Genomic DNA, 905936 nt, shown 5'->3' with positions numbered 1-905936 from the left:
GGTCAGTCATGGACGTTCTGGAGACCGTCGTGCACCACGGGCCGTTGCCGCGTCTGGTCGAGGTGAACTGGCCGCGGTTGCTGGCCGGGGCGCTGGGGTTCGGGGTGCTGGGTGGGGTGACGACGGCGTGGTTGCTGCTGGCGGCCGGTAGCTCGGTGGGGATGTCCAGACTCACCTGGGTAACAGGCGTGGTGCTGCCGGGGGTGCTGGTGCTGGGGACGGGGTGGTGGTTGTCGCCGGCGGGGCGGGCCGGGGAGTCCGGTGGGGTGGTGGGTGCGCTGAGGTGGGGCCTGTCCCCCGCCCGGACGGTGCCGTTCGCGCTGGTGTCGGCGCTGGTGTCGATGCTGGTGGAGAGCTGGTCGGAGATCGGGTGGTCGGACTTCGGGATCGAGACGGCGATGCAGTGGGTGTGGTTCGGCGGGTTCCTCGGTCTGTGGGGGGCGGGGTTCGGGCTGCTGACGTCCGGGGTGAGCGCCGCGATCGCGGTGGGCGTCCTGCTGCCGCGGCGGGGGCGGATGAGCCTGGCCGGGGCGCACGTGCTGGTGGCGTGGGTGGCCGGGCTGATGACGTTCGCGGCCGCGCTGCTGGTCTCGGCGATGCTGGGTGAGGCGTCGCTGGTGTCGTGCCCGGTCGCGATCGCGGTCGCCGGGTCGGTCTTCACGACGCACCGGTGCCTGAGCTGACGGGCCTGGGTGACCTGAGAGGCTCTGAGGGTGACTCCCACCCAGTCCCCCGGACCCGCTGAGGCGACCGGGGCGTCCTCAAGCCCCTCAAGCACTTCAAAGACGGCCGGTAAGAGCACGAAGAAGGCCGAGACGGTGCAGCGGCTCATCGACGCGGCCTTCACGACGCTGCGGACCCACGGGATCGCGGGCACGTCGGCGCGGACGGTCGCGGCGACGGCCGAGGTCAACCAGGCGCTGATCTTCTACCACTTCGGGAGCATGGAGGGTCTGCTGGCCGAGGCCTGCCGGCGCTCGACCCAGCAGCGGCTGCTCGTGTACCGCGAGCGCTTCGCGACGGTGGGGTCGTTGCGTGAGCTGCTGGTGGTGGGGCGCGAGATTCACGTGAGTGAGCAGGCGGAGGGGAATGTCGCGGTGCTGGCGCAGTTGCTGGCGGCGGGGCAGAACGATCCGGCGCTGGGGGCGGTGACGGCGGACGCGCTGCAGCTGTGGGTGGATGAGATCGAGACGGTGTTGCGGCGGTTGCTGCAGGCGTCGCCTCTGGGTGAGGTGCTGGATCCGGCGGGGCTGGCGCGGGCGGTGTCGGCGGCGTTCGTGGGGCTGGAGCTGTACGAGGGGGTGGCTCCGGAGCAGGGGGCGCTGGCGCTGGACGCGCTGGATCAGCTGGGGGTGCTGGTGGAGGTGGTCGAGGGGCTGGGTCCGGTGGGGCGGCAGGCGGTGCGGTTGCAGGTGCGGCGAGCGCAGCGCAGGCCTTCGTGAGCGGGTAGGGCTCTCCCCCGGTCTGGCTCTCCCCCGGTCTGGCTCGGTCTGGCTCGGTCTGGGCATCGGGTGTGTGGCACGGGTCGAGGACGGATAGTGCTCGGATCGGTTGCATGGTCGGGGGTGACGCTGATCTCGCTGGTGCCGGCCACTTTTCGGGGTTCTCGCGGCGTCGTTGCAATGAGGCCCGGGTTTCACCCGGGGTGACGGCTGCAGCAGGAGTTCTCCCGTGTTCTTGGTTCGGTGTCGTTCGGTCGTGGTGGGTGCTGTCGTGGCCGTTTCGGTGGCGGGTACGTCGGTGGCGTGCGGGGTGCCGTCAGGATCCGGTGCAGGGGCTGGTTCCGGTGGGGCTGCTCCGATGCCGTCGGTCATGCCGTCGGTCGTGGCTTCGGGGCGTGTCTCTGCCGGGGCTTCGGTAGGGGCTTCGGCCGGGGTTTCGTCCGGTGCTCACGGCGGGGTGTCCCGTAGCCGGCCGGTGCGCACGATCGCGTACCCGTACGACGGTCCTGGTGCGTGGGTGATCGCGCCGGTGCGCTCGCGGACGCTGGGGGTTTCGGGGCCGGTGCTGCGCTACCAGGTGGCGGTGGAGCATGGGGTGAGGGGTGTTCCGGCCGGGGAGTTCGCGCGGCAGGTGGGGCGGATCTTCGCGGACGCACGCAGCTGGCCCGGTCAGGGCGAGGTGCGGTTGCGGCAGGTGGGGGCGGGCCGGGCGCCCGACTTCACGATCCGGCTGAGTACGCCCGGCACCCGGGACGTGCTGTGCGGCGGTACCTCGAACGGGTACACGTCGTGCCGTAACGGCGACGACGTCGTGATCAACGTGGCCCGGTGGGCGCACGGGGTGAAGGGGTATCCGGCGTCGCTGGCGGTATACCGGGCGTACCTGATCAACCACGAGACGGGGCACCGGCTGGGGCACGGGCACGAGCTGTGTCCCGGGCGGGGGCGGGCGGCGCCGGTGATGCAGCAGCAGACGCTGGGCCTGCACGGGTGCCGGGCCAACGCGTGGCCGACGCGCAACGGCCGGGCGTACGAGGGCGCCCCGGGTGCGTACGAGGATCCGGTGCCGAGGGAACGCAGCGGCCGACGCTGAGAACGTGCCCGGTTCATCACGATTCGGATATTCACGCGACGCGGGCGGTGTGCGCGCACGAAGATCCACTGTGCGCTTCAATCCACCCCCGAACTGGCCGGTCCCACCGCAGGGCTGGAGCCCTGACGCGGGCTGGTCGCCCGACCCGTCGTGGCCGGCCCCGCCCGAGAACTGGCCGCTGTGGCTGCCGGACGGGTCCGGGCCCGCCGATGAGCTGTCCGCCCGGCTGAGCGCGGCCTTTCGCCGGCAGAAGTACGAGCGCCGCACCATGCTGGTCTTCTTCTGGTGCGGGGTGGTGATGCTGCCGGGGCAGGCCGTCATGTCCCTGGGTGCCGACGACAGGGTGGAGGCCGTCTTCTTCTGGGGTTTCGGCGTGCTCGCGAGCCTGGTGCTGCTGGGCATGAGCCTGCGCGACTACCTTCGGCTGCGGCGGGCGGGGCAGCGGCCGGTGCGGGTGCTGGGCTGGGTCGCCGGTTCGACGAGCCTGGCCCTGGCGGTGACCGTGCTGCTGGGCGCCGGCGCGCTCCTGGTCTACGCGCCCGTGCCGTGGTTCGTCGAGGGCGAGGAAGAAGGCAGCGGCTGCTGGCGCGACTACGACGAGAACAGCGCCGACGACTGGGTGCGCGTGGTCGAGGTGTCGTGCGAGACCGAGCACGACTACGTCACCTCGGCGACGGTCGCCTCCGAGGACCTGTGCCCACAGGACTACGAGCTGGTCGTGGAGACGGACGACGAACGCGTGGCCTGCCTCAGCCCGGTCACGGGCGACGTGTAGGCACTCCCTGGCCAGCCGCTACTGCTCGCGGGCCGTCGGGTTCAGGCGGCCGGCTGGACGCAGGCGGTCGGGCCGTCTGGCCGCTGGGTGGTGGCTGGGTGGTGGCCGGGTGGTGTTGCTGCCGGGTTCAGGCGGCCGGGTGAGCGCAGGTGGCTCAGGCGGCCGGGTGCCGGAGACGGTCTTGCGCGACCTGGGTGAGGGTGCGGCCGGTGGCGGCGGCCTCGCGGGCCAGTTCGTCGAGCACGTCGGGTTCGACGTCGACGACGAGGCTCGACGTGCTGGTGCCCGGCGGCGGGAGCTCGGCGAGGTCGGGGTGGGGCTCGTCGAGGAAGACGAGGGCGTTCATGTCGAGCGCGGACCAGTCCGTCAGGTCAGTCACGGTCGGCCTCCCACTTCTCCAGCTCGGCGAGTTCGGCGTCGCTCAGCGCGCGGGCGCCGACGATTTCCCAGTCTCGCCCATCAAGGCGCCTGACCGCCACCATCAGCGCCCTTCCGCCGCGGGTGCGGGCCCAGATCGTGAGGGGACGCAGCCCGTTGCTCGTTGAGACCGCCGCCCGGGGCCAGCGGCGATGTGCCTCCAGCACCTGCATGACCTCGTGCGGCTCGATACCGGCCGCGCCGAGCCACTCCATGACGAAGAACGGCGCCCATTTCCAGCCCATATGTTCACCGTAGAGCACGCCACCGACAGCCTTGCCCGCCGCCTCCAGACCCTTCTCGTGTCACCTGGTCGTGCCCCCTGCGAGCGCTGATTACGAGCGCCGGCCGGGAGCGCCGACGGGGAGCCGGTGGCCATGCCCGTCCCCTCTGGTGTCGCACCGTTCGGTGACCGGGGATGGCTCGGTGACCGGCGCGTCCACCATCGGGATCTGTGGTTTCCGGGGTGTCACAGGCCGAGGCTCTTGGCGGCGGCGCCGTCCCAGAGGGCGCCGCGGCGCAGGTAGCGGTCGACGGCGGCCGAGCGCCAGTCGCCGTCGGCCATGATGACGTGGCGGGCCACGCCGTTGCGGGCGCTCTGGGTGGCGAACCCGGCGCGCAGTGAGTGGGCGCCCCAGGTGCCGGGCAGACCCGCGGCCTGGGCGCGCTGGGCGACGATGGTGCGCACGACCTGCGGGGTGAAGCCTTTCGCGCCGACCGTGCCCCAGCGGGTGACGGGCCGGAACAGGGGGCCGTCGGTGATGGCGGCGGCGTCGATCCAGGCGTTGAGGGCGGTGACGGGGCAGGTGGTGCGGGAGGCGCCGCGGGGAACGGCCCGGGGGTGGCGTTCGGTGCCGGCCTGGTCGCGTTTGGTCCAGCGAGGGGTGACGACGAGCCCCTCGGCCTCCTCGTGCAGGTCGGCGAGTTCGATGCGGGCCAGTTCGGAGCGGCGCATCGCGGTGGCCAGGCCCAGGAGGATGACGGCCTTGTCGCGGCGGTGCACGAGTTCGGCCTTGCGCACGGCCCGTTCGTCGGTGGCGGTGTGGCGCTCGCGGGCCAGGTCGTCGGCCATCGTGTCGATGAGGGCCTGCACGTCGCGGACCAGGAGCGCGGACATCTGGTGGACGAGACGTTCCTGGTCCTGGCGGGCGTAGCCCTGCAGGCGCAGGCGCAGCTGCCCGTCCTGACGGGCCGAGGGCAGGCCCGCCTCGGCGTGCGTGGCCCAGATCGCGGACAGGTGCTGGTTGATCGTGGGCAGGCTCGCGGGCTGGTCGCGGTCGCGCAGGTGGGCGACGAACGCGCGGACCGTCGAGGCCGTCGCGGGCAGCGCCAGGAGGCGGTGGTGGGCGGCCCAGACCTCGAACGCGTTCCAGGCCCGCTCGTACGCGGCCCGGGTGGAGGGGGCCAGGGAATCTTCCGCGGCCTGGGCGTCGATGGCCGCGAGCCGGGCCACGTACGCGTAGGCCGGATCGACCGTCCCGTCGGTGGGAAGTGCGACTTCGCCGGGCCGGTGCGGGGTTTCGGTGGGCTCTTCGACGGGCTGGTCGATGGGCTGGGCCATACGGATCATTCTGCCCGGTATCGCCCGGGCAAGAATGTCGGACCCCACTGGTACCCATGTCCCCATGAGCCCGCCCTGAACCCGCCCTGAGCCCGGTCGCGGCTACGGCGCGCGTGACGATCTTCGCCCCTGACCTTCTCTTCTCCTTGGGAGTCCTATGCCCAGCACGACCTTGTACCTGGTGCGCCACGGCGAGCAGTCGCCCGAGGGAGCCGGGCTGTCCGCGGCCGGGCGGGCGCAGGCGACGAGTCTGGGGCGGCGTCTGACCGGCACCCGTTTCGACGCCGTGCATCACAGCTGCCTGCCGCGGGCGGTGCAGACGACACAGATCGTGACGCCGTTCCTGCCCGGTGTCCCGGTGCACGAGTGTGACCTGGTGAAAGACCGCACCCCGGTGCCCGATTCCTATCCGGCGCGTTACCGGGACTTCTTCGCGGCCGTGCCCGAGGACGAGCGGGACCCGGGCCCGGCGGTGCTGCGGGAGGCCGTCGAGCACCTGGGCGCGGTCGGCGAGCGCGATCGTACGGATCTGGTGGTGACGCACAACTTCGTCATCGGCTGGTTCGTGCGGCACGTGCTCGACGCCCCGGACTGGCGGTGGCTGGGCCTGAACCAGGCCAACTGCGGGGTGACGATCGTGCGGTGGGAGACCTCACGGCCCGCGGCCCTGATCTGCTTCAACGACGTCGGGCACCTGTGAGCGAAGGGTCCGGGTCCTAGGGTGGGTGCATGGGTGACGGCCGGCGTTCGGTGAGCGTGCTCCACCGGCTGAAACGCTGGATCTACCGCGGTGACCGTCCCGACGTGATCGCGCGGGCCCTGAACCGGTTCTGGGCCCGCCAGTACGCCGCGGGCCGCCTCGCCCGGCGTCGTGACGTGACCCTGGAGGTCCGCGGACGCACGAGCGGCGACACCATCGTCTTCCCGGTCGTGCTGGCCGACCACGACGGCGACTGGTACCTGGTGTCGATGCTGGGCGAGAACGCGAACTGGGTGCGTAACGTGCGGGCGGCTCACGGTCACGCGGTCGTCCGGCACGGCTCGGCCCACGAGGTCGACCTGATCGAGGTGCCGGCCGGGCAGCGGGCGCCGGTCCTGCGCCGGTACGTGGACGTCGCGCCCGGCGCCCGTCCGCACATCCCCGTCGCTCTGGGAGCGCCCCTGCCGGAGTTCGAGCGCGTCGCAGCCTCTTTCCCGGTGTTCAGGGTTGCCGGGTTCGACCCCGCCGGGTGACGTGCCTTCCCCGGGAAGGCCGTGACGAGGTCGTTTCGCCGGTTCATGCCCGTGGTGGTCCTCGCCGGTCCACGGCGTACGTCTCGCAGGCCACGAGGTGCCGGGTTGTCAGGGTCTTCAGGCGCGGGGCACGTACTCGCGGCTCCAGGCCGTCACGAGCGCCTCGTGCACGTGGCCGTTGGACAGGATGCACCCGTTGACCGGGGCGCTGTAGCGCTGGGGGCGGCCGAGGCGGTCGGTCACCGTGCCGCCGGCTTCGCTCACGAGCAGGGCCACGGCGGCCACGTCCCAGGGGGCGGTGCCGCTGTAGAGGTCGGCCTCCCACGCGCCCTCGGCCACCTTGCAGCCCGAGAACACCGACGGCCACGGGAACCGGTGCGGCGCCGCGACCGGGCCGGGCTGCAGCTGGACGAGGCCGTCACTGTTCAGCCCGGCCTCGAAAGGCACGCTGCCACCGGCGTTGACGGTCACCGCGCCGGTCGTGTCCGGCCCCAGTGAACGGGACGAGACCACCAAGCGCTCGCTGCGGCCGTGCGGGGTGCCGCGGAACGCGCCCTGCCCGATCGAGGCCCAGTACATGTCCCCGGTGGAGGGGTTGTGGGCGACCGCGACGACCGGGCGGCCGTCCACGACCAGGGCGATCGAGATCATGAACAGCGGGATGCCGAGGATCAGCTGCTGCGTCCCGTCGATCGGATCGATCACCCACACGCGCTCACCGTCCTCGGGCACACCATCAAGCACACCATCGCGCGTGCGTCCGGGCAGGCTCGCCTCCTCCCCCAGGACCCCGTCACCGGGGAAACGCCTGCTGACCTCGTCGATGAACGCGTCGTTCAGCTGCTGATCGGCCGTCGTCACCGGGGACGCGTCGGCCTTGGTGGCCACGTCGAGACCGGATGCCACCAGGGCCCGGACGCGAGCGCCCGCGCGGTCGGCGAAGTCCTGGGCGAACGTCAGCTCGGGCTGCCACGCGCAGAAGGGTGAGGTCATACCGGGCGCTCCCACGGGGTGCTCAGCAGGGACAGGTCGTCGAGCAGGACGTCGAACACGGACTCGGCGGCACCGACGAGCCCGGCGTCCTCACCGACAGCTGTCACCTCGATCGGTGGCAGATCCGGGGGCGTGCCGGCGGGGGCCACGGCACCGGCGGCGGCACCGATGACCGTCTCCGGCGCCGCCCCGTACAGCTCGGCCGCATGCTCGCTGAGAAGCACCAGGTCAGGGTCGTGCACGGCGATCAGAGCGCCGATGCCGCAGCCCAATGACGCAGCCGCCGTGCGCACGGCGTCACCCGCGATCGCGGAACCCGGACCCGCGGCTGCCGTCCGGCCCAGCTGGAAGACCTGCGCCGCCACCGCGCCCGCGCTCGCGACACTGACCTCGGCGCCCGCCAGACGGGCCAGGGCCAGACGGTCGACCTCGGTCTCCCAGCATCCGCGAGCGCCGCACCGGCACGGCAGGTCCTGGGTGCCGAACGGCGCGTGACCGTACTCGCCGGCCAGGCCCCGGCGCCCGGTGACCGGGCGGCCACCGACGAGCAGAGCGCCGCCGACACCGACGTCGCTGTGCACGACCAGCACCGACCCGGCCACTACATCCGGCGGGGCCTCGGCCTGCGACGCGCGTCCGCGGTGGGCCTCGGCGACCGCGACGAGAGTCGCGACATTGCCGATCCGCACGCGCGGATCGGACGGTGACAGACCGAGCGCGGCCAGGACGTCCACCGGCGGGCCCGCCCAGCCCAGGCCGGGAGCCGACAGGATCTGCCCGCTGCCGCGCTCGACGAGCCCGTGCACGGACACCCCGATCCCGGCCACCCGCGCGCCGAGCTGCTCCAGCCGCGAGCGCAGCAGGGTCCGGGCCGCAGCGAGAACGGTGTCGACGGGGTACGGGTCCGGTGCGTCGAGAGGGTGGGCCGTCACGTCGGTCAGGACGCCGGTGATCGGGACATGGGCGATCCGCACGGCGTCGGGGGCGATCCCGAGCGTCACGACGACCGGCCCGTCGCCGGCCGGGCCGAGCAGCGCACTGGGCCGGCCGCGTCCCCCGGTCACCACGACGGCCTTCTCCTGAACCAGGCCCACGCGTTCGAGGTCACCGATCAGGGTCCCGGCCGTCGCCCGGGTGCAGCCCAGTTCCCGCGACAGGCCCGCCTTCGACAACGCGACCGGTGACAGATGCACCGTCCGCAGCGCTCGCGACAGGTGCGCCAGCCGCAGATCTGACGTCGAGGCGATAGAGGGCGAAACGGTTGACGGACACACACCCGACATTATGCTCAAGTCGTGAACAAAAACCTAGTCGCCGGACTGTTCACCCGTGAGTACCCGCCCCACGTCTACGGCGGAGGCGGTGTCCACGCCGGGCATCTGGCCCGTCATCTGCCCGGGCACGGCATCGAGGTGCAGGTGCACCGCATCGGTGCGCCGACGCGTCCTCACGCACCTGACCCCGAGCACCCCCTCACCCCGACCGACACCCCAACCGACGCTGCCGACACCCCGGGCGCCGCGCGGCAGGTCCGGGCCCTCGCCGCCGGGCAGGACAAGGTCGCGTCCCGGACCGCGAAGCTGTACCGGGACGTGCTGCGATGACCGGGTGCTCCAACCACCGGCTGACGGATCGGGCGGGGGTTCAGTCGCGCAGGGCCACGACATCGGCCAGCACACCACCGGGAATCATCCGCCCGGCCGCCGGGGAGTCGTACACCACCAGCAGACGATCGTCGTCCAGCAGCGTGATGCCTTCGGCGTGATCGACGCCCTGCCCGTGCGGCAGCGACATCACGGTCTCCAGCTCCCCGCCGCGCACCACGTCCGCGGCGTCCACCACACACCCGCCCCGCCAGCGCAGCACCCGGATCGGCCCGGACAGGCTCATGCTCGGACCGGCCAGGATCAGCAGATCGTCCCCGTGCGGACACAGATCACGGATACCCAGGCCACCCAGGTCCAGGAAATGCGTCCGGTAGCGCTCGCCGTCGTCCATGGGAGCCAGCACGAGGCGGTGCTCGTCGTCGGGATCGGTGACGGGCCGGATCTCCAGGAGCGTGGCCCATCCTCGCAGCACCGGCCCCCGCATCCCCAGGTACAGCCGGTCGCCGTGCGCGGCGATGCCCTCGATGTCGACGCCGTTGTCCTTGCCCGGGATCGACAGGAACGGCCCCAGATGAGGATCGCCCGCCAGCAGATCGGTGATCGAGTCACCCCGGCCGCCGAGCACGGCCGAGGTCAGCCGCTGCCCACCGGACTCAGCCGTGCGCACCAGCTGCGGCGCACCCGGCCCATGCTCACCGGCGGTGGCGACCGCCAGGCGCAGCAGGGTGAACCGGTTCTCCTCCCGCAGCACCTTGGCCAGGCGCTTGCGAGCCTTCGTGTCGGGGTGGGTGTCCTTGATCCGGCGGCGCTTGAGGCTGTGCGACCCGATGGCCCACAGCCAGTCGCCACTGCGGGCCAGACCCTCGATGTCGGCCTCGTCGTCAGCACCGGCCGGCAGATCCACCAGGTCGGCCAGGCGCACGGTGCGGTGACCGCCGTACCGCGAGAGCACCCCGTCCGGCCCGGCAACGGCGGTGAGACGCTCGAGCGTCGCGGTCTCGTCACCGGCGACCCACAGATGAGCGCCGTCCGCACGGATCCCGGACAGATTGACGTGCGTCCCCGCCTCCCGCGCACCGGCATCGAACACCAGCCCGACCTGCCGTTCGGGCCGGCGCCACTGCCGCGGATCGTCCATGCCCGTCATCGTGACACCGCCCCCGCACACCCGGGCGCAGGCCGTCACCCGTGGCGAGCGCGTGAGCACGAGCCACCCACACAGCCGACCCGAACGGATGATCAGCATGAAGGACGCGGCGGCGCACCGGACGCTGACCACGACCAGCTGGGCCCGTGGCCGGGCAGAACGACAACCAGCCGACGCAGACCCGACCGGGACGACGTGCCCTGATCGGTTCCGCTGCACCCCGGGGCAGCGGCAGTGGCAGGGGCAGCGGCGGTGGCAGGGTCAGGCGCGGGGCACCGGGTCGTTGTACGCGCCGGCCGGACCGCGGTACGTCGTGCCCTTCACCCGGCGCCAGGCGTTGGCGGTGCATCCGTGCAGCCCGAGGGTCTGCTGCTGCATGACGGGCGCCACCTTGCCCTGACCGGGACACTTCTCGTGATGGTGGCCCAGGCGATGACCGGTCTCGTGATTGATCATGTAGGCCCGGTAACGCTCCAGGCCCGCCCCGTACCGGGGGACGCCGTGCACCCACCGCGCCACGTTCAGCACGACCCGGTTGCCGTTACGGCAGGACGTGTACCGGTCCGGGTCCGCCCGGGTGGCGTCCCCGCACAACGTGTCCCGGGTCTGCGGCGTGACCAGGTAGATCGTGAAGTCGTACGTCTCGCCCCTCGGCACCCGCCGCAGCCGCACCTCGCCGGTCCCGGCCCAGCTGCGCCCTTCGGACAGCACCTCCCTCACCCGCCCCGCGAACTGGTTGGCCGTGATCCCGCCGATCCCCTTCTCCACCGCCACCCGGTACCGCAGCAACGGCCCGCTCCTCCCCGCGATCCTGCTCCGCTTTCCCGTCGCGACCCGGAACGTGTTCTTCCCGGCCTTCGGATACCGGATCTCCTGCTTCTTCCGCGCCACCGGGGATGCCGTCGAGGCGACGCTCGCGGTCTCCGGGGCCGAGGGTGATGCCGCCGTTGCAGCCACCGACGCTGACACCGCTGACACCGCTGACACCGACGCCGCTGAGGCCGGTGAGGCCGAGCCACTGACGAACGTGCCGGCCAGGAGCAGACCAGCCACGACGGACAGGACAGAACGAGAGAGAACGCTGTGCGTGACGGGAGGTACCACGTCCGTGAGGTTAACGAGACGCAAGTGACGTTGCCACGCGTTGATGCCAGAAGTGATCAAGCCCGCGTCGCCACCAGATTCGGGGGGATCACCCCACGAGACCTGCCCACCACGGCTACCACGTGCTCGTGACACCGCAGACGCCATCACGGCCGTGGCTCACTGTGTGGTGCTTTCGATTATCGATAATCGAAAGCACCACCACGTCACCGCCCGCCGAGGTTGCTGACGCGGAACAGCCCGGCTGCGGTAGGCGGTGTGACGCGGGGGTGCCCTGCGCGGGGACCCATATCCGCATCAAGGCCGGATCGCGGGCGGGGGACGCTGCTAGGTTCGTACGGACGTGCATCGTGCGCGCGCCAGACCGGGGAGGTGAGACCCATCAACGCTGTGACCGGCCGGGTCTCCCTCCGCGCCAGCTCCTAGACACGAGCTGACCGGGCGCTCGTGAGCGCTGAGGGAGATCCCGCATCAGGCATCTCCCGAAAGGCACGACCATGTTGCGGATCATCTCCGACACCCTCCTGTCCGGCACCTCCCTGTCCGGGGCACAGCCGTCCCCTGCGTCACCATCTCCTGCGTCACCGTCACCGTCCCCTACGACGCTGGCGTCCGCCCCGTCGACATCCGGTGGTTCTCCCGCGAGCGCTGCGGCGTTCGGTGTGCGTGAGCGGGCGTTCGTCCTCGAGCACGAGGGCACCGATGTGCCCGGCATCCTCTGGACGCCTGAGCCCGCGTCCACCCTCTTGCCCCCGTCCCCCCGGTCTGCACCGGCCGGGCCTGGCTTCGGGGCAGGGTCCGGGTCCGGGGCAGGGTCCGGGTCCGGGGCAGGGTCCGGGTCCGGGTCCGGGGCCGGGGCCGGGGGGCATCCCGTCGAGTCCGCCCCGCCGGGCGCGCGGAGTGTGCCGCTGGTCCTGATCGGGCACGGTGGGGGCCGGCACAAGCGGGCGCCCGAGATCGTGGCGCGGGCGATGCGTTTCGCCGGGGAGTGCGGGTATGCCGTGGCGTGTCTGGACGTCCCCGCTCACGGCGAGCGCGCCGCGGATCCGGACCTGGACGCCGTGCATCGGCACAACCAGGAGCTCATCAGGAATGGGGCGGAGATTGCCCCGCTCGTCGCTGCTTTCCAGGCGAGGGCCGCGGGCATCGTTGTGCCGGAGTGGCGGGCGTTCCTGGACGCGGTGCACGAAGACGGCCTGCCGGGGACCGACCTACGGGAGAACGGTGTGCCTGCCCTGGGGGCGGTGGGCTACTGGGGTGTGTCGCTGGGCTGCGGGCTGGGTGTGCCGTTCGTCGCCGACGAGCCACGGGTGCGTGCCGCCGTGTTCGGCCTTGGTTCCGGTCTGCACTCGGGTGATGCTGCGGCCCGGGTCGGCGTGCCCGTGCAGTTCCATGTTCAGTGGGACGACGAACGCGTGCCCCGCGAGCAGGCCCTGGCCCTGTACGACGCGTTCGCCTCGCCCCAGAAGACCCTCCACGCCAACCCGGGCCTGCACAGTGACACCCCCGGGCACACACTCGACGCCGACATCCTCTTCTTCCGGCGTCATCTCGGCTGATCCCGCGATTCGCGTGACGCCGTTCGTGGGCCCCGGCCCGAAGCCCTGGCCCGGAGCCCACGAACAGCCGCAGCATCCTCGGAGCGCCCGGAACTCAGGGCGATAACGCGTCAACCCGGAAACGCGCTCGCAGGGCGTCCCAGAGACCTGCCTGGGCACCTGAGACGGTCAACTAGCTAGAAGTTTCCTTCTCGATAGCGATCCGTGCTCATCATCCAAACGCGTCCTCGCTACGCGTTATCGTTTCACGCGTCGCGCACGCGAAACATATGAACGGGCAGTCATCCGGGCAATGACGAGGCTCAGCGTCCGTCACGCCTGCACAGCCGGGCGCAGCGGCGAGAACGACCCTCACGACAGGCCGAGAGTGCCCACAGCTACCGCCGCCCCGAACCCGTCAGGACCGCAGCCTGCAGGGGGCAGGAGTGCTCAGACGGATCGCGACGACGAGGCCGAGCGAGGGCGTGACGCGAGCCGATGAAGCACGACGCTGCTGAAGACAGTGCGCTCGAGGGACCCCAGGTGGAAGGAGGTGGAAGGACGGGCCGGGGTGGACCGGGCCCGTCCACTCCTGCGGCGAGCCTTACTTCTTCTTCTTGCCGCTCTTCTTGTTCTCGCCCTTCTTGTCCTTGCTGTCCTTCTTCTTCGCCATGGCGAGCTCCTTCCGGTGACCTGATCGTTGCTCCCCCGGTCATCGGGAGGGTGCACAACCCGCTTGAGACACGCACCGCGACGAAGATCGACTGCCGGTTCCGCGCGTGCCCTCGCGCTCGCCGGGTGGGTGTTGTCGCAAACGACCGTGGCCTGGTACCCGTCCCGGGTACCAGGCCACTCGGGCAGAACGCGGCTGGATCAGAACCAGGCCAGTACGGGGTCAGCAGTGCCGGGTCAGTGCCGGGTCAGTACCGGACGGTCAGCGGGGGGATCTGGCGGGCCTCGCCGAGGAGGCGGGCGGCGGTACGGTCACTGACGACCCAGCCCTGGGTCTCCAGGGCCGAGCGCAGCTCGGGGCCGGTGATGTCCGGGTTGCCGTTGAGGATGCGCACGGCGATGTTGAGGCGCTCCTCCTTCTGCTTGGCGGTGGCGCGTCCGCTGATCGGGATCGACCCGGTCTGCGTGGCCTGCCCGGAAGAGGTCCGGGTCGGCGTCGTGGGCTGGTCCTGCTCGTCCGCCCAATCGTCGTCCGAGTCGATGAGGTCGATCGGGGCCACCGCGTCCGCGCCCGGCGTGCTCTGCTGCAGCGGGGCCGTGGGCGCCCAGCTGCCGTTGCGGTCAAGGGTGGACGCGCCGGTCACCGGCCGCCCCCGGCTCGCCTCAGGCATCGGGGACGTCGGGACCGGGGCAGCCGGGGCAGCCGGGGTGGACGGGACCAGGGGCAGGCTCCCGGTCGGCGGGTCGGAGGGGCCGTTGGTGCGGGCCTGCGCGGCGGCCCACAGGCTTCCGGTCGGGGGCCCGGTGACCGGACCGGCCGCCGGGGCGCCGGGCTGGTAGCTCGGGGCGGTGAGCGCCGCCGCCGAGGACGCGAAACGGGCGGCTGAGTCAGCAGAGTCGACAGAGTCGGCGGACTGGACGGGTCCTGCCCCCGGGGCCTGGGCGACGGACGGGCCACCTGAGCGACCGGAGCCGTTGGCCGCCGCGGCCGCCTCGCCGGTGGCGTGGACGGGGGCGCTGCCCGGGCCGGCGTACCCGGCCGGAACCGCCGACGCGTCCGTCATGCCGTTTCGTACGTCCTGACGGTTGTCCTGCGCGAACGCGGCGGGCTGCTGCACACCGGCCGGATGCGGGGCCGTCCCGTTCGGGAACGCCGCGGGTGTACGGGCGTTCGCGAGCGCCTGCCCGGTGTGGGCGTAGGCGACCTGCGCTCCGGTGACCGGGTCGACCGTGTACCGCAACTGGGAGGACAGGGGCTCGGTGTCGGGCAGGACCACGACGCGGTGCCCCGGGACGATGGGCGTCCCGTCGGGCGTGGTGAGCTGCCGGCCCGGTGCGGGGTGAGCGCTCGCGGGAGTGCGCCGGGCGCCGTCGCCGGCCTGACCGTTGGCGCCACCGTTGGCGCCGTTCACACCGTTCGACGAGCCACCGGCCCCGTTGGCGCTACCGGCCCCATTGGCGCCGTTGACTCCGTTGACGCCGTTGAGGAGGGGCAGGCCCTGGGCGGGAGTGTGGGCGAAGACGGCGGTCGGGGCGCTGGGGTCACCGAAGACGACGGTGGTCGCGTCCGCGCTGCTCGTCCTCAGGGCGGGGGCCTCGGGTTCGGTGGGACGCAGGATCTCCTGGACCACAGAACGCAGGATGATCTCGGGGCTGCGCTCGGAGCGCTCGCCGTCGGGGCTGGTCCAGCCGACGGCGTCGAGGACAGCGGCCGGCGGCAGGCTCCCCGCGCGCATCTGCCGGTTCACGACCCGGCGCACACGCTTGGCATCACGCCGGGGGTTGGTACGCCGGGGCAGCGCCAGATTGAGGGCCTCCCGCGCGGCGGCCGCGGTACCGACACCGATACGCGCCTGGTGCGCGTCACGCAGTCCGGTGCGGGCCATCAGCAGACGGGTACGGACCGACTCGATCGGCGCCGACAGCCACAACGACGGCGCGATGTGCGTGACCGGGCCGTGGTGCGCAGCCTTCCACTGACCCAGGACCTGCTTGCCGGTGAGCTCGACGAGCACGGCCCACACCGCCGGCGCCGTGATGTGCCACGGCACCTCACCCAGTTCACGGGCCGCGAGCGCGTTCAGGATCAGGGTGCCCGCGACACCGCAGTGCGCGGTCAGGCGCCACCCGGTCATCGGGCGGCCGATCTTGGCGCCCGCGACGTACTGCAGCGACGCACCGAGAATGAGCAGGTCGACCAGCAGCGGGAACCCGGCCGCCAGATACGGGCCGAACGTGGGCAGCGCCGCCTTGTACAGGCTCTGGTACGACAGGACGGCACCGATGATCGCGACCGGCACCAGCACGACCCGCGCCCACATGCTGAGGCGGCGGGCCTGACGGGCCAGGTCAGCGGCCTCCTTGGCGGCGGCCTGGGACGCCTCCGGGAAAGCCGCGCCAGCTGCGGCTCCGACGGTGGCTCCGGTGGCGGGGCCTGCCGCGAGGGGATGACGCTGGCCGGGGTCAGGGCTGGATGGCGTGCTCACGGCGCCCATGCTGTCGTCCGCGCATGTCACCTGTCACCCGTACGCACCGATATCGCAGGTTAAGTGATGGCACCAATTCCTGACGTCACATCATGATCACAGGATGCTGCCCGCCAGGATGACATCGATCGTCCTGAGCAACCCGGTATGTGCCGGCGCCGAGCCCCCGCGCCGCCACCGGGCGAGGGGGCCGGTCACGACTGTCGGTGCCGTGCGCAAGACTGCCGCCGTGAGCACGGGCAGCGAGACAGAGGCAGAAGCAGCGGGAGTCTGCGGGCTCGACGGGTGCCAGGAGCCGCTACCACCCAGGCCCCGCGACGAACTGGGCCGCCCCAAGGGCGGGCGGCGCGCCCGCTACTGCTCGAAGGCACACGCCGACCTCGCCTCCCGGCAGCGCCGCGCCAGCGACCTGGCCTCCATCGCCGACCCCCTCGCCCTGGCCAAGGAAGCCACCCAGGGCGTCCTGCCCGTCGCCCGCCAGCTCAGCGAGCAGCTCACCGCCCTGATGCAACGCTTCGAGCAGGCCGAGTCCGGGGCGTTCGCCCGCGTCCGCGCCGCCGAGACCGAGGCCGAACAGGCCCACGCCGAAGCCGCCCGCGCCGCCGAGGCCGAACAGCAGGCCGAGACCGCCCGCCGCGAGGCGCTCGCCACGGCCCGCACCGCCCGCGACGAGAAAGACCGCGCCCACCAAGCCGCCCAGGCCGCGTACGCCGAGGCCGAACGCACCCGCGACGAGGCCTGGAAACAGGTCGCCGACCACGAACGCGCTCGCGGGCAGGCCGAGGCCGAACTGCACGTGGCCCGCGAATCCCTCGACCTGCAGCGCCGTGAGCACGCCCAGCTGCTCGAGACCACGCAGGAGCAGCAGGCGCGGATCACCCGGCTCGACCTCGAGGCCGCCACCGCGGCGGTCGAGCTGCGCCAGGCGCACGAGCGGGCCGCCGAACTGGGCGCCCGCCTGGAGGAGACCGAGCGCCGTCACCGCGACGAACTGGCCCGGGCCGCCGCGCAGGCAGCCGCACAGATCGCCGCCGAACGGCAGACCGCGGCGCAGGCCGCCGAGCGCCGCGAGCAGCGCCACCAGAAAGAACTGCGCCGTGTCACCGAACGCGCGCACGCGCAGATCACCGCCGCACCACGGCAACCCGACGTGAAGGCGACATCACCCAGAGCGGCGACCCGGGCGTCCTCAAGCACCCTGAAACGCCGCTCGAGAGTCGCCGGGAGCCGCCCCCCGAAGCCCCCGCAGACCGACTGACGCACCCCGCCCCTGGCGTCACCGTGGCAAGCCCAGCATCATGTCCCGAATGACCGATACGCAGGCCATGTTCAAACTGTGGTTCAAATATCCGCCACGCGATGGTTACCCCGATCAGGACACGGAAGGAGTGTGGGCCGTCCCGATCAGTCCCAGCACCGCCCGCGTCGCGAGCGCGCCCTTCCACCAGGTGGGCGTCGCACCCGGTGACGTGGTGCGCTTCGAGGAAGACGAATGGGGCCAGAACTGGGCCCTCGAGATCATCGAGCCGTCCGGGCACTGCGTCGTGCGCGTCTTCCCCGAGGCCAACGGCCCCCTGGGATGGAACGCCGAGGCCGTCAACGCCCAGTTCGCGATGTTCCAGCTGAAGGGCGAGGCCCTCAGCGACGAATTCCCGCTCGTGGCGTTCGACGTGCCCGCCGACGCCGACTTCCGGGCCATCAAGTTCCTCCTCGAAGAAGGATCGCTCAGCGGCTGGTGGCAGTACGAGGTCGCCGCGGCCGGCGACGCCTGGTGGGCAGCCTGATCCCTCCTGGCCCTCCCTGACGGCCACGGAAAACCGCTGTCACGCACGGATGCGGGTGCACTAGCGTCGCCGTCGTACTAGCGCCATCGTGCGCGTACCACCGACCGGCCCGAAGCCCCGGTTCCCCGGGGCCCCGGCCGACCCGCACCACCAGCGCCACCGACAACATCAGCGCCACCGACAACATCAGGCCCGAGGACGGGAACGTCCGGCCTCGTGCGACGGACGCCCCCGACCCGGGCGATCCGTTCGCACCGGCAGCCCACCGGCAGCCCACCGGCCCTGATTCCTCGGCGCGCAACGCACTCTCGCTGCAGCCGGCGCCCGCGAGCACCACCGCCGTCCCCACTTCTCACGAGGTCCCCGATGCGTTCCTACGACGACCTCATCACCGAGGCGAGCGCCGCCGACGTCACCGGCTGGGACTTCGCCTGGCTCGAGGGACGCGCCACCGAGGAACGCACCCCCTGGGGATACGCGCAGCAGCTCGCCGCCCGCCTGCCCACCGCGAGCGCCGCCCTCGACCTGGACACCGGCGGCGGCGAGATCATCGCCGGCGTCCCGGCACTCCCGCCCCGCACGGTGCTCACCGAGGCGTGGGGGCCGAACGTCGAGCGACTGAGGACGCGTCGGCACGCCGGCACCGGTGCCAGCGATGCGGTACCGACCGTGGTCCCGCAGGTGGTCCAGGCCGCCACCGACCAGCTGCCCTTCGCCGACGCCACCTTCGACCTCGTCACCAGCCGCCACCCGATCACCCCGCACTGGCACGAGATCGCCCGCGTCCTCACCGACGACGGCACCTACTTCGCCCAGCACGTCGGCCCCCGCTCGGCCTTCGAGCTCATCGAGTACTTCCTCGGCCCGCTCCCACACGCCCGCACCGCCCGCGACCCGCAGCACGAGAGCGCCGCAGCCCACACCGCCGGCCTCACCGTCACCGACCTGCGCACCGCCCGGTGCCGCATGGAGTTCCACGACATCGGCGCCGTCGTATGGACCCTGCGCCGCTGCGTGTGGTGGGTCCCCGACTTCACCGTCGCCCGCTACGAACCCCAGCTACGGGACCTGGACGCACAACTACGGGCCGGGCAGCCCTTCGCCGCACACTCCACCCGCACCCTGATCGAGGCCCGCCGCCGACCCCGCCGATCCCACTGACCTCCCGTTGACCAGCGCCTGACCCAGGCTGACCAGTGGCTGCGCTGGGGTTCTGGACCTTCCCCGAGCCCAGGAAGGCCAAGAACCGCAAGCACCTCGACCTCAACCTCGACGACGGCACCGACGGGGAAACCGAACGACAGCGCACCCTCGCCCTCGGCGCCCGGCAGATCTCCGAGCACCACGAGTACGGCAACCAGCGGGTGTGCCTCCAAGACCCCGAAGGCAACGAGTTCGACCTGTCCGCCGGCCACTGACACCCACCACCGGCACCTAACGATCCGAAAGAGCCAGCTCAGCCCCGAACCCGACCAGCACGCTCCCCGTCACACCGTCCAGCACACGCAACGCACCACGCCGACTCAACCGAACCCGCCGCAACAACACCCCAGCCCGCTCCACCCCGAAAATCAGCACCGTGAACCAGAGCATCCCCTCGACATCGTGCACCGCCGCCAGCAGCACACCCATCGGCAGATGAGGCACACCATCCGGGACGAACTGGGGGAGCATCGCCATGTAGAACACACCGACCTTCGGGTTCAGCAGATTCGTCATCAACCCACGCCGAAACGACACCCCCAACGTCACCCCACCCGACGCCGACCGCGCTCGCCGCGACGGCACCTCCGGGCGGTTCTGCGTTCCGGGGGCATCGACGTCCACGGGCCCGGCGCCCGACTTGCGGGCACCCGAGGCTTCTCCAGCCGAGGTCCCCGCCGCCGAGATTCCTTCGGGTGAGGTTCCGCAGGGCGAGGTTCCGGTGGGGGATCGGCGCACCAGGCTCAGCAGCAGTCCTCCGCCCATCCACATCACGTAGGCGGCGCCGGCGATCCGCAGCGCGGTGTAGGCGGTTTCGGACGTCGTGAGCAACGCGGTCGCACCTCCGGCTGCGGCCGCACCCCAGATCAGAGCGCCGGTGTTGATCCCGAGGGCCGTCATGAACGCGTGTGCGCGGCCGTGCACTGCCGCGCTGCGCAGCACGAGAGCGGTGTCCAGTCCGGGCACGATCGTCAGCAGGCCCGCAACGAGGGCGAAGGAGGCGACAGCGGAGAGCACGTCCATGGGGTCATCCTGCACAGGTGTCGGCGCCCAGGGCGGGTCGGCAGCCATACCCGTTCTCTGTCACGGCAAGCCCACCGTCCTGCTCAGCGCCCGCGACGCCCGGCCCATGAGCACGGCCGAGACCTACCGCGCCGCCCCCAGTGCCGGGTCGCTCGGCGAGCACCGGGCAAGGCCGGTGAAGGCCCGGGCAGCTGCCGACGTCCGCTCAGAATCGTGATGCCTGCCGGTACCCGAGTCGACAAACGAAGCAGGTGAGAACCGGGACGTGTGCCAGGGATACGAGTTCCCATGTCGTCTAGGGCTTTTGACGTTCACCAGGAAGAGCTTTGAGCTCAAAGCCTGTTATTAAAACCTAGCGGGTATACACCCCGGTCGGCTGGTCATGGTATCCCTTCCAGCCCACCCTCAGCGCCAGATCGCTGCGCCATTCGCCCGTGGCCAGGGCTCTTTCGGCAACCACGGCGAACGGGTGCCGGGGCGTCCAGCCCAGGTCGACCTGGGCCCGGCGGCTGTCGTAGACCCGGTCGAGCGTCGGCAGCATCGGCCAGTCCCTCTCGTCGAACGCCGCCATCAGCTCGGGGTACAGGCGTCGCACCACGGTGGACGCGTCGCTCGCCAGCGCCCCGAGGTCACCAGCGGTGAACGGGGTCGGGGCGCTGATGACGTAGCGGCCGAATCCCAGGGTGGCAGCCCGTTCGGCCGCGAGCAGGTGCGCGCTCACGACGTCCTCGAGATCGACACGCCGATACAGGAACTCGGCGACCTTGAGGCTTGTGTCGTGGGCCTCGGGGCGCACGTCGTCGGCCTCCGGGAAGAAGCGCGACGTCTTCAGCACCACCACCGGCAGCCCCTGGTCACGTGCCGCCAGCTCGCACAGGTCTTCGGCGGCGATCTTCGTCGCGCCGTAGATGTTGCGCACCAGCGGACGCACATCCTCATCGACCCACGCCGCCGGCTCCCCCGGCCCCGGCATCATCGCCCGCCCGAACGTGCTCGTACTGCTGGTGAACACGACACTCTTCACACCCGCGCCGACCGCGGCCTCCAGCACATTCAGCGTGCCCGACACGTTGACGTCCACGAACTGCTGACGACTGTGCGACCCCACGTGCGGCTTGTGCAGTGTCGCCGCGTGCAGCACGTGATCCACGCCGTCCATCACCGAGACGACGAGCGACGCGTCCGTGATCGAGCCGGTCACCGACGTGAACTCCCCCGCCAGCACATCGACCCCGGTGACCTCGTGACCGGCCTCCCGCAGGGTACGCACCAGCGCCTCCCCCAGGTGCCCCGACGAACCCGTCACCAGATACCGGCCCACGCCCACCCCTCTCGACGCCTTGAGAAGAACACCCTACGAGGGGCAGCCCCTCACGCATGTGGCTGTTCTTGATTCAGTCGTCAGAGAAGAAGTGCTATAGCCTGTTATCAAAATAAAGCTTACGGGAACCGAGCCGGATCGCCGTATCAAAACTGTCCGAGGTCGCCACCCGGGGCATCGGTGCTGGGCGATGACCGGACCACGCTCGCGTGGGCGAGTGCGTTCGGTTACGGCCGCACCAAGGACTCTTCGTCCGGGGCGGGCCGGGTCAGAGGGTGATGAAACCCCTCTCCCCGCAACCCTTCAGGGCCCGCTCAGATGGCCGCCCGGCGGCCCCCACTCCCCCGGCCGGGATGCTGGACGACGTGCCCGGGTCGTCGTCCGATCCACCGCCTGACCAGGGCCTCGACATGGGCCGGTTCGATGACGTCCGCCCACCGCGCACGTGCGGCTCCACCTCCCGGGCGATCACGAGCACCAGACGTGCGGCCGGCTTCTTCCGCCGGTCCAGCCCGGCCCGGGCTCAGACGTCCGTCCTGCTCACTGCCCCACTCCCCCGGTCTCGGGCCACCGGCTGAACAGCACCGTGCCCCGGCCGCCGGTGCACTCCTGGAACGGATGAGCACCTCCTGAGCACGAGACCGGGCGGCCCGGCATGAGAGGGTCTGGGCCGTGATGAAGATGATCGACGCCGGCCTGAGCGATCGTCAGGGCCGTCCGGTGACGCTGCGGGGCATCGACGACGAGAACTGGCGGGCCGTGGCCGATGTGGTCCCCCGCGACGACCAGCGGGACTGGGTGGCCACCTCGGGCGCCCGGTACCTGCTCCTGAGCGAGCGCGAGGGGGTGTGGACGTCGCTGGCCGTGTACGCCGGGGACGAGGTCGCCGGGCACATCATGTACGCGTTCGACGACGATGACGAGCGGTACTGGATCGGCGGCATGCTGGTGGACGAGCCGGCCCAGCGGCTGGGGATCGGGCGGGCCAGCATCGTCACGCTCGTGAGCTACCTGCTGGAGCTCGAGGACTGCGACGCGGTACGGCTGTCGGTGCACGACGAGAACACCGCGGCCCGCAAGCTCTACGGCTCGGTGGGGTTCACCGAGCTGGACAAGGACGAGGACGGCGACTGGACGGCCGAGCTCACCGAGCTCACCTCCTGATCCAGCACGCTGCGGTTACGGCCGCCGGCCTTGGCCCGGTACAGGGCCGAGTCGGCGCGCCGCAGCAGACCCGCGGCGTCCTCCTGCCCGTCCCACACCGCGACACCGATCGAGACGCTCTGGCCGTGCGGCACGACCTGGCGCAACGCGTCGAGGCGCTCGAGGCCGGCGCCCGTGCCCGGGCAGTGCACGAGCGCGGCGAACTCCTCACCGCCCCAGCGCGCGAGCACCGGTGAGGGACCCAGCGCGGCGCTCCAGGCCTGGGCCGCCTCGCGCAGCAGGTCGTCACCGGCCGGGTGGCCGTAGGTGTCGTTGTAGGACTTGAAGTGGTCGAGGTCGAGCAGCGCGACCAGCAGGAACGTGCCCGTGCCGCGGGCGGTGCCCATGGCCCGCTCCAGGTCGAAGTCCCACGAGCGGCGGTTCGACAGGCCGGTCAGCGGATCGGTGCGCGCCAGCCGGACCAGCTGCGCGGACTGCGAGCGCAGTTGCTGCAGCAGGCCCCAGATCCGGGCCACGACCATGACCAGGAGCACCAGGGAGCCCAGGCCGAGCAGGACGGAGCCGGAGTGGCGGCCGGTGGCCGCGCGGACGATGAGCACGGCCGAGGGCAGTCCGGCGGCGAGCGCGAGGACGCTGAGACGGGCGACGGTCAGGCCCGCGACGGGTGGGCGCTCGTGTGCGGGTGGGGTGTCGTGGTGGGCGGTGGCGGCGGCGCAGCCGAAGAAGAGGTAGCCGGCGGCCCAGATGATGTTCATCCAGACGGCGAACTCGTTGCCGCCGCTGGTGAGTTCGACGATGTTCTGGGCGGTGTCGGCGGCCAGGGTGCAGGACAGGGACGCGACGACCCACCAGAAGGTGGCGCCGCGGCGGCCCGGGTCGGCCAGCAGGCGCAGGCCCAGGAAGAGCAGCAGGACGTCGAGCAGGGGGTAGAGGGTGCCGACGATGCGGGCGGCCGGGGGCTGGGTGGTGTCGGACACGAGCGGGAGCACGACGAAGACCAGGGCCAGGACGCCGGTTCCGGTGGCGACGATCGCGGCGTCGAGGACTGCTCCGAGGGCGGCGCCGACCGCGGGGCGGCGGGTGCGCCGGCGGTCCAGGGCCAGGACGCCGGCGGCGGTGGCCAGGTAGGAGACGACGAAGAACACGTCGGCCGGGGTGGGCCAGTACTCGTCCTGGCGCAGCTGGATGCCGAGCAGGACGAGTTCGCCGGCCAGGCAGAGGGCGAGGCTGAGCAGGAGCCAGGTCCAGGGGCGGCGGCGGGCGGCGGGGACGCGGCGGGAGGCCAGCAGCAGGAACAGGGTGCTGAAGGCGACCGAGGCGGTGTAGGCGACGCCGAGCAGGTCGGAGCCCCGGGGGAACGCGAGCATGGACGCGGCGGTCCCGGCCGCGGCGGTCCCGGCTCCCCACGGGGAGACGAACGATGAGAGGGGCGCTCTCACGGGACGTCCACCGGTTCGCCGGTGGGGGTCCAGATCCCGAGCCGGTCGCGGCCCGCGTTCTTGGCCCGGTAGAGGGCCTCGTCGGCGCGACGCAGGAGCTCGGCGGCGTCCTCGGTGCCGTCCCAGCGGGCGGCACCGATCGAGCAGGTCTGGGCGAAGGGCACGAGGGCCCGCAGACCGTCGAGAACGGCCAGGCCGTGGCGGGTCTCGGGGCAGTGCACGAGCACGGCGAACTCCTCACCGCCCCAGCGGGCGATGCGTCCGCCCGGCCCGACGCCGGCGCTCCAGGCGCGGGCGGCCTCCTGCAGGAGCTCGTCGCCGGCCTGGTGTCCGTGGGCGTCGTTGTATTTCTTGAAGTGGTCGAGGTCGAGCAGGCCGACGACGAGCACCGTGCCGGCCTGGGTGGCGGCGGCCATGGCCCGGGCCAGCTCGAAGTCCCAGGATCGACGGTTGGCGACACCGGTCAGGGGGTCGGTGCGGGCGACGAGCGCGAGCTGCTCGGACTGGCGGCGCAGTTGCTGCAGGAGGTCCCAGATCCGGCTGACGACCATGACCAGCAGCACCAGTGAGCCCGCTCCGAGCCAGATGTCGTTGCGGCCGTCGCCGGTCAGGGCCAGCGCGATCTGCACGACGGCGGGCAGTCCGGCGGCCAGGCCGAGCGCGCTCAGGCGCACCACGGTGAGGCCCCCCTCGCCGGAGGCGTCCGTGGTCGCGGGCGCGCCGGACGAGACATGCGAAACGGGTGCGGCGGGTGCGGCGGGGCCGCGGGCGCTGACGGCCCCGCAGCCGACCAGGACGTAGAACAGCAGCCAGGCGGCGTCCATCCAGCCCGGGAAGTCCTCGCTGCCGGTGGTGAGCACGATGACGTTCTGCGCGACGTCGGCGGCCAGGGTGTCGACCAGCGCCGCGATCATCCACCAGCTCGCGGCGACCTGACGGCGGGGGCCGATGAGCATGCGGGCGACCAGGTAGACGAGCATCACGTCCATCAGCGGGTACAAGCTGCCGATCAGGCGGGCGCTGACGCTCTGACCGGGGTCGGCCAGGAGCGGCCCGACCAGGAACACCACGGCGAGCACGGCCAGGGCGCAGGTGACGATCGCGGCGTCCAGCAGGCTCCCGAACGCGGGGCGGTGGTGCCGCTGGCCGTCCAGGGCCAGCACGCCCCAGGCCAGGGCCAGGTAGGCGCTGATGTAGACGACGTCCGCGCCGGAGGGCCACTGCTCCACGCCGCGCAGGTGCAGCACCACGAACCAGGTCTCCCCGGCCACGGACAGGTACATCATCCAGAGCATGCCCAGCCAGGGACGGCGCCGGGCCGGTGGGACCCGGAACACCGCGACGCTCACGAACACGGCCGAGCACCCGACCGACGCGAGATAGGCCAGCGGCGAGCCGGACAGCGCCCCGAACGGGACCGACACCAGCGCCACCACCCCGGTGACCCCCGTGACCAGCCGCCCCGCGCGTCCCCCATCGATCGTGCTCACCCGTGCGCCACCCGCGCCGGTGGGACGCAGACCACGAGCCGGTCGCGCCCACTCCGCTTGGCCCGGTAGAGCGCCTCGTCGGCCCGGGCGGTCAGGCTCGGCCCATCCTCGGTGCCGTCCCAGCGCGCGACCCCGCCGGCCGCCACGATCGCCGCGTCCAGCAGCCCGCCGAACGCCGGACGCCGGACGGCTCCCTCCAAGCCCAGCACGCCCAGCACGAACGGGGCATAGGCGGCGACCGCGAGGACGTCGCCCGGGGTCGGGAACACGTCCGGTGACCGCAGCCCGTAGATCACGGCGAGAGACTCGGCGACCACGAAAACCAGGCTCGAGGCGCACAGCAGCTGGTACGGGCGGCGCTCGCGGGCCGGCAGCACGGCGGGCAGGCGCAGGGTGACCACGACGGTGAACAGCACCGACACCACGACCGAGACCAGGTAGGTGACCTGCTGGGTGGCCGACCCGGGACGGGGCCCGGCGGTGAACAGGGCGGCGGCGACGCTCAGGGCGGCCAGCAGGCGCAGGGACAGCGCACGCAGGGACAGCGCGCGCGGGGGCACGACCGTCCCCGCCGGGAACGGGAACGCCCTCGTCCGCGCTGCTCGAACGCTCACGTCCATCTCTCGGTCGCCGTCGCGGGGGCGCCCACGGATGACGGCCACCGGAACCGGTTCGGGCCAGAGGCGGTCACCGAGCGTGAATGCGGGGCGGGACTTCGACCGGGTCAGCCGGTACCGGCCCACTGACCGGCCCACTGACCGGCCCGCTGACCGGCCCGCCGAGCGGTCCCATGACCGATCGGTTGCGGCCCAGGCGCTTGGCCGCGTAGAGCGCCTTGTCGGCCCGGCCCAGCAGGGCGGTCGCGTCCTCGGTGCCGTCCCAGCGGACCACGCCGATCGAGCAGGTCTCCCCGTCGGGCACCAACTCCCGCAGCCGGTCGATGCGGGCCAGGCCGGTGCCCTCGTCCGGGCAGTGCAGCAGCGCCACGAACTCCTCACCGCCCCAGCGCGCCAGCAGCCCGGCCGCGCCCACCCCGTCGCTCCAGGCCGTGGCCGCCCGGCGCAGCAGGTCGTCGCCCGCCGGATGCCCGAACGTGTCGTTGTAACGCTTGAAGTGGTCGAGGTCGAGCACGGCCACCAGCAGGGTCGTGCCGGTCGCGGCCGAGGTGGCCAGGTTCACCGGCAGTTCCTCGTCCCAGGTGCGCCGGTTGGCCAGGCCGGTCAGGGCGTCGGTCGCGGCGAGCGCGCCGAGCTGGCGGGTCTGCTCGTCCAGCTGCCGGTGCAGGTCCCAGAAGCGGGCCATGACCAGGCCGAGCAGCACGGTGGTCGCCGTGCCGAGCGCGATGACCTCGCCCCGGCCGCGCACGTCGGAGACCAGGAGCAGCACGGTCGGCAGGGCGGCCGCGACACTCAGCCCGATCAGCCGCTGCCCGGTCACGCGTGCACCCTCGTGCCCGGCGGGTGTCACCGGTGGCTCGTAGCCCTCGCGGGAGCGGTACGCGGCCAGCGCGACACACAGGTAGAACAGCAGCCACAGCGTGTTCATCCAGCGCGGGAACAGCGCCGAACCGGACGAGGCCGCCATCACCTCCTGGCCCACGTCACCCGCGCACAGGCAGGCCAGCCCCACGACCAGCAGCCCCGTCGGCAGCGTGCGCCCGCCCGGCCCGGTCAGCAGCCGCGCCGCGAGGAACACCGTCAGCACGTCGATCAGCGGGTACAGCGTGCACACGATCTGCCCGGTCACGTCCAGGTCGCCGTTCACGACCATCGGCAGCACCAGGTAGACCAGCGCCGTCGCGGCCGCGCTGACCGTCACGATCAGCGTGTCCAGGGTGCCGCCCACCCGCAGCCGCCCACCGCGCTGCCGGTCCAGGCCCAGCACCCCGATCGTCAGCGGCAGGTACGAGGCGATGTACAGCGCGTCGGCCGGGGTGGGCCAGCGCTCGGTGTCCAGGAACTGCAGGTACTTGAACACGACCTCGGCCACCAGCGCCACCACCAGCGAGGCCTGCATCCACCGCCAGGCCCGCCGCCGTGCCGGGGGCACGTGCCGCACCGTCAGCGAGATGAACGCGGTCGCCAGCGCCACGGCCGCCACGTACAGGGCGGCCGACGCGGCCGAGCCCAGCGCGGGCACCGCCGCCACCGGCACGCTCAGCACCGCCAGCACGCCGACCAGCCGGGTCAGCAGCGGCACCGGGCACAACCTGTCCACCACGTCAGCAGCCCCCACCGACTCGTCCGCGCGTCCACCGGCCCGATCAGGCCGCGTTCCCCAGCCGAAGGTCTGGGAAGCCCCGGACATCCCTTGTCGACAGCCGACTTCCGCGCCTGTGGCCCGCCCGGGCCGAGCACCTGCCCGGCCCACAGATCACAGCTGCGCATCACGCTGCGCAACACCGGGCGAAGAACGGCATAACCGGACAGAATTGGACCGAACTTTTCCGGGCCGCCGCGCATCGAACGTCACTGGAACCCCCAAGCCACCTACCATCCGATTGCCAGGGGAGGGCACCATGCACACCCAGCCCGCGAACCGCACCAGCCGCCGCGGCTTCCTCACCCTCGCCGGCGCCGGCCTGCTCGCCGCCACGACCACCGCCGCCACCCGCCCGGCCAACGCACGCGGCACTGCCCGATCAGCAGCCGGCGACATCGACTGGGCCGCCCTGCGCACGAGCCTCGACGGCACCCTCCTGCGCCCCGGCGACACCGGCTACGCCACCGCGTCCCGCCCCTACAACGCCGCCCTCGGCACCCGCCGCCCGGCCGCGATCGCCCAGGTCACCGGCCGAGCCGACATCCAGCGCTGCCTCAAACGGGCCGCCGGGCACGGCATCCCGGTCGCCGCCCGCTCCGGCGGCCACAGCTACGCCGGCTACTCCACCCCCGACGGCGGCCTGGTCATCGACGTCCGCCGGGCCCGCAAGATCGTCGTACGCGCCGACCACACCGTCACCGTCGGCGCGGGCGCCCACCTGTCCGAGGTCTACAGCGCGCTCGCCGCCCGCGGCCGCGCCCTGCCCGGCGGCACCTGCCCCACCGTCGGCGTCGCCGGCCTCACCCTCGGCGGCGGCATCGGGATGCTCGCGCGGCCCTACGGCCTGACCTGCGACCACCTGACATCGGCGCACGTCGTCACCGGCACCGGCGAACTCGTGCTCGCCGACGCCAGGCACCACAGCGACCTGTTCTGGTCACTGCGCGGCGGAGGCGGAGGCCAGGGCGGCATCGTCACCGACCTGACGTTCACCACGGTCGCCGCGCCCACCGTCACCGTGTTCTCGCTGACCTTCCCGGCCGAGGCCACCGCAACCGTGCTCAGCACCTGGAGCCAGTGGATCCACCAGGCCCCCAACGCCATCACGTCGGTGTGCCACGTCGACGGGGACGCCCGCCCCACCAACCGCGTCGTCGGCACCTTCGTGGGCACCCCGTCCAAACTGCCCCCGCACCTGAACGCCCTGATCGCGCAGATCGGCAGCCAACCCACCGCCCGCCGCACCCACAGCTACACCTACCTCGGCGCGATGAATCACTTCACCGGCGGCAAGACCGGCCGCGAGAAGTTCCGCGCCGCCTCCCGTATCGTGCCGCGCCCCCTCACCCCGGCCCAGGCGCAGCAGGTCGTCCAGATCGTCGCCCAGCACCCGGAGATCGTGCTGCTGTTCGACTCCCTCGGCGGAGAGGTCGCCGACCTGACGCCCACCGACACGGCGTTCGTGCACCGCAAGGCCACGGCATCGGTGCAGATCTACACCTCCGACGCCCGCGGCGACGCGGCCGTGCTCGCCGTGCAGCAGGCCCTGACCCCCATGACCGGCAGCGGGTCGTACGTCAACTACCTGAACGCCGGCCAGAAGAACTGGGGCCAGGCCTACTACGGCAAGAACCTCACCCGCCTGCGCAAGGTCGTCACCACGTACGACCCCCACGGCGTGCTCGACTACGCCCAGAACGCACGCAACGCCTGACTTCTCACTCCTCCTTGCCGACGTCGACGAGGACCTTGCCGACCGCACCCCGCTCCACCGCGTCGTGCGCACCGGCGAGGTCCCCGAACCCGAACCGCAGCAACGGCAGCCCGTGCTCCTGCCCCACCGGCAGGGCCCCGTCAGCCACCGCCGCGGACACGTCCTGCGCCGCGGCCCGCATCACCGCCTCGCCCACCGTGTAGAGCAGCACGAACTGCAGCCGCACGTTCGGGCCCATCCCCGCGCCGATCTCCAGCGACACCTGGTTGCCGCCGTCGTTGGCATACACCGCCACCACCCCACGCGGCTTCACCACCGCCAGGTCGATGCCCAGGTTCTGGGCGAGCGAGACCTCGACCACCACGTCCACCCCACCCGGGGCGACCTCACGCACCCGCGAGACCACGTCGTCCGTGCGGTAATTGATGACGTGGTGGGCACCCGCCGCTCGCGCCAGCACCTCCTTCTCCGGTCCACTCACGGTCGTGACGACCGTGGCGCCCGCCCAGCGCGCCAGCTGGATCGCCGCGTGCCCGACCGCGCCGGCACCCCCGGCGACCAGCACGACCCGCCCCTCCAGCGCACCCGGCGCCAGACGCGAGGGACCGTCCTCGGCCACCGTCAGCGCCCGGTGCGCCGTCATCGCCGGAACCCCCAGCGACGCACCCACATCCAGCGACGCACCCTCCGGCAGCTTCACCACGTGATGCTCCGGCTGCACCGTGAACTCCTGCGCCGTGCCCGTCGTGCCGTAGTCGGGCGCGGCCAGGTAGATCCACACCCGATCGCCCACCGCCAGGTCGTTCACGCCCGGGCCGACCGCGTCCACGACCCCGGCGCCGTCCTGGTTCGGCACCGACTCCTCGGCGCTGCGCTCGCGGGTGCTTCCACCCGCGCGGGCCTTCCAGTCGGTCGGGTTCACACCGGACACGACCACCCGCACCCGCACCTCCCCCGGGCCCGGCTGCGGCACCTCGCGCTCCACGACGGACATGACTCCCGCGTCACCGGTCTCGCTGTAGACGATCGCCTTCACTGCGGATCTCCCTCTGCTCGCCGAGTGTGCGTCCGGTGCCAACCGCCGGCGCCGCACGCATCTTCCCCCGGAGCACCCCGGCCCAGCTGCTCCAGCGCAGGCCAGGTCGTGGGCAGGAACAGAAGAACTCCACAATGATGGACGCGCCGAACCGGCTCCCCCTGTCCGTGTCGGTTTGGCGCGGTGGCCGGGTCTATCAACGCGCTCAAGCCTGTTATCAACAGGATCGCGACAGTGATGAGGACGACCGCGACGAGGACCGTAAAGATCCCCGGCTGCCGATCAGGCACTCGGCACTGAACGAAGCCACAAGGCGCGTGAGCACAACGGGTTCATGATTTCCACGCCAGGAGGGCATCCGACGCGGCCCATCCGTCGCAGGACGGGGCCCCACCCCCGCCCCAGCTCCGCGCCCCGTGGAAGGCCGCGCAGTTCGGCGGCGGGAACCGGCTCTCCAGCAACAGACCCAGCCAGCCCCCACAGGCACCGACAGGCCAACAGGCACCCACCAGACGCCCACCAGACGCCCACTCAGGCACCCCACTCAGGCACCCCACTCAGGCACCCCACTCAGGCACCCCACTCAGGCACTCACCAGGACCACGGTCACCACGCTCGTACCCGTCGAGCGACTTCGCCCCAACGAGAATCGCGCTGCTTTCGATTATCGATAATCGAAAACAGCACACCCTTCGGCCCAGGCCCGGTGGCGATGACCGTGTGACCGTCCGGGTTCAGCGGCGCCGCAGGGCGCAGAGTGGCTGATGGTGGCAGGGGGTCAGCCACCGCAGGGTGCCGGGGCCCGATGGTGCCGAGCGTGAGGCGCCCGGCACCACGCACGGACAGCCCCGGACTGCCTCTGACGGCCCCCCGGCATGAGGGCATCAAGACTCAGGGGTCGCGGATCAGGGCCCAGGATCAGACACCATGCGAGCCACGCGGTCAGGGCACCCACGCGGTCAGGGCACCCACACCGTCAGGGCACCCACACCGTCAGGGCACCCACACCGTCAGGGCACCCACACCGTCAGGCACCCACGGTGTCGCGCCGGGCTTCCAGGGCGGCGAGTGCTGAGGCCAGGGTGCGGCCGTCGGCGCGGGGGGTGCTCTCGCGCAGCTGGACGTGGCCGGTGACGCGCACGGTCTCGACCGGCGTGCCTGGTTCGCGGAGGGCGAGTTCGACGGCTCGTTCGCCGAGTTCCTGCAGGGGCACGCCGACGGTGCTGAGGGCGGGGGTGACGTCGCGGAGGGTCTCGATGTCGTCGAAGCCGGCGATGGCCACGTCGCGGCCGGCGACCAGGCCGGCCTCACGGATGGCGGCCATGGCGCCGACGGCCATCACGTCGTTGACCGCGAACACGCACGAGACGTCGGGGGCTCGGGCGATCAGGCGCTTCATCGCCTCGTAGCCGCCGTCGCGGGTGAAGGCCGCACGCAGCACGTTCTCGCGGGCCAGGCGGGTGCCGGAGCGGCGCAGTCCGTCGCGGAACCCGGCGAGACGGTCCTGCGACGTCAGCACCGCCGGGTCGCCGGCCAGCACCGCGAACTCCCGGTGGCCGAGCTCGACCAGGGCCTGGGACAGGGCCTGGGCCCCGGCGCGGTTCTCGATGGCCAGCGTGTCGACCGGCAGCACCGGCTGGGTGATGGCCGCGACCCGGCCGCCGCCCTCGACGTAGGCCTCGAACTCCTCGATCAGCCGGGCCGTGGCCACCTGGTCGGAGGTCCGGCTGCCGACCAGGACGATCGCCCGCGAGCGCTGGCGGCGCAACCGGGCCACGCTCTCCAGCTCGGCGCCCGGCCGCCGCCCGGTGGTGGCGATCGTGACGGCCAGGCCCTGGCGTTCGGCGACCGTGATCACCCCGGCCGCGATCGAGGAGAAGTAGGGGTCGGCGATGTCGTGCATCACCAGCCCGACGGAGTCGGTGCGGCCTCGCGCGACGGCCTGGGCATTGGGGTTGGGCGCGTAGTCGAGGCGGCGGGCCGCCTCCAGCACCCGCTCACGCAGCTCGTCGGCGACCTTGCGGTTCTTGCTGCCGTTGAGGGCGCGCGAGGCGGTGGCCAGGGAGACCCCCGCCAGCGCGGCCACGTCGGCCAGCGTCACCAGGGCCACGCCGCCGGGATTTCTCTCGACATCACGCATGGCAGCGATTCTGCCCTGCCGCGAGCGCTCATGAGTCCACGTCCTACGAGGTCAGAGGCCATCGTTCGGCCAGGGGAAGCCCAGGTCGGCGACACGCACGGCCTGTCCGGTCAGCAGCGAGCGGTTACCGGCGATGCCCACGGCGACCGATCGCACACCGTCACGCCACGAGGCCGCCCGCCCCAGCGGATCGTGCCCGCCCGATCGGGGTGAACCACCGGCGAACAGGTCTCCGAGCATCGTCGCATCGCCCCCGCCATGGCCTCCGGTCCCCTCCGGGATCGGGACCTCGCGGGCGGGTTCGAAGTGTTTCTGCACCACCAGCCGCTCCGAGACCGGGCGCTGACGGTCGTCGGCGACCAGGTCGGGCCGGGCACTGGGGTCGACGACCACGTGACCGTCGCCGTCCACCGTCACCGATCCGCGTTCGACCACGGTCAGTTCGGCCCGCCCGAGGGTGCCGTTGACGCCGACGGTGTACCCCTCCCAGGGTGCGTGCGCGTTCAGGGAGTAGCTCATCGTCGAGTGACCCGTGTAGTCGACGACCAGCGACAGGTTGTCCTCGATCGTGATGCCCTCGGTGAACACGTCCTGGTCGCGGCGGTACCCGTCGTGGTGCTCCTGCTCGAGGTACAGCTCGCGGTAGGCCGGGACGGTGCGCAGGTCGAGGCTGAACGCGTCACGCGCGGGATCGTCGGTGGTCCCCCGTTCCGGACGCGGGCCCCGTTCCAGCGCGGTGCCGTAGAAACGCAGGCCCCCGCTGGCGAACACCCGCGTCGGCGCGGCGCCGAGCCACCAGTTCACCAGGTCGAAGTGGTGACTGGACTTGTGCACGAGCAGCCCGCCGGAGTTCACTTTCTCGCGGTGCCAGCGCCGGAAGTAGTCGGCGCCGTGCGCGGTGTCGAGCAGCCACTCGAAGTGCAGCGACGTCACCGCCCCGATCTCACCGGAGGCGATGAGCTGACGCAGGGCGGCATTACGCGGCGAGTAGCGGTAGTTGAACGTGACCACCACGTCCCGCCCGGTGCGCTCGACCGCCTCACTGATCGCCCGCACCCCCGCCTCGTCGATCGTCAGCGGCTTCTCGACCACCGCGTCCGCACCGCCCTCGAGCACCGCGACCACCGCGTCGGCGTGCACCCGGTCGAGGGCCGTTACGATCACCCGGTCGAGGCGGTGCTCGCGCACGGCCCCGGCGATCTTCGTGTGGTCGAACCGGGCCGGCCCGGGACCGTCACCGAGCCGGGCCTCGTGCACGTCGAGCCGGCCCGGGTTCGGGTCGGCCCAGGCCACGAGCTCGCCGTGCTCCGCGAAGTCACCGGTCAGGGCCTCGATGTACATCCCGGCCCGGGCCCCGGTTCCGACGATGCCGTAACGCGTCACCATGTCTGGCCTTTCGGTACCGGATAGGCGTTGAGGTAGCCGCACATGCCGAACGTCGCGGCCTCCGGCCTCGTCATCCGCGACACGCTCGCCTCCCGCAGGTGCGTGTGGTCGCCACTGGTCAGGGCGGCCAGGTGGGCCGCGGTCGCGTCGACGGACGCGGCGGCCCCCTCCGCGAGGATGTCCCGCCAGTTTCCCAGCAGGTCGTGGACGAGGTGCGCGGCGGACGCGTGGAAGGCCGCCAGCGGTTCGGGGTCTGCGGCCTCGGCCGCCTCGCGCAGGGCGAGGAATCCCTCGACGGCCAGGTCGCGGCGCTGACGGGCCCGTTCGGCGGAGGGAACCCCGTCCGGGCCCGTCAGGTCGCGAGCCTTGTCGTAGGCGGCCCGGTCGCCCAGGTGCGCGGGCGGGAAGGTGAGCACCGCGTCCCCGGCCTCGGGCAGCCCCGAGTTCTGCATCAGCACCAGCACGTTCAGGTCGCCGTCGTTGACCGCGCGGTGGATCGTGCCGGGCGTGAACCACGCCACGTCCCCCGGCTTCAGAGGCTGCTCGGAGAAACCCTGGGCCGTCAGCGTCTGCAGCCGCCCGGCCCCCGAGACCACGACGTACGCCTCGGTGCAGGCCAGGTGCAGGTGCGGGGATCCGCCGCAGATGCCGTCCAGCGCCTCCCAGGGATACACCGCCAGGGCGCTGATCCCCACCGAGCCCGGTAGGGCACTCATGCCGGCGCCCCCGCGAGGTAGGCGAGCACGTCGTCCTTCGACCAGGCGCCGTCGGCCACCACGAAACGGTGCGACAGCGTGAGGGTCTCGTCGGGCGGCAGCACGATCTCGGTGTGGAACGCGGGCGAGGGCGCGATCGCCGGGAACGGCTCGTTGCGCACGAACCACGTCAGCTGCCCGTGCGAGGTCTCCCCCGCGACCGCGAGAATCGTCACCTCCCCGTCGATGTCGTCGTTCGGCCCGGTGTAGGCCAGCCATGGCGACGCGGCGCCCATCGCCTCCGGCCCCGCCCCGTCGGCGGCGAGCACCGTGCCGCCGGTCAGGCCGCGCGGCCCCCGCCAGAACCACCCCGTGTAGCCGGCGTTCTCGCGTCCGTGCGTGGTCGGGCTGCCCAGCTCCAGGTTCTCGCCGCGGATGTTCGTGAGCTCACTGGCGACATCCAGGGCGTACGAGCCGTTCTCCCGGTCGACCGCGTGCACCCGCAGCGTGCGCCTCTCGCTCACCCACGCCTCACCGGCCTGCGTCACCCAGGTCAGCTGCTCCTTGAGCGTGAGCTCGGTGCCGTCGTACTCGATGATGTCGAACCCGTCGTGCCGCATCCCACCGACGTTCTCCAGCGGGACGTAACCCTCGCCGTGCACGTAGCTGAAGCCGCCCCAGAAGTTCTGGCCCGACACGTGCGACCAGGTCATCTGAAGACCCTTGTGCCAGCGGTGGTCCCACGGCCGGTAGGCGCTGACCGGCGCGCCCCCGAGCGTGCGGATCGGGTGCAGGTAGGGCTTGGGCGCCTCGAACTGCGGGATGTCCGCACCGTAGACGTACTGCAGGATCTCGACGGACCCGACACCGACGCCGATGTGGTGACCGTGCTCGTGGGTGACGGTGATCATGAGAGCTCCTCCGGACGACCCGGGCGCACCGGCTTGTACTGCCCTCCGCCGTCCAGCTGTGTGTAGAAGGGGTTGTCCTCGGTCAGGTCGGTGCGCAGCACCGGCCGCCCGGTGATCGCCGACTGGTAAAGCCCCGTGACCAGTTCGAGGCTGCGCCGCCCGTCGTGACCGCTGGCCGGTGGGCGCACCCCGGCGTCCATCGCGTCGAGGTAGGCGCTGAGCTGCGCGGCGTGCGAACTCGCCTCGTCGGTCTCCGGCGCCCAGCCGTCGGCCTCGACCCCCTCGCGCGGCGTCCAGGTCCAGTGGGAGTTGTCGTAGCCGTACAGGTGCGAGACCTCGACCGTGGCGTCGGTGAAGTCGAACCGCAGGTAACTCTCCTGACGGGGCGACAGCACACTGTTGACCACGCTCGCCAGAGCGCCGCTGGAGAAGGAGACCGCGGCGACCGACACGTCCTCGGTGCTGACGTCCCGGTCGAGAGTACCCATCAGCGCGCGGATCTCGTGCCAGTCACCGAGCAGCGACAGCATCAGGTCCATCTGGTGGATGCCGTGGCCCATGGCCGGGCCACCGCCCTCGGTCTCCCACCGCCCGCGCCACGGCACCGCGTAGTAGTCGTGGTCGCGGTACCAGAGCGTGTGGCAGACCGCGACGTGCGGACGGCCCAGCGTGCCCTCGGCGACCTGCCGGCGCAGCGTGCTCGCGGCCGACCCGAACCGGTGCTGGAACACGTAGCCCACGTAGGGCCCGTTCTCGCCCTCGGCCGCCGCCATCGCGTCGTACTCGGCCAGCGACAGCGCCGGCGGTTTCTCGCACCACACCCAGGCGCCCGACGCGAGCACGGCCGCAACCGCCTCACGGTGGGCGCCGGGCGGGGTGCAGATCGAGACCAGGTCGGGTCTGGCCTCGGCGAGCAGGGTGGCCAGGTCACCGAACGCCTGCGCGATGCCGTGCTCGGCGGCGAACGCGGTGGCCCGCTCCGCGTCCAGATCGGCGACCGCGACCACCTGCGCCCGGTCGCCCACCGCCTCCACCGCGGACAGGTGGGCCCCGGCGATGGCACCGGCCCCGACGATCGCGACCCGGTACGGGGTGCCGCTGGGCATGTTCGTCCTCCTCTGAGATCCCGCAGACGTCCGGTGAAACCGGCGACCGGTCCGGCGTTACTTGGCGTTCTCGACCGCCGTCTTCAGCTCGTCGATGTACTTCTGCGCCGCCTCGGCCGGCTTCTGCCGGTCGAAGAGCACCTCCTGCACGTAACGGCCGGTGAGGTTGTTGATGTCGCTGGCCCCGGCCGGGGTGAGCGCCGGCGGCGTGCTGACCCGGCTGGAGACCAGGTCGTTGAACGCGGCGGCCTGCTCCGAGGGCGCGTCCAGCTCCGGGCGCAGCGTCTGCAGCGCCTTGGAGTTGGCCGGGATGCCCCGGTCGACGCCGATGATCTTCGCCGCCTCCGGCGAGTTGGCCAGGAAGTCCACGAACTTCGCGGCCTCGGCGGGGTGCTTCGTGCGCGCCGCGATCGACCAGTACATCGACGGCTTGTAGTAGAAGCCGGGCTTGGCGCTGTCGACCGTGGGCAGCTCCAGCAGCACCAGCTCGGCGTCCTTGGTGGCGGCCTGCAGGGAGATGATCTGCGTGTTGTAGTTGAAGTTCATCGCCTGCTTGCCCAGCACCAGCCAGGTCTGGTTCAGCGCGGCCGTCATCTGCTCCACCGACGACTCGGCCGAGGGCGCGCCCTTGCCCGCCATCCGGGCCGTGCGCTCCCAGAACTCGGCCAGCACGGCCGCCTCGAGCACCACGTTGCCGGAGTCGTCGAACAGGTCGCCACCGTTCTGGCGGGCGTAGTTCGTGATCTGCCCGGCCTCGGTGCCCAGCGCCCCGACACCCACCACGTCCCCCTTGGACTTGGTGCTGAACTCGGCCGCCAGGGACTCGAACTCGTCCCAGGTCCAGGTCTTGTCGTCGGGCAGCGCGATGCCGTACTTCTCGAACAGCGTCTTGTTGGCCACCAGCGACATCGCGCCGTTGCCGATCGGCAGCGCGTACTGGGTGCCGCCGGCCTGACCGGCCTGCAGCGTGACGTCCTCGAAACCGCTGAGGTCGAGGAACTCCTTGGTCTTGGCCAGGTCCATCAGCGAGCCGCGGTCGGCGTACGTGCGCAGGTACAGCTCGTCCATCTGGATGATGTCGGCCGAGTCGTTGGCCGCGAACGTGGTGGCCAGCCGGTCCCAGTAGCCCTGCCAGTCGGCGAACTCGCCCTTGACCTTGATCTTCGGGTTCTCCTTCTGGAAGGCGTCGATCGCCTTCTGGGTCAGCTCGTGCCGGGCGTCCGAGCCCCACCAGGTGAACCGCAGCGTCACCTCCTCGTTGGAGAGGGCCACGTCGGCGTCGTCACCACCGACGGCGCAGCCCGCCAGCGCGAGCGTGGAGAGCCCGGCGAACGCGCCACCGAGCAGCGTGCGGCGGGAGAAGGGGGTGGTCATCACTTGCCTCCGGTGGTGGCGATGCCCTGGATCAGGTAGCGCTGACCGATCAGGAACGCCAGGAAGATGGGGACGAGGGACACGACGCTCATCGCGAACAGGGCGCCGAAAGAACTGTTCTCCTGCGCGTCGATGAACGAGCGCAGGGCGACCGGCACGGTGTAGAGGTCCGGGTCGGTGAGGAAGATCAGCTGGGCGAAGAAGTCGTTCCAGGTCCAGATGAACGTGAAGATCGTGGTGGTCGCCAGGGCCGGCACCATCAGGGGCAGGATGATGCGGCCGAAGATCCGGGCGTGACCGGCCCCGTCGATGCGGGCCGCCTCGTCGAGCTCACGCGGGATGCCACGGATGAACTGCACCATGAGGAAGACGAAGAAGGCGTCGGTGGCCAGCATCTTCGGCGCGATCAGCGGCACGAACGTGTTGATCAGGTCCAGGTTCGCCCACAGGATGTACTGCGGAACGATCACGACGTGCACGGGCAGCATGATCGTGAGCAGCATGATCGTGAAAGCCGTGCGCTTGAAGGGGAACTCGAGCCGGGCGAAGGCGTACGCGGCCATCGAGCAGGAGACCAGGTTGCCGAGGATCGCGCCCAGCACCACGATCGCCGAGTTCAGCAGGTAGGTGCTGAACGGGCGGGCGAGCGCGTTCCACCCGTCCGGGTAGTGCGTGGTGTCGAACGTGTTCACGAAAATGCCGTAGCTGTTGAAGATCTCGTTGTCCGGCCGGATCGAGCTGGCCAGCATCCACAGCAGCGGGTAGAGCATGATGAACGCGGCGAGGAGCAGGACGCCGTGCCTCAGCACGGATCTCACGCGGAAGGTGGTGCGTGGCCGGTCGGCGGAGGGGGGCACGGCCACGGGCGGCGCCACCGGGGCATCAGTTGTCATAGAACACCCAGAATTTCGAGGCCCAGAAGTTGATGGCCGTGAACACCGCGACGATGAGCAGCAGCAGCCAGGCGAGTGCCGACGCGTAGCCCATGTTGAAGTTCACGAAGCCCTGCTGGTACAGGTACAGCGTGAAGAACAACGTCGAGTCGGAGGGCCCGCCCCGTCCGTCGGACACCACGAAGGCCTGGGTGAACGACTGGAACGCGCCGATGATGCCGAGCACGAGGTTGAAGAAGATGATCGGGGAGAGCATCGGCAGCGTGACGTTGCGGAACTGCTGCCAGCGGCTCGCCCCGTCGACCGCCGCCGCCTCGTAGAACTCCCGGGGGATCTGCCGCAGGCCGGCCAGGAAGATGACCATCGGCGCACCGAAAGTCCAGACGTGGAGCAGGATCAGCGTCGACAGGGCGGTCGAGGGCTGTGAGATCCAGCCCGGGCCGTCGATGCCGAACACCGCGAGGAACTGGTTCACCAGGCCCTCGGCCCCGAACACCCGCTTCCACAGCACCGCCACCGCCACGCTCGAGCCGAGCAGTGAGGGCAGGTAGAAGATCGAGCGGTACAGGGCCAGTCCGCGCAGCCCCCGGTCCAGGAAGATGGCCAGGGCGAGCGCCACGGCCAGCTGGATCGGGGTGGAGACGAAGACGTAGATCATGGTGACACCGAGCGAGTTCGCCAGACGCTGGTCGTCCAGCATCCGCTGGATGTTCTCCAGACCGGTGAAATTCGCTGCGCTGAGCAGGTTGTAGTCCGTGAAGGACAGATACAACGACATCAGCATGGGCCCGGCCGTGATCACGACCAGCCCGATCAGCCAGGGTGCCAGGAAGACGGCTGCCGCCTTCCCGTCGTGGGTCCTCACCCCCTGGCCCTTGCGCCCGGAGCGTCCGGGACTCTTGTTCAGCGCCCGGATCTCGCTGACCACACTCAAGGCCGACCTCCTTGCCTGCCAAGCCACACTGCCGCAGGGAAAGCGCTATCCAGCGCGGGCTCCAGTGAAACAGGTCACGAAGGGCGCCGCAATGGTCCCCCTCCACTTTTTGTTCAGGAATCCGACCTGTCGTCAGACTGACCCGCAGGTGGCGGCCGTCGTGCGACGAACGGTCGTGGATCGGTTGACCGGGCCGGGAGTCGGCTGCCAGTCTGCTGGAAAGCGTTTACCGCCGCGCGTCCCTTCTCGACGCGTGTTTCCTGTGCGCGAGCCATAGAACGAGGAGTCGGCATGGCACACGACCCCATCGGCATCATCATGAACGGCGTCTCCGGGCGCATGGGCTACCGGCAGCACCTGCTGCGCTCGGTGCTCGCGATCCGCGCCGAGGGCGGCGTCCAGCTGTCCGACGGCACCCGGGTGCAGGTCGAGCCGATCCTGGTCGGCCGCAGCGAGAGCAAGCTGGCCGACATCGCCAAGAAGCACGACATCGCCGACTGGACCACGGATCTCGACGCCGCGCTGAGCGACCCGCGATGGACGGTGTACGGCGACTTCCAGATCACCGGCGCGCGGGTTCCGGCGATCCGCAGGGCGATCGCGGCGGGCAAGGCCGTCTACACCGAGAAGCCGACCGCCGGCACCCTCGAGGAGGCTCTGGAGCTGGCCGCGCTGGCGAAGGCCGCCGGGGTCAAGAACGGCGTGGTGCACGACAAGCTCTACCTGCCGGGCCTGCGCAAGCTCGCCCGGCTGGTGGAGTCCGGGTTCTTCGGGCGGGTGCTGTCGATCCGCGGCGAGTTCGGCTACTGGGTGTTCGAGGGCGACTGGCAGGCCGCGCAGCGCCCCAGCTGGAACTACCGCAGCGAGGACGGCGGCGGCATCGTCGCGGACATGTTCCCGCACTGGAACTACGTGCTGGAGAACCTGTTCGGGCCGGTCGAGGCGGTCTACGCGCGGGCCGTCACGCACATCCCCGAGCGTTCGGACGAGCAGGGCCAGGCCTACGCGGCCACCGCCGACGACGCCGCCTACGCGGTGTTCGAGCTCGCCGGAGGCGTGGTCGCGCAGCTGAACTCGAGCTGGGCGGTGCGGGTCAACCGCAAGGAGCTCGTCGAGTTCCAGGTCGACGGCACCCACGGCAGCGCCGTGGCCGGCCTGTTCGGCTGCCGCGCCCAGCACCGCACCGGCACCCCCAAGCCGGTCTGGAACCCCGACCTGGCCGAGACCCACGACTACTTCGACGACTGGGCCGAGGTCCCTGACAACGACGTCTACGCCAACGGTTTCCGCGAGCAGTGGGAACAGTTCCTGCGGCACGTCGCCGAGGACGCGCCCTACACCTTCGACCTGCTGGCCGGGGCCCGCGGCGTGCGGCTGGCCGAGGCCGGGCTCGAGAGTTCCCGCACCGGGCGCCGGATCGAGCTGCCGTCGCTGACCGCCGGGGACGACGCCTGATGCCCGCCATCGGCACGATCACCGCCGAGGGGGTGCACGGCAGCCGGGACCTGAACGAGCCCCCGCGTTTCGACCGCCCCGCCGGGCCGCTGCGCTCTCGGGTCGTCTACGCGGCGGCGCACGTGGTTCCCCGGGTCGCCGGTGACAACGTTCCCGGTGCGCCCGCCGACATCGACTGGGACGCCACGCTCGCGTTCCGGCGTCACCTCTGGTCGTGGGGTCTGGGCGTCGCCGACGCGATGGACACCGCCCAGCGCAACATGGGCCTCGATCCCGCCGCCGTGCGTGAGCTCGTCACGCGCAGCGCGGCCGAGGCGGCCTCGACCGGGGGCGCGCTCGTGGTGGGGGTGAACACCGACCACCTCGAGGACGACGTGGTCACCCTGGACGCGGTGGTCACCGCGTACCTCGAGCAGCTGGAGCACGCCGAGAACAACGGCGCGGGCGTGGTTCTCATGGCCTCACGCCACCTGGCGCGGGCCGCGACCTCGGCCGCCGACTACGAGCGGGTGTACGCCGAGGTGCTCGGGCGGGCCGGCTCCCCGGTGGTGCTGCACTGGCTCGGCGAGGCGTTCGACCCGCAGCTGGCCGGGTACTTCGGGCCCGGGCTGAGCGTGGGCGGGCGCATCGACGTGGTCGCCCGGATCATCTCCGCGCACGCGGACAAGGTGCGCGGTATCAAGATGAGCCTGCTCGACGCCGGGCACGAGATCACCCTGCGGGCCCAGCTCCCCGAGGGCGTGGCCATGTTCACCGGCGACGACTACCACTACGTCGGTCTCATCGCCGGTGACGGCGTCCGCCACTCCGACGCCCTCCTGGGCGCGTTCGCCGCCCTGGCGCCCCACGCGTCCGCTGCCGTGCAGGCCCTCGACGCGGGCGAGCACGACCGCTACCACCGCGTCCTCGGCCCGACCGAGGCCCTGGCGCGGCACGTGTTCGAGGCGCCGACGTTCCACTACAAGACCGGCATCGCGTTCCTGGCCTGGCTGAACGGGCACCAGCCGGCGTTCACCATGGTCGGCGGGCTGCACGCGGCGCGGGGCCTGCCGCACCTGTCGAGGCTGATCGAGCTGGCCGACGACGTCGGGGCGCTGGAAGAACCGGAACTGGCCGCGTACCGCTGGAACCGGTTGCTGAGCCTGAACGGCGTGCCCGTGCCGACGGTGGTGCGCGCATGAACCCCCGGCTCTCCCTGAACCAGGCCACGATCAAGCACGCGGACCTGGCCACCGCACTGTCACTCACGGCCGAGGCGGGCATCACCTCGATCGGGCTGTGGCGCGAGCCGGTCGCCGAGGTCGGGCTCGGCCGGGCCGCGACCATGGTCTCCGACTCCGGGCTGCGGGTCTCGAGTCTGTGCCGGGGCGGGTTCTTCACCGCGTCCGACCCGGCCGAGCGGGCCCGGGCGCTGGACCAGAACCGGCGCGCCATCGACGAGATCGCCACCCTGGCCGAGGCCGGGGCTCCCGGCTCGGCGCCGGTCCTGGTGCTGGTGGCCGGTGGGCTGCCCGCCGGCGACCGCGACCTGGCGAGCGCCCGCGCCCGGGCGGCCGAGGCCGTGGGCGACCTGGCGGCGGACGCGGCCGGGGCCGGGGTGGTGCTGGCGGTCGAGCCGATGCACCCCATCTACGCGGCCGACCGGGGCGTGGTCTCCACGCTGCGGGAGGCGCTCGACCTGGTCTGTGACCTGCCCGCGAAGGTGGCGGGCGTGGTGGTCGACACCTTCCACGTGTGGTGGGACCCGACCCTGCCGGCGCAGATCTCGCGGGCCGGGGCCGAGGGCCGGATCGCCTCGTACCAGGTGGGCGACTGGATCACCCCGTTCCCCGGCGACGCCCTGCTCTCGCGCGGGCTGATGGGTGACGGTCACGTGGACTTCGCGTCGATCACCCGGCTGGTGCTCGACGCCGGGTACACCGGTGACGTCGAGGTCGAGATCTTCAACCAGGAGCTCTGGGACGCCGATCCCGCCCAGGTCGTCGCACGCGTGGTGAAGGCGTTCGACGAGACGGTGGCGGGACAGCTGTAAGGAACGTGCCGGCGGATTCTTTCGGGCACCCCGTCCACGCTGCCGGTCGCGGGCCGGCGGGGTGGTCGGGTGTGCTGCCGGCGGTGCTGCTTGAGGACGCGTCGGCGCACCCGCGCCCGTAACCGTCACCTTCCCGGGTGGGTTGCGTCACGGTGCGGGCCCGCCCGGCGCCCGCTCACGAGCCGCACCGGTCTCTCACCTGGGTGTTCGCACTCCGGCCCGGAAACCTGCCTGTCGCCCGTGCCTGCTAGTGTCCGCGCCCGGAGTGGGGGCATTCTTCGGGTTGCGCCCCGGGACACGCGTGGCTGTGGGGCGTTGGTGGATCAGCAGGACTCAGGTCAGCAGGAACCCGTCGGACCGGGGACGCCCGCGGCGTCCCGTCAGCCGGGCCGGCCCGGTTCCCCCGGGCCGGACGCACCCGGCGCGACCGTCTGGGCGAACCCCCAAACCCCGCACGTGACACCGGGATCCTCGCCCGCTGCGGCCTGGGGCGCATCCCCCGGCGCCGTCCCGGCCGGCTCACCGCAGCCCGGCTGGGGCACTCCGGCCGGCGCGGACGCACCACCGGCCGGCGCGGGCGCACCACCGGCCGGCACACCTCAGCCCGGGTGGGGCCCGCCGCCCGCCTGGGGAGCCCCACAGCCCCGAACCCCCATGCCGCGCAGGCAGAAGCGCATCCTCGTCGGCGTGCTCGGCGGCCTCCTGGTGCTCGCGCTCGCGGCCGTCGCCGGGGTCGTCGTGCTGGCCGGCAGCGGTGAGAGCGCCGACGAGAAGCGGGAGAGGTACGCGGCCCCGTTCGTCGAGGCCGCGAACGCGCTGAAGGAGGCCCCGGGCCTGCGCTTCGACGACGGCACCTACGACGTGCAGCTGACCAGCTTCGGCGACTACACCGGCACCGCCCGGATCCACAGCGCCGTCGCACCGATCATGCGCACCGACGGTTCCCTCTACGCCCAGCTCGGCGCGAGCGCGGTGCGGACCCTCCTGCCCTATGTCAGCGGTGGCGGCGCCCGGAGCTGGGTGTCGATGAGCCCGGGCGACCTGGACACGCTGTCCGTCGACGGCTCCGTGCCCGAGTCCCCCGAAGCGGCCGGTGAGGCCGTGCTCGACGCGATCAACGCGTCCACCAGCGACTTCACCCCACCGACCGACGGAACCACGGCCGCCGGGCAACCGAACAGCGGCACCGGCAACACCGCGGTGACCCTGAACGGCACCCCCGCCCTGATGGCCGAGACCCCCGCCGGGGCGATCTACGTGACCGCCGCGTCCCCCCACACCCTGCTGCACGTGCCCGACGCCGTGTTCACCGGCGAGACGGGCGACGGGGCCGACGCCCCGCAGAACCCGCAGAATCCGCAGGGCCCTCAGAACCCGGGCGGGAGCACCGACGAGGTCTCGTTCACGCGCCCGGTCGCGGACCGCGATCCCGGCCCGGCCACCACCACCTTCGACGGGGTCACCCTCACCCCGCTCGACGCCGCCCAGGTCTCGAAGGTCTACGACGAGCTCGCGCAGCAGGCCGGCACGCTCGACGACGTGCTCGACGCCGGGGTCGACCTCGCCCTCGGCGTGCCCACGGTCGACTGCACCCTCGAGAAGTGCTCGTACAAGGTGAAGGTCACGACGTACGCCACGGCCGGGGGCGACGACGCGGCAGCAACCTCACGTATCGCCCTGACCGCCTCGTTCGAGGTCGACGGCAAGAAGGGGGTCGGCGCCTGCACCACCGCGCTGACCTTCCGGAGCGACCAGGCCCGCACCATCGGCTGCACGACGCGCTCGGCGGCCGGGGAGATGAAGGACGCGATGGCGGACGCCCGCGCGGACGCCCTGGTGCGCTCGCGGGCGCTGGGCGGTGCGCGGGTGCAGTACTCGGTGCCCTACTACGGCGAGGGCCTGGTGCGCGGGGTCGCCCAGATCGACGTGAAGAAGCTCGTCGCCACGTTGCAGGACCGGGCCGGGCGGTAGAAGCAGGCGAGCAGGGCCGGACTCCCCCGGGTCCGGCCCTTTCCTGTCCCTATTCCCCTTTCCCGCACCTGTCGATTTCCGATGCGTGCGCTGCCCTTTCGGTCATTCGTTCGTCATTCCCGGAACGCCTGCCGAACAATTGCGCGCGAACCGAACCGGCCTTTGGATAGGGTCTGCGCGTTACGTGTGGGGAATCCTCGGTCCGTCGTGAGCGCAATGGCGCCCAAAGACGTCCGCCAGTTGTCGTTTTTCCTTTTCGGCACCTGCGCTCGCCCTCGGCCGGCCGGGATGTGAACGGGTGAAGAACCGGAGCACATCGGTGCGATGGAGGGGTTGCAGTGACACGGGTTTTCAGAGGTCTCGGCCATGTGGTCTCGCAGAGACCGTGGTGGGTGATTCTCGGGTGGGTGATTTTCGCCGTGCTGTCGGTGGTGCTCGCACCGACCGTCACCGCGACCACCGACCAGGCGGACTTCCTGCCGAACAAGTATGACTCCATCAAGGGTTATGAACTGCTGGACGAGGCTTTTCCGCAGACCCAGCAGTCCGGCGCGACGATCGTCTTCGACCGCGCCGACGACGCCAGGCTGACCGAGGCCGACCTGGCGAAGATCACCGAGATCAGCAAGGGCCTGAAACTGGGTGACGCGTTCGGCACGGTCGACGCGCCGATCCCGTCGCCGTCGGGCGAGGCGGCCATCGTCAACATCGGCCTGGCGCCGGGCGTCACCGGGCAGGACCCCGAAGACCTCGACCAGGTGAAGGATCTGCGCGACAGCCTGGACGCGGCGGTCGGCGGCAGCGGCCTGGAGCAGGGCGTGACCGGCTCGCTGGCGCAGGGGTACGACCAGACCCAGTCCGGGCAGAACGCCGAGGCGATCGTCTTCGTCGCCACGATCCTGCTGATCGTGGTGCTCCTGGGCATCATCTTCCGCAGTGTGCTGATCGCGGTCATGCCGCTGTTCCTGGTCGGCCTGGTGTCGGTGGTGGCCGGGGGCCTGATCGCGATGGTCGAGAAGGCGTTCGACCTCAACCACGACCCGTCCACCAGCGTCATCCTGATCGTGGTGCTGTTCGGCATCGGCACCGACTACATCCTGTTCTTCCTGTTCCGCTACCGCGAGGCGCGGCGGGACGGGGAGGAACACCGCAGTGCCGTGGCGCACGCCATCGAGCGGGCCGGTGAGGCCATCGCGTCCGCCGGTGGTGCGGTGTTCGTGGCCTTCATGACGCTGGTGCTCTCGTCACTGGGCATCTTCCAGTCGATCGGGCCGTCGCTGGCCGTGGCGGTCGCGGTGACCCTGGTCGCGGCGCTGACGCTGGTGCCGGCCGTGGTGACGCTGCTGGGCCGGGCGCTGTTCTGGCCGTCGAAGAAGTGGCGGCAGCAGCCGACCGGGACGCGGTTCGCCCGGGTCGGGGCGTCGCTGGGAGCCCACCCGGTGCGGTACGCGGCGCTCTCCGGTGCGTTCCTCCTGGTGCTGTCGGTGTTCGCGCTGTCGTTCAACCCGACGTTCGACCTGGGATCGGCCGGTTCCTCGAGCGACGTCGAGTCGGCCCGGGCCACCGCCACGATGGAGGCCAAGGGCTTCAGCGCGGGCGCGACCGACCCGACGCCGATCATCCTGCACGCCTCCGACGGGCAGGCCCTGACCGAGGCCGAGGTGAAGACGTTCGCCGACACCATCGGCGGGGTCGACGGGGTCGGGCAGGTGAGCGCGTCGACGCTGTCGCAGGCCGACCCGGGCACCGCGCTGGTGATGACGATCCTCGACGCGGACTCGGCGTCCACCCGGGCGCTGGAGACGGTGAAGGACCGGCTGCGCCCGGCCGCCTCCGAGGCGGCGCCGGACGGGACGGTCGCCTACGTGGCCGGGACGTCGGGGGTGTTCGTCGACTTCCAGGCCGCGATGAACCGCGACTACTCGGTCGTGTTCCCGGTGGCGGCGCTCATCATCCTGCTCATCCTGATGGTGCTGCTGCGCAGTCTCGTGGCGCCGTGGTACCTGATGCTGTCGGTCGGGCTCGGCTTCGCGGCCACCCTGGGCGCGGCGACCATCGTGTTCCAGATGATCAAGGGTGACCCGGGCCTGATCTTCCTGCTGCCGATCTACATCTATCTGTTCGTGGTCGCCCTCGGGACCGACTACAACATCCTGATGGTGGCCCGGCTGCGCGAGGAGGCCCGGGACGGCAAGGATCCCCGGGAGGCCGCGGCCCAGGCCGTGCGGCACGCCGGGCCGACGATCGCCGCGGCCGGGGTGATCCTGGCCGGCACGTTCGCCTCGCTGATGCTGGCGGGCAACTCGCTGCTCACCACGATGGGCTTCGCGGTGTCGTTCGGCATCACCATCGCGGCGTTCGTGATGTCGATGTTCTTCACACCGGCGCTGACGGCGCTGTTCGGGCACGCGGCGTGGTGGCCGGGGCACTCGGACATCGCTCCCCCGGGCCAGCAGCACGAACCTCCGGCGGGGACCCGGACGCAGGACCCGGTCCACGAGGGATAGGTGCCGACACGAAGAAGCCCCCGCACGCGTGCGGGGGCTTCTTCGTGAGGGGATCAGCCGAAGAGGGCCGACACCTTCTGGATCGTCTCGTAGATGCCGTACACCAGGGCACCGCTGACGATGACCCACAGGGCGATCGCCGCGATCGCGGCCGGACCCTGGACGGTGGTCTTCACGTCGTCACTCATTTTTCAGGTCCTTTCAGGCCGCGGTCTCGGAAACGGCTTCCGCGGCGGGCTTCTCGGCGCCCAGGGCGCGCACCAGGATGTTGGCCACGAAACCGATCACCAGGATGCCGACCATGATCTGGAACGACAGGGCGTACAGGTCCGAGCCGGACTTGCCGGCGGCCGTCTGGTGGTCGGCGACCCGGTTGACCACGAGCGGGCCGACGATGCCGGCCGCGGACCAGGCCGTCAGCAGACGGCCGTGGATGGCGCCGACCTGCACACCGCCGAAGAGGTCCTTCAGATAGGCCGGGATGGTCGCGAAACCGCCGCCGTAGAAGCTGATGATGACGCAGGCCGTGGCCACGAACAGGCCCACGCCGGAGGTGCCGGACAGCGCCAGCAACAGGTACAGCAGCGCGCCGACGCCCAGGTAGACGGCGTAGATCGGCTTGCGGCCGACGCGGTCGGAGGCCGTCGACCAGACGAAGCGCCCCGCCATGTTGCACAGCGACAGCAGGCCCACGAAGCCCGCGGCCTCGGTGGCGTCGACGTCGGAGAAGAAGTCCTGGATCATCGGGGACGCCTGCTCGAGGATGCCGATGCCGGCGGTCACGTTGCAGAACAGGATCGTCCACAGCAGCCAGAACTGCGGCGTGCGGATGGCCTGGTTGGCGGTCACGTCGGCGACGGCACCGTGACCCAGGCCGGGACGGCGCGCGGCGGCGGTGACGGCCGAGGCGGAGCTGAAGCCCGGGGGCGTCCAGTCCGCGGCGGGCACCCGCACCACCCAGGCACCGAGCGACATGAGCACGACGTAGATCGCCGCCAGCGTCAGCATGGTCGGGGCGATCGCGTCTTCCGGCTTGTCCGCGTAGGCGGCGAGCAGACGGCTCGTGAGCGGGGACGCGACCAGCGCGCCACCGCCGAAGCCCATGATGGCCAGGCCGGTGGCCAGGCCCGGGCGGTCGGGGAACCACTTGATCAGCGTGGAGACCGGCGAGATGTAGCCGATGCCCAGGCCGATGCCGCCGATCACGCCGTAGCCGAGGTACACCAGCCACAGCTGGTTCGTGGCCACGCCGAGCGAGCTGACCAGGAAGCCCGTGACCCAGCAGGCCATCGAGACGACCATGGCCTTGCGCGGGCCGTTGCGCTCGACCCAGGTGCCGCCGAACGCGGCGGACAGGCCGAGCATGACGATCGCGATCGAGAAGACGACGCCGATCGCGGTCAGGCTGGAGTCGAAGTGCGTGACGAGTGGGCCTTTGAAGACGCTGAAGGCGTAGACCTCGCCGATCGAGAGGTGTACCGCGAGGGCGGCCGGCGGGACGAGCCACCGGTTGTACCCGGGCGGGGCCACGGTGCGTTCGCGGTCAAGGACTGAAGACATGCTGGCTACCTCGTGCTCACCATTGGGCTGACGCCCACCAGGCTTGCACAGGTAAGCGGCATAAGCCCTGTTGTGAGACCCCGGATCCGAATAACGTTCGGGACTCGATCAGGACCTTTGCCCCTACGGGAAGACCACGTTCTGATGGCTATCACGGGTGGCCGGGGGCCGCGAGTGCAGAGGCGGCCCGGGGCGGCTCAGAGAGCCGAGCCGCTCCCAGTCGGCGACCACGCGCGTCCTCAATCGGTCGTCGTTCAGCCAGTCCATGCCGCGCACCAGATGGAGGGTCTCGATCAGTTTGAGCGACAGCGCCGGGTCTTCGGCGGCCAGGGCCAGGGTGCGGCCCGCCCAGACACTGGGGGCCTGCGGGCGGCCGTCGATCTCGACGCCCGGAACGCCGAAGTCGGAGCTGGTGGCGAACTGCCAGGCGGGCAGGAGCAGCTGGTTCAGGCGCTGCTGGAAGTCGGCGGCGAGGCCGAGCAGGTGGGTGCCCGCGCGTTCGGCCAGGGTTTCGCCGAGCAGGCGGGCGCCCATCGCGGCGGTCGCCATGCCCTGCCCGTAGAGCGGGTTGACGGCCATGACGGCGTCGCCGAGCACCACGAAGCCCTCGGGGCGGCGTTCGAGGGAGGCGAAGTCGCGGCGCCGGCTGGCGGCGTTGCGCCAGGTCGCGATCGGCTCCCCGCGGGTGAAACGGCGGTACAGGTGGGCCATCTCGCCGGCGCCGCAGCTGTGCAGGAAGCCCGCGAAGCCGTCGGGATCGCGGGGTGGGTGGTCGCGGCCCGCGCCCAGGGCGGCGATGACGAGGCGGTGGTCTTCCTGGAGCCACATGGCCGCGCCGCGGGTGGACGAGGGGCCGTCGCCGGTGAGGGTGGGGGCCATGACCATGGCGAGGCAGCCGGGGTCCCAGCCGTCGGGCACGGTGACGTGGGTGCTGGCGAAACCCCAGTGCGCGTCGACGACGGTCTCGCCGGGGGCGTCGAAGCGGGCGCGGGTGAGCCATGAGGGTGACTGTGAGGCGCGTCCGCTGCTGTCGACCACCAGGCCCGCCGCGAAACGTACCGGTTCACCGGTGTTCTCGACCACGGCGTCCACACCCGCGACCCGGCCCCGCTGCAGGTGAAGGCCCATGACGCGGGTGCCGGGGACGATCTCGACGTTGGGCAGGCTGCTGACGCGCTCGCGCAGGTACCACTCGAGCAGATGACGCGAGGGCTGCAGCGTGTGCATCGTCGAGGGACCGCGCGGCAGCCAGCCGGAGCCCCACGCGAAAGCCGTGTCCTGCGCGGGATCCGTCCAGGGGACGCCTTTCGCACGCAGGTCGTCGCTGGTGCCGGGGAGCAGTTCCTCGAGCGCGATGCGCCCGCCCGCCGCGAGCACGTGGAAGTGGTCACCCTGGGGAACGCCGCGGCGCCGGCCCGGCTGGGGCGACAGGTCGTCACGTTCGATCACGAGCACCCGGTCGCAGTGCGGGGCCAGGGCGGCGGCGCTGGCCCACCCGCCGATGCCCCCACCGATGACCAGAGCCGTTGACAGTGACGCAGACATGACTTCCATTCGCGGACAGTGATATTCAGGGCTTCGTCGTCTCCGCCCTGCTTACCGTCAACGATGTCGCCAGCGCCTGATTCCGTACATCCCCCAGGAGATGGCTCTTGGAGTTCCTCCTGTCGTACCAGTCGTACGTCTGGGGTAGTACTTCGAGACGATGCACCGGGCCACCCCCGGTCGGATACCCAGGTGCTGGAGGTGGCACTCGCGGCGGGTGACGGTGAGCTCGTGTTCCCCGGTTCGCCCGTCGGGCGCGACCCGGCGTCGAACGAGGGCGTGGCCATTCCTGAGGTCACCCGACAGAAAGTGTGGCCGTCTCCCAGCCGGCCAACGGCCCAGCCCGTAGCGTTGACGGCAATGCCGGGGGACGTTCGGAGGAACGATGGAAACGCAGTTCTACGGGCCGGACGGTGGCGAGCCAGGGCGTGCATCCGGTTGGAAGGTGCGACTGGAACTGGCCACCGCGGTCGTCACGCTCGCCACCGCACTCATAGGTCTGCCGCTCTTCCTCCACAACCGGGCTTCTTCCGAGGCCCAGCCTCTTCCTTCCGCAAGTGCCACCGGAGGAACGGCGGCGGACGGTGAACGGGGAGCGAACCTCGAACCGGGGAAATCCACGGGCGTCACGGAAGACGCCGGGCCCAGCAGCGCCGCCGACGCGGTTGCAGCTCAGCTCCGGTTGCCCGAGGAGTACATCGGCACGTGGCGTGGAATCGGCACGCAGGGCTCGCAGAAGTATCTGACCATCGTTCGTCTTCGGGGCGGCGAGGCGGGCGAGGAGGTGGGCGACAGCTCCTACCCGCCGCTGGACTGCACCGGCAAGCTCACGCTGATCAGCGGTGGTGACGACGTGGTGATCCGGGAGGAGGCGACCGTGGGCTGTCAGGACATCGACCTGCACCTGTCCCTCAACGCCGACGGCACTCTGGACTACGTTGCGGGCGAACCGGATTCGCCGACCGTGGTGGGGAAGCTGATAGCGGAGTAGATCCGCGGGCTCGCCACCCGACGAGTTCCGGGCGCCGGGGATGATCGCGGCGAGGGCCTCACGCCTCGGGGCTGGTCCGCAGGGCTCGCACCACGGTTTCCGCCAGGCGGGCCACCCGGGCGAAGTCCACCTCGTCCGCGGTGTCGCCCGGCAGGTGGTAGCGGTGGTTCCGGAACGACGCGGTGCACGTCAGCATGAGCGAGGGCACACCGCGGTCCCAGAACGGGGCGTGGTCGGAGCGGTCGAGATTACGCAGGGGACGGGCGATCTGCGTGATCAGCCGGCCCGCCCAGCCGTCCGGTCGGGGATCCAGACCGATGAGAACGTTCACGCCGTCGGCGCTCTCGCGGATCGTCGCGGCCACCCGCCGGGACGAGCGACGGCAGATGGCCAGGACGAAGTCGCCCCGGCCGTCGTTGGCGGCGATCTCGGCGGCGGCCTGCGGGAACACCCAGCGCAGGGCACCGACGCGCTGGGTGTCCGGTTCGCCGGTGAAGGTGCCGACGGACTCCAGGCAGATGACGTGCTCGGTGTTGCGCCGGACGCTGCGGTGACGGGCCAGGGCCCGCGAACCGATCTTGCCGAGCTCTTCGAGGTCGACGAAGGCCAGGCGCACGCTCGGCGGGTCGGGCAACTCGGCCAGCAGCCGCGCGCACTCCAGCACCGCGGCCACGCCGGAGGCGTTGTCGTCGGCGCCGGGGCTGTCCTCGACGGTGTCGACGTGGGCGATGAGGAGGACCGCACGGCTGTCGGTCTTCTGGCCGGGCAGGTGGGCCAGCAGGTTGACTCCCTCCAGCCGGGGGTAGAGCCGCACACGCTTCCAGAGAGGAGCTACGCCGCCCTTCTCGGTGACGCCGATGGCCCAGCGCATGACGAAGGGCGCCTGCCTGGTCGTCCAGCCGTAGGTCTCGAGTTCGGCGGTGATGTAGGCCATCGCCCGCCGAAGGCCCTCCGGGTGATGGCGACGGCCTCGAGGGGTCTCGGCCAGGGTGCGGACGTGGTGTTCGATCCGCTCGGCTGCTGCCTCGGTCACCGGCGCGCGGTTCTGAGCACGGGACCGGCGACTGCGAGCGTCGCTCCTGTCGCGATGACCAGGTAGCCGGGGCCGGTCAGGGGAAGCATCGCCAGGCCGAGCAGGACCAGGACGGCAGCCGCGCGGAGCACGGCGACGTGGGCGGGCACGGGTGGTCCTTTCGTCGGGCGTTGACGGTACTACGGCCGACGTCCGCTCGGGGAGGGCCTACGGAGGTAGCGGTCCTGGGTGCCCGGAAGCGGAACCGTGCTGCTTTCGATTATCGATAATCGAAAGCAGCACGGTCGCCCGCGCCCGGCTCCGACGCAGCCCACGCCCCGCGCCCATACCCACACCCACGGCCACGGCCACACCCACACCCACACCCACACCCACACAGCCCACACCCCACGCAGCCCACACCCACGCCACGCCACGCCACGCCACACCCACGCCCACGCCCACGCCCACGCCCACGCCCACGCCCACGCCCACGCCCACGCCCACGCCCACGCCCACGCCCACGCCCACGCCCACGCCCACGCCCACGCCCACGCCCACGCCCACGCCCACGCCCACGGGATGATCCCTTCGACCGGGTGATCCCTTCGACGGTCCGCGCCACGTCCCCGCAGGCGATCCGCTCCGACCGGGACCCCCTCAACGCTGCCCCACCGGAGTCCCCCACGAAATCTCCGCCACGGCACTTGCAGGGAGGCACTCGCAGGGAGGCACTCGCAGAGAGGCGCTTGCAGGGAGGCGCTTGCAGAGAGGCCTTCCGGTCGTGCGGCTTCACCCGTGCCGAAGCACGGTTGCTGTCGACACGACCCCCGCGGCTCTCGATCGTTCAAGCGGACTGGAGTGAGCTTCTGGACGGCGGACCGTCGTCTGACGGCTCGCCCGGCGTCAGCCACGACCGAAACCCGGCGTGTGAGAGTCAGATACGGACCGGCGCGCTGCTACGGTCGAGATCCGCGGGTGGACGGCCCGCAGCGTTCCGCACACGGGGGTGAACGGTTCTTGAAACGCTCTGCGGCGGCTGCGCTCATCGCCAATACCGCCGTCTTCCTGTCCCTTTCGGCCTGTTCCTCCGGCGGCGACGAGGAGTGGGCCTCGGAGCTGCAGCCCAGCGACTGCGCCGTCAACCCGGCCGACCAGCCGGGCGAGATCACCAGGGTCCGCGTGGTGCCCTGCACCAGCAAGCACGATCTCGAGGTCTTCGGGCGCATTCCCTACCGCACCCAGAAGCAGGCCGAAGCCACCACCGGCTCCGACCAGGAGTACCCGGGCCGCGACGTCCTCATGGACTTCGCCCGTGAGGAGTGCGCGGGCGCCTACCGGCCGTACCTCGACGGGGCGGCGCACACCTCGAACCAGTTCCTCACCTACCTCTACCCCTCCGTCGAGTCCTGGAACGCGGTCGGAGCGGACTCGCTTCACCTGGGCCCGCTGAACTCCCTGGTCGGTGACGCCCCCGAGGCCAGCCGCGACGTCGTCTGCATCGTCCGGACGACCGACGGCCTGGTGGAGCACTCGGTGCGGGCCCTCAGGTCATGAGCCCGCTGCCCGTGGTTTCGGGCGCACTGCTGCAGTGCTCGATGGGCCTGGTCCCGACCCCCCTGACCGTGCTGCCGGTGGCCCGGGTGATGATCGAGAAGCGGCCCGCCGCAAGGATCACCGACAACGTACCCGGACTGAACATCACCCCGTTCGGGCTCTGCCGCAGCCCCGCCAACCCCGCGGTTGCCGCAGCGACCGCCGCCGCCCTGGGGGTTCTCACCCCGATGCCGTGCTGGCCCGTTCCGGCGGGTCCGTGGATCAGCCCCGCCACCCGCAGCACGGCCGGCGGAATCCCTCTGCTGGCAGCCGGAAGCACCTGCATGTGTGCATACGGCGGTGTCATCAGCGTGCAGATGCCGGGCGCTCTGCGCAGTCAGGTGAGTTGACAGGCCCTGTCTCCGCGATGAGCCCTCAAGGTCGTTGAACCGTCCACCGAAAGCCTTGACGGTTGCTCCGTTTCAGGGTGGTGCTCTTGACATCTCCCGGCGGAAGGGTTCGGGGGATGGACCCACGGGGGCGGGTACGGGAAAGGCCCGGACAGTTTCTGCGCAGCCGACTTCTCACGACTCACAGGAGCTTTCCGCATGCCCACCTACACCGCGCCCGGTGTCTACGTGGAGGAAGTCACCTCCAGCCAGAAGGTGCTCACGGCAGCGCCCACCGCGGTCGCCGCGTTCGTCGGCTTCACCGAGCGGTTCCCGACGGACGACCCGCGGGACCCGGAGGGCCTGGCACCCCGGCTCGTCACCAGCTGGATGCAGTTCGAGTCGCTGTACGGCGGCTTCATCGCCGGCGCGATGCTGCCCCTGTCGGTGTACGCGTACTTCCAGAACGGCGGACAGCTCGCCTACATCGTGCGCGTCCCGCACACCGCTCCCGCCGGAGCCCCCTCGGCCATCGCCGTTCCCGCGGCCGACCGGGCCCTCGGTGCACCGCTCAATGTCGAGTCCATCGAGCCGGACGCACCTCTCACCATCTCGGTGCACCCCGAGGAGCCCGAGAGCGAGGACGCCCCGGTCACCTTCCGTCTGGACGTCCACGAGGGCGACCTGACCGTCGAGTCGTACCCCGGCCTGACCCTCGACGGGCCGGACGAGGCGTCCACCAAGATCAACGGCACCTCGACCCGGGTCAAGGTGGAGGTCAAGGTCAGCGCCGACGCCGACCTCGCCACGCAGCTCGAGCTGCTGCGCCCGGGCCACTACGAGCTGCTCAAGGCCCAGCCCACGCCCGTTCCCGTGACCGGCCGCCACTTCGCCGGCAGCGAGAGCGAGCGCCGCGGCCTCGGCGGCCTGTCCCTGGCCGAGGACGTGACCATGGTGCTCCTGCCCGACCTGGTCACCGCCGCGACCCGGGAGGACGGGTCGATCGACCTGGGCCTGTGGAAGGCGGTGCAGACCTCGCTGATCACGCACTGCGAGCAGTACACCAACCGCATGGCCATCCTCGACGCCCCTCCGGGGATGACCGCGCAGCAGATCAAGGAGTGGCGCAGCGACGTCGCCATGTACGACAGTCCTTTCGCCGCGATGTACTACCCGTGGGTGAAGATCGAGAACCCCGTCGGGGTGGGCGCCGACACCGAGATCCTGGTCCCGCCGAGCGGTCACATCGCCGGCCTGTGGGCACGCACCGACGCCACCCGGGGCGTGTGGAAGGCCCCGGCCAACGACACCCTGCGCGGCGTGCTCGACCTCGAGCGCACGATCAGCCAGAACGAGCAGTCGCTGCTGAACCCGATCGGGATCAACTGCATCCGGCCGTTCGGGGTGCGGGGCATCCGGGTCTGGGGTGCGCGCACCCTGACCAGTGACACGGACTGGACGTACATCAACGTCCGCCGGCTGTTCAACATGGCCGAGAAGACCATCCAGGACGGCACCCAGTTCGCGGTGTTCGAGCCGAACGACGTGGCCCTGTGGGAGGGCGTGAAGCGCACGCTCGACGCGTTCCTGCGCGGGCTGTGGACGCAGGGCGCTCTCGTCGGCGCCTCGCCCGACCAGGCGTACTACGTCAAGTGCGACGAGGAGACGAACCCGCCGGAGAGCGTGGACGCGGGCCGCCTCATCGTCGAGGTCGGGCTGGCGCCGGTCAAGCCCGCCGAGTTCGTCATCTTCCGCATCGCGCAGCACAAGCAGTCCGCCGCCTGAACCCCCTGAACCTGAACCCAAGGAGCTGTCGAAATGGCTGAGACCGTGATCGATTCGAACACCGGCCTGATGTCCAACGCCTTCTACCTCGAGGTGGACGGCACACCCATGACCATGCTCACCGGCATCCAGGGCCTGGACGTCAGCGTCGAGGCGACCGACATGCAGCAGACCACCGACAAGGGAAAGATGGTCTGGACCCGCACGCTCGGCAGCCGCAAGAACAGCGGCACCCTCACCCTGAACCGCCTGGCCGTGGACAACGCCACCAGTGACGGCATCTGGCAGTGGTTCACCAAGATCAAGGACAAGGGCTCGCTCACCGACGCCCGCAAGAACGGTTCCGTCGTGCTCTACGCCTCTGACCACGCCACCGAGCTCGGGCGTTTCACCTTCACCAACGCCTGGGTCTCGAGCATCTCCACCGACTCGCTCGACGTCTCCAGCGGCAACCCGCTGAAGGAGACCATCAAGCTGGAGATCGACAGCCTCGTCCGCACCAAGTAGTCCCGTGTGCTCTTGCCCCGCCGTCGTGCGGGGCAAGAGCCCTCTTCCGGAGGACCAGACCCATGCCCAGCGACACCGAGATCCTCGGTGGCCAGCCCCCGGTGGCGGCGAACTTCCTGCTCGAGGTCGACGGCGTCGCCATCGGGACCTTCCAGAAGGTCTCCGGCCTCGAGGTCACCGTGGCCACCCACGAGTACGCGGAGGGTGGGGTCAGCGGCTTCGTGCACCGGCTGCCCGGTCAGATGAGCTGGCCCAGTCTCGTCTTCAGCCGCGGCCTGACCACGTCGGACAACCTCTTCGCCTGGATGAACCGCAGCGCCGGCGACGGGTTCCAGTCCGCCGGGGGCAAGCTGGAGCGCAAGACGGCCTCCGTCACCCTCATCGACGTGACCGGCAACCGGCTGCGCTCGTTCGCGGTCCGCGACGCCTTCCCGGTGCGCTGGACCGGGCCGGCCCTGGCCACCCAGGACAGTTCCGTGCTCTACGAGGAACTCGAGGTCGCTCACCACGGATTCACCTCGGCCACGTTCGTATGACCCAGACCAAGGCCTACTTCAAGCCCGAGACCGGCGCGAACATCCCGTGCCTGTTCAACCCGTCCGAACTCGCGATCTCCCGCACCAACCAGTGGCGTTCGGCGGCCCGGACCGGGCGCGACGTGCCCACCCTCGAGTACGCCGGGGCCGAGAGCGGCACCATGTCGTTCGAGGTCTTCTTCGACACCACCGACACCGGCGAGACGGTCACCACGCACACCGGGGCGCTGATCGGGCTCATGGACGTCAACACCGGCCTGCCCGGCAGCGACCAGGCGACGGGAAGGCTGCGCCCACCGACGGTCTCGTTCCACTGGGGCAGCTTCAAGTCGTTCGAGGCGGTCGTCACATCGCTCGACGTCAAGCTCGTCCACTTCTCCTCGACCGGTGTTCCGCTGCGGGCGCGGGTGCAGGTCGAGCTGCTGCAGTACAGGAAGGACACCGCCTTCGGCCCGCAGAACCCGACGTCCGGCACGCCCTGGCCGCACACCGTGCACCAGGTCAGCCCGGGCGAGACGCTCGACCGCATCGCCGCGCGCTACTACGGCGACGCGACCGCCTGGCGGCTCATCGCCGAGGCCAACAACATTCACGATCCGCTGGCCGTCCGTGTGGGGGCGACGCTGGCCATACCGGGGAGGCCCGCATGACCAGCGTTCCGATCATCACGCTCGACGGCAGCCAGCTGCCCTGGGACCTCGGCGTGCGGCTGCTCCAGGTCTCGGTCGAGCGCGGGGTGCGGCGCTCGGCGCGGGCCGAGATGACCCTCGACGACCCGGGTTTCCGGATCCTCACCGATCGGGCGAGCTCGTTCAGGCCGGGCACCGAGGTGTCGATCGCGTTTCCCACCGCCCAGGGTTCGCCGGTGAAGGTGTTCACGGGCACTGTCAGCGGCCTGCGCGTGTCCTGCCCGGAGGAGGGCGACCATCACACCGCCGTCACGATCGTGGCCGAGGACGCGGCGCACGGGCTCGGGAGTGTGGGCCGCACCGTCAACACCGCCAACGCCCCTCTGACCGACGCCCTGAGCGCGGCCCTCACACCGCACGTGCGCCCGGTGCGGATCGCCGGGCTGCCGGCCGGCACCCGGGACGCCGTCATCGTCGCCTGCTCCCCGCTCGATCTGCTGGAGCAGGTGTGCGAGCGGTACGGCGTCGAATGGTGGGTGGATCCGGCCGACGGTTCCCTCAACGTCGCACCGGCGCCCACCTCGAGCCCGTCGGTGACGCTGGACCTGGGCGCCGACCTTCGCGAGCTCGACTTCGTCACCGCGGGCAGGTCCACCGGCACGGTCGTGCTGCGGGGCTGGGACCCCGTCGCAAAACGTGAGGTCACCGGGCGGAACACGACCGCGACCGCGGCCCCGGGCGGTCCGGCCCTGCTGACCGGCGCCAACGGTTTCGCCCAGGCCGATTCCGCCAGCAGCTACGAGAGCCGCGCGCTCTCGACCGCCGGCGAGGCCGACATCACCGCCCAGGCCACGGCGCAGGCCGGTCGTTTCGCCCGGTCGGGAACGGTTCTCACGGTGAGGACGCATCTCGTCCAGCCCTCGATCGCGCCCCGCACCGATCTCTCGCTCGAGGGCGCCGGCCCGATGTCGGGCAGACACGCCGTCGTCGCGGTCCGGCACGAGTGGGGACGCACGAACGGCACCACCGTGGTGGCCGGGGACCGCACCCGGGGTGCGGGGGCCCTCGACGGTGCGCACGTCGTCCACCCTTCGGCGGCCGACCAGATGATCGGCGGCACCATGGGCATGCTGCCCGGGCTGATCTCCGACATTCACGACCCGAAGAACTGGGGACGGGTGAAGGTCAAGCTGCCGACGCTCGGGCCCGACGTCGAAAGCGGCTGGGCCCGGGTGGTTCTGCCCGCGGCCGGGCCCGACCGGGGATCGGTGGTGCCGCACCGGGTCAACGACGAGGTCCTCGTCGGGTTCGAGGAGGGCGATCTGCAACGGCCGTTCGTGCTCGGCGCCGTGCACAACGGGCGCGACAGCGCACCGGCCGCGACCTCGGGCCGTCAGGCCGATCTGTCCTCGGGGCTCACCAGCGCGAACGGGCACACCCTCGTCATGACCGACGCGAGCGCCCCGGCCACGAACGGCGTCAGTCTCAAGCACAAGGACGGGCACGAACTGCAGATGTCCGGCAACGAGACCGTGTTGAGGGCCGCGACCGGGAAGCCGCTGAGACTCGTGGCCGGCAAGGCGTCCATCACGCTCGACGCCCAGGGCAACGTGAGGATCGAGGGTGTCGACATCACGATCACCGGGCAGAAGGGCGTGGAGGTCAAGGGGGTGACCGTCGCGGCGAAGGCCTCGACCACGCTGGCCCTGGAGGGAACCGCGACCAGCGAGCTCAAGGGCGCGAAGGTCGACGTCACCGCGAGCGCGATGGCCTCGGTCAAGGGCGCCACCGTGGCGATCAACTGAAAGGCATGTTCGTGACCACCATGATGCCGGCGCCCGAACCGGCGGCGCGACGTACGGAACCGGCCGCCCGGCCGGCGGGCGACGCCTTCGTGGCACGTCCCCTGCCCACGCTGCTCGCCTGCTCCTTACGCCGTCAGCACCAGCACGTCGAGGACCCGCTCGGGGGCCGTGCCGCACCGGCGCCGATCGAGTCGGCGCTGCGCAGGCGTCAGGGCTCGGGGCGTCCACTGGATGACGCCGTGGCGCGGGACCTGCAGAACGGGTTCGGCGTGGACTTCCGTCATGTTCGGGTGCACACGGATCCGGAGGCCGCGACGATCTCGCGGAGCCTGCAGGCGTCGGCGTTCAGCTACGGCTCGGACCTGTACTTCGCCAGTGGCCAGTACCGTCCGCACGTCTCGGCCGGGCGTCGGTTGCTGGCCCATGAGCTGGCGCACGTGGTGCAGAGCAGCGTTCCGTCCTCGTCCGCCTCGTCCGGGGTGACGATCGGGCGGGCGGCGGATCCGGCCGAGCGCCAGGCCGATCAGATGGCGGCCGCGGCGCTGCGGGGAACCTCGTGAGCACGCGCCCGGGTCCGGCCCAGCGGGGTCCGGCGGGTTTCGTCGAGCAGATCTCGCGCCCGCCCACGATCGAGCCGGCGGCGTACGTCGCGGTGCCGCGCGAGATCACCGACTTCATCGGGCGCGGTCTGGCCTGGCCCCTGCGGGTGGACCACACCGGCGTCATCGCGCTGAGCCAGGGAGCCGCCGACCTGGACTCGTCGGTGCGCCTGGTCCTGCTGACCGCACCCGGCGAGCGCCTGATGCGGCCCGAGTTCGGGTGTCGCATCCATGAGCTGGTGTTCGAGCCGGTCACGCCGAACACGCTGGGCCTGATGCGGCACGCCGTGATCGAGGCGCTGGCGAAGTGGGAGCCGCGTATCACCGTCGAGGCGGTGGAGGTGCTGGCCGACGCCGACGCGGCCGGGCTCGTGCACATTCACGTCGCCTACCGGATCCGCTCGACGAACGACCGGCGCAACCTCGTCCACCCGTTCTACCTCATCCCGCAGGAAGACGTCTGATGTCACTTCCCGTGCCCAGTCTCGACAACCGCCATTTCCAGGACTTCGTCGACGAGGCCAAGCGCGCCATCCCGCGGCACTGCCCGGAGTGGACCAACCACAACCTGAACGATCCCGGGGTGGCCCTGATCGAGCTCTTCGCGTGGATGAGCGAGCAGGTGGTGTACCGGCTGAATCAGGTGCCGGACCGGTTGTACCTGCAGTTCCTGGAGCTGCTGGGGATCAAGCCGTTCGCGCCCGGGGTGGCTTCGGCCGAGCTGACGTTCTGGCTGTCCGACGTGCTCGACCACGCCGTGCACGTGCCGGCCGGGAGTCAGGTGGCGACCGGTTCCGGATCCGGTGAGACGGTCGTGTTCAGCACGGTCGACGATCTCGTGATGAGCCCGCCGCGCCTGACCCAGGTGATGGGGACCGGCCGGGAGACGCCGCGGGACCTGCTGCCGCTTCTGCGGTCAGGGGTCGCGGTGGACTGCTTCGCCGAGGCGGTGGAGGGGGATGCCGTCAACCTGGGTTTCGGTGATTCGCTGGCCGGCTCCGCCCTGCGTCTGCTCGTCGTCGCCGATGCCGAGGGGCGGGGGATCCACCCGGACCGGCCCCCGCTGCTGTGGCAGGCCTGGACCGGTGAGCGGTGGACGACGGTCACGGTTCACCGCGACACGACCGGTGGTCTCAACCGGGCCGGGGAGATCGTGCTGCTCATGCCGTCGTCCCACGGGGCGCGCGCGGTGGCCGGGCGCACGGCGTACTGGATCCGCGCCGTGCTGCGGGAGCCGGATCCCGGTGAGCCCACGTACACGCGAGCCCCGCGTCTGAGCCGGGTCGACGCGTCCGTCGTCGGTGGTTCGGTCGCCGCCGAACATGCCGAGCACATGGACACGGAGGTGATCGGCCGCAGCGACGGGAGGCCGGGGCAGACGTTCCGGACGCGGCGGTGGCCGGTCGCGCCGCGCCGGGCCGGTGAGCGGGTGACGGTGACCGGCGCGGAGGGCACCGACGTGTGGACGGAGGTCACGAACTTCACCCGCAGTGGGCCTTTCGACCGGCACTACACCTGGGACTCCTCGGACGGGGTGATCACCTTCGGTCCGGCGGTCCGGCAGCCCGACGGTCAGGTCCGCCGGTACGGGGCGGTGCCTCTCGAGGGTTCGCTGGTGTCCGTCACGGGGTACCGCGTCAGTGGTGGGGCGGCCGGGAACGTGGGTGCGCGGACGCTGATCGTGCCCCGCACTCCCCTGCCCTACGTGACGACCGTGGCCAATCTCCAGCCGGCCACCGGGGGTTCGGATCCGGAGACCGTGGAGGAGCTCAAGGTCCGGGGGCCGCTGAGCCTGCGCACCGGGCGCCGGGCGGTGACGGCCGCCGACTTCGAGCAGCTGACGATGGAGAGCAGCCCGCGGATCGCCCGGGTGCGGTGCGTCGCGCCGAGGGACGACGGCGGCCCGGTGCGGTTGCTGATCGTTCCCCGCCTTCCTGCTGAGAGCGGTTTGCGGGAGATCGACGACCTGGCGCTGGAGGAGCCCCTGATCTCCCAGGTGACGGCTGCGCTGGAACCCCGGAGGCTGGTCGGGACCCGGATCGAGCTCACCACGCCCTATTACGTGGGCCTCTCCGTCGGGACCGTCATCCGGGTGGCCGCCGGCAAGCACGCGGCGACGGTGCGGCACGAGGTCGAGGCGCTGCTGCGCACCTGGCTGGATCCGCTGACCGGCGGCGACGGTGGTGCCGGCTGGGCCTTCGACCGTGACCTGACGAGTGCGGCTGTGCGGCACCGGCTCGAGGCGGTCGACGGGGTGGACCGGATCGAGGAGGTCCATCTGTACGAGTACGACCTGCGCCGCGGCGTGCGGGTCGGGACGGTCCGGGACGTGGTGCATCCCGGTGAGGACAGCCTGTTCCTGCCCGGCGAGCTGATCGTGACGACGCGATGAGCGCCCAGGCGTCAGGCTGGCTGGCCCGGCAGATGCCGGTCGTCATGCAGCAGGACGACTTCATGGTGCGCTTCCTGGCGATCTTCGAGGAGGTCTCGGACACGCTGGTGCACTCGGTCGACACGATCGGGTCGGCAGCCGATGTCGGCGTCACGCCGGACGCTTTCGTGCCGTGGCTGGGGAGCTGGATCGCGAGCCCGGCCGATCCGGTCGAGGGGCTGCACGAGTACCGGGCGCGGGACTGGCTGCAGGCCCAGTCGCAGGCCCTGACGGCACGCGGCACGTCGTCGGGCCTGCAGCAGTGGCTGAGCGTGATCGCCGGGGGCGCCCCGGTTCTCATCGAGGACGGCGGCGGTGTCTACGGCGACGGCGAATGCCCTGACGGCGACACGCGCTGGGTGCGGGTGACCATGCCCCTGCCCGACGGCGTCGAGAAGCGGCAGGTCGTCAGCCTGATCCGGGCCGAGGTTCCGCTCGGGGTGAAGATCGAGCTCAACGAGGTGGTCGCGGACGTCGGGATCGAGGACGACGTGGTCGCCGAGATCTGGGAGCCGGTTCCGGGTGGGCCGTACTACTGGGACGGTGGCCGGGAGGACGTTCACCCGGCGCTGCTCGAGGTCGCGCCGCGACGGCCTGAGCCGGCCGCGCCCGAGCCTCTTCCCGGCTCGGTACGGCGTCTGCCGGGGACGGCCGGGCGGGCGGTACGGCCCGGGCGGATCTGCGCGACCTGTTTCGAGCACAACGACGACGGGGTACTGACCTGCCTGCGCTGCGGGTCGCCGCTTCGGGCCGTGGCGCCCGAGCCGGTCGCGATCGAGCCGGAGCCCGTGATCGAGCCGTTGTGGGGCGACGACGGCCACGGCGGTGACGACCGGGTGATCTGGCCGGTCGTCGCCGCGATCCTCGTGCCGCTCCTGGTCACGCTGCTGATGGCGGCCGCGTTCATTCTCGGGTGAGTCGCACGATCGGGATCTGCTGCGGCCCGGGGCTGATCGCGGCCGTGACGACGACGGTCTCCGGCGCGTAGCCGGGCTTGGAGAAGGTCAGGGCATAGATCCCGCCGTCCAGTTTCACCTCCCACCTCTTGCCCCTGACCCTGGGTTCCATCGGGCTGGGCTCCGGCCGCTCCTGCCGGCCCAGGTCCTTCAGACCGTCGGGCCCGAGTTGCCGCGCCGTGCCCTTCACGCCGGTGGTGTCGGCCGTGCCGTCGACGAGGATGGTGCCGACGACGCGCACGTACCCGTCGTCCCTCGTCGACTCCGCCTCGGGCCTCTGCGTGCGCCGGGAGGTGCTCTGGGGCAGCTGAGTCGGCTTCTCGGTGTGCAGGGCCACCGCGAACGCGATGGAGGTCATGATCAGCATGATCGCGACGGCGCCGACGAGAACCGGCCACCAGGGCTGTTTCTGCTTCGGCCTTCGCGGCAGGGGTTCGGGCTCGGCGCGCCGCACCTCGAGTTCCCCCACGGCTGCCTGCATGGGGCGATGCGCCGTCTGTGCCGTGAGGGCCCAGGCGTAGCGGCCCGGCGGAGTCCCGATCGCCGGGCTCAGATAGAGGAAGATCTCGGCCGTGTTGTGCCCGGTCAGGTTCAGCACCTGGGCCGGTGGGCACCAGGCCGCCGGCAGTCCCTGGGCCAGCAGCACGACCCGCACCGGTTGCGCCGTCAGGTTCCGGACCCGCGCGGGCACGACCACGGTCTGCCCCGCGTCCACCGCCCGGTCGTCGACATCGAGGTCGAGAACGGCGGACGCGCCGGTCGGGACGGGTGTGCGGGTCACCAGGGTGACCGGGTGGGTCAGGTCGATGACCCCGTCGGCCCGTTCCGGTGCGTGGACCGGGAGAAGCGTCGGGGCGTCGTCCTCGGGTGCGTCGCCGGTCACGAGGGCGCCTGCTCCAGCGTCAGTTTCACGACCTCCAGGTCGCGGTCCTCTCCCCCGGCCAGGCGTACCGGGACCGGGGTGGAGACGTACCCGGCCTTCGCGACGGAGACGGTGTAGCTGGCCGGGCTGGGCAGGTCGGCCAGGAGGTAGACGCCTTCCTCCTCCTGCGGCACGCCCGTCGCGACGAGCGCACCGGGTGCGGCGGTCCCGTCCGAGAGACGGACCTCCACCCTCGCGCCCGAGGGATCGTCCCCGTCCACCATGACTCTCATCGAGCCCAGGGTGAGCTCGGGCACGAACGAGGCGAGCCGTACTCCAGGTCCGGGTACCGCAGCCACCGGCGTCGCCCGGTCCGCGTCCTTCGCCTGGGAGAACCAGATGGGCACGAGACCGGGCCCGACGAGCCGGAACCGGTACTCGCCCCTCTCGGTGACGGACGTCGTCCACACGCCCCGGACGCCGACATGAACATCCAGGAGGGGGCTCTCGGCGTTGTCCGCCGTGTAGACCTCGACCATCGTCCCGTTCCCGATCGTGCCGTTCGGGGCCAGGATCCGGCCGTAGAACTGGCAGGGACAGGCCTCTTCCGCGGCCAGGGCGGCCCTGGCCGCGGGATCTCCCACCGCCCTGACCCGCTGCTCGACGTTGTTCTTGTCGAGATCGTTCTTCTCCAGCACCACGCCCATCGTGAAGACGGCGATGCAGACGACCACCAGGACCGTGAGCACCGTGCCCGCCAGCGACAGCACGACCCGGTGGATGCGGGGTTTCTGCAGGAACACGCCCTGAGCCGCGGCACCGTCCAGGGGCACGCCCGCCGAGGTCTCCAGGTGGGTGCGGGAGTCGGCGTGGACCGTGAACATCCTCGGCGCCGGCATCCCGGTGAGCGGGCGGCGGCGGCTCACGGTCAGGGCGACGCGCGTGCGCTGGCCGGGCGCGAGGTCCAGCCGGCGCGGGCTGAACTCGAAGTCGAGCGAGTCCTCCTCGTCCTGCCCCACCAGCGGATGGGAAACGGCCGTGTTGCCGGTGTTCTCGGCCCGGACCCAGAAGTCGGCGTGTCCCCCGCCCGGCACCATCGGGGGCCTGACCGTGAGCAGGAGCAGTTCCTGGGCGTTGACCTGCACCCGCACCGGCAGCAGGACGCTCTCCTCGCTGCCCCCGTGCTCCTGGACCTGGACGGTGACGATGTGGGACCCCGCCGGGAAGGCGTCCGGCAGCAGCACCCGCAGGCCGATGCTGCGGGCCTCACCGGGGAACAGGGAGAACCCGGGTTCGGAGACCGGCGCCCAGTCCGGATCGGCGCCGAGGACACGCACGGAGACACCGATGATGGTGTCGCGGACGTTCTCGACGCGAACGGTCAGCTCGCCCGGTATGCCCCGCTGGTGCACGAGGGAGGTCGGGGTGACGTCGGCGATCACGGGACCGGAGGTTCTGCCGCTGCGGGTTCGTCCGCCGCGGGGACACGTACGGTCAGGGCCCCCGGATCCTTCGTCCCCGGTTCGACCGGCACCGAATGCAGGACGACCGACCGGCCGCCGGCGTCCACGGTCACGTCGTAGCGTCCCGGTGCGGGCAGGTTCTCGATCACCGCCGTGACCTGCGTTCCGGTGGAGCTGGTGGCCGCCGTGTACTGGTTCCGGTTCGCCTCGTCCTCGGGCATTCCCGCCGGATAGCCGGACGTGGTGGATCGTGGTGGCGCCGTCAGACCCGGATGCGGCTCGTACGGCGGCGGTGGTGAGCCGACCCGCTGACACGCCGGGGCCGGCTCGGTGGCCCCGGTGCTCTCGGCCGAGGGCTCCGGGGTCTCGACCGGACGGACGGCGATCTGGGCACTCACCGCCACCGCCGCCGGCGATCCCTCCTGGATCACCCTCAGCCGCAGTGCTCCCGGTGCGGGCGGTACCTCTGGCTGCAGCGAGCAGGAGTCGTCGAGGGCGAACCTCCCCTGCTGGAGGAGGCCGCGTCCTTCGGACTCGAACGCGACCGAGTACGTGCCGGGAACGGTTTCGGCCAGCGAGAAGTCACCGTCGGCATCGCTGACGCCCCGATAGGCGGCTCGCCTCGCCGTGCACGTGCGGGCCTGGTCATCGGTCTCCAGACTGCACAGCAGCAACCGCACGCCGGCCACCGCCGACTCGTCCGCCCCCGACCGCACCTTCCCCGACAGGGTGACCCCCACGTCCGACCGGGCCGGAAGCACGTTGCGGGCGAACCCGACCGGCGCGGCCAGGGGCGCCGCCTCGGCCGGCGCGAACCGCTTCACCCCGATCCGCCCGACCAGCCCCCAGGCCGTGAGCACGACGACCAGGCCCAGCGCGAGAAGAAGCCCCGTACTGATCACCGGGCGCTGGCGAAAGGTGACCCGCGCGTCCCCCGTCAGCTCCTCGCGCAGGAGGGGCAGGCTCGGCGTGAAAGCCTCGGCGTCGACGCGCAGATCGACGGAGTGCTCGCGGACGCCACCGACGAGGTGCCGAGGGCCGGTGACCCGCACCCGGCAGGTGTGGACGTGCCACGGCTCGACGATGGCGGTCTCGGGCCGGAAGACGACGCTGACCCCGTCCGGCGCGTCGGTCTCCCTCACCCTGACGGTGATCGGCGTGTTGCCCCGGTTGGCGACGGTGAGGGGAAAGTCGCCGTGCCGGACACCGCGCTGCACCTTGACCTTGGCACCGACCGTGAGGACCGGCCTGGGCCGGACATCAATGGTGAGAGGGCTTTCGGCCAGTTCCTCGGTGGCGTCGGCGTTGACCCGGACGATTGTGAGGTGGCGGCCGGCCGGCGTGTGGGTGGGCAGCTGCACCCGCAGCGTGACGCGACGGCGCTCGCCGGGGAACAGGGTCGGTGTGCCCTCCACACTGACGGTCGTGCCCGGGACGCCGTCGAGTTCGACATGGACGGCGTCGATGACGTCGGCGGTGTTGACGATGTCGACGAGGACGTCGCCGGGGACACCGGGCTCCAGGACGACGTCCTGGGTGATGAGCGAGACCTCCATCAGTCGCCGCTCCGGACACGCTGGCGATTGCCGCCGAACCAGACGAATCTTCGCGTCGGCTCCGCGGTTTCCGGTGCGACACTGACGCCGACCCGCTGAACCGGGGGCGCGACGCGTTCCGGGCGGTCGAGGGTGACAGCGGTGGTGACGACCAGAACGAGCGAGGGCCGCAGTCTGCCCCCCAGACCAGCCCAGAGGTCCCGGCTTCGAACCTTTTCCGGTTCGGCGAGACTGATGTGGACGGGGCCGACGATCTCGCCGTCCAGGCCGGCCTGGAGCGTGGGTGTCCTGAGCACAGCCTTGACCGCGTCGCCCAGCAGCTGGTGCTCCTCCCGGGTTCCACCGCCCCAGGTGCTGAGCAGGTAGGAGAACGCCAGGGGCTGCGCCGGCTTCTCCCGCACGATGACGCCGGCGGCGTCGCGATAGGGGCCGACGGCCACGGGCTGGGTTGCGGCGCGGGCGATGTCGAAGAGGAACAGGTTCACGGTCGGGCGGGTGACCGACGTGCCCCACGTGCCTTCCGGAGCGTCGAAGGAGACGTCGCCGCTGTCGTCCGGCAGCGGGAGCTGGTCCCGGAGCCAGGTCTTGAGTGCACTCTCCAGCACAGGTAATGGCACGGATCCCCCTCCACGAGAACTCACGCCCGCAAGAACCCGCCGCCTCGCGGATCATCCCCCGGCCTCAGAACGTGAGCGCTTCGGGAATCTAACCGACTTGAATCCCGGGTTCCAGGAACCGGCATGGGCCATTCGCCCGAGCAGCGCCCGTATGCCGCCCGGCTGAGCCACTTTCCCCTGACGACTGCACCCCGGGCCCGGCACCGACCCTGCCCAGAACTCCCCATCTCTTGATGCCGTTGCATCGAGACGAGGTCTGCCGTTTCCTGAGCTCAGCGACCCGCCTCGTGCACCCCGTCCATCACGCTCCCCGCTGATCAGGCGGGCGCCGCGGCCATCAGGCCGAGCTCACAGCGGCCACAACGCCGCGAACGCCATTCTGGATCTTCTGCAGCGAAGTGTCCCTGCAGTACTGATCTCTCGACCGGATCAGGGAACGCATTACTCGACGGGCGCTTCACCTTTTGCGAACGTTCTCGCAGCGTCGGCGATATCCCGAGGTCAAGTCGGGGAACCCACCGCCCGACAAGACTGCAGTGAGAGCGAAGCCGATTCACAGGACTGGGCGTCGCGCAGACTCGACCGGTCACATCCACCGGCACATGACCGATGATCGCAATGTTGATTCCGAAGATGCTTGAGAGAAGAGTTCGTTCGGGAATCCTTTTCAAGGAGGGTACTCATTGGTCAACGAATACTCAATGTCGACACACCGGACGAAGGTTCAGTCCCGTCACGCCCCGGACCCACAGAACATTCCCGCGATTGCGGGAGTGACAGTCTTTCACCCACGGACCTCACATTGTCCCGTACCGACCAGGCTCTCTCTCAGCAGACCACCCTATCCTGACGTCTCGATCCGGCGCGTTCTTTCCGGCAAACTACAGAACGGAGAGGCCAATTTGCGGGTCCGGAATCTTCTCGCCAATCATCCGAGCAAAGATTTTATCCTCAACGATAAGCTCACAAAATTCACGAGCCTTCAACAGATCGAAGACCATGTCCGCAAGCACGACGGAGTCGAAGATCCCTTCAACAGAGCCAAGGAGGCCGTTTATGCCGACAACTCAAGGGCGATCGGGCAACTCTCCCTCTTTCGGGCCGACACGCGTCCACCAGAAGAACTGAAGCACAAGCATGGCTTCACCATGAAAAGTGTCACACCTGCCGAGGTCTTGCGCGCATCACTGTTCTCCATGGGCCTCGCAACCTTCATCCAGGATCAAATCAGAAGCAATCGAAGCGATCTCGTTTCTTTTGCAAGCACTGAAGAGTGCGGAGGTTTTGCGAGCAACGATCGATACATCTACAAAATCGACCTGGAAGGAACCTGGTACGAGTTTGGTCCGCCTGATGGCGCTACTATTCTTGCCGACCATGCAGATCTACGTCAGGCCAGCAGACTTGCTCTCGACACCAAAAAGGGAAGTACAGTACACAAGGGCAAGAAGGATACAGAGGTCACACTTCTTTTCGAACTCGAAATGGAGAAGATCAAGAGTTGCCGAAAGCCCGGCGAGAGTGACTTCAGGGATATTGCGTGGGCCGATGTCAAGGTAAACCCTTATCGTTGAGGCGTGACACGGTCGGCGACTGCCACGATGTTGCCGGGGGCTCCAGAGTTCCGTGAGCCGCTGAGGCCGGTTGACCACTGCATCGCCAACCCGGGAGCTCCTCTCGGGACCGGGGAACGGGACGCTCAGGAAGTCATGGAAGACGGCCCACCACGCCGACATTGCCGTTGACCCGAACTCTCGCACGGGACTGTGCGACACCGCACCGGGGTCAGCCGAGGTACACCGCGCTCACGTCCTCCTCGACCGGCCGACGCGGCGACGGCATCCGCCCCGCCCCTCGCCGCCCCATCTTGCGCAGCTCCCGTTGCACCGCCGCCGTCAGATGCCGCTGCCCCACCAGACCGGCACCGTCGTCGTACGCGGCGAAAGCTGCCGAAAGCACCGCATTCCGGATGATTCCTCCGGTCAGCTCCACCGACGCCAGCGCGGCCAGGTCCACCGGGTCGTCGAGGTCGAACGCCGCCACGTGCCGCAGATGCGTCTGCCAGAGAGCAGCTCGCCCAGCCGGATCAGGCTCCGGGAAGGTCAGGATGAAATGCAGCCGCCGGGTGAAGGCCACGTCCAGATTCCCCCGCAGGTTGGTCGCCAGCACCACCAGCCCGTCGAACTGCTCCAAACGCTGCAGCAGATAGGACACTTCGAGGTTGGCATACCGGTCGTGCGCGTCCTGCACCGCCGTCCGGCTCCCGAAGAGCGAGTCGGCCTCGTCGAAGAAGAGCACACAGTTCAGCCGCTCGGCCGTCTCGAAGATCCGTGCCAGCCGTTTCTCCGCCTCCCCCACGTACTTGTCCACCACCGAAGCCAGATCCACCTGGTACAGGTCCAGCCCGAGACTCCCGGCCACCGCCTGCGCCGCGAGAGTCTTTCCCGTGCCTGACGATCCGGCGAACAGCGCGGCGAGCCCCCGCCCGCGGCCCTTCCCCATCAACGGCCCCTGAGCCAGCACCGCGTCGCGACGGCGACCCCAGCTGATCATCTCTTCCAGCCCCTGGCGGGTGGACGCGGGGAGCACGACGTCGTCGAGGGTCACCTCGGTGCGCCGGAGGGTTCCGGTCGTGTCGCCGAGCCGGCGTGTCGCCGCCAGCAACACCTCGGCGCTACCGGCTCCCGACGGCCGGACCAGTTCACCCACCGCCTGAATCTCCTCCGGCGTCACGCGCAGAGCCAGAAGGTCACGCCAGTGGTCACTTTCGTCGGGCGGGGAATCGGCCAGGCTCGACCACAGCTCACGCCTCTCATCCACCGCCAGTCGCGGTGCCGCGACCACCGGCGGCAGGAAGGACGCCCAGGCCGGGTCCCAGCCGGAGTCGGCCACGACCGCGGTGGGCAGGCGGGAACCGGTCAGGCGCTGGATCAGGGCGGCGGGCTGATCGGTGGGCAGGCCGGTCACGATCAGCACGCCGCAGGTGAGGACGCCCTCCAGAATCGCGGCGTCCAGTCGCGGCATCTGTTCCTCGGCAGGCACTCTCGACAGATCCACCGCCACCACCGGTAAGCCGAATCGCCCCGCCGCCCCCGCGACCAGGGCCAGGCCGGCATTCCCCTGCGGGCCGTGCACCCAGACCAGCGCGGCTCCGCGCTGCCAGTGCGCGGCCAGTTCCAGACCACCGTCGAGCTCGAGCGGCACCGGATGCACCAGACACGGCGCCAGGGCGGCGTGCGGCTCGGTGTCCCCCAGCAGATGGGCGCCCACCCGGTCCGGCAGCACCAGCGGCCGGGTGAGGAAGGGGCCCGAGCCGCTCGTGCGCACCAGACCCGTGCGGTCCAGGGCGGACCCGGGCCGCAGCGCGGAACGTACCGCGGGAACGACGTTCGCGATTCCCAGGATCTCGAGCACCGGCCCCACCGTGGGTCTTTCGGCCTGACCGCCGTAGTGCCTCAGCTGGTCCAGGGCGACGGCGAACGAGGGATCGATGTCGGCGGCGAGAACCACCGCGATCAGGTCGGACTCGAACTCACTGAGCCCGGCCCCACCGGCCACCGTTTCCAGTGCCTCGTCCAGGCGCTCGAACAGGTCCGGCGCGCTCGCCCACGCCTCCCGCACCGCCCGCCGGCTGGATTCGAGAACCGACGGGACATCGGGTTCCGCGAGCGCCGAACGCCGTTCCACCGCGTCGTCCAGGCCGTCCAGAAACCGCTGCCAGCGCGGCGCCAATGAGTCCCCCATGCGCGCAGATGCTAGGGCTTGGGCATCCGCTTCCCGGGTACACCGCTCCCGCCTGTCTTACTTCCCCGGCCGAACGGACGACCTTGCCCCCATGGCTGAGGAAACTCATCATCATGCGCGGAGGAACCGCCGGAAGAAGGCCCAGCCGGCGCCGTTCACCCCGACCACCAGCGCGGCCGACGCCCGGCAGAGCACCCCGGTCACCACGTCCCTCGTGGAGAGACCCGGCGACAGCACCTACACCCGCAATCCCTGGGGTGTCACCGCTTCGCCCGGAACGACCAGCCTGGCCCAGATTCAGCAGGAGCAGGCGCCCCGGCAGGCAGCACCCACGCCGAGGGGACGCGGCTGGGAGCTCAGGGAGACCACCCGCGCCGACCAGAAGCAGCGCACGATCGAGGTCGCCCAGAAGCTCTCGAGCAACGTCCGCTTCGAGGACGCACCGGGCCGGATCCAGCATCTGCAGACCGAGCGGACCCATGCGCTCGAGGAGGGCGGGGCGCAGGCGCACGGGATCACGACGAGCGTGGTCACCCTGAACGGCGCGCCGATCGGCACCGGCAAGAACCGGACCGTCGGCAACGAGCAGGGGCAGATCGTCGACCTGGGAACCCTCAGGAGCCTCGGAGAACGTTTCGGTTTCGACCCTGCCGCCCACCAGCGGGCCTTCGGGTGCGCCGAGGTCTACGCCGTGGCGAACGCCATCGCGGCGAAGAAGCTCAAGGACTTTCCGCCGGACGCGTTCAGGGGGTGGAAGATCACCACCCGTGGCCCCGGTGGGATGCACAAGGACGCCTGCCCCGACTGCGCGGTGATGCTGGCCAAGCTGGGGATCGGCATCGAACGGGCCTAACCGGATCGGCCCAGCACCTTGCGCGAGGCCAGCGCCAGCGTCCTCATCAAGGAACCCGGCCGAGGAGCGGGCTCCAGCGCAGGCGGGGGAAAGGCCTCGTACGAAGCCCCCTCCACCCCGATGACCCAGCCCACCAGCGTCCGCTGATCGGAAGCCACCGGATAGGCCGCCTCCAGATCGGGCACGCCCAGCACCCGTCCGCTGCCCGGCACCCGGACCTTGGCGATCTCCTCGACCAGCTTCGTCGAGCACGTCACCCCGTCGATACTGGCCACCGTTCCGGTCAGCACCCCCGACGCCCACACCTGGTGATGGTCCTCCCGGTACTGCACCCGCCGCGCCCAGTCGCCGTCGAGCACCTCCAGCAGTTCCTCGGTACCGGAAGGCTCCTCCAGCCCGACCGGCCACTGCACCGACTCCCCCACACCGAAAGATGAGCCGCAGCATTCGAGCTGCCATCCGCTCATCCACACATATGTCCGCATCCGCCCATCCTCTCCCGGCGATGCGTCACTTCGGGCCAGGCCCGTCCGGCGTGTACCGTTCTCTGTCCCCTGATTGCCCCCGCACGAACGGCCCCACCTCTTGACCGACGAGAAACCCCCCGAGCTCAACCACGGCGCCATCGGCTTCACCGATGCCGTCGTCATCGGCCTGGCCGCCACCAGCCCCGCCTACTCGCTGGCCGCGATCGTCGGCGCCATCGCCGCCGCGGTCGGGGTCTTCGCACCGGGCGCCCTCATCGCGTCGTTCGTGCCGATGGCCCTCATCGCCACCGCGTTCCTCTACCTGAACCGCGTCGATCAGGACTGTGGGACGACGTTCAGCTGGGTCACGCGGGCCATGGGCCCCTGGTTCGGGTGGCTGGGTGGGTGGGCCATCACGATGACGGGTGTCCTGATCATCGGCTCACAGGCGGACGTGGGGGTCAGTTTCGCGTTGAGGGCGGCCGGTCAGGAGGGGTGGGCGGAGAACAACTGGATCCGCATGCCCCTGACCGTGGCGCTCATCCTGGTGCTGACCTGGATGTGCGTGCTCGGGACGGACATCTCCGCCCGCCTGCAGAACATCATGATCATCATCCAGGTGGCCTCGCTGCTGGTCTTCGCGGCCGTCGCGCTCTACCGGGCGAACTGGGGCTTCAGCCCCCTCGACCCGATCACGCCGTCCTGGGAGTGGTTCAACCCCTTCGGCGCCGGTGGCGCGTCCCTCACCACCGCCCTGCTCCTGGGCGTCTTCGCCTACTGGGGCTGGGAGGCGTCCGTCAACCTCAACGAGGAGACCCGCGGCGGGCCCTCGGTGGCCGGGCGCGCGTCCCTGCTCGCCACCGTCCTGCTCCTGATCACGTACCTCGGTGTGACCACCGCCGTGGTCTCCTTCGCCGGGACGACCTGGCTCACCGAGAACGCCGGCCAGGAGGAGGCCGTGTTCGCGTCCCTGGCCGGCACCGTGCTCGGCGGCTGGGACTGGGTGCTGCTGCTGTCCGTGGCGACCGCCGCGATCTCGTCCACGCAGACCACGATCATCCCGGCCTCGCGCACCGGCCTGTCGATGGCCCGCCGCCACGCGCTGCCCGCCACGTTCGGCCGGATCCACCCGCGTCATCGCACCCCCGACGTCAGCACCTGGTGGGTCGCCGGCATCGCCATCGTCTGGTACCTCGGCATCTACTCCCTCAGCGAGAACGCGCTCTTCGACTCGGCCACCGCCCTGTCGCTGCTCGTCGCCTTCTACTACGCGCTGTCCGGCATCGCCTGCGCCGTGTACCACCGCAAGCACCTCACCGAGTCGGTGAGGAACCTGGTGCTGATCGGCGTCGCGCCGGTCACCGGGGCACTGCTCCTGATCTGGCTCATGGTGCTCAGCGCCCGCGACATGTCCGATCCCGAGAACTCCTACAGTGGGGACGCGTGGCTGGGCGTCGGTCCTCCCCTCGTCATCGGGGTGGGCATCTTCGTGGTGGGCGCGGTGCTCATGCTCGCGTGGCGCTTGCGCGACAGCCGCTACTGGGACGAACGGCCCTCCCTGCCCGACCCCGACGTGGTGCACGGCCTGAAAGCAGCGATCTCCGACCCCGACGGACTGGTGGGCTAAGCAATGAGCATCGTGCTGGGTTACGACGAGAGCCCCGCCGCGCACGCAGCCCTCGAGACGGCGATCTCCCTCGCCGGCAGCCTGGGCGAGCGCCTCGTGCTGGTCTACGGCGCGGGCGTTCCGGGGCAGGCGAGTGAGGAGATGCGCTCGCAGCGGGCGGCGCTCACCGAGATCGGGCGTTCCGCGCTGGACAAGGCCGTGGCCCGCGCCCAGGAGGCCGGCGTCGGTACCACGACGGAACTCATCGACGCGCGTCCGGCCGACGCCCTGCTGCAGGCGGCCGAGATGCACTTCGCCACGATGATCGTCATCGGCAACAACGGCGAGAGTGCGCTGCGGGCGGCCGTGGTGGGGGCGGTGCCGCACAAGCTCCTGCACAGCAGCCGCTGGCCGGTGCTGTGCGTGCCCGCGCCCGAGTAGGCCGGAGCACCGAAGCGATCACGGCGTCCGCCGGTATCCGGGCAGAAGGGCATTTATTGACCGTGATCATGCGGATTCTCGTCCGTGAGGATCCGCATGATCACGGCGAGGGGTCCGGCCGCTTCCTGACCGGGTGCCGCCGGGAACTCAGGCGAGCCAGCTCCAGTCGGTGGGTGAGGCCGAGTACTTCACGTCGCCCCAGACCGCCTCGACGTCGGTGTCGGGGGTGGGCGAGTCGATGTAGACGGTCTGCCGCAACCCCTTCTCCTCGTCGTCGCGGGTGATGCCGACGTTCGACTTCGGGCACAGGTCGCCCGGGATCTCGATGACCTCGGTGCAGACGCGCACCTTCCCGGCCGGGCCGCTGAACTCCGCGCTCCGGGCGATGGACTGGGCGTTGCCCTCTTCGTCGTAGACGTTCGCGACCGACCAGAACCGGTCGAGCGTGTAGGTGGCCGGCATCGTGGTGGGCAGCGGCAGTTTCACACCGGACGCCTCCGCATAGGCGTCTTCCACCTTCACCTGGGCCTCGTTCTCCCGCAGATGCCCGCAGCCGGCCAGAGCCACGAGCACCATCCCCAACACAGCCAGCGTCTTTCCAACCCGCGCGCGCACTTGGACGGCCCTCCCCGAGCCTCGAATGGCCAGCCGTTCCGAGAGTTTTACCGGCCTTGATCGCGAAGATTGGCACACCTGGCCCCAGCTCGGTCAACTCCGTACCCCACTCGGGGCAAAGTTGTGACACAGCGTGAAAAGCCGTGTAGGCATTGATGATTTGGACGCCTCGGCGAGAGCACGCAGAGCTGATCAAGGATCGGCACAGCGCTACATCGGCCAGCATCGCGAGCGCACCCCAACTATAGGGGTTTTCAGCTAGTGCGCCGCCTCGGGTCAACGCGAGCGCGGCGTCGAGGAGAACCGCGAGCGACGCGAGGGTCACGATCCGCAGGCCCGCCACGCTCCCGGAGGGCACGGGACGAACGAGGGACGCAGGATCGACCGGGACCGTGGACGGCGGGCCGGGCAGCCCCCGGAGCCGCCGACCGCGCGAGCCGCGGCAAGCACGCAGGGCGCGACCTTCGGGACCGGGTGACGTTCGTGCGCCCCGACCGCACGAACGTCCCCCGGCCCCGGCCCGGCCCCGGCCCGGCCCCGGCCCGGCCCCGGGGCGGACCGCCGCGTGTCCGACACGACAGACTTCCGGCTACCGAATGTGCCTCGGTCGCCACTTTCCGGTGTTAGCTTCTCCGCGTCGGGCATTCCGTCGTCGTCAGGTCCTCCTGGTTCCGGGCGTGCAGTTTGCCTCCCGTCGGCATGCGCGGCGGAAGACAACCCCCGGCCGGCACAGAAGGGACCGAGCAGCCTTGAAATTCGTTCCGTGGCCCCGTAAGAACGAGAAGAAGACCGCGGGACGGCAGCAGCCCGGTGACGACGCGGGCACCCAGCGCCAGCGGCGCCGGTTCGTGCGCGAGATGGTGCGCGTCCCCATCGTGGTGCTCGACGTGAACGGTGTGCGCCTGGCCACCGGCGCCACCATCGAGGTCAGCGAGGGCGGGATCCGCGCCCATGTGAACCAGGTGCTGCCCGAGGCCGAGCGTGTGCGGGTCGAGATGCAGCTGCCCACTCAGGGGCCGATCACCGTGGGCGGCACGATCCGGCGGGCACCGGGACACTCGCGCCCGGTCGTCATCCAGTTCGACCGCAACCACGCCCACCAGGACGCCCTGCGCCAGCTCGTCTTCGCCGCCCAGCGCGCGAACGCCCGGCGCTGAGCCCGCCCACCGGAGCCACGCCGCACCGCGGGCCCCGTCAAGGCCTGTCCCGTTCCTGCCGACGACACCAGCCACGGTTCGGACGAGCGTTTCGGGGGAGACGACATGGCGGCCAGTGCCCTGAGGATCGGCCGGTTCAGCGTCTCGGTGGTCAAGGCCGAGACCTGGGTGCGGCAGTACACGGCCGACACCGGCCGCCCGCGCTACGCCTACCCGGCCTATGAGGACTTCCGCTCCGGCACCCGCTCGGGACCGCTCGAGGACGCCGACCTGCTGGCACCGGTTCTCCTGAACGCCAAGCCGACGCTCGAGGCCTACTACTGGCTGCAGAGCCAGCTGCCCGCACTCAACCAGGCCCTCGAGAGGATCCCCGAGGACGCGAGTCTCACCGACGCGTCCCTGAGCCCGGATCTCCTGGAGCCGCTGTTCGGCGTGCTCGACGGCAACACCCGCTGGGGCGTGCGCATGACGACGCTCTCGAAGGTGCTGCACCGCAAGCGCCCCGGCTTCATCCCGCTGTGGGACGGGCAGGTGCGGGCCTGTTACTACGGCACCGGCGCGCCCGTGCCCCCGGTACAGGGACGCGGCAGCGGCGCCTTCGCGGTGGCCGTCGCCACCGCCCTGCGAGAGGACCTCACCGCCGACGCCGAGACCTGGGCCGCCGTCGCCGCCCTGGCCACCGAACCCGCGATCACCCCGCTGCGGGCCCTCGACATCGTCGCCTGGAACCTCGGGGCCCAGGGGGAAACCGTTCCGGTCCAGACCGGTTCGGTACCGGTCCCCCGCCCCTGACCCACAGCGCCGCTAACCGGCCCAGCCCTGCAGCCGCCGCGCGAAATCCCGCATGAGATCGCGGAGCTCGGCCGGTTCCTCCACGACGAACTCCCGGCCGAGCCCCGCGATCAGCGCCGGCACCCAGTCGAGCCGCTCGGCGTTCAGGTGCACGCGGAACCAGCCCGGCGCGTCCGCCATCGGCTCGACCGTGGCCAGCCCGACCGGGAGGTGACGCTCGACGTCACCCCGCACCCGGAACGAAACCTCATGCTTCCAGGGCGTTTCGGCCAGTGAGGCCAGCAGGGCGGCGGCCGGGTCCGCGATCCACGGCTCCACCGGCGACCCCGGCTCCCGGGTGACCGACGAGATCCGGTCCAGCCGGAACGTCCGTTGCTCGTCGTTCTGCGTCGAAGCCAGCAGGTACCAGCGCCCCGTGTGCCCGACCACCGAGAGCGGGCGGACCGTGCGGGAGGACGCGCGGCCGCCCCGGTCCGTGTACCCCAGGCTCACGGGGTGGCCGGTGTGGGCGGCGCTCGCGAGGGCCAGCAGCACAGCGGTTTCCACCGGTCCGGGCGAGGGTGCGGACGCGGTGAAGGCGGCCGTGGCGAGCAGGGCCTCCAGGCCGTCCCGGCCCGCGCCGGGCAGGACGCGCTGCAGCTTGGCGAGTGCGCTCTCGGCAGCGGTGCTGTCGGGAACCAGCCCGGCCCGGCGCCCGACGACCAGCCCGATCATGACGGCGACGGCCTCGTCGTCGGTGAGCATGAGCGGGGGCATGCGCCAGCCCGCCGCGAGGCGGTATCCGCCGTAGCGCCCCCGCTCGGACTGCACCGGAATGCCCAGTTCCACCAGGTGTTCGGCGTACCGGCGCACGGTGCGCTCGTCGACGCCCAGCTTCACGGCCAGCTCGGCGACCCGGCGGGTGCCCCCGGACTGCAGGATCTCGAGCAGCGCGAGCACGCGGGACGTCGGGCGGGTCACGGGGTCACGATATTCGAGGCCCGGGCGCGGGCTCGCGATGGTCACGAAGACCGGCAACGGCAGCGACGGCTGCTTCCACCGCACGCTGGGGTATTCCGTCTCGCACTACCGGATGCTGACCTACAGCACGCTCAGCCCGGGCGTCGAGGCCCCGCCGGAGTGACCGGCACCGGCAGGACCCGTCCGGGATCGATCGCGAATCCGGGCGGGTCCTGTCCGGTATCCCTTCTACGGTCGTCCGCATGAACTCCTTCACCTCGCTCCGGATCATCACCGCCGACGTCGCCCGCCTGGTCGCGTTCTACGAGCTCGTCGCGGACACCCGCGCCGACTGGGCCACCGACCTGTTCGCCGAGGTGCGCACCCCGGCGGCCCGGATCGCCCTGGCCGGCCCGCCCACCCTGGCGCCCTTCGGGATCGAGGCGGTCCCCGCGTCCAACCGGTCGGTCATCATCGAGTTGCGGGTGGACGACGTGGACGCCGAATTCGCCCGGATCACCGACCATGTCGACCTGGTCCAGGCCCCGCGGACCATGCCCTGGGGCAATCGCTCCCTGCTGTTCCGCGACCCGGACGGCAACCTGGTGAACCTCTTCACGCCGGTGACGCCGGAGGCGGTGGCCCGGTTCAGCTGATCCGCCCCTTTTCGGGGAAGCTCGGCACTACCTCCCGGGGCCGGCGGCCAGGCGGGCCCACAGGGGGTCGGCCGGTGCGTCCTCACCGCCGTCGCAGGGCTCGCCCGGCTCGTCCCGCAGAAAGGCCTCGACCCGTTCGGGAGAAGGGGTGAGGTCGGCCGGGTCACCCGGCGGGAGCAGGATGCGGAGCTCGCCCGCACCGGCGACGACCAGACGCCCGTCGGCCAGGGCGGCGAGCGCCGTGACCGGGAAGAGGCCCGGCAGCTCGTGCTCCCGGGCGGCGCGGCGGTCGAGGTCGAGCGACAGCAGGCGGCCCGCGGGTGAGACGAGCCAGAGCAGGCCGGAGCGGCGGTCGAAGGCGATGTTGCCCAGCGAGTGGCCGAAGATGTCCTCGCCGTCCTCGGGGTCCCATTCCTCGGGCGGGCGGTCTTCCAGCCCCAGGTGGTGGATCCGGCGCAGCGAGGGGAACTCGAACACGTTCAGCTCGTTGGCGTAGCTGTCGCCCTTGACCACCAGGAGGCGGCCGTCGGGACTGAAGAGCACGGGCTCGTAGCCGTCCGCGTCGAGAGTCAGCGTGCGGCCGGTGATCTCGGGTGCGTCGCCCGCCGTCCGAGCGAAGAGGACATCGGTGCCGCCCTGGTCGCTGGCGAGCATCGCGACCAGTCCTCCGGCCGGGTGCTCAGTGATGCCGGTGTCGAAGTCGGGGCCGGTGCCGACGATTCCCCGGGAGAGGTCGATGACGTCGGATCCCTGACGGCCGGGCGCGGGCGGCGACGCCCACACCCGGCGTCGGTCGGCGCTGAAACCCAGGGCTTGGTAGTAGATCTGCGAGGGCAGGCGCTCACTGACGGTCGCTCTCCCCGGGGTCCACGTCGTCAGGGTGCCCAGGTTGCTGATCAGCAGCAGGGGCTCGTCCGGATGCCAGACGAGCACCGAGATGTCCCAGCCCCCGTCGTCCTGGACGGTGGCCCGGAGCTCGGGCTGTTCACCGCCGCAGTCCCAGATGCGCACCACCGTCTCGCGAGGGTCACGAGCCGCCAGCAAGGGGAAGCCGGGGATGAGCAGCCAGCCGCGCTATGACGGCGTCCGCCTCCAGCGGCACACGCACCACACGTTCGGTCACGGCCGAATCATGCCGTAAGGACCACGCCAGACGGCCCGGCGTCACGTAGAGTGGGCTGCCGCCAGCTCTGCGTCATCCGGATGCCGCGGAGAGTTAACTTGAACTGGTCAAGAAAAGTGGCCTAAGGTCGTTGGCATGACGTCCGACTTCGAGGCCCAGCTGCGCTCGGCCTCGCTGCGCGTGACGCGGCCCCGCCTGGCGGTTCTCACCGCCCTGCACGAGCACCCGCACGTCGACACCGACACGGTGATCAGCCTGGTGCGGGCCGAACTGCCCACCGTCTCCCACCAGGCGGTCTACGACGTCCTGCGCGCCCTGACCGACGCCCGGCTGATCCGCAAGATCCAGCCGACCGGGGCGAACGCGCGGTACGAGACCCGGGTGGGCGACAACCATCACCACGTCGTGTGCCGATCCTGTGGAGCGATCGCCGACGTGGAGTGCGCCGTGGGCCACACCCCCTGTCTTACCGCTTCGGACGATCACGGCTTCGTGGTCGACGAGGCGGAGGTCGTGTACTGGGGCACCTGCCCGCAGTGCTCGGCCGCGAGCACACGTCATTGATTGGCCAGCCCGGAAGGATGCACATGAGCGACACCCAGAACGCGGGCGGCTGCCCGGTCGCGCACGACTCGGCGACCGCGAACGGCAGCGAGAGCGAGAACCCGGCGATCAAGCCGCCGACCAGCAAGGTCGACAACCCGCGGGGCAACCGCGACTGGTGGCCGAACCAGCTCGACCTGACGGTGCTGCACGCGCACTCGTCCAAGGGCAACCCGCTGGGTGACGACTTCGACTACGCCGCCGAGTTCGCCAAGCTCGACGTCGAGGCGCTGAAGGCCGACATCACCGAGGTCCTCACCACCTCGCAGGACTGGTGGCCGGCCGACTTCGGGCACTACGGCGGCCTGATGATCCGCATGAGCTGGCACGCCGCCGGCACCTACCGCATCGAGGACGGCCGCGGTGGCGCCGGTGACGGCGGGCAGCGTTTCGCCCCGCTGAACAGCTGGCCCGACAACGCCAACCTGGACAAGGCCCGCCGCCTGCTGTGGCCGGTCAAGCAGAAGTACGGCCAGAAGGTCTCCTGGGCCGACCTGCTCGTGCTCGCCGGGAACGTGGCCCTGGAGTCGATGGGCTTCAAGACGTTCGGCTTCGGCTTCGGCCGTCCCGACGTGTGGGAGCCGGAGGAGATCTTCTGGGGCCCGGAGGACACCTGGCTGGCCGACACCCGGTACACCTCGGAGAAGGACATGCTCCCGGGCGTCGGGGCGACGGAGATGGGTCTCATCTACGTCAACCCCGAGGGTCCCAAGGGCAACGCCGACTTCGTCCAGGCCGCGCACTTCATCCGCGAGACCTTCGCCCGGATGGCGATGAACGACGAGGAGACCGTCGCCCTCATCGCCGGTGGCCACACCTTCGGCAAGACGCACGGCGCCCACACGGGTGACGTCGGCCCGGAGCCGGAGGGCGAGGGCATCGAGGCGCAGGGTCTGGGCTGGCTCTCGAACCACGGCTCGGGCAAGGGCAAGGACACCATCACCTCGGGCATCGAGGTCACGTGGACCGACCGGCCGACCGAGTGGAGCAACCGCTTCTTCGAGATCCTCTTCGGCTACGAGTGGGAGCTGACGACCGGCCCGGGCGGCGGCAAGCACTACGTCGCCAAGACCGACGAGGAGATCATCCCCGACGCCTACGACGCGTCGAAGAAGTACCGCCCGACGATGCTCACGACCGACCTGTCGCTGCGCTTCGACCCGGTCTACGGCGCGATCTCGAAGCGTTTCCTCGAGAACCCGGAGGAGTTCCGCCTCGCCTTCGCCAAGGCCTGGTACAAGCTCCTGCACCGTGACATGGGACCGGTCAGCCGCTTCCTCGGCCCGTGGGTGGCCGAGCCGCAGCTGTGGCAGGACCCGGTTCCGGCCGCGACCTCCGCGGTCTCCGACGCCGACGTGGCCACGCTCAAGGCCAAGGTGCTCGAATCCGGCCTGTCCGTGTCCGAGCTGGTGCAGACCGCCTGGTCGAGCGCCGCGACCTACCGTTCCACCGACATGCGCGGTGGCGCGAACGGCGCCCGCATCGCGCTCGAGCCGCAGAAGAACTGGGAGGTCAACCAGCCCGAGCAGCTCTCCAAGGTGCTCGGTGTCCTCGAGGGCATCCGCAGCGAGTCCGGGACCACGATCTCCCTCGCCGACCTGATCGTGCTGGCCGGTTCGGCCGCCGTCGAGAAGGCCGCGAAGGACGCCGGGGTCGAGGTGACCGTCCCGTTCCACGCCGGTCGCACCGACGCCACGCAGGAGGACACCGACGTGGAGTCGTTCGCGGTGCTCGAGCCGCGGGCCGACGGCTTCCGCCAGTTCCTGCGCGAGGGTGAGAAGACCCAGCCCGAGGTGCTTCTCGTCGACCGCGCGTACATGCTCAACCTGACCGCGCCGGAGACCACCGTTCTCATCGGTGGCCTGCGGGTGCTCGGCAACAACGTCGGCGGTTCCGCCCACGGTGTGCTCACCGACAAGCCGGGTCAGCTGACGAACGACTTCTTCGTCAACCTGCTCTCGCCCGGCACGAAGTGGAAGGCCGCCGCCGAGGGCGAGCACCTCTACGAGATCCGGGACCTGGCCACCGACGAGGTCAGGTACACCGCCACCGCGGTCGACCTGATCTTCGGCTCCAACTCGGTGCTGCGCGCCCTGGCCGAGGTCTACGCCAGCGAGGACGCGAAGACGAAGTTCGTCAACGACTTCGTGGCCGCGTGGGTCAAGGTCATGGACGCCGACCGGTTCGACCTGAAGAAGGCCGTGGCCGTCTGATCCTCAGCACGGCGGTCTGATTCTCGGCGCCACGTCCGGGCCCGGCGGGTTCTCCCGCCGGGCCCGTTCGTCTTTGCGGGCGTCAACGAGGGACGACGTGGTCGCCGACGGCTGCGGACGTCAGTCCCCGAGCAGCGGGCGCACGCCGGCCAGGTAGCCGTCGATCGTGGTGCCGGGGATCAGCAGGTTCTGCACCAGGAACCCCTGGCTGACACCGAGCATGGCCGACGCCACCTGCAGCGGGTCGGCGTCGGCGGGCAGGAGCCCCGCGGCCTGACGCCGGCGGGCCACCTCGGCGTAGCAGCCCCGGATCACCTCGAACGCCTGGTGCACCCGCTCGGCCAGCGCCGGGTTGCGCGCCGACTCGGCCCAGACCTGGATGACGATGCGGGTCAGGTCGACGCCGGGCACGGCCTCGCGGGCCACGCGGTGCACGATGTTGTCGAGCATGGCGCCGATCGCCGTGGCCGGCGAGGGCACGGCCCCGTCGGCCAGCATCCGGGCGGCGACCTCGTCGGCCGACCCCAGAGCAACGTCGGCGACCGAGCCGATCAGCTCTTCCTTACTGCGGAAGTACCGGTACACCGCACCCGCCGACAGCCCCGAGGCGGAGATGATGTCGGCCATCGACGTGGCGTGGAACCCGTTGCGGGCGAACAGCTCCCCCGCCGCGGACAGGATCTCGGCACGGCGGGCGGTGCGGTACTCCTCGGTGACGCGGGGCATGGCGTCACCTTAAAAGCGAACGTTCGTTCTTGACAAGCGGCGCGGTGCGGTCCATCGTTCAAAACGAACGTCCGTTCTCTTTCATTCAGCGTCACTCAGGAGTCGTCATGTCCACGCGGACCCCGGAGAAGTCCCCCTGGTCGCAGGTGGCCGTCATGGTGGGAGCCCTGACCCTGATCATCAGCGCGATCCTCACCGCGTTCGCCTGGCCCGCGACCCGCGCGTCGCTGCACGACATCCCGCTGGCCGTCGCCGGGCCCGCCGCCGCGGTCGAGCAGGTGAGCGCCGCGCTGGAGCAGAAGTCCCCCGGCGCCTTCGACGTCGTGCCCCTCGCCGACACCGCCGCCGCCGAGCACGCGATCGGCGAGCGCGAGGTCTACGGCGCGATCGACGTGAGTTCCGGCTCGCCGCAGGTGATCACGGCCACGGCCGCCGGCCCGGTCGTGGCCCAGGCCCTGCAGTCGCTGGGTCAGGCCCTGGCCGCCGCCCAGAACCAGACCACCGGTGAGGCCCCGGCCGCCGCCTCGACCACCGCCTCGACGACCGCCGCCATCCGCGACCTCGCCCCGCTGCCCGCCGACGACCCGCGCGGCGCCGGTCTCGCGGCCGGCTCGCTGCCCCTCGTGCTCGGCGGCATGCTCGCGGCCGTGCTGCTCAGCAACCGCGTCCGCGGGGCCGGGCGCCGTCTGACCGGCGCCCTGGCCTACTCGATCACGGGCGGACTCGCCATGGCCGCGATCCTGCAGTTCTGGCTGGGCTCGCTCGAGGGCAGCTACTGGGCCAACGCCGGGGCGATCGCGCTGTCGGTGGCGGCGACGTCGTTCGTCATCCTCGGTCTCGAATCGCTGCTCGGCACGGCCGGGTTCGCGATCGGTGCCGTCACCATGATGCTGCTGGGCAACCCGTTCTCGGGCACCACCAGCGCGCCCGAGATGCTGCCGGGCTGGTCCGGGGAGTTCGGGCAGTTCCTGCCGCCGGGCGCCGCGGGCTGGCTGCTGCGCTCCACCGCGTTCTTCGACGGGCACGGCGCCACGCACTCGATCATCGTGCTCGTGGTCTGGCTCGCGGCCGGTGCGGTGCTGACGGCGATCGGCACCGCCCGCTCGTCGCGGCGCGACCAGAACGCCGGGACCCCGGCCCCCTCCCCCGTGCCCGCGCTGACCTGACCGACGGCCACCCCTTCGACGGTGGACGTCGTGGTCACCGATCCGGATGGCTTCCGGACACATCGACCCAGTAAGTTGGCCGACCGTGATCTCTGGGGCGCCCGTTGGCGACTGACACCGTCCCGTCCGGCCCACGCGTCCTGAAGCAGATCGCCCGGAGCGCCCCCGGTGCCCCGGGCGTACTGCTGCTCTACCTGCTCTCGCGCCTGAGCATCGCGGCGGCCACGGCCACCGTGAACACGCTGAACCTCTCGGGCATCCGCTGCGGCGACACCGAGCCCCGCCCGATCGAGGGCATGGCCGCGCTGGCCCGCTGCTGGGACGCCACCTGGTACCTGCGCCTGGCGGCCGAGGGCTACCCGCACAGCCTCCCGGCCGACGGCGGACCCACCACCCTCGCGTTCTTCCCCGGCTACCCCGCGCTCATCGCCGCCGGCGACGCGATCGGCCTCGGCCCGTTGTTCACCGGCGTCGCGGTGTCGCTGGCCGGCGGGGCCGTCGCCGTGCTGCTGGTGCTGAAACTCGGCCAGGCCGTCGGCGCCCCCGAGGCCGGGCGCACCGCCGCCGTCGTCTTCGCGTTCTTCCCCGGCACGGCCGTGTTCTCGTGGGCCTACACCGAGGCGCTCGCCGCCGCCCTGGCCGGCGCCTGTCTCCTGTTCCTGCACCGCCGCCGCTGGCTGTTCGCCGGGATCGCCGCCCTCCTCGCCGGCACCGTGCGCGCCGACGTCGGGCTCGCCCTCACCGTCGCCTGCGCGGTCGCCGCCCTCCTCGCCCTGCGGAACCCGCACCGCACCGACGCGCCCGACACGACCGACACGACCGGGGCGACGGACGCGACCGCCGCGCCCGACACGACCGGGGCGGCCGAGGCGACAGGGGCGTCCCCCGTCGACCGCACCCGGCGCGCCGCCGGCCGCGACCTCAAGGCCCTGATCGCACCCGCTCTCGCGCCCCTCGGACCGATCGGCTACCTGATCTTCGTCTGGATCTGGACCGGCTCCCCCGGCACCTGGAACCGCACCCAGGCCGAGGGCTGGGACCAGCACATGGACTGGGGCAGGAAGGCCCTCACCTCGCTCGGAGGCCTCTACGACCCGTTGCACAGCCCGAGCCGCGCGGTCATGACCATCGCCGTCGTCTTCATGGCCGTGGCCCTGGTCGCGCTCGCCCGATTCCGGCACACCCTGCCACTGCCCTGGCTCGCGTACACCGCCGTGCTGATCGTGGTCAGCCTGGTCTCCAGCCAGGTCGGGTTCCGGCCCCGCGCCGAGGTGCTGCTGCTGCCCGCCTTCGTCGCGATCGGCCTGCTGATCCCACCCAAGGCCCTGACCTGGGTGGTTCCGGTGCTGGCGGCGCTGCAGGTGATCGTCGTGGTGCTGTGGCTCGGGGCGTCCCTCATCGCACCGCCGTGAACCGACCGTGACGTAAATCAGGCGACATCGAGACCCGTCGGCGACCACCACGTCCTCAACTGGCTCTATCGTGGGGCAGCGTGCCCCGGCCAACTCGTGCAATCGCCCTGGGGCTGCTGCCCCTCCTGCTCATCACCGGCCTCACCCTGGTGGTCGCGGCGGGCCTGAAGTCGTACTGCCTCACCGACTGGGACCCCGGGCACCAGCCCAAGGTCTGCTACAACGACATCCAGACCCTCTGGTACCAGCGCGACATGGGCGCTCACCTCGCCCCGTACCAGGGCGCCGTCAACCACATCATCGACGCCTCGGGCAACGAGGTCATCCGCCTCGGCGCCGGGCAGATCGAGTACCCGGTCGTGACCGGCGTCTTCGCCTGGCTCACCGCCCTGCCGGTGAACTCGGTCAACGGTTTCTGGATCGTGACCGCCCTGGCGCTGACGCCCTTCGCGCTCATCTGCGTCATCCCGCTGTACCGCCTGGCCGGCCCGCGCGCCCTGCTGTTCGCCGCCTCCCCCCAGCTCGCCGCCTACGCGTACCTGAACTGGGACCTGCTGCCGGTCGCCGCGTCCGTCGGCGCCCTCTGGGCCTGGCGCAAGGAGAAGTACGCCCTCGTGGGCGTCTTCGCGGCCCTCGGGGCCAGCGCCAAGATCTACCCCGGCTTCCTCGTGCTGCCCTTCCTGATCGCGCTGCTGCTCGACAAGCGGGTGCAGGAGAGCGTGCGCATGGTCGGCGCCGCCGTGATCACCACGCTCGTGCTCAACGTGCCGTTCATGATCGTCAACTTCGAGGGCTGGTACGGACCGTTCGCGATGCAGTCCAAGCGGGTCAACGACAAGACCACGAACTCGCTCTGGTACTGGATCTTCGACGCGAACCAGACCACCGTCGCCAACATCTGCGCCTGGACGGCCGTGTTCGTGCTCTGGGGCCTGCTCATCCGCATCGGCCACCAGCGTTTCAAGGCCGAGGGCACCTTCCCCGCGGTGGCCGTGGCCGGCGCGATGATCGCCGGCTACATCGGCATCGGCCGCGTCGACTCCCCGCAGTACGGCCTGTGGGTCGTGCCGTTCCTCGTCGTGCTCATGGTGCCGTGGCGCTGGGTGATCGCGTTCACGGTCACCGACATCTGGCTGTGGGCTCAGTGGTCGTGGCTCTGGGGCACGCCCGGTTTCATGGGCAACGCCGCCATGGTCGTGCGTGGCGTCACCGTGGTCGCGCTCGCGTTCGTGCTCGTGCGCTGCGCCGAGGCCCGCCGCGATGCCCTGAACAGCCAGGCCAGCACCCCGAGCACCAGCAACGGGCCGGCCACGTGGCGCACGCCCAGCATCACGTCGAGCGGCAACGAGCCCGGCACGTCCGCCCTGCCCGGCACGTAGGAGATCGCCAGCCCCGCGAGCCGGGTGACGAGGAGCCCCAGCAGCACCACGGGGACGTCGGCCAGCACCAGCGCGACCCACAGCGGGGCGTCGTACCAGGGCAGCACGTACGGCGCCGCGAGCGGATAGGCCAGGCTCAGCACCAGCAGGGCCCGGCCGAAGCTCTGGCTCTCGTTCACCGGCGCGCTCCGGAACAGCCGGCTCGCGGCCGCGACGATCACCAGCGCCAGCGCGGCGAACAGGAACGGCAGCAGGTCACGGGCCGTGGAACCGATCAGGGCCTCGAGCAGGCTGACGACCGAGCGCCAGGGGCTCGCGATCGACACGTAGTGACTCGCCGCCTGCGTCTGGTCGTAGGTGTGCGGGCCCGACCACAGATGACCGGGCACCAGCACCAGCAGCCCGCCGACCACGGCCGAGCCCGTGACCAGGGCGACCTCGCGCACCGGGCGCGAGCGGATCGCCCACCAGGCCGCGGCCGCCATCGCCAGGTAGGGCATCTTGGTGCCGGCGCCGACCGCGAACGCGGCGCCGGCCAGCACCCAGACCACCGGGCCGCGCCCCAGGATCAGCAGCGCCGCACCGGCCACCCCACCGGCCGCGGCGAGGGTGTCGAGGTGCGCACCGCCCACGAGAACGGCGGCCAGCGCGGGGTTCAGCAGCCAGAGCAGGCTCACCCGCGACTTCAGCTCCGGCGGTGCGAGGCGGTACAGCAGCCAGCCGGTCAGCAGGAACGCCGCCCCGACCACGAGCTGCCACAGCCACACCGTCAGCCGCAGGTCGCCGCCACCCAGACGCGCCACCAGGTCGAAGACGGCGGTCGCGACCGGGCCGTAGACGCTCGTCGTGCCCTCCCACGGCGCCTCGACCGAGCCGATCACGGCGTCCGCACCGGGCCAGGCGTCGGGCGGGACCAGGTACGGGTCGCCGCCCAGGGCCTTGATCCGGCCGTACGCCACGTAACTGAGGTGGTCGGCCGAGCCGAACGGCGCCACCAGCACGAACAGCACGGTCATCAGCACCGACAACTGGGCGACGCGCTTCGGGGTGGGCGCCCGGCCCGAGCGCAGGCCCAGCCACAACCCGGCGGCGGCCAGCAGGTAACCCCCGGCCAGCGCCACGATCACCAGCCCGTCGGGCGGGTTCAGGCCGAGGTCCCAGGCCGGCCAGGAACCGCGCGGGCCCAGCGGCGGGGTGGCCGAGGAGGGGCCCAGCGCCGCCGGCAGCACCAGCAGCACGAAGGCCACGGCGAGCAGGGCCCCGCCGCCCGCGAAAGTGTTTCTGCGGACGGCCTGAACCCGTGCGAAGCTCACAGGGAATGATCACACAGCGGGCACCCGCGCCGGGCACGAAACGGGCACGGCGCGGGCTACGTGTGGATGAACACTCCGCCCGTCACCCGCCCGTCAGACGGTGCGGCGCGCGCCGTGGTTCACCGGGCAGCCGCCGCGTTCCGGGGCCGCCTCGTCGGACCAGTCCGACGTCACGAAACGGTTGGGCTGGGTGATCGGCTCGGCCATCGTGACCGCGGCGTGCCGGCCCGGGCGCGAGGGTTCCAGCGCCTCGAGGTCCACGATGTGCACGGGCACGTTCGGGCGCAGCGACTTGACCGTCAGCCAGTGCTTGACCAGCACCGCGCCGCGCTCCTGGGCCTTGTGCGGCACCGGGTGGCTGGGGAAACGGAACCGCGAGCCGATCCGGTTGGACGTCCAGCCGGTGTCGTTCGGCGGCATCTCGCCGTGCGTGGCCAGGTGGCGCTGGCAGAACTTCGCGAAACCGCTCTGGCTGGCCGAGAGGTTGTTTATCTTCATCCGGTTGGACTTGAACCCCGCCCGGATCGCGCGCAGCGTCGCGATCTCGATCTGCGCCATCCGGTACTCGTCGAACTTGTCGGTGCGCGAGAGCATCTGCGCATCGACCGGCCCGTGGATGGCCTCACCGATGCGGTCGGCCCAGTCGTAGCGGCGCGGGTCGAGGAAGTTGGTGGCCAGCTCCTCGTCGACGTACCAGCCGTTGAAGATCGTGCAGTAGCGCTGCCCGGCGATGTCGATGTCGAAGTTCGTCTGCAGCGGGATCGCCGGCCAGCACGCGAACGGCTCGCCGTACCCGGAGTCGTCGCCCGCGGTGGTGTTGGTCTCGGGGTGACGCGGCCAGGGGATGTCGATGAGGTAGCGCTCGGCGTTCGGGACCCTGGCCATCACCAGCTCGCCGTCCTCGCCCATCGCGAGCATCGGCAGCACGTCGAACGAACCGGGCCGGTAGCCGGGCATCGACTGGATCAGGTGCCCGCCGCCCTGCTGGCGCACCCAGTCGGTGACGTCGAGATAGCCGCCGTCGCCGCTCCATCCGCCCTCGGCCTGGTGGTAGCCGGCCGCGCGCAGCATCTGCTCGGTGACGAACATCGGGCCCAGCTCACCGGGAGCCACCGGACCGCCCAGCACCGTGATCACGGTCTGCGGCGGAACCGGCGCGTTCATGGCCATGTTCGCGTGGTCGACCGCGGCGCGGAGCATGTCGACGGCGCCACGCACCTCGGGCCGGTACTGGATCACGGCCTGCTGCAGCGCGTGCTGGCGCCCGGAGCAGCGGTCGGAATTGATCCAGGAATACCGCACCCAGAACTGCATCTCGTTCGGCAGCACGGTGAACGTCCGGCCCGGGCCGACTTCCAGCATCAGCTCGTTGACGCGGGCGCTGCGCGCGGAGTAGCTCAGGTCCTCGGCCGAGAAGCCGCACACCGAGGCCATCTCCGCGTCACGCTCGAGCCACTCGTACATCAGCTGCCAGTCCGCGGCGACCCGCGTGGGGTCGATCCCGGGGCGCTCGGTGTCGTGCTGGAACGCGGTGGTCGGGCGGAAGACGGGGTGCCCGCCTCCCGTCGTGCGGTCGCTCATGGTGGACGTGGTGGTCGCCCGGGCGGCGCCCGTCACCACCGCGACGGTCGGGGCCGAGGCCTCGAAACTGTCGGCGTCCGAGTACGTTTCACTGCCCCGGTAACCGTCACGGGCTGCGTAGGCCTCGCGACCGGTCGCGAAGGCCTGCGCATCGGTCTCGAACGAGGGGACGCCGAATCCGGCATCGGTGTGCACGTTCTGTTGCGTCATGCAGTGCCCTGCCAGTGCTCCGCCGGCTGTCCCGGCTGCGGCTGCGTGTCGTCGGGCCGCACCGGACCGTCGGTGCGGTCCTCGTCGTACGGGGTGACATCGATGTAACGGTGGCCCTCGGACGAGGAGCCGGGGCTCACCGCGCTGCTGCCGCTGTCGTTGATGCTGTTCACGCGCGGACGACCAGCGGTCTCGGGGCGGTAGGGACGCTCCGGGTCACCGGGCTGGGCGGCGCTCGCCGGGCCGGGCTGCCGCGGGCCGTCACCCCTGGCGCTGTCGGCCCTGAGGTTGTCGGCCCTCAGGTTGTCAGCTCGGATGCTGTCGGCTCGAATGCTGTCGGCTCGTTCCCGGCCGGACGGGCGGGTCTGACCGGGCCGGCTCGTCTGCCCCGGCTGACCGGCCTGACCCGGCTGACCGGCCGGGTCGGCGGCGCGGGCCGGGAGGGCGAACTGCCCGGTGTTGCCGACGTGCCAGCGCTGTTCGCCGGAGTCGGTCAGACCGGGCTCACGGCCCCGGCTTTCCTGGCCCCGGCTTTCCTGGCCACGGGCGCCGTCCTGCGCACCGCGGGTGAGGCCCGGCTGCCGAACCGGGCCGGTGGCACCGCCGTTACCGGCTCCACCGTTGCCGGCGCCGGGGTTTCGGGTGCCGATGTTCTGGCTGCTGCTGTTTCGGGTGCCGGTGATCCACTGCTGGCCGGTCTCGTAGCCCTGACCGGGCTGAGTGAACTGGCCGGGCTGGGTGAACTGGCCGGTGGTGCCCCAGCGGCGGTCGGCGGCGTCCGCGTAGTCGTCGCGGGTGCGGCCGGTGGCGATCCAGCGCTGTTCGGGAGCGGCGGCCCGCTCGGGCTGATCCGGCTGCGCGGCGCCCCACTGCTGGGCGTCCTGCTCGTCGTAACCCGTTGCGGGCTGGGCGTCCTGGTCGTCGTAGGGCTGGGCGGTGTCGCCCGCGTTCCACCCCTGCTCGTACCCCTGGCCGGGCTGGGCGAACTGACCCGTGGTGCCGGTGCCCCAGCCCTGACCCTCGGCGTCGGTCCGGTCGTCGTGGACCTGGCCGGAGGTCCAGCGCTGGTCCGTCTCGTCGCCGGGGGCGTCGTAGCCCTGCTCCGGCGCGGTGAACTGACCGGTGCTCCAGCCCTGGGCGTCGTACCCGGGCTGCGCGGCGTCCTGCCGCTGAGGCGCACCGTAGGAGGAGCCGTCGTAGCCGCCCTGCTCCTCGAAGTGCGCGGCGATGCTCGACTGGTCGATGGCCGCGGTCTCGCCGATGTACTGCTGCTCGGGCGTCACCTGCCGCTGCTCACCGGTCTGCCGCTGCGGCGGACGCGCGAACTGCGGACCCGCCGCCTCCGTCACCCCGCCGGACATCCCAAGACCACCGAGACGACTTCCGCCGCCCAGCCCGTCCCCGCCCAGACCGGCTCCGCCGCCCAGACCACCGACGTTCAGGCCGGCCTGGCCGCCGTACCCGCCACCGCCCCCCTGAGTGCCGGGGCCACCGTGACCGGCACCCGGACCGGCCCCGATCGCCCCCGCCGACGACTGACCGCCGCGGTACTGACCGCGCGGGAGCGGCTGCGAGCGATCCACCGCCGACGACTGCCCGAACCGGCCCGACTGCTCGTACGGGCCCGGCTGACCGGACTGCTCGTACTGCCCGGGCTGCTCGTACTGGTCCGCGGCGTCGTGTTGCCCCGGCTGCGGGTACTGCCCCTGCGCCTCGGGCTGTCCGTACGGCCCCGGCGCATCATGCTGCGCCGACTGCCCGTACTGACCCTGCGCCTCGTACTGGCCCGGCTGCTCGTACGGGCCCGGCTGCTCGTAGGCCTCCGCCGAGGAGTCCCCCTGCCCGGCGAACCAGTCCTGACCGGACCCGGTTCCCGGGCCGGCAACCTGCGCGCCCGACGGCCCGGACGGCGACTCGTCACCCGGCCGCTGGTCGAACCAGCTGCCCGACGCCGGGGCCGGGTTCGGCGCGGAACCGGCGAACTGTCCCGTGGACGGCCCCGCGGAGTTCTCCCCCGCGAACCAGCCCTGGTCGCGCTCGTGGCCCGCCGCGGCGGAGGAGCCCTGAGTGTGGTCGTGCGGGTCGGCGTAACCGGCGGCCTGCGCGTCGTACGGTTCCGGCGCCGACCAGGCGTCGTTCGAGGGGGCCGGGTTCTGGGCGCCGTAGGGCTCGACCTCGGCGTACGGCGAAACGGCGGCCGCGGATCCGGTCTCACCGTAGGACTGCCCCACCTGCGGCGCGGACTGACGCACGGCGCCGGCCGCGCGAACCGGGGCAGCCGGGCCACCCGTCCCGCTGTACCGCGCGACCTCGGACTGCCGTCCGGCCTCGGGGTAGGCCTGCTGCGCGGGCTCCGGGTAGTCCTGGCGCGTGGACGCACCGCGCACGTCGCGGATCGCGGGCTGCTGAACGGTCTCGGGGCTGACGGAGGAAGCCGCGCCGTGCCCGCCGTAGTACTGACCGGCCTGGTCGGCCGCCTCGTCGTCCTGGTAGTACGGACGCACGACCGCACCCTCCCGGGTACCGGCCTGCTGCTCGGCGTTCTCCGCGTCGTCGGCGCCGGCGATCATCACGGCGGCCATCCACTCGTAGACCGCCATCCAGCACGAGGCGACGGTGGTCTCGAGGTCACCACCGTTCAGCTCCCGCAGGGCCCGCACCAGCGAGTGCGCCACATAGGGGTACAGGTCGTTGGTGACGGAGTGCTTGCGACGGTGGTGGGCACCCCAGCGCCGCAGGTGCGCCTCGACCATCTCCGGCTTGTCGAGGTTCTCGACCGTCATGAGGATGGCTTTGAGGAGGCGCTCGTTCTGCGCGTCCATGTCTTCCGGGAACATCGCGCGCGCGTGCGGCGCCATGATGAAGAGCTGGTGGTAGAACTCCCGCGTCAGTTCGATGTGGTCGGGCGGGAGGGCAGCACAGCTCTTGCGCACGACCGCGATCGTCCGCGGGTCGAAAGGAGGAAGCTCCTCCAATCGTCGCGGCTCGCGAAACATCCAGCTCTCCCTAAAAATTCGGTCGGGCCGACGAACAGGGCCACCGGATGAGGTTGCGTCGAGGACCGTTCTACCGAGGAAACACGGAAAGATGCAAACTCGACACAACCTACGAAAGTGATCACTGAAAGTTACGAGATAGGCACGCATTGCACGTCAGCCCTGCTGAAACGCCACGCCAGACATCACAAACAGTCGTCGATGAAGCTCAACTCTGCGTCACCTCGGCGAATACCGGTCCACAGAATGAGAAGAACCGCGAAAACTATTGACAGACATGCGCCGCCTCCGGGAATGCAAGGGAAACGGATATATGGGTGCCTCGGGAAACGGTGCCGACCCCGGATTGATCCCGGCCGCGCACTGTTACTAGAATCACGCTCTACGTACACGCCCGGTGACGGGCGCACCGCCGGCGTGGAGGAGAGTGACGACGGTCCGATCCGGACGCCCATGCCTGACCACTCCGCCCGCCGGACCGACCGGCGCATCAGCACCCTGATCGCCGACGCCGACCCGGTCGTCGCCACCCGGCACGCCGAGTACGTCAGCCGCACGCCGGGTTTCACCGTGACCGGCATCGTCAACACCGGCGCCGAGCTCCTGCGCCGGACCGAGCCGCCCGACCACGCCGAACATCCAGGCCCCGGTGGGCACCTCACCCCCGAGCTGATCCTGCTCGACGTGAACCTGCCCGACGCCTGCGGTCTCGAGCTGTGCCGCACCCTGCGCGCCCGCGACTGCGCCGTCGACTTCATCGTCATCACCGCCGAGCGAGACCTGCGGCTGGTGCGCCGGGCCGCGTCGTACGGGGTCGTGCACTACCTGCTCAAGCCCCTGCACAGCCAGGACCTGCAGCAGCACCTGCGCCGCTACGCCGCCTTCCGCCGCCAGACGTCCGCCGGATCCGGCCCGGTCAGCCAGCGCGACATCGACTCCGCGCTCGCGCTGCTGCGACCGCAGGCCCCTCCCCCGGTGTCCTGGTCGGCGGACGGCCTGCTCGCGGGTGGCCCCGAGAACGGCACGATCCCCCGCGCCGGCAAGGTCCCGGCCCGCCGCACGCTCGACCGCGTCGCCGCACACCTGCGCACCTCCACGGTGCCGGTCTCCGCGAACGACGTCGCCCAGGCCCTGGGCATCTCCCGGGTCACGGCCCGGCACTACCTCGAGGAACTCACCGACCGGCACCTGGTCTCACAGAGTCAGCGCTACGGCACGGCGGGGCGTCCCAAGAACCTCTACCGCTGGTCCAGCCCCTGACCTTCGCGACCACCCATGGTGGACGCGTCGGGAGACCGGGTCTCCCGACGCGTCCACCATGTCCCGCCCGGGTGGTCGGCGGCCCGGGGCCCGCACCGCCGCACGGGTACCAGCACGTCGAGACCCAGGTACCGGACTCCTGCACCTGAGGACGAGGCGCGCCGCCTCACGTCGTCGCCACGATGAACGGGTGCCGTTCACCCTGATCCACCCGGTCGCCGTCGTGCCCCTCGCCCGGCGCCCGCTCGTCCCGTCCGCCCTGGTCTTCGGCGCGCTCGCCCCTGACCTGCCGTACTACGTGTCGCTGCAGTGGCTCGGCGGCGACTACAACCTCACGCTCACGCACCGGGCGTCCTCACTGCTGTGGCTCGACCCGATGATCGCGCTGGTCATGCTGGCGGTGTTCCAGCTCGTGGCCAAGCGCCCGCTGGTGGCTCTGCTGCCCCCGGCGGTCGCGGCGCGGGCGTGGTGGTCGGCCCAGGGTTTTCGCATGACGGACGCGCGAACGCTCGCGGCCGTCGTGGTCTCGGCCGTCATCGGCGCGGCCACGCACGTGGGCTGGGACGCGTTCTGCGACCTGTTCGGCCTCGGCCTCTCGCAGCGCCTGAACCTGCTCAGCGACCTGGCCGGCGCACTGCTGCTCGCCGGCTGGCTGGTGCACTGGTGGAACTCGACCCGCCCGGCGTCACTGCCCGCCGGGGCGGTGCTGAGCGCGGCCCGGCGCCGGCTGCTGGTCTCGGTGCTGGCCGGGGCCGCGGCCGTCGTGAGCCTGGTGCAGGTCACGCTGCGCCTGCGCCAGGTGCGCGTCGACATCCCGGGCGCCGGGCCGACGACGCTGGCCGACTACGCGCTGCGGGAGTTCGCGATCAGCTCGGTGCTCGTGCTGCTGGTCGGGCTCGGCGTGTACTGCGTGGTGTGGCAGTTCGGGCGGCTGGCCGGGGCGGCGAGCGTCCCGGTGCCGTGAATCACCCTGGTCAGGCGCGGGTCAGGCGCGGGTCAGGCCGGTGGGCGATTCGTTCGTGACGGCCAGATTCGCCAGCCGCGCGGCCAGTTCCGCGTTCCGGCCGAGGAACGGCCCCCATTCGCCGGGGATCTCGGCCGCCGCTCCCTTCGAGACCACCTGCTGCCACTCGCACATCCGGCCCGCGCGGATGCGCAGCCGCACGTCGAGCCCGTCGTGGCGACCGGTCAGGGTCAGGTCACCGGCTCCCTCGACCGTGACCCGCTGCGGCGCGACCACCCAGGCCAGCCCCGCGATCTCGGTCTGCACCGCCCCGGCGATCTCGAACAGCAGCCCGGCGGCGGCCTCGTCGCGGCGCACCCGCAGGAGCTCGTGCGCCTGCGCCACCGCCTGCGGCGAGCGCTCGAGCACGGCCGTGATCGTGGTGATCAGGCGCTCGCGGTCGTCGAGGGCCACACCGCGGGTGGCGGCCATGTCCTTCTCGGCCGGGGTCAGGCGGGTCGCGGTGTAGGGCAGCGGATAGCAGCGCAGCAGGGCCGAGACGGCCTCGCGCACCTTGCGGGAGCCCAGGTACGGCCCGAAGTGGCTGACGCCGGGACGAGTTTCGACGCGGTGCACCAGGTCGAGACGGGGTGCGGCCGGGGAGGGGTCGAGACGGATCCAGACCGGCAGCTCCTGCCCGCCGCGGGCCCGGTTCCAGCGGGGCTTGCGGTGTTCCAGCAGGTTGCGCTCGAGCCAGGCCGCCTCGTGCTCGGACTCGCAGACCAGCGCCTCGATTCCGGTGACCTGGGCCACCATCCGGCGCAGCCGCGGGCGGTCGCGCAGGTCGCCCCAGTACGAGCCGACCCGGTGCCGCAGGTTGCCGGTACGCCCGATGTACAGGGCCCGCCCGGCCTCGTCGCGGAACCGGTAGACCCCGGGCTCGGTGGGCAGGACGGCCACCGCGGCCGGGCGCTTCCTCATCCGGCGAACTCTACGGGGCCCCCGGGCCGGCCCCGTTCCGGTGCGCCGACGCGTCCCCCGGTGATCGTGCTGGCACCGGCCCGGGCTCCGGGCGACCGCCGGGCGAACAGGCCTCGAGCCCCGGCGGGACGGGCCCTTCGTCCCTGTGCCCACCCTGCGCGCGGGACGAGGGTTGAGCCATGAGCTCGGGAGCTGTCCTCGTAGCCGCCCTCATCGTCGTCGGCCTGGTCGCCACGTGGTGGGACGTCATCCAGGTCCTCACCTCACGCCGCCGACGCCGGATGCCGCCCTCGCTGCCGCCGACGCATCCCGCGCGCCGCCCGGCCCTGACGCTCGAGGGTGCGCTGGCCCGGCAGGTGATGACGCGGCGGATCACGTGCGACCAGTACCGCCGGGCGATGACCACGGTCGCCGGCCGCGACGCCGGGCGTCACCCGCTCGACCTGCCGCCCGACCTGCGTCCGCCGCAGGTGCTCTAGGACGAGGTCTCCGTCGGCCATCCCCAGATCCTCACGGGGGCTCACACCAGCCGCATTGCGGCCCGGTCAGATCAGATGATCGAACTCGCCCCTGGTCGCACCGTCGAGCCAGGCCGCGATCTCACCGGGCCCGAAGCTCAGCACCGGCCCGTCCGGATTCTTGGAGTCCCTGACCTGCACGGTTCCGCCGTGGCGACGCATCTCCACGCAGTCGCCACCAGCGTTGCTGGCCGTTGCCTTCTGCCAAGCGGTATCGCCGTTCACTGCCACTCCCGCATGTCTACCGACTGTTCTTCGGCCAGGCCCGCCGCATGCCTGAACCTTCCTACCGTGCCAGCCTCACTCAGGATTCGTCCCCCGTCGAGATGCTCGACGTAAACGCTTTCTCCCTGATCGGTCGTCAGCAGCGTGAAGGGCCCCTGGGCCACCAGGCCCGGCGGACAGGAAAGAGGGACGTACCGGATGCTCACACCTTCCTGACCTGCGAGTGCGCGCAGACGCCCGACCTGCTCGGCCATCACCTCGCGAGAACCCACGACCGCGTGCAGCGCTGCCTCCGACATGATCACCTTGAGACTCACGTCCACGCGCTCCCAGAAGGCCTGCTGCCGTTCCTGCCGCATCCTGAGCTGCTGCTGCTCGATCTGGGACTCGAACAGCCGGGCATCAGCCATGACGCCCCGGTGGTACCCCTCCGTCTGGAGAAGGCCGTGCACCAGCGAGCCCGTCATCGTGGTCAGCGCCGTCGCCCTACGCTCCATCGCCAGGTACAACCCGAAGCGGGGGACGTGCTGATACCGCTCCGTGAAGGTGGTGTCGTTCGACGCGTGCGCCATGTCGACCAGCAGCTGCCGATGTGACCGCGCCACTGCGTAGAGGTCGCAGAGGGCTCCGACGTCCGCCGGTTTCCACGGGCCGACGCCGTGCTCGATGCGCCACAGCTTCTGGCGGCTGCCGAGCTTGGCGGCGCTGACGTCACCGAGCGTCTTGCCGGCGCGCTCGCGGGCCTCGCGCAGCTCTTTGGAGAGCTCGAGCCCGACCGACCACTGACCTGCTCCTCCCCCTGACATATGGGGATCATTTCATCGGCGTCGGGTCACGAATCAAGCGCTCAAAACGTGAAGGTGACCCGGTTACGGCGGTGACCGACAGTCGTCCCACGAGTAGGAACGGGGACGACGGGGAGGCAGTCATGAGCAGCTGGAGCACCGAGGACATCGGCCCCCTCCGCGAGGCCCTCGGCCTGACCCAGACCGAGTTCGGCGCGCTGCTGCGCGTCAACGCGGTCGCCGTGAACCAGTGGGAGGTGGCCGAACCGCGCGAACTGCCGGACACTTTCGAACAGGCCCTCGACTCGCTCTACGAGAGCCTGAGCGAGACCCAGCGACAGATCTACATCACCGGTGCACTGCCACCGCTGCACTCCTGATCGCATCATCGAACACAGCACGCGATCAAGGGCACCATCAGACCGCCGGGGCGGGTGCAGTCACCCGCCGACACCCACCCGTCCCGGCTCATCAGGCGTCTGCGGTTGATGCTTCTCCAGCCAGCGGCGGCCGCGCCGAGCGTCCCGCAGCGCCCACGGGGCGGACAGCGCCGCCATGCCGAAGCCCACCATCGCGATGGTGTGCGGCACGTCCTGTTCGACCAGCGCGAACTGCACCACGCTCAGCCCGGCGAGCACGATCCACAGGCACGGCAGCCAGCGCTGCTGCTGAAGGCGCCGGGCCGTGTCCCGGGCCACGACCTCGTCGTCGGGCGCGACCGGCTCACCTGCCCGGATCGACGTGACGATCCGCTTGCGCCGCGCCCTGTCCACCCCCATCGCCAGCGGCGGCTGCATCCAGGACACACCCCGCTGCCGGAGCCACAGCGCGCCGAGCACCATCAGCAGGGGGACGAGCACCATGAAGGCGACGAACAGCCACCCCACCACCGGCAGATCCGCGAACGACTCGTCCGACGTGAGCATGAAGCCCACGAACACGAGCGGCATGAGCAGCACCAGCATCGGATAGGTGATCAGCAGGATCCGCTGCTGCCGGCGCCGGGCTTCCCGGGCCACATCCATGTCGCTCATGCGCACATGATCGGGGCGCCCCGACCTGCCCGCACTCCGACATAGTGGACACGCGACAACCGTCTGGCCCACCCTGGTCTACGACGTTCCTTCACCCTGTGCGACCGCGTTCGTGCTGGCTACCGCTTGACCGTGTTCTTGATGAACCAGGCCTTCGTCACCGTGTACTTCTTCGGCGCCGGGTAGGACTTCTCGACCGAGCCGAGCTCCCCGACACGTACGGTCCAGGCGGCCTTCGACCGGTTCACCGCGTGACTGTCCGGCTTGGCCACCACTGCCAGGAACTTGCCCGTCTCCTTCTCCGAGCAGGCCTTGCTCTCGCAGCCGTAGTAGCCGACCAGCCCGTCCGCTCGTCCACCCCAGGCGCCTCCGGTGCGCAGCGACCAGCGGGTGCCGTCGGACAGCTGAAGAGCCAGTGGCTGAGGCAGTTTCGGCTTCTTCGTGGTCGCGGGCACGTTCACGGCCTTGCGCCGGGTCAGGGTCTTGGACCAGGCCGATTCCAGGCACAGGATCTGGTGACGGTACTTCGGGGAGCTCCAGCAGTCACCGGCCGCATCGGCGGTGCTGCCGCAGGAGTGGGTGCCGCCGTTCACGGCCGAGACCGAGCCGGTGTCGTAGCTGCAGTCGATCGGGTCGGCGCTGCGCACCAGGTGGGTGCGCCAGCCCTTCTTCAGCGAGCCGTCGGCCTGGAACGGGGCCAGGCGGATCACCGTGGTCGCCTTCGGCTTCTTGGCGCTCTGGGTCATGGTGGACGACGTGGTCGCGTCGGCCGGCGTCGTCACGTTCGCGTGGGCGGCGAGTGCGCCACCGGTGGTGACGCAGGCCAGGCCGAGCGTGGTGGCGGCGACGAGGGTTGCGGTGCGGTGCGGCACGGTCGGCTCCTTCGGTGGACGGTGTTCCGGGGATTTGGATGCTCGTCGCCGGCCGGGAGTTCGCGAGATCGTCCGTTCGGACCATCCGGGAGCCCGGGGGTGCTTGGCTGGCCCGGTGCCGACTTCTCTGAGGGACGTGGTGGTCGCCTTCCGCGCGGAGGCGGACGCGTTCGCGAAGGCCCTGGGTGAGCTGCCCGCGAGCGCGTGGGCCCGGCCGACGCGGTGCGATCCCTGGGACGTGCGGGGTGTGGTCGGGCACGTGGAGACGACGGTCGGGCGGGTACCGGCGCTCGTGGCCGCGCCCGCGCCGCCGGTCGCGCTGGTCACGGCCGTGACCTACTACCGCGACGACGAACGGTTCGGTGCGGCGGCCAACGCCGAGCGGGTGCGAAGTGGTTCGGCGAGGGCCGACGCGTCCGTCATCGACACACGAGGCCTGCCGCAGGCCTGGGTGCGCACCGCGGCAGCTGTGGTGCGCGCTCGCGGTCTGTGGGCTGCGGGAGCTGACGGTGGGTTAGGGACTGTGGGCAGTTGCCGCTCAGCTGTCCACAGTCCCGGGGATCAGGCCACCCGCCGCAACGTGGCCACCGAGATGTGCGGCCAGCTCAGGCCGGCGAAGTCGAGCAGCACGGTCTGCGTGTACTGCAGCTGGGAGGCGCGCTTCTCGCCGTCGATCTTCTCCAGCCAGAACGTGGACGTGACCTTGGCCGCGACCGCGTTCGGCCCGTCTGCGGTGCCGACCAGGAAGGCGGTGTTGACCGAGCCGCCGCCGACGACCGGCTTGCGGGCCGTCGTCACCTGGAGGCGGGTGGTCGAGGTGATCTTCTGCTTCGCGATCGCCGCGCGCAGAACGCTGTTGGGGTCGTTCACCATCGCCTGCGTCACCCCGACCAGACCGGCGGCGGGTGTGCGGAACTTGGTCTTGGTGGCCAGGTCCTGCTCCTCGAAGTCGATCGTGTCCTTCGGCGAGCCGATGCTGAACGGCTTGATGCTGACCTTCGGGATCGAGGGGCCGACCGTCTCGTCCTGCGTGGTCGACATGCCCTGCGCCAGGATCGACGTGCCGTGCGGGATCGTCGCCATCCGCACGAGCGTGACGGGCTCCTTCGGGTTGCTCGTCACCGGCACGTGGGCCCAGATGCCCGGCTCGAAATGCAGCCCGGCGCCCAGGTTCTTGTCGGTGATCTGCTGCAGGTAGTGCAGGCCGGCCATGTTGATGTCGGGCTGCAGCAGGCCCCGGTTGGGGATGTCACCGGCGATCCGCTGGAACTCCATCGTCTCGGTGGTGACGTTGAGCTGGAGGAACCGGTCCTGCTCGACGGGCCGGTGGTTGGGCCGCCAGATCACGTTGAAACCGGTGCCGCTCCACTTTCCCTCGAGCCCGGCCAGGCGCCCGAGGATGCCGGCGGCCGGTTTCGCTTCCTTCACGGCGGCGGCCGAGAAGCCCTTGCCGCCCTCGTCGTCGTCCTCGACGTTGGACAGCGGCCTCATCACGAAATCCGGTGCCAGTTCCACGGCGCATCCCCTCACCCACGTCCTCGGGCCTCGGCCCGGCACCTTTTCCTCGGCGCGAGAGAGGGAGGTGCGCCGGGACGCGGCTGATACAGCTACGCGGTGAGCGTCGCCGATTCCCAGATGGCCTGCGTCTGCGGATCTTCCGGCGCCGCTCCGGCGACCTTGGCCATGAGCAGCAGCCCCGTCGATGTCAGGTGGGCCCGCATCGCCTCCCGGGCGCCCGGCACGTCACCCGTCCGGATCGCCTCGACGATCGGCCGGTGCTCGGCGCAGATCGTGGCGTGGGTGCGGCCGGTCGGCTCGCCCAGCAGGCTGGTGACCTCGCGCAGCTCGGCCACGATGCGGGCCGCCCGGCGGTTGCCGGCGCCGGTCAGGATCAGCCGGTGCAGGCGCCGGTCCTCGGCCCAGAACTGCTCGTCGTCGTGCGCGTTCTGCATGGTGTCGAGGCAGGCGAGCAGGTCGGTCGGGTCGTGTGGCGCCCGGGCGAGCCGCCCGGCGGCGGGCACCTCCAGCGCCAGCCGCACCGCGAAGATCTCGGCCAGGTCGCGGGCCTGGGGCAGCACCACCTGGAAGCCGCGGTTGCGGGCGATCTCGACCAGACCGGCGTCGGCCAGGCGCACCATGGCCTCGCGCACCGGGCTGCGCGACACGCCGATCGCCTCGGCCAGCTGGTACACGCTGTACGTCTCGCCCGGCACGTACACGCCGTCGCGGATGCCCCGACGGAGGGTCGCGACCACCTGATCGGCCAAGGACGTCATGAGTAACATGCTAGCTGTCGTAACATGCCACTCATGACGAGCATGGCCACCTCCGCCGACCTGGATGTCTCGCGCGCCCTGCGGGCAGCCGGGCTCGAGGTCCGCGACGACGCGGGCACCAAGGCGATGTACGCCACCGACGCGTCCCTCTACCGGATCCCGCCGCTGGCCGTCGTGCGTCCGCGCCACGTCGACGAGGTGGCCCGGACGCTCGAGATCACCCGCTCCCTCGGGGTCCCCCTGACCTCGCGCGGCGGCGGCACCTCGATCGCCGGCAACGCGATCGGCCGGGGCGTCGTCATCGACTTCAGCCGTCACCTCAACCGGGTGCTCGAGGTCGACCCGGCCACCCGCACCGCCCGGGTCGAGCCGGGCACCGTGCACGCCGTCCTGCAGAAGGCCGTGCTCCCCCACGGCATCCGCTTCGGCCCCGACCCCTCCAGCCACCCGCGCTGCACGATCGGCGGGATGATCGGCAACAACGCCTGCGGCAACCGGGCGCTGGGCTACGGCCGCACCTCGGACAACGTGGTGGCCATGACCCACCTGCTGGCCTCCGGCGAGACGCTGCAGACCGGGTACGACGGCACCGGCGCCGCGTACGCGCACGGGCCGGACCAGTTGCTCGAAGACCTACGGAAAGCCGCCGGCACTCACCTGAAAGCCGCGCGCACCGAGTTCGACCTCTTCGGCCGCCAGCTGTCCGGGTACGCCGTGCAGCACCTGCTGCCCGAGCGCTTCGACCTCGGCCAGGCCCTGATCGGCTCGGAAGGCACCCTGGGCGTCATCACCGAGGCCACCGTGCGCCTGGTGACCGATCCGGCCCACCGGGTGGTCGTCGCCATCGGCTTCAGCACCATCGTCGCGGCCGGCGAGGCCGCGCCCACCGTGGTCACCTTCAGCCCGACCGCCTGCGAGGGCATGGACGAGCGGCTCGTCGGCGTGCTGCGCGCCCGCCGGGGTGACGCCGCGATCCCGCCGATGCCCAAGGGCGGGGCCTGGCTGCTGGTCGAGATCGCCGGGGACGACCGCGACGAGGTGCTCGAGCGCGCGACCGCGCTGGCCCGGGCCGGACTGGGCCTGGAGTCCGAGGTGATCCAGGACCCCGCCGTGCAGGCCCGGCTCTGGCGCATCCGCGAGGACGGCGCCGGCCTGGCCGGGCGCGCCCCCTCGGGCAAGCCCGCCTGGCCCGGGCTCGAGGACGCCGCGGTGCCGCCGGAGAAGCTGGGCGCCTACCTGGCCCGCTTCGACGACCTGGTGGCCGAGCACGGCATGACCTCCGCACCGTACGGGCACTTCGGCGACGGCTGCATGCACGTGCGCCTGGACTACCCTCTCGACCGGCCCGACGGCCTGGTCGTCCTGCGCGAGTTCCTCACCGCCGCCGCCGGTCTCGTCGCCGAGTTCGGGGGCTCGATCTCCGGCGAGCACGGTGACGGCCGGGCCCGCGGCGAGCTGCTGTCACTGATGTACTCCCCCGAGGCCATCAACCTGTTCAAGGCCGTCAAGCAGGCCTTCGACCCCGGGAACCTGCTCAACCCGGGCGTTCTCGTCGACCCGGACCCGTTCGACGCCGACGTGCGCGCGGCCGGCGTGAGCTACCGGAAAGACCTGGCGTTCTTCTACGAGCACGACAACGGCGACCTGTCCCAGGCCCTGCACCGCTGCACCGGCGTGGGCAAGTGCCGCGCCGACAACTCGGCCTCCGGCGGCGTCATGTGCCCCTCGTACCTGGCCACCCGCGAGGAGAAGGACTCCACGCGCGGCCGGGCCCGCGTGCTGCAGGACGTGGTGCGCGGCGACCTGCACTGGCGCGACCCGGCCGTGGCCGACTCCCTCGACCTGTGCCTGTCGTGCAAGGGCTGCGCCTCCGACTGCCCGACCGGCATCGACATGGCCACCTACAAGTCCGAGGCCCTGCACCAGAAGTACTCCGGACGCGTGCGGCCACGCTCGCACTACACGCTGGGCTGGTTGCCGCGGTGGGCCCGGCTGGCCGGCCGGGTTCCCCGGCTGGCCAACCTCGGCATGACCCTGCCGGGCCTGAAGAAGATCGCCCTGTTCGGCGCCGGGGTCGATTCCCGCCGCTCGGTGCCGGAATTCGCCCGGACTCCGTTCCGGCGCTGGTGGTCGCGCCAGGACACCCAGACCGGGGGAACGCCGCTGATGCTGTTCGTGGACTCGTTCTCGGACGCGTTCTCCCCCGCCGTCGCCGAGGCCACCGTGAAGGTGCTGCGCGAGGCCGGGTACGAGCCGCGCCTGCCCTCGGCGGGCACCTGCTGCGGACTGACCTGGATCACCACCGGCCAGCTCGACGCGGCGCGAAAGATCCTCGGTGCGACCGTGACCGAGCTAGCCGCCGCCGCCCGCGAGGGCATCCCGATCGTGGGCATCGAGCCGTCGTGCACCGCCGTGCTGCGCTCGGACGCCGTCGAGCTCCTCGGCACCGACGACGCCCGGCTGGTCGCCGCGTCCACCAGGACGCTGGCCGAACTGCTGAGCACCACCGAGGGCTGGAACCCGCCCGACCTGACCGGCACCACGATCGTCGTCCAGCCGCACTGCCACCACCATGCCGTGCTGGGCTGGAACGCCGACAAGGTCCTGCTCGGGCGTACCGGCGCCACCGTGACGACACTGGCCGGATGCTGCGGTCTGGCAGGCAATTTCGGCGTCGAGCGGGGGCACTACGAGGTGTCGGTGGCCGTGGCCGGGCAGAACCTGATGCCGGCGCTCGCGGCCCAGCCCGACGCGGTGGTGCTGGCCGACGGGTTCTCGTGCCGCACCCAGGTCGCCGACCTGGCCGAGCGGCCCTCGGTGCACCTGGCCGAGTTGCTGGCCCAGGAGCGGTGACGGTGCCTCACGGTGCGGGCGCGATCAGGTCCGCTCCGGAGCGGATCCACCTCGATCACGGCGGCTCGGTGCTCCAGCGTCCGCCCGCTCCCCGGTGGGCCGGGAATGCCGAGACGATCTGCCCGTCGACGATGTTCACGCCGATGGCCACGCGATTGGCCCCTCGTCGGACCACGTGGACGATGCCGTGGACGTTCCTCAGGGTCAGCCAGTGGTCGACGATCTCGCGGCGCACCCGCGCGACGTCCCAGCTGTCGGGGAAGAACGTGGACCGCACCGGGGGCCCGTGTGCCCGGGTGACGTTCCCGATGTACGCGCCCTCGTCGTAGGCGGGGTCGGGATTCACCGCCGCCACCCCCGCAGGCAGCGTCTGGGCCCGGTAGACGTGATATCCGGCGCCTCCGTTGGCGAAGTCGGCGCCGGTCAGGTGACCGTCGAAGGACGCCCTGAACACCGGCACCGCCGGATCAGGCCGGGGCGTGCCACGATCGGGCAGCCCCCGCAGCATCCGCCGCATCCGGGCCAGATCGTCGTGGACCTGGTAGGGGAACCGCGCCCGGAACAGCGCCACCGCCTCGGCCGGGGTCTGGCCCCCCGGCAGCTCCTCGACGAAGGTCGCGATCTGCCGATTCGTGTACCGGTTGTGCCCCGGTTCATAGGTCTCGAGTTGGCGCCGCAGCACGATGCCGGACACGGAGGCGTTCATGGCGATCCGCCGCAGCTCCTGGACGTTCGCCGCGGCCGCCCGCGAGCCCGGCAGGACCGGTGTCGCGTGCGGTGAGGCGGGGCGAGCCGGGTGGTCGTGCGAACTGCTGGAACGCGTGGCGCTGGTGAGCATCGGACCGACCCCTTTCCGAAGGCCTCAGAGGGCTGCCTCCTGACTATCGGTCCCGAGGCCAGGAACAAGAGCCTCTGGGGTTCCCCGAATCGGCCCCGTCCCCGCGCTGCCCCGCGCTGCCCCGCGCTGTCCCGCGTGAACGCGGGCGCGGACGGGACAGTCTCACTCGAGACGGCTGCGTCGGCGCTCCATGAGCGGGTCGGCCTGGACGTGGCGGTCGGCGCGGGCCTGCAGAACGCTGATCCGGCAGATGTCCTTGTCCCCCAGGGCCTCCTCCGGGTCGAGCGCCCCGGGGAGGCCCCCGAAGTCCTGGGACATGATCTTCAGCTGAGCCATCACCTGCTCGGGAGTCGGCTCCTGCCCGGCCTTCAGCGCCGCCGCGGCCGCGTCGATCACCGACTGGGCCGCCGCCAGGGCCAGCGGGGCGTGGCTGTCGATGCGGGCGTTGATGCCGTCGAGGTCACCGAGCTTGAGATACCCGTCGTAGGGCATCTTCTCGGCCCTGGCCCCCTCACCGCAGTAGGACAGCGACACGTACGAGAAGGTGCGGTTGTCGATCTCCGGGTTCTCGTACCGGCGTGCCACCGCACTCGACACGTCGTCCGCGGCGATGACCTGCAGGTCGAAGTCCCGGATCTTCAGGAACAGGTTGAAGGGCTGCCACCGGCCGGCGAACACGACCAGCCGGTTCGGTGTGCCCCGCAGCTGCTTGGCCACGTCGTCCGGCTCGGAGTTCTTCTCGTCGAAGCGGGCGTCGTCACCGCACGCCTCGTGGATCGCCTCCGGGGTGTTCCCGCCCGCCGAGTCGTAGTCGTCGGGCACGTACGCGTACACGGCCACGTTCCAGCCGAGGTTCCCGAACTCCTCCCGCAGACGGGCCAGCAGGCTCTTGCTCCACAGGTTGCTCCCGTCGGCCGGGCACACGATCGCCACCTCCCGGGGAGGGGCGACCACCTTCGTGATCCGCATGCGCTCGGCGGACCATTCCTGGGCGTACTGGCCGATGAGCCTCGCCTGCTCGGCGTTCTGCGCGGCGACGAAGAAGTAGCTGTCGGCGCCGTTGCCCAGCCCGTCGGCGGTGAGCGTCGCCGAGACCACCGGTATCCGCCGCACGGAGAGTTCCTGGATCAGCTCCTGGGTGGCCACCGTGCTGCCGTCCAGACCCACCACCGCGGTGAGCCGGCCCTTGTCCCGCGCCTTCTCGAGCTGGGTGGCGAGCAGCGAGTGCAGGCTCAGGTCGTCGCCCCCGTTGGCGAACAGCACCTTGACGATCGGCTTGGAATCGCCCTGACGCTGCCGGTTGTAGTCGGCCGCGGCGGAGAAGAAGCCCACGGACTCGAGTTTCTGCGAGACCGGGTCGTCGAGCTGATTGCCCAGGAACGAACTGACGTAGACCAGCGTGATGACCCGGCGGGACGGTGCCTCCCGGTGATGGCGGTCGGCCTCGGCGTTGATCTGTGCGAACTTCTCGTCGAGTTCGGAGATACCGGCCCGGCTCTCGGCGAACACCCCGATCTGACCCGCCACCCCGATGCACGAGACCGCCCCGTTCGCGTCGCGGGCCAGTTCCACGAACCGGCCCGCGGTCTCGTCGCTGACGCAGTCCGGCAGGCCCTCCTTCTTCGGGTCCAGCGCCGGCTGGCTCTTCGCCGGCCGGCCCGAGGGGCCCGGTGCGGAGCCCGGCGTCGGGGTCCCCGCGGGGAGCACAGCGGGGCCGGCCGTGGCCGCCGGCCCGCCCGGGCCGGGCCTGAGCAGCTCGAAAGCCTGCGGCACACCGGGGACACCGGCCGCGGTCGCGCCGGTCAGGACCGCGACGGCGAGCGCGGCGGCGATCACCGGGGCGACGGCGGGCCGGGCCCACAGCGGTGCCGCGGCGACCTCGAAGCGCCGGGCGTTGCCGGCGGCGTGCGCCAGGGCGGCGTACTGCTCGTCGTCGGCGCCGGCGGCGGGTTTCGGCTCGACGGACGGGATGCTGACCGGCAGGTACCAGTCGGTGCGGGTGCGGGCGGGGCGGTCGGGTCGGCGGCACCAGGCCTCGTAGCCGTCGATGGCCTCGGACGCGGCCCAGCGCACGACGGCGCTGTGCTGACCGTCGCCGCGGGTGGCCTCGGGCGGGAAGGCCTGCGCGGCGGCGACCAGGACGAGGGGGTCGAAGGCGTGCCGGGGGTGACTGCGGACCTCGCTGACGAGGTGCAGGAGCTGGGCGTGGCCGGTGGCGTCGCCGGTGCCGTCGAGCAGGACGACCGGGTAGCTGGTGCGCCGGGCGCCGCGGGCCCGCCAGAACCGGCGGCGGTAGGCGTGTGCGAGGTCGGTCAGGAAGGCCAGCACGAGCAGGCGGGCGATGTCGGTGGGGTCTTCGTCGCGACGCTGCTCGAGGGTGAGGCGTTCGGCGAAACCGAGCACGGTGCCGGGACTGTGCGGGTCGAGGTAGGGCTGACGCAGGAGCCAGCGGTACTCGCGGCCGACACCGGGCAGACCGGCCCCCAGGCGCACCCGGAACCACAGGGGCGGCACGACGCGGGCGAGCCGGGCCCAGCGCACCACCGGGGCCTCGAGCAGTTCGGGGGCCTCGTCGGAGAACAGGGTGGTGTACTTCGACCAGCCGAGGTCACGTTCGCGCAGGCGCTGGAAGAGCACGGCGTGCGGGTCGAGGCGGTCGGTGCCGAGATCCTGCCGGATCAGCCAGTGCACCAGGCCGAACCGGCTGAAGCGCACGCGGCCGTTGACCGTGTTGGCGCCGCCGGCCAGGTCGCGGGCGATCGGCAGGAGCAGGTCGGCGATCAGGTCGGCCGGATCGGTGGAGGCGGTGGGCGCGGCCGCGGTCTCGCGGTGCACGGCGTGCGGCACGCGGCGGGGTTCGGCGTGCTTGAGGTAGCGGGCCAGGCCGTCGACGAGGGCGCCGGAGTCGTCGGCGCGTTTCAGGCAGACGAGGGGGACGCCGGGCACCGGGCCGGGGCGCCCGCGGAGCACCGGGGCCTCGTGCCGGCGAGGCCGCTGGATCAGCCGTTCCAGGCATTCCAGGAGCTGGCGAGCCCCCTTGAACACCGGCATCCTGTCCGGTTTCCCGCCGGATCCCGCTGACCGACCGCTGTCCACGATCCCCCCGAATTCCCTGGATCACCGCGTCGACGGACCGGCAACCCTCCCGTGGCCCGACGATACCGCTGGGTGATGTCCCGCGTACCCGGAGTGATACATCCTGGAACAGAAATGTTTCCGGCCACCCGGACCGCCCACCGGCCGCCATTCGTCGGATGACCCAGCAGATCCTCAACCCCTTGTACCGTTCGGTAAATGCCTGTACCTTTCAGTACACCGACAACCTCCGGAGGAACCGTGTCCCGTCCGCCCCTGCCCCCGTTCACCCACGAAACCGCCGTCGAGAAGGTCCGTCTCGCCGAGGACGCGTGGAACAGCCGCGACCCCGAGCGCGTCTCCCTCGCATACACCCCCGACAGCCGCTGGCGCAACCGTTCGACGTTCCTGACCGGACGCGCGTCCATCGTCGGCTTCCTCACCACCAAATGGGCCGCAGAGCACGAATACCGCCTCATCAAAGAACTCTGGGCCCACAGCGGCGACCGGATCGCCGTGCGCTTCGCCTACGAGTGGCGCTCGGAGGCCGGGCAGTGGTTCCGCGCCTACGGCAACGAGAACTGGCAGTTCGACGCCGAGGGCCTGATGGCCGAACGGCACGCCAGCATCAACGACCTGGAGATCACCGAGGCGCAGCGCATGTTCTTCTGGGACCTCTCCGGCCCGCGCCCCGCCGACCACCCGGGCCTGTCCGACCTGGGCCTGTAGTGGCCCGCACCGTCACCGAACGCGCTGACGCCCTCCCGGCCCTGGCCGAGGCGTTCCGCCGGCACGGCTACGAGGGAGCCAGCCTGGCCGTGCTCACCCAGCACACCGGACTGGGAAAGGGCAGCCTGTACAACTTCTTTCCCGGCGGGAAGGAGGAGATGGCGCTCGCGGTGCTGGACGAGGTGGACGCATGGTTCCGGGTGAACGTCTACGAGCCGCTGCGCGACGGTGAGGTCCCGGTGCCCGAGCGCCTGCAGGGCATGACCGGGGCCGTCGAGGACTACTTCACCTCGCGGCACCTGGTCTGCCTGTTCGGCGCGTTCGCGCTCGGTCAGGAACGCGAGCGCTTCGGCGAGCGCATCGCGGCGTACTTCACCGGGTGGATCGACGCCCTGGGCGAGAGCGTGCCGAGGGACGACGCCACCGACTTCGTCGCGACGGTGCAGGGAGCGCTGGTGCTGGCCCGGGCCCTGGACGATCCGCAGGTGCTGCACGGCACGATCACCCGGGCGCTGACCCTCCTGGTCCGCGGTCGGGCCGGGTGAGGAGCGCCGTGTGCGTGAGGGGTGTCGTGACCACGGCGCCCCTCACGGACGCGCACGGCCTGCGACGCAGGGTCACCCTCAGGAGATGATGTCCCCCGGGATGCAACCGGCAGACCGGGCACAGCGTCCATATCCCGAACAACCACCCCTCGTCGCCCTGGAGGCAACCGTGACCGAGTCCGAACCGCGTGACCTGGTGCCGATGGCTCCCGCGCCGGAACCCGAGCCGGACGGCCACAAGCGCCTCGCGCTGGGCCTGGCCGCCGGCAGCGGCCTGATCGCCGTGGCCGTGGTGGTCGGTGTCGTGGTGGTGATGGGCGCCATCGGGTTCGTGCGCTGGTACGCCGACCACAGCTTCGGGTGATCCGGGCCGTCGGGCCCGCCCGGATCGGGTGGCATCCGTGCGCTCAGGGCGCACCCCCGCCACCCGGTCCCGGCGAACCGCGCGGTCAGACGTACTGGTTCGCGGGCCGGGGCAGGCCCAGGTGCTCGCGGAACGTCGTGCCGGTGTAGCCCTCGCGGAACAGGCCCCGCGCGCGCAGGATCGGCACGACCGTCTCGGTGAACGCGTCCAGCCCGGCCGGCAGTGACGGCGGCATGACGTTGAAGCCGTCGGCCGCGCCCCGGGTGAACCAGAGCTCCACGTGGTCGGCGATCTGCTCGGGGGTGCCCGCCAGCACCTTGTGGCCCCGGGCCCCCGCGAGCTTGTGCAGGAGCTCGCGCAGCGTCGGCTTCTCGCGGCGCACGATGTCGGCGTAGACCTGGGTGCGGCTCTTGAGGTTGTCGGTCACGTCACCGGCCCCGGCGAACGCCTCCTCGGGCACCCGCTCGTCGAGGTCGAGGTGGTCCAGGTCGACGTAGGCGAAGTCCTTGAGCTGCATCAGCCCGAACGCCGGCACGGTGAGCTCGTTCAGCTCGGCCTGCAGACGCAGCGCCTCCTCCTCGGTCCCCCCGATGACCGGGCTCAGGCCGGGCAGGATCTTCAGGTGCTCGGGATTGCGGCCCCGGGCCGCGGCCCGGCCCTTCACGTCGGCGCAGAAGGCCAGGGCGTCGTCGATGTGCTGCTGTGCGGTGAAGATGGCCTCGGCGTACTTGGCCGCGAAAGCCCGCCCGTGGTTGGACGATCCGGCCTGCACCAGCACCGGGTAGCCCTGCGGCGGGCGGGGCGTGGTCAGCGCTCCCGCGACCTTCACATGGGCACTGTCGATCAACGGCTGGTGGATCCGCGAGGGGTCGAGGTAGCGGCCTGCCGCGCGGTCGAGGCGGATCGCGTCGTCCTGCCAGCTGTCCCAGAGCTTGAGCACCGCGTCCACGTACTCGTCGGCGCGCTCGTAACGGGTCGCCGCGTCCGGGTTCCCGTCCAGGCCGAAGTTGCGGGCCGCGGCCGGGGAGTCGGTCGTGACGATGTTCCAGCCGGCCCGTCCCCGCGACAGGTGGTCGAGGCTCGAGAACGCGCGGGCCAGCTGCCAGGGGTGGGAGTAGGTGGTGGACGCGGTGCCGATCAGCCCGATCCGCTCCGTCGCCGCGGCGATGGTCGCCAGGGTGATCATCGGGTCGAGCCGCCCGGCCGAGTTGAACTCGATGTTGTCGTCGAGCTTGGGGATGTCGGCCAGGAACACCGCGTCGAACGCCGCGGCCTCGGCCGTCCGGGCCAGGCCGGTGTAGAAGTCCGGATCGAACATCCGCCCCGGCGTGGAGGACTCATGCCTCCACGCCGCCTCGTGATGCCCGGAGGCCAGGATGAACAGATTCAGGTGGAGCTGGCGGGTCACGCGGATTCCCCGATCAGAAGTACGTGTTGTCGGGCAGGGTCACGTCGTTGACCAGCAGGTCACCGATCGCCCGGTTCTTGAACCGCACCGGGTTGTGCGACACGACCGTGCGGATGTTGCGCCAGTGCCGGTCCAGGTTCGCCGAGCGCTTCACCGCCGACGCCCCACCGACCTCGAAAAGCAGCGTCGCGGCGCGCAACCCAAGATCGTGCACGGCCACCTGGGCCTGCGAGGCGCGCAGGGCCGCCTCGTGCACGACGGCGTCGTCGGTGCGTGCGTCGTTCAGGGAATGAGGGACGCGCGAGAGCACGTCGGCGGTCTCGAGGACGACGGCGGTGGCCGCCGAGGACGACGCCGCGATCTCCCCGACGACTTCCTGCAGCACCGGGTCGTGCCTGGGCAGATCGGCCGATCCGTGGGTGAAACTCCGCTTCCGGCCGCTGATCAGGCCCACCGCGTCGTCGAGCACCGAGCGGACGTTCCCGGCCACCACCGCGTTGAGGTAGTGCTGGTAGAACGGGCCGAGGTGCCAGCGCGGGATCGAGCTGAGGTCGGCCGGTGGCAGCGTCACCTCCTGCGCAGGAACGCGAGCGCCCTCGAAACGGGTCGTCCCGGTGGCGGTGAGGGACTGACCGAAGCCGTCCCAGTCGTCCTCGACCGTGATGCCCTCGGTGCCCAGCGTCAGCAGCGCCTGCACCGGAAGACCCTCCGGGGTCACGCCGGTCACGAAGGTGTGGTCGGCGTACAGGGTGCCGGTCGAGTAGTACTTGGTGCCGTTCACCACGTACGAGTCGCCGTCGGGCGTGAACGTCGTCGACTTGCTGAAGTCACCCGCGTGCTTGGCGCCCAGCTCGTTGTTGCCGTTGCCGAACAGTTCCCCGGCGGCGATCCGGGCCCGCCAGCGCTCGCGGCGCGGTGAGGCCGGCCAGGTGAGGATGTCTTCCACGGTGCCGAAGTGGGCCCGCAGCAGGTGGCCGATGTTCGAGTCGGCGTGAGCGAGGCGGATCACCAGGTCGAACAGCTCGCGGACGCCCGCCCCGCCGCCGCCCTCGGCGACCGGCAGGCGGAAGGCGCCCAGCCGCGCCTCCTTGATCCAGGCGATCTGCTCGAACGGCGCGGTTGCCTCGGCCTCCCGCCGGGCGGATCCCTCGGCGATGCGCGCGATCAGGGCGTCCAGCTCGGCCGAACCCGGTGTGACGGCAGCCATCAGCCCACCGACCCGGCGCGCTCGAGCAGGGCGACCACCGCGTCCGCAAGCCCCTGCGGTTGCTCCTCCTGCACGAAGTGCACCCCGGCGCCGCCCGCGAACACCTCGATGCTCGCGACGTTCTCGCGGATCCAGGCCTCGATCGTGGGCGTGAGCAGGAAGCCGGGCTCGTAGGTGAGCAGCGTCTTGGGCACGCCGGCCGACGTCCTGAGCCACTCCTCGTTACGCGCGAGGAACGCGACGCTCGAGGCCGGGACACCGTCGATCGGCAGGTTGCGCGGGAACCGGATGAGGTGTGCACGGGACTCGGGCGTCGGGAACGGGGCCTGGTAGACGGCCAGGTCCTCGGGCGCCAGCGGCTGCAGGAACGCCCCCGGGAAGACCTGCTCCATGAAGCCGTTGTCGTCGACCACGAACTTCTCACCGTCGCCGGGCGTACGGATCAGCTGCTGCGCGCCGACGAAGGCCTCCGGCAGCGCGGACGATTCGATGTCCCGGATGACCGGCTCGGCCAGCAGCACCGCACGCACCCGCTCGGGGTGGCGGGCGGCCCAGGACACGCCGAACGCCGCGCCGTAGTCCTGCAGCACGAGCGTCACGTCACGCAGGTCGAGGGCGTCGAACCAGGCGTCGAGATAGCGCTCGTGATCGGCGAGCTCGTAGGCGATGTCCGGTCGGCCGGAGTCGCCGAAGCCGATCAGGTCGGGGGCCAGCAGGCGGCCCCGGTTCTCGAGAAGCCTGAAGACGTGGCGGTAGAGGAAGGAACTCGTCGGGCTTCCGTGGAGGAAGACGATCGGGGAACCCGACCCGCTCTCGACGTGGTGGATGTGGGAGTCGAGGACGGGGACGTCGACGCTGCGGGCGTCCGGGCCGAAAGCCCCGGTGGGAATGGTGTTCCTGCTCGACGGAAGGCTCGACGGAAGGCTCATCGGAAAGGCTCCTCGGTGGATCAGAAGTAGGTGTTGTCGGGCAGGTCGGTGCCGTTGACCAGGTGGTCGCCGATGACCCGCGCCTTCAGCCGGGTGGAGTTGTGCGAGGCGAGCGTGCGGATGTTGCGCCAGTGCCGGTCCAGGTTGGCGCCGGTACGGGTCGCGGACGCGCCCCCCACCTCGAACAGGGCGCTCGCCGCGTCGAGGGCCAGACGGTCGACGGAGATCTTGGCCTCCGCGACCCGGCGGCCCGCCTCCTGCGCGGCGACCCCGTCGAACTGGCCCGCGTGCAGCCGGGCGTCGACGTCGTCGAGGAGTGAGGCCGCGTCGAGCACGACGGCCCGGGCCGTCCAGGCCTTGCTCGCGATGTCACCGGCCTGCTGCAGCAGCACCGGGTCGTGCCGGGGCAGGTCGCTCGTGCCGTGCGTGATGCCGCGGGTGCGGCCGCGCAGCAGGGCCTGGGCGTCGTGACTCACCGCCTCCAGGTTGCCCGCCACCACCGCGGTGAGCCACAGCTGCAGGAACGCGCCGATCGCCAGGCGCGGCGGCGGCTCGGCCCCGGCCACGACGACCTCCTCGGCCGTGGCCGGGGTGTTCTCGAACCGGGTGGTGCCGCTGCCGCTGGCCCGCTGGCCGAAGCCGTCCCAGTCGTCGACGACCGTGATGCCCGGCCGGTCGAGCGGGATCAGGGCGCTGGCGGGCACGCCGTCGTCGGTGACGCCCCACACCCACACCCGATCGGCGTACAGCGTGCCGGTCGAGTAGAACTTGGTGCCGGTGATCGCCCAGCCCTCGGGGGTGCGGACGAAAGTCGTCGCCAGAGCGGCGAAGTCACCGGCGGCCGCCCCCGTGGGCTCGGTGATCGCGTTCCCGATCACGCCACCGGCGGCGATCGCCGCGTAGGCCCCGTCGCGGCCGGGCCCGTCCGGGGTGAACCGCAGACCCTCGACGTAGGCGAAGTGCGCCCGCAGCGCCTGCGCCACGCTGGAGTCGGCCCGGGCCACGTCGATCAGCGCGCCGAACACCTCGCGCAGGCTCGCGTCCTGCCCACCGTGCTCGCCCGGCACCCGCAGCGTCAGGAAGCCCGCCGCCCGCAGCCGGTCGACGACCTCGTGCGGGCGCTCGGTGGCGGCCTCACGCCGGGCGGCGCCGGCCTCCAGTTCCCCGAGCACGCCGGCAAGGCCCGGGCCGGTTCCCGGGTCGGGGCCAGAGCCGGTCCCGGCCTCGGCCACGCCTGATCGGCTGGTCACGTCATGTCCTCCGCAGGTCCGTCGTTCACCGTCATTTGCGCGGTGAAAATGAAGCTACCAGCATTCCCTACGCAATCAATAGACTTAGTGGCTGTGTTTTCCGGGCCGCGCCCACTCCCCGGGCCCGCCCGTCCGGCACGATGAGCACATGGGAACGCCGCCCTCGGTCGACTCCGATCTCGCCCGCATCCAGGAATCCATCGCCTGGCTCATCCGGCTCGGGGAGTTCCACCGCTTCCACCGCGGTGAGGCCGGTGACGGCCCGATGCTCGACCGCACCGCGTTCCTGCTCCTGTCCAGCCTGACCGACGGCGCCACCCTCACGATGGGCGAGATCGCGGAACGGCTCGACATCACGCCCTCCACCGCCACCCGCCGCGTCGCCCCGCTCGCCGACGCCGGCCTGGTGCGCCGCGACCGGCGTCCCGACGCCCACCGCACCGTGTTCATCACGCTCACCGACGCGGGCCGCGCCCGGGTCGAGGCGGTGCGCGAGGCCCGCGTCGAGACGCTCCGGCAGACCTTCCGCGACTGGCGGGCCGACGAACTGGCGACCCTCGCGTCCACCATCGACCGCCTCACCCGCACCCTCGCGGTCGAGCTCACCCAGGACGACGACTTCGCCGACCGCCACGTGCGGCCGGGCCCCGACGGCGTCACGGGTGCCCGGCAGTAGGCGGGACTCACGGAACCGGCCCTGGGCACGGCTGGGAGACTGACGTCGTGGTGGAGATGACGCGCGCGGACTTCGAGCAGCTGGTGTCGCTGGCCCTGGACGAGATCCCCCCGGCGCTGACGCGCGAGATGCGGAACGTCGTGGTGCTCGTGGAGGACGAGGCCCCCGACGACGACCCCAAGCTCCTGGGCCTCTACGAGGGCACACCCCTGACCGAGCGCGGCGACTGGTGGGCCGCGGGCAGCCTGCCCGACCGGATCCTGATCTTCCGTAACCCCACGCTGGAGATCTGCGACACCGCCCAGGAGGTGGCCGAGGAGGTGCGCATCACGGTGCGGCACGAGGTCGCCCACCACTTCGGCATCGACGAGGAGCGCCTGCACGCGCTGGGCTGGGGCTGAGCCGGCGCGGGGCTGGGGTGGGCTCTGGGGTGGGCTCTGGGGTGCGCTGGGGCTGGGGCTCAGACCAGGGCCCGCCGGTAGCGCCACCGGTAGACGCGCTGGGCCAGCAGGGCGATCGGGAAGGCCAGACGCCACGCACCGTCCGGGGCCCGGGTGAGTGAGCGGAGCGTGAGCCAGACCGAGCCGTCGTCGTGACGGTGGAGCACGAAGGCCTCCTCACCGCTGACCGGGTGACCGGGCCGGGTGCCGTAGGCGAACCCGCGGCGGTCGGGGCGATCGACCACGGCGACGACCCGCACCGGTTCTCGCACCCTCAGGGGACCCAGACGGGCGATCAGCCAGTATCCCCGACCGGTCTTCACCGGCTCGGGCGGCTGCACCGAGAAGCCGCTGCGGGTCTTGACGCCCCAGGCCAGCAGGGCCCGGGACGCCGTCTCCCAGTACTCGTCCCCGTCCCCCAGGCGCACGGTGCGCTCGAAGTCCCGATAACCAGCGTGCCGCCGGGTGGTCCAGCGGGGCTCGGCCGGGGCGGTCGCCCCGGGGACGTCGTAGTTCAGGTCCGGCTGCATGCCCGAATGGTGCCAGGGCGCAGCCGGACCCGATGATCAGGGCTGGATCGTCAGGAACAGCCAGGCCCCGAGCAGTGTCAGGTGCACGAAACCCTGCAGCGTGTAGGCCCGGCCCTGCACCACGGTGAACGCGGTGACCACGACGGTGAGCGCGAACAGGATCATCTGGGTGGGCTCGAGCCCCAGCTCCAGCGGGCCGGACAGCCAGATCATGGCCAGCGCCACGGCCGGGATGGTCAGGCCGATCGAGGCCATCGCCGAGCCGTAGGCCAGGTTCAGGCTGAGCTGCACCCGGTCGCGGGCGGCGTTGCGGGCCGCGGCGATCGACTCGGGCGCCAGCACGAACAGGGCGATCACGACACCGACGACGGCGTAGGGCAGGCCCAGGTCGCTGACGACGTCTTCGATCGTGGGGGTCAGCAGCTTGGCCAGACCGACCACCGCCACCAGGGACACGACCAGCAGGCCGAGGCTGATCCAGGCCTCCCGGGCCGGCGGCGGGTCGGCGTGACCGTCTTCGTCGAGGTCGAGCAGGCCGGTGACCTTGCCGGTCTCGTCACTGGAGACCGGCAGGAAGAAGTCACGGTGGCGGATGGTCTGGGTGAACACGAAGGCCCCGTACAGCGCCAGCGAGGCCACCGCCGCGAACGCCAGCTGCGACGGGGAGTACTCCCGCCCGGCCGCCGACGTGGTGAAACTGGGCAGCACCAGCGCCACTCCGGCCAGCGCGATCACGGTGGTGACGGCCGAGCCGGTGCCGGAGGCGTTGAAACTCACGATGTGGTGCTTGCGCGCCCCGAGAAGCAGTGACAGGCCCACGATTCCGTTGAACGTGATCATGACGGCCGCGAAAACCGTGTCCCGGGCGTAGGTACTGGCGCCCGACCCGCCGCTGGTCATCAGCAGCACGATCAGGGCGACCTCGATGATGGTCACCGCGACGGCCAGGATCAGCGAGCCGAAGGGCTCACCCACCTTGTGGGCCACCACCTCGGCGTGGTGCACGGCGGCGACGATCGAGGCGATCAGCGCGATCGTCACGATGGTCAGGGCTATCCAGTGGTCGTGCTGGAACCAGGTCACGATCAGCACCACGGCAGCCGCGACAGGGGTGAGCAGCGGCCACCGCAAACGGTCACGGACGGTAAGGTCGCTCATGGTCACAACCTATCGACTGCCGTGCGGTGCTGCGCGCCGGGGGTCATGTCCGATATTTGTTATCCAGGGCAACCTTTGGCGCGCCGGGCGCATATCCGGCAGACGGTCCGCACCGTAATCATCTGCACCGGATGATCTTCCGCCGTCGTGACCGAGACCATGTCCCGGTCCGGGAACCACGGGCCGCACGTCACATCTGCGGATGCGAGCCCCGCGACGGGTGCCAGAGTTGCCACATCCAGACCCGCCACGCGGAAGGAGCCGCCCCGTGTACCTCGACACCAGCGCGATCCTTCTGGTCAGCGACGACGACGAGATCATCGCCGCGACCCGCCGCCGGCTGCTCGCCCAGGGCAACGACCTCCCCGTCGCCGTGGCCCGCACCTCGGCCCAGGCTCGTGACCTCCTGCGACCCGACGCCGGAAGGCCTTCCCGCCCACCGGCTTTGATCATGCTCGACCTCACCACGCCGGACATGAACGGCTTCGACCTGGTCATCCACGTGCGCGCCGACCCGGCCACCCGCGGTGTGCCGGTGATGGTGCTGCCGACCGTCGAGCCCGGCACCACCACCCGCGAACTGCTCAGCGGCGAGGAGCACGCCGGTGACAGCAGCGTGCCCACACCCCGCACCGCACAGGAACTGCGGGCCACCCTCGAGGCGCTCGGCGTGACCTGGCCGGCCCGCGACGCGGGCCTCCCGCCCGAGACCCGCCCGGCGTCCCGGCGCGACCAGGCCCCCCGCCGCACTCCGGCCCCCCGCCTCGCGCCCGTCCCCCGGAACGACCCGGCCGGCCGACGCGACCTCGGCGCCCGCGCGAGCTGAACCCGGCCTTTCCCGCGAGCCGGCCCCGCCTTGCCCGGCCTGCCTTGCCCGGCCCGCCTTGCCCGGCCCGCCTTGCCCGGCCCACCTTGCCTGCCCTGTCTGCCCTGTCTGCATCGCCTGCCCCGCCGCCCCTGCCTGCCCCGCCGCCCCTGCCTGCCCTGCCGACCCTGCCTGCCCTGTCTGCCCTGTCTGCCCGATAGGCTCCATATGTAGGATGTGCGCCCCGGCGGGTCATACCGGCCGCGCCCTGACGTTCCCGGAGTCTCCGCGTGGACAGCACCGACGGCCCTCCGCATCCGTCAGCCGAACCGATCTCCGACGGCGGGGACGACGACCTCGACGTCCACGACCTCGGTGTCCCCTACCGCGAGGAGCGACCCGGTCCGTTCGGGGTGAACCGGGCCGTCTGGGCGGCCGCCACGGTGGTCGTCGTGCTGGCCACCGCCGTGGGCACCGTGCTGTGGACGACCCGCTCCGCGATGACGGACTACTCCTCCAACGGCCTGCAGGTGGACGTCTCGGTGCCCAACACCTCCCGCCGGTCCACCCCCACCCCCTCGCCGGGGACGAGTCAGGAATCTCCGGACCCCGCCGCCTCGGGCGGCGCGGCCGATCTGGCGGGTGACGGAAGCGGCACGGCCGACGGGTCGGGCTCCGGGAACGATTCCGGCACCGGTGCGGACGAGAGCAACGACGACACGGGCAACGACGGCACCGGCTCGGGTTCGGGCTCCACCTCCGGCTCCAACGGTTCCGGCAGCCCCGGCGGTTCTGAGAGTTCCGGCGGCTCGGGCGGCTCGGGCGGCTCGGGCGGTTCGGGCGGTTCCGAAAACGACGACAACGACGGTTCCGGCGACTCCGGCGACTCCGGCGAGGGCAGCCCCGGTGACGAGGGCGGCTCCGGTGACGAGGGCGGCTCGGGCACCGACGAACCCGGCACCCCCACCGGCAATCTCGCCGCCTCGGCCGGCCTGAGTGTCAGCAGCCAGGCCTCCGGCACCAGCGCGGCCGCCCTTACCGACGGCAGCCTCGCCACCTACTGGGAGGCGTCCGCCGGTTACCCGGACTCGATCACGCTCGACCTGGGCCGCACCGTCACCGTGGCCCGTGTCGAGCTGTCGGCACCCCAGACCCGCTCCCAGAGCCTGACCGTGAAGGGCTCCACCGACGGCAGTTCGTTCAGCACCCTCAGGGGTGGCTCCTCCTACCGGTTCACGCCGTCGGCCACCATCTCGTTCTCCCCGGTCGAGACCCGCTACCTCCGGCTCACGTTCACCGGAGGCAGCGGGTACCCGGCCGCGCAGGTCTCGGAGCTGGCCGTCTACTCCTCGTAACGGATCAGAACGTGAACACCGCCGGCGCCGCCCGGTCGGCCGGACGCTGCACCAGCACCCCGTCGAGCACGGTCACCGGCATCTGCGTGATCGCGTTGATCAGCCGGTAGCCACCGGGAACCGGCTTGATCTGCCACTTCTCGAGGTTGTCGCCCTGGCAGGTCGCCACCACCGACAGCGGAAGCCTGTCGTCGAGCGGGGACCCGAGCCACAGCTTGCCGCCCTGCATCCGCACGCAGGACCCGGCACTCGTGCTCAGCCGGTAGTAGCCGTCGTCGGTGGCCTTCAGCGTGAAGGTCTCACCGCGTGCACCGGTCGTCAGCGTCGTCCCCTGCACACCGACCGCGCCGGAGCGCACCTTCATCCGGTACGACCCGTCGCGCAGCGGCCTGAAGTCGACGTTCTCGTACGCGGGAGCGCGCCCCAGATCCGCCGACAGCGCCGCGAACTCGGCGTAGCTCGCCACCACGTGCTTCGAGGCCCAGGTCGACTCGGCGATGAACCGCGTCGCCGCGAACAGGTCCTGCTCCACCGAGTTCTCCGTCTGGGTGGTCGAGTAGTCCGGCCAGGCCGTGATCTTCGCGCCGCGCACCGAGCCGCCGCCCGGGACGTCCTGGATCGGGGTGGGGTCGGTGCCGTCGAACTGGCGCGGCGTCCAGCCCTGGTTCCAGAGCGACTCCTCGTTGATCGGGTTCGACCCGCCGTTACGGATGAGATACAGCGAGTACGAGGCGTTCTGGAGGTCGTACCCGCGCCTGACAATCTCCTGGGCCTGCACCATGGACGTGCGCCCGTCCCAGTACTCGACCACGATGTCCCGGTCGAGCTCGTGGGTCGCGTTCAGCGGGATGCCGTCGTTCCAGACCCGCAGGGTGCGCCCGCGCTCACGCAGGTGCGCGGCGACCGCGTTGATGAAGTCGACGTACACGTCCTCGGGCACCGCGTCCGTCCCGTACTGCTCCGGGTGCGCGTCGAGATAGGCCTGGAACTGCGGGTACTGGTCGAACGCGGAGCCGAGCATGTACTCGTCGGCGCCCATGTGCCAGTACGTGTCGTCGAAGACCTCGGCGTACTCGTCGGCCAGCGTGGTCACGAACTCCAGCGCCTCGGGCCGGGTGATGTCCAGCCGGTCGGGCTGCTTCACCCCGGCCGCGTTCGTCAGCTGCAGCTGAGGGTAGTTCGCCAGCCAGGGACTCATGTGCCCGGGCGAGTTGACCTCCAGCACCAGCTGGATGTGGTTGTCGTCGGCCCACTTCTGCAGCTGCCGCGCCTCGGCCTTGGTGTAGTAGGCCCAGAAGTTCGCCTCCGGGTAGGCGTCGGACTCGACCTTCGTCTCGATCCAGAGCTGGTTGAGCTTCAGGTACGACATGTCCGTCATCAGGCGCTCGAACCACTCGGTCGAGACCTGGATCTGGCAGGCGCAGACCCCGACGCCCCGCTCGCGGTAGGCCGGCACGTCGGTGCTGCTGCCGCGCGGGATGCTGCGTGACCGGGTCAGGAGCTGCACCAGCGAGCGCGTTCCGTAGAACGTGCCGGTGCCGGTGGCACCCTCGATCTCGACGGTGGCCCCCACGTCGAGCCGGTAGCCCTCGTCACCGAGCGTCTTCGCCGAGCGGCGGTCGAGGGAGAGCACCACGTCGCCGGTGCGGGCCCGGCCGCCGGTCGTGACGGTGACCTTGCGGCCGAGCCGGTCCTTCAGGTCCGCGGCGAGGCGCCGGGCCACCGGGGCGGAGGCGCGGTCGGTGACGATGCGGGACGTCGTGGTCCAGTTGTACTGTCCGGCCGCGGGTTTCCAGTCGGTCAGGGCAGGGACGGTGCCGGGCACGGTGCTGGACACGCTGCTGGACGGGGTGCTGGACAAGGTGGTGGCCGGGGACGACTGGGCGGCGGCTCCCGGTAGCCCGGTGAGCCCGACGACGACGGCGACTGCCGCGCCGAGGAGGCTCGCGCGCAGAGTGCTCAGGCCCATGGGGTGAGTCCTTACGGTAGGGGTCGGTCGGTCAGGGTCGACGTGATCCGGGCGTGGGCGGCGCGGTGGCCGGCACGGTGGGCGGCGCGGCGGGCGACGCTGAGGCCGGGCCCGGATCGGGTGAGTGCCAGGAAAGCCGCTCCGGCGCCGCCGTTCTCGGCGGTACGCACGTCACGCCCGTGCAGCGCGGCCGCGAGTGCGCCCGACAGGCCGGGCCGGGGCAGGAATCCCCGCGTGACCACGGATCCGCCGAGGACGAGCGGCCCGTCGCCGGGGAAGCGCTCGACGAGCACGGCCAGGTGCTCGCCGGCCCGTTCGAGGAGGTGGCGGGCGGCGTCGTCGTGATCGGCCAGGGCGAAGGCGATCGGCGCGAACCGGGCCAGGTGCACGGGCGGCTGGGCGTAGGCACTCCGCACGAGTGCCTCCAGCTTCTGGCGGGCCGGTGCGCCGGCGTCGCCGGGGACGCCGAAGGCCTCGAGCACGGACGGCGTCATGCCGGTGGCCGGGCCGAGCCCGGACAGCTGCGCGACCACGGCCCGCACGACGTTCCGGCCGATCCAGAAGCCGGATCCGCCGTCCCCGAGCAGCCACCCCGCACCGCCGGCGGCCTGCGTGAGCACCCCGCTGCTCAGGCGGGCGGCCACCGATCCGGTGCCGGCGACCACCACGGAGCCCTCGGGTTCGCAGGCGCTGCTGAAGTACATGGCCTCGACGTCGCTGGCCAGGTGTACCGACCCGGCCGTCAGGCCGACGGCGCGGGCCAGGACCGGGGTGTCGATCTTGTCGGGTTCCCCGGCCATGGCCAGTACGCATTCGTTCACCGCGACGGGTTCGCCCAGCGTCACCGAGGCCCGCCCGAGCGCGTCCTGGGCGGCCTCGACGATGGCGTTCAGCGCGTCCGTACGCCCCCTGCTCGTGGGGTTGCCGCCGGACCGGCGGGCGTGCGCCACGCAGGTGCCGTCGCCGAGCACGAGAACGGCGTGGGTGGAGGTGCCGCCCGCGTCGATCCCCAGGAACGCAGGGGTCATTTGAGGCTTCCCTGGGCGACCGAGCCCTGGAGCCTGCGCTGGAAGACGACGTAGACGACGAGCACGGGCACGATGGTCATGACGGCCCCGGCGAACAGGGCGCCGAAGTCGACGGAGTAGCCGGCGCTCGAGGCGAAGGCCGCCATGCCCTGGGTGAGGACCCATTTCGTCTGGTCGGTGTTGAGCACGAGGGGCAGCAGGAACTGGTTCCAGAGCCCGACGAAGTTGAGGATCGCGACCGAGGCCATGCCCGGGCGGGCCATCGGCAGCATGATCTGGAAGAACGTGCGCCACTCGCTGGCGCCGTCGATCGCGGCGGCCTCGGCGATCTCCCCCGGCAGTTCCTCGAAGTAGGCGATGAGGAAGAAGACGGTGAACGGGTACGCGAACGCCGTGTAGGTCAGGATCAGGCCGGGAAGCGTTCCCAGCAGGCCCATTCCCTGCAGCACGAAGAACAGCGGCACCACGGCCAGGAAGATCGGGAAGGTCAGGCCGGCCAGGATCAGCTGCCGCACCACGGCCCGGCCGGGGAAGTCGAACCGGGCCAGCGCGTACGCCGACATGGAGCCCAGCAGCATGGTCAGGAACAGGGCGCAGCCGACGACGATCACGGTGTTGAGGAAGTAGCTGCCGATGCCGGCGGTGGTCCAGGCCGAGACGTAGTTGTCGAACGACCAGCGGCTGGGCAGGGCGAACGGCGACTCGAAGATCTCGGCCGAGGTCTTGAACGACTGCAGGACCGTCCAGAGCAGAGGCACGAGCACGACGAGCGACCACACGCTCAGGACGGTGTGGGAGGCGACGGCGGCGCGGCGGTCACCGCTGCCCGCGGCGGGCCGACGGGGGACGCGCCGGGTCTCGCCGGCGGGTCGGGTCATGGTGGTCTGGCTCATCGGACACCCCCCATGGGTGTGACAGGGGTGGTGCCGCGGGAGCGGATCCGGGAGACCAGCTGCAGGATCCCGACGAACGCGAAGGTGAGCAGGGCGAGCACGACACCCATGGCGCAGGCCTTGCCGAAGTCACCCTTGGTGAAGGCCGTGGTGTAGATCTGCTGGGTGATGACGAGGGTCGAGTTGTCCGGCCCGCCGGTGGAATTCAGCGCCTGTACGTAGACGAAGCAGTCGAGGGCGAAGATGCCGATGTAGATGTAGGCGGCCCGCACGCTGCCGGCCAGGTAGGGCGCCACGATCGAGCGGGAGATGCGCACCCGCCCGGCCCCGTCGAGGCGGGCGGCCTCGAGCACCTCGCGGTCGATGCCCTGGATCGCGGCGATGAACAGCACCATGTAGAAGCCGACCATGCCCCAGACGGCGACGCCGATGGTCGCGGCCATGGCCGTGCGTTTCTCGCCGAGCCAGGCGTACGCCTCGAACTGGTCGAGGCCCGCGTTGGTCAGGACGCCGTTGAGCAGGCCGCTGTTCGGGTCGTAGGCCTGGGCCCAGACCAGGCCGACCACGATGGCCGGGATGACGTAGGGGAAGAACGACACGACCCGGTAGAAGGCCGAGCCGCGCACCCCGCGCACGCCGCCGGCGGAGGGCCCGCCCACCGTGACCAGCACGGCGAACGCGAACGCGATGCCGAGGGTCACGATGGGCAGGACCACCAGGAGGACGAGGCTGTTGCGGACCGCGGTGCGGAACGTTTCGTCGCCGAGCAGCTCGGTGTAGTTGTCCAGGCCGATGAACGGCTTGTCCGGGCTGAACCCGCTCCAGGAGGTCAGGGAGTACGAGACCGCCTGCACGAAGGGCCACAGCACCATCACCGCGTACAGCGAGAACGGCAGCAGCAGGAACACGATCAGCAGGCTCGCCCGGTCCAGGTCGAGCCGTCGGCGACGCAGCACGAGTCAGCTCACCGTGACCTTGGTGACCGAGTCGTCCTCGCGCACCTTGTCGGTCAGCTTCTGCATCTTCTCGGTCAGCTCGGCGACCGAGGAGTCACCGGCCAGGAACGAGTTCCACAGCACCAGCATGTCGGTGTTCATGCCGTAGAACTCGATGACGTTGTGGGTGAACGCGTCGGCCGCGGCGGCCGCGATCATCTTGGTCTGGGAGACCAGGGCGGTGGAGCCGAACCCGTCTTCCGGCACGGTGTCCTTCACGATGGTCGAGGCCAGTTTGGCCTCCGCGAACGCGGTCGCCGCCTCCTTCGACAGCATGGCCCGCAGCAGTTCCTTGCCGCCGGCCGCGTTCTTCGCCTTCGTCGGCACGAAGTACGACTCACCGGCGGACGCGTGGACGGCCGTGGCGGGCAGCTTCGACTGCGCGGTGACGGCGGGCGTGGCGGCTCCCGTCATCTGGAAGTCCTTGGCCGTCTGGTCTTTCATCTCGTTCTCGATCCAGGAGCCCGAGGGGTACAGCACGAACTCCTGCTTCTGGCTCCACTGCGCCTGCGCCGCGGTGAACTGGGTGCCGGCGCCACCGGGGCGCACGTAGCCCTTCGACACCGCCTCGCCCATCGCGGTCAGCGTGGCCTGCACGGCGGGCAGGCTCCAGCAGCCCTCGGCCAGGTTGCCCAGCGCGATGCGGACGTCGTGCCCGCCCTCCTTGATGGCCGAGTCGATGGCCATCGTCAGGTAGTAGGTGGCCGCCTCCTTGCCCCAGCCGAACAGGTACAGGTTCTTCGCCTTGGCGGCCGCGCCCAGCTCGAGCGTCTCGGCCCAGGTCGTCGGGACGCTCCAGCCGTTCTTCTCGAACAGCGAGGCCGAGTACCAGATCCCGTACAGGGTGAGGCAGTAGTTGACCGCCACCAGCTTGCCGTCGATGGTGGTGTCGTTGAGCATGCCGTCGTAGAGGGTGTCGCGGATCGTCGTGCCCTCCAGGTTGGGGGCGTCGATCACCGAGGTCAGGTCCTCGACCTGGCCGGACAGGGCGCTGAAGGCGATCAGGTCGGCACCGGAGTTGTCGAGCAGGTCCGGCGGGTTGCCCGCCACGAACCGCGGCTGCATCTGCGTGGCGATCTGCGTCGAGGGCGTGACCTTGGCCGTGACCTTGTTCTCGGCCTTGGCCATGATCTCGGCGGCGGTGGTGACGTAGTCGGTGCCGTAGCCGCCGTCGAAGATGACGGCGTCCACCGAACTGCCGGAGGCGACGCCGAACGGGTTGGTGGCGCTGACCGCGCCGCCCTTCGCGGCCGGGGTCGAGCCGGAGGAGCAGGAGGCCAGGGCGATACCGGTCGGCAGGGTGAGGCCGACGGCACCGGCGAGACGGATGAAGCCACGGCGGTCGAGCTGGGACATGGGCAGATCCTTCGCGAACGAGCCGGATTGGTTGTTTGTGTGGGACGGGGAATTTCAGGCGTAGCGGCGGATGCGCTCGCCGTACAGGTCCTCAAGGGCGCGGTTGTGCTCGTCGCCGCCGGGGATGTTGGCCGAGAGGTAGAGGGGGGCCGGCTTGTCGCCCGTGCCGAGGCGGTGGGTGACGCCGACCGTGAGCAGCTGGGCGATGAAGGCCGAGGTGATCGAGGAGACCGCGCCGACACTGACCCCGCCGGGACCTTCCAGGGTGGCGTCGCCGTAGGGGGCGCGGTTGTCGATCACCACGTCCGCGATCTCGGAAAGCCGCTTGCCGCTGGGGTGTTTGGGCTCGACCCGGGCGGTGTGCTCGAGGCTCGTGACCGCGATGACCGGGTGGCCGTGTTCCTGGGCCAGCAGCGCGGTGCCGACGATGCTGCCGTTGACGCCCGAGTTCGAGGCGATGATGAAGACGTCGGCCGGATCACGCTTGATCGTGGCGAACAGGTCGTCGGCGATGCGCGGGTCGCGCTCCAGCGGCGGGTCGCCCGCCAGCTCGGCCACGGTGTGGGCGCCGTGCAGCACGACGTTGCGCAGGGCGACCTTGTTGGTGGGGATGAGACCACCTGCGCGACCGGCGATTTCCATGGCGAAGGCCTCGGAGTGCCCGGTGCCGAACGCCTGCACGACTCCCCCGGCGGCGATCGCGTCGGCCAGCAGGGCAATGGCCGGCTCGAGCGCACCGGCGGCCGCGTCGTCGGCGATCGCCGCCAGCCGGGTGCTCACCTCACGTTCGAGATCGCGGACGTAGGGCGCAGCAGGCATGGATCACTCCCGGAACTGAATCATTCAACCAACCTGACAGCCGTGATCGGCTAGGCGATTCAGTGTTGGGAGATATGACCACCTTGTCCAGCGTCTGGCGACGAACGGTCCGAATGATTAACACGCCCGCAACGCCGGGCGGCTGAATGATTCAACGGTGTTGACGTCACCATTCGGGGCCAGCCACAATCCTGCGACGACCTGCCGAGGCGGAGGGGGTGCGCGAGACGATGTCCGGCCTGCAGGGCGGTGGAACGGTCGGGGTCACCGACCTGATCCGGGCCGCGCTTCCCGACCTCTCGGAATCCCTGGCCCGTGTGGCCCGCACGGTGCTGCAGGATCCGCTGGCCGCCGCCGAGCTCTCGGCCGACCAGCTCGCGACCCGGTCCGGCGCGTCCCAGGCCAGCGTCACCCGCTTCTGCAAGGCGATCGGCCTGAACTCCTACCAGGGGCTGCTGCTGCGCATCGCCCAGGAGAGCGGCCGCTACTCCGGCCCGTGGTCGATCACCGAGCTGAGCAACGACATCAGCCCCGACGACCCGCTCGAGAAGGTGCTCGAGACCGTCGTCACCGCCGACCTGCGCAGCCTCGAGCAGGCCCGGGAACTGCTCGACCTGGCCGCCGTCGAACGCGCGGCCCAGGCCATCGCCAAGGCACGGCGGGTCGACCTGTACGGGGTCGGTGGCTCCGGCGCGGTCGCGAACGAGCTCGAGATGCGGCTCTTCGGCATCGGGGTCGCGGCCCGGGGCTGGATGGAGGTGCACGGCGCCGTCACCTCGGCCTCGCTGCTCACCACCAAGGACGTGGCGGTCGGGGTGTCCGACTCGGGCGCCACCGCCGAGACCTACGAGGCGCTGCAGCTGGCCCACGACCGCGGCGCGACGACCATCGCCATCACCCGCCGCACCACCTCTCCCCTGGCCGTGCTCGCCGACATCCAGCTCACCGTCAGCGGTTTCGACACCCGGTTCCGGGCCGGGTCGTTCGCGTCGCGGCACGTGCAGCTGCTGGTCGCGGACGTGCTCTACGTGCGGGTGGCGCAGCTGGGGTTCGACCGGGCGTCGGCGGCGATCGCGCTGACGTCGCACCTGGCGGCGTCGCACTCGGTCTCGCGCAAGCGGTCGACGCGTACGCCCGGTTAGGCGCGAGCGGTGCTCCGGCTCGTGCGGCGGTCAGCGCGCCGCACGTGGGGTCAGCTGGACCGTCAACACCACGTTGTTCGTGGACAGCCTGTTGGTGCCTGACGCCCGCGGCAGACGGGTGCCGGCGGTCGGCGCGAAGTAGTACGTCTGCGCGGCCTTCAGAGCGGGCACGACGAACTGCACGGACGACGATTCCACAGCGGCGGTGGGGGCCAGCGGCCAGGGCGTCGAGGGGCGTGTGGTCAGGCCGGGGCCGCGCTCCCGGATCCCGGCGAAGAGGTCGACCCAGAACGGGCCGTGCCCCGTGGTGCGGTACCGGAAGGTGACCGTGACCAGCGCGTCGTACGCCGAGGCGTCCCTGGGCACCGTCACCGGAAGCGGATCGACACCCCCGACGCCACCGATCGCGTCCATCGGGCCGCGTTCTTCCATGACCTCGGGGCCCTGTGCGTAGGTCCGGGTGATCTGCCGAACGGACGCGAGTACGGTGGTGGAGGTACCCCTTCCGCCCGCCGCGAGCGCGACTGTCCCGGCCCCCAGGACGAGTGCCCCGACCAGCACGGTGGCGCCCCACGCCCGAGCCCCTCGGGAAATGCCCTGCCAGCTCTTCGTGTTCATGTCTCCTCCCCCGTCGATACACAGCGTTCGGCATCGCGTGGGCAGACTTGAGCCGGGCGGGGCTCGTCTAAACGGTTCCCGCCGGGGCGATCTCGTCGATCGCCCGCAGGGCGTTCAGCGTGCGGGGGTACCCGACGTACGGGAGCAGCACGGTCACCGCCGCCACGAGCGTCCCCCGTTCGTTGCCGATGGTGAGGTTTCCCGCCACGTGGCCCTTCACCTGGGGGTCGGCGCCGCCCAGGGCGACCAGGATCGCCAGGGTCAGGAGCTCACGCGTGCCCACGTCGAGGCCGGTGCGTGTGTAGTGGTCGCCGAAGCAGTGGGCGCTGAGAAGGACCGGGATGTGCGCCTGGTCGGCCGGGGTGCCGTCGTAGATCGCGGCGACCCGGTCCGGGCCCACGATCCGTTCCTGCACCGCCCGGCCCTCGTCCAGCCGGGTGCCGGGCGTGGTGGTCGACTGCCCGGGCAGGGGCAGGTGCACGCCGCGTGCGGTCAGCACCTCGTTGGTCATCTGCAGGGCGTCCACGGCCCGGGCCTGGCCGACGTAGGGAACGCTCTGGTAGACAACCTCTTTCACCTGCACCGGATCGAGCGGGCCGTCGAGTGCGGCTTCCAGCAGGCTCCGGTAGGTGGCGTGGGCACCGGTCGCGATCACGGCCCCCAGCTGAAGGACGAACCGGGTCGCCTCGGGCAGGTCCGCCACGGTGGTCACCTGGTCGCCGAGGGCGCGGGCGATCGCGGTGAACTCGGGGTCGGTGGTCTCCAGCGACGAGGGCTGCGCAGTGGTCATGGCCCCAGTTCAGCGACCGTACCGGCGGCCGCGGCAGTGTCTGTCGTTCCTGGTTCTGGCAGGGCCTCCCAGACCGTGCGCCGCACGCCTAACGTCGTCGGTGCACGCCGTCTCGAGAGGACCTCCCATGCAGATCGACCCGCGCCCGGCCACCGTGAAGAACCCGCCCGAGCAGTTCACCGGTGACGTCTGGCTCGACTCCATCGCCGGCCCCCGCGACGCCGGGCAACGGGCCGTCGTGGCCCGGGTCCGGTTCGCGCCCGGCGCCCGCACCGCCTGGCACTCGCACGCCCTGGGCCAGACCCTGCACGTCACGCAGGGCGTGGCGTGGGTGCAGTCGCGCGGGCAGGAGCGCGTGGAGGCGCACGCCGGGCAGACCCTGTACTGCCCGCCCGGTCAGGAGCACTGGCACGGCGCCGCCCCCGACTCCTTCATGGAGCACCTGGCCATCCTCGACACGGCCGACGACGCGTCCACCACCACGACGTGGCTCGAGCACGTGAGCGACGAGGAGTACCGGGCCGGCCACCGGCCCAGCCTCGGTGCCTGAACCGGGCCGGCCGCACGCGCCCCGGGACCGGAAAAGCGTCCGTACCTCACGTGTCTGGACAGGTACGCGAGGATTCACCAGGTGACGCTCGTCCACGGATCCGCGTCCTGCCCGGTCGGGTGCTCGGCGGCGTCAGCCCCCTGCGACATCGTGGTGAATCTCCGATCCCCCGTGTCCGGGGCTGACCCTCGGGGAGTCGTCGTGGAGCCGGATGCACGAAGTAGCTGGGCCGGTCGGCTTTCGCCTTCACCATTTCGCCGGAGACCGTGCATGATCACGGCGGAGAACCACTCCCGCCGTGATCATGCACGGTTTCCTAGCTCGCGACCTCGACGATGATCTCCACCTCGACCGCCGCGTCGCGGGGCAGGACGCAGACGCCGACGGCGCTGCGCGAGTGCCGCCCGGCCTCGCCGAACGCGACGTCGAGCAGCGAGCTCGCGCCGTCGGCCACGGCCGGCTGGGCGGTGAAGTCGGGGGCGCTGGCCACGAACACCACGACCTTGACCACCCGCACGACGCGGGACAGCTCGCCGATCTCACCCTTCACCGCGGCGAGGGCGTTCACGGCGGCCTGACGGGCGGCGGCGTGCGCCTGCTCCGGGGTGACGCCGGCGCCGACCTTGCCCTCGGCCAGCAACGTGCCGTTCGCGAGCGGGAGCTGACCGGCGGTGTAGACCAGGTTGCCGGTGCGGGTGGCGGGCACGTAGTTGGCCAGCGGCTTCACCGGGGCGGGCAGGTCGATGCCGGCGGCGGCCAGGCGGTTCTCGGGGGTCTGGTCGGCCGTGCTCATGGGGTGTCCTTCCGGTCGGGGCGGCGCGGGTGCCGCGGGGGAACACGGTACCGCGCGGCCCTTTCCACGATCACGAAGGCTTCCCGGTGCCCATGTCCCCGACCCGGCCTCTCCCCCGCCCGGGGCGACCACGTCGTCCACCAGTGAAACCACGCGAGAAGGGCCCCGGACGAATGGTTCTCGTCCGGAGCCCTTCGGCGGTGAGTCTTCGGGTCAGCGCACCGAGCGGCGCGAGTACAGCGGCTCCACGACGGCGATCAGCACGGCGGCGGCCGCGATCTGCAGGATGTGGCGGATCCAGTCGATGCCGTTGGTGTCGCCCACGCCCAGAGCCGTGGCCAGCACGTTACCGATGATCGCGCCGATGACACCCAGCACGATGGTCAGCCAGATCGGGATGTTCTGCTTGCCCGGCAGCACGACCCGGGCCAGAAGGCCGACGATGAGACCCGCGATGATGGCCCAGATGAACGTCATGATGCTCGTGCCCCTTCACTGAAGTGTCGGTATTTGTCCTGACACCGAGAACGGTAGAGGGGGTTGATCGATCGCGCATCAGCAAAGATCATCCGGCCGTCCTCGCGGGCTTCACCCAGGTCGCCGGCGCGACGCCGGCCGCGGGTGTGATCTCGGCAAAGGCCGCGGCCGTCACCGGGATCCGGTGACGGCCGCGGCCCCGGGCGTTACAGCCCGATGCTCATGTCCACGAACTCGTTCGTCGCGATGTCCTCGGCCTTCAGGTCGGCGGGCACGTCCACGCCCTTGCCCGACAGGATCGGCTGCATCTCGTCGATCAGCTTCTGCACCCGGTCCATGTCCATGTTGCCGAGCGTGGAGTCCGGGCCGTTGGAGACGATGCCCAGGTCCTTCTGCGTCTTCACCGAGTAGTCGGCCACCCCGGCCGAGTACTGCCAGCCGGTGTCGTACTCCTCGACCAGCTTCACGATCAGCGCGTTCGCGTCGGCCGGGTCGTTGAGGAAGTCGATCTGCGCGGCCTGGATGATCGGCACCAGCTTCTTCAGGCAGGCCGAGTTCTCCGCGACCTTCTCGCTCGGCATCGACAGCGCCTGCACGTAGATCTGGTAGCCACTGTTCGCCACCAGGTCGTAGGCGAGTTCCTTGCCCCACTGGCTGATCTCGTTCTTGTACAGGTACGGCTCGGCGCTGGCGTAGCCCTGCTGCGCGGCCTTGCCGGCGTCGGCGACGAAGTTGCCCGGCGAGCCGTCGTAGGAGCCGTCGACCTGGTCGGCGGACAGCTTGCCGGTCGACGTCAGGTAGTCCATGTAGGCCAGGCCGTTGGTGTAGCGGACCTTGATCCCGGCCTTCTTCACGTCCGCGATCGTCTTCACGTCGGGATAGGTCTCCGGGTCCCACATGATCGAGGTCGGGCTGATCTCGGTGGGCGCGACCACGGCGGTGACCGGCTGCTTGGTGCCCGCCGCGATCATCGCGTCGTCGGTGCTGACGTAGCCCATCATGATGTCCGGGTCGGTGTACATCTGGTTGGTCACGCTGTCGTAGCCGATCGCGGGCCCGCCGGCGCGGATCTCGAGCTTCACGCCGGTGTCGTTGCCCTCGGTGTCGACGAGGGTGCCGGTGACGCGCTTCTTGTCGGTGTCGATCTTCACGTCGCCGCCGAGCATCTGGTACAGCGCGCCGTGCTCGGACTCGGGGTTCCAGTCGGCCTGCATGACCACGGTGGCGGGGCACGCGTCGGCCAGGTAGCTGGCCGAGTCGGCGGCCGCGGAGGCCGCGACCTGGACGCCCTGACCGTCGGAGCCGGCGTCGGAGCTGCCCCCGCCGCAGGCGGCGAGGGAGACCAGGACGGAGGTCATGGCCACACCGGTGAGGGCGCGGTTACGGATTCTGGGCATGCTGGATCCCGTCGATCGGTGGGGTGGGGGTTCTGGCTCCCCGGGCAGGGGGAGCCAGAAGAACTAGGTGCTGGAGGACGACGTGGGCGGCGAACGCCTACAGGCGCCCACTCGCGTGCCAGTGGCCGACCAGGCGCCGGCTCAGCCAGGTGAAGAAGGCGAAGACCACGATGCCGAGCAGGGACGAGGCGATGATCGCGCCGAACAGCTGCTCCGACTGCAGCCGGGAGCGGAACAGGTCGATCAGGATGCCGATGCCGGGTTCGCCCTGGCGGAAGTAGGTGTCGCCGACGATCGCGCCGATCACCGAGGCGCCGGCGGAGATCCGCAGGCCGGTGAACACGCTCGGAAGGGCCGCCGGGATGAGCAGTTTCGAGAGCACGACGCCGGGCTTGGCCCCGCGCAGCCGGAACAGGTCACGATGGCCGGGCTCGACCGACTGCAGGCCGAACAGGGTGTTGGCGATGATCGGGAAGATCGAGCAGATCACGCACACGATGACCCGGGCGGTGAAGCCGAAGCCGAACCAGAAGCCCATCAGCGGCACCAGGGCGAGGATCGGGATGGCCTGCAGAACAACAGCATACGGGAAGAGCGACCGTTCGAGCCAGCGCGCCGAGGCCATCACCACGGCGAAGACCATGCCCAGCGCGACCGAGAAGAACAGGCCGACCATGGCGATCACGGTGGTGCGCCACAGCGCCTCGAGGATCTGGGCGCGGTTGTCGGCGTCCAGGAACGACACCCTGATCACCTCGTGCAGCGGCGGCAGCAGGAACCGCCGGTCTTCCGAGAGCACGACGTAGGTGACGAAGTAGGCGAAGCCGATGATGAGTGCCAGCACGGCCAGCGGCAGGCCGAAGTCGGCCAGGTAGCTGTTCTTCCGGCGGGCCCTGGCGCTCTTGACGGCGGGAGGCGCGACGGAGACGGCCTTCACGGTGTCGGTGCTCACGATTCAGTGCTCCTTGCCGGCGAGCGATTGGGAGACGCGCGCACACAGGTGCGCGAACTCCTCGGAGTAGCGGATCTGCGGGTCACGGGGGTAGGCGAACGGCACCGGCACCCGGTCGAGGATCCGGCCGGGCCGGCCCGACATCACGACCACCTCGGTGGACAGGTACACGGCCTCGGCGATCGAGTGGGTGACGAACAGCGCCGCGAACTTCTGCGCGTGGAACAGGGTCTGCAGGTCGTCGTTGAGCTTCTGCCGGCTGATCTCGTCGAGCGCCCCGAACGGCTCGTCGAACAGGAAGACGCCCGGGTCGACGGTCAGGCAGCGGGCCACGCTGGCCCGCATCCGCATGCCGCCGGAAAGCTGGTGCGGGTAGTGGTTCTCGAACCCGGTGAGCCCGACCAGGTCGATGGCCTCCTGCACCCGGCGGGCGATGTCGGCCTTGCCGTCGCCGCGCAGCTCGCAGAACAGGGCCACGTTCTTCTTCACGCTGCGCCAGGGCAGGAGCGTCGCGTCCTGGAACACGTAGGCCAGCGCGTGCGGATCGACCGCGACCTCGCCGGAGGTGTGGTGCTCGAGCCGGGACGCCAGGCGCAGCAGGGTGCTCTTGCCGCAGCCCGAGGGGCCGACGACGGAGACGAACTGCCCGGGACGGACGTCCAGGTCCACCCCTTCGAGGGCCACGGTGCCGTCCGGGTACTCCATGCCCGTGCTGACGAACCGCAGCCCGGCCGCGGTTTCAGGAATGGCAACAGCCAAGGTACTTCTCCTCAGGTTCGGATCGACCCCGGACGACGTGCTGGTCGTGAGGTGTGGACTACCGGGTCGCCTCGGTCACCAGGGCGAGATGCCCGGTGCCGATTCCGCATTCGTAGATCTCGGGCAGCGCTGCCCCGGTCGTCAGAGCCTCGAGCAGATGCCCGAGAACTCCGCCGATGTCGCTGTGCACCGTGGCCGCGTGGTGGTTCAGCGGCTCGATGAAACCGATGGTGCGGGCGCCGAGGTCACGCGCGGCCGTGCAGGCCGCCTCGCCCGCCGAGTCGGCCGCATGGGCGACCACCGCGCAGTTCAGCTCGCCGGCCAGGACCTCACCCGCCCGGCGCCCACCCCCGACGTCGTCGAAGGCTCTCACGTGCACCACGCTGATCGCCGCGGTGTGGCCGTTCTCGTAGGCGCCCTCGGTGAAGGCCTGCCCGAACCGGCGCTGCGTGAGCACGGCCGGTCCGGCGACGAGACCGACCGGGGCTCCCGCGGCCTGCCGGGCGGCGAACCGTCCCGCCTCGTAGGCGGCTTCGTGCCATCCCCAGTCGACCAGGGTGATGCCCTCGAGACCGGTGACGTCGGTGGGCCTGTCGGTCAGGACGGCCCGCAGCGCGCCGCGGTGCTCGGTGAGCCATTCCCGGTACTGCACGCCGTGGCACAGCACCGCGTCCCAGCTCGCATCCGGCTCTCCCGTGTATCCGGGCCGAACGTCAAGATCCAGACCACGTTCGAGGACGTGGTGGACGGCGGTGCGGGCCCCGTCGGCGAAGCCGCCGGCCACCTCGGGCGGGGGCAGGAGCACTCCGACCCTCATCGCGAGCTCCTCACCAGGTGGTACGGGATGACGTCGTCGCGGTGCACCTCTTGCGCCACGTACAGCACCTCGCCGCTGCGCGAGACGCCGGTGATGTCCAGCTGGATCAGGGGTTTCCCGGCCTCGGCCAGCAGCATGTCGCCGTCCTGCGCGGTGGCCGAGCGGGCTCGCAGCCGCGCCGACTCCCACTCGACCGTCTCGCCGCGCAGGTCGCGCACCAGCTGGAAGATCGAGGTGCGGGCGTCGGGCAGGGCCACCGACTCGCGGGTCATCGGGATGTGGTCGATCGCGTACATCACCGGGGTACCGCCGGCGCACCAGCGTTTGGTCATCTCGAACGCGACCGTGCCCTCCGGAAGCGAGTGCCGCCCGGCCAGTTCCGCGTCCATCCGGATCCAGCCGGAACTGATGAGCTGGATCGACGGCTCGAACCCGGCCTCGGAGATACCGGCCGAGAACTCGAAGCTCTCGTCGATGCGCAGGCCCAGGTCGAGCGCGACGACATTGGGGAACGTGCCCCGGTGCGCGTCGCGCCGGATCAGGCCCTGCGCCTCCATGCGGGCCAGGGCCTCTCGCAGCGTGGGACGGCTGACCCCCAGCTGGACGGCCAGGTCCTTCTCCGGCGGCAGCGGCATGCGGGAACGCGCGGCGTCGGCCCACACGGCCCGCAGCCTGCTCGTCACCTCGGTCATGTCCTGTCCTTCTGTCGCTTCCGGCGGTGGCATCAAGGTAAGACCGGCAAGTAACGCAATGACTCGCACGATGTGTCCCGTAGGTAAAGCACTGGTTCGGCCATATCGGGCATCTCCCCGGCAACCAGGCAGGATCGCGGAAAGTCGTTTAACGCCGACAGCTCTGGCCGAAATCTCTCAGTTACAAACTGGTCTTACCTTGACGGAGAAGCGAATCGCCCACCGGAAGGAAGGGAATCGATGCGCGACGTTCTGATCGTCAACGCCCACCTGATCCGCGACAGCACCACGCTGGTGCCTCACGGCTGGATGCACGTGAGCCAGGGCCGGATCACGGCGCTGGGCGCCGGCACGGCCCCGGTGCTCGACGGCGCGGAGATCATCGACGCCGCAGGTGCCTTCGTGGCACCCGGTTTCGTCTCGACGCACAGCCACCTGTTCACCAGCGCCTCACGGGGCCTGGGCGCGAGCGAGTACCTGTACGGCTGGGCCAGTGCGATGTACGCGCCGACGGCCGGCTGCACACCCGAGCAGATCTACTGGCACACCCTGCACGGCGCGCTCGACGTGCTGGCCAACGGCGTCACCACGCTGTTCGACTTCAACGACCCCCGCCGGCCCTGGGCCGCGATGGTCGACGGACGCCGTCAGGAGCTCCCGCCGCTGCGGCCGTTCGAGTTCGGCACCGCCCAGATCGACGCCAAGGTGGCCAGCGGGCTGCGCACCGTCACGGCGATCCAGCTGGAGTCCGAGAGCGGTTCCGCCGGGGAGTCCCTCGAGAACTGGACGGCCACCGTCGAGCACCTGAGGGCGCAGGACCGGTCCCTCGCCCTCGACGCCGCGGTGTACGGCGCGGTGCAGTGGGCCGACGACCCGGCCACCGCCGAACTGGAGGTGCGTGCGATGGGCGACCACCACGTCCTCAATCAGGCGCACTTCCTGGAGACCCCCGAGCACGTGGAGCTGCAGCGCTCGAAGTTCGCCTGGTACGCCGACGCCGGGGCGCTCGGCCCCTCGATGATCTTCGGGCACTTCGTGCAGACCACCCCCGAGATCGTGGCCGCGGTGGCCGATTCAGGCTCGGCGGTCTCGTGGCAGCCGGTGGCGAACGGACGCCTCGGGTCGGGTTTCGCGGACGTCACCGGCCTGAGGGCGGCCGGGGTGCGGGTCGGGATCGGCATCGACGACCAGGCCTGCACCGACCTGTCGGACCCCTGGCAGGCCATGCGTTTCGGGTTGTTCGGCACCCGCGCCCACCGGCAGGACCCGACGTCCCTCACCCCCGCCGACGTGTTCGCCATGGCCACCCAGCAGGCGGCCGACGTGCTCGGGATCGGCGACCGGGTGGGCAGTCTCGACGTGGGCAAGTACGCCGACTTCGTCGTCGTCGACCCGCGCGACCCCGACGTCGGGCCGGTGCGCGACCCGCTCGCCTCCTACGTGCTGTCGATGAGCCTGCGCAACCTGCGCTCGGTGTACGTGGGCGGCCGGGCCGTCGCGCACGGGTCCCGCTCCACCCATCCCCTGGCCGACGAGTGCCGTCGGCGCGTCCACGACCTGGCCTGACGTCCCTTCTTCCGAACCAGCACCCGGAGAGACTCTTCCATGACCGACACCACCCTGCCCGTGGCCGTCTGCCCCAAGAACATGACCGTGGGGCCGTGCGGCGGCGTGACCGAGGACCTGCGCTGCGAGATCGACTCCTCGATGATCTGCGCGCTGCTCACCGAGCCCGTGCGTGAGCGGGTGATCGTCAGCGAACGTGACCTGCTGGCCTCGATGCCCGCTCCCCTGGTGCCCGGAACCCCGCTCAGCGGGCTGCACTCCGCGCTGATGTCCGGCCGGTTCACCGTGATCGCGGAGATCAACGGCGCCGACTCGGCCGACGCCTCCGGCACGGTGGCCGCGGCCCGGGACATCGCCGCGGTGGCCGACGTGGTCTCGGTGACCGACCATTCCGGCGCCAACGTGCACATGGGCAATGTCGCGGTCTCGGCGCACCTGGCCCTGGCCGGTATCGAGGTGATGACGACCTTCGGCTGCCGCGACCGCAACCGCATGGCCCTGCAGGGAGACCTGCTGGGCGTCTCCAGCCTCGGCGTGCGCAACGTGCTGTGTGTCACCGGGAACCACGTGCGCGTGGGCGACAGCCGTGACGCCAAGCCGGTGTTCGACCTGGACTCGCCCCGGCTGCTGGCGATGGCCGACAAGCTGCGCTCACAGGGCCGGTACGACAACGGCCGCGAGGTCGAGGTCAGGCCGGAGTACCTGCTCGGCGCCACCGCCGCACCGTTCGCCCCGCCCTACGACGAGCGGCCCTGGCACGTGCTGCGCAAGGTCCGGCTCGGCGCCGACTTCGTGATCAGCCAGCACATCTTCGACGCCGAGCGCTGGAAGAGCTTCCTGGCCGGGGTGAACGCGCTGCGGGCCGACGAGAAGCCCTTCTGGCTGCTGGGTGGCGTCGCGGTGCTGCCGAACGAGCCGGTGGCCCGGGCGGTCAACGCCGGGCTGCGGGGTTTCTCGATCCCGGAGGCCCTGCTGAAGCGGCTGAAGCAGGCGAAGGACCCGCAGCAGGAGGGCATCCTGATCGCGGCCGAGCTCGTCGCGGAGCTGAACGCGGCCGAGGGGGTGGCCGGCTGCCTGATCGCGCCGGTCACCGGGCGGCAGAACGCGCTGGCCGCCTCGACCGAGCAGCGTGACCTGATCGCCGAGGTCCGCAAGCTGGCGGGGGTCCCGGCGTGAACGTGACCACCGTCCTCGGTGAGGTTCCCGCGTCCGGTCTGGGGGTCGTCCTCCCGCACGAGCACCTGATCGCGAACGCGAACGCGCAGTGGATCGTGCCTTCCCGCGACGAGGACCTGGCCGAGTACACGCGGCCGTACTCGGTATCGATGCGGGGAAAGGTCCAGACGCAGCCGTTCTCGTACCGTTCGGCCATGCAGCAGCTGGACTTCGAGGTGGCGCTGGAGGAGCTGCTCGCTCTGGGCGGGGGCACCGTGGTCGATCTGGGCATCCCCGGTTTCGGGCGCGACCACGTGGCCCTGGCGGCGCTGTCGCGGATGAGCGGCGTGAACATCGTGATGGGCTGCGGCGAGTACGTGGAGCCGGCCCACTCCCCCTACGTGCGGTACGCCTCGCCCGAGATGATTCGCGACGTGCTGCTCGACGAGCTGCGCGTCGGGGTCGGCACGACCGGGATCCGGGCGGGCATCATCGGCGAGATCGGCAGTGGCAACCCGGTCACCGACGCCGAGCGCAAGGTGCTGCGCGGCGCCGCCCTGGCCCAGCTCGAGACCGGCGTCGCGATCAACGTGCACCGCACCATCTTTCCCGACGAGATGGCGGGCCTGGAAGCCGTCGACCTGCTGCTGGACGCCGGGGTGGATCCGGGCAAGGTGATCGTGAGCCACTGCGACGAGCGCCCGGAGTCCGGGTTCGCGCTCGAGGTCGCGCGGCGCGGTGCGTGGGTGGAGCTGGACACGTTCGGCATGGAGCAGTGGTCCGTCAGCGCCCGCCGCCCCGACGGCACCTACCCGCGCCGGGCGTTCGACCACCACCGCATCGACATGCTCCTCGAGCTGGCCGCGGCCGGGTTCCTGGAGCAGACCCTGATCAGTCACGACATCGCGATGAAGCCGCAGTTCACCCGTCACGGCGGCTGGGGACTGACCCACATCGGCAACACCGTCGTCCCTCAGTTGCTCGCCCTGGGCCTGACCGACGCCGACATCACCACGCTGCGGGTGACCAACCCGCGCCGGGCCCTGGCCGGTTGAGAGCCCCGGAGGGAGAGGTCAGAATCCGACCTCTCCCTCCGGCGTGGTCGGAGCACGACGCGGCGTGCTGACGATCCTGGTCGTCGGGCTGCCCGGCCTGGGCTCGCGGGGCTCGGGGCTCAGGCGGTGCGGAAGGCGAACGTGGCCATCTGCTCGTAGGCGGCGCTCAGGCGCGTGGTCCAGTGCCCGACGATCGCGGCGCCGGTCTCGGCCGTGGCCGACGTCGGGTCGCCGATGACGCCGTTCGTGGTCAGGTCGTCGGTGACCCAGGCGGTGGGCAGGGCGTCCTCCAGGCTGAGCTCGCCCGGGAAGAGGTCGGGCAGGTGCGCGCCGCCGGGCTCGGCGAGGTCCATGTGCACCGTGTCGGGCGCCAGGTGCAGCATGATCGAGGTCTCGACGTGGCCGCCGTGGATGGAGAACTCGGCGTCCGGCAGATCCAGGCCGGCCGGGGTGCCGAGGCGGCCGGTGGTGACCGGGAAGACCATGAGGCCGGTCTCGACGCGGATGTCCCGGGCCGCCACGTCGAGCAGCGAGGGGTTGCCGCCGTGACCGTTGACGAACGCCAGGCGGGAGAAGCCGGAGGCGGCCAGCGAGCGGCCGAGGTCGCGGCACACGGCGTAGAGCGTGGTGGCGTCGAGGCTGATCGTGCCGGCCCAGCCCACGTGCTCGTTGGACTTGCCGTAGCTCAGCGGGGGCAGCAGCCACACGTCGGGGGTGGCGGCGCGGGCCGCCACCTGCTCGGCGACGAACGCGTCCGTCATCACGGGCAGGTGGGGGCCGTGCTGCTCGATCGCCCCGATCGGCTGGACCACGACCGCGCGGGACTTGTCCAGCGCGTCGATGCCGTTGGTGGTCAGCCGGGTGAGGTACTGGGGGTGCTGGGTCACGCGCCGCCCGCCAGCACGGCGTGGTCGGTACCGTCCCACACCGTGGGCGTGCCCCCGGCGACCAGCTCGGCGAAACCGCCCGGCATGGCGCCGTCGTCGTTGCACATGATGGTCACGGCGTAGAGGCGGTCGGTCTCGGAGGTGTTGAAGATGCGGTGGTTCGACTCCGGGTGCAGCACCAGCACGTCACCGGCCTTGAGATCGACCACGTGCTCGTCGCTGTGGGCCCGGCCGGTGCCGGACAGCACCACGAAGATCTCGGTGGACTCCTCGTGGGCGTTGACCGGCTGCGCGCCGCCCGGCTCCCAGACCTCGAAGAACACGCTCGTGGGCGACCCGTCCGCCGGGCCGGCCAGGAGCGCCAGCTTGACCGTGTCCTGCGGGGAGATCAGCTGGGGGACGACGTCCTCGAGGTGACGCAGGATCGGGGCAGGGGTGGTCATCGGGTCTCCTTGGCGAGAGCGGATACCAGATCTGCGGATTCGACGGAGAAACCGAAGCACTGGCGGGTGTTGTAGAGCGTGGCGTCGTGGCAGAACGCCGGGGAGGTGGTGGCGCTGGCGCCGTCGACCAGCACCACGTCGTATCCGATGCAGGCGGCGTCGATCAGGGTGGCGTACACGCACTGGTCGGAGTTGACGCCGGCCAGGAAGAGCGTGTCCACGCGCAGGTTCCGCAGGATCGACTCCAGCGGCGTGTCCCAGAAACCGCTCATCCGGTACTTGTCCACGTCGATGTCACCGGGTTCCCGGACCAGCCCGTCGACGAGGGCCGCGCCCCAGCTGTCGCGGGTGAGAACCCGCGAGCCGTTGGGCATCTCGGATCCGATGCCGACGCCCAGACCCTGCGGGTCGTAGACGTGCGCGACCCCGGGCGGGAGGTTGGCCCGGTCGAGCCGGTTGCCCCAGTTCACCCAGACCACGGGCATTCCCGCGGCGCGGGCGGCCGGAACCAGCTGCTGCAGGGCGGTGACCGCCTGGGCCAGCGGGCTGACGTCGACGCCGATACCGTCGAGCCAGCCGCCGGGGGTGCAGAAGTCGTTCTGCATGTCGACGACGACGAGGGCGCTGCGGGTCAGGTCGGCGGTCAGCGGGGCCGGCCGGGCGGCCACCTCGAGCGGACGCGGTGGCGGGGTGTCGCGGCGCAGATCCACCCGGCCGTCCTCGAAGGTCCATCGGTTGCGCGGTACGGTGGTCACGCCAGTCCTCCAGAGATGGCCAGCTGCAACAGGTCACGGTCGCTGCCGGGTGCCCCGAGCAGGCACAGGCCAGCCGGGCGGCCGTCGGCCGTGCGCAGCCGGGGCAGCGACAGCGCGGGCGCTCCGGCGAGCCCGGCCAGGCAGGTCATGCGCAGGGTGCCGGCCCGTTCGGCCTCGACCTGGTCGGGTCCGGCGTCCCGGGCGGGGGCTCCCCCGGCACTGCTGGGCAGCACGAGCACGGCACCCTCCAGCAGGTCGGCCAGCACGGTGCGGGCCAGGCCCACCACCGCGCGGGCCTCGGCGGCCTGGTCGTCGGTGATGGTGGACGCGGCGGTGAAGCGGGCGGCCACGTCGGCACCCAGGGTGCCCGGGTGGGCGGTGATCCAGTCGCCGTTGGCCGCCCACGCCTCGTGGGCCTGGAGGGTGCGGAACGCGGTGAACCACTCCTCCAGCACCTCCGTGGTCAGGTCGGCCTGCTCGAGCGGGGGCAGGAGTCCCTCGGCGACGAGGCGCTCACGCTCGGTCTGCAGCGCACGGGCCACGTCCGGGGTGGCCAGGGCGTCGACCGTGGGCAGCGCCAGCGTTCGCGTGGCGCTCGTGGCGGTCGCGGCCGGGAGCAGGACCTCGGCCACGCGCAGCGCGGTGGCGGCGTCGCGGGTCAGCCAGCCCACGGTGTCGAAGGAGGGCGCCAGCGGCAGCACACCCTCGGCGCTGACGGCGCCGTGCGTGGTGCGCAGACCGACGAGTCCCTGGTACGACGCGGGGACCCGGATCGAGCCGGCGGTGTCGGTGCCCAGGCCGATGTCGACCTGGCGCAGCGCCACCGCCGAGGCCGGGCCGCTGGTGGAACCACCGCTGATGCCCTGCGGCACGGCCGGATTCGGTGGGGTGCCGTAGTGGGCGTTCTGCCCGGCGAGGCTGTAGGCGAACTCGTCGGTGCGGGCGATCCCGGTGATCACGGCCCCGGCCCCCAGCAGGGCACCGACCGCCGGGGCGGACGCGACGTTCGGTTCCTGCCCTGCCAGCCAGGCCGGGTTGCCGGCGCCGGTCTTCTGCCCGGCGACCGCGAAGAGGTCCTTGACCGCGACCGTGGCGCCGTCGAGCGGGCCCCGGCCCGACGCGTCCACCATGGGCGTGCCGACCACCCGCCAGATCGACTCGTCCACGGCCGGGGCGGGTCTGGCGGGCAGGCTGACGTGCGCGGCACCGACCTTCCAGACGCCCTCGACGCGTTGCCACATCTGTGTCTGCAGGCCGGTGGCGCCACCGGCCGGGGCTCGGGTGGAGGCCATCAGCAGCGCGGCGTCGTCGCCGACGGGCCGCACCAGCACCCCGGTGACCCGGCGCGTCGGGATCACCGTGCGGCCGGACCGGAACCCGGCGATCGCGTCGTGCCCGACGAGCAGATGGGTGCCGTCACCGCGCACGGTGTGCGGGCCGGGCGCGAACAACGCGTCCAGGGCCGCGACATCGTTGGTCAGCAGCGCGGTTTCGTAGGCGTCGAAGGCCTCGAGCAGGCCGGGCGGAACCGGGCCGGAGGCCTGCACCGGGGCTGTTCCGCCGATTCCCGAGAAGAGCTTCACCGTACGAACTCCTGAGCGCTGATGGTGCTGAACGGGAAGTCGGAGAGCCGGATCCGGGCGTGCGAGCCCTTGACCAGGTCGACGACCTGGGAGATCTCGAAGTCGGTGGCCGCCGACAGGTAGGCGTAGGCCAGCTCCGGGGCCATCCCGAACACCGAGCCCAGCATCGCCACGGCATTCTCGCCGCACTTGCTCACCGCGACGTCGAGGTCTTCGTCCAGACCGGTCGGCACCAGGAACTCGTCGGTGAGCGCAAACGGCCCCCGGACCCCGGAGAACCGTTCCTGCGCCACCTCCTTCGGCACCAGCCCGAGCGTGAGCGTCGCCCGCAGCGGGGCCTCCAGCGCGGTCAGCGCGACCTCACCGTTGCCCTGCGCGAAATGCGGGTCACCGACGTAGAACCCGGCGCCGGCGACCTGCACCGGCAGGAACAGCGTGGTGCCGGTGACGAGCAGCCGCACGTCGATGTTGCCGCCGTGCAGGCCGGGAGGGGTGCTGCTGAGCCGGGAGCCGGGGGTGGCCACGCCCATGACACCCAGGAACGGGGCGATCGGGAACCGCACGGGCCGTGATCCGGCCCCGGCGGTCAGCGGCAGGGTGGCACGGGCCTGGGCGATCCCCCGGGTCAGGTTCTCGACCAGGCAGAAGACGCTGTTGCCGTGGGGAAATCGCTCGGGCAGCAGACCGCGGCCGTGACGGCTGGAGATGACGCCGTAGTCGGTGCGCGGCACCAGGTCACCGATGCGCACGGCCACCAGGTCACCGGGCCGCGCGCCGCGGATCTCGATCGGGCCGGTGACCACGTGCGGGCCGCCGGTGCGGTCGTGCTCGCCCTCGGCCGCGATCAGCACGGCGTCGTCGAGCACGCGATCGCGCCCCACCCCGTGACCGGCGAAGAAGGCGACCGGGTCACGGCCCTGGTCCTCGAGGATGCCCTCGTGGCTGACCGTGTCGACGACGACGGTGGTGCCCGGGTCGACGGTGAGCACGGGCGCGTCGGCGTCGCTGGGCAGGCGGCCCCACTGCGTGGTGGACGGGGTGGCCGGCAGGTAGGCGCCCGGCGAGCTCGAGAGGGGCTGCAGTGCGGCGTATCCGGAGCCGGGCCGGTCAAGGGTGGTCATGGTTCTCGCTTCGGTGAATGTCGTCGCGGGTCAGGGCCGCGACGTCGGCCAGGTGGCGGGTCATCGCGGCCCGGGCGGCCGGGCCGTCGCCGGCCCGCACCGCCTCGAGGATCGCGCGGTGGCCCAGGAGGGAGACCTCGCGGGCGTAGCGGGTGGAGTGCGAGGCCAGCCGGGTGGCGGAGGTCCAGGAGCAGACGACGGTGTTGACAGCGGACATCAGGGGGTTGCCGGACGCGGTGGCCAGCAGGAGGTGGAACTCCAGGTCCAGCCGCAGCGACTCGCGGGGGCCGGACAGGGGCTCCCGCAGGAGGTTCTCGAGCTCGGCGAGGTGGGCGGGCGTGGCCCGCAGCGCCGCCAGCTCGGCCAGGCGCGGTTCGATCGTCTCGCGCAGCTCGGCCACGTCGCGCAGCTGGTGCTCGGCGTCGGACAGCTGCGAGTACAGGGCCTGCACGCGTTCGGGTGCGGGCAGCACGGTGGTGCCCCGGCCGGGCCGGCGTTCGAGCAGGTGCTTGGCCTCGAGCTCGTGCATGGCCTCACGCAGGGACGCCCGGGAGACGCCCAGCGCGGCGGCCAGGTCGCGTTCGGACGGCAGCCGGTCGCCGGGCGCCAGGTCCCCGACGGCGATCAGTTTCTCCAGATGGGCGGAGATCTCGGAACTGACACTGCCGAGCTGGGTCTCGGGGGCGCGGGGCGGCAGGCGCAGCGTCTCGGGGGCAACGGTGCGGCGCGCGTTCACCTGCTGACTCCCTCCGTGCGACCGGCGACTTGGTCTGACCAATCGGACCATAGGCAGGGCCGGACGCCGCCGACAAGGGACAAAGCGCCCGCCCGGCGCTTGTTTTCACGACGGAAACGCGGCCGTTACGAGCCGCACTCACGACCGGTCGCCGATTCACCGGGACCGGCGCCTCTGGTTAATTCGCTTTCTCGACTATCGTCAAGAACACGCATCATGACTTATGGTGGGCCCCAGACGCAGACCCGCGTGTTTCCGGGCTGTTTCACCCTGGCACGAGTGAGTTTTCGACCGGCGCGGCGGTGCTGCGCGCCTCGGGGGCGGCGCCGCGTCCGGCGGTGCCGGTGTCCCGAAACGAGGAGGACGTGAATCGTATGCCGACGAGCACGGTGCAACCGAGCTTCTGGAACCCCAAGACCGAGTGCATGCCGCGCGAGCAGCTCCAGGCCCTGCAACTGGTCAAGCTCCGCGCGGTCGCCGAGTGGGCCGCCGCCCGCAGCCCGTTCTACCGGCGCACGTTCGCCGCCGCCGGTTTCGAGCCCTCTCAGCTGAAGACGCTCGACGACCTGCGGCGCATCCCGATCCTGACCCGTGAGGAGTGGATGCTCAGCCAGAACGCGCACCCGCCCTACGGGGAACTGCCGGTCGCCGGGCCGCTCAGCGCGATCCGCGTGCACACCACCAGCGGCACCTCCGGACGCACGCCCCTGCGTGCCCTGGACTCGCGCAAGGACTGGTCGTGGGCCGCCGAGATGTGGGCCTACGCGCTGTGGGGCATGGGCATCCGCCCGCACGACGTCGGTTATCTGGCCTTCGGCTACGGCTCGTTCATCGGGTTCTGGGGCCTGCACAACGGACTCGAGAAGATCGGCGCCCTCACCGTTCCCGGCGGCGCGCAGAACACCGCGGCCCGGGTGCGCCAGATCGTCGACTTCGGCGCCACCGTCGTGGCCACCACGCCGACCTACGCGCTGCGCATGGCCCAGGAGGCCGAGAACCTGGGCATCGATCTGCCCGCGAGCGCGGTGACGCGTCTGGTGCTGTCGGGTGAGCCGGCCGGCTCGATCGTGGAGACGAAGGCGCTGATCGAGCGGTTGTGGGGGGCGAAGGCGTTCGACAGTGCGGGGATGACGGAGATCTCGACGATCTTCATGTTCGAGCCGGAGAACCAGCCCGGTGGCTGTCACATCATCGAGGACCACTTCGTGGAGGAGGTCATCGATCCGGTCTCGGGTGAGCCGGTGGGGTACGGCGAGCGCGGTGAGCGGGTGTGCACGTCGTTCGGGCGCAGCCTGATCCCGCTGTTGCGGTACCGGACGGCGGATCTGGTGGTGCGTCAGCCGGCGGCGTTCGCGAACAACGGGCGCACGTGGGACCTGTACGAGGGCGGGATCGTGGGCCGGGCCGACGACATGAAGCTGGTGCGGGGCACGAACGTGTACCCGGGGGCGATCGAGGCGATCGTGCGCGGGCACGAGGGGATCGAGGAGTTCCAGATCCGGATCGAGCGGCGGGGGCTGCGCGACGAGGTGGTGCTGCAGGTGGAGACGCATCCCGGTCTCGACGACGCGGCCTGGCTGGAGCTGGCGGGGGCGATGGGTGCCCGGCTGGCGGAGGCGCACGAGGGGCTGCGGTTCATCCTGGAGCGGGCGGGGACGGGGCAGTTGCCGCGGTTCGAGCTGAAGGCCAAGCGGCTGAGCGATCTTCGGCCGGTGGCCGAGCACACCAGTGTGCGCGCGAGCGCCTGAGTTCCGTGGAGTGGTGATGGACCTGCTGGACAACGAGCTGACGCTCGAGGAGACCCGGCTGCTCGAGGTGTACGAGAAGCTGCGGGAGCTGGCCCGCGAGGGGGCCAGCCCGTGTGTGGTGGCGGCGGCCCGTACGGCGCTGGCGCCGATGGCGGTGGCCGTGACCGATCTGGGGCTGCGGTTCGAGCATCTCGTCGACGAGGGCGTGTAGGGGTGCGGCTGGCCTCGGTGCGCACGCCGGCGGGGTTGCGGGTCGGGACGGTGGACGGCGACCAGGTCGTCGTCCACCGTGATCTGGCGGCCACGAGCGACGACGTGATCCGCGGGCTGGTGACGCCCGCGCAGCTGACCGGGGGTGAGCGGGTGGCTCTGGACGAGGTCGAGCTGGCCTCGCCGGTGGGGCGTTTCAATCGGGACGTGCTGTGCACCGGGTGGAACTACGCCGATCACTTCTACGAGACGCAGGGCGCGGCCGAGATGCCGGCGCACCCGAACTTCTTCACCCGGGGCCCGGACAGCGTGATCGGGCCGCGCGACGACATCGCCTGGGACCCGGGCCTGTCGCAGCGTTACGACTACGAGGCGGAGCTGGCGCTGGTGATCGGCACCGACGGCCGGTCGATCGCCGAGGACCAGGCCTGGAAGCACGTGTTCGGGGTGCTGGTGGCCAACGACGTGTCGTTGCGCGACCTGCAGTTCCGGCACGGCGGGCAGTGGCTGAAGGGCAAGAGTGCCGACCGGACGTGCCCGCTGGGGCCGTGGATCACGACTCTCGACGAGGTGGATCCGTCCGACCTGGCCATCAGCTGCCGGGTGAACGGGGAGCTGCTGCAGTCGGCCTCGACCGCGCAGATGGCGTTCGCGGTGCCGCGGTTGCTGGCCGAGCTGAGCCGGGGCATGACGTTGCGGGCCGGGGACGTGGTGCTGACCGGCACCCCGTCGGGCATCGGTAACGCGCGCGACCCGCAGGTGCGGCTGGCCGAGGGGGACGTGGTGGAGACGGAGATCGAGGGGCTGGGCCGTCTGGTGAACCGGGTCGTGCGCTCAGTTCTCTAGGACCTGGCGGGCGTGCCGTCCGGCCGGCTCGGACCAGGCGTGGCCGAGGCGGGTGAACAGGCGCGCTGCGCGTTCTCCGGCCCAGTCCTCGCCGACCACCTCGACGGGCAGGCCGGGGTCGAGGAACGGCAGGCGGCGCCACCGGGTGAGGGCGGTGAGGTAGTCGCGGAAGGCGGCCGCGTCGTCGCCCTCCCAGGCGGCGAGGCGGGGTGTCCAGACGCTGATGAACTCCTCGTACTGGGCGGCCAGGCCGGCCAGGTCCCACCAGGCCGCGGCTTCCTTCTCGACCTGCCCGAAGCCCAGGTAGTCGCTGCGGAAGAGCGTGACGAACCCGTCCAGCCCGTCGCGGGCGAGCACCGCGCGGGTGTCGGCGTCCAGGTGCCCGGGCGCGATCCAGACCCCGGAGGAGACCGTGCCGAACCCCAGCCAGGTGAGCCGGCTGCGCAGGAGGTGCCGTTTGCTGCGCTCGGACTCGGGGATGCTGAACACGGCCACGAGCCAGCCGTCGGCGAGCGAGGCGCGGGGGTGCTCGAAGATGCGGCGGTCGCCCTCCTCGAGGATGCCCAGGCCCTCGCCGGAGAGCGTGTACCCGGCCACGCCGTCGCGGCGTTCGGGTTCGAGCACGCCGCGGCGCTTGAGGCGCAGGATGGACGAGCGCACGGCCGGGGCGTCGACGTCGAGCGAGCCCATCAGGCGGATCAGCCCGGCCACGCTCATCCAGCCGCCGGTGCGCCGGGCGTACAGCCCGTACGCGGTCACGATCAGGCTGCGGGGAGCCGCCCGGCCCGCGCCCTCGTCCGGTTCGTCCTCCGCGCTCACGGGCAGGACCCTACCGGGGCTGCACGAGACGGGACGACGGGATCCGGGCCACGCCCAGGATCTCGATCATCGCCTCGGGCTGCCAGAGGGCCGTGCAGCCGATGCCGGCCATGGCCGGGTAGACCGGGCCGGCCAGTTCGCGCCAGACCTCGCCGATCTCGCGCCCGTGGGCCTGGTAGTCGGGGATGTCGGTGAGGTAGATCGTGATGCTCACCAGGTCTTCGGGCACCCCGCCGGCCTCGCGCAGGGTGGCGAGCACGTTGGCGAAGGCCTGCCGGAACTGCTCGACGATGCCGCCGGGCACGATCTCCATGTCGGCGTCGAGCGCGGTCTGGCCGCCCAGGTAGAGGGTGTCGCCGCTGAGGGTGCCGTGCGAATAGCCGCGCGGTGCGGGCAACGACGCTGGGTTCACAGGGATGTTCGGCATCTCGGCACTCCTCGGCTCTCGACTTGTTTATTGACTCTACATGACGACCGTGCGAGATTCGATACATCAATCCGCAGAACCGACGGAGGTGGCCGGGATGAACTTCGAGGGCTTCGAGCTGGACGGCGATCCGACCCCCTGGGCGCTGCCCGACGGCCGCCTCATGCCCGTGGTCACGCGGGCCGGTGAGGAGGACGGGCGCACCTCGCACTCCGGCGGGGCGGTGCGCATCTCCGGCGTGAGCATCCAGCACACGCCCGCCCGCCGGCTCTGGTACGGGAAGGTGCTCAACGACGCGGGTTTCCGCTCGGTGCCGCACCACCACGGCGAGGCCGAGACCGGCGGCTACGTGCTGTCGGGCCGGGCGCGCATCTACTACGGGCACGCCTACGAGGAGTACGTCGACCTCGAGACCGGCGACTGGGTGTTCGTGCCGCCGTTCCTGCCGCACGTGGAGTGCAACATGTCCACCACCGAGGAACTCGTCTGGCTCACCACCCGCACCCCGGAGAACCTGGTGGTCAACTTCGACGACGTGCCCGACACCGACCTGAGCGGATACCGCCGCCCGTGACCGACGTGACCCCGGGAACCGACGTCCTCACCGGCGTCCTCAGTCTGGAACACCTGGGCACCGACGCCTTCGAGGGCATCACCGGGCCCTGCCCGTGGCCCAAGGCCTACGGTGGCGACCTGGTCGCGCAGGCGGCCGCGGCCGCGATGCGCACCGCCGGCGACGACCGCTCCCTGAACTCGATGCACAGCTACTTCCTGCGCCCGGCCGACATCGGCGCCGGGGTGCGGTACGAGGTCGAGCGGCTGCGCGACGGGCGCGGGTACTCCACGCGGCAGGTGCGGGCCACGCAGAACGGCAAGCTGATCTACACGGCGCTGGCCTCGTTCAGCACCGGGGAACCCGGCGGCGGCTACACCCCCGCGATCCCGGACCTCCCCGGGCCCGAGAGCCTGCCCAGCAGCGCCGAGTACCTGCGTGATCATCCCCGGGCCCCCGAGGCGTCGCGGGAGTACTGGTCGCACGGGCGCGGTTTCGACCTGCGGCACGTGCCCTCCCCGGTCTACGTCGAGGTCGACGGCGACCGCGAGCCGCAGCAGGCGGTGTGGGTGCGGCCCTTCGCGCCCCTGCCCGAGGTGCCGGGCCTGAGCCCCGGTCAGCGCGACACCGCCGCGCTGGCCTACGTCTGCGACTACACCATTCTCGAGCCGGTGCTGCGGGTGCTCGGTCTGGCCTGGGCCGATCCCGGCCTGGTCACCGCCAGTCTCGACCACGCCATGTGGTTCCACCGCCCGGCCGAGCTCGGCGACTGGCTGCTCTACGCCCAGGACGCCCAGTCCGCCCAGCGCGGGCGGGGTCTGGCCCGGGGTCGCTTCTTCACCCGCGACGGCACCCTCCTGGCCACCGTGGTCCAGGAGGGGCTGATCCGCAGCACCGCGACCAGCACCACGAAAGAGGAACCGTCATGAGGATCGCCGTCGTCGGGGGCGGCCCGGCCGGGCTGTACTTCGCCGCCCTGGCCCGCCGGCTCGACCCCACCCACGAGATCACCGTGTGGGAACGCAACGCCCCCGACGACACCTTCGGCTTCGGGGTGGTCTTCTCCGACGAGACCCTGGGCGGCATCGAGAACGCCGACACCGCCTTCTACGCGAGCATGGAGGCCACGTTCGCGCGCTGGAGCGACATCGACATCCACCTCGACGGCGAACGCCACACCGTCGGCGGGCAGGGCTTCGCCGCGATGAGCCGGCACCGGCTGCTGGAACTGCTGCAGCGCCGCTGCGAGGAACTCGGCGTGCGGGTGCACTACCGCTCCCCCGCGCCCGACGTGGACGAGCTGCGCGCCGGGTACGACCTGGTGGTGGCCTCGGACGGGCTGAACTCGGCCGTGCGGGCCCGCTACGCGCAGGACTTCGGGCCGGACCTGGACGTGCGGCGCAACAAGTACATGTGGCTGGCCACCGACCGGGTGTTCGAGGCGTTCCAGTTCTTCGTGCGCACCACCGAGTGGGGCACGATGCAGGTGCACGGGTACCCGTTCGGCGACAGCGGTTCCACGTTCATCGTCGAGATGCACGAAGACGTCTGGGAACGGGCCGGTTTCACCGAGGGCTCGTTCGCACCCGGGGAGTCCGACACCGCCGCCATCACCCGGGTGGAGGAGATCTTCGCCGACGCACTGGACGGGCACCAGCTGCTGGCGAACAACTCGAAGTGGCTGAACTTCACCACCGTGCGCTGCGAGCGCTGGAGCACCGGCAACGTGGTGCTGCTGGGCGACGCGGCCCACACCGCGCACTTCTCGATCGGCTCGGGCACCAAGCTGGCCATGGAGGACGCGCTGGCCCTGGTCGCCTGCCTGCACGAGCAGCCCACCACGGCCGCGGCGCTCGCGGCGTACGAGGCCGAGCGGCGGCCGGTGGTGGAGTCGACGCAGCGGGCGGCGCAGGCGTCGCTGGAGTGGTTCGAGAACATCGGCGTGTACGCCGGGCAGGACCCGGTGCAGTTCGGTTTCAATCTCCTGACCCGTTCGCGGCGGATCACCTTCGACAACCTGCGCACGCGCGACGCGGCGTTCGCGGCGAAGGTGCAGGAGCGGTTCGCGGCCGGTTGCGCGGCGGACCCGCTGACCCCGGCCATGTTCCAGCCGTTCGCACTGGGCCCGGTGCCGCTGCGCAACCGGGTGCTGGTCTCGGCGATGGACATGTACTCGGCCACCGACGGGGTGCCCGGCGACTTCCACCTGGTGCACCTGGGCTCGAAGGCGCTGGGTGGGGCCGGGCTGGTGATGACCGAGATGGTCTGCGTGTCCCCGGCGGGCCGGATCACGCCGGGCTGCACCGGGTTGTGGTCGCCGGAGCAGGAGGAGTCGTGGCGGCGGGTGGTCGACTTCGCCCACACCTCGCCGGGCGCGAAGATCGGCGTGCAGCTGGGGCATTCCGGGCGCAAGGGCTCGACCCGGCTGATGTGGGAGGGCATCGACGAGCCGCTGACCGACGGCGGCTGGGACGTGGTGGGGCCCTCGGCCGTGCCGTACGGGCCGGGCTCGGCCGTGCCGCGGGAGATCACGCGGGCGGAGATGGACGCGGTGCGCGACGATTTCGTGGCGGCGGCGCGCCGGGCCGCGAGCGCCGGGTTCGACGTGCTCGAGGTGCACTGCGCGCACGGCTACCTGCTCTCGTCGTTCCTGTCGCCGCTGGCCAACCGGCGCACCGACGCCTACGGCGGCAGCCTCGAGAACCGGCTGCGGTTCCCGCTGGAGGTCTTCGACGCGGTGCGCGCGGTGTGGCCGGCCGGGCGGGCGCTGCTGGTGCGGCTGTCCGCGACCGACTGGGTGCCGGGCGGCACCACGATCGACGACGCCGTGGCGATCGCCCGGGCGTTCGCGGAGCACGGGGCCGACGGGATCGACGTGTCGTCGGGTCAGGTGGCCAAGGAGGAGCGGCCGGCCTACGGGCGTTCGTACCAGACACCGCTCGCCGACCGGATCCGCCACGAGCTGGGTGACGGCGTGGCCGTGATCGCGGTGGGCGCGATCTCCTCGTACGACGACGTGAACTCGATCCTGCTGGCCGGGCGCGCCGACCTGTGCGCCCTGGGCCGCACTCACCTGTACGACCCGCAGTGGACGCTGCACGCGGCCGCCGAGCAGGAGTACCGGGGTCCGGGGGCGCCCTGGCCGCTGCCGTTCGCGGCCGGGCGGCGCAAGCCCCCCTCGGCGCGCACGGACGCGGTGCGCCCACGGCTGTCGCTGCTGCGCGCGGACGGGCCGGGCGACCGGACCCACGTGCGCTGGCGCCCGCTCCCTGCCGGCCAGGACGTGCTGGCCGGCCGATAGCCGTCACCCGCCCGTGATCACGCGTTCCGCGCGTGGTCACGGGCTTTTTGTCATGACCGGCGAGGAGCAGGTGGATGGACGACGAACGGGACGTGGGTGTGCGGGTCACCGCGCGGATCGCCTGGGTGGACACGGACGCGAGCGGGCACCACCACAACTCGGTGATCCTGCGGCTCGTGGAGGGCGCGGAGGCCGAGCTGATCCGCGAGCTGGGCCTGGACGGTTACTGGCCGGCCGCGCCGCGGGTGCGCCAGGAGGTCGACTACGAGAGCCCGCTGTGGTTCGACCAGGAGGTCACCACGAGCCTGTGGGTGGAACGCCTCGGCCGGTCGTCGCTTTCGTACCGGTTCGAGGTGTGGGGCGAGGGCCCGGCCCGCCTGCGCGCGGCGGCCGGGCGGGTGATCGTGGCGCACGTGCCCGGGCGCGGGGCCGGGGCGCGGCCCTGGCCACCCGCCTGGGCCGCGAAACTCCTCCCGCCGCGAGGGGAATGACCGCTCGCCGACAGCCCTGTGCTCAGGAGGCGAAGGTCCGGCCCCGAAATTCCGAGTTTACATTTCACCATCTTGACGGCCGTCAGCCAGGCGTTACGCTCGTGACACCACCGAGACCCCGGAGGTCCGCAGTGAGTGTCGAGAACGGCGAGCGCCAGCTCGAAAGCGGCGTCCTGACCGACTTTCACGAGGTCATGGACTACGCGACCTACCTGCGCCTGGACGATGTGCTGGGGGCCCAGCGCCCGCTCAGCTCGCCCGAGCACCACGACGAGCTGCTGTTCATCGTGCAGCACCAGACCACCGAGCTGTGGCTGAAACTGATCATCCACGAACTGCTCTCGGCGCGGGACCTGATGGACGCCGACCGACTGCCGGTGGCCCTCAAGCGCCTGGCCCGGGTCAAGCACATCCAGTCCACGATGACCGAGCAGTGGTCGGTGCTGGCCACGCTGACCCCGAGCGAGTACGCCGGGTTCCGCAAGATCCTCGGCCCCAGCTCGGGTTTCCAGTCATACCAGTACCGCGCCGTGGAGTTCCTGCTCGGCAACAAGAACGAGCGCATGCTCGAGGTCTTCGCGCCCCGCCCGGCGGTGCACGAGATGCTCACCCGGCTGCTGGACGAACCCACGGTCTACGACAGTTTCCTGCGGCTGCTGGCCCGCCGCGGCTACGCCGTGCCCGAGACCGTGCTGCAGCGCGACGTGCGCCGGGCCTGGGTCGAGAATCCCGACCTGGTGCCGGTCGTGCGCCGCATCTACGAGAACGGCGACACCGACTGGGACCTGTACGAGGCCTGTGAGGACCTCGTCGACATCGAGGACGCCTTCCAGAACTGGCGTTTCCGGCACATGTCCACGGTGCAGCGCATCATCGGGTTCAAGACCGGCACCGGCGGCTCGAGCGGCGTGCCGTTCCTGCGCAAGGCGCTGGAACTGACGTTCTTCCCGGAGCTGTACACCGTCCGCACCATGATCGGGGTCTGACGGTGCCCACCACGCTGCCGGGCATCGTCGACGCCCACGTGCACCTCGGGCTCGTCGACCACGCTCTCCTGGCCACCTCCGCGGTGGTCGAGGTGCACGACCTGGGCTGGGTCCCGGGCGCCCGGGCCGGCTGGGCGGCCGACCTGCACCCCGCGGTGCGGGTCGAGACGGCCGGGCCGTTCCACACCGCGCCCGGCGGCTACCCGAAGGGACGCACCTGGGCCCCCGACGCGTCCGTGCGCGAGATCACCGACGCCGGCGACGCCCTCACCGCGGTCGCCGACGCGATCGCCGCCGGGGCCTGCACGCTCAAGGTCACCCTCCACACCGGCGGCCCACGCCTGTCCGAGCACCTCCTGCACACCCTGGTCCAGGCCGCGCACGCCGCCGGGCTGGGCGTCAGCGCGCACGCCGAGGGCGAGGGCCAGGCGGTCGCCGCGTTCGAGGCCGGTGCCGACGTGCTCGTGCACACCCCCTGGACCGAGACGCTCGACGACGCCACGGTCACCGCGATGGCCGCCCGGATGACCTGGATCAGCACCTTCACGATCCACGAGCCCCCGGCCCGGAAGGTGGCCCTCGGCAACGCGCGCCGCTTCGTGGCCGCCGGGGGCCGCCTGCGCTACGGCACCGACATGGGCAACGGCCCCACCCCGGTCGGCGTCAACGAGGCCGAGATCCTCGCCCTGGGCGAGGCCGGCCTGGAGGGCGAGGCCCTGCTGACCGCGCTCACCGGGGGCCCTGGCCCCCGCCCCGACCGCCTGCTGCACCACGACCTGCCCCGGCCGCACACCGCGCACGAGTGTGCCGTCTGGTTCTCGACCGCGCGACGCCTCACCGTCGCCCCCGCGGAGGTGCTGCCCCGATGACCACTCCCCCGACGACCACCTCCACCGACCCCACCGATCCGGCCCACCCCACCGACCCCACCGCCTCGGCCGGCCCGTCCCCGGACCCGGGCCGGACCGGGGCGACCCGACCCCGCGAGGAGACCGACACGTCCACCATCGACGGCATTCTCGCCCGCGCCGCCGAACTCGACGCCCGCGACCCGCTGGCCGCGCTGCGCGACCGGTTCGTGCCCGGCGACGCCGAGTTCGTGGCCTACCTCGACGGCAATTCCCTGGGCCGGCCGCTGCTGGCCACCCGCGAGCGGCTGGCCCGGTTCGTCGACGACGTGTGGGCCCCGCGCCTCATCCGGGGCTGGGACGAGGGATGGATGGACTCGCCCACCACCCTCGGCGACACCCTCGGCCGCCTCACCCTGGGCGCGGCCCCCGGCCAGACCGTGGTCGCCGACTCCACCACCGTCATGCTCTACAAGCTGGCCCGCGCCGCCGTCACCGCCCGCCCCGGGCGCACCGAGATCGTCATCGACAGCGAGAACTTCCCCACCGACCGCTACGTCCTCGAAGGCATCGCCGCCGAGACCGGCACCCGTCTGGTCTGGATCGACCCCGACCCGCTGGCCGGCGTCACCGCCGAGCAGGTCGCGGCGGTCACCGGGCCCGACACCGCGCTGGTCGTGCTCAGCCACGTCGCGTTCAAGTCGGGCTACCTGGCCGACGCTCCCGCCATCACCGCGATCGCTCATCGACACGGCGCTCTCGTGCTGTGGGACCTGTGCCACTCGGCCGGGGTCGTGCCCGTCGAACTGGACGCCTGGGACGTCGATCTCGCGGTCGGCTGCACCTACAAGTACCTCAACGGCGGGCCGGGCTCCCCCGCCTTCGGTTACGTCGCCCAGCGCCTGCAGAGCGAGCTGCGCCAGCCGATCCAGGGCTGGATGGGCCACGCCGAGCCGTTCACGATGGGCCCCGGCTACACCCCGGGCGAGGGCATGCGCCGGTTCATCAGCGGCACCCCGCCGGTGGTCGGCATGCTGGCCATGCGCGACATGCTCGAGCTCATCGAAGAAGCCGGGCTGGACGCGGTGCGCACCAAGTCGCTCGCCCTCACCGCGTACGTGCTCGAGCTGGCGGAGACCCTGCTGACCCGCCACGGCGTCGAGGTCACCGGCCCCCGCGAACCGGAGCGCCGCGGCGGGCACGTCATGCTCTCGCACCCGGCCTTCCGCGAGCTGGTGCCCCGGCTCTGGGAGCGCGGCGTCATCCCCGACTTCCGCCCGCCGCAGGGCATGCGGGTGGGACTGTCGCCGCTGAGCACCAGCTTCACCGAGGTCGCCCGGGCCCTGCTGGTGGTCGCCGAGATGCTGGGAGCCCGGCGGTGAAGCCGGTTCTCGACGACTTCGAGTCGGCCCCCGGCAGCGCCACCTCCCTGCTGCGCTCGGTCGTCGGGACGTCGCTGCGGCGCCTGGGCGGCTGGATCGCCGTGGCCGACCTGGTCGAGCTGATGGAGGCCGTCGACGTCCCGGTCACCCGCACCCGCACCGCGCTGACCCGGGTCAAGGCCAAGGGACTGCTGGAGGCCGAGAACCGCCACGGCGTGCCCGGTTACCGGCTCACCGAGGCCGCCGTGCCGATGCTCGAGCGTGGCGACAGGCGCATCTACAGCCCCCGCACCATGGACCGCGACGGGCGCTGGTGCCTGATCTCCTGGTCGGTGCCGGAGGAGAAGCGCGACCTGCGCCACCAGCTGCGCCGTCGTCTCACCTGGATCGGCTGCGGATCGGTCTCGGCCGCGCTCTGGATCTGCCCGGCCTACCTCACCGACGAGGTCGAGGAGGTGCTCACCGACCTGGGCCTGAGCCGCAACGCCACGCTGTTCCTGTCCGACGAGGTGCGCGGGCCCCGCAGCCCCCGCGAGGCCGTGGCCGGCTGGTGGGACCTCGAGGCCGTGCGGGCCCTGCACAACGACTTCCTGGCCGCCCACGAGGACGAGGTCCGCGCCCTCGGCCCGGATCCCGATCCGCGCCGGGCGTTCTCGGCCTGGGTGCGGGGCCTGGACGACTGGCGCACCATCCCCTACCTCGACCCCGGCCTGGCCCTGGACCTGCTGCCCGAGGACTGGCCCGGCCGGCGCAGCGTGCCGATCTTCCACGACCTGCGCGACCGCATCCGGCCGGTCGCCCAGACGTTCGTCGACGAGGTCGTCGCCGCCCCGCAACCCCTGGAGGCACCGGCATGACCCTCGCCGCCCACAACCGTGACACCTCCCTCATCCGGAAGGCGTTCGCCCGTTACCCTTCCGGCGTCGTGGCCCTGGCCGCCCGCGGCGACGCCGGCCCGGTCGCCATGGTCGCCTCCTCGTTCGCCGTCGGGGTCTCGCTCGACCCGCCGCTGGTGCTGTTCAGCGCCCGCAACGAGTCCCGCACCTGGCCGCTGCTGCGGCGCAGCCCCCGCATCGGCATCTCACTGCTGGGCGCCGACCAGGCGGGCCTGTGCCGCCGCCTGGCCGGGGCCGACGCCGAGACCCGTTTCCAGGACGACGTTCTCACCCTCACCGAAGACGGTGCGGTGCTCTTCTCCGGCGCCTCGCTCTGGCTCGACTGCTCGGTCTACGGCGAGATGCCCGCCGGCGACCACCGCGTGGTGCTGCTCGAGGTGCACACCCTCTGGCACGACGAGGCCGCCGAAGACCCGCTCGTCTTCCACGGTTCCGCCTTCCGCCGACTGCAGAGGACCGCATGACCACAGTTCCCGAGCAGATCCGCATTGCCCACCGGCCCGCCGGGCGCAGACTCGGCATTATCGCCGGAATGCCCCTCGACGAAACACTTCTGAATCAGATCTCCGCCATCCTCGAAGCATCCGGCCAGCCACCGCTGCGCCGTCTCGCCCGGCTCCGTCCCCGGCCCGGCGAGAACACGACCAGGCCCCACGACGCCGCCTGGTTCGTCGAGCGCTTCGGCCACGAGTACACCACCGTCGTACTCACCCCGGACATGCTCTCCCCGCAGGTCGAGAAGGCCTGCCGCGACGAGCAGTGTGCCTTGGTCGTCGTACCCCTCCCGTAAGTTCCCCCAGCGTCACTCGGTGCCTCCCACCCCGACCGAACGGACCTGTCATGCCTGCTCTGCCCAGCACGCCCGTCCGCCTTCTCGCCGGCCTGGCCGTGCTCACCCTGGCCGCCTGCTCCACCCCCACCGACGAGGCCACGACCACCCCGGCCGAGAGCTCCGCGCCGGCCGCGGCCGCCGACAGCGCCCTGATCGCCGAACTGCCCGAGGCGGTCCGGTCGTCGAAAACCATCAGCTTCGGCGCCCTCTGGGAGACCCCGCCCATCATCAGCGTCACCACCTCCGACACCTCGGCCCCGGTCGGCGTCGCCCCCGACCTGGCCGCCGCGCTCGCCCCGGTGCTGGGCGTGGAGGCGTCCTGGAAGAACATGCAGTGGCCCGCCCAGCTGCCCGGCGTGCAGTCGGGCAACGTCGACGCGCTCTTCGGCCAGGTCTCGGCCACCGCCGAGCGCGAGCAGAGCGTGGTCGACCTGATCCCGTTCTACAAGTCCTCGATGGGCCTGCTGATGACCAAGGACGGCGCCTCCGGCGTCAGCGGCCTGGCGAGCCTGTGCGGCAAGAAGGTCGGTGTGCCGGTCGGCTCGATCCAGGGCGACGCGGTGAAGAAGGCCAGCGAGGCCTCCTGCGCCGGCAACGCCATCTCGCTGGCCGAGTACTCCGGCGCCACCGCCGCGATCAGCGCCGTGCGGGCCGGCACCATCGCCGCCTGGATGGACTCGGTCACCAGCCAGAACCAGGTGGCCAAGGAGAGCGGCGAGACCTTCGCGGTCGTGGACGTGCCCGAGAACGAGTTCGAGACGCAGTACACCACCATTGCGGTCTCCAAGACCCAGCCCGGCCTGACCAAGGCCCTGCTCGGCGCCATGAAGACCATCATCGAGAACGGCACCTACGCCAAGGTCATGGACCAGTACGACCTGGGTGACGCCGCCATCACGGCCGACGAGCTCGTCGTCAACCCGGTCACGCAGACGCCGGTCGGCGAGAAGTCCTGACCCGTGCCGACCTTCAGCGTCCGTCTGAGCAGCGGCACCCCGGTGCCGCTGTTCACGGAGTGCGCGGTGCTCGCCGAGGAGCTGGGCTTCGACCAGATCTGGACGGGCAACGACCTGCTGCGCCGCTCCGGCATCGTGCCCGTCACGGTCGCCCTCACGGCCACCCGCCGGATCCGGGTCGGCTCCAGCGTGCTCAACCCCGTCAGCCTGCACCCGGCCGAGATCGCCATGCTCGCGGCCCAGCTGCAGGAGATCTCCGGCGGGCGCTACCTGCTCGGGCTGGGCGCGGGATCCGAGGTGTTCCTGCGCTGGGCCGGGCTCGACCCGGCCCCACCGGTCACCCGCACCCGCAAGGCCCTGCGCGAGATCCGGGCCCTGCTGGCCGGTGAGGTGCCGCCGGGCTGGCACGAGCGCGCATCGCTGAAAGACGGCCCGGCGATGCCGACCCCGGTCTACATCGGCGCGATGGGCCCGAAGATGCTGGCCCTGGCCGGGCGGGAGGCCGACGGGGTCCTCGCCCTGTGCCTCCCGCCCGACCGGGTCGCCTGGGTGGCCGAGCAGGTCGAGGGCGGGCGCGACGGGCGCCCGGGCACGTTCGACCTCGCCTGCTGCCTGTGGGTGTCGATCGACGACGACCGCGACGCCGCCCGGCACCGGCTCGCCACCAAGATCGCGCCCTACGCCGGGTCTCTCGCCCCCGACGCCCTGGAGGCGGCCGGCCTGGACGTGGAACGCTTCGCCCACGTGCAGGCCCTGATGAGCGCCGGTGACACCGAGGCCGCGGTGAGAGCCGTGGACGAGGGCATGCTGCGCCTGGGCGTCGCCGGAGACATCCACGACGTCACCGAACGCTGCAAGGAACTCGTGTCCCGGGGCGTCCACCATCTGTCGTTCGGCCAGCCCCTGGGGGCATCACCCGCGCAGGCCATCTCCCTGCTCGGCCAGCACGTGCTTCCCGCCCTGCGGGCGGCGTGAAAGATTCGAAGGAGAACGTCATGACGACCGAAACCGTCCGGCCCGCGCACCTCGCCCCGGGCGACATCCTCACCAACGTCGAGGCCCTGCTGCCGATGGTGCGGGAGGACGCCGCCACCTGCGAGGCCCAGGGCCACCTGACCGACCGGCTGAAAGAGGGGTTCCGCGCCGCGGGCACCTACCGCGTCGGGTTCTCCACCGCCCACGGCGGCCCGCAGATGAGCCTGGCCGACCAGACCCGGATGATCGAGACCATCGCCACCGCCGACGCCGGGATCGCCTGGAACGTCTGCGTTCTCGCGGCCACCGGCTTCTACGCCGGGCGCCTGGACCCCCAGGCCTACGACGAGCTGTACCCCGAGCTCGACATCCCCACCTGCGGTTCGTTCCACCCCAAGGCCCGGGCCGTGCAGGTTCCCGGCGGCTACCGGGTCACCGGCACCTGGAAGTTCGGCAGCGGGATCCGCACGGCCGAGCGCATTCTCGGCGGCGTCGAGGTGGAGACCGAGACCGGCGAGAAGGTGCGCAAGGCCGACGGCAGCGTCCTGACCCTCGGCGTGTGGCTGCCCACCGACCAGGTCACGCTGCTCGACGACTGGCACGTCATCGGGCTGCGGGCCTCGGCCAGCCAGGGCTACAGCGTGACCGACGTGTTCGTGCCCGGGAACCACTCCTTCGACCGGCTCTTCACCCCCACCGCCGACGCCGAGCCCCTGAACAAGCACGTCGACCTGCCCTTCTACAGCATGGCCGGGATCTCCGTCGGCATCGCCCAGCACGCCGTGGACATCGCCACCGCCCACCTCACCGGGATGCGCGGGCGCCGGCCGTCCGAGCGCCAGCTCAACCTGCTCGGCGAGGCGTCCACCTACGTCCGCGCCGCCCGGAGCCTGGTCATCGACGGCGTCAGCGCCATCGACCAGGCCATCTTCACCCCCGGCGTGGTCCCCGACGACAGCGTCATGGCCCGTGGCGACGCACCGCTGGCCCAGGAGTTCACCCGTCAGGTCCTCGACCGGGTCGGTGAGATCCTCGGCTCCGCGGCCATCTACGAGCGCTACCCGTTCGAGAAGCTGGTGCGCGACGCCACCGGCCTGACCGCCCACGCCTCGACCTGGCGCAGCCGCTGGCAGTCGGTCGGGCAGGCCCTGGTGAGCGCCCACCCGCAGGAGGCGGCATGACCGACGTGCGGCTCGAGACCGTGAAGGCCCCGCGCCGCGACGTGGTCCCGGTGCGGCACTACGGGCGCGCCGCCGGCGCCACCGTGGTCGTGCTGCTGGTGCTGTGGATGCTCTGGGGCCTGGCCACCAACCCGAACTTCGAGTGGAGCGTGGTCGGGCAGTACCTGTTCGCCCGGTCCGTGCTCAAGGGCCTGCTGCTGACCCTCGAGATGACCGTCGTGGGCATGGTCTTCGCCCTGCTGCTGGCGATCGTCGTGGGGGTCATGCGGATGTCGCCGAGCCGGGTCATCGCCGGGGCCGCGTCGGTGTGGGTCTTCGTCTTCCGCGGCGTCCCGCTCATCGTGCTGCTGATCTTCGTCGGCAACCTCGGCCTGTTCTTCCGGGAGTTCAGCCTCGGCATCCCGTTCACCGGCGTGACGTTCTGGTCGGCCCCGGTCGGCGAGGTCGTGACCCCCTTCGTGGCCTCGGTGATCGGGCTGTCGCTGGCCGGTTCCGGGTACATGGCCGAGATCGTGCGCAGCGGCCTGCTCGCGGTCGGGCAGGGCCAGCACGAGACCGCCAAGGCCCTCGGCCTCAACCGCACGAAGACCCTGCGCCACATCGTGCTCCCGCAGGCCCTGCGGGTGATCATCCCGCCGCTGGGCAACGAGTTCATCGGCATGCTCAAGGCCTCGGCCATCGTCTCCGTGATCGCCGGCGGCGACCTGCTCACCGTGGCCCTGGGCATCTCGGGCATCAACTTCCGCACCATCGAGATGCTCATCGTGGCGACCATCTGGTACCTGCTGGTGATCGTCATCTACTCGACGGCCCAGTTCTTCCTCGAGCGACGGGCGGCCGAACGATGACCTCCATGATCGACATCCAGGGCGTCGACAAGTGGTACGGCTCCACCCAGGTCCTGTTCGGCGTCGACCTCCAGGTCGCGCGCGGTGAGACGGTCTGCATCATCGGGCCTTCCGGATCCGGCAAGAGCACCCTGCTGCGCACCGTCAACCATCTCGAGGACATCAACGCCGGCAGCATCTCGGTCGACGGCCAGCTCGTCGGCTACCGCGAGCACAACGGGCGCCTGCACGAGCTGCGCGAGAGCGAGGCCTGCACCCAGCGCCTCGGCATCGGCATGGTGTTCCAGCAGTTCAACCTCTTCCCGCACATGACCGCCCTGGAGAACGTCTCGTTCGCACCGGTCAAGGTGAAGGGCGAGAACGCCGCCGAGGCCCGGGCCTACGGGCTGGAGCTGCTCACCCGCGTCGGTCTGGCCGGCAAGGCGAACTCGTACCCGTCCAAGCTGTCCGGCGGCCAGCAGCAGCGCGTCGCGATCGCCCGGGCCATGGCAATGCGCCCGCAGGTGATGCTGTTCGACGAGCCCACCAGTGCCCTCGACCCCGAGCTCGTCGGTGAGGTGCTGGCCGTCATGAAAGACCTGGCCCGCACCGGCGGCATCACGGTCGTCGTCGTCACCCACGAGATGGGTTTCGCCCGCGAGGTCGCCGACCGGGTGGTCTTCATGGACGCCGGGCGCGTCGTCGAGCAGGGCACCCCCGACGAGGTCCTCGGCAACCCCACGCACGAGCGCACCCAGGCCTTCCTGTCGGCGGTGCTGCGGTGACGGGCCCGACGGCGCACGCGCCGGCCGGCCCGGTCGCTCTGGTCGCCGGGGGCACCGGGCCGATCGGGAGGGCGGTGGCCACCGCCCTCGCGGCCCGTGGATTCCGGGTGGCGGTGCACTACCGCAGCCGCCCGGACACGGCCCAGGCCCTGGTCGCCGGCCTGCCCGCTCCCCCACCGGCGTCCCCCGGCGCGTCGGCCCCGCCCACGTCTCTTCCCACCCCACCCCCACCGTCCGCGCCCGAACCGGCCGACGCGTCCCTCATGACCCGGCCCAGTACCGCTCAGCCCAGCGCCGCCCCGCTCGCGGGCGACTCGCCCGAAACCGGCCGGTCCGTAACAGTCCAACCGGTCCAACCGGTCCATCTGGCCGTCGGGGCCGACCTGACCGCGCCCGGAGCCGTCGAGGCCCTGGTCGCCACCGTCGAGGAGGCCCTCGGCCCCGTCGCGGTGCTGGTCAACGCCGCCCATCCGGGGCTCTCGGCGCCCGTCCCGATGGCCGACCCCGACCCCGGCGCCCTCGCCGGGCAGCTGGCGGCCGTCGCCGCGCACGCCGCCCTGTGCGCCCGGGTCGTGCCCGGCATGCGCAAGGCCGGGAACGGACGCGTCGTCTACCTCTCCGGAGCCCTGATGGCCCGCCCGGCGCCCGGGTTCGGGTACTACGGCGCCGCCAAGGCCGCCGCCACCACCCTCACCCGCTACCTCGCGCTCGAGGAGGGCACCCACGGCATCACCGCCAACATCGTGGCGCCCGGCCGGGTGGTCGACCCCGGCGAACCGGAAGATCTCACGCCCGAGCAGGCCGACCTGTCCGAGCGCCTGCTGCAGCGGATGGCGCTGGGTGTCTTCCCGTCGCCAGCCGACATCGCCCGGGCCGTGGTCACTCTCGTCGAGTCACCCGCCGTCACCGGGCAGACGCTGTGGCTGACCGGAGGGGAGCCGATCGGTGTCTGAGATGCTCCCGCCCTCGCCGAGGGTCCGCATCGTCGTCGACCGGGCCGACGCACCACGCTGCGGGATCCGGGTCGGCGACAGCGTCGACGTGGACGGGCCGGGCCTGTCCACCGACGGGAAGCCCTTCTGCCCACTGGCTCTCATGGGTGTGATCCCGGTGCTCGGCATGCGCCAGAACGCCCTGCCCGCCGACGACTGGCTCGCCCGCAAGCCGTACCTCACCTGTCCCGACGCCACCGAGAACGTCGTCCTGCGACTGGAGGCCCTGTGAGCGTCACCGTCCGCTGCACCGTGGAGGACATGAACTACTCGGCCTGCGCCCTGCAGGTCGGCGACTGGTTCGAGCTGTCCCCCACCGGGCTCACCGTCCCGGAGGGAAAACGGTTCTGCTACTTCGCCATTGCCTCCGTGATCCCCGCCGTCCTCGGCCACCTCGACACCGCGACGCCCGACGCCTACCTGACCGGGCGTCCCCTGATCGCCTGCCCCGACCCGCCCGAGAACCTGCACATCCGCGTCGAGCCCGTCACCCCGGAGAACGCATGAGCGAGTTGACCTTCAGCATCCGCATCGGCGGCCAGGGCGTGATGCCGGTGGTCGAGAAGGCGCTCCTGGCCGAGGAAGCCGGCTTCGACCAGGTCTGGACCGGCAACGACCTGTTCGGCGAACCCGGCCTCGTCACCCTGGCCGCCATCGCCCTGCGCACCACCCGCATCCGCTTCGGGTCCGGCGTCATCGACCCGGTCTCGCTCAACCCGGCCCAGATCGCCATGTTCGCCTCCGGCCTGCAGGAGATCTCCGGCGACCGCTTCCTGCTCGGCCTGGGCGCCGGCTCCGACGTCTTCTTCAGCTGGGCGGGGATCACCCCGCCGAAACCGGTCGTGCGCACCCGTGAAGCCGTGCTCGCCATCCGCGAGCTCACCCACGGGCGCACCCCCGCGGGCGTCCCCGGCACCGGCGAGCACTGGACGCCGAACGCCCGCCTGCGCTACCACCGTCCCGTCCCCATCTACATCGGCGCGATGGGCCCGAAGATGCTCGACCTGACCGGCCGCATCGCCGACGGCGCCCTGCCGCTGTGCCTGCCGCCGCGTCACGTCTACGGGGTGGTCGAGCAACTGAGGGCCGGTGCCGCCAAGACCGGGCGCACCATCGACGACCTCGACGTCGCCGCCTGTGTGTGGGCCAGCATCTCCGACGACCGGGACGAGGCCAGAACCCTGATGGCGCGCCACATCGCGCTCTACAGCGGCTCCCTGTCCACCGACGCGCTCGCGGCCAACGGCCTCGACCCGCAGGAGTTCGCGCGCACCCAGAAGCTCATGCTCGAGGGACGCGAGGACGACGCGGTCGCGTCGGTCACCGACTCCATGCTGCAGCTGGGCATCGTCGGCGGCGCCGGCGACGTGATCGAGCAGTGCGCCCAGCTGATCGACGCCGGGGTCCGGCACATCTCGTTCGGCCCGCCGATGGGCCCCGACCCCACCTCCGCCGTCCGGCTGATCGGCAGCACCGTGCTGCCGGCCCTGCGGCGGCTCACCGGAAAGGCACACCCATGAGGATCGTTCACGGCGGTATCAGCGTCACCCCCGAGCGGGTCGCCGAGGTCACGGCCGAGGGCGCGACGTTCCAGAAGCTCTGCGCACAGGAAGACGGCTGTGTGGAGTACCAGCTGTCGTGGAAGCTCGGCGAGGACGAGAACCTGCGCCTGCTGGAGATCTGGGACACCGCCGACGACCACGAGACGCACAAGCTGCAGCCGCACACCGTGGCCTGGACCGCGTTCATCAGCGGCGCCGCGGCCGCCCCGCCCGGATTCACCCAGTACGACGTCTGAGCACCGTCACCGGGGGTGGGGATCCGCCCCCGGTGCGCTCGCCGCGACTCCCCCGCTGAGATGCTCGAACACCACGTTCGTCTCGGTGTACGCGACCTCCCGACGGGCACTCAGGTGCTCCACCACGAAATCGCGCAGGGCGCCCGGTGTCTCGACGGCGATGTGGATCTGGAAGTCGTTCGCGCCCCCGAGGAAGTACACGTTGAGCACGCCCGGCAGCGCCGCCATCTCCCGGGCGAACGCCCCGACCCGGTTGCGTGACGGCGTGCCCAGCCGCACCGCGATCAGCGCCTGCAGCGGGCGCCCGAGCGCCTCGGGGGACAGATCGGCGCGAAACCCGTTGATGACGCCGGTCTCCTGCAGACGGCGCACGCGCATCAGGCACGTGGACGGCGCCACCCCGACCATCCCGGCCAGCGTGCTGTTGGCCACCCGAGCGTCGCGGGCCAGCACGTCGAGGATCTGGCGATCGACGTCGTCCAGTTCGACCGGCCCCTGCACGGATCGACGATTGTTCACGACGAGCACTCCCTGACCTGGCCATTCTCGAACACTCCACCAGGGTAGGTCCTTATCGCCAAATCTTGTTCGGCGAAACAACCTCGTAACGAAACCGCGGGGCATGCTCTCCCCCACCCGGTCCCCCCTCTGAAACGGAGCACAGCATGCTGGTCGGAGTTCCCCAGGAGATCAAGAACCACGAGTACCGCGTCGCCATCACCCCCGCCGGGGTGCGCGAACTGACGCTGCGGGGTCACGACGTGCTCGTCGAGCAGGGGGCGGGCACCGGCTCGTCGATCCCCGACGCCGACTACGAGGCGGCGGGCGCGAAGATCGCCGGCTCCGCCCAGGAGGTCTGGGGCGCGGCCGAACTCGTGCTCAAGGTCAAGGAGCCGGTGGAGAGCGAGTACGGTCACCTGCGGGCCGGGCAGACCCTGTTCACCTACCTGCACCTGGCCGCGTCCCGGCCCTGCACCGACGCCCTGCTGGCGGCGGGCACGACCGCGATCGCCTACGAGACCGTCCAGACCTCCTCGGGCGCCCTGCCTCTCCTGGCGCCGATGAGCGAGGTCGCGGGACGCCTCGCCCCCCAGGTCGGCGCGCAGCACCTGATGCGCTCGGCCGGCGGGCGGGGTGTGCTGCTCGGCGGCGTGCCCGGCGTGCGCCCCGCCCGGGTGGTCGTGATCGGAGCGGGCATCTCGGGCCTGAACGCGGCCACGATCGCGGTCGGGATGGGCGCCGACGTCCAGCTCCTCGACCTCGACGTGAACCGGCTGCGGGAGGCCGACCGGATCTTCGGCGGCCGGGTGCAGACCATCGCCTCGAGCGCGTACGAGGTCGAGAAGGCCGCGCTGGACGCCGATCTGGTGATCGGCGCCGTGCTCGTCCCCGGTGCCCGCGCGCCGAAACTGATCTCGAACGACCTGGTCTCGCGGATGCGTCCCGGCGCCGTGCTGGTGGACATCGCCATCGACCAGGGCGGCTGCTTCGAGGACTCCCGCCCGACCACCCACGCCGAGCCGACCTACGCCGTGCACGACACCGTCTTCTACTGCGTCGCGAACATGCCCGGCGCGGTGGCCAACACGTCCACCAACGCCCTCACGAACGTCACCCTGCCCTACGCCCTGGCCCTGGCCGACCACGGCTGGGAGAAGGCCCTGCGGGCCGACGCCACCCTGGCCCGGGGCCTGAACACGCACGCCGGTGACCTCACCTACGCACCGGTGGCGCAGGCGCACGGCCTCCCCCACGTCGACGTCCTGGCCCGCTGACCGTGAAGCTGGGCTACAAGGCGTCGGCGGAGCAGTTCGCTCCCGGACAGCTGGCCGATTTCGCGGTGCAGGCCGAGGACCAGGGTCTGGACTCGGTGTGGATCTCGGATCATTTCCAGCCCTGGCGGCATGTCGACGGGCACGCGCCCTCGGCGCTGGTGTGGTTGCCGTGGGTGGCCGCGCGCACGTCGCGGGTGCAGCTGGGCACGTCGGTGCTGACGCCGACGCTGCGGTACAACCCGGCGGTGATCGCGCAGGCGTTCGCGACGCTGGGGTGCCTGGCGCCGGGGCGGGTGATCCTGGGGATCGGCACCGGTGAGGCGCTGAACGAGACCGCGGTCGGGGTCGAGTTCCCCGAGCCGCGCACGCGTTTCGCGCGTCTTCGGGAGGCGGTGCGCCTGATCCGGCAGTTGTGGACGCACGAGCGGGTCACGTTCGAGGGCGAGTTCTACCGGCTGCACGACGCGACCGTCTACGACCGTCCCGAGCAGCCGGTGCCGATCTACATCGCCGGTGGCGGCCCGGGCGTGACCAAGTACGCCGGGCGCGCCGGGGACGGGTACATCTGTACCTCGGGCAAGGGCATGGACCTGTACTCCCAGACGCTGCTGCCGGCTCTGCGCGAGGGCCTTGCCCTCTCGGAGCGTTCCGAGGGTGACATCGACCGCACGATCGAGATCAAGCTGTCGTTCGACGAGGACCCGGCCCGGGCGCTGGAGAACACCCGGTTCTGGGCGCCGTTGTCGCTCTCGCCGGAGCAGAAGGCCTCGGTCCACGACCCGGTCGAGATGGCCCGCCTGGCCGACGAGCTCCCGATCGAGCAGGTCGCGAAGCGCTGGATCGTGGCGTCCGACCCGGCCGAGGTGGTCGCGGCCGTGAAGAGCTACACCGACGCCGGTTTCACCCACCTGGTCTTCCACGGGCCGGGCAACGACCAGGAACGCTTCCTGACCCAGTTCACCCAGGACGTGGCGCCCGCCCTGCGTGCGCTCTGAGATTTCAGGACGCCGTGGTCGCCTCCCCGGGCGGGTGGGTGAGTACCTCGGCGCTCGTCGGTCCCGGCCACGGGCATCAGGTCCACGGGCAGGGAGCAAGCTGTTCGTCCGCATCAACGACGACAGTCCCGGCAACGGCTCGGGGAACTTCGACCTCCGGGTGGAGGTCTACGGCTCCTGAGGCGCCGCCCACCGGCCCGCCCGAGGTCGTCCTCCACGAAGACCGGCCGGGTCAGGGTGAACACGGGGACCGCCGCCACCAGGGCGACCGCGAGCAGGAACAGCAGGGGCAGAGTCCAGCCGTGACTCACGTCGTGCAGCAGACCGACGACCAGCGGGCCGAGCGCACCGAACCCGTAGGCGACCCCCTGGGCGAAGCCGCTCAGGGCGACGGTGCCGCCGGGCGTGCGGGTGCGGTCGTTGATGAGCACGAGGCTGACCGGGAACAGGATCGAACCCGAGCCGATGAGCAGTACCCACACCAGTGTGAGGGGCGCGGGCGCGAGCAGCAGACCGAGGTAGCCGAGCACGAAACACGCGACGCCGGCGGCGATCAGTGCGGCGGGACGGCGTAGCCGGGTCACGAGCAGGGGTGCGACGAGGGCGATGGGCGTGCTGACGAAGCCGGTGACGGCGAGCAGGACACCGGCCTCGGTCGGGGTGGAACCGGCGACGTCGCCGAGGATCTCGGGCAGCCAGGCGAAAGCCGCGTAGGTCAGCACCGTGCTGGTGGAGAAGACGACGGTGATCGATACGGCCACCCGCGAGCGCCACAGCCCCCTCAGGAGGGCCGGGGGCTCGGTGGGGACCTCGTCGGAACGCCGGAGGCGGCGCTCGCGCACCACGACGACGGTCCACGGCACGAGTGCGACGAGCGCGGTCACCGCCCAGATGCCGAGCGAGAACCGCCAGCCGGCGCGTTCGGCGACGGGGGCGGCGAGCGCGGCCGGCACGGCGGTGCTGACACCCACGACGCCGACGTAGACGGCGGTCAGCAGGGCCACCCGGTCGGGGAACCACCGCCGCACGACCGGGGGCAGCAGCACGTTGCCGAGACCGGTGCCGGTCAGCGCGATCACGCTGCCGCCGAGCAGCGCGGCGAACCCTGGGGCGGACGCGCGCACGAGGTGGCCGAGGGTCATGAGCAGCAGGGCGAGGACGATGCCGCCGTCGAGGCCGAGGCGGCGGGCGACGCGGGGTGCGGCGAACCCGGAGATCGCGAGCAGGATCGGGGGCAGGGTGCCGAGCAGGCCGGCACCGAGGGTCGAGATCGGGATGTCCGTGCGGATGTCACCGAGGATCGGGGACATGGCCGCGACGGCCTGGCGTAGGGTGAACGCCACGAGCACGATGCCCGCGAGCGCGGCCGTCCGGCCCGCCCACAGCGGAAGGCGGACGTTGTCGGACATTCGGGGAGCGTAGCTCGTTCGGTGCGCGGACGGTGGCCCGTGCCGGCCGGGCGACCACGTCGTCCACCCTGAGGCTCAAGTCGCGGCGCTGTCGCGCCGTTGCCCGAAGGGACTGCCCACCGGCAGACCGGCCCCGTTCAGGAGACAGTGACCCACCATGCCGTCAGGTGTGCCCCGCGACGCCCCCACTTCAGGCCGAGGTGAGCGGTGAAGGCCGTCTTGTTCTGCGGGGGTCAGGGCACGCGCCTGCGGCAGAGCCCGGACAGCCCGCCCAAGCCTCTGGCCCGGATCGGCGAGCAGCCGATGATCTGGCACATCATGCGGTACTACGCGCATTTCGGGGTGCGGGAGTTCGTGCTGTGCCTGGGCTACGGCGCGCGGGCCATCCAGCACTGGTTCCTCGAGCAGGGGGCCCGGCCCGACGGGCCCCACCTCCGACTCCCCCGGGAGCACGGCGACTGGCGGCTCACGCTCGTGGACACCGGGATGAACGCCAGCATCGGCGAGCGCCTCCTGCGGGTGCGGGAGTTCGTCGAGGGTGACGAGCTGATCCTGGCGAACTACGCCGACACCCTGACCGACGCGGATCTGCAGACGGCGGTGCGGGACTTCCGGCGTTCCGGTGCCGTGGCGAGTCTGCTGGCGGTGGAACCGGTGCTGACGCATCACGCGGTGCAGATCGACGACGACGGGGGCATCTCCGGGATCGTCTCGCTGCGCTCGGCGGTGCCCTGGCAGAACGGCGGTTACTTCATCTTCCGGCCGCAGATCTTCGACGCGCTGCGGCCCGGCGAGGACCTGGTGCCGCAGGCGCTGACCCGGCTGACGCAGAGCCGGCAGATCGTGGCGCGGCGCCATGCCGGGTTCTGGCGGGCGATCGACACGGTGCGCGACCAGACCGAGGTCGACGACCTGTACTGGCGCGGGCATCGTCCGTGGATGGTGTGGGAGAACGAGGTGCGCGCACGGGACGGCGCCCTGTCGACGGTGCCGCTGTGAGGCCCTTCACGATCGGTGAGCTGCGGTCGGTGGTGGTGGTCGGGGCGCATCCGGACGACATCGAGATCGGGGCGGGCGGCTTGTTGCTGGCCCTGCCCGCGGGGGTGCAGGTGCGGTACCTCGTGCTCACCGGCAGCCCGGTGCGGCACGAGGAGGCACGGGCGGCGGCCGCGACCTTCCTCGGGCACGCCGACGTCACCTTCCGGGCCGAAAGCCTGCCCGACGGGCGTCTTCCCGAGCACGCCGGCACGGTGAAGGACGTCCTGGAGTCGGTCGCCGGGCCGGTGCCCGATCTGGTGCTCACCCCGTCGGCCACCGATCTGCACCAGGATCACCGGCTGCTGGGCACCATGGCGCCGACGGTGTGGCGGGACTCGGTGCACCTGCAGTACGAGATTCCCAAGTGGGACGGTGATCTCACCCGCCGCTCGGTGTACGTGCCGATGAGCGACGAGGTGGCGCGGCGCAAGGTCGCGTTGCTGAACGAGGTGTACCCCTCGCAGCACGGGCGCGACTGGTGGGACGACGAGATGTTCCTCGGGCTGGCCCGGCTGCGGGGCATGGAGTGCCGCGCGCGGTACGCAGAGGCCTTCACGTGCGACAAGCTCGTGCTCGGCCTGTAGCGAGAACTCTTTCGGCCCCCGGACTCTCGCCGGAGTTCAGGTGGGGAGGGTCACGGCGTACGCGTCGAAGGGGTTCGTCCGGTCGAGGTTGACGGACGGGGCGTGGGAGACGGTGCCGAGCGAAACGCCCGCGGCGCCGACCGGTCCTGCTCACGTGCCCCCTGCGCCGCACTGGCCATGCACGACAGCGTCTCACCGGTCCACAGGGTGGAGGCCGTTCCCGCCTCGACGTGCTCGGCGTACAGCCGGGACTTGTACTCGATCACCGCGAGACTCTCTGCCAGCGCGTCCATCTCGGCGCGCACCCGGGCCTCGTGCTCGCGCAGCAGCCGCAGGCGCTCGCCCTCGTTGCCCGGCCCGGCCGCCACCAGCTCGGTGTATCGCCGAATGTCGGCCAGAGGCATACCGCCGGCCCGGAAGCGGCTGCACATGCGCAGCCATTCCACGTCTTCGTACGAGTACCGGCGCCGCCCGCCGTCACCGCGGGCCACCGAGCCCAGCAGCAGCCCCTCCCGCTCGTAGTAGCGCAGCGCGTGCACGCCGATACCGGTGCGCTCGCTGACCTCGCCGATGCTCAGGCCGTCGTGCATCCGTCACTCCCGTCGACTTGATCTAGAGTCGACTCTAGGTCCTAGCGTCCGGCGACATGAATCTCGACCCCGACCTCGCAGCCGTCCTGAGCACCGCTGAACCCCTGCCGCCGCACCGGGCCGGGGACTGGAAGTCCTGGCGCGACACCGTCGCCGCCATGTACCCGGCAATCACCGCCGGCCTGCCCCCGGCGAATGTCGACCGGAAGGTCTTCACCACCACGACCGGCGACGGGCACGACCTCGAGCTGCACTGGTTCGTCCCCGTCGGCGGACTAACCGGTGCCGCCCTCGTCCACGCCCACGGCGGCGGCCTCGTCGCCGGGCAGGTGGAGCACTTCGCCCCGTTCATCGCCCGGCACGTGGAAGCGTCCGGCGTGCCGGTGCTCTCGGTCGAGTACCGCCTGGCCCCGGAGTCGAGAACCCTGACGGACGACGTGTACGCGGGCCTAACCTGGCTGATCGCGAACGCGGCGGAGCTCGGGGTGGACCCGGCCCGCATCGCGGTCTGGGGTGAGAGCGCCGGGGCGACCCTGGCTGCGGGAACGGCCGTGCGTGCCCGCGACGAGGGCCTCCCCCTGGCCCGGCAGATCCTCGTCTACCCGCTGCTGGACAACCAGGAGCTCGAGCCCGACCCGCACCTTCTCCCCTTCGCGGCGGACCTGTACCCGCTGAAGACCACTGCCTGGCGGGCCGTTCTGGGTGACGACCACGCCGGGGACGCCCCGGCCACGGTGGTCCCGGCCCGGCTACGGGACTTCCGCGGCCTGGCCCCCGCCTACCTGGAGGTGGGAGCGCTCGACCCGCTGCGTGAGGAGACGATCGACTGGGCCCGGCGGTTGTGGGCCGCCGGGGTCGACGCCGAACTGCAGGTGCTGCCGGGCCTGATCCACGGCTGGGACCACTTCGCGCCCGGTCTGCGGCCCGACGTGATCGAGCGGCGGATCGCGGTGATGCGGTCGCTGTGACTCCCTGACCCGGACGGCGCCGAGCGGCCGGTTCGTGGGGCCGGCAGGTGGTGGCCTCGGGCCGCCCCAGCTCTCCCGGGGACTCCGGCGAGTCGGTGCCCGAGGCCGCCCGGACCTGATCCCCGACAGCCCGTCACCCGCTCACCGGTGCACCAGGCGATCGGGCGTGGGGATTGCCCTGACCCGCCCCTGCCTCTGGCACCCCGAACCGCCTGCCTCGCAGCCCTTTCCGGGAAAATGCCCCTCCCCGGCCGACGAGTCCCCGAACCGGGCTGGATCCGTGGTCACTTCGTCCTTATATTGTGCGCAAAGTGACGAGCGGCCCCTCCGGCGGAGGTCGCGGAACCGTACCTGTCCCGGCCCACCGATTCCGGCCCGCGTGCGCCCGGCATCGCTACTCCGACTAGGGAACCGATGAGCAACGACGAGCCCACCTCTTCCGAGCGTCCCCGAAAGCCTTTTTCCTGGGCCGTGATCGGTGGCGTCGCCCTCGTCGCGGTCGGTGTCGCCGCGATCACCGCGACCGTGGCGCAGACCGTCGGGGGCAAGGTCAAGGGCGAGGAGGTCACGTTCGTCGCCGGGCCCGTGGAGCCCCCCGGCGCGAAGGCGACGGCCCGTCCCACCACGGTGCCGACCGCGTCCGCCCGGGCCGAGAAGACGCAGGAGGCCGAGCCGGCGAAGGCCCCGGCGACGAGGACGCGCACGGTCACCGCCACCACGCCCGGCGTGCCGGTGGCACAGGAGCCCACGACCCGGGAGACGAGGAAGACCACGCCGGCGCCGGTGAAGGCCGCCATCGGCGTGAACTACCGGCTGGTCAACGGGGTGACCGGGCGGTGCCTGGGCACGATGGCCGAGAGCACCACGAGCACCCAGCAGAACTGCGCCGACTCCGTGCGGGTCCAGATCGCGCGGGCCCGCACGGTCAACGGCGTGCCGGTGTTCCAGATCAAGGACTCCTCCGGCGGCCTGTGCCTCGACCCTCCGGGTGGCGGCACCCCGGTCGAGGGCGACGGTGTCGGCGCGACGATCTGCTACGAGCCGAGCAGCACCGACAACCAGGAGTGGACGCTGCGCAACAGCGGCCGGGTGAAGAACGGCCTCGTGCAGTATTTCGTGGTCAACACCTTGTCGCAGCTGTGCCTGGAGGTCCAGGGCGGGGTCGCCGACGGCACCGACATGGCCGTCGGCAAGAACATGCAGCTGTGGACCTGCGACCCCAGCGACGACCACCTGTGGACCTTCCGGAAGGCCTGATTCCCGGCCCCTGGTAACCCCTCGTCGCACCGGCGCGAGAGCCGTGACGGACGAGGGCCGTTCCCGCCGGGGCACTCTCAGCCGGGCGAGCGGCCGCCCGGGGGCCAGCTCAGCAGCGCCGCGTCGACCATGGCCTGCAGGTCCTCGCGGGGCACGCCCCCGGCGGCCTGCACCGCGACACCGGCCACGAGCGTGGCCAGGTAGCGGGCCGGAACGCCCGGATCGGTGCCGGGCGGCAGATCGCCCTCGGCGACCGCCCGCTCGAAACGCTCCCGGAGCCGGTCGTAGATGCCGGTGCGCCACTGCACGAGCAGGTCACGCACGCCGGTGGCCCCCTCCCCGGTGACCAGGGCGCTCTGCACGCCCAGGCAGCCCGAGGGCATGTCCGGCCGCGTGGTGCCGCGCACGACGCCGTTGAGCATTGCGGTGGCGACCTCGAGGGCGGTGGGCTGGTCGAGGCCCTGCTCCAGGTACGAGTCGGGATGCTCGCTGTAGCGCTGCAGGGCCTTGCGGAAGAGTTCCTCCTTGTTGCCGAAGGCCGCGTACATGCTGGTGGTCGAGATGCCCATGGCCCTGGTCAGGCCGGACAGGCTCGCCCCCTCGTAGCCGTGCGCCCAGAAGAACACCATGGCCTTCTCGAGCGCCGCGTCGGTGTCGAACGCCCGGGGCCGCCCGATCGCTGTCTGCCGCGTGTCCTTCCTGGTCGCCATCCCCGCATGCTACGCCCTTCTGCAGTGACCGATGCGGAAGTTCTGCATCGATCGCTGCAGAAGTGTTACGGTCCTACTTCCGCATCAATCGATGCGGAAATGGATCGCGTGTGGGAGCGATGGACATGGGACAGCTCGAAGGCAAGACCGCCCTGGTCACCGGCGGGGGCACGGGCATCGGACGGGCGGCCGCGGTGCGGATGGCCGCCGAGGGGGCCCACGTCTTCATCACCGGCCGCCGTCAGGGCACACTCGACGAGGCGGTCGAGGTCATCGGGGCCGGCTCGGCGACCGCGGTGGTCGCCGACATCTCGGATCTCGACGACCTCGACCGGCTCTACGACGCGATCCGGGCCCGGGGGCAGGGACTGGACGTGCTGTTCGCCAACGCCTCGATCGGCGAGTTCGTCACCCTCGAGGCGAGCACCGGGGCGCAGTTCGACCAGCACTTCGACATCAACGTGCGCGGAACCTATTTCACCGTGCAGAAGGCCCTTCCGGTGCTCAACGACGGCGCCTCGATCGTGCTGAACGGCTCGGCCAACGCCGACATCGGGGCCCCCGCGTTCGGCCTGTACTCGGCGACCAAGGCCGCCCAGCGCTCGTTCACCCGCACCTGGGCGAACGAGCTCAAGGGGCGGGGCATCCGGGTCAACGCCGTGATGCCCGGCGCGACGCAGACCCCCGGCCTGAACGGGCTCATCCCCGCCGACCAGGCCGCGGCGTTCAAGGAGGGCATGGCCGCCGCCGTCCCGCTGGGACGCCTCGCCCGGCCCGAGGAGATCGCCGCCACGGTGCTGTTCCTGGCCGGCGACCAGAGCAGCTTCATGACCGGCTCGGCCCTGTACGTGGACGGCGGCGCCACCCAGGTCTGAGGCTCAGGCCAGGGAGGCCGGCAGGAAGCGGCCCCGCGGGGTCGCGTCCAGGATCCGCCCGCCGCCGGCGATCACGCGCCCGCCGACCACGACGGTCTCGGGACGGCCGGTGACCTCGATGCCCTCGTACGGCGTGTAGTCCGTGGCCTGGGCCAGGTCGCCGGCCGTGATCGTCCAGCGGGCCGAGGGGTCCCACAGCACCAGGTCGGCGTCGCTGCCCGGGGCCAGGGTGCCCTTGCGCGGGTAGATCCCGTTGGTGCGGGCCGGGTTCGCGGCGGTGAGCTCGACGAAGCGTGACGGCGTGATCCGGCCGGTGGCGACGTAGGTCGAGAAGATGACGGGCAGGCGGGTCTGGACGCCGGGCAGGCCGTTGGGCATGTGCCGCACGTCGTGCCGGTGCGAGACCTTCTGCGCGGTGTCGTAGCAGCAGTGGTCGGAGGCGACCGTGGTGATCTCACCGTTGGCCAGGTAGCCGCCCAGGGCCTCGACCGTCGCCCGGTCACGCAGCGGCGGGCAGCAGACCCAGCGCTCGGGGTTCGGGCCGTCGTAGAGCGAGTCGTCGAGCACGAGGTGGTGGGCGACGGACTCGGTGTACGCACGGAGCCCGCGGCGGCGGGCGGCGGCGACCAGCTCGACCGCGGCGGGCGTGGACTGGTGCACGAAGTAGACCGGGGCGTCGAGGGTCTCGGCGATCGCGAGGACCTCGGCGACCGCGGCGGTCTCGGCCAGTTCCGAGCGGGTGCCGGCCATGTGCGCGGCGTCGATCTCGCCGCGCTCGGCGGCCCGGCGCTGATCCTCCTCGATGATCGGGTTGGCCTCGCAGTGGATCACCACCATGCCGCCCGACTCCTTCAGCACCTGCATGGTCTTCAGGATGGTGTCGGCGCTGGCCATGCTCTCGCCACGGTAGGTGGTGAACATCTTCACCGTCGCCAGGCCGTCGGCCACCAGGGAGCGCAGCTGGTCGGCCGTGGTGTCGTCCCACTCCACGACGGAGGCGTGGACGGCCGCGTCGCACAGGCCCTGCGGCACCTTGGCCCGCTGGGCGGCGGCCACGTCGACCGGCCGCTGGCCCGGCTGCGGGATGGCGAAGTCGACGATCGTGGTGGTGCCGCCCAGGACGGCGGCGGTGGTGCACTCGGCGTACCCGTCGAGCGAGGTGTAGCCGCCGCTGGTGAAACCGACGTGACAGTGCGGGTCCACTCCCCCGGGCATCACCAGTCTGCCGGTGGCGTCGAGGACCTCGGCCCCGGCGGGCAGCGGGGTGCCGGGGGCCACCACGGCCCTGACCACGCCGTCGGCCAGGTGCAGGTCGGCCGGGCCGGACCAGTCCGGCTGCACCAGGGTGCCGCCACGGACCACCAGGTCGCTCATTGCTTCTCCTCCACGACAGAATCGGAACGGACCCGCCGGGAGTGCGCGGGATCGGGAACCGGGACCGCGGCGAGCAGGTCCCGGGTGTACTCGTGCTGGGGGTCGCCGTAGATCTGCTCCCGGCTGCCCTGCTCGACCACGCGGCCCTCACTCATCACGACGACCTGGTCGCACAGGTAGCGGACCACGGCCAGGTCGTGGGCGATGAACAGGATCGACAGGCCGAGTTCGGCCTGCAGGTCGCGCAGCAGGTTCAGCACCTGCGCCTGCACCGAGACGTCGAGCGAGGAGACCGGCTCGTCACAGATCAGCAGACGCGGGCGCACGGCCAGGGCCCGGGCGATCGCCAGGCGCTGACGCTGCCCGCCGGAGAACGAGCGCGGGTAGGCCCCCAGGTCGGCGTGGCCGAGACCGACCAGGCCGAGCAGTCTTTCGACCTCGGCGCGGCGCGCGGCCCGGTCGGGCAGGATGCCGTGCACGAGCAGGCCCTCCCCGACGAGCTGCTCGACGTTCATGCGCGGGTTCAGCGACGAGTACGGGTCCTGGAACACGACCTGCATGTCCCGCCGCACCTGCCGCATCGCCCGCCGCGAGACCCCGTCGATCTGCTTGCCGCCCAGCAGCACCCAGCCGGCGTCGGGCTTCTCCAGGCCGGCGATCATCCGGGCGGTCGTCGACTTGCCCGAGCCGGACTCCCCGACCAGCCCCAGGGCCGTGCCCTCGAGCATGCTGAACCCGACGTCGGCGGCCGCCGGGCGCGAGGCGCCCGGATAGGTCTTGGTGAGGCCGTCGACCTCGAGGATCTTCTTCACGGAACCGTTGACGCTCACCGGGACACCGCCTCGATCTCCTCCACCGACACCAGGCGCTGCGACGGGTCGCGGTCCAGCCGCGGCACCGCTCCCAGCAGGCCCTTCGTGTAGGGATGCTGCGGGTCCGCGAACAGCGGCCCGACGGGCGCGGTCTCGACGATCCTGCCGTGCCGCATGACCACCACGTCGTCGGCGAAACCGGCGACCACCCCCAGGTCGTGGGTGATCAGCAGCACCGCCATGCCCCGCTCCTGCGCGACCTCGTGCAGCAGGTCCAGCACCGCCGCCTGCACCCGCACGTCCAGGGCCGTGGTCGGCTCGTCGGCGATCAGCAGTTCCGGCTCGGCGATCACCGCGATCGCGATGACCACCCGCTGGCGCATCCCGCCCGAGAACTGGTGCGGGTAGTCGTCGAAGCGCCCCGACGCGTCCTTCACGCCCAGCCGGCTCAGCAGCGCGATGCCGCGCTCGCGGGCCTCCTTCTTCTTCACGCCGCGGATGACCAGGGGCTGCATGATCTGCCAGCCGATCGTCATCACCGGGTTGAGCGAGGTCAGCGGGTCCTGGAAGACCAGGCCGACCCGCGAACCCCGCACCGAGCGCACGACTTTCGCCGACGCGTCCACCAGCTCCTGACCCTCCAGCCGGACCGACCCCCGCAGCCGGGCCGCGACGTCCAGCTGCAGCACCGCCCGGGCCGTGACCGACTTGCCCGACCCGGACTCCCCGACCAGGGCGGTACGGGAACCCTTCTCGAGCGAGAAGGACACCCCGTGCACCACCTCGCGGGAACCGTAGGAGACCCGGAGGTCCTCCACCGACAGCAAACTCATCAGCTCTGCTCCCTCAGGGTCGGGTCCCGCAGCACGCGCAGCCAGTCGCCCACGAGCGAGAACGCGATCGCGGTGAGCGCGATGGCCAGGCCCGGGAAGACCAGGGCCCACCAGCCGGAGGTGACGTTGTCCGCGGCGGCCGCGATCATCGCGCCCCACTCGGCCGAGGGCACCTGGGCGCCGACGCCGATGAACGACAGGCCGGAGATGACCAGCATCACCGCCGCGACGTCGAGAGTGACCTGCACGTAGAGGATGTCGAGCGAGTTGGGCAGCACGTGGCGCAGGATCAGGCGCCGCCGGCCCACGCCCAGCGCGACGGCCGACTCGACGAACTCGGCCTGCATCGTCTCGCGCACCACGGTGCGGATCAGCCGCACGTAACCGGGCCACCAGCTGACACTCACGGCGATGATCGCCGACCCGATGCCCGGCCCCAGGGCGACCGCGAAGCCGAGGGCCAGGATGATCGAGGGCACCGCGAGCCCGACATCGGTGATCCGCATGATGATCTCGTCCACCACGCGTCCCCCGACCGCGGCGGCCGTGCCGACGACCACGCCCACTACGACGGTGACCGCGAGCACGACGGCCGTGGCCAGAAGCGTGGTGCGGGCGCCGGTCAGGATGCGCGAGAGCACGTCCCGGCCGTTGATGTCGGTGCCGAGCCAGTGTCCCGGGCCCGGGCCGAGCAGCCGGTTGCCCAGATCGACGGTGTAGGGGTCGTGCGGGGCGATCCAGGGGCCGATCACGGCGAGGAGAACGACGAGCCCGCAGACGCCCAGGGCGATCCGGTCGACGATCGGGGTGCGCCGGCGCTTCCTGACGGCGATGGTGGACGTGGTGGTCGCGTCGGGCGTCGGGGTCACCGAGGGGCTCCCGGGGGTAGGGGTGCTCATCGGACCGCCTCCGGCGCCGGGCGGGCGGGGACGAGTCCGTCGCGCAGGCGCGGGTTGATCCACAGCTGGACGACGTCGACGACGAGGTTGGTGACGATGAAGACGACACCGATGACGAGGATCGAGCCGATCACCGCGTACAGGTCGTTCTGGAGCACCGCGTCCACCATGTAGGCGCCGATTCCCTTGCGCGAGAAGGTGCTCTCGACCAGCACGGTGACGCCGAGCATCCAGCCCAGCTGCATGCCCAGGATCGTGGACATCGGCACCAGGGCGTTGCGCAGGGCGTGGCGCACCACGACGCGGACCTCACCGGCGCCGGTGGCACGGGCGAGGGTGACGTAGTCGGCGTCCAGCGAGGTGATCATCGACGAGCGCACGGTGCGGGCGATCACCGCCACGAAACTGGCCGCCAGGGTCAGCGCGGGCAGGATCAGGTGGGTCAGGGCCGAGAGGAAGAGGGCCGGGTTCCCGGACAGCAGGGCGTCGAGGGTGGTGACACCGGTGATGTCGGGAACCCGTTCGCCGAAACCGAGCTGGCCGTACAGCGGGAACCAGCCCAGGCGGCTGGCCAGCACCAGCTGCAGCAGCAGGCCGAGCCAGAAGACCGGCATGGTGGCGCCGAGCAGGGCCACGACGCGGGCCAGCAGGTCGAGCAGCCGCCCGCGCCGGTAGGCGGCCAGGACGCCGAGGGGCACGCCGACCGCGATGTTGACGATCATCGCCGCGGCGACCAGTTCGAGGGAGGACGGCAGGACGTCCGCGATGTCGGCCAGGACGGCCCGGTGGGTGAAGACCGAGTTGCCCAGGTCGCCCTGCAGGACGTTGGTCAGGTAGTGCCAGAACTGCGCGAGCACCGGGTCGTCCAGACCCAGCCGCGTGCGCGCGTCCTCGACCTGGGCCGCCGTGGCGTTGCGGCCGGCCGCGGCCCGCGCCGGGTCGCCGGGCAGCACCGTGACCAGGACGAACGCCAGCACGACGAGGCCGAAGAAGACCACGGCCGACAGCATCGTGCGCCGGGCGACGTAGCGTGCCACGTCCACGACACGTCCTCCTTTCCGTGAATGGGTGGTGGGCGGGGACGTTCTCACGTCCCCGCCCGGGAAGGTCAGCTGACCTGGATGCTGTAGACGTCGACCGTCTGGTGGTGCCACGAGCGGTAGGCGAAGTCCTTGACCCGCTCGTTCATGATCGCGACGGTCTGGGCGTTGGCCATGTTGATCGACGGGACGTCGTCGGCCACCAGGGCCTGGGCCTTCTCGTAGTCGGCGCAGCGGGTGGCCTGGTCGGACTCGGTCTGCGCGTCGTCGGTGAGCTTGTCGACCTCGGCGTTGTCGTACGCGCCCCAGTTCTGCGAGCCGATCATCTTCGAGTTGAAGTTCTGGTACATGATCGCGCTGGCGTCGGGGAAGGCCGGGAAGGCGTAGATCATGCCCAGCTGCGGGCGGGTCTCGTCCTTGGCGTTCATCTCGACGTACTGCGGGTAGGTGACGGCCTGCAGCTTCAGGTCGATGCCGACCTCGGCCAGGTTGGACTGCAGCAGGGTCGCGGCCTGCTCCATCTCCGAGGTGGCCTCCAGGTAGGTCATCGTGACGCTGGTGCCGTCGAGACCGTTGTCCGCGACCAGCTGCTTGGCCTTGTCCAGGTCGTAGGTCGGCTGGGTGACATCGGTGGTGGCGCACTGCATTCCGCTGGGCAGCGGGCCGGTCACCTTCTTGCCGGCGCCGAGCAGGATCTGGTCGATGTGCTCCTGGTAGTTGTAGGAGGAGGCGATCGCCTCGCGCAGGGCCTTGTTCTTGGTGGTGGCGTCGTTCATGTTGAAGAAGGTGTAGAGCACGACGTTCGTGTCGGACTTGTCGGTGGTGAACCCGGCCTGGCCGTCGAACGAGGCCCAGTCGGTGGGCGCGATGTCCATGGCCACGTCGACGTCACCGGACTCCAGCGCCGACTTCTGCGTCGAGGCGTCCGAGATGTACTGGAACTGGACCGACTTGGCCTGCCCGGTGAAGCCCTGCCAGTAGTCGGCGTACTGCTCGTAGTCGGCGCTCTGGTTCGAGCTGTACTGGGTCAGCTGGTAGGGGCCCGAGCCGGCGTCGTTGGTGGCCAGCCAGGACTGGCCCTGGTCGTCACCGGCGTTCTTCTCGACCAGCGCCGAGTTCACCACGTACACGCGGGTCAGCGCGGCCGGGAACACCGCGTCGGGCGTGCTGAGCGTGATCGTCAGCTCGGTGTCGGAGGTCGCCTCGGAGGAGTCGTACGCGGTCAGGAACGAGGCCACGCCGATGTTCAGGGTCTTGATCCGGTCGAGCGTGTACTTCACGTCGGTGGCCGTCAGCTTGGCGCCGTCGTGGAAGGTCACGTCGTCGCGCAGGGTCAGGGTGACGGTCAGGCCGTCGTCGGAGACCTTCCAGTCCGAGGCCAGCACGCCGGCCAGGTTCCCGTCGTCGCCGTAGGTGAGAAGGCTGTCGTAGGCCGGGATCACGACCTCGTCGACGGTGGAGTTGTCGGCCTGGACCGGGTCGAACGAGGCGGGCGGCTCGTTCTCGGCGATGACCAGCGCCTGGTCACGGGCCGAGCCGCCGCTCGCGGAGGACGAGCCGCCGGAACAGGCGGCCAGCATCGCGGCGGCGCCGAAGAAGGCACCGACACTGAGGAAGGTACGGGAACGCATGGGGACCTGCTTCCTGCTTCGAGAGGAGGTTCACGGTGCGAGGTGCTGGAGTGCGAGGTGCTGGTGCGGTTTCGAGGTGCGGTTCGAGGTGCGGGCAGCACCTCGAACCGGGAGGGACGGGCAGGAGCCGTCAGTCCGCTTCGCTGCGGGCCTGGCGTTCAGGGGTGGGCTGCCAGGTGCCGTCGGGGGCGACCACGACGCCGTACGCGTCCCGGGCCGCCTTCATCGACACGTAGCCGTCGAGCACGTCCTCGACGACGGCCAGCGGGTCGCGGTCGAGCGGGTCACCGTGGCCGCCGCCACCGGCGGTGCGGTTGACGAACCGTTCGCCGGCCTCCATCGAGGCCCGGTACATGCCGACGCGCTGGTGCTTGTCGGTGCCCGGCCACAGCACCATCTCGCTGGGCTCGGGCTCGTGGCCGCCGTCCAGGGCCCAGGGCCGGGTCTTGGTCTTCTTCTTCATCGACAGCACCTCGCCCGGCGCGGTGTAGCGCACCTGGCGCAGCACGCCGACGCCACCGCGGAAACGGCCGGGGCCGGCCGAGTCCGGGATCAGCTCGAGGCGCTCGTGCAGCAGCGGCGCCTTGTGCTCGAGCACCTCGACCGGGGTGTTGCGCACGGTGGTCTGCGAGGGATGCTGCTGGGCGTCGCCGCCGTCGTGGTCGCGGGTCGCGCCCCAGCCGATGCCCTCGTTGTTCGAGACCACGAAGTCCTTGCCGGTGCGCGGGTCGTGGCCCACCGCCATGAAGCCGGGCTCGTCACCGCCGGAGGAGGCCGGGATCTCGGGCATCGCCTGGGCCAGGGCCTTGTGCATCAGCTCGGTGGCGACGATGGCGCTCCACTGGGTGAAGGTCGCCGCCGGGTACTGCGCGTGAAACACCGACCCGGGCTCGGCGATGATCTCGACCGGCGCGAAGTGCCCGGCGTTGGTCGGTTCCCAGGGCGTGGTCAGCGCCTTGAACGACGCCTTGACGATGCCCTCGGTGGATCCGATGGGCAGGTTGACCGGGCCGAGCACCTGCGGTGACGAGCCGGTGTAGTCGACGACGATGCGCTCGCCGTCGATGGTCACCCGCACGGTGATCTCGATCAGGTCGTCGGTGATGTTGTCGTCGTCGATGTAGTCGGTGGCGGTCCAGGTGCCGTCGGGCAGGGCCGCCACCGCGCGGCGGGCGACCTGCTCGCCGTGCTCGATGACCTGGCGCATGGCCTGCTCGACGGTCTCGATGCCGAACTTGCCCCAGATCTGGTGCAGGTTGCGCTCGCCGACCCGCAGCGCGGCCAGCTGGGCGTGGAAGTCGCCCAGGGTCAGGTCGGGCAGGCGGGAGTTGAAGCGGATCAGCTCGGTGATGTCACGCACGACCTCGCCCCGGTGCACGATCCGGGTGCCCGGGAAGATCAGGCCCTCCTGGTGCATGTCGGTCGAGTCGAGCACGTAGCCGGGCGATTTCGCGCCCAGGTCCATCCAGTGCGCCCGCACCGCGAGGAACGCGGCCGGCTCGGCGCGCCCGTCCGCGAAGACCGGGCAGAACAGCATCGCGTCGTAGGAGTGGGCGCCGTTCCAGTACGGGTAGTTCAGCAGGTAGACGTCGCCGGGCTCCATCGTCGGGATCCCGATGTAGTCGCTGGCCATCACCAGCGCCCGGTCGTTCGCGCCGAGGAAGTGCGTGATGCCGCTGGCCTCGGCCATCAGCTGCTGGGCGCCGTCGTAGATCGAGATGCCGAAGTCCAGGACGTCGTAGATCACCGGGTTGAACGCGCTGCGCACCAGGGTGCGGCGCATCTGCTCGGCGGCCGAGACCACGTAGTTGCGGATGACCTCGACGGTCGCGCCGTCGAGCCTGTTATCGGCTTGGGAACTCATTCCCCGGCTCCGTTCGACGTGATGAGAAGGTGACCGTGGGCGTCCACCCGTAGGGTCTGGTCGGAGAAGAAGACGGTCGTGGAGGTGCCCTCCTCGACGATCGCGGGGCCCTGGACGACCTGCCCGGCCCCGAAACCCGCCCGCTCGTACACCGGGAAGTCGGCCCAGTCACGGGCCGCCATGTCGAAAGCCCTTCGTGAACCGGCGGCTTCGGGACTCCCGGGCTTCCCGGGGAGCGTGACCAGGCCCGGCTTGGGTTCCTCGCCGACCGCCTTCAGGCGCACCGAGAAGATCTGCCCGGCCACGTCCATCGCGTGCCCGTGGCGGGCCTGGTGCAGCTCACCGAAGCGGGCGAGCACGTCGGCGGCGGTGTCGCCCTCGCGCAGCTCGACCGGCAGGGAGTGCTCCTGGCCGAGGTAGCGCACGTCGACCGTGCGCACCAGGCGCCGGTTCTCGTCCGGGACGTGCTGGGCGTCGAGGGCCTCGACCGCCCGGGCCTGCAGCTCGGCGAAGGTCGGGGCCAGGTCCGCCAGCGAGGAGTCGCTCAGCGGGACCATGGTGGTGGCCGCGAACTCGTACTCCAGGTCGGACATCAGCATGCCGAAGGCCGAGAACGCGGCCGGGACGGCCGGTACCAGGGTGGTACCGAGGTCCATCTCGCGGGCCAGCATCGGCGCGATCAGCGGGCCGGCGCCGCCGAAGGCCATCAGGGTGAACTCGCGCGGGTCGAGGCCGCGCTCGATGGTGATCTCGCGCATCGCGCCGACGGTACGGGCGACCAGGATCTCGAGAATGCTGGCGGCGGCCGCGGTCTCGTCCAGCCCGAGCGGGCCCGCGACCTTCTGCGCGATCGCGGCGCGGGCGGCGTCGGCGCTGACGGTCATGGCGCCGCCCAGGAACGCTCCCGGGTCGAGCCAGCCGAGGGCGAACGCGGCGTCGGTGACGGTGGGCTCGGTGCCGCCCTTGCCGTAGGCGACCGGGCCGGGCACGGCGCCGGCCGAGCGCGGGCCGACCTTGAGCAGACCGGCGTCCATCCAGGCGATCGAGCCGCCGCCGGCGCCGATGGTGCGGATGTCGTAGATCGGGATCAGCAGCGGCAGGCCGTCGATCTCGGCCTCGTGCACCTCGGTGGGGCTGCCGTCGACGATCACGCAGGCGTCCACGCTGGTGCCGCCGACGTCGAAGCTGAGGACGTTGTCGAGCCCGAGTTCGCGGGCCAGGAAGGTCGCGCCGACCACGCCGCCGGCCGGGCCGGACAGCACGGTGTGCAGCGGCGCCTGCTTGGCCAGGGCCGCGGTCATCGCGCCACCGCCCGAGCGCATGATGTGCAGGTGCTCGGTGAGACCCAGCCCGGCCAGGCCCTTCTCGAGCTGGTCGAGGTAGTCGTTGAGCACCGGGCGGATGTACGCGTCGAGCACGACGGTGGAGGTGCGCTCGTACTCGCGGTACTCGCGGGTGAGGTCGCTGGAGACCGAGACGGCCACGCCCGGGAACGCCTCGCGCAGCACCTGCGCGGCGCGCTGCTCGTGCGCCGGGTTGGCGTAGGAGTGCAGGAAGCACACCGCGATCGACCTCAGGCCGTGCTGCTCCACCAGGGTGCGGCCGGCCTCGAGCACGGCGGCCTCGTCGAGCGGGACCACCACGGCGCCCGAGGCGTCCAGGCGCTCCGGCACCCCGAGGCGGTGACGGCGGGGCACGAGCGGGCGGGGACGCTGGTAGACGAAGTCGTACATCCGGTCGGCGGGGATGCCGGCCCGGGCGATCTCCAGCACGTCGGAGAAGCCCTCGGTGGTGATGACACCGACCCGGGCGCCGTTGCGCTGCAGGATCGCGTTCAGCCCGAGAGTGGTTCCGTGGGCGAAGGACTCGACCTCGGACAGGTCGGCCTGCAGGGCGGCGACGCCCTGCAGCACGCCCTCGGCCGGGGCGGCCGGGGTGGTGGACACCTTGTGCACCCGGATGGCCCCGGTGGCGGTGTCGTAGGCGACAGCGTCGACGAACGTGCCGCCGATGTCGACGGCGACCTTGACGCTCACGCGTACACCGCCCTGGTCAGGTCCTGGGTGCCGGGCAGGTCCGAGCGCACCAGGCGCCCGGCCTGGATGACGGTGCCGATGGTCCGCAGCGCGGAGACGGTCACGGTGGGGTCCTCCTCGATGATCAGCAGGTCGCCCGCGAGTCCCTCGCGGACCGACCCGAACTCGTCCTCGCGTCCCAGCAGGCGGGCGGCCTCCCAGGTCCCGGCGCGCAGCGCCGCCGGCGTGGGCAGGCCGGCCTGCTCGAGCAGCTCGATCTCCCGCACCGCGCAGGAGGTTCCGTCGTTCGGCTCGCCGGGCAGGTAGTCGGTGCCGGCCACGATGCGGATGCCGTCACCGTCCAGCTCCCCGGCCGTCACGACGGCCTTCCCGAAGGCCCGCTGGATCGAGGCCAGGTGGATCGGGTGCACGCGCCGGGCCACGTCGACCTGGCCCTGGGTGAAGCCGTGGTCGAGCATCCACTGCGGGCAGCTGGTGACCGACAGGGTGGGAGTGAGATAGGCGCGGTGGGAGGCCATCTCGGTGACGGTCTGCTCGTCCAGGTCGTAGCCGTGCTCGAAGCGGGTGATGCCGACGCTCATCGCCTCGCGGATCGCCTCGCCGCCCCCGGCGTGCGCGACCACGTAGGTGCCGTGCTCGCCGGTGGCCCGCACCACGGCCTTCATCTCGTCGGTCGTCATCTGCGCGCCGTTGAACGACTCCCCGGCGTGCGCGATGCCGCCGGTGATGAAGACCTTGATGTGGTCGGCGCCGGCCTCCAGCTCCTGGCGCGCGGCCTTGAGGAACTCGTCGTGACCGTCGGCGTAGGAGCAGGCCATGCCCTTGCCGTGGCCACCGGTGATCCCGATCGCGCGGCCGGAGGCCAGGATCCGGGGCACGTCCAGGGCCCAGCGGTTGCTCACGGCGGCCCGGCGCAGCTCGATGTCGGCGCGGTTCTGCTCGTCGAGGGTGCGCACGGTGGTGACGCCGGCCCACAGGGCGTCGCGGGCCCGGCTGGCCGCGCGCAGCGCCGAGGCGGCCGAGCTCTCGTTCACGTCGGTGTCGTCGAACGGGTACACGATGGTCAGGTGGGTGTGCACGGAGACCAGACCGGGCACCAGGTACCGGCCGTCCAGGTCGACGACCGCGTCGCCCTCCTGCGGGTTCGCGGGGCCGATCCAGCTGATCCTGCCGTCGAACACGGCCACGTCGTTCGGGCTGACGGTGCTGGTGACCACGTCCACGACGTGGCCGCCGGTCAGCCACAGGGTGGCCGGGTGTCCCGGCATGCCGGGACGCGCCGGGCGGGGGTTGGTGTTGAGCATGCGGGTCAGGCCTCCGGTGTGAAACCGGCGTCGGTCAGGACGCCGGCAATCTGCTTGAGGACGATCGGGTCGGTCACCGGCAGCAGCGGCGGGCGCACCGAACCGGCGCCCGGCTGACCGAGAAGGTTCATCGCGGCCTTGAGCTGGCTGATCGGGGAGGCGAAGCGACCGGAGTAGTCCGGGGCGATCATCCCGGCGGACAGCTTCTGGTAACGGTCGGCCCAGGTGCGGGCGGTGGCGATGTCGCCCCGGAGGGCGGCCTCGAAGAAGGGGACGCCGTAGCGGGCCCCGATGCCGCCGCCGTCGATGGCGCCGTCACCGCCGAGCCCGCCGGCCATCAGGGCCAGGCCGCGCCGGTGGGTGAGGGAACCGAAGACCCGCACCCGGTCGCTGACCGCCTCGACGGTGGCGAGCATGGCGAGCCAGTCGCCGGTGGAGTCCTTGATCGCGGCCACGTTCGGCAGGTCGGCCAGGCCGGACATCAGGCCCGGCACCGCGGCCAGGTCGACGGCCACCCCGCGCGGCCAGTTGTAGACCATGAACGGCAGGTCGGTGGCCTCGCTCACCTCACGGTAGAAGGCGAGCACCTCCGCCGGGGAGGGGTGCACGTACGGCGGCACCGTGGCCAGGACACCGTCGGCGCCGGCCGCCTTCGCGTGCCGGGCCAGCTCGGCGGCCTCGGCCGCGGTGAACGCGGAGACGCCGACCACGACCGGGTAGCGGCCGGCGACCGCCTCGACGCCGACCTCGGCGACCCGGCGGCGCTCGGCCGGGCTCTGGCTGAACCACTCCCCCGTGCTGCCGTTGAGCAGCACCCCGTGCACACCGTCACCGGCGTACATCTCCAGCAGGGCGGCCAGGCCGGCCTCGTCGAGCTCGAGCCCGGCGGTGAACGGGGTGGGGGCAGCGGGCCAGTAGCCGCTCCAGGTCACGTCGTCGCGGTCCATGATCACTCTCGGTTCGAATGCGTCGTCCACACCTGTCGCTTAGTGGGAACGTTTGCACACTCTTGCATGGGCCATGAACGAGCAATCAAGCCGCGAAACTTGATGTTTACACGCCGAAACTCTTGTTAACTCGCCACTCAGGAAGCCATCCGTGGGAACGATTGCACAACGCTTCCCGGCGATGGTAGGGATGTCCCAGCACGCTCCCGCCGTCCCCGATGCCCGAATCCCTGGGGGGTCCCGCCCGATGTCCGTGACCATGCGCGAGGTCGCCGAGCACGCCGGCGTCTCGGTCTCCACCGCCTCACGCGCCCTCGGCGGCTCCGCCTCGATCTCCGAGGAGACCCGCGCCCGGGTGATGGCCGCCGCCGGCGAGCTGGGCTACCGCGTCAACCGCGCCGCCCGGTCGCTGCGCTCGCGGGAGTCCCGCCTGGTCGGCCTGGTGCTGAACAACCTGCTCAACGCGTCGTTCCACACCATCGCCCAGGTCGTGCAGCGCCGGCTGGCCTCCGAGGGCTACCAGCTCATCCTCTGCACCACCGACGCCGACGTCACCACCGAGCGCAACCTGCTGGAGACCCTCGCCGACCACGGCGTCGACGGTGTCGTCGTCATCGGCTCCGGGCAGAACTCGGCCATCACCAACCAGCTGCAGAGCTCCGGCACCGCGGTCGTCAACGTGATCCGCTCATCCCGCGACAGCGCCTCCCCCACCGTGCTGGCCGCCGACCGCGACGGCTCCTACCAGGCCACCCGCTACCTGCTCGAACTGGGCCACCGCGCCATCGGTTTCATCGGGGCCCTGGACACCGCCGACTCCGGCCGCGAGCGGCTGCGCGGCTACCGGGAGGCCCTGGCCTCCGAGGGGATCGACCTGGACGAATCCCTCGTCGAGCGAGGGCCTTTCACCCCCGAGTTCGGCAGTTCGGCCGTGGATCGGCTACTCTCGCAGGACCGCCGCATCACCGCGCTGCTGTCGGCCAACCACGAGGCCTCCTTCGGCGTGCTGCCGGCCCTGGTGGCCCGCGGCGTGAGCATTCCCCACGACCTGTCCCTGGTCTGCTACGAAGACATGCCGGTGCTGCAGATGTGGCAGCCGCCGGTCACGGTCGTCGACAACGGCGCCCAGGCGATGGCCGATCTGGCCGTCAACCTGCTGATGGACCAGTTGCGCCGACGCGACCCGGCCCACCGTGACACCCGCACCTACCGGGTCGGGGCCGAGCTGCTGCTGCGGTCCTCGTGCGCACCCCCCAGAGCCTGAAACCCCCACGGAGGTACCGTTGCCCGCGCTCATCCTCATCGACCGTCCCGCGATCGGTATGCCCGGCGATGGTCCCGCCTTCCGCGTGCTGCCGGTCGGCACCCCGGTCATCACCGCCACCGACCTCGGGATCACCCGCGGTGACGGCATCTTCGAGACCGTGGCCATCCACGACGGCTACGTGCACGCCGCCGAGGCGCACCTGCAGCGTTTCGCCCGCTCGGCGCGCATGCTCGACCTGCCCGAGCCCGACCTCGACGCCTACCGCGACGCCGTGCAGGCCGGTATCCGTGAACTCGGGCCGGTGAAGGACGCTTTCGCCAAGTACGTGCTCACCCGCGGCGAGGAGTACAGCGGCGTCCCCGGGGCGCGCGGCTTCGTGCACCTCGACGTCAACCCGGCCTGGAGCCGTGAGCGCACCACCGGTATCTCGGTGGTGACGCTCTCGCGGGGGTACGCCCGCGACATCGCCGAGACCGCCCCCTGGTTGCTGCAGGGCGCGAAAACCCTCTCCTACGCGGTCAACCGGTCGGTGCTGCGCGAGGCCGTGCGCCGTGGGGCCGACGACGTGCTGTTCACGACCACCGACGGGTTCCTGCTCGAGGGGCCCACGTCGTCCGTCGTTCTGCGTCTGGACGGCATTTTCGTGACCACGCCGCCGGAGAGCGGGATCCTGCCCGGCACCGCACAGATGGACATGCTCGACCTGCTGGCGGCCGAGGGTTTCACCACCCGGATCCGCGACGTGACCCTCGACGAGCTGGCCGCGGCCGACGCCCTGTGGATGACGAACTCGCAGCGCCTGGCCACGCCGGTGCACACCCTCGACGGCAAGGACGTGACGGTCGACCGGGAGCTGACCGACCGCCTCAACGACCAGCTGCTGCGGCGCACCGTATGAGGATCACCGTCGACGGCACCCCGCACGAGGTGGAGGCGGGGATCTCGGTCACGGCCGCCCTGCGCACCCTCGACGTGAAAGCAGTACGCCGGCATCTCGTGACCTCCGAGCCGCGCGGCCCGTGGTGCGGGATGGGCACCTGCTTCGAGTGCCTGGTCGAGATCGACGGGCAGCCCGGCACCCGCGCCTGCCTGACCGCCGTGCGCGACGGGCTCGACGTGAGGACCACCCCGTGACCACCTACGACGTCGCCGTGGTCGGGGGCGGGCCGGCCGGGATGGAGGCCGCGCTCGCGACCGCCCGGGCGGGCCTCTCGGTCGTCCTGATCGACGAGCACCACGAGCTGGGTGGGCAGTACTTCCATCCCCGGGCCGCGTCGGTCCGGGCGCGGCTGGGTGAACACCGGCCGGAGGGAAGAGTTCTGGCCGGGCAGGTGGTGGCCGCCGGCGTCGAGGTACTGACGGGCACCACGGTGTGGGCGGCCGAGAGCTCGACGCTGTGGGTGCGTTCGGACCCGGCGGGGGTGCACGCCGTGCGCGCCGAGCGGGTCGTGGTGGCCACGGGGGCGACCGAGCGTTCGCTGCCGTTCCCGGGTTGGCAGCACCCGAGCGTGGTCTCGGGTGGTTTCGCGCAGCACCTGGCTTCGTCCGACGGGGTGGCCGTGGGGGCGCGGGTCGTGGTCGCCGGGTCGGGGCCGTTCCTGCTGCCGGTGGCGGCGGCGATCACGCGGGCCGGTGGGCGCGTGGTCGCCCTGGTCGAGGCGGGGCACCCGTACGGGGTGGGCGCGGCGCAGATCCGCTCGCTGCGTCACCCGGGCAAGCTCGTGCAGTTCGCGCGGGAGCTGTGGCCGTTGCTGCGCTCGGGCACGCGCCTGGTCCAGGGGTCGGTGGTGCGGGGTGTCCAGACCTCGGGGTCCGAGCTGCAGAGCGTCGAGATCTCGGCCCTGGACGGGAATTCATCGCCCTTCCGGGTGGCGGCCGACACGCTGGTCGTGGGGTACGGGTTCCGCGCGCAGGTCGATCTGCTGCGCCTGGCCGGGGCGCGGTGCGTGGTCGACGAGCACGACAACGACCTGACGGTGGACGTCGACGCGTACGGACGCACGTCGGTTCCGGGATGGTACGCGGCCGGTGAGACCACCGGCATCGCGGGCAGTCTCGCGGCACGGGCCGAAGGGGCCCTGGTGGCCGCGGCGGTGGTGGCGGACGCGTCCGGGCGGGCGCTGTCCGCGCCGCCCGCGGCGGTGCGCCGGGCGCGGCGTGAGCACGCGTTCGCCGCGCTGAGCCGCTCGCTGTACCCGGGGGCGGGTGAACTGGCCCGCAAGCTGATGGATTCGGCGCCGGACGAGACACAGCTGTGCCGGTGCGAGGGCACCACGGTCGGGCAGGTCCGGGCGGCCGACGCCGGGTCGTCGGCGGACGTCAGTGCCGCCAAGACGCTGACCCGGGCCGGGATGGGCCCGTGCCAGGGTCGCTACTGCGCGCCCGCGCTGTGTGCGCTGCGGGGCACGACACCGGAGTCGCTGGCCTCACGGGTGCCGTTGCGGCCCGTGCCGGTCGCCGATCTGGTGGCCTCGCCGCTGCTCTCGTCCGGCGAGCTCACCGACACCGTTCAGGAGGCATGATGGGCACAGCGGACGTGGTGGTCGTGGGGGCCGGTGTGCTGGGTGCCGCCGCCGCCTTCCGGCTGGCCGGAAGAGGGCTCAGCGTCGAGGTTCTGGAGCGGGGCGCCCCGAACCGGGAGGGGTCGGGCACCACCGCCGGCAACCTGCACATCCAGGCCATCCACACGCGTCGTCCCGGGCAGGCCGTGCCGGTCGACAGCCGGCGTTTCCTGCCGTTGCAGAAGGCGGCCAGCGACCGGTGGAGCAAGGTCGAGGCCGAGCTCGACGAGGATCTCGAGGTGCGGCGCCCGGGTGGCTTCATGGTCGCCGAGAGCGACGACGACCTGGAACAGCTGACGACGAAGGCGGCCTGGGAGCGCGAGATCGGGATCCGCACCGAGATTCTCGACGGTGACGCGGCCCGCGCCGAGCTGCCGGTGCTGGGCCCGACGGTGCGGGCGGCCACCTGGTGCCCGGACGACGGGTACGCGAATCCGCTGCTGGCCGGGCCGGCCTGGCTGCGGGCCGGGGAGCGCCGCGGCGTGCGGCTGCGCCCGGGGACCCCGGTCACGGGCTTGCACCGGGCCGGTGACGGGTGGGTGGTCTCGACGCCGTCGGGTGAGACGTCCTGCCGCTGGGTGGTCAACACGGCCGGTCCCTGGATCCAGCCCTTGACCGCCATGGCCGGGGTCTCGCTGCGGATGCGGCCGGTGGCCATCCAGATGCACGTGACCGTCCGCGTCCCCCCGCTCCTGCCGTGCCTGGTGCAGCACATCGGGCGAGGGCTGAGCGTGAAGCAGGTGACGGCGGGCAACGTGCTGGTCGGCGGTGGATGGCCGGCCGGGTCGCTCGACCTGGACGCCCGCAGTCACGCGTCCCTGCCCTCGATGGCGGGCAACCTGGCCGAGGCGGTGCGGATTCTGCCCGCGCTGGGCCGGCTCTCGCTGTTGCGGATGTGGGCCGGGCCGCTGGCCGCCACGCCCGACGAGATGCCGGTGATCGGGGCCGTGCCCGGCGCCGACGGGCTGCTCGTGGCGGGCGGCACGTACGCCTTCACGTTCGCGCCGTTGTGGGCGGACACGCTGGCCGCACTGGTGCTCGGGGAGCCGACCCCGGTCGACGTGGCCGACCTGGGGCCGGACCGGCTCATCGCCGCCTCCTGAAAGACGGCTTTCAGCTGGTTGTTTCGGCCCGTGACCTGAGCAGCACCGCTCCGCGGTAACCCTCCGGGCCGTACGCCGCCATCCGGTCGAACTCCTCGCCCCGCACCGGCAGCAGGTGTCCGTCGACCCAGCTCTCGCCGCGGGCCGGGTCGACGGAGGGGTCGTCGATGACGACGGCCCCGCCGGCCGTGCCGCAGCAGCGCACCCAGTGCGGTACCGCGAACGACCGCATGAGTTCCAGCGAGATGAGCATCAGCGCCTCGGTGCCGGCGCGCGCGGCCTCGATCAACTCGGTCACGCTCAGGCGCTCGGGCGAGACGGGCACCCCGAGCCCGGCCGCCTCGGTGCGTGAGGCGACCTGAAGGGCCGCGCGCCAGTCCTGCTCGGCCTGTTCCAGGTGTTCGAGCACCACCGGCCGGTCGATGTCCAGGGCGATCGTGACGTCGAGGTCCGGGTGACGGCGGGCCAGCGCGACTCCGAGCCCGACCGGCTCACAGGCCGGGTGGTTGGTGGCCTCCTCCCAGAAGGCCATCTCCCGGGCGGCATTCAGCCCCGGCGTGAGGGTCAGGACCCCGACGGCGGTGAGGGCGCTGACCGCACCGCAGGAGTAGTGGGTGGTCTGCGCGTAGTAGGGCGCCGGGCGCACGGTGACGTCGGGCACCAGCCAGCGCACCGCACCCGTCGAGGGGACGTCGGTGCCCGGCCCGGAGGGCAGCGGCGGGGTGAGCGGGGTGAACCCCGCGACCGGGGTGGGCGGTGTGCCCTGCCATTTCAGCTGCACCAGGCCGTCGGCGCGGGCCTTCGCGGCGAGCGCCTCGACCAGGGCGGCGATCGCCGGGGCGGAGCCGGCGGCGTCGACGATCTTGAGGTAGGCGGTGTGCGGGCGGGCACTGACCAGGAGGGCCGCGTCGTGCCCGAGGACCAGGTGCGCAGGGCCGGCCGTGCTCCATCGGTCGCGGACGTGCGGCGGGAGCAGCGTCTGGGTCCCGGCGGGGATCGCGGCGGGGATCGCGGTGGGGTCGAACGGCAGGATCTGGGCGGTCAACGAGGGCTCCGGGGTCGGGGACGCTGCTGCCGACCCTATGCGGTCGGGGCCGGGTCACCGCGGCCGGCCGCCGGGTCAGTCGTCGAGCAGAGTGCGCAGCGTGCGCCGTAACCCGGCCACCCCGTCGGCGCCGACGCCGGCCAGGAAGGCCTTCTCGGCCCGGCCGTAGGCCTTCTGCGCGGCCTCGAACGTCGTCAGCCCCTCGGCCGTCAGCTCGACCACGTTGCGCCGCCGGTCGGCCGGGTCGGGACGGCGTGCGACGACGCCCTTGCGCTCGAGCGCGTCCAGCAGCGCCACCATGGTGGTGCGGTCGATGCCCAGCGTGCGCGCGACCTGCAGTTGCGAGGCGGGCTCGCGGTGGGCCAGTACGCGCAGGGCCCCGAAGTCCTTGCTGTCGATGCCGAACGGCTCCAGCGCCGTGTCCGTGGCGGCCGTGAGCTTCGCCGTGGCGTGCTTGAGCAGATAGGCGAGGACGTCGCGGGGGTCGGCTTCGGTGGACACGACCTCAGCATACGCTTACGCTGATCGTCAGTGATCCTGACGATCAGGATTCCTAACGAAAGGTGTGTTCATGATCCTCGTGACCGGCGGACTCGGCTTCATCGGCTCCCACACCGTCCGCGCCCTGACCGACGCCGGCCAGGAGTGCGTGCTCCTGCAGCGCCGCTCCCCCGAGCTGCCCGACCACCTGGCCGGCCTGCCCGTGCACGTCGTGCAGGCCGACGCGGCCGACCTCGACGCGCTCCTGGCCGTCGGCGAGAAGCACCCGATCACCGGCATCGTGCACCTGGCCGTCTCGGTTCCCTGGGCGGCGACCGACGACGACCCGGTCGGCTCGTTCGGCCGGTCGCTGGAGGGGTTCCTCAACATCGTGCGCGCCGCGCGGGCCTGGGGTGTGCGCCGTGTGGTGACGGCCAGCACCATCGGCGTGTACGCCGGTGTCCCGGCCGAGGGAGCGCTCAGCGAGGACCAGCCGCTGCCGATGGCTTTCACCCACGCCATCCCGACGTTCAAGAAGATCACCGAGCTGGCCGCGGGCCATCTCTCGAGCGTGACCGACGTCGAGATCGTCAGCGCCCGCATCTCGGGCACCTGGGGTCCGGGCGGGCACCTGCCGGATCCGTTCTTCCCCGCGCCGTCACTGATCGAGGCGGCCGCCCGGCACCGTGAGCCCGACCTGAGCGGGCAGCTGGCCCCGGCTCACGCCGAGGACGCCCTCGACCTGATGTACGTCAAGGACACCGGCCGCGCCCTGGCGCTGCTGCAGCTGGCCGGGACCCTGCGGCACGGCACCTACAACGTCGCCTCGGGCCGGGCGACGAGCACCGCCGACGTGATCGCCGCGATCGCCTCGGTCGAGCCCGGTTTCGCGGTCGAGCTGCCCTCGGCGGGGGCGAAGCCGGTCAGCTGGCTGGACATCACCCGGCTGCGCGAGGACACGGGGTTCGAGCCGGAGTACGACACCGCGGCCGCGGCGGCGGACTACATCGCCTGGCTGCGGGCCGGCCACGAGCGGTAGGCACCCCGTCGTGAGGGCTCCGGACGGAGGACGGATCAGGAATGAAGAAGCGCCGCTCCTGCCCGCCCTCCTACCGTGATCGCAGGGGACGCGCCCGGCGTCCCGATCGACAGCGGGCACCGGTGACCGCGGGCACGGACGGAGCCAGGGACATGAAGACGATGACGTGCCGCCAGCTGGGCGGGCCCTGCGACCAGCCCCACGTGGGCAAGGACGCCAACGTGGTGATCAACGCGCAGGACGCCCACCTGAAGGAGGCCGTGGCCGCCGGCGACGTGGCCCACGAGCCGGCCCTGAAGGAGATGCAGGGCCGGTGGAGGCGCCCCGTCGCCGGCCTGGGCTGGTACCGCCAGGCCAAGCGCGACTTCGCCGCCCTGCCGGAGAACTGACCCGGCCCCCGGGCCTTCCGGCCTTCGGGCGTCACACCCTGACGAGGACGGCGACGGCCCGGAAGGCGACGGTCACGAGGCGAGGGCGCCGAGCGCGGCCCGCTGGGGGACGATGACCCGGCGGGCGATGCGCCACCCGTCGTCACCGCGGCGCAGGACGTCGTGGTGCACGACGCTCTGCACCGTGCCGTCGGGCATCAGCAGCAGGCCCTTGGAGTCCACCTCGGCCTGAGCCCCGTCCTCGCGAACGACGACCACGTTGGTGACGTGGTGCGCGACGGGACCGTTCGCCCCCATCCTCAGCGCCCCCTGCCGCACGGCCTCGGTGCCGGTGATCACCGGCATGCCGGCGCCGACGGCGCTCATGTCGTAGACCACGTCGGACGCGAAAACCGCGCTCAGCCGGTCGAGATCGCCGCTGTCGACGACGTGCCCGGCCAGGGCCAGGGTCTCGGTGATCGCCCATCGGTCGTCCGTGTTCATGGGAATGCCCCTTCCAGAGGTTCGCCGGTCGGTCCGACCCGAGAAATGGTACGCAGTTCCAAACGGAACGCAAGCCCCTCCGGAACGCGTTCCCGTACACTCGGGGCCATGACCTCGGGCCGGCTCGTCGAACGCAAGCAGCAGCAGGCCCGTCAGCGCATCGTGCGGGCAGCTGCCGAGCTGTTCGCGGCGCACGGCTTCGACGGCGTCTCGGTGTCCGACATCGCCGAGCGCGCGGAGGTCGGCCGCACCACCTTCTTCCGCCACTTCGGCGACAAGCAGGAGGTCGTCTTCGCGCACGAGCGCGAGCTGCTCGGCAGCCTCGACGCCGACGCCGTCCGGGCCACGCCCGGCGGCACCCGCACCGCGGCCGATGCCCTGCTGGCCCTTCAGCCGTTCGTGGTGCGGCTGGGCACCCTCGTCGCGTCCGATCCGGACGAGTACCGCAGTCACACCCGCCTGGTCGCGGGCAGTCCGGAGCTCCAGGCCCGCAGCGCGGCCAAGGCACAGCTCATCGCCCAGCGGCTGACCGCCCTGCTCGTCGAGAAGGGCTGGGAGAGTGACGTGGCCACGTTCGCCGGGCACGTCGCCATCGCCTGCTTCGCGACGGCCCGGGACATCTGCGGCGACGCCCCCGAGGCACTGGCCGAGGCGACCCGCACCGCTTTCGACCGGGCACTCGCCCTGGGAACGTCCTCCGCGCAGTAGGTTTCGTCCGCCTCGCGCCTTCGTGACCGGCGTCAGCGGTCACGAAGGCGATCGGGAACGAGTCAGATCTCTTCGACCAGCTGACGTTTCCGGGTCTCGAACTCGTCGTCGCCGATCGTGCCGGCCCGGTGGGCCGCCCGCAGATCGGCGAGCGCCGCGATCGGGTCGGCCGGGGCGACCTCGGGCACCGGTGCGGTGACGTTGGCGGCGAAGGTCTCGGCCTGGGTGCCCAGGATCTGGTCGACCACCAGGTTGCCGGAACGGGTCTTGAGGGTGAGGGTGCCCATGCCGCGGTGGGTGCGGCCGGCCGCCCGGATGACGTCGGCCCGCTCGATGATCAGGGCCGGGTCGATGCCCTCGACCTTGACGAGGATGCGCCGGGTGGTCAGCACGGCCACGCCGGTGCCGCCCTCGACGACCTGCTGAACGGTCTCGTCGTCGTCGAGCAGCGCGGCCAGGGCGCTCAGTTCGTGCTCGACCGGGCGACCGAACGCGGCCCGGTCGACCGCGTCGGCCAGGTCGTCGCGCCCCTGGGGCCCGCGAAGCTGGTCCCCTTCGGGAGCGCGCCGCCACGAGGGGAAGAAGCTGCCGTCCATCCTCGTAGTCTGACAGGCTCCCGTTTCAGAGGTCGGCCAGGTCGATGCGGACCAGCACCGCACCGTCCGCGTCGCGGACGGTCAGGGTCGAGGGGTCGGTCCCGGTGCCGGTCTCGTTCAGCCGGATCCCGGTGAGCACGAACGTGTCCCCCACGACGCGGGCGCTCAGCAGGCCCGTCCGGGGACGGGTGACCTCGACGAGGGCCGCACCGGCGGGCAGGCCGGCCCCGGCGAGGGCCACCGTGTCGCTGGACTCGCCGCCGGAGTCGGGCCGGAAGTCGTAGAAGATCTCCCGGGTGGCGCCGAGATCCCTGGTGGCGGCCAGTTCCGGCTCGGTGGTGGTCGTGGGGTCGTCCTTGGACACGACCTGCACCGAGCCGGTGCCCGCGGCGTCGGTACGGCAGATCGCCAGCATCCCGCCGTAGCTCCACAGCTGCAGCTGCTCACCGTCGATGTCGCCGGTGGCGCCGCGTTCCCAGCGTCCCGGGTCGGCCACCGGCAGGTCGGTGCCTCCCGTGCAGGCGGCCAGGTCGTTCGTCCCCTCTTCGGGGTGTGTGCCCGTGTGGCTCAGGATGCCCGAGGACGGGCTTTGCGTCTCGAGCGTGCCGTCGACCTTCACCGCGAACGACGTGCTGCCCGCGGGAACCGAGTTGGGACGCAGGAACACGCCGTTGCTGATCACGGCCGCGTCCGACTGATCGGGGGTGGAGCCCGCCGACAGGAGCACCTGCGAGACGTCGGTGGAGACCACGCCGGCCACGGTGCCCAGAGGGGAGACGAGGTCGATGGTGGCGTCGCCGGCGCTCCGCTCGGCGGGGACGGGCCGGGAGAGGGTGACCGTGTCGGTCGTCAGCTCGCAGAAGATCCGCTCGTCGCCGTCGGCGAAGGCCACGGCCGTGACGCCCCGCGCGGAGGTGGTCAGCAGGGGTTCCCAGCCCGGGCCGGCCGAGCACCGCTCGACCGCCTCGGCGGGGGCCCAGTTCGCGACCGCGTCGTAGCGTTCCGCGGCGCTCCAGAAGTGGTTGCCCCGGCGCGTGTCCTCCTGCGTCCAGCCGCCCTGCGCGGCCAGGTCGGGGTCGCCCGGTCCGCCGGCGGCGGCCGCGACCGAGCCGCCGGCGCTGCGCCACTGCTGGCCGCCCAGCATCGCCAGCACGGCGACCCCGGCGACCGCGGTCGCGCTGAGCACCGTGACCAGGTGGGTGCGGGCCGGTGTGGGCCGGGCCGGAGCGGGCCGGGCCGGAGCGGGCCGGGCCGAGACCCGGCCGTGCAAGCGGCGTCGCACGTCGTGCGGCATCGGCCGGTCCGCCGCGAGCGCGACCTCGTCCAGCGCGTCCTTCATGTCATTCCTCATGGTTCAGGCCTCGTCGTTCGCGGCGGTCAGGGTGTGCAGGCGGGCCCGGGCGCGTGAGAGCCGCGAGCGCACGGAGGCCTCGGTGATGCCGAGCAGTTCGGCGACGTCCGCGGTGGCCATCCGGCCCAGGGCGCAGTACTCGACGGCCTCGCGTTCGGCGCGGGGCAGGCGGCGCACGGCGTGCAGGACCTGCTCCAGCCGGGCTTTCGCGGCCGCCTGCTCGCTGAGCTCCTCGGCGTGGTCGCGCTGGGCCGGGTGCGAGGCGATCCGGGGCAGCGCGCGCAGGTAGCGCGCCAGCCGGCGTCGCTCGTTGCGCACCAGCGTGTTCGTCACCTTCAGCAGCCACGGCAGCGCGCTGCCGTTGACGATGCGCACCGCGCCCCGGCGCCGCCACAGCACCAGGTACACCGCTCCGGCCACGTCCTCGGCCTCGGCCCAGGAGGCGGTCAGCCGGTAGGCGTAGTTCCAGACGATCTGCGCATACCGTTCGAAGAGCTCGGTGAACGCGTCCTGGTCCCCCGCCCGGATCGAGGCCAGCAACTGGGCGTCGGTCGCCGGACCGACGCCGAGTTGTTCGTCGACAATCACCACTGCATCCTTTCCTGCCCACTGCCGTCGGAGTGGTCGTTGGAGTGGTCGCCGTAGTGGTCGCCGGGCCGGAAACGCTGCATCAGAACGGAAGATGTGACCGGGGACACCCGGGCGCCGCGGTCGTGCCGGTCTCCCGACCGACGCGACCACGGCGTCCTCAGGCACTTTTCCTGTGGCTCACACGTCTCAGAAGGTGACCGTCTTGCCGCCCAGGGTGGTGACGAGCTTGCCGTCGGTGGCGAACGACCAGGCCAGCGCGCCGCTGTAGGAGGAGCAGCGGGAACCGTTGCTCCCCGACCAGAACTGGTTGGTGCTGTCGGCGGTGCCGGAGATCTTGTCGCTGGTCGCGGTGCCGGTGAAGCGGCACGAGGTGTTGGACGTGAAGGTGTGCGTGCCCTCGTCGAACGCGAAGTTCCGCTCGGCGTTGCTGACGGCGAGGTTGTTCGCGATCGTCATCGCGCCCGGGTTGCTGTTGTAGGTGAAGCCGTGGTGGCCGTTGCCGTAGGCGATGCTGCGCCGCACGACGTGGTTGACCTTGATGTCGGAGCCACCGAGCTTGAAGCCGTTGCGGTCGCCCTCGGCGTTCACGGTGCCGTCGGTGAGGGTGCCGTTGGTGTAGGACAGCGAGTCCTCGATCGTCACCGGGGAGATCGCGCCGGTGTCGGCCTTGGCGAAGAGGTCCCAGCCGTCGTCGATGTTGTGGTGCGAGACGTCGTAGCGGAACACGTTGCCCGCGCCCACGGTGAGCTTGGCGGCGAAACCGTCGGCGTCCTCACCGTCGGGGTCGGCGTTGTCGTGCGACTCCGAGCTGATCACCAGGTTGCCCGCCGGCCAGTCCGCCTTCGCGGTCGCCGAGGAGACCCTCGAGATCTGCAGGCCGCTGTCGTGATTGAAGGCGGTCACGATCCGCTCGACGGTGTTGTGGCTCCCGCCGATCGCGATGCCGTTGTCCCCGGCGTGCTGGACCGTGAAACCGGTCAGGTGCCAGTAGTCGCCGTTCAGGGCCAGGCCGCGGTTCGAGTCCGCGACCGCCTGCGCGGAGAAGTCGAGCACCGGGCTCTCCCCCGGGTACGCGGCGATGGTCTTGGGCGCGCTCGCGGTGCCGTCGTTGCCCTCGGCGATGGTCTGGGTGGCCGAGAGCGCGTAGGTGCCGCCGCGCAGGTAGATCGTGCCGCCGGCGGCGACCTTGGTGATCGCGGTGGCCAGGGTGGTGGGGGCCGCCTGGGTGCCGGCGGCGGTGGCGCTGCCGGTGGGTGAGACGTAGAGGGCACCGCTGACGGGGGTGCCGGTGGTCGGGGTGACGGCGGGGGTCGTGGTGGCCGGGGTCGTGGCGGCGGGGGTCGTCGTCGCCGGATTCGAGGACGCGGGGGTCGTGGGAGCGCTGGTCGTGCCGGTGGTCACGGTGATGTCGTCGAAGCTGGCGGTGGCGTTCGCCGTCTGCAGGCCGATCCGGCCGGCGGAGGCGAGCGCGTTGCCGGCCGAGCCGATGCTGACCCCGTTGATGCTGCCGCTGATCGTGGAGCCGGAGACCGTGAGGCTGAGCGTGTACCAGGTGCCGGTCGTGACGGTGCTCGTGGAGGTGGCCAGCACGGTCACGGCGCCGCTGTTGACGGCCTGCAGCTGGGCGTGGCCGGAGACCAGGGCCAGGCGGTAGAAGGTGGTGGAGCTCTGGGCCCGGGCCAGGAGACCGGCGAAACCGCCTGTGCCCAGGGAGAGTGCCTTGACCCGGCCGGAGACGGTGTAGTCGGTCCAGGAGGTGTCGCCGGCGAACTCGCGGGCGTTCTCACTGGTGGCGCTGGTCTGGCTGAGCACCTTGGAGCCGTCGCTGACGACCGACCAGGTGCCGCCCGACTTCGACCAGGCGCTGGTGCTGCCGGACTCGAAGTCGGCGGTGAACGTACTGGTCTGCGCCGCGTGGGCCCCGACGACGGTGACGCCGGCCCCGATCAGGGTGACCAGGCCGGCAGCGCCGGCGATCTGCCGGCGGCGGGCGAGGCGGAGTTTCGTCATTCGATTTCCCCGGTGGTGGTGAGGTGGTGGGCTGGGAGGACGCGTCCTGGTCGTCGAGGCCCGGCCAAAGGTTGCCGGGAGCAACCTGTGAATGTGGTTCCTACGCCGTCCGGATGAGCACGACCCCCCGCGCCGGACGCCCGTTCAACCGGTGTGCCCGCCGGTCCGATGTCTCGAGGGCGCCACCCGCGCGCACCGGTCGGAGAACGGGAGAGGGCCACGGTGGCAGATCGGCCGTTACGAGGGCGCAGCCTGCTCGGATCCACCTCACCCACGCCGGCGGCGCTCACGCGCAGCGCCGCCTTCGCGGTGTGCTTCGGCGTCGCGGTGTTCCTGGGCCGCCTGACCGTGATGGACGGCACCAGCCTGAGTCTGGTGTGGCCGGCCGCCGGGGTCGCCGCGTTGTGGTTCGCCTGCCAGCGAGAGGCCGGCACCGCGCGCCTGGACCACCTGCTGCTGGGATCCCTGACGCTGGCGCTGAACTGGGCGACCGGGGCCGCGCCGGCGCTGGCGCTGTGCTTCGCCGGGGCGAACCTGCTGCAGGTCGGTCTGCTCATGTATCTGCTGCGTCGCTGGAACCCCCGCATGTGGGGAGCCGGTGGCGACGAGCCGCTGACCGGGATGCCGCAGCTGACCGGGCTGATCCTGGCCACCCTGGTGGCGACCGCGGCCGGGGGCCTGCTGGGCCCGCTGGCCGTGGGGCTCATCGACGGGACCTGGTCGCTGCTGCTGGCCGTGGTGTGGATGGTGCGCAACACCGTCTCGGTGCTCCTGGTTCTCGGCCTGGGACTGCGCGTGGGCTACCTGATCAGCGCCCACCGACGGGCCCGGGCCGACACCGGCGCCCGTCCGGCGGTCGTCCTGCCCTTCAAGCGGCTCAACCAGATCCAGCGCCTGGAACTGGCTGCGCTGGTGGCCGTCTCGGTCGCCGCGTACGTGGTGGTGTTCGTCGTCCTGCCCACCCTCCCGATCGCCTTCCCCCTGATCGCGCTGACGGTCTGGGCGGCCCTGCGCTTCGACACCACGATCGTGGTCATGCACGACTTCGTCGCCGGGTCGGCGGCGGTCGCGTTCACCCTCGCCGGGCACGGCCCCTTCACCGCGGTGCCGGACTTCGCGACGCGGGCCCTGATCGTGCAGGCGTTCGTCGGCCTGGTCGCCGTGATCGGGCTGGCCCTGGCCCTGGGCCGCGACGAACGCGACGTGCTGCTGTTCCAGGTGCGGGGCCGGGCCCGCGAGGCGATCGCCGCCACCGAGGCCAAGTCCGCGTTCCTGGCGGCCATGAGCCACGAGATCCGCACCCCGATGAACGCGGTGATCGGGATGTCCGGCCTGATGATGGACACGCCCCTGGACGCGCAGCAACGCGAGTTCGCCCAGACCATCCGCGACAGCGGCGAGGCTCTGCTCACCGTCATCAACGACATCCTGGACTTCTCCAAGATCGAGTCCGGCAGCCTGGACCTGGAGGAGCACCCCTTCGAGCTGGACGAGGCCGTCGACAGCGCCGCCGCCGTGATGGCCCTGGCCGCCAGCCGCAAGGGCCTCGAGCTCGTGGTCCACGTCGACCCGCGGTGCCCACCGGTGCTCGTGGGTGACGTGACCCGCTTCCGGCAGGTGATCGTCAACCTGCTCAGCAACGCGGTCAAGTTCACCGAGCGCGGTGAGGTGCTCGTGGACGTGTCCCGGGCCGAGGAGCCCGTCGCGCCGGACCAGCCGGAACGGGTGACGCTGCGGGTCCAGGTGCGCGACACCGGGATCGGCATCCCGGCCGACCGCACCGATCGTCTCTTCCAGCCCTTCTCCCAGGTCGACTCCTCCACGACCCGCGTCCACGGGGGAACCGGCCTGGGCCTGGTCATCAGCCGCCGGCTGGCCCGGGCCCAGGGCGGCGACCTGGTCGCCGAGAGCACCCCGGGCATCGGCTCCACGTTCACGTTCACCGCCGTCCTGGGGACGGGGCCGCAACGCCGTCAGGACACCGGCGTGCTCTCCGCGGCGCTGGCCGGGCGGCGGGCCCTGGTGGTCGACGACAACGCGACCAGCCGCCGGGCGCTGCAGTCGCAGCTGGAGCGCTGGGGCCTGGAGACGCTCGTGGCGGACGGGCCGCAGGCGGCCGTCGACCTGCTCGCCGGTGGCCGCCCCGTGCAGGTCGCCCTGATCGACCTGCAGATGCCCGGGATGGACGGCCCCGCCACGGCCGCCCACCTGCGCGAACTGCCGGGCGGCCGTGACCTGCCGATGGTCCTGCTCAGCACCTTCACGGCCCGGCCCGCCGACGAGGGCCGGCTCTTCTCGGCGGTTGTGACCAAACCTGTGCGGGCCCGGCAGTTACGGGCGCACCTGGAGGAGATCTTCTCCCCCGTCGCCTCCACCCTGCGACAGGTGGAGACGACCGGCGGCCGGCGCGAGAGCGACCCACCACTGGATCTGCGGCCCGATCCGGACCCCGGTCCGCGAGCTGATCGGGTCGCCGGTCGGCGGCCCGATCCGGTCCCGGTGCCCGTCCCGGGGCCGGGCACCCTGAGGGTCCTGGTGGCGGACGACAACCAGATCAACCAGAAGGTCGCCCACGTCATGATCACGCGGCTGGGTCACCAGGTCGACGTCGTCGGCAACGGGCAGGAGGCCGTGGAGGCGGTCGCCCGCATCGCCTACGACGTCGTCCTCATGGACGTGCACATGCCCGAGATGGACGGCCTGCGGGCCACCGAGCTCATCCGCGCGCAGGCCCCGGCCGGCCGGCGCGAGGTCCCGATCATCGCCCTGACCGCGAGCGCGCTGACCGAGGACCGGGACGCGTGCCTGCGGGCCGGGATGAACTCGTTCCTGACCAAGCCGATCCGCAAGAGCGACCTGACGGACATCTTCGACGAGATCGTGCAGCGGCGGGCTGCTGCGGGCGGGCTCGGGAGCAGCCGGGTCGGGAGCTGACGGGCCGCGGCCCGCTGACGCCGCCCGTGCCCTACCGCTAGGTACCTCTCAGGTGCGTCCCGGGCCGCCCCGATGATCGGTTCATGAGTCTGGCCCGATCGATGCGGCTGGGCGTGCGTCTGGTCTCCGCCTTCGCCGCCGTGGCGCTCCTGCTGTGCGTGGTGGCCGTCGCGGGGCTCGTCGCGATCGACCGGCAGGGCGACGCCTCGCGCCGGATCGCCACGGCCGGGTCGCTGCAGGCGGACGCCGGCACCGCGACGTACCGCACGGCCGACTTCAACGGCTGGCAGACCGCCTACGCGTTCGACATCGGCCGCGGGGTCGCGGGCGCCACCGCCGACTCCGGGGACTCACGCCGTCAGTTCCTGGCTTCCGCCACGGCCTTCCGGGAGGATCTGGCCAGGCTGGGTGGCTATGCCCTGACCGCCCGGCAGCGCGCCCTTCTCGGGCGGACCTCCACGGCGTTCGACGCGTTCATGCAGCTCGACACCACCATCATCGCCGAGTACCGGAACGGCACGCAGGCCGCGCGTTCCCGGGCGGACGACCTGGTCCTGGGCCGGGCGATCACCCTGTACCAGGCCGTGACCGCGCCTCTGTCCGACTTCACGAAGGACGTGCACGCCACGGCGGCGGCAACCGTCTCCGACTCCTCGGCCGCCGCCACCCGCGCCAAGGTGCTGATCGTGGCGGCGGCCCTGGTCGCCCTGCTCCTGGCCGGCGTCCTGGCCGGGCTGATCACCCGGTCGGTGACGGATCCGGTGCGCCGGCTGGTGTCCGACCTCGACCGGCTGGCCCGCGGCGACCTGCGGGGCCGGCCGACGGTGGCCGGGCACGACGAGATCACCGAGATGGCCCGCGCCGTGGGCCAGGTCGTTGACGTGACGCGGGAGTCGATGACGCTGATCGGGCGCAGTGCCGAGTCGCTGGCGGCCGCCGCCGAGCAGCTCAACGCGACCACCACGTCCATTCGCTCCTCCGCGACCGACACCGCCTCCCAGGCCACGGTGGCCGCCGGATCGGCCGCGGAGATCACCGCGAGCATCCAGGCCGTGTCGGCCGCCTCCGGGGAGATGACCGCGGCGATCCGGGAGATCGCCGACAACGCCGGACGCGCCTCGGCCGTCGCGGGCGAGGCGGTCGCCACCGCCCAGGCCGCCGGCACCACCGTCGACCGGCTCGGCCGTTCCTCCACCGAGATCAGCGACGTCATCAACACGATCACCGCGATCGCCGCCCAGACCAACCTGCTGGCCCTGAACGCCACCATCGAGGCGGCCCGCGCCGGGACCGCCGGCAAGGGGTTCGCCGTGGTCGCCGACGAGGTCAAGCAGCTGGCCCAGCAGACGGCCGGCGCCACCGCCCGGATCACCGGGCGCATCGACACCCTGCGCGTCGACGCGGCCGGGGCGGTCGACGCGATCACCGGTATCACCCAGGTGATCTCGACGATCAGCGACTACCAGAACATCATCGCCGCGGCCGTGGAGGAGCAGTCGGCCACCACGAACGAGATCGGGGCCAGCGTCAGTGCCGCGGCACATGCCTGCACCCAGGTCAGCCAGAACATCACCGGGGTCGCCGGCAATGCCTCGATCACGACCACCGGCGTGACCGAGGCCGACCAGGCCACGCTCGAACTGGCCCGGATGAGCGCCGAACTCAGCACCGCGGTGTCCCGGTTCGAGCTCTAGCCGGTCACCGCACGGCTCTTCACCACAAGGCCGGGCGGCCCCAACCGGCGAGCACCGTCACCCGGCCGCGGCGTTCGCGAGCGCCTGGGTGACGGCAGTCGTCTGCGCGTTCTGGTCGAGGAACTCGGGGCCGGCCGGTGTCGCGCTCCGGGCCGTGGAGGTGGTCGGGACCGGCTGGCCGAACATCCCGCAGATAGCGGTGATCTGGGCCTGGCCGTAGGCCTGGGTGAATGCCTGCTGGCGGGGATCGGTGGGGTCGAGCGCGTAGAGCCGGGTGGTGACGTCGGTCGCGTTGGAGTGCTTTCCGTCGGGTGTGGTGAAGGTGGTGCTGGCGCTGCCGAAGGTGGCGCCGTCGTGTCCCCACATCGTCCCGCACGGCGTCTGCAGTGAGTACAGGCCCAGGCCGTAGCTCATCTCCTCGGTGACATCGATCGTGGTGCGCATCTGCTTCAGCTGGGCCTTCGGGAGCACCTGGCCGGAGAGCAGGGCCGAGTAGAACGTGCTCAGGTCACGCGCCGTGGAGACGACGGCTCCGGCGGAGCCGGCCCAGCTGAGTGACCAGCCGGCGGTGTCGACGTAGGTCGCGGGGTCGGTGCTGAGGTCTCCGATGTAGGCGTGGGCGTAGCCGCGGCCGGTGTCGCCGGGGAACGGGTCGGCGAGGTAGGTGTCCTTGAGGTGCAGGGGCTTGACGATGCGGCGGTGCAGGAGATCGCCGACCGGGCGGCCGGTCACCTCGTGCAGCATCTGGCCGAGGATCACGTAGCCGGTGTTGGAGTAGGACCAGCTGGTTCCGGGGGCGAAGTCGGCGGGGTGCGAGAAGGCAGTCGCGAGGATGTCTTTCACCGGGATCGGCGTGTTCGGGTCGTTGAGGGCCCGGACGGCGAAGTCGCTGTCGTTGGTGTAGTTGAACAGCCCGCTGGTGTGCTGCAGCAGCATGCGCACCGTGATGTTCGCGCCGTTCGGCACGACGCCGGGCAGATAGCGTTCGATCGGGGCGTCCAGGGCCACCTTCTTCTCGGCCACCAGCTGCAGCACCAGCACCGCCACGAAGGTCTTGGTCTGGCTGCCGGCCTCGTACTGGTCGTTGTTCTTGAGACGGCGCTGGGTGGAGCGGTCGGCCAGCCCGGCGGTGGCGGTGCTGGTGCCCTTCCGGCTGTCGACCCGGGCCAGGAATCCGGCCGGGCCGGAGTCGACCACGGCCTGGGCTGCCTGCTGCAGATCGCTGGGTGGGGCCGGCCGGGCCTGCGCAGATGGGCCGGTGAGGGTGAGGCCGCCGATCACGGCGGCCAGAGCCAGGATGCTGGAGCGCTTCATCAGTGAGATCCCCTTCTCGGCGAAGCGTCTTCGCCACGGCTCCACGCTAGGGACCAGCCGGACTGGCGTCGTCCCCCCGCAGGGGGTCCGCCCGGGTCCGTCTCACGGGGGACGCATAGCCCGTGGGACGGAGGTCCGGTCCCGGTCCTTCCGCGGGCCGGGCGGGATCAGGCCAGGCCGGGCGGGATCAGGCCAGGCCGGGCGGGATCAGGCCAGGTCGGCGTGGACGTGGGTGATCAGGTCGCCGTCGAGGGTGAGGTCGAAGATCCCGTCGGTCTGCCCGCCGGGGAAGTCGCCGGTGAAGTGGACCTTCAGGTGCGCTCCCCCGGGGGTGGGGGTCGTAGCGGTGAGCCGGGTGCGGGTGCGGTATCCGATGAAGTAGTCGCGGTAGTACTGCCCGATCCCCGCCCGCCCCTCGAAACGGTGACCGACCGACGGATCGTCGAGCACCGCGTCCTCACTGAAAAGCTCCAGGAAACAGGTGGTCTCGTGGGCGTTGAGGGTCTCGACCCACGTCGTCGCGATGTCTTCCTTCGTCATACTCACCATCATGGGTCCCGGCCGCCGGGCGGGACAGGCCGCTGCTGCCTGGGTGCCGCACACCCAGGCAGCAGCGGCCTGGGCCTGCGGGGACGGTTGCGGTGGAGTTCTCGCAACCCCCCTCCGGAAGGAACCCCTCATGAGCACACAGTCCAAGGTCGTCCTCGTCACCGGCGCCAGCAGCGGGATCGGCGCGGCCACCGCCGCCCGGCTGGCCCGGGAGGGTCACCGGGTGCTGGCCGGGGCCCGTCGCACCGAACGCCTCACGGAGCTGGCCGGTTCACTCCGGGCCGACGGCGCCGACGTGCGCCACGCGTCCCTCGACGTGACCGATCCGGACTCGGTACAGGCCTTCGCCGACCTCGCCCTCGAGCAGTTCGGGCGGATCGACGTCCTGGTCAACAACGCCGGCGTCATGCCGTTGTCGCCCCTGCACGAAAGGCGCCTGCACGAGTGGAACCAGATGATCGACGTCAACGTCCGCGGTGTCCTGCACGGCATCGCCGCCGTGCTGCCGGTGATGCGGGCGCAGGGCGGTGGGCATGTCGTGAACGTCGCATCCGTGTCCGGGCTGCGGGTCGACCCGACGGCGGCCGTCTACAGCGCCACGAAGTTCGCCGTGCGCGCCATCTCCGAAGGGCTGCGGCAGGAGAGCCAGGACGTGCGGGTCACCGTGGTCTGCCCCGGCTTCACCCGCACCGAGCTCACCCACACCGGAGGCAGCCCTCAGGCGCAGCAGGCGGCCCGGGCCGCCACCGACCAGCTGGCCATCTCCCCCGGGGCAATCGCGGCGGCCATCGCCTTCGCGATCGGGCAGCCGGCCGACGTGGACGTGAACGAACTGGTGATCCGGCCCACCGCCCAGGGCTGAGTCACGTCCGGCCCGCCGGCGCGAGGGACGCCAGTGCCTCCTGACTGGGCGATCCCGGGGCCGGGGTGCCGACCAGCAGCTGCTGGCCCGGCGCGTCGTCGACCTCGAACGTCTGGTACGTCAGCTCGATGCGCCCGGCGTCAGGGTGCACGAACACCTTGAACGCCCGGGTGAGGGCGGCCACCTCGTGATCGTTCCACAGCGCCGTGAACTCCGGGGAACTCGCCGTCAGCTCCTGCACCAGCGACCCGATGGCCGGGTGGTGGGGGAAGCGCCCCGCGTTCAGCCGCAGCGCGTGAACCGTGGCCCGGCGAAGCATCTCCCAGCCCGTGAACACGGTAGCGGTCTGCGGATGGGTGAACAGGATGCGGGGCATGCTGCGCTCACGACCGAACGGGGACAGCAGCGCCCCGGCGATCGCGTTCTCGGCCAGCACGTCCAGCGCCGGGCCCAGGACGTAGGCCGCCGCCGACGGGAAGGCCTCCAGCACGTCGAGCAACGCGGGAGCGACGAGCTCGGGCGGGGGCACCACCGCCGGACGGGGGTTCAGCGCCGCGAGGCGGAACAGGTGCTCGCGGGCCTCCGGACTCAGGTGCAGAGCCCGGCCGATGGCGTCGACGACCGGGGCGGAGGGATTGCGCTCGCGCCCCTGCTCGAGGCGGGCGTAGTAGTCGGCGCTGACCCCGGCCAGCACCGCGACCTCCTCGCGGCGCAGGCCGGGCACCCGGCGCCCCAGGGTGCCCCCGGCGAGCCCGGCCTCGGCCGGTTCGATGCGAGAACGACTGTGGCGCAGGAAGTCCCCGAGGTCGCTCATGCGCCGATCCTACCCCTTTGGCGGGAGCCCGATCCTCTACCTGATGCGCTCGATCCGCGCCGGGCCCGCCCACCGTTCCCAGGTGCTGACCCAGGTGCCGTCGCCCTCCGGGCCGGCCCAGGCGATGTACCCGTCGGGGCGTACCAGCAGGCAGGGCCCGGCGTCGGTGCGGTGGACCCGCCGGATGCCGTCCGGCCCGGTCCGGGCCTGCGGGTCGTTCTGCCCGGTGACCAGCACCCACCCCGGGCGGCGCTGCACCTCGGTCAGCCGGCCTTCGGCCAGCGGCACTTCGGTGGCCCGGGTCCCGACCAGCGGGTGCGCGCCCCGGGGGCGGCGGTAGCGCAGTTCCGTCCCGGCCAGGCTCCCGGCGATCCGGTCGCGGGTGCGCGGAAAGCTGAGCAGCAGCGGGGCGATCCGGTCACGCAGGACGCGGGCGGGTGCGGAGCGCAGGGTGACGGCGCGCATCAGGAGGCCGGAGCGGCGCAGGGCCCGCCGGCCGATCGGATGGCGTTCGGCGTGATAGGTGTCGAGCACGGCGTCGTCGGCGCCGCCCAGGACGGCGTCCAGTTTCCAGCTGAGGTTCGCGGCGTCCTGGATGCCGGTGTTCATCCCCTGGCCGCCGACCGGCGAGTGGATGTGGGCGGCGTCGCCGGCCAGCAGGACCCGGCCCACCCGGTAACGCGGCACCTGGCGTTCCTCGCTGTGAAAGCGCGAGTGCCAGCCGATCTCGGCGACGCCGACGTCGCGGCCCATCGCCTGGTTCAGCACGGCCACGATCTCGTCGTCGCCGACCGGTACCGAGTCCTCGACCTGGTGCCCACGGTCCCAGGTCATCGAGCGGAACCACTGGCCCCCCGCGTCCTCTCGCCCGTAGGCCGCCAGGAAGCCGAAGACGTGGGGGGTGTTGCTGAGCAGGAGGCCTTCGCGGACGGGGCTGTCGGTGAGCCTGACGTCGGCCAGGACCACCGACGACAGCACCGCGCGGCCGGGGAAGGGCAGGTCCAGAAGGCTTCTGACCGTGCTGTGGGCCCCGTCGCAGGCCACCACGTAGCGGGCACGGAACGTCTGCTGCCGGGCCGGGTCCGGGTCACCCTTGGGGCGGGCGGTCACCCTCACGCCGTTCGCGTCCTGGGTCAGGCCGACGGCCTCGACGCCCCGCCGGATGTCGGCGCCGGCCTCGAGCGCGTAGCGGCCCAGGGCCTGGTCCACGTTGGTCTGCGGGGTGACCAGGACGTACGGGTAGTGCGAGCGCAGGTGGCCGAGGTCGAGGCGGGCGCGGCGGAAGAGGCTGACCCGGGTGGCGGTGCTGCCCGTGGCCAGTAGGTCGTCGGCCCGGCCGCGGCTGTCGAGGATCTCGAGGGTGCGGGCCATGGTGGCGAAGGCACGGCTGGAAGGGTTGATGCGGGGCCATTTCTCGAGGACGGTGACGGATCGCCCGTAAGCGGCGAGGTCTCCGGCGACGGTCATGCCCACCGGCCCACCGCCGACGACGAGGACGTCCACCGGCACCTCGTTCGCTGGTGCGTGCATGTCTGAACCCCCATTCAGTTCAACAAGCGTTGAATCCAAACTAGGCCGGGCCCACCGGGCTGTCAACAAGCGTTGAACTGACCGCGTAGACTGCGGCCGTGGCATCGAGATCGGTGGATCCGGAGGCGACCCGCGCGGCGATCCTGACCGCCGCGCGCACCCAGTTCGGGGAGAACGGCTTCGACCGCACCACGATCCGCTCCGTCGCGGGTGCCGCGGGGGTCGACCCGGCGCTGGTCATGCACTACTTCCGCAACAAGCACGGGTTGTTCACGGCCGCCGCGCAGCTGAGGATCCAGATCCCGGACCTGTCCGGGGTCGAGCCCGAGGAGGCCGCCGGGGTCCTGGTCCCGCTGTTCGCCAGTCTCTGGGGGCCGGACGGTCCCCTGCTGCCGCTGCTCCGGGCCGCCGCGTCGAACACCGCCGCCGCCGAGACCCTGCGGGACGTCTTCCTCGACCACGTCCGCCCGGGCCTGAGCCCGCTGGCGAAAGACCGTCCCGAGCAGCGCATCAGCCTCATCGGCGCGCACCTGGTCGGGATCGCGGTCGCGCGGCACATCATCGGCATCCCCGCCCTGGCCGACCTGACGGACGACGAGCTCATCGGCTGGCTCACACCCGTGTTCGCGCACTACCTCGCCGGGCCCCTTCCCGGCGAGGCCCTCTGACCCGGCGTGCGACGCCGAACGCGTCTGCGGTTCAGGCTGTTCCGGGTGAGCGACCCGCTGTCCCGACGGTCCCCCGCGCGGCTACCACCACGTCCCCCATGGGCCGCTTTCGCCTCACCCGGTCAGGACCGGCCCAGGGTCTCCCCGGACCGGGGATCGTCCACCGAGACCGGGGCCGCCGGGGCGGACGCGGCCGCGTGCACCCGGTCACGTCCTGAGCTCTTCGCCGTGTACAGAGCCGCATCCGCCCGCGCGAAGACCTCGCCCGCCGACTCCAGCCCGTCCCAGCACGCCACTCCGGCCGAGAACGTCTGGCCCGCCGGGGTGGTGGCGCGCAGGGAATCCAGCACCGCGGCGGCACCGGCCAGGTCGTGCCCCAGCAGGAGCAGCACGAACTCCTCCCCGCCCCATCGGCCCAGCATCATCGATCGGCCCAGACCGACTCCCACGCGCGCCGATTCGAGATGCTCGTGCCAGGCGGCGGCCGCCGTCACGAGCAGCCCGTCGCCGGCCTGGTGGCCGTAGGTGTCGTTGAACGCCTTGAAGCGGTCCAGGTCCAGCACCCCCACGCACAGGGGGACCCCCTCGGTGCGGGCCCGGGTCTGCAGACGTTGCAGCTCGGCGTCGCTGGTGCGCCGGTTCGGCAGGCCCGTGAGCGCGTCGGTGCGGGCCAGAGCAGCCAGCTGGGACGCCTGGGCGTCCAGTCGCGTCAGCAGTCCGGACATCCGGTACACCACGAGCAGGAACAGGACGACGGACGCGAGCCCGACCGCCCAGGCCGCGATACTCACGGCGAACGTCAGCTGCAGCAGCAGGGTCCCGGGCGCCACCAGGCTCGCGACGGTCAGGGCGACCAGCCGCCCCCGGGTGAAGTGGGCCGTCTCGTCGGTGCCGGTGCCGTCGGTGATGTGACGCATCGAGGGATGCAGCGCCGCCGCCGCGAAACAGACGTACGACAGCAACCACGGCAACGTGATGAGCCCGGCGGTGTAGGTCTCGGTGCGGGTCGTGTACTGGTAGGCGCTGTCGGCGATCAGCAGCAGCGTGTTGCCGGCCACCAGCCAGCGGAAAGCCGCGTTCCGCGCCCCGTTGGTGGTCAGGAGCCGCACCAGCAGAGCCAGCATCAGCACGTCACCCAGGGGATAGGCGGCGGCCAGCACCTGCGCGGTCGTCGAGCCCTGGGCCGCCTCCAGCCCGGGGCGCATCAGCAGCACCCAGCTGATCAGGGTGCACCCGACCGTGAAGATGGCCGCGTCCGTCAGCCCCTCGCGTTCGTTCTCCCCGCGCCGGGCCCGTACGAAACTCCAGAATCCCCCGGCGATCAGGACATAGCTGGTCAGGTAGAGGACGTCGGCCGGCGAGGGGAACGGGGAGATGTCCAGGATCCAGGTGTAGACCGCCCAGAGCAGGTCGGCGGCGGCCCACACCACGAGCCCGGCCGTGATCAGCCACCAGCTGCGGGCGCGGACCGGCCGGTGACGCCGCACGCCCACGACGAACATGACCACGCACCCACAGCTGATGAGGGTGTAGAGGCCGTCCCGGCCCAGGCTGCGCGGCAGGCAGACACACACCACCGACAGCACCGCACCCGTGACCAGGTGCAGGCGGAACAGGGCCTCCGGGCGGGCAGCGCTCACCGTGGCTGGATCGACGGGGCGGTGAGCCGGGCTGAGTCCGGGCCACCCGTTCGGCCTCGGTCGGAGGCTCTGACGTGCCGGAACAGGGCCGAGGCAGCGCCGGGCCGGCGTAGGGACAGTGCCGGGCGCGAGGCGTGTCACCGGGTGCCGCAGCGGCCGGCCCGGAACCGGGCCGGCCGCGACAGCCGGGCGCTGCGTGGCGGGCAGGGCCGCTGCGCCGTCCGGTTCAGCTCAGCTCCGCCCCCATGGAGGGCCAGGCCGACACCCGGAAACCCTCCCGCTCGTACAGGCTCTTGCCCTCGGGCGTCGCGAACAGGCGTGCCCGCACCGGTCCCGGCCGCGAGCGTCCCCAATCCAGGACGGCCCGCAGAGCCGCCCCCGCGTGCCCACGCCCCCGGAACTCCGGCAGCGTCACCACGTTGCTGACGTGCAGGTCCAGACCGAAGGGACGGGCCGGGCGGGGCTGGGACTCGCTCAGGGAACCCAGGGCGCACGCCACCGCCTGCCCCTGGACCTCCACGACGCTCAGGTGGTGATCCGGATGGTCGATGCGGGCGGTGAACCAGCGCGCGGCCCGGCCGGGCCACTCCGGGTGGGCCGTGTGCTCACCGGTGGCCCGGAACATCTCGGTGCGCAGCTCGATCAGGGCGTCGAGATCCGACAAGGTCGCGACACGTACTCTCCCACCGGTCATACCGGGCAAACTACTGGCTCCCGGCGATTCACGGCCTCGGATTTCAGCGCCGGTCCGGGTCACGCTGCGGCCTGATGGTGCGGGCACCACGGAACTCATCACTCCGGAGGTACGCGCCGGTCATCGTGCCACGGTAACGCGCTCGGCGATCAGTTCGACCGGTCCCGGCCAGAGGCAGCACCACGGGGCCGTGCCGACCGGGCGATACTCGCGGCCACGCGCTTGCCCTCGATCCGGACCTGGCGCAGCATCCCGCCCAACGTCACGTCGTAGCCCATGAAGTACAGCCCCGGCCGGGCGGGCGCTCCCCCGTGCACCAGCGGAAGTCCCTCGGCGTCCAGCAGTTCCGGATCGGCGAGGAGGTCACGCAGCCCCGTCGTGTAGCCGGTGGCCGCCACGACGGCGTCCGGACGCAGGCTCGTGCCGTCCGCCAGGACCACCGCCTCGGCGGTGAAACTCTGCACGGCGGCGACCGGGCGCACTCGCCCCTGCCGGATGTCCGCGACGATCCCGACGTCCTGCAGTGGCACGTAACGTGCGGTGCGCAGCCGCTTCTTGAGTCCCTCGGCCGGGCGCGGGAGTCCGTACGGCCGCAGATCGGGTATCTGGACGCGCATCAGCCCGGCCGCCAGGGGATCGAAGACCCGCTCCGGCAGGTCCCCCAGGAGGATGCCGTTCATCTGCGCGGGCCAGCCCGCGACCGCGCGGGGGACGATGTGCGGCGGGGTGCGCACCGCGAGACTCACCGACGCGGCGCCGCCCTCGGCGAGGTCAGTGGCGATCTCGGCGCCGCTGTTGCCGGACCCGACGACCAGAACGTCCTGGCCCCGGAACGGCTCGGCGTTGCGGTACCGGGACGAGTGAATGATGGTCCCGGGCCAAGTTTCACGCCCTGGCCACTGCGGTGTGACGGGGGTGTGCAGGTATCCGACGGCGACGACCAGGACGCGGGTGCGGTGGGTGGTCCCGTCGGCCAGGCGCAGGGCCCAGATGCCGTCGTCCGCCGCCTCGATGCGCTCCACGGATGTGCCCGTCCGCACGTCGAGACCGAACGTCTCGGCGTACGTCTGCAGGTAGCTGACCAGGTCGTCGCGCCGGACCCACCGGCCGTACCCGCGAGGGATCGCCAGGCCGGGCAGTCCGGACAGCGGCCGCGTGGTGTGAAGACGCAGACGGTCGTAGCGGCCCCGCCAGCTGGCCCCGACACCGTCCCCCCGTTCGAGGACGACACTGTCCACCCCGTGGCGCTTCAGCTGTGCCGCCACACCCAGGCCCGCTGCCCCGGCGCCCACGATCGTCACGTCCGCCAACAAGAGGCACTCCTCCCCGTCGAGTCGCCCTGTGGTGCAGAAGGTGGCATACCGGACGGCCTCAGGGCAATGGTTCCCGCGCCGGGGACGACCGAACGCCTTCCGTCACGCACGGACGACCTCCGACCGGACCGGGCGAGGGAGGGCGCGAATCTGCGACCCGGACCGGCATCGCCGGCAATCCTGATTTCTCGCGAGTACTTCGGTATGGTCACTCTCGGCGTTCACACGAACGCGTGGCGGCGCCGATCCGCGCCGTCCATCGAGCGCCCCTGGGGGAATGGCCATGGCCACCGGAATCGTCAAGTGGTTCAACGCCGAAAAGGGTTTCGGCTTCATCGAGCAGGACGGCGGGGGCCCGGACGTCTTCGCCCACTACTCCAACATCACCGCCAGCGGCTACCGCGAGCTCAAGGAGGGGCAGTCGGTGACCTTCGACGTCGGTCAGGGCAACAAGGGCCCGCAGGCCGAGAACATCACCGTCAACTGAGTTCCGCGGACGCACGGCTGCCCCTCGGACGAGGGGCAGCCGGAGCCGGCGGGTCACCCAACGGGATCTCTCACCGGCGGTGGATCGTGGGCTCGAGGTGTGGCTCGAGGCCGGTCCCCGTCGCGCAGGTGAACCCTTCCGTGGACCGGGTTCTCTCCCCGGCGTGGTGAACGATCGCCTACGCAGTCGTGCTCCGGACGGCGGGGCGTGATCGTCGTTCTCGCGGTCGTCGACGCCCGGTCCTCACGCGCGCTCAGCGCGGTTCCAGGATCACGACGGCCGTCGGGCCGGGCCGCCGGGCCGCGTAGGCATCCAGATGCCGGTCCACGTGGCGCCACTGTTCCCACAGCCGTTCCCGTTCCTCGGGCGAGGCCTCCGGTGCGCGCACCTCGCGCGGGCCGCCGGGCAGATCGACGCTCACGTCCGGCGCGGCCCGCAGGTTGAGCCACCACGCCGGTTCCGGCGCGTCCCAGCCGTTCATGGCCAGTGTGTGCAGCAGCGGGCCGTCTTCCAGATAGGCCAGGATCACCGGACGCGGCGTCCCCGAGCGGCGCCCGAGCGTGGTCAGGCGCATCAGGCCGTAGCGCCCCTCCCCCGGCGTCCGCAGACCCAGCCGCCCGCCCGACCAGCGGTAAAGCCGCCGGTGCACCTGCCAGGCCAGACGGATGAACCAGCGCGGGGGAAGACGGGGTTCGGCCATGATGCCCTCCGGCGGGAGGAGTGACGGACGCCTGGTGCCGACGCTATCCGGCGACAACGATGCCCGGGAAGCCCCAGCAGCCCGATCGGGTCGTCGGCCATGGAGTCCCACCCGTCCTTCTGACAGAAGGACGAATCCTGACTCTCGTCGAACCACAGGTCGAAACCCTTGGCGTCCCACATCTCCAGAGCATCGTCGTACACGTTGACATGCTCACTGAGGGCGCGCATGCGAACCTCTTTCGTCGCCGATGGCGGGGCGCCGCGGACGGGGCCGGCGGAGGATCGTCCCACGACGTCCTCTTCGACGGACGGCCCGTGAGTGACCCACGTCCGAGGCGGGACCGCGAAGGGTTTCCCACGAGTACTCCTCATGGCCCCGTCCTCGGTGGGTCAGGCTGCCTTCACATCAGCTCGATCACGATCACCGAGGGATGCCCGATGACTCGATGGATCCGTATGCGTCCTGGCCGGCTGATCGCCGTCGGCCTCGCCGTCGCCGTCGCCCTCACCGTGACGTCCACCGGTTCGGGGTCCAGCCCGGCACAGGCACAGGCCCGGGTGGTCCTGCGGCCGACGGCCGACGTCCTGCGGCAGTGGACCGGCACCACCGGCCCGGCCTGGTCGGCGGTCGACGACGACGTCCGGCAGCCGGCACCGGTCGAGCACGACGACTTCATCTACGGCTCCCAGCCCGGCCGGGTGACCGAGATGCACCTGGCCGACCACGCGATCGGTGCCGGGACGGCCACACCGGTGCTCTGGTTCTATGCCAATACCGGTGCCGGCACCCGCTTGCGGGTCGAGGCCGTCAGCCTCGGGGCCGGGATCGCCACCACGACTGTCCCCTCCGGGCAGGGGTACACGTGGCGTTCCCTCCCGCTGCCGGCACTGGAGCAGGCGCGCCTGAACGACCTCCGGATCCGGTTCACGGCCCTGGAGGGCGGCGATTCGAACGTCCGGGCGGCGTACGCCGAGCTCTCGTCCGTCACCGCACCACCGCTCCCACCGCCGCCACCACCACCTCCGGTGGTGACCGAGCGCCCGTACGACCGGTTCGTGGCCTCGTACTGGGCGCCGTACATTCTCCAGCGCACGGCACCGACCAGGCACTGGGACTATCTGGCACCGGTGGACTACGACGGGGACTGGGACACCCGGAACAACTGGGAGAACGCCGACCGCCGGGAACTGCTCAAGGGCACCGCCTACTTCTCCGTGGTCGAGACCCCCTCGCACTGGTTCGTGCTGTACGCGTTCTACCACCCGCGAGACTGGGAGTCGCAGGGCTGGAACACCTACGACAAGCACGAGAACGACATGGAGGGCGTCCTGCTCACGGTGAAACGGGACGGCACCCCCGTCGGGTCGCTGCAGGCCGCGGTCACGGTGGCTCACCACGACTTCTTCTCGTTCACTCCCGAGGGCAGCGAACTGTCCAAGCTCACCGAGAGCATCGACGGCCGGCTGATGATCGAGCCCCTGACGCGGGGCGGGAGCACCGTGGGGTTCCCGATGCCCACGGTCGGCCCGCGCCGCCCGCTGATCGACATCGACCCCAAGTCACACGCCGTCCGGGTCGCCCACCGAGACGACTGGACGCCCCCGCTGGGCCGGTACGTGAGCGGTTCTCGCGTCGAGTACTGGCCCGGAGCCACCGGTCAGGTGCCGAACGACGTGGACATCGCCAAGCCCGACTACGAACTGGTCAGCATCTTCGCCCCCGGCGGGCTGTGGCAGCACCGCAACTGCCCGAAAACCTTTGCCAGCTGGGGCGTCTTCCGGGGAGACAATTTCAATGCGAACGCCGCCAACGCGCCGTGGCGCTGGGACGACCACAGCGACCAGTTGCCGCACGGCGCACTGGCTACCGATCCGGCGCTGCTGATGCGGATCTACCACAGGTCAGCCACCCCGTTCGACCTGAACTACACCTACAACCCGTACACCCAACCGGCGCCCGAGACCTGCTGAACGCCGGAAACCACCACCGCCCTCAGCCCGTGCGGTGCCCGCGGAAAGGACATCAGTGCGATCGGTGGCCGTCGGGCGGGGTGAAGCTCCAGCCGCTCCAACGGCTCACCTCGACCGACACGACCGGACCGCAGGGCCGGCGCTCCTGGTAGGCCGGGTAGCGAGCGGCGAGTGCGTCGACGGCGGCCTCGTCGCTGTCGTGGATGGTGGCGGCTCCGTCGGCGCGCGCCCACCACAGGTGGGTCCAGTCGTCGTGGTACTCGTCCACCAGCAGGCACACCGCCGGTTGCGCCGTGATGTTTCTCGAGGCGGCGCAGTTGCGTGGTGGTCTTGGGTTTGTCGTCGACGGCGAAGACGATCCGGCGCTCCAGCACGGCGAACGTGACGGGCACCAGATGGGGCACGCCTTCCCCCGACACGGTGGCCAGGCGGGCGACCCGGGCCGCGGCGAACCGGTCTCTGGCTTCGTCGGCGTGAAGGCGCATCCGGCCATGGTGCCCGATGGCGGCGCGCATGCCGGTGGCTGCGTCGGCGATTCAGACTCGGGGCAGGTCATGGGCGCCGAGAGGTGGGCGTTCCAGCCACCTCATGACGTTCCGCCGCCGCGAGAGCGAGCGCTGCGTTCGTCCCGCTACTTGAATAAATACAACTGTGTTTTGTATAAATAAGGGGTAGGCAATCAGCCTCCATCTGGTCTCCCTGAGGAGAACGCCGTGCTGTCCTCGGCTCACGAACCCGTCATCCGCGCCACCGCCCCGGTCGTCGCCGCCCACCTGGACGAGATCTCGTCCGAGTTCTACGACTCGATGCTCAGCGAGAACCCGGAGCTGTGGAACATTTTCAGCCGCAGCGCGCAGGCGAGCGGTCAGCAGAAACGGGCCCTGGCCGGGGCCGTCGCGGGGTTCGCGCTCAGCCTGATCGGCGCCGGGCCGCCCATGCACGCCATGTTCGAGCGGGTGGCCGGCCGGCACGCCTCGCTGGGCATCCAGCCGGAGCAGTACACCCTGGTCGGGCGTTACCTGATGCGCGCTGTGGGCACGGTCCTGGGCGATGCGCTGACCCCGACGGTGGCTGCCGCCTGGGACGAGGTCTACTGGCTGATGGCCTGCAGGTTCATCGGGGTGGAGGCCCGCCTGTACGCCACGCAGGGCGTCGATCCGACGAGCAGCTTCCGCGACTACGAGATCAGTGAGCGCCACGAGGAGGCGCTCGACACGGTGTCTTTCGTCCTGACGGCGCTGGACGGCGCTGCGGCGCCCCACTTCCGGCCGGGGCAGTACGTGACCGTGGCGGTGGACCTGCCCGACGGCGGCCGGCAGCTGCGGCAGTACTCGTTGTCCCGGGCCCCGGGCGGTGACTCGCTGCGGATCACGGTGCGCCGGGTCCGCGGAACGAACGGCCGGCCCGACGGCCTGGTCTCGGGCCACCTGATCGACCACTTCCCGGTGGGCAGCAAGCTGCCGGTCAGCCCTCCGTTCGGCAACCTCACCCCGCCCCCCGGCACCACGCCCCTGCTGCTGATCAGCGCCGGCGTGGGCATCACCCCGATGGCCTCGATGCTCGGGCACCTGGCCCGTTCACGTCCGCAGCGCCCGGTCGTCATGGTGCACGCGGAACGCAGCGCCGAGCGTCACCCGCTGCGGGCGGAGGTGCTGCACCACGGATCCCGGATGCGGGACTTCCGGCACCAGGTCTGGTACGAGGACCCGACAACCCTGGACGCCGTGCACCACACCGAGATTCGTGCCGGTCGCGTGACGACCGCCGACATCCCCCTGCCTCCGGACGCCGAGGCCTACCTGTGCGGTCCGGTCCCGTTCATGCAGGTGGTGCGGGCCGGTCTGCTGCAACGGGGCCTGCCCGAAGACCGCATCCACTACGAGGTCTTCGGCTCCGACACCTGGCAGCAGGCCGGCTGACCGCTCCGAGACCGGACGCCGGGCCCGCGGCCCCCTCCCCGCGCGCCCGGCGTCCTTCGTTCTCACCGGCCGTTCTCACCAGCGTTCGGATGCCTCGCTCACGAGCGGGAGAGCCGGATACGGCACAGGTCCGGCTCGACGAACGGATCCAGACCCTCCACCCGCACCGAGGGATCGAGCTCGGCCATCGCCCCGCGCACGATGCCCAGGTGCAGCGGGCACACCACGGCCGAGCGGTCGGTCGCCAGCTCCAGGAACGGGCAGTGGTGCAGGCCCACCTGGGTTCCCCCGGCCCGCAGCTCGGGCGCGAACCCCAGCTCGCCGAGCAGCCCGATCAGGGGCTCCGTCCCGTCGGCCGCTCCCGCTCGCGCCCGTCCCAGCCGCGTACCCCAGGCCTCCCCGGCCCGCAGCGCCCGGCGGCCGGGCTCCGGGTCGTCGCCCAGATCGTCCACCAGCACCTCGGCCAGCAGCTGGTAGTTACGCGGGCCGGCCGGGTCCATGCCGCGGTGGGCCTGGAACATCAGTGCGGGCCGCCCCGGGCCGGACCGGGGCACCGTGACCTGTTCCACCTGACCGCTACTGGTCAGCGCGTCCAGGTGGAACCGCACCGTGTTCGGGTGAAAGCCCAGTTCAGAGGCCAGGGTGACAATGCTCGCCGGTTCCCGGCGAGCCCGCAGCGACGCCAGGACCTCGTCGCGGCGGGTGCGCGCCTCATCGGGACGCTGCGAGTCGGCCCCCTTCGCAGCACGCCCCGGCGAGGAGGTGGATTCGGCCATGCCGCGATTTTATACAAAGAAACCTTGTACTTGAACTGCCGATCGCCGCGCGCCGGATCAGCCCAGCTCCCGGAAGAACGCGGTGATGTCGTTCGCCAGCAGCTCGGGTTCCTCGTGGGCGGCGAAGTGCCCGCCCCGGGGCATCTCGGTGAAGCGGGTGAGGTGGTAGATCCGCTCGGCCCAGCTGCGCAACGGCGGGGCGCCCAGGTCCGCCGGGAAAACCGCCACGGCGGTGGGCACCTCGACCTTCACGTGCTGCACGCTGCCGGCCCGGGCGCGTTCGTAGTACGGGCGGAACGAGGTCGAGATCGTGTCGGTGAACCAGTACAGCGACGCCTGGGTGAGCAGGAAGTCGTCGCTGAAGCGGGTGGACACGTCGCCGCCGCAGTCGCTCCAGGCCCGGTACTTCTCCAGGATCCAGGCCAGCAGACCCGCCGGGGAGTCACCCAGCCCCTGGGCCAGGGTGAGCGGGCGCGTGCCCTGCTGGTGTTCGTAGGCCCCCTCGTCGGCCACCCACTTCGCCCACGCGCGCTGGTAGGTGCGCTCGGCGTCCGTCAGTTCGGTCTCGAAGGGGCGGGGGGCGTTGTCGATGGCCGTGAGATGGATGCCCACGAGGGGTTCGGCATGGCCCATGCGCCCCGTGATGCCCGCGCCGAGGTCGCTGCCGTGCGCGCCGTAGCGGGTGAAGCCGAGCTCGTCGCGCATGAGACGGTGCCACAGCTCGTGCGTGGGCGTTCCGTCGAGAGTCGGCCGCTGCGGGGAGAAACCGTACCCGGGGATGCTCGGGACGATGACGGTGAACGCGTCCTCGGGCCGGCCGCCGTACCGGGAGGGGTTCGAAAGACGTTGCGCCAGCTCGGTCATCTCCAGGAACGAGCTGGGCCAGCCGTTGGTCGCGACGATCGGCAGGGCGCCCTCGCGCTCGGCGTCGTAGCGCAGATAGTGCACGGGGGTGCCGTCGAGGTCGGCGAAATGGTGCGGCAGGGCGTTGATCCGCCTCTCGTGCGCGCGCCAGTCGTAGCCGTCGGCCCAGTAGGTGACGAGGCGGCGCAGGTCGTCACCGCCGGTACCGGCCCGCCAGGGCTCGAGGGGCCACGGACGCGCGAACCGGGTGCGGCGCAGGCGGGCGGTCAGGTCGTCGAGTTCTTCGGGGGCGACCTGAAGCAGGGGACTCGATGTATTCGACACCCCTGAAACCTAAAGCCGGTGTCGACTTCGGTCAACACCAGATATCGCTTATAGTGGTGTCGTGACGGATCTGGGGCTGGTCGAGGAGTTCGTGAACACGCTTGACCTGCGCTCCTTCAGCCGGCACGGGCACGACCACGTGAGCACCGACGACCTCACGTCCGCACAGGCCCTGTCCGCGTGGTTCGCCGCGCACGACCTGCCCGCCACCACGTCCCCCACCGCCCTGGGCACCGCCCTGTCACTGCGCGAGTCCCTGCGCACAGCCCTCGGTGACGGCACCCCCTCACCCCTCACCGAATTCCCGCTGCACCTGACCCCCGGCCCCACCGGCGCCCTGCGGCTCACCGCCGCCACGGGCGTCCCCGCGCTCGACACCATCGTCGAGACGGTCGCGGTCAGCGTGGCGGCGGGCACCTGGCGCCGGCTGAAACTGTGCGCCTCCGACGACTGCCGATGGGCCTTCCACGACACCTCCCGCAGCGGCGGCGGGCGCTGGTGCTCGATGGAGGTCTGCGGAAACCGTCACAAGACCCGCGCCTACCGGCAGCGCCGGGGCGATTGAGGCCGGGCTCAGTTCCAGGGCGCGGTCGGGAACCAGATGTAGTCGAAACGGCCGAGGATGCGCAGGTCCCAGTAGACGACCATGAACACCCCGGCCACCAGGAACGCCCCGGCCGTGACCGCCGCGACGCGAGAAGGGTTGCGCGCCAGCGCTCTCTGCAGCCGTTCACCCGTCAGATAGGCCAGCGCCAGCACGAGCACCGCCATGATCAGGATGTTGCCCAGCGACTGGAGGGTGAAGGCCGTGGCGCCGTAGAGCGGGTTGCGTTTCTCGGCCGCGTCGTGGAAGAGCTGCCGGAACAACGGGTACGGCCGGCCGATGAGGAAGGCGCCGATGAGCACGCCCATGAGCACCAGCGGCGCCTGCGGGAAACGCCGTGACACCCCGGCCAGCGGATCGGGCACCAGACCGGCCGCGGCCAGCCCGAGCACGATCATCACCAGCCCGATGATCCCGAAAACCACCATGGCCTGCACGATCCGGGGCTGCAGGCCGGGCTCACGGGTGAGCGAGAACTGCGGCATGTGGGTGCCCATCACCCCGACCAGCACCCCGTAGAGCGCCGAGACCGGGATCATGCCGGCCGCGATCCACCCGATCGGTGCCAGGGTGCGGCGCAGCCGGCCCGGCCCGTCCTGCTCCTGCCCCACCAGCGGCCCGACCGCCCCGAAAACCGCGATGTTGCAGGCCGTGAACGTGCCGGCCAGTCCGGTCACGAAGGCGAAGACCGTGCCGGACAGCAGCCCGGCGATCGGGGTCGCGGCCGCGTCGTGCCCGAGAATGGCGTCCGCGGCGCGGGATCCGATCTGGTTGTCCACGAACTCCGCCGACCACACGTACGCCAGCAGCACCCCCGCCACCGCCGACAGCGCCAGGAGGCGCCCGCGGTGCCGGGGGAAGACGCCGCTGACGAAGAGGGACGACCGCTCCCGCGCGGGTGGCTCGGGCGGCACGGGTGAAACCTGACCGGACAACGACTGGCTCATCTTCTGGCCCCTCTCGGCGGAACGGGCACCACGGCTGAACGACCGGCGGACGTACGTCCGCGGCGATTCTCCCCCGGCGCCACCCCCGGCACTTATTCGAGACTGCTCAGAACCAGCCGGCGGCTCACAGCCCCAGATAGATCCTTCGCACCCGTTCGTCGTGCCGCAGTTCCCCCGCCGAACCGGCCAGTGCCACCGTCCCGTTCTCCATCACCAGGCAGGTGTCGCTGGCCTCGAACGTCAGCCACGCGTTCTGCTCGACCAGCAGCACCGACAGGCCCCGTTCCCGCAGGGCCAGCAGCGATTCCAGCACCTGCCCGACCAGTTTCGGCGACAGGCCCATCGACGGCTCGTCGAGGATGAGCAGGTCGGGCCCGGACATCAGCGCCCGCCCGATCGCCAGCATCTGCTGCTGCCCGCCCGACAGCGCCCCGGCCAGCCGGCGCCGCATCTCGGCCAGCACCGGGAACAGCTCGTACACCTCCTCCTGACGCTCCCGCAGCCCCGAACGCCTCGAATAGGCGCCCAGCTCGAGGTTCGTGGCGACGGTGAGCCCGCCGAACACGTGACGTCCCTCCGGCACGTACCCGATCCCGTGCCGCACCACGTCCCGCGCACGCACCCGGGCCAGGTCCACGTCCCCCAGTTTCATGCCGGTGCACGAGCGGGACACCAGGCCCATCACCGCTTTCAGGGTCGAGGTCTTGCCCGCCCCGTTGGCGCCGATGATGCCCAGGCAGCGGCCCGGCTCGACGGTGAACGAGACCCCGTCGACGGCGAGCACCCCGCCGTACCGCACGCGCAGGTCCTCCACCACGAGAGGACGCGGGGCAACCGTGATCATGTCGTCAGCCCTCCGTCGGGGTCGGGTACGAGATCGCCCAGGTAGGCCTCGACGACCTCCGGTTCGGTGACCACCCGGGCGGGCGGGCCGTCGGCGATCACCGTGCCCTGCGCCATCACCGTGACCTGGTCGCACAGCGACATGACCAGGCCCATGTTGTGCTCGACCAGGATCACGGTGACGCCGGTGTCGCGGATCGCGCGCACGATCGAGGCCAGCTCGCTGACCTCCTGCCCGTTCAGGCCGGCCGCCGGCTCGTCGAGCAGCAGCACCCGCGGGTCGCCCGCGATCGCCCGGGCCAGCTCGACCCGGCGCTGGATTCCGTAGGGCAGGGCCGAAGGCCGCTCCTGGGCGTACTCTGCGATGCCGAACTCGGTGAGGATCTCGGCCGAGCGCCGCCGCAGACGCCGCTCGTCGCCGAGAACCCGCCAGGGCGCGAGCAGATAGGCCATGACCGACACCGACCGCGAACGGTCCAGCGCCACCATCACGTTCTGCTGCACGGTGAGAGCCGAGAACAGGCGCAGGTTCTGGAACGTGCGCGCGACTCCCCGGTGCGAGAGTCTCGCCGCGCTCGAGGCGGTGAGGTCGTCGTCATCCATCGTGAACCGCCCCGACGACGGGACGTACAGCCCCGACAGCACATTCAGCAGGGTGGTCTTGCCCGAGCCGTTGGGCCCGACGACACCGCGGATGCTGCCCGGCGCCACGCTCAGGCTCACCCGGTCGAGAGCCTGCAGACCGCGGAAGTTCTTGCTCACCTCCGAAATGCCGACGGACGCGCCGGGCCGGCTGAGTGCGTCGTCAACCGTCTGGAGGGCGAGGGGACGCAGGGTGGCCCGGTCGGGGTGACTGCGGAACCAGGGAAGACGGGCGGGCAGACCGGCCAGACCGGTCGGCGCGAACACCACGGCCAGCACCACCACCGTGCCGTACCCGAGCTGCGCGTAGGTCGCTGCGTCGACGAGCCATTCGCGGATCAGGGCGAGCACGACCGCACCGATGACGCAGCCCCACACGCTCTGGCGTCCGCCGATGATCACCATGGCCAGGAGCAGGAACATGGTGGCGATGCTGAACGACTCGGGCGAGACGTAGTGGATCAGCCCGGCGTACAGCACCCCCGCGACCCCGCCGTAGACGCTCGCGACGCCGAACGCGAGCAGCCGCAGGAACGGCACGTTGACGCCGAGGCAGCCGGCCGCGATCGAGTCGTCGCGCATGGCCTTCATCCGCCGGCCCAGCCGGGTGCCGACGAGGAACAGCGCGAACGCGAGACCGGCTGCGAACACGCCGATCTCGAGGTAGTAGTACAGGTACTGGTCGTACAGGTCGACGCCCGGGAAAGACGGCGCCGGGATGCCCGGAATTCCCTCGGCCCCACCGGTGATCGAGGAGTTCGTGACCCAGCTGGTGAACGCCAGGGCCAGGCCGAGGGTGACGATGCCGAGGTAGTGCGACTGCACGCGCAGCGCGGGCAACCCCACCACCAGGCCGAACAGCACCGTGGCGAGCACCCCGAGCACCGCCGAGACCCAGAACCCGTACCCGTGCTCGGTGGTCAGGATCGCGACGGTGTAGGCGCCGATGCCGAAGAACGCGACCTGGGCCAGATTGATCTGCCCGGCGATGCCCATGGCCAGGCCGAGACCGATGGCCAGCAGGGCGAACAGCACGGTGACGTCGGCGACGTGCATCGCGTAGGGGCCGAGGGTGTAGGGCAGGAGCAGGAGCAGGAGCGCAGCCAGGCCTGTTATCACGAGCGCTGTGCGCTTCACGCCCGGTTCACCGTCCTCTCCCCGAAGATCCCGGTCGGCACGATCATGATGAGCACCGCGAAGACCACGAACACGACCAGCTCGGAGTAGCCCTCGAACTGCCCGGCCGCGAACGCGTCGAGGATGCCGATGCCCAGACCGCCCAGGATCGCGCCCTGCACGTTGCCGAACCCGCCGAGAATGGCCGCCGCGAACCCCTTGATGCCGATCGTGCCGCCGAGCGTGGCGTTCACGTAGAGCAGGGGCCCGGCCAGGCCACCGGCGAGAGCGGCCAGGCCGGCACCGATGGCGAAGGCGATCGCGTTGCTGCGCCCGACGTGGATACCGACCGCGGTGGCGGCCTCCGGGTCCATCGCCACGGCCTGCATGGCGGCACCGAGCCGGGTGCGCTGCAGGAACAGCACCAGCGCGATCGTGGCCGCCGCGGCGACGGCCAGCACCACGAGACTGTAGGTGCGGATGCGGATCCCGCCGATGTCCAGGGGCTGGGTCGTGATCGGTGAGGGCACGGCCCGGCCGGTCGCGCCCCAGATGATCACGGCCAGCGCCTCGAGCATGACGCCGAAGCCGATGGTGCCGATCAGCATCAGGTCGAAGTCGCGGCCCTCGAGCGGCCGCAGCACCCGCTCGATGACCAGGCCGAGCAGGCCGGTGACCAGGCAGGCCGTGACGATCGCGAGCCAGAACGGCAGGCGGGTGGTCATGTAGAACGTGGAGGCGGTGAACGCCCCGATCATGACGACCTGGCCGTGGGCGAAGTTGACCAGGCCCATGGTGCGGTAGACCAGCGAGAAGCCCAGGGCCACCAGGGCGTAGATGGCGCCCAGCGACAGGCCGCCGATGAGGGTCTGGATGTGTACCTGCACGGCCGGTCCTCAGGACACCGCGGTGAGCTGACCGGCCGTGATCTCGCCGATCTTGGTCTGGTGGATGCCCACGCCCTGCTCGTCGTAGGTGAAGTCGCCGAGCAGGCCCTGGTGCTGCGTGGCCCGGATGGCGTCGGCCAGCTTCTGCCCGCCCTCACCGCCGGTGCTCTTCAGCGCGGCCAGGAAGATCTGTGCGCCGTCGTAGGCCTTGGCGCCGTGCATCTCGGCCTCCTCGCCGTACGCCTTCTGGTACGCCTCGGCGAAGGCCTTCGACGCGTCCGTCTCCTCGTTGCTCAGATAGGGCGTGCTGACGATCGTGCCCTCGGCGTTCTTCTCCCCCGCCGTCTCGATGTAGACCGGTGTGGCCAGCGGCGCGGCCCCGGCGAACACCGACTCCACGCCCAGCTCCCGGGCCTGCTTGGCGATCAGGCCGGCCTCGACCTCCTCGGCGCCGATGAACAGCACGTCGGGCTTCTTCGAGCGGATCGAGGTCAGGATCGAGCTGAAGTCCTTCTGGTCGACGGTCACGACCTTGTCGTCGGTCGGCGTGATGCCGCGGTCTTTCAGCGCGGCCAGGAACGCGTCGTGCTCGCCCGCGCCGTAGCCGCCGTTGTTCGTGACCATCGCGAAGGTCTTGAACCCCTGGTCGTCGACGAGGTGCTCGGCGAGCGTCTCGTCGTAGGTGACGCTCGTGGGCCCGTTGTAGAACTGGAACGGGCTGCCCAGCGCGGCGATCGCCGGGGACTGCCCGGACGTGATGCTCGGGATCCTCGCCTGCCGCAGGATCGGGTTCATCGCCTGCGTCACCGCGCTCTCGGCGGTGCCGAGCATGGCGGTGAACCCGCCGGAGGAGACCTTCTGCGCGATCGAGGTTCCCGTGGTGGGGTCGCCCTGGGTGTCGAAGACGGTCAGCTCGACCGTGCGGCCGTCGACACCGCCGGCCGCGTTGAACTCCTCCACGGCCAGTTTGGCGCCCTTCAGCTCCCAGGCGCCCAGCGAGCTGAGCTGGCCGCTCTGGGCGTCCGCGATCGCGAACCTGATCGGGCCGTCACCCGATGAGGTCGTGCCCTCGTCGGCCCCCGGCTTGCCGCAGGCGGCCAGTGCGAGCACCACGAGAACCGGAACAGCCATGCGCCGAGCAGTGAACATGTCGTCGCCCTCACTTCGTCGTTGGAGTGTGCGGCAGGACGGGCCTAGAAACGGCCCTGGTAGATGTCTTTGATGTTCCAGTGGCCGGGAGTGGGGACCGGCTCGTTGACCATGGCCACGTCGACCACGGCGGTGCGGCGGTTCGCGACCGCCTCCTGCAGGTGCTTGCGGAACTCGTCGGCCGACGTGGGCCGATAGCCGTCGGCGCCGCAGGCCCGCCCGAGAGCGGCGAAGTCCGGGGAGTACGCGTTGCCGTCGCGGTCGCGGAACTCGCAGCCGTAGCTCGCACCGAAGTTCGCGGCCTGCAGATCGGCGATCGTGCCGTGTGCGCGGTTGTTCATCACCACGAAGACCACCGGCAGCCCCTGCTCCACGGCCATCGGCAGCGCCGGCAGCTGGGCGCTCATACCGCCGTCACCGATGAGCGCGACCACGGTTCGCGCGGGCTGCGCCGTCTGCACACCCACCGCCGCGGCGGGCCCGAAACCCATGGTGGACAATCCCCCCGGGGTGATGAACCGCCCGCCCTCGGGCAGCTCGTAGCACTGCGCCACGCCGTTCTTGTTCCAGCCGACATCGGTGACGAGGATCGCGTCGTCGGGCAGCACGTCGCGCAGATCCCGCAGGATCCGCTCGGGCCGCAACGGGAACGCGTCCGAGGTGCCCCGCTCGCGGCTGCTCTCGAACAGCTCGGTGCGCACGGCCGTGATGCGTTCCCTCAGACCCTCACGATGCACGCCGTCGGGCGCGGTGGCGCTCACGGCCCGTCTCACGGCGGCCACGGTCTCGCCGGCATCGGCCACCACACCGATCTCGACCGGGTAGTTGCGCCCGATCTCGGCCGGGTCCAGGTCGACCTGGATCAGGCGCCCCGGCGGGAAGCCCCAGGTGTACGCGGGATCCCAGGAGCTGGAGTCGGTCTCGGCGAAGCGTGTGCCCAGGGCGAGCACCACGTCGGCGGTGCGGGTGTACTCGTTGGTGAGTTCCAGGCCCCAGAAGCCGGTCATGCCCATGAGCAGCGGATGCCGGTCGGGCACCGTGCCCTTGGCCATGAGCGAGTGTGCGACGGGGATGTCGAGGTGCTCGGCCAGGGCGAGCAGGTCTTCGGTGTGGTCCCGGAGCCCACCACCGACGTAGATCAACGGACGCGCGGCCCGGGTGAGCAGGTCGGCGATGCGGTCGATCTGGTGGCGGGTCGGGTGGGGCAGGTCGGTGTTGCCCGGCAGGGCGGGAATTCTCACCGAGGACAGCGGCCGGGAGAACACGTCCATCGGCACGTTCAGCAGCACGGCGCCGGGTCGCCCCGAGGTGGCGGTCCAGAACGCGCGCTCGGTGTGACGGGTCAGGTCCTCGACGCGGTGAACGGTCCAGGCGCGCTTGACGAACGACCGGTAGATCGCGGTCTGGTCGGCGTCGGCGTGCAGGTTCACCTCCTGGTGCGGGTGCCGGCCGGCGTAGTACGAGGGCACGTCACCGCTGATCCCGACCAGGGGAACCGAGTCGAAAGCGGCCGTGGCGACGCCGGTCACGCCGTTCATCAGGCCCGGCCCGACGTGCATGAGCACCACGCCGGTCTTGCCGCTGGCCCGGGCGTACCCGTCGGCGGCGTGCGCGGCGGACTGCTCGTGCCGGGCGATGACGAACTCGATCGAGCTGTTCGCCAGCGCGTCGAGCAGCGCGATGTTGGTGTGCCCGCAGGTGCCGAAGACGTACTCGACGCCGTAGGTCTCCAGTTGCTGGACCAGGACGTGCGCGGCGGTGCCCGACGGCGTGGTCATTCGTTCCCCCAGATCGAGAGGTTCCGCACGATAAGCGTTTTCACCTGGGTGTAGTCCTCGATCATGCTCGAGGGCGTCTCCCGGCCGAACCCGGAGTCCTTGACCCCGCCGAACGGCACGTGGTCGAGGCGGTAGTTGGACGAGCCGTTCACGACGACCGCCCCGACCTGGAGCTCGCGCCAGGCCTGCAGCGTGCGGTCGAGGCGCTGGGTGAAGATGCCCGCCTGCAGGCCGAACCGGCTGCGGTTGCACTCGGCCAGCACCTCGTCGAAGTCGTCGAACGGCAGCACGGCCACCACCGCACCGAACGCCTCCTGCCGCACGAGAGTGGCGTCGGGGCGCGGGTTCACGACCACCGAGGGCTGCAACGTCGCGCCGTCACGATCACCGCCACAGGCCAGATCGGCGCCCTCGGCCACCGCCTCCTCGATCCACGCCTGCACCCGCGAGGCGGCCGCCGCGTCCACCATCGACCCGACGTCGGTGCCGGCCTCGACCGGGTCGCCCACGCGCAGTCGCGCGACCTCCTTCGTGAGCACCGCGACGAACTCCTCGAGCACCGACCGGTGGGCGTAGATGCGCTGCACACTGATGCAGCTCTGGCCGGAGTTGGAGTAGCCGGTGCGGGCGCAGACGCGGGCGGCGGCCTCGACATCGGCGTCGTCGCAGACGATCGTGGCGGCGTTGCCGCCCAGCTCCAGCACCAGCCGCTTGGCCCCGGCCGCCCGGGCCACCGCCTCGCCCGTGGCCGCGCTGCCGGTGAAGCTGATCACCGCCACCTCGTCGGCCCCGCACAGCCGCGCACCGAGTTCCCCGCCGCCGTGCAGCAATTGCACCGCCTCACCCGGCATTCCGGCTTCCAGCAGCAACGCGACCACGGCCGCGGACACCCCGGGAGCCTGCGGCGGCGACTTCACGATCGTGGTGTTGCCGGCCGCGAACGAGGCGCCGAGCTTGTGCGCCAGCAGGTTCGCGGGGGCGTTGAACGGGGTGATCACCAGCGCGACGCCGAGGGGTGCGCGGTAGGTCAGCGCCGTGTTGCCGACGCCGTTGTCCCACCCGGCGACCGGCAGCACGTCACCACCGATGCGGCGGGCCTCGTGGGCGCAGATGCGGAAAGTGTCGGCCAGCCGGTCGATCTCCTTGCCGCCGTCGGACACCGGCTTGCCCAGTTCCCGCGCGATGACCAGCGCCAGGGCGTCGCGGTGCCGCGCGGCGAGCTCGGCGGCCCGGTCCAGCACACCCGCCCGGCGGGCCGGTGACCACCTCGCGACCACGGTGGCGCCCCGGGCGGCGGCCTCGAGCGCCCGCACCACGGCCTGCTCGCCGGGTGTCCAGGCCCGGGTGACCACCTCCCGCAGGTACGGCCCGACCCGCTCGAAACTCGTTCCCGAGCGGATCCATTCGCCGTCAACGTAGGCGGGGGCGTCGATCACCTCGGAGTCGGCGGCAGCCCGGAGAAGGTCCCTCAGCATGGCGCTCCTTCGCGTGAACCACTAGATGGGACTCATGGACCGCTATACGGTCCTGGTGTAACGTACGGGGTGATTCGGGCGGTTAGCAAGGATTCATCCCCGAAGAATCGGCCTACGGCCCGTGGTGACAGGCTGATCCCGACCACGACGTCAGCACCGTCATCCACCGGCCGAAAGGGGACCCGTCCATGGACAACGAGGGCACTGCAGGAGGAGTCCGCAGCGTTCAGCGCGCCGTCGAGATCCTGGCCCTGCTCAGCGAGGAGCGCACCACTGTCACGGTTTCCGAGATCGTCGCCGAGACCGCTCTGGCCAAGACCACCGCGGTGCGCCTGATCCACACCCTCGAGCAGAACGGTCTGGTCTGGAGCACCGCGCGCGGCATCACGGCCGGCCCGGGCCTGTGGCGATGGGCGTACCTGGCCCGCCAGGGCTGGGAGCTGCCCGAGGAGTTCCGGGCCCTGATGCGTGAGCTGTCGCAGAGCACCAGCGAGACCGTGAATCTCTACGTGCGGCGCGATGTTCAGCGGGTCTGTATCGCCCAGCAGCAGAGCACGCAGACCCTGCGGCACGTGGTGCACGTCGGCGACCAGCTCCCCCTGTGGGGAGGCGCCTCGTCCAAGATCCTTCTCCTGGAGGCCACCGGGAGTCTGCGCGAGCGCGTCGCGGCCACCGCTCCGGTGCCCGATGCCGGGCCCCGGCTGGCCGAGGGGGTGCAACGGGCCCGCGAGGCCGGTTTCGCGCTCAGTCACGGCGAGCGGGAGGTCGGGGTGTCGGCGGTGGCGGTGCCGGTGCTGACCCGCTCCGGCCGGGTCGGGTCGGCGCTGACGATCAGCGGGCCCACCGCCCGCTTCACCGACGAGCGGGTCGAGGGTTTCGTCGCGGCTCTGCGTGAGGTCTGCGCGCAGATGACCCGGCGAGGGTTCACTCATCCCTTCGAGGGGTAAGTCGTTGTGCGGCACTGGCGCCGCGGGAAGAGGCACGAGTGAGAGAGCTACCCCTGGCCGGCATTCGCGTGCTGGACCTGACCAACGTCCTGGCCGGTCCCTACTGCAGCTACCAGCTGGGCCTGATGGGCGCGGAGGTGATCAAGGTCGAGAAACCCGGAGAAGGCGATCTGGCGCGGCATCTCGGCCCCGACGCCGCGCTCAACGAGCAGGGCATCGGCACCTCGTTCCTGGCCCAGAACGCCGGCAAGAAGTCGCTCGAGCTGGACCTGAAGTCGCCCGGGGGGCGCTCCGCGTTCGAGGATCTGGTGCGCGGCGCCGACGTGCTGCTCGAGAACTACCGGGCCGGGGTGCTGCGGCGACTGGGCTACGACTGGGATGTGCTGCGTGACCTGAACGACCAGCTGATCTACTGCGCCATCACCGGTTTCGGCCAGCACGGGCCCGACAGCCAGGCGCCCGCCTACGACCAGGTGATCCAGGGCCTGTCCGGCATGATGAGCATCACCGGCACGGCCGAGACCGCCCCGCTGCGCATCGGTTTCCCGGTCAGCGACAGTGTGGGCGGGCTGATGGCGGCGTTCGCGATCAGCAGCGCCCTGGCCGGTCGGGCGGCCGGGCGGGGAGGCGCGTTCCTCGACGTGTCGATGCTCGAGGCCTCGCTGTCGGCGATGGGCTGGGCCGTGTCGAACTACCTGATCAGCGGGGTGGAGACGCAGCCGATGGGCGACCAGAACGCCACCGCGGCGCCCTCGGGCACCTTCCACGCGGCCGACGGCCCGCTGAACATCGCCGCGAACCGGCAGTCCCAGTTCGAGACGCTGTGCCGGATCGTCGAGCGGCCCGACCTGGTGCACGACGGGCGCTTCGCCTCCCGGGAGCTGCGCAAGGCCAACCGTTCCGCGCTGAACGCCGCGCTCGACGCGGCCCTGGCCCGGCGCGACGCGGCGTCCTGGGAGAAGGAGCTCTCGGGAGCCGGGGTGCCCGCCGCGCGCATCCTGACGGTGGCCGCGGCCGTGCAGTCGCCGCAGCTGGCGCACCGGGAGTTCTTCCACGACGTGCCGTTCCCCCCGGGTGCGGTCCCGGCCGGGCGGTCCGTGCGCACCAGCAGCAACGGGGTGCATCTCGACGGCCGTGCCCTGCACCCGACGTCGGCGCCACCCGCGCTGGGTGAGCACAACGCCGAGCTCGACCGGCTGCGGGGGCGGGCATGAGCCGTTACGAACCGGCCACTCTCGAGCAGGTCAGCGACTGGTGGGCCACGGCCGTCACCCGCATCGCGCCCGGTGAGGTGGAGTATCGCGGCATCCCCGTGCAGGAGCTGATCGGGCAGACCGACCTGGTCACCGGCATGTGGCTGCTCGTGCGCGGCGACCGGCCCACGCCCGGCCAGGCCGCCCTGCTGCAGGCGGCGATCGTGGCGGCCTTCGACCACGGCCCGCAGGCTCCCTCGATCGCCGTCGCCCGGATGGCCGTCACCTGCGGCATCGGTATCAACAACGCGATGGCCTCGGCGGTCAACACGCTCGGCGACTCGCACGGCGGCGCGGGGCAGCAGTGCGTCGCGCTGCTCGACGAGGTGGTCGCGCTGACCGGCACCGGCGTCACGGCCGAGGCCGCGGCCCTCGAGGTGACCGACCGGTGGCGTCAGAGGTCTCGCTACCTGCCGGGTTTCGGTCATCGCTTCCATCCCCGCGATCCGCGGCGTGACCCTCTGCTCGGTCTGGTGGCCGAGGCGGTCGAGACCGGCGTGGTCGCCGGGCACCACCTGAGCGCGGCCCTGGCGGTGGAGGCCCGGCTCGATCCGGTGCCGATGAACATCGACGGGGCGACCGCCGTCATCTACGCCGAGCTCGGCTTCGAACCCGAGCTGGCGCGGGGGTTCTTCGTGCTGAGCCGCAGCGTCGGGATCCTGGCCCACGCCTGGGAGGAGCGGCAGTCCGGGCGGCGCAACAAGGGCCCGATCCCGCCGTCGTTGCTGCCGACCTTCCTCGCCCCGGCCCCCCTCGATCCGGCCGCGCCCGGGCCGGGGAGGCACCGGTGAGACTCTCGACGGCGACGGTGTCGCTCAGCGGCGACCTGGTCGGCAAGATGCACGCCTGCGCCCGGGCCGGGTTCGACGGGATCGAGCTGTTCGAGCCCGACCTGGTGGTGGCGCCCGAGTCCCCCGAGGAGATCCGCGCCCTGGCCGACCGGCTCGGGCTGAGGCTGGAGCTCTACCAGCCGCTGCGCGACATCGAGGGCGTGCCCCCGGCGGTCTTCGACGACAACCTGCGCCGGGCCGCGGCCAAGTTCACGCTCATGCGGCGTCTCGGGATCGACACGGTTCTGCTGTGCAGCAACGTCGCCACCGCCGTGGATCCCGGCGCGATGCCCGGCCAGCTGCGCACGCTGGCCCGGCTGGGCGCCGATCACGGCGTGCGCATCGCCTACGAGGCCCTGGCCTGGGGCCGCTACGTCGACGACTACCGTCAGGCCTGGAGGCTCGTGCAGGAGGTCGACGAGCCGAGCCTCGGCCTCTGCCTGGACTCCTTCCACATCCTCTCGCGGGGGCACGACCCGGCGGCGATCGGCGACATCCCGGGCGAGAAGATCTTCTTCGTGCAACTGGCCGACGCCCCGGTGCTGAGCCTCGACGTGCTCAGCTGGAGCCGCCATCACCGGCTCTTCCCGGGCGAGGGCGGTTTCGACCTGCCGGGCTTCCTGGCGCACGTGCTGCGCGCCGGGTACACCGGGCCGCTGTCGCTGGAGGTGTTCAACGACGTGTTCCGGCAGACCGACCCCGGTCGCACCGCCGCGCACGCCCTGCGCTCCCTCATCGATCTTCTGGAGACGGCCGGTGCGTCCGCCCGGCCACCCGCGCCGGCGCCCGGCGCCTTCACCTTCGCCGAGATCCGTGCCCGCACCCCCGAGACCGTCGAGCCCCTGCTCGCTCACCTCGGCTTCCACTACCGGGGCGCGCACCGTTCCCGCCCGGCCCGGCTCTGGACCAGCGGCTCGGCCCGCGTCGTGGTGAACGAGGCCCCGTCCCCCCGACCCCACCTCGCCGCCCTCGGGTTCGACCTCACCGACGCCCCCGCGGCCCTGGCCCGCGCCCGCACGCTCCACATCCCGTCCGACTTCCGGCGCGTGCACGAGGGCGAAGACGCCCTGCACGCCGTCACCGCCCCCGACGGGACCCAGATCTTCCTGTGCCCGGTCTCCACCGTGCCCCCCTGGATCGCCGAGTTCGACCACGGGGCGCCGCGTCCCGAGAGCTCCGCGGTCACCGCGATCGACCACGTGAACCTGGTGCAGCCCTGGGAGGACATCGCCGAGGCCACCCTGTTCCACCGCAGCCTGCTCGGGCTGGAGGTCGACGGCAGCGCCCAGGTCGCCGGGCCGTCCGGGCTGATCAGCAGCCAGGTCATGACCGATCCGGAGCACCGGGTGCGGCTCGTGCTGAACGTCGCCCCGGCCGCGGCCCGGCCGGGGGCGCTCGCCCAGCACGTGGCGTTCCGCACCGATGACGTCGTGGCCGTCGCCGAAAGGCTGCGGGCCCACGGCGTCGAGGCCCTGCCGGTACCGGGCAACTACTACGAAGACCTCGCGGCGCGCTTCGCCCTCGACCCGGCGCGCCTCGACCGTTTCCGCGCGCTCGGGCTGATGTACGACCGCGATGGCCAGGGCGAGTTCATCCACTTCTACACGGCCACCGTGGGTTCGGTCTTCTTCGAGGTGCTGCAGCGGATCGGCGGTTACGACGGATACGGAGCCGCCAACGCCCCCGTCCGGCTGGCCGCGCAGTCCCGGGAGGCCCGTCGTGGGTGAGCACCGGTTCCTGGTCGGGCTCATCGGGTCGGGGGTCGGGCCCTCCCTGACGCCCGCGCTGCACATGCGCGCGGCCGATCGCCTGGGCCTGGCGTACATCTACCGCACCGTCGAGCTCGGCACCGAGGACGTCAGCGAGTTGCTGCGGATGGCCGAGGTTCTCGGGTTCGACGCGCTGAACATCACTCATCCCGTCAAGACCCGGGTGCTGCCGTACCTCGACGAACTCGACGATCTCGCCACCGAGCTCGGCAGCGTGAACACGGTGCTCCTGCGCGAGGGCCGGCGGCTGGGCCGCAACACCGACTGGACCGGCTTCACGCGTTCCTTCCGGGCCGGCCTGCCGGACGTCCCGCTCGGGTGCGTGGCCCTGGTGGGGGCCGGCGGGGCGGGGATGTCGGTGGGGCACGCGCTGCTCACCCTGGGCGTACGGCGGCTTCGCATCGTGGACGTGCGTCCCGACCGGGCGCACACGCTCGCCGATCGTCTGGCCGGGTTGTTCCCGGCCTCCGAGGTCACCGCGATCGAAACCGGTCAGCTGGGGCCGGATCCCGACGGCTTCGTCCACTGCACACCCACAGGAATGGCGGCCCGCCCGGGCCTGCCCTTCGACCCGGGGCTCCTGCAGCCGCGTCACTGGGTGGCCGACATCGTCTACCGGCCCCTGCAGACCGAACTGCTGAGAACGGCCGCCGCCCGGGGCTGCCGAACGCTGAACGGTTCCGGGATGACCGTGCATCAGGCGCTCGAGACGTTCACGCTCATCACGGGCCGCACCCCCGATGCCGCGGCCATGACGGAACACTTCCGCGAACTGGTCGCCACTGAAACCGCCTGACGGGCAACACCCCCTGTACCGATGCGGTACAGGGGGTGTTCTTTGCTGCGCCTGACGTTCGGTCACTCGTCCTCGGACGCCTGGGTGCGCGTCACGTTCACCGGCAGAACGGCTGGGCCCCGGCGGCGGAGAGGATTCCTCCGACGACGAGCTTCTGGAAGTTCCTGTCGCCCGCGTTCGTGGAGGCCGGGTCGAAAGCGGTCTGCCCGTGGCCGAGAGTGGTCAGGAAAGCCCTTCCGCCGTCGTAGTACTGACACCAGGCGACGGGGTGGTAGTCGCCGTGACCGGGATGCCCGAGGTTGCCGGTGACGCCCTGGGTGAGGCTCTTCTCGTCGACGGTGGCGAGCACCCGCACCCGGGACGGGAAGGGCACGAGGTTGTACCACTCGTCCTTGTACTCCCAGCTCGCCGGAAGGGATTTCGTGGACGCGTCCCTGCGGTCGAGGGTTCGCACGGTGCCGGCCTGGTAGGGGCCGTGGTCGTAGAAGTTGGCGTTGCCGAGCAGCCCTTCGTACCAGGGCCAGTTGTACTCGGTGCCGAACGCGTTGTGGATGCCGACGAATCCGCCTCCGGCGCGGACGTACTGACGCAGTGCGGTCTGGGCGCCGTCGTCGAGCGTGTCGCGGGTGGTGCTGAGGAACACGACCGCGTCGTACTTCAGCAGGGTGCCCGCACTGGCCAGCTGGGTCACGTCCTCGGTGTGGTCGACGCTGAACCCGTTGGCGGCACCGAGTGCGACTAGGCCTTTCTGGGCGGCGTTCGCGTCGGTCAGCGGTGGGTTGAGCCCGGCCGCGAGGGCCGGGCCGAGGTTGGCGTGGCGGGGGCCGGCGGTGCGGCTGTAGACCAGGACCCTCACGCCGTTCTCCGGGCTGACGTTGCCCCAGTCGTGGTAGCACTTCGGGTCGGTGCCGCGGCAGACGCCGTAGTCGGGTTCACCGAGCTGCTGCGCCCCCTGGGGCCTGCCGCCGGGACTGGCTGCCGGGCGGGCGATTCCGCTCAGGGCCCAGACGATGACCACGGTGATGACGGCCACGAGGAGGGGGCCGCTCTTGATGCCGTACCGAATGTTCACGTGCTCGTCCCTTCGCTTGCGCGACAGTGCGCGGAACGGAACTGATTTCACCGGTCCACCTGGTGGTTCACGGGTGTCACGTCGGTATGGGCTACGACGATAGAGGTTCCCGAATCGTGGCGAAAGCTTTTGTTCCGGACAGTCTTGTCGCCCGGCTCGGATCGGGTCTACCGTTCGATGGATCGTTCGTACCGCTCAGTGGTACACACCCGAGGAGTGTTCATGCACCGTCGCATGTTCCTGACCGGATCCTCCGCTCTCACCGCCGGTGCCGTGCTGGCCACGTCGGCCCAGGAGGCCCAGGCCGCCGTGACCCCGCCCCAGCCGGGCAGTTTCGGGCCGGTCGGGGCCAGCTTCCCGAAGGTGGGCGGCAACTACGGCAACCAGAACTACTCCCCCCTCCGGCAGATCACCCGGAAGAACGTGAGCCGGCTGGGTGGGGCCTGGCACGTGAACCTCGAGGGTGGCGACACCTCGCAGGCTCAGCAGAGCACGGTGGTGGCCGAGAAGGGCGTGCTGTACGTGCAGACGCAGCAGCAGAACGTCTTCGCGATCGACGGGCGCACCGGCGCCACGCGGTGGAAGACGAACGTCGGCACCGACCGCATCAACATGCGGGGCGTGGCGCTCGACGCCGATCGGGTGTTCACCATCGCCGGCGACAACCACGTCTACGCCCTGAACAAGAAGACCGGCCAGGTCGTCTGGAAGACCCTGCTTCTCACCGAAGACACCTCGGCGGGCAGCCCGGAGCCGTGCGACCCGGCGAACGGGCAGTGCGGCGGCTCGATCGGCTCGCTGGCCGGGGCGGTGGTGCACTGGGACGGGCTGATCTACGTGGGCATGCAGGGCAGCACGGCGGGCGCACGGGGGCGGGCCTACGCGCTGGACGCCCGCACGGGCGAGCTGAGGTGGACGTTCTGGGCCGTCCCCGGGCCCGACGAGTTCGGCGGTGACACCTGGGAGGGCGAGAGCTGGAAGACCGGTGGCGCGGTGCCGTGGATCCATCCGGCGGTCGATCCCGATCTGGGCCTGGTGTACTGGACTTTCGGCAATCCGTACCCGCGCACCAACGGCTCGACGCGGGCGGGCGACAACCTGTTCGCGAACTGCATCGTGGCCCTGGACGCCAAGACCGGGCGGCGGCGCTGGCACTTCCAGTCCGTGCACCACGACATCTGGGACTACGACAACGTGATGGCACCGGTGCTGGCCGACATCACGGTCAAGGGCCGCACCCGCAAGATCGTGGCCTACGGCAGCAAGGTCGGCATGTACTTCGTCCTCGACCGCCGCGACGGCACACCGGTGCAGGGTGTGACCGAGAAGCCGGTGCCGCAGGACCGGCGCCAGAAGACCGCGCCCACCCAGCCCTTTCCCGGTGGCGAGTCGTTCATGCCGCAGAAGCCGCGCTTCGACAACGCGACCCGCCCGGTGCCGTTCTACCCGGTCGGCGGCGCGTTCGACACGTTCTGGGACCGCGCGACCATCATCTTCCCCGGGGCCGGGGGCGGCGCCGACTGGGCCCACGTGTCGTTCAACCCGAACACCGGCTGGCTGTACGTGGGCTACGGCCTGATCAACTCGGCGTACTCGAACACCGTCGGCGGCCGGGTCAACACCGCGCGCCCGCTGGGCGAGTACTTCGGTGGCGGCATCGCGGCGGTCGACCCGCGCGACAACACGGTGGTGTGGAGCATCGAGCGGGAGTGGTCACTGGCGCACGGCAACGGCATCCTCACCACCGGCGGCCGGGTGATGTTCCAGGGCGGTCCCGACGGGGTGCTGCACGCGATGGACGACGAGACCGCCGAGATCCTCTGGAGCTTCCAGTGCGGCGCGGGCGTGCACACCAGCCCGATCGCCTACGAGATCGACGGTGAGCAGTACCTCGCGGTGTTCGCCGGCGGCAACGGCCTGCCCTACCCCGACATCCCCCGCGGCGATCATCTGTGGGCCTTCAAACTGAACGGCAAGGTGACGCCCGCGCCGGCGCCCACTCCCCCGTCCCAACGCAATCAGATCCGCACCGCCGCGGTGAGCGGCGAGACCGCCGGGAACACCGTGACGCTGGGGCGGGTGTGGAACAACGGGCCGGGCCCCACCGAGAACCTGGTCGCCCAGAACGCCATGTCGCCGCAGCATCTCCGGGTGCCCAGGGGCACGACGATCACGTTCGTGAACCCGGCCGGCAACGCCTCGGCGCACGGGGCGGTGAGCTTCTTCGAGTACGAGTTCGACACCGGGACACTGATGCCCGGGCAGTCGTTCCAGCACACCTTCGAGCGCCCGGGTGAGTACTTCTACAACGACCCGATCTACCCGCAGAACACCGGCAAGATCGTGGTGACCTGACCTCCGGCTGTCTCTCGCGGGGCTCTCGCGGGGCTCTCGGGAGAGGTCCCGGGCTCTCCCGGGAGAAGGCGGCCCGTGATCACCTTGTCGCCACGAACGACCTCCACGGATCCTGATCACGTCCGGCCCGGCGAGGGAGCCTGACGGCGCCACCTGGTGAAACGGCGTACCGAGTCCGGTGCGCCGCTTCACCAGGTGGCGCCTCGCCGGGCCGATGAGACTCCCCGTCGTGACGCTGATGAGGTCCTCGTGAACCCTTTGATCGTTCTCGCTGTGGTTGCGCTCGCCGTGGTGGGCTACGTGGTGACCCTGCTCTGGCTCTGGGTCAGACAGGTGCTCCTCATCCGCCGGCTGGCCGCTCCGATCAACATCGTCTTCCTCGGATACATGTCGTCCGGTAAGACGATGCTGATGCTGGCCATGCAACGAACGCTGATGTTCCGCAGGAACGGTGTTCGTTTCATCCCCGAGAAGGGACCCCATACGCCAGGGGCGGGTGATGGCGATCCGTCACCGATGCCTGGCTACAGTACCGCCGCGCGACCCCGGGCGACAGAGCAGCAGCCTTCCAGCATGCGGGAGTGGAAGCTCCAGGTCATGCTGCAGGAGGAACATCGGGAACGGGTCGTGCTCAGCTTCCAGACGGCCGATTTCCCGGGCGAGAATCTGCGGTCGTTGCAGAGGGACACCGAGACCGCCCGCCAGTTCCTCCCGGAGATCACCACGTCGCACGCCGTTTTCGGGCTGCTGGACGGTGAGGACATCTGCATGCTCCTGGACCTGGGCGAGGACGATAACGCCCGCTCCCACAAGGGGGAGACGGTCCATACGGTCAGGAGCCGCTTCAACGAGAACTTCTACAACATCGTCAGCGTCTTCCTGACATGTGAGGGGGTCTGTCATCTCCTCATCACGAAGTGGGACTTCCTGACGGAACACAAGTACGTCCTGCCCGACGTGATCGCGTTTCTCCGCGAGCAGGAAGACTTTCTCCCCCTGACGCACCACGAGAAGGGGCTGAAGGTCATTCCGGCGAGTGCGGTCGGGAACCAGTACTTCGACTTCTCCGTCGACCAGCCCTGGCCCAAGCTGCCGGACGCCCGGTTCCGGCCGGTCAACGTCGATGTCCCGTTTGCTCTGGCCTGCCTGCAGGAGTCACGACGGCGGATGACCGACTCGGCCACCGCCCCCACCACGCGTGAGGGTTCCGTCGTGCGGCGCATGTCCCGTTGGCTGCTGCTGAGGACGAGCCTGTCGATCAATCTCGGCATCGTCGCGCTGGCGCTGCAGCTGGACCGGCCCGACTCGCCCCACGAGGCTCCGCAGACGACCTTCAACATCGAGGGCGGAGAACGGCTTCGGGGCAGGAAGGACGCCTACCAGTACCTGTACCTCTGGGCCCGCAACCGCGTCCAGCAGCTGGACCACGACTACCCGGAATCGAATCTTGACCGGCACCATGACCGGTGAGCGCGAGGGCGGCGGGCGCCGGGTCGTCCCCTTTCTCTACAGCCGGGGAAGAGACATCGGCTACCAGCTGCTGGTCGCGGACGAGCAGCGTCTGGGCACCCCGGCCTCGGAGCAGCTGATCCGCTCGCTCCCGCCGGGGACCAGCCCTCCGGGCACGGTGTTCCTGACCCACCTCGCCGGGGGCGTCCGGACGGTATTCCGCAAGGAGCCCCTGGAATCGGCCCGATTCGGGCTGGACGGCGCCCCGGTGGACCGTTCGGGACGAGGCGTCATCGTCACCTTCGGCTGGATCCTTCCCGCCGGCATGACCTCCACGAACGCCCCCTGGACCGCGCAGGACCTGCAGCGCTGCCGCGATGCGGTGGCCGGCGACCTCCAGCGAGCCTGGACCGCGCAGGAGGAGCTGCCCGCCCGATCCGCCGAGCCGATCGTCCTGCCGGTTCGCGCCGGTGAACCGCTCCGGGTCCTGACGCTGCCGACGGATGGCAGGGCGGCGTCCCGCGAGCCGGGGCATCGGGCGACCGCCTCACCGCGTCCGGGACCAGGACGGTCGCGCGCCGTGCGAGCGGTCGTCGCCGTCGCCCTGGCCGTGCCCCTGCTCCTGGTTCTGCGTCCCCTGTGGTCTTCGGGGCCCGACCCCGACCCGGCCCTGGATCCGGCCCTGGATCCGGCGCAGGCCGACCGGCGCGGCACGGCCGTCTGCCAGGCCCTGGCCAGTCCCGACCGACAGACCGCCGAGAAGGTTCTGGAAACGGCGTGGCCGGACAGCAGCCGTCCTCTCGCAACACTTCTCGATCAGGAGCGGAGGCCGGGGAGCCAGTGCAGCTTCACACTGGAAGAGCCGGATCAGGCTCAGCCCGTCGCCCACGTCACGGTGTCCTCGAAGGGGCGCCAGAGCGAGTGGACCGTGACCCTCGCCCCGCCCGTGCAGGCCCTCCCGGTCCCACCGGACTGAGTTCCACGCCGGATCAGCCGGTCTGGAGTTCCAGGTAGCCCAGACTGACCACTCGCCGGGCGTGCAGCTCGTTCCCGGTGAATCCGTCCTGAGCGTTGCCCAGGCGCTCGAAGTCCTGGGACTCGGCCTCGGGCACCAGCATCAGGTAGTAGCGCACCCGCATCCCGGTGAAGCCTCCGTATCCCATCTCGCCGCGCGGCAGGTTGACACAGCCGTCACCGGTCGGCACCACCTCCGGCGACGGGTAGTACCGGCCGTTGCCAGGATTGCGTTGTGGGGTGGAGTCTTTCGTCGTGGGGTCCGCCCAGGTGACGAAGTGCAGGTGCTGATCACCCGGAACCGGCCCGCTCAGCCCTGCGCCTACCTGGATCATGGGTGAGTACGCCTCGTAGTACGTGTAGGAGATCGTCGTGACGGAGACGCCGACCCGACTCGCCCCGGGCTCGGAGGTGAAGGCCCCCATCGTCTCCAGCGGAGGGTTCGGGCAGCCCGCGCCGGAGGGGGCGGCCTCGGGATCACCGGCCGCGAACGTGATTCCCCCGGCACCGATGACGACACCCGCCAGGAGCGCTCCGACGAGGAGCCCGGTCTGCCGGAGCCGGCGCACTCCGCTCCCGCCCGGCCCCTTCGGCGAGGGCTCCCCCGCGGTGGCGGAGACGGCACCAGGCGCCGAGATCCCGGGCGGCGAAGGAGTGTCCACCGTCGTGCGGGCCTGAGCCTCCGTCACGAACAGGCGGTCCCAGGCTTCGTGCCAGGCCACCTGCCGCTGCGGATCGTACGTGGCCACCAGACGCGCGAAGGACGCGGCCGACAGCTTCCGGCCGCTGCGGAACGCGTAGACGGTCGACTCCCCCAGTCCCGACCGGCGCGCGACCGCCCCCGTGGAGCGCTCGCCCAGGAGATGGCGTCGGGCCAGGGCGAACAGGTCTTCCAGCGAGGCTGCGGCCGACAGCTGGGCGTCGACGTCCACCGGCTTCTCATCAGGCCGAGGGTCGGGCATGACTCCCACCTTGCGCGACAAAGCGGACAGGGTGACTCTAGCCCGGCCGGCCGTTTCCTGATCGGGAAACCGGCGTCGAGAGCCATGGCACGCGGCGCGGCCCGATGTTTCATACATCGAACCGAGGCATATCGAATCGAGGGGTAAGCTGTCGGTGTGATCGAGCTGATGATCCTGGGGTTCCTGGCCGAGGGCCCCCTGCACGGGTACGAGCTGCGGCGCCGCATGGAGCAGTTGCACGGCTACGCGCGCCCGATGAGTGACGGCACGATCTACCCCGCGCTCAAGCGGCTGACCGCGGCCGGGCTGCTCAGCGAGCAGATCGAGCCGGGCACGGGCGCGGCCTCCCGCAAGACGCTGCACCTGACCGACGCCGGGCGGCGGCGCCTGGAACAGATCCTGCGCGAGGCCGACGGCCACGACATCACCGACGGCGGCCGCTTCATCCTGGTCCTGGCCTTCCTGTCGCTCCTGCCCGACGCGGCCGCACGCCAGGCCGTTCTCGCCCGGCGCCTGGCCTTTCTCGAGCAGCCGGCCAGCTTCTTCTACGACGGCGACCGCCCGCTGCACGCCGCCGAGATCCACGACCCGTACCGGCAGGGCGTCCTGCTGACCGCCCGCGCCACCAGCACGGCCGAGAAAGCCTGGTTGCGAGAACAACTCGCCGAAGCCGAGGAGACGCCATGAGCACAACGATGCGGGCCGTGGTCCTGGACGCCCCCGGCCCGGTCACGAACTTCCACGTGCGCGACCTCCCGGTGCCCGAACCCCGCCCCGGCTGGGTTCGCATCCAGGTGAGGTCTTTCGGCCTCAACCGATCGGAATTGATGACGCGCCTGGGCCATTCGGGCGGCGACGTCACCTTCCCGAGAGTGCTGGGGATCGAGGCGACCGGTGTCGTCGACCATGACCCCACCGGCACCTTCGAACCCGGTCGGCAGGTCATGACCATGATGGGCGAGATGGGTCGCCGCTTCGACGGCGGCTACGCCGAATACACCTGCGTCCCGGTCACCCAGGTCATCCCGTTCCGCTCCGACCTCGACTGGGCCACCCTCGGTGCCGTACCCGAGATGCTGCAGACCGCCTACGGTTCCCTCACCGACGGCCTCGACGCCCGCCCCGGCCAGAGCATCCTGATCCGGGGCGGCACGTCGTCCGTCGGCCTGGCCACGGCCGCCCTGGCCAAGCGGCTGGGCATGACCGTGCTGTCCACCACCCGCGCCCCGGCGAAGGCCGAGCTCCTGCTCGATCTCGGGGTGGACCACGTCCTGATCGACGACGGTCACGTGGCCGAGCACACCCGCGCCATCCTGCCCGAGGGCGTCGACACCGCCCTCGAACTCGTGGGCACCCCCACGCTTCCCGACACCCTGAGGGCGACCGCGCGTCACGGCGTGGTCTGTTTCACCGGCATGCTCTCGAACGAGTGGACGGTGAAGGAGTTCTACCCGATCAGCTACATCCCCCGCGGGGTGCGCCTGACCGCCTACTCGGGCGAGGCGTCCGACCTTCCGGCCGACGTGCTGCAGCGCTTCCTCGACGACGTCGCGGCCGGCCTCGCGAAGGTCCCGATCGAGATCATCTACGACCTCGAAGGTGTGGCGAACGCCCACGCGCGGATGGAGGCCAACTCGTCACAGGGCAAGCTCGTCGTCGTGCTCTGATCCCAGCCACCGCATCGAGAGGTCCCCCAGAGGGCGCACCGCCTCCGGATCGGTCGCGGGGACGGGCCACCCCGGGTTCGAGGACCCGGCCCAGGCGTCAGCCACCGAATCGTCCCCGGTCACGAGCGTGGGCGGCGGGCGGCGGGGACGACGACGACCAGTACCACCGCGAGCGCCAGGGCCAGGAACGCGGCGCTGCCGCTCATGGCCTCGTGGAACTGGTGGGTCACCGCGGCCACCGAGGAGCTACCGGTGCCGGCCGAGATCGCCACCAGCACGGCCAGTCCCAGCGCCGATCCCAGCTGATGGGCGGTGTTCACCAGCCCGGAGGCCGCGCCCGCGTCGGCCGGACGGACCCCGGCGATTCCGGCGTTGGTCAGCGGTGCGAAGGCCAGTCCCTGGCCGGCCCCGATCAGCACCATGGGCAGGGCGACGGCCGTGCCGTAGCTGTCCCCCAGCCCGGCCCGGCTCAGCCAGAACACGCCGGCCAGGGTCAGCGTGGTGCCGGCGGCCAGGAGCAGCGCGTTGGAGACGCGAGGGCCCAGGCGCCCGACGGCCATCGCGACGGCGAAGTTCACCAGGGTCATCGGCAGGAAGCCCAGGCCGGCCTGCAGCGGGCTGAAACCGTAGACGTTCTGCAGGAACTGGGTGGTGAAGAAGAAGAATCCCATCATGGCGCCCAGATAGAGCACCCGGGCGGCGTAGGCACCGCTGCGCTCGCGGCTGCGGAACAGGCGCAGCGGCATGATCGGTTGCTCGGCCCGGGCCTCGTGGGCGAGGAGGACGACCAGCAGCACGACGCCGGCGGTCAGGGAGGTCACGACCCGCACCGAGGACCAGCCGGCGTCCCCGGCCTCGATGAAGCCGAACACCAGCGCCCCGATGCCGAGGGTGGCGCAGACGGCTCCCAGGGCGTCGAAGCGTCCCTGCCGGCGCGGGGTCTCGGTCAGCACGGCCCGGGCCCCGACGATCATGGCCGCGGCGATCGGCACGTTGATCAGGAAGGCCGCGCGCCACGAGATCCAGGCGGTGAACGCGCCACCGACGAGCATGCCCAGGCTCGCGCCGATCCCGGCCGTGGCGGCGTACAGCGCCACCGCCCGGCGCCGGGCCTCGCCCTCGAAGGAACTGGTGATCAGGGCCAGGGAGGTGGGCGCCACGACGGCCGCGCCGATGCCCTGCACCGCGCGTCCCGTGATCATCCACCAGCCGGCCGGGGACAGGCCGATCGCCAGCGAGGCGAGCCCGAAGACTCCCAGCCCCACCACGAACAGGCGCACGCGCCCGATCAGGTCACCGGCCCGCGCGCCGAGCAGGAGGAGGCCGCCGAAGACCAGGGTGTACGCGTCCTGGATCCACGACAGCTCGGCGGTCGAGAGCCTGAGACCGGCCTGGACACTGGGCAGTCCGGTGAAGATGACCGAGTTGTCGAGCAGGATCATGAAGTAGCTGACCAGGATGATGGCCAGGATCGCGGTCGGGTGCCCGGTCAGCTGCCGGGTCGCCCCGGAGCCGGGAAGGGCAGTCGTCCGGCCGCCGGTGAGGTGCGTCATGCTGCCAGTGAAGCCGGGCCGGTCGCCTTCGAGGAGAGCCTGCCGTAGCCGGTACCGGCAGTACTCCCCACCGGCGCCCGCCATGGGCACCGTGCCCTAGGGTTCTGCGATGTTGCGTGTCACCGGCGTGAGCAAACGCTACGGCTCCGAATCCGTTCTCACCGACGTCTCCCTCACCCTGCCGGCGGGCGGCGTCATGGCCCTGACCGGCCCGAACGGGGCCGGGAAGTCGACGCTTCTGGACTGTCTGTCCGGCGCCACGCCGATGGACGCCGGCACCGTCGAGATCTTCGGGCGGCCCTCGCACCCGTCGTCGGCGGAGCACTGGCTGGCGGTCTACGGCATTCTCAACGACTTCACCTGGCTGCCCGGGCTCACCGTCATCGACCACCTGATGCTGCTGGCCCCGTCGCCCCCGGGCGCGTCGGTGCAGGCGGCGCTGGACGCGTTCGGGGTGCCGGACCTGGGCGGTCACAGGCCCACCGCCCTGAGTTCCGGCCAGCGCCGGCGGGTCGCCCTGGCCTCGGCGCGCGTGCGGCCGTGGAGCGTTCTCCTGCTCGACGAGCCCGAGGCCCACCTCGACCGGGCCGGCGTCGAGATGCTCGCCCGGGAACTGCTCGCCCTGCTCACCCCCGAGCGCTGCATTCTGCTCTCCAGCCACGACCCCGTGCTGCTGAAGGCCCTGGACTGCCCGCAGGTGCGGCTCACCGGCCGGGTGAACCGGTGAGGCGCCCCACCGCCGAGGACGCGGTCGTCGCCCTGATCACCGTGCCCATGTCGGCTTCCGTGGTGTGGAACGTGGGCGGGCATCTGCTGCCCGGCCTGCTGAACACCGCCCAGGACCGCGGCTTCTCACCGGCGCTGCTGGCCCTGTCCGTCGCCCTGGCGGTGGCCGGGGTCTGGGTGCAGGTGCTGTTCTTCGCCGGGCCGGTCGCCGCGTCCGCCGCGCAGTTGCAGTGGCTGCCGACCGGTGACGTGCTCGGCCACCAGCACCTGCTCACCTGGGCGGCGGCGAGCGCGGTCGTCGTGGTGCTCGTCGCGCTGGCCGTGCTGACGGCCCGGGCCATGGGCTGGCCGCTCGCCCCGGTCGCCCTGAGCACGGCCCTGGTGCTCGTCACGGCTGTGGTCATGACGCTCTGGCTCCAGAAGCGGGACGCCCCGGCCCTGGTCGGCCTGGTCGCCGCCGCGCTCGTCATCGCGGCCCTGACGCTGGCCGCCGGCCAGGCCTGGTCGACGCCCACCGGCGTGGCCGTCGGGCTCGGCGCCACGGTCGCCACGGCCATCCAGCGCCGGCCCTCAGGGTTCGCCGCCCCGCGAGCCAACCCCGTCGTCCCCCGTTGGCAGCTCACGCGGGCCCACACCAACCGCTGGTCGGTGAACGCCGGGATCCTGGCCCTGGACGGCGACATCGTGCAGGCCGTGCACGAGCGTCAGGGGCCCGCGACGCGTTCCGCCATGCCGGCGTTCGTGTTCCGCACCCGGCGTCCCGTGGCGGTGTCGGTGGTCGTCCTGTGGCGGGCGATGTCCGGCGGGCTCCTCGGCGCGGCCGGGCTGGTGCTGACCGCCCTTGTCGCCGATCGCCTGCTCGGCCCGGGTGCGGCGCTCGTGCTGCTCGTGGTGCTGCAGTACGGGCTGGCCCTGGCCGTCGCCCGGGTCGGCGAGAGCTGGCTGATGTCCCCCGCGCTGCAGCGCATCTGGGGTCGCGGCGCGCTGGTGGCCGGGATGTTCGCCCCGGTGCTCGGCGTCGGCGCCGGCGTCACGGTGCTGGCCGCGGCGACCGTGGGCGCGTCCCCCGTGGCCGGGCTCGTGCTGCTGATCACCGGGCCGCTGGTGCTCGGGCGCCGTCACCTGGCCCGCCGCTCCACCGGGCTGACCCTGGTGAGCACCCCGGCGGGGCCTCTGCCGCTGCAGACGTTCGACCGGACCGTCGCCGGGTACGACGTCCTGGTGGTGGCCGCCCTGCTGGTGCTGAGCCTCTGAGCGGGTGTCCTCGCCGGTCAACCGGCCGTGGGGTCAGGCACGAGAAGGCCGATGGCGGTCGCCATCCGGGTGCCGTACTCCTCCCGGGTGGCGACCTGGTGCTTGATGCCGATCGAGGCACTGATGAGGGTCTGCGCCACCGCCTGCGCCGCAGTGATGCCGGCCTCGCCCAGGGCAGCGGTCAGCAGGTGCTCGAACCGCTCCGGGCCGCTGCGGGCAGCTGGCCCCAGCAGATCGGGGTTGCCCTCGAGGACGGCGGTCACGTCGCGCATCGGCCCGACGTACCGGCCGGCCCAGCAGTCGAACGCTGCCAGGACCCGCTCGGCCGGTGAGCGGGAGGCGGTGGCGAGCGCCTGGGCGGCCTGGTCCAGGTCGTCGTTGATCCCGCGGTCGGCGGCGGCGCGGAAGAGGCCACTCTTGGAGGAGAACAGGAAGTACAGGCCGGGCCGGGAGATGCGCGCCTCGCGGGCGATGTCGTCCATCGAGGTCTTGCGGTAGCCGTAGCGCCCGAAGGTCTGCAGCGCCGACTGCAGCACCGCCTCACGGCGGGCGGCGTCGCCGACGGCGGGCTCGGATGCGTGGTCGGCTGACGGCATGCGTCCACGCTACCAACTAGACGCAATATGCAGTCTTTGTATAGTCAGCTCATGGCTCCTCTCATCACCACGTCGTTCTCGGCCACGTCCACGGCCACCGACGTCGCTCGCGGGCACGACCTCACCGGGGTGAGCGCGATCGTCACGGGCGCCTCGTCCGGCCTGGGGGCCGAGACCGCCCGGGTCCTCGCCGGTGCCGGTGCCGCGGTCACCCTCGCCGTGCGCGACGTCGCCGCCGGTCAGGCCGCCGCCACGGATTGCCTGAACGCCACCGTCCGGTTCCTCGACCTGAGCGACCCGGCGTCCATCGCCCGGTTCGTCGCCGCCTGGGACCAGCCCCTGCACCTGCTGATCAACAACGCCGGTGTCGTCACCGGCGGGCCGCGGCGCACGTCGCGTGGGTGGGAACTGCAGCTGGCCACGAACCACCTCGGGCACTTCGCGCTGGCCACGGGCCTGCTCCCGGCGCTGCGCCGGGGAGCTCACGAACGCGGCGGGGCGCGCGTGGTCACACTCAGCTCCACGGCGCACATGCGCAGCGGCGTCGACTTCGACGATCTCCAGTTCGACCGGCGGCCCTACGATCCGCAGCTGGCCTACGCCCGGTCGAAGACGGCGAACTCCCTGTTCGGCGTCGAGGCGACCCGGCTCTGGCGGGACGATGGGATCGTCGCCAACACGGTCAACCCCGGCGGGGTGGCCACCGGCCTGCAACGGCACTTCACCCCCCGGCAGAAGGCGTCGCTGGACGCCGCCGAGGCCGCGGGCGTCTTCACCTACAAGACCGTCGGGCAGGGAGCGGCGACCACGCTGGTCGCCGCTCTCCTGCCGGAATTCGCCCGCACCGGCGGCCATTACCTCGACGACTGCCGGGAGGCCTACACCGTGCCCGACGACGCCGATCTGGCCCAGCACCCTCACGGGGTCATGCAGTGGGCGCTCGACCCTGACCTCGCCACCCGCCTCTGGGCGGTCTCGTCCGACCTGACAGGCTGATGACGGCCTGGCCGGGTGATGACGACCTGACAGGCTGATGACGGCCTGGCCGGGTGACTCAGGCCAGCACGACGACCTTGCCCGCGATCCGCCCGGCGGCGGCCTCGGCGTGCAGGGCCGGCAGCTCGGCCAGCGGGATGCGGCGCGTGACCTCGATCGTCAGCTCCCCCTTGTCGACGAGGGAGACCAGCTCGGTCAGACGCTCGCGGTTCGGCAGCACGAACACGGTCGCCGCGGTGACGCCGCGCGTCTCGTCGCTCGGGGTCGCCATGAACGCCGTGGTGCTGACGACCTTGCCGCCGTCGCGGACGAGGGCCACGAGCGCGGTGAAGCGCTCGGGGTCGATCGGGGCGAGGTTGATCAGCACGTCGACCGGCTCGTCGAGCGCGGTCAGCAGGTCCGTGGTGGTGTAGTCGACGATCTCGTCGGCGCCGGCCGCCCGCACCGCCTCGGCGCTGCGGGAGGTGGCGGTCGCGACCACGTGCACACCTGCCCGCCCGGCCAGGGCGATCGCGTACTTGCCGACCACGCCACCGGCACCGTTGATCAGCACCCGCTGACCGGCTTTCAGGTCACCGTCGTCGAACACGGCCTGCCAGGCGGTCAGCGCGACCGAGGGCAGCCCGGCCGCATCGGCCAGCGGAACGGTGGTGGGGGCGGCGACCAGGGCCGAGGCCGGGGCGATCACGTACTCGGCCGCCCCGCCGTCCCGCTCCATCGGCAGGAACCCGACCACCGCGTCCCCCGTTCGCAGCCCCTCGACCTCGTCGCCGAGCGCGTCGACGGTGCCCGAGACGTCGTAGCCGGGCACGTGCGGCAGCACCACCGGGATCGGCAGGAAACCCGCCCGCATGCCGTTGTCGGCGGCGTTGAACGCCGAGGCCGCCACCTTGACCCGCACCTGACCGGCGCCGGGGGTGGGCAGCTCGACGTCCTCGTAGCGAAGGACCTCGGGACCGCCGACCTCGTGGAAACGTACTGCCTTCATGGGGAGAACCTGCTCTCGTGATGGTGCCGCCGGGGTGACGTCGACCAACGTCTCAGGTTCCCCCGCGATCATCCTGGGCCGGATTGGCCCACCCTCACGACCGCGGGCCCGGAGGCGGACCCGACCATCTCCGAGAGCCGGGACGCGTCGGCCGAACCGGGGGCCGCGGTCAGCATCAGGGCCGCCAGGTCGTCACCCGGGATGGCCAGCAGGTTCCCCACCAGCGTGACCGCCTCGCCGTCCGGGTGAACGAACGTCGCGCTGCTCTCGTAGGCGCTGACCGGCCGGGGTTCACGCCACAGGGTGTCGAACATCGAGCTGTGGGTACGCATCTCGTCGACCAGCTCGGCGAGCGCCCGGTCGGAGGAGTAGCGCAGCACGGCGCCGCGCAGGCGTGCGACGAGGATCGCCTCGTGGTCGGTGGCGTCGGCCGCGGACTGCCGGAACCCGTTGAACGGGTCGCAGAAGGTGCGCCAGGCGACGTTCCAGTCCCAGCGGTCGCCGGTGAGGTCCCAGTGCTCCAGGGACAGGAAGGCGCTGTTGACGGCGATCAGGTTCATGGCCGCGTCGGAGACGAACATCGGGGTGTCGGGGAAACGCTCGAGCAGCCGCAGCGCGCCGGGCCCGAGGTCGGTCGGCACCTGACCGCTCGCGGCCGCGTATCCGGCGAGCGCGCAGAGCCTCTCGTAGTCGGCCCGGCCGGCGCGCAGGGCTCGGGCGATGGCGTTGACCACGCCGGCGGAGGGGTGGCTGCGGCCCTGCTCGAGGCGGCGCACATAGTCGGCGGACATGCCCGCGAGGTCGCCGAGTTCCTCACGCCGCAGTCCGCGCACGCGTCGACCGCCGACCGGCAGCCCCACGGACTCGGGGGATGTACCCTCTCGCAACTGGCGCACGGCGGCGCCGAACTCGAACTGCTCCACGGTGCCAGTGTGCCTGGTGAGGTACGTCGTCCGGGAGGGTGGGCCAGTCCGGCCCAGGCCCGGCACGACGTGACCTGCGACGTTGGGAGAAGTCTCCACCACGTCCGGAAGCAGGTTCCCGCCATGAGAGCAGTGCGTTTTCACGAGTTCGGTGGCCCGGAGGTGCTGCGTCTCGAGGAGGTCGAGATTCCCGTGCCCGGCCCGGGCGAGGTTCGCCTGCGGGTGGCCGCCACGTCGTTCACCGCCCTCGACGCGCGCATCCGCGCCGGTCACACGGCACTTCCCGTTCAGCTGCCGCACACCCCCGGGGTCGATGTGGCGGGAATGGTGGACGCGCTGGGAGACGGGGTGGACAGCGTCGCGGTGGGCGACCGGGTCGTCGGGCTCCTGCCGCTGAGCGCGCCCGGGGCCGCGGCGGAGTTCGTGATCGCACCGGCCGACGTGCTGACGGGGGCCCCGCGGAACCGTCCGCTGAGTGACATGGCGGCGCTGCCGTTCGCCGGGCTCAGCGCCTGGCAGGCGGTGTTCGGCCACGGCCACGGCCGCCCGCGGGCCGGGCAGCGGGTCCTGATCCACGGCGCGGACGGGGCCGCCGGCGGGTACGCCGTGCAGCTGGCCAAGGAGCTCCGGGCTCACGTGATCGCCACGGCCACACCGGGCGGCGCGGGACGGGTCCGGGCGGGGGGTGCCGACGAGGTTCTCGTTCTCCCCCTCGACGACGCCGGGGGCACGGGCAGCGAAACGGTCCACGCCGTCCTCGATCTCGCGCCCACCACCCCGCACATGACGGACGCGCCGGGGCCCCTCGGCCGGCACCTCACCGATGTCTCCGGCCTCTTCGAGTGTTCCCTGGCCCCGCGCAACGACAGCGATCAGCTGGCCGACCTGGTGGCTCGCGTGTGCACGGGCGAGCTGATCATCGACGTCGCCCGCCGGGTGCCCCTGACGGACCTGCCCGCCGTGCACACCCGGCACGCCGCCGGGTGTGTACCCGGCACGACGGTCGTGCTCGTCTCCCCCGCGTGAGGGCCCGCGCGGCCGGGCACCCGGATCGGTGTGCCGACGTCGTGGAAGATCGCGTCCCGCCGGCCGGTTGCCCGGAACAGGACGGTGCGAAGGTCGACGTCAGGGGGCACGGTGCTGATCGGTGAGCTCGCCGCACGGACGGGGGCGAGCACGCGCTCGCTGCGGCACTACGAGGACTGCGACCTGCTCGTGCCCACGCGCGGGGGCAACGGCTACCGGGTGTACGCCGAGTCCGACGTGGCGCGGGTGGCGAAGATCCGGGCGCTGATCGCGGCGGGTCTGGCGACGGCGACCATCCGCGAGTACCTGGAGTGCATCGGGTCGGACCGGGACCGGGTGCAGCTGCGGATGTGCCCCGGCCTGCGCGCGCAGCTGGACGCCGTCGCCGACCGGCTGGACGCCCAGCAGGCGGTGATCGAGCAGACCCGGCAGCGGCTGTGCGCCCTGACCGCGCCGGAGAACGCGTGAGGGGTCAGGCCTGGTAGCGGCTGCGGGCGGACTCGATGTCGCTCAGGTAGTACTGCGTCCACTCGCACATCAGGTCGACCGTGGCGCGCAGGGCCTGCCCGGCCTCCAGGAGCGTGTACTCCACCCGGGGCGGGACGGTCGGGTGCACGGTGCGGGTCACCAGGCCGTTGCGCTCGAGCATGCGCAGGTTCTGCGTGAGCATCTTGTGGCTGATGCCCTCGACCCGGTCGCGCAGCTCGCTGAAACGCAGGGTGCCGTCACCGATCGTCTCGATGATCAGCAGCGCCCACTTGTTGGCCACGTCGGAGAAGATCTCGCGGGCCAGGGAGTCGGCGCGGGAGATGTCGGCGTCGGCGGGAATACCGGCGATCTGCTGGGTCACCTGAAGGTTCCTCGGTTTCGGAAAAGTGCGTTCTTCCAGTTCAGCGCACACTCTCCTACGGTTTCCGAGTCACCACAAGAGACCACGAGAGGAACCGCACCATGGCCGTGCAGCTGATCGACCCCGCCGGGCTCCCGCAGATCCCCGTCTACCGGCACGTCGCCGTCGCCACCGGGTCGAAGACCGTCTACGTGGCCGGGCAGGTGAGCTGGGACGCCGAGGGCACCACCGTGGGTGAGGGCGACCTCGCCGCCCAGGTCGAGCAGAGCTACCTGAACGCCGCCACCGCCCTGGCCGCGGCCGGCGCGGACTTCAGCCACGCCGTGCGCCTGACCGCCTACGTCGCCAACTGGATCCCCGACCAGATGCCGCTCTTCCTCGAAGGCGTCGAGCGTGCGTCCGCCCGTCTGGGCATCACCGTGCAGGCACCCGCCGCCCTGATCGGCGTGGCCGCCCTCGACATTCCCGAGCACCTGGTGGAGATCGAGGTCACCGCCGTGCTCGACTAGCGCGCCGTCCGCACGGCGAGGTCTCGCAGCCACCCCATTCCACCTCAACATTCCACCTCAACGAAGACCGGACAATCCTCCGACCTCTGAGACCTCTCGCTGCCCACCTTCGCGGGTGCACACCCAGGCAGCGTGAGGAGCGGGGTCTTCGACGATCGCCACGAGCAACTTGTGCTTCTGTTGGTGCAACGGACACGCAGGCCACGGACGCGGCGTACCACGATCGCCGTAGGTCTCGATCACCGCGTCCTGCACCTCCTCCGCGATACCGGCCACGTTCTCGACCGGGACACCCCAGGGATCGACCCCCACGCGAGTTCCCGCCCGCAGAATCCGGAACCACACCCAGGGCTGCTCTCCATCATCCGGATCCGCGAGAGATTCATCAATGTCAGCCGTCAGGTCTGACGCTTCTCGCACGTCCCGAAGGACAGGTTCCAGCGCTGCCCTCAGCGCGTCATGCATCTGCCGTTCCCATCGCTCTTGACCGCAGCCGACATAGCCGGAAATCGTCGCACAGAAGGCACCTGTCCCACCTCGGTCGCAGGCCGCGCCCTTGACCTGTAGCCGCAGATGGTCTCCCTGCGCGAAGCCAAGCTTTCGTGTCCTGACGCCACGACCGGTCAATCGTGCACCGGCCGCAGGGAGACTTCTTTCCCGAGCCCATGTCCCGATGGGAGATGTACCTTCCGGCCTTGCCCCTTCTACCGTTCCAGCCGCCCGCGGCTGCGGCGGTTCAGCGTGATCAGCTCCTCCAGCGACTCCAGCGTCTGGGTCAGCCCGGCGATGTGGGCCCTGAGCCTGTCGCGCTCCTCGACCATGTGCGCGAAGGCCGCCTCGTTGGTCGCCTCGCTCGGCGAGAGCAGACACGGCATCACCGACAGGATCGTCTGGCTCGACAGCCCCGCCGCGTAGAGCCGCTGCAGATACAGCACCCGGTCGACGTCGCCCTCGGCGTACTGCCGGTGCCCGCCCGGGCTGCGCTCACTCGTGAGCAGCCCCTGCTCCTCGTAGTAGCGCAGCGAGCGCACGCTGACACCGGCCCGTTCGGCGAGCTCCCCGATCTTCACGCTGACCCCTTCGTGCCGTGCGTCACAGCCACTTGAATCTTACGTCCGTGTGAGGATTTAGCTTAGCGGCCATGACCAGCCGAACCATCATCATCACCGGCGCGAGCGACGGCATCGGGGCCGCGGCCGCCCGCCGCCTCAGGGGCCAGGGCGAGAACGTCGTCATCGTCGGGCGAAACCCCCGGCGCACCAACGCGATCGCCGACGAGCTCGGCGCACCCCGGCACCTGGCCGACTTCACCGAGCTGGCCCAGGTGCGCCGGCTCGCCGCCGAACTGCGCGAGGCCTACCCCCGCATCGACGTGCTCGCGAACAACGCCGGGCAGAACTTCCGGCGCGAGCGGACCGGCGACGGATTCGAGAAGACCCTCCAGGTCAACCATCTCGCGCCGTTCCTGCTGACCACCCTGCTGCTCGACACCCTCCTCGCCTCGAAGGCGACCCTCGTGCAGACCTCGAGCGAGGCGTCCCGCATCTTCGGACGACTGGACCTCGACGACCTCGGCAACGAGCGGAGGTGGACGGCCGACAAGGCCTACGGTGACGCCAAACTCGCGAACATCCTGTTCACCCGGGAACTGCACCGCCGCTACCACGACCAGGGACTGAACGCGGTCAGCTTCCACCCGGGCAACGTGGCCACCAGCATGGGCTCGGACACCAGCAGCCCCACCCGGTTCCTGTGGCAGACCTGGCTCGGACGTCGCTTCCTGGCCGCTCCCGAGGTCGGCGGGCGCACGCTGGCCCACTACATCGACGGGACGCCCGGGCAGACCTGGCAGTCCGGCGCCTACTACGTCGTCGACCGGGTGCCGAAGAAGACCAACCCCCAGATCGAGGACGCGGTGCTCGCCCAGGAGTTGTGGGAGCGCAGCGCGTCCCTGGTCGCCTGAGCGAGACTCGCTCGCCGACGGTGAAAGTCGTTCGGCGGAGCCCATTGCCGGGCCGTCGTCCGGGATCCGGCGGCCCGGCGGCCCGGCCGCCCGCCTCGGACGAGGCGGTACTTCTTCCAGAATGCGGTGTTGCGGGACGAGCCTTCACAGCGCCGACACACCGTTGGTAGCTTCGCCGGAGCACATGGGACAACGCGCTGGTTCAGCATTCGGCAGGTGTCGGAGTTCGCGGTCGATACCAGTTCGCGGTCGATGCCTGTACGCGGCGGGCAGACGAGGAGCCTGATCACGTGGCACACATCGACCTAGGCGTCGACGAGAAGGAATTTCCCGGCGTCCGGGGGCCCATGCAGTACCGGCCCGAGACGGCCGGCCCCCTGAACGCACTGGCAGAAGCCCTGCTTCGCAGCGAACCGCATCCGCTCAGCCGGGGTGAGCGTGAGCTGCTGGCGGCCTACGTCTCCGGGCTGAACGAGTGCCAGTTCTGCTCCACCTCCCACTCCGCCTTCGCGGCGGCGCAGCTCGAGGCCGGCTGGGACCTGGTCGACCAGGTGCACGCCGACCTCGACTCGGCCCCGGTCTCCGCGAAAATGAAGGCCCTGCTGAGGATTGCGGGCGCGGTGCAGGCGGGCGGCCGCACCGTCACCACCGCGCTGATCACCGCTGCCCGCGAGGAAGGCGCCACCGACCTCGAGCTCCACGACACGGTGCTGATCGCGGCCGCGTTCTGCATGTTCAACCGTTACGTCGACGGGCTCGGCACCTTCGCACCCGAGGGCCGCGCGCTGTACGACGAGCACGCGAAAGTCATCATCGCCCAGGGGTACGTGCGGCCCGATGCGCGCCGGCCAGGCCCCGCCGCAGCCGCAGAGGGGTAGACCGGTGCACAAAGACATGCAGAACATGCCCATGTCCATGGACATGGGAACCACGGCCACGGGCTGGGACGTTCTCGGCGCCGTCGGGCTGCTCTGGTGGATGATCGCGATGTGGGCGGCCGTGCTCGTGCTGTACCGCGCCCAGCGCCACGGCGCCCGCCCCTGGCAGTTCTGGGGCGCGACCAGTGTGGTCGTCATCGGTGCGGTCGGCCAGATCGGGCACGCCGGAGAGCATTTCGCCCAGGTCGGCTACTGGGTCGGGCACCCCGAGACCAAACCGTGGATGACGCCCTGGGGCAACGGCCTGTCCAACGGCTTCGGCTCCCTGGTCGGCAGCCCGGCCGGCAAACCGAGCCTGGGGATGGAAATCCTGCACCTGGTGGGAAATTCCATCTTCCTGGCGGGCCTGGCCGGCGTGGTGGTCCTGACCCGCCCGCTGGTCGCGCGAGGTCTGGGAAGCCGCCGCTGGGGCCGTATGGGCGTGTGGATGCAGGGAATCCACGGCATCGAGCACCTGGTGCTGACGCTCTCGATCGCCTTCGGGGCGCAGAAGGCGATCGGCCTGTCGACCTGGTTCGGGCTGATGGATCCGGGGCCGGGCCTATGGACCTACCGGATCTGGTGGCACTTCGTGGCCAACGTGATCGGCTCCACCATCTTCGTCTTCGCCCTGACCCACCTGTGGAAGGAACGCCGTGAGCTCATGACCAGTTACGGCGTCACCTCCCGCCCGGCGACCGCCGGGGCCCCGGCACCGCAGGCCACCCCGGCCTAGCCTCCCAGCAACACCCCACCAATACCCTGGCAGCACCCCGGCAGCACCCCGGCACGGCACGCAGCGACGCCCGGGACCTTCAGCCGCACGACGGCTGTGGTGTCCCGGGCTTTCTGCCGTCCGCCGGGAACCACGGGAGACAGCCGCCGGATTGTCGCACGGATGACGTGGTTATCCAACATGGTTATCGCATTTGCCGCTCAACCAACGCATTTCAGGAGACGTTGGCGGTGACCGGCCGGTCCAAGCTGAAGGCTGATCAGACGCCAGTAAGGAGGGCCATGAGCGAGATTCTTCTGCCCGCGCCGGTCAGACCGGACGTCAACCGCCGCCCCCGGCCGGTGGTTTCACCGCCCCCGCCCGAGACCCTCAGCCCGCCGTCGCCCGTCCGGCCGACCATGCAGCAGGTGCGCACCCGGCGGCAGGAGCTGCGCAGCCGGATCGAGACCGGCCAGGCCCGCCCCGTCGAGCGTCAGCACCGGCTGGGCAAGCTGACGGCCCGGGAGCGCCTGGCCCTGCTGCTCGACGACGGCTCCTTCACCGAGCTCGGCCTGTACCGGCGGGCGCCCGGCCCGGACGGGAAGCGGCCCCACACCGACGGGGTGGTCACGGGATCCGGCACCGTCGACGGGCGCAAGGTCTTCGTCTACGCGCAGGACTTCACGGTCTCCGGTGGCTCCCTGGGACCGGCCCACGCGTCCAAGATCCAGCACCTGATGGACCTGGCCGTCCGCGTCGGCGCACCCCTGATCGGGCTCAACGACAGCGGCGGGGCCCGGATCCAGGACGGTGCCCTGGCCCTCGACGGGTTCGGGGGGATCTTCCGGCGAAATGTCCAGGCGTCCGGGGTCATTCCCCAGATCAGCGTCGTGCTCGGGCCGTGCGCGGGCGGAGCGGCGTACTCCCCGGCCCTGACCGACTTCACGTTCATGGTGCGCGAGACCTCTCAGATGTACCTGACCGGGCCGGACGTCGTGGCCGCGGTCACCGGCGAGAAGGTCACCCACAACGAGCTGGGCGGCGCGCAGGTGCACGGCACGGTCTCCGGCGTGGCGAGCTTCGTGTGCGACACCGAGGAGAGCGCGCTGCAGGAGGTGCGCTACCTGCTGTCGCTGCTGCCGGCCAACAACCTGGAACTGCCACCGGCGCAACCGCCGCGCAACGCCGTCGCCGACCTGCGCCCGGCGCTGGCCGACATCGTCCCGGTCGACCCGGCCCAGCCGTACGACATGCGGCTCGTCCTGGCCGAGATCCTCGACGACGGCGAGTTCATGGAGGTGCACGAGAACTGGGCCACGAACGTCCTGTGTGCCCTCGGCCGCATCGACGGGCAGGTGGTGGGCACCGTCGCCAACCAGCCCCTGGTGCTGGCCGGGGTGCTGGACGGTGAGGCCGCCGAGAAGGCCGCGCGTTTCGTCCGCTTCTGCGACGCCTTCAACATCCCCCTGGTGACGCTGGTCGACGTCCCGGGGTTTCTCCCGGGGGTCTCCGAGGAGCACGGGGGGATCATCCGGCGGGGTGCCAAGCTGCTGTACGCCTACTGCGAGGCGACCGTGCCCAGGATCCAGGTCATCCTGCGAAAGGCCTACGGAGGTGCGTACATCGTCATGGATTCCCGTTCGATCGGCGCCGACCTCGCGCTGGCGTGGCCGACCAACGAGGTCGCGGTGATGGGCGCCGAGGCGGCCGTCAACGTCGTTCACCGCCGCGAGATGGCCGCGGCCGGCGATCCGGCGCGCCTGCGTGCGAGCCTCGCCCAGCAGTACCAGGAGACGATGATGAGCCCCGATTTCGCCGTCGAGCGCGGACTGGTCGACGACATCGTCGACCCGGCCCTGACCCGGGCCGCCATCGCCGCCGGGCTGGAGATGCTGTCCGGCAAGCGCCTGACCGGGCCCGAGCGCAAGCACGGCAACGCCCCCCAGTAGCGCCCGGCGCGGGCGCGGGCCGCTCCTGACAAGACGGTTGCGGCCCGCGCCCGGCCTACTCTCGACGTATGCGGGTACACGACCTCCTCGTCGAGCAGCGCCGGGCCGTGGCCGACGTCCTGGCCTCCCTCCCGCCGGAGCACATGGCGCTGCCCAGCCTGTGCTCGGCCTGGACCATCCATGAGGTGGCCGCCCACCTGACGACGTACCTGCGTCTGGCCCAGCCCAAGATCTACCTGGGAATCGCACTCACCGCAGGCGATCTCGACCGCTGGAACCTGATCCTGACCCGACGGGCGGCGCGCCGGGACGATCGCGCCCTGGTCGGGGACCTGCGTCGCCGGGCGGGCTCGACGTGCACGATCCCCTTCTCCGGGTACGACCCCGTCCTGGCCGACGTCGTGCTCCACGACCTCGACATCCGCCGCCCGCTGGGCATCCGGCGCACGATCCCAGAACCCGCGCTGCACATCGCCTTCGACCACCTGGCCCAGCGTCCGGTCCCCGGCTACGCGGTGGGATCGCGGCTGAGCGGGCTCCGCCTGACCGCCCATGACACCGGATGGTGTCACGGAGATGGCCCGGTGGTGACCGGCAGCGCCGAGGACCTGGTCCTGGCCATGGCCGGGCGCCCCGCCGGGCTGGCCGGGCTGAGCGGTGAAGGCCTGCCGATCCTGAGAACCCGGATCCGGACCGCGACGAAGGCACCGGTGCGTGAGCGTATGCTGCGCGTGGCCCGGGTGATCGTCGAGCCGGCGCCGCTCTCCCGTCGCTCCCGGCGGGCCGGGCTGCCGACATGAGCGCGTCCGCCGACCGGTTCCTCGGGGCCGCGACCCCGGGCACCGATGAATTGCCGGGCCCACGTCCGTCTGCATCGTCATGACCGACGAATCGCCGACGACGATGGTGATCCACTGGCCCACGGGCACGGTCACCGATCTTGCGGTGATCGAGGCGGTGGCCCGGCTCTCCCTCGCTCTCAAGCGGGTGGGGGCCAGGCTGGAAATCACCAGCAGCGACGGCGAACTCGTTCGGATGATCAGAGCGTGCGGCCTCGATTCCGTGGTGGGTCCCGAGGCGGGGCGGCCTCCTCGTTCACCGGCCTGATGCTCGTCGGTGAGCGGTTGCCGGTGCATTGCCCCACCGGCGACCCGCAAGTAGAATGACACCTGTTATGTGATATCCGGGGGCGTGAGCCGGGCTTGGGTCACGTATCAGCCGAGGGGGACGGCGATGAGGCTCTCAACCGTCGATTCGATCGCACTGGCGGTACGGGCCATGGAGGCGGACGTCGGGAGAACCTTCACCAACGCCCAGCTGGCCCAGATCGCGATGTTCAGCAAGTTCCACTTCAACCGCGTTTTTCAGGAAGTCACCGGCATCCCACCCGGGCGGTTCCTGCGCGCCCTGCGCCTGGCCGAGGCCAAGCGGCTGCTGCTGACCAGCGGCCTGAGCGTCACCGACATCGGCACGCTGGTGGGATATTCCAGCAGCGGGACCTTCAGCACCCAGTTCAAGCACAACGTGGGCATGCCCCCGCGGGAGTTCCGGGCGAACGACGGCTACCGCACGCTCGTCCTGGCCCCGCCCCCGCCGTCTTTCGGTGCCGCCCAGGACATCACCGGCCAGCTCGAGTGTTCCGTCGATCTGGCCGGCACCGTGTTCGTGGGCGCCTTTCCCGAGCCGACGCCCCGGAGCGTGCCGGTCGCCTGCACCGTGCTGCCCGGCCCGGGCCGGTTCCGGATCGAGAACGTGCCGGCCGGCCGGTGGCACCTCTTCTCCCTCGCCTCGGCCCGTGGCGGGTCGCCCACGCACGACCGCCCGGTGCTCGGGTCCGGAGGCCAGCTGGAGGTGACACCAGGAAAGAGCACACCGGCACGGCACTTTCGCCTGAGACCGCCATCGCCCCTGGATCCCCCGGTTCTGCCGGCACCGTTCGCCGTGCAGGTCCCGCATCCCGCCTGAGCCCGGCGAAACCGCCCTGCGGCGGGGGTCTCAGCCGGTGCTGGCCTGCGGACCGACCCCCTGGACCTCCAGCAAGGTGCGGCGGCGGGAGGTCTCGACCGAGCGGATCGCGGCCTCGGGCTGGTCGCCGGCGCCGATCATCAGAGCCTCGAGCTGCGACTCGAAGGCCCGGTCGGCGTCGAGCGGCGCCATCAGGTAGTCACCGAGCTCGAGCGAGACCAGACCGTGGGTGGCGAACCACATCTGGTGGGCGACCGTCTCGGCCTCGACGCGCCGGAACCGCCCGGAGTCGATGCACCGCTGGGCGCAGTTGACCACGTGGATCAGCACGTAACGCCCGCGCTGCCGGTCGTCGTCGGTGAGGCTGAACCCGGTCAGCGTGTCCGCGCCGAACATGACCTGGTAGAGGTGGCGGTTGACGATCGCGTTGCGCCGGTAGGCCCGGCCCAGCGTGCACATGTCCGCGACCGCATCCGCGGACGGGGTGACGGCCTCGAGGTACTGGTCCATGCGCACGAACCCTTCGCGCACGATCTCCCGCACCAGCCCGTCCATCCGGCCGAAATGGCTGTACAGCGGCATGGTCGAGCTTCCGGCCTCGGCGGCGATGCGCCGGGCCGACAGGGCCCGCGGACCCTCCACGGCCAGGAGCCGGGCGGCGATCTCCAGCAGGGTGGCGCGGGCCTGCGGGTCAAGCTTGCGAGGGCTCACGGTGGGGGTCACCTTTCCCGTGGATGCACGAGCCGGACACGTGGTGCGAGCGAGCTTCTCGCCGATGTGGTGCCGCGACGGGGCGGACCGGGAGGTCCGCCCCGTCGCTGTGACCGTGGGGTCAGAGACTCTTCAGCGTCCGGCCGAACTCCCGCACGTCGTCCACGAACAGGTCCGGCTCCTCCATGGCCGAGAAGTGGCCGCCCCGCTCGAGTTCCTTCCAGTGCACGATCTGCTTGAAGTCCCGTTCGGCCAGGCTGCGCACCGGGTGGAAGAGGGCCCCGGGGTAGACCGCGACCCCGACGGGCACCTCGATCGTCGGGGACCGGCCGATCAGGGTGTTGATGGGCAGGTACGGCTTCAGCTCGTAGTGCGCCTGCGCGGCCGAGCCACCCGTCGCGGTGAACCAGAACAGCGAGATGTGCGCCAGCATCCGGTCGCGGGCCACCGCGTCCTCCGGGAGCTTCTCGGTCTGCGCCCACCACCGGAACATCTCCAGCAGGTAGGCCAGCTGGGACACCGGCGAGTCGTTCACCATGTAGCCGATCACGTGCGGGCGCATCGACTGCATCGTCATCGGGCCGGCGAGCTGGGACATGAAGTAGTCGGAGCGGGCCAGCCGGGTGCGGTCGTCGTCGGTGAGCGTCTCCTCCTCACCGGGCTCGCCGCTGAGGTTGGTCTGCAGCAGGTTGACGTGCACGCCGAGCAGGTGCGGGGCGTCCATCACCCCCAGCAGCAGTGAGGTGAAGGCACCGATGTCACCGCCCTGCGCGACGTACTTCTCGTAGCCGAGCCCGGCCATCAGCTGGGTCCAGGCGAACGCGATCCGGCCCAGGTCCCACCCGGTGGTCTTCGTCGGGCCCGACAGCCCGAAGCCGGGCAGCGAGGGGATGACGAGGTGGAACGCGTCGGCCGGGTCGCCGCCGTGGGCCCGGGGATCGGTGAGAGGGCCGATGACATCAAGGAATTCGAACGGCGTACCGGGCCAGCCGTGCGTGATCAGCATCGGCGTCGCGTCCGGCTCCGGCGAGCGCACGTGCAGGAAATGGATCGTGTCGCCACCGATCTCGGTGGTGAACTGGGGGTACTGGTTGATCAGGCTCTCCTGGGCGCGCCAGTCGAAATCGTCGCGCCAGTACTCGGCGAGTTCCTTGATGTACGACAGTGGGGCGCCGCGCTCCCAGCCGACGTCGACGAGGTCGGGCCAGCGGGTCTGGGTCAGGCGCCGTCGGAGTTCCTCGATGTCGGCATCGGGGATGTGGACCTGGAAAGGCTGCATGACAAGCTCCTCCGTCGGGTCGAACGCCATGATAGTGGCCCTTCTTCCGGTGTGCGGGAACGGTCCTCCGGGTGCGGATTCCGGGCGTGGTCCGCACCACCGGGCCGGGTGTGCAGGTGTCGTGACGGGTGGTGCGTCGGTGGGTCCTGGTCAGCCGGCCAGTGTGCGGCCCACCACGGAGGGCCGCAGCAGTGCGGTCGGGGGGTCCACCAGCCCGGCGACCCGCAGGAAGGTCCGCGACAGCACCGGATCGGTGGCCGCCGCGCGCTGCATCCGGGTGATGTACGCGTTGCCGATCACCGTGGCCGGGGTGCGTTTTCCCTGCACCCCGGGGAATCCCAGGTCGGCGCCGGCCGCCATGCTCCAGGCCGCGTTCACCCGCCCGCTGAGCGCCCGGTGGAACCGCGCGGGCCGCACCGGCCCCTCGGCCAGGTGGTGGGCGAGCAGTTCCGCGGCCAGCGCGGCGACGGTCATGCCCTGGCCGTAGACCGGGTTGAACCGGCTGAAGGCGTCGCCGAGCACGAGCAGCCCGTCGGGGAAGGCGCGCATCTTGTCGTAGCGGTGCCGGACGCTGGCCGGGAACCGGAACGACTTGGCCTCCCCCATCGGTGCGGCCAGCCGCACCGCGCGGGCGATCTCGGGGACGGGGAGGCTGTCGGTGTAGGCGAGCAGGCCCTCGCGGTCAGTCGGGGGCTGGTCGCCGAGGATGCCGGTCAGCGAGATGGCGTACCGGTCGCCGAGTCGCGCGAAGATGGCTCCCCGCGGCATTTTCGGGGTCGCCACCGGCAGCATGGCGATGTCGTCGCCGATCGGGTCCTCGTCCAGGGGGCCGTAGAAGTCCTGGGTGGTGTAGATCAGGTCCATCTTCACGCTGTCCTGGCGCGGGGCCGGATAGCCGAGATCCTCCAGCCAGCGGGGTGAGCGGGATCCGGGGCCCGACGCGTCGACCACCAGGTCGGCCTCCAGCTCCTGACGACCGCCCGGCTCCTGCACACTCACCCCGGTGACCCGACCGCGGTCGGCGGTGTGCGTCCATCCCAGGACCTCGACGCCGTCGCGCACCTCGACCGTCGGCAGCTGGGCCACCCGGGCCCGGATGCTGCGCTCCAGGAGCGGGCGGCCGGCCGCCACGCAGGTGGTGCCCGTGGGCGTCTTCTGGATCGGGACGCCGTTGAAGTACCAGGTCAGGCTGGTTCCGAAGTCGCCGATCGGGACTCCTTTGGCCACCAGCTCCTCGACGAAGCCGGGGAACAGGTCCGAGAGGATCTGCTGGCCCCGGGCCAGGAGCGCGTGGATGTGGTGTCCCTGGGGCACGGCCCGGCGGGTGTCGGGCCCTTCCGGCAGCTGGTCGCGGTCCAGCACCGTGACCTGCTCGAAGTGGTCCGAGAGCACCCGTGCGGTCAGGAGTCCCGCGATGCTTCCCCCGATGACCACGGCATGGCCGCGACTGGTCATGACTGTTCCTCCCCTTCACGACCCCGCCGGGTTCCGGCAGGGTGGGACGCCGTCCCGGCTTCCTCACCGACTGTAGGTCGGTGCCGTCCGCCGTCCTTATCCGTGGATGCTGCGATCCGGTGTCCCTGAACGGGTCCGGCCGGGCCGGCGGCGGGCAGGGCGACGGTGAGCACGAGCCGGCCGCCGGTGCCGTCCCCGGCGATGACGCGGCTGAACAGCCGGGTGCGACCGGCCTCCAGACGGGTCCAGTGCCCCTGCCTCGCGTCGGCCGGCACGGTCAGGGCCTCGTCGAAGCGCCCCAGCTTGCGCAGGCATTCGACGGCGCCCCAGACCCGGGTGTTCTCGACCTGGGCGTCGGCGCCGGGCACCTGGCGCAGCAGGGCCGAGGCGGCCGCCCCGGCCGGTCCCAGCATGGCCGCCCAGGTGTCGGCCGGGCGCTCGCCCACCGGCTCCAGGTCGCAGGCGACGGAGTCGGTCCCGACCACCACCACGGTCAGGGCACCGGCGTGCGAGACGGTCACGTGTTCCCCGTCGACCTCCGGGAGCCCGTCGGGGCGATGGCGGACCTGGACGTCGCGGCCGAGGGCCCGGGCCATGGCCCGGCGGGTGCCGTCTCCCCGTTCCCCGGTCGCGGCCGAACCGTCCATCCCGACCGCGAGTTCGGTGTCCCCGATCACCTCCAGGTCGCGCTGCACGTGGGCGGCCATGAGCGCGGCCACCGGTGGGCTGTCGGAGGGCCGGACCGCCCGCAGGTGCATGCCCTCCCAGTACTCCAGGACCCGGCCCGAGGGGTCGCGGGCCACCACGTCGTAGAAGTAGTCGTCGCCGCGCTGCCCGATCTCGTTGGCGTGCAGCAGGACCGGTCCGTCACCGAAGTCCGGTGCCAGGTCGATCCGGCCCACCCCGACCGGCAGCAGGACCGCGTTCGGCACGCAGCACTGCAGCGCGTGCATCATCGCGTCGCGCACCCCCGGACTGCCCAGCACCCTCTGGTCGGGCAGGTACTCGGCGAACCACTGGTCGTGGTCGTGGGCGTCCAGTTCCGCGACGGCGCGCCGGGCCCCCAGGTCGAGGTAGGTCCGCACCCGCTGGAACCGTTTGCCCTGGAAGAACAACGAGCCGTAGAGGTCACCGGCCGGCAGGGACGCCCCGGCCGGCACGAGCGGGGCCGGCGGCGCGTCGGTGGTCGGTGGGCGCATCCGGAACGTGGCCCGGAAGTGGTCGGCCGCGAAGCCGGTGGCCCCGACGCGGACCACGGCCCGGACGGTGTCGCCCTCCACCAGCGTGCAGATCCTCAGCGTCTCCTCGCCCTGGGCGGGAATGACCACGGGGCGCAGGAACTCGACCTCGGTCACCTGGAGCGGACCGCGCAGGCCGGCGGCGGCGCCGGCGACCTGGCTCATCGCCTCCAGGCCGATCACGGCCGGGAACAGGTGGTCGCCGTCCAGCCAGTGGTCGACCAGGTACGGGTCGCGCTCCAGGCTCAGGGCGCTGTCGGCGACGAGTTCCACCCCGCGGTAGTCGACCTGGACCTTCTCCAGGAACCGGCCCAGCGGCAGGTCGGGACGGTCGGAGGACAACGTGGCCCAGTCACCGGTGCGCCCGCTGACCACCAGGGTGACCGGGACGTCCGGGGCCTCCAGCAGCCGGACCAGCACGTCCAGCCCCTGGTCGAGGGAGATCGGGGAGATGCCGCGACGCAGCAGCGCGTGCAGCACCCCGAGCCGCTCCCCCATCCCGGCGCCGGACCAGACCGACCACTCCAGGGAGTGCACCCGGCAGTCCGGGTGGGTGGTCGCGAACTCCTCGCAGCGGGCGGTGAGCCGTTCGTTGGCCGCCGCGTAGTGGGCCTCGCCGTCCAGGCCGGCCCGCCCGATGATGCTGGCGAAGCCGACCAGCAGGCGCAGGGCGCCCGGGTCGAGCGCGGCCAGGACGGTCTCGAGACCACCGACCTTCACGGCCTGCGCGGCCTCGATCTGCTCGTCGGTGAGCTGTTCCACCCGGGTCGGCTCGTTGAGCCCGGCTCCGTGCACCAGGCCGCGGACCGGGCCGAGCTGTTCGGTGAGGGAGCGCACCGCCGCGGCCACCTGCGTCGGGGAGGTCACGTCGGCCCGGGCGTAGGCGAACCGGACACCGCTGTCCTCCATGCGTTTCAGGTTGGCGGCGAGCTCCGGGTCGCCGGTGGGACCGGAGCGGCCGATCAGGGCGAGCCGGATTCCCCAGCGGCGGGCCAGGGCGAGGCCGGCCTCGGCCGCGATCCCCTTGCCGCCGCCGGTGACGAGCAGGACGTCCCCCGGGTCCAGCGGGGCCCGGTCGGAGGCGTCGGGAACCGGCCACAGCTCCAGCCGGGGGCGGCGGCGCACGCCGATGCTGTCCAGCCGGGTCTCCAGCCAGGTGCCCGTCGCCTGGGCCCGGACCTCCCGGGCCACCAGGGCGGGAAGCTCGCTCACCTGGGGCAGCCGGCCGACGGTCAGGCAGATCGTCGGGACCTCGGGGTGTTCCAGGGCGAAGGAGCGGGTGAACGCGGCGGCCCCCTGCTCCCCCGCGTCGATCACCACCAGCCGGCTGCCGGGGGACTCCAGAACGGCCCGGACGCCCTCGCGCAGGGCTCCGGTGGTCAGCGGCCGCCGCTCGTCGACGACCACCAGGACGCCGTCGCCGACCTGTTCGGTGGCCAGGGCGGTGGCGGTCGCCGCGGCCTCCTCGTGCGTGGCGCCCAGGACCGTCCAGGTGCCCGGGACGGGTTCGGACGGGGCGGGGGACGCGGCGGGCGCGTAGTCGGTGCGGTAGGCCCGGACCCAGGGCTCGATGCCGCTGAACGCGTCCGTGGACTGCTCGTCGGCGGCGCCGGTGGCCGCGATGGCTTCGGCCAGTTCGCTCAGGGTGACCGTGGCGAGGTTGGTGGCGGCCGACAGGGGCCCCTTGCCGAGTTGCCGGGAGGTCTCGACCGCCAGCTGCGAGACCGTGATGGAGCTCAGGTGCAGCTCGTCGAGTGGATGCAGGTCCGGGGTGATGTGCTCCAGCGGTAGTTCCATGTGCTGGGCCACGACACGGCGCAGGACGGAAAGGGGTTCCTGGTCGTCGACCCCGACAGCGCCGGCAGCCCCGACAGCGCCGGCAGCGCTGCTCGCCTCGGTCACCTGGGTCATCTCGCTCGCCGGGTCCCCGGCGTCGCTGTCCTGCCTGCCGCCCGCGAAGGTGTCGGGGGCCGCCTCGCACGGGTTGGTCAGGAAGGTCATCTCGGCCGGCAGCGGGCGCACCAGCCGCCCGCTGAACAGCTCGGCCAGGTCGATCGGGGCCCCGGCGGCGAAGCAGGCTCCCAGTGCGGTCAGCAGCGGGATCGCACTGTCGGAGTCCGCCTGCACCGGCAGGCACGGGGTGCCCGGCCAGGACTCGGCGGCCAGACCGGTCAGGGTCCGGCCGGGACCGACCTCGAGCAGCAGGTCGACCTGTCCGGCCAGGACGCCCAGGGCGTCGGCGAACCGCACGGGTGCCGCGATCTGCTGGGTCAGGTAGGAGCGCAGCACCTCGTCCCGCTGCGCCTGGGTGTCCGGCGCGGTGAGCGGTTCCCCGGTCACGGTCGACACGACGTGCCGTCCGACGTCCCCGAAATGGCTCTCGGTCAGGACTTTCTCGAAGGCCCGGACCGCCGGGGCCACGTCCGGGGAGTGGAAGGCGTGCGACACCGACAGCTCGGCGCCGGCGATCCCGGCCCGCTGCGCCGCCGCCATGGTCTGCCGGACCGCGGCCACCGGCCCGGCCACCACGATCTGCCGGGGCCCGTTGTACCCGGCGATCACGGTGGGCTCGACCAGCAGGCCCTGGACGACGTCGGACGGGGCGAAGATCCCCGCCATCGTGCCGCCCGTGATGCTCTCGCGGGCCATCACGTCGCCGCGGGTGGTGGCCAGGTCCACGGCCTCCGCCGCGCTCAGGGCCCCGGCCCAGTGCAGGGCGCTGACCTCGCCGAGGCTGTGCCCGACGGCACCGCTCGCCTCGATCCCGAGGTGGCGCAGCACGGCCAGGGCCTGTACCGACAGGGCCACGGTGCGCGGCTGGACGACCTGGGTCTCGTGCGGCTCCCCCGGCACGTCGGGTGCCGCCGGGACGTCCAGCTGCGGGAACCGGGAGGCCAGGAAGGTGCCCGAGCGCGGTGGCGCCCCCTGTCCGGGGAAGAGGAAGCCGATCCGGGCCGGGGCGGGCCGCCCGGATCGGGCGGGCACGAACAGCACGCCCCGCCCGGGATCGCCCGGTCGGCCGTGCTCGACCGCCGTGCGCAGCTCGCCCAGCCGCTCGACCGCGACGTCGGGGTCGCTCGTCACCACCGCACCGCGCCAGGTGTGCGCCGGGTGCACCGCGGCGGCCAGTTCCCCGGCCAGGTCGGTGATCTCGGCGTAGGACATCGGCGCCAGGCGCCGGGCGACCGTGTCGATCCGTTCCAGCAGAGCCGTTCTCGTGGGCGCGGCCAGCACCAGGAGCTCGCCGTCCTGGCGTCCCGCGACCAGGTCCCGGCTGCGCCGGTCGATCGTCGCGCGCCGCGGCACGCCGGCCGGCGCCTCGACCACGAGGTGTGCGTTGATACCGCCGAAGCCCATCGCCGAGACCCCGACCCGCGGTGTCGGCCCGGACGGGAACAGCTCGAGCGTGCGGGGCACGTGCAGCGAGGAGCCGGTCAGGGCCGGGTGCGGGGTCTTCTGGCCGGTGCCCGGGGGGATCAGCTGATGACTGAGGGTCAGGCAGGCCTTGATCAGCCCGGCGGCACCGGCCGCGGCCTTGGTGTGCCCGATGTTCCCCTTGGCCGTGCCCAGGGCCACCCGGTCGCGGCCGCCTCCCTCGGCGAAGGCACCGCTCAGGGCGCGGATCTCGGTCTCGTCGCCGACGGCCGTCCCGGTCCCGTGTCCCTCGAAGTACGAGACGGTCGAGATCGGCTGTCCCGCCCGGTCGTAGGCCCGGCGCAGGGCCCGCCGGTGACCGGTCTCCTCCGGGCGGGTCAAGCCGCCGGCGCCGTCGGAGGAGATGCCCCAGCCGGAGATCACGGCGTAGATCCGGGCGCCCCGGGCCAGCGCGTCCGCCTCGCGCATCAGCACGAGGACACCGCAGCCCTCGCCCGGCCAGAATCCCTGGGACTCGGCGTCGTACACCCGCATCTCGTGCGCCGCGAGGGCACCGGTCTTGGCGAAGCCGATCACCTCGAACGGGTCGATGGACAGGTCCACCCCTCCGCTGAGGACCACGTCGACGTCACCGCTGCGCAGCAGCTGGGCGGCATTGACCACCGACAGCAGGGAGGACGAGCAGGCCCCGTCGACCGTGTACCCGCCGCCCTTGAAATCGAAGTAGTTGCAGATCCTTCCGGCGATGGTGTTCGAGAGGCCGCCGGCCAGGGTGTCCACCCCCACCGGAGCGAACGGGGCCTTGTAGTCGCTCTCGAGAGTGTCCAGGAAACCGGCGACCTCGGCACTGTCCCAGCCCCGGCCGGCCAGGGCCTCGCCCACCGTCCGGCGCACGTAGGGCCAGCGCACCCGCATGATCGACGCCCGGCTGAACTCACCCGTCAGGGAGTTCCCCAGGACCACCGCCGCTCGCTCCCGCAGGGGCCGGGCCGAGGGGTCTTCCGTCTCCAGACCCGCGTCCGCCCAGGCCTCCTCGGCCACGGTCAGCGCCAGCCAGTGGGTCAGGTCGGTGGCGCGAAAGGTCGTGCCACTGATCGCGAACCGCGCCCGGTCGAACTCGAAGTTGCGCAGGACCGCGGCCCGCCGGCTGTAGAACCGGTCGGGTGCCTGCGGGTCGGCCGACCAGTAGTCGGCCGGATTCATCCTGCTGGCGGGCAGGTTCCGGAACGCCCGGCGACCGGCCAGGATGTTGTCCCAGAAATCCTGAACCGTGTCTGCGTCCGGGTACCGTAGCCCCAGGCCGACTACTGCAATGCGATCGTCCACCGGTACAGCCCCTCCCGTCGGAGCATTCCGTTGCTCACTGCGGCGTCCGGGGATCCGGACGGGTCCGGCCCGCTCGGCCGGGCCATCTGATGCGTGCAGCCATCACAGCACCGAGAGCGCCTGGCGCCCTTATTGATCCGTGGCCTACCCGGCGGATCCGGCGGGCGGGCAGAGTATTCCGCTTCCCGAGCACACCGCACGTCCCGACAAGGCCCCCGCACCGCGCCCGGCCTACCCTCGGACGGACGGGAAAGAGACCTGGACCGCGTGGAGGAAAACGATGGCCACGGTGACCGGCGCCCTGCGGCGCCAGATCCTCGCACCCGCGCTGGACGAGGTCGGGGCGGTGCGGCGCGGGTTCCCGCTGCCGCCGGGAACCCGGCCGCGCCCGGACCTGGAATCGGTGGCCCGGGCGGTGATCTGCGGCTTCGAGTGGGGCATCGACGGCGCCCGGCTGCCCGAACTCGACCTGCGGGTGGCCCTGGTGGACCCGGCCCTGCAGGGTTTCGCCTACGAGGGCGTCACGATGGCCCTCACGATCCTCGACCGCATGCCGCGCGGCGGCGACCGGGTGCGGACCCTGCTGACCGGTGACGCGGGCCGCCACCTGTTCCTGGCCTACATCGGCATCGGCTTCGCGATGGCCCGGCTGCCGCGCCCGCTCTGGAAGGACGTCGTGCCCGACCTCCCGGCCTCGCCGTTCCATCCCGTGATGTCGTGGCTGGCGGTGGACGGCTACGGGTTCGACCGGGCCTTCTTCGAGACCGACCGGGTGGTGGGCCGCCAGCGCCGGGAGCCGGGCTACCCGTGGGACGGCGATGCCGGCTACTTCCAGCGCGTGTGCGACCAGGGCATCGGCCGGGCGCTGTGGTTCATCCACGGCGGCCGGGTGGACGACGTGGCCGGCGCCGTGGGCGGATTCGCCGCCGGGCGCCGCAGCGACCTGTGGGGCGGGGTCGGCCTCGCCGCCTGTTTCGCCGGGGGCGCCGACGCGCCCGCCCTGACCTCGCTGCAGCAACAGGCCGGGCCGGACGCCGCGCAGCTCGCGGTCGGGGCCGTGTTCGCGGCAACCGCGCGCAGCTACTCCGGTCTGGTCCCGGACAGCTCGGCGCGGTCCGTCGCCGCGCTCACCGGACTGGACGTGGCGGCGGCGCACCAGCTCGGGCTCGACACCCGGCCGGGCGACTCCTCACCGGTGGGCGTGGGCCGCCCGCTGTACGAGCAGTGGCGCCAGACGATCGCCGGGCGCTGGCAGGCCCTGACCGGCGAGAGGGCCGGCGCACCGGCCTGATCAGTGGTGGGTGACACCGCTGCCCACGAGGAGATGCCGCGCACCGGCCAGTTGCCCGTTGTGACTGGCGGTTTCGAGGATCACCGCGAGCACGACCTCCGCCAGCGAGACGGGACGCTGGTCGCTGCGCCACAGCGGCCACCAGCGCACCGGCTCGTCGAGGTCACAGCGGGTCAGCAAGTCGTCGACGAGCGCCACCTCGCCCAGGTAGCGATCGATCACCTGGGACGTGGGGACCTCCGGCGCGACCAGCCACGGCACGCCTCCCTCGGGGGCCGCCGGATCGATCCGGAAGTCGCGCACGGCCTGCTGGTCGGCGGCGAAAACGGCGCGCACCCAGAACCGTTCGCAGGCCACGGTGAGATGGTGGAGCAGGCCGAGCATGTTCTTGTGACCGGGCCCCACGTGCTCGTGGGCCTGGGCCTCGCTCAGGCCCTCGAACTGACCGACGGCATCCTGACGCACCTCCGCCAGCTGGGCCAGCAGAAGATCCCGCACCGCATCGACCGACATCCGTTCACCGCCGTTATCCGCATCGGGCGGAGCGCGGGCCCAGGGCCACCGCGCCGCCTGGTCGTCGGGGGATCAGCATTCTACCCGCACGAATCCGGCCGCCGAAGACGAGCACGCCGAAGGGTGCTCGCCCGGTGCCCGCCGGGAGACGATCGCCAGGCACCAACCCCTTTCACCACTCCGTTCACCGACAGGAGCCGATCATGACCGCACCGACGATCGATTCGCCCACCGACGTGCTGCCCGCCGTGGTTTCCGCCTGGGCCGCGCATGATTCCGACGCGTTCGCCGACCTGTTCGTCGCCGAGGGCACGATGACCCTGCCGGGCCGTTTCCTGCAGGGGCGCGAGAAGATCCGCGAGTTCCTGCGCGCCGCGTACGCCGGCCCCTACCAGGGCACCCGGGTCACCGGCACCCCGATCGCGATCACCCCCCTGGCCGAGGGCGCGGTGGCCGTGGTGACCGAGGGGGGCGTGCTCTACGCCGGTGACCAGGAAGTGCAGGCGGGCAACGCCATCCGGGCGGTCTGGGTGCTCTCCCGGGCCGAGGGCTCCTGGAAGCTGGCCGCCTACCAGAACACCCCCCGCAACGCGCCGGCCTGATCGCCCCGCACACCGAACGGCCCGGTCACCTGGATGTTCCCAGGTGACCGGGCCGTTCGCGGTGCCCGGTCAGTGCGACAGGGTGCCCTCCGCGGGCGCTCCCGCCCCGAGCCGGCCGTTCCAGAACGTCAGCGGCGCCCCCGGCGCCCCGATCACGCAGCCCAGCACCCGGCCCACGTAGATGACGTGGTCACCCCCCGGATAGGCCTGCACCACGTCACATTCCAGCCAGGCCAGGGCCGAGTCGATGAGCGGGGCCCCGGTGACCGGCCCGGGATGCCAGCCCACCTCGTCGAACTGCGGCAGGCCGTGCTCCCGGGCCGGGCGGGCGAACAGCCGCGCGGTCGAGTGCTGCTCCTGGCTCAGCACGGAGACCCCGAAACTGCCCTGCTGCTCGATGCACCGGTTCATCCTGGCGGTGTCGGCCACGCAGGCCAGCACCATCGGCGGCTCCAGCGAGACCGAGGTGAACGCGTTCGCCGTCATGCCGTGCACCCACTCCCCGCCGACCGAGATGACGGTGACGCCGGTGACGAAGCATCCCATCACGGAACGGAAATGCCCCTCGACCACCCCTCGCTCCTCGTGCCCGGACGACGTCAACGTACCCCTCCATGCATCGAATACGGCTTCAGCGCCGACACCAGCTCGGCCGGCACCGGACAGGGACGGGTGGCCCCGTTCGGCCCCCGCATGCAGGCGATGCGCTGCCGGCCGGTCGCCACCAGCCGCTCCTCACCGTCTCTCACCAGCAGGTACTCGAAGGAGAACTCCACCTGCGTCTGCGCCAGCTCGACCAGGCGCAGGCGGATCGAGATCGGGTCGAAGGCCGTCAGCTCGGAGAAGAACTCACAGCTCACCCGGATGGTGAACAGCTTCAGGTCGTCCTGGACCGCGCGCAGGACCGCGGGGGCCCGCTCGAACAGGAACATCTCGCGGCAGCGGCCCTGCCAGCGCACGTAGTTGGCGTAGTAGACGTTACCGACAAGGTTCGTCTCCTCGAACCCGACGACATGCGTGATCTCGTAGTAGTCCTTCATCGAAGGTCCCGGATCCCCATCTCCCCCGTCGAAACCTATTGTGCCGCGGCGAACTGGCCCGGCCTGCGGCCGGCACCCCCCGGCCCGCGGTAGGCCTGGGCCAGCGGGAGCCACTCGGCGGCCCGGCCGGTGGCCGTCAGCGCGAGGTCGTCCACGTGCCGTCGGCGGGCGGCCAGCAGGCACAGGTCCAGGGCCGGGCCGCGCACGACGTCGGGACTGTCCGTCGGGCCGACCTCCAGGACCCGGCCCGACGGCAGTTCCACCTCGAACCGGAACTCGTTCTCCGGTGGCGTGAGATCGGTTCCCAGGTAGCCGAAGTCGCGGGTGCGGTGCACGAAGTGCACGATGTAGGCCAGCGTGTCGGTGTGCTCGCGCACGACCCCGACCGCGTCGGCGATGTCCTGCCCGTGGGCGAGCGTCTCCAGCATCCCGGCCATGGTCAGGACGTCCGGCGGCAGGGGGTTCTGCAGCCAGGGCACGGTCGGTGTGCTGACCTCGGACAGGGCCTGCGCCACCGCGGAGCGGGCCTGCCGCAGACGGCCCAGCACGTCCTGGGTGGTGCCGGCCCCCCAGGGGACGAGGGCACCGTTCACGGCCTGCTCGAAGCCGTGCTCGGCGACGGCGGCCAGCGCGGCCGAGAAGGCCGGGGGGTCGGCGCACGCCGAGCGGGCCAGGTCGAAGACGAACGCCACGTGGGCCACCTGGTCGCGCACCGTCCAGCCCTCGGCCGGGGTGTCGCGTTCCCAGTCCGCTTCGGGGATCGCGTCGATCATGGTCAGCAGGGCGTGGGTGTCGTGGTCGAACGCACTCAGGATGTCGGGTGAGGCGGGCACGGTGATCTCCTCTTCGGGTCGGGCGGTCACTGGTCGACGGACCGGCGGGCCGCACCGTCGGTGGCGGCGCCGGGGCGGAAGATGTCCTGCAGGAGGGCGAACTCGGCCTCGATGGTGTCGATGACCCGGCCCGAGGCCGCCGACTCGATCGCCGAGCGGAAGAGCGGGACGGTCGTGCGCAGCTCCCCCTCGAAGGTGAGCCGGCAGCCGGTGCCGGCCGGGTCCAGGTGCACGGTGCCCTTCACCGCGATCGGCGCCCCCGAGACCTGGACGGAGAAGTCTCCCTGCCGACCGGGCCCGCCGTCCGGGGCGTGCCAGCTCTCCGTCTCCGTGACGGTCAGCGTGGGTTTCACCATGGCGCGGATGAGTTCCGGCACGCTGCCCGCCGGGCTGGTGCGGCGGCTCACCACGGTGATCCGCCCCGAGCCCGCGTCGGTGATGTCGCAGCGGTGCTCCACCACCTCCAGGCGCTGGGCCTTCTCGTCCTGGTAGGAGCGAGAGGTCATCTGCCGGAAGACCTCCGGGAAGGCCGTCTCCAGATCGGTGTGGCGTTCGAAGAACATGCATACCTCCTGTCGCGGGGCCCGGACGGTCGTCGGGCCGGTGAGGACGAGGGGAACGGGCTCCCGGGAAGGGCTCTCGCGGAGCAGCCTCAGGGAACGGGGACCGGGGCGCCGTAGCGGACCGGGCGACCCGCCTCCCGCAGGCGCCGGACGATGTTCGGGACCGCCCGCTCGGCCATCGCGGCGATGGTCATCGAGGGGTTCACCGTCAGCGCGGTCGGCACGGCCGACCCGTCGGTGACGAAAATTCCCGGGTGACCGTACAACTCGTGACCGTTGTCGAGGGCGGAGGTGGCCGGGTCGTCACCGACCCGGCAGGACGACAGCGGGTGCACGGTGTACGCGCCGACCAGGTCGTTGGTCCAGGGCCGGGCCACGCCGAGGCCGTCGCGCCCGACGATGTCGGAGATGTCCGCGTCGGCCCGGGCCCAGGCCGCCAGGGTGCTCGGCCGGGGCCGGTAGCGCAGGGTCCCCCGGCCCAGCGTCTGCTGGGCCAGCCGCACCGAGTTGCCGGTCGGCGGCGGCGGACCGAACACCCCCTCGTTGTCGTCCTCGATCATCTCGAAGATGATCAGCCAGGACTGCCAGCGGGCCAGGAGCTCCTTCTTGTCCAGCCCGAACCAGTCCGGGGAGGGACCCCCGGCCCGGGCCAGGACGGTGCCCAGACCCGGTGGGAAGTAGAGCTGTTCCAGGGAGTACCGCTCGAACTCCGGCAGCGCGGCGTCGAGCTTGTCCCAGTTGGCCACGACCGGGCCGCGTCCCACCTGGAAGGCCGAGTAGCCGCCGCCGTTGCGCCCCTGCAGGCCCAGGACGGAGCGGACCCGCTCCTCGTCGATCTCCACGACGTTCAGGCGCTCCCCGTTGCCGGAGAAGTACCGTCCCACCCCGTGCGGCATCGCCCCGAGGGCGGGCTCCGAGCGCTGCAGGATCACCGGGGTGGCCCCGGCGCCGGCGGCCACGATCACGACGGCGGCCCGCAGCGTGCCCTCCTCACCCAGGACCCGGTAGTCGACGGGGTCGACCGTGCGGAAGTGGACCAGGTACTCCTGGCCCTCCCGGGTGATCTGCTGCACCTCGTGCAGCGGGCGGATCTGCGCGCCGTGGGCCACCGCCGCCGGCAGGTAGTTCAGGGTGAGGGACTTCTTCGCGTCGAACCGGCACCCGGCCATCATCCAGTTGCAGTCCACGCACTTCTCACCGTCCACCGCGCTGGGCAGCGGGTTGGCGGTGCGGCCGGCGTGGTCGCACAGCGCCCCCCACAGGCCGCCGCCGTAGCTGATGTCCTTCCAGGTCGCGTCCTCGACCTGCACCGACTCGGTCACCCGGTCGTACCAGGGGTTCAGCGTCTCCCGGGACAGCGCCCGGGGCCAGATCCGGCGGCCCAGGCTGCCCTGACGCTCGAAGACGAAGGCCGGCGGCCGGGGCATCGCCGCGAAGTACACGACGCTGCCGCCGCCCACGCAGTTCCCGCCCAGCACGCTCATCCCGGACCCCGCGGTGAAGTCGAACGCCCGGGTGGCCGAGCTGCCGAACTTGAAGCTGTGCTCGAGTTCCCCGCTGCTGAGCCAGGGCCCGCGTTCCAGCACCACCACGCGGGCGCCGCCGGCGGCCAGGTGATAGGCGGGGATCGCACCCCCGAAGCCGCTGCCGATGACCACCACGTCCACGCTCTCGACCGCGCTCACGGCAGGTTCCCTCTCTCGTCGGTCCCCGGCCGGGGCCGGGCGGTCGGGCGGCCGTACCCGGGCTTGTCGTTGCGCCAGAGGCCGTCGTCGCCGGGCTGGTCGAAACCGAGCTGCAGGAGCCCCGGATGCCCGTCCCGCACGGCCTTGGCGGTGTCCAGGTGCGGCGCGCTGTCGTAGGCCATGTACGCGAACAGCGCCACCAGGAACCAGATCTCGCGTTCGGGGTACGACGACTCGGTGAGCGCGGCGACCACCAGGCGGCGCTGCTCGTAGGTGAGCCGCACGAAGACCGGGACCTCCCGGCCGTCCACCACGGACGGGGACGGAACCTGTTCGGCCGGAATCAGTTCGGTCACCCGCTCGTGCAGCAGGTCGGCCATCTCCCCGATCCCGTCGGAGAGTCCGGCGGCCGGGTCGGTGAGCACGTCCAGGGCCCCCGCCTCGACCGCGCCCGGGGTGTCGTGCACCCCGCTGATCGCCACGTCGTCCTCACTGCGCCGCCGGCCGGGAATCACGGTGTCGGCGAACGCTTCGAGGGTCAGGATCTGATCCGGGCTGAGTCCCGGGTACCGCTGGTCCATGCAACCCGTCCCTGGTCGGCTTGGTGATCCGGCTTCGTGATGCGGCTCTCCGCTCCGGACTCTGCTCCGGCTCGGAATGCCGGCGGGCCCACGTGCGGGACGCCGGCCCTGACGACAGTCTCGACCCGGTCCCCGCACCCCGGCCGCCTCCTGCCGTGCGCTCTCACGCCCCGGGACCCGGGTGGCCTCAGCGAACGAGAGTGCGCAAGCCAGAGGAAGACCCGTGCCGGGCCCGCTGCCTAGCGTGGGCGGCGGGAGTCGGGCGGTGTGCTCGTATCTTCCGGCGAACCGAAATCAACGGCTGTGGAGGTCGTGACGATGTCTGCCAGTGTGTGCCCGTACGTTCTGGACCCCGATGGCGCCGACACCCATGGGGAGACCGACAAGCTGCGCGACCAGGGGCCCATCGCCCGGGTCGAGCTGCCCGACGGCGTGCTCGCGTGGTCGGTGCACGACTACGAGCTCGGCAAGGCCATCATGGGCAACCAGGAACTGTGGTCCAAGAACCCGCGCAAGAGCTGGCCGGAGTACATCCGGGGCGAGATCTCCAACGGCTGGCCCCTGATCACGTGGGCGGCCATGGACACGATGGCGACCCAGGACGGCGCCGACCACGCCCGGCTGCGGAGCCTGCTGCTGCGCGCGTTCACCCAGCGCCGGGTCGACGCCATGAAGCCGAAGATCGAGGCGACGGTCGGTGAGCTGCTCGACAACCTGGCGGCTCAGGAACCCGGCACGGTGGTGGACCTCAAGGGCCTGTTCCACATGGAGCTGCCCACCCGGCTCATGTGCGACCTGTTCGGCGTCCCGGAGGAGCGCCGCGCCGACGTGCTGGCCGGCGGCCACAAGAACATCGACACCCGGATCTCCAGCGACGTGGCCGAGGCCAACCTCGAGCAGTGGCAGGACGCCATCACCGAGCTGGTCGCCTACAAGCGCGCCAACCCGGGCGACGACCTGACCTCGGGGATGATCGCCGCGAAGAACGAGGACGGCTCGGCCCTCAGCGACTCGGAGATGATCGGGACGCTCCACCTGCTCCTCGGGGCCGGTTCGGAGACCCTGGTCAACGCCCTGGCCCACGCCTCGGTCGCGCTCATGAACGACCCGAAACTGCTGGCGGACGTGCGGTCCGGCGCGGTCTCGTGGGACGACGTGTTCGAGGAGACCCTCCGGGTCGAGTCCCCGGTGGCGCACCTGCCGTTCCGGTTCGCGACCCAGGACGTCGAGATCGGCGGGCACCAGGTGTCCAAGGGAGACGTCATGCTCGTCGACTTCGCCGGTATCGGGCGTGACCCGAAGAACCACGGCGACACCAAGAACGAGTTCGACGTGAACCGCGAGGACAAGACCCACCTGTCGTTCGGGTTCGGGGTGCACTACTGCCTCGGCGCCCGGCTCGCCAAGAGCGCCTGGATGACCGGGATCCCGGCCCTGTTCGAGCGTTTCCCGGACATCGCCCTGGCTGTCCCCAAGGACGACCTGGTGGGCCAGGGCAGCTTCGTGGTCAACGGCCACGCCGAGGTGCCGGTCTACCTGGAGGGGGCACCCGTGGGAGCGCTCGTATGACGACGGACAAGGAATCCTACGACGGCCGCGTGATCCACCTCGACGACGACTTCGACCAGCTCGAGGGCCGGGTCGTGGAGAAGGTGACCTCGCGGGACGGCACCCGGATCGCGTTCGAGCGCATCGGTTCCGGGCCGCCGGTGGTCGTGGTCGGCGCCGGTCTCAACGACCGCGTCATGTTCACGCCCCTGGCCACGAGCATGGCCTCCGAGTTCACGGTGGTCAACTACGACCGGCGCGGACGCGGGGACAGCGACCTCGGCGACCTGGACACCTGGTCGATCGAGGCCGAGATCGACGACCTCAAGGCCGTTCTGGGGGCGGTCGGCGAGCCGGCGCACGTCTTCGGGAACTGCACCGGCGGGGTGATCTCGGTGCTCGCCGCCGCCCGCGGCGTGCCGATGCGCAAACTCGCCGTGTACGAGCCGCCCTACTGGTCGTGGCGCACCAGTGAGAACGACCTGGATCACCTGCGCGAGCTGGTGGACCAGGACGACAGGACGGAGATCGTCACCGTCTTCGCCCGGGACATCGCCAGTTTCGTCAAGCCGGAGAACATCGAGGCGTTCAAGAGCCACCCGGCGTGGGCGGCCTTCGAGTCGATGGCTCCCTCCGCGTACTACGACGCGCTGATCGGCTGCCGGCACCTGGAGATCCCCTACGAGGAGGTCCGGCGGATCACGGTGCCGACGCTGGTGATGAGCGGGACCATCGGGGTGAAGGAGATCCACGAGGCGTGCGCGCGCCTGGTCGAGGAGATCCCGACCGCGGAACTCCTGGTCCGGGAGGGCTTCGACCACCTGTTCGACCAGGTGGCGTGGGCTCCCAACCTGATGGAGTTCTTCGCCGGATGATCATCGGCCCACGGTGGGCGGGGCGGCCGGGATGACACGTCACCCGGTCGTCCCGCTCGCCGTTCCCGTGCTGCCCGAACTGGACCGGATCCTCGGCCCCCGGGTCGTGACCCGGCTGTCCGACCTGGCCGAGGCCTCGACGGACTTCGGCCGGCTGTACCGTCGGCGTCCCCTGGCGGTGGTGCGGCCGGCCGGGCCGCACCAGCTGGCCCAGGTCTGCCGCCTCGCCCACGACCACGGGGTCCCGGTGGTCCCCCGGGGGGCCGGGCACTCCACCGAGGGGCTGTGCCTGGCCCCGGGCGGCATCGTCGTCGACACCCGGCACCTGTCATCCGTCGAGTCGTACGTCGACCCGCGCGGGGAGCACCTGCTGAGCGCCCGGGCCGGTGCCCGGTGGCGGGACGTCGTCGGGCACACCCTGCCCGGCGGGCTCATCCCCCCGGTCCTGCCCGACTACCTCGGCCTGACGGTCGGGGGGACGCTGGCGGCCGGTGGGTTCAGTGGCGCCACCCAGCATTTCGGCAGTCAGGCCGACACCGTGCGCGAGCTCGAGGTGGTCACGCCGGCGGGCGAACTCGTCACCTGCTCGGCCCAGACCCACCCGGATCTGTTCGACGCGGTCCGTGGGGGCAGCGGCCGTCACGGCATCATCACCCGCGCCGTCCTGCCGCTGCGGCGCGCGCCCTCCCGGCGGCTGTGGCTGCGCCTGGGCCACGACAGCCCGGAAGCTGCTCTCCAGAGCCAGTTCCGGGCTCTCGACGGCCGGTTCACGCACCTCGAGGGCATGGTCCGCCGCACCGGTGACGGCTGGCGGTTCACCACCGACGCCCTGCTCGACCTCGACCTGGACGACGAGCTGGACCTGGACGTCGCCGCCGGGGAACTGGTCAGCGATCTCGGCGGCGAGCTGGACGACGTCCGGGTCACGCCCTTCCCGGACTGGCTCTTCCGGTTCGACGCCGTCGAGCAACAGCAGCGGGCCGACGGGAGCTGGCACCGCCGGCATCCCCGCTGCACGGTCGTCCTGCCGGGCCGGCACGCGGCCGCGATCGTCCGGCGGACCCTCGACGGCCTGAGCGGATCCCTGCTCGGCGCCGGCGGATCGATCCTGCTCTACGCGTTCCCCACGCACCGGCTGGAGGCCCCCGGGGTGGCCCGGGCCGCCGACCCGTACAGCGTGCTGTTCGGTCTGCAGCGCACGGCTCCCGGCGGCGACCGGGAGGTGCTGGACGCGATGCGGCGGGCCAACGCCGAGCTCGTCGCCACGGCCCGGCGGGTCGGGGGCAGCCCGTACCCGCGGGCCGCCGGGCCGGACGACTGAGTCCGTCCCGGCGGGTGGTTCGAGCGAAGAGGGGCGGGGCCGCGGTCGCGGCCCCGCCCCTCTTCTCGTCGGTGACTCAGCCCCGCTGGGACTGCAGGTACTCACGGTGGCCGGGCAGACTGCGTCCGTACTGCTCGCGCTCCCGGTCGATCTGGGCGAGCATCTCCCAGGCCGCCGCGTCGTCCATCATCTCGACGGCCGGTGGCGCCTGGGTGAAGGGGAAACCCATGCCCGACAGGATCGCCCACAGGCTGCGGGTCTCGAACAGCCGCAGCTGGCTGCCGTCCGGAATGATCACGCTGCGGGCGTACTCGGCGAACTTCCGGCTCAGGCTCTCGGGGATCGGGGCCTTGCGCACGTCGGTCCAGAACTCGGTGTCGTCCCGGTCGGTCAGCGTGTAGTGCATGACGATGAAGTCGCGCAGGTCCTCGAACGCGTCGACCATCAGGTCGTTGTAACGCCCCCGGCGCAGTTCGTTGTCGTGCCGGTCGGGGAAGTGCAGCACCAGAAGCGCCAGCTGGTACTCGATCAGGGCGATGGTCGTGGATTCCAGCGGCTCCACGAAACAGCTGGAAAGACCGACCGCGACACAGTTCCCGACCCACGAGCGGCGGTTGTGCCCGACCCGCATCCGGATGTGGTTGGCCTCAACGTCGTGGGCGCGCTCGCCCAGGTAGTCGCGCAGGTGTTTCTCCGCCTCGTCCGGCCCGGTGTGCCGGCTGGAGTAGACGTAGCCGGTGCCCTCCCGGTCGAGCAGCGGGATCTCCCAGATCCAGCCGTTGTCGCGGGCGGTCGCCGAGGTGTAGGGGGCCAGGTCACCCGGCTTGTGGGCGGCGGGCATCGCCACCGCGGAGTCGCACAGCAGGTACTCCGACGCGCTGACGAACGGCTCCTTGAGGGCCTGGTTGATCAGCAGCCCCCGGAAACCGGTGCAGTCGAGGTAGAGGTCGGCGGTCAGGACGCTGCCGTCCTCGATCACGACGTGCTCGATGACGCCGTGCTCGTCCACCCTCACGTCGCGCACATCGGCCAGGACCCGTCGAACCCCCCGGGACCCGGCCAGTTCCGCCAGGTACTGCGCGATGAGCGCCGCGTCGAAGTGGTAGGCGTAGCGGAAGCCGGGGTCGGCCTCCTCCGAACCCGGCAGGGGCTTGGGTGCCTTGTTCAGCTCACACAGGTGCTGCAGGGCCATGCCGGCGTCACCGAAGGTGTCGCGGACCCGGGTGTCCCCCTCCAGGTGGGCCTTCAGCCAGAAGTGGGCCATCGAGACACCGCGCCCGAACCGCTTGTGGAACGGCTTCTCGAAGTACGGGACCGGCGGTTCGGGGACGGTGAAGAACGGGTGGTAGTAGACGTGCCGCGACTGCCCCGCGGCCGGCTTGCGCCAGTCGTTGAAGCGGACGGCGGACTTGAAGGCCGCCTGGGTCTTCGGCATCCAGTCCGACTCCTCCATCCCCAGGAAGCTGAACGTCGTGCGCAGCGTCGGCACCGTGGCCTCGCCGACGCCGATCCGGGGGATCCGGGGCGACTCCACCAGCGTGATCTCGACCTTCTCGCCGAAGGCCCGGTTCAGGTAGGCCGCCGAGAGCCAGCCCGCAGTGCCACCGCCGACGATCAGGATCCTGCGAATCTGCTCGGTCACGTCTGTTCTCCTCGTGCGTCAGGCTGCCGCCGGGCCGGGCGACCCGTCGGGGACAGAGGTGCTCTCGCGGCCCAGGGCCCGCTTGTCGATCTTGCCGATGGCGGTGCGCGGCAGGTGCGGCACGACGACCATCCGGGCCGGCAGCTTGAACCGGGCGACCTCGTGGGCCGTCATGAACGCGCGCACGTCGTCGAGGGACGGCTCGCTGCCCGGCTCCGGCACCAGGTACAGACACAGGGCCTCGCCCAGGCGCTCGTCCGGCACGGCGACGGCGGCCACCTCGCGCACGCCGTCGAGTTGCCCGACCAGTTCCTCGATCTCGGCCGCGTCGATCTTCTCCCCGCCCCGGTTGATCAGGTCCTTCTGCCGGCCCAGGACGACCAGGTTGCCTCCGGGGGCGCGGCGCACCAGGTCACCGGTGACGTACCACCCGGAGGGGTAGAACTCCGCGGTGCGCACCGGGTCGTCGTAGTAGCCGACCGGGGTGTACGGGCCCCGGGTCAGCAGGAGGCCACCCTCACCGTCCGGCACGGGGAGCCCCTCCTCGTCCACGATCCGCACCTCGTCGTGGGGTGAGACCGGACGCCCCTGGGTGTTCATCACCACGTCGTCGGGGTCGCCGGGCCGGGTCATGCACAGCAGGCCCTCCCCCATGCCGAACACCTGCTGCAGGCGTGCGCCCAGCACCGGGCCGATCCGCGCGGCCGGGCCGGGGTGCAGCTTCGCGGCCCCCACCTGCAGCAGCCGCAGCGAGGAGAGGTCGGCGGTGCCCTCGTCGCGGTGGGCCCGGACCCAGGTGTCCACGACCGCCGGGACCGCCGCCGCCGCGGTCACGCGTTCCCGCTCGATCAGGCCGAAGACCAGCTCCGGGGAGGGCGAGCGCGCCATCACCACCCGGCCGCCCGCGATCAGCGTGCCCAGGAGGCCGGGCCCGAGGTTGGTGAAGCCGTGGGCGACCGGCAGCAGGCACAGGAGCACGGTGTCCGGCCCGAAACCGCACACGCGCAGCGCTTCCCGCATCATGTAGCCGAGGTCGTCGTTGGTGCGGGCGATGAGTTTGGGGACGCCGGTGGTTCCGCCCGACAGCAACAGCGTCGCCACCGAGGAGCCGCCCGGGTCCTGGGCGTCCAGGCGGGCGGCCGCGGCCGCCGGGTCGGCGGCGGGCCCGAGCAGTGAACGCAGGTCGAGACTCGCGGGCCGTGACGGTGTTCCCGCGACCAGGACGTGCTCCAGCGTGCCGGAGCCGGCGGCCACCTCGTGGGCCAGCTGCTCGTGGTCGAAGCCGTGGTGGTGGTCCATCACGACGAGGGCCCGCGCCTGGGCGCGGTCCACGACGCCCGCGAGCTCGGAGCGGCGGAACTGCATGAGGCTCCAGACCGGGATCAGGCCGAGGCGCAGGCAGGCCACGGTGACCACGACGAACTCCCAGCAGTTCGGCATCTGGACGACCACCCGGTCGCCGGGGCGCATTCCCCGGCCGGCCAGGCGTTCGGCCAGTCCGTCGGCGCGGGCCATGAGCTCGCCGTAGGTGATGCGGACGTCGCCGTCCACCAGGCACACCTGGCCGGGCCGGGGTCGGGCCGCCTCGGTGATCCGGGAGGCCAGCGACCGGCCCTCCCACAGGCCCAGGGCCCGGTAGCGTCGCGCGGCGTCCTGGGGCCAGGGCACCCCGAGCGCGCCCGAATTCGACGAAAGGCGTTGCACAGTAGACCATTCCTTCCCTCGGAACCTGAGCGTCAGAGTAGTTCGCCCGGATGGGGCGGCTGTCTTGTCAGGTGCGCACTTGCCGCGACGGTGCCCGGGGCGCGAGGGCCACCCCAGGAGGGCAGTCGTGAAGATGCCCGAAAGGCGTTTCCCGGCGCAGGATGAGCGCGCCGGGCATCAGATGTGGCGCGCCGCCAGATCCTTTCGCGGAGCGCCGGCCCGTCTGACATCGGACCTGAGAGGGAGATGGACCGTGACTGAAGGTCAGCCTGCGGGCGAGGCAATCGCCGTCACCGGGATGAGCTGCCGATTCGCCCCCGACCTGAATTCGCCGGAACGGTTGTGGGAGTTCATCTCCCAGGGACGGCACAGCGTTCGGGACATGCCTGAGAAGCGGTGGAAGGGTTACGCGGCGACCAGCCCGCAGGCCACGTCGATCCTGCGGAACGTCCCCCTGCGGGGCGCCTATCTGGACGACATCGAGGGTTTCGACGCCGAGTTCTTCGGTATCTCGCCCCGTGAGGCCGATTACCTGGACCCGCAGCAGAGATTCATGCTGGAGCTGACCTGGGAGGCGCTGGCGGACGCGGGGACGGCGCCGTTCGATCTGCGGGGCACCGAGGCGGGAGTCTTCACCGCCGCCAACACGAACGACTACGGTCGCCGGCTGCTGGAGGACATCCCGCTGACGGGGGCCTACGCGGTCAACGGCACCACGTTCTACGGGATCGCCAACCGGGTGTCGTACTTCCTGGACCTGCGGGGGCCGAGCGTGGCGGTGGACACCGCGTGCGCGGGGTCGCTGACCGCGCTGCACTACGCCTGTCAGAGCCTGCGTTCCGGGGAGATCCCGCTGGCGATCGTGGGAGGGATGAACATCATCTCCACCCCGACGCTGAACGTGGCCCTGGACGGGACGGGGGCGCTGTCGCAGGACGGGCGCAGCAAGGCGTTCGACGACGGCGCCGACGGTTACGGCCGGGGTGAGGGCGCCGCCGTGGTGGTGCTCAAGCGGCTCTCCGACGCCCAGGCGGCCGGCGACCCGGTCCTGGCGCTGATCCGGGGAAGCGGCGTGTTCCAGGACGGCCGCTCGGACGGGTTCATGGCGCCCAGTGGCCCGGCCCAGACGCACATGCTGCGCGAGGTCTACCGCCGGGCCGGGATCTCGCCGTCCACGGTCGGTTACGTCGAGGCCCACGGCACCGGCACGCCGGTCGGCGACGGTGAGGAGCTCAGTGCCATCGCCGAGGTCTTCGGGGCCGGGCGCACACCGGAGCGGCCCTGCGTGATCGGGTCGATCAAGCCGAACGTCGGCCACGTGGAGGGCGGTTCCGGCATCACCGGCGTCGTCAAGGCCGTCATGGCACTGCGTCACGGGGTCATCCCGCCGTCGCTGCACACCGCGCCGACCACCCGGGTGGACTGGCAGGCGGCCGGTCTGCGGCTGGCCGACCGTTCCCTGGACTGGGAGCGCGGCGAGTCCCCGCGCCGGGCCGGCGTCTCCAGTTACGGCGTGGGCGGGACCATCGCCCACCTGGTGCTGGAGGAGGCCCCGGCCCCGGTGGCGGGCGGCCCGGTCGCCGCCCCGGCCCCGGCCGGGGCCCAGGTCTTCCCGGTGTCGTCGATGTCCGAGGCGGGGCTGCGGGACCTGTCCGGTCTGGTCGCCGACTGGCTGGAGGCCCGTCCGGACACCGATCTGCAGCAGCTGCACCACACGCTGACCAGCCGCCGTTCGCATCTGAGTCACCGGGCCGGGATCGTCGCCGGGTCGGTGCCGGAGCTGGTGGCGGGCCTGCGGCGGGTCTCGGAGAACCGGGCCGCGCGCGGGGTGGAGACCGGTGAGACGCCGGCGGGGGCGCCGCAGGAGGGCACCCGCCCGGTGTGGGTGTTCTCCGGCCACGGGGCCCAGTGGCCGGGTATGGGCCGCACCCTGCTGGCGCAGGACCCGGTCTTCGCCGGGGTGATCGACTCGCTGGCCGGGGTCTTCGCCGAGGAACTGGGCTGGACGCCGCGGGAGGTCCTGCTGCGCGAGGGCGGGTGGAGCGCGGTCGAGGTGCAGGCGCTGACCTTCGCGGTGCAGGTCGGCCTCACGGCCGTCTGGCACCGCCGGGGTCTGCGGGCCGGTGCGGTGATCGGGCACTCGGTCGGGGAGATCGCCGCCGCGGTGGCCGCGGGGGCGCTCGACCTCTACGAGGCGGCGCGTTTCGCGTGCCGTCGTTCCGCCGCGCTCGAGCCGTTGGAGGGCCGGGGCGCGATGGCGATGGCCCCGCTCGCCTTCGGCGACCTGCAGCGACGGGTGCGCAACCGCCCGGGGGTCGACGCCGCGATCTCGGCCGACCCGGGGGCCAGTGTGCTGTCCGGTGACCGGGACGCGGTGCTGCGCCTCACGGACGAGTGGACGGCGCAGGGCCTGACGCTGCGTCCCGTGGCCTCGACCATCGCTTTCCACTCCGCCCACATGGACGCGGCGGTGGACCAGGTGCGTGCCGGCGCGGAGGACCTGCGGCCCCGCCCGCCGGTGATCCCGCTGTACAGCTCCACGCTGCCCGACGCGCGTTCCACGGCGCCGAGGGACGCCGGCTACTGGGCCGCCAACCTGCGCCGGCCCGTGCGTTTCGCCGAGGCGGTGCAGGCCGCGGTGGAGGACGGGCACCGGCTGTTCGTCGAGATCTCCTCGCACCCGGTGGTGACCCACTCGATCCGGGAGGCGTTGCTGCACCACGACATCGACGGCCTGGCCGTCGGCACCCTGCGCCGCGACCAGGACGAGACCCAGGCTCTGCTGGGCGCTCTCGCCCACCTGTACGCGCAGGGCGCCCGGGTGGACTGGCCGGACACCGGACGCACGCCGGCCCCGGTGCCGGTGCCGGCGGCGGCCTGGCAGCACCGCCCGTACTGGATCTTCCCCGACGACCAGGCGCAGGCGGGCCTCGGGCGGGGACACGAGCCGGACACGCACAGCCTGCTGGGCGGCCAGGTGACGATCAGCGGCGCTCCGGTGCGCCGGGTCTGGCAGACCCGCCTGGACATGGACACCCGGCCCTACCCGCTCAGCCACGGCCTGGTCGGGGTGGAGGTGACCCCGGCCGCCTCGATCCTGAACAGCTTCGCCGGGGCCGCGGGCACCGGGTCGGTCGTGGACCTGACCGACATCGTCCTGCGCACGCCGCTGGCGGTGCAGCCCGCGCGCATCGTGCAGGTGATCCGCGAGGCCGACCAGCTGCTGCTGGCGACCCGGCTGGCCGAGGACGCCGCCGGGAGCACGGGCGAGGAGTGGATCACCCACAGCACGGCGGTGGTGCAGACCGGCCCGCAGGGGGTGAGCGGGTTCCTGGACGCCGCGTCGATCCGGCCACGCCTGCCCGTCGGGTCGACGTCCCGGGCCGACGAGATGTTCGGCCGGATGGGCGTGGAGGGCTACGCGTTCCCCTGGACCATGAGCGAGCTGCGCTACGACGAGCACGAGCAGATCGCCACCCTCGACCTGCTGCCGCCCCCGGCCGAGCGGGCGATGAGCTGGGCCCACGTGATCGACGGGGCCCTGACCATCAGCGCGATGGTGGTCTCGCCCGGTGACGCGACCGAGCTGTGGATGTCACGCACCATCGACCGGGTGGCCTGGAAGGGCGAGCCACCGGCCCGCATCGTGGTGCACAGCACCCGCTCGCCGCGTTCCCCCCACGACTCGGTGGACGTGGTGGTGGCCACCGAGGACGGCGAGATCGTCTGCCTGGCCACGGGTCTGCGGTTCGCGGCGGTCGAGCACATGGGCAGCACGGCCGTCCCCCGCGAGCTGGTCCACGAGATCCGCTGGCAGCCGGTGCCCGCCGAGCCCGTGGCGTCCGGCGCACCCGTCCAGGTGCTCCTGGTCGGCCCCGCGGCGCACACCACGGCCTGGGCGACCGCGTTCGGGGCGGCCGGGATGCCCGCCCGGGAGGTGGCCACGGACGCCGAGGGCCGGGTGGAGCTTCCCCCGGGCGCTCTGGACCGGCCGACGGCGGTGATCGTGGCGCCCGGGCACAGCGCCCTCGGCCTCGACGACGCCGTGACCGCGGCCTGGTCGTTGACCACCACCGTCCAGGAGGTGGTCCGCGCGACCGGCCGTTCGGCGTCCACCCGGGTGTGGGCCCTGACCGAAGGGGTCCGCTCGGGCCGGGAGGCGGCCGCGGTCGCCCTGGCGCCGATGTGGGGCGTCTCGCGCATCGCGGCCGGTGAGCACCCGGAGATCTGGGGCGGCTGCATCGACGTCTCCCCCGGCGACACCTCGGCCGCCACGGTCGCCCATCTGGTCCGGGCCCTCAGCGGCGAGCCGGCGGCCGAGGACGTGCTCTCGGTGGACGCCGAGGGCATCTCGGCGCAGCGGCTGGCCCGGCTCGAGCGCAGTGCCGACGGCACCGCGCTGCGCTGCTCGTCCTCGGGAACCGTCCTGATCACCGGGGGTCTGGGGGCCCTGGGCCTCGAGGTCGCCCGGTGGCTGGCCGACCGGGGCGCCCGGCGGCTGCTGCTGGTCGGGCGCGAGGGGCTGCCGCCGCGCAGCACCTGGGCGCAGGCCAGTCCCGAGTCCCGCCCGCAGATCGACGCGGTCCTGGCCCTGGAGAGCTCGGGCGTCAGCGTGACCGTCCTGTCGCTCGACATCACCGACCGCGCCGCGGTGCGCCGGGCCCTGGCCCCCGGTGCCCTGGGACTGCCCCCGATCACCGGCATCGTCCACGCCGCCGGGGTGGTGCACGACGCGCTGGTGGACGACCTGGACCGGCTCGCGCTGCAGCAGGTGCTGGGGCCGAAGGCCCTGGGGGCGCTGAACCTGCACGAGATGTTCCCGCCCGGCTCCCTGGACTTCTTCGTGCTGTTCTCCTCCTGCGGGCAGTTCGCGCGCCTGACCGGGCAGGCCGCCTACGCGGCGGCCAACTCCTTCATGGACGTGCTGGCCCAGCACCGGTTCGCGGCGGGTGGTGAGGAGACCATCAGCATCGGCTGGACGGCCTGGCGCGGCGTCGGCCTGTCCCAGAACATCGAGGCGACCATGCTCGAGGCCAATCTCCGCGGGCTGGAGGCGGTCTCGACCGCCGAGGCGTTCCGGGCGTGGGACTTCGGCGACCGGTTCAGCACGCCGTACCAGGCCGTCATGCGGATTCTGCCGACCCCGCCGGGAGGCCCCCGGCTGCCGATGTTCCGCGATCTGGAGGTGGTCTCGGACGCGGGCGGCACCCACGACGACGGGGCCGGGTTCGACGTGGCCGCCCTGCCCGAGGACGAGTCCCTGGACCTGGTGCTGCGTGACGTGCGCGAGCAGGTGGGGGCCGAGCTCAACCTCGACCCCGAGGCCGTCCCGCTCAAGCGTCCCCTGGTCGAGCTCGGCATGGACTCGGTGATGACGGTGGCCCTGCGGGTGCGGATGCACCGCCGCTACGGCCTGGACCTGCCCCCGACCGTGCTCTGGGCCAAGCCCACCATCACCGCGCTCAGCCGTCACGTGCACGACACCCTGCGCGGGGTGGAGCCGGCCGAGGCCGTGTCCGTGATGAGCACGGACGGGGCATGAGCCCCGCACCGTCCGACACCAGCGAAAGGAGCCATCGATGAACCCGTTCCGTATCGACATCGACCGGTCCGAGATCGAGGACCTGCGGGCCCGGATCCGGGCCACCCGCTGGCCGGCCCCCGGCCCCTCGACGGACTGGTCGCGGGGCGTGCCCACGCCCTACCTCCAGGAACTGGCCGCCTACTGGGCCGACACGTTCGACTGGTACGAGGCCCAGGACGAGATCAACCGGATCAGCCAGTCGCTGGTCGGGCTGGACGGCCTGGACGTGCACGTGCTGCACGCGCGCTCGCCCGAGCCGGACGCCACGCCGCTGATCCTCACGCACGGCTGGCCGAGCTCGTTCGTGGAGTACCTGGACGTGATCGGCCCGCTCAGCGATCCGCGGGCGCACGGCGGTGACCCGGCGGACGCCTTCCACGTCGTGGTGCCGTCGCTGCCCGGGTTCGGATTCTCCGGCCCCCAGCCGGAATACGGATGGACACTTCCCCGGATCGCGGGCATGTGGGCCTCGCTGATGCACCAGCTGGGCTACGAGCGCTACATCGCGCAGGGCGGCGACATCGGCGCGTGGGTCACCCAGACCCTCGCGGTCATGGACGCACCCCACGTGGCGGGCGCCCACCTGAACTTCCTGATCACGCCGCCGCCTCCCGGGGATCCGGCCGCCCTGGCCGGCCTGACCGAGCAGGAGGGCGCGAGACTCGGCCTGCTGCAGCGCTTCGCCGACGACGGCGTCGGGTACATGGCCCTCCAGGCCAGCCGGCCGCAGACGCTGGCCCACTCGCTCAGTGACTCGCCCGTGGGTCAGCTGGCCTGGATCATCGAGAAGTTCCACGACTGGGCCGACACCGAGAAGCTGCCCGAGGACGCCATCAGCCGCGATCGACTGCTGATGAACGCGTCGGTATACTGGCTCACTCGTTCTGGTGGTACGTCGGCGAACCTCTACTACGACAACAGGGATGTCATGCCGTCAGCGGCAACGCCCCCGCCTCTCCCGCCGCCTGTGCCCGTGCCTTCGGGTGTTTCGGTCTATCCCGGTGACGCGGCGCTGCCCGTGCGCCGTTTCGCGGAACCGATGCTCCCGAACATCGTGCAGTGGACGGAACACGACCGGGGCGGGCACTTCCCCGCCCTGGAGGAGCCGGACCTGTTCGTCGAGGACATCCGTTCGTTCGCGCGCACCATCAGTCAGCGGTAAACCGAACCCGGGAGGTCGCAGTCATGGGGAACGCCTTCGTCGTCCAGTACGAGACGTCGTCCGAAAAGGCCGACGAGAACCAGCGTCTGGTCGAAGCCGTGTTCGCCGAACTGGCCGCCAAGGCGCCGGCGGGCCTGTCGTACGCCAGTTTCCGCCTGGCCGACGGCGTGAGTTTCGTGCACGTGGGCCGGTACGAGGGTGAGGGCGACAGCCCGCTGCCGGCCCTGGACGCGTTCAAGGAGTTCGCGGCGGGCATGGCCGACCGGGCCCCGGCCGGGGCCCGCCCGAGCGGTGCGACCCTGATCGGGGAGTACGGCTTCGGCGACTGAGAACGCCGATACGGCAGGAGGGCGGGACCCGTACGGGTCCCGCCCTCCTGTGGTGATCCGGTGAGATCAGCCCATCAGGCCGACCACGTTGCCGTCGGGGTCCTTGAACGCCGCGATGCGCCCGGTGGGCGTCTCCCGCACCGTCATCAGCACCTCGGCGCCCAGCTTCTCGGCCTGGGCCAGGGACTGCTCGATGTCCGCCACCGGGAAGTAGGGCACCAGCCCGACGTAGGGGCTGCCCTCGACCGCGGTGGCGATACTGCCTGCCGGAGGCTGGCCTTCGCCCCCGCTGACCATGGCGAAGTTGTCGTCGAGGCCCTGCACGGCCCATCCGAAGAGATCGCCGTAGAAGGCCCGGCTCCGGGGGGAGTCGGGGGTGGAGATGTCGAACCAGCCGGGAGTGGCGGACGAGGGGGTGTTTTCGCTCATGACGCGGTTCTTCCTCCGGGTTGCGTTCTGCGTGGACTCAGCTGGCCGCGGATCGGATCAGCTGAAGCGGGCGTTGATGCGGACGGTGATCTCGTCGCCGACATCCTTCTTGATGGCCTTCTTCAGCGCGGTGTTGATGGGCACCATGTGGGTTCCGTCGCCCATCGGCATCAGCGTGGCCTTGAACTCGTGTTCGCCGTCGATCAGACCGCCGACCTTGATGGCCTTGCGGGTGCCGAAGTAGTCACCCGATCCGGCCATGAAGACGCAGGTCCATCCGTTGGTGTGCTTCTGGATGGTCTCGGTGAACGTGGTGTCGGGCTCTGCCTCGGACTTTGACTCGGACTTTGCCTGTGCCATAGGAAGAGACGCTCCTCGGTGATCGGTGACGATGGCCGTGCAGGTGGACAGCGAGCGCTGTTCAGTGGATGTTCGTGGCCTGTTCCGCGATGGGGTCGCGCATTTCGGTGTCGACGCGTTCCAGGAGGGCCGCGACCAGGACGGCGCAGAAGATGGCCAGCCCGGCTCCGATGCGCAGGGCCAGGGCGTAGCCGTCGGTGGTGGCCTGGGCCGGGCTCGCGCCGGTGGCCATGTGGTCTTCCGCGTAGCGGATGGCGAGCGTGACCAGGACGGCGACTCCGAGTGCGCCACCGATCTGCTGGGCGGTGCTCTGAACCCCTGAGGCCAGGCTGGAGTTGTCGGCGGTGACCTTGTGCAGGGCGGCGTTGGTGCCCGAGGGCATGCCCAGGCCGGCGCCGAGGCCGAAGACCACCATGCCCGGCAGAAGCGTTGTCCAGTAGGGGTTGTCCGGCTGCAGGAGGCTGCTGATGAGCAGCCCGACGCCGGCGACGAAGAACGACACCGCGCACACGGCCTTCACGCCCAGGCGGGGCACCAGCGCGGTGCCGATGCCGATGCCGACACCGATGCCGACGGACAGCGGCAGCCAGGCCAGGCCGGTGATCAGCGGCGAGTAGCCGAGGATCTGCTGGTTGAACAGGGTGAGCATGAACGTGTACGACAGGAACGCGGCCATGAAGAACACCGACGCGAAGTTCATCACCGAGCGAGTGCGGTTGGCGAAGAACGACAGTGGCACCAGCGGGTTGCTGACCTGGGCCTCGATGACGACGGTGACGGCGAGCACCGCCACGCCGATCAGCACCGGCACGAGGACCTGGGTCGAGGTCCAGGCGTGCGAGGAGGCCCGCACCAGGCCGAAGACCAGGGCGACCATGCCGACCGTGAGGCCGAGGGCCCCGGCGTAGTCGACGCGGCCCTGTGAGCGCATCCGGCTCTCCCCGACCATGCGGGGAATGAGGACCAGGGCGACCACGGCGACCGGGACGTTGATGAAGAAGAGCCAGCGCCAGTCGAGGAATTCGGTGATGACGCCGGAGAGGATGTAGCCCAGGGTGGCGGACATGCCGCTGATCCCGGCCCAGGCGCCGAACGCCTTGGTGCGTTCCTTGGGGTCGGTGAACAGCAGGGCGAGAAGGCCCAGCGAGGCCGGTGCGGCGAGCGCCTCGGCGAGGCCCTGCCCGAATCGGCCCGCCACCATGACTCCGGGGTTCGGGGCCAGGCCGGACATCATCGAGGAGATCCCGAAGACGACGATGCCGCTGATCAGGAGCCGACGGCGGCCGAGCACGTCGGCCAGGCGGCCGCCCAGCACGAGGAACCCGCCGGCCATCAGTGCGTATCCGTCGACGACCCAGACCAGGCCCGCCCGGCTGAATCCCAGCCCGTCCTGGATCTGCGGGAGGGCGATGTTCACCATCGTCATGTCGAGAAGGATCATGGCCTGCAGAACGCAGAGCAGAACGAGAACCCGCCATCGGCGAGAATCCGAATCATGTTTTATTTCTAGGCGATCTGCGGCGCTGGACTGCTCCGTCTGCGAGTTGGGGTCTGAGACCGACACGCATTCTTTCCTCTCGTCTGTGAGCAGGTGAACCCGAGGGACGAAAAATGCATGGCCGCGCTGATCCCCCGTACAGTTCAGTCTAGCAACCGTTAGTAGCGCCATTGCGACGAAAAGCTCAGCCCGGACCCGGCGCAGACGTCCGCACGCCGCTGACCAGCTCGGCCCGTAGCGGCAACGACTCCCAGGCGCGCACCGTGTTGTTCAGGCGGCGGCGCGGCGGCCCGGCCGGTTCCAGCCGCCGGACCCGGCGCCGGAGCGCGGCCAGCAGGCATTCCGCCTCCAGCCGGGCCAGGTGCTGGCCGACGCACTGGTGCACGCCGAACCCAAAACCCAGATGCCCGGACGGGTCTCGGGTCAGGTCGAAGCGTTCGGGATCCTTCCAGCGGCGCGGGTCCCGGTTGGCCGCACCGAGAAACAGCAGCACCTTGCTGCCGGGCGGGATGGTCAGGCCGTCAATCACCGCCGGGGCCGCGGTGGTTCGGAAGAACGTCTGGATCGGGCTCGCCCAGCGCAGCACCTCGTCGAAGGCGTGACGCAGCAGGGCCGGGTCGTCGCGCAGCAACTCCCACTGCCGCGGTTCGGTCGAGAACGCGTGCAGCGCCGCCGCCAGCGAATGGACGGTCGTGTTGAAACCGGCGGCGAAGATGGAACGCACCAGACCGAGCGCCTGGGCGGGAAGAATCTGCCGGCGGTCGGCCGCCGACCAGATCTGGTCGCCGAGACTCCCCCGGGTGAAGACGTCGCGCTCACAGTTGCGGGCGACCCATTCCGCCAGCCACGGGGCCTGATTCCTCCCGGCCCGGGCCAGCTCGTTGCGGGGCCCGAAACCGTTCAGCAGGAAGTCGCTGAATTCGAGAATGTGTTCACGGCCCTCCTCCGGGATGCCGAGAGCCGTTCCCATGACGTTCAGCGGAAAGGTCCGGGCCAGATCGCCGAAACCGTCGAATTCCCGGGATTCCCCGGATCCGGGCGGCAGGACTCGGTCCACCAGCTCGTCGGCGGCCCGCGTCCACTCCTCCCGCATCCGGCGCTGGGTGGAGGGGCCCAGCAGGTCCTCCAGGATCCGGCGGGGGGCGTCGTGCCACGGTGGGTCCGCCTCGAGCACCACGCTGAGAGGACGACGAGGTTCCCGGGCCCAGAAGTCGACCAGGCCGGCGCCCGCCCCGGACCGGAAGGTCTGCCAGTCCTGCAGGGCCGCCCGCACGTCCTGGTAGCGGGCGATGCCGTAGACGTCGTGGGCGCGCAGCCGCACGACGGCCGCGGTGTCCCGGATCGTCGCGTCCAGCGGGTACGGATCGGCCAGCACCCGCTCGTCGAACGGGTCGACGTCGATCTCCGGCGGCCGGCGGCCGGGCTCCCCGTCCATCAGAGGTTCAGCACCAGGCGGCGGCCGTGCGAGCGCGAGACGCAGGGATACATCAGGCCCGACTCCTCGCGCTCGTCGTCCTCGAGCACCGAGTCACGATGATGCGGACGCCCCTCCAGCACGACGGTCTCGCAGGTGCCGCAGACGCCCTGCCCGCACGACGACATCACCTCCGCGCCCGCCGCGCGCACCGCGTCCAGGACCGAGACGCCGGGGCCGACGGTGACCGTCCGCCCCCGGCGGGCCAGGACCACCTCGAACGTGTCCGGGCCCCCGGACGACTCCTGCGCCCGGGCCACGAAACGCTCGCTGTGGAACAGGCCGGCCGGGCGCCCGGCGGTCGCGGCGCGCGCGGCGTCGATCAGCGGGGCCGGGCCGCAGACGTAGACGTGTTCCCCGAGGGCGTCGGGGCCGGCCGCCCCGATCCACGCGGCGACGTCCGGGCGGGCGTGCTCGTCCCCGGCGCTGACGGTGACCCGGTCGCCGTAGGTGGCCAGCTCGTCCAGGAACGGCATCCCCGCGCGCGCCCGGCCCCGGTAGAGCAGGTCCCAGGGCACCCCGGTGCACTGCGCCTGATAGATCATCGGCAGCAGCGGCGTGATGCCGATGCCCCCCGCCACGAAGCGGTAGCGCACCGCGGGGATCAGGGGGAACCGGTTGCGGGGAGCGGACGCGGCGACCTCGCTGCCGACGTCGAGCCGGTCGTGGACGTAGGCCGAACCGCCCCGGCCGGCCGGTTCGCGGCGGACCCCGATGCGGTACCGGCCCGCGTCGTGCCGGTCGCCGCACAGCGAGTAGGGGCGGACCAGGCCGCCGGGCAGTTCCAGTTCGATGTGGGCGCCGGGGGTCCAGTCCGGCAGCCGTGCGCCGGTCACGGCCTCCAGTTCCAGGGCCACGACGTCCCGGGCGACCAGGGTCCTGGACCGCACCCTCAGACTCGCCTTCGTCCCGTCCATCGTCCCGACCTTCGTCCCGATGCTGCCCGGGCCCATCGTCACTCCTCCCGACGTACCACCGGACCCACGATGACCCGTCCGGGACGGCGCCGGCGTGTTCCCGCGTGCCGTAACGCTTCCGGGCCCGGACCGAGCACCCTGCGACAAGGGCACCGGCCGGTCGTCGCGGCAGGCTGGAGCCCGGCGGACGACGACGGACGACAGCGGACGGGCGGAGAATCATGGATGCGAACAGGCGCGCCGGGGTGCGGTCCCTGGCCGATCTGGCGACCCCGATGGCGATCCGGGTGGCGGCCACCCTGGGCCTGGCCGACCGGCTCGCGGCCGGCCCGGCCACGGCCCAGCGGCTGGCCCGGCAGGTGGACGCCGACCCGGACGCGCTCGGGCGGCTGCTGGACCACCTGGTGACGACCGGCCTGCTGGAACGGGACGAGGGCGCCTACCGCCTCACCGCCCTGGGGGAAGAACTGCAGGAGAACCGTTCCCGGGACTGGCTCGACGTCGCCGGGGCGGTCGGGCGGGGCGATCTGAGCTTCGTCGACCTCCTGCACTCGGTCCGGACCGGGGAACCGGCCTACCCGGTCCGGAACGGGCGGACGTTCTGGGAGGACCTCGATCACGACCCGCACCTGGCCCGCTCGTTCGACGCCCTGATGGCGCGGCACACCCGCACCGACGTGCGGGGGCTGGCGCAGAGCCTGGACTGGGGGGCGCTGCGGCACGTGGTCGACGTGGGTGGCGGCAACGGCACCCTGCTGGCCGACCTGCTGACGGCTCACCCCGGGCTGCGGGGCACCCTGGTCGACCTGCCGGGGCCCGCCGCCCAGGCCCGCCGGACGTTCCTCGAGCGGGGGCTGGAGGGGCGGGCCGACGTGGTCGCGGGAAGCTTCTTCGACCCGCTCCCGGCCGGGGCCGGGGCCTACCTGCTGTCCGCGGTCCTGCACGACTGGTCGGACGAGGCGGCGGTCGCGCTGCTGACCGGCTGCGCCGACGCGGCCGGGGCACGGGGCCGCGTGATGGTCGTGGAGGCGATCGGGGCCGGAGGAGAGGCCCCGGACACCGCGATGGACCTGCGGATGATGGTGTACATGGGAGGACGCGAACGGGGTCTGGACGCGATCGCGGCCCTGGGCGCGAAGGCGGGCCTGGGCGTCCGGGCCGTGCACCCCGTTCCGGGGCGCTCCTTCATGTCCGTCGTCGAACTGGCCGCGGCCTGAGCACTTTCCGGCAAAGCACGGAGGCGGCCGGCCCGAGGGGCGGCCGCCTCCGTCACGTCCGAGGGGTGGAACCGCTCAGGCGGCCGGACGGCGCGCCCGGACCCGGACGGTGAACGGCCCGGGAGCCTGCGACATCCGGGCCACGGGATCCGGGACCACCCCGGGCACCAGGTCGAACTCCAGTTCCTGGCAGGCCCGGCGCAGCCAGGTGGCCGCCTCGAGGTCGGCCAGCGCGCCCCCGGGACAGGCCCGCGGTCCCTGCCCGAAGTCCAGGCGCCGCCCGCTCTGCGAGCGCCCGGGCTCGAACCTGCCCTCGCGGCTCCAGGCCGGGTCGTGGTGCAGGGCGTGGACGCAGACCACCACGTCGTCGCCCCGGTGCACCCGCTCGGTGCCGATCCGGTGCGAGGTCAGTGCCCGCCGGCTGATCAGCCAGACCGGTGGGCGCAGCCGCGTCACCTCCCGGAAGACCGCGGTGAGGGAGACGGCGGCGGGGTCCTCCGGCGGGCGGGCCAGCGCGCGCTGGATCTCCGGGCGGCGGCTCAGGTACATCAGGGCCCACGCGATCGTGGCCGCCGTCGTCTCGTAGCCGGCCAGCAGCAGGGTGAGCAGCCGGTCCGGGGTCGCCCAGGCCGCGTCGGGGGTGTCGCCGGTGGCCAGGGCGCGGCGGGCCGCCTCCAGCAGAAGCTCCTGGTCGGCGCGGGCGCGGCGGGAGGCGAACGGACGCGCGAAGGTCGGCACGAGCTGCTGGGTGATGGTCTCGAACATGATCTGGTCCTGGATCCGGTCGAACGAGGGCACCACCTCGTCGGCGCGGGGAGCGGTGAAACCCATGGCCAGGCCCAGGCAGTCGAGCGTGTACTGGGCCACGTGGTGACGGGGGTCCAGGTCCGTCCACTCCGGCCCGGCCCAGGCCGCCACGCTGGCCCGGGCCAGCTCGTCGACCTGCGGGCCCAGGCGCTGCACGCGGCGGGCGGCCAGCCGGCTCGCGACCGGGGTGCGCTGGTCGCTCCACTCGGTGCCGTGCGCGACCAGCACCCCGTGCCCGAGCCAGCGCCCGGACTCGGCCTGGCCCAGGCCCTTCGCGTACTTGTCCGCCTCGTCGACCAGCAGCTGCCGCACCTGCTGCGGGTCGCTGAGCACGATCAGCCGGCGCCGGGGCAGCCGGACCACCACGCCCTCGGGGTGCTCGAGGCTCAGCCGGGTGAGGGTCGCGAGCTTGTCCCGCATCATCACGACCAGGGTCCGGGCGGTCTGCGCCGGGCCGAGGTGCGCCCAGCCGCTCACCGGGCACCCACCAGCCGGGCGCCCACCGCGTCGACGTCTCGGTCGACGGGTTCGTGGCCGTCGTGGCCGTCGTGGCCGTCGCGGTCGGGGGCGTGGGTGGCGTAGTACCCGGCCACCTCGCAGCGCCAGCGGGCCGCGGCCGACCAGTCCCCCGCGTCCACCACCCCGGAGCGGGGCAGATGGGCCCGGGCCAGGGCGTGCACGGTCTCCACCGTCCCGTCGCACAGGACGCGGGCGGCGAGGTGGGTGTGTTCCACGCTGGCTCCGGCGCGGTCCCGGGCGCCGACGGCGAAGGTCGCGCCCTGCCGCAGCCACGGGCTGTACTCACCGCTGGTGGCCCGCAGTTCGCGCAGGCCGGCCTCGTCGCGGCCCCCGGCGTAGGCGGCGGCCAGGCCGACGCCGGCCCACAGGGAACCGGCCGCCGAGGGCGCGAAACGGCCGACGTAGTCCGCCAGCCGGGCCGGGCCGCCACCGGCCACGAACCACAGGCCCCGGCCGACGCCCTGCATCAGGTGCTGGTGCGCGTCCTGCGGACGGCCGGGCCAGGCGGACAGGGGAAAGCCGACCCCGAGCTCGTCGAAGACCCGGCGGGTCCGGAAGAACACCTCGTGGAACCCGTACCCGTCCAGGACCAGGGCCGCGTGCACCGGGTCCAGCCGGCTCAACGAGGGCCACAGCGGGCGCGGGGTGCGGGCCAGGGCCCAGCCGAGGCCGACGTGGATCATGTACACGTGCCGCTCACCGGCACAGGCCAGCAGGTCGCGGAAGTGCCGGCCGCCCGGCCGGAGAACGTCCCGCAGGGCCGCGGCCATGCCCAGGCCCTCCATGGCGAAACCCCGCAGATCGTCGTCCAGGTCCGCCAGCGACCGGACGGCGCTCACCGCCCCCGGCTCGACCAGACCCGCCCGGTACCCGGTGAGGAACGAGCGCCCGACGTCCTCGCAGCGGGACGGGCCCGCCTCCCACTCGGCGAAACCCCTCCGCTCGGGATCGACCTCCCGTTCGGGGACCCCGAGGAGCCCCCACCGGATCCTTGCCATCAGTGCATGCACCGGCCGGACTCCCTCCGCGACAACCAGGTACGCGACGGGCGCACCCACCTGCGACCAATGTCCGGTGCCGGGCCCGGTGCGACCACCTCCTGGCGTGCTCACGGACGCTCACGGTCACCAGGAACGATCGTGCGCAAATCCGACGATGGGCGTGACACGCGTGAAGGAATGGGTCCATTGTGTGCAAAGTGACCTATCGTGAGGTCGCAGACGACGTTCGGCACGCGAAAAGTAGGGGGACCGCGGCCGACGACCTAGGGTCACGAGCATCAGTCCTTCTTCGCGACGGCGAAGGACTGGTCCTCACGTCGGGACTAGCAGGGGGGACGTGAGCCATCCATGCCCAGCGCCGTGGTGGAGGACGATGTTCCTCTCGAGGCGATCCGTCCGGGCCCGGGACTGCGCCTGGGTGGCCTCGACCAGCAGCACGTCGAACGCCTCGTCGAGGTCCTGGACGACATTCCCCCCATCCTGCTGAACCGGGCATCGCTCGAGCTGATCGACGGAGCCCACCGGGTGGCGGCCGCGCTGCACGCCGGACGGCACACCATCACCGCGAAGCTGGTCAGCGGCAGCGAGCTGGATCTCCTGAGCCTGTCCCTGAGCGCGAACGCCCGGCACGGGCTGCCGCTGACCAGGGCCGACCGCCGGCAGGCGGTGGCCCGGGTGCTGGAGCTGAGTCCCGACCTGTCGAACCGGCACGTGGCCACCCTCGCCGGGGTCTCCCCGGGAACGGTGGCCCGGGTGCGCACCTGTTCAACCGTTCCAACGGGCCAGTCGAACACGCCGGCGGGCGAGGTCGTGCGCCGAGGGGCCGACGGCCGGCGACGCCCGTTGTCGACGGAGGCCGGGAAACTCGTGGCCCGGGAACTGTTCCTGGCGAACCCGGAGGCGACTCAGCGCCAGGTCGCCGCGGCCGCGGGCATATCCCTCGGCACCGCCCACCGCGTGCACCGGGAACTCCTGAGCTCGGGCGACCCGCAGCCGGTGCCCGCCTCACCGGAGCTGCGGATGGTGACCGGCGCGATGGACGACCTGCCCGCCGCCGCCCTGCCCAGCATCCTGCTGGAGCGGCTGGTGCGGGATCCGGCGATGTGCCGAACGGCCGGTGGTCGCGAACTGCTGGCCCGGCTGCGGGGAATGGTGCTGACGGGTGACGACAGCAACCGCCTCACCCTCGGGGTACCCGCCCACCGCCTGGACGCCACGGTGCGGCTGATCCGGCAGGCGGCCCGGGCCTGGATGATCATGGCCCGCGACCTCGAGGCCCGTGCCGCCGACGCCGACGAGGCGACCGCCCTGCCCGGCCCCTCCTGAGGGGCTCCCCCTGAGACTCCCACCGGGACGGCAGGGACCGGGCTCAGAACGGCAGGTCGGCGTCCGCCACGCTCTTGGCGTTCTCGATCGCCATCAGGACCATCCGGGCCTCGGGACGGACTTCGCCCCGGGGACAGTCCTCTTCGGGCGGGCAGGGCCGCCGGCGTCGCTGCCGGAAGGTCGTCGGTGGCACGCCCACGATCTTCTTGAACCGCGAGCTGAACGTGCCGACGCTGGCATACCCCACCCGATAGGTGATCTCGGTGAAACTCAGATCGGTCTCGTCGAGCAGTTCCTCGGCCAGCACCATCCGGTACTCGGACAGGAACTGCCCGGGCGCCATTCCGATCATGCGCTGAAAAACACGGGTGTAATGGAATTTACTGAAGAAGGCCCATTCCGCCATCATCGCCACGGTCGGCTGATCGGAAAGATTGGCCCGCAGCAGGTTGATGGAGCGGAGTACCGCCAATTCATGACGAGCGAAGCGCCGGTGAACATTGTTTTCCTCGGCCCACCCGATACTTTCGCGCCCCTCGACCAGGATGCTCATGGATTGACTGTAAGCGCACCACGGAAAGGTCACCATTGTTCGACGGAACAACTTGGCGAGCAGGCGTTATTTTAAAGGAAAGTCAGAGAATAGGTTTCCCCGATGTTGCGTAATTCATTACCGCAGAGCCGGTTTGACCTTCACCCGGACGCGCCATGATCGACTCTCTCGCACCGGCCGCCAGAGAGCCGAGATCATCTACGGCAAGGGCGCTTTGGGTCTGCAGCGGCCGTACCCCGGGCGCGGGCATCCCCAGAGCGCAGAGCGGGATTCTGATTCGTGACGAGGGGTGGCGGTCGCCGCTCGCGCCAGATCGGTTGTCCGGACAGCAATCAGTCACACCGCACCCTGAGGTCCGGCCGGCGCGCGAAGCCACGGAGCCGGGACGCCGGACGCTCGGCGGACCGCGACGGGAGGGCCGAAAAGGAGTCGCCCGGGCGGGGTTCAGGCAGACAGAGCCCGACGCTCGCGGCACCAGGACGACCCGGGGCGGCAGAAGGCTCACGGGGTTCTCAGAGCGGGCTCAGGGCGGGCTCACGAAGGGCTCACGGGGGCTCGCGGCAGGCTCAGGGCGGGCTCGCGAAGGGCTCGCGGCGGGCTCAGGGCGGGCTGTCGGCGGGCTCTCGGCGGGCTCTCGGCGGGCTCTCGGGGGGTCTCTCGGGGGCTCACCGAGGACCCACGGCGGGGCACCAGACGACACGCAGCCCGTCACGGTCCGGCCGGGGCAGATCGCCGGACCGGGCAGAACGCCAGACGGGCCTGTCCTCTCGCGATCCGGTCCGCACACAGCCGGAATGCCCACGACCGGACCGGACCGGACCGGCCCAGGCCCAAACCAGGCCCGGACCGCCGCACAGCGAGAGCACCGCGCACCGAGAGCACCGCACAGCCCGACCACCGCACCAGCCGACCGATCCGGGCGGTGACCCGCGCTCCCGGGGTGACCGGCGCGTCCTCAAGCAGGCGCCCCTTGACGAAAACCCGCAGGCCTCTCAGCGGCGCCCGCCGACGCCCGGTCTCAGACGCCCAGCCCCAGCCGCGACGCGGTGCGGCGGCCCATCTCGAAGGCCGCGGTCAGGCTCGCCCACGCGGTGAGCTCGACGAGCGCCGCGTCGTCACCCCCGGCGGCGCGGAAGGCCGCGACCGTGGCGTCCTCGACCCGGTAGGCCGCCAGGGCCGTGAGGACGCCCAGTTCCCCCGCGGCCCTCTCGGCGGCCGGCAGGCCGTCCACGGCCGAGGTCAGCCAGGCGCGACCCAGCGGCGGCGCCTCGCCGCTCCAGCGCGCGACCACGTCCCGGACGCACTCGCGGACCCCGACCGGCACGGACCTCTCCCCCGCCGCCTCGATCGCCGCCCGCACGCGACGCAGTGCCTCCGTCAGCCCGTCGTCACCCGGGTCCCAGCCCAGGTCGGCACGGGGATCGGCATCGTTCGCGGCGGCGGGCAGGAGGTCGAGCGCCCGGCCCGGAACCGGCGGGGTGCGCTCGGCGTGCAGCTGCAGCCGGGCCAGCACCGGGCCGACGACCCTCGCGGCCACCGGCGGCGCGCCCGGGGGCAGCGGCTTGTCCCCCAGGAAGACGCTCACCACGCGGTTCAGGTACTCCATCATGGTCACCACGGCGATCAGCTCACCCACGGGGGCACCTAACCAGAGTGGTTGCGCCGCAATGATTTCGGGATCACGACCCGCCTGCACCCAGCGGGCCAGCGCGTCCACCCGCTCCGGCCGGCGGCCGGGCCGGGCCTGTGGCCCGAGCAGTCCGGTCAGCATGCCGGAGTGCACCTCGACGCAGTAGGGGCAGCGGTTGGCCTCGGAGACGGTCACCATCACGGTCTCCTTCTCCGCGCGGGTGGCCTCCCGGGGCACGAGAAGGGTCTCCCGCAACAGGTTCCACGCCGCCGACAGCACGGGCGGGCTGGAGGCGTGCAGGAGCATCGGGGGCGCCAGGATCCCGAACTCCTGCTCCATCTCGCGGTACACGCGGTCCACGCCTGCGCCCCGGGTCACCGGCGCCACGTGCCGGAGTTGGGCGAACGACTTGCCGCGCAGCATCTTTCGCACCGGCACCTGCCACATGAGCGTTCTCCTCCACCGCGCCGGGCCCGGGTCCCTGATCCTGTGCGCCGGACCGGGGCAACCGGTCCGGCGTTCCTCGCATCAACGCGTCCGTGCGCGAACCAGGCGTCAGGGAGCGGCGACCGGCAGCGCTTGCTTGATCCGGCGGCGCCAGACCTCGAACGCCGGCTCCCGCGGGCCGTCCGCCGGGAGGTCGTGCAGCGCCTCGTCGGTCAGCGCGCCGGCCTCCTCGACCGTGGTGCCGCACAGGGCCCGCACCGCCGTCGAGGTGTGCGGGACCACCAGCCCGGCCAGCAGCCGGGCCTGGGCGGCGAACGCCGATCCCTGCGCCAGGTCGGGCTCGTACGGCCCCGCCAGCACCCGCAGCCGCTCCAGCTGATCGCCCTGAACGTAACCGGCGTAGGTGGCCGCCAACCCGAGACCGCCCCAGAGGTCGGACTGACGCGACGGGGCGAACGACGAGATCTGGGCCGCCGCCCGCTCCACGTCGGCGCCGCAGACGAACCACAACGCCCGGCCCACTCCCTGATCCAGGGCCCGGGGCGCGTAACCCGAGGGGTCGGGCCAGGGCGGGCGCATCCGGATCGGGGCCTGACGGCGCACGTACTTCTCGGTGCTGAAGTAGGCCTCGTGAAAGCCGTACCCGTCCAGGGCCAGCCAGCGCAGCAGCGGGTCGTGCAGGTCGAGCCGGCCCCAGAGCATCCGCGGCACCCGGGCCATGGCCCAGCCGACCCCGACCTGGAGCATGTACTTGTGGGCGGCACCGGCCCCCGCGGCCAGGGCGGCCGACTGACGCCGGGGGAACGCCGAGACCGCGTCGCCGATGGCCATGCCCATGCCGGCGCCCTCGTAGGCGAACCCGCGGAGCTGGGGCTCGAGACGGTCGAGGGTCCCGGTGAAGTCCGAGGGCCGGCGGCTCTGCAGCGCCAGCTCCAGACCGTGCAGGAAGGTCGCTCCCGTCTCCTCCAGCCGCTTCTGGGCCTGCGGCTCACCGGGGGTGAATCCCCGGCGGGCGAAGGTGACCTCGGACTGGTCGGGCATGAGCAAGGTCGTGCGTAACCGGCCCCACGTGCTCGTGCTCATCAAGCATCTCCCTACTGCTGCATGCGGACACAGGAGCATCGAACGGCGCGGATCGAGCGGGCCGTGGGATGCCGCTCGCGACCCCGATCAGGATTGTCACGGGCGCAGGACGCGGGCTCGACCAGCCTGACAGTGGTGTCGGCGGCCGTGCATCTTCGAGCGTGCCCGTTCGCCGGGCGGCGGTGACGGGCATGCCGGTGAGCGTGGACCGAACCACGGTCCACGCTCACCGACCGGGAGGTTCCCGGGTCAGGCCACGGGTGCGGGAACCGCCTCACGCGCCTCGGGCTGCGGTGCGGCGGCGCGCGCCTCGTACGTGCGCCGCCAGTGCACCGCCCACCAGCCGAGACCTCGCAGCCCGCAGACGATCGCGGTGGCGAAGAAGAGCGTGTAGACGACGTTCATCGCGATCAGGATGCCGTACACCCCGGCCACGGACGCGCCGAACATGAACTGCGCCCGGGCCTTCGTCGGGGTCGTGCCCGGGTCGGTGATCATGTAGTTGGTGAACAGGACGAAGGCCACCCCGGTGATCGGCCCGAGGGCCGAGTACAGCGAGATGTCCCAGATGGCCCAGCGGATGAGGGCCTGGATCACGAACCCGCCCACCCAGCCCATGATCAGCGCCACCCGCTTGGTCAGGAGTGCGTTGATCACGGTTCCGGACGTCAGGATGAGCATGGGGACGAGGAGCCGGAAGAGGTTGTTGGCGTGCTCGACGAACATGTACGGCGGCGAGATGCTGACCCAGGACCCGAAACACAGCAGGGTGGCGGCGATCCCGAAGTTCGACGGGTTCATGAAGTGCCGCATGCGCCCGTTGATGGGTGCCTGCAGGGCGTGCTTGCCGGCGACCCCGACGAAGACCCCGAACAGGATCGGCAGAATCAGGTCGTTCGCGTAGAGCAGCATGTTCACGGCCAGCGCGGTGATGTGCGAGGGCAGCAGGAACTCGTACATCCCCCGCGCGCCCTTGCCCTGGAACCGCGGCTCGCGTTGCTGGGCCCAGGCGCTGACGTACTCCAGCACGATCTCGACGCTGTAGGCGAACAGCACCGAGATGATCGGCCACAGCCAGGGCTGCTCGAAGCCCAGCACGGTGTAACCGAGAATGTTGAAGATGCTGATCGAGATCGCGAAGTTACGCAGGGCCAGGTAGCGCGGGTCGGCGGGCTTCTTCTCGGCGATGGGCCCCGGCGGGGTGGCCGGCCCGGAGGGTGACGTCGGCCCGGGCTGCGTCGTGGGTGCCGGAGTTGATGGTCGCTGCGTTCCGGCGCTGTCGGCGGCCTGCTGTTCTGCGGTCGTGGTCATCGTCCGGAAACCTCCTCGATCGTGTCGGTGAGCATCAGGTTGTGCGTGCCCGGGGCCAGCTGCGTGGTCTCGCGGTGCAGGGTGCCGTCCACGTCCCGCCACTTCACCTCCACCGACGTCGCGCCGGAGTGGTCACCGAGCCCGAAGTGGACCCCGAAGCTGCGGAACCCGCTGTGGCCACCACCGCCGTCCAGCTGCGAGGTCTGCGTGCCCGACGGTGTTTTCACGGTGACGGTGGCGTTGTAGGCCGGGGCTCCCAGGCCTGCCAGGCCGCTTCCGGCCGACGCCTCGTCGACGCTGGGCCGGTAGAGGTTCAGGTCGAGGGCGTTGCCCCGGTCGGTGGCCGTGTTGGCGTAGAAGACCGGCGGGCCCCACTGCCGGGCGACGGCGAAGTCGAGGGCGCCGGTTCCCGTCGTGTCGGCGGTGGCGATCGCCCGGGTGGGCGTGTCGTCGGTGATCCCCAGTTCCTTGCTGATGTTGACGTATGCCCCGTCCTTGGACGAGCGGGCGTAGAAGGCGAGCACGTTGTGGCCCGAGATGTCGCTACCAGGTGTCAGTTTCGGCCACATCTTGGGCGTGCTCAGCAGCACGTCGTTCATCATGGCCATCTCCTGCAGCCAGGCCCACCGGTCGGTCTCGCCCTGGACGAAGCCGGTCGCCTGCACGACGCTCATGTCGCCGTTGTTCAGGAAGTCGCCGGCCTTGACGTCCCAGCACCAGCCGGTCCAGGCCAGTCCGTAGTCGGCCGCCTCCTGGGTGAAGGGCGCCACGCCCTTGCTCAGCGAATCGGCCATGTCGGCTCGGCTCTCGCTGTTGTTCACGAAGACGAAGTTGCTCTCCTCCAGGCCCCACGCCTGGTCGATGTTGCTGACCAGGATGTCGAACTTGCCCTCGCCATTGATGTCGGCGAAGTCGACCCCCATGCCCTTGAAGGAGTCCTTGCCCAGCACGAACGACTTGGGCGTGGTCGGGGTCCGCTCCCCCTTCACGGTCTTGAACCGGATGTTGCCGGGGGTGGAGATGTTGTGCAGCAGGTGGTCGCGCCCGAAGTCGTTGGCGATGTAGAGGTCCGGCAGGCCGCTGTCGGTGAGCTCGGCACCGGCGATGGCCAGCGTCCAGCCGGTGGCGTCCGCGTACGGGATCGCCTTCTTGTTCTCGACGTACGAGACCGTCGGCTTCTCACCCGAGGTGCCGCCGAGCCACTGCATCACGTGGTCACCCCCGGCGTTGACCGCGCTGGAGAGCGACGTGTTCATCGTGGTGTTCTTCAGCCCGTTCGGGTCGAGCACGTCGGAGTCCGGGAAGTAGTTCCCGACGACGATCGAGGGGTGCCCGCTGCCGTCCAGGTCACCCACGTAGATCGCGTCGGTGTTCCACCGCGGCCCGTGGTAGCGGCCGTCCGGCGACTCGTGAGGTACGAGTTCGACCGGGTGGTAGGCCGCGTTGCTCAGTTCCGTGGCCCCGGACTTCGCCAGGAAGACGATCGGTGTGCGTCCCCAGTACGAGACCAGGATGTCCATCCGCCCGTCGCCGTTGTAGTCGCCGGGCGTGCAGCCGGTCGGGGCCATGGCCGCGTCCATCGGCAGCGCGACGGGATCCAGCACGAACGGCGTGAACCGGTCTGCGTCGGGCGCGGTCGGGGTGTAGGTGACGACGACCGCGTCGGTGCGGGTGTCGACGACGCAGACGCCGTCGGAAAGCCCGTTCCCGACAAGGTCGTTCATCGCGATGCTGGCGCCGACGGAGGAGATCCAGGCCTTGATGTTCTCGTACTCGGGATTGACCCGGCGCACGGTGTTCATGGGCTGGTCGTCGTAGCCGGGCGGCATCGCGAGCGGCTGGCCCTTGAACGAATACCCTTCGCTCACCGCGGCACTCGACGGAGTCCCGTGACCCACCTGGACGCCCGTGAACATCAGGGCCGCCACCAGTAGGGTCACGACTCCGGGAACAAGTCGTCGTAGGCGATCTTTCAGGGGCATCGTCTTCTCCATGGGGTCCGGGGAGTCTCGGGGGCGGGGCCCGCTCCACGAGTCTGCGACAGCCTCGAGGGGCTTCCTTCTCGTCCCTTGCTCCATCACCCACGTGACCAGGCCGCGGCCCCTGCCCGTATTCATCCACCGGGCACGACATCACGACCGTCGCCGCACGAATCATGCTGCGGCTGAGCGATGTTCGAAACGATCGCCGCGGGGGCAGGCACTGTCCGACCCGAAAGCCCCTGGCCATCAGACATTGACACCAATCGGTGTCAAATTTGTGGCACTTCCCGCCGCTTCCGGTTTGAGGCATAGTACCCATTAGCCCGGTGAGAGGTTTCCTCTCGCAAGCTCTCCCTGAGCCGACACCAGGAGCAGCGACATGAGTCCCGGTCCCACCCACCCCTCGGTGGTGGTCGTCGTGGGAGGCGGCCTGGGCGGCACGGCCACGGCCGTCCGGCTGCTCGGTTCTGCCCGGGCTCCCGTCGAGGTGCAGATCTGGGAACGGCGCCCCGAGCTCCGCAGCGCCGGCCCGGCGTACCACCGGGAGGGCAACCCCTGGAACCATATCTTCAACATCCAGGCGGGTCGGATGTCCCTCTTCCGAGAGGACACGTTCGACTTCATCCGCTGGGCCAACACCGAGGCCGACCGCACCGGCTGGCCGGCCGAATGGCGTGAGCAGGAGTTCCTCGAGCACAGCCCGGCACCGCGCCGCATCTTCCAGGACTATCTGGAGCAGCGGCTCGAACGGGCCCGGCGGGACGCGGCTCCCGGCGTCGTGCTGACCGAGGTGCACGGCCGGATCGACGACCTGGTCCCCGACGACACCGGGGTCCGGGTGTCGGGCCGCGCTTTCCCGCCCGGGTCGGCCGCCGGCGAGGAACGCACGCTGAGGGCCGACTACGTCGTCCTGGCCACCGGTCTCGAGCTGCGCACGCCCGCGTACGCCGCGCGTGTGCGTGACCACCCCGCCTATCTGCGGGAGCCGTACACCCGCCGAGGCGTGCGCACCCTGGAGAACCTGCCCAGCGGTGCCCGGGTCCTGATCGTCGGCTCGGTACTCAGCGCCTACGACACCACGACCCTGCTGCTCCGGCGCGGACACACCGGCGACATCTACCTCACCTCCGGCTCCGGCTCCTCGCTGCGGGCCTACCCCGAGCAGCACGCGCACGAGGTCATCGAGCTCCCGGCACCGGCCTTCGCGGACGCCGACTTCGCCTCCCGTTCGCGGTTTCTGGAGGCCGTCGGGCGCGAGTGGCGCACGGCCTGTGCCCGGGCCCGCGCGAGCCACCCGGACCTGCCCGAGGCCATCGTGTCCGAGCGGGTGGCCAAGGCGTGGGAACCGCACACCCCCGCCGTCCTGAGCCACCTGGCCACGCCGCTGCTCAGATCCCTTCTCCAGGAGTTCAGTACGGCTGTCGCGACGCTTCGCGTGGGGGCGATGCGTCAGGCCGTCTCACCGGTGGACGACGCGGTCGCCTCCGGTGAGCAGGTGCACCGCCTCGTCGGCACGGTCGAGGACATCCGCCCGGCGTCCGGCGACGGCCTGGTCGTGCGCCTGGTGCACCGGGACGGGCAGACCCGCGAGATGGCCTGCGACCTCGTGGTGGACAGCTTCGGCCGCCAGCCCGACTACACGAAGGCCGGCTCCCCGCTGTGGCGCAACCTGCTGGCCGCCGGAACAGCCGTCCCGCACGAGCGCACCGGCCGGGGCCTCGAGGTCGACGAGTACGGCCATCCGGTGCGCCGGGACGGGACGCCCGCCCACCGGGTCGCACTGGTCGGTTGCCTGCGCGAGGGTGACGAGATCATCCGCAACGGCCGCTCCGGCGCGTTCTCCCTGAACCTGGCCGCCATCAAGAACCACTCGCTGTCCGTCGTCGTCGACATTCTCGACGCCCTCGAAGAGCCGCGAACCGCTGCGGGTCCGGGAGTCGAGCAGGTGCGCGAGGCCCTCTTCGCCCGCCCCGGCACGCCTGCCGGCGACCTGGCCCTGCGCGCGCGTGACCTGGAGATCCGCAGGCTGTCCGTGCAGGGACGCGGCGATCGGGAGACGCTGTCGGCAGACCTCGCGGCCTGCATCGACTCCCTCGCCCTGCGGCCCTGGCCGCCGGGTGCCACCCGGCCCCTGCTCACCGTCGCGATCCGCCGGGAGGCCCTGCAGGCACTCTGCGACGTGTCCGTCACCCCGAAGGACCTGACCGGCATCCTGGGCCTCGAACCCGTCATCTGAGGCACCTCTCAGCCCGCCGGCCGGGGTGGGAGCCGAGCCGCGCGATCAGTTCCGCACTGTCCATGATGTATCCCGTCGGCCGGGGCAGGCGGCTCAGGTAGTGGTCCAGGTCGCGCGCGAAACTGTAGACCCGCACCGGCACCTCCAGGCTCTGGCACGCCATGATGGCGCGCGCCAGCGCATCGATCACCGCCGGGTGACGGGTGTTGTAACTGCCTGCCACGCGATGGTTCCCGCGATCGGCGGCCAGGAAGAGCTGCACCAGGTCCTTGGTCCCGATGAACACCTCCGCCGCCCCCGCGCGGCAGATCGCCGGCACGTCGTACACACCGGCCGGGGTCTCCACGAACGCCGACACCGTCCATCGTTCGGGAAGGCCGAGAGCTGCCGCGAGCTGGGAGAATTCGTGGCAGTCGGCGACGAAGGGGCCGGCCAGGGCGAGACTGTCGTGGATGCCTGGCTCCTGCTCGGCCAGCCGGCGCACCACTGACCTGACCACGTCCACGTAGGCGGGTGTCTCGACGATCCAGCGGGTGCCGTGGAGCCCGAGTTCGGGATTCGCCTCCTCCCCGACCGCGGCCGTGCGGGTGATGCCGGCCGCGTCGTCCGAGCGCAGATCCAGGAGGCGGTACACGATCTTCTGGTGCGGCTGCAACTTCGAGCGCATGCCCAGAATCATCGCCGCCATCTCGCGGGCGTACCGGTCCTGCCCGTCCGGACCCGCCGCCAGCAGGTCGAGCGGACTGAGACCGGCCTCGAGACAGAGGAACTCCTCGCGGACGAAGAACCGGTCGACCGTCGATCCCCACCCCGATTCGTTGACGGCGTCGATCTCCTCCCCGCCCGCGACGACCGCGCAGGTGGATCCCGGTGGTGCCGAACGGCTTACGTCGTCGGCCGGAACACCCGGCGCGGAGCCACGGGCCGACCCGAGATCGATCAGGCCCCGGGAACGGTCGATCCGTACCGTCCCGCGCATCCGCACGAGGTCGGCCTCGGGGATCCGGATCACCGTGATGCCCTTGGCCCGGCAGACGGCCGACATGTGACCGGCGGGTCCCCCGAAGGCGCAGACGACCGCCCGGGAGGATCGCAGCAGCGGGTACATCGACGACCGGAGCTCCCGGACCACGAGGACCCGGCCCGCGCTCCACTCGTCGGGTTCGGCGCATTCGCCCTCCAGCCAACCGGTTTCGGGTCCGGCGAGGATCTCGCCCAGCACTGCCCCCGGAGGCTCGGTGGCCCCCGGGGACAGGTCCGCCAGACCCAGGAATTCGGACATCGGCTCCCCCGTCGTGTCACTGCGCTCACCTCCGATGGTCACCGTGCCGACGTCGTCACGGCGACTTCTGGGATGCTCAGGCCCGCGGTCGCCCGGTGTCCACGAGCTCCGGTGCGGCGGGCCGGTCCTGACCACGACCGGCCAGGAGCGACAGCAGAGGACCGGCCATCCCGGTCGTCACCAGCGCCATGACCACCATCATGGTGAACATCTGGTTGTCCAGAACCCCGAGCTGCACACCGGCGTTCAGGATGATCAGCTCGGTCAGGCCTCGGGTGTTCATCAGCACCCCGAGGGTCGCCACGTCCCGCCAGGGCATCCCGCCGGCCCGGGCCGGCACGCAGGCCCCGACGAACTTCCCGGCGATCGCGACGAGCAGGATCGCGGCCAGCTCGAGGTAGTTGCGCGCGGTGAGCCCGGCGATGTCGACGTTCAGGCCGGTGACGATGAAGAAGACGGGCAGCAGGACCGCCGAGATGCCCTCGAGCTGGGAGCGCAGGGGCAGCGCGTCACTCGTGTCGGCGGCGGGGCGGGGCATGACGAACCCGAAGACGAAAGCCCCGAAGATGGCGTGGATCCCGATCCAGGTGGTGGCGAACGACGAGAGGAGGACGCCTCCGGCCAGGACCGGGAGCAGGTGGACCAGACGCTCCGGCGTGCCCAGGCGGCCGACCACGCGGGCCAGCAGAGGACGCACGACGACGAGCATGAACGTCAGGTACCCGGCCGACAGGGCCAGGATCACCAGCAGGTCGCCCTGCCCCCGCGCCGACACGATCGCCGAGACACAGGCCAGCAGGCACCAGGCGATCACGTCGTCCACCGCCGCGCTCACCAGGGCCAGCGCGCCGACCCGGGTGCGCATCAGCCCCGAGTCACGAAGGATGCGGGCCAGGACGGGAAAGGCCGTGATCGCCATCGCCGCCCCGAGGAACAGGACGAAGCCGGTGCGGTCGACCGGGAGGCCGCCGACCTGGTCGTGATGGCGGTACAGCACCAGGGCGAGCGCGGCCCCGAGCCCGAAGGCGACCACGACCGAGAACGCCGACACCGCACCGGCCGTGGCCGCGCGGCCCGCCAGCAGCTTCTTGTTGAACGACCAGCCGATGAGGAACATGAACAGCAGCAGGCCGATGTTGGCCACCACGGACAGGCTCGGGCGGATCGAGGCCGGGAAGAGCCGTTCGGTCAGGTCGCCGGGCAGCAGGCCGAGCAGGCTCGGGCCCAGCACGATGCCGGCCGCGATCTCGCCGAGCACCGGGGGTTGCCCGAGTCGCCGGGCCGCGCGGGCCAGCAGGGCACCGGTCAGGAGCATGGCGGCGATCGCCACCATCACCTGGGCCACCGTGAGATCCGCCGTCGAAGCAAAGCTGTGCATGCCTGAACCGCCCTCCGGGAGATTTCGGTCATGACATCACTTCTGCCACGGTTGACTGCCCGAAAGCGTGCTGCCCCAAAGGCCCTTGTCTGGAAGACGTCCGTCAGTTACTGTCCGAGCCCCGGACGTCGGACCCCTTCACGGGGGCAGGCTTTCACGACCGTGACGACGCACCGGCCACCAGGGCGAGGAACCCGTCGTGCACGTGACCGTTCGAGAGCAGGACAGTGCCGTCGCCTTTCAGCGGCGGCCTGCCGCGCAGATCGGTACTGCGGCCGTCGGCTTCGCCGAGGGTGAGTGCTCCGCGGCGAGGGTGGGCAGGTCCGGGTCCGTCACGTCGTCGCCGCTCCCGGCAGGACCCCGCGGGCCAGCAGATGCAGGCAGCGCTCGAGAAACGCCCGCACCGGGCCACCTTCCGCGATCCACGCCTCGACCCCCAGGCGGTTGGCCGTGACGACGCCGGCCGCGGCGTACCGCAGCTCGACCGGGTCGGTGCCGGGGGCGAGATGCCGGGCCAGGATCGGGACCAGAGCCACCGCGCAGTCTTCGTGGGCGCGCAGCCAGGCCGGTGTCAGTTCCGGTGTGCCGACCACGAGGCGGACGACGTCGATGTCCAGGAGGGTGCGCCGTTCGGCGAGGGACTGTTCCAGCGCATCGCAGAGGCCGGGGATCAGCGGGGAGCCGATCGGCAGCGCCTCCACCCGGGCCAGGTAGCGCATCAGTCCTTCGCGGACGGCCGGCGCGAGCGCGTCGGCCTTGGACGGGAAGTAGCGGTGGAACGTGCGGGCCGAGACGCCGGCGCGGTCGGCGATCTGCTGGACGGTCGTGGCGGCGACGCCCTGGCCGACGAACAGCTCGGCGGCGGTGTCGGACAGCTCCAGGAGGGTCGCCTGGCGGCGGCGTTGCCCCAGTGGTGGTCTTCCCGGGGCCGAGCTCGTCGTCATGCCGCCACCCTACCGACACTCGAATGTCAGATGATGTCGCCCTGTCAGAATCTGACATCTCGTTGTACTCTGCCGACGAAAGCCGACGCGGGCCCGGGACCCGGACCCCCGCGTCCCTCATCATCGAAAGGCCCGTCATGAGCAAGCTGCAGGGCAGAGTCGCCTTCATCACCGGAGCCGCGCGCGGCCAGGGCCGCGCCGAGGCGCTGAAACTCGCCCAGGAGGGGGCCGACCTCATCCTGACCGACATCTGTGCCTCCCCCACCGAGACCGACTACGAGCCCGCCACGCCCGCAGAGCTCGCCGAAACCGTGGCTCAGGTCGAGAAACTCGACCGCCGGGTGGTTCACGCGGTCGCCGACGTACGCGATCTGGGCGCGCTGGAGTCACTGGTGCGGGAGGGGGTTTCGCAGCTCGGGCGTCTGGACGTGGTGGTCGCCAACGCGGGAATCGTCACCTGGGGCCGTTTCTGGGAGATGGACCCGCGGCGCTGGCAGGACATGATCGACATCAACCTGACCGGCGTCTTCAACACCCTGCGGGCCGCCACCCCGGCGATGATCCAGGCGGGCAACGGCGGTTCGATCATCGCGACGAGCTCGGTGGCCGGCATCAAGTCGCTGCCCGGCCAGGCGCACTACAGCGCGGCGAAGGCCGGGGTGGTCGGGCTGGTGAAGACGGCGGCGCTGGAGCTGGCCCCCTACCGGATCCGGGTCAACAGCATCCATCCGTGGGGCGTCCGGACGCCGATGGGCGCCATGGGCGCGGACGGCCAGAAGGTGTTCGCGGACAACCCTTCCTACGCGAACGCGATGGGCCAGATCCTGTTCGACCCGCCGATCTCCGAGCCCGAGGACATCGCGAACGGCGTGCTGTTCCTGGCCAGTGACGACTCCCGGACGATGACCGGTGCACAGCTGACCCTCGACCACGGCGCCACGAAGATCTGATCCGTCACCCTGTTCGTCAGTCCGCGAACAGGATCTGCCGCAGGACACGGCTGAGATGCCGGGCCAGGTCGTCGGCCGGCATCTCGGCCAGCACCCCGGTGGGCGCGATGTACCGGGTGAAGGTGACCCCGATCATCTGGGCGCCGACCAGGGCGACCCGGGCGGGGATGTCGTCCACCGCGTCCCCCAGCACCTCACCGTAGGCCTCGATGCTGTTGGAGGCCATCGCCTCGAGCAGGCCGGCGGCCACCTTCTGGTCGGAGGCGGCACTGCGCAGCAGGACGACCAGCGGATCGCCGGCCGCGTCGCGCTCCATGCGCTCGACGAAGGCGTGGGCCACCCGCTCGGGCAGGCTCTCGCGATCACCCGACACCGTCGCGTCGAGCTCGCGGTGCCCCGGGACCGCGGTCAGGAACAGCTGCTCCTTGGTGCCGAACTGCCGCAGCACCAGACCGTGGGTGACCCCGGCCCGGGCGGCGATGTCACGCACCGTGGCGCGGGCGAACCCCTTCTCGCCGAAGCACTCCCGGGCCGCGGCCAGGATGGCGAGGCGGTGCCCCTCGGGGTCACGGCGCTGAGGACGACGGTTCACGGACCCAGATTACCAAGTGGTCAATAAGAGGGCTACAGTCTTAATGACCACTTGGTCAGCAACTGGATTGGGGAACTCTATGAGCACGTCGGTCTTCATCGGTGGCACCGCCGGCCTGGGCCGGTTCATGGCCCAGCGCCACGCCGACCGCGGCAACACGGTGATCATCGCCGGGCGCGACGCGGCCCGGGCCGAGGCGGTCGCGAAGGAGATGGGCGCCGACGTCACCGGTATCGCCGTCGACCTCGCCCGTCCGTCCACCATCGCCGGGTCACTGGCGGCGATCGAACGCGTCGACCATCTGGTCGTCACCGGCGCGTTCCAGAAACCGAACACGCTGCAGGACTTCAACATCGACGAGGCGGTCACCGCCGTGACCACGAAGCTCGTGGGCTACACCGAGGCGATCCGGGCCCTGCGCGACCGCTTCTCCCCCGAGGCCTCCGTGGTCGTGTTCGGTGGCCTGGCCAAGGAGCGTCCCTACCCGGGCTCGACCGTCATCACGACCTTCAACAGCGCCGTCACCGGCCTGATCAAGACCCTCGCCGTCGAGCTCGCCCCGCACCGCATCAACGCGCTGCATCCGGCCCTGGTCGGCAACAGCCCACGCTGGGAGGGCACCGACCTCGGCCACATGGTCGCGAAGACCCCCATCGGCCGGCTCATCACGATGGACGAGGTCGCCGACGCCACCGACTTCCTCCTGCGCAACGGGGCCATGAACGGCCACGACCTGTACGTGGACGGCGGGGTGCTCGCGCACTAGAAGGATCTACGAGCACACCTCGTCGGCGGATGCCGGTGCCGGGGCCGGTAGGGCCGGGCACCCCACACCTACTGCGTCACGCGGTGCACCTTGTGCTGGGCCGCCTGCGCGCGAGGGCGCAGCACCATCAGGTCAACGTTCACGTGTCGCGGCCGGGTGATCGACCAGACGATGGTGTCGGCCACGTCCTCGGCGGTCAGCGGCTCCGCCACCCCCGCGTACACCGCGTCGGCCTTGGCCTGGTCACCACCGAAGCGGTTGAGCGAGAACTCCGGCGTCGCGACCATTCCCGGCTGGATCTCGATGACGCGCACCGGCTCACCGCACAGTTCCAGGCGCAGCGTGCCCGCCAGGGCGTGCTCGCCGTGCTTGGCGGCCGTGTACCCGCCGCCGCCCTCGTACAGCACGTCGGCGGCGGTGGAGGTGAGCACCACGATGACCGCGTCGTCGGTGTGCTTCATCTTCGGGGCCAGCGCCTGCGTGAGCTGCAGCGGCCCGATGACATTGACCTCGTACATGGCCCGCCAGGCGGCCGGGTCCGCGCTCAGCACAGGGTCGGCGCCGACCGCCCCGCCGGCGTTGTTGACCAGCACGTCGCATTGCTCGACCGTGCCCGCGAAGGCCGTGACCGCGTCGGCGTCGGTGACGTCGAGCACGTGATACCGGGCCTGCGGGCCGATCTGGTCGCACAGCTCCTTCAGACGCTCCTCCCGGCGGGCCAGGAGCACCACCTCGTAGCCGGCCGCGGCCAGACCACGGGCCGTGGCCGCACCGATACCGCTACTGGCGCCGCTGATTACCGCAACTCTCGTCATGCCGTAACGATACTGTGCCGCGGGCCCCTCCCATCTGGGACCATTCGGGCATGACTGAGCTCACCCAGGCCTGGACGGACTATCTCGACGTGCTCCGGGCCCAGGCGCCCGCGACCCACGCCTCGATCCTCGCCCCGGGCCCGCTCGACCTCGAGACCGCCGATCAGGTGCTGCCGAGCCCGCTGCTGCCGGAGCTGGTGACCTGGTTCGGCCTGCACGGCGGCTGCACCCCCGCCTACCACGGGTCGCCCCTGCCCCGGTGCGGGCTCCTGAACCTGGACCGGGCCATCGACAACACCGAGATGATCCACGAGATCTGGAACCTGACCTCCGACGTGGACCTGACCTCCGACGAGGCCCGCACCGCCGGTCAGACCATGGGCACCTGGATGGACGAGTACGTCCTCATCGCCGAGAACGGTTCCGGCGGGGGCCTGTTCGTCGACCAGCGTCCCGGCCCGCTGCAGGGCTGTGTGCGCTACTGGGACAAGGTGGACGCCGACGAGGACCCGGTCGTCTCCCCCGGACTGGTGCCGTTCCTGTCCGACGTCACCACCTCCGTCCGCGACCTCACCCCACTCCCCCTGATGCGAGCGGTGCCGGTGGTGACCGACGGCGTCCTCGCGTGGGAGAACGCCAACTGACCGGGAAAGTCGGGTCGACGCCCCCGGGGCCTTCGACCGGGCCGTGGCCCGGTTCTGATCGGCTCCGGCGGCCGGGGACCCGGGCCCGGATCCGAACGATCCGACAGGGGACAGGCCAGGCGACGTTGCCGGGTGACCGTCCCTCGAAGTAGCGTCGGATCGGTGACGAGCACAGAGCACGACCTTCACGGCCACCTGCAGACGGAACTGCCGCGTCTTCTCAGCCTCCACGGGGTACCCGGCGCGTCGGTGGCCGTCACCTGGCGCTCGCACACCTTCGAGGTGTCCGCCGGGGTGATCAACACCGGCACACGGGTCCCCGTGACGCCGGACGCGCTGTTCCAGATCCAGTCCATCACGAAGCTTTTCACCGCCACCCTGGTGATGCAGCTCGTCGACGAGGGCCTCGTGCGCCTCGACGAGCCCGTCCAGACGTACGTTCCCGGCTTCCGCACCGCCGACCCGGCCGCCGGTGCGAAGATCACGGTCCGCCATCTCCTCACCCACACCGGCGGTTTCGAGGGTGATCTGTGGCAGCCGACCACCACGGGCACGGACGCGCTGGAACGGTTCGTGGACGACCTGGTCACCCAGGCCTCCCAGCACAGTGCTCCGGGTGAACGGTTCTCCTACTGCAACGCCGGTTTCGGCACGCTCGGCCGTCTGGTCGAGGTGCTGCGCGGCACCACCTGGGAGCAGGCCCTCCGGACCCACCTCGCCGAGCCCCTCGGCATCCACGAACTGGCCTTCACCGCCGGCCAGGCCCTGGCCTTCAGCACCGCGATCGGGCACGTCTCCCCCGCCCCCGGGCAGCCGCTGCGCCCGAGCCGTGCGTGGGACCTCATGCCGCTGTCGAATCCGGCGGCGGGTGCCCAGTTCTCCCTGTCCGCGCGTGATCTCGTCCGCCTGGGCCGACTGTTCCTGCTCGACGGCAGGAATCCCTCGGTGCTGACCGACGCGTCCACCATGCTCATGCTCCAGCCGCACCTGCAGCACCGCCAGGACGCGCCCGCCCCCGTCCACCAGGGCCTGGCCTGGTGGCTCCCCCGCGCCGGCATCGCCGAACACGGTGGCGGCGCCCCGGGCGTGGCCTCCGTTCTGCGCATCGCCCCGGAGCACGACCTGGCCGCCGCGGTGCTGACCAATGCCGACGCCGGAGGCAGGGTCGCCCGTGACCTGCTGGATCCGCTGTTCGCCGACCTGGCCGGCATCGCGCCGCCCACGACGGTGCCCGTCCCCGGCGAGGGGACGCGGGTCAGCACCCCCGAGGCGTTCGTGGGCCGCTACCGCAACCGGCAGAACCACTTCGAGGTCACCCAGGACGACGACGGGCGCCTGTGGGTGACGGACACCCCGCGGAACGAGACCGTGAGCATGGCGCTCCTCGCCGGGACCACCGCGTCCACCGCCCGGCGCGAGCTGCGCCCTCTCAACGGCGACGCCTTCGCCGTGATCGGCGACGGAGGCCAGGCCGCGGGCCAGGTCTCGTTCCTGGACCAGGGTTCTGACGGGCGGTTCCGGCTCTACGCCACGACCCGGGTGGCGGTTCGGGACGCCTGACCGCGCCGCTGCGCGTCCGGCAGCTGGGTTTTCAGGTCGGGAGTTCGTTCAGGAGGCTTCAGGAGCGCCGGTGGGCCGGGTGGCGCGGATGATCGCGCCGTGCAGGCCCGGGACGGCCTCGTGGGTGAACTCGACCTCCACATCGGTGAATCCGGCCGCGGCCAGGCCCTCGAGGTACTCGCTGCGGGACAGGGCTCCGGCGATGCAGCCGACATAGCTGCCGCGCTCGGCCCGTTCGGCCGGGCTGATGTGGTCTTCCGCCACGACGTCGCTGATGCCGATCCGCCCGCCGGGCACCAGGACCCGGAACATCTCGGCCAGGACGGCGTTCTTGTCGGTGGACAGGTTCACCACGCAGTTGCTGATCACCACGTCGATCGAGGCGGCCGGCAGCGGAACGGCCTCGATCTGGCCCTTGAGGAACTCCACGTTCGTCGCTGCGGCCCGGGCGGCGTTGGCGCGGGCCGCAGCGAGCATCTCCTCGGTCATGTCCAGCCCGAACACCCGCCCGGTCGGGCCGACGCGCCGGGCCGAGAGCAGCACGTCGATCCCGCCGCCCGAGCCCAGGTCCAGCACCCGGTCTCCCGGCCGCAGGGACGCGACCGCCATCGGGTTGCCGCAGCCCGCCGATGCGGCCAGGGCCTCGGCGGGCAGGCCGGCGACCTCGTCGGCGGCGTACAGACCCGCGCCGAACGAGCCGTCCGGGGCCGGCGCGTCGGCTGCGGCGTCCGGGCCGCAGCACGACGTCGGGTCCGCGTCGGTGCTGGTCACAGGGACCGCGGCGGCCGCGTACCGGATACGGACCTGCTCCCGGACCTGGGCTGCCCTGTCGTTGGCCGTGTCCGTCATGATGACCACTCCCCCACCAGATATAGATGCTTGTCGATGTCTGATCGTCAACCAGGCATCGACATCCGTCAATGCCTTGGGCAGACTGGTGCCATGGCGAACGTGCACCTGGATGTGACCCCCACCGGCAGCGACGCACGGGACGAGGCCGAGGGCGCGACGTGCTGCCCTCCGCCTTCTCCCGGGCCGATCGGCACCGTCGAGGAGGCCGAGCGGCTCGCCGGCCTGCTGAAGGCGCTGGCCGAGCCGACCCGCCTGCGGCTGCTGTCGCTGGTGGCCGCGCACGAGGGCGGCGAGGCGTGCGTGTGCGACCTGACCGAACCGGTCGGGTTGTCGCAGCCGACGGTCTCTCACCACCTGAAGATCCTGGTGGACGCCGGTCTCCTGACCCGCGAGAAACGTGGCGTGTGGGCCTATTACACGCTCGTGCCCGGGCGGCTGCGGCAGATCGCCCACGCCCTCGACTTCACCCGCTGACCCTCGCCGCCCCGCCGGGGCCCGCCGATCCCGAAAGGTCGCCGCTCGTGATCGTTCCCATGACGCCCGAGCACGCCGAGCCCGTGCTCAGGATCTACCAGGCCGGCATCGACGAGGGCAACGCCACCTTCGAGACCACCGCCCCCGACTGGGAGACCTTCGACGAAGCGAAGCTCACCGAGCATCGCTTCGTCGCCCTGGACGAGGGCGTCGTGCTTGGCTGGGTTGCGGCCGTCCCGGTCTCCGGGCGCTGCGTCTACGCGGGCGTGATCGAGCACTCCGTCTACGTGGCTCCCGAGACGCGAGGCCGCGGTATCGCCACCGCACTGCTGCGGGCACTGATCGCCTCCACCGAGGCGGCCGGCATCTGGACCATCCAGTCCGGGATCTTCCCCGAGAACACCGTCAGCCTGAAACTGCACCACCGTCTCGGGTTCCGCAGCATCGGCACCCGCGAGCGCATCGGCCGCCACCACGGCATCTGGCGGGACGTGACCCTCGTCGAACGACGGAGCCCCGCCATCCGGTAGGTCCCGGTCGTCCCTCGATCAACGCCGCCGGCCGCAAGGTCGCCGTGGTGCCGGCCGAGCTCAGTGCCGGTGAACTCGAGATCGTGCGCGGCGAGCTGGCCCAGTTGCTCTACGACCGCACCTCCGGGACGTGCGAGTACATCTTCGGCGACTCCGTCGCGTCCCTCGTCGAAACCCCTGACGGCGTCGAGGTGACCTTCGTGAGCGGGCCGCCCCGTACGTTCGACCTGGTGGTGGGAGCCGACGGAATCCATTCCCGGGTGCGTTCTCTGGCGTTCGGCCCGGAGTCCGACTACGTGACGCACCTCGGTTACTACTACGCCCTGGTCGACATGGACGTGGACACCGACATCGCCGGGGCGATGTACAACGAGCCGGGACGCATGGTCGGTGTCATGGGGGTGAAGGCGCCGGTCTTCTTCGTCTTCGCCTCCGAGCAGCTCGCTTTCGACCGGGACGACGTGGGGCAGCAGCGCCGTGTGCTGCGCAGGGCCTACCGGACTGCGCGCTGGCGGGTGAACTGCGGCGGGCGGACGGCGACCATCGCGCGGCCTACGCCCGCTACCAGTCGCGGTTCGCCGGCTACGCGAAGGTCTCGCGGCAGATCAACGCGGGCCGTCTGCTGGATCCGCGCACCTCGCTGGGAATGCGCGGCCGTCATGCCTTTTTCACGGTGTCCCCGCTGTTCAGGCCGCTGATGGCGTGGATGGACCGGTCCGCCGAGAACATTGACCTGCCGGACTATTCGCTGACGACGGCTGAACCCTCGACGGGGTACAGGCCGTAGACATCCTGTGACGTCCCGGTCGGCCGAAGCCCTGTCCCTCATCACCGGCCGGCTCGCGGCCCTTCCCCTGCGCAGCCGGTCCCTGCGGACCACGCTCGCCCGCGACCTGTCGTTCGCCGAGGCCCGGGCGGCGGGTGAGCGCGCGGTGCGCCAGGACGAGGACGATCCGCAGGTCGAGCCGGAGTACCGCACCCGGCTGCTCACTCACCCGGGGCGCACCGGCCGGGCCGTGCTGATGCTGCACGGCTACGCCGGATCTCCGCACTCCTTCGCCCACCTGGCCGGGCACTTTCACGAGCGCGGGTACAACGTCTACGCGCCCCGGGAGCCGCATCACGGCCTGCGCCCGGGATCGCGGCCGCTGTCGGCCGCGGGCCTGGTGCGGTACGCGGACGAGGCTCTGGACGTGGTTGCCGGGCTGGGTGACGAGGTGGGGGTCATCGGGTTCTCGGGAGGGGGTGCGCTGGCGACGTGGCTGAGCGCGTACCGGCCCGCGTCCGTGCGTCGCCTTCTGCTGCTGGCGCCGTTCTTCCGGCCGCACCCCACCCAGGCGCCGCGCTGGGCGGTGCCCGCACTGACGCTGCTGTTCGGCCTCGGCGTGCTGCCCGACCGGCCCGTGCCGGGCACCGGCTACACGTTGCACGGAGTGGCCCAGTACCTGCGGGTGATGGCCAACCAGCCTCCGGGCCGGCTCAATCCCGGGCTTCTGGGTGTCGGCGTCGCCTACTCGGCGCTGGACGGGTTCATCGATCCGGCGGCCGCGCTGGCGGTCTGCGAGCGGGTTGCCGCGGCGAGCGGGGTCGAGCCGCAGATTCACCGGTTCCCGCCGGACGCCGGGCTGATCCACGACGTCGTCGCGCCGGAAGTGCTGCTGGGCAACCGTGCTGAGGTCGCCGATCTGTACCTGAATCTCTACGAAGCCTGATACTCCGGGCACGAACCCTCGGAGGCGGCGTCCGTGCCCGGCCCGAGCCGGGCGGGAACCGCCTCCGATCGGCGTCGGTGCCCGGGCGTTGCCGGCCGGACGTGGGTACGCTCGCACCCGCAGGTCCCCGCCCGGCCGTGGACGACCGAAAGGACTCCGGTGCATGAGCTCCTCTACCGCAGCCGCGGTGTCGTAGATCTTGCCCCCGAGGAGATGGAGACGTTTCTGGGGGCGAGCCGCACCCGCAACACGCAGGCGGGCATCACCGGCATGTTGCTGCAGATCCACGACGCCGCGACCGGGTCCGTCTTCTTCGTCCAGCTCCTGGAGGGTCCCGACCCCGTTGCCCTGGAGCAGACGTACGAGCGCATCAGCCGGGACGAACTGCACTTCGATCTTCAGGTGCTGCACCGCGGCGAGCGCCCCGTGCGCCTGTTCGGGGACTGGTCGATGCGGGCCGGTGTCACCAGTGCCGAGTCCGCGTTGCGCGCGATCGCCACGAACAACGCGGAGCTGGACGGCAACGGCGACGACGCCGGTACGGCCGCGGCGACGTGGGACCTGCTGGAGAGCAGCCACATCGCTCGGTCGCTGCTGATCATCGCGGCCGCGCAGCAGGGTGAGAACCGGTGACGCCCGTGGGCCCCGGGACCGGTGCCGGGCGCTCCCGTTGGAGCTTCCCGCCAAGTCCGGGACCCGATCTTGGTCGCGGTCGCGCCTTCAGAGCGTGATCGGGCGGGACCTAGGGTTCCCGTCATGTCCTCGATCACCCCGGAAAGTCTCCCGTCCCGGCACGTCCTGGCCGACCGGCTCACGCTGCCCTCGGTGCACCCGCTCGCCCTGAACGCGGTGCTCGTCGCGGCCGGCACGGCGCTGGTCGCGCTGTCCGCGCAGGTCACCGTTCCGCTGTGGCCGGTGCCCGTCACCGGTCAGACCCTGGCGGTGCTGCTGGTCGGCAGCGCGCTGGGCGCTCGCCGGGGTGCGCTGTCCCTCGTTGTGTACGCGGCCGTGGGCCTGGCCGGGGCCCCGGTCTTCGCCGACGGGAAGGGCGGCCCGGGCATGCTCACCGCGCCGAGCTTCGGGTACGTCATCGGGTTCGTGTTCGCGGCCTGGCTGATCGGTGCTCTGGCCGAACGACGCTGGGACCGGCGGGTTTCCACCGGTCTGGCGGCGCAGCTCCTGGCCAGCGTGGTGCCGTTCGTGGTCGGTCTGCCCTGGCTGGCGTTCTCGCTGGCGCGCCTGGGCCTTCCGCACGACCTGCAGGCCACCCTCGAGGGTGGGCTCTACCCGTTCGTCCCGGGCGGCCTGGTCAAGGCCGGGCTCGCCGCCCTGCTGCTGCCGCTGATCTGGAAGCTGACCAGCTCCACGCGGCGCTGACCACGGGGCCCGGCGGCTCACACCTCCCGCCGGGCCGGTCGTTCAGCCGGCCACGATCAGCCTCGTGCCGGGCAGCTTCCCTTTCGGCGCGCCGCTACCGGCCGCGACTGAGGTAGACGCGTCGCACGACGTCCTCGACGTCGGGTTCCTCCACCGACAGGTCCCGCACCACCGCCTGCTGCGACACGGCCGCCAGCAGGGCCGCGGCGGTCGTGGCCTCGGGGTCGAAGGCCAGCCGCTGGCGCAGGCCGTCGGCCTCGCTGCCCAGGTGCTCGGCGTGGGGCAGGTCGTGCAGGTCGGGGGTCGGGGCGGCGAGATCCACGACGAGCACGCGGCGCATGGCGACGGTCTTCGAGAGCCCGGCCAGGCTCCCGTCGTAGGCCAGGCGGCCGTGATCGACCAGCAGGATGCGCTCGCACAGCCGGCTGACGTCGCCCATGTCGTGCGTGGTCAGCAGCAGGGTCGTTCCGTGCGAGGCGCGTTCGGCCAGGAGGAACTCACGCAGGCGCTGTTTGCTGACGACGTCCAGGCCGATCGTCGGCTCGTCGAGGATCAGCAGTTCCGGCGAGTGCAGCAGGGCTGCGGCAACCTCCCCCCGCATGCGCTGGCCGAGGGACAGCTGCCGTACCGGGGTGGCCAGGAATTCGGCCAGTTCCATGTTCTCGACGAGTTCGGCGGTGCGCTCGCGTTCCCGGTCGGCGCGCAGGTCGTGGATGGCGGCCAGGATGCGGAACGACTCGGCCAGGGGCAGGTCCCACCACAGTTGCGAGCGCTGCCCGAAGACGACGCCGAGGCGGCGGGCGAGGGCGCGGCGCTGGGCGACGGGCTTCAGGCCGCAGGTGATGGCGGTGCCGGAGGTGGGCGTGAGGATCCCGGCGAGCATCTTGATGGTGGTGGACTTGCCCGCGCCGTTGGCGCCGATGTAGCCGACGGACTCCCCGGCCCCGATGCTGAGGGTCAGGTCTTCGACGGCGGTGACCTCGTGGCTGCGGAATCCCTTGCTGCGCACGCGGAAGCGGCGGGTGAGGGCTTCGGTGCGGATGATGGGTCCGTCGGTGGGCATCAGCCGCCGCCTCCTTGGTAGTGCCGGGTGCCGAGCCGCCACGAGAGCCCGGCGACGACGGCTGTCCAGAGGGCGGCCAGGGGTGCCAGCCAGCCGGCCCAGCCGGGCAGGTTCCAGGGGGTGGGCAGGTCGAGCAGGGTGAGGGTGGGCAGGTAGCCGGCGAAGGCCATGGGGACGCCGAATCCGAACAGGGCGACGAGGGGCCTGCTCCAGACCGCCGCGGGATGGGTGGAGGCGTAGCGCCCGCCGTAGACGATGGCGTTGGTCATCTCGGACGCGTCGACGAGGAAGAACTGGGCTCCGGCGGCCGCGACGAAGATGCCTGCGCAGATGAGGGTTCCGGCGACGAGGGCCAGCAGCAGGAGCAGGGCGTTCTCGGGGGTGAGGGGGACGTCGGCGGTGATCAGGGCGCCGGTCAGCACGGTGATGCCGACCGCGACGCGGGTCAGGCGCCGCAGGCTGATGTCGCTGGTGACGAGCTGGGCCAGGAGGGGCTGGGGGCGCAGGCAGAAGACGTCGAAGGTTCCGGCCCGCAGGTACTGGGGCAGGGTGTCGAGGTGCCCGACGACGAGGTCGGCGATGCTGAAAGCGGTGTCGGCCAGGCCGAACACGAGCAGGGCGGCCGTCAGGTCGAGGCCGCCGATGCCGTCGACCGACCGGTAGAGCACCCAGACCTCGGCGAGTTCCACGAGACCGATGAGCAGCGAGGTGAGCAGGTCGAGGCCGAAGCTGGCGCGGTAGCTGCTCTGGGCGCGCACCCGGGCCCCCAGCAGCACCCGGTAGGGACGCAGGCGCGAGTGCTCAGCCACCCTGCACCTCCAGGCGGCGCCGCCCGGCCCCGGTGACGACCTGTCCCACGACGAGGACTCCGGTGATCCAGGCCAGCTGCACGAGCACGGCCTGCGCGGACTCGGCGCCGGTCAGGCGCCCGGACAGCACGTCGATCGGGGTCTGCAGCATCGAGGGGAACGGCGTGGCCCGGGCCAGGGTGAGCAGCCAGCCGGGAAAGAGCGTCACCGGCACGAACAGCCCGGCCAGGAAACCGGAGACGATCATGTACGCGGTCTGCAGACCGCGCGTCTCCACGATCCAGAACCCGGCCACCGCCACGAGATACACGACGAGGTACGACAGGGTCGTGCCCGCCACGACGCTGAACGCGCCCAGCGCGAGGATCAGCGGGTCGAGGGGCAGGCGCATGCCGCCGGCCAGCACGCCGAGCGCGATCAGCGGCACGCCGCGCGGCAGCAGCGAGAACAGGGCCCGGCCGAGGTCCTGGGCGGTGGTGGCGGTCTGCAGGTCGACCGGTCGCAGGAGGTCGACGGCGATGCTGCCGTCTTTCATGCGGGTGGCGAGATCGCTGCGGCCGTTGAGGTTCACGGATCCCAGGAGGGCCTGGCCGAGCCAGGTGTACGCGACGATCGCGGTGGCGTCGTAGCCCCCGATGTCACCGCCGCCGGCCCTCACCGCGGCCACGAGAACGCTGGCCTTCAGGAAGCCGAAGACGGCGTTGGCGACCAGCCCGCCCAGGGCCGCCGCCCGGTAGGTGGAACCACGACGCCACCCGGCCGAGAACATCCGCCCGTGGATCCGGAACCACACCCGAGCACGCATCGCCCCGGGATCCTAGCGGGCCGAAGGCCCGAAACGGGACACGTGGCGTCTTGGCCGGCCGGCGGGGGCTGCAGAGAACGATGGACGCGTCGGTGCCCCTCCCGGAGCCGGGCACCGACCGACGGGTACCCGGGGTTCCCACCGGACCGGCGCGTCCACCGTGGGCCCCCGGTGTCGTGTTCATCGCCGATCAGGGGTCCCGGGACGGGACCCTCCTGGCCCGGTCCCGGGCGTTCCTCGTTTCGCGGCGTCCGTTTTCGCCTCCTACGATGCTGGCGGCAGGAGCCACACCAGACGAGGGAATGTCATGACGCTGCTCGACCGGGTCCAGAAACTCACTCCCCAGATCCGGGCAACCGCCGACCGCGTCGAGGCCGACGGCGAGATCCCCGCCCCGGTCATCGAAAGCCTGGCCGAGGCCGGGGTGTTCAGGCTCGCCGTCCCGGGCGGGACACCGTCGAGCGCCGGTGAGATGGTGGCGGTGCTGGAGGAGATCGGCCGGGCCGACGCCTCGACCGGGTGGTGCGCGATGATCGGGGCGATCACCGGCACGGCCCTGACCTACCTGCCGCCCGAGACCGCGGCGAGCCTGCTGAGCGACCCGAACCTGGTGATGGCCGGCGTCGGCTCCCCGCGGGGTGAGGCCCGGGCGGTCGAGGGCGGTTACCGCGTCACGGGCCGGTGGTCGCTGGCGAGCGGTTGCCTGCACGCGACCTGGATCGTGGGTGGCGCCCACACGGCGGAAGGATTCCGCTGCTTCCTGATGCGGGCCGGGGAGGTCACGATCCACCGCACCTGGGACGCGCTGGGCCTGCGGGGCACCGGCAGTCACGACTTCAGCGCGAGCGACGTGTTCGTCCCCACGGAACGGGTTTTCGACCCGACCGGCCCGGCGCGCGGTTCGGGAACCCTGTCCCGGTACGGCCGGTCGGCCCTGGGATTCGGCGTGGCCGCGGTCATGCTGGGTGTCGCCCGGGCGGCGATCGAGGACTTCGGGGGCTCCGACCAGGCCCGGGGGCTGCACGGTTCCGGGCGGGCCTTCCTGCTGGAGGCCTTCGCGAACGGGAGCGAGGCCGATCAGGAACTCGCCGTCGTCACGGCCGCGGGCCACGCGACCCGGGCCACCGACCTGGTGTACGCCGCGAACGGGACGGCAGCGGCGATGATGAGCAGCCCTCTGCAGCGGTACTTCCGCGACGTGCACACCGCCGCCCAGCACGGCATGGTGCGCGGCGGGAGCTGAACGCGGGAGCGGCGCTCAGCCGCCGACCCGGGTCAGCTTGGCCTCACCGACGTTGGTCGGGTCCTCGGTGTCCTGCCAGAAGAGGTCCGCGGTGCCCGCGGCGTTGTCCACCTCGAGCGTGATCAGGCCGAGCGGCGAGCAGACGCCCTGCGGGTCGTTCGCCGGCGTCACCGGTGCCCGCAGGTGCGCGGTGTCGTCGGTGGTCCCGATCACCGTCACGTGCGACGTGCACCCGAGATCGCTGGACTTCATGGTGCCCGCCGTGCGTCGTCCGGCCGCGAGGTCGAGCTCGATCTGCCACTGCCAGTCGTCGACGGACGACGAGCTCTGGTTCACCGTGCCCGTCCAGGTGCCCGCCAGCGTCGAGGGCAGGGTGCCCGCGGCCGTCTGCCCGACGGCGCTGCCGGTCGCGCTGCCGGTCGCGCTGACGGAGGGCTCGGGGGCCGGGCTCGCGGGGTCGGCGTCCGAGGTACCGCCGGTGTCCAGCGCGATGCCGATACCGATACCGGCCACCAGCAGGGCGGGCACACCGATCATCCCCGCGACCCGCAGCTTCCGGGTCGGCCGGGGCTGGTTCCGGGGGTCCGTCGCCGGGCCGACCACCGGCCCGCGCCGGGCCCACGTCGGGGCGTCGCCCGCCTCGTCCCGAGCCGCAGGCGCGGACGCGGAATCCCCTCCGGCCGCGGCGAACTGGCTCCCGGCCTCGAGGACGGCCGTGGGCCGGTCGGCCCGCACGGACCGCCCGAGCAGCATCGTCAGCACCTGCTGGGCGCTCGGGCGGCTGCCGGGCTCCTTGCTGAAACACTGGTGCAGCACCGGCACCAGCTCGGCCGGCAGGCCCGTGAGGTCGGGCTCGTGGTTCGCGACTCGGATGATGCTGGCCACCGCGGACCCGGCGTCGAACGGCGACCGGCCGGTGGCCGCGAACACGATCACCGACGCCCACGAGAACAGGTCGCTCGCCGGGCCCACCCGATCGCCGTTCACCTGCTCCGGCGACATGTACGACGGGGTGCCGGCCATCTGCCCGGTACGGGTGGTCAGCGTCGACAGGTCGCGGGCGATGCCGAAGTCGATCACCCTCGGGCCGTCGGGCGCCATCATCACGTTCGCCGGCTTCAGGTCGCGGTGCACGACGCCCGCCTCGTGGATCGCGGCCAGCGCGGTCACGGTGCCGATCGCCAGGCGCTGCAGGCGGGGCCCGGAGAGCGGGCCCCGCTCGGCCACGAACTGCTGCAGCGAGCGCCCTTCGATGAACTCGCTGATCACGTAGGGCGCGGCCACGTCGAGGTCGTAGTCGAGCAGCTGCGCGGTGCAGAACGGGGCCACCCGCCGGGCGCTGGCGACCTCCTTGGCGAACTGCGCGTGCGAGTCCTCGTCGTGGAAGCGGAGCATCTTGACGGCGGCCCGCTCGCCGGAGGGGGCGATACCGAGGTACACGACACCCTGGCCCCCGGAACCGAGACGTCCGGCGATCTGGTAACCGGCGACCTGGTCGGGGTCGCCCGGGAGCGGCGAGAACGGGGCGGGCATCCCGGCATGGTGCCATTCGTCCGGTCGCTCGGGCACCGGGCGGAACCAGAATGTAATGATCTCCACGCCCCCGAGGGCGATTCCTCGCGTTCCGCCCCGTTCACCGGGCACAACTCCCGCGTGATCGCTCGCGTACGCACTGTGATGCACTGTGCCGAGCGCACTTCCGGGAAACCGGCTTCCCCGGGGATCGACACCGTGTCCCGGTGTACGCGTGGGCTCTTTCCTCGCCGAGGTCGGCCCGCTCAGACCAGGAAGCCGTTCAGGGCCTCGAGCAGGAGCTCCGGCCGGTGCTGCGGGATGATGTGCCCGCAGTTGTCGAGGACGACCCCGGAGAGCGTGTCCGTGACCGGCTCGAGCTGCCGGTAGGTGGCGTCACCGACCGGTGCCGCCCCGATCGTCAGGGTCGGTACCCGCAGCCGTGACGCGGCCAGCGCCCGCACGATCTGCCGGCCGCTGTCGGCGAACGCCCGGTAGTGCTCGAACGCCGCGCGCAGAGCCGGCCCGCCGCGGTAGGCCGTGTGCACGGCCTTCCTGAACTCCGGGGTGACGCCGTCGCCCAGAGTGCCCGCCTGCAGGAAGAAGTCGAGGTAGGACGCCTCGTTCCCGGCCAGGGCGCTCTCGGCCAGACCCGGGACGGAGTGGAACCCGAACCACCACGGCGGGCCCCCACGCAGGAAGTCCTCGGCCCCGGGCAGCGGGCCGATCAGTGATTCCATCACCACGAGCCGGCGCACCCGTTCCGGGTGGGTCGCCGCCAGCAGGAACGCCGGTGGCGTGCCCAGGTCGATGCCGACCACGTCCGTACCGGAGACCTCCAGAACGTCCAGCAGGGCGACCATGTCCTGCACCACGTCCATCGCCGTGTACCCGCTCTCGGGACGCTCGGAGTCGCCCAGCCCGCGCAGGTCGGGCGCGATCACCGTGAACCGTTGGGCCAGGGCCGCAAGGACGGGTTCCCAGATCTGCCAGGTGTGCGGAAAGCCGTGCAGCAGGAGCAGGGCCGGGCCCTGCCCGGCGGTGGCGACGTTCAGCGCGATGCCGTTGGCCCGGATCGTGCGGGTCGTGGTCATGCCGGCTCCCAGGTGGTTACTCTTGATTACCTGCTGACCGTACGGAACTCCCTCTGATCCCGGAAGAACGCACTATGCCGTCACCTGGTAATCCCGAGGTAACCGCCGTCGACGATCTCGCCCGCCGTCGTGGGGACCTGTTCGACGCCCAGTGCCCGACCCGGGAGCTGCTCGACCGGATCGGGAGCAAGTGGGTCGCGATGATCATCACCGTGCTCGCCCGGACCGAGTCGCCCGAGCTGCGGTTCGCGGAGCTGGAACGTGCGATGCCCGGGATCTCGCACCGGATGCTGTCGCAGGAGCTGAAACGTCTGGCCGCGGACGGCCTGGTGCAGCGGCGGGTGGAGGACAGCGTGCCGCCCAAGGTGTTCTACCGGCTCACCCCGCTGGGAATGTCACTGCACGGGCCGATCTCGGTGCTGCGTGAATGGGCCGAAGCCCATATCGGCGCGATCGACGCCCGGCGCCGCGGCGTCTGACCCTCGAACCGGTCCACCGGCCGAAGCCGCTCCGGTTGATCCTGCCGGCGCCGGGGGCCTCCCCCCGGCATCGTGTCCCGCCGTGTGCCCGAGCCGGCCCCGTGCTGTCCAGCTCATCGTCGGCTCGACGGCGAGTGCACCCTCCGGCCGTGGGCACAGACCGGTCTCGGTTGAGAACCGTTCACATGACTGATGTCACGCGGAACACCGGCCATCCGATCTCGGTGCGCCAGGCCGCCGGATCGCTCGTGTCCCGGGGCCCGACGCGGTAGACCTCCCGCACCGGCCCGGCCACCGACATCGCGTTCGCCACGACCCACGTACCGAGCTCGCCGTAGGTGACGTCGACGCCGGCGTGCTCGCCGACGTGGGTGGTCACCGCCAGTTCCGCGGCGGGCAGCGTCGCGGCCTGCACCCGCCCGGTGCGCGGCGGCGCGGCCGTCGGCAGGTACAGCAGCACCTGACCGCGCCCCTGCTCGAACAGGGAGTTGTCGTAGTGGCCACCGGGCGGGCCGGTCGCCGCGGCGCCGACGGCCATCTCCAGCTCGGCCATCGCGCCTGCGAACCAGGCATCGACGTCGTCGAGGCCGACCTCGGCCGTCACCGCTGCGACCGTGCGGGCGGGCTCGGCGCGCAGCTCGACCTCGAGCGGGGTGGAGGCGGGCCGGAGCAGGCGGCGCAGCGAGGCGACCGCGGACCGGGTGCGGTCGAGCTGGGCCTCCAGACGTTCGAGGTGATCCGCGACCAGGCCCGCGCGGACACCGGGGTCGGGCGTGCGCAGGATCGCCTGCACATCGCTCAGGGGGACGTCGAGCTCGCGGAGCCGGTTGATGACCTGTGCGACCGGGATCTGCTCGACGGCGTAATAGCGGTAGCCGGTGTCTTCGGCCACCACGGCCGGTTCCAGCAGCTCTGCCTCGTGGTAGCGACGCAGGGTCCGCACACTCAGGTGGGTCAGTCGAGAGAACTCCCCGATGCTCAGCACGCGACCAGTGTGAAGCCTCCCCCAGGGGGAGAGTCCAGCGCTTGACCCTCCCGCGTCGCGAGGCTCCACGGTGGCACCATGAATCACACCGACCTCCGGTCCGACGCCCTCCCGAGCACCGTCCGCGACTTCCTCGCGGCCAGCACCGTTCACGACGCCGACACGGCCTCCTCGTTCCTCGCCGAGGACATCGTGGTCGTCGACCAGGCCGAGACCTTCCGGGGCCGCGACGAGGTGCACACGTTCCTGCGCGAGGCCGGCTCCGAGTTCGAGTACACCACCGAGCAGATCGGCGCCCACCGCGTCGACGACAACCACTGGGTGGTGACCCTGCGCCTGGAGGGCACCTTCCCGGGCGGCGTCGCCGAGCTCGACTACCGCTTCACACTCCGCGGCGGCCTCGTGGCCGAACTGGTCATCGCCAACCACGCCTGAGCCCGTCCCGGCACTGCTGATCGCCACAGAGAAGAGAGACAGAGCATGTCCAGCAACGAACGGGACCGCCTCGACGGCCGCCGGGCCCTCGTCACGGGCGGGTCGAAGGGGACGGGCAGGGCCGTCGTCGCCCGCCTGCGGGAGATGGGCGCCGACGTGTGGACCACCGCCCGGACGATGCCCGCCGGGTACGAGCGCCCCGACCGGTTCATCGCGGCGGACACCTCGACCCTCGAGGGCGCCGCGCTCGTGGCGGGTCGCCTCGCCGAGGCCGGCGGCCCGCTCGACATTCTCGTGCACGTCGTCGGGGGCGCCTCGACACCGTCGGGTGGGTTCGCGGTCATCACCGAGGACCAGTGGCTGACCGAACTGCACCTGAACCTCCTGGGCGCGGTGCGCCTGGACCGGGCGCTCCTGCCGGCCATGCTCGAGTCGGGATCCGGCGTGGTGCTGCACTTCACCTCGATCCAGCGGGAGCTGCCGCAGTACGACGCCTCCCTGGCGTACGCGGCGGCCAAGGCGGCGCTACGCACCTACAGCAAGGGCCTGGCCAACGAGCTCGCGCCCCGGGGCGTGCGGGTCAACGCGATCAGCCCCGGCGGGATCGAGACCGAGGCCTACGAGCGGTTCGTGGACCGCATCGCCGACGGCAACGGGCTCACCCGCGAGGCCGCGAAGCAGACGATCCACGACTCCCTCGGCGGGGTCCCGCTGGGACGGTTCGCACAGCCCGAGGAGATCGCCGACCTCGTCGGGTTCCTCGTGTCCGAGCGCGCCGCGGCCATCGTGGGCGCCGAGTACGTCATCGACGGCGGCACCGTCCCCACCGTGTGAACCTGGGCGTCGGCCGGACAGCTTCGGTCCTGGCGCCCGGCTGTGATGCCTCCCGCGACACCACTATTGGCAGCTCCGGCGGCGTCCTGCCACGGGGCGAGCAACCCCGGTGAACGCCGTTCAGCTCATGATCCTCGACTCGTGACGCACGGCTGGAATGGGCTCGCTGCGCGCTGGCCAGCTCGATCGCCGACGCATCCGATGTCCCGCCGGCCACGCCCCTCTGTTCCTCGGGCGTGGCCGGCGGGACGAGCGAGCGGGCTACCAGGCCGACGCGATGGCTTCGGCCAGGACAGCCGGCTGCGACAGGAAGGGCGAGTGCGAGGACTCGAGGTCGACGACCTTGGTGGCGTGCTGTGAGACAGCGTCGATCTCCCGCACGAAACGACGCTGCAGGGCCGGCCGGATCATGTTGTCCTGGGTGCAGACGACGTAGGTGTGGGGTACTGACCCGAAGCGTTCCCGGGTCGCTGTCACGGCCTGGGTCGCCACCCCATCGGCGCGTCGGGATTCAGCAGGCCGATGGCCGCCACGGCGACGTCTTTCTCGACATCGGCGTACAGGGCGGTCCGGAAGGCCTCGTGATGCTCCCCGTCGGCCGGATCCAGCCGTGAAGCCCCCAGCTCGAACGGGTTTCCCCGGCCGAGAGCAGTTCCGGTCTCGCCCTCGTTCTGCGGTGAGGCCACGTACTCGGCGGCGGACATGCCGGCGGTGGGTGCGAAGGCGGCGACATACACCAGATGCGAGAAGAGGCTGGGCTCCCTCTCGGCGGCCTCGGTCGCGACGGCGCCGTAGGCACTGTGAGCGACCACGACGCACGGGTCACCGCTCCCGATCCGGCGGATTTGCTCGATCAGGGCCCCGGCGGCCGTGCCGACGTCGATGGAGGCGACCCCGGACGGCTCCGAGGCGTACGCCGCGGCGTCGAACGGCCGGGCCCAGCGGGCCTTCGGCGAGCGTGCGCCCAGCCCTTGACCTTGCCCGTCCACCGCGACCGAGGCTATTCCACGGGCCGCCAGATGTGGCGTGACCAGGCTCCAGCACCAGCTTCCGTGCCAGAAACCACCGAGCAGTATGACGTTTCGCAAGACACTGTCTTTCGGTAGACGGGTGGTGCGCCGGCGTTTGCCCGGCGCAGATCATGCTGCCGGGCACGAAAGACCCGCTTGAGGGGCCTTCAAGCGCGCGTGGCCGCCGAAGAGGTCACTGCGGCATTGTTGTTCACGGCACCAGCAATTCGGCGCCGCGCTCACCGAGCATGACGGACGCCGCGTGGACGTTGCCGGGATGTGGTGTCGCGAGACCCACTCTGCTCGGAGCCAGCGGCGCTGGCCAGGACTTCTCAATCCCACCTTCAGATACGGTCCGCCTTCACCGTGAGTGCTCGAAACAAGCGACCCGTAATCATTTTAAGGATCATGAGCTCTTCGTGAAGAATTGTTCACGTAGCGCGGCAACCCTCGGCGACACGCAGGCTTTCGCTGGCCGGCGGGAGTGTCGAGGTCCCGCGTCGGGGGGTTCGCCGGGTTCGCTCCTGGGCCGGCCGCTTCGGCAGCCGGGAGGTCGTAGCTACAGGTACTCCTTCACAGCGTTCTCGGAAGCGGCCCACATCTCGAGGGCCCGCTCGGGGGCGAAGCGTCGCGTATCCAGCCGGTACGCCGCGCCCGCCCCGTGCAACGCCCCATTGGTCAGCTCCGAAGGTGGAGCTGTGCCCAGACGCACTACCCGACGGGCGGCCGCCTCGGGTGTGGCGAGGAACGGCATGTGACGAAAGAAGTATCGCAGTCTGGTTTCCCGACCGATATCGGTGCGGACAAGACCGGGATGCACGCTGTAACTGAGGACGTCGGGCCAGCGTTGGGCAGCAGCTGTCGCGAAAAGCACGTTGGCGACCTTAGAACTCTGATAGGCCGCAACGCCGTTGTAGCCCGCTTCACCGGGGTCCAGCCGCCCGGGGTCCAGTCTCGCGTTCGGAGCGGGCCGTACCGACACGCTCACGATCCGTCCGCCACCGAGCCGTTCGTGAAGCAGGTTGCTCAGGAGAAAGGCGGCCAGATGGTTGGCCTGGATCGTGGCCTCGTGGCCGTCTTGAGTGCGCCGGTAGGATCCCAGGTGCATTCCCGCATTGTTCACCAGCACATCGATTTTCGGGTATCTCTCCCGCAGGCGGTGAGCCAGGCTCGCCACCTCGTTCAGACGCTCGAAGTCGGCCTGGAACGACACTGGCTCCTGGCCCGCATCACGAACTCGCTCCACTGCGGCGACGAGCCGCTCCTGGGTGCGGCCGACCAGCACGACCTGATCCCCCCGGGCCGCGAACTGCAGGGCGGCAGCCAGGCCGATGCCCGAGCTGGCACCCGTCACGACAACGGTGCGCGGCGGTGTTCCTGACCTCATACCTGGAAAACTCCCTCTGTCTGATCCGTGCGCTCGGTGAGAAGAACAGGTCGACGGCCCGCAGGGTCATCCCCGATACCCCTCAGCTCAGAAGACGGGCGTTGACAAAACCTTGACGAATCCTCATCGAGGAACGCGATGCCTCTGACTGGGAGCGGTCCAATTCCGCTCGGCGGTGCGGGAAGTCGCTCAGTGCGGACCGGTCCACTTTCCTGGTTCTGTGTCACGTCACCTGTCGATTGAGCGAAGTCTGCCTGGCCCCGTGCCGGATGACCAAATAGCGATCAGGTTCCCGCTCAAACAGGGATCGACAGTGCCTGGTTACCGACCATCCAGATCCCCGAAGCTGACATCCGCACCCGAACGCCGTCCGCCAGCGGAGATCGCGGTGCCCGCCGTCCATCCGTCGACCTCAACCCGCTCCTACGACCTCCCCTGACCCTCACCACCACCCACACCACCATCGGTCGGGATCAGGCGCCGGCTCAGATGCGTGAGGTCCAACGCCCACTGCAGGACGTAGGTCCCCTGGCTCTGAACCCGGCCCGAGCCCAGGCCGCCGGGCCAGGGCAGGTCCGAGTGGCGTACGCGAACAGTGCGCCGCTGACGGTCGACGACCTGTCCAGGGCCCTGACCAGGCCCTGACCAGGCCCTCCAAGCCCTACCGAGCCACCGATACCAGTACCGGTCACCGCTGTCACCGCGAAGCCCTGAACGTCTGGGCCGCACCGGCACTGATGCTTCAGCGAGCAGCGAAGACCACGGCCGGGCCGCAATGTGCCCCCAAGTTGGGCACCAGGCGACTACCCCTCTACGTTGCCGGCTGGTCCTCGGACCGAACCGACGCAACGCCTAGATCGAAGCACCGGATCCCGCGACCGCGAGCGACTGCAGCCGCTCATAACTCGAACTGCCAGGAACCGCGGTGTAAACCAGCAAGGCGTGGGACTGTTCAGGGTCGAGCAATCTCTGGCAGTTCAGCTCCAGGTACCCGACCTCGGGGTGATTGAAACGCTTGATCTCATCCGGCCTCGACCCCACGGTCTGCTCCGCCCAGAGACTGCGGAACTCCTCACTCTGCTCGGACAGCAGCCCGGCCAGTTCAGCCGCCCGGGAATTCGGGCCCCGCCGCCCCAGGACACCGCGCAGACCTGAGGCGTACATGCGAGACATGGCGGGGTGATCGTCCGGCAGGTACAGGTCGCGGCTGGACAGATCTGCGAACCACCGATAGCCACGACTACGCGAGGGCCCGGTGTAGGCCGTGGCATCGCCGACCAGGGCCACCCCCAGCGGGCTCTGGCGGAGCGTCTCCCCCAGTTCGGTGACGATCTCGGCGGGCGTGTCATCGAGGCGGTCCAGCACTCGCAGCAGACCTGGGCTGATGTGATCGCCGGCCGTCCCGCGGGCCGGCGGCTGGTGCCCGGCCAGCAACAGGAGATAGTCGCGCTCCTCCACCGACAGGTGCAGCCCCTGCGCGATCGAGGCAATCATCTGCTCGGACGGCTGGGGCCCCCGGGCCTGCTCGATCCGGGCGTAGTAGTCGACCGAGATGTGGCAGAGGGAAGCGACTTCCTCCCGCCGCAGACCGCGAGTTCGGCGACGATGCCCGCGCATCAGGCCCACGTCCTCCGGCTGCAACGCTTCTCGTCGCCGCAGCAGAAAGTCCGCCAGGGCCGGTCGGTCGATCACCCTTACCTCCGGTACCAGATCTGCTTCGTAGCACGGCGTCCGTGAGCCGACACGGACGGACGCCGCATGTGGTCGTGCCGACAGCCGCGATTACTGTCGAACTTCTTGGTCGCACCAGTCTAGGCAACGAGCCCCGGAGACTTCGTTGCCGGTGATGGCACCATGCGCCAGATGCGGGCCGTCCACTTCCTTTGCGCAGCAGTGAGAAAGGGCGTCATCACGCACCGTCATTCGCAGACGTCGCGGTGCCGGACAACTGATCCGGGAGAACCCTGGGTTGCCCCGGTGCCGGAAACTGGACGCTGACCCAGATGCTCATTCTTGTGCCACACAACGTTGTTCGCAGCTCAGCGGTATCTCAGGCAGGTGTACCACCGGCATCCACGCTGGCCCACGCCAGCACCCCGCACCCCGCAGCCCGCGGCCCGCGGCCCGCGGCCCGCGGCCCAGACGAATGCGTACGCGCCCAGCCTGGTATCGGGAAGTCCTGGATGCACCCGCCGGAACCGGGCAGCCTGAATGCCCCACCCACCCCGGAAGGACGACGATGCCCCAGCGCACCATCACTCCCCCGCCACCTCCCATGCCTACCGAACAGGACCTGAGCATGCGCGCGGTCCTGCACCGGGCCTGGCAGACGTCCGGCGGAATGATGGGCATCGCCGTGACGGCCGCTCCCGTCATTGCCTTCGTCGTGGCCGACTCGATCGGCGGCCTCGTTCCGGCCCTGATCGCCCTGGCGGCGGCGGCCACGCTGGCTTTCGGGATCAGAGTGGTGCGACGCGAACCCGTCCGGGGAGCTCTGGCCGGACTCGTCATGGCTGCGGTGTGCGCCCTGATCGCGGCTGTGACCGGCGAGGCCCGAGGCTTTTTCATCCTGCCGATCCTGCTCCCTGCCTTCTTCATGATCGCGTTCTCCGGCTCCCTGCTGGTGGGGCGGCCGCTGACCGGGTTCATGTTCAACCGGCTCGCGGGCGGTCCGCACGATTGGCATCGCCACCGTCGGCTGCGACGGGTCTACACGCTCACCACGGCGGCCGCGGTGGCGGTCAATCTCGTCAACTTCGTTCTCCGGCTCACGTTCTACCGCGCCGACGAGCCTGCGGTGCTCGCCGCAGTCGGGATCGCTGCCGGCCCCGTTCTTGCCGCGCTGGCGGGCGCCACGCTGATCGCCGCTCGCCGCGCCGCCGCTCACGTACCCCAGACATCCGCCGGCCCACGGACGGATCTCTTCCACAGCGGAAGGACCAGAATGCGTCGCACACCTGATATCTCCATCCCCGATCTGACCGGCAGGCGGGCCGTCGTCACGGGCGCGAGCGACGGCATGGGACTGGTCATCGCCCGACGGCTGGCCGCCGCCGGAGCCGAAGTGATCATGCCGGTGCGCAACCCTCGCAAGGGTGCAGAAGCCATGGTCCGCATCCGCCAGGAAACACCCAGTGCCCTGGTCTCCTTGCGCGAGCTGGACCTCTCGTCACTGGCTTCCGTGGCGGCTCTCGGGCATGCGCTGCGTGCGGAAGGGCTCCCCCTCCACCTTCTGATCAACAACGCAGGCGTCATGACCCCGCCTGATCGACAACTGACCGTCGACGGGTTCGAGCTACAGTTCGGCACGAACCATCTCGGGCATTTCGCGCTCACCGCCCACTTGCTGCCGCTGCTGCGAGCAGGCCGGGCCCGGGTGACATCACAGTTGAGTGTCGCGGCGCGTCGTGGATCGATCAATTGGGCCGACCTGCAGTGGGAGACCTCCTACTCCGGGCGAGATGCCTACTCTCAGTCGAAGATTGCCTTTGGCCTTTTCGGGCTCGAGCTGGCCCGGCGCAGCCAGATGGAGGGGTGGGGCATCACCAGCAACATCTCTCATCCCGGAATTGCACCGACCAGCCTTCTGGCCGCCCGTCCCGAGATCGGGCGCACCCAGGACACCCCTCAAATGCGGTTCATCCGCGGGCTGTCTCGACGTGGGATCCTCCTCGGGACCCTCGAGAGTGCCCCCCTGCCGGCGCTCTACGCGGCAACGTCCGACGAGGCCGGCAATGGCCAGTTCTACGGCCCCAGCGGTCCGGGCCACCTGGGTGGCGGCCCTGCCGAGCAACAACTTTACCCTCCGCTGCGCAATGAGGACGCCCAGCGCGTCTGGCACATCTCCGAGGAGCTGACGGGAGTTTCATTCCCGGTCTCCGAGGGAGATCCCATCAGCACCCCTGGGGCCCCGACAGCTGAGGGCACGTAAGAGAGCAACGGTCCACGGCTCCGGAAGCGTTGCGGGACGACGCTTCCGGAGCCGTGGCCTTCCGGAGTCCGCACCCGTCAGCGACCAGAAGAGATGCCACGGTCGGGCGCTTACACCGTCGGCGTGACGTTCCCCGGCAAAGTCTGATCCCGTACCCGCCTGCCCGGGCCGGGGCTGAGATCAGCCCCGGCCCGGGCAGGCGAGCAGTCAGCCGGCTCGACACGAAGGCCTTCGGCGCCTTCGTCGTCCGGTCCTGGGGAGGTGTTCGTCCCTCCAGCAGGTCTCAGGCGAGGTCGTCGGCGATGAAGTCGGCGCCCTGCATGCCGATGGCGACGCTGGGTGCCATCGTGTTGGCGACGGGCACGTGGGGCAGGATGGACGCGTCCACGATGCGGAGGCCGGTTGTTCCCCACACGCGCAGGCGGGAGTCGACGACCGCCAGTGCTCCGTGGCCCATGGCCGCGGTACCGCACTGGTGCCAGAACGTTTGGGTGCCCCGCCGCAGATAGTCGATGACCGCGTCCTGGTCGGCGTTCGCAGGCGGGAACACGCGTTCGCTGAGGTGCTTGCCCAGTTCGGGCGAGTCCGCGATGGTCGTGACCCGGGCAACAATGTCCAGGAGAGCCGGGATGTCGGATCCATCGTTGAGCCACCCGGTGCGGATGAGCGGGGGCGTGGCCGGATCTGCCGACGACAGGCGGACGTCGCCGCGGCTGCGCAGCCTGACGCCGGTCAGGAACGTCACCGCACGCTCGGGTACGCCGCCCTGGGCGGCGATCGGCGGCGCAACGACCGGGAAGGTCTCGACGTAGACCACGGCGGCCGGGGCCTGGGGTTCGGAAAGGTTCCAGAGCATCCCGGTGACCGCCTGCATCGGTGCCGGCAGCTCCGCATCATCAGAAACACCCCAGACGAGCGGCACATTGATGTGATCGTGGAGGTTGCGTCCGACACCGGGCAGGTGCTTGCGCAGGGGAATGTCGAGCCGTTGGAGCTCCTCACGGTCGCCGACCCCGGAGCGCATCAGGACGGCGGGGGTGTTGACCGCCCCCAGCGAGAGAACGACCTGCCGGTCGGCAAAGAGCTCGACACCGTCGGTCAGCCTGACCCCGACGGCCCGGTCTCCTTCGAACAGGACCCGTCCGACCTCGGCCGCGGTGAGCACGGTGAGGTTCTTCTGGTTCTGCACCGGGGTGACGAAGGAGCGGTAGGGAGACTGCCTGCGGCCGTCGTGGATGTTGGCGTCGCGCACCGAAGTGCCCGCGGCCTGCTCCATGAGCGCACCGTTCAGGTCTGCGACTTTCGGGATGCCCTGGCTCTGTGCGGCGTCCTGCACGGCTTCGAAGAAGCTGTTGTCGTTCGGGAGCTGCTCGATCCACATCGGACCCGACGTGCCACGGCGAGCGTCCGACGGGCCCTGGTAAGCCTCGATTCGACGGTAGACATCAAGGATGTGCTCGTAGTCCCAGACGTCGTCATCTGCGATGCGTGCGTACGAGTCCCAGTCGGCCCGATGTCCCCGCGCCCATACGGAGACGTTGATGCTTCCGCCGCCGCCCAGCCCCCGTCCCATGGGGTAATACGCGGGAGCGGCGCTCAGCTGCGGCTCGGGTTCCGTCACGAAGTTCCACACGCCGTCCGTCCCGAGGTTGGTCGGCCACAACCACGGGTCCTGCACGTTCTCGCGCTCGTCCGTGCCACCGGCCTCGAGGAGCAGGATATTCAGGTCGGTGTCGGCGGCCAGCCGTCCCGCGACCGTGGAGCCGGCTGACCCCGCGCCACAGACGATGACGTCGAAGTGCATGCCACTCTCAAGACGTCCCGTACGAGGGGTTTCATAGGTGTTCATCAATGTCCCATCTTGTTGTCGGAGGTCGGGGTTCCGTCCCTGCTAGGACGTGAAACATGCTCGCCACGCCGAGAACTCAAGAGCCGAACAGCCTCAGGAGGTCTCGGCGCCGTCGGGAAACGGCTCCGTGAGAGCGTGCTTTCCCGTTCACTGTGCGCGACGGTGGCCACGGTTATCTCTCCGCCGGAGGTCACGCCGTTGCCCCGTCCTGGTACCCGGATGTGGGTGGTCGTGCGGGGCCCACTCTGCGATGTGCCAGAAGGGTTATCCAGGACCTCCCGATCCCACCTCGGCCCTGTCCACCTCCGGGCACACGGTGTCAACGACACCTGACCCGTACCCCCGTTGCCTGCGTCGCTTGCCCCATCCGGCCGTCGGCGCCACAATTTCCAGGCCGGCGATCGGCCGAGCCTGTCTGCCGTCTGACGGTGAAGATGCCCCCACCCCTACACCACGCGCCCAAAGCTCGTCCCCGCCGTTCAGGTTCGCCATCTCGCCCGGTCATCACTGGTCGAGGCGGTCGGATCTGCAAGTCAAGACGGAGGCTCAGGCCTCCCAGTGCGAAAGTTCACCCCATGACGCCAGCATCGGCCTTCTCCCTCGACACCCGCGCGGGAGCGCAGACCGTCCCCATGATGGAGACCTTCGCCCAGAAGTGGCACGACGTCATCGGTCACGACCAGGAACTGCCGGCCATCGCCACGCCGCGTCACCGCCAGATGCGAGGATCAGTCACCGTCGGAAAGATCGCCGACGTCACGCTCGTCGATGCCCGGGTAGCCACCCCCATACGCACCTACGGGCTACCCAGTCACCACGACCGCGAGGTTCGTCTGTACGCGGTGCACCACGGCGTTCTCACCCTCGACGATCCGAACGGCCAAGGCACTCACCAGCTGAAGGCTGGGGAGTTCATGCTCCAGCACGTGGTCCGGGCGGTGCATTTCGACGCATCGGCCGACCTTGAGCTCCAGATCGTCTCGCTGCCCGCACCGCCGCTGACCCCGTTACTGAACGGCCGCCTGCTTGCGGGACTCACCACCGATGCCCCGATGCGTCTTCTCCTGGCCCACGCCCGTGCGATCCAGGGCGCCCTCGCCGATCTGAGCCCCACCGGGATCTGGCCGGTGCGCGACTCACTGTTCGAACTCGCGCGAGCGGTCGTCCGGGACCGCCTCGACGATCAGGCACCAGCCATCGGCCCCGCTCTCGTGGCGACCGCACGAGCCCTGGCCGACGCCCGGCTGACCGACCCCGGCCTGAACCCGTCCGTCATCGCCCGTGAGTGCCACGTCTCGTTGCGCACGCTTCAGCGTGCCTTCGCCGAAACCGGTGAGTCTCTGCGCACCTTCATTCATCGCCGGCGTGTGGAGGAGGCTGGCCGTACGCTGGTCTCCTGCCCGGGGGCCTCGACCGCCGAGGTCGCCGCCCGTTGGCAGTTCACCGACAGCAGCCACCTCAGCCGGTCAATCCGGAAGCAGTTCGGGACCACCCCGCGCGAGCTCAGCTCTCCTGGGCGAACAGGCTCGCCGCCTGGGCGGCCAGGTCGTCAGCCAGCCTCCGCATCGTGCGCGGGAGCACGAAAGGCAGGACCCAACCGGTGACGGGCTTCATCCGGTAGCGCCCCTCCCACGAGATGTCTGTGCCGCCGTCCACAGCCACGGCCAGCCGGACGTGCGCGTCATAGTCACGCAGTGCCATATTGAACGCGTCCTGGTACGCCAGGTGATGAGGAGGCTCGACGACCGTGAGCCGTTCCCCGGTCACGATCCGCCCGGTACGGAAGGCACGCACGGCGCCCACGCCGTCGCGTCCGTGCACATCGATGCCGTCGGAGCGTCCCACCACCAGCTCGTCGAGGGAGGACGACCAGTCCGGCCAGCTCCGACCGTCTTGCAGGAGTTTCCAGACTGTTTCGACGGGCGCGGGAGTATGAGAGCGAACACTGTACTGCGGCATGGCGTTCATTCTCGTCAGCGTGCAGAACCGAGGGCTTGTACGTCGGCGACAGATCGGCGGTACCGGAACGACGTTGACGAGACGACGCTCCATCGGGCACTCCCCCTGCTGTTGGGATCCGCCATGTCGCCGAGCCAATTCGCCATGCCGGGCTGGGAGCTTCCTTCATGTAGTGGACGACATGAGGCTGAGGTCCTGCTCCCGCCGCGCGGGCCGACGGGAGCAGGTCACTCGGACGGTCGGCTGCGCTCAGGAGATGCGCTTGAGCCGGTAGGCGTCCGTGCCGTTGGCGCTGCCACACGTGCCAAAGGTCTGCAGATAACCCTGAACGGCCCAGCCGGCCGGCACCGGGCTGGACGTGCAGACCACCTCGGTCGTGCCAATGGGCAGTCCGGTCAGCCGCTTCACGGTGCGGCCGTTGATCCCGTTGGAACCGCCGCAGACGCTGGTGTTGTACAACCTCGTGTCCACCCAGCCGGCTGGAGTCGTCGGAGTGACACACGCGTCCACCGTTGTGCCCGCCGCATATCCGGTGAGCTGCTTGACATCCCGGGCGTAGAGCCCGTTGTTGATGCTCCCGCACAGCGACGAGGAGTACTGACGGATGTTGATCCACCCCGTGGGGGTGGTGGGAGTGATGCAGGCATTCACCACGGTGCCCGCGGCGTACCCACTCAGCTGCTTGATGCTCTGGCCGTTGATCCCGTTGCTGCCACCGCACAACGACCCGGCCTGACGGAAGGCCGTGACGATCCACGTGGCCGGAACAGCGCTGGATGTACAGGCTTCCACCGAAGTGCCGGTCGGATAGCCGTCCACCTGCTTGATCCACTTCGCGTTGATACCCGAGAAACTGCCGCAGCTGGGTGAGTTGTACAGCGACGTGTCCACCCAGCCCGTCGGCGTGGCGGTGGAGATGCAGGTGTTGACCGTGTCTCCGGGCGCGGCCAGGGCCACACCCGGGGCGATGAGCGCGAGAGCCGCTACCGTCAGGGCGAGAAGAACCGTACGAGTGTATTTCATGTTATCCCCCAGTACTTTTGAACGGACGCCACGATCGTAGGTCCTGGGAGCCGGAGGCGGGCGCCGAACCCGCAAGCTACCTGGCAGTCCGGAGAACTGGCCGACATCCGACCAACCCGCGCAGGGTACGGGAACCGTCGAGCAGGAACGAGCGCCGGGCCGAGATGAACTCCCTCGCCCGTCTGCGTTGCGTGGGCGCCGCTGGGCGTCCCTGCCCGGCTCGCGGACGGCGCTTTGCTGGTCAGTTGATGCTCGCCCCTTGGCAGCGCATCGACCTTTCGCATTGGCCTACACATCCCCTCTGATTTCCCTACGGTCACCGCCATGAGACGCGTTGTGACCATCGGTGTGTCACCACGCCGAGCCTGCCGGCCCTGAGTCTGAGCGGGATCTCGAGCACCTCGGCGTCGCCGGTCCCCGCCGAGGCGAAGTGGCACCTTTCGAACCGCAGAAGGTGCCATTCACCGGACGGTTTCGTGTATTGGCAGGCGACCACGACGTCCACCATCGGCTGCCGCGCCCTCAGGGCCGGCCGCCTCGACGCTCGTTGACACGACGTCGATCTTTTGTTGATCGCCCCGCTGTCTGCTGACGTCGTGAACGACACGACAGTGATCAACCCGACCGACGTCAAGCTGCTGGCGAGCCGGACCACGGGCCCCGTGGCCACTCCGGCCGACGAGCAGTACGAGGCGCTGACGTCCTCCTGGAACCTCGCCTACCCCCAGAGCCCGGCGGTGGTCGTGGGGGCCGCCGACGCCGACGACGTCCAGGCCGCCGTTCGCTTCGCGGCCGCCGCCGACCTGCCGGTGGCGGTCCTGTCCACCGGGCACGGCACCTGGGGTTCCACCGAGCAGGCCGTGCTGATCAACGTGCGGGCCCTGGACAGCGTCACCATCGACCCCCTGGCCAGGACGGCGACGGTGGGAGCCGGGGTGGAGTGGCAGGACGTGGTCTCCGCGGCCGGCGTCGCGGGCCTGGCGCCCGTCAGCGGCTCCGCGCTCAATGTCGGGGTCGTCGGCTACACCCTGGGCGGCGGGCTCAGCCCGGTTCTGGGACGGGCCTACGGCTGGGCCGCCGATCACGTGCTGGCGTTCGACATCGTCACCCCCGACGGGCAGTTGCGGACCGTCGACCCGCAGAGCGAGCCTGACCTGTTCTGGGCCGTGCGCGGTGGCAAGTCCGCGTTCGGCGTGGTCACATCGCTCACCTTCTCCCTGATGCCGGTGCCCCGTTTCTTCGGTGGCGGTCTCTACGTGGACGCCGTCCACGCCGAGGCGCTGCTGGCCGAGTTCCGGCATCTGACCGCTCTGGACGACGACCGGCTCACGGTGTCCTTCGCCTTCCTGCGGATGCCCGCGGCGCCGTTCGTTCCCGAGCCGCTGCGGGGACGCGTCTGCGCCCACTTGCGATTCTCTTTTCTCGGCAACGCTGTTGAGGGTCAGGAACTGGTGGCCCCGGCGCGGGCTCTGGCCCCGGCCCTCATCGACACCGTGTGCGAACGTCCCTACACCGAGTACGCGGCCGTGCACGACGATCCCGTCGCGCCCATGCCCGCCTACGAACGCACCCGGCTGCTCGCGGAGTTTCCCGAGGAAGCGGCCACGGCGCTCATCGAGGCGGCGGGAGCCGGCGTCGACACGCCGGTGCTGGTGGTCGAGATCCGGCAGCTGGGTGGCGCTCTGAGCCGCGAGCCCCGGTTCCCCAGCGCGGTCAGTCATCGTGACGTGGCCTTCAGCTTCTGGGTGGGGACGGTGGGGGCACCCGGGCGGTCGGGGGCGGCTTCCCCACCCCTGGAGTCCCTGATCGATGCCCTGAAGGCCTGGCAGCACACCGGTTCCGCGCTGAACTTCCTGGGAACGACCGATCCGGCGGCCACGGCCGAGGCCTACTCGCCGCAGACCCTGGACCGGCTCCGTCAGCTCAAGCGGGAGTTCGACCCGGGTAACCTGTTCCGGGTCAACCACAATCTCGTTCCGACCACCCAGGAGCGCTGATCCATGCCATTGAACTGGCCCGACGAGGTGCAGTCCGTCTTCGCCGGGGACCTGGTCACGGTCTCCGCCTACCTCACCCCCGCCGGTGGTGCCATCGTCACCCCGGTGAGCCCGGTCGGCCTGGTCGATCCGGAGGCGGGCACCATCGCCATGACGTCGTCCCTGGCCTTTCCCGCCAAGCTGAAGCGTCTGGTACAGGACCCGCGCGTGGCCATGGCCTACTTCACCCGCGAGCACGGCTTCGCGACCGCGCCGCACCAGGTGCTCGCCCAGGGCACCGCGACGGTCCCCGCACAGCCGTCACCCGAGCAGCTGGCCCTGGTCACCCGGCAGGCCAACACGTTCTTCGGTGACATGCCCACGGGCCGCTTCTGGGACTGGGCCCTGCGCGAGTACGTGGAGCACCGGGTCATCATCAACATCTCCCTGGAACGGGTCATGTCCTGGCCCTCTCCCGACCTCAGGGGCGCGCCCGAGGTTTACGGCCGGCCCGCACCGCAGCACCCCGACCCGCAGGCCCCGCCCACCGGTGGCACAGGCCCCCGGGTGGACACCGCGAAGTTCCGGCGTCAGGCCCAGGCGATGAGCCACCAGGTGATCGGCTACCGCGGCGGCGACGGGCTCCCGGTCATCGCGCCGGTCCAGGTGTCCGGCCACAGCGAACGAGGCCTTCACCTCGACGTCCGGCCCGGGCTCCTGCCCCCGGGTGGCCGGCGGGCCGGGTTCGCCGCGCACGCGTTCCGGCCCTACGCGGCCGGGGTGTCCAACCGGGTCGGCACCGGGTGGCTGACCGTCACCGGCGACGACGTGACCTGGGCGCCGCACACCTCGGGCGGGTTCAGTTCGCCACCCAACAAGTCCCTGCACCTGCTCGGCAACGGCCTGCTGTCGAAGCATCTGATCCGGAAGTACCGTCGCGACGGCACTTTGAGAGAGCTGGACGACCTGCGGGCGCGATGAGGCCCGGCCGCCCGCGTCAGCACGTCACCTGCTGCCGGTCACTGATCGCCGCATGCACGGCCTGCACCCGGGCGACCTCTTCCGGCCCGTCGATCGCGTGAGCCAGACGCATCATGACGGTGCGCACCACCGGGTCTGAGAGCCGGTACCGATGATCGCTGTCGCCTTCTCGCAACAGCGAGACGTCGGTACCGGCGGACAGGGCGAAGAAGGCCCGGTGCTCCGGCACCCCCAGCACCGCGGCCACCTGCCCGGCCGAGATCTCCTCCTCCGGGAGCACCCCGAGAACCCGGGCGGCGCGGGCGGCTTCGGGAGCCAGGGCATCGTGCGTGCGCTGCACCGGGGCTGCGAGCAGGGAGCAGTCCTCGTGATCGGAGGGGTAGGCGTCGGCCATCTCCGCCCGCATGTTCTCGCTGATCGCCGCCACACTCCAGTGCTCGAAATCGCGGACCCGCTGCGCGAAAACACGCACAGCCAGCGCATATCCACCGCTCAGAGCCGCCAGCTCCCTCGACCCCCCGGGCGACTGCGCGACCCGTTCGGGCCCGGCGACCGCGGCGAACAGCGCCAGGCTCTCGGGAAGCGAAAGAGGTTGCAGACGAGCCCAGGTCACGTCGTTCATGCCGTGGAACGGGCGCAGCGAGGTGAACAGCAGCGCCGTACGCGGCAGAGCCCTGCGCAGTACCTGGATCTGATCGGCGCTACCGGCATTGTCGACGACCACCAGCACCCGGCGCCCGGTGACCAGCCGGCTGAGGGCGCTCACCCGGGCGTGGGTGCCTGCGGGGACCTGGCCACCGAGCAGTCTCAGCAACTGCTCGAGGACGCCGTCGAGGCCGCCGGCCTCGGTGACGTCGCAGTAGAGCTGGCCGTCGGGGAAGTGCCCGGCCAGCTGGTGCGCGGCGGTGACGGCCAGGGATGTGCGCCCGGAGCCGCCCATACCGGTGATCCCCGCGACCCGGGAACCGCTCCGGTCGGTCAGGGCGGCGCGCAGGGTGGTGAGTTCTCTTTCCCGGCCGACGAAGTCGGCCAGGGCCGTCGGCAGGTGGGCTGCCGGTCTGGGAGCGATGTTCCCGGGCTCCTCCCGCAGTACCTGGGCCTGGGCCTCGCGAAGGGCCGGGCCGGGCGAGAGCCCGAGTTCGTCCCGAAGAAGTGTCGCCCCGGCCCGGAACAGGTCCAGGGCCTCGGCCCGCCGCCCCTGACGATGCAGAGCCAGCACGGCCAGAGCGCGCAGACCCTCGTGCAGGGGCTGTGCCTGCAGCAGGGCGGTCAGCGCGTCGAACTCAGCGGCCGTCGGCCCCGCCCCGTGAAGCCTTGCCTGCAGGAGGATCTCCGTCCCCGTCACCCTCAGACCGTTCAGGCGCACTCGCTGGGCCTCGGCCCATTCACCGGGGAGACCTTCCAGCGGGGTACCGGCCCGGGTGCCCAGCACCGCCGTGAGGCGGCGCTCGACCAGCGGTTCCAGCTCGTGCGCGGCCCGCTGCGAGGCGGTGGCCACGGCCTCTTCCAGCTCCCAGGCATCGCATTGCAGGCCGTCGCCGTGCATCCGGTAGCCACCGGCGGACGACGTGATCTCGACCGCTGTTCCCTTCAGGAGGGCGCGGGCCCGGGAGACGTAGGTCCGCACCGTTCCCAGCGCGGCTGCCGGGGGCCGGTCGCCCCAGAGCATGCCGATCAGCTCGTCTATTCCCGCCGTGTGCCCACGGCGCAACAGGAGGGCGACCAGGAGAGCCTGCTGCTGGGGTGATCCCGTCGCGACCTCGCGGCCGCCGACCCGGAGCTGTACCGGCCCCAGGATCGCGAAACGCGCCGGGCCGGTCGGATCTGTGGTCCCGTGCAAGAAGTCCCTCCATGGGTCGGGGCGATCCGGGCACACTCTACGCGACGGTGCACTTGCCTCATCCCGGGCCGCCGCGCCGAATCTCTTTCCAGGGCAATGCCCCTGCCTGATGCGCTCGGCTCCGAGCAGTGACCCAGCGTCACAGCGACACTCCCGATCGGCGAGAACCGCCGACGCCCGTCGCCATCCGGTCCTGGGGTCGCCAGCCAGCCACAGGGCGCTCGCGAGTGCCCGCAGGTGCCCGGGGCGACCTGCGGTGCCTGTGCCTGTGCCTGTGCCTGTGCCTGGGAACGGTCGCGCGGCGGGATCTTGTGGAGCATCGTGTCAGTCCACCGGGGATCAGGTCCTACCTGCGGGGCCATGCGGGGACGGCGGCCTCGAACGGCGGATCAGTGACGGCGCCCGCCTGGTACGTGCTCGGCTGCCGTCGTGCGCGTCGCGGGCCTGGGCCATGGCGTCGGCCGGCTCGGACGGAAGGCGGCCTCGATATCGTCGGCCAGCACGAGACACGTACGGCCCTCACGCCTCGCCCGGAGCGTTCGTGGCTTCGGTTGCGGCAACCATTCGGTTCAGCCCCGCCTGCATGTACCGCCGCCACAGCGGGGCGAACGGCCCGGCGATGATCAGGCGCCGCCCGGGCAGGGGCTTGAACGCGTACGTCCAGCGGATCAGCGTGCCCTCACCGTCGGGAAGGAAGGAGAACTCCCCGCGCACCCCCGCAGCCAGGTTCCTCAGCGCGTTGGTGAAACCCGTCAGCTCGTAGGCGAAGCCGTGTCCCTCCACGTACTCGGTGAGCTGTTCCTCGACGGTGCTGCCGTCGTCGAACCGCGGGTTGCGGGACACACCGACGTGGTCCCAGGTGTCGCTCTGGTTGGCGACGCTGGAGATGCCGGGGAAGAACCGGTCGGCCTTGAAGACGGTGGTCAGATCGATGGGCGCCACGACCTGGAAAGCCCGGTCGGGAGCGACCGACGTCCGGGCGAAAACGGTGACGGGAACGCTCACGTCGTTCTTGTCGATCAGCATGGGACGAGCATGTGACAACTGCCCGCGATCAGGCAGACCCCTGCCGGTACACACCCTCGTTCCGCGCCCCGGCCGCGTCGAGCGACTGGCCTCGCGTGACGCGCAGCCAGTCGAGCCGGCCGGCGCCGGCCGAGCCCGCCGCCGCGGTGTAGGTGACGATGCGCAGGTCGGCACCCGGCACCGTGAGCACATCGCAGTCCAGGGTGATGTCCCCGACGTCCGGATGGCCGACCGTCTTCTCCTCACCGGCCAACGTCGAGGCGCCCACCGCTGCCCACAGTCGCTCGAACAGCGGCGAGCTCTGACGGAATCCGGACACCAGCGTCGCCAGTTGTCCATCGGCCGGGTACCGGGCGGTGGCGTCCTTCAGGTCGGCGACGATCGTGGCTGCGAACGCGTCGGGTCCGGCCGGTGACCTCAAGGGCCGCAGGTAGGCGGCCGCCGGCCCGGTGCCGAACAGCATGTGGCCGACAGTGCGCTCTGTCTCGGGGATTCCGGTCGGATCACCGTGCAGGGCGATCCACATGTCGTTCCACCACAGCAGCCTCCAGTCCGCCGCGAAGATCCCGATCGGCACGTCGCCGAGCCGGGCAGCGAGCCGGGTCACGCCCGGCGGTACGTGGCTGTCCACCAGGCCGTCCTGCGGCGGCAACAGCCCGGCCGAACGAAAGAGCTGGTCGCGCTCGAACCGCCGCAGCTGCAGAGCACGGGCCAGCGCGGCCACCACCTGGGCCGACGGATTCGTGGCCCGGCCCTGCTCCAGGCGCAGCACGTACTCGACCGAGAGCCCGGCCACCGTCGCCAGCTCCTCGCGCCGAAGGCCGGGAGCGCGGCTCTTGGTGGTCCGGATGAAGCCCGCGTCGGCCGGATCGAGCCGATCCCGCCACTGCCGCACCAGATCGCCGAACGTCGCCGCACTCATCGCGGCATGATCGCATTCTGGTTGTTTCGTCTACCCATCGGCGCCGTCGATCGCTTGGAGGGCTGGACGTGCTCATCACCGACGCCGGCACGGCTTCGTTCGCCACGGTCGATTCGATCACCGAGCAGGACATCCGCCACGAAGGATGCTGGGGTCGCTCTTCACCACGTCGCCCACCCACTCCTTGATGGGTGAAGCGCGCACTGACGATCTTTCGGCTCTGTGCCGAGAGGGCTATCCGGTGAGGCCGTCGGGGTCGTGAAGCACCTGCTCAGGTGGGGATGTCGTGTCGTCGCTGGCGTCGGGCAGCAGGAGCTGGCGTAGCGCGGGGGGCGGCTCGTCGGGGATCTCGGCCCATACGGTCTTGGTGTGGCCATGGGGGTACCAGCCGACGCTGCTGGAGACGGCGTCGATCATGGCCACGCCCAGCTCGTTGGGTAAGGCGTTGTGCGGTGCCGGTATCCGCTTCTGGTCCTGGCTCGTATCGACATCCGGGTTGAGCCCCGGGTCCAGATCGAGAGAAGCATCCAGGTCCGCAAGTTGTGAGGTCGACGCGACCACGATGGTGGGGTGGTCTCGAGCATCTGATACCTCGCACGACACCGCGGACCTGAGCTCGCCGCGGGTGGGGGGCTGGTCCGGTTCTGTGCTCAGCGGTTCGCGCTCGGGGCTGCTGTCGTCGATGCTGAGCAGCCATGATTTCGCGGTGCTGGCCAGGCGGACGCGCGTGGGCTGGGATCCGTTCCGGAGCGCGTCGGCGGCCAGCTCGTTGTAGACCAGCTCGACCCTGGCCCGCACGTCGGCCAGCAGCGATACCGGGGGCTGCAGATCATCCAAGGCCTGGTCGTCATCGCCGATGCCCGTTGTTGCACCAGAAAGCACGGGCGCTGCGCTCGCGCGTGTGCAGCGGGCAGTGAGCGCTTCACGGGTGTGGATGAAGAGCCCGAATCCTGGAAGCGGCCACGTTCCCTCGGGATGTCGCAGCAGCTTCGGGGGACGGGCTCGGGGCAGCGAGGGCATCGGGGTTTTCCGTTCCTGTCAGCTTGCTCGCGGTGCGGTCGAAGGAACCGGTGACTCGAGCATCCGGCGCTCGGCTGACCTCGAAGGCACCCTTGAGTGGGTAGACCCCGACCGTATGCGCGGTAAGCCTTGAGCGCAGGTCAGCATCGTCGTCCGCGCGAGCACAGGTCCTCCGCAGACCTCCAGGAGTGACCGTCTGGATCGCCGTGCGCCGGGCGCTTCCTCGCGCACGATGGGGTCACCACGACTCCCCTGGTCCTGCGTGCGCTCGACCCGCGGTGACCACGCCGCGATCAGGCCGGTGGCCTGCTCGCTCACCAGGGGGGCCGTCCGGCGAACAGGTCGCCGCCTGTTGGAGGAGCTGTGCGGGCCCGACGACGCGCGCCGGGCCCGGACCTATCTCTGCCTACTCGGCCCGCCCGGCCGCCCGGCGGAGCAAGGCGTGGACGGTCCAGCGCTCTTCGACGCTCAGAACACCACGTTTCTCGGGTCCAGGGACAGGGCCGTGGCCAGCTCGGCCTGGATGACGGCGTGATCGTGTGAGACCGGCGCGACGTGAAGGTTCCCAACAGCCCAGGTGCCCCGCGAATCCAGGCTCGGAGTGGCGACTGAGGGGTTCGGCTTCGGCCCACTGTCGTACAGCACGGTTTGCAGACCGCACACGAAAGGTACCTGGCGGAGGGAGTATTCGAGTCATCAGCTATTCAGCAGCTCGAACGCCTGCCCATTGCTGGATCAGGACGGACCGCCTTCGACCGTTCACTTCTGTTCCTGGAGCTGATGGGATCTGGCTTGCAAGACCAGATCCCATCAGCTCAGCTTCCTCAGGGGGCGTGCGGCAAGCAAGAGAACTTGCGAGTGAACGGTGCAGTGCCCTGGCTCCCGAAGAAGGTTCTGTGCGCTGTACTGAGCACGCGACCTGTATCGGTTAGCGCACGCGATAGGCCTGCCAGAAGCAGAGCACGACGCTTATACCGATCAAGACCGTCAAGATGACCGGCATGTCCTTGAGGGCCAGAGCACCTCCAACCGCTAGGACGATGCCCAGGCCCAGGTACACGTACGGGAGGAATTTACGCTCGTCCATCAACAGGCATCTCCTGCCAAGAGTGCGGATCCGGTTGCGATCACAGCGTTGAGACCAACGCTCTGCACCATTGCCCCGACAGTGCCGGGGGCGATGGCGGTACCGGCCGCCGCAGCGCCCGTAGCTGCGGCGCCAAAGTCCATCCGCGCCGCCCGGGCTGACGGCGCGCCGAGCTGCGTCATCCTGGACAACCTTTCCGCGAACGTCCTGGCGGCTCAGCGCCGCCCGCATCCGCGCCGAGAAGGGCCACCGCTGGGGCCGACCAGGGCCTCGGGCCGCGACCGCGGCCGGGCCCGGGCGGCGTTCGTGGGTCATCGCACTATCGCGGCAGCAAGGCCGAGTTCAGGCACTCGTGCAGCCAGCCGACGGCCTGATCCAGCGACCAGTGGCGGTCGTCGAGCAGCGCGAAGTAGGACGCGTTGTTCAGGAAGTACCAGAGGATGTCGGCGGCCCGTTCCACGCTCACGTCCGGGCGTAGAGCATCCAGTTCGCCGAGCCGGGTGGCGACTGCGTCCAGGCCCTGGCGAAGGCTGGCGTGCGCGGTGTTCACGGTCTCCCGGATGCCGGCGTCCTGCGGGGCGGCGGCCATGGCCTGTCGCATCAAGGGTGCCCACTTCTCGAACTCGTTGCGGGTACCACCGACGATCATGCCCAGAAGTTCGTCGGCGTCAGCCTGAGCCGCGATCCGCTCGTAGATGTCGCCGGACTCAGCCGCCCTCACCCCGTCCTCGATCAGCGTGCGCAGCAAGCCGCTCTTGCCACCCACGGCGGCGTAGACCGTCGGCGACGCGACCCGGGCCGCACGGGCGATGTCCTCGACCCGGGTTTCGAAGTAGCCGCGCTCGGTGAACAACTGCCGGGCCGCCAGCAGGATCGCCTGCCGGGTGGCCGCTGCGTACTCGGCTCGGCGGCCGGTTCCTGATGGCGTCACCCGGCGACTCTAGCCCGTGGTCCCGAAGCACTTCTGATAGGTGCCTATACTCAATGTACTCGACTCTCAGAGAGGGCTTCCGTGATCGACCCCGTGCTCGCCGAACTGGCGCGCCTGAACAACGCCATCCCACCCGAGGCCGACAAGTGGCCGACCCCCTGCGACGACTTCGATGTGATCCAGCTGCGCAGGCACCTGCTCGGCTGGCTCGGCTACTTCGATGCCGCCTTCACCGACCCAGACGGCGATCAGCGCCCCGACCCGTCCGCGTTCACCGGCCCCGCAGTGTTCGAGCCGGTCATCCAGCGGCTCACCTCCAAGATCCGATCAGCGGCCAGCACCGGACTGGCCTCGAGCACCGTGAACGTGCCCCTGCTGGGTGGCGCCTACCCGGGCCACGCAGTGTTCGACCTGCTGCTGGTCGAGGTGCTCGGCCACGGCTGGGACCTGGCCCGGGCGACCGGTCAGACCTGGCAGCCGGACGCGGAGACCTGCGAGCACGCCCTCACCGTGCTGCATGGCCTGATCCAGCCCGAGTACCGCGCCCCGGGCATGCCTTTCCGACCGGAGGTCGCCGTCAGCGCCGAGTCCCCCGCGCTGGACCGCTTGGTCGCCTTCACCGGACGCAACCCCGCCTGGACACCCCCGGCCCTCTGAACGGTGGCGGAACCCGACCACCCCAAGGCCGCCGGTTGCCTCGCGGCCGAGATCGACCGGCCACGCGAGCACCAGCCAGTTCATCGCTGAGTACGCCGGCCGGGTCGCCCTCGTCGAGGGCGACCCGGCCGATGCCGTGCTGGAGCCGCACAGGGGCGTCGAACCGATCTGCGCCGTGCTGGCCGAACAGGCAGCACCGATCGCCTCGAGCGTCCACCACGCGCATCGGGCTCGCGGCCTGACCCGGCCGACGATCGCGGTCATCGCACGGGCGACCCGGCCTGCCCCTGGGCGTAACGGTGCGGCTTGCAGTTCGGGCACGGCACCGGCATACCGGTCTCGGGTTCGTCGGCGAGCCAGCCACTGTTGCAGTTCTCGCAGCCCAGAACCACTTTCGAGCCCGGTACCGCAGCCCGTTCGGCGGCGGCACCCAGCCACCCCAGCAGCGCCGCCGACGGGTCGTTCAGGTGCGTGTCGGCGTTGCGGATGAGGAAGTTCCGCAGTTCAGCGCCCAGGTCGGCCGATCCGGCGGCGTCCTGCCACAGGGCGATCAGCTCGCTCCGGGCGTTCACGTCGCGCGCGTTGTCACCGAAGAGACGACGACAGACCAGGTCGATGAGGTTGGGGCTGGGATGGGTATCGGTAAGGGCTGGGGGTTCAACCATGGTCGAAGCACGTGCTTGGTTCTTGCTTCGCTCCTGGCGGCGTCCGGCCCCCGAGGCCCGGCCCCCGTTGCGGCCCGCCGCCGACCTTCGCGCTCGCAACTGCAGGACGTCCTGGCGGCTGCGTTGCCAGTCGAACCAGTCGTGGAAGACCACCCCGCCGGGGGCGGGTGTTGCGGGGCACTGCTCGCCGTCGTGGGGGCAGGTGGATTCGTGGTCGTGCCAGAGCCCCGAGTCCACGAGCGCCTGGATCTGGGTGCGGCGTCCGCCTTTCTCCAGGAGCAGGTCGACGCTGACCTGCCCGTCGGTGAGGTGGCGGGCCGACCAGTTCCCGGCCATGGTCCACAGCCCGAGGGAGGGCAGGCGGGTGGCGCGTTTGATGGCCATGGTCTTGGGGTGCTCGCTGAATCCGTCGTCGATGATGAACCAGACCATGACGTTGTGTCTCCCTTTCACGGGTGGGAATGTGGGACGCGTCTGCAGACGCGGCACGGTCAGGGAACGGCGCGTAGGTTGCCGGGAAGCCCGTCACCGTCGGGGCTTTGGCTGGTGACGCCCTGCAGTTCACGCTTCACGGTCGAGACGTGGACGTTCAGCAGCTGAGGTCCCAGCCGGCGGATGTCCCGGGGAGCATGACCTTCCTGGAGCCAGCGCCGGATGGTCTGGGTCCGCTCCTCCCCCGCCTGCACGTGTAGGTCTCCGATTGGGTGGCCGTTTGGTGGTTCTGGTTCTGTGCCCGGCGAACGTCCCCGGCCTTTGCCCTCTGAGGTGTCGACGCGTCCATGCGCTGTGTCGGGGTTCTTCGGGTTCCGGGCCGTCTCGTTCTTCTGACTGGGCCGCTCGCGTGGGCGGCTTCTGTGCTGGCGGGGTGTTCTTTTCCAGCCGCGTGTTTCGGCGATTGCCGCCACGGACAGGAACCCGACCGAGGGCGCGACCGCGAACGCCTGCGCCCAGGGCAGCCGCGCGGCCCAGGAGTGCGCGTCGGCGGCGGCGAGGTTGGCCAGGATGATGAAGGTGACGCTCATGAGCAGCACCACGACCGGCACGGCACGGTTCCAGCCGGTGCGGCGACGAACTTCCCAGGCGGCGTAGGCGGCCAGTACCTCCAGGCTGCCCGCGACGGTCCAGACTATCCACCCGGTCACGTCCACGCCCGGGTAGGCCCCGACCAGGAGGATGTGCGTGGCTGAGCCGGCCAGCGCGATCGCCCCCAGGACACTCAGAACCACGGCCGCGCAGGCCCGGTCGGGGTCTTTCTGGATCCAGGCCAGCACCCGCTGGGGAGGGCGGTTTTCAGCGCTCGGCATGGATCTCCTCCCGGGGCGGGGCGGTGGGCGCCAGGCGGTTCAGGGCTTCGCGCACCCGCTGCTGGATGCTCTGGTCGCCGGGGTCGAGGTGAGCTGCTTCGCGGATCAGGGCGAGGGCCTCGTCGGGACGGTACGCGTGGATGGACTGGGCCAGGGTGATGCGGGCCTTGGCCCCGTCCAGCAGGAGCCGGCGGCGATGCTGATGCAGCCAGACCCCTTCCAGAGCGGGACGCTCGGCCAGCCGCCCGGTCTGCAGACTGATCGCCTCGCGCAACGCCCGCTCCCGGGCCGGGTTCGACGTGCTCGCGTGCCCGGCGACCTTCAACGCCTTCTCGAACGCGGCGACATCGGTGACGACGAAGTCCGCCATCTGGTAGCGACTCCCGGTGTTCAGCACCGCGTTGATCGCGAGGTTCTCGGGATCGCCCAGCGCGATGCGCATCGTGCGGCGCAGATTCGCGATCTCCGTCGAGAGGCGCTTGGCGGCGCGGCTCATCGCGATGTCGGGCCACAGGAGCTCGCGCAGCGCGTTCAGCTCGGCGCCCTCCGGATGCAGAGCCAGGTAGATCAGGACCTGCACCGCCCCACGCCGCAATCCTTGGACGCGCTCGCCGTTCAGGTCCAGCACGGCCGGGTCACCGAACAACTTCACCAGCACCCGGCGACTCTCGGGGTTCGAGGGCGCCGAGTCGGTGATGGGGAACGTCGGCAGCGCAGGGTCGCCAGAAGGCCTGTGCGTGGGCGTCGGGGCCGCGGTCTGTGCCCGGGGCGGGGTCTGAACCCACCGGGAGGTGCGCACGGCCTGACCGGCCTCATGGACGGAGGATTTCAGAGGTGGCGCGGTGTGCAGAAGCCCGGCGGGATGCTGGGAGCCGTGTTTCGAGGGATTGTCGGCGTTGCTGGGATCGGCTTCCTCAGATTCACGGCTGCGCAGGGGGCCTGATGCCGAGCGACCTGATTCGCGCTGCTTCTCAGGGCTTTTCCGAGGAGCCGACGAAACCGTATCCCGCCGCTTTTCTGACTCAGTCGGCTCCGATCGGGGGTGTTGGCCGGTTGGGCGGTCTCGGTTCTGCAGGTCCTGGGTCTTGCGCTGGATGAGGTCCCGGGCGCGATCGATCGCGGCGTCCGTGTGCGGTCCGGCGTGAAAGCGCTCCTCGGGGAGTTGTTCTTCCTCGTCCGCGAACGTCAATTGCTCGTCCGGCTCCTGCTGCCAGGTGGCACTTACGGAATCCTGCGATGTTTCCCCGACCGCGTCGTCCCCCATTGGCCTGTCGCGTCGGCGCCGCGTCGCGGTCGGGTCCGCCAGGTGCCGGCCGCCGCGCTTCCGGGACCGTTTCCCGCGCAGGAGGGCCAGGACCGCGAGCGCGCTCAGGACGGTGCTGAGGGCCCAGGCGGTGGTGTCGTGGGTTTCGGTGGCGGTGGGGTTGTGCGGGATCGTTTGTGGCTGCGGGGTGGCGGTTTTGGTTGTCGCGCTGGGGGTTGCGGGTGGTGGCGTTGTGGATGAGGGACGGGGTGCGGGCTCGGGTGTGGATGGTGCCGGGGTCGGGGGGTCGGGCTGGTTGTCGGGGCGGGGCGTCTGGGGCTGGGGCTGGTGGGTGGTTCCTCGGGCGTGGGTGCGGGGGCCGGTGTCGTGGGTGTTGTCGGGCAGGGTGATGGCGTCGCCGGCGTGGATGTGGTCGGGGTCGGGGATGTGGGGCTGGTTGGCGTGCTGGATGCGGGGGTAGTCGTGGGCGTCGGCCAGGAAGCGGGTGGCGATGCCGCTGAGGGTGTCTCCGGCGGTGATCCGGTAGAGCTGGGAGGTGAGCCTGCTGTGGGTGGTTGATGGGGGCTCGTTGTTCGCCTTCGGGGTTGAGGCGGTTTCGTCGTCGGGGAGAAGGACGGTCCAGCCGGGGATGAGGGTGCCGGGTGTGGTCATGGTGGTGCCGTCTGCCTGGCGGCGGCCTTGGTTGAGGTGCCAGATGTCGCGCCAGCGGGTGCCGTCGCCGAGGTAGTGCTCGGCCATGGCCCAGAGCGTGGATGTCGGTCCGGTGGGGTGGACGGTCACGACGTGGTGGGGGGCTTGCGGGCGGGGATTCTGGGTGGAGCTGGCCGGACTCTCTGTTGGCGAGGCGCTTTGGGTACGGGGTGGGTGGAGGGCTGCGTGGGCGGGGCTGGGCGCCATCATCAGGGCGGTTGTCAGTCCGGCGAGGGTTCCCACCGTGTGACGGCCCGCGGGAAGACCGCGCGTGACGGACGAGGTGGGACGCGGGTCGCAACCGGGCTTGGCGGCGCGCTGCTGGTGGTGCGCCCGCTGGACTGCGCGGCCCGTCTGCAGGGCGCGTGCGAGCAGGTTGGCCCACAGTGCCCAGCCGACGAGCACGGCCGCCGGGGCCGGCGTGGCTTCGTAGTGGCCGAGATAGGCCGCTCGCAGGACGTGTGGGGCTGCCTGCCAGGGCGGTTGGGTCCAGGCCAGGAGAGCCGCCGGTGGTGTGGCCAGTATGAGGACCAGCACGGCTCCTGCGCTCAGGGCCCGAGCGTAGGCCCCGGCGCGGTGGCCGGGGTGGGTCATCGCCAGCCCCGCCGAGGCCGTGGAAGGTGGCCTGGGTGGAGGGCATGAGGCCTTCTGGAGCTCGCTCTGAGAGGGACTTCTCGTGCTCGGGGTGTTCGGTCGGCGGTAGCGATCGTGGCCTCCGGGGCATGGGTGTCAGCCCGGCGGGCCGACGCGTGCGGCATCTGGCCCCGATGCAACCGTGACGACGTTCCACGGGTTGTTCCAGTGCGGTCCTGACCAGCCGGATACATCTCCGTGCAGCCGCCGTTGCACGTGCTCGCGGTGACGGGGTCACGGCCAGGACCCGGGTAAGCGGGTGGGCGGATCTCGCATGAGAGAGGAGGCACATCGTCACAGGCGAGACGTGATCGGATCCGGGACAGCCCCGGCGGCCCTCACAGGGGAACCATCAGCACCTCGACCTCGCCGAGCGCCATATGCCAGGGTATGCGGGATTTCATGTGGACCGTTCGGGCGTTCACACAGAAGGTGACGATATACCGCATTGCCAACCTTGAGTCACGTATAGGCTACTCAAGGTGATTGCGCCGAACAGCAACATCCGCGACGTTTCCGATGCCGATGGTGAGCTGCGGTGGCGGCCCCATACGGATCCCCTGCTGCGTGCCGCCACTGAACACCATGCCGCCCTGCACGGGTCGAGCAGTGCTGTCCTCGTCCAGGACGGCAATGGCGAGATCGTCGCGGCGAACCCGGCGGCGGTGGCCTTGCTGGGACTGTCCTGGCGCCAGCTCGTGGGGCTTACGTCGTTGGACCCTCGATGGCAGGCCGTCACGGAGGACGGGATGCCGCTGCCGGGAGATCGGCACCCTGCGCTGGTGGCTCTGACCACGGGCCGTCCTGTCACCGGCTTCCTCATGGGGGTGATCATCCCGCCGGAGGCGCGCACGGTATGGCTGGACATTGACGCCCAGCCCCTGCCGATGCTCGAGCCCGGCGCGGTGTCACGACCGGCACCCGTGTGCGGCGTGATGGTCCGCTTCACGGATATCTCCGGCTCACCACGGGGCAGGCGTGCCTGTGACAATCTGGTGCAGGCCTACCGGCTGCTGGCCGACAACGCCTCCGACATCGTCCTGCGCAGTGAAAGCTTTCCAACCTCCCGAGACGCAGGAAGCGCAGGGAGCTCTGCTGTCACGGGGGCGGTAAGGGTGCACGTGGCGGTGGCCGAAACCTGAAGAAACCCCTGGTGGGATCACGATTGTCGAGATCAAGATCCATCACCAGGAGTTCCGAGTGCTTGTCTACCGCTCAGGCATGAACGTGTCCACCCAACACCTGCGGTTCGTCACGAACGCGTTGCGCACCCAGCGGAAGCAGAGCGGAACTCGCTGGCGCGTGTTGTCCTCCGGGCAGCAGGCTTTGATGCTCCTGGCCCACCTGAAGAAGGGCGAGACCTACCGCGACCTGGCCATCGGCTTCAAGGTCGGCACGAGCACGGCCTACCGCTACCTGCGCGAAGGCCTGGAGGTCCTGGCCGGCCTCGCCCCGCCCCTGGAACAGGCCATCCAGGCCGCGGCGAAGAAGGCCTACGTGACCTTGGACGGAACACTGCTGCGTATCGACCGGGTGGCCATGGCCTCGAAAGGCGACCGCATCTATTACTCCGGCAAGCACAAGACTCACGGGGTGAACGTGCAGGTCATCGCCGATCCGGCCGGCCGGCTGATCTGGGCATCACCGGCCCTGCCCGGGGCCCGCCACGACGCCGGAGCCGCCAAGGAACACGGAATCCCCGCCGCTCTGGGCGCGGCCGGCGTCAACACGTTCGCCGACACCGCCTACATCGGTGCCGCGCCTACGATCCGGGCGCCGTTTCGTCGACTGCGCCACGACCGCAGCTCCCACCTCTTCACCCGCAGGGAGCTCTCAACCGGCCAAAAGGCCGTCAACACATCGATCTCGCAGATGCGAGCTCCCGGCGAGCGCGCCAATGCCGACCTCAAGAGCTGGCGTCTCCTGCACAAGATCCGCTCCAGTCCCGCTCACGCGACGCGGCTGGTGAACGCGGTTCAGGTGGTGATCCTCAACTCCTGAGGAGGTTGGAAAGTCCTCAATGCGCTCGCGCCACGCTCACGCAGGTTTTGGGATGGCCCACGGCATCAGCGGCCCTCTGGCCCTGCTGTCGACGGCGAAATTGCGCGGGATCACCGTGCCTGGCCAGGACAACGCGATCCACACGATCTGCACCTGGCTTGACCACTGGCGCCAGGAGAACGATCGCGCCGTCTGGTGGCCCAATTTCATCGAACTACCCCAGCTGGAGGCCCACCCCTCTCAGGTACAGCCGACACCCGCCCGGCCGTCCTGGTGCTACGGCGCGCCCGGCATCGCCCGAGCACACCAGTTGGCCGGGGCCGCCCTGACCGATGAATCGCGGGTGCACCTGGCGCACCGCGCCCTGTTGTGCGTCGTGGCCGACCTGCGCCAGCGCACGCTCATCACCGAGCCCAACGTCTGTCACGGCTGGGCCGGAGTTAAAGCGACCGCGCTCGCGTGCGGGGACACCGCCAAGGAACTGGGGCTGCACCACGACGCCGCCGCCCTGCAGCAGGCCAGCTCGCAACTGCCCACAGGCCCGGACTCCCGCCACCTCCTCACCGGCCCCTGGCAACGGCCAACCACCCGGCCCAAGACCAGGACCGCACCAGGACACCAGTCGGGCCTGCTTGAGGGCGTCGCCGGAAGCGCCCTGGCAGACTCCACGCAGCACATTCGCTGGGGCGGATGCCTGCTCCTGGAACGCACCACTCCGCGTCCCGAAGGGGGAAACTGATCCATGTCTGTGAACACCGACGCCGACCCGGCGACCCTGCGCAACGCGATGGTCGACCGGCTCACGAACGAACTGGCCACCACCTCAGGTCTGCTCCTGGATCCGCGGGTCGATGCCGCAATGCGACAGGTCGAGCGTCACCGCTACGTCCCAGACTTCCCTCTCGAAACTGCCTACGCAGACACTGCCGTCATCACCCACCCCTCCCCTGAAGGAGCACCGCTTCACCTCAGCTGCGCCTCCGTCCCGGCCGTCGTCGCCGCCATGCTCCACGCCCTGAACGTGCGCCCCGGCCAGCGCATTCTCGAGATCGGCGCCGGCACCGGCTACAACGCCGCACTCCTGGCCACCCTGACCGGCCCCGACGGGGAGGTGACCACCGTCGACATCAACAACGACGTCACCGCCAATGCCCGCCGCAACCTCGACAACACCGGTTTCCCCGAGGTGCGCGTCCTCACCCGGGACGGAGCGCTCGGCGCCCGCGAGCACGCCCCCTACGACCGCATCATCGTCACCGTCGGCGCCTCCGACATACCCCTGACCTGGTGGCAGCAGCTCACCGACGACGGGCGCCTGGTGCTTCCCCTGCGCTGGCGGGCAACCACCCGCGCATTGGCCCTGACCAAGGCCGGCGGTGACCACTGGAATTCCAGCTGGGACTTCCTGTGCGGCTTCGTCCCCATGATCGGCCAGCCCAACGAGCAGACCATCACCATCGACTCGGACGACTTGGTGAAGCTGCACTACGACGCCGACCAGACCGTCGATGCCCAACAACTGAACGGGGTCCTCAGCTCAGAGCGCGCCGAGCACTGGAGCGCTGAGATGGCGCACGGCGAGGAGCCTTTGGACGAGGTTTGGCAGCGCCTGACCTCCACCGACCCCCGCACCGTACGGATCGAGGCCGACCCCCGGGCCGTCACCGAAGCATTGTGCACCCCCGCAATCCCGGTGCGCTCCCCCGCGCTCGTCGACGGCGGGAGCCTGGCCTACTTCGCCATCCGTCGAGCCCCGAAGCAGCCCGGCCGCTGGCAACTCGGCGCGATCGGTCACGGCCCCCTCGGTGCCCAGCTCGCGGCCGCCATCGGTGAGGGCATCACGGCCTGGGGGCCACAGCGCACCGCCGGAGTGCAGGTGCAGGTGTACCCACGCCACCTCGGACAGCCGCCCGCCGACAGCGGGATGGCGGTCCCCCGGCCCGAAACGATCGTCGTCGTCACGATGTAGAACCGCCTTGCATAGCTGACATCAAGGTCGACTCTGCCAAGAGGGCATGCCTGCAGGGCAGTCGAGAGTTGGAGTCTTCAACTGCTCTGCAGTGTGTTTGGGCCCGGTCGCGACGGCGGGCGTGCGCGTCGTCGGCGACGCGCGGTCAGACTGATATGCGCTGGTTGCTTACCGCAGGAGGGGCCGCTCTCATCTGCTTGGCCCGCCGTCACACCCGACGCCCTGTTCGCGATGCTCCGCGGCCACAAGCCCTACCGGGCCCGCAGCAGCTACCGATGCCGCTTGACGCGACCATTGAGACACGCCCCGGCACAGGTGGTCAGCGCCCACCGCCGCCAGCGGCACCTCGATCAGCACCGGGAGCCCCGGAAAACGGATCGACGACCACGGCTGTGGCCGACACGCTCACGCATAGGCCCGGAACCGCAAGCGCCACACGGGTTTCGGGCCGGGGCCGTAGATGCACGAGTATCAGGATGCCACGGAGCGCCGGGGCGACATCGCCCGCTGTACCGACCCTCCCCTGACCGATGCTCATCACCTGCGACTGGACGCCGCCCCCGTGAACGTCGATAGTTGACGCATTCTCCACTACTTCTGCCAGTTAAAGAGAGTTAGAAGCGCTCAGGGACGTGCTTCTCACCGAACCATCAGGGAGCCGAGATGACGGGTCAGGTACCCGGACCGCCCTGGCCGCCGGAAGAGAAACCGGAGCGGATCCGCGACGAGGACGAGGCGCTGCGCACGCTGGACGCGCTACTGCCAGGGCTCGCCGAGGGTGCCGGGCAACGCGATGCCGACCGCACGCTGCCCCACGCGCAGATCGATCGGCTCAGCCGGGCCGGGCTGTACGCCCTCACCGTGCCGGCCGCGCTGGGCGGCGCGGACGTCGGCGTCCCCACGCTCACCGAGGTGTTCCGGCGACTGTCCGCGGCCGACCCCAACCTCGGCCAGATCCCGCACAGCCACTACGTTTTCCTGGAGGCCCTGCGCCTGCGCGGGACACCGGAGCAGCAGCGGCGCTTCTTCGGCGAGGTACTGGAGGGGGCCCGCTACGCCAACGCCCAGACCGAGCGCGGCGGGCGCACCATCACCGACGACGTGACCGTCCTGGCCCCCGATCCCACCCGGCCCGGCCGGTACCGGCTCACCGGCGAGAAGTTCTACGCGACCGGATCGCTGTTCGCCCATCGGCTCCTGGTGCGCGCGGTACTGCCCGCCCCTCGCCCCGACGGCAGCGCGGACAAGGCCATCGCGTTCGTCCCGGCCGACGCCCCCGGCGTGAGCGTGCAGGACGACTGGGACGCCATGGGGCAGCGGACCACCGGCAGCGGCACGGTCCGCCTGCACGACGTTGCGGTGCCCGCCGAGGACGTCGTCCCGTTCACCTCGATCTTCGACTCCCCCACCGTCTACGGCGCTTTCGCCCAGGTCCTGCACGCCGCGATCGACGCCGGGATCGCCCGCGCCGCGCTGGACGCGGCCGTGCTGGCGGTGGCCGGGGCCCGTCCCTGGTTCGAGGCGGGCGGCCAGAAGGCCTCCGACGACCCGCTCCTGGTGCAGACCGCGGGTGAGGCCGAGATCACCGTGCGGGCCGCCGAGGCGCTGCTGAGGGAGGCCGCCGTCCTCGTCGGCATCGCCCGCGAGGCGCCCGGCCCCGACACCACCGAGCAGGCCTCGATCTCCACCGCCGTGGCCAAGGTCGCCGCCGGCCGGGCCGCCGTCGAGGCCTCCTCGGTGCTGTTCGAGCTGGCCGGGACCCGCTCGGCACAGCGCTCGGGCAACCTGTCGCGGTTCTGGCGCGACGCCCGTACCCACACCCTGCACGACCCGGCCCGCTGGAAGGTCCAGCACATCGGGCGTCATCTGCTGGACGGCGTCGCCCCGCCCCGTCACGGCCAGATCTGAGAAGAGGCAGCGCGTGTCCCTCACCTTCCACTGGTTCCTGCCCACGTACGGCGACTCACGGTTCATCGTCGGCGGCGGGCACGGCCTGCCTGCGGGCACCACGTCCGGGGACCGCCGGGCCAGCCTGGGCTACCTCGGCTCGATCGCCCGCGCGGCCGAGGAGTTCGGCTTCACCGGGGCCCTCACCCCGGCCGGCGCCTGGTGCGAGGACGCCTGGCTGACCACGGCCATGCTGACGCGCGAGTCCGAGCGGCTGAAGTACCTCGTCGCCTTCCGTCCCGGCCTGATCAGCCCCACCCTGGCCGCTCAGATGGCGGCGACCTTCGAGGCCCATGCCCCGGGCCGCCTCCTGCTGAACGTGGTCACCGGCGGCGAGGCCCACGAGCAGCGCTCCTACGGCGACTTCCTGTCCAAGGAGGAGCGCTACGCCCGCTGCGACGAGTTCCTCACCGTGGTCCGCAGGCTGTGGCGGGGCGAAACGGTCACCTTCGGCGGACAGCACCTGCAGGTCGAGGGAGCCCGGCTGCCGACCGTGCCCTCGGCGCCGCCGCCGCTGTATTTCGGTGGGTCCTCGGCAGCCGCCGGGCCGGTCGCCGCCGAGCACAGCGACGTCTACCTCACCTGGGGCGAGCCACCCGGCCCGGTGGCCGAGAAGATCGCCTGGATCCGGGATCTCGCGGCCGCGCGAGGGCGGCGGGTGCGCTTCGGCATCCGGCTGCACGTGATCGCGCGGGACACCTCCGAGGCGGCCTGGCGGCAGGCCGGGAGCCTGCTGGAGGCCCTGGGCCCGCAGGTCGTGGAGGCCGCCCAGGCCGGGCTGTCCCGCAGCGAGTCGACCGGGCAGGCCCGGATGCGCGAGTTGCACGAGGGGGTGCGGGCCGGGGGCGACTGGCGCGATCCGCACGCGCTGGAGGTGACGCCGAACCTGTGGGCCGGTGTCGGTCTGGTGCGCGGTGGGGCCGGGACGGCCCTGGTCGGCTCGCACACCGAGGTCGCCGACCGGATCGCCGAGTACGCGGCCCTCGGGATCGACGAGTTCGTCCTGTCCGGCTACCCGCACCTGGAGGAGCTGTACTGGTTCGGTGAGGGCGTCCTGCCGCTCCTGCGCGAGCGCGACCTGTTCTCCGCACCCGGGTCCGCCCTCGGCGCCACCGGCCACACGCCGTTCCTTCCCGCCGGCGACGGCCGCTGACCCGGTTCCCCGAGAACGCGACCCGTCGTCCTGACCTGCCTGCTCGGACCCCGGACCCGGGCAGGCACGTCAGGACGAACCAGACGGCTCGTCAGCCGGCCGGAATCACGAAGCCCGAGAACAGGATCGAGGCGAGCGCCAGGGCCACGACGATGTTGACCGCGGTGGCCGCCCCGAACACCGCGACCGGTTTCCAGCCGGCCTCCCGCAGCGCGCGCACCCGGAACTCCAGGCCGATGCTGACGAAGGCCAGGATCAGGAACCAGATACGCAGGTCGTTGACGATCGCGATGTGGGCCTTGCCGTCGGCGGCGCCGACCTGGCCGAGGTAGACGGTCGCGATCACCGAGGCCGCGATGAAACCGAGCACGAACTTGGGGAAACGGCGCCACAACTCACCGATTCCGGGTCGCGGAGCGTCGGGCGTCCGGTCGACACGGTAGGCGAACCAGGCGGCCAGAGCGACCGCGACGATACCGATGAGCGCGTTCTGGGTGACCTTGACGATGGTGGCGATCTCGAGCGGTCCCTCGCCGGCGAGCGTGCCCGCTGCCGTGACGGCGGCGGTGGTGTCGATGTTGCCGCCGATCCAGGCCCCGGCCACCGCGTCCTCGAGGCCGAGGACATCCGCGAGCCAGGGCAGCAGGAAGATCGAGGGCAGGGCGAACGCGATGACCAGGCTCGCCGCGTAGGCCAGTTGCTCCTTGCGGGCCTGCACCGCGCCGGCGGCGGCGATCGCGGCGCTGACCCCGCAGATCGAGACGGCGGACGCGAGCAGGGCCCGCAGCCGCTCGTCCAGCCCCAGCCGTCCGCCGAGCCACCAGGTGAACCCGAAGACGATGCTGATCAGCAGGACGGCCTGGAGGACGGAGCGGCCGGCGGCGTCCACGATCAGCTGCAGGTCGATCGAGGCGCCGAGCAGCACCAGACCGGTCTTGATGAAGAATTCGGTGCGGAACCCGGCGGCGAGGCGCTCACGCAGGCCGGTCGCGCTCAGCAGGGCGTTCCCGAGCAGTCCGAGAATGATGGCGTAGACGGGGTATTCGACGGCCGAGGCGATGTCGTCGGCCCAGGTGTCCTCGGCCCAGTCCGGCACCGAGTCGTTGAGGTAGTGGGTGACCCAGCCCAGGACGAGCACGACCAGGATGCCGAGCAGGAACCAGGCCACCCGGCGCCCGGTGTCCGGGACGACGGCTTCGTGCCGGGCGGGCGCGACGTCGCTCATCACGGCACCAGCCCTTCGGTGACGACGCCGGTCAGGACCAGGACCAGCAGGATCAGGCCGACGGCGGTGGCCAGCCAGTCCTCGTTCAGGGCCCAGCGCTGCTCGGCGTGCGTGGACTCGTCGGGTTCAGGGGTGCTTTCGCTTCCGGGCACGGCACGCCTCCAGGGATGGTGGAGTGAACGACGCAGAGCAGGTGGCACCATCCAGTCTGGATATCTGGACGAAATTGGTCAAGATGATGACCGGGTGCGCGCGCTCAGGAGAGCGCGCCCGTGAACACGACATCCCCGATGACCGAGAGGGCAGAGTTTCCGCATCCGGCCCGGCCAGATCCCTTGCCCCCTCATGGGCAACAGGCCCGCGGTGGTACTCAGGACCGGTGCGCATCCCGCCCGTTCTTCGCCAACCGCGCCCGCTCGAGCCCGGCCTGCACGTGGCCGTCGTCGCGCCCTCCGGCCCGGTGCTGGCCGACCGCCTCGAACGGGGCTGCGACGTGCTGCGGTCCTTCGGGCTGAAGGTCTCGCTCGCCCCGCACGTGCTCGACCGGCACCCCGGCCGATACCTGGCCGGGACCGACGAGGCACGCGCGGGCGACCTGCAGGACGCCTGGTGCGACCCCGACGTGAACGCCGTGTACTGCGCCCGCGGTGGGTACGGCGCCGTGCGTACTCTCGACCATCTCGACTGGGACGTGATGCGCAAGGCCAGCTCCGCGCGTCCTTTGAAACCCTTCGTCGGTTCCAGTGACAGTACCGCCCTGCACCAGGCTTTCGCCCGTCGTCTGGAGGTCCAGACGTTCTACGGTCCCGTTCTCGGCGGCCCGGTCCTCGGCTTCCCCGACCCGGCGGCCGTCGTCCTGGAAAGCCTGCGGGCCGCGCTCTTCCACCCCTCGGAAGGTCGGACCCTGACCGGCACGCACTCCCTGGTGCCGGGGGTTGCCGAGGGAGTGACGACCGGTGGGACGCTGTCGCTGCTGTCCTCGCTGGTGGGGTCGGACGAGCTGGCGCCCGCCGAGGGCCGGATCGTGCTGCTGGAGGACGTGAACGAGTCCCCGTACCGGATCGACCGGATGCTGACCCAGCTGCTGCGCAGCGGCTGGTTCGCGGGCGCGGCCGGGATCGCCTGCGGTTCCTGGGAACGCTGCGGGGAACCCGAACACATCGATCGGGTCCTGCTCGAGCGGCTGGGCGGGCTCGGGGTCCCGATCGTGACCGGCCTCGAGTTCGGGCACGGGACAGTGCAGTTGACCGTTCCCCTGGGCGCCCGCGCCCGGCTCGAGACCGGTGCCCTGATCATCGGGTAACCCGGGAACCACACCCAGCGGACCGTCAGGCGGCGCCGGACGCGTGGTTCTCGCGCAGGTAGGCCAGCACCGACTCGACGATCGCCGGCATCAGGCGCGGGCTGCTCTCCCCGAGGAACGCCGTGATCTGCTGCAGCGGACCGTTGATGAGCGCGAAGATCTCGGCCACAGCGGTGTTCTGGCCGTGCAGGTCGTACTCCGGTGCGAGCACCCGGGCGACCGATTCGATGCGCTCACGGTTGATCTCGACCAGGGCCGCGCGCACCTCGTCGTCCAGGGCGACGCTCTGGATGGTCTGGAAGATGACGCGGTACTCCGGGTCGAGCAGGGCCGCGTGCTGGGCGGCGATGTTGTGGCGCAGCCGGGTGGGCAGGTCGCCCTCGACCATCTCGAAGTCGGGCATCCGGAAGGTCTGGAGCAGGTCGAGCACCAGATGCACGGTCGTGGGCCAGTGCCGGTACAGCGTGGTGCGGCCCAGACCGGAGACCCGCGAGAGGTTCTGCGGGGTGAGGTGGGCGATTCCACCCTCGGACAGCAGGCTCAACGCGGCGCTGTGAGCCGAGCGCCGGGTGCGCTCGAGGCGGGGGTCCACGCGGCTGTCTCCTCCTTGAGATGAATGACCTGAGTCACAATCGACCAAACTTCAGGAACAATCCGTTCCGAATCTTCGGAACACTGTGTTCTAGTGTACTTCTCTTGTTTCTCGACCGAGAGAGTGAGGAATGCACGTGGCGCGGCTGGCAGTACTGGGGGCGACCGGGCGCACCGGGCAGGAGATCGTGCGCCGGGCGCTGGACGCGGGGCACGAGGTCACGGCGCTGGTACGCCGGCCCGAGGCGCTGCCGGTCCGCGACGCGTCCCTCACCGTGGTCGTCGGTGACGCCCGCGACGCCGAGGTGATCGCCGCCGTCTCCGAGGGCAGGGACGCGGTGATCGCCTCGCTGGGGAGGCCCGAGTCGGGCCGGACGAAGGACCAGATCGACGACTCCCAGCCGGTGGACGTCTGCGAGGTCTCCACCCGGCATCTGCTCGAGGCCGCCGGGCGGGGCCTGCGCCGGATCGTGCTGATGAGCACTCACGGCGCCGGTTCCAGCAACGACGGCAGCCCGTACGTGGTGAAACTGCGCGACATGGTGGGCAACCGGGTCGTGGACAAGGACCGCATGGAGCAGGTGCTGCTGGAGGCCGAGACCGATGTGGTCTGGACCGTCATCCGCAACCCCTACATCTACGAGGGCCCGCTGGGCACCCCGCACGCCGTTCACGAGAAGATCGTGCTCGACGAGACCTCCCGCATCACCTACGCCGACCTGGCCACCTTCGCGATCGGCGAGGCGCTGCGACCGCAGTACCCGAACACGTTCCTGACGATCACCGAACCACTGACCGGCAGCGCGTCGTGACCAGCCCCGCCGAACTGCTCGACCGGGCCGCGATCGTGCGCACCCTGCGCCGGTACAGCCAGGGCATCGACCAGCGGCAGTGGCCGGTGTACCTGAGCGCGTTCACCCCCGACGCCCGGGTGGAGATCCCCGGCTACCTCGAAGAGCCCCTGAGAGCGGCCGATTTCGTGGAATTCCTGTCCGGCACGTTCGATGCGAACCGGCTCTCCGGGCAGCACCTGCTGGCCAACACGCTCTTCACCATCGAAGGAGACCGGGCCCGCACCGTCACCGAGTTCCTGGCCCACACCACCGAGAAGGACGGCGACGAGGTCGTGGTGCAGCGCTCGGCCGGCCTGTACGTCGACGACCTGATCCGCACCGATGACGGCTGGCTCATCGCCCACCGCGTCCTCGTCCGCAAGAGCGACAACCGCACCCGCGTGCGCTACGACGAGCGCACCGCCGCACTGACCCGCGACGCCGCCCGCAACCCCGCCGTCGCGGGCTTCTGAGGAGAACCCGACCGATGAGCATCCAGGACCTGCTCGACCGCGCCGCGATCGAGGACACCCTGCACCGGTACGCCCAGGCCCAGGACCAGAACGCCTGGGACCTGTACGACACCGTCTTCACCGACGACGCCGCGATCGACCTGGTGGGTGTGAGCGCGCAGCCGCTGAAAGCCCCCGCCCTCGGCCAGTTCCTGAAGGACTTCAACGCCACCCGCCTGTCCGGGCAGCACCTGATCGCCAACACCCTGATCGATCTGGACTCCCCCACCGCACGCAGCGTCAGCGAGGTCCTGCACGTCACCCTCCAGCGCACCGACGAGCCCACCCAGCTCAGGGTCTCCGAGGGCAGCAGCCTCTACGTCGACACCTGGCACCGGAGCGAGGCGGGCTGGCGGATCACCCACCGCGTCGTCACCCAGAAGCACCTCGACGAGCGTGTCGTCGAGTACGACGCCGGTTTCATCACCACGATCGAGGCCGGCGCGGCCACCGACTGGTTCAGCACGACCTGGTTCAGGAAGACATCATGAGAAAGAGATCCCCCATGCGCACCACTCTGGCGGCCGTGGCCGGCCTGCTGAGCCTCACCACGCTGGCCGCCTGCTCCTCGGCGAGTACCAGCACCACCAGCGGCGCCGACAGTGCCACCCCGGTCAGCGGCGGCAGCATCACCTGGGCCGTGGCCGCCGAACCCTCGTGCTTCGCACCTGCCTTCGACGACGTGCTGGCCGACCGCGCGATCACCCGCAACGTCGTGGACTCACTGGTGTACCAGGAGAAGGACGGCACCTACACGCCGTGGCTGGCCTCGGCCTGGGAGACCTCGAAAGACGGCATCACGTACACGTTCACGCTGCGCGACGACGTGAAGTTCAGCAGCGGCGCCACCCTCGACGCGGCCGCGGTCAAGGCCAACCTCGACTACACCCGCGACAGCGCCCACGGTTCCAGCTACGCGGGCCTGCTCGGCTCGGTGAAAGACATCACGGCCGACAAGAACACCCTGACGATCACCCTGAGCCAGGCCGACAGCTCACTGCTGAGCTCCCTGAGCAGCGTGGCGCTGGGCATCATCGACCCGGCCACCATCGACGACGGCAAGGACCTGTGCACCCCGGGCGAGAAGCTCTCCGGCTCCGGCCCGTTCGTCATCGACTCCTACACCCGCGGCAGCCAGGTCGTGCTCAAGCAGAACGCCGACTACGCCTGGGCGCCCGAATCGCTCTCGCACGATGGCCCCGCCTACCTCGACCAGGTGACGTACAAGTTCATCGCCGAGGACTCCACCCGAACCGGTGCCCTGCAGTCGGGCCAGGTCGACGCCATCTCGGGAGTTCCCGCCCTGAGTGTCGCGAGCCTGACCAAGAACCAGAAGCTCACCTACACCGACGGCCCGGCCAGCTCCACCACCTTCGGCTTCACCGTCAACGGCTCGAGCGAGAACGCGCCCTGGGACGACGCCGAGCTGCGCAAGGCCTTCCGCGACAGCTTCGACCTCGACACCATCGTCAACGCCATCTACAAGGGCCAGAAGACGCGGGCCTGGAGCTGGGTCGGCAAGGACAGCGCCGAGTTCGACACCACACTGAAAGACAGCTGGGGCAACGACCCGAGCGCGGCCAACGCGGCCCTGGACGCCGCCGGCTGGAGCACCCGTGACTCCGAGGGCTACCGCACCAAGGACGGCAAGCGCCTGAGGCTGAAGATCACCTACGACGCGGACTCGGTGCGCGACCAGCGCGACACCCTCGTCGAGGCGATCCAGGACGCGGCGAAGAAGAACACCGGCATCGAGGTCGACTTCACCACCCCGACCTGGGCCGCGCTGTCGGCCGACATCGCCAAGGGCGACTGGAGCATCTACCCCGGCTCGTACGGCAAGGTCGACTACGCCAACAGCGTCATCGGCACCTGGAACGGCTACTTCTACGGTGCGAACGCGTGGAAGCCGACCAAGGCCGTCGACCTCGCCACCGACGCGATCGGCGCCACCGACCCGGCGCAGTACAAGAAGGACCTCGACGGCATCCAGCAGTACCTGGTCAAGGACCAGGCCCTGTTCGTGCCGCTCGTCGAGTCCACCTTCCCGGTCGCCGCGTCGAACACGCTGCACGGCAACGGTTTCGACTACTCCAGCGGTGTCCCGGACGGCAACTACAACGTCTGGGTCAGCAAGTGACCTCAGGTTCTGTGCTCCTGCGAGGCGTCGCCCGGCGCCTCGCAGGAGCTGTTCTGCTGTTGTGGGCGGCCGCCACCCTGACGTTCGTCGGGCTGCGGCTGCTGCCCGGCTCGGTGGAGTCGGTCGTGCTCGGTGTGCACGTGAACGATCCCGGCCTGGCCGGGCAGGTGCGCGCCAGCCTCGGCCTGGACCGGCCGTTCGCGGTGCAGTACGGCGACTACCTGCTCGGCCTGCTGCGCGGTGACCTCGGCCGCTCGTACGTGCTCAACGCCGACGTGAGCGACGTGGTCGGCTCGCAGGTCGGCCCGACCCTGGCCCTGGCCGGGTCCGCGGTCGTGCTGGCCGGGGCGATCGCCTGGCTGATCGCCGTGCTGAGCGCAGGCGCCGGCCGCACCACCGAACGGATCCTGCACGTGATCGAACTGCTGGCCATCTGCCTGCCGACCTTCTGGGTGGGAGCGCTCCTGCAACTGGGCTTCTCGTTCAACCTGCAGTGGTTCCCCTCGGTCGGCGCCGACGGGTTCTCCTCACTGGTACTGCCCATGCTCACGCTGGCCCTGCCCGTGGCCGGGCTGCTGTCGCAGTACATGCGCGAGGAGATGGCCCAGGCCCTGCGCCAGCCCTGGGTGCTCACCGTGAAGAGCCGCGGCGTGTCCGGGTTCCGGCTGCGCGCCACCCACCTCGTACCGCACGTCGCCGTCTCCAGCCTGACCGTCGCCGGGAACACTCTCGGCCTGCTCATCGGCGGCGCCGTCATCGTCGAGTCCGTCTTCGGGCGACCCGGTCTCGGCCGCGTGGCCCTGGACGCCGTGACCGGTTCCGACGCACCCGTCACGGTCGCGGTCGTCCTCATCATCACGGCCGCCTACGTGCTCATCACCACCGCGATCGACGTGGCCGCCCTGGTCATCGACCCCCGGCTGCGGCAGGAGGCCACCTCATGAACAAGCTCGGCCGAGGTGTCGCCGCCCTCTACCTCCTCGTCCTGCTGGCCGCCCTGATCCATCCCGGCCTGGTCGGCGCCGGCGGCCCCAACGACACCGACCCGGTCGCGAACCTGCTGGCGCCCGGCGCCGGTCACTGGTTCGGCACCGACGAACTCGGGCGCGACGTCTACGCCCGCGTCGTGTTCGGCGCCCGCTACTCGGTGGTCATCGCCTTCCTCGCCGTCGCCCTCGGCCTGGCCGGCGGCATCGTGCTCGGCCTGAGCGCGGCGCTGTCGGGCAAGGTCGTCGACGAGACCCTCTCACGGGTGTTCGACCTGCTCTCGGCCTTCCCCTCGATCCTCATGGCCCTGCTGTTCTCGGCGTTCTTCGGCGCCGGCACCGCGAGCCTGACCGTCGCGATCGGCCTGGCCCTGATCCCCGGCCTGGCCCGGGTCATCCGCCGCCAGGCCATCGCGATCCGCTCCTCCGACTACGTTCTCGCCGCCCGCACCCTGGGCCGCAGCCCGTCCTCGATCGTCTCGCGGCACGTGCTCCCGAACGCGGTCTCCCCGGTCCTGCTGCTGGCCACCATCGAAGTGGGGACGTCCGTCCTCACCGTCTCCGGGCTGAGTTTCGTCGGCCTGGGGCCGGGTAAACCCGCTCCGGAGTGGGGGTCCCTGCTCGCGGACGGGCAGGCCGTCATCGCCTACGCGTGGTGGCCCACCGTGTTCCCCGGTCTGGCGATCGTCGTGACGATCTTCGCCATCACCACCGTCGGCCGCGACCTGCAGCGGCGAGTCCAAGGACGCGCATCGTGAACGCTCCCCTGGTCCAGATCAGCGACCTGACCATCCGTTTCGGCACCCACACGGCCGTCGGCGGTGTCGACCTGACCGTGCACCCGGGCACCTGCGTGGCCCTGGTCGGGGAGTCCGGATCGGGCAAGTCCACCATCGCCCGCTCCGTGCTCGGCCTGAACGACCGCGCCGCCCGGGTCACCTCGAAGACCTTCACGATCAACAGTGAGGACGCGTCGGTCTGGAAGGAGCGCGACTGGCGGCGGGTGCGGGGCCGGTTCGCCGGTCTGGTGCTGCAGGACGCGCTGGTCTCCCTGGACCCGCTGCGCTCGGTGCGGCGCGAGGTCACCGAGGCCGTCCGGGCCGGTGGTACCGCTCGCCGGCAGGCGCCCGCGTGGGCCGAGACGCTGCTGCGCGACGTGGGTTTCCCCGATCCGGCCCGGCGCTCACGTCAGTTCGCCCACCAGCTGTCCGGCGGTCTGCGCCAGCGCGCGCTGATCGCCTCCGCCCTCGGCGGCTCGCCGCGGCTGCTGGTCGCCGACGAGCCCACCACCGCCCTCGACGTGTCCGTGCAGAAGCAGGTGCTCGACCTGCTGGCCCGCCAGCGCGACGAGGGCCTGGGCATCCTGCTGGTCAGTCACGACCTCGCCGCCGTCGCCGGCATCGCCGACCACGTGATCGTGCTGCGCCACGGGCAGGTCGTGGAACAGGGACCACCCGCCACGCTGCTGCGCTCACCGGAACAACCGTACGTGCGCGAACTCGTCGAGGCCATTCCCCGGCTGCACCACCGACCCGACCGGCCGGTGCCCGCCGACGGTGACCACGTCGTCCTTCAGGCAGACTCGATCAGTGTTCGCTACCAGGACTTCACCGCCCTGGACGACGTGTCGCTGTCCCTGGCCCGCGGTCGCACCGTCGGCGTGGTCGGGCAGTCCGGATCGGGCAAGAGCACCCTGCTGCGGGTGCTCCTGGCCACCCAGGAACCGCAGGCCGGGACCGTCCGGCTGGACGGTGAGCCGTGGAGCGGGATCCCCGAGAAGGCCCGCCGCGCACGACGTCGCCGCCTCCAGGTGGTGCCGCAGGATCCGCTGAGCTCGTTCGACCCGCGCTGGACCGTCCGCCAGATCCTGGCCGAGGCCCTCGCCCCGGGCACCGACCCGGTCGAGGCGCTCTCTGCGGTCTCGCTGCCGGCCGAGGTGCTCGGGCGGCGCCCCCTGGAGCTGTCGGGCGGTCAGCGCCAGCGCGTGGCCATCGCCCGGGCCCTGGCCGCCGACCCCGAGGTGCTGCTGTGCGACGAGGCCGTCTCCGCGCTCGACGTGCTCGTGCAGGCGCAGATCCTCGCGCTGCTGGAACGGATTCGCGCCGAGCGGGGCATCAGCATGGTGTTCGTCTCGCACGACCTGGCCGTGGTGCGTCAGGTCAGCGACGAGGTGATCGTGCTGCGCGAGGGCCAGGTCGTGGAGAGCGGCCCCGCCGACGAGGTCTACGACCGGCCGCAGCATCCGTACACGAAGTCGCTGCTGGCCAGCCTGCCCGAGGCACTGGCCGAGTGATCGGCGTCCCCGTCGCCTCGATGATGACGGATCCCCTACCGGACACCGTGAGCGCCTGGGCCCGCACGGCCCTGGAGGACACCCTGGCCGTGCTCGTGGCCGGCACCCGAACCCCGCTGTACGAAGCCGTTCTCACAGCTGCCCGTCACCATCCGGGACCGGTTCCGGCCATCGGCACGAGCACCACGACCTCCCCGTTGTGGGCGGCGCACCTGGGGGCCGTGGCCGCCAGCGCGCTGGACTTCGACGACGGCCACTACCGCGGCGGCGGCATCCACGCCGGGTCGACGGTGGTGCCGGTCCTGCTGGCGGCGGCGGGGGACGTCACGGTCGGAGAACTCCTGCGCGGGATGGTCGCGGGCTACGAAGTGGCCCTGCGGGCGGGCTTTCTCAACTCGCCGGGGCGCACCGGCGGGGGCTACCGGGCCAGCGGCTACGCGGCGACGATCGGGGCGGCCGCGGCCCTGGCGGCGGTGCGGGGAAACGTGCCCACCGTGATCTCGGCGGCGGTGCGTACGGCGTTCGCGCACGCACCGCACTCCCGCATGACCTCGTCGGCGTCGCGGGAGTCGATCGGGTGGGCCGCCGCCTCGGCGGTGGCGGCGGTCGAGCTGGCCGAGAACGGTTTCGGGACGGAAGCCACGGACACGAGGCACCGGGCCCCCGCCGGGGCAACACCTTTCGAGCAGAGTGAGGACGCGCCGGTCACCGGATCACTCGGGCGTGAGTTCTGGTGCGTGGAGACGTATGTGAAACCGTGGCCGTGCTGCCGCGCGGCGCACGCGATGCTCGAGGCGCTGCTGCCGTTCTCGGGCCGGGACATTGCCCGGGTCGATGTGGACGTGGTGCCCGGAGCAGTGGGCCTCGACCTGACCGAGCCGGTGAACCTGAGCGAGGCCCAGTACGCGCTGCCCTGGCTGGCGGCCCTCACCCTGCTGCGCGGTCCGGCCGGCCTTTCGTCCCTTTCGGAGCGGGATTTCGCCGCACCCGACATCGTCGACCTGGCGTCCCGCGTGCGCCTTCGTCCCGGACGGGCCGCCTCAGCCAACGGCGGATACCCCTCCCGGGTCGTGGTTCTCATGAACGACGGAACCTCGTTCGAGCGTACCGTCGACGACACCCTGGGCAGCGCCACGCGACCCCTCTCCCCCGAGGCCCTCGACCACAAACTCAGGCAGGCGCTCGGTAGCCGCCTCGACGCGTCCACCATCGAAACCCTCCGGGCCACGCTCGACCAGCCCGACGCGCCGATCGACGGCCTGTTGCGCCTGCTCACCACCTGAAAGGCCGCTCATGTCAGCACATCTGCCCGAGCTCTTCACACCCCTGCGGGTGGGGACACGCACGCTGCGCAACCGGATCGTGAACGCCGGACACGGCACAGGCCTGGGACACGGCTCCTACAACGAGCCACTGCTGGCCTACATGGCCGAAAGGGCGCGCGGCGGAGCGGCGATGGTGATCAGCCAGGCCAACTTCGTCTCCCCCGACTACGGCGACATCAAGGCGAGCGGCGACCACATCGTCCCCCAGTGGAACGACTTCGCGCGTCGAGTACAGGAACACGGGGCGCTCGCGGTCGCGCAGCTGCAGCATCCGGGCGGGCAGGGCGTCTACACCGGGCCCGGGACCGGCACCACCATGGCACCCACGGCACTGCCGATCCGGTTCCTGGGCGGGCCGGTCGTCGTGCCACGGGAGATGACCGGGGCCGACATCGAGCTGGCCGTGCGGCAGTTCACCGAGGCGGCTTCCCGGGCCCGTGAGGCCGGGCTGGACGGCGTCGAGATCCACTGCGCGCACGGTAATCTCGTCGAGCAGTTCCTGAGTCCGCACACCAACCGGCGTGAGGACGCGTGGGGTGACGGGATGCTGTTCGCCACCGAGGTGCTGCGGGGCGTCAGAGCCGTCGTGGGTGCCGATTTCGTGGTGGGGGCGCGGGTCACCGGTGGGGTGCCGGACGACCCGGCGGAGTCGGCCGCGTGCCTGGAGCGCATCGACGACCTGGACGGGCTGGGGGTACTGGACTACCTGTCCGTGTCGGTCGGGCACTACTCGAGCGCGCGGGGCACCGCGCAGAACCTGCCCGACTCCAGCTTCCCGCGCGGAGCCTGGCGCGACTTCGGGGTGGCGGTGAAGGCCCGCACCAGCACACCGGTCTTCCTGGTCGGGCGGATCGCGACAGCCTCACTGGCGGCCGAGCTGGTGCGCGAGAACGCCTGTGACGCGGTCGCCATGGCCCGCCCGCTGGCGGCGGACCCGTTCCTGCCGGTCAAGGCCGCCGACGGGCTCGAGCACCGCACCCGGCCCTGCGTGGGGTTGCAGGACGGGTGCTGGGGACGGGTCGCGGTCGGGCTGGAGCTGCGGTGCGCGTTCAATCCGGAGGCGGGGACCGAGACGTCGCCGCACCGCATCGCCCCCGGCCGCTCGCTGCGGGTGGTCGTGGTCGGGGCGGGGCCGGCCGGGCTCGAAGCGGCCCGGCAGGCATCGCTTCTGGGACACCGGGTGGTGCTGCTGGAACGCTCGGAGCGGGTCGGGGGTCTGCTGAACGTGCTGGCCCGGGCACCGTTCCGCGGGGAGGTGCGCGACGTCGTGCGCTGGTTCGAGGGTGAGCTCGCGTCGGTGGAGGTACGTACCGGTTGCCCGGCCGGCCCCGAGGACGTGCTGCGGGAGAGGCCGGACGCGGTGGTGCTGGCCACCGGTTCGTTCGCGCGGCTGCCGGAGCACCTGCTGGGAGTGGTACCGACGGTGGACGTGCGGGACGCGTTCGGGCCGGTGGAGCCCGGTGAGCACGTGGTCGTGGCGGACGCACTCGGACGACGGCCGGCCATCTCAGCAGCCGAGTACCTGGTCGCCGCCGGGGCCCGGGTGACGTTGCTGACGGAGATGAACGTCATCGGTGAAGGGGTGAACGAGACGGTCCGCAGCCAGGCGTACGCCCGCCTGCTCCGGGCCGGGGTGGAGATGCACGCGTCCACCCGCGTGCTGGTGCGTGAAGGCCGGCTGGTGCATTCGGACGCGCTCATCGCCCTGGAGGGAATGACGAGACTGGTGACGGCGTACCCATCGTCGGCCTGGAACCCGTTGCAGTCAGCGCTGGAGGCCGTCGGCGTCCCGGTGACCGTGGTCGGGGACGCACTGGCACCGCGGGACATCACCACGGCCACGGCCGAAGGCAGCGCGGCGGCGTGGGCCCTGCCCGACGTCACCGCTCGCGCGGCCGGGCGGTGACGGCGCGTTCACGGCTTTGACGCGCTGGCCGTCCTCAGGCCGGACGCGGGCGCCCGGATTCGTCGTAACGACCGCGGGCCTGCGCGACCTGCTCCATGTTCTGACCGGCCCAGGCGCCCAGGAAGTCGAACGCCGGGCCGAGGGAGACTCCCAGTTCGGTGATGTCGTACTCCACGCGCGGAGGGACCTCGCCGTACTGCGTGCGGGAGATCAGCCCGTCCCGTTCGAGCTGCCGCAGCCGCTGGGTCAGGACTTTCGGCGTGATCGAGCTCAGGCCCTCGCGCATCTCGTTGAACCGCAGTGGGCCGTCGCGGTGCAGCGCCCGCAGGATCGGGGTCGTCCACCGGCTGAAGACCATGTCGATCACCGGCGTCACCTCGCAGGGCTCGAACACCCGCGAGATGTTCGGCGTCGGATTCTCGGCCACGGCCCAATAGTATCTTCTAGGAACCTGGTCTCAGCACCTGATTGGCTTCGCCGGAGCGCCTCACCGAGGGGCGACCAGAACGCGAAGGACCATCATGAGCATCGCCCTGACCGGAGCCACCGGCGCCCTTGGCTCCCTCACTGTCAAAGCCCTTCTCCAACGGGGGACGTCCGCGAGCGACATTGTCGCTGTGGTCCGGGACGACGGCCGGGCCCAGCCACTGAAAGACCTTGGCGTGAGCGTTCGGGTGGCCGCGTACGGCGAAGTCCCCGCGCTCACGGAAGCACTCGACGGCGTCGATCGGCTGCTCCTGGTCTCCGGCCCCGAGTCCGGCGAACGCGTTGCCCTGCACGGCTCGGTCATCGCTGCGGCGGGGCAGGCCGGCGTGGGCTTCCTCGCCTACACCTCCGCGCCGCACGCCGACAGCACACAACTGCTGGTCGCTCCGGACCACGCGGCGACGGAGAAGCTGATTCACGCATCCGGCCTGGCCTTTTCGATTCTGCGCAACAACTGGTACCACGAGAACTACCTGCCCCACCTGAAGAGCGCCGCCGCCACCGGCAAGCTCCCCAGCAGCGCGGGAGCTGGGCGGGTGGCTTCGGCGGCCCGGGCCGACTACGCCGAGGCCGCCGCGATCGTCCTGGCCGGCGGGGATCACGACGGACGCACCTACGAACTCTCCGGCGACGTGGCCTGGACCTTCTCCGAGTTGGCCGCGACCATGGGCGACGTCCTCGGCCGGCCGATCGAGTACGTCCCCCTCGACCGGGCCGCCCACACAGCCGCCCTCACCGCCGCGGGACTCGACGCCCGGCTGATCCAGTTCGTCACCCAGCTCGAAAGCAACATCGCGGCAGGCGCTCTCGCCGACGCCACGAACCATCTCGCCGGTCTCATCGGCCGTCCGACAACGCCGCTCGCGGAAGGTCTGGGGCGCTGACCAGTTCGGCTCTCAGGTCGCAGGGGCAGCCGGGGATGGGGTCCCCCTTCCCCGGCGCCGCTGCCGAACCGGCGGAGCTCGTTGCTCAGATCAGAACGGGGTCAGGATGATCGAGGCCGAACGCGGATCACCGCTCTGCACCAGCGACTCGAAGGCGCCGACGTCGTCGAAGGGGAAGGTGTAGGCCCGGCCGTCCACCATGTTCTGGTGAATGATCCGCGCGTAGTGGTTGGGCGCGCTGTTGCGGTAGAACTGTGCCGCGTCGGTCGATGGCTGGGTGTCGATCGTCCCCAGCGTCCCGCGGTTGAGCGCCGCGCACAGGGTGCGGGCGATCGGTCCCACCACGTTGTCGTTCGGGGCGAACAGATCACGGTCGCAGCCCCAGACCGACGCCGACGACGGCTTGTTGAAGGATGCGACGGTCGCCCCGGCCGAGTTGGTGAAACGCATGACGTTCCCGGAGGTTCGGCCGAAGTACCGGATGTCCTGCCCGGCGAACGGAACCACGGTGAGCGTCTTGCTGGTGTAGGCGTTCCAGGCCGAGGTGATGTAGGCGTCCAGGTAGGTCGAACTGAGAAGTCCCGCCTCCGCCGCCTTTCCGGGGGCCAGGGCGCGCAGCACGGTTCCGTCGGGCCGGGTGTAGACCAGGTTCGACCAGCCCGACTGCGCCTTGAGCGCGTTGAACACCTTGTTGCGGCCGTCGCTGACCAGATCGCCGCTGCGCGAGGTGGCGCCGTTGGCCCCGGTGACGGTGACCGCGTGCGGAACCGAGAGCATGTCGACCTGGGTGCTGTTGAGCCACAACCCGGAGTCGTTGTACGTGAACTCGCTCCAGTCGAACAGGATGTTGCGGTTCGCGTCCGCGCTCGTCCACGGGGCCGGCTGCACGAAGCCGTCCGGTGTCAGGAACAGCTTCAGCTTCTCCCCCAGGGAGAAGTAGACCCGCCCGGAAAAGCCGCGGGGGAAGCGGAGGGTGGTGGATCCGCCGTTACCGGGACCGGCGATCGCCACGTCCGGGGCGGGCGAGGGCGGGATCTGCCCGGCGGGCCAGGGCGTGAAGGTGCCGGCCTGGTTGACGTAACCGAGACGTCCGGTACTGAGATTGGTCCCGAGCACGTACAGATGGACGCTTCCGGCGCGCCCGGTGTTGTTGGTGACGGTGACCGGTAGGAGGGTCGGCCCGATCGCCCGGGCCGGATCGGCCGCCGCGAACAGCATGAGCGGGACGCCGACCAGGAGAGCGGTCAGGGCATGGACAAGCCACTTCTTGAGACGCACGAGATCTCCTCAGGGTAGAGATGCGCGCAGCTGAATTTCAGCATCAGTTGGCCGATAACGGGTGTCAACCTGCTCGTCGGTGTCCGGTAGGCCGAAAATGTTTCACCCCGCCCGGGGGTCGGTGCGCCCGAGAAGCGGACGCATCGGAGTGGTGACGTCACGGGTCGATCGCGAGGTAGCCGGGGTGCGGGCGCGGTGCGCGGTCCAGGCGGGGCCGGCCGGGCGCTTCTGCTGCTCAGGTGCGCCGATCCCCGTTCCTCGCCGAAGCGCCGCTGGCCTCCCGGCCCGTCGGCCCGCGCGGCGAAGGCGGACGCGGCACCTGCCCGGCCGGTGACCGAGGGAGGCGATCGTCCTCGTCGCCAGGAAGCTCGTACACCGCCACCCGGTTCCGCCCGAGTTCCTTGGCCCGGTACAGCGCCACGTCGGCCATCTCGACCAGGCGCTCGCCGTCGCTGACCCCGTCGTCCATCGCCACCCCGAGGCTGCTGGACACCTGCGCCGGGCGGCCGTTCAGGTCGAACGGCTCATCGAGCACCCGCCGGATCCGTTCCGCGACCCCGGCCGCCCCGTGCGGATCGCTCTTGTCGGCGCTCAGCACCACGAACTCGTCCCCGCCCAGACGGGCCAGCACGTCCGAGCCACGCAGCACCGCGCTCACCCGCTCGCCGACCTGCCGCAGCAGCTCGTCCCCGGCGCCGTGGCCCAGGCTGTCGTTGACCGGCTTGAACCGGTCGAGGTCGAAGAAGATCACCCCGAGCGTGCGCCCGGCGCTGCGGCTGCGGGCGAGCGCGCTGGTCAGGTGGTCGAAGAACAGCGCCCGGTTCGGCAGGCCGGTCAGCGGGTCGCGGGTGGCCTGGTGTTTGAGCTCGGCGTTCGCCTCGGACAGGCGCAGGTTCACCCGTTCGACGGCCTCCCGTTCGTCGCGCAGCTCGGCGGCCAGCAGCGCGTTCTGGCGGGCCAGGAGCCGGGCGCCGGCCATGTGCTGGTAGCCGTACCGCACCAGCGGCGGGGCCGCGAAGGCGCCGAACAGGATGTAGAGGGCCAGCCCCCACTGCTGCTGTGAGGCCAGACCGGCCAGGCCCGCGATCACGATGGTGTTGTGGAACGCCCGGTAGGCGCTGGGGGTGGCCGCGCAGAACAGCAGGTTCGCCGAGTTGATGATCACCATGACCACGGCCGGCAGCGCGGCCAGACCCGGGTGGTCCGGGCCCGGCCGCAGCAGCAGGGCCGAACTGCCCCACATGGTGCCGAGCAGGCCCTGCAGGATCGCGAAACGGGTGGTGATCGCTTCCATGGAGGACGCACGGGAGACCCCGGCGGTCAGCGCCCGGGCCGGGCGGATCACCAGGGCCGGCACCAGCCAGTGGTAGGCGATCAGGCACAGCAGCGCGATCGCGCTCCAGGCCAGCAGCCCGGGCGTCGGCCCCTCGGACGCGAGCATGACGATGTTCGTGGTGGTGAGCAGGCCACCGCTGAGCAGGCTGCACAGACGCCCGGCCAGCGCGGACTGGATCAGCAGCTCGCGCCGGACGACGTCGTCGAGCTCCGGGTCCGGTTCCCGCAGCAGCTGCCAGATGTCCTGCACCCGTCAGAACTCGACCGGCGCGCGCGTCCGGTTGAGCCGCTCACCCGACCATCGCGTCCTCAATCAGCCCTGTTCACCTCCCCCAGGGACGCGGCGACGAGCTCGGCCGCCCGCTCGGCGACGGCCACGATCGTGGCCTGGGGAAGCGTGCGGGTGATCCGCGGCATGACGGACGCGTCGGCCACCCACAGGCCCGCCAGCCCGTGCACCCGCAGCCCCGGGTCGACGACGGACGTCGCCGTGTCGGTGCCGATCCGCGCCGTCCCGGCCGGGTGGAAGTACGTGGCGAGCGTCGCGTCGATGAAGGCGTCCAGGGCCGCGTCGTCGGCCGGCTCGGGCAGCAGGGGCTGGACGAGCCCGTTGAGCGCGTCGCTGGTGAGCATCCGGAACGCCGCCCGCGTGCCTTCCCGCAGCCGGCGACGGTCGTTGTCCTCACTGAGGTAGCGCGGGTCCACCACGACCTCGGCGCCCGGGTCGGGCGAAGCGAGCCGCACCGTGCCCCGGCTGTCGGGGTCCACCAGCCCGACCAGCCACGCACCGCTGGGCCCCTCGAACGCGGGCAGACCGGAGTGCGCCCCCAGCAGCGCCAGCCCGAAGACCAGCTCCGGCGGGACGTCCGGGCCGGTGCCACTCACCGGCGAGGGCACGAGCGCGGCGACCTGGGCCAGGGTCGAGAGCGGGCCCCGCCGGGCCAGGTCGTAGTCCGCCCGGGCGTCGGGGTAGGTCATGACCGAGGCGCCGGCGACGAAGGGCACGGCCACGGCCGGGTGGTCCTGCAGGTACGAGCCGACGGCCGGGAGGTCGCGGATCACCGCGATTCCGTGCTCGGCCAGGTGGGCGGCCGGGCCGATGCCGGAGAGCATCAGCAACTGGGGCGTGCGCAGCGCCCCGGCGGTCACGACCACCCCGGCGGACGCCAGAATGTCTCTCGTGGAACCGGTCTCGTGACGGACCGCGACGCCCACGGCCCGCTCGCCCTCCAGCAGCACGCGTTCGACGCGGGTGCCGGTGAGCACGGTCAGGTTGGCCCGGCTCAGGACCGCCGGGGTGAGGTACCCGTCGACGACACTGTGCCGACGCCCGTCCCGGACGTTGCTCGCCGCCAATGAGACCCCGGTGCGCTGCTCACCGTTCAGGTCGGCGCTCACCGGCCAGCCCTGTTCCCGGGCCGCCCGCACGAACGGCAGGGCCAGCGGGTGCAGGTGCCGGGGACCCGAGATCGTCATCGGGCCGCCGGATCCGTGGGTGCCCGAGGCCCCCAGTTCATGGTCCTCGATGCGGGCGAACAAGGGGACGAGAGTCTTGGCGTCCCAGCCGTCGGCTCCGGCCGCGGCCCACTGGTCGTAGTCGGCCGGGTGCGCCTGCAGCCAGCCCATACTGTTGATGCTGCTGCCGCCGCCCAGGCCGGTGCCGGTCACCAGCGGCACCACCCGGCCACCGGCGGACGTCTGCGGGACGGTCGGTGACGCCCAGGCCCGCTCACCCGTCATCAGCAGCCCGCCGTACGCCGGGATCCGCACCTCCTCGGGCACGTCACCCGGTCCGGTCTCGATGAGAGTGACCCGCAGGCCCGGGTCTTCGGACAGACGGGCAGCCAGGACGCACCCGGCACTGCCGGCCCCTACGACAACGACATCGGCGCTCACATCTGTGCTCATGCACCCAACCTACAACGGGACGGAACGGTCCCGTTCCATCGCTGGTCGCTAGTCTCACGGTGTGAAGGGTCGACAACCAGCAGGCGCAGCGCTCCCCCGTCCCGACGTCACGCACGCCATCCGGGCCGCCGTCCTGCGGGAACTGGCCGAGGGCGGGTACGCGCGCGTCGCGATGGAGGCGGTCGCACGCCGCGCCGGAGTCGGCAAGGCGGCCATCTACCGGCGCTGGCCCTCGAAGCTCGCCCTGATCGGCGACATCCTCGGTGACGTCCTCGGCCAGCCCCACGTTCCCGAGACCGCCGAGACCCTCCACGAAGACCTCCGCGGCCTGATGGAGTCGTTCGCCGCGCTCCTGGGAACACCCGACCTGCCGGCCATCATGGCCGACCTGGCCTCGGAAGCCCTTCGCAACCAGGAACTCTCGGAACTGATCACCGCGTCGGTCGGCAACCCCTTCAGCCTCCGGACGCTCGAGGTCGTGGAACGGGCCGTCGCCCGGGGCGAACTGTCCGCGGACCTGGATCGCGAAGCGGCGCTCGACGTGGCGGTCAGCGCCCTGTACTGGCGCGTGGTCGTGCGCCGCCGCACGCTCGAGGCCGCCGACCTCGACCGTTTCGCCACGGTCGTGGCCGCCGGACTGCGAGCGCTCTGACGGGGCGTCAGAGCCGGTCCACGAGCCCCTCGAGATCCCGCTCGCCCTCGCGGGTCTGCACCCCGGCGGCCAGCTGGCGCCGGGCGATCTCCACCATGTCCTCGGTGAACAACGAGTACAGCGCGGCGTTCTCGACGGCGTACACCGCGTGGGACGGGGCCGGGGCGGTCGCGTCGACGACCTGCTTCAGGGCCGCGACCACCTCGGGCCTGACCTTCGCCATCCGCCGGGCGAGAGCGTCCACGAACGCGTCGATCTCGTCGGCGGGCAGCGCCCGGTTCACCAGCCCGTAGCGCTCGGCCACCTCGGCCGTGACCAGCTGGCCACCGACCAGCAGCTCCAGCGCCCGGGCCCGGCCGACCAGCCGGGTCAGGTTCACCGTGCCGCCGCCCCCGGGCACGATCGCCAGGTGCGCCTCGGGATGGGCCTGCCCCGAGGCGCCGATGGCCGCGAACCGCAGGTCGAGACTCATCAGGAACTCGTTCCCGGCGCCGCGCGCGAACCCGGCCAGCTTGCCGATGGTGACCTGCGGGAGCGTGCGCACCTCCTCGCTCATGGCCTCGAGAATGTTCAGCCCGTCGGGGATCTGCGCGCCCGGCGCCGCGTCGACGGCCGCCTGCGTGGCCTTGGGCAGGGCCTCGGGATCGGTCACGTAGGCCATGTCGCCGTGCGCGCTGAAGAACTCCGGGTCGGCGCTCTGGAACACCACGACCCGCACGTCCGCATCCGTGCGCACGCGGTGCACGAAGCCGCGCAGCGACGACAGCAGGACGCCGTCCATGAGGTTGAGGGGCGGGTGGTCGAGCGTGACGGTGGCGACGCCGCCGTCCACGTCGATGTGGAGGCCGGGCCAGGTGTCGTGGTTCATGGGGTTCCTTTCGGGTGCCGCCGGAGCTTGTCCCCCGCAGCGCCCTTTGACCGTACGTTTCACCTGATCAGACACTCCATGCCCGAAAGCCTTGATCTGTTGATCGTCTGCCTCACCGGCTACGGTGGCGGGATGGATCCTCTCGCCGACGCCCTGACCCTCTCGGGCGTCCAGGGAACGCTGGGCACGAGCATCGAGGCCGGCGGCGCGTGGTCCCTGGCCGTCGAGGGCCGGCCCGACACCACGCTGTACGCCGTGACGACCGGCCGCGCCTGGCTCACCGGCCCGGGCCACGACCCGGTCGAGCTGGCCACCGGCGACGTCGTGCTCCTGCCGGCCGGCGCCCCGCACCGTCTCGGCGACGAGCCGTCGGGGCGAGGTGACCGGCCCGGCTCGCTCCCGGTGACCACCCGCATCGCGACCATCCGCTACCGCAGCGACCCCGTCACCCTCACCCAGATCCTCGGCGCGCTGCCGGGTCTCGTGCACGTGCGGGCCGAGACGGGCACGCCGGGCCTGACCGACACCGTCCGCATGCTGGCCCGCGAGATCGCCCATCCCGGCATCGGGACCTCCGCGGTGCTGAAGAGCCTCGTCGACATCGTGCTGGTCGAGATGCTGCGCGCCTGGCTGTCCGAGAGCCCGCCCGAGTGCTTCGGCACCTGGCTCGGCGCCCTCGGCGACCCGGTGGTCGGGCGCGCCCTGGAGTACCTGCACCAGGACCCCGCCACCCCCTGGACCACGTCGAGCCTGGCCGAGGCCATCGCGGTCTCGCGGGCCACCCTCGCCCGGCGCTTCCCGATCGCCACCGGCACCACCCCCGCGGCGTACCTGGCCCAGTGGCGCATGGACCTGGCCGCCGTCCGGCTGCGCGACACCCACGAATCCCTCGAGACCATCGCCGAGAACGTCGGCTACGGCTCGGTTCCGGCGTTCACCCGCGCCTTCACCCGGGCCCACGGCCGCACCCCGGGCCGCTACCGTTCTCAGGTCCGGACCGCGACGATCGACGTGAACTGAGACCGGTTCCGCCACAACCGTTCCGCGTCACCGGGAATCACCGTGCTCTCAGTCGCGAGCGAACGTCGAGGTGCCCTCGGCGTCCGACAGGGCCAGCGCGTCCCCGTCGATGCTCCAGCTGAAGGTGCGCACAGGCCGGTGCGGATGGCTGGCCTCCCCCGGCTCGCCGCCCTCGGTGCGGGTCAGGGTGGCCATCTGCGGTGAGAAGGTGATGTCGGTGCCCGATATCGCGACCCGGCCGCCTTCCTCGAGGACGTACCTCAGGTCGCCTTCGATCATCATGGCGACATAGACGTACTTGCCGTCGGCCGTGATCTCGTAGCTGAACCCGTTGCCCCGTTCGGTGACCATGTCCCAGCCACCCGCCAGCTCCGGCGGAACGCGGCCGGACGGGCTCGTCCCGGCCGGGTGAAGTGACGGGGCGGGGTGGCTCTGCGGCGGCTCGACGCCGGTCGCGCGATCATCGGTCGTGGTGGCGGGAACGGCCGGGTCGCTCCCTGTGCCGCAGCCGGCCACTCCCAGCGCGGCGACCAGGATCGTGACCGCTGTCCCGTGGCGCAGGTGACGCTTCATCAGGCTCTCGCTCTCCGGGCCCGTTCGCGGGCCCATCGCAGGACGTGTGGCCGGTTCTGGTGGGCGATGTTCAGGAACGTGATGATCAGGAGCGCGTAAACGAGCAGATTGGCGCGGCTTCCGGAGCTTTCGGCCCGGTCGACGGCCGTGTGCTGCCGCTGCAGCAGGTCCTGCTGCTCGATCGGGGAGCCGGAGACGATGATGCGGGTGGACGCGTCGATGCCGTCGCCGACGTCGGGTGTACGTCCCATCCGGTCGGCCAGATCGGTCATGCGCTCGGCCGCCGCCCGATCGGCCGCCGCCAGCACCGAGGTCGCAGCGCCGGGCTCGCCGCGGGCTCCGGCCCGGTCCAGGTCGTCGGCGCCCTGCGCCAGCAGCACGGCTGTCTGCTGGGCGTTGGTCTCGAAGGCGTCGACGATCACGCCGCCGTCCGCCGCGGCGGCCGTCATCGAGGCTCCCCGGGCGGCCTCCGCCTGCCAGCGCGCCTCGTCCGTGGCCGCCTGCAACTGCAGCACGGTGAGCACCGCCGCCGTCACCCCCACAGCCAGGGACACCCACGGCATCCGGTTCCCGGAAATGCCGGCGGCCGGTATCTCCGGCGGCCCCAGGGGAATGTCCGGCGTCACCTCGTCCGGCACCACCTCGTCCGGCACCGGTTCGACCGGTGCGGCGCGCCGGCGAGCGCCCAGCGCGAATCCGACCCAAAGGGCAGGCACCGCAACGACACCCGCCCGTGAGGGGCTGCGGCGCAGCAGCAGAACGAGGGTCAGCACCAGGGCCGGACCGACGAGCGGACCGCGCTGGGCATACGTGGGCCGGGGCGGCGGACCGGGAACCGGTACGCCCCCGGGCGCACGCCGGGTACGAGCCAGCAGGGCGAATCCCCCGACGACGGCGAGCGCCGCCCCCACCACCGTCCAGCCCGCCCGGGTGCCGCGGCGGGCCTGCTGCTCACCCGCGTCCTCGAGCCGGTTGGTTTCGTCGAGGGTGACAGTTTTTTGGGCCTGGGCCAGACGGCGCCGCGGATCCAGAGCCGCGGTCGCCGCCGGGTTGACCTCCAGGCCGGCGTCTTCGTAGGCCCTGAGGTAGGTCTGGACCGTGGCGCGATGCGCGGCGGCCCGCGCCCCCGGGACCCCGGGTTCGCCGGTGACCCGCCGTTCGAGCTCCTCGGCCTGGATGGTGAGTGAGCGCAGCTGGAACGCCAGGGGCGCCTCGTCGAGGTAGACCGCGCGAATGTTCTCCACCGTGGATGCGCTGTAGCGCACCTGAGCCCGCACCGAGTCCTGCCACTGCCCATTGGCCTGGGAGGAGGCCAGGGCCATCGTCAGTGAGGCGATTGCCGCGACCAGCCCACCGGCGCCGATCAGGATCCACGCGGTGGCGCGCACCGGCTCAGCAGTCTTCGACATAGGTGACGTCGTCGAGCCACAGGGTGCGGTAAGGGTAGCCGAACCCGGCCGGGTCGGCGCACGGCTCGACCGTCCAGGTGGACACCCACGGGGTGAGACCGGGCAGGCGGAAGACGATCTGGTCGCCGTCGACCTCGACCGTGCCCTCGCCGAGGCCCGGGACGCTGACCTGGCCGTCGGGACCGAAGGTGTAGTCGAGCTCGTCACCGTCCCACTCGCCGACCAGCTCGTCCGGGAGTACGGGCCTGTCGGGTTCCGGTTCGGTTTCCTCGTCGGGAGGGTCCTCCGGGGTCGGCTCTGCGGGAACGGGTTCCTCGAGCGTGGCGTCAGGGGATGTCTCCGGTTCGGCGGGGAGGTAGGACTCCTCGTCCGCCGGGTCCGGACCGCTCGTGTCCGTCGAGGACCAGGGCGAGGGGTCAGAACTGGATCCGGAGCACCCGGCCAGGCCCGCCCCCAGCACCGCCACGGCGAGCGCTCTCGTCAGGCGCCGCCTCCAGATGTCATGCATGGGCGATCCTCGTTCCTGCCTCAGATTGCACGGGCGGATGCCAAACATCGTTCTGCACAAATGATTTGCGTGATGACGACAGCTCCCTACACAACCGCAGGACTCGGGCCCTTGACCAGCGAATACACCAGACTGGACCGCATTGGCCCGCTCTGGGGCGTCGTGACCCGACCTGGGCCACCATCCGGCTCGCAGATCCCACGACTGCCCCGGCCGTTGATCCCCGGCCCACCTCCGGGTGCGATCCGGGGTCCGCCGAATGCCTGGTGAGCCACGGTCTGACCGTGGTAGGAATGGCCGCCTGAGCAGCCCATTCTCACACCGGCGGGTAACACGACGGGCCGGTGTGGTCAGGTTCGGCGCAGGAGGCGGGGGCCTTCGTCACCGGTGTTTCCGGTGGGCATGAGGGGGACACGAGAGTGAATGACGACGGCCCGGCAGAGCACGACCCGCACCCGGATCTGACCGGCGTGAGGTCCATGGCCGACCTGGAAGACCGCGTCCGGCACCTGCAGATCAGGGCCGGAACCCCCAATCCCGGCCAGGTGCACAGGCTCAGCCGCGGCACGTACGAGCTCTCCAAGAGCACGGCCGCCCGCTGGGTCAAGCCCTGGCAGGGGCGAACCCCTCGGCTCGAGGTCGTCCTCGGGCTCGTGAGTGCCTACGGTGTGCCGGAATCCGACCTGGCCGCCTGGACCGCGGCCTATGGCCGGGCCCGCGACGCCACCCCGTCTCCGCCCCCGGCCGTTGAGGTGTCCGGGACGGGTGAGACACCAACCCGGAGCCCGCTGCTCCTGCTGTCCGCCGTGGCCACCGTGCTCGTGCTCGCCTTCGCGGGCTGGGCCGCCGTGGGCCGGGACGGTTCCGGTGAGCCCGGCCCCGAGCGCACCAGCACCGCGGCGCCCGTGCCGCAGATCTCACTCCCCGGGCCGCTGAACGCGTCCGGGCTCTACGCGTTCAAGCCTCCCCAGAGCCTGAACCTGCCCCTCATCACCGACTGGTCGATCCCCCAGCAGCCATTCGATCTCGACCGCTTCGAACCGACCCGGAAGCCGGACGCCTGGGACCTGTCGTTCGAGTGCCGGCCCGCCCGGTGCCCGACCGGGCCGGGCCGCACGTACACGATCCTTCCCGTACCCGGGATCTCGTTCGTCGCCGCCGTCGACGGCAGCGCGGTCGACGATCCGAAGCCGTGCATCACCGCCACGTACCAGCGCGAATCCGTGCTCCTGACGACCGGGCAGCTGTACTGCGTGCGCACCGGCAACCGCCTCGCCCTGGTCCGGGCCGTCGATCTCCCCGAAAATGCTCCTGCCGACGAGGTGCTGATCAAGACCGAGATCGCCGTGTGGTCCCTGGGGCAGCCCGATCTCTCTGACTGACGAGCACCCACAAGGGTGGACGCCTGTCAGGGCGCGGGTTTTCGACGTGGCTGCTCAGGTCTTCCGCAGTTCCTCGGCCAGCATCACGATGATGCCGCTGGGCCCGCGCAGGTACGTCAGCCGATAGATGTCGCGGTAGGTCGCCACGCCCCGCAGCGGATGACAGCCGTGCCGGGCCGCGATCGCCAGGGCCTCGTCGAGGTTCTCGACCGAGAAGGCGACGCGGTGCATCCCGATCTCGTTGGGCAGCGTCGGCTGCGTCTCGATCGCCTCGGGGTGGAGGTACTCGAACAACTCGAGACGGCCGTTCCCGTCGGGCGTCTGGAGCATGGCGATCCGGGCATGGTTGCCGTCGAGGCCGACGGCGGTGTCCGTCCACTCCCCGCTGACGGTGTCACGACCGAGCACGCTCAGACCCAGGTCGGTGAAGAAGGCGATCGCGGCCTCGAGGTCCCGCACCGCGATACCGACGTTCTCGAGCTTGATGGGCATACCAGCACGCTACCGACCTGTTGACGCCTCTGGCCGGGGTTTCGACGGGCGTCATCCCCGAACCCGCGGCGTCACACACGGGGAACACGTCATCGACTCCCCCGAAGAACCCGCGGGCGAGTCAGTGCAGAGTATCCACGCGGTGATAGGACGTGGCCTTGCTTGCTTCCTCGCGCTCTGGGGACTCTTCACTCACGTCCGCCGTTGCCTCTTCGCGTGACCTTGGCGAGCATCGAGGCTCGAGCTGAGGTTCTTGTTGTGAGCCCTGGAGTTGTTGATGGCGGGAAGAGTACTGTCAGTTCCGAGTTCGTCGCTAAATGCCTTCACAGCTTCATTGAATTCTTTCAATGTCGTCAGTGTGATGTTTTGTGCAAGCAGGCGATCTTCCAGGCCGAATCTTTTCATGTCCCCGACATGCGTATCCCCTACCTTCCATACGCCAGTTGTCTCCGGGGTCAGAATCCGCGCAACCATGGCTTGGTTCGCCATGATCATGGAGCGGAGTTGTATAGCTTCTTTCATATCAAATTTGTCTTTCAGAGGGGTTACTATGTCTCCAATTTCAGCTACCAGCGCCCGCATTTCTAAAAACTTGTCCGCGGATCCCAGGTGCGGCATGAGGTAGCGCTCTTGACCATCCTTCGACGGCTTCCGACGGCTTTTTTCAGGGGCGGAAAAGATAGCGCCAACAGCACCTGCGTACTCAGTAAAGGCTGAATCAAGCATTACCCGTAGTGGATCCAGCTTGAGGGTGGCCTCCACGGTCCATGGATACTTTTCCCTGAATGGGTCCATAACCTTCATTATGAGCGGGAACGTTACCCCGGCCTGCCTCAATGACTCAATTTTATGACGGATGGGAGCGTGCACCAGTTCAGCTAGGTAGACCTGCCTCAGTTCCTTCTTGATACCCGCCAGGCCACTGTGGATCATGTCCCACAGAGTACGAACGCTCGCAGCAGAGAGGGGGCTCCTTCGGTTGCTCGCCTTTTTGGTCTCCTCGAGAAAATCAAGCGTGGTGGCACAGTGAACGGCTGTCTTCCTAATTGCACTCGCGATGTGGGCGCGACTGTCGTCGCCGTGCAACTTGGTGTCCAAGAATTCAAACTTGAACTCCTTCTCCCCCCAATAATTTTTCTTGCTGAAGTGGAACTTCTTCAGGTATCTTTGCTCTACTTCACGACGCCTGGTCTCCGTTTTGACATCCAGGCCATCGGATTCCTGATGATTCTCGCCAACTATATTCAGAGCGCTCTCATTCAGGGCTCGCCGAATCACTGGGAGATCTTTGGAGCTTCTCTCCTGACGGCGAACTGTATTCACGGCCCAATCTAATTGGGTAGGAGAGGACCTGCGTGGGATCACACTTCGATCCATGGGCTTTGACGTGCCCATTAACGACCGCTCGTGATCTATGGAGAATGGTGACTTTGTCGAACTCTCTGATATGGCACTTGGTAGCCGATGCGAGGTGCGGGCGCTTTGGGGACTCATACCTCGATCGTCGGCGATGACGAACTTCTGCTTGAGTCGAGAGTGTTGAAGGCCCATACCCGTCGTGACCTGTCGTAAATGCGGCGTTGCACATGCATACACGCGGCAAGAGGTGATGAGGGTAAGTGACCGCCGACTCGCGACCTGGCCGGTTCGGGACGTAGCCGCGCCTTGACCCTGTTCCTCGATGACCGACAGTTCGAAGTCACCGTCGTAGCTACGGAGGTACGCCTTGCCGGTGGCCGCCACCCGACACGGTTTCGCCGACGGGTCACATTCGTGCACGCGAGCGGCCACGACGGGGTGACCTCCACGCTCGCGTCATCGACGGAGACCTGGAAAGGTCTTCCGGCATGGAGCAAAAGTAACCCACCGAGTTACATGTGACGCCCTCCCAGTTACATTTGCCGGGTCTCTGGTTACATTTGCGCCGAGCTCGCCCTCCGTCGCTCCGACCAAGAGTCGGAACTCAGGATGGCTGCTCCGGCACTCGCGCCCCGGCAGGCGAACGCAGATCCAGCAGCCCCGCCGCCGTGCTCCGGAAACCGCAGGCATCCAGGTACAGCGGCGCCAGCTCGCTCACGAAATCGACGTGCAGCCAACGGCACCCGGCCTCCCGCGACTCGTCAACCGCCACCGTGATCAGACCGGAGGCAATGCCCCGGCGCCGATGAGTGACCGCCACCGCGGTGTCCAGGACGAAGGCGTGCCCGGCACCGTCCCAGGCGACGTTCACCCAGCCCACGAGGTCACCCCCGGACCGCGCGCAGACCCAGCCCAGGCTGTGCTCGTTCACCTGGGCCCACCAGTCGTGCGCCGACGCGCTTCCACCGAAACACTCCCGCCGCAACACGTGCACCTCGGGATCGGTGAACACGCCCCGCCAGGTGAGGTTCACCCCTTGACCGCCCCACCGAAGCTGAACGCGCCGCCCAGCCGCCGGGCCAGGAACAGGTACAGCACGAGCGCCGGCAGGGAGTACAGCAGCGAGTACGCCGCCAGCTGCCCGTAGACGATCTGCCCGTACTGCCCGAAGAACGTGAAGATGCTGACGGACGCGGGCAACTGGTCGTTCGACAGCAGCAGCACGAACGGCACGAAGAAGTTCCCCCACAGCCCGATGAACGTGTAGATCGCCACCACCGACATGCCCGGCCACATCAGCGGCAGGATGATGTGCCGCAGCGCCTGCATGGGCGAGGCCCCGTCGGTCCAGGCCGCCTCCTCCAGCTCGATCGGCACCCCGTCCATGAAGTTCTTCGTCAGCCAGATCGAGATCGGCAGCGCGCTGGTGGCCATGAACAGCACGGTCCCCAGCACCGTGTCGATGAGGTTGATCTGCACGAACAGCCCGTAGACGGGAACCATGATCGCGGTGATCGGCAGGCCCGTCGCGAACAGGATGGTCAGCAGGAACGGACGGTTCCACCGTGACCGGTACCGCGACAGCGGGTACGCGGCGAGCACGGCGGCGGCCATCGTCAGCAGCGTGCCCCCACCGCACAGCACCAGGCCGTTGAGCATCGGGCGGTAGGTGGTGTCGACGTTCAGCACCGCCCGGAAGTTCTCGAACGTCCACGGGTCGGGCCAGGACACCGACAGACCGGCGGTGCCGTTGAACGCCGCCGCGAGCACCCAGACCATCGGCACGACGAACGCGAAACCCACCACGCTCAGAGCGGTGTTCGCCGCGACCCGTCCGGCCGGACCCCGCCGCACCGGCCGGCGCACCGCCCGGCCCGGCACCTCCCGTGCCTGCACAACCGTCATCGCACAGCCTCCTCGGACCGCAGCATCCGCAGATAGATCAACGAGAAGACGCCCCCCAGACCCAGCAGGACCAGGGCCAGCGCGGTGCCGTACCCGAGTTGCGAGAGCTGGAACGCCTGCTGGTAGGCGTACAGCGGCAGTGTGGTGCTCGCCCCGCTCGGCCCGCCGCGCGTCATCGTCCAGATCAGCCCGAACACCGACAGCGTCTGCAGCGTGATGAGCATGAGGTTCGTCGCGATCGTGCGCCGCACCATCGGGATCGTGACGCTCGCCAGCCGGCGCACCGGACCCGCCCCGTCCATCGTCGCCGCCTCCTCGATCTCACGCGGCACCTCCGACAGGGCCGCCGAGTAGACCAGCATCGAAAAGGCCGTCCCGCGCCAGATGTTCGCCAGCGAGACCGCCAGGATGGGCAGGCTGAACAACCAGTCCTGCTCCGGCAGGTGCAGCACACCGAGGATCTGGTTCAGCGGCCCCTCGTCCCCCAGGAAGGCCAGCCACAGGTACCCGGCGACCACCTCGGGCAGCACCCACGCGCCGATCACGATCGCGCTCACCACCGTGCGCACGACCCGTCCCCCGGTGCGCATCAGCAGGGCCAGCGCCATGCCCAGGATGTTCTGCCCCACGATCGCCGACACCACCGTGAAGAGCAGCGTGTATCGCAGGGCACGCCCGAACTCGTCGCTGGCGAACGCCTTCCGGAAGTTCTCGAGCCCGACGAACGACGCTCCGCTGGAACCGGTCAGCGCCATGTCGGTGAAGGCCGAGTACAGGCAGTACAGGATCGGCCCGGCCAGGAACACGAGCATGAGCCCTACCGCCGGGACCAGCGGCAGTCCACGCAGGACCCGAGTTCGTTCCAGCGGCACGCTCGTCATGACGTGACCGCGTCCCCGGCCGCTTCTTTCACACCGGCGTCGTAGTCGGCGGCGGCTTCGGCCGGGGTGCTCCGGCCCGTCGAGACGGCCTCGGTGGCCTGCTGGATGAGCGTGGAGATGCGCGGGTACACCGCGTACGCGGGCCGGTACTGGGTGTTCTCGACGAGACCGGCGAAGAACTCGTTCGTCGGGTTGGCCGCGATGTACGTCGGGTCGGCCGCGACGTCGGAGCGGACCGGGATCTGCACCTGGTTGATGTCGAACGTCGTCTCGTTCTTCTGGCTGGTGACCGTCTTGATGAATTCCCAGGCCTTGTCGGCGTTCTGGGACTTGGCCGGGATCGCGTAGGTCCAGCCCCCGGACATGCTCACGTCCGGGCCGTCACCGTGCTGGCGGGGCATGCCGGTGACCCCGAGCACGTCGTGCCACTCCGGCCAGGGCGCCGGGCCGGTCTCGAGCCAGGTGCCGCAGGCGTACGAGCCGTCCAGCGAGATCGCGACCTTGCCCTGCGGGATGAGCTTCTGGTTGACGGTGTTGCCGAAGTCCGGGGACAGCGCCTGCTTGATGTCCGGCCCGAGTCCCTCGGAGAAGACGGTCTGGTAGAACGTCAGGGTGTCGATCACGCCCTGCCCGCCGATGACCCACTTCTGCGCGGTGGGATCGAAGAGCGGGTTCTCGCCGGTGCCGTAGAGCAGCATCTGGTAGGCGGTGATCGTGGTCGCCTCACCGACTCCGGTGCCGGTGTAGATGTTCAGCGGCACGACGCCCGGCAGCTTCGCCTTGAGAGTGCGGGCCGTGGTGAGCACGTCGTCCCACGTCCTGGGTTCCCAATCAGGGTCCAGACCGGCCTTTTCGAACAGGTCCTTGTTGTACCAGAGCGCGCGGGTGTCGGTTCCGTCGGGAACGCCGTAGGTCTTGCCGTCCAGGGCCTTGGCGGCCGCCTTGGCCGCGGGCAGGAACTTCGGCCAGTCGCTCCAGGCGTTCAGCCGGTCGTCGAGGGCGGTCAGGTAGCCGGCCTCGATGTCGGAGTTGATGAGGAACGTGTCTTCGTAGACCACGTCCGGGGCCGTGCGGGGCGAGCGCATGAGCAGCTGGAGCTTGGTGTAGTAATCACTCTCACCGGCCACGATCGGCTCGAACTGCACGGTGACGCCGGCGTTCGCGGCCTCGAACTCCTTCTTCACGCCCGCGAGGAAGTCGGCCTGCACCCGGGAGGCACCGAACTGCTGGAACACGACCTTGAGGGTGTTGCCGCCGTCACCGGAACCGCCTCCGCAGGCGGCCAGCGCCGCGGCCGCGGAGGTTCCGGCGATCCCGCCCAGCAGGGCCCGGCGGGAGATGGCGAACGAGGGACGCGGGGTGACAGTCATCGGGGCCTCCGGGGCCTGACGTCGTCGTCGGGTGGAAGGGCAGAACGAATGAGGGACGCGGGTGGCGGCGGCCCGGGGGCACGGCGCCTCTCCGGGGCCACCGGACCGGAGCCGGCCCGGTGGCCCGTCGGTGCTCAGGACCTGCGCAGGCGCAGGGTCAGGATCTGGAACGGACGCAGGGAGACGGTGAAAACGCCGCTCTCCTCGGCCTGCTCGAGCGCCGGGCCCGGGTCGTCGAGGGGACGTTCGAGCAGGTCGGTGACCGTCCACGAGCTGTACTCGGCGTCCACCCGCAGGGCGGTGCGGCGACGGGCGCCGAGTGCTTCGTGCACCCGCACGACGAGGTCCCCGCTGCCGTCGTCGGCCAGCTTCAGTGCACTGAGAACGACACCGGGATGGTCGATCTCGACGAGCGGGGCGACCGGGTGATCACCGGGCACCGAGCGCGCCGGGAGGTTGATCCAGTGCCCTTCGCGGGTCGCGTCGAGCAGGTCGGCGCCGGGCACCAGCGCGTACCTCAGGCGCTGGATCCCCAGATCCGTCTGCGGGTCGGGGAATCGCGGGGCACGCAGCAGTGACAGCCGCACGGTCGTGGTCGTGCCGCCGTCCGCCCGCACCGTGCGCGACACGTCGTGGCCGTACGTCGAGTCGTTGACAACCGCCACGCCGTAGTCAGGTTCGCCGACGTGGAGGTAGCGGTGGGCCGGGATCTCGAACTGCTCGCGTTCCCACGTGGTGTTCGACGTGGTGGCCCGCTGCACGTACCCGAACTGGATCTCGGCCGACGACACGTCGGCCCGCAGGTCGAGCGGGAACGCGGCCTTGAGGAACTTCTCGCACTCCTGCCAGTCCACCTCGGTCTCGACGTCGAGGCGCCGAGATCCCGGGGCGAGCGTGAGCAGCTGCGTGACCCGGGACGCACCGAAGGTGCGCACGACCTCGACCTGGACCGACGCGTCCTCAAGCACCCGACTGCGCAGCGAATCGACCCCGGTGATGTCGGTGACCGTGTGCGTGTAGCTGCGGTCGACGTCCCAGGCATCCCACTCGTAGGGCAGATCCTGGTGCAGCTGCAGCAGATTCGCGACCCGCCCCTCGGCAACGGCCTCGCGCCCGGTGGCCGCGTCGACGACGGACGTGAGCAGACCGCGCTCGTCGATGACCACCCGGATGAGCCCGTTGTCCAGGACGGTTCCGGCCTCGGTGTGCTCCAGGACGGCTGGTTGCGAAGGCTCGGACGGGATCCCGGCACCACCGGCCACCACACCGTCCCGCGCGTGGGGTGCCGCGTTGAACGTCACCACGCCGGAGGCGTTCTCGTCACCGGCCAGCGCCCGCTGCGCGTCGGCGACGATCTGCTCGAGTTCGGCGGCGATCTCGGCGTAGGTCGTCTTCGCGAGCCGGTGCACCCAGGCGATGCTGGAACCGGGCAGGATGTCGTGGAACTGGTGCGTGAGCACCTGTTTCCAGATGGCGTCCAGCCGCTCGGAGGGATACTCCGCCCCGGTGCGGACGGTCGCCGTGGCCGACCAGAGCTCGGCCTCGCGCAGCAGGTGCTCACTGCGGCGGTTGCCGGCCTTGGTGGCGTGATGAGTGGTGTAGGTGCCCCGGTGGATCTCCAGGTACATCTCCCCCGCCCAGACCTCCGGCGCCGGATGGTCTTCCAGGGCCTTCACGAAGAAGTCCTGCGGCGACTCGACCCCGACCCGCGCGGAGCCTTCCAGATCTGCGAGACGGGCCGCCCGGCCGATCATCTCGCGGGTCGGGCCACCTCCTCCGTCGCCGTACCCGAAGGGGACGAGCGACCGGTTCGCGACGCCCTTCTCGGTGTAGTTGCGCACCGTGTGCGCGAGTTCCCGGCCGGACAGCACGGAGTTGTACGTGTCGACGGGCGGCAGGTGCGTGAGCACGCGCGTGCCGTCCAGCCCTTCCCACCAGAAGGTGTGGTGCGGGAACTTGTTGACCTGGTTCCAGGACATCTTCTGGGTCAGGAACCATTGTGAACCGGAGAGTTTCACCAGCTGCGGCAGCGCGGCGGTGTAGCCGAAGGAGTCGGGGAGCCAGACCTCCTGGGTCTCGATGCCGAGCTCCTCCAGGAAGAACCGCTTGCCGTGCACGAACTGCCGGGCCAGGGCCTCGGAACCGGGCAGGTTCGTGTCCGACTCCACCCACATGCCCCCGACCGGCACGAACTGGCCGGTGGCGACCTTCTCCTTCATCCGTTCCCAGATCGCCGGGTGGTGCTCCTTCATCCACGCCCACTGCTGTGCCGAGGACATCGCGAAGACCAGGTCCGGATGATCGTCCATCAGCTGGGTGACGTTGGCCGCGGTGCGGGCCACTTTTCGCACCGTCTCGCGCAGCGGCCACAGCCAGGCGGTGTCGATGTGGGCGTGACCCACCGCGCTGACCCGGTGGGCGCTGGCGACGGCAGGAGCGGCGAGCGCGGGTTCCAGGGCCTTGCGGGCGGCCGCGGTCGTGCCGGTGACGTCGCGCAGGTCGATGGCGTCGACCGCGGTCTCGAGGGCGCGCAGGATCTTCCAGCGGCGGGGGTCGTCGGTGCTCAGCTCGTGCATGAGCTGGTCGAGAACCTCCACATCCATGACGAGTTCCCAGATCTCGCGCTCGAAGACGGCCAGTTCGACGCGGCGGACGCGGTAGCCGGGTGCCCGGCCGGCGGTCTCGATGTCGCCGAGCGGGGTGCCGACGCCGTGCGGGGTGCCGAAGCCCTCACGCATGATGTCGGGGTTGGACGCGGCCTCGACGTAGAGGTCGACGTCGCCGTTGCCGGTGCTGCTCTTGGTGATCGGGACCCAGATCGATTCCGGGTTCAGGGCTTTCACCGCGGTTCCGTCGGGGCGCAGCACCAGGCCCTCGGCGGAGAAGCCCGGGCCGGTGATGGAGAAGCCGAGGTCGACGACGGCCTCGACCTCGCGGCCGGACCAGGCGGATGGGACGGTGCCGGTGAGGTGGAACCAGGTGGTGCCCCAGGGTGGGCCCCACTCCTGCCCCGGCGCGGCCTTGACGTAGGTGGCGGCGAGAGCTTCTTCGAGGGTGACGGGCTCCCCCGGGGCCGGCCAGAACTCCAGGTCGAGCGGTGCCCTCTCGCCGTGGACGGCTGGGCGCAGGCGCTCGTTCAGGATGCGGCGGATCCGGCGTTCGACGTGGACGCGATCGTCGTGCATGGCCCTCCTCATTGAGTTTGACGCACCATCCGACGGTACGAATGATGCTTTAACACGTCAAGAAGTACGCTTCGTCCAAAATGAGCGGGTTCTACGAGGGGGATGACATGACGTCGACGGCGCGGCCGCCCGGTGTCAGCCTGTTCTACTGGGTCAAGGAGTCGCTGCGGCAGTCCATCGCCCGGGGCGACTACGATCCGGACACCCCGTTCGTCACCCAGCGCGAGATCGTCGAGCGGTTCGGGGTTTCCACGACGACGGCGGTCCGCGCGCTCAACGACCTGGTCGCGGAGGGCGTGGTGGTGCGCAGGCGGGGGCTGGGAACCTTTGTCGTCTCCCGGCAGCCCGAGCGCCTCCGGGCGACCTCCGGCCCCGCGACCATCGCCTACGTCAGCCCGGACAGCGACGGTCACAAGCACATCCTGCAGCGAGGCCTCGCCGCGGAGGCCGCGCTCCTGGGCCATCGGCTGCTCGTGGCCAACACGCTCGACCAGAACCACGAGGAGAGAACGCTTCTGGAGGTCGCCGATTCGGGTGCGGACGCGGTGGTGCTGTACCCGTGGAACGGATCGCACGCGGGTGGGGTGGTCACCGCGCTGGAGTCGCGGGGCGTCGCGGTCGTGCTCGTCGACCGCTACTTCCCCGACGTCCCCACGGACGCCGTCCTTTTCGACGACTTCGCGATCGGTCACGACGTCACCTCGGCCGTCATCGCCCGGGGCCACCGCGCGCCCGCGCTGCTGTGGAGCGAGAGCGACACCACGAGCGTGCGCGACCGGCGCAGCGGCTACTTCCGCGCCCTGCGGGAGGCCGGCCTGCCGGAGCTTCCCGAGCGTTCGGTGCTGACCAATTATTACGACCTGCCACAGCCCTCGCGCATCGAGCGCCTGCAGCGCCTGTTCGCCTCGCCCGAGGGCCTGAGCGCCGTGATCTGCGCCAACGCCGCCACGATGGGCGTGCTGATCGGTGACCTCCTGGCCCCCGGCCTCGATCTTCCCGGGCACGTCGAGATGGCCAGCATGGACGACGGCGGCCCCGAGGGCCTGTCACCGCTGGCCGCGGTCGCGGCGCAGCTTCCCGCCCGGGCGATGGGGACCGCCGCCGCGCAGCTGATCCACGAGCGGCTGTCCGGGCCGGACGGGCCCCGCCGGCACGTCGTGCTACCGGCCCGGCTGAAGGCGGCCGGAAAGGGGCAGCGGCTGCTCTCGCTCTCCCGGCCGGCGCCGGAGAGCTCCGGATCCGCTCAGAGCTCGGACAGGTAGGACCTCACCGTGACCAGGCACAGGGCCACCCCGACGGGCTCGTCGATCGGCTGCTCGGCGGCGCGCGGCAGCACCCACAGGGTGGACGCGACAGCCATCAGTGAGGCGCTCTCGGTCAGGTGCTTGGACGAGACCCGGTCTGATCGGTCAGCTTCTTACAGCGCCGGGGGGTGGGGGCCAGGCGCTCCAGGTCTTGCATCGTGCGCTCTTTGAGGGCGAACCAGTTCTCACACCGCCTTTTCGAGCTTGTTCACGGCTGCGCGAGCGATGCTCTCCAGATCCTCACCGGACAGGCCGTCGGCAATGCTGATCGAGTCGATGCGCAGGATGACGTCGCCGACCGCGATGTACAGCACGTCGTCCGTGGCCGTGATCCCCGAGGCGGTGGTGAGCTTGCCCCGGACCGCGAGTGTCCCGTCACCCAGATCCGGGAAGGAGAGGCTGGACAGTTTCATCGTGTTCGTACCGGACGAGTCCTTCGCGGTGTAGGAACCGCAATCGGCCATGACGTCGCGCACGCTCTGCAGTCTTTCGCTCGGGCTCTCCCCCTTGGGCCGGTAGATCTCCTGCTCCAGCGAGGGCCCGAGGGATCCGCCGCCGCTGAACGCCGCGGTGGCCAGGCTGGTGAGATTCTTGGCACCGCCGGTCATTTTCGCGCACTTCGCCGGTGAAATGGTGCCACTGGAGCCGCTGTCGGACACCTCGTCACTGGACCAGCCGGTCGGCATGTCCTGAACGCTCAGCAGCGCCTTTCTGGCCTTCACCGCGGTCAGGGGCGTCTCTTCGACCACCGTCTCAGCCTGCGGGGAAACGGCGGACGACGTGATCGCCTCCGGGAGGGTGTCGGCTCGCTCGTCAGCCGTCGAGTCGCCCCCGCAGGCCGCGAGGGAGGAGCACAGGAGGAAAGCCGCGCTGCCGACCGTGAGTCGTGCCACCGAGGAGAACAATGCCGGGCCTTTCGTGATCCACCGAAACCGAGTGATCACATGGTAACCAGACGTCACCCGGACCGGCCTCGGACCGGTCTCGTCACCGGCCTGATCCCCAGGATGAGCACCGGTCTCAGGCCGGGTGTGCTCGCAGGGCCAGGAACGAGTCTCCGTGCGCGAGGAGGTACGCGTCCGTGGCGGGCAGATGGGTCAGGGCGCTGAGCGAGACGTTCAGAGGGGCCAGGACGGGAGGCTGGTCGCCGAACGTCGTCAGCAGCAGGTTTCCCGAGGCGTCCGCCAGCGCCGCATGGTGACCGCCGACGGCGGTGTGGGCGACCGGCCCGCTCAGTGTCGTGTGAGTGACCTCCACGCGTGGTGTCTCGTCGTTCAGAAGATGGTCGGCGTGCAGAATCCGGCCGGTGTCAGCGACGGCGATCAGACGCGGTCGCCGGCCCGGCCCCGCCAGAAGCCTGGTGGGCCGCCACAGTTCACTGCCGGTGATGGTCTGGAACCCGGTCCGGGCACCGTCCGGGGCGAGCAGAACCCGCACGATCCGGCCCGCGTGATCGGCGGCCAGCACGGCGGTTCGTTCGCCCTGCGTCACGAGAGCGACGTCGACAACGGAGATCTCGTGTTCCAGGGTGAGCCGATCGAGCCGCCCGCCCGCCCAGCGGACGATGTGGACGAGGCCGTCGTCGGTGGCAACGGCCGCCTGCCAGCCCGGCGTCCCCGCGTCGGTGATCCGCACAGCGGTGACCGGCTCGTCGTCCCGGGACCACACGGCCGGGCCGTTCACCGGCCGCAGCTGCAGGAGTTCGGGCCCGGCCAGCAGGACCAGTGGTTCCCGGCCGGACGGGGCGGGCAGTACGTGCAGGTGCTCGATCTCAGTGTCCGGTAGGGGCATCGACCAGACGGTGTCGATGCTGAGGTCCGCCCTCACGCGCCCGGCCACGACCCGGCTCTCGGTGACGATCGAGAGCCAGACGACCCCGTCGATCCTGGCCGCGTGGTGCAGCACGACCGGTTCGTCGGTCGCGATGCCGATGGCGGGGCCCGCCCCGGCCGCCGTCACGACATGGGCCAGCAGACCCGGGCTTTCGACGGAACTGGTCAGGACGAGGGTCTCGGACCGGCTTCTGAGGGTGGCCGTGACGGTGGTGATCGGCCCCCGGGCGGGGGCGGGCTCCGCCGTCGGCCCGGCGGGGATCTGCCAGATCCGGGTTGCCCCGTCCAGGCTGCGCGAGGCCAGGACAGGCCCGTCACCGGTGACCCCGAGCCCGCTCAGACGAGGCGCGGGCCGGCCGTGCCGCAGCGCTCCCACCAGCCGGGGTTCGTCCGCGCCGTCGACGACCTGCACGGTCCCGTCCCATCCGGCGACCGCCAGGAGCCCTCCGGGGCCGGGCAGATGGGTCAGGTCGTGCACGGGATGCACCGTGTCGAGCGAGTGCCGGGCCCGCTCCACCCCCTTGTCCAGGTGGATGATCCGGACCTCCCCGTATCCGTCGCCGATCGCCAGACTGGCCTCCTGAGGCCCCCGGCTCCCCAGGCTGACACGGCTGGTGCGCCCCGCGTCCCCCATGACCATGGGCTCCCCCGCCCGCGAAAGCCCCTGATCCAGATACATGGCGTACACGTGAACACCGTCCTGGCCCACCAGAACAGCCTTTTCAGCATCGCCGTCGACCAGGATCTCCTCGGGACGAAACCGTGATGCCCACGTCAGGGTCGTCACGGGGTCAGCCTCGACGGGAATCCGCCACACGCTGATCTCCCCGTGCGGGCTGACCGCCAGCAGGGCTCCCGCTGCCCCGGCCGGTCGCAGGGGCAGCAACCGGGTCGCCTCCGACGGCCGGACCCGATCAGCCGGTTCACGGCCCTCCCCGAGCAGCTCCGGGCGCAGCACCCGCATGATCAGGTGCCCCGGGCGTCCTGAAGCGACGACCAGGACGTCGACGTCACGGGGCCCCCGGACCACGGTCAGGTCGTGCACCGGGGCGGGCACCTGGACGTGCAGGGCCCCTCCCGGTATCGACGACAGGGAGCCACCTTCCAGGGTGTGGACGTCGATGCGGCCCTGGCGGGTCGCGACCGCGACGTACGTGGTGCCGGTGGCCGACGTCCACGCCTGGACGTGGGGTGGCTCCTGGTCGGCCGGGACCAGTCCGTCGGGGTCCACGTCCATGATGCGCACGTCCGCGGCCAGCTGGGACCGGGTGACCACGTCGACCAGGCGCCCCGTCCCGGCGGGGCTCCAGACGAACGCCGCCGGGCCCGGGTCCCGGTCCGGCACGGCGAACAGGGCCTGACTCTGGAAGGCCTGGCCCAGCGCCAGCGGCCCGGCGTGGGCAGGACCGGCGTTCCAGGGCGCCGACCACGGCAGGTCCTGACCCGCCTGCCGCAGCAGGCCCGCCGAAAGCCAATCCAGCCCGAGGACGTTCGCGTGGAACTGCAGGACGGAACGACGCCACCGGAAACTCAGCTCCCGGGCGTACGAGGAGCGCAGCAGCACCTGCCCGGCCTCATGGCAGTAGCGGTCCTCGGCGCCGCGGAGTTCCACGGCCGCGGCCAGCGGCTCGACCGCGGCCAGGCAGGCCGTGTCGGTCAGCAGCAGGCTCCTCAGGCGGCCGGCCCGGCGGGCATGGGTGAACAGGTTGTCCCGCGCGTAGGTGGCCAGACCCGCCCAGCCGGTCACCGCACCGTCCGTGACAGCCCGCCCCTGGTCCAGCAGCACATCCACGATGGCCGCCTCGGTGCGCACCGTGTCGGCGTGCTGACCGCGGAAGTAGGCCACGAACTGGTGATGGCGCAGCAGGAACCGGTCCTCCCCCGTCCTCGCGAGGTAGAAGCCCAGATCATGGAGGACGCGGGTGATCCCGGCGTCGGGGTCGGGTCCCGGCCCGCGGTGGAGCCGTCGGACGGCAGCGGTCCAGACCCATCGCGGCATCCCGCCCCGCCGCGCGTGCGCCAGCGGCATCAGCACCCCGCGCAGCACGTCGGCGTCCTCCCCCAGCCGGCGGGAGACGTCCCGCCGGATCCAGCCCGCCAGCTCGGAGGGCCAGGCCATGGACCGGCTCCAGCCGTGCCGTACCCGCGGCAGAACCGGCGCGGACAGCAGTTCCTCCACGACGAACTGCGCCACCAGGAAGTTGTGGTGCGACACCCGGTCCTGGACCTCGGTGCCGATCACCTCCACCAGAGCCAGGTCCGCCCAGCCCAGCGGGTTTCCGTACCCCTCCGGCCGGGGATCGGCCCGCAGCCGGCGCGCGACGTAGGTGGCGACGTCGAGGTCGGCGCTGTGCGTCTCGTCGTCCAGGTCCAGGACCCGGGGATGACGCGCGGCCAGCGGCCCCGGAAGCGGCGGGACCTCGCCCGGCGCGGCCGGGGCGTCGGGCCTGACCCCCACGAGCAGGCGGACGTGCCAGGACAGCCACTTCAGCTCCACGGCCAGCCCGTCCGGATCGAGAGCCTCGTCGACGGCGTCGACCACGACCACGCCGGCGGGCGCGCTCGTGTCGGGCTGCTCCAGGCGGTCCCGCAGGACATCGACGTCGCCGGCCTCGATGCCGAGAGCGGCCCCGACCTCCAGCAGCACCGCCGAGGCGGACTTCTCACCGGCGTGCACCGCCCCGACGATCCCGCAGTCGGGAATGGACTCACGCGCATCCGGCGGTACGGCACCGGGCCACAGGCTCACCAGGACCAGCGCCGACAGGACCGCTGACTTCCCCGTCCCCGGCATACCCGTCACCGCCATCAGGCCCGGGCCGGACCCGGCGCAGAAGCTCTGCACCTCGGCGATCGCCCGGTCGCGTCCGGTGAACCAGAAGTCCGACGACGTGGAGCTCCCGCGGGCCGAGACCAGCCAGGGTCGAGGAGGCCGCCCCGGCCCGGATCCGGCGGGCGGCCGCCGCGGCTCGGCCGCGTTCTCCGGGGCCGAGCCCCGCCGGGCCCGGCCCAGGGCCCGGGCGAAGGCGTGGTGCTTCTGCCGGAGCCGGGCCAGTTCCCGCGGGTCCGCTGGAACCACGCAGACCCGGTACAGCGACTCGACGAACTCCCAGTCCGGGGCGGACGTACCGGTCAGCTTGTCGCTGATCGTGCTGCGCTGGTACGGACGGCCGGCTCGTTTCAGCGCCAGCTCCAGCTGACGCACCGACAGGCCGGAGGTGCGTTCCCGCAGCGCCCGCAGTTCCCGGGCGAACTGCAGTTTCAGCGCGTCGGGTGTGCCCTCGGACACCATCGGCCCAGCCTAGGTCGTGACCGCCGACCCCGTGGGCGCTTTCACACACTGTCCGGGCCCCGTCCGGCCCACGTCCGGGAACGTGGCCGGACAGCTCCCCGGACAACGACGGTCATCCTCATGAGCCTCGACATCCAGACCCCGCAGCCGGTCTCCCCGCTCGCCCATCCCGGGCCGGGGGAAGCCACCCTGGCCATCCTCACCGCGTTGCCGGAAGAGTTCATCACCACTCGTCTCCTCCTGGACGAGGAGTGGCGGGCAGTCACCGTGCCCGGCGACCCGGGCGACTACGTCCTGGGCTCGATCTCCAGCACCCGCGGCAGGAACAGCGCCGGCACCACACGGCACCACGTCGTCCTGACGTTGCTGACCGAGACCGGCAACGACGCGGCCGCGAGTTCCTGCGCCCACCTCCTGCGCAGCTTCCCCACCGTCACGTGCGTCGCCATGAGCGGCATCGCCGCCGGAGTTCCCGCCCCTCACGCCCCGGCCCGGCACGTCCGCCTCGGCGACGTCGTCGCCGGCACCTGGGGCGTGGTGGACTACGACCACGTCTACGACAGCGACGCCGGCTCGACCCTGCGCCAGCCGTTCCCCCGCCCCTCCACCCGGCTCCTGCGCGGCGCGAAGGTCCTGGCCGGCGGCGAGCTGATCGGCGACCGGCCCTGGGAAGGCATCCTCGACCGGATCATCGAGCGCGGCGGCCCCGCCTTCGCCCGGCCCGAGCCGGAATCCGACGTCCTGCACTCACGTTCCGGCCTGCGCATCGCGCACCCCGCCCTTCTCGAGAGCGGGCATCGGCCCGGGCGGCCCAAGGTGCACCAGGGCCGCATCGGCAGCGGCGACCGGGCCCTGCGCAGCGCGGCCCGGCGCGACCAGCTGGCCACCCGCCACGATCTGCGGGCCCTGGAGATGGAAGGCAAGGGGATGGGGGACGCGGCCTTCTCAGCCGGACGGGAATGGTTCGTGGTGCGTGGGATCAGCGACTACGGCGACCGGCACACGAGCCTGCGCTGGCGCAACTACGCCGCCGCGGCCTCCGCCGCCTACCTCGGAGCCCTGCTGTCCGCGGTTCCCACCACGCCGGCCCGGTGATCGGCCACGAGGCGACGGTCGGACTCGAGGGCCTGCAGGCAAGCCGCCAGTTCGGTCTCCGTGTAGGCGAGGACGTAGACCGTCAGGCGGCCCGAGCCCGCGGTCAGGTGCTTGCCGGCCGCGGCGGTCAGGGCCGGGACCAGGTCGTGGGCCGTCCCCCCGCCCGTCCCGGCCCCCAGGATCGGGAAGAGGATCGAGGTGGCGTCCGGATCCGTCTCCTGGATGGAGCCCAGCAGGCGCAGCGCCGCGTGGACACACCGGCCGATGTCCATGACGGGCACGAACCCGGCCCCCGGCTCGCCGTGGACGGCGGCCACGTGGATGATGTGCCGAACGTTGTTGCTGGCCAACAGTTCTCCCGGGCCCGTGCGCACGGCGGTGGCTGGCGCGACCGGTCCGGACCCCTGGCGGTACCTCCCGAGCTCGTCGGCGACGACGTCCCGGACCACCCGGCCGGACCCGTCCCGGACCGCGCCGCCGTAGCGGATGATGGCCGATACCGAGAACTCCTGGACTCTGGCCATTTCCAGGTCGGTGTTCTCGGAATTGACCCAAACGTCGGCGAAATCGACCTCCCGGATGTCACCGGCGACCACCGCGATACTCCGCGGCACGTCGGCCCGGTCCTTGAGACGGTAACGGTAGACCCGCTGCCCGGTGATGATCGAGGTCGCGCGCACCACCGGTGAATCCGGCGACGGCTGCCGACGGCGACGGGCGTCCTCCGCCTCCAGTCGCGTGTACTCCGACCTCCAGAGCCCGGGACTGGTCGACAAAGACAGAGCACGGCCTTTGAGCCCGGCGAACTCCCGGCACGCCGAGACCAGGGCACTCACGAACTCCCAGGACGGGACCTCGCTGACTTCCCCACGCAGCACGGCGTAGATCTGCGAGCGCTTCAGCGGGACCTGCGGGTTGCGGCTGAGGGAATCGACGCTGGGCCCACCTGCCTCGCGGTGCAGGGTGGCCAGCCGCCGGCAGAACTCGCGCAGACCGGCCGCCGCTTTCTGCCTATCCCCCATGACGCCATGGTGCGCCGAGCTGCGCCGTCCGGGAAGAGCCGTCCGGTGTCCGGCGCCGTACGGTACGCGGTCCGGTCGCCGCGGGGCTGAACTGGGCCTTCGGCACGTCCGGTCCGCTGCCGTCCGGCATGACCCACGGACGAGGGCGCCGAAGCTCCAGGCTGACTGCGGACAACGGATGCGCACTGCCGAGAGGAACTTTCGCATCCCTTCGGCCGGTCGAGCAGCTGGCCGGACACCGGCATCACCGCGCATCGACGATCGATCCCAGGAGGAACCATGCAGACGACACGGGCACGCGGTCTCCGGACCCGACGGGCGCTGAGCATGAGCTTCGTACTCGCACTGCTGACGCTCGGCCTCGGCGCTCTGATCGCCGAACCGGCCCAGGCGGTCGGATGCAACAACGGGGACCGTGGTCAGGCCGCCTCGTGGGCGTCCTCGGGCCAGTTCACCACCCCGCGTGTGTACGAGTGGAACGACGGCACGGCTCACAACAAGGTCGAGCTGCGGTACAACTCGGCGGCCCGGTGCGTGTGGGGCCTGTACAACGGGGGTAATTCCGCGACGGTCTACCTCGACCAGTCCACCAACGGAGGGGCCAGCTGGGTGGGGTGGATCGGCGCCCAGGGACCGAGCACGTCCACGTACACCGGGGTCTGGAACGATCAGAACCCCACCGTGTCCCGGGCCTGCGCCAACTACGGAGGCATTTCCCGGTGCACCGGGTGGTACTGAGCCTCTGAGCACGGGATCCCTTGCCTGACGGCGCCTATCAGCCCCGGCCGAGCTCGCCCTGGCCGGGGCTGATGGGCGCCGACGCGAGGTTGCGCCTTTCGTGCGGGTGTTCAGCCCGATTCAAGGAGCGTGCGCACCGCCTCGTGAGCCGGGGGACGAATTGATCGATGAAGGCCGCGTGCCGGTGGCTCCGGCCCGGGATCGGCACCGGCGCGGAGGACCTCGGAAGATCAGGAGCAACTCTCAAACGCTCTGGGAGAGGCACCTTCCCGGCTCTGCCGTCGGTGTTCGAGCACCTGACGGGTGGTCAGCGGGTCAGGCGGTTGCGGACCCGGCGCTCCAGGAAGTCGCCCAGCACCTGGTCGAAGACGGCGTTGTCGTCGCCCGCGACCATGTGGTGCGCGCCGGCCACGTCGTGGAACTCGGCGTGCGGCACCAGGTCGAGGAAGTGCCGGGCGTCCTCGGCGCTGAGCACGTCCGAGGCCCCGCCGCGCACCAGCAGCGTGGGCACCCGCAGGCCGGCGGCGGCCGCTCCCAGCCGGGCCGAGTCGATCCGGGGATCGCGCTGCACCGGGTGCTCGGTCGGGGCCCGCATCACGGCCGGGTCCCAGTGCCAGAAGAAGCGGCCGTCGCGCTCGCGCAGGTTCTTGCGCAACCCCTCGGGATTGCGGGGCCGGGGCCGGTGCGGCAGGTACTCCGCCACCGCGTCCGCCACCTCCTCCAGGCTGGCGAAGCCCTCGGGCCGGGACGTCATGAAGGCGCGGATCCGCCCGGCTCCGGCCGCCTGCAGGAACGGGGACACGTCCACCAGCACCAGCCCCAGCGCCAGGTCGGGCTGCTGCCCGATCGCGGCGAGCGCGGCGATCCCGCCCATCGAGGCCCCCACCAGCACCGGCCGGCTTCCGAGGTGCTCCACGATCGCTCGCACGTCACCCGCGAGCCGGTCCAGGTCGTAGACGCCGTCGGGCGACCAGCCGCTGTCACCGTGCCCGCGCAGATCGGCGCTGAGCGTGTACCAGCCGGCCCCGGCTAGGTCACGTCCGGTCGCGCCCCACGAGTGCCGGGTCTGACCGCCACCGTGCAGCAGGACCACCGGGGTCGCGGCCGGATCGCCCCAGTGGTCGGCGGCGAGAGTGACGTCGGTCGAGGGGATCTTCAGATCACTGGTCACGGGCAGCCTTCCGCGTGCGCGAGCGGGTCGTCAGCGTTGCGACCCAGCGTTGCCGACCAACAAGTGTCGACCAGGCGGGGTGCGCCCGTCACCCCCCGGATCTGCAGACGGGCGGGGGCCAGGGGCCGCCCCACGACCTACCCAGATCGTGGGGCGGGCCGGCGCCGGGTGTGGCCCTGCGGCGGTGGGGCGGATCGGTGGGGCCTGGAGCAGGACCTGTGTGAAGCGGCGAAGTGCGGTGCTTTCGATTATCGATAATCGAAAGCACCAGGGTTCGCGCTGCGGCCAACCGCTTTCGGCCGACGCACCATCGCCGAGGTCCCACCTGCCGGGCCCGGCGCGGGACGGCTCGACCGGGCGCAGACCGGGCGGGGGCAGGTGCGGGGACAGACGCGGAGACAGACGCGGAGCAGGCCCGGGAGCAGGCCCGGGAGCAGGCCCGGGAGCAGGCACCTCGCGCTGACGGGCCTGGTCGGGTGTCGGGCGCAGACCGGCCTGATCACTTGCCTGACGCTGACCCGCCTGACCGGGCGCCCGATGAGGACCAACCTGGTCGGGCGCCCGGGCGCAGACCGGATCGGCCGCGCGTCCACACCTGGTGGTGGACGCTGACGAGCCGGCGACGCCGGTGTGACGAGCCGTCAGTGCAGGTGTGTGGTGTGCGCCAGCGCGTACGCCGCGTCGATCGTCACCGTCGAGGTCGTCAGCGCCACGGCCGCCGTCACCAGGACCCGGCGCGTCGTGCGTGTACACCGTGCCGACCAGCGACGGGGGCGCCCCTCGGGAAGGTCAGCCGGGTCAGAAGGATCGGGGAGGTCGGGCACCAGGTGCAGATGCCGGGTGTCCCGCAGCTTGGACGCGCGCAGCTCGTGCGGCGCGTCGGCCGTGCGGGAGCGACGGGACCGCGGGAAACCGAACTCGGACACACGACACCGCCGTTGGCACGAAAAATGGGACGCCCGCCGCACCCGGCGGTCCACAGAACGTAAGCCTCCGCAGCCCCATCAGTACAGTCCGCCCGGGTTCAGACGGGATTCAGCGGCGATGTGGTGCGAGGAGCCGTTCTGGCGGCGCAACCCTCGCGCTCGACGTCGAGGGCGCCTCGCCCGGCGGCAAACACCAGATGCGCCCCATAAATCCGTTGGCCAAGCGAACCTTTCCGCGCAAGTTGCCCCCGGACGAGCAGCGGCCAGGTTCACCCGAACGGCCCTGCCTGATCGCCGTGCGGATGAACGTCACCGAAGACCGGGACGTGTGGAGGAAGGACAAGCCGGCAAGCATTGAAGGCAGGAACCGTGAACGGATCGAGCGCCCTGTACCTGCCCGTGACCGACCTCGCCATGGTCGTGCGCACCGACTTCAGCGACGACGACACCTGGCGCGAGGTGGCCCGGGCGGTGCTGGACGGCGATTCGCTCTTCCCCAATCCCACCGAGCAGACCACCGTTCCGATCCGCAGGAGCACCGGCGGGACGGACACGGGCCAGAGGGCGGTGGTCCGGCAGCAGGTGGACATGCCGCTGCTGATGGTGCTGGACGATCCCCGCTTCGACGGGGTGAGCGCGCACCAGGTCCGGGAACTCATGCGCCCCGTCGACATGGTGTTCGTCGCCGACGCGGCCACGAACAGCGGCGAGCACGCGCTCCTGGCCCTGCACCATCCGGCCCGCGACGAGCGCGAGGACTTCCGCCTCACCCCGGCGTCCGTTGAGAACGTCGCCGTCGTGCTGCAGGTGGGCAAACTGCTGTGGGACGAGGTGCTGGGCGACCGGGGTGACGACGGGGTCGTGCGGCGCGAACTCTAGGACCCGACCACCTCAGCGGTGGGCCGTGCCTGCCATACCGCCCAGTCCGAGGAGACCCGGCCGGCGGCGGCGATCAGCAGCGGCAGGTGCGACTCGACGAGCGTCTCGACGCTCGTCTCGGCCGCGTGCGTCGTCACGTTCATCGCCGCCCGCACCACCCCCTGCCCGTCGCGCAGCGGTACCGCGGCCGAGCGGATGCCCGGCGCCAGTTCCTCGTCCGCGAGCGCCCAGCCGCGGGCCCGCACGAGCGCGAGTTCGTCGGCGAGCGCGGCGCGTTCGGCCGGTCTGGTCACGATGCCGGAGCGGGACGGGGCGGCCAGGACCTCGTCGAGTTCGGCGTCGTCCAGCTGGGCCAGCAGCACCTTGCCCTGGGAGGTGGGCACGGCCGGGAAGCGGGTGCCGATGTCCACGCGCAGGGCGATGATCTTCGGCACCGAGACCCGCGCCACGTAGACGATGTCCGGGCCGTCGAGCTGGCTGATCGACGAGGACTCGTGGGTGCGGGCGACCAGGGCCTCCAGGTGCGGGCGGGCCATCTCCCACAGCCCGAGGGAGCTGGCGTACGCCGTGCCCAGCCGCAGCACCTGCGGGGTGAGGGCGAAACTCCCGTTGGCCAGCAGCCGGACGTACCCCAGCTCCTGCAGCGTGACCAGCAGACGGCGGGCCGTGGGCCGGGCCAGGTCGGTCGCCGCGGCCACCTCGGCCAGGCTGAGCTCCCGCCTCGTGTCGTCGAAGCAGGTCAGCACGTCCAGGCCGCGCGCCAGGGCCTCCACGAAGTCCGGGTTCTGCCCGCGTCCCGCCATCTCCACCTCTCCTCGTCACACCGGAACCAGTCGAACCGGAACCAGGTCGAACCGGCTCAGGTGCTGATGTCCGGATAGGGCAGCGTACGGTCGGCCAGCCGTGACGCGTACTCCAGCTGGAATCCCAGCGGCATGTCGTGATCACGCTCGAACAGGGCGATGAACAGCGTCAGGGTCAGGAACGGGTGCGCGCCCAGGTCGAACAGCGCCGGGTAGTCGTGCGTGGCCAGCGCCTCGCGTTCGGTGTCGTCGAACGCCAGCCAGGTCGAGGCCTCCGCGGTGACGCAGTTCAGCAGCCGGTTCGCCTCCTGCGCCTCCCACCAGGTGACGGTCTCGCGGGGCTGCTCGCGGTAGCGCTCCACCAGCTCCGGGTCGCGGTCGACGGTGAACAGGAACTTGTTCAGCAGGTACTTGCTCACGACGAGCCCCCGTCCAGGCCGTTCGGATACCAGGTGAAGTACGCCTCCATGGTGTGGAACAGGTCGAGCGTGTCCACGTGGTCGGCGCGGTTGCCCTCCCCGGCGATGCCCATCATCAGCATGAAGTCCATGAACCCGTGGGTGGCGTTGCCCGGGAGGTGCAGGCTCTCGAGCGTCACCTCGGCCAGGGCCTTCTCCAGGTCGCCGGTGCCGATCCACTCCACCGCCCTGCGGTCGAACTCCGGGTCCGGCCCGTGCGCCCCGAACTGCCGCGGCCCGCCCAGTTCGAGCGAGAGGTGCCCGGTGCCGATGACCGCCACCCGCTGCTGCGAGGGCCAGCTCTCGATCAGCTGCCGCAGCGTCTGCCCCAGCTGCACGAAACGCCTGGGCTGCGGCAGCGGCGGCGCGAAGATGTTGGTGTAGATCGGCACGATCGGCAGATCGGCCTGCGGGCGCAGCGTGATGATCGGGCAGGTGATCGAGTGGTCGATACGCAGCTCGTTGGAGAACGCCAGGTCGAACCCGGCGTCCAGGCCCTCGCGCAGGACGTACGCCGAAAGGTCTTCCTGGCCGGGCAGAACCATCCGGGGCAGCCCGAACTCGCGTTCCTCGTTGTACCAGTTCGCGTCGTAGGTGGGGGCCTTGCCCACGAGGAACTGCGGCATGTTGTCGAGCCAGAGCTGATGGAAGTGGTCCGAGCCGACCATGACCAGCACGTCGGGACGGGCCCGGGTCAGTGTCGCGCGGAACGCCTCGATCTTCCGGACCCACTCGTCCGCGAACGGGGGGCGGTCCTGGCCGGTGGCGGTGCTGGCCCGGTAGTAGAAGGGGTGATGCGTCGAGGCGATGACCGCGACGAGCTGCGCCATGCGGATCTCCGTTGATAGCGGGCGACGTACGGCTGAAGTGCGGCTGGAGTGCGGCTGACTCAGGGCCGGTACGGATCGGGGGGCACGGGCCGGTTGTTGAGGTCGACCGACAGGAACACGTCGTTGGCCACGGGATGGCGCAGCTCCTCGGCCAGTTGCCCGATCAGCCCGGCGGTGCGGGCCAGCAGGGCGAACCCGCGCAGCAGTTCCAGCGGCAGGCCGAGGTCGGCGAGCGCGGCCCCGCACACGCCCGCGCCGTTCAGAGGCAGCTTCTTGCCGAGGATCTCGGGGTGCACGCGCCCGATCGCGGCGAACAGTTCCAGGTGCGGGCCGAACTGCCCCTCCTCCCGGGCGATCTGGAAGAGCCGAGGGGTACGAGGATCTCCTTGCTTGTGGACGTGGTGGCCCAGTCCCGGCACGAAGAGTCGCCTTTCGCGCCGGTCGCGAACGGTGGACGCGGCCAGCTCGTCCCAGCCGGCCTCGTCGGTGGGGGCCTCACCGGCGTCGGTGAGAACCTCGTGCAGGAACCGGCCGCAGTCCTCGGTGACGCCGAGGAACCGGGACCCGCCGCCGAGCAGGCCGGCCGCGAGGGCGCCCTGCACCGAGTCGGGCGCCGAGAGGTAGGTCAGGCGGGTGACGATCGCGGTCGGGGTGAAACCGTGGTCGGCCAGGGCCGCCAGCACCGCCTCGAACACCCGGGTCTGGCCCGGGGCCGGGCGCCGCTGGGTCGCGAGCCAGAACGCCAGCTCGCCGAACCCGACCTGGCCCATCACGTCCTGTGCGAGGTCCTCGCCGAGCAGGGTGATCTTCTCCGGCGACGACGCGCCCAGAGCGGTTTCGTACGTGCTCATGATTCGTTCTCCCGCAGCCATTCCCGCACCTCGTCGCCGTGTTCGTCCAGGCGTGGCGGTGGCAGCCGGTAGACCGCGGGGGTGGCCGAGAGGCGGATGGGGTGACGCGTGGTCGGCACGGCCCGCTCGCCCTCGCCGACGGTGACCACCGGGTCGAGGCCGAAGCGCTCGGCCATGGCGAAGCCGCCGTCGATGGTCTGGATCGGGCCGCTGGGCACCCCGGCGGCGGTCAGCCGGTCGAACCACTCCACGGCACCGGCGCTCTTCAGGCGCTCGACGAGGATCGGCCGCAGTTCCTCGCGCCGCTGCGTGCGGTCGGCGTTGCGGGCGAAGCGCTCGTCCTGCGCGATCTCCGGGATCCCGAGAACGTCGCAGAGCTTGCGGAACTGGGCGTCGTTGCCCGCCGCCACGATCAGGTCGTCGTCGGCGGTGGGCATCGGCTCGTAGGGGAAGACGCTGGGGTGCGCGTTGCCCATCCGGTAGGGCACGGTGCCACCGGCGACCCAGGCCGAGCTGTGGTTGACCAGGCCGGTCAGGGCCGAGGACAGCAGGTTGACCTCGACGTGCTGCCCGGCGCCGGTGGCGTCGCGGTGGTGCAGGGCGGCGAGGATCCCGATCGTGGCGTGGTTGCCGGCCATCACGTCGAACACCGAGATCCCGGCCCGGTAGGGCGAGCCGTCGGGGTCACCGGTCAGGCTCATCAGGCCGGACATGGCCTGCACCATCAGGTCGTAGCCGGGCACGTCACGCCCGGCACCGGTTCCGAAACCGCTGATGGACGCGTAGATCACGCCCGGATTGGTGGCACTGACGCTGTCGTAGCCGAGCCCGAACCTGTCCATGCCGCCGGGCCGGAGGTTCTCGATGACGACGTCGGCGCGGCGGGCCAGTTCGCGGGCGGCGGCCACGTCGTCGGCCTCGCGCAGGTCGAGCGCGATCGAGCGCTTGCCCCGGTTGATGCCGAGGAAGTAGGTGGACTCGTCGTCTCGCACCGGCGGCCGCCAGGAGCGGGTGTCGTCACCGGCCCGGCCCTCGACCTTGACCACGTCGGCGCCCAGGTCGGCCAGGAGCATGGTGGCGTAGGGGCCGGCCAGGATGCGGGAGAAGTCCGCGACCAGGAGGCCGGCCAGCGGCCCGGCGTTCCCACTCACGACGCTTCGGCCCGATGGGTGGAGGCATCGGCGAAATCGGTGTAGGTGTAGGGGTTGTCGAGCACCTTGGACTCGGGGATCCGCGGGCTCATCCCCTCCGCCCAGGCGGCCTCGCCCAGCTCTGCCCGCAGGTACTCGACGGTCTCCTCGATGGCTCGCCTCGCGCGTCCCACATTCGCCCCGACCAACCGGTGCTCGTGCTTGACCACGCGGCCGTTGACGAGCACGGTGTGCACGTCACCGCGCTGGGCCTGCATGACCACGTGCCCGTAGGGGTTGAGCAGGGGGAACATGACGGGCGAGTCGTCGTTCTTGATCAGCACCACGTCGGCCTTCTTGCCGACCTCGAGACTGCCCAGCACGTCGTCCTTCCCGAGGGCCCGGGCCCCACCACGGGTGGCCCACCCGACCACGTCCGCCGTACGGGCCCCCAGGTGGGTGACGGTCCCCCCGCCCGCGTGGGCCTCGTGGTGCTCACGGGTGCGGTCGGCGGCCAGGGTCTGGCGCATGGCGGTGAAGATGTCGGCGCTCATCCACACGCTGGTGTCCATCGACAGCGAGATCGGGATGCCGTGGCGCCGCAGCGCCCAGCTGGAGGGGTAGCCCTGCCCGCAGCTGGCCTCGCTCTCGGCCGCCACCGAGGCGCTGCCGCCGGTGGCCGCGATCCGCTGGTAGGAGTCGTCGCTGAGGGTGGTGGCGTGCACGTACACGGTTTGCGGGGTCATGAAACCGTTCTCGTGCATGAGCCGGATGCCGTTGTCGTTGGTGGCGCCCCAGACCCCGGCGTGTGTGGTGACGGCGACGCCCAGGTCACGCGCGACCTCGAACGCGGCCCGCTCGGGGAAGGCCGGGTCGCCGGTCACGTCGAAGGCGAGCTGGAGGCCGAGCAGGTCGCCGCGGTGCATCCGGCGTTCGGCGAACGCCCGGAACTCGGGGGCGGCGGTCCATTCCCAGGGCCCGGCCTGGATGTTGCCGTAGGCCAGCACGAACCGGCCCGGCACCTCTTCCAGCGCGTCGACGGCGGCCTCGGCGTGCTCGACGGTCTGCAGGTTGTGCGACCAGTCGACGGTGGTGGTCACACCGGCCTCGAGCGCCTCGAGCCCGCTGAGCAGGTTGCCCGCGTAGATGTCCTGGGGCCGGAACTTGCGGCCGTGCTCGAGGTAATTCCAGACGAAGTACTGGGTCAGGGTCCAGTCGGCGCCGTAGCCCCGCATCGCGCTCTGCCACATGTGCCGGTGGGTGTCGATCATGCCCGGCATCACGATGCCGCCGGTGGCGTCCACCTCGGCCGTGCCCTCGGGCACCTCCAGGTGCGGGCCGATCGCCTCGATCCGCTCCCCCACGACGAGCACGTCGGCGCCGGTGAGCACCGTGCGCCGGTCGTCGAGGGTGAGCACGGTGCCGCCCCGCAGCACGATGGCCGGGGCGTTCTCGAACGATGCTGCTGCGCGGGCCATGCGGTTCCTCCGACGTCATTGTCAGCGGCGCGGACAACTGTCCGCGTTTTTGAGAATGACGTTCCGCAGGCCCGGCGTCAACCCTGGGCCGGGCCCTGTTCCCGGTCAGGGGAACCGGGCCCGGCGCCCTCGGCTCACCCCTCGCCGACCTCCACGATGACCTCCACCTCGACCGGCGCGTCCTTGGGCAGGACCGCCACCCCGACGGCACTGCGCGAGTGCCGCCCGGCCGCGCCGAAGGCCAGGTTCATCACCTCGCTGGCGGCGTCGGCGACCCCGGGCTGGCCGGTGAACGACGGGTCGCTGGCCACGAACACCACCACCTTCACCACCCGCACGACCTTCGACAGGTCGCCGACCTCGGCCCGGATCGCGGCCAGGGCGTTCAGGGCCGCCTGCCGGGCGCACGCGCCGGCCTGCTCGGGCGTGACGGAGGTGCCGACCTTGCCCTCGGCCAGCATCACGCCCGCGGCCACCGGCAGCTGCCCGGCGGTGAAGAGCAGGGAGCCGGTGCGGGTCACGGCCGCGTAGTTGGCCAGAGGCGCGGCCGGCTCGGGCAGCCCGGCGCCCGCGTCGCGCAGGCGGTTCTCCGGGGTCAGGGTCGTCGTGGTCATGCGCATTTCCTCTCGTGGTCGATCAGGTCTCGAAAAGCCGCTCAGGCGTTCAGGATCGCGCGCAGCTCGTCGAGGTTGGCCGGGGTGAACTCCCGGGTGCCGGCGGACAGCTCGCCCAGCATCCGCCCGACCGCCGTGGACATCCGGGTGTCGACGCCGTGCTCGGCCGCCAGCGCGGCGTACCCGTCGTCGATCAGGCTCTTCTCGGTCGGGCGGCGGCGCACGGCGATGTCCCGGAACCCGCCGCTGCGGTCTTTCGGCTGCCCGGTCAGATAGGTGACGAGACGGTCGAGCGCGGCCTCACGCACGGCGTCGGTGGCGTCGGCGCGGAAGGCGTAGGGCTCGTAGCCGTCGAAGCTCTCCAGCACGACCCCGGCGCGCACGGCGACCTCGGTGCTCTCGCGGGCCACGGCGGCGGCCAGGTCGCGGTGGGCGTCGACGACCTGCGCCATCGGCGCGTCCACGACCGAGGTCAGGCCCAGGATCCCGCCGAAACCACGCTTGGCGAAACGGTATCCGCCGACGTTCGCGGACGCGGTCACCGGCCCGTAGGCGCGGAAGGCACGGGCCACCTCGAGGGCGTAGGCGTCCGGGGCGCTGAGCGTGGGCATCCCGACCGACAGCGCGCCGGTGCCCCCGAAGGAGACCACACCGGGCTCCAGGTAGTCGCTGAAGATGTTGACGAAGGCGCTGATCACCCGCCCGGCGCCGACGATCTCGGCGATGACCGGCTCGTTGATGCCGTTCTGCAGCGACACCACCCGCCCGTCCGGGGCCAGCCGTGAGGCGGCCCACTCCGTGGCGGTCCGGGTGTGCTGCGACTTGGTCGCGACCACGGCGAAGTCGGCCGGCGGGGCGTCGGCCGGGTAGTCCTCGGGCGTGTACGCGGGAATCCTCACGGTGTCGTCGGTGCCGTCGACGGCGCGGATGCGCAGCCCGCCGGAGCGGATGGCCTCGACGTGCGCGGCGTCGGTGTCGACGAGGACGACGTTCTCGCCCGCCGCGACCATGGCGTGCCCGACGGTCCCGCCGATCGCGCCGGCGCCGATGATGACGTAGCGGGGGTTCATGCGGTGGCCTCCTGGGTGTTCTGCCAGTCGCTCGTACCGGCCCAGTGCTGGGGAAGTTTCGTGGTGCCGACGGAGGTCGCGCCGTCGACGGGCAGGACCGCCCCGGAGATCCAGCGGGCCTTGTCGCTGAGCAGGAACTCCACGGCGTGCGCGATGTCGGACGAGCGCGCGCCGCCGGGCAGCACGTCGGCCGCGGCCATGATCGCCGCGTACTCCTCGCTGATCGGGTTGACTTCGCTGGCGACCGGGAAGAAGCCCGGGGCGACGGCGTTCACGCGGATCCCGGCCGGTCCCAACTCGATCGCCGAGGACTTGGTCAGCATCACCAGCGCGGCCTTGGAGGTGGAGTAGTGCGACGTCCCGGGCCGGGCCCGGCTGGCGGCGCCGGAGGTGATGTTGACGACCGCCGGGGTGTGCCCGGCGGGGACGGCGAGGCGGGCCAGCTGCTGGGTGGCCAGCAGCGGCGCGACCACGTTGACGGCCTGCACGTGGTTCCAGGCGGCCGCGTCGATCTCCAGGAACGGGATCGCGGGGTAGATGCCGGCGGCGTTGACGAGCCCGTCCACCGGGGCCTGGGCCCAGGCCATGGTGACCAGGTCGGTCGCGAAGGCCTCGTCGGCCAGGTCACCGACCAGCGAGCGGGTACGGACGCCGTGCTCACCGGCGATCTCGTCCATCACCTTCTCGAGGGCGGGGCGGCGCAGGTCGACCCCGGTGACGTCGTACCCGGCGGCGCCCAGCCCTCTCGCGACGGCGGCCCCCAGGCCGTTGCCGGCGCCGGTGACGACAGCGTGCTTGCTCATGATCGGTCCTTCCCGAGACACGCGTCCGCGATCTGCTGGTGCGTGGCCGTCCAGACGCCGTCGTGGCCGGCGATGTAGGACAGCAGCTCGCGCAGGATCCAGATCCGCGAGCGGTGCCCGATGATCGAGGGGTGCATGGTGAGCTGGAACAGGCCGCCGTCGGCGTAGGCGCCGTCGAACTCGCGCTTCCACAGCTCCAGCACGTCGGCCGGCGGGGTGTAGGGCCGCAGCCCGGCGTAGCGGGACATGCCGAAGTAGACGGCGTCGTCGCGGATCCACTCGACCGGGATCTCGACCAGGCCGGTCGGCTCGCCGGCGGCGAGGATCTCGTACGGCTCGTCGTCGGCCATCAGGGAGGAGTCGTAGGCGAAACCCAGTTCCCGCACGACGGTCAGGGTGCTGGGTGAGAAGTCCCAGGACGGCGTGCGGATCCCGGCCGGACGCGTGCCCGACAGGTGCTCGAGGGTGTCGAGGCTGCGGCCGATGAGGTCGAGCTCGTTCTCGTACGACAGCAGGGTGTTGCGTTCGTGGATCCAGCCGTGCACGCCGATCTCGTGCCCGGCCGCGGTGTAGGCGTCGATCTCGCCCGGGTGCAGCAGGGCCGACACCGCCGGCACGAAGAAGCTGGCCTTCACACCGCTCTCGTCGAGGAGCCGCAGCAGCCGGGGGACCGCGACGCGGGCCCCGTACTCGCCCGTGGACAGGGTGCCGGGGGTCTGCTGGTTGTCACGCAGCAGCGGGGTCTCGTGGTCGGAGTCGAACGAGATCGCCACGGCGACCTTCGCCCCGCCCGGCCAGGCGGCCGGGGTCAGCGACCGGCCGGCCCGGACCTCCTCGACGATCGTCCGCCAGACCTCCTCCGGCCACTGCCACGGCTCGAGCTCGCTCATTCCGGCGCCGCGGCCGAGATCGCCGGCATGACGTGGCGCATCCCGTGCACGAACGCCCCGCCGGCGCGCAGGGCGGCGGCGACGTGGATGGTCTCGGCGAGCTCGGCGGGCGTGGCCCCGGCGGCGACGGCGGCCGCGGAGTGCGCCTCCAGGCACCCGTCGCACTGGGTGGTCAGCGCCACGCCGATCGCGATGAGTTCCTTGGTCTTCTTGTCGATGGCGGTGTCGCCCTCGAGCACGGTCTGGTTGAAACCGCCGAATCGGCACCACATCTGCGGAGCGTGCTCGGCGAGGGCGGTGAAGGGGTCGGCGTGGCTGGACACAGGGATTTCTCCTTCGAGAGGGGTTAGACGGTTCCGAGCAGGCGCACGACGCGCTCGTAGGTGCGGGCGCACAGTTCGACGGACTGCGCGTCCACCCGCTCGTCGTCTCCGTGGAAACGGCGGCGGAAGTCGGCCAGCCCGACAGTGGGGCTGAACAGGCCGAAGCCGTAGCAGGGACGGCCCCGGGACAGGTAGTGCCGGGCGTCGTTGCCGCCCGGGGTGAGCAGGGGCAGCGGCTCCGCGCCGGGGTAGACCTCGGCGCTGGCCGCGGCGATCGCCCGGTACAGCGGGTCGGTGGCTTCGGTCACCAGAGCCGGTGCTTCCAGGCCCTTCTCGACCGTGACGCCGGGCAGCCCGTCGAGGGCGGCCTCCAGCTCGGCGTCGGTGTCGGCGCCGCTCTGGCCGGGCAGCAGGCGCACGTCGATCTCGACGCGGCCCTCCCCCGGGATCACATTGACCTTGGCCCCGGCCTGCAGCACGTTCGGGGACAGGGTCATGTGGCTGAGAGCATGCAGGACGCGGGCGTATTCGCCGGTCTCGGGCAAGGCGTCGTCAACCGTGGAGGAGTCGCACAGCCGCGCGACCAAGGCCGGGGAGAACCCGAGAGCGGCCAGCAGATCCGGCCACCATCCCTCAGCAGCGACCACCGCCGCAGGCCGGTGCCCCGCCACCCGGCGGACCACCTCGGCCGCCAGCAACGTACCGCTGTTCACCCCGTAAGGCATGGACCCGTGCCCGGACTCGCCGCGCACCACGATCTTACGCCCCGCCGCGCCCTTCTGGCCGATCGTGACGGTGACCCGACGGGCGTCCGCGGGCCCGAGCACCAGCCCGCCGCCCGACTCGGTGACCGCCAGGTCGGTGAGCACCAGGTCCGGGTGGTGTTCCACGAGCCAGCCCATGCCCCAGCGACTTCCGGCCTCCTCGTCGGCGGTGGCGGCCAGCACCAGGTCGCCGGCCGGGCGCACGCCCGACTCGGCGACCATCCGGAAGGCGACCGCCATCGAGGCGGTCAGGCTCAGCATGTCGACCGCGCCGCGCCCCCAGATCTCCCCGGCGATCAGCTCGGCCCCGAAGGGGTCGTGCGTCCAGGCCGCGGCGTCCGCGGGCACCACGTCGAGGTGCCCGACCAGGGCCAGGGACGGCGCACCGGCCACCGAACCGGGAAGGCGGAGCACGAGATTGCCCCGCCCGGGCCGGGGTTCGATCACGTGCACCTCGACGCCCAGCGACTCGAGCGTCTCCCGTCCTCCCAGGTATCCGAGCAGAAGCTCGACGTTCCGCATCTCCTGACCCGACTCGACGCGTCCGTCGTTGACGCAGGCCGCCCGAATCATGCTGCGCAGCAACGGGACGGCATCAGCCGGGACGGCGCTCACGCGGGCACCGCGTTCAGGAGCGTCCGGGTGTACTCGTGCTGCGGGTCGGTGAAGATCTGCTCGCAGTCGCCGGTCTCGACGACCTCACCCCGGCGCATCACCGCGACCCGGTCGGAGATGGCCCGCACCACGGTCAGGTCGTGGGAGATGAACAGGTAGCTGAGGCCGAACTCGTCCTGCAGCTCGGCCAGCAGGTCGAGCACCTGCGCCTGCACGGTGACGTCGAGCGCGGAGACCGGCTCGTCGCAGACGACCAGGTCGGGCCGCAGAGCCAGGGCCCGGGCGATCGCGACGCGCTGCCGCTGGCCACCCGAGAGCTCGGAGGCCCGCCGGGTCGCGTAATTGCCCGGCAGTCCCACGCGTTCGAGCAGCTCGACGGCCCGCTCCCGCCGCTCGGTCTTGGTGCCCGCCGCGAACGCCCGCATCGGTTCCTCGATGATCTCGGCCAGCGTGAACCGCGGGCTGAGCGAGGCGTAGGGGTTCTGGTGCACGATCTGGAACCGCCGCCGCAGCAGCCGCAGCTCCTTGGCCTTCAGCGCGCCGGTGTCGATGCCGTCGAACTCGACCGTGCCGCTGGTCGGCGGCTCCAGGCACATGATCATGCGCGCGGTGGTGGACTTGCCCGAGCCGGACTCCCCCACGATCGAGAGGGTCTCACCGCGCCGCACCTGCAGGTCGACACCGCCGACGGCCCGGAATTTGAGGTGCTGACCGGCCTCGTCGCGGGTGTGGAACTCCTTGACCAGGTCCTTCACCACGACCAGCGGTTCACCGGTGGTGACGGCAGGACGCGTGGACGCCCGTTGCGTGCGGCGCGTCGGCAGCGAGTCCAGGAGCTTGCGGGTGTACTCCTCCTGCGGGTTCTCCAGAACCTGCCGGCTGGGACCGGACTCGACCACGCGTCCCCCGGACATCACCACCACGTGCTGCGCCCGCTCGGCGGCGACCCCCAGGTCGTGGGTCACCAGCACGACCGAGGTGCCGGACTCGGCGGTGAGCCGGTCGATCCGGTCGAGCACCTGCTTCTGCACGGTGACGTCGAGGGCACTGGTGGGCTCGTCGGCGATGATCAGGCGCGGCTTGCAGGCCCAGGCGATGCCGATGAGCACCCGCTGGCGCATACCCCCGGAGAACTCGTGCGGGTACTGCCGGGCCCGCCGGCCCGGGTCGTCGACACCGGCCTCGGCGAGGATCTCGACCGCCCGCACCGCAGCGGTTCTGCGGGTCTCCTGGCCGTGGATGACCAGGGCCTCGGCGATCTGCGTGCCGACCCGCTGGGTGGGATCGAGCGAGACCGTCGGGTCCTGCGGGACCAGGCCGATGCTCGCACCCCGCAACGAACGCATCGCGCGCTCGCCCAGGTGGTCGATGCGGCGCCCGTCGAACTCGATGGTGCCGTGATCGATCCCGGCGCCCGGCGGCAGCAGGCCCATGACCGACAGCGCGGTCGTGGACTTGCCCGAGCCGGACTCCCCGACGATGGCGAGCATCTCACCGGCGCCGAGCTCGAAGCTGACGTCACGCACGGCGGGGATCTCGCCGCCGCGGTAGGAGACGGCCAGGTTGCTGACCTTCAGCAGGGGCTTGTCGCTCAACGGGACCTCCGGGTGGTGCCGAACTCGCGGGCGATCCGGTTGACGGACAGGACGATGGTCACGACCAGCAGACCCGGGATGGTGGTGAGCCACCAGGCGGTCGCCAGGTAGTCACGCCCCTCGGAGATCATGGCGCCCCACTCCGGGGTGGGCGGGGTGGCGCCGTAACCGAGGAAGCTCAGGGCGGCGATGGCCAGCAGCGCGGTGCCGAACTCCACGGTGGTCAGGACGATGACCGGGCCCAGGGAGTTGGGCAGGACGTGCCGGCCGAGGATGCCCCACCACCGCACGCCACTGGCGCGGGCGGCGTCGACGTACCCGGCGGTGCGCACCCGCAGCACCTCGCTGCGCATGGTGCGGGCGACCGAGGCGATGCTGGCGATACCGACCGCGATGGCCACCTTGATCGTGCCGCCGCCCAGGGCCGTGATCACGGCCATCGACAGCAGGATCGCGGGGATGGCGAGCATGACGTCGCAGATCCGCATGATCACGTCGTCCACGCGTCCCCCGACGAAACCCGCCAGCAGGCCGAGCAGGGAACCGATCACCAGGGCCAGCGCCACCGCGACGACCACACCGCTGACGGACAGCCAGGCGCCGTCGACGATCCGGGCGAACACGTCGCGGCCGAACTGGTCGGTGCCGAAGAGGTGATCGCCGGACGGGGGCAGGAAGCGGTCCTTGCCGTCACCCACGAGGGGATCGGCGTCGGTGAACAGGCCCGGGACGACCGCCCACAGGAGAACCAGGAGCAGCACGAGGCTGGAGAGCACCAGACCGCCGTGACGCAGGACGCCTCCGAGCAGGGAACGGCGCTTCTTCAGGGGCTTGTCGGGGAGGCCGGGGTTGAGCGCGACCTCGGTCGGCTGGGGGCCCTGGATGTTCACGGTCATGACATCGCCGCATTCAGTCGGATCCGGGGGTCGATCAGGGGGTAGATCAGGTCGACGACCAGGCTGGAGACCACGAAGATCGCGGCGGTCACCAGCACCACGCCCTGCACCACGGGGATGTCCTGGTTGGACACCGCGGTGGCGGCGGTCTGGCCCAGCCCGTTGCGGGCGAAAACGGTCTCCACGAGCACCGATCCGCCGAACATGGTGGCGACCAGGACGCCGGTGACGGTCAGCGCCGGGATGGCCGCGTTGCGCAGGGCGTGACCGAAGTGGATGCGGGCCCGCCCGGCGCCCTTGGCCCGGATCACCTCGACGTAGGGCTCGGCCAGCGTGGTCTCCAGGCTCCGGGCCAGGACCTGCGCGATGACCGCGGAGGTGGGGACGGCCAGGGTCACGGCCGGCAGGATCAGGCCCTGGATGCCCTCACCGCCCACGGCCGGCAGCAGACCGGCACGGAACGAGACGAACTGCAGCAGCATCAGGCCGACCCAGAAGGTGGGCATGGAGACCGCGATCGGGGGCAGGCTCAGCAGCAGCGCCTTCAGCCAGGGCCGGCGGGTGAAGTTCGCGGCCACGGCCACCGAGATGCCCAGGATCAGGGCGAGGACCAGGGCGGAGGACGCGAGGACGAGCGTCGAGGGGATCGCGTCACCGATCATCTGGGCGACGGGCTGGCCGGTGCGGAACGACTGGCCCAGGTTGAACTGCACCAGGTGCAGCAGCTGCACCCCGTACTGCACGACGACCGGCTTGTCGGTGCCGAACTCGGCCCGGAGAGCGTCCAGCTGTTCCGGGGTGGTGGAGGCCAGGGCCTCCGGGCCGAGCATGGCGCTGACCGGGTCGCCCGGCACGATGAAGAGGATCAGGAACGAGACCGTGAACGCGGCCCACATGACCAGGACGGCGTGCAGGGCCCGCCGGCCGAGATATCGGATCATCTGCTGCTCCAGGATTTCCTGTGCTGGGTGGTCTTCATCTGCCGGGCCGCTCGTCAGCTCGTCATCGAGGCGTCGTACAGGACGAAGCGGGAGGCCGCGTCGTAGCGCACGCCCTGCACCGCGTCGGAGACCCCGATCACCTGGGTGAGCTGGCTCATCGGGTAGACCCAGTTGTTCTCCAGCAGGATCTTCTGCACCTCGGCGGCCGCGGCAGCCCGCTTGTCGGTGTCGGTGGTCGAGCCGATCTCCGTGAACAGCGGCGCCAGCTCCTTCTGCACCGGGTCACTGGCCTCGGTGAAGGTGAAGTTCGTGGCCTCCGAGGAGTACATCGCCCGCAGGATGTCCGGGTCGGGCCGCGACACCGAGGTCGAGATGAAGTCGTACTTGCCCGTGAGGTACTCGGAGGCGTACTGCGCGGCGGTCATCTCCTTGAGCACCAGGTCCACGCCCACCTTGCGCAGCAGCTGCTGCGTGTACTCCACCACGTTGGTCTGGTAGAAGTACGCCACCGTGAGACTGAGCTTCTTGCCGTCCTTCTCGCGAATGCCGTCCGAGCCCTTGACCCAGCCCGCCGCGTCCAGGATCGAATTGGCCTGCGCCTCGTCGAAGGTCAGCAGCGACGACTCGTCGGTGAAACCCGGTGTGGTCTCGCCGAGCAGGCTCTTGGCCACGCCGTACGAGGGCGTGAGCACCGACTCGGTGATGCCCTTGCGGTCGATCGCCAGCTGGATCGCCTTGCGGACCTGCTCGTCCTTCAGGGCCGGGTTGCCCGAGGCGGACAGGTTCGGCGCGATGCCGATGACGATGCCCGGGTTGATGCGCGTGAGCAGGCTGAACCCGTTGCCGTCGAACATGGCCTCGTCCTGCGACTGGATCGTGGTGGCCATGTCGACCTGCTTGGAGCGCAGGCTGCCGGCGCGCACGCTCGGCTCGGTGGCCACCTGGTACGTCACGTCGTCCAGCAGCGCGTCACCACTGTGCTGAGCCAGACCCGAGGGCCAGGCGTAACCGGTGCGCTTGGTGATCTTGACGTTCTGGTTGGCCGTGTAGCTGTCCAGTGTGAACGGCCCGGACCCGACCAGATTCGTTCCGGCGCAGCGCTCCTCGGCGCTCGCGGCGACGGTCTTGGCCGACACGATGCCCAGGGTGGGCGTGGAGGCGGCCATCAGGAACTGCGCGTTGGGGGCCTTGAAGTCGACCTCGACCGTGGAGTCGTCGGGGGTCTCGATGGACTTCAGGCCGGCCAGGTACGAGGTGCCGTAGACCGACTTGGCGCCCAGGTCGACGACGCTCTCCAGCGAGGCCTTGACCGCGGCCGCGTCGAGCGGGGTGCCGTCCGAGAACGTCACGCCCTTCTTGAGCGTGAACGTGAACGCGGTGGCGTCGTCGTTGCTCTCGAACTTCTCGGCCAGCCAGGGGGTGAACTCGCCGGTGTCGGGGTCCTGGTCGATCAGCGAGTCGACCATCTGGCGCCCGATGACGTTGGACGCGATGAGGGTCGCCTGGGCGGGGTCGAGGCAGACCGGGTCGGCGTCGATCGCGACCTTGAGGCTGCCGCCGGTGCCGGAAGCACCGTCGCCGGAACTGCTTCCGCCGCCGCAGGCGCTCAGGGCGGCGAGGGCCGTGACGGCCAGGCCGGCCGTCACGGCGCGGCGGGCGGTCAGGCCACTGCCGATCGTGCGAAGTGTGGGAGCCACCGTGGGGTTCCTCTCGTGAGGTGCGGTGAAAGCTGGGGGACCACGCCGCTCGGATGTCCAATATCTGTGGAATCTTCGCGCTCAGTGGATCTACAAGCGGTTGATGCGGGCAGTTGAATTCAACCGCTTGTTGAGTGAGAGGAAGCTAAGGCGACGGCTGTCGTGGAGTCAATAGGGCACGTCAGAGCATTTACATCACGGACACATAGTCGGGCGTTCACCGACCGTTGACCGCTCGTTGTGTAAATTCAACGAGTCCTGGATGGACTTTCCAACATCTTGTTGAATACTGGCTCTCGCCGCCTCGGGGCGGCACCTTCGTCACCGCTTTTCCGCCGGAACGTGATGTGCCAGCGTGACCTCTGCCGATCTTGGGCAGATCAGTCACCGGATGCGGCATTCATCCCGACGGCGAACGACCCGGCACAGAAGGCGGACCCGCATGAGCATCGACGAGCACGGCCAGACCCCCCGCACCCGGCACCTGCCGCCGCGCGCCACGGTCGACGGCGAGCGGCTGATCGCCGTGTTCGCCGGGCTGGTCGAACCCCTGGGCCGGGCGCTGCCCACCTCCAGCGAGGTGGTGCTGCACGACCTGAGCAAGCTGCCCGACTCGATCGTGGCGGTGCACGGCGACGTGACCGGCCGCTCCATCGGCGACCCGGCCACCGACCTGCTGCTGGAACGCATCAGCGAGGGCGACCACGAGCACCAGCTCGGCTACGAGACCCATCTGCCCGACGGCCGCCGCATGCAGTCCTCGACGATGATCATCCGCGACGTGTCCGGGCACCCGGTCGCCGCCCTGTGCATCAACACCGACATCTCGGCCTGGCTGGAGGTGCGGCGGATCGCGGACGCGATGATCGCCTCGCCCGCCCTGGCCGCCCTGGCCGCCACCACCCCGGACCTGCCGGATCCCGCGGACCTCCCCGAACGCGCGCCCCGGCCCGACAGCCCCGAGTCCTTCCCCCGCGACATCGACGAGCTGGCGGCCCACCTGCTGCGCGCCGCCACCGACGAGGCCGGGGTCCCGGTGCCCCGGATGAAGAAGGAGCACAAGCTCCGGTTCGTCGAGACTCTGCAGTCCAAGGGCTTCTTCATGCTCCGCGACGCGGTCGAGATGGCCGCCACGGCCCTCGGCGTCACCCGCTTCACCATCTACAACTACCTGAACGAGATCGACTCCCGCGCCGGTGCCCCCTCCGGCTCCTCCCCCCACGAGACGAGCGAGACCTCTCCATGATCGACCTGGACCACCTGAACGACCTCACCCCGCAGGACCTGCACGACCTCGGCAGCCTGAAATGGTCCACCCACCCCCAGAGCCTGCCCGCCTGGGTCGCCGAGATGGACTTCGGCTGCGCCCCGCCCATCATGCAGGCCCTCCACAAGGCCGTCGACACACACCATTTCGGCTACCTGCCCCCGACCGTGACCGCAGCCCTGGCCGAGTCCTGCTCCACCTGGATGCAGCGCCGCCTGAACTGGGAGGTGCCGCCCGCGCACATCCGGCAGCTGTCCGACGTGCTCAAGGCCTTCGAGCTCACCATCGAGCACTTCACCGCCCCCGGCAGCGCCGTGATCGTGCCGACCCCCTGCTACGCGCCGTTCCTGACGATCCCGCCGGAGATGGGCCGCCAGGTCGTCCAGGTACCGATGCGCGAGTCCGGCGGCCGCTGGGTGCTCGACCCCGACGACCTCGACGCCGCGCTGGCCGGAGGCGCCGGGCTGGTCGTGATCTGCGACCCGCACAACCCGACCGGAACCGTCTACACCGCAGCCGAGCACGCGTCCGTCGCCGAGGTGGTCGAACGGCACGGGGCCCGGGTCTTCGCCGACCTGATCCACGCACCCGTCACCTACCCCGGCCACCCCGTCACCCCGTACGCCTCGGTGAGCCCGGCCGCCGCGTCCCACACCGTCTCGGCGATCTCGGCCGCCAAGGGCTGGAACCTGGCCGGTCTCAAGGCCGCCCAGATCGTCTTCAGCAACCAGGCCGACGCCGACCACTACGAAAGCCTCGGCACCCACGCGAAGTACGGCGCCAGCACCCTGGGCATGATCGCCAGCACCGCCGCGTACTCCGCCGGCGGCCGCTGGCTCGAGCAGGTCGTCGCCTACCTCGACGCCAACCGCACCCACGTCGTCTCCCGCCTGCAGGCAACCCTGCCCCAGGCCCGCCTCGCCGTCCCCGAGTCCACCTACTTCGTCTGGATCGACCTCGGGTACGCCGGTCTCGGCGCCGGCACCGCCGCCATGCTGCAAGAACGCGCGGGCGTCAGCGTCACCGACGGAGCCCTGGCCGGGGACGGCTTCGAGGGCTGGGTCCGGATCAACTTCGCCACCCCGCGCCAGATCATCGACGTCATCCTCGACCGGATCATCGCGGCCGCCGGATGATCAGCCTCGAGACCACCGGCACCCAGGCCCTTCTCACCCTGCCTCGCGCCGGCATCGACGTCCTGGCCCTGACCATGCTCACCTCCGGCGTCGGCTCCAGCCGGATCAACCTCGACCGCGGCCAGCCCGGCCAGGTCCGCCACTGGCGCTTCGAGCCGGTCGGCACCCGGATCACCCTGACCGAGCTGAACACCCATTTCGGTTCCGGCACCGGCCGTCGCGACGGGGCCGGGTCGTTCGCCCGGTCGATGCTCGCGGTGCTCGACCCGGTAGCGAGCACCGACGGCACCGTGACCGTCGACATCACCGCCCTGGCCTGCCGCGACCTGGTCGAGGTCCGCCGCTGGGCCAGCTTCTCCTCGGCCGGGGAACCCACCGTCGACCCGTCCCGCTCCCTCGTCGACCCGGGCCCCAGCCACACGCACGAACACGGCGTCGAGATCGAGTCCCTGCTCACCTTCACCGGTTTCAGCGGCGACGCCATCAGCGAGGTCGCGCCCGACCCGGGTGCTGTCACGGTGCGCCAGCGCCTGTCCCTGACCCCGCTGACCGACGATCCCTTCCCCGTCCTGCCCTTCCACCCGGCCGCCGGCGGGTACGGCAAGATGCGCACCGACACGGACACCGACCCCCGTCGTCCCCCGTTCGCCGGCGTGCACCCCCGCTTCGCGACCCGTGAGCCGATCGTCTTCTCGGTCGACCCCGACATCCCCCAGCCCTACCGGGACGCCGTGCTCGAGGGAGGACGCTGGTGGGCAACCGGTTTCGAGGCCGCCGGGCTCCCGGACACCTACCGGGTCGAGGTGCGCCCGCGCGAGAGCGACCCGGCGGCCGTCGGCACGAACGCCGTGTGGTGGGTGCACCGCACCGGCCGCGGCTGGTCGATGGGCGCAGCCCTGTGCGACCCGCGCACCGGCCGGATCGTCAAAGGCAACGTGCGCCTGGGATCTCAGCGCGTGCAGCAGCTCACCGCACTCGGCGAGGCCCTGCTCTGCCCCTACGGCCACGCCGACGAAGCCGCCCGGCGGCAGCAGATCGAGCAGATGACCCTCGCCCGGATCCGCCAGCTGGCCGCCCACGAGATCGGCCACGCCCTGGGCCTCATGCACAACTACGCCTCCCACCAGCACGAGCACCCCTCCGTCATGGACTACCCGTTCCCGGCCCTGCGGGTGACGCCCGACGGCCGGGTCGACCTGAGCTCCACCTACGCGCAGGGCCTGGGCCCCTGGGACGTCTTCACCGTCCGCTACGCCTACGGCGACGACACCCCCGAGGCCAAAGCCGCTGCGCTGCAGGCCGAACGCGACGCCGGGCGCCGCTACCTGACCGACCACGACGGCCACTCCCCCGACAGCTGCTCCCCCGACGCCGCCCCCTGGATCCACGGCGCCGACCCCTTCGAGGCCCTCGAGCGCCTGCTCACCGTCCGCGCCGCCGCCCTGCAGACGTTCGGCCCCGGCTGCCTGCCCCCGGGCCGCCCCACCGGCGAACGCGAAGACCGCTTCGCCCTGCTGCACCTGCTGCACCGCCACCAGTGCGCCGCGCTCGGGCACCTGATCGGCGGGCTCCACCACGAGTACGCACTCGCCGGTGAGGACGTCCCCGACCCGGTCCCGGTGCCCGAGGAGGTGCAGGAGCGCGCGGTGCAGACTCTGACCGGGCTGCTGCGCCCGCAGATCGTGCGCCCCCACCCCGGCGCCACGGCCTGCCTGACCCCGACCCCGATCCGGTACCCGCGACCGGCCGGGGCCTTCGGCTCGGCCGTCGGGCCGGGCTTCGATCCGGACGCCGCGACCGCGGCCGCCGCCACCGTCGTGACCGACGTGCTCTTCCAGCCCCAGCGCCTGAACCGGCAGGCGCCCGCGATCGGCCGCGTCTTCCGCCAGGCCTGGGAGGCGGCGGGCGGCGACCCGGTCACCGTCGACGTGGTGACACGGGCCGCGCTGCGCGCCGTGCACGGTGGCGAGCTGCATCCCTCGCCCCGGGCCGAACTGGTCCAGGCCCTGGAATCGGCGCCGGACGCCCCCGCGTGGCTGAGCGCGGCCGTGCCGGACGCCGCGCGGATCCCGAAGGGGCCGGACGTCGTCCTCCCACCCGGGATCCCGCTGTGATCACCGGATCAGCGCGACCGCCCGGGCGAAGTCGGCCGGCTGCTCGACGTGAGCGAAATGCCCAGCCTGCTCGAGCGTCACGGTCTGCGCGCCGGGAATGCCCGCACCCAGCGGCGCACCCCAGGCCGGGCCGGCGATGAAGTCCTGCGCCCCGACGATGACGACGGTGGGCGCGTGGATCTCCCCCAGCCGGGAGCGGACGTCGAAGACGCCGGGGTCGGGGGCCACCGCCGGCTCCCGGTACATCCTGATGCCGGCGCGGAACGGCTCGAACTCGGCCTGACGCGACCAGAAGTCGGCGAAGTAGATGGGCGACGCGGCGGCGAACTCGCGGCTGATGCTCTCGTCGTCATCGGCCGCCTGCGCCCGCCGGAAGGCGGCCGGGGCGGCCTCGGCCTCGGCGATGCCGGGGTGACGCTGCGGATAGGCGCCCACCCCGGCCGCGGCGGCCTGCCAGAACTCGGGCCCGGCGTACGGCGAGGTCGAGTACAGGATCAGCCCGGCGACCCGCTCCGGACGGGCGAGCGCGTAGGTCTGCACCACGAACCCGCCGTAGGAGTGCCCGAGCAGGAACACCTTCGGCTCGCCCAGGTGCTCGACGAGGGCGGCCAGGAAGCGCACGTAGGTCTCGAGGCGGTAGCCGGCCGGATCGTCCGGGCGCCCGGAGCGGCCGGTGCCGACCGGCTCGGGGTAGATCACGGTGTAGTGCTGCTCGAGCTCGGCCGAGCGCAGGTACGACCAGTCCAGGCCGGGTCCGCCGGGGTGGGCGACGCAGACCGGCCCCCGGCCGGCCCGGTGGTAGGTCAGGCGGACGCCGTCGGCGGTGAAGTCATGGGTGCTGAGCGATGCGGTTGACACGGCGTCCAGCCAAGCAACCGCGCGCGTGCCCGGCCATGCTGCACTCGGCGCACCGCATACGAGTTTGTCCGGCCCCACCCGTACGATCACCCGCGTGGACCTGATCAGCGACGCCGTCGCCGGCACCCGGGCGGGCCGGGCCGTGGGCTCGCGCCACCGCCACACCGGGTCCTGGTCGAGCCGCTTCCCCGCCGTCAACGGTTCCGGCCTGCACATCGTGCGGCGCGGGGCACCGTACTTCGTGCACGAGCACGGGCAGCCGTTCCGCACCCGCGCCGGCGACGTCGTCTTCGTCCCGCACGGCGGGCGCCACGGCTTCAGCGACGCCCCGCTGCCCTTCGGCGACCTGTCGAGCGAGCGCCCGGCACCCGTCACCGGCCCCTTCGACACCGAGTTCGTCTCCTGCTGCTACCACCTCGACCACGGCCAGGTCTCCGCCTGGTTCGACGGCCTGCCCGAGGTCCTCACGGTGAACACGGACGACGCGGCGGCCGGCCCGATGCTGGGTCACCTCGCCGGTCTGCTCGAGGAGCACGCCGCCGACGACGGCGAGGGCAGCGACATCGCCCTCGCCGCCATCGTCGACCTCCTGCTGGTGCACCTGCTGAGGGCCTGGCGCGAGCACCTCGAGCCGGCGCCCGACCCGCAGATCCTGGCGGCGCTGCGAGCGGTGCAGGAAGACCCCTCGCGGCCGTGGACCGTGCAGGACCTGTGCGACCGGGCGGGCCTGTCCCGCACCACCTTCACCCGCCGCTTCGCGGCCCTCACCCATGAGACCCCGCGCCGCTACCTCCTGCGCCGGCGCCTCGAGCACGCCGGTCACCTGCTGAGACACACCGACCTGCCCCTGGCCGCCATCGCCCGCCAGCTCGGGTACTCCTCGGAGTTCAGCTTCTCGGCCGCGTTCCGCCGGACGTTCCAGATCGCCCCCGGCCAGTACCGCCTCCAGCAAGCCCGCACCGCCGAACCCCCGGTGGGCCACCACGACGGTCAGGAAAGCCGGTCGCGTGTGCGGGATGACCGTTCCGGCGCGCCCGCCGCCGGGCCGCAAGCCCCTCCCAGAGGGCCGGGGCGATCAGCTCGGCCACATACAGAGGCCGCCGCCACACCGTGAGATAGCCCAGCGTGGCCAGGTTTTCGCGGCGCCGCGGGTCATTCGCCGGCCAGCACAGGTTGAGGATCCTGACCCCGTGCCCCGGAGCCACACCGAAGACGACCAGGAACAACCCGTACGTCCACGGGTCGCACAGCGCCTCCAGCAGCGCCGTCATGTCATTCTCGCCTCGAGCGGTGAAGCGCCGACAACAGGTCGGACCACAGGAGCACGGCGCACCACACAGGCGACGGCGACCACGACGTTCACGAGCATCAGGGACGCCCCGATGCCCGCCGTCAGCCCCAGCGGACCGTCGTACCCGACAAGCCACACGTACAGCGTCACGACCAGAGTCGCTGACAGCGACCAGGTGACGACCGGACAGAACCTCCGGACCAGCACCGCCAGAACGACGCACCCGATCACCGCCGGGGACCGCAGAGCGCTCAACGAGGACTCCCCGGGGAACAGCAACTCGGCCATGGCCCAGTACAACGCCCAGGGCGTGTGGTGAAACCTCAGCTGGATCCAGGCCGCGATGTAACAGGCGAAGGGAAAGAGGAAGAAGGTGGCCGCCACCGTCGTCCAGAGCGGTGCCACGATCCAGCGCCAGGCCCAGCGCCAGACCCAGCCCGCCCGCGCCACGACCCGCCGCGCCCGGCTCCCCGGCGGGGTCCGGCGCGGGAGCCCGTCGCTCAGAGCCGGCACGACGAGAGCCAGGGCGTACAGCGGGCGTCTCCACCGGGGCAGATAGGCCAGCGCGCCGAGATTCTCGGCCCTGCGCGCGTCACCGGCCGGCCAGCAGACATTGAGGACACGGACGACAGCACCGGGAACCAGGCCGAAGACCACCACCAGCACCCCGGGCGTGCGGGCATCGAGCAGCGCGTCCAGGATCGTGGTCATGCGCCCGCCAGACCTCTCCCGTGCGCGGTGCCGAGAGCGCGCCCACGCAGCGTCGCCGGAGCCTGGGCGGCAATCCCACCGAGCTCCGAACGCCCCTGCTCGGTGAGGGTGTACATGCGCCGGGCCGGACGACCCCGCCCCTCCACATCGGGCTGCCAGTGGTCCTCGACCCATCCTTCGTCGAGCATCCGGGTCAGCATCGGGTACAGAGCGGCCAGGCTGACGTGAGCCCGCCGCGCCAGGTCGTAGGCCCAGTAGCGGCCCCCCGGCTGCTCCATCATGACCAGGGCGACCGCGGTCAGCTTCTTCGTGACCTTCACGAGCGCCAAATTGACATATAGCAAGTTTGAAACTCAACTCGGAAACGTGGCGCCCACCACCACTCGCGGGCAGGTCCGCCGGGACGCACCGAAGGTCAACCTGGCCGGCCTCACCCACACCCCGACGAGGCCGGGCCATCGACGAAAGAAGGCCCGAAGCGCGGGGCTTCGGGCCTTCTTCGTTCTGAGCGGATGGCGAGGATCGAACACGCGACCAACACCCTGGAAGGGTGGCGCTCTACCAACTGAGCTACATCCGCTTGCACCTGCCGGACCGGGCGGGTGAATTCTCCCTGTCCTTCGGTGTTCTGAAATCTAGCAGATTGTCGGACTCCTTCGCACATCCGCCGGTTCCGGCGCCACGGACCGGGCGCAAGCCGTCGCCCGGCCCGCCCCGAAGGGGCCCTGCACCCCGGGATGCACCAGCACCTCGTACCGCGGCGAGACACGCTCACCGCCGTCGACGGCCACGTTCACGCCCCCGAACTCCGGGCGGAGCTTGCCCGGCAGCCGCACCCGCACACCGTTTGCCCGGACCAGTTCGGTGCGCGCCGCGTACAGGCGCTCGCCGCCGCGCTCGCGCCCGACGACGACGGCCCGGTCGTCGGGCACCTCGCCGTCCTGGTCACGCACCCAGATGCCCTCGTCCATGAGGATCTCGTAGTCCTCGATGGTGTGGGCCGAGCCGCCGAAGGCGACCACGGCGCCGCCGAACTGGGGCCCGGCCATGGCCGGGTGCACACCCCCGAACGCGCTGACCCGGGCGACCCAGACCGGGCTGCCCGACTCGTCCCGCCCGTGCGGGTGCGCCCCCTCGGGCACGTCCCCGCCGGTCGCGGCCAGCCAGCGGTACCCGGCCGGCGGGGCGGCGTCCTCGTCGTCATCCAGGTCCTCGGGATCCTCCCCCTCCGTCCCGGAGGTGATGAGTCGTCCTCGATATCCCAGCGCCCCCTCGTGCGGATTCTGGGCGTGACCGGTGAACGTGAGCCCGTCGTCCGTCAGCGCGACCACCACCGAGCGCCCCGACGGATCGCGCCACCCGGCCCGCTCCGTCCGCTGCTCGCCGACCTCGAGGAACAGGTCCAGCTCACCCGCGTCGTGCCATTGGTGCCCCCAGTTCACCTCGGTGACGAAGCGTTCTCCCGGCGCCTCGAACGCGTCCGCGCGCTCGATGAGGTCACCGCGCCACTGCGACCAGCTCCCGTCCGCCTGCCGGTAGGCCCCCAGGAACCCGTCCAGCTCCGCGGTGAAGACGGCCGATCCCTCGCATCCGTCCTGCCCTCGCCAGGACAGGTCCGACGGCAGCACGGCCCGCCCACCCTGTTCGACCCGCAACCGCAGCGAGGGACCCGGCTGCCACCGGCCCCCGTCCTCACCCAGCCGCGTCTCGTACGTCAGCGCCGGCTCTCCCGCGTCCAGGGCCCGCAGGGCGTTCTCGGCCGCGTCCCGGTCCCACACCGACTCCAGCAGCACCTGGTAGAGCCACAGCATCGAGGTGGCGTCCGCCCCCGAGCGGATCTCCAGCACGTTCCCCGCTCCCTGCAGACAGAAGCCGGGCACCGCGAACGTCAGGGTCTGCGGCAGGTCGCCGCCGCCCGGAACACGCAGCCGGTCGGCCACGACGTGCCCGTTCACCAGCACCGTGAGCGGCGCGACCCCCACCTGCGCGCCCAGTTTCGACACCAGGACCCGCACCTTCAGGGTCAGCTCGTCGTCCTGCGCGGCCCCGGCGAAACCCAGCCGGACCACGCCGCCCGCCCCGACCTGGCAGTGTCCGCCCACCGTCGCGGCCCGCGACATCCCGACCTCCGCGTTCTGGGTGCGCGCGGCGCGGGTGGTGAAATCGGCAAAGAGCGGAGTCAAGGTCATACCCCCCTCCACGGCACAGGACCGCACCCGGGTTCGATCCTCGGCCACCGGCTCGACCGTGGGGACGTCGATCGTCGGGGCGCTGTCGTCGGTGATCACCGGCCAGGTCACGAGCAGGCCGTCCTCGGGGTTGTCGCGGGGCCGACGGATGACGACCGAGCTCTCGACGGTGGAACGCCCTCCGTTGCAGGGACTCTCGTCGCCGGAGCGAGCGCCCGGTGGCGGTCATGCGGTGCAGCAGGGCATCGGTGGTGGGGTCGGGCACGGGATTCGCGGCCCGTCGTCGTCCGGTGGACAACGTCTCTCGACGGCGCTGCGTCCCGCCCCGGAGCGCGTCTGCCGATCACCGATGCCCACCCCCTTGCGCCGGCCGGGGGCGCTGGGTCATGCTCAGAATTGTTGACAATGTTGTCGACGATTGGGAGGCGACATACATATGCCGGCGCGGCCGGGGCGGCCCTACGCCGCCACCTGTCCCCCCGGCGGGGACACCGTGCGCCGGGCCGGCTCGGCGCGAGCGCAGCACGCAACCCCGTCACCGTCGAAAGGTCCTCCCCCGTGACCGATCCCGAGAAGGTCGTCCATCCCCTTCCCACCGACCGCGCCCGTGAACTCGTCACCGGCGCCTACGACACCCACGTCCACGTCGCCCCCGACGTCATCCGCCGCCGCATCGACGACGTCACCCTGGCCCGCCGCTTCCGGGAGGTCGGTCTGGCCGGCTTCGTGCTGAAGTCGCACTACGTGCCCACCGGTGAGCGGGCCGAGGTGGTGCGCAACACCGTCCCCGGTGTCGACGTCCTGGGCGCCCTGACCCTGAATGCCGCGGTCGGGGGCCTGAATCCGGTCGCGGTCGAGCTGGCCGGCCGCAGTGGTGCCCGCGTGGTGTGGATGCCGACGGTCGACTGCCGCAACCAGCGCGAGACCCAGGCCGAGGCCCCCGGGGGCGTGGCCCCGCCGATGTGGGCGCAACTCCAGGCCGAGCTGGCCGAGGAGGGCGTCACGGCCCCGGCCATCGACGTCGTGAACACCGGCGGGGACGTGCTTCCCGCCGTCCGGCAGGTGCTGCGGGTCGTCGCGAAGTACGACATGGTGCTGGCGACCGGGCACCTGTCCGGCCCCGAGATCGTGGCCACCGTCCGCGCGGCGCACGAGGCCGGAGTGCGCCGGATCGTGGTGACGCACCCGGAGTTCACGTCCCAGCGGGTGCCGGTGCGGGCGCAGCGTCAGCTGACCCGGTACGGCGCGCTGATGGAGCGCTGCTTCACCACCCCGTACAGCGGGAAGATCAGCTGGGACCTGATGTTCCAGCACATCCGCCAGGTCGGGCCCGAGCACTCGATCCTGTCCAGCGACCTGGGGCAGCCGTTCAACCCGCCGGTGGAGGACGGTCTGGCCCTGATGGCCGATCGCCTGCTGGAGAACGGGTTCAGTGAGGACGAGGTGCGCGTCATGGCGGTCGACAACACGCGCGCGGTGGGAGGTCCGGCGTGAGAAGGCTTCTCGTGGTCGGGGCGCACAGCGCGGACTTCGTCTGGCGGGCGGCCGGTGCGCTGGCCCGCAACAGCACGGCCGGCGGCGAGTCGGTGGTGGTGGCCCTGTCGTACGGCGAGCGCGGTGAGTCCGGTGAGCTGTGGAAGCAGGAGGGCCAGACCGAGGAGAAGGTCAAGCAGATCCGTCACGCCGAGGCCGAGACGGCCGCGGCGGCGGTGGGGGCCCGGCTGGTGGCGTTCGACCTGGGTGACTACCCGCTGCGGGTGACGCCGGAGGCGGTGGACCGGCTGGCCGAGCTGATGCGTGACTTCGCGCCGCACGTGGTGCTGACGCATCCGGACAGGGACCCGTTCAATCCCGATCACCCGACGGCGCACCAGGCGGTGGCGCAGGCTCGGCTGCTGTCGTCGGGGGCGGGGGTGGACAGTGGTTTCCGCACCGCGCCGCCGACCGAGTTCCTGGTCTTCGAGCCCCATCAGCCGGAGCTGTGCGGGTTCGTGCCGAGCGTCTTCCTGGACATCACCAGCGTTTTCGAGGCGAAGAAGGAGGCGATGCGGGCGATGGCGGCGCAGAGGTACCTGCAGCGGTACTACGCCGAGCGGGCCGAGCATCGGGGCAATCACGCCCGGAAGGTGACCGGTGATGCGGATATTCGCCAGGCCGAGGCGTTCCAGCGTCTGGTCCCGAACGTGGTGGGTCAGCTGTGAGCGGCGTCTACGAGGAGCTGGCGGCACTGGGTGTGGCCACGGTCTACGAGGCGGCCGGGCGGCAGGGGCTCGTCGACGTGGAGCTGGAGCAGTTGCTGGCGGGCACGTCGGTCGCGGGGCCGGCCCGGATCGCGGCGTGCGCACAGGACGACAACTGGGCGGTGCACCAGGTGATGCCGTCGGTGCGCCCGGGTGAGGTGCTGGTGCTGGCGATGCCGGAGCCCCGGCCGGTGGCCCTGGTGGGCGATCTGCTGCTCACGCAGGCGAAGGTGGCCGGGGCGGTGGGGGTGATGGTGGACGCGTCGGTCCGGGACGTCGACGCGGTCCGGCACCTGGGGTTGCCGGTGTGGGCGCGGTGGCGCCGGGTCCGGGGGGCGGCCAAGGACTCCCCCGGTGAGGTCGACGTGGCGGTCACGGTCGGCGGGCAGCGGATCGAGCCGGGTGACGCCGTGCTGATGGACGCCGACGGCGCCTGTGTGGTGCCGGCCGCCCGCATCGACGAGGTGCTGGTGGCGGCGCGGGCCCGCGCCGCCCGGGAGGCCACGCTGCGCACGCGGTACGAGAACGGGGAGTTCAGCTACGACCTGAACGGGTTACGGGAGAAGGAGGGCCGGTCGTGAGCGCAACCGCCTGAGTCCGGCCGCCGCCCCGGCGGCCCCGGACCCGACGCGTCCATCCGCTGCGCGCACTGGGCCGTTGGAGGCATGCGGGCCGGTGCGGGGGTGTCGATCCCGTCGAGCGTGCCGATCGGGAGGGCAGGCGATCAGGAAGGGTGGTTTCCGCGATGGCGCACCGGCGTCCGAGGACTCGGCTCAGCGCGTCCCTCGTCATGCTCGTGGGCCTGTTCGTGACCGTGACGCCGTCGGCCACCGGGGCGACGGCTGCCGCCGCGGGGGTCACCGAGTACGGGACCGTGGCGTTCGTGGCGGACGGCGACACCGTGGACGTCGCGATCGACGGCGTGCCCGCGGACACCGGCCGGGAGGGCACCCGGGTGCGTCTGCTGGGGATCCAGGCGATGGAGCTGTACGAGTACCACCACGACGTCTCCCTGGATACGGGTGAGTGCCATGCGGTGGAGGCCACGGCGCGCCTGCGGTCGTTGCTGACCACGGACGACGGGCTGGGACGACGTGTGCGCCTGACCGCTCGTGAGTCCGGCAGCAGCAATCTGGGTCGCCGGGCCCGGTTCGTGGCGGTCGAGGGCCCGGACGGCCGCTGGCGCGACGTGGGGGCGACCCTGCTGGCCGAGGGCCAGGTCCTGCCCAGTTTCCAGAAGACGGAGTACACCTTCAACCGGGCGTACCGGAAGGCCGCCCAGACCGCGGCGGCCCGGGGCCTGGGGTTGTGGGACAACGACTTCTGCGGACGCGGGCCGGCCGCGGATCTGTCGGTGCGGGTGCGGTGGGACGCCCCGGGAGACGACTCGAAGAACGTCAACGGGGAGTACGTGCGGGTCACCAACCACGGGACGCGCACGGTCGATCTGAGCGGCTGGTGGGTGCGCGACTCCGCGACCCGGCCCGCGGCGACGAAGGCCGCGGCGCGGCGGGGGTACATCTTTCCCGGGGGTGCGCGGGTCGGGCCGGGGAAGTCCGTGTACGTGCACGTCGGGCACCGGCCGTCCGGGGCCCGGCCGGGTCACTACTACTACGGACGCAGCGCGCCGATCTTCGAGAACGTCACGGGCGCGCCGTCCCACCTCGGTGACGGCGCCTACCTGTTCGACCCGCGCGGGAACCTGCGCGAGTGGCAGCAGTACCCGTGCGTGGTGCGTGCCGCGTCCGCCTGCTCGACCTGAGCCCGGCCCGGCTGAACCCTGGACGGGCCGCTCGTCGTGAGCACAGCATGATGAACGCTCTCCCGATCGACCGTCACGACGAGGTGCTCGGAACCGGGCTGTGTGTGCTGGTCTTCCGGGTCCAGGCCAGTCCGGCCTGTGCGGCCTTCCAGCCCGAGCTCGAGGAGTTCGCGCGCCGCAGCCCGCAGATCCCGGTGTGGACGGTGGAGGCGATGGAGGAGCGCGAGGTGTCCGAGCGTCATCACCTGAGGGCGCTGCCCAGCATCGTGGTCTACCGCGAGGGTCTGCCCTGCCGCCGTTTCGCCGGGGCCATGTCGGCCGGCGACCTGACCGAGGCCGTCGAGGAGGTGGCCGCCGCGGACATGGCCGTCGAGTACAACGACTGGATGCTGGACCTGCTGGAGACGGGTGAAACCGGGTCGCCGCACGTCGGGGCGAGCACCCCGGCCCCGCACGAGCAGCGGGCCGAGGTGTTCCCGGCGCCTGCGCGGCCCGCCCGCGCCGCCACCGAGGTGCTCGTGCCCATGACCGCGGGCGCCCCGGCCGTCGGCGTCGCGCAGGATGCACCGACCTGGGACGAGCTGTACGAGGAGGCGAACGACGCCTGGTACGCCGGTGACGTGCCGACCGCCCTCACCGGGTTCACCGCACTGCTGGAGATGGATCCGGCGTCGCTGGAGATCCGTCTGCACCGCGGGCAGCTACTGGCCGACAACGGTGGTGGTGCCCTCGCCGTGCGGGAACTCGACCGCTACCTGGACGAGGCGCTCGACATGTTCTCGATCGCCTACGCCCGCTCGGCCCGCGCGCTGGCCCTGGCCGAGGCCGGGCGGCACGAGGCCGCGGACATGGACATGGCCGCGGCTCTCGCCGTCACTCCCGAGAGTGCCTGGGCCCATCTGCGCCTGGCCCGGATCCATCTGCTGCGGGGCGATCTGAGCGCGATGAACGGCGAGCTCGGGCAGGCCCGGCACCTGAACGACCCGCCCCTGACCGACGCGCAGCGTCAGCTGGCGACGGCCCTTCAGCGGCTGGCCTAGCGGACGTCGGGCAGCCGGATCGCCGAATGGGCCTCCACCGAACCGTTGCCGGGCAGCTCGCTGAGCCCGGCCAGCATCTGGTTGCGCCGGGCCAGAGCCTCCTCGGTGCGCGGGTGCATGGCGGATCCGCCGGCGGTCGCCAGGGCCTGGTTGGCCGTCACGAAGGCCCGGGTGTCCTGCTCGTAGGCGTCGAAGGCCTTCTCGTGGTCGGGGTTCGCGGCCAGTGACGCGGCGAGCAGGTAGGCCCCGACCAGGGCCAGGCTGGTGCCCTGCCCGGTGAGGAAGGAGGGCGCGGCCGCCGCGTCACCGACCAGGGCCACGCGGCCGGACGACCAGCGGGGCATGCGGATCTGGCTGACGACGTCGAAGAACAGGTCGTCGGCCTCGCGCATGGCCTGCACCAGGGCCGGGATCTGCCAGTCGCCGAACGCGAACCGCCCGGCCACGAGCTCGCGCTGGGCCCGCGGGTCGCGGAACGCCGCGAACGGCGGCTCGGGCTGGTGGAAGGACAGGAACCCGTGCACCGACTCGCTGTCACCGGTGGCGTAGAGGGCCGCGCTGCGGCCGGGGACGTTCCACAGGACGGCCTCGTGCGCGAGGCCCCAGGCGTTGGGCAGGGTGAACCCGGCGAAGCAGGTGCCGAGGTAGTGGTGGAACTGCTCCTCCGGGCCGAAGACGGCGGCGCGGGTGGCGGAGTGCAGGCCGTCCGCGCCGATCACCAGGTCGAAGCTGCGTTCCTGGCCGTCGGTGAGGGTGACGTCCACGCCGTCCGGTCGCTGGCGCAGCGAGGTGATGCGGTCGCCGAAGCGGAACTCCACGTCGTGCCGCACCCGGCCGTAGAGGATCGCGGTCAGGTCGCCGCGGCGGACCTCGAGGTCGCCCGGCGCGCCGCCGCCGCTGGTGGCGCCGGTCGCGAGCGCGGCGACCGGGCTGCCGTCGCGGTGCAGGAAGGTGATGGTGCGGGTGTCGACGTGTGCGGCCTGCAGGTCGGGCAGCACGCCCATGCGCCGCACGACCTCCAGGGCGCTGCCGCGGATGTCGATCGGGTACCCGCCGGCGCGCGGGTCCGGGGCCTTCTCGAGCACGGTGACCTCGAAACCGGCGCGGTGAAGCCAGAAGGCCAGGGCCGGGCCGGCGATGCTCGCACCGGAGATCAGGACGCTGGTCATGGTTGCCCTCCACAGGTAGCTACTTTAGGTATCCTTTTTTCACGCACGGCAATGCCTGCCCGTGCGGTGCGGCTGAACCGAGAATATACCTAACTTAGGTATCTAGTGGAGTGGTTGTGACAGACGAATCACCGGCGGACAGGTCGCCGGAGCACGAGACCGGCCTGGACCTGATGACGGTCCTGCCGCGCCTGGCGCAGATCAGCGGCGTGCTGAACCGCGGCCGGCTGATCGAGCGGGCGATGGCCGCCTCCGGCCTGAGCGTCGACCGCCCCGCCATGTCGGTGCTCATCACGCTGCACATGGCCGGGACCCCGCTGCGGGTCGGGGAGATCGCCACCCGCATGCAGGTGGTCGGCCCGCACGTCACCCGGCAGCTGCACGAACTGGAACGGCGCGACCTGGCCCGGCGCGTCCCCGACCCCCACGACCAGCGCGCCCGCCTGATCGAGCTCACCGAGACGGGCTCCACCGCCGTCCGGCGGTACATGGAGACCGTGCTCGGCTGGCTCTCGGGCGCCACGGACGGCTGGTCGGCCGAGGACCAGCGCACGTTCGGGACACTGCTGGAACGGTTCGTCGACGACTTCTCGGCCCGGATCGACGCCCTCGACGCCTGAGGCGCCGACCGAGAACCTCGCCGGCCGGAGAGCTTTCGCCGACCCCGCCGTCCACCATCACCCCACCCTGCGAAACCCGCCTATTCGGCGCGCAACTCGGCCGGATCGGCGCTGCGGTGCAGGAGCGGCAGCGACCCCAGCACCATGATCAGCACCACCGACAGGGTGCCGAGACTGACGACGGCCAGACCCGCCCACGGCACCCGCACGTCGACGGTCATGCCGATCTCCCCCACCGTGGTGCCCAGCGCGCCGCGGGCGGCGCAGATGCCGGCGGCGGTCGCGGCGAGAACGGCCGGCACCAGCGGCGCCAGCGTCTCCACGACGGTGGCCCGGGCCAGCACCGAACCGGGCACGCCGACCGCGGCCAGGCCGGCCAGCAGACGCCGCCGGGTCAGGACACCCTCCACGCTGCCCACCAGCAGGCTGGCCGCGGTGATCACGGCGCCCACCCCGAAGCCCAGATGCACCAGCGCCAGTGCGCCCCGGTAGAACGAGGAGTCGGTGCTGTAGACGACCTCGTCCCGCTCCACCATGGCCAGGAGATTCGCGCCGTAGCCCTGGGTGAACGCCCACAGCAGCACCACCAGCAGCAGCGCGGCGTGGGCCCGGGCACTCTGGCCCGGGGCGGCCAGCAGACGGCGCCCGGCGATCAGCAGACTGGGACGCTCGCCGTACCGCACCAGCAGCTGCCCGATCGCGGCCGACAGCGCGGTCGTGCTCATCAGCAGGCCGACACCGGTGACCAGCAGCAGGAGCACGAAGAGCAACGCCATCGCCTCGGGCGCCCGGACCCCGGCGAGGTCCACCACGGCGGAGAACCCGCTCAGCGCGACCGTGCCCCCGACGAACAGGGCCAGTGCCCCGAAGCGGCTGGGCCGATGCTGCTCGCGGCGCACCACCCCGAACGGCGAGAAGGTCGTGCGGCGCAGCGCGACGACCGCGAAAAGCGTTGCCAGCAGGGGAATCGCAATGACGACGACGGCGAACACGGGGACGCCCGGCAGCACGTCGGTCGGGAAACGCAGCGCCGGGCCGGTGTACTCGTTCTCGATGGAGGTACCGTCGGACACCCGCTGCAGCGTGTAGGTGGCGAGGACCGGGCCGCCCAGGACCACCCGCAGCGCGAAATAGGCGGCAGTGCCCGCGGCCGCTCCGGCGATCGCGGCCAGACCGGTCTCGGCAGCCGCGATGCGCACCACGTCGGACGGGGTGCCTCCCTGCATGCGGACGGCGGCCAGGCGCCGGTCGCGGGCCGGGGCGCCGATCCGCGAGCACTGACCGACGAAGGCCAGGATCGGGATGCACAGCAGCAGGAAGGCGATCACGATGCCCGGGTGCAGCCCGGTCTGGTTCAGCAGGTCGCTGGTGTACGGGCCGTCGCCCTCGCCGGTGGCCGCCACGGTGACGGCGGCCAGCAGCGACAGCGTGCCCAGCGCGGCACCGGTCGCGGTCAGCGCGATCCGGGTACCGTCCGCGCGTCCACCCTTGCCCGCCAGCCACAGCCCGGTGCGCCACGACATCCGCCCGGCCGCCCTGCTCACAGCAGGCCCCCGGACGTCGCGAGGTGCTCACCCACGAGGCGGCCGTCGGGCCCCTCGACCAGCCCGTCGCGCACCACGACCTCACGGTCGGCGTGCGCCGCGACCCTGGCGTCGTGCGAGACGATCAGCACCGTGGTGCCGGCACCCCGCGCGACGCGCACCATCTCCGCCATCACGGCCTCACCGTTCACGCTGTCCAGGGCGCCCGTGGGCTCGTCCGCGAACAGCACCTGCGGCTCGGTGACCAGGGCGCGCGCCGCGGCCACGCGCTGCGCCTGCCCACCCGACATCTGCCCCGGGCGCTTGCCGGCCAGATCGTGCACCCCGAGACGTTCCAGCCACGAGGACGCCACCCGCGTCGCCTCCCGGCGGCGGGCACCGGCCAGCAGCAGCGGCAGGCCCACGTTCTCCACCGCGGTCAGCTCCGGAACCAGCTGCCCGAACTGGAACAGCACACCGAAGTCGGTGCGCCGCAGACGGGAACGCTCCGACTCGGACGCGGTGTCCAGCCGCCGGCCCGCGAAGGTCACCTCGCCCGAGTCCGGGCGCAGGATGCCGGACAGGCACAGCAGCAGCGTGGACTTCCCGGACCCGGAGGCCCCGGTCACGGCCACGATCTCACCCTTCGCGGCGGTGAACGAGATGCCCCGCAACGCCGGGGACTCCCCGTAGCTCTTCACCACCGCCCGGCAGCTCAGCACGTCGTCGTTCATGAGGTGATCTCCTTCTCGAGAAGCTCGACCCGGGCCAGGGCGCTGCCCATCCACCGCAGGTCCGCGTCCAGGTGCTCGATGGCGTAGTCCGCTTCCAGCACCATCGCGAGGCTGCCGGCCGGATCGGTCTTGACCTGCGTGTACTCACGCATGCGGCGCATGTGCGCCTCCCGCTGGCGGCGCAGGTAACCGCGCGCCCCGTCCGCCCCAGCGGTCAGCAGGAACAGGGTGACCTTGACCGCCAGGGGGTTGGCCACGAACGGGCTCGGCGGCTCGACCTCCTGCAGCCAGGCGACGAACTCCTCCTGCCCCTGGGGCGTGAGGGCGTAACTCGTGCGGTCCGGCCCCCCGACCCGCTCGGGCTCCCCCGCCACGACCATGCCGTCGCGGGCCAGCCGGGCCAGCGTCGAGTAGACCTGGGCGCTCGCCAGCGGGCGGGCCGCCGGGAAGCGCAGGTCGTAGAGGCGTTTCAGCTCATAGCCGTGCTGCTCACCACCGGCGAGCAGGCCGAGCATGACGTGTTTCAAGGACACGCCGCCTACTATAAACACAGTTGCTAGTTGGGTGGTGCACCTGCGCTCCCGGTGCGGCCGATGAGTTCCGGCGGCGCGGGGAGTCGAACTGAATGATGGACGTTCCTGCCGGACGTCCCTTTCACGAAAGGACCTACTCGTGAGCGTGCAGGGAGTTCTGGCCCAGGCCACAGTCCGCGACCTCACCCGGGCCGAGGCCTGGTACGAGACCGTGTTCGGCGCTCCGCCCGGCGCCCGCCCGATGAACGGGCTGCTCGAATGGCATTTCGGCGCCGGCTTCGGGGTGCAGGTCTGGGCCGAGCCCGACCGGGCGGGGCACTCGACCGTCGTGCTGAGCGAGACCGATCTCGACGGGCTCAGCGCCCGGCTGACCCGGGCCGGCATCGAGCACCCGGGCCCCCAGCCGGGCGGCGGGCAGCGGGTGCTGCAGGTCTTCGACCCGGACGGCAACCGGCTCGTCTTCACCGGCGCCTGAGGGGAGGTGGGGCTCAGGGCTGCTCGCGCGCCGAACGCCACGGCAGAGCGAACCCACTCGCCATCGTGACGACGGCCGCGGCGAGCAGCGTGGGCCGCACCCCGACCAGGGCTGCGAGCGCTCCCCCAGCCGCGATGGCGATCGGCTGTGCGGTGCGGGAGGTGATGGCCCAGGCGTTCAGCACCCGGGCCAGGTAGCGGTCGTCGACGGCCCGGGCGCGGTAGGTGGCGAAGACGGGATTGAACACGCCCGCACACAGCAGCAGGGCGAAGTCCGCGACCACGATGATCAGCAGCCCGGCCGTGCCGCCGGGCAGGAACGGCAGCGGCGGTAGCCACACCGTGCGCAGTGCCCCCGCCCCGAGCAGCACGCTCCGCTGGCCGAACCGCGTGATCAGCCACGGCGTCGCCAGGGCTCCCAGCACACCCCCGAGGCAGGGCAGGCCGATCGTGAGACCGTACTGCCAGGCGGTGAAACGCAGGTCCTGCAGCATGAGCACCACGGTCAGCGGCGACGCGGCCATCACCCCCGCCCCGAAGACCTGCGCGTTCACGAACAGCGCGCGCAGATCCGCCCGGGCCAGCAGATAGCGCCATCCAGCCGTCACATCCGCACGCCACGAGGGGCTTTCACGGACGGGCGGCGACGGTTCGGGCGCCCGGATGCGCCGGACGCACACGGCGGAGGCCAGGTAACTGACGGCGTCGAGCAGCATGGTCGCGCCCGAACCGAACGCCGTGATCAGGAACCCTCCGGCCGACGACCCGACCGTGTTGATGATCCAGAACGCCTGCTCGAAGCGGCTGTTGGCCCGATGCAGCTCTGCGGGCGCGACCAGCGCCTTCAGGTGGGCGCCGCCGGCGACGTTGAACGCGATCGTGGCTGCGCCCGTCAGCACCGCAACCACACACACGTGCACGAATGTCAGCCACCCGGCCCAGAGCGTGATCGGCACCGACAGCATCACCAGGAACCGCAACGCGTCCGCGCCCATCATGACCGGCCGCTTGCGCCGGTACTCGATCACCCCACCCAACGGCACGGCGATCAGCGCGCTCGCCACTCCCGACAGCGCGGCCAGGGCCGACACCTGCCAGGCCGAGACGTGCAGCACGGTGACAGCGATCAGCGGCAGCGCGCCGGCACTGAGAGCCGTGCCCGCCACACTGATGGTGTACGCCTCGTACAGGCGCTGAAAGTCGCGGTTGCGCAGGACGATTCCTTCCTGCCGACGACCGGCCCGACCCTACTGCCCGGCGGCGGGGCCGCGTCGCCGTCAAGGCACCGCCAGTACCACCCCGGTTCTGGTCAGCGCACGGTGCCGATCTGCTTGATGTGGCGCAGCAGGGGCTCGGACTCGATCCGTTCCACGCCCTCGAGCGTGCCCAGCTTCCCGGTCAGGTAGCGGTACAGCGCCGGCATGTCCCGGCAGACCGCGAGGGCCTGCACGTTCGTCGGCCCGGTGGTGGCCGCCGCGAACATGATCTCCTCGTGCTCGCGCAGCGCCTCCCCGACCGCCGCCAGCCGGGACGGGGCCACGGTCAGCCACAGCAGCACCGGGGCGCGGAATCCGTACAGCTCGGTCTCGATCTCCACGTCGGTGTAGAGGGCCCGGGACTCGAGCAGCTCCTGCACCCGGCGGCGCGTGGTCGACTCCGGCAGGCCCGTCACCGCCGCGAGATCCGCGTAGCTGAGCCGCCCGTCCCCGGCGAGAGCCTGCAGCAGCGGCTCGTCGGCCGGCGTCAGGCTCACCGCCGACCGGGCAGCATCGACGACCGGGCGGAGCGCGGCGACCTGCCCGGCGCTCAGCGCGTCGTCGTGCAGGTCCGGCCCGACCGCCCCGCCGACGAACTGGTGCACCACGCAGTGCGCACTGACCGACGTCACCCGCGGGGACCGGGGCAGCTTCTGCAGCAGCAGGCTCTCCCGGTCGCCGGACGCCGGAACCCGCACGGTGCAGGCGACCTCGGTACCGCCCGACGCGATCGACACCCACCCGGTGTCCGGACGGCGGGCCAGCGCACCCGCGATCGGCATCGCCGCGTCCGCCGTCGTGCGCACCCGGATCAGCCACGTCTCGTGGCCCAGCTCGACCGGGTTGGGCAGCGCGACCACCCGCAGGCCGGCCTCGGCGCGCAACCGCCGGTAGCGCCGGGCGACCGTCTGGTCGGAGACGCCGAGCACCGCACCGATCTCCCGGTAACCGGCCCGGCCGTTGATCCGCAGCGCATGCGTCAGCTGCCGGTCGAGCTCGTCGATTTCCACCGCCCCAGGCTAACTGCGAGTCGAGATCCGCAAGAACGGGGACGGTGACTGGTTCGATCGGCCGGAACACCTCAATCTGCGGTGCATGCGCAAATGGTCACCACTGATCGCCGTCTGCCTCGGCACCTTCCTGCTGCTGGTCGACGTCCTCATCGTCGTCGTCGCCCTGCCCGCCATCGCCGACGACTTCCACGCCGACTACGCCGACCTGCAGTGGGTCGTCGACGGATACGCCCTGTCCCTGGCCGCCCTGGTGCTCGGCGCCGGCTCGCTCGCCGACCGCTTCGGGCGCCGCCGCACCTACCTCGTCGGCATCGTCATCTTCGCGATCTCCTCACTGCTGTGCGCCCTCGCCCCGGACGCCCAGGCCCTCGTCGCCGCGCGCATCCTCCAGGGCCTCGGCGGCGCGGCCATGTTCGCGTGCACCGCCGCCCTGCTCAACGTCACCTACGAAGGCCGCGACCGCGGCGTCGCGTTCGGCATCTGGGGCGCGGTCAACGGCGCCGCCGCCGCGGTCGGCCCGCTCGCCGGCGGCCTGCTCACCGAGCACCTGGGCTGGCGCTGGGTGTTCCTGGTCAACCTGCCGATCTGCCTGGTCGCGATCTGGTTCACGGCGCGCGGGGTCAGCGAGTCCCGGGCCCCCGGCGGCGCCCGCCTCGACCTGCCCGGCACCATCAGCTTCACCGTGGCCGCGGCCGCCGTGACCTACGGCCTGATCCGCGCCGGCGACAGCGGCTGGACCGACGGCGTCGCCCTGACCGCGTTCGCCACCGGCCTGATCGCCCTGACCCTGTTCCTGATCGCCGAAACCCGTTCCACCCACCCGATGCTCGACCTCAACCTGTTCCGCCGCACCCCGTTCACCGTACTGATCGTCGCCGCGTTCCTCACCCACGCCGCCGCGTTCGGCTACCTCCCCTACAGCACCGTCTGGCTGCAGCAGACCCTCGGCAACGGCCCCGTCAAGGCCGGCCTGTACGGCGCACTCCCGATGGCCGCCGCCGCCCTCGTCGTCGGCGCGGCCGCCGGCCGGTCCCTGCAGCGCCTCGCCGCCCGCTGGAGCGTCGGCCTCGGCCTCCTGCTCATCGCCGCCGGCAACCTGGCACAGGCCCGCATCACCGCCGACAGCACCGGCGCGATCCTGATCCCCGGCCTGATCCTCGTCGGCCTCGGCGTCGGCTGCGTCCTGCCCACCAACGCCTCCGCCGTGCTGGCCGACGTGCCCCGCGAACGCAGCGGCATGGCCGGTGGAGCCCTCAACACGTTCCGCCAGCTGGGAATCGCGCTCGGCGTGGCCATTTTCGGGACCGTCTTCACCGACCGGGTCACGGACGGGAACGGCTCACCGGCCGCGTTCGCCGACGGGCTCAACGCCACGCTGCTGCTGGCCTCGGCGACCGCCCTGGTCGCCGGGCTCCTCGTACTCGTCCTGCTCCGCGACCAGACCCCAGCACCGGCGGCACAGCCCGGTCAAACCACCCCGAAACGGACCTCTAGCCTGCCTCTGTGAAGCGAAAGTGGATACGTAGGGCCGTCGCCGTGAGCATCCTGCTGACCTGCCTGGTCAGCGCCCCCTGGGCCTGGACGGTGCTCACGGCGACCGGGCACCGGCACGACCTCGCCGACGCCCCGGCCGCTGACGTGGTGCTCGTCCTGGGCACCGCCGTTGCCCCCGACGGCCTTCCCGAGAACCGGCTGGAAGGCCGTCTCGCCACGGCCGCCGAACTGGTGAAGTCCGGCCGGGCCCGCGTCGTCCTGGTCTCCGGCGACGGCAACGGCGACTCGGGCGACGAGCCCGCGGCGATGACCTCGTACCTGACCGAGCACCTGGGAGTCGACCCGGCCCGCGTCGTCGCCGACCCGTCCGGCCTGGACACCTACGACTCGTGCATCCGCGCCCGCGACGTCTACGACGTGCGCACGGCCCTCGTCGTCACCCAGCCCTACCACCTCTCCCGAGCCGTGACCCTCTGCCGCACCCTGGGCATCGACACCGAGGGCGTCGAGGCCCGGTGCGACAACTGCGGCACGGCCCTGATGATGGTGAAGCAGGCCCGCGAGTACGTCGCCTGCTCCAAGGCGGCCTGGGACGTGATCACCCGCCGCGACCCGTACGTCGGCTCGCCCGCCTCGCCGGAGGTCACCGACGCCCTGCAGTCCTGATCATCGCGGCGCCGCCGCCAGATGCCGCAACGCCCGTTCCGTGGCACTGCCCGGGTCAGCCGTGATGAACACGACCTGCTGATCGTCTTCCGGCACCGCCAGCACATCGCAGTTCAGGCGCAGACGCCCGAGTTCCGGATGCTCGGGCGTCTTCACCTGGTGCCCGGGCAGTCTCACCGGATTGCGCTGCCACAGCTCGCGGAACTCCTCGCTCCCGTCGTGCAATTCGCTCAGCAGAGCACTCAGCGCCGCATCGTGCGGGTACCGCACGGCCGCGCCCCGCAACCGGGTCACCACGATCTCGGCGAACTCCGGCGCACTCGCGGCCGTCGCGCCTGCCTCGGTCAGGAACCGCCGCCGCGCCAGGTTGCACCCCTCCTGCGGCCCGAGAAGGGCTGCGGCCAGGGGGTTCCAGCCCACCACATCATAGTTCGCGGCCGTCACGACCGCGGCCGTTCCCGGCATACGCCCCAAAAGCCCTACCACGTGCGGACGCACGGAGCGGGTCGGTCCCGGTGGCGCCTGGGGGGCGCTGCCCGCCAGACGGAACAGGTGGATGCGCTCGGCCGGTTCCAGACGCAGGGCGCCGCCGACCGCCTCGAGCACGCCCGCCGAAGGGCGCGGTCCACGGCCCTGTTCCAGGCGCGCGTAGTAGTCGACGGACATCCCGGCCAGCTCGGCCACCTCCTCGCGCCGCAGCCCCGGCGTGCGGCGACGGCGACCGGTGGGCAGCCCGGCGTCGGCGGGGCGCAACCCCTCGCGGCGGTCACGCAGGAACCGCGCCAGTTCGGTTCTCGGCATACCTGACCGAACACCCCGGGTCCCCGGTTTATTCGGGTATCACCTGTGCCTGGCTGATGACGGACGCGCGGGGCACCATCGGGTGCATGACTTCCACCACCGCCCTGGTCACCGGGGCCAACAAGGGCATCGGCAAAGAGATCGCCCGGCAGCTGGTCTCGGCCGGCTTCACCGTGTACCTGGGTTCCCGTGACGCCGCCCGCGGCCGGGCGGCCGCCGAGGAGATCGGCGGCGACTGCCACCTGGTCGAGCTCGACGTCACCGACGAGAAGAGCATCGCCGCAGCCGCCGCCTCGATCGCCTCCCTCGACGTCCTGATCAACAACGCCGGTGTCCTCGTGGACAGCGACACCGGCCCCGACGCGTCCCTCAGCAGTTTCCGGGCCACCTACGAGACCAACGTGTTCGGCGTCGTCGCCGTCACGAACGCCTTCCTGCCCGCCCTGCGCCGCTCCCCCGCACCCCGCATCGTCAACATCTCCAGCGGCACCGCCTCACTGGGCGCCAGCACCGACGAGGCCGTACGCGCCTCCGCCACCGGCGCGCCCGCCGTGCTCTCCCCCGGCGCCGTCAGCTACCGGTCCTCGAAAGCCGCGCTGAACATGATCACCGCGCTCTACGCCCAGGCCCTGCCCGGGTTCCGGGTCAACGCGATGGCCCCCGGCCTGCGCGCCACCGACCTCAACGGCCGGGCCCGCAGTCTCGGCGACGACCCGGCCGAGGCCGCCGAGGGAGCCGTGCGCCTGGCCCGGCTCGACGACGACGGCCCGACCGGAACCTTCGTCAGCTGGGACCTTTCGGTGATGCCGTGGTGAACGTCCCGGATCCCGGCCGGTGCTCGGGCTGAGCACCGACCGGGACCCTCGGTGATCAGGCGACCGTGGCCGTTCCGCGCGGCGTGATCGTCACCGGCCCGACCAGCCCGTTCGCCTGCACCGGCCAGGTGCCCTGGGTCTTGTTCAGGGTGCGCAGCCGGTTGATCAGCGTCGTGGAGACCGTCACCTCGAGCGTGTTGGCCCCCTGCTTCAGGTGGGAGCCGATCTCGGCGCTCGCGCTGAGCTGGTTCACGAAATCGACCGTCCGGCCGTTGATCGTGACGGTGAACGAGTCGGTGACGCTGCCGAGGCTGAGGGTGGCCGACTGAACGGCCTTCCAGGTGGCGTCGAGCTGGAAGGTCGAAGTGTAGACGCCGATTCCGGACGCGTCGGTGAGCTCGGGGATCTGCGGCCAGGGTTTCAGGGCGGCCAGTCTCACGGAGACCGCCTTCTTCGTGGTCTTCGTCGCGGCCGGGCCGGTGGTGCCGTAGGCCGAGGCCGGCTGCCAGTCCTCGGCGTTCAGGGTCCACGTCGTGCCGGTCAGGTCGATCGCCCGGGGCAGGGCGCCGATCTTCGAGTGCACCACCCGGCCGTTGCTCAGCGTCGTGGAGTACGAGCCGGCGGCGGCCGCGGCGATGACGATGGCCCCGTCCTTCCCGGGCACCACGGCGTCGGCGGTGGTCGAGACCACGTGCAGCGCCCGCGATTTCTGCCCGAAGCGCGACGGGTCGGTGGTGAGCACGACGATCGCGGTGTCCTCGGGCGCGAGGTCCAGGGACACGGTCACCGTGCCCTTGCCGGTGGTGTACCGCTCGATCGGGGTGACGGATCCGTCCCAGGGGTTCAGCCGCAGCGGTGTGCCGCGGCCCGCGAGGGTGAAGGTCGCCGACACCGGGCTGCCGGTCGCCGGGTCGTAGGTGTTGGCCGGGGTCTTGGGCGAGATCACCGAGCCCTGGTTGTAGAACCAGTAGAAGTCGGCGCCGTTGTCCTTGCGGTGCACGGTGAGCACCGGGCCGGCCTCGGCCGGCTGCGCGTCGGGGCGGATGCCGAGCTTCGTCAGCAGGGCCGGGACCTCGCTCTGGCGGGCGACGACGTGCACACCACGCTGCGCCAGGAGCTGTTTCATGAGCTTCTGGACGGTCGCGTCGGCGTCGGCGTCGATGCCGGGTGAGGACGCCGGGGCGGAACCGACGACCACGACGGGCAGCCCGGCCTTCGCGAGGGCGAGCACGCGCCGGGCGGTGGCCACGTCCATGGCGGAGCGGGACGCGGCCGAGGTGGGCAGCTGCTGACCGTCGAGGATGAGAACCTTGTAGCCGGGGCCCTTCTCGGCCAGGCGCCCGTTCGTCACGATGGCGTTGGGCAGGGCCAGGAGGGTGGGGTTGAGGTAGTCCCGGGTGTAGCCGCTGCGCTCCAGCCCGGCGTCGCTCCAGTACTGCAGGTTCTCGTACAGGTAGGGCTGCGGGTACACGTAGTTCTGCATGTACACGGCCACGTCTCGCTGCGCCGTGCCCTGCGCCAGCACCTGCTGGGTGCGGGCGAAGTAGGCGTTGTAGCGGGCCGCGTCCTTCCAGTGCGGTGAACGCGGGCCCCAGCTGTTGCCGAAGGAGTCCGGGAAGAGGGAGAACCCGGGCCAGACCGAGGTGGAGCTGTCGGCGTACGGGTAGATGTGGCTGACCAGCTTGGTCACACCGCCGGCGTAGGCCTTGTTCATGTGCACGACCTGGTCCTGCCAGGTCATCGCGTAGGCCCCCTGCAGCACCGCGGACGCCTCGATGGAATACCAGGTGCGGCCGGTCATGTGCACGGCACTGGCCTCGGGCAGGTAGTTGTCCACCACGTCCCCGAACCACAGCGTCTCGGTCTCGACCTTGTCCAGCACGGCGGCGGCCTGGATCGAGTCGACGGCCGGGCCGTTCTGCCCGTACGGCTGCAGGCGGATCTTCTGGTTGTACTTCTTCGCCCACTCCTGCAGCGCCAGCACCTGGGTGCGCAGCCACACATCCGTGCGGGTCTGGGCGAAGTCGTTGGTGAACTTGGCCGTGATCGTCGCACCGAACGTGAATCCGGGCAGCGCGGCCCCGAAACCGGAGGTCGGCAGCGTGGTCAGGGCCGGCAGATAGGGGACGAGGCTGTAGCCGTTGGCTTTTCGGAAGTCCGCGGCGAGGGTGTTGCTCCAGGTGTCGTTCGGTGAGCCGCGGTCGCCGGTGTGCGAGTCGTAGAACAGGTCACCGGCGTTCTTGCGCAGCAGGCTCTTGATCGGGGCGAACTCCTGGTCCATGACCTGGGTCAGCACCCGGCGGCCGGCGACGGTGAGAAGGTCCGGCTGGGCGATCGTCCCGACGCCGTACACGGCGATCAGCGCCCAGTCGCCGCCGGTGGGGGCGGTCCAGGTGAGCCGGCCCGAGCTGGTGCCGCCCTGCACGCCCCTGGTGTCGCGGTCGGTGACCTTGCCGGTGAGGTCGGTGGCCGAGTCCAGGTCGAGGGTGGTCGTGGCCGTGGTCGACCAGGTGCCGGTGATCCGGTACGCGATCACGGCGATGAGGGTGAGCCGGTTCTCGGTCGACGGCGCGGGCAGCACCCCGGAGAACGAGGTGCCGCCGGCGAGCTTGACCGCGCCGTGAACGACGCTCTTGCGGGCGTTCTCGTCGTCGACGGTGAAGCCCTCAGGGGCAGCGACCGGGCCGTGGCTCAGGCTGATGGTGATGCCGAGCTCGTTGGCCTTGCGCAGGATGGTGGCCACCTGGGCGATCGGCGGGAACGTGCCCTGGCCGATCTCGGCACCGAAGATGCCGGCCCGGGCCATCTCGGTCAGCTCGGTCTCGAGTTCGGCGTCGGTGACGGCGGGGGCCAGGGGCCAGCGCACCCAGGGCGCGTCCGCGCGGGGCGGGGTGGCGAAAGTCCTGAACGTCAGCCGGGCCCCGAGCAGTGGGGCCGACGCTGCCTGCTGCCCGGAGGCGAACGCGGGCGCGGCCAGGCCGGCGCCGGCGACCGCCACCACACCGCCCATGAACCCTCGGCGGGACATGCTCGCCACAAACGTCTTCTCTGACGCCATGAGCTCTCCTCATTGAGAACATGAATCGTTTCAATCGGTGCGCTCATGAATCTACGAGGCCCGGACGGGCGGCGTCAATCCTCCGGACCTCACCGACCGCGCCGCTCGCCGCAGCGCGAGACCGCCGCCTGGTCGCACGAGAATCACTGAGGTGGGACAGCTTTCAGCTCCCCGAACGCACCACCTGTGGTTTGGCTGTGAGTTCCGCTCAGGGGCGCAGCATCGCCGCGGCCGACCGGCACAGGGGCCGCAGCCAGGCCTCCAGATCCGCGATGAATCCCTCCGGGTCGTCCTGCCGGACGCCCGGCCGGCGGAAACTCTCGACGTAGGCCTCGGTCACGGCCCCGGCGAACGCGGCGTTGCGCAGTGAGGCGTCGGCGCGCTCCGGATCCAGCCGATGATCCAGGTAGGCCCGGATCTGCGCGGTCCAGCTCGCCCAGTGCTCGGCCGTTCCCGCGCGCAGGCCGGGCGCGGTGTCGAGCAGGACGAACCGGTCGAGCCAGACGGGATTGGCCAGCGCCCGGCGCGTCGACTCGATGACGCAGTCGGCGACCACCTGGTTCGGCGGGCGCCGGGCCGGCGCCTGCCCCAGGCCCTCGCGCATGGTCTCGAGCACCGCGTCGAAGGCGAAGAAGACGACGTCGGCCTTGGTGGCGAAGTAGCGGAAGAAGGTGGCCCGCCCGACGCCGCACTCGGCCGCGATGCGCTCGACGGTCACCGCGTCGTAACCGTGCGCCAGGAACAGCCGGATCGCCATATGTTCCATTTCGTCCCGGGACGTGACGGGTGGACGGCCGGGGCGGCGCGATTCGGGGGCGGACACCTGTTGATGCTAGAGGACCAGGGTCCCTATATTTTGAGACGCGGTATCAGAACTGATGCCGGGCACCACCCATGATCGAGCGGGGGCGATCGGACACGTGCCGACGCCGAACCAGAACGAAGGAGTTCATCTCATGGGAAAGCTCGACGGCAAGGTCGCTTTCATCACCGGCGCGGCCCGGGGACAGGGCCGTAGCCACGCGATCCGCCTGGCCCAGGAGGGCGCGGACATCATCGCGATCGACATCCTCGAGCAGCTCGACACCATCGACTACCCGGGGGCGACTCCCGCCGACATGGAGGAGACCGTCAAGGCGGTGGAGGCCCTCGACCGCCGGATCGTGTTCAAGCAGGGCGACGTCCGTGACATCGAGACGGTCAAGGCGGTGTACCAGGCCGGCGTCGCGGACCTCGGGCCGGTCGACATCGTGCTGGCCAACCACGGCATCGCCCAGCTCGGCAGCGCCGAGCCGGACCCGGTCAAGACCTTCCGCGAGGTCGTCGACATCAACCTCGTCGGGGTCTGGAACACGGTCTGGGTGTGCGCCCACGACATGATCGAGCGGGGCCAGGGCGGCTCGATCGTGCTCACCAGCTCCACCCAGGGCCTGACCGGCCGTGGTTCCGACGGCTCGGCCGGGGCCCTCGGCTACGCGGCGGCGAAGCACGGGGTGGTCGGCCTCATGCGCAGTTTCGCGAACTGGCTCGGCCCGCACAACATCCGGGTCAACACCGTGCACCCCACCGGCGTCGAGACCCCGATGGTGATGAACGAGGTCATCGGCAAGTACATCGCCGACAACCCCGAGGCCGCGAAGATGACGGCCAACCTGATGCCCGTCGACCTGATTCAGCCCGTCGACATCAGCAACGCCGTCCTCTTCCTGGTGAGCGACGACGGCCGCTACGTCTCCGGCGTGACCCTGCCCGTGGACGCCGGTTTCCTGGTGCGCTGAGAAGGCCCGGCCTTGGCCGCCTCACGGCGGCCAAGGCCGATCAGCGAGTATGGCTGTGCCGGAACGTTTTTGAGGCGCCCGCCATCAGCTGCTCAGGGCCTCGCCGAGGAACTCAGGGCCTTGCCGAAGAACTCGGCCATCCGCGCGACCGCCCGGGTGACGTCCGCGTCCTGGTCGTAAAGGCTGTAGTGCGTGGCACCCTCGATCACGAACAGCTCCTTGGGCTCACCCGCCCGCTCGATCGCCAGCCGGCTCAGATAGCCCGTGTGCGCGTCCGACCCGATGATCATCAGCAGCGGACGGGGCGAGATCAGCGAGATCAGGTCCCAGGAGCTGTACTGGATCAGCTGGTCCAAGTTCCGCAGCGGCCAGGGCTGCACCGCGCGCGGGTGGAAACCGCGCGGAGTGCGGTAGAACTCGAAGACCTCCTGCAGATCCTGAGGGGCGTCCGCGGGCAGCTCATGCGGCAGCCACTCGGTGCGCACCACGTCCGCACCCCGCGCCTCGGCCGTGCGCGCGGCGTTGGCCGCGCGCAGCAGGTCCCGCAGTTCCTCGGGCGTCTGCGTGCCGCCGATCCCCTCGCGCCGGGCCAGGCCCATGTCCGTGGCGCTGACCGTGGCCACGGCCTGGATCCGCAGATCGGTCTGCGCGGCGAAGGACACATAGCCACCCGAGGCGCAGATACCCAGCGCCCCGATCCGCCCGGGATCGATGTCGTCGCGGGTGCTCAGGTAGCTGACGGCGTTCTTGACGTCCTCGGCCCGCTGGAACGGATCCTCCAGGCTGCGCGGCTCCCCCTCGCTCTCGCCCTGGTAGGCGGCGTCGAAGACCAGGGCGGCGAAACCCTCCCGGGCCAGGCGCTCGGCGTAGATGCTGGGCGACTGCTCCTTCACGCCCCCGCCCGGATGACCGATGACGATGCCCGGCCATGGGGTGCTGGTCGGCTCCTCGGGGGTGAACAGGACGGCCGCGAGCTTGAGGCCGCTGCTGGTGAACGTCACGTTCGTCTTCATGGCCACCAGGCTGACGCATGCAGGACGCGCGGATAAGGGGACAGTCTTGTCCCCGTCTCGGCATCAAGTCCCGGCAGCCAGTCCCGGCATCGATACTGGGACGGTGAACGAACTGGGCGACTTCCTGCGGGCCCGGCGTCAGGGGCTGGACCCGGCGACGGCCGGCCTGCCGGCCTCCGGTGGGCGGCGCCGGGTGAACGGGCTGCGGCGTGAGGAGGTCGCACAGCTGGCCTCGATCAGCCCGGACTTCTACGCCCGCCTGGAGCAGGGCCGCCGTCAGGCCTCGGGTGCGGTGCTGAAGGCGCTGGCGCAGGTGCTGCACCTGAACGACGACGAGCGCCGCTACCTGTTCGACCTGGCCGGCAAGGACGACGACCGGGCCGTGGCGCACGGGCAGGCGGTGAGGCCCGAGTTACAGCGTCTGCTGGACGATTTCAGCTACGTCCCGGCGGTCGTCCTGGGTCACTTCACCGACATCCTGGGCTGGAACCCACTGGCCGCCGCGCTGTTCGTGGACTTCGGCCGGTATCCGCCCGCACAGCGCAACTTCCTGTGGCTGCTCATGCGCGAACCCCACTTCCGCAGCCTCTACGTGCACTGGGAGGACATGGCCCGGGGATGCGTGGAGCAGGTACGGATGGAGGCGGCCCACCGTCCCGGCCATCCGCGGCTGACCGGGCTCGTGAACGAGCTCTCCGACGGTGACGAGGACTTCCGGCGCTGGTGGCGCGATCACGGCGTGGCCGCCCATGCCCTGGGCACGAAGGCGTTCCGGCATCCGGTCGTCGGTGAACTGTCCCTCCAGTGGTCGAACCTGGTCAGCGCCTTCGAGCCCGACCAGCAGCTGGTGACCCTGACCGCGGAGGCGGGCACGTCGTCCCACCTGGCCCTGCGGCGCCTGGCGGCCCGGATCGCCTGAGGGCCCTGAGAGCCTCCTGCCCCGGTTGCCGGGTCAGGCCTCCACGGTCTCGCCCGGGGCGGGCGAGAGCATGGGCGTTCCGGTGAGGCCCTTCTCACCGAGGAACCGGCTGAACGACGTGCGCCCCACCGCGCTCAGCATGACGTCGTGGATCTGCACGGTGCGCCGCGGAGCGACGGCCGTGATGAAGTCGATGGCCTCCCCCGCCTTGCTCCACGGACCGCTGGTCGGCACGAGCAGCGTCTCGACCTCGACGTCCGGCACCGCGTAGGAGTCGCCGGGGTGAAAGATGCTCCCACCGAACAGGTACCCGATGTTGTGCGGAACCTCGATACCGTCGTGGATCGGCGCGTGCGCCCCTCCGAACGCCCGCACCGGCAGCCCGTCGATGTCGAACAGCTCACCGCCGGTCACGGTGTTCAGCTGGTGCGGGGACACCTCACCGCCCGACCCCAGGGCCGCCGTCACGGCCGCCGGACCCCACAGGCGCAGGCCGGGGCGGGCCGCGAGAGCCGCGCGCACCTCGTCCTGAGCGAAGTGGTCGACGTGCTCGTGGGTGATGACGACGGCGCTCGCCTCCGCCAGGAGCTGCGGGGCGTTCGGGGTGAACGCGCCCGGGTCGACGAGGACACCTTCAAGGGTCACGGTGGCATGAGCGTGCTTGGTCAGGTTCATGGTGTGCCTTCACGGAATCTATACAACATGGCTGCGCAAACCATACAACTATGCTGTGCACCATGGAAGCGAGCGACCTCAGCCAGGCATTGCGCCTCTCGATCAGCACCTTCGTGCGAGCCACCCGTGCCCAGGCCGACGCCCTCCCTGCGTCCCGGTCCGAAACCCTGCGTGAGCTCGCCCGGTCGGGGCCCCAGCCGATGGCCGCACTGGCCGCCGGGCGGGGCGTCAGCCACCAGACCGTCAGCCGCATGGTCGGGGAACTCGAGCAGCTCGGTCTCGTCACCCGCGCCCCCAACCCCACCGACGCCCGGGGATTCCTGATCGCGATCAGCCCGCACGGGCAGGCCGCACTCGACGCCGATCAGCAGGCCCGTCACCATCGGATCAGCGCCGCGATCACCACCGCGCTGACCCCCTCCGAGCGGCAGACCCTGGCGCAACTCCCCGGCCTGCTCGATCGGCTCACCGAGGCCATGACCGGCTGATCCCTCCCCGGCCGGGGAGGGGACGGCCCTCGCTCAGGCAGTGCCCTCCGGCGAGGGCCCTCCGGTCACGTCACCGATGTGCACGTGCGGCTCCGCGCAGTCGCCGGCCGCGGCGCCGAGAAGGCGCTGCAGCCGCTCCTTCGTCTCGGCCCGGACCCGGTCGGCGGCGGGCCGCACCACGGTGCCGAAGGCGACGGCCACCTCCACGCGCACCGCGGTCAGGGTGTCGTCGTCATCGATGTCCAGGTGTATCCCGACGACCGTGACCCCCTCGACGGCCGGGGCGGCGGCCAGGTGCGCGGACACGACGTGCTCACGGATGCCCACCGGCCCGGACGGAGCCTGCGCCCGCACCAGCCGGGACCGGCGCGGCACGCTCAGCGAACGGCGCAGGACGCGGGGGGACGCCGCGGCCCACCGGGCGTCCGCGACCTCCCGGAAGGCCTGCACGGCGGCGCGCATCTCTCGCGATCGGGAGGGGCTGACCTCGCGGGGGATCATCTCCACTTCTCCATTCTGGCGGCGAGGCTGGTGCGGGCCCGGTGCAACTGGCCCCGCACGACGGTGGGCGTGGTGCCGAGGATCCCCGCGATGTCGTCGTACGAGAGCCCTTCCATCTCCCGCAGGATCCAGCTCTCCCGCTGACGCCACGGCAGTTCGGTCAGTGCCAGGGTAAGTGCCTGACGCAACTGTTCATGGTCCAGGTGTGCCTCCGGCTCCTGGTCGAGCGGGGCCGCGACGGCGATCAGCAGGTCGTCCCCGACGGGCACGGGCCGCCGTCTTCGGCGCTGGTTCAGCACCTCGCGCGCGGCGATGGCGAACAGCCAGGTCCGCAGCCGGGCCTCACCCCGAAAGGTCCCGATCCGCAGCCAGACCCGGGTCCAGGCGTTCTGCACCGCATCCTCGGCGTCGGCCGCGTTCCCCTCGAGCATCCCCAGGGCGTAACGGAACAGCGCCGGCCCGTGGCGCCGGAAGATCTCGGCGAACGCCTCCCGATCCCCCAGCCCGGCCCGCCGGGCCAGCTCGGCGTCGTCCGCCCGCTCCTCGAAAGAGACTGCCGCCCGGGAGTTCCGGATCCGCCCGGAGGTCCCGGGAGGTAGGTCGGGCGACGAGCCGTCCATGTCCTGCACGTGCATTGCGGGTCCTTCGCGACAAGGCCTATCGCTGGCCCTGGCGCCCCGTTTTCCCAGCCCCATCAGGGGTACCCGGCCCGGCGGGGTGCCGCAACAGCACTCACGCCCAGAGGTGAATGTGACACCCGTCACATCGTTGCGGGCGTGACGATCCGGCGCCCGGGGCGTCCAACCGTTCAGCACCGTCACAGTGCGACCGGCTACCCACTCACCGGTCGATCCGGCGTCCAGAAAGGACTTTCGTGATGGCTCAGACCCTTGAGAGCAGCTCGAACAACAGCCCGTCCAGCACCTCCGGCACCACGCCCGGTGTGTCCACCGAGACCGCGCTGGTGACCAAGCAGGGCCGGACCTCCATCGCCGACACGGTGGTCGCCAAGATCGCCGGCATCGCCGCCCGCGAGGTCTCGGGCGTGCACTCCCTCGGCGGCGGGGCCGCCCGGGCCGTCGGCGCCCTGCGCGAGCGCATCCCCGGCAGCCGTACCAACCACTCGCAGGGCGTCTCCGTGGAGGTCGGCGAACGGGAGGCCGCCGTCGACATCCAGCTGGTCGCGGAGTACGGCGTGTCCATCGCGGACCTCGCCGGTGGTATCCGCCGCAACGTCATCGGCTCCCTCGAGGGAATGACCGGCCTGCACGTCACCGAGGTCAACATCGAGGTGCAGGACATCTACCTCCCGCAGGACGACGACGACCAGGACACTCCCGCCGTCTCCCGGGTGCAGTGACCCGGTGACCGAGGCCAGCGAGCTCCTCGCCGACGTGGTCCGGGCCGTGCCCGGGGTGGCCGGCCTGCACCCCGGGCCCGGCCCCGGCGAGATCGCCACGTACCTGCCCGGGCGCCGGGTGCTCGGGATCCAGGTCCGGCCGGAGGTCACCCGGGTCCACGTCGTGCTCCTGGCCTCGGCGCCGATCCTGGCCACCGCCGACGCGGTCCGCGCCGCGGCGGCCGGGGTCCCGGGGATCGGGAGCACCCGGGTGGACGTCGTGGTCGAGGACGTCGTGGTCGAGGACGTCGTGGTCGAGGACGTCGTCACGTCCACCCCCGGCTCGGAGGGGACAGGGGGCGGACGTGACGGACGGCTCCCGTGACCGCGACCCCGGGTGGGCCCGCGAGGGCAACGGGAACCGCAACCGTGCCGGGCCCCGCAAAGACGGGAATGACCGGGACGACGGCCGGGACCGGCGCCGCCGGGAACGGCGTCTGGCCTGGCAGCACCATCCCGACCGGGGCGGTGACCCGCAGACGTACCTGCGTCTGCGGGCCGAGCTCGCCCGGCACGACGGCGAGCCGCCCCGGACGGCCCTCGTCCTGCACACGACCTTCCGGGCCCGGGTCACCGCCCGGGCCCGCCGGGCCGGCCGGCGTCTGAGAACCGTCCTGCCAAGGCGCCTGCCGGGCTCCCGGCGCTACTTCGAGCTGTGACAGCACGTCCTGACAAGGAGAAGACATGGCTACCTCGACGATCGGTCTGCTCGCCGGCCTGCTGCTCGGAGTGGCAGCGGCCACGGGCGGCTTCTGGGGATTCCTCATCGCGGTGGTCCTCGGTGTCGCCGGCTACCTGGTCGGCGGGCAGTACGACCGCGAATTCGACCTGAACCAGCTCCTGCCGGGGCGTCGTCGTGACTGAGACGACGCTGCAGCGGCCGGTCACCCCGGCCGCACCCCGGCCGGATTCCGCCGGGCGCGGTCACCTCACCATCGCCGACCGGGTGATCGAGAAGACCGCCGCTCGCGCCGCCGCGGACATCGCGTCGGTGATCTCGTCCCGCTCGTCCCTCCGGCACCCGGTCGCGGGCGCTCTGCCCCGGGCCGACGTGCGCAGGAACGGGCGCCGGGTCCGCGTCCGGGTGCTCATCGCCGTCGCCTGGCCCGCCTCGCTGCCCGAGGTCGCCCGCGCCGTGCGCAATCACGTGAGCCGCCAGGTGCAGACCCTGCTCGATCTGCCCGTCGAGGCGGTGGACGTCATCGTCTCCCGCGTCGTGTTCGAGTCCGGGACCCCGGACGACGAGGACCGGAGGGTCCGATGACCGCATCGACGAACCGGGCCCCGGCCGCGACCGGCGCCCTGGAGGCCACCGCGACCTTGCTTGCGCTGCTCCTCGGGGCCGTCGGCGTGGTCGCGGTCCGCGACAGCCTGGTCCAGGCCGGCGTCCTGACCGGCACCACCTGGACCGGCACTGTGCTCGAGGGGCTCGACGGTCTGGGCCCGCAGACCTGGGCGGTACCGGCCGGAGCGGCCGTGGTCGTGGCCGGTCTGGTGCTCCTCGTCGTGGCGTTGCGTCCCCGTCCTCGGGCCGGGCTCGCCCTCGCCCGCGCCGAGGGCGTCTTCCTGCGCCGCCGGGACGTCGGGCGGCTGGCCGCCCGGTCGGCACGGGACGTCGCCGGGGTGACGGCCGCCCGGGCCCGCCACCGCCGTTCCGCGCTCAGGCTCACCGTCGTCGTGGACCCCGGGCAGCCCCGGGAGCCCGTCGAGACGGCCGTCCGCTCGGCGGTCGAGGAGCGTCTGCGGGTGCTCGCCTCGCCGCCCCGGCTGCGGATCTCGACCCGGGCCGGTGGTTCCCGATGACCCGCTCCGCGCTCGACCGGGTCGTGACCGCCGTCGTGGCCCTCGTCCTGGTGGCCGGGGGCGTCACCATCGCTGCCTGGGGCACCCGGCGCGTGCCGGACCTGCGGGGAACGATCGACCTCGGCCGGCTGCGCGAGACCACCGCCGAGACCTGGTGGCCCTGGGCCCTCGGCGCGGCCGGGGTCCTGCTCCTCCTGCTCGCCCTGCGCGGGGTGTTCGCCCACCGCCCGGCCCCGGGCGCCGGGCGGATCCCGCTGGCCGGCAGCGGCCCGTCCGGGCGGCTCTGCGCCGAGACCGGTCCCCTGGCCCGGGCCGGAGCCCAGGCCCTGGCCGCCCGCACCGGCGCCCACTCGGCCCACGGCCGGCTCTTCCGCGAGCGAGGGCGCTTCACGGCCCGCATCCGGGCCTCGGTCGGGGCCGACGCGGACCTGGAGGCCGTCGCTGCCGGGTGTGCCGAGGTCAGCCGGGCGCTGCGGGGTGCCGGAGGCCGTGACGACCTGGACTGCCAGGTGGTGCTGCGCCTGTCGGGCGACCGGGAGCGCCGCCCCCGGGTGCGGTAGGCGCCGCTCTGGCGGTCCGGCAACGGGCGGCCCCGGACCCTCGAGGACCCGGGACCGCCCCGGCGTACGGTCACACCGGCTTCAGCAGGTCACCGAACCCGAGGTTGCGGTAGAAGTCGCGCCGCACCCGGTCGCCGATACGGAAGATCTCCTCGGCCCCGTCCTGCGCCGGGTCGACGTACAGCCGGAACGGCCTCTGTCCCTTGGGAAGACCCACCACGCGGACGATCTCGCGGGCCACCTCGCCCGGGTCGGCGTCGGCCGGCGACTCCTGCGCCTGACGGGCCAGCAGCTTCTGGACGTCCTCGCCGTACTCCGCCTCGTACACCCCGGCCACCTCGGCGTCGTCGGGCGTGCCGGCGTGGGCGTAGTGGTTCGTGCCGGAGGTGAAGGAGCCCGGCACCACGATCACCGAGTCGATCCCGAACCGCGAGACCTCAGCCGCGATACTCACGGCCAGTGCATCTTCCGCCGCCTTGGCCGCGAAGTACGGCCCCAGGTAGGGCGGCGTGCCCCCGCGCGCACTCGTCGAGCCGACCCAGACCAGCAGACCGTCACGCTGACCGCGGAACACCGGCAGCACGGCCCGGTTCAGGCGGTGTGTTGACAGCACGTTCGTGTCGTAGATCGAGGCCACCTGCTCGACCGTGAACGCCTCGGCCGGGCCCAGCGTCATGTGCCCGGCGTTGTGCACCACCACGTCGACCCGGCCCGCCTCCGACATCACCCGGGCCACCGCCGCGTCGACCGACTCCTGTGACGACACGTCCAGCTCGACCGCCCGCGCGCCTTGCGCCAGCTTCTCGAAATCGGCTGCCGACGTGACGTTACGACCGGAGAGGCCACGCATCCCGGCGTAGACCGTGTGCCCGGCCTCCACCAGCGCTTGCGCGGTCATGGCCCCGAAACCGCTCGAGGCCCCGGTCACGATGACGACACCCATCAGACGATCCCTCCGTTCACGTAGACGACCTGCCCGTTGACCCACCGCGCCGGTCCGGCCAGGAACGACACGGCCTCGGCGATGTCCTTCGGCTCCCCCAGGCGCTCCAGCGGCGCCTGGGCGGCCAGGTGCTCGACCACCTCCGTCGGCTTGCCGTCGAGGAACAGCGGGGTGGCCGTCGGGCCCGGCGCCACCGCGTTCACGGTGATGTCGCGGCCCCGGACCTCCTGCGCCAGGATCCGCGTGATCCCGTCCACCGCGGCCTTGCCCGCCACGTACGCCGAGTACGTCGGCAGGGCCAGCTTCACCACCGACGACGAGAAGTTGATCAGTGCCCCACCGCTCCGGAGACGCTGCACCGCAGCCTGACTCACCACGAACGTGCCCCGGACGTTGACCCGGTACATGGCGTCCAGGTCATCGAGCGACAGCTGTGCCAGCGGCGACAGCCGCATGATCCCCGCGGTGTTCACCACCACGTCCACACCACCGAACTCGGCCTCGGCAACATCGAGAAGCGCGTTCACCTCGGCCGGCTCGGCCACGTCCGCCCGGGCCGCCACGGCGCGCCCGCCCGCGTCCGTGATCGCCGTGACCACGTCGTCCGCACGCTGTGAACCGCCGGAAAAGGTCACCAGCACACTGATTCCGTCGGCGGCCAGGCGCTCGCTCACCGCCCGCCCGATGCCACCGGAACCCCCGGTGACGATCGCGACCCGATCCGTCATCCTGCCCACCACTCCTCAGACGATCCGTCATCCCTTGCGTTCACGAGACAATCGGGGACGTGGTGGTCCCGCAATCCGAAGACGTCCGGATCCCCTGAGGTTGCGGTCAGATCCCCCGGGATTGCTGCCGGTAGGCCCGTGGGGTGCAGCCGTACTCGCGACGGAAGGCCGCCGCGAACTGACCGGCACTGCGGTAGCCGCACCGGATCGCCACCGCCGCGACGCTCTCCGGGGTCATGCTCAAAGACCGTGCCCCCTGCCGCAGGCGCACTTTCGCCAGGAAGCGGGCCGGGGTCTCGCCGGTGGCCGAGCGGAACAGGCGCAGGAAGTGGAACTTGCTCAGCCCGACCAGCGCCGACAACTGTTCCAGCGTGACGTCTTCGGACAGATGCTCGTGCATGAAGTCGACGACGAGCCTCACCTCACCGGCGCTGAGAGCACCGGCGCGCACCGGGCTCACCGCTCGAGCGCCGACCCGGTGCACCAGGTGCGCCACCAGGGCTGCCGCCACCGCGTCCGCGTACAGGGCCGGCGCCTCGTCGTCGAGGGCCGTCGCCAGGGCCTGCACCGATGCCGTCACGTAGGGATCGTCCAGGCTCAGGGCGTCGGGGGACGCGGCCCCCGCGGGCACGAGCGCGGGGTCGAGGTGAACGTGCTGCGAGCGCATCACCACCGGGGCGGAAGCCCGCCAGCGCAGGACGTTCTCGTGACCGGGAGCCGTCACGCCGACCGAGCCGGGCCGGTAGTCGTCAGCGCGCCAGCGGCCACCGGCCCGGCTCTCGATCCGGTAGCGGCCGGTGGTCACGCGCACCAGGGTCAGGGATTCGCCGCGGGTGTGGAAGGCCTCGGTGACGAAAGGGTCTTCGTACTCCTCCAGCCTGACCCCGTTCCAGCCCAGGTGCGAGCTGGAACGCAGAAGGCGGGACGGCAGACCGGGTCGGCTCATGCGTCCATGATCGGCGATTTCCCGGGGGCGCGCATCAGCCTGGTGCGATGCCTGGTGCGACCGTTTCGCACACCACCCGTGCACGTCAATTTCCGCCCCTGTGAACCCTCCACCGCAGCCGGTGCGTAGCCCTGACATGACCAGTCACGAACCCGCGCCGGCGCGGGCCGAGGACCTCGAGAGCCGGGCCCTGTCCGGCGTCTTCTCCCGCGAGATGCTCGGCTGGAAGGACGACCTCAGCCTCCGGCAGCAGTGGCCCGACCCGGGCCGGGCCCCCGCTCCGTCGCGGGAACACCAGGAGGATCAGGCCTTCCTCTTCCGCACCGATTTCAGCGACGACGAGGCCTGGGCCGCCATGATCGACCACATCGACCGGGCTTGGGAGGACACGGGCGGCACGAGCGTCAACCTGGTGGACGACCCCGCGCACCAGGACGCGGATCCGGCCGCTCTGCCGGGGATCGGCTACTACTTCGTCTTCGACGCACACGCCTGCCGGGGCGAGGGTTTCCCGCTGCTCGTCGTCAGCACCGATCCCGAGGACGACCCGTCGTCGTTCCGGGCCACGGCCGACAGCATCCCCACGCTCGACGCCAATCTCAGCATCGGCAACGTGCTGTTCGAGGAACTGATCGACACGACCGACGACGACGGCGTCTACCGCTAGCCGCACGACTGGCGGCCAACCTGGTCAGCGCCTGCCCAGGTTCGGCCGGACCTGGCCCGCCGGCCCCGGGTCCGGTTGCCTGGTGGCACCCGTCACCACAACCGAAGGACGTCATGAACCAGGTCATCCGCGTGGGGATCATCGGAGCCGACACCCGGGCCAGCTGGGCGCAGCTGTCCCACGTGCCCGCCGTGCAGGCTCTCGACGGCTTCGAGCTGGCCGCCGTCGCCACCCGTCACGAGGACAGCGCCCGCGCCGCGGCCGAGGCGTTCGGGGCCGGGCGCTGGTACGCCGATCCCCTGGCCCTCATCCACGACGAGAACATCGACATCGTCACCGTCGCCGTACGGGTCCCCGCGCACCGCGCCCTCGTCGAGGCCGCCCTGAAGGCCGGCAAGGCCGTCTACTGCGAGGCCCCGCTCGGCATCGACCCGGCCGAGTCCCGGGCGCTCTCGGCGGCGGCCGGGAACCTGCCCACCGCCATCGGGCTGCAGGGCCGGCTCAACCCGTCCGCCCGCCGCGCCGCCCGGATGATCACCGAGGGCGCCCTCGGGCGTCCCCTGACCGCCCGGATCGTCTCGACCACCAGCGCCTGGGCACCCGCCACCCTCTCGGCCTACCGCTACTTCGAGGAAGCCTCCTCCGGCGCCAGCCTCCTGACCATCACCGCCGGGCACACCCTCGACCTGATGGAGACGGTGCTGGGCCCGGTGACCGAGGTCCAGGCCCACACCCCCACCCTCTTCCCGACGGTCACGGCCGTCGACACCTCCGACCCCATCGAGCGCGAAGTTCCCGACCACGCCGACATTCTCGGCTCGGCCGGTAACGGCGTGGCGTTCACCGCGTCCGTGCTCGCGGGCGTGGCCGCCGACGACGCCGAGTTCGACTTCGTGGTGCGGGGGACGCAGGGATGGTTGCGTCTGCGCGGCGGCACGCTGTTCGGCGTGCAGGGTGGCGACCTCACCCTCACCGCCAGTGTCCCGTTCGAGACCCCGGACTCCCCCGCCGTCCCGGACTCCGGCCCGGCCCTGAACGTGGCCGAGGTCTACACCCGCCTGGCCGCCGACCTGCGCACCGGCTCCCGCACCGCGCCCGGTTTCGCCCTCGCCGCGCGCAATTCCGCGCTCATCGAGGCCGTGGCCGAGGCCGGGCGCACCGGGAACCGTCAGATCGTCCCGGTGTAGAACCCTGGCCGGACGCGCGGCCGGACGCACGGCCGGACACTGGTGAACGCACGCTGCCCGCTCACGGTGCGTCGGCGCTCTCGGTCCCCCAGGACCGGAGCATCGGCAGCATCCCGGCCGTGGCCGAGTCCGGCTCGACCGTGTAGACGATCAGGCGCTGGTCGCGGTCGTGAGGCGTCGAGACCGCCTCGATCCCGAAGGTGAGCAGCCCGGCCCGGGGATGGGCGATGCGCTTGCGCAGCGAGGTCTGGTCGGCGACGGTCTGCTCGTCCCACCACCGGCGCAGCCGGGGGTCGGCGTCGGCGCGCACATCGTCGACCAGGGCGAGCGTCTCGAGGTCGGGGGTGTGCCGGCCGAGCTGGTGGCGCAGCGTCCCGACGGCCCCGCGGGCGAACTCGTCCCAGTTCTCGATGCGGGTCCGCGCGGCCGGGTCCAGCAGCAGCCAGCGCCCGAACGAGAAGCCGGGCTCCAGGGTCAGACCGAGCACGGCCTCCAGCGGGCCGCCCCAGGCCAGCACGCGCGAGAACCGGTCGAGCAGGAGCGTGGGCACGTGGTCGAGGTTGGCCATGAGGCGCAGCAGTCCCGGGTCGGGCTGCTGCGGGGCCGGACGCGGTGGGCGGCGCCGGGCCGGGACCGCGAGCTCCCGCAGGTGTGCGTGCTCGGTGGCGTCCAGGCGCAGGGCCCGGGCGAGCGCGTCGCAGATGTCGTCGCTGAGGGCGCTCTGGCGGCCCTGCTCGATCCGGCTGTAGTAGTCGGCGCTCAGCCCGGCCAGGAACGCCACTTCCTCCTTGCGCAGACCGGGCACGCGCCGCGGTCCGGGGAACGCGGTCATACCGGCCTGCGACGGCGTGATCCGGTCACGGCGTGAGCGCAGGAACGCGCCGAGCTCGCTGCTCCTGTCCATGGGCCTCACGATACGGCGGGACCGCGAGGGCCGGCCCGGTCCGGCCAGGCCCAGGTTCGCTACCGCCGGATCGGCAGTACGGTGCTGGTCAGCCGCCGATCCGGACGGCCCGGACCGAACCAGAAGCAGGTGCCCGATGATTGTCTCGACCAAGCCCGGGGTGTCGCGGTGAAGATGCCCGGCGGCGCGATCAAGAGCCTGGCCCTGCAACTGGTGGGCTGGGTCCTCGTGCTCGTCGGCATCGCCGCGCTGGTGCTGCCCGGCCCCGGGCTGCTGGCCCTGTTCGCCGGCCTGGCCGTGCTCGCCACCCAGTACGAGTGGGCCGAACGCCGCCTGGAACCGGTGCGCAAGGCCGCGCTGCGCACCGCCGCCGACGGCGTCTCCAGCCCGCTGCGGATCGGCGCGTCCGTGCTCGGCATCGCCGCCCTGATCGCGATCGGCGTCGTCTGGGGCCTGCGCCCGCCGGTGCCGGGCTGGTGGCCCCTGGCCGAGCGCTGGTGGCTGCCCGGCGGCTGGGGCGCCGGTGCGTCACTGATCTTCTCCGGCCTGATCGCCGCGGCCACGGTCGTCTACTCGTACCTCAACTTCCGCGAGATCCAGGACGACGAGGCGCGCGAGAACGCCGCGGACCTCAGCGGTTGAGGTAGGCGGCCAGCCCGTCGGTCTGCTCCTCGGCGATGTACGCGGTGCGCACGTTGAACAGCGCTTCCTCCGCGTGGATGAAACACCCCCAGGCCGCGTCGCCCCACGAGTCGGTGATCTTCAGCTCGACCGGGGCGGTGCATCCCACCCGGGCCCCGAGCTGACAGCTCCCGGGACGCGAGAGGCCCGCCTGGGCCGCCGCCGCGTCCCGCATCTGACCCCCCAGAGCCGCGGCCGCCGATGCACGTTCCTCGGCCTCGGCCCGCAGCTTCTGCTCCGCCTCCACCGCCTCGGTCAGGGCCCGGTGCGCCGCGGCCGCCGACGCCTCGGCCACCGCCTTGCCCAGCTCGATCCGGTGCCGCTCGATCGCCAGCGCGGCGGTGCCGGTGAACACCCGGGCCAGTGCCAGGTCGCTGTCCTGCGGCGCCCGGGGGACGCGGTGGTACATGGCGAACGTGCCCAGCAGACTCCCGTCGCGGGCCAGGATCGGGGTCGACCAGCACGCGGCCAGCCCGGCCCGCCCGGCCACGTCGCGGAAGTCCACCCAGAACGGGTCGTTCGCGATGTCGGTGACCACGACCGGTTCCCGCCGGTGCGCGGCCGTCCCGCACGAGCCGATGCCCTCCCCGGTGGCGATGCCGTCGATGGCCTCGTTGTAGAAGGCGGGCAGGCTCGGGGCCGTCCCGTGCCGCAGGTGCGTGCCGTCCGGATCGGCCAGCAGCACCGACACGAGCACCCCCTGCGCGGTGAGACCCTCGATGCAGCGCGCCATCCCGTCGAGGACCTCGGTCAGCGGCGCCTGCCGGGCGATCTGCTCCAGCAGCGACTGGTGCTCGAGCATCAGCTGCTGAGCGTGCCGCACCTGGGTGGTCTCCACCCCGATCAGCTGGATCCCGATGACGGCGCCGTCCAGGCCGCGACGCGGCTCGTAGGTGAAGTCGAAGAACGCCTCCTGCGCCCGCACCCCCGCTCCCAGCACCACCCGCACGTCCCGCCCGGTGTACGCCTGCCCGGTGCGGTACACCTCGTCCATCAGCGCGACGAACCCCTGCTCGGCCAGCTCGGGCAGGCACTGCGCGACCGGCAGCCCGGTGCGCGCCCGCTCGTGACCGGTCGTGGCGAAGAACGCCGCGTTCGCGCTCTCCAGCACGTGCTCGGCGCCCAGCATCGAGGCGAACACCGCGCTGGACGAGCCGAACAGCTCGCGCAGGTTCTGCCCGGCGCTCGCCGGGCCCGCCGTCGTCGCGTGCGCGGCCCTGGGCTCCTGGGGATTCGCCGTCATGGCTTCGGTTCCTCTTCTGCGCACACCAGTCAAGAACGCCGGTTTTGCCCCTCCCAGTACGTTTTGGTGCTGGTCGGGCCCGGCGGGTCGGTCGGGTAAAGGTAAAGGATGGACGCCTCGGTAGCCACAGGACCGTCCCCGCCCCTTCCGGTCGGGTTCCCTGCGCCACGAGGCTCGGGCCGGAATGCCGGACACCGACCCGACCCGCCCCGCCCCGCCCCAGCCGGTACCGCCGTCGCGACCGGGCGCGCCCGCACCGGACAGCCCAGCCGAGGCCGTCGTGCACGAGACCACTCGCTAGAGCCCGAACAACCGCCGCGCGTTGCCCGAGGTGAAGGCCTCCCGGTCGGCGTCCCGCTCGAACTCCCGCACGAAGTCGGCGATCTCGGCGCGGGTCGGGCGCTGGAACGGGTAGTCGGTGGAGAAGAGCAGGCGGTCGGGCGTGGTCACCTCGAGGGTCTGGCGCAGCAGGGCCGGGCTCAGCATGCCGGAGGCGGTGATGAAGAAGTTCGAGCGGATGTACTCCGACAGGGTGCGTTCCAGCTTCGCGGCCCGGGCCAGGCTGTTGGTGCGCTCGCTCCAGAACGGCAGCAGTTCGCCCCAGTGGCCGAGCACGATCCGCAGGTCCGGGTGCCGGTCGAGGGTGCCTCGGGCCACGAGACGCAGTGCGGCCAGGGCGGCTTCGAGGTGCCAGCCCCAGCCGAACGTGGCCAGCGCCAGGTCGGGCAGCTCACCCAGACCGCTGTAACTGGCGTCGCGCACCGCCGGGGGCGGGATCTGCGGGTGGATGAAGACGGGCTGCCCCAGCGCGGCGGCGGTGGCGAAAAGGTCGTCGTAACAAGGGTCGTCGAGCGGGACGTCACCCGTGCGCCCGTAGACCATCGCCCCGACGAGCCCCAGGCCGGCCGCCCGTTCCAGTTCGCCCGCCACGGCGGCGGGCTCGGCCATCGGCAGCGTGGCGAGTGCGCGCAGGCGGGTGGGGTGGCGGCTGACGGCCTCGGCGGCGGTGTCGTTGAGGACGCGGCTGAACGAGAGGGCGTCGGCGGGGTCGAGGGGTCCGGTGGCCGGGGGCGCCAGTCCGAGGATCGAGATGTCGATGCCCTGCTCGTCCATGGTGGCGATGCGGCCGTCGGAGAGGTCCTCGAGCCGGTCCAGGTTGTCGTGCATCTCGTTGAAGGCGAGGCTGGCGTCGCGGCGCCCGGCGGGCAGGGCCTTGAGGGCGGCGGTGAGTTCAGGGGTGGTCCAGTGTTCTTCGATCGCGATGAGGGGCACGGTGACAGCCTTCTTTCGCTAAACAGGTGTTGAGCGAAAGGTAGCACGCTCGCTGAACGCTTGTAGAGTGAGCCGTATGGCTGGCACGAGCAGGGACGCGGCCCGCGCCCGCACGGCGCAACGGATCCTCGACGCCGCCCGCGAGGAGTTCGCCGCCCACGGCTACAAGGGCGCGACCGTCCGCGCCATCGCCGAGAAGGCCGGCGTGCACCCGTCCCTGGTCATGCAGCACCACGGCACCAAGGAGCGTCTCTTCGCCTCGGCCGCCCGCCTGCCGGCCGACGACGAGCAGGCGGCCGCCGAGCACGTGAGCGACGTGCTCGGCGCCCGCCTCGACGACCTGCCGCCACAGACCCGCGCCCTGATGCGCTCGATGCTCACCTCTCCCGAGGCCGAACGCGCGATGCGTGACCACCTCGACCGGCGCGTCCTCAATCTGAGCGCATCCCTCGAGGGCGACGACGCCGAGACCCGCGCCCTGCTGGCCGTGTGCGGCATACTGGGCCTGACGGTGGCCCGGCACTTTCTCAAACTCGAGGCCTTCGAGCGGATTTCGGACGACGACCTCGCCGCGGCCGCCTCGGCGCGGTTCCTGACCGGAAAGGCTGGGGACTGATCGTGCCCATGGAGTTCTTCTGCCTGCACCGAGACCGCCCCGGGAGCCTGCCCCTGCGGGAGGCGCTGCTGCAGGAACACTGGTCTTTCATGGACCGTTTCGCGGAGACCATGATCGCTCGCGGCCCGGTCTTCGATCCCGCCGCGCACCCCGGGAGCCCTCCGGTCGGCAGTGTGCACATCCTCGGGCTGCCCGGCCCGGCCGCCGCCCGGTCCTTCGCCTTCGACGAGCCGACCTACCAGGCGGGCGCCTACCGCGACGTCCTGCTGCGCCGCTGGCGAAACCGGCTGGGCCGCACCATGTGGGAGTTTCCCGGCCGCCGCGAGGCCGGTGAGCGCTTCCTCGTGCTGGGCCTGGGGCCCTCCACCGAGGCCAGCCCCGAGACCAGCCCCGAGACCAGCCCCGCGCCGGATCGGGTTCCCGACGTCGACGGCCTGATCGCGTACGGGCCCCTGCTGTCGGACGACGCCCGGACCTGGCTGGGCACCGCCGCCCTGGTTCAGGCGAGCGACGCCGGGCAGGCGGCCGGCCTGCTGGCGCCCGACCGATACGCGTCGGTGGAGACGTACACGTGGAGGTTCGGCGGCCGTCCGGAAGCCTGAGCGCTCACCGCGCGCGGGTGCTGAGCCTCCAGACGAGAAGGGCCGCGAGACAGAGCATTCCCGCACTGAGCGCCAGTGAGGTGTGCACGCCGACCACGGCCCCTGCGGCCCCGACGGTGAAGCCGCTGCCCAGGCGCAGCCCGCTCGACGACATGCCGTACAGGCCCAGTACCCGGCCGCGTTGGGCCCGCGGGGCCCGCAGCTGCACGACGGTCTGGGCGGTGGACGTGGCGACCAGGTTCGCGACCCCGCTCACCACGAGCATGACCAGGGCGAGGGCGTAGAAATCGGTGACCGCGAAGACCACGGTGCTGGCGCCGTACAGCACGGTGGCGAGCACGGCCGCGGGCACGCTGGCGCCGATCCAGCCGGTGGCCTCCAGCACCAGACCGCCCACCACTCCCCCGGCGCCGGCCGCGAACAGCAGCACACCGTAGGTCGTCCCGGCGTTCCCGGCGCCCAGGTCCTGCGCGAAGACCGGCATCGTGGACTGCAGCGACGCCCCGACGAAGAACGCGCCCAGCCCGGCCAGCAGGATCATGCCGACCAGCAGCCGGTCGTCCCGCACCTCGCCCAGAACCCGCACGGTGTCCCGGAATCCGAACCGCGCAGGGCTCAGGTCGCGCCGGTGCCCGGTGTACCGCGTGCGGAACAGGAAGATCGTCAGGGGCAGGTAGATCGCGATGTTCGCGAAAATGCCGCCGGTGGGCCCGAGCCCGAGCAGCAGGAGCGAGCCCACCGCGGGGCCGCACAGCACGCCCAGGCTCTTGAAGGTCGCGTTCAGGCGCACCGCGCTGGGCAGGGCCTCGCGGCCGACGAAGTCGTGCAGCATCATCTGCTCGGCCGGCCCCCACAGCACCCCGGCGCAGCCGTGCAGCACCAGCAGCACGCAGGCGTGCCAGATCTGCAGCGAGCCGGTCAGGAACAGCACGCCCCAGGCCGCCGAGACCAGCATGAACAGCACCTGCCCGGCCTGGATCACGCGCCGGCAGTCGTAGCGGTCGGCGAGCGCCCCGGAGGCCAGCGAGAAGAGCAGGAACGGCAGCCAGTGACTGACGACCTGGAACCCGGCCAGGGCCGGGGAGTGGAACTTCTCCCACAGGATCCAGTAGGTGATGACGTGCTCGATGTTGTCGGCCATCATCGGAAACCCCAGGTCAGGGCACTTGCGGCAGCGCTGAGGGCACGGACAGGGCACGCTGCGCCACGTGTCCCCTCCAAGCCCCGTCCACGGCATCCCGCACCGCTTCGTCCACGACCTTCATCAGATGCCCGTACGTCTTCTCGATCTGACCGATCGTCGAGTGCCCCAGGCGCCGAGCGATCGCGAGAAGCGGCACATTCATGCCGATCAGGACGGACGCATGGTGGTGCCGGAAAGCATGGCTCCGGATCTCGCCCAGCTCGTCGAGCCGCGCGAGCCTCGACAACTCCCAGCCCGAGTCTTCCTCCCCGCGCGCGACCCGCTCTCGCTGGGCTGCCTCCATCTCCAGAGCGGCATCCCTGGCGGCCTTCTCCAGTGCCGGCTTGTACTGGTCGTACTTCACGGCCTCGCCGTCCAGAAGGCAGAGCCAGCCGTCTCCAGGATGGTCAGCAAGCCAGGACTCAAGCTCTCCGGCGAGAACCGCGCCGATGACGACGTCTCGTCGCGACGCCCCGGTCTTGAGCTTGGCCCTGGCGCCCGGCGTTCGGCTCTTCGCCTGCTTGCGGAACCGGATCGCGCGCTGCTTCAAATCGATGTCCGACTTCAGCAGGCCTAGGACCTCGTGTACTCGCGCTCCGGTGTGCGCCTGGATCGTGGCAATCAGCCGCATCACGCCTTCGAGGTGCGCCAGGATGCACGCCACCTCAGGCACTTCCAGCACCACGATCGCGTCTGCCTGATCATCTTCGGGAGGCTCGTCGCCTGCGATATAGATCCTGTGCGCTGCGGGCGATGACGGGATCCGCTTGTCCCGCACTGCGATTTCCATACCGCGGCGGATCAACCCAAGGCACGCCTCTACGGCGCCCTTCGAGTTCCCCTCACGCATCTCGTTGGCCCAGGTTTGCACCTGGGTCCATTGGACGTCGAAGGCTGGCGTGCGTCCGAGCTGTGTCGGCACGATGTGATTGCGCCACCTGCTGCGCATACACAAGATCGTGTTCTCGGCTAGCTGCGGGACGCGCAGCGTGATGCTCTCACCCGCGAGCTCGGCGACGGTGACCGTCCTGTCCCACAGGTCTTCTGGCGTCGGCGGCGGTTCAGGGATGCGCTTCTTGCGCTCCTCGTCCTCGGCGTGTTTCTCGGCGTCCTTCTTTCTGAGGCCGTCCTTGAGCAGGAACGTCTTCTTTCTCCCCTGGTCATCCTCGTCACGCCAGCGCGCCAGGTAGCCGCGCACCTTGCCCTTGCCGTCGTACAGCGTCTCGACCGATCCCATGACACACCCCTCACGCGTCGGCGCAGTTGACCGTCCCAACGGTAGCCCGTACCGTCCCGACAGGAGCCCAAACGAGCGAAAGACGGGTGTGAGACATGGCCAGACCGAAGCCCAAGGGACTCTGGGACATCACCGACCTCTGCGAGAGGTATGCCGTCCGGAAGGAAGAGACCGTGCGCGACCGGATCCGCGCCGGCCAGGTCCACCCGGGATTCCTCATCGGCCGCTACCGGTACTGGCACCCCGACGAGGTCATCGCTTTCGAGGTCGCACTAGGGCGAAGGCAGGCCAGTCAGACCCTGCGCAAGGCGGGCTAACACAGAAGCCCTTTTGACTGCCATAGACTGCCGACACTCGTCAGTGCACACCCAGGGAGCCCGCATGCCGTACCTCGCTGCGCCGAAGCTGATGTCAGACCTGCTGGCGTGGGCGAGTCATAGAGAGGTCGGCTGACCGCCTTGACCACCCTAAAGCGCCGCCTGGCCCGACAAGAACGCTTCCCCCTGCGCTCGGTCATCCCTCAGTCACTCGCTGGCGAAATCCACTGGGGCGACGTCTTCCGCAGCGACCCGGGCATTCTCTGGGCCACGCCAGTACCCGTCCGCATCAGTCGCCGGCCACCCATTCCCATGACCCGCGCACAGTCCCGGGCCTACAAGCGGATCCAGCGGGTGAGGCGCATCGAGGGCCAAGAGCAGAGACTCCGCGAACTGCGAGGAGCTCGTCGCCAGAAGGCGCACGAAACGGAACTGAAGGCGATGCTCACCGATGCGTTCGCCCGTCATCCCATGTTGCCTGCACCGGAGGGCCAGTGAAGACAAAGGATCTCGGCCCCACGGCCCGGATGATCGGTCGGTCACGCTGGCCCGGATGCGGATGCCGGCGTCACTGCGCTGACCGTGATCGTCGATCCGGACCAGTGCGGGCGTGGGAGAAAGCGGCCACAAGGAAACTCGGCCAGGAGAACGAGCAGGAGAAGCGATGAGCGCGACGCACACCCGGACCCACGTCACCGTGGTCTTCGGCGACCCGTTCCTGGCCTGCGACCAGTGCGGGCGACGAGCACGAGGCTTCCACGACCCCGAACGTTGCGGTTGTGAAGAGGGTTTCGAGAACGACCCCTGCGGCCACCACGCCGAGGTCACGTCCGTCTGTCCGTCTTGGACGCCCGTCGGGGGAGACGATGGACACGGCGCCTGCCAATGCCTCGAATTCCTCGGGCGCGTTGACCACCCGGCGGTCCTCGCTTGAGCCTCCACTGCATCCGCGGCTGCGTCGTCCCCCGCCGGCACCTGCAGCGCACCTGCTCGTGCGACTGTCACCAGGGCGCTGACGGCGTGTACGCATGCTCAGTTGAGGGCGGCTGCTACGAGCAGCACCAGCACGACGATGAATGCACAGGCTGCTCGCCGCGTCTCGCTCACGTCGGGCAGCTCTGCATCCACTGCCACGGCCGGCTCACCGAGGCCGTCGGGAAGATCCCCGACCTGATCGAGTGGCTCCGGGCATGCGTCGAACCAGGGGCAGTCCGACGAGACGACATGCCGCGGGCTGCGGGCAAGCACTCTCCGGCACCGCTCAACCTTGACGCAGTCGACACCGCGGACCGCCTGTACGCGTCGCTCGCCGACTGGCACGAGACCGTCACCGACGAGCTCGACCTGTCGCCCTACATGCCGACCGCGTACGTCGCCGGGAAACGCCTGCAGGGCATCTCGACCCAGCATGCCCACTCCGCCGCGACGATGGCCGGCAGGATCTCGACGCACCTCGACCGGGCGTGCATCTATGAGTGGTCCGGCGAGATGGTCACCGAACTCTGCGACGTCGTACGCGCCGCACTCAAGCGGTACCCCGACGAGGAACGCCCGCTCTATCTGCCGACCCCGTGCCCGGCCTGCGACATGCTCTCGCTCGTACGCACTGCACCGCAGGCATTCATGGGACGGGCTGTCATCTCGTGCCGCACATGCAAGGAAACCATCGCCGAAGACCTCTACGCCTGGCACGCGCGGAGAGTCCTCGAAGAGATGGCCGAACGCGAAGAAGACGAGGTGCCCGCATGATCTGCTACACGATCGACCAGGCCGCTCAGCGGGTCCATCGCACGCCCGAGACGATCCGGCGGTGGATTCGGCAGGAGATGCTCGTGGCAACGTTCGAACCCATCACCGGGATGCGGTACGTCCAGGAGGAACACCTGCTCGTGGCTGAACGCGAAAGCCGCCTAGGGAAGCGCAAAGGCCGCTGGACGAGTGAACGTCAGCCCGAACGCGTCGCCAGCTGACCGGACGACGTGACAGGTGGCAACGGAGTGTGTACTGTCACCTTCAACATGCGACTCGTGTAGGTGAACACCCCCCGCGAGCAATCAAACTCGGAACCCCCTCGTTAACCCCCGTGGCGAGGGGGTTCCGTCATGTCCGGGTAGAGCAGCTAGGTCAGCTCGTCCGCCCCATAAGCCGAAGGTCGCAGGTTCGAATCCTGTCCCGGCCCCCCATGCCCAACACGTAGGAGGGCCAAAATGGCGACGTCCTACAACGGATGGACCGTCCGAGACCGCGGCCAGCTCATCTGGTTCACGGCAGCCGGCGGGTCCTTCGCCGCAGCCAACCGGGACGTCGCCGTCATCGGCGAATACCTCATCACCCGCTTCGATCGCGAGGTCGAGAAGGTTCACGGCCCCGTCCTCGACGACTGGTCCTACGCCGTCCGCAACGTCCGCGGCTCGACCACCTCAATCTCCTGCCATGCGAGCGCGACCGCCTGGGACCTCAACGCCCTCAGGCACGTCCGAGGCAAGCGAGGCACCTTCACCGCCAAGCAGGTCCGCGCGCTCCGCCGAATCCTCGCCGACATCACCGACGACCGAGGCGACCGAGTCATCCGCTGGGGCGGCGACTTCTCCACCGTCGTCGACGACATGCACTTCGAGGTCGTCGCTGGCGAGCGTTCCGTCCGTCAGGCGGCAGACAAGATCCGGCGACTCACCCAGGAGGACGACGTGACCCCCGAAGACCGCAAGGCCATCGCTGAGCAGTCCGCCAAGCTCGTCCTGGCCGGCATCCGCGACATGCTCCTCACCGACCGGATGGTGCCCAACCAGAAGGTCAACGATGACGACGCCCCCGCGCGCGACATGACCATCGTCGGTGCGCTGTCGAACGTCGAGCTCAACCAGGACCAGCAGATCCAGAACGACGGCGCACGGCACAAGCTCGTCACCGCTGGCATCAACGACATCAAAGCCGCGCTCGCCAAGGCCACGGGTAACCCGCCCGGCGCCAAGCAGTAGCCATGCCCCAGCGTCTCGCCCTCGGCTGGATCGTGCAGGGAGTCGCCGGCGTCCTCGGACTTGGCGGCCTCCTGCTCGGGGCGGGACTCGTCCTCGGCGGCAAGGAACGGTTCGGCGGGCCTAGCTTCAACACAGCCCGCGCGCTGCCCGGAGAGCAGGACACGTGGGGCGGCGCTCTCGTCGTCCTCGGGCTCATCGTGCTGTGGGCGACATTCGGCAAGGCGCACTACCGGACCCTGAGTGCGACCCTCTTCGCGGAGGGCGTCTGGTTCATGTTCTTCGCGCTCTCCCTGGCCCAGGCGGCTATGCAGATCCCTACCGCCGCAGCCACCGGACCATTCGCGTACGGGATGCTCGCCGGCTCCTGCATCGTCCTCGCGGTAGGCCTGCGCAGGCTCCCCCAGTGAGACGGTTCGCGAAGACCCTCGCGCCGCGACCCGCAGGCCCCGTCAACGCTTTCGAGGCGACCGTCCTGCTGTCCACGTCAGCGCTCGGCATCAGCATCCTCACCGGCCTCGGATCGTCCTCGAGCATCCGGCAGAGCCTATCCCCGACTCTGGCGTGCATCTGGGCGACGCTCTACGCGCTCGGCGGTGCAGTCGCATTCGCCGGGCTCATGTGGCGCAACCCGTTCACTGGCGTCGAGATCAAACGCGTCGGGCTCGTCGCGCTCTTCTTCGGCGGCGCCATCTACGCCCTCGCGGCCTTCGAACTCGGCAGGCGCGGCGTACCCACCGCGATCCTCCATGGGGGAATCGCAGGAGCCGCAATGACGCGGCTCGTGCAAGTCACACGGAAGCTGAGGGCCGCACGCCGGCACTTTGGGGGCTCTGGCGAAAGCGGGACCTGATGCACCTGTCGGATCTTGCCTACCTCGCCGCAGACGCTCCGCCCGCCGAAACCGGCAGCCTCTCAGACCTGATCATCCGACTCCTCGTTGCTGCCGGAGCCACTGGCGTCCTCGCCACCATCCTCGGCGCCTGGTTCTCCCGCCGTAAAACCGCCGCCGACGCCCGCGCCTCCCAAGCCAGCGGAGACGGCGCCTGGGCCAACGCGGCGGCAACGCTCACCGGATCCGCGCTGTCGCTCATCGAGCCGTACAGGGCGCAGATCGAGCGGCAAGAACAACAGATCGACCGGCAGGCGCAGCAACTCGGGCGCCAAGACCACTCCCTCGAAGAAGCCCGCCGGCAGATCGACTCGCTCGCGCTCAGGATCGACCGCCTCGAAGCAGACCGCGAACGATCCCAGCAACGCGAAACCGAACTCACCGACCAGCTCGCCGACACCCGCTCCGAACTCACCGAGCTCCGTACGTGGGCCCAGGCCGCATGGGCGCTCATCGCCAAGGCGGGCCTCGAAATGCACGAGCCGCCAGCACGCAGGCCGCCACGACAGCGGCCACCCGCCGACTAGCCAGGAGAACATCGTGGCCACCTTCACCCGCACCTTCTGGCGAGACGCCGCCGAGCGATCCGCCAAGACCGCCGCCCAGTCGACCATCCTCGCGCTCGGAGCCGGCGCCATCGACGTCTGGTCCGTGCCCTGGGTCGACGCTCTCGGCTTCGGCCTCGGTGGTGCCGTCCTGTCGCTCCTCACGTCCGTCGCGTCCGCCGGAGCCGCATCCAACGGCACTGCATCGCTCGTGCCCGAAGTCACCGTCGCCGAGCCCACCGACGACCCCGACGCCGGTACGCACATCCTCTAGTGGACGCCGATCCGCGGTCTCGCGAGCCGCGGTTCTTCCGTGGCCTCGTGCTGGGACTGCTGATCTCCGCGCCCATCTGGGCTGTCGCCATCATCGGCGCGTACTACACGTGGAAGGCCTGATGGAACGCGGGCAAGCATTCGTCGTCTGTTGCCTGCTCTCGATCGCCATGCTCACTGTCGGGCTGCTGCTGTTTCAGCACTCGCAGCCAGCCGTCTGACCATGGCCCGCTGGTCCGTCTGCTCCAAGCCCGGCTGCCCCAACGTCTTCCAAGGATCCGGCCGCTGCCCCGACTGCAAGGCCGCAGCAGACATGGCCCGCGGCAACGCCACACAACGCGGCTACGGACGCAGACACCGCAACGATTTCCGCGCCGCCGTGCTGAAGAAGAACGGCGGCATGTGCGCCTGCGAAGGCTGCACCGCACCAACCAACAGGCACGTCGGACCCTGCACCCTAAAGGCCACCGTCGCCGACCACTGGCCGCTCTCCCGCCGCGAACTCGTCGACTCCAAGCTCAACCCCGACGACCCGCGACACGGACGGCCGCTCTGCCACCCATGCCACTCATCCCACACCGGGCACGCACAACCCGGCGGATGGAACGCCGCATAACACTCAGACTCCTCGGGCGCCGGACTGAACCCGCGCTCCCTGGTCGCCAACGCAGACCGGCGCCCGAGGAACCCAGGGGGGATGTCCCCACTCCCCCCACCCCTCGGGGCACCGTCGGCTAGGTAGCTCGCGGTCCAGAGCACCTGAAATGTTTCCTGTTCAACTGTCTGCCTGGTGGGCGCGATGCCTGTCGGGTCTCGTTCGTGGCGCGATGCCGCGGAGGGGGTTGTGATGACTGAAGCTCCTGCTGGCTTCCTGATGGATGTGCCGGCTCGTCTGGGCCGTCGTGGTGCCGCGCTGTGGGTGGCGGTTACGGGTGGCGTGGACATGCGCGGCAAGCCGGCCGAGGTTGAGATTCTGCTTGAGGCATGCCGTTGCGCGGATCGCCTGGAGAAGCTCGACGAGCTGCTTTCGGGCGATGTGGAGACGTGGGCGCGCGTGGAGCTTCCGCGTGATGACGGTGACGCGTTGCTGTTGGTGGTGTCGAGCGCGTTGGGTGAGGCGCGGCAGCAGCAGAACTTGCTGAAGCAGTTGCTGGCGGCGTTGAGGCTGCCGGATGAGGTTGGGAATGTGCCTCAGCGTCGCGGTACGCCTCGGGGCGCGCATCAGCCGAAGGGTGCCGGGTCTGGGCGTGCGACGGTGACTGCACTGGATCGCGCTCGCGCTCGCGGCGCTTGAGTCTCGGGTAGGTCCGGGTGCCTTGGGCTGGGCCGCAGTTCGAGGGGCATGCCTGCTCGGTCGGTTACGAGGTCATCGACGCCATTGAGGCGTTCATGTGCCACGGCGAGGGCGATATTCAGGGCCGGCCTGCGCAGGTCGACGACGAGATGGCTGACCATATCGTCGAGTGCTACCGGATTGACCCGTTCACGGGGCGTCGGGTGTTCAACGAGGCTGTCTTGTCTCGGCCTAAGGGTCGGGCGAAGTCGGAGATCGCCGCGTGGGTTGCGGTCGCTGAGGCGTTTTTCCCGGTGCGGTTCGACGGATGGAACGCTGAGGGGCAGCCGGTAGCCCGGCCCGTGGTCTCGCCGCTGATCAAGTGCATGGCCACGGAAGAAGGCCAGGCCGGGAACACTTTCAAGACGATCGCTTTCATCGCGGGCGAGTGGGGTAAGGACAACTTCCCCGAGATCTATGCCGGCGCGACGGGCACCCGGCAGTACCAGTCAGCTTCGGCGATCTACTTGCCGCACGGTGGTGAGATCAGGGCCTCGACCTCGGGTGCGGCGTCGAAGGACGGCGGCCTCGAGTCGCACGTGGTGTTCGATGAGACGCACCTGTACGTCACGGCTGAGCTCCGCGAGATGTACGCGACGATCGCCCGTAACCTCGGGAAGCGCTTCGACGCGGACCCGTGGATTCACCAGACGTCGACCGCTTACAAGCCTGGTGAGCAGTCGGTTTTCGAGGCGACCCTGACGGCCTGGCGGAAGAAGACGCTCTCGCCGGCGGTGTTCGTGAATCACCGTGAGGCGAAGGGCCGCATCGACCTCAAGGACGAGAAGCACACGAAGGCCCAGCTGCGGCAGGTTTATGGTGCTGCGGCGTCGCGGATCGACATGGACCGCAAGTTCCGGGACATGCACGACACGCGGATCTGCCCGGATGTCGCGACTGCAGTCCGCTACTTCCTGAACCGGCCAATGTCGGGGAAGGACGTGTGGCTGGGCACGGACATCATCGAGCGGCAGGCGCTCGCGTTGTGGGTGTCGCCGTCGGCCGACCTGCTAGAGCCGAAGCCTGGTTTCGAGGCGCTAGAACCGGGCACCGCGCTCACGGTGGGGTTTGACGGCAGCCTGAACGACGACTCGACGGTCCTGATCGGGTCGCGCATGTCGGACGGGTTCATCTTTCCGATCGGGATCTGGGAGAAGCCCGAAGGCCTTGAGGGTGCCTGGTGGGAGGTTCCTCGGTCCGAGGTGCTCGGCGCGATGCGCGCGGCCTTTGGTCGCTACGAGATCGTCCGCATGTACGGAGACCCGCACGAATGGCGCACCGACTTGGAGTCGATCGCCTCGGAGTTCGGCGAGAAGCGGGTCATTCTCTGGGCGACCTCGCGAGATGTGCAGATGGCCGCGGCGCTTGAGCGCCTGCGCACTGATCTGGTCAAGGAAGAAGTTCTGCACTCGGGTGACTCGCTGATGAGTGAGCACTTCGGGAACACGTACGTGCGGATGCGGGGCAAGCTGCGGCTGGTCCGTAAGGAGAACGAGCACTCGGACCGGAAGATCGACTCGACGGTCGGTGCCGCGCTCGCTTATGAGGCCCGGGCCGATGCGCTCGCTGCCGGCTGGAAACCGACGCAGCTGGTTCGGAAGTCGAAGACCATCGTGATGTGACCGGAGGTGCCTGTTGTCGCTGGTCACTCTCCCGGTCGAGTCTCGAATTCTTGACGATGCGATGCCTCTGGTGCGTCAGCTCGACGCGGCTCACTTGGATGAGCTGCTCGAGTTGGCTCTGCTGGATGACCATTACAACGGCGAACAGCCGCTGTCGTACATGGCCCCCGAGCTGATCATGGAGCTGGGTGACCGTCTGCAGCAGGTGGTGCTGCATTGGCCGGACCTGGTGACGAGCAGCGTCGAGGACCGCCTGAATGTCGACGGGTTCCAGCTGGGCGACGGCGCGTACAGCGAGGATCTGTGGAGCATCTGGCAGGGCAACGGCCTGGACCTGAGCTCTCATCAGGCCCAGGTTGATGCGTTGGTGATGCGCCGCAGCTTCATGATCGTGGGGCAGCGGACCGCGGCTGACCTGGATCCGTCGTCCGGGGTCGGTGTTGAGGTTCCGCTGATCACGGTGGAGTCGCCGCTGGCGATGCACTGCATCCTGGATCCTCGTACGCGACGGGTGTCTTCGGCGGCGAAGTGGTGGACGGGCGTCGGGGATCAGGGCCAGGACGAGAGTCACGTGACCCTGTACACGCGCAACGCGACGACGTACCTCGTACACCGCGCGGCGACGAACTCACGTCCGGGTGGCTGGGTGATCGACGATCACAACTCGCCGGGCTACGACGAGCACAAGCTCGGCGTGGTGAACGTCGTTCCTCTGATCAACCGACCCCGTACTGGCTCTGGCCGCCGCGAACCGAGTCTGCGGGGTTCGGTCGCATCGAAGACTTTGGGCATGTCGGAGCTGTCTCCGATCCTTCCGTTGTCGGATGCGGCGTGCAAGATCGCCACGGACATGATGTCGGGCGCCGAGTTTCATGCTCTGCCTCGCCGTTGGGCTACGGGCGTGGATGCATCTGACTTCGTTGACCGCTCCGGCAATCAGAAATCGGCCCTGTCTCGGATCATCGGCCGACTGTGGGCGAACAGCGACAAGGACGTGAAGTTCGGCCAGTTCCCCGAGGCGCAGCTCAGCAACTTTCACGAGACGATCCGGCTGCTGGCGGATCTGACGGCGTCGATCGCTGGACTGCCCGCGCACTACATGGGATCCCGGGCCGACAATCCAAGCTCTGCTGACGCGATTCGCTCCGGTGAGTCCCGGCTGGTGACGCGGGTTGAGCGGAAGCAGCGGATGTTCGGTGAGTCCTACGAGCAGGTGCTGAGGATCGCGCTGCTCATCCGCGACGGGCGTCTGCCTGAGGGTGCGTCGGCCATGGAAACGAAGTGGCGGGACGCTGGCACTCCGACCGTGGCTCAGGCCGCGGACGCCGTGGTCAAGAAGCGCGCCGACCGGACGATTTCGCAGCGGCAGGCGTGGGATGACCTCGGCTACTCGGCGGCGCAGCAGGCCCGAATGAAGGCTGAGCTCGCGCAGGAGGCCGAAGAGGATGCCCGGCGAGCCCGGCTCGCGGCAACCCCTGCTGCCCCTGAGGCGCCCAATTCCGGGCTGATCCTGCCCGCTGCCTGATTCCCCTGCCTGCACGCGATGTGCGGGCGGGTGCACCACCTCACCGAACCGGGTGCGCGCGATGCGGCCCGGTGTTCACCATGCGAGGAGAGCCGCGATGGCCCCCACCGCCCTGATCCACCTCAAGAGCCGCGCGCTGAGGTCGCATCCGATCCGGATGCAGCTGACCGCACACGACACCGACTCCGCCCCGGAGACCACCGGAGATCCCGAATCGACACCGGTCCCCAATCCCGCCGGGTCGAAGCTGGCGGCCCCAGCTCCCGCGAAGGAGCCGGAAAGCAAGCCGGTCCCGGAGCCCCGAAAGCCTGCCGATGACGGCAACCTCGGGGACGCCGGCCAGAAGGCTCTGACCACCGAGCGGGAGGCCCGCAAGGCCGCCGAGCGGGAGGCCCGAGAGGCCAAGGCCGCTCGCGAGGCAGCAGAGAAGAAGGTTCAAGAGTTCGAGGACGCGAAGAAATCTGAGCTCGAGAAGGCTCAGGCCGCGGCAGAGCGTGCGGCGGAGCGCGAGCTGAAGGCCAATCGCCGCGCAGTGTCTTCGGATCTGCGGTCGGCTGCGATTCAGGCCGAGGCTGCGGACCCCAGCATCGTCGTCGACCTGCTGTCCCGGAACCTCGACGTGTACCTGACGGACGGCGGCGTCGACACGGACGCCATCGAGAAGGCGGTCGCCGATCTGCTCGAGGCGAAGCCGCTGCTGAAGAAGGCCGCCCCGGCGCCTGCTACACCGCCTGCCCCGCCGAAGCCCGCCCCGGATCCCAGTCAAGGCAATCAGCCGGGGCCGCGCCCGAAGGACTTCATGAAGGCGTCGGACGACGAGGTGAACGACGAGCTTGCCTCGATGGGTATCCGCCGCCGCCGATGATCGCGATTCATGCGCTTCTCCGCGAAGGGGTTACGCACATCGAGGTCACCGGCCACGAACGCGGGCCGGGCCAGGTCGGTGATGAGGGGCGCGTCTGCGCTGCTGTCACCGCGATCACCCGCACCGCAACCCTCGGTCTCCTTGCGGTGGCTGAGGAGTACCCGGACCTCGTGTCCATCAACCTCACTGAGGAGTGACATGACCACCATGACCGCCCGGACGGGCCGCCACACCGGGCGGCACGGTTCGATCAAGCTTCGCGATGTCGCGCGCGACGGCAAGGTGCAGATGCGCCTGAACGCGCACGACATCGCGTCGGCCCTGCCTGCCGCGATCCAGGGCATCGTTCAGAAGGGGCTGCTGCAGCGTGTTTTCCGTGACGCACTGACCCCTGAGTGGATCTTCCCGACGATCGCGGACACTGAGCCGTGGGTCGGGAACATCGGCGACGAGAAGATCTGGACCCGTAAGGGTCTGATGACGCCGACGCCGACGCCGATCACCCCCGGGTCGGACGTCACCGCCGCGTCGTACAGCCTCGAGCAGTGGACCGCGACCCTGGATCAGTGGGGCCGCTCGATCGACACGAACATGCTGGCCTCGGCGGTCGCGCTGGGCTCCAAGTATGTCGAGGACGTCGAGCAGCTCGGTGTGCACGCGGCGCAGTCGATGTCGCAGGCCGCCCGGAACGCGCTGTGGGCACCGTACTCCGGTGGACGCACTCACGTGACGGCGGGCGCTACGTCGACCACCATCGCCGTCGCCAACACCCAGGGCTTCGGCTTCACTTCGGTGAACGGCCGGCTGACCGCGGTCAGCGCGGGCAACCCGCTGACCGTCACGGTGAACGGCGTCGCAAACACCGTCACCGGCACGTCCACCGCGTCGGGACCGGGCACTCTGACTCTCGGCACGTCGGTGACTGTGACGAACGGCCAGGCCGTGATCGCCGCGAACGCCCCTCAGGTCGTTCAGCCCACGGGCACGAACGCCTACGACCTGGGCGCGAACAACATCGCGACCCTGACCCTGTTCCGGGCCGCTGCGACCAGGCTCGCGAAGATGAACGTCCCCCGGATCAACGGTGGCTACACCGCCTTCGTCACCGAGGACACCATCAATGAGCTGTGGCTCGACCCGGACTGGAAGCAGGCAACGCAGGGCCTGGCCGAGTCCCCGGTCTGGCGTGAGCGGTCTTTCGGCCGGGTCAACGGCATCGATTTCGTCGTGAACAACGAGACCCCGATGACGCTGGGCGGCTCGGGCGGGACGCTGCCCGTGAACAACTGCCTGATGGTCGGTGGCGGCGCGCTGGTCTGGTCGCCGCTGCAGGGCCTCGCGGAGCTGCTGCGCGGTACGGGCGTCGAGTCCGTGCCGAGCATCAGCATGGTGCAGCCGTCCCCCGGCGTGGAGGTGGCCCTGATCGTGCGCCCGCCGCAGGACCGTCTGCAGCAGCAGGTCTCGACATCGTGGACCACTGTGGGTGGCTTCGGCGTCCCGACGGACCTGCTGAACGCCTCGGGCGACACCTCGCTCTACAAGCGAGCCGTCCTGATCCGTCACGCGTAGGGCGTCATCTCAGCCCCCTGGCTCGCCGTTTCTCCCTGGTCCGGCGAGCCAGGGTCCGCACTTTCGTCTTGCATCCTTGAAGGAGGCCCATCGTGGCCGTTCGTGTGAAGCGCGACGCGCGCATCTACCATTCTCCGTCCTGCACGTTCCACGACCTCGAAGCTGGCCAGATCGTTGAGGGCGACCTCGCGAACTACCTCGAACAGAACGCCGGCGAGATCGTCGAGCCGCATGGTGACGGCCCGACGCTGGCCGAGGGGGAGACCGGCCCGGGCCACCAGACCGGGATCGGAACCGATCCCGTCCTGACCGCGGACGCTTACACGTCCCCGCTGTCGTACGAGAACGCCCTGCAGCGGGCCGGCGCCGCGACTTTCTCCCCTGACGAGTCCCTGCCGCCGGGCACTCCGGACCCGGTGCAGCTCGCCCAGGACGGCCGGTCGGCGATGGCCACGACGGTTCCCGTGACGGTCGAGGTTGACCCGAATGCTGTCGGCGTCCCGGGCGCCGGGAATCCGGTCCGGGCTCGCACGCAGGTCGAGGGCCGTCAGCCGTCCGGGTCGAACATCGTCTCGGAGAACGGCTCGTCCGACGGCGCCGGCGTGGTTGTGGTGCCGATGGAGGCGCAGAGCTCGGTGCTGGTCGAGCCCGTCACGGGCGCGACGGTCTCCCAGTCGGCTCCGCTGATCGAGGGAGCCGCGACGCCTGCCACCGCCGTTGACGGCGAGCAGACTGGCGGGGCTGAGTCCGCGGGTGTCGAGGTCGACTCCCCGGCCGCGTTCGACCCGGCTGAGCATTCGGGCCCTCAGGTGATCCAGTACGCGAAGGACCATCCGGAGCAGCGCGAGCGTCTGCTGCAGGCCGAGCGTGACGGCAAGTCCCGCTCGACGGTCCTGTCCGCGCTGGCGGACTGACTCCCATGCCTCCCCTCGTCCTGGCGACGGTCGATGACGTGCGTGCCGCACTGCAGGACCCGGGCCTGGACGAGGCGGAGGCGCGGGCCGCTATCGACCGGGTCACGGACCGGATCGCCGGACTGTTGCCTCCGGGAGTGCTCGACTTCGTTGAGCACGACACGATCGAGCTGCGTGGTGGCGGATCTCGAGAGTTACGCCTGCCCGGACCCGTTTTCGTGGACGACGATCATCCGATCACCGTGCAAGAGATCGGGTGGGGCGGCCTGCCGTACGGGGTGAGCCCGGACAACGGCTGGTTCCGCCGCGGTGACGTGCTGATGCGCTCGTCGATGGCGGGTTCCTCGTCCTGGGGTGCCGGCTGGTCGGGTCTGCCGTTCTGGGGTGAGCGGGTGTTGGTCACCTATTCACACGGGTATCGCGAGGTGCCGGCCGGGCTGAAGGGCGTCCTTCTGGATGCCGTCCAGTCCATCATGATCAACCCGCAGGGGCTGCGGTCGGAGACGGTCGGGCAGATGACGTCCGTGTGGGCGATCGAGTCCGTCGGGTCGGGCGCCGCAAGCACGACGGCGCTGAAAGCCGCACTCAGGGACCTCGGTCTCCTGCAGTCAGGTGCCTTCTCGATCGTGCCAGGCCCGGGCTGATGTTTCGGCAGTCGATCGTCGTCGTACGCGCCCCCGCGCTCGTCGAAGAGTCCGGAAGCGCCGCAGCCCAACGCGACTGGGGAAACGCCGTCCGCACTCCCTACGGCCAGTGCAACGTGCAGCCGCGCGTCACCGCCGAGACCGAAGGTGCGACTGGCATCTCCACAGCAGCCGAGTGGGTTCTGCACCGGCGGGGCATCCTGGACCTCCTGCCCACTGACCGGGTCGAGTACGACGGGATGACCCTTGAGGTCATCGGGGTCGCGAAGAAGTGGCCCCGCTCTTCGGGCGGATGGCATCACACGGAGGCCATCCTTTCGGTCCAATCACTGTTCGCCGGGTCGTCCGGTGTCGACGCGATCACTGCGGCCCGTAACGCGGCTTCGGGCGGCGCCTCTCGCAAGTGGAGTCCCGTATGACGCTCGAGCTGCGGATGGGCGTCGATGGCGTCGGTCGAGTCGAGGCGCGCTTCGATGACCTTGGAGACAAGGCCGCGAACCCTGGCCCGCTGTGGGAGCGCCTCTATGCTGGGTTCCTCGGGGCTGAGCGATCCCGTTTCGACACGCGCGGTTACGGTCACTGGCGGCCGATCCTCCCAGCCACCTCGCGGCGGAAGATCGCGCGCGGGCAGGATCCGCGCACTCTCCGGGCCACGGGCGCGCTGTATCGCTCGCTGACCAGCCGCGGTGCTCCCGGGTCGGTCTACCGGACAACCTCATCCTCGGTCATTTTCGGGTCGAGTCTCGACCAGGCCATCTACCAGCAGGGCGGCGAAGGTCGACGTGACCGGCCGGTGATCGTGCTGTCGCGGCGCATGAAGAAGCAGTTCGCGCAGACGATCGATGAGTGGATGAAGAGCTGACATGGCACTCCCCCAGCAGGGACCGTTCGGGCAGGTCATCACTGCGGGCATCGTGTGCAACGCACTGAAGGCCGTGCTGCTCGAGCACCTCGGGCAGGTCGTCGAGGTGCTCGCGGTCCGATCCGGTTTCGCCCCGGCGACGGTTCTCCCGCCGCTCGGGTACGGCGCGACCGTCGACCCCGAGGACATGGGCGATCGGCCGCTGGGTGTCGCGGTCGTCCCGGGGATCCAGGGGCAGCCGGTCAAGCATTCGGACGGCCTCTACGAGATGTCCTGGGACGCAGCCGCCGGCGTTGCTGTGTCCGCTCGCTCCGCCGACGAGGCGAAGGCCCTGGCTGAGGTCTACGCGGCGGCCGTCCGCGCATGCGTCTTGCAGCACGCGGGACTGAATGGGCTGGCGTCGTCGACTCGATGGGTTGACGAGCGCATTGAGGAGATCAACTGGAACCCGGGCGTTTCCGTCTGGGCAGCCACCGTGCAGTTCGTGATCGCGGTCGACGCCGCCGTAGACGGCTACGCCACAGCGAGCCCCAGCCCCGTCGTGGAGCGCTACCAGATCACCGTGCAGAACCGGGATTTTGAGGAGAGCTAGTGGCATCACCGAGAGGCCCGGTCCTGACCGAGGTCATCAACGTCAGCACGGTCCCGAGGGACCTTTCCACGGGCCGCGTGATCGCGCCCGGGGAGAAGGCAACGATCATCCTGACCGAGCACGAGCAGGCCCTTGTCGACTCCGGGGCGCTCGCGATGGTCCCGGCGAAGGAGGCGTGACATGGCCGCACCGGGTACATCCGTCACGTCGTCCGCGATCTCCGGGATCGGAGACGATGGGCAGGATCTCGGCACGTGGTTTGTCGCCGGGATCACCGAGCTCGGGCCGACCACGGTCAGCACTGGACGGCCGATCTACAGCCTCTCCGATTTCGTCGCGCAGTATGGTGCGCGTGTCCCGTACGGCACCCTGTACGACGCCGTGGATGCGTTCTTCCGGGTGGGCGGCGCACAGCTGCGCGTGGCCCGCGTGGTCGGTCCTGCGGCGACGTTCTCCAGCCTGACCCTGAATGACCGTGCGGGCAGTCCGCTGCCGACGCTGACCGTGAAGCCGAAGGGGCCCGGGTCGTACGGGTCGCGCATCACCGTGCAGGTCCTCGCCGGGTCGGTGTCGGGCACCTACGTCCTGGTCATCTATCTCGACGGCGCCCCGGTCGAGCAGTCCCCCGACCTGTCGTCCCCCACTGCCGCCGTCGAGTGGTCGCAGAACACGTCGATGTGGGTGACCATCACCGACGCCGGTTCGACGTCGACCGCGCCGTCCAACTTGCCTGCCCTGGCCTCCGCCACGGCCCTGTCGGGCGGCTCGGATGACCGGGCCAGCATCACCGACGCCGAGTGGTCCGCGGCGCTGGCTCGTTTCGGGCAGGCGTTCGGGCCGGGACTGGTGTCGATGCCTGGCCGGACAACCAGCGGCGCCCACGTCCAGGCCGTCAACCATGCCGCCGCTTTCAACCGTCAGGCGCTGCTCGACGGGCCTGCGGACGCCACACAGCTCACCCTGTCCGGCCTCGCGGCGACCGACCGCGCGAACGCCACTTTCGACGAGTACGGGGCCACTTTCGCTCCGTGGCTGAAGGTCCCCGGCGTCGCGACGGGCACGACGCGGGTGGTCCCACCGTCCAGCGTCGCCGCGGGCATCATCTCGCGGCAGGTCAAGACAGGCCTGGCGAACGTGCCCGCGGCCGGCGCGAACGGTGTCGCGACCTGGGTCATCGACGTCGCCCAGCAGGCGTTCACCGACATCGAGCGCGGCCTGCTCAACGACTCCGGCGTCAACATTTTCCGGCGCGTGACCGCGAACGGAGACGTCTCCCTGTACGGGTACAGGTCGCTCGACGGCACACCGGCCTGGCGGATGCTCAGTAATCAGCTCCTGCGGCTGAAGCTGACCGACGAGGCCGGCGCGATCGGCGAGCAGTTCGTTTTCGATCAGCTCGACGGGCGCGGTCACACGATCGCCGCTTTCAATGCCGCGCTCGCCGCCATGCTGCAGCTGCACTGGAGTGCCGGGGAGCTGTTCGGTGAGACCGCTGAGGAGGCGTTCCGGGTCGACACCGGGCCGGGTGTCAACACTCCGGAATCGCTCGCGGCGGGTGTTCTCCGGGCGACCCTGAGCTTGCGCATGAGCCCGTTCGCCGAGTTCGTCGAGATCCAGATCGTCAAGTACCCGATCACCGACTCCCTGGTGAACTGAGGAAGGTGCGGCCATGAGCAGGCAGGATCAGTGGCTCATCAGCGTGTACGTCGAGAGCGCCATCGGGTCGGGGAAACTCGTGAAGATCCCCGACCCGTTCGACAAGTGCTCCGGCGGCGATGTGACCGCGTCTGAGACGAAGTACCGCGAGGGCGGCATGCGCAGCGAGAGGGCTTACGGCGGGCCTGTCTCGGTCGGGAATGTCACTGTCGGGCGACGTTACGACTACGAGCGTGACCACGACTATGCACGCAAGCTCGCGTCACTGTGTGGGCGGGCGCGCATGTCGATCACCAAGCAGCCCCTGGGCGTCTCGGGTGATGCGGTAGGGAAGCCGCACGTGTACTCGGGGATCCTCATGACGGTCAACTACCCGGACGCGGATTCGTCGTCCACATCGATCAACATGCTAGAGCTCGTGTGCTCGACGGACGGAGTGCTGGGCTGATGCCTTCCCTTTTCGATGGGCTCAAGGCCCGACGTGAGCAGCTGCTCGCTGAGGCTGCGAGCGAGGATGTGCTGCTCCCGGGCTGGTCTTCGCCTCGGTTGGCGCTGCGCATGCATCCGCTGGAGCACGAGTTCCTGCGCAAGCAGAGCACCAAGATCTCCGTCGCGACGAAGGGTGCGAAAGCGCGCGTCGAGCTGGCGACATCGGCCGCGATCATCGCCGATGCGACCGACGCGGTGGTGATCGGTGAAGATGACGACGGCAGTGGCGTCCCGGCCGGGGAGATTGGCCTGAAGGACCCTGACTTCCTCGCCGGCCTGGACCTGGAGCCGGACGCGACGAACCTGTCCATCCTGCGGGCCCTCACCCTCGGGAAGGACGGTGTCATCCTGCAGCTGGCCGGGAAGGTCCACAAGCTCTCGGGGTACGCGGAGCTCGAGGCCGACGAGGACTTCGCGGGGGAATAGCCGGCGCCGCCGAGGTCGCGAATGCCGCGACGGCGCTACTGCTGGGCTGGGATCCGATGAGGTACCTCCGCGCCGATGGCGTGGATCGGATCATCGTTGATGCGGTGCTCGCCAAGGCCGTCGAGGCTGACGCTGAGCGTCGAAATCATGAGCTGACGGTGTTGGCGCACAACATTGGCACGCACGTCGCGAACAACCTCGCGAAGATCCTCGCTTGATCCTGCGGCGCCGGAGGTGATTCGTGGCTGACGACGTCACAATCGAAATTCGCCTCGCGCAGGTTGAGGCGTTCATCCGGGACTCGAAGCGCTCCGGGGCGGCGATCCGCGAGGTCGGCGAGGAAGTCGAGAAGGCCGACCGTCGCTCGCGTCTCGCTTCTGTGGCTGCCGGCGGTTTCGGTCTTCTGCGCCGAGCGCTGACGGACATCACTCGCGTGGCCACGGCGACAACGATCGCTGCCGGTGCTACTGCGGTGATCCTCGGGACGCAGGCTGTGAGTGCGGCCTCGGATCTCGGGGAGACGCTGCAGAAGACTGATCAGGTCTTCGGCAAGACGTCGGAATCGATGAAGAACTGGGGCAAGACGACCGCCGCGAGTCTCGGCATGTCGAAAAACGACGCCCTCAGCGCTGCCTCGAACTACGGCAACCTCTTCCTGAACTTGGGCGCGACCTCACGTGAGGCCGCGCTGATGAGCAAGCAGCTCGTCGTCACCGCCGCCGACCTGGCCAGCTTCAACAACGCCTCGCCGCAGGAGATGCTCGACGCGATGTCGTCGGCGCTGGCTGGCGAGTATGACCCGCTGCAGCGGTACGGTTTCGCCATTTCGGCTGCTGCCGTCGAGCAGAAGGCGATGGCGCTCGGGCTGGCGGACTCGAAGGAGAAGCTCTCGGCGGCCGACAAGGCGCAGGCGTCGTACAAGCTGATCCTCGAGCAGACAGGCAAGGCGCAGGGCGACTTCACCCGTAACGGTGAGGGTCTCGCGAACATGCAACGCAAGCTGGCCGCCCAGTGGGAGGACTTGAAGGGGCGTCTCGGCAAAGCGCTTCTGCCGGCCGTTCTTGCGGTCGTCAGGGCGCTGAATGATGAACTTCTGCCCTCTTTCAACGACTGGGTGAGCGACCATGGTCCTGCGGTCACCCGCTGGATCACGGGTTTCGTCACCGGGTCGGCGATACCGTTCGCTCGCTGGATCCTGGACACGGCGACGAAGAACGGGCCCAAGTTCATTTCGTGGCTCGGCGACATGCGCGACAAGGGCGTGGCCTTCCTCGGTTGGGTGGACCAGCTCACCGAGAAGTACGGGCCGAAGGTGGATGAGTTCTTCACCAACTTCGACGCTTCGATGGGCAGCGCGGGCGAGGGTTCCAGTTTTTCCGGCCTCGGCGCTTCACTCGAGAAGCTCGCCGAGTCGCTGGGTGCACTGGGGTCGGGTGCCGGCCAGGGCGTCGCCGACACGCTCAACGTGGCCGGCGTAGCTATGGGCTGGCTCGCCGACCACACGGGCCTGCTGGCGAAGATGATGCCCTATCTTGTCGTCGCGCTCATCGCATACAAGGGCGCGCAGGCTGCCAGTAACGCCATGAGCGTGTTCGCCGTGCCGCTGAAGATCGCCGAGATCATAGCCAACTCGCGGTTGGCAGCTTCTCAGCGCGCTCTCGCGACGAGCCTCAAGGCGAACACGACTGCGCTTAAGGCTTCGGCCGGCGCAACGGCCACTGACACGGCAGCGAAGAACACGGGCGTGGTTGCCTCGGTGCGTCACCGGGTCGCTACTGTCGCCAGTACGGTCGCGACGCGCGCTGCCGCCATCGCCACGCGCACCTGGGCGATAGCCATGCGGGTGCTGAACACTGTGATGCGGCTCAATCCGGTGGGCCTCATCGTCACCGGCGTCATCCTGCTGATCGGCGCCTTCGTGCTCGCCTACCGCCGCGTTGGCTGGTTCCGGGCTGGCGTGCAGGCATCCTTCAAGCTGGTGCTGGGCGCCGTGCGTGGCGTGTGGAACTGGATTCAGCGGACCTGGACGCGTATCGGCGATGTGCTCGCCAACCCGATCGACGCCGCCGTAGGCCTGGTTCAGACCTCCCTCGACGCCATCGGCTCCGGCTTTCGCAATCTGATCAACTTCGTCATTGGCCTGTGGAACGGCCTCGACCTCACCATCAAGATCCCTGGCTGGATGGGCAAGGTCCCGGGGTTCCCGGACGGCATCGCCGGGCAAAGCGTTGACCTGATCCCCGATATCCCCCTGCTCGCCAAGGGTGGGCGCGCTGTCGCCCCGGGTGTCGCGGTGATCGGCGAAGAAGGCCCCGAGTTGATCCAGATGCCTACTGGCGCTCAGGTCGTACCCCTGGATCCGTCCGTCAAGCGCGACTTGCGGCTGACGGACGACCGGCCGATCACGGTCCAGTTCGTGGTGGACAGGCGAGTTCTGGCTGAGCAGACGATCCGCGGGCGTGATGATCTGGCGGCCCGTCGTTGACGAGAGGGCGGTGACGCGATGCCTCTGGCTACCCCGAAGACGACGTCGCCGCTGTGCACGCTCGTGCGTGTCTCTGACAAGCGGATCGCGATGCGTGCGCGGTTTGGTCCGTCTCTGCCGAAAGTTCAGGACGGCTACGGCGGTTGGAAGATCATCGACCGGCCCCGTAAGAGGTCGATGACGGAGTGGCAGGGCCCGCAGCCGATGCGCGCGTCACTGCAGATGCTGTTCGACGGGTTCGCTGCGTCCCGGCTGGGGCAGTCTCAGGCCCAGTCGATCGCATACCTGGAGAGGCATTTCGCGCCGACGAACGGGGCTTTGGTTCCTCCCGCATTCCGGGTGCTGGGGGCTTGGCCGTTGGATGAGGCCATGCACTGGGTATGTGATGGCCTGCAGGTCGATGACGATACGGCGATGACGATCGTGCGCCGTTCGGATCGGGTGCCGCTGCGGACGCTGGTGACACTGAGTCTGCTGCAGTACGTCCCGGGCGACGTGATCATCAAGACGTCGGCGGCGAAACGGTCCAAGGAGAAGCAGGGTTCGGGGAGCAAGACCAAGATCTATGTCGTGAAGCAGGGCGACACGCTGGGGAAGATCGCGGCGAAGCAGCTCGGGTCCGCGAAGAGGGCGGCCGACATCAAGAAGCTGAACCCGAGCATCCGCGACCCGAAGCATCTCAAGGTCGGCCTGCGCCTGAAACTTCCGGCGTCCTGATGGCGAAGAAGACGCCTGTGGGCGCACTGGACCTCGGCCGGCTTGAGCTGAACGGGACGGACGCGAAGAAGACCCACGCATCGCTGGTGGGTGCACTGACAGCCCTGACGATGACCGAGACGATCACGGGTGCTTCGACGGTCGATCTCACTCTTGAGGATCCGGATCGGACGCTTCTGCGGTCGGGCCTGCTGACGCAACGATCGACGCTGGTGATCGACCGTGCCGCGTTCGAGCTCGCCGCGGTCCGCAAGACCGGCTCCACCGTCAGCATCGTGTTCGAGGATCTCGCGGTTGCGAAGCTGCGCCGGCAGGACAGTTTCAGGAAGGTCGCTCCCGGAGCGATGTCGAGGGCAGCGTTCATCGAGTCGCTCGTCCGCGCGGACGCCTCCTGGATCAAGGTCAGGACGACGCAGGGCCCGACCGCGAAGGTCGAACTGTCCCGTGGCACGGCGAAAAGCAACGATCAGGCGGGCGAGCCTGAGGACACGTGGACCGCAGCCGGGCGGATCATGGGCGAGATCCAGTGGCGGGTGTGGGCGTACCGGTCGACGCTGAATCTGTTGCCGGACACGTTCCTGAAGGCGCAGAGTCCGTACGTCCTGACGGAGGACTCGCAGGGCGTCGACGACATCGATATCGACTACGACGTGGGCAAGCCGACGGCGACTGCTTCCCTGACCGGCCGCGCGGGTTTCCGGAGCCTGGTGCCGGGCACTGCCGTGCAGCTCGAGGGCATGGGCCCGGGCGACCGCGTGTGGCTGGTCGAGTCGATCACGCGAAGTGCTTTCTCGCAGCAGGTCGGCGTGAACCTGATCCTGCCGCTGCCGACGCTTCCGGAGCCGATCGAGGTGCAGCGGGAAGAGGCGGCGACCAGCGGCGGCGGGGGCGGCGACGGTGAAGCCGGCGAAGACGGCTGGGATTCGATCAACCTGCCCGACGATCCCGACCTGTCCACGGGCACGAAATCGGCGGACCCGAAGGTCGAGAAGTTCGTTCAGACCGCCCTCGACCAGCGCGGCAAGCCTTACGACTGGGGCGCGTCCGGGCCTGGGAAGTTCGACTGCTCAGGCCTGGTGCAGTACTGCGCCGCGCGAGCTGGTTTCAGCGGGATCAGCAAGCCGACGTCGCACATGTACGACCTGTGCAAGGACCGGGGTCAGCTGATCTCCATCGAGGAGGCGTCGCGTACCCGGGGCGCCGTGCTGATCCGGGTCGGTGTCGGGCAGACGAATCACATCGCGATCAGCCTGGGGAACGGGAAGACGATGGAAGCGATGGGGTCCGCCTATGGCTGCAAGATCGGGAACATCGGTGACCGGTTCACGAACGGCGGCTTGTTGCCGGGCATGTTCAACGCCAGGACCGAGCCGCGCCGGTACCCGAAGCGTCCCGACGACGGCAACATCCCGATCGGATCCTGATGGGGCGCGGCGGGTTTGATCCTCTCGGGCCGGGCGTCATTCCCGGATCGACCACGGGCGACGGCTTCGATTCGGTCGAGGTCGGCCGCGTGAAGAAGACCACGGCGGCGGGCGCAACATTCGTGCTGCCCGGGTCGCCTGCGCACGCGTGGGGCCCGGCACGCTGGAGCCTGGGCGGGTACGACACCGCGCAGGACGCTCTCGATGACGGCTACGGGCCACGCGTCGGGGACACCTGCCTGGTCGCATACGCCGGATCGGACCATGAGCCGTGGATTCTCGCGTGGTGGAGGTGAGTCGTGGCTGACATCCCACATCTGGCGATCCCGCTGCGGCTTTCTCCTGCGGGCGCGTTCGCGGTGAACGAGGACGGCGACATCGACGACGTGACCCAGTGTGTGGCCGTGCTTCTGGACACGCCGGTTGGATCGAGGCTTGAGGTGCCCGAGTACGGGGTCGGCGATCTGACGTTCGTGATGAGCCGGGACGGTGCGCTGGAAACGGCGGGCGTCGAGACGGCGGTCGCGGAGTGGGAGCCTCGCGCTGAGGTCGACCTGGAATCGGTCGTGGGTGTTGCCGGTGACCGTGACGACGCGGAGACCCGCGCGGTGATCCTGGCGGGCGTGAGGCTGACATGAGCTTCGTGAACATTGATTTCACGGCCGACGCCGATCAGCTCGCCGACGATGCGGTCGCGTACCTGCAGTCCGTGATCCCGGGCTGGGAGCCCTCGGACGGTCACCTTGAGGTGTGGCTGATCGAAGCTCTGGCGCGCATGAACTCCGAGCTGGCCTACGCGGTGCGCGAGGTGCCGCCGCAGGTCTTCCGCGCTTTCGGGACGCAGATGCTCGGCATCAACCAGTCTGTCGGTCAGCGCGCGGCGGGTCTGTCGACGTGGGTGGTGGAATCCGACCAGGGATGGACGATCCCTGCGGGCACGCTGGTCGGGTATCGCACGTCCGGGGACTCGATGATCCTTCTCGAGACGGTGACTCAGGTCGATGTCCCGGCCGGCTCGACGAGCGCTTCGGGGGTCGCGGTCCGCGCGGTCGACGTGGGCCGGGCAGCGAATGGCATTGCCCCCGGTACGTCGCTGGAGCTGGTCGATTCGCTGAGCTACGTGACGTCGGCGACGGTGTCATCAGCAACGGACGGTGGCATCGACCCGGAGTCTGACGCCTCCTACCTTGACCGGCTGTCGGCCGAGGTGAAGCTGCTGGCGCCCCGACCGATCCTGGCGTCTGACTTCGCGGTTCTCGCTGCCCGGATCCCAGGGGTTCACAGAGGGCTGGGGATCAGCGGGTACGACCCGGAGGACGGCGCCGACACGCACGAGCGGATGGTGACAGTCGCGCTGGTCGCTGCTGACGGGACGCCCGTCGAGACGGCCACTCACCTCGCGGTCGTCGAATACCTGGACAGCCTGCGCGAGGTGAACTTTCAGGTCCACACGATAGACCCGACGTACGTCGTCGTGAACGTGGCGTACAGCGTGCACATCGCCAACGGGTATGTCGCGGAGGAAGTCATCGCTCGCGTCGACGACGCCCTGGCGGCCGTTCTGTCGCCGAGCGTCTGGGGCGGCGGCGACCTGTCTCCCGCGATCTGGTCCGCCGAAGCGAAGGTGGTCCGGTACTTCTCGCTGTCGAACGTGATCGCAGCCGAGAACGGCGTCGCCTGGGTCGGATCACTGACCTTGAATGGTGCCGCGGCGGACCTGACGTTGACGGGTATCGCTCCCCTGCCTCAGCCGGGGACGATGACAGGAACGGTGGCCTGACATGGCGCCTCCTCGCCCGGTCGTCTCGGACGTCGCCGAGGAACTGTACGAGGCCCTGGGCGCGCAGACTGTCGGCGACGAGCAGCGATGGATCCTGCTGCACCTGTGCCACGCGGTGACGCTCTCCCTGCAAGCCACGCAGGATCTCGCCGCGGATGTCGTCGACGAGGCCGGCGACATCGTCAGGCACGGCTGGTCGCCGCTGCTGGACGTGGACGCCGTGCCGTTGCCGTACCTGGGTTTCCTTGCGCAGCTCGTCGGCGTCGAGCTCGCCCCTGGCCTCGACGACGCCTCGCAGCGGCTGCGTGTCCGTTCGGCGCTCGGCTGGCAGCGCGGCACTCCGGCGTCGATTGTCGCGGCGGCGCAGCAGTGGCTGACGGGCGGCCGGCAGGTGCAGCTCACCGAGCGGCACCTGGGCTCGGCCTACCGGGTGCGCGTGCGCGTCTACGAGGCTGAGGCCACGGACGTCGCGCAGCTCAACCGGTCCATCCGGGCAGCCATCCCGGCGGGCGTGATCCCGACGGTTGATGTGCTGGCGGGCTGGACGATCGACGAGATGGAGACCGCGCTTTCGGGTCAGACCATCGCCGGGCTCGAGGCGGACACGACGTGGCCTACCGTCCGCGACTTCGAGTACCAGCTTCCGTGAGTCCAGTGGGCACTAGCGAGGGAGTCACGTGGACACGCTGACCCGTACCGGAATCGTCATCCCCGCGAATGACGGCACTGACAGTGTGACCGCGTACAGGCTGTCGCAGCGCTCGATCGGCAACAAGTTCGATTCTGCGGGAGTCCTTTACGGCCAAGGCCTGCTCTCGGCTCGACCTGCACCGGGTACGGCTGGTCGGATCTTCAAGCCGACCGATGCCGGGCTGCAGGGTGTCAGCTACTGGGATGACGGCACGGCGTGGGTCACGCACGGCGGCACGGAGCTACTGACCTGGGCGGCCCCCGGTGTGGAGGTGCCTGGTCTGACGGGTGTCCCCGTGTCAACGTCCGGGTCGGCGACTCTCGTGTCCGGGCCGACCTCCGGGCGGCGCATCGTGAAAAGCCTGACCGTGTCCGGGCCAGCGGGTTCGTCGCTGACGTTGACGCTGGCGGGCGTGACGGTCGCGAAGTTCTCGTTCACGGCATCGGCTCGGGGCAGTGAGTTCCCGGTGCTGATCCCGGTCGCGCCCGGGGAGACGCTGGCTGCTGTCGCTTCGGGCGGAACGGTCGGGGTGCTGGCCAGCTACGGCTACCGCAGTGATGCCGTTGTGACGCGCCTCGGCCTGGCTTCGGTGACGTCGAGCGCGACGCTGGTCGCGGCAACAGGCGCTGATCGGGTCGTGAATCAGCTGTGGGTGGCGAATTCCGGGACGGCGACAGCAACAGCATCGGTGACCTTCGCGGGGGTCGCCGTGCTGGCGTCGACTCCAATCCCGCCCGGTGGACTACTCACGCTGGATTTGCCGTACGGCCTGCCTTCTGGCCAGTCAGTGACGGCGGCCGGCTCATCCGCGCTCACGTTCATGGCTGCAGGCCACTGATTACCGGAGGTTGATGATGGGTTCTTGGCCCCCTGGTGGTGGTGGCGCTTTGACCGCTCGAGCCGACACCGTGTCGCAGCAGCTCGCCACCACGAACCTGAGCACGACGGGTAGCACGTTCACGCCGTGGGTGGCGCTGATTCCGTCGGTCGGCGCAGACCTCCTCCTGACGAGCGTCAGTGCCCTGTGTGCCGATTACGGCACGGCAGGCGACGCTGCACGGGATCGGAACGTATTCGTCGACGTCGGCGTGGGCGTTGCGGGCGCGGAGACGGCTGTCGCCTCTGTGGTGCTGAAGGCCGAGGTTCCGCCGTCCTTTCTGGGCCTGTTCATCCGTGAGGGTGTGAACCTGTCAATACCTCAGCGAGTTTCGGCCGGGCGCCGACTGTCGGTGCGGCTCCAATGTCCACCTCTCACCGCTCTCACCGGGTTCTCGATCACGGTCGGTTACGTGCCGACTTCGGCGATCGAAGGCCTGTAGGGCATGCTCATGGACGGCACGAAGAGCAGGGCCTGCATAGCGTGACGCCCGCCCCTGGCCCTCGCGTTGGCGGCACCGGCATCACGGATCCGGGCCTGTATGTGGATGTGACTCGGTCGGCGCTGGTTGATCAGCTTGGGCGTTTGCCGTCGATGGCTGATGTGCAGCGTGCGACCGCGATGATGGCTGCGCAGGTTGCGCAGCAGCTGGGCGAGGTCACTGAGGCGGTCATTGAGCGGCTTGCTGCCGATGTGGCCGCGCAGCTGATCCAGATCCGCCATGAGATCGCGGACGACGAGTCCGCGGTGACGATCGTGACCGGCCCGCGTGGTCCTCAGGGGCCGGCGGGTGACGTCGGCCCGCAGGGTGCGCAGGGCAGTCCAGGGGTCGACGGGCGAGACGGCGTCGGAATCCCCGGACCGCAGGGTGATCCCGGGCCGGCAGGAACTCCCGGCGCGGATGGCGCACACGGGGTCGCGGGGCCGACAGGTGAACGCGGCCTGCAGGGCGTCCAGGGTGAGACCGGCCCGGCGGGTCCCGCCGGAGTGGCTGGTCCCGTCGGTCCGCCAGGCCCCCAGGGCGACAAGGGCGCTACAGGCGCGACCGGTTCGGCCGGCCCTCAGGGCGTCCCGGGGCCAGCGGGTCCCGCCGGAACGAAGGGCGATACGGGCTCCCAGGGAATACCCGGCGCCACCGGAGCCACGGGGCCAGCAGGGCCAACCGGCGCCAAGGGCGACACGGGCCCGCAAGGTCCATCAGGGCCTGCAGGCGCGACGGGACCTGCAGGGGCCACCGGTCCCACGGGCGGGACTGGCGCCAAGGGGGACGCTGGTCCTCGCGGTGCGGCGGTACTGACCATGACGACCGGCGGCCTGACGCTGGCCCTGCTCGGCGCCCAGCTGCTCGAGGTCGGCAGCACCCGGATCCGTACGCGCCTCGACCTCACCGGGTACGTGAAGGCGCGACTTACGGCGGTCATTGCTGGTGCCGGTGTCGGCTCTCTGCTGGTGCAGCGTTCGACCGACCAGCAGGTGTGGGTGGCTCTCGATGGTGCATCCGGGCCGTCAGTGTCCCTGGGTGCAGCTGGTGGCGTCTCGTCGGCGTGGGTGACTCTGCCGGCCGCCTCGACCGGCGATCAGTGGCTGCGGCTGGCGACGGCTGGCGGCAATGGCCTCGCCTCGCCTGTCCTCGGCAACGTCTCTCTTGAACTGGCCTAGGAGGCAACATGGGTGGCATTCCTGGCTCGCGAGTGGGCTCGGCGGTCAACATGGATCCCGCGACTTTCGCGGCCGTGCAGAACGCGGCAATCGCCAATCTGCTCGCTCGTGTCGTCACGCAAGAACAGCTGGCCGAGGCGGTCGCGGAGGCTGTCGCAGAGTTCGCGACCAGCAATCTCGCGCGGGACGACCTGTCGAACGTGAACGCGCAGACGGGCCGGGTGGCGTTAGGGCTTGGCTCGTCGGCGACTCGTTCCGTCGGTCAGCTCGCGTCTGAGGACGCCTTCCGCAACACGTACGCCCGGCCAGCCGGGGACTTGGCCGGCACCGCCGAGGCGCCAACCGTGGCACGGATCCGCGGTGTGACCGTGTCCGGCACGCCGCAGGCCGGGTACGTGCTGATGGCGACTTCGGCGACGACGGCAGCGTGGACGGCACCGAGCGCGATTCCCGACCCAGGCGGTTCGGTCATCGGCCCGAACCTCGCGGTGCCCTTCGTGATCGGGGCCTGACATGTACCGGACGCTTCAACTTCAGGAGATCTCATGACCGCACCAGGCTCCCTCGTGGGCTCCGGCGTCCATCTCGACCCGGGTAACGCCTCTGTCATCCAGAACGCCGCGATTGCAGCTGCTCTGGCCCGCGTCATCTCGCAGGAACAGCTCAGCGAAAGCGTAGACGCCGCGATCCAGGGCGACACCCGCATCGCCGGGTCGGTGCAGAAGTCGTCGAACCTTGCCGACCTCCCCTCGGCCGTGGCGGCCCGTAACAACCTTGGTCTCGGTGCCGCCGCCACGATGTCGCTGCCGCAGATCGCGGCGAGCCCATCCCTGGCGTTCGCGTACACGAGCAGCGCCGCGCCGACCCGGTTGATCGCCGGGCGTGCGTGGACTTTCCTCGGGGACAGCATCACGAACGGCGCGAACGCAGACCCGGGCGTGAGTTTCCCTTACGTGGCGGTCTCAACGGCGGGCGGCACGGCACGCGTCGCGAACCTTCGGTCGCCTGCCGCTCCGGGCGCCCAGAACCCGCCCGCTGGCGGTATTTCCAGCATCTGCGGTTTCCCCGGGGAGGACTCGGGGCAGCTCCTCAACCGGTTCGACACGGATGTGATCGCGACGAAGCCCGGCGGCGTGTTCCTGCTCGCCGGGACGAATGACTTCGGCCGTAACACGCTGGCGCAGTGGCAGTCGAACATCAAGGCGATCCGCGCGAAGGTCCGCGCTCTCGGCATCCCCATGGTCATCGGAACGGTGCCGCCCGTCGGGTCCACCGTCGCGAACGCAAGCGACCGCCGGGCGTTCATCAACGCGCAGAACCTCTGGCTGAGGCAGTGGGCGCCCGCGAACGACGTGCCACTCGCCGACACGCACCGGGCGATGGTCGACCCTGCGACGGGCTGGATCCGCAGCGACCACAACGGCGACGGCATCCACCCGGTCAACACCGGTCACATCGCTATGGGCAAGGTGATCGGGCCCGCAATCGCGGCGGTCCGTCCGCCCGTCGCGCCTCTGATCGCGTCCGCTGGTGTGGGCGTGAACAGCAACCCGCTGATGGCGACTGCTGGCGGCGGCCCGACTGGCTATCAGGCGCTTTTCGGCTCGACGATGACGACGCCTGATTATGCCTGCGTGGATCCGGCCGCTGGTTCCGCTTTGGCTGCCGGGAAGTGGGCGCAACTCGACTGCACGGCCACTCAAGGAGGTTTCACGGGGCTGGCCAAGGGCATGACAGGGCTGACCGCCGGCGGCTTGTGCGCGCTGGTCGCTCAGGTTGAGCTTGAGGACATCTCCGGTGGTGTCGCAGCGTTCGGGACTGGCGCGGGCGGGTGGGGCGTCAGTGTCCTGTCCGACAACGGAAGCGTCCTATACACGGGTATTTCCGGGGCGACGAACACGTGGGACCCGACCCCCGGTCCGTTCTTGACGATGTTCCGGCTCCCGACGGGCGTGACCACATGCAAGATCGAATGGAAGGTTGGCCTACCCACCGGAGCGCACGTCAAGTTCCGCCTCGGCTGCCTTGACATCCTCGACCTGACCGCGCTCGGCGTGAACCCCGGCGACCTGTAAGGGAAACTCACATGACCTACACGAAGCCCGCACCCGCCACCGACGGGCAGACCCCGTACAACGCCGCCCGCGACCAGCACATGCAAGACGGCATCTTTGCCGCAGCCCAGGTCGCTGACGAGGCGCTCGCAGCAGCTGGTGCCGCACAGTCGACGGCGAGCGGCGCAGCCAGCGCCCTGACCGGCAAGGCGAACACCAGTGACGTGAATACGGCCTTCGGCGCACTCCCCGGCACCTACGGTCCCGGCGGGACGGCCGGAAACATCTCGGCTACAGACGCCGCCGGTACCGCCCTCATCTTTTCCCTGATCGGACTCTGAGGAGACCCCCATGCCAATCTCGCTCTCGGCCCTCGGGGTCAACCTCGACCGGCTCTATCTCGACCAGCCCGCGGTCGCTGGCGAAACCGTCTACACCGCGCCCGGAGCCACCGGTGGCGGTGCGCGCACACAGGTCACCAGCATCCGTATCGCGAACCCCACCAACAGTTCCGTGGCTGTCCAGCTTCTGCAGGTGAAGCAGGGTCAGACCGCCAACGGCAGTCAGTCGCTCGTCGGTGGGCTGGTCATCCCGGCGAACTCGACCTACGAGAGCGACGTGCCGACCACTCTGCGGCCCGGTGACACCCTGTGGGGGCAGTCGGACTCGATCCCGATGGCGCCGCAGATGTCGTCCGTCGCGTCTTCGACCGGCGGCACCCTGGCGGCCGGGAGCTACTTCTACCGGTACGCGGCCACGAACGCGAAGGGGGAGTCGCCGGCCTGCCTCGAGATCGGCCCGGTCGCGGTCACCGGCTCCACCTCGTCCGTCGCTCTGTCCTGGCCGAAGGTCGGCGGCGCCACCGGCTACAAGGTGTACCGCGGCACGAGCAGCGGCAACCTGAGCCTGCTGGCCGCGGTCACCGGCCAGAGCACCCTCAGCTACACCGACACGGGCACGGCCACTACTTCCGGCGGCCCGGCAGGCGCGGGCACCGCACCGGCGTGCACCTTCACCCTCTGCGGGGCGGAGCTGCCCGCATGACCGCCCGCATCGTGACCTCAGCGCCGCAGCAGTCGCGCTGGCCCGGGACGCCGACCCAGCCTCCGCCGCCGGGCGCGAAGCTGGTCTTCCTCGGCGACAGCATCACCCATGGCAGCACCGCCAGCGCGGGGCAGCGATTCGTGGACCAGGTCGCCAAGATGCTCGGCGGGCGGATCAGCCAGAACTGGATCGAACGCGGCTACCCGGGACAGCGGTCGGACGAGATGCTCGCCCGGTACGACATGGACGTGCGCGCGAACGGCGCCCAGGTCGTCATGCTCATGGCGGGCACGAACGATGCCGGGCAGCAGGACCTCTCAAGGTACGCAGCGGCCATCAAGGGCATCGCGGCGAAGGCGAGGCAGGACGGCATAACGCTGATCATCGGCACGACGCCGCCGCTCGGCGGATCCCGCCCGGCCGCGAATCACCTGCGGGTCGCCCAGTTCAACGCATGGTTGCGGATCTGGGCGCCAACCCAGGGCATCAAGATCGCGGACGTCTACAGCGCGTTGGTCAGCGGCGGCGGCTACGGCATGGCGGGCGGCTACGACACCGACGGCATCCACCCTGAGACGGTCGGCCACCAGAAGATCGCTGAAGCCTTCGTCAAGGCGTTTCTCGAGCTGCTGACCCCAGACGTGCCACACATCGTCGACTCAGTCGGCGGCCCGTTCAACATGATCACCAACCCGCAGTTCCTCACGAACACGACGGGTTGGTACGAGCAGCCGGGGGGCACCGGCACGGCCCCGACATACTCCGTGGTGACCGACACTTCTGGGACTTTGCGGTTCGGCAAATGGGCTCAGATGGCCTTTGATGCAACAGCTTCCGGAGGTAACCGCTACTTCGTCTACCCGGTCGGCACCGTCACGCCTGGCCAGAAGCTGCTCATCACCGCGCGGATGCAGGTCGTCGACATCGCGGGCGGCTACTACAACGCCGCCCAGGGCGCCGGCCCGACCGCGACCGTTGCTCTACGCCTGCACGACCAGGCGTTCGTGTCCCGCGCGAACTTCGGCGCCCTCATCCCGAGGGTCCCCGACTTCATCCAGAGCATCTACACCGTCCCCGCCGGAGTCACGGGACTCAACCTCGTGATGCAGGTAGGCCTGCCGACTGGTCAGAACGTACAGGCTCGGATCGGTGAGGTGGGCGTCTTCGACGTCAGTAATCTTCCGGATCTCGTTGCGGCTGCCGCCCCGTGAGCGCATTCAGCTCCGCCCGCATTACGCCGAGTGGCGGGGTGCCGAAGAGTGTTCAGCCAGGCTACTCCACGGTCGTCACGGGCGACAGCATCACCCAGGCAAACTCGTCGGCCACCAACAACAGTCACGGTGACACGTGGGCGACGTACATGGCTCTCGCGTCCGGCGGGCGGATGCGGCTGGTCCGTAACTACGCGATCGGCGGCCAGCGCACGACGGCTATCGCCGCGCGATTCCCCAACGACGTACTGAGCGAGAACTCGAGGATCATCCTGATCGCGACCGGCACGAACGACATCAACTGGACCACGGAGACTCTCGCCAGTCTCGAATCGATGATCCAGCAGGCCCGGGCCAAGGGCATAGCTGTCGGGCTCCTGACTCCCCCGCCCCGGGGCATGCCGAAATTTGTTTCTCCGTCAACGGCTTCGATCACCGCTACGACCTTCACCAGCTCCGGCACTCTCGCAGCCGGCAGCTACGAATACACCATCACGGGAAGGGTGTCCGGCGGCGCGGGCGGCCAGGAAGGGCTACCGGTCGCGACCGTGCCCGTGACTCTCTCGGCCACCGGCACCGTGAACCTGAAATGGCCGCGGCAGAACGTCGCACGCTGGCACATCTACCGGCGGACTCAGGGATCATCGACGTGGGGGTTCATCGGCGGGATCGGGGAAGGCTACGGACGCGCCGACACGTACCCCTACTTCGTCGACAACGGCCTGACCCCCACGGCCCAGCAGCCGCCCACCGCCGATGTTCTCGGGTCGGGCAACTCGACCGAGAACGTTCCCGGCAACATTCCCGGCGTCTCCCCCGCGGTGCCTCTCGCCACGCAGATCAGCTCGATCCGTCAGGTCGCGCTAGGTCTCGCGCAGAAGTACGGCCTGCCCCTCGTCGACCAGTACCTCATCCTGACCGACGCGGCCACCGGGCTTTTCAAGGCGGGCATGACGCAAGACGGCGTCCACCCTGACGCCCTCACGCAGCGAGACATGGGCGTCAATGCGTGGTCGAAACTGCAAGACATGTTCCCCCGCGCCGCACTCGGGTGGATGTCGATCGACCCTAGATACACCGGCACGATGCTCGGCGCCCGCCAGAACCAGACCGGAGGCACCTCGAACGGCGCGCTCCTGCCCGCCGTCAATGGGGCCACCGCGCCCACCGGTTGGGGGTTCTACGGCGAGCCGACCTCCACGGGCAGCATCACCACGGAGACCGGGATCGCGGGGAACATCTTCACCATCACGGGAGGCGCATACGCGATCCGCATCGGCGAGGGACCCGCCCTTGCCGTCGGCACCGACTTCGTTGCCGGAGACCGCATCCGGGTCGGGTTCATGCTCAAAGTGTCCGGCCTGGACATCAATTCGGGAGCCGTCCGCCTGCAAGTCTTCTACGGCGGCGGCGTCACGCCCGGCAACCTCACCGACCTGCAACTGACAGCCGACGTGCCGTCCTGGTCGGTCTGGACCGCAGAGGAGACCGTGCCGGCTGGCGCGACGACGATGCAGTTCCGAATGTCGGTCACGGGCGCGGGGGTGGCACTGTCTGTCGCGCAGCTCACCATGGAGAACCTCACGAGACGCGGCCTGGTCTCGTAAGGCATGCCCGGCTTGCTCGATACGGCCCACCCTCGCGCCGGGGGTGGGCCGTTTCGCTAGTTTGGCGCCAGCGTTGCGAGATCGTCAGCGATGCCCCTTAAGCGAACCAGCCATTCGCGCACTGCATTCGCGGCCTTGTCAGGAACGCGACCTATCGGGTCGCGGGTGACCGCGTGCTGCGATTTCTCCATCAGGGTCAGCGCCTCGTCGACAAGCGGGACCCCCCGGTCGGGGCCGAACCTCAGCAACTCAAAACGAAGTGTCCGAACGTTCGCGTACACCCGCACGTTGCGCTCCAGGAGGTGCTGACGCTCTTGGTGGGCTTGTTTCCACAGTAGCGAACCCAGCGTGAGCCGATCGTCAGACACGATCGGAATCATGTTCGCCACGAACGTCGACAGCTCCACCGAGACGGCCACAAGCCTCTGATCGCGACCACGCCTAACCTCAGCCCGGTCCGCCCGACGGTTCCTGTAAGTCGCAGACACGGCTCCTCCGGTCATGCTCAAGAGCACACCCCCAAGAGCGAACACGCCAGGAATCACTGGCTCCCAGGACATCGCTACCGGTCGCCGGCGAGCGGAAAGGCCCAGAACTCCACGGACGCCTCCCTGTCCACCCATCGGATGAAGTCATGGGAAGGATCGTTCTGCAGGCTTCGGCCAATGCGCTGCTCGCGAGACCGCTCAACGGCGGTGACTCGCATTTCCACTGTCGCCTGATGCCACCTGCGAGCCTGGACCACAAGCGGCCAACGCTCGTCAGGAAACTCGCCGTCATCCAAGCCCCCACCACTAGCGATCCCCCGACGCTCGGTCTCCCGCAGTTCGTCGCGCCACCAATCGATCGGTCTCATCATGCGGCCGACCTCGGCACGACTCGTTCGTAACCTGAATCGCCAGGTCGTTTTAGCTTCGGGAGCTGGGGTAGGCCCGGCATAATGCGCGCCATGGGCGCATTGGGGACATGGGTTGACTGGGCGGACATCATCGGAGGGTTCAGCACTGCAGGGGCGCTGATCGCAGCCAGTGTCGCCGCGGTTTACGCGAAGCGAGCTGCGGCGAGTAGCCACAACCTGCTGCAGGTTGAGCGGGGCCGCGACGCAGCGAATGAGATGCAAAGTATTAGGGAGCAGGCTCGACTGATCGGCGCCTGGTTTGAGGTGAAGCCCGACCCCGACTACACGCCGCAATCGATGGCCGAGATGGGCCAGCCCGGCCCGTCACTTGCGCGCCTGCACATCTCCAACCTCTCAAATCAGCCGGTCTATGAGGTTCGGGTCCGCGCTCTCGACGGCAACGCCGAGCCAATAAATTTTGAGGTCTTGCCGCCGCAAGCGACCGACATTCGCGATGTCTCGATGAGCCTGGTCAAACCCAATGACTCCTACTCGGCCGCACTGATCCTCGAGTTCCGGGACGCGGCAGGCAAGGAGTGGGTCCGTCATCGAGGTCGGCTCGCCCAAGTCCTAAAGGTCGGGGGTTCCATTAAGCCCGGGGACCAGGACTAGCCTGCCCCCATGCTCGACTGGACCCCGCAGGAACTCGCGACCCTCGCCCGCTGGCACTTCGCGCACGCCTGGCAGCTCGACGAGGGCGACTGGGAGATCCAGATCACCGCGCAAGACACCACCTGCGACCGCGCCTCACTCGGCCAGCCAGAGATGATCCAGATCGGCCGGCAGATGATGCTGCAGTCGTGGCGGCTAGAAGATCACGGCGAGTGGCCCTGGAAAGGCGTGCTGCTCGTTCACCGTGGTTGGAGCAGGTACGAGCCCGACGCGTAAAGCGGCCCCGCACTCCTCGATCCTGAGTGCGGGGCCTGCACGCATTTTGTCAGCCCTCTTGCCGGACCCGCTTCGGCTGAACCGCCGGATCCCAGCTCGAGCACGCGGGTACGTCCATCACGGGCACCCGATGCTGGTCACCGCGCCAGCCACATTCGGGGCACTTCGGTCCCATCAGCTCCGTGAGCGTCGCATCGTCCATCCCTGGTTGCACACCCGTGACCGTAACCCTCGGCCGCTCGACGTCAGGTCCCGGGGTCCAGAAGCCACTCACGCCACCCTGACCACATCACGCACGTACCAGCCCTCTTTCCCCGGCCGGACCACGTCATACCGGGCGTCGATCGAGTCCCGATCCACGTCGTAACGCTCACGGGCGGCCTCGTTCGCACGCTCGTACCGACGCCACTCCTGCAGCACGTCCGGGCTCACAACGCACCCACGCACACGATCACGATGACCAGCACCGACAAGGCGGCGAGCACCAGGCCGAGGCCGCGACGCTCGGACACGAAACTGATCGGATCCAGGTCCGGCCACGAGTCGTAGACAAGGTCGTCGTCGCGTTCCGGCTCGCTCACGACAGTCCCTGCATCGCCGGCCACCGGTAAGGCGACTCGAGCACCCCGCCAGTACCCAGCTGAAGCGCCAGACGATCACGCCCAGGGCCGAAATAATCCGGCAGGTAAGCGGTCACGACGAACCCCTCCCGCATCAGCACCGACAACATCACCACATTCAGGGGCGACGTCACCGTCACCAGCTCAAGCCCGGCCGCCCGAACCTCCGCGCACATGCGCCCCAGCAGGCGCCGCCCCAACCCCCGACCCTGAAAATCCGGGATCACACCCATCCCATTCAGGAGCTCGACCCCAGCCGCGACAGGCTCACGCTGCGCGTACGCGACCACCCGCCCGTCAACCTCAGCCACCAACACCTCGCCCGCCACCACGGACGCCTCGACGCCACCCGGATCCGACCGGTGACTGACCACGCCGGCCGCGGGGAACGCCAGCGTGTCGACCTCCCGCGCGGCAGACGCATCCTCCGCCGTCGCACGACGTATCCGGGCGCTCACTCGACCACCACCCCGACCCGCAGCCGGCCCACCCGGACCACGACACGACCAGACCACCGCTGCTCCGACGACACCTGCACCCACCGGGACGCGAGAGCCAGCAGAGCATCCGACGTCGAGCGGGGCGCGTGGACGCTGAAGCGGATCTCGTCGGCCTCAGTGACCCCCGCCGCGCTCACGACGCCCACCCATCCGTCACGTGCGCGATCTCCCGCTCCACAGCCAGAGCCGCCAGATCGGCCGCATACGCCTTCACGCGGGCAGTGTCCGCCTGATCCAGCAGCCGGTTCCGTTCCCTCCTCAGCTTCGCCAGGTACTCGCGCAGGGCGTGATCGGACGTCGGCGCCGGAGCCTGCACCTGACGACACTGGCGAGGAACCGCGAGCATCCCCGCGCCCATCAGACCTCCACCCCCTGCTCGGCCAGCGCCCGACGGTGGAACCCCACCGGGTCCGCGAGCAGCGCCTCCATCGCGGGCGGAGCCTTCTCCACGTCGATCACGAAACTCCCGGGCCGACCACCCTGCAACTCGTCGATCTGAGCGTCCAGCGCGGACAGCTCAGCCTCGACCTGCTCCCGCCGCTGGCGAGCGATCACCAGCAGGTGTTCGGTGCGCGCGGTCATGCTGCCTCCTCGATCGAGTACAGGTCCGCGGCCAGCAGGTCAGCCTTCGCGTCGACCTGCATCAACTGCCCGTGAAGCCATTCGGCCAAGTCCTGCTCGGCGAACGTCCGATCCCCACGAGCCGGCAGACGCAGCAGGTCACGCATCCACCGGTCGCGGCGCCCCTGCACGATCCGCAGCTTGCGCCGCTGGCAGGTCAGGGCCTTCCGGTGCTCACGGTCGCCAGAGATGCTCACGACGCCTCCTTCAGACTGTGCTCGATCCACGCATCGAGAGCCGCCGCGAGACTGGGGTCGACGTCGAGGGACGGGGCGTCGGCCTGCACGGGCCGGATCTGGTACGTCTGCCCGAGGAACGCGTCGATGTTGATGCGCAGGGCCCGGAACGTGATGGTGCCCTTCTCGTCGGTCAGGTTGATGACGATCTGCCCGTCATCCGGGTACACCCGGTGCTTCAGGTCGCCCGCGGCCACGCCCGATCCGTTGGCCAGGAGTTCCCGTGACACATTGAACTTCGCGAAGATTCCCTCCACTGACGTCTGGACTTCCAGCCGGACGACGAACGGCTCGGCCGCATCGAACGAGAACATCACCGGCTGCATGTGCCGCGCCGGAGCCTGCCTGAGTTTCACCGTGCACGGGATCGTCATGACCCGCCGGTTCCGCCTCACTGGGTCACCCCCGTCATCGCGGTCTCGACCCGCGCGGCGTGCACCTGCGACAGCTTCGGCGCCGGATGCCCGTCGGGAACGTGGTTGAGGATCTGCATGAGCCCGTACTGCGCCTGGTGGAGCTTTTCGGGGTCGACGGCGTATCCGGTGCGGCCGAGAGTGTCGATCAGGAGCCGGGATTCACCGAGCGCGCCGATCGCGAGGGACAGCATCGCCTGGATCTGCTCGTGGTCCATCGGGAGCTCGAGCATGGTCGTGGTACTGGACATGATGCGCCTGCTTTCGGAAAGTCTGATGGGGGAGGAAAGCCCGGCGCAGGACTTGGAATTTAAGACTGGAATCCCAAGTCCCGACGCCGAGACTTGGAATTAACGGAAGCTGATCGGGAAGGACCGGGAGCGGCCGTCGACGAGATCCGTGGCGATACCCCGGATCGGACCGTGCCCGCCCTGGACCTTGCTGGGCGTGATGCAGAACGTCACCGGCACGACCCGGCTCGTACGGCTCGCGGTGCCGGCGATCGTCGCCCGGCCGCCGTGGCGGTACTGGATCGACACCTGCGCCCAGTGCTTGCCGTGCTCGCGGCGGGTCGTCGGGACGAAAGCGGTCGCGTGCCACTCCCCCGGCCCCGTGCACCGGACACGACCGGACGGCGTGCGCACCGGGCCCTGCTCGGCGTGCACGGTCGGCATCGTGTCGACGGCGGCCTGAGCCTGCCCGACACCAGCGAACACCATGGTCCCCGCAGCGAGAGCCGCAGCGGCACCCAGGGTCGCGAGGATCGTGCGCTTCCGGCTGGCCGTCCGGACGATGGGCGGCTGGGCCTCGTAGCCGCGGCCGGGTCGGGTGTTCGTGGTGCGGGTCGCTCCCGGTGTGGTCACGGGAGGGGTGACAAAGTCACTCATGCTGAGCTCCTGTTAACGGCAGGTGCTTGGCAGCTCGTCCCTGGCCTCGATCCGCTCGGTGCGCTAACACCTTGTGGGGAGTCGGGGGCGAGCCCTTGACACCATGAACATCGGCCGGGGGGACCAGATGTTGAGTCGATTCCGCACGCCCATCCGAACGGCTCAACGCTTAGGTTTGGCCGTAACGCTCTGTGCGGCAGGGGCTTTGACCGCCACCCCTGCGCGCGCCGACAGTGGCGACGTGTACGGCGGACGCGTCTACATGCCCGAAGTCGTCATCACGACCAGCTCGTGCATCAACATCCCCATCCACTACGACCTGTCACGGATGCCAGCCGACTACAACTGGACCATCGACGTCCAATCCGACTTTTACAGCGGCGGATTCGACTACGACACCGGCCCGGCGAAGGGCACCACGGGCATCCAGTGGTGCGAGCAAGACCTACCCGGCCGGTACACGGCGACCGTCATCGTCGACGTCAAAGACGAGAACTACGGGGACGTCACCACCGATGAGTCCCTCCTGACCTTCACCATCCGCAAGGCAACCACCCGCGCCACCGTCAAGGTCGGCGACGCCACGCTGAAGACCAACCAGACCACCAACATTCGCGGATGCGTCACCGCCCACAGCAAGCGCCAGGCCTACCGCCAGGTCGCGATCGAGTACCACTGGAAGGGTCGGCCCTGGAAGCGCCTGATGTATGCCTACACCGACGGCACCGGTTGCTACCGCGAACCGTTCTACTCGAAGTACGCGGGTGCTCTCGAGATGCGCGTCAGGGTCCCCGGTGACGGAATCTCCAAGGTCGGCTACTCGAAGGCAGTGAAGGTCAAGGTCCGGATGTGACCCAGCCGGCCGATGACGCGCAATCACAGGCCGAGATCCAGGCGCACCTTGACGAGGCCTACCGACAAGCGTCGTCCGCGAACCGATGGTCGAGGGTGGCGTACATCCTGGCGACCATCCAGTTCGTGTTCCAGATCCTGCCTTACATCATCGCGGCGCTGATCTTCGTGGCGATCGTCGTTCTACTGCTGCTCGGGTAGTGGGATCTTTCAGCGGCGATGGAACACGGGCCACGCCACGTACCGATTGAACTCCGGCTCGAACACCACCGACCAGTGCGTGAGCACCCAGCCGGCCGACTCCACTGCGGCGATCTCGTCAGCCCAGCCGTCCGGATCCGCGACGCCCAACTTGGCCGCCAGCTTGATCACATGAACGAAGTTGCCCTTCTCCGCCGCCGCAGCAGCATGACGATGGATTCCTTCGAGCCCGCCGGTCCCCCACTTCATGTACGGAGTGTGCCCACCGATCCCGATTCGGTGACCTAGGCGCGCGGGCAGAGGTACCGTATCCAGGGTGACCAGGGGAGGAAGCATGGACCAGATCCAGACGTGGCAGCAGACCGGACGGTTCCTGACGCCGGCTCAGCTCGACCAGCTCACCGCCGACGAGCGCGCCGCCTACTTCGCCGACTCTGCCGTGCGGTCCGTCGAAGAGATCGACCGCATGCCCGAACCCCACCGGTCGATCTTCCAGCACCAGGCCCAGGCCCTCCGCAACCGCCGTCAGGACCGCGCCGCGTCGTGAAGTCCCGGGTCGTCACCACCCCCGCCTTCTGGGAAGCCCTCGAACGCGCCCTCCCCGCCACGCAGGAACCGAACTGGCACCAGTTCGCGGCGTACGAGCTCGGCGACATCCTCAAGGCCGTCGCGCTCGCCTGGGGGCACATGGCGAACCTGTACTCGGAGCTCCCCGAGTACCGTTTCCTCCCCGGCGCCGGCTCACTCGGCGCGTGGTCCGTTGTCGGCCAGTGGTCCGAGGAGCACGGCGAGGTGCAGCTCATCGACATCGTCGTGGACGTGTGGCCGCCGGATATGTTCGCGCCGTCGGTCGACAGTTAGCTCCACGACGGGTCGCACCCTGCCTAGCCGTCGGCTTTCAAGGTCGGCGGAGCGAGCGAGAGAGCGCCCAACCGCTCCGAACCTCCCCGGGAGTCGGTAGAGGTAGGGCGCGGTCGACGTTGCCTGGTTCCAGGCTTCGAGACCGTGAACCCCAACGCACGGCGCATCCGGAAATACTCGTTCGTCTTGTGGTGCTGACAAACCGAGGCCCTGGGCTCGCCGTCGACGAGAATGCGGAACTCGGCCGGCTCGTCGCAGCGGAAGCATGTAAGGCCCGGTGGCACCTTGATGATGCGCACGGGATTATCCCGCCGCTTGCCCCTTTGTGCCGGGACCGCGCGGGTCGCCGTTGGCATGGGGTTCGGTGCGTCTTCGGCAAGGGGCGAGGGCAGAGCTTCCGCGAGCCGCAGTGTGGGCGCGGAGGGTAGGTGTCGATCTTCGGTCATCCTGCGGTCCTCCTAGGCGTACATGTCGAAGTCTGGATCCTCATCCTCGGTGTACAGGCCGAGGTCGAGGCCGTTGGAGCCGAGGAAGCCGCTGATGCTGATGCCGAGGCTCTGGGCGAACTTGCCTGGCCAGTCGAAGCGGTTGCGCCAGTGGGCGTAGATCTCGTCGAGGTCTTCGGAGTTGTAGTTCCCCGACGAGGACAAGGGATGGGAGACAGCTCCCACCCCCGGTGGCGACCAGCGTGTTTGGTACATCACCGAACCCGGCTTCTATCGGGTACTTGGTCAGAGGCAGAGCAACCGAGTGAAGGATCTAAACACTCGCGCCACCGTCGAGGGCTTTCAGAAGTGGGTCTTTGGCGAGGTCCTTCCCAGCCTCCGTCGCGGCCAGATCCCGACCCAACGCCAGCCGGCCGAGGTCGACGTGACGCAGGTCGACCGCAAGGCCCTCGCCCTCATGGTGATCGCCGAAGCAGAAGCCCGGGAGGCCGCTGAGCTCCGAGCCGATGTCGCCGAGACGAAGGCGATCGAGGCCACCGCGAAAGTCGCGGCGCTCGAGCCCCTCGCGGTGATCGCTCAGCGGATGATCGCAGCCGGCTCCGACCTGGCTCTAGGCGACGCAGCGAAGGCTCTGAACCGTGGCGGTGTCATCACCGGCCGGAACCGGTTGATGGCGTACCTGCGGCAGATCAAGTGGGTCGACCGGACCGGCCACCCGTACCAGCGGGAGATCGAAAATGGTCGGCTCGCGGCGAAGGTCGGCGTGTTCGACCACCCGAAGACCGGCGAGCCTGAGCTGTCGACCACGGCCCGTGTCACCGGGAAGGGACTGGCGGAGCTCCACAAGCGACTCATGCGCGAACAGCAGGGAACGCTCGCCGTCCGCTAGCCCAGAACGTACTGAAGCCCCCACCTCGCGGGTCGAGGTGGGGGCTTCACTGTGTTGCGGTCACGCCGCGGACCATCGGGCCCCCTCGTATCGGACGCGCTCACCCTTCCGGAAGATCACGCGAGCGATCGGTGGGGCGCCGAACTGGGCCGGATGCAGGTGCTCCCCCACATTCCCTGAACCACAGGCACTCCCGTCGCAGTCGACCTCGAAATAGCTCAGACTGATGTCGGCATAGTCCATCAGCTTTCCTCCTCCGCCAGTTCTTCGACTTGAGCGGCCAATCGGCGGCGCCCGTCGACCCAGCCCTGCTGGTAACCCGCATTATCCCCTGGCGCAACGAGAACCACTGGGCCGCGGGCGACGACGTCATCCCAGACGGGATGGTTCTTGGCAGGGGTGCGGTGGAACTCGTTCCCGAGCGGGTACCAGTTTCCCACGTTCGCGCCGCTGGCCACCCATACTTCCTGGCGGCGGTAGTCGCCCCAGTGCACGACAGCGAGAGCGCCCGCAGCGACGGCGGGTGCAGGGTCGGCGGGGGTGTAGACCTTCACGAGCTGCACCGGTGATGATCCGGCACCAGCTCGCCGCACGACGGGCACCACGTGTACCCCTTTGCCTTGTGCTCGGCGGCGTTCACGCCCTCACCAGACGCCCGTCGGGGTGACGCCCTCGATCCATTCAGTGCGGACGCCGACAGCGAGCATCTTGAGGGCCTCGGCGGCCGTGCCATCACCGGAGAGTTCCTGCTCTTCGGTCCAGATGACTTCCGGTGTCGTGTCCTTCACCGCGCCTCCTCGACTGCCGGCCGCGCGTCCACCATTCCGGCGTCCGCGTACTGCCGTAGGACGGAAGCAATCACTTCGTCGGGGATCTCGATGTCGATGTAGCCGTAGTGGACCTGCTCGTAGTCGTCGCGGGCGAAGTCCAGCATCGTCCGAAGATGGCCGGGGATACGTCGTTGCTTCCCCTCGTCGGCGATTGCCAGCGCCTCGGTCCACTCGTTGCCGGTGTCGTCTACCACCTGGGCGACCAGGATTAGCGCCTTCATGCCAGCTCCCTCTCCGCGTCCCCGATGAACGAGAGCGCAATTTCGATCCCTTTGGTCACACGGTTCAGCCGCGTGTTCTCGACGTAATCACACAGCTCCGTCTCCAGTCGCTCCCGCAGCTCGGCCAGCACCTCACGCTTGGCGGCGGCCACCAGGTGCGGGTAGGCGGCCTCAAGGCTTGCACGGGCGTTCTCGCGCTCCCTAGTTCCGGCCAAGCCCTTGATGTGTGGGAAGGCCGCTTCGACTGCGGCGTCCGGGATCTCGGTCACGACTGCTCCTCGTAGTAGTTGGCAGCCAGAACGGCCAGCTCTTTCATGTCCGGGTGTGCCCACATGGATTCCGGGGCGGGAACGCTCATGCCGACCGTTAGCGCACGGAACTCATCGGCTTCGTATATGTAGCGCGGGCGGTCGTCGACCGTCCCGTGTGTGCACATCGCCTCGCAGCCATCCACCAGTTCGGGTCCCCGATCGTCGCACCCGAGGCAGTAGTCCGGGATGCCTGGCGAGCAGGACCAGTTCAGCGGGTCACGCGTTCCACAATCGGGGCAATGGATGCCGAGAATCTCGACCGTCACTTCTGCTCCTGCTTCACGTCGAGGGCCAGCGCCTTGTCCAGGTTGTCGCGGAGCTCTTCGGCCTCCTCCTTGGAGAAGGAGGCAGGGGCATAGGCGCCAAAGCCGTTCGGGTCGTACAGGCGAAACTCAATCCGGCCGTTGCCTGTGGCTCTGACGAGTGTGCTGTCGGTCTTGAGGTCGTCAATGCGAGTGTCGTTCCACCGAGACATGTCTTCCTCCTGCTGGCTTCTCGTGCAGTCAGTAGTCGCGTACCTGCTGGATGGCCCACAGCCCGGCGTGCAGACGGATGTCGTAGACGGCATCGCCGTATCCGCGTCCAGTGGAAGCGGTGACTCTGTAGACCGTGGCGCCGTCCATGTGCGGTTCGGTCCAGGTGCCAATGACTTCCCGGACGATGTAGAGCCGGCCGCGCCAGAGGAACGCGAACGGTTCCGGCGCTTCGGTCTTCGCGGCCTCGCCCATCGTCCGGACGTCGATCTGCTCCCACGGGCGGGTCTTCGTGCTCATCGGTTTCTCCTAAGCCTGGTTGTACATGGACTGCTCGGCGCACTTGCGGCACGTGTGGTCGTTGAACACGTTCTCGGCGTTTACTTCTCCGGCAACATCCCAGCCGTTCGGCCAGGTGCGCCCACAGAGAGTCGGGCCCTTCACGCCACCCCCGATCTTGAGTCCCTCCGGGCCCACGACGCGGATGTGCTCGACGGCTTGCGGTCCGGCGTACACGGACTCACAGAACGCGTACTGCGGGATGCTGCTCATCGGTTTCTCCTGTGCGGTCGGCGTTCCGGGGTGGTCAGTAGTTGTTGTAGTAGCTCGTGATGTGCCAGCCACCTCCGGCCGGGCACATGCCTTTCAGCGCGTCACCGGCCTGATTCGAGCACCAGCCGACGTTCGTTCCGTCGGACTTCTGCCACATGAAGACCGCGTAGTGCGGGACGCCGTTCTCGTCCACTCGCGACAGCTCGGCCTTCACGATCATCTGCGCCATGTCTCCCCCTCAGGATCAGTCTTCGATGGCCGGCAGTGTCGCCGGAAGCACCTGCTGGTAGGGCAGACCGAGCATGGACTCGACCAGGTGGTAGAACGCTTCGGCGTCACGGAGCAGGTCGTGGGCCTCGCGGGCGGACACGGTGTCGGTGCGGCCAGCTTCGACAGCGGCGCGGCGTTGCCCCGTGGACGCGAAGTAGGCCGCCCATTTGGCCAGACTGGGAACGTAGCTGGACAAGCTCTCCCAGACGCTGACTCCCCGCTGGCCGGGATTGCTCACCCCTGCGAGAACCGCGACCCCGGCACGCAGTGCCGCGAGGTGGGCCTGGACGTACCGCTCGGCCGTGACTCGTGAACTGCAGGCCTGTGTGAGGCTTCCGCGTGAACGGTCGAGCAGCATGCGGGCTGCGGGCGTGACGGTCGGCTGGGTGCTGGTCTCGCTCATGACTCCCCCTCGGTGCGCTGGTCAGTCTTCGGTGGAAAGTTCGGCGGCGGCGTTGTCGATCGCCGAGATCGCCATCCGCATGCCCTCGGCCTTGGCGTAGTAGCGCTTACGCTCGTCGCCCGTCGAGTGGTCCTTCCCGGCGACGTGCATGCCGGAAGCCAGCTCGCCCAGTCTGGCTCGCAGGTCGGCGTAGATCGCCCCCGCGATGAAAGGCAGCGCCTCGTACAACGCCTCTTCCAGGTTGCTCGACGGGATCTGCCCGCCCCACAGGTCGGCGGCCTTAACGGCCTGGTCCGGAATCTCGATGCTCATGACTTCCCCTCGGATGCTTGGCTTCTGGCGGTCAGCGTTTACGGAACGCATCGGCGATGGCGGTCGCGAGAGCCGACACGCGCTCGGCAAGGTCGAGCAGGTCCGAGTCCACTGAATCCAAGTCCCTGCGGCTTTCGCCGTACGTTCCCCAGTGCGCGCGCTGGCCTCGTCGGACCGATTCATCAATACCTTCGAGCTCTTCGGCCGCCGAGAGGATCGCGGCCCGCTGCGTCTCGTTCAGGTTGGTCATTGCGAGTCTCGCTCTCCCCTAGCGGCTTACGGTGGTCAATTCGTCCCGACGATCTCGTAGCTGCCGGGCTCAAGCTCGTCGATCTCGGCGGCGGTCATGGTCTGCGGCGGGAAGTCGTCGCCCTCGATGTGGAGACGGACTCGGTAGGTGGTCTCGCTCATGTCGGCTCCCTGGCTACTAAGTAGCGCCCCTCGGTTGCGCTCTGCGTCCAGAGTAGACCGACCCCTTGGCGTTGCGCAACCCGGTAGCGCTACACTGAACGCATGAACCCGGACGACATCCGCCGAGACCTCGCCGCCAGGGCGAAGTCGAAGGCGCGACACGACCAAGCCAGCGCCAAGGACGGCGAAGCCATGCGCGAACTCGTCGCCGCAGGACTCAAAGCAGGCATCGGCCCCACGGAGCTCGTCCACCTCTCCGGCTGGTCACCCGCATACGTCCGACGCGTCGCCCGGGAATCAGGGATCGAAGCAACTGGTCGCTACAAAGACCATGCCGAACGACTCAAGCGCGACTAGCCAAAACAAAGCGGCCCCCAACCAATCCGGTCGGGGGCCGCTCGCATGCTCAGGTCACCGCGTCCACGGCGTCAGCACTCCCCCGCCGAGCCGCTTCCCCGCCGAGTCAAGCGCGTCGTACGTGACCCGCGCGCCGGCGAGCTGAGCCATCGGCACCTGGAAGTCGACCGCCGCGCTGCCACTAATCCGCTTCGTCTCGCCGCCGTAGGTCACGTCGTAGGTGCGGGGTCCACCGGGCGCCTGGATGTGGAGGGCGACCATGCCGTGCCCCCCACAGTCACACGTGCCCGTGATGCTGAACAGCGGCACGGCCGGGCACACGACGTCGAACGTCCTGCTGACCGTGCGCCACCCGGACCACTTCCCGCCGACCTGCACCTGGTAGCGGAAGGCCACCCGCTGGCCGTCGACACCCGTGAACGTGCCGGCCGCCGTCTTCCCGGCACTGACCTCGAGCGTCTTCACGACCTTGCCCCCGACGAGAGCCTGCCAGCGCATCGGCGACCCCGACGACTTCGCGGCGAGCGTCACTGGCGGGCGGCCCTTGCAGTCCGGGACACACTTCGTCGACGCCGTGATCCCGGGGAACGAGTCGAACCTCCCGGTGATCGTCGTCTTCACCGTGACCCCACCGCGAATCAGGTGCTGCTTCTTCCCCGACGTCGGCCGCGACCACATCGACGTGCGCCACTCCGGAGACGTCACCACCGCCGCGAAACTCACCGGGCCCGACCCGCGCGTGAAGTCGAGTACGGCCTGCCCCTTCGCCGTGGTGGTCTTAGAGAACGTGAGGACCTTGCCACCGGACACCTTCCATGAAACCTGGGCACCCGTCAGCGCCTTCCCGTTGCCCGTTGCCGTGATGCTGATCCGGCCCTTCCCGCCCGGCAGCGGCTTGGACGTGAGCCCTCCCGTCACCTTCACGGGGCCAGCGTTCCTCTCGGCGTCGGCGAGCCACGCGTCGGCGAGCTTGATGACCTGCGGGTCGAGGCTGCGGAACTTGGGCTTGTACGTGGACTCCCAGTCCGAGCGGAAGCCTTTGCTGACGGCCCGGTTGATCGCCGACTTGTACGCCGCGGACGTCGTCTTCGAGTCGGTCATCGCGGTCGGGTGCGCGTTGGCGATGTACTGCTCGACCTGCGTCGCCCGATCGCTCCCGGGCCGGCGCTTCGCAGGCTTGTCGATCCACTGGCCGTCCGGTGCGGACAGGCCGTAGTCGTCGCAGATCCCCGCGCGTCCGTCGACGCACAGGTTGCCGATCCACTCGGTCCGGAACCCTGCCGCGGCCTTCAGCTTGGGGCCGGCGTCGAGCTGATAGCCGAGCTCCCGGCACGCAGCCGCCTGGATCGGAGCCTCAGCAGCCTGCGCCGGACCGGGGACCAGGATCGCCCCAGCCACCGCCAGACAACCGAGTGAAGCTCCGGCGAACACCCGACGCACGCCTCCACGACGCACGAACCCGGGCATGGAAAGGTAGGACATGTCGCTCGATCTCCTTGGGATCGGGTGGACAGCTCGCCCTTGGCGTCGAAGCTCACGCGGGTGCAACCGTGCGAGTGGAGCCGGGGCGAGCCCTTACACGACCATCGACCGTCGATGGCCAGTCTTGAGTGAAACCCGCCTCTGCTTGCGGGTTTACAACGCGAACGGGCTCCCGAACAGGCCACAATCAGCAGCCAGCTCGAACGACTGCCACACGACCAGGCACAGCACGGGGAACCGGATGAAGTGCCGCTCGAACGCAGACGCAGTGCGGATCCGGAAGTCCCTCGGCAGCAGGTGCAGGCGCCGCTCGCGAGTCTTCACTAGCGTCACACCCCGCACCTCCCGCTCGACCTCCTCCACCCCGAACGGGACACCCGAGATCGTGCACGCGTCCTGCAGGATCGCCGTCGTCGCACCCAGCGCCATGCCCCCGGCGGCCATCGCGACAACCTGCCACGGAAGACCCGCCGGGTACCAGTGCGTCACCCACAGCGCCGTAATCCACGACGCGACCAGATTGCCGGCACCCGAACCCTCCCAGCGCCCCGGGATCAGAGCGGCAAGAGCAACGAAACACAGGCCCGCGATCAACGCGACGACACCCATCCCCGTCAGCCTGGCGACCAGCCGAGCCCAGTCCCCCACCGGTGAAGGCTCAGGCGACACAGCGAACTCGACCAGCCGAGGCGCCAGCAGGCCGACCGCGAACACCGCGGCGAACAGGACCGGCGCACCCTTACTCAGGTCATGACTGCCGGCCCGGTGCCCCGCCAACCATCCGCCCGAACCAGCGCGCCGGAATCGACGTGAGCGGACCCCACACCTTCGCCGTCGAGGACGCGTGATGGTCGGCGTCGGGGAGCATGCCGCCCGCCGTCGCGCCGGCGACGTGCCAGATGGCGAGGGCGGGGTCGGCAGGCGCCGCACCGAAAGCGATCCCGGCCCGCATGGCGAGGATTCCGGCCAGCGAGCCTGTAGGTCCGTGTGTCGAATTGAGCACTATGCGTTCACCGCCTCTGGCTGATCGCTCTTCAGCTCCCGGACGGCGCGCCGGATGATGCTCGGGTCGCAACCAATTCGCTCCGCGGCTTCGCGCGGCGAGATTCGCCCGGCGACGACTTCAGGAGCCAGCCCGCGAGCCTGCTCTGACGCCGACTTCGGCTTGCCCTTCGGCGCCGGCACTGCCCGAAGGCCAGCAGACTGCTCAACTCGCTCCGTCGCGGTCTTCGGCTTCGCTGCTCGAGCTGCCGACGCCTCGGCCTTCGCCCGCTCCGCCGCCTCCCGCTCGGCCGCAGCCTTCGCCTCAGCCTCACGAGCTCGAGCCTCCGCAGCCAGGCGCTCACGCTCAACCCGGGCGGCCTCGGCCTGCTCGCGCTCCCGTTGCGACTTCAGCCGGCGCTCCTCCTGCTCCGCGGCGAGACGCGCCGTGTGCTCACGGGTCTCGCGGGCGATCCGGGCGTCGGCCTCCTTGCGGTCCAGCTCTGCCTGCACGCGGGCACGACGGGCAGCCTCCTCACGCTCGATGCGCTCAGCCTCGAGCCGGGCAGCGTGCTCAGCGTCATCGCGGGCAATCTGGGCCAGACGCGCACGCTCGGCAATCTCCGCGCCACGGGCCTTCTGCTCCTCGGCAGCAACGGCCGCAGCGGCGGTTTCCCGTCGCTCCTTCCGCTTTTCCATCAGCGTGTGGACCCGCCACAAAACCACGGTCAGCAGGATCCCGATCGCTGCCGCCGCAGCGCCGTACTCAACGCCCTTCTTCATGCCGATCAAGAAGTGCCCGCCGCCAACACTGACGCCCATGACGGCGAATGCCTGGCCCACGTCGAGGCGAGTCATCACGGAGGCGATCACATACGAGTCGATCGCGAAAGGCAGCGCGTACGCGAAGTCGCCCAGCCCGACGAACTTACCGGCCTCGATCTCCGCGTGAATACTCGCGGTGAAGATCGCAATGAGGGCGACGGCGATGACCAGCCGGCCCCAGTCGAAACGCTCCTTGGTCACGACGATTCACCTCGCAGCTCGAACCGGGCCGAGTCGTCCACGATGAGTGTCTGCTGCTTGCCCTCCGCGTCGACGTGGGTGATCTCCACTTCGTCCTCACCGATGACCTCGACGACCTTTAGGCGCTCGCCGTCCAGCCAGCACTCCACGACGTCCTCGTCCTTCAGCCGGGCCGCCAGGTCCCACACGTCGATGGTCGGGGTCTGCTCGAGTGGAAGGGTTCGCTGCCGAGCCGGCTTCGTCGGCTCGATCTCACGGAACCGAGGATCCGGGCGCATGTCGATGGACCCGCCAGCCGGGGCGACCCGCTTCACCTTCGCCTGCGCCGCCTCCACGAGCGGCATGAGCTTCGCGAAGAACGTCTCATGCTCAGGGGCGATCGCGCCGGAAGGCTTGGGGCGCGGCGTGAAGTACGTCTGTACCTCGACCCCGGGCTCCTGGGGTGACACCTTCAGCGTCCCGCGGCCCTTCGTGTCCTCGGGGATGTCTCGGCCCAGGGTCGAGCGCCCGAACATCATGAGCGCTGACTGCTGTTCGGTCGGGCCAAGGAAGAACCGCCCTGCAAGGTTGGCCTTCGTCTCCGTCGACCCGAACGTGTTGTCAGAGGCGTTGGGTTGCTGTGTAGCCACCAGCAGGTGCACTCCACCCTCGCGACCCTTCCGGGCCACCGAAGCCCACGCCCCGATCGCCGGGCACTCCCGAGGCAGCTCCTTCTCCTTCGAACGCAGCTCCTTCCACCACTCCGCGACGTTCTCGTTAGCCTCGGTCAGCTCATCGATCAGGACCATCAGGCGGGGGAAACTCGCCGGGTCGACGTCGTGATCGATGGCCTGGTCATACCGCTCCTCGGTGATGTACTTGCCCTGCTCCATCCAGTGCGCCATTGACTCAGGCGCGTTCGCGAGGCCGTAGCCCACAACGCCGGGCCACCGCCGGAACGGCGCGAAGGTGGTCCCCTTGCCGTCGATCAGGATGAGCTGCCACCCGCGGATGAGGAGCTGGTAGATCAGCTCGGCGAGCGTGTATGACTTCCCGGCCCCGGTCGCCCCGGCGAAGATCATGTGCGGGTGAACGCGAAGGTTCCAGGCCCGCTCGCGCTGCGTCTCATCGATCCCCAGCGGAATGACCATCGGGTCCAGCCGCTCCCCCGGGGCCGGGAACCGGAACGGCACCTCGGCTGGCAGCTCGGGCCGACGAGTCAGGGTCAGCCGCTTCTTCTCGGCCCGGCGATCCCACTGAGCGACGAACCGGATCCCGTCGAGCTGGGCACTGATCCGCTCCTGGACCAGGTAGCACGCCTCCTCGGACCCGTCCTGGAATCCGGCCGGGTAGTCCAGCGTGCACACGAGCGGGCCCTCGGCGTCACGCTCGACGATCGTGAAGGTCAGCTTCTGCTTCTCCTTCAACTTCATCGTCTTGTGAAGGTCCTCCTCGATCGTGGTGCGGATCTTCTCGCGGGTCTCCTCCTGCGGCTCGGCCTCGACGGCCACCGGTCCGCGACCCGGCCCGGCATCCACGGGCACGACTCGGACATCGAAGTGCGGGTGGAGCGCATGAGCCGGCCAATCGATGCGGGCATGGAGCGCGACCCAGAAGTCTTTCTCGACTCGGGCCCGCGTGCCGGGGTCGGTCATGTACTCGACACCGGGGAAGAAGATCCGGCACCGGACGATGTCCGCCTTCATGCCCGCCTGCCACCGCCACCGGGGCCGGTCGACACGCACCATCCGCGGGTCGGCCTTGATCGACCGGACAGCGAGCGAGTGGACTTCGGCAAGGTCCCGGGCGCGGGTCCAGCGGACGTTCAAGTAGTAGGCCAGCGCCGCCCCGTAGACCGCGGTGCACGAGCCGAGGAGGATGGCCTCCCCGGACATGTCCGCCATCCACAGGACGGCACCGATCATGAGGACGGCGCCAGCGGCGAGTAGGTGACGGCGCACCCAGGCGGGCTGGCTGTCCGCTCCGTTGTCCGGGTTCTGTCCGCCCGGTTGTCCGCCCTTCGATGGGCGTCGTTGTCCGCCTCGACTCGTCGGGGTCTGTCCGCCGACGGGCTTGCCTGCCCGGGCGGCCTTGTTCGCGTTGGTCATGATCTGGTGATGCCTCCTGCATGCGGGGACCGTGACCTTCGCGTTGTCTTTGCCCCGGTTGTCGGCGAGCTCCTTGACGTGGTGCCGTTCGTTCGCGATCTGACCGTGCTCCTCGTTCTTCACCTTCCCTTCGCAGTGCCCGAGGTCCAGGCGTGCGAGGTAGTGGCACGGCTCGTCGCCGTCGGGATAGATCTCCGACATGCGGCGGTCGTGATCCCGGGCGTAATCGACGCCCAGCCTGCGGTGATGCTCGGACATGACTTCACATTACCAATCCGCTAGCAATTAGCAGAGCGACACGAGCGACCAGGCTCAGCGGCGGGCCCGCGAATCGCAAGTGACAGCAGGATGAGTCAGCGAGGATGCTTCCTCGCAGGTTGCTAGTTGCCAGCCAGCTAGCAACTAGTTGACAGCATGGGTAAGCTCAGCTTGAGGCCGACGAGGTTTACCGAGGAGGTCTCAAGCTGCAGTGCACCCAGAGCTGGGAAATGGTGGATCAGCTTGCGGGGCAAGCTTCCTCACCGAAGAGAGAGCAAGCTCAGCGCGATCAATCCGGGAAGTCCCGAGAGGTGAAGTGGGCGGCTCAGCGGCCGGCCGGAACCGCGCACCACCAGACCGGACAACCTCAACCCCGGCGGCCGGACATCGGAAGGCCGGACAATCACCCGGTCAGTCGCCGGACACTCGCTTCCGCCGACCGGACGTCACGGCCTTCTCCTGCTCCCGGCGCCAGGACCGGATGTCCGCATCGATCGTCGCCCTGGACACGCCGAGCGAACGAAGCTGGGAGTCGGACAAGTTCAGCGCCTCGAGCTGCGCCTTCAGCTCGTCCGAGATTCGCTGGGCTGGCCATCCGAGCTCGTGGAGGTCGCCGGCCGCGGTCTCGCGGACGTCCCGAAGTCGGTCCCTGAGCTCGACGTACTGGATCATCACGCTGAGCAGCTCAGTGAACGAGGCGGGCAGCTTCTCCATGGGGGCAGGGTAGCGACTTGCTGATCGGCTGGTAACAAGCGGCTGGCTGCCAGCGAGTTGGTAATTAGTAGGCGCCCGGGTCCAGGCGGGGTTGATCGTCATGTGTCGAACTCCCAGTGCCAAAACTCGAGGGGCCCTGAGCCGCCGGGTTCAGCCCAGGCGGGATGTACCCAGCCGTACGTCGGGGCGTTCGTCTTCATCCACCGGTATGTCTCCGCGGAGGGCCCCGTGTTGATCCCGTCGCAGAGGTCGAGCGCCTGGCCCCACCCGTGGTTACTTGTCCCCGGGGTCGCCGCAAGGGCCCCCTTTTCCCGCTTCAGGCGAACTTGGGTAGCTAGGTCACGGTAAGAGTCGGTGATGCAGATGTCCCGGCGGAAGTGCTCGCGATAGGCGACATTGAGGCGCTCGAGCCCCAGTGCGGCGTCAGACCGCAGTCGATGCTCAGGTGCGAACGCGATCTTGCACAGTGCGGATGACGGGATCTCGCCGTTCGGGTAGCCGGACAGGTCCGTCGAGGCGGGACATGCGCCCGGCGTCTGCTCGGGCGTGCACTCCTGAGCCGGCCCGGACCCGAGGACCTGCTGCACGACGGTGGTCGCCATCCCCTCCCACTGTGCGTACGCCGCCGGGTAAGCAGAGCGCTGGACTGCCTGCGCCGCCCGGGCGACCGACATGCCCTCCCAGCCGGGCGTGTCGAGGAGCCCGGTGGTCCCGGCCTCGGTTCCGCCGGTGAAGAACTTCCGGGCCGAGGTCGGCGGATCCATGCGCTCAGCGAGAGTGCCCCAGCCGGCCCGCTGCTGGAACAGGCCGACCGAGTCACGGTCGCCGTACGGCAGGTTCTCGATCCGACTTTCCTGCCGGGCCACGGCGATTGCGATGATCAGGCCCTTGGTTGGCACGCCCAGCTCGACACCGACCGAGATGATCGTCTTCGCGTTCGCCCGCTGCTCCGCCGACGTGAGGCTGATCGCCTCACCGGCGGGCTGCCCACACGACACAGGCTGCGTGCCGCTGGGCGGCACCTCCCCGTCGGTCGAGATGCCGGTGACCATGACCATCCCGACGACCGGCACGATCAGCGACAGCGGCGCGGCGAGAGCCAAGAGGCCTGCGATAACCCATCCCTTGCGCATCAGTCGCCGTCGATCCCGGCGAAGCTGCCGACCGCATATCCAGGCCCGTAAATGACGACCTCGCACGCAATCTCCGAGCCGTCCTCCAGGGTCACGACGACCGTCGCCGATCGCGTCGACACCGCTCGCACGTCCGGCGGCGTCGCCTTCGACAGGCCGAGACGCGGCAGGTTGCCAAGGTCGGTGACCTGCAGCCCGCGCCCGAGGTCGTGGGTGACGAGCCCATCGAGCCGCTCCTCCCACGTTTCGGTCGTGTCGCCAGGCAGGGGCAATGCCCACAGGCGCACGAAATTCTGCGCGGCTTCGGCGGCCCGGCTGACCGACAGGAGACTGTCGACCGTATACGCACCGGCCGGCGCCGTAGACGTCGGGGCGGGCGGCGCCAGGTCGCGCCCGCCGAAACGACCGGACACTACGATCGCGATCGCTGCGATGACCGCCACGGTCACGGCCCACTTGTGCTGCAACAGGAGCTTCATCACGCGTCCTCCATCTCGTAGCGGACCGGCGGCATCCACGACGGCGGGATGACGACGCCTTCCAGGGGCTGTCCGTCGTCGCCGGGGCGGGTCACGATCTTCCTGACCGGGGCGGGAGAGTCCGGCGGCTCGGGCGCCGCGGCCGGAGGGAGTGCGGGCGGGGTCGGCCCGGGCCCCATGGGCGACGGATTCCCGCTCGGCGGACCGGGCAGCTGCGGCTTCGGCGGCGCCTCGATCGCCCGGCGGCGGGGCGGTGGCGGGGATGCCGGCAGGTCCCGGACCTCAACGGTGACGTCGGGGTCGGCCTCTGCGCGCTTCTTCGGCTCCGACTTCAGGTCACCGACGGCAGCGTCGAGCCGAGCCCCGGCGAACACCCCGGCAGCTGTGGTCGCGATCTTCCCGACGGTCTTCGCGCCCTTCTTCGCCTCGGCCAGAGGTGAGCCTGCGGCGTCCCGGAACGTGCTCTGCAGGCTGGATGCCGACACCATTCGCGTCAACTTCCGGAAAGGCCGCAGAGCCACCCAGAACACCACGGTCAGCAAGAGCATGAGGATGATCCGCAGCCAGCCGGGGATGCCATCGGAGACCATGAGCTGTCCCATTGCGAGGATGAAGACGCTCGACATGGACCCGAAGACGAGGCTGTTGACCATCGCGGCGGCCATGGTGCTGCCGATCCCGATGAGGATTCCCCGGGCCTGGTGGAAGAGGGCGAGGGTCGCGAGGCCGGGTGTGACCATGACGCCGACGCGGATGATGATCAGCGCCCCGATGACGAGGAGCGCGGCCATGAAGAGGAACGGGACAAGGCAGAACGCGGCGGCCAGCGCGAGAAATGTGAACCCGACCCGGGTGTCGGATCGCTTCCCGGAGAGGTTCGCGTACGCGTCGGGGTCTTCTTCCTTCAGCCGGTCGGCGAGCTCCTTGAAGGCTTCCTTCTTCTCCTCGATGATCTTCTTGCCCTCATCAGGGTCCTGCTCGAGAACCGCAGCCTCACGCCACGTCAGCGCAGTCGCCGCGAAGATCTTCGGCCCATACTCCCTAGCGGTCTTCGAGTCGCTGCTGCCGAAAGTGCCAGACAGCCAAGAGTCATACAGCACCGACTCGTGCATCAGCGAAGCGCCAGACTCACCCGGGCTCGACGCCATCGCAGGGTCGGTGCCCGTGATCCCGGACGACACGGACGTGAGCACCGCAGCCGACGTCTTGTCCGCAGCTTCACCCGCCGCGAGCGGCCAGCGGAGCACGGCGGACACCACGATCATGACCAGGAGCACCCAGCCGACCATGCCTGCCGACGACGAGAGTGCCTGCTTCCGCGAGTTGTAGATCAGCATGCCGCCGGTGAGAGCGACCGCGATCCACCCCCACTTCAAGAACAGTGCCGCGTGCAGCGCGTCCACGACATTCTGAACGAGCGGGTTGAACGCGGTCAGGAACTCCGGCTGCAACGCGGCGCCGGCCAGCGCCGCGGTCGCCGAGATCACCGACTTAGGAACCTGGAAAATCCAGTTCGCTATGGCGTTACCAACCACGGCGTCGGGGTTACGAACGATGTCGCCACCGCAGCCCAGGTCGTACGTGTTGAACCGCAGGCCTGCGTACCCGTACACCTGGTAGATCGACACGCGGGCACCATCAGCGAACGGGTCTTCGTCCGCTGGGAGCTTGTCGGGCTTGTGGGTGAAGAAGCCCGTGATGCCTCGGCCGGGCACCTCGGGGTCCGGGGCGTCCTTGCAGTCCGCGACGTCCGAGACCAGGTTGTCGGTCGTGCCGGAGCAGTCGGGCTTGGGAGACAGCCAGCAGTTCGGGTTCGTCGGGTCCGGGACGTCTGGGCCATCTTTCGCCGCCGCCGAGCCAGCAAGACCGACCAGCGCAACGACCGCCAGCAGAAGGGCCGCCAGTACCCGCCGCATCACTGGCCACCGCCCAGCCCGGCGGTGACGTTATCCACTGCGGCTGGCATCGCCCGGCGCGTCCGCGCCGGCTGTGGCAGCCGAATGGTCCGCTCCTCAAAGCTTTCGATCGTGGCCGCATGGTGGTCGGCTGCCGGCTCCGGTCGCGGCAAACTTGGCGCCGCAGTTGTGTCGAGCGCAGCCAGCAGACTCGGCAGGTGATCCAGGTCGACGCGCATCTTGTCCACGCGCCCATCGACGTCACGCATCACGAACTCGCGCACACCCGACCGCTGACCCGACATCGACCGGGGCGACAACCGAGCAAGCGCACCCTCGTACCCGTCACCGACCGGGACGTTCAGCAGCCGCAGAGCATCCTCCGCGACCTTCTCGTCCTGGATCCGACCCACGAACGCTGCCGACACGAAGTTCGACACCTCCATGCCCAGCACGTCCGCCGGGTTCTGCGACGCGGCCAGAACGCACGTGTTCCACTTCCGGGAGTCACGGCCGAGTCGGTTGAACAGCGCCCGGCCCGCACCCCATTCGCCGAGGAAGTGGGTCTCGTCGAGGGCCACGAGCTTGCGTTCGTCCCGGGGCCGGCCGTAGATCGTGCGAGTCGCGTACCAGGACGCGAGGTGCAGCAGCGGCACCGCGAGCTGCTCGGTCGTCGACCAGTGCTCGCGCGGGACCGAGCTCGGCGGGAGAACCAGACCCGCCATCGTGAGGACCGTCAGCTTCGCCTCGTCCGAGTCGTCGTTCTGCGCCTGGCCGTCTCCCTCATTGGGGAAGAACAGGCGGGCCATCGGCATCTCGGCCATGTCCCGCATGTACGCGGCAATGTCCTTGCCGTCGCTCTCCTGCTCGAGGTACTTCACGACCTGCCACAGCGACGCCGTCGGCAGGCCCCGAGTCGAGCGCACCGCCTCGGTGATCAGGAGCCGGGCGCGGCCCTGTGTCGCCAGGTCGGCGGGCAGCAGCATGGTCGCCACGTCGATCGCGAGGAGCTTGCGGTCCTGCGCCGCGAGCGTCCGGGCCTCCTCCAGCTCGTCGGGCCGGCCGAAGTAGTCGACCGACCGCGGCTGCGCGACGACCGCGTACGGGTTCAGTGTGCCCGCCGGGGCGGCCATCAGGTCGATGTGCCGCGAGTGTTCCTGCAGCTCGGGGAGCTTCGTCAGTGCCGCGAGAGGCCCGGACGGGTCGAGCATCACGGACGTAACACCGCGACGCACGGCCTCATAGGTGATGAGCCCCGCGAGGACCGACTTGCCGGCCCCGAGGCCACCGACGATCGGTACGAGACCTGAGGTCTCCCGGACCTCCGTGGAGAAGTGCGTGTCGAAGTTGACGGCCTGGTGGCCGGCGCCCGTCGTGTGACCGATGTACGGGCCGCGGCCGTCACCGAGAGCCGACGCGGTCTGCGGGACCCCGGCGGCGAAGTACAGGGCCGGGAGCCGCCGCTGGTACGCGGCGTCCGACAGCGGCTCACCCGGGATGAACTCACGCAGCAGCCCCCACTGGCCCTTCGGCCGCGCGATCGTGACCTGACGCTTGCGGTACCGGTCGATCAGGATCCGGGCGCGCTCACGGCACTCCTCTCGGGTCTCACCCCACACGGCCACCCGGTACCAGCCGTGCACGCGGGTCGCCTGAACGTCGCGGCCCGTCGTCATCTCGTCCTCGACCTGCCGGGCCTGCTCGACCTGCCGCTCAAGGGCGAGCGGCTCGTCCAGGCCGTGCTCCGCGTAGTGCTTCTGCATGTCCCGGATGACGAGGAGCTTGCGCTGCACGGCCTTCTTCGCCTGATCGCCGTCCAGGACGGTCAGGTTCATCGACCACTCGACGGGGAAGGGGAGCCGGTCGGTCTCGGCGAGCCACGGCACGTGCGCCGGGTCCGGGATCTCGATCTGATCGACCCGCCCCACCGTCAGCACGGACACCCACCGCTCGAGACCGGCGAGCCGGCCACGCCCGATCACCTTCACCTCGTCGGACAGCATGCCCGCCTCGTGGGAGACGTTCTCGGTCAGCTCGTGCAGGTCCCCGGAGTCCCAGCGCCCCTCGGCCTCGCTCGGAGAGAGTTCCTGCGGGGCGGGCATACCCAGCTCGATAGAGCGACGCATCAGCCACTCCATCGAAGCCGCGCTCGCCGGCTCAGCCTCGATACCCACCCCGGCCAGGGTTTCCGCGACGATGGCCGCGTCGTCGCGGACCTTCTTCTCGAGGCCCTGCGATGCCCGGCCCATCACCTTGTCGAACGCCGCGTTCACCGGCCCGCCGCCCTGGCGGGCCGTGAGCCGAACGCCGATGTAGGCGCGCTTGAGCGCACCGACCCCCTCGGAGAGGTGGTCGCGGACCGTGGCGAGATGCTCGCCGTACCCAGGCAGCGGGGCCGGTGTCAGTTCCCCGCCGAGAGTGTCGGCCCACCGTGCGGCGTCGAGGGGCTGAGCTGTGACCCGCATGCGGATCTGCCGTCCCTGCAATGCGGCGGTCCGGGAGGCGATGTCGAGGATCAGGTTCAGGCGCTCACCGTCGGCACGGAACGCCCACCGCTGGGTGGGGATCTCGTGCCACGCCCACACGTCGGATCCGGTGTAGACGATGTGACCGTCGATCATGGAAGCGGCGAGCGGCGACTTGGGCATCACCTCGCCTGCGGGTTTGTTCTTGCGGAACATCAGGGTGCCTTCCGGACGATTTTCAGGGAGCGGTCCACGGGGCGGGACCGGCGTACACGCTGCGCTCGAGGGGTTTTCACCTCCGCGAGCAGGACGCGCCACAGGCTCGACAGGGGGCGTTCGTGGGTGACGAGGCTCATCACGGCGTACGTGGCGAGGATCGAGATGCACAGCTCCCAGACGGGAGGGATACCGACCTTCAAGGGGGTGATGGCCTCGACGAGGAGGATCCCGAGGAAGGTCAGGAGCCAGACGCCGTACGCCTTGTAGCGAGCCACCCAGGGCCACGTCATGCCTTGGGGCCCGAGCCAGACCGTGTCCGCCTGGTAAATCAGGTCATCGGGGCGGGACCTCATCAGGCGGAGAACATCAGGTCAGTAAGCTGGCCAGCGAACCCGTAGAGCACGGCTGCTCCGGCGATGACACAGAGCCCAATGATCACGTTCGTCACCGTGTTCGCGTTGTCCTTCATCGCCCCCTTGCGGGCGCTGGCAATGATGCCGATACCGATGACAAGCAGAACCAGAGGGATGATGTTCTGGACGCCCCACTCGACGAGGCCGTTCGAGTTGAAGGACGGACCGTCGGTCTCGCTGGCGAGCCAGACTGCGCCCTGGTGAACTGCGTGCATTACGGACTCCTCTGCTAATTGCCAGCGGTCTGGCAACTCGGATGACACTGAACGCCTCCTTCTTGCCGGAGGACTACTTGAAGAGACTTTCGATCGCGTCCGCCAGGTGCGCCACGACCACCCCGACGTGGGACGGGATCCACAGCGGATCACCGGTGACGATGGCCGACAGAGTCAGCACCCCGACTGCGGCAAGCACGTAGATCAGGACGTTCACGACGCCCCCAGATCCTTCGCGCACCCACCGCACAGCAGCGCATCTCGCACGGCCGGCCACCCACCCTTGGCAGGCACGTTCCTGGGCTGCACGTCGGACTTGCGATGTCCGCAGGCCTGACAGCATCGGTCGTCACTCACGGCCGCTTCTCCCACATCAGCGAGCCAAGGCCCACTGCAGCAATTCCCGCGATCTGGCGCACCGCGAAGGTCGTCGGGTCAGGAGCAGAGACGGGAAGACCCGCTCCACTTGAGAGGACATCGAGGAATCCGGTCATCACGAACCACATGCCGGGAAGGAAGATCCCCCACCCGAGCCAGTGGACGGCCCGGCGCCACGGGAACTGGCGCCGTTCACGGATGCTGGGGATGTCGTTGTCGCCCGTCATCGCGGTGACGTGTTCGCTGAGATTCGCCATCAGGCCGCCTCCGCCGAGTAACAGTCGTCGATCTGGTTGAGGTCCCGCAGGAGGTCGTTGACCTGTTCGCGGGTCATGTGTTCGGTGCGGACTTCATTGCCGGAGCGCAGGATCCGCCATTCGCGGGCGACTCCGGTGTAGGTCTCTCGTACGGCGAGCATCATCGTTTCCCCCGTGGATGCTGTGGTTTCGGTTAGCGAACGCCGTGGTGCATGCCCCGATGGACGCCAATGAAGAAGTCCCGTTCCCGTCGGGTCTTTCCCTTGATGGGGAGGTGACAGTCGGGGCATCCGATCGGGCACTTGGGATGGCCTGCGACGCGGGGCTTCCGGCGGGTGGCGGTGGCGGTCATGACGGTTCCTTCCGTGGGTCGTCGTGCTGGATCGCCGCGGCGGGAATGCGCCATTGGCCGGTGGGTCCGGCGGGACGGTCGGCGCCCTTGTAGTCGCCTGCCTCGCACTTGCGGCGGATGGTCCAGCGGGAGAGCCCCAGGAGGTCGGCGACCTGACCTGTCGTCAGGAACCTGCTCCCATTGCTCCGTTCCTTCATGGAACCTAAGTAGAGACCTAGGCAAGACCTAGGTCAAGTCGAACGGGGAGGTAACTTCAGTTGCCTGCTCCGAGCGAGTGATGGTCGGGCATCATGAGCACGTGCCAGCCCAGTGGAGAGAGATCGCCGACGACCTCAGGCGCCGCATCGCAGCAGGCGAAATCAAGCCGGGCGAGCAACTGCCCAGCCAGAGCCAATGGGCCAAGCAGGGCGTCGGCGTACAGGTCATCAAGGACGCAATGGAGGCACTCGCCGTCGAGGGCGTCATTGAGAGGCGTCGCGGGGCAGGCTACTTCGCGCTCCCTATCCCGCCCGATCCTGTCGGATGGCAGGCCTGGCGGGATCAGGTCACCGAGCAGCTCGCTGAGATCCCGGAGCTGAAGCGCCGCATCGCCGAGCTCGAGCAGCGCGGCGAGTAGCCTCACTGACAGGCCCCGCCGTTCGCTCGCCGACCTCGCTGATCACGGGGTAGAGCCGATGGCGGGGCCTACTGCGTTCAGCCCGACTAGCGCCACGGGCTTCGCTCCCCGAGAGCCCGCCACACTCCCCGCCGCTGCGGCACGTACATCGTCCACTGCACCTCAGGGTCGGTGACGAGCATCCCGGGCCACCGCTGCGCATCGAGCAGCGCAAGGGCCACGCCACGGTCGACGGTGATCCACACGCACGGCCATCCCCAGGGGATCCCACCACAGCACAGTCCGTCCGCGAGACCGCCGTGCAACTCGACCATGATGATGCCTCCAAGAGGGTGAGGGCCCCTGACCGTCTCGCCGCAGCGGTCAGGGGCCCTCGTCGCACCCGGTCCCGCAGTGCACCGGGTGCGGCACCCCACCCCAGGCGAGGGGACGTCAGGGGTGGGGTCGACTAGTGGGTGATGAAGATGGTGCGCTGGTCCGGGCCGATGATCTGGGCGGACGCGATGCCTGGGTCCCGGGTGAGCCGAGCATGTACGCGGCGCGCGTCACTGGCGGTCCTGGTGAACACATGCAGCGCGTCGGGCCGGCGAGGGTGGGGCTGCATCTTCACGGCCACCCCGTGGTAGTCCACCTCGCCGTCTTTGAGTGCGGGCCTGTAGCGGCGGCAGAGGTATCTGACGGTCAGCACGCAGACGACTGCCGCGACGACGATGATCCCGATCACTGCTGCCATGGCGTCTCCCCCGACGGCCGGTGACTGCTCTGTGACGATCTGCCTCGTACGCTAGACCATAAGCGTCTACCGCAGACAGCGAATGGGACAAGATGTCCCGGCCGCTGTGAATGTCGGTGCGTGACGAGCACGAGCGGGCGCCTAGCCATCCGCCGTGCCGTGAAGATGTGGCGAGTCGCGGCCGGCCTATCTCAGGCCGAACTCGCCGAACGTGTCGAGGGCTGGGACCAGAAGCACGTGTCCCGCGTCGAGATGGGCGAGGCCTCGATCAGGCTCGAAGAGGCCGCGGGTGTCTGCAGGGCGCTCGGCCGGCCGCTGCGTCAGCTACTGCAGCTCTTGGACCCGGACGATCGTGAGGCTGTCGGCCTCCCCCCGTACGAGGACACGTCTCTTTAGTCGCGGATTCCTAGCGCGCGACGCTGTTCGGGGTTTGCGTCTTCCAGGAGCTGCCGAAGTGTGCAGCCGAGCTGCTCGCAGAGCCTGACCAGTTCGTCACCGAGTGGGATCGGACGAACCGCGGCTTCGATACGTGAGATGACGGCCTGGTCGACTCCCATGGCGCCGGCGAGCTGGCCCTGCGTGAGGCCGGCAAGGGTTCGCCTGGCGCGTACTGCGCTGGCGACCGCCGAGCGCAGGTCGTCGGCCATGCATCCGAGCTTTGAGTGCGACCTCCTCTGGCGTCTCCCCCTGGCGCATTGGCGGACCATGAGGGCCTGTCTGATGCGCAATCCGCATACTGAGTGGCCGATCAGCTCATAACCCCATCGGCCACATGAATACCGATTCACCATCCATTTGACTGATGGGTAGCACCTCCGAGTGGCACCCGCCGGTAGGCCGAGTGTTCAAATGTTGGATCGTTCCCGCAATGAGGGGGTAACCACCCGTGCATCCCCTCGTGTATCGGGTCAGGATGTCTCACTCACCGAGTGACAATGGCGGGCATGCGGGCACCAGCGGGCACCGAGAAGGGTCGACGACACAAGGGGCCGGGACCACGGCCGACGAGGGGGCTGCTACCCATGACAGCGACGTCAGACATCGACGACAGAGAGACCACGCACACCGAGCCCTGGTGCGACACCAAGCTCCACACCCTCCCGGTCCCGCCCGGCGTAGAAGACCCAGGCTGCCACCGCATCATCCAGGCCGGATCGCTCTACGCGCTCATCACCCGCCACCACACGGGCGTCGTTGTCGCCGCTCTCGGCCGCAACGTCGTCCCCATCGAGACCTTCCGCGAGTACGTCGCCCAGGCCGGCACTCAGCTCGCCTACATTCCCCTGCAGCGCACCGCCTGAACGCACACAGACGGACGCCCCGGCAACCCTCCTGCCGGGGCGTCACTGCGCTTACTACACGTAGAGGTGCCAGCCGTAGCTGTCGTCTCCGTCGTGGGTCCACCCAAGTTCGCGGAGTCGGCCCTGGTCCTCGTTGCTGATGGGCCCGTACCCTTCGGCAGGGCCAGCCCAGATTTCGTCGTGCTCGGCGGAAACGTTCGATCCTTGCGGCTGATACTTGGCGAAGATCGCGAACGCTTCGGCGTACTCGGTGAAGGTGGTCACCGATCGTCGTCCTCAACCGACACCTCAGGGATCAGCGAGTCCGGCCGGACGACGAACCGGTACGCGCTGGTGGACGTGTTGGTCGCTTCGAGTTGCTCGACGAACCAGAACACGTTGTCGGACTTGCCGAGTGAGTGCCGGACGTACTTGCCGTCGGAGTCCTTGCACGTGACGAACATTCTGTTGCCGTCGCCGGGGTCGACCGAGCAGAGGCCCTGCGCTTCGAGGATGACCTTGTCGGTGATCCCGTTCACGAACGTGATCTTGCGGGCGACCTTGAAGTTGTCCGCGTCCTTGCTGAGGTTGTCGTTGACGCTCTCGGCCTCGGTGGTACAGGCGGACAGGCCGAACGCGGCGACCCCGGCCATGATGGCGGCGGCAACGGCGGTACGTCTCTTGCTCTTCACTCGGATCTCTCTTCCTCAGTGGGTGATTCGATGCTCAGACGCTTCTCGCGCCCAGAGTGTTGCCCCGCCCGACCCGAGCTTCCCCACTCAGGCCGGGCGGGAGTTCGATGGGGTTACAGCTGCCCGGCCTCAATGTCCGCGTACATCAGCGCAGACACCCCCGGCTCGACATCCCCCAAGACCAGCCGATGCAGGCGCGCGACATGCTGCGGGTCGAGGTCGCCGGCGCACTGCTCGAGCTTCCACTGCACAGTCACGATCCCCGAGGTGCGGCGAGCGACGAGACGGACCGCGTCATGGCGGTTCACGTCGACCGCCCACGTGCAGTCGAGGGCGCCGAGATGAGGCGTGGGAGACGGCTTGCGGAGCGGGGTCACGTTGCTCATGCCCTTCCTCCCGTCCCCGTTTCGGAGGCGCGCAATGACTTCCCGGATACCAAGAGCCTCCCCCGGTCGAGAACGTCTCCGGGCGTCCACTTCCGACGCCGATGGTGCGGCTCCATCTTCCGGAACTCCTCCCGGGCGGTGTCGTCTTCGGGCTCGATCACGTACTGACCAGCGGCGGCCGACGTGACCCGCCACGCGCCCCAGATGTACTGGACCTGCTGGCCGACGGTGAACTTCACGACGAGACCACCAGCTTGTGCCCCAGGTCCTTAACTCGCCCAGGAGCCTTCGCCTCACGCCGTTTACGCGGCGGTCGACGCTTCCACGCCAGGTAGGCGTACCAGCCAGCGATCCCGAAGTTGCAGGCCGCAGCGACCAGTTCATCGGCGCGTGAGAACCCGGAGATGACATATACGAGGCAGGCTACGACGCAGGTCGTCCAGTCGAATCGAATCACAGAGTCCAGCAGTCTGAGGATCAGCCAACAGGTAGCGAAGAGAGCGACGATGAGGACGGGGTTCACCACGCCACCTCCAGCCGCTCGCGCCAGTCAGCCGGCGCGTACTGAAAGGCTTGCGGGCCGCGGGTGAGGCCCAATGTCTGCCCCGCCTGAAGCCAGGTAGTCCTACCTCGACGTATCGCCGTTACTTGACCTTCTGGCTTTCCTGCATACTCGACGAGTTCCGCCAAGCTCAGCCCGGCCCAGTAGGAGTGAAGATGACACCACGCCTTCACGGCTTCGGCGGTGCCGGAGACCTGCTCGCTCACCTCGAACCATCCGTCAAGGTATCCGGGGCATTTTGGGGTTGCGGTCCGCCACATGATGACGTTCTTAACCGCGCCCGGCAGCATCCGGCGTCGCCACTCAACGTCTTTCAGGTCGGCCTGCATCAGATTGATGTGGCGGCCGTGGATCGACAGGATCACGGTCGTGCGGTCGAGGTCAGGCATTAGAACCAGTCCCCGTCCGAGTCGACGAGGAACACCCAGACGCCGCCGATCGCAAGGAAGATGACCCCCACGATCAGCGCGACCGTCGATGGGACGCTTAGGCCGATGATGACGAGGGCGATGCCGATAAGGATGCAGATCAGCTCAAGCATCCGACTCCCCCGCCTTCCGCGCCGCAGCCTCGGCCCGCTTCACGCACGTCTTGCAGGTGGGCGTCTCGGCGGCGGCGATCCACGACCGGCTTCGCTCACCAGGTGATCCAATGAGACCCCAGAGGATGACTTCCTTGCAGAGCACACGACCGCCGTCGCCGATCGCGATGTGAGCTCTGCGGAGACCTTCGCAGATGGCCCGGTCGCCGGCCTTCAGGAGCTCACTCACCCTGACCACCCGCCCGGTTCAGCGCCTCGGCAACCAGTTCGGCGTCGGCGAAGTCGAAGAAAGCGGCAAGCCGGATCTCGTTGGCGTACAGGTCGGCCGACCCGCCCTGCTCGAACCCGACCGATAGTGGCCCGAACGACGACTGCCCGAAGTTCAGGCCGCCGACGATTTCGATCGCGTCCGTGGGGCGCATCGTCACACCGATGACCTGTCCGTCACGCTCGATCACGTGGCCGTTGGTGCGGTAGGTGGGGCTGATGGTTTCACTCACCGGGCACCTCCTCTTCGTCCGGCTCGGGCTCCTCGACCTTCCAGGTCCGCCGAGCAATGTCGGGCAGGTCGTTGCCGTAGTTGGTCCAGGCTCGTGCGGTCGGCTCGGTCCAGAGGTAGCCGTTGCCGGCCGCCATCCCGAGATCCATGACCGCGACGGCCCGGCAGCTCATGTCGTGGTCCTTGAACCGCTCTTCACTGGCGTACGGGTTCGGCAGGTCGACGGGCACGGGTTTCGTGAAACCGTCGGTCAGCGCCGACCGGATGGCCTGCACGGCACCCGCAGTCGCATCCACGTAGTCAACGCCCCGGACGTCCGCGAACACGACAACCGCCACCCGGTAGCGCATCCGGTCGTCACTCACCGTCGCCCACCTCCTTCTCGTCGCCGTCGAGGTTTTCGAGTGCTTCCTTGAATGCCTCGCCTCGATGCCGCCAGGTCCCGTCGTGGTCCTCCGGGTACGGGCTCTTCGCTGCACCCGCGTCCTGCAGAGCCTCATCTCGGATGGCCTGAACCAGGAATGCGCGGTGGGCGTCCAGTACGCGCTGCGTGTCATTGCGCTGGCCAACGGCCACCTCGAACTCCGGGATGTGTTTGGCGTGGACGAGCCCCCATGGGCGCAGAGTTCGCAGCGTCAGATCGTCACCCCTGAAAGGCTCGCCGCAGAGACGGCACTGGCCGCTCGTTGAGAACGTGACCGTGCTCATCGCTCGCTCCCCTCGTCACCGTCGAACGCCCGGAGAGCGGACTCGAGCGCCTGTCGCCGCGCGTCAGCCACCCGTCGGAAGTCGTCGGCGGGCCACGTCTCAACGCCACCAGTCGAGTCGGCGATAGCCTTCTCCCACTGGATCGCCGCGACCAGGAACGCCCGGTGCGCGACGTGTTTCCCGGCGAGCCGCCGCACCCTGATACCGGCGCGCATCCTCGTTCGCTTCCCTCCGGATAGCTTCCGTGGTCGCGACCTGCCGCTCCATCCCCGACCGCAGGGCCTCCTGCATCTCCTGCTCGAGACGCTCGTTCTTGGCGTACAGGGCGTCGGTGCAGGCCTTCGACTCCTCGAGCTGCCGTTCCAGAGCACGGATGTAGGCGTGTGCCTTCGTGTTCGGGTCGTCTGCCTGGTAGGTGGCAGCCTCGTAGGCGTCGAGTTCGTCCATCTCGGCGACCGTCGCCAGATCGCCCTCAGCGGCGGCCTGCTTGCGGATCAGACGGCGGTTCACGCGGACCGCCTCACGGATTGCGTCAGTCACTCGACCCACCGCCTTCTTTCGCCACGATGTCGGCGTAGATTTCCCTACCGCGATTGATTGCGTGTGCAGGCAGGCGTCCAGCAGCGCGCACCAGAGAACCGATCGCGTGACGACGCGGCCCCTCATCGAGCGCAGCATTGTTCGCCCTGCGAACGGCAGCCAAAAGCGACAGTAGCCGGGCGTTCTCCCGCACCAGCGGGTGCTCTTCGCCGACAGGGAGCCACTCGGCAGACTCGACCCAGGCCCGGGCGATGTCCGGCTCCGCTGCCAACTGATCGCGGTCAGCATAGGCCGCATCGATGGTCGCGTGGGGCTGGCAGACAGGGGCACGCCCGCCGACGTATGACCAGACGGTGCGGTATGAGACGTCAGCCACGGTCACTCCCCTCGTCCCCGTGCGGGTACTCACGCATGGCATCAAGCGCGTCGCTAAGCGCCAGCTTTCGATAGCGGTGCTCAGCACCGCCCGAAGAGTCAGCGGCATCGGACGCGTCGCCCCACATGCCGAGCAAGAGCCGCCGGAATCCCTCCCAGCGCGCTTCCAGGCTCGCGGCGGTGGCGCGGGCACGGTCACGCTCGGCCAGCAGTTTCGGGACCTCCGACAGCATCGCTACGGGTTCCCAGCCGCAATGCGCCTGATGGCCCATGCCCATTTCCGGATCGTGATCACAGTTGCAGCCGGCCACGGGAACACAGACATGTTCAGCGATCACGCACACTTCAGCGAAGATCGCGCCTTCCGCCGGCTGATCAGGGATAGCGGGCGGGGTGGCAACGGCCGCCTCGCCCACGTCGGCGAGAACGGGCTCATGATCCCGGGGCCATGCAGCGACAACCCCGGCTCCGACGGCGATGTGCCGCCAAGCCTTGTGCTGCGGTGCGCGCGTGCAGACGTAAACCTCACCGTCCGGGGAAGGCTCGGACTCGTTGCCGCAGATCGGCGACGACATCCGGCCGCCCGACTCAGCATTCACCGCCGCCATGATCTCCGGGAGGTAGCGGCCAGACGTGTTGAACCAGGCCATCACCAGCCCTCCTCATCTCGGAGCTGAACCCCGGCCGCGGTCAGCTCTTCTCGCAGGTGCCGTTCGACCTGCTCGCGGATGCTGGCCATGGTTTCTTCGACCTTCGTGAGAGACGTCTCCTCCATCACGATCCGCTCGGCCTCGCGGTGCGCGAAGAGACGCATGTTCGCGTGCACGCCGCGAAGGAAGGCAAGGGCGTCCATCTCGATGCCGTTCGCCGTGATCCGCAGGTCGACGGACTTGAAGTCGTCGCTGGCCTTGGCGAGCTCCTCGAATGCCTCACCTCGCGGCAGGACGACCGGCAGCATCCAGTACAGGAACGAATCAGGCTGCAACTGGTGCCAGTTGAACGGCTGGCATTCGGGCCACTCGGGCTTGTCGCTCACTTCTCCCCCTTAATTCGCTGCCACACGCTCGTGATCCCCCACCACGCGAGGAATCCCACCGTCACGACCGCCGCATACGCAGCCACGAAAGGCTTCACGACGACGCTCATCCGTGGCGCTCCAAATCCGCGTACAGCAGGTCGGTTCGGGTCCGGTCGTAGTCGGTGATGTCGTCGTACTCTTCGTCGTCCCAGTCCTCGTCGAAGTAGTCCGGGATCGGCGTGCTCATGTCACTCACCCGCCAGACGGCGTTCGACGTCGTGGAAGTACGACTCGACGAGCTTCACGCCCTCGACCTTGCCCGACAGGCGGTACTTCTCGGCCGGACTCTCAGCCTTGGCCGCCGCAGCGGACAGCTTGGCCGCAGCCCCCTGAGCCCGATCACGCAGCTCGGCGAGTACCTCGGTGACGTCGGGGACGGCGAGGCTGAACCTCTCCTGCGCCTCCCACCCGTAGCCCTCCGTGAACCAGACCTCCACCCACGGGCTCTTGAAATCCCCGCCCTGCCAGGCGGCCCGGACCGTCTTGATCCCGTCGCGCAGGCCCTGCTTGTCGGTGTAGACCTCGGAGTCGTCTTCGCTCCAGGCCAGTCGCCACTTCTTCATGTCTTCTCCCGTGTGTGGGCGTGCTTAGTGGACGCACCCACTCGGGCGCGTGAAGGATGGGGGTGGTTCAGATCTCGCTGGTGGCGACTTCGGCCACCTGACGGGGACTCTCACTGTCAGCGCCAGTGAAAGTCATGACCCCGTGGCGCGTCACAACATCGACGCGACGCTCATCGACAACTGTGACTTCTGCGCCACTAGCACGGAAGACGGGCCACTCGGCGAGCACCGCAGCGAACTGCTCAGCCGTGCACCGGGCCGTCGACTTCAACAGGTCACCATTCGACGACCACCAGAAGGCGCTCACGGCTCGACCACCTCGACCGTCGCCCATAGTCGGCGTCCCGACGAGTCATGCTGAAACTTCAGACGCCCGGCCCGCTCGAGCTTCTCGCCGTGATAGTCCACGCCGGTACGCCCCAAGCCGAGAGCTAGCTGCAACGTCGCCACGTGCGGGTCGCGATTGAGCCCGCGCAGACGCCGGATCTCAGCCACCAGCCGGTCACCCGTCGGCAGCGTCACGTCACTCACGGTCGCTCCTCTGCTGCGGCACCTGCTCGAGCGCCCGACGTTGACGGGCCGCCTTCTGTTCGGCCGCGAAATCCGCCGCGTCCTCAGCGAGATCCCTGGGGTCCGGCAGGTCATCCGGGTCCATGCCCGGCGGCAGATACACGCGCTGGCGACGCATCAGACGCCCTCCCTCAGGGCAACATCCGGGCCGACGGTCGCGACCAAGAGACGCCCCTCACGGAGAGGAACGTCGGCCACCTGCGCGTCGTCGGCGACCTGCGCCAGCAGCTCTTCCAGCGCACGGTTAGCGGGAGTCGCAGGCAGCCAGGCGAAGTGGTTGGCGACGTCATCGCAGGTTACATCCGACGGCAGGCACGAAACGCCGTAGTAGCTGGCGGTACTGCCGTCCGTGTACCGAATGTCGACCCGGTCACCGAGACGGAGATCGGCACGAACCACGTCGGGCATCTCCAACAGGCGCTGTGCTGCGTCGTTCACGGTCCCTCGGCCGTTCACGCCGAGTTCCAGCGGCTCCGAGTAGAAGTCACCCTCGCGGTGCCAGATCAGGGACGGCTGGATGGCGGTGCGCTGGGTCGGGATGCTCACCGTCCAGCTCCAATCCACGCGAGCCGACGGGACTTTGCCCGCATGCGACCGTGACGGCTGATGCAAGCATTGAGGGCTGCAATGAGTTCCTCGAACGAGTCAGGCTTGGTCCGCATGACGCCCTCCCTGGGCTACCGGGCCGGACCGATGGTCCTGCCGACTGGACTGATGCCAGCATTGCACGGCGAGGGGCCCTACGCAAGCCCTGCGGGATCGCGTAGTAGCCCTGTCGGATCAATGTCGGATCACCACGGGGCCCCGTCGTCACCCACCCACACACCCCTCTCCATGTGAACCGTCGTCGTACCCGACACCTCATGCGCACGCGCCACCACCTCCGACGGGTGCTCGATCACCGTGTCCGCAGCAGACGCCCAACGCACCGGGCCGGGGATCGCCCACCACATGCCGGCGGCCAGAAGGCCGGCGCACGCGAGAGCCGCCAAATACAGCCAGCTTCCGGAGATCGCCAGCGCCAGGGCGACGAACGCTCCGGCACCAGCAGCCAATGGCAGCCACGGGAACGGATCCACGGCAGCGCGCCGGCCGCGGCGACCAGGAGGCTGGGCGGGATGACGCGGGCTACGGCCCGTTATCGGGCGGGTCACGATGCCTCCGCCCAGCAGCGCTTAACGGCCTCGTAGGTGAACCAGTTCAAATCCGTACCGGCAGACCACATCTTGTCCGCCACATGGAAATGGAACTCGAGCAGCCCGGGCAGCGTCCGCAAACGCTCAACCGCCCACGCGTACCCCTGGTCCTCATCGTCCTTGAAACAGGCGAGGTGGGCGGCCTGCCAACGCGCCTCCTCCTCGTTCAGGATCTCCGACAAGCGCCGTGATCCCTGATCTCCGGAACGCGCCTTCCACTCGTGGCAGTAGACGACACCCTCACCGTCGGCGATCTCGAAACGGCGACGGTGGCAATGCCACTTCAGAGCGGACATCAGAACCCCCTCGCCATCGAGGCAACCCGCGAGAAGTGCGGCGCCCACGCGAGAGCTACCGTCCCGGTTCGTCCGTGGCGGTTCTTCTCGACGATGAACTCGATTTCCCCCGGCGACTCCTTGTCATCCCGATGGAGCAGGACGATCTCGTCTGCGTCAGCCTCAATCGACCCTGACTCGCGAAGATCGGACATGGCTGGTCGCTTGTCCGTGCGATTCATCGGACCACGGTTCACCTGCGCCAGCGCCACCACCGGAACCTGCATCTCCTTGGCCAACAACTTCAGGCCTCGCGAGATGCTCGCCACCTGCTCCTGGCGGGGAGCCTTGCTGTCGGAGGGCTTCATCAACTGCAGGTAGTCAACGACCACGAGCCCCAGGCCGCCCTTACGGCGACTAACGTCGCGCGCGCGGGCCCTGACCCCGGAGACCGTCTGATCGGCCCTGTCGACCACCTTCAGGGGCCAGCCTGAAGCTGAAGCCTGAGCAGTCTTAAGCCGCTCCCAGTCCTCGGGGCGCAGTTCCCGTCGAGTCAAGCGGCCCACGTCCACGCTGGCAATGTCTGCGGCAACCCGGTCGGTCACCTCGTCCCGGGACATCTCAAGCGAACAGAACAACGTTCCGACTCCGCGGCGGGCCACTGCGTGGGCGATCACCGACGCCACAACGGACTTCCCGACAGCCGGGCGCGCACCAACGATCAGCAGATGCCCCGGTCGCAGGCCGCCGGCCAGCATGTCATCGAAGTCCAGCAGCCCAGTCGGCAGGATCCCCGTCTCAGGCGACTGCCATCGCTGCATCGCCGTCGACAGAAGTTCGCCCAGTGAGCTGATCTCGCCCGTGCTCGAGTTGTCGCCCGCCGAGTCGATCTCCGCACGAGCCTGCTCCACAACCTCGTCGACAGCCGAGATGTCGCACGATCCCGTCATCTGCGCGATCCGCATCGAGGCCGCCTGCAGTCGCCGCAGCCTGCCCAGCTGACGCACGGTCTGCGCATAGTAGCTCGCGTTCGCCGCGGTAACGCAGGACGAGAACATGTCGACCAGCTGCGGCAGGCCAATGCCACGAATGGGGGATCCGACGAGTCGTTGCGCGACCGCCTGGACCTCTACGACGTCACCGCGCCCGTGCATGCCGTGCATGAGTGCGAACAGCTGCTCATGCTCGGGGCGAAAGAAGTCCGCAGGGGCGAGCTGGCCGATCTCGAAGAGCGCTCGGCCCGAGGTCGCCAGGATCGCGCCGAGCACGTAACGCTCAGCCTCGAGGTCATATCGGCCGATGTGGATGGCCTCAACGTCATGCAGTTCGGCGGTCATGCGGTCCTCCTCGCGAGAGCAGATTCGGCCTGCCGTCGGCGGTCGCGGTGATGTTCGGCCCATATGTCTCGGTTCCACTGGCGGAACGCTGCGGATCCTGGCTGGAGGTCTTCGGGCGGGGTTGGCGGCATCCAGGTGTCACGGCCGAGAACCGCGACGATCGTGTCCTCGTCGAGTTCGCCGTCGGCGCCGCGGTGGCCGGGAGCTTCCTGGTCGGCGGGGTACGGGTCGTCGTCCCACCGCTTCTGGTTCAGCCACGTGGCCGGGAGGGGCAGCTTCGCCCGGTTCCTGGGGAGGTTGGGGTCATCGACGAGCCTCTGAACGGCGGCGAGGAGTTCCTCAATCGAGATCAGCTTCCGGGCGCGATCCCATGAGTCGCGCGCGGCGCCCTTGGCCTGCTTGCGCGGGTAGAGCTTCCACCAGGCCTCGAAATGATCATCAAGGGTCAGGCGCTTCTTTGGCTCCGTGGCCCCGCTGCGCTGAGCCGGTACGGCAACCAACAGCACGCCCTGTTCACCGGCCCGGACAGGTTCATCGTCAGATGAACGAGTAGTTGTTCCCCTGTTCCCCTGTTCCCCTGTTCCAGGCGCGAGTTCATCGCGAGACTCTCGCGAATGAACTTCATCGTCTGGCGGATCCGGCACTTCCTGCAGGTCAGGGCGGGGGTAGCGAATCTTGCCGGGTCGATCGATCCTCTGGTGCCTGTCCCACTGCCGAATGAACATGAACCTCCGGCCGCCGATTTCGTACCGCGCGATCTGCCCCCCTGATTCGAGGATCTGCAACCCTCGCGACACTCTCGCGAGAGCCTCGCGAGGGTCATCCTCCAAGGGGAAAAGGTCGGCGACGATCAGCTTCTCGTTATCGCGACCCACCCCGTTGTCATCCACGTAAGACCAGAGGCCCAGGAACACCAGGCGGGTTTCCCAGTCCATGGACGCCACGTCTTCGGATGTCCAGAACTCGGGCTTGATGGTTCGGATGCGCATCAGATCCGCGCCCCCTTGCTGGCATTGCAGGACGTGCAGAGCGTCTGGAAATTTTCGGGACCATCCACGCCGCCCTTGGACTTTGGAAAGACGTGATCCACTTCAAGGCCGCGATGCATGGGCCGCCCGGTAGGCGCCAGCGGCACGGCATCACCGGGTCCCCATCCGCACGCAACGCAACGCCAGCCGTCGCGCTCGAAGACGAACGCACGCCCCTTGCTTAGCGGCCGGCTCTCGCCCGCACCGGCCGCAACCTCGGCCATGAGTGCGTCTTGGGCCAGCTCCTTGATGACTGCCCCGCGAGTTAGGGATTGATCCCAGGCGGCGGCCACCCGGCGCGGCTGCCTACCGATTCGCTCCCAGGCAAAGAATCGCCGATGGAAGATCTCCCCCTTCCCGTGATCCATTGCCACAAGGGACGCCTGCTCCAACTCCGCGAGCCCCGCCTGAACCTCAGCAATGCAGGGCTGGGCGGCCCAGCGGTTGCCCCACCTGATGATCATCAGAGGCGCGCATCCGTCAGCCTTGAGGTCATTGGAGAGCGTGAGGCGCATGAGGGTCCACTGGGCAACGATGCTCAGACCTTCGAGGTCCGACTCTTCCGTCGGCAGGGGTGCCGGCATTGAGCGCCACTTCATTCGGGGACCTCCTGTGTTTCCGCCGCCTGGAACAGTTCGCGGGCCATCAGGCAGCCCCTCTCGTCGCGCCCATGAAGGCGAGGTTGGTGAATCCGGCGGCCAGGTACGCGAGGTCAGCCGCTTCCTGGTCCCCACCGCTCCCCCGTTCGACGCCGGCCTGCCATGCATCCGCGGTGTCTGGTTCCGGCGGCAGGGTGTGGGCGTGCGGGTAGGCGGCCGAGCAGAAGCCCTCGACTTCGGCGCGTTCGGGGCTCACGCGGCGGCTCGCTCGATCTGCTCGCCGGAGATGCACTCGACGAGCGCGGAGACGAGCACCTCGGCGACCGGCGGCGTGACGGCGTTACCAAGCTGACGGACCTTGTCCCGCTTGCTGCCGAGGACGATGTACCCGGGCACGAAGGCCATTCCGGCGTGGATCTCGTGGGGCTCGAGCATGCGGAACAGGCAGTCCTCGACGGCGGGCAGCCCGCTGCCGGTGAGTACGCCGTCGCCCTGGACGGTGGTCTGCGTCGGCAGTGGGTTGCGCAAGTGGTCGCGGAGTTCGCCGCTGTCGTAGCCGTACAGGGACGCCCAGGCCTGCATGGTGACGAGCCCGTGATGGTTTCCGGATGCCGTGATCGTGGCGAGAGATTCGCTGAGGGGCCGGTGGTCAGAGCCGCCACCGCGGAGCTCGGTGATGAACGGCGGGATCAGTAGGCCTGTCTCGTTGCGAGTCGTCATGGTCCGCAGGTGCTCCTGGCTCGAGGCCGCTTGCTTGCCTTCACGGCCTTCGACGGGGATCAGGAGAGGCGGGACGAGAATGCCTTCGGTCTCGCGGGTAGTCCGGGCCCGCATAGGCAGCGAGACGGGCTGCCCGGTCTCATTCCAGGTGCCCCCGGCGGGTACGAGCATCGGCGGGACAGCGATCGACTGGTGGCCCGCCGTGGTGAGAGCGCCCATCGCCCGCTGCACGGGCACCGACAGGTGTGCGGCGCTCTCGCCCGCCCGGACGCTGTTGTTCCGCACGACGACCGGGCGGGCGTACTTCTCGATGCCGGCTCGGATCCGGGCCAGGGTCTTGTCGGCGAGAGGCTTGGCGCGGTCGCCGATTCGGGTTCCTGGGAGTGTCCAGTCGATCGCAGCGGCGGCTGGGACGAACACGGGCTCGACGACCTGGCCGCGGCATGAGGTGGTCGGGCACCGGTAGACGTACTGGGACCGGTATCGGCCCATGTCGACGCCGGGCTTCTTCCACGACTGCACGGCGGCGATGTCACGGTCGCAGGTCGGGCAGTGCGCGGACGGGCGCAGCCAGCGGTCCCAGTCCGGGTCGCGGCCGATCTTTGTGTGCCAGTAGGCCAGGTACAGGCGGTCGCGGGACTGCGGCGCCCGGGGAGCCCGAGTGGACTCGGCGTGCATTGAGTTCAGCGCGATGAGACGTGTCCGGTAGCCGATCTTCTCGATCCGGGACCGCCAGGCGTGCCAGTGCTCCCACTTGCGGATGTCGGTGACGTTCTCGACGACCCCGGCGAGGACTGGTTGCTGCCGGAGGTCCATGCCTTCGAGGTAGCGGATGACGTCCTGCATGAGCGCCCGGGAACGCATGACGTCGTCCTCGATCTCGACGTCACCGAACAGGCCGAGTTGAGCGTTGCTGCCGTCGTAGTCGACCTTCTTCCCCTTGGCCACCGACCAGTTCGTGCACTCGGGCGAAGCCCAGAAGATCTCCGCGTACGGGTGGCCGGCCACGTCGAGGTCCTTGATGTCGCCTCGGAAGTGCTCGACGTCCGGGAAGTTCGCCGAGTGCGTGGCGATGGCCTGTTCGTTGTGGTTCGCGGCCAGGATGGGCTCTACACCCGGGACCGTGTGAGCACCCTGGGTCGCGCCGCCCGCCCCGCAGAACCAGTCGTTCAGTCGCAGCATCATGCCGCCACCTCCCGCCGCGCCTGGTCCTGCTCGGCCCGCTGCGCACGCTTCTCGTCGATGCGCCGTTGCTCGTTGGGCCGGCGGACGATGGTGCCGCCGCGCTGCATGGCGGGGTCGAGGGGGGCGGGGCGGAGACGTTCGAGGAGTGCGGTCTGCCCCATGGCTTTGAGGCGGTCGGCGAGGGTGTCGGGCGCGTAGCCGAGTCGGCGTGCGAGGTTGTTGAACGTGTCGCCGGTGTGGCACATGTGGACTTCGATGAGGAGTTCCTCGTCGGTCCAGAGGTATTGGCCCCCACGGGGCTTGGTAGCCTGCTTCGTAGGCATTCGATGACCTCCTAGCGGTCGTCGTGCTTATTCGGTTGAGCTGGTCTCCCGGAGCTCTCCCCCTTGCCGCCAAGCTCAGGGGGAGCAGTGTGCCCGCAGGACGTCCACACCCTACCTCAGGGATACCTTGCAAGCCCACGATGGGCGCGGCTCCGTGTTGGAGTCCGCGCCCATCCGGGTTAGAGCAGTGGTCCGTGTGTGCGTGCTGTGTACGTGCGTGCCGAGGGGTCGATGATCGCTCCGGATCTCAGTGCTGCGAGGCCGGCGGCTCGTCCGAGCATGCGTAGTCCGTCGCCGCAGTAGGGGCAGGGCCAGGTGAGTGCGAGGCCTTGATGGATGGCGGCGACTGTGAAGGCTTGCGGCTGGTCGTCGGCGGGGAGCCCGCAGTTCTGGCAGTCCGCCTTGAGGCGCACGATCATGGCTGCCACCTGATCTGGTCGGCGAGTTCGCGGCCCATGTCGTAGGCGCAAACCTGGTTACGCCCGACTGGCCGCATGGCCCGGTATCCGTTGAGTCCGGCATGGTAGGCGGCGAGGGTGTCCTCGTAGCCGTAGTGGTCGGCGAACGGGTTCCACTTCTGGATGTCGGTACAGAGGGTCCGGACGAGGGTGAACTCGGTGCCAGCAAAAGTTTTCAAGAGTGTGCGCTCTTGGCATGAGTCACCACAGGGGCTTTCGAGGTCGACCTCGGCTCCCTCGCCGTTTCCTTCCGGGTCGAGCCAGACCACGTCTCCGAATGCTTCGACGAGCACGTGCTCGAAAAGGTCAGGCTGCTGGTCGAGTACGGCGTCGATGGCCGCGAGGATGTCAGTCATGTCGCCGTCCCCTTCGCGTACGCGGCCGGCCCCCACGGGTCGTCCACCTCAAGCCCGGAGCTCACCTCGTCGTCGAGCGCGTCGCCGTACCCTCCGCGGCGCAAAGCGTTGACGGCGTCGATGAGGAACAGTTCGACAGGCCTGTGCGCAAGCCCGGTCTTCGGTTCGTACCCAAACAGCGAAACCCACTGCCCGATCGGCATGATGGCCCGCCAGAACCCTGCACGGTCGGGCGAGTACCCGCGGCGCTGCACGACGAGGAGACCAATGTTGGCGCCCGCGTTCAAGCGTTCCTGTTCGGTCTCGCCGAGCCAGTCCGAGACGCGCTCCACGGAAGCATTCTTCGCCGCTGCACCCGACTTCACCTCGACGACGAGCCCGGGAACCGTGACCAGGTCGCCCCCGTCTAGGTTCCCGCGCAGACGTCGCCGCTCGGCCAGCGGAAATCCGTTCGCGGCGAGGTACTTACACACGCCCGACTCGCCCGCCGTGCCGATCCGACCAGACTTGTTGACCATCAGGCGCTCGCCTTCCTCTTCGCCCGTCGCCGGGCGATCCTCGTCCCTGCCGTTTCGCCACCCCACACGCCCTGGACTTTCCCGTCAGCCCGCCCCTCGCTGACGTCGGCCTCGATCCGGCACTGCTGCATGACGGGGCACCGCGAACAGACTTTCAGTGCGGGCATCGGATCCCAGTTGCGGGCTTCGTCATCGCCCGGGAAGAACTGGATCTCCTCCAGGTCGACGTCGCGGCACGCCGCTTCGTGCCGCCAGTCGTCGCCCTTGCTGGACGCGACGACACTCCCCCGCCGCATCGGCCACTTCACGCTGGTCATGCCACCTCCTCATGCGTGTTCGCCGCTGCGATCGCGGTCATCAGACGGTTGACGTCGGCCGTGGACAGGTCCGAGAACGTGGTCACGTCGCGACCCAGGACGCCCGTCGCATACTCGTGGCGGTCCGCGTTACGGACGCCGGCCCGGGTGAGAGCGCCGAAAAGGGCTGCCATGTGCTTCTGGGAGGCCTTCACTGGACGCCGCCGTTGGGCATCTCGCCATTGACGGTCGGGTCCGGCTCGCCCTGGATCGCCGGAGGCTTGGGTGCGCCCGCGAAGTCGACAACCTTGGGGGCCTCCGGGGGGAACGCTTCATCCTTGCTGATCTCGTTCCGATTGAGCGACCCGTAGAGAACTTCCAGGCTCGCGATGTCCTGGGCTGACCACTGATTGACGGACCTGCCGACGTTCTTCTCGAGCTGCGCCCGGGTGACCTTCATGTTCCGGGCGAAGGCATCGACTGCCGCCGTGGCGCGCTCCGGGATGGACTTCCCGTTCTCGCCGCGCTCCAAGGTCTCGCGGCACAACCGCTTGGCTTCCTCGACGTACCCGGAATCCATTATGCCGAAGAGCATTTCCCGTTCGGCGCGGGCCGCAACAGAGTTGTTGTTCTGGTCAATCTCGCGGGCGCCTTCGAGGGTCTTCTGACCCTTGCCGCCCGTGTACTGGACGTGTGGGATGATGATCGACCGGGACTTGCGGGAGTTCGTTTCCTGATCCCAGGCCCACGCCTGCACCTCGGACTGGCCGGCCGAACGCTCGAGTTCCTTGGTGCCCCAGTCGATGTTGCCGTACACGGCGGCCAGGGTCCGGGCCAGGTACACGGTGGCACCTTCGACGAGGCCGCCCTGCCGGTAGCTGTAGAAAGCGCGCTGGGCGAGGCTGTAGTTCGAGCATGCGCGTCGCATCTGCTCCTTGGCGTACTCCAGGTCGCGCGGGACCATGCGGGCGGCCTGGACGGCGGCGGCAACCTCGGCCGCGGCACGGGTGTGCTCGACGCCAGCGGCCTGCGAGGCGATCTGTCGGCCCCGGTCGATCTGGCTCGGGATGCGGGAAAGGTCTGCGGTCATGGTCAGTCCACCTCGGGGTACTGGTAGGAGATGTAGCCGGGCGTCTCAGCGGTAACGAGTTCTTCGGGGTAGCCAGGCCACTGCTGGTCCCAGCCGTATCGGGACATGCATTCGGCGTACGTGTTGAGCGCCTTCGCTCGTACGTAGTCGCCGATGGCGATGCCCTTCGCGTCGAGCCTGATCTGGTTGACCAGGTAGGGCTTGCGCTTTTCCTGGATGAGGAAGACGAACTCGACCTCTTCTGCAAGGTTGAGCATCCGCGCCCCGGCCGCGTACTGGCTCCGCTGAATGTGGTAGCCCCAGTCGAATGCTTTACGGATCCACTTGCTGGGCGCGGCCGAGTCGGCGGTCTTGAAGTCCACGAGCCATAGCCGGCCGTCTTGCTCTGGCTTGCGAAGGAAGTCCACGAGGCTGCGGCACCAGACGCCGGTACCCTCGTCCCGCCAGATCATCGTCTGCTCGGGTTTGCCGAACTCGTGATTGAGGAGGGTTGTTGCCCACTGGCTACGCTGGATGGCGTCGCGCATGCCGGCGATGACTTCGGCCTCCTCCTCCGTGACGACGATCTTCCCTTCGCCGCGTGCCGCATCCGCGTCGGCCTTGATGGCCTTGCCCTCTTTGGTTCGGCCGTCCGCCCTGGGGAAGGCGACCACTTCGGGGCCGCGTCCGAGAACGGCAGTGTGCGTTGCTGAGCCGAAGTTCTGGGACTCGGACGGTTCGCGGTTGCCCTCCTTCATCCACGCCTGAAAGTGGGCGGGAGTCCAACCGTCCTCATCGACAAGCTTCTTCATGCCCGTGGCCGAGAGGGACCCGCCGGCTACCGGATCGCGGTGATAGTCCTCCTCCGGGAGGTCGTAAACCCCCGGCTCGTCAATCAGCAGCTTTCCGCCTGCGCGCTGCTCCGGGATCCGCACGTCGGTGGGCGCGCTCACTGGGCACCACCGAGCAGCTGGGATTCGATCAGGTCGGCGATCTCGGCGAAGGATCGACCCTCATCGTTCAGGTCGGCGAGAGAAGTTCGAGAGTCGACATCGGGCTCATCCTCGTCCGGGATGAACACCGTGGGGTTATCCTCGGCCAATGCAGCCCAAGCCTGGACCTTGTCGGAAAGGACGCCCTCTTCCCAGGCGCGGCCCTTGGTCGGGTCTTCGCGGTAGCCCAACAGGTCTCCGTCGCTGGTGACTCGGACCATCACGTCTTCGGGCCCGAAGACGCCTGCTGCTTGGGCGCACTCCTGAAGGACACCTAGGCAACACCGCTGATTGGTGTTGGCGAGCCCGAGCTTGCCCTTGGTCTGCACCCACTTCCCTGACCGGAGCTCGGCGACCCACAGGCGGCCGACTTCTTCGTTCATCCGCGCGCTCATGCTCGCTCCCCCTCTGGCTTGAAGCCGTACTGCTCGTCGATGCCCTGCTCCATCCGCTCCCGGTGGCGGGTGAGGTCTTCGAGCGATGCTGTCTGCTGCCACTCGCGGAGTTTCAGGTCGAGGTCGGCTTCTCGGCGGGCCTTGTCGAGAGCGATCTGGTTGCGGGCTTTGCGGATTCGGATTCGCTCGGCGTACCCGTCTGTCTCGGTCCACATGAGTAGACCAAGACCACCGACAGTGAAGAAGGTGGAGCCCAAGAAGCCGATCGTTCCGAGGATGTCGCTCACAGCCACTCCTTCGCGTACTGGTCGACGAGCTTGTCTGCCTGGGCTTCGATTTCGCGGGACAGGTCGTCGTCGGTCACGGCAGGATCCGCTCAGGGAAGGCGATCCACTGCCCGGCGCGCTTCAGCATGATTCGCTGCTTGCGTTCACGGCCGGACCGATAGTCGTTCCAGGCGTGCAGGAGAGCGCAGATCTGTCCGCTGGCAGCCTCTTTCTTGTATTCGCCGGGGTTGAGCCGGGCGAGGCGGAGGATGGCGTTGCTGCTCGTGGCGTGTTCCGGGTTCAGCCACTCGTCCCAGAAGGATTCGACCTCCGGCTTGGAAGTGGCCCGGGTGATGAGGAACGCCGTAGACATGAGAGCTGCTTCGCCGAATGCAGTCTTGGCGATGCCGTACGTCAGGACCAGGTCGATGGCCCAGAGGATGTCCTCCTCATGCTTCTTCTGGAACTCGATAATCGCGGGCAGGCCTGGGTATCGGCCGCCGCCCCGGTTTCCCGGGCTTGCCTGCATGACGCCCGTGTCGTAGGCGAGGACGTGCTTGGCGACGGTCGACTGTCGAGAGGCGTGCCGGGAGCCCATCATGGCCATCTGCTGCGGCGGCGTACGGACCCCGGTCAGGTCCATGTACATCTGGTCTTCGGGGTCGTGGCCGCGACTCACGATGAACTCTTGAGTGGAACCGGAAAGGATGACGGCGGTCAGGCGGTGCTGCCCGTCGATGAGGTGCCCGTCGCGATCCACGCTGATCACGGACTTGGTGCGGCGCCAGCGTCCTGCTTCCATGTCGCCTGCGTACTGGTCGACGCGGGCCCTGTTCAGGGGCCTGTTGCGCACCTGCGTGCCGAGGAGTGAGGCCGCCTCTTTCGGGGAGATGTTCTCAACGGTGACCTGGTCCTGGGCGATGCTCGCAAAGATCGTCATGCCTTAACTCCGTCCGCGTGGTCGATGATTGCCGCGAGCCCGGGATACTGGGCCCGCCAGCGTCGTCTGGTGTAGTTGGGGTCGCCGCCCGCGATCTCGCTTTCGCGCATGACGTCGGCGAGGCACTGGCGGGCGTCACGGATCGCGTCGGCCATGAGCGAGTGGCGGCCGGCTGCCGTGGTCGGCTTGAGGGGTGAGCGGCGGGAGGTCACGAGTCCTCACCGTCGAGAAGTGGCTCGTAGTCGGTGATGTCCTCGCTGGTGTGCCAGAGCAATCCGTCGCACTTGACGGACGAAACCCAGAGCAAGGGATCGGGGCCCATTACCCGCACCACCCGAACTCCCGGCACCCTGCGCACGGTGGCGACGCCGACGCTGCCGGGCTTGATGGGCAGGGGCTTGGTCTCGCGGGTGATAGTGAACCGCGCGTTCGTCAACTGCCCCAGCCCTGATTCCGTAAGGCCAAGTGCCTCAGCGGTCTCGTAGCTCAATACGTCGCCCAGCGGAAGACCGCCCTTGGCCTGCATGTCGTAGGTGAAAACGATCGTGACCGTGTCTCCGTCACGCAGGTAATTCAGCGGCACCTCGCGGGTCTGCGGCTGCGTGGCGGGCTCACCGACCACTCGAACGGAAACGCTGTCCCGCTGGATGGCGGACCATGCGCGCGGGACTCGTTCCCCCGTGGCCCAGCGTTCAAGGCTGTCGGTGTCGATTCGGGTGAGGCGGACCCGGTTGTGGGAGTACTGGACCTCGACAACCGTTCCCACGCCCTCGGGTTCGGGCATGTTGAGCGGCTTGGGCTCCCACTGCGAGTCGAAATGGACGCACCCCGGCGCATGGCCGAGCTCACTGTCATCACAGGCGCGCACGCGCTGAGATTCGGGCTCACCGGTCTGGGCGTCCGGGAGGGAGACGAGGACGACCGAGACTTTAGAAGTCTCTGCCCGCAGCAACACTTGATCCCATGAGAGGTGGTCGCCCGTCGCGGTCATCCATGCCGACGGCACCCGAGAAGTCCTGTGGCGGTCCAGCTCAGCCCCGTCGACGTTGACAACCGAACCCACGGGCGGCTCACCCATCTCGGGAGTGATCGACTGGCCGACCGCGAAGACGGGGGCGACCTCGGCAGCGATGCAGAAGACGTCTTCGCGCATCTCGACCACGAAGGCCGGACCCTCCGGATAGGCGAACTCGCCGACGCTGTCGTTGTGAACCCCGCTGTTGGTGCAACGGGCCACACGGACACGGTCACCGGGCTTCGGAATGTACGTCACAGCTTCCCTCCGATCGTCTCGATGGCCACCAGTCGTACCGGAAGGCCGTGACTGCACTTGGTTTCGGACGTGAGCGCCATGTCGGCGTGGAGCTGGCACAGGAGGCGGTCGGCGATCGTGCCGCAGTGTGCTTTCAGGATCGCGCTGTGGGTGGCTGCTTCGGGGCAGCGAACCCACTCCGCGCTCGGTCGGCGACGAGAACGCGCACCGCACGTCGACTTCCCGGCCAGGAGATCCACCGCCTCGAACGCTGTAGTCGTCACGCCGTCACCGCCGACGGGGACGGGAGGGGCTCGGGGAAGGTGAAGCGGGCGAGGAGAGCGTTCTTCAGGTCGGGGTAGCTGTCAATGTCCATGTCCTGGAACACGTCATCGAGCGCTTGCGACGTCTCGTCCTCCCACCTCTCGTGGTAGTCGTCGAAGATGTCCGGAAGCCCCAGAGCCCGCATGACCGTAAAGGAGGTGACGTGAACAGTGCTCGGGTCATGGATGAGGGCGATACGACCCCCGAGGCACGCGATGGTCCCGCACGCCCCAGGAGGCGGCAACTGCGCCGGGAGCCAACAAGAGTCGACGCCCCTCAGTTCCTTCACGTACTCAGGGGAGGTGGTGAATTGCTGCATCCAGAATTCCTCCGGATGGTCCGCGATGTGTTGCAGGGCAGCGCGGAGCAGCGGCCAGGCGTGGGCGGGGAACGGGATGGTCACCGGGTCCTCCCGGAGGTCGGCATCCGCACCAGGGCATACGCAAGGTGAGCCGTTCGGTCATTCCACGCCTGCCAGGACAACCCCTGGGTCTCCGTGTTCACATGCGCCCGCGACCAGGACTTCGCCACACCTCGTATGGCCCGCGCCTGCCGACGCTGGGCCCTCACCTGCTTGGCGGTCATCAGGCGGCCCCCTGCCCGTCGAACACGGCGTTCATGACGGCGTCGCGGTCGGCCTCGGCCTCGGCCGGCGTCAGCGTCTTGATCTCGCGGCGGTCAGCGAGACGCTCGAACGGGTCGGCGCCCGCTGCGTCGGCGGCCGGCACGTGGTCGGGGTGGTGGCGACCGATGTAGCGGCTGAAGATGCTCATCGAAGGCTCGCCACCTTCGACAGAAGGTCGGCCGCGTCGATCAGTGACCCACCTGAGTAGGTCTCACGTTCGGCGGCCACGTCGGCGATGTGTTTGAGGATCTCGTGCCGAGTGGCCTTCGTGAGGTCGGCGATCCCCTTGTAGTCCTCGAATGGGGACGGGCATGAGCAGCCCGAGTCGTCGGCGTAGAAGAGATCGCCGCTCTCCTTGTGTCGCCAGACCACGGTCAGGTCGAAGCTGTAGTCCGCCTCGCCCCACTGGGCCTCGCCGATCATTTCGAGCCCGAGCTTCTCGGGGGACGAGTAAGCGTTGTCGAACATCGGTTACCTTTCGTTCGTTCGGGTCGCGGCCTCGGGCTTGCAGGCGGTGGGGCCGCGATCTGGATGGGTGCGGCGTGTCGGCCGCAACTTTTCGACCGTGGATCGGGCTTGCATGAGTGCCTTATGGACTTGCGTACTAGTCCACTTCAGGCGCAGGTGTCCCGTCGATGAAAACGTCGGCCAGGGCTAGATACGGCGGTCCAAGTACGTCCAGGAGCCGCACCGCGAAACTCTCGGAGCAATCCCGGTGGCCGCCCAGCACCTGCGTCACCGATGACGTGGCCACGCCAAGGCGCTCGGCGATGTCCTGGTGGCGCAAGGGACCCAGAGGCCTGCCCTTCGCGCGCTCGTTGATGAGGGCTTTCGGGTCGACGTCTTCCCGGATTCGGTATCCCACTCTCACCTCCCCATTGGGCTTGTGCGGTGTCCCTACCGTAGCCCAGGGCAGCCCGTAGGGCAATACGGCGGGAAGGGTCGGCGCGTCGAGTGTGCGCAGGTCAGCGGCGGAATTGGCGATCGGCGGCGGAATTCCGCGCTACTTTGCGGGCGGGACGGCGTGGTGATCCGCAGGGTTTGCGGCACTTGCCTTCGGATGATGTCGACAGGGAAGATTCGGGCATGGCGGACAGGGCGAAGAAAACCGATCAACTCGGGCCGGGCGTGTTTGGTACATGGCTACAGACCGAACTCGACGCCCTCAACCGCCCCGGCCCCGGCCAAAAGCTCCCCGGCGACCGCGGCGTCATGTGGCTCGTCCGCACCCTCACCGACCCCGTTACCGGCGGCCACCCTGCCAAAGCCACCGTCTCCGGCTGGCTGGCCAGCAAGCCCTCCGACCCTCTCAAACCCCCGAGCGTCCGAGCCATTGCCGCGCTGTTTAACGTCCCGCGTCGCTTCGTGCGGGAGCTCGTGGCCCAGGACCTCGGTGATGCTGACGACGATGAGGTCCGCGAGTGGCCCCACTTCCTTCCCGTCGAGGCGCGCCGGCTCTCGGCGGACGGACGCGCGTTCGTCCGGGATGCCGCCCGGTTCGCATGCACCGCAGAAGGCCTGATCGCGAAGAGCTAAAGTAGGATCAGAGCAGTAGCGGGGCCCGGTAGGACATCTACCGGGCCCTTCGCGTATTCAGGGCACGGGCAGGGCGCAACCGAGTCGGTCCCGGGTGGGCTACAGCGGGGGTCTAGCGGGTGTCAAACGTGCTGGTGACACCGGCGCTTGTGGCACCAGTGCAGGTCAGGAGCGCAGCTCGATGTTGTCGGCCATCATCGCGAGCGCGCCGCCGACGAGGTAGGTGCGCACGTCCGGAACCCTGAGGGCGGCGAACCTCGGCGCCGGGGCCGACGGTGGTGCGGGTGGCAGCGCGGGCGGTACCGCGGGTGTTTCGCCGCTGCACATCAGGTCTCGTTCCTCGATTCGGTTCGGTTCGGTACGGCCCGTCGGCTCAGCCCCGGGCCCGCACCCCGTCCAGGGCCATGGCCAGTACCCGCTCCCGCTGGGCCTCCTCCACGTAGTCGGCGCCGCTGATGCCCCGGATCAGGAACAGGACGTCGTCGAACGTGGCGTCACCGCGGGCCTGGCCGGCATCCTGGGCCCGCTGCAGCAGGGGGCGGCCCGCGTCGTGGATCAGCTGCCGGGCGGCGACGAACATCGGGTCCTGGTGGTTGAGGGCGTCGAAGATCGCCTTCTTGGTGGTGGCGTAGCGCACGAACTGCCGGAGCCAGGCGGCCAGGGCCTCCCACGGTTCCTGGTCGTGCAGGTCGGCCGCCGCCCGGGCGAGCGCCTCGACCTCGTCGAGGTAGACGGTCTCGAACAGGTCCTGGCGGGTGGGGAAGTTGCGGTAGAGCGTGGCGATGTTGACACCGGCCCGCCGGGCGATCTGCTCCAGGGACGCCGCGGCACCGTCCCGGGCGAACACCTCGCGGGCGGCGTCCACCAGCGCGTCGAAGTTCCTGCGGGCGTCCGCCCGCTGGGGGCGTCGCACCGCCACGCGCGGCCCGGGGGTGCTCGTGGGCGTCTGCGGGTCGGCCGGTGTCATCTCACGTCCCGTCCGGTCGCCGGCGTCGTCGGTTGACAAGCGCAGGGACCCCTTCGTTAAAGTCAAGGCATGCCTGCGGATATTCGCAGGTTCCCCTTCACTTTAACCGGAGGGGCCGGTTCCCCCATCGCCAGGAGCTCCCTGTGACCACTCTCGGATTCATCGGCACGGGCAAGGTCGGCGCCGCACTGGCCCGCCTGGCCGTCGGCGCCGGCCACGACGTCGTCCTCGCCAACCGCCGCGGCCCCGCCACCCTCCAGGACCTGGTGGAGGAGCTCGGTCCCCGGGCCCGTGCCGCCACGGTGCCGGAGGCCGCCCGGGCCGGCGAGATCGTCGTCGTGGCCGTCCCTCTCACCTCCTACCCGGAGCTCCCGGTCGAGGCGCTGCGGGGCAAGGTCGTCATCGACACGTCCAACCACAAGCCCGGCGAGCACACCGGCCACCTGCCCGCCGTCGATCAGGGACTGACCACACCGTACGAGGTCATGCAGCACCACCTGCCGCAGTCCTTCGTGGTGAAGGCCTTCAGCAACATGTTCTTCCGGCACCTGGCCGCGCTCGCCCGTCCCGCCGGGGCCGCGGACCGCAGCGCACTGCCCGTCGCCGGTGACGACCCCTCGGCCCGGGCCAGGGTCGGCGAGCTGCTGAACACCCTGGGCTACGACCCGCTCGACGCCGGGCCCCTCGTGGAGAGCCGCCGGTTCGCCGCCTTCGGCACCCCGGCGAACCAGGCCTACCTCGACCCGGAGGGCCTGTTCGCGGCACCCGGCCGCCCCGCCCCGGCGACGCGGGTCGCCGAACTGCTCCGGCGCGTCCCCTGATCTCCGGTCTTTCCCGCCGGGGCCGCCGTCAGACCCGCGACCACTCGAAGAAGCGCCAGTGCTGCTGCAGCGGGCCCGGGATCTCCGAGCCCTGGTAGGCGTCGCGCTCGACGAAACCGCGCCGCCGGTACAGACGCTGGGCCTCCACCATGAAGTTGCAGCTGTCCAGGCGCACGGTGTGCGCCCCCAGCTGGTCCTGCGCCTCCAGCAGCAGACGGTCGAGCAGCGCCGAGCCCAGCCGCCGCCCCTGCAACGACGCCCGGACGTACATGCGCTTCACCTCCACGACCCCCGGCTCGAGGGTGCGCAGCGCGCCCGTGCCGACCAGCTCGTCCCCCTGCTCGAGAACCAGGAGAACCCCGCCGGGCGCCGCGAACTTGGCCACGGTGGAGGCCGATTCGGCGGCGTCCGGGACCGGGAGGACGACCTCGAACTCGTCCCACAGCCGCCCCGTGGCCCAGGTCAGGTACTCGATGTTGAGCCGCGTCAGCTGCTCGAGGTCTTCGGGCAGGCGGGCCGGGCGGAGCGTGGGGGCGATCGTTTCCATGCCGGACATTCTGACGAACGGCCCCGCCCGCGCCCTACAGTGGGGGCATGACCCGCCCGTGCCGGATCGGCGTGCAGCTGCCCGAGGTCGAACGAGCCGTCGCCTGGCCGGAGCTGTTCGCCATGGCCCGCGCGGTCGAGGCGGTCGGCCTGGACTCGCTCTGGCTGGGCGACCACCTCCTCTACGACGACCTGCCCGGCGGCGTCACCCGCGGCCCCTGGGAGGTCTGGACGTCACTGGCCGCGATCGCCGCCGTCACCGAGCGGGTCGAGATCGGGCCACTGGTGGCCTCGACCAGCTTTCACGCCCCGGCGATGCTGGCCAAGCAGGCCGCCACCGTCGACGCGATCTCCGGCGGCCGGCTCGTGCTGGGGCTGGGCGCCGGCTGGAACGAGCGCGAGTACCGGGCCTTCGGCTTCCCGTTCGACCGGCGCGTCTCCCGCTTCGCCGAGGCGTTCACCATCATCCGCACCCTGCTCAGCGAGGGGCGCGTCGACTTCCACGGCGAGTTCTACGACGTCGACGACTGCGTGCTCGACCCGGGCCCGGTGCGGCCCGGCGGCGTGCCGCTCATGCTCGGCTCCACCGGCCCGCGCATGCTCGGGATCGGACTGCCGCACGTGGCGTCGTGGAACGCCTGGTGGAGCCAGTACGGCAACACCCCCGAGGGTTTCGCCACCCTGAAGCGACGCGTCGACGCGCTGGGGCACCCGGCCGAGGCCACCGCGGCGGTGCTCGTGGCGTTCCCCGGCGGGCAGGGCCGGGTGATGGGCGACAGCGACTACCGTTCCCCCGTGCGGCCGGTGCAGGGAACGCCGGAGCAGATCGCCGGGCACCTCGCGGCGATGGCCGGGGCCGGGGCCACCCACCTGCAGCTGGTGCTCGACCCGATCACCCAGGAGAGCATCGAGAAACTCGGCGACGTGCTCGCGATCCTCGACCGCTGAAATCGAGAAACTCGGCGACGTCCTCGCGATCCTCGACCGCTGAATTCGCCCGGGTGGGTGCGCCACGGCCTCCCACCCGGCCTGCTCGGTGCCTACGGTCGAAGACATGAGCGACGCTGACGAGATCGCAGAGCTGCACACCCGCTGGGTCTTCGGGTGGGAACGCAACCCCGGTGACGACCCCTTCGACTTTCCCGGTACTTTCGGCGACCTCTACGACTTCGCCGGCCAGAACGTCCGCCTGTACGACGACTTCGATCCCCGGCGCCGGGTGGCGACGACGGCCGCGGAGTACGGCGCCAACTTCACCCCGGCCTTCGACGCGATGACCTCCGCTCACCACCTGGTCGAGAGCGGCCCGGACGTCCTCACCGGAACCGGCCTGGCCGCGTCCACCCTGGTCTTCCTCGCCCGGATCACCACGCCGCAGGCGGTGACCGACATCCGGACCACGTCGTCGCTGGTGTGGCGGCGCACCGAGGTGGGCTGGCGGATCGTGCGGGAGCACAACTCCACCGACGTGCTCGAGGCGGGGACGCTGGACGGGCGGGTCGGCTCGCGGGGTGCCTGACCACGGGCAACGGCCCGGCCTCCCCACGAGGCCGGGCCGTTGCGTCACCCGGTCAGCCGCAGAACGACGCGCTCGTGTACGACGCCTTGTACGAGGAGCTTCCGAGCTCGTAGTAGCCCGAGCTGTCGCGCGAGAGATTCTGGACGTCCCGCACGCTGCCGTCGTAACGGATCTCGGTGCCGGACCAGAACAGGTAGTTGTCGGCCTTGCCAAAGGTCAGAGGACCCACCTCGCCGTCGTTGTCCAGGCCGTGATCGTTCTGCCACCGCTGCGTCGCCGCCTTGGTGGTGGCCCCGAACCAGCAGTCGATCTGGCTGGTCGAGGTCAGGTACCCGTCTGCGTAAAGCACCGCCTGCCAGAGCCCTACGGCATTGCTGTGGTTGCGTAGCGTCGAGGAGATCGTTCCCTCGTCACCCCAGTCGTCGGTGATCACCCCGGCCCCGGCGATGTAGCCCTGCGCCACCGACGCCTGGGCCGGCGACCCCACGCCCACCACCCCCGCGGCCAGCGCCAGTGCGGCGCCACTCACGACGACGCGTCGCATCCATGCGCCCAGCACGATCTTTCCCACGCTTCCTCCACTGCTCGGGTGGAACACCGCTAGTGCACGAAAAGGAACATAAAGTAAGAATCGGGCCGAGTCCAGGTTGCCAGGTCATCCGGCCGGAGCGACCCGCCGCGCGACGGCGAACCCGCGTCGTGCACCGCAAAAGCATTCGTGGGGAGACGAACTCCTGCCATATCCCTCGTCACCGAGCGCCGGGGACACCGCACCCGGGCCACCTCCGGCCAGGAGCGACAGAACTGGCCCGAAAATTATGGACGTTGGCTCGCCGTTCGTGGCGGCCTCACCGTCCCGGCTTCCAGACTGGGGACATGAACACCGACAACGCCACGATGCTCGCCGCCACCCAGACCGCCCTCGGCGATCCCGACGTGCTCAGGATCGCCGAGCACCCGCGCCCCGAGCCCGGTTTCAGCGAGATCGTCGTCCGCGTGCACGCCGCCGGCGTGAACCCCACCGACTGGAAGCACCGCGCCGGCGCGGCCGGCCGCCTCGTGCCGGTCCTGGGCTGGGACGTCTCCGGCGTCGTGGAACAGGTGGCCCCGGGCGTGACCCTGTTCGCGCCCGGCGACGAGGTTTTCGGCATGCTCCCCTACCCGCACGGGGCCGGCGCGTACGCCCAGTTCGCCAGGGCCACCGCCCGCGCCTTCACCCACAAGCCCGCGAACCTCGACCACGTGCAGGCCGCCGCGCTGCCCCTGGCCGGGCTCACCGCGTACCAGGCCCTCGTCGACACCGCCGACGTGCAGCCCGGCCAGCGGGTGCTGATCCACGCGGCCGCCGGCGGAGTCGGTCATCTCGCCGTCCAGATCGCCAAGGCCCGCGGCGCCCACGTCATCGGGACGGCCAGCACCCCCAAGCACGACCTGCTGCGCGAACTCGGCGCGGACGAGCTGATCGACTACCGCACCACCGATTTCACCGAGGTGGTCAAGGACGTCGACGTGGTCGTGGACACCCTGGCCGGCCCGGTCCGCACCCGGTCGCTGCAGGTGATGCGTCCCGGCGGGACGCTGGTCTCGATCCTGTCGTGGGGTGACGAGGGCGACGCGGCCCTGGCGGCCGAGCGGGGCATCCGGATCCGGCCGCTGCTGGTCGAGGCCGACCAGGGCGGCATGCGGGCACTGGCGGACCTGGCCGCCCGGGGCGAGCTGCGCGCGCACATCGACGCGACGTTCCCGCTGTCCGAGGTGGCCAAGGCCCACGCGCACGGCGAGACCGACCGGACGACGGGCAAGATCGTGCTCGTCGTGCCCTGACCGGCCGGGGCGCACGATGCCGGCTCCGCCCCGCGCAACGGGGCAGAGCCGGCTCCGATCAGCGCGAGGACGTACCGGACTCCACCGGTTCCGCCGACTCGTCACCGGCGGTGCACTCGGCTGTGTCGCCCGGACCGGCCTCGGGCAGCTCCACGGCCTCTTCCCCGAGCACGAGATCACCTGACTCGAGGGAGCTTTCGACCGGGGCCCCGGCCCGGGTACCGGCCGGGACCGACAGCTCACCGGGGATCAGGACGGCCGCCGGGTCACAGCCGGCCTCCGCCGGCGCGTCGCCCGGCACCGAATCGCCCAGCACCGAATCGCCCAGCACCGAATCGCCCAGCACCGCCGTGGCCGGCACCGACTCGGCCGAGGCCGCCGCCAGACGCTGCGGTCCCGAATCCGCCGGCCCGGAACCGGAGCTCGCGACCGCGACGCCCGCCGCGGCCAGCACCAGCCCGGCGGCGGTGACGATCGCCGCGCCGGCAACCCTGCTGCGTGACATGTGTCCTCCTGAGGTGACCGCCCGGGGAGCCGGGGGTTCCGGCCCACTCGTTCCGCGCGTCCCTCTCTTGACACCTCGAGACCCCCCTCAGGTTGTGCGTCACGGTTCCTCGCAACCCGCGGAAGCGCTCAGGGCCTCGGGAGCATCGGGGATCTCGGTGAACGGGACGGTGTCGGCCGGGACCCCCTCCTCACCCAGCACCATGCTCCCGGTCGGGCACGGCTGACCGGCCGGGCTCACGCCGGACCCGGGCGACCGGAACACCAGCGGGACCGCGAGCACCAGCACCACGATGGCCACGGCCACCGCGATCGGGACCCCGACCGCCGACCAGGAGCGACGCGTCCTCGTGCGTTCCATGCCCCGGTACAACCGTCCCTCACCCCCCGGACGCGGCACGATGCCGGACAGATCCGTCTCCAGAGCCGCCCGCAGGCGGTCCTCGTCGTCACTCATGAGCTCTCCTGAACGGTCGGGCGCAGGACCGCGCGCAACTTCGCCAGCCCTCGCGAGGCATAGCCCTTGATCGACCCCGCCCGCAGGCCCAGCGCCTCGGCCGTCTCCTTCTCCGACAGGTCGAGGTAGTAACGCAGCAGCACCGTCTCGCGCTCGCGGCGGGGCAGACCGGAGATCGCCACCAGCAGCGGCGTGGCCAGCTGTTCGTGCAGGGCGGTGTCCTCGGCGCTGGCCTCGTGGGAGTGACGCAGCGCCGCAAGACGTTCCACCACCGACCGCCGGCGCAGCCGGTTGCGGGCCGTGTTCACCACGCTGCGCCGCAGATAGCGCACGGCCTCGTCCTTGTCGCGGATCTGCTGCCAGTTCGCGTAGACGGCCAGGAACGCGTCCTGGACCACGTCCTCGGCGGTGGCGGTGTCCCGGACGAGCACGGCGGCGACCCGCACCATCTGCAGCTGGTGCTGCTGGAAGAGCGCGCCGACGGCGGCCCGGCGGTCGGCCGGCGACAGGGACGCCGGCCCCGCCCAGCGAGGGGGGTCCGGCGAGTCGGACAAGAGGGTCACACCGCTATGACACCCGAGGGGCCGGAAAGGTTGTGCGGTCGGAGCTGGCAGACTGGGCGCGCCGCGAACGGCCCCACGAATCGAGGAACTTGGTGTCAGACGACCTGCGAGCCCCACTCCGCTGGATTCTCGGCGTCGAGGGAGCTCCCGAGCCCGGGCCGGGCGACCGCGAGCCGGAGGCGCTCGCCCGGCTCAGCGCGGCCGCCTTCGCCGTGGCGGTCGAGCTGCGCTTCGGTGAGCAGGTCACGCCCGAGCAGGCCCGGGAGTTCGTGGCCCACATCAGCGAGATCTACCTCAAACCCGGCTCCCTCGACCCGGAGCTGGCCGAGCAGATCATCCTCAACGTGTACGACGAGGTCGAGGCGCTGGACGAGGTGCCCCTCGAGAAGACCGTCGAGGCGCAGAACCTGATCGCCTCCGCCACGGTGCAGGACATGGGTTTCACCGAGGACGCCCTCGACCGGTTCATGGACGACGTGGTGGACCTGATCGTCAGTCTCGAGGACGAGGACTTCTGACGTTCGGCGTCATCGGCAGGCGCCGCTCACCAGGGCGCGCGGCGCATCGGGCGTTTCGCCGGTACCGTCGCGGGGCGGAGCAGGCGCGGCGGTTCGCAGGAGCAGAACGGCGGACGCGCTGATCGCCAACCCGAGCAGGGTCACCGGCCGCAAGGGCTGGCCGAACATCGGCACCGCCCACAGCGCGGTCGCGGCGGGCGTCAGGTAGAGCAGGGTGCTGGCCCGGGCGCTGCCGTCGCGCTCGGTCACGAGGTAGTAGAACCCGAAGCCGCCGATACCGACGGCCGCGGCCCACGCCACCGCCACCCAGAAGCCCGGTGTCGACGGCGGCGCGAGTGTGCCCGAGACCCCGGTGAACAGGCCGAAAGTGCTTGCGGTGAAGAGGGACTGCATGCCCAGGGTCTGCAGCACCGGCGGTGAGGGCCAGCGTTGCTGCAGCAGGGTGCCGGCCGTCAGCGAGAGCATCGCGAACAGCGGCAGCAGCAGGGCCACGGCGCTGACGCCCGAGCGCAGGTCGCCCGCGGCGGTGATGGCCACGCCCGTCGTGCCCAGCGCCAGCCCGGCCGCGTGACTCGCCCGAAGACGCTGCCCGCTCAGTCCGACGGCGACCGCCAGCACCAGGGCCGGTTGCAGCGAGGCGATGAGCGCGGAGGTTCCGGCCGGGATCCCGGCGGCCGCGCCCCAGAACACGCCACCGAGGTAGACGCACTGGCACAGCACCGCGATCACGGCCTGCCGCAACCATTCCCGGCGCCCCTGAACCCGCACCGCCCGCAGCGTCCAGGGCGCCAGCACCAGCGCGTTGACGATGAACCGCCAGGCCAGCACCGTGTCCGGGCCGGCGTGACGGGCCCCGAGCTCGGCCCCGATGAATCCCGCGCTCCAGACCACGACCAGGGCGGTGCCCCGCAGCTGACTGTTCATCCCGCCATGGAAACACACCGGTCGGTATACTCGCAGTGCACTTGACCCCACCCGGCCGGCGCCGAGGCACGAACGGGCGACGGGCGATCGTCGGGCACCGACGCGTCCACCATGAAAACCGGCAGAACACAACGTGGAACACCCGAGGTGCCCCGCGCGCAACCCCCGTTGATCAAAACGTTGCCGGTGACAACTGGTGGCAGATCATGACGAATGGGTACAGTTGCCGCCACATCGCCGGGGGGCATGGGGACAGGGGAATCATGGATCGTGACGACGACACGGCTGCGCCTGACAAGACGGCTGCGCCCGACGAGCGGCGCGAGCCCGGGGGCACTGATCCGCAACGGCTCGTGCTCATCGGCGGGGGCATCGGCGCGGGTCTGTTCGTGCTGTCGCTGCTGGTCGGGTTCGCCTGGTACACCCAGCCCGAACTCCCCGACCTGCCGGTCCCGAGTCTGCCCACCGGGCTCCCGACGGAGCTGCCGACCGGACTGCCGACCGGGCTGCCGACGGAACTGCCCAGCGGCCTTCCGAGCAACCTGCCGACAGAGCTCCCCACCGACATTCCCACCGAGCTCCCGACCGACCTCCCGACAGACTTCCCCACGGACTTCCCGACCGACTTCTCCACCGAGCTCCCGACCGGCTTCCCGGAACTCCCGGACATGCCTGAGCTACCTGACCTTTCGAACCTGTCCGGGGGTGACTCATGAGCGTCGCGGAGCAGGTCGACCGCGCGCAGCTGCGCGCACTGTTCATCGCCCGCCTGATGGTCGGGTTCTACCTGCTGGAGATCCTGCTCAACCTGGTGCGCCCGCGCCTGGTCGACCACGAGCCCTCGCTGACCGTGCTGGCCCCGGTGCCCGAGGGCGGTTCCGGCGACGCCCAGCGCCTGTTCCACCTTCCGCAGCTGGTGTTCTGGGCCGTGCTCGTCGCGCTCGGCATCGGGCTGGTGCTGCAGTTCGTCGCGATGCGCCACCCGGCCGGCAGCCGTCAGGCGATCGTGCTGACCCGCGCCGCCCTGGTCGCGCTGCTCGGGCCGTTCGCGCTGATCCCCCTGACGATCGTGGGCCAGTGGCTGCCGATCGCCCTGCTCTGCGTGCCCACCACCGTCGCGGCGCTGCTGCTGATCAACGGCCTGCAGCAGTACACACGTCTGCCGTGGCCGGTGCTGGTCTCCGCGTTCGCCTGGGGTGCGCTCGTGGTCTGGGGTTTCGCGCGGGCCTGCAGCTCCATGGCCTACGGCACCGTGACCGCCTACCTGGGGCAGGATCTCGCCGAGCAGACCGCCAACCTCGACCTGGCCGGGCTGGTCAGTGACCAGTTCACGGTGCTGAACGTCGTGATCCTGCACCTGACCGTGCTCACGCCGCTGGCCGCGGCCGGGGGCGTGGCCGTGCTGCTGATCCTGCTGCGCCGCCAGGTGATCGACGTGGTCACCGGGCTGGCGATCGGCGCGGCCACGGGGCTGGGCGTCACGCTGGTCGAGAGTGTGCTGTTCATCAAGCTGTGGGGTTCGCTGTCGAGCTTCTTCACCGGGGCCACGGGCGGTTTCGAGTTCTGGGTGCGGCAGGTCGTCACCCTGCTGACCGGTCCGGTGACGTTCTTCGCGCTGCTCGGGGCCGGGCTGGCGGTGGCGTTCGAGCTCGAGGACCGGCGGCGGGCACGGCTTCTCGCGGCCGCCTCGATCATGGCGGCCGTGGGCGCGAACGTGGCCAACGAGCTCGTCACCGGCTGGCTCTCGCACCTGCTGCGCCCGCATCTGGCCGTCGGCGGCGCCTTCGACACCCTGATCGTCTCCCCCGGCATCCTGCTGCTGGTCGAGGCCCCGTTCGTGGTGCTGGTCGGGTTGCTGCTGCGGTCGGGACTGAGGACGCGGGCGGTCCGGGCCCGCGCGGCCCTCACCACCGAGATGGGCAGCGGTTCGGGGGCGGTCACCCCGGCGGACGTCGTGGTGCTCACCGACCCCGCGACCCGGGCCTGGGTGACTGTGGGCGCGGCCCGTCGTCAGGGCCCGGCCGGTGTGCGGGCGCTGCGCCGTCTGCACCGGGCGCAGCTCGATCTGGGTACGTGGCACTGGGTTTCGGGATCCCGGAACCCGGAGCCCGAAGACGTGGCGGAACGGGAGCGGTTGCGGGCCCGGGTGCTCGCGCTGCGCAGCGGGACGGTGGAGGCCCAGTCATGACGTCGATCCTCTTCGGCCGCCGGGGTGCGGTCACCGCGATCCGGGCCGCCGGGATCCTCGCGATCATCGTGGTCGGCCAGCTGCTCTCGGCGCACCCGGCCTCGGCGTGCGACGTCGGCATCGGGTACAAGCCGACGATCAGTTTCAGTCTCGCGGACGGTCTGGGCAGCCCGGGCGTCTGTTCCACCGGCACGTCACTGACCGGGGTGGCGATCCTGGCCGTGCTCGCCGTGGCGCTGGCCGCGGCCGTGCTGAAGAAACTGGTGGACCGCGGGGCCCGCACCGAGCTGGCGGCGGACGAGTACCTGGACTCGGTCGGGATCCCGCCGACCGGGAAGCCGTGACCCACCGCGCGCTGCTCGGGCTGGTCGCCGGGGTGCTCGGGGCTGCGCTCCTGGCCCCACCCGCGCAGGCCGCGCCGTTCGCCCAGGCCCCGCACGTCCTCCCGGCCGGTGCGCCCGCCCCTTCACCCACCAGCCCCGGCCTGTCGGCCGACGAGCTGGCCGAGGTCGAGGACATGATGAAAAGCCCGCTGTGGCAGGCCGTCATCGATCAGTGGGCCCGCTTCGGCGACTTCAGCTCGTCGATGAACCCGGCCACCGCCGTCTTCGAGGTGCCGCTGGTCGCCGGTGCCGGGTCGGGCACCTCCCTCTCCCCCGAGGCACTGGCCAATCTCCTCGACGACGACCGGGGGGCCCGGTTGCGCACCGAGCGCAACCTGAACGCCTGGACCCACGTCTACGACGCCGGCAGCAACCCGGCGCTCTTCGCGGAGGTCTACGGGGCGAACCCGCCCACCGACCGCAGGCTGGTGCTGGTCTCGGCGATGAACTTCACCAAACCGAGCTCCGCCGCGGGTGAGACGCCCAACCTGCACGGTGAGCAGGCGGTCCGGTACCGCATCCAGCTGGCCGTGCTCGAGGGCCTGCTCGCCCGGGAGAAGGCGACGAAGGTGCAGCAGGACCTGGGCCGGGCCGACGCGATCGCCCAGGACGTCTGGGACGACCAGCTCGCCGTCGCCACGCCCCGGGAGCCCTGCCCGAGCCGCTGCCGCAAGATCATCCCGAAGAAGGTCTACGCCCAGAACCGGGTGCTGTCGTTCGCGCCCTACGAGACGAAGACCAACAAGAAGGAATCGGCCCAGATCGTCGCCCGCAAGAAGGGCAAGATGGTCGCGATCCGCAAGGTGCAGCGGGCGACGGCCTCGGCGCAGGGCAAGCAGGCGGCAGCCCAGCACACCGGCGCCCTGACGACCGCGACCGGGCAGAGCCCGCCCGCCTGCCAGACCCCGGCGGGTGCGCTGTCGGGCGGCGGCGGCGTGCTGGCGCTGGCCCTGACGGCCGGCTGCGGCGAGAGCCCGCTGATGGACGCCCTGGCCTCACCGTCCGAATCCGCGCTCGGAGGCATCGATTTCACCAGCCTGCAGATGCGCTACCTGTCCGACAGCCCGGGCTCGGGCGGGCTGCGGTACTCGTTCTCCGGGCAGGAGCTCACGTCCGGCTACCAGAGCGACGACCTGGCCACCGGGGCCGTCGCCACCGCGGCCGACGACCTGCGCACCTGGATCGCGCTGACCCCCGAGAAATTCTGGGTGAACCTGAACCCGAACGAGCCCGAGCGCATCGTGGACGCCGACCTGGGCCGCACCAACGCCGGAAAGGTCATGCTGGAGGCGGACTTCGAGATGAAGCGCACCGAGGGCGCGCTGCTCGACCCGGACACCCGCACCGGCGCGGCGTACTGGCGGGAGCTGGAGCGCATCGGCAGCACCTGCTCGACCTCACGGGCCTGGATCACGCCGGGCAGGGTCGAGGTGCGGGCCGACGGCGACTCGCTGTACGTGCTGCGCGCCGAGCTCGACGTGAAGACGGCCCCGGTCGACCTGCCCGACTCCGACGTCGACGCCTGCCCGAACGAGTCCGACGCCGTGGTCAAGGCCAAGGACGACCTCGAACGCCGGCTGATCCTGCCCGAGATCGTCAAGGCGGTGAACACCGCGCCCCAGTACGCGGCCGTGCGGCGGCTGTTCGTCACGCGGGTGATCGCGCAGTGGATCCGCGACCGGCACGCCGAGGGCAGGCCCACCTCGTTCGACGACGTGCTCGACTCCGGCGACCTCGGGCTGGCCCCGCTGACCTCGGGCTGGAAGCCGCTGGACGTGTTCGACGACTACGTGAAGGCCTTCCGCAGCAAGGAGTTCACGTACACGACGACCACGACCGAGGGCGGTGAGCGTTACCGGCACACCTACGTCACCGGCGGAGTCGACCTGACCACGCTGAAGCTGACCGGCATCAGCGCCGAGCAGATGGCCCAGGAGCACGCCGACCTGCCCGGCGCCGTGGCCTCGTCGCTCGAGCGGCTGACCACCTCGGCCGACGGCAGCACCTGGCTGGGTGGTTCGGTGCCGCTGCCCGAGCGGAACCTGACGCAACGGCTGTCGGACGCGTTCAGGGGCGTCACCGGCAGCCGCCTGGGCACGCTGCTGCTGGTGCTGGGCGGGCTGGCCGTGCTGGTGCTGGGCTTCCGGGGCGGGTCCCGGCGGCGCGGCCGTCCCGCCACCTGAGGTAGACAGGTCGGTATACTGACGGTCCGGCCATCGCCCAGGGAGAACCGCCGTGCTGTCCATCGCCACACTGTCCGACACCACCCCGGCCCCTCTCCTGCCCGCGATGCAGCCGCTGCCACCCCTGACCAACGCCGGCACCCGGCTGCTGGACGCGGCGAGCGACCTGTTCTACGAGCGCGGGGTGCGGGCGGTGGGTGTCGACCTGATCGCCGAGACCGCGGGCACGACGAAGAAGACCCTGTACGACCGCTTCGGCTCCAAGGACGCCCTCGTCGCCCTGTACCTCCTGCAACGGGCCCACCGGTGGCGCGCGTTCCTGCTCGAGCGCCTCGACGACGAGAACCCGGGTGCCCTGCAGGTCTTCGACGTGCTCGAGGCCTGGATGGGCACGCAGCGCCGGGGGTGCGCGTTCGTCAACGCGCACGCCGAACTGGGCAACACCGACCACCCGGCGCTGCCCGTGATCCACGCCGAGAAGGCCTGGATGCGAGCGCTCTTCGACCACCTCACCGGTGATCCGGCCCGCGGCGCCCACCTGCACCTGCTCTACGAGGGCACCCTGGTGCTGCACACGGCCGGGGCGAGCACGACGGCGATCGATGACGCGCGGCACGCCGCCCGCACGCTGCTCACCTCGGGGGATGCGCCGGGCGCCGGGCGATAGTGCCACCCGCGAACCCCGCAGCCTCCGGCCCCCTCGTCAACCGTGACGAGCGGGGTCATTTCCTGCGGCGGCGTCATGAGCACTCCTCCCCCGAGCGGGCCGGCATCCCGGTGTTCACCCCGGGTCTGCGGCGCGACGAGATGACCGAGCGGGCGCACCTGGCCGGCCTGGTCGCCCGCCGCGCCGTGCGCTACCCGGTCGCCGGTCCGAAGGTGACACGCATCAGCCGGCTTCCGGCCCAGTCCTCCAGGCGGGTGGGCCGGATGGTGCCGGGGTCGTGCGGCTGGTTCAGGTCGGCCACGATGTGGGTGAGCACGGCCTGGCGCTCGTGCGGATCGGTCACGGTCTCGGCGCGGGCGGGCAGGTCCGCGTGCACCCCGTTCTTCAGGTGGACGACGAAGTCCGGGTGCGCGAGGAGGTTCGCGTGCCAGTCCGTCGCTCCCCCACCGGCACCGCTGCACAGGTAGGTGTTACCCAGCGCGCGGTAGAAGAAGATCTCGATCCGGCGGGGGCGGCCCGTGCGGCGGCCGGTGGTGGTGATGTCGATGATCCGCTCCCGGGTGCCGGCGGCGGGGGTGATCTCGATGGCCCGCCGCACCGGTTCGGGCAGGTCGGCCGGCAACGGGGTGCTCACTGGTGCTGCAGGGCCGGCCCCAGCTGCAGCCCGCCGTCGATCACGTATTCCGCACCGGTGATGAAGGACGCGTCGGCGGACGCCAGGAACAACAGGAGCCGCGTGACGTCGGCCGGCTCCCCCAGCCTCGGGACGGCGAACGGGGCGGGCGAGAAGAAGTCGGCGATCGGGGCGGCGGCACCCGCGGCCGGCTCGTTGATGAAGGCCGTCGCGATCACCCCGGGGTGAATCGCGTTGACCCGGATGCGGTCTCGGCCCAGTTCGAGCGCGGCCGTCCGCGTCAGCCCGCGTACCGCCCACTTGCTCGCGACGTAGGGCGCGTACAGGGCCGTGCCTCCCAGGCCCATGGTCGAGGCGATGTTGACGACCGCCCCACCGCCGGCCCGGCGCAGCGCCGGGGTCGCCGCCTTGATGCCGAGGAAGGTCCCCGTCAGGTTGATGTCGAGGATCCGCGCCCAGGTGGAGGCGTCCGTGTTCTCGATGGGCACCGGCGGGTTCTGCACCCCGGCGTTGTTCACCAGGACGCCGAGAGAGCCGAACGACTCCTCGGCCACCGAAACCGCCGATTCCCAGGACTTCTCGTCGGTGACGTCGAGCCGCACGAACCGGGCCCGGTCGCCTAGTTCGTCGGCCAGCGCCGCACCGCGCACGGCGTCGACGTCGCCGATCACCACGTTCGCCCCCTCGGCGTGGAAAGCGCGCACGTGGCTGGCCCCCTGCCCGCCACTGCCTCCGGTGACGAGCACGGTCTGTCGGATGAAGCGGGTCATGAAGGGTCCTCCGGTCGGGATGTTCCAAGTGGCGAGTCGGACGACTCACCACTGACTGGGACGCTAGACCACCCCGCAGAGGCGAGTCAAGCCACTCACCTCGCTACCATGAGGGGATGAGCCCCGACCTGCCCAGCTACCACCAGCGCGTCGCCGAGGAGAAGCGCTCGCAGATCCTGGAGGCGGCCACCGCGCTGTTCCTGGAACTGGGCTACGACCGCACGTCGCTGGCGCGCATCGCCGAGCGCTCCGGGGTCTCGCGGGCCACGCTCTTCAAGCAGTTCCCCACCAAGGCGGCCCTGTTCGACGCCATGATCACCACGTCCTGGTCACCGGCCGACGAGAGCGCGCCCCCGCCCGCGGGCGACCTGAGCGGCGGCCTCACCACGATCGGCGTCCGCTACGCCGAGCTGCTCGGCCGCCGCGAGCTGGCCGACCTGTTCCGCATTGTCATCGCCGAGCTGCCGCGCTTCCCCGAACTGGCGGGCGCGCAGTTCTCGCACGGCAAGCTGCCCTACTTCGCGGCCGTCCGCGACTACTTCCTCGCCGAGCACGCCGCCGGCACGGCCCGGGTCGACGACGCCGACCTGGCCGCCACCCAGTTCCTGGGCATGATCTCGAACTACCTGTTCTGGCCCCGGCTCCTGATCCCCGGCTGGAGTGTCACTCCCGAACGGGTGACGGAGGTGGTGGACGAGGCGGTGCGCACGGCCACCGCGCGGTACGCGGCCGGCGGCCGGCGAGAAACCTGAGGGCGGACGCGCGGTCTCACCTCTGGTCGCGGCCCGGCGGGTTCCGGGTGGCCGGGCGGGTGTGGTCGTGACCCGGCCCCCGAGGCCGGCGATCGTGGCGTGGTCAGGCCGGGCCGGGCGGACCGGGCCGCCGGAGCACAGAGGTGGCCGGGCTCAGCGGCGCACCGGGTACCGCAGGTGGAGCACACGCTGCCCCTGGATCACCGCGTCCGGGTCGCCCAGCCGGTGCTGCGCGTCGACCGCCCCGAAGAAGTGCTTGCCCGAACCGAACACGACGGGGACGACATCCATGCGCACCTCGTCGACCAGGCCCGCGGCCAGCACCTGACCCCCGACGTCACCGGCCGAGACCTCGACGATGCGCTCACCCGCCAGTTCCTGCGCCCGGGCCACGGCCGCCCGAACGCCGTCGACGAAGTGGAACGGCGCCCCGGGGTCCCAGCCACCGGGCGGCGGCCGGTGCGTCACGACGACCACGTGATCGATGCCGCTGGGGGGCTTGCCGTCCCAGCCGCCGGTCAGGTCGAAGACGTGGCGCCCGGCGATCGTCACCCCGATCCGGTCCCAGTACGGACGGGTCCAGTCGTAGGACGCCTGCGACACCTTCAGCTGGCCGCTCGCGTCGAGCGGGACGTCACCACTGACCAGCCACTCGAACAGGGGCCCGGGCTGGTCGTTCTCGTCGGCGACGAAACCGTCGACCGACACCGACGCGTACAGGACGACCTTGCCCACGGGTTCTCCTTCGCGTCGAGTGCCCCCAACCTAGCGGGACACGCACCGCCGTTCCGGGGAAACTCGCCAAAGGCCGAGGGCCTTCCTCCCGGTCGGGGAAGGAAGGCCCTCGGTCGTGCCAGGCCGGCTGTGCAGTGCAGACGGCCCGTTCTGGGGGATGGAGCGGATCAGCCGCCGATCAGCGGTGGATGTGGTCCAGGTGCAGCATCTGCTTGAGCACGTTGTCCAGCTCGGTGTCGTCGAAGATGCTCTTCCAGTCGTCCTTGATGAGCTTCTCACGACCGTAGTCCATCGCGATGAGGCACGCGTCGGAGAACGGGTTGTCGCCCCGCAGGCCGTTGGCCAGGGCGACCTGCACGTGACCCATGAGCATGGCGCGGGCGGCGGGCTCGGGCACACCGACCTTGTTGACGGTCTCGAGCAGCGCCTCGTTGAGCAGGTCACCGATCATGCAGGCGACGACCTCGACCAGGGTGGGCTCGAGGTAGGCCAGCTGCTTGACGGTCACCCAGTGCACGTCCAGCACCGGGGCGTACATGAGCTTGATGACCTCTTCGGCGATGGCCTGCTTCTCGGCGTCGCCGGACTCGATCGCGGCGACGACGTCCTGGGCGGCGGCGATGCCACCGAAGGTGTCGTCGAGCTCGGCCTGGGTCTTGCGCTGCAGGAACACCGACGGGTGGCACGGGTGGGCCACGACGTACTCGATGTCGTCACGGCGGAAGAGCAGGTTCGCGTACGCGGCGGCCGGGTCGAGCGTCAGCACGACGGTGCCCGGGTTGACCTGCGGCACGATCTCGGCCGAGACCGGGCCGAGCGCGATGTCGGGGACCGACAGGATGACGACGTCGGCGTTCTTGACGGCGTCCGCGGCCTCGGACAGCTCACGGCCGGCCTCGAGGGTGCGCGCCTTACCGGCCTCGCCGTTCTCGACGTAGAACACGGTGTGGCTGCTGCGCTGCAGGTTGTTGGAGACCCGCATGCCCATCTTGCCACCGGCGCCGATGACGGCGATGGTCAGCTGCTTGTCGCTCATTTCGCGTAACTCCTCAGGGTTTCCAGATTTTTAGAGGTCCAGGCGTCTTCGAGCGCGATGGTCGTGGCGCTGTCTCCCTGCCACGGCACCCAGTGCTCGATGATCTGGTTGATGTTCTTCTCGGCCGGGCCGACGGCGGCGATCATGCCGTGGTAGTCCAGCTGCCCCTCACCCAGCGGGCAGGAGGCCAGGGTGAAGCCGACCCAGCCGTCACGACGGCTGAACGAGAAGTCCTTCACGTGAATGTTCTTCACCAGGGGCGCGGTGCGGCGCACCACGTCGGCCGGGTGCTCGAGGGCGGCCACGCAGTTGGCCGGGTCCAGGCAGATGCCGAGGTTCGGCGAGCCGACCGCGGTCACGATGTCGACGAGGACAGAGGAGGACACCTGCTCGTACGTCTCCAGAGCGAGAGTGACACCCACCGCCTCGTACCCGACCACCGCGTCCTTAAGCATCTGTTCCGCTTCGGAAGCAGTGGGACGCGAGGTGGCCGTGTAGAGCATGCTGCGCACCAGGGTCACGTCCAGCGCCTGCGCCAGGCGCAGGTACAGCGCCAGGTGCTCGGGGGTGACCCCGCGGGTGCCGAGCTCGAACGTGACACCCTTCGAGTCACCGTACGCCTTGAGGATTCTCAGTTCCTCGTCGGTGTACGACTCGATCAGCGGGTAGTCGCAGATCTGCAGCAGGGTGGCACCCAGCGCGGCGGTCTTGTCGATCATGCCGGTGAGCGTGATCGGCTCGGCCACGGTCTCCGCGTGCCACTGCCAGAAGAACGAGTAGGTGCTCAGGCCGATCGTCGTGCTCATGCTGCCAGCCCTTCGTCCAGTACGGCCTTCAGTGCCTGCGGGTCGTGCGCGAAACGGCCCAGGAACACGCCGTCCACGCTGCCGCCGAGCCGCGAGTACAGACCCGGGCCGGCGCTGCCGCCGTAGATCACGTTGCTGTCGGGGTGCCCGGGACGCTTGGCGATCGCCTCGCGCAGGGCCGCGCAGACGGCCGAGATGTGCCCGTCCCCGGCCGGTTCCGCGGCGCCGATCGCCCAGATCGGCTCGTAGGCCACGACGACGTTGCCGCCCAGACCCCGCCGGTCGCTGGTCTGCAGGGCGCTGACCAGCTGACGCACGCACTCGGCGGCGGCCTCCTCGGCCGAAACCGGCTCGGGCTCACCGATGCACAGCACCGGCACCAGGCCGTTGCGCAGCGCGGCCGCGGTCTTCGCGGCGACGACGTTCTCGTCCTCACCGTACAGACGGCGCCGTTCGGCGTGACCCACCTCGACGTACAGGGCTCCGGCCTCGCGCAGCACCGGACCGCCGACCTCGCCGGTGAACGCACCGGAGTCGGCCTCGGCCAGGTTCTGCGCGCCGACCGCGATCGGCGTGCCGCGGAAGATCTCCCGCGCCGCCGGCACCGCCGGGAAGGTCGGGGCGATGAACAGCCGCGTCGAGCCGTCCTGCAGCACCGGGTGGTCACCGCAGGTGGCGGCCACGTCCCGGCACCAGCGCAGCGTCTGGTCGTAGCCCATGTACATCTTGAGGCTCACGCCGAAGGTCCGGCTCATTTGGCGTTGGCGTCCTCGTAGGCGCTGATCCGGCTGACCTTGCCGGCGGAGGCCGAGGAGTCGTCGAACGTGTAGGTCAGCCACTCCTTGGCGAGGCGGCGGGCCAGCTCCAGGCCGACCACGCGCTGGCCGAAGGTCAGCACCTGCGCGTTGTTGCTCAGGATCGAGCGCTCCACCGAGAAGCTGTCGTGCGCGGTGACGGCGCGGATGCCGGGAACCTTGTTGGCCGCGATGGCCACGCCCAGACCGGTGCCGCACACCAGCAGCGCGCGGTCGGCCTGGCCCGAGGCGATGAGCTGACCGGCGGCGATGGCCACGTCCGGGTACGGCTCGTCGCGGCTCTCGGCCACGTCGACGACCGAGTCGACCAGGCCGCTGGCCAGCAGATCGGCCTTCAGGGCTTCCTTGTAGTCGAAACCGGCCTCGTCGGCGCCGACCACGATGCGGAGCTTGCTCATTGCGGGATCCACCTAACTTCTTTACTGGGTGAGGGTGGTGTGAACGGTGCGGGCGACCAGGCTGAGCGAGACCGCACCGGCGTCGGGGGTGCCGAGACTGCGCTCGGCGTGGGTGCGGGCGCGACCGGCCTTGGGGATCAGGTGGCTGGTGCCCTCGGCGGCCTTCTCGCCGGCCTCGGCGGCGGCACCGGCGGCCTCCAGACCGGAAGCACCGGAAACAGCTGCCGCACTGAAGGTCTCGTCGAGCGGGATGAGCACGTCGACCAGCGTCTTGTCACCGATCTGCGCGCCCCCGGTCTCGGTGATGCCCTCGCGGGCGGCGTGCAGGGCCTCGGCCAGGGTGATCGTGTCGGGCACGTCGATGTCGCCGATGCGCATGCCGATGCGGCGCAGGGCCAGCCCCCACAGCGCCCCGGAGGTACCCCCGGCGCGGTCGGCCCAGGCGTCGGCGGCAGTGGTGAGCACCGAGCCGGCACCCGCCCCGGCCGCGTAGGCCTCGCGTCCGGCGGCCGCGGCCGCGCGGATCCCGCGCTGCATGCCGATGCCGTGGTCGCCGTCCCCGGCGATCGCGTCGATGCGGCCCAGCTCGTCGACATTGGTGTCGATGGTGTTCTCGACCGCGTTCAGGAGATCGACGAGAACCGCGGCTGCTTCGCGGGACTCGTCGGTGGTGGGGGCGATCTCCTCGACATCCTCAGAGGCCGTCACCAACGAGCGACGAGGACCCGAGACCACGGAACCCCGCCGGAACGCCGGGCTGTCGGCGGGCGCGAGCCACAGTTCCTCCAGCTCGGCGTCCAGCCAGGCGAGGGTCAGCGAGACCCCGGCCATGTCGAAACTGGTGCACAGCTCGCCCACCTCGGGGCCGACGGCGGTGATGCCGGCCTCCTCGAGCAGCTGCGCCACCTTGCGGTAGGTCACGAAGAGCTCTTCGTGCTTGACCGTGCCGAGGCCGTTGAGCAGCACCGCGGCCCGGCCACCGCGGGCCGTCACACCCTCGGGCAGCTCGGCCAGCAGCTTCTCCACCAGGATCCGGGCGAGGCCGTCGGCGCTGGGCAGCTCGACCTCTTCCAGACCCGGCTCACCGTGGATGCCCAGCCCGACCGCCATGCGGCCCTCCGGCACGGTGAACAGCGGCTCGGACGCCCCGGGCAGCGTGCACCCGGAGAACGCGACGCCGATGGTGCGGGTGAGGTCGTTGGCCCGCTGGGCCAGGGCCGTGACCTGGTCGAGGTCGTGGCCCTTCGCGGCGGCGGCCCCGGCGATCTTGAAGACCACCAGGTCGCCCGCGATGCCGCGGCGCTTGTGGCGCTCGGCGACGGGGGCGCTGGCGATGTCGTCCGTGACCCGGACCGTCCGCACGGCGATCCCGTTGCCCTGCAGGCGTTCCGTCGCCGCGTCGAAGTTCAGGCAGTCACCGGCGTAGTTGCCGTAGCTGAGCAGGATGCCCCCGCCCCGCTCGGCCGCCCGGCCGACGCTGTGCACCTGCTGCGCCGACGGTGACGCGAACACGTTGCCGAGAACGGCACCGTCGGCCAGACCCGGGCCCACCAGTCCCGCGAACGCGGGGTAGTGACCCGACCCGCCACCGATGACCACGGCGACCTGGCCGGCCGGGGCCTCGGTGGCGCGAACGACGCCCCCGGGCACGGCGCACACCCGGTCGGCGTGAGCGGCGACGAAGCCCTCGGTCATCTCGTCGGCGAAGGCCGCCGGATCGTTGACCAAGCGAGTCATGACAGTTTTCCTCCGGAGTTACAGCTGATTCAGGACGCCGGTGGCCGGCACCGGCCGTGCGTGGCGTTGCGGGCCCGGGGCCTCAGTGCCCGGCCTGGACCGGGACGCGCTCGGCGGGGTCGACCCGGCCGCTGCGGGCCAGGCCCAGCATCGTCAGGCAGGACAGGAGCATCGCGGCGCCGACGACGAACATCGCCAGCTTCAGGTCGCCGTCGTTCGCGTCCCGGATCCAGCCGGTGACGTAGGGGGCGGCGAAACCGGCCAGGTTGCCCCAGGTGTTGATCAGGGCGATACCGGCCGCGGCGGCGGCACCGGTGAGGAACTGCGTGGGCAGCGTCCAGAAGTTCGGCAGCGCCGCGAAGATCGAGCAGGCCGTGACGGCGATGCAGGCGATCGTCAGCGCCGGCGAACCGGCGAACAGGGCCAGCGGCACGCTCACGGCGCCGGTGAAGGCGGGAACCGCGATGTGGTACGTCTTCAGGCCGTTCCTGGTGACGTGCTGCGAGACCAGGTAGAGCACGATCGCGGCGGGCACGTACGGGATGGCCGTGATCAGGCCCTTCTGCACCAGGCCGAACGAGGTGTCGTACTGCTCGGCGAAGTCACCGATGATCGTCGGCAGGAAGAACGCGAGCGTGTACAGGCCGTAGATGAAGCCGAAGTAGATGACGGCCAGGGCCCACACGCGGGGCGTGGTGAACGCCGTCTTCAGGGCGGCCAGACCGTGGCCGGACTCCTTGGTCGAGTCGGCGCCGGCCTTGTCCTTGGCCTCGGCGGCGAGCTCGCTGGTCAGCCACTCGCGCTCGGCCGGGGTCAGCCACTTGACCTTGTTCGGGTCGTCGACCAGGTAGAACCAGGCCACGACACCCATGATCACCGCGGGCAGACCGACCATGAGGAACATGAAGCGCCAGCCCTCGAGGCCGAAGAAGGCCCCGTCGTGCGTCATCAGCCAGCCGGCCAGCGGGGCGCCGATGATGCTGGTGAGCGGCTGGGCCAGGTAGAACAGGCCGAGCGTGCGGGCGCGGTAACGGGCCGGCACCCACAGGCTCAGGTACAGGATCGCGCCGGGGAAGAACCCGGCCTCGGCGATACCGAGGGCGAACCGCAGCCACGAGAGCTGGGCGTAGGAGTTCACCCAGGTGAACAGCACCGCGACGATGCCCCACGTGATCATGATCCGGGCCAGCCAGACCCGGGCGCCGAACTTGTGCAGGGCCATGTTGCTGGGGACTTCCAGCAGGATGTACCCGACGAAGAAGATCCCGGACGCGAATCCGTACTGCGCGGCCGTCAGGCCCAGGTCGGCTTCCATGCCGTTGGGGCCGGCGAAGCCGATCGCGGACCGGTCCAGGTAGTTGATGAAGAACATCACGGCGACGAACGGCACGAGCCGGACCGTGACCTTCTTGATGGCCGACTTGGCCACGTCGCTTTGCGACTGATCGGAAGACGTCGTCGTCATCGAGCCTCTCCTATGAGGGCGCAGGGGGCGGGCATCTGCGGACTTGGCACATCGTGGTGCTGTCCGGTCCACCTGTCAACCGGTTGACCAATTTTGGACAACCGGTTGATAGGCTCCGTGCGTGGTTGACAACTCACGCGGACTGGATTCCGCGTTCGGGGGCACGATCAAGAGCTCCACGGCGATGGCCGAAGTCACAAGACGCCTTCTGGACTACATAGCCAGTGGTTCGCTGGCCGAGGGTGACAGGTTGCCTCCCGAGCGTCAGCTCGCCACGCACATGGGCGTGGGGCGCTCGGCGGTGCGGGAAGCCCTGGCGGCGCTGGAGATCCTGGGCATCGTCACGGTGCGCCCGGGCTCGGGAACGTACCTGTCCGGCGGAACGTCCGAGCTGCTCCCCCAGACCCTGTCCTGGGGAATCCTGCTGCACTCGGACAAGACCCGGGAGCTCATCGAGGTCCGTCAGGGCCTGGAGACGCAGGCGGCGCTGCTGGCCGCGACGCGCATCAGCGACACGTCACTGACAGCGCTGCGCGAGCACACCGAGACGATGGAGAACAGCCTCGGCGACTACCACCGTTTCGTCACCGCGGACATGCTCTTCCACCACGAACTGGCCTCCGGCGCCGACAACGTCCTGCTGCGCGACACCCTCCAGAGCGTCCGCTCCCTCATCCGGGTCTGGGTCGAGCGCGCCCTCAACGACGACGACCACGCCCGGCTCACCCTGGCCGAGCACCGCGCGATCCTGGCCGGCCTCGAGGCCCACGACCCGATCGCCGCGGCCGAGGCGATGCGCCGGCACATGACCTCCGCGACCGAGCGCCTCCTGCCCACGCTCGACGACGAATCCCGCTAGGAAAGACTGTTTCGATGGCGAACACCGAAGAACCCACCCCCTACGGAAGCACCCGGCCGGTCCCGAAGCGGGTGCGCACCCACCACCTGGGCGAGATGAAGCGCCGCGGTGAGAAGTTCACGATGCTCACCGCCTACGACATGTACACCGCGCAGATCTTCGACGAGGCCGGCATCGACGTGCTGCTCGTCGGAGACTCCGCGGGCAACAACGTCTACGGCCACCGCACCTCCCTGCCGGTCACCGTCGACGAGCTGATCCCGCTGGCCCGGGCCGTGGCCCAGAACGCGAAACGTGCGCTGGTGATGGGCGATCTGCCGTTCGGCTCCTACCAGGGCTCCCCCGAGCAGGCCTGGGACACCGCGGCCCGGTTCATGAAAGAGGCCGGGGTGGCCGCGGTCAAGCTCGAGGGCGGCGCCGCCATGGCCCCCCAGATCAAACGCCTGACCGACGGCGGCATCCCGGTCTGCGCGCACATCGGCTTCACCCCGCAGTACGAGCACGCGCTCGGCGGCTACCGGGTGCAGGGCCGCGGCGACGCGTCCGAGCGGGTGCTCGCCGACGCCCTGGCCGCCCAGCAGGCCGGTGCGTTCTGCGTGCTGATGGAGATGGTGCCGGCCGAGGTCGGCGCGAAAGTGACCGCCGAGCTGGACATCCCGACCATCGGCATCGGCGCGGGCAACGGCACCGACGGCCAGGTGCTGGTCTGGCAGGACGCGTTCGGCCTGAACACCGGCAAGCTCCCCCGCTTCGTGAAGCAGTTCGCCGACCTGCGCGGCGAGCTGCTCAAGGGGGTGGCGGCCTACACCGCCGACGTCAAGGCGGGCACGTTCCCCGCGCCCGAGCACACCTTCTGAAACCCCGATGGTGGACGTGGTGGTGCGGTGACGCCCAGGGGTGACGGTCTGTTCTCCGGTCGTTTCGGACACACAGACTGTCACCCGGCGGGCTGAAACGGCAGCCCGGACGCCACGGCGATCCGCCCACTGCGCCGCACCCCCATGTCCCTTCCGCGGGGAGCAGACCCACCCCCTATACCGATCGGGTATAGCGGGTGTCTGTGTACTCAGCCCGCAGGGGCAGGACGACGGCCGGCCTCCGCGGCCCGGCACCTCTTCGCGGCCCGGCACCTCCTCGCGGCCCGGCACCTCCTCGCGGCCCGGCACCTCCTCGCGGCCCGGCACCTCCTCGCAGCCCGGGACCACACAACGGCAAGCGCCCCTCAGCCCCGGCGTTCCGGGCTCATTCCCCTTCTCCGGGCTCGTGATGGCGCAGGGCCTGGCCGAGCAGGCGCACGAGGGTCGCCCGCTCCGCCGCGGACAGGGGCCCGAGCAGTTCGTCCTGCACCCGGTCGACGACGGGATCCAGACGCCGCAGCTGAGCCGCGCCCGCTGCGGTCAGCATCACCCGGTTGCGCCGGCCGTGGTCGGGATCGGGGGTCTTGTGCACAAAACCCAGCTCTTCGAGGGCGTTCACGGCGGCGACGACATCACTGCGGTCCATCCGGGAACGCCGCCCGAGCTGCGCCTGACTCGCCGGGCCGAACTCCTCGAGGGTCGCCAGCAGGCGGTAGTGGTACCCCTTCACCCCGGCCTCGGCCCACCCCTCGGCCAGCAGGCGCCGGCCGTGCAGGGTCAGCTGCCCGATCAGCCAGGTCGGCCGGCTCGCCAGGCGGTCGGGGATCTCGTCCATGTCGCCAGCCTATAGGTGTTGGCACGACCAACATCATGACCTAATGTTGGTCGCACCAACACTCGATGCGAGGAGTCGCTCATGACCCAGGCCCTCCAGGACCGGCTCGACGTCGGCGACCTGTTCGCGCGTCTGTCCGACCTGCTCGACGAACGCCGCTTCGAGGACGCCGGCACCGTGTATCACCCGTCCGTGGAGGTACATTCACCCCGCGGCGACCTGCACGGCCTCGAGACCGTGATCACCCGCCTGTCCGCGACCTCCCCGGCCGACGTCCGCACCCAGCACGTGCACGGCGACATCCAGGTCCGGGTCGACGGCGACCGGGCCGAGGCCACCGCCAACCAGCTCGTGTACTTCTACCGTGACGGCGAACCCCCGCACACGTCCGCCGGTCTGCGCTCCTCGTCGATCGCCGTGCGCACCGCCGACGGCTGGCGCATCACCCGCATGACCATCACCCGCCGATGGCAGCGGGAGCACTGATCAGCGGAAGCTGAACAGCCGGCGGCCCGGTTCCAGCGGGCCGGGTTCGCCGGTGAAGCGGTGGGCCCCGACGACGTAGCCGGGCTCCCGGAGCACCGAGAGACGTTCGAACGAGCCACCTTCCAGGTGCTCGATCACCGCGTCGGCATCCTCCAGCGAGGCACCGTACGTGCTCCACACCACCGTCGCCCCGGCCGCGCAGAGCATGGGCAGGGCGTCGAGGAGCGTGAATGCGTCGGCCGGGGCGACATTCGCCAGGACACCGCAGAGCAGGAGCAGGTCCGCCGGAACCCTACCCTCGTAGGAGTCGGTGGTCCCCGCGTCGGCGACCACCACGTCCACCGTCGAGAGGCGGGTGGAACCGAGGGCACCGTGCAGGAACGAGGCGTTGAGCGGATCGAGCTCGAGCATCGTGGCCCGCACCTGCGCCCCGCGCGGGTGCGCGATGAGAATCGGCAGCAGGTCGCGGGACTGGCCCGAGCAGACGCTCAGCGCCCGCAGCTCCCCCGGCCGGGCACCGTCGAGAAAGGCGACCAGCTGGTCCTGGACCGCCCCGAGCCGGTCGGTCTGCTCCGACTCCAGGTCGTCGTACGGGGCGTGCCAGGAGTACCAGCCCTGCTCGGTGAGGGTGGCACCGCTCGTACGGCCGGGAACACTGTGCCGGTCGTACTCCTCGTCGTGCTCGTGCTCGTCCTCCTCGAGCAGGTCCTCGATCACGCCGGCAGGCCCAGCCGCTGCAGCTGGTCGAGCGCGGTGCCCGGGATCGTGCACTCCAGCTGCTCGGCGTTGAGAGCGGCCATGCCCTCGATCTTCTTGGTGGCCAGGTGCTCGGCCTCGAACGCGGCCATCGACTCGAACGACGCCTCGAGCACCATGTGGTGCAGGCCCCCGAAGGCCGGCGCGTACACCGCGTACGGGGTCAGGCCGGCCGCGACGAGCAGCTCGTTCTTGGTGCGCTGGGCCGCCATGAACGTGGGCAGGGTGCCGAACTTCAGGTTGCGCAGCACCTGGTGGCGGTAGGTCTTCACAGCAGTGCTCCTAAGGCGTTTTCATGTGGGGGACCTTCACCCATCCCTGATCGAACGGGGTGGTGAAGAAGTTGTGCACACGCATGTACGACAGCAGCCAGCGGCCCTCGACCCGGCGGAAGTCGTTGAAGTACTTGCCCGCGATCCACAGCGGCTGGTCTCCACGGTAGGTGCAGGCCTGGAAGTACATGAACTGCCCGGTGGCCGTGTCGCCGGTGACCTCGACGGCCGCGTTGGTGACGAAGTGCGCCGAGAACGGCATCCGCTCGACGTTGCGGTCGAACTTCGTGATCAAGGCCGCGTGCCCCTGGGCGGCCCAGCCCGGATTGCCGTTCGGGCCGATGGACTCCCACTGGCCGTCGTCGGTGAACAGGGCCGCGACCTTCTCCCCCTTGCCGGTCTCGGCGTCGGTGGCGGCCATGTAACTCGTCATCAGGCCCAGGCAGGCCTCACGGGACTCGAGCAGGTCGAGACGGGCCATCAGGGCATCGATCTCAGACATCGACGGTGACCGCCTTCCGGTAACGCTCGATCAGCCACTGGTTGAGCTGCGGGATGTTCGACTCCATCCACGACAGCGGACCCCGGGGCGCGTACCGCGAGCCCAGCCCCTGCTGCAGGGCCGCGGTGGTGACGGCGTCCTGGTGGATCGCGAGAGCCTTGCGTTCCATGAACTTCTCGTAGGCCTCGTGGAATCCGGGCTCCTCCACCGCCGACTTCGGGTAGAGGTTCACCCGGCGCAGGTCGAAAGCGCCCGGTCCCTTGGGGTAGATGAAGGCCAGCTGAACGAACGTCGGTTGCAGGATGGAGAACAGCATCGGCGGGATGGACGCGAACATGACCCGCCTGCGCTGCTCGTCGGTCAGGCCCGGGATGATCGCGGTGGTCCGCTTGCCGTCCGTCGAGGCCAGGCCCGCGTTCTCGTCGACCAGGTAGGTCGGGTGCATGACCTGGTTGTCGCCGGGCTCGAACGGGTAGAACCGCGCGTTCTTGGCCGGGGCCGCCTCGTGAACGCCCCGGTGCACGTAACTGGTGTGGTACGGCTCAAGGGCGTTGTCGTGGTGGATCTTCCAGTTCCACTGCTGGTTCTCGAACACGAACGCGGGCATCGGCACCAGCTCGTCGAGGCCGAACGTGGACAGCTCCTCGTCGATCCGGCTGACCCCCAGGCCCAGGGGCTCGGCGTTGTCGTCGAAGTTGATGAGGACCATGCCGTGGAAGATCTCGTGCCGGATCTGGGGCAGGCGGATGGTCTCGCGCAGCCGGTTCACCGGCACCGTCTCGGTCATCGAGGGGGCGGCGGCGAGCCGGCCCTCGAGGTCGAACGTCCAGTTGTGGTAGGGGCATTTCATCACCTTGCCGTTGAGGCAGGGTGAGGCCATGTCGCGTCCCTCCCCGGCCAGGCCGCCGAACAGCGGCTGGCCACGGTGCTGGCACACGGCCGACATCACGCGCACGTCACCGGCCTGGTCACGCAGCATCACGATCGGCTCGTCGAGCACGGTCAGCGGCAGCTGGTCACCCGGTTCGGGGATCTCGTTGACGTGGCCGATGCACAGCCACTCCCGCCCGAAGATCGCCTCCTTCTCGAACTCCCAGAAGTCCTGCCCGGTGTACACCTCCGGCGGCAGCAGCCGCGCGGTGGCCACCGGATCGGTACAGCCCTCGACGTCGGCGAGCACGCGGCGGGCCGCTTCCAGGGCCTGCCGGCTCAGCGGTCGTTTACTCATGTCACTCCTTCACAGACTCGAAGATCAGGGCAGGACCGGCGAATCCGGCTGGTAGTCCTGGGAGCTGAAGTCCGTGACCGGCACCTGCGTGGCCAGACCCGCGTCCACCAGCACCTTCTGGGTGTCGGTGAGGCCCTGCTCGGTGAAGCTGCCGTAGCCGCCGGTGGACTCCTTCCAGTTCGCCACGTACGCGTCGAGGCTGAACTCCAGGGCCTCCGGGTCGACCTCGGCGCACTTGGCCTGCAGCGTCTTCAGCGCCTCGGCCTGGTTGTCGACGACCCACTTGGTCGACTCCGCGAACGCCGTCATGAAACCCTTGGCCGCGGTCTTGTTCTCGCCCAGCCACTGGTTGTTCGCCACGATGGTGTGCCCGTAGGTCGGCACATACTTCTGCATCGGGATCACCTCGAGATCGGGCAGCGTGTCGAGGATCTCCTTGGTCGAGGCGGTGTTGTAGAAGATCACCATCGCGTCGATCTTGCCGCCGAGGAACTCGGTGGTGGTCGCGTCGTCGGAGGGGATGACGTCGACCTTGCTCTCGTCGATGCCGGTGGCCTTGACGAACGCGTCCCACACGCCGCCCTCGAACTGGTCGGTCTGCACCGCCAGCGAGTGACCCTCCAGGTCCTTCGGCTCGGTGATGCCCTCCTTGGCCAGGATGGTGACCGGGCCGACCGTGGACGCGGCGCCGATCACGGTGAGCGGGAGTTCCTCGCCGGCACCGATGATCACCGGCGGGGCGGACAGCTCGGCGACGTCGAACTCACCGGTGGCCACGAGCGGCACGGTGTCCGAGCCGCCCTGGCCGCGGTCGTAACTCAGCTCGACCCCGTTCTTCTCGAAGATGCCCTGCTCGATACCGGAGTACACGGGCGCCCAGGTGCCCTCGCACGTCCACTCGAAGGCCATGTTGACGGGGGTGAGGCCGCCGCTCTCGACGGCTCCCTCGGAGCCGGAACCGCAGGCGGACAGGGCGAGGGCGGTGCTGAGACCTAAGACGGCAAAGGCTCGGGTACGCATGACGGTGTGACCTTCCGACGGGGTGACGTTGTTTCCCGTCCGGTACTTCCGGGGCAGGGGTACCGGACGGGCAGATTCAGGGGGGCGCGGTCAGCGCACGACGGTCTTCCAGGGCACGAGGATCTTCTCGAGCCAGACGCAGACGTTGAAGAAGACCAGGCCGACCAGACAGGACAGCAGCGCCAGCACGAACACGGCAGCGGTGTTGAGCTGGGCGCTGTAGACGGTGATGAGGTAGCCGAGACCCTCGCGGGAGCCGATGTACTCGCCGAGCAGGGCCCCGACGACGGCGCCGGGGGCGGCGACCCGGAACGAGGAGAACAGGTAGGGCAGGGCGTTCGGGATACGCACCCGCAGCAGGATCGAGAGCTCGCTGGCGTTGGCCAGTTTCATCATGTTGACCAGATCCTCGTCGACCGAGGTGAGGCCGTGGGCGACATCGACGATGATCGGGAACACCGCGATCAGGCACGAGCAGATCACGATCGGCACGCCCCCGCGGCCGAACCAGATGATGAGCAGCGGGGCGATCGCGACGGTGGGCATGACCCGGATGATGTTGAGGAACGGGAAGGCCAGCTCCTCGAACAGGGCGCTGCGGCCCATCGCCACCCCCAGCACCACGCCGATGACGATCGCGGCGGCCAGCCCGTACAGCGACATGCGGGTGGTGGCCCACAGACCGTTCAGGAACAGCTCGTGGTGCTCGGTGAACTGCTCGATCATGGCGGTGGGCGCGGGCAGCACGTACTTCGGGGTGTCGAGCGCCCGCACCAGCCCTTCCCACAGCAGCACGGCGACGGTCAGGGCCAGCCAGGCCCGGGTGGCGCGGAAGCTCTTGAGCAGGACGCCGGCGCGGCTCTCGGGCGGGATGACGGCGCGAACCGGCTGCTTGACGTCGGTACCGGCCTCGGTGGTCGTCATCGGTTCTCCTCCAGGGCGGCGCGGATCCGGTGGGCGATACGGGCGAACTCGGGGGTGTCCTTGAGGTCGTTGCCGCGGGGACGGGGGAAGTCGACGTCGATGACGTCGGCGATCCGGCCCGGGTGGGCGGCCATCACCACGATCCGGTCGGACAGGAACACCGCCTCCGGGATCGAGTGCGTGACCACCACGATGGACGCGTCGGTCGTGCCCCAGATGCGCAGCAGCTCGGTGTGCATCTCGTCGCGGGTGATCTCGTCGAGCGCGCCGAACGGCTCGTCCATGAGCAGCACGCGCGGTTCCATCATCAGGGCCCGGGCCAGCGAGACCCGCTGCCGCTGACCGCCGGACAGCTGCTTGGGGTAGCGCTTCTCGTAGCCGCCGAGCCCGACCACCTCGAGCTGCTCGCTGACCGTCTTGGCGGGCTTACGGGTGCGGCCCCGGGCGACCTGCAGCGGCAGCCGGATGTTGCCCTCGACCGTGCGCCAGGGGGCGAGCACCGCGTCCTGGAAGACCATGCTGAGAAGTCCCGACCGGCGGGCCTCCTCCGGGGTGCGGCCCAGGATCGAAAGGCCGCCCTGCACCGAGGCGTGCGGCAGGAGCCCGGCCAGGGCCCGCAGCAGGGTGGACTTGCCGCAGCCGGAATGCCCCACGATGGAGACGATCTCGCGGGGACGCACGGTCAGGTCGACGCCCTCGACGGCGACCACCGCGTCGCGGCCGCGCCCGTGGACGATGCAGACGTCCTGGAGGCGGACGCGGTCGGTCTCGGGTTCCGCGCTCGGTGTGCTGGTGATGGGTTCAGCGGTCACGATGTGCGTCCTGTCCTCATCCGGGGGCCGATCTGTGAATGTTGTATCCAGCGCACTTTTCACGGGCCGGACGGTCTCGTTTCAATGGTGTTTCGTTGTCGAGGTTTTCGACGTGGCGCACGGATCTCTCAGGAATCCGGAGGGGATTCTGTATCCCAGGTGACCCTCAGCCGTTCCCGGAGCACCGCCAGCGCCCCCGCCAGGCCCACGGCGACCGCTCCGGTGGGATGCGGGGCGAAACGGGCGTCGTGGTTGCGGGGCGCGTCGCGCCGGGCCGGGTCGTGCACCCCGAAGTTCCAGATCACCCCGGGGACGCCCAGGCGCTCGGCGTAACGGCTGAAGTCGTCGCTGGCGGGCAGCGGATCGGCCGGGGGCCCTGGCCGCCGCGTCCCCGAACACGGCGGCCAGGGCCCTCGCGGCCCGGGCGTTCTCGGCCGGGTCGTTCCACACCGCGGGCAGGTGCGAGATCTCCTCGACCCGCGCGTCCACTCCCCCGGCGGCGGCCTCACCGTGCACGATCCGCAGCATCGCGGTGCGCAGGTGCTCGGCGACCTCCGGTTCGTAGGCACGCGCGGAGACGGTGAAGACGGCCTCGGCGGGAATCACGTTCTCCTTGGTGCCGGCATGGAAGGTGGCGACGGTCAGCACGGCCATCCGGAACGGGTCGATCTCCCGCGAGACCACGCTCTGCAGGCGGGAGACCATGGCGACGGCGGTGACCAGCGGGTCCCGGGCCAGGTGCGGGCGGCTGGCGTGCCCGCCGGTGCCGGTCACGGTGATCCGCCACGAGCGCTGGGCCGACAGGAACCAGCCGGGCCGCACCAGCAGACGGCCCAGCGGGGCCGACGTGACGTGCTGGCCGAGCATGACGTCGGGCTTGCCGGTGGCCTCGAACAGGCCGTCGTCGAGCATGGCGAGGGCGCCCGCGCCGGTCTCCTCGGCGGGCTGGAAGACGCCGACGAGGGTGCCCCGCCAGGTGTCACGGTGCCGGTCGAGCCACCGCATCGCACCGGTGAGGGCGGCGGTGTGCACGTCGTGGCCGCAGGCGTGCATGACCCCGGGGACGGTACTGGCGTAGGGCAGGCCGGTGTTCTCGTGCAGGGGCAGGGCGTCGAGGTCGGCGCGGAAGGCGACGGTGGGGCCCTCGCCGTTGCGCAGCACGGCTTCGAGACCGGTGCCGCCGCAGTCGCGGATCCGGGCCGCGGTCGGTTCGAGGGCGGCGCGAACCGTGGCCTGGGTGCGGTGTTCGCGGCCGGACAGTTCGGGGTGGGCGTGCAGGTCGCGGTAGAGATCGAGGATCTCGGCGGGCGCCTCGGGAACGTTCACGAGACACCGTCCAGCACGACGACGCCGGGCCCGACACCGCGGTGCAGGCCGGCCAGGAGATCGACGACCGACCAGGCGGTGATGGCCGAGGTGCGCCCGCCGGAGGCCGGGTCGACGGCGTTCTCGAACGCGAGGCGGTAGGTGCCGAGGGACGACGTGCACACCACCTCGTGCCGGGTCACGGTCGCGGCGGGGTCGGCGATGACGACGACCTCGACCTCGTCGAGCCCGGTGGTGGCCAGGGCCAGGGCGACCGAGGAGTTGGAGGTCCGGGGGTAGCGGCGGGCCGCTTCGCGGGCGGTGCCGCGGAACACCTCGAGCGGATGGAGGACGTCGTGGTCGACGCCCAGCGCGGCCGGCCTCTTGGTGGTGGTGTGGCGGACGTGCGCCCGGCCGAGCCCGGCGCGGGCCGCGGCGGCGAGGACGTCGAAGCCGCCGATGGCGCCGGCGGGGAGCAGGACGCGACCCTGGCGGGGCCGGGACGGCGCGGCGGTGCCGGTGGACGCGGGCGGGTTCGGGACGGCGTCCCGGTCGGGGTCGGGGAGGGTCAGCGCGCCGGGTTCGGCGAGGATGCCGCAGGAGCAGACGACCACGTCGGTGCCCAGGGCGAGGGCGGTGGGGACGAGGTGGCGGGCGGCCTCGACGGTGGTGGCCTCGACCAGGACGTCGGACGCGGCGACCGCCTGCCGCACCTCGTCTTTCGGGGTGGACGAGTCGATCACGGTCAGCAGGGTGCAGCCCGGGAGGTCGCCGCGGGTGACGGCCTCGGCGACCGTGCGGCCGATGCTGCCGGTGCCGGCCACCGTCACGACGGTCCGGCGCCCGGGCCGGGAGGTTTCCGGGGTGCTCACGGCCGCGGCCGGCGTCCCGGTCATGCGGACACCGCCGCGCCGTCCCAGCGGGGGTCCGCGGCGGCGGTGGCCCGGTCGGTGCCCGTGCGCACGAGCACGTGGGAGCTGCGGGCGCCGAAGGCCGGGAGTTCGGTGCCCTCCGTGCGCGCGGTGCCGTCGGGGCCGATCTGCCAGCGCGGCGTGACCAGGGCCTGTCCCAGGTCGTTCTCGGTGCGGTCGGTGGGGAGCAGACCGTTCAGCAGCGCCACGTTCCAGGGCACCTGCTGCTCGCCGCCCGGGGTGGCGCCGAGCACCCAGCCCCCGGTGTGGCGGGTGGCCCAGGCGTGCAGGGTGGTGAGGGGGCGGCGTCCGGCGACGGGGGCGTTGGGATGGCCCGGCTCGAAGGCGAAGCCCCGGCCGGCCCGGTTGTTCAGCACGAGATCGTAGTCCTCCACCACCAGGCCGCTGCCGAACTGCGGGAACGAGTTGGAATGCACCACCACGACGGCGTTGCCCTCCCGGTCGACGGCGGCGACGGTCGAGGTTCCTTCCCCGGCGAGCGCCAGGGCACCTCGGGCCTGCCGCGCCAGCACCTCTCTCACCCGGTCGGGGCCGGCCGGCGACGCCTCGCCGTCGGCGAAGACCTCGGTCAGGGCCCGTCCGTAGGTCGGGGCGTTCGTGGCCCACAGCGGGCCGTGGGCGGTGTCGACGCGGTGGGCCGGGGCCTCGTCGACGGTGACCGTGGTGAGGTCTTCGAGGGTGAGGCAACCACCCGCGGCGGTGACGCGGCGCACGATGGCCTCACCGACGCGTCCCCCGTTCAGTTGTGCTCCCCGCTCGGCGAATTCATCGAGCAGACGGGCCATACCGGGCAGGGGGACGACGGCACCCGGCTCGATCGGGCCGGTTGCCGGGGCGAAAACGCTACCGCCGGGCTGGTGTTCGGCGAGCAGGTCACGAGCCTCGTGCGCCAGTAACGCGCTCAGGGGTGACCACACGATGCCCCGGGAGGCCAGCGCCCGGGCCGGAGCCGTGAGGCGGGGGCGGCCGAGGCGTCCCAGATCACCGAGCCGGTCGTAACCGGCCGGTGCGCCCGGGATCCCGACCGACAGCCCGCCCGTCGCCGGGACGTCCCAGCCCCGCGCGGCGGCCGCGTCGTGCAGGCCCGCAGCCGCCCCGCCGAGGGCGATCAGTGACGTGGGCGTGCTGTCACCGGCCCTCGTGTAGATCGCGACGACGTCACCGGCCAGGCCGCACTTCGACGGCAGGGCGACGGTTTCGGCGAGACCGGCGGCCACCACGGCGTCGAAGGCGTTGCCCCCCTCGAGCAGGGCGGACAGGCCGATGCCGGCGGCGACACGGGACCCGGCGGCCACGGCACCGAGGGTGCCGGTGGCCACCGAGCGACGGGCGAGGAGGGTTCTCACGCCTGCGGCTCGACCTGCGAGGGGCCGTAGTGGCGCAGTTCGATGGTGTTGCCGTCGGGGTCGTCGACGTAGACCAGGTCGGCGGGCCCCAGCGCACCCCAGCGGCGGAACGGGCCGCCGATGGTCTCGAACACGCCGGACTCCTTGAGCGCGACCAGGTCGGTCGGTTCGATCACGATGCAGAAGTGGCTGACGTTCTTGCCGGTGGCCTCGGCGCGGGCGTCCAGGTCGAGGATCTGGCCGGGGCACACCTCGACCGACGGGAAGGGCACCGTGCCGGCCCGGAACTCCTCCAGGCGGTGCACCAGGAAGCCGAACTTCTCGACGTACCAGCGCACCGAGGCCTCGGGATCCTTGACCCGCAGAACGATGTGGTCGATCTGCTGGACGCTGACGACGCCCGCCGTCGGGGCGGGGGTGTGCGAGTAGGTGATGGTCATGCAGGATTTTGTATCCAGAATGATTTCCACGTCAGTCCCGCCCCGTGAACGTCACGTTTCGATCGGCGCTGTGACGTAAATGCCCGTCACCCGGCTTGAACCCGGCTTTGCCGTCGGGCACGCTGTGAAGATCAGCTGACGACCGGCTGATGATCAGCGAGGGTGCCCGCGATCCGGGCGCGTGCCTCGTCTGCGGTATCCAGTAGCCAGGACGGTCTCCACGATGAACACGATCGGCTCGCGTCACCGTTCGCTCCGCGACGAGACGGTGGACGAGTTGCGCCGCCTCATCCTCAGCGGCGAGGTCGGGCCCGGCGAGCGCCTGAGCGAGCTGAGCATCTCGCAGCGGCTGGGCGTGTCCCGGCTGCCGGTGCGCGAGGCCTTCCGCCGGCTCGAGGCCGAGGGCCTCCTGGTGTCGATCCCGCGGCGGGGCGTGCGGGTGGCCGAGCTCGACAGCAACGAGCTCGCGACCGTGCGCGAGATCCGCATGGCGCTCGAGGTGATCGCGGTGAACAAGACCGTGGAACGCAACGACCCCACGGTGATGCAGGCGCTGCGTGACTCGCTGGAGAGGGGCCGGTCAGCGGCCGAGACCGACGACCGCGCGGCCCTGTCGGCGCTGAACGAGCAGTTCCACGAGCTCCTGGCCGAGGGCGCCGGTTCGCACTTCCTGACCGAGACCCTGCGGGCGGTGCGCAACCAGGCACATCACCTGGTGGGCGGCATGAGCGCGGCGGTGGGCCCCTCGTGGGACGAGCACGCCGCGATCATCCGGGCCACGGTCGAGGGCGACGCCGAGCTGGCGGCGATGCTGATGCGGCGTCACCTGACCGACCGGCACGCGAATCAGGGCGGGGCGACGCCAGTCTGACTCAAAAGCCCGAGCTCCACGGTGTGATTCTTTCAGCAAACTCCCACGAGTCACCTTCTAGGAATCGCCCCCCGCACAGCGGCGAGCAAGAATTCTATCGGGTAGGACCCGTGATGGAATGCGCAAGATCAATCACCGAGCTGGCAGCTGCCGAAATCTCCTGCACTCCACCCGCATTGCTGTGAACGCCGTGCCAGAGATTGGCCAATCTTTCCAAGAAGGACTTCTTGCGAATCTCCGGGTATGCAATTGCCCCGCCAATGAGTCGGTCCACCGTCGACTGAACGAATGTAACACCTAGTAGGTCGATGCGCAGCAGAGCTCTTTCTACCTCTTGCAGGCGTTCCAAGAGGTACAAGCGACCCGCAGCCGGAATCGACGTATCTCCCTTGACTTCCTCAATCAAGGTGTGAATCAGCTTGAGGAGGCGATCGGTGGTTCCCGACTCAAGCTTCTCATCGACAATGCCGTGCTCACTGAATAATGCGGAGCACAACTCTAGAGAGAACAGCACCTCGGTAGACACTTGTTCATGGGGTATACGGCGGTTCACGGCAAACGCAACTCGAGTAATGTATTCGTCGACCTGAGTGAGGTGCCGCCCCAGGAGGCTCTGAATACCCGACGGGGGCAAGAGATCAATACTTGTCCGAACCTCATTGGTTGTCGCAATCACTTGCAAAGCAAACTCTCTGATGGCCGACTGATCAGTCGGATCAATGCCCTGCTTCGTGAGCCACTCGTCACGGCTGAGACTCTCGGTTTTCTTGACAGCACGCGTCAGGAAGTCGTGAAGACGCGACGCTGGATTCGTGGGCTGCTCGGCGCCCCCGTCCAGGTTGTCGGAAGTTTCGGCCTGCTCCCCCGGGCCTGGCAACATTTCCATCCTCCTAGGTAGAGATGTCGCCTCGACCCTAAACCTCCACTCACGCGATCGGAACCGTCTGCAGCTCACCGCCGCGCAGATCGACCGCCGTGGCCGCCGTCTCGCGGCGCATGTGGTGCCGCCGGCAGAGCACCTCGTAGGCCACGGCGCCGGTCGCGCCCGAGGCCACGTCGCCGACGACGACCTGCTCCCCCGCCACCACCATGACGCCGTCGAGGGTGCGGGCGTTGTGGGTGGCGCGGGCGCCGCACCAGCACAGGGCCTCGGCCTGGGAGCCGGCGATGCGGTCGGCCAGCTCGATGAAGCGCGCCGACGAGGGGAACAGGCGGGTGCGGAAGTCGGACAGCAGGCCGAAGGCGAACACGTCGATGTCGTGGTCGTCGACCAGGCGGGCCAGCTGCTCGACGTGGGCCGGGGTGTAGAAGTGCACCTCGTCGCAGACCAGGTAGTCCACCGTCTCACCGGCGGCGATACGGCCGGAGACGAAGGCCAGGAGGTCGGTGTCGTCGTGGACCTCGATCGCGGGACGGGACAGACCGATACGGCTCGAGATCACGGCTTCGCCGGAGCGGTCGAACCGGGAGAACAGCAGACCCCGGCGGCCACGGATGCGATGGTTGTGATCGGTCTGCAGGGCTACGGTCGATTTGCCGCAGTCCATCGTCCCGGAAAAGAAAACGAGTTCGGACACCGGGACATCTTGCCAGGCCCTCAGACCCTTCCCGTCCCGGAACGCACCGCGAGCGCGGATCATCCCCCGGGATGACGCGCCTGGTACCTGAGACCGACGCGTCCCGTCACCCTGCGCGTCCACCATGGACACCATGACCGACCTGACCGCGCCCGGCTCCGCCCCCGACCGCTTCCGTGAAACCCCCGGTGTGCCCCGTCAGCACCGGTTCGGCGCCGTGGCCGAGGTCACGGCCCTGAGTTTCCTGATCGGGGGGTTCACCGCCTACGCCCAGGGCTTCCTGCCCGAGGCCATCGGTCCGGTGGCCAACTCCGCCAGCGGCTGGACCATCGTCACCGTCGCCCTGCTCTGGTCGGTGCGGGCGCGTCCCCCGGCGGCCATGGTGCTCGGCGCCGTCAGCTTCGTGCTCCTCACGCTCGGCTACACGATGGCCTCCGGGCTGCGCGGTCACACCTACGACCCGACCCTCTTCGGCCTGGTCGGTGTCGTCGCCGGCCCGGTCGTCGGCCTAGCCACCGCGTGGCTGCGCGAGCAGGGCCTGCGCGCGGCCCTGGCCACCGCCGTGCTGTCGGGCATCGGGATCGGCGAGGCGCTCTACGGCCTGACCGTGATCGCCGACAGCACCAGCCCGGTCTACTGGAGCATCGTCGGTCTGGGCGGTGCAGGTCTGGTGGGCTGGACGGTGCTCAGGCGGCTGCACGACTCGGTCTCGATCACGCTGGCCCTGGGCCTCACGGCCGTGTTCGCGGCCACGTTCCTGGTCGCCTACCAGCGGCTGGGCGGTTTCTGAGGTCAATGGCGGACGTGGCGGTGCGTCGGTCTCCTTCGTCCGGGTCGCGCCGCAGCCGGCTCCCGCACCGGGACGGAAGTGCCCGCATTACCTGACGGGACGTGTCATGTTCGCGCGGCAGGCTGCGGGGGACAGCCGATGAGAAGGAGAACCGATCGTGAAGCCGAACCTGTTCCTCGTCTACGTCACCGACGTCGAGAGGGCCACCGCCTTCTACCGTGACCTCTTCGACCTGGAGCCGGCCATGCTGACGCCGCGCTACGTGCCGTTCGAGGTCGCCCCCGGCGTGTTGTTCGCCCTCTGGAGCGGACGTGCCGAGCAGGTCACCCCGCAGGTCCCGCGCACGTCCGAGGTCGGGCTCATGGTGCCGGGGTCGGGGTCGGCCGTTGACCGGATCTTCGCCGAGTGGAGCGCCAAGGGCGTCACCGTGGTCGAGGAACCCTTCGACGACGTGTTCGGCCGCACCTTCGTGATCGCCGACCCGGACGGCAACCTGATCCGGGTGTCACCGCTCGACTGAGCGCAGCCGGTCAGGCCGCCAGATGCCCGGCTCAGGCCGCCAGATGCCCGGCCAGGAAACGGAACTGGGCCGGGATCTGGCTGCGCCAGTAGTCCATCGTGTGCGCGCCGTCACCGATCGAGCCCTCCGGCATCGGAACACACGCGCCCCGGTAGCGTTCCGTCTCCGCGCGGAACGGGTCGTCCACGCCGCACGACACACTCAGCGGAAACCCCTCGGCCACACCCGGTTCCCGTGACAGCGCCCCGTAACGCCCGAAGTCCCCGGCGTCGTCGAACGACCCGGCCGACGTCGCTCCCGCGCTCGCGAACAGGGCCGGGCTCGACGCGGCCGCCGCCACGACCTGCCCGGCGGCCCCGAACCGCCCGTGCGAGGCCTCGCGGGCCAGCAGCAGCGCCCCGAGACCACCCATCGAGTAGCCGAGCACGCCCACCCGCGCCGTCGAGAAGCCGAGGGCACCCACCCGGGCGAGCAGCTCGTCCTCGATCATCGCCATCGGATCATCGCCGGAAGCCCTGGGATGCCAGTAGGTCTCGCCGCCGTCGACCGACACGACCCCGAACGGGGCACCACCGTCACGCACGTGCTGGGCCAGGAACTGGTGCAGGCCCAGGGCCTCGAACGACGAGTGCGCGTCGTCGCCCCGCCCGTGCAGCGACAGCACCACCGGCAGGCCGTCCGGGTCGAGGTCCGGCGGTGTCACCCAGCCCCAGGTCACGTCGGTGCCGCGGGCCCTCGACGCGAACGTGGCGTAGGTGGGTTCGTCGCCGCCCGCCTCCGGGGCCCCGGCCACCACCTGCCCGATGTCCAGCGTGCGGCGCAGGTGCGCACGCCCGGGCAGCACGCCGGCCAGGGAACCACCGACCGCGGCGCCGGACAGCGCGACGCCCGCGGCCCCGGCCAGCAGGACGCGGCGGGTGATCTGCCCGGAAGAAACCATGCGCCGGATTATGTCGGCCGGATGACGCCGGTGGAGGCCCGCGGTGCCGTGATTGGCGTAACTTCGTTCTCGTGCAACGGGTTCTCGTGGTGGAAGACGATCTGGTGATCGCGGACGCGGTGGCGCGCCGCCTCCAGAAGGAGGGGTACGCCGTCGACGTGGCGCACGACGGGCACGCCGCCGTGAACGCGTTCGGCGAGCAGACCGACCTGCTCGTGCTCGACGTCATGCTGCCCGGCCTGGACGGGCTCGAGGTCTGCCGGCGGGTGCAGGCCGTGCGTCCCGTGCCGGTGCTCATGCTGACCGCCCGCGCCGACGAGGCCGACCGGATCATCGGGCTCGGCGTCGGCGCGGACGACTACCTGACCAAGCCGTTCAGCCCGCGCGAGCTCGTCGCCCGGGTGAAAGCCCTGCTGCGGCGGGTGGAACGGGCCGAGGAGCTGGCCCGGCGCCGGGTGCGCGCGGCCGGTCCGCTGGACCTCGGGCACGGGCTCACCCTCGATGTGGGCACCCGTCGCGTCGAGCTCGCCGGGCACGAGGTGCACCTGACCCGCACCGAGTTCGACCTGCTGCACACCCTGGCCCGCCGCCCGGGTGAGGTCGTGCCGCGCGAGGAACTGCTCGCCGAGGTCTGGGAGTGGCCCGACGCCGCGGCCCGCGCCTCCCGCGCCGTCGACACCCACGTCAAGGCTCTGCGCCGTAAGCTCGGGCCCGACCGGATCCGCACCGTGCACGGCGTCGGCTACGCCCTGGGCTCCTCGTGAGCCGGGCCGCCCGGGCGTGGGACGCGGTGGTGCGCTTCTGGGACCGCTGGCGTCCCCTCGACCCGGTGCCCTCGATCAAGCTCAAGTTCGCGATGCTGGTGACGCTGAACCTGGTGCTGACGGCCGGGGTCACCTGGTACGCGAACTACGTCCTGGGCTGGCGGGTGCGCTACGGGATGATCATCGCCAGCCTGATCGTGCTCGCCGTGAGCCAGATCATCGGGCACGGCATGACCCTTCCGCTGCGCCAGATGACCGCCGCCGTGCGGGAACTCGCGGCCGGCCGGCCCGCCCCCCGCCTGCAGACCAACAGCCGTGACGAGGTCGGTGAGCTGGCGCGGGCGTTCACGGCGATGGCCGCGGAGCTCGCGGTGGCCGACCAGCAGAGACGGCAACTGCTGGCGGACGTGGGGCACGAGTTGAGGACGCCCGTCGCGGCGTTGCGGGCCCAGGTCGAGAACCTGGTGGACGGGGTGCGCACCCCGGACGAGCAGGCCCTCGGGGAGGTGCTGGCCCAGGTCGAGAGGCTGGGTGACCGGCTCACCCACTTCCTGCAGCTGGCCAGTGCCGACGGCGGGGCGCAGCGGCTGGAGCGCCGGCGCGTGGACGTGCGCGCGCTCGTCGACCCGGTGGTGGCCGAGATCCGCGCCGCCCGGCCGGGTGCCACGATCACGGTCGACGTTCCGCCCGGGCTCATCGTGGACGCCGACCCCGACCGGCTCGCGCAGGTGCTCACGAACCTGCTCGACAACGCGGCCCGGCACGCGGTGCTCTCCCCCGCCGGGGACGCCCCTGCGGTGACACTGACCGCGGAGGTGCCCGACGCGTCCTCAAGCCTGGTGCTGGAGGTGACCGACAACGGGCCGGGCATCCCGCCCGACCGCTGGACCAGCGTGTTCGAGCGCTTCGCCTCCGGCCCGGACGCCGCTGTCCCGGGCGGCACCCGGCTCGACGGCGGCACCGGGCTCGGGCTCGCGATCGCCCGCTGGGCCGTCGTGCTACACGGCGGCCGGATCGCGGTGGTGCCGGCCGAGGGCGGCGGGTGCCGGATCCGGGTGGAGATCCCCGCCCGCGGCGATCTTCACGAAACCTCCACACCCTGACCACAGAACACTCCGGGCCGGGCTCCTACCTTCACGGGTATGAGCGAGCTGACACCGCCCGAGGGCCCGACCTCGCCCGAGGGCCCCACCGCCTCTGAGGGCCCGACCGCCTCTCAGGGCCCGACCGCCTCTCAGGGCCCGACCACCTCTCAGGGCCCGACCGCCCCTCAGGGCCCGACCACCCCTCAGGGCCCGACCACCTCCCAGGGCCCGACCGCGCCCGCGGGGACGCCGGTCGGCCGGCCGGAGGGGACGCCCGGCGAGACGTCCGCGGGGGCAGTGCCGGCCTCGGGGACGGTCGCGGGGACGAGGGCGGGGACCGCCGCGGGGACGGGGACGAAAGCCGCGCCGTCCTGGGGGTCCCGGGAACGGGAACCGGTCGGTGCGGGGGTGGCCCCGGGAGCCCTCGCGACCACGCCCGCACCGCGCGAACCGGAACTGCTCTGGCCGGTGCGGGTGACGTGGACGCCGGCCGCGCCACCCCGGTTGCGGTTGCTGCTGGCCGCGGTCGTGAGCGGGGTGGTGGCCGCTGTGCTGCTGCCCGGGCTGCACCTCGGCGTGAACGTGACGGTGGTGGCCTGGGTGATCGCGGCGAGCGTGGTGCTGTCGGTGCGGGCCCGGGCCCGCGGCCGTGCCGACACCGGTGCTCGCGTCAACACCGGTGCTCGCGCCAACACCGGTGCTCGCGCCAACACCGGCTCCCGGCCGGACCACGGCGCCCGCGACGACCGGCCCGGCCGCGACTCCGTCGCCCTGACGGTGATCGCGCTGCTGCTCAGCACCGTGGCGGCGGTGCGGGCCAGCGAATGGCTCGTCGTCGGCTGTCTTCTGGCCGCGATCATGCTCGGCGCGGCCACGGCCCTGGGCGCCCGGCGCTGGAGCACGCTGCTGTCGACCGTTCCGCTCCTGCCGGCGTCGCTGGCGAGAGCCCTGCCCTGGGCCGCCACCACCGCGCGGCGCCGCCGGCCGCGCCGCCGCCCGGCCGTGCTCTCGGCGCCGGCGCTGACCGGGCTGGGCTCGGGACTGGTCTGCACGGTGGTCGTCGGCGCGCTGCTGGCCAGCGCCGATGCCACGTTCGCCGACGTCCTCGGCCACGTGTTCGGCTGGATCACGCTCGACGTGCCCGCGACCGACGAGGTGATCGCCCGGCTCGTCCTGTTCGCCGCCGCAACCGGTTTCGTGCTCGCTCTCGGGTTCGCGGCGTCCTCACGCCTGAACCGGCCCGACGCCCCGCCCCGCGAACGTCACCCCGCCGAGTGGCTCACCCCGCTGGTGCTCGTGGCTGCGACGATCGGGGCGTTCCTGGCCGTCGACCTCGGCGCGGCCACCACGAGCCACGCCTCCCGCGCGCGTGAGGGTTTCGGCCAGCTGATCGCGGTGACCGTGCTCGTGCTGCTGCTCATCGGCTGGGCCGGACGCTCCGCGGGCCCGGCCCACCGCCGGCTCCTCGCGGGCGGCGGCGGCACCCTGCTCGCCCTCACGCTGCTGCTGGCACTCTCGGCCCTGCAGCGGCTGTGGCTCTACATGAACGAGTTCGGCTGGACCGTGGCCCGTTTCGGCGCCGGGGCGTTCGAGCTGTGGGTGATGGTGCTGCTGGCGGCGGTGGCTGCCGCGTGGCGCCTTGGGCGCACCGCGCTGCTGCCCCGCTTCGCGGCGGGCTCGGCCGGCCTGGGCCTGCTCGTCGTGGCGCTCGCCGGGCCCGACGCGGTGGTGGCCTCCGCGAACGTGCAGCGCTACGAGGACACCGGCGAGATCGACACCTTCTACCTGTCGCAGCTCTCGGCCGATGCGGTGCCCGCCCTGACCCGCCTGCCCGACGACGTGCGGGCGTGCGCGATGCCGGGCACGCACGACGAGCACCCCTGGTACGCCTGGAATCTCAGCCGGGCCCGGGCCGGGCACCAGCCACGACCCGACTGGTGCCCGTGACCCGGCCGCCGCTCACGAGGCGGGGATCGCCGACGCGTCCATCCACATGACCTGCCAGCCGTGCCCGTCCAGGTCGAAGAAGCTGCGCGAGCACATGAACCCGTGGTCCTGCATCTTGTCGACCTCCTCGGCACCCGCCGCGAGCGCGGCGTCGGTGACGGAGTCGACCTCCTCGCGGGAGGCCACGCTGAAGCAGTACAGCGCGAGCGCGTGGGTGCGGGCGTCGGCCCGGGGCAGCGGGGAGAACTCGGCGAACTTCTCGTGGGTGAGCAGCATGACGCTGGCCCCCTCGCCGATCAGCATGCAGGCGGCCGTGTCGTCGGTGAACGCCGGGTTGAAGGTGAAGCCCAGCTTCGCGAAGAACGCCGTGCTGCGCCCGAGGTCGGCGACGGGGAGGTTCACGAACAGGGTGCGGCCGGGGTGCGAGGGCGTGGTCACGGTGAGCTCCAGGGGGTAGGTCGTCGGCTTACGTCGTCATGGACCGGGACCGGGGCGAGAACTCATCGGTCGAGCCCGGCCCGGAAGGCGAACGAGACGAGCTGCGCCCGGTCGCGGGCCCCGATCTTGGTCATCGCGCGCACCACGTGGGTCTTGACGGTGAACGGGGACACGAACATCTGGGCGGCGATCTCGTCGTTGCTCAGGCCCCGGGCCACCAGGATGCTCATCTCCCGCTCCCGGGGCGTGAGCACGGCGAAGCGGTCGAGCAGCTCCCGGTCGATCGCCGGGGGCGGGTTGTGCGCCATGTGGCCGATCAGCGCGGCGGCCGCCCGCGCGGACAGGGCACCGCCGCCGTTGACCACCTCCGCGATCCCGGCGACGAGCTCGCCCGGGCTGACGGTCTTGCTCAGGAACCCGTCGGCCCCGGCCCGCAGGGCGGCGAGCACGTTCTCGTCCTGGTCGAAGGTGGTCAGCACGATGATCCGGACCTGCTCACCGGCGTGCCCGGCCCGGATCCGGCGGGTGGCCTCCACCCCGTCGATGCCGGGCATCCGGATGTCCATGAGCACCAGGTCGACCGGGTGCTCGCGCAGGAACGGCACGACCTGGAGCCCGTCGGACAGGTCACCGACCACGACCAGGGCCGGGTCGAGCGCGAGCAGGGCGCGGATGCCGGCACGGACCTCATCCTGGTCGTCGACGATCAGGATCCGCGTCACACGATCACCTCCCCGGCCGGGACGAACTCCGCGCGCACCCGGAACCACCCGTCGGCGCGGTCGATGCTCAGCTGCCCGTTGGAGGACTCGACCCGCTCTCGCATCCCGATCAGCCCCAGACCACCGCCCGTGTCCGAACCCGGCGTGGCCCGGTTCTCGACACTCACCCGCAGGCGCCGGTCGTGCTCGCGCACCACGACCCGCACCGATCCGTCACCGTGGCGATGGGCGTTCGTCAGGGCCTCCTGCACCACCCGGAAGACCGTCACCCCGACGCCGGGCTCGACCCGCCCGGCCGGGACGCCGATGTCGGGATCGACCTTCAGCCCGATGCTCTCGAACGACGCGATCAGCCCGCCCAGACCGCTCAGTGACGGTGTCGGCCGCCGGGTCTCGTCCAGGGCGGTGTCATCGCCGCGACGCAGCAGCACCAGGATCCGCTGGGTCTCGGTGATCACCGTGCGCGCGCTCGAGCGGGCCGAGTCCAGCGCCCGGCGGGAGGCCGCGGCATCGTCCGGCAGCCCGATCTCGGCGGCCCCGAGGTGCATGCTCAGCATCGCCACCTGGTGCCCGATCACGTCGTGCAGGTCGCGGGCGATACGCAGGCGTTCCTCGCTCACCCGCCGGGTGGCCTCGGCCTCGCGGGTGGCCAGGGCCCGGGCCGCGCGTTCCGCGAGCATCCACCACTGCTCGCCCTGGATGCGGGCGGCGGCTCCGCCGGCTCCCCCGGCGATCGCCGAGAACAGCGCGGCCGCCCCGACGACCGCACCCCCGCGGAACCCGCCCACCGTCATGAACGCCCCGAGGAAGAACACCGCCACGAGCGCCGTGGCCGCCGGTGCGGGCAGACCGCGAAAGACGACGGAGAAGAGCACGAGGACCGCCGTCATCCAGACCGACAGCGGGTCGTTGCCGACGGCCGTGACCGCGAACGACGCCGCGCTCGTGACCGCCAGCCCGGCCCACGGCCTCCACCACGACAGCACCGTGCCCGCCCCGGCCAGCAGCACCGACAGCACGACCCGCCGGTCCGCGTCCCGCCCCACCAGCGCCACGACCTGCCCGGCGAACACCAGCCCGGCCGCCGCGTAGGCCAGCCGGTTCACCAGCTCCGGGCGGCGGATCCACCAGGGCGCGCGGGGCCCGTCGTCCAGGTGCGTTGCCATGCCCCAATCCTCGGGCACGCGCACCCGGGACAAGTACTTCGCTCGAAGTACACGCCCCGCCCGGCCCGCTCCCAGACTCGAACGACCATCCCCTGCGATTCGAGAGGACTCACATGTCCGCCCTGGCAACGCCTATCACCCCCGAGACCACCCTCACCGGGCGGCTCTACCTGGCCCGCGCCGTTCTGGCCCTGCTGTGGGCCGGTCTGCTGGCCGCCACCCTGTCGTCGGCCCAGTCACCGGCGGGGCCCCTGAACGCCGCGTCCGACCTGCCCGTGCTCGCGGTCGTCCTGCTGATCCTCTACCCCGTGCTCGACGTGGCCGCCTCGCTGGCCGACGCCCGCACCCAGCACCGCGCCGGGCGCCCGGGCACCGTGCGCGGACAGCTGACCAACGCCGCGATCAGCACGGTCACCGCCGTCGCGGTGACGATCGCGGCCCTCGACGGACCGGCCCCGGTGCTGCGTGTCTACGGGGCCTGGGCCGTGCTGACCGGCGTGATCCAGCTGGCCCTGGCGGTCGGCCGGTCGCGGCGGGGGCTGCGTGGGCAGTGGCCGATGATCCTCAGCGGCGGCCTGTCGAGCGTCATCGGGCTCACGTTCCTCGCCCAGGCCGGCCGCGAGGACATCGCTCTCACCGGCCTGGCCGGGTACGCGGTCGGCGGCGCGGTCCTGTACCTGGTCTCGGCGTTCCGTCTGAGCCGCGACGCCTGACACCAGGCCCTTTCCTAGGCCCGTTCGGCGGCGCTGCGCTCCACGCAGAACTCGTTGCCCTCCGGGTCGCGCATCGTCACCCAGCCGGTGCCGTCGGGGCGGCGGTGGTCCTCGAACACACTGGCGCCCAGGGTGAGCAGGCGCTCGACCTCCTCGTCGCGGGTGCGGTCGTCGGGGGCGATGTCCAGGTGCAGGCGGTTCTTCCCGGACTTGCCCTCGGGCACCGGGATGAACAGCAGGCCGAGGCCCCCGGCGGGCGGCACGATCAGGTACTCGTCGTCACCGGGCTCGTTGGGGTTGGCCGGGTCCCCGGTGTAACCGGTGACCTGCCGCCAGAACTCGCCCAGGGCCCAGGCGTCGGCGCAGTCGATCGTGAGGTGGCGCAGCGCAGAAGTCATCCCCCCACCCAACCGGTACCGCAGGCCTCCTGTCGCGCGGGTTTCCGGCCCCCCGCGCAACCCTCACCCCGCCGAACCCTCACCCCGCCGAAGCCGTCACCCCGCCGAAGCCGTCAGCCTGCCGAAGCCGTCAGCCTGCCGAAGCCGTCAGCCTGCCGAAGCCGTCAGCCTGCCGAAGCCGTCAGCCTGCCGAAGCCGTCAGCCTGCCGAAGCCGTCAGCCTGCCGAAGCCGCTCCCGCGGCCGCCGCCGCCCCGGCCGCCGCCGCGATCGACGCCATGGCCGCCCGCACCGCGTCGCTGACCACGCTCGCGCCCCAGTTGCCCTCCTGGACCTCTTTCGCCCGCTTCCGGATGTCCGAGGACATCTTCAGCGGCGGGTCCATGTCCTTCAGCGCGGCCTTGAGCACCTGCCCGGCCGACAGCAGGGCGATGACGGACGCGGTGCGCGGGTCGGGCGTGAGCCCGTCGGCGAGGACGCCCCGCACCTTCTGACGGACCCCGGCCTCGTAGGTGGTGTCCACCGCGGGATGAACCGTGCGCGGGATGACGCCCAGCAGGTGCTTCTTCTCCTGGCGCACGAGTCCCTGTTCGACCAGCCGGGCCGGGACCTTCTTGTTCAGCCCGCTGCCGATCCGCGACAGGGCCGACGCCGCGCTGCGGGGCTTGTCGGACAGCTTGTCGAACGCCTCCTGCAGCAGCGGGTCGGGCAGCGGCCCCTCGCCCACCGTGATCACCCGGTGCCCGGTGAAGACCGACTTCTTCTCCTCCTGGGCCACCCGCTCCAGCAGCGCCAGCTCGACCAGCACGGCACCACCCAGCGTGTACTGCAGCATGCTCTCGCCCGCCGGCACCCCCTTCTCGTCGTTGAGCAGGAGCAGCATCAGGTCCTCGACGATCAGCAGGTCGCCGTGCGGTGAGAACTCCGGTGAGGTCGTCATGCCGGTATCGTCCCAGCGCTCCCGGCGCCCGGCACGGCGACACCGAGCGCCATCACGCTGGGTGACACCGGCGGGTCCCTGATGATCCGAACCGGTTCCCCTGGAGTTCCGGTGTGAAACGAACCGTGTGCCCCGGCCGATGGCCTGGAGGTGACCGGGCAGCCCCACCGCACACGCCGCGCTGCCGTGCGCCTGCTCGCGGCCGCCGCCCTGGTCACCGCCGTCGCGAACGTGCTGCCCCGCCCGGTCAGCCCGGCCCAGGCCGTCGTGCACGTGACCTCGGTCGTGCTGTCGGTGCTGTTCATGGGCCTGGCCCTGCCCGACGTGCCGCCCCGCAGCCGCCGCCCGTTCCGGCTCGTCTTCGGCGCCACGCTGATCTTCCTGGCCGGCGAGTTCGTCTTCACGTACTACCGCACCTGGCAGCCGGGGGTGAACCCGAACCCCTCCGACGCGTTCCTCGTCGCGGGGTATCTGCCCCTCGCCGTCGGCGTGTACCTGCTCGACCGGCAACGGCGCGCGGCGTTCGGCGGGTTGCTCGACGCCCTCATCGTCACCTCCAGCGCCGGCGTGCTGGCCATGGTCTTCCTGGTGCTGCCGGTGGCCACGGCCGACGACCTGAGCCTGACCGCCAAGGCCGTGGCGAGCGCCTATCCCCTGGTCGACGTGCTCCTGGTGTTCCTGGTGGCGCGGATGCTCATCGCGCCGGGCGGGCGCGGGGAGTCACTGTGGTGGCTGATCGCGGCGCTGTCGTGCACCCTCGTCGGCGACACCGTGAACAACGTGCTGCTGCTGGGCGGTGACACCACGGTGCCGCGCTGGCTCTACCTGCTCTGGACGCTGCTCTACGTCTGCCTGGGCCTGGCCGTGGTCCGGGCGGTGCGCGACCCCACGTCCGAGGAACCGGTCGTGAGGGGCGCGGCCGAGGAGGCCGGCACCGACGACGCCTCGAGCGGTCTGGCCGGTGGGCGCCTGGCCGTGCTGGCGGTCGCCGCGATGATCCCGTCGGTGCTGCTCGTGACCCTGGTGTCGTTCGGCGACCGCAACCGCACGCTCTCGCTGGGCGTGGGCTCGCTGGTGCTGCTGTCGATGCTGATGGCCCGGATCTGGGACCTGCTGCGCGCCCTGAACCGGCAGGCCGACCAGCTCGCCGAGGTCGCCCGCACCGACCCGCTGACCGGCGTCGCCAACCGTCGCTCGTGGGACTTCGAGATGGACCGGAGCCTGGCCGCCGCACGCCAGAACGCCGGCGTGCTGCTGGTCGGGCTGCTCGACCTGGACCACTTCAAGAAGTACAACGACACCCACGGGCACCAGGCCGGTGACGACCTGCTGCGCGAGGCCGCGCAGGCCTGGAGCCTGGGCATCGGCGCCGGTGGCCGGGTCGCCCGCTGGGGCGGCGAGGAGTTCGCGGTGGCGCTGCACTGCACCGACGTCGGGTCCGGGCTCACCGTTCTGGACGCGTTGCGCACCCAGGTGCCGTTCGGCCAGTCCTGCTCGATCGGGGTCGCGCGGTGGGACGGTACCGAGACCCCGGCGGCCGTGCTGCACCGCGCCGACGACGCCCTCTACGAGGCGAAGCGAACGGGCCGCGACCGCACGGTGTTCCAGTCGTCCGCCGACCCGGTGACCTATACCGTGCCCTGATGCTCGTCGCCGGTGACGAAGAACCGCTCGACGTAGTCGTCGGCCGCCCGGTCACTCGTGCGCATCAGCGAGAACACCTCGGAGCCGTGCTCGGGCGCGCTGAACAGGGCGTACGACTGGGCCAGACCGACGTAACCGCCGCCGACGGTCTCGGCGTACTCGCGCGCCTCTTCCTCGGCCGCGGCGATCGCCGCGTCGGAGGAGTCGCAGTTCCAGACCGTGACGCGTTCCTCGTAGACGGACAGGTCGGGCAGCCGGAACAGGCAGCGCACCCCGAACCAGGTGTCACTCATGGTTTTTCCTCTTCGGTGTCGCCGCGGGCGTAGGCCCGCAGCAGGTCGAGCACGGCGTCGCGGTACGGCAGCACGCCCTTGTAGTCGAGGTCGGCGTCGGGCATGACCTCGATGGTGGACGCGAGGTCCCCGGCTACCGGCGGACGGTCGGCGAGCGCCGACAGGGGTTCGTGGGCCGTGCGGATCGTGAACAGCACGCTGTCGCGGGCGGGTTCGGGCAGCAGGCGCAGCGTCTGGTACTCGACGCGCACGTACAGAGCGTCCGCCGCCGTGCCGTTCCGGGCCCCCGGCCGGGCGCGGGAGTCGGCCGCGGGCTGGAACAGTCGGGAGTCGTCGGTGATCGCCCAGTTCGCGCGGGTCATGATGCGGTGCCCGCGCAGGCCTTTCAGGAACCGGTCGACGGTGCCGGACAGCTGATGCGCGTAGCCCGGCACCGGACCGTGGATGTCGAGCATCGGCCGGCCCAGCTTCTCGGCCAGCAGCCACCGGTTCGGCATCGCCAGGCTGGCCCCGACCAGGTGCGGACCACTCGCGGGCGAGATGTCCACCAGGCAGAGGTCTTCCGCGACCGTTCGCCCGGCCCGGTCCAGCGGATGGCCCAGCGGATGCCCACCCGGCGCCGCCTCCAGGCCGTGCTCCGCCCGCAGCAGGTCGAGCACCACCTGCCCGGCCGTCTCGGTTCCGGGCAGCGCGTCGAACGCCGCCGCGCCCTGCTCGTCGAGCAGCGCCCGGCGCCAGGCGATCAGCGGCCCGTCGTGCGGACGCGGCCTCAGCCACTCCCCCGGCGCCAGCGTGCGCGCACCGACCACGTGCCGGAACGGGCGCGGCGCGGGCCTGGGCCACCAGGAGTCGTCGGCGCGCAGCGCGGCGGCCGGGACGAGGGCCTCCCACCGGGCCGACGGCGACGTCATCGCACCAGCATGCCAGGCACCGGAGCGGTGGTGACCACCGCGGGAGGGGACGCCGTCCCGGCGGGCGGGACGGCGTCCACCGTCTCAGCCCTTGTTCTCGACGTTCTCGATCTTCGCGACCAGCGCCTGCACCTCGCGGCGCAGCACCTTGCCCATCTGGTTCACCGGCAGTTCCTCGACCGGCACGAACCGGCGCGGCACCTTGTACCGCGTGAGCTGCTCGCGCAGGAACGTGGACAGCTTCTCGTGGTCGACCCGCTGACCGTCGGCGGGGACCACCGCGGCCACCACCTCGTCACCGTCGTCGCTCGGAAGTCCCACCACCGCAGCGTCCTTCACGCTCGGGTGGCGGCGCAGCACCTCCTCCACCTCGGAGGGGTACACGTTGAAGCCGCCGACGATGACGACCTCCTTGATCCGGTCGACCACCGTGATGAAACCGTCGGGCGCCATCGTCACGATGTCGCCGGTGCGGAACCAGCCCTCGGCGTCGAGCACCTCGGCGGTCTCCTCGGGCCGGTCGCGGTACCCGCCGAACACCTGCGGGCCCCTGACCACGAGCTCACCGCGCTCGCCGAGCGGGACCTCCTGCGACGGCTTCTCGGGGTCGACGACGCGCACCTGGGTGTCGGGGAACGGCACGCCGATCGAGCCCGGGCGCCGGGCCTCGCTCATCGGGTTGCCCACGACGATCGGCGAGGTCTCGGTCAGCCCGTACCCCTCGACCAGGTGACCGCCGGTGGCCTTCTCCCAGCGCTCGATCAGGGCGCCGGACAGGGCCATCGCCCCGGACAGCGAGTACTTCATGCCCTGGACCGACACGTTGCGGCGCTCGGCCTCGTCGAGGATGCGCTTGTAGATCGGCGGTACCCCCGGCACGAACGTCGGCCCGCAGCGCTCCACCGCGTCGACCAGCAGCGTGGTGTCGGGCTTGGGCAGCAGCACCAGCAGGGCTCCCACCCGGATGCCGCACAGGATGCCGACGGTCAGGCCGTAGGCGTGGAACAGCGGCAGCGACGACAGCCAGACCTCCTGGCCGAGCTTGACGCCCGGCACCCAGTCCACGCCCATCATGCAGTTCGCGACCACGTTGCGGTGGGTCAGCGGCACGCCCTTCGGGGTGCCGCTGGTGCCCGAGGTGTAGAGCAGCAGGGCGACCTCGTCGGCCGAGGGACGCGGGTGGTCCGGGTCGAGCCTCGGCGCGGAGGTGAGGTCGGCGAACCGGGGGACGCCGGCGTCGACGGACGCGGTCATCTCGGCGCGCGTCGTGCGGGCCTTCGCGATCGGCAGCCGCAGCGCCAGGCGCTTGCCCAGGGGCAGGTCGCGGGTCATGTCGACGGCGATGACCGTGCGCAGCGCGATCGCCGGGTCGGCGCGCAGCGGCTCGACGGTGCCGACGGCCTTGTCCCAGACGATGGCCACCTCGGCGCCGTGGTCGGCGAACGGGGCCCGCAGCTCGCCGGTGGTGTAGAGCGGGTTGTGCTCGACCACGGTGACGCCCAGGCGCAGCAGGGCGTGGAACGCGACGATGTGCTGGGGGCAGGTCGGCAGCAGCAGCGCCACGTGGTCGCCCGCCTTCACGCCGAGCCGGCGCAGGCCCTCGGCGACCCGGGCGACCTGCTCCCCGAACTGCGCGTAGGAGGTGCGGCGGCCCAGGAACTCCAGCGCGGGCCGGTCACCGAACCTCGCGGCGGTGGCCTCGAACTGGTCGACCAGCGTCTCGTCGCCGTACTCGAGATGGAGCCGAACGCCCGGGCCATATGATCCCGCCCAGATCGATTCGTCGGGCACAGCGGACTCCTCTTCGCGACATCATGAACCTACGGAAACGTAGGTTACGCGGTCGGGGATGCGCGCCGCACCCAAGGTCGCCCAAGTCGTCCTCAACGGGTGTGAAAACGGGTGCGAGAACGGGGCGGTATCCGGGTGACCGCGCCGCCGGAAGATACTGCCTCTCGTGATTCTTCTGCTGCCCTCCGACCCGCTGCGGCCCCGGCGGCCCGACGAGCACTTCGCGCCCGAGGCGGCCGCGGCGCGCCAGGCCGGGTTCGAGGTGGCGCTCGTGGAGCACACGGGCGACGGGGCCGTGGTGGGGCGGGTTCCGGCCGGGCTCGCCGTGTATCGCGGCTGGATGCTCACCGCGCCCGGGTACGCGCGGTTCGCCGAGGACCTGGCGGGCCGGGGCGTCGCGCTGGTGACGTCGGCCGCGCAGTACCGGCAGGCGCACGAGCTGCCCGGGTGGTATGCGGCGCTCGAGTCGATCACGCCGGCCACCTTCTGGTCGTCCGACGACGGACGTGCCGGTTTCGATCGCGCTCGTCTCGCCCTGGGTGCGGGGCCGGCGGTGCTGAGGGACTGGACCAAGTCGATGAAGCACTACTGGCACGAGGCCGCGTTCATCCCCTCGCTGGAGGACGCCGGGGCGGCCTGGGCGGTGGCGGCGCGGTTCCGGGAACTGCGCGACGACAGTTTCGCCGGCGGGTTCGTGCTGCGGCGGTTCGAGGAGTTCGGGCCGGCCGAGGTGCGCACCTGGTGGATCGACGGCGCGTGCGCCGTGGCCGGACCGCATCCGGACTCCCCCGAGGCGTTACCGGAGGTCCCGTTCGATCCTGCGCCCTACGCGTCCCTCATCGGGGGTCTGGGGCTGCCGTTCGTGACCGTGGACTTCGCCCTGCGCGCCGACGGCGTGTGGCGGGTGGTGGAGCTGGGGGACGGGCAGGTCAGTGACTGCCCGTCCGCGCTACGCGACGAACTGGTGCGAAAACTGTTGCGGTGAGCTAGACCTGAGCCTGGGAATGCAGCGCCCAGAGGTTCTGGAACAGCCCGACCGCATGGGCGGTCTGCGCGTCGAGATCGTCGGGCACCGCCCGCTGACCGTGCACGTACTGCTCGAACAGGTGCCACTCGTGCCGCTGCACACGGCGGTTCCGCTGCCGGGCCTGGTACTCACCCAGCGGGAGATCCGCTGCCTTGCGCCAGGTCTCACGGGTGTGGGCGAGCAGCCGCTGCTCCGCGCGGTCGCGGATCTCCTCGTCGCCGTGCAGCGCCACGCTCAGGTGGTGCCGCTCGACGCGCCGGTTGACCCGGTTCACCCGCCGCTTGTTCGCGGGGATGCACCGGCGTGAGGCTTTGTCGTTCTCTCCGTAGGCGTTACGCCGGTCCCGGGTGAGACTCAGCGTCTTCTTCTCCTGTGGCGTCCGGCGCCTGGTGGTGTGTGTCATTGCGGAGGATCATGACGCGTCCGCACGGCTCGGCGGAACCCATTTTTGACCTGGGCGTCTACGCCCCCGGCCGGAGACCGGCGCAGGCCTCGCACACGTCGTCGGGGATCACCCCCAGGCGCATGAGCACGGCGAAGATCCGGCAGCCGACACAGAACCCGAGCGCGGACTCCAGGGTCGCGAACACGATCATCATCCCGAGCAGGCCCTGCGCCACGCCGGTCACGCCGAAGGCCGTCAGCACCACGACCGCGGTGGTGACGGTCGCACCGATGGCCTGGGCGAAACGCTTGGGCGGCCCGGCCGTCGGGCGGGCCGGCCCCAGGCGCGGCGCGATGTGGTCACTGGCGAGGCGGCCGAGCGGGCTGAAGGTCGGGCCGGCCGCGACCCGCGCGACGAAACCGTAGGCCAGGGGCACACTCAGCCACAGCCAGCCCTCGCCCGCCGTGAGGCTGAGCAGGAGCGTCAGGGCGCTGAGCGCGACGACCCCGGCCGCGACCGTGCGGGCCGCCAGCTCGTTGACCGGGTGGGGGAACGAGAACACGCCCCGGCGCACCTGAACCACCGGGACCGGGGTGATCTGACCTGACATCGCTGACCCACTTCACACAGATGACGAGGCCAGCATTATGACTACCTCGCCTGTAGAAAAGAAGGGGGCCGGGTCGCCGCCCGGACGGGGACTTGCGCCCCTCGCCGCCGGAGGGCACCGGGCGGGAGGCTGGGGCCGTCCGAAAAGCTCGATCGAGGTGGGACTGTCATGAGGGCACTGCTGGTCTACGAGTCCGTGTTCGGCAACACCGAGTCCGTGGCCCGGGCGGTCGCGGCCGGGCTGGGCACCGTCATGCACACCGACATCCACACCGTGGCGAGCGCCCCGGCGGCCCTGCCGGACGACGTCGGCCTGCTCGTCGTCGGTGCCCCCGTCGGGCTCGTGACTTCTCACGGCCGGGACCTCGCCCACCGGGCCGGTCTCCCGGCGCGCTCCGGCGACGTCCACATGGACGACTGGCTGCGGAAGCTGCGGCCCGCGACGATCCCGGCCGCCTCGTTCGGCACGTCCGTCCACTCGCCGTTCCCGGCGGCTCCCACGAACCCGCTCGGTTTCCGTCTGCACCATCTGGGCATGCGCCTGATGCGGCACGAGATCTTCTGGACGCAGGACACTCTCGGCCCGCTCGCGGGTCGTGAACTCGACCACGCCCGGGCCTGGGCCGAGTACCTGGCGACCGAGGTGGCCGGCTCTCCCCGGCCCGCCGCCCCTGACGTGAGGTGCCTCACAGTCGCGAACTGAAACGGGTGCGGGCTCATCAACCCTCTTGCAGTCGGCGCACACGGTGTGCGCCGGCACGACGGGAGAGCAGAGCGATGACATCCGGGAACACGGTGTGGCAGCGGCGGATCCGCCGGGGACGGGCCGCGGTGCTGACCCTGGCGCTGGCGCTGGCCGGGCTGCTCGCGATGCCCTCGTCCGCGAGCGCCGTGATCGGCGGCGAGCGCAGCACCTACGGCCCGTGGGCGGTGCGGATGCTGGTCGACGGTCAGCCGCACTGCACCGGAACGGCGGTGAGCGACCGGTGGATCCTCAGCGCGTCGCACTGCTTCTTCGACCTGCCCGACCAGCCGGTGGCCGACCGGCGGATCACGTTCCTGGTCGGCAGCAAGGACGTGCGCCGGGCGACGAGGTTGCGGCCGATCGCGGGCAGCCGGGTGGCCAACCCGGGCGGGGCCGACATGATGATGATCAAGGTGCCGGTGATGAAGCACGTGACGCCGGCCAAGCTCTCGGTCAAGAAGGTGAGGACCGGGCAGACGCTGCGCATCCTCGGCTGGGGTGCCACCTGCACCGACCGCGAGGAGCTGGACTGCCAGTCGAAGGTGCTCAGGCAGGCCACCGCGAAGGTGCTCGACGTGCGCAGGAACCGGGAGCGCTGCATCGGTTTCGCCGGCACCGACGGCATCAACATCTGCGGCACCAGGGTCTCGGGCGAGCCGGCCGGCGGGGACTCCGGCGGCCCGGTCATGACGATCGCCCCGAAGGGCCAGGAGCGCCTGGCGGGGGTCTTCTTCGGCTCCGACCGCGACAGCATGGTCGGCGCCGGCGTGGTGCTGCCGCAGCTGACGTGGATCCGGGCGACGGTCAGGAAGTAGGCGGGGGACGCGGGCACACACCTGCCCCTTTTGCCCGGTTAGGCTACGGCGACCAGGACCATCATCGCGCAGGGGGTCGTCGGACGTGATCAAGCTGGGTGTGAATCTCCCGCAGTTCGAGTGGTACGCGGCGGGCACCGACATCGCCACCGCCGCGGCGGGTTTCGAGGAGATCGGGTTCGACAGCGTCTGGGCGTTCGAGCGGCTGCTGCGCCCGCTCGACCAGAGCGGGGCGCACGGGCTGTTCGGCGCGCCGGACGTGCCCTGGCCCGACCGCTACCGTCACACCACCGAGCCCCTGACCGCGCTGGCCACCGCGGCGGCCGTGACCAGCCGCGTGCGGCTGGGCACCAACGTGCTGATCGCCCCGCTGCACCTGCCGGTCCAGCTGGCCAAGACCCTCGCCTCGCTCGACGCGGTCAGCGGCGGCCGGCTGATCGCGGGGCTGGGCACGGGCTGGTCGCCCGACGAGTTCGCCGCGGCCGCGCCGCGTCCGATCGCCGAGCGGGGTGCGGCGCTCGACGAGTTCCTCGACATCGCGGCGGCCGCCTGGGGCCCGGACCCGGCACGGTTCCGCAACGAGCGCTGGGACCTGGCCCCGTCCGAGTTCGGCCCCAAGCCGGCCGGGCGCATCCCGGTGTACCTGGGCGGGGCCGGGCCCCGGGTGCTCGAGCGCATCGCCCGCCGCGCCGACGGCTGGGTGCCCGTGGCCACCCCCGCGGCGCAGATGGGCGCCTCGCTCACGGCGCTGCGTGAGAAGGCGGCCTCGTACGGGCGGGACCCGCTGGACGTCGGCATCATCGCCCAGCTGACCGTGGCCGGGTTCGAGCGGGTGACGTCGGCCGGGCGCCGGCCCTACACCGGTGATTTCGACCAGCTCGCCGAGGACGTGGCGGCGCTGGCCGAGGTCGGGGTGGATCACGTGTTCCTGACCGCGGCCGGATCGTCGCGGTCGGTGCAGGAACTTCTGGAGAACGCGGCGACGTTCCACGCGGCGGTGCGGGCCGCCGGGGTGTGACTGCGTTCTACCGGGGCGACAGCAGCAGGGGCAGCAGCTCGGCCGCGATGCTCAGGGCGACGGTCGCCGGGTGTTTGCCGGCGATCCCCGCGACCCCCACCGGGCAGCGGATGCCCGACAGTCCCGACGCGTGGCCCGCGTCCTTCAGTTTCGCGGTGAAGGTGACGGCCTTGGCCCGGCTGCCGATCAGGCCGACGGGGCCGAGGCCGGGCGTGCGCAGCGCCTGGTCGCAGATGGCCAGGTCTTCGGCGTGGTCGTGGGTCATGATCAGCACGTGGGTGCCCGCCGGGAGGACCTTGAGCACGTGCTCGGGGGCCAGGGCCACCTCGTGCACCACCACACGCGCCTCGGAGTCCTCGAGGGCGGAGAGTCTTTCGGGGTGCAGCTGCCCGGGGCGGGTGTCGATCAGGTGCAGCTCGAGGTCGTGCCGGGCCAGGATGCGGGCCAGTTCGAGGCCGACGTGCCCGGCGCCGAAGATCGCGACGGACGGGGGCACCGGCAGCGGCTCGAGCAGCAGCGTGACCTCTCCCCCGCAGCACTGCACGCCGTGCTCGTGCGGGGCCTTGTCGGACAGTCTCATCGTGAGCATCTCCGGGCCGGGCAGGGGCTCTCGTGACCGCTCGATCGCGACCGCCTCGAGGTTGCCGCCGCCGACGGTGCCCCAGGTGCGGCGCGGGCCGACGACCATCTTGGCCCCGGCCTCCCGGGGTGCGTGCCCGCGCACGGCCGCGACCGTGACGAGCACGCCGGGCTGGTGGTGCTCCCGCAGGTGCTGAACGCCCTGGAGCCAGTCCATCGGGCACCTCCTGCTCTCACATCAGGACATGGTGGTCAGGCGCACGTCGGCGGTGCGGGCCGCCGTGGCCCGGATCGCCCAGTACACCTGTTCGGGGGTGGCCGGGGAGGGCAGGTCGACGGGCGCGTCACCGGGCCCGAACGCCGAGACCGCCTGCCGCAGCGCCTCCCGGACCGAGAACGCGAGCATGAACGGCGGTTCGCCCACCGCCTTGGAGCCGTGCACCACGCCGTCTTCGGTGGCCTGCTGCAGGAACCCGACGTTGAACTCGGCGGGCATCTCGGAGAAGCTCGGGATCTTGTAGGTGCTCGCGCCGCCGGTGAGCAGACGCCCGTCTTCTTCGTGCCAGCGCAGGTCCTCGAGGGTGAGCCAGCCCAGCCCCTGCAGGAACCCGCCCTCGACCTGGCCGATGTCGATGAGCGGCGAGATGCTGTCGCCGACGTCGTGCACGATGTCGACGCGGCGGATCTCGTAGGCGCCGCTGAACGCGTCGACCTCGGCCTCGGCCACCGCCACGCCGTAGACGAAGTACTTGAACGGGTTTCCGCGCATGGCCATCGCGTCCCAGTGGATGCCCTCGGTGCGGTAGTAACCGGCGGCCGAGAGCTGGACACGCCCGAAGTAGGCGTTCGAGACCCGCTGTTCCCAGGTGTCGCCGGGCACGCCCTCCATCCGGGCGAGGATCTGCTCGCACGCGTTCTTCACGGCGCCGCCGTTGAGGTCGGTGCCGGAGGACGCGGCGGTGGCGGACGTGTTGGGCACCTTGTCGGTGCGGGTGGGGGCCAGCCGGACCCGGGACAGCGGGAGGCCGAGCGCGGTCGCCGCGATCTGCAGCATCTTGGTGTGCAGGCCCTGGCCCATCTCGGTGCCGCCGTGATTGATCAGCACCGATCCGTCCTTGTAGACGTGCACGAGGGCGCCGGCCTGGTTGAAGGCGGTGAAGTTGAACGAGATGCCGAACTTGACCGGGGTGATCGCCAGCGCGCGCTTGCGGTGTTCGTGGGTGGCGTTGAAAACCGCGACGTCCCGCTGCCGTTCGTGCCATCGACTGGTCGCGAGCGCCTGCTGCCAGGTGCGCCCCAGCCGCTCGGCGTGCCGCACCGGCTGCCCGTAGGGGGTGTCCTGGCCCTCGCGGTAGAAGTTGCGGCGCCGCAGGTCTTCCGGGGCGATGCCGAGCCGGGGTGCGCACCGGCCGAGGATGTCCTCGATCACCAGCATGCCCTGCGGTCCGCCGAATCCGCGGAAGGCCGTCTGCGAGGTCTTGTGGGTGCGCGCGACCCGGCCGGTGACCCGGATGTCGGGAATCCAGTAGGCGTTGTCGATGTGGCACAGTGCCCGGGACAGAACGGGTTCGGACAGGTCGAGGCTCCACCCGCCGTCGGAGGTCAGTGTCGCCTCCAGCGCCAGCAGGTCGCCGTCGCCGGAGAAACCGACCCGCCAGGACGCGTGGAAGCCGTGGCGTTTGCCGGTCATCGCCATGTCCTGCGCCCGGTTCAGCCGCAACCGCACCGGGCGCCCCGTGAGGGTGGCGCCGAGCGCGGCGATCGCGGCCAGGCCGTGCGGCTGCATCTCCTTGCCGCCGAAACCACCGCCCATGCGCAGGCACTGCACGGTGACCTCGTGACTGCTCAGGCCGAGCACGTGCGCGACGATCTCCTGGGTCTCGCTCGGGTGCTGGGTGCTGGCCTGCACGAAGACCTGCCCGGCCTCGTCCACCAGGGCCAGCGAGCAGTGCGTCTCGAGGTAGAAGTGCTCCTGCCCGGCGAACTCGAACTCACCCTCGAAAACCCGGTCGCAGCGCTCGAAGTCCGGGGCGCCCCGTTCGAGCAGCAGCGTGTTGCCCTGGTAGCTGCCGGCCGCGATGGCGTCGGGCACGGTGATGACGGCCGGGAGTTCCTGGTAGTCCACGACGACCGCGGCCGCGCCCAGCCGGGCCGCCTCGAGCGTCTCGCCCAGCACCCAGCACACCGCGTGGCCGCGGAACATGATCTCGGTCGGGAACAGCGGCTCGTCGTGCTTGACCCCGGCGTCGTTCACGCCGGGCACGTCGGCGGCCGTCAGAACCCGCACCACGCCGTCGATCCGGTGGGCCGGGGTGACGTCGAGCCGGGTGACCAGGGCGTGCGCGTGCGGCGCGGACACCGGGTAGGCGTGCAGCACGTGGGCGGTGCGGTGCACGAGATCGTCGGTGTAGAGGGCCGTTCCGGTGACGTGCAGTGCGGCGCTCTCGTGGGCGACGGACCGTCCGACGGTCATGACACCTCCAGCATCTCTTCGGCGCCGAACCGGCGCAGGGCCTCGCCGAGCATGGCCGAGCGGTAGGCGGAGCTGGCCCGGTGGTCACTCATCGGGGTGCCCTCGCCGGCCAGCACCGGGGCGGCGGCCTCGATGGTCTCGCGGTTCCAGGGCCGGTCGATCAGCGTGGCCTCGGTGGCCAGCGCCCGGATCGGGGTGGCGGCGATCCCGCCGAGACCGATGCGCGCCCGGGAGACCACCCCGCCCTCGACGTCGATCGCGATGGCCACCGCGACGCTGGAGATGTCGTCGAACTTGCGTTTGGCGATCTTCTGGAAGGCCACGTGGGCCGGGGCGGGCAGCGGGATCCGCAGGGCGGCGATGATCTCGTCGCGGGATCGCACGCTGGTGCGGTAGCCGGTGAAGTAGTCGCGCACGGGCACCTCGCGGGTGCCCCGCGCCGAGGCCAGCACGAGGGTGGCGTCCAGGGCGAGCAGCACCGGGGCCAGGTCACCGATGGGGGACGCGGTGCCCAGGCTCCCGCCGAACGTCGCCGAGTTGCGGATGAGCCGGGAGGCGAACTGCGGAATGAGCCGCGACAGCAGCGGAACCGTGTCACCGAGCCGCCGTTCGGCCTCGCTCAGGGTGAGGGCGGCGCCGATCTCGACCGCCTCGCCGGACACCGAGAAGGTGCGCAGCTCGTCGAGGTGAGCGATCGAGAGCAGGGCCGCGGGCCGGAAACCCTTGAGGTTGACGTCCACCCCGAGGTCGGTGGACCCGGCGACCACGGTCAGGTCGTCGCGCTCGGCGAGCAGGCGCAGGGCCGCCTCGAGCGTGACCGGACGCAGGAACGCTCCCTGCTCGAGCGAGGAGAGCGTGGGGGGCGCCTGCGCGCACCGGGCGACCAGCGCGTCCGCCGCCGGTGGTTGCCCGAGCGCCTGAGCCGCGTCACGAATCGGGCGATAGCCCGTGCAGCGGCACAGATTTCCGCTCAGCGCGTGCAGGTCGAAGTGCTCGCCGCGATCGGGACGGTAGTACTCGGCGGCCATGCTGCACACGAAGCCGGGCGTGCAGTAACCGCACTGCGAACCGCCGCGCCCGGCCAGCTCGGCCTGCACCGGATGCAGGTCGCCGGGTGTGCCGAGGCCCTCGACCGTGCGGACCTCCTGGTCGGCCAGATCCGCGGCCGGCACCAGGCAGGCGTTGATCGCGGTCCACTCGGTCTCCGCGGCCACGCCCGGACGGGCCACCAGGACGGCGCAGGCACCGCACTCGCCCTCGGCACAGCCCTCCTTGGCGCCGAGAAGCCCCTGCGAGCGCAGAAGATCAAGGGCGGAGGTGTGCGGGGCGACCCCGGTCAGCGGGACGGGGCCGCCGTTGACGGTGACATTTCGGGTGGTGTGCATGCTCCGGCTTTCTGGCGTAGCGGCGGCGGGCTGACGACCTGCTCGAGGAGGTGCCCGTGCGCGATACGCCCCCGCACCCAGGCGGTGCTGTGGGAGTGGGAGCGGAGATCCATGGCGGTCACCGTAAGGCCAATGGTCCCGGTATTCAACCTCCTCCGAGCACGACACGGCGATGTTTCAGGTCTGTAAAAACCGTGGTGCCAACCGATTCCGATCCGGCTTCACCGGTCGGGACCTGAGGCCCGGATTGAGCCGAACGGCCGGTGCGACAACCACCCAAAGGCGAATTGTCAGCATCGGCGCCGGAATCGGCTCGGCCGGTGCGGGGATCGCGCCGCGGCGGCCGGATGGACCGCCGGTCCGCCGGGGCTGGTATTCCGGGCCCGGGGGGGTAATGCTCTTCCCTCCTGCGCGGCTGTGACCAGGGCTAGCGTGACGAGCATGAAGCTCACTCTGAACAACGGTGTGACGATGCCGGCCCTCGGCCTGGGCGTGTACCAGAGCGCCCCGGCCGAGACCGCCGACGCGGTGCGCACCGCCCTGCAGACCGGCTACCGGCACATCGACACGGCCGCCGCCTACGGCAACGAGCGGCAGGTCGGCGAGGGCATCCGCGCCTCCGGGGTCGACCGGTCGGAGATCTTCGTCGAGACCAAGATCTGGGTCAGCGACTACGGATTCGACGCCACGCTGCACGGCTTCGACAAGGCCGTGGGCAAGCTCGGGATCGAGCAGCTCGACCTGCTGATCCTGCACCAGCCCGCCACCGACCGGTTCGAGGCGACGGTGGACGCCTACCGGGCCCTGGAGCGCCTGCTCGCCGAGGGGAAGGTGCGCGCGATCGGCGTCAGCAACTTCCGGCCCCCGCACCTGGAGGACCTGATGGCCCGCACCGAGATCGTGCCGGCCGTGAACCAGGTCGAGCTGCACCCGTACTTCGTGCAGCCCGCGCTGCAGAAGATGCACGCGTCGCTGGGGATCGTGACGCAGGCCTGGTCACCGATCGGCGGGATCACGTTCTACCCGGGCTGGGCGCCAGACCGGGTCAACGTCATGGAAGACCCGGCGCTGACCACGATCGCCGGGCGCCACGGCAAGTCGGTGGCGCAGGTCATGCTGCGCTGGCACCTGCAGCAGGGCCGCTCGGCGATCCCGAAGTCGGTCAACCCGGGCCGGATCGCCGAGAACTTCGCGGTCTTCGACTTCGAGCTGACGGACGCGGAACTGGAAGCGATCGACGCCCTCGACCGCGACAAGCGCAACGGGCCCGACCCGGACGTGCCGCGGGCGGAGATGTTCGACCGGGTGATCCCCGAGGCCTAGACGGTGGAACCGGGTCGTGCGGGCCCTCCCCGGGAGCGCCCGCACGACCGGCAGGATCAGGCGGAGGCGCCCGGCTTGGTGTTCTGCTGCAGCACCTGCGAGTCGTCGCGGATCACGGCGCCGCGCTCGACCAGGCTGGCTTCGAAGGCGTGACCGTGGTGCGCGCAGAACAGCAGCGAGTTGCCGCTGGGGAAGAGCGCGGTCACGTACGCCTGGGCGCCGCAGGCCACCCGCGGGTTGGCACTGCCCGACCCGTCACGGATCGTGGTCGTGGTCGCGTCGCAGCGGTCGGCCGCCGTCAGGGCCGGGATCTCGTCGAAGGCAGACGAAGCGGTGCGGGCCTGCATCTCGGGAGCGATGGCGGTCACAGGTGGTACCTCATTTCCTTCGGGTGCTGGCAACAACTGGCCGGCACGGACCGAGTATTCCTTCGGCCGCCCGCCCGGTCACACCAGGCAACCATGCCGCCGTTCGGGACGAAGACGCAGGTACGCGCCGTGAGTTTCACCCGTTGGGAGCCGACCCTCCGTGACCGGGCGGTGGCGCAGATCACCTCCGCCGATCACCCTGAGCGCCTCCCGCTCCGGACGTCCACGACGGTCGGCCACGTCGGTTACCGTTCCGGTGACACCACCCGTCCCTCATCGCGGAGGCCCGAACCGCGAAAGGGGACGCCCTCATGCCCGTCGGAGCCGCCGCCCGGGGAGCCGCCGCGCTCACCCTGCCCCTGCTGCTGGGCGTCTGGACCGGCTCGACCACCCTGGCCGTGATCGCCGCCGTCGGCGCGCTGTGGGGCGTCGGCCAGGACGGCGCCGACCCCTACCGAGCCCGCTCGCACCGCCTGCTCGCACTGGCCGCGGCCGCCGCGGCCGGCCTGCTCGCCGGCGAACTGGCGCTGCGCACCGGGCACGGGGCCGTGGTCGCGGTCTGCCTGGTGGCCGCCGGTTTCGTCTCGGGTCTGGTCAGCCCCTACGGACGCGTGGCCTCCGTGGGCGGGATGCACTTCCTTCTCGGGGCGGTCATCGGCAGCGGCATCCCGGTCCCCGGCCCGTTCTGGCAGGCCCCGCTGGCCCTGTCCGCCGGGACCCTGCTGGTGCTGGCCATGTCCGTGACCCCGTGGCTGTGGGCCCGCCACGAGATCGAGAAGGCCGCGGTGCGCGCCGTGTACCGCAGCGCCGCACGGGCCCTGCAGAGCGCGGGCACCCCCGGCGCCGAGGACGCCCGCCGCCACCTGAGCGAGGCCCTCGACCACGCCCACGAAGTGATGGCACCCCACCTGGCCCACGGCAGCCGCTCCGGGCCGGACTCCGGGACCGGGCGACTGGTGCGGGCTTTCCACCTGGCCGTGCCGCTGGGCGAGGCGGTGACGACCCTGCTGTGGGAAGGCCATCCGCTCACCCCCGAGGTCACCGGCGCGCCCCGGCGCATGGAGCAGCGCCTCTTCTCCGGGACCGAGGCCCTGCCCGCCACCCCGCACTTCGCCCCCGGCACCCCGGGCGAACGCGCCCTGGCCACCGTCTGCGTGGCCAGCGGCACCGGACCGGTGGCCGACGTCCCCCTGCAGACCCCCGCCCGCCCGTGGGCGACCCGCGCCGCCCACCTGCGCTACGCGTCCCTGCTCGCGCTCTGCGTCCTGATCACCCAGCTGATCGCGACCGCCACCGACGCACCCCGCGGCTACTGGCTGCCGATGACCGTCGCCTTCGTCTACAAACCGGACTTCGGGCCGGTGTTCAGCCGCAGCCTGCACCGCTGCCTGGGCACCGTGGCGGGCGTGGCCGCCATCGGCGCCGTGGTGCTGGTGACCGACGCACGATGGGCCCTGATCGCCGCGGTCGCGGTCTTCGGCGCCCTGATGGCCGTCGGCGTGCGCCACCACTACGCCGTCGCCACGACCGGGCTGACCGGCGTGGTCTTCGTGCTGCTGGACCTGCTCGGCGACCACCGAGCCCTGTACCTGCCACGCATCCTCGACACCGCGATCGCGGCCGTGGTGGTGCTGGCCGTGCACTTCGTGTTCTGGCCCCGCTCGGCCTCCGACCGGGCACAGGCCCAGACCGGGGCCGCGCTCGCCGCCGCCGAGCGCTACCGGGCCCTGGCGCCCGAAGCCCCGCCGGCCCAGCGGCACGCGCTGCGGAGGGCGGCCTACCAGCAGCTCGGCGAGGCCCGCCGGGCCACCGCCCAGGCCCGCCGCGAACCCACCGGGGCGCTGCCCGCGCAGTGGGAGGAGACGATCACGGCGGCCGAGCAGATGTGCGACGCGGTGACGGCGAAAGCCCTGCCGCGCTGAGCCTTCCCGCGCCCGGGACCCGGCCCTACCCCGCGAGCGCCTTCGCGGTCCGCCGACCGGCCGAGACCGCGTCCGCCCAGGCCGATTCCGGGTTCTTGCCGCCCTCGACGTTCGACAGCTCGGTGTAGTACGAGGAGGCGATGTCGGAGTTGCCGGGCGCGTCGTACACGTCGGGCAGGTTCTCGGCGGCGGGCCCGAAGACCTCGATCGTCGACTGCCCGCCGTAGAAGCCCTGCCCCGACGTCAGCCCGGGCAGCGAGTAGGCCTGGGTCACGGCCGGGAAGACCGCGGCGTCGGTGAAGGCCCGGCTCTCGTTCTCCGGCGACAGGATCGCCGTGATGCACGCGAACGCCACGTCCGGGTTGCGGCACGTCGCGGGCAGCGTCAGGTACGAGCCGCCGATGTTGCCCGGCCCGCCGGGACACGCTGCCACACGCCACGTCCCGGACGTCCCGGGGGCCGCGCCGGCGATGTCCAGGCCGTTCCAGGCCGGCCCCAGATGACCGGTGAGCACCCCGTCGCTCAGCGCCGCGCCGAACGCCGCGTCCGCGTAGATGCCCGCCTGCAGCCCCTCGGCGATCGCCCGCACGGCCAGGTGCCAGGCCCGGCGCACCCCGCCGCCGTCACCGGTGAACTCACCCGAGCGGGCCAGGAACGTCTCCGGCTCCTGCGACAGCGCGACCCCGAACACGTCGTGCGAGTTCCGCACCGCGAACGTGCCCGGCAGCCGGTTCTTCAGCCGGCGCGCGGCCTCGAACCAGCCCTCCCAGGTGGACATCTCACGGGCGAGCGACGCCACCGACGTCGGCAGCCCGGCCTGCCCCCACAGGTCCGAGCGCAGGAACAGCGCGGTCGGGCCGAGGTCGATGGGCAGCCCGACCTGCTTGCCCCCGGGCGTGGTCGCCTGGGCGTACTTGGCCGCCACGAACGAGCCCGCGACGTCCCGCGCCCCCAGCTCGTTCAGGTCGAGGAAGTACTTGGCCAGGGTCAGGAACGTGGGCATGTCCTCCCCCTTGACCCCGGTGATGTCGGGCACCCCGTGGCCCGACGACAGCGTCGTGGTCAGGCGCTGGCCGAAGTCACCGGGCACCACCGTGGCCGTGATCAGCGCCCTCGGCCGCAGCCCCGCCAGCACACTGCCGACCACCGGCTCCGACAGCGCGCCGTCCCAGTACCAGAACGCCAGCCGGTCGCCGGAGCCACGCCCGGCCGAACGGCTCCCGGCCGCACACCCTGCCAGCAGGGCGGCCGACCCTCCGGTCACGAACGCTCTACGCGTGAGACTCACGGCGGGCTCCCTCGGGGGCTCGGGGGACGGGGACGTGCACATCGGGTGAGATGAGCTGCGCCGGAAGGCGTTCCACGGCCTCCGGCGCCAGCGGGCGGGAGAACAGGTACCCCTGCGCCTCCTCACAGCCGTCCGCGCGCACCCGGGCCAGCTGCTCGCCGGTCTCGATGCCCTCGGCGACCACCCGCAGGTCGAACGTGTGCGCGGCCCGGGCGATCAGCGTCGCCAGCTGGTGGTGCCCCGGGTCGTCCGAGCCGATGAAACTGCGGTCGATCTTGAGGATGTCGGCCGGGGTGTCGGCCAGCGCACTGATCGAGGTGAACCCGGTGCCGAAGTCGTCGATCGCCACCCGCACCCCCTCGGCCCGCAGGATCCGCAGGTGCTCACGGGCCCGGGGGTCGTCGGTGAGCACCGTCTCGGTGATCTCGACGACCAGCAGCGCCGGCGCGAGACCACTGGCGCTCAGGGCGTCGCGCACGTCGTCGAGCACACGGTGATCGGTGAGGTGACGGCCCGACACGTTGACCGCGATCGAGGCACCCCGCCAGCCCGCGGCCTGCGCGGTGGCCTCGTGCAGCACCCACCGGCCCAGGTCACACACGAAGCTCGAGGCCTCGGCGGCCGCGATGAACACGTCCGGGCGCACCGGCCCCACCCCCGGCCGGTCCCAGCGGGCCAGGGCCTCGTAACCGGTCACCGTCCCCGTGCGCAGGTCGACCACCGGCTGGTAGTGCAGGTGCAGCTCCCCCGCCTCCAGCCCGGCCCGCAACGCGACCTCCAGCGCGGCCCGCTCCGTGATCTCGGCCCGCAGGTCGTCGTCGAAGATCTCGACCCGCCCGCGCCCCAGCCGTTTCGCCCGGTAGGCAGCCATGTCGGCCTCGGCCAGCAGACTGTCGGCGGTACTGCCCGGTGACGACACCGCCACCCCGACACTGGCCCCGATCCGCACCTGCCGCACCGTCGTCCCGCCCACGTCCAGCGGCCCCGAGAAACTGATCGCACCGATCAGCCGCCGCCCCAGCTCCATCAGAGCCGCCGCGTCGTGGGCGCCCTCCACCGTGACCACGAACTCGTCCCCACCGAACCGGCCCACCCCGTCCGCCGGCCGCAACGCCCCCGTCAGCCGGGCCGCGACCTCGCACAGCACCTGGTCACCGACCGCGTGCCCGTGGGTGTCGTTGACCAGCTTGAACCCGTCCAGGTCGATGAACAGCACCCCGGTCCGCGCCGGAGGCTCACCCGCCAGCAGCTGCGACAACGTGGCCAGGATCTGCGCCCGGTTCGCCAGACCGGTCAGCGCGTCGTGCGTGGCCTGGTGCGCGAGCTCGTCCTGCAACGCCTCCCGGGCACGAAAACTCTCCACGATCTGCTCCACCGAGGCGTGCACCACGTCCCCCAGCGGACCCGGCAGCGGCTTCTGCCGCAGGGCCTCCTCGGCGTTGCCGTCCACGACCGCCCGGGCCTGCTCCTGCACCCGCCGCAGCCCCGCCACCGCCGCCGACAGCGCGTGCGCGGCCGTGCGCAGCTCCCGCGGCCCGCGCGGCGCCACGTCGACCAGGTTGCCCAGGCTCACCTGCCGGGCGCCGACCGCCAGCGAACGCATGGACGCGGTGAGCCAGCGGGCGATCAGGCCCGCGTTCGCGAGCGAGAGGAGAATCAGGGCCAGGCAGATCGCGAGCGTCGTGCGGCGGTGCCGCTCGGCCGCCGCGTGATCGTCACCGGAAGCGTCCGACACCTCCGCGACCGCGTCCTGCAGCACCACCGCCAGCGCCTCGTCCCGGGCCCGGCTGCGCTCGCCGAGGGCGGGCAGTGCACCGGTCGGCAGCACCGCCGTCCCCGGGGACAGGGCCTGGCGGGTCATCAGGTCGGAGAACGCGGCCACGGCGGCGTCGTCGGTGTAGACGGCCCAGTCCTGGCGCACCGGCTCGGTGACGAAGTCGTCGGCCTGCTCGGCCAGTTTCGTGTAGGTGCCCCACGACGCGATCCATCCGCTCTGCGCGTGCAGCCGGTCCGCCGCGGGCAGCACACGGGAGGCGAACAGCTCACCGAGCTGACGGCTGGCCGCCTCGCTGAGTGCCAGCAGCTGGGTGAGGTCCTGCAACGACGCCACGCTGCGCGAGCCGAGCCCGGCCGAGACCGCCTCCGTGCCCGCCCAGCGCTGGCCGGCGGCCAGCCCGGAGGCGCCCCGCCCGAAGCCGCCGACGACCGCCACGAGTGGCTCACCGGTACCGTCGGCCGCCGCCCGGGCCGCCGTGACGGCCGTGAGGGCACGGGTCACGACCTGCTTCAGGTCCGGGTCGGTGGCCCCGGCCCGGGCCGCGTCGATCGCCCGGTCGGTCGCCTCGCGGGCCTGGGTCACCACCGCGGCCTGGGTCGCGCGCAGCGCACCGGCGCGGGCCGGGCTGAAACCGGCCGCGACGGCGAGGTCCTCGTCCTCCACCACGCGCATGAGCATCGTGGGCAGCACCTCGGCATCCACCGCGCGCCGGGCCCCGTCGAGCAGCTCCACCGCCGAGACCAGCCGCTGGGCGCGCAGCGCGCGGTCGGCCGCCCGGTCCGCGGCGTCGAAGAGCACGCCGCCCATCACCGTGGCGGCGAGCAGGGGCAGCACGGTCAGGACGGCCAGCGACTGCCAGACCGGTCGCCCCCGCTGACCGGACCAGGAGCCTCTCGCCCGGAGCCGACCGGGGCCCCAGGTCCGGGAGGCGGGCAGGTCACTCCCGCTCACCGGCGCACGCCGCCGGTGCCTGACCATCTCTTGATCGGCACGGGGTCTCCTCGGCAGCACCGCGGCGGAGGTTGAGAACCGGGCGGGAGCCTCACCCGGCCGCCGGGGAAGTGAACGTTCACCACCACGCCGGCCACCACGTCCTCCCGCTGAATGAAGCCGCACCACAGGGCGTGAGACCGCTGGACGCCATCTGCGCCGACATGACCGCCGTGCCCGAAATGTGAGCGTTACGATCGATCGGCCGCGGACCCCTGACACGACCGCGGCCGGTGCCGCTCCCGGCCGGGCGACGCCGGTGACTGCTGTCATTCCGATGCAATGCCGCACAGGAATGGATGCCGATCATGCGCTCACCACACCCCTGGCTCCGGGCCGCCCTCACCCTCGCCGCTCTCACCCTCGCCGCCCTCACCCAACCGGGCACCGTCGGCACGGCCGCCGCCGCCACCACCGGCCCGTGCGACCTCTACACCACGGGCGGCACCCCGTGCGTGGCCGCGCACAGCACCACCCGGGCCCTCTACGGCGCCTTCAACAGCGCTCTCTACCAGGTGAAACGGGCCTCCGACGGAGCCACCACCGACATCCGCCCGCTGGCCGCCGGGGGCGTCGCCAACGCCGCCGCGCAAGACTCCTTCTGCGCAAGCACCACCTGCCTGATCACGAAGATCTACGACCAGTCCGGACGCGGCAACCACCTCACACAGGCCCCTCCCGGTGGTTTCAGCGGCCCCGACGTCAACGGCTACGACAACCTGGCCGGGGCCGACGCCGCGCCGGTGACCGTCGGCGGGTCCCGGGCCTACGGCGTGTTCGTCTCTCCCGGAACGGGTTACCGCAACAACAGCACCAACGGCATCGCCACCGGCGACCAGCCCGAGGGCATGTACGCGGTGATCGACGGCACGCACTACAACGCCGGCTGCTGCTTCGACTACGGCAACGCGGAGACCAGCAGCCTCGACACCGGCAACGGCCACATGGAGGCCATCTACTTCGGCAACAGCACCGCTTGGGGATCCGGCGCCGGCAGCGGCCCGTGGATCATGGCCGACCTCGAGAACGGCCTGTTCAGCGGACAGTCCACCGGCAACAACGCGGCCGACCCGACCGTCACCCACCGCTTCACCACAGCTGTGCTGAAGGGCGAGGCGAACCACTGGGCGATCCGCGGCGGCAACGCCCAGTCCGGAGCGCTGTCAACGTATTACGACGGCGCCCGGCCCACGGTGTCCGGCTACAACCCCATGCACAAGGAGGGCGCGATCATCCTCGGCATCGGTGGTGACAACAGCGTCAGCGCCCAGGGCACCTTCTACGAGGGCGTCATGACCTCCGGCTACCCCACCGCCGCCACCGAGAACGCGGTGCAGGCCAACATCACCGCCGCCGGCTACCGGACCACCGCCATCACCGGTGGAACCAAACCCACGGTCGGATCGACGGTCTCACTGCGTGCGACCACGGCCGGGGCCACCGACCGCTACGTCTCGCACTCCGGTGCGACCGTGTCGCTGGCCCAGGTGAGCTCGGCGAGCTCGGCGGCGGCCCGGGCCCAGGCGACGTTCACCGTGCGCAACGGCCTGGCTGCCGGTGAGTGCGTGTCGTTCGAGTCCAGGGACACCCCCGGAAGCTACCTGCGGCACTCCGACTTCCAGGTCACGCTGGCCTCCGGCGCCGGCAACGCCCTGTTCAACCAGGACGCCACGTTCTGCCAGCAGACCGGGAAGAACGGTCAGGGCACCACGTTCCGGTCGTTCAACTACCGCACGCGAGACCTGCGGCACTACAACTACAACGCCTATATCGCGAGCAACGGCGGCACGCACACGTTCGACGCTGCGAACCTCTGGGCCGACGACGTGAGCTGGGTGGTCGCCGCCGGACTGGGCTGACGGACATCGCGGGAGCCGGAACGTGACCGGCTCCCGCCGTGCCCGGTCGTGACACCCTGCCCGGGCGGGGACGCTCCACGTCACCGCGCCCGGCTCAGGAGCCGAGCGGGTACTCCACGAACGCGAACGCCGATCCGTCGGGCGCCCAGCTGGGGACGTTGATCGTGCCCTGGCCACCGTGCAGCTTCACCAGCGTGGCCGGCCGGCCCCACGCCCCCACCTCGACCAGCCGCAGTTCCACCGGCAGGTCGGCCGGGTGACCGGTCGTGCCGGGTGGGTAGCTGAGGTAGGCCACCACGTCACCGGTGGGCGCGACGTGCGGGAACCAGTTGACCCGCTCGTCGGAGGTGAGCTGCTCGAGACCCGTCCCGTCGGGCCGGATCCGGGCCAGCTGGGCCTGCCCCGGGGTGAACTGCTCGGTGTTGAACAGGATCCACTCGCCGTCGGGTGTCCACTCGCACCCGTCGGCCGGGCCCGGGTGGGTGGTGACCGCGCGGTCGTCCTCGCCGTCGGTGCCGACGGTGTGGATCGTGGCCGAGGCCCACCAGTTGTCCCCCTCGGGAACCAGGCGCACGTAACCCAGGCGGGAGCCGTCCGGGCTGACCCCGTGCAGGAAGTGCATCCCACCGTCGTCTTTCGTGACCCGCTCGGCCGCCCCACCCGCGACCGGCACCCGCCAGATGTGCCGGTCGTCGCACGAGGCGTAAACCGTTGCGCCGTCGGGGCTCAGGACGTGGTCGTTGTTGACGTCGGGCAGGCCGGGGGTCTCGATCTCCTGGGGCCGCCCGGTGCCGTCGGCGGGCAGCAGCCAGAGCCTGCCGTCACCGTTCACCAGCAGCCGGCCGTCCGGGGTCCAGTTCGGGGCCTCGTACAGGCGGTCGGTGGCCTCGAAAACCTCTCTCAGCAGGCCGGAAGCGCGGTCCCAGACCCGGATCCGCGCGGTCTGCCCCGGCCGCAGCTCCCGGTTCAGCGGGTTTCCTTCAGGTACTCCCGCAGCCCGGCCACGATCAGGTCGTGGTCTTCCTGCGACGACAGACCCGACGCGGTCGCCGCCGCAACCACACCGGCGCCCCGCACCCGGATCGGGAAAGATCCTCCGGTGACGGCATACTCGGGGCCCAGCCAGCCGATCGCCGCCGCGTCGACCCCCGCCTCGCCGAGCCGCGCGTCCACCAAGGCACTGCTGGCCTCCAGGCGGAGCACCACGGCCGACTTGCGGCCGATCCAGACATCCTGGTCGGCGGTGATTCCCGGCGTGGCGGAACGGAACACGATCAGGCCCGGGCGGCGGATGTCGATCCCGACACCGTGCCCGGCCTCCTGCGCGATGCGGGTGATGATCGAGCCCAGCCGCCACGCGTCGTCGTGGTCGAAGGACTCGAGAACGAGCTCCTCCTCCTGCGCTTCGAGTTCCTGGATCTCAGCCACGGCCGGCTTCCTCGGCGATCTGGGCGCGGGCCTCGTCGATGGTCGCGAGAATGGAGACGGTCTCGTCCATGGTGTGCACCGGCGACTCCACGCGCCCCTCACCCACGAACCGGGCGAAAGCGGTGGCCTCCCAGGACAGCCCTTCGAACAGGGTGAGGCCGCTGGGGTCGCTCCAGCAGAGCTCCGGGTCGAAGTGCCCGGCGCCCACCAGGGTGAACGTGGTCGGCGTGTAGAAACCACGGTCGATGACGATGGACGCGTCGGTGCCGGCGATCGTGGCGGCCATCGGGGTGCGAGCCCGGATCGTACTGAAAAGAACCGACTGGCCGCCGTTGTCGTGCGAGAGGGTGAGGGTCGAGTACGCGTCGACCCCGGTCTCGGTCATCCCGCCGACCGCCGTGACGCGTTGCGGGGCCCCGAAGACCATCGAGGAGAACTGCACCGGGTAGATGCCGAGGTCGAGCAGCGCGCCACCGCCCGTATCAGGGCGGTACAGGCGGTGATTCGGGTCGAAGGCGATCGACTGGCCATGGTCGGCCAGCACCGCGCGCACGTCACCGAGCACCCCGTCGGCCAGGAGCCGCCGGATCACCGAGGTCTGCGGCAGGTAGCGCGACCACATGGCCTCCATCACCAGCACACCGGCGGCCTTCGCGGCCACGGCCAGCTGACGGGCCTCGTCGGCCGAGACGGCGATGGGCTTCTCGATCAGCACGTGCTTGCCCGCGGCGATCGCGGCCAGGCCGATGGCCAGGTGCTCGCTCTGCGGGGTGGCGACGTAGACGACGTCCACATCCGGATGTGTCAGCAGGGCCTCGGTCGAGCCGAACGCATGGGCGATGCCGTGCTCGGCGGCGAAAGCGCCCGACCGCTCGGCGTTCCGCGAGGTGACGGCCACCACCTGCTGCCGGGTGTGATCCTTCAGCGCCTTCGTGAACTCACCGGCGATCCAGCCCGGCCCGACGATGCCCCAGCGCAGCGAGGGCTCCCCGGAACCGGCGGCGTACAGCTCGGGTTCGGGCAGATGCTCAGGCAACATGTGCGTCTCCGCTTCGACGTCGTTGAGGAGGACCTCACTTGGCACGTTCTAAGTTGACCGCGGTTCGCACCTTAGCACGAGCTAAAATCCAATCGCGCTGCCCCCGAGCAGGGCGGAAATTGGCCGTTGTCTCCGGGGCGGTGATCACCGGCCGCACCGACGGACCAACTCCTGGACGAAATGCTGACCGGCAGCGCCCGGAGTTCAGCCGGCGGCCCGCACCGGGCCGGTGGACTTCCGCACCACGAGCTCGGTCTTCGTCGCCGTCACCCGGCGGGGCCGGCCGGGCTCGTCGAGCCGGTCGAGCACCGCGCGCAGGCCGGCCTCCACCGTCGCCTCCACGTTCTGCCGCACCGACGTCAGCTGGTGGTACGACAGCGCCGCCAGATAGCTGTCGTCGAAACCGATCACCGAGATCTCTTCGGGCACGGCCACTCCCGAGCGGGCGAAGACCCCCAGCATGCCGACGGCGCACTGGTCGCCCACACACACCACCGCGGTCGGCCGCTTCTCGCGCCGCAGCAGACACCGCGCCGCCTCGGCCCCTCCCTCCTCGGTGTAGTCGGCCTCCAGCACCCGGGCCTCCAGACCCGCTCCCGCCATGGCCGCGCGATAGGCGTCGGCGCGGTCGGCCCCCAGCCGACCCGCGAAAGCCCCCACGTACTCGATGTCGCGATGCCCCAGCCCGACCAGGTGCTCCACCGCCAGCCGCAGCCCCTCAACCTCGTCGACATGCACGTTGTCGACCGACTCGTCCTCGACCCACTCCCCCATCCACACCACCGGAACCAGCCCACGGGCCTCGGCCAGCGCGTCCGACGACGGGTCGGGGTTGAACGCGACCAGCGCCTCGACCCGCTCCTCCATCAGGGCGGCGACCACCGCGTCCGTCCCCCGCTCGGGAGTGATCGGACCCAGCACCAGGCCGAAACCCTCTTCGGCCGCCCGCACGAACAGCCGCTCGACCACCCGCACCTGGAACGGATGACGCATGCCGAACACCGCGCCGATCAGATGCGTGCGGTTCTGGCGCAGCAACCGGGCCGAGGCGTTGGGCCGGTACCCCAGCTCGCTGGCCGCGGCCAGGATCCGCTCACGCGACTCGGCGCTCGGGCCCGGCACGTCCCGCAGCACCAGGGAGACCAGCTGACGCGAGACCCCGACATGCTCGGCGATGTCGGCCATCGTCGGCATACGACCCGCTTTACCACCGCGGGGTGCGCGCTTCCCGTCCACGCCGGTCGTCATGCGCCCCAGTTTTGCACGTGCCGAAAGGGCGAATCCTGACCCGGGGCACCGAACCACGGGGCATCGTGTTTGAATCAGTGAAGAGGGTGGGACGAGTCCGCCCCGGAGTCCGTCAGGAGGGGCCCGCGTGGGCGAGAACCCCAGCGATGCCCTGGTGCTGGCCGCCGAGCGGCTTTTCGCCGAGCACGGGGTGCAGGCGGTGCACGAGCAGCACATCAGCGAGGCCGCCGGGCACGACGTCACGGCCCACTTCGGCAGCCGTGACGAGCTGGTGCGAGCCGTGGTGCAGCGGCACGCCCGCGACATCGCCCACGAGCGGGAGCAGCTGATCAAAGCCGTGCGTGATCCGCTCGACCTGCGCGAATGGGTGCACGTCGAGGTCAGCTCGGTGATCGTGCACCTGCGGGCCCTGGAGCGGCCGAGCTGGTACGCGCGTTTCCGTGCGCAGGTGCCCGCCGCCACGTCGCCCGACCTGGCGCGGTCGCCCGACCTGACGCGGTCGTCCGACCTGGCGCAGTCGCCCGACCTGGTGCACCAGCACATCGGACGCTGCCTGCCCCATCTCTCGCCCGACGTGCTCGCCCAGCGTCGCGCCATGATGCAGCACCTGATCGACGACGCGATCATGCGGCACGAACGGCTGCTGGCCGAGGACGCCTCCGCACAACCCGGCTGGGATCAGGTCGCCGAGCAGCTGACGGACACCGTCACCGCTCTCTGGCGCGCCCCGGCCGCCCCTTCGGCCTCGACCGGGGTGATGCTCCTGCCCCAGACGCCACCCCAGCCCAACCCGCAGCTGCTGAGCTTCGTGCGGCAGATGCGCGAGGACTTCACCCGGTTCCTGATGGAATACCAGTTCGCGGTCGACGAGGTGCTCACCAAGGTCTCGGTGCTGCGCGAGGAGTTCCTGCACCTGCACCGCTACAACCCGATCGAGCACGTGAACTCCCGGCTCAAGTCGCCCGAGAGCATCCTCGAGAAGGTCGCCCGCCGCGGGATCCACCCCAGCCTGCCGTCGATCCGCGAGAACATCACCGACATCGCCGGCGTGCGCATCACCTGCAGCTTCATCGCCGACACCTACCGCGTGCTGGAAACCCTCACCTCGCAAGACGATGTGCGGCTCATCCAGACCAAGGACTACATCGCCAACCCCAAGGCCAACGGTTACAAGAGCCTGCACGCGATCATCGAGATCCCGGTGTTTCTGTCGACGGGCCCGGTGCCGGTGATCGTCGAGCTGCAGATCCGCACCATCGCCATGGACTTCTGGGCCAGCCTCGAGCACAAGATCTTCTACAAGTACGACCGCGAGGTGCCGCCCCACCTGGTCCGCGAGCTCACCGAGGCCGCGGCGGCGGCCGAGCAACTCGACCGCCGCATGGAGCAGCTGCATCACGAGGTGCACGGGGTGGGTCAGCCGACCGACCGGCCCGAGGCCAGCATCTACGACATCGATGGCGCCCTGCTGCAGCAGCTGTGGCACCTGGCACAGCAGCAGCCTCCGCCGCCTGGTGCCCGCGAGTTGCCGGGGTCGTCGGCGTAGGTTCGCTCGCGGGCCCATGGTGGACGCGTCGGTCGCGTCGGTCTTTTCGGCTCACTGTGGCCGGCCGGATCACGTCGGGCCGGGGCATGGGCTGTGTGTCGGACGGAGCCTCGGCGGCCTTCCGGGGCCTTCCTGGACGGGCGGGGTGATGCTGGTGCGGCCTGGCCGCGCCAAGATCACCCGATCCTCGTTCTCCCTGGAGGCAAACGCACCGATCCTCGTCCTCCCTGGGGGGCAAACGCAGAAGTGGCGGCCCGCGCCGCCTTCTTTCGAAGGCGGGGGCCGCCACTTCTGTCTTTCAATGATTGTCCGGCGATGTCCTACTCTCCCACACCGTAACCAGTGCAGTACCATCGGCGCAGGCAGGCTTAGCTTCCGGGTTCGGAATGAGACCGGGCGTTTCCCTGCCGCTATGATCGCCGTAACTCTACCGGCACAACCAGCCACCCTCGTGGGTGGGCGTGGTCGTTTCCCGTGAACCGCATAGTGGACGTGAACAATCTTTACGCGCTCAACTCAACGAGTGAGTGAGTAAGTCATCGGCATATTAGTACCGGTCAGCTTCACAAGTCTTCAGTCCTTGCTTCCACATCCGGCCTATCAACCCAGTAGTCTAGCTGGGAGCCTCTCACACCTCGAGGGTGCATGGAAACCTCATCTTGAAGCGAGCTTCCCGCTTAGATGCCTTCAGCGGTTATCCCTTCCGAACGTAGCTAACCAGCGGTGCCCTTGGCAGGACAACTGGCACACCAGAGGTTCGTCCGTCCCGGTCCTCTCGTACTAGGGACAGCCCTTCTCAAGTTTCCAACGCGCGCAGCGGATAGGGACCGAACTGTCTCACGACGTTCTAAACCCAGCTCGCGTACCGCTTTAATGGGCGAACAGCCCAACCCTTGGGACCTACTCCAGCCCCAGGATGCGACGAGCCGACATCGAGGTGCCAAACCATGCCGTCGATATGGACTCTTGGGCAAGATCAGCCTGTTATCCCCGGGGTACCTTTTATCCGTTGAGCGACAGCGCTTCCACAAGCCACTGCCGGATCACTAGTCCCGACTTTCGTCCCTGCTCGACCTGTCGGTCTCACAGTCAAGCTCCCTTGTGCACTTACACTCGACACCTGATTGCCAACCAGGCTGAGGGAACCTTTGGGCGCCTCCGTTACTCTTTAGGAGGCAACCGCCCCAGTTAAACTACCCACCAGGCACTGTCCCTGATCCGGATCACGGACCAAAGTTAGACATCCAGAACGACCAGAGTGGTATTTCAACGTCGACTCCACCAACACTAGCGTGCCAGCTTCACAGTCTCCCACCTATCCTACACAAGCCGTACCGAACACCAATACCAAGCTATAGTAAAGGTCCCGGGGTCTTTCCGTCCTGCTGCGCGTAACGAGCATCTTTACTCGTAGTGCAATTTCGCCGAGTTCGCGGTTGAGACAGCGGAGAAGTCGTTACGCCATTCGTGCAGGTCGGAACTTACCCGACAAGGAATTTCGCTACCTTAGGATGGTTATAGTTACCACCGCCGTTTACTGGCGCTTAAGTTCTCAGCTTCGCCCTTACGAGCTAACCGGTCCCCTTAACGTTCCAGCACCGGGCAGGCGTCAGTCCGTATACATCGTCTTGCGACTTCGCACGGACCTGTGTTTTTAGTAAACAGTCGCTTCTCCCTGGTCTCTGCGGCCCTCAAACGCTCACCGGAGCAAGTCCAGGTCACGCCTCAGGCCCCCCTTCTCCCGAAGTTACGGGGGCATTTTGCCGAGTTCCTTAACCACGATTCACTCGATCGCCTTAGTATTCTCTACCTGACCACCTGAGTCGGTTTAGGGTACGGGCGGCTCGAACCTCGCTAGATGCTTTTCTCGACAGCATAGGATCACCCACTTCCCGCCAATGCGGTCATCATCACATCTCAGGCTCATCATCAAAGAAAGAACTGCGGATTTGCCTACAGCTCGCCCTACATGCTTAAACGTGGACAACCATCGCCACGCGGAGGCTACCTTCCTGTGTCACACCATCGCTTAACTACTACCGATTCAGGTCCAAGGCTCCACCGCCGGCACCCGAAGGTCCCATTGGCTTCACGATGTTAGTATCCTCGGGTTCGCTATGGGCGGTTCTACGCCGGTACGGGAATATCAACCCGTTGTCCATCGACTACGCCTGTCGGCCTCGCCTTAGGTCCCGACTTACCCAGGGCGGATTAGCCTGGCCCTGGAACCCTTGGTCATTCGGCGGACGGGTTTCTCACCCGTCTTTCGCTACTCATGCCTGCATTCTCACTCGTGTGGCGTCCACGCCTGGGTCACCCCGACGCTTCACTCGCCACACGACGCTCCCCTACCCATCCCAACACCTGAAAAACTCATCAAGGAGAATCTAGGTCATTGCTGGAATGCCACAGCTTCGGCGGTGTACTTGAGCCCCGCTACATTGTCGGCGCGGAATCACTTGACCAGTGAGCTATTACGCACTCTTTAAAGGGTGGCTGCTTCTAAGCCAACCTCCTGGTTGTCACAGCAACTCCACATCCTTTCCCACTTAGCACACGCTTAGGGGCCTTAGCTGGTGATCTGGGCTGTTTCCCTCTCGACTACGAAGCTTATCCCCCGCAGTCTCACTGCCACGCTCTCACTTACCGGCATTCGGAGTTTGGCTGACGTCAGTAACCTTGTAGGGCCCATTAGCCATCCAGTAGCTCTACCTCCGGCAAGAAACACGCAACGCTGCACCTAAATGCATTTCGGGGAGAACCAGCTATCACGGAGTTTGATTGGCCTTTCACCCCTACCCACAGCTCATCCCCCAGGTTTTCAACCCTGGTGGGTTCGGTCCTCCACGCGGTCTTACCCGCGCTTCAACCTGGCCATGGGTAGATCACTCCGCTTCGGGTCTAGAGCATGCGACTGAATCGCCCTGTTCGGACTCGCTTTCGCTACGGCTACCCCACACGGGTTAACCTCGCCACACACCACTAACTCGCAGGCTCATTCTTCAAAAGGCACGCCGTCACCCCGCAAGGCTCCGACGGATTGTAGGCACACGGTTTCAGGTACTATTTCACTCCCCTCCCGGGGTACTTTTCATCTTTCCCTCACGGTACTAGTCCGCTATCGGTCACCAGGGAGTATTTAGGCTTAGCAGGTGGTCCTGCCAGATTCACACGAGATTCCACGAGCCCCGTGCTACTTGGGACGCCCACAAGAAAGACCAGCACATTTCGTCTACGGGACTAACACCCTCTACGGTCGCCCATTCAATGGCGTTCGACTACATGCAGGTTTTTTGACTCTCCACTACCTCGACAGCGGTAATAAGCGGGATCCCACAACCCCGGACATGCAACGCCTGTCAGCTATCACACACGCCCGGTTTGGCCTCATCCGCTTTCGCTCGCCACTACTCACGGAATCACTGTTGTTTTCTCTTCCTGACGGTACTGAGATGTTTCACTTCCCGTCGTGCCCTCCCAACACCCTATATATTCAGGTGCAGGTGACTGGACTTGCCTCCAGCCGGGTTACCCCATTCGGAAATCCTCGAATCACAGCTCGGTTGCCAGCTCCTCGAGGCTTATCGCAGGCTCCTACGTCCTTCATCGGCTCCTGGTGCCAAGACATCCACCGTGTGCCCTTAAAAACTTACCAACACACCCCACCCACAAAAGGGGCAGGATGCACTCGGAAAAATTAAGCACAGAATTAAAGATGCTCACGTCCACTATGCAGTTCACAAGCAACGAACACACACAACCCTCAAGCTCACCAGTTGCCCCGTCGCCGGCGGAATCACTTCCGACCCACGTCGAGGCACTTTGATGAAGGACTGTCATGCCTTCGGCAGCAGGACCTCACGATCCCACCAGCCTGAGATACACGGCCCACCAGACTGTTCCCAGCCTCGTGGTCCGCTCCCTCAGGACCCAACAGTGCATCCCCAACCCCACCCCGGGATTGAGAGCCAACCGATGTTCCACCCTTGAGCAGCCACCCCGCAACCAGCGGTCACCGGAATGGATGACCGTCATCGTGCAGGCAATGGCATACCTCTGAACCGTCAACCAGCCTGAGCCGGTGAGGTTTTCGAGTGCTCCTTAGAAAGGAGGTGATCCAGCCGCACCTTCCGGTACGGCTACCTTGTTACGACTTCGTCCTAATCGCCAGTCCCACCTTCGACGACTCCCTCCCTTACGGGTTAGGCCATCGGCTTCGGGTGTTACCGACTTTCATGACGTGACGGGCGGTGTGTACAAGGCCCGGGAACGTATTCACCGCAGCGTTGCTGATCTGCGATTACTAGCGACTCCGACTTCACGGGGTCGAGTTGCAGACCCCGATCCGAACTGAGACCAGCTTTTTGGGATTCGCTCCACCTCACGGTCTCGCAGCCCTTTGTACTGGCCATTGTAGCATGCGTGAAGCCCAAGACATAAGGGGCATGATGATTTGACGTCATCCCCACCTTCCTCCGAGTTGACCCCGGCAGTCTCCCATGAGTCCCCACCATAACGTGCTGGCAACATGGAACGAGGGTTGCGCTCGTTGCGGGACTTAACCCAACATCTCACGACACGAGCTGACGACAACCATGCACCACCTGTGAGGCGCCCTTGCGGACCCCGTATCTCTACGAGTTTTCACCCCATGTCAAGCCTTGGTAAGGTTCTTCGCGTTGCATCGAATTAATCCGCATGCTCCGCCGCTTGTGCGGGCCCCCGTCAATTCCTTTGAGTTTTAGCCTTGCGGCCGTACTCCCCAGGCGGGGCGCTTAATGCGTTAGCTGCGGCGCAGAACACGTGGAATGTGCCCCACACCTAGCGCCCAACGTTTACGGCATGGACTACCAGGGTATCTAATCCTGTTCGCTCCCCATGCTTTCGCTCCTCAGCGTCAGTAGTGGCCCAGAGACCCGCCTTCGCCACCGGTGTTCCTCCTGATATCTGCGCATTTCACCGCTACACCAGGAATTCCAGTCTCCCCTACCACACTCTAGCCTGCCCGTACCCACTGCACGCCCAGAGTTAAGCCCTAGGTTTTCACAGCAGACGCGACAGACCGCCTACGAGCTCTTTACGCCCAATAATTCCGGACAACGCTTGCACCCTACGTATTACCGCGGCTGCTGGCACGTAGTTAGCCGGTGCTTCTTCTGCAGGTACCGTCACTTGCGCTTCTTCCCTGCTGAAAGAGGTTTACGACCCGAAGGCCTTCATCCCTCACGCGGCGTCGCTGCGTCAGGCTTTCGCCCATTGCGCAATATTCCCCACTGCTGCCTCCCGTAGGAGTCTGGGCCGTGTCTCAGTCCCAGTGTGGCCGGTCGCCCTCTCAGGCCGGCTACCCGTCGTCGCCTTGGTAGGCCATTACCCCACCAACAAGCTGATAGGCCGCGAGCTCATCCCTGACCGAAAAACTTTCCACACACAGACCATGCAGCCATGTGTCATATCCGGTATTAGCCACCGTTTCCCGTGGTTATCCCAGAGTCAGAGGCAGATTACTCACGTGTTACTCACCCGTTCGCCACTGATCCCCTCCGAAGAGGTTCACCGTTCGACTTGCATGTGTTAAGCACGCCGCCAGCGTTCGTCCTGAGCCAGGATCAAACTCTCCGTAAATAATCTTCTAGGAAGATTTTTAGCGAAGTGTTGCAAGAATCCTGACCAACAACTCCGATCCCGTTACCCAGACCACCGACGGGGGTCGATGACCTGCGGAACCGAAGACCATTAGCCAGAGACCATCCCAATCGGGACAATCATTTGGCATCGGTTGTTCAGATGCACTGTTGAGTTCTCAAGGAGCGGACGCTCAGAACTTCCTGCCTTTCGGCGTTCCGTCCTGGCGACGTGTTAAACATTAGAGCGTTTCCAGCACCCCGGTCAAATCCGCGTTTCCAGCGAATTCAGCCGAAGATAGAGCTCTTCCCTCAATGCGGAAGGCACCATGAAGAGAGCCCACCCCGAGAGGCGTGCGACATTCACCGATGCCTCTGATCAAAAGAAGAAGGTTTACGGCCCCAGGACCGGCCACTTGGTGTCCGGTGCTCCTGCGGCGCTCGCTGTTCACGGCTGTGACCGGCGAAAAACCCTTGGAGAACATTACCAGGCCTCCGGCGTCGCGCTGACCAACCCAGCGCGACGCCCGTCACGGAGCGTTCGGGCCCGGGGCGCAGCCCTCCGTCGGGCCCGCAGCTCAGGCCCCGGTCCAGGCCCCCGGTCCAGGCCCCCGGCTCAGGCCCCCGGCTCAGGCCGGCTTGCTCGAGGCCTTCAGCAGACGGACCGTGCCGATCTCCGCGGCGTTCTTCATCAGCTCCGCGTTCACCCACGCCGCCATGTCCGCCACGGAACGCTCGGCGTCCGGGGGCCAGGGGAACGATGACGGGCTGTCCAGGACCTCGTCACTCAGCTGGTCGAGCACGTCCCGCCACTGGGAGCCGAGCGTGCGCAGCCAGGTGACCGCGTCGTCCCCCATTCCCGGGAACGCCACCTCGGAGGGGTCACGGGGCGTGCGACCGGCGGCCTGGTCGAGCGCGGCCCCGAGCCACCAGCCCAGGTGCCAGCTCGTCCACGCGATCGTCGGGGTGGGGATGGGATCGGGTTCGCTGTCGGCCCAGTCCGGGAGCCAGCTGCCGTCGGCCTGCGCGTGCAGGGTCCAGCACAGCGGACCGGGCTCCCAGAGGAAGTCCTCGGGCTCCAGGCGTTCCAGGTGGTACTCGAAGAAGGACCAGGCCAGATCGAACTGCCAGCGCAACAGGTCGCGACGAGGGGACTCCATCGCGCGACCATCCCACGCGATCTTCTGGACGGCAATGGTGTTACTCACCCGTCCGCTGTCGGTGGGGACCGCTAGTTTCGTCCCGTGACCGGCCAGGACTCCTCTTCTTCCGCGCCCACCGGCGACGATGCCCGCCCGACGATCCCCCGGGCCTCGTCCTGGGTGCGGGCCGTCGCGTGGGACCAGATCCTGCGTCTGCTCTGCGGCGGCGTGGGAGTGGGCGGGCAGGTGCCCCAGGGGCCCGCCGTGGTTGTCGCCAACCACTCCAGCCACGCCGATACCGCCGCTCTGCTCGCCGTACTCGGCAAGCGGGGGTCGGTGCTGGTCGTCGCCGGGGGCGACTACTGGAACGGGTGGCGGGGCCGGCTGGCCCGCGACGTGGTGGGCATCCTGCCGATCAAGCGCGACGGCGGGTTCGAGGCCCTGCTCGACGCGGCGGGCGCCCATCTGGCGCAGGGCGGCATGGTCGTCATCTTCCCCGAGGGCACGCGCACGCGAGACGGCTCGCTGGGCCGGTTCCGCGCCGGAGCCGTGCGGCTCGCCGCGGCCACCGGGGCACCGGTCGTGCCCACGGGCGTCCACGGCACTCGTGAGCTCTTCGGCAAGAACCGTCTGCCCGACCTGAGCAGCACCCGCACCGCGCCGCTGGGCGTGCGCTTCGGCAGCCCGGTCACGGTCGCGCCCGAGGCCGACAGCGCCCGCATCAGCCAGGAGCTGCGCAACGACGTGGAGCACCTGCTCGCCACCGGCCCAGCCCCGGTGAGCCCGTCGCCGATGTGGGAGTGGGCGCGCCTGAACCTGCGCGGTCGCGGCGGCATGGCCTGGACCTTCGGGTGGGCCTTCGCCGAGGGGCTGTTCTGGCCGATCGTCGCCGAGACCGGCACCATCCCGGTCGCGCTGGCGCACGGGCGCAAGGCCGCGCCGGCGGTGGTCGCGGCCGCCGCCGGGTCGGTCGCCGGGGTCGCGGTCAACTACACGCTGGCCCGTCAGGGGGTGCGCGTGCCGTGGCCGCTCACCACCCCGCAGATGCACGACACGGCCCGCCAGCAGCTGAGGGCCGATGTGGGGCACGCCCTCAAGGAGCAGCGCGGCAACGGCATCCCGGTCAAGGTCTACGCCCGCACCGCGGGTGAGATGCGCCTGAGCCCGGGCCGGCTCATCACGTCGGCGGCGCTGGCCCGCAGTTCCCGCATCATCCCGGTCGGGCTGGCCGCGGCCGCGGCCGGTGAGCTCGCGCAGCGCCGGCTGAAGGTGAGTTACGGCGGGGTGCTGGCGCTGTGCGGCGTCGGTCTCGCGGTCGGGCTCGAGCTGGTCGTGCGCAGCTGGAAGCAGCACCGGTGAGCGGCACCGGTCTGTACGCGGCCAAGGCCTGGTACACCGCCCGGCTCGGCGTGTTCATCCGCTGGGCCGTGGGCAGGAACGTCAGCCCCGACGTGTTCACCGCCGTCGGAGTGATCGGCGGGGTCGTGGCGGCGGGCTTCCTGGCGCTGTCGGCCGAGCACCCGAACCCGCTCTGGGCGCTCCCGGTCCTCGCGGCGCAGGCCCTGCGCCTGGCCGGGGCGAATCTCGACGGTGCGGTGGCCCGGGCCCGGGGCGTCAGCCGGCCGTGGGGCTTCGTGCTCAACGAGATCGGTGACCGGGCCGGGGATCTCGTGGTGATCGTCGTGCTCGCCCACTACGCCGGGGGCTGGTGGGGGCTGATCGGTCTGGCCGGATCGACACTGCCCACGTTCGCGTCGCTGAGCCTGGCCGGAGCCGGGGGCCCGCGGCTCAACGGTGGGCCGCTGGGCAAGACCGAACGCTGCCTGATCACGGTGCTCGTCGCGCTGACCGCCACCTGGTGGGAGCCCTGGGCCGCGGCCTGTGCGCTGATCGGCGTCGGAGGTCTGATCACGGCGGTGCTGCGGTTCCGCACCGGGCACGCAGCCCTGAGAGCCGCGGCATGAACTGGCTCACCGATCGTCTCGACCTGTTCGGCGACCCGTCGTGGCACGTCACCGTTCTCGGCCTCGATCTGCAGGGCCGCGGTCTGTACCTGGCTCTGCTGGCGTCGTCGCTGCTGCTGCTCACGGCCCCGGTCGCGCTGAAACTCGGCGGGGAGATCCGCACCCGCTGGCAGACCTGGGCGATGATCCTGCCGGTCGTCGGGATCCCGCTGTGGACGGGCCGGATCGCCACCACGATCCTGGCCACCCTGCTCGCGGCCGGCGCGAGCCTGGAGTACGCGCGAGTGGCGAAGCTGGCGCGCGCCGACACCGTCTGGCTGCTGGGTTGCGCGGTGGTCATGCCCCTGGCCACGCTCTCGTCCCGGGGTTTCCCGATCGCGGGCTGGGTGCCGTGGGCCATTCTCGGCGGAGCGGCGATCCCGCTGCTCGGCGCCGATCACGTCGACGGGTTCCGGCGGGCCGCGATGACCTCGTTCGGCATCGTCTGGCTGTGCTGGTCTCTGGCCAACCTGCCGCTGCTGGGGCGCGACGCGTTCGTCGTCCTGTTCGCGGCCGCCTGTGCCGACGTGGGCGCGTTCGTCGGCGGCACGTCGCTCAAACGGTTCGCCTGGGGCCGGGCCGGTCTCACACCGCTGTCACCGAACAAGACCTGGGGCGGGGTGGCCGGTGGTTTCGTCGCGGCCACGCTGATCCTGCTGGCCTGCGACTCGTTCTCGATCGGCTGGCTGCTGGCCGTGTGGATCGGCGGCATCGCGGGTGACCTGCTGGAGTCGATGCTCAAACGTCAGCAGTCGGTGAAGGACGCGGGTGACTGGCTTCCCGGGTTCGGCGGGCTGCTCGACCGGATCGACAGCCTGCTCATCGCCATGCCGCTGGCGGTCCTGCTCGCCTGACCACCGCGCCCGGTTCACCCACGGGATCAGGTGACCGACGCGTCTGCACGCTGTCATGCGGCGTCCGACCATCTCAGACGTGAGCCCCCTGCCGGTGCGCGGAAGCGACCACCGCTCAGAGGAAGTAGAGCCGGTTCAGCGCCGTCGACTCGGCCGGCGCGGACGTGACCGGCTCGTCGTCCACCGTCACCGCCCCCGAGGCGGAGACCCGCACCGACGCCAGCCGCGAGTTGAGCAGCATCTGCGCCGGCCCGATCCCCCGGGTACCGCGCACGCCCACCCGGCGGCGGCGCGTGGTCATCGAGTCGTTGCCGTCCGAAGCCGCGGCCTGCGAGGTGAACGCCACCGACAGGTCGGCCGGCGTCGCCCCGTGCCCACCGAACTGCGGCCCGTAGACCAGGGGCTCGGCCCGGTCGATCGCCGCGTTCGGGTCGCCGGTGACCCCGTGGGCCGGGAACCCGGCCTTGAGCACGAGTTCGGGCTTGGCCCCGAAGAACTCCGGACGCCACAGCACCACGTCGGCGAGCCGCCCGGGCGAGAGCGTGCCGACCTCGTGGGAAAGCCCGTGCGCAATGGCCGGATTGGCGGTGAGCTTGGCGATGTAGCGCAGCGCCCGGTCGTTGTCGTGCGCACCGGAAGCACCCAGTTCACGCTTCATCTTTCCCGCGAGAGCGAATGTCCGGCGCACCGTCTCCCCCGCACGTCCCATGCCCTGCGCGTCGGACGAGGTGATCGGGATGATGCCGAGGTCGTGCAGCACGTCCTCGGCGCCCATCGTGCCCGCGCGGATCCGGTCGCGGGCCAGCGCGGCGTCCCCCGGGATGTCTTCCTTCAGGCCGTGGGCCGACATGATCATGTGGAAGTGCTCGGCCACCGCGTCACGGCCGAAGGGCAGCGTGGGGTTGGTGGACGAGCCGATCACGTTGGAGACACCGGCCAGGCTGAGCACGTTCGGCACATGCCCCCCGCCGCAGCCCTCGATGTGGAACGCGTGGATCGTGCGCCCCTCGAGCACGGCGAGCGTGTCTTCGACGGACAGGGACTCGTTGATGCCGTCGGTGTGCAGCGCGACCTGGACATCGTGGTCCTCCGCCACCCGCAGCGCGGTGTCGAGGGCGCGGGCGTGGGCGCCCATGTCCTCGTGCACCTTGAACCCGCAGGCCCCGCCCTCGACCAGGGCCTCCACCGACGACCCCGGGTCGGAGGCCGAGCCCCGGCCCAGGAAGCCGATGTTCACCGGCCAGGCGTCGAACGCGTTGAACGCGTGCCGCAGCGCCCAGGGCGAGTTCACCCCGACACCCCAGACCGGCCCGAACTCCTGCCCGATGATCGTGGTGACTCCGCTGGCCAGCGACGCCTCCATGATGCGGGGGCTGAGCAGGTGCACGTGGGTGTCGATCGCGCCCGCCGTCGCGATCAGGCCCTCGCCGGGCACGATCGTGGTGCCGGTGCCGACCACCACGTCCACCCCCTCGAGCGTGTCCGGATTGCCGGCCCGCCCGATCGCGCTGATCCGGCCCTCGCGGATCCCGATCGAGACCTTGCGGATGCCGAGCACCGCGTCGATCACCACGACGTTACTGATCACGACGTCGCAGGTCTCGCGCACCGTCGCGGCCCTGAGATGCATGCCGTCACGGGCGGTCTTGGCGAAACCGGCCAGGAACTCCTCCCCCGGCCTCTGCGCGTCGTCCTCGACCTCGACCACCAGACCGGTGTCGCCCAGGTGGATGCGGTCACCCGCCCGCGGGCCGTAGGTGCTCGCATAGTCGGTGCCCTCGAGGCTCGCGGTGCGGCGGCAGCCCTGGCTCATACGTCGTCTCCCGAGTCCTCGTAACCGCACGCGTGCGCCTTGCGCAGCGCCTCGTCCCGCGCCCCCGGTGCGTCGAGGGGGCCGTCGACCAGCCCCGCGAAACCGATGACGACGCGGCCACCACCGATCGGGGTCAGCGCCACCTTCTGGGTCTGGCCGGGATCGAACCGCACCGTGCCGCCCGCGTCGATCGCGAGACGGCGCCCGTAGGCGAGTTTCCGGTCGAACCGCAGCCGGGGGTTGACCTCGAAGAAGTGGAAGTGCGACGTGACGCTGACCGGCACGGGCGCGGTGTTGGTCACCTCGAGCGTCACGGTGTCGTCGAAGGCGACGGGAGCGGCCGGGCCGGGAACGACGGCGCCGGGCGCGTTCGCGGAGGACGGCACCTCGCCGAACGGGTCGGTCACCACGACCAGCCGGGTCCCGTCGTCGAACACCGCCTCGACCTCGACCCGGGTCACGATCGCGGCCACCCCGTCCAGGACGTCGGCCGCGCCGAGCACCGAACGCCCCGCCTGCATGGCCTCGGCCAGACGCGATCCGTCCCGGGCCGCCTCGCACACCGTGTCGGCGATCAGCGCGGTCGCCTCGGGGACGTTGAGCCGCAGCCCCCGCGCCCGGCGGGCACGCGCCAGCTCCGCCGTCGTGAAGATCAGCAGCCGGTCGCGTTCCGTGGGTGTCAACCGCATCCCGTCACCATAATCGAAACCCTTTCGGTTATGGTGGGCCGACTCGCGACCGGTTCCCCAGGAGGTCCCCGTGCTCCACATGCCCGCCGAGTGGGAACCCCACGCGCGCACCTGGATGGCCTTCCCTCCGCCCAACCAGACGTTCGGCGAGGAGGGCGGCCCCGACCTGGCCCGCGCCCGCACGGCGTGGAGCACGGTGGCCAACACGATCGCGCGGTTCGAGCCGGTCACGGTGGCGGTCACACGTGAGGACGCGCCGGTCGCCCGGGCGCTCCTGTCACCGGACGTCGGGCTGGCGGAGATGCCCCTCGACGACGCCTGGCTCCGCGACTCCGGCCCCACGTTCGTCCGGTCGCCGGACGCACTGCACGCCGTCGACTGGATCTTCAACGGCTGGGGCGCCCAGAGCTGGGCCCGCTGGGACCACGACGCGAAGGTGGCCACGACGGTCGCCGGCCTGGCCGGCGTACCCGTCACGTCGTCCTCCATCACCCAGGAGGGCGGCGCCTTCCACGTCGACGGCGAGGGCACCGTCCTGCTCACCGACACCGTGCAGCTCGACCCCGACCGCAACCCGGGCTGGACCCGCGAGGACGTCGAGGCCGAGATCCACGCCCGCCTCGGCACCCGTACCGCGATCTGGCTGCCCCGCGGGCTCACCGCCGACTACGGCGAGTTCGGCACCCGCGGGCACGTCGACATCGTGGCCGCGTTCACCCGGCCCGGCACCGTCGTCGTGCACACCCAGACCGATCCCGGGCACCCGGATCACGCTGTCAGCCAGGAGGTCTCGGCCATCCTGAGGGACGCGACCGATGCCTCCGGCCGCCGCCTCGAGGTGATCGAGCTCCTCGCCCCGGAACGGCACGAGAGCGACCACTCGTACGTGAACCACTACGTCGCCAACGGCGTCGTCGTGCTCTGCGCCTTCGACGACCCCCGCGACGAGCAGGCGAAAGCCGTGCTGCAGGCCGCCTACCCCGGCCGCGAGGTGGTGCTTGTCGACGCCCGCGACATCTTCGCGTTCGGCGGCGGCATCCACTGCATCACCCAGCAGCAGCCCCGCTGAATGGCCCGTCCCCTCAAGGCCCTGCTGTCGCGCGACGCCATCCTGCGCGCGGCCCTGGACCAGATCGACACCACCGGCACCCTCGGCCTGCCCGCACTCGCACGTTCCCTCGGAGTGAGCACGTCATCGCTCTACCACCACGTGAAGGGCGGCCGTGAGGAGGTCCTGGAGGGAGTGCGCGGCCTGCTGTCGGCGGAATGCATGCCCGCGCACCGGCTTCCGGGCGAGAGCTGGCGGGAGTTCACCGAACGCTGGGCCCTGTCGTACCGGGCCGGTTACGCGGCCCACCCGGCAGCCGTTCCCCTGCTGACGACCCAGACCGTCTCCCACCCGGCCACGCTCGCCTCCTACGAGACCCTGGCCGAGGTGCTGCACGAGGCCGGGTTCGGCGACGAGGAACTGCTGCACGCCGTGACGGTGCTCGACAACTTCGTCCTCGGCTCGGCGCTGGACGCGGGTGCGCCGGTGGAGGTCTGGGCCGATCGCGGCAGCGAGGACTCCGCGCTCTCGCGAGCGCTGCGGGCCACGCGCGCCCAGCCGGGTGACCGGTCGCAGCGGGCCTTCCGGCTCGGCCTGGAGAGCCTGCTCACCGGCCTGGAGCGCTTGCTGCCGGTCTAGGATGAAGGCATGGCCGACTGGACGTTTCGCCCCGCCACCGACGAAGACCTCGAGCGCATAGCCGATCTCAAGGTGCTCGTGATCCGCCCGCACCTGGAGCGGCTGCGCCCGTGGGACGAGGCGTCGGCGCGGCACTACCTGTACGTCCGCTGGCACGCGGCCAATGTCCGCGTCATCGAGGTCGGTGGTGAGTTCGCCGGGTGTGTGGCCCTGCGCCAGGCCGAGGACTGCCGGTGGATCGAGCAGTTCTACCTATACCCGCAGTTCCAGGGGCAGGGCCTGGGCACCGCGGTGATCGGGGCCCTGCTCGAGGAGTGCGACGCCGACGGTCAGGTCGTGCGGCTCGACGTGCTGCAGCAGAGCCCGGCCCGGCGCCTGTACGAGCGGCACGGGTTCACGCTGGAGCACGAGGACGAGCTGGACGCGTTCCTCATTCGCCGGCCGCGCTGATCTTCGACGACACCCGCACGCTGCTGGCCCATTCCCGAACCCAGGCAGGCAGTTCCAGGTCGGCCGGGTAGCCGCCCACCGACTCCTCGAGCTCGGCGTGGGTCACCGAGCCACCGCCGCGCCTGAGGAAGCGCACCTGGATCACGGCGCGCGCCATGGTCTCGCCGCGCGAGACGAACGTCTGCTCGAGGTAGGAGTTGCGCTCGTCGAAACCGAGCATGCGGGTGTGCACCTCGAACTTCTGCCCGAGGGTCAGCGAGCGCCGGTAGGTGATGGTCTGCGCGGCGACGACCGGGAACCAGCCGCGGCGCTTGACCTCCGCCCAGTAGCCGGCACGCACGAGCAGGTCGAGGCGGGACAGGTCGCAGAAGCCGAGGTAGCGGCTGTTGGTCATGTGGCGGAACACGTCGAGGTCGTTGGGGAACACCCGGAACGGGGTACGGGTGCCCTCCCAGAGCGTGACCGGCCGGCGGAAGCGCACGAGCAGGTTGAGCAGCAGCAGGCGCAGGTAGAGGTTCATCAGCAGCTTTCCAGATCGGTCGGGCCCGGGCGGACCGATCGCGCCGCTGCGCTCGGCCCGGTCATCCTAGAACCTGGGTGAGCGGGCGCTTAGCCGGGTGACGTCAGGAGTCAGGCGCCGGGGTCCTTTCTCCAGTGCATCGGGGAGACTCCGGTGTGCCGACGGAAAGCTCGGCTGAGAGCGGTGCCCGACGAGAACCCGACCCGGCCGCCGATCCCGGTCAGGTCGAGATCGGTTGAGCGCAGGAGATGCTTGGCCCGGTGAATCCGCCACCACGTGAGGTGCTCGAGAGGCCCTTGGCCCGAGACCGATCGAAACGCCGCGGCAAAGGCCGAGCGTGACATGCCCGCACAACGAGCGAGCTCAGCCACGGTCCACGGGCGGGCGAGATCGTCGTGGGCCGCGCGTACGGCCCGGGCCAGCCGGTCGTCGTGCAACAGCGCCAGCCAGGTGCCGTCCGCGAAACACGACGCCGCTGCGCGCACGGTGCTCACGTAGACGACATCCGCCAGGCGAGCGGTGATCACCGCACCGCCCGGCTCCGGGCGATCGGTCTCGGCCGCGATCAGCCTGATCACTGCCGACAGGGAGGACGCCAGGTTCGCGGTCTCGTCGAGCTTGAGCACCTGCGGCAGGGCACGCAGCACCGGCTCCGCCGAAAGGGCCTCCACCTCGAGCGAGAGGCTGTGGAGCACCGCGCCGGGTGAACCCTCGATCAGGTATTCGGGCCCGGCGCCGGCGAAGAGAATCTGGCCGGCCACCAGGGTCAGGCCGGGCAGTGCCTGCGCCGTGACCGTGACCTCACCCCGGTCCACCAGCGCCACCCGGGTGGCACCCCGCGGAGCGGGGCCTCGCACCGACCAGCCGTCTGTCCCGGACAACAGCTCGTACCCGGCGTTTGCGCTGTTGGTCGTCCTGAGGACGGAGTCGAGCGGGTCCACGATTCCTCGGTTCTGGGTGCTGGACGATCGGTCATGATTCTTGGACGAGAAGGGGCAGCGCGTCCAGTCCGGGATTTCTACGATCTCCGCATGACCTACTTGATGCTCGCCCAGCTCCAGCTGCGCTACGGATTCGCTCACCTGCCGGCCTACACCGAGGGGATGCGGCATGTTCGCGAGCTGTTCGAGAGTCAGGGGATCATGCTGGAGCGCGCCACCGTCACCAAGGTCGGCCCGCTGTACGAGACCTGGAACCTCTGGCGTATCGACGATCCCGGTCACGTGGACCGGGCGATGGCTGTGCTCGCCCCGACCTTCACCCAGGAGCAGCAGGAGGCGATCGCCGCCATGCATGCCGTGGTCGAGAGCGAGCAGGTACGGATCCTGGAGAACGTGGACCTGCCCTCCCCGTCCACCACCCCCTGAGAACGGGGAGGAAGAGCCGGTCAGGCCTGGGCGCCGATGAGCGACACGTGAGGTGCCGGGGCCGTGATGCACGTCCCGGCCCCGGCGTCCCGGCTGGAGGGTGGCGTGAGCGAGGATGGTGAACCCCGCTCGAAAGAGGTACCCATGCGCCTGCTGCTCATCCGTCACGGCCAGACCCACTCCAACGTCAGCGGCGCGCTCGACACCGCCCGCCCCGGGGCCGACCTCACCGACCTGGGCCGTGAGCAGGCCGAACTGCTGGTGCAGCGGCTCGTGGACGAGCCGATCGACGCCCTGCACGCGTCCACGCTGGTGCGTACGCAGCAGACGATCGCGCCTCTGGCCCGGGCGCGGGGCCTGGACGTGACGATTCACGACGGTCTGCGCGAACTCGACGCCGGTGACCTGGAGATGAACACCGACGACGAGTCCGTGGAGCTCTACATCAAGGTGGCCATGAGCTGGGCGGCCGGGCAGGACGACGTGCGGATGCCCGGCGGCCCGACCGGCGCCGAGGCGTTCGGGCGCTACGACCGGGCGATCGCCGACATCGCGGCCACCGGCTCGGCGTGCGCGGCGGTGGTCAGTCACGGCGCCGTGATCCGCACCTGGGTGGCGGCGCGGGCCCGGGACGTCGACGCGGACTACGCGGCAGCGCACCCGCTGCTCAACACCCAGATCGTGAAACTCATTGGCGACCCGGAAGCGGGCTGGCTGGTGGAGGACTGGGGCTGGTGACCCGGGCGCCGGCGGTCGGGGTGGACCGCCGGCCACTGCTTCGAGGGGCGACTGCTTCGAGGGGCCACTGCTTCGAGGTCAGCGCCCGATGCTCAGCGCAGGCCTTCGGAGAGGTCGGCCTCGCGAGGCGCCCCTCAGCGCAGCCCTTCGAACAGGTCGGCCTCGCGGGGCGCTCCCTCGGCCATCCCGACCAGCTGGAACGGCTCGACGCCCATCATCACGCCGAACCGCTCGACCCCGAGCGCCAGCATCATCGCGCTGTCGGACTGGCTCGCGTGCGCGGACAGCGCGTCGAACTTCTGCTGACTCCAGGCCGTCACGTCGACCCAGGTGGTGAGCTCCGCGTCGGGCACACCCATGGGCAGCCGCTCACCGCGCTCGAGCATCGCCTGCATCTCGGCCTCGTACTTCGCGCCCTCGGCCTTCTCCTCCTCGGTGCCGAACTCGGCCATCAGGTCTCCCCACTTCTGCATCTGCGAGTAGGGCATCGACGACCAGTAGACCTTGGACGGCTGCCACTCCTCACCGGCCAGCAGCCCGACCGCGGCCATGGTGATGCGGTGGGCCTGGATGTGGTCGGGATGACCGTAGACACCGTTCGCGTCGTAGGTGACCACCACGTCGGGACGGTGCTGCCGCATCAGCCCGGCCAGGCGGGCGGCGGCCTCGTCGACGGGGGTGTTCCAGAACGCCCCCGGCAGCGTGTTCGTGTCCCAGCCCATCATGCCGGAGTCGTGGTAGCCGAGCTGCTCGACCACGTCGATGCCGAGAACCTTGGCGCTGCGCTCGAGCTCACCCGCCCGCACCCGCACCACGGCCTCGGGCTCGTGCCCCTCCGCCCCGGGCTTGACCCCGCCGGGACCATCGCCACAGCGCCCGTCGGTGCAGGTCACGAGCACGGTGCGGATGCCCTCGGCCGCAGCCTTGGCGAACACACCACCGGTGCCGGTCGCCTCGTCGTCGGGGTGGGCATGCACGGCCATCAGCGTCAGGGTCACATCGCGAGATTAACCCCGACCACCGACAGCATCGGACCGGTTCAGCCCTCGGCGCACCCGGGTGAACGTCCGGTGCAGGCGGAATACCTCAGAGCCGGTCCCGCACGTCCATCAGCGCGAACCCGAGCAGGTTCAGACCCCGCCAGCGGGCCGGGTCGGGCACCGCCTCGTGATCGGCCGCCAGCCCCACGCCCCAGACCCGGTCGATCGGGCTGGCCTCGACCAGCACCCGCCCAGCCGTCCGGCGCAGGACCTCACCCAGCTCGGGCAGCTGGGTGAACTTGGCCAGATTGCCGTCCGCGACCAGCTCGTAGCGGTGTTCCTCCCAGAGCGCCTGGTCGAACCCGCGCACCTGCCTTCCCAGCTTCTGCGCCTGGGCCGGGTGCCCGGCCGCCAGGATCCTCTCCAGCGCCGCCTCGTCACCGAACAGCCGGGCCTTGCCGGCCATCATCCAGTGCTCGGCCGTGGGGTAGGTGACACCCTCGATCTCGAACCGCGACGGGAACCACTGACTGAAACAGCCGCTGCCGACGCGGCCGTCGCGCTCGCGGTCGTGCTTCCAGAAGAACACGAACTTCTTCGGCCTGTGCGCGCGCACCTCGGCGAGCCGTGCGCTGGGATCCGTCCATGGCATGCGGCCATGATGGCTCGCTCGTCACAGTGACGCGAAGGGTTTAACGGTGGACGACGTGGTCACCTACCGCATCCCCGAGCGCGACAGCAGCCAGTAGTTGACCTCCACGTAGTCGGCGAGCTCGGGATGGGTGAACCCGTCGCTCAGGTCGGGCGCCAGCGTGCCCAGCCATCGATTCACCGGCCCCCACAGCCACAGGCCACCCGCCGCCGCGGTGAAAGGCGCGGGAAAACCCATCCTTTCGCGGTGCTCACGCACCCATTCGGCCACGGTCGGCACCGTGACCCCGGCCCGCTCGGCGATCATCGTGCGGGTGACCAGATCCTCGACCAGCCGGTGCACCTGCACACCGCCCCGGTGCAGCTCACCGACGATGCCCTGCACCGCGCCGAGCACCGACGGCCCCTCGGCCGCGAGCGCCAGCTCGCAGCCGCCGGCGAAGGTGCGCGGCACCGCGTCGAAGGCGTCGATGACCGCACTCTCCTGCCGTTCGGTCATCGGGTCGACCAGGAACGCCATTTCGTACCAGGCCATCGCGGGCTCCTAGGGTCTGCCCTGCGGATCAGGGCCGTGGCGAGGAGGTGCCCAGACGGCGTCCCGGGCGCCCCGCGGTAGGCACGGACCGACGAAGCAGGGCCTAGCCACAGTGCGCCGCCTGACGCACGATGCGTGCAGCGTGCGAGACGTCGTCGTAGGAGGCGCCACTGTAGGGCAGCGAGGTCTCGCCGCACGGGCAGTACAGCCGGAATCTGTGGCCCTGGCGCCGCACCCGCCAGCCGTGCGCCATCAGCATGAGCACCATGCCGGCCGTGGCCGGGCCGCACTCCTCGCGGATCACCGATGGGTCCGAAACCCGTTCTTCAAACATGATTCCCCCGTGGGCTCAGTACACCGGGAACCATTCTCACCCAGACCCGCCGGTGAAAGAAATTCCACCGGCGGGTGCCAGAATCCGAGTCTGCCAGAGACTTTCACCGGAACGCGTCGAGCCCGGTCATCGCCTTCCCGATCACGAGCGTGTGCATCTCGACCGTTCCCTCGTAGGTGAGCACCGACTCCAGGTTGTTCATGTGGCGAATGACCGGGTACTCCAGCGAGATTCCGTTCGCCCCGAGGATGGTGCGCGCGGCGCGGCAGATCTCCAGGGCCTCGCGCACGTTGTTCAGCTTGCCCAGGCTGACCTGCACGGGCCGGAGCACGCCGGAGTCCTTGCGGCGCGCCAGGTGCAGCGCGAGCAGCACACCCTTGACGTACTCCAGTTCCATGTCGGCGAGTTTCTGCTGGGTGAGCTGGAATCCGGCGATCGGGCGGCCGAACTGCTCGCGGGACAGCGCATACCGCAGTGCGGTGGCGAGGCAGCTGCGGGCCGCCCCCATCGATCCCCAGATGATGCCGAACCGGGCCTCGGTCAGGCAGGTCAGCGGCCCGGCCAGACCGCGCACCTCGGGAAACGCGCACTCGTCCGGCACCCGCACCGCGTCGAGCAGGAGCTCGCTGGTCACCGAGGCCCGCAGGGACATCTTGTGTTTCATCTCCACCGTGGTGAAGCCCGGGGTGGCGGTGGGCACGGCGAACCCGCGGATGCCCTCCTCGGTGTTCGCCCAGACGACCGCCACGTCGGCGATCGAGCCGTTGGTGATCCACATCTTGCGCCCGTCGAGCACCCAGTCGGAGCCGTCGCGGCGCGCGCGGGTGGCCATCCCGGCCGGGTCGGAACCGTGGTCGGGCTCGGTCAGGCCGAAGCAGCCGATCGCGTCCCCGGCCGCCATGCGCGGCAGCCACTCCTGCTTCACTGACTCGGTCGCGAAACGCCACAGCGCGTACATCGCCAGGGAGCCCTGCACCGAGACCAGCGAGCGGATGCCCGAGTCCACGGCCTCCAGCTCCAGGCAGGCCAGCCCGTACTGGGTGGCGCTCAGCCCGGCGCAGCCGTAACCGGTCAGGTGCATGCCCAGCACCCCCAGGTCACCGAGCTCCTTGACCAGCCCGCGCGGGTCGTCGGGCGCGCCGCGCTCGAACCAGTCGGCGACATACGGGGCGATCCGGCTCCGGGCCATGGCGCGCACGGCATCCCGGATGTCAGTCTCGTCCCGGGTGAGAAGATCGTCGAGATCGGCAAGGTCAACGGCCACGTCGATGGGGTCCACGTCACCAAAGCTAGGCTCGCAGTTCACACGTCCACCAGCCCCCAGCATGGAGAAGCGCATGAGCCCCTCTCAGCCGACGTACCAGGTGACCGACCCCGCCACCGGTGAGGTGCTGAAGACCTTCCCGTTCTCCACCGACGCCGAGATCGAGGCGGCCGTCGCCGGGGCCGACACCGCGTTCGACGCGTGGCGCCAGGTGCCGATCGAGGAGCGCGCGGCGATCGTGCAGCGGGTCTCGGACCTGTTCGGCGAGCGGGCGCAGGAGCTGGCGCGACTGTCGCAGCAGGAGATGGGCAAGGCCTTCGACGAGGGCAAGGAGGAGTCGGAGTTCAGCCAGGCGATCTTCGGTTACTACGCCACCGAGGGCCCGAAGCTGGCCGCCGACCGGCCGATCCCGACCAGCAGCGACACCGGCGGCACCGCGATGGTCGAGTACCGGCCCGTGGGCGCGGTGCTGGGCATCATGCCGTGGAACTTCCCGACCTACCAGATCGCCCGCTTCGCGGCCCCGAACCTGGTGCTGGGCAACACGATCATCCTCAAGCACGCCGAGAGCGTGCCGCAGACCGCCCTGGCCGTCGAGCAGATCATGAAGGACGCGGGGGTCCCCGAGGGTGCCTACGTGAACGTCTTCGCCACGCACGAGCAGATCGAGACGATCATCGCCGACAAGCGGGTGCAGGGCGTCTCGCTGACCGGCTCGGAGCGGGCCGGGGCCGTGGTGGCGTCGCTGGCCGGCAAGTACCTGAAGAAGTGCGTGCTGGAGCTCGGCGGCTCCGACCCGATGGTGGTGCTCGACTCGCAGGACGTGCCCGCGCTGGCGCAGACCGCGTGGGACTTCCGGGTCTACAACAACGGCCAGGTCTGCAACTCCAACAAGCGCATGATCGTCATGGACGACGTGTACGACGCGTTCGTCGCCGAGCTCACCGAGAAGGCGAAGGCCATCGACGCGTCCGCGCACGCCCCGATGTCGTCGCGGCGGGCCGCCGAGTCGATCAACGAGCAGGTGCAGGAGGCCGTCTCCAAGGGGGCGACCCTGCACGCGGGCGGCGTGCTGGGCGAGGGCCCGTCGGCGCACTACTCCCCCGCGGTGCTCACCGGCGTCACCCCGGAGATGGCTGCCTTCCACGAGGAACTGTTCGGCCCGGTCGCCGTGGTCTACAAGGTCAGCAGTGAGGACGAGGCGGTGCAGCTGGCCAACGCCACCCGCTTCGGTCTGGGTGGCTCGGTGTTCAGCGCCGACGTCGACAAGGCCAAGCGCATCGCCCGTCTGCTCGACTCGGGCATGACGAACGTGAACACCCCGGCCGGCGAGGCGGCGGAGCTGCCGTTCGGTGGCACCAAGCGCTCGGGCTTCGGCCGTGAGCTGGGGCCGCTGGGGTTCGACGAGTTCTGCAACAAGCGCCTCTACTACGTGGCCGACTGAGCAGGGGAACACCCTCTATACCCCAGCGGTATAGAGGGTGTTCCTCTGTCCGGGGACGCGGGTCTCCGGACACGCACAGGGTCTGCGGGCACGCGCAGGCCTCCAGGGCACGCGCAGGTCTCCCCCGGGGCACGCGCAGGTCTCCGGGGATACGGATTTTCGGGCGCGCGGGCCGCCGGGCCGGCCGTCTCACGGGGTTGCACCCCACTCACCTCGTGCGGCACGGTGCGAGATGCACCTGTCATGTGGACGACACCGCGCGTAACCCGTCCGTCGCTTAGCATCGAACTGCCGCAACAGTCAGGAGGTCGCGCATGATCAGCGTTTTCGACATCTTCAGCGTCGGTCTCGGCCCGTCCAGCTCGCACACGGTCGGCCCGATGCGCGCGGCCGCCGAGTTCGCCGAGCACCTCGACAAGCAGGACACGACCGAGCTGGTGCACCGGGTGCGCGTCGACCTGTTCGGGTCGCTGGCCGCCACCGGTGAGGGCCACGGCACGCTGATCGCCTCGGCCGTCGGGCTGGAGAACGTGCGCCCGGAGTCGGTCGAGCCCGACGTGTACGAGAGCATCGCCGCCCACATCCGCAACGACCACGTGCTGCACCTGGCCGGGCGGCACGCGATCCCGTTCGACCTCGCCGACGACGTGGTGCTGCGTCCCCTGACCGTGCTGCCCCGCCACCCGAACGCGCTGCGCTTCACCGCCTACGACGAGACCGGCCTGGAACTGCACGCCGACACCTACTTCTCGGTGGGCGGCGGGTTCATCGTGCGCGAGGGCGCGCAGGAGCCGGCGGGCACCGACGGTCCGCAGAGCGGCCCCTCGTGTTTCACCTCCGGCGACGAGCTGCTCGAGGTGTGCGAGAGCCAGGGCCTGAACATCAGCGAGGTCATGCTGCGCCAGGAGCTGATGTTCAGCACCGAGGAGCAGGTGCGCCTGGGCCTCAAGCGCATTCACGACGTGATGCTCGACTGCGTGGAGCGCAGCGTGCAGGTCGACGGGTGCCTGCCGGGCGGGCTGAACGTGCGGCGGCGGGCCAAGAAGTGGCACGACGAGCTCACTCTCGAGGATCCCGACCGCGAACCGGGCATGGCCATGGAGTGGGTCAACCTGGTGGCGCTGGCGGTCAACGAGGAGAACGCGGCCGGTGGCCGGGTGGTCACGGCACCGACGAACGGCGCGGCGGGCATCATCCCGGCGGTGCTGCACTACGCGATGTCCTACATCCCCTGGCTCACGCACGCCGACGAGACCGAGCGCGACCAGGCCGTGGCCGAGTTCCTGCTCACCGCGGCCGCGATCGGCCTGCTGTTCAAGGAGCGCGCGTCGATCTCCGGCGCCGAGGTCGGGTGCCAGGGCGAGGTGGGCTCGGCGTCGGCGATGGCGGCGGCCGGGCTCGCCGAACTACTGGGCGGCACACCGCTCCAGGTGGAGAACGCGGCCGAGATCGCGATGGAGCACAACCTGGGCCTGACCTGCGACCCGATCGGCGGCCTGGTGCAGATCCCGTGCATCGAGCGCAACGCGATCGCGGCGGTGAAGGCGATCAACGCGGCGCGGATGGCGATGCGCGGAGACGGCCGGCACCACGTCAGCCTGGACCAGGTCATCGAGACCATGCGCCAGACCGGTGCCGACATGAGCGACAAGTACAAGGAGACCGCGATGGGCGGCCTGGCGGTCAATGTCCCACTGTGCTGAGCGCTTCCGGGGCGCCGGTCATCTGCCTGATGGCGGACGTGGTGGTCACCACCGCGGGGCGTCGGAACCGTAGCGGTGGGGCGGGGTCGGGTACGCCAGGGGCACGCCGTACAGGTCGAAGGGCGACGGGACGTGTCGCAGCTCGCCGTAGTCGCTGGCAGTGGTCACCAGGCCCGGGTCGGGGATCGGCTCGACCGGCACTCGGGGTGGCCGGCTGCGGAAGAGCAGGTCGGCGGCGCGCACCAGTGACAGTTCGGCGGAGCCGGTGACCCCGTGCCGGCGCCGGGCATCGGCCAGGCCCACCGTGGCCGCGACGATGCCGTAGCCGGTCGCGTGGTCGAGGGCCTGCACCGGCAGGGCTCCGGGCCGCCCGCCCCGCTGCCGGTACACGTCGGCGATGCCGGTGGCGGCCTGCACGATGCTGTCGAAACCCCGCCGCCCGGCCCACGGCCCGGCCGTGCCCCAGGCGTCGAGGTTGACCACGATCAGCGAGGGGTAGCGCTCGCGCAGCCTCTCGCGGTCCAGGCCGAAACGGTCGAGCCCGCCGTTGCGGTAGCCGTTGACCAGCACGTCGGCGCGCGAGAGAAGATCGTGCAGCGTGTCCGGGTCGGCGCCGAGGTCGAGCACCGCCGTGCGCTTGCCGAAACCACTGTCCACGTGCTGGTCCTCGAGCTCCGGCGACGACGGCGGATCGATCCGCAGCACGTCGGCTCCGAGCGCGGCCAACGACCGCGTGGCGATCGGGCCGGCGATCACCCGGGTCAGGTCGAGCACCCTCAGGCCGGCCAGCGGCAGATCGCCCGGGCGCCAGGGCGAACCGGGACCGGGCACCACGTCGAAGCTGATCCACTCCCGGGGCGGCGGCCCGGCTGCCATCGGGGAGTCCAGCCACTGCTTGCGGGTGCGCACGGCGGCCGCGATTCCCCCGGCGTCGTCGATGAGCCGCTCGGCCTCCAGCGCACCGACCCGCCGCAGCGCGTCCGGGACCTGGTCGGCCGTGGCGACGCCGAGAGCCTGACGCAGACGCTGCTCGTGGTGCGGATAGTTGGCGTGGGTGCGGATCCAGCCGTCGGCGGTCGCGAAGAAGCCGGACAGCGTCGCGAACCCGCCGAGGTGTCCGGGGGCGCCTCCCCGGCCCGAAGAGCCAGGGGGACCGACGATCTCCAGGTGGCCCAGGGAGTCGAACGCGGCCGCGATCCGGGGCGGCGACGCGCGCAGCGCCCCCGGACGCCCCACCAGCGTGTCGACGGCGGCACCGGCCAGGCCCACCGAGGCCAGCGCCAGGCCCTCGACGTCGAGCGGGCCGCCCCACCAGCGGCGTGGGCCACGGCCCGGTTCCCCGGCGTCGATCTCGACGGGCGGCAGGATCTGCTCGGGCACGACCACAGCCTCGATCATGCCTCATCGGGTATGGCCGGGGTACCGCCGGCGCGGGTTCTCGCATAGCGTCCGGCCATGTTCTCGTTCGAGCAGCTGCGCGGCTTCGTGGCCGTCGCCGAGGAGCTGCACTTCGGCCGCGCGGCCGCCCGGCTGTCGATGACGCAACCGCCCCTGTCGCGGCTGGTGCAGAAGCTGGAACGGGAAGTGGGCGTGCGGCTGTTCGACCGGGACAGCCGGGGCGTGCGCCTGACCCCGGCCGGCACCGCGTTCTTCGGCGAGGCCCGGCGGCTGCTGGCGCTGGCCGAGAGCGCGCCGGAACTGGCGCGGCGGATCTCGGCGGGATCGGCGGGCACGCTGCGGCTGGGGTTCACCGGCGGCGCCGGGTACGGGGTGCTGCCCCGGGTGCTCAACCACCTCTCGGAGCATCTGCCCGACCTGGAGCTGGAGCTGTCCGAGATGGTCACGCGCGACCAGGTGGAGGCGGTGCAGGCCCACGAGATCGACCTGGGGCTCGCGCGTCCCCCGTTCGACGAGACCGTGTTCGCGAGCCGCCCCCTGATGCGTGAGGGGCTCATGGTCGCGGTGCCCGACGGGCACCCGCTGACCGCGCTGGAGCGGCCCGTGCACCCGGACGATCTGGCCGAGCAGCCTCTGATCATGCACTCGGACGCCAAGGCGCGGTACTTCTACGACCTGGTGGTCGGGCTGATGCCGGTGCGGCACGACAACGTGGTGCACTCGGTGAGCCAGATCCTGACGATGGTCTGGCTGGTGCAGGGCGGGCGGGGCGTGGCGCTGGTGCCGGAGAGCACGCAGCTGATCCACGCCGACGGGGTGCGGTTCCTGCCGTTCGCCACGCCGACGCCGAAACCGGTGGAACTGAACCTGCTCTGGGCCCGGGACAGCCAGAACCCGGCGCTGCCGGTGGCCCTGGAGGTGCTGACCGGCCTGGAACTGTGAAGACGGCGCCGGTTCGGGGAACCGGCGCCGTCTCGACCCGCTTCGGGGAACTTCTTAGAGCGCGCCACCGGCGTCGACGACGTGCGTCGTGCCCGTGACGTAACGGCCGTCGTCCGAGGTCAGGTACAGCACCGCGTTGGTGATGTCGATCGGCTCGGTGACCGGGACCGGGAGGGCGTTGAGCGTGTTGGCGGCGACGATGAAGTCGTCGTAGCCCGGCTTCTCCAGGTCGGGGCGGAACAGCGCGTAGGTGGCGTCGTTCAGGATCATCGGGGTCTGCACCGTGGTCGGGTGAATGGTGTTGACCCGGATGTTGTGGGGGGCCCACTCCTTGGCGGCGGTCTTCATCAGCGAGACCAGGCCGGCCTTGGCGGCCGAGTAGTGACCGTTGTTGCCGTTGGCCACCATCGCGGCGAGCGAGCTGGTGATGACGACGGAGCCACCGCGGCCACCGGCGATGATGTGCGGAACCGTGGCCTTGAGGGTCTTCCAGGCACCGGAGAGGTTGATGTCGATCATCTCGTCCCAGGTGTTCTCGTCCAGGTCGAGAAGCGGGCCGATGCTGGAGATACCGGCGTTGGCCAGCACGATGTCGAGACGGCCGAACTCGGCGACACCCTCGTTCGCGACCGCGGTGAGCGCGGCCAGGTCACGGATGTCGGCGGTGCGGGCGATGATCCGGCGGTCGAGGGCCTCGACGGCCTTGACCGTCTCGGCCAGGTCCTCGGACGTGGAGGTCGGGTACGGCGCGGTCTTGACCTGCTCGGCGATGTCGACGGCGATGATGTCGGCGCCCTCTTCGGCCAGCTTGATCGCGTGGCTGCGGCCCTGACCGCGGGCAGCTCCGGTGATGAATGCGACCTTGCCTTCAAAGCGGCCCATGACGGCTCCTTCGATGGGAGTTGGTTTCGGCCCTGGGGGGAGGACCAGGTTATGGCACAGCGTGACGCAACTTAGGGCAGGGCGTTTGTCCGTGTCCAGTACACATGCACCATTTCATGTCTTGGTTTGTCGTGAGCCACGGGTGAGACACGATGTGCCCCATGACAGGACCCCAGGGTGGTCGCCCGGCCACGACCAGTGCGCGGGAGCTGGCCGACACCGCCCAGCGGCTCTTTCTCGAACGCGGCTTCGAGGAGGTGACGGTCGACGAGATCGCGGCCGCCGCCGGGGTCAGCCGGCGCACCTTCTTCCGTTACTTCTCCACCAAGTCCGACGTGCTGTGGGTGGAGACGCCGGGCGAGAACGAGCAGTTCGCCCGACTGCTGGCCGAGGCCGACCCGGATCTGCCCTACGACCGGGTGATCACCGAGGCGGCGCTCGTCACGCACCGCATCACCAGCCCGGCCAAGCGCGAATGGGCGCTGCACCGGGCGCAACTGGTGTTCAGCGCCCCGGCCGTGCAGGCGCAGATCTGGGGCGCCTTCGACGGATGGCGCAGTGCCGGGCGGGCTTTCGCGGCGCGCCAGACCGGCCGCGACCCGGACGACTTCTTCCCCCTGGCGGTGGGCCAGGCGCTGGTCGCGGCGATGCTGACCGGGCACGAGTACTGGGTCGAAAACCCGGACACCGAGCTGGAACCCGCCCTGGTGCGGGCACTCTCGATGCACCTGCCCCCGGATCCCCGGTTCGTCGGGACGGGATGACCCGGCCCGGACGCCAGGCACCCCAGGCCCGATTCGGTCCTGGGGGCGCCTGGTCGCCCACGCCAAGAGTGGTCAGACCGGGGGCTCCGGGTCGTACTGGATGCCGCGGCGCACCGCGACCGCGCGGTCGTGGAAGCTCAGGCGGGACACCAGGTGCAGCGCCATGTCGATACCGGCCGAGACGCCCGCGCTGGTCACGACGGTGACATCGTCGACGAAGCGGGCCTTCTCGTCGATGCGGACGCTCGGGTCGGCCTCCCGCAGCTGGTCGATCGCGCCCCAGTGCGTGGTGGCCGGACGGTCGCGCAGCAGACCGGCGGCGGCGTAGACCAGGGAACCGGTGCACACGCTGGTCATCAGCTCGGCCCGGGCCGACCAGGCGCGCACCTGGTCGAGGTGATCGGCCGCCCGCATCAGGCGGCGCGTGCCCTGACCGCCCGGGTGCAGCACCACGTCGAGCTCGGGGGCGTCGGCGAAGGAGTGGTCGGGAAGGATCCGCATCCCCTTCGCACAGGTGACGACCTGACCGTCCGGGGACAGGGTGATCGTGCGGTAGCCGTCGTCGGGATGGTTCAGCGTCCAGTACGCCAGCACCTCGTAGGGCCCGACGGCGTCCAGCTCCTCGACGCCGTCGAACAGCACGATCCCGATGACCTTCGGCTCCGTCATGCGGCTACCCCTCACGTCAGCTGATGGTTCGGAAGGCGCCATTGTCGCCGTTGTGACGGTTGAGGCCCAGGGATTTCAGCCCACGGACCGATCGGGCCGGTCGGTGACGCCGAGCCGGCGGTGCTCGCTGTGGTAAACGGCCTGGTCGAGCAGCTGTGCCACGTGGTTGTCGTAGAGGCTGTAGACGATGCTGCGGCCGGACCGGGTGCCGACCACCAGGCCGAGATTGCGCAGGAGCCGCAGCTGGTGCGACACCGCCGACTGCTCCATGCCCACGGCTTCAGCCAGGTCACTCACGGCGCGCGGGCCCTGGCGCAGCTCGGTGAGGATCAGCAGGCGGCTCGGGGTGGCCAGGGCCTGCAGCGTGGTGGCGACGTGGGAGGCGGTCTCGGCGTCGAGCCGTGCGGCCGGACGGTCGCGTCCCTGCACTCCGTGTCCCACGAGCGGCGAGTTTACCTCCCGGCCTCGACACCAGGGCCTCAAGTCCCCCGCCCCGACCCGGGTGCATGGATGTCAGAGGGAGAACATCCGGTGCACACATGAAGACCTGTTCAGATGTTCTGATAACGTCACCGCCGACATCAGCCCCCGCGAGAGGCCACGACGATGGCTGTGACGGCCGCCGAACCCCGCCCGCTCCTGCGCACCTCCGCCACGCGCTGGCACACCCTGCCCGAGATGCGCTGGGCCGCGGCCGCCCTCGGCCTCTTCCTGCTCGGCCTGCTGGCCCAGCTCGGCGGCGCCCCGGCCGCGCTCAGCTGGACGCTCTACCTCGCCTGCTACGCGGCCGGCGGCTGGGAACCGGGACGGGCCGGGCTCCGGGCCCTGCGCGGGAAGACCCTCGACGTCGACCTGCTCATGGTCGTCGCCGCCCTCGGCGCCGCCGCGATCGGCCAGGTGCTCGACGGGGCCCTGCTCATCGTCATCTTCGCGACCTCCGGCGCGCTCGAGGCCCTGGCCACCGCCCGCACCGAGGACTCGGTGCGTGGCCTGCTCGAGCTCGCCCCGGAGACCGCCACCCGCATCACCGCGACCGGCGAGACGACCGTCCTCACCGCGGACCTCGAACCGGGCGACGAGATCGTCGTGCGGCCCGGTGAGCGCATCGGCGCCGACGGCCAGGTCACCTCGGGCGCCAGCGACGTGGACCAGGCCACCGTCACCGGCGAGTCACTGCCGGCCGACAAGCAGCCCGGGGACGAGGTCTTCGCCGGCACCCTGAACGGCACCGGCGTGCTGCGGATCCGGGTGAGTCGCCGCGCCGAGGACTCGGTGGTGGCCCGCATCGCCCTCCTGGTCGACGAGGCCAGCCGCACCAAGGCCACCACGCAGCTGTTCGTCGAAGAGATCGAGCAGCGCTACTCGATCGGCATGGTCACCGCCACCCTGCTGCTCCTGGCGATCCCCCTGACCCTCGGCGAAGACCTGAAGAGCGCCCTGCTGCGCGCCATGACCTTCATGATCGTGGCCTCGCCGTGCGCCGTCGTGCTGTCCAGCATGCCGCCCCTGCTGGCCGCGATCGCCAACGCCGGCCGTCACGGCGTGCTGATCAAGTCGGCCGTCGTGATGGAGCGCCTGGGCTCGACCACCCGCGTCGCGTTCGACAAGACCGGCACCCTCACCCACGGCTCCCCCGTGCTCACCGCGATCCGGCCGCTGGGAGCCCTTTCCGAGCTCGAGGTGCTCCGCCTGGCCGCCGCCGTGGAGCACGGCAGCGAGCATCCACTCGCCCGGGCGGTGGCCCGGCAGGCCCAGGAGCGCAGGGTGGACGCTCCTGCCGCCCAGAACTTCTCGGCCCACCCCGGCGTGGGGGTCTCGGGAACGGTGCACGGCACCCGCGTGGTCGTCAGCTCACCGCGCGACCACTCGCTCCCGGAGACCGGGAACACCGGGAACACCACCGTTCTCGTCGAGGTCGACGGGGAACCGGCCGCTCTGCTCTCCTTCACCGACCGCATCCGCCCGGACGCGAGCGCCGCGGTGACCACCACGTCCACCATCACCACCCGGCCACCGGCCCTGCTGACCGGCGACAACCGGGCCAGTGCCGACCGGGTCGCCCGCGCGACCGGCATCGGCGAGGTGCACGCCGACCTGCTGCCCGAGCAGAAACTGGCCCTGATCAACGACTTCCAGGCCGGCGGCGAGCGGGTGACCTTCGTGGGCGACGGCATCAACGACGCCCCCGCGCTCGCCGCCGCCCACACCGGGATCGCCCTGGGCGGAGCCGGTTCCGACCTGACGCTGCAGACGGCCGACGCGGTGGTGGTGCGCGACGACCTGACCGCGGTCCCCGCCGTGATCGAGTTGTCGCGGCGGGCCCGGCGGGTGGTGATCGCGAACCTGGGCATCGCGGCGACGTTCATCACCGTGCTGGTGCTGTGGGACCTGTTCGGCGACCTTCCGCTGCCGCTGGGGGTGGCCGGGCACGAGGGCTCGACCGTGATCGTCGGGCTGAACGGCCTGCGGCTGCTGCACGAGAAGGCCTGGAAGGACTAGCCCTCGATCACCCGGACTCCCCACTTCTCGAGCGTGATGCTCTCTCCGTCAGCGGTTTTCACGGTGACCTCGGAACCGCTCCAGTTCAGCAGGAACCAGACGCGACTGCCGTCGCCGCGGCGTCCTGAGGTGACGGTGACGGGCAGGGACCGTTCGGGGGCGAACTGGTCGGCGACCGTGGCCGGCACGGCCCACCCGACGACGGACGCGGCGAGGGCCGGGTCGGGCACGGTCCCGACGGTGGTGACACGCCCGGCGCCGTGCTCACGGGTGACCACGGCCGGGAAGCGCCCGAGCTCGGGATGCGCGTAGGAGACGAGGGTCTCGGCGCCCTCGGGGATCAGGCCGTCGATCCAGGCCGTGGCGTGGGCGTTCTCGCGCAGCGGGATGCTCGCGGTGACCGGGACCGGCTCGTCGACGTTGGTGAACTCCTCGTAGCGCACCCCGGCGGCCTCGTGCAGGAAGGCCGGGGCGACGGCGACGCGGGCGCGGGCCTCGTGATCGCCGTACCCGGTGCGGATCCCGATGACGAGATGGCCCCCGGCGGCGGCGTAGTCGCGCAGCAGCTCGAGCTCGGCGTCGGTGGCGACGTAGAGGGCGGGAGCGATCACGACCGGGTACCTGCGGGCCAGTTCCCGCGCGCCCGCCGACCGGGCCTGGGCCAGGTGCAGGATGCGGGCCTGGGCCCCGGCATCGACGACGCCCCGGTGGTAGCTGTCGAAAATGCGCTCGTACGAGTCGTCCTGGCCGCTCAGCGGCGGGAAGAACTGCAGCGCCCAGTGCGAGTCGTTCGACCAGAGCAGGGCCACGTCGGCATCGGGCTCGAAGCCCTCCAGGTCGAGGTCTTTCAGGGTGGCGCCGATGCCCGCGATCTCCTCGTAGACCCGGCCGGGCCTCAGCGAGTGCGGCAGCACCCCGCCCCAGTAGGTCTCGGTGCCGTAGGGCAGCGAGTGCCAGTGCCAGTACTCGATCATCCGGGCGCCCCGGCTGATCAGGGCGAACGCGGCCTGACGGAGCTGACCGGGCCAGGGCGGGCGGTTCTCGGAGCTGCCGTCGATGCTCTGCGCGTTGGTCTCGGTGACCAGGAACTGCTCCTGGCGGGAGGACCAGAGCCGGTCGGCCTGGCGGAACAGCCCGGCGACGCCGCTGGTGGTCCACGCGGTCAGGGCGGCCCGGTCCTGGGTGGCGTCGAGGTGGTCCTGCATGGCGTAGTAGGGGTTTCCGGCGGTGACGTCGAGGACGGCGGCCAGGGCGCGGTCGTCGGCGGCCGGGCGCGGGTAGCTGATGCAGGTGGTGACGAACTGCTCGGGCATCGCGTACTCACGCACGAGATCGGCCTGCCAGGCGATGAACTCGGTGGTGAGGTCGGCCTGGTAGCGGCGCCAGGCCAGGTCGTACTGCGGCAGCGTGTTGCCCTCCGGCCGCCACAGCTCGCTCCAGTCGGCGAGGCGGTGCGACCAGTAGGTCAGGCCCCACTCCCGGTTGAGGGTTTCGACGTCGCCGTACTGCTGCTTCAGGCGCCGCACGAACCGGGTGAAGGCCCCGTGGTTGTGGAAGAGCAGGAGGCCGGGCTCGTTGTCGACCTGGTAGCCGATGACGGCCGGGTGCTCGGCGTACCGGCCCACCACGGCGCGGATGACCCGCTCGGCGTGGAAACGGAAGGCGGGGTGCGAGTAGTCGACCTCCTGCCGCCCGCCCCAGGGCACGGCCCGCCCGTCGGCCGAGCGCGCGGCGATCTCCGGGTAGGCCTGCTGCAGCCACGGCGGCACCGCGTAGGTGGGCGTGCCGAGCACGACCGCGATGCCCCGGCGGTGGGCGCCGTCGAGCACGGGCAGCAGCCACTCCAGGTCGAACTCACCGTCGCGCGGTTCCCAGGTCGACCAGACCGACTCCCCGACCCGGATCACGGTGAACCCGGCCTGCTGCATCAGGTCCAGGTCGGTCTCGATCCGGTCGTGCGGGTGGTACTCGGCGTAGTAGGCGGCACCGAGGAGAACGGTCATGCGGGAACTCCGAACACGTCGTCGGGACGGCAACGCAGTGCACGCTACCCGCCGGTTGACGTCTTATCCCCTGCGCAGGACCAACGTCACGAAACCGAAGTCGTCACGGTAGTTCCGCAACCATCCCCGCAGGTGTTCCCGGGCCACCTCCAGCGCCTGCTCCCGGTCGGGCCCGGGCTCCTGGTCCAGGGCCCAGCCGGTCAGCGACCCGGTCCAGGCCCACTCGTAGGCGTCCAGCTCGGCCCGGCTGCTCACGTGTGCGCGCACCACCCGCCACCCGGCCGCGAGCGCGACCTCGACGGTCTCGGCCAGGCTCAGCAGCGGGCCCAGGTTCTCGGCCGCCCACGGCGTCAGCGTCCCGTCCCAGATGCCCTCGCCGACCACCAGGTGCCCGCCGGCGGCCAGATGCTCCCCCGCCGCGGCGATCGTCGGCGCCAGGCCGCCGAACACGTGTGTGACCCCGACCGCGAGCACCACGTCCACCGGCTCCGGCGACCGGTGCCCCGACGCGTCCCCGAGCTCGAACGCCAGCCGCCCCGCGAGGCCTCGCCGCTCCCCCTGTGCCCTGGCGTGCGCGATCGCGGGTTCGGACACGTCGACGCCGACGCCCCGGGCGCCGGGTGAGCGCTCGAGCGCCCGCAGCAGCCACTCGCCCCCGCCGCAGCCGAGGTCGAGGAAGGTGCCCCCGAGACCGTCCAGCACGTGCGTCACCGCCTCGTCGGACAGGGGCGCGGCGATCGGGTGCTCGCGGTGGGCGATGCGGGAGATCCGGTGGCGGTCCATGCGGCGCATGCTCGCAACTGCCCTGGTGGGACGCCAGTGAATATCGACTAGGTTTGGGAGGATGGTCGCCAGGGAGGGATGAGTTGAGCCGCGCCGTTCTGAGAATCCTCGAACTGGGCCTGTCGGCCAGCCCGCACGCCCACGGCGAACTGCGGTCGATCCTCACCGCCACCGGTCCCGGCCGGCAAGAGCTACGCTGCCGCGCCCTCACCGCGCTCGCCTGCGCGGCCGGCGCGGACGCCACCACCGACTTCGCGCTGCTGCTCGGCGACCGCACCCGCGCCGTGCGGGAACTGGGCGCCGACCTGCTCTACCACGTGGGCGACGACCGGGCCTGGGACGCGGTGCTGCACTGGTACACCGGCGAGGTCGACGAACGCGGGCCCCGACGCGGACCCCTCGGGCCGGCCATGCCCCTGTCGTACCTGCTCGTGCACGCGGGCGCCGGCACCGAACGGGCCGAGCGCCTGGTGGACCTGCTACGCCGGCAGTGGCAGCGGCTGTCCGCGGCCGAACGCCAGTGGCTCGCCACCCACGCCCCCGAGATCGCCCCCGGCGTGCTCACCCCGGCCCAGGTCGTGCTGCCGTCACGGGCCGATCTGGGCCTGACGGCGTGATCGCGGTACGCCGGGCTTCGTCCAGCACGTACATTCTTTGCGGCAGTCCCCATCCTCCTCCCCGAGCAGAGATCCGAGCGGTTCACACATCATGACGGCGCAACTCGACGACCAGGCCGAGACCGGGAACAGCGGTGTCGACCCCGCCGACCTGGAGGTCTGTCTCCGTGTCCTGGAGCAGGTGGAGCAGCTTCCGCCCGAGCACCCCGACTTCCTGAAGGTGCGGCTGGCCACGGCCAGGATCTTCAAGGCGGCCAAGCTGGCCCGCCGCGAGGAGCGCCGCCTGGCGATCAACGCCAACGACGCCGCGGTCACCGCCGCGACGGCCACCGGCGCCCCCGGCCGCATCGACGACGAGACCCAGGGCCTGGCGCTCACCTCGTCCACCGAGACCGCGGGCACCACCACGGCCGGCACCTACCTGAAACCCCGCGGCTGCTACGTGTGCAAGCAGCGCTACACCCAGGTCGACGCGTTCTACCACCAGCTGTGCCCCGACTGCGCGGCCACCAACCGCCAGCGACGCGACGCCCGCACCGACCTGACCGGGCGCCGCGCCCTGCTCACCGGCGGCCGGGCCAAGATCGGCATGCACATCGCGCTGCGCCTGCTGCGCGACGGCGCGCACCTGACCATCACCACCCGCTTCCCGGCCGACGCGGTGCGCCGCTTCACCTCCATGCCCGACAGCCGCGACTGGATCCACCGGCTGCGCGTGGTCGGCATCGACCTGCGCGACCCGGCCCAGGTCACCGCGCTCGCCGACGACGTGGCCGCACAGGGCCCGCTCGACATCCTCATCAACAACGCCGCGCAGACCGTGCGCCGCTCGGCCGGGGCCTACGCGCCGCTGGCCGCGGCCGAGTCGGCGCCGCTGCCCGAGGGCCCGCTGCCGGAGATGATCACGATCGGGCGCACGCCCGACGCGCACCCGGAGTCGATCGACGCGCTGACCGGCCACCAGGACCAGGGGCACTGGGCCCCGACTCCCACCGCCCTGACCGCCCTCGCGCTCACCGCCGGGTCCGCGTCCCCCGCCCGCATCGCCGCCAACACCGCGATCGACGCCGGTGGCCTGGTACCCGACCTGCACGACAGCAACAGCTGGGTGCAGCCGGTGCAGGAGGTCGACCCGGTGGAGCTGCTCGAGGTGCAGCTGTGCAACAGCGTCGCGCCGTTCATCCTGATCAGCCGGCTGCGCCCGTCGATGGCCGCCTCGGAGTTCGAGCGCCGCTACGTGGTCAACGTGTCGGCCATGGAGGGCAAGTTCAGCCGCGGCTACAAGGGCCCGGGCCACCCCCACACGAACATGGCCAAGGCCGCACTGAACATGCTGACCCGCACCAGCGCCCGCGAGATGTGGGAGAGCGACCGCATCCTGATGACGGCCGTGGACACCGGCTGGATCACCGACGAGCGACCCCACCCGACCAAGATCCGGCTGGCCGACGAGGGGTTCCACGCCCCGCTCGACCTGGTCGACGGCGCCGCCCGGGTCTACGACCCGATCGTGCGCGGCCAGCTCGGCGAGGACCTGTTCGGGGTGTTCCTGAAGGACTACGCGCCTACCGACTGGTGATCGCGACGCGGTTGCGGCCGTCCTGTTTGGCCTGGTAGAGCCCCTGGTCGGCCCGGGCGAGCAGCGCGGCGACGTCCTCGTCGCCGCGCTCCAGCCGGGCCACGCCGACGCTGATCGTGATGTCGAGCGGGCCGGTGCGCGTCGGCACCGGGGTCTCGGCCACGCAGGCCCGCAGCCGCTCGGCCAGCTCCAGCTCCGGGTCGTCGCCCTGCTGGAGCACGGCGAACTCCTCACCGCCGTAACGGCCCAGGACGTCGGTGCTGCGCACCTCGGCGGCCAGGCGGCGCGCGACCTCGGCGATGACGTCGTCACCGGTCGGATGGCCGTGGGTGTCGTTGACCCGCTTGAAGTGGTCGATGTCCAGCATCATGCCGACCAGCGGGCGGTCCTGGCGCTGGGCCGCCTCCAGGTCACGGGTGGCGATCTCGAAGAACCGGCGGCGGTTGGCCAGCTGGGTGAGCTCGTCGACCACGGCCAGTTCCTGCACCCGCTCGAACAGGGCGGCGCGGTCGTAGGCGGTCATGGCCTGGGCGACGAGCGCGGTGGCCAGGTCGGTGGACTCGCGCAGGTCGCCCTCGCCGGCGGCCAGGACCAGCACCCCGAGGTCGATGTCGGTCGCCCGCAGCGGCAGCGCCAGCCACGACGTCAGTTCGTGGAACCGGTCGAGCAGCAGGCCGGGCGCGTCCGCGGCGGTCCCCCCGAACGGGACCGGCGACGCCGAGAGCCGCTCGGATCCACCGTCGTCGGTGAACGCCGTGATGTGCGGCTGGCTCCCGTCGGGCGTCAGGATCACGCCGGTGCGGTTGCCCACCCCGGACCGGCCCGGGCGCAGGACGAACGCGGTGTCGGCGGCCAGCAGCCCACCCTCCCGGCCGGCGGCGTGCAGCAATTGGTTCAGCACGCCGAGCGGCTCGACCGGTTCGGCCATCCGCCGCTGTGCCTGCTGCAGGGCCTTGGCCACCGAGGCCGAGCGCTCGGCGGTCTGCGCCTTGATCGCCAGCTGGGCGGCCCGCGCGGTCTCCAGCGACGAGGCCACGAAACTGGTCAGGGCGCCCAGGATCACGGTGTCACCGGTGGTGAAGATGCCCTTGGCGACCTGGCTGTCGAGGTAGACCACCCCCAGCAGGCGCCCGTCGAGCGTCATCGGCGCGACCAGGATCGAGCGCAGCCCGTGCAGCACCACGCTCTCGGCGCCCAGCGCGGCCCCCTCCTCGGTGCCCGCGACCACCTGCGGCTCACCGGTACGGCGCACCATCTCGACCAGGCTCGTGCTGTACCCGGTGAGCGTGGCCAGGTCCTGCCCGGCCGCGTCCCGGCCCAGGTGCTGGGCCAGGCTGCCGGTCTCCTCGTCGACCAGGAACAGGAACGCCCGGTCGGCGGCCAGGATCCGGATCGTCTCGTCCAGCGCGATCCGGGCCAGCACCCGCGGGTCCAGCACCCGGGACGCGGCGGCGCTGACCTCCTGCAGGGCCTGCAGCCGTTCGCGTTCGTGGCCGCCGGCGTAGGAGGTGCGGCGCGTGCCGCCGCTCGCGCGGGTCCGGTCCTCCACCGGCAGCGAGAACTCGGTGACGACCGACGCGGCCCGCTGCGGCCAGCCCTCGGCCACCGCCACGCCGTACGCGGTACGGGCCCGGCGGCGTCCCTCGGCCGGGTTCAGCGAGCGCAGCGCACGGGCGGCGATACGGGCCGCCTCGAACGCCACGGTCGGCATGTCGTCGTCGGGGGCCGGGTCCAGGCCGGCCAGCACGTCCAGCGCCTTGTGCGGCTGGTCCTGCAGCACCAGCAGGTCGGCGCGGGCGACGGCCCAGAACGCCTTCAGCTCGTCGGTGTTCGCGGCCTTGCCGAGCTGCTCGACCGCCCTGTGCGCCTGGTTCAGGCGCAGCGTCTGCTCCTTCAGCGCCTCCGCGGTGCCCGGCCGGGCGCAGGCCCGGGCCTGGGCCAGGCGGGCCGCGGCGATCAGCCAGAACACCGGGCGGTTGGCCCGCCAGACCAGGCCCGGCGGCACCCGCAGGGCCTCGAAGTCGCTGATCGCGTGGTCGAGCGGCTCGCCGGTGCGGCCGTCCTCGAGCATGACGAACAGGCCGGCCATCACCTGGATGAACCGCAGCTGCCGGGCCCCCACCTCGTCGGCGACCTGGTTGAGCCGGTTCAGCTCGGTCTCGGCCTCGACCGGGCGCCCGAGCAGCGCCGCGGTCATCGGGGCGGCGGTGACGAAGGTGGTGACCTCCTGCGTCCGGTCGCTGAGCCGCAACCGGCCCTGGGCCAGCCAGTACTGGGCCTCCTCGGTACGCCCGGCGAAGCAGGCGCCCAGGTTGAACACGCTGATCGAGTCGATCAGCGGCTGGAAGTCCAGCCAGGGGGCGAAGCCGTCGAACTGCCGGCGCCAGGCGCGGCCCTCGGCGCGGTTGCCGGCCCAGGCCCCGCCCAGGCGGAACGAGCGCAGCATCGAGCGGGTCTGCGGGGTCTGCGCGGACAGGTCCTGGTCGCAGCGGCGGAAGCAGCGCTCGGCGGCCCGGTTCAGGCCCAGCGCCGCGCACAGCACGCCGACGTTGGCCTGGGCGACGACGAACCGGCGGCCGTGGCCGAGCTTGGCGGCCCAGTACAGCGAACGCAGGTTGTGCGCGAAGAACTCGGGCACCCGCATGCCCAGGCCGGCGCTGGCGATCGCCGCCTCGTGCAGGCCGGCCATGGTCAGGGCGCGACGGCGGGCCTCGCCGGAGACGTCGCCCAGCAGCGGGCGCAGGTGGCGGCGGCCGATCGAGGCCAGCGCCATCGTCACCGAGGTCAGCAGCAGCCACAGCGTGCTGGTGGGCAGCGGCCGGCCGGTCGCGGCGAAGCCCTGGGTGATCGCGTCCTCGAGCTCGGCGGCGCGGAACCCGGCCCGGTGCACCTCGGCCAGCTGGGTGTGGATCGCGGCCCTGGCGATCGGGTCCGTCTCGGCCGTGAGCGCCTGGTCGAGGCGCCGGCGGGCGGCGCTGAACTGCCCGGCCTGCTTCAGCGCGCGGCCCAGCAGCACCAGCACCGAGCTGGTGCCGCTGTCACGGCGCCGCACCAGGCGGGCGGCGTGCTCGAGGAACTCGACGGCCTCGGCGGCCGCGGACTCCTCGAGCGCGAGTTTGCCCGCCTCCAGGCAGGCGGCGTAGACCCGCTCGGGCGGGGCCAGCGATCCGGCCTTGAGGTAGTGCCGGGCGATCGCGAAGGTGTGGGCGACGGCCCGGGCCGGGTCACCGGGCGGGCGGGCGGCCAGCACCTCGGCGATGCGCAGGTGCAGCTGCTCGAGCTCGGACGGGGTGAGGGTCTCGAGGACGGCCTCGGCGATGCGGCCGTGCAGGAAGCGGAACGTGCCCTCCTCACCGGCCTCGACCAGGCGCTGGCGGGCGGCCTCGGTGAACACCCCGAGAACGCTGGCGGCACTGCGCCGTTCGACCGCGGCGACCACGTCCACCCGCAGCTGGGCGCCCATCGCGGCGGCCGTGACCATCAGGGCCCGCGCGTGCGGGGCGAGCTTCTGCACGCGGTTGACCAGCAGGCCCATCGCGTCCTGGGGCAGGGCGAGCTCGTCGAGCCGATCGAGGTCGAGCTCCCAGGTGCCCCACGCGGGCCGCAGCAGACCCGCGTCGATCACGGCCCACAGGTACTCCTGGGCGATGAACGGGTTGCCGTTGCTGCGGGTGGTGAACGCGGCGAGGGCGTCGTCGGGCAGGTGCTGGCCGGGAACCAGCGAGCGCACCTGGGCACCGACCGAGGCCTCGTCGAGCGGTTCCAGCCGCAGGTCGACGTCGAGCACGCGGGCGGCGGTGGCGATGTACGAGGCCAGCTCGCTGTCGTCGAGCACCCGCTCCAGCTCACCGTCGCGACCGGTGCCCAGGTAGAGCATCGGCACGTCCCGGACCTGGTCGGCCAGGTGGGCGATGACCTGGCGCACGGACGCGTCGGCGGCGGTCACGTCGTCGAGGATCAGCAACAGGCCGCCGGAGGTGCGGGCCAGGTCGAGCAGCGCGGTCGCGATCGCCGCGCCCAGCTGCTCGTCGTTCTGCGGTTCGGCGGCCGCGTCGATCTCGCCGAGCAGGGCCAGGATCTCGTCCTCGGCGGCCGGCAGCTCGTGCCGCTCGGGGGCGGGACGACGCTGCTGCCCCTGGCGCAGCACCGCGTCCAGGCCCGGCGCGATCCGCTCGAGCATGGCCGGTGACCAGTTCTCGAACACCGGGCGCAGCCGCGCGGCCCGCTCCCAGCGCTCACCCCAGGGCAGGCGGGTCAGCTGCTGCAGGTAGTTGACGAACACCTGGCGGAACGCGGCGAACGGCAGGTTCTCGCCGGGCAGGACGCGCGCGCGCAGCACCAGCGAGCCGCCCTCCTCGACCAGGTCACCGAACTCCTGCACCAGGCGGGTCTTGCCCAGCCCGTTGTCGCTGCGCACGAAGGCGAACCCGCCGCTGCCGGCGCGCACCCGCGTCCACTGCTGCCGGAGGGTGTCCAGCTCTCCCTGACGGCCGAACATCGGCGGGGCGTCGGCCGTGGGCGCGGGGCTCTGCTTGCCCGCGATCGCCCGCAGGTCGGCAGCCAGGGCCCGGCCGTCCTGGTAGCGGTCGTCGGGATCCTTGGCCAGCAGCGTGTCGACGACGTGGGCCAGTTCGGGCGGCACGTCGGGCAGCAGGTCGGTGAGCAGCGGGGCGGGCAGCGACGCGTGGGCGCGCAGCAGCTCACCGACGTCGGCGGTGGAGAACGGCAGCACCCCCGCGACCGCCTCGAACATGATGACGCCGAGGGAGTACAGGTCGGACCGGTTGTCGACGGGCCGCTTGAGCATGCCGGACTGCTCCGGCGCGGAGTACCCGAGCGTGCCGACGGCGACCGGGGCCTGCGCGTCGCCGTCCTCGTCGTCGCCCTCGCGGGCGGTCAGGCCGAAGTCGATCAGCCGGGCCCGGCCGTCGGGCAGCACCATCACGTTCTGCGGCTTCAGGTCGCGGTGCACCAGACCGCGGGCGTGCACGGCGGCCAGCGGCTCGATCACGTCGAGCACCAGGGCGATCACGCGTTCGGGGGTCATCGCGCCGCGGTCGAGCAGGTCACCCAGCGACGTGCCCTGCACCAGGTCCATGACCAGGTACGGACGCCGGTCGGCGACCCCGACCTCGTGCACGCGGGGCAGGCCGGGATGGTCGACCGCCGTCAGCAGCGCGGCCTCGCGGCGCAGCGACGTCAGCGCGTCGGAACGCTCGAGCAGCTTGAGGGCGTACTCCTGCGGGTCGCCGGAACCGCGGCGGCGCACCCGGTAGACGGTGCTGCCGGCGCCACCGCCCAGCTGCCCCAGGACCTCGAAATCAGGCAGCTCTACGGGCACGCCGACGGCGGCGGCGCCCGTCGCCGGGGTCACCTTCTGCTCGGGACTCACAGTCCAGCCTCGACGCCGCCCGAGTCCGACTTGACCGGTCGTAGCCCGAACAGGTGTACGGGGTGCGTTCAGCCCCCGCCGCAGCACAGGACACAATGGGCCCGGCACGAATCACCATCCGAAGCTGGAGCGCACCGATGACGTACCGCCCCGACCCCGCCCGTTACGACGGCAGCATGCGCTACCGCCGCACCGGCCGTTCCGGGCTCGACCTGCCGCTGCTGTCGCTGGGCTTCTGGCACAACTTCGGCGACGACAAGCCGTGGGCCACCCAGCGCGACATCGCCCTGCGCGCGTTCGACCTCGGCATCACGCACTTCGACCTGGCCAACAACTACGGCCCGCCCTACGGCTCGGCCGAGATCAACGCCGGCCGCCTGTTCGCCGCCGACCTCAAGCCGTACCGCGACGAGCTGGTCATCTCCAGCAAGGCCGGGTACGACATGTGGGCCGGCCCGTACGGGCAGGGCGGCGGCGGGCGCAAGTACATGCTCTCGTCGCTCGACCAGTCCCTGACCCGCCTGGGCCTGGACTACGTCGACATCTTCTACTCCCACCGCTACGACCCCACCACGCCGCTGGAGGAGACCGCCGCCGCGCTGACCTCCGCCGTGCAGCAGGGCAAGGCGCTGTACGTGGGTATCTCCAGCTACACCTCCGAGCACTCGCGCACGATGGCGAAGCTGCTGCGTGAGGCCGGCACGCCGCTGCTGATCCACCAGCCCTCGTACTCGATGCTCAACCGCTGGATCGAGGACGACGGCCTGCTCGACGCGGCCGAGGACGAGGGCTTCGGCATCATCGGTTTCAGCACGCTGCAGCAGGGCCTGCTGACCAACCGCTACCTCAACGGCATCCCGGAGGGCTCGCGGGCCACCCAGGGCAAGTCGCTGGACGCGAACCAGATCACCGACGAGCTGATCGGCCGCCTGCGCAACCTGGCCGCGGTGGCCGAGAAGCGCGGTCAGTCGCTGGCGCAGCTCGCGCTGGCCTGGGCGCTGCGCGACGAGCGGGTCACCTCGCTGGTGATCGGTGCCTCGTCGGTGGCGCAGCTGGAGCAGAACGTCGACGCGCTGGAGAACCTGGAGCTCGTGCAGGAGGAACTGGCCGAGATCGACCGGGTGCTGGCCGAGACGCCGCAGCCCTCGAGCCTGGTGCCCGACAAGAACTGACCCGTCCCCAGGGCGTGGCCCGCCCCGCACAGCGGGCCGCGCCCCGGCACCGGGCCACGCCTTCACAACCGGGCCACGCCTTCACAACCGGGCCACGCCCTCACGACCGGGGGCCACGCCCTCACAACCGGGCCGCGTCCTCACAACCGGGCCGCGTCCTCACGACAGGCCGCGTCCTCACGACCGGGCCGCGTTCTACGACCAGGCCCGCGCCGAACGCTGTGCCCAGTACTCCCGCGGGTCCTGCGCCCAGGCCGTCAGCCGCTCCACGTCGATCTCCAGGTCGTCCAGACCGTCCAGACCGGCCGCCCCCAGGTTCGCCCGCAACTGCTCGACCGTGACGGCCCCCGACAACACCCGCCACGCCCACGGCTGCGCCAGCGCCGCCGCCGTCGCCACCTGGTCGACGCCGGCCCCGAGCTGCGAAGCCACCTCCCGCGCGGCCACCGCCGCCGGGTGCGGATCGGTCTCCGCCGGGCTCAGCCGCCCGTTCGCCACGGCCTCCTTCACGATCACCGTCGCCCCGCCCGCCGCCGCCTCGGCCAGCGCCGGGCCGGCCGAGGGCTCCAGCAGGTTCCAGGTCGCCTCCACCGACGTGAACAGCGGCTGCCCGTCCACCTCCAGCTCCAGCGCCCGCCGGATCACCTCGCCCTGACGCGGCCCCGACGTGGAGAACCCGACCCGGGTGCCCGCAGCCCGCACCCCGGCCAGCGCTTGGTGCAGCGCCCGGTCGGTGAGCGCGGGCGAGTCCGGCGTCAGCGAGTGGATGTGATAGATCGCCAGGCTCGTCCCCAGCAGCTCCCGGCTCTGCGGGTACTGGTCGCGGAACGCCTCCAGCGAATGGTCTTTCACCTCGTGCACCCCGGCGTCGAGCTGCCAGTCGCCCACGTACCGGTAGCCCCATTTCGACCCGACCACGACCCCCTCCGCCGAAGGCCGCGCCGCCAGCCAGGAGGACAGGAAGTCCTCCGCCAGACCGTACGAACGGGCCACGTCCACGTACCTCACCCCCGCCGCGTGGGCGACGTCGAGGAGCTCGTGACTCAGCGCCCGCAGACGCTCGACGGCCCGCTCCCCCGCCGACGCCCCCAGGTCGGCCGAGCGGGACGGCGTGATGTAGGCAGGCCGGGCCACGGCGGCCAGCCCGAGCCCGATCCGACTGGTGGCAGAGGTCGGGGCAGAGGTCATGGAGAAGATCCTTACCTATGAAGTCGCTCCGGGTAACACGCCGCACGGCACGCGCGGGTAGCGTTCGTGCCGATGTCTGACTCCGATACCTGTGAAGACGTCCGCGTGGGAGTGCAGGGCCACGCCGGACGGATCACCCTCGCCCGCCCCCGCGCCATCAACGCGCTCACCCACGCCATGATCCGCGCGATCTCGGCGGCGCTCGCCTCCTGGCGCGACGACGACGAGATCGAGTGCGTGATCCTGGACGCCGACGGACCGCGCGGCTTCTGCGCCGGCGGTGACATCAAGGCGGTGTCGCTGTCGACGCTCATCGACGGCGGCGAGGGTGCCCGGGCGCTGTGGTGGGACGAGTACCGGATGAACGCGCTGCTGGCCGAGTACCCCAAACCGGTGGTGTCGCTGATGAACGGCATCACCTACGGCGGAGGGGTCGGGCTGGGCTGTCACGCCGGGCCGCGGGTGGTCACCCAGGACACCCGCCTGGCGATGCCGGAGACGATCATCGGGCTGGTGCCGGACGTGGGCGGGCTGTACCTGCTGGCGCGCGCGCCCGGGGAGCTGGGCACGCACCTGGCGCTGACCGGGCTGCCGGTCGGCCCGGCCGACGCGCTGCTGTGCGGGCTGGCCGACGTGCACACGCCGGCGGGCGCGTTCCCGGACCTGGCCAGTGCGACCTCCTGGAAGATCGTGCAGGACATCCTGGCCACCTGGACCACGACCCCGGAGCCGGGCACGCTGGCCGCCGACCAGGAGTGGATCGACCGCTGCTACGCCGGTGACGACGTCGGCACGATCATCGAGCGGCTGCAGAACGACGAGCACCCGAACGCCACCGCCACCGCGAAGACGCTGCTGAGCCGCTCCCCCACGTCGCTGAAGATCACGCTGCGGGCGATCCGGCAGGCCCGTACCGCGACCCTGCGCGAGGTGCTCGTGCAGGACTACCGGGCGATGGCCCACAGCCTCGAGCGCGACGACGTGCGCGAGGGCATCCGCGCCCAGGTCGTCGACAAGGACCGCAACCCGCGCTGGTACCCGGCCACCGTCGACGAGGTCGACCCGGCCGAGGTCGAGCGGGCGTTCACGGTCGCGCCGGGTGGCGATCTCACCTTCTGACCCCCGAACCCCATGAGGGACGCGTCGGTACCCCGACGCTGGTGGGTCACCCCCAGCCCGAAGGGTCAGGGAGCCCCGATTCGGTTCGGGCCCTCAGGACACCGGGGCGGCCAGGCGGCCGTCATGCATGAACGACCCGGCCTGCTTGAGACGCCGCAGGATGGGCGAGATCTCGATCTGCTGGATGCCCGGGATGCCGCCGAGATCGTGCGTCACGTACCGGTAGAGGTGCTCGGGGTCGCGGGTGATGGCGGACGCCATGAGGTTGCGGCTGCCGCTGATCGCGGCGACGTAGGCGATCTCCTTGTGCTCGGCCAGTTCCAGGCCCACCCGGTCCAGGTCGGCCGGGGCCACCGTCAGCCAGATCGTGGCCTGCGTGCCGAGACCCACCAGCTCGACGGCCAGCTCGAGGTCGAAGTAGAACAGCCCGCTGCGCACCAGCTCGTCGAGACGCCGGTGCACCCGCGCGGGACTCCAGCCGGTGGCCTGGGCCAGGCGGGCGACCGGGGTGCGGCCGTCGTCACGCAGCTCGGCCAGCAGCGCGTCGTCGTCGGGACCGATCGGCGTCACCGGGCCCGCCTCGGGATCGCGGACCAGGGCCCGGGACCGGATCTGCGTGACCTGCTCCTCGTCGAGCTCGGCCAGGTTGCCCACCGATCCCAGCCGGTCGTCGAAACGGTGCATGACCAGCTGCGCGGTGAAGTCGATGACCTCCTTGGTGTGCGGGAGGCGGCGCAGCAGCAGCTCCTGCGTGCCGTCGGTGCCATGACCGGTGTGACTCTTGGCGGCGCACAGGATCTCGGTGCCGCCCGCGGTCAGGGAGACCCAGGAGACGTCAGGACGCTGGGCCAGCGCGTCGGCGAGCGGGCCCGCCGCGTCGGGGCGGGCCCGGATGCGCACCATCCAGTTGCCCAGGGCGTTGCCGAACGGATCGACCAGACCGTGGACCCGCAGCACGCCGTGCTCGCGCAGCCGCCGGAAACGCCGGGCCGCCGTCTGCTCGGAGACCCCGGTGAGTGACGCGAAACGGGCGAACGGGACGCGCGGATCGAGACGCAGCGCGTGGATGAGCTGATGGTCGAGCTCGTCGGTCGTGAGGATTTCCATCCGGACACCACCCTTCGACGGAGGATTCTAGCTACTTCGAGACGTACGACGGATGCGGCGGGACCTCCGGAGGGGATCCTGGGGACACCTGACGAAAACTACCTGGAGTCATTCCATGCGTAAGTGGACCCCGTTGCTCGCGGTCTGCCTGGGCACCTTCATGCTGCTCATCGACGTCACCATCGTGAACGTCGCCCTCCCCGACATCACCCGCGACCTGGAAGCCTCGTTCAGCCAGGTGCAGTGGGTCATCGACATCTACGCCCTCAGCCTGGCCGCGCTCATGCTCGGGGCCGGAGGCCTGGCCGACGCGCTCGGCCGGCGCCGGATCTACCTGGCCGGCCTGACGGTCTTCGCCCTCGCCTCGGTCGCCTGCGGTCTGTCGCAGGACATCACCGTGCTCATCATCGGCCGCGCCGTGCAGGGCATCGGTGGCGCCGCGATGTTCGCGACCACCGTCGCCCTCATCAACGTCTCGTACTCCGGACGCGACCGGGGCACGGCCTACGGCATCTGGGGTGCCGTCGCCGGCGCCTCGGCCGGGGTCGGCTCGGTGATCGGTGGCGTGCTCACCGACCTGCTCTCGTGGCGCTGGGCGTTCTGGGTCAACCTGCCGGTGTCGGTGCTCGCCATCGCCCTGTCGATCGCCGTGTTCGCCGACGCCGAGCGCCGTCGCGTGCGGCTCGACGTGCCCGGCATGGTCACGTTCACCGCGGCCGCCGGGCTGATCACCTACGCGATCATCGAGGCCGGCGAGTCGTCGTGGACGTCCCGTACCCCGGTGGTCTCGGCCGTGCTCGGTCTGCTCGCGCTGGCCGCGTTCGTGCTCCTCGAGCGCCGTGCCGAGCACCCGCTGATCGACCTGACGCTGCTGCGCAGCCCGGTGTTCACCGGGGCGGTGCTGGCGGCGGCGGTGCTGTCGTCGGCGGCGTTCGGCTCGAGCGCGCTGGTCTCGATCTGGCTGCAGTCGGTGGTGGGGCTGAGCCCGCTGCAGACCGGTCTGGCCCTGCTGCCGATGTCGGTCGTGGCGTTCGCCGTGGCCGGTTTCCTCTCCAGCCGGCTGCACGGGGTGCCGGTGGCCCGGCCGATCGGTGCCGGGCTGTTCCTGATCGGCTGCGGCAGCCTGCTCATGCTGTTCGTGCGGGCCGGCTCGTCGTGGACGGCCCTGCTGGCCGGGCTGCTCGTCGTGGGCCTGGGGGTCGGGCTGGCCACGCCGCCGCTCACGGCCGCCGCCCTGTCGGCGGTGCCGGTGCAGCGCAGCGGGATGGCGTCGGGGGTGCTGAACACCTCGCGTCAGCTCGGGCTGGCGTTCGGGGTGGCCGTCCTGGGGTCGGTTTTCGCGTCCCGGGCGGCATCGACGCTGAGGGACGCGGGGGTCCCCTCGGCCGACGACGTCGCCTCCGCGGTGGCCGGGGGTCAGACCCAGGTGGTGCTGGCCAAGGCCCCGGCCGCGTTCCACGACCAGCTGCGGACGGCGGTGCACGAGGCCTTCGCGTCCGGGTTGCACGGGGCGTTCGTGATCGCCGGGGGCGTGGGGGTCGTCGGGGCGCTGGTCGTGTTCGCGCTGCTGCGCCGGGCGCCGTCGGAGCCGGACGCTCCCGCGCCCGCGGCCGAGCCGGCGGTCGTGCGGTCCTGACGTTTCCCGGGCGACCCGACCGCGGTCGCCCGGCCGACGCGTCCCTCATCGACACGACCACGACGCCGGTGACCTGACCGCGATCGCCCGACACGGCGTCCCCCATCGGCAGCCTTCTGGGGATGACGCGCAGCAGGGCCGTGGGTGAGAATCCACGGCCCTGCTGCGTTTTGCCGACTCAGCGAGCGAAACGGTCGACCAGGCGGGTCAGTTCGCGGGCGTTCTCGTCGAGCGTGCGGGCGGCCTCGCGAGAGCTGCCGACCGCCTTGAGGGTGCTCGCGACGGTCTCCTTGACCTCACCGATACCGGCGCTGATCTGGGTACCGCCGATCGTGACCACCTCGACGCTCCGGCTCATTTCGGAGGTCACCGAGCTCTGCTCCTCGACGGCGCCGGCGATGGCCTCCTGGAAGCTGCTCACCCGCTCGATGGCCTCACCGATCGCGGTGATCGCGGCCACCGCGTCGTCGGTGTCCGACTTGATCGCGTTGACCCGGGAGGTGACGTCGACGGTCGCCTCCGCGGTCTGGCGGGCCAGTTCCTTGACCTCGTTGGCGACGACCGCGAAGCCCTTGCCGACCTCACCGGCGCGGGCGGCCTCGATCGTGGCGTTCAGGGCCAGCAGGTTCGTCTGACCGGCGATCGCGTTGATGACCTCGACCACGTCGACGATCTGGGCGCTGGAGTTGCCCAGCCGGTCGATGACGGCGCGGGCCTGTTCCGTGCGCTGCACCGTCTCCTGGGCCACGGACGCGGCCTGGGTGGCGTTGCGGGCGATCTCGCTGATGGCGGAGGACATCTCGTTGGAGCCGGCCTCCATCGTCGCCATCGTGCGGGCGACGTCCTCGGCCTCGGTGGCGACGTGCGTGGTGCGGGCGGCGACCGCGTCGGCGGCGCCGGACACCTCGTCACCGACGGTCGAGACCTGGCCGGCGGCCCGGGCCACACCCGTCGCGGTCGTGGCCATGTCGGACAGCAGCGAGCGGATCTCGCCGACCGCCGTGTTGAGAGCCTTGCTCATCTGCCCGATCTCGTCGGTGCCCTCGGTGACCTGCACGTTCAGGTCGCGGCGGGCGACCTTGTCGAGAGCGCCGGTGAGGGTGGCCAGACGGTTGGCCGTGCGGCGGGCCCAGTACCAGGCCAGGCCACCGCCGACCAGGGCGAGCAGGACGGCGGCGATCGCGAGGATGGTCAGCATGCTGGCGCGGCCGTCACTGAGAGCCTCGCTGGCGGCGGCGTAGTCGGGGTTGTAGGTCTGCACCGCGATGGCCCACTTGTAGGGCGCGTAGTACATGACGCGGACGGTGCTGTCGGCGGCCGGGGAGTCGACGCCGGGGAGGTTGTAGTTCGCGGACCATTCCTGGCCCTCTTCGAGAGTTGCTGCGGCGTCGACGATCTGCTGCACGTAGGGGGTACCGTCGGCGTCGGTGACCTCGAGCGGCTTGTCGGTCTCGGTGACCGGAAGACCCGAGGCGATGACGCGGCCGCGGTCGGCCGTCTCGTTGCTGAAGATGGAGATGCCGCCGTGCTGGCCGATCTTGGTGGACGCGACGCTCTCGGTGAGCTCCTTGATCGCGTCGGCCTGGGGAACACCGAAGAAGACCGCACCGACCACGTCGCCGTCCGCGTTCTTCAGCGGGTCGTACGCGGTGACGTACCAGGTGCCCACGACCTGGGCCACACCGCGGTAGGGCTTGCCCGCCTTGATCGCCGCGACCACCGCGTTGGCCTTGCCGTCCGCGCCGACCGACGGGATGTAGGTCCCGATCGCCCGCTTGCCCTCCGCGTTGGGGACGTTGGTCGCCACGCGCAGCAGGTCGCCGTCCGCGTTCATCCGCTGGAAGATCGTGACCGCGCCGCCGACCTTCTCGGCGAGCGAGTCGACGACCGGGGTGCCCTGCTTGACGTTGCGGTTCTGGCCCAGCCACTGGCCGTCGACGCTCACGCGGGGCAGGCTGACCGTGGTCGCCTTCTGGCTGACCTGGTTGACCGCGTTCCAGGTGACGTCCGGGCCGCCGAGCTGCAGGCCGCCCCTCTCCGCAAGGTCCGCCAGCGCAACGGTGTTGGCCCGGTTGACCCGGTCCTGGGTGGCAGCCCCCGCATTGCCCACCAACTGGTAGACCTGGCTGGTCAGGCTGTCCAGCTCGTTGTCCCGCTGATTGGCGATGGTCTCGTCAGCCTTGTTGCTGAACACACCGCTCTGCCATCCGGCCACACCCCCCAGAACGCCCGCCGTCAGCACGATGCTTCCGACGCCCAACAGCAGGAGGGTGGCCCGCAAGGTTATGGTCCGCGACAGTCTTCTCACAGAAAAGTCTTTCGGCAGCGGTAGGAGCGGACTGAAACATCGGATGAGGTTTCCGGTCCCCCGTTCGGAGTACGGGACCGGTCACACGGCTACGTGGAGCTATGGGGCGGGGTTGGATTGTTATGATCCGGTGCTGATTGACCGAGTTGTCGTGGGGGACGGGGAACGGGATGAGTGCGGCGGCTACGGTGGTGAGCTATCTGACGGCTCTGGCGGTGCGACGGGGCGGGGGTGAGGACGGTGACCGCCAACTGCTGGCCCTGCTGACAGACCTGCAGAACACGGTGGCCGCGCGACAGCAGACCGATGTGTTCTTGCGCCGGCTGCAGGAAGACGTCGTGGCGGGCGAGGTGGACCGTTCCACACAGGGCCGGTTGCAGCGGGCGCTGGACGACGGGTTCGGCGGGGACCCGGACTTCGGGCGGCGGGTGACGGATCTGCTGAACCGGATCGAGGCAATGGATGCGCGGCGGGAGACTTCACTGCTGACGGAGACGGCTCGTTCCCTGAAAGGGAGCCCAGGGCTCGAGGGGGCCATCCGGGCGAGAGGCGACTACGCCAGATCTGCCTCCGGCCTTCTTGCCCCGGCACTGATAGCCGGAGGTGTCGCCGTCGTCGTGGTCGCCGGAGCAGTGATCATCATCCGGCCAGGCGACGCGACGCCCAGGCCCGAGACCACATCTGCAGCCAGCCCGGCCCGGTCGTCGACATCACCGGCCGCAGTGGGTTCCGGCGCAGCACCGCAATACGGCGAGTCCGTTGCCTTCCGGAGTCCTGATGGATTCACGTATCAGATCCGTGCCACCGGTCTGGAGCAGACCACAGAGCGACAGGGTGACAGCGCTGCTCCCGGAACGTCCTTCCTGGCCTTGACAATCAGCGAACGAAATCTCTCGGTTGACCGCATGGCTCCCGGTCAGCTCGCGGACAAGTACGGGGCAGGTGCGGTGGCAGTCAGCTTTCCGAGTACAGCCGTTTCCCCCGCGTCGACGGCCTCAGATGAACGATCGTGCTCAGTTGCCGGAGCCAGCGAACCGGGATACCTGGTCCAGGAGGACGCCGCCCGCGGCCGCCCTGTCGGGTCATGCATGTACCAGCTGAGCTGGGTACCAGAGCTTAGTCAGGCCTCGACGCGACTGTCCGCGGATGGGGATCCGTACACGGAGATTCCGGCCGGTGGCTCGAACGCCCTACGAATGCTCAGCACTGCCGCTTTCAACGAGTCCATCGAAAGTGCAGCTGCCAGTGTCTACGTGACCTTTGCCGAATCAGAGGACTGGATAACCGTTCCTGAGCCCTGATCCCACTTCGCCGCGCGTCTTGACGCGGGTTTCGGCAGGATCGGTATCGATGGTGCCGGGTGAAGGAGGAGTTATGGATCGCAGGTGGGTGGCTACGGGGTTCGGGGGGCCGGAGGTTCTCGAGCTTGTGGAGTACGCGGCGGCGGACCCGGGCGTGGGTGAGGTTCGGATCGCGGTACGGGCCGCGGGCATGAACCCGGCTGACTTCAAGGGGTTCGCGGCGGGGCCGGGGAAGGATCCGGCCGTTCTGCCCAAGGTCGTGGGGTTCGAGGTGGCCGGGGTGGTGGATGCGGCCGGGGATGACAGCGGGTTCGGGGTCGGGGACGAGGTTCTCGCGTTCCGGGTTTCCGGCGGGTACGCCAGCCGCATCACCGTGCCGGCCCGGGACGTGTTGCGGAAACCGGCCGGGGTGGGGTTCGCGGAGGCTGCGAACCTGCTGCTCGCCGGGGCTACGGCTGCGGACATGCTGCACGTCACCGCCGTGACGTCCGGCGACACCATTGTTGTGCACGGGGCTTCGGGGGCTGTCGGCGTCAGTGTGCTGCAGCAGGCGCGGGCCATCGGGGCTCGGGTGATCGGGACGGCGTCGGAGCGAAACTTCGACGTCGTGCGAGGTTTCGGCGGAGTGCCCGTCGCGTACGGGGACGGGCTGCTCGAGCGGCTGCGGGAACTGGCTCCGGAGGGGTACGTCGCTGCCCTCGACACGGTCGGTACCGACGAGGCTGCGGACACGTCACTGGCTCTGGTGCAGGACCGGCGCCGTATCGTCACCATCGCCGCCTGGGCCCGCGCCGAGCGGGACGGGTTTCTCGCGGTCGGTGGGAACACCCCGGAGAGCAAGGACTTCCGGGATCGTGTGCGGCAGTCGCTCGTCGACCTCGCCGGTGCCGGGCGGCTCGAGGTACCGATCGCCCGGACGTTCCCTCTCCACGAGGCCCCGGCCGCGCTCGAGGTGCTGATGAGCGGGCACCCCGGCGGCAAGCTCGCCCTCCTGCCGTGACCGCCAGGCCAACCAGGTCAGCAGGCCCAGGCCGGTGACCAGGTAGGCGTTGGTCACGAACGGGCTCACCTCGCGCGGCACCCACCACATCGGCGAGAGCACGAACACCGAGACCGATGCCCCCAGCAGCAACCGGCACAGCCACGACGCCGACCGGGCCAGGACGACCAGCGCGGGCAGTGCCCAGACCCAGTGGTGACTCCAGGAGATCGGGGACACCACCAGGCTGGTCACGCCCGTCGCCGCCACGGCGCCCGGCCAGTCACCTCGGCGCCCGGGCACACCGACCCGCGTGGTGTCGTAGAAGATTTCGCGCCAGTAGAGCCACGACGCCCCGGGTGAGGCCAGTGCCCCGAGCGCGGTGCACACGGCGAACGTGATCGCGGCCGTGACTGCGGCACGGACCTTTCCGGCGAACAGCAGGAGCACGACGAAGACACCCGGCGTCAGCTTGATCGCGGTGGCCACGCCGACACCGATCCCGACGGCGCTGCCGGCGCTGCGCCCCTCGGCGGCCCGGCGCAGATCGTGCAGGACCAGTGCGAGCAGGAACAGGTTGATCTGGCCGAGGAACAGCGTGTGCCAGACCGGTTCGAGCATCAGCCCGCCGACCACGATCCACAGCGTGAAGCGAACGCCCACCAGCCGCAGCATCTCCCGCCCGGCCAGCGCGAACGCCGCGACCGAGGCCACGTTCCACAGCACCCGCGCCGGCACCAGCGGCAGCCAGGACAGCGGGGCGAACGACAGGGCCGCGAACGGCGTGTACGTGAAGAACAACCCGCCCTGCCGTTCGAGGTACAGCGCCGCTCCCTCCTGGATCGCCGACCCCCCGGCCCGGTAGATGAAGAAGTCGAGCGGGTTCCAGCACAGCGTGAAGACGATGACGGCCAGAACCTGAAACCCGAGCACCGTGTGGGCGAGCCGGCCACCGTCGGCGCCCCGACGCGTCCGTAGGCCCTGAAAGCACTCCTGTGAGAACCTTTTCGCCATGCCTTCAGGCTGCCGGAGGCACCGGCTCGGCACATCGGCCCGCGGGCTACATCCCGGAGGGCTTCACCAGGCCGAACTCGTAGGCCAGAATGACGAGCTGAACCCGGTCGCGCGCATCGAGTTTCGTGAGCAGCCGGGCCACGTGAGCCTTCGCCGTGGCGCCGCTGATGACGAGCTCGGCCGCGATCTCGGCGTTCGAGCGACCCCGGCCGATCAACGTGAGCACCTCACGCTCGCGCTCCGTAATGGCCTCCACCCCGGTGGAAACCGCGGGGCGGGCCGCCCGGCCGGTCAGCGCGTCGACGAGCCGCCGGGTCATCGAGGGTGCGATCAGCGCGTCACCGGCAGCGATCACGCGGATCGCGGCCAGCATGTCGTCGAGGGAGACGTCTTTCACCAGGAACCCGCTGGCACCGGCCTGTAGCGCCCCGTAGAGCGACGCGTCGTCGTCGAACGTGGTGAGGACGAGAACGCGCGTGGCGTCGTTGGCCGCGACGATGCGGCGGGTGGCCTCGATACCGTTCACCCCGGGCATTCTCAGGTCCATCACCACCACGTCGGGCTGCAACCGGGCGGCGAGATCGACCGCCCCCAGAGCGGCTGGTGTTCTCGATCGCGCTCAGAGCGGCGCTGGCCTCGTGGGGCTGGGTGTCGATGACGCGGGCGCCCATACCGGCCTGGAACGCGATGGCACCCAGGTTGTGCGCGATCAGGTCGTGCATCTCGCGTGCGATGCGCAGCCTTTCGGCCTCGATCGCCCGTTCCGTCTCGATCAGCCGGCCCACGATCGACCGGCGCCGCGAAGCGACTCGTTCATCATGCGGCGATAGGCCAACTGGGCGACCACCAGATAGTTCACGAGCAGCGCGAACAACAGCAGCCGGACCAGCAGGCGGCGGGGTCGGGCGACCAGAGGGCTCACATCACGACGCTATCCCTCCCCGGCCGCCCGGACATCGGCCCACGGGCGTAAGCCCACGGGCTACCCATCCGCACCCTCCCGACCGGATGGCCCCGCGCGTCCACCATTGACGCGCCGCCGCCGACAGGCAAAGAATTGTGACCGCACGGTCAGTATTTCGTGTCCGCATTCGACGATGAAGGTGGCACCGGGTGACTGAAGGTCTGCTGCCGACCGACGAGCCGATCCAGCTCATCGATCCGGCCGGGTCACGTACCGTGACCACCACGTTCGACCTGCCCGACCGGGAGACTCTGACGGCGCTCTACCGCGCGATGGTGTCGGGCCGCCGGTTCGATGCTCAGGTCACAGCTCTGACCAGGCAGGGAAGGCTAGCCGTGTACCCGTCGTCGCGGGGTCAGGAGGCCTGTCAGACCGGAACCGCACTGGCGTTGAGACCACAGGACTGGCTGTTCCCGACCTATCGGGACTCGGTCGCGGTGGTCACGCGCGGTATCGATCCGATGGACGTGCTGGTGAGTTTCCGGGGCGACTGGCACTGCGGGTACGACCCTCGGCAGCACCGGACGGCGCCGCAGTGCACCCCACTCGCGACGAACACGCTGCATGCGGTCGGTCTGGCGCACGCGGCGCGTCTCAAGAACGAGGACACGGTGGCCGTGGTGCTGCTGGGAGACGGTGCCACCAGTGAGGGCGACACCCACGAGGCACTGAACTTCGCCGCGGTCTGGAAGGCGCCCGTCGTGTTCGTCGTGCAGAACAACGGGTACGCGATCAGTGTGCCGCTGCACCGGCAGACGGCTGCTCCTTCCCTGGCGCACAAGGGAATCGGTTACGGCATCCGGTCCTTCCGGGTCGACGGGAACGATGCGGCGGCGGTGTACGCGACGGTCTCGGCGGCGGTCTCGGCCGCCGCCGCGGGGGCCGGGCCGGTGCTGATCGAGGCGGTGACGTACCGCATGGAAGCTCACACCAACGCCGACGACGCCACCCGTTACCGGCAGGACGACGAGGTCGCGCACTGGCTCGAGCGTGACCCTTTGCGCCGGCTGGCAACGTTTCTCGGGCTCAAGGGCAGCGAGTTCGACGACGAGGCGGAACTTCTCGCCGCCGATGTGCGGACGCGGGCGGGCACGGACGCCTCCCCCTCACCGGAGTCGCTGTTCGAGCACGTGTATGCGGAGCGGCCGGTGATGCTGGAGAGGCAGATGGTGGACGCGCTGGACCTTCCTGCAGGGGGAAGGTCCGGAGTGGAAGGGCTCGAGGAGGACGGGAGGGGGACCCGATGAGCACCGTCGCGCAACCTGTCACAGCAACGGAAAGCTCGGCCCGGCAGTCGGTCACGCTGGCCGGTGCACTCAACCGCGCCCTGGGCGACGCACTGGAGGCCGACGAACGGGTCGTGGTGTTCGGGGAGGACGTCGGTCCGCTGGGTGGGGTGTTCCGGGTGACCGACGGGCTCGCGGCCCGGTTCGGTGAATCCCGGGTCTGGGACTCACCCCTCGCCGAGTCGGGCATCGTCGGTACCGCCATCGGCATGGCCATGAACGGCCTGCGGCCGGTGGTCGAGATGCAGTTCGACGCGTTCGCCTACCCGGCCTTCGAGCAGATCACCAGCCACCTGGCCAAGATGAGAAACCGAACGAGCGGACGCGTCGGGCTGCCGGTCGTGGTCCGCATCCCCTACGGGGGTGGCATCGGCGGGGTGGAACACCACTGCGACTCGTCCGAGGTCTACTACACGCACACGGCGGGGCTGCGCGTGGTCACCTGCGCCACGCCGGCCGACGGGTACCGGCTGCTGCGCCAGGCCATCGACAGTCCGGATCCGGTGATCTTCCTGGAGCCCAAACGGCGCTACTGGAGCAAGGAAACAGCCGAGCTCACGGTCGACGGGCCGGCCCTGCACGAGGCCCGGGTGGTGCGGCCCGGGCGGGACGTCACGGTGATCGCCTACGGGGGCATGCTCGCCACGGCGCTGGAGGCCGCCGAGATGGGCCGGGCGGAGGGCTACGACCTGGAGGTCGTCGACCTGCGCAGCCTGAACCCGTTCGACGACGACACGGTCACGGCCAGCGTGCGGCGCACCGGCCGGGCCGTGGTGGTGCACGAGGCGGCGGGGTTCTGCGGGTACGGGGCCGAGGTGGCGGCACGGCTGACGGAGCAGTGCTTCCACCACCTGGCCGCGCCGATCCTGCGGGTGACCGGGCTCGACATCCCCTATCCCCCGCCGAAACTCGAGGCGCATCACCTGCCCAACGCCGACCGCATTCTCGACGCGGTGGCCCGACTGCAGTGGGAGGACGAGCCCGGTGCCTGACTTCCTGCTTCCCGATCTCGGCGAGGGTCTGACCGAGGCCGAGGTGATGTCGTGGCTCGTCGAGGTGGGTGACGAGGTGGTGATCGACCAGCCGGTGGTCGAGGTCGAGACCGCAAAGGCCTCGGTCGAGGTGCCGGTGCCGTTCGCGGGCGTCGTCACGGTGCTGCACGCCCGGCCGGGAGATGTGGTGGCCGTGGGGACGCCGCTGATCACCGTGTCCGAGGCCCGGCAGTGGGCGCCGTCGTTCGGTGGCCTGAGGGAACCGGGAGTGGAACTGGCGCCGGAGGTCCCGGTGGCCGAGACCCCCTTGGTCCAGGCCTCGGCCGGCTCACGGCCCGGTGGCCAGCCGGCACCCGCTGCGGACGGGCGGGTGACCGGCGCTGCTCCTGCGGCTCCGTCGGTGGTGAAGGCTGAACCGTCCCCGAGCTCGCAGTCCGATGCGCCCGAGGGCAACCCGGCTGCGGTTGAGGGCAGCGGCAGCGTGCTGGTGGGGTACGGCACCAGTGGCGGATCCGGGACGGGTTCGGCCCGTCGGCGCCGGCCTCCTCGTAAGGGAGCCGCGATCGGAGCACCGGTTTCGGGTACCCGGGCGGCGGAACCGGGAGACGAGGTGTTCTCCCCCGGCGCTACGGGGCCCACCGGGCAGCTGGGCGCCCCGAACGGCAGCTCACCCCATTCGTCGGAAGTCGCCGTTTTCACGCCGGATTCGACGGTCGTGCGCGTCATTTCGCCACTGGTCCGGAGGATGGCCCGCGAGGCCCGTCTCGATCTGCGGCGTGTGACCGGTTCCGGTCCCGACGGCCTGATCATGCGGGCCGACATTCAGCAGGCGATCGAGGCTCGGCCGTCGGCCGAGTCGTCGGCCCAGTCGGCCTCGGCCGCTGTGGATGAGCAATCCGCCGGGTACGAGCGCATCGTGCTGACGGGCGTGCGCCGGTTCACGGCCGAGAAGCTGGTCCGTTCCCGCCGAGAGATCCCCGAGGCCACCATCTGGGTCGACGCCGACGCCACCCAGCTGCTCGAGGCCCGGGCCGCGATCAACGCGAGTCTCGGGCGGGCCGGTTCCGGCGGGACGGCAGCCGCCACCCCCGCGACGGGCAGCGGCACCGCCGGCGCCACCCCGGGCAGCGCCGTCAGCCTGGTCGCCCTCCTGGCCCGGTTCACCATCGCCGCCCTGAGACGGCATCCGGAGCTCAACGCCACCGTGGAGGACGGCGAGATCCATCAGCACCACGCCGTCCACCTGGGGTTCGCCGCGCAGACCGACCGGGGTCTGGTGGTGCCGGTCGTCCACCACGCCGACCGCCTCAGCACCCGCCGGCTCTCCGCCGCCATCGGTGAGCTGACCGACCGGGCCCGCCGGGGCGTCCTCCAGCCGGCCGACCTGACCGGAGGCACGGTGACGGTCAACAACTACGGCGTGTTCGGCACCGACGGCGCCGCCGCGATCATCAATCACCCCGAGGCCGCGATCCTCGGGCTCGGGCGGATCATCGAGCGGCCCTGGGTCGTCGACGGGCAGCTGGCCGTCCGCAAGGTCACGCAGCTCACCCTGAGTTTCGACCACCGGGTCTGTGACGGCGCCACCGCCGGCGGCTTCCTGCGCTTCGTCGCCGACTGTGTCGAGAGGCCGGTGACCGCCTTGAGCGACCTCTGAGGTACCGTGACCAGGCCGTGGTGCTCGGGAATTCCGGTGTGATACCGGAGCGGCCCTCGCCACTGTGATCGGGAAGTCGCCGGTTCGCGTAGTCCGAATCGGGCGCCACTGGGCCCCTCCGTCCCCACGACGGCAAGAGCCTGGGAAGGTGCGCCGGCGACGCTTGACCCGAGAGCCAGGAGACCGGCCACGGCACAGTTTCGCAACCACGAGGTGCTGGAGGCGGTCCGTTCCATGGGCCATGCGCAAAATCTGACGAGGTCCGCGTTCACCGCGGTCTCAGCCCTGTCCCTCCTCGCTCTGGCGGCCTGCGGCGGCGGATCGGCCAAGGCCGGTACCGATGCCGGAGCCGGAGCCGGAGCCGAGAAGCCCACCCTGCGGTATGCCTACGCGTTCACGCCGGTCGCGGCGCTGTCCCCGTACAGCGACGACGCGGTGACCAGCTACGGCGTGGGCGCCACGGAGACCCTGACCAAGCTCGACCCGTCCGGCACCCCCGAGGCCTCCCTGGCCACGAGCTGGGAGCAGACCGACGACACCACCTGGGAACTCACGCTCCGCGACGGCGTGACCTTCCAGGACGGCACGGCGATGGACGCGAAGGCCGTCGCCGCGTCCCTCACCCACGCCGCCCAGGCCGAGCCGGCGCCCCGAGCGCTGTCCGGCACCGAGCTGACCGTCACGGCCGACGGCGACGACAAGATCACCGTCGTCACCAAGACGCCCGACCCGGTGCTCGTGCAGCGGCTGACCTCCCCTGAGCTGGTCATCCTGTCCGGCGGCGCGTACGACGACCCGGCCTCGCCGACGCCGGTCGGCACAGGCACCGGTCCGTACACGATCACCGAGCTCAACGGCACCACCTCGGCCGACCTCACGGCCAACCCCGCCTACTGGGGCGGCACCCCGGCCCTGAAGGACATCGAGCTCAGCTTCGTCGCCGACGGCGACCAGCGCGCGTCCGCACTGCGGGCCGGGCAGACCGACCTGGCCCAGGCCGTGCCCGCCGACCAGCTCCCCCGGGTCGGAGCCGATCACGTGCTCGCCGTACCGCTGCCCCGCACCGTCTCGATCCACCTGACGCAGACGTCGAAGGTGTTCCAGGACGCGTCCCAGCGCGAGGCCGCCCGCGAGGCGGTCGCCGGTCTCGACATCGCGGGCTCCATCTACGCCGGTGCCGCCGACCCGGCGAAGGGCCTGTTCTCGTCGGTCTCCACCTGGGCCGCCGACCGTCCCGCACCCGAGTACCCGAAACCCTCGACGCCGGCCAAGACCCGGATCACCCTGGCCACGTTCTCCGACCGGCCCGAACTCGCCGAGATCGCCACCGTCGTCGCCGACGAGTGGCGCAAGGCCGGGTTCGACGTGAAAACGGTCGTGCAGGAGTACAACCAGATGGAGGGCGACTACCTCAAGGGCACCTACGACGCGGTCATCATGAGCCGCTCCTACGGCCAGGACACCGCCGACCCGATCAGCTACCTGCAGGCCGACTTCGGCTGCGACGGCGGCTACAACATCAGCCGGTACTGCGACACCACGCTCGACACCGACCTGGCCGAGGCCGCCACACAGACCGATGTGAGCACCCGCAACCAGGCCGCGGTCGCCGCCGAGCACACCGTGCTCTCCGACGTCGCCGTCATCCCGCTGATCCACGACCGCACCCAGTTCGGTCTGGCCGACGGCGTCACCGGTCTGGCCGGCGATCCGTGGGAGCGCGCGGTGATCACCGCCGAGACCACGATCAGCAACTGATACGGCTCCCCGTGTTCATGCCCAGTTCCTCGCGTCGCCAGGGGCGAACTGGGCCTGGACACGGGCGGAAACCGCGCAGGAGCAACGCGATCGAGCGGTTCGGCCCCGGCCGTCTGCGTTCGCTCCCCGGCACCCTCGCCACGTCCCTGTTCCTGCTGGTCGTCGTCGCGGCGCTGCCCTGGCTGCGCGGTGAGGACCCGGCCCAGACCGTGCTGCGCGTCCGCTTCACCGCCCGCGGCCACGACCCGGCCGCGGTCGAAGCCCTCCGTCGCGAACTGGACCTGCCCTCCTCGCCCGTCCATGGCGTCCTCACCTGGCTCCTCAACGCCCTGCGCGGCGACCTCGGCACCAGCTGGGTCAGCCGTCAGCCGGTCGTCGAGCTGGTCGGCCCCGCCCTGCGCACCTCCCTCACCCTGGCCGGCACCGCGCTGCTCGTCGCGCTCGCCGTGGCCGCCCTCCTGCTCTCCCCCACCGTCCGGCAGGGCGCGCGTTCCGGTGCACGTCCCCGTAACCGTTGGCCGACATGGCTTTCCGGTCCGGTGCCGGCCGCACTCGCGGCGCTGCCGGAAGTCGTGGTCGCGGTCGCCGGGGTGCTCCTGTTCGCCGTGACCTGGCGTCTGCTGCCGGTCTTCGGCTGGAACGGCCCGATGAGCGCAGTCCTGCCAGGACTGGCACTGGGTCTGCCCGCGGGTGGTCTGCTGGCACGGATGCTCTCGGCGACCGCCGAGCACACGCTCGACGAACCCTGGGTGCGCACCTGGCGGGCCTCCGGTCTCGACCGGCGTCCGCTGCGCCGGGCAGTCATGCGCCGCATCGTCGCGGTCGGTGCGCCGCAGTCGGTGGTGGTCGGGATGTCGATCGTCGGGTCGTCGGTCGCGGTCGAGAAGGTCTTCTCGATTCCGGGCGCGGGCACGCTCGCTCTCGACTCGGTGCTCGCCGAGGATCTGCCCGTGGTGCAGGCGGTGCTGGCGGGTTTCATCGCGGTCGGACTGGTCGCGGCGGCGCTGGCCGCCGTGGTGCACCGCACCCTCGCGCTGCCCGACGCCGAGCGCGCCGCCGGCGAGCCCACCCATCTCGGTTCGGATGTCCATGAAGGACGACCGGTCGCCCCGGTCGCTCTCCTCGCCCTGGTCGCGGTGGGACTCGCGGTCGGGCTGACCCGCAACGGCACCGCGACCGATCTCTCCGCCCGCCTGGCCTCCCCCGGCCCGGCCCATCCTCTGGGGGCGGACGCGGTGGGGCACGACCAGTGGGGTCGCCTGGCCGAGGGCACCCTGCTGACGGTGTCCCTCGCGGCCGGCATCACGCTCGCCGCGCTGGTCGTCGGGGCGCTGCTCGGCACGGCCGCCGGTCTGGCCGGGCCCGGGCGGGCGCCGGGGGCGCTCGACGTCCTGGCCACCGTCCCGTCGAACCTCGTCGGCCTGCTCGTGGCGGCCGCGCTGGGGCCGGGCCTGCGCGGTGCGTGCCTGGCGGTGCTGCTCGTGGCCTGGATCCCGCTCGCCGTGCATGCGCGCACCCTGGCCTGCGAGGCCCGGAACACCGGATACGTCCGGGCGGCGGTTCTGTGCGGTGCCGGCCCGGCCCGGATCCTGCGGGTCCATGTGCTCCCCGCCGTGCTCGGCCCGTTGCTGCGTCACGCGCTGGTCCGGCTCCCGGCCGCGGCTCTGGGCATCGCCGGGCTGAGTTTCCTCGGGCTGGGCGCCGATCCGGACCGCCCCGAGCTCGGTGCCATGCTCGCCTCCGGGGTCGGCTACCTGGAGTCCGCCCCCTGGCTGGTGCTGGGCCCGGCCGGGGTGCTCATCGTGCTGGCGGTCCTGACCAGTGGGAACACGCGGGCTCGCGGTCACTGACGGGCCGGGCTCCGCCTCCGTCACCGACGCTCCGTCACCCCGCGGGCCAGGCCCTCGCCAGGCCGGTGGCCGCCACGAACACGTACGCCGAACGACGCCCGGGAACTGAGCTCTAGAACGGCACCCGCGCCGCGATCAGGAACCCGAGCACCACGATGACGACGGCCAGCACCAGGCTCGCGGCATCGGGTGACGGCGCCGATCGCCGCGGCAGCACCCGCACCCGCGGCAGGCCGAGGTGCGGCGGGCTCGGCAGACCGAGACGGGGCCCGGCGGGCAGGCCGATCCGCGGAAGACGGGGCAGCCCCAGGCGCGGGAACCGGATGCGCCGTCGGCGTGAAGGAGTTCGGGGCCTCCCTCCGCGCCACGGCACGAAGGAGGGGGTGGAGGCGCGGGTCACGTTCTCGGGGGTGACGCGTCCGGGTCCGCCGGAAGGAACGGAATGTTCACGGTCACGAGGCGTTTCGGGGTGGCCCGACGCCGGGGAGTTGCCGGGCTCTGCCGGGGCGGCGGCCCGCGAACCAGCCTGCGAACCAGCCTGCGAACCGGCCTGCGAACCGGCCGCAGCCGGGCCACTCACGCCAGGGCTCGCGGCAGCCGTTGCCGGGGCGCCGGCGCTCGGGTCGGCGACCGGCGCGGCTGGGCCACCACCGGGCAGGCCACCCCTGCTCCGTCCATCCGGAATGTCGTCAGCGGTGACTGAGGCACGGCCGCCGGCGTCGTTGGCGTGGGCCGAGGCCGTTGCCCCGGGTTCTGGGCCCTGGCCGTCCATGCCCTGACCGGCCGCGCCCGGCTCACCTGGCCGGCCGGATCGGGCAGCCCGTTCTCTCTGTCGCTCGGCCGCTCGAACCCAGGCCTGCTGCCGCGCCTGACGACGGCGGGCGACCTCTTCCCGGCTGTTGTCCCAGACGTCCGGTGGGTGCGGGGCCTCGAGGTCCGGCCGGGCCACACCCCCGTCGCCCCGTCCGCCCCCGGACCACCGCGAGCGCTGCTGGACAGCCGCCCACTCCGCGGCCCGATCGGCCATCCGCTGCTGCGCCGAACTCCGCAGTCCCGGCCCGCTCACCCTGTCGTCCCGCCCGGCACCGGCGGCAGTACCGAACCCGGCACCAGCAGCAGGACCGCCTGCCGGACCAGCGGCAGCACCGGCACCCGCACCGGCGACAGGATCGGCATCAGACCCGGCACCGCCCGACGACGCGGCACCCGCCGCGGACCTCGGACGAGAACCCGCCCCAGGCGACGAGAACCCCCGTGTCGAGAACCCACCCGGCTCCCCGAACCTTCCCCAGTACGGGTCGACCAGCCGCCGGTCACGCACGTACGCGTCGTACCCGGCCCGCTCCCGGATCAGCCAGCGATGGGCCGTCGACACCAGCCCGGCCCGGTCCCGGTCACCGCCACGATCGGGGTGCAGCTCGAGCATCCGCTGCCGGTAGGCCTTGTTGACCTCGTCCGCCGCCGCCGACTCGGGTATCCCCAGCACCTCGTAGGCACTGCGGCCGCCGAGGTCGTGGAAGCGTGCGGAACTCACCCGCCGAGTATCCCCCAGTCACGCGGCACCGGCGGGGCCGTCACCGACGACCCCATCCGGATGCGCACCTACTACCCGGCCAAGCCCTACCCACACCGAGCCCTACCCGGGCCAGGGGCAGCACCCAGCACGATCCGGCTAGGCCAGCGTCTCCCCGAACAGGTCCAGCATCGCCCGCCAGCTGCGCCGGTCCGCGAGCTCCCGGTACGGCGGGATGCCCGGCAGCGTGAACGCGTGCGGCGCACCGGCGTACGTGGTCACGGTCCAGTCCAGGTCGTCACGGGTCCGCAGCTCGTCCTGGAACGCGGTCACCGCCTCGTCGGGCACCACCGGATCGTCGCCCCCGGTCAGCACCAGCAGCGGCCCGGTGATCCCCTCGACGTCGGCCGGCGAGTGCGCGATCAGCCCGCCGTGGAACGACACCGTCGCCGCCACCGGCGCCCCGGTGCGCGCGAACTCCAGCGCCGCACTGCCCCCGAAGCAGTACCCGATCACGGCCACCCTCTGAGCGTCACTGCGCTCGTCGAGCACCACCCAGTCGTACGCCGCACCCACCCGCGCCCGCAGCAACGGCAGGTCGCCGTAGTACTTCCCGGCCTCGGCCTCGCAGTCCGCGGTCTCGGTGAACCGGCGGCCCTGCCCGTACACGTCGGCGCAGAACACGAAGTACCCCAGCCGGGCCAGCATGTGCGCCCGCGCCTTCGGGTACTCCCGCAGACCGTGCCAGTCGTGCACCACGACCACCGACGGCTTCGGCCCGAGGATCGAGGCATCGTGCACGGCGAAGCCCTCGAGCGTCACCCCGTCGTGGTCGTACGTGACGACCTGTTCCTCGATGCGGGACCCCGGCGCGAGCGGCACCCGGTCGACGAGCTCCTGGTGGACGGGGGAAAACTCGGTCACCGCGACACTCCCTCAGAACGACGAGCCATTGATTGCCCGCTCAACATAAACCGCTCCGCCCCAACCCGCCCGGCGCGACCCGACGACGGCACCAACGCCAGGGACGGCACCAACGCCAGGACCGCACGAACGCCAGGAAGACCTACGACCCCAGCCGCGTCGCATCGATCCGCGTGTACGTCTCCCTCAACCCCGACAGGTGCGCCCGCATCACCCGTCCGGCCGCCCGCCCGTTCCGCTCCCGCACGTGCTGCAGGATCTCGGCGTGCTCGGCAGCCACCCGCTCCCAGAACCCGGCGCCGGCCTGCTCGCGCGCGAACCGTTCCCGCAGCACCGAGAACACCGGCCGCGCCATCATGTCGATCAGCGGATTGCCCGCCGCCTGCAGCAGCACCAGATGGAACTCGTCACCACAGTCACCGGCCACCCTCTCGGACAGCCGCCGCAGATCCTCGTCCGACCGCCTCCGCGCCGCTAGCTCGGCCGCCGGAACCTCCAGCTGTGAGCGCACTTCCAGCAGCTGCCCGACACTGAGCCGGCTGCGCGACAGCAGCGTGAGCGACGTCTGCAGGTAGTCCGCCACGTCGTCGGGCGACGGTTCGGCGATGAAGGTGCCCCCGTTCACACCCCGCGAGGAGGTGAGCAGCTTCTGCGCCGACAGCACCCGCAGAGCCTCCCGCAACGTGCCCCGGCTGACCCGCATCCGCGCCGTGAGCTCCCCCTCGGGCGGCAGCCGGTCGCCGGGCCGGAGGTCGCCGGCGACGATCATCTGCCGCAGCTCCTCGGCGACGCGCTCGTACTCCAGCGGACGGGGCCCATTCCCGGACATGTGCCCACGCTAGCGTCACATCGGACACACACAGCACACCGGGTTCGCACCTTCAGTGACATCGAAACACAACGCTGCGAGCCGGTCACACAGGACGAACACCGACTAATCTCCGCGCCATGGTGACGAGGAAGCAGGACGGATCGGCGGGCGACGCCGACTACGGACGGATCGGCGGCGGGTACCACACCTACCGGCAGCCCGAGCCGGCCTTCGAGACCGCGATCGCGAAGGCCCTGGGGGACGCGGGCCGGGTGCTCAACGTCGGCGCGGGCGCCGGCTCGTACGAGCCCGGCGACCGGGAGGTGGTCGCCCTCGAGCCGTCGGAGTCGATGCGCGCCCAGCGTCCGGCCCACCGGGTGCCCGCCGTCGACGGCACGGCCGAGCACCTGCCCTTCGACGACGACAGCTTCGACGCCGTGATGACCACCTTCTCCGTGCACCAGTGGTCGGACCTGGAGGCGGGGCTGGGCGAGATGCGCCGGGTCTCGCGGGGCCCGGTCGTGATCATGACCAGCGACCCCGACCTGCTCGACCGGTTCTGGCTGATCGATTACGCTCCGCTCGTGATCAGCACCGAGGCGCGACGCTACCCCTCCACCGACCGGATCGTGCGGGCTCTCGGTGGCCACGCCCGCGTCGACCCGCTCCCGGTCCCCCTGAACTGTGCGGACGGGTTCAACGAGGCCTACTACGGCCGGCCGGAGATGCTGCTCGAACCCGCTGCCCGGCAAGCCTGTTCGGCCTGGAGCTTCGTCCCCGCGGACGAACGGGAGCGCTCGGTCGAGCGGCTGCGGGCCGATCTCGAGAGCGGCGCCTGGGACGAGAAGTACGGGCCCCTGCGCACTCAGCCGTTCTTCGAGGGATCCCTGATCCTGGTGACGGCATGACTCCCGCCCGCAGCGGCAAGGGTCCCGACCTTCAGGCCCTGCTCGACGACCTGCGCACCCTGGTCGAGATCGAGTCCCCCTCCGGCGATCTCGCCGCCCTGGAGACCTCGGCCATCGCCGTCCGCGACCTGCTCGAGAAGCGGCTCGGCGGCAGCGCCGAGATCGTCGCGAGCCCGGCCGGCCCGCACGTGCGCTGGTCGGGCGGCGGGACCCCGAGGGTTCTTCTCCTCGGCCACCACGACACCGTCTTCCCGATCGGCACCCTGGCCCGGCGCCCGTTCACGGTCACCGGCGAAAAGGTGCTCGGGCCCGGTGTCTTCGACATGCTCGGCGGTATCGTGCAGGCCGTCCACGGCCTCATGCTGCTAGACGACCTCACCGGCGTGACGTTCCTGGTCACCTCCGACGAAGAGGTCGGGTCGGTGCACTCGCGGTCACTGATCGAAGACGCCGCGAAGACGGCCGGGGCCGCTCTCGTCTTCGAGGGCGCGGGTGACGGTGGTGCGCTCAAGACCGCCCGCAAGGGCTCCGGCACGTTCGAGATCACGATCACCGGGAGGGCGTCACACGCCGGGCTGGAGCCCGAGGCCGGCGTCAACGCCCTGGTCGAGGCGTCGCACCAGGTGCTGGCGATCGCCGCCCTGGCCCGCCCCGATGCGGGCACGACCGTGGTGCCGACCATGAGCTCGGCCGGATCGGCCTCCAATGTCGTTCCCGCGCAGGCGAAGATCACCGTCGACGTCCGGGTCACCTCGGCGGTCGAGAAGCAACGGCTTGAGGACGCGATGGCCGCCCTGGTCCCGCACCTCAGCGGTGCGGTGGTCGAGGTGAGTGGAGGCGTGACCCGCCCACCCATGCCCGCCTCGGCCTCGACCGGGCTCTTCGCCCTGGCCCGGACCTTCGATCCCGCGATCCGGGGCGTGGCCGTGGGCGGGGCGAGCGACGGCAATCTGACCGCCGCGGTCGGGGTCCCCACCCTCGACGGCCTGGGAGCCGTCGGAGGTGGGGCGCACGCCGATCACGAGTTCGTCGTCCTCGACACCATGACGCAACGGGCGCGCCTCACCGCCCACGTCGTCCAGAAGCTGCTCAGCGCTACTTGACCGCCCCCGCGACCAGACCCGCCACGTAGTAGCGCTGCAGCACGAGATACAGCACGATGCACGGGATCGCGGTGACCGCGACCCCTGCCTGCATGATGCCCCAGTTCAGGGCGCCGAGCTGGTTCGACGCCAGCACGGTGAGGGTGACCGGCAGGGTGAACTTCGCCTCGTCGGTCACCAGCACCAGCGCCGCGAAGAACTCGTTCCAGCTGGTGAAGAACGTGAAGAGTGCCGTGCTGATGAGACCCGGCACGGCGACCGGCAGCATGACCCGCACCATCGCCGACACGTAGCCGCAGCCGTCGATCAGCGCGGCCTCCTCGATACTCGCCGGCAGCGCGGCGAAACTGTTGCGCATCAGGAAGATTCCGAGCGGCAGCTGGAACGTGGTGTAGACCAGCACCAGACCGGTGAGCGAGTTGTTCAGGCCCAGCGTGTGCAGGATCGAGAACAGCGGCGTGATGACGGCCTGGAACGGGATCATGAACGTGGCCAGGATCAGGAAGAACAGCACCCCGCTGCCGACGAAACGCAACTTGGCGAAACCGTATCCGGCCAGCGTGGCCAGTACGACCGTGAGCAGGGTGGCACCGATCGACACGAACAGGCTGTTGCCCACGTGCGTCCAGATGCCCACCGAGCCGGTGTTTCCCAGCGCCTCGTAGTTGTCGGCCGAGATCCCGTGCGGATACCGGGTCGGCGGGCTCTGCGTGGCCTCCGACGTGCTCTTCAGCGACTGGCTGATCATGACGTAGAGCGGCTGGAGCACCACCACCGACACGCACAGGCAGGCCACCCACCAGGCCGCCCGCGGCAGCGACCGGCGCACCTCGGAAACGGTTTTCACGAGAAGTCCGTCTTTCGCAGCAGCAGCATCTGCACGGCGCTGACGGCGGCCAGCACCACCATCAGCATGGCGGAGAGGGCCGCGCCGTAGCCGAGGTCGAAGTTGATGAACGACGTGCGGTAGATCTGGTACACCGCCGTGATCGTGCTGTTCGACGGCCCTCCGGCGGTCATGATGAAGAACTGGTCGAACGCCAGCAGCGAACCGGCCACCGAGAACACCAGCACCAGGGCCAGGGTCGGCCTCAGCAGCGGAAGAGTGACGTACCGGAACGACTTCCACGGCCCGGCGCCGTCGATGCGGGCCGCCTCGGTGAGTTCGGCCGGGATCGACTGCAGCCCGGACAGCAGCAGGATCATCTGCATGCCGGTCATCTTCCAGATCACCATGAGCACGACCGTGACCAGCGCGCTGGTGCTCGTGGCGAACCAGTTCGACTCCCCGTCGCCGACCATGGCGTTCAGCGGTCCCAGGCCCGGCTGCGCGAGATACAGCCACAGGTAGGCCGCGGCCGCGAAACCGATGACCACCGGCAGGAAGAACACGGTCTGGAACACCCGCGCGGGCCGGCCCGGGCGGTTGACGAGCACGGCCAGGGCCAGTGCCGCGACGAACAGCAGCGGGGTGACGAACAGGGTGTACTTCAGTGTGAAGACGACCGAGTCGAGCCAGGTGTCGTCGCTCAGGGCCTTCGTGTAGTTACCCAGCCCGACCCAGGTGTGCTCGCCCAGCAGCGGCCAGTCGTGCAGGCTCATCCAGAACGTCATGCCCAGTGGCAGGAGGAAGAAGACGAACACGACCAGCAGTGCCGGGGAGACCAGGGCCAGGCCGACGAACTGGCGGCGCCGGGCCTGGGTGAGCCGCCGGCGTGGCACCGCCGGACGCGCCCGCGGCGGTGAGGCGACAGTAGTGGTGGCCATGCCGATCAGCCCGCGTCGATGATGGCCTGGGCGGCCTTCTGGGCCTCGGCCTGTGCCGCGGCGACGTCACCGCCACCGAACACCGCCTTGTTGATCATCGTGGCCCACGGCCCGTTGTTGTCGTTGATGATCGCGTTCTCGACCACGCTGTACGGGGTCCTGCCCGTGCTCATCGATTCGCCGAGCACCTTGTAGCGCTCGTCGTCGCGCCCGTAGATCGCCTTGACCAGGTCGGTGCGCACCGGCACGATCGAGTTCTCGGCCAGGATGGTCTGGGCCTCCTCACCCGTCGCCCAGGTGACGAAATCGTAGGCCACCGCCTTGTTCCTGGCCCCGGCCGTCACCGCGATCTCGTCACCGCCCGCGAAGGAGCCGGTGCCGCCGTCCTGCCCGACGATCGGCGTCACGCCGAAGTCGATCTTCTTGTCCGCCGCCAGGGTCTGCACGAAGAACGCGCCCAGGTTGACCATGCCGACCTTGCCCGACTGGAACGTCGTGCCCTGGGTGGTGCCGTTGTCGGTCTTCGACGTCGGCGCCATCAGGCCCTCGTCCCACAGCGTGCGGTAGAACCGCAGCGCCTGGGTGACCTCGGGCGAGTCGAACTGCGCGGTCCGGCCGTCGTCGGAGAGCACGTCACCGCCGCTGGCCCAGACGTGCGGCGCGAACTCGAAGATGTTGCAGCCGCCACACTGCCCCGCCATCACGAACCCGTAGTAGCCCTTGCCCAGCTCCTTGACGGCCCTTGCCGCATCGAGCATCTCGTCGTACGTCGTCGGCGGCCTCTCCGGGTCGAGGCCCGCCTTCGTGAAGAGGTCCTTGTTGTAGAAGGTCACCGACGCCTCGGCGGTGAACGGCAGCGCGTAGGTCTTGCCCTCGTAGGTGGCCAGGTCACGGTGGGCCTGGCTGAGGTCGTCCTTCCACTCCAGCTCGTCCTGCACGGCCGTCAGGTCGTCCAGCACGCCCTTCGAGGCGAAATAGGGCAGGTAGACCAGGTCGATCGAGGCGATGTCGGGTCCCGAGCCGGAAGCCGCTGCGGTACCGAACTTCTGCACGAAACTCGTCGCCGGCACCACCGACACCTTGACCTTGCCGTCGTGCGAGGTGTTGTAGGCGTCGGCCAGCAGGTTGATGAAACCCTTCTGGCTGTCACGGGCCCACAGCGTGGCGGTGCCGGTGGGCTTGTCGGTGGCACTGCTGGTGTTCTCGTCGTCGCCCCCGCAGGCCGTCAACCCGAGCAGGGCGACGGCCGCGGTGAGCGTGGCTGCTACGAACCTCATTGTCCTGAGCATGACGGCGTCCCTTTTCCGCTGGGGTCGGTGGCTTCAGAGCGTGGGGATCCAGACGCGCATGGCACCCGGGCCGCGGTTCGCCCAGGCGTAGTAGGGAATGGCGGTGAACTCGATGGTGGACGGTGTGGTCACCGGCCGCCCACCGGCGAACGTCTCGTACAGGGAGCCGTTCTCGGGGGCGAGAGCACCGCTGAGCCTGAGGCGCAGGGGTGCGACGTCGTCCACCGTCGGCTCGACCGCGACGGGAGCGGCCGGATCGAGCCGGACCTGCTCGACGAGCACGCCCTCGGGCAGGTCGGCCTGCTCGACGGCGAACACCAGCGGGCCGAGAGTGACGGCCAGGCAGCCGCGCACGGCGTCGACCCGTTCGTCGGCGCGCACCAGCCGCGGGACCAGCGGCAGGCTGAGGCGCAGCACCTCGCCGTCCGCGACCGTGACGATCAGGTACTCCCCGGCCACCACGTCCACCGTTCGATCGCCCACGCTCGCGACCGCGCCGCGCGCCCAGGCGGGCACCCGGACGCTCAGCTCGCCGGAACCGGTTGCGGTGACGGCCAGTTCACCGTCGAACGGATAACCGGTCTCGACCGTGACCCGCAGACCCCGGACCGCGTAGGTGCCGGCGTGCAGAAGGTGCAGCTGGAGCCGGTTCTCGGTACCGGTGGCCACGTAGCCCTGTAGCGACGCGATCAGCCGGGCGATGTTCGGCGGGCAGCACGCGCACCCGTACCAGCTCAGGCGCTCACTGGGTGAGTCCTCGTGCGAGCCCTCGTGACCGGTTCGCAGCTGCAGCGGGTTGGAGTAGAAGAACGCCGTGCCGGTCTTCGCGGTGGAGGCGGCGATGTTGTTGAACAGCGCCCGTTCCATCTCCTCGGCGTACTTCGCCTCGCCGGTGGCCAGCAGCAGGCGCCAGCACCACTGGAAAGCAGCGATGGCGGCGCAGGTCTCGGCGTAGGCGCGGTCGGGCGGCAGCTCGTAGGGATCGCCGTAGGCCTCGTCGCGGTGGCGCGAGCCGTGGCCGCCGGTGATGTACATCTTCTGCTCGAACGCGCTGACCCAGAGCTTCTCCATGGCGGTGAGCAGAGTCTCGTCACCGGTCTCTTGGTAGACGTCGGTGGCCCCGGCCGCCAGGTACAGCTGACGCACGGAATGCCCGATGGCTTCGGTGTTCTCGCGTACCGGCAGGTGGTCCTGGAAGTAGATCCAGCCGAAGTGCCCCTTCGGCAGGGCACGGTGGCCGCGGTGGTCGATGTGCCGCCGGGCCGCGGTCAGGTAGTCCTTCTCGCCGGTCTCGCGGTACAGCTCGACCAGGGCGGTCTCCACCTCGGGATGCCCGTCGAGGATCGGGTTGCCCTGCCCGTCGTCGAGTTTCACCACGTGGTCGGCCACCCGGCGAGCGACCCGCAGCAGTCGCTCGTCGCCGCTGCCCCGATGCACGGCGACCGCGGCCTGGATCAGGTGCCCGGCCGAGTACAGCTCGTGCGTGCGCTCGGGCTGCGCGAACCGCTCCTCGCCGTCGACGCCCTGCACGTAGGTGTTGAGGTACCCGTCGTCGGCCTGAGCCTTCTCCATCAGCTCGGCCAGGTCGGCCAGCCATCCGGTCCAGGAGCCGGTGCCGGAGCGGCCGATCTCCCAGCCGACCGCCTCGACGGTCTTGTAGAGGTCGGTGTCGGCGAACCACGGCCCCCGGAACGCCCCGGCCGGCCCGTCGGGGCCGGCCTCGGCCAGCCGCTCGAAATTAGCTATGACGCCGCTGGATTCGAGGTTGGACACGCAGTGCGCGATGGTCGCGGCACCGTTCAGCTCCTGCCAGGCCCCGAGCATCGACCGCGGGGCGAGGATGGACGCGCGCAGCGGCAGCGGGGTGAGCACGGCCGGGCGACGGGGAGCCGCCGGGCCGGGAGCCGCCGGGTGGACGGTGGTGTCAGAGGCCTCAAGGGTCACGTGTCGCCCTCTCGTCGCGGAGGACCGGCTGGGGAACGCGGCAGTGGTGAGGCGCCGGCCCCGTTGCCGGAAACTGCAGGAAACCGTTTGTCTGCTGCTCAAAGTATGACGGGCGGCGCAGAAGGGTCAAGAGCGGCGCCAATGCGGACTTGCCAGGCAAAGGCTTTCCTGTTTACCTGATCGGCACTCCGCCGGGGCGCCAGCAGTCCGGGGGCTGCCGCGCCTGTCCGGGAACCGACCCGGGGAACCGGTCCGGGGAACCGGTCCGGGGAACCGGTCCGGGGAACCGGTCCGGGGAACCGGTCCGGGGAACCGGTCCGGGGAACCGACCCTGGAACCGCCCCGGGAGCCGCCCCAGCGCCAACCCCCATTGCCAACCGCCCCCAGTGCCGACCCAGCGCCGACCCAGCGCCAACCCCCAGCGCCGATCCGAGAACCGCGACCGTAGAGCCAATCCCGCGAGCCGACCACGAGAACGGATACGCCGACACCGATGACCATCAACCGCCCATGAGCAGCGACCCCAGCCCCGCCGACCCGTCGGCCACCGCACCCCGACCTGCGCCGGACACCACGTCGGGCACCTCACCGCTCGCCGCGCCGGGCACCGCACTCCGGCCCCCACCGGGCACCCCACCAGACACCACGCCCCACCCCGCACCGGCCACACCACCGGGTCCCTCACCAGACACCACGGCCCGCCCCACACCGGCCACACCACCGACCACCTCACCGGGCACCTCACCGGGCACCTCACCGGGCACCTCACCGGGCACCTCACCGGGCACCTCACCGGGCACCTCACCGGGCACCTCACCGGGCACCTCACCGGGCACCTCACCGGGCACCTCACCGGGCACCTCACCGGGCACCTCACCGGGCACGTCGATGGACCGGGTCACGGGCCCCAGCGGCACCAGAGCCAGCACTCAAGCTGGCACTCAAGCTGGCACTCAAGCTGGCACCGACCCCACCGACACTGACACCGGCCGAAACGCCCGCGCCGCCGCTGACACCCGCCCGGGCACAGGCGCAGGTCCGGGCGCAGGTCCGGGCGCAGATCCGGGCGCAGATCCGGGTCCGCGCCTGGGCCAGAGTCCCAGCCAGGGCCAGAGTCCCAGCCAGAGTCCCAGCCAGGGCCAGGGCCCCGTGGCAGCCCGCCGGGCCGGGATCGCGGACGTCGCGGCGCGGGCCGGGGTCTCCGTCGGCACCGCGTCGAAGGCGCTGAACGGCCGCGGCAGCCTGCGTGAGGAGACCCGGGCCCGGGTGCGCGCGGCCGCTCAGGAACTGGAGTTCGCGCCCAGCACGGTCGCGCGCAGCCTGCTCACCGGGCGTACGTTCACGGTCGGCATCATCACCACCGACAGCTACGGCCGTTTCAGCATCCCGATCATGCGCGGTGCCGAGGACGCGCTGGGTCTGGGCGAGATGCTGGCCTTCCTCTGCGACAGCCGTGACGACCCGATCCGCGAACAGCACCATCTGCGACGCCTTCTCGAGCGCCGCGTCGACGGGGTGATCGTGGCCGGCCGGCGCACCGACGCCCGGCAGCCGGTCGGCGCGAACCTTCCGGTGCCGGTCGTCTACGCTCTGGCGCCCAGTGCCGGCGAGCTCGACATCAGCGTCACCAGCGACGAGCGCGGCGCCGCCCGGCTCGCCGTCGACCACCTGGTGCGCACCGGACGGCGGCGCATCGCGCACATCACCGGTCCGCACTCGCACTCCTCGTCACGGGAGCGCGCGGCCGGGGCGACGCAGGCGCTGGCCGCGCACGGGCTGGAGCTGGTCGGCGAGCCGTGGTTCGGGAGCTGGTCGGAGGCCTGGGGCCGGTTCGCGGTGAGCCAGTTGCTGCGCACCCACCCGGACGTCGACGGGGTGTTCTGCGGCGCTGATGTGATCGCCCGGGGTGCGACCGACGCACTGCGCGAGGCCGGGGCATCGCTGCCGATGCAGGTGGGAGTGGTCGGCGTGGACAACTGGGGGGTCGTGGCCGAGGCCGCGCGCCCGCCCCTGACCACGGTCGACCTGGGCCTGCAGGAGATCGGGCGGCGGGCCGGTGAGCTCCTCCTCGAGGCCATCGACGGCACTCCGGCCCCGGGGATCCACATCGTTCCCGGGCATCTCGTAGTGCGGGAGTCGTAGCGATCCCGGACGGAATCGGACCCGCGGGAGGCGTTCGCACCCGTTCGAGGCCACGATTCCGACACGATGACGCAAGGCCCGGCGACGAAGTAGCAGATGCTCGTAAACTCGGCATTTCGGGCGTGAAACATGCGGTCGCCGAGGAGGGGCGTGTGATCGTCGAGAGACTGGACGAGGGCTGGTCGGTGAGGGGTGTCTCGGGAGTTCCCGAGGCGCACGAGGGTGGGGCCGTCGCGGCGCGGGTGCCGGGCAGCGTGCACGCGGATCTGCTGCGGGCCAGGATGATTCCCGATCCGTACGTGGGCACCAACGAGGCCGAGCTGGCCTGGATGCACGGCGTCGCCTGGCAGTACACGCGCGAGCTGCGGACCGCGGCGCCACAGGAGGGTGAGCGGGTCGACCTGGTGTTCGAGGGGCTCGACACGGTGGCCACGGTCGCGCTGGGCGGCGATGAGCTGGGGCGCACCGCGAACATGCACCGCACCTACCGTTTCGACGTCGGGCGGCTGCTCACGGCGGAAGGCGCGGACCTGAGCGTCACGTTCGCACCGGCCCTGGAGCACGCACGGGCCCAGGAGCAGGTGCTCGGGGCGCGTCCGCACACGAACGCCCACCCCTACAACGCGATTCGCAAGGCGGCCTTCGGCTTCGGCTGGGACTGGGGTCCCGACCTGCAGACCGCCGGGCTGTGGCGCCCGGTCACGCTGCAGCGCTGGCGCACCGCGCGGCTGGCGTCGGTGCGCCCGCTGGTCACGCTCGACGACGACGGCATCGGCCGGGTCGTGGTGCACGCCGAGATCGAACGCGCGCCGGGCGTTTCCGGCCCCTTCACCCTGACCGCCACCGTCGGTGACGGGAGCGATCAGGTGACCGGCACGTCCACCGTCGGCGACCGCGACACGGCCACCCTCACGCTCACCGTGCCCGGCGCCCCGGTCTGGTGGCCCGTCGGCCACGGCACGCAACCGCTGGTGGCCCTGAGCATTTCACTGCTGCACGACGATCGGACGGTGGACGCGTCGGGCCACCGGATCGGGTTCCGCTCGGTTCGCGTGGACGAGCCGGTGGACGACACCGGGCGCGGTTTCGGCCTGGTCGTCAACGGGCGGCCGGTGTTCGTGAGGGGCGTCAACTGGGTCCCCGACGAGGCGCTGCTCACCGGGCTCACGCGTGACCACTACGAGGTGGCGGTGCGCCGGGCGGTCGCGGCGAACGCGAACCTGCTGCGGGTCTGGGGCGGCGGCGTGTACGAGAGCCGCGAATTCTACGAGACCTGCGACGAGCTCGGCGTTCTCGTGTGGCAGGACTTCGCGCTGGCATGTGCCGCCTACGCCGAGGAGGAACCGCTGCGCCGGGAGATCCTCGCCGAGGCACGCGAGAACGTCACCCGGCTGAGCCCGCACCCGTCGCTGGTGCTCTGGAACGGCGGCAACGAGAACCTGTGGCACCACGAGATCCGGGGCTGGGACGAGCAACTCGCCGGGCGAAGCTGGGGTCACGGCTACTGCACCGACGAATTCCCGCGCCTTCTGCGCGAACTCGACCCGACGCGTCCGTACCTGATGGGCAGTCCCTCGAGCCCGGGCCACGACGCCTCGGACGTGCCCCCGAACGACGAGCACCACGGCATACGGCACGAGTGGGACGTGTGGAACAGCCTCGACTACACCGCCCACCACGAGCACGTGCCCCGGTTCTGCGCCGAGTTCGGCTGGCAGGCACCCCCGGCCTGGAGCACCCTGCTGCATGCGCTCGACGGGCAGCCGCCCTCAAAAGCGTCGCCGGCCTTCGAGAGTCACCAGAAGGCGAACCGCGGCACCGCGAAGCTCGACGCCGGACTGGAGGCACACTTCGGCCTGCCCGAGGACTTCGGCGACTGGCACTGGGCCACGCAGCTCAACCAGGCCCGGGCCACGGCGTTCGCGATCGAGCACTTCCGGGCGTCGGCCCCGCGCACCCGCGGATGTGTGCTCTGGCAGCTCAACGACTGCTGGCCGGTGACGTCGTGGTCGATGGTGGACGCTTCGGGGCGCCTCAAACCGGCCTGGTTCGCCCTGCGCCGGGCCTACGCACCGCGCCTGCTCAGTGTGCGGCCGCGCGGGGACGGGCTCGAGGTGGTCGTGGTCAACGACAGCGACGAGCCGTTCGCCGGGGTGCTCACCCTGCGCCGGATCGCGTTCGACGGCTCGGTGCAGGCCGGGGTCTCGGTGCGTCACGACGTGCCGGCCCGCTCGACGCAGGCCCTGGGCGTGCCACCGGCGCTGGCCACACCGTCCGACCCGGCCGCGGAGACGCTGGTCGCCGAGGCCCTGCCCGTGGGGGTCCCGGCCACCGGGGTCCTGCGGGCCACCCACCTGTTCGCCCGCGACCGGGACCTCACGTACGAGAGCCGGCCGTGGCGCGCGTCCACCCGCAAGACCCGTGACGGTTACGCGGTCACCGTGACCGCCCGCTCGTTCAGCCGCGACGTCACGGTGCTGGCCGACCGCGCCCACCCGGACGCGGTGGTCGACGAGGCGCTGGTGACGTTGCTGGCCGGGGAGTCGTTCACGTTCCGGGTGCGCACGCCGGGCCCGGTGCCGACCGAGGTGCTCATCGGGCCGGACGTGCTGCGGAGCGCCAACGACCTCGTCCCCGTCATCCGGCCAGCCGCGCGGCAACCTCTTCCAGCACCTTGACGTCACCCTGGTAGGGGCTGCCGGCGCGGGGCCAGTGCGTGATCACGTCGGTGAAGCCGAGCTCGGCCGCCCGGCCGGTGACGTCGTCGTAGAAGTCGGCGCTGGACAGGGAGAACGGCACCTCGGCCCGGTTGTGCGGGGCGTCGAGCATGAGGAACCGGCGGAAGCCCGGGATGTCGCGGCCGGCCTGGTCGAGCGCCTCCTCGAGGATCTTGGTCTGGCCGGTCAGCCCGGTGAACCACTCGTCGACGGTGGACGCGGCCGGGCCCAGCGTCATCCAGCCGTCACCGACCCGGGCCGCGTAGCGCACGCTGCGCGGGCCGTTGGCGGAGACCACGACCGGCAGGCCGGCCGCCGAGGGCAGGGTGCGCGCGTCGTTCAGCGAGAACCAGCGCCCCTGCTCGGTGACATGATCCTCGTCGCGCAGGCGCAGCAGCTGGCCGGTGAACTCCTGGAACCGGTCGACGCGCTCCCTGACCGTCATCGGGGCCTGACCGAGCACCCGCGAGTCGAGGTCGCCGCCGGTGCCGACGCCGAGCACGAACCGGCCGCCGGAGATGTCCTGCACCGCCTGCACCTCGCGCAGCAGGGCGAACGGGTGCCGGAAGTTCGGGGCGCAGACCGCGGTGCCGAGCTGGATGCGGCTGGTGACCCCGGCCGCGGCCGTCAGCGTGGGGATGCCGGCGAGCCAGGGCGAGTTCGGCAGACCGCCCCAGACCAGGTGGTCGTAGGTCCAGGCGTGGTCGAAACCCATCTCCTCGGCCGCCTGCCACAACGGACGGGACTGCGCCCAGGGCTGGTCGGTCAGGATGGTGACGCCGTGCTTCACGGTGCTCCTCGGTTGGTCGGCTGGGCGCGTTCAGGCTATCGGCCGGGCGGAGGGCGTCGCGGTCGGCACGGTCGCCGGATGAAAACCGTGGCTCCGGCGGTGAATCAGCGCCACCGCTCGGTGCATTCCGGCCTGGGGCGGCCCGGCGGCCGACCATTGACCGAGAAAGCCGCATATCGGGAGGTTAAGACCGTTGACTTGTCGTTGACGTCCTGTCTGTAATGGGATGCGCACGCGACAGGAGGACGATCTGTCATGCACGACGACGTCGCCAGCATCATTGCCGAGATCCGCCGTCTGGCCGTGGAATTCCCTGGCGAGAGAACGACTCTGACAACCTCGTGGGTCTGGGGTGGCCTGGCGGCCGCGACGGTCCTGAGCCTGCCACCGGTGCGGCGCCGCCCGCTCGCGCTCGCGGCCCGGGGTTACCCCGTCGGCCAGCTCGCGGCGCTCACCGCCTGCTCCCCCGGTCAGGCGGGCCGAAGACTGCGCGAGGCCCGGGAGGAGCTCGGGGTCGGCGAACGTTTCGGCACGCGCTCGTGACGGTCACGTCGGCCCAGCTCGACGACACCCGGCAGCTGTTCGCCCAGCTGCGCTGCCGGGCCGGTGCCACCCGCGACCCGGAGGTGCGGCAGCGTCTGTTGCGCCGCGCGTCGGTGCTGCTCGAGGCCCTGGGCTCTCCCGGCGGGGCTTCCGGCGGAGCGCGGCGCGGTCACATCTACCCCCAGCACCTCACCGGTCGCGAGATCGACGTGCTCGCGGTGGTCGGGATCGGGGCCACGAACAGCGAGGCGGCCGAGCGACTGGGGGTGACGACCGAGACGGTGAAGGGATATCTGCGCACCGCGATGCACAAGCTCCAGGCCACCAACCGGTACAGCGCGGTGCAGTCGGCGCGGCAGCACCGTTTCATCCCCTAGGCTTCCAGCCGGCCCCGGGGGATCAGGGACGAGTAGGTCCATGCCCGGCGCACCTTCGCGCCGATCGGTGATCGCGGCGGCCGGCCTGGCCCGCCACCCGCGGCACTCCGGTACACGCGCCGCGCGGGCCGCGAAAGTTCCTGGGCAGCTTCATCGACGTCGCGGCGACCGGCGAAACCGGGCCGACGCTGGGCGGATTCCCGAGCGCCACGCGGATCCTGCGGGATGCACCTGGCCTCGCGGGGTTTCCACGACCTCAGGGGCGCGATCGAGGTCCTGCCGAAAATCCCTGGGGTGCATCTGTTCAGCTGTGACCGGCGCGGACGTCACGGTCTTCACCGGCGGCCACCAGCGCGACCGGCGGGGTCGTTTCCACCAGGCCTCGTTCGACCGGATCACGACTGCCGACGGGCGGTGCTGTCGCCTCGCCTCGTGAGCCGCCCGGCTCGCGAGGTGAGGCGACGGCGGCCGGTCACCGACGCGTCCTCAAGCCCGGTCTTCGCTCTTCCCGACGGGCTTGCGGGACAGGTGCCCCGGCCACCAGAACCAGCGGCCCAGCAACGTGACCAGGCCGGGCACCAGCACGCTGCGCACCAGCAGGGTGTCGAGCAGCACGCCGAACCCGACGATCACGCCGATCTGGGTGAGCGTGATCAGGGGCAGCACCCCGAGCACCGCGAACACGGCCGCGAGCAGCACACCGGCACTGGTGATCACGCCACCGGTGACGGCGAGCGCGACCGAGATCGGGCCCCGGGCCACGTCGTCGGGCGACTGCTCGGCCTCTTCCTTGGCGCGGGTGGTGAGGAAGATGTTGTAGTCGACGCCCAGGGCCACCAGGAAGAGGAAGGCCATGAGGGGCACGATCAGGTCGAGGGCGGGGAAGCCGAACCACTGCTCGAACGCGACCCAGCCGGCGCCCATCGCGGCGGCGTAGGTGGCGACGACGGTGAGCACCAGCACGACGGCCGCGACCAGCGAGCGCAGCAGGATCAGCAGCACGGCGAGCACCACGAGCAGCACCAGCGGGATGATCAGCCAGCGGTCGCGCTCGGCGATGCGGTCGGCGTCGAGGGCCTCGGCGTCGGTGCCGCCGACCAGGGCCTGGCCGTCGATGTCGTCGAGCTGGGAACGGATCTCGGTGATCGTGGCGAAGGCGGCGTCCGAGGCGGGCGCGGAGTCGAGCACCACGTTGAGTACCGACCGGCCGTCGCCCTGCGTCGCGGGCTGCACCGAGCGCACGCCGTCGATCTTCTCGACGGCCGAGGTGGCCTGCGCGAGCCTGTCGTTGGCGACGACGACGATCGTGGGCTGCGACGAGCCGGCCGGGAAGTGCTCGCCGAGCGTCTCCTGCCCGGTGACGGACTCGGGGGTGGCGCGGAACTGCTCGGTCTGCGAAAGCCCGCTGCGGAGGCCGGTGAGCGGCACCATGAGCACGGCGAGGAAGACCAGGGCGGCGACGATGGTGACGACCGGGCGGCGGGTGACGGCACCGGCCACGCGCCACCACAGGCCGGAGCGCTCGGAGACCTCCTGGCCGGCCCGGGGCACGAACGGCCAGAACAGGCGGCGGCCGGGAACGGTCATGGCGGCGGGGAGCACGAGCAGGGCGTAGACGACGGCGGTGACGATGCCGAGGGCGCCGCCGAGCCCGATGTTGCGGCTGGAGGGGCTCTGCGCGAAGCCGAGGCAGAGCAGGGCCAGCACGACGGTGCCGGAGCTGGCCAGGATCGCGGGGGCGGCCCGGTCGACGGCGACCTTCATGGCGTCGTAACGGTTCTCGTGGCGGCGCAGCTCCTCGCGGTAGCGGGCGATGAGCAGCAGGGCGTAGTTGGTGCCGGCGCCGAAGACGAGGACCGAGGCGATGCCCACGGACGCCCCGTCGGTGGTGAACGGCAGCACCTTGGTGCCGACCGCGACGACGGTGACGGCCACCCGGTCGGCGACCCCGACCACGGCCAGGGGCACCAGCCACAGCCAGGGACTGCGGTAGGTCAGGAGCAGGAGCGCGGCCACGACGAGCGCCGTGACCATGAGCAGGCGGGTGTCGGCGCCGTCGAAGACGCCGGCCAGGTCGACAGTGAAGGCGGGGCCGCCGGTGACCTGGGTGCGCAGGCCCTCGGCCTTCTGGGTGAGTTCGGTGCGCATCTGGCCGACGGTCTCGACGAGCTCGTCGTTGGACGCGGTGCCCGACAGCGGGACGCCGATGATCGCGGCGGCGCCGTCGTCGGAGTACTGCTGGAACACCTTCGAGCCCTCGACCGCGTAGGCCTGCAGGTCGGTGACCAGGCCCTCGACCGTGGCGCGGTCGGCGTCGGTGAGCTTGTCGCCGGCGCGGTCGACGACCACGATCGCGGGGACGACCTCGGAGCCGCCGAGTTCGTCGCGCACCTGCGCGGCCTGCCGGGACTCGGAGCTGGAGGGCACGTTGGCCACGCCGTCGTCGGACTCCTCGGCGGTGATCGGCGCCGAGAGCGCGATACCGGAGAACACCACCGCGACGAGGACCACGAGCCAGCTCAGCTTCGGGCCGACGAGATGCGGGAGCCTGCGTTTGGTTCCACCGTCGAATAGTTCCACGGCGGAAAGAGTATGATGAGACCGTGCAGGACCACAATTCGAAACGCGGAACCACGCAGCGCCGTCACGCCCACGGCGACACCCGGCCCGAGGCGGTGCGGGCGGTGCGGGCCATGGCGGCGTTCGCGACGGAGTCGGAGATGTACCTGGCGGCGACCGGGCGGGACGAGTCGATGCACCGCACCGACCTGAACGCACTGAGGGTCGTGATGGCCGCAGGGTCGGGGTCGGGCCCGGGGTCGGGCCCGGGCTCGGGTGGGCCGATGACCCCGCGGCGGTTGAGTGAGGCGTTGCAGCTGAGCGCCCCGGCGACCTCGGCGATGCTCGACCGGCTGGAGCGGCTGGGGCACGTGGAGCGGCAGCCGCACCCTTCCGACCGGCGGTCGGTGGTGGTGGTCGCCACGGAACACGCGCACACGGTGGGTGCCTCGATGTTCGGACGCGTCGGGGCCCGGATGGCCCCCGTCCTCGCCTCCCGGAGCGCCGAGGAGCTGGCCGTGATCGCCTCGTTCCTGGAAGACGCGTCGGCGGCCACGAGCGCGGCGCGGGCGGACATCGACGACTGAGGCATGGGGCGCGACGGGCGGGATCCGCTGCGGAGCCGGGATCCACCGCAGAGCCGGGGATCCACCGCGGAGCCGAGGATCCACCGCGGAGCCGAGGATCCACCGCGGAGCCGAGGATCCACCGCGGAGCCGAGGATCCACCGCGGAGCCGCGCACCAACCGCGAGCTGCGAACGCACCCCGAACCGCGAGCCGAGAACCCACCCGCGAGTCGCGAGCCCCGAACCGCGAGCCGAGAACCCATTCGCGAGCCCCGACCCGCGAGCCGCGAGCCGCGAGCCACGAGCCACGAGCCACGAGCCACGAGCCACGAGCCACGAGCCACGAGCCACGAGCCACGAGCCACGAGCCACCCTCGCACGCCTTGACACTGCACCCACCTCAACCGAATGCCGGGCCGGGCCCGACTCCCCGGGTGGGTGGGGTTTGCCCGGGGCCAGGTGCAGGCGGCTCACGGCCCCGCCACACCACCGGCCCCGCCACACCACCGGCCCCGCCACACCACCGGCCCCGCCACACCACCGGCACGGCCGTGGGCCGGCCGGTCCGAGGCCCTCGGGTGCGGGCGGTCGCGGTGGGCCGGTTACCTTCGTGGTTCCGAGCCGTCGTCCGGGGAGACAGCCATGGCCCAGCGCATCGCGACTCTGCTCGCGGTCCTCGCGCTCGTCCTGACCGCCTGCACCTCCTCACCGGGCGGCTCGGATCCGGGCGGTGCGGATCCGGGCGGCGCGGACCCGGGCGGCGACCGCAGCGCCCCGATCGCCGGCACCGCCTCGTCCGGGCAGAACGGCACCTCCTCGCCCGGCCCGGACGCTCCCGCCCCCACGGCTCACGCGACCGGCTCACCGGACGCGACCACCACGTCCACCATCGCCCCGCTCACCGTGGACACCACCAGCGGCCGCGTGCGGGGTGTGACGCAGGGAGGCACGAGCACCTGGCTCGGCGTGCGTTACGCCGAGCCCCCGACGGGCGAGCGTCGCTGGACCGACCCGGAACCGGCCCGGCCCCGGCCCGGCGTCACCGAGGCGAACCGGGCCGGGGCGGCGTGCGTGCAGCGCGACGTGCGGCCCGGGGAGTCCGAGGACTGCCTCTTCGTCAACGTCACCACGCCCCGCGAGCACGCCGGGAACCTGCCCGTAATGGTCTGGTGGCACGGCGGCGGGTTCGTCAACGGATCGGGCGCCGACTACGACGCGCGGCGGCTGGCCGAGGCCGGCCAGGTGATGGTCGTGACGGTGAACTACCGGCTCGGGGTGTTCGGTTATCTGGCCCTGCCCGGGCTCCCGGGCGGGGGCGACTTCGGGCTCGCCGACCAGATTCTCGCGACCCGCTGGGCCCGTGACAACGCCGCCGCGTTCGGCGGCGACCCGGGGCGGGTCACGGTGTTCGGCGAGTCGGCCGGGGCGATGAGCGTGTGCGCGTTCCTGACCACGGACGAGGTCGAGGGGCTGGTGCAGCGGGCGGCGATGTCGTCCGGCGACTGCGGCGTGAGCTGGCCCTCGAGCGGCATCCCGGGGCGGGCCACGCCCTACGTCAGCCTCAGGAAGGCGCAGCAGCGGGGGCTGGCCGAGGCGCGCCGCCTGGGGTGCACGAACGTGCAGTGTCTGCGCACCCGGCCGACGGCCGATCTGAAGCCGGTGTCCGGGCAGTTCCTCGGCGCTCTCGCCTACGGCACCCCGCTGCTGCCCGAGCACCCGGCCACCGCCCGGAGCGCGGACATTCCGGTGCTCTCCAGCGTGAACCGCGACGAGGGCGTGAGTTTCGTGAGCGCCCGGCGCCGGGCGCAGTTCACCGGGCTGACGTATCCCAGCTACCTGGCGAACACCTTCCCCGGCCACGAGACCCCCCTGCTGGCGCGCTATCCGGTGGAGAAGTACTCGACGCCCGGGCGGGCCTGGACCGCGATCGTCACCGACAGTGCCTGGGCGTGCCCGACCCACCGGGGCAACGTGCGGCGGGCCAAGGGCAACTCCCCCGTCTACGCCGCCGAGTTCGCCGGACCGGACGCGCAGCACGCCGCCGACCTGCCCTACCTGTTCGACCGGGGCGGCTTCTACGCACTCAAGACACCCGCGCAGCGTGAGCTTTCGGCCACGATGATCGGGTACTGGAGCTCCTTCGCCCGCACCGGCGTGCCCAGCGCCGAGAAGGCCGCGGCCTGGCCCGCGTTCACCGGCGACGACGGGCCCACCTTGCTGCTGCGCACCGGCCGGGTCACCACCACCGACTTCGCCGCGCACCACCACTGCGGGCTCTGGGACAAGATCTGAGACCGGGGCACTCACTCAGCGTGGCCTGATTCTCTGCGGAGAGCCACGTTTCTCACGAGCTGCCCCAATTGGCCCGTGCCCCCGTTACACTCCGTCGGGTCAAGCCGGGCCGCCTTCGGCACCTGAGCACCACCTCGATCCACGTCGCGATCCACCTCGCGAGCCGCGTTGTGATCCACAAGTCCGGAGGGCCCGTTGGTCCAGAGCGTCGTCCCTGACGCCGTCGTGCACGGAGCCGTCCCCCGGCTCGTCCCACCGGGTCAGCCCGGCGTGCAGTCCGCCGCCGTGCTCGCGCTCGGCCGCGCGATCCTCGTGACCCGCATGGTCGCCGCCCTGCTGTACGCCGCCGCGGCCCTGGCGCTGTCCGGCCCGGACACGGCCTCGCTCATGCGCTACGCGGTGCCGTTCGGCATCATCGCGGTGGTCACGCTCGCGGAACTGCTCGTGCTGCCCCGGGTCTCGTCCGGGCCGCCCCGGGTGGGCCTGGTGATGGCCGACTCCGCCGTCGCGTTCCTCGTCTTCCTGCTCTGGACGGCCGATCCGGTCTACGTGATCTATCAGGCCGGCGCCGCCGCCCTGGCCGGCGCGCTGCTCGGGCTCAATGGCACCCCGCTGTGGATCGGGCAGGCCGTGCAGGCCGGGGCCACCTGCTGGGTGGTGCTGTCCGACAAGATCGCGCCGGTCCCCACCACCCTGGTGCTGATCTGCGCCCCGGCCGTGATCGTCGGCGCCGGCGCCTCCGCCGTCACGCTGTCGCAGCTGGTCCGCGACCGCCTCAATCGCGACCTCGACCCGGCGCAGCCGGTGCCCCTGATCTACGACCGGGCCGTGCACACGCTGCGGGCCGTGTCGCTGTCGTGGCTCCGCCTGCCGCTCCCCCGCCGTCAGGCCCGCCTCGCCGACGACCTGGCCCGGTCACTCACCCAGGACACGGTCGCCGCCCTGCAGGAGGCGACCCGCCCGGTCAGCGGGGTGCGGTTCGACTACCCGGGCAAGGAGTTCACCGAGGCGCTGTCGCTGCTGTGCCGGGAGTGGGAGGACGCCACGCACCTGAGCATCGGCACCGACCTGCCGCCGGTCTGGCTGCGGGTGCCGGTGCGTCACCAGCTGGCCCTGATCGTCGACGACGCGCTCGCGAACGTCGCCGACCACGCCCGGGCCACCCGGGCGCAGGTCGAGCTGGCCGAACGCCGCCAGACGGTGACCCTGATCATCAAGGACAACGGGCGCGGCTTCACCGTGCCGACCGATCCGGGCACCCTGCGCGGCGGTGACTACGAGGGCATCTGCCGGATGATCTCGCGGTCCGCCTACCTGGGCGCCAACCTGACCATCACCACCGCGCCGTACTCCGGCACCGAGATCAAGGTCCGGATGTCCGGGCGATGAGGCTGAAGATGAAATCCCCGGTCAGCAAGACGTTCACCGCCCTGCCCACCTCCTGGCTGTGGCCCGGTGGCCCGCCGGTCTGGCAGATCTCGCTGCTGGGCGGGGCGGTGGCGCTGACCTCGGTCGCGGTACCGGCCCTGCCGACCGTGCTGCCCGACAAGCCCGCCCCGGCGCAGACCCAGTCGCAGGCCCGCACCGGCGGCGGCGCGGAGATCGGCGGCTCGGTGGGGGGCGGTGACGGCGGGACCGGTCAGGTCCCCTCGACCGACCCGGCGGCCGTACCCACCGTCACCGCGGTCCGTCCCTCCGCGGCGCCGATCGAGACGCCGTCCGAGCAGCCCCGGGCCAGCGAGGCGGCGCCCAGCGCCGGGCCGTCGGCCGAGCCCGGCGTCACCCCGGCGCCGAGCCCGGACGGTCCGGTCGCCACCAGCCCCACCCCGGAGGCCCCGCAGGACGACTCGGTCACGATCGCCGCGTCCGACCCGGCCAACGGGCGGTTCCTGGTGAGCAGCGCCGACTGCCCCACCTGCGCCTCGGGCAGCCGCATCATCGGCATCGGTCTGCTGGCCACGCTCACGGTTCCGGTCACGGTGGACGCGGCGGGCAGCCGCGCGCTGTCGATCGCCTACGAGTCGACGACGGAACGCACGCTGTACGTGAGCGTCAACGGCGGGCCCTCGCAGAAGCTGACCGTCGCCGCCTCCGGCGGCTGGCAGACCCCGGCCTGGACCGGCACCACGATCGAGCTGAGGGCCGGCGAGAACGAGATCAAGTTCCACAACCCGCTCGGTCTGGCCCCCGACGTGGATCAGATCAGCCTGGGCTGAACCCGGACCGATTCCCCGCACGTGATGCACGAGGAGTGCAGGAGATCTGCACCCGTGCGTCCTGCGGAGGAACTCGTTGATCCAGCACCACCCCGAAGCCGGGCGCCCGGTGCCGGTGGGCCGCCCGGGTGTCCGGGCCGCGGCCGACCTGGCCACGGCCCGGGCCGTGCTGGTACTCCGTCTGGCCGCCGCACTGGCAACCGCCGTCGCCGGGCTCACCCTGACCGGGCCCGGCGACGGCGGTGCCCTTCGCCACCTGCTGCCACTGGCCGTGGTCGGGCTGGTCCTGCCGATGGAAGACCGGGTGCTCGGGCGTCTGGGCGAAGGCCGGCCCCGGCTGGTGCTGGTCACCGCCGACGCCGTGATCGGTCTGGCCGTGGTGCTCCTCGCGCCCGGCGACCCGATCTGCGTCGTCTACCAGTCGGGCACCGCGGCCCTGGCCGGAGCCCTGCTCGGCCGCACCGCCGCACCGGTCTGGATCGGCCAGGCCCTGCTCGCCGCCGCCTCGGCCGGTGCCCTGCTCGGTGACCGGTCGGCCGCGCCCGCCGGGATCCTGCTGCTGCTCGGCGTGTCCGCGGCGGTGCTGCTGGCCGGGATCGCGGGGGCGTCCGCGGCGAGGCGACTGCTCACCCGGCTGCGCGACGCGCTGGAGCCCCGCCCCGCACCGGACCCCGATCCGGAGCCCGACCCCACGCCGGAGCCCGATCCGGAGCCGGACCTCGAGCAGGTACGGCATCTGCTGCGCTCGGCGTCGCTCGGGCTGATCCGGATGCCGCCGGTGATGGAGCAGGTCGCCCGGCTGCTGACGCAGGACGCGGTGGAGGCCCTCGCCGCGGCCCGCGAACCGGTGAACGGCCTGCGGTTCGACGGCCCGGCCGACGACTTCGCTTCCACGCTCGATCAGCTCGCGCAGGAGTGGGCCCGGGCCGGAAGGGTGCACCTGAGCACCAGCCCCGCCCTCAGCCCGGCCACCCGACGTCCCCTGGGCCCGGCCGCCCGGCACGCACTGGCCGAGATCCTCGCCGAGTCCCTCGAGAACATCACCCGGCACGCCCACGCCACCCGCGCCGGGGTCGCCCTGCGCCCGGCCGGCCCCCACCTGGACCTCACCGTGCACGACAACGGCCGGGGCTTCGAGATGCCCGGCCCCCACGACGTACTCCACACCGGCCGCTACCCAGGACTGAGGCGGATGACCGACGCAGCCACCACCATCGGGGCGACCCTCACCCTCACCTCGGAGCCGTACTCCGGCACCACGATCACCGTGCGGCTGACCCCGTGAGCGGCCGTTCCCTGACCACCTCCCCGGCCGGGTCGTTGTGGCCCGGCGGGCGCCCGGTCTGGCCCGTCACCGCGATCGGCCTGACCAGCGGTCTCGCCGCGCTGGCCGTGCCCTTCCTGCCCCGGGTGCTCGCCGACCCGCCCGCGCCCCAGCCGGTCACCGCGGTCTCCGCCCCGCAGACCGGGCGACCGGCGCCCACGTCCGGTGCCGCCGCCGTCACGACCACCACCGAGGCCTCGCCCCCGTCCGGAACCACGACCAGCACCACGACCCCGGCCGCCCCACCGAGGGCGACCACCGCGTCCCCCGTCGAGAAGCCGCCGGAGACGGAACCGCCCGAAACCAGCCTGCCCGGGACGAGACCGACCCGCCGCCCCACGTTCAGCCCGGTCACCATCGACGCCACCGCCCCCGGCAACACGATCACCGGGGCCCAGGCGCTCGAGTGCGCGACCTGCGCCTCGGGCAGCCGCGTCGGGTACCTGGCCGGTGCCGCCTCGGTGCGGGTGCCGGTGCCGGGCGTCGAGGTGGCCGGCACCCGCACACTGACGATCGTCTACGAGAGCGACGGCCCGCGTGACCTCTTCGTCTCGGTGAACGGCGGCACCCCGCACCAGCTCACCGGTCTGCCGGGCCGCGGCGACTGGGAGACCCCGGCCACCACCAGCCTGCGGATCGAACTCGCCGAGGGCACCAACACCCTGGTGTTCGACAACCCGCAGGGCCCGGCCCCCGACCTCGACCGGTTCTCGATCCGCTGACGCGCCCTGTTCTGGCCGCATGCTGATCCAGCAGGTCCAGATCGACGTGCACCCGGGGTCGGGGCCCGCCTTCGAGGCCGGGCTGCTCGACGTGCGTCAGAAGTCGTTCATGGCGGCCGGGTTCCGCCGCTTCGATGTCGCCCAGGCCACCCACGACCCGGCCGTCTACCAGGTGCAGGTGCGTTGGGAGACGGCTGACGAGCTGGAGGCCTTCACCGCCTCCGGCGGGTTCGAGCGGGCCTGGGACCCGGTGCGGGCGCACCTGGCCCAGCCCCTGCTGGTCACCGTGTTCAGCGAACGGACAGCCCTCGACCTGCAGGGTCCGGGAGTGCTCACGCCCTGAGCCGGAACGGCATTCCGGTAAGCTCGGGGACCGAGTAGATCCGTCCGAGGAGCGAAGTGCCCGACCAGACGCGGCCCGTGCGGGCCGATGCCCGCCGCAACGTCGACCAGCTGCTCGACGCGGCCGCGGCGGTGTTCGCGGAGTCGGGGGTGGACGCGCCGGTGCGGGAGATCGCGGCCCGCGCGGGGGTCGGGGTGGGCACCTTGTACCGCCACTTCCCACAGCGTTCCGACCTGATCGTGGCCGTGTTCAAGAGCGAGGTCGACGCCTGCGCGCAGCTCGCCCCCGAATTGGCCGGTGAGCACGAGGCGCTCGAGGCGCTGATCCGCTGGCTCATGCGGTTCACCTCGTTCATCACCACGAAGCAGGGCCTGGCCGGCGCCCTGCACTCCGGCGACCCGGCCTACGAGCAGCTGCCCGGCTACTTCGAGAGCCGCTTCACCCCGGTGCTGCGCGGCCTGCTCGACGACGCCGAGGCCGCCGGGGAGGTGCGCGCCGGTGACGTGGAACCCGTCGACCTGCTGCGCGCGGTGGCCAACCTGTCGCTGCCCGGCGACGAGGCCCACACCCTGCGCATGGTGCGCCTGCTCGTCGACGGGCTGCGCTTCGGCGCCCGGCACCGCTGAGACGGGCCAGGACCTGTCGTGACGGGTCCTAGGGCAGAAGGCAGAACCCGGCCCCGTCGACCGGCCGGGCCGTGGCCGACAGCACCACCGCGCCGGTGCCGCTCTCGCGGTCCAGCCCGATCCAGCTCCGGAACCCGCCCGTGCCCCCGTGGTGCCCGGTGACGGCCCGGCCCCGGTGCTCCAGCGTGATCCAGGCCGCGCCGATCATCACCGCGCTGCCCGAGAGCCGGGCCACCGGGTCGAGTGCGGACATCCCCGGCGCCCGCCCGTCGAGCAGCGCCCGGGCCAGGTCACCGAGATCGCTCACGGTGGAACGGATTCCACCGGCCGGGCCGAGGGCCTCACCGGTCCAGGGCGGACGCGCCCGGCCCCGACGGCTGCACCCGGTCAGCGCGCCCGGCCGCAGCTGCGACGGATCCGCGGGCAGGTACCAGGATTTCAGCCCCAGGCGCGAGGCGATGCGCTCGTGCACCAGCTCCGGGTAGGTCATGCGGGAGGCGCGGGCCAGGGCGTGCCCGAGCAGCTCGAAGGCGAAGGTGGAGGAGCGCGGGCGCGGCGGCCCGGGCTCCACCCCCGACGCCTGCTCGATCAGCTCGTCGACCGTGCCGCCGCAGGGGTTCTCGCCCCGCAGGCGCAACCGCAGCGAACGGCCCGGCGAGGCGGGCACACCCGGCAGGCCGGACCGGTGCTGGCTGATCGCGCTCAGGGTGATGCCCGCGCACCCGCCGGTCAGCGGCAGCAGCTCGCCGAGCGTCGTGTCGCCGCGCACCACACCACGTTCCACCGCGTCGCGGTAGAGCAACCCGGTGACGCCCTTGCTGATCGAGCCGATCTCGAAGTCGGACTCGGGCTCGGCGCCCCAGCCCGCCGTGACCACGCCGGAGCGGGTGACCGTGGCCACCGCCGCGACCGGATGCCGGCGGCCCAGCAGCCGCCGCGCCCTCGTGGCGAGCGGTTCGTCCCCCCAGTGGTCGTTCACGGATGCGCCCCCAGCAGCCGGTCTCCCCCGTAACGCCGGTGCACCGCCTGTTTCGTGACGCCGAGCGCCTCGGCGATCTGCGCCCAGGTCACCCCCTCGCGGCGGGCCCGGCCCACCAGGGTGGCCTGCCGCTGCTCCAGGCCCCGGGCCAGTTCGGCCGTGGCCGTCAGGGCACGGAGCGCGTCGGGCGCCTGGGCGTCGCGCGCCAGGTCGACGAGATGGGCACTGTCCACCGGTCAAAGCTGGTTGACGCGTCGGTGCCTGTCAACGTCGATTGACTCGGGTGGGGCAGGTGGGCACCTTGGGGCAACCGGGAGCTGTGGTCCGAGGATGGTGGCCCCTTCCACGGCGAGCCGGTCGTACCGCTGTCCCGGGGCCCGGCCCTGTCCTAGAAGAACGTGTGAACCAGTCCCACGACCTGCTCCTCGTCGTCGGCCACGGGGATCACCCGCCACTTGTCGAGTGTGGTGCAGGGGTGGGAGATCCCGAGCCGCACCAGGTCGCCCGGGCCGAGCTCGAACCCGGCCGGCAGACGCAGGAAGCCGTGCTGGTCGTTCAGCGCGGTCACGGTCAGGTCGTCGACGGCGACGCGTTCCCCGTTGCGCCGCAGCACCTCCCGCGGAACCGGCAGGCCCTCGTCGAACCCGGCGTCCCGGCGGCCGAGCAGCAGCAGCGCCAGCTCGGCCTCCGGGCGCGAGAGCACGGGCGCCCACACCGACAGCGCCGGGCGCAGCACCGGGCCGTCGGCGCCGCGGTCGTGCGGGGTCACCGAGGCGTAGTAGCCGTCGTCGTGCACGGCGTAGGCCCCGCTGCGCAGCACGATCACCGGGTCACCGGCGCCGGCCCGCTCGCGCAGGGTGGCGGCGACCACGTCGGGGAACGCGCTGCCCCCGGCGGTGAGCACGTAACCGGTCTCCAGCAGCCCGTTCCCGAACAACGACGCCCCGAGCCCGGCCAGGTCGGCGGCCCACCCGGCCACCCGCGCGTTCTCCTCGGGCAGCCCGTGGTGCCCGAGCGTGCCCTCGTAGCCGCTCACCCCCGCGAGCCGCAGTTCCGGCCGGGCGGCCGCCGCGTGCGCGACCGCCACCGCGTCCGCGACCGACCGCGCCCCCGTGCGCCCGCCCGGATGCCCCAGCTCCACGAAGACGTTCACCACCCGCGCGGACCCGGCCAGCTCGTCCGCCAGAAAGCCCACCCCGGCGGCCGAGTCGACGTTCACCCAGACCTCCAGGTCGTCGCGCGCGGCGACCCAGGCGATGCCCGCCCGGTCGGCCAGCTGGTTCGCGACCAGGAAGCGGCGCACGCCGTGCGCGTAGTAGGCCTGCATCTGCGAGACGCTCGCCACGGTCAGCGCCCAGGCCCCGGAATCCAGCTGCTGCTGCGCGATCTCGGGTGACATGTAGGTCTTGCCGTGCGGTGCGATGCGCACGCCGCGCTGTTCGCACCAGGCCGCCATCGCCTCGATGTTCGAGGTCAGCGCCGACCGGGAGAGCACCGCGAGCGGAAAGGTGAAGTCACCGCCGAGCAGGGGCCGGGGCTGCGCGGACAGCGAGCGCGCGGTCACCTGGCCGCGGGCGGCCAGGCTCCCCCAGCCCTTCTCCGTCACCGACACCGGAAGGTCAGCCAGATCCGACACCCAAGCTCCTCACACGTCCGGACGCCCGGGAGAGGTGCCCCGGCGCGTCCACCATTCAGCCGTAACGAAACGCTCGTCGAGTCAAGCACAGGCCGCGATGATGGTGCGATGCGTGTAGCGGTGATCGGTGCAGGGGTGGTCGGGCTGGCGACCACCGCGGAACTCCTCACCCGGGGGGCGGACGTCACGTGTTTCGAGCGCGGCGGGCCGATGCGGGAGCGGTCGAAGGGTGAGTCGCGGATCTTCCGGTACGCGCACCGGGTGCCCGAGCTGGTCGAGGCGGCGCGGCACGCGCTGCAGCTGTTCGGAGCCTGGGAGAAGGCCGCCGGGCAGACGCTGGTCGAGCCGGTCGGCACGGTCGTGACCGGTGACGACGTGCACGAGTGGGCCGCCGCGATGACCGAGGCGGGGGCCGAGCACTTCGTCGTGGAGCCGGGATCCGCGCAGCTGCGCGTCCCCGGGAAGGCGACCACGACGTCCCTCGTCGACCCCGCCGGTGGGGTGATCCGGGTCGACCGGATCCGGGCGCTGCTCACCGGCCTGACCGCCGGGGCGCTGAGGACGGCTCACGTCCACGACCTGGAGCCCGTGGGCGACGGTGTCGTCGTGCACACCGGCGCGGGCGGCGAGCACTTCGACACCGTGGTGCTGGCTGCGGGGGCGGCGACCGGTCCGCTCGCCGCCCAGGCCGGGATCTTCACGCCCCTGGCGCTGCACCACCACGCGCGGTTCACGTTCCCGCTGCGCGAGGGCGCGCCGAACCCGCCGCAGGCCTGGATCACCACCAGCGGCACCCTCACCTACCAGCACTCCAGCACACCGGGGCACTGGGCGGTGGGGCTGGAACTCGGCCCGGATCAGGTCGGTTGGCTCCAGGGTAAGGACGCGTCGGTGGACACCCTGCGCGAGGCGACGGTGGCGTACGTGGCTCAGGAGCTGGAACACGTCGAGCCGCGCGTCGTCGACGAGGTGTACTGCACGCCCTACGACGACCTGCCCGACGGCATCCACCACGTGCGGCGCGATCATGTGCTGGTGGTGTACGGCGAGAACCTGATGAAGTTCGCGCCGCTCATCGGCGACCGGACCGCGACGATGGCGCTGGAGGGGCGCTGACCCACGCGGTACCGAGGCGCGTGACCCACGCGGTACCGAGGCGCGTGACCCACGCGGTACCGAGGCGCTGACCCACGCGGTACCGAGGCGCTGACCCACGCGGTACGGACAGGCCTCGCGCTACACGGGCAGGAACGTCGCTCCGGCCTCGCGCACCCGGCAGCGTTCCAGGCCGTCGACGAGCTCGTTCTCCAGGTCGCCGAACCGCCGCCGCACCTCCTCGCTCCAGACCAGGTTGCGGCGGCGCACGTCGATCGCGAACAGGAACACCGGGCGGAACGGCGTGGGCAGCACGATGCCGCTCACGCCCTCGTGGTCGCTGTCGACGAACCCGAGGAACTCGGTCGCGTCGATCACCGACTCCAGGTTGCGGAACGACCAGGTGACGTGCCGGTCGTCGTGCACGTAGTCGATGGTGTCGCGGGTCAGCTCCACCCGGCCGTCACGGTCGACGACCGTGGGCGAGGGGGCACCCCCGCGATGTGCGGCCCGCGGCTCGACGAGTGCGCAGCCGCTGAACGTCAGCCGGCCCGCCCCGTCGAGACCGAGCCCACCGGTCAGGCCGCGGCGCAGGGCCTGGAGCATCGCCATCGCCTCGGTGTGCCGGTGCTTCTCCTGCCGGACGGCCTCGAGCTCGGCCACGGCGGCCTCGCTGCGGTCACGCCGCGCACCCGCCCGGCGGTGGGCCAGCCCCTGTCGCACGAGCCCGGAGACGAGCATCACCAGAAAGGTCACCCAGCCGGCCATCAGCGACCAGCTCAGCACGACGGTGAGCTGCGAGCCGTCGTCACCGGTGACCGCGCGGCCGATCCAGCGGGCCAGGTGCACGGGCCAGAGCACGAACACCATGGCCAGGAGGGCCGGGACGAGATACCCGGCCCAGAACAGGAGCCCGCGGAAGCGGCCGGTGGGTCTGCGCACGACATCGAGAATAGAGGGGAGTTCGGCTGGCCCGAACGGGTGAGGGGTCTGGCGTGCCGTCAGTGAACACGGCGTGTCGTTGCGCCGACGTGGTGATCAATGCGTCAGATCCGGCAATGTCCGGTCACCGGAAGTAACATCGATCGTCATGAGCCAAGCGCTGCCGTCGATCGTGACCCAGTGGCTGGAGCGGATCAGCAACCGCGACGCCATCGGGGCCGCCGACTGCTTCACCGAAGACGCCGTGTACCACTACGCGATCCCGCACCCGCCGGTGACCGGGCGCGACGGCATCCGCGGCATGTTCTCCGGGCAGGCCACCATGTACAAACGCATCAGCTGGGAGATCACCGAGTCCGCGGTGTGCGGCGACCGGGTCTGGATGGAGCGCCTCGACCGGTTCTTCACCCACGACGGCCGGGAGATCGCGATCGAGTGCGCCGGGGTGGTCGAGCTCGAGGGCGGGCTGATCAGCGAGGTGCGTGACTACGTGGACCTGCACACCTGGGAAGAGCGCAACAAGAGCTGAGGCGTCCCGGCCGCAGGGCCTAACGCTTGATCCCGTACTGGGAGATCTTGCGGTAGAGCGTCGCCCGGCCCATCCCCAGCTGACCCGCCGCCCGCACCAGCGTCATGCCGGGCTCGGCCAGGCAGCGGATGATCTCGTCGCGTTCCAGGGTCTCCAGCCGGCTCAGACGGCGGCCCCGGGCGGCGAGCACCGACGGGCTCAGGTGCCGCACGTCGACCAGGTCGCTGCGGGCCGCGGCCTCACGCACCACCCGCTCCAGCTCCCGCACGTTGCCCGGCCAGTCGTAACCGGTCAGGGCCTGCGCGGCGGCGGGCGTGAACTCCACGTCCCGGTGCCGTTCGGCGCGGGCGAAGTGATCGGCCAGGGGCATCACGTCGTCCGGCCGCCGGTGCAGCGCAGGTACTTCCACCACGGAGTCGACGAGTACGGCGAGCGGGTCGGGGATGCTCGCGTAGTCGGTGGCGGTCAGGACGAACGCCTGCGGACGCCTTCGGTCGCGACTCAGCCGCGAGGCCAGTTCCTGCGCGGCCCAGGCCGTCAGCTCCTGCACGTCCGAGACGATCACGCAGGTGTCACCGGCGGACAGCTCCGGCGTCCACGTCGCCAGCCACGCTTCCACCTCGTCGGGCGCCGGGGGCCGGGCGGCCAGGATGCGCTCCCGGCGCGTCGTCAGCTGCCGGGCCTGGTGCGCGAGCGTGCGCCGCCCCGAACCACTCTCGCCGACCACGGCCAGCACCCGGCCGTCGGCCAGTGCCGCGTGCGCCTCCTCCAGCGCCCGCCGCCAGACCGGTGACGTCACCGCCGTGCCCGGCTGCACCCGGAACACCTCGCCCCGGTGCGCGGGGGCGCCGGCCCGGTGCCCGCCGGCCCGCAGCAGCATGAGCGCCGACGTGTTCGCGGCCGCCGCCTGGGCCAGCGCCAGCAGCAGACCCGACGAGGAGTCCGACCAGGTGGTGAGATTGACGCTGCCGGCCAGCTCCCCGGTGCGCGGGTCGAGCACCGGCACGGCCGCGCAGGTGTAGCCGTACAGCGCGCTGCAGTAGTGGTCGGGGCCCTTCACCAGCGTGGCCGTGCGGTCGGCGAGGGCCAGGCCCAGGCCGTTGGTCCCGGCGTCGCGCTCGCTGTACGAGAAGCCCGGAGCCAGGTGCACACGGTCGAGGGAGTCACGGATCCCGGAGTCCTCGCACAGCCGGGTCAGCACCAGGCCCTCGGCGTCGGCGATCATCAGGCTCAGCGGCTCGTTCGCCAGCGTGGCCTGCAGCCCGGTGAGCACCTCGAGGCCGCACTCGTAGAACAGCGAACCCGTGTCGACGCTGCCGGTGAAGGCCGGGTCGATGCGGTCGGTCGAGATGCCGTAGTGCTCGCTGCGCCGCCAGGAAGCCCGCACCCGCGGGGTGTATCGCCCCAATTCCGACATACACCCTCCTCGTACGCGTCGTTGCGCTGGCCGCACAGTACGACGTCCGACGAGCCGGGGCCAGATGTCTCGTATTGAGACACCGGCCCGCTGTTGCGGTGCGCGGCCTCTGCCTACCGTCGAAAAGCGAACGCTCTGGCGACGAAGCGGAGGACCAGCACATGTACTCGAAGGACGGCGAGAACTACTTCATCGTCGACGCCCACGTGGCGCTCTGGGACGCACGGCCGGCCAATCAGCGCAACATCCACGGCCAGCAGTTCATCGACTGCTTCTACGACTACCACCGCAACCTCAGCCCGGCCGAGGAGACCTGGCCGTACGAGGACTTCCTGCGGTACGGCGGTGAGCGCCTGATGAAGGACCTCTTCGAGGACGGCTACGTCGACCACGCCATCTTCCAGCCCGCGCTGCTGGGAGCCTTCTACCGCAACGGTTTCGGGCAGACCGAGGAGGCCTTCGCCCTGACCCGGAAGTACCCGGGCAAGCTCACGTACAACCACGCGTACGACCCGCGGTTCGGCGAGGACGGGCTGCAGCGGCTGCGCGAGGACGCGAAGCGGTTCGACCTGCAGGGCGTGAAACTGTATACGGCGGAGTGGTTCGGCGACTCCCGGGGCTGGAAGCTCGACGACCCGTGGTCGTACCGCTACCTCGAGGCCTGCCGTGAGCTCGGGATCAACAAGATCCACATCCACAAGGGCCCGACGATCCGCCCGCTCGACCGCGACGCGTTCGACGTCGCCGACGTGGACAAGGTCGCCACCGACTTCACCGACCTGACCTTCGTGATCGAGCACTGCGGCCTGCCCCGGCTCGAGGACTTCTGCTGGATCGCCACCCAGGAACCCAACGTGCACGCGGGCCTGGCCGTGGCCATGCCGTTCATCCACACCCGGCCCCGGTACTTCGCCCAGATCATGGGCGAGCTGCTGTACTGGCTCGACGAGGACCGCATCCACTTCTCCAGCGACTACGCCATCTGGACGCCGCGCTGGCTCGTCGAGCGGTTCGTCGACTTCCAGATCCCGGCCGACATGACCGAGTACGCGCCGCTCACCGTCGACGTGAAGAAGAAGATCCTCGGCCTGAACGCGGCCGCCCTGTACGGCATCCCGGTTCCCGCCGAGCTGCAGGTGTCACCTCCCCCGGCCGTCGCGCCGGAGCAGCAGCCCGCCGTGGCGGTGGCCTGATGACGGCCCTGGAGATGCTCGCCTGGGCGGCCCTGAACCAGGTGATGGACCCCGAACTCGACGAGCCGATCACCGATCTCGGCTTCGTGCGGTCGGTGGAGGCCACCGACGACGGGCACCTCACCGTGCACCTGCGCCTGCCCACCTCGTTCTGCTCGCCGAACTTCGCGTACCTGATGGCCGGCGACGCGAAGGACCTGCTGTCGAGACTGCCCGACGCCGCGTCGGTGGTGGTGGAACTCGACGACCACCACGACTCCGGCCTGATCAACGCCGGGCTGGCCGCCGACGCGGGCTACCGGGGCACGTTCGGCGCCGAGGCCGAGGACAGCCTGGACGAGCTCCGGCTGACCTTCCGGCGCAAGGCGCACACGGCGGCCATGGAGAGGGCACTGAGCCAGGAGGGCATGGACGTCGGCGCCCGTCTGGGAGACCTCCCCGACACCCCGCTCACCGCCGCCCTGATCCGGCGCCGGGAGGACCTCGGCCTGACCGTCGCCCCGGGCGATCCGGTGCTCGTCGACGACGAAGGACGACCGTACCCGGCGCCGGAGGCAGAGTTCCGTCTGCGCCGGGCCCGGTCCACCCGGATCTCGATCGACGGCAACGCCCACTTCTGCCGGGGGCTGCTGCGCACCCGGTACCCCGGCTCGGAGGCCGATCAGGCACCCCGCGCCGACGAGCGTTTCCTGTTGCCCCTTGCGATCCCGCCCGTCGCGGAGGCGTCATGAGAGCGGTTCAGGTCACCGGCTACCACCAGCCCCTGGCCCTGGTGGACGTTCCGGTCCCCGAGGTCACCGGCCCGTGGGACGTGATCGTGAAGATCGGCGGCGCCGGCGTGTGCCGTACCGACCTCCACATCCTCGAGGGCCAGTGGGCCGAGAAGTCCCAGGTGTCACTGCCTTACACGATCGGTCACGAGAACGCGGGCTGGGTCTCGGCCGTCGGCAGCGCGGTCACCGGCGTCTCCGAGGGGGACGCGGTGATCGTGCACCCGCTCATCACCTGCGGCCTGTGCCGGGCCTGCCGGTTCGGCGACGACGTGCACTGCGAGAACAACCGGTTCCCGGGCATCGACACGGCCGGGGGCTACGCCGAGTACCTGAAGACCTCGGCCCGCAGCGTGGTCCGGATCGGGGATCTCCAGCCGTCCGACGTGGCCGCGCTGGCCGACGCCGGGCTGACCGCCTACCACGCCGCGGCCAAGGCGGCGCGACGCCTGCGGGCCGGTGACCGGTGTGTCGTCATCGGCGCCGGAGGCCTGGGACACATCGGGATTCAGGTGCTCAAGGCCATCTCCCCGGCCGAGCTGATCGTGGTCGACCGCAACGCCGACGCCACCGGGCTCGCCCTGTCGATCGGCGCCGACCACGGTGTGGTCGCCGACGGCGGGCAGGTCGAGGAGGTGCTCGGCCTGACCGGGGGCAAGGGCGCGGAGGTGGTCGTCGACTTCGTCGGTGAGGGCGGGGCGACCGGCGAGGGGATCCGGATGCTGCGGCAGGCCGGGGACTATCACGTGGTCGGCTACGGCGAGAACATCAATGTGCCCACCATCGACATCATCTCGTCCGAGATCAGCATCATCGGCAACCTCGTCGGGTCGTACAACGACCTGGTCGAACTGATGGCGCTCGCCGCGCAGGGGCGGGTGACGCTGCACACGGCGAAGTATCCGCTCGACGAGTTCCAGCGAGCCGTGGACGATCTCGACGCGGGGCGGCTGCGGGGGCGGGCGATCCTCGTTCCCTGACCACCAGCCCGACGGTGGACGTTCCGGCCGCCTCGTCAGGGGCGTCCACCACGGGGTGGGTGGTCGAGAAGGTGCGGTGGGACGTGGTCGGTGAGCCAGACACCGTTGGCCGCCCGGTAGTACGGGCGACCTTCGGCGAAGGCCCGCCGGGCGGCGACGGTGAGGACGACCGGTTCCCCACGCCGGGCGCCGACCCGGCGGGCGGTCTGCGCATCGGGCGAGAGGTGAACGAGGCGACGGGTCATCGGCAGCAGGCCCTGAGTCCGGACGGACGGCACCACATCCAGATACGTTCCGTGGTAGAGCGTTTCGGGTGGTTCCCGTTGCTCCAGGCCGAGATCCACGTCGATCGAGTGCCCCTGCGCGGCGCGGATCCGGTTGCCCCGCAGCTGGAACCTCTGCTTGTCGTCGTCCCGCACCAGGCTCTCGAGTTCGGGCCGGTCGATGCCCACGGCCGCGAGCAGGTCGTCGACGGGCACCCAGCCGGCCGGGTCGGGGGTGAGACCGGCCCGCTCCGGGTGGTGCCGGAGCAGGAGGCTGAGGTACCTGCTCGCGCGGCTCATCCTCCGGCCAGACCGGGCACGACTTCCTCGGCCAGATCCACCCTTTCGGGACGCCAGACGGCCCAGTACGGCACCTCCGGCAGATCCCGCACCGGCACGGCCACGACCCCCGGCGGGGGCTCGACGCACCCGTTGACCACGGCGGCCCCGAGACCGAGGGACACGAAGTGCGTCATCAGGTCCCAGCCGTCGACCTCGGCCGCGACACTCACGCTCACCCCGGCGTCGAGCAGGGCCCGGTCGAGGCGACGGCGGTGCGGACGCTCCGGAGGAGGCAGCAGCAGCGAGTGACCGGCCAGGTCGGCGACGGTGACACTTTCCGGGACCGGATCCGTGACGATCATGAGGACCTGTGGATAGCGCGCGATCTCACGCGAGGCGAACCCGGGCGGAGGAGGGTCGCTGCCGAACACGCCCACGTCGGCCCGCCCCGCGCGCACGTCGGCCAGCGTGCCCTCCCGGTTCTGCGTGCGCACGTGCAGGGTGCGGCCGCTGCTCACGATGCGGCGCACGCCCGGCCCGATCACCCACCGGAAGGCGCCGTGCCCGGCCGCGATCGTCACCGAGGCCGGCCGCCCGCCCAGGTCCGCGACGAAATCCTGCACCCGCCGCGTGTTCTCGGTGGCGAACCGGGCCAGTTTCTGCCCGGCCGGGGTCAGGCGCAGACCGCGCCCCTCCCGTTCATACAGCTCCTGGCCGAGAGCCTGGCCGAGCTTGCGGAGCTTGGTGTGCAGACTGGGCTGGGCGATGTGCAGCTCGGCGGCCGCGGCGGTCAGGTTCAGGTGACGCGCGAACACGGCGAAGGCCCGCAGCCCGTCATGCTCCAGCGCCTCGTTCATAGCCGGTGACTATAGCTCGACCGCGTTTATATAGTTCCGCACTAAGGGCCGGGCGGTCACGCTGGGGATCATGAAACGACCACTCCCACCCCGGCTCGGCGTCGACATCGGCCGGGTCATCATCGACGGCTCGTCACACCCGGACGGCGGCGACACGGCCTTCTTCCAGGGCAGCGAGGAGGTGATGCTGGCGACCCCGGAGATGCCGGGCGCCCTCGAGGCCCTGACCCGCCTGACCGCCCTCTTCGACGGCCGGGTCTGGCTGGTGTCCAAGTGCGGCGCCCGGGTGGAGGAACGCTCCCGGCGCTGGCTGGCCGCGCACGACTTCCACGAGCGCACCGGCATTCCCGCGTCCCACCTGCGCTTCTGCCGCGAGCGCAGGGACAAGCGGATCCATTGCGAGCGCCTGGGACTGACCCACTTCGTGGACGACCGGCCCGACGTGCACGCGGCGATCGTGGACGTGGTCGGCCACCGGTACTTGTTCGGGCCGCAGCGGGAGCGGGTGTCGGTGGACGCGGTGCGGGTCGCCGACTGGGTGGAGACGGAGCTGCTCATCGAGGAGTCGCTGCCCTCCTCGCACCGGCCCGCGGCAGGGGCGTAACGTCCAGCCATGGACGACGACTGGCCCGCCCGGCGACGTGAGGCCGCGCTGGCGCACGACCGGGCCCGGCGCCGGGCGGAGGAGGCCGAGACCGCCAGGGCGAGGGACCTCGTCGATCATTTCCTGACCCGCGCGCGCGAACTCGAGCTGCCCACGCAGGCGCTGCGGGCCCGGGCCTACAGCGGATCCGCGCAGTACCGCACCGGGCTGCGGGGCTGGTACCTGCAGCCGAGCGGGCCGCTGGCGGTCGGTGACGACGGCGGCTGGTACGTGCTCATCACGCCCCCCAGCCTTCTCGCGCGGCTGCGAGGCGTCCGGATCGCGCCCGGCGCGCCGTCTCTCGCGGTGGGCCGGGGCGCCCGCGACGGCGAGTCGATGTCGTTGCAGGAACTGCTCGACCGGCGTCTGGCCGCGGGGGCCGGGTTCCGCCGCTACACCGGCTCAAGCTGATCGGGTCGGTGACGTCCGTGCGGTCAGGCCACCGATCCGGCCTACGAGATCTGCCGCACCGCGCGCGCCTCGAGGTCGAGGGCGGTCTCCTCGTCACCCAGGCCGCGCATGACCACGGCCAGGTTGCGCAGGTAGGTGTCGATCACGCCGTGCCCGCTGCTCTCCCCCAGTCGCAGGGCCTCACGGGCCAGGGGCCGCGCCGCGACCGGCAGGCCGAGGTGGGTGGACAGCAGCACCGACAGGTTGTTGGCGTAGGCCGCGGCCTCGGGACGGCGCACGTGGTCGAGGCGCTCGGCCAGCTGCGTGGAGCGGGCCAGGGCGTGCCGCGCGCCCGTCTCGTCGCCCGTGACCAGCCGGGCCTTGGCCAGGTTGCTCAGCACGGCGGCGAGTTCCGGGCCGCCCGAGTTCTGCTGCTCGGCGATCGACCGGGCGCGCTCGAGCATCGCGGCGCCGGCGTCCTCCTCGTGCAGCCGCAGGCGCACCAGACCCAGGTTGTTCAGGTGCCGGGCGACCCGCAGGTCGTCGCGCCCCACCGCGTCCACCGTCACCCCGAGTGCCCTTTCGAGCAGACCGGCCGCCTCCGACCACTCGCCCACCCGGGTCAGCGCGACGGCCAGGTGCCCGAGCTGCGTGGCGGTGTAGGGGTGGTCCGGGCCGACGGACTTCTCGGTGAGCGCGACCGCGCGGGCGGCCAGCGAGCGCACCCGCGCCCCGTCCTGCCGCAGGAACATCGCGAAGGCCACGCCGTTACCGCGCAGCACCACCCGGGGGTCGGCGGGCAGGCCGGGCTCGTGCACCTCGACCAGCACCCGGGAACTGAGGGCACGCTCGTCGGTGGCGTCCCACACGTCGAGCATCATCACCGCCACCGCGCGCGGCAGCGTGGACGACCGCAGGTCGAGCTGCAGGATCTCGGCGCTGTCTCCCATGTCGACAGTGAAGCAGAGCGGCAGCCCGCCGTACCGGCAGAAGCGGTGCCCGGAGGGTCGAGTCGATCACGCCAGGGTGTTCTCGAGGTACTTCAGCACGGCCACCACCCGCCGGTCGGTGTGATCGGTGGGGGCCAGGTCGAGCTTGGCGAAGATGCTCCGGATGTGCTTGTGCACAGCCCCTTCCGTGACCACCAGCTTCGTCGCGATCGCGGTGTTGCCCAGGCCCTCGGCCATCAGCGCCAGCACGTCGCGCTCCCGGGGGCTCAGCCGCTCCATCCCCGGGTCGGGGCGGTGACGCGTCATCAGCTGGGCCACCACCTCCGGGTCGATCGCGGTGCCGCCCTCGGCCACCCGGTTCAGGGCCACCAGGAACTCCTCCACCCGGCCCACGCGCTCCTTCAGCAGGTACCCCAGGCCGTGCGCCCCGCCGGTGAGCAGGTCGGTGGCGAAAGACTGCTCCACGTAGGCGGACAGCACCAGCACCGCCAGGTCCGGGTGCCTCCGCCGGGCCTCGACCGCGGCCCGGATGCCCTCGTCGGTGTGCGACGGCGGCATGCGCACGTCGACGATCGCGACGTCGGGCCGATGCTCGTCGACCGCCGCCAGGAACTCCTCCGGCCCGGGCGACGTCGCGACCACGTCCAGACCCTCGGCCCGCAGCAGGGACGCCAGCCCCTCCCGCAGAAGGGCGTCGTCCTCGGCGATTCCTATCCGCACGGCAACTCCACGCTCAGTACTGTCGGACCGCCGGCCGGGCTGCGCATCGTGACGGTACCGTCGAGCGCCTCGATCCGGCGGCGCATCCCCACCAGCCCCGATCCGGCCGCCTCGTCGGCACCCCCGTGCCCGTCGTCGCGGACCTCGATCAGCAGCCGCTCCTGGCGGCGCCGCAGCCTAACAGCGGCCGATGCCGCCCCCGAGTGCCGGGCCACGTTCGTCAGCGCCTCGGCCACCACGAAATACGCGGTGGCCTCGACCGACGCGGCACAGCGCCCGGGCACGTCGACGTCCACCCCGGTCGGTACCCCGCAGTTCGCGGCCAGACCGGCCAGTGCCCCCTCCAGACCCCGGTCTTCGATGACCGGCGGCAGGATGCTGCGCACCACGCCCCGCAGCTCGGCCAGCGCCGCCTCGGCCGCGTCCTGCGCCTGGGCCAGCACCTGATCGACCGTCTCGCGGTCGGTGTTCTCCCGCGCCAGCGCCCGCCGGGCCGCGCCCAGCAGCATGGTGACGGCGACCACCCGGTTCTGTGTCCCGTCGTGCAGCGAGCGTTCGATCCGGCGCAGCTCGGTGGCGTGCGCGTCGAGCGCGTTCGCCCGCGAGGCGGTCAGCTCGGCGATGCGGCCGCCGATGTCGGTGCCCGGCGGCGGGCCCAGCCGGGTGCGCCCGGGACGGGCCTGCAGCCGGGCCATCGCGGGGGTCAGGCCGAGCACGATCGCGGTCCAGCCGAGGCCCATCAGGAACACCACGACCACCTCGAGCGGGGTGCGGCCCGGCACGAACGAGAACGACGCGCTGCGCATGTCCGGCGGCACCAGCCAGAACCACAGCGGGTACGAGGCGTCCCGCGCGGCCATCAGCGGCAGCAGCGGGGCGACGAACCCCAGGAACAAACCCCGCGTCGCGTGCACGGGCAGCCACCCCAGCTCACGCCGGGTCGTCGGATCCGCCAGGTCCGCACGCAGACCGGAGTTGCGCCGCGCCGGGCCGAGCACCGGATCACCCCAGCGGCCGAGACGCACGCGCTCGCGGGCGGCCACGCCGTGCACCAGCCGCAGGGTCAGGGGGGCCAGCAGCAGTCCCACGCCGACGAGCGAGAGCACCGCCGTCACCACCACCGCACCGAGCGCGACCAGCGCCAGGGTCGCGGTGCCCAGCCCGCCGGCGAGCTGCTCGACGGCCTTCAGCGCGCGGCGCGACGCGTCTCTCAGCGCCTGGCGGGTGTCGGTTGCCGGGGTGCCGTTCACGCTCACGACCGTACGGGGTGATGGTGGACGTCGTGGTCACCCGGGGTGCACCCGGGCGGGCAGACATACCGACACCTGTCGGACATCCGTCGCCCCGGTCGCGCGGCCGGATGCCACCCGGCTTAAAGTTCAACGCGTGACTACCTCGTACGCCCAGGTCAACGGAGTTTCCAGCCTCGCCGTCGTCCAGGAGGAGACGCCCGCCGAGCTCGCTCCGGGAACGGTGCGCGTCTCGATCACCTTCTGCGGGATCTGCGCCACCGACACCCACAACTACACCAGCGGCGGCCAGATCCCGGCCTCGGTCTTCGGCCACGAGTGGACGGGCGTGATCGCGGCGACCGCCGACGACGTCACCGGACTGCCCGTCGGCACCCGGGTGATCGCGAGTGTCGGTGCGGCCTGCGGTGTCTGCGCCCAGTGCCAGGCCGGCCACCCGGGTCACTGCGACCTGGCGTTCGCCGAGGCCAACGGGGTGGCCCCGGGCTCGCCCACGCACGGTGCCTTCGCCCAGTCGCTCGTGGTGTCGCAGCGCCGGGTCATGCCGGTGCTCGACGGTCTCAGCGACGTCGAGGCCGCCCTGGTCGAGCCGACCGCCGTCACCTTCCACGCCGTGCGCCGCACCCACCAGGACCTCGGCGCGATCGTGGTCGTGCAGGGCGCCGGCCCGATCGGCCTGCTCACCGCCCAGCACGCGCGGCACGCCGGGGCCGGGCAGCTGATCGTGATCGAGCCGAACGAGGAACGCCGGAAGGCCGCCACCGACCTCGGTTTCACCGATGTGCTGGCCCCGGGCGAGGCCGCGCGGAACCGGGTGCTCGAGGTCAGCGACGGGCTCGGCGCGGACGTGCTCTACGAGTGCACCGGCGTGGCCGCGCTCCTGCAGCCGTCCGCCGAGCTCGTGCGACGCGGCGGCACCCTGTCACTGCTCGGCTTCCCGATGACCGACTCCACGGTCAGCTACGGCGACTGGCAGATCCGGGAGCTGACGGTGATCGGCTCCCTGGCCTACACCCGCGACGACTTCCTGGGCGCGCAGCGGGCGATCGCCGACGGCTCGGTGAAGGTCGCCGGGCTGCACACCGGCACCATCGGCCTGGGCGAGCTGGCCGCGATGCTCGACGAGCTCGACTCCGGCCGGACCGCCCACGCCAAGGTGCTGCTGGACCCCAGCCTCTAGAGGCCGAGGTCGCGACCGATGATCTCCTTCATGATCTCGTTCGACCCGGCCCAGATCCGCGTCACCCGGGCGTCCTTCCAGGCCCGGGCCACGCGGTACTCGTTCATGTAGCCGTAGCCACCGTGCAGCTGCAGGCAGGCGTCGAGGATCTGGCCCTGCACGTCGGCGGTCCACCACTTGGCCTTGGCCGCCTCGACCGCGGTGAGGTCGTCGTCGGCGTGGGCGGCCACGCACTGGTCCACGTAGGCCTGGGTCACCTCGGCCCGGGTGACCAGGTCGGCCAGCAGGAACTTGTTGTGCTGGAACGAGCCCACGGGCTGCCCGAACGCCTGCCGGTCCTTGACGTAGACGAGCGTCTCGTCGAGCACCGCGCGGGCGTGGGCCAGGTTGGAGACGGCGGCACCGATGCGCTCGCGCGGCAGGTTCACCATCATGTGCCGGAACCCCTGGTCGAGCTGACCGACGAGGTTCTCCTCGGGCACCGCCACGTCCTCGAAGACCAGCTCGGCGGTGTCGGACTCGGGCATGCCGACCTTGTCCAGGCGCCGCCCGCGGGAGAAGCCCGGGGTGCCGCCCTCGACCACGAACAGCGAGATGCCGCGGGCCCCGGCGCCGGTCGTGGTGCGCGCCGCGACGAGCACGAGGTCGGCCGAGTAGCCGTTGGTGATGAACGTCTTCGAGCCGTTGATCACCCAGCCCCCGTCGCCGCGCACGGCGGTGGTGCGCAGCGCGGCCAGGTCGGACCCGCCCGACGGCTCGGTCATGGCGATGGCCGCGACCTTCTCGCCCGAGGCGATGCCGGGCAGCCAGCGGGCCTTCTGCTCGTCGGTGGTCAGGCCCACGAGATACCCGGCCACCACGTCGAAGTGGATGCTCAGGCAGGAGGCCAGGGCCAGGTTGACGGCGGCGAGCTCCTCGACCAGCACGGCGTTGAACCGCCAGTCACCGGCCTCGGCGCCACCGAACCGCTCGGGGATCTCCAGCCCGAGCAGCCCCTGCTTGCCCGCGGCCAGCCACAGGTCACGGCCGAGCTCGTGGTTGCGGGCGTGGTCGTCGACGTGCGGGATCACCTCACGGCGCAGGAACTCCCGCGCCGAGTCCCGGAACGCCTCGTGGTCGTCGTCATAGACACTGCGCTTCACGGTTCGAGCCTAGGCGCGCCCGGACCGGCCGGGACGACCGCTGAGCGATTGCTTACCTAGCTTCAAGCCTGTTATCGCCCGCCAGGGCTCACGGGCAGGGCTCACGGGCAGGGCTCACGGGCAGGGCTCACAGGCCGGTCGACGGGCTGGCCGACGGGCGGCACCGCCCGGCGCCACCCGCACACCTCGGATCGCGCCCGGGCACCGCTTCAGCTCACGGCCGCCCGGGCCGCCGCCACGGCCTCCGCCGCCAGCCGGGTGATCTCGTCCCAGCGCCCGGCCCGCACCAGCGCCAGGTCGACCATCCACGAACCGCTGACCGCCGGCACCTGCGGCAGCGCCAGGTACTCCCCCAGGTTCGCCAGGGTCACGCCGCCGCTGGGCATGAACGTCATCCCCCCGAACGGAGCCGCCAGCGCCTTGATCATCGCCGGCCCACCCAGCAACCCGGCCGGGAAGAACTTGACCTCCCTCAGCCCCAGCGCCACCGCGGCCATCAGGTCGCTCGAGCTCGAGATCCCCGGCAGCGCGGGCACTCCCAGCTCCTGGCAACGCCGCACCACGTCGGCGTTCAGGCCCGGGCTGACCACGAACGCCGCCCCGGCGGTGAGCACCTCGTCCACCTGCCCGGGCACCAGCACCGAACCGGCGCCGACGGTCATCCCCCCGAGCGCCCCCAGCCGGCGGATGCCCTCCAGCCCGGCCGCGGTGCGCAGCGTCACCTCCATCACCGCGATGCCGCCGGCGAGCAGGGCCTCACCCAGCGGCACGGCCTGGTCGGCGTCGTCGATCACCACCACGGGCACGACGGGGTGGGACGCGAGCAGCGGGGCGGTCACGACGGGTTCTCCTCGATCAGTGGCACAGTCACGGTCACAGCTAACGGACGACCTCTCCGGTGCCGCTCAGGGCGTCCAGTTCGGCCCGGGTGGGCAGTCCTTCCCAGTCACCCGGCGCCCGGCACACGGCACCGCCGATCCGGTTGGCCAGGTCCAGGCAGGCCGGGGGGTCGGCGGCCTCGAGCAGCGCGGCCAGGTAACCGCCGACGAACGCGTCGCCCGCACCCACCGGGTCGGTCGCCACGACCGGCTCGGTCGGGCCGTGGTGCGCGTCGTCGCCGGTCAGCGCGATCGCGCCCAGCGCACCGAGTTTCAGCACCACGGAGCCACCGACCCCGGCGAGCAGACGGCGTCCCAGCCCGGTCCCGTCCTCGAAGTTCTCCACCGGCGAGGCCGGGACGCCCAGCAGCAGCGCCGCCTCCTCGGGTCCGGCGAAGGTCAGGTCGGCGCGCCGCGCCAGGTCGGCCAGCACCGGCCCGGCCTGCTCGGCGGGCCACAGCGCGGAGCGGTGGTTGACGTCGAACGACACGAACGTGCCGTGCTCCCGGGCGATCTCGACCGCGCGCAGCACCGCGGCGGCCGGACCGGGCCCGAGTGCCGGGCTGATGCCGGTCACGTGCAGCACCGCCGCGTCGGCGACGGCCTGCGCGTACCGCTCGACCTCGGCCGCGTCGAGGCGCGACGCCGCGCTGCCCGCCCGGTAGTACCGCACCCGGGTGGTGCGACCGCCGCGTCCTTCCTTGACCATCAGGCCGGTGGGGAAGACCGGGTCCCGCTCCGCGAGCACGGTGACCCCCTCGGCGCGGATCTCCCGGGTGATCAGGGTGCCCAGGTCGTCGTCACCGACCCGGCTGATCCAGGTGCTCGGGAGACCGAGACGGGCCAGCGCGATCGCCACGTTCGACTCGGCCCCGCCGATGCCCAGCGTCATCTGGGCGCCGTCGCGCAGCCGGGGGGCCGCGGGAGGCGTGAGCAGACCCATGGTTTCACCGAGGGTGACGACACCCTTGCCGTTCAGAGTCACACCGGATCCCTTCAGCCGATCTGCAGCATGACCTTACTGCTGCCGCTCGAGGGGTCGAGAGCCACGTCCAGCGCCTGCGCGGCCTGGTCGAGCCCGAACGTGTGGGTGATCAGCGGCGTCACGTCGAGCCCGTCCCGCATGGCCTCGATCGCGTCGGTGATCTCGTCGACGAACCGGTACGAGCCGATCCAGGTGATCTCCCGGGTGACGAGATCGCCCAGCACCGCCTGGATCTCGGAGCCCGGCAGGTTTCCGACCTGCACCAGCGTGCCGCCGCGCGCGGTCGCCCGCAGCACCGACCCGAGCGCCCGCGGCGAGCCGGAGGCCTCGAACACGATCTCCACGTCCTCGGGCAACGTGCCCCCGGAGGCCACGTTCACCGTCTCGTCGGCCCCCATCCGCCGCGCGATCGCCAGCGCGGAGTCGCTCACGTCGGAGGCGATGACGGTGTCGGCGCCGCAGAACCGGGCGGCGGCGACCACGAGCGACCCGATCGGCCCGGCCCCGTTCACCAGAACCGTCCTGCCGTGCAGCTTCCCGGGCCGGCCGACCGCGTGGAGGGCCACCCCCAGCGGCTCGGCCAGGGCCCCGGCCCGCGTGCCGACCTCGGGCGGCAGCACCCGCACCTGGTCGGCCCGGGCGAGCCGGAACTCGCTGAAACCACCGTCGGTGTGCGGGTCGAACGCCGCCGACCCGAAGTACCGGCTCGGCGTGTACAGATTCGTGCGGCCGGCCAGCCGCCCGGGCAGCACACCGTCCCCGACCAGCGTGGCCGGGTGCACGGTGACCGGCTGCCCGACCTCGAGACCCGTGACCCCCGCGCCGAGAACGGCGATGCGCCCGGCGATCTCGTGCCCCAGCACCAGCGGGTGCCTCAGCACGGCCGTGCCCGAGGCGCCGTTCTTGTAGTACGAGGTGTCCGACCCGCAGATCCCGCCCCACTCGACGGCGATCAGCACCTCCCCCGCATCCGGTGCGGGATCGGGCAGTTCGTCGATCCGCAGGTCCATCGGCGCGTGCACCACGGCGGCTCTCATGCGGCGTCCTCCAGGGCGGACAGGTCGCGGTCGGCCACCTCGGGCATGAGGTAGGCAGTGACCAGGGCGATCAGCGAGTAGAGCATGAGCATGACGGCGATCGGCCACCAGCTGTTCGCCCAGGCGGTCAGGCCCGCGGCGATGACCGGCCCGGCCGCGACGGTCGCGATCCCGCCGAGCTCCTTGGCCAGGCCGACCTGGGTGAACCGGTTGCGGCCGCCCAGCAGCTCGGACATGGTCACGTTCTCCAGGGCGAAAAGGCCCACCACCGCGACGTTGTAACCCAGGATCATGCCGATCACCAGACCGGGCGTGCTGCCGCCGGTGACGAGCAGCAGCATCGGGAACGCCAGGACGATCGAGAGCGTGCTCATCGTCATGTACATCGCGCGGCGGCCGAAGCGGTCGCTCAGCAGGCCCACGAAAGGCACGGTGGCGAAACCGATCACCGAGCCGACGAGCAGGGAGTCGGTGGCCACGGACTTGTCCAGGCCCAGCGTGGTGCCGATGTAGCCGACCAGGAACGTCTGCACCAGGCCGGAGTTGCCCGCCTGGCCGATGCGCAGGCCCAGCGCCATGAAGAACGCCTTGCCCTTGTTGGCCTTGAGACCGGCCTCGAGCTTGCTCTCCTTGACGGCCTCCCGGTCGAGGGCGACGCCGTCGACCACGTCGTCCCGGGCCTCGAAGACCGGGCTCTCCTTGACGTTACGCCGGATCCAGAGCGCCAGGACCAGCAGCACGAAGCTCGCCAGGAACGGGATACGCCAGCCCCAGGTGTGCAGCTGCTCGTCCGACAGCACGGCCAGCAGCAGCGCCCAGATACCGGTCGCGACCAGGGTCCCGGAGTTGGTCCCGAGCGCGATGAGCGACGAGATCAGGCCGCGGCGGCCCTTCGGCGCGTACTCCACCAGCATGACCGACGCACCCGCGATCTCGGCGCCCGCACCGAAACCCTGCACCAGGCGCAGCACCACGAGCAGGGCCGGGGCGAAGAGCCCGATCTGGGCGTAGGTGGGCAGGGCACCGATCAGCGTGGTCGAGACACCCATCATCGCGATCGTGATGAAGAGGACCTTCTTGCGGCCGAGCCGGTCGCCCATCCGCCCGAAGTAGACCGCGCCGGCGAGACGGGCCACGTACCCCACGCCGTAGGTGGCCATCGCGGCCAGCAGGCCGATCGCCGGGCTGACGTCGGGAAAGAAGATCTCGTTGAAGACGATCGCCGCGGCCAGCGAGTACAGCTGGAAGTCCATGAACTCCATGGCCGTGCCCAGCCAGCCGGAGACGGCGGCCTTGGACAGGTCTTTCGTGGAGCGGGTGTTCGGATCGGGCGGCGACGTGTCGTTCACGGCCGAGGCCTCAGTGCTCATCGATTGCTCCCTTGCTCATCGACCGGGGGTCACAGCCTGGACCGCCGTTGTGTGGCAGATGAAATATACAAGCCCTGTCGGTCAGGGCAACAGGGGGATGGCCCCGGCTGCGAGACCGGGCAGCAGAGCCTCGACCGCGCCGGTCAGCGCGGTGTCGTCGGCCAGGTCGGGCGCCCCGAGCACGGTCAGCAGGCGCGCGGTCACACCCGCCGGGGTGCCGGTCCAGCACTCCGCCAGGTCGCGGGCCGCCGGGTCGGTGGTGCCGAAGAGCTGACCGCCGTCGGCGGCCGGCCGGGTCGCGTTGACCCAGGCGGCCAGCGCGAGGGTCTGGTGCTCGCCGATGGTGGACGTGGTGGTCGCCTCCCGCAGCCCGCGCACCCAGCGCTGGGGCAGCTTGAGAGAACCGTCCGACCCGATCTGGCGCAGCTCGTGCCGGATGGCGGGGTTGCCGAAACGGGCGACGAGAGACTCGGCGTAGGCGACCGGATCCGGGCCACCGGCCAGCAGGGTCGCCGCGACCTCGGCCGCGAACCCGCGCACGAAGCCCTCGCCCCAGGGCGTGGCCAGCACCTCGGCGATGGTGCGGCAGCCGGCGGCCAGGCCGAGATAGGCCAGGCCGGAATGACTTCCGTTGAGCAGCCGGAGCTTGGTCAGCTGGAACGGGGCCACGTCGGCCACGAACCGCGCACCGCCGTGCTCCCAGGCCGGGCGCTCCGCCCGGAACGCGTCTTCCAGCACCCACTGGGTGTACGGCTCACCCGTCACCGCGAGCTCGTCGCGCACCCCCAGAGCCGCGGACGCGTCGTCCAGGTCACGGTCGGTGGTGGCGGGCACGATGCGGTCGACGACGGTCGAGGGGAAGCCCACGTTCGCGGCGATCCACTCCAGCACGGCGTCGGCGTCGGCCCAGCCGCTCGCCCCGACGAAGTCCCGCAGCACGCCGGCCAGGGCGGGCCCGTTGCCGTCGAGGTTGTCGCAGGAGACCAGGTCGAGCGGGGCACCCGAGCGGCGCGCGCGGTTGGCCAGGCTGACGGCGAGGCGGCCGGGAACGGTTCTCGGCCGGGCCGTCCGGAGATCGGCGCCCGTGCGGAGGTCGGCCGCGAGGCGGAGGTCGGCGGCGATCCGCGGGTCGGCGAGGTCGAGGACTCCGGTCGTGGGGACGCGGTGGTAGCCCTTCTCGGTCACGGTGAGAGTCACGGTGGTGGTGGCGTCGGACGTGAGCAGCCCGTCGAGCTCGTCACCGTCGTCGTGCAGGTGCAGGGCACCGACGAGAGCCCCCACCACGCGGGGCTTCTCACCCGCCGGCGAGCGCGTGGTCACGGAGAACAGGCCGTCCTGGGCACGGGCACGTCCGACCACCCCGGCGTCGCGGGGGGCGACGGCGACAATGCCCGTCGGATCTGCGCCCGAGGCCGCCGCGGCCTCGGTGTAGACGGCCTGGTGCGCCCGGTGAAAGGCACCGAGCCCGAAATGCACCACGCGGGGCCGGAGCTCACGCGGGTCGACCGCCGGCCGGGAGGCCGGGTCGACCCGTTCGAGAGTCTCCCGGCACAGACGGGACCCGGCCGACCGGCCCGTTCGTGCGTCCACCGTCGAACTCTCGCTCACCAGTCGTGCACCGACCCGTCGAGGCGGCGTGCCACGGGCAGGTACTTGGGGTCGTAGGGGAAGCGCTCGGCCGCCTTCTCGTCGTACTCCACGCCCAGACCGGGGGTTTCGTCCAGGTCGAGCAGGCCGTTCGCGAGCGAGACGCCGGTGCGGAAGACCTCCATGGTCTCGGCCACGTGCGGCATGTACTCCTGGATGCCGAAGTTCGGCACGGTCAGGTCGACGTGCACGGCGGCGGCCAGGCTGATCGGCGACAGGTCGGTGGCGCCGTGCGAGCCGGTGCGCACCTGGTAGAGCGCGGCCAGGTCGAAAATGCGCCGCAGGTGGGTGATCCCGCCCGCGTGCACCACGGTGGTGCGCACGTAGTCGATGAGCTGCTCGGTGATGAGGTCCTTGACGTCCCAGATCGAGTTGAGCACCTCGCCGGTCGCGATCGGTGTGGTGGTGTGCTGCCGGATCAGGCGGAAGGCCTCCTGGTTCTCGGCCGGCGTCGGGTCTTCCATCCAGAACAGGCGCAGGTCCTCGACCGACTTGCCGAAACGGGCTGCCTCGATGGGGGTCAGGCGGTGATGGACGTCGTGGAGCAGGTGGAAGCCGGAGCCGAACTTCTCGCGCACGGCGGCCAGGTAGGTGGGCGCGAAGTCGAGGTAGGCCTCGGTCGACCAGGGCTGCTCGTCGGGCAGGCTGCTGTTGGCCGGTTCGTAGACCACACCCTTGCGCACGCCGTAGCTGCCCCCCAGGCCAGGCACGCCGGTCTGGGCGCGGATGGCCTGATAGCCGAGGTCGCGGAAGCGGGCGACGTCGTCGAGGAGCGAGGGAACGTCGGTGCCGGAGGCGTGCGAGTAGACCAGCACGCCGTCGCGCGAGCGCCCGCCCAGGAGCTGGTACACGGGCAGGCCGGCGACCTTGCCCTTGATGTCCCAGAGCGCGACGTCGACGGCGGCGATCGCGGTCATCGTGACCGGGCCGCGACGCCAGTAGGCGCCCCGGTAGAGGTACTGCCAGATGTCCTCGATGCGGGCAGGGTCCCGGCCGATGAGCAGGGGGACGAGGTGGTCGCGCAGGTAGCTGGCCACGGCCAGCTCGCGGCCGTTGAGAGTGGCGTCGCCCAGGCCGGTGACGCCGTCGGACGTGGTGATCCTCAGGGTGACGAAGTTGCGTCCCGGGGAGGCGACGAAGACCTCCGCGCGTTCGATCGTGCTCACTGTGACCCCAGCTCCTTCGGCGGCCTCTGATCCTGCTTCGATGCAAGCAGTAATATACAAGCACTTGTTCATCTAGAGGGTGTCGGAGGGCTTGGTTTTGCGAGCAGCCACTACCATGGCCGGTATGTCCCCCCGAAAAGCCGGTGGCAGCAGCAGGCAGACGGTCTACGACTCCCTGCGCCGGCGCATCCTGGGTCTCGAGCTGGCGCCCGGCACCGCGCTGTCCGAGAACGACCTGGCCGCCGAGATGGGGGTCTCCCGCACACCGGTGCGCGAGAGCATGATCCTGCTGTCCGAAGAGGGCCTGGTGCAGGTCTTCCCGAAGGTCGGCACGTTCGTGTCGCGGGTCGACGCCGCCCGGGTGGCCGACGCCCAGTTCCTGCGCGAGGCGGTCGAACTCGCCGCGCTCGACGACGTGCCCGCCTCCCCGCCCGAGGAGATCGTGGCCGCGCTGCGCGAGAACCTCGAGCGGCAGCAGGTTCCCGGCATCGACCGGGAGGAGTTCTTCCGGCTCGACGAGGAGTTCCACCACCACCTGCTGAGCCTGAGCGGGCACGGGAACTCCTGGTCGGCGGTCGCTTCCGCCAAGGGGCACCTCGACCGGGCCCGCCGGCTGGGCCTTTACGACGCCGCGAGCCCGAAACCCTTCATCGACCAGCACGCCGACGTGCTCAGCGCCGTGCTGTCGGGTGACACCGAGGCCGCGCGATCCACCTTGCGGGGGCACCTGCGGGCGGTGTTCGAAGACGTCGAGCGCATCCGGCGCCGCTCGCCCGAGCTGTTCGCGGCCGATCCCGACGCGGTGCCGGTGCGGCGCAGCGTGGCGGTGTGGAGCAACTGAGAGCCTGGAGGCTGTCGGACCGGCGCCAGAGGTCGCGCAGCAGGCGGGGACAGAACGTCATCCAGGTGACGACCCCGACGAAGCCGAACGGTGGCCGGGGTGGTCGCCCACCCCGGCCCCGGTCACCGACGCCCCGGCCGGGTGGGACGGCCGCGCCGGCCGGGGCACGGGCAGCGAACCGGCCCGCGGATCGGGGGCGCCGCAGGCACAGGAGGTCACCCGGTCCTGTCGGCCGGGGCGCCGGGGAGTTGACGATGCCGGACGGGGCCGGCTCAGCGGCGGTTGGCGGCCTCGGCGGCGACGGCCAGGCGGTCGAGGGAGGCGCGGAGCTTGTCCTCGGTGGTGGCGCGGGCGCGGACCTGGCGCTTCTCGTCGTGCAGGTCGGTCCAGTCGTAGGTGTGGGTGACGCGGGTGGTGGTCTCGTCGACGCTCTCGAGTTCCCAGCGCCAGAGGTGACCGGGAGCGACGCCCCCGGGTTCGGACGGGTTCCAGGCGATGCGGCGCCCCTCCTCGAACTCGACGACGCGGTTCTCGCGCACCCCACCCTTGGTGAGCACCATGAGGAACACGTCGCCCTCGGCCCGCACCCGCTGCCCGGCCTCGGCGCGGGCGAGGTTGTCGTTGCCGTCCCACACCGGCTGCAGGCTCGGATCGGCGATCAGCTCGAAGATCCGCCCGGGTTCCGCGTCGATGTCCCGGCTCGCGCTGACGACTCGGGTTTCCGCCTCACTGGTCATGCCCCCAGTCTGAGGCATGGACGCCGGATCTGATCACCGGACGGGACGTCACACCCCGCCCGGCCCCGACACCGGGTTGTAGGCGGGACGGTGCACCTGGTGGCCCGGGCGCTCCGCGACCTTCGGCGCCGGCCGCGGCGCGGTCGGCGCCGGGGGCTGCGGGGCCGACCCCCCGGAGACCTCGGCCAGGGACGGCGGACGCCCCAGCGGCGGCGGCGCCGACAGCGCCGGTGGTTGCGTCGTGCGGGGAACACTGCCCAGCGAGCCCGCCCCGGACGCGGGAAGTGCTGCGGCCGTGGGCAATCCCGGGGAACCGACGCCTCCCACCCCGCCCACGGATCGCACACCGACGCCGGAACCGGTCACGGCGCCCGCACCACTCCCGGCACCGACCGAGCCGCCGGCGCCCGACAGCGTCCCCACGCCACCGACCGAGCCCACCCCGTCGGTGCCCGCGACGACACCCCCGGGCCCACCCACTCCCCCCGGACCACCCGCTCCGCCCACTCCCCCCGGGCCACCGACGCCACCGGGGCCGCCCGCTCCCGCGCCCACCCCGCCCGGACCCCCTGGCCCGACGCCCCCAGCACCCCCGGAACCCGAGCCGACCCCACCAGGTCCTCCCAGCCCGGCCACCCCTCCCCCGACGCCACCGGCCCCGCCCCATCCACCGGAACCGCCCGTCCCACCTACGCCACCCAGGCCACCGGGCCCACTCGCTCCCGCACCGACCCCGCCCAGACCACCGGGCCCACCGGTTCCCGCACCGCCCGGTCCTCCCGGACCGGCCACTCCTCCCCCGACCCCACCGGGACCTCCGAGGCCACCGACTCCACCCGCACCACCGGAACCGTCAGGACCGCCCAGCCCGCCGGGACCGCCAGGTCCCCCCGGAGCGCCAGGTCCTCCCGCTCCACCGGGGCCGGCCGGTCCACCCACGCCGCCGGGTCCACCCACTCCGCCGGGTCCACCCACTCCGCCCGGTCCTCCCACGCCGCCGGCACCGACCGGCCCGCCGGGCCCGCCCACACCGCCGGGCCCCATGGGCCCACCGGATCCGTCGGCCCCGCCGGGTCCCGCATCACCGCCGGATCCGGCCAGGCCGCCCGGCGCCGAAACCCCTCCCCCCGGGCCGATGCCGGAGACGGACCCCGGCACCTGCCCCCCGGCACCCACGCCTCCGGCACCCCCCACCCCGGCACCACCGAACCCGGGCAGCAACCCGTCACCCGGCGCACCGTCACCCCCGGGCCCCGTACCGCCCGCTCCCCCCTGACCACTCTGACCGCCCGGGGCACCCCAGGGGCCCGGGCCGCCGGCGCCGCCCCGCGCGTCCCCACCCGGCCAGCCCGTCGGACCGACCGCGGCCTGATGCCCCAGCACCCCGATCAACTTGCCCTCGTACGCCGAGAGCAGCACCGCCCGCAGCGGATTCACCGTGCCGGGCGGCCCCGGCGTGTCCGGGTCGAACGCCTCGCCCGCGGCCCCCCAGACCCCGGCCGGACCCCGCGCGCCGGGGACGGCACCCGGGTCCCCGGACGGCTGGAGGCCGGCGGGCAGGCGCCCACCGTCAGCCGGCGCCGCCACGGGCAGAGGGTGGTTCTGGTACTGGGACGCCTGGATCACCGCCTGGGGCGGCGGGGTCTGGTCGAGGTAGGCGGCGGGCACGCCCTCCCGCAACGCCCGGCGCTCGGCCGGGCTGAACCGGTCGGCGGGCTCCGGCCGCGGGGGCTCGGGCTCGAGGTCGGCGCCGCAGTACTCGCAGAACGTCCAGTCGTCGTGCACGTTCAGGTCGCAGTTGGGACAGTGCGCGGCGGTCGCGAGTTGCTCCCACGGCGCGCTCAGCCACGGCGCGGTGTCTTCTGGACTCACTGGGCCCCCTCCGGTTCACCCGGCCGGGTGCGCCGGGCGTCGCTCTCCCGTGGCTGCCCCATCGACGTGACCTCGGCGAATGTGCGGATGCAGATCGCGGACCGCTCGTCCGGGCGAAGCGCGCGAGGGAACCGGGAACGCGGGCGGCGCCCGGTGCGTCCTAGCCTCAGGGTCACCACCGGGGAGCTCCGGGTCACCGGCCGGGGCCGCCCGGCACCGGAGAGCCGGTGAACGGATTGGTCAGTCGGAGGGGGCGACCATGAAGGGCATGACGGACGAGATGGACACGACCCGGCGCCAGCACGTGCTGGCCGCGGCGATGGCCGTGGCCGCGATCGTCACCATCATCACCGTGGTGGTCGGGCCGTGGCGCGGCCGGCCGGTACCTGAGAGCACCGGAGGATCCGCGATGTCCGAACCCGCACCCCCGCCGGGCGACACCCGGGGCGCCCACCTGATCGTGAGCCCGGCGTCCGTGCCGCTGGGCGCCGACGTGGCGCTGATCCTGGCCAACCCGGGCCGCACCGAGACGAGTTTCGGCCCCAGCGGCACACTCGAGCGATGGCAGGGCGGCAGCTGGCGCCCGTTCCGGCAGGTGACCACCAGCCTCGGCGCGAACCAGCCGGCCGGCGGCCTGCACGACCTCGACGAGGAGATCATGGTGCCCGCGATCGCGCTGGTCGCCGGGGCCCGGTCGTTCGGCGAGCCGGTGTGGACGAGCGTGCAGGGCGTCGACGCGGGCTGGTACCGCTTCGGCCTCGGCGGCGCCCACGGCATCGTGCGGGTCGGTGCCCCCGACAGCAGCACCATCACCCGTCCCTCCGGTGAGGTGGTGCTCGGCGGCACCACCGTGGTCGAGGCCGGCACCCCGGGCGAACTGAGCCTGTCGCCGCAGCTGCGCGAACCGGGGAGCGGCGTCCAGCCCCCGATCGAGGAGGTCGTCGGGCGGTACACGTCCGGCGCCCGGGTCGAGCGCCTGGAGGACGGGCGCTGGGAGACCCTGCCGTCCGACACGATCGGCACCGCCGACGCCGTCGTCGATTCCCCCACCACCTTCGGCGTCTCGGTGCCCGCGCTCGAGCCGGGCGTCTACCGGGTCGGGCGCGACACCTCCGGCGCGGGCACCGCCGAGGCCCTGTTCTGGGCGCAGCCCCTGTCCTGACCCTCAGGGCTTAGGGTTGATCACATGCGTGAGCTCTATCCCTCGATCACCCCCTACGCCACCGGAATGATGGACGCCGGGGACGGGCACTCGGTCTACTGGGAGGAGTGCGGCAACCCCGACGGCAAGCCGGTCGTGTTCCTGCACGGCGGGCCCGGCGGCGGCGCCTCCGAACGGCACCGGCGGCTGTTCGACCCGGAGAGGTACCGCATCGTGCTGCTCGACCAGCGCGGCTGCGGGCGCAGTCTGCCGCACGCCGGTGACCCGCAGGTCGACATGAGCGCCAACACCACCTGGCACCTCGTCGCCGACCTCGAGATGCTGCGCACCCAGCGGGGAATCGACAAGTGGCAGGTGTTCGGCGGCTCGTGGGGTTCCGCCCTCGCCCTGGCCTACGCCGAGACCCACCCCGACCGGGTCAGCGAGCTGGTGCTGCGCGGCATCTTCACCCTGCGCGACAGTGAGCTCGACTGGTTCTACGAGGGTCCCGCGTCGAACATCGCGCCCGACACCTGGGCCGGTTTCCTCGGCGGCCTGCCCGAGAACCAGCGCGTTCCCGGCCGTCTCGTCGAGAACTACGGCACGGCCCTGTTCGACCCCGACCCGGCCGTGCACCAGCCGGCCGCCGTCGCCTGGGCCACCTGGGAGTTCTCGAACCTGACCGTGCAGCCGCGTCCCGACCTGATCGCGACCGCCCAGGACCCGATCGCCTCCACCGCGTTCGCCCGCATCGAGAACCACTACTTCCGGCACGACGGCTGGTTCACGCCCGGCCAGCTGATCGCGAACGCCCCGGTGCTGAACGAAATCCCGACCGTGATCGTGCAGGGGCGCTACGACATCTGCACCCCCGCGACCACCGCCTGGGACCTCCACCAGGCCCTGCCACACGCGACGTTCGTGCTGGTCGAAGACGCCGGCCACGCCTACGACGAGCCGGGCATCCTCGACGCCCTGATCACGGCCACCGACGAGTTCGCCCGGTGAACGCCGATCTCGACGCCCTGGGGCAGAAGTACTTCACCACCCAGCACACCCTCGAGCCGTTCAACTCCACGCTGCTGGGCCTGAGCGAGTTCGACCACCTGGCGGGCGATCCCAGCATCGCGGCCGGCGAGGAGGCCGCGGCGACCTTCGCCACGGTCCTCGGCGGCCTCGAGGCCATCGACCCCGAAAAGCTCACCGCCGACGAGAAGGTCGACCACGGCGTCCTCACCTCGCTGGTGCGGGGCGCCCACGGCGACGCCACCCATGCGCTCTGGGCGGCCAGCACGTCGGCCGGTGGTTACGTCTCCCGGCAGGGACTGATCTTCCAGGCCGTCCCGGCCATGACGATCACCGACGACGAGGGCGCCGAGCGGTATCTGCGGCGACTGCGGGCGATCCCGGGCGTGCTGCGCACGCTCGCGGCGCGGGGTGCGCAGGAGGCGGAGCGCGGAAGGCCCTCCGCACGAGTGGGTCTCGAGCAGGCCGTCGGCCAGATCGAGGCCTCCCTGCGCAGCGACCTGACCGAGGACGACCTGCTCGCACCGGCCGTCGGCCACGCGGTGCGGGAACGGGCGGCGGACGTGGTGGCCGGGCAGATCCGCCCGGCTCTCGCCGAGCTCGCGGCCGCCCATCGGGCCCGGCTGGCGCACGCACGGGACGACGACCGGGCCGGCATCTGTTTCGTGGAGGGCGGCGAGGCGGGGTACGACGACGCCGTGCGCCGTCACACCACCACCGGCCTCACGGCGGCGGAGGTGCACGACCTGGGGCTCTCGCTCGTCGACGAGCTGCGCGGGCGCTGGGCCGAGATCGGTTCCCGGGCGCTGGGTCTCAGCGACCTCCCGGCGATCGCGGCGCGGCTGCGCGAAGACCCGTCGCTGCGGTACGCCTCGGCCGACGACATGATCGCGCGCTGCCAGGCCGCGCTGGCCAAGGCCGAGTCCGCCGCCGGGCGGGCCTTCGACCTGGGCTCGATCCCGCCGTGCCAGGTGCAGTCGATCGGCGGCGTCGACGCCGAGGGCTCGGCCACCGCGTACTACCGGCCCCCGGCCCTCGACGGCTCGCGGTCCGGGGTGTTCTTCCTGACCACGGCCGGGGCCACCGAGACCCCGCGCTACGACTGCGAGGCCCTGACGTTCCACGAGTCGGTGCCCGGCCACCACCTGCAGCTGTCGTCACTGCAGCAGCTCGAGATCCCTTACTGGCGGCGGTCGATCGACACCGAGCTGGGTGCGTTCACCGAGGGCTGGGGCCTGTACGCGGAGCGGCTCGCCGACGACCTCGGGCTGTACTCCGACGACCTGCAACTGCTGGGGATGCTCTCGCTGTCGGCGCTGCGGGCGGCGCGGCTGGTGGTCGACACCGGCATGCACGCGTTCGGCTGGTCGCGGCAGCAGGCCGAGCAGTACATGCGCGACAACACCACGGCGACCGAGACCGAGATCCGGACCGAGATCGTCCGGTACATCGGCTGGCCCGGTCAGGCACTCGGTTACGCCATCGGGCGGCAGGAGATCCTGCGGCTGCGGGAGACGTCCGGGCTCGGCCTGACCGAGTTCCACCGGCGGGTGCTGGGTCACGGGTCGCTGCCGATGAACGTGCTGGCCGACGTGGTGCTGGCCGGGACCTGAGCCCTCGGGCCCGTCCGGCGGCCGGCCGGTCCCGGCCGGGCGCCGGACGGGGCCTCAGGTGGATCCGCGGTGCACCAGCGACGAGGGCAGGAACACCGAGGCGTCGCCGTCACCGTCGATGCGGGCCAGCAGCAGGCGCACCATCTCCCGGCTGATCCGCTCGAACGGCTGGCGCATCGTGGTCAGGGAGGGGGTGAGGTGCTCGGCGACCCCGGCGTCGTCGAACCCTCCCACCCGCACGTCGTCGGGGATGCGGCGCCCGGTCTCCTGCACCGCCGCGCACGCCCCGGCCGCCATCAGGTCGGAGGCCACGAACACCCCGTCCAGGTCCGGCACCCGCCCGAGCAGTTCGCCCATGCCCGCGTAGCCGCTCTCGCGGGAGTAGTCGCCGTGCACGATCAGCTCGGGCCGCACCGGCAGACCGGCCGCGACCAGCGCCTGCTTGTAGCCCTCGAGCCGGGCGAACCCACCGGGTGTGTCCATCTGCCCGGTGATGTGGGCGATGGTGCGCGAGCCCCGCTCGATCAGGTGACTCGTCATCTGCCGGCCGCCGTCGAGGTCGTCGGCGCCGACCATGCTGATGCGTGACTCCAGGCCCGGGAAACGCCCGCACACCACGGTCGGCACGCCGGTGGCGATGAGCTCCTCGGCGACCGGGTCGACGGCGTGGCTGGAGACCAGCAGCACCCCGTCGACGTGCCGGGCCGCGACGTAGCCGACGGCCCGGTCACGGTCGGCCGGGGTGCCGGCCGTGACCAGGGTGAGCAGAAGACCGTGCTCGGCCAGGGCACTGGTGCAGCCGCCCATCAGCCGGGCGAACGTCGGGTCCTCGAACAGCACGTGCTGCGGTTCGCTGAGGAGGAACGCGATGGTGTTCGACCGGCCGAGCGCGAGCGTGCGGGCGGCGTGGTTGGCCGTGTAGCCGGTGTCGGCGATCGCCCGGGCGACCGCGTCCTGGGCCTCCTGGCTGACCCGCGAGCCGCCGTTGAGCACCCGGGACACGGTGCCCCGGGAGACGCCGGCCACCACGGCCACGTCACGGATGGTGGGACGCTTCCCACCCGGTGGAATCTGCACGTCCGCAGGCTAGTTCTTCACCGCACCGGCAGCGAGGTCGACCTGCCAGAACCGCTGCAGCAGGAGGAACAACGCGAGCAGGGGCAGGATCGACAACAGGGCTCCGGTGATGACGAGGGTGTACAGGGCGGGCTGCTGCGCCCCCTGGTTCAGCAGACCGGAGAGGCCGACCGTGACCGGGAAGAGCTTGTCGTCGCCGAGCATCACGAACGGCAGCATGAAGTTGTTCCAGATGGCCACGAACTGGAACAGGAAGATCGTGACCAGGCCGGGCACCATCATCGGCAGCACGACCGACCGGAACACCCGCACGTCCTTGGCCCCGTCGGTGCGGGCGGCCTCGATCACCTCGTCGGGCACCGACGCCGACACGTAGATCCGCGCCAGGTAGATGCCGTAGGGGCTGATCAGGCTGGGCAGCAGCACGGCCCAGTAGGTGTTGGTGAGGCCGAGTTTCGCGAAGAGCAGGTACTGCGGCACGGCCAGCACCACGCCGGGCACGAGCACCCCGGCGAGCAGGATGTTGAACAGCACGGTGCGGCCGCGGAAGCGGTACTTGGCCATCGCGTACCCGGCCATCGCCGAGACCAGCGTGGACAACGCCGACCCGACCCCGGCGTAGAGCGCGGTGTTGAGCATCCAGCGCCAGAACAGGCCGTCGCGGTAGCCGGACACGTCGGCGATGTTGGAGAACAGGCTCGTGCCGGGAGCGTAGGTGAAGCTGTTGAACAGCTCGCCGGCGCTCTTCGACGAGGCCATCAGCACCCAGACCACGGGCACCAGGCAGTAGACCGCGCCGACCACGAGGATCGCCGTGCCCGCCGTGCTGGGCCGTTCCCGGGCCGTCTTCACGGTGGTCGTCGTGCTCATCGGTTCTCCTGGGCGAAGGCACGGTTCTGCACCAGGCGCAGGAAACCGAACGACAGGGCGAAGGTCGCGACGGCGAGCACGACCGAGGTGGCCGAGGCCGAGTAGATGTCGTTCCGGGTGAACGCGTCCCGGTAGATCATCATCAGCGGGCTCCAGCTGGTGGAGATGGTGTTCGTGAGCGGCCGCAGCACGGTCGGCTCGGCGAACACCTGCAGGGTGGTGATCATGCCGAAGACGCCGGTCATGATCAGCGACGGCAGAACGATGGGAACCTTGACCCGCCAGGCGATCTGGATCTCGCCGCAACCGTCCAGCCGGGCCGCCTCGTACAGCTCCGAGGGGATCGAGCGCAGGGCGGTGTAGAGCACGATCATGTTGAACCCGACACCGCCCCACACCGCGATGTTGGCGATGGCGAACAGCACCAGACCGGGCGCCATCGGCTCGGGCAGGGTCACCCCCACCCGCTCGGCGGCGTAGGTGAACGGGCTCACCGCCGGCAGGTAGAGGAAACCCCAGAGCAGGGACGAGATCACGGCGGGCACCGCGTAGGGCATGAAGATGACCAGCCGGGAGAACCGCCGGCCCCGCACCCGCACCGAGTCCAGCAGCAGGGCGAACAACAGGGCCAGGCCGAGCATCACCGGGATGACGACCAGGCCGTAACCGGCCACCCGCAGCACGCTGGCGAGGAAGTCGCCGTCGCTGAGGGTCTTGCCGTAGTTGGACAGCCCGGCCCAGACCTCGGTGCGGCCCCCGGGCCCCAGACCCAGCCCCTGCACCTTGACGGTGCGGAGGCTGAGGTAGGCCGTGTACCCGATCGGCACCGCGATCGTGAACACGAACAGCAGCACGGCCGGGAGCATGAAACCGTACGGCGCGGCGCGGAATCGGGACCGCCGGGTCACCGGCGGGTCCTGAGTGAGGCTGGTCATCGATTACCCCGGTTTACTTGACGTTGAACCCGGCGGACTTCAGGTCGTCCACCGTCGTCGCCTGCATGGTGGTCAGGGCACTCAGGAAGTCGGCCGACTTCTTGCCCTGGGCGGCCTTGCCGAACGCGTCGTTGAAGGCGCTGTAGGCCACGTTGGTGTTGGGCCCGTACGTGAACGGCGCGATGCCACCCGCGACCGACGCCGCGATGTCGTAGAAGTCCTTCTGGTCCTTGAAGAACGCCGGCGGCTCGCTCAGCGCGGCGGCCGAGTTCTGGGTGTCGGCCGGGTACACGTTCGAGACCGTGGCCAGGGCCTTGACCCCGTCGGCGCTGGTGTTCAGCCACTCGGCGAACTGGGCCGCCGCGGCCTTGTTCTTCGACTGCGAGGTGACCGCCGTGGCCGAACCGCCCCACGCGCCGGTGACGTTCGCGCCCTCCGTCCACTGCGGGACCGGCGCGACCTTCCACTTGCCCTCGGTGTCGGCCGCGTTGCCGGCCAGCACGCCCGGCGCCCACACCGCGCTCACCCAGCCGACCTGAGTGCCCTTGTTCAGGGCCGAGTTCCAGGCGGGCGTGTACATCGGGGTGTTGTCGATGACGCCCTCCTGGACCAGGTCCCCCCAGTACTGCGCCACCTTCTTGGCCGGGTCCGCGTCGATGGCCACCGACCAGGAGTCCCCGTCGATGCCCCACCAGCTGGCCCCGTTCTGCTGGGTCAGACCGGCGAACAGGCCCGCGTCGTTCGCGGAGAACGTGCCGAGGAACGTCTTCGGGTCGTCCGCGTGGATCCTGCGGGCCGCCTCGGCGTACTCGTCCCAGGTGGTGGGCACGTCGATCTTGAGCTTCTCGAACACGTCGGAGCGGTAGTAGAACATCAGCGGCGCGGAGTCCTGCGGCACCGCGTAGACCGCGTCGGAGCCGAGCGTGACCGCGTTCCAGACACCGTCGCCGAAGTGCCCCTGCGCCTCGCCCGACAGGTTGCCCTTGATGTCGGCCAGCGCCCCGGCCCCGACCATCGTCGGGATGGCCTGGTACTCGGCCTGCATCAGGTCGGGGGCACCGCTGCCCGCCTTGATCGCGGTGAGCAGCTTGGTGACGGCCGTGTCGCCGCCGTCCTGCTTGTTCACCGTGACCTGGATGTCGGGGTGCGTGCTGTTCCAGGCCTCGACGGTCTTGTCCATCTCGGGGGCCCAGGACCAGAAGTTGAGCTCGACCTTCTCGCCGGGCCTGGGCCCCTCGTCGGCCGCTCCCCCGTCCGAGGAGCCGCCGGAACAGGCCGAGAGCAGCAGCAGTGCGGTCAGCGGGGCAGTGAGGGCGAATAGCCGACGCCGCATGACGTCCTCCTAGCCGAAGCCGAAGCTTCGTCTTCGTCGTTGAAGTCGTTGAAGCAGTGCGACGCCGGCCGTGCCGCGCCGCATGGGACCGGTCACAACCTGACAGCCACAACCTCACTTGTCAACGAGCTGGGACCCGCGAATATGCTAGGCGGGAAGGGGCTTGGCGAACGACGACAGGTGTGGGACCGTGCACACAACCTGACCGCCGCGAAAGCCGGTCACTGTCATGCGCACCGTGCCGGGAAGCCCGCCACGACGTCCGCCATCCCGTGAACGAGGGTGAAACCCATGAGCAACCCGAGCCTGCTGCGTGACGGCCGGCTGCCCGGCGTGCAGGAGCTGAGCTTCGGCGGCGACTACAACCCCGAGCAGTGGCCCGAGGAGGTCTGGGCCGAGGACCTGGAGCTGATGCGCCGGGCGGGCGTGAACCTGGTCAGCATCGGCATCTTCTCCTGGGGCCTGCTCGAGCCGCGGCCCGGCGAGTTCGACTTCGGCTGGCTCGACCGGGTGATCGAGGGCCTGCACGACGCCGGCATCCGCGTCGACCTGGGCACCCCCACCGTCGTCCCGCCGCAGTGGTTCTGGCAGGACAACCCCCACACCCTGCCGGTGACCCGCGACGGCGTGCGCCTGAGCCCGGGATCGCGCGGCATCGCCTGCCCCTCCTCCCCCGAGTACGCGCAGGCGTCCGTCCGCATCACCACCGAGCTCGCCAAGCGCTACGGCCATCACCCGGCTGTCGCCCTGTGGCACGTCCACAACGAGTACGGCGCGCCGGTCTCGGAGTGCTACTGCGAGGTGAGCGCACAGGCGTTCCGGGGCTGGCTGCAGACCCGCTACGGCACGCTCGAGGCCCTGAACGCGTCGTGGGGCACGGCCTTCTGGGGCCAGACCTACCGGGAGTGGTCGCAGGTCGGCGTGCCCGCGCAGTCGGCCACCTCGACGAACCCGGCCCAGCGTCTGGACTTCGCCCGCTTCTCCAGCGACGAGCTGCTCGGCTGCTTCACCCGCGAGCGCGACGTGCTGCACGAGCTGGCGCCGGGCATCCCGGTGACGACGAACTTCATGGCCACGAACTGCCCGTCGATGGACCTGTGGAAGTGGGCCGCCGAGGTCGACGTGGTGGCCAACGACCACTACCTGTGGGCGGCCGACCCGGACGCCCAGGTGGGTCTGGCGCTGGACGCCGACCTGACCCGGTCGCTGGCCGGCGGGCAGCCGTGGATGCTGATGGAGCACTCCTCCTCGGCGGTGAACTGGCAGCCGCGCAACCTGGCGAAGCGGCCGGGTGAGCTGGCGCGCAACTCGCTGAGCCACCTGGCCCGCGGGGCCGACGCGATCCTGTTCTTCCAGTGGCGTGCCTCCCGGCGCGGGGCGGAGAAGTTCCACTCGGCGATGCTGCCGCACGCGGGGGCCGAGAGCCGGGTCTTCGGTGAGGTGTCCGACCTCGGGGCCTCGCTGAAGGCGCTGCGCGACGTGCTCGGCTCGACCGTGAGGGCCGAGGTGGCGATCCTGTGGGACTGGGAGTCGCACTGGGCACAGGGTCTGGACTGGATGCCGAGCGCCGACCTCGACCCGCGCCGGCAGGTGCGGGAGTACTACGAGCGGCTGTGGCGCGACAAGGTGACGGTCGACTTCGCCCACCCGTCGGCCGATCTCAGCGGCTACCGGGTGGTGCTGGCACCGTCGTCGTACCTGCTGTCGGAGGAGTCGGCGGCGAACCTGGAGTCGTTCGTCGAGGGCGGCGGGCACCTGGTGGTCGGCCCGTTCTCGGGTGTGATCGGCCCGGACGACGCGGTGCACGAGGGCGGCTGGAACGGGGTGCTGCGCGACCTGCTGCAGGTGAGTGTGGAGGAGGTGCTGCCGCTGCGTGAGCACGGCACGCTGACGCTCACGGACGGGGTCGAGGCGAGCGTGTGGGCGGAGGACCTGCGCCCCCGCGAGGCCGAGACGGTGCTGGAGTACCTGGACGGCCCGGCGGCCGGTCAGGCCGCGGTGACCCGGCGCACGCTGGGCCCGGGCACGGCCACGTACGTGTCGACGGTGCTGGGGTACCCGGCGCTGGCGGCGGTGCTCGACCCGGTGCTGGAGATCGCCGGGGTGGCGGTGGAGCGCGGCCTGCCCTGGGACCTGGAGCGGGTGTCGCGGCACGCGGCGGACGGCACCGAGTTCGTCTTCGCGATCAACCACGGGGCGGCTCCGGTGGACCTGCCGCTGGAGGGGACCGACGTGATGACGGGGGCCGTGCTGGGCGGGAGCGTGAAGATCCCGGCCGGTGAGGTGCGGGTGGTCCGGCGGTAGCACCCGCTATCCGCGGGAGCCGGAAGAGTCCTTCCGTGGGCTCTTTCGGCTCTCGGTGGTGCGGATCGGCCGGTGGCCCCGGCCTCAGACCCGGCTGGTCAGCAGCCCGGCCCGGCGCAGCGCGGCGAGCCCGCGGGCGGCGTTGCTGCGCACGCTGGCGTGGGCCATGCCCAGCGTGGCGGCGATCTCGTGGTCGTTCAGGCCCTCGTAGTAGCGGAGCACCAGCACCGCACGGTGTTTCGGCTTGAGCGTCGCGAGGGCCCTGAGCAGTGCGTCCCTCTCGGCCAGGGTGCCGCTCGCGTCCTCCACCGGCCGGTCGCCCAGGATCTCGCTGTCGGTGGGTGACTCACGCTGAAAGCCGCGACGCCAGAAGGACGTCGCGGCATTGACCAGCATGCGGTTCACGTAGGCGTTCGGGTCGTCGGCCCGGCTGACCACGTCCCACCGGAGCAGGACCTTGGCCAGCACGTCCTGCACCAGGTCCTCCGCGTCGGCGGACGACCTCATCAGGCCCCGGGCCATGGACAGCAGGCGGGGTGAACGTTCCCGCACGAAGTCCTCGAACCCGGGCGCCTTCTCGAGGGCCGGTTCCTGCCAGGGGCGTCTCACGCTCCGCCCCCCGGGGCCCCGCCGGCCGTGATCCGGCCGACCGCCTTCTCGAGCACCGCGATCACGGCGCGGTACGCGTCGTCCTCGCTCGCGCTCTCCGGGCCGCCCACCGACACCGTGACCAGAGTGTCGTCCCACACCAGAAAGGCCTGGGCGTAAGGCGTTCCGGTGCCCTCGGTGGCGGTGACGACCAGGTAGGGCGCGCTCATCGCGAGGTCACCGGTGCGGTCGGTGGTGACGCCGAGTCCTTCCGGACCCGGGCCCGCCGTGCACGACTCCAGCTGCGAGCGCAGCGTTTCGAGCGCCTTCGCGGCCTGCCCGGGCTGCCCGGGCCACTGAGCGGCCTTCTCGCGCACCACATAGTCCGCCGGCACCGCTCTGCCCGTCGACCAGGCCGCCTCGAAGGCGCGGGTGGGGACGTCGACGCCGAGCGTGCCGTCGACGCAGACCCCGCCGACGAGTTCCTCGCCGGAGATGTCGGAGGCGGGCTCGGTGACCTCCAGGGTCTGCGAGCCCAGGGTGATGTCGTCGGGGTCGATGAGGGACGCGGCGGTCAGGTCGGGCGCGGCGGTGGCGGTGAGCGAGGGCCCCGGTCCGGCCGGGACCCCCTCGTCACCTCCCTGGGGCTGCCACGGTGAGGCGATGACCAGCACCGCCGCCAGGGCCGCGGCCGCCGTGACGGCGCTCGATGCCACCGCCTGCGCCCGGCGGTGCCGCCGCCGGGCCCGCCGTTCGATGCCGCGGGGGTCGAGGCCGGTGGGCCCGGCCCGCAACCCGTCGCGGAACAGCGCGACCACCTGGGCGTCCCCGTCTGCGGGGCGGTCCAGGTCGAGTTCCGGCTCCTCGCCGCCTTCCATTCCGTTCATGGTGACTAGACGCTGTCACGGGCCGCGGTTGTGGCAACTTTCGTTCAGGCTTTCGGACGCGTCGGCCCGGGTCGGTCCCGCCGGTGCGGTCCGCGGGTCTCGGCTGAGGGCGAAAGTGCTCGAAGAGTGTCGGACCCGTGCGGCAGAGTGATCCCGTGACCGATCAGAACGCCAAGAGCAGCGCCCCGGTGGCCCCGAAGCGTCCCCACGTCCACAGCAAGCACGGCGACGAGCGCGCCGACGACTGGTACTGGCTGCGGGAGAAGTCCGACCCCGAGGTGATCGGGCTGCTCGAGGCCGAGAACGAGCACCTCCGGGCCTACCTCGAGGGCACCGGTCAGCTGCAGGAGGAGCTGTTCGAGGAGTTCCGGTCGCGCATCCAGGAGACCGACCTGTCGGTGCCGGTGCGCAAGCACGGCTGGTGGTACTACAGCCGCACCGAGGAGGGGCGTCAGTACGGCATCAGCTGCCGCAAGGCCGACGCCGACGGGCAGCCCGGTCCCGACGAGATCGTGCTGCTCGACCAGAACGAGGTCGCGGGCGACTCCGAGTACTTCTCGCTCGGCGCGTTCACGGTGGCCCCCACCGGCACCCGTCTGGCCTACTCCACCGACACCAGCGGCAGCGAGACGTTCACGCTGCGGGTGCGTGACCTGACCACGCTGACCGACCTCGACGACGTGATCGAAGACGTGCACTACGGCGCCACGTTCAGCCGTGACGCGAGCGTGCTCTTCTACACCCGGCAGGACGAGGCCAAGCGCCCCTACCAGGTGTGGCGCCACGTGATCGGCACGCCCGCGGCCGACGACGTGAAGGTCTTCCAGGAAGACGACGAGCGCTTCTTCGTCGGGGTCGGCGGCTCGAAGTCCGAGGAGTACCTGGTGATCTCACTGGGCAGCTCGCTCACCAGCGAGACCTGGGTGCTGCGCGCCGACGACCCGACGGGTGAGTTCCGGGTGGTCGAGCCGCGCCGCCAGGGGGTGGAGTACCACCTGGCCCACTACCGCGACGAGACCCGCGACGAGTTCTACGTCGTGACCAACGACGACGCGCCGAACTTCAAGCTGATGGTCACCCCGGCCGCCACGCCCGGGCGTGAGCACTGGACCGAGGTCATCGGCCACCGCCCCGACGTGAAGCTCGACGGCGCCGAGACGATGGCCGGGCACCTGATCCTGTCCGAGCGGGCCGAGGGCACGGCCCGCATCGCGCTGTTCGACCTGGCCACCGGCACGCACGCGGTGATGGAGCAGCCCGAGCCGGTCTACACGGCCGGGGCCACGGGCAACGCCGAGTTCGACACGCACATCGTGCGTTACACGTACACGTCGCTGGTCACACCGCGCTCGGTGTACGAGTACGACCTGCGCACCGGCGAGCGCACGCTGCTCAAGCAGCAGCCGGTGCTGGGCGGGTACGACGCCACGCAGTACGTCAGCGAGCGGGTCTGGGCGAAGGCACCCGACGGCGTGCAGGTTCCGGTCTCGCTGGTCTACCGGGCCGGCCGTGAGCTCGACGGCGGCCCGGCGCTGCTGTACGGCTACGGCGCCTACGAGATCTCGACCGACCCGTACTTCTCGTCGTTCCGGCTCAGCCTGCTCGACCGCGGGTTCGTGTTCGCCATCGCGCACGTGCGCGGCGGCGGTGACCTGGGCCGGCTCTGGTACGAGGACGGCAAGTTCGAGAAGAAGCCGAACACCTTCACCGACTTCGTCGCCGCGGCCGAGCATCTCGTGCAGGCGGGCTACACCTCACCGTCGACGCTGATCGCGCGGGGCGGCAGCGCGGGCGGGCTGCTGATGGGCGCGGTCACCAACCTGCGGCCCGACCTGTTCGCCGGGGTGATCGCCGAGGTCCCGTTCGTCGACGTGCTCACCACCATGCTCGACCCCTCGCTGCCGCTCACCGTGCACGAGTACGAGGAGTGGGGCAATCCGGAGGAGCCGGCCTTCTACGAGGTGCTCAAGAGCTACTCCCCCTACGACAACGTGGTGCCCGCCGCGTACCCGTCGATGCTCGTCACCGCCGGCCTGAACGACCCCCGGGTCAGCTACTGGGAACCGGCGAAGTGGGTGCAGAAGCTGCGGGAGAACAACACCGGTCCGAACGAGATCGTGCTGAAGACCGAGATGGGCGCCGGGCACGGCGGTCCGTCGGGGCGCTACGACTCCTGGAAGGACGAGGCGCAGGTGCACGCCTGGATCCTGGAACGGGCGCTGAAGAAGTAGGTCAGGCCGGCGTGGTCGTGGGCTGCCGGCGAGCCCTCCGGTGCCGCAGCCGCCAGGCCACGATCACCGCCGTCCCGACCGGGATCTCGAGCAGGAACGTGAAGAAGCGGTAGAGCAAGGCGCCCGCGAGCGCACTGGCCGCCGGCACCCCGGCCGCGGTCAGGCAGGTGAGGATGGTCAGCTCGGCCGCGCCCGCGCCGCCCGGGGTCAGGGGCACGGTGGTGACCATCCGCTCGATCCCGACGACGGCCAGCACCAGCGGGAACGACTCGCGCACGTGCAGGCCGAGCAGGCACAGGTGCAGCAGGATCCCGAGCAGCAGCATGTAGCCCAGGCCGCTGAGCACCAGCTGGGCGCCGGAGCGGCGCAGGGCCCGGCCGATGTCCTCGCGCAGGGCGCTCAGGTGCCGCCCGGCCCAGCCGGTGAAGCGCCCGCGGGCGAGCACCGCGCACAGGGCCACCAGCCCGAGGGCCACGCCGCCGCTGATCCAGAGCGGGGCGACGCCGAGGTGGGCGGCCGGGCCGTAGAGCAGGAACCCGGCCAGCGACACCGCCCCGAACCCCACGCGCAGCAGCACGGTGCTGACCTGGTTGAGCGTGAAGTAGCCGGCCGTGGCGCGGGCGTCGAAGCCCCACGAACGGATCATCGCCGCGCTCACCCCGTAGCTGAGCGCCCCGCCGAGCGGCAGGCTGTTGGCGACCGCGCTGCCGGCGAAGCACAGGCCCAGGGCGCGGGACAGGCTCAGACCGGGCAGGCAGGCGGTGACCTGACCGGCCCGCGCGCAGTGCCCGGCCCACCAGAAGAAGGTGAGCGCGGGCAGCCACAGCAGCTCCAGCCCGGCCACGGTGTGCCCGGCCTCCGACCATCCCGCCCCCATCGCGCCGACCGTGCGCACGACCAGCCAGAGCATGATGGGGATCGAGAGCAGGAGCACCCCGGGACGGACCACCCGCCGGTGCTCGACGACGAACTGCCGCGCGTTCATGGGAAAATCATGGGGAGCGACCGTTGAACACCGTGCGGCACGTTCGGATGAATACCGGCGAACATCGGGCGAACCGCACCCTCACCCGAGAAGCCGCACCACCTCGTCCTCACTCAGGGGGTGGTCGATGATCTCGGGCGGGATCGACAGCAGGATCTCGCCGAACGGGCCGGCCGACAGCAGCACCCCGCCGAACCGGGCCGGTGAGCGCGCCGACCGGGACGTGACCCAGGCGTTCAGCCAGGGCCGGGGAACCACCCCGTGGAGGATCTCGGCGTACCAGAACTCGATCGAGTCCGGCTCCTTCAGCAGGGCGAGCACCCGTCCGGCCTCACCGTGCACCGTCGTCGTGGTCAGATCGACGCGTCCCATGCCGTTGCCCCTCCCCGTCGGGGGTGATCTGTCTCCATGAGATTTTCGCGCGCGCGTTTTGTCCAGAGGCAGGCGGGATGTGTGCCGTGCCCCACGGTACGCACCGGGTTCGTCGACCGTTCGTCGACCGATCGTCGAGGCGACGGGTCTACCCTGGCGGGCGTGGAGATCCGGCAGTCCAAGAAGCTCAATCATGTCGCCTACGACGTCCGCGGGCCGGTGCTCGCCGAGGCCATGCGGCTGGAGGCCGAGGGCCACCAGATCCTGCGGCTGAACATCGGCAACCCGGCGCCGTTCGGTTTCGGCACACCCGACGACATCCTGCGCGACATGATCAGCCAGCTCCCCGACGCACACGGCTACAGCGACGCCAAGGGCATCGTGCCGGCGCGCCGCGCGGTCGTGCAGTACCACACCGGCAAGGGCGTGGAGGGCCTCGACATCGAAGACGTCTGGCTCGGCAACGGGGTCTCCGAGCTGATCAGCATGGCGCTGCAGGCCCTGCTCGACGACGGTGACGAGCTGCTCGTGCCCAGCCCCGACTACCCGCTCTGGACCGCCACCACCACGCTGGCCGGTGGACGAGCGGTGCACTACCGCTGTGACGAGGGCTCGGGCTGGATGCCCGACCTGGCCGACATCGAGTCGAAGATCACCGACCGCACCGTGGGCCTGGTCATCATCAACCCGAACAACCCGACCGGCGCCGTCTATCCCCGCGAGGTGCTCGACGGCCTGGTCGAGATCGCCCGCAGGCACGACCTGATGCTGCTGAACGACGAGATCTACGACCAGATCCTGTACGACGACGCGGTTCACGAGAGTGCCGCCGCCCTGGCGCCCGACGTCTTCTGCCTGACCTTCAACGGCCTGTCCAAGGCCTACCGGGTCGCCGGCTACCGGGCCGGGTGGATGGTCGTGTCCGGGCCGAAGCACCAGGCCACCAGCTACCTCGAGGGCCTGCAGATCATGGCCAACCTGCGGCTGTGCGCCAATGTGCCCTCGCAGCACGTGATCGCGACCGCCCTGGGCGACGGGCCGCGCAGCATCAACGACCTGACCCTGCCGGGCGGGCGCCTGCTCGAGCAGCGCGACGTCACCTACGAGATGCTCAGCCAGATCGACGGGGTCAGCTGCGTCAAACCCCAGGGCGCGCTCTACTGCTTCCCGAGGCTCGACCGCAAGAAGTTCCCCATCGACGACGACGAGGCGTTCGTGCTCGACCTGCTCCGCGAGCAGAAGGTGATGGTCGTGCACGGCCGGGGCTTCAACTGGTCCGAGCCCGACCACTTCCGCATCGTCACCCTGCCGCACGCCGAGGTGCTGAAAGACGCGATCGGCCGGATCGGCGAGTTCCTCGACAGCCGCCGGGTGGCCTAGGAGGCGCCCCAGGAGACAGCCAGCCGGCCCAGGTACTCGTCCAGCTGGGCCAGCTGGCGCTCCGGGGTGCACACGCCGGGCGTCAGGACCGCCTCGATCTGCAGCCCCATGAGCAGCGACAGCAGCCCGTCGACCACGGCCGGGCGCACCGCGTCCGCACCCACGTCGCCGTCACCCACGGCCTCGCCCAGCCGGTCGGCGATCTCCACCCGCCAGGCCCCGGTCATCGTGGCGTAGAGGCCGGCCTTGTCGGGCTGGTTCAGCGCCTGCTGCCAGAAGTTGATGGCCAGCCGCGCCTCCGCCCGCCGTTCCGCGTCCAGCGGCATGATCTCCAGGCACAGCGTGCGCAGGCCACCCAGTCCGTGGCGATGCGCGTCGACGGCGTCGGCCCGGCGGTTGGTGGCCGCCACGATGTACTCGAAGGCCGCGGTGAGCGCCGCCTCCTTGTTCGGGAAGTAGTAGCGCAGGGCGCCGTTGGCCGTGCCCGACACCTCCGCGATGCGCCGCGTGGTGACCGCCTGGATGCCCTCGTCGGCGATGAGCCGCCAGACCACCTCCACGATCTCCCGGCGACGCTCGTCGTGATCGACGATCTTCGGCACCGCGTTCCCCTCCTGAGCCCCTGTGACGAGCCCCCAGCGTAGGCACAGGGGCCGAAGACCCCGACCGCTGGGCTACAGGTCCCGCGATTTACCTAGACGTAACCCGGGGACATCTTATTTTGTACGTCTGTTGATTTAACTGGTTACTCGAAGGCCCCACCCGCGCCGCGGCCCGCTCGTAAAGGAAACATGCTGTGACACAGACTCCTTCGCCCCACCCGCTCGGCCCGGTCCGGGAGAGCGAGATCGACGAGGTCCGGACGGTGCTGGACAGCGCCGGCCTCCTGTCCGACACCATCCGGTTCGTCTACATCGGGCTCGAGGAACCCACCAAGACGCAGACTCTCGCCTGGGCGCCCGGCGACCACGTCGCCCGCCGTTTCCGCGCCCTCCTGCTCGACGTGCGCACCCAGGTCTCGCGCGACGTCCTCGTCGACACCGGTACGGCCACCGTGGTCTCCGACGTCGAGCTCGACCCCGCCGCCACCGGCCATCTGCCGGTGCTCGACGAGGAGTTCGAGCTCGTCGAGCAGCTCCTGGCCAAGGACGACCGCTGGCGGGCGGCGATCGAGGCCCGCGGCCTGGACATCGGAAAGGTCCGGGTGGCGCCCCTTTCGGCCGGTGTCTACGCGGACGAGTACCCGCAGGAGGCGGGCCGGCGCGTGCTGCGCGGCCTGGGCTTCCACCAGGAGCACCCGGGCGACTCGGCCTGGGCGCACCCCGTCGACAACCTGGTGGCCTACGTCGACACCATGAACCGCGTCGTCGACCAGGTGCTCGACTTCGGCGCCGTGCCGGTGCCGGCCGAGTCGGGCAACTACGACGACCCGGCCGTCAGCGGGCCGATGCGCACCACCCAGAAGCCGCTGCACATCACGCAACCCGAGGGATCCAGTCTCGAGATCGACGACGAGAACCTGCTGACCTGGGAGAAGTGGTCGCTACGGGTCGGTTTCGACGCCCGCGAGGGTCTCGTGCTGCACCAGATCGGTTTCGACGGGCGCTCGGTCATCCACCGCGCCTCGATCAGCGAGATGGTCGTGCCCTACGCCGATCCCGCGCCGGTGCGCTCCTGGCAGAACTACTTCGACACGGGTGAGTACCTGGTCGGCCGCTACGCCAACGCGCTCGAACTGGGCTGCGACTGCCTGGGCGAGATCACCTACCTGGACGCCGTCGTCTCCGACGAGAAGGGCGGGCCCCAGCGCCTTCCCAACGCGATCTGCATCCACGAGGAGGACTTCGGCATCCTCTGGAAGCACAGCGACCTGTGGTCGGGCTCGAGCCACACCCGCCGCCAGCGCCGCCTGGTGGTCAGTTTCTTCACCACGATCGGCAACTACGACTACGGCTTCTACTGGTACCTCTACCTCGACGGCACCATCGAGTTCGAGGCCAAGGCCACCGGGGTCGTCTTCACCAGCGCGCATCCCGGCGGCGACTACCCCTACGCCTCCGAGATCGCCCCCGGCCTGGGCGCCCCGTTCCACCAGCACCTGTTCAGCGCCCGCCTCGACATGGCCGTCGACGGCACCGCCAACCGCGTCGAGGAGATCGACGTGGTGCGTGTGCCGAAGGGGCCGGACAACCCGCGCGGCAACGCGTTCCGCACGCAGAGCACCGTGCTGGCCCGCGAGTCGCAGGCCCGGCGCGACGCCGAGCCGTCGAAGAACCGGGTGTGGCACATCAGCAACCCGGGCAAGCTCAACCGGCTGGGGCGTCCCGTGGCCTACGCCCTGTACCCCGAGGGCCTGCCCACGCTGCTGGCCGACCCGGACTCCTCCGTCGCCCACCGCGCCGCGTTCGCCACCAACCACCTCTGGGTCACGCAGTACGACCCGGCGGAGCGTTACGCGGCGGGCGATTTCGTGAACCAGCACCCGGGCGGTGCGGGCCTTCCCGCCTATGTCGCCAACGACCGGGACCTGGACAACCAGGATCTCGTCGTCTGGCACACCTTCGGTCTCACCCACACCCCCCGCCCGGAGGACTGGCCGATCATGCCGGTCGACTACACCGGGTTCACCCTGAAGCCCGTGGGCTTCTTCGACCGGAACCCGACCCTCGACGTTCCGGCCTCCTCGAACGACCACTGCACCACGACGTCCTCAGGTGGCTGCCATGACTGAAACCAGGCTTCAGGGGACTCTCGGCCCCGGCGCCATCGTCTTCATGGTGGTGGCCGCCGCGGCGCCGCTCACCGTGGTCGCGGGCAGCGTGCCGATCGGCATGGCCCTCGGCAACGGCGCCGGATACCCCGCCATGTACGCGGTGGCGGCCGTGATCCTCATGCTCTTCGCCGTCGGGTTCGTGGCGATGGCCCGGCACGTGCCCGACGCCGGCGCCTTCTACTCCTACGTGGAGAAGGGCCTGGGCCGTGGACCCGGGCTCGGGGCGGCGTTTCTCGCACTGATCACGTACACCGCCGTGCAGGGCGCGGTCTACGGCTACCTCGGCTTCGCCCTCGACGAACTGCTCGTCACCTACGGCGTGCCGTCGCTGCCCTGGTGGCTGTGGACGCTCGCCGCGATCGCCGTCACCGGGCTGCTCGGCTACCGGCACATCGACCTGTCGGGCAGGGTGCTCGGCGTGCTCCTGGTCGCCGAGATCGCGATCGTGCTGCTGCTCGATCTGGCCGTGGTCGGCAGGGGCGGCAGCGACACCGAAGGCCTGTCCACCGGGGTCCTCCACCTCGACACGATCACCTCCGGCGCGCCCGGCATCGGCCTGATGTTCGCCATCGCGGGCTTCATCGGGTTCGAGGCCACCGCCGTGTTCCGCGACGAGGCCCGGGATCCCGACCGCACCATCCCCCGTGCCACCTACGCCGCGCTGGTCGTCATCGGCGTCTTCTACTCGGTGTCGGCGTGGGCCGTGGTGAGCGGCTGGGGCGAAAGTGCCGCCGTGGCCCAGGCGAACGCCAACCCGGGCACCATGGTCGCGGTCACCACCGAGCAGTACCTGGGCTCGGCGGCCGGTCACGTGGTGCAGGTGCTGCTGGTCTCCAGCCTGTTCGCCTGCGTGCTGTCGTTCCACAACGTGCTCTCGCGCTACCTGTTCGCCCTCGGTGGCGCGGCCGTGCTGCCGGCGGCCCTCGGCCGCAGCCACTCCCGGCACCACTCGCCGCACCTCAGCTCGCTCGTCCAGACCGGCTGCGCCGCAGCTCTTCTCGCTGTCTGCGCGGGTGCCGGCCTGGACCCGGTGGCCGAGGTCTTCGCCTGGCTCTCCGGTGCCGCGACGGCGGGCATCCTCCTGCTCATGCTGCTGACGAGCGTCGCGGTACTGGTCTGGTTCCACCGCTCGAGGGCCGACACCCGGTTCTGGCACACCCGTCTCGCGCCCGGCCTGGGCCTGGCCGGCCTGGCCGTCTGCCTGTTCATCACGGTGCGGAACCTGCCGCTGCTCGTGGGCGGTTCGCAGACGCTGGCCCTGGTGATCGACGGCGTGCTGGTGCTGTCGGTGGTGGGTGGGATCGCGCTGGCCCGGGTCCGGCCGGGCGTGAGCACGGCCCGGCTCCGGACCACCCCGTGAACCATCGCACCATTGCGGCCCTGGCCGCGGCGGGTGGGGCGGCGCATCTGCTGATGCTGCTGCCCCACCTGGCCTGGGCCCCGCACGTCCTGCTGTTCGGCGCCATGTCCCTGGTGTGCCTGGCCTGCGCCGCGCACCTCCGGCGCGATCCGGCAGCCCTGGCCGGCACCGCGATCATGGCCGCCACCATGATCGTGGCGCACCTGGTCCATCTCTTCGTCACGACAAGCCCTTTCGAGGCGACGGTCACGCACCACACCGTCACCGCGACCGGTCACGCGCACGGCGCTTCACTCACCCTGCTGATCCCGCTGATCCCCGAGCTGGCGGTGCTCGCCCTCACCGGCCCGGTGCGGCGCCGCTCATCGGTGCGTGAGGGAGAGCCTCTTCCCGCTGACGCCGACCCGGCCCTGCCCGCCGGGCGTGCGGTGCGTGCCGGTCCTGCCGTGGACGGCGTCCGCTGAGCCCGCTACCCGGGGCCCCCATTCCGGCTTAACCGGCAACCGTGATGTTTTGCACACTTCCCACGAGGGGACGCGACTGCATAGTTTGTGGCGCAGCTCACTGACTCATCGACGAGGGAGGGGCGCGCATGCGGCGATTCACCGCGATGGCGCTGAGCGCCGTACTGCTCACATCGGCCGCATCACTGACAGCCTGCGGCCAGGAGGCCCCCACCCGCAGCGCGTCGGGCTTCCCCTCCACCGGGCGTCTGCAGATCATCGCGCCCGCCGCCCCCGGCGGCGGCTGGGACGGCACCGCCCGAGCCCTGCAGAAGGCCGTCGACGACTCCGACCTGGTGCGCAACACCCAGGTCATCAACGTCGAGGGCGCCGGCGGCACGATCGGCCTGGCCCGCTTCGTGGCCGACGACGACCCGAAACAGCTGCTGGTGATGGGCGCCGTGATGATCGGCGCGATCGAGGTCAACCAGTCGCAGATCACCATCGCCGACGCCGTGCCGGTCGCTCGGCTCACCGGTGAGAACGAGGTGCTGGTCGTGCCGCGCGACTCCGAGTTCACGACCCTCGACGAGTTCACGGACGCGTTCACGAAGGATCCCGGCGGCCACCCGATCGCGGGTGGCTCGGCGGGCGGCACCGACCAGGTCACCGCCGGGCTGTACGCCGAGGCGGTGGGCGCCGATCCGCGCAAGGTCAACTACATCCCCTACTCCGGCGGCGGGGAGGCCCTCGCCGCGATCCTCGGCGGGCAGGTCGCGGCCGGGATCTCCGGGGTGCGCGAGTGGTCGGGGCAGATCGAGTCCGGCGACCTGCGGGTGCTGGCCGTCAGTTCCGGTGAGCGCATCGGGTCGGTGGACGCGCCGACCTTCACCGAGCAGGGCGTCGACGTGGAAGTGACCAACTGGCGCGGCATCCTGGCCCCACCGGGCACCACCCCGGAGGAGGCCGCGGACATCCAGCAGTTCCTCACCGAGGTGCACGACTCACCGCAGTGGAAGGAGGCGCTGGAGACCAACGACTGGGACGACGAGTTCCTGGTCGGCGACGAGGTCCAGCCCTTCTTCGACGCGCAGGTCACCGAGTTCGCGGGCACCCTGAAGAAGATCGGGCTGGTCGGATGAACACCGAGAACCGGGGACTGACCGAGATCGTCCCCGCCGCGCTGCTGGCCCTCACCGGCGTCTACATGATCGTCGACGGGCACGGCCTGCGCACGCCGCCCACCGAGGGTGCGATCGGGCCCCGCTTCTTCCCCTACGTCGTCGGCGGCGCGCTCATCGTGGTCGGCCTCTGGCTGGCCGTCGCGGTCTGGCGGGGCGACCGGGCCGAGGCCGAGGCGGGTGAGGACGTCGACACCGAGGCCCGCACCAGCTGGCGCACTCTCGGCGCCCTGGCCGGGATCATGCTGCTGTACGTGCTGATCCTCGACCCGGTCGGCTATCTGCTCTCCACCATCGGCCTTTTCGCGGGCACGGCCTACACCCTCGGCGCCCGCGACCCGCGCTCGCTGACCGTGGTCAGCCTGCTCGCGCCGTTCGTCACCTTCCTGCTGTTCACCCGCGTGCTGGGTGTCTACCTGCCCAACGGCATTCTCCAGGCGGTGATCTGAGCCGTGGGCAACTTCGACGCCCTGATGCAGGGGTTCGGCGACGCCCTCACCCCGACGTACCTGCTCTACGCCTTCGTCGGGGTGCTCGTGGGCACCGCCGTCGGTGTGCTGCCCGGCATCGGACCGGCGATGACCGTGGCGCTGCTCCTGCCCATCACCTTCACGCTCGACCCGACCGGCGCGTTCATCATGTTCGCGGGCATCTACTACGGCGGCATGTACGGCGGCTCCACCACGTCGATCCTTCTCAACACCCCGGGCGAGTCCGCGTCGATCGTCACCGCCCTCGAGGGCAACAAGATGGCCAGGGCCGGACGGGGAGCGGCCGCGCTGGCCACCGCCGCGATCGGCTCGTTCGTGGCCGGCACCATCGCCACCGGGCTGCTCACCCTGCTGGCCCCGCAGGTCGCCGACCTGGCCGTGAAGCTCGGCCCGCAGGACTATTTCGCGCTGATGGTGCTGGCGTTCCTCACCGTCTCGGCCGTGCTCGGCTCCAGCCTGGTGCGCGGTGTCGCCAGCCTCCTCGTCGGCCTGACGCTGGGCCTGGTGGGCATCGACGCCCTCACCGGCCAGGCCCGGCTCACCCTGGGGGTCGCCCAGCTGGCGGACGGGGTGGACGTCGTGGTCGTCGCGGTGGGGCTCTTCGCGGTGGGAGAGGCGCTCTGGGTCGCGTCCCGCCTGCGCCACGCCCCCGCCCAGCTGCTGCCCGCCTCCGGTCCCTGGATGACACGTGACGACCTGAGGCGGTCGTGGAGACCGTGGCTGCGCGGCACCGCCCTCGGCTTCCCGTTCGGCACCCTCCCGGCCGGCGGCGCCGAGATCCCCACCTTCCTGTCGTACGCCACCGAGAGGCGCCTGTCGAAGCACCCGGAGGAGTTCGGGCGCGGCGCGATCGAGGGCGTCGCCGGGCCGGAGGCGGCCAACAACGCGGCCGCCGCCGGGGTGCTGGTGCCGCTGCTCACCCTCGGCCTGCCCACCTCGGCCACCGCCGCCGTGCTGCTGGCCGCGTTCCAGCAGTACGGGATCCAGCCCGGCCCGGCCCTGTTCGAGACCAACGGCGACCTGGTCTGGGCGCTGCTGGCCAGCCTCTACATCGGCAACACCCTCCTGCTCCTGCTCAACCTGCCGCTGGTCGGGCTGTGGGTGCGGCTGCTGCGCATCCCCCGGCCGTACCTCTACAGCGGCATCCTGATGTTCGCGGCGCTCGGCTCGTACACGATCAACCTCTCCCCGGTCGACGTCGCCCTGCTCTTCGGCATCGGTGTGATCGGTTTCGGGATGCGCCGTTTCGGCTGGCCGGTCGGTCCCGCCGTGATCGGGCTCATCCTCGGCCCGATCGCCGAGCAGCAGCTGCGCCGGGCCCTGGCCATCAGTCAGGGCGACGTGAGCACGTTGTGGTCCACCGCGTTCTCGGCCACCGTGCTGGTGATCTGCGCGCTGGCCGTGATCGTCCCGCTGCTTCTCCGGCTCCGGCGAGCCCCGGGCTAGCCAGCCCCCAGCACCCGGTCGAGCACCGCATCGGCACCCCCCTCGGGCAGGTCGTCGCCGCGCCAGGCCACGTGCTGGTCGGGCCGCACCAGGAAGTACGCGGCGTCGCGGTACGTCTCCCCGGCCGGCACCGATCCCAGGTGCACGACCGCGAGGGGCACGCCCCGGCGCCGCGCCGCGTCCTCGAAAGAGGCCTCCAGGGAACGGTCGTCACCGAGTGAGAGCAGCGAGAACCCGGCCCCGATCCGGTCGTGGAGCGTTCCGCCGTAGGTGTCGACCGCCCCGTTCGGGGCCCGGTGCCCCGGCCGGGGGTCGTCCTCGTAGACATCCGGAGCCCACACGCGTTCTTTCCCATCGTTCTCGTACCAGATCGCCCGTGACTGGTCGTACCGTTCGTCGAACGTGACCCCGGGCGCGGCAACGGTTTCCGTCGCGAGCCGGGCCCGGATCCTCTCGCGCCGCTCGAGAGCCCCGGCACTGCCGTCGGAGTCGGCCGGAATGCCCTCGGCGCGCAGCTCGGCCAGCACCGCACGGCTGCGGCGGGAGCGTTCCAGCGCGTGGTCGGCCACCCGCCAGTTGTGCCGCCGGCGTTCCTCGTCGTACGACTCCAGCAGCGTGTCCGGAGCCGAACCGTGCAGCACCGCGGCCAGTTTCCAGCCCAGGTTGACCACGTCACCGAATCCCTCGCCGAGATTCCCGCCCGGGGTGCGCACGTGCGCGGCGTCCCCGGCCAGCAGCACCCGGCCCTTCCGGAACGTCTGCGCGATGCGGCTGGCGTCGTAGTAGACCGTGGCCGAGATCAGTTCCAGGTCCAGGTCGAAGCCGAAGGACGCGGCGGCCGTGCCGATCAGTTCGCTCTCGGTGGGCTCGTGGTCGAGGGGGTAGGGGCCGGCGTAGACCCGCCAGTCCCGGTGGCTCACGGCGGCCAGGAATCCTGAAGACCGTTCGTTGAAGACGATGTTCACGCCGCTCGGGGCCGGACCGACCCGGTCGCGGATGTCACCGGTGCGCACGATCAGCCGGTAGCGCTTCTCGGTGGCCCGGTCGCCGTCCCGCTCGATGCCGCTGAGCGTGCGCACGGAACTGCGGTTCCCGTCGGCGCCGATGACGTACCGCGCGCGCACCAGGTGCCGTTCACCGGTGGCCACCTGCGCCAGCACGGCTTCGACGCCGTCCGCCCGCTCGTCGAGCGCCCGCAGTTCCCAGCCACCGCCGACCGGCACGCCGAGTTCGGCCAGCCGGGTCAGGAAGACCTTCTGCAGAGCCGACTGCGGACGCCTCAGCGCCTCTTCCGAGCTCGGCCCGCCCTGGCGGCGGTAGGCCGGGTCGGGGCCGAGATCGTGCCCCGCGAGCGAGGTGACGAGGCGGATGCCCCGGTTCCACTCGGGTGGGAACGTCCACTCGTCGCGGATCGCCTGCAGCAGGCCCCAGCGCCGGAAGTGCTCGACCACGCGCGGGCTGTGGCCCATCGCCCCGGCCCGCACGAGGGTGGCGCCGGTGGCCTTGTCGACCACCGCCACGTCCACCCCCCGGCCGCGCAGCTCGATCGCGGCGGAGAGCCCGACCGGGCCGGCGCCGACGACGAGCACGTCCACGTCGCCGGGCGGGGTGCCGAGGGGGAAGTGCACCTGGTGGACGTCGCGGCCGCCGGTGAGAAGGAGGTCGGGTCCGGTCACCGGTCACCTCGGGAACGGGATGCGGTGTAACGGTTCTCCGGGACCGGGAGGCCCAGGTGCCCGCGCAGCGTGCCGGACGTGTATTCGGTGCGGAACAGTCCCCGCTCCTGCAGCAGCGGCACCACGTCACCGGTGAACCGCTCGAACTCCTCCAGCGTGCGGAAGTTCAGGTTCAGCCCGTCCGCCGCCTCGTCGCGGTACCAGGTCTCGATCGCGTCGGCCACGGTGCCGGGAGCCCCGGTGAACGGCGACGGCCTGTACTCGGTCAGGGTCTGCACCACCTGTCGTAGCGTGAGCCCCTGTGCCGCGGCCCGTTCCACGATGGCCTGACCGGCCGTGCGTCCGCCCTTCTCGGCCAGGTGCGCGACGTCGGGGAAGGGCGCGTCGAGGTCGTGCGTGCTGAAGTCGTGGGCCCCGAACGAGCGCCCCAGGAAGCCGAGCTTGCGGTCGAAGTCGTCGTCCTCGTCGTAGATCTCGCGGGAGCGCCGCAGAGCCTCGGCGTCGGTCGACGCCACCACCGGGGCGGCGCCGGTGAAGATCACCACGTGGTCCGGGTCCCGCCCGTACCCGGCCGCCCGCGCCTTGATGTCGCGGTAGTAGGCCTGGGCCTGTTCCACCGACCCTCCCGGCGCGTAGATGCCCTCGGCCACCCGGGCCGCCAGATCGCGTCCCTCCTCGGAGACCCCGGCCTGGAAGATCACCGGCTGCCCCTGGGGCGACCGGGACACGTTGAGCGGACCGGCCACGTCGAAGTGCTCGCCGTGGTGCTCGAGCGCGTGCAGCTTGGTGGGGTCGAGGAAGGTGTTGTCGGCGACCGAGGCCGGGAAGGCGTCGGCCTCGTAGGAGTCCCAGAGCCCGCGCACCACCTCGACGGCCTCCAGCGCCCGGCCGTAACGGGTGGCGTAGTCGAGGTGCTCGGCCAGCCCGTAGTTGCGCGACGTGCCGGTGTCGAAGCTGGTGACCACGTTCCAGGCCGCGCGCCCGCCGCTGATCTGGTCGAGCGAGGCGAGGCGGCGGGCCAGGTTGAACGGCGAGTTGTAGGTCGAGCTGGCGGTCGCGACCAGGCCCACGTGGCTCGTGTGGGTGGCCACGGCCGAGAGCAGGGTCAGCGGTTCGAGGCGGTTCAGGTAGTGCGAGGGGTAGTCGGCGGTGATGAACTGGCTGTCGACGATGAAGTAGGCGTCGAACAGCGCGGCCTCGGCCAGCTTCGCCTGCCGGATGTAGTGCCGCACGTCGATGCTGGCGTTACTCGGCACGCGGGGGTCCTTCCACAGGCCGTGCTGGCCCGGGCCCCCCACACCGTAGGCGGCGACCGCCAGGTGGAGTGTGCGCGTCATGCGGGAACCCCTTCCTCGGATTTCTCAGAAGACCTCGTGAGCTGTGCCCGCAGGGCCTGACGTTCGGCCCGCGAGGCGGACGGGGCGTGCAGGGTGGGCACCGAGCCGAGCAGGAGCCGCGTGTACGGGTGCTGCGGTGCGCGCAGCACGTCGGCGGTCGCCCCCTGCTCGGCCGGCGCGCCCTGGTAGAGCACGGCCACCCGGTCGGCGACCCCGGCCACCGAGCCGAGGTCGTGCGAGATGAAGACCAGGGTGGTACCGGCGTCGCGCAGGTTCTTGATGATCTGCAGGACCTGCACCCGGTTGGCCGCGTCGAGTGCCGAGACCGGTTCGTCGAGCAGGATCAGCCGCGGCTCGACCACCAGGGCCCGGGCCACCGCCACCCGCTGCCGCTGACCGCCGGACAGCTCGCCCGGGAGACGCCGCAGCAGATCGCGATCGAGGTTGACCCGTTCCAGTTGCTCCCGGGCCGCCCCGAGGGCCTGCGCCCGCGGGTCGCCCCGCAGCAGCAGGGGTTCGGTGAGCGACTCCTCGATCGTCAGGTCGGGGTCGAGACTGCGCAGCGGGTCCTGGAACACGTACTGCACCACGCCCCGCCTCCGGAACGCGCGCCACTGCCGGGCGGAGTACCGCGTGACGTCCTCACCGCCCACCCGGACCGAACCGGACGTAGGGGCCACCAGCCCGAGCACCGCCCGCGCCAGCGTCGACTTGCCCGACCCGGTCTCGCCGATCAGCCCGAGGGTCTCTCCCGGCCCCACTGACAGCGAGACGCCGGACAGGGCCCGGTGTCTGCGGTTCCGGACCCCGTAATCGACCGTGAGGTCCGAGACCTCGAGGACCGGCGCGTCACTAGTTGGTGAGGGCATCGACGGGCTCCTTGCCGGACGGGGTACCGAGGAACCGGTCGAGCCCGTACTGCTCGTGCTCACGGATCAGCAGCCGCGTGTAGTCGTGCCGGGGCCGGTGCAGCACCTGCTTCACCGGCCCCTGCTCGACCACCTCCCCCGAGCGCATGACGAGCACCTCGTCGCAGAGCTGGGCGACCACGGCCAGGTCGTGCGACACCACCACCAGGGCCAGGCCCGTGCTCTCGCGCAGATCCGCGAGCAGGTCGAGGATCTCGGCCTGCACCGTCACGTCGAGGGCGGTGGTGGCCTCGTCGGCGACGAGGATCTTCGGGCCGAGCGAGATGGCCGCCGCGATGAGCACCCGCTGCTGCATGCCGCCGGAGAGCTCGTGCGGGTACCTGTCGTAGACCCGGTGCGGGTCGCGCAGGTGCACCGCGGCCAGCAGCTCCTGCGAACGAGCGCGCGCCTGGCGTCTTCTCAGACCGCCCCGCACGCGCAGCACCTCGGAGATCTGGGCGCCGACGGTCAGCGACGGGTTGAGGTACGAGCCCGGGTCCTGGAAGACCGCGCCGATCGTGGCCCCGCGCAGGGCGGTCCACTGCTTCGCCGAGAGGCCGGCGATGTCGGTGCCCTCGATCGCGACCGAGCCGGCCGAGACCGTGAAACCGGACGGCAGGATGCCCAGCGCCGCGCGGCAGGTGAGCGTCTTGCCGCTGCCCGACTCCCCGACGATCCCGACCACCCCACCGGGTTCCAGGTCGAAGGAGACACCGTGCACGAGTTCCTCGCCGTTCGCACCGTTGGTGATGCGCACGCCGCGCACCTGAAGAACGCTCATACCGAACTCCTCCGACGTGACCGGACCAGAGCGCGACCCGTCTCCCCGGAGACGTCTCTCAACGCGTCCGCCATCAGGTTGCAGCCCCACACCGTGCCCATGATGAGCAGCGCCGGCGCCACCGGCGCCCAGGGCTGGTAGTCGAGGTACCCCAGGTCGGACGCCAGCAGGCCACCCCAGGTGGGCGCGGGCGGCTGCACGCCGACGCCGAGGAACGTGAGGCTGGAGACCACTACGAACCCGACGCCGATGGTCTGGGCCAGTGCGATCCCGATCGGCGGAAGCACTTTCGCCCACACGTGCCGCCGCACCACCTGCCCGAACGACGCCCCCGAGATCAGGGCCGCCTCCACGTACTGCGAACGGGCCACCGCCAGCGTCGCGGCGCGCGACACCCGGAAGAACAACGGCGACACCAGTACCCCGACCGTGAGCATGGCCTGGGTGATGCCGTTGCCGAGCAGCGCGGTGACGGCCACGGCGAACACCAGGAACGGCAGTGAGATCAGGGTGTCGACCAGCCGCAGCGCGGTCCACTCGAAAACCGTTCCCAGATAGACGGACAGGATGCCCGGCAGTACCCCGACAGCCAGCGCCATCAGGGCCACCTCAAGCGACCCGACGATGCTGGTGCGGGACCCGGCCAGCAGCCGGCTCAGCACGTCACGCCCCAGGTAGTCGGTACCCAGCCAGTGCCCGGTCGAGGGGCCGGCCAACGACTCGGCGCTGCCCGCCAGTGGATCCTGCGGGGCCAGTACCGGGCCGAGAAGGGCCAGCACGGCCACGATCCCGAGGATGACGAAGGCGATCCTGCCGGTGGGCAGCGCCCAGATCCGTTTCAGCATCACACCCCCCGCTGCGAGGCCGGGTTGAGCCGGCCCAGCACGATGTTGACGATCAGGTTGAACACGACGACCAGCACGATCGAGACCACCAGCACACCCTGCACCGCGGGCACGTCACCGGCCTGCGCCGAGTCGTTGGCGAAGCGGCCGAAACCCTGCAGCCCGAAGATGGTCTCGGTGACCACGGCCCCACCGATGAGCGCGGGGAACTTCAGCCCGAGCACCGCCAGCGTGGGCCCGCTGCTGTTGCGCAGCACGTGGTGCCAGAAGATCCGGCGCGGGCTCAGGCCCCGCACCAGCGCCCCGGTCACGTAGTTCTCCCGGGAGGCCGCGATCAGGCCGGTGCGCAGCTGCCGGGCGACGTCGGCCACGGTGTCGAAGCTGAGCGCCAGCGCCGGCAGCAGGATGTGCGAGAGCCACGGCCACAGACCGAGTTCCAGCGGCACGTAGCCGGAGGCGGGGAACCAGCCCAACCCGACGGCGAACACCGTGACCAGCACGATGCCGACGACGAAGGCGGGCATCACCGAGAACACGGTCATGACGGCCGTGATCGCGCGGTCGAGGAGGGTGGCGTGCCGCAGCGCGGCCAGCGCCCCGAAGCCGAAACCGGCCACGATCCCGATGACCAGCGCGAGTGCGGCCACCGACAGGCTGACGGCGATGCCCATCCCGATCAGGTCGGACACGCCCACGCCGTTCGACCAGCTGGCGCCCAGGTCGCCGCGCAGCATGCCGGTGAGCCAGGACCAGTACTGGGCCAGGAACGGCCGGTCGAGCCCCCACTGCTGCTCGATGCGGGCGATCGCGTCCGGGGTGGCCTGCTCGCCGAGCTGCATGCGGGCCGGGCTCAGCCCGCTGATGGCCCGCAGCGCGAAGGTCACGAAGGTGGCCACCAGGAACACCGGCACGAAGATCGCGACCGACCGGGCCAGGGTGAGAAGGATGCGCTTGACCCAGATCATCAGGTGATCTTCACGCCGGTCCAGTTGACGTGCCCCGGGTTGGCCGGGATGTCGCTGATCGAGGGGTCTTTCACGTACACGCTGGGCTGCGAGTAGGTGAAGACCAGCGCCTCGCTGACCAGCCCGGCCCGGGTGGCCGCCTGCAGGTTCTCCGCGTACGCGGCGTCTTCCAGCGGGGTCTGGCGCACCTTCGCCACCGCGTCCTCGAAACCGTCCGGCTCGTAGGGGGTGCTGAGGTTCAGCGGGCCGTTCGGGCCGAAGTGCGCGGTGAGGGTCTGCAGCGGCGAGTCGCGCCCGGTGGTGCCGTAGAGCGAGGCCACCAGGTCCTTGGCGAAGAACGGGGTCGCCCAGTTCTTGTCGATCGTGATGGTGACCGTGATCCCGATCGCGGCCAGCTGCGCCTGGACGATCTCGGCGGACGGGTCCTCGTCCGGGATGACCAGCTCGACCTTCAGGTCGTCACCCGAGTACCTCGACTGCGCCAGGGCCGCTTTGGCCTTCGCCACGTCGTAGGGCCACAGGTCGGCCGACTGCGGGTCGTAGGCGATGTACTCCTCCGGGAACGGCTGCGTCGCCGGCGTGCCGTAGCCGAAGGTCAGCTTGTCCACGAACTCCTGGCGGTTCAGGCCGTGACGCACGGCCTCCACCACCTTCGGGTCGTCGAACGGCTTCCTGTTCACGTTCAGGCTCAGGTTCGAGGCGTTGTAGCCCGGCTGCACGAACACGTCCAGACCCGCGCTCTCGGCCGCCTTGGCCTGGCTCGCGGCCAGGTCGGCGAAGTTGTACACCCCGGTCTGCAGACCCGAGACCACGGTGGACGCGTCGGGCGCGGCCACCAGCTCGACCTTGTCGATGTGGATGTTGGCGGCGTCCCAGTAGTCCGGGTTCTTCTCCAGCACCGCCTTGGTGCCCGGGATGATCTGCGTGGCCACGAACGGCCCGTGCCCGACCGGCTGCTGGTCGAGAGCGGCGGCGTCGGCCGCGGCCTTCGGGCTGGCCACCTGCAGCACGCGCTCGCCGAACAGCAGCGGGATCTGGTAGTCGACCTGGGTCAGGTGCACCACCACGTCGAGATCGCCCTCGGTGGTGACCTTGTCGATCGACGTGAGGTCACCGAACAGGGCCGAGTTCTCCTGGGTCCTCGCCCGGTCGACGGCCTGCTTGACCGCGTCCGCGTCCACCGGCGTGCCGTCGCTGAACGTCAGGCCGGAGCGGATGTGGAACGTGACCTGGTCACCCTGGTCGTTGTAGTCCCAGCTCTCGGCCAGATCGGGCTGGGCCTCACCCTTCTCGTTCACGCGGGTGATCGAGGCGTAGACCAGCGACAGGTGCCGGAACTGGGCGCCGCTGCCGCCGACCACCGGGTCCCAGTGGGTGGGGAAGTACGACGAGGCCCACTTCAGGGTGGCGGCGCCGGCCGCGGCCCCCGAGCCCGAACCGCCGCCGCAGGCCGCGAGGGTCGCGCCGAGGACAGGTAGGCCGAGGAGGCCGGAAAGCAGGGTACGGCGACTGGGATTCATGGTTTTCCTTCAGCGGTCCGGAGGGGTTCAGGCCGGGACGTAACGGTTCGGGGGGATCGGCAGGCCGAGATTGCCGCGCAGGGTGCTGGACTCGTACTCACGGCGCACCACGCCGCGCTCGCGCAGGATCGGCAGCACCTGCCCGGTGAACCGGGCGAACTCGGCCGGGGCGTTGACGGTGACGTTGATCCCGTCGAGTCCCCCGCCGTCGAACCAGCGCTGGATCTCGTTCGCGACGGTCAGGGGCGAGCCGACGAAAGGTGATCGGCCGGAAGCCAGCTGGTGCTCCACGACCTGCCGGAGCGTCCACCCATGGTGCTCTGCCTGACGGGTGATCGCCTCGGCCTGGGTACGGAAGCTGAGCTCGCCGGCGGCCGCGACCGAGGGGAACGGCGCGTCGAGGTCGTACTGCGAGAAGTCGTGCCAGCCGAAGGGCCGCCCCAGCTCGGCGAGCGCCTTCTCGAAGCTCCTGGCGCCGAGAGCGGCGTCCTGCCGGGCCCGGGCCTCCTCGTCGGTGTCGGCGATGACCACGTGGATGCCGGGCACGATCAGCACGTTCTCGGGGTCGCGGCCCTTCTCGGCGGCGCGGCGGCGGAGCTCGGTGCGGAAGGCCACGGCCTGCTCGAGGGTCTGGGCGTGGGTGAAGACGGCGTCGGCGATCTCGGCACCCAGGTCGCGGCCCTCCTCGGAGTCACCGGCCTGGAAGATGACCGGCTGGCCCTGAGGGGTGCGCTCGAGGTTGAGGGGGCCGACGACGGAGAAGTGCTCGCCGACGTGTTGCAGCGCGTGCAGTTTCGTGGGGTCGAGGAAGACCTCGCGGTCTCGGTCGCGGGGCAGGGCGCCGGGTTCGTAGGAGTCCCAGAGGCCCTGCACCACGCGCACGTGCTCGAGGGCGCGGCCGTAGCGGGTGGCGTAGTCGAAGTGGGCGTCACGGCTGTAGTTGCCCGCGGTGCCGGCGTCGCCGCTGGTCACGACGTTCCAGCCGGCCCGGCCGCCGCTGATGTGGTCGAGCGAGGCGAGGCGCCGGGCCACGTTGAACGGCTCGTTGTACGAGGTGGTGAGGGTGCCGACCAGCCCGATGTGCTCGGTGTGCACGGCGATCGCGGACAGCAGGGTGAGCGGCTCGAGACGGCTGAGGTAGTGATTCGGCGAGTCCGGGGTGATGAACTGGCTGTCGACGATGAAGACGTGGTCGAATCCCGCCGCCTCGGCCTCCCGGGCACGGTCGATGTACCAGCGCACGTCGACGCTGGCGTCGGCCGGGATGCTCGGGTCGAGCCAGGCGCGATGCTGACCCGGGCCGCCCACACCCAGCAGCACGGCACCGAGTTTCAGCTGTCGGCGGGGCTTTTCGTCGGGGCTCGGAGGCATGTCCCGAGCATGCGGCCGGGGCGCCGTTCCCGTCCAACGATGCTTTGTGATGAACAACCATCACGAATCCTCATGTATCTCTAGTATTCTGATAGACATGAGTCAGATACTGGACATCGCTCCGCTCCGCAGTTTCGTCGCGGTCGCGGACACCGGCGGTTTCCAGCGCGCGGCCACGTCGCTGCACCTCAGCCAGGCGGCGGTGAGCCAGCACGTGCGCAAGCTGGAGCACGCCACCGGGCGGCCGCTGGTCGAGCGGCACGGGCGCGGGTCACGCCTGACCGCCGACGGCGAGCGCCTGCTCACGCAGGCCCGGCGCATCCTGGCCCTGCACGACGAGACGCTGCGCAGTTTCGGGCGCAGCGACACCGAGACGGTGGTGATCGGCTCGACCGAGCACGCCGCCGCGCAGCTGCTGCCGTTCCTGTCGTCGCAGCTGGCCCGTTCGCTGCCCGAGCACCGCATCCGCTTCCGCCTCGACCGCGGGACCGGTCTGCGCGAGGGCCTGTCCGAGGGCCGCGTCGACCTGGCCCTGCTGCTCGGCCCGGCCGACGACCTGCGAGCCACCCCGGTCGGGGAACTCGACCTGACCTGGTACGCGGCGCCCACCTGGCAGCGCCCGCCGGCCCCGGCGCCGCTTCCCGTGGTGGCGTTCGACCAGCCCTGCGCTCTGCGCAGCCGGGCGCTGGAAACCCTTGCGGAAAATGGTATCCCGGCTATGGTTAACGCCGAGGCGATCCAGCTGGCCGGCGTGCAGGCGGCGGTCGGGGCCGGTCTCGGCGTCGCGCTGATGGCCACGCTGGGCCAGACGCCCGAGGGTCTCCTCCCCCGTCCCGACCTGCCCACCCCGAAGCCCCTGCCGCTGGCCGTGTGGTCACGCCAGGGTCTGCCCGCCCGCACCGCGGCGCCGGTCGCCGAGGCACTGCGCCGGCTGCTGGGCGAGCCCGGCGCGCACACCACCTCGCCTCGGAACACCGGTTCGCCCCGCACCAGCGGCTCATCTCACGTCGACGTCGAATACGCCCAGGGAGCCTGAATGCCCGCGGTCCACCTCACCCCCGACGACCACGGCGGCGAGCCCGTGCGCACCCCCAGCGGGGTGCTCCTGCCGCCGGGCATCGACCCGTTCCACACCCGTCTGCACCAGATCGCTCCCGCGGACCTGGCCGGGCAGACCACCCAGACATCCGGCATGAAGCGGCTCGAGGCCGTGAGCGGCAAGACCGTGGGCGCCCGGAACCTGTGGATGGGCCAGACCCACGTCCCCGCCCTCACCAACTCCGGCAACCATCACCACGGCGCCTCCGAGACCGCCATCTACGTGGTCTCGGGGCACCCGGTGTTCGTGTTCGTCGACCTCGACGGCCCCGAGCCGGTCGAGCGCCGCATCGAGACCTCGCCGGGCGACTACGTGTTCGTGCCGCCGTGGGTGCCGCACCGCGAGGAGAACCCGGACCCCTCCCACGAGGCGCTGGTGGTCATCGCCCGCACCACGCAGGAGGCGGTCGTGGTCAACCTCGACGCCCTCGACTGGTCGGAGGTCACGCTGCCGGGGTGAGCCGGAAGAGCGAGACGATCAGCGGGCCACCCATGGAATCCACCCACACCACCACGAAAGTCAGCCTCCTAAGAGTTCCGCCGCCACCCGCGTCCCCTGATCACTGATCTTCCCCGCCACCTCGTGGGCCCGCCGGGCGACGTCCGGCGACAGCGTCGTGCTCAAGCCCTCGGTCAGCGACCCCGCCGAGGGGACACTGCCCTCGTGCGCCACCCCGACGCCCAGCTCGGCGACCCGGCGCGCGAAGTAGGGCTGGTCGACCACCTGGGGCACGATGATCTGCGGCGCACCCGCGCGGGTGGCCGTGGTGGTCGTGCCCGCGCCGCCGTGGTGGATCACCGTGGCGCACCGGGCGAACAGGGCCTGCTGGTTGATCTCGCCGACCCGGAAGCAGTCCTTGTCGTCGTCCGCGAGCGCGAGCTCCGCCCAGCCGCTGGCCAGCACCACGCGCCGGCCGTGACCGCGCGCCGCCGTGACGGCCGCCCGGCCGGCCTCGTGCAGGTTCTGCTGCAGGCCCATGCTGCCGAAACCGACGTACACGGGCGGTTCGCCGGAAGTGAGGAACTCCTCGAGTTCCGGGGGCAGGGGCCTGTTGTCGGGCCGGATCCAGGCGCCCGTCTGCACCACCTCGACGCCCGAGGGCGCCGGGGCCAGCAGCGGATCGGCCGCCAGCCACGGCTCGTCGGTGAAGATGTACGAGCGCACGTCGTCCACCGGCGGCAGCCCCACGGCCTGGCGGTGCTCGTTGAACACCCCGCCGAAGACGACCTTCATCGTCTCCCGGTCGTACTCCCACAGCTCCGCGTTGCCCAGACCTTCCGGCAACGGGCGTCCGGGGTACGGGTAGGGCGGATGGTCGGGCGACGGGAGCGTGGTCGGCTGGAACCGCACCGACACCCAGCGCAGGCCGAGCTGGTCGGCCGCGGACCGGGCCCCGCAGGCCGCGGGCATCAGCCCGGTGCCGACCACCACGTCCCCCGTTCTCACCGACGACAGCACCGCCTCGTACTGACTCGCGACGATGCGGTGCGCGCGGAACTGCAGCTCCTCGAGCGGCAGCCGGCGGCCCACGTTCGGCCCCTGCTTGCGCGAGACCTCGGCGATCATTTCCTTCACCGCCTGGCCCGCACCCACCAACGGCACCCCCACGCGCTCGAGCAACTCGGCGAAGTCGTCGTCGGGCGGGGCGGCGACCACGGCGTCGGTGCCCCGGTTGCGCAGCTCGACCGCCAGGGCGGCCAGCGGCTCCACGTCTCCTCGCGAACCGTACGTCGACAGAACAACTCTCACTCTTCGGTCCCCCCAGAATCTCGGCGTCGAGCGGTGATTCTCGATGACGACCGGGGCCTTGCCGCAAGGCCCCCTATGCGCTATACCTTGGGAAGGCCCGGAAGAACAGGAAGGCCGGCTTGGTCGAGAGCGACTCCCAGGCCCGCGGCTCGCTCTCCCGCACCGACTCCTCCGGATCCGGCTCGTCGATCACGTCGATGCCGAACCCGGCCTCACCCAGCGCCCGGGTCATCGCCCGCAGCGGCCGGTGCCAGAAGCGCATCTTCATCACGATGTCGCCGTGGAACCATTCGTCGTCGAACTGGTAGGTGGCGAAGTAGTCGTCCGCGCCGGAGATGTGGAAATCCATCGTCGGGTGGTGGGTCGAGAACACCAGCCGCCCGTCCCGGGTCAGCACCCGGCGGAACTCGCCCAGCGGCACCGACCAGTCTTCGATGTAGTGCATGACCAGCGACGCGGTGACGAGGTCGAAGGAGGCGTCCGCGAAGGGCAGCGGCTTTCCGAGGTCCGCGCGCGCGAAGGTCGCTGAGCCCCCCAGACGACGCCGGGCCAGCCCCAGCATCTGCTCACTGGCATCCACCCCGGTCACCGTCGCACCCCGCCGGGTCAGCTCCTGCGTCAGGATTCCCGGCCCGCAACCGGCGTCCAGCACGCGCAGGCCGGCGACCTCACCGGCCAGGGCCAGGGTCGCCGGCCGCTCGTAATGTGCGTTCCACGAGCCGGTCTCGTTCATCGCGGCGTACGCCTCGGCGAACTCGTCGTAGGCGTTCTCATGAGTGTCGGCCATGGACGCAGGATTCTACGTCCACGGCCGAATGCTCAGGGGTACTTCAGGCCGAGATTGTCGCGCAGCGTCGTGCCGTCGTACTCCGTGCGGTAGACGCCCTTCTCCTGCAGCAGCGGCACCACCTGGTCCACGAACGGCGCCAGGCCGTCGGGGGTGATGTGCGGGACGAGGATGAACCCGTCCGACACGTCCTGCTGCACGAACTCGTCGATGCGGTCGGCGACCGTGGCCGGCGCCCCGATGAACGTCTGCCGGCCGGTGACCTCGATGACCAGGTCACGCGCCGAGAGCTTCTCCGCCTCGGCCTTGGCCCGCCACTCGTTCGCCAGCGCCACCGGGTCCTTCGCGAGCTGACGCACGCTGGCCCGGCCCTTGGAGATGAGGTCCCCCTCGACCGCCGGGTCGAACGACGGCAGCGGGCCGTCCACGTCGAAGTCGGCCAGGTCCGTGTTCCAGAGCTGCTCGAGGAAGTTGCGGGCGGTCTGCGGGGACACCTGCGCCCGGCGCACCTGGTGGGCCAGCTCCTCGGCCTCGGCGTCGGTGTCCCCCAGCACGAAGCTGGCGGCGGGCAGGATCAGCAGGTCGTCGCGGGAACGGCCGTACTTCGCCAGGCGGCCCTTCACGTCCTCGTAGAACGCCTTGCCCTCGGTCAGGGTGGCATAGCGGGAGAAGATCGCGTCCGCTCCCTGGGCCGCGAACTCCCGGCCGTCCTCGGAGTCACCGGCCTGGAAGATCACCGGACGGCCCTGGGGACTGCGAGGCACGTTGAACTGGCCCTCGATGTCGAAGAACCGGTCTTCGTGCCGGAACCGGCCCGGCCCCGCTTCCGAGAGGAACCGCCCCGACTCCTTGTCCGCCACCACCGAGACCCCGCTCCAGGAGTCCCACAGCTCGTTCACCGTCTGCAGGAACGTGCGGGCCCGCTCGTACCGGTCCTCCTGCGCGAGATAGCCTCCGCGCCGGAAGTTCTCACCGGTGAACCGGTCCCAGCTCGTCACCACGTTCCAGGCCGCGCGGCCCTGCGAGAGGTGGTCGAGGCTGGCGAACTGCCGGGCCACCTCGTAGGGCTCGTTGAACGTGGAGTTGATGGTGCCGGTCAGGCCCAGGTGCTCGGTGACCGCGGCCAGCGCCGCGAGCACGGTGAAGGTGTCGGGGCGACCGACCACGTCGAGGTCGTAGATCCGGCCCTTCTGCTCGCGCAGGCGCAGGCCCTCGGCCAGGAACAGGAAGTCGAAGAACCCGCGCTCGGCGGTCTGCGCGAAGCGCTTGAACGAGTCGAACTCGATGTGGCTGCCCGCCGCCGGGTCGCTCCACACCGTGGTGTTGTTGACGCCCGGGAAGTGCGCCGCGAGGTGAACCTGCTTGACCATGATCGCTCCTCAGGCGCTGGTGTAGCGGTTGGCCGGACGTTCCAGGCCGAGCAGGCCCCGCAACGTCGGGTTCGACGGGTACTCGGTGCGGAAGACGCCGCGCCGCTGCAGTTCCGGCACCAGGCCCCGGGTGATCTGCGTCAGGTCGTGCGGCAGCTCGGCCGGGCGCAGCCGGTAGCCGGTCAGGTCCCACTCCTGCAGAAGGTCGGCCAGCTGGGCCGGCGTACCGGCGAAGATCTTGGCGTCACTGGTGTATTCGACGCCGGCCAGCTCGTTCAGGTTCGCCAGGCGGTCGCGGGCGGCCTGCTCGGTGTCGTCGAGAACCACCACGAGGTCGGCCCAGACACTGACGGCCCGGCCGGCAGCGAGCTCCGCGATTCTCGAGGACGTCGCTGCAGCCTCAGCCGCGCTGTTCGGCGTCACGAACCCGAGATCGGTGGCCCTGGCGATCAGCTGGTACGGGATCTCCTGGTGCCCCAGAGCCGTCACCAGTGGCTGCCCCTGCGGCGGCCGCGGGGTGATCGACGGGCCCTTCACCGAGAACCAGCGGCCCTCGAAGTCGATGTAGTGCAGCTTGTCCCGGTCGACGAAGCGGCCGGTGGCGACGTCACGGATCTCGGCGTCGTCCTCCCAGCTGTCCCAGAGGCGGCGCACCACCTCGACGTAATCGGCTCCCTCGTCGAAGTACTCGGCCAGGAGCCGCTGCTGGTCGGGCTCACCGATCCGGGACAGGTCGAACGCCGGGACCTCACGACGGCCGAAGTGCCGGAACGCGTGCGGCCACAGCCCCAGCTGCACCCGCACGCCGGCCCGGCCCCTCGCCGCGAAGTCGAGGGTGGCGATGGCCTTGGAGATGTGGAAAGGCTCCGTGTGCGTGGCGATCACGGTCGGCACCAGGCCGATGCCCGTGGTCAGCGGGGCCACCCGGGCGGCGATGAGCACCGCGTCGAGGCGGCCCTGCACCCGGTCGTTGCGGTCGTCCTGCGCGCCCAGCTGGTCGGACTGCAGGTTCAGCGCGTCTTCGAACGTGACGAGGTCGAGGTGGCCGCGTTCGGCCTCGAGCACGAGATCGGCCCAGTAGCGCGGGCTGAACAGGTCGTGGGGGCGGGCTTGCGGCCGCCGCCAGGCGCCGGGGTGCCAGCCGGCACCGTCGAGGGCGACGCCGAGATGCAGTTCGTCGGTCATGATTCCTCTGCGAAGGGGGGACGTTGTGGTCGGCGGCCGGTCAGGGCTTCTCGTGCGGGGTCTTCTGGCCCGCCTCGATGTCCAGCGTCAGCCGGTTCCCGGGCGGCGGGAGCGGGCAGGTCGCCAGGGCGGTGTAGGCGCACGGCAGGTTGCCCGCCCGGTTGAAGTCGAGCAGCACCGAGTCGTCGTCCGCGGGCGGTGGCAGGTGGATGGAGCGCACCGCGCCGTAGGTGGTCCGGCCGGAGGTGCCGTCGGTGAACAGCACGATCAGGCCGCCCGGCTCGTAACCCGGGAACACCGTGAGCGACAGGGCCTGGCCCTCGAGCTCGAACTCCAGCTGCCCGACCGCGTCGTAGACGTGCTCCAGGCCCTCGACCGCGGCGCCGACCGTGACCGGGCGTGGTTCGTCGAACCTCCGGAACACCGCGGGCACGGCCCACTTCGGGTCGGGCTCGTAGGCGGGGGTGCCCGTGAAGTTCACCCGCAGCGCGTTGTCCGGGTGCCGCGGGCGCACGACGTGGTAGCCGCCGCGCTTGGCCACCTCGATCACCGCGTCCTTCCACTCCACGTTGACACCGCCCCGCTCGGGAATGGCGTCGAACGTGTAGGTGCCGGTGCGTGGCTGCCCGCCGACGGTGATCTCCTCGTCGTCGGCCAGCACCACCGTGACCCGGTCGTCCGTCGCCGTCCACTCGCCCGGCGCGTCACCGAAGCGCTGCGGCTCCTCGGTCAGGAAGTTCAGGCTGGTGATGGCCAGGAAGCCGTGCGGCGCGGAGATCCTGGCCTCCTGCGCGGCCTGCCACTCCCGCCACTGCGCGGTGAAGTCGGTCTCGGTGACGGTCATGGTCGAGCTCCTTCGGGAATGGCCCGGCCCGGGATCGCGGCCAGGAGTTCGTGCGTGTACGCGTGCTGCGGACGATCGAAGAGCGCGGCGGTGGGGCCGGTCTCCACGATGCGCCCGTTCCTCATCACGGCCACCCGGTGCGCCAGCTGACGCACCACGGCCAGGTCGTGGGAGATGAACAGGTAGGACACCCCGGTGTCTTCCTGGAGCTGCACCAGCAGTTCCAGGACCTGGCTCTGGACCGACACGTCCAGCGCCGACACCGGCTCGTCACAGACCACCAGGTCGGGCGACAGGGCCAGGGCCCGGGCGATCGCGACGCGCTGCCTCTGACCGCCCGACAGTTCCGCCGGACGCCTCGTGAGCATGGTGCGCGGCAGGGCGACCCGGTCGAGGAGGTCGGCGGACCTCTCCCGGCGACCGGCCCGGTCACCGATCCGGAAGACCCGCAGCGGTTCCTCGATCGACTCGGCCACGGTGAAGCGCGGATCGAGCGAGGCGAAGGGGTTCTGGTAGATCAGCTGGGCCCGTCGGCGCAGGGCCCGGGTGGCCGCGTGACCCGAGCGCGTGAGGTCCTGGCCGTCGAAGACGATGGTGCCGGCACTCGGGTCGGCCAGCCGCAGCAGCAGGCGCCCGGTGGTCGACTTGCCCGAGCCGGACTCACCCACCAGCGCCAGCGTCTCGCCCCGGTCGATGTGGAAGCTCACGTCGTCAACGGCCTTGAGGGACGCGGGTCCCTCGGCCGAGCGGGGTAGCGGGAACTCCTTGACCAGCCCGGCCACGGTGACGAGAGGCCGCGCCGCTTCGGGGGAAACCGGGGAAACCTGGGGAGGAACCGCATGATCACGAGAGGGGCGGACCCTGGGCGTGCGCAGACTCGGGGCGCTCGCCAGCAGCCGCTGCGTGTACTCGTGCGACGGGTCGGACATCACCGCCGCGGTCGGCCCGGCCTCGACCACCCGCCCGGCCGACATCACCACGATCCGGTCGGCGCGGTCGGCCGCCACCGCCAGGTCGTGCGTCACCAGCAGCACCGCGGCCCCGCTCTCGGCGACCAGGTGCTGGAGGTGGTCGAGGATGACCTTCTGCACCGTCACGTCGAGCGCGCTGGTCGGCTCGTCGGCGATGATCAGCTTCGGGTCGGCCGCGACGGCGATCGCGATGAGCACCCGCTGCCGCATCCCGCCGGAGAGCTCGTGCGGGTACTGCCGCGCCCGCACCGCCGCCGACGGCAGACCGGCCCGGTCGAGGATCTCCACGGCCCGCACCGCCGCGTCTCGCCGGTTCGCCAGGCCGTGCAGGCGCAGCACCTCGGCCACCTGCTCGCCGACGCGCTTGACCGGGTTCAGTGACACCGCGGGATCCTGCGGCACCAGCCCGATCCGGGCTCCCCGCACCGACCGCAGGGCCCGGGGCGGCAGCGTGTCCAGCCGGGTGCCGTCGAACCGCACCTGGCCCGACTCGATCCGGGCGTTCGCCGCCAGCAGCCGCACCACGGCGTGCGCGGTGGTGCTCTTGCCCGACCCCGACTCCCCCACCACGGCGACGATCTCACCGGCGGCCACCGACAGCGTCACCCCGTCCACCGCCGGCACCGGCGCCGAGCGGGTGCGGTAGGACACGACCAGGTCTTCGATCTCGAGCAGACTCACCACTGGTCCACCTCACCGTCGAGAGCGCGGGCGATGCGGTTCGTGGCCAGTACCGTGGCCGCGATCGTCAGGCCGGGAAGGGCGGTCAGCCACCAGGCGTTCGCCAGGTAGTTGCGGCCGTCCGAGATCAGCGTCCCCCACTCCGGCGCGGGCGGTGGGGCTCCGTACCCGAGGAAGCTCAACGACGACACCGCCAGGATCGACGTGCCGAACTCCAGCGTCGCGAGCACCAGCACCGGGCCGATGCTGTTCGGCAGCACGTGCCGCCCCAGCACCGACCACCAGCGCGCGCCGACACCCCGGGCCGCCTCCACGTACACCGCCGTGCGCACCCGCAGCACCTCCGCGCGCATCACCCGGGCGAACCCGGCGACGTTCGCGAACCCCACGGCCACAGCGACTTTCGTCGTGCCGTACCCCAGCGCGGTGACCACGGCGAGCGACAGGAACAGCGTGGGGACCGAGAGCACCACGTCCACGAACCGCATGATCACGTCGTCCACCCACCGGCCGACGAAACCGGCGACCAGACCGAGCGCCCCGCCGACCACGAACGCGAACGCCACCGCGATCAGCGTGGCCCGCAGCGACAGCTGGGCCCCGTGCACGACCCGGGTGAACAGGTCACGGCCCAGGCTGTCGGTGCCGAACCAGTGGGCCGCACTCGGTGCCCGGAAGTTCTCGGCGGGCACGCCCAGCGACGGGTCTGCCGCGCTGAACAGGCCGGGGGCGAAGGCCGCCGTCACCACGAGCAGCACGAAGACGACCGAGAGCACCAGCCCGGGCCGGCGCCCGAGGAAGGCCGATGTGCGCCCGGCCGCGGTGACGCCGACCACCGGCGGCGCGATGAGCCCGGTCATGCGGTCACCACCTGAGGACGCCTCGGGGACAGGACGATTCGCGGGTCCAGCAGCGGGTACACCAGGTCGACGAGAAGGTTCACCACGACGAACACGAGCGCACCGTAGACCACCACCGCCTGCACCACCGGGATGTCCTGCGCCGACACCGCCGCCTGCGTCACCCGCCCGAGACCGTTGCGGGAGAAGACGGTCTCGATCACCACGGCGTTGGCCATGAGCTGGCCGACCAGCAACCCGGCCACGGTCAGCGCGGGCAGCGAGGCGTTGCGCAGCGCGTGCCGCAGGTGCACGTGGGCCCGGCCGGCCCCCTTGGCCAGAGCCGTTCCCACGTAGGGCTCGTCGAGGGTGGTCAGCAGACTCTTGGCCAGCACCAGGGCGATCTGGGCCCCGGTCGGCACGGCCAGCGTGATCGCGGGCAGCACCAGGCCTTTCGGCCCGTCGTTGCCGAACGCCGGGAACCACGGGTGCCGGAACGAGAAGAACTGCACCAGCATCAGCCCGACCCAGAACGTCGGCACCGACACGCCCAGCGGCGGCAGCGACAGCAGGAACTGCCGCGCCCAGCGCCGGTCCGTGTAGGTGGCCGCCAGGGCCAGACCACCGCCGAGCAGGAACGCCAGACCCAGTCCGGTGGCCGTGAGCAGCAGGGTCTGGGGCAGGGCCTCGGTGACGAGCTGTGTGACCGGGCGACCGGTGGCGACCGAGTCACCGAAGTCACCGGTGAGGGCCCGGCCGAGGTGGTCGACGTACTGCAGGGGCACCGGCTTGTCGAAACCGTAGGCGTGACGCAGGGCCTCGAGCCGGGCCGGGTCGACCGGCGCGGAGTCCATCCCCGCGCCGGCCATCGCCGAGACCGGATCACCCGGCAGCAGCACCAGGATGAAGAACGACAGCGTGTACGCCGCCCAGAGCACGCCCAGGGCCTGGGCGAGCCGCCGGATCACATAGCGCCGCATGCTATTCGACCCAGGTGTCGTGCAGCTGGATCCGGCTGGAGGCCTCGAAGTTCAGGGCGTGCACCCGCTTCGCGACCCCGAGCTTGGTCTGCAGCTCCACCACCGGAACCGTGTACGCCTCCCGCACGATCGTCTCCTGGGCGGTCGCCACGAGCTTCTCCCGCGCCGCCGGGTCGATCGTGCCGGCCTGCTCGGTCAGGGTCCCGTCGAGCTCCGAGGCGCTCAGCCGGTACGGGTTGCTCAGCGCGGTGGAGAACTGGGAGCGCAGGATGTCCGGGTCCGCCCGGGTCACGTTGCCCCAGATCAGGTCGTAGTCGCCGGAGGCGAGAAGCGTGGCGAACTGGGAGATCTCGTTCTGCTTCAGCTCGACCGCGATCCCGGCCCGGCGGAGCTGCTGCTGGATCAGCTCCAGCGAGGGCTGATTGGTGGGCGAGTTCGCGAACCAGCTGATGGTGAACCTCAGCTGCTCGGATCCTCGCGTCCGCACCCCGTCGGCGCCGGCCTTCCAGCCCTCGGCGTCCAGCAGCGCCTTCGCCGCGTCGAGGTCGAACGTGAGTGCGGCAGAGAGGTCTTCGTAGCCCGGCGTGGTGTGGGCCAGCACGCTGGTGGCCGGCTGGGTGCCGGTGTTGAAGACCGTGTCGGCGACCTGCTGCCGGTCGATCGCGAGGCCGATCGCCTGCCGCACCGCCGCGTCCTTCAGGATCGGGTCGGAGTTGTTCGCCGCCAGGTTGAACACCACGCCCGGGTTGGCCCGGGCCGGCAGGGTGACCCCGGCCGCCTCGAGTGCGGACTCGTCGGCCCGGCCCACGTTGCCGATCGCGTCCACCTGCCCGGACTGCAGGCTCCCGGTGCGCACCCCGGCCTCGGGCAGCACCTTGAACACGATCTGGTCGAGGTAGGCCTCCCCCTGCTTCTCCCAGAGCGAGGAGCCCCAGGCGTAACCGGTGCGCTTCTTCAGCGTGGCCGAGGAGTTCGCGGCGTACTCGGCCAGCGTGAACGGGCCGGAGCCGACGATGCCCTTCGTGCACCGTTCCTGCGCCGAGAGTTTCGTGCTGGCCCCCGACACGATGCCCAGCGAGTGGGTCGAGGTGGCCTGCAGGAACTGGGCGTTCGGCTGGGCGAACGCGACCGTGACCGTGCGCGGGTCGTCGGCGGTGATCTTCTCCACACCCGAGAGGTAACCGGTGGCCAGACCGGCCAGGGCACCGAGTTCCGGTGCGGCCTCGAAGTTCTCCTTGACCACCTCGGCCGTCAGCTCACTGCCGTCGCTGAAGGTCACGCCGTCGCGGAGGTGGAACGTGAAGGTCTTCGCGTCGTCGCTGACGTCCCAGCTCTCGGCCAGCCAGGGCACGATCTCACCGGTCTCGGGATCCTGGTCGGTGAGCGAGTCCACGAGCTGCCGCACCGAGTAGATGGAGTCGTTGCTCGCGACCTGCTGCGGGTCGGTGCACCCGGTGTCGGAGCCGACGGCGAACGTCAGCGTGCCGCCGGTCTTCGGGGTGGTGCTGCCGCCGGCGGTCGCGGCGGCGCCGCTGCCGCAGCCCGCCAGGGCGACTCCCAGAACCAGCAGCCCGGCAGTGCGGGCATGACTCAGCGTTCTTCCCACGAAAGGGGTTCTCCTCGTCCGCGAGGGGTCCGCGCGCACGGGCGCTCCAGCGCCCGGCCGTCAGGACGATCCGGTGAATGAAGGGGTGAAGACCGTGCTGCCGCGCTGGATGCAGTCCGGATCCAGTCCGGATCCAGTCCGGATCCAGTCCGGATCCAGTCCGGATTCGGAACCGGTTCCGGCTCGATCCAGGCCGGTTCTGGCTCGATCCAGGCCGGTTCAGGGGCGAACCCGGACCGGGTTCAGCGCGGGCGGACCGGACAGAGATCGGCGCACACCCGCAGGAGATCGACGTGGCGCCGCCGGGAGAAGAACCGGTTGTTCACATTGGCCTCCTCATCGCTGCTTGTCGCTGACCTCCCCCACGCTAAGCCGCGACCGCATTCAGGTCAATACATATAGGGAAGGTAGACAAGTGCGTCGCGCCCCTCGGTGAAGCCATGGTGAAAGTCGCTGTATACCCCTCGCTCGAAACGCATACGGCTGCATACAGTCGCATCCATGAGCGCCGACGACCCCCGGGTGAGTGCTCGGGACGCCATCTATGCGGCACTGCGACGCCGGCTGATGTCCGGGCACTACCGCGACGCCGGCCCGCTGGTCCCGACCGCACTGAGCGAGGAGTTCGGGGTCTCGCGCACTCCGGTGCGGGAGGCCCTGGCCCTGCTGGAGCGCGACGGACTGCTGGTCCCGGGCAGCCGCGGCTTCACGGTGCGACGCCGCACCGTGGAGGAGACGCTGGAGATCTTCGAGGTCCGCGCGATCCTCGACTCCTCGGCGGCCTCGGCCGCGGCCCGGCAGCGCACCACCATCGACCTGGCCAAGCTGGAGGAGTTGCACCGGCGCGCGGTCGCGATCACCGGGACCGACGGAACGGCTCCCGACGAGGCCGGCCAGAAGGGGGTGCGCGACCTCTACAACCAGTGGCACGAGTGTATTCGCGCGGCGGCCCACAACCGCACGATCCTCGGGCTGCTGCACACCCTCGACGCCCAGGTGAAGTCCAGTGCCCCGTGGACCCCGGTGCCGACACAGACGTCGTTCACCGACAGCCACACCGAGCACGAGCAGATCCTCGACGCCATCCGCCGCACCGACGCGGAGAACGCCCGCACCGCGATGCTCGACCACCTGGCCCGCGACCGCGACGTACGCATCCGCGAACTGGTGGCGCAGTCCCTCGAAAACCCCTGATCTGGAGCTCCACCATGCCCCACAAACCCTTCCACCTGGCCGCTTTCATGAACGCCGGGCCGATGGGAACGGTCGGCTGGCGTCATCCCGACGCCCGTGACGACTTCCTCTCCGCCGCCTACTACACGCAGACCGCGCAGCTGCTCGAGGCCGCGCTCTTCGACCTGGTCTTCGTGCCCGACTCCCTGGCCGTGCCGCGCAGCCTCGGCGGGCGTTTCGACCCGGCCGTGCGGTACGGTTCCGGCTCCCCGCGTCTCGACCCGATCCCGGTGCTCTCACTGATGGCCGGGGCGACGAGCCGGATCGGCCTGGCTGCCACCACGTCCACCGGGTACAACGAGCCCTACAACGTGGCGCGCACCTACGCCACCCTCGACCACGTCACCGGTGGCCGGGCCGGCTGGAACGTGGTGACGAGCTTCCAGGACGCCGAGGCCCAGAACTTCGGCCACGAGGCGCTCCCTCCACGCGAACAGCGGTACGCCCGGGCCGAGGAGTTCCTCGAGGCCACCGCCCGCCTGTGGGACAGCTGGTCGGACGACGCGATCGTGCAGGACAAGCCCACCGGGCAGTTCGGTCGACCGGAGGCCGTGCGTGCGGTGGACTTCCGGGGTGAGTACGTGAGGACGCAGGGCCCGCTCGGGGTTCCGCGCCCGCCGCAGGGCTACCCGGTCATCGTGCAGGCCGGGGCCTCGCCGAGCGGACGCGACGTCGCGGCGCGCTGGGCCGACGTGATCTTCTGCTCGCACGAGTCGATCGAGTCGGCCATCGAGTTCTACTCCGACATCAAGGCTCTCGCGCAGAAGTACGGCCGCGACCCCGACCACGTGAAGATCCTGCCCGCCGCCGCCGTGGTCGTGGGTGACTCGGTCGAGGACGCGCAGGCGAAGCACCGGGCGTTCGAGGACCTGGTCGAGCCGGAGGCCGGGCTGTCCCGGCTGGCCTACCACATCAACGTCGACCTGACGAGGTTCGACCTCGACGGGCCGCTGCCGGAGATGGAGGTCGCGGGCGTGATGGGGCACTACCGCGAGGTTCTCGAGCACGCCCGGGCGAAGAACCTGACCATCCGCCAGCTCGGTCAGTGGTACGGCGCCCGCACCGAGGGTTACCTGGTGGGCTCGGCCTCCGACATCGCCGACGGTATGGAGGAGTGGATCGACCGGGGCGCCGCCGACGGTTTCATGGTCGTGGCCACCCACGTGCCGACCGCGTTCGAGGACTTCGCCAGGAAGGTGGTGCCGGAACTGCAGCGACGTGGCCGGTTCCGCACCGAGTACACCGGAAACACGTTGCGCGAGAACCTGGGTCTGCCCCGTCCCGCCCGGGACGAGTGGCGCAACCGGGCCGCGAGCACCCTGAAGGAGAAGCCGTGAGCACCCAGATCCGCTGGCCCGACCCGTACGTGACGCAGGCCCTGGAGGCCGTCACCGGCGCGTCCCCCCTCGTCTTCGGCCTGACCAACTACATCACCGCCGGCCTGAACGCGAACATGGTTCTCGCGGTGGGCGCCTCACCGGCCATCGGCGGCAACCCGGCCGCCGTGAAGCCGCTGGCGACCGCGGCCGGTGGTGTCTGGATCAACCTGGCCGCGATGGTCACCGACTCCCCCGAGCTGCTGCGCGAGGCGGCCCGCGCGGCCCACGAGGCGGGCACCCGCTGGGTGCTCGACCCGGTCACGGTCGGCGCCGGCATCCCGGTCAGCGACGACCTGGCCGCCGACCTGCTGAGGGACACCCCACCGACGGCGATCCGGGGCAACGCCTCCGAGATTATCGCGCTGGCGGGCGGTCTGGCCTCGTCGAAGGGGGTGGACTCGACCGCGACCTCCGAGGAGGCCGTGCCCCTGGCGAAGGTCCTGGCGCGAAGGACCGGGGCGGTGGTCGCCGTCAGCGGCCCCACCGACTACGTCACCGACGGCACCGAGGTCGTCGCCGTGCCCGGAGGGCACCGCTGGCTGACCCGCGTCACCGGCGCCGGCTGCAGCCTGGGCGCGCTGGTCGCCGCGTTCCTGGCCCCGGGCACCGACCCGCTGCGGGCCACCGTCGCGGCGCACGCCGTCCTCGCGGAGGCGGCCGGGCGGGCGGCCGAAACAGCGCGAGGCACCGGGACGTTCGCGGCCTCGGTGCTCGACGAGCTCTCCCTGCTCTCCGGGATCTGAAGTGACCGGCACGTCCAAGAACCTGCTCCTCCCCTGGATCAGCCCTCTGGTGATCCTGGCCGCGTGGGCCCTGGCCTCGGACCGCGGCTGGATCGGCGAACGTACGCTGCCCTCACCGGGCGCCGTGTTCACCGCCGCGATCGACCTGACGAAAGACGGCACGCTCCCCGACGCCCTCGGCACCAGCCTCACGCGGGTGGCGCTGGGAACGGTGCTGGGCGTCTTCCTCGGCCTGGTCATGGGCGTGGTCTCGGGCTACTCGCGGATCGGCGAACTGGCCGTGGACCGGCCGCTGCAGATGCTGCGGGCGATCCCGTTCAACGCACTGCTGCCGCTGTTCCTCATCGCGTTCGGCGTCGGCGAGTCGATGAAGGTGCTGCTCATCGCCGAAGGCGTCCTGATCCCGGTGTATCTCAACACCTACGCCGGCATCCGCGGCGTCGACGCCAAGCTGGTCGAGGTGGCGCAGGTCTACCAGTTCTCGCGCCGGATCGTGGCCTTCAAGATCCTGTTCCTGGGGGCGCTGCCGAACATCCTCACCGGGTTGCGCTTCTCGCTGGCCATCGCCTGGATCGCCCTCGTCACCAGCGAGACCGTGAACACCACCTCGGGCATCGGCTTCGTGCTGATCAACGCCCAGCGCTTCGTGCGCCCCGAGCAGGTGGTGCTCTGCATCATCATCTACGCCCTGCTGGGCGTTCTCACCGACTGGCTGGTGCGGCTGCTGGAGAACCGGCTGCTGCGCTGGCGCACGGGTTTCAGCGGTCGCTGACCCACCTCCCCTCCCCCAAGGAAACATCACCATGCGCTACAAACTCCCCGTCGTCGTCGCCGCGTCCCTGCTCGCCCTGTCGGCCTGCGGCTCGTCCGGTGACGCGAAAAGCACCGCAGGCGCCGAGTTCCGCGTCGCCTACCTCCCCACCGCCAACTACCTGACCACGGTCAAGGACTCCGGTTACCTCGAGGAGGAGCTGGAGAAGGCCGGCGGCACGGTGAAGTGGGTCGGCCCGCTCGACCCGGTCACCGCGTACGACACCGTGACGGCCGGTGAGGCCGACGCGTCCTCCACCGGCACCGGCTACTTCGTGAACCTGGCGGGCACCAGCGACGCCTGGATGGCCTTCGCCCTGGAGAAGTACTCGGGGGCCAGCCAGGGCATCGTGGCCACCCAGCAGAGCGGCGTGACGTCGCTGAAGGAGCTCTACGGCAAGAAGGTCGGCATCGACAACCCGGGCGGCACCGGCGACTACCTGCTGAACCTGGCGTTCGAGGAGGCCGGGCTGGACGTGAGCCAGGTGCAGAAGGTGACGCTCGACACCTCCACGTTCGCGACGGCTTTCGCGAGCGGGCAGGTCGACGCGATCGCCTCGTACGACCAGAACCTGGCGGCGGCCCTGGCCACCCCGGGGGCGAAGACCCTGATCACGGGCGCGGACATGAACTCGTACAACTGGTCGATCCACATCGTGAGCCGGGAGTGGGCGCAGGCTCACCCCGAGGAACTGAAGGCCGCCTACGACGGGCTGGTGCGTGAGGCCGCCCGGGCCAAGGCCGATCCGAGCGTGATCACCGGCACCTACCGGGAATTCGGCGCGACCGACGAGCTGACCGAGCAGATCGCGACGTTCGACGTTCCCACGATCGAGCCGATGAACGACGAGGTGGTCTCCGACCTGGAGAAGCTGGGCCAGCAGTACGTGGACTTCGGCTTCCTCGACTCGGTGCCGGACATCAAGAGCGCCGTGGTCGACGAGTCATGATCGAGTTCTCCGGCGTCAGCAAGCGTTTCGGCCCGCTCACGGTGCTCGACGGCCTCGACCTGACGGTGGCCGAAGGTGAGTTCGTCGCGGTGATCGGCCGGTCCGGCACCGGCAAGTCCACCCTGCTGCGCATCGTGGCGGGACTGGAGAGACCCGATGGCGGACGCGTCGAGGCCCCTTCGGAGGTGGCCGTCGCCTTCCAGGAGCCCCGGCTGATGCCGTGGCTGACGGTGGGCGCGAACGTCACCCTGGGCCTGCGCGAGAAGGGCCGGGCGGCGGACGCTCTCGCCGAGGTCGGCCTGTCGGACAAGGCCGGGGCGTGGCCGCTGCAGCTGTCCGGCGGTCAGGCGCAGCGGGCCTCGCTGGCCCGGGCCCTGACCCGCGAACCCCGGGTGCTGCTGCTCGACGAGCCGTTCGGGGCACTCGACGCGCTGACCAAGCTGGAGATGCAGTCGCTGGTCGGGCGGTTGTGGCGCGACCACGGCTGGACCGTGATCATGGTGACGCACGACGTGGACGAGGCCGTGCGCCTGGCCGACCGGGTGATCGTGCTCGGTGAGGGCCGGATCCAGCTCGAGCTGCACGTGCCCGGCCGGGGGCCGCGCCGTCCCGACGACCCGGCCCTGGCCGGGCCGGGTCAGGAACTGCTGCGGGCGCTGGGCGTGACGCCGGCCTGATCGGGCCCCACCGATGCGGCCGCTCCGGCTGCTGATCCCGGGCGGGCCCTCCGCTCGGCCGGGATCAGCAGCAGCAACGGCAGCCCACTGCCCGCCGCGAGCACGACCACCCACCAGAACGACGTGCCGAACGCGTGCGCCACCGCGGCCGGGCCGTCCGCCGCGTCGAGCTGGTGCTGCAGGATCACCGCGAACGCGGCGGTGGCCGCCGACCCGCCGAGTCGCTGCAGCACGTTGAACTGCACCGTGGCGCCCGGGATGTCACCGGGGCGGATCGCCCGGAACGCGGCCGCCGACACCGACACCGTGCAGAACCCCACCCCCAGGCCGCGCACGGTCATGGCCGAGTCCAGCATCCAGTACGAGGTGTCCAGGCCGATCGCGGTGAACGGCAGCGTGGCGACGAGGCTGAGGCCCGCCCCGGTGACGGCGGTCCAGCCACTGCCGATCCGGTCGGTCAGCCCGGCTCCCACGAACATGCCGATCGCCACCCCGATGCCCTGGGGCATGAGCAGCAGGCCGGTGCGCACCGCGTCCTCCCCGCGCACCAGCTGGAAGTACAGCGGCATCAGGATGATCGCCCCGAAGATGGTGGCCCCCAGGCAGAAGCCGGCCAGCGAGGCGGCGCCGTAGCGAGGGTCCGCGAAGAGCCGCAGGTCGAGCAGGGGCCGGGCCACCCGCATCTGGTGCCCGACGAAGACCACGAGCAGCAGCGCCCCCAGGCCCAGCGACCAGAGCGTCACCGCGCCGACCTCGCCGCGGGCGCCGATCTCGGCCAGCCCGTAGGTCAGGCTCACGGTGCCACCCGTGATCAGCAGCGCACCCGCGAGGTCGAGCGTCCCGGTGCGCCCGCCCGATGCCATCGGCTCGAAGTCGAGCAACCTCAGCGCAAGAACCAGGGTGAGGACGCCGACGGGCAGGTTGAGCAGGAAGATCCACTCCCAGCCCGCGTGGTCGATCAGGAGCCCGCCGATCGTGGGGCCGAAAACCGGGGCCAGCACGGTGGGCACGCCGCTGGCCGCCATCACCCGGGCGACCTGGTCGGGCCGGGTCGCGCGCATCATCAGCACGGCGCCGACCGGCATCAGCAGACCGCCCGCGAGCCCCTGCAGCGCCCGCCCCGCGATCAGCATCTCGATGCTCCCGGCCAGACCGCACACCAGCGACGCGAGCGTGAAGACGCCCAGCGCGGCCACGTAGACGCGGGCGCCCCCGAAACGGGTCGCGGCCCAGCCGGACACCGGGATGACCGCGGCCATGGCCAGCAGGTAGCCGGTGACGACCCACTGGATCGTGGCCAGGTCGGTGTTCAGGTCGTGCGTGAGCGGCCCGAGGGCCACGTTGACGATCGTGGAGTCGAGGAAGGCCATGAACGACCCCAGCGTGATGACCAGGATCAATCGTCTGAGCTCGGGCGAGAACCCGTCCTGCGTTTCCATGTCAGGAGTCCCGTCGTAGGATCGGAGCAGTGCTCCGCAAATATAGGGAGCACTGCTCCGCTTCTTCAAGGGGTTTGTCCGCATGACACGACAGGAACTGCGTGAGGACGCGCGACGCAACCGTGAGGCGCTGGTCGCCGTCGCGCGCGAGGTTTTCCAGGAACAGGGCACCGAGGCGTCACTGCGTGACGTCGCCCGGCGTGCCGGGGTGGGCATCGGGACGCTGTACCGGCACTTCCCCCACCGCACGGCCCTGCTCGAGGCGGTGCTGGCGGCCGGGATCGACGGTCTGCGCGACCACGCCGACGAACTGATGACGAACGACGACCCGGGAGAGGCGCTGAACCTCTGGATGACCCGGCTGGCCACGAGATCGGCGGCGTACCGCGGACTTCCGGGCGAGGTGCTGGCCGCGATGAAGGACGAGTCGTCCGACCTGCACCGCTCGTGCACGCAGATGCAGGCGGCAGCCGGGCGGCTGCTGGCCCGGGCCCAGTCGGTGGGCGCGGTGCGGGCCGGGCTGACCGGCGGTGACGTGGTGACGATGTGCGCGGCCGCGGGCTGGGTCCAGCAGTTCGGCGGGGAGGAGTCGTCGGAGCGGATGCTGGCGGTGCTGGCGAACGGCCTGGCCCCCTAGGGAACCAGGCCGCTCCACGTTTCAGGCCCGGCGGGCCCACTCCTGGGCCAGCAGCTCGAACGAGTGCACCCGGTCGGCGTGGTCGTGGGTGATGGTGGTGATCAGCAGCTCGTCGGCCCGGGTGGCGTCGCGCAGGCGTTCCAGCTGGTCGGCGACCTGGGCGGCGGTGCCCACGAACTGGGTGTCGAGCCGGTCCTGCACCAGGGCCCGGTCGGCGTCGGACAACGGCCGGGCCTCCCGCGCCGTCGGGAACTGGATCGCGCCCTCGGCCGTGCGGATGCTGCGCACCCACGCACCGTACCCGGCCGCGTGCGAACGGGCCGTGGACTCGTCGTCGGCGACCACCACGTCCGCCGACACCGTGACGTACGGCCTCTCGAGGTCGGCCGACGGCTTGAACGCGGCCCGGTAGGCGTCGACCGCCTCGAGCACGCTGGCCGGCGCCACGTGGTAGTTCGCACCGAAGCGCAGGCCCCGCTCACCGGCGATCTCGGCGCTCTCGCCACCGCTCGAGCCCAGCACCCAGATCTGCACCGCCGCGCCCTCACCGGGAACGACGTGCGCCTCCTCGCCCTCCGGCGAGGTGTACGTGCCCGCGATCAGGGCCAGCACGTCACCGACCAGCTCGTCGTAGTCCTGCGGCTGCGCACCCGGCTGGGCCAGGAGCTTCTTCTGCAGGGCGAACCGCGGCGACCCCAGCAGCGGGCGGAAGTCGAACCGGGGCGGGATGACCAGGCCGTTCGGGGTGCGGCCGTCGATCACCTCGGTCGAGGGCACCACCTGGCGGGGCTCGCGCGGCACGCCGCCGGAGCGGCCCAGGCCCAGGTCGAACCGGCCCGGGTGCACGGCGTCGAGCAGGCCGAACTCCTCGACCGCGGAAAGGGCCGTGCGGTGGCCCATCTGGACCGCCCCCGAGCCCAGCCGGATCGTCGAGGTGGCGGCCGCGGCGAACGCCAGCAGCAGTGACGGGGTGGTGCCGGCGACGCCCGGGTTGAGGTGGTGCTCGGCGAACCAGTAGCGGGCGTAGCCGAGGCTCTCGGCCCGCCGGCTCAGGTCGACACTGTTCGCGATCGCCGTGGAGGCGTTCGAGCCGGTGGAGACGTGCACCAGGTCGAGAACGCCGAGGGGGGTGTTGGTCACGGCACGAGCTCCTTGTCGGGAAGGGGGTTTCCGGCGTTCGGGGATGCCCGGCCCGGTGACGATGTCGGACGTGAGCCTCCGGCCAGGCTAACCCCGGCACGCCCGCAGTGTCCATTGTCTATAGGCATGGTCGAGATTACGCTGACCCCGGCTTCTCCCCCGAGGATCGGACGACCGATGGACCCCGAACTTTTCTGGTACATCCCGAACTCCGTCGAGCCCGGTCACCGCGGCGACGAGACCACCCAGGGCTGGGGCTCGCTGGAGTACTCGGCGGCGCTGGCCCGGGCCGCACAGGATCACGGTTTCTCGGGCGCCCTGATCGGCACCGGCTGGGGCCGGCCCGACACGCTCACCGTGGCCACCGCCCTGGCCGCGCGCACCACCACGTTCCGGCCGCTCGCCGCGATCCGCCCCGGTTACTGGCAGCCCGCCCAGTTTGCCTGCGCGGCGGCCACTCTCGACCAGCTCAGCCAGGGCCGGCTCCTGGTCAACATCGTCAGCGGCCTGGACGACCCGGCGGCCTACGGCGACGACGTCACCACCCCGCCCGAACGCTACGAGCGCACCCGCGAGTTCCTGCACCTGGTGCGCCGGCTCTGGACCGAGCGGGACGTCACCCATCACGGGAAGTACTTCACCGTCGATCATTCCACGGTCGAGCCCCGCCCGTTCGGCACCCCGCCCCGGCTGTACTTCGGCGGCGCGTCGGCGGCGGCCGAACGGGTCGCGGCGGCCGAGGCCGACGTGCAGCTGTTCTGGGGTGAGCCGCTGGCCGATCTGGCCGAGCGCATCGCCCGCCTGCGCCGTCTCAGCGTGGAGGTCGAAAGGCGGCACGCGGAGCTGGAGTTCGGCCTGCGCGTCACCACGGTGGTGCGCGACACCGCCGAGGAGGCCTGGGCCGTGGCCCGGGCCCGGGTCGAGACCCTGCGGGGGGCCGAGGCCGAGCCCTGGTGGCGCGGCAACCGGGAGACCGCGGTCGGCCAGAAGCGCCTGTTCGACCTGGCCGAGCGCGGCGAGGTGCTCGACTCCTGCCTGTTCACCGCGCCGGGCACGGCCGGGGCCGGCGGCGCGGGCAGCACCTGGCTGGTGGGCTCCCCCGCCGACGTCGCCCTCGCCCTGAACCGCTACCGCGAGCTGGGCGTCACCCACTTCGTGCTGTCCGACACCCCGTACCGCGAGGAGCTCGCCCGCATCGGCGACCAGCTGCTCCCCCTGCTGCGCTCAGACCCGTTGGTGGCCGGGCAGTCCCAGCGCTGAGCGAAGGGTCGGGCCCCGCCGGGGTTCCAGCCGGGGGACGACCGACCGCAGCACCCCGAGCAGCTCGTCCCGGCCGCCGGTGGTGGCCAGTTCCAGCCCGTCGAGGGCGTGCTCGAGAGCCCAGCGCCGCAGTTCCGGCGCGACGGCCCGGCCGTTCTCGCGCACGATGCCGGCCCGCGCGACCAGGGCCACCTCGTCGCGCCGACGGCCGGAACGCACCACCGCGTCGACGAGACGGGTGTTCCCGCCGTCCACCAGCTCGATCCGGGGCACCACGAGAACATCGGCCAGCTCGGCGGCATCCGTCCAGTTCACGTGGTCGCGACCGTCGGCCACGAGCACGGGCCGCCCCTGGGGCGAGGGCGGGCCGTCGAGCGCGCCGGTGACCCGGTAGAAGCGTCCCTCGTGCTCGAGCGCCGGGCCGCCGTCCCAGAGACCGGTGAGCACCTGGGCGTACTCCCGCCAGCGGTGTGGGCGGGAGGCACTCGCGACATCCACCGGCAGACCGGGTTTCGGCAGGTCACCGGCGAGCGTGCCGGTCGCTTCGTCGCCGTCGCCCGCGCGCAGGGCGAGCCCGGCCCGGCCGTGGGTGGCGTGATCGAGTGTGAGGACGCGCCGGGCCAGGTTCCAGGGAGCGTTGTGGGTGGTCGGGGCGTCGACGATCCAGTTCAGCTCCGGGTGCCGCGGGGCCAGGAAGGAGGCCACCGCCCCGGCGTCGAGCAGCGCGAGTTCACCGGGAGGGCCGTCGCTCACCCGGATCGCGCTCACGCCCGCCCCGGCCGCGGCGTCGGCGACCTCGTGGGCGTGGTCGAGGGTGAGGCCGTCGCCGACGGCCAGGTCGAGGATGACGACGATGCTCATGCGGTGCGGCTCCCGACGAGGGACGCGGTGGGCACCCGGTCGCCCGGCCCACCGGCCCGGGCGGCCAGACCGAGACGGCCCCGCAACGTCGCGCCCGGGGTGCCGGCGCCGACCAGTCCCCGGCGGCACAGCTCGGGCAGCAGGTCGTCGAGGAACGGGGCGAGCTGGTCGGGCAGCAGGTCGAACCCGTCGGCCGCGCCGGTGGACGCCCAGGTCCCCAGCCGCGCGGCGACCTGCCCGGGCGTGCCGGCGACGAGGAGGCGACCACCGAGATGCTCCGGCGGGTCATTGATCTCGCGGGCCTGGCGTTCGGTCGAGGTGAGCACGACGAGGATGCGGTGCAGCACGACGACGGACCCGGGGTCCCGCCCCTGGGCGGAGGCCGCCGATCGCCCGGCGGCGCGGGCCCGCCGCGCCCGGTCGATCCCGCCCTCGGTCAGCACCACGTCAGACGTCAGCGCCGACGCGACCGGAACCCCGGAACGCACCACCAGGGGCCGTCCCTGCGCCGAGCGGAGCGCGGTGCGCCGTTCCCAGCGGTCGACGACCTCGTCCACCACCTCGCCGCGCCGGAGGTCCTGCTCGGCCGGGGTGGGCACCTCGGTCCCGCCGAGCGCCCGGACCGGGGAGGTCCGGGTGACGGCGGGGACGTGCCAGCCGACCCGCCCGCCGCTGAGGTAGTCGATGTCGGCCACCCGGCGCGCCAGTTCGAGCGGTGTGCCGAGCTCGGCGCAGAAGGTGCCGATCAGGCCGATCCGCTCGGTGAGGGACGCGAGCCGGGCCAGGAGCGTGAACGGTTCCGGCCATCCGGGGCGGGGAGCCGCCCCGGGATGCGCGAGAGGCCGGGCCGGGAGCGGGGCGTCGCCGATCAGGACGGCGGCGAGGCCGGCGGCCCCGGCGCGGAGCGTGGCCTCGAGAGGGTCGGCCTCCGCGGGCAGGGTCAGGACGAGATGCGGGGCGAGAGGGAGGCGGCCGGTCATGGACGGCGCTCCGGGCTCGGGGTCATGGATGCCCTCCGGTGGCGGGACGGCGCGCGAACGCCTCGCGCCCGCTGACGCCCGCGTCCCGGGCACGATCCCGGGAGACGCGGACGAGGCGGGCGCGAGGAAGTCGTACGGTCAGGTGACGAGATGGTGGCACGGGGCCGGAACGGTCACGGTTGCGCGGCTCCGGGGCACTCCGCCGAAGAGCTGATCACCGATACGTCCACGGGAGCAAGGGCTTTCAGACGTTCGTCACGTTCAACAACAGGCACTGGAGACCCTCAGCAGGTCGACCCAGCGCATGCTCGTCAGCAGCGGGCCTCGGTTCATGACGATCAGTCTGCGACCCGTCACGACCTATTGTCAATCATTCCTGTCGAGAATGTAGGCTGAGGGTCCCGACCTTTCCACCGACAGGGAGGCGAACCCGCCATGACCGACCATCCCGACTCACCCGTCGTGGTCACCGGCGCCGGAGGGCGCGCCGGCCGGGCCGTGGTGGCCGAGGCGATCCGGCGCGGCGTGCGGGTGGTGGCGGTGGTGCGCGACCCGGCCCGGGCGGCCGACCTGCACCGCGACGGTGTGCGCGTGGTCGCCGGCAACGCGCTGGTCCCGGCCCGTCTCACCCCGGCCGCCCTGCACCTGCGCCCGGCCTCGCCACCCCGGGCCTGGGTCACGGCGATCACGCCGTTCTCCACTCCCCCCGACGACTTCGAGGGCTTCGACAGCTCGTTCTACCGCCGCGCCCACCGCGCCGCGCTGGAGGCGGCCCGCCGCACGGGCACCGGGCGCCTGGTCGTGGTCGGTCTCTTCGCCACGCTGACGCACCGGGGCCGGCCGGTGCTCGACGACCCCTCACTGTTCCCGCCCCGGCTCCGGCCGTTCGCCCGGGCCCACGCCGCCGGGCTGGAGACCCTGCGCGACGAGGCCGGCGACATCGACTGGCTGACCCTGGCGCCGCCGCCCCTGCTGTCGGACAGCGCCCCGGTCACCGGTGCCTACCGGCTCGGCGACGGCACGCTCGATCCCCGCGCGGGCAGCGCCCTCTCGTACACCGACCTGGCGGTGGCGGTGCTCGACGAGATCGAGAAACCCACCCGCCACCGCGAACAGGTCGCGATCTACCCGGCGGACCAGGACAGGGCCCAGGACTTGCCCTAGCCGATGAGCTGCTTCAGCAGTTCCGCCTCCAGCGCCGCGAACGCCGGGTCACCGATCAGCTCCGGCCGCCGCGGCCGCTCGAACTCCACCGCGACCTCGGCCGCCACCCGCGCCGGGCGCGGGCTGAACACGTACACCCGGTCGCTCAGGTACAGCGCCTCGCGCACGTCGTGGGTGATGAGAAGCACCGTCCAGCGGTACTTCTCCCACATCCCCTGGAGCCAGCGCTGCATCTGCGAGCGGGTCAGGGCGTCGAGCGCGCCGAACGGCTCGTCGAGCAGCAGGACCGGCTGCTCCTGGGCCACGGTGCGCAGCAGCGCCGCGCGCTGCCGCATCCCGCCGGACAACTGCGCCGGGTAACGGTTCTCGAAACCGTCCAGCCCGAACGGCTCCAGCAGCGGCCGGACCTTCTCCCGGGCCACCGAGCGCTTCGTCCCCCGCACCTCCAGCCCCAGGGTGACGTTCCCGAGCACGGTGCGCCAGGGCAGCAACGCGTCTTTCTGCGGCATGAAGGCGACCCGGGAATCCCCGGTGCGCAGCGCGTCCCCCGTGATCCGGATGTCGCCACGATCGGGCGTGACCGCACCCGTGAGCACCCCGAAGGTCGTGCTCTTGCCGCTGCCGCTCGGGCCCAGGATCGAGACGAACTCGCCCGGGCGGGCGTACAGGTCGAGCCCGCGCACCACCGGCAGATCGCCCAGCGTGACGTCGAGACCCTCGATGGACAACGCGTTCACGACGACTCCCCCGCCCGCACCAGGAAGGCCCAGGGCAGGGCCAGCCGCTCGATCACGAAGCTCAGCGCGAACAGCGTCAGGGTCACCGCCGCGGTCACGAACACGGCCGCGAGCACCAGATCGGTGCGGAACGTGTTCTTGGCGAACTGCATGTAGACCCCGAGACCGGCTTCGGCCCCGGCGTACTCGGCGAAGATGGCCGAGACCACCGAATAGGTGATCGCGATACGCAGGCCCGCCATGAAGTACGGCAGGGCCGAGGGCAGTCGCACGGTGCGGAAGACCCGCCACCGCGAGGCCCCCATCGAGCGCAGCAGGGCCACGCTGTCCGGGTCGGCCGAGCGGAAGCCCTCGACGAAGCTCAGCGTGGTGGCGAAGAAGTTCACGAACACGATGAGCAGGATCTTGGGGAACTGGCCGAACCCGAACCAGACGATCACCAGCGGGGCCAGGGCCACCAGCGGCAGGGTCTGGCTGACCACCAGCACCGGCAGCACGGCGCGCCGCGCCAGCCCGGAAAGGTCCACCAGCACGGCGAACGCGAATCCGACGAGGATCGACAGCAGCAGCCCGATCACCGTGGCCCGCAGCGTCGGCCAGGTGTTCAGCAGCAGGTTCCCACGGTCGGCCCAGCCCTGTTCCAGCACCCGCGAGGGCGTGGGCAGCACGTCCGGCCCGGGACCGAACGAGCCCGCGTAGATCTCCCACACCGCCACCAGGACGGCCACGAGCAGAACCGGCGGGATCACGACGCCCGGCCTCAAGCGGTTCATCCCACGCCCACCGGCAGGAACTCGTTCGTGTACGACGCTTCCCAGTCGAAGTTCTCCGGCAGGATGCCGTACGAGCCCAGCCACTCGGCGTAGGGCTTCACCAACTCGGCCCGCACGTGCCCCCAGGCCCCGTCGTGAAACCAGGTCGGCGTGATCAGGTCGAGCGACGTCCTCAGCAGCTCCCGTGAGAAGTACGGCACGTACCGCTCGAAAGCCTCCAGAGCCAGGGCCGGTTCGTCGCGCGCCGCCCGGTAGCCGCGCTCCACGATGCCCACGAGCGTGCGTACCAGCACGGGATTGCGCTCGATCGTCGAGGTCTGGGTGCCGAGAAGATAGCTGTGGTACGGCGGAGCGCCGATCGTGTCGACCGGCAGCACCACCCGCTCCTCGACGGGCAGGTGCCCGAGCAACGCGTCCCACGCCCAGTAGTTGCCGAACGTGGCGTCGACCTCGCCGGCCTGAACGTCGTCGGCCAGCAGCTCGCGGGCGCCGCTGTTCACCAGCTCGACCCGGGAGAAGTCACCGCCGTCGGCCTCGATGAGGTGCTGCACCATCGCCAGGCCCCGCGGCGTCGGGTTCAGCGCCAGGCGCCGGCCCTCCAGCTCGCGCGGCCGGGTGATGCCGGTGCGCCGGGTGGTCAGGATCGTCTCCATCGCCCGGTGGTTGATCGACGCCACGGCCTTCAGGGGCTGGTGCCGCGAGCGCCGCACCAGCAGCCGGTTGCTCGGGAACACCGCGAAATCGGCCTCGTGGCGAGAGAGATAGGCGAGCGAGTCACCGCGCGAGGGGTCGGCGACGGAGAGCTCGACGTCGAGTCCCCCGTCGGTGAACCAGCCCTGGTGGCTGGCCACGAAGAAGCCCGCCGAGTTCGTCCACGGGTGCAGGTACTCCAGAACGACGCGCTGCGTCATGTCTCACTCACCGGCCGGGAGGTAGTCGTTGGTGTAGTAGGCGCTCCAGTCCGGTTCGGCCGTCAGGGCCTTGCCGTCGGCGTCGGCGAGCAGGCCGTTCTCGTAGAGGAACGAGCCGTAGTCCTTCCAGAACGAGGCGTCCTGCGCACCGACCTTGCCCGCGTCGGTGTTGAGGTAGCCGTCGTCCGCGAGCAGCTGCTGGCTCCTGCGCACCAGGGTGGCGTCGCTCAGCTGGGCCGCGTTCGCCTTGACCAGCAGGTCGGCCGCCTCCTGGGGCTTCTCGGCGGCGTAGCTGTAGCCCTGCGCGGTGGCCGCGAGGAACTTCTTCGCGATGTCCGGGTTGCCCTCCAGGTAGGAGGAACTCGCGGCCAGCAGCACCGAGTACTGGTCGGGGAAGCCGTAGTCGGTGGGCGCGAAGCTCTTCAGCGGCTCGCCCTTCTCCTGCGCCTCGACGCCCTCCCAGGTGATGACCGGGATGGTGAAGTCCGCCTTGCCGCTGTACACGGCCTGGTAGGCGGACGTGTCCAGCGCGATGCTCTTGAAGTCGCCCCGGCCGCCGTCGTGCTGGATCACGTACTTCAGAAGCGGGCCCTCGTCGGGCGAGCCGAACCCGGCGTAGGTCTTGCCGTCGAGGTCCTTCGGGCTCTTGATGTCGTCACGGTCGGCGCTCACCGAGATCGCGTAGGTGCCCTTCTTGTTCGGCGCGTACACCGCGACCACGTCCTGCCCGGCGGCCCGGGCGTAGGTCACACCGGCCTGGTACGAGAAGCCGAAGTCGGCCTTGGCGTGGGCGACCAGCGTCTCCGGCGAGGTGGACGAGTACGGGACGACCTTGAGCTTGATGCCCTGCTTCTCGTAGTAGCCGAGCTGGTCGGCCGCGAACACCCCGGTGTGGTTGGTGTTGGGCGTCCAGTCGAGGGCCACGGTCACTTCGGTGAGCCCGGAGCCCGATGCCCCAGAACCGCTGGAGGACGAACCACAGGCGGACGCGGCCAGCAGGGTCGCGGAGATTCCGGCCAGCAGGGCGGTGCGGCGCGTCAGAGATCGGGGCATCAGGAGTCCGTTACAGGTGAGGGGTTCTCGAGGGAGGAGCCTGAATACTGGATCAGCCTGGTGCAGAATGTCAACGCCCGCGCATGCCTGTGTATACACAGGTATGCTCACGCCGACACTGGACGCCGCCCCGGGAGTGAGCATGACCCAACGCACGAGCAGGCCGGAATCCGACAGCACCCCCGGCACCCTGTTCGAGCTGATGCGGTCGGACATCCTGGCCGGTGAGTTCGGCGCGACCGCCCTGCTGCAGGAGCTGCCGCTGGCCGAGCGCTACCGGGTCTCGCGCACCCCGGTCCGGGAGGCCCTGGCCCGGCTCGAGCACGAGGGCCTGGTCGAGAAGACCGGGCGCGGGCACCGCGTGCGCGCGGGTACGGCGGAGGACGTCCTCGAGGTCTACGAGGCGCGCATCGTGCTCGAGGGGCAGGCCGCGGCCAGTGCGGCCGAGCGCCGCTCCGAGCTCGACCTGGCCCGCCTGCAGCACCTGCACGCCCAGGTACTGAGCGGCGAGGCCGAGCGCAGCGCTCACTCCTCGTGGCACGCGACGATCTGGCGGGCCTCGCACAACCGCACGATCGAGGAACTGCTGCACCGGCTCACCGCCCAGCTGCGCATCTACGACCGCGGCACCCAGGAGACCCCGCACGACCTGGAACAGACCCGCACCGAGCACGAGGCGATCCTGTCCGCGGTGCGGGAGCGGCGTCCGTCCGACGCCCGCGACGCGATGACCGCCCACCTGACCCGGGCCCGCGAGGTCCGCCTGCACCGGTTCGGCAGCGAGGCGTAATGGGCTCCTGCACCACCGGTCTCGTGCTCCCGGTCCGGCACCGGCCCAGGAGTTACGGCTACGACACGATCCTCCGGCTCGCCGAGTACGCCGACGCGCAGCCGGGCTGGAACACACTGTGGACCGCCGACTCGATCATGGCCCTGCCGTTCCTCGACTCCGGCGTGCTGCTGGCCGCGCTCGCCGCCCGCACCCGCCGGGCCCGCCTGGGCATCGGCTGCCTGGCCTCGCTCGGCTTCCGGCACCCGGTCACGGTGGCCCGGCAGTGGGCCGACCTCGACCAGCTCTCGCACGGGCGCATGCTGCTCGCGGCCTGCCCGGGCAACGGCACCGGCACGGCCGTCGAGAACGAGTTGCGGACGTTCGGCATGGACTACGCCGAGAAGGTCGCCCGGTTCGAGGAGTCGGTGACGTTCCTCCGGGCGGTCAGCACCGGCGCGACGTCCTTCCACGGCCCGTTCACGCAGGTCGAGAACCTCGATCTGGGAGCCGGTTTCGTGCAGCGACCGCTGCCCACCTGGATCGCGGCCAATCCCTCACCACGGGCCGGCCGGGCCACGGTCGATCGCCTGCTGGGGCGGGTCGCGCGGCTGGGCACCGGCTGGATGACCTTCAACGTCACCCCCGAGCTCCTGCGCCAGCGCGTCGAGCGGCTGCACGAGCTGGGCCCCGGGCCGTTCGAGGTCTGCGTCTTCCTCAACACCAACGTCGGTCTCGATCAGAACCAGGTGCTCGCGGACGCGCGGGAGCGCTGGTTCCAGACGGCACCGCGCGGGGTGAGTGTGGACGACCTGGACGACATCGCGGCCGTCGGCTCCCCCGAGGCCGCGGCCGACCTGATCGGCCGGCTCGCCGAGGCCGGGGCCACGCACCTGGCGATCGAGCCGCTCAGCACCGACGTCCCGGCCCAGGTCGGGGCCCTGACCGAACTGCTGCTCCCCCGGCTCGACCTCACGACCCCCACGTCCGCAAGCACGTCCGAAAGGCCCTCCCGAGCATCGTGACCACCACCCCGCTGCTGCCCCCGCTCACCACCCCGCAGGAACTGCACGCCGTGCTCGGCGACCCACGCCTGCGCGTGGTCGACGCCACCGGATTCCTCGACCGCCCCGTGGGCGGTGGTCCCTACACGGTGCGTTCCGGGCGCGAGGGTCATGCCCAGGAGCACATTCCGGGAGCCGGGTACGCGGACATCGGTGGGGACCTGTCGGTGACGGGAGCACCGCGCCCGTTCACCCTGCCCTCGCCGGAGGATCTCGCCGCGGCGCTGGGGCGCACCGGGCTCGGCGACGGGGCGCACGTGGTGGTCTACGCCCGGAACACCCCGATGTGGGCGACCCGGCTGTGGTGGCTGCTGCACTACCTCGGGCACGACGCGGTCTCGGTGCTCGACGGCGGGCTGCCGGGCTGGAAGGCCGCGGGTCTTCCGCTGTCGCGGGGGCCGGTCGTGCTCCCGCCGGCCGTTCTCACCCCGCGACCTCGCACCGATCTGCTGGCCACGCTCGAGGACGTCCGGGACCCCTCGCCGAAAATGCTCGTGAACGCGCTGTCGCCCAGCGTTTTCCGGGGGGAGGGCGTCACCTCGTACAGCCGCCCGGGCCGGATCCCCGGCAGCGTGAACCTGCCCTGGACCTCACTGGTCGACGGGCCCTCACTGGTCTGGCACCCCGCGTCGGTGCGTTCGAGGGCCCTGGAGCCCTACGCGGACGACGATGTCGTGGCCTACTGCGGCGGCGGGATCTCGGCCACCGTCGACGTCTTCGGCTGGTACCTGGCCGGCCGCGACGACATCCGGCTCTACGACGGCTCGCTGGCCGAGTGGTCGGCCCAGCCGGACCTGCCCCTGCAGACCGGCTGAGCCCTTGACTCAGCGGCGATGGGCCGCAGCCGGATGCGTGTCCGCCACCCGCGTCAGCCCCGCGCCCCGGAAGTACTCCCGCAACGTCTCACCCTCGTACTCGTTCCAGACCCGTCCCCGGCGGCGCAGTTCCGGCACCACCAGGTCGACGAACTCACGGTGCCCGGCCGGGGCGATCGGGTCGGCGAGGTTGAACCCGTCGATCTCCGCGATCTCCATCCACTGCTCCATCTCGTCGGCCACCCGGGCGGGAGAGCCCACGAACACCGGCCCGCCACCACCCACGCCCACGAACTGCGCGAGTGACCGCGGCGTCCATTCGCGATCGGGGTCCATGGTGGTGAAAACATCGACCAGGCCCCGGATCCCCTCGGTCTCGGCGTGCCGCAACGGCTTGTCGGGGTCGAGGCCGGCCAGGTCGATGTCCAGCAGCGCGCTCCAGCGGGCCAGGCTGCCCTCCAGCGAGGTGTAGCTCTGCAGGTCCTTCAGCCGGTCCTGCGCGGCCTCGTCGGTGGCGCCGGTCACCACCGTGGCGATGGCGAAGATCTTCAGTTCCTGCGGGTCCCGCCCGTGTGCGGCGGCCTGGGCCCGGAACCGGCGCGACAGGTCACAGGCCATCTCCGCCTTGTAGGTGCTCACGAACACCCCCTCGGCGTGCCGGCCCGCGAAAGAGCTTCCCGAGGACGAGCTCCCGGCCTGGAAGATCACCGGGGTGCGCTGCACGGACGGCTCGGACAGGGCGATACCGGGCACGCTGAAGTACGTCCCGCGGTGCTCGATCGCGTGCACCTTCGCCGGGTCGGCGAACACGCCGGCCTCGGCGTCACGCACCACCGCGCCGTCCTCCCAGCTCCCCTCCCACAGCTTGTAGGTCACGTCCATGAACTCGTCGGCGATGAGATAGCGCTCGTCGTGGGGGATCTGCCGGTCCAGGCCGAGGTTGCGGGCGGCCGAGTCGAGGGCCGAGGTGACCACGTTCCACCCGATGCGTCCTTCGGTGAGGTGATCGAGCGTGGTCATCGTGCGGGCCAGGGCGTAGGGCTGCTCGTAGGTGGTGGACACGGTGACGGCGAACCCGAGCCGCCTCGTGACCGCGGCCATCGCCGGGATCACCAGGAGCGGGTTGCCGGTGGGGGTCTGGATGCCGTCACGCAGGGCCGCGGCGACCGAACCCTGGTACACCTCCAGCGGACCGAGGGCGTCCGCGATGAACAGGGCGTCGAATCCGCCCCGTTCGAGGATCTGGGCGGTCTCGACCCAGTGGCGAATGGTGCGGTACTCGTGGGCCCGGGAGTCCGGATGACGCCACAGACCCATCGCCGTGTGCCCAACCGTGTTCTGCCGCAAGCCGTTCAGGCGCATGCGCGGGGTGCTCATGCGGGCAACCCTAGGGCCGGGGCCCTGTGACGTGGCTCTCTCGCGTGCGTTCGTCCACATTTTAGACTAGATTGATAGACAATACTCAGGAAGCGAGGCGGCCACGAAGGGGATTGCCACGATGCCCGATTGGGACTGTCACCACAGCGTGACATGGAGGTACGAAATCTTCTGTTAACCTCCTGGGGTGTCCAGCGCCCTGCTTACCAGTCGCCGTGCGGTCGACTATGTCTGGGTCGCAAGCTCGCTCTGTCGCAGCTGATTTCGCACTCCTGAGCCCACGTCGAGGCCTGACGTCCCCCGTTTCGTCACGCCTCCGTGCACTTCCGTAACCCCCTCGCTCCCTCCTGTCCGGCTGGGCGATGCCGTCCGCCTTCACATCCGAGCCCGAAAACCCCGAGGAATCAACGTGTCTGAGATCGGCCCACAGAACACCCCGAGCTCCGAGTCCGAACCCCAGCTCCCGGCCAAGCCCCGCAACAACGCGCGCACCGCGATCATCGCCGGGGCCGCCGTGGTCGTCGTCGCGATCGCCGGTGTGACCTACGCCCTCACCTCGGGCGGTGACGACGACGAGAGCACCCCCGCCGGCGCCGCACCCGCCCAGACCGTGAGCATCGGGGTGGCCGACGCCTCGCAGGCCTACTGGAAGACGTACCAGGACCTGGCCAAGAAGGAACTGAACGTCGACGTCAAGCTGGTCAACTTCGGTGACTACAGCCAGCCGAACCCGGCGCTGAAGCAGAAGCAGACCGATCTGAACCAGTTCCAGCACATCCAGTACCTCGCCGACTACAACGTCACGAGCAACGACACGCTCCAGCCGATCGGCGCCACGGCCGTCTACCCGCTGCCGCTGTACTCCACCAAGTACAAGACGGTCGAGGAGATCCCGGCCAAGGCCAAGATCGCCATCCCGAACGACACGATCAACGAGGCCCGCGGTCTGCTCGTGCTCCAGGCCGCCGGTCTGGTCACGCTGAAAGACGGTGGCGGCGCCTTCTCCAGCACCGACGACATCGAGAGCGCCAAGGTCGAGGTCACCCCTCTCGACGCCTCCCAGACCGCCGGCGCCGTCAAGAGCGGCTCGGTCGACGCGTCCATCGTGAACAAGAACTTCGCCACCGACGCCGGCCTGAAGACCGAAGAGGCCATCTACCAGGACGACCCGTCCAGCGACAGCGCCGCGCCGTACGTCAACATCTTCGTGGCCCGCGCCGAGGACAAGGACAACGCGACCTACCTCAAGCTCGCGGAGCTCTACCACGACAAGAGCGTCGAGGAGGGTGTGCAGGAGGCCAACGGCGGCACGGCCATCTTCCGCACCACCCCGGCCGCCGACCTGCAGGCCGAGCTGGCGAAGGTGGAGGAACAGGCGCGTGCCGCCCAGTGACGTACACGTCCGGTTCGAGGGTGTGACCAAGAACTTTCCCGGCCGGACCCGCAGAGATCCCCCGCACCAGGTGCTGAAGGGGATCGACCTGGAGATCCGCCGCGGTGAGATCTTCGGCATCATCGGCTCCTCGGGCGCGGGCAAGAGCACGCTGGTGCGCCTGATCAACGGCCTGGAGCCGGTCACGTCCGGCCGTCTCCAGGTCGGCGACCGCGAGATCAGCGGGCTCAGCGAGGGCCGGCTGCGGGAGGTGCGGCGGGACATCGGCATGGTGTTCCAGCAGTTCAACCTGTTCCGCTCGCGCACGGTCGCCGGCAACGTGGCCTTCCCGCTCAAGGTGGCCGGGGTCAAGCAGCCCGAGCGGGACAGGAAGGTCGCCCGGCTGCTCGACTTCGTCGGCCTGCTGCAGCGCGCCAACGACCACCCGGAGCAGTTGTCGGGTGGTCAGCAGCAGCGGGTCGGCATCGCGCGGGCCCTGGCCACCGACCCGTCGCTGCTGCTGGCCGACGAGGCCACCAGCGCGCTCGACCCGGAGACCACCCAGGACGTGCTGAACCTGCTCAAGCAGGTGAACCGCGAGCTGGGGATCACGATCGTCATCATCACCCACGAGATGGACGTCATCCGGTCGATCGCCGACCGGGTGGCGGTGATCGACTCCGGGCAGGTCGTGGAGAGCGGCAGCGTCTACGACATCTTCGCGACGCCGCAGACACCGGAGGCCACCCGGTTCGTCAGCAGCACGCTGCGCGACCGGCCCTCGGCCACGACCCTGCAGCGGCTGCGGTCGGCGCACGACGGGCGGCTGGTGACGGTGCGGGTGCAGGACCGGCCCGGTTTCCAGACCACGCTCAGCCAGGCCTTTCTCAAGCGGGACGTGACCGCGGAGATCGTGTTCGGCGGGATCAGCGAACTGCAGGACCGGCCGGTGGGCAGCCTGACCTACGCCCTGACCGGTGACGACGGGGCCGTCGACCACGTGCTGACGGCCCTGCGGGCGGACGAGTTCGACCTCGAGGAGCACGTCGCATGAAGGACTTCGACTGGGAGGTCTTCCAGACCGCCATCGGGCAGACCTTCTTCATCGTGTCGATCTCGGTGGTGGTCGGCGGCCTGATCGGCCTGCTGCTGGGGCTGGTGCTCTACGCCACCCGCCCGGGCAACCTGATGTCCAGCCGCCCGGTGTTCATCCTGCTCAACGTGCTGGTGAACATCGTGCGGCCGATCCCGTTCGTGATCTTCCTGGTGGCGATCCAGCCGCTGATGCTGAACACCATCGGCACCACGATCGGCACCGACGCGGTCACGTTCGCGCTGTCGCTGTCGGCCGCGTTCGCGGTGAGCCGGATCGTCGAGCAGAACCTGCTCACGGTGAACCCGGGCGTGATCGAGGCCGCCCGCGCGGCCGGGGCCCGGCCGATCGGCATCCTGCTCACGGTGCTCGTGCCCGAGGCCCTCGGCCCGCTCATCCTCGGGTACACGTTCATCTTCGTGGCGGTCGTCGACATGTCCGCCCAGGCCGGCCTGTTCGGCGGTGGCGGCATCGGTGACTTCGCCATCACCTACGGCTCGCAGCGGTACAACTGGCCGGTGGTCTACATCAGCGTGGCGGCGATGATCATCCTGGTGCAGGCCGGGCAGTTCCTCGGCAACTACCTGGCGCGCAAGGCCCTGCGCCGCTGACTGTTCTTGCCGCTCCGGTGGCCGTGCCGATCACGTGATCGGCACGGCCACCGCTGTTGCAGGGCATCGATGACGGACGTCGTGGTCGCCTCTCACGTCTCGTGCGGCTTCCGGGGCGCCTCGGCGAGAGACGCCTCCACCGTGTCGCGCAGCTGGGCCAAGCGCTCGGCGATGGCGGCCAGATCGTCGCGGAGATCCTGCAGCCCGGCGGAGAACGTGTCGAGGCCGGCCGCGCCGAAGACCATGGCGGCCTCGTCGACGTGGGCGGCGGCGCTCTCGGTGACGGCCCCGGCGGCGGCCAGCTCCTCGGACGCCTCACCGGGCAGCTCGGGCGCGGGCCCCGGCCCGGGTGGGCCTCCTGCCCCGGGCGCGGATGCGGGCTCGTGCTCACGGGTGAACGGGTGCTCAGCGGCCGGGTCGTGCCCCTCGGCGTCCGGTCGCTCCGGCACGAGCACCTGGAGCAGGGCCTCGAGCGGGTGCGGGTCGTGGATCTGCTCGTGCGCGGCGGCGAGCAGTTCAACGGCCTGTTCGGTCTGGGCGGCGATGCCGTCCCAGCCGGCGTCGCTCATCTCCTCGGCCAGCTCCCGCGCTCGCCGCCGGCGACGCCGCAGACTCGCCGCGGCCACGCCGAGATCGGCAGCCAGGGCCGTTACCCCGTCATGGATCTCCGTGTAGGCAGACGTCTTCACTCCCCAGGATCCCGGGCCGCCCGTGCTCCACCACTTCCAGACGCTATACCGCGCGACGTCTTTCGGCGAGGCTGCTGAGGCGGATGGGCTGCGGATTCAGTGCCGGTTCCGGTCAGCGACGCGGCTGCACCCGGCCCTCGAGGGGACTCCGGGTGGGCGGACACGCCGAGGGACGGCGTTGCCGCAGCTCATCCGGCCGACCCGATCCACCCGCACCGCCGGTGGGCCGCGAGGACCCGGCGACCGAAACGTCCTCAAGCACGAAAACACTGGACACCCGTAGCCGGCGCACTACTCTCTGAGCTCATGCCGACCCCGAGCTTCGCGTGGATCGATCAGCAGTACGACCGCGAGCACGGCGACCGCTACGCCACCCACGTGCGCGCCCTGCAGACCGTGTTCACCGAGACCTACGGCGACATCTCCCCCGTCGGCTTCGCCTGCACGGCCTGGCGCCTGGCGACCCTGCCCTACCTCGACCCCGGCTACGTGCGGCTGCACCGTCGCGTGATCAGCGCGGTCTGCGAGCGCAACCCCTGGGACGGATCGCTCACCGCCCGCATCCAGCTAATCGCCCCGCCGCCCGAACCGCTGGCGAAAACCCAGGTGTGGGGCCGGGACCGGGGCTGGAAGGGCTGGCCGGTGGTGATGGGGCAGTACCTGGAGCCGTCGCCGGAGGAGCTGTCGAGGTTCCCGTTCGTGCGTCCCCTGCTGCTGATCGACGCTCCGGTGCCGCTGACCGACCTGCCGCCCGCCCCGGAGGAGGCGGGCCCGGAGCTGGCCGCGCTCGCGACCCGGGCGGTGTCGGTGCTCGCGCGGGAGCTGAACGAGCTCATGGGGCCGGTCATCAGCGCCCTGGAGTCCGATTGATCTGTTAACCGCGTTTTGACCCAGTTCTGCTACTGTCCGGTACGGAATGCGCTTCGGTTGCGTTCGGGACCGGACTGCTCGCGGGACCCGGTGTTCGGGCGCCTGGCTGACGGGTGACTCACGTGACCAATCCGCAGTGGGTGGGCGAGGACATCGACCTGACCCGCCCCAGTGTCTCCCGGATGTACGACTACTACCTCGGTGGCTTCCACAACTTCGGGCCGGACCGGGAGATGGCCGAGAAGGCCATCTCGGGGTGGCCCGACCTGCCGCTGATCATGCGCGCCAACCGGGCCTTCCTACGGCGGGGCGTGCACTTCCTGGTCGAGCAGGGGGTGCGCCAGTTCCTCGACATCGGCTCGGGCATCCCGACCGTGGGCAATGTGCACGAGGTGGCGCAGGAGCAGGCCCCGGACGCGCGGATCGTCTACGTCGACACCGACCCGGTCGCGGTGGCGCACAGCAAGCAGCTGCTCGAGGGCAATGCCGGCGCGGCCGCGCTGGCCGGTGACTTCACGCAGCCGGCCGAGCTGCTCACCGAGGTCGAGGAACTGGGCCTGCTGGACCGGTCGCAGCCGACGGCGGTGCTGCTCAACGCGCTGCTGCACTTCGTGCCGGACGAGGCCGAGCCGGCCGGGCTGATCGCGGCGTACCGCGACTGGAGCGCGCCCGGCAGCTACCTGATGATCAGCCACGCCACGCACGAGCTGCACCCGACCGAGCAGACCGAGGGCTTCAAGGAGCTGTACCGGAACGCGACCAGCCAGATGCGGTTCCGCGGGCGCGAGGAGGTGGCCGAGTTCTTCGACGGCTACGAACTCGTCGAGCCCGGGGTCGAGCTGCTGGCCCGCTGGCGCCCCGAGCCCGACGCCCCGCTCGAGGACGCCGAGCGCTTCCCGGGCTGGGCCGGAGTGGGCCGCAAGCCGTGACGGCGAGCCCGTGACCTCACGCCGGACGGTGGGCCGATGACCCAGAAGCGACTCAGTGCCGACTGGGAGTCCGCCCTGCGCGAGTCCGGGGACCCGCTGGCCGGGCACGACTTCGCCCACCTGGCCGAGCGTCTGGCCATGGTGACGCTGGCCGGCCTGACCCCGACGGCGGACGCGGAGAAGTCCGGCCGCCGTCTGGGCCGGCTGCTGGCCGACGCCCACTTCACCGCGCCGAAGGCGGTCGGGCAGGCGGTCATGGTGCTGGCCCGGTACGCCCCCGACGTGGGCGACGTGTACCGCGAGCGCCAGCTCGTGCTGATGCAGGGCGGGCTGGCGGCCGGGCACGCGTCGGCGGTGCAGCAGCGGTTGCTGACGCAGCAGGAGGCGATCCACCGGGCCTCGTCGGCCGCGCGCGACGAGGTGGCCCGGGCGCTGAGCGAGTCCGAGGCACGGTGGCGGCGTCTGGTGAACCAGGCGCCGGTGGGCATCGCGATCGGGGACACCGAGGGCAACATCCTCGAGGCCAACGCGTCGCTGCAGCGCATGCTCGGGTTCTCGCTCGAGGACATGCGCGGGATGCGGATCGAGCAGTTCACGCACCCGCAGGACGGTGAGGACGTCTGGTCGCAGTACGCCGACCTGGTGGCCGGGCGGCGTGACGAGTACCGGATGGAGAAGCAGTACGTCCGCAAGGACGGCGAGGTGGCGTGGACGAACCTCAGCGTCAGCCTGATCCGGGACCCCGACGGCGCGCCCGCGTTCCAGGTGGCCGTGGTCGAGGACATCACCGAGCGGCACACGCTGGCCGAGCGGCTGCAGCACGAGGCCACGCACGACCCGCTGACCGGGCTGCCCAACCGGGTGCTGTTCCTGCGGCGCCTCGACCGGGCGGTGGCCGACCCGGGTCCCGACGAGCGGGTCGCGGTGCTGTTCATCGACCTGGACGGGTTCAAGTTCGTCAACGACTCGCGCGGGCACATCGTGGGTGACCGGGTGCTGATCGCGGTGGCGGAACGGCTGGCCGAGGCCTCCCGGCAGTCCGGGGCGCTGATCGCGCGGCTCGCGGGCGACGAGTTCGTGGCCCTGCTGTCCGGGAGCCTGGAGGACAAGCAGCCGATGACGGTGGCCGAGGAGCTGCTGGCGGCGCTGAAGCAGCCGCTGAAGGTGACGGGCCAGCTGCCGGTGCAGGTCGGGGCCAGCATCGGGGTGGTGGAACTGCCCAGCACGGGCGCCAACTCGGCCGAGATCATGCAGGCCGCCGACCTCGCGCTGCACGCCGCGAAGGAGGCCGGCAAGGGCCGCGTGGTGGAGCACGACCCGAAGCGGCGGGCCGGTCAGCTGACGAAGTTCCAGGTCGCGATGCAGCTTCCGGGCCTGGTGGAGCGGGGTGAGCTGGCGCTGGTCTACCAGCCGCTGGTGCGCCTGGACTCCGGGGCCGTGCACAGTGTCGAGGCGCTGCTGCGCTGGAACCACCCGACGATGGGCTCGCTGTCCCCCGACATGTTCATCCGGATCGCCGAGGAGAACGCCGCGATCCTGCCGATCGGGCGGTGGGTGCTCGACCGGGCCTGCGAGGACATGGCGGTCAGTGCCTGGCCCGCGGTGAACATCAATGTCAGTGTGCGGCAGCTGTACTCGCCGCAGTTCGTGGACGACATCCGGCGAGCGCTCGACCTGGCCCAGATCGACCCGTCGGCGCTGCGGGTGGAGATCACCGAGAGCGTCGTGATGAACCTCGACGACCCGGAGCCGGTGGCGGTGCTGGACCAGCTGACCGGGCTGGGCGTGCGGCTGGTGATGGACGACTTCGGCACCGGGTACAGCAATCTCGCGGCGCTGCGGCGGCTGCCGTGGCACGAGCTGAAGCTGGCCGGGGCGTTCCTGGAGAGCACCCGGGCCGGACGCGCCTGGAACCCGACCGACCAGCGCATCCTGGCGACGCTGGTCGACCTCGCCCACAGCATCGACCTGCTGGTGACGGCCGAGGGCGTGGAGACGGCGGAGCAGGACCAGCAGGTGCGCAGCATCGGGTGTGACGTGGGGCAGGGCTGGTTCTACGCCCGGCCCGCGCCGGTGTCGTCGTCGGCGATCGTGGTGAGCAAGCCGCGCACTCCCCCGCAGAGGCGCTCGGGAACCGCCCCGAACACCGCGCCGATGAACACGATCCAGGTGCGGCGCTAGCTCACATGGTGCTCACGCCGACGTAGAACACCGCGCCGGCGACCACGAGCATCCCGGCGAAGGCGGTGCCCGTGGCCATCAGCGCGATGCGCGGCGTGATCCGTCGGCGCACGAGCAGATAGGTGGACGCGGTGGCCACGAACGCCATCGGGGCCAGGTACGACACGAGCAGCGAGGCGGTCGTGGTGACCAGCGCGGCGCCGATCGCGACGCCCCTCGCCCGGCGCCCGAGGTCGGGACGCAGCACGCGGTAGCAGGCCGTGCCGACGGCGAGCGCGACGAACGCGACCATCGCGAAGTAGTTCACGTGGACCAGGGCGATGGCCACGAAGAAGCTCGCCGGGACGAGCCCCAGGGTGGCGAGCCCGACCGCGGCCGGACGCGGGTGCTGCCGCTGGTGCGCGACGACCGCGGCGATCACGGCGGCGTAACCGCCGAACAGCAGGATCAGCGCCAGCAGCGCGATGTCGATGGGGAGCTCGATGTCCATGGCCCGAGCCTGTCAGCGGGGGGCGGGCGGGGCGTCCGTCCGAAGGCGGAATGGTGGACGGCGTGGTCGCGTCATCCTTTGGTCGCACCTCCGGACGGGGCACCGCGGAACCGGGCCGGCGGGTGGCCGGGTGGCCGGCCGTCCCGGTGACGGGAAGGGCTCAGGCCGCCGGGATCTCGCCGGTGACCACGATGCTCTGGCGCGCCAGGATGTTGCCGGTGACGTTGAACCCCAGGTAGGCGGGCGAGCCCTCGGCCGGGACGCCGAGTTTCTCCACGCCGACCGCGTGCACGGTGACGTAGTAGCGGTGCGGCCCGTGCCCGGCCGGCGGGGCCGCGCCCACGAATCCGGCGAAGCCCGCGTCGTTCTTCAGGGTGAGAGCGCCCTCGGGCAGCGCGGGGGCGCTCGCGTCACCGGCGTTCTCGGGCAGGTGGGTGACCGACGCCGGGATGTCGGCGACCGCCCAGTGCCAGAAGCCGGACATGGTGGGGGCGTCGGGGTCGAAGACCGTGACCACGTAGCTCTTCGTGCCCTCGGGCGCGCCCGACCAGCTCAGCTGGGGCGAGGCGTCGGTGCCGCCGGGAACGCCCATGGCGCCGGAGTACTGGGCCGGGGGCAGGGGCTGCCCGTCGGTCACGGTGTCGCTGGTCAGCGTGAAGCCGGGCACCTCGGGGAGGCCCGCGAAAGGATCATTCGTGTTCATACGGACGATCCTACGAACTCCCACCGGCCGGTGCCCCGGCGGCCGCCAGCGCCGACCGCAGGACGCCGGTGAGACAGGGGGGTTCGGCTCCCGCGGGGAGGGCCTCGACCAGGAGCGGCGGGTAGTGGATCTTGCGGCCGGACCGGGTGCCGAGGAAACGCCGCAGCTGGTCCTCGACCCGCTCACCGCGGTGGTCGGGCTGCTGGGCGAGCGTCTCGAACCGGGCCCGCTCACCCTCCGCCGCGATCACGTCGAGCACGGCCGCGGGGCCGAGGGCGCGGATCAGCTCGTCCTCCAGATCCCGCACGCAGGCGTGGAACCCGGCCGCGGCGAGTGCGGCCCGGGCCGGGGCGTCGTCGAACAGCTCCCGCCGGGATCCGGTGTAGCGCGGGAACCGGCCGGCCCGTTCCAGCCCGCGCCGCACGTAGCCGATCTCGGCCTCGTCGTAGAGCCCGGCCCGACCGAGGCCGGCGAGTTCGAGAAGGAACTTCGCGATGCCGGAGGCCCCGCCCATCGGCACCACGAGCACGCGTTCGCGGGCCAGGTCGATCCCGAGCCGCCGGGCCGTGGCACCCACCGCCCCCTGGTCGCTCTCCCCCTCGACCAGCAGCACCGCCCGGGCACGCCGTTCGGTCGCCAGGCGCAGGGCGGTCACCGGATCCACGCCTCGCACGCTAGCAACGGACGGGTGAGAGCACCGGGGCGGAGGGTGGTTCGGAACCCCCGTCGAGGGGCCGATCGGGGGAGGCGCCGTCACGACACGCCGCCGATAGCTACTCACGGTTAATTTACCCGGGGTGGGTGCCGATACCGGAAATCGCGGCATTCACCACCGATCCCGAGGAGCCCGGCAGCCCCTATGGAACACATCGAGTCAGTGCGGGACCGGCTCGCGGCGCTGCGGGCCGCGCCCGATGCGAACCCGGTCTGGACGGCCCTCCCCGAGGGGGACGCCGTCGAGCCCGAGACCAGTGGCCCCCTGCGGGGCTGGCTGGTCGCGGTGAAGGACAACGTCGACGTGGCGGGCCTTCTCACCAGCGCCACCACCGGACGTCCCCTCTACACCCCGGAGCAGGACGCCCCGGTCGTGGCGGCCCTGCGCGCGGCGGGAGCGATCGTCGCGGGCAAGACCAGCATGGGCCAGCTGGCGACCGGTGCCCGGGACGCCTCCGGCGACCTGTCGTCGATCGCCGACGCGGACTTCATCGCCGGCGGTTCCGGCGGGGCGGTGGCCGTGGCCCGGGGTCTGACGGACGTCGCGATCGGCACGGACGCCGGTGGATCGGGCCGTGTCCCGGCCGCTTTCAACGGGATCATCGGCCTGCGCCCGACCGCCGGGCTGATCCCCTCGGCCGGCGCCGTACTGGCCGCGCCCGGCTACGAGTCGATGTCGCTGTTCGCCCGCGACCTCGACCACGCCGAGCAGGCCCTGGCCGTGGTGGTGAAACACTGCCTGGACGTGCCCGGCAGCCGCCCCTGGCCCGCCGACGCCCCGCTGGCCGCCCCGGCCCGGGTGCGCCTCGGCGTGCCGACCGCCGCCGGGCTCGACCCGATGGCCCCGGCCTGGCGCACCGCGTTCGAGCACGGCGGGCGGCGCATCGACCCGGCCCAGTTCGAGATCGTGCGCGTCGACGTCACCGAACTGCTCGGTGCCCGGCTGCCCTACGACGTGCCGCTGCTGCGCGACCTGCAGGCCCAGCGCGCGATGGCGTCGCGGGTCAGCGCGCTCTGGAACCAGATCGACGTGCTGGTCACGCCGACCGCCCCGGGGCACCCGACCCACGAGCACGCCGCCAACGACCCGGCCGGCGTCACCGCCTGGCTGGGCACCTACACGAACTTCGTCGACCTCCTCGACCTGGCCGCGGTGGCCCTGCCGATGTCCACCGATCCGGACCTGCCGGTCGGGATCACGCTGGTCGGGCCCGCGTTCAGCGACCGTGTGCTGCTCGACGTGGCCGCCCGCCTGCGTCCCGACCTGGCCCCGCTGCAGCCCTGGCTGCCCGGCCACCACGAGATCGCGGTGGTCGGCGAGCACACCCGCGGGGGCGCTGCCGAGCACGAGCTGACCCGGCTCGGAGCCCGTTTCGTGCGGGAGGCGAGGACCTCGCCGGAGTACGTCCTGCACCGCGCCGGCCTGGTGCGGCGCCCGGGTGGTGCCAGCATCGCCACCGAGATCTGGGCCCTGCCCTCGGCCGCACTCTCACCGCTGCTGGGATGCGTCCCGGCCCCCCTCAGCCTCGGCACGGTCCGTCTCGACGACGGCACCACCGTCACCGGTTTCGTCTGCGAGCCCGGTGCCACCTTCGCCGTGACACCTTCCCCCGAAAGCCCGGCTCCCCGGAGCGTGGCGCCCCCCGTAGAAAGGCCGAACATGCCCCGCACCCCCGGTGACCGGATCGCAGAGATCGGTGGGCTGTTCTCCACCCGCGCCCTGGAACACGTGCGTCCGCTGGTCACCGAGGACCTGCTCGAGGAACACCGCAAGTCGCCGCTGGAGGTCACCAACCCGGCACTGCGTCACCTGCTCGAGCAGATCGCCCAGGCCCCGACCACCGACGACCTGGCCGTGCTCACGCTCAAGCCGGGCGAGAGCTACCAGGTGATCCGCCGGGCCGTGCTGCGCGGGTTCCCGCACGACCTCAGCGACATCCGCCGCTACCCGACGGAAGAGGCCGCGCTGCACGAGATCCTGCTGCGCCGCCTGGCCTCGCTGGGCCTGCGCCCGCGGGTCCCGGGGGACGACGACGGGGTGATGGCCACCGAGCCCGACACCAAGCTCCCCCGCGTCATCGGTTACACCGACCGGCTCGGCGTGAAGCAGGGCACCAGCGTCGACGTGCACCTGTCGTCGACGCACCCGGTCATGGTCACCGCCGACCTGGTCTCCCTCGGCTCGCCCGAGGTCGTCGCCTCGTTCGGCGACGTCCAGGTCACCCCGCAGCGCACCGTGATGGGCTCGTGCGCCGTCACCGGCCTGCTCCCGGTCGACATCTGCGTGCTGACGGCCATCTTCATGCCGACCGGTATCGGCAACGGCCGTCAGGTCGTGCTCTCCCAGGACGGGGACGCCGGCTGGGCGTTCGCGATCGACAAGCAGGGACGCCCCGAGCTCACCACCGGTGGGGTCACCACGACCGGCAAGAAGCCGCTCGTGAACGGCGTCTGGTACATGGTCGCGGTGGAGGGCGCGGAGAAGGGCACGTTCACCGTCGCCACCGTGCCCGCCCCGCGCTCGGGCTGGACGTCGGGCGTCACGATGATGCCGCAGACCGTCACCGCCGAGGTCCCGCTCGTGATGTCCGACCAGCCACTGCGTTTCGCGGCCCGCACCCAGGGTGAGGCCTGGGCCGACTGCTTCGACGGCAAGATCGAGACCCCGGTCGCCCTGAAGGCCGGCCTGAGCGCCGCCGACGTGGTCAAGGGCGCCCGCCGCCGGATGCCCGCCCGCGAGCAGGAGACCGCCGTCGTCATCTGGGACGTCGCGGCCAACCTGAACGACGAGGGCATCAAGGACCACGAGATCCCCGGCCTGGTGCGCTCGGAGTCGGGCGGCTGGGAGGAGGTCCCGTCGGTCGCCGCGCAGACCCTGAACGCGCCGACCTGGGCCGTGACCTCCTCGGGCTGGAACGGCATGCAGGACTCGTTCGCGGGCCGCCCCGAGCAGTGGGCCGCCGTGCACTTCCACCGCTCCGACCTGGACGACTGCCGCTGGCCGGTCTCGTTCACGGTCGAGGTCGCCGACACCGTGCGCAGCGGTGCCTACGTGGTGCGCCTGTGCGCGCCCGGTTTCGAGACCGAACTGCTGCCGCTGTTCGTCGAGCCGGAGTGGCCCGAGGCCAAGCTCGCCGTCATCGTGCCGACCCTGTCGTACCTGGCCGCCGAGGACGAGCCGGCCCCGCCGGTGATCACCGACGCCGACCTCTACCTGCACGACCACCCGGAGTTCGGGCACCACAACGGCGAGACCCACGCGTCGCTGCGCCGCCCGCTGCTGCACCTGCGCTCCACCGGCTCGGGCCGCCTCGCCTCCGACACCCAGCTGCTGTCGTGGCTGGACGCCGAGGGCATCCCCTACGAGGTCGTCACCGACCACACGCTGCACGAGCAGGGCGCCGAGGCGCTGCGCAACTACGCGGCCGCCACCACCACGAGCCGTCCCGAGCACTACACCACCACGATGCTGGACGCGGTGGAGGACTACGTGAACGGCGGTGGCCGATTCATGTACCTGGGTGCCCAGGGCTTCTCCAGCCGGGTCTCGGTGGACTACCGCCGTCCCTGGGTGATGGAGCTGCGCCGGGCCGACGCCCGCCCGGGCGAGCTGTTCGCCGCCTACTCGGGTGAGCGCGGCGGGTCGTGGAGCACGCTGGGCCGCGCGCCGCACAAGTTCTTCAACGTCGGCTCCGGCTCACGCCGCCCCGACCTGGCCGGCTGGTACCGCCGCCTGGCCGACGCCGACGACGAGCGCGCCGCGTTCATCCTCGACGGCGTCACCGACGAGACGTTCGGCAAGCTCGACGCGCACAGCGTGGACCACTACGACCCGGCGCTCGGCTCCTCGCCGGACGTGCTGGTGCTGGCCACCGGTGAGGGCCTCTCGCAGGTCAACGACCCGTCGGTGCGCGCCGACATGACCTACCGGGTGACCACCTCCGACGGGGCGGTGTTCACGGCCGGCGCCAGCTCGTGGTGCGGGTCGCTGGGCAAGGACCCGGCCGTCTCCCGGATCACCAAGAACGTGATCACGCGCTTCATCGACGAGGAGCAGCTCGACTGAGAACGCGGGCCCGGGATTTGGAAGGATGGGTGTCATGACGACTCCCCCCGACGTCCCCGGCAAGGCGCTGCAGCTCGTCCCCTCGCCCGGCTCGGACTGGAAACTCGAGCCGGGCGGCGGGTCGCTGTCGACCACCGCCCACCCGAAGTCCGACATCTTCGTCGACCCGTCCGGCACGGTCGCGCCCACCGCCAACGCGGCCACCCTGCTCACCGTCGCCCCGGACGGCGACTTCCAGCTCATCGCCCGCGTCGGCGTGGACTTCACCGCCACCTTCGACGCGGGCGTGCTGCTGCTCTGGTTCGACGAGAAGCACTGGGCCAAGCTGTGCTTCGAGTACTCCCCGGCCAGGGAGCCGATGGTGGTCTCGGTGGTCTGCCGCGGCGTGGCCGACGACTCCAACGCCTTCGTCGTCGAGCAGGAGACGGTCTGGCTGCGGGTCTCCCGCATCGACGACACGTTCGCCTACCACGCGTCCCTCGACGGCGAGACCTGGCGGCTCATCCGGTACTTCACCGTTCCCGGCTCGGACGAGCCACTGCGGGTCGGGTTCGAGGCCCAGTCGCCCACCGGCGACGGGTGCGCGGTGACCTTCGAGGACGTGAAGTTCACGGACGTGCGGCTGGAGGACCTGCGGAACGGGAGCTGACCTCCCGGGCCCCCTCCTTCGCCTGCTGGATCAGCCGGTACACGTGCGCCCGGAGCCCGGCGAACCGGGCGTCCGACCGGGTGGTGAGCTGGTCGCGCCCCGCGGGCAGGTCGACCGTGACGTCCTCGAGGATCACGGTCGGCCGGTTCGACAGCACCAGCACCCGCTCCCCCAGGTAGACCGCCTCGTCGATGTCGTGCGTGACGAAGACGATCGTGACGCCCAGGTTCCGCCACAGGCGCCGCACCAGGTCTTCCAGCTCGGCGCGGGTCTGGGCGTCGACGGCGGCGAACGGCTCGTCCATCACCAGCACCGTCGGCGCGTAGGCGATCGCCCGGGCGATCGCCACGCGCTGCTGCATGCCGCCCGACAGCTGCCAGGGGTGCGCGTCGTGACTGTCGAGCAGCCCGACCGAGGCCAGTGCCTCCTGGGCCACCGACCGCCGCTGGGCCTTCGGCAGACCCTTCTCGACCAACGGGCGTTCCACGTTCTGCCGCACCGTCATCCACGGGAACAGGCTGCGGCCGTACTCCTGGAACACCACCGCCATGCCCTCGGGCGGTTCCGTCACCGGTGAGCCGTTGAGCCGCACCTCCCCCGCCGACGGCCGCAGCAAACCCGAGATGCACCTCAGCAGGGTGGTTTTCCCGGCCCCCGAGGGGCCCACCACCGTGACCAGCTCACCCCGCGCGACGTCGAAGGTCAGCTCGCGGATCGCCTCGACGGTGCGCCCGTGACCCTCGTAGGTCTTGGCGAGTCCCTGCACCTCAAGCGCTTTCATCACAGTCCCCGGTCTGCCTGGCGCTGGCCCCGGTACCAGCCCAGCGCGCGGTGTTCGACGATGCGGAAGATCACGGACAGCGCCACCCCGAGCAGACCGAGCACGATGATGCCCGTCCACATCTGCGGGACGGCGAACCCGCGCTGGAACTGCACGACCGACGCGCCCAGACCGTGGCTGGCCCCGAACAGCTCACTGATCACCATGAGGATGACCGCGATCGACAGTGCCTGCCGGGCCCCGGCCGCGATCTGCGGGCTCGCGGCCGGCAGGATCACGTGCCGCAGCCGGCTCCGGCGGCGAAAACGGTAGCTGCGCGCGGTGTCCAGCAGCACCTCGTCGACCGCCCGCACCCCCTCGACCGTGTTCAGCAGCACCGGCCACAGGCACCCGAGCGCGATCGTGATGATCTTCGAGAGGTCACCGGTGTAGCCCGCGAACAGCGCGATCACCGGCACCAGCACCGGCGGCGGGATCGCCCGGAAGAACTCCAGCGTCGGTTCGGTCAGCGCTCGCAGGGTCTTGATGCGACCGATCGCGACCCCGGCGGCCACCCCGAGCACCACGGCGGCCAGGTAGCCGGCCGTGAGCCGGGCCACGCTCGGCAGCACGTCGGTGCCGATGCGCTCGCCGAACCAGGTGTCCGGGAACGCCCTCAGCACCGTGGACAGCGGCGGCCAGAAGAAGTTCGTGCTCCCGGCCGTGAGCACCCACCACAACCCGACCAGCACCGAAGGCACCAGGAGCGCCGCGGCCACCCGGCGTCCGGAGTTCGCCAGCACCTACGCCACCGCCTCTCGCCGCACCGACGGGTGCCAGTGCAGCAGGCGGCGCTCCAGGGCCCGGGCCAGGACATTGACCAGCAGCCCGATCACACCGACCACGATGACCAGGGCATAGGTGCGCGGCACCGCTCCCGACGACTGCGCGACCCCGATCGAGCGCCCCAGCCCCGGCACCCCGACGACGAGCTCGGCGGTGATCTCGAGGATCAGCGCGACCGCCGCCGCCAGCCGGAAACCGGTGAGCACGTAGGGAAGTGCCGTCGGCCAGACCACCGTCCGGGCGGTGGCCAGCCGCGAGAACCGGTACGAGCGGGCCGTGTCGCGGGCCACCGGGTCGACGTCGGCCACCCCGTAGAGCACCTGCACGAGCACCGGCCAGGTCGCGGCGTAGACCACGAGGATCAGCGCCGACTGCGGCCTGCTGCCGTAGATCAGCACCACCAGCGGGATCAGCGCCACCGAGGGGATCGGGCGCAGGAACTCGATGGTGGACGCGGTGAACTCCCGGAACAGGGGAACGCCGCCGATGACGATCCCGGCCGACACCCCGACCGCGCCGGCGATCAGCAGCCCGAGGACCCACCCCCGCAGCGTCTGCCCGGTCGCCTCCCAGAACTCCCCCTCACCCGCGACAGTTCCCAGCTCACGCAGCATCTCACTGGCCGGCGGCAGGTAGGCGGCGTCGACCAGACCACTGCGGGGCAGGACCTCGAAGACCGCGAGGGTGATCGCCAGCCCGAGGAGCCCCAGCGGGAGGTCCCTTCTCACGGGAGCAGTCTCGTCAGGTCGGGCTCGCTCGTGATCAGCCCGTCGTCGAGGGCCAGCTTGCTCAGCACCGAGATGGAGTTCGTGTCGATCGTGTCGGGCCAGCTGGGCAGGGTCACGGCCTCCTGGATGTCCGGCTCGATCTTGGTGTAGCTGGAGAGCACCTCGCGGGCCGCGTCCGGGTTGTCGTTCGCGTACTTCAGCGACTTCTGCATGGCGGTGGTGAACTTCTGCACCGTGTCACCGTGCTCGCCGAGGTACTGCTGCGACGTGAAGTACAGCCCGACGGTCAGTTCCGGGTCGGTCTGGGCGAAGTTCGAGGCGATCTCGCGCAGGCCCTGCTTCTTCGCGATGGTCAGGAACGGCTCGACCACCTGCCCCGCGTCGACGTCCCCGCCCGCCACCGCGGCCGGGATGTCGGGGAAGGCCAGCTCGGTGTACGCGATCTTCGAGGGGTCACCGCCGGCGTCACGCACCACCTTGTTGGTGGTCGTCGTGTTGATGTTCTTCAGCGTGTTCACGGCCACCCGCCGGCCCGCCAGGTCGGCCGCGGTCTTGATCGGGCTGTCGGCCGCCACCACGATCCCGCCGAAGTCCTGACCCTGCTCACCGGTCGAGGCCACGCCCTCCGCGACCGCTTTCAGTGGCAGCCCCTGTGAGGCGGCGACCAGCAGGCTGGTGGTGTTGCTGAACCCGAACTGGTACTGCCCGCTCATCACCCCGGGCACGATCGCGGCTCCGCCCTGGGCGGTCTCGAGCTTCAGCTCCAGCCCCTGCTCCTTGAAGAAGCCCTGCTCGATGCCCAGATAGACGGGCGCGACGTCGAGAATGGGGATGACACCGACGGTCACCGAGGTGGTACCGCCCTCACCCGTCGCCTCCTCGCCGTCGGACCCTCCGCAGGCGCTCAGGGCCAGCGCGGCGACGAGCGCCGACGCCAGCAGCACGGACGATCCCCGGAACGGTCTGCGCATCGCAGGCTCCTCTTCGAGTGACGGCTTCATCGCCGGGACCACCCAACCGGATTGTCAACAATTTAGTCAACGATTTAGCCGCCCGTTCGGCGCCAAATCCGACATATTACCCCTTCGTCTCTTGAACTACTTTGTTGACAATCTTGCGCACACCCCTGTTACGGTCGAGCCGCGCACCTGAGTCAGGCTCTGTGTCAACGTTTTTGACGAGGAGATGTCGTGACCGCTGCCCCGCCCCCGCCCCCGCCCGTTCTCACGCACGATCCGGACCGGTCCCGCGACATCGCCCACCTCGGGCCGGTCGAGCTGTACACCCCCGTGCTCGAGCAGTCGGCCGACTTCTTCGTGCGGCAGATGGGGTTGCGCGAGGTGCACCGCGACGCCGGCTCGGTGTACCTGCACACCTGGGACGACTACCAGTCCTGGACGCTGCGGCTGATCCGGCGCGACCGGGCCGGGGTCGGGCGCACCTACCTACGCGTCACGGGACCGGCTGCGCTGGAACGCTTCTCCGCTCTGGGGACGTTCACGGAATCGGTCCGCGGACTCGGTCGCGTGCTCTGCTTCGACGACCCGGACGGCCACCCGACGGGCCTGTACTGGGACGTGAACCGTTACCAGGCCGACGAGTCCGACCGGCCCGCCCTGAAGAACCAGGCCGCGGCCTACCCCGGCCGGGGCGCGAACGTGCGGCGCCTCGACCACGTGAACTACCTGACCGCCGACGTCCCCGCCTCGGCCCGCTTCGTCGGCGAGGTGCTGGGCGGCCGCTGCACCGAGCGCATCCTGAAGGACGACGGCTCGCCCCAGGCCGTCTGGTTCAACCTGCAGACCAAGACCTACGACCTGGTCCACACCGAGGACTGGACCGGAAGTTCCGGCCGGCTGCACCATCTCGCGTTCGCCACCGACACCCGCGAGGAGATCCTGCGGGCCGCCGACGTGTTTCTCGACGCCGGCACCCACATCGAGACCGGCCCGCACAAGCACGCGATCCAGCAGACGTTCTTCCTCTACGTCTGGGAGCCGGGCGGGAACCGGATCGAGCTGTGCAACGCCGGGGCCCGGCTGATCCTGGCGCCGGACTGGGAGACGATCTCGTGGAGCGCGGCCGAGCGGGCGAAAGGCCAGGCCTGGGGCCTGAAGACGATCGAGACCTTCCACACCCACGGCACACCCGAGGTCACGACTCCTCCAGCGCACTGATCACGCCGGCCAGGTGGGCCCGGGCGGCGGCCTCGGCCGCCTCCGGGTCGCGGGCGGTGATCGCCTCCACGATGGCCAGGTGCTCACCCAGAGACGTCTGCGGACGGCCGGGGCGCAGCGCCAGCCGGAACTGGTGGCGCACCAGCTGGGCGTTGAGCCGGTCGAGCACCCGCTCGGCCACCGGCTGGTCGGCGATCCGCCGCACCGCCGTGTGCAGTTCCCGGTTGACCGCCGAATAGGCCACCGGGTCGACGTCGTCCACGGCCTGCCGCAGCCGCGCCGCCAGGGTGCGGAGCTCGGCGTCGTCGGCGGCCGTGGCCAGGCGGGCGGCCCGCCCGGCGCAGAGCCCTTCGAGCACCATGCGGCACTCGGTGATGGCGATGGCCTCGGCGACCGACACCACCCGAACCCGCGCGCCCCGGTTGGGGATCCGCTCGACGAGCCCTTCCGCGGTCAGGTCGATGAGCGCCGCGCGCACGCTGGCCCGGGTGACCCCGTAGGCCTCGGACAGCTCGCTCTCGACCAGCCGCTGCCCGGGCGCCAGCTCGCCCTGGGCCAGGGCCTCGCGCAACGCGTTCACGGCGACCTGCGTACCGGCCGCCCCCTCCCGCAGACCCTCGGCCACCCGGACTCCTTCGTCACTCACCGGTCCCACAGTGTCGACAATATCGTCCTCAATCACCGGGACGACGCCCGCCACCTCCCGGGAGCCCGACGGACAGCGCGGCGCCGGGCAGCACGAGTCCCCAGCAGCAGGGTGACGAGGACTCGGCGCGGGCCGACCCGGTCGGCGGGACAGACCAGCGGGGCACACCGGGTGGAAGTCGGGCCATCCGCCCGGGGTCACGGCACGGGAACAGTCTGCCCAACGAGAAAAAGGGAGCCGGAGCTCCCTGCCACTGTCCACGTTATAGCGCAGTGGGGGCCTTGCGGCAAGGCCCCGTCGATGGCTCACAATCACCGGTCGAAGGCGTTCCGTGACGGGCGGAACCCGGTGCCGATCGGAGCCGCAGTCCCATGGAAGCCGGTGCTTTCCACCTTCCCGACGATCTCGCGGCCAAGGCCACCGAACAGCAGATCGGGGCGGACGAGCGGCATTTCGCGGCGATCGCGCGCACGCTCGAGGAGTCGACCGCCGAGCTCGAACGACGGCTGGACGCGGCCCGCCGGGCTCCCGGCGGTGCCGGTCCCCGCGCGCTGGAACGTGACCAGGAGGTGCACCACCTGACCGCACGGCTGCGCACGCTGCGGCGCTTCGGGCTCGACCTGTGCCTGGGGCGCACGGTGACGGACGACGGTGAGACCCGGTACATCGGTCGCCTCGGCCTCACAGCGACCGACGGGACCCGTCTGCTGCACGACTGGCGCTCACCCGTGTCCGGGCCGTTCTTCGGCGCCACGCACGGGGATCCGATGGGGCTCGCCAGCCGGCGGCGCTACCGGTGGACGCGCGGCCGCATCACCGACTACTGGGACGAGGTGTTCTCGGGCGAGGGCCTGGAGGGCAACGCGGCGCTCGACGACCAGTCCGCGTTCATCGCCAGCCTGGGGGCGGACCGGTCGCCGCGGATGCGCGACGTGCTGGGCACCATCCAGGCCGACCAGGACGCCATCATCCGGGCCGGGTCGCGGGGCGCACTGGTGGTGGACGGCGGCCCGGGCACCGGCAAGACGGTGGTCGCGCTGCACCGGTCGGCCTACCTGCTGTACTCCGACCCCCGGCTGAGCCACCGCCGGGGCGGCGTGCTGTTCGTCGGGCCGCACCAGCCCTACCTGGACTACGTCGGTGACGTGCTGCCGAGCCTGGGCGAGGAAGGCGTGCAGACCTGCACCCTGCGCGACCTGGTGCCGGGCGGACCGCAGGCGCGCCCCGAGGCGGACCCGGCCGTGGCGGCGCTGAAGTCGGGCCTGGACGTGGTGGGCGTGATCGACGCCGCCGTGCGGTTCTACGAGGATCCCCCGGCCGAGGGGCTGGAGGTCCTCACGCCCTGGGCCGAGGTGTGGCTGGGCAAGGACGACTGGATCTCGGCGTTCGACGCTCCCCCGCCCGGCACGCCGCACAACGAGGCCCCCGAGTTCATCCTCGACGAGCTGGCCACGATCCTGGCCGGCAAGCACCCGGAGGACGACGACGGCAACCGCCCGCCCGAGGCCGCGGTCCGCAAGGCCCTGCGCCAGAACGCGGATCTGATGGACGCGCTGAACCGCGGGTGGCCGTGGCTGGACGCCGCCGACATCGTCGCCGACCTGTTCTCGGTGCCCGCCTACCTGCGGCGGTGCGCACCGGACCTCTCCCCCGACGAGCGGAGACTGCTCGCGCGCAGGGGCGGGGCCTGGACCGTGGAGGACCTGCCGCTGGTGGACGCCGCGCGCCAGCGGCTGGGCGACCCGGAGTCGGCCCGGCGGCGCCTGAAACAGGCGGCGGCGATCGCGGCCGAGGCCGAGCGGCGGGCCGAGGTGGCGGCCGACATCGTCTCGGCCGACCTGGACTCCGAGGGCGCGGTGGCGATGCTGCGCGGCCACGACCTGCAGGACGCGCTCATCGACGAGGCGGGCCGGCCCACCAGTACCCCGGACCTGCTGGCCGGGCCGTTCGCGCACATCGTGGTCGACGAGGCGCAGGAACTGACCGACGCCGAGTGGCAGATGCTGCTGCTGCGCAACCCCTCCCGCAGCTTCACCATCGTCGGCGACCGGGCCCAGGCCCGGCACGGGTTCGACGGGACCTGGGAGCAGCGCCTGGAACGGGTCGGGCTGGACCGGGTGGAGCTGGCGTCGCTCAGCATCAACTACCGCACCCCCGAGGAGGTCATGGCCGAGGCCGAGCCGGTGATCCGGGCCGCGCTGCCCGACGCGAACGTGCCCACGAGCATCCGCAGCAGCGGCCTGCCGGTGGTGCACGGCACGCCCGGCGACCTGCACGACGTGCTGGACGCGTGGCTCGCCGAGAACCCCGAGGGCACCGTCTGCGTGATCGGCGACCCCCGGTTCCGGCCCACGCCCCGGGTGCGCTCGCTGACGCCCGGCCTGGCCAAGGGCCTGGAGTTCGACCTGGTCGTGCTGGTCGACCCGGAGCGGTTCGGCGAGGGCATCGAGGGTGCGGTCGACCGCTACGTGGCGATGACCCGGGCCACGCGTCAGCTGGTGGTTCTCAGCGACTGAGCGCGGCGACCCGTTCGCGGGTGGGCAGGGCCCCGGTCGCCGAGAACGTGGACGTGGCCCGGACCGCGGTGCGCACGGCCTCGCGCAGCGGCGTCTTCTCGGCCAGCAGCACCGCCAGCACACCGCGGAAGCAGTCGTCGGCGCCCGAGGAGTCGATGCTCGCGGCCTCGGGCGCCTCGATCAGTTCCGGTTCGGCGTCCTTGGCGGCGATCACGGCGCCCTGCCGGCCCAGCGGCACCACGACCGTGACCCGCAGCTGCCGGGCGAGGCCCCCGGCCAGGGCCGCGACCTCGGTCTCGTCGCTGTCGCTGCACAGGGCCGCGACCGTGGGCAGGTCGGGCATGAGCACGGTGACGAACGGGGCGAACGTCTCCACCCAGGCCCGCAGCGCCGCGGCGTCGAGGCCGGGCACCGGGGTCGGGTCGAGCAGCACCCGGCCGCGGGCGTGGTAGAGCGCGGTGCGCACCACCTCGGGCGGCACGTCCATCGCCACGAGGAGCACGTCGGCGTTGGCCACCTCGTCGGTGCTGACGTCGGCGGGCACCAGCGGATCGTCGCTGCCCACCCCGACCAGGCCCACCCCGGGCTCGCCCAGGTAGGCCTGCGCGGCCGCGGCCTGGTCGGCGCCGCGGTCGACCACGATGATGCGATTCGTCCTGGTCACAGTGTTCACGTCCCGCCGTGTCGGAATCTGTTGAGCCGAGGCCTTTTCCGAGCCTAGTCAGCTCTGCGCCGGGGTGACGGCGGCCTCACCCGACCGGAGCAACGGGCTGAACCCCGCGATCTCGGTCAGCGCCCCCACCCCGCGCCGCACCGACTCCGCGAGCAGATCCGCCCCGGCCTGTGCGTTCGCCCCGGTCGGGTCGCCGATCACGCCGGAGCCGAAGTCGTCACTCGTCCAGCCGAAACTGACCGGATAGCCGTTGAATCCGATGTACTCGCTCTCCGCCACGAAATCCGGCACGTTCCGCTCGGCGAGGCCCAGATCGACCAGGTCCGGGCGCAGGTGCATGACCAGGGACGTCTCCCCGAACCCGGCGTGGATGCCCAGACCCCGCTCGTCGGGCTCCCCTTCGGCACCCCGCCCCGCCCGCTGCACACCGGCCGGCATGCTGAACGTGGCCAGGCCGTAGCGGCGCCGGAGCTCGCGCAGCGCCACCCCGAGCAGGGCCGTGTTGCCGCCGTGCCCGTTCACGAACACCACCGTGCGGGCCGGGGTCGCGGCGATGGAGCGGCCCAGGTCGACGAGCGTCGCCCAGAGCGTCTCGGCCGACAGCCACATCGTGCCCGGCGCCCAGGCGTGCTCGTCCGACTTGGTGTAGGTCAGCGTGGGCAGCAGCCAGAGGTCGAGCCCGTGCGAACGCCCCTGCACCACGGCCGCTTCCGCCACGCTACCGGCGATCAGCGCGTCGGTGTTCAGGGGCAGGTGCGCACCGTGGTGCTCGATCGCGCCGGTGGGCAGCACGATGATGGACGACGCGGTCAGCTCGGTCGCGACCGCGGGCCCGGACATCTCGTCCAGTTTGTAGCGGCCGCTCACGCCTGCCGCCCGGTACGCACGGTGTGCTCCGGCTGGAGCTTGCCCGGGTTGAGAAGCCCCAGAGGGTCGGTGGTGCGGGCCAGTTCGGCCGTTCGGCCGGGCTGGTAGTCCACGTACCACTGGTGACAGTTGTGGAAGCCCACGCCGAGCTCGGTCAGCCGGTCGAAACCGGCGTACACCTCGTCGGCGCTGGAGTAGATCCCGGCCAGCATGCCGATCGGGCGGCCCTTCTGGGCCTCGATGTGCAGCATCCCCCCGACGTACACCTCCTGGACCTCCGCGATCCGGTCGACCAGCGCGTCCCCCGCGACCTCGACGTGGAAGTACTTGCCCGGGAACGACTTCTGCAACCATTCGATCGGGTGGTTGTACGAGATCCGGCTCATCTTCAGCATCGCCTGCGTGCCCTCGCGCACCAGCTCGACGCGTCCTTGCGCCTGCTCGATCAAAGCGGTCGCGGCGTCGAGCGACGCGAGATCGATGATCGCCCGCAGGCTGGCCCGGCCGGCCGGGATGCCCTCGTCGGCGGGCAGCGCCTCGGCCAGCGGCACCGGGTCGGCCGAGACCAGCCGGGGCGTGGGCTCCAGCTCCGCGAACGGCCGGATCACGCTCAGGGCCTGCTCGAACGTGTCGAAGCTGGCGAACAGCCCGCGCCAGGGCTGCAGGGGCTCCAGCGCGATCGTGGCCCGGGCGATGATCCCGGCCGTGCCGTAGTTGTGGATGTAGGGCTCGGCGTCCGCCCCCTTGACGTGCACCAGCGTCGCGTCCGCACTGGCGTGCACCACGTCGAGCGCCAGGGCGAAGTCCTGGTGCAGCATGCCGTGCCGGATCGAGCCGGTGCCGCCGGAACCGCCCGAGAGGAAGCCCCCGATGCTGGAGTTCGCGGTCGACGGGTACATCAGCACCTGCTGGCCCACGGCGTTGGCCTCGTGCTCGATCTTGGCCATCGGCACCCCGGCCTCGACCACCATCCAGCCCTCGCCGATCTCGAGGATCGCCCGGGCCCGGGTGGTGTCGAGCACCAGACCGCCGCTCATCGGGATGGCCTGGCCGTAGTTGCCGGTTCCCTTGCCGCGCGGGGTGATCGGGACCTGATGACGCACGGCGGCCGCGACCGTCGCGGCGATCAGTTCCGCACTGGTGGGCCAGGCGACGAGCTCCGCGCGGCCCAGGGGCAGCTGCTCGACGATGATCGGCGAGAGCCGGGCGCCGTCGATCGAGGCCCGGTCGAGGGCCGCGTCGTCGAGACTGACGTTCTCGTCACCCAGCAGGGTGCGCAGTTCGGCCGCGAGGGCGGCGACGTCGCTCACTTCAGCCCGATCGTCTGGTCGAGGAACTCGTTCGTGAAGAGGTCCTCGGCCTTCAGGCCGTCCTTCGGCGGGGTGTTGCCGGCGGTGAAGATCGGGGTGTCGATGTCGATGATCTTCTGGATCCGGGCGGCGTCGAAGTCACCGATGTACTCGTTGTCGCCGTTGCTCACGATGCCCTCGGACCGAAGGGTCTTCGCCGAGTAGTCGGCCACGCCCTGGCTGTAGACCCAGCCGTTGTTGAACTCGGTGACCAGGTCGAGCACCAGCTGGTTGGTGGCGGCCGGGTCGGCGAAGTAGTCGACCTCGGCCTGCTGAAGCACCGGGACGAGCTTCTTCAGGCAGGCGCTGTCCTTCTCCAGGTCGGCGGTGCGCACCGTCATCGCCGAGGAGTAGAACGGGTAGCCGGCGTCGTGCACCAGCTGGTACTTGACCGGCTTGCCCCAGGCGTCGACCTCGTTCTGGTAGATGAACGGCTCGGCGCTGGCGAAACCCTGCTGCGCGTCCTTGCCCTGGGCGGCCGCGAACTTGGCCGGGGTGCCGTCGTAGGTGCCGTCGACCACACTCTTGTCGAGAATGCCGGCGCTGGTGAGGTATTCCATGTAGGCGGCGCCGCCGAAGTACCGGGTCACGCCGCCCTTGGCCTTCAGCGCGTCGCTCAGCGAGGCGATGTCGGTGACGTCCGGGTAGGTCGCCGGGTCCCACATCACCATCTGCGGGCTCTTCTCCAGCGGGGCGAACACCGCGGTGATCGGGTTGTCCTTCGACATCCGCACCGCCTCGTCGGTGTTCACGTATCCCAGCATGATGTCCTTGTCCTGGTACATCTGGCTGGTCACGGTGGAGTAGCCGATCGCCGGCCCGCCGGAACGGATCTCGACGTTCACCCCGGTCGACCTGCCCTCGTGCATCAGGGGGCCGGAGACCGACTTCTGGTCGGCGTCCACCGTGTAGTCCTTGCCCAGCAGCTGGTACAGGTGGCCGTGCTCGGCCTCCGGGTTCCAGTCGGTCTGCAGCACCACCGTGGCCGGGCAGTCGGCCGCCAGGTCCAGGGCACCGGCGGCGGCCGGGGCGGCGGTGGCGGCCCCGTCGCTGGAGCCACCGCAGGCGGCGAGGGCGAACACGGCCGTCAGGGACAGGCCCGCGGCCAGGGAACGACGCATCATGTCAGTTGTCCTTCGGTGAGAATCAGTTCTGGTCGGCCCATTTGCCGGTGACCAGCCGGCCCAGCAGACCGAACAGCAGGAAGACGACGACCCCGAGCAGCGACGCGGTGATGATGGCCGCGAACGTGCCGGCGCCGTTGAGACGGGAGTTGGAGACCTGGATGAGCACGCCCAGTCCGGGGGTGCCGCGCTGGAAGAACTGGTCACCGACGATCGCGCCGATCACCGCCAGCCCGGCCGCCGTGCGCAGCCCGACGAAGATGGCCGGCAGCGCCGCCGGCAGCTGGAGCTTGACCAGGGTGGTGAACCGCCCGGCCCCGTTGAGCCGGAACAGCTCTCGTTGTGCCCTGTCCACCGAGGCCAGGCCGAACAGGGTGTTGGAGACCAGCGGGAACAGCGCGATCATCACGGTCACGATGACGCGTGAGGTGAACTCGTAGCCGAAGATGGTGCCGATCAGGGGCACGATCGCCAGGATCGGGATGGTCTGCAGGATCACCGCGTACGGGTACAGCGAGTGCTCCAGCCAGCGGGCCTGCGACATCAGCACGGCCCAGGTCATGCCGATCGCGGCCGCGATCACCAGGCCGGTCGCGGTGACCACGACGGTCTGGAACAGGTTCTCCAGCAGCTGCTCGCGGAACATCCCGTCGGTCACCGCCTCCTGGAACACCAGGTGCGGGTAGGGCACGACGAACGCGAGCTCCTTGCCCCGGTCGTACCAGGCGGCGATCGCGTACCAGAACGCGACGACCAGGCCGAGCACGACCGTGGGCTGCCACCAGTGGATGCGCTTCATCGGTGTCCTTCCCGCAGCGCGTGGGAGATCTGGCCCACCAGGGCGGCGAACTCGGGGGTGAAACGGATGTCCGGATCGCGGGGCAGGTCGAACGGCACGTCGAAGGAGGCGCCGATCGTGCCCGGCCGTCCGGACATCACGAGCACCCGGGTGGAGAGGTACACGGCCTCGGCCACCGAGTGGGTGATGAACAGCCCGGCGAAGTTCTGCTGCACGAAAAGCCTCAGCAGCTCGTCGTTCAGGCGTTCGCGGGTGATCTCGTCGAGGGCCCCGAACGGCTCGTCGAAGAGGAACAGTTCCGGGTCGAGGGTGAGCGAGCGGGCCAGGGAGGTACGCATCCGCATGCCGCCGGACAGCTGCCGGGGCAGGTGGTTCTCGAAGCCGGTGAGGCCGACCAGCTCGATCGCCTCGGCGGCCCGCCGGGCGCGTTCGGCCCTGGGCACGCGGTGCAGTTCGGCCAGCAGTTCCACGTTGCTGCGCACCGAGCGCCAGGCGAGCAGCGTGGCGTCCTGGAAGACGTAGCCGATGCGCCGGGACTCCACGGACGCGGTGCCGCCGGAGATCTTCTCCAGGCCGGAGGCGATGCGCAGCAGGGTGGACTTGCCGCAGCCGGAAGGCCCGACCACGGAGACGAACTCGCCGCGGTTGACGCTCAGGTCGACGCCGGTGAGGGCCTCGGTCGAACCGAACCGCATGGACACGTCACGGAAGTCGAGCAGTGGGGGCGTCTCGACGGTCATTTCACTACCTTCAGAACGCGGAACGGTGGACGACGGATGAGCTCGCGACGAGCACGCCGCGGTGGATGACGCGACGCTCGGCCGGGGCGGCGGCGACCACCTCGGCCAGGTTGGCGCCTCGGACGGCGAGAAAATCGGCGGCCCGGCCGGTCTCGGCTCCGGCGGGCGGCAGGCCGAGCACCGCCCGGGCCCCGGTGCTCACGGCGTCGTAGGCCTCGTCGAGGGTCAGGTGACCGGCGGTGATCAGGAGCGAGGCGGTCTCCAGGGCGTCGCCGCGGCCCATCGGGTTGAACGGGTCCCGCAGGTTGTCGGCGCCGCCCGCGACCAGCACCCCGGCGTCCAGGAAGGCGCGCAGCGCGGTCAGGCCGCGCGGGGTGCTCACCGGGTGGTCCCAGCCCTGGAGGTAGAGGTTCGTGACGGGCAGGCTGATCACGCCGATACCGGCCTCGCGCACGGCCTCGATCGTCGGCGCGAGTTCCTGCGGGCTCTGGGTGCCCTGACGCACGCAGTGCCCGGCCGAGCGGATCCGGCCCGCCGGCCAGTCGCGCACCCGCCGGGCGTAGTGACCGAGTGTGGGCTCGTGGGTGAGGTTCTCGTCGGTGTGGATGTCGGTGCCGACCTGCCGCTCGTGCGCGATCGCGAGCAGCCGGTCGAGGTCGCGCAGCGGGTCGGGGGCCAGGTGCGGGGCGCCGCCGACCAGGTCGACCCCCAGGTCGAGGGCCGCGTGCACGGTCGCGTCCGGGGTGTCGGGGGCGGCCAGGGCCACGATCTGCAGGTCGACCAGGTGCCGCACCTGATCGCGCAGGCCGGTCAGGGCCTCCACGCCGCGCAGGGGCTCCGGGCCCGGCAGCAGGTCGACGTGGGTGCGCACGGCCGTGGTGCCGGCCTGCAGCATCGTGCGCAGCGCGGCGGTGGCCCGCGCGGCGATGCTCTCGGTGGTCATGGTGCGGCTGTGGGCCCGCCAGGAGTCGATGGCCCGGCCGAGATCGCCCATCGGCGGCGCGATCTCGTCCCACGACAGGGCCTTGTCGAGATGGGCGTGCGGCTCGGCCGGGGCCGGGAGCAGCAGGAACCCGGTGAGGTCGAGGTCGTCCTCACCCACCCCCGTCACCCCGGTGGCCGGGGAGACGGACGTGACCACCCCGTCCGCCATGTCGACGTTCACCACCCGCCCGTCGGGCAGCGTGGCGCCGATCAGGCGACCGAGCTTGCGGTGAAGGGCCGTCACGCGTGCTCCCGTTCGGATGGTCGGTGGTCACGGCCCGCCGGGACGTCCGGCTCGTGCGTAGGATGGCCGCGCAATGTTCCTGAGAGGAACATCTGCGAACTTAGACACTGCGCATTTCCGTCATGTCACACGCGACGTCGTCGCTGTTAACGCCTGCGCTGGAGGCGATCACCGTGAGCGAGCCCCCGAATCCCCTGGGTGCCCGGATCCGCCGGGTCCGCCGCTCGCGCGGTCTGACGCTGGCCCAGCTGGCCGTCGCGGCCGGGCTCACCCACGGCTTCCTGAGCAAGCTCGAACGGGGTCTGGCCAGCCCGAGCATGGCCTCGCTGGGCCGGATCACGGTGGCCCTGGGCACCAGTCAGGTCGAGCTGCTGGCCGGCGACGAGCGGGACGTGGAAACGACGCCCGGCGCACCGGTTCCCGAGGCGGTGCACCGCGCCGGCGAGGGCCCCACCGGGCTCTACGGCCTGGGCCGGGCCCGGCTGCTGACCACGGGCGACCGGCGGCTGCAGCCCCTGCTCTTCGAGGGGGAGAACACCGACCCGGGCGAGTTCTACCAGCACGCCGAGGACGAGTTCATCCACGTCACGGCCGGAACCGTGGTGGTCGACCGGGGGCCGCAGGGCGTCGTGACGCTGGGCCCGGGCGACTCGCTCTACCTCGGCGGCGGCACGCCCCACCGCTGGAGCACGGGCGGCCCGGAGGTCTACCGCCTGTTCATCGTCAAGGAGAACCCGCGCGCGAGCTCCCTCTCGTCGAGGCCGACCAGCTCGTAGTCGCGCACCACCACGCGCCCGGCGACCACGACGTGACGCGGGCGGCGGCCCGGGTTCGCCCACAGCAGGCCCGCGACCGGATCGGCGACCCCGGCGTCCGCCACCCCCGACACGTCCCAGACGCACAGGTCGGCGGCCGCACCGGGCCGCAGGTGCCCCAGTTCCGGGCGCCCGAGGCCCGCCGCCGACCCCTCGGTGGCGCTCATCAGCACCTCCCGCGCACTCAGCGGACGGCCCACCAGGGCCGAGACCTGCATCGCCAGGCGGGCGTCCGCGAGCAGGTGCCCGGCGTCGTTGCTGCCGCCGCCGCTCGTGCCGAGCCCGACCGGGACCCCGGAGTCGAGCAACGCCGCGACCGGGGCGACGCCCCAGCCCATCGGCACGTCGCAGCCCGGGGCGTGGGTCGCGGTGACACCCCGGTCGGCCAGCCGGGAGATCTCGGCCGGGGTGACGTCGCACAGGTGCGCCAGGGTCACGTCGTCCGCCAGCCATCCCCACTCCTCGAGCAGGTCCAGCGGACGGCGCCCGTAGCGCGCAGCCGCGATCTCGACGTCGACCTGCTCGTTGGCCTGGGTGCGGCGCCGCAGGCCGAAGCGGGCGGCGACCTCGGCGAGCGCGTCGAAGGTCTCGCGCCGGTCGCTGTGCACACCGGCCGGGCCGACGGCGAGCTGCAGCAGGCCGTCGTGGGTCTGGGGCAGGAGGGCCTCGGCGATGCGCGTCGCCGACTCCCCGGCCACCTGCGGGTCGTCACCGGCGCTGCCGCGCACGAACACCAGGCGGGCGCCGAGCTCACGGGCGGACGCGGCGGTCGCCTTCGCCAGACCCACGTCGTCGCAGCCGGTGGGCCAGGTGAGGTGGTGGTCGGCGAGGGTGGTCACCCCGCTGAGCAGGGCCTCGGCGACACCGACGGACGCGGCGGCACCGGTCAGTTCCGGATCGACCCCGGCCGCGCGGTAGGCGGCCGCCATCACCCCGAGCCATTCGCCCATCGGGACGCCGCGGGTGCCGGGCAGGGTGCGGAACGCGGTCTGCAGGAGGTGGTGATGGGCGTTGACCAGGCCCGGGGTGACGACGGCGCCCTCGGCATCGAGGGTCTCGGACCCGGTTCCCGGCGGGGTCGGGGTGTCGCTCCGGTTGTCCGTGATCCGGCCGTCCACGGCGACGACGTCGCCCGTCGTCTCGGTGGTCCGGTCGACGAGGACGCGGGTGGCGCCGGTGATCGTGAGCACCGGCGTGTTCTACCAGATGCGTTGTCCGGCAATGTTTCGGAGGCCGCCGTGGTCCTCGGGTGCAGTGCGGGCACCCGTCACCGGCGACCGGAGCCCGCTGCGGGGAGATAGCCTCGCAGCGTCGGTCAGGCTGTGCCCGGCGGTGTCAGGCGGTGTCAGGCAGTGTCAGCCAGTGCCTGGCGGCGTCAGGCAGCGGCACGGTGAAGGGAGCGGCCGTCCCCACGCGTCCACACCTCGATCTCGTGCGCTGGCAGGCCGGCCTCGGCACCTTCGCCGTTCCCCAGGCCGCCGCCCCGATCGCCTTCGCGCTGCTGGCCCGGCCGCTCACCGGTTCGGCCCGGTCCGGGGCCGCGCTGGTCTTCGCGATGACGCTGTCGCTGGTGCTGTTCGGGGTCCCGGTCACGCGTCTGGGGCGGCGCTTCGACAGCGTCGCCTACCTGCGCGGCCTGCTCGTGATCCGTACCACGGCCCTGGTCTGCCTCACCGGATCGGCCTCGCTGCGGGCGCCTTTCGTGACCCTCATCGCCCCGGTCGTGGTGGTCGGGGCCGTCAACGGGGCCGCGTACGCCTACCAGCGGGCGCTGCTCAACCACCTGGTCGCCCCGGGCGCCCGGCCGCGGGCCGTGGGAGTGGCCACGACGCTCAACGAGGTCGCGTTCGCATCCTCCCCCGTGCTGGCCTCGACGCTCGGGGCGGTGTCCCCGGTCGGGGCCATGGCCGTGATCACCCTCGTCGGTGCGGGGCCGCTGGTCCTGACACCGCGCGTCCGTGCTTCAGCCCCCTCGGCTCCGGTCCGGGGCACCGGGGCGGGGCGGATCCCGGCGCAGGCCCTGGTCTGGTTGTGCTGCGCCGCCGCGGGCAGCGCCGTCGTCTCGAGCGTCGAGGTGGGGGCGGTGTCGTTCGCCCTCGGTTTCGGCCTGGACGCGGGCTGGGCCTTCGTGTTCGCCACGACCCTCTGCCTGGGCTCGGTCACTGGTGGGATCTGGGTCAGCGTGCGCAACCGGGTGCCCGGCACCGGGCGGGTCATCGGCCTCCTGACCGTCACGGCCGTCGCGGCCGGGGTGCTCCTGGTCAGCGGGCACGTCGTGGTCAGCCTGCTCGGCGCCGCCACGATCGGGTTCGTCCTGCCCGGCCTGGGCACCTTCTACTCGCTGCGGCTCGACGAGCTGGCCCCGCCCGGCCGCGGACCGGAGATGTTCGCGTTCCTGCGGATGGCCAACGCCGCCGGGATCATCGTGGTCAGCGGCCTGCTCGCGGCGCTCGGCCTGCGCAGCGCGGTGCTCGGCGGCCTGGTGCTGCTCCTGCCGGCGCTGGGCGCCGCGGTCGCCGTCCGGCTCGGCGAGCGGGTCCCCGGGGCGGCCTGACCGCCTCTCACCAGCACCGACCGCAATTGTCACGGATCCGTACCGTCCCCTAGCGTGGGCCCATCTCGTACCGAAACAGGCAGGGAGTGGAATCGGTGGCAACCGACGGGGCAGACGTCACCCCGCTGCGTCCGGTGGCGGAGCTCCGTCAGTACCTGCAGGACTGTGAGACCCGGGCCCGCAGCGGCCTGACGTCCTCCGGACTGCAGTACTCGCAGCAGCAGGCGGCCCAGGCGTGCGAGCGGCTCGGGGTGCGGGTGTCCGCGCGGGACATCGACGCCTGGCTGATGGCCGTGCCGGTGACCGTCCCACCCGACTGGGAGCCTCTCTGGGCGCTGCGGCGGGTCTGGGCGCAGTGGGCGGGTGAGCCGGCGCCGTCGAACGCCGACCGCGACGCGCTGATCGAGATGTTCTTCCGGGCCCGGGCGCTGCGTGAGCGCCCCGACGAGGCACTCGAGGCGAACACCGCACCGCAGCCCGTCGTGACCCCGGCGCCGGCTCGGCGGGGTCTGCCCCGCCCGGCCTGGATCGCGCTGGGCCTGGTCGCGGTGCTCGGCGTGGCGCTCGTGGTGTGGCTGCCCCTGCGCTCGTCCTCGTCGCCGTCCTCGTCCTCGCCCGCGGCCCCGTCGTCCCCCGCCGCGTCCTCCGCCCCCCAGGCCTCCCCGACGGCCGCCGCGGCGACCGTCGCGCCCGAAGACCTGATCGCGTCCGAGGACTTCGCCGCCGGCGACGCCACCCCGTGGCCGTCTCAGTGGGTGCAGGGCATGAACCCGCCCTCGGGGGCGCGGGGCACCACGTCGGTCGAGAACGGCGTGGGCGTGCTCACGACGTCGAGCGAGCCGTCCGACGCGAACCGCGTCTCCCGGCGCCTCGACGTCCCCCCGGCGCGCAACGCGTCCGTCAGCCTGAACTTCGCCCTCCGGGACGCGCTCGACTGCTTCCCGCAGATCTACGTGCGGGCCGACTCGAAGCTCGACACCCGCACCGGTTACAGCCTGGCGTTCGAGGAGAGCGGTTACGTGCTGCGGGGTTCCCGGGAGTACGACGCCGAACTCCTCGGGTCGCAGGCGTTCTCGTTCGCCCTGAACACCTGGTACTCCGCCCGCCTCGACGTCCACGGCACCCGGGTCCGGGCCAAGGTCTGGCCCCGGGACGAGACCGAGCCCCGGGGCTGGGCCATCGACGTCACCAGCGACCGCATCACCGCCGCGGGCGCCGTGGGGCTCACGCTCGCCGGGAACACCGAGAAGCGTTCGTGCAGCTGGATGGTGGACGACGTGACGGTCGCCCGGTAGCCGTCGCGCCACCCTCCAGCTCCGCCTCGGCGGCCGGGGAACGTGTCGTGCGCGAGCTGCGGGTCGAAGGTGCTCATGAGCGCGACACCAACGGCACCGCCGCCCGGAAACCGGCACCGGACAACCACGTCCGTAAGCCCTCGGCCCCCGGAGCCCGTCGGGAGACCCGATCGCGGCCGGCCGGGGCCATGACCGATTGTGCCGCTTTGTCGGACCGGGCCGCGTCGGTACGCTCAGTCCGTCGGATACCCCGAACCGGGTGGTACCCGTTCCGCCGTTCTGGGAGTCACGCCATGTCCGCCACGAAGCCCCCGGGCTACGACGCCCGTCCTGCCGAACCGGAGGGGGCGAACCGCCGTGGCGCACACCGCCCGCGCACGAAGCCGGCCGGTGCGATCCTGCCGGTGGTGGCCGGGGTCGCCGTCGTGCTGCTGGCGATCGCCGGTGTCGTCACCGTGATCGGGAACCGGGGCAGCGAGGCCACCAGCTCGGCGGGCAAGCAGGGGTTCAGCGAGGACACCGACACCGCGGCAACTCCCGGGGCGTCGGGCGGCACCCAGGCGCCGGGCGATGACGAAACCGCCACCGAGACCGAGAAGGCCGCCGACCAGAGCATCGAGGTCGTGGTGTGGAACTCCCTCGACATCGAGGGCCTGGCCACCGATTTCAAGAACGACCTCGAGGCCGAGGGCTGGACGATCGACTCCGTCGACAACTCCCCCGAACGGAATCTGGCCACCACGCAGATCTACTACGGCGACGCCGACCTGGAGGCCACCGCCGAAGGGGTGCGCACGGCCCTCGACGACCTCGGCGAGGTCACCGAGAACGCGGACGTGAACCCCGGCAAGATCACCGTGGTGCTCGGCCAGGACACGCAGGACTAAGCCCGCAGCAGGGTGCTCAGCCGCCGTCGTCGCGCCGCCTCCAGACCGCCCGCCGTGAGGTAGCCCGCGGTGTCGAAAGACCCGGCCCACCGGTGGATCCAGGGGATCCGGTCGGCCAGCTGCCGGTCGATCTCCTCCGGCGAGGGCACCGCCAGGTGCTGCTCGCTCCACACCCCCCGGTCGGGGGCGTACACCCAGCCGTGCCCGGGGTGGTCCGCCGCCCCGCGCCATCCCGCCTCGTAGTCGTCGGCGATCGCGGTCGCCGTGGCGCCGGCCAGCTGCAGGAGCATCGCGCTGATCATGCCGGTACGGTCACGGCCACCCGTGCAGTGGATCAGCACCGGCCCCGGCGCCTCACCGATCGCGCGCAGCACCCGCAGCACCCGGCCCCGGGCGAGCCGCGCATTGTCGGCCCACGACCGGGGATGGTCCAGCCACGGACCGCAGACCTCCAGGAACGCTCTGTCGTCGGGGTCTTCGGTGGGTGCCGCGACGATCGCGACGTCCTCGTACGCCGACGCCGAGACCGTCGGGTACCGCGGGCTCCGGGCCGTCTCGAACGGCGCGTTCCGCAGGTCGATCACCGTGCTCAGCCCGGCCGCCCGGGCCGCCCGCCAGCCCTCGTCGGTCAGGTACTCCCGGGCCCCCGAGCGCAGGACCCGGCCCGACCGGGTGACGCCGCCCCCGGCCAGCTCCCGGCCGCCGAGATCACGCAGGTTCCGGGCACCGGGCCAGGACGGGTCGGCACGGCCGGGCACGCAGTCTCCTGTCCGTCAGATGTCGGGACATCTCGGAGGCCTACGTTATCAATGCGTGATCCGATTTATCCGGAACTTTCTGGTTTTCGAAGCCTGCGCCGGTTAACAATCACGCCAGCACCGTTCCACCGTCATCGCCGACGAGGAACTCGCCGGCCTTGAGCGTCGCCGGTCCCGCAGCCTGCGGGCACCGGGATTCCGCACCCGCAGCGTTGCGGGTGCCAGGGGGAGGTCCGGACGAATGCACAGACGATCGATGGTTGCCCTGACGCTGGGAACAGCGGCGGTACTGACACTTTCGGCCTGTGGTGGGTCGAGCTCGGACGACCCGTCCACCGACGGCGGCTCGGACGCGAAGGTCGGCAAGGTGGGGGTGATCCTGCCCGACACCGCGTCCTCGACCCGGTGGGAGCAGCAGGACCGCCCCGAGCTCACCGCCGCGTTCCAGGCGGCGGGCGTCGAGTCCGACATCCAGAACGCGCAGGGCGACAAGAACAAGTTCCAGAGCATCGCCGACGGCATGATCAACGAGGGCGTGAGCGTGCTGCTGATCACCGACCTGGACGCCGGTTCCGGCACCGCGGTGATCAAGAAGGCCACGGCGGCGGGGATCCCGGTCATCGACTACGACCGTCTCACCCTGGGCGGCGGGGCCAAGTACTACGTCTCGTTCGACAACGTGGCGGTGGGCACCGCGATCGGCGAGGGCCTGGTCAAGTGCCTGAAGGACGACGGGGTCACCTCCGGTGGCGTCATCGAGCTGGACGGGTCCCCGACCGACAACAACGCCACCCTCTTCAAGGAGGGTTACGACAAGGCCATCAAGGACGCCGGTTACACGGTCGCCGCCGAGCAGGCCGTCGCCGACTGGGACAACACCGTGGCCGCCACCAACTTCACCCAGCTGGACACCAAGACCAAGGGTGAGTACGTCGGGGTCGCCGCCGCCAACGACGGACTGGGCGGAGCCGTCATCTCGCGGCTGAAGGCGAACGGCACGGCCGGCAAGATCCCGGTCACCGGCCAGGACGCGAGCATCGAGGGCCTGCAGCGCCTCCTCCAGGGCACCCAGTGCGTCAGCGTCTTCAAGGCCGTCAAGAAGGAGGCGGCGGCCGCCGCCGAGCTGGCCATCGCGCTCGCGAAGGGTGACACGGCCGCGGCCGACGCGGTGGCCACCGGCACCGTGCAGGACACGGAGCTGAACACCCCGGTCAAGTCGGTGCTGCTGACCCCGGAACCGATCTTCCAGGACAACGTCCAGGACGTGATCGACGGCGGCGGCACCACCGCCGACAAGATCTGCACCACCGAGGAACTCAAGAAACTCTGCACCGAGCACAACGTCGGCTGACCGGTCCCGGACGCGGCGTCGCGGGATCCCCGGGTCCCGCGGCGCCCGCACGACTACGCTTCAGGAGCGGTGATGACGGAAGAACCCACCGGTGAGCCGGTGCTCAGCCTGCGGGGCGTCAACAAGAGTTTCGGTGCCGTGCACGTGCTCAAGGACGTCGGTCTCGACGCCTGGCCCGGCCGGGTGACCGCCCTGGTGGGCGACAACGGCGCCGGGAAGTCCACCCTGGTCAAGGCAATCGCGGGGATCTACGGCTTCGACAGCGGCCAGTACCGGTTCGACGGCCGGGACGTCGAGGTCGGCTCCCCGAAACAGGCTGCGGCACTGGGGATCGAGGTCGTCTACCAGGACCTCGCGCTCTGCGACAACCTGGACGTGGTGCAGAACATGTTCCTGGGCCGCGAGATCCGTTCCGGCCTCACGCTCGACGAGCTCGCGATGGAGAAGCGGGCGTCGGAGACCCTGGCCGGGTTGTCGGTGCGCACGCTGTCGTCGGTCCGGCAGAAGGTCTCCCGGCTCTCCGGCGGCCAGCGCCAGACCGTGGCCATCGCCAAGGCCGTGCTCTGGAACAGCAAGGTCGTCATCCTGGACGAGCCGACCGCGGCGCTCGGGGTGGCCCAGACCGAGCAGGTGCTGCAGCTCGTGCGGCGCCTGGCCGACAACGGCCTCGCCGTCATCCTCATCTCCCACAACATGAACGACGTGGTCCGGGTCGCCGACAGCATCGCGGTGCTCTACCTCGGCCGCACCGCCGCCCAGTTCGAGGCCAAGGACGTCACCACGACCCGGATCGTCGAGCTCATCACCGTCGGCCACAGCGGCGACGTCGGGCTGGCCCCGGAGATCACCGAGGAGGACGTCGCGTGACCACCACCGTTCCCCGCCCCGAGCTCATCGCCGAGAACGGCGGGGCCCGGGCCGCGTTCCAGGGCTACCTCGAGCGTCTGCGCGGAGGCGACGTCGGGTCCGTCCCCGCCGTCACCGGGCTCGTGGCGCTGGTGCTGTTCTTCAGCATCGCCCGGCCCGACAGTTTCGCCACGACGCGCAATTTCGCCAATCTCCTGGTGCAGGGTGCGCCCATCATCTTCATCGCCATGGGCCTGGTGTTCGTGCTGCTGCTCGGCGAGATCGACCTGGGCGCGGGTTTCACCGCCGGCACGGCCGCCGCCGTGGTCGCGGTGCTGATGACGAACCACGGTGTGGCCTGGCCGGTCGCGGTGGTGGCGTGCGTGCTGACGGGCGCCGCGATCGGGCTCGTGCTGGGCCTGCTGGTGGCCCTGCTCAACATCCCGTCGTTCGTCGTGACCCTGGCCTCGTTCCTGGCCCTGCAGGGCGTTCTGCTGCTCGTCATCGGGCAGGGCGGCACCATCCCGGTCAACGACAGCACGATCCTGTCGCTGATGAACGACAACCTGCCCCCCTGGCTCGGCTGGGCCGGTGTCGCCGTCATCGTGGCCGGTTACGCCGCCCTGGCCCTGGCGGGTTCCGCCCGGCGGACGCGATCCGGGCTGGAGGCGCCGCCGGCCGGCGTCCTGGTGTTCAAGATCGTTGCCCTGGCGGTCATCCTGGCCGTGGTGACGTTCCTGCTCAACCAGGAACGGGCCGTCAACCCGACCGTGCGGTCGCTCAAGGGGATCCCGGTCGTCGTGCCCGTCACCATCGTCTTCCTGCTGGTGCTGACCTTCGTGCTGAGCCGGACGGCGTTCGGCCGGCACGTCTACGCCGTCGGCGGCAACGCCGAGGCCGCGCGCCGGGCGGGCATCACCGTCCCGTGGGTGCGGATCTCGTGCTTCGTCATCAGCTCGTCCCTCGCCGCGGTCGCCGGGATTCTGTACGCCTCGTACAACAACTCGGTCTCCCCCACCACCGGCGGCGCCTCCACCCTGCTCTACGCCGTCGGCGCGGCGGTCATCGGCGGCACGTCGTTGTTCGGCGGGAAGGGGCGGGTGATCGACGCGATCATCGGCGGGCTGGTGGTCGCGACCATCCAGAACGGGCTGCTCCTGATCACGAGCCAGTCGGGGGCGCAGTACATCGTCACCGGGGCCGTGCTGCTGCTGGCGGCCAGTGTCGACGCGATCTCCCGGCGCCGGGTGGCCGCGACGGGCCGATAGGTTCGCTCCCGATGGACATCCCGGGTGCCGTCGCCTCGGCCGTGCTGCTGCTGTTCCTCGTCGCCGTGTCGGTCCTACTGGGCCTCGAGGTCTGGCGGCAGCGCCTCCGGGTGAGCACGAACGGCGTTGCGCCGCCGGCGAAACAGGACCGGTCGGGGTCGGTCTGCTCTACAGCCCGGTGCCGAGGGGCAGCGTCAGCGTCGCGTGCTCCAGCACGCGCGGGTCGTGGGTGGAGGTCACCACCAGGGCTCCCTCCTCCACGGCCGCGAGCACGGCATCGATGACGCGACGGGCGTTGTCGTCGTCCTGGTGCGCCGTCGGCTCGTCCAGCACCACCAGGGCGGAACCGAGCAGCAGCGCCCGGGCGACCGCGACCCGCTGCTGCTCACCGACCGACCCCAGCCCGACCGCCCGGCCCGCCAGCACGTCCACACCCAGGCGGTCCAGCACCTTCTCGGCCACCCCGGCACCGACCGGCCGCCCGGCTGCGAGCGCGGGCAGGACCAGGTTCTCCACGCCGGTGAGCTGTTCCAGCAGGGCCAGACGCTGGGGCACGACGGCGATGCGCGACCAGTCGGTGATGTCGGCCGTGGCCACGCCGTCGAGCGTCACCACCCCCTGGTCCGGACGCTCGAACCCGGCCACCAGGTGGCACAGCGTGGACTTCCCCGAGCCGGAGTGTCCCGTGAGCGCGACCAGCCGGCCCGGACCGGCGCTCAGGTCAACGTTTTTCAGCACCCCGTGGGTCACGGCGCGCACGGTCAGGAGATCGCTCACGGGTTCACCTCCGGAGCCTTCAGCACGACCTGACCGTCGACGATCCGCACCCGGGTGCGCCGTCCGGGGAACAGGGCCAGGGCCTCGGGCGGCAGCTGCAGCCGGCCGGCCGAGTCGATCACCGCGTCGGCCTCGCGGGTCTCGAGCAGTTCGGCGCCCGAGCGCTCGGCCGAGAGCACGCCGTGCCGCAGGTGCAGCACACGCGGCAGGCGGCGCAGGGCCCGGGGGTCGTGGCTGGAGACGACGCAGGTGGTGCCCGAGGCCGCGACGGTGGTCAGGGCCGCCAGCACGCGTTCGGCGTTGTCGTCGTCCAGCTCGGCGGTGGGTTCGTCGGCGACCACCAGCGCGGGCGCGTGGGTCAGGGCCGCGGCGACGGCCAGGCGCTGCTGCTCACCGCCGGACAGGCGGTTCGGCCGGGCGGCGGCGCGGTGCGACAGGCCGAGCAGGTCGAGGGCGGCCTCCGGTTCGAGGCCGTCGGGGCGGCCCCGGATCATGGACGCCTGCCGCAGGTTCTCGATGGCGGTCAGGTGCGGGAAGAGCCCGTGCGCCGGGCGCTGCGGCACCCAGGCGATGCTGGTGCGGCGCAACGTCTTCAGCACCGAGGCGCGGGCCTGGGTGACGTCGGTGCCGAACAGGGTGACCGTGCCGGCGCTGGCCCGGTCGCGCAGCGCCAGGATCGACAGCAGCGTGCTCTTGCCCCCGCCGGACGGGCCCGCGATCGCGGTGATGCCGCCGGGCGGGAAGTCGACGTCGACCCCGCGCAGGGCGTGCACCTCGCCGGAGACCGCTCGATAGATCCGGACCACGTTGCTCAGGCCCGCGGTGCGGGACTCAGGCGTCGTCACGAAGCACCTCCGCGGGTTTCAGGGTGGCCGAGCGGCGGGCCGCGACCCAGACCGCGGCGGCGGTGACGGCGGCCGCCGCGAGCACGCTGAGGAGCAGGGGCACGAGCGGCACGGACACGTCCATCGCCGGGGAGAGTGTGGGCCCGGGCTCGACCAGGCGGGGCAGGAGCGTCATCACCACGCCGAAGGGCAGGACCAGCACGGCGAGCGCCGCCAGGCCGGTGAGGGCGAGTTCACCGGCCCGCAGCCGCACCAGGCGGGCGGGGCGCACCCCGAAACGGCGCAGCACCAGGTCGACCGGGGCGGCGCGGGCGACGCGGCGGTCGACCGCGACCACCACCGACAGCCCGGCCAGGGCGAGAGCGGCCAGCCCGAGCACGATCTGGTAGGTCGCGGCCCAGCCGCTGGAGGTGAGCACCGGGGTGGCCCGGGCCTGTTCGATCGAGGTGAGCGCCAGGGGGGTGATGTGTTTCCCGTCCAGGTAGGTCTCCAGGGCGGCGGCCGGACGGGACGACCAGAGCCATGTGGCGTAGGTGCCCTGACCGCCGATGTTGCCCGCGATCGAGGGGTTCTGGCGCTTCCCGAGGATGTCGAGCCGGGTGAAGAGCGAGCGGGCGTCGAGGACCACGGTGGGACGCGTGGCTCCGGGGAAGGCGGTCAGGTCGGCCTTCGCGATGAGCTGGAGCTCCTGGGCTCCGACCGAGACGGTGCCGCCCCGTCCGGGCTCCCGGCCGGGTATCCCGACCAGCAGGGCCGGGAGGACACCACGGACGGGCTCGTCGAACTTCCGCAGGGCCTGACGCGCCTGCGCCAGTTCCGGCCCCACGCCCCAGAGTGCCACCGCCGGAAGGGTTTCCGGGTTGACCACCAGGATGTCGACGTCGGTGTAGTCGGGCTGCAGCTGGGCGCGGGCGCGCCAGACCACCGCCAGGCCGTCGCCCAGGCCGGGGGCCGGCCCCTCCCCGCCTCCCAGGTCGGGCGAGTTCGGGACGTGCGCGGCGGAGGTCGCCCCCGCCAGCACGGCGGTCTTGTCGTGGACGGACGCGTGCACCACGTCGGCGGAGACGAGACCATAGGCCAGCACCCCGACGCCGATGGCCAGGACGACCACCAGATCGGTCACCGCCACGCCGGTGTCGCGCAGGCCGCGCAGCACCAGCCGGTCGACGCCGGCGCCCCCGGTCCCGGTCGGGCGGCGCCGGAGTCTCGTGCCGAACGCGGCCAGCCGCACCAGCAGCAGACTGCCACCGGCCAGGACGAGGATCGGCAGCACCGCGGACAGCGGGTCGGTGTAGGAGGCCCGGCCGTCGCGGGCCAGCACCGAGCCGACGGCGAGCACGGCGGCGCCGAGCAGGAGCGGCAGCCAGAAACCGCCCGCGCCCCCCGGGCTCCGGAGCGGTTCCCGCCCGGCGAGGCGGCGCCCGATCGAGCGGGCCTGCAGCACGGTGACGACGGCGTTACCGGCCAGGGTGACGAGGGCGACCAGGGCCGCGGCGCCCAGCGTGGTGACGATCGCGTCCGCCCCGAGACGGCTCTGCGGGCCGAGGAACGCGAAGGCCAGGTAGGCCGCGAACGCACCGGCGAGGGCACCGATCACGGCCGGCAGCAGCAGTTCCAGGGCGCTGGTCGCGACCACCGCGCGCAGAGGTGTTCCCAGCCCCACCAGCAGCTCGTTCTCGCGACGGCGGCGCTGGGCCAGGGCCCGCAGGGCGATGACGACCGCGGCCAGCCCGAGCGCGGCCCCGGCCAGCGCGATGCCGCGCCCCTGCTGGGCGGCCGTGCGGGCGTCGGCCTCGGCCTCCGCGTAGAGCGCGGGCAGCCCGCTCTCCACCCGGGGTTCGACGCCCTGGCCGGCCACCGCCTTCCACAGGTCGCTCGTCAGGTCCCCCGGGCCCAGGCGGAGCTCCTGCGCGCGGGTGGCCGCCTGTTCCAGCCGGTCCAGGGAACGCCCGTCCTGCGAGAGGTCGGCCGAGTAGGTCCAGTCCGGGATCTCGTCCGCGGCCTTCAGAGCACCCTGGACGGTCTCCTCGTCGCCGATCATCAGCAGGGCCGTCAGCGGGCAGCGCGACGGATCACCCGGCAGCCGCGCCGCCAGGGCCGAGAAGTAGCGGCCGGTGGGCACCCGCCCGTCGGGGGCGGTGCGATACGTGCCGGCCAGCGTGACCGTGGACGCGACGGTCGTCGGGGTCCCGGGCTCCAGCCCCAGGGAACCGCCGCCCGAGCCCGGGCCGTTGCAGCTGGCCAGGGTCGGCCCGTCGTCCAGGGTCTTGCCGGCCCGGAAGGAGTCTCCCGGCTCGAGACCGAGCTCGGTGGCGAGCCCGTCGGGCAGCCACAGCCCCTTGGCCCCGCGCCGCCCGCGGACCACGTCGAGGGCCTCGACCGCGCCGGTGCGGTGGTAGAGCACGGCGACCTTGCGCCGGTCTCCGACCCCGAGGAAGGGCATCGGCTGGTAGATGTCGTTCTCCCAGGACCCCGACCACACCGAGGTGACCACCGGGTCCAGCCAGGGCACGTCGTCCAGCATCTTCGTCACGGCGACGCGGGTGTCGTCCCAGAGCCGCCCCGGCAGGATCAGCGTCAGCGCCGCCTGCTGGTTGGCCTGTGTGTTGTGGGGCACCGTGGCGAGCTTGCGCTCGAGCGAACCGTTGGCCGTCGCCCGGCCGAACAGGGGCCCGGCCGCGACCAGCCCGGCCAGCAGGGCCACGCTGATCGTGAGCATCAGCGCCAGGGAGCCGCTGCGCAGCAGGCGCCCGGGCGCGCGGCGGAGCAGGGGCCAGCCGACGCGCATCGCGCTCCTGAGGACGTGGACTGACGAATTCCCGCAGCCTAGAACCATGGGCAGGCACCCTGGACGTTTTTGCCCGAATTGTTACCGTTCCGCAGGGGAGTGCCGGGTCAGTCGATTGACGCAAGCGACCGGGCGCGGCGCCGGGTCACAGTCGAGATCGTCGCTCCGGCCACCACCGAACGGAAGATCGCCATGACCACAGCCCCCACCCCCGTCCTGTTCATCCACGGCCTGTGGCTGCACGCCTCGTCCTGGCAGCCCTGGGTCGACCTGTTCGCCGAGCGTGGCTACGCCCCCTCGGTGGCCGCCTGGCCCGGTGACGGCGACACGGTCGAGGCCTCGCGGCTCGCCCCCGAGGCCGTCGCCGGTCACGGGATCGACGACGTGACCGCGCATCTCAAGACGGTGATCGACCGGCTGCCGTCGCGGCCCGTCCTGATCGGGCACAGTTTCGGCGGGATGCTGGCCGAGAAGCTGCTGGGCGAGGACTATGCCGTGGCCGCCGTCGGCATCGACGCCGCCCAGATCAAAGGCGTTCTGCCGCTGCCTCTCTCGGCGCTGCGGGCAACCTTGCCGGTGTTCCGCAACCCGGCCAACCGCAACCGCGCCGTCAGCCTGACGGCCGCCCAGTTCCGGTTCGCCTTCGGCAACGCCGTCAGCGAGGAGGAGTCCGACGAGCTCTACGCCCGCTGGAGCGTGCCCGCCCCCGGGAAGCCGCTGTTCGAGGCCGCCGCCGCGAACTTCTCGCCGAACTCACCGGCCGCCGTGAACACCGGCAACGAGTCGCGCGGCCCACTGCTGCTGGTGATGGGAGGCCGCGACCACACCGTGCCCGAGGCCGTCACCCGCTCCAGCTTCAAGCAGTACCGGCACTCCTCGGCCGTCACCGACCTGCTCGGCTTCGACGACCGCGGGCACTCCCTGACCATCGACAGCGGCTGGCGCGAGGTGGCCGAGTCGTGCCTGACCTGGCTCGGGAAGCAAGGTCTCTGATTCACGCGAGCAGCTTCAGCAGCTCGGCCCGGGTGCGTACCCCGACCTTGGGATAGGCGTGGTAGAGGTGCGATTCGACCGTGCGCGGCGACAGGTACAGCCGGTCGGCGATCGCCCGGTTGCTGAGGCCCTCGCCGACGAGCAGGACCACCGCGCGCTCGGCGGGCGTCAGCGTCGCGAGCGCGTCGTAGGCGGCGGGCGTCACCACGCCACCGGCGTCCCGGATCTCGTCCTGGGCGGTCGCCAGCCACATCTTGGCACCGGTGGCCCCGAAGGCGGGCAGCGCCAGTTCCAGCTGGGGAAGAGCGTCGCGGCCCTGTGCCCTCAGCCAGCGGGCGTACGCGAGATGGGTGCGGGCACGCTCGTACGGCCAGGCCACCCCGCCCGGATCGGCCAGGGCCGCCCGGTAGTGCGACTCGGCCGTCGACGCCGACGCCAGCCGGGCCCGGGCGTGCTCGAGCAGGGCGTTCAGCCGGGGCGAGACGGGCCCGGCGTACCGCTGACGGGTGGCCTCGAGGATGCGCCGGCCCTCGGGGGCCGAGCCGGTGCGGGCGAACGCCTCGGCGAGATCGGCCAGGGCGTAGACGGATTCGCGGGGATGGGAGGCGGGACCGGCGAGCTCGGCGAGGATCGAGGCGGCCGACGGGTGGTCGCCCGCGACCAGGGCGGCCACCCCCAGGGCGTGCCGGGCGCGGGTGGCGTAGACCCGGGCCTCGTGCGGATCGACAGCCCGCAGCGCGTCGGCCGCGAAGTGCCGGGCGTTCTCACGGCTGGCCGCCCGGGAGGCCGCGATGTAGGCGTGGGCCGAGGAGATCGCAGCGAAGAGCATCGGGTCCGGGTGCTCTTCGACCAGCGCCTCGCCCGCGTGAACGGCCTCCAGGGCGTCGTCCCACAGGCCCTGGTCGATACGGGCCCAGGCCGACAGGGCCAGCACCCGCGCCTGCCGGGCGGGTGGCCCACCGGCCAGGCGCGCGCGGTCGGTGGCGGTGTCGAGAAGCCTTCGGGCCAGAGCGGTCTCATCGAGCCGGGCCGCGAGCGCGGCCAGGGACACGACCGGGCCGTCCGTGGTCAGCTCCGGGGAAAGAAGTTCCGGGGTGAGACCTGAGGACGTCCCGGGGAGTTCGAGACTCCGGTCCACCAGGGTGCCCGCCGGGTTCGCGGCCGGCGGACGCACGGTGCCCCAGACCCGCCGGGCGGCCGCCTCGAGCGCGGGGTCGCCGACGTGGGCGACGACGGTGGCGGTGAGATCGCCCAGCTCGGTGAGCAGGGACCCGGGGACGGATGACCAGCGGCCCAGGGCGTCGACGAGCAGGTGCGCGGCCCGCGCGGGTTTGCCCGCCCGCGTGAGTTCTTCGGCCTCGAACAGGGCGACGGCCGCGTTCGTGGTGTCGTCGTCGCGGTGCCGCCGGGCCTCGCGGGCATGGTCCAGGGCCCGGTCGGTGGCGGACTCGGCGGCGGCCCGGCCGGCGGCGCGCAGCAGCAGGTCGGCCGCGTCGGCCGGGTCGGGGGCCAGGCCCGCGGCGAGGGTGTAGGCGGTGGCCGCGGCGCCGTGCCGGCCGCGCGACTCCAGGGTCACGCCCACGGCGTGGAGGGCGTCACGGGCGGCGGCGTCGGGTGCCACGGCCGCGGCCGCGAGGTGGGTCAGCACCCGTTCCGGCCGGCCGGCGAGGTAGGAGACGAGGAAGGTGTGGGCCCGGCGGCGCTCCTCGGGCGGGGCGGCGTGGTAGACGACCGAGCGCAGGGTCGGGTGCCGGAAGGCCAGGCGCTGCGGGGGCCCGACCAGCAGGTCGGCGTCGATCGCCTCCTGCAGGTCGCTCAGGCCCAGGGCCGGGCCGTCGATCTCCGGGGTGTCCAGGGCGGCCGCGACCAGCAGAGCGTGACGTGCCGGGGCGGAGAGACTTTCGACCGGCGCCCCGAACGAGCGGGCCAGTCGTTCCGGGACGCTCCCGTCGTGCCCCTCCGCACCCGTGCGCCGGTTGGCGAGTTCCACCAGCGCCAGCGGGTTTCCGGCCGACTGCAGCAGCACGCGGGTGCGGTGCGCGCCGGTCGGGCGGGCCGGCTGCGCGTCGAGGAGGAGCCCGGCCGTCGTCTCGTCGAGCGGCTCGAGCTCACGCACCAGCCCGGCACAGCGCTCCAGCGACGACAGAGGCCCGGACGACCGCCCGAGGAACAGCATCGAGAACGGCTCACCCTGGATCCGGCGCGCCCCGAACTCCAGCACGCCCAGGCTCTCGGCGTCGGCCCAGTGGGCGTCGTCGAGCACCACCGTGACCGGGCCGGTCGCGGCGGCCTGGGACAGCAGGGTCAGGCAGGCGACGCGCAGCGTGAGCGGGTCGGGCGTACCGGTGGTGTCGGCGAGCGCGAACGCGTGCTCGAGGGCCTGGCGCTGACGCTCGATCAGCGTCCCCGCGGCGGCCAGCAGGGGGCGCAGGGTCTGGTGCAGCGCGGCGAAGCGGATCCTGGTCTCGGACTCACTGGCCCGGCCCCGGATCACCCGGTGGCCGGCGGATTCCAGCCCGGCGGTGACCGCCTGCGCGAGCGTGGACTTGCCCAGGCCCGCGGCCCCGGAGACGAGGGCCACCGAACCCGAGGGCCGCAGGTGGGTGACCACCTCGTCCACCAGCACGGAACGCACGAGAAGGCTAAGCACGCTGGGGCTCCGCTCGATCTGCCGGGATCCGGTCGACTCCGCCGATCGCGGGAGATCTCAGTGATCCTACCGATTCGTCGACATCACCCGGATTCCTACCTTTGCTCACCGGCGGAGGAGGCGGAACGGTTGCAGCACATCACGCAGGACCTGATCGGCCGGGCACCCGAGCAGGCCCGGGTCACGGCGGCCGTGTCCGGGGCGAACCGCGGCCGGGTGCTGCTCGTGGGCCCGGCCGGGATCGGCAAGACGGCTCTCGTCGAGCACGCGGCCTCGGCGGCGCTGGCCCGGGGCCTGCGGGTGCTGCGGGCGACCGGGGTGGAGGCCGAGCGCTATGTCCCGTTCGCCGCGCTGCACCAGCTCCTGCTGCCCCTGCTGGCCCGGCTCGGCGACCTGCCGGACGTCCCCCGGGCCGCCCTGACCCGAGCGCTCGCCCTGTCGGCGTCGGCCGACGCCCCGGACCCGCTGCAGGTGGGGCTCGGCGCACTGGCCCTGCTGACCCGGGCTCCGGCGCGGGCGACCGTGCTCCTGCTCGACGACGTGCACTGGATGGACGACGCGAGCCGGGCCGTGGCCCGTTTCGTCTGGCGCCGGGCGGGCGGGACACTGCGGATCGTGGCGGCCACCCGTCCCGAGGATCCGGGCTGGTCGCTCGAGGCCCGGGAGACGATCGCGCTGGCACCGCTCGCCGAGGCCGACGCCCGTTCCCTGCTCGCCCGGTCCGCTCCGGAGCTCGGGCCGGAGCGGGTGCGGCACCTCCTCGTGCTGGCAGCCGGTAATCCCCTGGCCCTGGCCGAGCTTCCGGGCGCCCTCCAGCCCCTGGAGGACGCGGGTGAGCACCTGGACCTGCCGGTCCAGACCCGTCTGGAGCGGGCTTTCGCGGTGCGGCTGAACCCCCTGGACGCGGACACGCGGATCCTGCTGACCACGGCGGCCGTGCACGAGAGCCCGCTGCTGACCGATGTTCTCGCGGCCCACGGGCTGCTCGCCGGCCGCTCGCCCGGACCGGACCCGTTGCGGGAGGCCATCGACTCGGGGCTCGTCGACGTCCGTGTCTCACGCCTCGTGTTCCATCACCCGCTGGTGCGTTCGGCCGTGGTGCGGGCGGCGGGTCCCGAGCTCGTGGCCCAGGTGCACCGTGCGGTCGCGGCCACGACCCAGGACCCGTTCGCGGCCGTCTGGCACCGGGCCCACGCCAGCTCGGCCCCCGCCGAGGACGTCGCCGCCGCACTGGAACGGGCCGCCGAGCGGACCCGGGCCCGGGGAGCGCTGCGCCCGGCCCGATCGGCCCTGCTGCGGGCGGCCTCCCTGTCGGGCGACGACCGCTCGCGGGTGCGACGGCTCGTGCGGGCGGCCGAGATCGCCGCGGAGCTGGGGGAACCGGACGCGGTGGAACGCCTCGCCGCCCAGGCCCGCGGGTACCACCTCGACGAGGAGGCGCAGGCGCGCCTGACCCTGCTCGAGAACCCCGGCGATGACGTCGTCCTCACGCTCAAACGCCTGCTGGCCCGGGCCGGGACGGCGATGGCGAACGACGGCGACGACCTGGCGGCCGACCTGCTGAGCCGCGCGGCGCGGACGGCGTTCCGGACCGCGCTCGCGGACGCGGAGCTCGCGGGCACGGTGCTCGCCGTCGCCGGTCGGCTGCGCCTGCCCGCGGGCGATCCGCGGCTGCTGACGATCCGGGCCGCCCTGGTGCCCGGCGATCGCGAGGTGCTCGCGCACGTCTCCCGGGCGGTCACGGCCGCCGTCGTGGATCCGGGTGCGGACGCGGCGGTGGCGCCGGTCGCGCTGGTGACCGGGGACTGGGACAGCGCTTTCGCGCTGGCCGGCCGGGCCGACGAGGGGCTGCGACGCCAGGGGCGGGACGGGCTGCGGGCCGGGACCCTGGCGGTGCGCGCGTCCGCCGCCGTGCTGCTGGGCCGGTGGGACGAGGCCCTGGACGCCGCGGTGCGCGCCGAGGAGCTGGCCGGGGCGACGGGACAGGCCCGACGGCGCCACGGAGCCGCGCTGTCGCGGGCCGCGGTCGCGGGCGTCCGGGGTCTGCCGGTGGGCCGGAGCACCTCGGCCGGCCAGGAAACCTCGGCCGGCCAGGGTATCTCGGCGGACCGGAGCATCTCGGCGGACCAGGACACCTCGGCGGGTCGGGACACCTCGGCAGGCCGGGAGATCGAGGCGGCGGAGGAGTTCGCGGCGCGTACCGGTGACGTCGTGCTGCTCGACCACGCCCGTCTGGCCTCGGCCCTGATTCATCTCGGCGCGGACCGGCACCAGGAGGCCTACGAGGTCCTCAGCGCCCGGCTGCGACCGGGCACCCCGGCGTTCCATCCGGGGCGCCGCCGGTGGGCCGTGGACCTGCTCGCCGAGGCTGCCGTCGGAGCCGGGCGAACCGGGGAGCTCCCGGTGGACGACCTGGATGCGCCGGGCCCCCGGCCGCCGGCCCAGGAGCGGGCCCGGCAGCTGGCCCGGGCTCTTCTGGCCGCCCCCGAGGACGCCGAGACGGCTTTCACCGAAGCCACTCTCGGGGCGCGGGGCGCGCCGGGATGGCACCGGGCCCGGGTCGGGCTCTATCACGGCATGTGGTTACGCCGGCACCGGCGCCTGGCCGAGGCCCGCGCCGTGCTGGAGCCCAGCGTGCTCCTGCTGGAGCAGCTCGGGGCCCGGACCTGGGCCGAGCGGGCCCGGCAGGAGGCCGCCGCCATCGGCCAGCGGTCCGCCTCGGGCTCGCTGACCGTGCAGGAGCTGCGGATCGCCCGGCTGGCGGCGGAGGGCCTGACCAACAAGGAGATCGGGCTGCGGCTGTTCCTGACCCACCGCACCGTGGGAAGCCATCTGTACCGGGTGTTCTCGAAGCTGGACGTGCGCACCCGGGGCCAGCTGCACCGTGCGCTCGAGCAGGCCGGACTTCTATAGCGTCGTGACCAGGCCGCCGTCGACGGCGATGCTGGCGCCCGTGAGATTCCCGGCCCGCTCCCCCGCGAGGAACACGACCAGGTCGGCCACCTCCTGCGGCGTGGTGAAGCGGCGGGTGGCCGATCCGGCGACGGCCTCGGCCTGAACGCTCTGCGGGCTCTTCCCACTGGCCCGCGACACGGTCTGCGCCACCCCGTCCGGGCCCAGCCAGAGATCGGTGCCCACCGGGCCGGGAGCGACCGTGTTGACCCGGACCCCCCGCGTCCCGAATTCCTTGGAGAGCGCCTTGGCCAGATTGCTGAGAGCCGCCTTGGCGGCGCCGTAGTCGACCACGCCCGGGTCGGGCAGCACGGCGTTGGCCGACCCGGTGCTGACGATCACGCCGCCCCCGGCGGCCAGCATCAGGGGCAGCGTCGCACGGCACATCCGCACGGCCGTCATGAGATTCACGTCGAGCGTCTCGCGCCACTGCTCGTCGGTGACCGACAGGAACCCGCCCGTGCGGGTGCGGGCCAGGCCGACGTTGTTCACCAGCACGTGGACACGCCCGCCGGCGGCGTCCAGCATCCGTTGCGGCGCATCGGGTTCGGTGAGGTCGAGCTCCAGGGCCACGACCGGCCCGGCGGCGGCCAGCGCCTCGAGTTCGGCCGACCGCCGCCGGGCGGCAGCCACCACCCGGGCCCCCTCCGCCACCAGCGCCCGTGTGATCGCCAGGCCGATCCCCTGGCCGGCGCCCGTGACGAGTGCGGTCTTCCCGACGAGTTCGGTGTCCATGCGCCGGACGCTACGGGTGCACGCGGGGAGCTCGCTTGCGTCAAACGACAGGTATCCGCCACACCTGCGTCAATTGACGCTAGAGCCGCGCCGGCGCGCTGCCTACCGTTGTCACGGAACCGATTTCAGGAGGACACGTGTTTTCACGAACGGGACGGCGCATCGCCGGGGGCGCACTCGCGCTGGGGCTGCTGGCGGCCGGGGTGAGCGGGTCGCAGGCGGCCGTCGGGGCAGCCGCGTCGAGCTTGCCCGACAGCCGCCTTCCGGCGGGCTTCGCCGCCCGGGACGCGCAGGTCAACGGGATCCGGATGCACTACGTGGTCGGCGGGAGCGGCCCGACGCTGGTGCTGCTGCACGGATATCCGCAGACCTCGCGCGAGTGGTTCGGGGTGATGCCCGAACTGGCCCGGCACTACACGGTGATCGCGCCCGACCTGCGCGGGGCCGGCGGCAGCAGCGCCCCGGCCGGCGGTTACGACAAGGTCACCATGGCCGCCGACGTGCACGCCCTGCTCGGGAAGCTCGGCCGAGACCGGGACATCAACCTGGTCGGGCACGACATCGGCACGATGGTGTCCTACGCCTACGCGGCGACCTACCGCGGCTCGGTGCGGCGCCTGGCGCTGACCGAGGCGCCGATCCCGGACCGGACCGTCTACAGCTACCCGTCGCTCACCCAGGACGGGCCCGGCTTCTGGAACTTCGGGTTCTTCTCGCTGCGGAACGGCCTGCCGGAGAACACGATCGACGGCCACGAGGAGACCTGGGTCGCGGGCTTCATGGACTGGCTGACGGTGAACAAGACGGCCGTCACCCGCGAGGACACCGACGCCTACGCGGCCGCCCTGCACGACGACGCCCACCTCAAGGCCAGTTTCGAGTGGTTCCGGGCCTTCCCGGAGGACAACCAGGACGTCGAGCGGCTCGGCCGGAAGAAGCTGACCGTGCCGGTGCTGGCGGTCGGCGCCCGCTCGAGCCTCGGCGACCAGGTCGGCGAGCAGGCGAAGACGTACGCCCGGCACGTGAGGACCGCCGTGGTGGAGAACTCCGGGCACTGGATCTGGGAGGAACAGCCCGCCGCCACGACCGCGCTGCTCCTGGACTTCCTCGACGGCGGGGGGCAGAACTCATGACCGGAACCACCCCGTCCGCCCACGCGTCCGCCCAGCCCTTCTGGTTCCTCGGCGGACGCGCCCGGATCCTGGTCCCGGGCGAGGAGACCCACGGTGCCGCCAGCGTCGTGGAGTTCGCCGACCCGCGCGATCACGCGACCCCCCTGCACATCCACGAGGCCGAGGACGAGGTCTGGGTCGTGCTCGAGGGCGAGATCAGTTTCCACGTCGGCGACGACCGGCTCGACCTGCGGGCCGGGCAGGTCGCGCACGGCCCGCGGGGTGTCCCCCACGCCTACCGGGTGCGCTCGGCCGGTTCGCTGATGGCCGTCACCTTCGCGCCGGCCGGCATCGAGAAGTGGTTCCGGCAGAACAGTTCCCCGGTGCTGAGCCTCGAGGACGCCCCCGCGGCGTTCGACATCGGGGCGATCGTGGCGGCTGCCGAGCCGTTCCGGCTGCGGGTGGCCGGGCCGCCGCCGGCCTGACCGGGAGGGAACCTCCGCGGGGCGTCCCCGGTCTGCGAGGCTGGGACCATGAACGGTCTCTCCGACACCGATCTCGTGCTGGCGGCCCAGCGAGGCGACGTGGGTGCGCTCGGGGTCCTGCTGCAGCGCCACCGGGCGGGGATGACGGTGGCTGCCGTGGGCGTGCTCGGGCACCGGCCCGAGATCGAGGACGTGGTGCAGGATTCCTGCCTCATCGTGCTCCGTCGTCTCGGTGACCTGCGCGAACCGCAGGCCTTCGGCGGCTGGGTGCGCACCGTCGTCCGCAATCAGGCCCGCCAGCACCTGCGTTCGCGCACCGCGCTGGTGATGCCGGACCTGGAGGGCACCCGGCCCGCCCCGCACGACCGGGACGACCCGCACGACCTCGACCCGGCGCGGCTGGCCGAGCGGCACGCCCTGGGTGACTGGGTCTGGCAGGCCCTCGACCAGCTGTCGCCGGAGCACCGGCTGGTCACGATGCTCCGGTACTTCACCGAGGTCACGGCCTACGAGCAGATCGCCGCGATCTGCGGGGTGCCGGTCGGCACCGTGCGCAGCCGTCTCAACCACGCCCGGTCACGGATGACCCAGGCCCTGGACGCGAGCGCCGACCGGGCGCACGACGATCACCGGGCGCTGACCCGGATGCGCCACCGGCAGGCCGTGGAGACCCTGGAGGCAGGCCGCACGGGCCGGTTCGCGGAGGCGATGGGAGCGATCTGCCGGCCGACGCTCGAGACGGTCTGGGCCAAGGGCAAGCGCACCCACGGTCTCGGCTACCCGACCCTGGCGATGTACCGGGACGTCGGTGACGGGGTGCGCTTCGAGGTGGCCGGGGTGGTGGCCGGGCGGGACGTCGTGATCTGGGAGACCGACCTGATCAGCCCGCCCGAGGACCCGGCGCACTGCCCACCGTCCGCGCTGTGGGTGCACTCGCTCACCGACGGTCTCGGTGACCGGCTGCGGGTCTTCCATCCGCGCCCAGCCGTGGTGACGTGACCCGGCTCACTGTCCGCCCGTGAACTTCGGGCCCCCGGGACGCATCCTTCACCAGACCGTCCAAACCGTGTCTGGAGATCTCGTGAAGCACCCTCGTCCGGCCCCTGACGTCCTCGAAGGCATCGAGGCCGAGTTCATGCTGCGCTACCAGGCCGACGCCCCGCCGGCCACGCAGGAGCAGCTCGGCATCCGCACCGCCCGGATCGGCGGTGGGGTGGCCCTGTCGATGCGTCACGACCCGACCCACTACTGGAGCAAGGCGCTGGGATTCGCCGGCTCACCGGTCACCGGGGAGCTGATCGGGGAGCTCGTCGCGTTCTACCGGGCGAACGAGACCGTCCGCGCCGGGATCCAGATCGCCCCGTCACTGCTGCCCGAGGACTGGGACGACATCGCCGTCGCCCACGGCCTGAAGCCCGGCTCGGGGATCCACAAGCTGGCCGGGCGGATCGAGGAGCTCACGTTCGGCGGGAGTGACCTGCGGATCGCGGCGATCGGGACCGGGGACGCGCACCAATGGGCCACGGTTCTGCTGACCGGTTTCGGTATGCCGCCGGCGGGTCTGCTCGGCATGGCCGAGGCGATCGCGAGCAACCCGGCCTTCCGTGCGTTCGGGGCCTGGGACGGGGATCAGCTCGTGGCCGTGGGCAACCTGATGATCCAGGGCCCGGTCGCGTCGCTGAACGCCGGGGCGACGCTGCCCGCGTACCGCGGCCGGGGTGCGCAGTCGGCGCTGATCGCGGCCCGGGCGCGCGCCGCGGCGGACGCCGGGTGTCAGTGGGTCGTGTCCGAGACCGGTGAGAGCGGCGCGTCGCTGAACAACATGCTGCGGGCGGGGCTCGAGAGCGTCTACCTGCGTCGCAACTGGATCTGGGAGGCCTGACCGGTGCCACCCTCGTCCGCGGCCTGGTCACGGGCGAGGGTGGCGTGGTTCAGTCGAGCTTCTCGAACCGCTGCCAGATGTGCCACGCGTGATCGGTGTAGGGGGTACGCACGACGCTCGTCTCCTTGAACCCGAACGACGCCATCTCGTCCATCAGCTCGGCGCTGACCGCTTGTGAGCCGTCCAGGTAGGCGAGCTGGAAGTAGTTGTCGTCCAGGGCCGCCCGGTAGGCGTCGACGCCGCTCTTGTCCTTGTAGAAGAAGCTGCCCTCGTAGGTCGAGGTCCACTGCCAGTTCTGGGTCCGGTCCTGGAGGGCGTACTGCACGGGCTCGGGGGTGTCGCCGACCATACGGATCCAGGGCATGGCGTCGATGCTGTAGGCCAGCTCGTTCCTGAGAGCGGTGGTGTCCGGCCAGTTTCCGTACATGGTGTTCGCCTGGGAGGCACCGAACAGGAAGGTGGCCCAGGCGATCGCGGCCGCGGCCAGGGCGCCGCCCCCACCGGTGCGCCAGAGCCGGGCCAGGGCCGCCCCGGCCAGGGGCGCACCGATCACGAGGCCCAGCACCACGTGCTTGTGCAGCGAGGTCGCCTCGCCCATGCGGATCTGGGCGGCCGGGGCGGCCAGAGTGCCCATGACCAGGAGCGTGACCAGGACCGGCCGCCGCCGCAGGCAGACCAGGGCGCCGGCGAGAATGAGGAGCAACGGTGCGCCGTCCCACGAGAGGACCTGCGAGACGAGGTGGGCCGGTGGCTGGGGAATCATCGACGAGCGCTGGGTGGTGGTGAATCCCAGACCGGTCAGCAGGGGCCGGGCCCAGGTGAGCACGGAACCCGCCAGCGCCGCCAGGCACACCAGGCCGCCCACGACGGCGGACCCGAGCGCCCGGGCCCGGGCCACGCGCCAGCCCGTCACCAGGATCGTGGCGAGGACGAAGGGAACGTCGATCGCCGAGGAGTACTTCAGCAGAACGGCCAGGGCGCAGAGCAGTCCGGCGGCGCCGGCCCACAGCAGCGGGTGCGGTCGCCGGACCGATCCGACCCCGAGCGCGATGGCCCAGGCCAGCGCGGTGAAGGCCGGGGCGTCGAAGGTGGCGAAGTTGGTGAGGAACAGGACGGAGGCGCTCAGCGAGAACACCAGCGCGGCGAAGATTCCCGGCCGGACCGTCCACCGGAACCGGTCGTCGTCACCGAGCATGAGATTGGTGGCCCAGTACACCGCCACGGTGGCGCTGAGCATGCACAGCACGGAGAAGAGGCGCACCAGGGTGAGCCCGCCCACGCTGTCGAGCACCGCCGCCAGCAGCGGGTACAGCGTGGGCGCCCCGGAGAAGTAGTCCTCCGGATGCCCGTAGAGGGCTTCGCCGCCGCCCCAGGCATCGATGATCGAGTGCCCGGTGTGGATGTAGAGCGCCTCGTCCTGGAAGGCCGTGTTGTCCAGCCGGACGGCGATGAGCAGTTGCAGCAGGAGCACGCCGGCCAGGGGCAGACGGGCGAGCCAGACGTCGGCCCGGTCCCGGGCCGTCGAGGGCAGGAAGGACGCCAGGGCGGCCCGCCACAGCGGCGGCCGGACCGGCAGACCGGGAGCGGGAACGCCGGCCGGGCTGAGCCGGCTCACGGGGTATCTCCCGGGGTGACCGCACCCGGATGCTCGGTGGCAGCGGCGACCGGAAGCTGGATCACGACCGGGGCGGCGGTGGTCGCCGTCACCGACGATGACGCCGATCCGGTGGGGATGCTGACCGTGGTGCGGTCGCGGAGCACCTTCAGGCCCTCCCAGGCCACCGGGAGGAAGATGTAGGCGCTGAACGACGCGAAGACGAGATTGGCCCAGTAGTGCGTGAATCCGTACGTGAGGACGCCGTGGGTCAGGCCCGCGAACGCGGCCAGTTGGGTGAGGAGCAGCCAGGGGGTCATGAAGCGGGCGACCCGGTCGGCCACGGACGCCCGGACGGCCCGGGCGCTCCGGGTGTGATCGGCACCGGTGGCGACCCACTCGGCGGTCTGCCCGCGCAGCATGTCGGTGATGCACAGGAGGTGCGCGAAACCGTAGAGGGTCTGCACCCGCAGGACGTCGGGACGCCAGCGGGCCTGGGTGACCCGGGGCAGCACGACGAGCCAGAGCAGCAGCACGCCCAGGAGCGGGAGCATGTTGGTGGCCACGACCGAGCCGGGGAAGAAGCACACCATCACCAGCAGGGGCAGCGGTGCCACGACGGCGTTGACGGCGGTGGTGACGTAGTAGAGGAACCCGGCCCAGAAGCTGAGACGCTGCCGGGGCGTCATGCTCGGCTCGTCGTGGAAGTCGTGGTCGGCGACCAGCGACATCGAGCCCTCGCACCAGCGGTACTGCTGGGCCAGGAACGCGCGCAGGTCGTCGGGACAGCGCCCCCGGCTGAGCAGGACCGGGACGTACTGCAGCTCGAACCCCTTGCGCCCCAGCAGAACCCCGGTGAAGACGTCCTCGCTGTGGCCGATCAGGGGAAAGCCGCCGATCTGCTGCAGGGCCGATCGGCGGTAGACGGCCGAGGTGCCCACGCAGATGGCGGCACCGGCCGAGTCACGGGAGGGCTGGATCTGGCGGAAGAACAACTCCTGCGTGGCGCCGGCACAGCGCTCGAGCCAGTGCATCGATCGTGGGGTCTCGAAGTACTGCGGCGTCTGCACGATGCCGACACTCTCGGACTCGAAGTACGGGACGGTCTCGGCCAGGAAGTCGGGCCGGGGCACGAAGTCGGCGTCGAGCAGCAGGATGAGGTCGGACCCGGTGCGGGTGAAGGCGTGCTGCAGGTTGCCGGCCTTCTTGAACTCCGATCCCGGGCGCGCGATGTAACGGAAACCGAACCGCAGAGCCAGGTCCAGCACCTCGGGCCGGGCGGCGTCGTCGAGCACGTGCACGAACAACGGCCCCTGCCACCGCAACCGCGCGACGTGCTCGTAGGTGTTCTCCAGGACCGCCAGGTCCTCGCCGGCGGTGGGCAGGAACACGTCGACGGACGGGTAGCGGCCGGGAGCGTAGGTCTCGACCAGGAACTGGTGGTCGGGCAGGGTCACGCGCCGGCGCAGCGTGGAGGTCGGGAGGCTGATGAGCTGCTCGAGCATCAGCAGGACCAGAGGCACGAAGAACAGGACGGTCCACATGCTGCGCGCGGCCAGGCCCGCGAAACTGAGGGCCACGCCCGCGAAAGCGATCGCGGCGACGACGAACAGCCAGCGGTGCTGGGGGGCGGCCAGGTACCGGTACTTCTCGTCGTCGCCCGGCGGGCGGGGCCACCGGAAGGCTTCGGCCGCGTCGGCGTGGAGGGTGGTGTCGGTCATGACGCCATCCCCTCTTCGAGAAGGTTCGGCTTCGCCCCGGCGAGCGGGCGCACGAGGCCGGGGACCGGGGTCCGCGGCTCGTAGACGAACTTCGCCATGAACAGGAACCGGGCGGCGAATGACAGCACCAGGGTGAGGAACTGGGCCCCGACCGAGTGCAGACGGGCCACCTCGACCAGCACGATGAGCAGGGGTGTCCTCGCCAGTGCGTCGAGGTTGTTGTAGAGGAGCGAGCGCCAGGCCCGTTGCAGACGGGTGAACCGCAGGGGCGCGGCGCCCAGGTGCGGTTCGAAGACGAAGCGTTCCTGGAGGACGAAGTTGTGGACGATCGTGATCTCGGTGGCCAGGACCGAGGCCGCCACGTAGCCGGTGCCCAGCTTCAGCAGACCGGCCATGACCAGCAGGTTCACCACCAGCCCGAGTGCGCCCACCGCCGCGAACCGGAAGGGCCGGCTGAAGCGCAGGGACAGCAACTGGTGCACGAAGGCGAAGCCGTTGCGCCACGAGGCCTTCGACTCGCCGGTGACGCGGCTCCCGAACACGAAAGGCTGGTCGTGGACGCTCACATCGTGACTGACGAGGATCTCGAGCAGGATCTTGAACCCTCGCGGGCGCAGCCGGCCGAGATCGACGGCGTCACGACGCAGGCAGAAGAAGCCCGTCATCGGATCGGTGCACTTCGCCCCGACCCGGCGCGGGAACAGGGCCCGGCTCAGCAGCGTGCTGGCTCCCGAGACCCGCTGGCGCCAGACGGATCCCAGACCGGAGGCGTCGCCCGAGCCGTCGTACCGGCTGGCCACCACCAGATCGACGCCGGCCGTGGTGAGACGGTCGCGCAGCAGAGGCGCCAGGGCCGGTGGATGCTGCAGGTCGGCGTCCATGACCACGACGAAATCGCCGGCGGCCGAGGCAATTCCCGCTGTCACCGCCCCGGCCAGCCCTCCCGTGCGCAGGCCTGCCTCACGATGGATCAGGCGCACGGGGGTGGCGGGAACTCCCGGCCGGACCCCGGCCGGACCCGCCTGCTGATGCTGCATCTCGCGGATGACCACGGGGGTCAGATCGGTGGAGTCGTCGACGAAGAGGATCTCTGCCTCACGGTCCGCGAATGCCTCTCGCAATTGCCGCACCAGCTCGGGAACATTGCCGGACTCGTTGTACGTCGGCACGACGATCGTGGTGTCGATAGCCATGAAAGGCCCTCTCGCACGGAGGTTGGACACGCCAGGGCGCCGCGGGCCGCGTTGACCGATCGACGGATGAACGACATACCGGCGAGATACACATCGTCCGGGTCGCACCTAGGAACATACGGGGTCAAGATCGGTCACGGTCAGTATTTGAGATTAAACCTGTGAAACACCGCGATCCGGGCACATCTGCGCACTTCGCCGGGCGGCCGTTCCGCCCGGGTGACCGAAAGGGTTCCGCCACAGGCATTTGCGCCCACGCGACCGGCCTCGGTGCGAGCCGGCCGGTCGCGCCGGCGGCGAGACCACGATGACGGTGCGATGAACGGCGGGGCCAGGACGTCCTGGGGCATCGTCCTGGTTCCGCGTTCGTCTGGCGAGGGTCGCTGGATGCACCAGCACTGTATCGGTGGGCGGCGTTCCGGGCCGGGGACGAGTCTGGGCCGCGTCTGGGCCGCGTCCGGGCCGAGCTGGTACCGGACGGACGGCGACGCGCGAAACCCGCCGGCCGGCTGCGTGACCTGGTCAGCAGCCGATGAAGTGCTGGTCACCGGCCCAGCCGGTGTTGGCCCACTCGCCGGCGGCCGGCGGGGTGAAACCCGGGTGCCGCTCAGCCATCTCCTTCAGGAACCAGCCGGTGAAACGGGCCGCGCCCTGCGGGCAGACATGGATGCCGTCCGAGCTGCGGTCGGCCTTGCCGTCCCTGGTCTGCTGGTAGGAGGTCCCCCAGACCTGGCTCGCGTCGAGCACGGCGGCCCGGCCGCCCGAGGAATCGGCGACCCTCTGCGCGGCCCGGGTGGCGTGCCCGAGTTCCTTCAGGTGCGGGCGGTAGAAGTCATCGGCCCTGATCGGGGGCATGGTGACGATCAGGAGATCGGCGCCGACGTCGGTCGCCGCGCTCAGCAGTCGCCGGTAGCCGGTCTCCTGCTGCTTCTCGGTACCCCAGTCGTACGTGGTGATCTGGTAGACGACTGTGTCCGGCGTGGCCTCGGCGAGATCTCCGGGCAGGTCCTTCCACACCTGCGCGGAGACCGGACCGACCACCGCTCCCCCGCCGTCGGCCGCCAGCGACCGGAACCGCACACCACCCGCCGCCAGCGCCTCCCGCATCGGCAGAGCCAGGCCGGCAGCCACCGAGTCGCCCACCAGGACCACCCGGTTGGGGCCGGAGGTCCCCGGTCCGGCCGAAAGCCCGGTCGCCGCGGGCGACGAGGAGCCCGAGCCGGCGGAACAGGCCGTGGTCGCCAGCATCAGCGCCCCGGCCAGGAAAGGAATCAGTCGTCGTTTCGTCGTCATGGGTCCAGCGTCCCGGGGTGGTGTCCCACGCGGACCCTCCCCATGTCCCGGTCGTGTCGCAAGCACCACGACGATCATTCAGGTCCCTGCCCGCCCGGCATACTGGGCGGGTGGTGTCCGTGCTGCTCATCGAAGACGACCCGCTGCTCCGACGAGGTCTGGAACTGGCCCTGAGCCGTTACGGGCACGAGATCCGGGCAGCCTCGAGCGGGGAGGACGGCCTGCACGAGTTCCGGCGCCGGCCGGTGGATCTGGTGGTCCTCGACCTCATGCTGCCCGGGATCGACGGCTTGGAGGTCTGCCGTCGCCTGCGGTCGGACGGTGAGGTGCCGGTGATCATGCTGACCGCCCGCGGCGACGATTTCGACGTGGTCGGCGGGCTGGCCGCCGGAGCGGACGACTACGTGGTCAAGCCGGCCCAGCCCGCGGTGATCGACGCACGGATCCGGGCCGTCCTGCGGCGCGGGGTGAGCGCCCCCGACGTTGCGTCGGCCGGCCGGATGCGAACTCATCGTGACCTGCAGATCGACACCACGGCCCTGACCGTGTCGCGGCAGGGCGTGAACGTCGCCCTGACGGCGACCGAACTGCGCCTGCTGCTGACGCTCTCGGGTTCTCCTGAGCAGGTGTTCAGCCGGCAGCAGTTGCTGCGGGAGGTGTGGGAGCACGACTATCTCGGTGACTCCCGGCTGGTGGACAACTGTGTCCAGCGTCTGCGGGCCAAGATCGAGGCGAATCCGGCTGTCCCGGAATACGTCCAGACCGTGCGGGGATTCGGCTACCGGTTCGGGCCCCTGTGACCTGGAGACCGTGGCCACGCGGCCTGCGCACCCGTCTGCTGGCCGCTTTCGTCCTGGTCACCCTGCTCGGCGCCGCCGCGTCGGTGTGGGCCGGCACCCGGTCGGCCGGTCGCGCCCTGGTCACCTCCAGTCAGGACCAGCTGGTCCGGGGCTTCAGCGATCAGATCGGCGTCGTCGCCCCGACCCTCACGTATCCCCCGGACCAGAGTGCCCTGGACCGTCTGCGCGCGGCGGTCGGCGCGGACACGCTCGTCACCTATCGTGATCTGCGCTCGGGTTCCGGTGCCGGCGTCGACGTCGTCACCGACACCCTGCGCCAGACCGTCAGCACCCGGAACCGTATGTTCAGCCAGCGGATCACCGCGCACGGGCGTCCGCTGCTCCTGCTCGGCACCTCGATCGTCGTCACGGCTCCCGACGGCACGAGAACGGCCTCCGGCATCGAGGTGTTCGCCGTCCGTGATCTCAGCCCGGTCCAGCACGAGGTCGAGAACCTCACCCGGGCCTCGATCGGTGCGGCGGCGCTCGTGATCCCTCTGGCCGTCCTGCTGGCACTGCTGGCGGCGGGCAGCGTGCTACGCCCGGTGCGCGATCTGCGCGACACCGCGCGCCGGCTGGCCGACGGGGATCTGCGGGCGCGTACCGCTCCGGCGGGCGCAGACGAACTGGCGGAGCTGACCGTCACCGTCAACGAGATGGCCGAGTCGTTGCAGGCCTCGATCACGACGATGCAGCGGATGCAGGCCGAGGCCCGCCGGTTCGCCGCCGACGTCTCCCACGAGCTGCGTACCCCGCTGAGCACCCTGACGGCGGTGATGGATGTGCTGTCCACCGTCACCGACGATCTCGAGCCGGCCGTCCAGGAGTCCGCGACCCTGGCCATCACCGAGACCCACCGGCTGGTCCGGCTGGTCGAAGACCTCATGGAGGTGTCCCGTTTCGATGCCGGAACGGCTCCGCTGCGGATCGAGGACGTCGAGCTCGCCGGCGCGGTCCGCGACTGCCTACGGGCCCGGTCCTGGTTGGACCAGGTCGTCCTGACCGTGCCCGAGCAGCTCTGGGTGCCCGTGGATCGCCGGCGTCTGGACGTGATCCTGGCGAACCTGGTCGCCAACGCCTTCCGGCACGGCCGCCCTCCGGTCCTGGTCAGCGTCCTCCCCGCTGTGGCGCAGGTGCTGATCACGGTCGTCGACCACGGACCGGGGCTGGACGACGGTGTCCGGGACCACGTCTTCGACCGGTTCTACAAGGCCGACGCCGCCCGGTCCCGTAGTACGGGCAGCGGACTGGGACTGGCCATCGCCCTGGAGAACGCTCGCCTGCACGGTGGCGGTCTCACCGCCGGCCGCGCCGAGACCGGCGGGGCACAGTTCGTCCTGCGCATTCCCAGGAACGTGAGGCCGTCGTGAAACACGTTGGCTGGATGGCCGTCGTCCTCCTTCTCGCGGCCTGCGGCCTGCAACCCACCGGCCCGGACGACGCCGGTCAGGCGCCGACCGGGATATCGCCCGGCCCGACCGTCTACTTCCTCGACTCACGGCAGGAGTTGCAGGCCGACGTGTTCGAGACCGGGCGACTGGGAACTGTTTCCGACGCCGTGACACTGCTGCTCCAGGGACCGGGCGGCTCGGGCCTGACGACCGGGATCGCCTCCACCGAGGTGACGCGGGTCGAGGCGACCGTCAGCGACTCCACCATCGTGCTCAAGGTGCCGGTGGCCGCGTCCGAGGTCAGCCCGCGGGGCATCGAGCAGATCGTCTGCACCGCCCTGGCCAACCAGGTGCAGAGCGGTGGGTCGCCCACGACCACGGTGCGGATCGTCTTCACGATCCCGTCCACGGGCTCGGACCGCCCCCGGACCTGCAGCGTGCTCAGCCCGTCACCGGGCCGCAGCAGTCCACCTGGGTGATGTCGATCTCCGGGGCGGCCGGTCCGGGCAGGAAGACCCACAACAGAGCCAGCGCCAGCATGACCACCACGAAGACCACGGCGCCACGGCCGTCTCGCGCCCAGGCCGCCCGGTACCGGACCGGGTCCTCCACCAGGTACTTCGACAGGCAGGCCAGGGCGAGAGAGACGACGCAGACCCCGAACCCGCTCGGGTGGCGCCCCAGCAGGACGATGACGGGCCAGTGCCACAGGTAGAGGCTGTACGAGATGGAGCCCACCCAGCGCAGCGGCGACCGGCCCAGTACCCGGCTGACGGCCGATCCCGGCTCCTGAACGCACCATCCGATCAGGAGAGCCGCCCCTGCCGCATACGCGAAGAGGCCGCCGGGGAACAATCCGGGGGTGTCCGGCCCGTCGACCAGCAACCACGCCGCCGCCAGAGCCACCAGCAGCACCACCTGACCGGGGCCCACCCAACGGCGCGGCAGTCGGTTCAGCACCGTTCTCCCGCCGGCCGTCGCGACCACGGCTCCGAGCAGCAGCGAGAACGCCCGGGTGTCGGTACCGGTGTACACCCGGCTCGGGGCGGCCGGATCGTGGAGACCGGTCATCAGCACCGCCGAGACGGCTGCGACGGTTACGGCCGCCACCGCCACCCACCGTTCGACCTGGTGTGCGCCGCGCGCTATCAGCAGGAGCAGGAACGGCCACACCAGGTAGAACTGCTCCTCGACCGCGACACTCCACAGGTGCTCGAAAACCCGCTGGTTCCCGAACCGGTCCCAGTAGTCGGAGGATTCGGCCAGCAGGTGCCAGTTGACCAGGTTCGCCTGCACCCAAGGCCCGTCGGCCAGCGTCGTGCGCACCAGATCTGGCGAGCCTGCCACCACGACGAACACGGTGACTCCCGCCAGCAGGAAGGCCAGTGCCGGCCCCAGGCGCCGGACCCGGCGTCCCCAGAAGACCGTCAGCGACACCCGGCCCGTCTTCCGGATCTCGTGCAGCAGGAGGTCGGTGATCAGGTATCCGGACAGGGCGAAGAACAGATCCACCCCCAGGAACCCGCCGGGCAGGTGACCGGTGTGGAACAGCACCACCCCGATGATGGCCAACCCGCGTAAACCGTCGAGGGCGGGGACGTACGCCCGGACTCGGCCGTCCAGGGACACCGCGGGATTCGGCGAGACACCAGTCATACCGGCACGGTGCCGAGGCCCGGTCCCGGGGAGACCCTCGTGACGTAGCAGCTGTGTCGCAGTCAGGAACGAGATCGAGCCCGATCCCTGGGGTCAGGACCCCAACCGCGAACTGCCCGTCACCGGCAGTACCTCGACCGGGCGCAACGCGCTCACGAAGTGGCCCTCTCGCCGCGGAAGACCGCCGCGGCCGGTCCCGCCGGCACCGTGACCACCGCCTGATCATCGGCCGCACCGGTGGGCCATGCGGCACCGGAGGGGAAGATCTGCGTGAGCGCGCCGACGTCCGGCAGCGCGAGATCGGCGCCCCCGGCTCCCCTCGACCACACGCAGAACACCGCTGAACCGTCTTCCTGCCGCAGCCCCAGGCACAGGATGTCGTCGTCCCACCCCGGCATGCCGATCGGCCAGAACGGGGTGGCGCTCGCGAGGTCGCCGCGCAGGGTCTTCGCCAGCGCGACGGCCTCATGGACGCGGGCCAGGGCGTCGGCACTCAGCTCGTTCAGGAATCCGGCGAGGTAGAACCGGCCGGCCAGCCCCGAGACGAGCGTGACGTCGAGCTCGCCCTCGCTCATGGCCGCGGCGGGGTAGACCCAGTTCCCCGCCTGCTCGGGCAGGACGGTGGCCGGCGCCGACGCGGCGATCGCGGCGTACCGCAGAGCATCCTGCTGGTCGCTCGTGGACTGCAGGTGGGTCACGGCGAGCAGGTGGTAGTCGCTGCGCATCGCACCCGAGGCGCAGTTCTCGATCAGCAGCCACGGATGCCGTCGCTGGACCGCGACGAGCCAGTCCCGCAGTGCTCTCGTGTGCGCGAGCAGCCCGTGCCCCGGCGCGAGGCCGCCGACGTCGGTGCCGGACCCCGGCTCGATGTTGTAGTCGAGCTTGAGGTACTCGATGCCGAACCCGGTGACGAGATGGTCGACGGCGGCGTCGAGATGGGCCACCGCGGCGGGGTGCCGCAGGTCGAGGTGCTGCCGTCGCTGCTCCACCACGGCCGCGCCGTACCTCTGGAAGAAGGCGTCCGCGGGCAGGGCCCCGGCGACGGGCGAGTCGAGGCCGACCGATTCGGGCTCGATCCACAGGCCCGGCCGCATCCCGGCGTCCCGGATCGCCGCGATCACCCGTCCGAGCCCTCCGCCGAAGCGGGTCGGCGCCTCGCGCCACTCCCCCACCTCGCTCCAGTAGTCGGTGCTGTCGGTGAACCAGCCCGCGTCGATGCAGAAGTACTCCGCACCGGCCTCGCCGGCCGCGGCGATCAGCGGGAGCAGACGCTCCGTGCTCGGCTGCCCCATGAGCGTGTTCATGTAGTCGTTGTAGACGACGGGCAGCGACCGCTCGATCTCGCGCACCTCGCGCAGGCCGCGCCGGTGCCGCGTGAGCGCCGCGAACGCGCCGTCACGGCCGCCGTCCGAGACGACGAGCCCCGCCGCGACCGTCTCGAAGGAGTCCCCCGGCCGCAGCCGCACCGCGGCCTGGTGCTCGCGCTCCGTGGGCCCACCGGCGCTCAGGACCACCCCTCCGTCACCGCGCGAGAGCGACCACTGCCATCCCGCCGAGCTCTCGATCTGCCACCCGACGCTCACGGCGTCCGCGCGCGAGAGGACCCCGACGGGGAGCACGCTGCCCGTCGGCCAGCCGCCCGCGCTGCTCTGCCCGAACCCCGTGCGATCGGGCTGGGCGACGGCGGCGAAACCGAGCTCCGGCAGGAGATCCGCGACCGCGTCCTCACGCCACCGTCCCTCGCCGAGCCATTCGCTGCGCCCGGAGGCGAGCGTCAGCTGCGCGGGCTCGGCCGCGGTTCGCACGGAAAGTGTTGGGGCGGCGAAAATCACGACATCCTCGGCCCCGTCGTTGCGTAGCTCGTGGCTCACGCGGAGACCGCCGTCGTCGAGGGCCAGGCGCGTGCGCACCGAGAGACCGGTGACCGGGTCGGTCTGGGTCACGACACCCTTCTCCATCGTGGTCAGGCGCAGCCGCGCGCCGACCGTGGTGCCCCGGCACCCGAGCGTCATGCGCTCATGACGTTCGGACGCCGTGAGTACCTCGACGAGCGGATGAGGGCGTACTGCCTCGGCGCCGTGGAGCGTCAGCGAGCGCAGCTCGACGGGCGCGTCGTCCGATGCGCCGATCACGGCTCGTAGCGCGCCGCGGCTCAGGACCACGCTCATGCCTTCTCCCCGTCCCAGCCGGGCAGATCCGTCTCGGTGAGCACCACTGGCAGCCCCGAGACCAACGACTCGTTGCCCGCGATGCCCACGGCGATCGCCCGGATGCCGTCGACGAGGCCCGCCCGTCGTCCCAGGGCGTCGTCCTGCGGCTCCCGTCGGAACAGATCGGCGAGCATCCGCTCGTCCCCTCCGCCGTGATTCCCTCCGCCGTCGGGGATCTCGACGCGCCGCGCCTCCTGCCAGTGACCCTGCACGAGCAGCTGCTCCCCCTCAGCCCGCTCAGGCGTGGCGCTCCGGACGTCCGAGTATCCCGGGTCGACCACCGCGGGACCCGACACCGCAGCCCGCTCGACGACCCGCAGCTCGGCCCTGCCCCTGGTGCCGTTGACCGACACGGTGTACCCCTCCCAGGGCGAGTGCGCGTTCAACGAGTAGCTCAGCGTGCTGCCGCGGTCGTAGTCGACCACGAGCGCGAGGTTGTCCTCGATCGTGATGCCCTCGGAGAACACGTCGAGATCCCGCACGTAGCCGTCGTGCTGCTCGTTGCGCAGGTACAGCTCGTCGAGACCCGGCACCGTGCGCATGTCGAGCACGAACGGGTCGTCCGTCGCCGCGCCGACGCTCCCCCGCGCCGGGCGCGCCCCCAGGCCGCGGTGCTCGGCATTCGCGGCACCGTAGAACCGCAGTCCGCCGCTCGCGTAGACGCGACGCGGTCGATCGGCCAGCCACCAGTTGACGAGGTCGAAGTGGTGCGCCGACTTGTGCACGAGCAGTCCGCCCGAGTTCTCCTTCTCGCGGTGCCAGCGCCGGAAGTAGTCGGCGCCGTGCACGGTGTCGAGCACCCACTCGAAGTGCACGCTCGTGATCTCGCCGATCTCGCCCGAGGCCAGCAGCTGCTTGAGCGCCGCGTTGCGCGGGGAGTACCGGTAGTTGAACGTCGCGGTGACCCGGCCGCCCGTCTCGGCCGCCGCGCGCGTGATGGCCCGAGCGCCCGCGACATCGACCGTGAGGGGCTTCTCGACGATCACGTCGGCACCGGAGCGCAGCGCCCGCACCACGAGGTCGGCGTGCGTATGGTCGGGGCTCGTGACGATGACCCGGTCGATGCGCTCGCGCGCGATCACATCGTCGAGCTCCTGCGGCGAGAACGCCACCGGCTCGTCGCCGCCGGCCCTCCGCGCGATCTCCTGGAAGTGGCGGACCCTCCCCGGGTTGACGTCGCCGACCGCGCACAGCGTCGCCTCGGCCCGGTGCGGGCCCAGAATGCCGCGGATGTAGGTCTCGGACCGTGCTCCGGTGCCGATGACGGCGTAGCGGAGCGCGGGCGTTGCGGCATCCATGACGCAATCTCCTTCAGGGGTGCGGGCGTTCGGTGTCCAGGGGACGGGGCCGCTCGAGAGTCGGGGCACCGGCGGCGTCTCCGACGGTCGAGGCGCGGATGATCAGCTCGGGGGCGACGATCTGCTGGCGCGAGTCGAAGGTGCGCACGGGTTCGCCGAGCTCCGACAGGAGCAGGTCGTACGCGGTCTCGCCGATCGCCTCGCCCGGGGTGCTGATCGTGGAGAGCGGGATCGCGGAGACGGCGGCGATGTCGTCGCCGTCGAAGCCGATCACGGCCACGTCGCGGGGGACGTCGATACCGAACGAGGTGAGCCCCCGCACGACGCCCAGCCCGACCAGGTCGTTGACCGCGAAGACCCCGTCGGGGAGCCGGTCGCGCTGCGAGGCCATCTCGACGCCGGCCGCGAAGCCCGCGTTCATGCTGCGGTCGTCGGCGCGCAGCACCGTGAGGCTCGCGCCCGAGACCTCCCGCACCGCGCGGCTCGCCCCGTCGAAGCGCTCGCTGACCTGCTTGACGCTGAACGGGCCGCCGACGAACGCGAGACGGCGACGGCCGATGTCGAGGAGATGCCAGGCGGCGAGGTAGCCGCCCGCCGAGTCCGCCGCTGACACCGAGGCCTGATCCGGCGTGGTCGCGCGCCGGCCGGTGACGACGCTCGGCGTGCCCCGTCGGCGCATCTCGGCGAGACGCGGCTCGACCTCGTCGAGCGTCGCGATGATGAGGCCCGAGACGCGCTTGCGCTCGAACAGCTCGAGGTACTCCATCTGACGTGAGGTCGACCCCGCGGAGTTGCCGATCATGACGGTGCGCCCGGTCTCGGCCGCGCGGCGCTCGATCGCGTCGGCGATCACGCCGGAGAACGGGTTGGTGAACTCGAACGCCACGTACCCGATCGTGCGCGTGTCCCCGGAGCTGATCTTGCGCGCCGCGTCGCTGGGCACGAACCCGAGCTCGTCGATCGCGCGGGCGATCCGTTTCCGCGTCGCCGGGGACAGGATCTCCGGGCGGTTCAGGTAGTTCGACACGGTCGACCGTGAGACCTCCGCCGCCTCGGCGACATCGGTGATGGCTACGCGCTTCATCGCTCGGGTCCCTTTCGTCCTCACCTGCGAGCGGGTCGGCGTCCGCTGAAATTGGAATGATCCAATCCGCATCACTGTGCGTCAGGATGACACTAAATATGCTGCCACACGGCTATCAACGCAAATCCGAGTCATGTCTGATTAATCCTTGTTGAACCGGTCCAACCGGAGTACGTTCACCATCTCGCCGCACTCTGACGGAGGCCTGGACCCGAAGATCCGCGATCCCGACGACCCGGAATGACGTCTTCTACAACGGAGTAAGAACATGTCACGACACCCGCGCCGCGTAGCCGCCGAGCTGATCGCCGCGTTGACCGCATCCGCCCTCCTCCTCACCGCCTGCGGCGGCTCGAGCGGTGAGGCCGCCGGCGAGGTCACGCTCACCGTCGGCGGCAAGCCGCAGGCCACCGACGAGGCCGCCCTCGCGGTCTGGGACCAGAAGGTCGCGCAGTTCGAGAAGGAGAACCCCGACATCACGATCGAGGGCAGCGAGGTCGTGTACGACCCGCAGACCTTCGCCGCGCAGCTCGCCGGCCGCACGCTGCCCGTCGTCATGGGCGTGCCCGTGACCGAGATCCAGTCGCTCATCAACCGCGAGCAGCTCAAGGACGTCAGCTCGTACTACGCCTCCGAGGCCGTGCTGAAGGAGCTCAACGAGTCGGTGACCGCGAACGTGCAGGGCCCGGACGGCGCGTACTACGGCGTCCCCGTCTCCGCGTTCACGCTGGCGGTCCTCGTCAACCGCGACGTGTTCGAGGAGGCCGGACTCGATCCCGACCAGCCCCTCGAGAGCTGGGACGACATCGCCGCCGCCGCGTCCACGATCACCGAGAAGACGGATGCCTCCGGCCTCGGCCAGCTCACGACGTCGAACCAGGGCGGATGGACGCTGGCCGCGACCAGCGCCGCGTTCGGCGGCCTCGTCGAGGAGACCAGCGGCGAGGAGACGACCGCGAACCTGGACAACGACGCGACGAAGGCCGCGCTGGAGTACCTGTCCGACCTGCGCTGGGACAAGGACGTGCTGGGCAGCAACTTCCTGCTCGACTTCGACTCCGCCGGTCCCGCGTTCGCCTCGGGGAAATACGGCATGCTCGTGGGCGCCTCCGAGTGGTACAACCCGCTGGTACGCAACTTCGGGATGGATCCCGAGTCGTACGGCCTGTTCCCGCTCCCGCAGAAGGACGGCGGTCTCGGCTCGCTGGGCGGCGGTTCGGTGTCGGTCATCCGGGCCGACGCCACCGATGCCGAGACGGCGGCCGGCGTGGCCTGGACCAACTTCTACTACCTCGACCGGTTCTCCGACCTCGACTTCGCCGCCGAAGAGGCCGCGGGGATGGCGAAGGACGGCGGCACGGTGCCGCGCGTCGGGCTCCCGCTCGTCGCCCCCGAGACGTACGCGGCCTACCTCGACGCGATCAAGCCGAGCATCAACGTCCCGCTCCAGAACCTCGAGACGTACTACGCGGCCGCGCAGTCGCCCGACTTCGCGGTCGTGACGGAGCCGCGCACGGAGGCGCAGCAGATCTACGGTCTGCTCGACACCGTGCTCCAGGCCGTGTTCACCGACGAGAACGCCGACATCGACGGGCTTCTCGGCCAGGCCCAGAGCCAGGCCGAGACCATCGTCGCCGACGCGCAGACGAACTCATGACCGGCCGGACGCCCCCGCCCTCCCCGTCCTCATGCCGTTTCCGATGAAGGAGCCCGCATGACCTCCGTGACGTCCCCGCCTCTCGTCCCACCCGCGGCGGCCGGCCAGGAGTCCGTCCCGCCGCCGCGCCGGCGTCCGCTCCTGCGACGGGGCGGGCTCAGCACGATGCTCATCCTGCTGCCCGCCGTGGCGCTGTTCGCGCTCTTCTCCTGGTGGCCGATCCTGCGTGGGCTCGTCATCGCCTTCCAGAAGACGAACCTCATCACGACCAGATGGGTCGGCATCGAGAACTTCGAGCGCGTGCTGGCCGACCCGCTGCTCGGTCAGGCTCTCGAGAACACGGCCCTGTACGCGGGTCTCGCGCTCGTGATCGGCTTCCCCCTCCCGATCCTCCTCGCCGTCATGCTCGCCGAGATGCGCCGGGCACGTCGCATCTCGAGCTTCCTCGTGTTCCTGCCCACCGTGATCCCGCCGGTCGTGTCGATCCTGCTGTGGCAGGTGTTCTACGCCCCCGATGCCAGCGGCCTCTTCAACTCGATCCTCGCGACGGTGGGCGTCGATCCGCTCCCCTGGCTGCAGTCCCCGTCGACCGCGATGCTGTCGATCGTGCTCGTCGCCACCTGGGGCGCGTCCGGATCGACCACGATGATCTACCTCGCGACGGTACTGTCCATCGACTCGCAGCTGTACGAGGCGGCCGAGATCGACGGCGCCGGCATCTTCCGCCGCATCTGGCACATCACTCTGCCGCAGATGCGCGGCACGATCCTCCTGCTCCTCCTCCTGCAGCTGATCGGCACGTTCCAGGTGTTCACCGAGCCGTTCCTGCTCACGGGCGGCGGGCCGAACAACAGCACCGTGACGCTGCTCATGCTCATCTACCGCTACGCGTTCATCTACGGCAACTTCGGCCAGGCCGCGGCCCTGAGCCTGATGCTCGCCGCCGCCCTCAGCGTCTTCGCCGCGATCTACCTGTGGCTCTCCCGGAAGTGGAGCAAGTAATGGCCCTCACCGAAAGGACCCGCACCGCCCGACGGCACTCGACCGGCCGCTCGCTCGAGCGCTCGAACATCTCCGACTCCGACCTCTCCCGCGCGAGCACCCGATTCACCTTCCGCGTCGTGGTCTGGGTGGTCGTGGCCCTGCTCGCCGTCGTGGCGGCCGGGCCGCTGCTGTGGCTCGCGAAGTCCGCGGTGTCGACCACGCAGGACATCCTGCGCACCCCGTTCGCCCTGTGGCCCTCAGGCATCCAGGGGCAGAACCTCGCCGACGCGTGGAACCAGATCCAGATCGGCCGGTTCACCACCAACTCGCTCCTGATCACGAGCGGCGAGGTGATCGTGGCCGTGTTCTCGGCCGTGACGCTCGGCTACGTGCTAGCGATCCTGCGCCCGAGGTACGGGCCGGTCCTCAACGCCGCGATCATGGCGACCCTGTTCATCCCCGGGGTGATCTCGCTGATCCCGCTGTACCTCACCGTGATCGACCTCGGGCTCCTCGACAGCTACGCGGCGCTGTGGCTCACCAACGGCGTCAGCGCCTTCAACGTGCTCATCATGAAGCAGTACTTCCAGACCATCCCGCCCGAGCTGATCGAGGCGGCGACGGTCGACGGCGCCGGTCCGCTGCGCATCCTCTGGTCGATCGTGCTGCCGATGGCGCGTCCGATCATCGGCGTGGTCGCCCTTCTCGCGTTCATCGCGTCGTGGAAGGACTTCCTGTGGCCGCTCCTGGCCCTGCCCTCCCCCGAGAAGCAGCCGCTGTCGGTGGGACTCGCGACGGTCGCGCCTCAGGCCGACCTCGCCATGCTCATGGCCGGCATGTTCATCGCCGTTCTCATCCCGATCACGGTGTTCGCGATCTTCCAGAAGCAGTGAGGACTTTCCAACCTCCTCAGGAGTTGAGGATCACCACCTGAACCGCGTTCACCAGCCGCGTCGCGTGAGCGGGACTGGAGCGAATCTTGTGCAGGAGACGCCAGCTCTTGAGGGCGGCATTGGCGCGCTCGCCGGGAGCTCGCATCTGCGAGATCGATGTGTTGACGGCCTTTTGGCCGGTTGAGAGCTCCCTGCGGGTGAAGAGGTGGGAGCTGCGGTCGTGGCGCAGTCGACGAAACGGCGCCCGGATCGTAGGCCCGGCACCGATGTAGGCGGTGTCGGCGAACGTGCTCACGCCGGCCGCGCCCAGAGCAGCGGGGATTCCGTGTTCCTTGGCGGCTCCGGCGTCGTGGCGGGCCCCGGGCAGGGCCGGTGATGCCCAGATCAGCCGGCCGGCCGGATCGGCGATGACCTGCACGTTCACCCCGTGAGTCTTGTGCTTGCCGGAGTAATAGATGCGGTCGCCTTTCGAGGCCATGGCCACCCGGTCGATACGCAGCAGTGTTCCGTCCAAGGTCACGTAGGCCTTCTTCGCCGCGGCCTGGATGGCCTGTTCCAGGGCCGGGGCGAGGCCGGCCAGGACCTCCAGGCCTTCGCGCAGGTAGCGGTAGGCCGTGCTCGTGCCGACCTTGAAGCCGATGGCCAGGTCGCGGTAGGTCTCGCCCTTCTTCAGGTGGGCCAGGAGCATCAAAGCCTGCTGCCCGGAGGACAACACGCGCCAGCGAGTTCCGCTCTGCTTCCGCTGGGTGCGCAACGCGTTCGTGACGAACCGCAGGTGTTGGGTGGACACGTTCATGCCTGAGCGGTAGACAAGCACTCGGAACTCCTGGTGATGGATCTTGATCTCGACAATCGTGATCCCACCAGGGGTTTCTTCAGGTTTCGGCCACCGCCACGTGCACCCTTACCGCCCCCGTGACAGCAGCGACCCCTGAGCCCCCTGCGCCTCAGGAGGTTGGAAAACGTTCAGTTCCTGACGGGTGCCGGATCCGCCGGTGCCCTGAAGGGCTGAGCGTTCCTTCCCGTCCCACCACGGATCGAAGGAGATCTCTGTGGCCTTTCCCCGCTTTCGCGTCGCCGGCGTAGCCGCCGTCATGCTCGCCACGGGTCTGCTCGTCTCGAGCCCCGCCCAGGCCGCCGGGCCCCTCACGATCGAGGGCGAGAACCCCACGGCCACGACCATGGTGCCCGGCGCCGCCGCGCAGACCGGAGCCAGCGGAGGCTCGTCCCTGCAGCTCTACACCGCGGCCGATGCCCCCGCAGGCGGATATACCGCCACCTACGAGGTCGAGGTCGACGACGCCTCCCTCTACCGGCTCGACGCGACGACGATCCGGACCGGTGTGGAATGGGCGTCACCGTTCCGGGTGCGGGCGAACGACGGAGCTTGGCACGAGAGTCGCGGCGCCCGTGAGCTTTCGGTCGTCACGAACGAACTGCGGCGCTACGAGCTGGGCACCCTCGCCCTCGACGCCGGCGTCAACACGATCGAGTTCCAGGTCACCGAGCGCCGGGTGTCGCCGAACACGAACTACGCGCTGTTCCTCGACACGTTCACCCTCACGCCGGTCGAGGCGACCCTCGAATCGGCGACGGCCCCCGATCGTTTCGGCGTCTTCGAGCAGGGCGAGAACGTCATGCTCGCGGCCGCGCTCAACGCCGAGGCGCCGGGCCCCGTGCCGGTCACCTGGAGCGTCACGGACTACGACGGGGCCGTCGTGGCCGAGGGCGAGGCCACGGCGCAGACCGGCGAGACCGCCGCATCCATCGACCTCGGCGCCGCGCTCGACACCGGGGCGTACCGGGTGTCCGCGCGGATCACCGGGTCGGAGAACGGCATTGAGGGCGCGTTCGCCGTTCTGCCCGCGGCGTCGTCCCGACCCGCGATCGACGACAGCCCTTTCGCGGTCGACGTCTACGGGTCGAAGCTCATCGCGACCGACGACGCCGACGCCTTCGCGCATGTGCTGTCGCTCACCGGCGTCGACTGGATCCGCGACCGGCAGCGCTGGAACAACGTCATCAACCCCGCGCGAGGCAGCTTCGACTTCTCCGGTGAGCAACAGCCCTGGAACTGGCTGCAGGCAGCGAATGCCGCCGGGCTGAAGACGCTTTCGTCCTTCCACGACGGCCCGTCCTGGACCCGCACGTCGACGCGGGAGCTCCCGCAGGACCTCCGCGACATGTACGACTTCGCGTTCGCGGCCGGGGAGCATTACGACGGACTCGTGGACGCGTGGCAGCTCTGGAACGAGCAGAACCGCAAGTTCGCGCTCGAGTCGGAGGGCGCCGACCGCTACGCGGCCGTCATGAAGGCCGCAGCCCTCGGCTTCCTCGACTCGGGCACGGACGCGCTCCTGGTGAACGGCGGTCTCGCCGGCGTCGACCCGCACTACGCGCAGTGGCAGTTCCGCAACGGCATTCTCGACTACCTCGACGCCTACGCGTACCACACGCACACGACCGTGAACTCCTCGGCGTCGATCAACGCGCACCCGGACTTCTCCTCGCAGCTCGACGCCGCGCAGCCGTACGGTGGCGACGAAAAAGGCCGATGGGTCACGGAGAGCGGCATCGCGCTCAACAACATCGACGCGAACGAGCTGCCGACCGCCGCGCAGGAGACCCTGCAGGCGCGCTACATCGTGAGCTCGGCCGCCGAGTCGCTCGCCCGGGGCTCGACCAGGCAGTTCTTCTTCATCGCCGCGCCGTACCGCGAGGGTGCGTCGTACTGGAGCATGTACCGCAGCCCCGACGAGCCGATGGCGGCGCTCGCGGCGCAGTCGGTCATGACCCGCGAACTCGGCGAGGGCCGATATGCGGGACAGCTGAACGGCCTTCCGGAGGGTGTCTCGGCCTACGTCTTCGACACCGGCTCGGGTCCGGCCGCCGTGCTCTGGGCGCCTGCCGACACCGAGGTGACGGTCCCCGTCGAAGGCGAGACCGCGCTCGTCGACCTCATGGGTCGCGACGGCGACCTCACGGTCTCCGGCTCAGTAGCGGCGTTCACCGTCGGTCCCGACCCGGTCTACCTGTCCGCGGCGCAATTCCCCGACCTCATGGCCGCTCCGGCGCCCGCAGCCCCCGCCGACCCGATCGACGCCGATGACTTCACGGCGGCCGAACGCGTCGTCATCCAGCCCGTTTTCGACGCCGAGACCTCCAAGAACTCACAGCTGTACGGATACGGACTCGACAGCACGGCCACCACCACGGTCACGGCTGAGGTCTACAACTTCAACGACGCCGACGTGACCGCCGAGGTCGCCGCCACCGCCCAGGGTGGCTGGCAGGTCGCAGGCGCAGCGCAACCGGTCACGGTCCCCGCCGGCGGCAAGGCCGACGTGACGTTCGGGATCACCGCGGGCACCGACCTCCGGCAGACGATCGCCGATCTCACGATCGAGGCGACCGTCGACGGGCAGACCTCGTCCCCGGCGGTCGCCGAGCTGCGCCCGCGGGTGTCGTCGCTGACGGTCGAGCACGCGATCGACGATGCCGACGACGTGGTGAAAGCCGAGTACACGAACATGAAGGACGCGGCCCAGCACGTCTCCGAGGCATCGTGGACTTTCGGTGACAGCACCGAGACGGTCGAGGTCGACCTGGACGTCACTCCTGGAGCCACCGTCTCGCTCCAGTCGACCCCGGCGCCCGCGGGCGCCGGCAAGGTGGCCTACACGGCAGCTCTCACGATCGACGGCGCCGGCGACGTGTCGGCGTCGGGCACCCTCTCGGCCCTCCCCCGGTCCGACGTTCCCCGGGTGCCGAAGCACACGATCGAGATCGACGGCGTGCACGACGACCTCGCCGGACTGCCGTCGACCACGCTCACGGCACCCGGCGTCGAGGGGTCGAGTCTCGCCGCCGAGACCTGGTTCACGTGGGACGACGACAACCTCTACCTGACGGCCGAGGTCACCGACGACGTCCACGTGCAGCCCTTCACGAATACCGCGACCTGGCAGGCCGACGGACTGCAGTTCGCCGTCGCGCCGAACTGGCCCGGCGAGAGCGACCTGCGCCCCGAGATCCAGGAGCGCATCGAGTTCGGCTTCGCCCTGACCCCGGAGGGCCCTCAGCTGTACCGGTACCCCTCGGGGTCGGTCGACGGCTTCCTCACCTCGGCGGATGTCGCGGCCGTGCGCGACGGGACGACTAAGACGACCGTCTACGAGGCCGCGGTCCCGTGGTCGCTGCTCGAGCCGATCGGCCTGACCCCGGCCTCCGCCGCCTCCCTGTCGATCGTCGCGAACGACACCGACGGTGACGGCACCCGCGGGTGGGTCCAGTGGGGCGGCGGGATCACCACGGCGAAG

General features: G+C 71.0%; 894 protein-coding genes, 2 tRNA genes, 3 rRNA genes, 8 pseudogenes and 1 riboswitch (1 of these 908 running past the window's edge). Of the genes and pseudogenes, 403 read left to right on the top strand and 504 right to left on the bottom strand.

The genetic code is table 11. From position 1 onward, the window contains the following. Positions 1–8: 8 nt before the first annotated feature. From J2S57_RS28430 to J2S57_RS28415, 4 genes are all read left to right on the top strand, one after another. Positions 9–683, top strand: a complete 675-nt coding sequence (locus tag J2S57_RS28430; RefSeq protein ID WP_307248646.1) for a hypothetical protein — start codon at positions 9–11, stop codon at positions 681–683. Positions 684–818: 135 nt separating this feature from the next. After that, the gene (locus tag J2S57_RS28425) at positions 819–1442 is read left to right on the top strand and encodes a TetR/AcrR family transcriptional regulator (protein ID WP_370882717.1); all 624 of its coding nucleotides are present in this window, start codon (positions 819–821) and stop codon (positions 1440–1442) included. Between the two features lie 475 nt (positions 1443–1917). Next, positions 1918–2535 (top strand): DUF3152 domain-containing protein, encoded by a 618-nt coding sequence (locus J2S57_RS28420; RefSeq protein ID WP_307248642.1) that lies wholly within the window; start codon positions 1918–1920, stop codon positions 2533–2535. A gap of 70 nt (positions 2536–2605) precedes the next feature. Continuing rightward, positions 2606–3310, top strand: a complete 705-nt coding sequence (locus tag J2S57_RS28415) for a resistance to Congo red protein (RefSeq protein ID WP_307248640.1) — start codon at positions 2606–2608, stop codon at positions 3308–3310. Positions 3311–3464: 154 nt separating this feature from the next. On the opposite strand, the gene J2S57_RS28410 is transcribed toward J2S57_RS28415, so the two are convergent. The 3 genes from J2S57_RS28410 to J2S57_RS28400 form a co-directional block, all read right to left on the bottom strand. Then, positions 3465–3689, bottom strand: coding sequence for a hypothetical protein (locus tag J2S57_RS28410; RefSeq protein WP_307248638.1), 225 nt, complete (start codon positions 3687–3689; stop codon positions 3465–3467). Then, the gene (locus tag J2S57_RS28405; protein ID WP_307248636.1) at positions 3682–3972 is read right to left on the bottom strand and encodes a hypothetical protein; all 291 of its coding nucleotides are present in this window, start codon (positions 3970–3972) and stop codon (positions 3682–3684) included. Before J2S57_RS28405 ends, J2S57_RS28410 begins: the two co-directional genes overlap by 8 nt. A gap of 224 nt (positions 3973–4196) precedes the next feature. Continuing rightward, positions 4197–5288 carry a tyrosine-type recombinase/integrase gene (locus tag J2S57_RS28400; RefSeq protein ID WP_307248634.1) on the bottom strand — a complete coding sequence of 364 codons (1092 nt, stop codon included), beginning with the start codon at positions 5286–5288 and terminating at the stop codon, positions 4197–4199. A gap of 157 nt (positions 5289–5445) precedes the next feature. Between J2S57_RS28400 and J2S57_RS28395 the strand changes: the two genes are divergently transcribed. Together J2S57_RS28395 and J2S57_RS28390 are read left to right on the top strand one after the other, a co-directional pair. Beyond that, positions 5446–5988: a histidine phosphatase family protein gene (locus J2S57_RS28395; protein ID WP_307248632.1), complete on the top strand. Its 543-nt coding sequence runs from the start codon at positions 5446–5448 to the stop codon at positions 5986–5988. A 29-nt stretch (positions 5989–6017) separates the two neighbouring features. Next, on the top strand, positions 6018–6521 hold the full coding sequence (locus J2S57_RS28390; RefSeq protein ID WP_307248630.1) for a nitroreductase/quinone reductase family protein: 504 nt from the start codon (positions 6018–6020) through the stop codon (positions 6519–6521). A 117-nt stretch (positions 6522–6638) separates the two neighbouring features. Here J2S57_RS28390 and J2S57_RS28385 read toward each other — a convergent pair whose 3' ends face one another. After that, positions 6639–7514 carry an inositol monophosphatase family protein gene (locus J2S57_RS28385; protein ID WP_307248628.1) on the bottom strand — a complete coding sequence of 292 codons (876 nt, stop codon included), beginning with the start codon at positions 7512–7514 and terminating at the stop codon, positions 6639–6641. Beyond that, entirely contained in the window at positions 7511–8707 is a 1197-nt protein-coding gene (locus J2S57_RS28380; protein WP_307248625.1) for an ROK family protein, read from the bottom strand. Before J2S57_RS28380 ends, J2S57_RS28385 begins: the two co-directional genes overlap by 4 nt. A gap of 102 nt (positions 8708–8809) precedes the next feature. On the opposite strand from J2S57_RS28380, the gene J2S57_RS28375 reads away from it, so the two are divergent. Then, positions 8810–9118 carry a hypothetical protein gene (locus J2S57_RS28375; protein WP_307248623.1) on the top strand — a complete coding sequence of 103 codons (309 nt, stop codon included), beginning with the start codon at positions 8810–8812 and terminating at the stop codon, positions 9116–9118. Between the two features lie 40 nt (positions 9119–9158). Here the strand turns inward: J2S57_RS28375 and J2S57_RS28370 are convergent, their stop codons facing one another. Continuing rightward, a complete protein-coding gene (locus J2S57_RS28370; protein WP_307248621.1) occupies positions 9159–10259 on the bottom strand; it encodes a DUF3616 domain-containing protein in 1101 nt (366 codons plus the stop codon). A gap of 270 nt (positions 10260–10529) precedes the next feature. Next, positions 10530–11078 carry a DUF3152 domain-containing protein gene (locus J2S57_RS28365; RefSeq protein WP_307251136.1) on the bottom strand — a complete coding sequence of 183 codons (549 nt, stop codon included), beginning with the start codon at positions 11076–11078 and terminating at the stop codon, positions 10530–10532. Here J2S57_RS28365 and J2S57_RS28360 point away from each other — a divergent pair. Together J2S57_RS28360 and J2S57_RS28355 are read left to right on the top strand one after the other, a co-directional pair. Continuing rightward, positions 11011–11400, top strand: coding sequence for a hypothetical protein (locus J2S57_RS28360; RefSeq protein WP_307251172.1), 390 nt, complete (start codon positions 11011–11013; stop codon positions 11398–11400). The two genes, J2S57_RS28365 and J2S57_RS28360, sit on opposite strands and share 68 nt — an antisense overlap. 874 nt (positions 11401–12274) lie before the next feature. Continuing rightward, positions 12275–12931: a hypothetical protein gene (locus J2S57_RS28355; protein WP_307248619.1), complete on the top strand. Its 657-nt coding sequence runs from the start codon at positions 12275–12277 to the stop codon at positions 12929–12931. 899 nt (positions 12932–13830) lie between these two features. Here the strand turns inward: J2S57_RS28355 and J2S57_RS28350 are convergent. Beyond that, positions 13831–16068: a DUF2637 domain-containing protein gene (locus J2S57_RS28350; RefSeq protein WP_307248617.1), complete on the bottom strand. Its 2238-nt coding sequence runs from the start codon at positions 16066–16068 to the stop codon at positions 13831–13833. A gap of 229 nt (positions 16069–16297) precedes the next feature. Between J2S57_RS28350 and J2S57_RS28345 the strand changes: the two genes are divergently transcribed. From J2S57_RS28345 to J2S57_RS28330, 4 genes are all read left to right on the top strand, one after another. Then, positions 16298–17326: a coiled-coil domain-containing protein gene (locus J2S57_RS28345; RefSeq protein ID WP_307248614.1), complete on the top strand. Its 1029-nt coding sequence runs from the start codon at positions 16298–16300 to the stop codon at positions 17324–17326. A gap of 49 nt (positions 17327–17375) precedes the next feature. Beyond that, positions 17376–17852: a DUF4265 domain-containing protein gene (locus J2S57_RS28340; RefSeq protein ID WP_307248612.1), complete on the top strand. Its 477-nt coding sequence runs from the start codon at positions 17376–17378 to the stop codon at positions 17850–17852. A gap of 366 nt (positions 17853–18218) precedes the next feature. Beyond that, on the top strand, positions 18219–19013 hold the full coding sequence (locus J2S57_RS28335) for a methyltransferase domain-containing protein (RefSeq protein ID WP_307248610.1): 795 nt from the start codon (positions 18219–18221) through the stop codon (positions 19011–19013). A 35-nt stretch (positions 19014–19048) separates the two neighbouring features. Beyond that, on the top strand, positions 19049–19270 hold the full coding sequence (locus tag J2S57_RS28330; protein ID WP_307248607.1) for a VOC family protein: 222 nt from the start codon (positions 19049–19051) through the stop codon (positions 19268–19270). 16 nt (positions 19271–19286) lie between these two features. Here the strand turns inward: J2S57_RS28330 and J2S57_RS28325 are convergent, their stop codons facing one another. Next, the gene (locus J2S57_RS28325) at positions 19287–20126 is read right to left on the bottom strand and encodes a LysE family translocator (RefSeq protein WP_307248605.1); all 840 of its coding nucleotides are present in this window, start codon (positions 20124–20126) and stop codon (positions 19287–19289) included. A 304-nt stretch (positions 20127–20430) separates the two neighbouring features. Beyond that, positions 20431–21399, bottom strand: a complete 969-nt coding sequence (locus tag J2S57_RS28320) for an NAD-dependent epimerase/dehydratase family protein (RefSeq protein ID WP_307248603.1) — start codon at positions 21397–21399, stop codon at positions 20431–20433. 675 nt (positions 21400–22074) lie between these two features. On the opposite strand from J2S57_RS28320, the gene J2S57_RS28315 reads away from it, so the two are divergent. Then, on the top strand, positions 22075–22563 hold the full coding sequence (locus tag J2S57_RS28315) for a GNAT family N-acetyltransferase (protein WP_307251133.1): 489 nt from the start codon (positions 22075–22077) through the stop codon (positions 22561–22563). On the opposite strand, the gene J2S57_RS28310 is transcribed toward J2S57_RS28315, so the two are convergent. The 4 genes from J2S57_RS28310 to J2S57_RS28295 all read right to left on the bottom strand — a co-directional run bounded on the left by J2S57_RS28310 (position 22482) and on the right by J2S57_RS28295 (position 27691). Then, on the bottom strand, positions 22482–24002 hold the full coding sequence (locus J2S57_RS28310) for a GGDEF domain-containing protein (protein WP_307248602.1): 1521 nt from the start codon (positions 24000–24002) through the stop codon (positions 22482–22484). The two genes, J2S57_RS28315 and J2S57_RS28310, sit on opposite strands and share 82 nt — an antisense overlap. After that, the gene (locus tag J2S57_RS28305) at positions 23999–25492 is read right to left on the bottom strand and encodes a GGDEF domain-containing protein (protein WP_307248600.1); all 1494 of its coding nucleotides are present in this window, start codon (positions 25490–25492) and stop codon (positions 23999–24001) included. The genes J2S57_RS28310 and J2S57_RS28305 overlap by 4 nt, the downstream gene beginning before the upstream one ends. Next, positions 25489–26106, bottom strand: coding sequence for a hypothetical protein (locus tag J2S57_RS28300; RefSeq protein ID WP_307248598.1), 618 nt, complete (start codon positions 26104–26106; stop codon positions 25489–25491). Before J2S57_RS28300 ends, J2S57_RS28305 begins: the two co-directional genes overlap by 4 nt. 73 nt (positions 26107–26179) lie before the next feature. Beyond that, the gene (locus tag J2S57_RS28295; protein ID WP_307248596.1) at positions 26180–27691 is read right to left on the bottom strand and encodes a GGDEF domain-containing protein; all 1512 of its coding nucleotides are present in this window, start codon (positions 27689–27691) and stop codon (positions 26180–26182) included. Positions 27692–28010: 319 nt separating this feature from the next. On the opposite strand from J2S57_RS28295, the gene J2S57_RS28290 reads away from it, so the two are divergent. Next, the gene (locus tag J2S57_RS28290; protein ID WP_307248594.1) at positions 28011–29468 is read left to right on the top strand and encodes an FAD-binding oxidoreductase; all 1458 of its coding nucleotides are present in this window, start codon (positions 28011–28013) and stop codon (positions 29466–29468) included. A 4-nt stretch (positions 29469–29472) separates the two neighbouring features. On the opposite strand, the gene J2S57_RS28285 is transcribed toward J2S57_RS28290, so the two are convergent. The 9 genes from J2S57_RS28285 to J2S57_RS28245 all read right to left on the bottom strand — a co-directional run bounded on the left by J2S57_RS28285 (position 29473) and on the right by J2S57_RS28245 (position 39916). After that, the gene (locus tag J2S57_RS28285; protein ID WP_307248593.1) at positions 29473–30504 is read right to left on the bottom strand and encodes an NADPH:quinone reductase; all 1032 of its coding nucleotides are present in this window, start codon (positions 30502–30504) and stop codon (positions 29473–29475) included. Between the two features lie 1027 nt (positions 30505–31531). Continuing rightward, positions 31532–32644, bottom strand: a complete 1113-nt coding sequence (locus tag J2S57_RS28280) for a LacI family DNA-binding transcriptional regulator (RefSeq protein ID WP_307248590.1) — start codon at positions 32642–32644, stop codon at positions 31532–31534. A gap of 51 nt (positions 32645–32695) precedes the next feature. Next, a complete protein-coding gene (locus tag J2S57_RS28275) occupies positions 32696–34030 on the bottom strand; it encodes a Gfo/Idh/MocA family protein (RefSeq protein WP_307248588.1) in 1335 nt (444 codons plus the stop codon). Then, positions 34024–34746 carry a cupin domain-containing protein gene (locus J2S57_RS28270; RefSeq protein WP_307248586.1) on the bottom strand — a complete coding sequence of 241 codons (723 nt, stop codon included), beginning with the start codon at positions 34744–34746 and terminating at the stop codon, positions 34024–34026. Before J2S57_RS28270 ends, J2S57_RS28275 begins: the two co-directional genes overlap by 7 nt. After that, positions 34743–35636 (bottom strand): DUF6807 domain-containing protein, encoded by an 894-nt coding sequence (locus J2S57_RS28265; RefSeq protein ID WP_307248584.1) that lies wholly within the window; start codon positions 35634–35636, stop codon positions 34743–34745. The genes J2S57_RS28270 and J2S57_RS28265 overlap by 4 nt, the downstream gene beginning before the upstream one ends. Then, the gene (locus J2S57_RS28260; RefSeq protein ID WP_307248582.1) at positions 35633–36742 is read right to left on the bottom strand and encodes a Gfo/Idh/MocA family protein; all 1110 of its coding nucleotides are present in this window, start codon (positions 36740–36742) and stop codon (positions 35633–35635) included. Before J2S57_RS28260 ends, J2S57_RS28265 begins: the two co-directional genes overlap by 4 nt. Before the next feature lie 57 nt (positions 36743–36799). After that, positions 36800–38116: an ABC transporter substrate-binding protein gene (locus J2S57_RS28255; protein ID WP_307248580.1), complete on the bottom strand. Its 1317-nt coding sequence runs from the start codon at positions 38114–38116 to the stop codon at positions 36800–36802. Beyond that, complete coding sequence (locus tag J2S57_RS28250) at positions 38116–39009, bottom strand: carbohydrate ABC transporter permease (protein WP_370882512.1); 894 nt, start codon at positions 39007–39009, stop codon at positions 38116–38118. Before J2S57_RS28250 ends, J2S57_RS28255 begins: the two co-directional genes overlap by 1 nt. Then, positions 38999–39916 carry a carbohydrate ABC transporter permease gene (locus J2S57_RS28245; RefSeq protein ID WP_370882716.1) on the bottom strand — a complete coding sequence of 306 codons (918 nt, stop codon included), beginning with the start codon at positions 39914–39916 and terminating at the stop codon, positions 38999–39001. The genes J2S57_RS28250 and J2S57_RS28245 overlap by 11 nt, the downstream gene beginning before the upstream one ends. A 318-nt stretch (positions 39917–40234) precedes the next feature. Here J2S57_RS28245 and J2S57_RS28240 point away from each other — a divergent pair, with 318 nt between their 5' ends. The 5 genes from J2S57_RS28240 to J2S57_RS28220 all read left to right on the top strand — a co-directional run bounded on the left by J2S57_RS28240 (position 40235) and on the right by J2S57_RS28220 (position 47908). Beyond that, the gene (locus J2S57_RS28240) at positions 40235–41398 is read left to right on the top strand and encodes a Gfo/Idh/MocA family protein (RefSeq protein ID WP_307248576.1); all 1164 of its coding nucleotides are present in this window, start codon (positions 40235–40237) and stop codon (positions 41396–41398) included. After that, entirely contained in the window at positions 41398–42579 is a 1182-nt protein-coding gene (locus J2S57_RS28235) for a DUF993 family protein (protein ID WP_307248574.1), read from the top strand. The genes J2S57_RS28240 and J2S57_RS28235 overlap by 1 nt, the downstream gene beginning before the upstream one ends. Next, a complete protein-coding gene (locus J2S57_RS28230) occupies positions 42576–43430 on the top strand; it encodes a sugar phosphate isomerase/epimerase family protein (protein ID WP_307248572.1) in 855 nt (284 codons plus the stop codon). The genes J2S57_RS28235 and J2S57_RS28230 overlap by 4 nt, the downstream gene beginning before the upstream one ends. Before the next feature lie 654 nt (positions 43431–44084). Further along, positions 44085–45401: a hypothetical protein gene (locus J2S57_RS28225; RefSeq protein WP_307248570.1), complete on the top strand. Its 1317-nt coding sequence runs from the start codon at positions 44085–44087 to the stop codon at positions 45399–45401. A 407-nt stretch (positions 45402–45808) separates the two neighbouring features. Further along, positions 45809–47908 carry an MMPL family transporter gene (locus J2S57_RS28220; RefSeq protein WP_307248568.1) on the top strand — a complete coding sequence of 700 codons (2100 nt, stop codon included), beginning with the start codon at positions 45809–45811 and terminating at the stop codon, positions 47906–47908. 53 nt (positions 47909–47961) lie between these two features. Here J2S57_RS28220 and J2S57_RS28215 read toward each other — a convergent pair whose 3' ends face one another. The 3 genes from J2S57_RS28215 to J2S57_RS28205 all read right to left on the bottom strand — a co-directional run bounded on the left by J2S57_RS28215 (position 47962) and on the right by J2S57_RS28205 (position 51013). Then, a complete protein-coding gene (locus J2S57_RS28215) occupies positions 47962–48096 on the bottom strand; it encodes an MFS transporter small subunit (protein ID WP_307248567.1) in 135 nt (44 codons plus the stop codon). 13 nt (positions 48097–48109) lie between these two features. After that, the gene (locus J2S57_RS28210) at positions 48110–49468 is read right to left on the bottom strand and encodes an L-lactate MFS transporter (RefSeq protein ID WP_307248565.1); all 1359 of its coding nucleotides are present in this window, start codon (positions 49466–49468) and stop codon (positions 48110–48112) included. Between the two features lie 123 nt (positions 49469–49591). Continuing rightward, positions 49592–51013: an NAD(P)/FAD-dependent oxidoreductase gene (locus J2S57_RS28205; protein ID WP_307248562.1), complete on the bottom strand. Its 1422-nt coding sequence runs from the start codon at positions 51011–51013 to the stop codon at positions 49592–49594. Positions 51014–51398: 385 nt separating this feature from the next. On the opposite strand from J2S57_RS28205, the gene J2S57_RS28200 reads away from it, so the two are divergent. Then, positions 51399–52004 (top strand): hypothetical protein, encoded by a 606-nt coding sequence (locus J2S57_RS28200; protein ID WP_307248560.1) that lies wholly within the window; start codon positions 51399–51401, stop codon positions 52002–52004. 58 nt (positions 52005–52062) lie between these two features. Here J2S57_RS28200 and J2S57_RS28195 read toward each other — a convergent pair whose 3' ends face one another. Both J2S57_RS28195 and J2S57_RS28190 read right to left on the bottom strand, forming a co-directional pair. Continuing rightward, positions 52063–53037, bottom strand: a complete 975-nt coding sequence (locus tag J2S57_RS28195) for a M28 family peptidase (RefSeq protein WP_307248557.1) — start codon at positions 53035–53037, stop codon at positions 52063–52065. After that, complete coding sequence (locus J2S57_RS28190; protein ID WP_307248555.1) at positions 53034–53186, bottom strand: PGPGW domain-containing protein; 153 nt, start codon at positions 53184–53186, stop codon at positions 53034–53036. The genes J2S57_RS28195 and J2S57_RS28190 overlap by 4 nt, the downstream gene beginning before the upstream one ends. Before the next feature lie 850 nt (positions 53187–54036). Between J2S57_RS28190 and J2S57_RS28185 the strand changes: the two genes are divergently transcribed. The 11 genes from J2S57_RS28185 to J2S57_RS28135 all read left to right on the top strand — a co-directional run bounded on the left by J2S57_RS28185 (position 54037) and on the right by J2S57_RS28135 (position 64150). After that, complete coding sequence (locus tag J2S57_RS28185) at positions 54037–54573, top strand: septum formation family protein (protein WP_307248553.1); 537 nt, start codon at positions 54037–54039, stop codon at positions 54571–54573. After that, on the top strand, positions 54570–54962 hold the full coding sequence (locus J2S57_RS28180; protein WP_307248551.1) for a DUF4280 domain-containing protein: 393 nt from the start codon (positions 54570–54572) through the stop codon (positions 54960–54962). Before J2S57_RS28185 ends, J2S57_RS28180 begins: the two co-directional genes overlap by 4 nt. A 198-nt stretch (positions 54963–55160) precedes the next feature. Further along, positions 55161–56726, top strand: coding sequence for a phage tail sheath family protein (locus J2S57_RS28175; RefSeq protein WP_307248548.1), 1566 nt, complete (start codon positions 55161–55163; stop codon positions 56724–56726). Between the two features lie 33 nt (positions 56727–56759). Beyond that, the gene (locus tag J2S57_RS28170) at positions 56760–57233 is read left to right on the top strand and encodes a phage tail protein (RefSeq protein ID WP_307248545.1); all 474 of its coding nucleotides are present in this window, start codon (positions 56760–56762) and stop codon (positions 57231–57233) included. 62 nt (positions 57234–57295) lie between these two features. Beyond that, on the top strand, positions 57296–57769 hold the full coding sequence (locus J2S57_RS28165; protein ID WP_307248543.1) for a phage tail protein: 474 nt from the start codon (positions 57296–57298) through the stop codon (positions 57767–57769). Then, complete coding sequence (locus J2S57_RS28160) at positions 57766–58419, top strand: CIS tube protein (protein ID WP_307248540.1); 654 nt, start codon at positions 57766–57768, stop codon at positions 58417–58419. Before J2S57_RS28165 ends, J2S57_RS28160 begins: the two co-directional genes overlap by 4 nt. Then, positions 58416–60203, top strand: coding sequence for a phage baseplate assembly protein V (locus J2S57_RS28155; protein ID WP_307248537.1), 1788 nt, complete (start codon positions 58416–58418; stop codon positions 60201–60203). Before J2S57_RS28160 ends, J2S57_RS28155 begins: the two co-directional genes overlap by 4 nt. A gap of 5 nt (positions 60204–60208) precedes the next feature. After that, positions 60209–60763 carry an eCIS core domain-containing protein gene (locus tag J2S57_RS28150; RefSeq protein ID WP_307248536.1) on the top strand — a complete coding sequence of 185 codons (555 nt, stop codon included), beginning with the start codon at positions 60209–60211 and terminating at the stop codon, positions 60761–60763. Then, positions 60760–61266, top strand: a complete 507-nt coding sequence (locus J2S57_RS28145) for a GPW/gp25 family protein (protein WP_307248533.1) — start codon at positions 60760–60762, stop codon at positions 61264–61266. The genes J2S57_RS28150 and J2S57_RS28145 overlap by 4 nt, the downstream gene beginning before the upstream one ends. Continuing rightward, a complete protein-coding gene (locus J2S57_RS28140; RefSeq protein ID WP_307248531.1) occupies positions 61266–63194 on the top strand; it encodes a putative baseplate assembly protein in 1929 nt (642 codons plus the stop codon). Before J2S57_RS28145 ends, J2S57_RS28140 begins: the two co-directional genes overlap by 1 nt. Further along, on the top strand, positions 63191–64150 hold the full coding sequence (locus J2S57_RS28135) for a hypothetical protein (RefSeq protein ID WP_307248530.1): 960 nt from the start codon (positions 63191–63193) through the stop codon (positions 64148–64150). Before J2S57_RS28140 ends, J2S57_RS28135 begins: the two co-directional genes overlap by 4 nt. Here J2S57_RS28135 and J2S57_RS28130 read toward each other — a convergent pair. The 4 genes from J2S57_RS28130 to J2S57_RS28115 are packed head-to-tail and all read right to left on the bottom strand — an operon-like array spanning position 64137 to position 68687. Continuing rightward, positions 64137–65072 (bottom strand): COG1470 family protein, encoded by a 936-nt coding sequence (locus J2S57_RS28130; RefSeq protein ID WP_307248529.1) that lies wholly within the window; start codon positions 65070–65072, stop codon positions 64137–64139. The two genes, J2S57_RS28135 and J2S57_RS28130, sit on opposite strands and share 14 nt — an antisense overlap. Next, the gene (locus J2S57_RS28125; protein ID WP_307248527.1) at positions 65069–66493 is read right to left on the bottom strand and encodes a carboxypeptidase-like regulatory domain-containing protein; all 1425 of its coding nucleotides are present in this window, start codon (positions 66491–66493) and stop codon (positions 65069–65071) included. The genes J2S57_RS28130 and J2S57_RS28125 overlap by 4 nt, the downstream gene beginning before the upstream one ends. After that, complete coding sequence (locus J2S57_RS28120; protein ID WP_307248525.1) at positions 66490–68070, bottom strand: hypothetical protein; 1581 nt, start codon at positions 68068–68070, stop codon at positions 66490–66492. The genes J2S57_RS28125 and J2S57_RS28120 overlap by 4 nt, the downstream gene beginning before the upstream one ends. Further along, positions 68070–68687, bottom strand: a complete 618-nt coding sequence (locus tag J2S57_RS28115) for a Pvc16 family protein (protein WP_307248522.1) — start codon at positions 68685–68687, stop codon at positions 68070–68072. Before J2S57_RS28115 ends, J2S57_RS28120 begins: the two co-directional genes overlap by 1 nt. A gap of 683 nt (positions 68688–69370) precedes the next feature. Between J2S57_RS28115 and J2S57_RS28110 the strand changes: the two genes are divergently transcribed. Then, positions 69371–70261, top strand: coding sequence for a hypothetical protein (locus J2S57_RS28110; RefSeq protein ID WP_307248520.1), 891 nt, complete (start codon positions 69371–69373; stop codon positions 70259–70261). A gap of 211 nt (positions 70262–70472) precedes the next feature. Here the strand turns inward: J2S57_RS28110 and J2S57_RS28105 are convergent, their stop codons facing one another. Further along, positions 70473–72431, bottom strand: a complete 1959-nt coding sequence (locus J2S57_RS28105; protein ID WP_307248517.1) for an ATP-binding protein — start codon at positions 72429–72431, stop codon at positions 70473–70475. Between the two features lie 91 nt (positions 72432–72522). Between J2S57_RS28105 and J2S57_RS28100 the strand changes: the two genes are divergently transcribed. Continuing rightward, positions 72523–73284: a hypothetical protein gene (locus J2S57_RS28100; RefSeq protein ID WP_307248514.1), complete on the top strand. Its 762-nt coding sequence runs from the start codon at positions 72523–72525 to the stop codon at positions 73282–73284. Here J2S57_RS28100 and J2S57_RS28095 read toward each other — a convergent pair. Next, a complete protein-coding gene (locus tag J2S57_RS28095; RefSeq protein WP_307248512.1) occupies positions 73281–73769 on the bottom strand; it encodes a DUF6578 domain-containing protein in 489 nt (162 codons plus the stop codon). The two genes, J2S57_RS28100 and J2S57_RS28095, sit on opposite strands and share 4 nt — an antisense overlap. Positions 73770–73869: 100 nt before the next feature. Here J2S57_RS28095 and J2S57_RS28090 point away from each other — a divergent pair, with 100 nt between their 5' ends. Next, on the top strand, positions 73870–75378 hold the full coding sequence (locus J2S57_RS28090) for an APC family permease (protein ID WP_307248510.1): 1509 nt from the start codon (positions 73870–73872) through the stop codon (positions 75376–75378). Between the two features lie 3 nt (positions 75379–75381). Further along, a complete protein-coding gene (locus J2S57_RS28085; protein WP_307248508.1) occupies positions 75382–75798 on the top strand; it encodes a universal stress protein in 417 nt (138 codons plus the stop codon). A gap of 147 nt (positions 75799–75945) precedes the next feature. Here the strand turns inward: J2S57_RS28085 and J2S57_RS28080 are convergent, their stop codons facing one another. Further along, positions 75946–76374: a hypothetical protein gene (locus J2S57_RS28080; protein WP_307248506.1), complete on the bottom strand. Its 429-nt coding sequence runs from the start codon at positions 76372–76374 to the stop codon at positions 75946–75948. A gap of 788 nt (positions 76375–77162) precedes the next feature. Between J2S57_RS28080 and J2S57_RS28075 the strand changes: the two genes are divergently transcribed. Further along, on the top strand, positions 77163–77570 hold the full coding sequence (locus J2S57_RS28075; RefSeq protein WP_307248504.1) for a PilZ domain-containing protein: 408 nt from the start codon (positions 77163–77165) through the stop codon (positions 77568–77570). A gap of 105 nt (positions 77571–77675) precedes the next feature. Further along, positions 77676–78362, top strand: a complete 687-nt coding sequence (locus J2S57_RS28070) for a DUF6308 family protein (protein ID WP_307248501.1) — start codon at positions 77676–77678, stop codon at positions 78360–78362. Positions 78363–78374: 12 nt separating this feature from the next. Here J2S57_RS28070 and J2S57_RS28065 read toward each other — a convergent pair whose 3' ends face one another. Beyond that, on the bottom strand, positions 78375–79322 hold the full coding sequence (locus J2S57_RS28065) for a helix-turn-helix transcriptional regulator (RefSeq protein WP_307248499.1): 948 nt from the start codon (positions 79320–79322) through the stop codon (positions 78375–78377). A gap of 37 nt (positions 79323–79359) precedes the next feature. Between J2S57_RS28065 and J2S57_RS28060 the strand changes: the two genes are divergently transcribed. Together J2S57_RS28060 and J2S57_RS28055 are read left to right on the top strand one after the other, a co-directional pair. Continuing rightward, complete coding sequence (locus J2S57_RS28060) at positions 79360–79485, top strand: hypothetical protein (protein ID WP_307248498.1); 126 nt, start codon at positions 79360–79362, stop codon at positions 79483–79485. A 79-nt stretch (positions 79486–79564) separates the two neighbouring features. Further along, entirely contained in the window at positions 79565–79957 is a 393-nt protein-coding gene (locus tag J2S57_RS28055; protein WP_307248496.1) for a VOC family protein, read from the top strand. 27 nt (positions 79958–79984) lie between these two features. Here J2S57_RS28055 and J2S57_RS28050 read toward each other — a convergent pair whose 3' ends face one another. Further along, complete coding sequence (locus J2S57_RS28050; RefSeq protein ID WP_307248494.1) at positions 79985–80971, bottom strand: SMP-30/gluconolactonase/LRE family protein; 987 nt, start codon at positions 80969–80971, stop codon at positions 79985–79987. Between the two features lie 244 nt (positions 80972–81215). On the opposite strand from J2S57_RS28050, the gene J2S57_RS28045 reads away from it, so the two are divergent. After that, positions 81216–81644 (top strand): Fur family transcriptional regulator, encoded by a 429-nt coding sequence (locus J2S57_RS28045; RefSeq protein ID WP_307248492.1) that lies wholly within the window; start codon positions 81216–81218, stop codon positions 81642–81644. A gap of 23 nt (positions 81645–81667) precedes the next feature. Further along, positions 81668–83896 carry a catalase/peroxidase HPI gene (gene katG / locus J2S57_RS28040; RefSeq protein WP_307248489.1) on the top strand — a complete coding sequence of 743 codons (2229 nt, stop codon included), beginning with the start codon at positions 81668–81670 and terminating at the stop codon, positions 83894–83896. Between the two features lie 120 nt (positions 83897–84016). Here katG and J2S57_RS28035 read toward each other — a convergent pair whose 3' ends face one another. Continuing rightward, complete coding sequence (locus tag J2S57_RS28035; protein WP_307248487.1) at positions 84017–84622, bottom strand: TetR/AcrR family transcriptional regulator; 606 nt, start codon at positions 84620–84622, stop codon at positions 84017–84019. 107 nt (positions 84623–84729) lie between these two features. Here J2S57_RS28035 and J2S57_RS28030 point away from each other — a divergent pair, with 107 nt between their 5' ends. Then, positions 84730–85788, top strand: coding sequence for a hypothetical protein (locus J2S57_RS28030; RefSeq protein ID WP_307248485.1), 1059 nt, complete (start codon positions 84730–84732; stop codon positions 85786–85788). A gap of 104 nt (positions 85789–85892) precedes the next feature. Further along, complete coding sequence (locus J2S57_RS28025; protein WP_307248483.1) at positions 85893–87200, top strand: putative hexosyltransferase; 1308 nt, start codon at positions 85893–85895, stop codon at positions 87198–87200. Between the two features lie 1141 nt (positions 87201–88341). Here the strand turns inward: J2S57_RS28025 and J2S57_RS28020 are convergent. The 3 genes from J2S57_RS28020 to J2S57_RS28010 form a co-directional block, all read right to left on the bottom strand. Continuing rightward, the gene (locus J2S57_RS28020; RefSeq protein WP_307248482.1) at positions 88342–89892 is read right to left on the bottom strand and encodes an MptA/MptB family glycosyltransferase; all 1551 of its coding nucleotides are present in this window, start codon (positions 89890–89892) and stop codon (positions 88342–88344) included. 93 nt (positions 89893–89985) lie between these two features. Further along, a complete protein-coding gene (locus J2S57_RS28015; RefSeq protein ID WP_307248479.1) occupies positions 89986–91683 on the bottom strand; it encodes a nitric oxide synthase oxygenase in 1698 nt (565 codons plus the stop codon). Then, entirely contained in the window at positions 91680–94616 is a 2937-nt protein-coding gene (locus J2S57_RS28010; protein ID WP_307248477.1) for a globin domain-containing protein, read from the bottom strand. The genes J2S57_RS28015 and J2S57_RS28010 overlap by 4 nt, the downstream gene beginning before the upstream one ends. 516 nt (positions 94617–95132) lie before the next feature. Between J2S57_RS28010 and J2S57_RS28005 the strand changes: the two genes are divergently transcribed. Both J2S57_RS28005 and J2S57_RS28000 read left to right on the top strand, forming a co-directional pair. After that, positions 95133–95939, top strand: a complete 807-nt coding sequence (locus J2S57_RS28005; RefSeq protein WP_307248474.1) for a response regulator — start codon at positions 95133–95135, stop codon at positions 95937–95939. Between the two features lie 190 nt (positions 95940–96129). Then, on the top strand, positions 96130–96903 hold the full coding sequence (locus J2S57_RS28000; protein WP_307248472.1) for a DUF4184 family protein: 774 nt from the start codon (positions 96130–96132) through the stop codon (positions 96901–96903). A gap of 21 nt (positions 96904–96924) precedes the next feature. Here J2S57_RS28000 and J2S57_RS27995 read toward each other — a convergent pair whose 3' ends face one another. Beyond that, on the bottom strand, positions 96925–97863 hold the full coding sequence (locus J2S57_RS27995; RefSeq protein ID WP_307248469.1) for a GIY-YIG nuclease family protein: 939 nt from the start codon (positions 97861–97863) through the stop codon (positions 96925–96927). Between the two features lie 179 nt (positions 97864–98042). Here J2S57_RS27995 and J2S57_RS27990 point away from each other — a divergent pair, with 179 nt between their 5' ends. Continuing rightward, complete coding sequence (locus tag J2S57_RS27990) at positions 98043–98342, top strand: hypothetical protein (RefSeq protein WP_307248466.1); 300 nt, start codon at positions 98043–98045, stop codon at positions 98340–98342. Between the two features lie 66 nt (positions 98343–98408). Here J2S57_RS27990 and J2S57_RS27985 read toward each other — a convergent pair whose 3' ends face one another. Then, the gene (locus tag J2S57_RS27985) at positions 98409–98606 is read right to left on the bottom strand and encodes a DUF397 domain-containing protein (RefSeq protein ID WP_307248464.1); all 198 of its coding nucleotides are present in this window, start codon (positions 98604–98606) and stop codon (positions 98409–98411) included. After that, entirely contained in the window at positions 98603–99412 is an 810-nt protein-coding gene (locus J2S57_RS27980) for a helix-turn-helix domain-containing protein (protein ID WP_307248462.1), read from the bottom strand. Before J2S57_RS27980 ends, J2S57_RS27985 begins: the two co-directional genes overlap by 4 nt. Positions 99413–99534: 122 nt before the next feature. On the opposite strand from J2S57_RS27980, the gene J2S57_RS27975 reads away from it, so the two are divergent. After that, positions 99535–99771 carry a helix-turn-helix domain-containing protein gene (locus J2S57_RS27975; protein WP_307248460.1) on the top strand — a complete coding sequence of 79 codons (237 nt, stop codon included), beginning with the start codon at positions 99535–99537 and terminating at the stop codon, positions 99769–99771. A gap of 60 nt (positions 99772–99831) precedes the next feature. Here the strand turns inward: J2S57_RS27975 and J2S57_RS27970 are convergent, their stop codons facing one another. Together J2S57_RS27970 and J2S57_RS27965 are read right to left on the bottom strand one after the other, a co-directional pair. Next, entirely contained in the window at positions 99832–100425 is a 594-nt protein-coding gene (locus J2S57_RS27970) for a hypothetical protein (RefSeq protein ID WP_307248456.1), read from the bottom strand. A gap of 119 nt (positions 100426–100544) precedes the next feature. Continuing rightward, positions 100545–101297 carry a hypothetical protein gene (locus tag J2S57_RS27965; RefSeq protein WP_307248455.1) on the bottom strand — a complete coding sequence of 251 codons (753 nt, stop codon included), beginning with the start codon at positions 101295–101297 and terminating at the stop codon, positions 100545–100547. Between J2S57_RS27965 and J2S57_RS35450 the strand changes: the two are divergent. Continuing rightward, positions 101182–101781 (top strand): annotated as a pseudogene (locus tag J2S57_RS35450) (maleylpyruvate isomerase N-terminal domain-containing protein); the annotation flags it as partial. The gene J2S57_RS27965 and the pseudogene J2S57_RS35450 sit on opposite strands and share 116 nt — an antisense overlap. 77 nt (positions 101782–101858) lie before the next feature. Here the strand turns inward: J2S57_RS35450 and J2S57_RS27960 are convergent. Together J2S57_RS27960 and J2S57_RS27955 are read right to left on the bottom strand one after the other, a co-directional pair. Further along, on the bottom strand, positions 101859–102812 hold the full coding sequence (locus J2S57_RS27960; protein ID WP_307248452.1) for a heme-binding protein: 954 nt from the start codon (positions 102810–102812) through the stop codon (positions 101859–101861). A gap of 92 nt (positions 102813–102904) precedes the next feature. After that, positions 102905–103573 (bottom strand): GntR family transcriptional regulator, encoded by a 669-nt coding sequence (locus J2S57_RS27955; protein WP_307248450.1) that lies wholly within the window; start codon positions 103571–103573, stop codon positions 102905–102907. Between the two features lie 33 nt (positions 103574–103606). Between J2S57_RS27955 and J2S57_RS27950 the strand changes: the two genes are divergently transcribed. Further along, positions 103607–106426 (top strand): FAD-binding and (Fe-S)-binding domain-containing protein, encoded by a 2820-nt coding sequence (locus tag J2S57_RS27950; protein ID WP_307248448.1) that lies wholly within the window; start codon positions 103607–103609, stop codon positions 106424–106426. A gap of 55 nt (positions 106427–106481) precedes the next feature. Here J2S57_RS27950 and J2S57_RS27945 read toward each other — a convergent pair whose 3' ends face one another. Both J2S57_RS27945 and J2S57_RS27940 read right to left on the bottom strand, forming a co-directional pair. After that, positions 106482–107264: a hypothetical protein gene (locus J2S57_RS27945; protein ID WP_307248446.1), complete on the bottom strand. Its 783-nt coding sequence runs from the start codon at positions 107262–107264 to the stop codon at positions 106482–106484. 162 nt (positions 107265–107426) lie between these two features. Next, positions 107427–110309, bottom strand: coding sequence for an ABC transporter substrate-binding protein (locus J2S57_RS27940; RefSeq protein WP_307248443.1), 2883 nt, complete (start codon positions 110307–110309; stop codon positions 107427–107429). Between the two features lie 249 nt (positions 110310–110558). Between J2S57_RS27940 and J2S57_RS27935 the strand changes: the two genes are divergently transcribed. The 3 genes from J2S57_RS27935 to J2S57_RS27925 all read left to right on the top strand — a co-directional run bounded on the left by J2S57_RS27935 (position 110559) and on the right by J2S57_RS27925 (position 111977). Further along, complete coding sequence (locus tag J2S57_RS27935; RefSeq protein ID WP_370882511.1) at positions 110559–111068, top strand: nuclear transport factor 2 family protein; 510 nt, start codon at positions 110559–110561, stop codon at positions 111066–111068. Further along, positions 111068–111613 carry a TetR/AcrR family transcriptional regulator gene (locus J2S57_RS27930; protein ID WP_307248437.1) on the top strand — a complete coding sequence of 182 codons (546 nt, stop codon included), beginning with the start codon at positions 111068–111070 and terminating at the stop codon, positions 111611–111613. Before J2S57_RS27935 ends, J2S57_RS27930 begins: the two co-directional genes overlap by 1 nt. 169 nt (positions 111614–111782) lie before the next feature. Next, entirely contained in the window at positions 111783–111977 is a 195-nt protein-coding gene (locus J2S57_RS27925; RefSeq protein ID WP_307248434.1) for a hypothetical protein, read from the top strand. 85 nt (positions 111978–112062) lie between these two features. Here J2S57_RS27925 and J2S57_RS27920 read toward each other — a convergent pair whose 3' ends face one another. Genes J2S57_RS27920 through J2S57_RS27905 form a run of 4 tightly spaced genes read right to left on the bottom strand, consistent with a single transcriptional unit; the run spans position 112063 to position 116771 of the window. After that, on the bottom strand, positions 112063–113385 hold the full coding sequence (locus tag J2S57_RS27920; protein ID WP_307248430.1) for an LLM class flavin-dependent oxidoreductase: 1323 nt from the start codon (positions 113383–113385) through the stop codon (positions 112063–112065). 13 nt (positions 113386–113398) lie between these two features. After that, positions 113399–114592 (bottom strand): acyl-CoA dehydrogenase family protein, encoded by a 1194-nt coding sequence (locus J2S57_RS27915; RefSeq protein WP_307248427.1) that lies wholly within the window; start codon positions 114590–114592, stop codon positions 113399–113401. Beyond that, positions 114592–115521 (bottom strand): haloalkane dehalogenase, encoded by a 930-nt coding sequence (locus J2S57_RS27910; RefSeq protein ID WP_307248424.1) that lies wholly within the window; start codon positions 115519–115521, stop codon positions 114592–114594. Before J2S57_RS27910 ends, J2S57_RS27915 begins: the two co-directional genes overlap by 1 nt. Positions 115522–115541: 20 nt before the next feature. Then, on the bottom strand, positions 115542–116771 hold the full coding sequence (locus J2S57_RS27905; protein ID WP_307248417.1) for an acyl-CoA dehydrogenase family protein: 1230 nt from the start codon (positions 116769–116771) through the stop codon (positions 115542–115544). A gap of 148 nt (positions 116772–116919) precedes the next feature. On the opposite strand from J2S57_RS27905, the gene J2S57_RS27900 reads away from it, so the two are divergent. Beyond that, the gene (locus J2S57_RS27900) at positions 116920–117447 is read left to right on the top strand and encodes a MarR family winged helix-turn-helix transcriptional regulator (RefSeq protein ID WP_307248414.1); all 528 of its coding nucleotides are present in this window, start codon (positions 116920–116922) and stop codon (positions 117445–117447) included. 47 nt (positions 117448–117494) lie between these two features. Further along, on the top strand, positions 117495–117848 hold the full coding sequence (locus J2S57_RS27895) for a metallopeptidase family protein (RefSeq protein WP_370882510.1): 354 nt from the start codon (positions 117495–117497) through the stop codon (positions 117846–117848). 59 nt (positions 117849–117907) lie between these two features. Here J2S57_RS27895 and J2S57_RS27890 read toward each other — a convergent pair whose 3' ends face one another. Together J2S57_RS27890 and J2S57_RS27885 are read right to left on the bottom strand one after the other, a co-directional pair. After that, positions 117908–118417 carry a DUF1990 domain-containing protein gene (locus tag J2S57_RS27890; protein WP_307248410.1) on the bottom strand — a complete coding sequence of 170 codons (510 nt, stop codon included), beginning with the start codon at positions 118415–118417 and terminating at the stop codon, positions 117908–117910. A gap of 36 nt (positions 118418–118453) precedes the next feature. After that, positions 118454–119575: a calcium:cation antiporter gene (locus J2S57_RS27885; RefSeq protein WP_307248408.1), complete on the bottom strand. Its 1122-nt coding sequence runs from the start codon at positions 119573–119575 to the stop codon at positions 118454–118456. Positions 119576–119843: 268 nt separating this feature from the next. On the opposite strand from J2S57_RS27885, the gene J2S57_RS27880 reads away from it, so the two are divergent. Then, on the top strand, positions 119844–120401 hold the full coding sequence (locus tag J2S57_RS27880) for a hypothetical protein (RefSeq protein ID WP_307248405.1): 558 nt from the start codon (positions 119844–119846) through the stop codon (positions 120399–120401). A 269-nt stretch (positions 120402–120670) separates the two neighbouring features. Then, a complete protein-coding gene (locus tag J2S57_RS27875; protein ID WP_307248402.1) occupies positions 120671–121735 on the top strand; it encodes a discoidin domain-containing protein in 1065 nt (354 codons plus the stop codon). Between the two features lie 4 nt (positions 121736–121739). Here J2S57_RS27875 and J2S57_RS27870 read toward each other — a convergent pair whose 3' ends face one another. Genes J2S57_RS27870 through J2S57_RS27845 form a run of 6 tightly spaced genes read right to left on the bottom strand, consistent with a single transcriptional unit; the run spans position 121740 to position 128795 of the window. Then, entirely contained in the window at positions 121740–123704 is a 1965-nt protein-coding gene (locus J2S57_RS27870; RefSeq protein WP_307248399.1) for a glycoside hydrolase family 20 protein, read from the bottom strand. 11 nt (positions 123705–123715) lie between these two features. Continuing rightward, positions 123716–124732, bottom strand: a complete 1017-nt coding sequence (locus tag J2S57_RS27865) for an N-acetylglucosamine kinase (protein ID WP_307248396.1) — start codon at positions 124730–124732, stop codon at positions 123716–123718. Further along, positions 124729–125625, bottom strand: coding sequence for a carbohydrate ABC transporter permease (locus J2S57_RS27860; protein WP_307248393.1), 897 nt, complete (start codon positions 125623–125625; stop codon positions 124729–124731). The genes J2S57_RS27865 and J2S57_RS27860 overlap by 4 nt, the downstream gene beginning before the upstream one ends. After that, the gene (locus tag J2S57_RS27855) at positions 125622–126581 is read right to left on the bottom strand and encodes a carbohydrate ABC transporter permease (protein ID WP_307248391.1); all 960 of its coding nucleotides are present in this window, start codon (positions 126579–126581) and stop codon (positions 125622–125624) included. Before J2S57_RS27855 ends, J2S57_RS27860 begins: the two co-directional genes overlap by 4 nt. A 3-nt stretch (positions 126582–126584) precedes the next feature. After that, positions 126585–127976 carry an N-acetylglucosamine/diacetylchitobiose ABC transporter substrate-binding protein gene (gene ngcE, locus J2S57_RS27850; RefSeq protein WP_307248388.1) on the bottom strand — a complete coding sequence of 464 codons (1392 nt, stop codon included), beginning with the start codon at positions 127974–127976 and terminating at the stop codon, positions 126585–126587. A 54-nt stretch (positions 127977–128030) separates the two neighbouring features. After that, the gene (locus tag J2S57_RS27845) at positions 128031–128795 is read right to left on the bottom strand and encodes a sugar isomerase domain-containing protein (protein WP_307248385.1); all 765 of its coding nucleotides are present in this window, start codon (positions 128793–128795) and stop codon (positions 128031–128033) included. Between the two features lie 230 nt (positions 128796–129025). On the opposite strand from J2S57_RS27845, the gene J2S57_RS27840 reads away from it, so the two are divergent. Further along, positions 129026–129937, top strand: a complete 912-nt coding sequence (locus tag J2S57_RS27840; RefSeq protein WP_370882715.1) for a MurR/RpiR family transcriptional regulator — start codon at positions 129026–129028, stop codon at positions 129935–129937. Positions 129938–129967: 30 nt separating this feature from the next. On the opposite strand, the gene J2S57_RS27835 is transcribed toward J2S57_RS27840, so the two are convergent. Beyond that, entirely contained in the window at positions 129968–130555 is a 588-nt protein-coding gene (locus J2S57_RS27835; protein WP_307248378.1) for a hypothetical protein, read from the bottom strand. Between the two features lie 67 nt (positions 130556–130622). After that, positions 130623–131345, bottom strand: a complete 723-nt coding sequence (locus tag J2S57_RS27830) for a carboxymuconolactone decarboxylase family protein (RefSeq protein ID WP_307248376.1) — start codon at positions 131343–131345, stop codon at positions 130623–130625. 127 nt (positions 131346–131472) lie between these two features. On the opposite strand from J2S57_RS27830, the gene J2S57_RS27825 reads away from it, so the two are divergent. Continuing rightward, entirely contained in the window at positions 131473–131895 is a 423-nt protein-coding gene (locus tag J2S57_RS27825) for a (R)-mandelonitrile lyase (RefSeq protein WP_307248374.1), read from the top strand. Positions 131896–132211: 316 nt separating this feature from the next. On the opposite strand, the gene J2S57_RS27820 is transcribed toward J2S57_RS27825, so the two are convergent. The 7 genes from J2S57_RS27820 to J2S57_RS27790 form a co-directional block, all read right to left on the bottom strand. After that, on the bottom strand, positions 132212–132688 hold the full coding sequence (locus tag J2S57_RS27820; protein WP_307248371.1) for a RidA family protein: 477 nt from the start codon (positions 132686–132688) through the stop codon (positions 132212–132214). A gap of 213 nt (positions 132689–132901) precedes the next feature. Further along, the gene (locus tag J2S57_RS27815; RefSeq protein WP_307248367.1) at positions 132902–133165 is read right to left on the bottom strand and encodes a GlsB/YeaQ/YmgE family stress response membrane protein; all 264 of its coding nucleotides are present in this window, start codon (positions 133163–133165) and stop codon (positions 132902–132904) included. Positions 133166–133371: 206 nt separating this feature from the next. After that, on the bottom strand, positions 133372–134562 hold the full coding sequence (locus J2S57_RS27810) for an ABC transporter substrate-binding protein (protein WP_307248363.1): 1191 nt from the start codon (positions 134560–134562) through the stop codon (positions 133372–133374). Between the two features lie 97 nt (positions 134563–134659). After that, a complete protein-coding gene (locus J2S57_RS27805; protein ID WP_307248362.1) occupies positions 134660–135514 on the bottom strand; it encodes an ABC transporter permease in 855 nt (284 codons plus the stop codon). A 3-nt stretch (positions 135515–135517) separates the two neighbouring features. Beyond that, positions 135518–136219, bottom strand: coding sequence for an ABC transporter ATP-binding protein (locus J2S57_RS27800; protein WP_370882714.1), 702 nt, complete (start codon positions 136217–136219; stop codon positions 135518–135520). 112 nt (positions 136220–136331) lie between these two features. Then, a complete protein-coding gene (locus tag J2S57_RS27795; protein ID WP_307248359.1) occupies positions 136332–137090 on the bottom strand; it encodes a BMP family ABC transporter substrate-binding protein in 759 nt (252 codons plus the stop codon). Beyond that, positions 137087–137782, bottom strand: coding sequence for a GntR family transcriptional regulator (locus J2S57_RS27790; RefSeq protein WP_307248358.1), 696 nt, complete (start codon positions 137780–137782; stop codon positions 137087–137089). Before J2S57_RS27790 ends, J2S57_RS27795 begins: the two co-directional genes overlap by 4 nt. 240 nt (positions 137783–138022) lie before the next feature. Here J2S57_RS27790 and J2S57_RS27785 point away from each other — a divergent pair, with 240 nt between their 5' ends. Genes J2S57_RS27785 through J2S57_RS27775 form a run of 3 tightly spaced genes read left to right on the top strand, consistent with a single transcriptional unit; the run spans position 138023 to position 141558 of the window. Then, entirely contained in the window at positions 138023–139348 is a 1326-nt protein-coding gene (locus J2S57_RS27785; protein ID WP_307248356.1) for an amidohydrolase family protein, read from the top strand. Positions 139349–139387: 39 nt separating this feature from the next. Then, complete coding sequence (locus J2S57_RS27780) at positions 139388–140524, top strand: methylenetetrahydrofolate reductase C-terminal domain-containing protein (RefSeq protein ID WP_307248354.1); 1137 nt, start codon at positions 139388–139390, stop codon at positions 140522–140524. Then, positions 140521–141558, top strand: coding sequence for a phosphotriesterase family protein (locus J2S57_RS27775; protein WP_307248352.1), 1038 nt, complete (start codon positions 140521–140523; stop codon positions 141556–141558). The genes J2S57_RS27780 and J2S57_RS27775 overlap by 4 nt, the downstream gene beginning before the upstream one ends. A gap of 119 nt (positions 141559–141677) precedes the next feature. On the opposite strand, the gene J2S57_RS27770 is transcribed toward J2S57_RS27775, so the two are convergent. The 6 genes from J2S57_RS27770 to J2S57_RS27745 are packed head-to-tail and all read right to left on the bottom strand — an operon-like array spanning position 141678 to position 147083. Beyond that, entirely contained in the window at positions 141678–142445 is a 768-nt protein-coding gene (locus J2S57_RS27770) for a creatininase family protein (protein ID WP_307248350.1), read from the bottom strand. Beyond that, positions 142442–142888: a cupin domain-containing protein gene (locus J2S57_RS27765; protein ID WP_307248348.1), complete on the bottom strand. Its 447-nt coding sequence runs from the start codon at positions 142886–142888 to the stop codon at positions 142442–142444. The genes J2S57_RS27770 and J2S57_RS27765 overlap by 4 nt, the downstream gene beginning before the upstream one ends. Then, positions 142885–143643 (bottom strand): cysteine hydrolase family protein, encoded by a 759-nt coding sequence (locus tag J2S57_RS27760; protein WP_307248346.1) that lies wholly within the window; start codon positions 143641–143643, stop codon positions 142885–142887. The genes J2S57_RS27765 and J2S57_RS27760 overlap by 4 nt, the downstream gene beginning before the upstream one ends. Then, the gene (locus J2S57_RS27755) at positions 143640–145226 is read right to left on the bottom strand and encodes an amidase (protein ID WP_307248344.1); all 1587 of its coding nucleotides are present in this window, start codon (positions 145224–145226) and stop codon (positions 143640–143642) included. Before J2S57_RS27755 ends, J2S57_RS27760 begins: the two co-directional genes overlap by 4 nt. Then, positions 145223–146347: an acetamidase/formamidase family protein gene (locus tag J2S57_RS27750; RefSeq protein WP_307248342.1), complete on the bottom strand. Its 1125-nt coding sequence runs from the start codon at positions 146345–146347 to the stop codon at positions 145223–145225. Before J2S57_RS27750 ends, J2S57_RS27755 begins: the two co-directional genes overlap by 4 nt. Beyond that, entirely contained in the window at positions 146334–147083 is a 750-nt protein-coding gene (locus J2S57_RS27745; RefSeq protein WP_307248340.1) for a FadR/GntR family transcriptional regulator, read from the bottom strand. Before J2S57_RS27745 ends, J2S57_RS27750 begins: the two co-directional genes overlap by 14 nt. Positions 147084–147457: 374 nt before the next feature. Here J2S57_RS27745 and J2S57_RS27740 point away from each other — a divergent pair, with 374 nt between their 5' ends. Genes J2S57_RS27740 through J2S57_RS27730 form a run of 3 tightly spaced genes read left to right on the top strand, consistent with a single transcriptional unit; the run spans position 147458 to position 149887 of the window. Then, a complete protein-coding gene (locus J2S57_RS27740) occupies positions 147458–148831 on the top strand; it encodes a phenylacetate--CoA ligase family protein (RefSeq protein WP_307248338.1) in 1374 nt (457 codons plus the stop codon). Between the two features lie 16 nt (positions 148832–148847). Beyond that, the gene (locus tag J2S57_RS27735; protein WP_307248336.1) at positions 148848–149042 is read left to right on the top strand and encodes a DUF6052 family protein; all 195 of its coding nucleotides are present in this window, start codon (positions 148848–148850) and stop codon (positions 149040–149042) included. Positions 149043–149044: 2 nt separating this feature from the next. Then, entirely contained in the window at positions 149045–149887 is an 843-nt protein-coding gene (locus J2S57_RS27730; protein ID WP_307248334.1) for a fumarylacetoacetate hydrolase family protein, read from the top strand. Here J2S57_RS27730 and J2S57_RS27725 read toward each other — a convergent pair. Continuing rightward, complete coding sequence (locus tag J2S57_RS27725; protein ID WP_307248332.1) at positions 149876–150706, bottom strand: PaaX family transcriptional regulator; 831 nt, start codon at positions 150704–150706, stop codon at positions 149876–149878. The two genes, J2S57_RS27730 and J2S57_RS27725, sit on opposite strands and share 12 nt — an antisense overlap. A 10-nt stretch (positions 150707–150716) precedes the next feature. Continuing rightward, positions 150717–151133 (bottom strand): RidA family protein, encoded by a 417-nt coding sequence (locus tag J2S57_RS27720; protein ID WP_307248330.1) that lies wholly within the window; start codon positions 151131–151133, stop codon positions 150717–150719. A gap of 97 nt (positions 151134–151230) precedes the next feature. Here J2S57_RS27720 and J2S57_RS27715 point away from each other — a divergent pair, with 97 nt between their 5' ends. The 20 genes from J2S57_RS27715 (at position 151231) to J2S57_RS27620 (ending at position 167936) form a co-directional block, all read left to right on the top strand. Beyond that, a complete protein-coding gene (locus J2S57_RS27715) occupies positions 151231–151707 on the top strand; it encodes a cupin domain-containing protein (RefSeq protein ID WP_307248327.1) in 477 nt (158 codons plus the stop codon). Next, on the top strand, positions 151704–152615 hold the full coding sequence (locus J2S57_RS27710; RefSeq protein ID WP_307248325.1) for an acyl-CoA thioesterase: 912 nt from the start codon (positions 151704–151706) through the stop codon (positions 152613–152615). Before J2S57_RS27715 ends, J2S57_RS27710 begins: the two co-directional genes overlap by 4 nt. After that, positions 152612–154987 (top strand): bifunctional salicylyl-CoA 5-hydroxylase/oxidoreductase, encoded by a 2376-nt coding sequence (locus J2S57_RS27705; RefSeq protein WP_307248323.1) that lies wholly within the window; start codon positions 152612–152614, stop codon positions 154985–154987. Before J2S57_RS27710 ends, J2S57_RS27705 begins: the two co-directional genes overlap by 4 nt. Before the next feature lie 74 nt (positions 154988–155061). After that, a complete protein-coding gene (locus J2S57_RS27700) occupies positions 155062–155478 on the top strand; it encodes an acyl-CoA thioesterase (RefSeq protein WP_307248321.1) in 417 nt (138 codons plus the stop codon). Positions 155479–155609: 131 nt separating this feature from the next. Continuing rightward, on the top strand, positions 155610–156464 hold the full coding sequence (locus J2S57_RS27695) for a tryptophan 2,3-dioxygenase (RefSeq protein WP_307248319.1): 855 nt from the start codon (positions 155610–155612) through the stop codon (positions 156462–156464). 2 nt (positions 156465–156466) lie between these two features. Continuing rightward, on the top strand, positions 156467–157333 hold the full coding sequence (locus tag J2S57_RS27690; protein WP_307248317.1) for an amidohydrolase family protein: 867 nt from the start codon (positions 156467–156469) through the stop codon (positions 157331–157333). Next, on the top strand, positions 157330–158694 hold the full coding sequence (kynU, locus tag J2S57_RS27685) for a kynureninase (protein WP_307248315.1): 1365 nt from the start codon (positions 157330–157332) through the stop codon (positions 158692–158694). The genes J2S57_RS27690 and kynU overlap by 4 nt, the downstream gene beginning before the upstream one ends. After that, positions 158691–159551, top strand: coding sequence for a PaaX family transcriptional regulator (locus J2S57_RS27680; RefSeq protein WP_307248313.1), 861 nt, complete (start codon positions 158691–158693; stop codon positions 159549–159551). Before kynU ends, J2S57_RS27680 begins: the two co-directional genes overlap by 4 nt. Further along, a complete protein-coding gene (locus J2S57_RS27675; RefSeq protein ID WP_307248311.1) occupies positions 159548–160054 on the top strand; it encodes a flavin reductase family protein in 507 nt (168 codons plus the stop codon). Before J2S57_RS27680 ends, J2S57_RS27675 begins: the two co-directional genes overlap by 4 nt. Further along, positions 160051–160380 (top strand): hypothetical protein, encoded by a 330-nt coding sequence (locus tag J2S57_RS27670; RefSeq protein WP_307248309.1) that lies wholly within the window; start codon positions 160051–160053, stop codon positions 160378–160380. Before J2S57_RS27675 ends, J2S57_RS27670 begins: the two co-directional genes overlap by 4 nt. Before the next feature lie 50 nt (positions 160381–160430). After that, entirely contained in the window at positions 160431–161378 is a 948-nt protein-coding gene (locus tag J2S57_RS27665; protein WP_307248307.1) for a substrate-binding periplasmic protein, read from the top strand. 3 nt (positions 161379–161381) lie between these two features. Beyond that, positions 161382–162353, top strand: coding sequence for an LLM class flavin-dependent oxidoreductase (locus J2S57_RS27660; RefSeq protein ID WP_307248305.1), 972 nt, complete (start codon positions 161382–161384; stop codon positions 162351–162353). Between the two features lie 20 nt (positions 162354–162373). Beyond that, on the top strand, positions 162374–163534 hold the full coding sequence (locus J2S57_RS27655; protein ID WP_307248303.1) for an acyl-CoA dehydrogenase family protein: 1161 nt from the start codon (positions 162374–162376) through the stop codon (positions 163532–163534). Next, entirely contained in the window at positions 163531–164382 is an 852-nt protein-coding gene (locus J2S57_RS27650) for an amino acid ABC transporter permease (RefSeq protein WP_307248301.1), read from the top strand. Before J2S57_RS27655 ends, J2S57_RS27650 begins: the two co-directional genes overlap by 4 nt. Then, positions 164379–165146: an amino acid ABC transporter ATP-binding protein gene (locus J2S57_RS27645; RefSeq protein WP_307248299.1), complete on the top strand. Its 768-nt coding sequence runs from the start codon at positions 164379–164381 to the stop codon at positions 165144–165146. The genes J2S57_RS27650 and J2S57_RS27645 overlap by 4 nt, the downstream gene beginning before the upstream one ends. Beyond that, positions 165143–166099: an SDR family NAD(P)-dependent oxidoreductase gene (locus tag J2S57_RS27640; RefSeq protein WP_307248297.1), complete on the top strand. Its 957-nt coding sequence runs from the start codon at positions 165143–165145 to the stop codon at positions 166097–166099. The genes J2S57_RS27645 and J2S57_RS27640 overlap by 4 nt, the downstream gene beginning before the upstream one ends. A 1-nt stretch (position 166100) precedes the next feature. Beyond that, on the top strand, positions 166101–166370 hold the full coding sequence (locus tag J2S57_RS27635; RefSeq protein ID WP_307251125.1) for a TIGR04076 family protein: 270 nt from the start codon (positions 166101–166103) through the stop codon (positions 166368–166370). Beyond that, entirely contained in the window at positions 166367–166645 is a 279-nt protein-coding gene (locus J2S57_RS27630) for a TIGR04076 family protein (protein ID WP_307248295.1), read from the top strand. The genes J2S57_RS27635 and J2S57_RS27630 overlap by 4 nt, the downstream gene beginning before the upstream one ends. Then, positions 166642–167658: an LLM class flavin-dependent oxidoreductase gene (locus J2S57_RS27625; protein ID WP_307248293.1), complete on the top strand. Its 1017-nt coding sequence runs from the start codon at positions 166642–166644 to the stop codon at positions 167656–167658. The genes J2S57_RS27630 and J2S57_RS27625 overlap by 4 nt, the downstream gene beginning before the upstream one ends. Beyond that, on the top strand, positions 167655–167936 hold the full coding sequence (locus tag J2S57_RS27620; protein ID WP_307248291.1) for a putative quinol monooxygenase: 282 nt from the start codon (positions 167655–167657) through the stop codon (positions 167934–167936). Before J2S57_RS27625 ends, J2S57_RS27620 begins: the two co-directional genes overlap by 4 nt. A 6-nt stretch (positions 167937–167942) precedes the next feature. Here the strand turns inward: J2S57_RS27620 and J2S57_RS27615 are convergent, their stop codons facing one another. After that, complete coding sequence (locus tag J2S57_RS27615) at positions 167943–168455, bottom strand: Lrp/AsnC family transcriptional regulator (RefSeq protein ID WP_307248288.1); 513 nt, start codon at positions 168453–168455, stop codon at positions 167943–167945. Between the two features lie 146 nt (positions 168456–168601). Here J2S57_RS27615 and ald point away from each other — a divergent pair, with 146 nt between their 5' ends. Further along, on the top strand, positions 168602–169711 hold the full coding sequence (ald, locus tag J2S57_RS27610; protein WP_307248286.1) for an alanine dehydrogenase: 1110 nt from the start codon (positions 168602–168604) through the stop codon (positions 169709–169711). Next, complete coding sequence (gene fgd, locus J2S57_RS27605) at positions 169708–170706, top strand: glucose-6-phosphate dehydrogenase (coenzyme-F420) (RefSeq protein ID WP_370882713.1); 999 nt, start codon at positions 169708–169710, stop codon at positions 170704–170706. Before ald ends, fgd begins: the two co-directional genes overlap by 4 nt. Before the next feature lie 113 nt (positions 170707–170819). Here fgd and J2S57_RS27600 read toward each other — a convergent pair whose 3' ends face one another. Beyond that, positions 170820–172115, bottom strand: a complete 1296-nt coding sequence (locus J2S57_RS27600) for an MFS transporter (RefSeq protein WP_307248282.1) — start codon at positions 172113–172115, stop codon at positions 170820–170822. 207 nt (positions 172116–172322) lie between these two features. Here J2S57_RS27600 and J2S57_RS27595 point away from each other — a divergent pair, with 207 nt between their 5' ends. Further along, the gene (locus J2S57_RS27595) at positions 172323–173114 is read left to right on the top strand and encodes a sugar phosphate nucleotidyltransferase (RefSeq protein ID WP_307248280.1); all 792 of its coding nucleotides are present in this window, start codon (positions 172323–172325) and stop codon (positions 173112–173114) included. After that, positions 173111–173737: a PIG-L deacetylase family protein gene (locus tag J2S57_RS27590; protein WP_307248277.1), complete on the top strand. Its 627-nt coding sequence runs from the start codon at positions 173111–173113 to the stop codon at positions 173735–173737. The genes J2S57_RS27595 and J2S57_RS27590 overlap by 4 nt, the downstream gene beginning before the upstream one ends. Positions 173738–173787: 50 nt before the next feature. Here J2S57_RS27590 and J2S57_RS27585 read toward each other — a convergent pair whose 3' ends face one another. After that, positions 173788–174327 (bottom strand): MerR family transcriptional regulator, encoded by a 540-nt coding sequence (locus J2S57_RS27585; RefSeq protein WP_307248275.1) that lies wholly within the window; start codon positions 174325–174327, stop codon positions 173788–173790. Positions 174328–174383: 56 nt separating this feature from the next. Between J2S57_RS27585 and J2S57_RS27580 the strand changes: the two genes are divergently transcribed. Then, positions 174384–175295: an alpha/beta hydrolase fold domain-containing protein gene (locus J2S57_RS27580; RefSeq protein ID WP_307248272.1), complete on the top strand. Its 912-nt coding sequence runs from the start codon at positions 174384–174386 to the stop codon at positions 175293–175295. Between the two features lie 414 nt (positions 175296–175709). Next, the gene (locus tag J2S57_RS27575) at positions 175710–176552 is read left to right on the top strand and encodes an RICIN domain-containing protein (protein ID WP_307248270.1); all 843 of its coding nucleotides are present in this window, start codon (positions 175710–175712) and stop codon (positions 176550–176552) included. Between the two features lie 77 nt (positions 176553–176629). On the opposite strand, the gene J2S57_RS27570 is transcribed toward J2S57_RS27575, so the two are convergent. Further along, the gene (locus tag J2S57_RS27570) at positions 176630–177262 is read right to left on the bottom strand and encodes a TetR/AcrR family transcriptional regulator (protein WP_307248268.1); all 633 of its coding nucleotides are present in this window, start codon (positions 177260–177262) and stop codon (positions 176630–176632) included. 125 nt (positions 177263–177387) lie between these two features. Here J2S57_RS27570 and J2S57_RS27565 point away from each other — a divergent pair, with 125 nt between their 5' ends. Then, positions 177388–178137, top strand: coding sequence for an SDR family oxidoreductase (locus tag J2S57_RS27565; RefSeq protein WP_307248266.1), 750 nt, complete (start codon positions 177388–177390; stop codon positions 178135–178137). Between the two features lie 3 nt (positions 178138–178140). On the opposite strand, the gene hydA is transcribed toward J2S57_RS27565, so the two are convergent. The 10 genes from hydA to J2S57_RS27515 form a co-directional block, all read right to left on the bottom strand. Beyond that, positions 178141–179511 (bottom strand): dihydropyrimidinase, encoded by a 1371-nt coding sequence (hydA, locus tag J2S57_RS27560; RefSeq protein WP_307248264.1) that lies wholly within the window; start codon positions 179509–179511, stop codon positions 178141–178143. Further along, the gene (locus J2S57_RS27555; protein WP_307248262.1) at positions 179508–180341 is read right to left on the bottom strand and encodes an ATP-binding cassette domain-containing protein; all 834 of its coding nucleotides are present in this window, start codon (positions 180339–180341) and stop codon (positions 179508–179510) included. Before J2S57_RS27555 ends, hydA begins: the two co-directional genes overlap by 4 nt. Then, a complete protein-coding gene (locus J2S57_RS27550) occupies positions 180338–181156 on the bottom strand; it encodes an ABC transporter ATP-binding protein (protein ID WP_307248260.1) in 819 nt (272 codons plus the stop codon). Before J2S57_RS27550 ends, J2S57_RS27555 begins: the two co-directional genes overlap by 4 nt. Further along, positions 181156–182055, bottom strand: coding sequence for an ABC transporter permease (locus J2S57_RS27545; RefSeq protein WP_307248259.1), 900 nt, complete (start codon positions 182053–182055; stop codon positions 181156–181158). The genes J2S57_RS27550 and J2S57_RS27545 overlap by 1 nt, the downstream gene beginning before the upstream one ends. Then, on the bottom strand, positions 182052–183098 hold the full coding sequence (locus J2S57_RS27540) for an ABC transporter permease (RefSeq protein WP_307248256.1): 1047 nt from the start codon (positions 183096–183098) through the stop codon (positions 182052–182054). Before J2S57_RS27540 ends, J2S57_RS27545 begins: the two co-directional genes overlap by 4 nt. Positions 183099–183163: 65 nt before the next feature. Beyond that, positions 183164–184726, bottom strand: coding sequence for an ABC transporter substrate-binding protein (locus J2S57_RS27535; RefSeq protein ID WP_307248254.1), 1563 nt, complete (start codon positions 184724–184726; stop codon positions 183164–183166). Between the two features lie 130 nt (positions 184727–184856). Beyond that, positions 184857–186590, bottom strand: coding sequence for a hydantoinase B/oxoprolinase family protein (locus J2S57_RS27530; RefSeq protein WP_307248251.1), 1734 nt, complete (start codon positions 186588–186590; stop codon positions 184857–184859). After that, positions 186587–188626 carry a hydantoinase/oxoprolinase family protein gene (locus J2S57_RS27525; protein WP_307248249.1) on the bottom strand — a complete coding sequence of 680 codons (2040 nt, stop codon included), beginning with the start codon at positions 188624–188626 and terminating at the stop codon, positions 186587–186589. Before J2S57_RS27525 ends, J2S57_RS27530 begins: the two co-directional genes overlap by 4 nt. Continuing rightward, on the bottom strand, positions 188623–189930 hold the full coding sequence (locus J2S57_RS27520) for an amidohydrolase family protein (RefSeq protein WP_307248247.1): 1308 nt from the start codon (positions 189928–189930) through the stop codon (positions 188623–188625). The genes J2S57_RS27525 and J2S57_RS27520 overlap by 4 nt, the downstream gene beginning before the upstream one ends. Before the next feature lie 5 nt (positions 189931–189935). Next, positions 189936–190877 (bottom strand): dihydrodipicolinate synthase family protein, encoded by a 942-nt coding sequence (locus tag J2S57_RS27515; RefSeq protein WP_307248245.1) that lies wholly within the window; start codon positions 190875–190877, stop codon positions 189936–189938. A 247-nt stretch (positions 190878–191124) separates the two neighbouring features. Here J2S57_RS27515 and J2S57_RS27510 point away from each other — a divergent pair, with 247 nt between their 5' ends. From J2S57_RS27510 to J2S57_RS27490, 5 genes are read left to right on the top strand one after another with little or no spacing between them, the layout of a single operon-like run. Continuing rightward, entirely contained in the window at positions 191125–192141 is a 1017-nt protein-coding gene (locus J2S57_RS27510) for a LacI family DNA-binding transcriptional regulator (RefSeq protein WP_307248242.1), read from the top strand. 19 nt (positions 192142–192160) lie between these two features. Further along, a complete protein-coding gene (locus J2S57_RS27505; RefSeq protein ID WP_307248240.1) occupies positions 192161–193042 on the top strand; it encodes an aminodeoxychorismate lyase in 882 nt (293 codons plus the stop codon). Continuing rightward, positions 193039–193278, top strand: coding sequence for a (2Fe-2S)-binding protein (locus tag J2S57_RS27500; RefSeq protein WP_307248238.1), 240 nt, complete (start codon positions 193039–193041; stop codon positions 193276–193278). Before J2S57_RS27505 ends, J2S57_RS27500 begins: the two co-directional genes overlap by 4 nt. Further along, positions 193275–194666, top strand: coding sequence for an NAD(P)/FAD-dependent oxidoreductase (locus J2S57_RS27495; RefSeq protein ID WP_307248236.1), 1392 nt, complete (start codon positions 193275–193277; stop codon positions 194664–194666). Before J2S57_RS27500 ends, J2S57_RS27495 begins: the two co-directional genes overlap by 4 nt. After that, complete coding sequence (locus J2S57_RS27490; protein WP_307248233.1) at positions 194663–195808, top strand: NAD(P)/FAD-dependent oxidoreductase; 1146 nt, start codon at positions 194663–194665, stop codon at positions 195806–195808. Before J2S57_RS27495 ends, J2S57_RS27490 begins: the two co-directional genes overlap by 4 nt. 10 nt (positions 195809–195818) lie before the next feature. On the opposite strand, the gene J2S57_RS27485 is transcribed toward J2S57_RS27490, so the two are convergent. Both J2S57_RS27485 and J2S57_RS27480 read right to left on the bottom strand, forming a co-directional pair. Continuing rightward, positions 195819–196853, bottom strand: coding sequence for a peptidase C39 family protein (locus tag J2S57_RS27485; protein ID WP_307248231.1), 1035 nt, complete (start codon positions 196851–196853; stop codon positions 195819–195821). Between the two features lie 75 nt (positions 196854–196928). Beyond that, positions 196929–197354, bottom strand: coding sequence for a MarR family winged helix-turn-helix transcriptional regulator (locus J2S57_RS27480; RefSeq protein WP_307248228.1), 426 nt, complete (start codon positions 197352–197354; stop codon positions 196929–196931). A gap of 70 nt (positions 197355–197424) precedes the next feature. On the opposite strand from J2S57_RS27480, the gene J2S57_RS27475 reads away from it, so the two are divergent. Together J2S57_RS27475 and J2S57_RS27470 are read left to right on the top strand one after the other, a co-directional pair. After that, positions 197425–198372, top strand: coding sequence for an NAD-dependent epimerase/dehydratase family protein (locus J2S57_RS27475; RefSeq protein WP_307248225.1), 948 nt, complete (start codon positions 197425–197427; stop codon positions 198370–198372). Positions 198373–198524: 152 nt separating this feature from the next. Continuing rightward, positions 198525–198761: a hypothetical protein gene (locus tag J2S57_RS27470; protein ID WP_307248223.1), complete on the top strand. Its 237-nt coding sequence runs from the start codon at positions 198525–198527 to the stop codon at positions 198759–198761. A gap of 72 nt (positions 198762–198833) precedes the next feature. Here the strand turns inward: J2S57_RS27470 and J2S57_RS27465 are convergent, their stop codons facing one another. Then, positions 198834–199244, bottom strand: coding sequence for a nuclear transport factor 2 family protein (locus tag J2S57_RS27465; protein ID WP_307248221.1), 411 nt, complete (start codon positions 199242–199244; stop codon positions 198834–198836). A 108-nt stretch (positions 199245–199352) separates the two neighbouring features. Here J2S57_RS27465 and J2S57_RS27460 point away from each other — a divergent pair, with 108 nt between their 5' ends. Further along, positions 199353–199952, top strand: coding sequence for a TetR/AcrR family transcriptional regulator (locus J2S57_RS27460; protein ID WP_307248219.1), 600 nt, complete (start codon positions 199353–199355; stop codon positions 199950–199952). 62 nt (positions 199953–200014) lie between these two features. Here the strand turns inward: J2S57_RS27460 and J2S57_RS27455 are convergent, their stop codons facing one another. The 4 genes from J2S57_RS27455 to J2S57_RS27440 form a co-directional block, all read right to left on the bottom strand. Beyond that, the gene (locus tag J2S57_RS27455; RefSeq protein ID WP_307248218.1) at positions 200015–200548 is read right to left on the bottom strand and encodes an SHOCT domain-containing protein; all 534 of its coding nucleotides are present in this window, start codon (positions 200546–200548) and stop codon (positions 200015–200017) included. A gap of 25 nt (positions 200549–200573) precedes the next feature. Further along, the gene (locus J2S57_RS27450) at positions 200574–201887 is read right to left on the bottom strand and encodes a hypothetical protein (protein WP_307248216.1); all 1314 of its coding nucleotides are present in this window, start codon (positions 201885–201887) and stop codon (positions 200574–200576) included. 15 nt (positions 201888–201902) lie between these two features. Further along, on the bottom strand, positions 201903–202487 hold the full coding sequence (locus tag J2S57_RS27445; protein ID WP_307248214.1) for an RNA polymerase sigma factor: 585 nt from the start codon (positions 202485–202487) through the stop codon (positions 201903–201905). 189 nt (positions 202488–202676) lie between these two features. Continuing rightward, positions 202677–204500 carry a right-handed parallel beta-helix repeat-containing protein gene (locus J2S57_RS27440; protein ID WP_307248212.1) on the bottom strand — a complete coding sequence of 608 codons (1824 nt, stop codon included), beginning with the start codon at positions 204498–204500 and terminating at the stop codon, positions 202677–202679. A 222-nt stretch (positions 204501–204722) separates the two neighbouring features. Here J2S57_RS27440 and J2S57_RS27435 point away from each other — a divergent pair, with 222 nt between their 5' ends. Next, the gene (locus tag J2S57_RS27435; RefSeq protein WP_307248210.1) at positions 204723–207434 is read left to right on the top strand and encodes a response regulator; all 2712 of its coding nucleotides are present in this window, start codon (positions 204723–204725) and stop codon (positions 207432–207434) included. Positions 207435–207517: 83 nt separating this feature from the next. Beyond that, the gene (locus J2S57_RS27430; RefSeq protein WP_307248208.1) at positions 207518–209128 is read left to right on the top strand and encodes a methyl-accepting chemotaxis protein; all 1611 of its coding nucleotides are present in this window, start codon (positions 207518–207520) and stop codon (positions 209126–209128) included. 57 nt (positions 209129–209185) lie between these two features. On the opposite strand, the gene J2S57_RS27425 is transcribed toward J2S57_RS27430, so the two are convergent. Together J2S57_RS27425 and J2S57_RS27420 are read right to left on the bottom strand one after the other, a co-directional pair. Further along, positions 209186–210442, bottom strand: coding sequence for a serine hydrolase domain-containing protein (locus tag J2S57_RS27425; RefSeq protein WP_307248206.1), 1257 nt, complete (start codon positions 210440–210442; stop codon positions 209186–209188). 207 nt (positions 210443–210649) lie between these two features. Then, positions 210650–210982, bottom strand: coding sequence for a nuclear transport factor 2 family protein (locus J2S57_RS27420; RefSeq protein ID WP_307248204.1), 333 nt, complete (start codon positions 210980–210982; stop codon positions 210650–210652). Between the two features lie 139 nt (positions 210983–211121). On the opposite strand from J2S57_RS27420, the gene J2S57_RS27415 reads away from it, so the two are divergent. After that, on the top strand, positions 211122–211853 hold the full coding sequence (locus tag J2S57_RS27415) for an SDR family oxidoreductase (protein ID WP_307248202.1): 732 nt from the start codon (positions 211122–211124) through the stop codon (positions 211851–211853). A gap of 1 nt (position 211854) precedes the next feature. Here the strand turns inward: J2S57_RS27415 and J2S57_RS27410 are convergent, their stop codons facing one another. After that, a complete protein-coding gene (locus J2S57_RS27410; protein WP_307248200.1) occupies positions 211855–212667 on the bottom strand; it encodes a helix-turn-helix transcriptional regulator in 813 nt (270 codons plus the stop codon). 36 nt (positions 212668–212703) lie between these two features. Further along, entirely contained in the window at positions 212704–214197 is a 1494-nt protein-coding gene (locus J2S57_RS27405) for an FAD-dependent oxidoreductase (protein WP_307248198.1), read from the bottom strand. 98 nt (positions 214198–214295) lie between these two features. Between J2S57_RS27405 and J2S57_RS27400 the strand changes: the two genes are divergently transcribed. Beyond that, positions 214296–214865, top strand: a complete 570-nt coding sequence (locus J2S57_RS27400) for a TetR/AcrR family transcriptional regulator (RefSeq protein WP_307248196.1) — start codon at positions 214296–214298, stop codon at positions 214863–214865. 122 nt (positions 214866–214987) lie between these two features. Here the strand turns inward: J2S57_RS27400 and J2S57_RS27395 are convergent, their stop codons facing one another. The 3 genes from J2S57_RS27395 to J2S57_RS27385 form a co-directional block, all read right to left on the bottom strand. After that, the gene (locus tag J2S57_RS27395) at positions 214988–216505 is read right to left on the bottom strand and encodes a GGDEF domain-containing protein (RefSeq protein WP_307248194.1); all 1518 of its coding nucleotides are present in this window, start codon (positions 216503–216505) and stop codon (positions 214988–214990) included. 226 nt (positions 216506–216731) lie between these two features. After that, positions 216732–217199, bottom strand: a complete 468-nt coding sequence (locus J2S57_RS27390; protein WP_307248191.1) for a GNAT family N-acetyltransferase — start codon at positions 217197–217199, stop codon at positions 216732–216734. Between the two features lie 149 nt (positions 217200–217348). Beyond that, positions 217349–218512, bottom strand: coding sequence for a flavin-containing monooxygenase (locus J2S57_RS27385; protein ID WP_307248189.1), 1164 nt, complete (start codon positions 218510–218512; stop codon positions 217349–217351). 283 nt (positions 218513–218795) lie between these two features. Here J2S57_RS27385 and J2S57_RS27380 point away from each other — a divergent pair, with 283 nt between their 5' ends. Further along, positions 218796–218999, top strand: coding sequence for a cold-shock protein (locus tag J2S57_RS27380; protein WP_307248187.1), 204 nt, complete (start codon positions 218796–218798; stop codon positions 218997–218999). A 253-nt stretch (positions 219000–219252) separates the two neighbouring features. Here J2S57_RS27380 and J2S57_RS27375 read toward each other — a convergent pair whose 3' ends face one another. After that, positions 219253–219699: a nitroreductase/quinone reductase family protein gene (locus J2S57_RS27375; protein WP_307248185.1), complete on the bottom strand. Its 447-nt coding sequence runs from the start codon at positions 219697–219699 to the stop codon at positions 219253–219255. Between the two features lie 440 nt (positions 219700–220139). Between J2S57_RS27375 and J2S57_RS27370 the strand changes: the two genes are divergently transcribed. After that, positions 220140–221672, top strand: coding sequence for a hypothetical protein (locus J2S57_RS27370; protein WP_307248183.1), 1533 nt, complete (start codon positions 220140–220142; stop codon positions 221670–221672). Positions 221673–221724: 52 nt separating this feature from the next. On the opposite strand, the pseudogene J2S57_RS35445 reads toward J2S57_RS27370, so the two are convergent. Continuing rightward, a pseudogene (locus J2S57_RS35445) lies at positions 221725–222157 on the bottom strand (TIGR03668 family PPOX class F420-dependent oxidoreductase). Between the two features lie 228 nt (positions 222158–222385). Between J2S57_RS35445 and J2S57_RS27355 the strand changes: the two are divergent. Next, positions 222386–223591: a globin domain-containing protein gene (locus tag J2S57_RS27355; RefSeq protein ID WP_307248177.1), complete on the top strand. Its 1206-nt coding sequence runs from the start codon at positions 222386–222388 to the stop codon at positions 223589–223591. Between the two features lie 98 nt (positions 223592–223689). On the opposite strand, the gene J2S57_RS27350 is transcribed toward J2S57_RS27355, so the two are convergent. Together J2S57_RS27350 and J2S57_RS27345 are read right to left on the bottom strand one after the other, a co-directional pair. Continuing rightward, on the bottom strand, positions 223690–224367 hold the full coding sequence (locus J2S57_RS27350; RefSeq protein ID WP_307248175.1) for a helix-turn-helix transcriptional regulator: 678 nt from the start codon (positions 224365–224367) through the stop codon (positions 223690–223692). A gap of 57 nt (positions 224368–224424) precedes the next feature. Then, complete coding sequence (locus J2S57_RS27345) at positions 224425–225555, bottom strand: epoxide hydrolase family protein (RefSeq protein WP_307248173.1); 1131 nt, start codon at positions 225553–225555, stop codon at positions 224425–224427. A 61-nt stretch (positions 225556–225616) separates the two neighbouring features. On the opposite strand from J2S57_RS27345, the gene J2S57_RS27340 reads away from it, so the two are divergent. Next, the gene (locus J2S57_RS27340) at positions 225617–226120 is read left to right on the top strand and encodes a CGNR zinc finger domain-containing protein (protein WP_307248171.1); all 504 of its coding nucleotides are present in this window, start codon (positions 225617–225619) and stop codon (positions 226118–226120) included. A gap of 8 nt (positions 226121–226128) precedes the next feature. Here J2S57_RS27340 and J2S57_RS27335 read toward each other — a convergent pair whose 3' ends face one another. The 7 genes from J2S57_RS27335 to J2S57_RS27305 form a co-directional block, all read right to left on the bottom strand. Continuing rightward, a complete protein-coding gene (locus tag J2S57_RS27335; protein ID WP_307248169.1) occupies positions 226129–227106 on the bottom strand; it encodes a hypothetical protein in 978 nt (325 codons plus the stop codon). Positions 227107–227230: 124 nt separating this feature from the next. Further along, the gene (locus tag J2S57_RS27330; RefSeq protein WP_307248167.1) at positions 227231–227950 is read right to left on the bottom strand and encodes an ABC transporter ATP-binding protein; all 720 of its coding nucleotides are present in this window, start codon (positions 227948–227950) and stop codon (positions 227231–227233) included. Next, the gene (locus tag J2S57_RS27325; protein WP_307248165.1) at positions 227947–229728 is read right to left on the bottom strand and encodes a branched-chain amino acid ABC transporter ATP-binding protein/permease; all 1782 of its coding nucleotides are present in this window, start codon (positions 229726–229728) and stop codon (positions 227947–227949) included. Before J2S57_RS27325 ends, J2S57_RS27330 begins: the two co-directional genes overlap by 4 nt. After that, entirely contained in the window at positions 229725–230594 is an 870-nt protein-coding gene (locus tag J2S57_RS27320) for a branched-chain amino acid ABC transporter permease (protein WP_307248163.1), read from the bottom strand. The genes J2S57_RS27325 and J2S57_RS27320 overlap by 4 nt, the downstream gene beginning before the upstream one ends. A 9-nt stretch (positions 230595–230603) precedes the next feature. Then, positions 230604–231725 (bottom strand): ABC transporter substrate-binding protein, encoded by a 1122-nt coding sequence (locus J2S57_RS27315; protein ID WP_307248161.1) that lies wholly within the window; start codon positions 231723–231725, stop codon positions 230604–230606. A gap of 62 nt (positions 231726–231787) precedes the next feature. Then, the gene (locus tag J2S57_RS27310) at positions 231788–233521 is read right to left on the bottom strand and encodes a thiamine pyrophosphate-binding protein (protein WP_307248160.1); all 1734 of its coding nucleotides are present in this window, start codon (positions 233519–233521) and stop codon (positions 231788–231790) included. After that, positions 233518–234996, bottom strand: coding sequence for an aldehyde dehydrogenase family protein (locus J2S57_RS27305; RefSeq protein ID WP_307248158.1), 1479 nt, complete (start codon positions 234994–234996; stop codon positions 233518–233520). Before J2S57_RS27305 ends, J2S57_RS27310 begins: the two co-directional genes overlap by 4 nt. 188 nt (positions 234997–235184) lie before the next feature. On the opposite strand from J2S57_RS27305, the gene J2S57_RS27300 reads away from it, so the two are divergent. From J2S57_RS27300 to J2S57_RS27280, 5 genes are read left to right on the top strand one after another with little or no spacing between them, the layout of a single operon-like run. Then, on the top strand, positions 235185–235943 hold the full coding sequence (locus J2S57_RS27300) for an IclR family transcriptional regulator (protein WP_307248156.1): 759 nt from the start codon (positions 235185–235187) through the stop codon (positions 235941–235943). A 38-nt stretch (positions 235944–235981) separates the two neighbouring features. After that, positions 235982–237157: a CaiB/BaiF CoA transferase family protein gene (locus J2S57_RS27295; protein WP_307248153.1), complete on the top strand. Its 1176-nt coding sequence runs from the start codon at positions 235982–235984 to the stop codon at positions 237155–237157. Further along, a complete protein-coding gene (locus tag J2S57_RS27290; RefSeq protein WP_307248151.1) occupies positions 237154–237987 on the top strand; it encodes a citryl-CoA lyase in 834 nt (277 codons plus the stop codon). Before J2S57_RS27295 ends, J2S57_RS27290 begins: the two co-directional genes overlap by 4 nt. Next, entirely contained in the window at positions 237984–239753 is a 1770-nt protein-coding gene (locus J2S57_RS27285) for a bifunctional sugar phosphate isomerase/epimerase/4-hydroxyphenylpyruvate dioxygenase family protein (RefSeq protein WP_307248149.1), read from the top strand. Before J2S57_RS27290 ends, J2S57_RS27285 begins: the two co-directional genes overlap by 4 nt. Then, complete coding sequence (locus J2S57_RS27280; protein ID WP_307248147.1) at positions 239746–240591, top strand: shikimate dehydrogenase; 846 nt, start codon at positions 239746–239748, stop codon at positions 240589–240591. The genes J2S57_RS27285 and J2S57_RS27280 overlap by 8 nt, the downstream gene beginning before the upstream one ends. 97 nt (positions 240592–240688) lie before the next feature. Here J2S57_RS27280 and J2S57_RS27275 read toward each other — a convergent pair whose 3' ends face one another. Further along, entirely contained in the window at positions 240689–241714 is a 1026-nt protein-coding gene (locus J2S57_RS27275) for a ThuA domain-containing protein (protein WP_307248145.1), read from the bottom strand. 171 nt (positions 241715–241885) lie between these two features. Here J2S57_RS27275 and J2S57_RS27270 point away from each other — a divergent pair, with 171 nt between their 5' ends. From J2S57_RS27270 to J2S57_RS27260, 3 genes are all read left to right on the top strand, one after another. Further along, positions 241886–244018, top strand: a complete 2133-nt coding sequence (locus tag J2S57_RS27270; RefSeq protein ID WP_307248143.1) for an outer membrane protein assembly factor BamB family protein — start codon at positions 241886–241888, stop codon at positions 244016–244018. A 195-nt stretch (positions 244019–244213) separates the two neighbouring features. Next, positions 244214–245488 carry a hypothetical protein gene (locus J2S57_RS27265; RefSeq protein WP_307248140.1) on the top strand — a complete coding sequence of 425 codons (1275 nt, stop codon included), beginning with the start codon at positions 244214–244216 and terminating at the stop codon, positions 245486–245488. Beyond that, complete coding sequence (locus J2S57_RS27260; protein ID WP_307248138.1) at positions 245466–246443, top strand: hypothetical protein; 978 nt, start codon at positions 245466–245468, stop codon at positions 246441–246443. The genes J2S57_RS27265 and J2S57_RS27260 overlap by 23 nt, the downstream gene beginning before the upstream one ends. Before the next feature lie 13 nt (positions 246444–246456). Here the strand turns inward: J2S57_RS27260 and J2S57_RS27255 are convergent, their stop codons facing one another. Then, positions 246457–247443 (bottom strand): hypothetical protein, encoded by a 987-nt coding sequence (locus J2S57_RS27255; RefSeq protein ID WP_307248135.1) that lies wholly within the window; start codon positions 247441–247443, stop codon positions 246457–246459. Positions 247444–247599: 156 nt separating this feature from the next. On the opposite strand from J2S57_RS27255, the gene J2S57_RS27250 reads away from it, so the two are divergent. Next, positions 247600–248130 (top strand): PadR family transcriptional regulator, encoded by a 531-nt coding sequence (locus J2S57_RS27250; protein WP_307248133.1) that lies wholly within the window; start codon positions 247600–247602, stop codon positions 248128–248130. Further along, entirely contained in the window at positions 248127–249110 is a 984-nt protein-coding gene (locus tag J2S57_RS27245; protein WP_307248131.1) for a zinc-binding alcohol dehydrogenase family protein, read from the top strand. The genes J2S57_RS27250 and J2S57_RS27245 overlap by 4 nt, the downstream gene beginning before the upstream one ends. Positions 249111–249229: 119 nt before the next feature. Here the strand turns inward: J2S57_RS27245 and J2S57_RS27240 are convergent, their stop codons facing one another. Further along, entirely contained in the window at positions 249230–250663 is a 1434-nt protein-coding gene (locus tag J2S57_RS27240; protein WP_307248129.1) for an MFS transporter, read from the bottom strand. A gap of 109 nt (positions 250664–250772) precedes the next feature. On the opposite strand from J2S57_RS27240, the gene J2S57_RS27235 reads away from it, so the two are divergent. Both J2S57_RS27235 and J2S57_RS27230 read left to right on the top strand, forming a co-directional pair. Further along, positions 250773–251390, top strand: a complete 618-nt coding sequence (locus J2S57_RS27235) for an ABC transporter ATP-binding protein (protein WP_307248127.1) — start codon at positions 250773–250775, stop codon at positions 251388–251390. After that, the gene (locus J2S57_RS27230) at positions 251387–252643 is read left to right on the top strand and encodes a hypothetical protein (RefSeq protein ID WP_307248125.1); all 1257 of its coding nucleotides are present in this window, start codon (positions 251387–251389) and stop codon (positions 252641–252643) included. Before J2S57_RS27235 ends, J2S57_RS27230 begins: the two co-directional genes overlap by 4 nt. 17 nt (positions 252644–252660) lie before the next feature. Here J2S57_RS27230 and J2S57_RS27225 read toward each other — a convergent pair whose 3' ends face one another. Next, positions 252661–253239: a TetR/AcrR family transcriptional regulator gene (locus J2S57_RS27225; protein WP_307248123.1), complete on the bottom strand. Its 579-nt coding sequence runs from the start codon at positions 253237–253239 to the stop codon at positions 252661–252663. 51 nt (positions 253240–253290) lie between these two features. Between J2S57_RS27225 and J2S57_RS27220 the strand changes: the two genes are divergently transcribed. Further along, positions 253291–254235 (top strand): SDR family NAD(P)-dependent oxidoreductase, encoded by a 945-nt coding sequence (locus J2S57_RS27220; RefSeq protein ID WP_307248121.1) that lies wholly within the window; start codon positions 253291–253293, stop codon positions 254233–254235. A gap of 58 nt (positions 254236–254293) precedes the next feature. On the opposite strand, the gene J2S57_RS27215 is transcribed toward J2S57_RS27220, so the two are convergent. Together J2S57_RS27215 and J2S57_RS27210 are read right to left on the bottom strand one after the other, a co-directional pair. Then, positions 254294–255223, bottom strand: coding sequence for an NADP-dependent oxidoreductase (locus tag J2S57_RS27215; RefSeq protein WP_307248119.1), 930 nt, complete (start codon positions 255221–255223; stop codon positions 254294–254296). Between the two features lie 68 nt (positions 255224–255291). After that, entirely contained in the window at positions 255292–256146 is an 855-nt protein-coding gene (locus J2S57_RS27210) for a helix-turn-helix transcriptional regulator (RefSeq protein ID WP_307248116.1), read from the bottom strand. A gap of 123 nt (positions 256147–256269) precedes the next feature. Between J2S57_RS27210 and J2S57_RS27205 the strand changes: the two genes are divergently transcribed. Together J2S57_RS27205 and J2S57_RS27200 are read left to right on the top strand one after the other, a co-directional pair. After that, the gene (locus J2S57_RS27205) at positions 256270–257172 is read left to right on the top strand and encodes an NADP-dependent oxidoreductase (RefSeq protein WP_307248114.1); all 903 of its coding nucleotides are present in this window, start codon (positions 256270–256272) and stop codon (positions 257170–257172) included. Between the two features lie 111 nt (positions 257173–257283). Next, positions 257284–257640 carry a MerR family transcriptional regulator gene (locus J2S57_RS27200; protein ID WP_307248113.1) on the top strand — a complete coding sequence of 119 codons (357 nt, stop codon included), beginning with the start codon at positions 257284–257286 and terminating at the stop codon, positions 257638–257640. Positions 257641–257644: 4 nt separating this feature from the next. Here J2S57_RS27200 and J2S57_RS27195 read toward each other — a convergent pair whose 3' ends face one another. Continuing rightward, positions 257645–258022: a winged helix-turn-helix transcriptional regulator gene (locus J2S57_RS27195; RefSeq protein WP_307248111.1), complete on the bottom strand. Its 378-nt coding sequence runs from the start codon at positions 258020–258022 to the stop codon at positions 257645–257647. A 101-nt stretch (positions 258023–258123) separates the two neighbouring features. Between J2S57_RS27195 and J2S57_RS27190 the strand changes: the two genes are divergently transcribed. Continuing rightward, entirely contained in the window at positions 258124–258531 is a 408-nt protein-coding gene (locus J2S57_RS27190) for a RidA family protein (RefSeq protein ID WP_307248109.1), read from the top strand. A 57-nt stretch (positions 258532–258588) separates the two neighbouring features. On the opposite strand, the gene J2S57_RS27185 is transcribed toward J2S57_RS27190, so the two are convergent. Beyond that, positions 258589–258996, bottom strand: a complete 408-nt coding sequence (locus tag J2S57_RS27185; RefSeq protein WP_307248107.1) for a DUF8819 family protein — start codon at positions 258994–258996, stop codon at positions 258589–258591. A 239-nt stretch (positions 258997–259235) separates the two neighbouring features. Then, complete coding sequence (locus J2S57_RS27180) at positions 259236–259601, bottom strand: MerR family transcriptional regulator (RefSeq protein ID WP_307248105.1); 366 nt, start codon at positions 259599–259601, stop codon at positions 259236–259238. Between the two features lie 71 nt (positions 259602–259672). Between J2S57_RS27180 and J2S57_RS27175 the strand changes: the two genes are divergently transcribed. From J2S57_RS27175 to J2S57_RS27145, 7 genes are all read left to right on the top strand, one after another. Beyond that, positions 259673–260494: an SDR family NAD(P)-dependent oxidoreductase gene (locus J2S57_RS27175; RefSeq protein ID WP_307248103.1), complete on the top strand. Its 822-nt coding sequence runs from the start codon at positions 259673–259675 to the stop codon at positions 260492–260494. A gap of 290 nt (positions 260495–260784) precedes the next feature. Continuing rightward, positions 260785–261372: a carboxymuconolactone decarboxylase family protein gene (locus J2S57_RS27170; protein WP_307248101.1), complete on the top strand. Its 588-nt coding sequence runs from the start codon at positions 260785–260787 to the stop codon at positions 261370–261372. A gap of 31 nt (positions 261373–261403) precedes the next feature. Beyond that, the gene (locus tag J2S57_RS27165) at positions 261404–262147 is read left to right on the top strand and encodes a DUF6008 family protein (protein ID WP_307248099.1); all 744 of its coding nucleotides are present in this window, start codon (positions 261404–261406) and stop codon (positions 262145–262147) included. Positions 262148–262428: 281 nt separating this feature from the next. After that, positions 262429–264075: an acyl-CoA carboxylase subunit beta gene (locus tag J2S57_RS27160; protein ID WP_307248097.1), complete on the top strand. Its 1647-nt coding sequence runs from the start codon at positions 262429–262431 to the stop codon at positions 264073–264075. 68 nt (positions 264076–264143) lie between these two features. Beyond that, a complete protein-coding gene (locus tag J2S57_RS27155) occupies positions 264144–264875 on the top strand; it encodes a maleylpyruvate isomerase family mycothiol-dependent enzyme (RefSeq protein WP_307248095.1) in 732 nt (243 codons plus the stop codon). 79 nt (positions 264876–264954) lie between these two features. Beyond that, on the top strand, positions 264955–265182 hold the full coding sequence (locus tag J2S57_RS27150) for a hypothetical protein (RefSeq protein WP_307248093.1): 228 nt from the start codon (positions 264955–264957) through the stop codon (positions 265180–265182). Between the two features lie 126 nt (positions 265183–265308). Continuing rightward, on the top strand, positions 265309–266040 hold the full coding sequence (locus J2S57_RS27145) for a helix-turn-helix transcriptional regulator (protein ID WP_307248090.1): 732 nt from the start codon (positions 265309–265311) through the stop codon (positions 266038–266040). Positions 266041–266070: 30 nt separating this feature from the next. Here the strand turns inward: J2S57_RS27145 and J2S57_RS27140 are convergent, their stop codons facing one another. The 4 genes from J2S57_RS27140 to J2S57_RS27125 form a co-directional block, all read right to left on the bottom strand. Then, positions 266071–266751, bottom strand: coding sequence for a TetR/AcrR family transcriptional regulator (locus tag J2S57_RS27140; RefSeq protein WP_307248088.1), 681 nt, complete (start codon positions 266749–266751; stop codon positions 266071–266073). Between the two features lie 121 nt (positions 266752–266872). Then, positions 266873–268030: an epoxide hydrolase family protein gene (locus J2S57_RS27135; RefSeq protein ID WP_307248085.1), complete on the bottom strand. Its 1158-nt coding sequence runs from the start codon at positions 268028–268030 to the stop codon at positions 266873–266875. Positions 268031–268180: 150 nt separating this feature from the next. Continuing rightward, positions 268181–269485, bottom strand: coding sequence for an FAD-dependent monooxygenase (locus J2S57_RS27130; RefSeq protein WP_307248083.1), 1305 nt, complete (start codon positions 269483–269485; stop codon positions 268181–268183). Then, the gene (locus J2S57_RS27125) at positions 269482–275424 is read right to left on the bottom strand and encodes a type I polyketide synthase (RefSeq protein WP_307248081.1); all 5943 of its coding nucleotides are present in this window, start codon (positions 275422–275424) and stop codon (positions 269482–269484) included. The genes J2S57_RS27130 and J2S57_RS27125 overlap by 4 nt, the downstream gene beginning before the upstream one ends. 280 nt (positions 275425–275704) lie before the next feature. On the opposite strand from J2S57_RS27125, the gene J2S57_RS27120 reads away from it, so the two are divergent. Continuing rightward, positions 275705–276715 carry a DUF1702 family protein gene (locus J2S57_RS27120; protein ID WP_307248079.1) on the top strand — a complete coding sequence of 337 codons (1011 nt, stop codon included), beginning with the start codon at positions 275705–275707 and terminating at the stop codon, positions 276713–276715. Here J2S57_RS27120 and J2S57_RS27115 read toward each other — a convergent pair whose 3' ends face one another. Beyond that, positions 276716–277228: a mycothiol transferase gene (locus tag J2S57_RS27115; RefSeq protein ID WP_307248077.1), complete on the bottom strand. Its 513-nt coding sequence runs from the start codon at positions 277226–277228 to the stop codon at positions 276716–276718. A 203-nt stretch (positions 277229–277431) separates the two neighbouring features. Here J2S57_RS27115 and J2S57_RS27110 point away from each other — a divergent pair, with 203 nt between their 5' ends. Next, positions 277432–277830 carry an SgcJ/EcaC family oxidoreductase gene (locus tag J2S57_RS27110; protein ID WP_307248075.1) on the top strand — a complete coding sequence of 133 codons (399 nt, stop codon included), beginning with the start codon at positions 277432–277434 and terminating at the stop codon, positions 277828–277830. A gap of 69 nt (positions 277831–277899) precedes the next feature. Here the strand turns inward: J2S57_RS27110 and J2S57_RS27105 are convergent, their stop codons facing one another. The 6 genes from J2S57_RS27105 to J2S57_RS27080 all read right to left on the bottom strand — a co-directional run bounded on the left by J2S57_RS27105 (position 277900) and on the right by J2S57_RS27080 (position 282532). Then, the gene (locus J2S57_RS27105; RefSeq protein ID WP_307248073.1) at positions 277900–278433 is read right to left on the bottom strand and encodes a flavin reductase family protein; all 534 of its coding nucleotides are present in this window, start codon (positions 278431–278433) and stop codon (positions 277900–277902) included. Further along, a complete protein-coding gene (locus J2S57_RS27100) occupies positions 278430–278870 on the bottom strand; it encodes an acyl-CoA thioesterase (RefSeq protein ID WP_307248071.1) in 441 nt (146 codons plus the stop codon). Before J2S57_RS27100 ends, J2S57_RS27105 begins: the two co-directional genes overlap by 4 nt. A 35-nt stretch (positions 278871–278905) precedes the next feature. Beyond that, on the bottom strand, positions 278906–279703 hold the full coding sequence (locus J2S57_RS27095) for a maleylpyruvate isomerase family mycothiol-dependent enzyme (protein ID WP_307248069.1): 798 nt from the start codon (positions 279701–279703) through the stop codon (positions 278906–278908). Between the two features lie 26 nt (positions 279704–279729). After that, positions 279730–280266, bottom strand: a complete 537-nt coding sequence (locus J2S57_RS27090; RefSeq protein WP_307248067.1) for a DUF2505 domain-containing protein — start codon at positions 280264–280266, stop codon at positions 279730–279732. A gap of 89 nt (positions 280267–280355) precedes the next feature. Next, on the bottom strand, positions 280356–281951 hold the full coding sequence (locus tag J2S57_RS27085; RefSeq protein WP_307248065.1) for an FAD-dependent oxidoreductase: 1596 nt from the start codon (positions 281949–281951) through the stop codon (positions 280356–280358). After that, a complete protein-coding gene (locus J2S57_RS27080) occupies positions 281948–282532 on the bottom strand; it encodes a DUF5987 family protein (protein WP_307248064.1) in 585 nt (194 codons plus the stop codon). The genes J2S57_RS27085 and J2S57_RS27080 overlap by 4 nt, the downstream gene beginning before the upstream one ends. 318 nt (positions 282533–282850) lie before the next feature. Here J2S57_RS27080 and J2S57_RS27075 point away from each other — a divergent pair, with 318 nt between their 5' ends. Genes J2S57_RS27075 through J2S57_RS27065 form a run of 3 tightly spaced genes read left to right on the top strand, consistent with a single transcriptional unit; the run spans position 282851 to position 286276 of the window. Beyond that, positions 282851–284101 carry a cytochrome P450 family protein gene (locus J2S57_RS27075; RefSeq protein WP_307248062.1) on the top strand — a complete coding sequence of 417 codons (1251 nt, stop codon included), beginning with the start codon at positions 282851–282853 and terminating at the stop codon, positions 284099–284101. Then, positions 284098–284955 carry an alpha/beta fold hydrolase gene (locus J2S57_RS27070; protein ID WP_307248060.1) on the top strand — a complete coding sequence of 286 codons (858 nt, stop codon included), beginning with the start codon at positions 284098–284100 and terminating at the stop codon, positions 284953–284955. The genes J2S57_RS27075 and J2S57_RS27070 overlap by 4 nt, the downstream gene beginning before the upstream one ends. Before the next feature lie 31 nt (positions 284956–284986). Next, positions 284987–286276 carry an FAD-binding protein gene (locus J2S57_RS27065; protein ID WP_307248058.1) on the top strand — a complete coding sequence of 430 codons (1290 nt, stop codon included), beginning with the start codon at positions 284987–284989 and terminating at the stop codon, positions 286274–286276. Positions 286277–286352: 76 nt separating this feature from the next. Here J2S57_RS27065 and J2S57_RS27060 read toward each other — a convergent pair whose 3' ends face one another. Both J2S57_RS27060 and J2S57_RS27055 read right to left on the bottom strand, forming a co-directional pair. Then, a complete protein-coding gene (locus J2S57_RS27060; protein WP_307248056.1) occupies positions 286353–287918 on the bottom strand; it encodes a tryptophan halogenase family protein in 1566 nt (521 codons plus the stop codon). A gap of 18 nt (positions 287919–287936) precedes the next feature. Continuing rightward, positions 287937–289622 (bottom strand): (2,3-dihydroxybenzoyl)adenylate synthase, encoded by a 1686-nt coding sequence (locus J2S57_RS27055; RefSeq protein WP_307248053.1) that lies wholly within the window; start codon positions 289620–289622, stop codon positions 287937–287939. A 253-nt stretch (positions 289623–289875) separates the two neighbouring features. Here J2S57_RS27055 and J2S57_RS27050 point away from each other — a divergent pair, with 253 nt between their 5' ends. From J2S57_RS27050 to J2S57_RS27040, 3 genes are read left to right on the top strand one after another with little or no spacing between them, the layout of a single operon-like run. Further along, positions 289876–295164 carry a type I polyketide synthase gene (locus J2S57_RS27050; RefSeq protein WP_370882509.1) on the top strand — a complete coding sequence of 1763 codons (5289 nt, stop codon included), beginning with the start codon at positions 289876–289878 and terminating at the stop codon, positions 295162–295164. A gap of 37 nt (positions 295165–295201) precedes the next feature. Further along, positions 295202–296368, top strand: coding sequence for an epoxide hydrolase family protein (locus tag J2S57_RS27045; protein WP_307248051.1), 1167 nt, complete (start codon positions 295202–295204; stop codon positions 296366–296368). Positions 296369–296391: 23 nt separating this feature from the next. Beyond that, complete coding sequence (locus tag J2S57_RS27040) at positions 296392–296697, top strand: hypothetical protein (RefSeq protein WP_307248049.1); 306 nt, start codon at positions 296392–296394, stop codon at positions 296695–296697. Between the two features lie 66 nt (positions 296698–296763). Here the strand turns inward: J2S57_RS27040 and J2S57_RS27035 are convergent, their stop codons facing one another. The 5 genes from J2S57_RS27035 to J2S57_RS27015 all read right to left on the bottom strand — a co-directional run bounded on the left by J2S57_RS27035 (position 296764) and on the right by J2S57_RS27015 (position 301411). Beyond that, complete coding sequence (locus tag J2S57_RS27035) at positions 296764–297126, bottom strand: VOC family protein (RefSeq protein ID WP_307248047.1); 363 nt, start codon at positions 297124–297126, stop codon at positions 296764–296766. 57 nt (positions 297127–297183) lie between these two features. Further along, entirely contained in the window at positions 297184–297486 is a 303-nt protein-coding gene (locus J2S57_RS27030) for a DUF1905 domain-containing protein (RefSeq protein WP_307248045.1), read from the bottom strand. 61 nt (positions 297487–297547) lie between these two features. After that, complete coding sequence (locus J2S57_RS27025) at positions 297548–298936, bottom strand: MFS transporter (protein WP_370882712.1); 1389 nt, start codon at positions 298934–298936, stop codon at positions 297548–297550. Between the two features lie 232 nt (positions 298937–299168). Further along, positions 299169–300419 (bottom strand): cytochrome P450, encoded by a 1251-nt coding sequence (locus J2S57_RS27020; protein ID WP_307248041.1) that lies wholly within the window; start codon positions 300417–300419, stop codon positions 299169–299171. After that, the gene (locus tag J2S57_RS27015; protein ID WP_307248039.1) at positions 300419–301411 is read right to left on the bottom strand and encodes a PDR/VanB family oxidoreductase; all 993 of its coding nucleotides are present in this window, start codon (positions 301409–301411) and stop codon (positions 300419–300421) included. The genes J2S57_RS27020 and J2S57_RS27015 overlap by 1 nt, the downstream gene beginning before the upstream one ends. 185 nt (positions 301412–301596) lie before the next feature. Between J2S57_RS27015 and J2S57_RS27010 the strand changes: the two genes are divergently transcribed. Continuing rightward, on the top strand, positions 301597–302592 hold the full coding sequence (locus J2S57_RS27010) for a methyltransferase (protein WP_307248037.1): 996 nt from the start codon (positions 301597–301599) through the stop codon (positions 302590–302592). 75 nt (positions 302593–302667) lie between these two features. On the opposite strand, the gene J2S57_RS27005 is transcribed toward J2S57_RS27010, so the two are convergent. Together J2S57_RS27005 and J2S57_RS27000 are read right to left on the bottom strand one after the other, a co-directional pair. Then, complete coding sequence (locus J2S57_RS27005) at positions 302668–303876, bottom strand: cytochrome P450 (protein ID WP_307248036.1); 1209 nt, start codon at positions 303874–303876, stop codon at positions 302668–302670. After that, on the bottom strand, positions 303873–304916 hold the full coding sequence (locus J2S57_RS27000) for a DUF1702 family protein (protein WP_307248034.1): 1044 nt from the start codon (positions 304914–304916) through the stop codon (positions 303873–303875). The genes J2S57_RS27005 and J2S57_RS27000 overlap by 4 nt, the downstream gene beginning before the upstream one ends. A gap of 351 nt (positions 304917–305267) precedes the next feature. On the opposite strand from J2S57_RS27000, the gene J2S57_RS26995 reads away from it, so the two are divergent. After that, complete coding sequence (locus J2S57_RS26995; RefSeq protein WP_307248032.1) at positions 305268–306245, top strand: hypothetical protein; 978 nt, start codon at positions 305268–305270, stop codon at positions 306243–306245. Between the two features lie 43 nt (positions 306246–306288). Here the strand turns inward: J2S57_RS26995 and J2S57_RS26990 are convergent, their stop codons facing one another. The 5 genes from J2S57_RS26990 to J2S57_RS26970 all read right to left on the bottom strand — a co-directional run bounded on the left by J2S57_RS26990 (position 306289) and on the right by J2S57_RS26970 (position 313185). Continuing rightward, positions 306289–306798, bottom strand: coding sequence for a helix-turn-helix transcriptional regulator (locus tag J2S57_RS26990; RefSeq protein ID WP_307248030.1), 510 nt, complete (start codon positions 306796–306798; stop codon positions 306289–306291). A gap of 1018 nt (positions 306799–307816) precedes the next feature. Continuing rightward, entirely contained in the window at positions 307817–308875 is a 1059-nt protein-coding gene (locus J2S57_RS26985; protein ID WP_307248028.1) for a carboxymuconolactone decarboxylase family protein, read from the bottom strand. A gap of 108 nt (positions 308876–308983) precedes the next feature. Then, complete coding sequence (locus J2S57_RS26980) at positions 308984–309958, bottom strand: DUF1702 family protein (protein WP_307248026.1); 975 nt, start codon at positions 309956–309958, stop codon at positions 308984–308986. Between the two features lie 249 nt (positions 309959–310207). After that, positions 310208–311269, bottom strand: coding sequence for an enediyne biosynthesis protein UnbU (locus tag J2S57_RS26975; protein ID WP_307248024.1), 1062 nt, complete (start codon positions 311267–311269; stop codon positions 310208–310210). Continuing rightward, positions 311266–313185 (bottom strand): CRTAC1 family protein, encoded by a 1920-nt coding sequence (locus J2S57_RS26970; RefSeq protein ID WP_370882711.1) that lies wholly within the window; start codon positions 313183–313185, stop codon positions 311266–311268. The genes J2S57_RS26975 and J2S57_RS26970 overlap by 4 nt, the downstream gene beginning before the upstream one ends. Positions 313186–313630: 445 nt before the next feature. Here J2S57_RS26970 and J2S57_RS26965 point away from each other — a divergent pair, with 445 nt between their 5' ends. Continuing rightward, positions 313631–315487 carry an FAD/NAD(P)-binding protein gene (locus J2S57_RS26965; protein WP_307248019.1) on the top strand — a complete coding sequence of 619 codons (1857 nt, stop codon included), beginning with the start codon at positions 313631–313633 and terminating at the stop codon, positions 315485–315487. Here J2S57_RS26965 and J2S57_RS26960 read toward each other — a convergent pair. From J2S57_RS26960 to J2S57_RS26950, 3 genes are all read right to left on the bottom strand, one after another. Beyond that, positions 315480–316769 carry a putative PEP-binding protein gene (locus J2S57_RS26960; RefSeq protein ID WP_307248018.1) on the bottom strand — a complete coding sequence of 430 codons (1290 nt, stop codon included), beginning with the start codon at positions 316767–316769 and terminating at the stop codon, positions 315480–315482. The two genes, J2S57_RS26965 and J2S57_RS26960, sit on opposite strands and share 8 nt — an antisense overlap. 76 nt (positions 316770–316845) lie before the next feature. Beyond that, complete coding sequence (locus J2S57_RS26955; protein WP_307248016.1) at positions 316846–318147, bottom strand: cation:proton antiporter domain-containing protein; 1302 nt, start codon at positions 318145–318147, stop codon at positions 316846–316848. A 332-nt stretch (positions 318148–318479) separates the two neighbouring features. Further along, entirely contained in the window at positions 318480–319091 is a 612-nt protein-coding gene (locus J2S57_RS26950; protein ID WP_307248013.1) for a TetR/AcrR family transcriptional regulator, read from the bottom strand. 137 nt (positions 319092–319228) lie between these two features. Between J2S57_RS26950 and J2S57_RS26945 the strand changes: the two genes are divergently transcribed. After that, positions 319229–320041 (top strand): mycofactocin-coupled SDR family oxidoreductase, encoded by an 813-nt coding sequence (locus J2S57_RS26945; protein WP_307248010.1) that lies wholly within the window; start codon positions 319229–319231, stop codon positions 320039–320041. 16 nt (positions 320042–320057) lie between these two features. On the opposite strand, the gene J2S57_RS26940 is transcribed toward J2S57_RS26945, so the two are convergent. Continuing rightward, on the bottom strand, positions 320058–320633 hold the full coding sequence (locus J2S57_RS26940) for a TetR/AcrR family transcriptional regulator (protein ID WP_307248008.1): 576 nt from the start codon (positions 320631–320633) through the stop codon (positions 320058–320060). Positions 320634–320712: 79 nt separating this feature from the next. Between J2S57_RS26940 and J2S57_RS26935 the strand changes: the two genes are divergently transcribed. Beyond that, positions 320713–321399, top strand: coding sequence for an SDR family oxidoreductase (locus tag J2S57_RS26935; protein ID WP_307248006.1), 687 nt, complete (start codon positions 320713–320715; stop codon positions 321397–321399). 68 nt (positions 321400–321467) lie between these two features. Here J2S57_RS26935 and J2S57_RS26930 read toward each other — a convergent pair whose 3' ends face one another. After that, positions 321468–322214 (bottom strand): SDR family oxidoreductase, encoded by a 747-nt coding sequence (locus tag J2S57_RS26930; protein WP_307248004.1) that lies wholly within the window; start codon positions 322212–322214, stop codon positions 321468–321470. Positions 322215–322264: 50 nt separating this feature from the next. On the opposite strand from J2S57_RS26930, the gene J2S57_RS26925 reads away from it, so the two are divergent. After that, entirely contained in the window at positions 322265–322858 is a 594-nt protein-coding gene (locus tag J2S57_RS26925) for an SMI1/KNR4 family protein (RefSeq protein ID WP_307248002.1), read from the top strand. A 162-nt stretch (positions 322859–323020) separates the two neighbouring features. Further along, entirely contained in the window at positions 323021–324418 is a 1398-nt protein-coding gene (locus J2S57_RS26920; RefSeq protein WP_307248000.1) for a serine hydrolase domain-containing protein, read from the top strand. A 48-nt stretch (positions 324419–324466) separates the two neighbouring features. On the opposite strand, the gene arsM is transcribed toward J2S57_RS26920, so the two are convergent. After that, positions 324467–325267: an arsenite methyltransferase gene (gene arsM / locus J2S57_RS26915; RefSeq protein ID WP_307247999.1), complete on the bottom strand. Its 801-nt coding sequence runs from the start codon at positions 325265–325267 to the stop codon at positions 324467–324469. 93 nt (positions 325268–325360) lie between these two features. Between arsM and J2S57_RS26910 the strand changes: the two genes are divergently transcribed. The 6 genes from J2S57_RS26910 (at position 325361) to J2S57_RS26885 (ending at position 329363) form a co-directional block, all read left to right on the top strand. Further along, on the top strand, positions 325361–325744 hold the full coding sequence (locus J2S57_RS26910) for an ArsR/SmtB family transcription factor (RefSeq protein ID WP_307247997.1): 384 nt from the start codon (positions 325361–325363) through the stop codon (positions 325742–325744). Between the two features lie 47 nt (positions 325745–325791). After that, positions 325792–326274, top strand: coding sequence for a GNAT family N-acetyltransferase (locus J2S57_RS26905; RefSeq protein WP_307247995.1), 483 nt, complete (start codon positions 325792–325794; stop codon positions 326272–326274). Positions 326275–326321: 47 nt separating this feature from the next. Beyond that, positions 326322–326972, top strand: coding sequence for a Rossmann-fold NAD(P)-binding domain-containing protein (locus tag J2S57_RS26900; protein WP_307247993.1), 651 nt, complete (start codon positions 326322–326324; stop codon positions 326970–326972). 96 nt (positions 326973–327068) lie between these two features. Beyond that, on the top strand, positions 327069–327986 hold the full coding sequence (locus J2S57_RS26895; protein WP_307247991.1) for an alpha/beta hydrolase: 918 nt from the start codon (positions 327069–327071) through the stop codon (positions 327984–327986). A gap of 159 nt (positions 327987–328145) precedes the next feature. Then, positions 328146–328619, top strand: coding sequence for a BLUF domain-containing protein (locus J2S57_RS26890; protein WP_307247989.1), 474 nt, complete (start codon positions 328146–328148; stop codon positions 328617–328619). Between the two features lie 123 nt (positions 328620–328742). Next, on the top strand, positions 328743–329363 hold the full coding sequence (locus J2S57_RS26885; RefSeq protein WP_307247987.1) for a biotin transporter BioY: 621 nt from the start codon (positions 328743–328745) through the stop codon (positions 329361–329363). Positions 329364–329457: 94 nt separating this feature from the next. Here the strand turns inward: J2S57_RS26885 and J2S57_RS26880 are convergent, their stop codons facing one another. From J2S57_RS26880 to J2S57_RS26870, 3 genes are read right to left on the bottom strand one after another with little or no spacing between them, the layout of a single operon-like run. Further along, positions 329458–330426, bottom strand: coding sequence for an ABC transporter ATP-binding protein (locus tag J2S57_RS26880; RefSeq protein ID WP_307247985.1), 969 nt, complete (start codon positions 330424–330426; stop codon positions 329458–329460). Beyond that, positions 330426–331235: an ABC transporter permease gene (locus J2S57_RS26875; RefSeq protein ID WP_307247984.1), complete on the bottom strand. Its 810-nt coding sequence runs from the start codon at positions 331233–331235 to the stop codon at positions 330426–330428. Before J2S57_RS26875 ends, J2S57_RS26880 begins: the two co-directional genes overlap by 1 nt. Continuing rightward, positions 331228–332040 (bottom strand): ABC transporter permease, encoded by an 813-nt coding sequence (locus tag J2S57_RS26870; RefSeq protein ID WP_307247981.1) that lies wholly within the window; start codon positions 332038–332040, stop codon positions 331228–331230. Before J2S57_RS26870 ends, J2S57_RS26875 begins: the two co-directional genes overlap by 8 nt. Before the next feature lie 307 nt (positions 332041–332347). On the opposite strand from J2S57_RS26870, the gene J2S57_RS26865 reads away from it, so the two are divergent. Then, positions 332348–333283, top strand: a complete 936-nt coding sequence (locus tag J2S57_RS26865; protein ID WP_307247979.1) for an acyl-CoA dehydrogenase family protein — start codon at positions 332348–332350, stop codon at positions 333281–333283. Positions 333284–333298: 15 nt separating this feature from the next. Here the strand turns inward: J2S57_RS26865 and J2S57_RS26860 are convergent, their stop codons facing one another. Continuing rightward, on the bottom strand, positions 333299–334816 hold the full coding sequence (locus tag J2S57_RS26860; protein ID WP_307247977.1) for a serine/threonine-protein kinase: 1518 nt from the start codon (positions 334814–334816) through the stop codon (positions 333299–333301). 245 nt (positions 334817–335061) lie between these two features. Beyond that, positions 335062–335889 carry an alpha/beta fold hydrolase gene (locus tag J2S57_RS26855; protein ID WP_307247976.1) on the bottom strand — a complete coding sequence of 276 codons (828 nt, stop codon included), beginning with the start codon at positions 335887–335889 and terminating at the stop codon, positions 335062–335064. 74 nt (positions 335890–335963) lie between these two features. Between J2S57_RS26855 and J2S57_RS26850 the strand changes: the two genes are divergently transcribed. Continuing rightward, entirely contained in the window at positions 335964–336368 is a 405-nt protein-coding gene (locus J2S57_RS26850) for a winged helix-turn-helix transcriptional regulator (RefSeq protein ID WP_307247973.1), read from the top strand. A gap of 181 nt (positions 336369–336549) precedes the next feature. Here the strand turns inward: J2S57_RS26850 and J2S57_RS26845 are convergent, their stop codons facing one another. Next, the gene (locus J2S57_RS26845) at positions 336550–337353 is read right to left on the bottom strand and encodes a MerR family transcriptional regulator (RefSeq protein ID WP_307247971.1); all 804 of its coding nucleotides are present in this window, start codon (positions 337351–337353) and stop codon (positions 336550–336552) included. Between the two features lie 78 nt (positions 337354–337431). Here J2S57_RS26845 and J2S57_RS26840 point away from each other — a divergent pair, with 78 nt between their 5' ends. Continuing rightward, entirely contained in the window at positions 337432–337788 is a 357-nt protein-coding gene (locus tag J2S57_RS26840) for a nuclear transport factor 2 family protein (RefSeq protein WP_307247969.1), read from the top strand. Between the two features lie 45 nt (positions 337789–337833). Further along, positions 337834–338622 carry an SDR family oxidoreductase gene (locus J2S57_RS26835; RefSeq protein ID WP_307247968.1) on the top strand — a complete coding sequence of 263 codons (789 nt, stop codon included), beginning with the start codon at positions 337834–337836 and terminating at the stop codon, positions 338620–338622. A 261-nt stretch (positions 338623–338883) separates the two neighbouring features. Here J2S57_RS26835 and J2S57_RS26825 read toward each other — a convergent pair. The 3 genes and pseudogenes from J2S57_RS26825 to J2S57_RS26815 form a co-directional block, all read right to left on the bottom strand. Then, positions 338884–339710, bottom strand: a pseudogene (locus tag J2S57_RS26825) (alpha/beta fold hydrolase). A 481-nt stretch (positions 339711–340191) separates the two neighbouring features. Next, the gene (locus J2S57_RS26820; RefSeq protein WP_307247962.1) at positions 340192–341019 is read right to left on the bottom strand and encodes an SDR family NAD(P)-dependent oxidoreductase; all 828 of its coding nucleotides are present in this window, start codon (positions 341017–341019) and stop codon (positions 340192–340194) included. A gap of 852 nt (positions 341020–341871) precedes the next feature. Next, positions 341872–342711 (bottom strand): helix-turn-helix transcriptional regulator, encoded by an 840-nt coding sequence (locus tag J2S57_RS26815; RefSeq protein WP_307247960.1) that lies wholly within the window; start codon positions 342709–342711, stop codon positions 341872–341874. A 454-nt stretch (positions 342712–343165) separates the two neighbouring features. On the opposite strand from J2S57_RS26815, the pseudogene J2S57_RS35440 reads away from it, so the two are divergent. Both J2S57_RS35440 and J2S57_RS35435 read left to right on the top strand, forming a co-directional pair. After that, positions 343166–343888, top strand: a pseudogene (locus tag J2S57_RS35440) (DUF3159 domain-containing protein); the annotation flags it as partial. Between the two features lie 75 nt (positions 343889–343963). Then, a complete protein-coding gene (locus J2S57_RS35435) occupies positions 343964–344950 on the top strand; it encodes an SDR family oxidoreductase (RefSeq protein ID WP_370882710.1) in 987 nt (328 codons plus the stop codon). Between the two features lie 283 nt (positions 344951–345233). Here the strand turns inward: J2S57_RS35435 and J2S57_RS26805 are convergent, their stop codons facing one another. Next, the gene (locus J2S57_RS26805; RefSeq protein WP_307247955.1) at positions 345234–346754 is read right to left on the bottom strand and encodes a GMC family oxidoreductase; all 1521 of its coding nucleotides are present in this window, start codon (positions 346752–346754) and stop codon (positions 345234–345236) included. Between the two features lie 677 nt (positions 346755–347431). Here J2S57_RS26805 and J2S57_RS26800 point away from each other — a divergent pair. Continuing rightward, entirely contained in the window at positions 347432–348403 is a 972-nt protein-coding gene (locus J2S57_RS26800) for a helix-turn-helix domain-containing protein (RefSeq protein WP_307247953.1), read from the top strand. Here the strand turns inward: J2S57_RS26800 and J2S57_RS26795 are convergent. After that, positions 348303–348758: an SRPBCC family protein gene (locus J2S57_RS26795; protein ID WP_307247950.1), complete on the bottom strand. Its 456-nt coding sequence runs from the start codon at positions 348756–348758 to the stop codon at positions 348303–348305. The genes J2S57_RS26800 and J2S57_RS26795 overlap by 101 nt on opposite strands. A 249-nt stretch (positions 348759–349007) precedes the next feature. Next, positions 349008–349781: a hypothetical protein gene (locus tag J2S57_RS26790; RefSeq protein ID WP_307247949.1), complete on the bottom strand. Its 774-nt coding sequence runs from the start codon at positions 349779–349781 to the stop codon at positions 349008–349010. Positions 349782–350377: 596 nt separating this feature from the next. Between J2S57_RS26790 and J2S57_RS26785 the strand changes: the two genes are divergently transcribed. After that, the gene (locus J2S57_RS26785; RefSeq protein ID WP_307247947.1) at positions 350378–351778 is read left to right on the top strand and encodes an FAD-binding oxidoreductase; all 1401 of its coding nucleotides are present in this window, start codon (positions 350378–350380) and stop codon (positions 351776–351778) included. A 3-nt stretch (positions 351779–351781) separates the two neighbouring features. Continuing rightward, positions 351782–352738, top strand: a complete 957-nt coding sequence (locus J2S57_RS26780) for a hypothetical protein (RefSeq protein WP_307247945.1) — start codon at positions 351782–351784, stop codon at positions 352736–352738. 16 nt (positions 352739–352754) lie between these two features. Here the strand turns inward: J2S57_RS26780 and J2S57_RS26775 are convergent, their stop codons facing one another. The 5 genes from J2S57_RS26775 to J2S57_RS26755 form a co-directional block, all read right to left on the bottom strand. Continuing rightward, positions 352755–354578 carry an AfsR/SARP family transcriptional regulator gene (locus J2S57_RS26775; protein ID WP_307247943.1) on the bottom strand — a complete coding sequence of 608 codons (1824 nt, stop codon included), beginning with the start codon at positions 354576–354578 and terminating at the stop codon, positions 352755–352757. 519 nt (positions 354579–355097) lie between these two features. Continuing rightward, entirely contained in the window at positions 355098–355604 is a 507-nt protein-coding gene (locus J2S57_RS26770) for an SRPBCC family protein (RefSeq protein WP_307247941.1), read from the bottom strand. Positions 355605–355632: 28 nt separating this feature from the next. Beyond that, the gene (locus tag J2S57_RS26765) at positions 355633–356526 is read right to left on the bottom strand and encodes a helix-turn-helix domain-containing protein (protein ID WP_307247938.1); all 894 of its coding nucleotides are present in this window, start codon (positions 356524–356526) and stop codon (positions 355633–355635) included. A 234-nt stretch (positions 356527–356760) separates the two neighbouring features. After that, positions 356761–357546 (bottom strand): hypothetical protein, encoded by a 786-nt coding sequence (locus tag J2S57_RS26760; protein WP_307247937.1) that lies wholly within the window; start codon positions 357544–357546, stop codon positions 356761–356763. Positions 357547–358952: 1406 nt separating this feature from the next. Further along, positions 358953–359564 carry a TetR/AcrR family transcriptional regulator gene (locus J2S57_RS26755; RefSeq protein ID WP_307247935.1) on the bottom strand — a complete coding sequence of 204 codons (612 nt, stop codon included), beginning with the start codon at positions 359562–359564 and terminating at the stop codon, positions 358953–358955. Positions 359565–359645: 81 nt separating this feature from the next. Here J2S57_RS26755 and J2S57_RS26750 point away from each other — a divergent pair, with 81 nt between their 5' ends. Beyond that, a complete protein-coding gene (locus tag J2S57_RS26750; RefSeq protein WP_307247932.1) occupies positions 359646–360221 on the top strand; it encodes a TIGR03086 family metal-binding protein in 576 nt (191 codons plus the stop codon). 260 nt (positions 360222–360481) lie between these two features. Here J2S57_RS26750 and J2S57_RS26745 read toward each other — a convergent pair whose 3' ends face one another. The 3 genes from J2S57_RS26745 to J2S57_RS26735 are packed head-to-tail and all read right to left on the bottom strand — an operon-like array spanning position 360482 to position 364192. Further along, positions 360482–361339 (bottom strand): hypothetical protein, encoded by an 858-nt coding sequence (locus J2S57_RS26745; protein WP_307247929.1) that lies wholly within the window; start codon positions 361337–361339, stop codon positions 360482–360484. A gap of 38 nt (positions 361340–361377) precedes the next feature. After that, a complete protein-coding gene (locus J2S57_RS26740; protein ID WP_307247927.1) occupies positions 361378–362190 on the bottom strand; it encodes a helix-turn-helix domain-containing protein in 813 nt (270 codons plus the stop codon). Then, positions 362177–364192 carry a LysM peptidoglycan-binding domain-containing protein gene (locus tag J2S57_RS26735; protein ID WP_307247925.1) on the bottom strand — a complete coding sequence of 672 codons (2016 nt, stop codon included), beginning with the start codon at positions 364190–364192 and terminating at the stop codon, positions 362177–362179. Before J2S57_RS26735 ends, J2S57_RS26740 begins: the two co-directional genes overlap by 14 nt. Positions 364193–365259: 1067 nt before the next feature. Between J2S57_RS26735 and J2S57_RS26730 the strand changes: the two genes are divergently transcribed. From J2S57_RS26730 to J2S57_RS26705, 6 genes are all read left to right on the top strand, one after another. After that, entirely contained in the window at positions 365260–365919 is a 660-nt protein-coding gene (locus tag J2S57_RS26730; protein ID WP_307247923.1) for a PAS domain-containing protein, read from the top strand. Positions 365920–365977: 58 nt separating this feature from the next. Next, entirely contained in the window at positions 365978–366778 is an 801-nt protein-coding gene (locus tag J2S57_RS26725) for a transposase family protein (protein WP_307247921.1), read from the top strand. Between the two features lie 19 nt (positions 366779–366797). After that, the gene (locus tag J2S57_RS26720) at positions 366798–367517 is read left to right on the top strand and encodes a lanthionine synthetase LanC family protein (protein ID WP_307247919.1); all 720 of its coding nucleotides are present in this window, start codon (positions 366798–366800) and stop codon (positions 367515–367517) included. 3 nt (positions 367518–367520) lie between these two features. Then, the gene (gene fxlM, locus J2S57_RS26715) at positions 367521–368747 is read left to right on the top strand and encodes a methyltransferase, FxLD system (RefSeq protein WP_307247917.1); all 1227 of its coding nucleotides are present in this window, start codon (positions 367521–367523) and stop codon (positions 368745–368747) included. Positions 368748–369410: 663 nt separating this feature from the next. Further along, positions 369411–370655 (top strand): SfnB family sulfur acquisition oxidoreductase, encoded by a 1245-nt coding sequence (locus J2S57_RS26710; RefSeq protein ID WP_307247915.1) that lies wholly within the window; start codon positions 369411–369413, stop codon positions 370653–370655. A 13-nt stretch (positions 370656–370668) separates the two neighbouring features. Beyond that, positions 370669–371847 carry an LLM class flavin-dependent oxidoreductase gene (locus J2S57_RS26705; RefSeq protein ID WP_307247913.1) on the top strand — a complete coding sequence of 393 codons (1179 nt, stop codon included), beginning with the start codon at positions 370669–370671 and terminating at the stop codon, positions 371845–371847. Between the two features lie 91 nt (positions 371848–371938). On the opposite strand, the gene J2S57_RS26700 is transcribed toward J2S57_RS26705, so the two are convergent. Together J2S57_RS26700 and J2S57_RS26695 are read right to left on the bottom strand one after the other, a co-directional pair. Next, positions 371939–373072, bottom strand: a complete 1134-nt coding sequence (locus J2S57_RS26700; RefSeq protein WP_307247911.1) for a YeiH family protein — start codon at positions 373070–373072, stop codon at positions 371939–371941. After that, a complete protein-coding gene (locus J2S57_RS26695) occupies positions 373072–373224 on the bottom strand; it encodes a hypothetical protein (RefSeq protein WP_307247909.1) in 153 nt (50 codons plus the stop codon). The genes J2S57_RS26700 and J2S57_RS26695 overlap by 1 nt, the downstream gene beginning before the upstream one ends. A 227-nt stretch (positions 373225–373451) precedes the next feature. Here J2S57_RS26695 and J2S57_RS26690 point away from each other — a divergent pair, with 227 nt between their 5' ends. Continuing rightward, positions 373452–374375 carry a S66 peptidase family protein gene (locus tag J2S57_RS26690; protein WP_307247907.1) on the top strand — a complete coding sequence of 308 codons (924 nt, stop codon included), beginning with the start codon at positions 373452–373454 and terminating at the stop codon, positions 374373–374375. 25 nt (positions 374376–374400) lie between these two features. On the opposite strand, the gene J2S57_RS26685 is transcribed toward J2S57_RS26690, so the two are convergent. Beyond that, a complete protein-coding gene (locus J2S57_RS26685; protein ID WP_307247905.1) occupies positions 374401–374967 on the bottom strand; it encodes a TetR/AcrR family transcriptional regulator in 567 nt (188 codons plus the stop codon). A gap of 136 nt (positions 374968–375103) precedes the next feature. Between J2S57_RS26685 and J2S57_RS26680 the strand changes: the two genes are divergently transcribed. The 9 genes from J2S57_RS26680 to J2S57_RS26640 are packed head-to-tail and all read left to right on the top strand — an operon-like array spanning position 375104 to position 384961. Beyond that, positions 375104–375778, top strand: a complete 675-nt coding sequence (locus J2S57_RS26680) for an NAD(P)-dependent oxidoreductase (RefSeq protein ID WP_307247903.1) — start codon at positions 375104–375106, stop codon at positions 375776–375778. After that, complete coding sequence (locus J2S57_RS26675) at positions 375775–376272, top strand: nuclear transport factor 2 family protein (RefSeq protein WP_307247901.1); 498 nt, start codon at positions 375775–375777, stop codon at positions 376270–376272. The genes J2S57_RS26680 and J2S57_RS26675 overlap by 4 nt, the downstream gene beginning before the upstream one ends. A 14-nt stretch (positions 376273–376286) precedes the next feature. Continuing rightward, positions 376287–376802, top strand: a complete 516-nt coding sequence (locus J2S57_RS26670; RefSeq protein ID WP_307247899.1) for a nuclear transport factor 2 family protein — start codon at positions 376287–376289, stop codon at positions 376800–376802. Between the two features lie 14 nt (positions 376803–376816). Beyond that, complete coding sequence (locus J2S57_RS26665; RefSeq protein ID WP_307247897.1) at positions 376817–378451, top strand: ABC transporter substrate-binding protein; 1635 nt, start codon at positions 376817–376819, stop codon at positions 378449–378451. Next, on the top strand, positions 378448–379395 hold the full coding sequence (locus J2S57_RS26660; protein ID WP_307247895.1) for an ABC transporter permease: 948 nt from the start codon (positions 378448–378450) through the stop codon (positions 379393–379395). Before J2S57_RS26665 ends, J2S57_RS26660 begins: the two co-directional genes overlap by 4 nt. After that, the gene (locus J2S57_RS26655; RefSeq protein ID WP_307247893.1) at positions 379392–380195 is read left to right on the top strand and encodes an ABC transporter permease; all 804 of its coding nucleotides are present in this window, start codon (positions 379392–379394) and stop codon (positions 380193–380195) included. The genes J2S57_RS26660 and J2S57_RS26655 overlap by 4 nt, the downstream gene beginning before the upstream one ends. Beyond that, positions 380192–381730, top strand: coding sequence for an ATP-binding cassette domain-containing protein (locus tag J2S57_RS26650; protein WP_307247891.1), 1539 nt, complete (start codon positions 380192–380194; stop codon positions 381728–381730). Before J2S57_RS26655 ends, J2S57_RS26650 begins: the two co-directional genes overlap by 4 nt. Then, positions 381727–383013 (top strand): MmgE/PrpD family protein, encoded by a 1287-nt coding sequence (locus J2S57_RS26645; RefSeq protein ID WP_307247889.1) that lies wholly within the window; start codon positions 381727–381729, stop codon positions 383011–383013. Before J2S57_RS26650 ends, J2S57_RS26645 begins: the two co-directional genes overlap by 4 nt. Before the next feature lie 10 nt (positions 383014–383023). Further along, the gene (locus J2S57_RS26640) at positions 383024–384961 is read left to right on the top strand and encodes an oxidoreductase (protein WP_307247887.1); all 1938 of its coding nucleotides are present in this window, start codon (positions 383024–383026) and stop codon (positions 384959–384961) included. Positions 384962–384995: 34 nt separating this feature from the next. On the opposite strand, the gene J2S57_RS26635 is transcribed toward J2S57_RS26640, so the two are convergent. Next, positions 384996–385319, bottom strand: a complete 324-nt coding sequence (locus J2S57_RS26635; RefSeq protein WP_370882709.1) for a winged helix-turn-helix transcriptional regulator — start codon at positions 385317–385319, stop codon at positions 384996–384998. 163 nt (positions 385320–385482) lie between these two features. Between J2S57_RS26635 and J2S57_RS26630 the strand changes: the two genes are divergently transcribed. Then, positions 385483–386331 carry an NAD(P)H-binding protein gene (locus J2S57_RS26630; protein WP_307247883.1) on the top strand — a complete coding sequence of 283 codons (849 nt, stop codon included), beginning with the start codon at positions 385483–385485 and terminating at the stop codon, positions 386329–386331. A gap of 93 nt (positions 386332–386424) precedes the next feature. On the opposite strand, the pseudogene J2S57_RS26625 reads toward J2S57_RS26630, so the two are convergent. The 3 genes and pseudogenes from J2S57_RS26625 to J2S57_RS26615 all read right to left on the bottom strand — a co-directional run. Then, positions 386425–387549 (bottom strand): annotated as a pseudogene (locus J2S57_RS26625) (beta-1,3-glucanase family protein); the annotation flags it as partial. A gap of 295 nt (positions 387550–387844) precedes the next feature. Next, positions 387845–389194, bottom strand: coding sequence for a GGDEF domain-containing protein (locus J2S57_RS26620; protein ID WP_307247878.1), 1350 nt, complete (start codon positions 389192–389194; stop codon positions 387845–387847). A gap of 59 nt (positions 389195–389253) precedes the next feature. Then, the gene (locus J2S57_RS26615; RefSeq protein WP_307247876.1) at positions 389254–390852 is read right to left on the bottom strand and encodes a GMC family oxidoreductase; all 1599 of its coding nucleotides are present in this window, start codon (positions 390850–390852) and stop codon (positions 389254–389256) included. Between the two features lie 61 nt (positions 390853–390913). On the opposite strand from J2S57_RS26615, the gene J2S57_RS26610 reads away from it, so the two are divergent. Beyond that, on the top strand, positions 390914–391504 hold the full coding sequence (locus J2S57_RS26610; RefSeq protein WP_307247874.1) for a TetR/AcrR family transcriptional regulator: 591 nt from the start codon (positions 390914–390916) through the stop codon (positions 391502–391504). A 7-nt stretch (positions 391505–391511) separates the two neighbouring features. Here J2S57_RS26610 and J2S57_RS26605 read toward each other — a convergent pair whose 3' ends face one another. Next, positions 391512–392372 carry an enoyl-CoA hydratase/isomerase family protein gene (locus J2S57_RS26605; protein WP_307247872.1) on the bottom strand — a complete coding sequence of 287 codons (861 nt, stop codon included), beginning with the start codon at positions 392370–392372 and terminating at the stop codon, positions 391512–391514. A gap of 132 nt (positions 392373–392504) precedes the next feature. Between J2S57_RS26605 and J2S57_RS26600 the strand changes: the two genes are divergently transcribed. Next, positions 392505–393392 (top strand): AraC family transcriptional regulator, encoded by an 888-nt coding sequence (locus J2S57_RS26600; RefSeq protein WP_307247869.1) that lies wholly within the window; start codon positions 392505–392507, stop codon positions 393390–393392. A 48-nt stretch (positions 393393–393440) separates the two neighbouring features. Here J2S57_RS26600 and J2S57_RS26595 read toward each other — a convergent pair whose 3' ends face one another. The 3 genes from J2S57_RS26595 to J2S57_RS26585 are packed head-to-tail and all read right to left on the bottom strand — an operon-like array spanning position 393441 to position 395882. Next, on the bottom strand, positions 393441–394001 hold the full coding sequence (locus J2S57_RS26595; RefSeq protein WP_307247867.1) for a hypothetical protein: 561 nt from the start codon (positions 393999–394001) through the stop codon (positions 393441–393443). Then, positions 393965–395374, bottom strand: coding sequence for a hypothetical protein (locus tag J2S57_RS26590; RefSeq protein WP_307247865.1), 1410 nt, complete (start codon positions 395372–395374; stop codon positions 393965–393967). Before J2S57_RS26590 ends, J2S57_RS26595 begins: the two co-directional genes overlap by 37 nt. After that, positions 395358–395882 carry a hypothetical protein gene (locus J2S57_RS26585; protein ID WP_307247863.1) on the bottom strand — a complete coding sequence of 175 codons (525 nt, stop codon included), beginning with the start codon at positions 395880–395882 and terminating at the stop codon, positions 395358–395360. Before J2S57_RS26585 ends, J2S57_RS26590 begins: the two co-directional genes overlap by 17 nt. Positions 395883–396301: 419 nt before the next feature. Between J2S57_RS26585 and J2S57_RS26580 the strand changes: the two genes are divergently transcribed. After that, positions 396302–397264 (top strand): hypothetical protein, encoded by a 963-nt coding sequence (locus J2S57_RS26580; protein WP_307247860.1) that lies wholly within the window; start codon positions 396302–396304, stop codon positions 397262–397264. A gap of 54 nt (positions 397265–397318) precedes the next feature. Here J2S57_RS26580 and J2S57_RS26575 read toward each other — a convergent pair whose 3' ends face one another. The 7 genes from J2S57_RS26575 to J2S57_RS26545 form a co-directional block, all read right to left on the bottom strand. After that, positions 397319–397756 carry a VOC family protein gene (locus tag J2S57_RS26575; RefSeq protein ID WP_307247858.1) on the bottom strand — a complete coding sequence of 146 codons (438 nt, stop codon included), beginning with the start codon at positions 397754–397756 and terminating at the stop codon, positions 397319–397321. A 192-nt stretch (positions 397757–397948) separates the two neighbouring features. Further along, positions 397949–399079: a hypothetical protein gene (locus J2S57_RS26570; protein ID WP_307247857.1), complete on the bottom strand. Its 1131-nt coding sequence runs from the start codon at positions 399077–399079 to the stop codon at positions 397949–397951. Positions 399080–399719: 640 nt separating this feature from the next. Then, positions 399720–400148 carry a GNAT family N-acetyltransferase gene (locus J2S57_RS26565; RefSeq protein WP_307247855.1) on the bottom strand — a complete coding sequence of 143 codons (429 nt, stop codon included), beginning with the start codon at positions 400146–400148 and terminating at the stop codon, positions 399720–399722. Further along, positions 400145–401020 (bottom strand): carbohydrate ABC transporter permease, encoded by an 876-nt coding sequence (locus J2S57_RS26560; RefSeq protein WP_307247853.1) that lies wholly within the window; start codon positions 401018–401020, stop codon positions 400145–400147. Before J2S57_RS26560 ends, J2S57_RS26565 begins: the two co-directional genes overlap by 4 nt. Next, the gene (locus J2S57_RS26555) at positions 401017–401901 is read right to left on the bottom strand and encodes a carbohydrate ABC transporter permease (protein ID WP_307247851.1); all 885 of its coding nucleotides are present in this window, start codon (positions 401899–401901) and stop codon (positions 401017–401019) included. Before J2S57_RS26555 ends, J2S57_RS26560 begins: the two co-directional genes overlap by 4 nt. Continuing rightward, entirely contained in the window at positions 401898–403271 is a 1374-nt protein-coding gene (locus tag J2S57_RS26550; RefSeq protein WP_307247848.1) for an extracellular solute-binding protein, read from the bottom strand. Before J2S57_RS26550 ends, J2S57_RS26555 begins: the two co-directional genes overlap by 4 nt. A 134-nt stretch (positions 403272–403405) precedes the next feature. Beyond that, positions 403406–406456, bottom strand: coding sequence for an alpha-mannosidase (locus J2S57_RS26545; protein ID WP_307247846.1), 3051 nt, complete (start codon positions 406454–406456; stop codon positions 403406–403408). Between the two features lie 107 nt (positions 406457–406563). Here J2S57_RS26545 and J2S57_RS26540 point away from each other — a divergent pair, with 107 nt between their 5' ends. After that, positions 406564–407718: a LacI family DNA-binding transcriptional regulator gene (locus tag J2S57_RS26540; RefSeq protein WP_307247844.1), complete on the top strand. Its 1155-nt coding sequence runs from the start codon at positions 406564–406566 to the stop codon at positions 407716–407718. 227 nt (positions 407719–407945) lie between these two features. On the opposite strand, the gene J2S57_RS26535 is transcribed toward J2S57_RS26540, so the two are convergent. Both J2S57_RS26535 and J2S57_RS26530 read right to left on the bottom strand, forming a co-directional pair. Continuing rightward, a complete protein-coding gene (locus J2S57_RS26535) occupies positions 407946–408653 on the bottom strand; it encodes a hypothetical protein (RefSeq protein WP_307247842.1) in 708 nt (235 codons plus the stop codon). 127 nt (positions 408654–408780) lie between these two features. Then, a complete protein-coding gene (locus J2S57_RS26530; RefSeq protein ID WP_307247840.1) occupies positions 408781–412884 on the bottom strand; it encodes a WD40 repeat domain-containing protein in 4104 nt (1367 codons plus the stop codon). A 120-nt stretch (positions 412885–413004) separates the two neighbouring features. On the opposite strand from J2S57_RS26530, the gene J2S57_RS26525 reads away from it, so the two are divergent. Next, positions 413005–413979 carry a 5'-methylthioadenosine/S-adenosylhomocysteine nucleosidase family protein gene (locus tag J2S57_RS26525; RefSeq protein WP_307247838.1) on the top strand — a complete coding sequence of 325 codons (975 nt, stop codon included), beginning with the start codon at positions 413005–413007 and terminating at the stop codon, positions 413977–413979. Here the strand turns inward: J2S57_RS26525 and J2S57_RS26520 are convergent. Beyond that, positions 413931–415001 carry a macro domain-containing protein gene (locus J2S57_RS26520; RefSeq protein WP_307247836.1) on the bottom strand — a complete coding sequence of 357 codons (1071 nt, stop codon included), beginning with the start codon at positions 414999–415001 and terminating at the stop codon, positions 413931–413933. The two genes, J2S57_RS26525 and J2S57_RS26520, sit on opposite strands and share 49 nt — an antisense overlap. A gap of 327 nt (positions 415002–415328) precedes the next feature. Here J2S57_RS26520 and J2S57_RS26515 point away from each other — a divergent pair, with 327 nt between their 5' ends. Further along, a complete protein-coding gene (locus J2S57_RS26515; RefSeq protein ID WP_307247834.1) occupies positions 415329–415739 on the top strand; it encodes a hypothetical protein in 411 nt (136 codons plus the stop codon). 307 nt (positions 415740–416046) lie between these two features. Here J2S57_RS26515 and J2S57_RS26510 read toward each other — a convergent pair whose 3' ends face one another. Further along, a complete protein-coding gene (locus tag J2S57_RS26510) occupies positions 416047–416910 on the bottom strand; it encodes an alpha/beta fold hydrolase (protein ID WP_307247832.1) in 864 nt (287 codons plus the stop codon). Positions 416911–417551: 641 nt separating this feature from the next. Then, a complete protein-coding gene (locus J2S57_RS26505) occupies positions 417552–417836 on the bottom strand; it encodes a hypothetical protein (protein WP_307247830.1) in 285 nt (94 codons plus the stop codon). Positions 417837–418205: 369 nt separating this feature from the next. Here J2S57_RS26505 and J2S57_RS26500 point away from each other — a divergent pair, with 369 nt between their 5' ends. After that, entirely contained in the window at positions 418206–418715 is a 510-nt protein-coding gene (locus J2S57_RS26500) for a DUF6924 domain-containing protein (RefSeq protein ID WP_307247827.1), read from the top strand. On the opposite strand, the gene J2S57_RS26495 is transcribed toward J2S57_RS26500, so the two are convergent. The 16 genes from J2S57_RS26495 to J2S57_RS26420 all read right to left on the bottom strand — a co-directional run bounded on the left by J2S57_RS26495 (position 418712) and on the right by J2S57_RS26420 (position 434473). Further along, positions 418712–419518: an IclR family transcriptional regulator domain-containing protein gene (locus tag J2S57_RS26495; RefSeq protein WP_307247825.1), complete on the bottom strand. Its 807-nt coding sequence runs from the start codon at positions 419516–419518 to the stop codon at positions 418712–418714. The genes J2S57_RS26500 and J2S57_RS26495 overlap by 4 nt on opposite strands. Positions 419519–419574: 56 nt before the next feature. Then, positions 419575–419937 carry a hypothetical protein gene (locus J2S57_RS26490; RefSeq protein WP_307247823.1) on the bottom strand — a complete coding sequence of 121 codons (363 nt, stop codon included), beginning with the start codon at positions 419935–419937 and terminating at the stop codon, positions 419575–419577. Then, positions 419934–420806, bottom strand: a complete 873-nt coding sequence (locus tag J2S57_RS26485) for a DODA-type extradiol aromatic ring-opening family dioxygenase (protein WP_307247822.1) — start codon at positions 420804–420806, stop codon at positions 419934–419936. Before J2S57_RS26485 ends, J2S57_RS26490 begins: the two co-directional genes overlap by 4 nt. Positions 420807–420865: 59 nt before the next feature. After that, positions 420866–421657 (bottom strand): citryl-CoA lyase, encoded by a 792-nt coding sequence (locus J2S57_RS26480; RefSeq protein ID WP_307247820.1) that lies wholly within the window; start codon positions 421655–421657, stop codon positions 420866–420868. Further along, positions 421654–422808 (bottom strand): CaiB/BaiF CoA transferase family protein, encoded by a 1155-nt coding sequence (locus J2S57_RS26475; protein ID WP_307247818.1) that lies wholly within the window; start codon positions 422806–422808, stop codon positions 421654–421656. The genes J2S57_RS26480 and J2S57_RS26475 overlap by 4 nt, the downstream gene beginning before the upstream one ends. Beyond that, a complete protein-coding gene (locus J2S57_RS26470; RefSeq protein WP_307247816.1) occupies positions 422805–424265 on the bottom strand; it encodes an amidohydrolase family protein in 1461 nt (486 codons plus the stop codon). The genes J2S57_RS26475 and J2S57_RS26470 overlap by 4 nt, the downstream gene beginning before the upstream one ends. A 134-nt stretch (positions 424266–424399) precedes the next feature. Beyond that, positions 424400–424879, bottom strand: a complete 480-nt coding sequence (locus J2S57_RS26465) for a RidA family protein (protein ID WP_307247814.1) — start codon at positions 424877–424879, stop codon at positions 424400–424402. A 41-nt stretch (positions 424880–424920) separates the two neighbouring features. Then, positions 424921–425949, bottom strand: a complete 1029-nt coding sequence (locus tag J2S57_RS26460; RefSeq protein WP_307247812.1) for a ketopantoate reductase family protein — start codon at positions 425947–425949, stop codon at positions 424921–424923. Beyond that, positions 425946–426752: an SDR family NAD(P)-dependent oxidoreductase gene (locus tag J2S57_RS26455; RefSeq protein WP_307247809.1), complete on the bottom strand. Its 807-nt coding sequence runs from the start codon at positions 426750–426752 to the stop codon at positions 425946–425948. The genes J2S57_RS26460 and J2S57_RS26455 overlap by 4 nt, the downstream gene beginning before the upstream one ends. Further along, positions 426749–427642, bottom strand: a complete 894-nt coding sequence (locus J2S57_RS26450) for a polysaccharide deacetylase family protein (RefSeq protein WP_307247807.1) — start codon at positions 427640–427642, stop codon at positions 426749–426751. Before J2S57_RS26450 ends, J2S57_RS26455 begins: the two co-directional genes overlap by 4 nt. After that, positions 427639–427965 carry a carboxymuconolactone decarboxylase family protein gene (locus tag J2S57_RS26445; RefSeq protein ID WP_307247805.1) on the bottom strand — a complete coding sequence of 109 codons (327 nt, stop codon included), beginning with the start codon at positions 427963–427965 and terminating at the stop codon, positions 427639–427641. The genes J2S57_RS26450 and J2S57_RS26445 overlap by 4 nt, the downstream gene beginning before the upstream one ends. Positions 427966–427988: 23 nt before the next feature. Continuing rightward, complete coding sequence (locus J2S57_RS26440; protein WP_307247803.1) at positions 427989–429344, bottom strand: M20/M25/M40 family metallo-hydrolase; 1356 nt, start codon at positions 429342–429344, stop codon at positions 427989–427991. Further along, positions 429341–430939: an ABC transporter ATP-binding protein gene (locus J2S57_RS26435; RefSeq protein ID WP_307247801.1), complete on the bottom strand. Its 1599-nt coding sequence runs from the start codon at positions 430937–430939 to the stop codon at positions 429341–429343. The genes J2S57_RS26440 and J2S57_RS26435 overlap by 4 nt, the downstream gene beginning before the upstream one ends. Then, on the bottom strand, positions 430936–431835 hold the full coding sequence (locus J2S57_RS26430; RefSeq protein ID WP_307247799.1) for an ABC transporter permease: 900 nt from the start codon (positions 431833–431835) through the stop codon (positions 430936–430938). Before J2S57_RS26430 ends, J2S57_RS26435 begins: the two co-directional genes overlap by 4 nt. After that, a complete protein-coding gene (locus J2S57_RS26425; RefSeq protein ID WP_307247797.1) occupies positions 431832–432776 on the bottom strand; it encodes an ABC transporter permease in 945 nt (314 codons plus the stop codon). The genes J2S57_RS26430 and J2S57_RS26425 overlap by 4 nt, the downstream gene beginning before the upstream one ends. 53 nt (positions 432777–432829) lie before the next feature. Beyond that, positions 432830–434473, bottom strand: coding sequence for an ABC transporter substrate-binding protein (locus J2S57_RS26420; protein ID WP_307247795.1), 1644 nt, complete (start codon positions 434471–434473; stop codon positions 432830–432832). 442 nt (positions 434474–434915) lie between these two features. Between J2S57_RS26420 and J2S57_RS26415 the strand changes: the two genes are divergently transcribed. The 3 genes from J2S57_RS26415 to J2S57_RS26405 are packed head-to-tail and all read left to right on the top strand — an operon-like array spanning position 434916 to position 438990. Next, complete coding sequence (locus J2S57_RS26415) at positions 434916–435719, top strand: helix-turn-helix transcriptional regulator (protein ID WP_307247793.1); 804 nt, start codon at positions 434916–434918, stop codon at positions 435717–435719. After that, a complete protein-coding gene (locus tag J2S57_RS26410; RefSeq protein WP_307247791.1) occupies positions 435716–436876 on the top strand; it encodes a MalY/PatB family protein in 1161 nt (386 codons plus the stop codon). Before J2S57_RS26415 ends, J2S57_RS26410 begins: the two co-directional genes overlap by 4 nt. Continuing rightward, complete coding sequence (locus J2S57_RS26405; RefSeq protein WP_307247789.1) at positions 436873–438990, top strand: zinc-dependent metalloprotease; 2118 nt, start codon at positions 436873–436875, stop codon at positions 438988–438990. Before J2S57_RS26410 ends, J2S57_RS26405 begins: the two co-directional genes overlap by 4 nt. Here J2S57_RS26405 and J2S57_RS26400 read toward each other — a convergent pair whose 3' ends face one another. Then, entirely contained in the window at positions 438991–439848 is an 858-nt protein-coding gene (locus tag J2S57_RS26400; protein WP_307247787.1) for an alpha/beta fold hydrolase, read from the bottom strand. It abuts the gene before it with no gap. Positions 439849–439942: 94 nt separating this feature from the next. On the opposite strand from J2S57_RS26400, the gene J2S57_RS26395 reads away from it, so the two are divergent. Continuing rightward, positions 439943–440962 carry an AraC family transcriptional regulator gene (locus J2S57_RS26395; protein ID WP_307247785.1) on the top strand — a complete coding sequence of 340 codons (1020 nt, stop codon included), beginning with the start codon at positions 439943–439945 and terminating at the stop codon, positions 440960–440962. 153 nt (positions 440963–441115) lie between these two features. Here the strand turns inward: J2S57_RS26395 and J2S57_RS26390 are convergent, their stop codons facing one another. The 4 genes from J2S57_RS26390 to J2S57_RS26375 form a co-directional block, all read right to left on the bottom strand. Further along, a complete protein-coding gene (locus tag J2S57_RS26390) occupies positions 441116–441850 on the bottom strand; it encodes a hypothetical protein (protein WP_307247783.1) in 735 nt (244 codons plus the stop codon). Then, the gene (locus tag J2S57_RS26385; RefSeq protein WP_307247781.1) at positions 441847–442170 is read right to left on the bottom strand and encodes a PadR family transcriptional regulator; all 324 of its coding nucleotides are present in this window, start codon (positions 442168–442170) and stop codon (positions 441847–441849) included. The genes J2S57_RS26390 and J2S57_RS26385 overlap by 4 nt, the downstream gene beginning before the upstream one ends. A gap of 187 nt (positions 442171–442357) precedes the next feature. Beyond that, positions 442358–442430 (bottom strand) — tRNA-Gly (locus J2S57_RS26380). A 55-nt stretch (positions 442431–442485) separates the two neighbouring features. After that, positions 442486–444150: a DM9 repeat-containing protein gene (locus J2S57_RS26375; protein WP_307247779.1), complete on the bottom strand. Its 1665-nt coding sequence runs from the start codon at positions 444148–444150 to the stop codon at positions 442486–442488. Positions 444151–444597: 447 nt separating this feature from the next. Between J2S57_RS26375 and J2S57_RS26370 the strand changes: the two genes are divergently transcribed. The 5 genes from J2S57_RS26370 (at position 444598) to J2S57_RS26350 (ending at position 449081) form a co-directional block, all read left to right on the top strand. Continuing rightward, complete coding sequence (locus J2S57_RS26370) at positions 444598–445533, top strand: DUF6282 family protein (protein ID WP_307247777.1); 936 nt, start codon at positions 444598–444600, stop codon at positions 445531–445533. After that, positions 445530–446240, top strand: a complete 711-nt coding sequence (locus J2S57_RS26365) for a PIG-L deacetylase family protein (protein WP_307247775.1) — start codon at positions 445530–445532, stop codon at positions 446238–446240. Before J2S57_RS26370 ends, J2S57_RS26365 begins: the two co-directional genes overlap by 4 nt. Further along, the gene (locus J2S57_RS26360; protein ID WP_307247773.1) at positions 446237–446860 is read left to right on the top strand and encodes an RraA family protein; all 624 of its coding nucleotides are present in this window, start codon (positions 446237–446239) and stop codon (positions 446858–446860) included. Before J2S57_RS26365 ends, J2S57_RS26360 begins: the two co-directional genes overlap by 4 nt. 164 nt (positions 446861–447024) lie before the next feature. After that, positions 447025–448041 (top strand): lamin tail domain-containing protein, encoded by a 1017-nt coding sequence (locus J2S57_RS26355; RefSeq protein WP_307247771.1) that lies wholly within the window; start codon positions 447025–447027, stop codon positions 448039–448041. Beyond that, entirely contained in the window at positions 447990–449081 is a 1092-nt protein-coding gene (locus J2S57_RS26350; protein WP_307247770.1) for a thioredoxin family protein, read from the top strand. The genes J2S57_RS26355 and J2S57_RS26350 overlap by 52 nt, the downstream gene beginning before the upstream one ends. Here the strand turns inward: J2S57_RS26350 and J2S57_RS26345 are convergent. Continuing rightward, the gene (locus J2S57_RS26345) at positions 449078–450250 is read right to left on the bottom strand and encodes an FAD-dependent monooxygenase (RefSeq protein WP_307247768.1); all 1173 of its coding nucleotides are present in this window, start codon (positions 450248–450250) and stop codon (positions 449078–449080) included. The two genes, J2S57_RS26350 and J2S57_RS26345, sit on opposite strands and share 4 nt — an antisense overlap. Positions 450251–450366: 116 nt before the next feature. Between J2S57_RS26345 and J2S57_RS26340 the strand changes: the two genes are divergently transcribed. Next, positions 450367–450870: a MarR family winged helix-turn-helix transcriptional regulator gene (locus J2S57_RS26340; protein ID WP_307247766.1), complete on the top strand. Its 504-nt coding sequence runs from the start codon at positions 450367–450369 to the stop codon at positions 450868–450870. Positions 450871–450950: 80 nt separating this feature from the next. Here J2S57_RS26340 and J2S57_RS26335 read toward each other — a convergent pair whose 3' ends face one another. From J2S57_RS26335 to J2S57_RS26325, 3 genes are read right to left on the bottom strand one after another with little or no spacing between them, the layout of a single operon-like run. Then, positions 450951–452414 carry a hypothetical protein gene (locus J2S57_RS26335; RefSeq protein ID WP_307247764.1) on the bottom strand — a complete coding sequence of 488 codons (1464 nt, stop codon included), beginning with the start codon at positions 452412–452414 and terminating at the stop codon, positions 450951–450953. Further along, a complete protein-coding gene (locus J2S57_RS26330) occupies positions 452411–453127 on the bottom strand; it encodes an ABC transporter ATP-binding protein (RefSeq protein ID WP_307247761.1) in 717 nt (238 codons plus the stop codon). Before J2S57_RS26330 ends, J2S57_RS26335 begins: the two co-directional genes overlap by 4 nt. Further along, positions 453124–453660: a PadR family transcriptional regulator gene (locus tag J2S57_RS26325; RefSeq protein ID WP_307247759.1), complete on the bottom strand. Its 537-nt coding sequence runs from the start codon at positions 453658–453660 to the stop codon at positions 453124–453126. The genes J2S57_RS26330 and J2S57_RS26325 overlap by 4 nt, the downstream gene beginning before the upstream one ends. A gap of 139 nt (positions 453661–453799) precedes the next feature. Here J2S57_RS26325 and J2S57_RS26320 point away from each other — a divergent pair, with 139 nt between their 5' ends. After that, entirely contained in the window at positions 453800–454135 is a 336-nt protein-coding gene (locus tag J2S57_RS26320; RefSeq protein ID WP_307247757.1) for a VOC family protein, read from the top strand. Between the two features lie 13 nt (positions 454136–454148). Here the strand turns inward: J2S57_RS26320 and J2S57_RS26315 are convergent, their stop codons facing one another. Both J2S57_RS26315 and J2S57_RS26310 read right to left on the bottom strand, forming a co-directional pair. Continuing rightward, positions 454149–455348: an MFS transporter gene (locus tag J2S57_RS26315; protein ID WP_307251120.1), complete on the bottom strand. Its 1200-nt coding sequence runs from the start codon at positions 455346–455348 to the stop codon at positions 454149–454151. Between the two features lie 95 nt (positions 455349–455443). Next, positions 455444–456400: an Lrp/AsnC family transcriptional regulator gene (locus J2S57_RS26310; RefSeq protein WP_307247755.1), complete on the bottom strand. Its 957-nt coding sequence runs from the start codon at positions 456398–456400 to the stop codon at positions 455444–455446. Between the two features lie 85 nt (positions 456401–456485). Here J2S57_RS26310 and J2S57_RS26305 point away from each other — a divergent pair, with 85 nt between their 5' ends. After that, complete coding sequence (locus J2S57_RS26305; RefSeq protein WP_307247753.1) at positions 456486–457910, top strand: MFS transporter; 1425 nt, start codon at positions 456486–456488, stop codon at positions 457908–457910. A gap of 29 nt (positions 457911–457939) precedes the next feature. Continuing rightward, positions 457940–458563, top strand: a complete 624-nt coding sequence (locus tag J2S57_RS26300; RefSeq protein ID WP_307247751.1) for a SanA/YdcF family protein — start codon at positions 457940–457942, stop codon at positions 458561–458563. On the opposite strand, the gene J2S57_RS26295 is transcribed toward J2S57_RS26300, so the two are convergent. Continuing rightward, complete coding sequence (locus tag J2S57_RS26295) at positions 458564–459364, bottom strand: helix-turn-helix transcriptional regulator (protein ID WP_307247749.1); 801 nt, start codon at positions 459362–459364, stop codon at positions 458564–458566. A gap of 86 nt (positions 459365–459450) precedes the next feature. Between J2S57_RS26295 and J2S57_RS26290 the strand changes: the two genes are divergently transcribed. Then, positions 459451–460179 (top strand): SDR family NAD(P)-dependent oxidoreductase, encoded by a 729-nt coding sequence (locus tag J2S57_RS26290; RefSeq protein WP_307247746.1) that lies wholly within the window; start codon positions 459451–459453, stop codon positions 460177–460179. 55 nt (positions 460180–460234) lie between these two features. On the opposite strand, the gene J2S57_RS26285 is transcribed toward J2S57_RS26290, so the two are convergent. Beyond that, positions 460235–463237, bottom strand: a complete 3003-nt coding sequence (locus J2S57_RS26285) for a glycosyl hydrolase (protein ID WP_307247743.1) — start codon at positions 463235–463237, stop codon at positions 460235–460237. Between the two features lie 208 nt (positions 463238–463445). Further along, complete coding sequence (locus tag J2S57_RS26280) at positions 463446–463994, bottom strand: TetR family transcriptional regulator (protein ID WP_307247741.1); 549 nt, start codon at positions 463992–463994, stop codon at positions 463446–463448. Positions 463995–464193: 199 nt separating this feature from the next. Here J2S57_RS26280 and J2S57_RS26275 point away from each other — a divergent pair, with 199 nt between their 5' ends. Then, positions 464194–465015, top strand: a complete 822-nt coding sequence (locus tag J2S57_RS26275) for a mycofactocin-coupled SDR family oxidoreductase (RefSeq protein ID WP_307247739.1) — start codon at positions 464194–464196, stop codon at positions 465013–465015. 92 nt (positions 465016–465107) lie between these two features. Here the strand turns inward: J2S57_RS26275 and J2S57_RS26270 are convergent, their stop codons facing one another. After that, positions 465108–466028, bottom strand: a complete 921-nt coding sequence (locus J2S57_RS26270) for an alpha/beta hydrolase (protein ID WP_307247737.1) — start codon at positions 466026–466028, stop codon at positions 465108–465110. A 103-nt stretch (positions 466029–466131) separates the two neighbouring features. Here J2S57_RS26270 and J2S57_RS26265 point away from each other — a divergent pair, with 103 nt between their 5' ends. Then, positions 466132–466947 carry a helix-turn-helix domain-containing protein gene (locus J2S57_RS26265; protein WP_307247735.1) on the top strand — a complete coding sequence of 272 codons (816 nt, stop codon included), beginning with the start codon at positions 466132–466134 and terminating at the stop codon, positions 466945–466947. A gap of 33 nt (positions 466948–466980) precedes the next feature. On the opposite strand, the gene J2S57_RS26260 is transcribed toward J2S57_RS26265, so the two are convergent. After that, a complete protein-coding gene (locus J2S57_RS26260) occupies positions 466981–467622 on the bottom strand; it encodes an MBL fold metallo-hydrolase (protein ID WP_307247733.1) in 642 nt (213 codons plus the stop codon). Between the two features lie 62 nt (positions 467623–467684). Between J2S57_RS26260 and J2S57_RS26255 the strand changes: the two genes are divergently transcribed. After that, entirely contained in the window at positions 467685–468110 is a 426-nt protein-coding gene (locus J2S57_RS26255; RefSeq protein WP_307247731.1) for a MarR family winged helix-turn-helix transcriptional regulator, read from the top strand. Between the two features lie 33 nt (positions 468111–468143). On the opposite strand, the gene J2S57_RS26250 is transcribed toward J2S57_RS26255, so the two are convergent. Together J2S57_RS26250 and J2S57_RS26245 are read right to left on the bottom strand one after the other, a co-directional pair. After that, on the bottom strand, positions 468144–468617 hold the full coding sequence (locus J2S57_RS26250; RefSeq protein ID WP_307247729.1) for a hypothetical protein: 474 nt from the start codon (positions 468615–468617) through the stop codon (positions 468144–468146). Continuing rightward, the gene (locus tag J2S57_RS26245; RefSeq protein WP_307247726.1) at positions 468608–469246 is read right to left on the bottom strand and encodes an RNA polymerase sigma factor; all 639 of its coding nucleotides are present in this window, start codon (positions 469244–469246) and stop codon (positions 468608–468610) included. The genes J2S57_RS26250 and J2S57_RS26245 overlap by 10 nt, the downstream gene beginning before the upstream one ends. Positions 469247–469488: 242 nt before the next feature. On the opposite strand from J2S57_RS26245, the gene J2S57_RS26240 reads away from it, so the two are divergent. The 7 genes from J2S57_RS26240 to J2S57_RS26210 are packed head-to-tail and all read left to right on the top strand — an operon-like array spanning position 469489 to position 472373. Then, complete coding sequence (locus tag J2S57_RS26240; RefSeq protein ID WP_307247724.1) at positions 469489–469971, top strand: Asp23/Gls24 family envelope stress response protein; 483 nt, start codon at positions 469489–469491, stop codon at positions 469969–469971. Positions 469972–469975: 4 nt separating this feature from the next. Then, entirely contained in the window at positions 469976–470335 is a 360-nt protein-coding gene (locus J2S57_RS26235; protein ID WP_307247722.1) for a hypothetical protein, read from the top strand. After that, positions 470316–470669 carry a hypothetical protein gene (locus tag J2S57_RS26230; RefSeq protein WP_307247720.1) on the top strand — a complete coding sequence of 118 codons (354 nt, stop codon included), beginning with the start codon at positions 470316–470318 and terminating at the stop codon, positions 470667–470669. The genes J2S57_RS26235 and J2S57_RS26230 overlap by 20 nt, the downstream gene beginning before the upstream one ends. Before the next feature lie 25 nt (positions 470670–470694). After that, a complete protein-coding gene (locus tag J2S57_RS26225) occupies positions 470695–470874 on the top strand; it encodes a DUF2273 domain-containing protein (protein WP_307247718.1) in 180 nt (59 codons plus the stop codon). Continuing rightward, positions 470867–471274 (top strand): Asp23/Gls24 family envelope stress response protein, encoded by a 408-nt coding sequence (locus tag J2S57_RS26220; protein WP_307247716.1) that lies wholly within the window; start codon positions 470867–470869, stop codon positions 471272–471274. Before J2S57_RS26225 ends, J2S57_RS26220 begins: the two co-directional genes overlap by 8 nt. Further along, on the top strand, positions 471271–471813 hold the full coding sequence (locus tag J2S57_RS26215) for a DUF6286 domain-containing protein (RefSeq protein WP_307247714.1): 543 nt from the start codon (positions 471271–471273) through the stop codon (positions 471811–471813). Before J2S57_RS26220 ends, J2S57_RS26215 begins: the two co-directional genes overlap by 4 nt. Further along, positions 471810–472373 (top strand): hypothetical protein, encoded by a 564-nt coding sequence (locus tag J2S57_RS26210; protein ID WP_307247712.1) that lies wholly within the window; start codon positions 471810–471812, stop codon positions 472371–472373. The genes J2S57_RS26215 and J2S57_RS26210 overlap by 4 nt, the downstream gene beginning before the upstream one ends. Before the next feature lie 70 nt (positions 472374–472443). On the opposite strand, the gene J2S57_RS26205 is transcribed toward J2S57_RS26210, so the two are convergent. The 3 genes from J2S57_RS26205 to J2S57_RS26195 form a co-directional block, all read right to left on the bottom strand. Further along, the gene (locus tag J2S57_RS26205) at positions 472444–473319 is read right to left on the bottom strand and encodes an SDR family oxidoreductase (RefSeq protein ID WP_370882708.1); all 876 of its coding nucleotides are present in this window, start codon (positions 473317–473319) and stop codon (positions 472444–472446) included. Next, a complete protein-coding gene (locus tag J2S57_RS26200; RefSeq protein ID WP_307247708.1) occupies positions 473316–474044 on the bottom strand; it encodes an SDR family oxidoreductase in 729 nt (242 codons plus the stop codon). The genes J2S57_RS26205 and J2S57_RS26200 overlap by 4 nt, the downstream gene beginning before the upstream one ends. Before the next feature lie 106 nt (positions 474045–474150). Beyond that, entirely contained in the window at positions 474151–474990 is an 840-nt protein-coding gene (locus J2S57_RS26195; RefSeq protein ID WP_307247706.1) for a helix-turn-helix domain-containing protein, read from the bottom strand. Positions 474991–475126: 136 nt separating this feature from the next. Between J2S57_RS26195 and J2S57_RS26190 the strand changes: the two genes are divergently transcribed. Together J2S57_RS26190 and J2S57_RS26185 are read left to right on the top strand one after the other, a co-directional pair. Continuing rightward, positions 475127–475657 carry a DUF6924 domain-containing protein gene (locus tag J2S57_RS26190; RefSeq protein WP_307247704.1) on the top strand — a complete coding sequence of 177 codons (531 nt, stop codon included), beginning with the start codon at positions 475127–475129 and terminating at the stop codon, positions 475655–475657. A gap of 113 nt (positions 475658–475770) precedes the next feature. Then, entirely contained in the window at positions 475771–476844 is a 1074-nt protein-coding gene (locus J2S57_RS26185) for a Gfo/Idh/MocA family protein (RefSeq protein WP_307247702.1), read from the top strand. A 61-nt stretch (positions 476845–476905) separates the two neighbouring features. On the opposite strand, the gene J2S57_RS26180 is transcribed toward J2S57_RS26185, so the two are convergent. Beyond that, on the bottom strand, positions 476906–477748 hold the full coding sequence (locus J2S57_RS26180; protein ID WP_307247700.1) for a helix-turn-helix transcriptional regulator: 843 nt from the start codon (positions 477746–477748) through the stop codon (positions 476906–476908). Between the two features lie 174 nt (positions 477749–477922). On the opposite strand from J2S57_RS26180, the gene J2S57_RS26175 reads away from it, so the two are divergent. After that, positions 477923–478390, top strand: coding sequence for a PGPGW domain-containing protein (locus J2S57_RS26175; protein ID WP_307251118.1), 468 nt, complete (start codon positions 477923–477925; stop codon positions 478388–478390). Here J2S57_RS26175 and J2S57_RS26170 read toward each other — a convergent pair. Beyond that, positions 478380–479672: a GAF domain-containing protein gene (locus tag J2S57_RS26170; RefSeq protein WP_307247698.1), complete on the bottom strand. Its 1293-nt coding sequence runs from the start codon at positions 479670–479672 to the stop codon at positions 478380–478382. The genes J2S57_RS26175 and J2S57_RS26170 overlap by 11 nt on opposite strands. 297 nt (positions 479673–479969) lie before the next feature. After that, positions 479970–480944 carry an amidohydrolase family protein gene (locus tag J2S57_RS26165; RefSeq protein ID WP_307247697.1) on the bottom strand — a complete coding sequence of 325 codons (975 nt, stop codon included), beginning with the start codon at positions 480942–480944 and terminating at the stop codon, positions 479970–479972. A 76-nt stretch (positions 480945–481020) separates the two neighbouring features. Here J2S57_RS26165 and J2S57_RS26160 point away from each other — a divergent pair, with 76 nt between their 5' ends. Next, positions 481021–481560 (top strand): TetR/AcrR family transcriptional regulator, encoded by a 540-nt coding sequence (locus J2S57_RS26160; protein ID WP_307247692.1) that lies wholly within the window; start codon positions 481021–481023, stop codon positions 481558–481560. Positions 481561–481568: 8 nt separating this feature from the next. Continuing rightward, positions 481569–482162 (top strand): YciI family protein, encoded by a 594-nt coding sequence (locus J2S57_RS26155; RefSeq protein ID WP_307251116.1) that lies wholly within the window; start codon positions 481569–481571, stop codon positions 482160–482162. A 4-nt stretch (positions 482163–482166) separates the two neighbouring features. On the opposite strand, the gene J2S57_RS26150 is transcribed toward J2S57_RS26155, so the two are convergent. Both J2S57_RS26150 and J2S57_RS26145 read right to left on the bottom strand, forming a co-directional pair. Beyond that, on the bottom strand, positions 482167–483306 hold the full coding sequence (locus J2S57_RS26150) for an MFS transporter (protein ID WP_370882508.1): 1140 nt from the start codon (positions 483304–483306) through the stop codon (positions 482167–482169). A 13-nt stretch (positions 483307–483319) separates the two neighbouring features. Continuing rightward, positions 483320–484582 (bottom strand): tyrosine-type recombinase/integrase, encoded by a 1263-nt coding sequence (locus tag J2S57_RS26145; RefSeq protein WP_307247688.1) that lies wholly within the window; start codon positions 484580–484582, stop codon positions 483320–483322. A 95-nt stretch (positions 484583–484677) separates the two neighbouring features. On the opposite strand from J2S57_RS26145, the gene J2S57_RS26140 reads away from it, so the two are divergent. The 35 genes from J2S57_RS26140 to J2S57_RS25970 all read left to right on the top strand — a co-directional run bounded on the left by J2S57_RS26140 (position 484678) and on the right by J2S57_RS25970 (position 510497). Further along, on the top strand, positions 484678–484899 hold the full coding sequence (locus tag J2S57_RS26140; protein WP_307247687.1) for a hypothetical protein: 222 nt from the start codon (positions 484678–484680) through the stop codon (positions 484897–484899). Positions 484900–485040: 141 nt separating this feature from the next. Then, positions 485041–485397: a hypothetical protein gene (locus tag J2S57_RS26135; RefSeq protein ID WP_307247686.1), complete on the top strand. Its 357-nt coding sequence runs from the start codon at positions 485041–485043 to the stop codon at positions 485395–485397. Positions 485398–486123: 726 nt separating this feature from the next. Continuing rightward, the gene (locus tag J2S57_RS26130) at positions 486124–486648 is read left to right on the top strand and encodes a hypothetical protein (RefSeq protein ID WP_307247684.1); all 525 of its coding nucleotides are present in this window, start codon (positions 486124–486126) and stop codon (positions 486646–486648) included. After that, the gene (locus tag J2S57_RS26125; RefSeq protein ID WP_307247683.1) at positions 486645–486869 is read left to right on the top strand and encodes a MerR family transcriptional regulator; all 225 of its coding nucleotides are present in this window, start codon (positions 486645–486647) and stop codon (positions 486867–486869) included. Before J2S57_RS26130 ends, J2S57_RS26125 begins: the two co-directional genes overlap by 4 nt. A 134-nt stretch (positions 486870–487003) precedes the next feature. Then, positions 487004–487078, top strand: a tRNA-Met gene (locus J2S57_RS26120). A gap of 28 nt (positions 487079–487106) precedes the next feature. After that, positions 487107–487877, top strand: a complete 771-nt coding sequence (locus J2S57_RS26115) for a M15 family metallopeptidase (protein ID WP_307247682.1) — start codon at positions 487107–487109, stop codon at positions 487875–487877. A gap of 2 nt (positions 487878–487879) precedes the next feature. Further along, complete coding sequence (locus J2S57_RS26110; RefSeq protein WP_307247681.1) at positions 487880–488284, top strand: hypothetical protein; 405 nt, start codon at positions 487880–487882, stop codon at positions 488282–488284. Beyond that, entirely contained in the window at positions 488281–488727 is a 447-nt protein-coding gene (locus J2S57_RS26105; RefSeq protein ID WP_307247680.1) for a hypothetical protein, read from the top strand. The genes J2S57_RS26110 and J2S57_RS26105 overlap by 4 nt, the downstream gene beginning before the upstream one ends. Beyond that, complete coding sequence (locus J2S57_RS26100) at positions 488727–489293, top strand: hypothetical protein (RefSeq protein WP_307247679.1); 567 nt, start codon at positions 488727–488729, stop codon at positions 489291–489293. The genes J2S57_RS26105 and J2S57_RS26100 overlap by 1 nt, the downstream gene beginning before the upstream one ends. 13 nt (positions 489294–489306) lie before the next feature. Next, positions 489307–489585, top strand: a complete 279-nt coding sequence (locus tag J2S57_RS26095; protein WP_307247678.1) for a holin — start codon at positions 489307–489309, stop codon at positions 489583–489585. An 846-nt stretch (positions 489586–490431) separates the two neighbouring features. Continuing rightward, on the top strand, positions 490432–490878 hold the full coding sequence (locus tag J2S57_RS26090) for a hypothetical protein (protein ID WP_307247677.1): 447 nt from the start codon (positions 490432–490434) through the stop codon (positions 490876–490878). A gap of 17 nt (positions 490879–490895) precedes the next feature. Beyond that, positions 490896–492539 (top strand): terminase large subunit domain-containing protein, encoded by a 1644-nt coding sequence (locus J2S57_RS26085; RefSeq protein ID WP_307247676.1) that lies wholly within the window; start codon positions 490896–490898, stop codon positions 492537–492539. A 13-nt stretch (positions 492540–492552) separates the two neighbouring features. Continuing rightward, positions 492553–494064 (top strand): phage portal protein, encoded by a 1512-nt coding sequence (locus tag J2S57_RS26080; protein ID WP_307247675.1) that lies wholly within the window; start codon positions 492553–492555, stop codon positions 494062–494064. Positions 494065–494161: 97 nt separating this feature from the next. Then, positions 494162–494929: a hypothetical protein gene (locus J2S57_RS26075; protein WP_307247674.1), complete on the top strand. Its 768-nt coding sequence runs from the start codon at positions 494162–494164 to the stop codon at positions 494927–494929. Further along, entirely contained in the window at positions 494926–495126 is a 201-nt protein-coding gene (locus J2S57_RS26070) for a ribosomal-processing cysteine protease Prp (protein ID WP_307247668.1), read from the top strand. Before J2S57_RS26075 ends, J2S57_RS26070 begins: the two co-directional genes overlap by 4 nt. Position 495127: 1 nt before the next feature. Continuing rightward, positions 495128–496498: a major capsid protein gene (locus tag J2S57_RS26065; RefSeq protein WP_307247666.1), complete on the top strand. Its 1371-nt coding sequence runs from the start codon at positions 495128–495130 to the stop codon at positions 496496–496498. Between the two features lie 92 nt (positions 496499–496590). Further along, positions 496591–497412, top strand: coding sequence for a hypothetical protein (locus J2S57_RS26060; RefSeq protein WP_307247664.1), 822 nt, complete (start codon positions 496591–496593; stop codon positions 497410–497412). 5 nt (positions 497413–497417) lie between these two features. Then, complete coding sequence (locus J2S57_RS26055) at positions 497418–498056, top strand: hypothetical protein (protein ID WP_307247662.1); 639 nt, start codon at positions 497418–497420, stop codon at positions 498054–498056. Continuing rightward, positions 498056–498475: a hypothetical protein gene (locus J2S57_RS26050; RefSeq protein WP_307247660.1), complete on the top strand. Its 420-nt coding sequence runs from the start codon at positions 498056–498058 to the stop codon at positions 498473–498475. Before J2S57_RS26055 ends, J2S57_RS26050 begins: the two co-directional genes overlap by 1 nt. Next, positions 498472–498918 carry a hypothetical protein gene (locus tag J2S57_RS26045; protein ID WP_307247658.1) on the top strand — a complete coding sequence of 149 codons (447 nt, stop codon included), beginning with the start codon at positions 498472–498474 and terminating at the stop codon, positions 498916–498918. Before J2S57_RS26050 ends, J2S57_RS26045 begins: the two co-directional genes overlap by 4 nt. A gap of 1 nt (position 498919) precedes the next feature. Then, complete coding sequence (locus J2S57_RS26040; RefSeq protein WP_307247654.1) at positions 498920–499510, top strand: hypothetical protein; 591 nt, start codon at positions 498920–498922, stop codon at positions 499508–499510. Beyond that, positions 499510–499689 carry a hypothetical protein gene (locus J2S57_RS26035; RefSeq protein ID WP_307247652.1) on the top strand — a complete coding sequence of 60 codons (180 nt, stop codon included), beginning with the start codon at positions 499510–499512 and terminating at the stop codon, positions 499687–499689. The genes J2S57_RS26040 and J2S57_RS26035 overlap by 1 nt, the downstream gene beginning before the upstream one ends. A 1-nt stretch (position 499690) precedes the next feature. Then, positions 499691–501166 (top strand): phage tail sheath subtilisin-like domain-containing protein, encoded by a 1476-nt coding sequence (locus tag J2S57_RS26030; RefSeq protein ID WP_307247650.1) that lies wholly within the window; start codon positions 499691–499693, stop codon positions 501164–501166. Between the two features lie 13 nt (positions 501167–501179). After that, complete coding sequence (locus J2S57_RS26025) at positions 501180–501614, top strand: hypothetical protein (protein ID WP_307247648.1); 435 nt, start codon at positions 501180–501182, stop codon at positions 501612–501614. Between the two features lie 110 nt (positions 501615–501724). Beyond that, positions 501725–502081 (top strand): hypothetical protein, encoded by a 357-nt coding sequence (locus tag J2S57_RS26020; RefSeq protein ID WP_307247646.1) that lies wholly within the window; start codon positions 501725–501727, stop codon positions 502079–502081. Between the two features lie 56 nt (positions 502082–502137). Beyond that, a complete protein-coding gene (locus J2S57_RS26015) occupies positions 502138–502299 on the top strand; it encodes a hypothetical protein (protein WP_307247644.1) in 162 nt (53 codons plus the stop codon). Between the two features lie 23 nt (positions 502300–502322). After that, positions 502323–504566, top strand: a complete 2244-nt coding sequence (locus J2S57_RS26010) for a phage tail tape measure protein (protein WP_307247642.1) — start codon at positions 502323–502325, stop codon at positions 504564–504566. 18 nt (positions 504567–504584) lie between these two features. Next, positions 504585–505283 carry a LysM peptidoglycan-binding domain-containing protein gene (locus tag J2S57_RS26005; protein WP_307247640.1) on the top strand — a complete coding sequence of 233 codons (699 nt, stop codon included), beginning with the start codon at positions 504585–504587 and terminating at the stop codon, positions 505281–505283. Next, on the top strand, positions 505283–506707 hold the full coding sequence (locus tag J2S57_RS26000; RefSeq protein WP_307247639.1) for a C40 family peptidase: 1425 nt from the start codon (positions 505283–505285) through the stop codon (positions 506705–506707). Before J2S57_RS26005 ends, J2S57_RS26000 begins: the two co-directional genes overlap by 1 nt. After that, positions 506707–507003: a hypothetical protein gene (locus tag J2S57_RS25995; protein ID WP_307247637.1), complete on the top strand. Its 297-nt coding sequence runs from the start codon at positions 506707–506709 to the stop codon at positions 507001–507003. The genes J2S57_RS26000 and J2S57_RS25995 overlap by 1 nt, the downstream gene beginning before the upstream one ends. A gap of 3 nt (positions 507004–507006) precedes the next feature. Then, entirely contained in the window at positions 507007–507345 is a 339-nt protein-coding gene (locus J2S57_RS25990) for a GPW/gp25 family protein (RefSeq protein ID WP_307247635.1), read from the top strand. Then, positions 507342–508487: a baseplate J/gp47 family protein gene (locus J2S57_RS25985; RefSeq protein ID WP_307247632.1), complete on the top strand. Its 1146-nt coding sequence runs from the start codon at positions 507342–507344 to the stop codon at positions 508485–508487. Before J2S57_RS25990 ends, J2S57_RS25985 begins: the two co-directional genes overlap by 4 nt. A 1-nt stretch (position 508488) precedes the next feature. Continuing rightward, positions 508489–509136 carry a phage tail protein gene (locus J2S57_RS25980; RefSeq protein WP_307247630.1) on the top strand — a complete coding sequence of 216 codons (648 nt, stop codon included), beginning with the start codon at positions 508489–508491 and terminating at the stop codon, positions 509134–509136. 28 nt (positions 509137–509164) lie between these two features. Next, positions 509165–510016: a hypothetical protein gene (locus J2S57_RS25975; RefSeq protein ID WP_307247628.1), complete on the top strand. Its 852-nt coding sequence runs from the start codon at positions 509165–509167 to the stop codon at positions 510014–510016. Positions 510017–510065: 49 nt separating this feature from the next. Beyond that, entirely contained in the window at positions 510066–510497 is a 432-nt protein-coding gene (locus J2S57_RS25970; protein ID WP_307247626.1) for a hypothetical protein, read from the top strand. Here the strand turns inward: J2S57_RS25970 and J2S57_RS25965 are convergent. Then, positions 510464–510778: a hypothetical protein gene (locus tag J2S57_RS25965; RefSeq protein ID WP_307247624.1), complete on the bottom strand. Its 315-nt coding sequence runs from the start codon at positions 510776–510778 to the stop codon at positions 510464–510466. The two genes, J2S57_RS25970 and J2S57_RS25965, sit on opposite strands and share 34 nt — an antisense overlap. A gap of 576 nt (positions 510779–511354) precedes the next feature. Here J2S57_RS25965 and J2S57_RS25960 point away from each other — a divergent pair. The 7 genes from J2S57_RS25960 to J2S57_RS25930 are packed head-to-tail and all read left to right on the top strand — an operon-like array spanning position 511355 to position 517630. Then, positions 511355–511714, top strand: a complete 360-nt coding sequence (locus J2S57_RS25960) for a hypothetical protein (RefSeq protein WP_307247622.1) — start codon at positions 511355–511357, stop codon at positions 511712–511714. Between the two features lie 8 nt (positions 511715–511722). Beyond that, positions 511723–512226 (top strand): hypothetical protein, encoded by a 504-nt coding sequence (locus tag J2S57_RS25955; RefSeq protein ID WP_307247620.1) that lies wholly within the window; start codon positions 511723–511725, stop codon positions 512224–512226. 33 nt (positions 512227–512259) lie between these two features. Next, the gene (locus J2S57_RS25950; protein WP_307247618.1) at positions 512260–513789 is read left to right on the top strand and encodes an SGNH/GDSL hydrolase family protein; all 1530 of its coding nucleotides are present in this window, start codon (positions 512260–512262) and stop codon (positions 513787–513789) included. An 11-nt stretch (positions 513790–513800) separates the two neighbouring features. Beyond that, positions 513801–514109, top strand: coding sequence for a hypothetical protein (locus tag J2S57_RS25945; RefSeq protein ID WP_307247616.1), 309 nt, complete (start codon positions 513801–513803; stop codon positions 514107–514109). 10 nt (positions 514110–514119) lie between these two features. Further along, a complete protein-coding gene (locus J2S57_RS25940; RefSeq protein ID WP_307247614.1) occupies positions 514120–514812 on the top strand; it encodes a hypothetical protein in 693 nt (230 codons plus the stop codon). After that, positions 514809–516023, top strand: a complete 1215-nt coding sequence (locus J2S57_RS25935; protein ID WP_307247612.1) for an SGNH/GDSL hydrolase family protein — start codon at positions 514809–514811, stop codon at positions 516021–516023. Before J2S57_RS25940 ends, J2S57_RS25935 begins: the two co-directional genes overlap by 4 nt. Positions 516024–516061: 38 nt before the next feature. Beyond that, positions 516062–517630 (top strand): SGNH/GDSL hydrolase family protein, encoded by a 1569-nt coding sequence (locus J2S57_RS25930; RefSeq protein ID WP_307247610.1) that lies wholly within the window; start codon positions 516062–516064, stop codon positions 517628–517630. Positions 517631–517686: 56 nt separating this feature from the next. Here the strand turns inward: J2S57_RS25930 and J2S57_RS25925 are convergent, their stop codons facing one another. After that, positions 517687–518037, bottom strand: a complete 351-nt coding sequence (locus J2S57_RS25925; protein ID WP_307247607.1) for a hypothetical protein — start codon at positions 518035–518037, stop codon at positions 517687–517689. 542 nt (positions 518038–518579) lie between these two features. On the opposite strand from J2S57_RS25925, the gene J2S57_RS25920 reads away from it, so the two are divergent. Together J2S57_RS25920 and J2S57_RS25915 are read left to right on the top strand one after the other, a co-directional pair. Further along, the gene (locus J2S57_RS25920) at positions 518580–519140 is read left to right on the top strand and encodes a hypothetical protein (RefSeq protein ID WP_307247605.1); all 561 of its coding nucleotides are present in this window, start codon (positions 518580–518582) and stop codon (positions 519138–519140) included. 9 nt (positions 519141–519149) lie between these two features. Further along, a complete protein-coding gene (locus tag J2S57_RS25915) occupies positions 519150–519416 on the top strand; it encodes a hypothetical protein (RefSeq protein ID WP_307247603.1) in 267 nt (88 codons plus the stop codon). Between the two features lie 270 nt (positions 519417–519686). Here J2S57_RS25915 and J2S57_RS25910 read toward each other — a convergent pair whose 3' ends face one another. From J2S57_RS25910 to J2S57_RS25865, 10 genes are all read right to left on the bottom strand, one after another. After that, on the bottom strand, positions 519687–519863 hold the full coding sequence (locus tag J2S57_RS25910; RefSeq protein ID WP_307247601.1) for a hypothetical protein: 177 nt from the start codon (positions 519861–519863) through the stop codon (positions 519687–519689). Continuing rightward, complete coding sequence (locus J2S57_RS25905; RefSeq protein ID WP_307247599.1) at positions 519845–519997, bottom strand: hypothetical protein; 153 nt, start codon at positions 519995–519997, stop codon at positions 519845–519847. The genes J2S57_RS25910 and J2S57_RS25905 overlap by 19 nt, the downstream gene beginning before the upstream one ends. After that, positions 519994–520494 carry a GNAT family N-acetyltransferase gene (locus J2S57_RS25900; RefSeq protein ID WP_307247598.1) on the bottom strand — a complete coding sequence of 167 codons (501 nt, stop codon included), beginning with the start codon at positions 520492–520494 and terminating at the stop codon, positions 519994–519996. The genes J2S57_RS25905 and J2S57_RS25900 overlap by 4 nt, the downstream gene beginning before the upstream one ends. After that, a complete protein-coding gene (locus J2S57_RS25895; protein ID WP_307247595.1) occupies positions 520491–520673 on the bottom strand; it encodes a hypothetical protein in 183 nt (60 codons plus the stop codon). The genes J2S57_RS25900 and J2S57_RS25895 overlap by 4 nt, the downstream gene beginning before the upstream one ends. Beyond that, on the bottom strand, positions 520670–520894 hold the full coding sequence (locus J2S57_RS25890; protein ID WP_307247593.1) for a hypothetical protein: 225 nt from the start codon (positions 520892–520894) through the stop codon (positions 520670–520672). Before J2S57_RS25890 ends, J2S57_RS25895 begins: the two co-directional genes overlap by 4 nt. Further along, positions 520894–521118, bottom strand: a complete 225-nt coding sequence (locus J2S57_RS25885; RefSeq protein ID WP_307247591.1) for a hypothetical protein — start codon at positions 521116–521118, stop codon at positions 520894–520896. The genes J2S57_RS25890 and J2S57_RS25885 overlap by 1 nt, the downstream gene beginning before the upstream one ends. Continuing rightward, complete coding sequence (locus J2S57_RS25880) at positions 521115–521354, bottom strand: hypothetical protein (RefSeq protein ID WP_307247589.1); 240 nt, start codon at positions 521352–521354, stop codon at positions 521115–521117. The genes J2S57_RS25885 and J2S57_RS25880 overlap by 4 nt, the downstream gene beginning before the upstream one ends. Beyond that, positions 521351–521749, bottom strand: coding sequence for an SsgA family sporulation/cell division regulator (locus tag J2S57_RS25875; RefSeq protein WP_307247587.1), 399 nt, complete (start codon positions 521747–521749; stop codon positions 521351–521353). Before J2S57_RS25875 ends, J2S57_RS25880 begins: the two co-directional genes overlap by 4 nt. Positions 521750–521784: 35 nt before the next feature. Next, on the bottom strand, positions 521785–522057 hold the full coding sequence (locus tag J2S57_RS25870; RefSeq protein ID WP_307247585.1) for a hypothetical protein: 273 nt from the start codon (positions 522055–522057) through the stop codon (positions 521785–521787). A gap of 99 nt (positions 522058–522156) precedes the next feature. After that, complete coding sequence (locus tag J2S57_RS25865) at positions 522157–522693, bottom strand: hypothetical protein (protein ID WP_307247583.1); 537 nt, start codon at positions 522691–522693, stop codon at positions 522157–522159. A 205-nt stretch (positions 522694–522898) separates the two neighbouring features. On the opposite strand from J2S57_RS25865, the gene J2S57_RS25860 reads away from it, so the two are divergent. Both J2S57_RS25860 and J2S57_RS25855 read left to right on the top strand, forming a co-directional pair. Continuing rightward, positions 522899–523546: a hypothetical protein gene (locus J2S57_RS25860; RefSeq protein ID WP_307247580.1), complete on the top strand. Its 648-nt coding sequence runs from the start codon at positions 522899–522901 to the stop codon at positions 523544–523546. After that, positions 523543–523746 (top strand): hypothetical protein, encoded by a 204-nt coding sequence (locus tag J2S57_RS25855; protein WP_307247578.1) that lies wholly within the window; start codon positions 523543–523545, stop codon positions 523744–523746. Before J2S57_RS25860 ends, J2S57_RS25855 begins: the two co-directional genes overlap by 4 nt. A gap of 9 nt (positions 523747–523755) precedes the next feature. Here J2S57_RS25855 and J2S57_RS25850 read toward each other — a convergent pair whose 3' ends face one another. Continuing rightward, the gene (locus tag J2S57_RS25850; RefSeq protein ID WP_307247576.1) at positions 523756–523995 is read right to left on the bottom strand and encodes a hypothetical protein; all 240 of its coding nucleotides are present in this window, start codon (positions 523993–523995) and stop codon (positions 523756–523758) included. Between the two features lie 85 nt (positions 523996–524080). Here J2S57_RS25850 and J2S57_RS25845 point away from each other — a divergent pair, with 85 nt between their 5' ends. Continuing rightward, complete coding sequence (locus tag J2S57_RS25845) at positions 524081–524293, top strand: hypothetical protein (protein WP_307247574.1); 213 nt, start codon at positions 524081–524083, stop codon at positions 524291–524293. After that, the gene (locus J2S57_RS25840) at positions 524290–524607 is read left to right on the top strand and encodes a hypothetical protein (RefSeq protein WP_307247572.1); all 318 of its coding nucleotides are present in this window, start codon (positions 524290–524292) and stop codon (positions 524605–524607) included. The genes J2S57_RS25845 and J2S57_RS25840 overlap by 4 nt, the downstream gene beginning before the upstream one ends. Before the next feature lie 458 nt (positions 524608–525065). Here J2S57_RS25840 and J2S57_RS25835 read toward each other — a convergent pair whose 3' ends face one another. After that, positions 525066–525257: a hypothetical protein gene (locus J2S57_RS25835; RefSeq protein WP_307247570.1), complete on the bottom strand. Its 192-nt coding sequence runs from the start codon at positions 525255–525257 to the stop codon at positions 525066–525068. Between the two features lie 100 nt (positions 525258–525357). On the opposite strand from J2S57_RS25835, the gene J2S57_RS25830 reads away from it, so the two are divergent. Further along, the gene (locus tag J2S57_RS25830; RefSeq protein WP_307247568.1) at positions 525358–525942 is read left to right on the top strand and encodes a phage antirepressor KilAC domain-containing protein; all 585 of its coding nucleotides are present in this window, start codon (positions 525358–525360) and stop codon (positions 525940–525942) included. 242 nt (positions 525943–526184) lie between these two features. Here J2S57_RS25830 and J2S57_RS25825 read toward each other — a convergent pair whose 3' ends face one another. The 13 genes from J2S57_RS25825 to J2S57_RS25765 form a co-directional block, all read right to left on the bottom strand. Then, on the bottom strand, positions 526185–526505 hold the full coding sequence (locus J2S57_RS25825; RefSeq protein WP_307247566.1) for a hypothetical protein: 321 nt from the start codon (positions 526503–526505) through the stop codon (positions 526185–526187). Between the two features lie 81 nt (positions 526506–526586). Then, the gene (locus J2S57_RS25820) at positions 526587–526730 is read right to left on the bottom strand and encodes a hypothetical protein (protein ID WP_307247564.1); all 144 of its coding nucleotides are present in this window, start codon (positions 526728–526730) and stop codon (positions 526587–526589) included. Beyond that, positions 526727–526993 (bottom strand): hypothetical protein, encoded by a 267-nt coding sequence (locus tag J2S57_RS25815; RefSeq protein ID WP_307247562.1) that lies wholly within the window; start codon positions 526991–526993, stop codon positions 526727–526729. Before J2S57_RS25815 ends, J2S57_RS25820 begins: the two co-directional genes overlap by 4 nt. Continuing rightward, the gene (locus J2S57_RS25810; RefSeq protein WP_307247560.1) at positions 526990–527262 is read right to left on the bottom strand and encodes a hypothetical protein; all 273 of its coding nucleotides are present in this window, start codon (positions 527260–527262) and stop codon (positions 526990–526992) included. The genes J2S57_RS25815 and J2S57_RS25810 overlap by 4 nt, the downstream gene beginning before the upstream one ends. Next, positions 527259–527570, bottom strand: a complete 312-nt coding sequence (locus tag J2S57_RS25805) for a hypothetical protein (RefSeq protein WP_307247558.1) — start codon at positions 527568–527570, stop codon at positions 527259–527261. The genes J2S57_RS25810 and J2S57_RS25805 overlap by 4 nt, the downstream gene beginning before the upstream one ends. Next, positions 527567–527779: a hypothetical protein gene (locus J2S57_RS25800; protein ID WP_307247556.1), complete on the bottom strand. Its 213-nt coding sequence runs from the start codon at positions 527777–527779 to the stop codon at positions 527567–527569. Before J2S57_RS25800 ends, J2S57_RS25805 begins: the two co-directional genes overlap by 4 nt. A gap of 28 nt (positions 527780–527807) precedes the next feature. After that, on the bottom strand, positions 527808–528077 hold the full coding sequence (locus tag J2S57_RS25795) for a DUF6504 family protein (RefSeq protein ID WP_307247554.1): 270 nt from the start codon (positions 528075–528077) through the stop codon (positions 527808–527810). A 9-nt stretch (positions 528078–528086) separates the two neighbouring features. Further along, a complete protein-coding gene (locus tag J2S57_RS25790) occupies positions 528087–528329 on the bottom strand; it encodes a hypothetical protein (protein ID WP_307247552.1) in 243 nt (80 codons plus the stop codon). A 34-nt stretch (positions 528330–528363) separates the two neighbouring features. Continuing rightward, a complete protein-coding gene (locus tag J2S57_RS25785) occupies positions 528364–528558 on the bottom strand; it encodes a hypothetical protein (protein WP_307247550.1) in 195 nt (64 codons plus the stop codon). 15 nt (positions 528559–528573) lie between these two features. Further along, positions 528574–529002 (bottom strand): SAV_6107 family HEPN domain-containing protein, encoded by a 429-nt coding sequence (locus tag J2S57_RS25780; RefSeq protein ID WP_307247548.1) that lies wholly within the window; start codon positions 529000–529002, stop codon positions 528574–528576. Positions 529003–529023: 21 nt separating this feature from the next. After that, positions 529024–529314: a hypothetical protein gene (locus J2S57_RS25775; RefSeq protein ID WP_307247546.1), complete on the bottom strand. Its 291-nt coding sequence runs from the start codon at positions 529312–529314 to the stop codon at positions 529024–529026. 31 nt (positions 529315–529345) lie between these two features. Beyond that, positions 529346–529564, bottom strand: a complete 219-nt coding sequence (locus J2S57_RS25770; protein WP_307247544.1) for a hypothetical protein — start codon at positions 529562–529564, stop codon at positions 529346–529348. Positions 529565–529599: 35 nt separating this feature from the next. After that, a complete protein-coding gene (locus tag J2S57_RS25765; RefSeq protein WP_307247542.1) occupies positions 529600–529725 on the bottom strand; it encodes a hypothetical protein in 126 nt (41 codons plus the stop codon). Between the two features lie 102 nt (positions 529726–529827). Here J2S57_RS25765 and J2S57_RS25760 point away from each other — a divergent pair, with 102 nt between their 5' ends. After that, the gene (locus J2S57_RS25760; protein ID WP_307247540.1) at positions 529828–530082 is read left to right on the top strand and encodes a hypothetical protein; all 255 of its coding nucleotides are present in this window, start codon (positions 529828–529830) and stop codon (positions 530080–530082) included. A 54-nt stretch (positions 530083–530136) separates the two neighbouring features. On the opposite strand, the gene J2S57_RS25755 is transcribed toward J2S57_RS25760, so the two are convergent. The 15 genes from J2S57_RS25755 to J2S57_RS35430 form a co-directional block, all read right to left on the bottom strand. Beyond that, complete coding sequence (locus J2S57_RS25755; RefSeq protein ID WP_307247538.1) at positions 530137–531564, bottom strand: Ig-like domain-containing protein; 1428 nt, start codon at positions 531562–531564, stop codon at positions 530137–530139. Positions 531565–531717: 153 nt separating this feature from the next. Then, the gene (locus tag J2S57_RS25750) at positions 531718–532212 is read right to left on the bottom strand and encodes a hypothetical protein (protein WP_307247536.1); all 495 of its coding nucleotides are present in this window, start codon (positions 532210–532212) and stop codon (positions 531718–531720) included. A 354-nt stretch (positions 532213–532566) separates the two neighbouring features. Further along, a complete protein-coding gene (locus tag J2S57_RS25745; RefSeq protein WP_307247535.1) occupies positions 532567–533571 on the bottom strand; it encodes a hypothetical protein in 1005 nt (334 codons plus the stop codon). Then, positions 533568–535916 (bottom strand): FtsK/SpoIIIE domain-containing protein, encoded by a 2349-nt coding sequence (locus J2S57_RS25740; protein ID WP_307247532.1) that lies wholly within the window; start codon positions 535914–535916, stop codon positions 533568–533570. Before J2S57_RS25740 ends, J2S57_RS25745 begins: the two co-directional genes overlap by 4 nt. Before the next feature lie 411 nt (positions 535917–536327). Then, positions 536328–536630: a hypothetical protein gene (locus J2S57_RS25735; protein ID WP_307247530.1), complete on the bottom strand. Its 303-nt coding sequence runs from the start codon at positions 536628–536630 to the stop codon at positions 536328–536330. A gap of 98 nt (positions 536631–536728) precedes the next feature. Further along, positions 536729–537763 (bottom strand): M15 family metallopeptidase, encoded by a 1035-nt coding sequence (locus J2S57_RS25730; RefSeq protein WP_307247529.1) that lies wholly within the window; start codon positions 537761–537763, stop codon positions 536729–536731. Further along, entirely contained in the window at positions 537763–538245 is a 483-nt protein-coding gene (locus J2S57_RS25725; RefSeq protein WP_307247527.1) for a hypothetical protein, read from the bottom strand. The genes J2S57_RS25730 and J2S57_RS25725 overlap by 1 nt, the downstream gene beginning before the upstream one ends. Beyond that, positions 538242–540158: a hypothetical protein gene (locus tag J2S57_RS25720; RefSeq protein ID WP_307247525.1), complete on the bottom strand. Its 1917-nt coding sequence runs from the start codon at positions 540156–540158 to the stop codon at positions 538242–538244. Before J2S57_RS25720 ends, J2S57_RS25725 begins: the two co-directional genes overlap by 4 nt. Then, the gene (locus J2S57_RS25715; RefSeq protein ID WP_307247523.1) at positions 540158–542818 is read right to left on the bottom strand and encodes a VirB4 family type IV secretion system protein; all 2661 of its coding nucleotides are present in this window, start codon (positions 542816–542818) and stop codon (positions 540158–540160) included. Before J2S57_RS25715 ends, J2S57_RS25720 begins: the two co-directional genes overlap by 1 nt. Continuing rightward, positions 542818–543096: a hypothetical protein gene (locus tag J2S57_RS25710; RefSeq protein WP_307247520.1), complete on the bottom strand. Its 279-nt coding sequence runs from the start codon at positions 543094–543096 to the stop codon at positions 542818–542820. Before J2S57_RS25710 ends, J2S57_RS25715 begins: the two co-directional genes overlap by 1 nt. Before the next feature lie 77 nt (positions 543097–543173). Continuing rightward, positions 543174–543497: a hypothetical protein gene (locus J2S57_RS25705; protein WP_307247518.1), complete on the bottom strand. Its 324-nt coding sequence runs from the start codon at positions 543495–543497 to the stop codon at positions 543174–543176. A gap of 25 nt (positions 543498–543522) precedes the next feature. Further along, positions 543523–543666, bottom strand: coding sequence for a hypothetical protein (locus J2S57_RS25700; protein ID WP_307247516.1), 144 nt, complete (start codon positions 543664–543666; stop codon positions 543523–543525). A gap of 136 nt (positions 543667–543802) precedes the next feature. Continuing rightward, positions 543803–544084, bottom strand: a complete 282-nt coding sequence (locus J2S57_RS25695; protein WP_307247514.1) for a hypothetical protein — start codon at positions 544082–544084, stop codon at positions 543803–543805. Further along, complete coding sequence (locus J2S57_RS25690) at positions 544084–544245, bottom strand: hypothetical protein (RefSeq protein WP_307247511.1); 162 nt, start codon at positions 544243–544245, stop codon at positions 544084–544086. Before J2S57_RS25690 ends, J2S57_RS25695 begins: the two co-directional genes overlap by 1 nt. Positions 544246–544432: 187 nt before the next feature. After that, positions 544433–544633 (bottom strand): helix-turn-helix domain-containing protein, encoded by a 201-nt coding sequence (locus tag J2S57_RS35430; RefSeq protein ID WP_370882507.1) that lies wholly within the window; start codon positions 544631–544633, stop codon positions 544433–544435. Between the two features lie 101 nt (positions 544634–544734). On the opposite strand from J2S57_RS35430, the gene J2S57_RS25685 reads away from it, so the two are divergent. Then, entirely contained in the window at positions 544735–545052 is a 318-nt protein-coding gene (locus tag J2S57_RS25685) for a winged helix-turn-helix domain-containing protein (protein WP_307247509.1), read from the top strand. Between the two features lie 448 nt (positions 545053–545500). Here J2S57_RS25685 and J2S57_RS25680 read toward each other — a convergent pair whose 3' ends face one another. Continuing rightward, positions 545501–545785 (bottom strand): hypothetical protein, encoded by a 285-nt coding sequence (locus J2S57_RS25680; protein ID WP_307247507.1) that lies wholly within the window; start codon positions 545783–545785, stop codon positions 545501–545503. 120 nt (positions 545786–545905) lie between these two features. Here J2S57_RS25680 and J2S57_RS25675 point away from each other — a divergent pair, with 120 nt between their 5' ends. Then, entirely contained in the window at positions 545906–546181 is a 276-nt protein-coding gene (locus tag J2S57_RS25675) for a helix-turn-helix transcriptional regulator (protein ID WP_307247505.1), read from the top strand. Here J2S57_RS25675 and J2S57_RS25670 read toward each other — a convergent pair. After that, positions 546178–546432, bottom strand: a complete 255-nt coding sequence (locus J2S57_RS25670) for a helix-turn-helix domain-containing protein (RefSeq protein WP_307247502.1) — start codon at positions 546430–546432, stop codon at positions 546178–546180. The two genes, J2S57_RS25675 and J2S57_RS25670, sit on opposite strands and share 4 nt — an antisense overlap. Before the next feature lie 375 nt (positions 546433–546807). Between J2S57_RS25670 and J2S57_RS25665 the strand changes: the two genes are divergently transcribed. Then, the gene (locus tag J2S57_RS25665; RefSeq protein WP_307247500.1) at positions 546808–547086 is read left to right on the top strand and encodes a hypothetical protein; all 279 of its coding nucleotides are present in this window, start codon (positions 546808–546810) and stop codon (positions 547084–547086) included. A 54-nt stretch (positions 547087–547140) separates the two neighbouring features. Here the strand turns inward: J2S57_RS25665 and J2S57_RS25660 are convergent, their stop codons facing one another. From J2S57_RS25660 to J2S57_RS25455, 42 genes are all read right to left on the bottom strand, one after another. After that, positions 547141–547350, bottom strand: coding sequence for a hypothetical protein (locus tag J2S57_RS25660; RefSeq protein WP_307247498.1), 210 nt, complete (start codon positions 547348–547350; stop codon positions 547141–547143). Further along, positions 547347–547757: a beta-sandwich lipoprotein gene (locus J2S57_RS25655; protein WP_307247496.1), complete on the bottom strand. Its 411-nt coding sequence runs from the start codon at positions 547755–547757 to the stop codon at positions 547347–547349. Before J2S57_RS25655 ends, J2S57_RS25660 begins: the two co-directional genes overlap by 4 nt. A gap of 113 nt (positions 547758–547870) precedes the next feature. Beyond that, positions 547871–548143 carry a hypothetical protein gene (locus J2S57_RS25650; RefSeq protein WP_307247494.1) on the bottom strand — a complete coding sequence of 91 codons (273 nt, stop codon included), beginning with the start codon at positions 548141–548143 and terminating at the stop codon, positions 547871–547873. Beyond that, positions 548140–548382, bottom strand: coding sequence for a hypothetical protein (locus J2S57_RS25645; protein ID WP_307247492.1), 243 nt, complete (start codon positions 548380–548382; stop codon positions 548140–548142). Before J2S57_RS25645 ends, J2S57_RS25650 begins: the two co-directional genes overlap by 4 nt. Positions 548383–548662: 280 nt before the next feature. Then, positions 548663–549094, bottom strand: coding sequence for a hypothetical protein (locus J2S57_RS25640; protein ID WP_307247491.1), 432 nt, complete (start codon positions 549092–549094; stop codon positions 548663–548665). Further along, the gene (locus J2S57_RS25635; protein ID WP_307247489.1) at positions 549094–549246 is read right to left on the bottom strand and encodes a hypothetical protein; all 153 of its coding nucleotides are present in this window, start codon (positions 549244–549246) and stop codon (positions 549094–549096) included. Before J2S57_RS25635 ends, J2S57_RS25640 begins: the two co-directional genes overlap by 1 nt. Before the next feature lie 221 nt (positions 549247–549467). Further along, entirely contained in the window at positions 549468–549746 is a 279-nt protein-coding gene (locus J2S57_RS25630) for a hypothetical protein (RefSeq protein ID WP_307247487.1), read from the bottom strand. Further along, on the bottom strand, positions 549739–550110 hold the full coding sequence (locus J2S57_RS25625; protein ID WP_307247485.1) for a hypothetical protein: 372 nt from the start codon (positions 550108–550110) through the stop codon (positions 549739–549741). Before J2S57_RS25625 ends, J2S57_RS25630 begins: the two co-directional genes overlap by 8 nt. Beyond that, on the bottom strand, positions 550103–550453 hold the full coding sequence (locus J2S57_RS25620; protein WP_307247483.1) for a hypothetical protein: 351 nt from the start codon (positions 550451–550453) through the stop codon (positions 550103–550105). Before J2S57_RS25620 ends, J2S57_RS25625 begins: the two co-directional genes overlap by 8 nt. A gap of 99 nt (positions 550454–550552) precedes the next feature. Beyond that, entirely contained in the window at positions 550553–550963 is a 411-nt protein-coding gene (locus tag J2S57_RS25615) for a hypothetical protein (RefSeq protein ID WP_307247481.1), read from the bottom strand. A 22-nt stretch (positions 550964–550985) separates the two neighbouring features. Continuing rightward, entirely contained in the window at positions 550986–551369 is a 384-nt protein-coding gene (locus tag J2S57_RS25610; RefSeq protein ID WP_307247479.1) for a hypothetical protein, read from the bottom strand. Continuing rightward, positions 551362–552018 carry a hypothetical protein gene (locus J2S57_RS25605; protein WP_307247477.1) on the bottom strand — a complete coding sequence of 219 codons (657 nt, stop codon included), beginning with the start codon at positions 552016–552018 and terminating at the stop codon, positions 551362–551364. The genes J2S57_RS25610 and J2S57_RS25605 overlap by 8 nt, the downstream gene beginning before the upstream one ends. Continuing rightward, the gene (locus J2S57_RS25600) at positions 552018–552404 is read right to left on the bottom strand and encodes a hypothetical protein (protein WP_307247475.1); all 387 of its coding nucleotides are present in this window, start codon (positions 552402–552404) and stop codon (positions 552018–552020) included. The genes J2S57_RS25605 and J2S57_RS25600 overlap by 1 nt, the downstream gene beginning before the upstream one ends. A gap of 106 nt (positions 552405–552510) precedes the next feature. Then, positions 552511–552633, bottom strand: coding sequence for a hypothetical protein (locus tag J2S57_RS25595; protein ID WP_307247473.1), 123 nt, complete (start codon positions 552631–552633; stop codon positions 552511–552513). Between the two features lies 1 nt (position 552634). After that, entirely contained in the window at positions 552635–553009 is a 375-nt protein-coding gene (locus tag J2S57_RS25590; protein ID WP_307247471.1) for a hypothetical protein, read from the bottom strand. 67 nt (positions 553010–553076) lie between these two features. Next, a complete protein-coding gene (locus J2S57_RS25585; protein WP_307247469.1) occupies positions 553077–553316 on the bottom strand; it encodes a hypothetical protein in 240 nt (79 codons plus the stop codon). Continuing rightward, entirely contained in the window at positions 553313–553540 is a 228-nt protein-coding gene (locus tag J2S57_RS25580; protein ID WP_307247467.1) for a hypothetical protein, read from the bottom strand. Before J2S57_RS25580 ends, J2S57_RS25585 begins: the two co-directional genes overlap by 4 nt. Continuing rightward, on the bottom strand, positions 553533–553697 hold the full coding sequence (locus J2S57_RS25575) for a hypothetical protein (RefSeq protein WP_307247464.1): 165 nt from the start codon (positions 553695–553697) through the stop codon (positions 553533–553535). Before J2S57_RS25575 ends, J2S57_RS25580 begins: the two co-directional genes overlap by 8 nt. Further along, entirely contained in the window at positions 553697–554125 is a 429-nt protein-coding gene (locus J2S57_RS25570; protein ID WP_307247463.1) for a hypothetical protein, read from the bottom strand. The genes J2S57_RS25575 and J2S57_RS25570 overlap by 1 nt, the downstream gene beginning before the upstream one ends. Before the next feature lie 245 nt (positions 554126–554370). Continuing rightward, positions 554371–554658, bottom strand: coding sequence for a hypothetical protein (locus J2S57_RS25565; protein ID WP_307247460.1), 288 nt, complete (start codon positions 554656–554658; stop codon positions 554371–554373). A gap of 71 nt (positions 554659–554729) precedes the next feature. After that, positions 554730–555071, bottom strand: a complete 342-nt coding sequence (locus J2S57_RS25560; protein WP_307247458.1) for a hypothetical protein — start codon at positions 555069–555071, stop codon at positions 554730–554732. Next, on the bottom strand, positions 555071–556387 hold the full coding sequence (locus J2S57_RS25555) for a replicative DNA helicase (RefSeq protein WP_307247456.1): 1317 nt from the start codon (positions 556385–556387) through the stop codon (positions 555071–555073). Before J2S57_RS25555 ends, J2S57_RS25560 begins: the two co-directional genes overlap by 1 nt. Further along, positions 556384–557376: an LvrA C-terminal domain-related protein gene (locus J2S57_RS25550; protein ID WP_307247454.1), complete on the bottom strand. Its 993-nt coding sequence runs from the start codon at positions 557374–557376 to the stop codon at positions 556384–556386. Before J2S57_RS25550 ends, J2S57_RS25555 begins: the two co-directional genes overlap by 4 nt. After that, positions 557376–557999: an HNH endonuclease gene (locus tag J2S57_RS25545; RefSeq protein WP_307247452.1), complete on the bottom strand. Its 624-nt coding sequence runs from the start codon at positions 557997–557999 to the stop codon at positions 557376–557378. The genes J2S57_RS25550 and J2S57_RS25545 overlap by 1 nt, the downstream gene beginning before the upstream one ends. 61 nt (positions 558000–558060) lie before the next feature. After that, on the bottom strand, positions 558061–558270 hold the full coding sequence (locus tag J2S57_RS25540) for a hypothetical protein (protein WP_307247450.1): 210 nt from the start codon (positions 558268–558270) through the stop codon (positions 558061–558063). Beyond that, a complete protein-coding gene (locus J2S57_RS25535; RefSeq protein WP_307247448.1) occupies positions 558267–559919 on the bottom strand; it encodes a DNA cytosine methyltransferase in 1653 nt (550 codons plus the stop codon). The genes J2S57_RS25540 and J2S57_RS25535 overlap by 4 nt, the downstream gene beginning before the upstream one ends. Next, positions 559916–560242: a hypothetical protein gene (locus tag J2S57_RS25530; protein WP_307247445.1), complete on the bottom strand. Its 327-nt coding sequence runs from the start codon at positions 560240–560242 to the stop codon at positions 559916–559918. Before J2S57_RS25530 ends, J2S57_RS25535 begins: the two co-directional genes overlap by 4 nt. Before the next feature lie 415 nt (positions 560243–560657). After that, a complete protein-coding gene (locus tag J2S57_RS25525) occupies positions 560658–561056 on the bottom strand; it encodes a hypothetical protein (protein WP_307247443.1) in 399 nt (132 codons plus the stop codon). After that, entirely contained in the window at positions 561053–561574 is a 522-nt protein-coding gene (locus J2S57_RS25520) for a hypothetical protein (protein ID WP_307247441.1), read from the bottom strand. The genes J2S57_RS25525 and J2S57_RS25520 overlap by 4 nt, the downstream gene beginning before the upstream one ends. Next, positions 561574–561891 (bottom strand): WhiB family transcriptional regulator, encoded by a 318-nt coding sequence (locus J2S57_RS25515; RefSeq protein WP_307247439.1) that lies wholly within the window; start codon positions 561889–561891, stop codon positions 561574–561576. The genes J2S57_RS25520 and J2S57_RS25515 overlap by 1 nt, the downstream gene beginning before the upstream one ends. Further along, complete coding sequence (locus J2S57_RS25510; RefSeq protein WP_307247437.1) at positions 561888–562064, bottom strand: hypothetical protein; 177 nt, start codon at positions 562062–562064, stop codon at positions 561888–561890. Before J2S57_RS25510 ends, J2S57_RS25515 begins: the two co-directional genes overlap by 4 nt. A 17-nt stretch (positions 562065–562081) precedes the next feature. After that, positions 562082–562960, bottom strand: a complete 879-nt coding sequence (locus tag J2S57_RS25505; protein ID WP_307247436.1) for a hypothetical protein — start codon at positions 562958–562960, stop codon at positions 562082–562084. Between the two features lie 2 nt (positions 562961–562962). Next, positions 562963–563892 carry a PD-(D/E)XK nuclease-like domain-containing protein gene (locus J2S57_RS25500; RefSeq protein ID WP_307247434.1) on the bottom strand — a complete coding sequence of 310 codons (930 nt, stop codon included), beginning with the start codon at positions 563890–563892 and terminating at the stop codon, positions 562963–562965. After that, entirely contained in the window at positions 563889–564326 is a 438-nt protein-coding gene (locus J2S57_RS25495; RefSeq protein ID WP_307247432.1) for a hypothetical protein, read from the bottom strand. The genes J2S57_RS25500 and J2S57_RS25495 overlap by 4 nt, the downstream gene beginning before the upstream one ends. After that, positions 564323–564613, bottom strand: coding sequence for a hypothetical protein (locus J2S57_RS25490; protein WP_307247430.1), 291 nt, complete (start codon positions 564611–564613; stop codon positions 564323–564325). The genes J2S57_RS25495 and J2S57_RS25490 overlap by 4 nt, the downstream gene beginning before the upstream one ends. A gap of 73 nt (positions 564614–564686) precedes the next feature. Then, the gene (locus J2S57_RS25485; RefSeq protein ID WP_307247428.1) at positions 564687–565532 is read right to left on the bottom strand and encodes a ParB N-terminal domain-containing protein; all 846 of its coding nucleotides are present in this window, start codon (positions 565530–565532) and stop codon (positions 564687–564689) included. Next, on the bottom strand, positions 565529–565744 hold the full coding sequence (locus J2S57_RS25480; RefSeq protein WP_307247426.1) for a hypothetical protein: 216 nt from the start codon (positions 565742–565744) through the stop codon (positions 565529–565531). The genes J2S57_RS25485 and J2S57_RS25480 overlap by 4 nt, the downstream gene beginning before the upstream one ends. Next, positions 565741–566805 (bottom strand): hypothetical protein, encoded by a 1065-nt coding sequence (locus J2S57_RS25475; RefSeq protein ID WP_307247423.1) that lies wholly within the window; start codon positions 566803–566805, stop codon positions 565741–565743. Before J2S57_RS25475 ends, J2S57_RS25480 begins: the two co-directional genes overlap by 4 nt. A gap of 259 nt (positions 566806–567064) precedes the next feature. After that, complete coding sequence (locus tag J2S57_RS25470) at positions 567065–567511, bottom strand: hypothetical protein (protein ID WP_307247421.1); 447 nt, start codon at positions 567509–567511, stop codon at positions 567065–567067. Between the two features lie 181 nt (positions 567512–567692). Next, positions 567693–567881: a hypothetical protein gene (locus J2S57_RS25465; protein WP_307247419.1), complete on the bottom strand. Its 189-nt coding sequence runs from the start codon at positions 567879–567881 to the stop codon at positions 567693–567695. Further along, a complete protein-coding gene (locus J2S57_RS25460) occupies positions 567878–568201 on the bottom strand; it encodes a DUF7574 domain-containing protein (protein WP_307247417.1) in 324 nt (107 codons plus the stop codon). Before J2S57_RS25460 ends, J2S57_RS25465 begins: the two co-directional genes overlap by 4 nt. Before the next feature lie 136 nt (positions 568202–568337). Continuing rightward, a complete protein-coding gene (locus J2S57_RS25455; protein WP_307247415.1) occupies positions 568338–568598 on the bottom strand; it encodes a helix-turn-helix domain-containing protein in 261 nt (86 codons plus the stop codon). 221 nt (positions 568599–568819) lie between these two features. Between J2S57_RS25455 and J2S57_RS25450 the strand changes: the two genes are divergently transcribed. Beyond that, a complete protein-coding gene (locus J2S57_RS25450) occupies positions 568820–569269 on the top strand; it encodes a hypothetical protein (RefSeq protein WP_307247413.1) in 450 nt (149 codons plus the stop codon). A gap of 165 nt (positions 569270–569434) precedes the next feature. Here the strand turns inward: J2S57_RS25450 and J2S57_RS25445 are convergent, their stop codons facing one another. After that, a complete protein-coding gene (locus tag J2S57_RS25445) occupies positions 569435–569596 on the bottom strand; it encodes a hypothetical protein (protein ID WP_307247411.1) in 162 nt (53 codons plus the stop codon). Positions 569597–569642: 46 nt separating this feature from the next. Then, positions 569643–570236 (bottom strand): TetR/AcrR family transcriptional regulator, encoded by a 594-nt coding sequence (locus J2S57_RS25440; RefSeq protein WP_370882506.1) that lies wholly within the window; start codon positions 570234–570236, stop codon positions 569643–569645. Here J2S57_RS25440 and J2S57_RS25435 point away from each other — a divergent pair. Further along, positions 570230–571057: an NADPH-dependent F420 reductase gene (locus J2S57_RS25435; RefSeq protein ID WP_307247406.1), complete on the top strand. Its 828-nt coding sequence runs from the start codon at positions 570230–570232 to the stop codon at positions 571055–571057. The two genes, J2S57_RS25440 and J2S57_RS25435, sit on opposite strands and share 7 nt — an antisense overlap. 28 nt (positions 571058–571085) lie before the next feature. On the opposite strand, the gene J2S57_RS25430 is transcribed toward J2S57_RS25435, so the two are convergent. Beyond that, positions 571086–571604, bottom strand: a complete 519-nt coding sequence (locus J2S57_RS25430; RefSeq protein WP_307247404.1) for a GNAT family N-acetyltransferase — start codon at positions 571602–571604, stop codon at positions 571086–571088. A 47-nt stretch (positions 571605–571651) separates the two neighbouring features. Between J2S57_RS25430 and J2S57_RS25425 the strand changes: the two genes are divergently transcribed. Together J2S57_RS25425 and J2S57_RS25420 are read left to right on the top strand one after the other, a co-directional pair. After that, positions 571652–572551 (top strand): LLM class flavin-dependent oxidoreductase, encoded by a 900-nt coding sequence (locus tag J2S57_RS25425; protein ID WP_307247400.1) that lies wholly within the window; start codon positions 571652–571654, stop codon positions 572549–572551. Positions 572552–572657: 106 nt separating this feature from the next. Then, a complete protein-coding gene (locus tag J2S57_RS25420) occupies positions 572658–573122 on the top strand; it encodes a hypothetical protein (RefSeq protein ID WP_307247399.1) in 465 nt (154 codons plus the stop codon). 52 nt (positions 573123–573174) lie between these two features. On the opposite strand, the gene J2S57_RS25415 is transcribed toward J2S57_RS25420, so the two are convergent. Next, positions 573175–573693, bottom strand: coding sequence for a peptidoglycan-binding domain-containing protein (locus J2S57_RS25415; protein ID WP_307247397.1), 519 nt, complete (start codon positions 573691–573693; stop codon positions 573175–573177). A 305-nt stretch (positions 573694–573998) separates the two neighbouring features. Here J2S57_RS25415 and J2S57_RS25410 point away from each other — a divergent pair, with 305 nt between their 5' ends. After that, on the top strand, positions 573999–574946 hold the full coding sequence (locus J2S57_RS25410; protein WP_307247395.1) for an NADP-dependent oxidoreductase: 948 nt from the start codon (positions 573999–574001) through the stop codon (positions 574944–574946). Positions 574947–575004: 58 nt separating this feature from the next. Here the strand turns inward: J2S57_RS25410 and J2S57_RS25405 are convergent, their stop codons facing one another. The 3 genes from J2S57_RS25405 to J2S57_RS25395 all read right to left on the bottom strand — a co-directional run bounded on the left by J2S57_RS25405 (position 575005) and on the right by J2S57_RS25395 (position 576470). After that, positions 575005–575451 (bottom strand): hypothetical protein, encoded by a 447-nt coding sequence (locus tag J2S57_RS25405; RefSeq protein WP_307247394.1) that lies wholly within the window; start codon positions 575449–575451, stop codon positions 575005–575007. A 99-nt stretch (positions 575452–575550) separates the two neighbouring features. Further along, the gene (locus J2S57_RS25400; protein WP_307247391.1) at positions 575551–575907 is read right to left on the bottom strand and encodes a hypothetical protein; all 357 of its coding nucleotides are present in this window, start codon (positions 575905–575907) and stop codon (positions 575551–575553) included. Then, on the bottom strand, positions 575904–576470 hold the full coding sequence (locus J2S57_RS25395; RefSeq protein ID WP_307247389.1) for a SigE family RNA polymerase sigma factor: 567 nt from the start codon (positions 576468–576470) through the stop codon (positions 575904–575906). Before J2S57_RS25395 ends, J2S57_RS25400 begins: the two co-directional genes overlap by 4 nt. 92 nt (positions 576471–576562) lie before the next feature. Here J2S57_RS25395 and J2S57_RS25390 point away from each other — a divergent pair, with 92 nt between their 5' ends. Then, on the top strand, positions 576563–576988 hold the full coding sequence (locus J2S57_RS25390) for a hypothetical protein (RefSeq protein WP_307247387.1): 426 nt from the start codon (positions 576563–576565) through the stop codon (positions 576986–576988). Between the two features lie 9 nt (positions 576989–576997). Here J2S57_RS25390 and J2S57_RS25385 read toward each other — a convergent pair whose 3' ends face one another. Beyond that, a complete protein-coding gene (locus tag J2S57_RS25385; RefSeq protein ID WP_307247385.1) occupies positions 576998–577912 on the bottom strand; it encodes a DMT family transporter in 915 nt (304 codons plus the stop codon). Between the two features lie 263 nt (positions 577913–578175). On the opposite strand from J2S57_RS25385, the gene J2S57_RS25380 reads away from it, so the two are divergent. Genes J2S57_RS25380 through J2S57_RS25360 form a run of 5 tightly spaced genes read left to right on the top strand, consistent with a single transcriptional unit; the run spans position 578176 to position 583333 of the window. After that, complete coding sequence (locus J2S57_RS25380) at positions 578176–578628, top strand: PT domain-containing protein (protein WP_307247383.1); 453 nt, start codon at positions 578176–578178, stop codon at positions 578626–578628. Beyond that, on the top strand, positions 578625–580100 hold the full coding sequence (locus J2S57_RS25375) for a PrsW family intramembrane metalloprotease (RefSeq protein ID WP_307247381.1): 1476 nt from the start codon (positions 578625–578627) through the stop codon (positions 580098–580100). The genes J2S57_RS25380 and J2S57_RS25375 overlap by 4 nt, the downstream gene beginning before the upstream one ends. Beyond that, the gene (locus J2S57_RS25370; protein ID WP_307247380.1) at positions 580097–580444 is read left to right on the top strand and encodes a hypothetical protein; all 348 of its coding nucleotides are present in this window, start codon (positions 580097–580099) and stop codon (positions 580442–580444) included. Before J2S57_RS25375 ends, J2S57_RS25370 begins: the two co-directional genes overlap by 4 nt. Continuing rightward, positions 580441–582666, top strand: a complete 2226-nt coding sequence (locus J2S57_RS25365; protein WP_307247378.1) for a hypothetical protein — start codon at positions 580441–580443, stop codon at positions 582664–582666. Before J2S57_RS25370 ends, J2S57_RS25365 begins: the two co-directional genes overlap by 4 nt. Positions 582667–582718: 52 nt before the next feature. Beyond that, positions 582719–583333, top strand: a complete 615-nt coding sequence (locus J2S57_RS25360) for a TetR/AcrR family transcriptional regulator (RefSeq protein WP_307247376.1) — start codon at positions 582719–582721, stop codon at positions 583331–583333. 190 nt (positions 583334–583523) lie between these two features. Here J2S57_RS25360 and J2S57_RS25355 read toward each other — a convergent pair whose 3' ends face one another. Together J2S57_RS25355 and J2S57_RS25350 are read right to left on the bottom strand one after the other, a co-directional pair. After that, positions 583524–583967, bottom strand: a complete 444-nt coding sequence (locus tag J2S57_RS25355; protein WP_307247374.1) for a nitroreductase/quinone reductase family protein — start codon at positions 583965–583967, stop codon at positions 583524–583526. Beyond that, entirely contained in the window at positions 583964–584737 is a 774-nt protein-coding gene (locus tag J2S57_RS25350) for a glucose 1-dehydrogenase (protein WP_307247372.1), read from the bottom strand. Before J2S57_RS25350 ends, J2S57_RS25355 begins: the two co-directional genes overlap by 4 nt. A 116-nt stretch (positions 584738–584853) precedes the next feature. Here J2S57_RS25350 and J2S57_RS25345 point away from each other — a divergent pair, with 116 nt between their 5' ends. Then, entirely contained in the window at positions 584854–585489 is a 636-nt protein-coding gene (locus tag J2S57_RS25345; RefSeq protein ID WP_307247370.1) for a TetR/AcrR family transcriptional regulator, read from the top strand. Between the two features lie 153 nt (positions 585490–585642). Here J2S57_RS25345 and J2S57_RS25340 read toward each other — a convergent pair whose 3' ends face one another. From J2S57_RS25340 to J2S57_RS25310, 7 genes are all read right to left on the bottom strand, one after another. Then, positions 585643–586224, bottom strand: coding sequence for a dihydrofolate reductase family protein (locus tag J2S57_RS25340; RefSeq protein WP_307247368.1), 582 nt, complete (start codon positions 586222–586224; stop codon positions 585643–585645). 178 nt (positions 586225–586402) lie between these two features. Further along, on the bottom strand, positions 586403–587260 hold the full coding sequence (locus J2S57_RS25335) for a phosphogluconate dehydrogenase C-terminal domain-containing protein (RefSeq protein WP_307247366.1): 858 nt from the start codon (positions 587258–587260) through the stop codon (positions 586403–586405). Next, positions 587257–588066: a sugar phosphate isomerase/epimerase family protein gene (locus J2S57_RS25330; protein ID WP_307247364.1), complete on the bottom strand. Its 810-nt coding sequence runs from the start codon at positions 588064–588066 to the stop codon at positions 587257–587259. Before J2S57_RS25330 ends, J2S57_RS25335 begins: the two co-directional genes overlap by 4 nt. After that, positions 588063–588821, bottom strand: a complete 759-nt coding sequence (locus J2S57_RS25325) for a triose-phosphate isomerase family protein (RefSeq protein WP_307247361.1) — start codon at positions 588819–588821, stop codon at positions 588063–588065. The genes J2S57_RS25330 and J2S57_RS25325 overlap by 4 nt, the downstream gene beginning before the upstream one ends. Then, entirely contained in the window at positions 588818–589279 is a 462-nt protein-coding gene (locus J2S57_RS25320; protein ID WP_307247359.1) for a ribose-5-phosphate isomerase, read from the bottom strand. Before J2S57_RS25320 ends, J2S57_RS25325 begins: the two co-directional genes overlap by 4 nt. A gap of 21 nt (positions 589280–589300) precedes the next feature. Then, positions 589301–591016 (bottom strand): dihydroxyacetone kinase family protein, encoded by a 1716-nt coding sequence (locus tag J2S57_RS25315; RefSeq protein ID WP_307247357.1) that lies wholly within the window; start codon positions 591014–591016, stop codon positions 589301–589303. An 82-nt stretch (positions 591017–591098) separates the two neighbouring features. Continuing rightward, positions 591099–592481, bottom strand: a complete 1383-nt coding sequence (locus J2S57_RS25310) for an MFS transporter (RefSeq protein WP_307247354.1) — start codon at positions 592479–592481, stop codon at positions 591099–591101. Between the two features lie 121 nt (positions 592482–592602). Here J2S57_RS25310 and J2S57_RS25305 point away from each other — a divergent pair, with 121 nt between their 5' ends. Further along, entirely contained in the window at positions 592603–593340 is a 738-nt protein-coding gene (locus J2S57_RS25305) for a FadR/GntR family transcriptional regulator (protein WP_307247352.1), read from the top strand. A gap of 14 nt (positions 593341–593354) precedes the next feature. Continuing rightward, positions 593355–594197: a 3-methyl-2-oxobutanoate hydroxymethyltransferase gene (panB, locus tag J2S57_RS25300; protein ID WP_307247351.1), complete on the top strand. Its 843-nt coding sequence runs from the start codon at positions 593355–593357 to the stop codon at positions 594195–594197. 385 nt (positions 594198–594582) lie between these two features. On the opposite strand, the gene J2S57_RS25295 is transcribed toward panB, so the two are convergent. Beyond that, positions 594583–595032, bottom strand: coding sequence for a MarR family winged helix-turn-helix transcriptional regulator (locus J2S57_RS25295; protein ID WP_307247349.1), 450 nt, complete (start codon positions 595030–595032; stop codon positions 594583–594585). An 81-nt stretch (positions 595033–595113) separates the two neighbouring features. Between J2S57_RS25295 and J2S57_RS25290 the strand changes: the two genes are divergently transcribed. Next, positions 595114–595518 carry a nuclear transport factor 2 family protein gene (locus J2S57_RS25290; RefSeq protein ID WP_307247347.1) on the top strand — a complete coding sequence of 135 codons (405 nt, stop codon included), beginning with the start codon at positions 595114–595116 and terminating at the stop codon, positions 595516–595518. Here the strand turns inward: J2S57_RS25290 and J2S57_RS25285 are convergent, their stop codons facing one another. The 11 genes from J2S57_RS25285 to J2S57_RS25235 form a co-directional block, all read right to left on the bottom strand. After that, complete coding sequence (locus tag J2S57_RS25285; RefSeq protein ID WP_307247345.1) at positions 595519–596235, bottom strand: hypothetical protein; 717 nt, start codon at positions 596233–596235, stop codon at positions 595519–595521. Beyond that, positions 596232–596546: a hypothetical protein gene (locus J2S57_RS25280; RefSeq protein ID WP_307247344.1), complete on the bottom strand. Its 315-nt coding sequence runs from the start codon at positions 596544–596546 to the stop codon at positions 596232–596234. Before J2S57_RS25280 ends, J2S57_RS25285 begins: the two co-directional genes overlap by 4 nt. 10 nt (positions 596547–596556) lie before the next feature. Then, a complete protein-coding gene (locus J2S57_RS25275; protein WP_307247342.1) occupies positions 596557–597048 on the bottom strand; it encodes a nuclear transport factor 2 family protein in 492 nt (163 codons plus the stop codon). Next, positions 597041–598276 (bottom strand): aromatic ring-hydroxylating oxygenase subunit alpha, encoded by a 1236-nt coding sequence (locus tag J2S57_RS25270; protein ID WP_307247340.1) that lies wholly within the window; start codon positions 598274–598276, stop codon positions 597041–597043. Before J2S57_RS25270 ends, J2S57_RS25275 begins: the two co-directional genes overlap by 8 nt. Positions 598277–598300: 24 nt before the next feature. Continuing rightward, positions 598301–599296, bottom strand: coding sequence for an ABC transporter substrate-binding protein (locus J2S57_RS25265; RefSeq protein WP_307247338.1), 996 nt, complete (start codon positions 599294–599296; stop codon positions 598301–598303). A 90-nt stretch (positions 599297–599386) separates the two neighbouring features. Next, positions 599387–600220, bottom strand: a complete 834-nt coding sequence (locus tag J2S57_RS25260) for an ABC transporter permease (protein WP_307247336.1) — start codon at positions 600218–600220, stop codon at positions 599387–599389. Further along, entirely contained in the window at positions 600217–601032 is an 816-nt protein-coding gene (locus J2S57_RS25255; RefSeq protein WP_307247334.1) for an ABC transporter ATP-binding protein, read from the bottom strand. The genes J2S57_RS25260 and J2S57_RS25255 overlap by 4 nt, the downstream gene beginning before the upstream one ends. Before the next feature lie 81 nt (positions 601033–601113). Continuing rightward, on the bottom strand, positions 601114–602358 hold the full coding sequence (locus tag J2S57_RS25250; protein WP_307247332.1) for a M20 metallopeptidase family protein: 1245 nt from the start codon (positions 602356–602358) through the stop codon (positions 601114–601116). Next, a complete protein-coding gene (locus J2S57_RS25245) occupies positions 602355–603233 on the bottom strand; it encodes an aspartate dehydrogenase domain-containing protein (RefSeq protein ID WP_307247330.1) in 879 nt (292 codons plus the stop codon). The genes J2S57_RS25250 and J2S57_RS25245 overlap by 4 nt, the downstream gene beginning before the upstream one ends. Then, positions 603230–604615, bottom strand: a complete 1386-nt coding sequence (locus J2S57_RS25240) for a gamma-glutamyltransferase (protein WP_307247328.1) — start codon at positions 604613–604615, stop codon at positions 603230–603232. The genes J2S57_RS25245 and J2S57_RS25240 overlap by 4 nt, the downstream gene beginning before the upstream one ends. After that, entirely contained in the window at positions 604612–605055 is a 444-nt protein-coding gene (locus J2S57_RS25235) for a VOC family protein (RefSeq protein WP_307247326.1), read from the bottom strand. The genes J2S57_RS25240 and J2S57_RS25235 overlap by 4 nt, the downstream gene beginning before the upstream one ends. Before the next feature lie 223 nt (positions 605056–605278). Between J2S57_RS25235 and J2S57_RS25230 the strand changes: the two genes are divergently transcribed. Next, a complete protein-coding gene (locus J2S57_RS25230) occupies positions 605279–605926 on the top strand; it encodes a GntR family transcriptional regulator (protein ID WP_307247324.1) in 648 nt (215 codons plus the stop codon). 94 nt (positions 605927–606020) lie between these two features. Here J2S57_RS25230 and J2S57_RS25225 read toward each other — a convergent pair whose 3' ends face one another. Further along, positions 606021–606812 carry a hypothetical protein gene (locus tag J2S57_RS25225; RefSeq protein ID WP_307247322.1) on the bottom strand — a complete coding sequence of 264 codons (792 nt, stop codon included), beginning with the start codon at positions 606810–606812 and terminating at the stop codon, positions 606021–606023. A 40-nt stretch (positions 606813–606852) separates the two neighbouring features. After that, on the bottom strand, positions 606853–607503 hold the full coding sequence (locus J2S57_RS25220; protein WP_307247319.1) for a thymidine kinase: 651 nt from the start codon (positions 607501–607503) through the stop codon (positions 606853–606855). A 133-nt stretch (positions 607504–607636) separates the two neighbouring features. On the opposite strand from J2S57_RS25220, the gene J2S57_RS25215 reads away from it, so the two are divergent. Both J2S57_RS25215 and J2S57_RS25210 read left to right on the top strand, forming a co-directional pair. Then, entirely contained in the window at positions 607637–608293 is a 657-nt protein-coding gene (locus J2S57_RS25215) for a DUF6518 family protein (RefSeq protein WP_307247317.1), read from the top strand. A 154-nt stretch (positions 608294–608447) separates the two neighbouring features. After that, entirely contained in the window at positions 608448–608813 is a 366-nt protein-coding gene (locus J2S57_RS25210; protein ID WP_370882707.1) for a VOC family protein, read from the top strand. Between the two features lie 31 nt (positions 608814–608844). Here J2S57_RS25210 and J2S57_RS25205 read toward each other — a convergent pair whose 3' ends face one another. Continuing rightward, complete coding sequence (locus tag J2S57_RS25205) at positions 608845–609753, bottom strand: alpha/beta hydrolase-fold protein (RefSeq protein ID WP_307247313.1); 909 nt, start codon at positions 609751–609753, stop codon at positions 608845–608847. Between the two features lie 71 nt (positions 609754–609824). Here J2S57_RS25205 and J2S57_RS25200 point away from each other — a divergent pair, with 71 nt between their 5' ends. Genes J2S57_RS25200 through J2S57_RS25190 form a run of 3 tightly spaced genes read left to right on the top strand, consistent with a single transcriptional unit; the run spans position 609825 to position 613549 of the window. After that, positions 609825–610517, top strand: coding sequence for a response regulator transcription factor (locus tag J2S57_RS25200; protein WP_307247311.1), 693 nt, complete (start codon positions 609825–609827; stop codon positions 610515–610517). Then, a complete protein-coding gene (locus tag J2S57_RS25195) occupies positions 610514–611620 on the top strand; it encodes a HAMP domain-containing sensor histidine kinase (RefSeq protein ID WP_307247309.1) in 1107 nt (368 codons plus the stop codon). The genes J2S57_RS25200 and J2S57_RS25195 overlap by 4 nt, the downstream gene beginning before the upstream one ends. 39 nt (positions 611621–611659) lie before the next feature. Beyond that, positions 611660–613549 (top strand): DUF4153 domain-containing protein, encoded by a 1890-nt coding sequence (locus J2S57_RS25190; protein WP_307247307.1) that lies wholly within the window; start codon positions 611660–611662, stop codon positions 613547–613549. A 12-nt stretch (positions 613550–613561) separates the two neighbouring features. Here the strand turns inward: J2S57_RS25190 and J2S57_RS25185 are convergent, their stop codons facing one another. From J2S57_RS25185 to J2S57_RS25175, 3 genes are all read right to left on the bottom strand, one after another. After that, positions 613562–613987 (bottom strand): VOC family protein, encoded by a 426-nt coding sequence (locus J2S57_RS25185; RefSeq protein WP_307247305.1) that lies wholly within the window; start codon positions 613985–613987, stop codon positions 613562–613564. A gap of 62 nt (positions 613988–614049) precedes the next feature. Next, entirely contained in the window at positions 614050–614709 is a 660-nt protein-coding gene (locus J2S57_RS25180; protein ID WP_307247303.1) for a response regulator transcription factor, read from the bottom strand. Beyond that, positions 614706–615875, bottom strand: a complete 1170-nt coding sequence (locus J2S57_RS25175; RefSeq protein ID WP_307247301.1) for a sensor histidine kinase — start codon at positions 615873–615875, stop codon at positions 614706–614708. The genes J2S57_RS25180 and J2S57_RS25175 overlap by 4 nt, the downstream gene beginning before the upstream one ends. Positions 615876–615988: 113 nt before the next feature. Here J2S57_RS25175 and J2S57_RS25170 point away from each other — a divergent pair, with 113 nt between their 5' ends. After that, positions 615989–616588, top strand: coding sequence for a hypothetical protein (locus J2S57_RS25170; RefSeq protein ID WP_307247299.1), 600 nt, complete (start codon positions 615989–615991; stop codon positions 616586–616588). Between the two features lie 14 nt (positions 616589–616602). Here the strand turns inward: J2S57_RS25170 and J2S57_RS25165 are convergent, their stop codons facing one another. Further along, entirely contained in the window at positions 616603–616986 is a 384-nt protein-coding gene (locus J2S57_RS25165) for a VOC family protein (protein WP_307247297.1), read from the bottom strand. Between the two features lie 215 nt (positions 616987–617201). Next, positions 617202–617924, bottom strand: a complete 723-nt coding sequence (locus J2S57_RS25160) for a GOLPH3/VPS74 family protein (RefSeq protein ID WP_307247295.1) — start codon at positions 617922–617924, stop codon at positions 617202–617204. Positions 617925–618074: 150 nt separating this feature from the next. On the opposite strand from J2S57_RS25160, the gene J2S57_RS25155 reads away from it, so the two are divergent. Then, the gene (locus tag J2S57_RS25155) at positions 618075–619568 is read left to right on the top strand and encodes a GGDEF domain-containing protein (protein WP_307247294.1); all 1494 of its coding nucleotides are present in this window, start codon (positions 618075–618077) and stop codon (positions 619566–619568) included. Here the strand turns inward: J2S57_RS25155 and J2S57_RS25150 are convergent. The 3 genes from J2S57_RS25150 to J2S57_RS25140 form a co-directional block, all read right to left on the bottom strand. After that, positions 619553–619861: a hypothetical protein gene (locus J2S57_RS25150; protein WP_307247291.1), complete on the bottom strand. Its 309-nt coding sequence runs from the start codon at positions 619859–619861 to the stop codon at positions 619553–619555. The two genes, J2S57_RS25155 and J2S57_RS25150, sit on opposite strands and share 16 nt — an antisense overlap. After that, positions 619858–620772 carry a heme-dependent oxidative N-demethylase subunit alpha family protein gene (locus tag J2S57_RS25145; RefSeq protein WP_307247289.1) on the bottom strand — a complete coding sequence of 305 codons (915 nt, stop codon included), beginning with the start codon at positions 620770–620772 and terminating at the stop codon, positions 619858–619860. Before J2S57_RS25145 ends, J2S57_RS25150 begins: the two co-directional genes overlap by 4 nt. Before the next feature lie 84 nt (positions 620773–620856). Continuing rightward, a complete protein-coding gene (locus J2S57_RS25140; protein WP_307247287.1) occupies positions 620857–622563 on the bottom strand; it encodes a long-chain-fatty-acid--CoA ligase in 1707 nt (568 codons plus the stop codon). Between the two features lie 166 nt (positions 622564–622729). On the opposite strand from J2S57_RS25140, the gene J2S57_RS25135 reads away from it, so the two are divergent. Further along, positions 622730–623548, top strand: coding sequence for an ATP-grasp domain-containing protein (locus J2S57_RS25135; RefSeq protein ID WP_307247285.1), 819 nt, complete (start codon positions 622730–622732; stop codon positions 623546–623548). A gap of 1 nt (position 623549) precedes the next feature. Here J2S57_RS25135 and J2S57_RS25130 read toward each other — a convergent pair whose 3' ends face one another. Further along, positions 623550–623993, bottom strand: a complete 444-nt coding sequence (locus tag J2S57_RS25130; protein WP_307247283.1) for a hypothetical protein — start codon at positions 623991–623993, stop codon at positions 623550–623552. Between the two features lie 58 nt (positions 623994–624051). Next, positions 624052–624585: a DUF4395 domain-containing protein gene (locus tag J2S57_RS25125; protein ID WP_307247281.1), complete on the bottom strand. Its 534-nt coding sequence runs from the start codon at positions 624583–624585 to the stop codon at positions 624052–624054. 168 nt (positions 624586–624753) lie between these two features. Between J2S57_RS25125 and J2S57_RS25120 the strand changes: the two genes are divergently transcribed. The 3 genes from J2S57_RS25120 to J2S57_RS25110 all read left to right on the top strand — a co-directional run bounded on the left by J2S57_RS25120 (position 624754) and on the right by J2S57_RS25110 (position 627162). Continuing rightward, on the top strand, positions 624754–625287 hold the full coding sequence (locus tag J2S57_RS25120; RefSeq protein ID WP_307247280.1) for a flavodoxin family protein: 534 nt from the start codon (positions 624754–624756) through the stop codon (positions 625285–625287). 74 nt (positions 625288–625361) lie between these two features. After that, entirely contained in the window at positions 625362–626144 is a 783-nt protein-coding gene (locus tag J2S57_RS25115) for a S1 family peptidase (RefSeq protein WP_307247278.1), read from the top strand. 85 nt (positions 626145–626229) lie between these two features. Further along, positions 626230–627162, top strand: coding sequence for a TIGR03619 family F420-dependent LLM class oxidoreductase (locus tag J2S57_RS25110; RefSeq protein WP_307247276.1), 933 nt, complete (start codon positions 626230–626232; stop codon positions 627160–627162). Between the two features lie 7 nt (positions 627163–627169). Here J2S57_RS25110 and xdhC read toward each other — a convergent pair whose 3' ends face one another. The 3 genes from xdhC to J2S57_RS25095 are packed head-to-tail and all read right to left on the bottom strand — an operon-like array spanning position 627170 to position 631599. Continuing rightward, on the bottom strand, positions 627170–627958 hold the full coding sequence (gene xdhC / locus J2S57_RS25105; RefSeq protein WP_307247274.1) for a xanthine dehydrogenase accessory protein XdhC: 789 nt from the start codon (positions 627956–627958) through the stop codon (positions 627170–627172). Positions 627959–627979: 21 nt separating this feature from the next. Next, positions 627980–630214, bottom strand: a complete 2235-nt coding sequence (locus J2S57_RS25100; RefSeq protein WP_307247273.1) for a xanthine dehydrogenase molybdopterin binding subunit — start codon at positions 630212–630214, stop codon at positions 627980–627982. Continuing rightward, on the bottom strand, positions 630211–631599 hold the full coding sequence (locus tag J2S57_RS25095; RefSeq protein WP_307247271.1) for a xanthine dehydrogenase small subunit: 1389 nt from the start codon (positions 631597–631599) through the stop codon (positions 630211–630213). Before J2S57_RS25095 ends, J2S57_RS25100 begins: the two co-directional genes overlap by 4 nt. Before the next feature lie 441 nt (positions 631600–632040). Between J2S57_RS25095 and J2S57_RS25090 the strand changes: the two genes are divergently transcribed. Beyond that, positions 632041–632922 (top strand): aldo/keto reductase, encoded by an 882-nt coding sequence (locus J2S57_RS25090; protein ID WP_307247269.1) that lies wholly within the window; start codon positions 632041–632043, stop codon positions 632920–632922. Between the two features lie 56 nt (positions 632923–632978). On the opposite strand, the gene J2S57_RS25085 is transcribed toward J2S57_RS25090, so the two are convergent. Beyond that, positions 632979–633290 (bottom strand): DUF7455 domain-containing protein, encoded by a 312-nt coding sequence (locus J2S57_RS25085; RefSeq protein WP_307247267.1) that lies wholly within the window; start codon positions 633288–633290, stop codon positions 632979–632981. A 311-nt stretch (positions 633291–633601) separates the two neighbouring features. Here J2S57_RS25085 and J2S57_RS25080 point away from each other — a divergent pair, with 311 nt between their 5' ends. Further along, the gene (locus tag J2S57_RS25080) at positions 633602–635212 is read left to right on the top strand and encodes an FUSC family protein (protein WP_307247265.1); all 1611 of its coding nucleotides are present in this window, start codon (positions 633602–633604) and stop codon (positions 635210–635212) included. A 25-nt stretch (positions 635213–635237) separates the two neighbouring features. Here the strand turns inward: J2S57_RS25080 and J2S57_RS25075 are convergent, their stop codons facing one another. Together J2S57_RS25075 and J2S57_RS25070 are read right to left on the bottom strand one after the other, a co-directional pair. Continuing rightward, positions 635238–636500 carry an ABC transporter substrate-binding protein gene (locus J2S57_RS25075; RefSeq protein ID WP_307247263.1) on the bottom strand — a complete coding sequence of 421 codons (1263 nt, stop codon included), beginning with the start codon at positions 636498–636500 and terminating at the stop codon, positions 635238–635240. Continuing rightward, the gene (locus tag J2S57_RS25070; RefSeq protein WP_307247261.1) at positions 636484–639228 is read right to left on the bottom strand and encodes a putative bifunctional diguanylate cyclase/phosphodiesterase; all 2745 of its coding nucleotides are present in this window, start codon (positions 639226–639228) and stop codon (positions 636484–636486) included. The genes J2S57_RS25075 and J2S57_RS25070 overlap by 17 nt, the downstream gene beginning before the upstream one ends. A 347-nt stretch (positions 639229–639575) precedes the next feature. Between J2S57_RS25070 and J2S57_RS25065 the strand changes: the two genes are divergently transcribed. After that, the gene (locus J2S57_RS25065; protein ID WP_307247259.1) at positions 639576–641126 is read left to right on the top strand and encodes an alpha-L-arabinofuranosidase B; all 1551 of its coding nucleotides are present in this window, start codon (positions 639576–639578) and stop codon (positions 641124–641126) included. Between the two features lie 94 nt (positions 641127–641220). Here J2S57_RS25065 and J2S57_RS25060 read toward each other — a convergent pair whose 3' ends face one another. The 4 genes from J2S57_RS25060 to J2S57_RS25045 all read right to left on the bottom strand — a co-directional run bounded on the left by J2S57_RS25060 (position 641221) and on the right by J2S57_RS25045 (position 644841). After that, positions 641221–642096 (bottom strand): TolB family protein, encoded by an 876-nt coding sequence (locus J2S57_RS25060; protein ID WP_370882706.1) that lies wholly within the window; start codon positions 642094–642096, stop codon positions 641221–641223. Next, the gene (locus J2S57_RS25055) at positions 642093–642554 is read right to left on the bottom strand and encodes a heme-degrading domain-containing protein (RefSeq protein WP_307247255.1); all 462 of its coding nucleotides are present in this window, start codon (positions 642552–642554) and stop codon (positions 642093–642095) included. Before J2S57_RS25055 ends, J2S57_RS25060 begins: the two co-directional genes overlap by 4 nt. Further along, positions 642547–643593, bottom strand: a complete 1047-nt coding sequence (locus J2S57_RS25050) for a Gfo/Idh/MocA family protein (RefSeq protein WP_307247253.1) — start codon at positions 643591–643593, stop codon at positions 642547–642549. Before J2S57_RS25050 ends, J2S57_RS25055 begins: the two co-directional genes overlap by 8 nt. A 204-nt stretch (positions 643594–643797) precedes the next feature. After that, complete coding sequence (locus J2S57_RS25045) at positions 643798–644841, bottom strand: LacI family DNA-binding transcriptional regulator (RefSeq protein ID WP_307247251.1); 1044 nt, start codon at positions 644839–644841, stop codon at positions 643798–643800. 757 nt (positions 644842–645598) lie between these two features. Between J2S57_RS25045 and J2S57_RS35425 the strand changes: the two genes are divergently transcribed. After that, positions 645599–646387, top strand: coding sequence for a GTP pyrophosphokinase (locus J2S57_RS35425; protein WP_370882705.1), 789 nt, complete (start codon positions 645599–645601; stop codon positions 646385–646387). Positions 646388–646694: 307 nt separating this feature from the next. Here the strand turns inward: J2S57_RS35425 and rrf are convergent. From rrf to J2S57_RS25020, 4 genes are all read right to left on the bottom strand, one after another. Further along, positions 646695–646811 (bottom strand): 5S ribosomal RNA (gene rrf / locus J2S57_RS25035). A gap of 103 nt (positions 646812–646914) precedes the next feature. Then, positions 646915–650042: ribosomal RNA gene (locus J2S57_RS25030) — 23S ribosomal RNA — on the bottom strand. Between the two features lie 450 nt (positions 650043–650492). After that, positions 650493–652009 (bottom strand): 16S ribosomal RNA (locus J2S57_RS25025). Together the 16S, 23S and 5S rRNA genes form the textbook arrangement of a ribosomal RNA operon. Positions 652010–652637: 628 nt before the next feature. Then, positions 652638–653168, bottom strand: a complete 531-nt coding sequence (locus J2S57_RS25020) for a DinB family protein (RefSeq protein WP_307247247.1) — start codon at positions 653166–653168, stop codon at positions 652638–652640. A gap of 84 nt (positions 653169–653252) precedes the next feature. On the opposite strand from J2S57_RS25020, the gene J2S57_RS25015 reads away from it, so the two are divergent. The 3 genes from J2S57_RS25015 to J2S57_RS25005 are packed head-to-tail and all read left to right on the top strand — an operon-like array spanning position 653253 to position 656007. Beyond that, the gene (locus J2S57_RS25015; protein ID WP_307247245.1) at positions 653253–654509 is read left to right on the top strand and encodes a lysophospholipid acyltransferase family protein; all 1257 of its coding nucleotides are present in this window, start codon (positions 653253–653255) and stop codon (positions 654507–654509) included. Next, a complete protein-coding gene (locus J2S57_RS25010; protein ID WP_307247243.1) occupies positions 654506–655114 on the top strand; it encodes a CDP-alcohol phosphatidyltransferase family protein in 609 nt (202 codons plus the stop codon). The genes J2S57_RS25015 and J2S57_RS25010 overlap by 4 nt, the downstream gene beginning before the upstream one ends. After that, on the top strand, positions 655111–656007 hold the full coding sequence (locus tag J2S57_RS25005) for a phosphatidate cytidylyltransferase (RefSeq protein WP_307247241.1): 897 nt from the start codon (positions 655111–655113) through the stop codon (positions 656005–656007). Before J2S57_RS25010 ends, J2S57_RS25005 begins: the two co-directional genes overlap by 4 nt. Before the next feature lie 115 nt (positions 656008–656122). On the opposite strand, the gene J2S57_RS25000 is transcribed toward J2S57_RS25005, so the two are convergent. Both J2S57_RS25000 and ureA read right to left on the bottom strand, forming a co-directional pair. Further along, positions 656123–657820, bottom strand: a complete 1698-nt coding sequence (locus tag J2S57_RS25000; protein WP_307247238.1) for an urease subunit alpha — start codon at positions 657818–657820, stop codon at positions 656123–656125. Beyond that, positions 657817–658509, bottom strand: coding sequence for an urease subunit gamma (gene ureA, locus J2S57_RS24995; RefSeq protein WP_307247236.1), 693 nt, complete (start codon positions 658507–658509; stop codon positions 657817–657819). Before ureA ends, J2S57_RS25000 begins: the two co-directional genes overlap by 4 nt. A gap of 79 nt (positions 658510–658588) precedes the next feature. On the opposite strand from ureA, the gene J2S57_RS24990 reads away from it, so the two are divergent. Genes J2S57_RS24990 through J2S57_RS24980 form a run of 3 tightly spaced genes read left to right on the top strand, consistent with a single transcriptional unit; the run spans position 658589 to position 660646 of the window. Beyond that, positions 658589–659578 (top strand): agmatine deiminase family protein, encoded by a 990-nt coding sequence (locus J2S57_RS24990; protein WP_307251113.1) that lies wholly within the window; start codon positions 658589–658591, stop codon positions 659576–659578. Further along, complete coding sequence (locus J2S57_RS24985; protein ID WP_307247234.1) at positions 659579–660196, top strand: TetR/AcrR family transcriptional regulator; 618 nt, start codon at positions 659579–659581, stop codon at positions 660194–660196. A 9-nt stretch (positions 660197–660205) separates the two neighbouring features. Further along, on the top strand, positions 660206–660646 hold the full coding sequence (locus tag J2S57_RS24980) for a GNAT family N-acetyltransferase (RefSeq protein ID WP_307247232.1): 441 nt from the start codon (positions 660206–660208) through the stop codon (positions 660644–660646). Here the strand turns inward: J2S57_RS24980 and J2S57_RS24975 are convergent. After that, on the bottom strand, positions 660627–661166 hold the full coding sequence (locus tag J2S57_RS24975; RefSeq protein WP_307247230.1) for an acyl-CoA thioesterase: 540 nt from the start codon (positions 661164–661166) through the stop codon (positions 660627–660629). The two genes, J2S57_RS24980 and J2S57_RS24975, sit on opposite strands and share 20 nt — an antisense overlap. A gap of 110 nt (positions 661167–661276) precedes the next feature. After that, positions 661277–662278, bottom strand: a complete 1002-nt coding sequence (locus tag J2S57_RS24970; protein ID WP_307251111.1) for an AraC family transcriptional regulator — start codon at positions 662276–662278, stop codon at positions 661277–661279. Between J2S57_RS24970 and J2S57_RS24965 the strand changes: the two genes are divergently transcribed. After that, positions 662198–662533, top strand: coding sequence for a hypothetical protein (locus J2S57_RS24965; protein ID WP_307251170.1), 336 nt, complete (start codon positions 662198–662200; stop codon positions 662531–662533). The two genes, J2S57_RS24970 and J2S57_RS24965, sit on opposite strands and share 81 nt — an antisense overlap. 105 nt (positions 662534–662638) lie before the next feature. Further along, positions 662639–663271, top strand: coding sequence for a histidine phosphatase family protein (locus tag J2S57_RS24960; RefSeq protein ID WP_307247228.1), 633 nt, complete (start codon positions 662639–662641; stop codon positions 663269–663271). A 134-nt stretch (positions 663272–663405) separates the two neighbouring features. On the opposite strand, the gene J2S57_RS24955 is transcribed toward J2S57_RS24960, so the two are convergent. The 5 genes from J2S57_RS24955 to J2S57_RS24935 all read right to left on the bottom strand — a co-directional run bounded on the left by J2S57_RS24955 (position 663406) and on the right by J2S57_RS24935 (position 667098). After that, positions 663406–664254 (bottom strand): PIG-L family deacetylase, encoded by an 849-nt coding sequence (locus J2S57_RS24955; protein WP_370882704.1) that lies wholly within the window; start codon positions 664252–664254, stop codon positions 663406–663408. Positions 664255–664357: 103 nt separating this feature from the next. After that, positions 664358–664903 (bottom strand): riboflavin biosynthesis intermediates N-glycosidase, encoded by a 546-nt coding sequence (gene ybiA, locus J2S57_RS24950; protein ID WP_307247223.1) that lies wholly within the window; start codon positions 664901–664903, stop codon positions 664358–664360. 63 nt (positions 664904–664966) lie between these two features. Next, positions 664967–665437, bottom strand: coding sequence for a hypothetical protein (locus tag J2S57_RS24945; protein ID WP_307247221.1), 471 nt, complete (start codon positions 665435–665437; stop codon positions 664967–664969). Between the two features lie 103 nt (positions 665438–665540). Then, the gene (locus J2S57_RS24940) at positions 665541–665771 is read right to left on the bottom strand and encodes a hypothetical protein (RefSeq protein ID WP_307247220.1); all 231 of its coding nucleotides are present in this window, start codon (positions 665769–665771) and stop codon (positions 665541–665543) included. Between the two features lie 103 nt (positions 665772–665874). Next, positions 665875–667098 carry an acyl-CoA dehydrogenase family protein gene (locus tag J2S57_RS24935; protein ID WP_370882703.1) on the bottom strand — a complete coding sequence of 408 codons (1224 nt, stop codon included), beginning with the start codon at positions 667096–667098 and terminating at the stop codon, positions 665875–665877. A 10-nt stretch (positions 667099–667108) separates the two neighbouring features. Between J2S57_RS24935 and J2S57_RS24930 the strand changes: the two genes are divergently transcribed. Together J2S57_RS24930 and J2S57_RS24925 are read left to right on the top strand one after the other, a co-directional pair. Next, a complete protein-coding gene (locus tag J2S57_RS24930) occupies positions 667109–668479 on the top strand; it encodes an NAD-dependent succinate-semialdehyde dehydrogenase (protein ID WP_307247215.1) in 1371 nt (456 codons plus the stop codon). Between the two features lie 314 nt (positions 668480–668793). Next, complete coding sequence (locus tag J2S57_RS24925) at positions 668794–670182, top strand: L-serine ammonia-lyase (RefSeq protein ID WP_307247212.1); 1389 nt, start codon at positions 668794–668796, stop codon at positions 670180–670182. A 45-nt stretch (positions 670183–670227) separates the two neighbouring features. On the opposite strand, the gene J2S57_RS24920 is transcribed toward J2S57_RS24925, so the two are convergent. Beyond that, positions 670228–671580, bottom strand: a complete 1353-nt coding sequence (locus J2S57_RS24920) for a CoA transferase (RefSeq protein WP_307247210.1) — start codon at positions 671578–671580, stop codon at positions 670228–670230. 57 nt (positions 671581–671637) lie between these two features. Between J2S57_RS24920 and J2S57_RS24915 the strand changes: the two genes are divergently transcribed. Continuing rightward, on the top strand, positions 671638–672522 hold the full coding sequence (locus J2S57_RS24915) for a LysR family transcriptional regulator (RefSeq protein ID WP_307247208.1): 885 nt from the start codon (positions 671638–671640) through the stop codon (positions 672520–672522). Positions 672523–672576: 54 nt separating this feature from the next. Here J2S57_RS24915 and J2S57_RS24910 read toward each other — a convergent pair whose 3' ends face one another. Continuing rightward, positions 672577–673404 carry a mycofactocin-coupled SDR family oxidoreductase gene (locus J2S57_RS24910; protein ID WP_307247206.1) on the bottom strand — a complete coding sequence of 276 codons (828 nt, stop codon included), beginning with the start codon at positions 673402–673404 and terminating at the stop codon, positions 672577–672579. 161 nt (positions 673405–673565) lie between these two features. Here J2S57_RS24910 and J2S57_RS24905 point away from each other — a divergent pair, with 161 nt between their 5' ends. After that, on the top strand, positions 673566–674168 hold the full coding sequence (locus J2S57_RS24905; protein WP_307247204.1) for an acyl-CoA-like ligand-binding transcription factor: 603 nt from the start codon (positions 673566–673568) through the stop codon (positions 674166–674168). A gap of 72 nt (positions 674169–674240) precedes the next feature. On the opposite strand, the gene J2S57_RS24900 is transcribed toward J2S57_RS24905, so the two are convergent. Together J2S57_RS24900 and J2S57_RS24895 are read right to left on the bottom strand one after the other, a co-directional pair. Then, a complete protein-coding gene (locus tag J2S57_RS24900) occupies positions 674241–674837 on the bottom strand; it encodes a DJ-1/PfpI family protein (RefSeq protein ID WP_307247202.1) in 597 nt (198 codons plus the stop codon). Positions 674838–674912: 75 nt separating this feature from the next. Beyond that, positions 674913–675278, bottom strand: a complete 366-nt coding sequence (locus J2S57_RS24895) for an ArsR/SmtB family transcription factor (protein ID WP_307247201.1) — start codon at positions 675276–675278, stop codon at positions 674913–674915. Positions 675279–675443: 165 nt separating this feature from the next. Here J2S57_RS24895 and J2S57_RS24890 point away from each other — a divergent pair, with 165 nt between their 5' ends. Next, positions 675444–677336 (top strand): heavy metal translocating P-type ATPase, encoded by a 1893-nt coding sequence (locus J2S57_RS24890; RefSeq protein ID WP_307247199.1) that lies wholly within the window; start codon positions 675444–675446, stop codon positions 677334–677336. On the opposite strand, the gene J2S57_RS24885 is transcribed toward J2S57_RS24890, so the two are convergent. Further along, complete coding sequence (locus J2S57_RS24885) at positions 677333–679339, bottom strand: beta-galactosidase (RefSeq protein ID WP_307247197.1); 2007 nt, start codon at positions 679337–679339, stop codon at positions 677333–677335. The genes J2S57_RS24890 and J2S57_RS24885 overlap by 4 nt on opposite strands. 63 nt (positions 679340–679402) lie before the next feature. Then, the gene (locus J2S57_RS24880) at positions 679403–680122 is read right to left on the bottom strand and encodes an SAM-dependent methyltransferase (RefSeq protein ID WP_307247195.1); all 720 of its coding nucleotides are present in this window, start codon (positions 680120–680122) and stop codon (positions 679403–679405) included. 83 nt (positions 680123–680205) lie between these two features. Between J2S57_RS24880 and J2S57_RS24875 the strand changes: the two genes are divergently transcribed. Beyond that, positions 680206–680739: a hypothetical protein gene (locus J2S57_RS24875; protein ID WP_307247193.1), complete on the top strand. Its 534-nt coding sequence runs from the start codon at positions 680206–680208 to the stop codon at positions 680737–680739. A 91-nt stretch (positions 680740–680830) separates the two neighbouring features. Continuing rightward, positions 680831–682318, top strand: coding sequence for an SDR family NAD(P)-dependent oxidoreductase (locus J2S57_RS24870; RefSeq protein ID WP_307247191.1), 1488 nt, complete (start codon positions 680831–680833; stop codon positions 682316–682318). Here J2S57_RS24870 and J2S57_RS24865 read toward each other — a convergent pair. Next, positions 682305–687710 carry a diguanylate cyclase gene (locus tag J2S57_RS24865; protein ID WP_307247189.1) on the bottom strand — a complete coding sequence of 1802 codons (5406 nt, stop codon included), beginning with the start codon at positions 687708–687710 and terminating at the stop codon, positions 682305–682307. The two genes, J2S57_RS24870 and J2S57_RS24865, sit on opposite strands and share 14 nt — an antisense overlap. A 137-nt stretch (positions 687711–687847) precedes the next feature. Here J2S57_RS24865 and mgrA point away from each other — a divergent pair, with 137 nt between their 5' ends. Next, complete coding sequence (gene mgrA / locus J2S57_RS24860; RefSeq protein ID WP_307247187.1) at positions 687848–688882, top strand: L-glyceraldehyde 3-phosphate reductase; 1035 nt, start codon at positions 687848–687850, stop codon at positions 688880–688882. A gap of 195 nt (positions 688883–689077) precedes the next feature. Here the strand turns inward: mgrA and J2S57_RS24855 are convergent, their stop codons facing one another. Beyond that, positions 689078–690070 carry an aldo/keto reductase gene (locus J2S57_RS24855; RefSeq protein ID WP_307247185.1) on the bottom strand — a complete coding sequence of 331 codons (993 nt, stop codon included), beginning with the start codon at positions 690068–690070 and terminating at the stop codon, positions 689078–689080. 72 nt (positions 690071–690142) lie between these two features. Here J2S57_RS24855 and J2S57_RS24850 point away from each other — a divergent pair, with 72 nt between their 5' ends. Beyond that, positions 690143–691189: an enoyl-CoA hydratase/isomerase family protein gene (locus J2S57_RS24850; protein ID WP_307247183.1), complete on the top strand. Its 1047-nt coding sequence runs from the start codon at positions 690143–690145 to the stop codon at positions 691187–691189. 93 nt (positions 691190–691282) lie between these two features. On the opposite strand, the gene J2S57_RS24845 is transcribed toward J2S57_RS24850, so the two are convergent. After that, the gene (locus tag J2S57_RS24845) at positions 691283–692296 is read right to left on the bottom strand and encodes an Lrp/AsnC family transcriptional regulator (RefSeq protein WP_307247181.1); all 1014 of its coding nucleotides are present in this window, start codon (positions 692294–692296) and stop codon (positions 691283–691285) included. 115 nt (positions 692297–692411) lie between these two features. Here J2S57_RS24845 and J2S57_RS24840 point away from each other — a divergent pair, with 115 nt between their 5' ends. Further along, positions 692412–693932: an MFS transporter gene (locus tag J2S57_RS24840; protein WP_307247179.1), complete on the top strand. Its 1521-nt coding sequence runs from the start codon at positions 692412–692414 to the stop codon at positions 693930–693932. Between the two features lie 178 nt (positions 693933–694110). On the opposite strand, the gene J2S57_RS24835 is transcribed toward J2S57_RS24840, so the two are convergent. After that, the gene (locus tag J2S57_RS24835) at positions 694111–696192 is read right to left on the bottom strand and encodes a methyl-accepting chemotaxis protein (protein ID WP_307247178.1); all 2082 of its coding nucleotides are present in this window, start codon (positions 696190–696192) and stop codon (positions 694111–694113) included. A 239-nt stretch (positions 696193–696431) separates the two neighbouring features. Here J2S57_RS24835 and J2S57_RS24830 point away from each other — a divergent pair, with 239 nt between their 5' ends. Together J2S57_RS24830 and J2S57_RS24825 are read left to right on the top strand one after the other, a co-directional pair. After that, positions 696432–697541, top strand: coding sequence for a hypothetical protein (locus J2S57_RS24830; protein WP_307247176.1), 1110 nt, complete (start codon positions 696432–696434; stop codon positions 697539–697541). Between the two features lie 73 nt (positions 697542–697614). Beyond that, entirely contained in the window at positions 697615–698541 is a 927-nt protein-coding gene (locus J2S57_RS24825) for an NADP-dependent oxidoreductase (protein WP_307247174.1), read from the top strand. A gap of 138 nt (positions 698542–698679) precedes the next feature. On the opposite strand, the pseudogene J2S57_RS24820 reads toward J2S57_RS24825, so the two are convergent. The 4 genes and pseudogenes from J2S57_RS24820 to J2S57_RS24810 all read right to left on the bottom strand — a co-directional run. Then, positions 698680–699534, bottom strand: a pseudogene (locus tag J2S57_RS24820) (glycosyltransferase 87 family protein); the annotation flags it as partial. Between the two features lie 46 nt (positions 699535–699580). Beyond that, a pseudogene (locus tag J2S57_RS24815) lies at positions 699581–700123 on the bottom strand (response regulator); the annotation flags it as partial. A 40-nt stretch (positions 700124–700163) separates the two neighbouring features. Then, positions 700164–700256 (bottom strand): annotated as a pseudogene (locus tag J2S57_RS35420) (hypothetical protein); the annotation flags it as partial. 50 nt (positions 700257–700306) lie between these two features. Continuing rightward, complete coding sequence (locus tag J2S57_RS24810; protein WP_307247169.1) at positions 700307–700456, bottom strand: hypothetical protein; 150 nt, start codon at positions 700454–700456, stop codon at positions 700307–700309. Between the two features lie 191 nt (positions 700457–700647). Between J2S57_RS24810 and J2S57_RS24805 the strand changes: the two genes are divergently transcribed. From J2S57_RS24805 to J2S57_RS24785, 5 genes are all read left to right on the top strand, one after another. Then, positions 700648–701745 (top strand): thiamine pyrophosphate-dependent enzyme, encoded by a 1098-nt coding sequence (locus tag J2S57_RS24805; protein ID WP_307247167.1) that lies wholly within the window; start codon positions 700648–700650, stop codon positions 701743–701745. Then, positions 701742–702776 carry an alpha-ketoacid dehydrogenase subunit beta gene (locus tag J2S57_RS24800; RefSeq protein WP_307247165.1) on the top strand — a complete coding sequence of 345 codons (1035 nt, stop codon included), beginning with the start codon at positions 701742–701744 and terminating at the stop codon, positions 702774–702776. The genes J2S57_RS24805 and J2S57_RS24800 overlap by 4 nt, the downstream gene beginning before the upstream one ends. Continuing rightward, positions 702769–704433 carry a dihydrolipoamide acetyltransferase family protein gene (locus tag J2S57_RS24795; protein WP_307247163.1) on the top strand — a complete coding sequence of 555 codons (1665 nt, stop codon included), beginning with the start codon at positions 702769–702771 and terminating at the stop codon, positions 704431–704433. Before J2S57_RS24800 ends, J2S57_RS24795 begins: the two co-directional genes overlap by 8 nt. 1 nt (position 704434) lies before the next feature. Continuing rightward, positions 704435–704639, top strand: a riboswitch (cobalamin riboswitch). Between the two features lie 28 nt (positions 704640–704667). Next, positions 704668–706191: an ABC transporter substrate-binding protein gene (locus J2S57_RS24790; protein WP_307247161.1), complete on the top strand. Its 1524-nt coding sequence runs from the start codon at positions 704668–704670 to the stop codon at positions 706189–706191. A gap of 17 nt (positions 706192–706208) precedes the next feature. After that, positions 706209–708041 carry an ABC transporter permease subunit gene (locus J2S57_RS24785; RefSeq protein ID WP_307247159.1) on the top strand — a complete coding sequence of 611 codons (1833 nt, stop codon included), beginning with the start codon at positions 706209–706211 and terminating at the stop codon, positions 708039–708041. Positions 708042–708153: 112 nt separating this feature from the next. On the opposite strand, the gene J2S57_RS24780 is transcribed toward J2S57_RS24785, so the two are convergent. From J2S57_RS24780 to J2S57_RS24770, 3 genes are all read right to left on the bottom strand, one after another. Continuing rightward, complete coding sequence (locus J2S57_RS24780; protein ID WP_307247157.1) at positions 708154–709575, bottom strand: J domain-containing protein; 1422 nt, start codon at positions 709573–709575, stop codon at positions 708154–708156. A 138-nt stretch (positions 709576–709713) separates the two neighbouring features. After that, positions 709714–710478, bottom strand: coding sequence for a dienelactone hydrolase family protein (locus tag J2S57_RS24775; protein WP_307247155.1), 765 nt, complete (start codon positions 710476–710478; stop codon positions 709714–709716). Between the two features lie 142 nt (positions 710479–710620). Further along, positions 710621–711307 carry a FadR/GntR family transcriptional regulator gene (locus J2S57_RS24770; RefSeq protein WP_307247153.1) on the bottom strand — a complete coding sequence of 229 codons (687 nt, stop codon included), beginning with the start codon at positions 711305–711307 and terminating at the stop codon, positions 710621–710623. Positions 711308–711426: 119 nt separating this feature from the next. Between J2S57_RS24770 and J2S57_RS24765 the strand changes: the two genes are divergently transcribed. Next, positions 711427–712197 (top strand): class I SAM-dependent methyltransferase, encoded by a 771-nt coding sequence (locus J2S57_RS24765; protein WP_307247151.1) that lies wholly within the window; start codon positions 711427–711429, stop codon positions 712195–712197. Then, positions 712194–713300 (top strand): M20 family metallopeptidase, encoded by a 1107-nt coding sequence (locus tag J2S57_RS24760; RefSeq protein ID WP_307247149.1) that lies wholly within the window; start codon positions 712194–712196, stop codon positions 713298–713300. The genes J2S57_RS24765 and J2S57_RS24760 overlap by 4 nt, the downstream gene beginning before the upstream one ends. Here J2S57_RS24760 and J2S57_RS24755 read toward each other — a convergent pair. The 5 genes from J2S57_RS24755 to J2S57_RS24735 form a co-directional block, all read right to left on the bottom strand. Continuing rightward, entirely contained in the window at positions 713293–714147 is an 855-nt protein-coding gene (locus tag J2S57_RS24755; RefSeq protein ID WP_307247147.1) for a carbohydrate ABC transporter permease, read from the bottom strand. The two genes, J2S57_RS24760 and J2S57_RS24755, sit on opposite strands and share 8 nt — an antisense overlap. Then, positions 714144–715067, bottom strand: coding sequence for a carbohydrate ABC transporter permease (locus tag J2S57_RS24750; protein ID WP_307247145.1), 924 nt, complete (start codon positions 715065–715067; stop codon positions 714144–714146). The genes J2S57_RS24755 and J2S57_RS24750 overlap by 4 nt, the downstream gene beginning before the upstream one ends. A 5-nt stretch (positions 715068–715072) precedes the next feature. Continuing rightward, positions 715073–716344: an ABC transporter substrate-binding protein gene (locus J2S57_RS24745; RefSeq protein WP_307247143.1), complete on the bottom strand. Its 1272-nt coding sequence runs from the start codon at positions 716342–716344 to the stop codon at positions 715073–715075. A 45-nt stretch (positions 716345–716389) separates the two neighbouring features. Further along, positions 716390–718300 carry a glycoside hydrolase family 127 protein gene (locus J2S57_RS24740; RefSeq protein WP_307247141.1) on the bottom strand — a complete coding sequence of 637 codons (1911 nt, stop codon included), beginning with the start codon at positions 718298–718300 and terminating at the stop codon, positions 716390–716392. Positions 718301–718800: 500 nt separating this feature from the next. Beyond that, the gene (locus tag J2S57_RS24735; protein ID WP_307247139.1) at positions 718801–719202 is read right to left on the bottom strand and encodes a hypothetical protein; all 402 of its coding nucleotides are present in this window, start codon (positions 719200–719202) and stop codon (positions 718801–718803) included. A gap of 247 nt (positions 719203–719449) precedes the next feature. Between J2S57_RS24735 and J2S57_RS24730 the strand changes: the two genes are divergently transcribed. Continuing rightward, a complete protein-coding gene (locus tag J2S57_RS24730) occupies positions 719450–720442 on the top strand; it encodes a LacI family DNA-binding transcriptional regulator (protein WP_307247137.1) in 993 nt (330 codons plus the stop codon). 152 nt (positions 720443–720594) lie between these two features. Then, positions 720595–723120 carry a glycoside hydrolase family 2 protein gene (locus J2S57_RS24725; protein ID WP_307247135.1) on the top strand — a complete coding sequence of 842 codons (2526 nt, stop codon included), beginning with the start codon at positions 720595–720597 and terminating at the stop codon, positions 723118–723120. Here the strand turns inward: J2S57_RS24725 and J2S57_RS24720 are convergent. Continuing rightward, entirely contained in the window at positions 723080–723949 is an 870-nt protein-coding gene (locus J2S57_RS24720; RefSeq protein ID WP_307247134.1) for an LLM class flavin-dependent oxidoreductase, read from the bottom strand. The two genes, J2S57_RS24725 and J2S57_RS24720, sit on opposite strands and share 41 nt — an antisense overlap. 255 nt (positions 723950–724204) lie before the next feature. Between J2S57_RS24720 and J2S57_RS24715 the strand changes: the two genes are divergently transcribed. Together J2S57_RS24715 and J2S57_RS24710 are read left to right on the top strand one after the other, a co-directional pair. After that, on the top strand, positions 724205–724492 hold the full coding sequence (locus J2S57_RS24715) for a hypothetical protein (protein WP_307247132.1): 288 nt from the start codon (positions 724205–724207) through the stop codon (positions 724490–724492). Beyond that, the gene (locus J2S57_RS24710; RefSeq protein WP_307247130.1) at positions 724489–724869 is read left to right on the top strand and encodes a response regulator transcription factor; all 381 of its coding nucleotides are present in this window, start codon (positions 724489–724491) and stop codon (positions 724867–724869) included. The genes J2S57_RS24715 and J2S57_RS24710 overlap by 4 nt, the downstream gene beginning before the upstream one ends. Positions 724870–725355: 486 nt before the next feature. Here the strand turns inward: J2S57_RS24710 and J2S57_RS24705 are convergent, their stop codons facing one another. Beyond that, positions 725356–727449: an MMPL family transporter gene (locus tag J2S57_RS24705; protein WP_307247128.1), complete on the bottom strand. Its 2094-nt coding sequence runs from the start codon at positions 727447–727449 to the stop codon at positions 725356–725358. A gap of 23 nt (positions 727450–727472) precedes the next feature. Here J2S57_RS24705 and J2S57_RS24700 point away from each other — a divergent pair, with 23 nt between their 5' ends. From J2S57_RS24700 to J2S57_RS24665, 8 genes are all read left to right on the top strand, one after another. Beyond that, positions 727473–728015, top strand: coding sequence for a MarR family winged helix-turn-helix transcriptional regulator (locus J2S57_RS24700; protein WP_307247126.1), 543 nt, complete (start codon positions 727473–727475; stop codon positions 728013–728015). Positions 728016–728637: 622 nt separating this feature from the next. Continuing rightward, positions 728638–730287 (top strand): carboxylesterase/lipase family protein, encoded by a 1650-nt coding sequence (locus J2S57_RS24695; protein WP_307247124.1) that lies wholly within the window; start codon positions 728638–728640, stop codon positions 730285–730287. Between the two features lie 195 nt (positions 730288–730482). Beyond that, a complete protein-coding gene (locus tag J2S57_RS24690; protein WP_307247122.1) occupies positions 730483–731676 on the top strand; it encodes a sensor histidine kinase in 1194 nt (397 codons plus the stop codon). A gap of 8 nt (positions 731677–731684) precedes the next feature. Next, entirely contained in the window at positions 731685–732503 is an 819-nt protein-coding gene (locus J2S57_RS24685) for a carbohydrate-binding protein (RefSeq protein WP_307247120.1), read from the top strand. A gap of 76 nt (positions 732504–732579) precedes the next feature. Next, positions 732580–733788, top strand: coding sequence for a sensor histidine kinase (locus J2S57_RS24680; protein WP_307247118.1), 1209 nt, complete (start codon positions 732580–732582; stop codon positions 733786–733788). Further along, complete coding sequence (locus tag J2S57_RS24675; RefSeq protein WP_307247114.1) at positions 733785–734549, top strand: carbohydrate-binding protein; 765 nt, start codon at positions 733785–733787, stop codon at positions 734547–734549. The genes J2S57_RS24680 and J2S57_RS24675 overlap by 4 nt, the downstream gene beginning before the upstream one ends. 19 nt (positions 734550–734568) lie before the next feature. Next, positions 734569–734892 carry a putative quinol monooxygenase gene (locus tag J2S57_RS24670; protein ID WP_307247112.1) on the top strand — a complete coding sequence of 108 codons (324 nt, stop codon included), beginning with the start codon at positions 734569–734571 and terminating at the stop codon, positions 734890–734892. 56 nt (positions 734893–734948) lie between these two features. Continuing rightward, on the top strand, positions 734949–735518 hold the full coding sequence (locus tag J2S57_RS24665; protein WP_307247110.1) for a TetR/AcrR family transcriptional regulator: 570 nt from the start codon (positions 734949–734951) through the stop codon (positions 735516–735518). 28 nt (positions 735519–735546) lie between these two features. Here J2S57_RS24665 and J2S57_RS24660 read toward each other — a convergent pair whose 3' ends face one another. From J2S57_RS24660 to J2S57_RS24650, 3 genes are all read right to left on the bottom strand, one after another. Further along, positions 735547–736497: a serine hydrolase domain-containing protein gene (locus tag J2S57_RS24660; protein ID WP_307247108.1), complete on the bottom strand. Its 951-nt coding sequence runs from the start codon at positions 736495–736497 to the stop codon at positions 735547–735549. Beyond that, positions 736494–736730 carry a hypothetical protein gene (locus tag J2S57_RS24655; protein ID WP_370882505.1) on the bottom strand — a complete coding sequence of 79 codons (237 nt, stop codon included), beginning with the start codon at positions 736728–736730 and terminating at the stop codon, positions 736494–736496. The genes J2S57_RS24660 and J2S57_RS24655 overlap by 4 nt, the downstream gene beginning before the upstream one ends. Positions 736731–736885: 155 nt before the next feature. Continuing rightward, entirely contained in the window at positions 736886–738133 is a 1248-nt protein-coding gene (locus tag J2S57_RS24650; protein ID WP_307247106.1) for a type III PLP-dependent enzyme domain-containing protein, read from the bottom strand. Between the two features lie 108 nt (positions 738134–738241). Between J2S57_RS24650 and J2S57_RS24645 the strand changes: the two genes are divergently transcribed. After that, positions 738242–739249 carry an NAD(P)/FAD-dependent oxidoreductase gene (locus tag J2S57_RS24645; protein WP_307247104.1) on the top strand — a complete coding sequence of 336 codons (1008 nt, stop codon included), beginning with the start codon at positions 738242–738244 and terminating at the stop codon, positions 739247–739249. A gap of 120 nt (positions 739250–739369) precedes the next feature. On the opposite strand, the gene J2S57_RS24640 is transcribed toward J2S57_RS24645, so the two are convergent. Further along, the gene (locus J2S57_RS24640) at positions 739370–740170 is read right to left on the bottom strand and encodes a hypothetical protein (protein ID WP_307247102.1); all 801 of its coding nucleotides are present in this window, start codon (positions 740168–740170) and stop codon (positions 739370–739372) included. A gap of 148 nt (positions 740171–740318) precedes the next feature. Here J2S57_RS24640 and J2S57_RS24635 point away from each other — a divergent pair, with 148 nt between their 5' ends. After that, complete coding sequence (locus J2S57_RS24635) at positions 740319–740699, top strand: nuclear transport factor 2 family protein (protein WP_307247100.1); 381 nt, start codon at positions 740319–740321, stop codon at positions 740697–740699. A 19-nt stretch (positions 740700–740718) separates the two neighbouring features. Here the strand turns inward: J2S57_RS24635 and J2S57_RS24630 are convergent, their stop codons facing one another. Continuing rightward, complete coding sequence (locus J2S57_RS24630; protein ID WP_307247098.1) at positions 740719–742116, bottom strand: AAA-type ATPase lid domain-containing protein; 1398 nt, start codon at positions 742114–742116, stop codon at positions 740719–740721. Between the two features lie 161 nt (positions 742117–742277). Between J2S57_RS24630 and J2S57_RS24625 the strand changes: the two genes are divergently transcribed. The 3 genes from J2S57_RS24625 to J2S57_RS24615 are packed head-to-tail and all read left to right on the top strand — an operon-like array spanning position 742278 to position 745059. After that, positions 742278–743309 (top strand): amidohydrolase family protein, encoded by a 1032-nt coding sequence (locus J2S57_RS24625; RefSeq protein WP_307247096.1) that lies wholly within the window; start codon positions 742278–742280, stop codon positions 743307–743309. Further along, complete coding sequence (locus tag J2S57_RS24620) at positions 743309–744040, top strand: metal-sulfur cluster assembly factor (RefSeq protein ID WP_307247094.1); 732 nt, start codon at positions 743309–743311, stop codon at positions 744038–744040. The genes J2S57_RS24625 and J2S57_RS24620 overlap by 1 nt, the downstream gene beginning before the upstream one ends. Next, positions 744037–745059, top strand: a complete 1023-nt coding sequence (locus J2S57_RS24615; protein WP_307247092.1) for an NAD(P)-dependent alcohol dehydrogenase — start codon at positions 744037–744039, stop codon at positions 745057–745059. Before J2S57_RS24620 ends, J2S57_RS24615 begins: the two co-directional genes overlap by 4 nt. 35 nt (positions 745060–745094) lie before the next feature. Here the strand turns inward: J2S57_RS24615 and J2S57_RS24610 are convergent, their stop codons facing one another. Beyond that, positions 745095–745622: an RNA 2'-phosphotransferase gene (locus J2S57_RS24610; RefSeq protein WP_307247090.1), complete on the bottom strand. Its 528-nt coding sequence runs from the start codon at positions 745620–745622 to the stop codon at positions 745095–745097. Next, positions 745619–746461, bottom strand: coding sequence for a LysR family transcriptional regulator (locus J2S57_RS24605; RefSeq protein WP_307247088.1), 843 nt, complete (start codon positions 746459–746461; stop codon positions 745619–745621). Before J2S57_RS24605 ends, J2S57_RS24610 begins: the two co-directional genes overlap by 4 nt. A gap of 70 nt (positions 746462–746531) precedes the next feature. On the opposite strand from J2S57_RS24605, the gene J2S57_RS24600 reads away from it, so the two are divergent. Together J2S57_RS24600 and J2S57_RS24595 are read left to right on the top strand one after the other, a co-directional pair. Beyond that, the gene (locus J2S57_RS24600; protein WP_307247086.1) at positions 746532–747065 is read left to right on the top strand and encodes a hypothetical protein; all 534 of its coding nucleotides are present in this window, start codon (positions 746532–746534) and stop codon (positions 747063–747065) included. A gap of 9 nt (positions 747066–747074) precedes the next feature. Further along, the gene (locus tag J2S57_RS24595) at positions 747075–747515 is read left to right on the top strand and encodes a hypothetical protein (RefSeq protein WP_307247084.1); all 441 of its coding nucleotides are present in this window, start codon (positions 747075–747077) and stop codon (positions 747513–747515) included. Between the two features lie 41 nt (positions 747516–747556). On the opposite strand, the gene J2S57_RS24590 is transcribed toward J2S57_RS24595, so the two are convergent. From J2S57_RS24590 to J2S57_RS24580, 3 genes are all read right to left on the bottom strand, one after another. Further along, complete coding sequence (locus tag J2S57_RS24590; RefSeq protein WP_307247082.1) at positions 747557–748444, bottom strand: tetratricopeptide repeat protein; 888 nt, start codon at positions 748442–748444, stop codon at positions 747557–747559. A 66-nt stretch (positions 748445–748510) separates the two neighbouring features. Next, complete coding sequence (locus J2S57_RS24585) at positions 748511–749164, bottom strand: response regulator transcription factor (protein ID WP_307247080.1); 654 nt, start codon at positions 749162–749164, stop codon at positions 748511–748513. After that, positions 749155–750414, bottom strand: a complete 1260-nt coding sequence (locus J2S57_RS24580) for a sensor histidine kinase (protein ID WP_307247078.1) — start codon at positions 750412–750414, stop codon at positions 749155–749157. The genes J2S57_RS24585 and J2S57_RS24580 overlap by 10 nt, the downstream gene beginning before the upstream one ends. 136 nt (positions 750415–750550) lie before the next feature. Between J2S57_RS24580 and J2S57_RS24575 the strand changes: the two genes are divergently transcribed. Continuing rightward, on the top strand, positions 750551–751594 hold the full coding sequence (locus J2S57_RS24575; RefSeq protein WP_307247076.1) for a zinc-dependent alcohol dehydrogenase: 1044 nt from the start codon (positions 750551–750553) through the stop codon (positions 751592–751594). Here J2S57_RS24575 and J2S57_RS24570 read toward each other — a convergent pair. From J2S57_RS24570 to manD, 7 genes are all read right to left on the bottom strand, one after another. Next, the gene (locus J2S57_RS24570) at positions 751591–752736 is read right to left on the bottom strand and encodes an acyl-CoA dehydrogenase family protein (protein WP_307247075.1); all 1146 of its coding nucleotides are present in this window, start codon (positions 752734–752736) and stop codon (positions 751591–751593) included. The two genes, J2S57_RS24575 and J2S57_RS24570, sit on opposite strands and share 4 nt — an antisense overlap. Positions 752737–752945: 209 nt before the next feature. Continuing rightward, on the bottom strand, positions 752946–753575 hold the full coding sequence (gene eda / locus J2S57_RS24565) for a bifunctional 4-hydroxy-2-oxoglutarate aldolase/2-dehydro-3-deoxy-phosphogluconate aldolase (protein ID WP_307247074.1): 630 nt from the start codon (positions 753573–753575) through the stop codon (positions 752946–752948). Between the two features lie 40 nt (positions 753576–753615). Continuing rightward, complete coding sequence (locus tag J2S57_RS24560) at positions 753616–754599, bottom strand: sugar kinase (protein ID WP_307247072.1); 984 nt, start codon at positions 754597–754599, stop codon at positions 753616–753618. An 11-nt stretch (positions 754600–754610) separates the two neighbouring features. Continuing rightward, positions 754611–755636 carry an L-idonate 5-dehydrogenase gene (locus tag J2S57_RS24555; RefSeq protein ID WP_307247070.1) on the bottom strand — a complete coding sequence of 342 codons (1026 nt, stop codon included), beginning with the start codon at positions 755634–755636 and terminating at the stop codon, positions 754611–754613. Further along, positions 755633–757006, bottom strand: a complete 1374-nt coding sequence (locus tag J2S57_RS24550; RefSeq protein WP_307247068.1) for an MFS transporter — start codon at positions 757004–757006, stop codon at positions 755633–755635. The genes J2S57_RS24555 and J2S57_RS24550 overlap by 4 nt, the downstream gene beginning before the upstream one ends. Positions 757007–757087: 81 nt before the next feature. Beyond that, entirely contained in the window at positions 757088–758596 is a 1509-nt protein-coding gene (locus J2S57_RS24545) for a mannitol dehydrogenase family protein (RefSeq protein ID WP_307247066.1), read from the bottom strand. Between the two features lie 14 nt (positions 758597–758610). Beyond that, positions 758611–759819, bottom strand: coding sequence for a D-mannonate dehydratase ManD (gene manD / locus J2S57_RS24540; protein WP_307247064.1), 1209 nt, complete (start codon positions 759817–759819; stop codon positions 758611–758613). A 124-nt stretch (positions 759820–759943) separates the two neighbouring features. Between manD and J2S57_RS24535 the strand changes: the two genes are divergently transcribed. Further along, positions 759944–760660, top strand: coding sequence for a GntR family transcriptional regulator (locus tag J2S57_RS24535; RefSeq protein WP_307247062.1), 717 nt, complete (start codon positions 759944–759946; stop codon positions 760658–760660). A gap of 272 nt (positions 760661–760932) precedes the next feature. Here J2S57_RS24535 and J2S57_RS24530 read toward each other — a convergent pair whose 3' ends face one another. Together J2S57_RS24530 and J2S57_RS24525 are read right to left on the bottom strand one after the other, a co-directional pair. Then, positions 760933–761397 (bottom strand): SRPBCC family protein, encoded by a 465-nt coding sequence (locus tag J2S57_RS24530; protein WP_307247060.1) that lies wholly within the window; start codon positions 761395–761397, stop codon positions 760933–760935. A 48-nt stretch (positions 761398–761445) separates the two neighbouring features. Then, on the bottom strand, positions 761446–763269 hold the full coding sequence (locus J2S57_RS24525) for a zinc ribbon domain-containing protein (protein WP_307247058.1): 1824 nt from the start codon (positions 763267–763269) through the stop codon (positions 761446–761448). 268 nt (positions 763270–763537) lie between these two features. Between J2S57_RS24525 and J2S57_RS24520 the strand changes: the two genes are divergently transcribed. From J2S57_RS24520 to J2S57_RS24510, 3 genes are read left to right on the top strand one after another with little or no spacing between them, the layout of a single operon-like run. Then, the gene (locus J2S57_RS24520; RefSeq protein ID WP_307247056.1) at positions 763538–764431 is read left to right on the top strand and encodes a hypothetical protein; all 894 of its coding nucleotides are present in this window, start codon (positions 763538–763540) and stop codon (positions 764429–764431) included. 24 nt (positions 764432–764455) lie between these two features. Continuing rightward, positions 764456–765418: a prolyl aminopeptidase gene (pip, locus tag J2S57_RS24515; protein ID WP_307247054.1), complete on the top strand. Its 963-nt coding sequence runs from the start codon at positions 764456–764458 to the stop codon at positions 765416–765418. After that, on the top strand, positions 765415–767049 hold the full coding sequence (locus tag J2S57_RS24510; RefSeq protein WP_307247052.1) for a DUF885 domain-containing protein: 1635 nt from the start codon (positions 765415–765417) through the stop codon (positions 767047–767049). The genes pip and J2S57_RS24510 overlap by 4 nt, the downstream gene beginning before the upstream one ends. 54 nt (positions 767050–767103) lie before the next feature. On the opposite strand, the gene J2S57_RS24505 is transcribed toward J2S57_RS24510, so the two are convergent. The 4 genes from J2S57_RS24505 to J2S57_RS24490 are packed head-to-tail and all read right to left on the bottom strand — an operon-like array spanning position 767104 to position 771264. Next, positions 767104–768126, bottom strand: a complete 1023-nt coding sequence (locus tag J2S57_RS24505) for a LacI family DNA-binding transcriptional regulator (protein WP_307247050.1) — start codon at positions 768124–768126, stop codon at positions 767104–767106. A gap of 9 nt (positions 768127–768135) precedes the next feature. Then, a complete protein-coding gene (locus tag J2S57_RS24500) occupies positions 768136–768996 on the bottom strand; it encodes a carbohydrate ABC transporter permease (RefSeq protein ID WP_307247048.1) in 861 nt (286 codons plus the stop codon). After that, positions 768993–769931, bottom strand: coding sequence for a carbohydrate ABC transporter permease (locus J2S57_RS24495; protein WP_307247046.1), 939 nt, complete (start codon positions 769929–769931; stop codon positions 768993–768995). The genes J2S57_RS24500 and J2S57_RS24495 overlap by 4 nt, the downstream gene beginning before the upstream one ends. A 13-nt stretch (positions 769932–769944) precedes the next feature. Then, positions 769945–771264, bottom strand: a complete 1320-nt coding sequence (locus J2S57_RS24490) for an extracellular solute-binding protein (RefSeq protein WP_307247044.1) — start codon at positions 771262–771264, stop codon at positions 769945–769947. A gap of 291 nt (positions 771265–771555) precedes the next feature. Here J2S57_RS24490 and J2S57_RS24485 point away from each other — a divergent pair, with 291 nt between their 5' ends. Further along, positions 771556–773568, top strand: a complete 2013-nt coding sequence (locus J2S57_RS24485) for a beta-galactosidase (protein WP_307247042.1) — start codon at positions 771556–771558, stop codon at positions 773566–773568. An 84-nt stretch (positions 773569–773652) separates the two neighbouring features. On the opposite strand, the gene J2S57_RS24480 is transcribed toward J2S57_RS24485, so the two are convergent. Both J2S57_RS24480 and J2S57_RS24475 read right to left on the bottom strand, forming a co-directional pair. Further along, positions 773653–774177 (bottom strand): SigE family RNA polymerase sigma factor, encoded by a 525-nt coding sequence (locus tag J2S57_RS24480; protein WP_307247040.1) that lies wholly within the window; start codon positions 774175–774177, stop codon positions 773653–773655. Then, positions 774174–775034 (bottom strand): hypothetical protein, encoded by an 861-nt coding sequence (locus J2S57_RS24475; protein WP_307247039.1) that lies wholly within the window; start codon positions 775032–775034, stop codon positions 774174–774176. Before J2S57_RS24475 ends, J2S57_RS24480 begins: the two co-directional genes overlap by 4 nt. A gap of 164 nt (positions 775035–775198) precedes the next feature. Here J2S57_RS24475 and J2S57_RS24470 point away from each other — a divergent pair, with 164 nt between their 5' ends. Beyond that, the gene (locus J2S57_RS24470; protein WP_307247037.1) at positions 775199–777274 is read left to right on the top strand and encodes a S9 family peptidase; all 2076 of its coding nucleotides are present in this window, start codon (positions 775199–775201) and stop codon (positions 777272–777274) included. Position 777275: 1 nt separating this feature from the next. Here the strand turns inward: J2S57_RS24470 and J2S57_RS24465 are convergent, their stop codons facing one another. Beyond that, a complete protein-coding gene (locus J2S57_RS24465) occupies positions 777276–778259 on the bottom strand; it encodes a lysylphosphatidylglycerol synthase domain-containing protein (protein WP_307247035.1) in 984 nt (327 codons plus the stop codon). Positions 778260–778340: 81 nt separating this feature from the next. Beyond that, entirely contained in the window at positions 778341–778631 is a 291-nt protein-coding gene (locus tag J2S57_RS24460) for a hypothetical protein (RefSeq protein WP_307247033.1), read from the bottom strand. 162 nt (positions 778632–778793) lie between these two features. Here J2S57_RS24460 and J2S57_RS24455 point away from each other — a divergent pair, with 162 nt between their 5' ends. Further along, positions 778794–780011, top strand: a complete 1218-nt coding sequence (locus J2S57_RS24455) for a pyridoxal phosphate-dependent aminotransferase (RefSeq protein WP_307247031.1) — start codon at positions 778794–778796, stop codon at positions 780009–780011. Here the strand turns inward: J2S57_RS24455 and J2S57_RS24450 are convergent. Beyond that, the gene (locus J2S57_RS24450; RefSeq protein WP_307247029.1) at positions 780008–780613 is read right to left on the bottom strand and encodes a TetR/AcrR family transcriptional regulator; all 606 of its coding nucleotides are present in this window, start codon (positions 780611–780613) and stop codon (positions 780008–780010) included. The genes J2S57_RS24455 and J2S57_RS24450 overlap by 4 nt on opposite strands. Before the next feature lie 194 nt (positions 780614–780807). Between J2S57_RS24450 and J2S57_RS24445 the strand changes: the two genes are divergently transcribed. From J2S57_RS24445 to J2S57_RS24420, 6 genes are all read left to right on the top strand, one after another. Further along, positions 780808–782742, top strand: coding sequence for a primary-amine oxidase (locus J2S57_RS24445; protein WP_307247027.1), 1935 nt, complete (start codon positions 780808–780810; stop codon positions 782740–782742). Beyond that, on the top strand, positions 782735–784144 hold the full coding sequence (locus tag J2S57_RS24440; RefSeq protein WP_307247025.1) for an APC family permease: 1410 nt from the start codon (positions 782735–782737) through the stop codon (positions 784142–784144). The genes J2S57_RS24445 and J2S57_RS24440 overlap by 8 nt, the downstream gene beginning before the upstream one ends. After that, complete coding sequence (locus tag J2S57_RS24435; RefSeq protein ID WP_307247023.1) at positions 784141–784608, top strand: hypothetical protein; 468 nt, start codon at positions 784141–784143, stop codon at positions 784606–784608. Before J2S57_RS24440 ends, J2S57_RS24435 begins: the two co-directional genes overlap by 4 nt. 128 nt (positions 784609–784736) lie before the next feature. Then, positions 784737–785729: a Bug family tripartite tricarboxylate transporter substrate binding protein gene (locus J2S57_RS24430; protein WP_307247021.1), complete on the top strand. Its 993-nt coding sequence runs from the start codon at positions 784737–784739 to the stop codon at positions 785727–785729. Next, entirely contained in the window at positions 785726–786217 is a 492-nt protein-coding gene (locus J2S57_RS24425; protein WP_307247019.1) for a tripartite tricarboxylate transporter TctB family protein, read from the top strand. The genes J2S57_RS24430 and J2S57_RS24425 overlap by 4 nt, the downstream gene beginning before the upstream one ends. Before the next feature lie 3 nt (positions 786218–786220). Then, on the top strand, positions 786221–787705 hold the full coding sequence (locus J2S57_RS24420; RefSeq protein WP_307247017.1) for a tripartite tricarboxylate transporter permease: 1485 nt from the start codon (positions 786221–786223) through the stop codon (positions 787703–787705). On the opposite strand, the gene J2S57_RS24415 is transcribed toward J2S57_RS24420, so the two are convergent. Genes J2S57_RS24415 through J2S57_RS24380 form a run of 8 tightly spaced genes read right to left on the bottom strand, consistent with a single transcriptional unit; the run spans position 787702 to position 797108 of the window. After that, positions 787702–789381, bottom strand: coding sequence for an FAD-dependent monooxygenase (locus J2S57_RS24415; RefSeq protein ID WP_307247015.1), 1680 nt, complete (start codon positions 789379–789381; stop codon positions 787702–787704). The genes J2S57_RS24420 and J2S57_RS24415 overlap by 4 nt on opposite strands. Beyond that, positions 789378–790718, bottom strand: coding sequence for an NtaA/DmoA family FMN-dependent monooxygenase (locus J2S57_RS24410; protein WP_307247013.1), 1341 nt, complete (start codon positions 790716–790718; stop codon positions 789378–789380). Before J2S57_RS24410 ends, J2S57_RS24415 begins: the two co-directional genes overlap by 4 nt. Beyond that, positions 790715–791587 (bottom strand): ABC transporter ATP-binding protein, encoded by an 873-nt coding sequence (locus tag J2S57_RS24405; RefSeq protein ID WP_307247011.1) that lies wholly within the window; start codon positions 791585–791587, stop codon positions 790715–790717. The genes J2S57_RS24410 and J2S57_RS24405 overlap by 4 nt, the downstream gene beginning before the upstream one ends. Beyond that, positions 791571–792407 carry an ABC transporter ATP-binding protein gene (locus J2S57_RS24400; RefSeq protein WP_307247009.1) on the bottom strand — a complete coding sequence of 279 codons (837 nt, stop codon included), beginning with the start codon at positions 792405–792407 and terminating at the stop codon, positions 791571–791573. Before J2S57_RS24400 ends, J2S57_RS24405 begins: the two co-directional genes overlap by 17 nt. After that, positions 792404–793252, bottom strand: a complete 849-nt coding sequence (locus J2S57_RS24395) for an ABC transporter permease (RefSeq protein WP_307247006.1) — start codon at positions 793250–793252, stop codon at positions 792404–792406. The genes J2S57_RS24400 and J2S57_RS24395 overlap by 4 nt, the downstream gene beginning before the upstream one ends. Then, the gene (locus tag J2S57_RS24390; protein ID WP_307247005.1) at positions 793252–794217 is read right to left on the bottom strand and encodes an ABC transporter permease; all 966 of its coding nucleotides are present in this window, start codon (positions 794215–794217) and stop codon (positions 793252–793254) included. The genes J2S57_RS24395 and J2S57_RS24390 overlap by 1 nt, the downstream gene beginning before the upstream one ends. Then, entirely contained in the window at positions 794217–795737 is a 1521-nt protein-coding gene (locus J2S57_RS24385) for an ABC transporter substrate-binding protein (RefSeq protein ID WP_307247003.1), read from the bottom strand. The genes J2S57_RS24390 and J2S57_RS24385 overlap by 1 nt, the downstream gene beginning before the upstream one ends. A gap of 27 nt (positions 795738–795764) precedes the next feature. Continuing rightward, complete coding sequence (locus J2S57_RS24380) at positions 795765–797108, bottom strand: NtaA/DmoA family FMN-dependent monooxygenase (protein ID WP_307247001.1); 1344 nt, start codon at positions 797106–797108, stop codon at positions 795765–795767. Between the two features lie 97 nt (positions 797109–797205). On the opposite strand from J2S57_RS24380, the gene J2S57_RS24375 reads away from it, so the two are divergent. After that, on the top strand, positions 797206–798144 hold the full coding sequence (locus J2S57_RS24375; protein WP_307246999.1) for a LysR family transcriptional regulator: 939 nt from the start codon (positions 797206–797208) through the stop codon (positions 798142–798144). Next, a complete protein-coding gene (locus tag J2S57_RS24370) occupies positions 798145–798666 on the top strand; it encodes a cupin domain-containing protein (RefSeq protein ID WP_307246997.1) in 522 nt (173 codons plus the stop codon). 60 nt (positions 798667–798726) lie between these two features. Here J2S57_RS24370 and J2S57_RS24365 read toward each other — a convergent pair whose 3' ends face one another. From J2S57_RS24365 to J2S57_RS24325, 9 genes are all read right to left on the bottom strand, one after another. Next, positions 798727–799956, bottom strand: coding sequence for a glycosyltransferase (locus tag J2S57_RS24365; protein WP_307246995.1), 1230 nt, complete (start codon positions 799954–799956; stop codon positions 798727–798729). A gap of 73 nt (positions 799957–800029) precedes the next feature. Continuing rightward, the gene (locus tag J2S57_RS24360) at positions 800030–800743 is read right to left on the bottom strand and encodes a class I SAM-dependent methyltransferase (RefSeq protein ID WP_307246993.1); all 714 of its coding nucleotides are present in this window, start codon (positions 800741–800743) and stop codon (positions 800030–800032) included. 32 nt (positions 800744–800775) lie between these two features. Then, a complete protein-coding gene (locus tag J2S57_RS24355; protein WP_307246991.1) occupies positions 800776–802113 on the bottom strand; it encodes an NtaA/DmoA family FMN-dependent monooxygenase in 1338 nt (445 codons plus the stop codon). Between the two features lie 9 nt (positions 802114–802122). Further along, positions 802123–803298 (bottom strand): LLM class flavin-dependent oxidoreductase, encoded by a 1176-nt coding sequence (locus J2S57_RS24350; protein WP_307246989.1) that lies wholly within the window; start codon positions 803296–803298, stop codon positions 802123–802125. Between the two features lie 40 nt (positions 803299–803338). Continuing rightward, positions 803339–804142: a DUF1684 domain-containing protein gene (locus J2S57_RS24345; RefSeq protein WP_307246987.1), complete on the bottom strand. Its 804-nt coding sequence runs from the start codon at positions 804140–804142 to the stop codon at positions 803339–803341. Then, entirely contained in the window at positions 804139–805794 is a 1656-nt protein-coding gene (locus J2S57_RS24340; RefSeq protein WP_307246985.1) for a dipeptide ABC transporter ATP-binding protein, read from the bottom strand. The genes J2S57_RS24345 and J2S57_RS24340 overlap by 4 nt, the downstream gene beginning before the upstream one ends. After that, positions 805791–806654, bottom strand: coding sequence for an ABC transporter permease (locus J2S57_RS24335; RefSeq protein ID WP_307246982.1), 864 nt, complete (start codon positions 806652–806654; stop codon positions 805791–805793). Before J2S57_RS24335 ends, J2S57_RS24340 begins: the two co-directional genes overlap by 4 nt. After that, complete coding sequence (locus tag J2S57_RS24330) at positions 806651–807613, bottom strand: ABC transporter permease (protein WP_307246980.1); 963 nt, start codon at positions 807611–807613, stop codon at positions 806651–806653. Before J2S57_RS24330 ends, J2S57_RS24335 begins: the two co-directional genes overlap by 4 nt. Position 807614: 1 nt before the next feature. Beyond that, positions 807615–809219, bottom strand: a complete 1605-nt coding sequence (locus J2S57_RS24325; RefSeq protein ID WP_307246978.1) for an ABC transporter substrate-binding protein — start codon at positions 809217–809219, stop codon at positions 807615–807617. Between the two features lie 501 nt (positions 809220–809720). Between J2S57_RS24325 and J2S57_RS24320 the strand changes: the two genes are divergently transcribed. The 6 genes from J2S57_RS24320 to J2S57_RS24295 are packed head-to-tail and all read left to right on the top strand — an operon-like array spanning position 809721 to position 815011. Continuing rightward, positions 809721–810413 (top strand): GntR family transcriptional regulator, encoded by a 693-nt coding sequence (locus J2S57_RS24320; protein WP_307246976.1) that lies wholly within the window; start codon positions 809721–809723, stop codon positions 810411–810413. Between the two features lie 14 nt (positions 810414–810427). Further along, entirely contained in the window at positions 810428–811789 is a 1362-nt protein-coding gene (locus J2S57_RS24315) for an LLM class flavin-dependent oxidoreductase (protein ID WP_307246974.1), read from the top strand. Beyond that, positions 811786–812574 carry a hydroxyethylthiazole kinase gene (gene thiM, locus J2S57_RS24310; RefSeq protein ID WP_307246972.1) on the top strand — a complete coding sequence of 263 codons (789 nt, stop codon included), beginning with the start codon at positions 811786–811788 and terminating at the stop codon, positions 812572–812574. Before J2S57_RS24315 ends, thiM begins: the two co-directional genes overlap by 4 nt. A gap of 1 nt (position 812575) precedes the next feature. Continuing rightward, on the top strand, positions 812576–813346 hold the full coding sequence (locus J2S57_RS24305) for an ABC transporter permease (RefSeq protein ID WP_307246969.1): 771 nt from the start codon (positions 812576–812578) through the stop codon (positions 813344–813346). Positions 813347–813377: 31 nt separating this feature from the next. Beyond that, a complete protein-coding gene (locus J2S57_RS24300; protein ID WP_307246968.1) occupies positions 813378–814334 on the top strand; it encodes an ABC transporter substrate-binding protein in 957 nt (318 codons plus the stop codon). Beyond that, positions 814331–815011 carry an ABC transporter ATP-binding protein gene (locus J2S57_RS24295; protein WP_307246967.1) on the top strand — a complete coding sequence of 227 codons (681 nt, stop codon included), beginning with the start codon at positions 814331–814333 and terminating at the stop codon, positions 815009–815011. The genes J2S57_RS24300 and J2S57_RS24295 overlap by 4 nt, the downstream gene beginning before the upstream one ends. Here the strand turns inward: J2S57_RS24295 and J2S57_RS24290 are convergent. Beyond that, entirely contained in the window at positions 814972–816450 is a 1479-nt protein-coding gene (locus J2S57_RS24290) for an MDR family MFS transporter (RefSeq protein WP_307246965.1), read from the bottom strand. The two genes, J2S57_RS24295 and J2S57_RS24290, sit on opposite strands and share 40 nt — an antisense overlap. An 82-nt stretch (positions 816451–816532) precedes the next feature. Here J2S57_RS24290 and J2S57_RS24285 point away from each other — a divergent pair, with 82 nt between their 5' ends. Then, positions 816533–817087 (top strand): TetR/AcrR family transcriptional regulator, encoded by a 555-nt coding sequence (locus tag J2S57_RS24285; RefSeq protein WP_307246963.1) that lies wholly within the window; start codon positions 816533–816535, stop codon positions 817085–817087. Positions 817088–817108: 21 nt separating this feature from the next. Here J2S57_RS24285 and J2S57_RS24280 read toward each other — a convergent pair whose 3' ends face one another. Beyond that, positions 817109–818227 carry an LLM class flavin-dependent oxidoreductase gene (locus J2S57_RS24280; RefSeq protein ID WP_307246961.1) on the bottom strand — a complete coding sequence of 373 codons (1119 nt, stop codon included), beginning with the start codon at positions 818225–818227 and terminating at the stop codon, positions 817109–817111. A 177-nt stretch (positions 818228–818404) separates the two neighbouring features. Here J2S57_RS24280 and J2S57_RS24275 point away from each other — a divergent pair, with 177 nt between their 5' ends. After that, a complete protein-coding gene (locus J2S57_RS24275) occupies positions 818405–819487 on the top strand; it encodes an LLM class flavin-dependent oxidoreductase (protein WP_307246959.1) in 1083 nt (360 codons plus the stop codon). Here J2S57_RS24275 and J2S57_RS24270 read toward each other — a convergent pair. Next, positions 819452–820348, bottom strand: coding sequence for an LLM class flavin-dependent oxidoreductase (locus J2S57_RS24270; protein WP_307246956.1), 897 nt, complete (start codon positions 820346–820348; stop codon positions 819452–819454). The genes J2S57_RS24275 and J2S57_RS24270 overlap by 36 nt on opposite strands. Then, on the bottom strand, positions 820345–821328 hold the full coding sequence (locus J2S57_RS24265) for an LLM class flavin-dependent oxidoreductase (RefSeq protein ID WP_307246954.1): 984 nt from the start codon (positions 821326–821328) through the stop codon (positions 820345–820347). Before J2S57_RS24265 ends, J2S57_RS24270 begins: the two co-directional genes overlap by 4 nt. A gap of 435 nt (positions 821329–821763) precedes the next feature. Between J2S57_RS24265 and J2S57_RS24260 the strand changes: the two genes are divergently transcribed. Then, a complete protein-coding gene (locus J2S57_RS24260) occupies positions 821764–822492 on the top strand; it encodes an NAD(P)-dependent oxidoreductase (protein ID WP_307246952.1) in 729 nt (242 codons plus the stop codon). On the opposite strand, the gene J2S57_RS24255 is transcribed toward J2S57_RS24260, so the two are convergent. From J2S57_RS24255 to J2S57_RS24240, 4 genes are read right to left on the bottom strand one after another with little or no spacing between them, the layout of a single operon-like run. Then, a complete protein-coding gene (locus tag J2S57_RS24255) occupies positions 822489–823229 on the bottom strand; it encodes an ABC transporter ATP-binding protein (RefSeq protein WP_307246950.1) in 741 nt (246 codons plus the stop codon). The two genes, J2S57_RS24260 and J2S57_RS24255, sit on opposite strands and share 4 nt — an antisense overlap. Continuing rightward, entirely contained in the window at positions 823226–824002 is a 777-nt protein-coding gene (locus J2S57_RS24250; RefSeq protein ID WP_307246947.1) for an ABC transporter permease, read from the bottom strand. The genes J2S57_RS24255 and J2S57_RS24250 overlap by 4 nt, the downstream gene beginning before the upstream one ends. Further along, on the bottom strand, positions 823999–824913 hold the full coding sequence (locus tag J2S57_RS24245; RefSeq protein ID WP_307246945.1) for an ABC transporter substrate-binding protein: 915 nt from the start codon (positions 824911–824913) through the stop codon (positions 823999–824001). Before J2S57_RS24245 ends, J2S57_RS24250 begins: the two co-directional genes overlap by 4 nt. A gap of 3 nt (positions 824914–824916) precedes the next feature. Further along, complete coding sequence (locus tag J2S57_RS24240; protein WP_307246943.1) at positions 824917–825966, bottom strand: ABC transporter substrate-binding protein; 1050 nt, start codon at positions 825964–825966, stop codon at positions 824917–824919. 142 nt (positions 825967–826108) lie between these two features. On the opposite strand from J2S57_RS24240, the gene J2S57_RS24235 reads away from it, so the two are divergent. Genes J2S57_RS24235 through J2S57_RS24225 form a run of 3 tightly spaced genes read left to right on the top strand, consistent with a single transcriptional unit; the run spans position 826109 to position 828614 of the window. Continuing rightward, positions 826109–826756, top strand: coding sequence for a GntR family transcriptional regulator (locus J2S57_RS24235; RefSeq protein WP_307246941.1), 648 nt, complete (start codon positions 826109–826111; stop codon positions 826754–826756). Then, positions 826756–827760 (top strand): LLM class flavin-dependent oxidoreductase, encoded by a 1005-nt coding sequence (locus J2S57_RS24230; RefSeq protein WP_307246939.1) that lies wholly within the window; start codon positions 826756–826758, stop codon positions 827758–827760. Before J2S57_RS24235 ends, J2S57_RS24230 begins: the two co-directional genes overlap by 1 nt. Continuing rightward, a complete protein-coding gene (locus J2S57_RS24225; RefSeq protein WP_307246937.1) occupies positions 827757–828614 on the top strand; it encodes a sulfurtransferase in 858 nt (285 codons plus the stop codon). Before J2S57_RS24230 ends, J2S57_RS24225 begins: the two co-directional genes overlap by 4 nt. A gap of 9 nt (positions 828615–828623) precedes the next feature. On the opposite strand, the gene J2S57_RS24220 is transcribed toward J2S57_RS24225, so the two are convergent. Then, on the bottom strand, positions 828624–829991 hold the full coding sequence (locus J2S57_RS24220; RefSeq protein WP_307246934.1) for an LLM class flavin-dependent oxidoreductase: 1368 nt from the start codon (positions 829989–829991) through the stop codon (positions 828624–828626). Between the two features lie 409 nt (positions 829992–830400). Here J2S57_RS24220 and J2S57_RS24215 point away from each other — a divergent pair, with 409 nt between their 5' ends. From J2S57_RS24215 to J2S57_RS24205, 3 genes are read left to right on the top strand one after another with little or no spacing between them, the layout of a single operon-like run. Further along, positions 830401–831384, top strand: coding sequence for a MetQ/NlpA family ABC transporter substrate-binding protein (locus J2S57_RS24215; RefSeq protein WP_307246932.1), 984 nt, complete (start codon positions 830401–830403; stop codon positions 831382–831384). Further along, a complete protein-coding gene (locus tag J2S57_RS24210) occupies positions 831371–832417 on the top strand; it encodes a methionine ABC transporter ATP-binding protein (protein ID WP_307246929.1) in 1047 nt (348 codons plus the stop codon). The genes J2S57_RS24215 and J2S57_RS24210 overlap by 14 nt, the downstream gene beginning before the upstream one ends. Further along, positions 832414–833067: a methionine ABC transporter permease gene (locus tag J2S57_RS24205; RefSeq protein ID WP_307246927.1), complete on the top strand. Its 654-nt coding sequence runs from the start codon at positions 832414–832416 to the stop codon at positions 833065–833067. Before J2S57_RS24210 ends, J2S57_RS24205 begins: the two co-directional genes overlap by 4 nt. A 92-nt stretch (positions 833068–833159) precedes the next feature. Here J2S57_RS24205 and J2S57_RS24200 read toward each other — a convergent pair whose 3' ends face one another. Then, positions 833160–833756: a hypothetical protein gene (locus J2S57_RS24200; protein ID WP_307246925.1), complete on the bottom strand. Its 597-nt coding sequence runs from the start codon at positions 833754–833756 to the stop codon at positions 833160–833162. Between the two features lie 306 nt (positions 833757–834062). On the opposite strand from J2S57_RS24200, the gene J2S57_RS24195 reads away from it, so the two are divergent. The 3 genes from J2S57_RS24195 (at position 834063) to J2S57_RS24185 (ending at position 837736) form a co-directional block, all read left to right on the top strand. After that, positions 834063–834626, top strand: a complete 564-nt coding sequence (locus J2S57_RS24195; protein WP_307246923.1) for a hypothetical protein — start codon at positions 834063–834065, stop codon at positions 834624–834626. Between the two features lie 122 nt (positions 834627–834748). Next, complete coding sequence (locus J2S57_RS24190; RefSeq protein WP_307246921.1) at positions 834749–835555, top strand: SAM-dependent methyltransferase; 807 nt, start codon at positions 834749–834751, stop codon at positions 835553–835555. 36 nt (positions 835556–835591) lie between these two features. Next, positions 835592–837736 (top strand): putative bifunctional diguanylate cyclase/phosphodiesterase, encoded by a 2145-nt coding sequence (locus J2S57_RS24185; protein WP_307246919.1) that lies wholly within the window; start codon positions 835592–835594, stop codon positions 837734–837736. 1 nt (position 837737) lies between these two features. Here J2S57_RS24185 and J2S57_RS24180 read toward each other — a convergent pair whose 3' ends face one another. From J2S57_RS24180 to J2S57_RS24170, 3 genes are all read right to left on the bottom strand, one after another. After that, positions 837738–838226: a hypothetical protein gene (locus J2S57_RS24180; protein WP_307246916.1), complete on the bottom strand. Its 489-nt coding sequence runs from the start codon at positions 838224–838226 to the stop codon at positions 837738–837740. Positions 838227–838386: 160 nt separating this feature from the next. Further along, positions 838387–838929 (bottom strand): YbhB/YbcL family Raf kinase inhibitor-like protein, encoded by a 543-nt coding sequence (locus J2S57_RS24175; protein WP_307246914.1) that lies wholly within the window; start codon positions 838927–838929, stop codon positions 838387–838389. 10 nt (positions 838930–838939) lie between these two features. Then, positions 838940–839593 (bottom strand): TOPRIM nucleotidyl transferase/hydrolase domain-containing protein, encoded by a 654-nt coding sequence (locus J2S57_RS24170; protein WP_307246912.1) that lies wholly within the window; start codon positions 839591–839593, stop codon positions 838940–838942. A 195-nt stretch (positions 839594–839788) separates the two neighbouring features. Here J2S57_RS24170 and J2S57_RS24165 point away from each other — a divergent pair, with 195 nt between their 5' ends. After that, positions 839789–843709 carry an amidase family protein gene (locus J2S57_RS24165; protein ID WP_307246910.1) on the top strand — a complete coding sequence of 1307 codons (3921 nt, stop codon included), beginning with the start codon at positions 839789–839791 and terminating at the stop codon, positions 843707–843709. 34 nt (positions 843710–843743) lie between these two features. Beyond that, positions 843744–844358 carry a DUF1349 domain-containing protein gene (locus J2S57_RS24160; protein WP_307246908.1) on the top strand — a complete coding sequence of 205 codons (615 nt, stop codon included), beginning with the start codon at positions 843744–843746 and terminating at the stop codon, positions 844356–844358. On the opposite strand, the gene J2S57_RS24155 is transcribed toward J2S57_RS24160, so the two are convergent. Genes J2S57_RS24155 through J2S57_RS24140 form a run of 4 tightly spaced genes read right to left on the bottom strand, consistent with a single transcriptional unit; the run spans position 844318 to position 847663 of the window. After that, entirely contained in the window at positions 844318–845139 is an 822-nt protein-coding gene (locus J2S57_RS24155) for an ABC transporter ATP-binding protein (protein ID WP_307246906.1), read from the bottom strand. The two genes, J2S57_RS24160 and J2S57_RS24155, sit on opposite strands and share 41 nt — an antisense overlap. Continuing rightward, positions 845139–845921, bottom strand: coding sequence for an ABC transporter permease (locus tag J2S57_RS24150; protein ID WP_307246904.1), 783 nt, complete (start codon positions 845919–845921; stop codon positions 845139–845141). Before J2S57_RS24150 ends, J2S57_RS24155 begins: the two co-directional genes overlap by 1 nt. Further along, on the bottom strand, positions 845922–846692 hold the full coding sequence (locus J2S57_RS24145) for an ABC transporter permease (protein ID WP_307246902.1): 771 nt from the start codon (positions 846690–846692) through the stop codon (positions 845922–845924). It abuts the gene before it with no gap. Continuing rightward, positions 846689–847663, bottom strand: coding sequence for an ABC transporter substrate-binding protein (locus J2S57_RS24140; protein ID WP_307246900.1), 975 nt, complete (start codon positions 847661–847663; stop codon positions 846689–846691). The genes J2S57_RS24145 and J2S57_RS24140 overlap by 4 nt, the downstream gene beginning before the upstream one ends. 219 nt (positions 847664–847882) lie before the next feature. Between J2S57_RS24140 and J2S57_RS24135 the strand changes: the two genes are divergently transcribed. Beyond that, positions 847883–848869: a VOC family protein gene (locus J2S57_RS24135; RefSeq protein WP_307246898.1), complete on the top strand. Its 987-nt coding sequence runs from the start codon at positions 847883–847885 to the stop codon at positions 848867–848869. Here J2S57_RS24135 and J2S57_RS24130 read toward each other — a convergent pair. Continuing rightward, positions 848847–849515: a GntR family transcriptional regulator gene (locus J2S57_RS24130; protein WP_307246896.1), complete on the bottom strand. Its 669-nt coding sequence runs from the start codon at positions 849513–849515 to the stop codon at positions 848847–848849. The genes J2S57_RS24135 and J2S57_RS24130 overlap by 23 nt on opposite strands. Before the next feature lie 371 nt (positions 849516–849886). Here J2S57_RS24130 and helR point away from each other — a divergent pair, with 371 nt between their 5' ends. Next, entirely contained in the window at positions 849887–852031 is a 2145-nt protein-coding gene (helR, locus tag J2S57_RS24125; RefSeq protein ID WP_307246894.1) for an RNA polymerase recycling motor ATPase HelR, read from the top strand. Here the strand turns inward: helR and J2S57_RS24120 are convergent. From J2S57_RS24120 to J2S57_RS24090, 7 genes are read right to left on the bottom strand one after another with little or no spacing between them, the layout of a single operon-like run. Continuing rightward, a complete protein-coding gene (locus J2S57_RS24120) occupies positions 852021–852695 on the bottom strand; it encodes a PfkB family carbohydrate kinase (RefSeq protein WP_307246892.1) in 675 nt (224 codons plus the stop codon). The two genes, helR and J2S57_RS24120, sit on opposite strands and share 11 nt — an antisense overlap. A gap of 57 nt (positions 852696–852752) precedes the next feature. Next, entirely contained in the window at positions 852753–853544 is a 792-nt protein-coding gene (locus tag J2S57_RS24115; protein ID WP_370882702.1) for a creatininase family protein, read from the bottom strand. Positions 853545–853567: 23 nt separating this feature from the next. Continuing rightward, positions 853568–854881 carry an FAD-binding oxidoreductase gene (locus tag J2S57_RS24110; RefSeq protein ID WP_307246888.1) on the bottom strand — a complete coding sequence of 438 codons (1314 nt, stop codon included), beginning with the start codon at positions 854879–854881 and terminating at the stop codon, positions 853568–853570. After that, a complete protein-coding gene (locus tag J2S57_RS24105; protein ID WP_307246886.1) occupies positions 854878–856044 on the bottom strand; it encodes a substrate-binding domain-containing protein in 1167 nt (388 codons plus the stop codon). The genes J2S57_RS24110 and J2S57_RS24105 overlap by 4 nt, the downstream gene beginning before the upstream one ends. A gap of 22 nt (positions 856045–856066) precedes the next feature. Further along, entirely contained in the window at positions 856067–856843 is a 777-nt protein-coding gene (locus J2S57_RS24100; RefSeq protein ID WP_307246883.1) for an ABC transporter permease, read from the bottom strand. Then, positions 856840–857583: an ABC transporter ATP-binding protein gene (locus J2S57_RS24095; RefSeq protein WP_307246881.1), complete on the bottom strand. Its 744-nt coding sequence runs from the start codon at positions 857581–857583 to the stop codon at positions 856840–856842. The genes J2S57_RS24100 and J2S57_RS24095 overlap by 4 nt, the downstream gene beginning before the upstream one ends. A 10-nt stretch (positions 857584–857593) precedes the next feature. Then, the gene (locus J2S57_RS24090) at positions 857594–858811 is read right to left on the bottom strand and encodes an amidohydrolase family protein (RefSeq protein ID WP_307246879.1); all 1218 of its coding nucleotides are present in this window, start codon (positions 858809–858811) and stop codon (positions 857594–857596) included. A 173-nt stretch (positions 858812–858984) separates the two neighbouring features. Here J2S57_RS24090 and J2S57_RS24085 point away from each other — a divergent pair, with 173 nt between their 5' ends. Next, positions 858985–859587, top strand: a complete 603-nt coding sequence (locus J2S57_RS24085) for a helix-turn-helix domain-containing protein (RefSeq protein WP_307246877.1) — start codon at positions 858985–858987, stop codon at positions 859585–859587. Here the strand turns inward: J2S57_RS24085 and J2S57_RS24080 are convergent. Continuing rightward, complete coding sequence (locus tag J2S57_RS24080; RefSeq protein WP_307246875.1) at positions 859518–860816, bottom strand: amidohydrolase family protein; 1299 nt, start codon at positions 860814–860816, stop codon at positions 859518–859520. The two genes, J2S57_RS24085 and J2S57_RS24080, sit on opposite strands and share 70 nt — an antisense overlap. 152 nt (positions 860817–860968) lie before the next feature. Between J2S57_RS24080 and J2S57_RS24075 the strand changes: the two genes are divergently transcribed. From J2S57_RS24075 to J2S57_RS24065, 3 genes are all read left to right on the top strand, one after another. After that, positions 860969–862180, top strand: a complete 1212-nt coding sequence (locus J2S57_RS24075) for an MFS transporter (RefSeq protein ID WP_307246872.1) — start codon at positions 860969–860971, stop codon at positions 862178–862180. Positions 862181–862275: 95 nt separating this feature from the next. Continuing rightward, complete coding sequence (locus tag J2S57_RS24070) at positions 862276–863475, top strand: hypothetical protein (RefSeq protein ID WP_307246870.1); 1200 nt, start codon at positions 862276–862278, stop codon at positions 863473–863475. A 293-nt stretch (positions 863476–863768) separates the two neighbouring features. After that, a complete protein-coding gene (locus tag J2S57_RS24065) occupies positions 863769–864362 on the top strand; it encodes a LytR C-terminal domain-containing protein (RefSeq protein WP_307246868.1) in 594 nt (197 codons plus the stop codon). Here the strand turns inward: J2S57_RS24065 and J2S57_RS24060 are convergent. Then, on the bottom strand, positions 864359–865120 hold the full coding sequence (locus J2S57_RS24060; RefSeq protein ID WP_307246866.1) for a tyrosine-protein phosphatase: 762 nt from the start codon (positions 865118–865120) through the stop codon (positions 864359–864361). The two genes, J2S57_RS24065 and J2S57_RS24060, sit on opposite strands and share 4 nt — an antisense overlap. Before the next feature lie 241 nt (positions 865121–865361). On the opposite strand from J2S57_RS24060, the gene J2S57_RS24055 reads away from it, so the two are divergent. From J2S57_RS24055 to J2S57_RS24045, 3 genes are all read left to right on the top strand, one after another. Continuing rightward, positions 865362–866471, top strand: a complete 1110-nt coding sequence (locus J2S57_RS24055; protein WP_370882504.1) for a sugar ABC transporter substrate-binding protein — start codon at positions 865362–865364, stop codon at positions 866469–866471. Between the two features lie 72 nt (positions 866472–866543). Beyond that, entirely contained in the window at positions 866544–867338 is a 795-nt protein-coding gene (locus J2S57_RS24050; RefSeq protein WP_307246862.1) for an ATP-binding cassette domain-containing protein, read from the top strand. Next, entirely contained in the window at positions 867335–868585 is a 1251-nt protein-coding gene (locus tag J2S57_RS24045; RefSeq protein ID WP_307246860.1) for a sugar ABC transporter permease, read from the top strand. The genes J2S57_RS24050 and J2S57_RS24045 overlap by 4 nt, the downstream gene beginning before the upstream one ends. A 168-nt stretch (positions 868586–868753) precedes the next feature. Here J2S57_RS24045 and J2S57_RS24040 read toward each other — a convergent pair whose 3' ends face one another. Genes J2S57_RS24040 through J2S57_RS24030 form a run of 3 tightly spaced genes read right to left on the bottom strand, consistent with a single transcriptional unit; the run spans position 868754 to position 872995 of the window. Next, positions 868754–869362, bottom strand: a complete 609-nt coding sequence (locus tag J2S57_RS24040) for an ATP-binding cassette domain-containing protein (RefSeq protein WP_307246858.1) — start codon at positions 869360–869362, stop codon at positions 868754–868756. Then, positions 869359–870207 (bottom strand): ABC transporter ATP-binding protein, encoded by an 849-nt coding sequence (locus tag J2S57_RS24035; protein ID WP_307246856.1) that lies wholly within the window; start codon positions 870205–870207, stop codon positions 869359–869361. Before J2S57_RS24035 ends, J2S57_RS24040 begins: the two co-directional genes overlap by 4 nt. Next, positions 870194–872995 (bottom strand): hypothetical protein, encoded by a 2802-nt coding sequence (locus J2S57_RS24030; RefSeq protein ID WP_307246854.1) that lies wholly within the window; start codon positions 872993–872995, stop codon positions 870194–870196. The genes J2S57_RS24035 and J2S57_RS24030 overlap by 14 nt, the downstream gene beginning before the upstream one ends. 192 nt (positions 872996–873187) lie before the next feature. Between J2S57_RS24030 and J2S57_RS24025 the strand changes: the two genes are divergently transcribed. After that, positions 873188–873988 carry an alpha/beta hydrolase gene (locus J2S57_RS24025; protein WP_307246852.1) on the top strand — a complete coding sequence of 267 codons (801 nt, stop codon included), beginning with the start codon at positions 873188–873190 and terminating at the stop codon, positions 873986–873988. A 1-nt stretch (position 873989) separates the two neighbouring features. Here the strand turns inward: J2S57_RS24025 and J2S57_RS24020 are convergent, their stop codons facing one another. Further along, on the bottom strand, positions 873990–876638 hold the full coding sequence (locus J2S57_RS24020; RefSeq protein ID WP_307246850.1) for an AAA family ATPase: 2649 nt from the start codon (positions 876636–876638) through the stop codon (positions 873990–873992). Positions 876639–876767: 129 nt separating this feature from the next. Here J2S57_RS24020 and J2S57_RS24015 point away from each other — a divergent pair, with 129 nt between their 5' ends. Continuing rightward, complete coding sequence (locus J2S57_RS24015) at positions 876768–879551, top strand: AAA family ATPase (RefSeq protein ID WP_307246848.1); 2784 nt, start codon at positions 876768–876770, stop codon at positions 879549–879551. Here J2S57_RS24015 and J2S57_RS24010 read toward each other — a convergent pair. Further along, positions 879546–880325 carry an SDR family NAD(P)-dependent oxidoreductase gene (locus tag J2S57_RS24010; protein ID WP_307246846.1) on the bottom strand — a complete coding sequence of 260 codons (780 nt, stop codon included), beginning with the start codon at positions 880323–880325 and terminating at the stop codon, positions 879546–879548. The two genes, J2S57_RS24015 and J2S57_RS24010, sit on opposite strands and share 6 nt — an antisense overlap. 137 nt (positions 880326–880462) lie before the next feature. Between J2S57_RS24010 and J2S57_RS24005 the strand changes: the two genes are divergently transcribed. From J2S57_RS24005 to J2S57_RS23990, 4 genes are all read left to right on the top strand, one after another. Further along, entirely contained in the window at positions 880463–881458 is a 996-nt protein-coding gene (locus tag J2S57_RS24005) for an alpha/beta fold hydrolase (protein WP_307246844.1), read from the top strand. After that, on the top strand, positions 881455–881922 hold the full coding sequence (locus tag J2S57_RS24000) for a cupin domain-containing protein (RefSeq protein ID WP_307246842.1): 468 nt from the start codon (positions 881455–881457) through the stop codon (positions 881920–881922). Before J2S57_RS24005 ends, J2S57_RS24000 begins: the two co-directional genes overlap by 4 nt. A gap of 48 nt (positions 881923–881970) precedes the next feature. Further along, complete coding sequence (locus J2S57_RS23995; RefSeq protein WP_307246840.1) at positions 881971–882921, top strand: RNA polymerase sigma factor; 951 nt, start codon at positions 881971–881973, stop codon at positions 882919–882921. Positions 882922–883003: 82 nt separating this feature from the next. After that, on the top strand, positions 883004–883804 hold the full coding sequence (locus tag J2S57_RS23990) for a GNAT family N-acetyltransferase (protein ID WP_307246838.1): 801 nt from the start codon (positions 883004–883006) through the stop codon (positions 883802–883804). Between the two features lie 49 nt (positions 883805–883853). On the opposite strand, the gene J2S57_RS23985 is transcribed toward J2S57_RS23990, so the two are convergent. The 4 genes from J2S57_RS23985 to J2S57_RS23970 form a co-directional block, all read right to left on the bottom strand. Then, a complete protein-coding gene (locus J2S57_RS23985; RefSeq protein ID WP_307246836.1) occupies positions 883854–885419 on the bottom strand; it encodes an ArnT family glycosyltransferase in 1566 nt (521 codons plus the stop codon). Beyond that, positions 885416–887119 carry a glycosyltransferase family 2 protein gene (locus tag J2S57_RS23980; RefSeq protein ID WP_307246834.1) on the bottom strand — a complete coding sequence of 568 codons (1704 nt, stop codon included), beginning with the start codon at positions 887117–887119 and terminating at the stop codon, positions 885416–885418. The genes J2S57_RS23985 and J2S57_RS23980 overlap by 4 nt, the downstream gene beginning before the upstream one ends. Continuing rightward, complete coding sequence (locus J2S57_RS23975; RefSeq protein ID WP_307246832.1) at positions 887116–888312, bottom strand: glycosyltransferase; 1197 nt, start codon at positions 888310–888312, stop codon at positions 887116–887118. Before J2S57_RS23975 ends, J2S57_RS23980 begins: the two co-directional genes overlap by 4 nt. A gap of 522 nt (positions 888313–888834) precedes the next feature. Continuing rightward, a complete protein-coding gene (locus tag J2S57_RS23970) occupies positions 888835–889605 on the bottom strand; it encodes an SGNH/GDSL hydrolase family protein (protein ID WP_307246830.1) in 771 nt (256 codons plus the stop codon). 110 nt (positions 889606–889715) lie between these two features. Between J2S57_RS23970 and J2S57_RS23965 the strand changes: the two genes are divergently transcribed. The 3 genes from J2S57_RS23965 to J2S57_RS23955 are packed head-to-tail and all read left to right on the top strand — an operon-like array spanning position 889716 to position 892314. After that, positions 889716–890405: a response regulator gene (locus tag J2S57_RS23965; RefSeq protein ID WP_307246828.1), complete on the top strand. Its 690-nt coding sequence runs from the start codon at positions 889716–889718 to the stop codon at positions 890403–890405. Beyond that, a complete protein-coding gene (locus J2S57_RS23960) occupies positions 890402–891814 on the top strand; it encodes an ATP-binding protein (RefSeq protein ID WP_307246826.1) in 1413 nt (470 codons plus the stop codon). The genes J2S57_RS23965 and J2S57_RS23960 overlap by 4 nt, the downstream gene beginning before the upstream one ends. A gap of 14 nt (positions 891815–891828) precedes the next feature. Further along, entirely contained in the window at positions 891829–892314 is a 486-nt protein-coding gene (locus J2S57_RS23955) for a hypothetical protein (protein WP_307246824.1), read from the top strand. On the opposite strand, the gene J2S57_RS23950 is transcribed toward J2S57_RS23955, so the two are convergent. The 4 genes from J2S57_RS23950 to J2S57_RS23935 all read right to left on the bottom strand — a co-directional run bounded on the left by J2S57_RS23950 (position 892277) and on the right by J2S57_RS23935 (position 898083). After that, positions 892277–893491, bottom strand: coding sequence for an acyltransferase family protein (locus J2S57_RS23950; protein ID WP_307246822.1), 1215 nt, complete (start codon positions 893489–893491; stop codon positions 892277–892279). The genes J2S57_RS23955 and J2S57_RS23950 overlap by 38 nt on opposite strands. A 152-nt stretch (positions 893492–893643) precedes the next feature. Next, positions 893644–895659, bottom strand: coding sequence for a glycoside hydrolase family 36 protein (locus tag J2S57_RS23945; protein ID WP_307246819.1), 2016 nt, complete (start codon positions 895657–895659; stop codon positions 893644–893646). Then, positions 895656–896999, bottom strand: a complete 1344-nt coding sequence (locus tag J2S57_RS23940) for a Gfo/Idh/MocA family protein (protein WP_307246817.1) — start codon at positions 896997–896999, stop codon at positions 895656–895658. Before J2S57_RS23940 ends, J2S57_RS23945 begins: the two co-directional genes overlap by 4 nt. A gap of 13 nt (positions 897000–897012) precedes the next feature. Continuing rightward, the gene (locus tag J2S57_RS23935; protein WP_307246815.1) at positions 897013–898083 is read right to left on the bottom strand and encodes a LacI family DNA-binding transcriptional regulator; all 1071 of its coding nucleotides are present in this window, start codon (positions 898081–898083) and stop codon (positions 897013–897015) included. Positions 898084–898351: 268 nt separating this feature from the next. Here J2S57_RS23935 and J2S57_RS23930 point away from each other — a divergent pair, with 268 nt between their 5' ends. From J2S57_RS23930 to J2S57_RS23920, 3 genes are read left to right on the top strand one after another with little or no spacing between them, the layout of a single operon-like run. Then, positions 898352–899740, top strand: a complete 1389-nt coding sequence (locus J2S57_RS23930; RefSeq protein WP_307246813.1) for an ABC transporter substrate-binding protein — start codon at positions 898352–898354, stop codon at positions 899738–899740. Positions 899741–899797: 57 nt separating this feature from the next. Then, positions 899798–900742, top strand: a complete 945-nt coding sequence (locus J2S57_RS23925; RefSeq protein WP_307246811.1) for a carbohydrate ABC transporter permease — start codon at positions 899798–899800, stop codon at positions 900740–900742. Beyond that, on the top strand, positions 900742–901617 hold the full coding sequence (locus J2S57_RS23920) for a carbohydrate ABC transporter permease (protein WP_307246809.1): 876 nt from the start codon (positions 900742–900744) through the stop codon (positions 901615–901617). Before J2S57_RS23925 ends, J2S57_RS23920 begins: the two co-directional genes overlap by 1 nt. 16 nt (positions 901618–901633) lie before the next feature. Here the strand turns inward: J2S57_RS23920 and J2S57_RS23915 are convergent, their stop codons facing one another. Continuing rightward, entirely contained in the window at positions 901634–902434 is an 801-nt protein-coding gene (locus tag J2S57_RS23915; RefSeq protein WP_307246807.1) for a transposase family protein, read from the bottom strand. A gap of 235 nt (positions 902435–902669) precedes the next feature. Between J2S57_RS23915 and J2S57_RS23910 the strand changes: the two genes are divergently transcribed. Beyond that, positions 902670–905936, top strand: the 5' portion of a protein-coding gene (locus tag J2S57_RS23910) for a sugar-binding protein (RefSeq protein WP_307246805.1). Its footprint extends 36 nt past the window's final position; the window shows 3267 of its 3303 coding nt (coding positions 1–3267); its start codon is at positions 902670–902672; the stop codon falls past the right edge of the window.

The sequence above is a fragment of the Kineosporia succinea genome (assembly GCF_030811555.1).
GTDB lineage: Bacteria > Actinomycetota > Actinomycetes > Actinomycetales > Kineosporiaceae > Kineosporia > Kineosporia succinea.
This window is presented reverse-complemented; position numbering and strand designations above follow the sequence as displayed.

Bases quoted from the DNA above. Each gene is read 5' to 3' on its own strand.
- J2S57_RS25965 (WP_307247624.1), bottom strand. From the start codon at position 510,778: ATGGCGGATCTGGATCAGCTGCGCGGCCACATCGGCAGCAAGCCGCTC.
- J2S57_RS25335 (WP_307247366.1), bottom strand. From the start codon at position 587,260: ATGAGCGACAAGCAGCTGACCATCGCCGTCATCGGCGCCGGTGGCAAG.
- J2S57_RS24300 (WP_307246968.1), top strand. From the start codon at position 813,378: ATGCGCTACAAACTCCCCGTCGTCGTCGCCGCGTCCCTGCTCGCCCTG.
- J2S57_RS25370 (WP_307247380.1), top strand. From the start codon at position 580,097: ATGACGTCGATCCTCTTCGGCCGCCGGGGTGCGGTCACCGCGATCCGG.
- J2S57_RS26795 (WP_307247950.1), bottom strand. From the start codon at position 348,758: ATGCCGCAGTACAGTGTTCGCTCTCATACTCCCGCGCCCGTCGAAACA.
- J2S57_RS28060 (WP_307248498.1), top strand. From the start codon at position 79,360: ATGGTCACGAAGACCGGCAACGGCAGCGACGGCTGCTTCCACCGCACG.
- J2S57_RS26405 (WP_307247789.1), top strand. From the start codon at position 436,873: ATGATCAGCCTCGAGACCACCGGCACCCAGGCCCTTCTCACCCTGCCT.
- J2S57_RS26935 (WP_307248006.1), top strand. From the start codon at position 320,713: ATGAGCACGTCGGTCTTCATCGGTGGCACCGCCGGCCTGGGCCGGTTC.
- J2S57_RS26550 (WP_307247848.1), bottom strand. From the start codon at position 403,271: ATGACTGTCACCCCGCGTCCCTCGTTCGCCATCTCCCGCCGGGCCCTG.
- J2S57_RS24250 (WP_307246947.1), bottom strand. From the start codon at position 824,002: ATGAACCGCTTGAGGCCGGGCGTCGTGATCCCGCCGGTTCTGCTCGTG.
- J2S57_RS27370 (WP_307248183.1), top strand. From the start codon at position 220,140: ATGACTCGATGGATCCGTATGCGTCCTGGCCGGCTGATCGCCGTCGGC.
- J2S57_RS25450 (WP_307247413.1), top strand. From the start codon at position 568,820: ATGGCGGACAGGGCGAAGAAAACCGATCAACTCGGGCCGGGCGTGTTT.
- J2S57_RS24530 (WP_307247060.1), bottom strand. From the start codon at position 761,397: ATGACCAGTGAGGCGGAAACCCGAGTCGTCAGCGCGAGCCGGGACATC.
- J2S57_RS24330 (WP_307246980.1), bottom strand. From the start codon at position 807,613: ATGCGGCGCTATGTGATCCGGCGGCTCGCCCAGGCCCTGGGCGTGCTC.
- J2S57_RS24025 (WP_307246852.1), top strand. From the start codon at position 873,188: ATGACCACAGCCCCCACCCCCGTCCTGTTCATCCACGGCCTGTGGCTG.
- J2S57_RS24605 (WP_307247088.1), bottom strand. From the start codon at position 746,461: ATGAACGAGGCGCTGGAGCATGACGGGCTGCGGGCCTTCGCCGTGTTC.
- J2S57_RS25095 (WP_307247271.1), bottom strand. From the start codon at position 631,599: ATGCACACCACCCGAAATGTCACCGTCAACGGCGGCCCCGTCCCGCTG.
- J2S57_RS26985 (WP_307248028.1), bottom strand. From the start codon at position 308,875: ATGTGGCAGGTGCCGGTGCGAAAGATGCTGCGCGGCAAGTCGTTCGCC.
- J2S57_RS26200 (WP_307247708.1), bottom strand. From the start codon at position 474,044: ATGACGGATCGGGTCGCGATCGTCACCGGGGGTTCCGGTGGCATCGGG.
- J2S57_RS28160 (WP_307248540.1), top strand. From the start codon at position 57,766: ATGACCCAGACCAAGGCCTACTTCAAGCCCGAGACCGGCGCGAACATC.
- J2S57_RS24220 (WP_307246934.1), bottom strand. From the start codon at position 829,991: ATGAGCACCCCGCGCATGCGCCTGAACGGCTTGCGGCAGAACACGGTT.
- J2S57_RS25800 (WP_307247556.1), bottom strand. From the start codon at position 527,779: ATGTCTCGGTGGAACGACACTCGCATTGACGACCTCAAGACCGACAGC.
- J2S57_RS28405 (WP_307248636.1), bottom strand. From the start codon at position 3,972: ATGGGCTGGAAATGGGCGCCGTTCTTCGTCATGGAGTGGCTCGGCGCG.
- J2S57_RS26495 (WP_307247825.1), bottom strand. From the start codon at position 419,518: ATGGCGGGACGCGGGCAGAACCCGGACTTCGTGGAGGCCCTGGCGCGC.
- J2S57_RS24630 (WP_307247098.1), bottom strand. From the start codon at position 742,116: ATGTCGGAATTGGGGCGATACACCCCGCGGGTGCGGGCTTCCTGGCGG.
- J2S57_RS23955 (WP_307246824.1), top strand. From the start codon at position 891,829: ATGGCCGTCGTCCTCCTTCTCGCGGCCTGCGGCCTGCAACCCACCGGC.
- J2S57_RS27155 (WP_307248095.1), top strand. From the start codon at position 264,144: ATGCGGGTACACGACCTCCTCGTCGAGCAGCGCCGGGCCGTGGCCGAC.
- J2S57_RS25780 (WP_307247548.1), bottom strand. From the start codon at position 529,002: ATGAGCGAGACCAGCACCCAGCCGACCGTCACGCCCGCAGCCCGCATG.
- J2S57_RS27065 (WP_307248058.1), top strand. From the start codon at position 284,987: ATGACACGTCACCCGGTCGTCCCGCTCGCCGTTCCCGTGCTGCCCGAA.
- J2S57_RS27810 (WP_307248363.1), bottom strand. From the start codon at position 134,562: ATGCCCAGAATCCGTAACCGCGCCCTCACCGGTGTGGCCATGACCTCC.
- J2S57_RS25720 (WP_307247525.1), bottom strand. From the start codon at position 540,158: ATGCGGCGGGTACTGGCGGCCCTTCTGCTGGCGGTCGTTGCGCTGGTC.
- J2S57_RS28100 (WP_307248514.1), top strand. From the start codon at position 72,523: ATGGCTGAGGAAACTCATCATCATGCGCGGAGGAACCGCCGGAAGAAG.
- J2S57_RS35435 (WP_370882710.1), top strand. From the start codon at position 343,964: ATGCGTCGCACACCTGATATCTCCATCCCCGATCTGACCGGCAGGCGG.
- J2S57_RS26030 (WP_307247650.1), top strand. From the start codon at position 499,691: ATGGCCGCACCGGGTACATCCGTCACGTCGTCCGCGATCTCCGGGATC.
- J2S57_RS25150 (WP_307247291.1), bottom strand. From the start codon at position 619,861: ATGAGTGACACCTGGTTCGGGGTGCGCTGCCTGTTCCGGCTGCCCGAC.
- J2S57_RS26870 (WP_307247981.1), bottom strand. From the start codon at position 332,040: ATGCGTGCTCGGGTGTGGTTCCGGATCCACGGGCGGATGTTCTCGGCC.
- J2S57_RS26025 (WP_307247648.1), top strand. From the start codon at position 501,180: ATGAGCAGGCAGGATCAGTGGCTCATCAGCGTGTACGTCGAGAGCGCC.
- J2S57_RS25520 (WP_307247441.1), bottom strand. From the start codon at position 561,574: ATGGTCAACAAGTCTGGTCGGATCGGCACGGCGGGCGAGTCGGGCGTG.
- J2S57_RS24625 (WP_307247096.1), top strand. From the start codon at position 742,278: ATGTACTCGAAGGACGGCGAGAACTACTTCATCGTCGACGCCCACGTG.
- J2S57_RS27885 (WP_307248408.1), bottom strand. From the start codon at position 119,575: ATGAGCGACCTTACCGTCCGTGACCGTTTGCGGTGGCCGCTGCTCACC.
- J2S57_RS28385 (WP_307248628.1), bottom strand. From the start codon at position 7,514: ATGACCTCACCCTTCTGCGCGTGGCAGCCCGAGCTGACGTTCGCCCAG.
- J2S57_RS23925 (WP_307246811.1), top strand. From the start codon at position 899,798: ATGACCTCCGTGACGTCCCCGCCTCTCGTCCCACCCGCGGCGGCCGGC.
- J2S57_RS26930 (WP_307248004.1), bottom strand. From the start codon at position 322,214: ATGACGAGAGTTGCGGTAATCAGCGGCGCCAGTAGCGGTATCGGTGCG.
- J2S57_RS24595 (WP_307247084.1), top strand. From the start codon at position 747,075: ATGGACGACGACTGGCCCGCCCGGCGACGTGAGGCCGCGCTGGCGCAC.
- J2S57_RS26075 (WP_307247674.1), top strand. From the start codon at position 494,162: ATGGCCCCCACCGCCCTGATCCACCTCAAGAGCCGCGCGCTGAGGTCG.
- J2S57_RS24260 (WP_307246952.1), top strand. From the start codon at position 821,764: ATGACCGACCATCCCGACTCACCCGTCGTGGTCACCGGCGCCGGAGGG.
- J2S57_RS25160 (WP_307247295.1), bottom strand. From the start codon at position 617,924: ATGACGACCTCACCGGAGTTCTCACCGCACGGCGACCTGCTGATCGTC.
- J2S57_RS25690 (WP_307247511.1), bottom strand. From the start codon at position 544,245: ATGCTCGCCGTACGAGAGACCTACACCGGAGTCGCCCGCGAATGGCGG.
- J2S57_RS24800 (WP_307247165.1), top strand. From the start codon at position 701,742: ATGAGCACCGTCGCGCAACCTGTCACAGCAACGGAAAGCTCGGCCCGG.
- J2S57_RS25920 (WP_307247605.1), top strand. From the start codon at position 518,580: ATGGGCGCATTGGGGACATGGGTTGACTGGGCGGACATCATCGGAGGG.
- J2S57_RS25020 (WP_307247247.1), bottom strand. From the start codon at position 653,168: ATGGAGTCCCCTCGTCGCGACCTGTTGCGCTGGCAGTTCGATCTGGCC.
- J2S57_RS28255 (WP_307248580.1), bottom strand. From the start codon at position 38,116: ATGACCACCCCCTTCTCCCGCCGCACGCTGCTCGGTGGCGCGTTCGCC.
- J2S57_RS24925 (WP_307247212.1), top strand. From the start codon at position 668,794: ATGATCAGCGTTTTCGACATCTTCAGCGTCGGTCTCGGCCCGTCCAGC.
- J2S57_RS26965 (WP_307248019.1), top strand. From the start codon at position 313,631: ATGAGTCCCGGTCCCACCCACCCCTCGGTGGTGGTCGTCGTGGGAGGC.
- J2S57_RS27190 (WP_307248109.1), top strand. From the start codon at position 258,124: ATGGCCGTGCAGCTGATCGACCCCGCCGGGCTCCCGCAGATCCCCGTC.
- J2S57_RS26885 (WP_307247987.1), top strand. From the start codon at position 328,743: ATGTCCTCGATCACCCCGGAAAGTCTCCCGTCCCGGCACGTCCTGGCC.
- J2S57_RS27700 (WP_307248321.1), top strand. From the start codon at position 155,062: ATGGACGACGAACGGGACGTGGGTGTGCGGGTCACCGCGCGGATCGCC.
- J2S57_RS24765 (WP_307247151.1), top strand. From the start codon at position 711,427: ATGGTGACGAGGAAGCAGGACGGATCGGCGGGCGACGCCGACTACGGA.
- J2S57_RS24490 (WP_307247044.1), bottom strand. From the start codon at position 771,264: ATGCGGCGTCGGCTATTCGCCCTCACTGCCCCGCTGACCGCACTGCTG.
- J2S57_RS23980 (WP_307246834.1), bottom strand. From the start codon at position 887,119: ATGACCGACACCACCCTCCACGCCGACGCGGCCGAAGCCTTCCGGTGG.
- J2S57_RS26990 (WP_307248030.1), bottom strand. From the start codon at position 306,798: ATGAGCATCCTGGTCGAGGGGCGCGAAAGTATCGGGTGGGCCGAGGAA.
- J2S57_RS25790 (WP_307247552.1), bottom strand. From the start codon at position 528,329: ATGAGCAGCATCCCGCAGTACGCGTTCTGTGAGTCCGTGTACGCCGGA.
- J2S57_RS27120 (WP_307248079.1), top strand. From the start codon at position 275,705: ATGGCCACGGTGACCGGCGCCCTGCGGCGCCAGATCCTCGCACCCGCG.
- J2S57_RS24990 (WP_307251113.1), top strand. From the start codon at position 658,589: ATGCCCGCCGAGTGGGAACCCCACGCGCGCACCTGGATGGCCTTCCCT.
- J2S57_RS24980 (WP_307247232.1), top strand. From the start codon at position 660,206: ATGGCCGACTGGACGTTTCGCCCCGCCACCGACGAAGACCTCGAGCGC.
- J2S57_RS28070 (WP_307248501.1), top strand. From the start codon at position 77,676: ATGGCGGCCAGTGCCCTGAGGATCGGCCGGTTCAGCGTCTCGGTGGTC.
- J2S57_RS27080 (WP_307248064.1), bottom strand. From the start codon at position 282,532: ATGGACCAGCGGTACCCGGGACTCAGCCCGGATCAGATCCTGACCCTC.
- J2S57_RS26560 (WP_307247853.1), bottom strand. From the start codon at position 401,020: ATGACGGTTGTGCAGGCACGGGAGGTGCCGGGCCGGGCGGTGCGCCGG.
- J2S57_RS27255 (WP_307248135.1), bottom strand. From the start codon at position 247,443: ATGCCCGACCCTCGGCCTGATGAGAAGCCGGTGGACGTCGACGCCCAG.
- J2S57_RS26410 (WP_307247791.1), top strand. From the start codon at position 435,716: ATGATCGACCTGGACCACCTGAACGACCTCACCCCGCAGGACCTGCAC.
- J2S57_RS24620 (WP_307247094.1), top strand. From the start codon at position 743,309: ATGACGGCCCTGGAGATGCTCGCCTGGGCGGCCCTGAACCAGGTGATG.
- J2S57_RS26155 (WP_307251116.1), top strand. From the start codon at position 481,569: ATGGAGTTCTTCTGCCTGCACCGAGACCGCCCCGGGAGCCTGCCCCTG.
- J2S57_RS26595 (WP_307247867.1), bottom strand. From the start codon at position 394,001: ATGGGCCCGCGAACGGGCCCGGAGAGCGAGAGCCTGATGAAGCGTCAC.
- J2S57_RS24315 (WP_307246974.1), top strand. From the start codon at position 810,428: ATGCCCCACAAACCCTTCCACCTGGCCGCTTTCATGAACGCCGGGCCG.
- J2S57_RS27315 (WP_307248161.1), bottom strand. From the start codon at position 231,725: ATGGCTGTTCCGGTTCTCGTGGTGCTCGCACTGGCCGCCTGCGGCAAG.
- J2S57_RS27415 (WP_307248202.1), top strand. From the start codon at position 211,122: ATGAGCACACAGTCCAAGGTCGTCCTCGTCACCGGCGCCAGCAGCGGG.
- J2S57_RS26430 (WP_307247799.1), bottom strand. From the start codon at position 431,835: ATGACCGTGAACATCCAGGGCCCCCAGCCGACCGAGGTCGCGCTCAAC.
- J2S57_RS27780 (WP_307248354.1), top strand. From the start codon at position 139,388: ATGACCGACACCACCCTGCCCGTGGCCGTCTGCCCCAAGAACATGACC.
- xdhC (WP_307247274.1), bottom strand. From the start codon at position 627,958: ATGGACTGGCTCCAGGGCGTTCAGCACCTGCGGGAGCACCACCAGCCC.
- J2S57_RS27100 (WP_307248071.1), bottom strand. From the start codon at position 278,870: ATGAAGGACTACTACGAGATCACGCATGTCGTCGGGTTCGAGGAGACG.
- J2S57_RS25955 (WP_307247620.1), top strand. From the start codon at position 511,723: ATGGGTGGCATTCCTGGCTCGCGAGTGGGCTCGGCGGTCAACATGGAT.
- J2S57_RS27650 (WP_307248301.1), top strand. From the start codon at position 163,531: ATGACCGACGTGCGGCTCGAGACCGTGAAGGCCCCGCGCCGCGACGTG.
- J2S57_RS24695 (WP_307247124.1), top strand. From the start codon at position 728,638: ATGGCCCAGCGCATCGCGACTCTGCTCGCGGTCCTCGCGCTCGTCCTG.
- J2S57_RS25575 (WP_307247464.1), bottom strand. From the start codon at position 553,697: ATGCGTCGCCAGCGCGTGTATCTGCCGCCGGGCATGGACCCGGATGAC.
- J2S57_RS24395 (WP_307247006.1), bottom strand. From the start codon at position 793,252: ATGCTGAAACGGATCTGGGCGCTGCCCACCGGCAGGATCGCCTTCGTC.
- J2S57_RS26590 (WP_307247865.1), bottom strand. From the start codon at position 395,374: ATGTCGAAGACTGCTGAGCCGGTGCGCGCCACCGCGTGGATCCTGATC.
- J2S57_RS27010 (WP_307248037.1), top strand. From the start codon at position 301,597: ATGGATGCGAACAGGCGCGCCGGGGTGCGGTCCCTGGCCGATCTGGCG.
- J2S57_RS26065 (WP_307247666.1), top strand. From the start codon at position 495,128: ATGACCACCATGACCGCCCGGACGGGCCGCCACACCGGGCGGCACGGT.
- J2S57_RS27585 (WP_307248275.1), bottom strand. From the start codon at position 174,327: ATGCACGACGGCCTGAGCATCGGCGAGGTCAGCGAGCGCACCGGTATC.
- ald (WP_307248286.1), top strand. From the start codon at position 168,602: ATGCTGGTCGGAGTTCCCCAGGAGATCAAGAACCACGAGTACCGCGTC.
- J2S57_RS25235 (WP_307247326.1), bottom strand. From the start codon at position 605,055: ATGACCATCACCTACTCGCACACCCCCGCCCCGACGGCGGGCGTCGTC.
- J2S57_RS25980 (WP_307247630.1), top strand. From the start codon at position 508,489: ATGGCGCCTCCTCGCCCGGTCGTCTCGGACGTCGCCGAGGAACTGTAC.
- J2S57_RS24380 (WP_307247001.1), bottom strand. From the start codon at position 797,108: ATGCCTCCGAGCCCCGACGAAAAGCCCCGCCGACAGCTGAAACTCGGT.
- J2S57_RS26820 (WP_307247962.1), bottom strand. From the start codon at position 341,019: ATGAGGTCAGGAACACCGCCGCGCACCGTTGTCGTGACGGGTGCCAGC.
- J2S57_RS26330 (WP_307247761.1), bottom strand. From the start codon at position 453,127: ATGAACGACGACGTGCTGAGCTGCCGGGCGGTGGTGAAGAGCTACGGG.
- J2S57_RS26540 (WP_307247844.1), top strand. From the start codon at position 406,564: ATGACGTCGACGGCGCGGCCGCCCGGTGTCAGCCTGTTCTACTGGGTC.
- J2S57_RS27300 (WP_307248156.1), top strand. From the start codon at position 235,185: ATGGACAACGAGGGCACTGCAGGAGGAGTCCGCAGCGTTCAGCGCGCC.
- J2S57_RS24400 (WP_307247009.1), bottom strand. From the start codon at position 792,407: ATGAGCGTTCTTCAGGTGCGCGGCGTGCGCATCACCAACGGTGCGAAC.
- J2S57_RS26555 (WP_307247851.1), bottom strand. From the start codon at position 401,901: ATGACGAGCGTGCCGCTGGAACGAACTCGGGTCCTGCGTGGACTGCCG.
- J2S57_RS28210 (WP_307248565.1), bottom strand. From the start codon at position 49,468: ATGTCTTCAGTCCTTGACCGCGAACGCACCGTGGCCCCGCCCGGGTAC.
- J2S57_RS24935 (WP_370882703.1), bottom strand. From the start codon at position 667,098: ATGCTGGGGGCTGGTGGACGTGTGAACTGCGAGCCTAGCTTTGGTGAC.
- J2S57_RS24360 (WP_307246993.1), bottom strand. From the start codon at position 800,743: ATGGCCGACACTCATGAGAACGCCTACGACGAGTTCGCCGAGGCGTAC.
- J2S57_RS26215 (WP_307247714.1), top strand. From the start codon at position 471,271: ATGACCGCATCGACGAACCGGGCCCCGGCCGCGACCGGCGCCCTGGAG.
- J2S57_RS26655 (WP_307247893.1), top strand. From the start codon at position 379,392: ATGAACAAGCTCGGCCGAGGTGTCGCCGCCCTCTACCTCCTCGTCCTG.
- J2S57_RS27655 (WP_307248303.1), top strand. From the start codon at position 162,374: ATGACGACCGAAACCGTCCGGCCCGCGCACCTCGCCCCGGGCGACATC.
- J2S57_RS26055 (WP_307247662.1), top strand. From the start codon at position 497,418: ATGCCTCCCCTCGTCCTGGCGACGGTCGATGACGTGCGTGCCGCACTG.
- J2S57_RS27520 (WP_307248247.1), bottom strand. From the start codon at position 189,930: ATGCTCAACACCAACCCCCGCCCGGCGCGTCCCGGCATGCCGGGACAC.
- J2S57_RS27800 (WP_370882714.1), bottom strand. From the start codon at position 136,219: ATGGAGTACCCGGACGGCACCGTGGCCCTCGAAGGGGTGGACCTGGAC.
- J2S57_RS24265 (WP_307246954.1), bottom strand. From the start codon at position 821,328: ATGACCGGCCGCCTCCCTCTCGCCCCGCATCTCGTCCTGACCCTGCCC.
- arsM (WP_307247999.1), bottom strand. From the start codon at position 325,267: ATGACGGACACGGCCAACGACAGGGCAGCCCAGGTCCGGGAGCAGGTC.
- J2S57_RS27935 (WP_370882511.1), top strand. From the start codon at position 110,559: ATGCCTGTACCTTTCAGTACACCGACAACCTCCGGAGGAACCGTGTCC.
- J2S57_RS27475 (WP_307248225.1), top strand. From the start codon at position 197,425: ATGATCCTCGTGACCGGCGGACTCGGCTTCATCGGCTCCCACACCGTC.
- J2S57_RS26665 (WP_307247897.1), top strand. From the start codon at position 376,817: ATGCGCACCACTCTGGCGGCCGTGGCCGGCCTGCTGAGCCTCACCACG.
- J2S57_RS28400 (WP_307248634.1), bottom strand. From the start codon at position 5,288: ATGGCCCAGCCCATCGACCAGCCCGTCGAAGAGCCCACCGAAACCCCG.
- J2S57_RS27765 (WP_307248348.1), bottom strand. From the start codon at position 142,888: ATGACCACCCCTGCCCCGATCCTGCGTCACCTCGAGGACGTCGTCCCC.
- J2S57_RS24555 (WP_307247070.1), bottom strand. From the start codon at position 755,636: ATGAGAGCCGCCGTGGTGCACGCGCCGATGGACCTGCGGATCGACGAA.
- J2S57_RS25595 (WP_307247473.1), bottom strand. From the start codon at position 552,633: ATGAGCACGCCGATCCCGGACTACTTCGACGAGGACTGGGACGACGAA.
- J2S57_RS27040 (WP_307248049.1), top strand. From the start codon at position 296,392: ATGGGGAACGCCTTCGTCGTCCAGTACGAGACGTCGTCCGAAAAGGCC.
- J2S57_RS27530 (WP_307248251.1), bottom strand. From the start codon at position 186,590: ATGAGTTCCCAAGCCGATAACAGGCTCGACGGCGCGACCGTCGAGGTC.
- J2S57_RS26000 (WP_307247639.1), top strand. From the start codon at position 505,283: ATGGCGAAGAAGACGCCTGTGGGCGCACTGGACCTCGGCCGGCTTGAG.
- J2S57_RS26455 (WP_307247809.1), bottom strand. From the start codon at position 426,752: ATGAGCAAGCACGCTGTCGTCACCGGCGCCGGCAACGGCCTGGGGGCC.
- J2S57_RS26585 (WP_307247863.1), bottom strand. From the start codon at position 395,882: ATGCATGACATCTGGAGGCGGCGCCTGACGAGAGCGCTCGCCGTGGCG.
- J2S57_RS25605 (WP_307247477.1), bottom strand. From the start codon at position 552,018: ATGGCCTGGTTCAACACGTCTGGCCGCTACCTCCCGGAGATCATGGCG.
- J2S57_RS25760 (WP_307247540.1), top strand. From the start codon at position 529,828: ATGAACCCGGACGACATCCGCCGAGACCTCGCCGCCAGGGCGAAGTCG.
- J2S57_RS26255 (WP_307247731.1), top strand. From the start codon at position 467,685: ATGGAAGCGAGCGACCTCAGCCAGGCATTGCGCCTCTCGATCAGCACC.
- J2S57_RS28215 (WP_307248567.1), bottom strand. From the start codon at position 48,096: ATGAGTGACGACGTGAAGACCACCGTCCAGGGTCCGGCCGCGATCGCG.
- J2S57_RS28045 (WP_307248492.1), top strand. From the start codon at position 81,216: ATGACGTCCGACTTCGAGGCCCAGCTGCGCTCGGCCTCGCTGCGCGTG.
- J2S57_RS24370 (WP_307246997.1), top strand. From the start codon at position 798,145: ATGCCCGCGGTCCACCTCACCCCCGACGACCACGGCGGCGAGCCCGTG.
- J2S57_RS28135 (WP_307248530.1), top strand. From the start codon at position 63,191: ATGAGCGCCCAGGCGTCAGGCTGGCTGGCCCGGCAGATGCCGGTCGTC.
- J2S57_RS24155 (WP_307246906.1), bottom strand. From the start codon at position 845,139: ATGAAAGCGCTTGAGGTGCAGGGACTCGCCAAGACCTACGAGGGTCAC.
- katG (WP_307248489.1), top strand. From the start codon at position 81,668: ATGAGCGACACCCAGAACGCGGGCGGCTGCCCGGTCGCGCACGACTCG.
- J2S57_RS26770 (WP_307247941.1), bottom strand. From the start codon at position 355,604: ATGCTGATCGACAAGAACGACGTGAGCGTTCCCGTCACCGTTTTCGCC.
- J2S57_RS27500 (WP_307248238.1), top strand. From the start codon at position 193,039: ATGAGGATCACCGTCGACGGCACCCCGCACGAGGTGGAGGCGGGGATC.
- J2S57_RS25695 (WP_307247514.1), bottom strand. From the start codon at position 544,084: ATGGCGAATCTCAGCGAACACGTCACCGCGATGACGGGCGACAACGAC.
- J2S57_RS27030 (WP_307248045.1), bottom strand. From the start codon at position 297,486: ATGGCACAGGCAAAGTCCGAGTCAAAGTCCGAGGCAGAGCCCGACACC.
- J2S57_RS25225 (WP_307247322.1), bottom strand. From the start codon at position 606,812: ATGGAAATGTTGCCAGGCCCGGGGGAGCAGGCCGAAACTTCCGACAAC.
- J2S57_RS26790 (WP_307247949.1), bottom strand. From the start codon at position 349,781: ATGAAATACACTCGTACGGTTCTTCTCGCCCTGACGGTAGCGGCTCTC.
- J2S57_RS25755 (WP_307247538.1), bottom strand. From the start codon at position 531,564: ATGTCCTACCTTTCCATGCCCGGGTTCGTGCGTCGTGGAGGCGTGCGT.
- J2S57_RS25530 (WP_307247445.1), bottom strand. From the start codon at position 560,242: ATGCCTACGAAGCAGGCTACCAAGCCCCGTGGGGGCCAATACCTCTGG.
- J2S57_RS26865 (WP_307247979.1), top strand. From the start codon at position 332,348: ATGACGCTGCTCGACCGGGTCCAGAAACTCACTCCCCAGATCCGGGCA.
- J2S57_RS25205 (WP_307247313.1), bottom strand. From the start codon at position 609,753: ATGGTTTCTTCCGGGCAGATCACCCGCCGCGTCCTGCTGGCCGGGGCC.
- J2S57_RS26015 (WP_307247644.1), top strand. From the start codon at position 502,138: ATGAGGTACCTCCGCGCCGATGGCGTGGATCGGATCATCGTTGATGCG.
- J2S57_RS24600 (WP_307247086.1), top strand. From the start codon at position 746,532: ATGAAACGACCACTCCCACCCCGGCTCGGCGTCGACATCGGCCGGGTC.
- J2S57_RS25165 (WP_307247297.1), bottom strand. From the start codon at position 616,986: ATGACTTCTGCGCTGCGCCACCTCACGATCGACTGCGCCGACGCCTGG.
- J2S57_RS25080 (WP_307247265.1), top strand. From the start codon at position 633,602: ATGCCCGTCGGAGCCGCCGCCCGGGGAGCCGCCGCGCTCACCCTGCCC.
- J2S57_RS24140 (WP_307246900.1), bottom strand. From the start codon at position 847,663: ATGCGCAGACCGTTCCGGGGATCGTCCGTGCTGCTGGCGTCGGCGCTC.
- J2S57_RS24940 (WP_307247220.1), bottom strand. From the start codon at position 665,771: ATGTTTGAAGAACGGGTTTCGGACCCATCGGTGATCCGCGAGGAGTGC.
- J2S57_RS25815 (WP_307247562.1), bottom strand. From the start codon at position 526,993: ATGAAGGCGCTAATCCTGGTCGCCCAGGTGGTAGACGACACCGGCAAC.
- J2S57_RS24010 (WP_307246846.1), bottom strand. From the start codon at position 880,325: ATGGACACCGAACTCGTCGGGAAGACCGCACTCGTCACGGGCGCCGGC.
- J2S57_RS24975 (WP_307247230.1), bottom strand. From the start codon at position 661,166: ATGAACCTCTACCTGCGCCTGCTGCTGCTCAACCTGCTCGTGCGCTTC.
- J2S57_RS26460 (WP_307247812.1), bottom strand. From the start codon at position 425,949: ATGAACCCCCGCTACGTCATCATCGGCGCCGGCGCGATCGGCGGGACC.
- J2S57_RS28180 (WP_307248551.1), top strand. From the start codon at position 54,570: ATGAGCCCGCTGCCCGTGGTTTCGGGCGCACTGCTGCAGTGCTCGATG.
- J2S57_RS27665 (WP_307248307.1), top strand. From the start codon at position 160,431: ATGCCTGCTCTGCCCAGCACGCCCGTCCGCCTTCTCGCCGGCCTGGCC.
- J2S57_RS25050 (WP_307247253.1), bottom strand. From the start codon at position 643,593: ATGTTGCCTGAGCATCTGCCCGAACCCGAGCTGTACGCCGCCGGTTCC.
- J2S57_RS25345 (WP_307247370.1), top strand. From the start codon at position 584,854: ATGAGCCCCGACCTGCCCAGCTACCACCAGCGCGTCGCCGAGGAGAAG.
- J2S57_RS24745 (WP_307247143.1), bottom strand. From the start codon at position 716,344: ATGAGGTTCGTAGCAGCCACGCTCACCGCGGCCGTCGCCCTGCTCGGG.
- J2S57_RS28175 (WP_307248548.1), top strand. From the start codon at position 55,161: ATGCCCACCTACACCGCGCCCGGTGTCTACGTGGAGGAAGTCACCTCC.
- J2S57_RS26100 (WP_307247679.1), top strand. From the start codon at position 488,727: ATGCACCTGTCGGATCTTGCCTACCTCGCCGCAGACGCTCCGCCCGCC.
- J2S57_RS26195 (WP_307247706.1), bottom strand. From the start codon at position 474,990: ATGAGCCGACCCGGTCTGCCGTCCCGCCTTCTGCGTTCCAGCTCGCAC.
- J2S57_RS27945 (WP_307248446.1), bottom strand. From the start codon at position 107,264: ATGCTCACCAGCGCCACGCGTTCCAGCAGTTCGCACGACCACCCGGCT.
- J2S57_RS25400 (WP_307247391.1), bottom strand. From the start codon at position 575,907: ATGAGTGACGACGAGGACCGCCTGCGGGCGGCTCTGGAGACGGATCTG.
- J2S57_RS26710 (WP_307247915.1), top strand. From the start codon at position 369,411: ATGACGGGTCAGGTACCCGGACCGCCCTGGCCGCCGGAAGAGAAACCG.
- J2S57_RS26605 (WP_307247872.1), bottom strand. From the start codon at position 392,372: ATGAACCACGACACCTGGCCCGGCCTCCACATCGACGTGGACGGCGGC.
- J2S57_RS26960 (WP_307248018.1), bottom strand. From the start codon at position 316,769: ATGTCCGAATTCCTGGGTCTGGCGGACCTGTCCCCGGGGGCCACCGAG.
- J2S57_RS28080 (WP_307248506.1), bottom strand. From the start codon at position 76,374: ATGGTGCTCGTGGCTCTGGCCGGCTGCGGGCATCTGCGGGAGAACGAG.
- J2S57_RS25320 (WP_307247359.1), bottom strand. From the start codon at position 589,279: ATGAGCAAGCTCCGCATCGTGGTCGGCGCCGACGAGGCCGGTTTCGAC.
- J2S57_RS27440 (WP_307248212.1), bottom strand. From the start codon at position 204,500: ATGACGAAACTCCGCCTCGCCCGCCGCCGGCAGATCGCCGGCGCTGCC.
- J2S57_RS24475 (WP_307247039.1), bottom strand. From the start codon at position 775,034: ATGGAAGGCGGCGAGGAGCCGGAACTCGACCTGGACCGCCCCGCAGAC.
- J2S57_RS27815 (WP_307248367.1), bottom strand. From the start codon at position 133,165: ATGACGTTCATCTGGGCCATCATCGCGGGTCTCATCGTCGGCCTTCTG.
- J2S57_RS24790 (WP_307247161.1), top strand. From the start codon at position 704,668: ATGGGCCATGCGCAAAATCTGACGAGGTCCGCGTTCACCGCGGTCTCA.
- J2S57_RS27535 (WP_307248254.1), bottom strand. From the start codon at position 184,726: ATGCGTTCCCGTACCTTCCTCAGTGTCGGTGCCTTCTTCGGCGCCGCC.
- J2S57_RS25995 (WP_307247637.1), top strand. From the start codon at position 506,707: ATGGGGCGCGGCGGGTTTGATCCTCTCGGGCCGGGCGTCATTCCCGGA.
- J2S57_RS24180 (WP_307246916.1), bottom strand. From the start codon at position 838,226: ATGGACATCGAGCTCCCCATCGACATCGCGCTGCTGGCGCTGATCCTG.
- J2S57_RS26170 (WP_307247698.1), bottom strand. From the start codon at position 479,672: ATGACGGCGAATCCCCAGGAGCCCAGGGCCGCGCACGCGACGACGGCG.
- J2S57_RS25090 (WP_307247269.1), top strand. From the start codon at position 632,041: ATGAAGCTCACTCTGAACAACGGTGTGACGATGCCGGCCCTCGGCCTG.
- J2S57_RS26950 (WP_307248013.1), bottom strand. From the start codon at position 319,091: ATGACGACGAGCTCGGCCCCGGGAAGACCACCACTGGGGCAACGCCGC.
- J2S57_RS28200 (WP_307248560.1), top strand. From the start codon at position 51,399: ATGGAAACGCAGTTCTACGGGCCGGACGGTGGCGAGCCAGGGCGTGCA.
- J2S57_RS27915 (WP_307248427.1), bottom strand. From the start codon at position 114,592: ATGGCTGCCGTCACACCGGGTTCGGCCGAGCTGGACGCCCTGATCGCG.
- J2S57_RS27675 (WP_307248311.1), top strand. From the start codon at position 159,548: ATGACCCTCGCCGCCCACAACCGTGACACCTCCCTCATCCGGAAGGCG.
- kynU (WP_307248315.1), top strand. From the start codon at position 157,330: ATGACCACTCCCCCGACGACCACCTCCACCGACCCCACCGATCCGGCC.
- J2S57_RS25505 (WP_307247436.1), bottom strand. From the start codon at position 562,960: ATGACCGCAGACCTTTCCCGCATCCCGAGCCAGATCGACCGGGGCCGA.
- J2S57_RS27135 (WP_307248085.1), bottom strand. From the start codon at position 268,030: ATGCAGCCTTTCCAGGTCCACATCCCCGATGCCGACATCGAGGAACTC.
- J2S57_RS28085 (WP_307248508.1), top strand. From the start codon at position 75,382: ATGAGCATCGTGCTGGGTTACGACGAGAGCCCCGCCGCGCACGCAGCC.
- J2S57_RS28240 (WP_307248576.1), top strand. From the start codon at position 40,235: ATGGCACACGACCCCATCGGCATCATCATGAACGGCGTCTCCGGGCGC.
- J2S57_RS26970 (WP_370882711.1), bottom strand. From the start codon at position 313,185: ATGTTCACGGGCGTCCAGGTGGGTCACGGGACTCCGTCGAGTGCCGCG.
- J2S57_RS28390 (WP_307248630.1), top strand. From the start codon at position 6,018: ATGGGTGACGGCCGGCGTTCGGTGAGCGTGCTCCACCGGCTGAAACGC.
- J2S57_RS27035 (WP_307248047.1), bottom strand. From the start codon at position 297,126: ATGAGCGAAAACACCCCCTCGTCCGCCACTCCCGGCTGGTTCGACATC.
- J2S57_RS25525 (WP_307247443.1), bottom strand. From the start codon at position 561,056: ATGACTGACATCCTCGCGGCCATCGACGCCGTACTCGACCAGCAGCCT.
- J2S57_RS25765 (WP_307247542.1), bottom strand. From the start codon at position 529,725: ATGAGCGAGACCACCTACCGAGTCCGTCTCCACATCGAGGGCGACGAC.
- J2S57_RS25170 (WP_307247299.1), top strand. From the start codon at position 615,989: ATGTCCGCCCTGGCAACGCCTATCACCCCCGAGACCACCCTCACCGGG.
- J2S57_RS24050 (WP_307246862.1), top strand. From the start codon at position 866,544: ATGACGGAAGAACCCACCGGTGAGCCGGTGCTCAGCCTGCGGGGCGTC.
- J2S57_RS25045 (WP_307247251.1), bottom strand. From the start codon at position 644,841: ATGACGACCGGCGTGGACGGGAAGCGCGCACCCCGCGGTGGTAAAGCG.
- J2S57_RS25120 (WP_307247280.1), top strand. From the start codon at position 624,754: ATGAGGGCACTGCTGGTCTACGAGTCCGTGTTCGGCAACACCGAGTCC.
- J2S57_RS26450 (WP_307247807.1), bottom strand. From the start codon at position 427,642: ATGAGCGAGCTCGAGCCGTGGCAGTGGCCGGAGGAGGTCTGGCGGACG.
- J2S57_RS28015 (WP_307248479.1), bottom strand. From the start codon at position 91,683: ATGACGCAACAGAACGTGCACACCGATGCCGGATTCGGCGTCCCCTCG.
- J2S57_RS24195 (WP_307246923.1), top strand. From the start codon at position 834,063: ATGCCGACCCCGAGCTTCGCGTGGATCGATCAGCAGTACGACCGCGAG.
- J2S57_RS27270 (WP_307248143.1), top strand. From the start codon at position 241,886: ATGCACCGTCGCATGTTCCTGACCGGATCCTCCGCTCTCACCGCCGGT.
- J2S57_RS27430 (WP_307248208.1), top strand. From the start codon at position 207,518: ATGAGTCTGGCCCGATCGATGCGGCTGGGCGTGCGTCTGGTCTCCGCC.
- J2S57_RS24355 (WP_307246991.1), bottom strand. From the start codon at position 802,113: ATGGTCAAGCAGGTTCACCTCGCGGCGCACTTCCCGGGCGTCAACAAC.
- J2S57_RS25510 (WP_307247437.1), bottom strand. From the start codon at position 562,064: ATGGCAGCCCTTTTCGGCGCTCTCACCCGGGCCGGCGTCCGTAACGCG.
- ngcE (WP_307248388.1), bottom strand. From the start codon at position 127,976: ATGTCCCAGCTCGACCGCCGTGGCTTCATCCGTCTCGCCGGTGCCGTC.
- J2S57_RS27795 (WP_307248359.1), bottom strand. From the start codon at position 137,090: ATGAGGGTCGGAGTGCTCCTGCCCCCGCCCGAGGTGGCCGGCGGCTTC.
- J2S57_RS25230 (WP_307247324.1), top strand. From the start codon at position 605,279: ATGAACACGATCGGCTCGCGTCACCGTTCGCTCCGCGACGAGACGGTG.
- J2S57_RS24970 (WP_307251111.1), bottom strand. From the start codon at position 662,278: ATGCCGCATCCCCTCGGTGTAGGCCGGCAGGTGAGCGAATCCGTAGCG.
- J2S57_RS28315 (WP_307251133.1), top strand. From the start codon at position 22,075: ATGAAGATGATCGACGCCGGCCTGAGCGATCGTCAGGGCCGTCCGGTG.
- J2S57_RS27185 (WP_307248107.1), bottom strand. From the start codon at position 258,996: ATGCATGACGCGCTGAGGGCAGCGCTGGAACCTGTCCTTCGGGACGTG.
- J2S57_RS23950 (WP_307246822.1), bottom strand. From the start codon at position 893,491: ATGACTGGTGTCTCGCCGAATCCCGCGGTGTCCCTGGACGGCCGAGTC.
- J2S57_RS26005 (WP_307247640.1), top strand. From the start codon at position 504,585: ATGCCTCTGGCTACCCCGAAGACGACGTCGCCGCTGTGCACGCTCGTG.
- J2S57_RS26140 (WP_307247687.1), top strand. From the start codon at position 484,678: ATGGCCAGACCGAAGCCCAAGGGACTCTGGGACATCACCGACCTCTGC.
- J2S57_RS27330 (WP_307248167.1), bottom strand. From the start codon at position 227,950: ATGATCACGGTTGCCCCGCGTCCTCTCGTGGTGGAGGACCTGCGCGTG.
- J2S57_RS27845 (WP_307248385.1), bottom strand. From the start codon at position 128,795: ATGCCTGCTGCGCCCTACGTCCGCGATCTCGAACGTGAGGTGAGCACC.
- J2S57_RS28105 (WP_307248517.1), bottom strand. From the start codon at position 72,431: ATGGGGGACTCATTGGCGCCGCGCTGGCAGCGGTTTCTGGACGGCCTG.
- J2S57_RS27220 (WP_307248121.1), top strand. From the start codon at position 253,291: ATGGCTCCTCTCATCACCACGTCGTTCTCGGCCACGTCCACGGCCACC.
- J2S57_RS27545 (WP_307248259.1), bottom strand. From the start codon at position 182,055: ATGAGCACCCCTACCCCCGGGAGCCCCTCGGTGACCCCGACGCCCGAC.
- J2S57_RS27235 (WP_307248127.1), top strand. From the start codon at position 250,773: ATGTTGCGTGTCACCGGCGTGAGCAAACGCTACGGCTCCGAATCCGTT.
- J2S57_RS26545 (WP_307247846.1), bottom strand. From the start codon at position 406,456: ATGCACGACGATCGCGTCCACGTCGAACGCCGGATCCGCCGCATCCTG.
- J2S57_RS26630 (WP_307247883.1), top strand. From the start codon at position 385,483: ATGAGCATCGCCCTGACCGGAGCCACCGGCGCCCTTGGCTCCCTCACT.
- J2S57_RS24645 (WP_307247104.1), top strand. From the start codon at position 738,242: ATGCGTGTAGCGGTGATCGGTGCAGGGGTGGTCGGGCTGGCGACCACC.
- J2S57_RS27450 (WP_307248216.1), bottom strand. From the start codon at position 201,887: ATGAAGGACGCGCTGGACGAGGTCGCGCTCGCGGCGGACCGGCCGATG.
- hydA (WP_307248264.1), bottom strand. From the start codon at position 179,511: ATGAGCGACCTGGTGGTCCGTGGCGGCACCCTGGTGCAGCCGGACTGG.
- J2S57_RS25640 (WP_307247491.1), bottom strand. From the start codon at position 549,094: ATGCCTGACCTCGACCGCACGACCGTGATCCTGTCGATCCACGGCCGC.
- J2S57_RS26145 (WP_307247688.1), bottom strand. From the start codon at position 484,582: ATGGGATCGGTCGAGACGCTGTACGACGGCAAGGGCAAGGTGCGCGGC.
- J2S57_RS27045 (WP_307248051.1), top strand. From the start codon at position 295,202: ATGAACCCGTTCCGTATCGACATCGACCGGTCCGAGATCGAGGACCTG.
- J2S57_RS27840 (WP_370882715.1), top strand. From the start codon at position 129,026: ATGTCCGGCCTGCAGGGCGGTGGAACGGTCGGGGTCACCGACCTGATC.
- J2S57_RS27705 (WP_307248323.1), top strand. From the start codon at position 152,612: ATGAGGATCGCCGTCGTCGGGGGCGGCCCGGCCGGGCTGTACTTCGCC.
- J2S57_RS26840 (WP_307247969.1), top strand. From the start codon at position 337,432: ATGAATCACACCGACCTCCGGTCCGACGCCCTCCCGAGCACCGTCCGC.
- J2S57_RS24405 (WP_307247011.1), bottom strand. From the start codon at position 791,587: ATGCCCTCACCAACTAGTGACGCGCCGGTCCTCGAGGTCTCGGACCTC.
- J2S57_RS27225 (WP_307248123.1), bottom strand. From the start codon at position 253,239: ATGCCGTCAGCCGACCACGCATCCGAGCCCGCCGTCGGCGACGCCGCC.
- J2S57_RS24670 (WP_307247112.1), top strand. From the start codon at position 734,569: ATGCTGATCCAGCAGGTCCAGATCGACGTGCACCCGGGGTCGGGGCCC.
- J2S57_RS24230 (WP_307246939.1), top strand. From the start codon at position 826,756: ATGGGCTCCTGCACCACCGGTCTCGTGCTCCCGGTCCGGCACCGGCCC.
- J2S57_RS26480 (WP_307247820.1), bottom strand. From the start codon at position 421,657: ATGAGCACGTACGAAACCGCTCTGGGCGCGTCGTCGCCGGAGAAGATC.
- J2S57_RS24850 (WP_307247183.1), top strand. From the start codon at position 690,143: ATGTCTGACTCCGATACCTGTGAAGACGTCCGCGTGGGAGTGCAGGGC.
- J2S57_RS25215 (WP_307247317.1), top strand. From the start codon at position 607,637: ATGACCGACCTGACCGCGCCCGGCTCCGCCCCCGACCGCTTCCGTGAA.
- J2S57_RS27165 (WP_307248099.1), top strand. From the start codon at position 261,404: ATGTCCATGGACATGGGAACCACGGCCACGGGCTGGGACGTTCTCGGC.
- J2S57_RS27015 (WP_307248039.1), bottom strand. From the start codon at position 301,411: ATGGGCCCGGGCAGCATCGGGACGAAGGTCGGGACGATGGACGGGACG.
- J2S57_RS24590 (WP_307247082.1), bottom strand. From the start codon at position 748,444: ATGGGAGACAGCGCCGAGATCCTGCAGCTCGACCTGCGGTCGTCCACG.
- J2S57_RS24945 (WP_307247221.1), bottom strand. From the start codon at position 665,437: ATGGCCTGGTACGAAATGGCGTTCCTGGTCGACCCGATGACCGAACGG.
- J2S57_RS26780 (WP_307247945.1), top strand. From the start codon at position 351,782: ATGCCATTGAACTGGCCCGACGAGGTGCAGTCCGTCTTCGCCGGGGAC.
- J2S57_RS25265 (WP_307247338.1), bottom strand. From the start codon at position 599,296: ATGCGTACCCGAGCCTTTGCCGTCTTAGGTCTCAGCACCGCCCTCGCC.
- J2S57_RS26525 (WP_307247838.1), top strand. From the start codon at position 413,005: ATGAGCCTCGACATCCAGACCCCGCAGCCGGTCTCCCCGCTCGCCCAT.
- J2S57_RS27465 (WP_307248221.1), bottom strand. From the start codon at position 199,244: ATGAACACGGACGACCGATGGGCGATCACCGAGACCCTGGCCCTGGCC.
- J2S57_RS28430 (WP_307248646.1), top strand. From the start codon at position 9: ATGGACGTTCTGGAGACCGTCGTGCACCACGGGCCGTTGCCGCGTCTG.
- J2S57_RS25465 (WP_307247419.1), bottom strand. From the start codon at position 567,881: ATGAGCATCTTCAGCCGCTACATCGGTCGCCACCACCCCGACCACGTG.
- J2S57_RS26425 (WP_307247797.1), bottom strand. From the start codon at position 432,776: ATGATCCGATATCTCGGCCGGCGGGCCCTGCACGCCGTCCTGGTCATG.
- J2S57_RS28095 (WP_307248512.1), bottom strand. From the start codon at position 73,769: ATGCGGACATATGTGTGGATGAGCGGATGGCAGCTCGAATGCTGCGGC.
- J2S57_RS27645 (WP_307248299.1), top strand. From the start codon at position 164,379: ATGACCTCCATGATCGACATCCAGGGCGTCGACAAGTGGTACGGCTCC.
- J2S57_RS24900 (WP_307247202.1), bottom strand. From the start codon at position 674,837: ATGACGGAGCCGAAGGTCATCGGGATCGTGCTGTTCGACGGCGTCGAG.
- J2S57_RS26280 (WP_307247741.1), bottom strand. From the start codon at position 463,994: ATGGCGATCCGGCTGTTCCTGGCGCACGGTTACGACGCGGTGACCGTC.
- panB (WP_307247351.1), top strand. From the start codon at position 593,355: ATGGCGAACACCGAAGAACCCACCCCCTACGGAAGCACCCGGCCGGTC.
- J2S57_RS26305 (WP_307247753.1), top strand. From the start codon at position 456,486: ATGCGCAAATGGTCACCACTGATCGCCGTCTGCCTCGGCACCTTCCTG.
- J2S57_RS24840 (WP_307247179.1), top strand. From the start codon at position 692,412: ATGCGTAAGTGGACCCCGTTGCTCGCGGTCTGCCTGGGCACCTTCATG.
- J2S57_RS27995 (WP_307248469.1), bottom strand. From the start codon at position 97,863: ATGAGGAAGCGCCCGGCCGCGGTGGCCGTCCTGCCCACCGAGCCCGGG.
- J2S57_RS26835 (WP_307247968.1), top strand. From the start codon at position 337,834: ATGTCCAGCAACGAACGGGACCGCCTCGACGGCCGCCGGGCCCTCGTC.
- J2S57_RS26740 (WP_307247927.1), bottom strand. From the start codon at position 362,190: ATGCCGAGCGCTGAAAACCGCCCTCCCCAGCGGGTGCTGGCCTGGATC.
- J2S57_RS23995 (WP_307246840.1), top strand. From the start codon at position 881,971: ATGAACGGTCTCTCCGACACCGATCTCGTGCTGGCGGCCCAGCGAGGC.
- J2S57_RS35430 (WP_370882507.1), bottom strand. From the start codon at position 544,633: ATGAAGGAACGGAGCAATGGGAGCAGGTTCCTGACGACAGGTCAGGTC.
- J2S57_RS25535 (WP_307247448.1), bottom strand. From the start codon at position 559,919: ATGATGCTGCGACTGAACGACTGGTTCTGCGGGGCGGGCGGCGCGACC.
- J2S57_RS24930 (WP_307247215.1), top strand. From the start codon at position 667,109: ATGAGCCCCTCTCAGCCGACGTACCAGGTGACCGACCCCGCCACCGGT.
- J2S57_RS25935 (WP_307247612.1), top strand. From the start codon at position 514,809: ATGACCGCCCGCATCGTGACCTCAGCGCCGCAGCAGTCGCGCTGGCCC.
- J2S57_RS27820 (WP_307248371.1), bottom strand. From the start codon at position 132,688: ATGAGCACGGCCGACCAGACCCCCGAGAACCGCCTGGCCGCCGCCGGC.
- J2S57_RS24410 (WP_307247013.1), bottom strand. From the start codon at position 790,718: ATGACGCGCACACTCCACCTGGCGGTCGCCGCCTACGGTGTGGGGGGC.
- J2S57_RS25375 (WP_307247381.1), top strand. From the start codon at position 578,625: ATGAGCGTCGCGGAGCAGGTCGACCGCGCGCAGCTGCGCGCACTGTTC.
- J2S57_RS24915 (WP_307247208.1), top strand. From the start codon at position 671,638: ATGTTCTCGTTCGAGCAGCTGCGCGGCTTCGTGGCCGTCGCCGAGGAG.
- J2S57_RS24285 (WP_307246963.1), top strand. From the start codon at position 816,533: ATGACACGACAGGAACTGCGTGAGGACGCGCGACGCAACCGTGAGGCG.
- J2S57_RS24385 (WP_307247003.1), bottom strand. From the start codon at position 795,737: ATGAATCCCAGTCGCCGTACCCTGCTTTCCGGCCTCCTCGGCCTACCT.
- J2S57_RS24440 (WP_307247025.1), top strand. From the start codon at position 782,735: ATGACTGAAACCAGGCTTCAGGGGACTCTCGGCCCCGGCGCCATCGTC.
- J2S57_RS27390 (WP_307248191.1), bottom strand. From the start codon at position 217,199: ATGACCGGTGGGAGAGTACGTGTCGCGACCTTGTCGGATCTCGACGCC.
- J2S57_RS25190 (WP_307247307.1), top strand. From the start codon at position 611,660: ATGAGCGAGCTGACACCGCCCGAGGGCCCGACCTCGCCCGAGGGCCCC.
- J2S57_RS26355 (WP_307247771.1), top strand. From the start codon at position 447,025: ATGGCGCACCGGCGTCCGAGGACTCGGCTCAGCGCGTCCCTCGTCATG.
- J2S57_RS25460 (WP_307247417.1), bottom strand. From the start codon at position 568,201: ATGTTCGACAACGCTTACTCGTCCCCCGAGAAGCTCGGGCTCGAAATG.
- J2S57_RS25945 (WP_307247616.1), top strand. From the start codon at position 513,801: ATGACCTACACGAAGCCCGCACCCGCCACCGACGGGCAGACCCCGTAC.
- J2S57_RS28150 (WP_307248536.1), top strand. From the start codon at position 60,209: ATGTTCGTGACCACCATGATGCCGGCGCCCGAACCGGCGGCGCGACGT.
- J2S57_RS27950 (WP_307248448.1), top strand. From the start codon at position 103,607: ATGACGAGCATGGCCACCTCCGCCGACCTGGATGTCTCGCGCGCCCTG.
- J2S57_RS25145 (WP_307247289.1), bottom strand. From the start codon at position 620,772: ATGACGTCGCCGTCGGCCCGGTGGGAGGCCCTCGTCCCGGCCGCCGCG.
- J2S57_RS26975 (WP_307248024.1), bottom strand. From the start codon at position 311,269: ATGACCACGACCGCAGAACAGCAGGCCGCCGACAGCGCCGGAACGCAG.
- J2S57_RS26210 (WP_307247712.1), top strand. From the start codon at position 471,810: ATGACCCGCTCCGCGCTCGACCGGGTCGTGACCGCCGTCGTGGCCCTC.
- J2S57_RS24965 (WP_307251170.1), top strand. From the start codon at position 662,198: ATGACCTACTTGATGCTCGCCCAGCTCCAGCTGCGCTACGGATTCGCT.
- J2S57_RS26160 (WP_307247692.1), top strand. From the start codon at position 481,021: ATGGCTGGCACGAGCAGGGACGCGGCCCGCGCCCGCACGGCGCAACGG.
- J2S57_RS25350 (WP_307247372.1), bottom strand. From the start codon at position 584,737: ATGACCCGCTTCATCCGACAGACCGTGCTCGTCACCGGAGGCAGTGGC.
- J2S57_RS26465 (WP_307247814.1), bottom strand. From the start codon at position 424,879: ATGACCACGACGACCCTGACCCCGGAGAACCGCCTGCGCGACGCGGGC.
- J2S57_RS26390 (WP_307247783.1), bottom strand. From the start codon at position 441,850: ATGACCACGATCCTGGACGCGCTGCTCGATGCCCGCACGCCCGGGGTG.
- J2S57_RS26470 (WP_307247816.1), bottom strand. From the start codon at position 424,265: ATGGCCCGCGCAGCAGCATCGTTCGAGAACGCCCCGGCCATCGTGCTG.
- J2S57_RS23930 (WP_307246813.1), top strand. From the start codon at position 898,352: ATGTCACGACACCCGCGCCGCGTAGCCGCCGAGCTGATCGCCGCGTTG.
- J2S57_RS24270 (WP_307246956.1), bottom strand. From the start codon at position 820,348: ATGAGCATCGTCGTCATCCTCGACCTGGCCGTCGGCGACGGCCTCACC.
- fxlM (WP_307247917.1), top strand. From the start codon at position 367,521: ATGTCTGTGAACACCGACGCCGACCCGGCGACCCTGCGCAACGCGATG.
- J2S57_RS26290 (WP_307247746.1), top strand. From the start codon at position 459,451: ATGACTTCCACCACCGCCCTGGTCACCGGGGCCAACAAGGGCATCGGC.
- J2S57_RS28270 (WP_307248586.1), bottom strand. From the start codon at position 34,746: ATGAGTGCCCTACCGGGCTCGGTGGGGATCAGCGCCCTGGCGGTGTAT.
- J2S57_RS24290 (WP_307246965.1), bottom strand. From the start codon at position 816,450: ATGGAAACGCAGGACGGGTTCTCGCCCGAGCTCAGACGATTGATCCTG.
- J2S57_RS26260 (WP_307247733.1), bottom strand. From the start codon at position 467,622: ATGAACCTGACCAAGCACGCTCATGCCACCGTGACCCTTGAAGGTGTC.
- J2S57_RS28230 (WP_307248572.1), top strand. From the start codon at position 42,576: ATGAACCCCCGGCTCTCCCTGAACCAGGCCACGATCAAGCACGCGGAC.
- J2S57_RS26270 (WP_307247737.1), bottom strand. From the start codon at position 466,028: ATGAAGACGAACGTGACGTTCACCAGCAGCGGCCTCAAGCTCGCGGCC.
- J2S57_RS24175 (WP_307246914.1), bottom strand. From the start codon at position 838,929: ATGAACACGAATGATCCTTTCGCGGGCCTCCCCGAGGTGCCCGGCTTC.
- J2S57_RS25555 (WP_307247456.1), bottom strand. From the start codon at position 556,387: ATGACCGCCGAACTGCATGACGTTGAGGCCATCCACATCGGCCGATAT.
- J2S57_RS25560 (WP_307247458.1), bottom strand. From the start codon at position 555,071: ATGTCCGCTCTGAAGTGGCATTGCCACCGTCGCCGTTTCGAGATCGCC.
- J2S57_RS26575 (WP_307247858.1), bottom strand. From the start codon at position 397,756: ATGCCCATCAAGCTCGAGAACGTCGGTATCGCGGTGCGGGACCTCGAG.
- J2S57_RS25885 (WP_307247591.1), bottom strand. From the start codon at position 521,118: ATGACCGCGCGCACCGAACACCTGCTGGTGATCGCTCGCCAGCGGCGG.
- J2S57_RS26860 (WP_307247977.1), bottom strand. From the start codon at position 334,816: ATGCCCGCCCCGTTCTCGCCGCTCCCGGGCGACCCCGACCAGGTCGCC.
- J2S57_RS27910 (WP_307248424.1), bottom strand. From the start codon at position 115,521: ATGAGCCTTCCGTCGAGCCTTCCGTCGAGCAGGAACACCATTCCCACC.
- J2S57_RS28335 (WP_307248610.1), top strand. From the start codon at position 18,219: ATGCGTTCCTACGACGACCTCATCACCGAGGCGAGCGCCGCCGACGTC.
- J2S57_RS24295 (WP_307246967.1), top strand. From the start codon at position 814,331: ATGATCGAGTTCTCCGGCGTCAGCAAGCGTTTCGGCCCGCTCACGGTG.
- J2S57_RS27075 (WP_307248062.1), top strand. From the start codon at position 282,851: ATGTCTGCCAGTGTGTGCCCGTACGTTCTGGACCCCGATGGCGCCGAC.
- J2S57_RS28370 (WP_307248621.1), bottom strand. From the start codon at position 10,259: ATGGACGATCCGCGGCAGTGGCGCCGGCCCGAACGGCAGGTCGGGCTG.
- J2S57_RS27405 (WP_307248198.1), bottom strand. From the start codon at position 214,197: ATGCACGCACCAGCGAACGAGGTGCCGGTGGACGTCCTCGTCGTCGGC.
- J2S57_RS27150 (WP_307248093.1), top strand. From the start codon at position 264,955: ATGACCGACGAATCGCCGACGACGATGGTGATCCACTGGCCCACGGGC.
- J2S57_RS24635 (WP_307247100.1), top strand. From the start codon at position 740,319: ATGAGCCAAGCGCTGCCGTCGATCGTGACCCAGTGGCTGGAGCGGATC.
- helR (WP_307246894.1), top strand. From the start codon at position 849,887: ATGGAAGCCGGTGCTTTCCACCTTCCCGACGATCTCGCGGCCAAGGCC.
- J2S57_RS28170 (WP_307248545.1), top strand. From the start codon at position 56,760: ATGGCTGAGACCGTGATCGATTCGAACACCGGCCTGATGTCCAACGCC.
- J2S57_RS26110 (WP_307247681.1), top strand. From the start codon at position 487,880: ATGCCCCAGCGTCTCGCCCTCGGCTGGATCGTGCAGGGAGTCGCCGGC.
- J2S57_RS24890 (WP_307247199.1), top strand. From the start codon at position 675,444: ATGGCTGTGACGGCCGCCGAACCCCGCCCGCTCCTGCGCACCTCCGCC.
- J2S57_RS25275 (WP_307247342.1), bottom strand. From the start codon at position 597,048: ATGTCTGAGATCGATGCCCTGATGGCCCGTCTCGACCTGCTCGAGTCC.
- J2S57_RS25440 (WP_370882506.1), bottom strand. From the start codon at position 570,236: ATGACACCGGCCGACCCGCAGACGCCCACGAGCACCCCCGGGCCGCGC.
- J2S57_RS24785 (WP_307247159.1), top strand. From the start codon at position 706,209: ATGCCCAGTTCCTCGCGTCGCCAGGGGCGAACTGGGCCTGGACACGGG.
- J2S57_RS23920 (WP_307246809.1), top strand. From the start codon at position 900,742: ATGGCCCTCACCGAAAGGACCCGCACCGCCCGACGGCACTCGACCGGC.
- J2S57_RS28155 (WP_307248537.1), top strand. From the start codon at position 58,416: ATGACCAGCGTTCCGATCATCACGCTCGACGGCAGCCAGCTGCCCTGG.
- J2S57_RS27490 (WP_307248233.1), top strand. From the start codon at position 194,663: ATGATGGGCACAGCGGACGTGGTGGTCGTGGGGGCCGGTGTGCTGGGT.
- J2S57_RS24320 (WP_307246976.1), top strand. From the start codon at position 809,721: ATGAGCGCCGACGACCCCCGGGTGAGTGCTCGGGACGCCATCTATGCG.
- J2S57_RS25130 (WP_307247283.1), bottom strand. From the start codon at position 623,993: ATGACACACACCACCAGGCGCCGGACGCCACAGGAGAAGAAGACGCTG.
- J2S57_RS26040 (WP_307247654.1), top strand. From the start codon at position 498,920: ATGGCACTCCCCCAGCAGGGACCGTTCGGGCAGGTCATCACTGCGGGC.
- J2S57_RS25545 (WP_307247452.1), bottom strand. From the start codon at position 557,999: ATGCCGGCACCCCTGCCGACGGAAGAGTCGGACCTCGAAGGTCTGAGC.
- J2S57_RS27870 (WP_307248399.1), bottom strand. From the start codon at position 123,704: ATGGGCCTGAGCACTCTGCGCGCGAGCCTCCTCGGCGCGGCAGTCGCC.
- J2S57_RS25620 (WP_307247483.1), bottom strand. From the start codon at position 550,453: ATGAGCACGGTCACGTTCTCAACGAGCGGCCAGTGCCGTCTCTGCGGC.
- J2S57_RS28265 (WP_307248584.1), bottom strand. From the start codon at position 35,636: ATGATCACCGTCACCCACGAGCACGGTCACCACATCGGCGTCGGTGTC.
- J2S57_RS24100 (WP_307246883.1), bottom strand. From the start codon at position 856,843: ATGAAGCGCATCCACTGGTGGCAGCCCACGGTCGTGCTCGGCCTGGTC.
- J2S57_RS25770 (WP_307247544.1), bottom strand. From the start codon at position 529,564: ATGACCAACCTGAACGAGACGCAGCGGGCCGCGATCCTCTCGGCGGCC.
- J2S57_RS27565 (WP_307248266.1), top strand. From the start codon at position 177,388: ATGGGACAGCTCGAAGGCAAGACCGCCCTGGTCACCGGCGGGGGCACG.
- J2S57_RS24030 (WP_307246854.1), bottom strand. From the start codon at position 872,995: ATGCGCGTCGGCTGGCCCCTGCTCCGCCGCGCGCCCGGGCGCCTGCTG.
- J2S57_RS24855 (WP_307247185.1), bottom strand. From the start codon at position 690,070: ATGACCTCTGCCCCGACCTCTGCCACCAGTCGGATCGGGCTCGGGCTG.
- J2S57_RS26955 (WP_307248016.1), bottom strand. From the start codon at position 318,147: ATGCACAGCTTTGCTTCGACGGCGGATCTCACGGTGGCCCAGGTGATG.
- J2S57_RS26020 (WP_307247646.1), top strand. From the start codon at position 501,725: ATGCATCCGCTGGAGCACGAGTTCCTGCGCAAGCAGAGCACCAAGATC.
- J2S57_RS27420 (WP_307248204.1), bottom strand. From the start codon at position 210,982: ATGACGAAGGAAGACATCGCGACGACGTGGGTCGAGACCCTCAACGCC.
- J2S57_RS24495 (WP_307247046.1), bottom strand. From the start codon at position 769,931: ATGACCAGCCTCACTCAGGACCCGCCGGTGACCCGGCGGTCCCGATTC.
- J2S57_RS26130 (WP_307247684.1), top strand. From the start codon at position 486,124: ATGCCGCGGGCTGCGGGCAAGCACTCTCCGGCACCGCTCAACCTTGAC.
- J2S57_RS27970 (WP_307248456.1), bottom strand. From the start codon at position 100,425: ATGAGCGACATGGATGTGGCCCGGGAAGCCCGGCGCCGGCAGCAGCGG.
- J2S57_RS25115 (WP_307247278.1), top strand. From the start codon at position 625,362: ATGACATCCGGGAACACGGTGTGGCAGCGGCGGATCCGCCGGGGACGG.
- J2S57_RS24885 (WP_307247197.1), bottom strand. From the start codon at position 679,339: ATGACCGTTCTCCTCGGTGCCGCCTACTACGCCGAGTACCACCCGCAC.
- J2S57_RS28340 (WP_307248612.1), top strand. From the start codon at position 17,376: ATGACCGATACGCAGGCCATGTTCAAACTGTGGTTCAAATATCCGCCA.
- J2S57_RS26855 (WP_307247976.1), bottom strand. From the start codon at position 335,889: ATGACCACGACCCGCACGATCCGGGCCAACGGCATCGCGCTGAACGTC.
- J2S57_RS27020 (WP_307248041.1), bottom strand. From the start codon at position 300,419: ATGGACGGGGAGCCCGGCCGCCGGCCGCCGGAGATCGACGTCGACCCG.
- J2S57_RS24185 (WP_307246919.1), top strand. From the start codon at position 835,592: ATGACCCAGAAGCGACTCAGTGCCGACTGGGAGTCCGCCCTGCGCGAG.
- J2S57_RS27425 (WP_307248206.1), bottom strand. From the start codon at position 210,442: ATGAAGCGCTCCAGCATCCTGGCTCTGGCCGCCGTGATCGGCGGCCTC.
- J2S57_RS26180 (WP_307247700.1), bottom strand. From the start codon at position 477,748: ATGGACAGGAGCAGCGAGCTCGGCGCGTTCCTGCGCTCACGCCGTGAC.
- J2S57_RS25960 (WP_307247622.1), top strand. From the start codon at position 511,355: ATGACGACCGGCGGCCTGACGCTGGCCCTGCTCGGCGCCCAGCTGCTC.
- J2S57_RS25730 (WP_307247529.1), bottom strand. From the start codon at position 537,763: ATGCGCAAGGGATGGGTTATCGCAGGCCTCTTGGCTCTCGCCGCGCCG.
- J2S57_RS24825 (WP_307247174.1), top strand. From the start codon at position 697,615: ATGGATCGCAGGTGGGTGGCTACGGGGTTCGGGGGGCCGGAGGTTCTC.
- J2S57_RS28030 (WP_307248485.1), top strand. From the start codon at position 84,730: ATGTCCACGCGGACCCCGGAGAAGTCCCCCTGGTCGCAGGTGGCCGTC.
- J2S57_RS24375 (WP_307246999.1), top strand. From the start codon at position 797,206: ATGAGTCAGATACTGGACATCGCTCCGCTCCGCAGTTTCGTCGCGGTC.
- J2S57_RS25000 (WP_307247238.1), bottom strand. From the start codon at position 657,820: ATGAGCCAGGGCTGCCGCCGCACCGCGAGCCTCGAGGGCACCGACTAT.
- J2S57_RS25495 (WP_307247432.1), bottom strand. From the start codon at position 564,326: ATGAGCGCGCGGATGAACGAAGAAGTCGGCCGCCTGTGGGTCGCCGAG.
- J2S57_RS24535 (WP_307247062.1), top strand. From the start codon at position 759,944: ATGTCCCCCCGAAAAGCCGGTGGCAGCAGCAGGCAGACGGTCTACGAC.
- J2S57_RS25795 (WP_307247554.1), bottom strand. From the start codon at position 528,077: ATGAGCACGAAGACCCGCCCGTGGGAGCAGATCGACGTCCGGACGATG.
- J2S57_RS27245 (WP_307248131.1), top strand. From the start codon at position 248,127: ATGAGCACAACGATGCGGGCCGTGGTCCTGGACGCCCCCGGCCCGGTC.
- J2S57_RS24235 (WP_307246941.1), top strand. From the start codon at position 826,109: ATGACCCAACGCACGAGCAGGCCGGAATCCGACAGCACCCCCGGCACC.
- J2S57_RS27865 (WP_307248396.1), bottom strand. From the start codon at position 124,732: ATGACCCCTGCGTTCCTGGGGATCGACGCGGGCGGCACCTCCACCCAC.
- J2S57_RS26150 (WP_370882508.1), bottom strand. From the start codon at position 483,306: ATGATGGCCGACAACATCGAGCACGTCATCACCTACTGGATCCTGTGG.
- J2S57_RS24760 (WP_307247149.1), top strand. From the start codon at position 712,194: ATGACTCCCGCCCGCAGCGGCAAGGGTCCCGACCTTCAGGCCCTGCTC.
- J2S57_RS27510 (WP_307248242.1), top strand. From the start codon at position 191,125: ATGTCCGTGACCATGCGCGAGGTCGCCGAGCACGCCGGCGTCTCGGTC.
- J2S57_RS26800 (WP_307247953.1), top strand. From the start codon at position 347,432: ATGATGGAGACCTTCGCCCAGAAGTGGCACGACGTCATCGGTCACGAC.
- J2S57_RS25890 (WP_307247593.1), bottom strand. From the start codon at position 520,894: ATGGGCGCGGGGATGCTCGCGGTTCCTCGCCAGTGTCGTCAGGTGCAG.
- J2S57_RS27720 (WP_307248330.1), bottom strand. From the start codon at position 151,133: ATGCCGAACATCCCTGTGAACCCAGCGTCGTTGCCCGCACCGCGCGGC.
- J2S57_RS27740 (WP_307248338.1), top strand. From the start codon at position 147,458: ATGCCGACGAGCACGGTGCAACCGAGCTTCTGGAACCCCAAGACCGAG.
- J2S57_RS25785 (WP_307247550.1), bottom strand. From the start codon at position 528,558: ATGGCGCAGATGATCGTGAAGGCCGAGCTGTCGCGAGTGGACGAGAAC.
- J2S57_RS35425 (WP_370882705.1), top strand. From the start codon at position 645,599: ATGCTCCTGCCCCAGACGCCACCCCAGCCCAACCCGCAGCTGCTGAGC.
- J2S57_RS26050 (WP_307247660.1), top strand. From the start codon at position 498,056: ATGTTTCGGCAGTCGATCGTCGTCGTACGCGCCCCCGCGCTCGTCGAA.
- J2S57_RS27290 (WP_307248151.1), top strand. From the start codon at position 237,154: ATGAGCCGTTACGAACCGGCCACTCTCGAGCAGGTCAGCGACTGGTGG.
- J2S57_RS27240 (WP_307248129.1), bottom strand. From the start codon at position 250,663: ATGACGCACCTCACCGGCGGCCGGACGACTGCCCTTCCCGGCTCCGGG.
- J2S57_RS26240 (WP_307247724.1), top strand. From the start codon at position 469,489: ATGGCTCAGACCCTTGAGAGCAGCTCGAACAACAGCCCGTCCAGCACC.
- J2S57_RS26225 (WP_307247718.1), top strand. From the start codon at position 470,695: ATGGCTACCTCGACGATCGGTCTGCTCGCCGGCCTGCTGCTCGGAGTG.
- J2S57_RS26190 (WP_307247704.1), top strand. From the start codon at position 475,127: ATGACCAGTCACGAACCCGCGCCGGCGCGGGCCGAGGACCTCGAGAGC.
- J2S57_RS27715 (WP_307248327.1), top strand. From the start codon at position 151,231: ATGAACTTCGAGGGCTTCGAGCTGGACGGCGATCCGACCCCCTGGGCG.
- J2S57_RS27570 (WP_307248268.1), bottom strand. From the start codon at position 177,262: ATGGCGACCAGGAAGGACACGCGGCAGACAGCGATCGGGCGGCCCCGG.
- J2S57_RS24685 (WP_307247120.1), top strand. From the start codon at position 731,685: ATGAAATCCCCGGTCAGCAAGACGTTCACCGCCCTGCCCACCTCCTGG.
- J2S57_RS24000 (WP_307246842.1), top strand. From the start codon at position 881,455: ATGACCGGAACCACCCCGTCCGCCCACGCGTCCGCCCAGCCCTTCTGG.
- J2S57_RS24390 (WP_307247005.1), bottom strand. From the start codon at position 794,217: ATGATCTGGGTCAAGCGCATCCTTCTCACCCTGGCCCGGTCGGTCGCG.
- J2S57_RS24500 (WP_307247048.1), bottom strand. From the start codon at position 768,996: ATGAGCACGACGACCACCGTGAAGACGGCCCGGGAACGGCCCAGCACG.
- J2S57_RS28120 (WP_307248525.1), bottom strand. From the start codon at position 68,070: ATGGAGGTCTCGCTCATCACCCAGGACGTCGTCCTGGAGCCCGGTGTC.
- ybiA (WP_307247223.1), bottom strand. From the start codon at position 664,903: ATGCCATGGACGGATCCCAGCGCACGGCTCGCCGAGGTGCGCGCGCAC.
- J2S57_RS26530 (WP_307247840.1), bottom strand. From the start codon at position 412,884: ATGGTGTCCGAGGGCACACCCGACGCGCTGAAACTGCAGTTCGCCCGG.
- J2S57_RS28055 (WP_307248496.1), top strand. From the start codon at position 79,565: ATGAACTCCTTCACCTCGCTCCGGATCATCACCGCCGACGTCGCCCGC.
- J2S57_RS27785 (WP_307248356.1), top strand. From the start codon at position 138,023: ATGCGCGACGTTCTGATCGTCAACGCCCACCTGATCCGCGACAGCACC.
- J2S57_RS26285 (WP_307247743.1), bottom strand. From the start codon at position 463,237: ATGGCGTCAGAGAAGACGTTTGTGGCGAGCATGTCCCGCCGAGGGTTC.
- J2S57_RS24910 (WP_307247206.1), bottom strand. From the start codon at position 673,404: ATGGGCCGCTTTGAAGGCAAGGTCGCATTCATCACCGGAGCTGCCCGC.
- J2S57_RS26415 (WP_307247793.1), top strand. From the start codon at position 434,916: ATGAGCATCGACGAGCACGGCCAGACCCCCCGCACCCGGCACCTGCCG.
- J2S57_RS24105 (WP_307246886.1), bottom strand. From the start codon at position 856,044: ATGATGCGTCGTTCCCTGGCCGCGGGCCTGTCCCTGACGGCCGTGTTC.
- J2S57_RS24245 (WP_307246945.1), bottom strand. From the start codon at position 824,913: ATGACGCAGCGCGTCGTTCTGGAGTACCTGCACCCGTGGACGAACTCG.
- J2S57_RS27205 (WP_307248114.1), top strand. From the start codon at position 256,270: ATGAGAGCAGTGCGTTTTCACGAGTTCGGTGGCCCGGAGGTGCTGCGT.
- J2S57_RS25270 (WP_307247340.1), bottom strand. From the start codon at position 598,276: ATGAGTAAACGACCGCTGAGCCGGCAGGCCCTGGAAGCGGCCCGCCGC.
- J2S57_RS25735 (WP_307247530.1), bottom strand. From the start codon at position 536,630: ATGGAGAAGCTGCCCGCCTCGTTCACTGAGCTGCTCAGCGTGATGATC.
- J2S57_RS26700 (WP_307247911.1), bottom strand. From the start codon at position 373,072: ATGAGCGACGTCGCGCCCGCCCGGCACGAAGCCGTCGTCCCGGACACC.
- J2S57_RS27375 (WP_307248185.1), bottom strand. From the start codon at position 219,699: ATGGCCGAACCCCGTCTTCCCCCGCGCTGGTTCATCCGTCTGGCCTGG.
- J2S57_RS27890 (WP_307248410.1), bottom strand. From the start codon at position 118,417: ATGCAGCCGGACCTGAACTACGACGTCCCCGGGGCGACCGCCCCGGCC.
- J2S57_RS24715 (WP_307247132.1), top strand. From the start codon at position 724,205: ATGCACGACGACGTCGCCAGCATCATTGCCGAGATCCGCCGTCTGGCC.
- J2S57_RS26880 (WP_307247985.1), bottom strand. From the start codon at position 330,426: ATGCCCACCGACGGACCCATCATCCGCACCGAAGCCCTCACCCGCCGC.
- J2S57_RS27130 (WP_307248083.1), bottom strand. From the start codon at position 269,485: ATGACCAGTCGCGGCCATGCCGTGGTCATCGGGGGAAGCATCGCGGGA.
- J2S57_RS23945 (WP_307246819.1), bottom strand. From the start codon at position 895,659: ATGAGCGTGGTCCTGAGCCGCGGCGCGCTACGAGCCGTGATCGGCGCA.
- J2S57_RS24165 (WP_307246910.1), top strand. From the start codon at position 839,789: ATGGAACACATCGAGTCAGTGCGGGACCGGCTCGCGGCGCTGCGGGCC.
- J2S57_RS25445 (WP_307247411.1), bottom strand. From the start codon at position 569,596: ATGTGCAGCGGCGAAACACCCGCGGTACCGCCCGCGCTGCCACCCGCA.
- J2S57_RS27550 (WP_307248260.1), bottom strand. From the start codon at position 181,156: ATGAGTTTGCTGTCGGTGGAGGACCTCCGGGTCTCCTACGGTTCCCGC.
- J2S57_RS25850 (WP_307247576.1), bottom strand. From the start codon at position 523,995: ATGAAGTGGGGGACCGGCGGGCTCGAAGGAATCCATCGTCATGCTGCT.
- J2S57_RS24115 (WP_370882702.1), bottom strand. From the start codon at position 853,544: ATGTCCGGGCCCGCGGTCGCGACCGAGCTGACCGCGTCGTCCATCATC.
- J2S57_RS28280 (WP_307248590.1), bottom strand. From the start codon at position 32,644: ATGCGTGATGTCGAGAGAAATCCCGGCGGCGTGGCCCTGGTGACGCTG.
- J2S57_RS27350 (WP_307248175.1), bottom strand. From the start codon at position 224,367: ATGGCCGAATCCACCTCCTCGCCGGGGCGTGCTGCGAAGGGGGCCGAC.
- J2S57_RS27110 (WP_307248075.1), top strand. From the start codon at position 277,432: ATGACCGCACCGACGATCGATTCGCCCACCGACGTGCTGCCCGCCGTG.
- J2S57_RS27145 (WP_307248090.1), top strand. From the start codon at position 265,309: ATGAGGCTCTCAACCGTCGATTCGATCGCACTGGCGGTACGGGCCATG.
- J2S57_RS25670 (WP_307247502.1), bottom strand. From the start codon at position 546,432: ATGGCCGACGACCTGCGCTCGGCGGTCGCCAGCGCAGTACGCGCCAGG.
- J2S57_RS26670 (WP_307247899.1), top strand. From the start codon at position 376,287: ATGAGCATCCAGGACCTGCTCGACCGCGCCGCGATCGAGGACACCCTG.
- J2S57_RS27900 (WP_307248414.1), top strand. From the start codon at position 116,920: ATGGGAACGCCGCCCTCGGTCGACTCCGATCTCGCCCGCATCCAGGAA.
- J2S57_RS28275 (WP_307248588.1), bottom strand. From the start codon at position 34,030: ATGGTGACGCGTTACGGCATCGTCGGAACCGGGGCCCGGGCCGGGATG.
- J2S57_RS27790 (WP_307248358.1), bottom strand. From the start codon at position 137,782: ATGACCGAGGTGACGAGCAGGCTGCGGGCCGTGTGGGCCGACGCCGCG.
- J2S57_RS24485 (WP_307247042.1), top strand. From the start codon at position 771,556: ATGAGCAACCCGAGCCTGCTGCGTGACGGCCGGCTGCCCGGCGTGCAG.
- J2S57_RS26045 (WP_307247658.1), top strand. From the start codon at position 498,472: ATGACGCTCGAGCTGCGGATGGGCGTCGATGGCGTCGGTCGAGTCGAG.
- J2S57_RS26615 (WP_307247876.1), bottom strand. From the start codon at position 390,852: ATGAGCACAGATGTGAGCGCCGATGTCGTTGTCGTAGGGGCCGGCAGT.
- J2S57_RS25865 (WP_307247583.1), bottom strand. From the start codon at position 522,693: ATGAGTGACTTTGTCACCCCTCCCGTGACCACACCGGGAGCGACCCGC.
- J2S57_RS25985 (WP_307247632.1), top strand. From the start codon at position 507,342: ATGAGCTTCGTGAACATTGATTTCACGGCCGACGCCGATCAGCTCGCC.
- J2S57_RS26185 (WP_307247702.1), top strand. From the start codon at position 475,771: ATGAACCAGGTCATCCGCGTGGGGATCATCGGAGCCGACACCCGGGCC.
- J2S57_RS26760 (WP_307247937.1), bottom strand. From the start codon at position 357,546: ATGCCCTCGCTGCCCCGAGCCCGTCCCCCGAAGCTGCTGCGACATCCC.
- J2S57_RS26515 (WP_307247834.1), top strand. From the start codon at position 415,329: ATGAGCTTCGTACTCGCACTGCTGACGCTCGGCCTCGGCGCTCTGATC.
- J2S57_RS26995 (WP_307248032.1), top strand. From the start codon at position 305,268: ATGCCCAGCGCCGTGGTGGAGGACGATGTTCCTCTCGAGGCGATCCGT.
- J2S57_RS24465 (WP_307247035.1), bottom strand. From the start codon at position 778,259: ATGAACGCGCGGCAGTTCGTCGTCGAGCACCGGCGGGTGGTCCGTCCC.
- J2S57_RS23975 (WP_307246832.1), bottom strand. From the start codon at position 888,312: ATGGCTATCGACACCACGATCGTCGTGCCGACGTACAACGAGTCCGGC.
- J2S57_RS27580 (WP_307248272.1), top strand. From the start codon at position 174,384: ATGAATCTCGACCCCGACCTCGCAGCCGTCCTGAGCACCGCTGAACCC.
- J2S57_RS27575 (WP_307248270.1), top strand. From the start codon at position 175,710: ATGAGCAACGACGAGCCCACCTCTTCCGAGCGTCCCCGAAAGCCTTTT.
- J2S57_RS28395 (WP_307248632.1), top strand. From the start codon at position 5,446: ATGCCCAGCACGACCTTGTACCTGGTGCGCCACGGCGAGCAGTCGCCC.
- J2S57_RS25665 (WP_307247500.1), top strand. From the start codon at position 546,808: ATGACAGCGACGTCAGACATCGACGACAGAGAGACCACGCACACCGAG.
- J2S57_RS25775 (WP_307247546.1), bottom strand. From the start codon at position 529,314: ATGAGCATCGAGATTCCGGACCAGGCCGTTAAGGCCGCCGACCTGTGG.
- J2S57_RS25245 (WP_307247330.1), bottom strand. From the start codon at position 603,233: ATGACCGGGACGCCGGCCGCGGCCGTGAGCACCCCGGAAACCTCCCGG.
- J2S57_RS24520 (WP_307247056.1), top strand. From the start codon at position 763,538: ATGACGGACGAGATGGACACGACCCGGCGCCAGCACGTGCTGGCCGCG.
- J2S57_RS26765 (WP_307247938.1), bottom strand. From the start codon at position 356,526: ATGAGTGCGGCGACGTTCGGCGATCTGGTGCGGCAGTGGCGGGATCGG.
- J2S57_RS24610 (WP_307247090.1), bottom strand. From the start codon at position 745,622: ATGAGCCGCGCGAGCAGGTACCTCAGCCTCCTGCTCCGGCACCACCCG.
- J2S57_RS26485 (WP_307247822.1), bottom strand. From the start codon at position 420,806: ATGGCGCAGCTCGTCGCGGTCATCGCCTCGACGCATCACCCCTTCTAC.
- J2S57_RS25175 (WP_307247301.1), bottom strand. From the start codon at position 615,875: ATGGCAACGCACCTGGACGACGGGCCCCGCGCGCCCTGGTGGATCCGC.
- J2S57_RS27455 (WP_307248218.1), bottom strand. From the start codon at position 200,548: ATGGACGGCAGCTTCTTCCCCTCGTGGCGGCGCGCTCCCGAAGGGGAC.
- pip (WP_307247054.1), top strand. From the start codon at position 764,456: ATGCGTGAGCTCTATCCCTCGATCACCCCCTACGCCACCGGAATGATG.
- J2S57_RS24065 (WP_307246868.1), top strand. From the start codon at position 863,769: ATGTCCGCCACGAAGCCCCCGGGCTACGACGCCCGTCCTGCCGAACCG.
- J2S57_RS24335 (WP_307246982.1), bottom strand. From the start codon at position 806,654: ATGACCGGGCTCATCGCGCCGCCGGTGGTCGGCGTCACCGCGGCCGGG.
- J2S57_RS27830 (WP_307248376.1), bottom strand. From the start codon at position 131,345: ATGACCACTGCGCAGCCCTCGTCGCTGGAGACCACCGACCCCGAGTTC.
- J2S57_RS27835 (WP_307248378.1), bottom strand. From the start codon at position 130,555: ATGAACACGAAGAGCTGGCAGGGCATTTCCCGAGGGGCTCGGGCGTGG.
- mgrA (WP_307247187.1), top strand. From the start codon at position 687,848: ATGACGTACCGCCCCGACCCCGCCCGTTACGACGGCAGCATGCGCTAC.
- J2S57_RS23940 (WP_307246817.1), bottom strand. From the start codon at position 896,999: ATGGATGCCGCAACGCCCGCGCTCCGCTACGCCGTCATCGGCACCGGA.
- J2S57_RS25950 (WP_307247618.1), top strand. From the start codon at position 512,260: ATGACCGCACCAGGCTCCCTCGTGGGCTCCGGCGTCCATCTCGACCCG.
- J2S57_RS27750 (WP_307248342.1), bottom strand. From the start codon at position 146,347: ATGACCACCCTTGACCGGCCCGGCTCCGGATACGCCGCACTGCAGCCC.
- ureA (WP_307247236.1), bottom strand. From the start codon at position 658,509: ATGCGGTTGACACCCACGGAACGCGACCGGCTGCTGATCTTCACGACG.
- J2S57_RS26735 (WP_307247925.1), bottom strand. From the start codon at position 364,192: ATGGCCGAGCACTACCTCGGCGACGGCACCCGCTGGCGCGACATCTGG.
- J2S57_RS25330 (WP_307247364.1), bottom strand. From the start codon at position 588,066: ATGAGCACGACGATCGGCCTGAGCACCTACTCGTTCTTCTGGCAGTGG.
- J2S57_RS25125 (WP_307247281.1), bottom strand. From the start codon at position 624,585: ATGTCAGGTCAGATCACCCCGGTCCCGGTGGTTCAGGTGCGCCGGGGC.
- J2S57_RS26125 (WP_307247683.1), top strand. From the start codon at position 486,645: ATGATCTGCTACACGATCGACCAGGCCGCTCAGCGGGTCCATCGCACG.
- J2S57_RS27635 (WP_307251125.1), top strand. From the start codon at position 166,101: ATGCTCCCGCCCTCGCCGAGGGTCCGCATCGTCGTCGACCGGGCCGAC.
- J2S57_RS24275 (WP_307246959.1), top strand. From the start codon at position 818,405: ATGGACCCCGAACTTTTCTGGTACATCCCGAACTCCGTCGAGCCCGGT.
- J2S57_RS27975 (WP_307248460.1), top strand. From the start codon at position 99,535: ATGAGCAGCTGGAGCACCGAGGACATCGGCCCCCTCCGCGAGGCCCTC.
- J2S57_RS26520 (WP_307247836.1), bottom strand. From the start codon at position 415,001: ATGGGGGATAGGCAGAAAGCGGCGGCCGGTCTGCGCGAGTTCTGCCGG.
- J2S57_RS25325 (WP_307247361.1), bottom strand. From the start codon at position 588,821: ATGAGCCGGACCTTCGGCGTGAGCCTCAAGATGTACATGGGCTACGAC.
- J2S57_RS26245 (WP_307247726.1), bottom strand. From the start codon at position 469,246: ATGCACGTGCAGGACATGGACGGCTCGTCGCCCGACCTACCTCCCGGG.
- J2S57_RS25715 (WP_307247523.1), bottom strand. From the start codon at position 542,818: ATGTTCCGCAAGAACAAACCCGCAGGCGAGGTGATGCCCAAGTCGCCG.
- J2S57_RS26925 (WP_307248002.1), top strand. From the start codon at position 322,265: ATGACTGAGCTCACCCAGGCCTGGACGGACTATCTCGACGTGCTCCGG.
- J2S57_RS25295 (WP_307247349.1), bottom strand. From the start codon at position 595,032: ATGGACGAGATCCCCGACCGCCTGGCGAGCCGGCCGACCTGGCTGATC.
- J2S57_RS28250 (WP_370882512.1), bottom strand. From the start codon at position 39,009: ATGACAACTGATGCCCCGGTGGCGCCGCCCGTGGCCGTGCCCCCCTCC.
- J2S57_RS24905 (WP_307247204.1), top strand. From the start codon at position 673,566: ATGACAGGACCCCAGGGTGGTCGCCCGGCCACGACCAGTGCGCGGGAG.
- J2S57_RS27115 (WP_307248077.1), bottom strand. From the start codon at position 277,228: ATGTCGGTCGATGCGGTGCGGGATCTTCTGCTGGCCCAGCTGGCGGAG.
- J2S57_RS26070 (WP_307247668.1), top strand. From the start codon at position 494,926: ATGATCGCGATTCATGCGCTTCTCCGCGAAGGGGTTACGCACATCGAG.
- J2S57_RS27735 (WP_307248336.1), top strand. From the start codon at position 148,848: ATGGACCTGCTGGACAACGAGCTGACGCTCGAGGAGACCCGGCTGCTC.
- J2S57_RS26600 (WP_307247869.1), top strand. From the start codon at position 392,505: ATGGATCCTCTCGCCGACGCCCTGACCCTCTCGGGCGTCCAGGGAACG.
- J2S57_RS24055 (WP_370882504.1), top strand. From the start codon at position 865,362: ATGCACAGACGATCGATGGTTGCCCTGACGCTGGGAACAGCGGCGGTA.
- J2S57_RS28165 (WP_307248543.1), top strand. From the start codon at position 57,296: ATGCCCAGCGACACCGAGATCCTCGGTGGCCAGCCCCCGGTGGCGGCG.
- J2S57_RS26635 (WP_370882709.1), bottom strand. From the start codon at position 385,319: ATGGTCTTCAGCCGGTGGACGACCCCGATCCTGCGGGCGCTGCACCGC.
- J2S57_RS27460 (WP_307248219.1), top strand. From the start codon at position 199,353: ATGACCTCGGGCCGGCTCGTCGAACGCAAGCAGCAGCAGGCCCGTCAG.
- J2S57_RS24920 (WP_307247210.1), bottom strand. From the start codon at position 671,580: ATGATCGAGGCTGTGGTCGTGCCCGAGCAGATCCTGCCGCCCGTCGAG.
- J2S57_RS24615 (WP_307247092.1), top strand. From the start codon at position 744,037: ATGAGAGCGGTTCAGGTCACCGGCTACCACCAGCCCCTGGCCCTGGTG.
- J2S57_RS25550 (WP_307247454.1), bottom strand. From the start codon at position 557,376: ATGCGCATCCGAACCATCAAGCCCGAGTTCTGGACATCCGAAGACGTG.
- J2S57_RS24425 (WP_307247019.1), top strand. From the start codon at position 785,726: ATGAACACCGAGAACCGGGGACTGACCGAGATCGTCCCCGCCGCGCTG.
- J2S57_RS26980 (WP_307248026.1), bottom strand. From the start codon at position 309,958: ATGAGCACGAGCACGTGGGGCCGGTTACGCACGACCTTGCTCATGCCC.
- J2S57_RS24845 (WP_307247181.1), bottom strand. From the start codon at position 692,296: ATGGAAATCCTCACGACCGACGAGCTCGACCATCAGCTCATCCACGCG.
- J2S57_RS28225 (WP_307248570.1), top strand. From the start codon at position 44,085: ATGCCGCGCAGGCAGAAGCGCATCCTCGTCGGCGTGCTCGGCGGCCTC.
- J2S57_RS25915 (WP_307247603.1), top strand. From the start codon at position 519,150: ATGCTCGACTGGACCCCGCAGGAACTCGCGACCCTCGCCCGCTGGCAC.
- J2S57_RS25310 (WP_307247354.1), bottom strand. From the start codon at position 592,481: ATGACGACGACGTCTTCCGATCAGTCGCAAAGCGACGTGGCCAAGTCG.
- J2S57_RS26345 (WP_307247768.1), bottom strand. From the start codon at position 450,250: ATGACCAGCGTCCTGATCTCCGGTGCGAGCATCGCCGGCCCGGCCCTG.
- J2S57_RS28035 (WP_307248487.1), bottom strand. From the start codon at position 84,622: ATGCCCCGCGTCACCGAGGAGTACCGCACCGCCCGCCGTGCCGAGATC.
- J2S57_RS26945 (WP_307248010.1), top strand. From the start codon at position 319,229: ATGAGCAAGCTGCAGGGCAGAGTCGCCTTCATCACCGGAGCCGCGCGC.
- J2S57_RS27335 (WP_307248169.1), bottom strand. From the start codon at position 227,106: ATGAGCCAGTCGTTGTCCGGTCAGGTTTCACCCGTGCCGCCCGAGCCA.
- J2S57_RS25100 (WP_307247273.1), bottom strand. From the start codon at position 630,214: ATGACCGTCGGACGGTCCGTCGCCCACGAGAGCGCCGCACTGCACGTC.
- J2S57_RS25680 (WP_307247507.1), bottom strand. From the start codon at position 545,785: ATGGCAGCAGTGATCGGGATCATCGTCGTCGCGGCAGTCGTCTGCGTG.
- J2S57_RS24430 (WP_307247021.1), top strand. From the start codon at position 784,737: ATGCGGCGATTCACCGCGATGGCGCTGAGCGCCGTACTGCTCACATCG.
- J2S57_RS24095 (WP_307246881.1), bottom strand. From the start codon at position 857,583: ATGACCGTCGAGACGCCCCCACTGCTCGACTTCCGTGACGTGTCCATG.
- J2S57_RS27620 (WP_307248291.1), top strand. From the start codon at position 167,655: ATGAGGATCGTTCACGGCGGTATCAGCGTCACCCCCGAGCGGGTCGCC.
- J2S57_RS28325 (WP_307248605.1), bottom strand. From the start codon at position 20,126: ATGGCTGCCGACCCGCCCTGGGCGCCGACACCTGTGCAGGATGACCCC.
- J2S57_RS24770 (WP_307247153.1), bottom strand. From the start codon at position 711,307: ATGTCCGGGAATGGGCCCCGTCCGCTGGAGTACGAGCGCGTCGCCGAG.
- J2S57_RS26720 (WP_307247919.1), top strand. From the start codon at position 366,798: ATGCGCTCGCGCCACGCTCACGCAGGTTTTGGGATGGCCCACGGCATC.
- J2S57_RS26175 (WP_307251118.1), top strand. From the start codon at position 477,923: ATGCCCGGCGGCGCGATCAAGAGCCTGGCCCTGCAACTGGTGGGCTGG.
- J2S57_RS24350 (WP_307246989.1), bottom strand. From the start codon at position 803,298: ATGACCGACGAACTGCATCTCGGCGTCGCCCTCGACGGTGCCGGCTGG.
- J2S57_RS27955 (WP_307248450.1), bottom strand. From the start codon at position 103,573: ATGACGTCCTTGGCCGATCAGGTGGTCGCGACCCTCCGTCGGGGCATC.
- J2S57_RS25410 (WP_307247395.1), top strand. From the start codon at position 573,999: ATGAACACCGACAACGCCACGATGCTCGCCGCCACCCAGACCGCCCTC.
- J2S57_RS27305 (WP_307248158.1), bottom strand. From the start codon at position 234,996: ATGCTGAGGGACCTTCTCCGGGCTGCCGCCGACTCCGAGGTGATCGAC.
- J2S57_RS25425 (WP_307247400.1), top strand. From the start codon at position 571,652: ATGACCCGCCCGTGCCGGATCGGCGTGCAGCTGCCCGAGGTCGAACGA.
- J2S57_RS28005 (WP_307248474.1), top strand. From the start codon at position 95,133: ATGCCTGACCACTCCGCCCGCCGGACCGACCGGCGCATCAGCACCCTG.
- J2S57_RS23935 (WP_307246815.1), bottom strand. From the start codon at position 898,083: ATGAAGCGCGTAGCCATCACCGATGTCGCCGAGGCGGCGGAGGTCTCA.
- J2S57_RS25380 (WP_307247383.1), top strand. From the start codon at position 578,176: ATGGATCGTGACGACGACACGGCTGCGCCTGACAAGACGGCTGCGCCC.
- J2S57_RS25650 (WP_307247494.1), bottom strand. From the start codon at position 548,143: ATGAGCAACGTGACCCCGCTCCGCAAGCCGTCTCCCACGCCTCATCTC.
- J2S57_RS25290 (WP_307247347.1), top strand. From the start codon at position 595,114: ATGACCCAGGCCCTCCAGGACCGGCTCGACGTCGGCGACCTGTTCGCG.
- J2S57_RS26805 (WP_307247955.1), bottom strand. From the start codon at position 346,754: ATGCACTTCGACGTCATCGTCTGTGGCGCGGGGTCAGCCGGCTCCACG.
- J2S57_RS25420 (WP_307247399.1), top strand. From the start codon at position 572,658: ATGAGCGACGCTGACGAGATCGCAGAGCTGCACACCCGCTGGGTCTTC.
- J2S57_RS27175 (WP_307248103.1), top strand. From the start codon at position 259,673: ATGACCAGCCGAACCATCATCATCACCGGCGCGAGCGACGGCATCGGG.
- J2S57_RS27600 (WP_307248282.1), bottom strand. From the start codon at position 172,115: ATGTCCGACAACGTCCGCCTTCCGCTGTGGGCGGGCCGGACGGCCGCG.
- J2S57_RS27090 (WP_307248067.1), bottom strand. From the start codon at position 280,266: ATGTTCTTCGAACGCCACACCGATCTGGAGACGGCCTTCCCGGAGGTC.
- J2S57_RS24985 (WP_307247234.1), top strand. From the start codon at position 659,579: ATGGCCCGTCCCCTCAAGGCCCTGCTGTCGCGCGACGCCATCCTGCGC.
- J2S57_RS24460 (WP_307247033.1), bottom strand. From the start codon at position 778,631: ATGGGACGCGTCGATCTGACCACGACGACGGTGCACGGTGAGGCCGGA.
- J2S57_RS25315 (WP_307247357.1), bottom strand. From the start codon at position 591,016: ATGACTCGCTTGGTCAACGATCCGGCGGCCTTCGCCGACGAGATGACC.
- J2S57_RS24880 (WP_307247195.1), bottom strand. From the start codon at position 680,122: ATGGACCGCCACCGGATCTCCCGCATCGCCCACCGCGAGCACCCGATC.
- J2S57_RS24750 (WP_307247145.1), bottom strand. From the start codon at position 715,067: ATGGCCACCACTACTGTCGCCTCACCGCCGCGGGCGCGTCCGGCGGTG.
- J2S57_RS25065 (WP_307247259.1), top strand. From the start codon at position 639,576: ATGCGCTCACCACACCCCTGGCTCCGGGCCGCCCTCACCCTCGCCGCT.
- J2S57_RS24345 (WP_307246987.1), bottom strand. From the start codon at position 804,142: ATGACCGTCACCGAGACCGACTTCACCGCGCAGTGGCGGGAGTGGCAG.
- J2S57_RS28260 (WP_307248582.1), bottom strand. From the start codon at position 36,742: ATGCCCAGCGGCACCCCGTACCGGGTCGCGATCGTCGGGGCCGGTGCC.
- J2S57_RS27310 (WP_307248160.1), bottom strand. From the start codon at position 233,521: ATGACCACGCCGTCGGGCACCGCCGCGCACGTCCTGGTCCAGCAACTG.
- J2S57_RS25405 (WP_307247394.1), bottom strand. From the start codon at position 575,451: ATGTCACGCAGCAGGGTTGCCGGCGCGGCGATCGTCACCGCCGCCGGG.
- J2S57_RS27980 (WP_307248462.1), bottom strand. From the start codon at position 99,412: ATGTCAGGGGGAGGAGCAGGTCAGTGGTCGGTCGGGCTCGAGCTCTCC.
- J2S57_RS24870 (WP_307247191.1), top strand. From the start codon at position 680,831: ATGACGGCGCAACTCGACGACCAGGCCGAGACCGGGAACAGCGGTGTC.
- J2S57_RS27670 (WP_307248309.1), top strand. From the start codon at position 160,051: ATGACCACAGTTCCCGAGCAGATCCGCATTGCCCACCGGCCCGCCGGG.
- J2S57_RS27160 (WP_307248097.1), top strand. From the start codon at position 262,429: ATGAGCGAGATTCTTCTGCCCGCGCCGGTCAGACCGGACGTCAACCGC.
- J2S57_RS26640 (WP_307247887.1), top strand. From the start codon at position 383,024: ATGTCAGCACATCTGCCCGAGCTCTTCACACCCCTGCGGGTGGGGACA.
- J2S57_RS26295 (WP_307247749.1), bottom strand. From the start codon at position 459,364: ATGCCGAGAACCGAACTGGCGCGGTTCCTGCGTGACCGCCGCGAGGGG.
- J2S57_RS27215 (WP_307248119.1), bottom strand. From the start codon at position 255,223: ATGAAGGCAGTACGTTTCCACGAGGTCGGCGGTCCCGAGGTCCTTCGC.
- J2S57_RS24205 (WP_307246927.1), top strand. From the start codon at position 832,414: ATGAAGGACTTCGACTGGGAGGTCTTCCAGACCGCCATCGGGCAGACC.
- J2S57_RS28290 (WP_307248594.1), top strand. From the start codon at position 28,011: ATGCACACCCAGCCCGCGAACCGCACCAGCCGCCGCGGCTTCCTCACC.
- J2S57_RS27000 (WP_307248034.1), bottom strand. From the start codon at position 304,916: ATGGCAAGGATCCGGTGGGGGCTCCTCGGGGTCCCCGAACGGGAGGTC.
- J2S57_RS25005 (WP_307247241.1), top strand. From the start codon at position 655,111: ATGAACTGGCTCACCGATCGTCTCGACCTGTTCGGCGACCCGTCGTGG.
- J2S57_RS26115 (WP_307247682.1), top strand. From the start codon at position 487,107: ATGGCGACGTCCTACAACGGATGGACCGTCCGAGACCGCGGCCAGCTC.
- J2S57_RS27860 (WP_307248393.1), bottom strand. From the start codon at position 125,625: ATGAGCCAGACCACCATGACCCGACCCGCCGGCGAGACCCGGCGCGTC.
- J2S57_RS25740 (WP_307247532.1), bottom strand. From the start codon at position 535,916: ATGTCCGAGCATCACCGCAGGCTGGGCGTCGATTACGCCCGGGATCAC.
- J2S57_RS27470 (WP_307248223.1), top strand. From the start codon at position 198,525: ATGAAGACGATGACGTGCCGCCAGCTGGGCGGGCCCTGCGACCAGCCC.
- J2S57_RS26090 (WP_307247677.1), top strand. From the start codon at position 490,432: ATGACTGAAGCTCCTGCTGGCTTCCTGATGGATGTGCCGGCTCGTCTG.
- J2S57_RS27825 (WP_307248374.1), top strand. From the start codon at position 131,473: ATGCAGATCGACCCGCGCCCGGCCACCGTGAAGAACCCGCCCGAGCAG.
- J2S57_RS27410 (WP_307248200.1), bottom strand. From the start codon at position 212,667: ATGAGCGACCTCGGGGACTTCCTGCGCCACAGTCGTTCTCGCATCGAA.
- J2S57_RS23970 (WP_307246830.1), bottom strand. From the start codon at position 889,605: ATGACGACGAAACGACGACTGATTCCTTTCCTGGCCGGGGCGCTGATG.
- J2S57_RS25485 (WP_307247428.1), bottom strand. From the start codon at position 565,532: ATGACGATCTTTGCGAGCATCGCCCAGGACCAGGTCACCGTTGAGAAC.
- J2S57_RS24955 (WP_370882704.1), bottom strand. From the start codon at position 664,254: ATGGCCGTGCATGCCCACCCCGACGACGAGGCGACCGGCACCGGTGGT.
- J2S57_RS28235 (WP_307248574.1), top strand. From the start codon at position 41,398: ATGCCCGCCATCGGCACGATCACCGCCGAGGGGGTGCACGGCAGCCGG.
- J2S57_RS24240 (WP_307246943.1), bottom strand. From the start codon at position 825,966: ATGCCCCGATCTCTGACGCGCCGCACCGCCCTGCTGGCCGGAATCTCC.
- J2S57_RS24160 (WP_307246908.1), top strand. From the start codon at position 843,744: ATGACGACTCCCCCCGACGTCCCCGGCAAGGCGCTGCAGCTCGTCCCC.
- J2S57_RS25515 (WP_307247439.1), bottom strand. From the start codon at position 561,891: ATGACCAGCGTGAAGTGGCCGATGCGGCGGGGGAGTGTCGTCGCGTCC.
- J2S57_RS25940 (WP_307247614.1), top strand. From the start codon at position 514,120: ATGCCAATCTCGCTCTCGGCCCTCGGGGTCAACCTCGACCGGCTCTAT.
- J2S57_RS27070 (WP_307248060.1), top strand. From the start codon at position 284,098: ATGACGACGGACAAGGAATCCTACGACGGCCGCGTGATCCACCTCGAC.
- J2S57_RS25385 (WP_307247385.1), bottom strand. From the start codon at position 577,912: ATGAACAGTCAGCTGCGGGGCACCGCCCTGGTCGTGGTCTGGAGCGCG.
- J2S57_RS26850 (WP_307247973.1), top strand. From the start codon at position 335,964: ATGCCGTCACCTGGTAATCCCGAGGTAACCGCCGTCGACGATCTCGCC.
- J2S57_RS26275 (WP_307247739.1), top strand. From the start codon at position 464,194: ATGGGAAAGCTCGACGGCAAGGTCGCTTTCATCACCGGCGCGGCCCGG.
- J2S57_RS24550 (WP_307247068.1), bottom strand. From the start codon at position 757,006: ATGAGCACTGAGGCCTCGGCCGTGAACGACACGTCGCCGCCCGATCCG.
- J2S57_RS25845 (WP_307247574.1), top strand. From the start codon at position 524,081: ATGGACCAGATCCAGACGTGGCAGCAGACCGGACGGTTCCTGACGCCG.
- J2S57_RS27380 (WP_307248187.1), top strand. From the start codon at position 218,796: ATGGCCACCGGAATCGTCAAGTGGTTCAACGCCGAAAAGGGTTTCGGC.
- J2S57_RS25635 (WP_307247489.1), bottom strand. From the start codon at position 549,246: ATGCTTGAGCTGATCTGCATCCTTATCGGCATCGCCCTCGTCATCATC.
- J2S57_RS25870 (WP_307247585.1), bottom strand. From the start codon at position 522,057: ATGTCCAGTACCACGACCATGCTCGAGCTCCCGATGGACCACGAGCAG.
- J2S57_RS26910 (WP_307247997.1), top strand. From the start codon at position 325,361: ATGGCGAACGTGCACCTGGATGTGACCCCCACCGGCAGCGACGCACGG.
- J2S57_RS28140 (WP_307248531.1), top strand. From the start codon at position 61,266: ATGTCACTTCCCGTGCCCAGTCTCGACAACCGCCATTTCCAGGACTTC.
- J2S57_RS25260 (WP_307247336.1), bottom strand. From the start codon at position 600,220: ATGACGACCACCGAGGCCGGTACCGACGTCAAGCAGCCGGTTCGCGCC.
- J2S57_RS28205 (WP_307248562.1), bottom strand. From the start codon at position 51,013: ATGTCTGCGTCACTGTCAACGGCTCTGGTCATCGGTGGGGGCATCGGC.
- J2S57_RS27625 (WP_307248293.1), top strand. From the start codon at position 166,642: ATGAGCGAGTTGACCTTCAGCATCCGCATCGGCGGCCAGGGCGTGATG.
- J2S57_RS25590 (WP_307247471.1), bottom strand. From the start codon at position 553,009: ATGAAGAAGTGGCGACTGGCCTGGAGCGAAGACGACTCCGAGGTCTAC.
- J2S57_RS27515 (WP_307248245.1), bottom strand. From the start codon at position 190,877: ATGGACCGCGACGACGTGACCTGGAGCGGCTACTGGCCCGCTGCCCCC.
- J2S57_RS25430 (WP_307247404.1), bottom strand. From the start codon at position 571,604: ATGGAAACGATCGCCCCCACGCTCCGCCCGGCCCGCCTGCCCGAAGAC.
- J2S57_RS27990 (WP_307248466.1), top strand. From the start codon at position 98,043: ATGAGCTCGGGAGCTGTCCTCGTAGCCGCCCTCATCGTCGTCGGCCTG.